712 protein-coding genes, 9 tRNA genes, 1 other RNA gene, 18 pseudogenes and 5 riboswitches are annotated in these 774,511 nt (G+C 71.3%); of the genes and pseudogenes, 413 read left to right on the plus strand and 327 right to left on the minus strand.

From position 1 onward, the window contains the following. Positions 1–35: 35 nt before the first annotated feature. A complete protein-coding gene (locus tag ABZ370_RS00005) occupies positions 36–395 on the minus strand; it encodes a DUF6415 family natural product biosynthesis protein (RefSeq protein ID WP_358614446.1) in 360 nt (119 codons plus the stop codon). 119 nt (positions 396–514) lie between these two features. On the opposite strand from ABZ370_RS00005, the gene ABZ370_RS00010 reads away from it, so the two are divergent. From ABZ370_RS00010 to ABZ370_RS00030, 5 genes are all read left to right on the plus strand, one after another. Continuing rightward, the gene (locus ABZ370_RS00010; protein ID WP_358614448.1) at positions 515–1,258 is read left to right on the plus strand and encodes an XRE family transcriptional regulator; all 744 of its coding nucleotides are present in this window, start codon (positions 515–517) and stop codon (positions 1,256–1,258) included. A gap of 2 nt (positions 1,259–1,260) precedes the next feature. Continuing rightward, positions 1,261–1,731, plus strand: a complete 471-nt coding sequence (locus ABZ370_RS00015; RefSeq protein WP_358614450.1) for an NUDIX domain-containing protein — start codon at positions 1,261–1,263, stop codon at positions 1,729–1,731. After that, positions 1,652–3,331 (plus strand): DnaB-like helicase C-terminal domain-containing protein, encoded by a 1,680-nt coding sequence (locus tag ABZ370_RS00020; protein ID WP_358615963.1) that lies wholly within the window; start codon positions 1,652–1,654, stop codon positions 3,329–3,331. The genes ABZ370_RS00015 and ABZ370_RS00020 overlap by 80 nt, the downstream gene beginning before the upstream one ends. Positions 3,332–4,598: 1,267 nt before the next feature. After that, entirely contained in the window at positions 4,599–5,297 is a 699-nt protein-coding gene (locus ABZ370_RS00025; RefSeq protein ID WP_358614452.1) for a tectonin domain-containing protein, read from the plus strand. A 133-nt stretch (positions 5,298–5,430) separates the two neighbouring features. After that, complete coding sequence (locus tag ABZ370_RS00030; protein ID WP_358614454.1) at positions 5,431–5,985, plus strand: hypothetical protein; 555 nt, start codon at positions 5,431–5,433, stop codon at positions 5,983–5,985. 211 nt (positions 5,986–6,196) lie between these two features. On the opposite strand, the gene ABZ370_RS00035 is transcribed toward ABZ370_RS00030, so the two are convergent. Next, positions 6,197–7,096, minus strand: coding sequence for an SDR family oxidoreductase (locus ABZ370_RS00035; RefSeq protein ID WP_358615965.1), 900 nt, complete (start codon positions 7,094–7,096; stop codon positions 6,197–6,199). 128 nt (positions 7,097–7,224) lie between these two features. Between ABZ370_RS00035 and ABZ370_RS00040 the strand changes: the two genes are divergently transcribed. Continuing rightward, positions 7,225–7,788: a TetR family transcriptional regulator gene (locus ABZ370_RS00040; protein ID WP_358614456.1), complete on the plus strand. Its 564-nt coding sequence runs from the start codon at positions 7,225–7,227 to the stop codon at positions 7,786–7,788. 56 nt (positions 7,789–7,844) lie between these two features. Here the strand turns inward: ABZ370_RS00040 and ABZ370_RS00045 are convergent, their stop codons facing one another. Continuing rightward, complete coding sequence (locus ABZ370_RS00045; RefSeq protein WP_358614458.1) at positions 7,845–8,759, minus strand: bifunctional DNA primase/polymerase; 915 nt, start codon at positions 8,757–8,759, stop codon at positions 7,845–7,847. 454 nt (positions 8,760–9,213) lie between these two features. Here ABZ370_RS00045 and ABZ370_RS00050 point away from each other — a divergent pair, with 454 nt between their 5' ends. The 8 genes from ABZ370_RS00050 to ABZ370_RS00085 all read left to right on the plus strand — a co-directional run bounded on the left by ABZ370_RS00050 (position 9,214) and on the right by ABZ370_RS00085 (position 17,589). After that, positions 9,214–10,458 (plus strand): acyl-CoA dehydrogenase family protein, encoded by a 1,245-nt coding sequence (locus ABZ370_RS00050; RefSeq protein WP_358614460.1) that lies wholly within the window; start codon positions 9,214–9,216, stop codon positions 10,456–10,458. After that, entirely contained in the window at positions 10,455–11,456 is a 1,002-nt protein-coding gene (locus ABZ370_RS00055; protein WP_358614462.1) for an OB-fold domain-containing protein, read from the plus strand. Before ABZ370_RS00050 ends, ABZ370_RS00055 begins: the two co-directional genes overlap by 4 nt. Then, the gene (locus ABZ370_RS00060) at positions 11,456–12,556 is read left to right on the plus strand and encodes an acyl-CoA dehydrogenase family protein (RefSeq protein WP_358614464.1); all 1,101 of its coding nucleotides are present in this window, start codon (positions 11,456–11,458) and stop codon (positions 12,554–12,556) included. Before ABZ370_RS00055 ends, ABZ370_RS00060 begins: the two co-directional genes overlap by 1 nt. Continuing rightward, a complete protein-coding gene (locus ABZ370_RS00065; protein WP_358614466.1) occupies positions 12,553–13,071 on the plus strand; it encodes a MaoC family dehydratase in 519 nt (172 codons plus the stop codon). Before ABZ370_RS00060 ends, ABZ370_RS00065 begins: the two co-directional genes overlap by 4 nt. Next, positions 13,068–14,234 (plus strand): lipid-transfer protein, encoded by a 1,167-nt coding sequence (locus ABZ370_RS00070; RefSeq protein WP_358614472.1) that lies wholly within the window; start codon positions 13,068–13,070, stop codon positions 14,232–14,234. Before ABZ370_RS00065 ends, ABZ370_RS00070 begins: the two co-directional genes overlap by 4 nt. Before the next feature lie 53 nt (positions 14,235–14,287). Next, positions 14,288–15,136 carry a DUF1906 domain-containing protein gene (locus tag ABZ370_RS00075; protein WP_358614474.1) on the plus strand — a complete coding sequence of 283 codons (849 nt, stop codon included), beginning with the start codon at positions 14,288–14,290 and terminating at the stop codon, positions 15,134–15,136. A gap of 164 nt (positions 15,137–15,300) precedes the next feature. Beyond that, positions 15,301–15,834, plus strand: a complete 534-nt coding sequence (locus ABZ370_RS00080; protein WP_358614476.1) for a SigE family RNA polymerase sigma factor — start codon at positions 15,301–15,303, stop codon at positions 15,832–15,834. A 102-nt stretch (positions 15,835–15,936) separates the two neighbouring features. After that, a complete protein-coding gene (locus tag ABZ370_RS00085; RefSeq protein ID WP_358615968.1) occupies positions 15,937–17,589 on the plus strand; it encodes a long-chain fatty acid--CoA ligase in 1,653 nt (550 codons plus the stop codon). Positions 17,590–17,691: 102 nt separating this feature from the next. Here ABZ370_RS00085 and ABZ370_RS00090 read toward each other — a convergent pair whose 3' ends face one another. Together ABZ370_RS00090 and ABZ370_RS00095 are read right to left on the minus strand one after the other, a co-directional pair. Continuing rightward, positions 17,692–22,095, minus strand: coding sequence for a PAS domain-containing protein (locus ABZ370_RS00090; protein WP_358614478.1), 4,404 nt, complete (start codon positions 22,093–22,095; stop codon positions 17,692–17,694). A 212-nt stretch (positions 22,096–22,307) separates the two neighbouring features. Beyond that, complete coding sequence (locus ABZ370_RS00095; RefSeq protein WP_358614480.1) at positions 22,308–22,757, minus strand: SSI family serine proteinase inhibitor; 450 nt, start codon at positions 22,755–22,757, stop codon at positions 22,308–22,310. Positions 22,758–22,981: 224 nt separating this feature from the next. Here ABZ370_RS00095 and ABZ370_RS00100 point away from each other — a divergent pair. Both ABZ370_RS00100 and ABZ370_RS00105 read left to right on the plus strand, forming a co-directional pair. After that, positions 22,982–23,072: transfer RNA gene (locus ABZ370_RS00100), tRNA-Ser, on the plus strand. Positions 23,073–23,345: 273 nt separating this feature from the next. Next, positions 23,346–23,418: transfer RNA gene (locus ABZ370_RS00105), tRNA-Arg, on the plus strand. Between the two features lie 512 nt (positions 23,419–23,930). Here the strand turns inward: ABZ370_RS00105 and ABZ370_RS00110 are convergent. The 4 genes from ABZ370_RS00110 to ABZ370_RS00125 all read right to left on the minus strand — a co-directional run bounded on the left by ABZ370_RS00110 (position 23,931) and on the right by ABZ370_RS00125 (position 26,293). Continuing rightward, positions 23,931–24,221, minus strand: a complete 291-nt coding sequence (locus ABZ370_RS00110) for a hypothetical protein (protein WP_358614482.1) — start codon at positions 24,219–24,221, stop codon at positions 23,931–23,933. A gap of 134 nt (positions 24,222–24,355) precedes the next feature. Further along, a complete protein-coding gene (locus tag ABZ370_RS00115) occupies positions 24,356–24,775 on the minus strand; it encodes an arsenate reductase ArsC (RefSeq protein WP_358614484.1) in 420 nt (139 codons plus the stop codon). Then, positions 24,768–25,892: an ACR3 family arsenite efflux transporter gene (gene arsB, locus ABZ370_RS00120; protein ID WP_358614486.1), complete on the minus strand. Its 1,125-nt coding sequence runs from the start codon at positions 25,890–25,892 to the stop codon at positions 24,768–24,770. The genes ABZ370_RS00115 and arsB overlap by 8 nt, the downstream gene beginning before the upstream one ends. Further along, positions 25,892–26,293 carry a metalloregulator ArsR/SmtB family transcription factor gene (locus ABZ370_RS00125; protein ID WP_358614488.1) on the minus strand — a complete coding sequence of 134 codons (402 nt, stop codon included), beginning with the start codon at positions 26,291–26,293 and terminating at the stop codon, positions 25,892–25,894. The genes arsB and ABZ370_RS00125 overlap by 1 nt, the downstream gene beginning before the upstream one ends. Before the next feature lie 78 nt (positions 26,294–26,371). On the opposite strand from ABZ370_RS00125, the gene ABZ370_RS00130 reads away from it, so the two are divergent. The 4 genes from ABZ370_RS00130 to ABZ370_RS00145 all read left to right on the plus strand — a co-directional run bounded on the left by ABZ370_RS00130 (position 26,372) and on the right by ABZ370_RS00145 (position 28,697). Next, entirely contained in the window at positions 26,372–26,752 is a 381-nt protein-coding gene (locus tag ABZ370_RS00130; RefSeq protein ID WP_358614490.1) for an ArsI/CadI family heavy metal resistance metalloenzyme, read from the plus strand. A 141-nt stretch (positions 26,753–26,893) separates the two neighbouring features. Beyond that, positions 26,894–27,523, plus strand: coding sequence for a DUF4232 domain-containing protein (locus ABZ370_RS00135; protein WP_358614492.1), 630 nt, complete (start codon positions 26,894–26,896; stop codon positions 27,521–27,523). Positions 27,524–27,673: 150 nt separating this feature from the next. Then, positions 27,674–27,747: transfer RNA gene (locus ABZ370_RS00140), tRNA-Met, on the plus strand. A gap of 71 nt (positions 27,748–27,818) precedes the next feature. Next, positions 27,819–28,697, plus strand: a complete 879-nt coding sequence (locus tag ABZ370_RS00145) for an amidohydrolase family protein (protein WP_358614494.1) — start codon at positions 27,819–27,821, stop codon at positions 28,695–28,697. A 24-nt stretch (positions 28,698–28,721) separates the two neighbouring features. Here the strand turns inward: ABZ370_RS00145 and ABZ370_RS00150 are convergent, their stop codons facing one another. Further along, positions 28,722–29,603, minus strand: coding sequence for an LLM class F420-dependent oxidoreductase (locus ABZ370_RS00150; RefSeq protein ID WP_358614496.1), 882 nt, complete (start codon positions 29,601–29,603; stop codon positions 28,722–28,724). 207 nt (positions 29,604–29,810) lie between these two features. On the opposite strand from ABZ370_RS00150, the gene ABZ370_RS00155 reads away from it, so the two are divergent. The 6 genes from ABZ370_RS00155 (at position 29,811) to ABZ370_RS00180 (ending at position 38,613) form a co-directional block, all read left to right on the plus strand. Next, positions 29,811–30,548, plus strand: coding sequence for a response regulator transcription factor (locus tag ABZ370_RS00155; RefSeq protein WP_039938430.1), 738 nt, complete (start codon positions 29,811–29,813; stop codon positions 30,546–30,548). Between the two features lie 107 nt (positions 30,549–30,655). Next, on the plus strand, positions 30,656–32,431 hold the full coding sequence (locus tag ABZ370_RS00160) for an ATP-binding protein (protein ID WP_358615971.1): 1,776 nt from the start codon (positions 30,656–30,658) through the stop codon (positions 32,429–32,431). A gap of 25 nt (positions 32,432–32,456) precedes the next feature. Then, positions 32,457–33,755 (plus strand): bifunctional glycosyltransferase family 2/GtrA family protein, encoded by a 1,299-nt coding sequence (locus ABZ370_RS00165; protein ID WP_358614498.1) that lies wholly within the window; start codon positions 32,457–32,459, stop codon positions 33,753–33,755. Continuing rightward, positions 33,752–36,067 carry a glycosyltransferase family 39 protein gene (locus ABZ370_RS00170; RefSeq protein ID WP_358614500.1) on the plus strand — a complete coding sequence of 772 codons (2,316 nt, stop codon included), beginning with the start codon at positions 33,752–33,754 and terminating at the stop codon, positions 36,065–36,067. The genes ABZ370_RS00165 and ABZ370_RS00170 overlap by 4 nt, the downstream gene beginning before the upstream one ends. Before the next feature lie 156 nt (positions 36,068–36,223). Then, complete coding sequence (locus ABZ370_RS00175; RefSeq protein WP_358614502.1) at positions 36,224–37,750, plus strand: MFS transporter; 1,527 nt, start codon at positions 36,224–36,226, stop codon at positions 37,748–37,750. A 77-nt stretch (positions 37,751–37,827) separates the two neighbouring features. Beyond that, positions 37,828–38,613, plus strand: a complete 786-nt coding sequence (locus ABZ370_RS00180; protein WP_358614504.1) for a TetR/AcrR family transcriptional regulator C-terminal domain-containing protein — start codon at positions 37,828–37,830, stop codon at positions 38,611–38,613. A gap of 44 nt (positions 38,614–38,657) precedes the next feature. Here the strand turns inward: ABZ370_RS00180 and ABZ370_RS00185 are convergent, their stop codons facing one another. The 3 genes from ABZ370_RS00185 to ABZ370_RS00195 all read right to left on the minus strand — a co-directional run bounded on the left by ABZ370_RS00185 (position 38,658) and on the right by ABZ370_RS00195 (position 42,822). After that, entirely contained in the window at positions 38,658–39,512 is an 855-nt protein-coding gene (locus ABZ370_RS00185) for a YceI family protein (RefSeq protein WP_358614506.1), read from the minus strand. 191 nt (positions 39,513–39,703) lie between these two features. Continuing rightward, entirely contained in the window at positions 39,704–42,328 is a 2,625-nt protein-coding gene (locus ABZ370_RS00190; protein ID WP_358614508.1) for an MFS transporter, read from the minus strand. An 8-nt stretch (positions 42,329–42,336) separates the two neighbouring features. After that, the gene (locus ABZ370_RS00195; protein ID WP_358614510.1) at positions 42,337–42,822 is read right to left on the minus strand and encodes a MarR family transcriptional regulator; all 486 of its coding nucleotides are present in this window, start codon (positions 42,820–42,822) and stop codon (positions 42,337–42,339) included. Between the two features lie 199 nt (positions 42,823–43,021). On the opposite strand from ABZ370_RS00195, the gene ABZ370_RS00200 reads away from it, so the two are divergent. Continuing rightward, positions 43,022–43,222: a hypothetical protein gene (locus ABZ370_RS00200; RefSeq protein WP_358614512.1), complete on the plus strand. Its 201-nt coding sequence runs from the start codon at positions 43,022–43,024 to the stop codon at positions 43,220–43,222. A gap of 13 nt (positions 43,223–43,235) precedes the next feature. Here ABZ370_RS00200 and ABZ370_RS00205 read toward each other — a convergent pair whose 3' ends face one another. From ABZ370_RS00205 to ABZ370_RS00220, 4 genes are all read right to left on the minus strand, one after another. Further along, positions 43,236–44,147 (minus strand): hypothetical protein, encoded by a 912-nt coding sequence (locus tag ABZ370_RS00205; protein ID WP_358614514.1) that lies wholly within the window; start codon positions 44,145–44,147, stop codon positions 43,236–43,238. A 38-nt stretch (positions 44,148–44,185) separates the two neighbouring features. After that, positions 44,186–45,016: an RNA polymerase sigma factor SigF gene (locus ABZ370_RS00210; RefSeq protein ID WP_358614516.1), complete on the minus strand. Its 831-nt coding sequence runs from the start codon at positions 45,014–45,016 to the stop codon at positions 44,186–44,188. Between the two features lie 183 nt (positions 45,017–45,199). After that, the gene (locus tag ABZ370_RS00215; RefSeq protein WP_358614518.1) at positions 45,200–46,039 is read right to left on the minus strand and encodes an RNA polymerase sigma factor SigF; all 840 of its coding nucleotides are present in this window, start codon (positions 46,037–46,039) and stop codon (positions 45,200–45,202) included. A gap of 189 nt (positions 46,040–46,228) precedes the next feature. Beyond that, entirely contained in the window at positions 46,229–46,429 is a 201-nt protein-coding gene (locus ABZ370_RS00220) for a hypothetical protein (protein WP_358616098.1), read from the minus strand. A gap of 171 nt (positions 46,430–46,600) precedes the next feature. On the opposite strand from ABZ370_RS00220, the gene ABZ370_RS00225 reads away from it, so the two are divergent. After that, a complete protein-coding gene (locus tag ABZ370_RS00225) occupies positions 46,601–47,626 on the plus strand; it encodes a 6-phosphofructokinase (protein ID WP_358614520.1) in 1,026 nt (341 codons plus the stop codon). A 52-nt stretch (positions 47,627–47,678) separates the two neighbouring features. Here the strand turns inward: ABZ370_RS00225 and ABZ370_RS00230 are convergent, their stop codons facing one another. After that, positions 47,679–48,557 (minus strand): universal stress protein, encoded by an 879-nt coding sequence (locus tag ABZ370_RS00230; protein WP_358614522.1) that lies wholly within the window; start codon positions 48,555–48,557, stop codon positions 47,679–47,681. 294 nt (positions 48,558–48,851) lie between these two features. Between ABZ370_RS00230 and ABZ370_RS00235 the strand changes: the two genes are divergently transcribed. Both ABZ370_RS00235 and ABZ370_RS00240 read left to right on the plus strand, forming a co-directional pair. Then, entirely contained in the window at positions 48,852–50,072 is a 1,221-nt protein-coding gene (locus tag ABZ370_RS00235) for a DUF6777 domain-containing protein (protein ID WP_358614524.1), read from the plus strand. Positions 50,073–50,190: 118 nt separating this feature from the next. Continuing rightward, positions 50,191–50,499 (plus strand): hypothetical protein, encoded by a 309-nt coding sequence (locus ABZ370_RS00240; protein ID WP_358614526.1) that lies wholly within the window; start codon positions 50,191–50,193, stop codon positions 50,497–50,499. A 28-nt stretch (positions 50,500–50,527) separates the two neighbouring features. On the opposite strand, the gene ABZ370_RS00245 is transcribed toward ABZ370_RS00240, so the two are convergent. The 3 genes from ABZ370_RS00245 to ABZ370_RS00255 form a co-directional block, all read right to left on the minus strand. Then, positions 50,528–50,767, minus strand: coding sequence for a DUF6411 family protein (locus ABZ370_RS00245; protein WP_358614528.1), 240 nt, complete (start codon positions 50,765–50,767; stop codon positions 50,528–50,530). Positions 50,768–50,820: 53 nt separating this feature from the next. Beyond that, positions 50,821–51,003, minus strand: a complete 183-nt coding sequence (locus ABZ370_RS00250; RefSeq protein ID WP_358614530.1) for a hypothetical protein — start codon at positions 51,001–51,003, stop codon at positions 50,821–50,823. Between the two features lie 249 nt (positions 51,004–51,252). After that, positions 51,253–52,164: a helix-turn-helix transcriptional regulator gene (locus ABZ370_RS00255; protein WP_358614532.1), complete on the minus strand. Its 912-nt coding sequence runs from the start codon at positions 52,162–52,164 to the stop codon at positions 51,253–51,255. A 462-nt stretch (positions 52,165–52,626) separates the two neighbouring features. Between ABZ370_RS00255 and ABZ370_RS00260 the strand changes: the two are divergent. Beyond that, a pseudogene (locus ABZ370_RS00260) lies at positions 52,627–53,256 on the plus strand (zinc-binding alcohol dehydrogenase family protein); the annotation flags it as partial. A gap of 14 nt (positions 53,257–53,270) precedes the next feature. Here ABZ370_RS00260 and ABZ370_RS00265 read toward each other — a convergent pair. Beyond that, complete coding sequence (locus ABZ370_RS00265; RefSeq protein WP_358614534.1) at positions 53,271–54,257, minus strand: helix-turn-helix transcriptional regulator; 987 nt, start codon at positions 54,255–54,257, stop codon at positions 53,271–53,273. A 160-nt stretch (positions 54,258–54,417) separates the two neighbouring features. On the opposite strand from ABZ370_RS00265, the gene ABZ370_RS00270 reads away from it, so the two are divergent. Then, a complete protein-coding gene (locus tag ABZ370_RS00270) occupies positions 54,418–55,176 on the plus strand; it encodes an SDR family oxidoreductase (RefSeq protein ID WP_358614536.1) in 759 nt (252 codons plus the stop codon). 44 nt (positions 55,177–55,220) lie between these two features. Further along, entirely contained in the window at positions 55,221–55,901 is a 681-nt protein-coding gene (locus ABZ370_RS00275) for a helix-turn-helix domain-containing protein (protein WP_358614538.1), read from the plus strand. 54 nt (positions 55,902–55,955) lie between these two features. On the opposite strand, the gene ABZ370_RS00280 is transcribed toward ABZ370_RS00275, so the two are convergent. Continuing rightward, on the minus strand, positions 55,956–56,894 hold the full coding sequence (locus ABZ370_RS00280; RefSeq protein ID WP_358614540.1) for a LysR family transcriptional regulator: 939 nt from the start codon (positions 56,892–56,894) through the stop codon (positions 55,956–55,958). Positions 56,895–56,967: 73 nt separating this feature from the next. On the opposite strand from ABZ370_RS00280, the gene ABZ370_RS00285 reads away from it, so the two are divergent. Beyond that, positions 56,968–58,215 carry an MFS transporter gene (locus tag ABZ370_RS00285; protein ID WP_358614542.1) on the plus strand — a complete coding sequence of 416 codons (1,248 nt, stop codon included), beginning with the start codon at positions 56,968–56,970 and terminating at the stop codon, positions 58,213–58,215. Between the two features lie 2 nt (positions 58,216–58,217). Here the strand turns inward: ABZ370_RS00285 and ABZ370_RS00290 are convergent, their stop codons facing one another. Next, positions 58,218–58,787: a TetR family transcriptional regulator gene (locus tag ABZ370_RS00290; protein WP_358614544.1), complete on the minus strand. Its 570-nt coding sequence runs from the start codon at positions 58,785–58,787 to the stop codon at positions 58,218–58,220. A 146-nt stretch (positions 58,788–58,933) separates the two neighbouring features. Here ABZ370_RS00290 and ABZ370_RS00295 point away from each other — a divergent pair, with 146 nt between their 5' ends. Both ABZ370_RS00295 and ABZ370_RS00300 read left to right on the plus strand, forming a co-directional pair. Next, entirely contained in the window at positions 58,934–59,851 is a 918-nt protein-coding gene (locus tag ABZ370_RS00295; RefSeq protein WP_358614546.1) for an SDR family oxidoreductase, read from the plus strand. Between the two features lie 61 nt (positions 59,852–59,912). Further along, on the plus strand, positions 59,913–60,557 hold the full coding sequence (locus ABZ370_RS00300; protein WP_358614548.1) for a GntR family transcriptional regulator: 645 nt from the start codon (positions 59,913–59,915) through the stop codon (positions 60,555–60,557). Between the two features lie 115 nt (positions 60,558–60,672). On the opposite strand, the gene ABZ370_RS00305 is transcribed toward ABZ370_RS00300, so the two are convergent. From ABZ370_RS00305 to ABZ370_RS00320, 4 genes are all read right to left on the minus strand, one after another. Next, positions 60,673–60,759, minus strand: a tRNA-Ser gene (locus ABZ370_RS00305). A 58-nt stretch (positions 60,760–60,817) separates the two neighbouring features. Beyond that, positions 60,818–61,318: a tRNA adenosine(34) deaminase TadA gene (tadA, locus tag ABZ370_RS00310; protein ID WP_055546188.1), complete on the minus strand. Its 501-nt coding sequence runs from the start codon at positions 61,316–61,318 to the stop codon at positions 60,818–60,820. Between the two features lie 19 nt (positions 61,319–61,337). After that, on the minus strand, positions 61,338–61,853 hold the full coding sequence (locus ABZ370_RS00315; protein ID WP_358614550.1) for a hypothetical protein: 516 nt from the start codon (positions 61,851–61,853) through the stop codon (positions 61,338–61,340). Between the two features lie 195 nt (positions 61,854–62,048). Beyond that, entirely contained in the window at positions 62,049–62,249 is a 201-nt protein-coding gene (locus tag ABZ370_RS00320) for a hypothetical protein (protein ID WP_358614552.1), read from the minus strand. 195 nt (positions 62,250–62,444) lie between these two features. Here ABZ370_RS00320 and upp point away from each other — a divergent pair, with 195 nt between their 5' ends. After that, positions 62,445–63,080 (plus strand): uracil phosphoribosyltransferase, encoded by a 636-nt coding sequence (gene upp / locus ABZ370_RS00325; RefSeq protein WP_358614554.1) that lies wholly within the window; start codon positions 62,445–62,447, stop codon positions 63,078–63,080. Between the two features lie 34 nt (positions 63,081–63,114). On the opposite strand, the gene ABZ370_RS00330 is transcribed toward upp, so the two are convergent. Together ABZ370_RS00330 and ABZ370_RS00335 are read right to left on the minus strand one after the other, a co-directional pair. Next, positions 63,115–63,786, minus strand: coding sequence for a LytR C-terminal domain-containing protein (locus tag ABZ370_RS00330; protein WP_358614556.1), 672 nt, complete (start codon positions 63,784–63,786; stop codon positions 63,115–63,117). A gap of 115 nt (positions 63,787–63,901) precedes the next feature. Next, entirely contained in the window at positions 63,902–64,198 is a 297-nt protein-coding gene (locus ABZ370_RS00335; RefSeq protein WP_009716657.1) for a type II toxin-antitoxin system VapB family antitoxin, read from the minus strand. Between the two features lie 174 nt (positions 64,199–64,372). Next, positions 64,373–64,544, plus strand: a riboswitch (TPP riboswitch). A 47-nt stretch (positions 64,545–64,591) separates the two neighbouring features. Here ABZ370_RS00335 and ABZ370_RS00340 point away from each other — a divergent pair. Next, positions 64,592–66,067, plus strand: a complete 1,476-nt coding sequence (locus ABZ370_RS00340; RefSeq protein ID WP_358614558.1) for an SDR family oxidoreductase — start codon at positions 64,592–64,594, stop codon at positions 66,065–66,067. A gap of 513 nt (positions 66,068–66,580) precedes the next feature. Here ABZ370_RS00340 and ABZ370_RS00345 read toward each other — a convergent pair. The 3 genes from ABZ370_RS00345 to ABZ370_RS00355 are packed head-to-tail and all read right to left on the minus strand — an operon-like array spanning position 66,581 to position 69,528. Continuing rightward, positions 66,581–67,828: a cytochrome P450 gene (locus ABZ370_RS00345; RefSeq protein WP_358614560.1), complete on the minus strand. Its 1,248-nt coding sequence runs from the start codon at positions 67,826–67,828 to the stop codon at positions 66,581–66,583. 58 nt (positions 67,829–67,886) lie between these two features. After that, on the minus strand, positions 67,887–69,281 hold the full coding sequence (locus ABZ370_RS00350; protein ID WP_358614562.1) for an FAD-dependent oxidoreductase: 1,395 nt from the start codon (positions 69,279–69,281) through the stop codon (positions 67,887–67,889). Further along, positions 69,271–69,528: a ferredoxin gene (locus ABZ370_RS00355; RefSeq protein WP_358614564.1), complete on the minus strand. Its 258-nt coding sequence runs from the start codon at positions 69,526–69,528 to the stop codon at positions 69,271–69,273. The genes ABZ370_RS00350 and ABZ370_RS00355 overlap by 11 nt, the downstream gene beginning before the upstream one ends. 295 nt (positions 69,529–69,823) lie before the next feature. On the opposite strand from ABZ370_RS00355, the gene ABZ370_RS00360 reads away from it, so the two are divergent. The 10 genes from ABZ370_RS00360 to ABZ370_RS00405 all read left to right on the plus strand — a co-directional run bounded on the left by ABZ370_RS00360 (position 69,824) and on the right by ABZ370_RS00405 (position 82,958). Beyond that, positions 69,824–71,140: an acyltransferase family protein gene (locus ABZ370_RS00360; RefSeq protein ID WP_358614566.1), complete on the plus strand. Its 1,317-nt coding sequence runs from the start codon at positions 69,824–69,826 to the stop codon at positions 71,138–71,140. A gap of 206 nt (positions 71,141–71,346) precedes the next feature. Then, positions 71,347–73,566, plus strand: coding sequence for a family 2 encapsulin nanocompartment cargo protein terpene cyclase (locus ABZ370_RS00365; protein WP_358614568.1), 2,220 nt, complete (start codon positions 71,347–71,349; stop codon positions 73,564–73,566). Positions 73,567–73,703: 137 nt separating this feature from the next. After that, complete coding sequence (locus ABZ370_RS00370) at positions 73,704–73,928, plus strand: hypothetical protein (protein ID WP_358614570.1); 225 nt, start codon at positions 73,704–73,706, stop codon at positions 73,926–73,928. Next, complete coding sequence (locus ABZ370_RS00375; RefSeq protein ID WP_358614572.1) at positions 73,925–75,412, plus strand: sodium:solute symporter family protein; 1,488 nt, start codon at positions 73,925–73,927, stop codon at positions 75,410–75,412. The genes ABZ370_RS00370 and ABZ370_RS00375 overlap by 4 nt, the downstream gene beginning before the upstream one ends. Before the next feature lie 714 nt (positions 75,413–76,126). Further along, complete coding sequence (locus ABZ370_RS00380; RefSeq protein WP_358614574.1) at positions 76,127–77,557, plus strand: amidase; 1,431 nt, start codon at positions 76,127–76,129, stop codon at positions 77,555–77,557. 153 nt (positions 77,558–77,710) lie between these two features. Beyond that, positions 77,711–78,883 (plus strand): helix-turn-helix domain-containing protein, encoded by a 1,173-nt coding sequence (locus tag ABZ370_RS00385; protein WP_358614576.1) that lies wholly within the window; start codon positions 77,711–77,713, stop codon positions 78,881–78,883. A 164-nt stretch (positions 78,884–79,047) separates the two neighbouring features. After that, positions 79,048–80,292, plus strand: coding sequence for an FAD-dependent oxidoreductase (locus ABZ370_RS00390; RefSeq protein WP_358614578.1), 1,245 nt, complete (start codon positions 79,048–79,050; stop codon positions 80,290–80,292). A 59-nt stretch (positions 80,293–80,351) separates the two neighbouring features. After that, entirely contained in the window at positions 80,352–80,810 is a 459-nt protein-coding gene (locus ABZ370_RS00395) for an SRPBCC family protein (RefSeq protein WP_358614580.1), read from the plus strand. Between the two features lie 154 nt (positions 80,811–80,964). Beyond that, positions 80,965–81,732 carry an IclR family transcriptional regulator C-terminal domain-containing protein gene (locus ABZ370_RS00400; protein ID WP_358614582.1) on the plus strand — a complete coding sequence of 256 codons (768 nt, stop codon included), beginning with the start codon at positions 80,965–80,967 and terminating at the stop codon, positions 81,730–81,732. Between the two features lie 125 nt (positions 81,733–81,857). Beyond that, the gene (locus ABZ370_RS00405) at positions 81,858–82,958 is read left to right on the plus strand and encodes a PP2C family protein-serine/threonine phosphatase (RefSeq protein WP_358614583.1); all 1,101 of its coding nucleotides are present in this window, start codon (positions 81,858–81,860) and stop codon (positions 82,956–82,958) included. Here the strand turns inward: ABZ370_RS00405 and nac are convergent. Further along, positions 82,955–83,857, minus strand: a complete 903-nt coding sequence (gene nac, locus ABZ370_RS00410) for a nitrogen assimilation transcriptional regulator NAC (protein WP_358614585.1) — start codon at positions 83,855–83,857, stop codon at positions 82,955–82,957. The two genes, ABZ370_RS00405 and nac, sit on opposite strands and share 4 nt — an antisense overlap. Positions 83,858–84,147: 290 nt before the next feature. Between nac and ABZ370_RS00415 the strand changes: the two genes are divergently transcribed. From ABZ370_RS00415 to ABZ370_RS00455, 9 genes are all read left to right on the plus strand, one after another. Further along, the gene (locus tag ABZ370_RS00415) at positions 84,148–84,951 is read left to right on the plus strand and encodes a 5-oxoprolinase subunit PxpA (protein ID WP_358614587.1); all 804 of its coding nucleotides are present in this window, start codon (positions 84,148–84,150) and stop codon (positions 84,949–84,951) included. Position 84,952: 1 nt separating this feature from the next. Then, a complete protein-coding gene (locus ABZ370_RS00420) occupies positions 84,953–85,666 on the plus strand; it encodes a carboxyltransferase domain-containing protein (RefSeq protein WP_358614589.1) in 714 nt (237 codons plus the stop codon). After that, positions 85,659–86,717 (plus strand): biotin-dependent carboxyltransferase family protein, encoded by a 1,059-nt coding sequence (locus tag ABZ370_RS00425; RefSeq protein WP_358614591.1) that lies wholly within the window; start codon positions 85,659–85,661, stop codon positions 86,715–86,717. The genes ABZ370_RS00420 and ABZ370_RS00425 overlap by 8 nt, the downstream gene beginning before the upstream one ends. 139 nt (positions 86,718–86,856) lie before the next feature. After that, complete coding sequence (locus tag ABZ370_RS00430; RefSeq protein WP_358614593.1) at positions 86,857–88,176, plus strand: MFS transporter; 1,320 nt, start codon at positions 86,857–86,859, stop codon at positions 88,174–88,176. Positions 88,177–88,259: 83 nt separating this feature from the next. Continuing rightward, positions 88,260–89,003, plus strand: coding sequence for an SDR family oxidoreductase (locus ABZ370_RS00435; protein WP_358614595.1), 744 nt, complete (start codon positions 88,260–88,262; stop codon positions 89,001–89,003). After that, positions 89,004–90,218 (plus strand): aspartate transaminase, encoded by a 1,215-nt coding sequence (locus ABZ370_RS00440; RefSeq protein ID WP_358614597.1) that lies wholly within the window; start codon positions 89,004–89,006, stop codon positions 90,216–90,218. It abuts the gene before it with no gap. A 16-nt stretch (positions 90,219–90,234) separates the two neighbouring features. Continuing rightward, positions 90,235–90,906, plus strand: a complete 672-nt coding sequence (locus ABZ370_RS00445) for a 4-carboxy-4-hydroxy-2-oxoadipate aldolase/oxaloacetate decarboxylase (RefSeq protein ID WP_358614599.1) — start codon at positions 90,235–90,237, stop codon at positions 90,904–90,906. 157 nt (positions 90,907–91,063) lie between these two features. Next, positions 91,064–92,311 (plus strand): SMP-30/gluconolactonase/LRE family protein, encoded by a 1,248-nt coding sequence (locus tag ABZ370_RS00450; protein ID WP_358614601.1) that lies wholly within the window; start codon positions 91,064–91,066, stop codon positions 92,309–92,311. 29 nt (positions 92,312–92,340) lie between these two features. Then, positions 92,341–92,691 carry a hypothetical protein gene (locus ABZ370_RS00455; RefSeq protein ID WP_358614603.1) on the plus strand — a complete coding sequence of 117 codons (351 nt, stop codon included), beginning with the start codon at positions 92,341–92,343 and terminating at the stop codon, positions 92,689–92,691. A 74-nt stretch (positions 92,692–92,765) separates the two neighbouring features. Here ABZ370_RS00455 and ABZ370_RS00460 read toward each other — a convergent pair whose 3' ends face one another. Both ABZ370_RS00460 and ABZ370_RS00465 read right to left on the minus strand, forming a co-directional pair. Then, positions 92,766–92,999: a hypothetical protein gene (locus ABZ370_RS00460; protein ID WP_358614605.1), complete on the minus strand. Its 234-nt coding sequence runs from the start codon at positions 92,997–92,999 to the stop codon at positions 92,766–92,768. Between the two features lie 255 nt (positions 93,000–93,254). Next, positions 93,255–94,748 carry a subtype B tannase gene (locus ABZ370_RS00465; protein WP_358615973.1) on the minus strand — a complete coding sequence of 498 codons (1,494 nt, stop codon included), beginning with the start codon at positions 94,746–94,748 and terminating at the stop codon, positions 93,255–93,257. A 288-nt stretch (positions 94,749–95,036) separates the two neighbouring features. On the opposite strand from ABZ370_RS00465, the gene ABZ370_RS00470 reads away from it, so the two are divergent. After that, positions 95,037–95,633: a hypothetical protein gene (locus ABZ370_RS00470; protein WP_358614607.1), complete on the plus strand. Its 597-nt coding sequence runs from the start codon at positions 95,037–95,039 to the stop codon at positions 95,631–95,633. A 29-nt stretch (positions 95,634–95,662) separates the two neighbouring features. Here ABZ370_RS00470 and ABZ370_RS00475 read toward each other — a convergent pair whose 3' ends face one another. Together ABZ370_RS00475 and ABZ370_RS00480 are read right to left on the minus strand one after the other, a co-directional pair. Continuing rightward, complete coding sequence (locus ABZ370_RS00475) at positions 95,663–95,806, minus strand: hypothetical protein (RefSeq protein ID WP_358614609.1); 144 nt, start codon at positions 95,804–95,806, stop codon at positions 95,663–95,665. Positions 95,807–95,927: 121 nt separating this feature from the next. Then, complete coding sequence (locus tag ABZ370_RS00480) at positions 95,928–96,542, minus strand: dihydrofolate reductase family protein (RefSeq protein WP_358614611.1); 615 nt, start codon at positions 96,540–96,542, stop codon at positions 95,928–95,930. A gap of 175 nt (positions 96,543–96,717) precedes the next feature. Between ABZ370_RS00480 and ABZ370_RS00485 the strand changes: the two genes are divergently transcribed. After that, positions 96,718–97,812, plus strand: a complete 1,095-nt coding sequence (locus ABZ370_RS00485) for a magnesium and cobalt transport protein CorA (RefSeq protein WP_358614613.1) — start codon at positions 96,718–96,720, stop codon at positions 97,810–97,812. A 17-nt stretch (positions 97,813–97,829) separates the two neighbouring features. Further along, positions 97,830–98,141 carry a hypothetical protein gene (locus ABZ370_RS00490; protein WP_358614615.1) on the plus strand — a complete coding sequence of 104 codons (312 nt, stop codon included), beginning with the start codon at positions 97,830–97,832 and terminating at the stop codon, positions 98,139–98,141. A 61-nt stretch (positions 98,142–98,202) separates the two neighbouring features. Here the strand turns inward: ABZ370_RS00490 and ABZ370_RS00495 are convergent, their stop codons facing one another. From ABZ370_RS00495 to ABZ370_RS00510, 4 genes are all read right to left on the minus strand, one after another. Further along, the gene (locus ABZ370_RS00495; protein ID WP_358614617.1) at positions 98,203–99,630 is read right to left on the minus strand and encodes an ATP-binding protein; all 1,428 of its coding nucleotides are present in this window, start codon (positions 99,628–99,630) and stop codon (positions 98,203–98,205) included. A 70-nt stretch (positions 99,631–99,700) separates the two neighbouring features. Next, on the minus strand, positions 99,701–101,833 hold the full coding sequence (locus ABZ370_RS00500) for a helicase C-terminal domain-containing protein (protein WP_358614619.1): 2,133 nt from the start codon (positions 101,831–101,833) through the stop codon (positions 99,701–99,703). A 673-nt stretch (positions 101,834–102,506) separates the two neighbouring features. Next, positions 102,507–102,992, minus strand: coding sequence for a hypothetical protein (locus ABZ370_RS00505; protein ID WP_358614621.1), 486 nt, complete (start codon positions 102,990–102,992; stop codon positions 102,507–102,509). 18 nt (positions 102,993–103,010) lie between these two features. Beyond that, positions 103,011–104,267 carry a helix-turn-helix transcriptional regulator gene (locus ABZ370_RS00510; protein ID WP_358614623.1) on the minus strand — a complete coding sequence of 419 codons (1,257 nt, stop codon included), beginning with the start codon at positions 104,265–104,267 and terminating at the stop codon, positions 103,011–103,013. A gap of 151 nt (positions 104,268–104,418) precedes the next feature. Here ABZ370_RS00510 and ABZ370_RS00515 point away from each other — a divergent pair, with 151 nt between their 5' ends. Further along, positions 104,419–104,835, plus strand: coding sequence for a hypothetical protein (locus ABZ370_RS00515; RefSeq protein WP_358614625.1), 417 nt, complete (start codon positions 104,419–104,421; stop codon positions 104,833–104,835). 453 nt (positions 104,836–105,288) lie between these two features. On the opposite strand, the gene ABZ370_RS00520 is transcribed toward ABZ370_RS00515, so the two are convergent. Continuing rightward, a complete protein-coding gene (locus ABZ370_RS00520; protein WP_358614627.1) occupies positions 105,289–106,056 on the minus strand; it encodes a serine protease in 768 nt (255 codons plus the stop codon). Between the two features lie 362 nt (positions 106,057–106,418). On the opposite strand from ABZ370_RS00520, the gene ABZ370_RS00525 reads away from it, so the two are divergent. Next, the gene (locus ABZ370_RS00525; RefSeq protein ID WP_358614629.1) at positions 106,419–107,063 is read left to right on the plus strand and encodes a response regulator transcription factor; all 645 of its coding nucleotides are present in this window, start codon (positions 106,419–106,421) and stop codon (positions 107,061–107,063) included. Positions 107,064–107,174: 111 nt separating this feature from the next. On the opposite strand, the gene ABZ370_RS00530 is transcribed toward ABZ370_RS00525, so the two are convergent. The 4 genes from ABZ370_RS00530 to ABZ370_RS00545 form a co-directional block, all read right to left on the minus strand. Then, positions 107,175–108,566, minus strand: coding sequence for a histidine kinase (locus tag ABZ370_RS00530; RefSeq protein ID WP_358614631.1), 1,392 nt, complete (start codon positions 108,564–108,566; stop codon positions 107,175–107,177). Positions 108,567–108,831: 265 nt separating this feature from the next. Next, positions 108,832–109,254: a PIN domain nuclease gene (locus ABZ370_RS00535; protein WP_358614633.1), complete on the minus strand. Its 423-nt coding sequence runs from the start codon at positions 109,252–109,254 to the stop codon at positions 108,832–108,834. Continuing rightward, positions 109,251–109,466 (minus strand): type II toxin-antitoxin system VapB family antitoxin, encoded by a 216-nt coding sequence (locus ABZ370_RS00540; protein WP_063730346.1) that lies wholly within the window; start codon positions 109,464–109,466, stop codon positions 109,251–109,253. Before ABZ370_RS00540 ends, ABZ370_RS00535 begins: the two co-directional genes overlap by 4 nt. Before the next feature lie 103 nt (positions 109,467–109,569). Continuing rightward, positions 109,570–109,881 (minus strand): hypothetical protein, encoded by a 312-nt coding sequence (locus ABZ370_RS00545; protein WP_358614635.1) that lies wholly within the window; start codon positions 109,879–109,881, stop codon positions 109,570–109,572. Between ABZ370_RS00545 and ABZ370_RS00550 the strand changes: the two genes are divergently transcribed. Beyond that, positions 109,849–110,097, plus strand: coding sequence for a hypothetical protein (locus ABZ370_RS00550; RefSeq protein WP_358616100.1), 249 nt, complete (start codon positions 109,849–109,851; stop codon positions 110,095–110,097). The genes ABZ370_RS00545 and ABZ370_RS00550 overlap by 33 nt on opposite strands. A gap of 838 nt (positions 110,098–110,935) precedes the next feature. On the opposite strand, the gene ABZ370_RS00555 is transcribed toward ABZ370_RS00550, so the two are convergent. Continuing rightward, positions 110,936–111,023: transfer RNA gene (locus ABZ370_RS00555), tRNA-Ser, on the minus strand. A gap of 73 nt (positions 111,024–111,096) precedes the next feature. Here ABZ370_RS00555 and ffs point away from each other — a divergent pair. From ffs to ABZ370_RS00605, 10 genes and pseudogenes are all read left to right on the plus strand, one after another. Further along, an RNA gene (ffs, locus tag ABZ370_RS00560) (signal recognition particle sRNA small type) lies at positions 111,097–111,193 on the plus strand. 70 nt (positions 111,194–111,263) lie between these two features. Continuing rightward, the gene (locus ABZ370_RS00565; protein ID WP_358614637.1) at positions 111,264–113,804 is read left to right on the plus strand and encodes a DNA polymerase III subunit gamma and tau; all 2,541 of its coding nucleotides are present in this window, start codon (positions 111,264–111,266) and stop codon (positions 113,802–113,804) included. A 181-nt stretch (positions 113,805–113,985) separates the two neighbouring features. Continuing rightward, entirely contained in the window at positions 113,986–114,321 is a 336-nt protein-coding gene (locus ABZ370_RS00570; protein WP_358614639.1) for a YbaB/EbfC family nucleoid-associated protein, read from the plus strand. 242 nt (positions 114,322–114,563) lie between these two features. Beyond that, a complete protein-coding gene (recR, locus tag ABZ370_RS00575; RefSeq protein WP_358614641.1) occupies positions 114,564–115,163 on the plus strand; it encodes a recombination mediator RecR in 600 nt (199 codons plus the stop codon). Further along, entirely contained in the window at positions 115,156–115,821 is a 666-nt protein-coding gene (locus ABZ370_RS00580) for a DUF5063 domain-containing protein (RefSeq protein ID WP_358614643.1), read from the plus strand. Before recR ends, ABZ370_RS00580 begins: the two co-directional genes overlap by 8 nt. A 384-nt stretch (positions 115,822–116,205) precedes the next feature. Beyond that, positions 116,206–117,486, plus strand: a complete 1,281-nt coding sequence (locus tag ABZ370_RS00585; protein WP_358614645.1) for an aspartate kinase — start codon at positions 116,206–116,208, stop codon at positions 117,484–117,486. Beyond that, complete coding sequence (locus tag ABZ370_RS00590; protein ID WP_358614647.1) at positions 117,483–118,559, plus strand: aspartate-semialdehyde dehydrogenase; 1,077 nt, start codon at positions 117,483–117,485, stop codon at positions 118,557–118,559. The genes ABZ370_RS00585 and ABZ370_RS00590 overlap by 4 nt, the downstream gene beginning before the upstream one ends. Before the next feature lie 375 nt (positions 118,560–118,934). Further along, on the plus strand, positions 118,935–119,516 hold the full coding sequence (locus ABZ370_RS00595; RefSeq protein ID WP_358614649.1) for a SigE family RNA polymerase sigma factor: 582 nt from the start codon (positions 118,935–118,937) through the stop codon (positions 119,514–119,516). Beyond that, a complete protein-coding gene (locus tag ABZ370_RS00600) occupies positions 119,513–120,763 on the plus strand; it encodes a hypothetical protein (RefSeq protein ID WP_358614651.1) in 1,251 nt (416 codons plus the stop codon). Before ABZ370_RS00595 ends, ABZ370_RS00600 begins: the two co-directional genes overlap by 4 nt. Positions 120,764–120,866: 103 nt before the next feature. Next, positions 120,867–121,643 (plus strand): annotated as a pseudogene (locus ABZ370_RS00605) (SURF1 family protein); the annotation flags it as partial. On the opposite strand, the gene ABZ370_RS00610 reads toward ABZ370_RS00605, so the two are convergent. Then, entirely contained in the window at positions 121,633–123,558 is a 1,926-nt protein-coding gene (locus tag ABZ370_RS00610; protein ID WP_358615976.1) for a prolyl oligopeptidase family serine peptidase, read from the minus strand. The pseudogene ABZ370_RS00605 and the gene ABZ370_RS00610 sit on opposite strands and share 11 nt — an antisense overlap. 128 nt (positions 123,559–123,686) lie before the next feature. Between ABZ370_RS00610 and ABZ370_RS00615 the strand changes: the two genes are divergently transcribed. Further along, positions 123,687–124,067 carry a nuclear transport factor 2 family protein gene (locus tag ABZ370_RS00615; protein ID WP_358614653.1) on the plus strand — a complete coding sequence of 127 codons (381 nt, stop codon included), beginning with the start codon at positions 123,687–123,689 and terminating at the stop codon, positions 124,065–124,067. 148 nt (positions 124,068–124,215) lie between these two features. Here the strand turns inward: ABZ370_RS00615 and ABZ370_RS00620 are convergent, their stop codons facing one another. After that, on the minus strand, positions 124,216–125,493 hold the full coding sequence (locus tag ABZ370_RS00620; protein ID WP_358615978.1) for a cytochrome P450: 1,278 nt from the start codon (positions 125,491–125,493) through the stop codon (positions 124,216–124,218). Between the two features lie 333 nt (positions 125,494–125,826). Between ABZ370_RS00620 and ABZ370_RS00625 the strand changes: the two genes are divergently transcribed. Continuing rightward, positions 125,827–126,591: a VOC family protein gene (locus ABZ370_RS00625; RefSeq protein WP_358615980.1), complete on the plus strand. Its 765-nt coding sequence runs from the start codon at positions 125,827–125,829 to the stop codon at positions 126,589–126,591. Between the two features lie 138 nt (positions 126,592–126,729). Further along, entirely contained in the window at positions 126,730–127,116 is a 387-nt protein-coding gene (locus ABZ370_RS00630; RefSeq protein WP_358614655.1) for a VOC family protein, read from the plus strand. A 457-nt stretch (positions 127,117–127,573) separates the two neighbouring features. Here the strand turns inward: ABZ370_RS00630 and ABZ370_RS00635 are convergent, their stop codons facing one another. Further along, positions 127,574–127,978 (minus strand): hypothetical protein, encoded by a 405-nt coding sequence (locus tag ABZ370_RS00635; RefSeq protein ID WP_358614657.1) that lies wholly within the window; start codon positions 127,976–127,978, stop codon positions 127,574–127,576. A gap of 190 nt (positions 127,979–128,168) precedes the next feature. Between ABZ370_RS00635 and ABZ370_RS00640 the strand changes: the two genes are divergently transcribed. Genes ABZ370_RS00640 through ABZ370_RS00650 form a run of 3 tightly spaced genes read left to right on the plus strand, consistent with a single transcriptional unit; the run spans position 128,169 to position 131,439 of the window. Further along, the gene (locus tag ABZ370_RS00640; protein WP_358614659.1) at positions 128,169–128,639 is read left to right on the plus strand and encodes a TrkA C-terminal domain-containing protein; all 471 of its coding nucleotides are present in this window, start codon (positions 128,169–128,171) and stop codon (positions 128,637–128,639) included. A 7-nt stretch (positions 128,640–128,646) separates the two neighbouring features. Next, positions 128,647–129,924 carry a cation:proton antiporter gene (locus ABZ370_RS00645; protein WP_358614661.1) on the plus strand — a complete coding sequence of 426 codons (1,278 nt, stop codon included), beginning with the start codon at positions 128,647–128,649 and terminating at the stop codon, positions 129,922–129,924. Between the two features lie 33 nt (positions 129,925–129,957). Continuing rightward, a complete protein-coding gene (locus ABZ370_RS00650; RefSeq protein ID WP_358614663.1) occupies positions 129,958–131,439 on the plus strand; it encodes a membrane-associated oxidoreductase in 1,482 nt (493 codons plus the stop codon). Between the two features lie 30 nt (positions 131,440–131,469). Here ABZ370_RS00650 and ABZ370_RS00655 read toward each other — a convergent pair whose 3' ends face one another. After that, the gene (locus tag ABZ370_RS00655) at positions 131,470–133,335 is read right to left on the minus strand and encodes a potassium transporter TrkA (protein WP_358614665.1); all 1,866 of its coding nucleotides are present in this window, start codon (positions 133,333–133,335) and stop codon (positions 131,470–131,472) included. A gap of 121 nt (positions 133,336–133,456) precedes the next feature. Continuing rightward, entirely contained in the window at positions 133,457–133,906 is a 450-nt protein-coding gene (locus ABZ370_RS00660) for a MarR family transcriptional regulator (protein ID WP_358614667.1), read from the minus strand. A 289-nt stretch (positions 133,907–134,195) separates the two neighbouring features. Continuing rightward, positions 134,196–134,451, plus strand: a riboswitch (cobalamin riboswitch). A 155-nt stretch (positions 134,452–134,606) separates the two neighbouring features. On the opposite strand from ABZ370_RS00660, the gene metE reads away from it, so the two are divergent. Then, positions 134,607–136,916, plus strand: coding sequence for a 5-methyltetrahydropteroyltriglutamate--homocysteine S-methyltransferase (gene metE, locus ABZ370_RS00665; RefSeq protein WP_358614669.1), 2,310 nt, complete (start codon positions 134,607–134,609; stop codon positions 136,914–136,916). Positions 136,917–136,991: 75 nt separating this feature from the next. Further along, complete coding sequence (locus tag ABZ370_RS00670; protein ID WP_358614671.1) at positions 136,992–137,774, plus strand: aminotransferase class IV family protein; 783 nt, start codon at positions 136,992–136,994, stop codon at positions 137,772–137,774. 80 nt (positions 137,775–137,854) lie between these two features. Here the strand turns inward: ABZ370_RS00670 and ABZ370_RS00675 are convergent. Beyond that, positions 137,855–137,928 (minus strand) — tRNA-Pro (locus ABZ370_RS00675). A gap of 86 nt (positions 137,929–138,014) precedes the next feature. Further along, on the minus strand, positions 138,015–138,944 hold the full coding sequence (locus ABZ370_RS00680) for a metallophosphoesterase (protein WP_358614673.1): 930 nt from the start codon (positions 138,942–138,944) through the stop codon (positions 138,015–138,017). Positions 138,945–139,021: 77 nt separating this feature from the next. Between ABZ370_RS00680 and ABZ370_RS00685 the strand changes: the two genes are divergently transcribed. Next, positions 139,022–139,489 (plus strand): GatB/YqeY domain-containing protein, encoded by a 468-nt coding sequence (locus ABZ370_RS00685; RefSeq protein WP_358614675.1) that lies wholly within the window; start codon positions 139,022–139,024, stop codon positions 139,487–139,489. 128 nt (positions 139,490–139,617) lie between these two features. On the opposite strand, the gene ABZ370_RS00690 is transcribed toward ABZ370_RS00685, so the two are convergent. Next, positions 139,618–141,861 carry a transglycosylase domain-containing protein gene (locus ABZ370_RS00690; protein ID WP_358614677.1) on the minus strand — a complete coding sequence of 748 codons (2,244 nt, stop codon included), beginning with the start codon at positions 141,859–141,861 and terminating at the stop codon, positions 139,618–139,620. Positions 141,862–142,268: 407 nt separating this feature from the next. Here ABZ370_RS00690 and ABZ370_RS00695 point away from each other — a divergent pair, with 407 nt between their 5' ends. Then, positions 142,269–142,604, plus strand: coding sequence for a WhiB family transcriptional regulator (locus ABZ370_RS00695; protein ID WP_030829787.1), 336 nt, complete (start codon positions 142,269–142,271; stop codon positions 142,602–142,604). A 706-nt stretch (positions 142,605–143,310) separates the two neighbouring features. On the opposite strand, the gene ABZ370_RS00700 is transcribed toward ABZ370_RS00695, so the two are convergent. Both ABZ370_RS00700 and ABZ370_RS00705 read right to left on the minus strand, forming a co-directional pair. After that, the gene (locus ABZ370_RS00700; RefSeq protein ID WP_358614680.1) at positions 143,311–144,654 is read right to left on the minus strand and encodes an ArsA family ATPase; all 1,344 of its coding nucleotides are present in this window, start codon (positions 144,652–144,654) and stop codon (positions 143,311–143,313) included. An 85-nt stretch (positions 144,655–144,739) separates the two neighbouring features. Next, positions 144,740–145,717 (minus strand): ArsA-related P-loop ATPase, encoded by a 978-nt coding sequence (locus ABZ370_RS00705; RefSeq protein WP_358614681.1) that lies wholly within the window; start codon positions 145,715–145,717, stop codon positions 144,740–144,742. 72 nt (positions 145,718–145,789) lie between these two features. On the opposite strand from ABZ370_RS00705, the gene ABZ370_RS00710 reads away from it, so the two are divergent. From ABZ370_RS00710 to ABZ370_RS00725, 4 genes are all read left to right on the plus strand, one after another. After that, complete coding sequence (locus ABZ370_RS00710) at positions 145,790–145,948, plus strand: DUF4177 domain-containing protein (protein WP_020129281.1); 159 nt, start codon at positions 145,790–145,792, stop codon at positions 145,946–145,948. Continuing rightward, on the plus strand, positions 145,945–146,409 hold the full coding sequence (locus ABZ370_RS00715; RefSeq protein WP_358614684.1) for a RidA family protein: 465 nt from the start codon (positions 145,945–145,947) through the stop codon (positions 146,407–146,409). The genes ABZ370_RS00710 and ABZ370_RS00715 overlap by 4 nt, the downstream gene beginning before the upstream one ends. Positions 146,410–146,563: 154 nt before the next feature. After that, positions 146,564–147,544 (plus strand): NUDIX hydrolase, encoded by a 981-nt coding sequence (locus ABZ370_RS00720; RefSeq protein ID WP_358614686.1) that lies wholly within the window; start codon positions 146,564–146,566, stop codon positions 147,542–147,544. Next, the gene (locus ABZ370_RS00725; RefSeq protein WP_358614688.1) at positions 147,541–148,371 is read left to right on the plus strand and encodes an MBL fold metallo-hydrolase; all 831 of its coding nucleotides are present in this window, start codon (positions 147,541–147,543) and stop codon (positions 148,369–148,371) included. Before ABZ370_RS00720 ends, ABZ370_RS00725 begins: the two co-directional genes overlap by 4 nt. Positions 148,372–148,486: 115 nt before the next feature. Here ABZ370_RS00725 and ABZ370_RS00730 read toward each other — a convergent pair whose 3' ends face one another. Then, positions 148,487–149,161, minus strand: a complete 675-nt coding sequence (locus ABZ370_RS00730) for a Crp/Fnr family transcriptional regulator (RefSeq protein WP_009716739.1) — start codon at positions 149,159–149,161, stop codon at positions 148,487–148,489. A 225-nt stretch (positions 149,162–149,386) separates the two neighbouring features. Here ABZ370_RS00730 and nth point away from each other — a divergent pair, with 225 nt between their 5' ends. From nth to ABZ370_RS00745, 3 genes are read left to right on the plus strand one after another with little or no spacing between them, the layout of a single operon-like run. Further along, positions 149,387–150,367, plus strand: coding sequence for an endonuclease III (gene nth, locus ABZ370_RS00735; RefSeq protein WP_358614690.1), 981 nt, complete (start codon positions 149,387–149,389; stop codon positions 150,365–150,367). After that, a complete protein-coding gene (locus ABZ370_RS00740) occupies positions 150,364–151,050 on the plus strand; it encodes a CoA pyrophosphatase (RefSeq protein ID WP_358614692.1) in 687 nt (228 codons plus the stop codon). Before nth ends, ABZ370_RS00740 begins: the two co-directional genes overlap by 4 nt. A 12-nt stretch (positions 151,051–151,062) precedes the next feature. Continuing rightward, positions 151,063–152,262 carry a MarP family serine protease gene (locus tag ABZ370_RS00745; protein WP_358614694.1) on the plus strand — a complete coding sequence of 400 codons (1,200 nt, stop codon included), beginning with the start codon at positions 151,063–151,065 and terminating at the stop codon, positions 152,260–152,262. A gap of 49 nt (positions 152,263–152,311) precedes the next feature. Here the strand turns inward: ABZ370_RS00745 and ABZ370_RS00750 are convergent, their stop codons facing one another. The 7 genes and pseudogenes from ABZ370_RS00750 to ABZ370_RS00780 all read right to left on the minus strand — a co-directional run bounded on the left by ABZ370_RS00750 (position 152,312) and on the right by ABZ370_RS00780 (position 160,084). After that, positions 152,312–152,518 (minus strand): hypothetical protein, encoded by a 207-nt coding sequence (locus ABZ370_RS00750; protein WP_358614696.1) that lies wholly within the window; start codon positions 152,516–152,518, stop codon positions 152,312–152,314. Between the two features lie 180 nt (positions 152,519–152,698). Further along, positions 152,699–153,625: an alpha/beta hydrolase gene (locus tag ABZ370_RS00755; RefSeq protein WP_358614698.1), complete on the minus strand. Its 927-nt coding sequence runs from the start codon at positions 153,623–153,625 to the stop codon at positions 152,699–152,701. After that, positions 153,622–154,083, minus strand: coding sequence for a phage holin family protein (locus ABZ370_RS00760; protein WP_358614700.1), 462 nt, complete (start codon positions 154,081–154,083; stop codon positions 153,622–153,624). The genes ABZ370_RS00755 and ABZ370_RS00760 overlap by 4 nt, the downstream gene beginning before the upstream one ends. Before the next feature lie 112 nt (positions 154,084–154,195). After that, positions 154,196–155,587 carry a Na+/H+ antiporter NhaA gene (nhaA, locus tag ABZ370_RS00765; RefSeq protein ID WP_358614702.1) on the minus strand — a complete coding sequence of 464 codons (1,392 nt, stop codon included), beginning with the start codon at positions 155,585–155,587 and terminating at the stop codon, positions 154,196–154,198. 237 nt (positions 155,588–155,824) lie between these two features. Continuing rightward, the gene (gene acs / locus ABZ370_RS00770; RefSeq protein WP_358614704.1) at positions 155,825–157,786 is read right to left on the minus strand and encodes an acetate--CoA ligase; all 1,962 of its coding nucleotides are present in this window, start codon (positions 157,784–157,786) and stop codon (positions 155,825–155,827) included. A gap of 105 nt (positions 157,787–157,891) precedes the next feature. Further along, positions 157,892–158,737: pseudogene (locus ABZ370_RS00775) on the minus strand (carbonic anhydrase); the annotation flags it as partial. A gap of 342 nt (positions 158,738–159,079) precedes the next feature. Beyond that, on the minus strand, positions 159,080–160,084 hold the full coding sequence (locus tag ABZ370_RS00780; protein ID WP_358614706.1) for an ATP-binding protein: 1,005 nt from the start codon (positions 160,082–160,084) through the stop codon (positions 159,080–159,082). A gap of 102 nt (positions 160,085–160,186) precedes the next feature. Between ABZ370_RS00780 and ABZ370_RS00785 the strand changes: the two genes are divergently transcribed. Then, on the plus strand, positions 160,187–161,008 hold the full coding sequence (locus ABZ370_RS00785; protein WP_358614708.1) for an oxidoreductase: 822 nt from the start codon (positions 160,187–160,189) through the stop codon (positions 161,006–161,008). A gap of 326 nt (positions 161,009–161,334) precedes the next feature. Here the strand turns inward: ABZ370_RS00785 and ABZ370_RS00790 are convergent, their stop codons facing one another. Beyond that, positions 161,335–162,171, minus strand: coding sequence for an HAD family hydrolase (locus tag ABZ370_RS00790; protein ID WP_358615982.1), 837 nt, complete (start codon positions 162,169–162,171; stop codon positions 161,335–161,337). 454 nt (positions 162,172–162,625) lie between these two features. Between ABZ370_RS00790 and ssd the strand changes: the two genes are divergently transcribed. From ssd to ABZ370_RS00825, 7 genes and pseudogenes are all read left to right on the plus strand, one after another. After that, positions 162,626–163,735, plus strand: coding sequence for a septum site-determining protein Ssd (gene ssd, locus ABZ370_RS00795; RefSeq protein ID WP_358614710.1), 1,110 nt, complete (start codon positions 162,626–162,628; stop codon positions 163,733–163,735). After that, complete coding sequence (locus tag ABZ370_RS00800; protein WP_358614712.1) at positions 163,732–164,898, plus strand: TadA family conjugal transfer-associated ATPase; 1,167 nt, start codon at positions 163,732–163,734, stop codon at positions 164,896–164,898. The genes ssd and ABZ370_RS00800 overlap by 4 nt, the downstream gene beginning before the upstream one ends. Further along, on the plus strand, positions 164,895–165,815 hold the full coding sequence (locus tag ABZ370_RS00805) for a type II secretion system F family protein (RefSeq protein ID WP_358614714.1): 921 nt from the start codon (positions 164,895–164,897) through the stop codon (positions 165,813–165,815). Before ABZ370_RS00800 ends, ABZ370_RS00805 begins: the two co-directional genes overlap by 4 nt. Next, positions 165,812–166,645, plus strand: a complete 834-nt coding sequence (locus ABZ370_RS00810; RefSeq protein WP_358614716.1) for a type II secretion system F family protein — start codon at positions 165,812–165,814, stop codon at positions 166,643–166,645. Before ABZ370_RS00805 ends, ABZ370_RS00810 begins: the two co-directional genes overlap by 4 nt. Before the next feature lie 78 nt (positions 166,646–166,723). After that, the gene (locus ABZ370_RS00815; protein WP_358614718.1) at positions 166,724–166,921 is read left to right on the plus strand and encodes a DUF4244 domain-containing protein; all 198 of its coding nucleotides are present in this window, start codon (positions 166,724–166,726) and stop codon (positions 166,919–166,921) included. Next, positions 166,908–167,396 carry a TadE family type IV pilus minor pilin gene (locus ABZ370_RS00820; protein WP_358614720.1) on the plus strand — a complete coding sequence of 163 codons (489 nt, stop codon included), beginning with the start codon at positions 166,908–166,910 and terminating at the stop codon, positions 167,394–167,396. Before ABZ370_RS00815 ends, ABZ370_RS00820 begins: the two co-directional genes overlap by 14 nt. 155 nt (positions 167,397–167,551) lie before the next feature. Continuing rightward, a pseudogene (locus ABZ370_RS00825) lies at positions 167,552–167,749 on the plus strand (Rv3654c family TadE-like protein); the annotation flags it as partial. 210 nt (positions 167,750–167,959) lie between these two features. Here ABZ370_RS00825 and ABZ370_RS00830 read toward each other — a convergent pair. Continuing rightward, positions 167,960–170,416 carry a DEAD/DEAH box helicase gene (locus tag ABZ370_RS00830; protein ID WP_358614722.1) on the minus strand — a complete coding sequence of 819 codons (2,457 nt, stop codon included), beginning with the start codon at positions 170,414–170,416 and terminating at the stop codon, positions 167,960–167,962. A 54-nt stretch (positions 170,417–170,470) separates the two neighbouring features. Here ABZ370_RS00830 and bldG point away from each other — a divergent pair, with 54 nt between their 5' ends. The 10 genes from bldG to ABZ370_RS00880 all read left to right on the plus strand — a co-directional run bounded on the left by bldG (position 170,471) and on the right by ABZ370_RS00880 (position 186,601). Next, on the plus strand, positions 170,471–170,812 hold the full coding sequence (gene bldG / locus ABZ370_RS00835) for an anti-sigma factor antagonist BldG (protein ID WP_009716787.1): 342 nt from the start codon (positions 170,471–170,473) through the stop codon (positions 170,810–170,812). Positions 170,813–170,902: 90 nt separating this feature from the next. After that, positions 170,903–171,337 carry an ATP-binding protein gene (locus tag ABZ370_RS00840; RefSeq protein WP_358614724.1) on the plus strand — a complete coding sequence of 145 codons (435 nt, stop codon included), beginning with the start codon at positions 170,903–170,905 and terminating at the stop codon, positions 171,335–171,337. 427 nt (positions 171,338–171,764) lie between these two features. Next, the gene (locus ABZ370_RS00845) at positions 171,765–174,203 is read left to right on the plus strand and encodes a sodium-translocating pyrophosphatase (RefSeq protein ID WP_358614726.1); all 2,439 of its coding nucleotides are present in this window, start codon (positions 171,765–171,767) and stop codon (positions 174,201–174,203) included. A gap of 249 nt (positions 174,204–174,452) precedes the next feature. Further along, a complete protein-coding gene (locus ABZ370_RS00850) occupies positions 174,453–175,019 on the plus strand; it encodes a small secreted protein (RefSeq protein ID WP_358614728.1) in 567 nt (188 codons plus the stop codon). Positions 175,020–175,160: 141 nt separating this feature from the next. After that, positions 175,161–176,732: a class I SAM-dependent methyltransferase gene (locus ABZ370_RS00855; protein WP_358614730.1), complete on the plus strand. Its 1,572-nt coding sequence runs from the start codon at positions 175,161–175,163 to the stop codon at positions 176,730–176,732. A 158-nt stretch (positions 176,733–176,890) separates the two neighbouring features. Then, on the plus strand, positions 176,891–177,088 hold the full coding sequence (locus ABZ370_RS00860; RefSeq protein WP_358614731.1) for a hypothetical protein: 198 nt from the start codon (positions 176,891–176,893) through the stop codon (positions 177,086–177,088). Positions 177,089–177,297: 209 nt separating this feature from the next. Continuing rightward, positions 177,298–180,222: a type I DNA topoisomerase gene (topA, locus tag ABZ370_RS00865; protein ID WP_358614733.1), complete on the plus strand. Its 2,925-nt coding sequence runs from the start codon at positions 177,298–177,300 to the stop codon at positions 180,220–180,222. A gap of 93 nt (positions 180,223–180,315) precedes the next feature. Next, positions 180,316–183,540, plus strand: a complete 3,225-nt coding sequence (tmk, locus tag ABZ370_RS00870) for a dTMP kinase (RefSeq protein WP_358614735.1) — start codon at positions 180,316–180,318, stop codon at positions 183,538–183,540. 69 nt (positions 183,541–183,609) lie between these two features. Then, positions 183,610–184,830, plus strand: coding sequence for a DNA polymerase III subunit delta' (locus ABZ370_RS00875; protein ID WP_358614737.1), 1,221 nt, complete (start codon positions 183,610–183,612; stop codon positions 184,828–184,830). 226 nt (positions 184,831–185,056) lie between these two features. Continuing rightward, positions 185,057–186,601, plus strand: coding sequence for an alpha/beta hydrolase (locus ABZ370_RS00880; RefSeq protein WP_358614739.1), 1,545 nt, complete (start codon positions 185,057–185,059; stop codon positions 186,599–186,601). Positions 186,602–186,663: 62 nt separating this feature from the next. Here ABZ370_RS00880 and ABZ370_RS00885 read toward each other — a convergent pair. The 15 genes from ABZ370_RS00885 to ABZ370_RS00955 form a co-directional block, all read right to left on the minus strand. After that, positions 186,664–186,740, minus strand: a tRNA-Thr gene (locus ABZ370_RS00885). Between the two features lie 94 nt (positions 186,741–186,834). Continuing rightward, positions 186,835–187,098: a hypothetical protein gene (locus ABZ370_RS00890; RefSeq protein WP_358614741.1), complete on the minus strand. Its 264-nt coding sequence runs from the start codon at positions 187,096–187,098 to the stop codon at positions 186,835–186,837. A 143-nt stretch (positions 187,099–187,241) separates the two neighbouring features. Further along, positions 187,242–188,660, minus strand: coding sequence for a DUF6177 family protein (locus ABZ370_RS00895; RefSeq protein WP_358614743.1), 1,419 nt, complete (start codon positions 188,658–188,660; stop codon positions 187,242–187,244). Positions 188,661–188,790: 130 nt separating this feature from the next. Continuing rightward, on the minus strand, positions 188,791–192,765 hold the full coding sequence (eccCa, locus tag ABZ370_RS00900) for a type VII secretion protein EccCa (protein ID WP_358614745.1): 3,975 nt from the start codon (positions 192,763–192,765) through the stop codon (positions 188,791–188,793). 67 nt (positions 192,766–192,832) lie between these two features. Then, complete coding sequence (locus tag ABZ370_RS00905) at positions 192,833–194,044, minus strand: MinD/ParA family protein (protein WP_358614746.1); 1,212 nt, start codon at positions 194,042–194,044, stop codon at positions 192,833–192,835. Positions 194,045–194,126: 82 nt separating this feature from the next. Then, positions 194,127–195,482 (minus strand): type VII secretion integral membrane protein EccD, encoded by a 1,356-nt coding sequence (eccD, locus tag ABZ370_RS00910; RefSeq protein WP_358614748.1) that lies wholly within the window; start codon positions 195,480–195,482, stop codon positions 194,127–194,129. Positions 195,483–195,683: 201 nt separating this feature from the next. After that, positions 195,684–196,010 (minus strand): hypothetical protein, encoded by a 327-nt coding sequence (locus tag ABZ370_RS00915; RefSeq protein ID WP_358614750.1) that lies wholly within the window; start codon positions 196,008–196,010, stop codon positions 195,684–195,686. 20 nt (positions 196,011–196,030) lie between these two features. Beyond that, positions 196,031–196,831 (minus strand): DUF6508 domain-containing protein, encoded by an 801-nt coding sequence (locus ABZ370_RS00920; RefSeq protein ID WP_358614752.1) that lies wholly within the window; start codon positions 196,829–196,831, stop codon positions 196,031–196,033. Positions 196,832–196,849: 18 nt separating this feature from the next. Further along, positions 196,850–197,254 (minus strand): hypothetical protein, encoded by a 405-nt coding sequence (locus ABZ370_RS00925; protein ID WP_358614754.1) that lies wholly within the window; start codon positions 197,252–197,254, stop codon positions 196,850–196,852. Between the two features lie 41 nt (positions 197,255–197,295). Then, positions 197,296–199,893 (minus strand): ADP-ribosyltransferase, encoded by a 2,598-nt coding sequence (locus tag ABZ370_RS00930; RefSeq protein ID WP_358614756.1) that lies wholly within the window; start codon positions 199,891–199,893, stop codon positions 197,296–197,298. Further along, positions 199,890–200,300 carry a DUF6507 family protein gene (locus ABZ370_RS00935; RefSeq protein ID WP_358614758.1) on the minus strand — a complete coding sequence of 137 codons (411 nt, stop codon included), beginning with the start codon at positions 200,298–200,300 and terminating at the stop codon, positions 199,890–199,892. The genes ABZ370_RS00930 and ABZ370_RS00935 overlap by 4 nt, the downstream gene beginning before the upstream one ends. A gap of 47 nt (positions 200,301–200,347) precedes the next feature. After that, positions 200,348–200,659: a pore-forming ESAT-6 family protein gene (locus ABZ370_RS00940; protein ID WP_358614760.1), complete on the minus strand. Its 312-nt coding sequence runs from the start codon at positions 200,657–200,659 to the stop codon at positions 200,348–200,350. 44 nt (positions 200,660–200,703) lie between these two features. Then, positions 200,704–201,036, minus strand: coding sequence for a hypothetical protein (locus ABZ370_RS00945; protein ID WP_358614762.1), 333 nt, complete (start codon positions 201,034–201,036; stop codon positions 200,704–200,706). A gap of 602 nt (positions 201,037–201,638) precedes the next feature. Continuing rightward, a complete protein-coding gene (locus ABZ370_RS00950; RefSeq protein ID WP_358614764.1) occupies positions 201,639–202,118 on the minus strand; it encodes a hypothetical protein in 480 nt (159 codons plus the stop codon). Then, positions 202,111–202,587 carry an SUKH-3 domain-containing protein gene (locus ABZ370_RS00955; protein ID WP_358614765.1) on the minus strand — a complete coding sequence of 159 codons (477 nt, stop codon included), beginning with the start codon at positions 202,585–202,587 and terminating at the stop codon, positions 202,111–202,113. Before ABZ370_RS00955 ends, ABZ370_RS00950 begins: the two co-directional genes overlap by 8 nt. Before the next feature lie 54 nt (positions 202,588–202,641). On the opposite strand from ABZ370_RS00955, the gene ABZ370_RS00960 reads away from it, so the two are divergent. Further along, a complete protein-coding gene (locus ABZ370_RS00960) occupies positions 202,642–202,770 on the plus strand; it encodes a hypothetical protein (protein ID WP_358614767.1) in 129 nt (42 codons plus the stop codon). Here the strand turns inward: ABZ370_RS00960 and ABZ370_RS00965 are convergent. Continuing rightward, entirely contained in the window at positions 202,757–202,984 is a 228-nt protein-coding gene (locus ABZ370_RS00965; protein WP_358614769.1) for a DUF397 domain-containing protein, read from the minus strand. The genes ABZ370_RS00960 and ABZ370_RS00965 overlap by 14 nt on opposite strands. Beyond that, entirely contained in the window at positions 202,977–203,771 is a 795-nt protein-coding gene (locus ABZ370_RS00970) for a helix-turn-helix transcriptional regulator (protein ID WP_358614771.1), read from the minus strand. The genes ABZ370_RS00965 and ABZ370_RS00970 overlap by 8 nt, the downstream gene beginning before the upstream one ends. Before the next feature lie 131 nt (positions 203,772–203,902). Here ABZ370_RS00970 and ABZ370_RS00975 point away from each other — a divergent pair, with 131 nt between their 5' ends. After that, positions 203,903–204,211 carry a hypothetical protein gene (locus tag ABZ370_RS00975; protein ID WP_358614773.1) on the plus strand — a complete coding sequence of 103 codons (309 nt, stop codon included), beginning with the start codon at positions 203,903–203,905 and terminating at the stop codon, positions 204,209–204,211. A gap of 112 nt (positions 204,212–204,323) precedes the next feature. On the opposite strand, the gene ABZ370_RS00980 is transcribed toward ABZ370_RS00975, so the two are convergent. The 8 genes from ABZ370_RS00980 to ABZ370_RS01015 all read right to left on the minus strand — a co-directional run bounded on the left by ABZ370_RS00980 (position 204,324) and on the right by ABZ370_RS01015 (position 209,419). Then, positions 204,324–204,653 (minus strand): hypothetical protein, encoded by a 330-nt coding sequence (locus tag ABZ370_RS00980; RefSeq protein ID WP_358614775.1) that lies wholly within the window; start codon positions 204,651–204,653, stop codon positions 204,324–204,326. Positions 204,654–204,683: 30 nt separating this feature from the next. After that, complete coding sequence (locus tag ABZ370_RS00985) at positions 204,684–204,902, minus strand: hypothetical protein (protein ID WP_358614777.1); 219 nt, start codon at positions 204,900–204,902, stop codon at positions 204,684–204,686. 303 nt (positions 204,903–205,205) lie between these two features. After that, positions 205,206–205,562 (minus strand): hypothetical protein, encoded by a 357-nt coding sequence (locus ABZ370_RS00990; protein WP_358614779.1) that lies wholly within the window; start codon positions 205,560–205,562, stop codon positions 205,206–205,208. Next, positions 205,559–205,942, minus strand: coding sequence for a hypothetical protein (locus ABZ370_RS00995; protein ID WP_358614781.1), 384 nt, complete (start codon positions 205,940–205,942; stop codon positions 205,559–205,561). Before ABZ370_RS00995 ends, ABZ370_RS00990 begins: the two co-directional genes overlap by 4 nt. Before the next feature lie 14 nt (positions 205,943–205,956). Then, entirely contained in the window at positions 205,957–208,302 is a 2,346-nt protein-coding gene (locus tag ABZ370_RS01000) for a hypothetical protein (RefSeq protein ID WP_358614783.1), read from the minus strand. Beyond that, a complete protein-coding gene (locus ABZ370_RS01005; RefSeq protein ID WP_358614785.1) occupies positions 208,299–208,703 on the minus strand; it encodes a DUF6507 family protein in 405 nt (134 codons plus the stop codon). The genes ABZ370_RS01000 and ABZ370_RS01005 overlap by 4 nt, the downstream gene beginning before the upstream one ends. A gap of 27 nt (positions 208,704–208,730) precedes the next feature. Further along, positions 208,731–209,042 carry a pore-forming ESAT-6 family protein gene (locus ABZ370_RS01010; protein ID WP_358614787.1) on the minus strand — a complete coding sequence of 104 codons (312 nt, stop codon included), beginning with the start codon at positions 209,040–209,042 and terminating at the stop codon, positions 208,731–208,733. 44 nt (positions 209,043–209,086) lie between these two features. Then, on the minus strand, positions 209,087–209,419 hold the full coding sequence (locus ABZ370_RS01015) for a hypothetical protein (RefSeq protein ID WP_358614789.1): 333 nt from the start codon (positions 209,417–209,419) through the stop codon (positions 209,087–209,089). A 297-nt stretch (positions 209,420–209,716) separates the two neighbouring features. Here ABZ370_RS01015 and ABZ370_RS01020 point away from each other — a divergent pair, with 297 nt between their 5' ends. Beyond that, a complete protein-coding gene (locus ABZ370_RS01020; protein WP_358615984.1) occupies positions 209,717–210,526 on the plus strand; it encodes an RNA polymerase sigma factor SigF in 810 nt (269 codons plus the stop codon). Positions 210,527–210,625: 99 nt separating this feature from the next. On the opposite strand, the gene ABZ370_RS01025 is transcribed toward ABZ370_RS01020, so the two are convergent. Continuing rightward, complete coding sequence (locus ABZ370_RS01025; protein WP_009716824.1) at positions 210,626–210,793, minus strand: hypothetical protein; 168 nt, start codon at positions 210,791–210,793, stop codon at positions 210,626–210,628. Between the two features lie 122 nt (positions 210,794–210,915). Here ABZ370_RS01025 and ABZ370_RS01030 point away from each other — a divergent pair, with 122 nt between their 5' ends. The 3 genes from ABZ370_RS01030 to ABZ370_RS01040 are packed head-to-tail and all read left to right on the plus strand — an operon-like array spanning position 210,916 to position 212,658. Next, the gene (locus ABZ370_RS01030; protein WP_358614792.1) at positions 210,916–211,269 is read left to right on the plus strand and encodes a PRC-barrel domain-containing protein; all 354 of its coding nucleotides are present in this window, start codon (positions 210,916–210,918) and stop codon (positions 211,267–211,269) included. A 40-nt stretch (positions 211,270–211,309) separates the two neighbouring features. Next, positions 211,310–211,480: a hypothetical protein gene (locus ABZ370_RS01035; RefSeq protein ID WP_358614794.1), complete on the plus strand. Its 171-nt coding sequence runs from the start codon at positions 211,310–211,312 to the stop codon at positions 211,478–211,480. Then, complete coding sequence (locus ABZ370_RS01040) at positions 211,477–212,658, plus strand: glycosyl hydrolase family 8 (RefSeq protein ID WP_358614796.1); 1,182 nt, start codon at positions 211,477–211,479, stop codon at positions 212,656–212,658. The genes ABZ370_RS01035 and ABZ370_RS01040 overlap by 4 nt, the downstream gene beginning before the upstream one ends. A 664-nt stretch (positions 212,659–213,322) precedes the next feature. Here the strand turns inward: ABZ370_RS01040 and ABZ370_RS01045 are convergent. From ABZ370_RS01045 to ABZ370_RS01090, 10 genes are all read right to left on the minus strand, one after another. Continuing rightward, a complete protein-coding gene (locus tag ABZ370_RS01045; protein ID WP_358615987.1) occupies positions 213,323–214,129 on the minus strand; it encodes a polyprenyl synthetase family protein in 807 nt (268 codons plus the stop codon). A 130-nt stretch (positions 214,130–214,259) separates the two neighbouring features. After that, positions 214,260–215,909: a GAF domain-containing sensor histidine kinase gene (locus tag ABZ370_RS01050; protein WP_358614798.1), complete on the minus strand. Its 1,650-nt coding sequence runs from the start codon at positions 215,907–215,909 to the stop codon at positions 214,260–214,262. After that, entirely contained in the window at positions 215,906–216,595 is a 690-nt protein-coding gene (locus ABZ370_RS01055; protein WP_358614800.1) for a response regulator transcription factor, read from the minus strand. The genes ABZ370_RS01050 and ABZ370_RS01055 overlap by 4 nt, the downstream gene beginning before the upstream one ends. A gap of 208 nt (positions 216,596–216,803) precedes the next feature. Continuing rightward, positions 216,804–217,481 (minus strand): response regulator transcription factor, encoded by a 678-nt coding sequence (locus ABZ370_RS01060; RefSeq protein ID WP_358614802.1) that lies wholly within the window; start codon positions 217,479–217,481, stop codon positions 216,804–216,806. After that, positions 217,478–219,391 carry a PAS domain S-box protein gene (locus ABZ370_RS01065; RefSeq protein ID WP_358614804.1) on the minus strand — a complete coding sequence of 638 codons (1,914 nt, stop codon included), beginning with the start codon at positions 219,389–219,391 and terminating at the stop codon, positions 217,478–217,480. The genes ABZ370_RS01060 and ABZ370_RS01065 overlap by 4 nt, the downstream gene beginning before the upstream one ends. Before the next feature lie 2 nt (positions 219,392–219,393). Beyond that, complete coding sequence (locus tag ABZ370_RS01070; protein WP_358614806.1) at positions 219,394–219,825, minus strand: hypothetical protein; 432 nt, start codon at positions 219,823–219,825, stop codon at positions 219,394–219,396. A 134-nt stretch (positions 219,826–219,959) separates the two neighbouring features. Next, complete coding sequence (locus ABZ370_RS01075; RefSeq protein ID WP_358614808.1) at positions 219,960–221,408, minus strand: hypothetical protein; 1,449 nt, start codon at positions 221,406–221,408, stop codon at positions 219,960–219,962. 24 nt (positions 221,409–221,432) lie between these two features. After that, complete coding sequence (locus tag ABZ370_RS01080; RefSeq protein WP_358614810.1) at positions 221,433–223,202, minus strand: glycosyltransferase family 39 protein; 1,770 nt, start codon at positions 223,200–223,202, stop codon at positions 221,433–221,435. Next, positions 223,192–224,487 carry a glycosyltransferase gene (locus tag ABZ370_RS01085; protein WP_358614812.1) on the minus strand — a complete coding sequence of 432 codons (1,296 nt, stop codon included), beginning with the start codon at positions 224,485–224,487 and terminating at the stop codon, positions 223,192–223,194. The genes ABZ370_RS01080 and ABZ370_RS01085 overlap by 11 nt, the downstream gene beginning before the upstream one ends. After that, positions 224,484–224,870 (minus strand): GtrA family protein, encoded by a 387-nt coding sequence (locus ABZ370_RS01090; RefSeq protein ID WP_358614814.1) that lies wholly within the window; start codon positions 224,868–224,870, stop codon positions 224,484–224,486. The genes ABZ370_RS01085 and ABZ370_RS01090 overlap by 4 nt, the downstream gene beginning before the upstream one ends. A 509-nt stretch (positions 224,871–225,379) precedes the next feature. Here ABZ370_RS01090 and ABZ370_RS01095 point away from each other — a divergent pair. The 5 genes from ABZ370_RS01095 to ABZ370_RS01115 all read left to right on the plus strand — a co-directional run bounded on the left by ABZ370_RS01095 (position 225,380) and on the right by ABZ370_RS01115 (position 230,425). Further along, a complete protein-coding gene (locus ABZ370_RS01095; RefSeq protein WP_358614816.1) occupies positions 225,380–226,435 on the plus strand; it encodes a S8 family serine peptidase in 1,056 nt (351 codons plus the stop codon). Between the two features lie 14 nt (positions 226,436–226,449). After that, positions 226,450–227,556 (plus strand): glycoside hydrolase family 6 protein, encoded by a 1,107-nt coding sequence (locus tag ABZ370_RS01100; RefSeq protein ID WP_358614818.1) that lies wholly within the window; start codon positions 226,450–226,452, stop codon positions 227,554–227,556. A 298-nt stretch (positions 227,557–227,854) separates the two neighbouring features. Further along, a complete protein-coding gene (locus tag ABZ370_RS01105; RefSeq protein WP_358614820.1) occupies positions 227,855–228,184 on the plus strand; it encodes a DNA-binding response regulator in 330 nt (109 codons plus the stop codon). Between the two features lie 8 nt (positions 228,185–228,192). Beyond that, entirely contained in the window at positions 228,193–229,467 is a 1,275-nt protein-coding gene (locus ABZ370_RS01110; RefSeq protein ID WP_358614822.1) for a glycoside hydrolase family 5 protein, read from the plus strand. Positions 229,468–229,720: 253 nt separating this feature from the next. Next, positions 229,721–230,425 carry a signal peptidase II gene (locus ABZ370_RS01115; RefSeq protein WP_358614824.1) on the plus strand — a complete coding sequence of 235 codons (705 nt, stop codon included), beginning with the start codon at positions 229,721–229,723 and terminating at the stop codon, positions 230,423–230,425. Between the two features lie 37 nt (positions 230,426–230,462). Here ABZ370_RS01115 and ABZ370_RS01120 read toward each other — a convergent pair. The 6 genes and pseudogenes from ABZ370_RS01120 to ABZ370_RS01145 form a co-directional block, all read right to left on the minus strand. Beyond that, a pseudogene (locus tag ABZ370_RS01120) lies at positions 230,463–230,606 on the minus strand (zf-HC2 domain-containing protein); the annotation flags it as partial. After that, on the minus strand, positions 230,603–231,157 hold the full coding sequence (locus ABZ370_RS01125) for an RNA polymerase sigma factor (RefSeq protein ID WP_358614826.1): 555 nt from the start codon (positions 231,155–231,157) through the stop codon (positions 230,603–230,605). The gene ABZ370_RS01125 and the pseudogene ABZ370_RS01120, both read right to left, overlap by 4 nt. A 151-nt stretch (positions 231,158–231,308) precedes the next feature. Then, positions 231,309–232,130 (minus strand): zf-HC2 domain-containing protein, encoded by an 822-nt coding sequence (locus tag ABZ370_RS01130; protein WP_358614828.1) that lies wholly within the window; start codon positions 232,128–232,130, stop codon positions 231,309–231,311. Continuing rightward, positions 232,127–232,723: a sigma-70 family RNA polymerase sigma factor gene (locus ABZ370_RS01135; protein WP_050799946.1), complete on the minus strand. Its 597-nt coding sequence runs from the start codon at positions 232,721–232,723 to the stop codon at positions 232,127–232,129. The genes ABZ370_RS01130 and ABZ370_RS01135 overlap by 4 nt, the downstream gene beginning before the upstream one ends. Positions 232,724–232,860: 137 nt before the next feature. After that, entirely contained in the window at positions 232,861–233,889 is a 1,029-nt protein-coding gene (locus ABZ370_RS01140; protein WP_358614830.1) for a rod shape-determining protein, read from the minus strand. Positions 233,890–234,042: 153 nt separating this feature from the next. After that, a complete protein-coding gene (locus ABZ370_RS01145) occupies positions 234,043–235,743 on the minus strand; it encodes a bifunctional 3'-5' exonuclease/DNA polymerase (protein ID WP_358614832.1) in 1,701 nt (566 codons plus the stop codon). A gap of 202 nt (positions 235,744–235,945) precedes the next feature. On the opposite strand from ABZ370_RS01145, the gene ABZ370_RS01150 reads away from it, so the two are divergent. The 3 genes from ABZ370_RS01150 (at position 235,946) to ABZ370_RS01160 (ending at position 238,789) form a co-directional block, all read left to right on the plus strand. Continuing rightward, positions 235,946–237,043 carry a glycoside hydrolase family 43 protein gene (locus tag ABZ370_RS01150; protein ID WP_358614834.1) on the plus strand — a complete coding sequence of 366 codons (1,098 nt, stop codon included), beginning with the start codon at positions 235,946–235,948 and terminating at the stop codon, positions 237,041–237,043. A 310-nt stretch (positions 237,044–237,353) separates the two neighbouring features. Then, positions 237,354–237,581, plus strand: coding sequence for a DUF397 domain-containing protein (locus tag ABZ370_RS01155; RefSeq protein ID WP_358615989.1), 228 nt, complete (start codon positions 237,354–237,356; stop codon positions 237,579–237,581). Between the two features lie 56 nt (positions 237,582–237,637). After that, positions 237,638–238,789 carry a site-2 protease family protein gene (locus ABZ370_RS01160; RefSeq protein ID WP_358614836.1) on the plus strand — a complete coding sequence of 384 codons (1,152 nt, stop codon included), beginning with the start codon at positions 237,638–237,640 and terminating at the stop codon, positions 238,787–238,789. A 19-nt stretch (positions 238,790–238,808) separates the two neighbouring features. On the opposite strand, the gene ABZ370_RS01165 is transcribed toward ABZ370_RS01160, so the two are convergent. Then, positions 238,809–239,312, minus strand: a complete 504-nt coding sequence (locus tag ABZ370_RS01165) for an ATP-binding protein (RefSeq protein WP_358614838.1) — start codon at positions 239,310–239,312, stop codon at positions 238,809–238,811. Positions 239,313–239,620: 308 nt separating this feature from the next. Between ABZ370_RS01165 and ABZ370_RS01170 the strand changes: the two genes are divergently transcribed. From ABZ370_RS01170 to ABZ370_RS01190, 5 genes are all read left to right on the plus strand, one after another. Continuing rightward, the gene (locus ABZ370_RS01170; protein WP_358614840.1) at positions 239,621–240,484 is read left to right on the plus strand and encodes a helix-turn-helix transcriptional regulator; all 864 of its coding nucleotides are present in this window, start codon (positions 239,621–239,623) and stop codon (positions 240,482–240,484) included. Positions 240,485–240,576: 92 nt separating this feature from the next. Beyond that, positions 240,577–242,034 (plus strand): aldehyde dehydrogenase family protein, encoded by a 1,458-nt coding sequence (locus ABZ370_RS01175; protein ID WP_358614842.1) that lies wholly within the window; start codon positions 240,577–240,579, stop codon positions 242,032–242,034. 123 nt (positions 242,035–242,157) lie between these two features. Then, positions 242,158–242,730 (plus strand): DinB family protein, encoded by a 573-nt coding sequence (locus ABZ370_RS01180; protein WP_358614844.1) that lies wholly within the window; start codon positions 242,158–242,160, stop codon positions 242,728–242,730. A gap of 57 nt (positions 242,731–242,787) precedes the next feature. Beyond that, positions 242,788–243,444 carry a PadR family transcriptional regulator gene (locus tag ABZ370_RS01185; RefSeq protein ID WP_358614846.1) on the plus strand — a complete coding sequence of 219 codons (657 nt, stop codon included), beginning with the start codon at positions 242,788–242,790 and terminating at the stop codon, positions 243,442–243,444. 77 nt (positions 243,445–243,521) lie between these two features. Beyond that, the gene (locus ABZ370_RS01190; protein WP_358614848.1) at positions 243,522–244,904 is read left to right on the plus strand and encodes a hypothetical protein; all 1,383 of its coding nucleotides are present in this window, start codon (positions 243,522–243,524) and stop codon (positions 244,902–244,904) included. Positions 244,905–244,933: 29 nt separating this feature from the next. On the opposite strand, the gene ABZ370_RS01195 is transcribed toward ABZ370_RS01190, so the two are convergent. Then, positions 244,934–246,346, minus strand: coding sequence for a glutamate decarboxylase (locus tag ABZ370_RS01195; protein WP_358614850.1), 1,413 nt, complete (start codon positions 246,344–246,346; stop codon positions 244,934–244,936). A gap of 48 nt (positions 246,347–246,394) precedes the next feature. Continuing rightward, on the minus strand, positions 246,395–247,099 hold the full coding sequence (leuE, locus tag ABZ370_RS01200; RefSeq protein WP_358614852.1) for a leucine efflux protein LeuE: 705 nt from the start codon (positions 247,097–247,099) through the stop codon (positions 246,395–246,397). 124 nt (positions 247,100–247,223) lie between these two features. Between leuE and ABZ370_RS01205 the strand changes: the two genes are divergently transcribed. The 3 genes from ABZ370_RS01205 to ABZ370_RS01215 all read left to right on the plus strand — a co-directional run bounded on the left by ABZ370_RS01205 (position 247,224) and on the right by ABZ370_RS01215 (position 250,769). Beyond that, entirely contained in the window at positions 247,224–247,982 is a 759-nt protein-coding gene (locus ABZ370_RS01205) for a MerR family transcriptional regulator (RefSeq protein ID WP_358614853.1), read from the plus strand. Between the two features lie 192 nt (positions 247,983–248,174). Continuing rightward, positions 248,175–248,873, plus strand: a complete 699-nt coding sequence (locus tag ABZ370_RS01210) for a VTT domain-containing protein (protein ID WP_358614855.1) — start codon at positions 248,175–248,177, stop codon at positions 248,871–248,873. A gap of 186 nt (positions 248,874–249,059) precedes the next feature. Continuing rightward, positions 249,060–250,769, plus strand: coding sequence for a threonine/serine exporter family protein (locus ABZ370_RS01215; RefSeq protein ID WP_358614857.1), 1,710 nt, complete (start codon positions 249,060–249,062; stop codon positions 250,767–250,769). Between the two features lie 68 nt (positions 250,770–250,837). Here the strand turns inward: ABZ370_RS01215 and ABZ370_RS01220 are convergent, their stop codons facing one another. Continuing rightward, complete coding sequence (locus tag ABZ370_RS01220; RefSeq protein ID WP_358615991.1) at positions 250,838–251,329, minus strand: inorganic diphosphatase; 492 nt, start codon at positions 251,327–251,329, stop codon at positions 250,838–250,840. Between the two features lie 320 nt (positions 251,330–251,649). On the opposite strand from ABZ370_RS01220, the gene dacB reads away from it, so the two are divergent. From dacB to folE, 6 genes are all read left to right on the plus strand, one after another. Next, the gene (gene dacB, locus ABZ370_RS01225) at positions 251,650–253,113 is read left to right on the plus strand and encodes a D-alanyl-D-alanine carboxypeptidase/D-alanyl-D-alanine-endopeptidase (RefSeq protein WP_358615994.1); all 1,464 of its coding nucleotides are present in this window, start codon (positions 251,650–251,652) and stop codon (positions 253,111–253,113) included. Positions 253,114–253,220: 107 nt separating this feature from the next. Beyond that, the gene (locus tag ABZ370_RS01230) at positions 253,221–254,360 is read left to right on the plus strand and encodes a zinc-dependent metalloprotease (RefSeq protein WP_358614859.1); all 1,140 of its coding nucleotides are present in this window, start codon (positions 253,221–253,223) and stop codon (positions 254,358–254,360) included. 199 nt (positions 254,361–254,559) lie between these two features. After that, complete coding sequence (gene tilS, locus ABZ370_RS01235) at positions 254,560–255,699, plus strand: tRNA lysidine(34) synthetase TilS (protein WP_358614861.1); 1,140 nt, start codon at positions 254,560–254,562, stop codon at positions 255,697–255,699. 62 nt (positions 255,700–255,761) lie between these two features. Next, entirely contained in the window at positions 255,762–256,301 is a 540-nt protein-coding gene (gene hpt / locus ABZ370_RS01240; protein ID WP_358615997.1) for a hypoxanthine phosphoribosyltransferase, read from the plus strand. A gap of 256 nt (positions 256,302–256,557) precedes the next feature. Continuing rightward, positions 256,558–258,600, plus strand: a complete 2,043-nt coding sequence (ftsH, locus tag ABZ370_RS01245; protein WP_358614863.1) for an ATP-dependent zinc metalloprotease FtsH — start codon at positions 256,558–256,560, stop codon at positions 258,598–258,600. A 122-nt stretch (positions 258,601–258,722) separates the two neighbouring features. Further along, positions 258,723–259,328: a GTP cyclohydrolase I FolE gene (folE, locus tag ABZ370_RS01250; protein WP_358614865.1), complete on the plus strand. Its 606-nt coding sequence runs from the start codon at positions 258,723–258,725 to the stop codon at positions 259,326–259,328. Positions 259,329–259,354: 26 nt separating this feature from the next. Here the strand turns inward: folE and ABZ370_RS01255 are convergent, their stop codons facing one another. From ABZ370_RS01255 to ABZ370_RS01280, 6 genes are all read right to left on the minus strand, one after another. Next, positions 259,355–259,852, minus strand: a complete 498-nt coding sequence (locus ABZ370_RS01255; protein ID WP_358614867.1) for a DUF3180 domain-containing protein — start codon at positions 259,850–259,852, stop codon at positions 259,355–259,357. Between the two features lie 51 nt (positions 259,853–259,903). Then, positions 259,904–260,497 (minus strand): 2-amino-4-hydroxy-6-hydroxymethyldihydropteridine diphosphokinase, encoded by a 594-nt coding sequence (gene folK / locus ABZ370_RS01260; RefSeq protein WP_358614869.1) that lies wholly within the window; start codon positions 260,495–260,497, stop codon positions 259,904–259,906. Next, positions 260,494–260,862 carry a dihydroneopterin aldolase gene (gene folB, locus ABZ370_RS01265; protein ID WP_358614871.1) on the minus strand — a complete coding sequence of 123 codons (369 nt, stop codon included), beginning with the start codon at positions 260,860–260,862 and terminating at the stop codon, positions 260,494–260,496. The genes folK and folB overlap by 4 nt, the downstream gene beginning before the upstream one ends. A 228-nt stretch (positions 260,863–261,090) precedes the next feature. Next, the gene (locus tag ABZ370_RS01270) at positions 261,091–261,570 is read right to left on the minus strand and encodes a nuclear transport factor 2 family protein (protein WP_358614873.1); all 480 of its coding nucleotides are present in this window, start codon (positions 261,568–261,570) and stop codon (positions 261,091–261,093) included. Then, positions 261,567–262,472 carry a dihydropteroate synthase gene (gene folP, locus ABZ370_RS01275; protein WP_358614875.1) on the minus strand — a complete coding sequence of 302 codons (906 nt, stop codon included), beginning with the start codon at positions 262,470–262,472 and terminating at the stop codon, positions 261,567–261,569. Before folP ends, ABZ370_RS01270 begins: the two co-directional genes overlap by 4 nt. A 71-nt stretch (positions 262,473–262,543) precedes the next feature. Continuing rightward, the gene (locus tag ABZ370_RS01280) at positions 262,544–264,385 is read right to left on the minus strand and encodes a phosphatidylglycerol lysyltransferase domain-containing protein (RefSeq protein ID WP_358614877.1); all 1,842 of its coding nucleotides are present in this window, start codon (positions 264,383–264,385) and stop codon (positions 262,544–262,546) included. Between the two features lie 167 nt (positions 264,386–264,552). Between ABZ370_RS01280 and ABZ370_RS01285 the strand changes: the two genes are divergently transcribed. After that, positions 264,553–265,683 (plus strand): alpha/beta hydrolase-fold protein, encoded by a 1,131-nt coding sequence (locus tag ABZ370_RS01285; RefSeq protein WP_358614879.1) that lies wholly within the window; start codon positions 264,553–264,555, stop codon positions 265,681–265,683. Positions 265,684–265,763: 80 nt separating this feature from the next. Here the strand turns inward: ABZ370_RS01285 and ABZ370_RS01290 are convergent, their stop codons facing one another. Further along, entirely contained in the window at positions 265,764–266,924 is a 1,161-nt protein-coding gene (locus ABZ370_RS01290) for a betaine/proline/choline family ABC transporter ATP-binding protein (RefSeq protein WP_358614881.1), read from the minus strand. A gap of 129 nt (positions 266,925–267,053) precedes the next feature. Here ABZ370_RS01290 and ABZ370_RS01295 point away from each other — a divergent pair, with 129 nt between their 5' ends. From ABZ370_RS01295 to ABZ370_RS01310, 4 genes are all read left to right on the plus strand, one after another. Beyond that, positions 267,054–267,731, plus strand: a complete 678-nt coding sequence (locus ABZ370_RS01295) for an ABC transporter permease (protein WP_358614883.1) — start codon at positions 267,054–267,056, stop codon at positions 267,729–267,731. After that, positions 267,731–268,468, plus strand: coding sequence for an ABC transporter permease (locus tag ABZ370_RS01300; protein ID WP_358614885.1), 738 nt, complete (start codon positions 267,731–267,733; stop codon positions 268,466–268,468). The genes ABZ370_RS01295 and ABZ370_RS01300 overlap by 1 nt, the downstream gene beginning before the upstream one ends. Positions 268,469–268,574: 106 nt before the next feature. Further along, positions 268,575–269,534: an ABC transporter substrate-binding protein gene (locus ABZ370_RS01305; RefSeq protein ID WP_358614887.1), complete on the plus strand. Its 960-nt coding sequence runs from the start codon at positions 268,575–268,577 to the stop codon at positions 269,532–269,534. 74 nt (positions 269,535–269,608) lie between these two features. After that, the gene (locus ABZ370_RS01310; RefSeq protein WP_358614889.1) at positions 269,609–270,709 is read left to right on the plus strand and encodes a hypothetical protein; all 1,101 of its coding nucleotides are present in this window, start codon (positions 269,609–269,611) and stop codon (positions 270,707–270,709) included. 57 nt (positions 270,710–270,766) lie between these two features. Here the strand turns inward: ABZ370_RS01310 and ABZ370_RS01315 are convergent, their stop codons facing one another. Both ABZ370_RS01315 and ABZ370_RS01320 read right to left on the minus strand, forming a co-directional pair. Beyond that, entirely contained in the window at positions 270,767–271,909 is a 1,143-nt protein-coding gene (locus ABZ370_RS01315; protein WP_358614891.1) for an NADH-quinone oxidoreductase subunit D, read from the minus strand. 76 nt (positions 271,910–271,985) lie between these two features. Continuing rightward, positions 271,986–272,996 carry an SAM-dependent methyltransferase gene (locus tag ABZ370_RS01320; RefSeq protein WP_358614893.1) on the minus strand — a complete coding sequence of 337 codons (1,011 nt, stop codon included), beginning with the start codon at positions 272,994–272,996 and terminating at the stop codon, positions 271,986–271,988. A gap of 110 nt (positions 272,997–273,106) precedes the next feature. Here ABZ370_RS01320 and ABZ370_RS01325 point away from each other — a divergent pair, with 110 nt between their 5' ends. Both ABZ370_RS01325 and ABZ370_RS01330 read left to right on the plus strand, forming a co-directional pair. Further along, positions 273,107–274,303, plus strand: coding sequence for a sensor histidine kinase (locus ABZ370_RS01325; protein WP_358614895.1), 1,197 nt, complete (start codon positions 273,107–273,109; stop codon positions 274,301–274,303). Positions 274,304–274,401: 98 nt separating this feature from the next. Further along, the gene (locus ABZ370_RS01330) at positions 274,402–275,088 is read left to right on the plus strand and encodes a response regulator transcription factor (RefSeq protein WP_358614897.1); all 687 of its coding nucleotides are present in this window, start codon (positions 274,402–274,404) and stop codon (positions 275,086–275,088) included. A 186-nt stretch (positions 275,089–275,274) separates the two neighbouring features. On the opposite strand, the gene ABZ370_RS01335 is transcribed toward ABZ370_RS01330, so the two are convergent. Then, the gene (locus tag ABZ370_RS01335) at positions 275,275–276,366 is read right to left on the minus strand and encodes a DUF5937 family protein (RefSeq protein WP_358614899.1); all 1,092 of its coding nucleotides are present in this window, start codon (positions 276,364–276,366) and stop codon (positions 275,275–275,277) included. Positions 276,367–276,465: 99 nt separating this feature from the next. On the opposite strand from ABZ370_RS01335, the gene ABZ370_RS01340 reads away from it, so the two are divergent. Continuing rightward, the gene (locus tag ABZ370_RS01340; RefSeq protein WP_358614900.1) at positions 276,466–276,771 is read left to right on the plus strand and encodes a hypothetical protein; all 306 of its coding nucleotides are present in this window, start codon (positions 276,466–276,468) and stop codon (positions 276,769–276,771) included. Positions 276,772–276,847: 76 nt separating this feature from the next. Here the strand turns inward: ABZ370_RS01340 and ABZ370_RS01345 are convergent, their stop codons facing one another. Next, positions 276,848–278,062, minus strand: coding sequence for a beta-eliminating lyase-related protein (locus ABZ370_RS01345; protein WP_358614902.1), 1,215 nt, complete (start codon positions 278,060–278,062; stop codon positions 276,848–276,850). Between the two features lie 202 nt (positions 278,063–278,264). On the opposite strand from ABZ370_RS01345, the gene ABZ370_RS01350 reads away from it, so the two are divergent. From ABZ370_RS01350 to ABZ370_RS01395, 10 genes are all read left to right on the plus strand, one after another. After that, positions 278,265–279,200, plus strand: a complete 936-nt coding sequence (locus ABZ370_RS01350) for a DUF2520 domain-containing protein (RefSeq protein ID WP_358614904.1) — start codon at positions 278,265–278,267, stop codon at positions 279,198–279,200. Further along, positions 279,197–280,222 carry a pantoate--beta-alanine ligase gene (gene panC / locus ABZ370_RS01355; protein ID WP_358614906.1) on the plus strand — a complete coding sequence of 342 codons (1,026 nt, stop codon included), beginning with the start codon at positions 279,197–279,199 and terminating at the stop codon, positions 280,220–280,222. The genes ABZ370_RS01350 and panC overlap by 4 nt, the downstream gene beginning before the upstream one ends. Before the next feature lie 32 nt (positions 280,223–280,254). Next, positions 280,255–282,021: an L-aspartate oxidase gene (locus tag ABZ370_RS01360; RefSeq protein ID WP_358615999.1), complete on the plus strand. Its 1,767-nt coding sequence runs from the start codon at positions 280,255–280,257 to the stop codon at positions 282,019–282,021. Continuing rightward, on the plus strand, positions 282,018–283,079 hold the full coding sequence (gene nadC / locus ABZ370_RS01365) for a carboxylating nicotinate-nucleotide diphosphorylase (protein WP_358614908.1): 1,062 nt from the start codon (positions 282,018–282,020) through the stop codon (positions 283,077–283,079). The genes ABZ370_RS01360 and nadC overlap by 4 nt, the downstream gene beginning before the upstream one ends. A 93-nt stretch (positions 283,080–283,172) precedes the next feature. Continuing rightward, positions 283,173–283,970, plus strand: a complete 798-nt coding sequence (locus ABZ370_RS01370; RefSeq protein WP_358614910.1) for a type III pantothenate kinase — start codon at positions 283,173–283,175, stop codon at positions 283,968–283,970. Between the two features lie 431 nt (positions 283,971–284,401). Beyond that, entirely contained in the window at positions 284,402–285,265 is an 864-nt protein-coding gene (locus ABZ370_RS01375; RefSeq protein WP_358614912.1) for a hypothetical protein, read from the plus strand. Between the two features lie 34 nt (positions 285,266–285,299). Then, complete coding sequence (locus ABZ370_RS01380) at positions 285,300–285,494, plus strand: hypothetical protein (protein ID WP_358614914.1); 195 nt, start codon at positions 285,300–285,302, stop codon at positions 285,492–285,494. Positions 285,495–285,610: 116 nt separating this feature from the next. Beyond that, the gene (locus ABZ370_RS01385) at positions 285,611–286,006 is read left to right on the plus strand and encodes a BlaI/MecI/CopY family transcriptional regulator (RefSeq protein ID WP_358614916.1); all 396 of its coding nucleotides are present in this window, start codon (positions 285,611–285,613) and stop codon (positions 286,004–286,006) included. A 22-nt stretch (positions 286,007–286,028) separates the two neighbouring features. Then, positions 286,029–286,550 (plus strand): amino-acid N-acetyltransferase, encoded by a 522-nt coding sequence (locus ABZ370_RS01390; protein WP_358614918.1) that lies wholly within the window; start codon positions 286,029–286,031, stop codon positions 286,548–286,550. 218 nt (positions 286,551–286,768) lie between these two features. Further along, on the plus strand, positions 286,769–287,104 hold the full coding sequence (locus ABZ370_RS01395) for an Lsr2 family protein (protein WP_009716898.1): 336 nt from the start codon (positions 286,769–286,771) through the stop codon (positions 287,102–287,104). Positions 287,105–287,109: 5 nt separating this feature from the next. Here the strand turns inward: ABZ370_RS01395 and ABZ370_RS01400 are convergent, their stop codons facing one another. Beyond that, positions 287,110–287,730, minus strand: a complete 621-nt coding sequence (locus tag ABZ370_RS01400; protein WP_358614920.1) for an SCO3374 family protein — start codon at positions 287,728–287,730, stop codon at positions 287,110–287,112. Between the two features lie 462 nt (positions 287,731–288,192). Between ABZ370_RS01400 and ABZ370_RS01405 the strand changes: the two genes are divergently transcribed. Next, positions 288,193–290,715, plus strand: a complete 2,523-nt coding sequence (locus tag ABZ370_RS01405; protein WP_358614922.1) for an ATP-dependent Clp protease ATP-binding subunit — start codon at positions 288,193–288,195, stop codon at positions 290,713–290,715. A 582-nt stretch (positions 290,716–291,297) separates the two neighbouring features. Continuing rightward, a complete protein-coding gene (locus tag ABZ370_RS01410) occupies positions 291,298–292,473 on the plus strand; it encodes a macrolide family glycosyltransferase (RefSeq protein WP_358614924.1) in 1,176 nt (391 codons plus the stop codon). 94 nt (positions 292,474–292,567) lie between these two features. On the opposite strand, the gene ABZ370_RS01415 is transcribed toward ABZ370_RS01410, so the two are convergent. Next, complete coding sequence (locus tag ABZ370_RS01415; RefSeq protein WP_358614926.1) at positions 292,568–294,391, minus strand: bifunctional metallophosphatase/5'-nucleotidase; 1,824 nt, start codon at positions 294,389–294,391, stop codon at positions 292,568–292,570. A gap of 176 nt (positions 294,392–294,567) precedes the next feature. Between ABZ370_RS01415 and mshD the strand changes: the two genes are divergently transcribed. The 5 genes and pseudogenes from mshD to ABZ370_RS01440 all read left to right on the plus strand — a co-directional run bounded on the left by mshD (position 294,568) and on the right by ABZ370_RS01440 (position 300,600). Further along, complete coding sequence (gene mshD, locus ABZ370_RS01420; protein WP_358614928.1) at positions 294,568–295,500, plus strand: mycothiol synthase; 933 nt, start codon at positions 294,568–294,570, stop codon at positions 295,498–295,500. A gap of 283 nt (positions 295,501–295,783) precedes the next feature. Beyond that, positions 295,784–298,039, plus strand: a complete 2,256-nt coding sequence (locus ABZ370_RS01425) for an RNA degradosome polyphosphate kinase (RefSeq protein ID WP_358614930.1) — start codon at positions 295,784–295,786, stop codon at positions 298,037–298,039. A 94-nt stretch (positions 298,040–298,133) separates the two neighbouring features. Next, a pseudogene (locus ABZ370_RS01430) lies at positions 298,134–298,547 on the plus strand (CHAD domain-containing protein); the annotation flags it as partial. An 873-nt stretch (positions 298,548–299,420) separates the two neighbouring features. After that, positions 299,421–300,083, plus strand: a pseudogene (locus ABZ370_RS01435) (CHAD domain-containing protein); the annotation flags it as partial. Positions 300,084–300,135: 52 nt separating this feature from the next. Further along, complete coding sequence (locus ABZ370_RS01440; protein ID WP_358614932.1) at positions 300,136–300,600, plus strand: NUDIX hydrolase; 465 nt, start codon at positions 300,136–300,138, stop codon at positions 300,598–300,600. Between the two features lie 12 nt (positions 300,601–300,612). Here the strand turns inward: ABZ370_RS01440 and ABZ370_RS01445 are convergent, their stop codons facing one another. Continuing rightward, on the minus strand, positions 300,613–301,641 hold the full coding sequence (locus tag ABZ370_RS01445; RefSeq protein WP_358614934.1) for an aldo/keto reductase: 1,029 nt from the start codon (positions 301,639–301,641) through the stop codon (positions 300,613–300,615). 139 nt (positions 301,642–301,780) lie between these two features. Here ABZ370_RS01445 and ABZ370_RS01450 point away from each other — a divergent pair, with 139 nt between their 5' ends. Then, a complete protein-coding gene (locus ABZ370_RS01450; RefSeq protein ID WP_358614936.1) occupies positions 301,781–302,704 on the plus strand; it encodes a helix-turn-helix transcriptional regulator in 924 nt (307 codons plus the stop codon). 56 nt (positions 302,705–302,760) lie between these two features. Here the strand turns inward: ABZ370_RS01450 and ABZ370_RS01455 are convergent, their stop codons facing one another. Next, positions 302,761–304,230: an APC family permease gene (locus ABZ370_RS01455; RefSeq protein WP_358614938.1), complete on the minus strand. Its 1,470-nt coding sequence runs from the start codon at positions 304,228–304,230 to the stop codon at positions 302,761–302,763. Positions 304,231–304,312: 82 nt separating this feature from the next. Here ABZ370_RS01455 and ABZ370_RS01460 point away from each other — a divergent pair, with 82 nt between their 5' ends. After that, on the plus strand, positions 304,313–305,545 hold the full coding sequence (locus ABZ370_RS01460; protein WP_358614940.1) for an ROK family protein: 1,233 nt from the start codon (positions 304,313–304,315) through the stop codon (positions 305,543–305,545). Positions 305,546–305,558: 13 nt separating this feature from the next. Here ABZ370_RS01460 and ABZ370_RS01465 read toward each other — a convergent pair whose 3' ends face one another. After that, complete coding sequence (locus ABZ370_RS01465) at positions 305,559–306,371, minus strand: class I SAM-dependent methyltransferase (RefSeq protein ID WP_358614942.1); 813 nt, start codon at positions 306,369–306,371, stop codon at positions 305,559–305,561. A 207-nt stretch (positions 306,372–306,578) separates the two neighbouring features. On the opposite strand from ABZ370_RS01465, the gene mshA reads away from it, so the two are divergent. The 8 genes from mshA (at position 306,579) to ABZ370_RS01505 (ending at position 315,719) form a co-directional block, all read left to right on the plus strand. Further along, the gene (gene mshA, locus ABZ370_RS01470; RefSeq protein ID WP_358614944.1) at positions 306,579–307,940 is read left to right on the plus strand and encodes a D-inositol-3-phosphate glycosyltransferase; all 1,362 of its coding nucleotides are present in this window, start codon (positions 306,579–306,581) and stop codon (positions 307,938–307,940) included. A gap of 53 nt (positions 307,941–307,993) precedes the next feature. Next, positions 307,994–308,503, plus strand: a complete 510-nt coding sequence (locus tag ABZ370_RS01475; RefSeq protein ID WP_358614946.1) for a YbjN domain-containing protein — start codon at positions 307,994–307,996, stop codon at positions 308,501–308,503. Further along, on the plus strand, positions 308,500–309,162 hold the full coding sequence (locus ABZ370_RS01480) for an ABC transporter ATP-binding protein (RefSeq protein ID WP_358614948.1): 663 nt from the start codon (positions 308,500–308,502) through the stop codon (positions 309,160–309,162). The genes ABZ370_RS01475 and ABZ370_RS01480 overlap by 4 nt, the downstream gene beginning before the upstream one ends. Next, the gene (locus tag ABZ370_RS01485; RefSeq protein WP_358614950.1) at positions 309,159–310,871 is read left to right on the plus strand and encodes a DUF6297 family protein; all 1,713 of its coding nucleotides are present in this window, start codon (positions 309,159–309,161) and stop codon (positions 310,869–310,871) included. Before ABZ370_RS01480 ends, ABZ370_RS01485 begins: the two co-directional genes overlap by 4 nt. Positions 310,872–311,003: 132 nt before the next feature. Continuing rightward, positions 311,004–312,680: a glycosyl hydrolase family 28-related protein gene (locus tag ABZ370_RS01490; protein ID WP_358614952.1), complete on the plus strand. Its 1,677-nt coding sequence runs from the start codon at positions 311,004–311,006 to the stop codon at positions 312,678–312,680. 147 nt (positions 312,681–312,827) lie between these two features. After that, positions 312,828–313,046, plus strand: coding sequence for a hypothetical protein (locus tag ABZ370_RS01495; RefSeq protein ID WP_358614954.1), 219 nt, complete (start codon positions 312,828–312,830; stop codon positions 313,044–313,046). Continuing rightward, positions 313,039–313,713 carry a sigma-70 family RNA polymerase sigma factor gene (locus ABZ370_RS01500; protein WP_358614956.1) on the plus strand — a complete coding sequence of 225 codons (675 nt, stop codon included), beginning with the start codon at positions 313,039–313,041 and terminating at the stop codon, positions 313,711–313,713. The genes ABZ370_RS01495 and ABZ370_RS01500 overlap by 8 nt, the downstream gene beginning before the upstream one ends. Continuing rightward, a complete protein-coding gene (locus ABZ370_RS01505; protein WP_358614958.1) occupies positions 313,710–315,719 on the plus strand; it encodes a M48 family metalloprotease in 2,010 nt (669 codons plus the stop codon). Before ABZ370_RS01500 ends, ABZ370_RS01505 begins: the two co-directional genes overlap by 4 nt. 19 nt (positions 315,720–315,738) lie before the next feature. On the opposite strand, the gene ABZ370_RS01510 is transcribed toward ABZ370_RS01505, so the two are convergent. Continuing rightward, positions 315,739–317,043: an MFS transporter gene (locus ABZ370_RS01510; protein WP_358614960.1), complete on the minus strand. Its 1,305-nt coding sequence runs from the start codon at positions 317,041–317,043 to the stop codon at positions 315,739–315,741. A gap of 141 nt (positions 317,044–317,184) precedes the next feature. Between ABZ370_RS01510 and ABZ370_RS01515 the strand changes: the two genes are divergently transcribed. Continuing rightward, positions 317,185–317,946 (plus strand): phosphoglyceromutase, encoded by a 762-nt coding sequence (locus ABZ370_RS01515; protein WP_358614962.1) that lies wholly within the window; start codon positions 317,185–317,187, stop codon positions 317,944–317,946. A gap of 778 nt (positions 317,947–318,724) precedes the next feature. On the opposite strand, the pseudogene ABZ370_RS01520 reads toward ABZ370_RS01515, so the two are convergent. The 7 genes and pseudogenes from ABZ370_RS01520 to ABZ370_RS01550 form a co-directional block, all read right to left on the minus strand. Further along, positions 318,725–318,952, minus strand: a pseudogene (locus tag ABZ370_RS01520) (hypothetical protein); the annotation flags it as partial. A 132-nt stretch (positions 318,953–319,084) separates the two neighbouring features. Next, the gene (locus ABZ370_RS01525; protein WP_358614964.1) at positions 319,085–319,231 is read right to left on the minus strand and encodes a hypothetical protein; all 147 of its coding nucleotides are present in this window, start codon (positions 319,229–319,231) and stop codon (positions 319,085–319,087) included. 40 nt (positions 319,232–319,271) lie between these two features. Next, a complete protein-coding gene (locus ABZ370_RS01530; protein ID WP_358614966.1) occupies positions 319,272–319,727 on the minus strand; it encodes a hypothetical protein in 456 nt (151 codons plus the stop codon). Between the two features lie 413 nt (positions 319,728–320,140). Beyond that, a complete protein-coding gene (locus ABZ370_RS01535) occupies positions 320,141–320,329 on the minus strand; it encodes a hypothetical protein (RefSeq protein WP_358614968.1) in 189 nt (62 codons plus the stop codon). After that, entirely contained in the window at positions 320,329–320,745 is a 417-nt protein-coding gene (locus ABZ370_RS01540) for a hypothetical protein (RefSeq protein ID WP_358614970.1), read from the minus strand. The genes ABZ370_RS01535 and ABZ370_RS01540 overlap by 1 nt, the downstream gene beginning before the upstream one ends. A 102-nt stretch (positions 320,746–320,847) precedes the next feature. Next, entirely contained in the window at positions 320,848–322,044 is a 1,197-nt protein-coding gene (locus ABZ370_RS01545; RefSeq protein WP_358614972.1) for a helix-turn-helix transcriptional regulator, read from the minus strand. Between the two features lie 145 nt (positions 322,045–322,189). Next, positions 322,190–323,401 (minus strand): Shedu anti-phage system protein SduA domain-containing protein, encoded by a 1,212-nt coding sequence (locus ABZ370_RS01550; protein WP_358614974.1) that lies wholly within the window; start codon positions 323,399–323,401, stop codon positions 322,190–322,192. A 116-nt stretch (positions 323,402–323,517) separates the two neighbouring features. Between ABZ370_RS01550 and ABZ370_RS01555 the strand changes: the two genes are divergently transcribed. The 3 genes from ABZ370_RS01555 to ABZ370_RS01565 are packed head-to-tail and all read left to right on the plus strand — an operon-like array spanning position 323,518 to position 324,868. Continuing rightward, positions 323,518–324,099 (plus strand): hypothetical protein, encoded by a 582-nt coding sequence (locus tag ABZ370_RS01555; protein WP_358614976.1) that lies wholly within the window; start codon positions 323,518–323,520, stop codon positions 324,097–324,099. Positions 324,100–324,159: 60 nt separating this feature from the next. Continuing rightward, positions 324,160–324,474, plus strand: coding sequence for a hypothetical protein (locus tag ABZ370_RS01560; protein WP_358614978.1), 315 nt, complete (start codon positions 324,160–324,162; stop codon positions 324,472–324,474). 13 nt (positions 324,475–324,487) lie between these two features. Further along, complete coding sequence (locus ABZ370_RS01565) at positions 324,488–324,868, plus strand: transcriptional regulator (protein ID WP_358614980.1); 381 nt, start codon at positions 324,488–324,490, stop codon at positions 324,866–324,868. A 15-nt stretch (positions 324,869–324,883) separates the two neighbouring features. Here ABZ370_RS01565 and ABZ370_RS01570 read toward each other — a convergent pair whose 3' ends face one another. The 3 genes from ABZ370_RS01570 to phoU form a co-directional block, all read right to left on the minus strand. Beyond that, positions 324,884–325,087, minus strand: a complete 204-nt coding sequence (locus ABZ370_RS01570; RefSeq protein ID WP_358614982.1) for a hypothetical protein — start codon at positions 325,085–325,087, stop codon at positions 324,884–324,886. Between the two features lie 114 nt (positions 325,088–325,201). After that, entirely contained in the window at positions 325,202–325,327 is a 126-nt protein-coding gene (locus tag ABZ370_RS01575) for a hypothetical protein (RefSeq protein ID WP_358614984.1), read from the minus strand. A gap of 138 nt (positions 325,328–325,465) precedes the next feature. Further along, positions 325,466–326,140: a phosphate signaling complex protein PhoU gene (gene phoU, locus ABZ370_RS01580; protein ID WP_358614986.1), complete on the minus strand. Its 675-nt coding sequence runs from the start codon at positions 326,138–326,140 to the stop codon at positions 325,466–325,468. Between the two features lie 295 nt (positions 326,141–326,435). Here phoU and ABZ370_RS01585 point away from each other — a divergent pair, with 295 nt between their 5' ends. Beyond that, positions 326,436–327,722: an ATP-binding protein gene (locus tag ABZ370_RS01585; RefSeq protein ID WP_358614988.1), complete on the plus strand. Its 1,287-nt coding sequence runs from the start codon at positions 326,436–326,438 to the stop codon at positions 327,720–327,722. After that, complete coding sequence (locus tag ABZ370_RS01590; RefSeq protein ID WP_358614990.1) at positions 327,719–328,399, plus strand: response regulator transcription factor; 681 nt, start codon at positions 327,719–327,721, stop codon at positions 328,397–328,399. Before ABZ370_RS01585 ends, ABZ370_RS01590 begins: the two co-directional genes overlap by 4 nt. A 209-nt stretch (positions 328,400–328,608) precedes the next feature. On the opposite strand, the gene ABZ370_RS01595 is transcribed toward ABZ370_RS01590, so the two are convergent. Next, positions 328,609–329,343: a copper chaperone PCu(A)C gene (locus tag ABZ370_RS01595; protein ID WP_358614992.1), complete on the minus strand. Its 735-nt coding sequence runs from the start codon at positions 329,341–329,343 to the stop codon at positions 328,609–328,611. 615 nt (positions 329,344–329,958) lie between these two features. Here ABZ370_RS01595 and ABZ370_RS01600 point away from each other — a divergent pair. From ABZ370_RS01600 to ABZ370_RS01630, 7 genes are all read left to right on the plus strand, one after another. Continuing rightward, a complete protein-coding gene (locus tag ABZ370_RS01600; protein ID WP_009716930.1) occupies positions 329,959–330,441 on the plus strand; it encodes a CarD family transcriptional regulator in 483 nt (160 codons plus the stop codon). Positions 330,442–330,716: 275 nt separating this feature from the next. After that, positions 330,717–331,490, plus strand: coding sequence for a 2-C-methyl-D-erythritol 4-phosphate cytidylyltransferase (gene ispD / locus ABZ370_RS01605; RefSeq protein WP_358614995.1), 774 nt, complete (start codon positions 330,717–330,719; stop codon positions 331,488–331,490). Continuing rightward, positions 331,480–331,983: a 2-C-methyl-D-erythritol 2,4-cyclodiphosphate synthase gene (gene ispF / locus ABZ370_RS01610; RefSeq protein WP_358614997.1), complete on the plus strand. Its 504-nt coding sequence runs from the start codon at positions 331,480–331,482 to the stop codon at positions 331,981–331,983. Before ispD ends, ispF begins: the two co-directional genes overlap by 11 nt. 220 nt (positions 331,984–332,203) lie before the next feature. Beyond that, positions 332,204–332,608 (plus strand): PPOX class F420-dependent oxidoreductase, encoded by a 405-nt coding sequence (locus ABZ370_RS01615; protein WP_358614999.1) that lies wholly within the window; start codon positions 332,204–332,206, stop codon positions 332,606–332,608. Between the two features lie 134 nt (positions 332,609–332,742). After that, positions 332,743–334,140 carry a cysteine--tRNA ligase gene (gene cysS / locus ABZ370_RS01620; protein WP_358615001.1) on the plus strand — a complete coding sequence of 466 codons (1,398 nt, stop codon included), beginning with the start codon at positions 332,743–332,745 and terminating at the stop codon, positions 334,138–334,140. A 138-nt stretch (positions 334,141–334,278) separates the two neighbouring features. Then, positions 334,279–335,232: a 23S rRNA (guanosine(2251)-2'-O)-methyltransferase RlmB gene (gene rlmB, locus ABZ370_RS01625; protein ID WP_358615003.1), complete on the plus strand. Its 954-nt coding sequence runs from the start codon at positions 334,279–334,281 to the stop codon at positions 335,230–335,232. A 315-nt stretch (positions 335,233–335,547) separates the two neighbouring features. Beyond that, positions 335,548–337,200, plus strand: coding sequence for a DoxX family membrane protein (locus ABZ370_RS01630; protein WP_358616001.1), 1,653 nt, complete (start codon positions 335,548–335,550; stop codon positions 337,198–337,200). 114 nt (positions 337,201–337,314) lie between these two features. Here ABZ370_RS01630 and ABZ370_RS01635 read toward each other — a convergent pair whose 3' ends face one another. The 3 genes from ABZ370_RS01635 to ugpC all read right to left on the minus strand — a co-directional run bounded on the left by ABZ370_RS01635 (position 337,315) and on the right by ugpC (position 340,007). Continuing rightward, entirely contained in the window at positions 337,315–338,127 is an 813-nt protein-coding gene (locus tag ABZ370_RS01635; RefSeq protein ID WP_358615005.1) for a nucleotidyltransferase family protein, read from the minus strand. Between the two features lie 102 nt (positions 338,128–338,229). Further along, on the minus strand, positions 338,230–338,649 hold the full coding sequence (locus ABZ370_RS01640) for a hypothetical protein (protein WP_358615007.1): 420 nt from the start codon (positions 338,647–338,649) through the stop codon (positions 338,230–338,232). Positions 338,650–338,870: 221 nt separating this feature from the next. Further along, entirely contained in the window at positions 338,871–340,007 is a 1,137-nt protein-coding gene (ugpC, locus tag ABZ370_RS01645; RefSeq protein WP_358615009.1) for a sn-glycerol-3-phosphate ABC transporter ATP-binding protein UgpC, read from the minus strand. Between the two features lie 178 nt (positions 340,008–340,185). Between ugpC and ABZ370_RS01650 the strand changes: the two genes are divergently transcribed. Next, a tRNA-Thr gene (locus ABZ370_RS01650) sits at positions 340,186–340,258 on the plus strand. A 75-nt stretch (positions 340,259–340,333) separates the two neighbouring features. Here the strand turns inward: ABZ370_RS01650 and ABZ370_RS01655 are convergent. The 7 genes from ABZ370_RS01655 to ABZ370_RS01685 all read right to left on the minus strand — a co-directional run bounded on the left by ABZ370_RS01655 (position 340,334) and on the right by ABZ370_RS01685 (position 345,869). After that, the gene (locus ABZ370_RS01655; protein ID WP_358615011.1) at positions 340,334–341,473 is read right to left on the minus strand and encodes a site-specific integrase; all 1,140 of its coding nucleotides are present in this window, start codon (positions 341,471–341,473) and stop codon (positions 340,334–340,336) included. Next, positions 341,473–341,673 (minus strand): helix-turn-helix domain-containing protein, encoded by a 201-nt coding sequence (locus ABZ370_RS01660; protein ID WP_358616004.1) that lies wholly within the window; start codon positions 341,671–341,673, stop codon positions 341,473–341,475. Before ABZ370_RS01660 ends, ABZ370_RS01655 begins: the two co-directional genes overlap by 1 nt. Beyond that, positions 341,670–343,124, minus strand: coding sequence for a replication initiator (locus ABZ370_RS01665; RefSeq protein WP_358615013.1), 1,455 nt, complete (start codon positions 343,122–343,124; stop codon positions 341,670–341,672). Before ABZ370_RS01665 ends, ABZ370_RS01660 begins: the two co-directional genes overlap by 4 nt. Positions 343,125–343,259: 135 nt before the next feature. Beyond that, positions 343,260–343,916, minus strand: a complete 657-nt coding sequence (locus tag ABZ370_RS01670) for a DUF2637 domain-containing protein (protein ID WP_358615015.1) — start codon at positions 343,914–343,916, stop codon at positions 343,260–343,262. A gap of 41 nt (positions 343,917–343,957) precedes the next feature. Further along, positions 343,958–345,334: a cell division protein FtsK gene (locus ABZ370_RS01675; RefSeq protein WP_358615017.1), complete on the minus strand. Its 1,377-nt coding sequence runs from the start codon at positions 345,332–345,334 to the stop codon at positions 343,958–343,960. After that, positions 345,331–345,525, minus strand: coding sequence for a hypothetical protein (locus ABZ370_RS01680; RefSeq protein ID WP_358615019.1), 195 nt, complete (start codon positions 345,523–345,525; stop codon positions 345,331–345,333). Before ABZ370_RS01680 ends, ABZ370_RS01675 begins: the two co-directional genes overlap by 4 nt. Beyond that, positions 345,522–345,869: a hypothetical protein gene (locus ABZ370_RS01685; RefSeq protein ID WP_358615021.1), complete on the minus strand. Its 348-nt coding sequence runs from the start codon at positions 345,867–345,869 to the stop codon at positions 345,522–345,524. Before ABZ370_RS01685 ends, ABZ370_RS01680 begins: the two co-directional genes overlap by 4 nt. A gap of 180 nt (positions 345,870–346,049) precedes the next feature. Between ABZ370_RS01685 and ABZ370_RS01690 the strand changes: the two genes are divergently transcribed. Further along, positions 346,050–346,460, plus strand: a complete 411-nt coding sequence (locus tag ABZ370_RS01690; RefSeq protein ID WP_358615023.1) for a GntR family transcriptional regulator — start codon at positions 346,050–346,052, stop codon at positions 346,458–346,460. Positions 346,461–347,724: 1,264 nt separating this feature from the next. Here the strand turns inward: ABZ370_RS01690 and ABZ370_RS01695 are convergent. Next, positions 347,725–348,096, minus strand: a complete 372-nt coding sequence (locus ABZ370_RS01695; RefSeq protein WP_358615025.1) for a DUF6415 family natural product biosynthesis protein — start codon at positions 348,094–348,096, stop codon at positions 347,725–347,727. Positions 348,097–348,300: 204 nt separating this feature from the next. Between ABZ370_RS01695 and ABZ370_RS01700 the strand changes: the two genes are divergently transcribed. Then, positions 348,301–349,572, plus strand: coding sequence for a transcriptional regulator (locus tag ABZ370_RS01700; protein WP_358615027.1), 1,272 nt, complete (start codon positions 348,301–348,303; stop codon positions 349,570–349,572). Here ABZ370_RS01700 and ABZ370_RS01705 read toward each other — a convergent pair. The 3 genes from ABZ370_RS01705 to ABZ370_RS01715 form a co-directional block, all read right to left on the minus strand. After that, entirely contained in the window at positions 349,553–350,212 is a 660-nt protein-coding gene (locus ABZ370_RS01705) for an HAD family hydrolase (RefSeq protein WP_358615029.1), read from the minus strand. The genes ABZ370_RS01700 and ABZ370_RS01705 overlap by 20 nt on opposite strands. Before the next feature lie 402 nt (positions 350,213–350,614). Next, on the minus strand, positions 350,615–352,036 hold the full coding sequence (locus ABZ370_RS01710; RefSeq protein WP_358615031.1) for a caspase family protein: 1,422 nt from the start codon (positions 352,034–352,036) through the stop codon (positions 350,615–350,617). Next, positions 352,033–352,410: a hypothetical protein gene (locus ABZ370_RS01715; protein ID WP_358615033.1), complete on the minus strand. Its 378-nt coding sequence runs from the start codon at positions 352,408–352,410 to the stop codon at positions 352,033–352,035. Before ABZ370_RS01715 ends, ABZ370_RS01710 begins: the two co-directional genes overlap by 4 nt. Before the next feature lie 605 nt (positions 352,411–353,015). Here ABZ370_RS01715 and ABZ370_RS01720 point away from each other — a divergent pair. Next, positions 353,016–353,558, plus strand: coding sequence for an NUDIX hydrolase (locus ABZ370_RS01720; RefSeq protein WP_358615035.1), 543 nt, complete (start codon positions 353,016–353,018; stop codon positions 353,556–353,558). Here the strand turns inward: ABZ370_RS01720 and ABZ370_RS01725 are convergent. After that, positions 353,555–354,811 carry a hypothetical protein gene (locus ABZ370_RS01725; RefSeq protein ID WP_358615037.1) on the minus strand — a complete coding sequence of 419 codons (1,257 nt, stop codon included), beginning with the start codon at positions 354,809–354,811 and terminating at the stop codon, positions 353,555–353,557. The two genes, ABZ370_RS01720 and ABZ370_RS01725, sit on opposite strands and share 4 nt — an antisense overlap. Positions 354,812–355,139: 328 nt before the next feature. Between ABZ370_RS01725 and ABZ370_RS01730 the strand changes: the two are divergent. From ABZ370_RS01730 to ABZ370_RS01740, 3 genes and pseudogenes are all read left to right on the plus strand, one after another. After that, a pseudogene (locus ABZ370_RS01730) lies at positions 355,140–355,460 on the plus strand (ATP-binding protein); the annotation flags it as partial. A gap of 600 nt (positions 355,461–356,060) precedes the next feature. After that, entirely contained in the window at positions 356,061–356,903 is an 843-nt protein-coding gene (locus ABZ370_RS01735; RefSeq protein ID WP_358615039.1) for a serine/threonine-protein kinase, read from the plus strand. Continuing rightward, entirely contained in the window at positions 356,900–358,048 is a 1,149-nt protein-coding gene (locus ABZ370_RS01740) for a hypothetical protein (protein WP_358615041.1), read from the plus strand. Before ABZ370_RS01735 ends, ABZ370_RS01740 begins: the two co-directional genes overlap by 4 nt. Positions 358,049–359,539: 1,491 nt before the next feature. Here the strand turns inward: ABZ370_RS01740 and ABZ370_RS01745 are convergent. Further along, positions 359,540–360,265: an alpha/beta hydrolase gene (locus tag ABZ370_RS01745; RefSeq protein ID WP_358615043.1), complete on the minus strand. Its 726-nt coding sequence runs from the start codon at positions 360,263–360,265 to the stop codon at positions 359,540–359,542. 138 nt (positions 360,266–360,403) lie between these two features. Between ABZ370_RS01745 and ABZ370_RS01750 the strand changes: the two genes are divergently transcribed. Further along, positions 360,404–361,270 (plus strand): helix-turn-helix transcriptional regulator, encoded by an 867-nt coding sequence (locus ABZ370_RS01750; RefSeq protein WP_358615045.1) that lies wholly within the window; start codon positions 360,404–360,406, stop codon positions 361,268–361,270. Between the two features lie 29 nt (positions 361,271–361,299). Here the strand turns inward: ABZ370_RS01750 and ABZ370_RS01755 are convergent, their stop codons facing one another. Further along, positions 361,300–362,271 carry a zinc-binding dehydrogenase gene (locus tag ABZ370_RS01755; RefSeq protein ID WP_358615047.1) on the minus strand — a complete coding sequence of 324 codons (972 nt, stop codon included), beginning with the start codon at positions 362,269–362,271 and terminating at the stop codon, positions 361,300–361,302. A 122-nt stretch (positions 362,272–362,393) separates the two neighbouring features. Beyond that, a complete protein-coding gene (locus ABZ370_RS01760) occupies positions 362,394–362,762 on the minus strand; it encodes a helix-turn-helix domain-containing protein (protein ID WP_358615049.1) in 369 nt (122 codons plus the stop codon). 98 nt (positions 362,763–362,860) lie between these two features. Between ABZ370_RS01760 and ABZ370_RS01765 the strand changes: the two genes are divergently transcribed. Beyond that, a complete protein-coding gene (locus tag ABZ370_RS01765) occupies positions 362,861–363,742 on the plus strand; it encodes an NAD(P)-binding domain-containing protein (RefSeq protein ID WP_358615051.1) in 882 nt (293 codons plus the stop codon). A gap of 33 nt (positions 363,743–363,775) precedes the next feature. Here ABZ370_RS01765 and ABZ370_RS01770 read toward each other — a convergent pair whose 3' ends face one another. Next, positions 363,776–365,020, minus strand: coding sequence for an acyltransferase (locus ABZ370_RS01770; protein WP_358615053.1), 1,245 nt, complete (start codon positions 365,018–365,020; stop codon positions 363,776–363,778). 264 nt (positions 365,021–365,284) lie between these two features. Here ABZ370_RS01770 and ABZ370_RS01775 point away from each other — a divergent pair, with 264 nt between their 5' ends. Together ABZ370_RS01775 and ABZ370_RS01780 are read left to right on the plus strand one after the other, a co-directional pair. Continuing rightward, a complete protein-coding gene (locus ABZ370_RS01775; RefSeq protein ID WP_358615055.1) occupies positions 365,285–365,830 on the plus strand; it encodes a GIY-YIG nuclease family protein in 546 nt (181 codons plus the stop codon). A gap of 155 nt (positions 365,831–365,985) precedes the next feature. Next, a complete protein-coding gene (locus ABZ370_RS01780; RefSeq protein ID WP_358615057.1) occupies positions 365,986–366,348 on the plus strand; it encodes a DUF6247 family protein in 363 nt (120 codons plus the stop codon). Here ABZ370_RS01780 and ABZ370_RS01785 read toward each other — a convergent pair. Then, positions 366,305–366,772: a hypothetical protein gene (locus ABZ370_RS01785; protein WP_358615059.1), complete on the minus strand. Its 468-nt coding sequence runs from the start codon at positions 366,770–366,772 to the stop codon at positions 366,305–366,307. The two genes, ABZ370_RS01780 and ABZ370_RS01785, sit on opposite strands and share 44 nt — an antisense overlap. A 214-nt stretch (positions 366,773–366,986) precedes the next feature. Between ABZ370_RS01785 and ABZ370_RS01790 the strand changes: the two genes are divergently transcribed. Next, positions 366,987–367,640 carry a DUF4142 domain-containing protein gene (locus ABZ370_RS01790; RefSeq protein WP_358615061.1) on the plus strand — a complete coding sequence of 218 codons (654 nt, stop codon included), beginning with the start codon at positions 366,987–366,989 and terminating at the stop codon, positions 367,638–367,640. 31 nt (positions 367,641–367,671) lie between these two features. On the opposite strand, the pseudogene ABZ370_RS01795 reads toward ABZ370_RS01790, so the two are convergent. The 6 genes and pseudogenes from ABZ370_RS01795 to ABZ370_RS01820 all read right to left on the minus strand — a co-directional run. Continuing rightward, positions 367,672–367,812, minus strand: a pseudogene (locus ABZ370_RS01795) (zinc-binding dehydrogenase); the annotation flags it as partial. 3 nt (positions 367,813–367,815) lie between these two features. Next, positions 367,816–368,313, minus strand: coding sequence for a hypothetical protein (locus tag ABZ370_RS01800; RefSeq protein ID WP_358615063.1), 498 nt, complete (start codon positions 368,311–368,313; stop codon positions 367,816–367,818). A gap of 120 nt (positions 368,314–368,433) precedes the next feature. Beyond that, positions 368,434–369,072, minus strand: a complete 639-nt coding sequence (locus ABZ370_RS01805) for an MBL fold metallo-hydrolase (RefSeq protein WP_358616007.1) — start codon at positions 369,070–369,072, stop codon at positions 368,434–368,436. A gap of 23 nt (positions 369,073–369,095) precedes the next feature. After that, complete coding sequence (locus tag ABZ370_RS01810; protein WP_358615065.1) at positions 369,096–370,181, minus strand: S-(hydroxymethyl)mycothiol dehydrogenase; 1,086 nt, start codon at positions 370,179–370,181, stop codon at positions 369,096–369,098. Between the two features lie 155 nt (positions 370,182–370,336). Beyond that, entirely contained in the window at positions 370,337–371,956 is a 1,620-nt protein-coding gene (locus tag ABZ370_RS01815; protein ID WP_358615067.1) for a M4 family metallopeptidase, read from the minus strand. Positions 371,957–372,373: 417 nt separating this feature from the next. After that, positions 372,374–372,949 (minus strand): TerD family protein, encoded by a 576-nt coding sequence (locus tag ABZ370_RS01820; protein WP_358615069.1) that lies wholly within the window; start codon positions 372,947–372,949, stop codon positions 372,374–372,376. A gap of 263 nt (positions 372,950–373,212) precedes the next feature. Between ABZ370_RS01820 and arfB the strand changes: the two genes are divergently transcribed. After that, positions 373,213–373,641, plus strand: a complete 429-nt coding sequence (gene arfB / locus ABZ370_RS01825; RefSeq protein WP_358615071.1) for an alternative ribosome rescue aminoacyl-tRNA hydrolase ArfB — start codon at positions 373,213–373,215, stop codon at positions 373,639–373,641. Between the two features lie 152 nt (positions 373,642–373,793). Here arfB and ABZ370_RS01830 read toward each other — a convergent pair whose 3' ends face one another. Further along, positions 373,794–374,369 (minus strand): flavin reductase family protein, encoded by a 576-nt coding sequence (locus ABZ370_RS01830; protein WP_358615073.1) that lies wholly within the window; start codon positions 374,367–374,369, stop codon positions 373,794–373,796. Between the two features lie 302 nt (positions 374,370–374,671). Between ABZ370_RS01830 and cdgB the strand changes: the two genes are divergently transcribed. Both cdgB and ABZ370_RS01840 read left to right on the plus strand, forming a co-directional pair. Continuing rightward, positions 374,672–376,363, plus strand: a complete 1,692-nt coding sequence (cdgB, locus tag ABZ370_RS01835; protein WP_358615075.1) for a diguanylate cyclase CdgB — start codon at positions 374,672–374,674, stop codon at positions 376,361–376,363. Between the two features lie 221 nt (positions 376,364–376,584). Beyond that, the gene (locus ABZ370_RS01840; RefSeq protein WP_358615077.1) at positions 376,585–377,598 is read left to right on the plus strand and encodes a carbohydrate-binding protein; all 1,014 of its coding nucleotides are present in this window, start codon (positions 376,585–376,587) and stop codon (positions 377,596–377,598) included. A 116-nt stretch (positions 377,599–377,714) separates the two neighbouring features. Here the strand turns inward: ABZ370_RS01840 and ABZ370_RS01845 are convergent, their stop codons facing one another. From ABZ370_RS01845 to ABZ370_RS01855, 3 genes and pseudogenes are all read right to left on the minus strand, one after another. After that, positions 377,715–378,662, minus strand: a complete 948-nt coding sequence (locus tag ABZ370_RS01845) for a 1-phosphofructokinase family hexose kinase (protein ID WP_358615079.1) — start codon at positions 378,660–378,662, stop codon at positions 377,715–377,717. A 205-nt stretch (positions 378,663–378,867) separates the two neighbouring features. Further along, a complete protein-coding gene (gene nagA, locus ABZ370_RS01850) occupies positions 378,868–380,034 on the minus strand; it encodes an N-acetylglucosamine-6-phosphate deacetylase (RefSeq protein ID WP_358615081.1) in 1,167 nt (388 codons plus the stop codon). Positions 380,035–380,204: 170 nt separating this feature from the next. Further along, positions 380,205–381,119 (minus strand): annotated as a pseudogene (locus ABZ370_RS01855) (ROK family protein); the annotation flags it as partial. 258 nt (positions 381,120–381,377) lie between these two features. On the opposite strand from ABZ370_RS01855, the gene ABZ370_RS01860 reads away from it, so the two are divergent. The 3 genes from ABZ370_RS01860 to otsB all read left to right on the plus strand — a co-directional run bounded on the left by ABZ370_RS01860 (position 381,378) and on the right by otsB (position 383,807). Beyond that, positions 381,378–382,658, plus strand: coding sequence for an extracellular solute-binding protein (locus tag ABZ370_RS01860; protein ID WP_358615083.1), 1,281 nt, complete (start codon positions 381,378–381,380; stop codon positions 382,656–382,658). Further along, entirely contained in the window at positions 382,655–382,888 is a 234-nt protein-coding gene (locus ABZ370_RS01865) for a DUF3263 domain-containing protein (protein WP_358615085.1), read from the plus strand. The genes ABZ370_RS01860 and ABZ370_RS01865 overlap by 4 nt, the downstream gene beginning before the upstream one ends. Positions 382,889–382,967: 79 nt before the next feature. Continuing rightward, the gene (gene otsB, locus ABZ370_RS01870) at positions 382,968–383,807 is read left to right on the plus strand and encodes a trehalose-phosphatase (RefSeq protein WP_358615087.1); all 840 of its coding nucleotides are present in this window, start codon (positions 382,968–382,970) and stop codon (positions 383,805–383,807) included. 550 nt (positions 383,808–384,357) lie between these two features. Here otsB and ABZ370_RS01875 read toward each other — a convergent pair. Then, positions 384,358–385,896, minus strand: a complete 1,539-nt coding sequence (locus ABZ370_RS01875) for a trehalose-6-phosphate synthase (protein WP_358615089.1) — start codon at positions 385,894–385,896, stop codon at positions 384,358–384,360. Positions 385,897–385,971: 75 nt separating this feature from the next. Continuing rightward, positions 385,972–386,919 carry a glucosyl-3-phosphoglycerate synthase gene (locus ABZ370_RS01880; RefSeq protein WP_358615091.1) on the minus strand — a complete coding sequence of 316 codons (948 nt, stop codon included), beginning with the start codon at positions 386,917–386,919 and terminating at the stop codon, positions 385,972–385,974. Between the two features lie 175 nt (positions 386,920–387,094). Next, positions 387,095–387,236: riboswitch (SAM riboswitch) on the plus strand. Positions 387,237–387,253: 17 nt separating this feature from the next. Here ABZ370_RS01880 and thrC point away from each other — a divergent pair. The 4 genes from thrC to groL all read left to right on the plus strand — a co-directional run bounded on the left by thrC (position 387,254) and on the right by groL (position 391,473). Then, complete coding sequence (gene thrC, locus ABZ370_RS01885) at positions 387,254–388,543, plus strand: threonine synthase (protein ID WP_358615093.1); 1,290 nt, start codon at positions 387,254–387,256, stop codon at positions 388,541–388,543. After that, positions 388,540–388,815, plus strand: coding sequence for a MoaD/ThiS family protein (locus ABZ370_RS01890; protein ID WP_358615095.1), 276 nt, complete (start codon positions 388,540–388,542; stop codon positions 388,813–388,815). Before thrC ends, ABZ370_RS01890 begins: the two co-directional genes overlap by 4 nt. 478 nt (positions 388,816–389,293) lie before the next feature. Beyond that, positions 389,294–389,500, plus strand: coding sequence for a cold-shock protein (locus ABZ370_RS01895; RefSeq protein WP_009716982.1), 207 nt, complete (start codon positions 389,294–389,296; stop codon positions 389,498–389,500). Between the two features lie 347 nt (positions 389,501–389,847). After that, positions 389,848–391,473, plus strand: coding sequence for a chaperonin GroEL (groL, locus tag ABZ370_RS01900; RefSeq protein ID WP_358615098.1), 1,626 nt, complete (start codon positions 389,848–389,850; stop codon positions 391,471–391,473). Between the two features lie 112 nt (positions 391,474–391,585). Here the strand turns inward: groL and murQ are convergent, their stop codons facing one another. Both murQ and ABZ370_RS01910 read right to left on the minus strand, forming a co-directional pair. Further along, entirely contained in the window at positions 391,586–392,539 is a 954-nt protein-coding gene (murQ, locus tag ABZ370_RS01905; protein ID WP_358615100.1) for an N-acetylmuramic acid 6-phosphate etherase, read from the minus strand. Positions 392,540–392,627: 88 nt separating this feature from the next. Further along, positions 392,628–393,560 (minus strand): MurR/RpiR family transcriptional regulator, encoded by a 933-nt coding sequence (locus ABZ370_RS01910; protein WP_358615102.1) that lies wholly within the window; start codon positions 393,558–393,560, stop codon positions 392,628–392,630. Positions 393,561–393,671: 111 nt separating this feature from the next. Here ABZ370_RS01910 and ABZ370_RS01915 point away from each other — a divergent pair, with 111 nt between their 5' ends. Beyond that, positions 393,672–394,028: a hypothetical protein gene (locus ABZ370_RS01915; protein WP_358615104.1), complete on the plus strand. Its 357-nt coding sequence runs from the start codon at positions 393,672–393,674 to the stop codon at positions 394,026–394,028. Then, positions 394,028–394,300 (plus strand): DUF4031 domain-containing protein, encoded by a 273-nt coding sequence (locus ABZ370_RS01920; protein ID WP_358615106.1) that lies wholly within the window; start codon positions 394,028–394,030, stop codon positions 394,298–394,300. The genes ABZ370_RS01915 and ABZ370_RS01920 overlap by 1 nt, the downstream gene beginning before the upstream one ends. An 11-nt stretch (positions 394,301–394,311) precedes the next feature. On the opposite strand, the gene ABZ370_RS01925 is transcribed toward ABZ370_RS01920, so the two are convergent. Together ABZ370_RS01925 and ABZ370_RS01930 are read right to left on the minus strand one after the other, a co-directional pair. Next, the gene (locus tag ABZ370_RS01925; protein WP_358615108.1) at positions 394,312–395,544 is read right to left on the minus strand and encodes a Cmx/CmrA family chloramphenicol efflux MFS transporter; all 1,233 of its coding nucleotides are present in this window, start codon (positions 395,542–395,544) and stop codon (positions 394,312–394,314) included. Between the two features lie 266 nt (positions 395,545–395,810). After that, positions 395,811–396,143: a hypothetical protein gene (locus ABZ370_RS01930; protein ID WP_358615110.1), complete on the minus strand. Its 333-nt coding sequence runs from the start codon at positions 396,141–396,143 to the stop codon at positions 395,811–395,813. A 171-nt stretch (positions 396,144–396,314) separates the two neighbouring features. Between ABZ370_RS01930 and ABZ370_RS01935 the strand changes: the two genes are divergently transcribed. Together ABZ370_RS01935 and ABZ370_RS01940 are read left to right on the plus strand one after the other, a co-directional pair. Next, positions 396,315–397,145, plus strand: coding sequence for a helix-turn-helix transcriptional regulator (locus ABZ370_RS01935; RefSeq protein WP_358615112.1), 831 nt, complete (start codon positions 396,315–396,317; stop codon positions 397,143–397,145). Next, positions 397,142–397,366, plus strand: a complete 225-nt coding sequence (locus ABZ370_RS01940) for a DUF397 domain-containing protein (protein WP_358615114.1) — start codon at positions 397,142–397,144, stop codon at positions 397,364–397,366. Before ABZ370_RS01935 ends, ABZ370_RS01940 begins: the two co-directional genes overlap by 4 nt. 10 nt (positions 397,367–397,376) lie before the next feature. On the opposite strand, the gene ABZ370_RS01945 is transcribed toward ABZ370_RS01940, so the two are convergent. Continuing rightward, complete coding sequence (locus ABZ370_RS01945; RefSeq protein WP_358615116.1) at positions 397,377–398,276, minus strand: LysR family transcriptional regulator; 900 nt, start codon at positions 398,274–398,276, stop codon at positions 397,377–397,379. A 112-nt stretch (positions 398,277–398,388) separates the two neighbouring features. Here ABZ370_RS01945 and ABZ370_RS01950 point away from each other — a divergent pair, with 112 nt between their 5' ends. Further along, entirely contained in the window at positions 398,389–398,820 is a 432-nt protein-coding gene (locus ABZ370_RS01950) for an SDR family oxidoreductase (protein ID WP_358616010.1), read from the plus strand. A gap of 39 nt (positions 398,821–398,859) precedes the next feature. Here ABZ370_RS01950 and ABZ370_RS01955 read toward each other — a convergent pair whose 3' ends face one another. Beyond that, positions 398,860–399,507 (minus strand): hypothetical protein, encoded by a 648-nt coding sequence (locus ABZ370_RS01955; protein WP_358615118.1) that lies wholly within the window; start codon positions 399,505–399,507, stop codon positions 398,860–398,862. 59 nt (positions 399,508–399,566) lie between these two features. Here ABZ370_RS01955 and ABZ370_RS01960 point away from each other — a divergent pair, with 59 nt between their 5' ends. After that, the gene (locus ABZ370_RS01960) at positions 399,567–400,295 is read left to right on the plus strand and encodes a copper homeostasis protein CutC (RefSeq protein WP_358615120.1); all 729 of its coding nucleotides are present in this window, start codon (positions 399,567–399,569) and stop codon (positions 400,293–400,295) included. A gap of 491 nt (positions 400,296–400,786) precedes the next feature. Here the strand turns inward: ABZ370_RS01960 and ABZ370_RS01965 are convergent, their stop codons facing one another. Both ABZ370_RS01965 and ABZ370_RS01970 read right to left on the minus strand, forming a co-directional pair. Then, positions 400,787–402,898, minus strand: a complete 2,112-nt coding sequence (locus ABZ370_RS01965; protein WP_358615122.1) for an ATP-binding domain-containing protein — start codon at positions 402,896–402,898, stop codon at positions 400,787–400,789. 283 nt (positions 402,899–403,181) lie between these two features. Then, on the minus strand, positions 403,182–404,831 hold the full coding sequence (locus ABZ370_RS01970) for a DNA repair helicase XPB (protein ID WP_358615124.1): 1,650 nt from the start codon (positions 404,829–404,831) through the stop codon (positions 403,182–403,184). Between the two features lie 326 nt (positions 404,832–405,157). On the opposite strand from ABZ370_RS01970, the gene ABZ370_RS01975 reads away from it, so the two are divergent. Continuing rightward, positions 405,158–405,958, plus strand: coding sequence for a VanZ family protein (locus ABZ370_RS01975; protein WP_358615126.1), 801 nt, complete (start codon positions 405,158–405,160; stop codon positions 405,956–405,958). On the opposite strand, the gene ABZ370_RS01980 is transcribed toward ABZ370_RS01975, so the two are convergent. Continuing rightward, positions 405,955–408,876 carry a helicase C-terminal domain-containing protein gene (locus ABZ370_RS01980; protein WP_358615128.1) on the minus strand — a complete coding sequence of 974 codons (2,922 nt, stop codon included), beginning with the start codon at positions 408,874–408,876 and terminating at the stop codon, positions 405,955–405,957. The genes ABZ370_RS01975 and ABZ370_RS01980 overlap by 4 nt on opposite strands. A gap of 114 nt (positions 408,877–408,990) precedes the next feature. Here ABZ370_RS01980 and ABZ370_RS01985 point away from each other — a divergent pair, with 114 nt between their 5' ends. Beyond that, positions 408,991–410,211 carry a hypothetical protein gene (locus ABZ370_RS01985; protein WP_358615130.1) on the plus strand — a complete coding sequence of 407 codons (1,221 nt, stop codon included), beginning with the start codon at positions 408,991–408,993 and terminating at the stop codon, positions 410,209–410,211. A 17-nt stretch (positions 410,212–410,228) separates the two neighbouring features. Here ABZ370_RS01985 and ABZ370_RS01990 read toward each other — a convergent pair whose 3' ends face one another. Genes ABZ370_RS01990 through ABZ370_RS02000 form a run of 3 tightly spaced genes read right to left on the minus strand, consistent with a single transcriptional unit; the run spans position 410,229 to position 413,319 of the window. Then, positions 410,229–411,083, minus strand: coding sequence for an ABC transporter ATP-binding protein (locus ABZ370_RS01990; protein ID WP_358615132.1), 855 nt, complete (start codon positions 411,081–411,083; stop codon positions 410,229–410,231). Further along, positions 411,080–412,288: an iron ABC transporter permease gene (locus ABZ370_RS01995; RefSeq protein WP_358615134.1), complete on the minus strand. Its 1,209-nt coding sequence runs from the start codon at positions 412,286–412,288 to the stop codon at positions 411,080–411,082. Before ABZ370_RS01995 ends, ABZ370_RS01990 begins: the two co-directional genes overlap by 4 nt. Beyond that, a complete protein-coding gene (locus ABZ370_RS02000) occupies positions 412,285–413,319 on the minus strand; it encodes an iron ABC transporter permease (protein WP_358615136.1) in 1,035 nt (344 codons plus the stop codon). Before ABZ370_RS02000 ends, ABZ370_RS01995 begins: the two co-directional genes overlap by 4 nt. Positions 413,320–413,401: 82 nt before the next feature. On the opposite strand from ABZ370_RS02000, the gene ABZ370_RS02005 reads away from it, so the two are divergent. Further along, entirely contained in the window at positions 413,402–414,037 is a 636-nt protein-coding gene (locus tag ABZ370_RS02005; RefSeq protein ID WP_358615138.1) for a haloacid dehalogenase-like hydrolase, read from the plus strand. Positions 414,038–414,091: 54 nt separating this feature from the next. Here ABZ370_RS02005 and ABZ370_RS02010 read toward each other — a convergent pair whose 3' ends face one another. Continuing rightward, the gene (locus ABZ370_RS02010; RefSeq protein WP_358615140.1) at positions 414,092–414,397 is read right to left on the minus strand and encodes a hypothetical protein; all 306 of its coding nucleotides are present in this window, start codon (positions 414,395–414,397) and stop codon (positions 414,092–414,094) included. A 145-nt stretch (positions 414,398–414,542) separates the two neighbouring features. Between ABZ370_RS02010 and ABZ370_RS02015 the strand changes: the two genes are divergently transcribed. Further along, complete coding sequence (locus ABZ370_RS02015) at positions 414,543–414,926, plus strand: cold-shock protein (protein ID WP_358615142.1); 384 nt, start codon at positions 414,543–414,545, stop codon at positions 414,924–414,926. A 63-nt stretch (positions 414,927–414,989) separates the two neighbouring features. Here ABZ370_RS02015 and ABZ370_RS02020 read toward each other — a convergent pair whose 3' ends face one another. The 4 genes and pseudogenes from ABZ370_RS02020 to ABZ370_RS02035 all read right to left on the minus strand — a co-directional run bounded on the left by ABZ370_RS02020 (position 414,990) and on the right by ABZ370_RS02035 (position 418,930). Then, complete coding sequence (locus ABZ370_RS02020) at positions 414,990–415,823, minus strand: 1,4-dihydroxy-6-naphthoate synthase (protein ID WP_358616013.1); 834 nt, start codon at positions 415,821–415,823, stop codon at positions 414,990–414,992. 168 nt (positions 415,824–415,991) lie between these two features. Beyond that, positions 415,992–416,675 (minus strand): annotated as a pseudogene (locus ABZ370_RS02025) (futalosine hydrolase); the annotation flags it as partial. A gap of 52 nt (positions 416,676–416,727) precedes the next feature. Further along, the gene (locus ABZ370_RS02030) at positions 416,728–417,234 is read right to left on the minus strand and encodes a hypothetical protein (RefSeq protein ID WP_358615144.1); all 507 of its coding nucleotides are present in this window, start codon (positions 417,232–417,234) and stop codon (positions 416,728–416,730) included. 139 nt (positions 417,235–417,373) lie between these two features. Then, positions 417,374–418,930, minus strand: a complete 1,557-nt coding sequence (locus ABZ370_RS02035; RefSeq protein WP_358616016.1) for an MFS transporter — start codon at positions 418,928–418,930, stop codon at positions 417,374–417,376. A 401-nt stretch (positions 418,931–419,331) separates the two neighbouring features. Between ABZ370_RS02035 and ABZ370_RS02040 the strand changes: the two genes are divergently transcribed. Together ABZ370_RS02040 and ABZ370_RS02045 are read left to right on the plus strand one after the other, a co-directional pair. Continuing rightward, a complete protein-coding gene (locus tag ABZ370_RS02040; RefSeq protein ID WP_358615146.1) occupies positions 419,332–420,249 on the plus strand; it encodes a DUF3027 domain-containing protein in 918 nt (305 codons plus the stop codon). Positions 420,250–420,964: 715 nt separating this feature from the next. Next, on the plus strand, positions 420,965–424,264 hold the full coding sequence (locus ABZ370_RS02045; RefSeq protein WP_358616019.1) for a molecular chaperone Hsp90: 3,300 nt from the start codon (positions 420,965–420,967) through the stop codon (positions 424,262–424,264). A 31-nt stretch (positions 424,265–424,295) separates the two neighbouring features. On the opposite strand, the gene ABZ370_RS02050 is transcribed toward ABZ370_RS02045, so the two are convergent. After that, positions 424,296–425,114: an SAM-dependent methyltransferase gene (locus ABZ370_RS02050; protein ID WP_358615148.1), complete on the minus strand. Its 819-nt coding sequence runs from the start codon at positions 425,112–425,114 to the stop codon at positions 424,296–424,298. 195 nt (positions 425,115–425,309) lie between these two features. Between ABZ370_RS02050 and ABZ370_RS02055 the strand changes: the two genes are divergently transcribed. Continuing rightward, entirely contained in the window at positions 425,310–426,074 is a 765-nt protein-coding gene (locus ABZ370_RS02055; protein WP_358616022.1) for a calcium-binding protein, read from the plus strand. 87 nt (positions 426,075–426,161) lie between these two features. On the opposite strand, the gene ABZ370_RS02060 is transcribed toward ABZ370_RS02055, so the two are convergent. Then, on the minus strand, positions 426,162–426,422 hold the full coding sequence (locus ABZ370_RS02060) for a DUF2530 domain-containing protein (RefSeq protein WP_358615150.1): 261 nt from the start codon (positions 426,420–426,422) through the stop codon (positions 426,162–426,164). Positions 426,423–426,598: 176 nt separating this feature from the next. Here ABZ370_RS02060 and ABZ370_RS02065 point away from each other — a divergent pair, with 176 nt between their 5' ends. The 4 genes from ABZ370_RS02065 (at position 426,599) to thpR (ending at position 430,769) form a co-directional block, all read left to right on the plus strand. Further along, the gene (locus ABZ370_RS02065) at positions 426,599–428,074 is read left to right on the plus strand and encodes an NCS2 family permease (protein ID WP_358615152.1); all 1,476 of its coding nucleotides are present in this window, start codon (positions 426,599–426,601) and stop codon (positions 428,072–428,074) included. A gap of 155 nt (positions 428,075–428,229) precedes the next feature. Next, on the plus strand, positions 428,230–428,694 hold the full coding sequence (locus ABZ370_RS02070) for a MarR family transcriptional regulator (RefSeq protein WP_358615154.1): 465 nt from the start codon (positions 428,230–428,232) through the stop codon (positions 428,692–428,694). Between the two features lie 32 nt (positions 428,695–428,726). Next, the gene (locus ABZ370_RS02075) at positions 428,727–430,088 is read left to right on the plus strand and encodes an MFS transporter (protein ID WP_358615156.1); all 1,362 of its coding nucleotides are present in this window, start codon (positions 428,727–428,729) and stop codon (positions 430,086–430,088) included. A gap of 87 nt (positions 430,089–430,175) precedes the next feature. Then, the gene (thpR, locus tag ABZ370_RS02080; RefSeq protein ID WP_358615158.1) at positions 430,176–430,769 is read left to right on the plus strand and encodes an RNA 2',3'-cyclic phosphodiesterase; all 594 of its coding nucleotides are present in this window, start codon (positions 430,176–430,178) and stop codon (positions 430,767–430,769) included. A 194-nt stretch (positions 430,770–430,963) separates the two neighbouring features. On the opposite strand, the gene ABZ370_RS02085 is transcribed toward thpR, so the two are convergent. Then, complete coding sequence (locus ABZ370_RS02085; RefSeq protein ID WP_358615160.1) at positions 430,964–431,965, minus strand: aldo/keto reductase; 1,002 nt, start codon at positions 431,963–431,965, stop codon at positions 430,964–430,966. Between the two features lie 481 nt (positions 431,966–432,446). Here ABZ370_RS02085 and ABZ370_RS02090 point away from each other — a divergent pair, with 481 nt between their 5' ends. Further along, positions 432,447–433,475 (plus strand): hypothetical protein, encoded by a 1,029-nt coding sequence (locus ABZ370_RS02090; protein ID WP_358615162.1) that lies wholly within the window; start codon positions 432,447–432,449, stop codon positions 433,473–433,475. Between the two features lie 73 nt (positions 433,476–433,548). On the opposite strand, the gene serC is transcribed toward ABZ370_RS02090, so the two are convergent. Beyond that, positions 433,549–434,667, minus strand: coding sequence for a phosphoserine transaminase (serC, locus tag ABZ370_RS02095; protein ID WP_358615164.1), 1,119 nt, complete (start codon positions 434,665–434,667; stop codon positions 433,549–433,551). Positions 434,668–434,878: 211 nt separating this feature from the next. Here serC and ABZ370_RS02100 point away from each other — a divergent pair, with 211 nt between their 5' ends. The 5 genes from ABZ370_RS02100 (at position 434,879) to ABZ370_RS02120 (ending at position 440,602) form a co-directional block, all read left to right on the plus strand. After that, the gene (locus ABZ370_RS02100; protein WP_358615166.1) at positions 434,879–437,824 is read left to right on the plus strand and encodes an FAD-binding and (Fe-S)-binding domain-containing protein; all 2,946 of its coding nucleotides are present in this window, start codon (positions 434,879–434,881) and stop codon (positions 437,822–437,824) included. A 659-nt stretch (positions 437,825–438,483) separates the two neighbouring features. Further along, the gene (locus ABZ370_RS02105; RefSeq protein WP_358615168.1) at positions 438,484–439,116 is read left to right on the plus strand and encodes a hypothetical protein; all 633 of its coding nucleotides are present in this window, start codon (positions 438,484–438,486) and stop codon (positions 439,114–439,116) included. 114 nt (positions 439,117–439,230) lie between these two features. Next, entirely contained in the window at positions 439,231–439,425 is a 195-nt protein-coding gene (locus ABZ370_RS02110; RefSeq protein WP_358615170.1) for a hypothetical protein, read from the plus strand. Positions 439,426–439,569: 144 nt separating this feature from the next. Further along, on the plus strand, positions 439,570–440,226 hold the full coding sequence (locus ABZ370_RS02115) for a DUF433 domain-containing protein (protein WP_358615172.1): 657 nt from the start codon (positions 439,570–439,572) through the stop codon (positions 440,224–440,226). After that, positions 440,177–440,602: a toxin-antitoxin system, toxin component, PIN family protein gene (locus tag ABZ370_RS02120; protein ID WP_358615174.1), complete on the plus strand. Its 426-nt coding sequence runs from the start codon at positions 440,177–440,179 to the stop codon at positions 440,600–440,602. The genes ABZ370_RS02115 and ABZ370_RS02120 overlap by 50 nt, the downstream gene beginning before the upstream one ends. 60 nt (positions 440,603–440,662) lie before the next feature. Here ABZ370_RS02120 and ABZ370_RS02125 read toward each other — a convergent pair whose 3' ends face one another. Continuing rightward, a complete protein-coding gene (locus ABZ370_RS02125) occupies positions 440,663–441,277 on the minus strand; it encodes a hypothetical protein (protein ID WP_358615176.1) in 615 nt (204 codons plus the stop codon). 259 nt (positions 441,278–441,536) lie between these two features. On the opposite strand from ABZ370_RS02125, the pseudogene ABZ370_RS02130 reads away from it, so the two are divergent. From ABZ370_RS02130 to ABZ370_RS02165, 8 genes and pseudogenes are all read left to right on the plus strand, one after another. Beyond that, positions 441,537–442,319: pseudogene (locus tag ABZ370_RS02130) on the plus strand (TIGR03084 family metal-binding protein); the annotation flags it as partial. 350 nt (positions 442,320–442,669) lie between these two features. After that, on the plus strand, positions 442,670–444,364 hold the full coding sequence (locus ABZ370_RS02135) for an acyclic terpene utilization AtuA family protein (protein ID WP_358615178.1): 1,695 nt from the start codon (positions 442,670–442,672) through the stop codon (positions 444,362–444,364). Next, the gene (locus ABZ370_RS02140; protein WP_358615180.1) at positions 444,361–445,959 is read left to right on the plus strand and encodes a carboxyl transferase domain-containing protein; all 1,599 of its coding nucleotides are present in this window, start codon (positions 444,361–444,363) and stop codon (positions 445,957–445,959) included. Before ABZ370_RS02135 ends, ABZ370_RS02140 begins: the two co-directional genes overlap by 4 nt. Positions 445,960–445,976: 17 nt before the next feature. Continuing rightward, on the plus strand, positions 445,977–448,028 hold the full coding sequence (locus ABZ370_RS02145; RefSeq protein ID WP_358616025.1) for a biotin carboxylase N-terminal domain-containing protein: 2,052 nt from the start codon (positions 445,977–445,979) through the stop codon (positions 448,026–448,028). Then, on the plus strand, positions 448,025–449,194 hold the full coding sequence (locus tag ABZ370_RS02150; protein ID WP_358615182.1) for an acyl-CoA dehydrogenase family protein: 1,170 nt from the start codon (positions 448,025–448,027) through the stop codon (positions 449,192–449,194). Before ABZ370_RS02145 ends, ABZ370_RS02150 begins: the two co-directional genes overlap by 4 nt. A gap of 78 nt (positions 449,195–449,272) precedes the next feature. Then, complete coding sequence (locus ABZ370_RS02155) at positions 449,273–450,877, plus strand: 4-coumarate--CoA ligase family protein (protein ID WP_358615184.1); 1,605 nt, start codon at positions 449,273–449,275, stop codon at positions 450,875–450,877. Continuing rightward, positions 450,874–451,683: an enoyl-CoA hydratase family protein gene (locus ABZ370_RS02160; RefSeq protein ID WP_358615186.1), complete on the plus strand. Its 810-nt coding sequence runs from the start codon at positions 450,874–450,876 to the stop codon at positions 451,681–451,683. The genes ABZ370_RS02155 and ABZ370_RS02160 overlap by 4 nt, the downstream gene beginning before the upstream one ends. After that, on the plus strand, positions 451,680–452,363 hold the full coding sequence (locus tag ABZ370_RS02165; protein WP_358615188.1) for a TetR/AcrR family transcriptional regulator: 684 nt from the start codon (positions 451,680–451,682) through the stop codon (positions 452,361–452,363). The genes ABZ370_RS02160 and ABZ370_RS02165 overlap by 4 nt, the downstream gene beginning before the upstream one ends. A gap of 36 nt (positions 452,364–452,399) precedes the next feature. Here ABZ370_RS02165 and ABZ370_RS02170 read toward each other — a convergent pair whose 3' ends face one another. Further along, positions 452,400–453,500 carry a citrate synthase 2 gene (locus ABZ370_RS02170; protein ID WP_358615190.1) on the minus strand — a complete coding sequence of 367 codons (1,101 nt, stop codon included), beginning with the start codon at positions 453,498–453,500 and terminating at the stop codon, positions 452,400–452,402. Between the two features lie 503 nt (positions 453,501–454,003). On the opposite strand from ABZ370_RS02170, the gene pdxH reads away from it, so the two are divergent. Together pdxH and ABZ370_RS02180 are read left to right on the plus strand one after the other, a co-directional pair. Next, positions 454,004–454,633 (plus strand): pyridoxamine 5'-phosphate oxidase, encoded by a 630-nt coding sequence (pdxH, locus tag ABZ370_RS02175; RefSeq protein ID WP_358616028.1) that lies wholly within the window; start codon positions 454,004–454,006, stop codon positions 454,631–454,633. Between the two features lie 350 nt (positions 454,634–454,983). Further along, positions 454,984–456,513: a PAS domain-containing protein gene (locus ABZ370_RS02180; protein ID WP_358615192.1), complete on the plus strand. Its 1,530-nt coding sequence runs from the start codon at positions 454,984–454,986 to the stop codon at positions 456,511–456,513. A gap of 125 nt (positions 456,514–456,638) precedes the next feature. Here ABZ370_RS02180 and ABZ370_RS02185 read toward each other — a convergent pair whose 3' ends face one another. Further along, positions 456,639–457,394 (minus strand): SIS domain-containing protein, encoded by a 756-nt coding sequence (locus tag ABZ370_RS02185; RefSeq protein ID WP_358615194.1) that lies wholly within the window; start codon positions 457,392–457,394, stop codon positions 456,639–456,641. A 191-nt stretch (positions 457,395–457,585) separates the two neighbouring features. Between ABZ370_RS02185 and ABZ370_RS02190 the strand changes: the two genes are divergently transcribed. Then, positions 457,586–458,278 (plus strand): metal-dependent transcriptional regulator, encoded by a 693-nt coding sequence (locus tag ABZ370_RS02190; RefSeq protein WP_358615196.1) that lies wholly within the window; start codon positions 457,586–457,588, stop codon positions 458,276–458,278. A 539-nt stretch (positions 458,279–458,817) separates the two neighbouring features. Next, positions 458,818–459,702 (plus strand): alpha/beta hydrolase, encoded by an 885-nt coding sequence (locus ABZ370_RS02195; RefSeq protein WP_358615198.1) that lies wholly within the window; start codon positions 458,818–458,820, stop codon positions 459,700–459,702. 87 nt (positions 459,703–459,789) lie between these two features. Here the strand turns inward: ABZ370_RS02195 and ABZ370_RS02200 are convergent, their stop codons facing one another. Beyond that, a complete protein-coding gene (locus ABZ370_RS02200) occupies positions 459,790–460,290 on the minus strand; it encodes a hypothetical protein (protein ID WP_358615200.1) in 501 nt (166 codons plus the stop codon). Between the two features lie 397 nt (positions 460,291–460,687). On the opposite strand from ABZ370_RS02200, the gene ABZ370_RS02205 reads away from it, so the two are divergent. Then, a complete protein-coding gene (locus ABZ370_RS02205) occupies positions 460,688–461,074 on the plus strand; it encodes an SH3 domain-containing protein (protein ID WP_358615202.1) in 387 nt (128 codons plus the stop codon). A gap of 146 nt (positions 461,075–461,220) precedes the next feature. Here the strand turns inward: ABZ370_RS02205 and ABZ370_RS02210 are convergent, their stop codons facing one another. From ABZ370_RS02210 to ABZ370_RS02220, 3 genes are all read right to left on the minus strand, one after another. Further along, positions 461,221–462,900, minus strand: a complete 1,680-nt coding sequence (locus ABZ370_RS02210) for a transporter (protein WP_358615204.1) — start codon at positions 462,898–462,900, stop codon at positions 461,221–461,223. Beyond that, a complete protein-coding gene (locus ABZ370_RS02215) occupies positions 462,897–463,718 on the minus strand; it encodes an ABC transporter ATP-binding protein (RefSeq protein ID WP_358615206.1) in 822 nt (273 codons plus the stop codon). The genes ABZ370_RS02210 and ABZ370_RS02215 overlap by 4 nt, the downstream gene beginning before the upstream one ends. A 129-nt stretch (positions 463,719–463,847) precedes the next feature. Beyond that, a complete protein-coding gene (locus ABZ370_RS02220; protein ID WP_358615208.1) occupies positions 463,848–464,612 on the minus strand; it encodes a bifunctional DNA primase/polymerase in 765 nt (254 codons plus the stop codon). 350 nt (positions 464,613–464,962) lie between these two features. Here ABZ370_RS02220 and ABZ370_RS02225 point away from each other — a divergent pair, with 350 nt between their 5' ends. Together ABZ370_RS02225 and ABZ370_RS02230 are read left to right on the plus strand one after the other, a co-directional pair. Continuing rightward, on the plus strand, positions 464,963–466,354 hold the full coding sequence (locus ABZ370_RS02225) for a transcriptional regulator (protein WP_358615210.1): 1,392 nt from the start codon (positions 464,963–464,965) through the stop codon (positions 466,352–466,354). Positions 466,355–466,526: 172 nt separating this feature from the next. Further along, positions 466,527–468,455 (plus strand): hypothetical protein, encoded by a 1,929-nt coding sequence (locus ABZ370_RS02230; protein WP_358615212.1) that lies wholly within the window; start codon positions 466,527–466,529, stop codon positions 468,453–468,455. 27 nt (positions 468,456–468,482) lie between these two features. On the opposite strand, the gene ABZ370_RS02235 is transcribed toward ABZ370_RS02230, so the two are convergent. Further along, complete coding sequence (locus ABZ370_RS02235; protein WP_358615214.1) at positions 468,483–469,802, minus strand: ABC transporter substrate-binding protein; 1,320 nt, start codon at positions 469,800–469,802, stop codon at positions 468,483–468,485. A 172-nt stretch (positions 469,803–469,974) separates the two neighbouring features. On the opposite strand from ABZ370_RS02235, the gene ABZ370_RS02240 reads away from it, so the two are divergent. Further along, positions 469,975–470,421 carry a hypothetical protein gene (locus ABZ370_RS02240; RefSeq protein WP_358615216.1) on the plus strand — a complete coding sequence of 149 codons (447 nt, stop codon included), beginning with the start codon at positions 469,975–469,977 and terminating at the stop codon, positions 470,419–470,421. A 48-nt stretch (positions 470,422–470,469) separates the two neighbouring features. Next, the gene (gene purU / locus ABZ370_RS02245; RefSeq protein WP_358615218.1) at positions 470,470–471,339 is read left to right on the plus strand and encodes a formyltetrahydrofolate deformylase; all 870 of its coding nucleotides are present in this window, start codon (positions 470,470–470,472) and stop codon (positions 471,337–471,339) included. A 67-nt stretch (positions 471,340–471,406) separates the two neighbouring features. On the opposite strand, the gene ABZ370_RS02250 is transcribed toward purU, so the two are convergent. Next, a complete protein-coding gene (locus ABZ370_RS02250) occupies positions 471,407–472,606 on the minus strand; it encodes a maleylpyruvate isomerase N-terminal domain-containing protein (protein WP_358616030.1) in 1,200 nt (399 codons plus the stop codon). 206 nt (positions 472,607–472,812) lie between these two features. After that, positions 472,813–473,412 carry a sigma-70 family RNA polymerase sigma factor gene (locus tag ABZ370_RS02255; RefSeq protein WP_358615220.1) on the minus strand — a complete coding sequence of 200 codons (600 nt, stop codon included), beginning with the start codon at positions 473,410–473,412 and terminating at the stop codon, positions 472,813–472,815. 309 nt (positions 473,413–473,721) lie between these two features. Here ABZ370_RS02255 and ABZ370_RS02260 point away from each other — a divergent pair, with 309 nt between their 5' ends. After that, positions 473,722–474,099: an STAS domain-containing protein gene (locus tag ABZ370_RS02260; RefSeq protein ID WP_358615222.1), complete on the plus strand. Its 378-nt coding sequence runs from the start codon at positions 473,722–473,724 to the stop codon at positions 474,097–474,099. Positions 474,100–474,252: 153 nt separating this feature from the next. On the opposite strand, the gene ABZ370_RS02265 is transcribed toward ABZ370_RS02260, so the two are convergent. Continuing rightward, positions 474,253–475,386, minus strand: a complete 1,134-nt coding sequence (locus ABZ370_RS02265; RefSeq protein ID WP_358616032.1) for a histidine kinase — start codon at positions 475,384–475,386, stop codon at positions 474,253–474,255. Between ABZ370_RS02265 and ABZ370_RS02270 the strand changes: the two genes are divergently transcribed. After that, the gene (locus ABZ370_RS02270) at positions 475,310–475,522 is read left to right on the plus strand and encodes a hypothetical protein (protein WP_358616103.1); all 213 of its coding nucleotides are present in this window, start codon (positions 475,310–475,312) and stop codon (positions 475,520–475,522) included. The genes ABZ370_RS02265 and ABZ370_RS02270 overlap by 77 nt on opposite strands. Here ABZ370_RS02270 and ABZ370_RS02275 read toward each other — a convergent pair. Next, positions 475,488–476,156: a response regulator transcription factor gene (locus ABZ370_RS02275; RefSeq protein WP_358615224.1), complete on the minus strand. Its 669-nt coding sequence runs from the start codon at positions 476,154–476,156 to the stop codon at positions 475,488–475,490. The two genes, ABZ370_RS02270 and ABZ370_RS02275, sit on opposite strands and share 35 nt — an antisense overlap. A gap of 499 nt (positions 476,157–476,655) precedes the next feature. Next, complete coding sequence (locus ABZ370_RS02280; RefSeq protein WP_358616035.1) at positions 476,656–478,098, minus strand: helix-turn-helix transcriptional regulator; 1,443 nt, start codon at positions 478,096–478,098, stop codon at positions 476,656–476,658. Between the two features lie 79 nt (positions 478,099–478,177). Here ABZ370_RS02280 and ABZ370_RS02285 point away from each other — a divergent pair, with 79 nt between their 5' ends. The 6 genes from ABZ370_RS02285 (at position 478,178) to ABZ370_RS02310 (ending at position 488,589) form a co-directional block, all read left to right on the plus strand. Then, positions 478,178–479,518, plus strand: coding sequence for an alpha/beta fold hydrolase (locus ABZ370_RS02285; RefSeq protein ID WP_358615226.1), 1,341 nt, complete (start codon positions 478,178–478,180; stop codon positions 479,516–479,518). 175 nt (positions 479,519–479,693) lie between these two features. After that, positions 479,694–481,052, plus strand: a complete 1,359-nt coding sequence (locus ABZ370_RS02290) for a M64 family metallopeptidase (RefSeq protein WP_358615228.1) — start codon at positions 479,694–479,696, stop codon at positions 481,050–481,052. Positions 481,053–481,341: 289 nt separating this feature from the next. Continuing rightward, a complete protein-coding gene (locus tag ABZ370_RS02295; RefSeq protein WP_358615230.1) occupies positions 481,342–483,042 on the plus strand; it encodes a serine/threonine-protein kinase in 1,701 nt (566 codons plus the stop codon). Between the two features lie 85 nt (positions 483,043–483,127). Beyond that, positions 483,128–484,966 (plus strand): serine/threonine-protein kinase, encoded by a 1,839-nt coding sequence (locus ABZ370_RS02300; protein ID WP_358615232.1) that lies wholly within the window; start codon positions 483,128–483,130, stop codon positions 484,964–484,966. A 98-nt stretch (positions 484,967–485,064) separates the two neighbouring features. After that, complete coding sequence (locus tag ABZ370_RS02305) at positions 485,065–486,696, plus strand: succinic semialdehyde dehydrogenase (RefSeq protein WP_358615234.1); 1,632 nt, start codon at positions 485,065–485,067, stop codon at positions 486,694–486,696. A gap of 27 nt (positions 486,697–486,723) precedes the next feature. Beyond that, entirely contained in the window at positions 486,724–488,589 is a 1,866-nt protein-coding gene (locus ABZ370_RS02310; RefSeq protein ID WP_358615236.1) for a GMC family oxidoreductase, read from the plus strand. Positions 488,590–488,625: 36 nt separating this feature from the next. Here the strand turns inward: ABZ370_RS02310 and ABZ370_RS02315 are convergent, their stop codons facing one another. Beyond that, entirely contained in the window at positions 488,626–489,663 is a 1,038-nt protein-coding gene (locus ABZ370_RS02315) for a PT domain-containing protein (RefSeq protein ID WP_358615238.1), read from the minus strand. A 691-nt stretch (positions 489,664–490,354) separates the two neighbouring features. Then, entirely contained in the window at positions 490,355–490,636 is a 282-nt protein-coding gene (locus ABZ370_RS02320) for a chorismate mutase (RefSeq protein ID WP_358616037.1), read from the minus strand. 250 nt (positions 490,637–490,886) lie between these two features. On the opposite strand from ABZ370_RS02320, the gene guaA reads away from it, so the two are divergent. The 5 genes from guaA (at position 490,887) to ABZ370_RS02345 (ending at position 496,149) form a co-directional block, all read left to right on the plus strand. After that, positions 490,887–492,473 carry a glutamine-hydrolyzing GMP synthase gene (gene guaA, locus ABZ370_RS02325; RefSeq protein WP_358615240.1) on the plus strand — a complete coding sequence of 529 codons (1,587 nt, stop codon included), beginning with the start codon at positions 490,887–490,889 and terminating at the stop codon, positions 492,471–492,473. 129 nt (positions 492,474–492,602) lie between these two features. Then, positions 492,603–493,193 carry a Uma2 family endonuclease gene (locus ABZ370_RS02330; RefSeq protein WP_358615242.1) on the plus strand — a complete coding sequence of 197 codons (591 nt, stop codon included), beginning with the start codon at positions 492,603–492,605 and terminating at the stop codon, positions 493,191–493,193. A 91-nt stretch (positions 493,194–493,284) separates the two neighbouring features. Beyond that, complete coding sequence (locus ABZ370_RS02335; protein ID WP_358616040.1) at positions 493,285–494,082, plus strand: class II aldolase/adducin family protein; 798 nt, start codon at positions 493,285–493,287, stop codon at positions 494,080–494,082. Between the two features lie 124 nt (positions 494,083–494,206). After that, positions 494,207–495,484, plus strand: a complete 1,278-nt coding sequence (locus ABZ370_RS02340; protein ID WP_358616042.1) for a hypothetical protein — start codon at positions 494,207–494,209, stop codon at positions 495,482–495,484. Between the two features lie 197 nt (positions 495,485–495,681). Further along, a complete protein-coding gene (locus ABZ370_RS02345) occupies positions 495,682–496,149 on the plus strand; it encodes a DoxX family protein (protein ID WP_358616045.1) in 468 nt (155 codons plus the stop codon). Positions 496,150–496,216: 67 nt separating this feature from the next. On the opposite strand, the gene ABZ370_RS02350 is transcribed toward ABZ370_RS02345, so the two are convergent. Next, positions 496,217–496,453 carry a hypothetical protein gene (locus tag ABZ370_RS02350; protein WP_358615244.1) on the minus strand — a complete coding sequence of 79 codons (237 nt, stop codon included), beginning with the start codon at positions 496,451–496,453 and terminating at the stop codon, positions 496,217–496,219. Beyond that, positions 496,450–497,757 carry a PspC domain-containing protein gene (locus ABZ370_RS02355; RefSeq protein ID WP_358615246.1) on the minus strand — a complete coding sequence of 436 codons (1,308 nt, stop codon included), beginning with the start codon at positions 497,755–497,757 and terminating at the stop codon, positions 496,450–496,452. The genes ABZ370_RS02350 and ABZ370_RS02355 overlap by 4 nt, the downstream gene beginning before the upstream one ends. Before the next feature lie 157 nt (positions 497,758–497,914). Between ABZ370_RS02355 and ABZ370_RS02360 the strand changes: the two genes are divergently transcribed. The 4 genes from ABZ370_RS02360 to ABZ370_RS02375 all read left to right on the plus strand — a co-directional run bounded on the left by ABZ370_RS02360 (position 497,915) and on the right by ABZ370_RS02375 (position 502,782). After that, on the plus strand, positions 497,915–499,570 hold the full coding sequence (locus ABZ370_RS02360; protein ID WP_358615248.1) for a protein kinase: 1,656 nt from the start codon (positions 497,915–497,917) through the stop codon (positions 499,568–499,570). 325 nt (positions 499,571–499,895) lie between these two features. Further along, a complete protein-coding gene (locus ABZ370_RS02365) occupies positions 499,896–501,173 on the plus strand; it encodes a PspC domain-containing protein (RefSeq protein WP_358615250.1) in 1,278 nt (425 codons plus the stop codon). After that, entirely contained in the window at positions 501,170–501,913 is a 744-nt protein-coding gene (locus ABZ370_RS02370) for a response regulator transcription factor (protein WP_358615252.1), read from the plus strand. The genes ABZ370_RS02365 and ABZ370_RS02370 overlap by 4 nt, the downstream gene beginning before the upstream one ends. A 182-nt stretch (positions 501,914–502,095) precedes the next feature. Next, entirely contained in the window at positions 502,096–502,782 is a 687-nt protein-coding gene (locus ABZ370_RS02375) for a DUF5701 family protein (protein WP_358615254.1), read from the plus strand. Here the strand turns inward: ABZ370_RS02375 and ABZ370_RS02380 are convergent. Further along, positions 502,779–504,305 carry an FAD-dependent oxidoreductase gene (locus tag ABZ370_RS02380; protein ID WP_358615256.1) on the minus strand — a complete coding sequence of 509 codons (1,527 nt, stop codon included), beginning with the start codon at positions 504,303–504,305 and terminating at the stop codon, positions 502,779–502,781. The two genes, ABZ370_RS02375 and ABZ370_RS02380, sit on opposite strands and share 4 nt — an antisense overlap. A 91-nt stretch (positions 504,306–504,396) precedes the next feature. Here ABZ370_RS02380 and ABZ370_RS02385 point away from each other — a divergent pair, with 91 nt between their 5' ends. Continuing rightward, positions 504,397–505,035 (plus strand): TetR family transcriptional regulator, encoded by a 639-nt coding sequence (locus tag ABZ370_RS02385; protein WP_358615258.1) that lies wholly within the window; start codon positions 504,397–504,399, stop codon positions 505,033–505,035. Here ABZ370_RS02385 and ABZ370_RS02390 read toward each other — a convergent pair. Then, positions 505,028–505,453 (minus strand): ATP-binding protein, encoded by a 426-nt coding sequence (locus ABZ370_RS02390; RefSeq protein ID WP_358615260.1) that lies wholly within the window; start codon positions 505,451–505,453, stop codon positions 505,028–505,030. The genes ABZ370_RS02385 and ABZ370_RS02390 overlap by 8 nt on opposite strands. 95 nt (positions 505,454–505,548) lie before the next feature. Between ABZ370_RS02390 and ABZ370_RS02395 the strand changes: the two genes are divergently transcribed. Together ABZ370_RS02395 and ABZ370_RS02400 are read left to right on the plus strand one after the other, a co-directional pair. Next, positions 505,549–506,364, plus strand: a complete 816-nt coding sequence (locus tag ABZ370_RS02395) for a helix-turn-helix transcriptional regulator (protein WP_358615262.1) — start codon at positions 505,549–505,551, stop codon at positions 506,362–506,364. After that, complete coding sequence (locus tag ABZ370_RS02400; protein ID WP_358615264.1) at positions 506,361–506,669, plus strand: DUF397 domain-containing protein; 309 nt, start codon at positions 506,361–506,363, stop codon at positions 506,667–506,669. Before ABZ370_RS02395 ends, ABZ370_RS02400 begins: the two co-directional genes overlap by 4 nt. On the opposite strand, the gene ABZ370_RS02405 is transcribed toward ABZ370_RS02400, so the two are convergent. Continuing rightward, positions 506,656–507,480 (minus strand): SAM-dependent methyltransferase, encoded by an 825-nt coding sequence (locus ABZ370_RS02405; RefSeq protein WP_358615266.1) that lies wholly within the window; start codon positions 507,478–507,480, stop codon positions 506,656–506,658. The genes ABZ370_RS02400 and ABZ370_RS02405 overlap by 14 nt on opposite strands. Before the next feature lie 374 nt (positions 507,481–507,854). Between ABZ370_RS02405 and ABZ370_RS02410 the strand changes: the two genes are divergently transcribed. From ABZ370_RS02410 to ABZ370_RS02425, 4 genes are all read left to right on the plus strand, one after another. Further along, the gene (locus ABZ370_RS02410; RefSeq protein WP_358615268.1) at positions 507,855–508,736 is read left to right on the plus strand and encodes a hypothetical protein; all 882 of its coding nucleotides are present in this window, start codon (positions 507,855–507,857) and stop codon (positions 508,734–508,736) included. Between the two features lie 37 nt (positions 508,737–508,773). After that, on the plus strand, positions 508,774–509,322 hold the full coding sequence (locus ABZ370_RS02415; RefSeq protein ID WP_358615270.1) for a Uma2 family endonuclease: 549 nt from the start codon (positions 508,774–508,776) through the stop codon (positions 509,320–509,322). Between the two features lie 136 nt (positions 509,323–509,458). Then, the gene (locus ABZ370_RS02420) at positions 509,459–509,683 is read left to right on the plus strand and encodes a type II toxin-antitoxin system VapB family antitoxin (RefSeq protein WP_358615272.1); all 225 of its coding nucleotides are present in this window, start codon (positions 509,459–509,461) and stop codon (positions 509,681–509,683) included. After that, positions 509,680–510,096: a PIN domain nuclease gene (locus tag ABZ370_RS02425; RefSeq protein WP_358615274.1), complete on the plus strand. Its 417-nt coding sequence runs from the start codon at positions 509,680–509,682 to the stop codon at positions 510,094–510,096. The genes ABZ370_RS02420 and ABZ370_RS02425 overlap by 4 nt, the downstream gene beginning before the upstream one ends. A 71-nt stretch (positions 510,097–510,167) precedes the next feature. Here the strand turns inward: ABZ370_RS02425 and ABZ370_RS02430 are convergent, their stop codons facing one another. The 4 genes from ABZ370_RS02430 to ABZ370_RS02445 form a co-directional block, all read right to left on the minus strand. Next, a complete protein-coding gene (locus ABZ370_RS02430) occupies positions 510,168–511,079 on the minus strand; it encodes a dihydrodipicolinate synthase family protein (protein ID WP_358615276.1) in 912 nt (303 codons plus the stop codon). A gap of 14 nt (positions 511,080–511,093) precedes the next feature. Beyond that, complete coding sequence (locus tag ABZ370_RS02435) at positions 511,094–512,050, minus strand: redoxin family protein (protein WP_358615278.1); 957 nt, start codon at positions 512,048–512,050, stop codon at positions 511,094–511,096. Positions 512,051–512,206: 156 nt separating this feature from the next. After that, the gene (locus ABZ370_RS02440; protein ID WP_358615280.1) at positions 512,207–513,121 is read right to left on the minus strand and encodes a DUF2690 domain-containing protein; all 915 of its coding nucleotides are present in this window, start codon (positions 513,119–513,121) and stop codon (positions 512,207–512,209) included. A gap of 8 nt (positions 513,122–513,129) precedes the next feature. Then, positions 513,130–513,930, minus strand: a complete 801-nt coding sequence (locus ABZ370_RS02445; protein WP_358615282.1) for a helix-turn-helix domain-containing protein — start codon at positions 513,928–513,930, stop codon at positions 513,130–513,132. A gap of 296 nt (positions 513,931–514,226) precedes the next feature. On the opposite strand from ABZ370_RS02445, the gene ABZ370_RS02450 reads away from it, so the two are divergent. Further along, a complete protein-coding gene (locus ABZ370_RS02450) occupies positions 514,227–514,721 on the plus strand; it encodes a hypothetical protein (protein WP_358615284.1) in 495 nt (164 codons plus the stop codon). 24 nt (positions 514,722–514,745) lie between these two features. On the opposite strand, the gene ABZ370_RS02455 is transcribed toward ABZ370_RS02450, so the two are convergent. Next, the gene (locus ABZ370_RS02455) at positions 514,746–515,762 is read right to left on the minus strand and encodes an NlpC/P60 family protein (protein ID WP_358616048.1); all 1,017 of its coding nucleotides are present in this window, start codon (positions 515,760–515,762) and stop codon (positions 514,746–514,748) included. Positions 515,763–516,065: 303 nt separating this feature from the next. On the opposite strand from ABZ370_RS02455, the gene ABZ370_RS02460 reads away from it, so the two are divergent. Next, the gene (locus tag ABZ370_RS02460; RefSeq protein WP_358615286.1) at positions 516,066–516,419 is read left to right on the plus strand and encodes a hypothetical protein; all 354 of its coding nucleotides are present in this window, start codon (positions 516,066–516,068) and stop codon (positions 516,417–516,419) included. Positions 516,420–516,605: 186 nt separating this feature from the next. After that, the gene (locus ABZ370_RS02465) at positions 516,606–517,322 is read left to right on the plus strand and encodes a L,D-transpeptidase (protein ID WP_358615288.1); all 717 of its coding nucleotides are present in this window, start codon (positions 516,606–516,608) and stop codon (positions 517,320–517,322) included. Between the two features lie 70 nt (positions 517,323–517,392). On the opposite strand, the gene ABZ370_RS02470 is transcribed toward ABZ370_RS02465, so the two are convergent. Next, positions 517,393–518,586, minus strand: coding sequence for an NlpC/P60 family protein (locus ABZ370_RS02470; protein ID WP_358615290.1), 1,194 nt, complete (start codon positions 518,584–518,586; stop codon positions 517,393–517,395). A 6-nt stretch (positions 518,587–518,592) separates the two neighbouring features. Beyond that, a riboswitch (cyclic di-AMP (ydaO/yuaA leader) is annotated at positions 518,593–518,795 on the minus strand. 168 nt (positions 518,796–518,963) lie between these two features. Here ABZ370_RS02470 and pcrA point away from each other — a divergent pair. Then, complete coding sequence (gene pcrA, locus ABZ370_RS02475) at positions 518,964–521,495, plus strand: DNA helicase PcrA (RefSeq protein WP_358615292.1); 2,532 nt, start codon at positions 518,964–518,966, stop codon at positions 521,493–521,495. Between the two features lie 42 nt (positions 521,496–521,537). On the opposite strand, the gene ABZ370_RS02480 is transcribed toward pcrA, so the two are convergent. Both ABZ370_RS02480 and ABZ370_RS02485 read right to left on the minus strand, forming a co-directional pair. Further along, on the minus strand, positions 521,538–523,163 hold the full coding sequence (locus ABZ370_RS02480; protein ID WP_358615294.1) for a M23 family metallopeptidase: 1,626 nt from the start codon (positions 523,161–523,163) through the stop codon (positions 521,538–521,540). Positions 523,164–523,347: 184 nt separating this feature from the next. Beyond that, positions 523,348–524,154 (minus strand): alpha/beta fold hydrolase, encoded by an 807-nt coding sequence (locus ABZ370_RS02485; RefSeq protein ID WP_358615296.1) that lies wholly within the window; start codon positions 524,152–524,154, stop codon positions 523,348–523,350. Between the two features lie 330 nt (positions 524,155–524,484). Here ABZ370_RS02485 and ABZ370_RS02490 point away from each other — a divergent pair, with 330 nt between their 5' ends. Then, positions 524,485–524,895, plus strand: coding sequence for a cobalamin B12-binding domain-containing protein (locus ABZ370_RS02490; RefSeq protein WP_063734934.1), 411 nt, complete (start codon positions 524,485–524,487; stop codon positions 524,893–524,895). 302 nt (positions 524,896–525,197) lie between these two features. Here the strand turns inward: ABZ370_RS02490 and ABZ370_RS02495 are convergent, their stop codons facing one another. Together ABZ370_RS02495 and ABZ370_RS02500 are read right to left on the minus strand one after the other, a co-directional pair. After that, entirely contained in the window at positions 525,198–526,844 is a 1,647-nt protein-coding gene (locus ABZ370_RS02495; protein WP_358615298.1) for a DUF5691 domain-containing protein, read from the minus strand. A 707-nt stretch (positions 526,845–527,551) separates the two neighbouring features. After that, positions 527,552–528,631 (minus strand): annotated as a pseudogene (locus tag ABZ370_RS02500) (SWIM zinc finger family protein); the annotation flags it as partial. Positions 528,632–528,803: 172 nt separating this feature from the next. Between ABZ370_RS02500 and ABZ370_RS02505 the strand changes: the two are divergent. From ABZ370_RS02505 to ABZ370_RS02540, 8 genes are all read left to right on the plus strand, one after another. After that, complete coding sequence (locus ABZ370_RS02505; RefSeq protein ID WP_358616051.1) at positions 528,804–529,940, plus strand: AAA family ATPase; 1,137 nt, start codon at positions 528,804–528,806, stop codon at positions 529,938–529,940. Positions 529,941–530,272: 332 nt separating this feature from the next. Further along, positions 530,273–532,732: a DUF5682 family protein gene (locus tag ABZ370_RS02510; RefSeq protein WP_358615300.1), complete on the plus strand. Its 2,460-nt coding sequence runs from the start codon at positions 530,273–530,275 to the stop codon at positions 532,730–532,732. Next, the gene (locus ABZ370_RS02515; RefSeq protein WP_358615302.1) at positions 532,729–533,952 is read left to right on the plus strand and encodes a VWA domain-containing protein; all 1,224 of its coding nucleotides are present in this window, start codon (positions 532,729–532,731) and stop codon (positions 533,950–533,952) included. The genes ABZ370_RS02510 and ABZ370_RS02515 overlap by 4 nt, the downstream gene beginning before the upstream one ends. 162 nt (positions 533,953–534,114) lie before the next feature. Further along, entirely contained in the window at positions 534,115–535,020 is a 906-nt protein-coding gene (locus tag ABZ370_RS02520) for a hypothetical protein (protein ID WP_358615304.1), read from the plus strand. Positions 535,021–535,118: 98 nt separating this feature from the next. Further along, positions 535,119–536,648: a hypothetical protein gene (locus ABZ370_RS02525; RefSeq protein ID WP_358615306.1), complete on the plus strand. Its 1,530-nt coding sequence runs from the start codon at positions 535,119–535,121 to the stop codon at positions 536,646–536,648. Positions 536,649–536,986: 338 nt separating this feature from the next. Beyond that, a complete protein-coding gene (sucC, locus tag ABZ370_RS02530; RefSeq protein ID WP_358615308.1) occupies positions 536,987–538,159 on the plus strand; it encodes an ADP-forming succinate--CoA ligase subunit beta in 1,173 nt (390 codons plus the stop codon). 21 nt (positions 538,160–538,180) lie between these two features. Further along, complete coding sequence (gene sucD / locus ABZ370_RS02535) at positions 538,181–539,065, plus strand: succinate--CoA ligase subunit alpha (protein ID WP_358615310.1); 885 nt, start codon at positions 538,181–538,183, stop codon at positions 539,063–539,065. Between the two features lie 227 nt (positions 539,066–539,292). Beyond that, on the plus strand, positions 539,293–541,044 hold the full coding sequence (locus ABZ370_RS02540) for a DUF6350 family protein (RefSeq protein WP_358615312.1): 1,752 nt from the start codon (positions 539,293–539,295) through the stop codon (positions 541,042–541,044). Between the two features lie 105 nt (positions 541,045–541,149). Here ABZ370_RS02540 and ABZ370_RS02545 read toward each other — a convergent pair whose 3' ends face one another. After that, positions 541,150–542,073: a hypothetical protein gene (locus ABZ370_RS02545; protein ID WP_358615314.1), complete on the minus strand. Its 924-nt coding sequence runs from the start codon at positions 542,071–542,073 to the stop codon at positions 541,150–541,152. Between the two features lie 365 nt (positions 542,074–542,438). Between ABZ370_RS02545 and purN the strand changes: the two genes are divergently transcribed. The 15 genes from purN to ABZ370_RS02620 all read left to right on the plus strand — a co-directional run bounded on the left by purN (position 542,439) and on the right by ABZ370_RS02620 (position 560,983). Beyond that, positions 542,439–543,086 carry a phosphoribosylglycinamide formyltransferase gene (gene purN / locus ABZ370_RS02550; RefSeq protein WP_358615316.1) on the plus strand — a complete coding sequence of 216 codons (648 nt, stop codon included), beginning with the start codon at positions 542,439–542,441 and terminating at the stop codon, positions 543,084–543,086. Beyond that, a complete protein-coding gene (gene purH / locus ABZ370_RS02555) occupies positions 543,083–544,669 on the plus strand; it encodes a bifunctional phosphoribosylaminoimidazolecarboxamide formyltransferase/IMP cyclohydrolase (RefSeq protein ID WP_358615318.1) in 1,587 nt (528 codons plus the stop codon). The genes purN and purH overlap by 4 nt, the downstream gene beginning before the upstream one ends. 154 nt (positions 544,670–544,823) lie before the next feature. Next, entirely contained in the window at positions 544,824–545,711 is an 888-nt protein-coding gene (locus ABZ370_RS02560) for a bifunctional methylenetetrahydrofolate dehydrogenase/methenyltetrahydrofolate cyclohydrolase (protein WP_358615320.1), read from the plus strand. Beyond that, positions 545,701–546,369: a DUF3017 domain-containing protein gene (locus tag ABZ370_RS02565; protein WP_358615322.1), complete on the plus strand. Its 669-nt coding sequence runs from the start codon at positions 545,701–545,703 to the stop codon at positions 546,367–546,369. The genes ABZ370_RS02560 and ABZ370_RS02565 overlap by 11 nt, the downstream gene beginning before the upstream one ends. Positions 546,370–546,791: 422 nt before the next feature. Continuing rightward, positions 546,792–548,021 carry a DUF2690 domain-containing protein gene (locus ABZ370_RS02570; RefSeq protein WP_358615324.1) on the plus strand — a complete coding sequence of 410 codons (1,230 nt, stop codon included), beginning with the start codon at positions 546,792–546,794 and terminating at the stop codon, positions 548,019–548,021. Between the two features lie 273 nt (positions 548,022–548,294). Next, complete coding sequence (locus tag ABZ370_RS02575; RefSeq protein WP_358615326.1) at positions 548,295–549,284, plus strand: malate dehydrogenase; 990 nt, start codon at positions 548,295–548,297, stop codon at positions 549,282–549,284. 173 nt (positions 549,285–549,457) lie between these two features. Beyond that, positions 549,458–551,194: a hypothetical protein gene (locus tag ABZ370_RS02580; protein ID WP_358615328.1), complete on the plus strand. Its 1,737-nt coding sequence runs from the start codon at positions 549,458–549,460 to the stop codon at positions 551,192–551,194. Further along, positions 551,181–551,600, plus strand: coding sequence for a hypothetical protein (locus ABZ370_RS02585; protein WP_358615330.1), 420 nt, complete (start codon positions 551,181–551,183; stop codon positions 551,598–551,600). The genes ABZ370_RS02580 and ABZ370_RS02585 overlap by 14 nt, the downstream gene beginning before the upstream one ends. 1 nt (position 551,601) lies before the next feature. Beyond that, positions 551,602–552,396 (plus strand): hypothetical protein, encoded by a 795-nt coding sequence (locus tag ABZ370_RS02590; protein WP_358615332.1) that lies wholly within the window; start codon positions 551,602–551,604, stop codon positions 552,394–552,396. 145 nt (positions 552,397–552,541) lie between these two features. Next, positions 552,542–553,366 carry a serine/arginine repetitive matrix protein 2 gene (locus ABZ370_RS02595; protein ID WP_358615334.1) on the plus strand — a complete coding sequence of 275 codons (825 nt, stop codon included), beginning with the start codon at positions 552,542–552,544 and terminating at the stop codon, positions 553,364–553,366. Between the two features lie 178 nt (positions 553,367–553,544). Continuing rightward, positions 553,545–555,047, plus strand: a complete 1,503-nt coding sequence (locus ABZ370_RS02600; protein WP_358615336.1) for an aldehyde dehydrogenase family protein — start codon at positions 553,545–553,547, stop codon at positions 555,045–555,047. 199 nt (positions 555,048–555,246) lie between these two features. Continuing rightward, positions 555,247–556,833 carry a GMC oxidoreductase gene (locus ABZ370_RS02605; RefSeq protein WP_358615338.1) on the plus strand — a complete coding sequence of 529 codons (1,587 nt, stop codon included), beginning with the start codon at positions 555,247–555,249 and terminating at the stop codon, positions 556,831–556,833. Beyond that, positions 556,833–557,924: a glycine betaine/L-proline ABC transporter ATP-binding protein gene (locus tag ABZ370_RS02610; RefSeq protein WP_358615340.1), complete on the plus strand. Its 1,092-nt coding sequence runs from the start codon at positions 556,833–556,835 to the stop codon at positions 557,922–557,924. The genes ABZ370_RS02605 and ABZ370_RS02610 overlap by 1 nt, the downstream gene beginning before the upstream one ends. A 133-nt stretch (positions 557,925–558,057) precedes the next feature. Beyond that, positions 558,058–559,992, plus strand: coding sequence for an ABC transporter permease subunit (locus ABZ370_RS02615; protein ID WP_358616054.1), 1,935 nt, complete (start codon positions 558,058–558,060; stop codon positions 559,990–559,992). Position 559,993: 1 nt separating this feature from the next. After that, the gene (locus ABZ370_RS02620) at positions 559,994–560,983 is read left to right on the plus strand and encodes an ABC transporter substrate-binding protein (protein ID WP_358615342.1); all 990 of its coding nucleotides are present in this window, start codon (positions 559,994–559,996) and stop codon (positions 560,981–560,983) included. Positions 560,984–561,047: 64 nt separating this feature from the next. Here the strand turns inward: ABZ370_RS02620 and ABZ370_RS02625 are convergent, their stop codons facing one another. Both ABZ370_RS02625 and ABZ370_RS02630 read right to left on the minus strand, forming a co-directional pair. Beyond that, complete coding sequence (locus ABZ370_RS02625) at positions 561,048–561,860, minus strand: isocitrate lyase/phosphoenolpyruvate mutase family protein (RefSeq protein ID WP_358615344.1); 813 nt, start codon at positions 561,858–561,860, stop codon at positions 561,048–561,050. A gap of 24 nt (positions 561,861–561,884) precedes the next feature. Further along, positions 561,885–562,367, minus strand: a complete 483-nt coding sequence (locus ABZ370_RS02630) for a carboxymuconolactone decarboxylase family protein (protein ID WP_358615346.1) — start codon at positions 562,365–562,367, stop codon at positions 561,885–561,887. 47 nt (positions 562,368–562,414) lie between these two features. On the opposite strand from ABZ370_RS02630, the gene ABZ370_RS02635 reads away from it, so the two are divergent. The 3 genes from ABZ370_RS02635 (at position 562,415) to ABZ370_RS02645 (ending at position 565,579) form a co-directional block, all read left to right on the plus strand. Beyond that, on the plus strand, positions 562,415–563,935 hold the full coding sequence (locus ABZ370_RS02635) for a PLP-dependent aminotransferase family protein (RefSeq protein WP_358615348.1): 1,521 nt from the start codon (positions 562,415–562,417) through the stop codon (positions 563,933–563,935). A gap of 138 nt (positions 563,936–564,073) precedes the next feature. Then, the gene (locus ABZ370_RS02640) at positions 564,074–564,373 is read left to right on the plus strand and encodes a hypothetical protein (RefSeq protein WP_358615350.1); all 300 of its coding nucleotides are present in this window, start codon (positions 564,074–564,076) and stop codon (positions 564,371–564,373) included. Between the two features lie 15 nt (positions 564,374–564,388). Then, positions 564,389–565,579: a glutathionylspermidine synthase family protein gene (locus ABZ370_RS02645; protein WP_358615352.1), complete on the plus strand. Its 1,191-nt coding sequence runs from the start codon at positions 564,389–564,391 to the stop codon at positions 565,577–565,579. A 65-nt stretch (positions 565,580–565,644) separates the two neighbouring features. Here the strand turns inward: ABZ370_RS02645 and rocD are convergent, their stop codons facing one another. Together rocD and ABZ370_RS02655 are read right to left on the minus strand one after the other, a co-directional pair. Continuing rightward, the gene (gene rocD / locus ABZ370_RS02650) at positions 565,645–566,871 is read right to left on the minus strand and encodes an ornithine--oxo-acid transaminase (protein WP_358615354.1); all 1,227 of its coding nucleotides are present in this window, start codon (positions 566,869–566,871) and stop codon (positions 565,645–565,647) included. Positions 566,872–567,581: 710 nt separating this feature from the next. Then, a pseudogene (locus ABZ370_RS02655) lies at positions 567,582–568,097 on the minus strand (sigma-70 family RNA polymerase sigma factor); the annotation flags it as partial. A gap of 205 nt (positions 568,098–568,302) precedes the next feature. Between ABZ370_RS02655 and trpS the strand changes: the two are divergent. The 3 genes from trpS (at position 568,303) to ABZ370_RS02670 (ending at position 571,234) form a co-directional block, all read left to right on the plus strand. Further along, complete coding sequence (gene trpS / locus ABZ370_RS02660; RefSeq protein ID WP_358615356.1) at positions 568,303–569,316, plus strand: tryptophan--tRNA ligase; 1,014 nt, start codon at positions 568,303–568,305, stop codon at positions 569,314–569,316. A gap of 203 nt (positions 569,317–569,519) precedes the next feature. Next, complete coding sequence (locus ABZ370_RS02665; protein ID WP_358615358.1) at positions 569,520–570,122, plus strand: 2'-5' RNA ligase family protein; 603 nt, start codon at positions 569,520–569,522, stop codon at positions 570,120–570,122. 149 nt (positions 570,123–570,271) lie between these two features. Further along, positions 570,272–571,234: a YihY/virulence factor BrkB family protein gene (locus ABZ370_RS02670; protein WP_358615360.1), complete on the plus strand. Its 963-nt coding sequence runs from the start codon at positions 570,272–570,274 to the stop codon at positions 571,232–571,234. Between the two features lie 25 nt (positions 571,235–571,259). Here ABZ370_RS02670 and ABZ370_RS02675 read toward each other — a convergent pair whose 3' ends face one another. Then, positions 571,260–572,684, minus strand: a complete 1,425-nt coding sequence (locus ABZ370_RS02675; protein ID WP_358615362.1) for a D-alanyl-D-alanine carboxypeptidase — start codon at positions 572,682–572,684, stop codon at positions 571,260–571,262. Here ABZ370_RS02675 and ABZ370_RS02680 point away from each other — a divergent pair. After that, positions 572,623–572,874 (plus strand): hypothetical protein, encoded by a 252-nt coding sequence (locus tag ABZ370_RS02680; RefSeq protein ID WP_358615364.1) that lies wholly within the window; start codon positions 572,623–572,625, stop codon positions 572,872–572,874. The two genes, ABZ370_RS02675 and ABZ370_RS02680, sit on opposite strands and share 62 nt — an antisense overlap. Positions 572,875–572,922: 48 nt before the next feature. Further along, a complete protein-coding gene (locus ABZ370_RS02685; protein ID WP_358615366.1) occupies positions 572,923–574,257 on the plus strand; it encodes a metallophosphoesterase in 1,335 nt (444 codons plus the stop codon). Here ABZ370_RS02685 and ABZ370_RS02690 read toward each other — a convergent pair. The 7 genes from ABZ370_RS02690 to ABZ370_RS02720 all read right to left on the minus strand — a co-directional run bounded on the left by ABZ370_RS02690 (position 574,243) and on the right by ABZ370_RS02720 (position 581,452). After that, positions 574,243–575,505, minus strand: a complete 1,263-nt coding sequence (locus ABZ370_RS02690) for a VanZ family protein (protein WP_358615368.1) — start codon at positions 575,503–575,505, stop codon at positions 574,243–574,245. The two genes, ABZ370_RS02685 and ABZ370_RS02690, sit on opposite strands and share 15 nt — an antisense overlap. 133 nt (positions 575,506–575,638) lie before the next feature. Further along, entirely contained in the window at positions 575,639–577,111 is a 1,473-nt protein-coding gene (locus tag ABZ370_RS02695; RefSeq protein ID WP_358615370.1) for an APA family fibronectin-binding glycoprotein, read from the minus strand. Positions 577,112–577,292: 181 nt separating this feature from the next. Then, a complete protein-coding gene (locus tag ABZ370_RS02700) occupies positions 577,293–578,066 on the minus strand; it encodes a succinate dehydrogenase iron-sulfur subunit (protein WP_358615372.1) in 774 nt (257 codons plus the stop codon). Beyond that, on the minus strand, positions 578,066–579,820 hold the full coding sequence (gene sdhA, locus ABZ370_RS02705) for a succinate dehydrogenase flavoprotein subunit (protein ID WP_358615374.1): 1,755 nt from the start codon (positions 579,818–579,820) through the stop codon (positions 578,066–578,068). The genes ABZ370_RS02700 and sdhA overlap by 1 nt, the downstream gene beginning before the upstream one ends. 24 nt (positions 579,821–579,844) lie before the next feature. Continuing rightward, on the minus strand, positions 579,845–580,315 hold the full coding sequence (locus tag ABZ370_RS02710) for a succinate dehydrogenase hydrophobic membrane anchor subunit (protein ID WP_358615376.1): 471 nt from the start codon (positions 580,313–580,315) through the stop codon (positions 579,845–579,847). Between the two features lie 5 nt (positions 580,316–580,320). After that, positions 580,321–580,701 carry a succinate dehydrogenase, cytochrome b556 subunit gene (gene sdhC, locus ABZ370_RS02715; RefSeq protein WP_358615378.1) on the minus strand — a complete coding sequence of 127 codons (381 nt, stop codon included), beginning with the start codon at positions 580,699–580,701 and terminating at the stop codon, positions 580,321–580,323. Positions 580,702–580,858: 157 nt separating this feature from the next. Continuing rightward, positions 580,859–581,452: a 2-oxo-4-hydroxy-4-carboxy-5-ureidoimidazoline decarboxylase gene (locus ABZ370_RS02720; RefSeq protein ID WP_358615380.1), complete on the minus strand. Its 594-nt coding sequence runs from the start codon at positions 581,450–581,452 to the stop codon at positions 580,859–580,861. 253 nt (positions 581,453–581,705) lie between these two features. Between ABZ370_RS02720 and ABZ370_RS02725 the strand changes: the two genes are divergently transcribed. From ABZ370_RS02725 to ABZ370_RS02740, 4 genes are all read left to right on the plus strand, one after another. Next, the gene (locus ABZ370_RS02725; protein ID WP_358615382.1) at positions 581,706–583,364 is read left to right on the plus strand and encodes a glycoside hydrolase family 20 protein; all 1,659 of its coding nucleotides are present in this window, start codon (positions 581,706–581,708) and stop codon (positions 583,362–583,364) included. Positions 583,365–583,727: 363 nt separating this feature from the next. Next, complete coding sequence (locus ABZ370_RS02730; RefSeq protein WP_358615384.1) at positions 583,728–584,774, plus strand: DUF4328 domain-containing protein; 1,047 nt, start codon at positions 583,728–583,730, stop codon at positions 584,772–584,774. A gap of 57 nt (positions 584,775–584,831) precedes the next feature. Beyond that, a complete protein-coding gene (locus ABZ370_RS02735; protein ID WP_358615386.1) occupies positions 584,832–585,476 on the plus strand; it encodes an RNA polymerase sigma factor in 645 nt (214 codons plus the stop codon). Next, positions 585,476–586,684, plus strand: a complete 1,209-nt coding sequence (locus ABZ370_RS02740; protein ID WP_358615388.1) for a hypothetical protein — start codon at positions 585,476–585,478, stop codon at positions 586,682–586,684. Before ABZ370_RS02735 ends, ABZ370_RS02740 begins: the two co-directional genes overlap by 1 nt. Positions 586,685–586,850: 166 nt before the next feature. Here ABZ370_RS02740 and ABZ370_RS02745 read toward each other — a convergent pair whose 3' ends face one another. After that, on the minus strand, positions 586,851–587,765 hold the full coding sequence (locus ABZ370_RS02745; RefSeq protein ID WP_358615390.1) for a L,D-transpeptidase family protein: 915 nt from the start codon (positions 587,763–587,765) through the stop codon (positions 586,851–586,853). Between the two features lie 141 nt (positions 587,766–587,906). Between ABZ370_RS02745 and ABZ370_RS02750 the strand changes: the two genes are divergently transcribed. Genes ABZ370_RS02750 through ABZ370_RS02760 form a run of 3 tightly spaced genes read left to right on the plus strand, consistent with a single transcriptional unit; the run spans position 587,907 to position 590,345 of the window. After that, positions 587,907–589,481, plus strand: a complete 1,575-nt coding sequence (locus tag ABZ370_RS02750) for a methylmalonyl-CoA mutase family protein (RefSeq protein WP_358615392.1) — start codon at positions 587,907–587,909, stop codon at positions 589,479–589,481. A gap of 31 nt (positions 589,482–589,512) precedes the next feature. After that, a complete protein-coding gene (locus tag ABZ370_RS02755) occupies positions 589,513–590,118 on the plus strand; it encodes a hypothetical protein (protein ID WP_358615394.1) in 606 nt (201 codons plus the stop codon). A 14-nt stretch (positions 590,119–590,132) separates the two neighbouring features. Beyond that, positions 590,133–590,345: a hypothetical protein gene (locus ABZ370_RS02760; RefSeq protein WP_055546847.1), complete on the plus strand. Its 213-nt coding sequence runs from the start codon at positions 590,133–590,135 to the stop codon at positions 590,343–590,345. 20 nt (positions 590,346–590,365) lie between these two features. Here ABZ370_RS02760 and ABZ370_RS02765 read toward each other — a convergent pair whose 3' ends face one another. Then, entirely contained in the window at positions 590,366–591,088 is a 723-nt protein-coding gene (locus tag ABZ370_RS02765) for a phenylalanine--tRNA ligase beta subunit-related protein (RefSeq protein ID WP_358615396.1), read from the minus strand. 61 nt (positions 591,089–591,149) lie between these two features. Then, entirely contained in the window at positions 591,150–591,287 is a 138-nt protein-coding gene (locus tag ABZ370_RS02770; RefSeq protein WP_358615398.1) for an SCO1431 family membrane protein, read from the minus strand. A gap of 173 nt (positions 591,288–591,460) precedes the next feature. Between ABZ370_RS02770 and ABZ370_RS02775 the strand changes: the two genes are divergently transcribed. After that, on the plus strand, positions 591,461–592,855 hold the full coding sequence (locus ABZ370_RS02775; RefSeq protein ID WP_358615400.1) for an amidase: 1,395 nt from the start codon (positions 591,461–591,463) through the stop codon (positions 592,853–592,855). A gap of 64 nt (positions 592,856–592,919) precedes the next feature. Here ABZ370_RS02775 and ABZ370_RS02780 read toward each other — a convergent pair whose 3' ends face one another. After that, positions 592,920–594,995, minus strand: a complete 2,076-nt coding sequence (locus ABZ370_RS02780; RefSeq protein WP_358615402.1) for a BTAD domain-containing putative transcriptional regulator — start codon at positions 594,993–594,995, stop codon at positions 592,920–592,922. Between the two features lie 116 nt (positions 594,996–595,111). On the opposite strand from ABZ370_RS02780, the gene ABZ370_RS02785 reads away from it, so the two are divergent. Further along, on the plus strand, positions 595,112–596,008 hold the full coding sequence (locus ABZ370_RS02785; RefSeq protein WP_358615404.1) for an alpha/beta fold hydrolase: 897 nt from the start codon (positions 595,112–595,114) through the stop codon (positions 596,006–596,008). A gap of 108 nt (positions 596,009–596,116) precedes the next feature. Further along, positions 596,117–596,899: an SAM-dependent methyltransferase gene (locus tag ABZ370_RS02790; RefSeq protein ID WP_358615406.1), complete on the plus strand. Its 783-nt coding sequence runs from the start codon at positions 596,117–596,119 to the stop codon at positions 596,897–596,899. Between the two features lie 42 nt (positions 596,900–596,941). On the opposite strand, the gene ABZ370_RS02795 is transcribed toward ABZ370_RS02790, so the two are convergent. Then, positions 596,942–597,517: a TetR/AcrR family transcriptional regulator gene (locus ABZ370_RS02795; RefSeq protein WP_358615408.1), complete on the minus strand. Its 576-nt coding sequence runs from the start codon at positions 597,515–597,517 to the stop codon at positions 596,942–596,944. A 115-nt stretch (positions 597,518–597,632) separates the two neighbouring features. Between ABZ370_RS02795 and ABZ370_RS02800 the strand changes: the two genes are divergently transcribed. Together ABZ370_RS02800 and ABZ370_RS02805 are read left to right on the plus strand one after the other, a co-directional pair. Next, positions 597,633–598,721: an AI-2E family transporter gene (locus ABZ370_RS02800; protein ID WP_358615410.1), complete on the plus strand. Its 1,089-nt coding sequence runs from the start codon at positions 597,633–597,635 to the stop codon at positions 598,719–598,721. Between the two features lie 122 nt (positions 598,722–598,843). Beyond that, entirely contained in the window at positions 598,844–599,503 is a 660-nt protein-coding gene (locus ABZ370_RS02805) for a DUF4232 domain-containing protein (RefSeq protein WP_358615412.1), read from the plus strand. A gap of 34 nt (positions 599,504–599,537) precedes the next feature. Here the strand turns inward: ABZ370_RS02805 and ABZ370_RS02810 are convergent, their stop codons facing one another. The 3 genes from ABZ370_RS02810 to ABZ370_RS02820 all read right to left on the minus strand — a co-directional run bounded on the left by ABZ370_RS02810 (position 599,538) and on the right by ABZ370_RS02820 (position 602,700). Beyond that, the gene (locus tag ABZ370_RS02810) at positions 599,538–600,560 is read right to left on the minus strand and encodes a hypothetical protein (protein ID WP_358615414.1); all 1,023 of its coding nucleotides are present in this window, start codon (positions 600,558–600,560) and stop codon (positions 599,538–599,540) included. A gap of 99 nt (positions 600,561–600,659) precedes the next feature. Continuing rightward, the gene (locus ABZ370_RS02815; protein ID WP_358615416.1) at positions 600,660–601,526 is read right to left on the minus strand and encodes a hypothetical protein; all 867 of its coding nucleotides are present in this window, start codon (positions 601,524–601,526) and stop codon (positions 600,660–600,662) included. Positions 601,527–601,587: 61 nt separating this feature from the next. Further along, positions 601,588–602,700, minus strand: coding sequence for a tetratricopeptide repeat protein (locus ABZ370_RS02820; protein ID WP_358616057.1), 1,113 nt, complete (start codon positions 602,698–602,700; stop codon positions 601,588–601,590). Between the two features lie 254 nt (positions 602,701–602,954). Here ABZ370_RS02820 and ABZ370_RS02825 point away from each other — a divergent pair, with 254 nt between their 5' ends. Beyond that, positions 602,955–603,422, plus strand: coding sequence for an ATP-binding protein (locus tag ABZ370_RS02825; protein WP_358615418.1), 468 nt, complete (start codon positions 602,955–602,957; stop codon positions 603,420–603,422). A 276-nt stretch (positions 603,423–603,698) separates the two neighbouring features. Next, positions 603,699–604,628: a helix-turn-helix domain-containing protein gene (locus ABZ370_RS02830; RefSeq protein WP_358615420.1), complete on the plus strand. Its 930-nt coding sequence runs from the start codon at positions 603,699–603,701 to the stop codon at positions 604,626–604,628. Between the two features lie 12 nt (positions 604,629–604,640). Here ABZ370_RS02830 and ABZ370_RS02835 read toward each other — a convergent pair whose 3' ends face one another. Continuing rightward, on the minus strand, positions 604,641–605,009 hold the full coding sequence (locus ABZ370_RS02835; RefSeq protein ID WP_358615422.1) for a helix-turn-helix domain-containing protein: 369 nt from the start codon (positions 605,007–605,009) through the stop codon (positions 604,641–604,643). Between the two features lie 87 nt (positions 605,010–605,096). Here ABZ370_RS02835 and ABZ370_RS02840 point away from each other — a divergent pair, with 87 nt between their 5' ends. Together ABZ370_RS02840 and ABZ370_RS02845 are read left to right on the plus strand one after the other, a co-directional pair. Further along, on the plus strand, positions 605,097–606,008 hold the full coding sequence (locus tag ABZ370_RS02840; RefSeq protein ID WP_358615424.1) for an NAD(P)-binding domain-containing protein: 912 nt from the start codon (positions 605,097–605,099) through the stop codon (positions 606,006–606,008). A gap of 215 nt (positions 606,009–606,223) precedes the next feature. Beyond that, on the plus strand, positions 606,224–607,306 hold the full coding sequence (locus ABZ370_RS02845) for a hypothetical protein (protein ID WP_358615426.1): 1,083 nt from the start codon (positions 606,224–606,226) through the stop codon (positions 607,304–607,306). Positions 607,307–607,395: 89 nt separating this feature from the next. Here the strand turns inward: ABZ370_RS02845 and ABZ370_RS02850 are convergent, their stop codons facing one another. The 5 genes from ABZ370_RS02850 to ABZ370_RS02870 all read right to left on the minus strand — a co-directional run bounded on the left by ABZ370_RS02850 (position 607,396) and on the right by ABZ370_RS02870 (position 611,137). After that, positions 607,396–608,307: an NADP-dependent oxidoreductase gene (locus ABZ370_RS02850; protein ID WP_358615428.1), complete on the minus strand. Its 912-nt coding sequence runs from the start codon at positions 608,305–608,307 to the stop codon at positions 607,396–607,398. Between the two features lie 118 nt (positions 608,308–608,425). After that, complete coding sequence (locus ABZ370_RS02855; protein ID WP_358615430.1) at positions 608,426–609,340, minus strand: sensor histidine kinase; 915 nt, start codon at positions 609,338–609,340, stop codon at positions 608,426–608,428. Then, positions 609,340–609,696: an STAS domain-containing protein gene (locus ABZ370_RS02860; RefSeq protein ID WP_358615432.1), complete on the minus strand. Its 357-nt coding sequence runs from the start codon at positions 609,694–609,696 to the stop codon at positions 609,340–609,342. Before ABZ370_RS02860 ends, ABZ370_RS02855 begins: the two co-directional genes overlap by 1 nt. A 94-nt stretch (positions 609,697–609,790) precedes the next feature. Further along, complete coding sequence (locus ABZ370_RS02865; protein ID WP_358615434.1) at positions 609,791–610,555, minus strand: dienelactone hydrolase family protein; 765 nt, start codon at positions 610,553–610,555, stop codon at positions 609,791–609,793. 66 nt (positions 610,556–610,621) lie between these two features. After that, positions 610,622–611,137, minus strand: a complete 516-nt coding sequence (locus ABZ370_RS02870; protein WP_358616060.1) for a helix-turn-helix domain-containing protein — start codon at positions 611,135–611,137, stop codon at positions 610,622–610,624. 384 nt (positions 611,138–611,521) lie between these two features. Here ABZ370_RS02870 and ABZ370_RS02875 point away from each other — a divergent pair. Both ABZ370_RS02875 and ABZ370_RS02880 read left to right on the plus strand, forming a co-directional pair. Then, positions 611,522–611,707, plus strand: a pseudogene (locus ABZ370_RS02875) (aldo/keto reductase); the annotation flags it as partial. A 74-nt stretch (positions 611,708–611,781) separates the two neighbouring features. Next, complete coding sequence (locus ABZ370_RS02880) at positions 611,782–612,195, plus strand: VOC family protein (protein WP_358615436.1); 414 nt, start codon at positions 611,782–611,784, stop codon at positions 612,193–612,195. Here ABZ370_RS02880 and ABZ370_RS02885 read toward each other — a convergent pair. Beyond that, positions 612,185–612,772 (minus strand): TetR family transcriptional regulator, encoded by a 588-nt coding sequence (locus ABZ370_RS02885; RefSeq protein ID WP_358615438.1) that lies wholly within the window; start codon positions 612,770–612,772, stop codon positions 612,185–612,187. The genes ABZ370_RS02880 and ABZ370_RS02885 overlap by 11 nt on opposite strands. A 99-nt stretch (positions 612,773–612,871) precedes the next feature. On the opposite strand from ABZ370_RS02885, the gene ABZ370_RS02890 reads away from it, so the two are divergent. Continuing rightward, the gene (locus ABZ370_RS02890; RefSeq protein ID WP_358615440.1) at positions 612,872–613,891 is read left to right on the plus strand and encodes an NAD(P)-dependent alcohol dehydrogenase; all 1,020 of its coding nucleotides are present in this window, start codon (positions 612,872–612,874) and stop codon (positions 613,889–613,891) included. Between the two features lie 33 nt (positions 613,892–613,924). Here the strand turns inward: ABZ370_RS02890 and ABZ370_RS02895 are convergent, their stop codons facing one another. Continuing rightward, complete coding sequence (locus ABZ370_RS02895; protein ID WP_358615442.1) at positions 613,925–614,674, minus strand: FCD domain-containing protein; 750 nt, start codon at positions 614,672–614,674, stop codon at positions 613,925–613,927. A gap of 164 nt (positions 614,675–614,838) precedes the next feature. Here ABZ370_RS02895 and ABZ370_RS02900 point away from each other — a divergent pair, with 164 nt between their 5' ends. The 4 genes from ABZ370_RS02900 to ABZ370_RS02915 are packed head-to-tail and all read left to right on the plus strand — an operon-like array spanning position 614,839 to position 618,655. Beyond that, positions 614,839–615,348 carry a gluconokinase gene (locus ABZ370_RS02900; RefSeq protein WP_358615444.1) on the plus strand — a complete coding sequence of 170 codons (510 nt, stop codon included), beginning with the start codon at positions 614,839–614,841 and terminating at the stop codon, positions 615,346–615,348. 22 nt (positions 615,349–615,370) lie between these two features. Next, complete coding sequence (locus ABZ370_RS02905) at positions 615,371–616,768, plus strand: gluconate:H+ symporter (protein WP_358615446.1); 1,398 nt, start codon at positions 615,371–615,373, stop codon at positions 616,766–616,768. 46 nt (positions 616,769–616,814) lie between these two features. Next, positions 616,815–617,585, plus strand: a complete 771-nt coding sequence (locus ABZ370_RS02910; protein WP_358615448.1) for an SDR family oxidoreductase — start codon at positions 616,815–616,817, stop codon at positions 617,583–617,585. Between the two features lie 32 nt (positions 617,586–617,617). Next, positions 617,618–618,655: an L-idonate 5-dehydrogenase gene (locus ABZ370_RS02915; protein ID WP_358616062.1), complete on the plus strand. Its 1,038-nt coding sequence runs from the start codon at positions 617,618–617,620 to the stop codon at positions 618,653–618,655. Between the two features lie 82 nt (positions 618,656–618,737). Here ABZ370_RS02915 and ABZ370_RS02920 read toward each other — a convergent pair whose 3' ends face one another. Beyond that, positions 618,738–619,607 (minus strand): D-alanyl-D-alanine carboxypeptidase, encoded by an 870-nt coding sequence (locus tag ABZ370_RS02920; RefSeq protein WP_358615450.1) that lies wholly within the window; start codon positions 619,605–619,607, stop codon positions 618,738–618,740. A gap of 159 nt (positions 619,608–619,766) precedes the next feature. Next, positions 619,767–621,275, minus strand: a complete 1,509-nt coding sequence (locus tag ABZ370_RS02925) for an FAD-dependent monooxygenase (RefSeq protein WP_358615452.1) — start codon at positions 621,273–621,275, stop codon at positions 619,767–619,769. Between the two features lie 70 nt (positions 621,276–621,345). Between ABZ370_RS02925 and ABZ370_RS02930 the strand changes: the two genes are divergently transcribed. The 3 genes from ABZ370_RS02930 to ABZ370_RS02940 all read left to right on the plus strand — a co-directional run bounded on the left by ABZ370_RS02930 (position 621,346) and on the right by ABZ370_RS02940 (position 624,029). After that, entirely contained in the window at positions 621,346–622,014 is a 669-nt protein-coding gene (locus tag ABZ370_RS02930) for a TetR/AcrR family transcriptional regulator C-terminal domain-containing protein (RefSeq protein ID WP_358615454.1), read from the plus strand. Next, entirely contained in the window at positions 622,011–623,486 is a 1,476-nt protein-coding gene (locus ABZ370_RS02935; RefSeq protein ID WP_358615456.1) for a CoA transferase, read from the plus strand. The genes ABZ370_RS02930 and ABZ370_RS02935 overlap by 4 nt, the downstream gene beginning before the upstream one ends. Before the next feature lie 96 nt (positions 623,487–623,582). After that, positions 623,583–624,029, plus strand: a complete 447-nt coding sequence (locus ABZ370_RS02940; RefSeq protein ID WP_358615458.1) for a nuclear transport factor 2 family protein — start codon at positions 623,583–623,585, stop codon at positions 624,027–624,029. Positions 624,030–624,270: 241 nt separating this feature from the next. Here the strand turns inward: ABZ370_RS02940 and ABZ370_RS02945 are convergent, their stop codons facing one another. From ABZ370_RS02945 to ABZ370_RS02960, 4 genes are all read right to left on the minus strand, one after another. Next, positions 624,271–625,206 carry a pentapeptide repeat-containing protein gene (locus ABZ370_RS02945; protein WP_358615460.1) on the minus strand — a complete coding sequence of 312 codons (936 nt, stop codon included), beginning with the start codon at positions 625,204–625,206 and terminating at the stop codon, positions 624,271–624,273. A 690-nt stretch (positions 625,207–625,896) separates the two neighbouring features. Continuing rightward, the gene (locus tag ABZ370_RS02950; RefSeq protein ID WP_358615462.1) at positions 625,897–626,307 is read right to left on the minus strand and encodes a hypothetical protein; all 411 of its coding nucleotides are present in this window, start codon (positions 626,305–626,307) and stop codon (positions 625,897–625,899) included. A 315-nt stretch (positions 626,308–626,622) separates the two neighbouring features. Continuing rightward, positions 626,623–626,934, minus strand: a complete 312-nt coding sequence (locus ABZ370_RS02955) for a hypothetical protein (RefSeq protein WP_358615464.1) — start codon at positions 626,932–626,934, stop codon at positions 626,623–626,625. Positions 626,935–626,983: 49 nt separating this feature from the next. Beyond that, on the minus strand, positions 626,984–627,265 hold the full coding sequence (locus ABZ370_RS02960; RefSeq protein ID WP_358615466.1) for a DUF6415 family natural product biosynthesis protein: 282 nt from the start codon (positions 627,263–627,265) through the stop codon (positions 626,984–626,986). 161 nt (positions 627,266–627,426) lie between these two features. On the opposite strand from ABZ370_RS02960, the gene ABZ370_RS02965 reads away from it, so the two are divergent. From ABZ370_RS02965 to ABZ370_RS02975, 3 genes are read left to right on the plus strand one after another with little or no spacing between them, the layout of a single operon-like run. Further along, a complete protein-coding gene (locus ABZ370_RS02965) occupies positions 627,427–627,690 on the plus strand; it encodes a hypothetical protein (RefSeq protein WP_358615468.1) in 264 nt (87 codons plus the stop codon). Further along, positions 627,662–628,189: a DUF6879 family protein gene (locus ABZ370_RS02970; RefSeq protein ID WP_358615470.1), complete on the plus strand. Its 528-nt coding sequence runs from the start codon at positions 627,662–627,664 to the stop codon at positions 628,187–628,189. The genes ABZ370_RS02965 and ABZ370_RS02970 overlap by 29 nt, the downstream gene beginning before the upstream one ends. Before the next feature lie 25 nt (positions 628,190–628,214). Further along, positions 628,215–629,069 carry a helix-turn-helix transcriptional regulator gene (locus ABZ370_RS02975; protein ID WP_358615472.1) on the plus strand — a complete coding sequence of 285 codons (855 nt, stop codon included), beginning with the start codon at positions 628,215–628,217 and terminating at the stop codon, positions 629,067–629,069. Between the two features lie 134 nt (positions 629,070–629,203). Here ABZ370_RS02975 and ABZ370_RS02980 read toward each other — a convergent pair whose 3' ends face one another. Together ABZ370_RS02980 and ABZ370_RS02985 are read right to left on the minus strand one after the other, a co-directional pair. Next, entirely contained in the window at positions 629,204–629,404 is a 201-nt protein-coding gene (locus ABZ370_RS02980; protein ID WP_358615474.1) for a DUF397 domain-containing protein, read from the minus strand. Positions 629,405–629,419: 15 nt separating this feature from the next. Then, entirely contained in the window at positions 629,420–630,271 is an 852-nt protein-coding gene (locus ABZ370_RS02985; protein ID WP_358615476.1) for a helix-turn-helix transcriptional regulator, read from the minus strand. Between the two features lie 196 nt (positions 630,272–630,467). Here ABZ370_RS02985 and ABZ370_RS02990 point away from each other — a divergent pair, with 196 nt between their 5' ends. Then, positions 630,468–630,797, plus strand: coding sequence for a hypothetical protein (locus ABZ370_RS02990; protein ID WP_358615478.1), 330 nt, complete (start codon positions 630,468–630,470; stop codon positions 630,795–630,797). Between the two features lie 4 nt (positions 630,798–630,801). Here ABZ370_RS02990 and ABZ370_RS02995 read toward each other — a convergent pair whose 3' ends face one another. The 4 genes from ABZ370_RS02995 to ABZ370_RS03010 form a co-directional block, all read right to left on the minus strand. Continuing rightward, positions 630,802–631,452 carry an MOSC domain-containing protein gene (locus tag ABZ370_RS02995; RefSeq protein WP_358615480.1) on the minus strand — a complete coding sequence of 217 codons (651 nt, stop codon included), beginning with the start codon at positions 631,450–631,452 and terminating at the stop codon, positions 630,802–630,804. Positions 631,453–631,495: 43 nt separating this feature from the next. Further along, on the minus strand, positions 631,496–632,692 hold the full coding sequence (locus ABZ370_RS03000) for an acyltransferase (protein WP_358615482.1): 1,197 nt from the start codon (positions 632,690–632,692) through the stop codon (positions 631,496–631,498). A gap of 103 nt (positions 632,693–632,795) precedes the next feature. After that, complete coding sequence (locus ABZ370_RS03005) at positions 632,796–634,235, minus strand: polysialyltransferase family glycosyltransferase (protein WP_358615484.1); 1,440 nt, start codon at positions 634,233–634,235, stop codon at positions 632,796–632,798. Beyond that, complete coding sequence (locus ABZ370_RS03010) at positions 634,235–635,212, minus strand: glycosyltransferase family 2 protein (RefSeq protein WP_358615486.1); 978 nt, start codon at positions 635,210–635,212, stop codon at positions 634,235–634,237. Before ABZ370_RS03010 ends, ABZ370_RS03005 begins: the two co-directional genes overlap by 1 nt. Before the next feature lie 223 nt (positions 635,213–635,435). Here ABZ370_RS03010 and ABZ370_RS03015 point away from each other — a divergent pair, with 223 nt between their 5' ends. The 15 genes from ABZ370_RS03015 (at position 635,436) to ABZ370_RS03085 (ending at position 652,731) form a co-directional block, all read left to right on the plus strand. Continuing rightward, the gene (locus ABZ370_RS03015) at positions 635,436–636,806 is read left to right on the plus strand and encodes a DUF6716 putative glycosyltransferase (RefSeq protein WP_358616064.1); all 1,371 of its coding nucleotides are present in this window, start codon (positions 635,436–635,438) and stop codon (positions 636,804–636,806) included. A gap of 32 nt (positions 636,807–636,838) precedes the next feature. After that, complete coding sequence (locus ABZ370_RS03020; RefSeq protein ID WP_358615488.1) at positions 636,839–638,038, plus strand: acylneuraminate cytidylyltransferase; 1,200 nt, start codon at positions 636,839–636,841, stop codon at positions 638,036–638,038. After that, positions 638,039–638,971, plus strand: coding sequence for an N-acetylneuraminate synthase family protein (locus ABZ370_RS03025; protein ID WP_358615490.1), 933 nt, complete (start codon positions 638,039–638,041; stop codon positions 638,969–638,971). It begins immediately after the preceding gene. Between the two features lie 167 nt (positions 638,972–639,138). After that, complete coding sequence (locus ABZ370_RS03030) at positions 639,139–640,320, plus strand: hypothetical protein (RefSeq protein ID WP_358615492.1); 1,182 nt, start codon at positions 639,139–639,141, stop codon at positions 640,318–640,320. A gap of 194 nt (positions 640,321–640,514) precedes the next feature. Next, positions 640,515–641,738, plus strand: a complete 1,224-nt coding sequence (locus tag ABZ370_RS03035; protein ID WP_358616066.1) for an amidohydrolase — start codon at positions 640,515–640,517, stop codon at positions 641,736–641,738. A 134-nt stretch (positions 641,739–641,872) separates the two neighbouring features. Then, positions 641,873–642,904, plus strand: coding sequence for a BMP family ABC transporter substrate-binding protein (locus ABZ370_RS03040; RefSeq protein ID WP_358615494.1), 1,032 nt, complete (start codon positions 641,873–641,875; stop codon positions 642,902–642,904). Between the two features lie 122 nt (positions 642,905–643,026). After that, on the plus strand, positions 643,027–644,643 hold the full coding sequence (locus ABZ370_RS03045) for an ABC transporter ATP-binding protein (RefSeq protein ID WP_358616069.1): 1,617 nt from the start codon (positions 643,027–643,029) through the stop codon (positions 644,641–644,643). Beyond that, on the plus strand, positions 644,640–645,758 hold the full coding sequence (locus ABZ370_RS03050; protein ID WP_358615496.1) for an ABC transporter permease: 1,119 nt from the start codon (positions 644,640–644,642) through the stop codon (positions 645,756–645,758). Before ABZ370_RS03045 ends, ABZ370_RS03050 begins: the two co-directional genes overlap by 4 nt. Further along, positions 645,755–647,050, plus strand: coding sequence for an ABC transporter permease (locus tag ABZ370_RS03055; RefSeq protein WP_358615498.1), 1,296 nt, complete (start codon positions 645,755–645,757; stop codon positions 647,048–647,050). The genes ABZ370_RS03050 and ABZ370_RS03055 overlap by 4 nt, the downstream gene beginning before the upstream one ends. Further along, on the plus strand, positions 647,047–647,466 hold the full coding sequence (locus ABZ370_RS03060; protein ID WP_358615500.1) for a cytidine deaminase: 420 nt from the start codon (positions 647,047–647,049) through the stop codon (positions 647,464–647,466). The genes ABZ370_RS03055 and ABZ370_RS03060 overlap by 4 nt, the downstream gene beginning before the upstream one ends. 84 nt (positions 647,467–647,550) lie before the next feature. Continuing rightward, positions 647,551–648,828, plus strand: coding sequence for a thymidine phosphorylase (locus ABZ370_RS03065; protein ID WP_358615502.1), 1,278 nt, complete (start codon positions 647,551–647,553; stop codon positions 648,826–648,828). A 58-nt stretch (positions 648,829–648,886) separates the two neighbouring features. Continuing rightward, a complete protein-coding gene (locus tag ABZ370_RS03070) occupies positions 648,887–649,534 on the plus strand; it encodes a LysE family translocator (protein ID WP_358615504.1) in 648 nt (215 codons plus the stop codon). Between the two features lie 140 nt (positions 649,535–649,674). Continuing rightward, the gene (locus ABZ370_RS03075) at positions 649,675–650,121 is read left to right on the plus strand and encodes a DUF1772 domain-containing protein (protein ID WP_358615506.1); all 447 of its coding nucleotides are present in this window, start codon (positions 649,675–649,677) and stop codon (positions 650,119–650,121) included. Positions 650,122–650,262: 141 nt separating this feature from the next. Then, the gene (locus ABZ370_RS03080) at positions 650,263–650,484 is read left to right on the plus strand and encodes a hypothetical protein (protein ID WP_358615508.1); all 222 of its coding nucleotides are present in this window, start codon (positions 650,263–650,265) and stop codon (positions 650,482–650,484) included. A 519-nt stretch (positions 650,485–651,003) separates the two neighbouring features. After that, positions 651,004–652,731 carry an ATP-binding cassette domain-containing protein gene (locus ABZ370_RS03085; protein WP_358615510.1) on the plus strand — a complete coding sequence of 576 codons (1,728 nt, stop codon included), beginning with the start codon at positions 651,004–651,006 and terminating at the stop codon, positions 652,729–652,731. A gap of 105 nt (positions 652,732–652,836) precedes the next feature. Here ABZ370_RS03085 and ABZ370_RS03090 read toward each other — a convergent pair whose 3' ends face one another. Next, on the minus strand, positions 652,837–653,574 hold the full coding sequence (locus ABZ370_RS03090; RefSeq protein WP_358615512.1) for a hypothetical protein: 738 nt from the start codon (positions 653,572–653,574) through the stop codon (positions 652,837–652,839). Positions 653,575–653,582: 8 nt separating this feature from the next. Next, positions 653,583–654,020, minus strand: a complete 438-nt coding sequence (locus ABZ370_RS03095; protein WP_358615514.1) for a hypothetical protein — start codon at positions 654,018–654,020, stop codon at positions 653,583–653,585. A 433-nt stretch (positions 654,021–654,453) separates the two neighbouring features. Between ABZ370_RS03095 and ABZ370_RS03100 the strand changes: the two genes are divergently transcribed. Continuing rightward, positions 654,454–654,927 (plus strand): hypothetical protein, encoded by a 474-nt coding sequence (locus tag ABZ370_RS03100; protein WP_358615516.1) that lies wholly within the window; start codon positions 654,454–654,456, stop codon positions 654,925–654,927. 857 nt (positions 654,928–655,784) lie between these two features. Here ABZ370_RS03100 and ABZ370_RS03105 read toward each other — a convergent pair. Next, positions 655,785–656,459: a PepSY domain-containing protein gene (locus tag ABZ370_RS03105; RefSeq protein ID WP_358615519.1), complete on the minus strand. Its 675-nt coding sequence runs from the start codon at positions 656,457–656,459 to the stop codon at positions 655,785–655,787. A 255-nt stretch (positions 656,460–656,714) separates the two neighbouring features. Here ABZ370_RS03105 and ABZ370_RS03110 point away from each other — a divergent pair, with 255 nt between their 5' ends. Further along, on the plus strand, positions 656,715–657,827 hold the full coding sequence (locus ABZ370_RS03110; RefSeq protein WP_358615521.1) for a hypothetical protein: 1,113 nt from the start codon (positions 656,715–656,717) through the stop codon (positions 657,825–657,827). A 91-nt stretch (positions 657,828–657,918) separates the two neighbouring features. Here the strand turns inward: ABZ370_RS03110 and ABZ370_RS03115 are convergent, their stop codons facing one another. Continuing rightward, complete coding sequence (locus ABZ370_RS03115) at positions 657,919–659,274, minus strand: tetratricopeptide repeat protein (RefSeq protein WP_358615524.1); 1,356 nt, start codon at positions 659,272–659,274, stop codon at positions 657,919–657,921. Positions 659,275–659,597: 323 nt separating this feature from the next. On the opposite strand from ABZ370_RS03115, the gene ABZ370_RS03120 reads away from it, so the two are divergent. The 3 genes and pseudogenes from ABZ370_RS03120 to ABZ370_RS03130 form a co-directional block, all read left to right on the plus strand. Beyond that, the gene (locus ABZ370_RS03120; protein WP_358615526.1) at positions 659,598–659,729 is read left to right on the plus strand and encodes a hypothetical protein; all 132 of its coding nucleotides are present in this window, start codon (positions 659,598–659,600) and stop codon (positions 659,727–659,729) included. A 109-nt stretch (positions 659,730–659,838) separates the two neighbouring features. Continuing rightward, entirely contained in the window at positions 659,839–660,009 is a 171-nt protein-coding gene (locus tag ABZ370_RS03125) for a hypothetical protein (RefSeq protein WP_358615529.1), read from the plus strand. Between the two features lie 287 nt (positions 660,010–660,296). Next, positions 660,297–660,680 (plus strand): annotated as a pseudogene (locus ABZ370_RS03130) (protein kinase); the annotation flags it as partial. Between the two features lie 429 nt (positions 660,681–661,109). Here ABZ370_RS03130 and ABZ370_RS03135 read toward each other — a convergent pair. The 3 genes from ABZ370_RS03135 to ABZ370_RS03145 all read right to left on the minus strand — a co-directional run bounded on the left by ABZ370_RS03135 (position 661,110) and on the right by ABZ370_RS03145 (position 663,903). Further along, entirely contained in the window at positions 661,110–662,018 is a 909-nt protein-coding gene (locus ABZ370_RS03135; protein ID WP_358615532.1) for an aminoglycoside phosphotransferase family protein, read from the minus strand. Then, positions 662,015–662,488 (minus strand): hypothetical protein, encoded by a 474-nt coding sequence (locus ABZ370_RS03140; protein WP_358615534.1) that lies wholly within the window; start codon positions 662,486–662,488, stop codon positions 662,015–662,017. The genes ABZ370_RS03135 and ABZ370_RS03140 overlap by 4 nt, the downstream gene beginning before the upstream one ends. Before the next feature lie 125 nt (positions 662,489–662,613). Beyond that, positions 662,614–663,903 (minus strand): MFS transporter, encoded by a 1,290-nt coding sequence (locus ABZ370_RS03145; protein ID WP_358615536.1) that lies wholly within the window; start codon positions 663,901–663,903, stop codon positions 662,614–662,616. Positions 663,904–663,996: 93 nt separating this feature from the next. On the opposite strand from ABZ370_RS03145, the gene ABZ370_RS03150 reads away from it, so the two are divergent. Further along, positions 663,997–664,950 (plus strand): LysR family transcriptional regulator, encoded by a 954-nt coding sequence (locus tag ABZ370_RS03150; protein ID WP_358615539.1) that lies wholly within the window; start codon positions 663,997–663,999, stop codon positions 664,948–664,950. Here the strand turns inward: ABZ370_RS03150 and ABZ370_RS03155 are convergent. After that, the gene (locus tag ABZ370_RS03155) at positions 664,935–665,609 is read right to left on the minus strand and encodes a TetR family transcriptional regulator (protein WP_358615542.1); all 675 of its coding nucleotides are present in this window, start codon (positions 665,607–665,609) and stop codon (positions 664,935–664,937) included. The two genes, ABZ370_RS03150 and ABZ370_RS03155, sit on opposite strands and share 16 nt — an antisense overlap. A 202-nt stretch (positions 665,610–665,811) precedes the next feature. Between ABZ370_RS03155 and ABZ370_RS03160 the strand changes: the two genes are divergently transcribed. Genes ABZ370_RS03160 through ABZ370_RS03170 form a run of 3 tightly spaced genes read left to right on the plus strand, consistent with a single transcriptional unit; the run spans position 665,812 to position 670,088 of the window. Next, positions 665,812–667,122: a UDP-glucose/GDP-mannose dehydrogenase family protein gene (locus ABZ370_RS03160; RefSeq protein ID WP_358615544.1), complete on the plus strand. Its 1,311-nt coding sequence runs from the start codon at positions 665,812–665,814 to the stop codon at positions 667,120–667,122. Between the two features lie 59 nt (positions 667,123–667,181). Then, positions 667,182–668,402, plus strand: a complete 1,221-nt coding sequence (locus tag ABZ370_RS03165; RefSeq protein WP_358615547.1) for a glycosyltransferase — start codon at positions 667,182–667,184, stop codon at positions 668,400–668,402. A gap of 57 nt (positions 668,403–668,459) precedes the next feature. After that, positions 668,460–670,088, plus strand: coding sequence for an MDR family MFS transporter (locus ABZ370_RS03170; protein WP_358615550.1), 1,629 nt, complete (start codon positions 668,460–668,462; stop codon positions 670,086–670,088). Here ABZ370_RS03170 and ABZ370_RS03175 read toward each other — a convergent pair. Together ABZ370_RS03175 and ABZ370_RS03180 are read right to left on the minus strand one after the other, a co-directional pair. Further along, complete coding sequence (locus ABZ370_RS03175) at positions 670,069–670,554, minus strand: NUDIX domain-containing protein (RefSeq protein ID WP_358615553.1); 486 nt, start codon at positions 670,552–670,554, stop codon at positions 670,069–670,071. The two genes, ABZ370_RS03170 and ABZ370_RS03175, sit on opposite strands and share 20 nt — an antisense overlap. Then, positions 670,551–671,285, minus strand: coding sequence for a helix-turn-helix domain-containing protein (locus tag ABZ370_RS03180; RefSeq protein WP_358615555.1), 735 nt, complete (start codon positions 671,283–671,285; stop codon positions 670,551–670,553). The genes ABZ370_RS03175 and ABZ370_RS03180 overlap by 4 nt, the downstream gene beginning before the upstream one ends. A 234-nt stretch (positions 671,286–671,519) precedes the next feature. On the opposite strand from ABZ370_RS03180, the gene ABZ370_RS03185 reads away from it, so the two are divergent. The 3 genes from ABZ370_RS03185 to ABZ370_RS03195 are packed head-to-tail and all read left to right on the plus strand — an operon-like array spanning position 671,520 to position 673,968. Further along, positions 671,520–672,188, plus strand: coding sequence for a DUF4097 family beta strand repeat-containing protein (locus ABZ370_RS03185; RefSeq protein ID WP_358615558.1), 669 nt, complete (start codon positions 671,520–671,522; stop codon positions 672,186–672,188). A gap of 26 nt (positions 672,189–672,214) precedes the next feature. Continuing rightward, complete coding sequence (locus tag ABZ370_RS03190) at positions 672,215–673,186, plus strand: ATP-binding cassette domain-containing protein (protein ID WP_358615560.1); 972 nt, start codon at positions 672,215–672,217, stop codon at positions 673,184–673,186. After that, positions 673,183–673,968: an ABC transporter permease gene (locus tag ABZ370_RS03195; protein WP_358615563.1), complete on the plus strand. Its 786-nt coding sequence runs from the start codon at positions 673,183–673,185 to the stop codon at positions 673,966–673,968. Before ABZ370_RS03190 ends, ABZ370_RS03195 begins: the two co-directional genes overlap by 4 nt. Positions 673,969–673,996: 28 nt before the next feature. On the opposite strand, the gene ABZ370_RS03200 is transcribed toward ABZ370_RS03195, so the two are convergent. Together ABZ370_RS03200 and ABZ370_RS03205 are read right to left on the minus strand one after the other, a co-directional pair. Then, positions 673,997–674,239: a hypothetical protein gene (locus ABZ370_RS03200; RefSeq protein WP_358615566.1), complete on the minus strand. Its 243-nt coding sequence runs from the start codon at positions 674,237–674,239 to the stop codon at positions 673,997–673,999. A gap of 7 nt (positions 674,240–674,246) precedes the next feature. Continuing rightward, positions 674,247–675,587 (minus strand): S8 family serine peptidase, encoded by a 1,341-nt coding sequence (locus tag ABZ370_RS03205; protein ID WP_358615568.1) that lies wholly within the window; start codon positions 675,585–675,587, stop codon positions 674,247–674,249. Positions 675,588–675,804: 217 nt separating this feature from the next. Here ABZ370_RS03205 and ABZ370_RS03210 point away from each other — a divergent pair, with 217 nt between their 5' ends. Further along, a complete protein-coding gene (locus ABZ370_RS03210; RefSeq protein WP_358615570.1) occupies positions 675,805–676,983 on the plus strand; it encodes a hypothetical protein in 1,179 nt (392 codons plus the stop codon). A 90-nt stretch (positions 676,984–677,073) separates the two neighbouring features. Here the strand turns inward: ABZ370_RS03210 and ABZ370_RS03215 are convergent, their stop codons facing one another. Then, on the minus strand, positions 677,074–677,838 hold the full coding sequence (locus ABZ370_RS03215; protein ID WP_358615573.1) for an alpha/beta hydrolase: 765 nt from the start codon (positions 677,836–677,838) through the stop codon (positions 677,074–677,076). 104 nt (positions 677,839–677,942) lie between these two features. Between ABZ370_RS03215 and ABZ370_RS03220 the strand changes: the two genes are divergently transcribed. After that, positions 677,943–679,109, plus strand: coding sequence for an adenosine deaminase (locus tag ABZ370_RS03220; protein ID WP_358615576.1), 1,167 nt, complete (start codon positions 677,943–677,945; stop codon positions 679,107–679,109). A gap of 157 nt (positions 679,110–679,266) precedes the next feature. Then, positions 679,267–679,566 carry a hypothetical protein gene (locus ABZ370_RS03225; protein ID WP_358615579.1) on the plus strand — a complete coding sequence of 100 codons (300 nt, stop codon included), beginning with the start codon at positions 679,267–679,269 and terminating at the stop codon, positions 679,564–679,566. 76 nt (positions 679,567–679,642) lie between these two features. Here the strand turns inward: ABZ370_RS03225 and ABZ370_RS03230 are convergent, their stop codons facing one another. The 5 genes from ABZ370_RS03230 to afsQ1 form a co-directional block, all read right to left on the minus strand. Continuing rightward, complete coding sequence (locus ABZ370_RS03230; RefSeq protein ID WP_358615582.1) at positions 679,643–679,846, minus strand: PspC domain-containing protein; 204 nt, start codon at positions 679,844–679,846, stop codon at positions 679,643–679,645. Positions 679,847–679,982: 136 nt separating this feature from the next. Next, positions 679,983–680,558, minus strand: a complete 576-nt coding sequence (locus tag ABZ370_RS03235) for a VanZ family protein (RefSeq protein WP_358615585.1) — start codon at positions 680,556–680,558, stop codon at positions 679,983–679,985. Positions 680,559–680,745: 187 nt separating this feature from the next. Beyond that, positions 680,746–681,372, minus strand: coding sequence for a hypothetical protein (locus ABZ370_RS03240; RefSeq protein ID WP_358615587.1), 627 nt, complete (start codon positions 681,370–681,372; stop codon positions 680,746–680,748). After that, positions 681,369–682,910, minus strand: a complete 1,542-nt coding sequence (locus ABZ370_RS03245) for a HAMP domain-containing sensor histidine kinase (RefSeq protein ID WP_358616071.1) — start codon at positions 682,908–682,910, stop codon at positions 681,369–681,371. Before ABZ370_RS03245 ends, ABZ370_RS03240 begins: the two co-directional genes overlap by 4 nt. Positions 682,911–683,046: 136 nt before the next feature. After that, positions 683,047–683,724, minus strand: a complete 678-nt coding sequence (afsQ1, locus tag ABZ370_RS03250) for a two-component system response regulator AfsQ1 (RefSeq protein ID WP_358615590.1) — start codon at positions 683,722–683,724, stop codon at positions 683,047–683,049. Between the two features lie 197 nt (positions 683,725–683,921). Here afsQ1 and ABZ370_RS03255 point away from each other — a divergent pair, with 197 nt between their 5' ends. Continuing rightward, entirely contained in the window at positions 683,922–684,743 is an 822-nt protein-coding gene (locus tag ABZ370_RS03255) for a SigE family RNA polymerase sigma factor (RefSeq protein WP_358615592.1), read from the plus strand. A gap of 232 nt (positions 684,744–684,975) precedes the next feature. Then, positions 684,976–685,275, plus strand: a complete 300-nt coding sequence (locus ABZ370_RS03260; RefSeq protein WP_358615595.1) for a hypothetical protein — start codon at positions 684,976–684,978, stop codon at positions 685,273–685,275. Between the two features lie 22 nt (positions 685,276–685,297). On the opposite strand, the gene ABZ370_RS03265 is transcribed toward ABZ370_RS03260, so the two are convergent. From ABZ370_RS03265 to ABZ370_RS03285, 5 genes and pseudogenes are all read right to left on the minus strand, one after another. Continuing rightward, on the minus strand, positions 685,298–685,960 hold the full coding sequence (locus ABZ370_RS03265) for a twin-arginine translocation signal domain-containing protein (protein ID WP_358615597.1): 663 nt from the start codon (positions 685,958–685,960) through the stop codon (positions 685,298–685,300). Next, complete coding sequence (locus ABZ370_RS03270) at positions 685,960–686,484, minus strand: sigma-70 family RNA polymerase sigma factor (RefSeq protein ID WP_358615600.1); 525 nt, start codon at positions 686,482–686,484, stop codon at positions 685,960–685,962. Before ABZ370_RS03270 ends, ABZ370_RS03265 begins: the two co-directional genes overlap by 1 nt. An 84-nt stretch (positions 686,485–686,568) precedes the next feature. Then, entirely contained in the window at positions 686,569–687,201 is a 633-nt protein-coding gene (locus tag ABZ370_RS03275) for an ATP-binding protein (protein ID WP_358615602.1), read from the minus strand. Positions 687,202–688,199: 998 nt separating this feature from the next. Then, positions 688,200–688,280: pseudogene (locus ABZ370_RS03280) on the minus strand (DNA mismatch repair protein MutT); the annotation flags it as partial. Positions 688,281–688,289: 9 nt separating this feature from the next. Beyond that, the gene (locus ABZ370_RS03285) at positions 688,290–689,618 is read right to left on the minus strand and encodes a helix-turn-helix transcriptional regulator (protein WP_358615605.1); all 1,329 of its coding nucleotides are present in this window, start codon (positions 689,616–689,618) and stop codon (positions 688,290–688,292) included. A gap of 272 nt (positions 689,619–689,890) precedes the next feature. Between ABZ370_RS03285 and ABZ370_RS03290 the strand changes: the two genes are divergently transcribed. The 7 genes from ABZ370_RS03290 to ABZ370_RS03320 all read left to right on the plus strand — a co-directional run bounded on the left by ABZ370_RS03290 (position 689,891) and on the right by ABZ370_RS03320 (position 693,612). After that, on the plus strand, positions 689,891–690,178 hold the full coding sequence (locus tag ABZ370_RS03290; protein WP_358615608.1) for a hypothetical protein: 288 nt from the start codon (positions 689,891–689,893) through the stop codon (positions 690,176–690,178). Continuing rightward, positions 690,175–690,435 (plus strand): hypothetical protein, encoded by a 261-nt coding sequence (locus tag ABZ370_RS03295; RefSeq protein WP_358615611.1) that lies wholly within the window; start codon positions 690,175–690,177, stop codon positions 690,433–690,435. The genes ABZ370_RS03290 and ABZ370_RS03295 overlap by 4 nt, the downstream gene beginning before the upstream one ends. A gap of 97 nt (positions 690,436–690,532) precedes the next feature. Then, complete coding sequence (locus tag ABZ370_RS03300) at positions 690,533–691,021, plus strand: GNAT family N-acetyltransferase (RefSeq protein ID WP_358615613.1); 489 nt, start codon at positions 690,533–690,535, stop codon at positions 691,019–691,021. Further along, the gene (locus tag ABZ370_RS03305) at positions 691,018–691,743 is read left to right on the plus strand and encodes a nucleotidyltransferase domain-containing protein (protein ID WP_358615616.1); all 726 of its coding nucleotides are present in this window, start codon (positions 691,018–691,020) and stop codon (positions 691,741–691,743) included. The genes ABZ370_RS03300 and ABZ370_RS03305 overlap by 4 nt, the downstream gene beginning before the upstream one ends. 122 nt (positions 691,744–691,865) lie before the next feature. Next, positions 691,866–692,438 carry a TetR/AcrR family transcriptional regulator gene (locus ABZ370_RS03310; protein ID WP_358615619.1) on the plus strand — a complete coding sequence of 191 codons (573 nt, stop codon included), beginning with the start codon at positions 691,866–691,868 and terminating at the stop codon, positions 692,436–692,438. A gap of 10 nt (positions 692,439–692,448) precedes the next feature. Next, positions 692,449–693,120, plus strand: coding sequence for an enoyl-CoA hydratase-related protein (locus tag ABZ370_RS03315; protein ID WP_358615621.1), 672 nt, complete (start codon positions 692,449–692,451; stop codon positions 693,118–693,120). Positions 693,121–693,168: 48 nt separating this feature from the next. Next, entirely contained in the window at positions 693,169–693,612 is a 444-nt protein-coding gene (locus ABZ370_RS03320; RefSeq protein WP_358615624.1) for a PaaI family thioesterase, read from the plus strand. An 18-nt stretch (positions 693,613–693,630) separates the two neighbouring features. On the opposite strand, the gene ABZ370_RS03325 is transcribed toward ABZ370_RS03320, so the two are convergent. Genes ABZ370_RS03325 through deoC form a run of 3 tightly spaced genes read right to left on the minus strand, consistent with a single transcriptional unit; the run spans position 693,631 to position 696,919 of the window. After that, the gene (locus tag ABZ370_RS03325) at positions 693,631–694,491 is read right to left on the minus strand and encodes an aldehyde dehydrogenase family protein (RefSeq protein WP_358615627.1); all 861 of its coding nucleotides are present in this window, start codon (positions 694,489–694,491) and stop codon (positions 693,631–693,633) included. After that, entirely contained in the window at positions 694,484–695,917 is a 1,434-nt protein-coding gene (locus ABZ370_RS03330) for an aldehyde dehydrogenase family protein (RefSeq protein WP_358615630.1), read from the minus strand. Before ABZ370_RS03330 ends, ABZ370_RS03325 begins: the two co-directional genes overlap by 8 nt. 6 nt (positions 695,918–695,923) lie before the next feature. Further along, on the minus strand, positions 695,924–696,919 hold the full coding sequence (deoC, locus tag ABZ370_RS03335) for a deoxyribose-phosphate aldolase (RefSeq protein ID WP_358615633.1): 996 nt from the start codon (positions 696,917–696,919) through the stop codon (positions 695,924–695,926). A gap of 246 nt (positions 696,920–697,165) precedes the next feature. Here deoC and ABZ370_RS03340 point away from each other — a divergent pair, with 246 nt between their 5' ends. Then, the gene (locus tag ABZ370_RS03340) at positions 697,166–697,831 is read left to right on the plus strand and encodes a PH domain-containing protein (protein WP_358615636.1); all 666 of its coding nucleotides are present in this window, start codon (positions 697,166–697,168) and stop codon (positions 697,829–697,831) included. 37 nt (positions 697,832–697,868) lie between these two features. On the opposite strand, the gene ABZ370_RS03345 is transcribed toward ABZ370_RS03340, so the two are convergent. From ABZ370_RS03345 to ABZ370_RS03360, 4 genes are all read right to left on the minus strand, one after another. Further along, on the minus strand, positions 697,869–699,596 hold the full coding sequence (locus ABZ370_RS03345; RefSeq protein WP_358615639.1) for a phospho-sugar mutase: 1,728 nt from the start codon (positions 699,594–699,596) through the stop codon (positions 697,869–697,871). A 675-nt stretch (positions 699,597–700,271) separates the two neighbouring features. Continuing rightward, complete coding sequence (locus tag ABZ370_RS03350; RefSeq protein ID WP_358615642.1) at positions 700,272–701,102, minus strand: purine-nucleoside phosphorylase; 831 nt, start codon at positions 701,100–701,102, stop codon at positions 700,272–700,274. 81 nt (positions 701,103–701,183) lie between these two features. After that, positions 701,184–702,119, minus strand: a complete 936-nt coding sequence (locus ABZ370_RS03355) for a hypothetical protein (protein ID WP_358615645.1) — start codon at positions 702,117–702,119, stop codon at positions 701,184–701,186. A 123-nt stretch (positions 702,120–702,242) separates the two neighbouring features. Next, positions 702,243–702,680 carry a gamma-glutamylcyclotransferase gene (locus ABZ370_RS03360; RefSeq protein WP_358615648.1) on the minus strand — a complete coding sequence of 146 codons (438 nt, stop codon included), beginning with the start codon at positions 702,678–702,680 and terminating at the stop codon, positions 702,243–702,245. 108 nt (positions 702,681–702,788) lie between these two features. Between ABZ370_RS03360 and ABZ370_RS03365 the strand changes: the two genes are divergently transcribed. Both ABZ370_RS03365 and ABZ370_RS03370 read left to right on the plus strand, forming a co-directional pair. Next, entirely contained in the window at positions 702,789–704,234 is a 1,446-nt protein-coding gene (locus ABZ370_RS03365; protein ID WP_358615651.1) for an NAD(P)H-quinone dehydrogenase, read from the plus strand. Between the two features lie 135 nt (positions 704,235–704,369). Then, positions 704,370–705,386, plus strand: a complete 1,017-nt coding sequence (locus ABZ370_RS03370; RefSeq protein ID WP_358615653.1) for a DeoR/GlpR family DNA-binding transcription regulator — start codon at positions 704,370–704,372, stop codon at positions 705,384–705,386. 78 nt (positions 705,387–705,464) lie between these two features. Here the strand turns inward: ABZ370_RS03370 and ABZ370_RS03375 are convergent, their stop codons facing one another. After that, on the minus strand, positions 705,465–706,064 hold the full coding sequence (locus ABZ370_RS03375) for a helix-turn-helix domain-containing protein (protein ID WP_358615655.1): 600 nt from the start codon (positions 706,062–706,064) through the stop codon (positions 705,465–705,467). Positions 706,065–706,250: 186 nt separating this feature from the next. Here ABZ370_RS03375 and ABZ370_RS03380 point away from each other — a divergent pair, with 186 nt between their 5' ends. Beyond that, positions 706,251–707,429, plus strand: a complete 1,179-nt coding sequence (locus ABZ370_RS03380; RefSeq protein ID WP_358615658.1) for an alpha/beta hydrolase-fold protein — start codon at positions 706,251–706,253, stop codon at positions 707,427–707,429. A 75-nt stretch (positions 707,430–707,504) separates the two neighbouring features. Here ABZ370_RS03380 and ABZ370_RS03385 read toward each other — a convergent pair whose 3' ends face one another. Continuing rightward, a complete protein-coding gene (locus tag ABZ370_RS03385) occupies positions 707,505–709,256 on the minus strand; it encodes a biotin carboxylase N-terminal domain-containing protein (protein WP_358615660.1) in 1,752 nt (583 codons plus the stop codon). A 358-nt stretch (positions 709,257–709,614) separates the two neighbouring features. On the opposite strand from ABZ370_RS03385, the gene ABZ370_RS03390 reads away from it, so the two are divergent. Next, on the plus strand, positions 709,615–710,076 hold the full coding sequence (locus ABZ370_RS03390; RefSeq protein ID WP_358616074.1) for a hypothetical protein: 462 nt from the start codon (positions 709,615–709,617) through the stop codon (positions 710,074–710,076). Between the two features lie 33 nt (positions 710,077–710,109). On the opposite strand, the gene ABZ370_RS03395 is transcribed toward ABZ370_RS03390, so the two are convergent. The 4 genes from ABZ370_RS03395 to ABZ370_RS03410 all read right to left on the minus strand — a co-directional run bounded on the left by ABZ370_RS03395 (position 710,110) and on the right by ABZ370_RS03410 (position 712,928). Then, a complete protein-coding gene (locus ABZ370_RS03395; RefSeq protein ID WP_358615663.1) occupies positions 710,110–710,712 on the minus strand; it encodes a nucleoside triphosphate pyrophosphatase in 603 nt (200 codons plus the stop codon). Between the two features lie 52 nt (positions 710,713–710,764). Then, complete coding sequence (locus tag ABZ370_RS03400) at positions 710,765–710,896, minus strand: hypothetical protein (protein WP_257231925.1); 132 nt, start codon at positions 710,894–710,896, stop codon at positions 710,765–710,767. A 192-nt stretch (positions 710,897–711,088) separates the two neighbouring features. Further along, positions 711,089–711,295, minus strand: coding sequence for an acyl-CoA carboxylase epsilon subunit (locus tag ABZ370_RS03405; RefSeq protein ID WP_358615666.1), 207 nt, complete (start codon positions 711,293–711,295; stop codon positions 711,089–711,091). Positions 711,296–711,329: 34 nt separating this feature from the next. Beyond that, positions 711,330–712,928: an acyl-CoA carboxylase subunit beta gene (locus ABZ370_RS03410; RefSeq protein ID WP_358615668.1), complete on the minus strand. Its 1,599-nt coding sequence runs from the start codon at positions 712,926–712,928 to the stop codon at positions 711,330–711,332. Between the two features lie 172 nt (positions 712,929–713,100). On the opposite strand from ABZ370_RS03410, the gene ABZ370_RS03415 reads away from it, so the two are divergent. The 6 genes from ABZ370_RS03415 (at position 713,101) to hutH (ending at position 721,445) form a co-directional block, all read left to right on the plus strand. Continuing rightward, positions 713,101–713,988 carry a biotin--[acetyl-CoA-carboxylase] ligase gene (locus ABZ370_RS03415; protein WP_358615671.1) on the plus strand — a complete coding sequence of 296 codons (888 nt, stop codon included), beginning with the start codon at positions 713,101–713,103 and terminating at the stop codon, positions 713,986–713,988. Positions 713,989–714,143: 155 nt separating this feature from the next. Next, positions 714,144–715,451, plus strand: coding sequence for an adenylate/guanylate cyclase domain-containing protein (locus tag ABZ370_RS03420; RefSeq protein ID WP_358615673.1), 1,308 nt, complete (start codon positions 714,144–714,146; stop codon positions 715,449–715,451). 80 nt (positions 715,452–715,531) lie between these two features. Further along, positions 715,532–717,667, plus strand: a complete 2,136-nt coding sequence (locus ABZ370_RS03425) for a hypothetical protein (RefSeq protein WP_358615675.1) — start codon at positions 715,532–715,534, stop codon at positions 717,665–717,667. A 46-nt stretch (positions 717,668–717,713) separates the two neighbouring features. Then, positions 717,714–718,508 carry an enoyl-CoA hydratase-related protein gene (locus ABZ370_RS03430; protein ID WP_358615677.1) on the plus strand — a complete coding sequence of 265 codons (795 nt, stop codon included), beginning with the start codon at positions 717,714–717,716 and terminating at the stop codon, positions 718,506–718,508. A gap of 184 nt (positions 718,509–718,692) precedes the next feature. Continuing rightward, positions 718,693–719,790: a sensor domain-containing diguanylate cyclase gene (locus ABZ370_RS03435; RefSeq protein WP_358616077.1), complete on the plus strand. Its 1,098-nt coding sequence runs from the start codon at positions 718,693–718,695 to the stop codon at positions 719,788–719,790. A gap of 110 nt (positions 719,791–719,900) precedes the next feature. Then, the gene (gene hutH, locus ABZ370_RS03440) at positions 719,901–721,445 is read left to right on the plus strand and encodes a histidine ammonia-lyase (RefSeq protein ID WP_358615679.1); all 1,545 of its coding nucleotides are present in this window, start codon (positions 719,901–719,903) and stop codon (positions 721,443–721,445) included. A gap of 39 nt (positions 721,446–721,484) precedes the next feature. Here hutH and ABZ370_RS03445 read toward each other — a convergent pair whose 3' ends face one another. Next, positions 721,485–721,802, minus strand: coding sequence for a hypothetical protein (locus tag ABZ370_RS03445; RefSeq protein ID WP_358615681.1), 318 nt, complete (start codon positions 721,800–721,802; stop codon positions 721,485–721,487). 308 nt (positions 721,803–722,110) lie between these two features. Between ABZ370_RS03445 and ABZ370_RS03450 the strand changes: the two genes are divergently transcribed. Then, positions 722,111–723,367 carry an Ig-like domain-containing protein gene (locus ABZ370_RS03450; RefSeq protein ID WP_358615683.1) on the plus strand — a complete coding sequence of 419 codons (1,257 nt, stop codon included), beginning with the start codon at positions 722,111–722,113 and terminating at the stop codon, positions 723,365–723,367. A gap of 109 nt (positions 723,368–723,476) precedes the next feature. Here the strand turns inward: ABZ370_RS03450 and ABZ370_RS03455 are convergent, their stop codons facing one another. Then, positions 723,477–724,064 (minus strand): RDD family protein, encoded by a 588-nt coding sequence (locus tag ABZ370_RS03455; protein ID WP_358615685.1) that lies wholly within the window; start codon positions 724,062–724,064, stop codon positions 723,477–723,479. 111 nt (positions 724,065–724,175) lie between these two features. On the opposite strand from ABZ370_RS03455, the gene ABZ370_RS03460 reads away from it, so the two are divergent. Further along, positions 724,176–724,964 carry a VOC family protein gene (locus ABZ370_RS03460; protein WP_358615688.1) on the plus strand — a complete coding sequence of 263 codons (789 nt, stop codon included), beginning with the start codon at positions 724,176–724,178 and terminating at the stop codon, positions 724,962–724,964. Here the strand turns inward: ABZ370_RS03460 and ABZ370_RS03465 are convergent. Next, positions 724,936–726,450, minus strand: a complete 1,515-nt coding sequence (locus ABZ370_RS03465; protein ID WP_358615690.1) for a DUF2079 domain-containing protein — start codon at positions 726,448–726,450, stop codon at positions 724,936–724,938. The genes ABZ370_RS03460 and ABZ370_RS03465 overlap by 29 nt on opposite strands. Before the next feature lie 304 nt (positions 726,451–726,754). Between ABZ370_RS03465 and ABZ370_RS03470 the strand changes: the two genes are divergently transcribed. The 3 genes from ABZ370_RS03470 to ABZ370_RS03480 are packed head-to-tail and all read left to right on the plus strand — an operon-like array spanning position 726,755 to position 728,609. Beyond that, positions 726,755–727,372 (plus strand): SurA N-terminal domain-containing protein, encoded by a 618-nt coding sequence (locus ABZ370_RS03470; protein ID WP_358615693.1) that lies wholly within the window; start codon positions 726,755–726,757, stop codon positions 727,370–727,372. A 14-nt stretch (positions 727,373–727,386) separates the two neighbouring features. Next, positions 727,387–728,385, plus strand: a complete 999-nt coding sequence (locus ABZ370_RS03475; RefSeq protein WP_358615696.1) for a nucleoside triphosphate pyrophosphohydrolase — start codon at positions 727,387–727,389, stop codon at positions 728,383–728,385. 14 nt (positions 728,386–728,399) lie between these two features. Then, complete coding sequence (locus tag ABZ370_RS03480; RefSeq protein WP_358616079.1) at positions 728,400–728,609, plus strand: DUF6479 family protein; 210 nt, start codon at positions 728,400–728,402, stop codon at positions 728,607–728,609. Between the two features lie 83 nt (positions 728,610–728,692). Here the strand turns inward: ABZ370_RS03480 and ABZ370_RS03485 are convergent, their stop codons facing one another. The 7 genes from ABZ370_RS03485 to ABZ370_RS03515 all read right to left on the minus strand — a co-directional run bounded on the left by ABZ370_RS03485 (position 728,693) and on the right by ABZ370_RS03515 (position 734,733). Next, a complete protein-coding gene (locus tag ABZ370_RS03485; RefSeq protein WP_358615699.1) occupies positions 728,693–729,448 on the minus strand; it encodes an enoyl-CoA hydratase/isomerase family protein in 756 nt (251 codons plus the stop codon). A gap of 33 nt (positions 729,449–729,481) precedes the next feature. After that, a complete protein-coding gene (locus ABZ370_RS03490; RefSeq protein WP_358615701.1) occupies positions 729,482–730,684 on the minus strand; it encodes a cytochrome P450 in 1,203 nt (400 codons plus the stop codon). Positions 730,685–730,891: 207 nt separating this feature from the next. Then, on the minus strand, positions 730,892–732,268 hold the full coding sequence (locus tag ABZ370_RS03495) for a cytochrome P450 (protein ID WP_358615703.1): 1,377 nt from the start codon (positions 732,266–732,268) through the stop codon (positions 730,892–730,894). Between the two features lie 9 nt (positions 732,269–732,277). Continuing rightward, entirely contained in the window at positions 732,278–732,868 is a 591-nt protein-coding gene (locus tag ABZ370_RS03500) for an ATP/GTP-binding protein (RefSeq protein ID WP_358615706.1), read from the minus strand. Further along, on the minus strand, positions 732,843–733,214 hold the full coding sequence (locus tag ABZ370_RS03505) for a DUF742 domain-containing protein (RefSeq protein ID WP_358615708.1): 372 nt from the start codon (positions 733,212–733,214) through the stop codon (positions 732,843–732,845). Before ABZ370_RS03505 ends, ABZ370_RS03500 begins: the two co-directional genes overlap by 26 nt. After that, a complete protein-coding gene (locus ABZ370_RS03510; protein WP_358615711.1) occupies positions 733,211–733,609 on the minus strand; it encodes a roadblock/LC7 domain-containing protein in 399 nt (132 codons plus the stop codon). The genes ABZ370_RS03505 and ABZ370_RS03510 overlap by 4 nt, the downstream gene beginning before the upstream one ends. Further along, positions 733,606–734,733, minus strand: coding sequence for an ATP-binding protein (locus ABZ370_RS03515; protein ID WP_358615714.1), 1,128 nt, complete (start codon positions 734,731–734,733; stop codon positions 733,606–733,608). The genes ABZ370_RS03510 and ABZ370_RS03515 overlap by 4 nt, the downstream gene beginning before the upstream one ends. Before the next feature lie 591 nt (positions 734,734–735,324). Between ABZ370_RS03515 and ABZ370_RS03520 the strand changes: the two genes are divergently transcribed. The 9 genes from ABZ370_RS03520 to ABZ370_RS03560 all read left to right on the plus strand — a co-directional run bounded on the left by ABZ370_RS03520 (position 735,325) and on the right by ABZ370_RS03560 (position 745,720). After that, positions 735,325–736,632, plus strand: coding sequence for a cytochrome P450 (locus tag ABZ370_RS03520; RefSeq protein WP_358615717.1), 1,308 nt, complete (start codon positions 735,325–735,327; stop codon positions 736,630–736,632). Positions 736,633–736,745: 113 nt separating this feature from the next. Then, positions 736,746–737,714 carry a transglycosylase family protein gene (locus ABZ370_RS03525; protein ID WP_358615719.1) on the plus strand — a complete coding sequence of 323 codons (969 nt, stop codon included), beginning with the start codon at positions 736,746–736,748 and terminating at the stop codon, positions 737,712–737,714. A 254-nt stretch (positions 737,715–737,968) separates the two neighbouring features. Then, positions 737,969–738,136: riboswitch (cyclic di-AMP (ydaO/yuaA leader) on the plus strand. A 6-nt stretch (positions 738,137–738,142) separates the two neighbouring features. Further along, the gene (locus tag ABZ370_RS03530) at positions 738,143–738,817 is read left to right on the plus strand and encodes a transglycosylase family protein (RefSeq protein ID WP_358615721.1); all 675 of its coding nucleotides are present in this window, start codon (positions 738,143–738,145) and stop codon (positions 738,815–738,817) included. Positions 738,818–738,931: 114 nt separating this feature from the next. After that, the gene (eno, locus tag ABZ370_RS03535) at positions 738,932–740,218 is read left to right on the plus strand and encodes a phosphopyruvate hydratase (protein ID WP_358616082.1); all 1,287 of its coding nucleotides are present in this window, start codon (positions 738,932–738,934) and stop codon (positions 740,216–740,218) included. 127 nt (positions 740,219–740,345) lie between these two features. Beyond that, positions 740,346–740,822, plus strand: coding sequence for a septum formation initiator family protein (locus ABZ370_RS03540; RefSeq protein WP_358615723.1), 477 nt, complete (start codon positions 740,346–740,348; stop codon positions 740,820–740,822). 73 nt (positions 740,823–740,895) lie between these two features. Continuing rightward, a complete protein-coding gene (locus tag ABZ370_RS03545; RefSeq protein ID WP_358615725.1) occupies positions 740,896–741,453 on the plus strand; it encodes a DUF501 domain-containing protein in 558 nt (185 codons plus the stop codon). Beyond that, positions 741,450–742,412 (plus strand): Ppx/GppA phosphatase family protein, encoded by a 963-nt coding sequence (locus tag ABZ370_RS03550; RefSeq protein ID WP_358615728.1) that lies wholly within the window; start codon positions 741,450–741,452, stop codon positions 742,410–742,412. Before ABZ370_RS03545 ends, ABZ370_RS03550 begins: the two co-directional genes overlap by 4 nt. A gap of 396 nt (positions 742,413–742,808) precedes the next feature. Continuing rightward, the gene (locus ABZ370_RS03555; RefSeq protein WP_358615730.1) at positions 742,809–744,194 is read left to right on the plus strand and encodes an NAD(P)/FAD-dependent oxidoreductase; all 1,386 of its coding nucleotides are present in this window, start codon (positions 742,809–742,811) and stop codon (positions 744,192–744,194) included. 209 nt (positions 744,195–744,403) lie between these two features. Next, positions 744,404–745,720, plus strand: coding sequence for a cyclopropane-fatty-acyl-phospholipid synthase family protein (locus ABZ370_RS03560; protein WP_358615733.1), 1,317 nt, complete (start codon positions 744,404–744,406; stop codon positions 745,718–745,720). 64 nt (positions 745,721–745,784) lie between these two features. On the opposite strand, the gene ABZ370_RS03565 is transcribed toward ABZ370_RS03560, so the two are convergent. Further along, positions 745,785–748,331, minus strand: coding sequence for an ABC transporter permease (locus tag ABZ370_RS03565; protein WP_358615736.1), 2,547 nt, complete (start codon positions 748,329–748,331; stop codon positions 745,785–745,787). A 75-nt stretch (positions 748,332–748,406) separates the two neighbouring features. Further along, positions 748,407–749,189: an ABC transporter ATP-binding protein gene (locus tag ABZ370_RS03570; RefSeq protein WP_358615738.1), complete on the minus strand. Its 783-nt coding sequence runs from the start codon at positions 749,187–749,189 to the stop codon at positions 748,407–748,409. A 402-nt stretch (positions 749,190–749,591) separates the two neighbouring features. Here ABZ370_RS03570 and ABZ370_RS03575 point away from each other — a divergent pair. Both ABZ370_RS03575 and ABZ370_RS03580 read left to right on the plus strand, forming a co-directional pair. Next, positions 749,592–749,674: transfer RNA gene (locus tag ABZ370_RS03575), tRNA-Leu, on the plus strand. Between the two features lie 207 nt (positions 749,675–749,881). Then, on the plus strand, positions 749,882–750,778 hold the full coding sequence (locus ABZ370_RS03580; protein ID WP_358615741.1) for a Bax inhibitor-1/YccA family protein: 897 nt from the start codon (positions 749,882–749,884) through the stop codon (positions 750,776–750,778). Between the two features lie 174 nt (positions 750,779–750,952). Here ABZ370_RS03580 and ABZ370_RS03585 read toward each other — a convergent pair whose 3' ends face one another. Beyond that, complete coding sequence (locus ABZ370_RS03585; protein WP_055557681.1) at positions 750,953–751,183, minus strand: DUF4287 domain-containing protein; 231 nt, start codon at positions 751,181–751,183, stop codon at positions 750,953–750,955. 120 nt (positions 751,184–751,303) lie between these two features. Between ABZ370_RS03585 and ABZ370_RS03590 the strand changes: the two genes are divergently transcribed. Next, positions 751,304–751,651 (plus strand): hypothetical protein, encoded by a 348-nt coding sequence (locus ABZ370_RS03590; protein WP_358615744.1) that lies wholly within the window; start codon positions 751,304–751,306, stop codon positions 751,649–751,651. A gap of 72 nt (positions 751,652–751,723) precedes the next feature. Here ABZ370_RS03590 and ABZ370_RS03595 read toward each other — a convergent pair whose 3' ends face one another. The 3 genes from ABZ370_RS03595 to ABZ370_RS03605 all read right to left on the minus strand — a co-directional run bounded on the left by ABZ370_RS03595 (position 751,724) and on the right by ABZ370_RS03605 (position 755,599). Then, positions 751,724–752,668 carry a hypothetical protein gene (locus ABZ370_RS03595; protein WP_358615747.1) on the minus strand — a complete coding sequence of 315 codons (945 nt, stop codon included), beginning with the start codon at positions 752,666–752,668 and terminating at the stop codon, positions 751,724–751,726. A 236-nt stretch (positions 752,669–752,904) separates the two neighbouring features. Then, entirely contained in the window at positions 752,905–754,125 is a 1,221-nt protein-coding gene (locus ABZ370_RS03600) for an acetyl-CoA C-acetyltransferase (RefSeq protein ID WP_358615749.1), read from the minus strand. A gap of 457 nt (positions 754,126–754,582) precedes the next feature. Next, on the minus strand, positions 754,583–755,599 hold the full coding sequence (locus ABZ370_RS03605; protein ID WP_358615751.1) for an SGNH/GDSL hydrolase family protein: 1,017 nt from the start codon (positions 755,597–755,599) through the stop codon (positions 754,583–754,585). A 209-nt stretch (positions 755,600–755,808) separates the two neighbouring features. On the opposite strand from ABZ370_RS03605, the gene ABZ370_RS03610 reads away from it, so the two are divergent. Further along, positions 755,809–757,194: a cystathionine beta-synthase gene (locus ABZ370_RS03610; RefSeq protein WP_358615754.1), complete on the plus strand. Its 1,386-nt coding sequence runs from the start codon at positions 755,809–755,811 to the stop codon at positions 757,192–757,194. Between the two features lie 254 nt (positions 757,195–757,448). Here ABZ370_RS03610 and ABZ370_RS03615 read toward each other — a convergent pair whose 3' ends face one another. Then, positions 757,449–757,868: a hypothetical protein gene (locus tag ABZ370_RS03615; RefSeq protein ID WP_358615757.1), complete on the minus strand. Its 420-nt coding sequence runs from the start codon at positions 757,866–757,868 to the stop codon at positions 757,449–757,451. Positions 757,869–757,953: 85 nt separating this feature from the next. Between ABZ370_RS03615 and ABZ370_RS03620 the strand changes: the two genes are divergently transcribed. The 4 genes from ABZ370_RS03620 (at position 757,954) to ABZ370_RS03635 (ending at position 762,682) form a co-directional block, all read left to right on the plus strand. Next, positions 757,954–759,336, plus strand: a complete 1,383-nt coding sequence (locus tag ABZ370_RS03620; protein WP_358615760.1) for an acyl-CoA synthetase — start codon at positions 757,954–757,956, stop codon at positions 759,334–759,336. An 87-nt stretch (positions 759,337–759,423) separates the two neighbouring features. Further along, positions 759,424–759,699, plus strand: a complete 276-nt coding sequence (locus ABZ370_RS03625; protein ID WP_358615763.1) for a hypothetical protein — start codon at positions 759,424–759,426, stop codon at positions 759,697–759,699. Next, on the plus strand, positions 759,686–760,309 hold the full coding sequence (locus tag ABZ370_RS03630; RefSeq protein WP_358615766.1) for a DUF6879 family protein: 624 nt from the start codon (positions 759,686–759,688) through the stop codon (positions 760,307–760,309). The genes ABZ370_RS03625 and ABZ370_RS03630 overlap by 14 nt, the downstream gene beginning before the upstream one ends. Positions 760,310–760,363: 54 nt before the next feature. Beyond that, on the plus strand, positions 760,364–762,682 hold the full coding sequence (locus tag ABZ370_RS03635) for a tetratricopeptide repeat protein (RefSeq protein WP_358615769.1): 2,319 nt from the start codon (positions 760,364–760,366) through the stop codon (positions 762,680–762,682). Positions 762,683–762,691: 9 nt separating this feature from the next. Here the strand turns inward: ABZ370_RS03635 and ABZ370_RS03640 are convergent, their stop codons facing one another. Continuing rightward, a complete protein-coding gene (locus ABZ370_RS03640; protein ID WP_358615771.1) occupies positions 762,692–763,009 on the minus strand; it encodes a hypothetical protein in 318 nt (105 codons plus the stop codon). 236 nt (positions 763,010–763,245) lie between these two features. Between ABZ370_RS03640 and ABZ370_RS03645 the strand changes: the two genes are divergently transcribed. From ABZ370_RS03645 to ABZ370_RS03655, 3 genes are read left to right on the plus strand one after another with little or no spacing between them, the layout of a single operon-like run. Continuing rightward, positions 763,246–764,097 (plus strand): helix-turn-helix transcriptional regulator, encoded by an 852-nt coding sequence (locus ABZ370_RS03645; protein WP_358615774.1) that lies wholly within the window; start codon positions 763,246–763,248, stop codon positions 764,095–764,097. 11 nt (positions 764,098–764,108) lie between these two features. Further along, complete coding sequence (locus ABZ370_RS03650) at positions 764,109–764,312, plus strand: DUF397 domain-containing protein (RefSeq protein WP_358615777.1); 204 nt, start codon at positions 764,109–764,111, stop codon at positions 764,310–764,312. After that, the gene (locus tag ABZ370_RS03655) at positions 764,309–764,515 is read left to right on the plus strand and encodes a DUF397 domain-containing protein (protein WP_358615779.1); all 207 of its coding nucleotides are present in this window, start codon (positions 764,309–764,311) and stop codon (positions 764,513–764,515) included. Before ABZ370_RS03650 ends, ABZ370_RS03655 begins: the two co-directional genes overlap by 4 nt. A gap of 170 nt (positions 764,516–764,685) precedes the next feature. On the opposite strand, the gene ABZ370_RS03660 is transcribed toward ABZ370_RS03655, so the two are convergent. From ABZ370_RS03660 to ABZ370_RS03680, 5 genes are all read right to left on the minus strand, one after another. Continuing rightward, positions 764,686–765,045: a VOC family protein gene (locus ABZ370_RS03660; RefSeq protein ID WP_358615782.1), complete on the minus strand. Its 360-nt coding sequence runs from the start codon at positions 765,043–765,045 to the stop codon at positions 764,686–764,688. Between the two features lie 235 nt (positions 765,046–765,280). Next, the gene (locus tag ABZ370_RS03665) at positions 765,281–766,216 is read right to left on the minus strand and encodes an ABC transporter substrate-binding protein (RefSeq protein WP_358615785.1); all 936 of its coding nucleotides are present in this window, start codon (positions 766,214–766,216) and stop codon (positions 765,281–765,283) included. Positions 766,217–766,232: 16 nt separating this feature from the next. After that, positions 766,233–766,910, minus strand: coding sequence for an ABC transporter permease (locus ABZ370_RS03670; protein WP_358615788.1), 678 nt, complete (start codon positions 766,908–766,910; stop codon positions 766,233–766,235). A 1-nt stretch (position 766,911) separates the two neighbouring features. After that, positions 766,912–767,553, minus strand: a complete 642-nt coding sequence (locus ABZ370_RS03675) for an ABC transporter permease (RefSeq protein ID WP_358615791.1) — start codon at positions 767,551–767,553, stop codon at positions 766,912–766,914. After that, positions 767,550–768,764 carry an ABC transporter ATP-binding protein gene (locus ABZ370_RS03680; RefSeq protein ID WP_358615794.1) on the minus strand — a complete coding sequence of 405 codons (1,215 nt, stop codon included), beginning with the start codon at positions 768,762–768,764 and terminating at the stop codon, positions 767,550–767,552. The genes ABZ370_RS03675 and ABZ370_RS03680 overlap by 4 nt, the downstream gene beginning before the upstream one ends. A gap of 174 nt (positions 768,765–768,938) precedes the next feature. On the opposite strand from ABZ370_RS03680, the gene ABZ370_RS03685 reads away from it, so the two are divergent. Further along, the gene (locus ABZ370_RS03685; RefSeq protein WP_358615796.1) at positions 768,939–770,522 is read left to right on the plus strand and encodes an aromatic amino acid lyase; all 1,584 of its coding nucleotides are present in this window, start codon (positions 768,939–768,941) and stop codon (positions 770,520–770,522) included. A gap of 416 nt (positions 770,523–770,938) precedes the next feature. Then, positions 770,939–771,748, plus strand: a complete 810-nt coding sequence (locus tag ABZ370_RS03690) for a MurR/RpiR family transcriptional regulator (protein ID WP_358616085.1) — start codon at positions 770,939–770,941, stop codon at positions 771,746–771,748. Positions 771,749–771,779: 31 nt separating this feature from the next. Here the strand turns inward: ABZ370_RS03690 and ABZ370_RS03695 are convergent, their stop codons facing one another. Continuing rightward, entirely contained in the window at positions 771,780–773,156 is a 1,377-nt protein-coding gene (locus tag ABZ370_RS03695; protein ID WP_358615798.1) for a diaminopimelate decarboxylase, read from the minus strand. A 429-nt stretch (positions 773,157–773,585) separates the two neighbouring features. Further along, the coding region (locus ABZ370_RS03700) for an NADP-dependent oxidoreductase (protein ID WP_358615801.1) at positions 773,586–774,511 on the minus strand (926 nt) is incomplete at its 5' end.

Genomic DNA, 774,511 nt, shown 5'->3' on the forward strand with positions numbered 1-774,511 from the left:
TAGCCATGGGCAGCAGCTCCCGCCCGGTCTTCAGGTCACCGGTCGCGCTCCTGGGCGAGTCCGGCGTTGTCGAGCAGGAACTGCAACGTGTAGCCGAGGCTCCGTACGTGCCAGTCAGCGGACTGCAAGCCGGAGCCGAGGCCCTGAGTCAGCTCGTGCGGGATGGTCTTCAACCTGCTCTGCTTCTCGTACCAGACCACGGTGCCCCGGTTCAGACGGGCGATCTGCTGCTCGGCCAGCGGCATCAGTGTCTGGACGTGCTCCACCAGTGCCCTGTGTAGATCACGCAGTTCCTCGTACGGAGGCAGTGCCGTCCGCTTCACCAGGGCGCGGACGATCGTCGCGTTGATCGCGTCGACGTCCACGTCTGCTCGAAGAGTCTTGTCGGTGCCCATGAGAGGCATCCTCTGGCCGTTCACCAGGACGTAGGAACCACCGCCAATTCCCACTTGGGGACGTCCCGCGTCGGGTAAAACGTCCCTAGTGCCGTCCCCGGATGCAGAGAGAGACTCGGATGCCGAACGAAAGGCTACGCGCCGCCATGGCCGCTGGCTGCTGGACGTACGCCACCCTCGCGGAGAAGGTCGAAGTGGACCCCAAGTCCGTTGAGCGATGGGTGAACCTCGGGCGTACGCCGCGCCGCGCCACAGCTATGAAGGCGGCTGAAACCCTGGGAGAAGACGTGCACGCACTATGGCCATCGCTCCGGCAGTCGCGCCCCGCCCGCGCGGTGAGCCCTGAGCTTGTCGCGCTCTACGACCAGCGGGCGGACATCCCTGTGTCCGCGTTCGTGGACATGCTGGCCCAGGCCCGTGAGCGCATCGACGTCCTGGTGTACGCCGCCGTCTTTCTGCACGAGGCGTACCCCCGGCTCAACGACCTCTTGCAGGAACGAGCCGCCGAAGGCTGCGCGGTCCATATCGCCATCGGCGACCCCGACAGTGAGAACGTCCGACTGCGCGGCGAGGAAGAGAAGTTCGGGCACGGCATCGAATCCCGCTGCCGACTCGCGCTCATGCACTACCGCTCCCTGATCGGGACACCGGGCATCGAGGTGCGGACTCACGCCACGACGCTCTACAACTCGATCTACCGGGCCGACGACCAAGCGATGGTGAACGCCCACGTCTGGGGCGTCAACGCCTTTGCTGCCCCCGTGTGGCATCTGCGGCGAAATGGGGTAGGCGGCATGTTCGACACCTACACCGCCAGCTTCGACGCGGTGTGGACGACAGCGACCCCCGTAGAGGAAGACTGACCGTGGCACGCACCGAGTACTACGACGACTCGAACGCACCCGAGCCGAACAGCATGGTGGTCGCCGCGTCCGCCGTCGTCACCGACGAAGAAGGCCGCATCCTCCTTCAGCGCCGCCGGGACAACGACCTCTGGGCACTCCCGGGCGGCGGCATGGAGATGACCGACTCACTGCCAGGGACGGCGGTCCGCGAGGTCAAGGAAGAGACCGGACTGGACGTCGAGATCACGGGTCTTGTCGGCACGTACACCGACCCACTCCACGTCATCGCGTACACGGACGGCGAGGTGCGCCGACAGTTCAACGTCTGCTTCACAGCCCGGGTGGTCGGCGGGGAACTCGCGATCTCGGACGAGTCCACGGAGCTGCGGTTCGTGGCACGTGAGAAGCTGGATGAATTGCCGATGCATCACACACAACGCCTACGTCTCCGCCACTTCATGGAACACCGAGAGACCCCGTACCTGGGGTGATGAAGGACGCGCATCAGTCCCAGCAACACTGAATTACCAAGCAATTGGGAAAATCCTCAACGGAAAGCAACTCCCGAATCCGCGACAACTAGTGAGCCTAGCCCTATGGCTTTCACGCGAGGGAAGCATCGGAGGGCAGACTGAAGAGGATTCAAAGGAATTCATTAAGCAGCTAACGGATTTGCGGCAAGCGGCACATAATCGCCAATTCGACAATCGCCACGCATCCGACGAATTTCCGGAAGAACAAGGAGGAGCAACACCTGAACCTTCTCCGCATATTACATCCCCCCGTCAGACGCGAGGCGCACAGTGCGTAACCGAGCGCAAGGTCCTCGGCTGCATGTTGCTGTCAAAGGATGCAATAGCTGACGTGGTTGAATCTCTTGAAATAGATCATTTTGGCGAGGAGCTTCATGGGCAGACCTACGTAGCCCTACTTGACTTGTATGCGCGCGGACTTGAAATTTCGGTCGAGAGCGTCAGCGGCAAGTTGGGCAATGCTTCCTCAACAAGCGTCGACCTTGTCAGCTATTTGCATTCTTTGATAGTAGAGGCAGGAGACCCCGTCGAGGCCGAGAGTTACGCAGAGCTTGTATCTGATAGAGCTCTTGCGCGACGAATCGGTGCGATAGGCCGTAAATTGAGCGACATGGCCCAGACAGTCACCAATGACGAGGCTCCGGACGTCGATACGTTGGTTAATGTCGCCGAAGAAGAGGTGTCATCCCTCGTAAATGAGCGCAATGCAATCGGCGGCATCGCCCTTGAGGAGGCATTAGACGAGGTAGAGGCGGCCAGCGAAGCTGGTTCCACCATCGGCGTACCATCGGGTTTCCGTGATTTCGACGCACTCAACTCCGGGTTCCGGCCAGGTGAGCTGGTCGTCGTAGCGAGTGCCCCGGGCATTGGTAAATCAACCTTAGCGCTCAACTTTATTCGCGAGTGTTCCGTTGAACGCTCGCTGGCAACGTTCCTCATATCACTGCAGATGAGCCGCAACGAGATGACCATGCGAGTTCTATCTGCGGAAGCGACTGTTGCCCTTCACCATATGCGCTCAGGAATGATGACGGACGACGATTGGACGCGGCTGGCACGAGTCATGCCCTCAGTCAACGAGGCACCCATGTATATGGTGGACGAACCAGGTTACACGATCGATCAATTACTGCATTCTTGTGAACGCCTACGCAGATTCAACAGCATCCAACTCGTCGTAATCGACAGCCTTGATCTTCTGTACGTTGATCCTTCCAAGAGTGCGGGTAGCCACGAACGTGACCTCGCCCTCATCGTACGGGAATTGCGCGGGATGGCAAAAAGACTGGAATTGCCCGTGGTCGCGCTTTATCAGATGGGGCGCCCCCCACAACGGAATTTCAGCCACCGCCCAGAAGTCGGCGACATTCCGGGCTGCTTGGAAAACTTCGCAGACATGCTCATACTGCTCCATCGAGAGGATGCTTACGAGAAGGAATCCCCGCGAGCAGGAGAAGCAGACCTAATAGTAGCCAAGAACCGCAATGGGCCAACCGCAGTGATCAACGTAGCATTTCAGGGCCATTACTCTCGATTCGTCGACATGGCCGGACCATAGCCCTATTCGCTACTGGCCCCCATATTTATTGTCAGATATTTCGACCTGGGACTGAAAAGGTGAATCATCGAGCTTGAGTCCTAGGGATATCTGGCGGAGTCCTGGTCGTCCTGCCGCAGCGTAAGCCCTATGTAAGGCGATAAGCATTTGCCTATGAGGGCCAGGCGGCACCTGGTCCTCGTCCGGCATCACCAACCCGCGCTTCCCCCGTGCCGCGCCCATTGGGGCCTCCTAAGTGTCTCCAAGTGTCTCCGTCGTAGTTTCTCACGCATACCCACCGCAGGTCAGAGCCTTGCAGTAACTCGCAAAGTGTCTACTTGTGACGCGGACCGGACACCTCGTACGGACAGCCGTCAATGCTGGAGTTACCGACTAGCCAGAAGGGAAGCCCATGCGTCGCTGCCGGAAGAGGGTCGTCAACCTTGAACGCCGCCAACTGGCCCATGAGATCAGAGGGACCATGATGGTGACGTTCATCCAAGTCGCGCTCACCGTCACTCTTAACGCACTCGCGGCAGCCCTACCGTGGGTGTAGTGGGCACCCAGCCGCTGAGCTGTTCGGACGATGCTGTGGACCCCTTCTTGGAGGCCGTGGTGGCGACGGGGCGACCGGGCGGCTGACGGCAACGACGGCACACGATGCCTGCCAGCGACTCCGTCTGGGCACCGGGCCGGAGCGCTGCCGAGACTGGCATTAGGGCCCTGCCTGAACCTACGGATCAAGAGGTCTAGAGGCGGAGACGTCGCCTCCTGAGCCGTTCGGGCGAGACTGTGGACCCCTGGTGGACCACCAGGCTCTCAACGGGCAGTGAGAGGTGGCGTTCGTGGAGGTCAGGGCTGTAGCCGTCGCCCTGGCTACAGCCCTCTTGAAAACCGTCGTGGCAGCGATGTCACCGAGGGTTCAAATCCCTCAGCCTCCGCCCAGGTCAGCGAAGTAGCTGGTCAGAAGGGGTGCCCCTGGTACGGGGCACCCCTTCTGCGTGTTCGCTGTCCCACGCCTGTTGAGCTGGGCTATGAACGCTCGGTCCGGCGCTCGTTCGTAGAGGCGTCAACGTGAAACGTCGTGGACCCTCCGTGTGGGTTACGGCCTTTCAGGCCTCGAAGGAAGCCCCGCGAAACGCCTGATCCCCCAAGCTTCAAGGGTTAGCGAAAGCGAAACATCAGTTTTCGGATAATTTAAGCATCCAATCTCAATATGAGACCGTTTGGGTGTTCCTGCCGCTCGCCATGTACCTGAGGACAGCGTCCGAAGCGAAGGGGCATGCACGTGGCTGACTGGAAGAACATCTCCGGGGGACTCACGACGATTTCGGTCGGCTCCAGGACTCACGTGTGGGGCGTGAACTCCTTGGGCCAGATCTACCGTTACACCGGTCACGATGCGAACCCCTGGGTCGGTATCCCGGGCAGTGCGGTCGACATCGGGGTGGCTGCCGACGGCACGGTGTGGTGCGTCAACTCGGCTGGTGCCATTTACCGTTACGCCGGGGACCAGGGTTCGACCGACTGGGTCAACATCTCCGGTGGCCTGAGCCGGATCTCCGTCGGCTCCAGGACTCACGTGTGGGGTGTGAACTCCTCGGGGCAGATCTACCGTTACACGGGTCACGATGCCAATCCCTGGGTCGGTATCCCGGGCAGTGCGGTTGACATCGGGGTGGCTGCCGACGGCACGGTGTGGTGCGTCAACTCGGCTGGTGCCATTTACCGTTACGCCGGGGACCAGGGTTCGACCGACTGGGTCAACATCTCCGGTGGTCTGAGCCGGATCTCCGTCGGCTCCAGGACCCATGTGTGGGGCGTGAACTCCTCGAATCAGCTGTACCGGTACACCGGCCACGACGCGAACCCCTGGATCGGCATCCCGGGCAGCGCGGTCGACATCGGCGTCGCCGCCGACGGCACGGTGTGGCACGTCAACTCCGCCGGCGGCATCTACCGCTACACCGGAGACCAGCCGAGCTGACGAGTCGGCGACCATGCGAGGCCGTGGCTGGCGGTATAGCTGGTCAAATGGGGTGCTCCTGATTCAGGGGCACCCCTTCCGTGAGCGGAAATTCCCCGAGCGGCGGGCTGCCCTTCCGCCTAGGGTGTCGGTCATGTTCAAGTCAGGGGTGGGGTTCCTCACGTTGTTCGGGCTCGGTTGGTGGCTGCTGGGCACGAGCGCTTTCGAGGGGTTGGTGCGGCTGATCGAGGTCGTAGTCGGCTGTGCCGTGACGGTGGGACTGCTGCTCGCCGCGCGCCGATTCTTTCCCTCGTCAGCAGGGGAGCCCTTCCCCGCCGGGCAGCGTCGGCAGTTCATGCGGATCAACGTTCTCCAGTGGCTTCTGATCATCGCCACCGGCGTGGTGTGCCGTTACGCCGGAACGCCGGTGCTCATCCCCCCGCTGATCGCGGTGGTCGTCGGGCTCCACTTTCTGCCGTTGGCAGCGGTGTTCGAGGAGCCCCGGCTGCGCATACCGGCGGCCTTGTTGGGCGCGGCCGGGGCGACGGGCGTGATCGTGTGGCTCATGAATGGTCCCGACGAGACCGTCCGCCTCGTGGTGGGTCTCATCTCCGCGCTCTCCCTGTGGGGCATGGCGCTCTGGACGATCGCGGGGGCGGCATCCGCTGCCGGGCAAGCGCCGGGGAGTGAGCAAGCCGGTAGCGCCTGACGGTCGCTTCGTCCGGGGCGCAGGGCAGGTACGGGTACGCGATTTGGCGAGCTCGCCATCGCCCAAGGCGACGATCTGGCGCATGTCGAGCTGATCTCGCCACCTGAGTTTGTGTTCGCCGATGAGACGGCGGGATCAGCCCGGGTGGTTCAAGCAGACGATGCCCCGACTGGTGGTGGGCCGGATCAGCTGGAAGCTGTAGCCCTCACCTTCAGGCGGTCCGGGCGCCGAAGTAGTGGCCCTGGTCGAGGTCGTCGATGAGTCCGGGGCCGGTCGGGTGCCAGTCCAGCAGCTCGCGGGTCAGCGCGTTGGACGCCCGGGCGCTGACGTTCAGGAAGCGGCTCAGCCAGCCGAAGTGTTCGCCCGCCTCCTCGGCGGGGACGGAGACCACCGGCAGGTCGAGGTGGCGGCCGATCGCCTCCGCCACGGTGCGGAGCGGCACGCCCTCTTCGTCGATGCCGTGCAGTACCGATCCGGCCGGGGCCTTCTCCAGGGCCAGCCGGAACAGCCGCGCCGCGTCGGGCCGGTGGACCGCGGGCCAGCGGTCGGACCCGTCGCCGACGTAGCCGGAGACGCCCTTCTCGCGGGCGATGTCGATCAGCCTCGGGACGAAGCCGTGGTCGCCCTCGTCGTGGACCGATGCGGCGAGACGCACGATGGACGAACGGACGCCACGGTCGGCGAGCCCCAGCGCCGCCCGCGCGTTGGCCTCCCGGAGGCTCGCGGTCGGGTCGAGCTGGTCCCGTTCGGTCGCGACCCGCCCCGGGGCGACTCCGAGCAGTCCGGACGCGACGACGAGGGGACGATCGGTCCCGTCGAGCGCGGCGCCCATGGCTTCGATGGCGCGCAGGTCGCTCTTGACGGCGCCTTCGAAGTCCGAGAAGTCGTGGATGAACGCCAGGTGCACGACCCCGTCGGCCGCCGAGGCGCCCGCGTGCAGGCTGTCGGGGTCGTCGAGGGTGCCGCGGTGTACTTCGGCCCCGGCTGCGGCGATGGCCTCGGCCGAGGCGTTCGAGCGGGCGAGCCCGAGGACCTGGTGGCCCGCGCGGATGAGTTCGGGAACGACGGCGGAGCCGATGAATCCGGACGCGCCGGTGACGAAAACACGCATCAGTGAGACCTCCAAGTGGTGGCCCGTCCTCGGCGCGGAGCGCGCCCCGGACGAGGCGATGTCAGTCGCTGTCATCGAAAGAGTACCACCGCGATGTCAGTCACTGTCGTCGCGCTAGAATCGGGGCCATGGGTCGATGGGAGCCGGGCGCGCGTGAGCGACTTCAACGGGCGGCACTGGAGCTCTACGTCGAGCGGGGATTCGAGCAGACGACGGTCGCTGAGATCACCAATCGGGCGGGCCTCACGGAGCGGACGTTCTTCCGCCATTTCGCCGACAAGCGCGAAGTGCTGTTCTACGGCCAGGCCGAACTGCTCGAAACCGGCGTGTACGCCATCGCGGGCGCGTCCGAAACCACGGCTCCCCTCGCCGCGGTGGTCGAGGCCCTTCAGCTCATCGCCGCCCGATTCGAAGAACGTCGCGAATCCGCCCGGCAGCGTCAGACCGTGATCGCCGCGAACCCCGGACTCCAGGAGCGTGAGCTGCTGAAGCTCGCCTCGCTCGCTTCCGCCATGGCCGACGCGCTACGTGGGCGAGGGGTCGCGGAGCCGACCGCGAGCCTGGCCGCCGAGGCCGGGGTCGCGGTGTTCAAGGTCGCGTTCGAGCACTGGATCGGCGAACCCGGCGAGCGGACGCTGTCCGACCTCATCCGCGACTCCCTCGACCACCTCAGGGCCGCGACCGCGGGCTAGCGGCCCCTCCATCTCGTCCCTCCCGCCCGGCGGTCATGCGGCTATGCGTCCGGCGGTCATGTGCCCGGCGGTTGTGCGACCGGCGGCAGGGTGCGGCCGGTGGTGCTGCGGGCCGCGGAGGCGACCGTCGCCTCGGCTTCGCGCCGGGTCAGGCCGGTATGGAGCGCGGCTTCGATGAGGGCCGGCGCCAGTTCGTCCCCCGCGCCCGTCTCGTACGCCCGGCAGGCGGCCCAGAACAGCCGGTCGTTGCGCCGCCCCTCCTGGGACTCGCGGACGAACCGTACGAGGGCGGCATCGCGCCCGGCCGTACCGCCCGCCCTCGGACGGGGCGTGGACCGGTCCGGCGGGGTACGGTCCCGCGTCGTACGGGCCGGGGGCCGCAGCAGGCCGAGGAGCGCGGGCGGCGCGGGGGCGGGGCGCCAGGCGGGGGAACCGGGCGCCAGGCGGTAGCGGCCGTGTGAGGTGGCCGAGTCGGGGCCGACGAGATAGCCGCCCGTCCCGCGGATGTCGATGCCGGGGGCGATCCGGCCGACGGAGTTGGCGACGGCGAGTCCGGGCGGTCCGCACAGCCACAGGTGACGCCCGCCGCCGGGGGTGAGCACGGTGACGGTGCGGGGGACGGCGAAGGCGTACCGGCGGGCCAGCAGGGCGAGCGCGGCGGCACCGTCGACGCGCGGTTCGCGCTTGAGGTCGAGGTCGACGCCGATGAGGTGGTGCGGGGCGCAGCCGCAGGCGATGCCGTAGCCGCTGGCCCAGGGGGCGGCGGCGAACAGCGCCCGGATCGCCTCCGGGTCGGCGGACGCGTCGTGAACGCCGTGGCCGGGCCGCCCGCAGGCGCCGCGGCAGGGAAGGGGTACGGGGTCGTGGTGGTGAGGGGAGCGCACGGCGGGCAGCTTCGCGCGGGTCAGCGGGATGACGCGGAAGCCATGGGCCGCGGCGGCAAGGGCATGGGCGAGTGGAGTGTTCGCCATGCTCTCCATTTTCGGACAAGCGTGCGATAAGGGGAAGAGGGTCGGCGCGTCGGGGTGGTCCGGGGCGCGGAGGCGCGTTGGGGGTTTGAAAGGAGTTCATCATTCTTGCGTGGTAATACGTCGTTCGGTGTGCTTCGTCTGTCGACTGGTGGGCAACTTTCCGTCATGGCAGGTGTTCGCGCATGACCGGCACGAGTGAGTAGTGGTGATTCATTGAGTGAACGGGACGGGTGAGGTCGTTTACGGTCACGCGGCGGCGCTTCGGTGCCGCCGCGCGGTCGTGCTCGGGGTCGGGTCCGGCGCCGTGCCCGGCACCGCGCTCGGCAGCGTGCTTGACAGCGCCAAATTATCCGACGGATAGTCAGAAAGCTTTGGGTGCGGCCGTACACGTGGTCATACGTGCGGTCGTACGTGCCCTCGTACGACGCCGTCGAGCCAGGGGAGGACGCTGCCCATGCACCTCGCCCCCACGCCCCGCCAGCGGCAGCTGCGCGAGGAACTCCGCGCCTATTTCCGCGAGCTGATCACGGCTGAGACCCGTGCGGCCTTGCTGGGCGACCCGGCAGGTCAGCGGCGGCTGCTGCGGCGGATCGGCGCGGACGGGCTGCTCGGGCTCGGCTGGCCGGTCGAGTACGGCGGCCAAGGGCGCGGCCCCGACGAGCAGTTCGTGTTCTTCGACGAGGCGTACCGGGCGGGCGCGCCGGTCTCCATGGTCACGCTCAACACGGTCGGACCGACTCTGATGCGGTACGGCACCGAGGAGCAGAAGCGGTTCTTCCTGCCGCGCATCCTCAGCGGTGAGCTCGTCTTCGCCATCGGCTACTCGGAACCGGAGGCCGGGACCGACCTCGCCTCGCTGCGCACGAAGGCGGTGCGCGAGGGGAACGGGAACGGGAACGAGGAGTGCGGGGAGTACGGGGAGCACAAGGCCGGGCCCGGCGGGACGGGCACCGGGACCGCGGCGTGGCGGATCGACGGCGCCAAGACCTTCACCAGCAACGCCCAGAACGCCGACTGGATCTGGCTGGCCTGCCGCACCGACCCGGCGGCGCCCAAGCACAAGGGCATCTCGATCATCCTGGTGCCGACCGACGCCCCCGGCTTCTCCTGGACGCCGATCGAGACAGTCGCGGGCCTGACCACGACCGCGACCTACTACGACGCGGTCCGCGTTCCGGCCTGCCATCTCGTCGGCGAGGAGAACGGCGGCTGGGGGTTGATCACCACTCAGCTCAACCATGAGCGGGTCGCGCTCGCCGCCATCGGCATGCAGGCCGAGGACTTCTACGACGCCGTCCTCGCCCACGCCCGTACCCCCGACCCGGACACCGGGGCCCGTCTCGCCGACCAGGACTGGGCGCGGGCCCGGCTGGCGGAGGCGCACGCCCGGCTGGCGGCGACCCGGCTGCTCAACTGGCGGCTGGTCGGAGATGTGGGGGCGGGGACGCTGAGCCCGGGCGACGCGAGCGGCGTCAAGTTCGCGGGAACCGAAAGCGCGGTCGCGGTGTATTGCCTATGTCAGGAAATCGCGGGAGAGGCGGGGCTGATCCGGTCGGGATCGCCGGGAGCGTTCGAGGACGGCGAGCTGGAGCGGATGAACAGGGCCGCGCAGATCAACACCTTTGGGGGCGGGGCGAGTGAGGTGCAGAGGGAGATCGTGGCGACGATGCGGCTCGGCATGCGGCGGGGGCGGCGATGACCGCTGAGGCGCACGAGCTGTACGAGAGGCTGAGGGCGTACGAGGGCCGGGTGGCGGCGAGCGGCGGCGAGGGCAGGGACCCGGTCAACGAATCCATGATCAGGCACTGGTGCGAGGCGATGGGCGACACCAACCCCGCCTATCCGGGCATCGCACCGCCGACGATGCTCCAGGCATGGACGATGGGCGGCCTCGGCGGACACCCCGAAGGCTCGGCCAGGTCGGAGGCGTACGACGAACTCCTGGCGCTGCTCGACGAGGCAGGCTGCACCTCGGTCGTCGCGACGGACTGCGAGCAGGAGTATCCCCGTCCACTGCGTCCGGGAGACCGGATCACCTTCGACGCGATGATCGAGTCGGTGTCGCCGCGCAAGACCACCAAGCTGGGCACAGGCCACTTCGTCACCACGCGGATGGACATCCGGGCGGGCGGTGAGCTGGTCGGGACACATCGCTTCCGCATCCTCAAGTACGCGCCGACGCGGCAGCAGCCGGAGCCGAAACCGAAGCAGCAGCCGGGACGGAAGCTGGAGCAGCAGCCGGAGCGGAAACCGAAGCAGGCACCACAGCAGCAGCCGGAGCCGGAGCGGCAGCCGAAGGCGAAGCGCCCGCGTCCCGTCGTCAACCGGGACAACGCGGGGTTCTGGGAGGGAGTCGCCGCCCACCAGCTGCTCATCCAGCGCTGCACCGGATGCGGCACGCTCCGCTTCCCCTGGCTGCCGGGGTGCGGCGGCTGTGGTGCGCCGGAGTGGGACACGGTCGCGGCCTCCGGCGCGGGCACGGTGTTCAGCTATGTGGTCATGCACCATCCGCCCTTCCCCGCCTTCGATCCGCCGTATGCCGTGGGCCTGATCGAGCTGGCCGAGGGGGTCCGGGTAGTCAGCAACATCACGGGGGTGCCGTACGACAAGGTGCGCATCGGGATGCCCGTCGAGCTGGAGTTCCTGCGGGCCGACGACGAGCTGGAGCTGCCCGTCTTCCGAGGGGCGGTGGCCTGATGGACTTCACGCCCACCGTGGAGCAGCAGGCCGCCCGGGACCTGGCGGCGGAGATCTTCGGGGATCTGTCCACCCATGAGCGGCTGTCGGCCCTCGGCACGGGTGTCGACGGCGAGCTGTGGAAGGCGCTCTGTGCGGCGGGGCTGCCCGCCGCCGTGGAGGAGATCGGCCTGGTCGGTCTGGTGCTGCTGCTGGAGGAGCAGGGCCGGGTGACCGCTCAGGTGCCGCTCGCGGCGACCTGTGCGTACGGCCTGCTGCCGGTGGCCATCCACGGCACGGCCGGGCAGCGCGCGCGGCTGCTCCCCGCCCTGCGGGACGGTACGGCGGTGGCGACGGCCGCATACCGGACCGGCTCCCGCCCGGCGGCCTCGGCCCGCCGGACCGCCGCGGGGTGGGTGCTGACCGGCACGTTCCCGGTGGTCCCCTGGCTGCGGGCCGCGACCCATGTGCTGGTCCCGGCGCGCACGGAGGAGGGGCGCACACGCTGCTTCCTGATCGAGGCCCAGGCGGTCCCCACTCCGATCACCCCTGCCGCCCATACCTCCGGCGCACCCGTCCGGACCGAAGCCGTGGAGACCACCGCGCCCTGGGCGGCGGGACGGCTCACGCTCCATGACGCACCCGCCGAGTCGCTCGGCGACGACGGCGTCTGGGCCGAGGTGCTCGGCCGGGCCCGTACGGCCTTCGCCGGGCTGCAGGCGGGCGTCTGCCAGGGATCGGTCGCGCGGGTGGTCCAACACACCTCCACGCGTGAGCAGTTCGGGCGCCCGCTCTCCGCCCAGCAGGGCGTGCTGCTGCGCGCGGCGGACGCCCATATGGACACCGAGGCGATCCGGGTGACCGCCTACGAGGCGGCCTGGCGCTACGACCAGCGTCTGCCCGCGGCCACCCATGCGCTCACCACCGCCTGGTGGGCCTGTGAGGCGGGCAGACGGGTCGTCCACGCGGGGCAGCATCTGCATGGCGGTATCGGCGCCGATGTGGAGCATCCGGTGCACCGGCACTTCCTGTGGGGGCGGCAGCTGGACGCGTATCTGGGCCCGGCCCCCGCCCTGCTGGCCGAGCTGGGCGCCCTGCTCACGGAGGAGAAGGCCGTATGACGGTCACGGTCCGTGCGGGCGAGGCGCTGCCCCCGCTGCGTATCCCGATCACCAGGACGCTCATCGTCTCCGGCGCCCTCGCTTCCCGGGACTACCAGGATGTGCACCACGATGCCGAGGCGGCCAGGGAGAAGGGCTCTCCGGACATCTTCATGAACATTCTGACCACCAACGGCCTGGTCGGGCGGTATATCACCGACCACTTCGGGCCGCTGTCCCGCCTCCGGAGGGTCGCCATCCGGCTCGGTGCCCCCAACTACCCCGGGGACGAGATGGTGTTGACCGGAGAGGTCACCTCGGTCGCCGACGGCATGGCGGAGGTCGCGGTGACCGGGCAGAACACCATCGGCCGCCATGTGACCGGCACGGTCACCGTGGAACTGCCCACCGGCGCCAGCGAGTCCACCGGCACCGGCGAGTCCACAGGGGTCACCGAGTCCACCGGCGCCACCGAGTCCACCGGGCCCGCCAGGCCCACCGGCTCCGACGGCTCCCCGACCGGAGTCGTCCGATGAGCGCCCGCAGGCCGGACCGGCTCGGGGGGCGGGCCGCGATCGTGGGCATCGGCGCCACCGAGTTCTCCAAGGACTCCGGCCGCAGCGAGCTGAGGCTCGCGGCCGAGGCCGTCCGGGCGGCGCTGGACGACGCGGGGATCGCCCCGGCCGAGGTCGACGGGCTGGTCACCTTCACCATGGACACCAGCCCCGAGATCACCGTGGCCCAGGCATGCGGCATCGGCGAGCTGACGTTCTTCTCACGGGTGCACTACGGCGGGGGCGCTGCCTGTGCCACCGTGCAGCAGGCCGCGCTCGCCGTCGCCACCGGTGTCGCGGAGGTCGTCGTCTGCTACCGCGCGTTCAATGAGCGCTCCGGGCGCCGCTTCGGTTCCGGGGTGCAGCACCGCGAGCCGTCGGCCGAGGGGGCGGCGCTCGGCTGGTCGCTGCCCTTCGGTCTGCTGACCCCCGCGTCCTGGGTCGCCATGGCCGCGCAGCGCTATCTGCACACCTACGGTCTGACGCCCGAGGCCTTCGGCCAGGTGGCCGTCGTCGACCGGCGCCATGCCGCCACCAATCCGGCCGCGTATTTCCACGGCAAGCCGATCACCCTGGCCGATCATGCCGCCTCCCGCTGGATCGTGGAGCCGCTGCGGCTGCTCGACTGCTGCCAGGAGACGGACGGCGGCCAGGCGATCGTCGTCACCAGCGTCGAGCGGGCCCGCGATCTCCCGCGTCCACCCGCCGTGATCACAGCGGCGGCGCAGGGCTCGGGCCGGGCGCAGGAGCAGATGACGAGCTTCTACCGGGACGATCTCTCTGGGCTGCCGGAGATGGGCGTGGTCGCGCGGCAGCTATGGGGCGGCAGCGGGCTGAGTCCCGCCGACATCGATGTGGCCATCCTCTATGACCACTTCACGCCGTTCGTGCTGATGCAGCTGGAGGAGTTCGGGTTCTGCGAGCGGGGCGAGGCGGCCGGATGCGTCGCCGAGGGCGCGCTGCCGCTCAATACCCACGGCGGTCAGCTCGGCGAGGCGTATCTGCATGGGATGAACGGGATAGCGGAGGCTGTCCGCCAGATACGCGGCACCTCCGTCAACCAGGTGCCGCACGCCTCCCGCGCGCTGGTCACCGCGGGCACCGGGGTACCGACATCCGGGCTCCTCCTCGGAGCAGACGGCTGAACCACGCGCGTGTCTGCGGCACCGGTCCTCCGCTGTCCACATTGACTCCTCATATGAACCGAGGAAAGAAGAACAGATGGATGTTCATGGGCTGGGCTGCCAGTCTGATCGCGGTGCTCGCCACCTCGATCACCGGCCCCGCCTCCGCCTCGGCGGAAGCCCTCCCCGACCCCCGGCCATTGGGCGCCAAGGTCTTCCAGGGCTGGGGCTTCGACACCTGCCACGCCCCCTCACTCGCCGCCCTGCGCGCGTGGAACGTCTCCCGGTACCGCGCCGTCGGCGTCTACTACGCGGGTCGCGGCCGGGCTTGCCCCAGCCAGCCCAACCTCAGCGTCGCCTGGATGCGCGGAGTGAAGAGCATGGGATGGCATGTGCTGCCCATCTTCGTGGGGTCCCAGTCCCCCTGCGTCCGCAACAAGAACAAGAAGCATGTCCCCATCGGCAGCACGCCCTGGGCACAGGGGCGCAAGGAGGGGAAGGACGCGGTGGCCCGCGCGAAGGCGCTGGCCATGAAGAAGCGCAGCGCGCTCTATCTGGACATGGAGGCCTACGACCAGGGGAAGGTGAGCTGCGCGGCCACCACACTCTCCTTCATCCGCGGCTGGAACCGCGAGGTGCGGTCGCACGGCTTCTTCCCCGGTTTCTACAGCAGCGCCGAATCCGGGGTGCGCCATCTGGAGAAGGCCCGGAGGGCGGGTATCCGTGATCTCCCCTCCGCGATGTGGTTCGCGCGCTGGAACGGGAAGGCGGTGCTCGCCGGTGAGCCGGTCCTGGCCAAGAAGGCCTGGCAGCCACACCGCCGCATCCATCAGTACGTCGGCAATGTGAGTGAGAAGTACGGCGGCCGGACGATGCAGATCGACCGCAACAAGGTGGACGCACCGGTCGCGATCATCAGCTGAGCCGTAGACCGGCGGGGGACCCTCTCCGGCAGAACCCTGACGGAAGCCCCATCTTCTCCATCCCCAGGAGGTGTTGCAGGCCCTACCCCTACAACCTCAGGTTGATTCGGCTTCGGCACTTGTGGCCGATCCGCGATGAGCCGCCCACTCCCTAGCGTTGGGGCATGACCACGACCGTGTGCCCAGGGGCTTCCGCCGCCGCCGCGTTCCCGTCGTTCACGACATACGTACGGGCACGGGGGCCGATGCTGCTGCGCACCGCCCGCTCGCTGACGCCCAACGCCTGTGACGCCGAGGATCTGCTGCAGACCGCGCTGACCAAGACATACATCGCGTGGGAGCGGATCGAGGACCACAAGGCGCTGGACGGCTATGTGCGCCGGGCGCTGGTCAACACGCGGACCTCCCAGTGGCGCAAGCGCAAGGTCGACGAGTTCGTATGCGAGGAGCTCCCCGAGCCGGACCCGGTCCCCGCCCCCGACCCCGCCGAGCAGCAGGTCCTGCGCGACATGATGTGGCGCGCGGTGCTCCGGCTGCCGGACCGTCAGCGGGCCATGGTCGTCCTCAGGTATTACGAGGACCTGAGCGAGGCCCAGACCGCGGAGGTACTCGGAGTGTCCATCGGCACGGTCAAGAGCGCCGTCTCACGCGCCCTCGTCAAGCTCCGTGAAGACCCGGAGCTGTGCCGCGCGGCCTGACGGCGAGTGGCCCGGGGGCGCGGAGGGGTAGTGACATACCAGCCGGTCGGCTGCACAATCGGCGGACTACCCGCGCGTAACCGTAAGACCCTGGAGGCCACGGTGCTCAGCACGATGCAGGACGTACCGCTGACCGTGACCCGCATTCTCGAGCATGGAGCGCTGGCTCACGGCACGGCTCAGGTGGTCACCTGGACCGGTGGCGGTGAGCCGCGGCGCCGTACCTTTCACGATGTGGGCCTGCGCGCCACCCGGCTGGCCAACGCGCTGCGCGACGAGCTGGGCGTCGAACAGGGGCAGGCCGTCGGCACGCTCATGTGGAACAACTGCGAGCATCTGGAGGCCTATCTCGCGGTCCCCTCCATGGGCGCCGTGCTGCACACCCTCAATCTCCGGATGCCCACCGGCCAGCTGACCTGGATCGTCAACCACGCCGCCGACCGCGTCATCGTGGTGAATGGCTCGCTGCTGCCGCTCCTCGCCCCGCTGCTGCCCGGGATGGGTTCCGTGGAGCACATCGTCGTCGCCGGGCCGGGTGACCGGTCCGTACTGGACGGGTGCCGGGTCAGTGTCCATGACTACGAGGAGCTGATCGAGGGCCGTCCCGAGCGCCACCCCTGGCCGGTGACCGACGAGCGGCAGGCCGCGGCCCTCTGCTACACCTCCGGAACGACCGGCGACCCCAAGGGCGTGGCCTACAGCCATCGCTCCATCTATCTGCACTCGATGCAGGTCAACAGCGCCGAGTCATTCGGCATGTCCGCGAAGGACACCCTGCTGCCCGTCGTGCCGATGTTTCACGCGAACGCGTGGGGCACCCCGCACGCCGCGTTCATGGCGGGTGCCTCGATGGTGATGCCCGACCGCTTCCTGCAGCCCGAGCCGCTCGCCGAGATGATCGAGACCGTCCGGCCCACCCTCGCCGCCGCCGTCCCCACCATCTGGCAGGGACTGCTCGCCGAACTCGACGCCACGCCACGGGACGTGTCCAGCCTCACCCACGTCTACATCGGCGGGTCGGCCTGCCCACCGGCGCTGATGAGGGCGTTCGAGGAGCGGCACGGCATCCGGGTCGTGCACGCCTGGGGCATGACGGAGCTGTCGCCGCTCGGGTCCATGGCCCATCCGCCCGCCGGTGTCACGGCGGAGGAGGAATGGCCGTACCGGGTGACGCAGGGCCGCTTCCCGGCCTCCGTGGAGTACCGGCTGATCGCCCCCGATGGCGCGGTCGTGCCCGCGGACGGGGAGGCGGTCGGCGAACTGGAGGTGCGCGGTCCGTGGATCGCGGCCGCGTACTACGGAGGGGCGTCGGGCGAGCCCATGCGGCCGGAGGACAAGTTCACCGAGGACGGCTGGCTGAAGACCGGTGACGTCGGCACGATCTCCCCGGACGGCTATCTGACCCTGACCGACCGGGCGAAGGACGTCATCAAGTCGGGCGGTGAATGGATCTCGTCGGTCGAGCTGGAGAACCATCTGATGGGCCATCCGGAGGTCGCCGAGGCGGCGGTGGTCGCGGTGCCCGATGAGAAGTGGGACGAGCGCCCGCTCGCCACGGTGGTGCTGAAGGAAGGCGCCACCGTGGACTACGCGGGGCTGCGGGAGTTCCTCGCCGGGCGGGTCGCGCGCTGGCAGCTGCCGGAGCGCTGGGCCCTGATCCCCGAGGTGCCGAAGACGAGCGTGGGGAAATTCGACAAGAAGGTCATCCGGAAGCGGTACGCGGATGGGGAGCTTGAGGTGACCACGCTCGACTGAGCCGTCGGCACCGGCTGAGGGCAACGGCACCGACCGGGGCATTGGCACCGGCTGAGACATGGACACCGGCTGAGGGGAACCCACCGGCTGAGGCCGTTCCGCTCAGTTGGTGCCGATCTTCGCCAGCAGGTCGACGATCCGGGCCTGCACCTCCGCGCTCGTCGAGCGCTCCGCGAGGAACAGCACCGTCTCACCCGAGCTGAGCCGCGACAGGTTCGCCGGGTCGATGTCCGCGGAGGTGTAGACGACCAGCGGGGTGCGGTTGAGCAGCCCGTTGCCGCGCAGCCAGTCGACGATCCCGGCGCGGCGGCGGCGTACCTGCATCAGGTCCATCACCACCAGGTTCGGCCGCATACGCCCCGCGAGCGCCACCGCGTCAGCGTCCGTCGCGGCCCGGGCGACCTGCATACCGCGCCGTTCCAGGGCCGCCGTCAGCGCCGCCGCGATCGGCTCGTGCTCCTCGATCAGCAGGACGCGCGGCGGATGCTGTTCGCTGTCGCGCGGGGCGAGCGCCTTGAGCAGGACGGCCGGGTCGGCCCCGTACGCCGCCTCCCGCGTCGCCTGGCCGAGCCCCGCCGTCACCAGCACCGGCACCTCGGCGGCGACCGCCGCCGTCCGCAGCGACTGCAGCGCCGTCCGGGTGATCGGCCCGGTCAGCGGGTCGACGAACAGCGCCGCCGGATACGCGGCGATCTGCGCGTCCACCTCCTCACGGGAGTTCACGATCACCGGGCGGTAGCCGCGGTCGCTCAGCGCTTGCTGCGTGGACATGTCCGGCGCGGGCCACACCAGGAGGCGGCGCGGGTTGTCCAGCGGCTCCGGGGGCAGTTCGTCGTCGGGTGGCGGGGTGCGGTCGTCGACGATCTCGATGGCACCGTTGGGCCCGTCCAGCGGCTCCGGCCCCTCCGCTCCCTCGTCCGGCGCGCCGATCGCGAAGGCGCGCCCCGAACTCTGCGGCGAGGCCGGGCGGGGCGGCTGCGGTCCCGGGCCGGGCTGGTTGCGCGGCGGCGCCCCGGGCGGAGGCCCGGCCTGGCCAGGGGCCTGCGCCGGATGGCCCGGGGACTGGGGGCGGGGGCGGCCGGTGGCGGGTTCCAGTTCCGACGAGGTGTTCTGCCCCGCCATATCGGGTCGGGCGGTCAGCTTGCGCCGTCTGCCCGACCCTGTGGTGGCCGTACCACCGGACGGAGTCTGGGGCTGCGGTTGCCCCTGGGGCTGCTGTGACTGGGGAGTGCGCTGGTGTTCGCTGACCTGCTGCGCGAACGGCACCCCTTGGCCCAGCGTGCGCACGCTGAACGCGCGCCCCTGCGTGGTGTCCGCGCCGTGCGGAGCGCCGTGCGAGGCGCCCTGCGGGGCGCTTTGTGCGCCGCTTTGGGGCGTGCCCCGAGGGGGCTGAGGGGCGTTCTGCTGCGGGTTCTGGCGTGCGTTCTGGGGCGCGCCCTGGGGCGCGCGCGGCACCTCGGGCGGCAGCTGCTGCGCCGGGGGCTGCGCCCCGGGCGCGAGCTCCGGCTGCTCCTCGGAGAGGGGGCGCCGGGCGCGGCGGCGGCCGGAGTGCTGGGCCGCCTGCTGGCCGCCGAGGGAGTCCTGCGGGGGCTCGCCCCAGGCGGGCTGCTGCTGCTCGGGGGCGCGGGCGGCGGGGAGCGCGGGCATGGCGGACCCAGCCGCACCGGCGCCCGGCCCGGCACCCGGCGCACCTGGTCCGGCGCCCGGCCCGACCGTGCCCGGACGCGATCCCTGCGGCCCGCCCTGCGCCTGGTTCCGGCCCTGCTGGGCCGGTGCCTGCGGGGCCTGCTGCGGGGCCTGACCAGGACCGGACGGCCAGACTCCGTTGCGCGCGGTGCCGCCCGGCGGCACGGGCTCGCCCCGTACGGCCAGGCCACCGCCCTGCGGCTGGGGCTGCCCCTGCGGGGCGCCGACGCGCGCGTCCCGGTGGCCGTGCTGGGCGGGCACGAGCCCGCCGGGCCCCGCCGGGCCCAGCTCGGGCGGCAGCGCGCCCGGCTGCGACGACCGGTCGGCCGCCGCGGGCGGCAGCGCGAACGGAGCCCGTGCCGCGCCCTGGGGCTGCGCCTGGGGCTGGCCCTGCTCGGGCACCGGCCGGTTCGGCGCCTCGGTCAGCGGGCGCCGGGAGCGGCGGCCACCTGGCTGGCCCGCCTGCTCGCCCTCGGCGGAGTCCTGGGGAACCGTGCCCCACGCGGGCTGCTGCTGCTCCGGGGTGCGGACGGCGGGGAGCGCGGGCATGGCGGACTCGCCCGGACCGGTCGCGGCGGGGCCGTTCGCATCGGCCGCCGCCGGAGGCAGGGCGAACGGCGAGCGGCCTCCGCCCTGCTGGGCCGGATACGGACCGCCTGCCTCCTGGGCCGGGGAGCCGCGCCGCCGACCGCCGGGGGCCGGGGACTGCTGAGCGGCCATCCCCTGCGGCGGTACGACGCCCATCGCGGCGGGGCCGACCGGCTGCGGACCGGCACCCGCGCCCTGGCCGTCCGTAGCGCCGTTCGCACCGCCGTTCGCGGCCGCCGAGGGGTCCTCGTCGGGACGCGGGCGCGCCCGCCGCCGCCCGGTCGGCCGCGGCTGGTCCTGTTCGCCCGGCTGGGGGTGCGCGCCCTGCTGGTTCTGCTGCCGCGGATCGGAACCGGCCTGCGCGGGGAGCGCGGGGGACGCGGATGCGGAACGGTTCTGCGCGCCGCTCGTGTCCGCCCCCGGAGCGCCCTGCAGCGCGCCCTGTGGATCGCCGGAGCCGGGGCCGCCGTTCGGAGCGCCGTCCGCGCCGTCGCCGCCCGATGTGTCCGTGGACGCGGCGCCCGTTCCGCCGCCCGAGGTGCCGGTGCCCTGTCCCCGCGTACCGTCGGCGCCCGCGGACGCCGCCTGGGCGTCGGCCTTCGCCCGCTCCTGGTCGGCGGCCGCCGCCGAGATCGGCACCTCCAGGACATAGGCGTGCCCGCCCATGCCCGGCATCTCATGCGTCTGCAGCACACCGCCGTGCCGGCGCACGATCCCGCGCACGATCGGCTCGTGCACCGGGTCGCCGCCCGCGTACGGCCCGCGGACCTCGATCCGTACGACGTTGCCGCGCTGCGCCGCAGCGACCACGATCGTCGAGTCCCCGGACGCGGCGCCTCCGCCCGAGGCCGTCTTGCCGGTCGAGTCGACCCCGGCCACGTCCGCGATCAGATGGGCGAGCGCCTGGGCCACCCGCTGCGGGTCCACCTCGGCCTCGATCGGCGGGGCGTGCACGGCGAACTGCGCGCGCCCCGGGCCGATCAGCTCGACCGCGCCCTCCACACCGGCCGCCACGACCTCGTCCATCGAGACCGCGCAGCGGGCCAGCGCCTCGCCGTCCGCGTCGAGCCGCTGATAGCTGAGGACGTTGTCGACGAGCGTGGTCATCCGGGTGTACCCGGCGGCCAGGTGGTGCAGGATCTGGTTGGCCTCGGGCCACAGCTGCCCGGCCGGGTCGTCGGCCAGGACGCCGAGTTCGCTGCGCAGCTCCTGGAGCGGACCGCGCAGCGACTGGTCCAGCACCGCCAGCAGCTGACCGTTGCGGGCGGCGAGGGCGTCCAGCCGCTCCGCGTACGTCTGCCGTTCCCGGTCGAGCTGCGCCTGCAGCTCCTCCAGCGCCTTGGCGTGCTCGTCGCGGAGCTCCTCCAGCTCCTTGCCGTGCTGTGCGGTGAGGCTCTCCAGCTCCTCGGCGTGGGTCGTGACGAGGGTTTCCTCGGCGCGCCGGTCGGTGAAGGTCATGACGGCGCCGACGAGTTGCTCGCCGTCCCGTACGGGCGCGGTCGTCAGGTCGACCGGTACCGCGCTGCCGTCCTTGGCCCACAGCATCTGGCCGCGCACCCGGTGCTTGCGGCCGGAGCGCAGGGTGTCGGCGAGCGGGGACTCCTCGTACGGGAAAGGGGAACCATCCGGGCGCGAGTGGTGTACAAGAGAGTGAAGTTCCTGACCGCCCAGGTCACTGGCCCGGAAGCCGAGGATCTGTGCAGCGGACGGGTTGACGAGGACCACCTTGCCCTCGGTGTCCACGCCGACCACGCCCTCCGCCGCCGCGCGCAGAATCATCTCCGTCTGGCGCTGCTGGCGGGCGAGTTCGGCCTCGGTGTCGAGCGTCCCGGTCAGGTCCCGCACGATGAGCATCAGCAGCTCGTCGCCGGTATAGCTGTACTGGTCGGCGTACGGAGTCCGCCCGTCCTCCACGTTCGCGCTGGTCACCTCGACGGGGATCTGGGCCCCGTCGGTGCGCCGCGCGATCATCCGGGTCGGCTTGGTGCTGATGACCTGTTCCGCGTCCCCGGGCCTGCGCATCGACCCGGGAATCCGATTGGGATCGAAGGAGGGAAGGAGATCGAGCAGACCACGGCCCACGAGGGCGGTGCCCGGCGCTTCGAACGACTCCAGCGCGATGTGGTTGGCGTTGACGATCGTGCCGTTGCAGTTGACCAGCACCAGTGCGTCGGGAAGGGCGTCGAGTATCGCTGCGAGGCGAGCAGCGCCTCGGGATGGCCTGCTGCTCACGACGACGCTTCCTCCCTGACTTACCGCACCTTGCTGACACCCGCGGTCATTTTGCCGCCTGTCCGTGGAGTGTCTCAGGGGAGTCTACGGGCACCAAGGGCGGGCGCGGCGGTAGATGAGAGGGAGGTCGCAGCACGACGTGCACGTCTCGGCGCACGCCCGGACAAACCTCTCGGCACCTTCCGCCGCACACTCCCGGTCCAATCCCCAGGTCAGCTCCCAGTCAGACGCAAAACGATCGAGAAGCGGTTCCACCGGGCGATTTCACACCCGTTCGTTCGCGTGAAGTGAGCATTGACGGGCCGACCGGCCCAGCGTCCCCGCACCGTCGCCGTGGCCTCCCCGCCGTACTGACCCGTGCACATGGCCCCGGGCGGCACCGGCGCGAACGGATCACGCCCCCACTTGGTCTGCTCGTCCAGCTGACGGCACGCGGCCCGGGCCCGGGGGTGCGTACCGCCGGTGGGGTGGCACGCCAGCACGTACCGCTCGGCGTCGAGGTGCCGGCCCGTCTCGCTCACCCTGACGACGAGACGGTCGGAACTCTCCCCGTCGTACGACACGGGCAGCGGCAGCGGCCTGGCCCCCGCGGGGCTCAGCGCGGCCACGGTGGCGGCGACAGCGGCGGCGGTGGTGACAGCGAGGCGATGCAGCAGGGGCATGTGAGTACTCCTGGTGTGATCAGACCGGGGCGCGCTGCCCCTGCCCCTGCTAACGCGCCTCCGCCGCGCGCGTTGCGCCGCCATCCGGGCATCGCGCCCCCGAAGAGCTTTGCGGTCCTGCCCGCCTGCCGAGTACCGTAGGCCGCGATTGGTGACATCCCGCTGGGCTGTGACATCATCGCCACACACCACATCGCGCTCGCGTGAGCGCGCCACGGTGTGCTGGAGGCTTCGCCTAGTCTGGTCTATGGCGCCGCACTGCTAATGCGGTTTGGGCCCTAAAGCCCATCGAGGGTTCAAATCCCTCAGCCTCCGCTTCTCGAGAGCCCCGGTCGATCACGACCGGGGCTCTTCCGTTGCGTACGCCTTCCGGGCGACGGCCTCCCTCCGCAGCGTCACCCCACCGAGCGCCCCCACTCGTCCCGCACGGGCGTATCTCCCCCGCTGTCCAGAGGGGCCTCACCGACCTCAAAACAGGTATTTCCCCAGGTCAGAGTGGGTGAGGGAAACGGATTTCGCGTGACGGTGCAGGTCATGTAATGTTGTTCCCGCAACGCCGACCGGCAAGAAAAACCGCCGGGAAGCCAAGCGCTCGTAGCTTAACGGATAGAGCACTTGACTACGGATCAAGAGGTTGCAGGTTCGAATCCTGCCGAGCGCACAGCTCAGAGGCCCCTTCCACTCGTTGGAAGGGGCCTCTTGTGTATGCGTTGACATCCAAACTGACATCAGCCGCCGGGCGGACCCGGGTAGGCGGGGGCTGGGGCTCCGCTTGGGTTGTCATCGCCGTCGCTGATGCGCGGAGGGTGTAAGGGGGATCGAAGGTGACGTCCCTTGGTTCGTTCGGGCATCGTGCTGTCACACGCTCGACAGGAGTAAAGGACCTCGATCCACTGGGTAACGCTGTGGACCTCTGGTGGACCATGAAGCTGTCAGTGGACGGTGAAAGGGGCCCTTCGTACAGGTCAGGAGTGTGGGCGTCGCTCTGGCTACAGACCTCTTGAAAACCGGCGTGGCGGCGATGTCGCCGAGGGGGCAAATCCCTCAGCCTCCGCCGACGTCAGCGAGATAGCTGGTCGGAAGGGATGCCTCTGGTTCAGGGGCACCCCTTCTGCGTGGCCGCCGTCTCGCCCGGGCCAGTGGGCTTCACGGGCTGCTGGCGTACGCCAGGCGTCAGGGGATGGAGACGCTGCTGGCGAACTCGAAGACGTTGGACTCGTTCGGGCCGACCTGGCCGATCCGTTGCCCCTGACAGTTCGGAAGAGTGAAGGCGGTGGCGACCTGGTTGGTGTTGTTCGCGACGAGCATGGGCCAGATGTTCGACGTGTAACAGCCGCTTGGGTTGGTGTGCGTGGTCAGGCCGACGGTCAGGGTGCCCTCGGCGGCCACGGCCGACTCCGCTGACGACAGGGCGAGGGCCATTGCACCCATCACCGACGCCGCCACAAGCCTGATACGACGCATCGTTGCCTCCTGCTGAGACGTACTCCGGAGGAGACGCCGACCGCCTCCTGACTCATTGCTAGCGGCTGTCGCTTGACAGGCACTCACGGCTCACGTGAGTGCTGGCAGTGCTCCTGCGCGCTCGGCGCGGTGGGTCACCCCCGGCTTCCTGCGGTGAGTTCGGCGACGAGGCTCTGGACGCGGGTCCGGATCTCGTCGCGGATCGGTCGTACCGCCGCGACGCCCTGGCCTGCCGGATCGTCGAGTTTCCAGTCCAGGTAGGTCTTGCCGGGGAAGTACGGGCAGGCGTCGCCGCAGCCCATGGTGATGACGGTGTCCGAGGCTTGTACGGCTTCGGCCGTCAGCACCTTCGGGATCTCCGCGGCGATGTCGATGCCGACTTCCGCCATTGCTTCCACCACGGCGGGGTTGACGTTCTCGGCGGGTGCCGAACCGGCGGAGCGGACTTCGACGCGGTCGCCCGCGAGGTGGGTGAGGAAGGCGGCGGCCATCTGGGAGCGGCCCGCGTTGTGGACGCAGACGAACAGCACGGACGGCTTCTGGGGGTCAGCCACGGGTGGAACCTTCCTGGGCGGGCGTGCGTTCGGCGGCCACGGGGGATGGCTGGGGGAAGTAGCGGCGGGCGGCCAGGGCCACGTAGACGAGGCCGATCAGGACGGGGACCTCGATGAGCGGGCCGACGACTCCGGCCAGGGCCTGTCCGGAGGAGGCGCCGAAGGTCGCGATGGCGACGGCGATGGCGAGTTCGAAGTTGTTGCCCGCGGCGGTGAACGCCAGCGTGGTCGCGCGGGGGTAGTCCAGGCCCGCGGCCTTGCCCAGTGCCATGGACCCGGCCCACATCACGGCGAAGTAGACCAGCAGTGGCACCGCGATCCGGACCACGTCCACCGGCTGCGAGGTGATCGCGTCGCCTTGGAGGGCGAACAGGACGACGATCGTGAACAGCAGCCCGTACAGCGCGAACGGGCCGATGCGCGGGATGAGCGTCGTCTCGTACCAGTCCCGGCCCCTGGCCTTCTCGCCGAGGCGACGGGTCAGGAACCCGGCCACCAGGGGGACGCCGAGGAAGATCAGGACGCTGCGGGCGATCTCCCACACGCTGACGTCGAGACCGGCCTGTTCCAGGCCGAGCCAGCCGGGCAGCACGGTGAGGTAGAACCAGCCGAGCGCGGAGAAGGCGATCACCTGGAAGACGGAGTTGAGGGCGACGAGGACGGCGGCGGCTTCGCGGTCGCCGCAGGCCAGGTCGTTCCAGATGATGACCATGGCGATGCAGCGGGCCAGGCCGACGATGATCAGGCCCGTCCGGTACTCCGGCAGGTCCGGCAGGAGAAGCCAGGCGAGGGCGAACATGAGCGCCGGGCCGAGGACCCAGTTGAGTACGAGGGAGGGGATCAGCAGGCGGCGGTCCCGGGTGACCGTGTCGAGGCGGTCGTAGCGGACCTTGGCCAGGACCGGGTACATCATCACCAGCAGGCCCAGCGCGATCGGCAGGGAGACGCCGGTGACGGTCACCTTGGCCAAGGCGTCGCCGAGGCCCGGCACGAGCCGTCCCAGGCCGAGGCCGGTGGCCATCGCGAGCAGAATCCACACCGCGAGGAACCGGTCCACGAACGACAGGCGCGCGGCGACCGGGGCGGTGGGGGACGCGGTCGTGGAGTCGGTGGCCATCAGGCGCCCTCCGTCGTCCCGGCGGGCTCGGGCAGCGGTTGCCCGGCGGGCCGGGTGAGGATTCCGGCGAGCCGGTCGGTCATCTCCGGCAGCAGCCAGTAGTAGACCCAGGTGCCCCGGCGATCGCAGTCGATCAGCCCGGCCTGCCGCAGCAGCTTCAGGTGGTGGGAGATCGTCGGCTGCGAGAGGTCGAAGGCGGGGGTGAGGTCGCAGACGCAGACCTCGCCTCCGGCCCGGGAGGCGATCATCGACAGCAGCCGCAGTCGGATCGGATCACCCAGCGCCTTGAACACCTTCGCCAGCTCGACGGACTGTGCCTCGTCCAGCGGGGCGGTCAGCAGTCCGGGACAGCAGGTGTCAACGCCGTCCTGACCGAGCACCGCGAGCTCTTGTTTCGACATGCTTCTATGTTGACGTTCTTCGATCCAAGGCGCAAGCTTGCATTGAAGGATATCGATACAGACCGATGGGAGACCGCCATGTCCCGCGCGCAGCTCGCCTTGAACGTGCCCGATCTTGACGCCTCAGTGGCGTTCTACTCCAAGCTCTTCGGCGTCGAGCCGGCCAAGCGCCGTCCCGGATACGCCAACTTCGCGATCGCCGAGCCGCCGCTGAAGCTCGTCCTCATCGAAGGCGAGGCGGGTCAGGAAACCCGACTCGATCACCTCGGCGTCGAGGTCGATTCCACCGACCAGGTCAACGCCGCCACCGGCCGCCTCAAGGACGCCGGACTCGCCACGTTCGAGGAGAACGACACCTCCTGCTGTTACGCCCTCCAGGACAAGGTCTGGGTTTACGGCCCCGGCAAGGAGCCCTGGGAGGTCTACGTCGTCAAGGGCGATGCCGACGCCGGCGCCTGAGCCGTAGCGGCTCACCAGCGGCGCCAGCCCGGGCGTTAGTGGGACGTTAGTGGGGTGCCACCGGGGTGTTAACAGGGCACTAGCGGGGGGCGTCAGGGTTGGTGGTGCGAGAGACGCTCGCATCGACCGAGGGGGTTTCCCATGTCGCACAGCACGCTCACCCGGCGGGGCAAGATTGTCGTCGCCACGATGGCTGCTGTGGCGGCCATGGGGATTACGGCTTGTCAGGGGAGTGACCCCAAGGCTGCGGGGGCCGAGTCCGCGGCGTCGAAGGGGGCCTCGACGGGTGCCTCGAAGGAGGCCTCGGCGGGGTCGGCGGACGGGGAGGGCGTCGGGGCCATGGCCGGGAGCGCCGGGGGCGGGCGGTGTGAGGCCTCGGCGATGAGTCTGCGCGTGGGGAACGCGGACATGGGGGCGGGCAACATCCGGTACTCGCTGGTGTTCACCAACAAGGGGAAGAGTGCCTGCACGCTGAACGGGTTCCCCGGGGTGTCGCTGCTGGCCAAGGACGGGCAGACGATCGGCAAGGCGGCCGAGCGGGAGGGGGCCGTGGGGAAGCCCGTCACGGTGGCCGCCGGGGGGAGCGCGCATGCCGTGCTGCACACGATCAACGACGGCCTCTCGGACAAGCCGTGCTGGAAGAGCGCCTCTCTGGTGCAGGCCTACCCGCCCGGCTCGAAGGACGCCATGACCGCGCGGGTCTCCTCGGGGCTGCGGGTGTGCGGGGACGAGTTCACCGTCACGGCTGTCACGTCCGGGGCTGGTGCCTGAGCCCGGGGCGGGGTGCCTGATCCCGGGGCGGAGTGCCTGAGCCGGGGCCTGTTCGAGCCGGGGCCTGGCCCTGTTCGCCGCGGTCGGGATGTCCCTGGAGTGAGCCGATTTCCCTCTGCGGGATCAATGACGTAGAGTTGCATTCAACGACGCGGGGTGGAGCAGCTCGGTAGCTCGCTGGGCTCATAACCCAGAGGTCGCAGGTTCAAATCCTGTCCCCGCTACTCTGAACGAGGGCCCGGTACCAGATCTGGTACCGGGCCCTCGTGCGTGCGGTGGTCGTACCGTGATCCGCATGACTGATGCTGACGTGGGCCCGGTCCGCCGTTTCTGGCAGGGGCTCGGGCTGCCCGGACTCATCGACGTGCACACGCACTTCATGCCGCAGAACGTCCTGGACAAGGTGTGGGCGTACTTCGACGCCGTCGAGCCGCTGGTGGGCATCGCCTGGCCCATCACCTACCGCGAGGACGAGGCCGAACGGCTCGCGCTCATACGGGAGTTCGGGGTGCTGGCCTTCACCTCGATGGTCTACCCCCACAAGCCCGGCATGGCGGCGTGGCTGAATGAGTGGGCGGCCGGGTTCGCCGCCCGTACGCCCGACTGCCTGCACACGGCGACGTTCTTCCCGGAGCCGGGCGTCGAGGGGTACGTACGCGCGGCGCTGGACGGCGGGGCGCGGGTGTTCAAGTCGCATGTGCAGGTGGGGGCGTACGACCCGGGCGACGCCGCTCTCGAGCCGGTGTGGGGGATGCTCGCCGACGCCGGTACGCCCATCGTCATCCACTGCGGTTCGGGCCCGGCGCCCGGCAAGCACACCGGCCCCGAACCCGTGGCCCGGCTGCTGGCCCGGCATCCCCGGCTGCGGCTGGTCGTCGCGCATATGGGGCTGCCGGAGTACGCGGATTTCCTGGGGCTCGCCGAGCGCTACGAGGGGGTGCACCTGGATACGACGATGGCCTTCACCGACTTCACCGAGCGCAACTGGCCGTTCCCGCCCCAGGAGCGGGGACGGCTCGGGGCGCTGGGCGACCGGGTGCTGTTCGGGAGCGACTTCCCCAACATCCCGTACGGGTACGGGCACGCCCTGGAGGCGCTGACCCGGCTGGGTCAGGACGACGCGTGGCTGCGGGGGGTGTGTCACAGCAACGCGGCGCGGCTGTTCGGCCTGTGACCCACCCCCGGCGACTGCTGCGCGTCAGCGGCTGGCGAGGGGCAGGGCCTCGGCCAGGATGCGCCACTCCTCGCGGGGCAGGGAGGTGAACGGGTTCTCGTTCACCACCTGGACCGCCAGGTGGTCCGCGCCCGCCTCCAGGAACGTGTCGACGCGGCGCCGGATCGCCTCCGCGTCGCCGAGCGCGAAGACGGACGTCAGGAGGCGGTCGCTGCCGCCGCCCGCGAAGTCCTCCTCCTCGAAGCCCAGCCGCAGCAGGTTGTTGGTGTAGTTGGGCAGCTTCAGGTACATGGACAGATAGTCACGGGCGATGGTGCGGGCGCGGTCGAGGTCGGGTTCGAGGACGACCTTGAGGTCCGGGGCGAGCAGGGCACCGTCGCCCAGGATCTCCCGCGCCTCGGCCGTGAACTCCGGGGTGACCAGGTACGGATGGGCACCGGCGGCGCGGTCGCGGGACAGCTCCAGCATCTTCGGGCCGAGGGCGGCCAGGACGCGGTGGGACGCGGGGACCGGGACCGGGGCGGAGTCCAGGGCCGTCAGGTACTCGCGCATCGCCGAGTACGGACGCTTGTACCGCTCACCGGCGAGCGCGCTGTGGCTGACGCCGAGGCCCAGGACGAAACGGTCCTTGTGGGCCGCGTCGATCGCGGTGTACCGATCGGCCACATAGGCGGCCTCGTGGTCCCAGATGCTGAGGATGCCGGTCGCGACGGTGATCCGGTCGGTGGCCTCCAGGAGGGACGCGGCCTGGTCCGGGCTGGGGCTGCCGCCGAACCAGAGGGTGTCGTAGCCGAGCGTCTCCAGCTCGGCCGCCGCCTCGCTGACCTCCTGCGCCGAGCGGGACTCCGAGACCCGCAGGGCCGCCGTCCAGATGCCGATCTTGCCGAGGGCGGGGTGAGTAGCCATAACCTCGCGAACCGGAGGGTGCGTCCGGCTATTCCCGGCTCGTAAGACGTTCACCCTTCTGGAGTCCCGGGTGCCGAGTCCCGGGTGCCGAGTGCCGGGTGCCGTTTTCGGGGGCGCTTTGGGGCCGTTTTCGGGGCCACGGGATTCTCAGGTTATTCACAGGTAGCCGAAAGGAAGCTCTCAGACCGTCGCCGGAAGCTGACGTTCATGATGGCGACCTCGCCCCATGGGCGTACCGAGCTGCTGCGACCTGACGGGAGCCCCGTCCGGGTGCTGGTTGTGGACGACGAGTCGGCCCTCGCCGACTTGCTGTCGATGGCCCTGCGCTACGAGGGCTGGGAGGTGCGGACGGCGGGCGACGGCGCCGAGGCGATCCGTACGACCCGTGAGCTGCGCCCCGACGCGGTCGTCCTCGACGTCATGCTGCCCGACATGGACGGGCTCACCGTCCTCGGCCGCCTGCGCCGTGAGCTGCCCGAGGTGCCGGTGCTGTTCCTGACCGCGCGGGACGCGGTCGAGGACCGGATAGCCGGGCTGACGGCGGGCGGCGACGACTACGTCACCAAGCCGTTCAGCCTGGAGGAGGTCGTCGCCCGGCTGCGCGGGCTGCTGCGCAGGTCGGGGGCGGCGGCCGCGCGCAGCGAATCGGTGCTCGCGGTCGGCGACCTGGTGCTGGACGAGGACAGCCACGAGGTGTCGCGGGCGGGTCAGGAAATCCATCTCACCGCGACCGAGTTCGAGCTGCTGCGCTATCTGATGCGCAACCCGCGCCGGGTGCTCAGCAAGGCGCAGATCCTGGACCGGGTGTGGAGCTACGACTTCGGCGGCCAGGCCAACGTCGTCGAGCTGTACATCTCCTATCTGCGGCGCAAGATCGACGCGGGCCGCAGCCCGATGATCCACACCCGGCGTGGCGCCGGGTATCTGATCAAGCCCGGGGAGTAGAGACCGTGGCACACCCGACCCCGCCGTCCACGCCCGCTCCGGCCTCTCCGGCGCGGACCCCGCGTGCCAGGAAGAAGACCAGGGACGCCGCCCGGCGGCCCTGGTCCCTGCGCACCCGCCTGGTCGTCTCGGCGGTGTCGCTGATCGCCGTGGTCTGCGCCGTGATCGGCACGGTCACGACGATCGCCCTGAAGTCGTATCTGGAGGGCCAGGTCGACAACGATCTGCGCTCGTCCGCGGGCGGCGCCATGCGCAAGGTGGGCGAGCAGCCGATCTCGGCCGATCCGCGCAGCCCGGAGAACATCTTCTTCCTCAACGGGCCGGGCCAGCCGATTGGAACGGCGGGGGCGCGCCTCGGGCTGAACGGCAAGGCGATCCAGTCCGGGAAGAGCAACGACGAGGCCATGCTGCCGGACCTCTCGAACGCCTCGCAGCGGGTCGACAAGCTGACCAGCGACCAGGAGAAGGCGCTCACCGCCATCCCCCTCGACGACAAGGTGCACGCCGTCGACCTGCCCGGCCTCGGCAGCTACCGGGCCGTGGCCAAGTGGAACCCGCGGGCCGGCGGGATCATCATGGCCTTCCCGCTCAACCAGACCCAGGACACGGTCAACACCCTCATCCTGGTCGAGGTCTGCGTCGCCGCCGCCGGGCTCGTCGCGGCCGGGCTCGCCGGGGCCACCATGGTCGGGATCTCGCTGCGCCCGCTGCGCCGGGTGGCCGCGACCGCGACCCGGGTCTCGGAGCTGCCGCTGCACAGCGGCGAGGTGGCGCTGCGGGAGCGGGTCCCGGCCTCCGAGGCCGATCCGCGGACCGAGGTCGGCCAGGTCGGGGCGGCGCTCAACCGCATGCTCGGGCACGTCGAATCGGCGCTGGCGGCCCGCCAGGAGAGCGAGACGCGGGTACGGCAGTTCGTCGCCGACGCCAGCCATGAGCTGCGGACCCCGCTCGCGTCGATCCGCGGCTACGCCGAGCTGACCCGGCGCGGCCGCGAGGACATCGGGCCCGACACCCGGCACGCGCTGGGCCGGGTGGAGTCCGAGGCCGGGCGGATGACCGGGTTGGTGGAGGATCTGCTGCTGCTGGCCCGGCTGGACGCCGGGCGGCCGCTGGAGGGCGCCGAGGTGGACCTGTCCCCGCTGGTGGTGGACGCGGTCAGCGACGCGCGGGCGCTCGGATCGGACCACCAGTGGCGGCTGGAGCTGCCCGACGAACCCGCGCTCGTCCACGGCGACTCGGCGCGGCTGCACCAGGTCCTGGTCAACCTGCTGGGCAACGCCCGTAACCACACCCCGGCCGGGACGACCGTCACCGCGCGCGTGCTGTGGGGCGGCCCGCACACCTCGCCGCGCCCGTCGCCGTACCTGGCGCCGTACGGGATGGTGCACGGGCCGTCGTACGGATCGTCGAACGGGTCCGGGAACAGCACGATGAACGGCAATGGCAGCGGCAGCGGCTTCGGGCCCGGCTCGCCGTACGCCTTCGGCCACGACGCGCCGTCCGGGAACGGTGGCAACAACCCGTACGCCGCGCCGTACGGGTCCCCGTACGCCATGGCGCGGGCGGGGGCGCACCCCGGAACCTACGGGCCGCCGCAGCCGCCCTCGTACCTCTCGCTGCAGATCGAGGACGACGGCCCCGGCATCCCGCCCGATCTGCTGCCGCACGTCTTCGAGCGCTTCGCGCGCGGTGACGCCTCGCGCTCGCGCACGGCGGGCAGCACCGGGCTGGGGCTGGCCATCGTGCACGCGGTGGTCGCCGCGCACGACGGTCGGGTGACGGTGGACAGCGTGCCGGGACGGACCGTGTTCGGCGTCCACCTCCCTGTTCACCTGGGCGTAACGCACTCACAGCCAGGCCACAGGCTGACCACACAGCCGTGACAGCGCCGCTCGCGAATCTCGTTCCATGCGAACCGACACCCCTCTCGAGGCGCCGCCCGAGACACCCCTGCAGACCTTGCCGGCGCGCCGGCACATCGTGGTCGACCGCAGTCGCCCGGTGCTCGACGTCGTGATCCCCGTCTACAACGAGGAGGCGGACCTCGAGCGGTGTGTGCGACGGCTGCACGACCATCTGACGCGCACCTTCCCCTACCGATTCCGGATCACCATCGCGGACAACGCCAGTACGGACCGCACGCCCCATGTGGCGGCCTACCTGGACGACACCGTCGAGGAGGTGACGGCGGTCCGGCTGGAGCAGAAGGGCCGCGGGCGGGCGCTGCGCACCGTCTGGACGCTGTCCGAGGCGCCGGTGCTCGCCTATATGGACGTCGATCTGTCCACCGACCTCAACGCGCTGCTGCCGCTGGTGGCACCGCTGATCTCCGGCCATTCGGACCTGGCGATCGGGTCGCGGCTGGCGCGCAGCTCGCGCGTCGTCCGCGGCACCAAGCGGGAGTTCATCTCGCGGGCGTACAACCTGATCCTGCGGGGCAGCCTGGCGGCCCGGTTCTCCGACGCGCAGTGCGGGTTCAAGGCGATCCGCAAGGACGTCGCGGAGCGGCTGCTGCCGATGGTCGAGGACACCGGGTGGTTCTTCGACACCGAGATGCTGGTGCTGGCCGAGCGGGCGGGGCTGCGCATCCACGAGGTGCCGGTGGACTGGATCGACGACCCGAACAGCACCGTCCACATCGTGCGGACGGCCACCGACGACCTGAGGGGCGTCTGGCGGGTGGGGCGCGCGCTGGCCACTGGCACGCTCCCGCTGGACCGGCTGCGCCGCCCGTTCGGTGACGATCCGCGCGACCGCGAGCTGAGCGGCGTGCCGGGCGGACTGGCCCGCCAGCTCGTCGGGTTCTGCGTGGTGGGCGCCCTGTCCACGCTCGTCTATCTGGCGCTGTACACGCTCTTCCGGCTGGGTACGGGCCCGCAGGTGGCCAACGCGCTGGCGCTGCTGCTGTCCGCGCTCGGCAACACCGCGGCCAACCGGAGGCTCACCTTCGGCGTACGCGGCCGGGACCGGGCGATCCGCCACCAGGCCCAGGGGCTGGTCGTCTTCGGCATCGGCCTCGTGCTGACCAGCGGTTCCCTGGCCGCCCTGGACACCGCCCCCGGCTCTCCCTCGCACGGCACCGAACTGGCCGTGCTCATCGCGGCCAACCTCGCCGCGACCGTTCTGCGCTTCCTGCTCTTCCGGGCCTGGGTCTTCCCGTCGGACAGCGGGGCCACCACCGACTACGACCCGAGGAACAACCGATGACGACCTACGACCACGGCACCCGGGAAGCCGGCCCCCCGTCCCCTCCGGCCGCCGCTTCCCCTGCCGCCCCGCAGGTGGCGCCCGCCGCTCCCGGTGTTCCCGCCGCTCCCGGCGGCTCGCGTCTGGCGCGGGTGTGGCGGGGCCGTCCGGAGGACCCCCGCTGGGCGCGGCCCGCGCTGTGGGCCCTGCTGGCCGTGACCACCGTGCTCTACGTGTGGAGCCTGGGCGCCTCCGGCTACGCCAACCAGTTCTACTCGGCCGCCGTGCAGGCGGGCAGCGAGAGCTGGAAGGCGTTCTTCTTCGGCTCCTCGGACGCCGCGAACTCCATCACCGTCGACAAGCCCCCGGCCGCGCTGTGGCCGATGGCCCTCGCGGTGCGCGTCTTCGGCCTCTCCTCCTGGGCGATCCTCGTCCCCGAGGCGCTGATGGGCGTCGCCACGGTCGGGGTGCTCTACGCGGCCGTACGCCGCAGGTTCAGCGCGGCCGCCGGGCTTATCGCGGGCGGCGTGCTCGCGGTGACCCCGGTCGCGGCGCTGATGTTCCGCTTCAACAACCCCGACGCGCTGCTGTGCCTGCTGATGGTCGCGGCCGTCTACTGCGTGCTGCGCGCGCTGGAGGACGCCCGGACGAAGTGGCTGGTGCTGGCCGGGATCTGCTTCGGCCTCGGCTTCCTCACCAAGACGCTCCAGGCGTGGGTGATCCTGCCGCCGCTCGCGGTCGTGTACGCGGTGTGCGCCCCGGCGAAGCTCGGCCGCCGGATCGGTCAACTGCTGCTCGCGGGGCTCGCGATGGTGGTCTCCGGCGGCTGGTGGGTCGCGATCGTCGAGCTGTGGCCCGCGTCGTCCCGGCCGTATATCGGCGGCTCGCAGAACAACAGCTTCCTGGAGCTGACCTTCGGCTACAACGGGCTCGGCCGGATCAACGGCAACGAGACCGGCAGCGTCGGCGGCGGCGGTGCGCGCGGCGGTGGCGGCGGTGGCGGCGGCGGGATGTGGGGCCAGACCGGTATCGACCGGCTCTTCAGCTCCGACATGGGCGGTCAGATCGCCTGGCTGCTGCCCGCCGCGTTCATCCTGCTGGTGGCGGGGGTCTGGCTGACCTGGCGGGCCAAGCGGACGGACACCCGGCGCGCGGCGTTCCTGGTCTGGGGCGGGGCGCTGCTGATCACGTTCGCGACGTTCAGTTTCATGTCCGGGATCTTCCACCAGTACTACAACATCGCCCTCGCGCCGTACATCGCGGCGATCGTGGGCATGGGCGCGACGATGCTGTGGGAGCGGCGGGGGCAGACCGAGGGCCGCGTCGGCACCGTGGCCTCGGTGGTGCTCGCCGTCACGGTCGCGGTCACCGCCTACTGGTCGTACGTGCTGCTGGGCCGGTCCGCGGACTGGCACCCGTGGCTGCGCTGGGCGGTGCTGTTCGCCGGGCTGGCGGCGGCGGTCGGACTGCTGTTCGCGGCGCGGCTGGGGCGGAACCTCGCGCTGGGCGTGGCCGCGCTCGGTCTCGCGGCTTCGGTGGCCGGGCCGGTGGCGTACACGCTCAACACGGTGGAGACGCCGAAGAACGGCTCGATCATCACGGCCGGTCCCACGGTGTCGGGCGGCATGGGCGGCTTCGGCGGCGGTCGCCCCGGCGGCGGTCGGATGGGCGGCCCGCCGGGAATGCGGGGCGGCCAGCAGGGCGGCCAGGGCCAGCAGGGCATGCCGGGCGGCGGCACGGGCGGTCAGCAGCAGGGCGGTCAGCAGGGCGGCGCGCCCGGCGGTGGCTTCCCGGGCGGCGGCCAGTCGCAGCAGAACGGCAACGGTAACGGCAACGCCCAGGCGCAGGGCCAGGGCAACGCCCAGGGCCAGGGCCGGAACGGTCAGCAGGGCATGATGCCCGGCGGCATGGGCGAAGGCGGCCGGGGCGGCACGGGCGGCGGCGGCATGGGCGGGCTGCTCAACGGCCAGCAGGTCAACGCCAAGGTGAAGGCGAAGCTGGAGAAGAACGCCGACGACTACACCTGGGTCGCGGCGGCCATCGGCTCGCAGAACGCCGCGAGTTACCAGCTCGCCACCCAGGACCCGGTGATGGCCATCGGCGGCTTCAACGGCAGCGACCCGTCGCCGACCCTCGCCCAGTTCAAGGAGTATGTGCAGCAGGGGAAGATCCACTACTTCCTCTCCTCGGGCACCGGTATGGGCGGTGGCCCGGGCGGTGGGAGCAACGGCACCTCCTCCAAGATCACCACCTGGATCGAGGCCCACTACAAGAAGGTCACCGTGGGCAGCACCACGCTCTACGACCTGACGCAGAAGAAGTCCTCCAGCTGACGCCGGAGCGGTACGGGCCGGTGGCCGGGTTCCCCCCGCGGCCACCGGCCCGTACCCGTAGGGGCGCGGAAATTCGCTGTACGGCGTAAAACGGCGCTTGTACGGTGTACGGCGAACGTAGAGCCATGCACCGTACAGACGTCTCCTGGAGTGTTCATGACGGCCCCGACCGCCGATACCGGCCCCGCCGCCCCACCCGGCGCCACTACCGGTGGCCATCCCCAGCGCTGGCCGATCCTCGCGGTGATCTGCCTCGCCCAGCTCACCGTGCTGCTGGACAACACGATCCTCAACGTGGCGGTCCCCTCCCTCGCCCGGGAGATGGACGCGACCACCGCCGACATCCAGTGGATGATCAACGCCTATTCGCTGGTCCAGTCCGGGCTGCTGCTCAGCGCGGGCAGCGCCGCCGACCGCTACGGGCGTAAGAAACTGCTGGTCGCGGGCCTCGCCCTGTTCGGGGTGGGCTCGCTGATCGCGTCCCTGGCGCAGGGGGCGGGACAGCTCATCGCCGCCCGCGCCGGGATGGGGATCGGCGGCGCGCTGCTCATGACCACGACGCTCGCCGTCGTGGTGCAGATCTTCGACGACACCGAGCGGACCAAGGCGATCGGCGTGTGGGGCGCGGTCAGCTCGCTCGGCTTCGCCGCGGGGCCGCTCATCGGCGGCAGCCTGCTGGAGCACTTCTGGTGGGGCTCGATCTTCCTCATCAACATCCCGGTCGCCCTGCTCGGCCTGGCCGCCGTGGTCCGGCTCGTCCCCGAGTCCAAGAACCCGACCGGCGACCGGCCCGATCTGCTGGGCGCGCTGCTCTCCACGGTCGGCATGACCGGGGTGGTCTTCGCGATCATCTCCGGGCCCGAGCACGGCTGGACCTCGCCCCGGGTGCTGCTGTCCGCCTTCGTCGGCGTCGCGGTGCTGGCCGGGTTCGCGCTGTGGGAGCGTCATATTCCACATCCGATGCTGGACATGCACTTCTTCCGTAACCGCTCCTTCGTGGGCGCTGTCGCGGGCGGCATCCTCGTGGCCTTCGGCATGGGCGGCTCGCTCTTCCTGCTCACCCAGCATCTGCAGTTCGTGCTCGGCTACGACGCGCTGGGCGCGGGGCTGCGCACCGCGCCGCTCGCCCTGGTGATCGTGGCGCTCAACCTCACCGGTGTCGGGGCCCGGCTGCTGCCCAGGCTCGGCACGCCGCTGACGATCGTCACCGGCATGGGGCTGCTCGCGCTCGGTCTCGCGCTGATCGCCGTCCTCGGCACGGACGGCTACGGCGGGATGCTGCTGGGGCTGGTGGTGATGGGGTCCGGGATCGCGTTCGCCATGCCCGCGATGGCGACCGCCATCATGTCGGCGATCCCGCCGGAGAAGGCCGGGGTGGGCGCGGGTGTCAACGGCACCCTCACCGAATGCGGCAACGGGCTCGGCGTCGCGGTCCTGGGCGCGGTGCTGAACTCCCGCTTCGGCACGCTGCTGCCCGCGGCCGCCGCCGGAGCCGGTTCGCTCCCGGCGGCCCTCGCCGCGGCCCGCACCCCCGAGGACCGGGAAGCCGTCAAGGACGCCTTCGCCTCCGGGGTGGAGACCAGCCAGCTGGTCGGCGCGGCGGCCGTGCTCGCCGGTGGGGTGCTGGCCGCGCTGCTGCTCCGCCGGGCCGAACGATCTTCACAGCCGGCTCCGGCGGCATAGCATCGGACATGTATGACCCGCCGCGCATCGTGCCCGCCTGATACGCGGCGGCAACGCAGCGCAGAAGGAGAGCCGCCATGGCAACCGGCAGCCGTGTCACCCGCCCGCGGTCCAGCGTCTGGCTCTCCGAGCGCAAGGCCCCCAAGCGCAAGGGCGATCAGCAGCCGGTCGGCCTCGACCATGTGAAGATCGTCGCGGCGACCGTCCGGCTGCTGGACGCCGAGGGGCTCGCGGGCTTCTCCATGCGCCGCCTGGCGGCGGACCTGGGGGTCACCGCCATGTCGGTCTACTGGTACGTGGACACCAAGGACCATCTGCTCGAACTCGCCCTCGACGCCACCATGGGAGAGGTCGCGCTCCCCCCGGAGGCGGTCGGGGCCGCCGAGGAGCCCGAACACCTGGCGGCCGGGCCGCAGGACTGGCGCGAGCAGCTGCGCCAGCTCGCCTCCGAATACCGCCGGTTGCTGGTGCGCCACGCGTGGCTGTCCCCGCTGCTGGGGGAGTACCTCAACATGGGGCCGAACGCGATGGCCTTCTCCAACGCCGCGCAGCGGGTGATGCGCAACAGCGGGCTGCCGGAGGAGAAGCTCACCAGCGCGCTCTCCCTCGTCTACCAGTTCGTCTACGGCTTCGGCACCATCGAGGGCCGCTTCTCCGCCCGCTGCCGGGCGGCGGGGGTCACCCAGGACGAGCTGCTCCAGGAGGTGATGAGCTCGGTCGAGGGGCGCCCGGAGTTCGACGAGTCGCGCAAGACCATGGAAGCGGGCCGCGGCCGGACCGTCGAGGAGATGCGCGAGCGGGAGTTCGCCATCGCGCTGGACTTCGCGATCGCCGGTATAGAAGCCCTGCGGGACCCCCCCTAGCCCCCCTGGCCCGCGGGCGGCGAGCGGCGATCGGCAGGGCGGGGTCATCCCGCCGCCGGAAGCTCCTCGCCCTGCACGGCCTGTATGTCCAGCTCCACCCGCAGCGTGGTACCGATCGCCGCGATGCCCGCCGCGACCACCTGGTTGTAGTTCATCGCGAAGTCCTCGCGGCGCAGCTCCGCGGTGGCCCGGAAGGCCGCCCGCACCCCGCCCCAGGGGTCGGGGCCGGTGCCCAGATAGGTCAGGCTCAGCTCCACGTCCCGCACCACACCGTGCATGGACAGCTCACCGTGCACCGTCCACCGGTCAGGACCGGCCGCGCTCAGACGCGTGCTCTGGTAGGTGAGGACCGGGAACTGCTCCACATTCAGGAAGTCGGGCGACTTCAGGTGGCCGTCCCGCATCTCGTTACCGGTGTCGATGCTGGCCGCCTGGATCACCGCCTCGACCCGCGACTTCTCGATGTCCTCGGCGATCTCGATCCGCCCGCCGAAATCCGTGAACCGCCCGTGCACACTGGAGATCCCCAGGTGCTGCGCGACGGCCCCCACCGTCGAATGCGCGGGATCGAGCGTCCACGCGCCGGGCGGCGGCAGCTCCACCCCGCCCTGCCGGGCCAGCACCAGCGTGCCCACATCGGCGCGCCCGGCGGCCGTGACGATCGCCGTCGACGCCATCGGCGCGTAGCCCACCGCGGTGGCGATGACCGTGTACGGACCGGGCGGCAGCGGCTCCTGGCTGCGCACCGAACCGTCCTCGGTGGCCTGCGCGCGCAGCACCTGCCCGCCCGTCATATCGGTCACGGTCAGCACCGCGTGCTGCACCGCCCATCCGTCGCGGGTGAGAATCCGGGCCCGCAGCCCCGCTCCCCCGCCTGCTCCTGCCCCAGTGGTCGTCATGCCGCCTGTCGTCTCCTGCTCCCGTGGTGCTGTGGTGTCTCCGCGCCCGGACCGGGCAGCGGTGCGAGGCCGTCCCCTGCCTGATGTACACCGCTGCCCGGCTCCGGGTTCCGGGTCCGGCGGAAATAACCGCCGCCCGGTCCGGGGCCGGGGCGTGTCTCCGCTCTGCGCACGCCCCGGCCCCGGAGTTCTCAGTCGCCCGGGTGGGCGAGTTCGACGTCGTGTCCGTCGATCCCGTGCCCGGCGACCGTCAGGTTGCCCGCGACCGGCGGGTAGCCGCTCGCGATGACCGTGTAGTCGCCCGCGTCCAGGTCGGTGAAGGCGTACGCGCCGTCCTCCCCGGTGGTGGCGGTGGCGACCACGTTCCCGGCCGCGTCGACCAGCGTGACCCGCGCGTCCGGCAGCGGGCGGCGGTCGGCCCCGGCCCGTACGGTGCCCTGCACCCTGGCCCCGGCCCGCAGCGCGATCTCCAGCCGGGTCAGGCCCTGGGAGCCGACCTCGACGGGCAGCGCGGCGGGCCGGTGACCCGGCGCGTTCACCGCGACCGTGAAGGTTCCGGCGACCAGCTCCTCGAAGCTGAACTCGCCCCGCTCACCGGTCTTGCCGGTGGCCAGCACCTCGCCGCGGACATCGGTGACGACGACCATCGCCGCGTCCACCGGCTGCCCGTCGTCGGCGCCGCGCACGGTGCCCACGAGCCCGCTGGTGGCCGACAGCACGATGTCGAAGCCGAGCGGCTCGTCGCCGACGACGACCGTGGAGGCCTGCGGCTGGTGGCCGTCGGCGGCCGCGATCAGCACGTACGAGCCGGAGCCCGGGGCGTCCAGGGCGTACGAGCCGTCGGTGTGCGCCACCGAACGGCCGAGCTGCCGCCCGGAGAGCGAGATCAGCGTCACCGCGGCGCGCGGCACGGCGCCGCCGTCCGCGTTCCGCACGAAGCCGTGCACGCCCTGCCGGGGCTGGTGCCCGGACCCGCCGTCACCGGCCGAGGCGTACGCCGCCAGGCGCTGCGGGGCGACCGCGGCGGCCAGTGCCCGGTCGGAGTCCGGAGTGGACGGACCGGCGGCCGGGGCGCCCACCAGGGCGGGCTCCCGCGTCTGGACCGGCGCCTGGACCGGTGCCGCGGCGGCGGCCGCGTCGTTCACGGGGGCGGTCGCCGGTGCGGCGGCTTCGGCGGACGCTTGCGAGCCCGAGTTGGTGCGCAGTGCGACCTCCTTGATGAAGAGGGTGAGCAGGAAGGCGAGGAACGCGGCCGGAGCGGCGAACAGGAAGACGTCCGCGACGCCGTGCCCGTAGGCGCTCTCCATGATCGAACGCAGCGGCTCCGGGAGCTTGTCCAGGTCGGGGATGCCGCCTCCGGCGCTGCCGCCCGCCTTCTGGGCCAGCGCGGCGCCCTTGGGGCCGAGGTCGGTCAGGCCGTCCTTCACGTAGTCGGTGACCCGGGTGCCGAGCACCGCGCCGAGCGCCGAGACGCCGACCGCACCGCCCAGCGAGCGGAAGAAGGTGACGACGGCGCTGGCCGCGCCGAGGTCCTGCGGCGCCACCTGGTTCTGGGTGGCCAGCACCAGGTTCTGCATCATCATGCCGATGCCGAGGCCCATGAGCGCCATGTAGATCGCCAGGTGCCAGTACGGGGTGTCGTACCGCATCGTGCCGAGCAGGCCGAGGCCCGCGGTCAGCAGCGCGCCACCACTGACCAGCCACACCTTCCAGCGGCCGGTCTTGGTGATGATCTGGCCGGAGAGGGTCGAGGAGACGAACAGGCCGCCGATCATCGGGATGGTCATGACGCCGGACATCGTGGGCGTCTTGCCGCGGGCCAGCTGGAAGTACTGGCTGAAGAAGACGGTTCCGGCGAACATCGCCACACCGACGAAGAGCGACGCCAGCGAGGCGAGGGTGATCGTCTTGTTGCGGAACAGCCGCAGCGGGATGATCGGCTCGCTCGCCTTGGACTCGATCAGCAGGAAGAGCAGGCCGAGGGCGATCGAACCGCCGACCATCGCGTAGGACTGCCAGGAGACCCAGTCGTACTTGTCACCCGCGAAGGTGACCCACAGCAGCAGCAGCGAGACGGCGGCGCTGATGAAGAGCGCGCCCGTCCAGTCGACCTTGACGTCCCGCTTCACGACCGGGAGCTTCAGGGTCTTCTGCAGCACGATCAGCGCGATGAACGCGAACGGCACGCCGACGTAGAAGCACCAGCGCCAGCCCAGCCAGTCGGTGTCGGTGATGACGCCGCCCAGCAGCGGGCCGCCGACGGTCGCGACGGCGAAGGTCGCGCCGAGGTAGCCGCTGTACCGGCCGCGCTCGCGCGGGGAGATCATCGCGGCCATGACGATCTGGGCGAGCGCGGACAGTCCGCCGACGCCGACGCCCTGGACGACACGGCAGGCGATCAGCATGCCGGTGTTCTGCGACAGGCCCGCGACGACCGAGCCCCCGACGTATATCAGCAGGGCTATCTGGACCAGCAGCTTCTTGCTGAACAGGTCGGAGAGCTTGCCCCACAGCGGAGTGGTGGCCGTCATGGACAGCAGCGCGGCGGTGACGACCCAGGTGTAGGAGGACTGGCTGCCGTGGAGATCGGCGATGATCTCGGGGAGCGCGTTGGAGACGATCGTCGACGACAGGATCGCGACGAACATCCCGAGCAGCAGCCCGGACAGCGCCTCCATGATCTGCCGGTGGGTCATCGGTTCCGCGTCGTCGGCCCCTTGGCCGTGGTGGCCGTGGTGACCTCCTCCGCCATGCTTGGCGTGGGCGGGGCCGCCCGCGGGTCCCCGCACACCACCGTCCGGTGTGGTCGTTGCCATGAATGTCCTTAACTTTGCGAAGGTGTACGGGTGGTGCATTCGGCCTGGTGCGGCAGGCGCCGGTGCCGGGTGTCACCGAAGCTCGTCCGCAGCCGGGCGAGAAGTTCATTGAGGCGGCCGACATCGTCGTCCGACCAGTCGCTCAGACAGCTCGCGAGTGCCTCCGTGTAGCACTCGGACACCTGGCTGAGCAGCTTCAATCCGCTCTCGTTGATGCTCAGCAGCCGCGAGCGCCGGTCGAGCGGATCGGGCTTGCGGTCCACCCAGCCGCGATCGGCGACATGGGCCACATGGCGACTGGTGACCGACATGTCGATGCCGAGCAGCTCGGCGAGTTTGCTCATGCGCATCTCGCCGTAACGGTCGAGGAGCATGAGGACGACGGCCGAACCGGCCGGGCAGTCGGCCGGAAGGGCGCGACCCAGCCCGCGCTTGACGGTGCCGATGGCACTGAGCTGACGGGCCAGCTCTTCGTACTGGCTCTGCGCTGCCATCGCACCTCCTTGGCTTTAGGTTGCTTTAGGCAACCATAGAAGAAGTTAGTTGCTGCAGGCAAATGACAGGGTGGGTTGGGCGGTAAATTCCCCTTAAAGGCTTGTCCTCTTATCGGTCAAATGGGGCCAGTGAGATGTGAGGTGCCTGGTGTGACCCAGGGGTGGGCGGGAATCCGCTCGTTCGCTAGGGTCTGGGCCCATGGCGAACAACCCGCAGAGCCCCAACGGCAACCAAGACCCGTCCGGCTCCACTCAGATGTTCCGTGCGTTCGTCGACGACGGCGAACGGCAGCCGCAGACGGCCGCTCCGGCGAGCGGTGGCCCGCGGGTCGGCGTGATCGTCGGTGTGGTCGCCGCGATCGTCGTCATCGCGGCGGTGGCCTGGCTGGCGCTGGGCTGACCGGCCGGTCCGCTCAGGACGTCCGCGTCCCGCTCTCCCGGGACTTCGGCGATTCCGAGGGCTTCGGTGTCTTCGGAGGCTTGGGGGTCTTCGGGGGTTTCCAGGGCTTCCAGTCGACGGAGACGTCCCGGGTCTCGATGTGCATGCCCAGCGGGACCCGCCAGGCGTCCACGCACACCTTCCAGGTCCGCTCCCGCTTCTGACCCGCGCCGATCGGCGCGGGCAGCTTCCTCTTCGACTTCAGCGTCGCCCAGTCGAGGCCGAGCGCGTCGATGACGTGCGTCGACAGCGTCACCGTGCCCGATGCGACGGGCAGCCCGCCGGTGTTGCGGAACTCGACCGTCACCTTCTCGCACCAGCGCTCGTCGGTCGCCGTGCGCTCGGGGTCGCCGACCTTCAGGGCGGCCGGTCCGCTGGGTGTGGAGGGTGTGGAGGGGGTGGACGGCGCGGGGGACGTGGTGCCGGGCGAGGGGGCGGGCTCGTCGTCCGTACGACCGCCACCGGGGCCCGTCTCGCCGCCGCTGCCCCGTTCGTTGTCGCCCGATGAGCTGGTGGCCGGGGGCCGCGATGACGCCGGTGGCGCGGGCGCGTGCGTACGGGGCGCGGTGGTGGACCCGGTCGTGGAGGGCGCGCTGCTGGCTCCGCCCGTACCGGCCGTCTCCGGCGACCCGCTCTTTCCGTCCGTCCCGCCGCGCTCGGCCGTGGCGTCGCCGCCCTGGTCCAGCGGCACCAGGTCCACGCCGCCGTCCGGGGGGACGGCCTTCGTCGGGGCCCGCCCGTCGCCGGGTCCGGCCGCCCCGGTCGCGACATGTCCCGCGCCGCTCCCGGCGCAGCCGCCGAGCAGTGCGCCCAGGCACAGCGCGGCCGCCGAGGCGGCGATTGCCGTGCCCCGGCGGCCCGTTGTCCGGCTCCCTGCGGGTCGCATCGCGCCAGTGTGGCTGACGGCCCGTCAGGTGTACAGGGTCAGTCCGCGATGAGACCCTCGCGCAGCTGGGCCAGGGTCCGGGTGAGCAGCCGGGAGACATGCATCTGGGAGATGCCGACCTCCTCGCCGATCTGGGACTGCGTCATGTTGGCGAAGAAGCGGAGCATGATGATCTGGCGCTCGCGCGGCGGCAGTTTGGCGAGCAGCGGCTTGAGCGACTCGCGGTACTCCACGCCTTCCAGCGCGGTGTCCTCGTATCCGAGCCGGTCGGCCAGGGAGCCCTCGCCGCCCTCGTCCTCCGGGGAGGGGGAGTCCAGCGAGGACGCGGTGTAGGCGTTGCCCACCGCGAGCCCGTCGACCACGTCCTCCTCGGAGACGCCGAGCGCCACGGCCAGCTCGGGAACGGTCGGGGAGCGGTCGAGGGTCTGGGCCAGCTCGTCGCTGGTCTTCGTCAGCGCCAGCCGCAGCTCCTGCAGTCGCCGCGGCACGCGCACCGACCAGCTGGTGTCGCGGAAGAAGCGCTTGATCTCGCCCACGACGGTCGGCATCGCGAAGGTCGGGAACTCCACGCCCCGTTCGCAGTCGAAACGGTCGATCGCCTTGATCAGACCGATCGTGCCGACCTGGACGATGTCCTCCATCGGCTCGTTGCGGCTGCGGAACCGGGCCGCCGCGTAGCGCACCAGCGGAAGGTTCAGCTCGATGAGGGTGTCACGGACATACCCGGCCTCCTCGCTGTCCCGGTCGAGTGCGGCGAGCCGCAGGAAGAGGGAGCGGGAGAGGGTGCGGGTGTCGATGGCGTCGCAGTCGTCAAGCACGTGCGGTGCGTCGTTGGTGAGCACCTTCGAGCTGCCCAGTTCTACGGACATGCCACCCCCTTGAGGTCGCGGACGGTTCCCAGTTGCGCTCTCCGCGTTCAAGCGCAGCCTCCCCCTGAATACCGGAGGTCGGGCCGCGGCAAACGCGACTCCAGCAGAATGTCACATGTCGGCAACACGCTGTAGCGCCATGTCGACATTACAGCGCCGAAGAAGCGGGGCGGGGGTCGCTCGTCACGACGACGGTTCGATCCGATTTGCGGATCTGAGCCGGGCGAAGCTGCGGGACAGCAGCCGGGACACATGCATCTGCGAGACGCCGAGCTCCGCGCTGATCTGAGATTGAGTCAGATTGCTGTAGTAACGGAGCAAAAGAATGCGCTGCTCGCGCTCGGGCAGCTGTACGAGGAGATGACGCACCAAGTCGCGGTGTTCGACTCCGGCGAGCGCCGGGTCCTCGTAGCCGAGCCGGTCGACCAGCCCGGGCAGCCCGTCGCCCTCCTGGGCGGCCTCCAGGGAGGTCGCGTGGTACGAGCGCCCGGCCTCGATGCAGGCCAGCACCTCGTCCTCGCCCAGCCCCAGTCGTTCGGCGATCTCGGCGGTGGTGGGCGAGCGGCCGTGCAGCACGGTCAGATCCTCGGTCGCGCCGTTGACCTGCACCCATAGCTCGTGCAGTCGGCGCGGTACGTGCACGGTGCGGACGTTGTCGCGGAAGTAGCGCTTGATCTCGCCGACCACGGTGGGCATCGCGAAGGTCGGGAACTGGACGCCGCGCTCCGGGTCGAACCGGTCGATCGCGTTGATCAGGCCGATCGTGCCGACCTGGATCACGTCTTCCATGGGCTCGTTGCGGCTGCGGAAGCGGGCGGCGGCGTAGCGGACCAGCGGCAGGTTGGCCTCGATCAGCGCGTCGCGCACCCGGTTGTGCTCGGGGGTGCCGGCGGTGAGGCCGGACAGCTCGGCGAAGAGCACCTGGGTGAGGGCTCGGGCATCAGCCCCGCGGCTTCTGCCGCTTTCGCTGCCGCCATCGCCTTGGGGCGGGGTTCTGGGCGCGGTACGGGCCGACACGGTCACGCCACCCCTTCATCTTCACGATGTATTCACCCGGCAAAGCGGTCATAGCATCACAAGACATGTGCACTGTGTGCAAGCACCGCTTTACTACGTGTTGGTGGCTAAATTGCCCCATAGTGGGGCGACCGCTCCCGTCGGTACTCCGTCGGTACTCGGAAGGCGGAGCCGGTGATCACCCGGGTGCTCCGGTCAATTGACCAGCTCGCTCATGAACTCACCGACGCTCGTCGCGGCCTCCGATATGCCCTCGAACCCCACCTGGACGAGATCGGCCGCTCGTGCCGGGGTCTTGATGATCGTGTACAGCACGAAGACGATCAGCATGTAGAGCGCGATTTTCTTCGCCTGGGCCATCTCGTACTGCCTCTCCCGCCGTGTCCCCTGGGGCAATCGCGGCGGAGTCTATCCACACCGCACCGGGATCAGTCTTATCAGTCCGATCATCTGGCAGGTGATCCACAGGTGCGGACTCCGTGGAGTGGGCGTGCGGGCGACGATGGGTGGACTCTGGAGAGGGGCGGGCATCGGGGGTCATGGAGGGGGTCATGGAGGGAGGCGGAGATGCGTGTCGGGGTGCTGACCGGTGGTGGTGACTGCCCGGGGCTGAACGCGGCGATCCGGGGCATCGTCCGCAAGGGTGTCGAGGTGCACGGCCTCGACTTCGTCGGGGTGCGGGACGGCTGGCGCGGCGCCCTCGACGGCGGGATCGTGCCGCTGGACGTACCGGCCGTGCGCGGCATCCTGCCCCGCGGCGGGACCATCCTCGGCTCCTCCCGCACCAATCCGCTGGCCAGCGAGGACGGGGTGCGGCGGGTCCGGGAGACGCTCGCCGACTATGAGGTGGACGCGCTGATCGCCATCGGCGGCGAGGACACGCTCGGGGTCGCCGCGGCCCTCGCGGAGCAGGGGATCGACGTGGTCGGCGTGCCCAAGACCATCGACAACGACGTCGCGGGCACCGACAGCACCTTCGGCTTCGACACCGCGGTCAACATCGCCACGGAGGCCATCGACCGGCTGCACACCACCGCCGAGTCCCATACCCGCACCCTGGTCGTCGAGGTGATGGGCCGCCACGCGGGCTGGATCGCCCTGTACTCGGGCATCGCGGGCGGCGCCAACGTCATCCTCATACCTGAGCAGCCCTTCGACGTCGACCAGGTCTGCGGCTGGGTGGAGGACCGCTTCAAGATCAGGTACGCGCCGATCGTGGTGGTGGCGGAAGGGGCCGTGCCGAAGGAGGGGCAGATGGTGGTCAAGGACTCGGCGCTGGACGAGTTCGGCCATGTGCGGCTGTCCGGCGTCGGGGAGTGGCTGGCCCGGGAGATAGCCGACCGCACCGGCAAGGAGGCCCGCACCACCGTGCTCGGACACATACAGCGCGGCGGTACGCCCAGCGCCTTCGACCGCTGGCTGGCCACCCGCTTCGGGCTGCGCGCGGTCGACGCGGTGCGGGAGCGGGACTTCGGCGTCATGGTCGCGCTGCGCGGCACGGACATCGTGCGCATCCCGCTCGCTGAGGCGGCAGCCGGGATCAGAACCGTCGACCCCGCGCTCTACGCCGAGTTCGGCGTGTTCTTCGGGTGAGGCGTATGCGTCGGACGAGGGGGTGAGGGGGCGGCGCGAGGTGGGGGCGGGGTCAGGTGGGGTGGGGTACCGCGGCTACTGGGCAGTGGGCGTGGTGGAGGACCGCGTGGGCTACCGGGCCCAATCGGCGTTCGGCCATCCGTGGGCTCGTGCGGCGTCCGACGACCAGCAGCCGGGCTCGTTCCGATGCCCGTACCAGCGCCTGCGCCGGGCCCAGCAGCACCACGTCCGGCACCACCGGGACCTGGGGGTACTTCTCCCGCCATGCCCGCAGGGCGTCGGAGACCGCCTGGCTCTCCTGGTCCTCCCACAGGCCGCGGTCCTCCTCCAGCACGGTCAGCATCCAGGCGGAGGGTGAGGCCGGGGGAAGTGCCCACGCGTGCACGACCCGCAGCAGGGCGTCCCGCTCCCGGGCGGCGCGGAAGGCGAAGCCGAGCGTCTCGTCCGCCGGGGTGTGCGCGGTGAAACCGGCCGCCACCTCGTCCGCCTCCTCGTCCTCGTCCGACGGCCGCGCCGCCGTGTCGGGCACGGTCACGACGGGGCAGTCCGCGGTGGCCGCCACGTGCAGCGCCACCGACCCGACGGCGAGGCCGTCGAAGCCGCCCCAGCCGCGTGCCCCGACGACCAGCAGTGCGGCGTCCGCCGCGGCGGCGAGGAGGGCCTGGCCGGGTTCGGTGTCGGTGTGCACCCCCTCGACGTCGAGGCCGGGGTGGCGGTCCATGAACTCGTCGGCCGTCCGGCGCACCATCTGCTCGCCCACGTGCTGCCAGGCGTCCACCCCGGGCACCGGGGAGACCCGGCGCGGCAGCGGGGGACAGGCGTGCGCCAGCAGCAGCCCGACGCCGTGGCGCAGCGCCTCCCGCGCGGCCCACTCCGCCGCCACCAGGCTGCGCCGTGAGCCGTCGACCCCCGCGACGACAGGGCCGGTCATCGCGTTCTCCCTCCCGGAGCGTGGATGGGGTTTTGCGTTTAGTCTAGATACGAGGGATATATCCGGGACGTTCGGAGCGTCCTCTCCACAGAACCGCGAGGGGCAGCGGCCGCCCCCGGTCCGGGCCACCGGACCGGGGGCGGTTCTGCGTCTGCCGGGGGTTCCGCACGGGCCCGGGGTGCTGATGGGGGTGCCGGTGAAGTCCCCCGAAAGTGGGGGCCGATGTCCGGGTTTCGGGGGACGCGGCGGCATGAGGGGCGAGCGCAGGATGGGGGCGAGGGAAGGGAAACGGACATGCGCTCGATCTCATGGCATCTCACCTCGCGCCGATCAGGACTTGCCGCCGGGTCTGTCGCCGTCGTGTCCGCCGTGGCGGTCCTGGGGACGGTCACCCCCTCCGCGTGGGCCACGGCGGCGGAATACCGCCGTGAACCGGTCGGGAAGACCTCGGTACCGGCGTTCACCCCGGCCATCGGTCAGGACCGCAGACATGTGGTCTCGCCCTCCAACGGGGGCCGGGCCTTCCAGGGCGACACCCCCGGGCTCTATGCCGGGGTCCCGGGCCGCCAGCCCTGTGACCGGCGGGAACTGATCCACGATCTCAAGGCGTCCCCGAAGAAGGCCGCCGCCTGGAGCCGGGTCCAGCACATCCGGCCGGAGCGGATACCGGCCTACGTCCACCGGCTCTCCGGTGTCGTCCTGCGGTCGGACACCTACGCCAGGACGTACGGCTACCAGGGCCGGGTGAAACCCGCGGCCACCGTTCTCCAGGCGGGCACCGCGGTGCTCGTCGACCGGCGGGGCATGCCGGTCGTGAAGTGCGCCTCGGGCAACCCCCTCAGGGCGGCGGCCCCGTCGAAAGGCTCCGATCCGCGATTCACCGGTCCTCAGTGGTCCGGCTTCTCCCGCAACGCGGTCACCGTCATCCGTCCGGCCCCGGACGCGGTCAAGCGGATCACCATGGTGACGGTCGGCAAGTCGGAGCTGTTCCGGCGTGTGATCGGCGACGCCAAGGGCAAGAAGGCGCGGGACGCGGTGCTGTCCCCGGCCCACTACCCGAAGTACCTGGCGATGCCGGGCGAGCAGAACGCCCCGAACCTGGCGGAGGCGCCGAAGCGGATCAAGCGCCACTCGCCGCTGGGCCTGGAGACCCTCCGGCCGTCCGAGACCTCGTCGACGGACCCGTCCCAGCCGCCGGACGAGTCCCAGCAGCCCACGGACCCGGGCCAGCAGCAGCCCACGGACCCGGGCCAGCAGCCCTCCGACCCCGGGCAGCAGCCCTCGGACCCGGGGCAGCAGCCCTCGGACCCGGGCCAGCAGCCCTCCGATCCCGGGCAGCAGCCTCAGCAGCAGCCCCCGCCGTCCCAGCCGCCGTCCGACCCGGGCCAGCAGCAGCCTCCGCCGCAGCAGCCCACGGACCCGAACCAGCAGAACCAGCAGCAGCAACCCCCGCCGCAGCAACCGCCCCCACAGCCCCCGCCCCAGCAGCCCCCGCAGCAACAGCCCCCGCAGTAACCTCGCGGCCGCGCACGAAGAAGCCGTCCCCCGGCCCGGATTTTCCCGGGCCGGGGGACGGCACGTGTTCGGTACGGCATGCTGTGCGCATGTCCTCAGACGCGCCGCACACGGGCTCTTGAGCGTCCGCCGGGGCATCGTCCTCGCCTGGGCGGGGCTGTGCCTGGCCGGTATCGCCGCTACGTCCGCGCTCGACGCCGAGCCGTACGCGGACGAGCCGGAGTCCCCCGCCGGTGAGCCGACGCCGACAGCCACGTACACCGTCGACTGCCGGGAGATCGCCGACGACATCGAGCGAGAAGACCGTGCCGGGGCCGAGCGCCGGATGCGGGAAGGGCTCAAGGACGGCCATGTCACTGCCAGGGATGTCCTGGTGCCGGAAGAGTGCGCGGGCGTACTGGAAGCCCGCGGCTTGAAGCGCGACTGAGACAGGATGATCGCCGGGGCGCGGCCGTCTAGAACGGCATGCGGGCTCGCGCGCGCCGACCCGCGGAGCCGCTGCGGCCGACTGCCTTGGAACTGCTGCGGAACGGCTTGCTGAGGATGCGTCCCAGGATGCCGGGGGCCTTGCCGCCCGCGCGTGATCCGGCGCCCAGGGTGCGCTGGGTGCCGCGTTCGGGGTGGCGGGACAGGCGCGGAACGAGGAAGGCCAGCACGGCCAGGACGACACAGACGCCAACAATGGCGAAGATCATGGCGAAACGCTCCTCTGTGAGGTGTGCTTCGCCGAGTACCCGGCCCCGCGGTTCTACACCGGGAACGCGTCGAGGATGTGCTTCAGGCGCATGACCTGACGGGGGATGAACTCGGCGATGGTGAGCCCGACGACGTCCGCGGCCGCGTCCGGGTCGGCGACGACGCGGCGCACCTCGCCGACGGTGAGGCCGTTCGGTTCCCTGCCCAGCCCGAGCACGACCTCGTCGCTGTCCACGGTGAGTGCAGCCCCGCCAGCGCGACGCGCTCCGGGGGAACGGTCGCGGGCAGCAGCTTCAGCACGTCCGGGTCGCCGTGGCCGGTGAGCGCGGAGACGGCCATCGCGTGATGGCCCTTGTAGTCGCTGCGCGGGGTGCCGATGTCGCCACGTCGAGGGGGAACTCGGCGGCGAACGCCTCGACGCTGGAGACGCCCGCGCCCTGCCACCGCGGCCAGAGGAGGCGGAGGTGGTCGGGAGCGCTCGTGGTCATCGGCGCTCTTCCTTACGAGTCGGGGCGGGCGCGGACGCGGGCGCAGGCGCGGGCACGGCCGCGGCGGGGGCGCTCCAGCTCGCGAGCAGGGCGAGGGCCTCGGCGGAGGGCGTGCCCGCCTCCGCCGTGTAGAGGCAGAGGGCCTGATCGGGGTCGGCGGGGAAGGCCAGCGTCTCGTGGTGGAGGGTGAGACGGCCGACGGTGGGGTGGCGGAAGTGCTGCTCGCCGTGGGCGCACTGGGCCACGCGATGGGTGTCCCACCAGGCGCGGAACTCGGGCACCTTGACGAGGAACTCGCCGATGAGCTCGTTGAACCGTGCGTCGTCGGGGTGGCGTGCGGCGACCAGCCGCAGATTGGCGACGACGGTCTCGGCGACCTCGTCCCAGTTCTCGTACCGGTCGCGGGCGGCCGGATCGAGGAGGACGAACCGCGCGAAGTTGCGCTCCCGGTACGGCAGCGCGTCGAAGTCGGTGATCAGGGCGCGGGCGAGCCGGTTGGAGCCGATCACCTGCTGGCGGTGGTTGGTGACGAGGGCCGGGGTGACCTCGCCCAGGACGTCGAGCATCCGGTGCACCGCGGGCCGGGCCCGCTCGGCGCGGGGGGTACGGCGGCGCCGGGGGCCCGCGGGGCGCGGCCGGGCGAGCGCGAACAGGTAGTCGCGCTCGTCGTCGTCCAGCCGCAGGGCGTGGGCGACGGACGTCAGCACGGCCTCGGAGACGTGGGGATGGCGGCCCTGTTCGAGCCGGGTGTAGTAGTCGGTGCTGACCCCGGCCAGCAGGGCGACCTCCTCACGCCGCAGCCCCGGCACCCGGCGGGCACCGGGGCCGGGCGCCAGGTCGGCGGCGTCGGGGGTGAGGCGGGCGCGGCGGGAGCGCAGGAAGTCGCCGAGTTCGCGGTGGGGCTCCATGCCTCCAGTATCGAAGGGCCGGGTGCGCGCCGTACGGGGCGAGGGTGGCCCAGCTGGACCCAGGTTCGGCTGGGCCGGTTCCACCCCCGGCGGGGCCCGTCCGGCGCGTGATTCTGGAACGGGGGCGGCGTCTGCCGACCCCCGAACCCTCCCGGAACAGGAGCACGCATCCCCATGAAAGCGATCGTGACCCGGCACTTCGGCACTCCCGCACGGATGGGCGTGGAGGAGCGGCCGGTCCCCGTGCGCAGACCCGGCGGGGCGCTGGTCCGTATGCGGGCGGCGACGATCAGTCCGTACACGGGCGCCGTGCGCTCCGGCGCGTTCGGCCCGGAGTACGCCACCGCCCCCCTGGTGCTCGGCAGCGAGGGCGCGGGCGTCGTCGAGGAGGGCGAACGGTTCGCGCCGGGCACCCGGGTCGCCGTCTACGGCGGTGGCGAGCTGGGCACGACGGCGGACGGCATGTTCCAGCAGTGGGTGGCCGTCGACGAGGACCGCCTCCTCGCCCTGCCCGGCGCCTTCGACTTCGCGGAGGGCTCGGCGTTCACCGTCAACTACCTCACCGCCTATCTCGCCCTCACCGGCATCGCGCGGCTCACTCGGGCCGCCCCGGACCGGACCGTGCTGGTCTCCGGCGCCTCCGGGTCGGTCGGGCACGCCTCGATCCAGACCGCCTCGGCCCTGGGCGCCCGTCCGATCGCGCTCGTGTCGTCCCCGGAGAAGGCCCGGCGGGCCGAGCAGGCGGGCGCGTGGGCGGTGGTCGACCTGTCCGCCGGGGATCTCGACGGCGCCGTCGCGGAGCTGACCGGCGGGCAGGGCGCCGACCTGGCGCTCGACCCCGTCGGCGGGCCGCTGCCGGGCAGGCTGCTGCGCGTCCTGCGCCGCGGCGGCACGCTCGTCTCGCTCGGCTTCGTCGGCGGGAGGCGGGCCGAGGTGGACGTGATGGAGCTGATCGGCGGCGAGAAGTACGTCACTGGCTACTCCCTCTTCTCCCACGCCACCGCGGACATCGCCCCCGCCCTGCGCGGGATCGGGGAGCTGGCCGCCGACGGCAGGCTCCGGCCCGTCATCGACAGCCGGGTCCCGCTGGACGACTTCGAGGACGGCTACGCCCGCCTCGCCTCGCGCCGGGCGGTCGGCTCCGTCGTCGTCGATCTGGCCCCGGCCCCGGCTCCCGGTCCGGCCCCCGATCCGGCCCCGGCTCCCGCTGCCAGGCTGGCCAGGAGCTTGAGCCGGTCTTCGGAGGTGCTGCCCGGCTCGGCGGTGTAGAAGGTCAGCTCGTGCACCGACCGGTGGGACGTGGGCAGGTCCAGGGACCGGTACGTCAGGTCCAGACGGCCGACCTCGGGGTGGTGCAGGGGCTTGACGCCGTCGTGGTGGATGCGGACGTCGTGGGCCGCCCACAGGGTGCGGAAGTCGGGGCTGAGCGTGGACAGTTCGCCGATGAGTCCGCGCAGGGCCCGGTCGTGGGGTTCGCGTCCGGCCTCGGCGCGCAGCAGGGCGACGGTGGCGCGGGCGGCGGCGTCCCAGTCGACGAAGAAGTGGTGGGCGCCGGGGTCGAGGAAGTGGTAGCGGGCGATGTTGGCGTGGCCGCGTCCGCCGGTGGTGTCGCTGTCGAACATCGGCGCGTGCAGGGCCCGGGCCAGCGGGTTGGTGGCGACGACGTCCATGCGGCCGTTGCGTACGAAAGCGGCGGACAGGGTGACGGAGTCGAGCAGCCACTGCACGGGGTGAGGGACCGCGACGTCCTTGCGGCGGGACGGCGTGCGGCGGGCCGGGCGGGCCGCGCGGGCCAGGTCGAACAGGTAGGTGCGTTCGTCGTGGTCCAGCCGCAGGGCCTGGGCGACCGCGTTGAGCACGTCTTCGGAGACGCCGCCGATGTGGCCCTTCTCCAGCCGCGTGTACCACTCGGTGCTCACCCCGGCGAGCACCGCGACCTCCTCCCGCCGCAGACCCGGGACCCGGCGCCGTCCGCTGGTCGGCAGCCCGACCTGCTCCGGGGTGATCTTCGCGCGCCGACTGGCGAGGAAATCCCGGATCTCGGAGCGGTTGTCGGCGCGCTTGTCGGCGTGGTCGTCGGGTCGGTGGTCCATGCCATCCACGGTATGCGCGGACATCCGGGGAGGGAGGTCGAGCTTGTACCCCCCATGGACGCAGCCTTGCCCGAGACAGGGAGCGGGAGTTTTTGAACGGAGCGCTCCGCTCCGATAGGGTCATCGCCGAACGACACCGTTCCGCCGACCCGGAGGACAGATGAACGCGACGACCAGGCCGACGGCCCTGGTGACCGGCGCCAGCCGCGGCATAGGCGCGGCGACCGCGCGGGAGCTCGGGGCCCGCGGCTACCGCGTGGCCGTGAACTACTTCTCGAACCGTGAGGCCGCCGACCAGGTGGTCAAGGTCATCGAGGCCGACGGCGGCGAGGCGTTCGCCGTCCGGGCCGATGTGCACGACCCCGGCCAGGCGGCCGAACTGCTGCGGCGCTCCACGGCCGACGGGCGCCTGGACGTCCTCGTCTGCAACGCCGGTGCGGGCTTCACCCCCACCCCCGTGCGGACCCTCCCCTGGGACGACTTCAAGGCGAAGGTGACGGACGAACTCGCGTCCGTCTACACCCTCACCCAGCAGGCGATGGCCCTCATGGGCGCCCAGGGGCGGGGCCGGATCGTGTACGTCTCCAGCTCCGTGGCCGACGGTCCGCCCGCCCCGGGCATGGCCGCCCATGGGACCGCCAAGTCCGCCCTGAACACCTTCGCCCGCTTCGTCGCCCACGAGGCCGGTCCGCTCGGCATCAACGTCAACGTCGTCGCACCGGGCTTCGTCCGCACCGAGGCCAGCGCGGGCATGCCGGAGGAGTTCCAGCGGAGCCTGGCGGAACGCACCCCCCTGGGGCGGGTCGCGGAACCGGAGGACATCGCGCGGACGATCGCGATGCTCGTCGGCGAGGACGCGGGCTTCGTCACCGGCGAGGTCCTCACCGTCGACGGTGGCCGCGGCGTCGTACGCATGTAGTCGCACGCATGCAGTCGTACGCGTGTAGGGGAGAATGGCGCTCCATGGGTGACACGCAGACCGGTACGACGCCACGCGGCCGACAGCGGGAGGCGGACCGCAACGACGCCCGCCTCATGCGAGCGGCACGCGAGGTCTTCGCCGAACGGGGCTGGGACGCCCCCGTCTCGGAGATCGCCCGCCGCGCCGGTATCGGCATGGGCAGCCTCTACCGCCGCTACCCCAGCAAGGAGCTGCTGGCCCAGCGGATGCGGATCGTGGCGATGGACCAGCTCGTCACCCAGGTACGCACGGCTCTCGCCGAAGAGCCCGACCCCTGGGCGGCGTTCGCCCGCTTCCTGGGGGACGCGCTGTCGGTCCAGGACCCCGGTGGTCCGCTGCTCCCCCTGATCGGCGGCCGCCTCCCGGCCACGGATGACGTCGCGGCCGCCGCCGGGCGGCTGCGGACCGCCCTCGACGACCTGGTGGCGCCCGCGCACCGGGCCGGAGTGCTGCGTACCGACGTCACCTCCGCCGACATCCCGCTGCTGCTGGAACACCTCACCGCGCGGATTCCCCTCCCCGGCGAGCGTGCCACCGCGCTCCATCTGCGCTACCTCGACGTGGTCCTCGCCGGGCTGCGCACCCCCGCCGCCACCCCGGCCGCCGCCGCGCCCACGGCTCTGCCGGGCCCGGCACCGCACTGGGACGAACTCCGCGACCTGTGGAACGCCCCCGGCGGATGACCCGGCGGGGAGGGCCCGGGCGGCTGGGGGTGGTGAACGCGGCGATGGCCAAGGTCAGGTGCGGTCCTCCGGGTCGGACGGTCGGGCCGCCAGCCCCGCCGCGTCTTCCAGCGCCCGTACCCCGAGGTCGACGAGCGGGTTCCGGCGGCTGCCACGGCGTACGCAGGTGAGGAGCCGCCGCGTCGGCATGTTCTCGCTCGACACCGGCACCCGTACCACCGCCTGGGCCGACGGGCCCTCGGCCAGCCGCGGGATCAGCGAGACGCCCAGCCCGTTCCCGACCAGCGACCACACCGCGGGCCACTGGGTGGCGGCGTGCACGATCCGCGGCGAGAACCCGGCCGCCGCGCACAGCACCCGCACCCGGTGGGCGTGGTCGCAGGTGCCCGGGTCGGCGACGATCCAGTCCTCGGCCGCCGCGTCCTCCAGCCGGACCGAACCCGCCCGCGCCAGCGGGTGGTCGGCGGGCACCAGCAGGAAGTACGGCTCCTCCAGCAGGGGGCTCTGCTCGAACCGCGCGTCATCCGGCTGCGGTCCGCCCTCGACGGGCTCCACGACCGCGACGTCCACCTCGCCCGCCACCAGCAGGTCCATGCTCTCCACGGTGTCGCACTCGCGCACCCGCACCAGGAGGTCGGGACGGCTGCGCCGCAGCCGCCCGGCGGCGGGGGCGATCAGACCGCTGATCGCGGTGGTGAAGCCCGCGATGCGCAGCGGTCCGGTCAGGCCCGCCCGGTAGGACTCCAGCTCCGCCCGCGCCTCCTCCCACCGGGCCAGCAGCGCGTCGGCGTGGTCGATGAGCAGGAGCCCGGCCGGGGTCAGCCGGACGCCGCGGCCCCGCGGCTCCATGAGCGGGACCTTGAGCTCGCGCGCGAGTTCGCGCAGGTGGTGGGAGACCGCCGACGGGGTGAGGTGCAGGGCCTCGGCGGCCGCGGTGACCGTGCCCTGCTGGTGAACCATGCGGAGCATGTGAAGCCGACGCAGGTCAATCATGAAACTATTTTGCACATACCACCGGCAAAACGTGCAATGGACCGCAACGGTCGGGCGGGGTCATCCTGCTGACATGCCCACTCCCCGCATCGCGCGCTTCACGGCGATCTGGACCTTCGTCGGTCTGGTGCTGCTGACCCTCAATCTGCGGGCGGCCATCACCGGCGTCCCCCCGGTCCTGGGCGAACTCCAGGGCACGTTCGGGCTCACCGGCGTCGAGGCCGGTGTGCTCGCCACCCTGCCGGAACTGTGTCTGGGCATCTTCTCCGCGCTCACCCCCGTGCTCGCCCGCCGCATCGGCACCCAGGCGGCGATCACCGTGGCGCTCTTGGTGCTGACCATCGGGCTCCTGCTGCGCGTGGTCCCCGCTCAGGCGGCGCTGTTCACCGGCACCGTGCTGGCCGGGGCCGGGATCGCCACGGGCAACGTGCTGGTACCGGCGGTCATCAAGCGGGTGTTCCCCCGCCACGTGGGGCCGCTCACCGGCCTGGCGATGATGCTGATGTCGGTCAGCGGCGCCGCCGCGGCGGGCCTGGCCGTTCCCCTGGATCACATGGGCGGCTGGCGGCTGTCGCTGGTCGTGTGGGCGGCCCCGTCTCTGATCGCGGCCCTGGTGTGGTGCCCGCTCGCGCTCCGCGGCCGGAAGCAGCCGCCGGAACGCCCGGCCGACCACGCTGACGCCCCTACCCCTGAGGGGTCCCTGCTGCGCTCGCCGCTGGCGTGGTCCATCACGGTCTTCATGGGGATGACGTCGCTGATGTTCTATACGCTGACGGCGTGGCTTCCCCAGATGATGAGCGACCACGGTTTCGCGCCCGCCACCGCCGGGATGATGAACTCGGTCATCATCATCATCGGCATCCCCCTCGGCTTCGTCGTACCGGTGGTCGCCGCCCGTCTGCGCGACCAACGCCCGCTCGTCGTCGGGGTCGTCGCCCTGATGGTGATCGGACTCGTCGGCCTGCTCCTGGCGCCGGGGGCCGGATGGGTCTGGGTCGCGGTCTTCGGGGTCGCCACCGGCAGCGCGTTCCCGATCGCCCTCACGCTGCTCAACCTGCGTTCACCCACCGCCGCGGTCACGGCGCGGCTTTCGGGCATGGCCCAGTCCGGCGGGTATCTGCTCGCCGCGACCGGCCCGTTGACCTTCGGCGTGCTGCACAGCGTCACCGGCGCCTGGAAGGTGTCGGTCTGGCTGCTGCTCCTGCTCGTGGTGCCCGAGCTGGTGTGCGGTCTGCTGGCCGCCCGGCCCGGCCTCGTACGGCTGAGCACCACGCGCCCGGAGGGCCACACGGAGCACGTCCCCGAGCCCGCGGACACCTGACATCAGCCTGCGGCGATCGCGGAGAGGGCGCGCAGATCGTCGAAGGCCTGGGAGAGATGCGCGTCCAGGGCCTGTGAGGGGTCGTCGATCCAGGCTTCGGCCGCCTGGTGGAAGGCGGCCCAGCCGGTCCGGGCGGCCAGGCCCGCCAGCCGGTCGGCGACACCGCGCCGCCGCAGCGCCTCCGCCACGGCCTCGGTGAGCGACGCGGACTTGGCCAGATCGCGTTCGCGGAGCGCCGGGGTCCTGGCGATGATCTCCAGCCGTGGTTCGGCGAACGGACGGTTGTCCTCAAGGATGCGTCCGGCCTTCTGGAAGGCGTGGAGCAGTACGTCGAGCGGCCGCAGACCGTCGGGCGCTTCGGCCACCGCCCGCATCAGCGCCGCGCGCAGGTCGGCCTCGCCGTCGAAGAGCACCTCGCGCTTGTCCGGGAAGTGCCGGAAGAACGTGCGCTCGGTGACCCCGGCCCGGGCGGCGATCTCAGCCGTGGTGGTCCGGTCGAACCCGCGCTCCCCGTACAGCTCCAAGGCCGCCCGCTGAAGGCGGCGGCGCGCTTCTGCTCCGCTCCGTGGCACCCCCCGAGGCTATCGCATATGTCAGTGACCGACACCACTTGACGTCAGTGACCGACACCACTTGACGTCAGTGACTGACGCTACTTAATGTCAGCGACTGGCGCTACCTGGTGCCAGTCACTGACGTCATAGCGGGAGGGCGTTCCATGCATGTCTTCGTTACCGGGGGTTCCGGCCTGACCGGCCCCGCCGTCGTCGCCGAGCTCCTCGCGGCCGGTCACACCGTCACCGGTCTGGCGCGCTCGGACGCGGCCGCCGCCCGGCTGAAGTCGCTGGGCGCCACACCGCACCGCGGCTCCCTCGACGACCTCGACAGCCTGCGCGGTGGCGCCGAAGCCGCCGACGGCGTCCTGCACATGGCCTACGGCGGTGACTTCTCCGACCTCGACGACATGATGCGGCGCGACCGGACCGCGATCGAGACGCTCGGCGGGCCGCTGGAACGCTCGGGCAAGCCGTTCGTCGTCACGTCGGGCACCCTGGTCATGCCCACCGGCCGGGAGAGCACCGAGAAGGACGAGCCCGACGCGGCCGGGATCGCCGCCTTCCGCATCGCGGGCGAGCGGGCCTGTCTGGGCTTCGCCGCCCGGGGAGTGCGCGCGAGCGTGGTCCGCCTCGCTCCCACCGTCCACGGCCCCGGCGACTACGGCTTCATCCCCCAGCTCGTCGCCACCGCACGCGGCACCGGCGTCTCGGCCTACGTCGGCGACGGCGCCAACCGGTGGCCCGCGGTGCACCGGCTCGACGCGGCGGTCCTGTTCCGGCTGGCCGTGGAGAAGGCTCCCGCGGGCAGCGTGCTGCACGGAGTGGCCGAAAGCGGCGTCACCCTGAGGAGCATCGCGGAGACCATCGCCCGCAACCTCGGCCTGCCCACGGTCTCGCTGACCCCGGACGACGCCGCCGCGCACTTCCCGAGCCCGTTCATGGCCACGGTCTACGGCATCGACGCGCCCATCTCCAGCTCGTACACGCGGGAGTTGCTGGACTGGTCGCCCACCCGCCCGACCCTGCTCGACGACCTGGAGCACGGCGACTACTTCGCCATGGCCGCGGCGGCGGGCTAGTTGGTGTCGGCGCCGACCTCGGCGGTGCCGGGCACGTCGTGTCGTGTGGTGCCGGTCAGCTGTGCAGGTCGCGCAGCACCTTGTAGAAGGCGGCCTTGCCCTCGAAGCCGATGCCGGGGATGTCGGTCAGGCCGACGCGGCTCTTCTCGACGACGGCGTCGTCGGCGAAGCCTCCGGTGGGCTGGAACTCGCCCGGGTAGGACTCGTTGCCGCCGAGTCCCAGCGCGGCGTCCGGGTCTCCACCATGAACTCGGACGAGGCCCGCCAGCTCTTCGAGATCCGCTTGTCCCTGGACCCGACCGCCGCCGAACTCGCGGCCCGGCGGCGCACGGACGACGACATCGCCACCATGCGGGCCGCCGTCGACAAGCTCCTCCCCGTCACCCGCCAATGGGGGGAGGAGGCACTCACGGCCCACCGCACCTTCCACCAGGCGCTGTACCGGGCCTCGCACAACGACGTCCTCATCCGTCTCCTGGACGACCTGTGGGACAAGTCCGACCGGTACCGGCGCCTCGGCCTCGAACTCCCGCCCGGCGACGAACCCCGCACCCGGGACCTCCAGGAACACCACCAGCTCGTCTCCCTCGTCGAGGAGGGCCGGGCAGCCGAGGCCGCCCAGCTGATGCGCGATCACATTACCCACAGCCTCACCGCCACCGCGATCAGCGCCCTCGAGGACCGCGAAGGCGCCCCTACGGTGTGAGGGTGCGCCTGGACGTACGGTCGACGGGGTGGGGCGGGATCGGGAGTCCGAGCACCAGGGCCACGCAGAACACCCCCCTGCCCTGCGTTTCCGCAGTTCAGGGGGGTGATTCGAGCGGTAGCGGTGGGATTTGAACCCACGGAGGAGTTGCCCCCTCACGCGCTTTCGAGGCGCGCTCCTTCGGCCGCTCGGACACGCTACCGAGGCAGAGCCTAGCGGACGAAGGGGCGAGATCCGAAATCGGTTCCGGGTGGGGGGGATCAGGAGGTGCGGAAGAAGGCGGTGAGGGGGGCCGCGCACTCGTCGGGGAGGACGTCGTGGATGACCTCGGGGCGGTGGTTGAGGCGGCGGTCGCGGACGATGTCCCAGAGGGAGCCGACGGCGCCCGCCTTTTCGTCGATCGCGCCGTAGACCACGCGGTCGAGCCGGGACAGCACGATGGCGCCCGCGCACATGGCGCACGGCTCCAGGGTCACCACCAGGGTGCATCCGGTCAGCCGCCAGCCGCCGAGGCGGCGGGCCGCGGCGCGCAGGGCGAGGACCTCGGCGTGGGCCGTGGGGTCGCCGTGGGCCTCGCGTTCGTTGCGGCCGCGGCCGAGCACCGTGCCGTCCGGGCCCAGCACGACGGCGCCGACCGGGACGTCTCCCGTCTCGGGTGCCCGTACGGCCTCCTCCAGCGCGAGGCGCATCGGGGCGCGCCAGGGGTCACGCAGGGGGTCGGGGTCGGGGCCCGGCAGGATGCCGGTCAGCGGATCGGTCATGACACCAGTGTGGCGGCGGTCAGCGCACCGCCTCCAGGCCCTCCATGCCGGCGCCCAGCATGTCCGCGATCGATTCGAACGCGTCGCCGTCGAGGGACTTCAGTTCCTTCTCCTCCATGCCCAGGTCGGTCAGGATGTCGCCGTCCCCGAGGGGGCCCACCGGGACGGGGGCGTCGGGGTCGGTGTCGTCGTCCTCGTCGGGCTCGCCGTCCTCGGTGCCGTCCAGGTCGACGAGGCTGTCCAGGTCGTCGTCGGGGTCCCGGCCGAGCAGCTCGTCGGTGAGCATCGAGCCGTATGAGGTGCGGGCGGCCGCGGCCGCGTCCGATACGTAGATGTGCGGGTCCTCCTCGCCGTCCACGCGGACGACGCCGAACCACGCGTCTTCGTGCTCGATGAAGGCCAGAACCGTGTCGTCGTCCTTGGCGGCCCCACGAGCCAGATCGATCAAATCGGTCAGAGTCTCCACGCTGTCGAGCTCTGTGTCGCTCGCTTCCCACCCTTCTGCGGTGCGCGCGAGCAATGCGGCGAAGTACACCGTGACTCTCCCACTGGTCATAGGCGTGCCGGGGCGGGCGGGACAGTGTCCCGCCCCAATCGGAATCGTGGCAGAAACCGTCGCTTCGCGAGAGGTCTTCCGCGCTGCGTCGTGCACCAGTCCAAAGAGATGTGGCTCACGTGAAACGAAACGGACCGACCTGATCGCTCCATCGGCGGTGCGCCGGGTTCGGGCTCACCAGCGGAACGTGCGCAGGTGTATCGCCTCGCGCATCCGGGAGGCGCGGGTCAGCCGCGGCCGTACGCGGTCGCGCACCTGCCGGGCCTCGTTGAGCGCGCTCAGGAAGAGCTCGCGACGGCGGCGGCGGTCCGCGGCGCTCTCGCGTGCGGACACGGCGCCCATCGTCCTGCCGGTGGGCATGTCGGTGTCGGCCATGGCCTCACCCCTCGGGCCGAGGTCTCCGCCCGGACGTGGGGCCCGGGCGCTCCTGCCCACTTTCCCCCGAAACTGCGCTTTGATGCCAGCACGGCGGCAGACTGTCGGCGCGCGCCGACAGGGCGGCGGGGGCGGCGGGGGTTCGGGGGTTACCGGCGGGAGCCGCGGCCGGAGGGCTCCGTTAGTGTCGGGGCCATGCGGATTCACGTCGTCGACCACCCGCTGGTGGCGCACAAACTCACCACGCTGCGCGACACGCGCACCGACTCCCCCACCTTCCGGCGGCTCGCCGACGAGCTGGTGACCCTGCTCGCGTACGAGGCCACCCGCGATGTGCGGACCGAGCAGGTCGACATCGAGACCCCGGTGACGGCGACGACCGGGGTGCGGCTCTCGCATCCGCGTCCCATGGTGGTGCCGATCCTGCGGGCGGGCCTGGGGATGCTCGACGGCATGGTGCGGCTGCTGCCGACGGCCGAGGTGGGCTTCCTCGGCATGATCCGCGACGAGGAGACGCTCCAGGCGTCCACGTACGCCACCCGGATGCCCGAGGACCTCTCCGGCCGTCAGGTGTACGTGCTGGACCCGATGCTGGCGACCGGCGGGACGCTCGTCGCGGCGATCCGCGAACTCATCAAGCGGGGCGCGGACGACGTCACCGCGCTGTGCCTGCTGGCGGCGCCCGAGGGCGTCGAGGTGATGGAGCGTGAGCTGGCGGGCACGCCCGTGACGGTGGTCACCGCCTCCGTCGACGAGCGGCTCAACGAGCACGGGTACATCGTCCCGGGGCTCGGTGACGCGGGCGACCGGATGTACGGGACCGCGGGCTAGTTTCCTCCGAGGCCGTTCCCCCGAGGGGCCCCGCTCAGCAGGGGGAGCCCGACGGGCGGGGTGAGGGCTTGGTCAGCGCAGTGAGCGCCTTGTCGGCGTCTCCCGCCTTGACCAGGTCCTTGAAGGCCGAGCCGATGATCAGATCGACATCCTTGCCGCCACGGGTGTCGTTCTTGGCCGGGGCCCCGGCGAGCTGGGTGCCGAGCACCCGGAGGGCCCCGTCGGCGGAGGCCGGTGCGCCCAGGAGTATCCCCGGCGTCTTGACCTTCTTGTCGTACGGCTTCGGGGCGTTCCCCACGTCCCCGATCTTGAAGCCGCGCTTCTTCAGCTCGTCGGCGGTGTCCTTCGCGAGCCCCGAGCGCTTGGTCGCGTTGAAGACGTTCACGGTGATGTCGGACGGCTTCGGCAGCTTCTTCGCCGCCGTACGGGTCGACGACCCGGTGTCCCGGTCGTGGCCCTTGCCCGGCTCGCGCTTGCAGTCCGCGCTGCCGCGCGCCGCGCGCACCGTGTCGCCGCCCTTGCCGCCGCCACCGGAGAAGACGTCGATGAGCTGAAGCGTTCCCCAGCCGACCAGGCCGAGTGCCACGACCGAGCCGAGGGCCGCGAACACCAGGCGTCGACGGCTCCGGGGTCGGCGCATACGCGGGTAGCGGTCGCCCGTGATCCGGTACTTTCCGCCCATGCCGGGAGGGGTCAGCATGCTCATGTGCGCAGCGTAGTCCGGCCTGGTGACGATGCCTACTAAATGATCAATGGTTCGTCTGCAGTCCAACCCGAAAGGGCCAATGCGAAGGCCCGGCCGCCGCCTCGCGGGGGTGGCGTCAGTCGAGCTCCAGGACGCGCGCGTGCAGCACCTGGCGCTGCTGGAGCGCGGCGCGCACGGCGCGGTGCAGCCCGTCCTCCAGGTAGAGGTCGCCGTCCCACTTCACGACGTGGGCGAAGAGGTCGCCGTAGAACGTCGAGTCCTCCGCGAGCAGCGTCTCCAGGTCGAGCTGCTGCTTCGTCGTGACCAGTTGGTCAAGACGTACCGGGCGTGGGGCGACATCCGCCCACTGGCGGGTGCTTTCCCGGCCGTGGTCGGGATAGGGCCGACCGTTTCCGATGCGCTTGAAGATCACACGGAAAGCCTACCGGGCAAGCGGCTTCCGGCGCAGCCAAGGCGCGGGAGTGCCAGGCCGGGGGGCCGGGAGGGGGTTCGGGCGCACGCTGACACACGCCGACAAAAGGGTGAATTTTTCTTTAAAGGGGACTAGTCGCCCAAGGGGGTCAGGAGTAACCTGAATAGCAGCCTGCGGGGCGAGCGAGGGAGCTCGACCGGAGAGGCGTTCAGGACAGAGGGCTTTGGTCCTCCGGAGCGTTTCGTTGACGGCCGGGCTGAGAGGCCGGAAGGTCGGGGAGACCGGAAGGCGACCTCCAGCACCTGATCCGGACAATGCCGGCGAAGGGAGCCCACCTCGCAGGTTCTGTGCTGCCCGGTTGCGGTGGCCTCCCGTGCGCCCAAGCATGGCCGCATGCGCTGTCTGGTCACCGGGGCCACCGGGTACATCGGCGGCAGACTCGTGCCCGAGCTGCTGGACGCGGGGCACGCGGTGCGCTGTGTGGTCCGCTCTCCGGGGAAGCTGCGCGATCACCCCTGGGCGGGGCGGGTCGAGATCGTACGCGGCGACGTGACCGACGAGGAGTCCGTCCGGGCGGCCATGGCGGGCGTGGACGTCGCGTACTACCTGGTGCACGCGCTGGGCGGCGGGCCCGGCTTCGAGGAGACCGACCGTCGCGCCGCCCGCGTCTTCGGCGAGCGGGCGCGGGCCGCCGGGGTCCGGCGGATCGTCTACCTCGGCGGGCTGACCCCGGCCGGGGTCCCGGACCGCGACCTCTCCCCCCATCTGCGCTCCCGCGCCGAAGTGGGCCGCATGCTCCTGGACTCCGGGGTGCCGACCGCGGTGCTCCGGGCCGGTGTGATCATCGGGTCGGGCTCGGCGTCGTTCGAAATGCTGCGCTATCTGACCGAACGGCTACCGCTCATGGTCACCCCGCGCTGGGTACGCACCCGCACCCAGCCGATCGCCGTCCGCGATGTGCTCCGGCTGCTCGTCGGCTGCGCCGCCCTGCCGGACGGGGTGAGCCGGGCCTTCGACATCGGCGGCCCCGACGTCCTCACCTACCGGGACATGATGCGGCGGTACGCGGCCGTCGCCGGGCTGCCCCGGCGCGGCATCCTGCCGGTGCCGGTGCTCAGCCCGGCGCTCTCCAGCCTCTGGGTCGGCCTCATCACCCCCGTACCGGGCGCCCTCGCACGGCCCCTCGTGGAGTCCCTGCGGCACGAGGTGGTCTGCGCCGAGCGGGACATCAGGCGTTACGTCCCCGAGCCGCCGGGCGGCCCGCTCGGCGTGGACCGGTCCCTGGAACTGGCCCTGCGGCGCATCCGCGAGGCCGACGTGGCCACCCGCTGGTCCTCGGCCGCCACCCCCGGCGCCCCCAGCGACTCGCTGCCCACCGACCCCGACTGGGCGGGCGGCACCCTCTACACCGACCACCGCCGCCGCGCCGTGAACGCCTCCCCGCAGGACGTCTGGCGGGTCGTGGAGGGCATCGGCGGCGAGAACGGCTGGTACGCGTTCCCCCTCGCCTGGGCGCTGCGCGGCTGGATCGACACCCTGATGGGCGGCGTCGGCCTCCGCCGCGGCCGCCGCGACGCGGCCCGGCTGCGGGTGGGCGACAGCCTCGACTTCTGGCGCGTCGAGGAGGTCCTGCCGCCCCGACTGCTGCGGCTGCGGGCCGAGATGCGGCTGCCGGGTCTGGCGTGGCTGGAGATGCGGGTGGACCGGGACGGGGAGGGCCGGACCATCTTCCGCCAGCGCGCCGTCTTCCACCCCCACGGGCTGGCCGGGCACGTCTACTGGTGGGGCGTCTCACCGTTCCACGCGCTGGTGTTCGGCGGAATGGCCCGCAAGATCGCTGCCAAGGCCGAGTCGTCTGTGTGCCGTTGACCGGTTCCCGGGGCGCGCTGTCGCCTGCGGCGAGCGGTTGTTGTTCCCCTGCCCCGCCCCTTCCCGAAACCGGGGCTCTGCCCCGGGCCCCGGACGGCCCGGTCCGCGCCGCACGGGAAGCGGTCATCGGCCACCGCGCCGACGGGGTGTTGCGGGGCCGGGGTGCCGTGCGGGCGTTGCTACGGGGGCTCGGCGCGGGGCGTCCGGCGGCTGCTCACCTGGCGGGCGCGGGGGTGCGCGGGTGCCGGGGCTGCTGGTGCTTGCGGTGGCTCGCGCTGCGGGACGACGTACACGGCCCGACCTGCGCGGGCGGGGCCCTGCGCGGCAGCCTGGGCCCGCAATATCCCGCCCGGTCAGGCGGGCCGTTGCGGCGCGCGTGGCGCGGGCCGGGGCTCTTTCGGGGCCCGGGGCAGAGCCCCGGTTCGGGGAGGGGCGGGGCTGGGGAACAACGGCCGCACCGTCCACGGCCAGCTGCTTGCCGGGTGGGGGCGGGGGCCTGGTTTCGCCGGTCCGCTAGCGCAGGCCGTTCAGGGTGAGGGGGAGGTGGCGGGGGCCGCGGAGGACGGCGTTTCGGCGGTAGGGGGGCGGGTCTTCGAGGAGGCGGGGGTTTTCCAGGCGCTGGGCCAGTGCGGTCAGGGCCAGCTGGGCTTCCAGGCGGGCCAGCGGGGCGCCGAAGCAGCTGTGGATGCCGCTGCCGAAGCCGAGGTGCTGGTTGTCGCGGCGCTGGGGGTCGAAGCGGTCGGGGTCGAGGAAGCGCTGCGGGTCGCGGTTGCCGGAGGCCAGGACGAGCCAGACGGGGGCGCCCTTGGGGATCGTCACCCCGGCGATGTCGATGTCCGACAGCGGGGTGCGCTGGGGGAGCAGCTGGACGGGCGGGTCGTAGCGCAGCAACTCCTCGACCAGGGGGACGGCCAGATGGGGCTTGGCGCGCAGCCGGGCCAGGACATCGGGGTTGCGGAGCAGGGCGAGCATGCCGTTGGTGATCAGGTTGACGGTGGTCTCGTGGCCCGCGACCAGCAGCAGCGCGGCGGTGCTCAGCAGCTCGGTATGGGACATCGGGCCGTCCGGGCCGTGCCCGGCGACCAGGGCGGAGAGCATGTCGTCGCCGGGGGAGCGGCGGCGTTCCTCGATCAGTTCGGAGAGGTAGCGGCCGAGTTCGGCGCGCGCCTGGTGGGTGACACGGCGCCGTTCGTCGGCGTCCTGCTCGGGGTCCGGGTCGAGGCTCGCGGCGAGGGTGTCGGCCCAGGCGTGGAAGCGGGGTTCGTCCTCGCGCGGCACGCCCAGCAGTCGGCAGATGACGGTGACCGGGAAGGGGTACGAGAAGTCGTCGACGAGGTCGATGCGGTCCCGGTCCCGGAAGCCGTCGATCAGTTCGTTGACGATGCGGGTCAGCTCGCCGCGCATGGCGTGGATGCGCCGGGGCGTGTGCGGCGGGCCGAAGGGGGTCATGGCCAGGCGGCGCAGCCGGTCGTGTTCGGGCGGGTCGAGCTTCAGGAAGGCAGGCGGCAGCCCGGGGTCGTCCTCCTCGGCCTCGGTGTCCGCGTCGGCCGGTCCGCCCGCGAGGCCGGGGTCGAGGTTGCGCGCGTCGGAGCTGATGCGCGGGTCGTGCAGCAGGGCGTGGATCTCCCAGTAGGTGCTGACGATGTACGGGCCGTCCTCCTCGTGCACCACGGGTGTCTTCCGCAGTTCCGCGTAGATCGGGTACGGGTCGGCGCGGTTGGCGTAGTCGGTGATCTTCCGCAGGAGGGGGCCGTGGGCCATGGCGGAGTCCTTCCGGGGATCAGGGACGGGGATCAGGGACGGGGGCCGAGGCCGGGGATCAGTGGCGGGCGGGCGTGAAGGCGATCCGCCGGTCGGCGGGCGAGTAGCCGCTGAGCGTGACGGTCGGGCCGTGGGTGGGCAGCGTGGGGTCCGGGAAGTCGGCCGGGACCGGCCGCAGCCCTTCGGCGCGGCGGTCGACGGTGGTGAACGGCGGCGGGAAGGGCGCGGCGGTCTCGATCAGCCGCTGGTAGAACGCCAGCCACTTGCTCTGGTCGAAGGTGACGGCGGCGATGACGCGCCCCTGGTACCCGTAGACCGCGGTGAAGCGGCCCTCGGAGAGGGACCCCTGCGCGATCAGGATCTCCTCGCCCAGCGACGGCACCCCGACCGACTTGATGTTCACCCCGAACTGGGAGGACCAGAAGGCCGGGACCCACAGATGCGGTCGGCGGTCGGCGCTCGCGCTGATCATGTTGTGGGCGGCGGTCCCGGCCTGGGCGACCGCGTTGCCCCAGTGCTCCAGGGACAGGAACTGGTAGCCGAAGAGCGGATGCGGGGAGCGGGCCACGTCCCCGGCCACGAAGATGTCGTCGGTGACGATGCCGCGTATGTCGAACGCGCGGCAGCCCGCGTCGCAGGCGATGCCGCGGGGCCCGGCGCCGAGCCCGGACCCGGCCAGCCATTCGGTGTTGCGGGTGATGCCGAGGGAGACCACCGCCACGTCGGCGTCGAGGGCGGTGCCGTCGGACAGATGGGCCCGCCGCAGCCGCCCGGCCGCGTCGCCCTCCAGCCCGGTGACCATGACGCCGCAGCGCAGATCCACGCCGTGGGCGCGCTGGAGGTCGGCGGCGACCTGGCCGAGCACCCCGCCGAGGGCGCCGACCAGGGGGGTGGGGCCGCGTTCGGCGACGGTGACCGGCAGCCCCCGCTCCCGGCAGGCGGAGGCGATCTCCGAGCCGGTGAAGCCCGCGCCGATGACCAGCACCCGGCGCGGCCCGGCCGACAGCCTGCGGTGGAGCGCGGCCGCGTCCTCCCTCGTACGGAGCACGAAGACGCCGTCGAGCTCGGACTCCAGGGGATGCGGCCAGGGCCGGGCGCGCACCCCGGTGGTGATCATGAGCCGGTCGTAGCCGACCTCGTCGCCGTCGGCCAGCCGCACCCGACCGGCCGTCATGTCCAGCCCGGTGGCGGCGACGCCGAGCCGCCACGTCGCGTCGATCGCGCGGCGCCGGGGCAGCGCGGTGCGGTCGGCGGGGGACCGGCCCAGCAGCACCTGTTTGGACAGCGGCGGCCGGTCGTACGGCTCATGGGGCTCGTCGCCGATCATCGTGAGCGACCCGGCGAACCCCTCCTCGCGCAGCGTCTCGGCGGCCCGCAGCCCGGCCAGCGAGGCGCCCACGATCACGATGCGCCCCTCGCGCCGCAGGGTGTGCGGCGCGCCGTCAGCGGACACCGGAGAGGTCCTCGTCGTCGACGGAGACGTCCGAGACGTCGGAGCGGTCGGAGCGGTCCTCGTCGTCGACCAGGATGGCCTGGACCGGGCAGGCCGCGACCGCGCGCGCCACGTTCTCCCGCTGGGTCTCGTCCGCGTGCGGGGTGTAGAGCAGCGCCTCCTCACCGTGCAGGGTGAAGACGTCGGGGGCGAGAAACGCGCACTGCGCGTACCCCTGGCAGCGGTTGAGATCGACGACAAGCCTCATCGGGGCCCTGCCCTTCGCAACGCTCGGGTCGTCGGGTCGCCCCCTCCTCACGGCCCAGCATGGGCGAGGTGCACGGGGGCCGCGCGCACAGCCGGGCCAAAGGGGCGACGGGTGCGGGGGCGCAGTGTGCCAGTGGGGGCGGGGGCGTGAACCGTCGTACGCAAGAGCTGAGTCATTCCGCCCGTGGCCCCGCTGCCGCTACTACCGTGCGGGGAATGTTCCACTCCGCAGCCCTCTCCTCAACCCCACAAAGAGGCGGGATCGCCGCTGTCGGTTCCACGGGGTGGCGTATGTGATGAACATCTCGTCCTTACGTCGCGCGCGGCACACCCCCGCGCCCGCCCCCGCCTCCCCGCCCTCCGTGGCCCCGCCCCCCGCCGCTCCCCAGCAGCGTGACGCGTTCTTCGACAACGCCAAGTACCTGGCCATCGTGCTGGTCGCGATGGGGCATTCCTGGGAACCGCTGCGGAACGGCAGCAGAGCGGCGTCCGCCCTCTACATGTTCGTCTACGCGTTCCACATGCCGGCGTTCATCCTCATCTCCGGCTACTTCTCGCGGAACTTCGACCTCCGGCCGGACCGGCTGAAGCGTCTCCTCACCGGGGTCGTCGTCCCGTATGTGATCTTCGAGACCGTGTACAGCCTCCTCAAGGGCTGGGCGGGCGGCGACCTTTCGTACCCGGTGAGCCTGCTCGACCCCTGGTACCTGACCTGGTTCCTGATCGCGCTCTTCGTCTGGCGCGTCACCACCCCGGTGTGGCGGATCGCGCGCCATCCGGTGCCGCTCGCGCTCGCGATCGCCGCGCTGGCCTCGTGTTCGCCCGACATCGGCGACGATCTCGACCTCCAGCGGGTGCTGCAGTTCCTGCCCTTCTTCGTGGTCGGACTGCGCATGCGGCCGGAGCACTTCCGGATGGTGCGGCGGCGGGAGGTGCGGCTGCTGGCCGTGCCGGTGACGGCCGCCGCGCTGGTCTTCGCCTACTGGGCGGTGCCGCGCATGAACGCCGGGTGGTTCTACCACCGGGACAGCGCCCAGGAGCTGGGGGCGCCGTGGTGGAGCGGCGTGGTGATGACGTTCGCCCTCTTCGGCTGCTCCATGGTGCTCACCGCGTGCTTCTTCGCCTGGGTGCCCGGGCGGACGAGGTGGTTCACCGCGCTCGGCGCCGGGACGCTCTACGGGTACCTGCTGCACGGCCTGCTCATCAAGGGCTCCCACTTCGCGGGCTGGTACGACCCGGCCTGGCTGCACACCCCGGCGGGCGCGATCGTGGTCACGGTCGTCGCCGCGGCGGTGGTGACGGCGCTGTGCTCCCCGCTCGTCCAGCGGATCTTCCGCTTCGCGATGGAGCCGCGGATGGAGTGGGCCTTCCGGCCCGCGGCGGACGTGGGGTCCGGGTCCGCTGCGTCCGGGTCCGCCGGGTCCGGGTCCGCCGAGTCCGGGGCTGCGAAGGCCAAGGCCGTAACCGGGTCCGGGTCCGGGCCGGGGTCCGAGGCGCCGGGGTCCGGATCGCCGGGGGCCGCCGCCGGGGCCGGTCCGCGGGCGCTCGTTCCCGGGGCCGCCGCGACGGCGCGGGCAGCCGTCCCGTCCCAGGCCACGAGACCGCCGCACTAGCCGCCGCACCGGCACGTGAGCTGCCCGTTCCGGCCCCCGCCACCGCCCATACCGCCGTGGCGGGGGCCGGAAATGATCGCACGTTCATATGACTGATGGGGCTGTCGGATAGGCCGTCAGGACCCTGGGTAGGGCCGAGCCGACCAGCCCGCGGGGCCTGTTGACGGCCGCGGGCAACCGTCGCACGGAGAGGTGTCGGCCCAGCAGTGACACAGCCCTTTCAACTCCCCGACTTCTACATGCCGTACCCGGCCCGGCTGAGCCCGCATGTCGAGGCGGCGCGGGAGCACTCCACCCGGTGGGCCCGCGAGATGGGCATGCTCGAAGGCTCCGGCATCTGGGAGCAGGACGACCTCGCCGCCCACGACTACGCCCTGCTGTGCGCCTACACCCACCCCGAATGCTCCGCCGCGGAGCTGGCGCTGATCACGGACTGGTATGTGTGGGTGTTCTTCTTCGACGACCACTTCCTGGAGCGGTTCAAGCGTTCGCAGGACCGCGAGGGCGGCAAGGCGTATCTGGACCGGCTCCCGCTGTTCATGCCGATGGACCCGGCGGCCGGGATGCCGGAGCCGGTCAACCCGGTCGAGGCGGGGCTGAAGGACCTGTGGGTGCGGACGGTGCCCGCGATGTCGCCGGACTGGCGGTCCCGGTTCCGGGAGTCCACGGAGAATCTGCTCAACGAGTCGCTCTGGGAGCTGTCCAACATCAACGCGGGCCGGACACCCAATCCGGTGGAGTACATCGAGATGCGCCGCAAGGTCGGCGGCGCCCCGTGGTCGGCGGGGCTCGTGGAGCACGCCGTGGGGGCCGAGGTCCCGGCGGTGATCGCGGAGTCGCGGCCGCTGCGCGTGCTGCGGGACGCGTTCGCGGACGCGGTGCATCTGCGCAACGACCTGTTCTCGTACCAGCGGGAGATCGAGGACGAGGGCGAGCTGAGCAACGGTGTGCTGGTCCTGGAGACGTTCCTGGGCTGCACCACCCAGCAGGCGGCGGACTCCGTCAACGACCTGCTCACCTCGCGGCTCCAGCAGTTCGAGAACACCACCTTCACCGAACTGGCCCCGCTCTTCGCCGAACACGGCCTGTCCGTGGCGGCCTGCGCGGACGTCATGGCGTATGTCAAGGGGCTCCAGGACTGGCAGTCGGGCGGCCATGAGTGGCATATGCGTTCCAGCCGCTACATGAACGGTGGAGGGGCCGGGAGCGAGCCCGCCTGGTCGCCGTTCTCGGTGAACGGCCTGGGCACATCGGCGGCAAACCTGTGGCTCACCACCGGCCGGGCGGAGCGGGCCAGGGCGCGCGGTTTCAGCCATGTGCCGTATTCGCGGGTCGGGCCGTCCCTGCTGCCGGACTTCGCCATGCCGTTCACCGCCCGGCTCAGCCCGCATCTGGACCGGGCGCGCCGCAATCTGGTCGCGTGGTCGCACCGGATGGGCATCCTCGGGCCCCAGCCCGGCATTCCTGGCTCGGACGTCTGGGACGAGCGCAGGCTGCTCGCCGCCGACCTTCCGCTGTGCGCGGCGGGCATCCACCCGGACGCGTCCCCCGACGAGCTGGACCTGACCTCGGGCTGGCTCGCCTGGGGGACGTACGCGGACGACTACTATCCGCAGCTCTTCGGCCGGAGGCGGGACCTCACCGGCGCCAAGGTGTGCAACGACCGGCTGAAGACCTTCATGCCCCTCGACGCGGGCCCCACCCCCGCACCGGCGAGCGGGCTGGAGCGCGCCCTCGCCGACCTGTGGTCGCGTACCGCGGGGCCCATGGAGGAGGACGGGCGCCGCGCGTTCCGCCAGGCTGTCGACGACATGCTGGACAGCTGGCTGTGGGAGCTGGCGAACCAGGCGCAGAACCGCATCCCCGACCCGGTCGACTACGTCGAGATGCGCCGCCACACCTTCGGCTCCCACCTCACCATGAGCCTGTGCCGACTGGCCTACGGGCGCCGCGTCCCGCCCGAGATCCACCGCAGCGGGCCGGTCCGTTCGCTGGAGAACGCCGCCATGGACTACGCCACGCTGCTGAACGACGTCTTCTCGTACCAGAAGGAGATCGAGTTCGAGGGCGAGGTCCACAACGGCGTCCTGGTCGTGCAGAACTTCTTCGACTGCGACTATCCGACCGGGGTGGCCGTCGTCCACGACCTGATGGACTCGCGGATGCGGCAGTTCCAGCATGTCGCGGCCCATGAGTTCCCGGTCCTGTACGAGGACTTCGGGCTGTCGGCGGAGGGCCGGGCGGCCATGGAGGGGTATGTGCGCGACCTCCGGAACTGGATGACCGGGATCATGACCTGGCACCGGGAGGTCGCCCGGTACCGGGAGGAGGAGCTGCGGCACGGGGCCGGGGCGCCGCGGCTGCCGCTCGGCCCGACGGGGCTGGGCACGTCGGCCGCGCGGCTTCCGGTGGGCGCGGGCCGGTAGCCGCCGGGTCCGTCCGGCGCCCCGTCTTGTCCTGGCGGACAAGGCGGGGCCGCCGCATGTTGGCCGCCCGTGACGAAGCCGGGCGCGGGGCGGGGTCTGTTGAATGCCGCGCAGTCCCCTCGCGCCCTGGAGGTACCGTGTCGCGGCGCAATCTGCTCGTCCTTCTGCCCGTGGTCCCGGCCCTGGCCCTGCTCGCGTCGGTGTGGCTGCCGTTCGTCAACGCCGAGCGGCTGTGGTTCGGGATGCCCTCGCTGTACGTATGGGTCGGCGGCTGGGTGCTCGTCCTCACCCCGGCGCTGGCCGCCGTCGAGTGGGGGCTGTTCCGGCACCGTGAGCGGGTGGCGGCGGGTGAGGCATCGTGAGTGTCGTCCTCGCCGTCTCGCTGCTGGGCATGTGCGCCCTCGCCCTGTGCGGCTTCCTCGGCCGGACCGGGCGCTCCGCCGACCTCGCCGAATGGGCCGTCGGAGGGCGCGACTTCGGCACCTTCGCCATGTGGTTCCTCCAGGCGGGCGAGGTGTTCACCACCTTCAGCTTCCTCGGGGTCGCGGGGGTCGCGTACAGCGGCGGCAACGCCGCCACGTACGCCGTCGTCTATCTGGCGCTCGCCTTCCTGCTGCTCTACTTCGTCCAGCCGAGGCTGTGGCGGCTGGGCAAGGAACGCGGCTACCTCACCCAGGCCGACTACTTCACCGACCGCTACCGCAGCCCGCTGTTCGGCAAGGTCGTCGCCGTCATCGGGCTGGTCTTCCTGCTCCCCTACATCCAGCTCCAGCTCACCGGGCTCGGCATGGTCGTCGGGCTGGCGACGGGCAGTACGGCGTCGGGGCGGCTGAGCATGGTGCTGGCCTCCGTGCTGACGGCGGCCTTCGTGCTGTGGTCCGGCATCCGTGGTTTGAAGAACAGCGCCTACTTCAAGGACATCCTGACGGTCGGCGTCATCGCGGTGCTCGCCGTCGTCGTGCCCATGACTTACGTCGGCGGCGGGGTGGGGGAAGTGTTCCGGCGGGTCCACGAGGCGCAGCCGCAGCTGCTGACCGTGCACGGCGGGGCGCAGGACCAGGTGTGGTGGACGACGAGCGTGCTGGTCTCCGCGATCGCGGGCGGGATGATGGCGACGCCGCACCACTGGCCACCGCTGATGGCCGCGGCCGGGCCGCGGGCGATCCGGACGAACAACGTCTTCATGCCGCTGTACCAGGTCGCGCTGATGATCCCGATCATGGTCGGGCTGACCGGGGTGGTCGCGAAGGTCGACGGCGACGGCGACGGGGTGCTGCTCACCCTGGCCCAGGGCGCGCTGCCGGACTGGGCCACCGGGCTCGTCGTGGTCGCCGCGGCGGCCTCGGCGATGGTTCCGGCCGGGGCGATGTGCATCGGCATCTCCACCCTGGTCGCCCAGAACCTGCTGCCCGCGGGGCGGGAGTCGGCCCGGATGCGGGTCAACCACAGCGTCGTCGTCCTGGCCATCGGCCTCGCCCTCACCCTCGGCATCCTGCGGCCCGGGCTCCTGGCCGACCTGCAGTTGCTCACCGTGAGCGGCTTCATCCAGCTCGTCCCCGGCCTGCTCGCCGTCCTCGGCGCCCGGCGCCTGCTCACGGCGCGGGCCGCGTTGGCCGGGCTGGCGGCGGGGGAGGCCGTGGTGGTGTGGCTGACGCTGGCCGAGGTGGATGTGCGGCACGTGAACGCCGGGCTGGTGGGGCTGGGGGTGAACGTGGCGGTGGCGGCACTGGCCCACCTCCTCACCCGCCGCCACCCCGCCGAGCCCCTCCCCGGGGCCGCCGCCCCGGCCCCTGCTGCTGCGGCGGCCACCGCCGCGAGCCACCCCGACGAATCCCTCCACGGCTAGCCGCCGCCGGTGGCCGCGGGGTCCGGGGGCTTCCCCCACCCCGCCCCTTCCCGCAGCATCCGATGTGCGGCTCCGCCGCGCGGCAGGGCTCCGCCCCGGGCCCCGGTCCTCAAGCGCCGGACGGGCTGGAAACCAGCCGGCCCAAGGGGCGGAGGCGCCGGCCCGGAACGGCACGGCCCGCCGCGGCGTACCGCTGTCCGGCCGGGGGGCCGGGGGCTCCGGAGCGGGGACGGGGAGCAGGGTTTGCCCCGGGACGGGGTGCGGCGGCTCTTCAGAACCGCCGCACCCCACCGCAACGCCCCGCGACACGGCCCCATGGCCCAGCCGCTGCGGGGTCCAGAGGCGAAACCCTGGTTCGGGAAGGGGCGGAGAAGACCGCCGCACCCCGCCGCAACGGTCCGGGACACGGCCCCTTGAGCCAGGCGCCTGGCACAGCCGCTGCGGGGTCAGGGGCGCAGCCCCTGGTTCGGGAAGGGGCGGGGTGGGGTCAACGGGCCGCACCCCGGGCGCGTTCGGCGGGGTGCGGCGGCGCGACCGCTCGGGGGCGCTGGTGGGCGGTTGGCGTGGCGCCGTGCTGACGGGCCCTGTTCCGGCGGCCGCCTTCCGTCGCGGGGTGTTGCGCACGGGGCCTCGGCCGGGGTCCAGGGGCTGTGTCCCTGGGTACGGGAAGGGGCGGGGCGGGGACAATTCGATGAGCTACGAGAGTGAGCAACCGTGACGGATCACGACGACGAGCTGTGCCACAAGACCGCCCTGGAGCTGAGCGCCCTGCTGCGGCGCCGTGAGCTGTCGGCGCGGGAGGTGGTGCGGGCGCATCTGGACCGGATCGAGCGGGTCAACCCCGGCGTCAACGCGATCGTCACCCTCGTCGCGGACCAGGCCCTCGACGCCGCAGCGGCGGCCGACGAGCGGATCGTGGAAGCAGGGACGGACGGGGTGGGGGCGCTGCACGGGCTGCCCATCGCGCACAAGGACACCCACAACACCGCGGGCATCCGCACCAGCCACGGCTCGCCCCTGGCCGACGGCATACCGGACCAGGACGACCTGATCATCGAGCGCATCCGGGAAGCCGGGGCGATCACCCTCGGCAAGACCAACGTGCCCGAGTTCGCCGCCGGTTCGCACACCTTCAACCCCATCTTCGGCGCCACTCACAACCCGTACGCACCCGACCGCAGCGCGGGCGGCAGCAGCGGGGGCGCGGCCGCCGCGCTCGCGAGCCGCATGATTCCGATCGCGGACGGCAGCGACACGGGCGGGTCGCTGCGCAATCCGGCCTCGTTCAACAACGTGGTGGGGCTGCGCCCGTCCCCCGGGCGCGTCCCGACCTGGCCCGCGTCGAACGCGTGGACCACGCTCTCGGTCAAGGGCCCGATGGCCCGTACGGTCGCGGACACCGCGCTGCTGCTGTCCGCGATGGCGGGCCCGGACCCGCGGTCGCCGATCGCGCTGGAGGAGCCGGGGGCCCGGTTCGCCCGGCCGCTGGACCGGGATCTGGCCGGGCTGCGGGTGGCCTGGTCGCCGGATCTGGGCGGGCTGGTGCCGGTGGAGCCCGAGGTGGCGGCGGTCGTGGAGGCGTCGGCTGGGGTCTTCGAGGACCTCGGGTGCGTGGTGGAGCGCGCGTGCCCGGATCTGTCGGAGGGCGAGGAGGTGTTCCGTACGCAGCGGGCCTCGCTGTTCGAGGTGGCGTTCGGCCCGCTGATGGACCGTCACCCCGAGGACCTGAAGCAGACGATCCGGGAGAACGCGGAGGTGGGGCGGCGCCTCACCGGGCCCGAGGTGGCCCGGGCCGAGGTGCTGCACACCGCGCTCTTCCACCGCGTCCGCGCGTTCTTCGAGCGTTACGACGTGCTGCTGCTCCCGGTCAGCCAGGTGCCGCCGTTCGACATCGGCATCGAGTACCCGGCCGAGGTGGCGGGGGTGGCGATGCGGGACTACCTGGAGTGGATGCGTTCCGCGTACCTGGTCACGGCGACCGGCAGCCCCGCCCTGTCCGTCCCGGCCGGGTTCACCCCCGGCGGGCTGCCGGTGGGCGTCCAGATCGTGGGACCGCACCGGGCGGACTTCGCCGTCCTCCAGATCGGCCACGCCTTCGAACAGGCCACCGGGTACGGGAAGCTGCGCCCGGAGGCGATCGGGTAGCCGGGTACACCGAGGAAAAGGGGGATGGTCAGCGGTCGACCCGCCGTGGATAATCTCCGCCTTGGAGCATCTCGGTGCATCTCGGAGCATCCATACGGTCCGGCCCGGGTAAGTCGCCCCGGAACCGGCGGCGCGCTCAGGAGCGGAGGAGCCATGTACGACGACTCCGCGGACGGCCTCTTCGCCCTCGCCGGCACCATCGCCGGGATGGTCGGCGGGCCGGTCACCATCGAGGACGACGCGTCCGAGCTGATCACCTACTCGCCCGGCCAGGAGTACTCGGACGAGGCCCGCGTCGCGACCATCCTCAGCCGCCGGGTGCCCGACCGGTACCGGCCGCTGCTGCGCAGCGAGCGGCTGGACGTACGGCTGGCGGGCTCGTCCTCCCCGCTCTACGCGGACTTCCGCGACGTCCGCGCGCCCGGGGTGCTGCCGCGGGCGGTGATGCCGATCCGGGTGGACGACCTGTCCGTCGGCTCCATCTGGGCGATCGTGCCCGCCGCGCCGTCCCGGGAACAGCGGGCGGCGCTGGAGGAGTCGGCCGCGCTGGCCGCCCCGGTGCTGGCCCGGCAGATCGCGCGGCGGCGCGGGGAGGAGGCGCGGCGGGCCACGGCGGTACGCGCACTCCTGGCCGGCGGGGCGGAGGCGGCGGAGGCCGCCGCCGAACTGCCGCTGCCGCCCGGGCCGCTGACCGTCGTCGCGCTGCGGCCGATGGCCCCGGCCCCGTCCGGCGAGCCGCTGCGGCGCGCCCTCGCCGGGCTCAGCGGGCTCGCGGACGGCGGGGTCCACGCGGAGGCCGACGGCGCGGGCTACGCCGTGCTGCCGGTGCGCGACGAACAGCGGCCCGCACGCGTGGTCCGCGAACTCCAGGACCGGGCCGGGCTGGTGGCCGGGGTGGGCCGCACCGTCCCCGCGCCGGACCTGCTGGACCGCTCGCGGGCCGACGCCGACCTGGTCGTCCGGCTGCTCACCCGGCTGGGCGGCACGGCCGGGGCCGCCGCCCACATCCGCGACGTCCACCTGGACGCGCTGCTCATGCAGACGGCCGATCTCGCCGACGAGGCCGGGCACGACCCGCTGGGCGCGATCGCCGACCTGGAGCGTTACGACCGCGAGCGCGGCACGGACCTGCTCGACAGCCTGGCGCGCTACCTCGCCGCCGGAGAGGACGCCCGGCTGGCCGCCCGCCAGTTGCACGTCCACCCCAACACCCTGCGCTACCGGCTGCGACGGGCACACGAGATCGCCGGACTCGACCTCGCCGACCCGGCCGCCAAGTTCGAAATCCAACTGCGCCTGCGCCTACGGGCCCTCCGCCACCGGTAGCCCCACCGGACCGCCGCCCGGCATGTCTTGTGCCGGGCGACAACGCGTGCCCCCGCGTCATCGGTCTCGCGGACAGTGCGGTCGGGGTTCCCGCCTGGCGATGATGCGTACGCACGCGCAACAGCGGGGGAATTCAGGGGAATCCAGGGGAGGGGAACGCCACCGTGTCCACACCACGCAGTGCCGTCGTCGTCGGTGCCGGGATCGTCGGGCTCGCCACCGCGTGGTCTCTGCAGAGCCGCGGGGTCGAGGTCACCGTCGCCGAGCGGCGGGTGCCCGCGGCCGGGGCTTCGTGGGGGAACGCGGGGTGGCTGACGCCGGCGCTCGCGTTGCCGCTGCCCGAGCCCGCCGCGTTGCGGTACGGGGTGCGCAGTCTGGTCTCGCCGACCTCGCCCGTCTACATTCCGCCGCGGGCCGATCCGCGGCTGGCCCGGTTTCTGCTGTCGTTCACCCGGCACTGCACCCCGCGCCGCTGGCGGGTGCTGGCCACCGCGTTCGCCACGCTGAACCGGCACGCGCTCGCCGCGTACGACGACCTGGCGGCGGGTGGCGTCCAGGAGCCGACCGTGCCCGTGGACCCGATGCTGCTCGCCTTCGGGACGGCGGCCGAGCGGGCGGGGATGGTCGAGGAGCTGGAGCATGCCCGGGCGGCGGGTTACGAGGTTCCGTACGAGACCCTCGACGGCGACCGTGCGCGGTCCCTGGAGCCGGTGCTCAGCGACGCGGTCGGCGCGGGCATCGCGCTGCACGGCCAGCGGCGGCTGAATCCTGGGAACTTCGTGCGGGCGCTGGCGGACGCGGTGCGGACACGCGGCGGGAAGATCGTGGAGCGGGCCGAGGTGTCCGGGATACGCGACCTGGGGACGGGCGTCGCGGTCGGCACGTCGCGGGGCGACCTGCGCGCGGACGTCGCCGTCGTCTCCACCGGGGCGTGGCTGAACCGGCTGGTCCGGCCGTTCGGGGTGCGGGTGCCCGTGCAGTCCGGGCGCGGGTACAGCTTCAGCGTGCCCGCCGCGGGCGCACCGGCGCGCCCGACGTATCTGGCCGGGCAGAAGGTGGTGTGCACCCCGCTCGGCGACGGCCGGGTGCGGGTCGCCGGGATGATGGAACTGGCGCCTCCGGAGCGGCCGGTCGACCCGCGCCGCATCCAGGCGATCATCGCCGCGGCCCGCCCGCTGCTGCGGGACGTCGACTGGGACGCCCGTACCGACGAATGGGTCGGCTCACGCCCGTGCACCGCCGACGGTCTGCCGCTGGTCGGCCCGACCGGCTCGCCGCGGGTGTACGTGAACGGCGGCCACGGCATGTGGGGCGTGGCCCTCGGCCCCCTCACCGGCCGACTGCTGGCGGACGCCATCGCGACCGGCACCGCCCCCGCCGAACTGGCCGCGCTGCACCCCCTGCGCTGACGTTTCAGGGGCGCGCGGCCGGTTACCCGGTGCGGCGACAGCGTCGAAAGGAGTCACCGATGAGCACCGTGCGGGAGACCGTCGAGGTGGAGGTTCCGCTGCACACGGCCTACAACCAGTGGACGCAGTTCACCGAGTTCCCGCGGTTCATGGAAGGCGTGGACCAGGTGACGCAGGTGGACGACCGGCACAACCACTGGTCGACCTCGATCGCCGGTGTGCACCGTGAGTTCGACACCGAGATCGTCGATCAGCTTCCCGACGAGCGCATCGCCTGGCGCACGACCTCGGGCGATGTACAGCAGCAGGGGCTGGTGACGTTCCGGTCCCTGGACGACCGGCACACCGAGGTCAACCTGGCCCTGGTCTTCGAGCCGAACGGAATGGCGGAGAAGGCCGCGGACATGACCGGGACGCTCGACCGCCGCATCAAGGGCGATCTGCACCGGTTCAAGGACTTCATCGAGCACCGGGGCCAGGAAGAGGGCGGCTGGCGGGGCCGCATCAGCCCCGGCTGACGGCCGCATCAGCCCCGGCTGACCGAGCCCGAGTCCGTCCCGTCCCCGAGGGCGTCGGCCCCGATCATCTGAGCGGGCCGACGCCCTCGCTCGCGTGCGCCCCGGCCCCACGTACGCCCTTGCCCGGCCGCCGTACCGGGCGCAAGCTGGTCATATGGGTACTCCAGGAGGCCCTACGCTGATCACCTCCGTGCAGCGAGCCTTCCGCCTGATGGAGGCCGTCGGCGCACATGAGGGCGGTGCCCCGGCGAAACAGCTGGCACGGGAGGCCGGGCTGCCGCTGGCCACCGCGTACCACCTGCTGCGGACCCTCGTCCACGACGGCTATGTGCATCGGCTGCCCGACGGCGGCTTCGTCGTCGGCGACAAGCTGCACACGCTCCAGGTCGGCAGCCGCGGGCAGGCGCTGCTCAACCGGGTGCGGCCGACGCTGGCCGGGCTGCGGGACACGCTGTCGGCGGCCGCGTATCTGACCTTCTACGAGGACGGCGAGATCCGGGTCGCGGAGATCGTCGACAGCCCGCGGGCGCCGCGGGTGGATCTGTGGGTGGGGTTCGAGGACGCCGGGCACGCCACCGCGCTCGGCAAGTGCGTCCTGCGCGAACTGGACGACGAGGCCCGCGGCGAGTACCTGTCCCGGCATCCGCTCGCCGATCTCACCCCCCGCACCGTCACCCGCCCCGCCGAGCTGCTGCGGCGGCTGGACGCCCTGGCCGCCGGTGCACCGGTCACCGACCTGGAGGAATACGCGCTGGGGACGGTCTGCTTCGCGGTGCCCGTGTACAGCGGGGACCGGCTCGGCTCGCTCGGGGTGTCGATCCGGGCCGGTCAGGCGGACCGGACCGCGCGGCTGGAGGAGATACGCGAGCGGCTGCTGCCGACGGCCGACCGCGTGACCAGGAGTCTTTCGCTCACCATCTGATCGCTCGGTGATCGCTCACTATCTGAAATTCCGGCCCTTGTCGCCCGGTGCGAACCGCTGGTTCTCTGGAGGAAACGGACAAAGCCCGTATTCCCCGAGAGCGAGAGAGAGCAGTCGACCCGGACATGATCCAGGCCCGCGCCCATCTGGACCAGCCCTATCCCCCCGCGCCCTTCGCGGCCGGGGTGCCCGTACTCATCCTGGGTGCGGTCGCCGTCATCGCCTTCATCACCGGCGACGGCACGAGCTGGCTGCCGCTGCTCGCCGTCGGCCCCGCGCTGGCCGCCGCCGCGTGCCGCCCGTGGGCGGTGCTGCGGATCGGTCTCCTGGCCGTCGCGCTGGGCGCGGGGCTCGGCGTGTGGCTCACGGCGCCGGTCCACGATCAGGCGGTCGCGCTGTCCACGCTCGTCGCCGTGACCCTGGCGAGCTGCCTGGCCAGCGTGTTGCGCAGGCGCCGGGAGAGGGTGCTGGCCGCGGTCCGCTCGGTCGCCGAGGCCGCGCAGAACGCGCTGCTGCGCCCGGTGCCCGCCCGCGTCGGCCAGTTCCAGGTGGCGGTCCGCTACAGCGCCGCCGCGGCGGAGGCCCGGGTGGGCGGCGACCTGTACGCGCTGGTGTCCACCCCGTACGGGGTCCGGCTGATCGTCGGCGACGTCCGCGGCAAGGGACTGCCCGCCGTGTCCACCGCCGCGCTGGTGCTCGGGGTGTTCCGGGAGGCCGCGTACGACGAACCGGACCTGCTGGACGTGGTCGGCCGGATCGAGCGCAGCCTCGCCCGCAACCTCGCCCCCGACGACTTCGTCACCGCCGTCGTCGCCGGATACCCCGCCGACGGACGCATGGAGATCGTCAACTGCGGCCACGCCCCGCCGCTGCTGATCGGCCCGGCCGGTGCGGTCGTCCCCGTCGAGCCGGTGCGCCCGGCGCCGCCGCTGGGCCTGGCCTCGCTGGGCGGCGAGGCGCCGCGCCTGGAGGTGGTGCCGTTCGCCGACGGCGACCAGATGCTGCTGTACACCGACGGCGTCATCGAGGCGCGCGACCAGGACCGGGCGTACTTCCCGCTGGCCGAGCGGGTGCCCGGGCAGCTGTGCGACGAGCCGTCCCGGACTCTCGCCGGGCTGCACGGCGAACTGCTGGACCACGTGGGCGGGCGGCTGCACGACGACGCGGCGCTCCTGCTGCTGCGCAAGCCCGCGGCCGTCTCCAGCGGATCTCTGGCGGTCCGCTAGCCGAAGTCGGAGATCAGCTCATGGAAAAGATCGTGCACGGCATGGGCGGGCTCCGACAGCGGCTGGTGGTCGGACGTACACAGGGAGAGCTTGACCGGGATGGTCGGGTTCACGATCCGGCGCACCACCAGGTTCTGCACGTCGAGGATCGCGCGCGCCGCCGACCACGGCAGCACCGTCGCCCCCATGTCCGCGCCGACCGCGCTGACCAGCGTCAGGACGGACTCGATCTCGCCGATCACCCGCGGCTGCAGTGAGGCGTGCTGGAACGCGGCGTCCACGACCTGGCGGATGGTGTGGATACGGCTGGGCAGCAGCAGCTCCACGTCCGCCAGCTCCTCCAGCGGGACGTCCGCGCCCCCGCCCGGCTCCATCGCCCGGCCCGGCGCCGCGATCAGGAACAGGTCCTCGGTGCGCAGCGGCTCGAACTGCACGCCCCGCATCGGCCCCGCCCCGTAGATGAACGCCATGTCCATCCGCCCGGTCATGATCGCCTCGCTGATCACCCCGCCGAAGTTCTCGTTGATGTGCAGCAGGATGTCGGGATAGCGCTCGCGCACGCTGGTGAGCAGCGGCAGCGCGAGCGCCGCGCCCATGCTGTACGGGGCCAGGCCCACCGAGACGCTGCCCGCGGGCGCCCGCCCGGACACGTCGACCGCGGCCTGCGCCAGCTCGACCTGGCGCAGGATGAGCTGGGCGTGCCGGTACAGCGCCCGGCCCGCCTCGGTCGGCGCGACTCCGCGCTTGCTGCGGATCAGCAGCTGCTGTTTGAAGTGCGACTCCAGCATCGACAGCTGCTGGCTCAGGGCGGGCTGCGCGATGTGCAGGATGTCGGCCGCGCGCGTGATGCTCCCGGCGTCGACGATCTTCACGAACGAGTACAGACGCCTGGTGTCCATGCGCGGTCCTTCAGCCTCGGGGGGCCCTCATGGTAGGCGCCGACCGGTGGCCCGACGGCGGCCGGTGTGGCCCAGGTCATAACCAGAGCTGATTACGTCACACCCAACGCATATTTGCCGCCACCTCTCGCGCGGATTACGTTCACCGGAACGCGAATTTCTCTCCCCGCGAAGATCCCTCTCCCGCAGCCCCCTCTCGGGCAGATCCCTCTCCCGCAGGTCCCTCTCCCACAGCTCCCTTTCAAAAAAGGGCGACGAAGCCAGCTTTCTTCTTTTTCCGGAGGCACGTCATGAAGCACGCCGTCGATCTCGTGGCCGACCTCGGCGAGGGATTCGGTGCCTACACCATGGGCGACGACGAGGCGCTGCTGGACGTGCTGACGTCTGCCAATATCGCGTGCGGATTCCACGCGGGCGATCCGAGAATCATGGACGCCACCGTCCGCCGCTGCGCCGAAATCGGTGTCGCCGTGGGCGCGCATCACAGTTTTCCCGATCTCGTCGGATTCGGCCGCCGCGCGATGGATCTGACCCCGGAGGAGATCCGCACCGACACGCTGTACCAACTGGGCGCGCTGCACGCCTTCGCGACCGCGCACGGCACCCGGGTACGGCACATCGCGCCGCACGGCCGCCTCGGCAACCTGGTCGCGACCCGCCCCGACTACGCGGAGGCGGTGGCCGGGGCCGTGGCGTCCTTCGACCGGTACCTGATCGTCCTCGCCCAGGACGGCGAACTCGCCGACGCCGCCCGCGCCCTGGGCCTGCAGGTCGGCATCGTCGGCATCGCCGACCGGGCGTACCGCGACGACGGCACGCTGGTGCCCCGGAGCGAGCCCGGCGCGGTGCTCCACGACGCGGGGGAGATCGCCGAACGGACGGTCCGCATGGTCACCGAGGGCGTGATCCGCACCGTCGGCGGCCGTGACCTCCCGGTCGCGTGCGACACCGTCCTGCTGCACGGCGACACCCCCGGCGCCATCGCCCTCGCCCGCCGCATCCGCGGTGAACTGCTCACCGCCGGGGTGCGGATCGCACCGCTCACCGAGGTCCTGGCCCTCAAGGCCGACGCCACCGCCGTCGGGAGCGTCTGACATGGCGGGCGAGGTCACCATCGCGGACTGCGGCGACTCGGCCGTCGTCGTCAAGGCCACCGGCCTGGCGCCGGAGCGGGCCTGGCAGACCGTCCACGCCCTGGCCGACGCGGTCGAGGCCGCCCGCCCCGGCGGGGTCTACGGCATCGTGCCCACGTACGACACGCTGCTCGTCGAGTTCGACTGCGCCACCACCGACCACACCACGCTCCGGCGCCTGCTGCGCTACGAGAGCGGTCGGCTCGCCGAGGGCCCGCGCCCCGGCCCCGCGCCTCGGCGCTTCGTCGTACCGGTGGTGTACGGCGGCGAGTACGGCCCCGATCTGCCCGTCGTCGCGGGTCAGCTGGGGCTGACCGAGGCCGAGGTGGTGGAGCTGCACTCGCGCGCCCCCCTCACCGTTCGCTGCTTCGGCGCCCCGGCCGCCGCCCCGATGATGGACGGCCCGGCCTTCCCGCGGCCGGTGCCGCGGCTCGCCTCGCCACGGACCAGCGTCGTCCCCGGGTCGATCGCGGTGGCCGGGCGGCAGGCCGTCATCTCGCCGATGCCGTCCCCCGGCGGCTGGCCGCTGCTGGGCCGCACCCCGCTGCGCGTCCTTGACCTCGACGCCCGGCCGCTGACCCCGTACCGGCCCGGCGACACCTTCCAGTTCGTACCGATCGCCCCCGAGCAGTGGGACGAGCACGCGGGCGCACCCCTGGCGGCGTGTCATGACTGACACCCTCACCGCGACCGGCAGCCGCATCGCGACCGACACCCTCACCGTGCACCGCGCGGGCCTGGCGACCGTCCAGGACCTCGGCCGGTTCGGGCACTCCCGCTACGGCCTGCCGGTCAACGGCGCGCTCGACCAGCACTCCGCCCGCGTCGCCAATGTGCTGACCGGAAACGACGAGGGCGCGCCGCTGCTGGAGATCACCGCCCTGGACTTCGCCTGCACCCCGTCCACCGACATCCTCATCGCGGTCACCGGCGCGCCCGCCGACGTCACCGTGGGCGGTGTGCCCAGGCCGCAGTGGGAACCGCTGCCGGTACGGGCGGGCGAGACCATCGCCGTCTCCGGCATCCGGCTCGGGCTGCGCGTCTATCTGGCCGTCCTCGGCTCGGTGGACACCCCGTCCCTGCTGGGCAGCTGCGCCCCCGACACGATCCTCGGCTTCGGACGCACGCTGCGCGAGGGCGACGAGCTGGCGCTGCGGGCCTCCTGCCCGCCGGTCGACCACCCGGTGTTCGGCATCCCGCTGTTCCGGGTGCACGCGCCCGTGGCGCGCTTCGCCGAGTCCGGGCCCGACGGCGAGACCTGGACGATCGACGTGACCGACGGGCCCGACCTCGCCGAGTTCGGCGACACCGCCGAGCGGCTGTTCCGCTCGCCGTTCGCCGTGACCCCGCGGAGCAACCACATCGGCCTGCGGATGAGCGGCGACGTACCGCGCCGGGTGGCGACCGGCGAGGTGCTCTCGCGCGGTGTGCCGGTCGGCGCGGTCGAGGTGCCCGCGGGCGACGAACTGCTCGTCCTGCACCGCGGCCGCGGCGTCACCGCCGGATACCCGGTGCTCGCCGTGGTCACCGCGACCGGTCTGTCCGCGCTCGGGCAGGCCCGGCCCGGCCAGTCGGTCCGGTTCCGGCACCGGACGGTGGAGGAGGCGGTGGCCGCGTACCGGTCCGAGCGCCACGCCGTCCGCGCCCTGGCCGCCCGTGTCCGCACCGTCTTCGACGAGCTGCGCATCCCGGTGCCGTCCGACGGGCCCGCCACGGCCCCTTCGTAGCGCCGCTTCGTAGCCCCCGCCCTTCCCCCTCCCTCCGTTCCGTCCCCTCCCCTCGTTTCCCCCCTTCGTCCCGTCCCCTTCCCCCGCTGTGAGTGCCCCGTCCCCATCTGGCTGACCCCGCCTGCAGAAAAGAGACATCATGACCGCCGTCGCCGCCGCCCAGCCGGCACCCAACGTCGTCGATCCGAGAACCGCGCGGAAGGTGACCCTCGCCGGATGCGTCGGGATCTTCGCCGAGCTCTATGACAACGGCATCTTCGGTTTCATGGCAGGCACCCTGGGAGTCGTCTTCTTCCCCGACGCGTCCAACGCGGTGCAGGTGCAGCTCGTCTTCCTCGGCTACGCCGTCTCGTTCTTCTTCCGCCCCCTCGGCGGCATCATCTGCGGCCACCTCGGCGACCGCATAGGCCGCCAGCGGATGCTCGTCTTCGTCATCATGCTGATCAGTGTCGCGACCGCGGCGATCGGGATGCTGCCCACGTACGCGAGTATCGGCATCGCGGCCCCCGTCCTCCTCATCCTGCTCCGGGTGCTCCAGGGCTTCTCGGTCGGCGGCGAGGCGTCGGGCGCGATGAGCTTCCTCGCCGAGCACGCCCCCGAGGGCAAGCGCGGGCTCTACACCAGCTACGCCCAGATCGCCTCGTTCCTCTCCCTGCTCACCGGCACGCTGATCGCCGCCGGCATGACCAGCGGCCTCGGGTCGGACGCCATGGAGTCGTGGGGCTGGCGGGTCCCGTTCCTGCTGGCCATCCCGCTGGGGGTCGCGGGCCTCTACATCCGCAAGCGCATCAGCGACACCCCGAACTTCAACCGGCTGCGGGAAGAGGGCGGGCTGTCGAAGAACCCGCTCAAGGAGGCGTTCACCTCCCGTGAGCACCGGCGCGCGATGCTGCTCGCCCTGTTCATCCCGCTGATGAACGGCTCCGGCTACTACGTGCTGTTCGGCTACATGCCCACGTTCATGAGCACCGAGCTGCACTTCAGCAAGGTGCAGGGGCTGCTCGTCACCTCGGCAAGCCTGGTGGCCATCTCCCTCGCCATTCCGTTCATGGGCAGGCTCTCCGACCGGATCGGGCGGAAGAAGGTCCTGTCGGGCGCCGCGATCGCCATGGCCGCCCTGGGCATTCCCTGTTACCTGCTCATCGGCACCGGAAATGTGGCGCTGGCCGTTCTCGGCGCCAGCATCATGGCCATCGTCTTCGCGGGCCACACCGGCGTCATCCACATCCTGCTGGTCGAACTCTTCCCGACCCGGGTGCGCTATTCCGCCTACGGCCTCGGCTACAACGTCTCCTCGGCGCTCTTCGGCGGTACCGCGCCGCTGCTGATGACCTATCTCATCGCCCAGACCGGAAACGTCAACATGCCCGCCTTCTACGCGGTCATCACCGCCCTCGGCACGCTCATCGCCGTATCCCGGGTGACGGACAAGGCGCATCTGCCGCTGCGCGACAAGTAACCCCGCCCCCCCCCGCACCCAGCCCCCCACACCCGAACCCCCCACCCGAAAACCCCTGTGTTTGATTGAGGAGCGCAGTCACGATGCCCTTTTCCGACTACAAGACCGCACTGGTGACCGGTGCCTCCACCGGAATCGGCGCGGTGGTCGTCGAACGGCTGGCCAAGCAGGGCCTGGAAGTCCACGCCGTGGCCCGCAACGCCGAACGGCTCGAAGACCTCGCCCGGCGCACCGGCTGCGTTCCGCACGCCGTCGACATCACCGACACCGCCGCGCTCACCGAGGAACTGCGGAACATCCAGGTCGACATCCTCGTCAACAACGCCGGGGTGTCCCGCACCGGAAACATCCTCACCGCCGACGAGTTCGCCATCGACGAGCAGGTCGCCGTCAACATCCAGGCGGTGCTGCACCTGGTGCGGCTGGTCATGCCGGGAATGGTGGAACGCGACCTCGGCCACATCGTCAACATCAGCTCCATCGCCGCCGTCTACAACTTCGGCGGAAACACCATCTACCACGCCACCAAATCGGCCGTGCACACCCTCTCCCGCCAGCTGCGGGTGGACGGATACGGACGCCGGATCCGGGTCACCGAAATCTGCCCCGGGCGGGTCGAGACGGAAATCTTCGGGCGGCTGCTCGGCGATATGGAAGAGGCACAGCGCCAGTTCTACGACGGCTACGAATCGCTCAAGCCGGAGGACATCGCCGACGCCATCGAATTCGCCATCTCCTCGCCGCGCCACGTCAACATCGGCCATGTGGAGATCCTGCCCACCTTCCAGGTGCCGGGCGGGCTCAACTTCGAGCGGAGGGCCGACTGAATGAGCACCGCAGAGCGCGGCACCGCACAGCGCGTCGGCCGCATCAAGCCCTCGCCCAGCACCGCGGCCGCCCAGCGGGTCCGCGAGCTGAAGGAACAGGGCCGGGAGATCCTCGACCTCACCGTCGGCGAACCCGACTTCGACACCCCTGACCATGTGAAGGACGCCGCCATCGAGGCGATCCGTCAGGGCGCCACCAAATACACCCCGGTCAACGGCACCCCGGCGCTGCGCACCGCCATCGCCGACCGGCTCCGGCGGCGCCACGGTCTCGACTACCCCGGCGACCGGATCGCGGTGGGCGGCGGCGGGAAGCAGATCATCTTCCTCGCCCTGATGGCCACCCTGGACGCGGGCGACGAGGTCGTCATCCCGGCCCCGTACTGGGTGTCGTACCCGGACATGGTGCTGGCCAACGACGGCACCCCGGTCATCGTCCCCTGCCCGGAGGCCGACGGCTTCAAGCTGACCCCCGACCGGCTGGCCTCCGCCCTCACCGACCGCACCCGCTGGGTCGTCCTCAACTCCCCGTCCAACCCGACCGGCGCCGTCTACACGGAGGACGAGCTGCGCGCCCTCGCCGAGGTGCTGCTCGCCCACCCGCACGTCCACGTCCTCACCGACGAGATCTACGACGAGATCTTCTACGGGACGGGCCGGGTGCACAGCCTCGCCGCGGTCGAACCGCGCCTGGCCGACCGGGTCTTCTACACCAACGGCGTCTCCAAGACGTACGCGATGACCGGCTGGCGCATCGGCTACGGCGCGGGCAACGCCGAGCTGATCCGGGCCATCAACACCCTCCAGTCCCAGATCTCCTCCTGCCCCTCCTCCATCAGCCAGGCCGCCGCCACCGCCGCGCTCAGCGGCGACCAGGCGTTCGTCCGCGACAGCGTCACCGTCTACCAGGCGCGCCGGGACACCGTCGTCAAGCTGATCAACGACATCCCCGGGCTGTCCTGCACCCCGCCGGACGGCGGCTTCTACGCCTTCGTCAACTGCACCGGCGTCCTCGGCACCCGCACCCCCTCCGGCCAGGAGGTCCGCACCGACGAGGATGTCGCCGCCCATCTGCTGGAGTCGCAGGGCGTCGCGGTGATCCACGGCGCGGCGTACGGCTCGCCGGGCTACTTCCGCATCTCCTTCGCGACCTCGAACGACGTCCTCACCGCGGCCTGCGAGGCCATCGCCCGCGCCCGCGCCGCCCTCTCCTGACCTCCTAAGGGGACACATGATCCGCGTCAACACCTCCTTCACCCGCCCCGATCCTGACCTGGTGAAGCAGCTGAGCGGCTACTCCGCCGCCACCATCCACGAGGCCCAGGGCCGCCTGGGTGCCCTCGACTCGACCATCAAGCCGGTCGACCCCGCGATGTCCCTGTGCGGCCCCGCCTTCCCGGTGGTCTGCGCGCCCCGCGACAACATCATGCTCCAGGTCGCCATCGCCCACGCCCGCCCCGGCGACGTCATCACCGTCTCCGCGGGCGAGTACGCCGAGGCGGGCTCCTTCGGCGACGTCCTGGCCAACGCCTGCGTCGCCAAGGGCCTCGGCGGCCTCGTCACCGACACCGGCGTCCGCGACACCCGTGAGCTGCGCGAACTCGGCTTCCCCGTCTTCTCGTACAGCGTCTGCATGAAGGGCACGGTCAAGGAAACCGTCGGCCCGATGGCCGAGCCCGTCCTGATCGGCGGCGAGATCATCCGCCCGGGCGACGTGGTCCGCGCCGACGCCGACGGCGTCGTGGTCGTCCGCCACGAGGACCTGGCGGACGTCATCGCCAAGTGCCAGGCCCGCGTCGAGGCCGAAGACGCCTTCATCGCCGCCTACCGCTCCGGCAAGAGCGTCATCGAGGTCTGCGGCCTCGAACCGATCCTGAAGGCCAAGGGCCTGGTCATCGACTAGCCACCCGGTGGACCCGGATACGGCCGTTCCGGCGACTGCCGCCCGGGTGGATTCCGGGCGGCCCGGTGGCGTGGTGCGGGCCGGGACGGGCTGCGGGTTTCTAGGGTCGGGCCCACGGCATTGGGCCGACCGTCCAGAAACCACAGGTGGGTGTGGAATGAGCCGCTTCTCCGTCCCCGTACGGCACCGACTGACCGCGCTGGCAGGAATCCTGGCGCTGTGTATGGCCGGACTCGTCTCCGGTCTTACCCCGGCAGCCGCGTCCGCTTCTGCCCCGCGTCCCGCACAGCTGTACGTTTCCGAGTACGCCGAGAACACGGTGCTGAGGGTCGCCACCGACGGCAGCGGCCAGACCACCGTCCCCACCAGCGGCCTGACCCGCCCCACCGGGCTCGCCCTCGACACCGACGGCGACCTGTATATCTCCGACACCGGCAACAACCGGGTGGTGACGGTATCCGCCGACGGCAGTGGCCAGGACACGGTCCCCGCCACCGGCCTCTCCCGCCCGATCGGCCTGGCCCTCGGCACCGGCCACGAGGCCGAGGACGCCGAGGAGAACCTGTTCATCGCCGACAGCTTCAACAACCGGGTGGTCGAGGTGCCCGTGGACGGCGATGAACAGACCACCGTCTCCACCACCGGCCTGCGCCACCCGGACGGCCTGGCGGTCGACGCGTACGGCGACCTCTACATCGCCGACTTCGTCAACGACCGTGTCGTCAAGGTGCCCGCGGACGGCGGGCCGCAGGTCACCGTCCCCACGACGGGGCTGTCCGAGCCCACCGGACTCGCGTTCGACCGGGCCGGGAACCTCTACGTGGCCGACTCGGGCAACGACCGCGTGGTGAAGCTGCGCGCGGGCGGCGGCCCGCAGCGGACCGTCCCCGCGGTCGGCCTCAACACGCCGCAGGGGCTGGCGGTCGACGCGTACGGAAACCTGTTCATCGCCGACTTCGGCAACGACCGGGTGGTGGAGGTCCCCGCGGACGGCGGCGAACAGACCACCCTGCCCATCGCCGGGCTGAGCAGCCCGGTCGGGCTGGCCGTCCGGCCGTCACACCCCGCGCCCACCCGTCTCAAGGCGAGCCCGGCCACCGTGGAACGGCACACGTCGCCCGCGTCCCTGCGGGTCAAGGGGCTGTCCGCCACCCTGACCACCGCCGACGGCGCCCCGCTGCGCGGCGAGACGGTCAGCTTCACCGACACCACCGGCGCCCACAAACTGTGCACCGCGGTGACGAACGCCCAGGGCAAGGCCCACTGCGACGCCACCCTCCGCACCGGTTCGCGGGCCCGCTACGACGCCCTGCGCCACAACGGCTACCGCGCCACGTACGCGGGCGACGCCCCCCACCAGCCCAGCTCGGCGGCAGCCCCCGTACGCGCCGTACGCCGGTCCTGAGCACCGCCGGCCGTGCGTAGGCTTCCGGGGTGACGTTCGAGGACTCCGCCGAAGCCACCGAAGCCACCGCGCCGGATGCCATAGCGGACGGGGACCGAGGCTGCTTGCGGTGGGTCCTGGCCGTCCCGCTGCTGATCCTCCACCTGATCGCGGCCTTGTCCTGCTACGCGGCGCTGATCACCGTGCCGTCGGGCAGCTGGGACGACGACGCGTACCTCGGCATCGAGCTGGCCTGCGAGCTCACCCTCGCGGCGAGCGCCCTCGCCGCGCTGATCACGGTGTTGCCCTCGGCACGGCGCGTCATGGGCCCATGGTGGCTGGCACCGCCCCTGGCGCTCGGGACGGTCGCGGCGGTGCGGTGGTCGCTGATGGGTGCGTAGCGCGGCCGGGCGCCGCCGGGCGCGGCCGGTCACGAAGGACCGGCCGCGCCGCGTACGGAAGGCCCCGGGCGCGGCTATCCGCCTCCCACATGGTGGTCGCGCCACCACAGGCTGTCCGGGGCGTCGGCGCGGATGATCCTGGCCCGCTCCAGAATCCTGGCGTCGATGGACCACACGAGCACACGCAGTTCGCGGGCGCTCTTCCTGGACAGGGCGTGGATCACCGCTTCGAGACGGTCGCGGAAGTACCCGGGATCGCAGCCGCACTCGGGGATGCCGCATCCCGGCGTCACGGACGGCTGCGTCACCCGCCGGAGCGGGCCGTACGCCAGCACCCTCCAGTGCCGATAGGCTTCCGCGATCTCCCCCGGCCGGAAACGCGCTCGTTCGAGACGGCGCAGAGCGGCGGCGCAGGAGCCGGAGAGACCGTCGATCGGTGGGTGGCGCGGGCGGTATCGGACGCGTACCGGGATGTCGCCCCGCAGGGCTGATGGGCGCCTACGCGGCACGGCCCCTTCGGTTGTCGTTCATGGGGGAAACGTACCGCCGCGGAGCCCCGTTCGTCAGGTGGAATAGCCCGTCACCCGGCCGATCCACGTCATGAAGTCCGCCGCGTCCTGGTTGGCTCCGTGTCCGGCGTCCCAGTACATGAGGGCGTCGACGTCGTCGCCCAGGTTCTCCAGACCGGCGGCGAGGTTGCCGACGACGGTGAGCGAGGTGTCGGTGTCCTTGGTGCCGACGCGAATCCACCAGTGCTTCGCCCGCGCGGGGTTCCGGCGCTCGATGAAGTACATGGGGTTCATCTGGTCGAGCTTGCGGGGCAGGTCGGCGTCGAGCCGCGCGCTCGCGTTGCCGGTGGCGTGGCGCAGGCTGTAGAGGGTGAAGTGGCGGGCCTGGGTGGTGCCCGTGCCGAACAGGTTGTTCTCTCCCGCGGAGAGGTCGAAGGGGTCGAACGCCGGGGTGTTCTTCTTCCGGGCTCCGACGTGGGTGAGGAAGTCCGCCCACGAGAAGGTGGCCCGGTCGCCGAACCAGGTGAGCCAGGGGTTGTCGGCCAGATAGCCCGAACGGCCCGATGCCGAGAGGGCGTTGAGGTAGGTGGTGGCCGCCGGTTCGAGGTAGGTCTTCACGAGGTAGTCGTCGTAGGTGCGGGACGTGAGGGGGCCGTTCTTCCCCCGCAGCTTCAGGGAGGCCTGGTACTCGGCGAACGCGGAGCGCAACTCCCGGGAGACGGCCCGGTCGACGGTGTCGCCGGAACTCAGCGCGTTGCCGCCCCAGTTCCACTCGTACGCCATGTCGGAGTGTTCGAGGTCGGCGATGGGGCACCAGGCGCCACCGGCGAAGATGGCGTCGCTCGCGGGGGCCGCGCCCAGTTCCGTGAGGTCGGCCTCGTACAGGGGGCTGTCCCCGGACGCTCCGAGCAGGGCGGACAGCGCGCCCCCGGCGCTGGTGCCGGAGGAGACGATCCGGTCGGTGTTCCCGGGGATGCGGCCCTTGTTGAAACGTACGTACCGCACCGCGGCCTTCAGGTCCACGATGGCGGTCGGCGCCGTGCCGTAGTACGTGCCGTTCGCGTCGACGAGGGACCGGCCGCGGGCGCCCGGTTCCACGACGACGTAACCGGCGGCCACGGCCAGCTTGGCGTTGCTGACCATCGCCGCCTGCCCGCCGCCACCGCCACCGCCGCCACCGCCGGGCGGGGTCATCGGCGAACCCCCGACCCCGGTGGCGTCCGCCACGGACGACGGCATGTAGCCGCCCACCGAGTTGGCGAAGAGGATGGGCGCGCGGGTGGCGTCGACCGCCTTGCCGTCGATCTCGACGGGAACGCTGACGTTCAGGCACTGGTACTTCGCGTCCACCGGGTTGGTGACGTACGTGACGGCCTTGTAGAAGTGGTACGTCACGCCCTTGTCGCCGTCGTCCGTGGCGATGGTCGTCGTGAGGACGGTGTAGGCGTCCTCGTCGAAGACCAGCGCGTCCGGGGCTTTCCGCGAGCGGGCGGTGGCGGCGGTGCTGATCCCCGCCGTCGACACCGCGGTGGCCGCGGCGAGTCCCATGACCATGGTCCTGCGCTTCACTGACGTCTCCTCTGTGTCCGATGTGTCCGTGGTCCCCGTCCGTCGGTTTGTGAACGTATGGATCGTCCGCAATATCGTCAACAATTTCGGCGGCATTCATGGCGAACGCACAGCCTGCGCGGAGCTTCGTCTGTCCGGTCGATCGTGGGGGAGAAGGGCGTCGGCCAGCCCTGTCGATCCCGTAGATCACCCGCTCCGGCGGTTAGCGTGCGATCCGGCCGTCAGGCGCCATTCGGTCCGCCGGGCCGAACCGGAATGGAGCGCACCATGCCTTCTACGTCGCCGCCTTCGCCCTCGACCCGGACCTTGACCCGGCCCTCGCCCCGGAACGGAATCCGGACCCGGACCTCCCTCCTCCTGATCGCGGCCCTGGCGGGCATCGCGGTCGCCGGAGGCTCGGCAGAGGTCGGCGCCACGCCGCCGCCCGAGACACCCGCGCCCCACAGCCCCTTCCTGGCCGAGGTCGCCGAACAGATCGCCCTTCCGGCGCGGACCTGGACGGCGTGGGGGACCCACACGGCCAAGGGATATACGACCGAGGCGGCGGACACCACGAACGTCGAAGGCATGAGGGCCGACTGCGAGAACATCAACCTCAACAAGAAGCTGGCCGCCGATTTCCGCAGCGATGTGTTCGGCCCCGGTGTGAAGGGGTTCTTCTACCGATGCGAGCGGGTCGCCCGGGACACCAACAAGTACTGGTTCACCATCAGCTCCGCTGACCGTGCCCAGATCGACGAACTCTGCGACCCGCGTACCGAGTACCCGATCGTCTACGACGAGCAGCACGACACCTACTGGCTCGACGAACCCTTCACCTGCACCAGGCGCGCCGCCCCCGCGCATGGGCCCCGAGGCGCGTGATCACCTCGGGACCCGGGCGAGGGGCCGGGTCAGCGCTTCTTGCCCCTCTTCTTCTGCGGCTTGTTCCACCCGCCCCGGTGCTCCTGGCAGCGGGAATAGCCGATCATCGCGAGTTTCTGGCATGGCCTTCCGGTCTTGGTCTTGGTCGACCCGCACTTCACCTGCTTGCCCATACGGTCCCCCTTGCCCGGTCGATGCCGTCTCCCATGAAGCCTCACCAGGCAGCGGCAGGGCCGACACCGACCATGGACAAATGCGGCCGGATCCACCCCCTTTGAGACCGGATCCCGGCCGCTACTGTTCGCCCTGCGGCAGGTGCGCCTTGGCGTCCTCGTACGTGGCGTCGCCGGGCGCCTCGGCGAGGGCGTAGACCAAGTGCAGCACCCCGGTGCGGAACGCCGTCGAGGACAGCAGCCGCAGCGGCATCGTGGTCTCGCCCTCGTCGAACAGCCGCATGCCCTTGCGTACGGCGATCGGGTGCATCAGCAGGTGCAACTCGTCCAGCAGCCCGTTCGCCAGCAGCTGCCGGACGACGGAGACCGAGCCGCTCATCGCGATGTCCTTGCCCGGTTCGCTCTTCAGCGCGGTGACGGCGTCCACCAGCCCGCCCTTGATCTGCTCGGAGTTCCGCCACGTGAGCGACAGATCCCGACGCGACACGACGATCTTGCGCGCATCGCCGAGCTTCTTCGCGAAACCGGCGTCCTCGCCCCCGGCCGCTTCCCGCTCCGGCCACGCCCCGGCGAAGCTGTCGTAGGTCTCGCGCCCCAGGAGGAGGGTGTCGGCCGCGCTGAAGGTCGCGTCGACGGCGGCCCCCATCTCGTCGTTGAAGTAGGGGAAGTGCCACTGATCGGGCGCTTCCACGACGCCGTCGAGCGAGATGAACAGGCTGGCGATGATCTTCCTCATGGTGCCCCTCCACGAGCGGTACGGATGACCCTTCCTCCCCTCAGACCGCGGACCTCGCACAAACTCATCGGTGGGGGCCCTGGCGACGCGGAAGCCGGGACGTACGCTGTGGGCGCGGCCGGCGCGTCCCTCGAGGGGGTAGGCGCCGGTCGCAGCTCAGCCGAAGGAGTACCACATGTCGATGGTCGGCAACCTCCGGAAAGTGGCGCGCCTGGCCCGTCGGCGCCGCCGCGTCGATCTCAACCACCCCGCCCGCTCACCGCTCGGCACGTCGGTCGTGAACTGCGTGGCGTACGTCGACGGGAAGCGGCAGCCCGGGGACTGCCCGGCCGACGAGGCGATCGCGCGGATACGCCGCGCGGGGCGCGGCTTCGTGTGGATCGGGCTGCACGAACCCACCGAGCGGGAGTTCTCCGGGATCGCCGAGCTGTTCGCCCTCCACCCGCTGGCCGTCGAGGACGCCGTCCAGGCGCATCAGCGGCCGAAGCTGGACACGTACGGCGACACGCTGTTCACCGTCTTCAAGACGGTCCGCTACGTCGATCACGACGAGCTGACCACGACGAGCGAGGTCGTGGACACCGGCGAGGTCATGGTCTTCACCGGGCCCGATTTCGTCGTCACCGTACGGCACGGCCGCCACGGCTCGCTCGGCCCGCTGCGCGAGGAGCTGGAGGCGGACCCGGACCACCTGGCCAAGGGCCCCTCCGCGGTGCTGCACGCCATCGCCGACCACGTCGTCGAGGACTACCTCGCCGTCGCCGACTCCGTCCAGGACGACATCGACCAGGTCGAGACCGAGGTCTTCGCCCCCGAGGCCGCGTACCGGGCCGATCCGGGCCGGATCTACCAGCTCAAACGCGAGCTGCTGGAGCTGAAGCGCGCCGTGGCGCCCCTGGCCCGCCCGATGGAACGGCTCTCCACCCAGCGCGTCCCCGTCGTCGACCTCGACCTGCAGAAGTACTTCCGGGACGTCGCCGACCACCTGACCCGGGTCAACGAACAGATCGCGGCCTTCGACGACCTGCTGAACTCCATACTCCAGGCCCACCTCGCCCAGGTGACCGTCGCCCAGAACGAGGACATGCGCAAGATCACGGCCTGGGCGGCGATCATCGCCGTACCCACCATGGTGTGCGGCGTCTACGGCATGAACTTCGACCACATGCCCGAGCTGCACTGGCGCTACGGCTACCCCCTGGTCCTCACCCTCATCGCCACGGCCTGCTTCGTCATCCACCGAGGCTTCCGCCGCAACGGCTGGCTGTAACCGCCGTAGGGGGGCGCATGGCACTGAGCCGCAAGGGCGCCCGGCGGATCGTCGTCGACGGCACGGCCTACCGCTGGCGGCTCCGGCGCAGGCCCACCTACTGCCAAGGCCTGGCGTGGTCACCGTGCACGTTCGCGGTCGGGCATGCGGACACCCCGGGGACAACGCTCGTGGTCACCACCGACCAGCCCCATCCGGGCAACTGGCTCGGCCGCGAGGGCGGCCCCGTCCTGCCATCGGCCGTTGCCCGGGCCATTCGGCTCGCCTTGCACGAGGGATGGACCCCGACGGCTCCGGGCTCCCCGTTCCACCTCAAGAGTCGGTCGTAGGCGGGCCGGCCGAACGGCAGGAAGGCGGCGGGGTGCCGACCGCGACCAGGCCGGTTCCCGCTCACACTCCGCGCCACGCGCTGAGCAGCTCCTCGGGGCCGTACACCGCCTGAAGGCCGGAACAACCGAGGCCGACGCCGCTGCGGGAGACCGCCACGAGCGGTACCGGTTCGTCGGTGATCGCTGCCCGGTGCTTCTGCAGTGCGGCCAGATCGTGGCTGTCGAACGTGGAGTTCTCCAGCCACTTGACCGAGCCGAGGAAGAGCAATTGCTTGGCCACCGGCTGCCGGTCGGCGCCGACCAGGTCGATTTCGATGTCGTTGCCGCGGGTCCAGTAGCCGCCGATCGCCGGGGCGGCGGGCAGGGCCCCGTCCGGCAGGAGGCGGGCGAGGGATTCCCGGACCAGGGGTTCGATCGCGCGGCCACGCCAGCTCGTCCACCGCTCCTCGATCCGGCTCAGGGTGAGATCTCCCCGCATCCGCTCGATCTCCGCCATGTGCGGATCAAGAAACGCGAGCCAGAAGCGCAGATAAGGGTCGGCCACCCGGTAGCGGCGTTCCTTCGACGGCCTCAGTGAGAGCGGCAGCTCGGCGGCCACGACCCGTTTCCCGGTCAGGACGTCGGTGGCTCGGGTGAGTGTGGTGTGGGCGATGCCGCCGGCCGCGCGAGCGATGTTGGTGAAGGTCCGCTCCCCCGATCCGATGGCCCGCAGGACCTCCCTGCTCATCGCCTGCGCTGGAAATTCCGCGGCCAGCGAGCGCTCGGCGGAGACCAACAGCGCCGAGATCGGGTTGTCCAGCGAGTCGCGGAGGAACTCCCGGACATCCGCTCCGGCCCGCCACTCGGCGCAGATCAGGGGGAGACCCCCGGTGATCAGGGCGGCGTCGAACGCGGCTGCCGGTGACAGGCCGAGCATCTCGCCGATGTCGGCCGGGTTCAGCGGTCCCACGATCATTTCCCGGCCCCGCTGGTGAAAGGGGCGGTCGTAGCTGTTCAGCGCCTCCATCATCGACAGATCGGACCCGACCAGGAGGAGAAGCACGGGCTTGCGGCTGAGCAGCCGGTCCCATGCCCGCTGGAGCATGCCCTCGAAGGCGTCGACGCGGTCCATGAGATACGGAACCTCGTCGATGACGACGACGCTGGGAGAGTCGTCGGGCAGGACCTCGGCAAGCAGCCTGAGCGCCGCATTCCACTGATCGGGGGTCTCCTCGTGGAACAACCCCCGCTCCGGCAGGGTGGACCTGGAGACGGCGTCCAGCAGTTCCGTCAGCTCATCCTCCGCCGTGCCGCCCGCCGCGGTGAAGAAGAGGTACGGCGTCTCGGCCCGCCGGAGGAACTCCTCGACGAGGCTGGACTTGCCCACCCGCCGTCTCCCCCGCATGAGGACGCACTGCCCCGGCTTCTCTGACCCGGCGGCATCCTGAACCGCGTGCAAGGCGTTGCGGAGCACGTTCAGCTCGCGGTCCCGCCCGATGAAGCGACGCACGGCAACCCTCCCGGTAGCGAAAGTATCGATGGAGATACTATCGCTACCGGTACCAACCTGCCTCTCGTTCTCAGTCGGGTGTGAAGCTCATGACGCTGTGGATACGGGAGAGGGTGAAAACGCGCTCGGCGTTGCGCAGGTGGCACCAGGCTTCGAGGTAGGGCGGGTCGAGCATGAGGCGGCTGAGGGTGCGCACGGTCCGGTTCCCCGAGGTGGCGACGTACTCGACGGTGATGGGCTCACCGGTATGGACGGCATGGGCGAGCTGACGGACGTCGCTGTACGGCAGGCGCTTCGCACACCCCGCGACGATCTCCTCGGTGTCCGCGGCGAAGGGCACTCCCCCGTCGAACGGCGCGGGTCCGGGAGTGGTCGGCGGGGCGGCCAGCAGCCGGGCGGCCAAGGCGTCGGGGTCGATGGCGGCGGGCGCCTGCGCCGTACGCGTGGCAGCGTTCCGGCCGCCGTCCCTCGTCCTGGGCCCGCGCGGAGCCGGTACGGGAGCGACGGCCCGCCGAGGCGGGGCCTTTTCGACGCGTACCGTGCCGTCGTCCGTCTCCGCGACAGGGGCGTATCCCTCGCCCCGGAGCGCGGCGAGAGTCGTGTCGACCGGGCTGCGGCTGATCAGCACCGTCGGCGCCAGCTGCCGCAGTCCGAGCCCCGCGAGTCCGCGGTGGGCGGCGAGTTCGGCCAGGAGGGCGGGCTCGTCGCTGTGGAGGACGCAGGCGGCAGGGGCGATGCGTACGCGCCCGTGACCGCGTGCGGTGTCGGCGATCAGGTACGACAGCGGCTGCGGCAGGGGTCCGGCGGCGGCAGCGGCCAGGTCGGTCGTGATGTCGTCGGGGAGACGGCCGGCGTCCAGTGCCCGGCGGAGGCTGCCGGTGCTGAACCGCCATACGGATGCCGTACCGCTGGCCTCCCGGTCGGCGACGGAGTCCAGGAGCGAGGCCAGCCGCGCGGACGGTGTGCCGGTGACGACGGCGGTGAGGTCGGCGCCGATCCGTGCCGTCGCGGTGGCCGGGGGCAGCAGCCGTCGGCACTCGATGCTCACCCCCTCCGTGTCGCCGGTCCGCAGGTGGATGCCGAAGGCGGACAGGGCACCGCGCGCGATCACGCCCAGGAGCTCTGCCTCACGGATCACGGCGGCGAACGGCGTTCCCCCGTGGTGGGATGAGTCGGCGAGCGGACGGTGCCAGGCGATCAGAGGCCCCAGATCCGAGGTGGCCCTCGTGCCCTGCCTTGGCGGAAGCTGTGCGGCGGTGTCCAACAGCCCGTGGCGGGCCTGCAGGCAGCCGTTGCAGGGCGGTGCGCCGGCGAGAGCGGGGAGCGCCTTGTTGTCCTCGTCGCGGGCCTGGGTGGGGGTGAGCGGCAGGTTCCGCCACGCCTGAAGCAGTGCGTCGAACTGCTCCGGGGGTTCCTGCTCCGCCCAGGCGTCGTACGCCTCGGTGGGAACCACACGATTGCCGTCCCGGGCCAGGAGCCCGGCAGCGTACGCGGTCTCGAGAGCAAGACGCACGACGGCGTCATCGGCCCGGGCGGCCTTGCCGAGCCGGGCCAGTTCACGCGCACCGATCCCGCCGGACTTCAGCCGGGCCGGCGCATCCGCCGAGCAGGCCGACAGGACCGAGACGGCACACGAAGCGAACACCGTGGCCGCGGCTGATGCCTCGTGGTCCACCTCTCTCGGGCCGACGGGCGCCATCCGGGCGGACGGCGGGACGGGGTCGAACGGAGCGCGCCGCCCCGCCCCCCGCAGCGCGAGCGCCACCTCGGCCGACATCCGGGCCGGACCGTAGCGGTGACGCTCCTGGACCAGGAGCCCCCGCTCCAGCGCCCATCGCTCGCCCGGTTCGAGGCCGGGACCGGGAGCGCCGAAGGTGATGAACCGCGGCTCCCCCGGCACAGTCTCCGCCCGGCGTCCGAGCAGCTCCCGGGCCGTCGCGGGGGCCTTGGCGACCACTGAGGCGACCTGCTCCGGGTCGCTGTGGTGTTCCACCAGCGCGGCCAGCCGCCGCGGCTTGGTGCCCGGCGGCTCGACGCCCAGTGCCGCCAGCATGCGGCGCAGCTCGTCGGAGGTCGCGCCCGCGAGCAGTTGCTCCAGCGGAGCATCCAGCCCCAGGGGCGCGTCCCATGCCTGCCGCAGCGGCCCGGCCATACGGAGCTTCCCCGCGCCGTCCGGCCAGACCAGAGCGTGATCGGCCAGCACTTCCAGCGCGGCCTCCAGTTCCGAGTGGTTCCGTCGTCCGCCACTCCCAGCAGTTCCGCCAGCGCAGCACGCGACGCGGGCGCCCCCAGCGCTGCCAGCGCCTCGGCCACCTGGAGGTACGGCAGCGCGAGCCGCGGCAGGACCAGTGCCACCGATCCCGGGCGCTGAAGACGGTCCGCCAGTTCCCCCACCGAGCGCGGCTCCGGAGGGGACACGGCGTCCTTTCGCGCCCCGAGCACACGTGCCAGACGCGAGCCGTCGAGGCCGCCCAGCCATGTCGCCAGCGCTGATGGGGAATTCACGGGGTGCACCTCGTCGGACCAGGGAACGTCACAGCGCGGCCGGAACCCGGCGCCGGTTCCAGGATGGAGCATCCCTGTGGTCGGCGAGCGCCGAATGGGGGCAAGTCCCCCTTGACGGGCAGCGGCCCCTCGCGGGCCGCCTCAGCTCAACGTGAAAAGGGAGTGCTCTGACGTGCTGCTTGCTGTGCTCAAGGCCGTGCCCTGGCGGCGTAGGCCAGACGTACAGCTCTACGGCGTTCATCCTCTTCTTCGCCGGGGTCACGAAGCCTGTCAACCTCATCGCCAACGGCTTCTCACCAGATGCGAAAGTCTGAAGACCGCAGGCTTCATGGAGATGGTGATCCGAACCAGAATCCGTCCGGCGTCGCCCTTCATCTGCAGCAGTCGCGGGTGGCGCCCTGCGGCCAGATCACTCTGGTGGGGATGCCGGTGCGTTCGGCGTAGGTCACGACGTCGGCGGTGCCGCCGTAGCCGCGGGCCGGTTGGCCGTCCCAGACGGCGATCAGTTCGTCCGCGAGGCCGACCATGATTTCGCTTCCGGTCATGTGGGCTTGTGAGTCGGACTCGACCAGGCCCGTGTGGTGGACCTCAATCGCCTGCCGGAGGAGGCGGTCGTAGGTTTCGTGGTGCTCCTCCGGCAGACCGTCGCGGTACTTCTCCGCGGGTACGACGACCTCAAGGCGGCCACCGGCCTTCAGCACCAGCTCGGCGAGCCAGGCGTCCGGGCCGTCGGCGATGCATGAGACCCCGACCAAGTCGCCGGGCGCGTGGCGGGCTACTTCGTCTTCGAGGGCCTTGCGAACCAAGTGCTCCGTCTCTGGCGGTAGTCCTCGGTGGCCGGTGATGCCCAGTCGCATGGGGTGGTCCTCTCGTGATTACAGGTAGATGCCGTGCAGTCGGTCGTCGAAGTCGCGGACGACCTTGGGGGGAGTCGGCGACGCGTAGGACCGCCGGAGGCCACGGGAGCGTTCGATGATGCGGCCGGATCGGTATCGCAGGCCGGTCTCCAGTGCGCGGGTGGCCAGGGCGAACGCACCGTCCAGCCGACCGCTCGTGAGGTGTGCGGCGGCGAGGTCGAGGGTCAGCAGTGCGCGTTGCTTTTCGTGGCTCGATGTCAGCGCGGCAACCGCTGCGTCCTGGGAGGCGGTCACCCATTGAGGGAGGCTGAGGCGCGCGCCACAAGTCAGCCTGGTCGCAGCGACCTTGCTGTGGGTGAAGGTGAACACCCAAGGCCATGGGGGCCGCTGGTCGTCCGGGATGGCATCTGTACTGCGGGTGGCTTGGAGCAGGGCCGTGTCCGCCGCGGTCGCATTTCCCGATGCCGCGTGAGCCTGGGCTTCCACTGTGCTGAGCCATGCTGAGGCAATGGCCGGTGCGTCCTCACTCAGGTGTCGACGGGCTCGGTGGACGAGCGACAGCGACTCGGCCGCGTTGCCGGCGTCCGCCTCGAACCCGGCCAGGCTGCCGAGTTGGTATGCGAGGAGCAGTCGGTCGCCGGAGGTGCGCGCGGCCTTGATGGCCGCGCCGTACCACGTACGGGCCGAACCGATGTCGTTCATGTCCCAGGCCAGCCACCCGGCGAGGGACGCCGCTTCGCTGCCCACGGCCGCCAGGCGGGCGCGCTGCTCCGGGTTTTCGGCCTCGCCCGTGATGGTCTGGGTGAGTCGCAGGTGCGCCAGGACCGGTTCGGACAGGTGCCGGGAAGGCGTGGTGCCGTCCAGGCGGCGGAAGGCTGTGGTGGCCATGCGGAGTGTCGCGGCCTGCCCAGCGTCCGTGGGGGCGGGGCGAAGAGCCGTGAGCGCGGGCGTCGCGGCTATCGCCGCGGTCCCCGCGAGGAAGTTGCGCCGGTGCACGTCGTGCTGTCCATTCTTGGCGGCATGCGCCGCCGCGTGGTCGGCGAGGCCGACCAGACGCGGTGGAATGTGCAGATGCGTGGCGGCTCTCGACAGGATGGTCATGTCGTAGGAGGCCGCGCCGCGGCCTTCGAGGCGTGAGACGGCGGACTGGCTGATTCCGCAAGCGTCACCGAGCTGGCGTTGGGAGACTTCGGCCGCACGGCGAGCCAGGCTCACCACCCGGCCGAAGTCACCTCGGCGGGAGGCGTCGCGGATCGCCTGCGCAGACCAGTTCATGCCCACCCCTGTTTGGTACCGGGTCTCGCCGTTCATCCGTTGTCCGTATGCGTCGGCTGCATACGGCAATGCGCGGTGCGGGTCGGCGCTGGCCGGTTCAGGATGACGCACGGTTCCGTCTCCTCACTACCCGTAATGGGGAAGGGGATACATGACCACCAAAGCCTTGCCGTGGATGCCGCCGAACGGCGACGACGTAGAGCTGGTTCAAGTCGGGCTGTACTGGGACGCGGTACGGGCCTCCGCGGACATCGGCGAGTGCGCGCTGAAGCTGCTCGCCGACGCATCCGGCGCCGTCATCGCCGACTACGGCCTGATGTACTGGCTCATCCCGAGCGGTCACGCCCAGGATTGGCGACGTCTCCAGAGGGGGTTCCACGCTCTGAGCGCGCAGGGCGCCGAAGTTACGTACGTCGGCGTACCGCCCGCGGGCTGGACGGATGGTCCGCGCTTGCACTGGCGTATCCCGGTGGGGCCGGACCGGTACCTGACCGACGCGGCCCGGCTCCGCGAGGCCCTGGTGCGGGCGATTGCCGCTGAGCCCGCCGAGGGAGCGACGGCCCGGTGAGCGTCCAGGTCTGCGCCCGCTGCCAGACGACCACCAGGCAGCCGGTCGTCGTCGCGATCGGGCACGGCGCGAGCGCCGGCGGCGGCACGGTCTACGCCTGCACTGACTGCGCGCCCACCTTCCCGAAGCAGCGGGACCCGTTCGGCGGGACGGTAGTTGTTGGCCCCAACCGAGACGCGAAGTAGAACGGAGAACGCCGAAGGGCCCCACTGCGAGCGATGGGGCCCTTCGGCATCGTGCCCGGTGAAGGCACTGGCGGAGGGGTGTGCGGCAACCTTCTGACCTGGGGCGGAGTGGCCTTCACTCTTGGTCCGCAGGGGGGCGATCGGCGTCAGCGGCGCCATCCTGGTCAGCGCGGTCCTGGCCACCGCCGCTTCGGCCGGGATGTCCTCCGCGGCAGGAGGGAGATCACCGGCTCGTCGCCGCCGTTCAGGCGGACGGAGTCGTCGCCGATCACTTCGCGGTGGCCCGCTCGATCCATGCGCGGTGGGCCGTCAGGTCGGTGTAGATGCCGGGGCCGGTGGCGCACTTCGGATCGGCGTCGCCGTCGCGGCTGGTCGCCCCGATCAGTTCCCACCGCCCGGGACGGCCCGTGATCTGCGGCCCGCCGGAGTCGAGGATGCACGCCTGCGCGTTCTTGGTGGGGCTGTCGGTGCACAGCTCGTTGTCCGCGTTGTAGTTCTCGCTGCACCGGTCGTCGGAGACGATCTTGGTGTCCAGTTCCTGCAGACGGATCGGGGGGTCCGGGCACTCGCTGCCGTCCTCGCAGGTCATTCCCCAGCCGAGGATGCGAGTGTCGGTACCCTTCGGCGCGGATTTCGTGGCCAGCTTGATGGGCTTCGCGTCCACGGGGTGGTCCAGCTTCATGACGGCCACGTCGTTGCGGAACGGCTCGTAGGAGAAGTCCGGGTGTGCGATGACCTTGGTGACCTTCGCCTTGGCACCCTTCGTGCGGTCGTGGTCGCCGACCTGGACGGAAAGCTGCTGGGGCTTGACGTTCACCGTGCAGTGCCCGGCGGTCACGATCCAGTCCGGTTTGATCAGGGAGGCTCCGCAGTAGTGGTGGCCGTCCTTCTGCACGCTCGCCATGAACGGGTACGGCGAGGTGGCTTCGTGTCCCCCGATGATCGCTGATGCCGACGGGGCCACTGTCATGCTGAGCGTGATCGCCCCCGCCGCCGCCGCGCACAGAGCCGCCACCGTCTTGCCGCGCTTGGTCATCTGTCCTCCTGCCTCCTGTGTCTCGTTGAGGATTCGGTCACCCGCGAAGCTCAAGAGCGGCACCGGAACGGAACCGGCTTGGGGAAGCCCCGGACCCGAACATCCACGTCGGGCCCGGCGGCCCGACGCCGTCCAGCCTGTCCCGGTCGGCGCCCTCGGCGCGTCACCCTTTCCGCTCGGGTGGACTTGCCCGAAAGTCGTACGGCACGTCGGCCGGATCGTGCGGCGGGACGACCGCGAGGTGACGGGGACGCGGGAGCGCGTGATGCGGGCGGGCAGATCACTGCGTGCCGGGTGTACCGGGGGCGGCGGATACCGTGTGCAGGCGATGTTGCCCGTACGCGGACGAGTTGGTGGCGTGAGTGACCGTCAAGGTAGTCCTCCTCGACGACGAGGAGTTGGTGCGCAAGGGCATCCGGATGATCCTCGACGCCGCGCCGGACATCGAGGTGGTCGCCGAAGGCGATGACGGCTCGGTGGCAGTGGACCTGGTGGCCAAGCACCGACCGGACGTGGTGCTCACCGATATCCAGATGCCCCGTGTCGGCGGCCTGGAGGTCGCCCGGCAGCTCGCCGCGCTGCCCGATCCTCCCGCCGTCGCGGCGCTCACCACCTTCGACGTCGACGAATACGTCTACGCCGCACTCCAGCACGGCGCGGCGGGGTTCCTGCTCAAAGACACCTCGCCGCGCGAACTGGCCGACGCGGTACGGGTCCTCGCGCGCGGCGAGGCGATGCTCTCCCCGCGCATCACCACCAAGCTGCTGGCCGCCTTCGCCACGGGCGCGGCCGCCCCGCGAGCGCGATCGCGGATGGCGGAGCTGACCGCCCGCGAGCGCGAGGTCGCCGTGGCAGTCGCCCAGGGCCACAGCAACTCCCGGATCGCCACCGACTTGTTCGTGAGCCAGTCCACGGTCAAGGTCCATCTCAGCCGGATCATGACCAAGCTCGACGCCGCCAACCGCACCCAGGTCGCGCTCATCACCCACGACGCCGGACTGACCTGAACGCCTGACTCGTCGGCGATGTCGCCGAACCGGTTCCGTGGACCCCAAGACGCATTCGTCGGCAGTCCAGCCCTGCGACGCTCGGCCGAACGCCACGATCCCCGGCGGGGGTCAAGCTCCGGTTGTGGGCGCTCCGGGCACCGAGGTGGGCAGCGCGGCATCGATCCGGAAGCCGCCGTCACCGGTGGGTCCGGACCCGATGGTGCCTCCGGCCAGGCGGACCCGTTCCGTCAGACCGATCAGCCCGTGTCCCCCGCTGGGCAGCAGAGGCCCACCGTCGGCAGCCGGTTCGGCGGGCCGCTCGGGCGGGCCGTTGACGACCCGTACCCGCACGGTTCGCGGGCCGAACGCGAGGTGAATCCGCGTCGTGGCGCCCGGGGCGTGCTTGTGCACGTTGGTCAGAGCCTCCTGCACGACCCGGTGTGCGGCACGCTCGACCGGCTCTGCCAGCGGCTGCGGCGCGCCCTCGACGTGCACGGTGACGGGCAGCCCGGCGGTCCGGGAGCCGTCGGCCAGCTCGGCGATCCTGTCGACGGCCGCGCCGGGGGCGGCCGCTCCGGGGGCGGGCCGCCGCTCGGCCGACGCGGCAGAATCGTGTGCCGCGGCCCCTGACTCACCCCTCGCAACGTCGCTTCCCGCAGGTGCCGGTGGCTCCCCGTCCCCACCGGCCGGGCTGTTTCTGAGCAGCCCCAGCATCTCGCGGAGTTCGGTGAGCGCGCGCCGACCGGCCGTCCGAATGATCTGCGCGGTCTCGCCCGTCGTCTCCGGGTCGTGGGCGACAACGCTGAGCGCGTTGGCGTGTACGACGATCAGACTCACCTGGTGGGAGACCACGTCGTGCATCTCTCCGGCGATGCGCCGGCGCTCCTCTTCCCGCGCGGCCTCGGCGACGAGCCGCTGCTCCCGCTCGGCGCGCTCCGCCCGTTCGACGAGACCGGCGACGACGGCGCGCCGTTGGCCCACGTAGAGCCCCAGCAGCAGCGGCACCAGACAGGAGAAGACGAAGTTCACCGCGAACCAGATCACCACCGTCCGGAAGCTGGACCACGCTGCCGCGTTCCAGGGCGCGAGGGCCACCAGCCCGACACCGGCCGAGGCCCAGGCGACCCGGCGGCTGTGCGGGCCGCGATAGGCGCCCTCCGCGTAATAGGCGAGGGGCGACGCGAAAGCCGAGACCTGGAGGACCTTGGCAAGCAGTCCGGCGGCGAGCGCCAGTTCGGGGGCCCGGCGCCGTGCGAGCAGCGGCAGTGCGCTCACCGCGGCGAGCAGCAGGTTCGCCCAGGGAGCGGCCGGTCCCAGGTAGGGGTTCTGGAAACTGGTCCACACCGCGAGCAGCGACGCGACGACCGTCAGCACCAGGTCCGCGGCGCGCGCCGGCAGAAGGGGCGAGCGCGGTATGGACCACGCCGCGAGGCTCTGCGCTGTGCCCCCGCCGCCCGGGGGCAGGAGCGCCCAGCTGCGCAGCGTGTTCCCGAGCTGGCGGATGCGACTGGTGGTTCTCACCTGGTGAGGATAGAAGCCGGTGCCGGTGACCGAATCGGGCGGAGGCCCGCCCTGCCGCGCCGTGGGCGGCCCGAAGCTCCCTCCCTCGCGATCACGTCCCACATGCCACCGCGAGCACTCCCCCCGAAGGCGAGCTGTTCAGCTTCGTCTGGGGGTTCTGGGGGCATACAGGATCGTTCTGACCTGCGGTGCAGCCGATTCGGGTGCGGCTTCTGAACGATGTTGTTCGGCGGCGAACGCAACCAGGACTGCAACCACTGCTGACCTACTTGCCGTGTTCCGGGCCATACCACTGGAGGGCTTGCCCGGTCACTGCGGCGATGCACTCGAAGTCGTGATCGCGATGGAGCAGGGTGAGCCCCTGCAGCTCAGCGGTCGCGGCGACGACCAGATCGACTGCTCCGGCACTTCGGTGTTTCCCCTGTTTGGTGAGGGCTTCCTGGACCTGCCAGGCGCGGTCGTAGGCGCGGTCGTCAACGGGAACCCAGCCGAATATCAGCCGCATGTCCTCGATGCCGTGTGCCCGGTCGGCGGCCGACCGTGCGCTGTAGAAGAACTCGAGCTCGGTAATGGGGCAGGTCGCGAGGAGTCCAGCCGCGGCGGCCTGGTCCCAGCCGTACTGCTCCGCGTCCCCGCGCATGAACCGCGCGAGCGCGCTGGTGTCGATCAAGAACTGGGCCGCGTTCACCGGCGGTAGTTCCCCTTGTTCTCGAACAGCTCCAGATCAAACGCGCCGTCGCCCGCCGCGGCCCGCAGCCGGGCGAGAGCCAGGGCGCGACGCCGACTCTCCAACACCTCGCGAAGAGCGGTGTTGACGGTCTCCTTCTTGGTGTTTGTCCCGAGGGCTTTCGCGACGTCCGCGACCAGGTCGTCGTCCAGGTCGATAACTGTCCGGCTCATTTGCGCCTCCATGATATCGAATGTGGAGTCAAGTATATCTTGCGAGGTTCCTCGCCGGGTTGCCATCGAGCGTCCGGCCTGGCCACTGGGGCCTACGCGGGCATCACGCCGTGGATACGGGAGAGAGCGAAGACGTGTTCCGCTTCGCGCAGGTGGCACCAGGCATCGAGGCAGGGCGGATCGAGTTCCAGGTCGCTGAGGGGATGTACGTCTCGGTTTCCAGAGGTGGCGATGTACTCGACCGTGATGGCCGTGCCGGTGCGGCGAGTGCTGCTGCGCGTGGACTACCGCTGACCAGGACCGTCGGGGCGAGCTGCCGCAGGGCGAGCTTGGACAGACCGCGGTGGGCGGCCAGTTCGGCTAGGAGCGCGGGTGCGTCGCTGTGGATGACACAGGCCGCCAGGGCGATGCGCATCCGTCCGTGACCTCGTGCGGCGGCGGCGATGAGATGGGTCAGCGGCTGCGGCAGGCCGTGGCGGAGCAGGCTGCCAGGGAGGCCGGGGTGCGGCCGATGTCCAAGGCCCGGCGGATACTGCCGGCGCTGAACCGCCGGAAAGACGCCGTGCCGTTGATTTCCCGGTCGGCCGCCGAATCCAGGAGCGCGGCGAGTCGCGCGGACGGGGAGCGGTGAGGTCGGCACCGATCCGGGCTGTCGTTATCGCGGGCGGCAGCAGCCGTCTGGGCGTGGCTCGAGATCTTCGTCGGCGTGGGCCGCTAGGTGGGTGCCGAGCGGGGGAGCAGTGCACCCCGCGCCAGCACGCCGAGCAGTTCGGCCTCGTGGATCGCGGCGCTGAACGAGGCCGTGTCCTCGGGCGAGGCATCGTCGGCGAGCGGAGACTGCCCAGGCGGACGATGCCGTCGTACGTACCACTTTGGAGACCGCGTACGCCGCCGGGCTGCTGGCCCGGCGGCGGCGATCGCGTACCTCCCACCGAGACGTACGGCACCTGAGCCGAGCAGGAGTCCGCAGAATCATTCGCCGTCTGCTGCCGCGTCGTGGTCCTTGCGCATCTGCTGACCTGAAGCCGGGCTGTACTCCATGTGTGGTCGTGGGGGTAGTCGCGCACGGCTTCTTCGGCGCGGCTTCGCAACGGGCCACCTTGGCCGTCGAAGGGGGAGGCGAAATGGAGGCTGTTGAGGCTGATGTCCGCCACGTGCCGGGTTCGTTGAGGACAGCTCGGGCCTCGTCGAGAGGTCTGATGGCGTGTTCGGCTGTGATGACGAGGCTGCCAACGGCGCGAAGTAGCGCAGGGCGACGAAGAGAGATCTTGGCGGTGCGGAACGGCGGCGAGCGTCAGCAAGGAGGCGTCGATGCTCGTCCAGATCGACGGCCCACCCGCTGCGGTCTTGAAGGTACTGGAGGAGCGCGGCGCTACTGATGTCAGTCTGGTCGTGGTGGTGGCCGACGGAACCGAAGAAGGGCCCCACCTCACGGTGGGGCCCTTCGACGTATTGCCCGGTGAAGGCAATGGCGGAGGATACGAGATTCGAACTCGTGAGGGGTTGCCCCCAACACGCTTTCCAAGCGTGCGCCCTAGGCCTCTAGGCGAATCCTCCGCTGGAGACTCTACAAGACGATCGGGAGTGCTCGCGAACTCGTTCCCACCCCGATCTATCCGCTAGGGTGGGGGCCAGCCCCTCACGTGGCGCTATCTCACCGAACTCCCCCAGGGCCGGAAGGCAGCAAGGGTAAGTGAGCTCTGGCGGGTGCGTGGGGGGCCCTTTCGTTGTGGGGCGTTGGGGGCGGGGGCACCGGGCGGCGTCCGGATGTCGGTGGGCCCCGATATCGTCGTAAGCGTGTCGTCCCTCGCGCTGTACCGCCGCTACCGCCCCGAGACCTTCGCGGAGGTCATCGGGCAGGAGCATGTCACCGATCCGCTGCAGCAGGCGCTGCGCAACAACCGGGTCAACCACGCGTATCTCTTCAGCGGTCCGCGCGGCTGTGGCAAGACGACCAGTGCGCGCATCCTGGCCCGCTGTCTGAACTGTGAGAAGGGCCCCACTCCGACGCCGTGCGGGGAGTGTCAGTCCTGCCAGGACCTCGCGCGGAACGGGCCCGGGTCGATCGACGTCATCGAGATCGACGCCGCCTCGCACGGTGGTGTGGACGACGCGCGGGAGCTGAGGGAGAAGGCGTTCTTCGGGCCCGCGTCGAGCCGTTACAAGATCTACATCATCGACGAGGCGCACATGGTCACCTCGGCGGGGTTCAACGCCCTGCTGAAGGTGGTCGAGGAGCCGCCGGCGCATCTGAAGTTCATCTTCGCGACCACCGAGCCGGAGAAGGTCATCGGCACGATCCGGTCGCGTACGCACCACTATCCGTTCCGGCTGGTGCCCCCGGGGACGCTCCGCGACTATCTGGGCGAGGTCTGCGGGCGCGAGACCATTCCGGTCGAGGACGGGGTGCTGCCGCTGGTGGTGCGGGCGGGGGCCGGGTCCGTCCGGGACTCGATGTCGGTCATGGACCAGCTGCTCGCGGGCGCCACCGATGACGGCGTGACGTACGCCATGGCCACCTCGCTGCTCGGTTATACGGACGGCTCGCTGCTCGACGCGATCGTGGAGGCGTTCGCGGCGGCCGATGGCGCGGCGGCCTTCGAGGTCGTCAACCGGGTGATCGAGGGCGGCAACGACCCCCGTCGCTTCGTCGCCGACCTGCTGGAGCGGCTGCGCGACCTGGTGATCCTCGCCGCCGTGCCGGACGCGGCGGACAAGGGGCTCATCGACGCCCCGGCCGATGTCATCGAACGGATGCAGGCGCAGGCGTCGGTCTTCGGCGGGGCCGAGCTGAGCCGGGCGGCCGATCTCGTCAACACGGGGCTGACGGAGATGCGCGGCGCCACATCGCCGCGGCTGCAGCTGGAGCTGATCTGCGCGCGGGTGCTGCTGCCCGCCGCCTTCGACGACGAGCGGTCGGTGCAGTCGCGGCTGGAGCGGCTGGAACGGGGTGCCCTGGCGGGCGGCCTGGGCGGCGGCGTCAGCGGTGGCGTCGCTGGTGGTGGTGGCGTCGCCGGTGGGGCCGGGCCTGCTGTGGGGTACGTACCGGGGCCTGACGCCCATGTCTCGGCCGGGCCCGCCGGTCCGGCGGCGGCACGGGCGGCGATGTCCGGACGTGGGCCGGACGCGGGTGCTCCGGGGGCCCCCGGCGGGCAGGACGAGGGGGCCGCGGGTGGGCCACCCGCCGGTGGCGGTGGTAGTGACGGTGCTGCGGCGCCTGGGTACGACGTTCCCGGCGGGGGCGCGCAGCCCGCGCCGGGCGGAGACGGAGACGGCGGCGGTCCGGGCGGGGGCGGTGCGGACAGCGGCGGTGCGGACAGTGGTGCGCGGCGGCCCGGCTCCTGGCCTTCGGCGGGCGGAGGCGGCGGTACGGCAGGGCAGGCGGCGCCGGGCGGCGGGCAGCGGCCCGGTGCCTGGCCCACGAGTGCACAGCCCGGTGCGGGCGGCGGCGGGCAGCAGCCCGGCGGTTCACCCGCTGCGGGCGGGGGCGGCGGACAGCGGCCGGGGGCCTGGCCCACCGCCTCCGCGCCGGGGGCCGGGGCTTCTGCGCCCGGAGCGGGAGCCGGGCCTGCGCCCGGGCCCGGAGCCGGGGCCGGGGCTGGGCCCGGAGGGGCCGGGCAGGGGCGTCCGTCCGGTGGGCCCGGCCAGCCTCAGCCGACCCCGGGCATGGCGCAGGGCGCCATGCAGGTGCGGCAGATGTGGCCGGACATCCTGGAGGCGGTCAAGAACCGCCGCCGCTTCACCTGGATTCTGCTGAGCCAGAACGCGACGGTGTCCGGCTTCGACGGCACCACCCTGCAGATCGGGTTCCCCAACGTGGGTGCCCGTGACAGCTTCGCCAACGGCGGCAGCGAGGAGATCCTGCGGCAGGCCCTCAACGACGCGATCGGCGTGCAGTGGCGCATCGAGGCGATCGTCGATCCCTCCGGTGGCCAGGGCGGACAGGGCGGACAAGGCGGGCCGGGCGGACCCGGGCCGGGAGCGTCCGGCGGTCCCGGCGGCTTCGGTGGCGGGAGCGGAAGCGGCGGCTTCGGCGGAGGCGGAGGCGGGGGCGGAGGCGGCGGTTTCGGCGGTCAGCCCGCCCCGCCCCGGCAGCCCGCCCCCGCACCCCCGTCCGCGTCCGCACCGTCGGCCCCCGCCCCGGCTCCGGCGCCCGCCGACGCGGGGCCGCCCCCCGAGGCGTCCGCGTACCGGGAGCCCGAGCCTCCGCCCGTCTCGCCGGAGGAGGACATGCCCGCCGAGGACGACCCGGATCTCGACGAGACCGTGCTGAGCGGGCATGACCTGATCGTGCGCGAGCTGGGCGCCACAGTCATCGAAGAGATCGCGAACGAGTAGGGCGTCGAGCAGGACGTAGAGCGGGCCGCCGAGCAGGCCATCGGGGAGGCCGCGCGGCGGATGGGCGGGGCCCGGCTCCGGGCCCGGCGGTCTCCTCCGTACGGCGTAGGGCAAGGCGCCGTGGGAGCACGTAGGCTCGGGCTATCGAAGAGAACCGCAGTCGACAGCCAGGAGCGAACTCGTGATTCCCGGTGGTGGCCAGCCCGACATGCAGCAGTTGCTGCAGCAGGCGCAGAAGATGCAGCAGGACCTCGCCGCGGCCCAGGAAGAGCTGGCCCGTACCCCCGTCGAGGGGTCCTCGGGTGGTGGGCTGGTGAAGGCGACCGTGACCGGTGCCGGTGAGCTGCAGGGTCTGGTGATCGACCCGAAGGCGGTGGACCCGGAGGACACCGAGACCCTCGCGGACCTCGTCGTCGCGGCCGTCCGCGACGCGAACCACGTGGCGCAGGAGCTGCAGCAGCAGAAGCTCGGCCCGCTGGCGCAGGGACTGGGCGGGATGCCGGGTCTGCCTTTCTGAGGCCGAAGGGCAGAGACTGAGGGCCTGAGGTCGAAGGTCCGAGTCCGAGTCCGAATCCGAGGGGATGGGGCCGGGACTGGGGCTGAAGAGCTCAGGCCGAGGACCCGTTTCCGGTTCGTTCCGGGGCCGTGCGGCGGGGCCGACCGACCGTTCGACGGGCGCTGTGCGCCGTTTCGACCGGTGCAACCGAATATTCATATGCGGTACAGCCACCGCGCGGCGGCGCGAGATTGGATGCAGGCGTGTACGAGGGCGTGGTCCAGGACCTCATCGACGAGTTGGGCAGGCTGCCCGGCGTCGGTCCCAAGAGCGCGCAGCGGATCGCCTTCCACATTCTCCAGTCCGAGCCCACCGATGTCCGCCGCCTCGCTCACGCGCTGACCGAGGTCAAGGAGAAGGTGCGGTTCTGCGCGGTGTGCGGAAACGTCGCCGAGGCCGAGCAGTGCCGGGTCTGCCAGGACCCGCGCCGCGACCCCGCGATCATCTGTGTGGTCGAGGAGCCGAAGGACGTTGTCGCGATCGAGCGGACCCGCGAGTTCCGCGGCCGCTATCACGTGCTCGGCGGGGCGATCAGCCCCATCGAGGGCGTGGGCCCGGACGATCTGCGGATCAGGGAGCTGCTGGCCCGGCTCGCGGACGGAACGGTCACCGAGCTGATCCTGGCCACCGATCCGAATCTGGAGGGTGAAGCCACCGCCACGTACCTCGCGCGCATGATCAAGCCCATGGGGCTGAAGGTCACGCGCTTGGCCAGTGGTCTTCCCGTGGGGGGAGACTTGGAGTATGCCGACGAGGTCACGCTGGGTCGTGCCTTCGAAGGGAGAAGACTTCTCGATGTCTGACGCAACGTTGCACGACGCCCACCCGGACCCGGACGACTTCGCGGTCCAGATCGCCGACCAGATCGAGAGTTTCATCGTCGCGGTCACCGAGGTCGCCAAGGGCGACGAACCGGCCAGCGCCGTGCCGTTCCTGCTGCTCGAGCTCTCCCAGCTGATCCTCGCCGGCGGGCGGCTCGGCGCGCACGAGGACTTCGTACCGGATGAGCGGTACGAGCCGGACGCCGGTCCGGAGCCGGACGTCGACGAGCTGCGGGAGCGGTTCGCGCGGCTGCTGGAGCCGGTGGACATCTACTCGGAGGTGTTCGACCCGTACGTACCGCGCAGTGAGCCCGTCCCCTGCCGCATCTCCGACGACCTCGCCCTGATCATCACGGATCTGCGGCACGGCATGGCGCACTACCGCGAGGGCCGGGTCAGCGAGGCGCTGTGGTGGTGGCAGTTCTCGTACCTCTCCAACTGGGGTACGACCGCCTCCGCCGCCCTGCGCGCGCTCCAGTCGCTCGTCGCGCACGTACGGCTGGACAGCCCGCTGGACGAGCTGGACGGACTGGACACGGACAGTAACGCGGGCGGGGACGAGGCGCTGGCGGAGGAGGCAGGCCGGGTCATGGCGGCGGAGATCGCGGAGCCGCTGGGACTGCGCTCCTTGCGCCCCTGAGAGCCTGCCCGCGCGCACCTCGGAGGCCCTCCCGGACACCGGGAGGGCCTCCGAGCAGACGCCCCCGGGAGGGCGTGCGGAGGCGGCGCGGAAGCCCGCTCGGGCGCTGGTGCGGCCCCCGCGCGCCCTGTGAGCTGGGTTACGTTCCCGTGTGCTTCGCCGGGAAGCGGGCAGGGTTCGTCGCTGAACGAGTGGTACGGGATGCCGGGAGTATCCGCGGTACGGGACGTTGTGCCGCATGATCCCCCTGGTCCGCCCAGGTCCGTCTGGTCCGCCCTGGTCGGGTGGTGAGGCATGTGTCTCGCTATCTGATATCGGGAGGGCAGATTCCGGCCGCTCGGTAAACTGAGCCGACCGCATTATTGAGATCTGCGAGGAGCGCACGTGGGCCTTGTCGTGCAGAAGTACGGAGGCTCCTCCGTTGCCGATGCCGAAGGCATCAAGCGGGTCGCCAAGCGAATCGTCGAAGCCAAGAAGAACGGCCACCAGGTGGTCGTCGTGGTTTCCGCGATGGGCGACACGACGGACGAGCTGATCGATCTCGCCGAGCAGGTATCCCCGATTCCTACGGGGCGCGAGTTCGACATGCTGCTGACCGCGGGAGAGCGAATCTCCATGGCGTTGCTGGCCATGGCGATCAAAGACCTCGGTCACGAGGCGCTGTCGTTCACCGGCAGCCAGGCAGGAGTCATCACCGACGCGGTCCACAACAAAGCGCGGATCATCGATGTCACGCCGGGGCGCATCCGCGACGCCCTCGAGCTGGGCGCGGTCGCGATCGTCGCGGGCTTCCAGGGCGTGTCCCAGGAGAGCAAGGACATCACCACCCTCGGCCGGGGCGGCTCGGACACCACGGCGGTGGCCCTGGCCGCGGCCCTGGACGCCGAGGTGTGCGAGATCTACACCGACGTGGACGGAGTGTTCACCTCCGACCCGCGTGTGGTGACGAAGGCTCGCAAGATCAACGAAATCCCGTACGAGGACATGCTGGAGCTCGCCGCGAGCGGCTCCAAGGTGCTGCATCTGCGCTGCGTGGAGTACGCGCGCCGGTACAACATCCCCATCCACGTACGGTCGTCGTTCTCCGGCCATCAGGGCACCTGGGTGCGCAATCGGCAGGAAGCGGGAGAAGGAGAAGAAGGCATGGAGCAGGCGATCATCTCCGGGGTCGCACACGACACGTCCGAGGCCAAGGTCACGGTCGTCGGGGTGCCGGACAAGCCGGGTGAGGCCGCGGCCATCTTCCGCACGATCTCGGACGCCGAGATCAACATCGACATGGTGGTGCAGAACGTCTCCGCCGCGTCGACCGGGCTGACCGACATCTCGGTCACGCTGCCCAAGACGGACGGCCACCGGGCGATGGAGGCGCTGACCAAGGCGAAGCCGCAGATCGGCTTCGACTCGCTGCGCTACGACGACCAGATCGCCAAGATCTCGCTGATCGGCGCCGGGATGCGGACCAACCCGGGCGTGACGGCGACCTTCTTCGAGGCGCTGTCGAACGCCGGGGTCAACATCGAGCTGATCTCGACCTCCGAGATCCGGATCTCGGTCGTCACCCGCGCCGACGACGTGAAGGACGCGGTCCGCGCCGTGCACAGCGCGTTCGGCCTGGACAGTGACAGCGTCGAGGCGGTCGTGTACGGAGGGACCGGCCGATGAGCCGGGCCGGCGGCGCCGGTGGCCGGAAGCCGACGCTCGCCGTCGTCGGTGCGACCGGTGCCGTCGGCACAGTCCTGCTCTCGATCCTTTCCGAGCGGGCCGACATCTGGGGCGAGATCCGGCTGGTCGCCTCGCCGCGCTCGGCCGGCCGGAAGCTGACCGTCCGGGGTGAGCAGGTCGAGGTCGTCGCGCTGCGCGAGGAGGCGTTCGAGGGCGTCGACGTCGCGATGTTCGACGTCCCCGACGAGGTCTCGGCCCAGTGGGCGCCGGTCGCGGCGAGCAAGGGCGCGGTCGTCGTGGACAACTCCGGCGCCTTCCGGATGGACCCGGATGTGCCGCTGGTCGTGCCCGAGGTGAACGCGCACGCGGCGCGCGTCCGGCCGCGCGGCATCATCGCCAACCCGAACTGCACCACGCTGTCGATGATCGTCGCGATGGGCGCGCTGCATGCCGAGTTCGGGCTGAGTGAGCTGATCGTCTCCTCGTACCAGGCGGTTTCCGGTGCGGGCAAGGAGGGCATCGACGCGCTGCGCGAGCAGATGGCGCTGGTGGCCGGTACGGAGCTGGGTACGCACCCGGGCGACGTACGGCGGGCGGTCGGCGAGACCGGGCCGTTCCCGGCGCCGATGGCGCTCAACGTGGTGCCGTTCGCGGGCTCGCTCAAGGAGGACGGCTGGTCCTCGGAGGAGCTGAAGGTGCGGAACGAGTCCCGCAAGATTCTGGGGCTGCCGGGCCTGCGGGTCACCGCGACCTGTGTCCGCGTGCCCGTGATCACCACCCACTCGCTGGCCGTGCACGCGCGGTTCGAGAACGAGGTGACGGTGGAGGCGGCGCACGAGATCCTGGCCGGTGCGCCGGGTGTGGTGCTGTGCGACAACCCGGGGGAGGGCGAGTTCCCGACCCCCGCCGATGTCGTGGGCACCGACCCGACGTGGGTCGGCCGGGTGCGGCGCTCGCTGGACGACCCCCAGGCGCTCGAACTCTTCGTGTGCGGCGACAACCTCCGCAAGGGTGCGGCGCTCAACACCGCGCAGATCGGTGAGATCGTCGCGGCCGAACTGAACGCCGCGTAACGCCCCTCAGATAGTGCCCCGCACCAGGTGCACGCCCCCGGATAATGTGAATATCCTGTGATCTGGGCAATGGCCTGGACCAGTTGATCCGGGCCGGTGGCCTGTCCGACGAACCGCTCCCCGTTTGCTGCAACCGGCAGCGAACGGGGAGCGTCTTTCTGGTCGCCCACCCGTGGGCGCTGTGAAAACTGGGCATAGGGGAGAGTTGGGGCGCATGGGGGGATCTGGTGCAGCGTCAAAAGCGGTGCCTCGCGCGTACAACCCTGACGGGGGACAGCGTGTCCAACAGACGTGGCAGAGGTATTCGGCATCGCAACGGTTCCAGTGCGCGGCGGCGTGGCAGTGCGCCCCCCGCGTCCGCGCACATCAGGCGGCATGCCGGTGATCGCGCCATGGTCTGCCGCGCGCCCCGCGCCCCTCGCGACAGGGCGCGAGGGCGCTGACGACGCGATGGCGATGGCAGCGGGCACCACAGTCGATCACCTCACCGAGACCTACCGCGCCCACTACCGGTCGCTGCTCGGTCTCGCCGCGCTCCTCCTCGACGACACCGCGTCCTGCGAGGACGTGGTGCAGGAGGCGTTCATCCGCGTGCACTCGGCGCGCCGAAGAGTCCGCGATCCGGAGAAGACCCTCGCCTATTTGCGGCAGACGGTCGTCAACCTCTCCCGCTCCGCGCTGCGCCGCCGCATCCTCGGGCTGAAGCTGCTCTCCAAGCCGATGCCCGACATGGCCAGTGCCGAGGAAGGCGCGTACGACCTGCTGGAGCGCGATCAATTGATCAAGGCGATGAAGGGACTGCAGCGCCGCCAGCGCGAGGTCCTCGTGCTGCGCTACTTCGCCGATATGACCGAGGCCCAGGTGGCCGAGACGCTGGGCATATCGCTCGGCTCGGTCAAGGCGTACGGCTCGCGCGGCATCGCGGCGCTCCGCGTCGCCATGGAGGCTCCCGCATGAACCACGAGAACGACACACCGGGCCCGGAGGACCCCGACCGGAAGGACGGCCGAGGGTCACCGGAGGCCGGTCCCGCCGAAGCGGGTTCGGACGGAGCGGGCACGGACGGAACGGGCACGGACGGCGGCCCCGCCGGAGCGGGTTCCGGCGGCAGCGGCGGCAGCGGCGCGGACGACGTGAGTGCCATATCCGGCGCGGGTGGCGCGGATGGCCCAGGTGACATGGGCGGCCCGGGTGACGTGGACGAGCAGGCGCTACGGCGGATGCTGCACCACGCGGTGGATGAACTGGAGCCGACCCCGCACTCCCTGGAGCATCTGCGGCGTGCCGTGCCCGCCCGCCGGGCGCGGCGACGCCAGGCTCTGGTCGGGGCCGTGGCGGCGGTGGTGCTCGGCGGTGCCGCGCTGCCCGCGCTGGTGCACGTCACGTCCGCCAGCAACACCTCGAACGGCCGCCCGGCCAACGCGGCCAGCAGCCATCGCACCCCCCAGGAGGGCGACAGCGGCGGGCGCGGCGAGGGCAGCGGCGGCAAGGACCCCGACGGGCCCTCCGACAAGGCCCGGACGGATCAACGCGACCACCGGGGCAAGGACGGCGAGAAGGGCGAGGACAAGCCGTCCAAGGGCGGGCCGGGCGGCGCCTCGGGCGGCACCGTCCCCGACCCCACCAGCACGCTGAACGCCACCTCGCCCACCTGCTCCCGCACCCAGCTCGGCGGCAGCGGCGGGTCGGGCGGAGCGGCGGACGCCGAGGGCCGGATCTATGGCTCGTTCCGTGTCGTGAACACCTCCGGTCAGGCCTGCATGGTCGAGGGCGACGGCACCTTCGGGGTGGCCGCGCAGGGCGCGGCGGACCCGGCGAAGGTCTTCTTCGTCGATCACACGGCGGGGGACGCGGCCGGTGGGCTGCCCGACCCGGCCACCGAGCCGGGCAGTCTGATCCTTCAGCCGGGCCAGGGGTACGACGTCCGGTTCGCATGGATACCGGCGTCGGGCGGCGGCGGATGCCCCACCTCCGGCGGCGATCCGCCGAGCTCCACCCCCTCCCCGGATGCCGCCGGCGGCCCGGCGGACCAGCCCGGCTCGGGGGAACCGAGCGGTGCCCCGGGCGGCGGTGGCGAGCAGCCCGCCGCGAGTGTCCAGGTCAGCTATACGCCGGAGGCGGGCGAGCCCGCGGTCGGCAGCGTGACCCTGAACGGCGCCTGCGCGGGGACGGTCTACGGCACCGGCCTGCTGGCCCCCTCCTGAGCCTCCCCTTGAGTCTTCTCCTGAGCCTCTTCCCGGTCCTCCCGGCGGCGTGAAGCCGGGGCCCGCCGCCGAGGCCCCGCCGCGGGGCCCGTACCGTGGGGGTGTGTATCGGTTTCTGCTGACACCCCGCTGGTGGGTGATCAACGTGTTCACCGTGCTGGCGATCCCGTTCTGCCTCTTCATGGGCAGCTGGCAGCTCAGCCGCTTCGAGACGCGCATCGACACCCACGAGCAGCAGCAGAACGACGCGGCCGGTGCCGAGAAGGCCGCGGTGAAGCCACTGCACGACCTGCTGCCGGTCACCACGGAGACCTCGGGGCGGCGGGCGACTGCCACCGGCCGGTATGACACCGAACACCAACTCCTCGTACCCGACCGGCGGCTCGGCGACCGAACCGGCTTCTATGTGCTGACACTGCTGCGCACCGACGGGGGCAGGGCGCTGCCCGTCGTCCGGGGCTGGCTGCCCGGGGACGCCTCCTCCAAGGCCGACACCGCCGGGGTGCCCGCACCGCCGTCCGGCCGGGTGACGGTCGTCGGAGCGCTGCAGGCGACCGAGCACGAGGGCAGCGGCGGGGTGACCGCGAGCGGCGCGCTGCCGCGCGGTCAGCTGGGCATGATCAGTGACGCCTCGCTGGTCAATCTGGTGCCGTACACGGTGTACGACGCGTGGATCACCTCCTCTCAGGCGCCCGGGGCCCTGCGGCCGGTGCCCCCCGTCGTGGCGGAGGGCACCGGGCTGGACCTCAAGGCGTTCCAGAACCTCGGCTACACCGGCGAGTGGTTCGTCTTCGCGGGCTTCGTGGTCTTCATGTGGTTCCGGCTCTTCCGACGCGAGGTCGAGGCCGCCCGCGACCTCGCGCTGGGACTCACTCCGGACGGGCCCGCGGCTCCTCCGACCGGTCCGCCGCGGCCGGACCGCGCCCCGGACTTGGAAGACTCGGACTCGGCAGACTCAGATGACGCTGAGCGAAATCGATCTCCAAGCGCAACTGCTTGATCCGCTCCTCGACCACGAGCGAGCCGTGCCCCGCGTCGTAGCGGTACACCTCGTGCGGTGCGCCGCGGTGCACCAGCCGCTCCACGTAGTTGTCGATCTGCCGTATCGGACAGCGCGGATCGTTCACCCCGGCCGAGATGTAGACCGGCGCCCGCACGTCGTCCACGTAGGTCAGCGGGGAGGACGCCGCGAAGCGCTCCGGCACCTCCTCCGGGGTGCCCCCGAGGAGCGTGCGGTCCATTGCCTTCAGGGCCTCCATCTCGTCGTGGTAGGCCGTCACATAGTCCGCCACCGGGACCGCGGCCAGGCCCAGCGCCCAGGCCTCGGGCTCGGTGCCCAGGCCCAGGAGCGTCAGATAGCCGCCCCAGGAGCCGCCCGACAGCACCAGCCGCCGGGGATCGGCCAGCCCTGAGGCCACCGCCCACTCCCGGACCGCCGCGATGTCCTCCAGCTCGATCAGCCCGACCCGGTGCTTGAGCGCGTCCGTCCAGGCCCGCCCGTATCCGGTGGAGCCGCGGTAGTTGACCCGGACGACGGCGAAACCGTGGTCGACCCAGGCCGCCGTGCCCGCCGCGAACGCGTCGCTGTCGTGCCAGGTCGGCCCGCCGTGGATGTCGAAGACGGTGGGGAAGGGGCCCTCGCCCTCGGGCTTCTGCACCAGCGCGTGCACCCGCCCGCCCGGTCCGTCCACCCAGGCGTCGGTGACCGGTACCGACACCGGGGCCTTGAACCCCGGCGGGTCGAGCACGGTCCGCCCGCTCGTCGACCGCACCTGGGGCGGCCGTTCGGCCGAGGACCACAGGAACTCGATCGAGCCGTCCGGCCGCGCGGAGGCGCCCCCGATCGTCCCGGCCGGGGTATCGACGCGGGTCAGCTCACCGGAGGCCAGCTCATACCGCCACAGCTCGCCGCGCGCCTGGTGGTCGTGGGAGACCAGCAGCGCCGAGCCGTCCGGGAACCAGTCCGCGCCGACGTCGCCCGGCAGGTCGATGGCCAGGGCCGTCTCCACCCCGGTCAGCGGGTCCCACACCATCGGCTCCCACCGGCCCCGCCGCTGGTGCCCGACCAGCAGCCGGGTGTCCCCGGCGACCGGTGCGAAGCCCATGACGGCCAGGCCCAGCTCCTCGGTGCCGCCCTTGGTGTCGTCCAGCTCCGCGACCGCCGACCCGTCGAGCCGGACGACCCGGATCGCCGAGTGCATGGCGTCGCCGTGCTCGGTGTGCTCGACCGCGATCAGCGTCCCGTCGTACGACAGGTCGCCCACCCCGGCCGACTCCCGGTGCCGGTAGATCTCCCGGGGCTCGGCGCCGGGCGGCACCACATGGATCGTCGAGCCCTCCTCGTCCGTGGACCGGCCGACGATCGCCGTGCCGTCCCGGCCGATCGCGAGACCCGCCGGGTAGGAGGGTTCGAGACCGGGCGCCGCGGGCTCGTCCGCCCGCTTCTCCCCGGCCTCGCCGCCGCCCGTGCTGCCGTCACCTGTGTTGCCGCTGCCTGTGCTGCCGTCCGTGCTGCTGCCGTAGCCGTCGAAGGGCTGGCGCAGCCACACCCCGAACTCATCACCATCGGTATCCGAGAACCACCAGATCCACCGGCCGTCCGGGGTCAGCACCCCGTCCGTCGTCCCGTTCGGCCGGTCCGTCACCTGCCGCTGCGCGCCGGTGGCGCGGTCCCATGCGTACAGCTCGTATGTGCCCGTGGCGTTCGAGACGAACAGCGACCGGTCCGGGGCGTCCTCCGCCCACTCCGGCAACCCCACTCGCGGTGCCCGAAACCGCTTTTCCCAGTCCGGCATGGACTCCGTGCTCTCAGTCATGCCCCCATTCTGCGCCGCATCCCGACATCCGCGCTGGCATCCCCTCGCGCCTGTGGATAACGTTCGCGGCGGGCATGGACAGATGGGCCGTAATGGAGGGGGAGACGATGGGCGACATAGCCGCAACCGTGGAGACATACTGGGCAACGGCCCAGGCCAGGGACTGGAGGGCGTTCGGCGCGACCCTCGCCGACGACGTCTGCTACGAGTTTCCACAGACCCGGGAGCGGGTGGTCGGCCGCGAGGGCGTGGTCCGCCTCAACGCCGAACAGCTCGGCGAGTGGAGCCTGGAGGTCGAGCGCGTGGTCGCCGACGCCACCCAGGCGGTCTCCTGGGTCCGGTTCAGTGATGAGGAGGACGAGGAGGAGACGCAGGCCATCAGCTTCTTCACCTCAACACCGGACGGCAGGATTCAGACCATCACCGATTTCCGGCCCGCCGCCTATGAGCCGCCGGTCGGGCGTGAGCAACTGACCGAGCGCTTCTGACGAACCCCCACCAAGCGATTCCCACCCAGTAGATCCCCACTCAGCAGATCCCCACCCGCTGAATCCCCCATCTCCCCGTATTCCCCCCGCGATTCCCCGCCCTCGCCCCCTGGCTCTCCCCGTCCCCCTCCACCCCTCCGGCGCTCACCTAGCGCAGCTTCACCGGCAGCGTCTCGACGCCGTAGACGATGGACAGCTTCCGGAATTTGAGCTTGTCGGCGTCCACGGCGAGCCGCATCTCCGGGAATCGCCGGATCAACGCGGGGTAGGCCGCGCGGAGTTCCATCTTGGCCAGTTCGGCGCCGATGCAGCGGTGAATGCCGTAGCCGAAGGCCAGATGAGACGGCGTCTGCCGGTGCGGATCGACCCGGTCCATGTCCGGGCCCAGCTTCTCATCGCGATTCGCTCCGCTCAGCGAGCACAGCACCATGTCGCCCGCGGATATCTTTGTGCCCGCTATCTCCATGTCCTCGCGCGCGAACCGCGGGAACGCCACCTGGACGACGGTGAGATAACGCAGCAGCTCCTCGACGAAACGGTCGATGACGTCTTCCTCATCGCGTACCGCGGCGAATTGTTCGGGGGACTGGAGCAGTACGAGCGTGCCCAGCGCCAGCATGCTCGCGGTGGTTTCCAGACCGCCGGTCAGCACCCCGTCGGCCAGCCCCGCCAGCTCCTCGTCGTCGATTTCGTCGCCGTGTTCCTTCACCAGCATGCCGAGCAGTCCGTCACCCGGTGATTCACGCTGCTTGCGGACGATTCCGTGCAGATATGTCAGCGAGTCCGACATGGCGCCGAAGGACGCGTTCGCGCCGCTGCCCAGGTCGAAACGTGCCGTGCTGTGCTGCTGGAAGTCCTCGCGGTCCTCATAGGGAACGCCGAGGAGTTCGCAGATGACGAGGGCCGGAATGGGGAGCGCGAACATCTCCACCAGGTCGACCGGGCCCTCGGCCGCGGCCATCTCGTCCAGCCGCTCCTCCACGATGGCGTGGATGCGCGGGGTGAGCCTGCTGAGCCGCCGCATGGTGAATTCGGGCGTCAGCAGCCGTCGCAGTCTCGTATGCGTTGGTGGATCGCTGAAGCCGAGGCCGCCGGGATTCTGCTGTTGGGCGAGGCCGACGGTCTTCTCGGCGAGGTTGGTGAAGTCGGAGCTGAACCCCTTCGCCTTTCCGAGAACCGCCTTGGTCTCGTCATAACCGGTGACGAGCCAGCCGTTGATCCCGAAAGGGAGCCAAATCTTACTGATGGGTTCCTTTGCCCGGGTTGTGGAGAGATCGGCCACGGGGTCGAGTCCGTCACGCTTCAGCGGTGCCAGTGTGGCATCGGGAAGGAAGGACAACTTGGACAGATCGAACCCGTTCTTCTGAAACTTCGTAAAGTACTTGCGGCCGAGCCAGGTGACGATGTTTGAGCGGAGATTCGACATGGGCGCAATACTGCCCTGCCGTGGCGGGTCGTCCGTCACACGTTCGCGGACGCGTCCCGGTGTGATGTGCCACAGGCGCACCGCCGCCGCTCCCCGGGCCGCTTCGCGATCAGTGCGGTGGCGCGGGCCGGGGGATCGGAGGAAAGTGAGATATCGGGCGTGATGCGCGAGCGATGAGGGCTGCGCGCGGCTACGTGCGGGAACGGCGGTGCGCGCGAGGAGCGCGGGCGCGACGGCTGCGCGCCGTGAGGGACGCGGAGTGAGCGGAGTGAGGTGAGCGGCTTGCGGGAGAGGTTCCGTGCTGTCCAGGGAGCACCGTGCTGGGTGAGCCTGATGGCAGCCGATCTGGACCGCGCGCACGCCTTCTACGGAGATCTCTTCGACTGGACGTTCCGGCCCACGCGGTACGGGCACGGCCGTTACACGATCGCGTGCACCGGCGATGGCGTACCGACGGTCGGCATCGGCGCGTCGGCCCCGTCGGCGGATGTGACGCTGCCCGTCACCTGGACGACGTACTTCGCGGCGGACAGCGCGGACGAGGTCGCCTGGCGCGTCCAGGAGCGCGGGGGGACGGTCGCGGTCGGGCCGCTGGAATTCGGCAATGGCCGGGTGGCCTGGGCGGCCGATCCGGACGGTGCGGTTTTCGGTATCTGGGAGGGGGATCTCACCTCCGCCTGGTGGGGTGAGCGCAGACCGGGTGCCCCCGTGTGGCTGGAATTGCGTACGCGTGACGCGTTCGACGCGGCGCTTTTCTACGGCCCTGTCTTCGGCTGGGACGCTCAGCCGCGGGAGCGGTGCGATGTCCGCTTCGAGCATGACCGGGTGGTCCTGCACATCGACGGGAAAGCGGTGGCCGGGCTGCGCGGCGGCGCACTGGAGGCCGCCCCCGATCCGACGGTGCGGCCCCGCTGGCATGCCTATTTCCGGGTCGAGGACGCCGACCGGGTCTCGGAACGCACCGTGGAACTGGGCGGAAGCGTTGTTTCCCCGCCGGTCGACACCCCGTACGGCCGTATCGCGGGCCTCCGTGACACGGAGGGCGGAATCTTCAGCGTGGCGGCGGTCGTGAGAGGTTCCGGCCAGGAGGTTCGGTAACGGCCTGAGATTCGGTAACGGCCTCGACGGGGGAGCCGGGCGGTGCCTAGGATCGGAGATACGGCATCGCGTGTCGGTCACCGGCTGGGTGAGGCATGGAGGTGCCCGTGAGATTGCCTTAATGGGAGGCATTCCACAGTGTCGGTAGAGCTGAATCACACCATCGTCCACTCCCGGGACAACCGGGAATCCGCCGAATTCCTGGCCACTATTCTGGGCCTGGAGGTGGGGGACGCCTGGGGCCCGTTCATACCGGTCTCCACCAGCAATGGGGTCACCCTGGACTTCGCCAGTATCCCGGCCGAGTCGATCACCATGCAGCACTACGCGTTCCTCATCTCCGACGAGGAGTTCGACGCGGCGTTCCAGCGGATACGGGAGCAGGGCATCACGTATTACGCCGATCCGCACGGTAAGCAGCCGGGCGAGATCAACCACCACTACGGCGGCCGCGGGCTGTACTTCATGGACCCGGCCGGCCATGGCATGGAGATCATCACCCGGCCTTACGGCAACGAGGAGTAGCCCCTCCCGAGGCGAGGGGCGGTCCGGCGCGGCCGGGGCCCTGTGCCCCGGCCGCACCGGCCTGATCAGCCCTCGTCCTCCGGCTGCCGCTCCCGCCGCTCCTGCCGCTCCCGCCGCTCCTGCCGCTCCCGCCACTCCTGAACGATCTCGTCGGCGTCGAGGGGCGCCAGATTGAGCGGAGGGCCCGGGGGGAGGGCGCCGGATCGCTTCGCGGATCTTGTCGTTGATGTCCGAGACGATTTCCCGGACGGCACGCTCCGACGGTGCCTTCGCGGCGGCCTATGTCTCGAAGCTGATGCCCGGTGGCTTGCGCTCGGTCATGGCGCCATTCTTCCCGCGATCCGGGCCGCGCGGAAGCCGGGCGAGCAAGCCGCGCGCAAGCCACGAGGAAGCTGCGCAAGCCGCGCGGAGCACGCCGCCGGTCGCCAGCTGCCCGCCGTCGGTCGCCCGGTTCCCGTCAGCCGTCGCGTGGCGTGATGCGCCGGTAGCCCGCGCGGGCGTTGACGACTCGGGCGCAGGCCGTTCCGACGACGGTCGCGCCGAGCAGGCAGCAGAGCCAGGTGCTGTCGCGGTGGCCCGCCCAGGTCAGCTCCCCGGCGGGCGGGATGGCGAAGGCGTTGAGGAACAGCCAGCACAGCAGGGCCGTCCCCGGCGCTGCCACGAACCGCGCGCACAGCCCGAGCACGGCGGCGAACAGCGACAGCGCTATCAGGGCGAGCGTCGGCCGCCCGTGCCCGCCGAGCGAGTTGAGGACGGCCACCAGCAGCAGGGCCCCGGCGAACGCCGCCGACCAGATGACCGGGGTGGCGACGGGCTCGGGAACGGGCCTCATACCGACGCTGAGCTGCCGCCACTCGATCATGATCCCCGTCTTTCTCGCGCGTCTCCCGGGTCACGGACATCCGAACGCGGATTGTTCCACCGGGCCCCGGAGCACTTCCCGCCATTACTTACTCTTTACCATTTGTTACGGTGGCCGGACGACACTACGACCCGCGCGACCAGCACGCAGGGCGCGCACGAACGAGGGGATCGCTGTGGGTGTTCCGCGGTTGAGCAGTACGCCGTTGCCGGGCATCGGAGTCCGTTACGACCTGACGACGCGGGACCAGGGCAGGGTCTCGGTAGTGGCGCACCGCGACGGCGGACGGACGCTGAGCGCGTACCGCCGGGAGGACCCCGACGAGTGCGCCCTGTCCACCCGGCTCACACCGGGCGAGGCGGAGGCGCTCATCAGCGCGCTGATGCCCGCGCACCACAGCCCCACGCTGCTGTCCACCACCGAACTGGGGCTGGTCGCCGAGCGGATCGAGCTGTCCGCGTACTCGTACTGGAACGGGCGGGTGCTGGGCGAGACGCGCACCCGCACCGATACCGGCACCTCCATCGTGGCCGTGCTGCGCCGGGCGGACGCCATCCCCTCCCCGGCCCCGGACTTCCGGCTGGCCGGTGGGGACATCCTGATCGTGATCGGCACGCGCGAGGGCGTGGAAGCCGCCGCGGCGATATTGGGGCGGGAGTGACAGACAGATGCACTCTTCTGCCGTCTTCCTGATCGAGTTCGGTGCGGTCATCCTCGGGCTGGGACTGCTGGGCCGACTCGCCGGACGCTTCCAGTTCTCGCCCATACCCCTCTATCTGCTCGCCGGGCTGGCCTTCGGCGAGGGCGGGCTGCTGCCGCTCGGGGCCAGTGAGGAATTCGTCGCGATCGGCGCCGAAATCGGCGTCGTCCTGCTGCTGTTGATGCTCGGCCTGGAGTACTCCGCCAGCGATCTGGTCAGCAATCTCAAGACCCAGTACCCGGCCGGGCTGGTCGACGCCACGCTCAACGCCCTGCCCGGTGCCGTCATGGCGCTGCTGCTGGGCTGGGGCCCGGTGGCCGCCGTGGTGCTGGCCGGGGTCACCTGGATCTCGTCGTCCGGCGTCATCGCCAAGGTCCTCCGCGACCTCGGCCGGCTCGGCAACCGCGAAACCCCGGTCATCCTGTCCATCCTGGTCCTCGAAGACCTGGCGATGGCCGTCTATCTGCCGATCGTCACCGCCCTGCTGGCCGGTGTCACGCTGGCCGCGGGCAGCGTCACCCTCGCCATCGCGCTCGGCGTCGCGGGCCTCGTCCTCTTCGTCGCCGTCCGCTTCGGCCGTCACATCTCCCGCTTCGTCTCCAGCGACGATCCCGAGAAGCTGCTGCTGGTGGTGCTGGGCCTGACCCTGCTGGTCGCCGGGATAGCCCAGCAGCTCCAGGTCTCCGCGGCCGTGGGCGCCTTCCTGGTCGGCATCGCGCTGACCGGCTCGGTCGCCGAGGGCACCCACAACCTGCTCAGCCCGCTGCGCGACCTGTTCGCCGCCGTCTTCTTCGTCTTCTTCGGCCTGCACACCGACCCCGCCAGCATCCCGCCGGTCCTGCTGCCCGCGCTGGCCCTGGCCGTCGTCACCACCTGCACCAAGATCGCCACCGGCTACTGGGCCGCGCGGCGTGCCGGGATCTCCGTCAAGGGCCGGTGGCGCGCGGGCGGCACCCTGGTGGCGCGCGGCGAGTTCTCCATCGTCATCGCCGGACTCGCCGTCACCGCGGGCATCGAACCGTCGCTGGGCCCCCTGGCCACGGCGTACGTCCTGATCCTGGTCGTCATCGGGCCCCTCACCGCCCGCTGGACCCAGCCCCTGGCACGGCGCCTCTTCCGCTCCAAGCCCGCGGCCGGGGCGGCCGAAGCCACCGACTCCGAGCCTAAAACCGCCATCGAGCCCGAAGCCGCCACCGAACCCGACGACGCCACCGAGCCCAAAGCCCGTGAAACGCAACGCGGTTGACACCCCTCACGCCCCCGCGACACGATCCCGCCGGTGGAGATCACGGACCTGACACCGGCGGAGCGGCGCGTCTGGCGGGCCTTCCCGTTCGATGAGGGCGTCGATTTCCGCGAAGGCGCCGACGACGACCCCGACGACGACCCCCAAGACGGCGGTTCCTGGGGCCCCGAACGCACCATAAGGGCCGAGGTGCTGCGCGCGCTGCTGCTCGACGGGCCCACGCGCGACGGCGAGGTGGCGGGCCTGAAGGTGCGCGGCGCGCGCATCACCGGGGAGCTGCGTCTGAAGTACGGGGTGATCGAGCACGCCGTACGGCTGCGGTCATGCCACTTCGAGCGGACGCCGCAGCTGTACGGGGCCCGGCTGCGCGTCCTCGTGCTCAGCGGCTCCGCACTGCCGGGGCTTACCGCCGGGGCCCTGCACACCGAGGGCGTCCTGCGGATGTCCCGCTGCCGCGTGACCGGCCCGATACGGCTCGCGGGGGCGCAGATCACCGGAGGGTTCTTCCTCGACGGGGCGCGCCTGGGACATCCGGACGACCGCCGCGAGGAGCCGTTGCTCCAGCTCAACCACGCGGCCGTCGGCGCCGACATCCGGGCCGAGGGGCTCGTCGCCCACGGCCGGATACGGCTCGACGAAACCACCGTCACCGGCCAGGTGAACCTCGACGACAGCGAACTCCACGCCCCCGGCGGTACCGCCCTGCAGGCCGAGAAACTGTCCGTCGGCAACGATCTGCGCGCCATGCGCCTGCGCACCCACGGCCGCGTCAACCTCAGCGGGGCCCGGGTGCCCGGCCACCTCAGCTTCGTCTACGCCCGGCTGTCCGCCCCCGGCGGCCAGGCCCTGCGCGCCAGCAGCTGCGTCATCGGCGAGCTGTGGTTCCGCGAAGCCGCGCGCATCGAGGGCGATGTGAACCTGCGACGCTCCCAGATCGACCTGCTGCACATCCGTCCCGAGGTCTGGCCCGACCGCGTCAGGATCGACGGCCTCGGCTACCGAAGCCTCGCCCCGCACCTCCCCGCCGAGGAGCGGCTGCCACTGCTGGAACGCGAGAAGGAGGGCTACCTCCCCGCCTCCTACGAGCAGTTGGCCACCGCCTACCGCACCGCGGGCGACGAGGCCGCCGCCCGCACCGTCCAGCTCGCCAAGCTCCGCCGCCACCGCCGCACCCTTCCCCGTTACGCCCGCGCCTGGGGCCACCTCCAGGACGTCACCGTCGGCTACGGCTTCCGCCCCCTGCGCGCCGCCGGGTGGCTCGTCGCCCTGCTGCTGACCGGCACCCTCGCGTTCGCCCTCCACCATCCGCGGCCGCTGAAGTCCGGCGAGGCGCCCGACTTCAACCCGGTCTTCTACACCCTCGACCTGCTCCTCCCCATCGTCGGCTTCGGGCAGGAGGGCGCCTTCGCCCCGCGCGGCGGGTACCAGTGGCTCTCGTACCTCCTGATCGTCACCGGCTGGATTCTGGCCACGACCACCGTGGCGGGCGTCAGCCGTTCGCTGAGCCGTCAGTAGAGAACGGGATCGTGTGTCATCCCGACCGCGTCACTCCTCCGCGAGCACGACGATCGCGTCGCCCTCGTCCAGGACCAGCGGCGCGCCCTTGTCGGGGTTGAGGAAGACACCGTAGGTGGGCGGTACGTCGGCGTGGCGGGCCAGCCGGTAGCCGACGGCCGTCTCGCCGCGCCGCCGTGCCGCCTCGATGACCGTCGCGAAGTTGGCCTCGGCCCCGGGCACCAGGTAGTTGGCGGCCGGTTTGAGGTAGATCTCCGAACCCTCCGGGTCGAAGAGGTCGATGAACACCTTGTAGAGGTCGCGGTTCTCGGTCAGCTGGGTCAGCAGCAGGCTGATGACCTTGGTGCTGACGATGAAGTCGTCGGCCTTGGTGACCTGGGCGATCTCCCGGTTGCTGTCGTCGTTCATCTCCGTGACGATCGAGTACGGGTCGCCGAGCCGCACCTCGATGTCGCGCAAGTGCAGCAGCGTCACCAGCGTCCGGTCGTCGGCGCGCCGGGGGTCGACGGTGTCGTCGGACAGCACCACGATGTGCTGGTAGCGGCCGAGGTCGAGGGACTCCAGGGACGACCTGCGGGTCGGTTCGCACCGCCGGTGGCCGACGGTCAGGTTCCGCAGCCCCTCCGGCACCCCCTTGCGCGGCCGCCGCAGTGCCGCGATGTCCACCGTCGAACCGGGTTCGACGAAGCTGTCCAGCAGCGTGATGAGCTTCGACGCCCGGGAGTTCCAGCCGATCAGCAGGGTGCGGTCCGGCACCGGCGGACGGCCGGGCGCGGTGGTGATCGCCGACGGGACGATCTCGGGCCGGGTGTCGGCGCGCCGTATCAGCAGATCGTCCTCGGCCATCACCAGCAGCTGGTCGTCGGCCCGGACGACGGTGTCCATCGGCGGGTTGACCAGCACCTCGCCGTCGCTCCTGCGCAGCCCGGCGGCCATGCCCAGCGCGTAGTGGCCGAGCGTGTCCGCGTACGACGAACCCGCCAGCGCGGGCTCGTTGCGGAAGTAGAACTCGTTGCCTTCGAAGCTGAGCAGTTCGTTGAAGACGCTGGACAGCCCCGACTGCCGGTGGGCCTGGGCGATGAGCCGTACGGCGATGTCGTCGGCGTCGATGATCAGGGCGCTCGGGCCGGAGGCGAGGCGGGCCGCGGGCAGGTTGTCCGAACTCTCCACGGCCGCCACGACGCTCGGCCGTGTGCCCTTCCACTTGCGGCTGTTGAGCAGCAGAAGCACCTTGATGACGTCCGTGTCGGTGTCGTTCCCGACCGGCGGCAACACCATGATCGACTTGGCGGTGTCGGGGCTCACCAGCTCAAGGTCGCCCCGTTCCAGCGGACTTCCGGAACGGCAGACCACCCGGGTCCGGCCGGTCTCCGGGATGCGGCGGCGGATCTGCTCCTCCATGTCGACCTTGTCGTGGTCGGCGAGGATCACCACACAGGAACGGCGGGTGCTCTGATTGGCCTCCACCAGCTCCGCGATCACCGTGAACACCTGGTCCGACCAGCCCAGCACGATCGTGTGGCCGCGCTCGATCAGATGCGACCGCCCCTTGCGGAGCATCTGTATTCGGTTCTCCAGGCCCGTGGTGAGCACACCGATGAGCGCGCTGACGATGAAGATGCCGCCGATGGTGACCGTGAGCATCAGCACCAGGAACAGCGGTCGGCCAGTGTCCCCGCCCATGGTGCCCGGATCGAGCGTACGCAGCAGACTCATCCAGACGATGCCCGACCAGCCGCCGCTCTTGCGGGTGTCATCGTGGCTGAAGGTGACCGCCAGCGTGGAGACCACGGCTATCAACGCCAGCGAGGCGAGGCCGAGCCAGCCGATCAGGGCGGGCGTCCCCCGGTCCATCGTGCCGTCGAACCAGTACCGCAGCCGGTCCCGCAGCCTCATCGCACGTCCCCATCCCCCCGGCCACCCACCGGACTTACGGTCTCCCAGAGCAGTTGATCATTCTCGCAGGGTTACCCGGGTCCACCGGCCGCCGCGATGGGGGAGACGGCATACGGGCAGGTCACCAGGCGGCGTGGGCCTGCGGACCGGCCTCGACGGACGGTTCGCCGCCCGCCTCGGCGAACGCCTGGAGCGCCTCGATGAGATGACGGCGCTGTCCGGCGGGCATGACGTCGACGATGCGCGCGATCTCCTGGCGGCGCCGATCGGTGACCTCGGCCACGATCCGCCGTCCGGCCGGGGTGAGCGAGATCATGCTCGTACGCCGGTCCTCGGCGGAGACGCCGCGCTCGACCACGCCCGTCGTGACCAGGCGGTCGATCATGCGCATGGCGGTGGACGGCAGGACCCCCAGCTCCGCGGCCAGCCCGGACAGGCTCAGCGGCCCTCCGGCGTCCAGGACGACCAGCATCCGGAACTGCGGCAGCGTGAGGGAGTCCTCCACCGCGGCCAGGGACCGGGCGGAGACGGCGAGGAGCAGCCGGGACGCGGTCAGCACGGCGGTGACCATGGCCTCGGCGTCGGATTCGGGGTCGTGGGGCGCGGGTCCGTGGGTCTCGGGTCCGCCGGACGCGGGCCGGTCGGACTCAACAGGTCCGGTATCCGAGGCATATGTGGCGGTATGTGAGGTATTCGGGGCCTCGGAGTGCGAGGCCTCGATATCGGGCTGGGAGCCTAAGTGACGGCGCGGCATAGGCCCTTTCTACCCTTCGTCCCACCCGGCCGCGCACGCCGCCGCCCGCCCGCCGCCCACCGGTCCACTTCAGGGCAGGGGGATGCCCGATCCGCCGCCACGGCCTAGGCTGGGTCCCGCAGCTGGTTCGCCCTGCCCGCCAGGCAGGCGCGTCGCAAGAGGGAACCCGGTGGAAATCCGGGACTGCCCCGCAGCGGTGAGCGGGAACGACCGCCGTCATACGCACTGGGTCCGGGAGCCGGACCCGGGAAGCGACGGCCAGTAGGTGCCTCGTACGGCACGTCGTCACGACCTGACGTACGTGACGACGTCACAAGGCGCGCCCGCGAGTCCGAAGACCTGCCCGTTGCCCGTGCGCGACCGCTCGCGCGCGGACATCCCGGTGACCTCGAGGGCGGGTCGGCGTACCACCAGGCGGACGCGCGTACCGAACGCGCCGATCCGCCGGGTTCGTCACTCCTTCGCGCCCCCGATCCCGCCGGGATCTTCAAGAGACACGCTCGCGAAGGAGAGCTACGTGACAGCGACATCCGCGGCCGCGGCGGCACGGGCCACCGTGTACGGCTACCCGCGCCAGGGGCACCACCGCGAACTGAAGAAGGCCGTCGAGGGCTACTGGAAGGGCCGGGTCGGCGCCGACGCCCTCCGCGAAACCGCCGCCGACCTGCGCCGGGCGAACTGGCGGCAGCTGGCCGACGCCGGTATCCACGAGGTGCCGACCGGCGACTTCTCGACTTACGACCATGTGCTGGACACCAGCGTCATGGTCGGCGCCGTCCCCGACCGGCACCGCGCCGCCGTCGAAGCCGACGCGCTGGACGGCTACTTCGCCATGGCGCGCGGCAACCAGGAGGCCGCGCCGCTGGAGATGACCAAGTGGTTCGACACCAACTACCACTACCTGGTCCCCGAACTCGGACCCGGCACCGTCTTCAGCGCCAACTCGACGAAGCAGACCGCCGAGCTGTCGGAAGCGGTCACGCTCGGTCACACCGCCCGGCCGGTTCTGGTCGGTCCCGTCACCTACCTCCTGCTCGCCAAGCCCGCCCCCGGCGTCGCGCCGGACTTCGAGCCGCTCACCCTGCTGGACCGGCTGCTGCCGGTGTACGCGGAGGTGCTGGCCGATCTGCGGGCGGCCGGCGCCGAGTGGGTCCAGCTGGACGAACCCGCGCTCGTCCAGGACCGCACCACCGCCGAACTGAACGCCGCCGCCCGCGCGTACCGCGAACTGGGCGCCCTCACCGACCGCCCCCGGCTGCTGGTCGCCTCGTACTTCGACCGCCTCGGCCCGGCCCTGCCGGTCCTGGCCAAGGCACCCGTGGACGGGCTGGCGCTCGACTTCACCGGGCCCGCCGCCGCCAACCTCGACGACCTCGCCGCCGCGGGCGGTCTGCCCGGCAAGCGCCTGGTCGCGGGCGTCGTGGACGGCCGTAACGTATGGATCAACGACCTCGCCGCCTCGCTGTCCACGCTCGGCACCCTGCTCGGCCTCGCCGACCGGGTCGACGTCGCCGCCTCCTGCTCCCTCCTCCACGTCCCCCTCGATACGGCGGCCGAACGCGACATCGACCCCCGGATCGCCCGCTGGCTGGCCTTCGCCCGCCAGAAGACCGCCGAGGTCGCGACCCTCGCCCGCGGCATCGCCCGGGGCACCGGCGCCATCGCCGCCGAACTCGCCGCCAACCGCGCCGACCTGGCCTCCCGGGCCACCTCCGCGCTCACCCGCGACCCGGCCGTACGCGCCCGCGCCGGAGCCGTCACCGACGCCGACGTCCACCGCTCCGCGCCGTACGCCGAGCGCGCCCCGGCCCAGCGCGCCCGGCTGCGGCTGCCCGCGCTGCCGACGACCACCATCGGCTCGTTCCCGCAGACCACCGAGTTGCGCACCGCCCGCGCCGATCTGCGGGCCGGACGCATCGACACCGCCGGATACGAGCAGCGCATCGCGGCCGAGATCCAGGACGTGGTCTCCTTCCAGGAGAAGACCGGCATCGACGTCCTGGTGCACGGTGAGCCCGAACGCAACGACATGGTCCAGTACTTCGCCGAGCAGCTCACCGGCTACCTCGCCACCCAGCACGGCTGGGTGCAGTCCTACGGCACCCGCTACGTCCGCCCCCCGATCCTCGCGGGCGACATCTCCCGGCCCGAGCCCATGACGGTGCGCTGGACGACGTACGCCCAGTCCCTCACCGACCGCCCGGTAAAGGGCATGCTCACCGGCCCCGTCACCATGCTGGCCTGGTCCTTCGTCCGCGACGACCAGCCGCTCGCCGACACCGCCCGCCAAGTGGCCCTCGCCCTGCGCGACGAGGTGTCCGACCTGGAGGCCGCCGGAACCCCGGTCATCCAGGTCGACGAACCCGCCCTGCGCGAAACCCTGCCCCTGCGCACCGCCGACCGCCCGGCCTACCTGGCCTGGGCCACCGAGGCGTTCCGCCTCACCACCGTCGGCGTCCGCCCGGACACCCAGATCCACACCCATATGTGCTACGCCGAGTTCGGGGACATCCTCCCGGCCATCGACGACCTCGACGCCGACGTCATCAGCCTGGAAGCCGCCCGCTCCCATATGGGGGTGGCCAGGGAACTCGCCGACGCCCACTACCCCCGTGAGGTCGGCCCCGGCGTCTACGACATCCACTCGCCCCGCGTCCCCGGCCCCGCCGAAACCGCCGCCCTGCTCCGCACAGCCCTCGCCGCCCTCCCCGCCGAACGGCTCTGGGTCAACCCCGACTGCGGCCTGAAGACCCGCGGCTGGCCCGAGGTCCGCGCTTCCCTGGACCACCTCGTCGCCGCGGCCCGAGAGGTCCGCTCGACTCTCTGACCTGACGTGTACGGGGTCGGCTCGGCACCCACCGGATGTTGGCCGACCCCGTACATGTACTGCCAAGCTGAACGCATGGCGGAACTGAACGGACAGCCTGTCGACCCCGACGCCGCGCTGACGCTGGCGCTCACCAACTACGGGCACTTCACGAGCATGCGCGTCGACGACCGCCGCGTACGCGGCCTGGGCCTCCACCTCGAGCGCCTGACGCGGGACTGCGCGACGGTCTTCGGGGCGGACCTCGATCCCGAACTCGTCCAGCACTACGCCCGGCAGGCGGCAGGCGAGCGCGGCGGCGCGTTCGTCGTCCGCATCACCATCTTCGACCCCGCCATCGACATGGGACACCCGGCGAAGGCGAACACCCCGAACATCCTCGTCACCGTGCGCCCCGCGGCCTCCCTGCCCCTGCCGCCCCTACGAGTGAAAACCATCCGCTACGAACGCGACGTCCCGGCCGTCAAGCACACCGGCCTGTTCGGCCCGCTCCACGCCCGCCGCGCGGCACAGCTCGACGGCTACGACGACGCCCTCTTCACCGGCCCGGACGACCGGATCTCCGAGGGCGGAACCTGGAACGTCGGCTTCATCGGCGACCAGGGCGTGGTCTGGCCCCAGGCCGACGTCCTCCCCGGAGTCACCATGGCCCTGCTCCAGCAGCACACCGAACCCACCCCGGCCCCGACCCCCGTCACGCGCACCGACGCACAGCACATGCACGCCGCCTTCGCCACGAACACAAGCGTCGGCGTACGCGCCCTCTCCGCCATCGACGAAACGCCGCTGGCCACCGACCACCCTCTCCTCACCCGCCTGCGAGACACCTACCAGTCCATCCCCGGCGAACCGCTGTAAGAGAGTCGCATTCAGTCACGCACAACGAATCAGGGCCATCTACGATTTCTCGTAGATGGCCCTGACCTGTGTTCCTTCAGTCGGGGTGGCGGGATTTGAACCCACGACCTCTTCGTCCCGAACGAAGCGCGCTGCCAAGCTGCGCTACACCCCGAAGCAACGAGCTCTACTTTAGCGGACCTGTCGCCAGACACGAAATCCGGTTTTCGGGGGCTCGCAGGTCGGGGCCGGGGAGGTGGGTCAGGGGGTCTGGGGGGTGAGGGTGAGGAGGGTGGCTTCCGGGGGGCAGGCGAAGCGGACGGGGGTGTAGCGGTTGGTGCCGCAGCCCGCGGAGACGTGGAGGTAGGAGGTATGGTCCCCGGCCTCGTGGGTGGAGAGGCCCTTGACCCGGCGGGTGTCCAGGTCGCAGTTGGTGACCAGGGCGCCGTAGAAGGGGACGCACAGCTGGCCGCCGTGGGTGTGGCCCGCGAGGATCAGGGGGTAGCGGTCGGCGGTGAAGGCGTCGAGGACGCGGAGGTACGGGGCGTGGACGACGGCGAGGGAGAGGTCCGCGCCGGTTTCGGGGCCCCCGGCGACCTCGGCGTAGCGGTCGCGCTTGATGTGGGGGTCGTCGAGGCCGGTGAGGGCGATCTCGATGTCGTCCAGCTTGAGCCGGCCGCGGGTGTTCGACAGGCCGACCCAGCCCGCCGCGTCGAAGGCGTCGCGGAGCTCCGTCCATGGGTTGTGGACGGCGCCGACTGCCGGGGCGTTGCCGTTCAGCCCGTGGTGGCCGCTGGCCTTTTCCATCAGGTAGCGGGCGGGGTTGCGCAGCTTCGGTCCGTAGTAGTCGTTGGAGCCGAAGACGTACGCGCCGGGGAACTCCATCAGCGGGCCGAGCGCGTCGAGGACCTCCGGGACGCCTTCCTGGTCGGAGAGGTTGTCGCCGGTGTTCACGACGAAGTCGGGGCGCAGACCGGCGAGCGACTGGAGCCAGCGCTGCTTCTTGCGCTGCCCGCTCACCATGTGGATGTCGGAGACCTGCAGGACGCGCAGCGGCCGCATGCCGCGCGGCAGCACGGGTACGGTGATGCGGCGGAGCCTGAAGGACCGCACTTCGAAGCCGACGGCGTAGGCGAGACCGGCTGCGCCGACCGCCGTGATTCCCAGAGGTACTCCGTATCGCGCGCGCATGGTCTCCATGGTCGCAGAACGCCGCGGGGGGAGAAATCTTCGGGTGATTCCCGGCCAGTGCTGGCAGACTCGACGCCATGACCACCACGCTCAAGTCCAGGCTGCACGACGATCTCACCGCAGCGATCAAGGCGCGCGACGAGCTGCGCTCCTCCACGCTCCGGCTCACCATCACCGCGATCTCCAAGGAAGAGGTCTCGGGTGAGAGCGCCCGGACGCTGTCCGACGCCGAGGTGGAGAAGATCATCGCGCGCGAGGCGAAGAAGCGCCGCGAGGCGGCCGAGGCGTTCGACAAGGGCGGCCGGGCGGAGCAGGCCGAGCGGGAGCGGGCCGAGGGCGAGCTGCTCGCCGGGTACCTGCCGCAGCCGCTGACGGACGAGGAGCTGGACGCGCTGGTCGCGGAGGCGGTGCGGGAGGCCGTCGCGGGTGGCGCCGAGGGGCCGCGGGCGATGGGCGCGGTGATGAAGATCGTGAACCCGAAGATCGCGGGCCGGGCCGAGGGCGGCCGGGTCGCCGCCGCGGTGAAGCGGCAGCTCGCGGGCTGACAGGGGGAACTCCCCGCGAGGGATCTCCCCGCAGGAGGCGTAGCGGGATAAGAGGGAAGGGCCCGGGCGGATCGCCCGGGCCCTTCCCTCTGTGTGTTCGGTCGGCCGCGCTCAGTCAGTGGCGGGGACTACCGGGGCCACTCGAAGCCGCCGTTCCCGTTGCCGCCGTTCCCATTGCCGCCGATCACGCCCGGCGGGAGGGAGATGTCCGGCCAGGGGTTGTCCCGGCCGCCCCTGCCGGGCTTTTCGCGGCCCGGCTTTTCGCGGCCCTTGCCCGGCTTCTTGGGCGGGGAGGGCTTGCGCGCGTTGGGGTCCTTGATCGGCACGCTGACGAAGTTCGGCGCGGGCTTGCCGTTCAGCGCGCCGCTCATCGCGTCCTTCCAGATGGGGCCCGGGGTGTCACCGCCGTAGACCTTGTCGTGGGGGACACCGCCGATGGTGATGTTCTCCATCTTGAGGCCGCTGGCACCGGGGCCGCCGCCGACCCACACCGCGCCCGCGAGGTTCGGGGTGTAGCCGACGAACCACGCGGCCTTCCGCTCGTCCGTCGTACCCGTCTTGCCGGCGCTCGCCCGGCTCTGCAGACCGGCCTGCTTACCGGTGCCGTCCTCGACCACACCGCGCAGCAGGGTGTTGATCGTGTCCGCGGTCTTCTCGGACATCGCGCGCGAGCACTTCGACTGCGGCACCTTCAGCTTCTTGCCGCTGGGGCCGGTGATCGAGTCGATGAAGACCGGGGAGCAGTAGACGCCGCGGTTGGCGAAGGTCGCGTACGCGTTCGCCATGGTCAGCGGGGAGAAGCCCTCGGTGCCGAGGGTGAGGGAGGGCACCTGGTGGTGCTCCTTGCCGTCGGCCCGCTGCACGCCCATCTTGTCGGCCAGCTCGGTCACCGGGCAGACGCCGATGTCGCTGATCAGCTGGACGAAGTAGGTGTTGACCGACTTCGCGGTCGCCTCCTTCATCCCGTACGGGCCGCGCTCGGTCTCGTTCTCGTTCTCGACCGTCGCGCCCTCGCCGTTGCTCCAGGGGCCCTTGCAGGTGCTGACGGGGCTCGGGTACGCCATCTTGTACGGCGAGGAGTAGCTCTTGTACGGCTTCGTGCCCCGCTCGAGGGCGGCCGCCGCGGTGATCGGCTTGAACGTGGACCCCACCTGGAAGCCGTAGTTCGAGCCGCCCATGGAGTGGTCCGCGGAGAGGTTGATCTGGGTCTGGTCCTGGCCGAAGCCGTACGGCTTGGACTGGCCCATGCCCAGGACCTTGCCGGTGCCCGGCTCGATGAGCGAGACGGCGGTGGCGGCCTTGTCGGACTGGTACACATGGGACTTGATCGACTTCTGGACCGACTCCTGCGCCTGCGGGTCCAGCGTCGTACGGATCGTCAGACCGCCCTGGTTCCAGCGCTTGGCGCGCGTCGCCGCCGTCTTGCCGAAGACCGGGTCGTTGAGGAAGATCTGGCGGACGTAGTCGCAGTAGAACCCGGCGCCCTTGACGGCGGTGATGCAGCCGCTGCGGGGCATGCTGACGTCGAGGCCGAGCGGCTTCTTCTTGGCGGCGGCGGCCTGGGCCGCGGTGATGTCCTTCGTGTCGGCCATGCGCTGCAGCACGGTGTCGCGGCGGGTCTTCGCGGTCTTCGGGTTGGTGACCGGGTCGTAGCGGCTCGGCGACTGGACGAGACCGGCCAGCAGCGCGGCCTGCTCCACCTTCAGGTCCTTGGCGGACTTGCTGAAGTAGCGCTGGGAGGCGGCCTCGATGCCGTAGGCCTGCTGCCCGAAGTACGTGATGTTGAGGTAGTTCTCCAGGATGCGCCGCTTGCCCAGTTCCTTCTCGACCTGGATCGCGTACTTCAGTTCCTTGATCTTGCGGCCTATGGACTGCTGGGTGGCCTCGGCGAACTTCTGCTTGCTGTCGCCCGCCTCCTCGACGAAGACGTTCTTCACGTACTGCTGGGTGAGGGTGGAGGCGCCCTGCGAGACGCCGCCGCTCTGCGCGTTCCTGTTGGCGGCGCGCAGCACGCCCTTCAGGTCGACCGCCCCGTGCTGGTAGAAGCGCGCGTCCTCGATCGCGACGATCGCCTTGCGCATGTACGGGGAGACGTCCCCGAGCTTCACGGTGGTGCGGTCGCGCGAGTAGACCTTCGCGATCTCGCCGCCCTTCGCGTCCAGGATGGTGGTCCGCTGGCTGAGCGGAGGCGTTTTGAGATTGGCCGGAATATCGTCGAATTCCTGGACCGTTTCCTTGGCCGTGAGACCGAACGCCCCGACGGCGGGAAGCGCCAGCCCGGCCATCACGGCGCCGGCCAGCGCGCTGACGCCGAGGAACTTGGCGGCCTGTTGAGCGGTGGACAGCCCTCCGCCCGAGCGCGTGTAACCCATAAGGGGCAGCCTACGTGGCGAATCGCCGGACAGGGGACCGCGTGTTCGCATACGCTGTTTCACGCCAGTCACGCAGGTGCTGCCGCGCCACATCGCATCACATCGCCCCGCCTCCCCATCCTCACTCGAGTGAGTGTTGAGGCGTGCCCGGATTGTGGTCCCGTGTCATGAGCTGCCCCGGTGTTCACCGCGTGAACTGCCCTGGTTTGCACCAGTAATCGCAAATGTCGTCAGCTCACTCCGTTGGGTGATCTGCCGCGTACCCATAGTCCGTTCGGGCCATCCAAGATTGGGCCCGCAGGGGGTGTTGCGCCCTGCTCGCCTTCCGTAACGTCCTCAACTGGCGACGGTGAATATGCCGTTTGTCGCCGTGGGGGAGCTCCGATTCGGGAGAGGACGGCGCCAGCATGGGCTGGGTAACCGACTGGAGTGCGCAGGCCGCCTGCCGCACTACTGATCCAGATGAACTGTTCGTCCAGGGCGCGGCACAGAACAGGGCCAAAGCGGTCTGCACCGGATGTCCGGTGCGCACCGAGTGCCTTGCGGATGCCCTGGACAACCGTGTCGAGTTCGGTGTGTGGGGAGGGATGACCGAGCGCGAGCGGCGGGCGCTGCTGCGCCGCCGCCCGACCGTGACCTCCTGGCGAAGGCTGCTGGAGACGGCGCGCACCGAGTACGAGCGCAGCGCGGGCATTCTGCCCTTCGACGACGAAGAGTACGAGCGCTTCGCTGCCGTCGGATAGCGGTCGGCCGGCAGCCGGTAGACCGGTAGGTCGGTACGCGACGAGGTCGCATCGCATCACAACTTCATCTCACCCACCCCTCGTCACGGGCTTGTTCTCTCATCTACGACGGGACGGGGAAGGGTGCACGACACGAGTACGGTCGCGACTGTGGTCGCGGCCGGTCGTGGCCGGGCAAGGTGGTTCACGGGCGGGGGCCCGCGGACCTGGGGCAGCCCGCCACGCCACGGACGACGACGTGCATGGACGGATGGGCAGAGCGCGACGGCGCGGACGATTGGGGATCTGCGGCGGGGCGCTGTGACGCCGTACCGTCCTGGCTCGTCTTGGCCGTGACGTCGGCCCGTCATGGGCCCGCACGTCATGTGCGTCGTGCGCGTCACGCGCGTACGTACGTGCCATGACGGCCGTGTCAGCCGCGCGGCGCAGCCGTGCCGGGCGCACCCGTAAGCGTGGGTACGCCACGGCTTGGTCACGCGCGCCGCCATGTGGTCTGTGGCCACGCGCGCCATGCCGCACCCGTGGCATGGCCGTATCAGCGGCGCGGCCGTATCAGTGCACAGCCGCACCCGTGTATGGGCACGCGTACAGCGTCGTACGCGGCGCCATGTGCACGCCCGCCAGGGGCACTTGGGTAGGCGTCAGCCTGCCCTGACAGCTCTCGTGCCGACCGTCCTCACCGCAGGGCCGCCGCCGGGGCTGGGCTTCAGCCTGCCGTGCGCTGGGACTGGTCCGCCGGGGCCGCCGCGAGACGATCGCCGATCGCCCGCAGCCCTGCCAGGTCGTGTACGTCTCCAGGCAGCGCGGCCACTTGGGCCACCGGCACTTCGGGGTGCAACGCCGTGAAGCGGTCGTGGGTGCGCTGCTCGCGTCCGAGCACCTGCATACGCTCCGCGTGCAGCCGGAGCAGTCCCGCGGCGAGCCGCTCCACCGACGTGGGGGAGACGTCGGGGTCCGCTACCGAGGAATTGTCCGCTGCTGAGGCGTTCCGGGCTTGAGCATTCCCTGAGTCGGGATCGACAAATCCGTCGGCGCCAAGATTTTCCGCGCCGTCGCCGTGGTTGGCCGGAACGCTACCCTCCCCCGGCGGATCGGGAACCTCGGCGTCCTTCAGAGACAGCATCTCCGCCGCAGCCAGGGCCCGTTCCGCCGACAGCTGTTCGGCGCCGCTGCCGTGCACCCGGTTCAGTACGAGACCGGCCAGCGGCATCTGATCCGCGGCCAGCCGCTCGACGAAGTAGGCGGCCTCCCGCAGGGCGTCCCGCTCCGGGGCGGCCACCACCAGGAAGGCCGTACCGGGCGCCTGCAGCAGCCGGTAGGTGGCCTCGGCGCGGGTGCGGAACCCGCCGAACATGGTGTCCATCGCAGCCGCGAACGTTTGCACATCGCGCAGCAGCTGCCCGCCGAGGACCTTGCTGACGGTGCCCGTCATCATCGATACGCCCACGTTGAGGAACTTCATCCCGGCCCGGCCGCCGACCTTCGCCGGAGCCATCAGCACCCGGATGAACTTCCCGTCCAGGAACGAGCCGAGCCGCTTCGGGGCGTCCAGGAAGTCCAGCGCCGACCGGCTCGGCGGCGTGTCGACGATGATCAGGTCCCATTCGTCGCGGGCCCGCAGCTGGCCGAGCTTCTCCATGGCCATGTACTCCTGCGTGCCCGCGAACCCGGCCGAAAGCGATTGGTAGAAGGGGTTCGCCAGGATCGCGCGGGCGCGCTCGGGGTCGGCGTGCGCCTCGACGAACTCGTCGAAGGTCCGCTTCATGTCCAGCATCATGGCGTGCAGTTCGCCGTCCGCCTCGTCCCCGACGCCCGCCACCCGCCGCGGGACGTTGTCGAGCGCGTCGATGCCCATGGACTGCGCGAGCCGCCGGGCCGGGTCGATCGTGAGGACGACGACCTTACGGCCGCGCTCGGCGGCCCGTACGCCCAGGGCGGCGGCCGTGGTGGTCTTGCCCACGCCGCCGGAGCCGCAGCACACCACGATGCGGGTCTGCGGGTCGTCCAGCAGCGCGTCGGTCTCCAGCCGGGGTGCCACGTCCATGCTCATGCCGCCTCCTGCGTACGGCTCGTGCTGCCGGGGATGTGCGCCGTGCCCGGACCGCGGCCGGTGCCGCGGTCCGTCCCGGGCCCGCTCACGACGGCCACTGCTTGCGCAGATCCGCCGCCAGCCGGTAGAGCCCGGCCAGGTCGACGCCGTCCGTCAGCAGCTCCAGCTCGTGCAGTGGGAGGTCCAGCCCGTCCAGCTCGGACCGCTGCGCCCGCTCCAGGGCGACGCGCTCCGCGTGCTCGCGCGCCTGCTCCAGCAGCGGGTCGACCAGCCGCTCGGCGAGGCCGCCACGGCGCGCGCCACCCAGCCCGGCCTGTGAGAGCGCCTTGGCGACGGCCGCGCGACGGCCGTTGGCGGCGGTGTCGACGGCCTCGTGGTCGAGGATCGCGGGCCGCACCATGTTGACGATGACCGCGCCCGTCGGAAGGTCGTCCGAGCGCAGCTCCGCGATGCCGTCCGCGGTCTCCTGGACCGGCATCTCCTCCAGCAGCGTCACCATGTGGACGGCCGTCTGGGGCGATTTCAGGACGCGCATCACGGCCTGGGCCTGGTTGTGTATCGGGCCGGTCCGGGCCAGCCCGGCCACCTCGTGGTTGACGTTGAGGAAGCGGCTGATCCGGCCGGTCGGCGGGGCGTCCATGATCACGGAGTCGTAGACGAAGCGGCCGTCCTTGCCCTTGCGGCGCACCGCCTCGCACGCCTTCCCGGTCAGCAGGACGTCCCGCAGCCCGGGCGCGATCGTGGTCGCGAAGTCGATCGCGCCGAGCTTCTTCAGGGCGCGCCCCGCCGAACCCAGCTTGTAGAACATGTGGAGGTAGTCCAGGAGTGCGAACTCCGGGTCGATCGCGAGGGCGTGCACCTCCCCGCCGCCCGGCGCGGTCGCGATCTTGCGTTCCTCATAGGGCAGCGCTTCCGTTTCGAAGAGCTGCGCGATGCCCTGGCGGCCTTCGACCTCGACCAGCAGTGTGCGTCTGCCATCGGCCGCGAGGGCCAGCGCGAGTGCGGCGGCGACCGTGGTCTTGCCGGTTCCGCCCTTGCCACTGACGACATGGAGCCTGCTCACACTGGGGAGCCTAACCAGTCCCCCCGCAGGCTACGCACCAGGCCCCGGGAGAGAGGCATTACAGTCGGCTGCATGACGAAGTGGGAATACGCGACCGTGCCGCTGCTCGTACACGCCACGAAGCAGATTCTGGACACCTGGGGCGAGGACGGCTGGGAGCTGGTCCAGGTCGTTCCCGGGCCGAACAACCCCGAGCAGTTGGTGGCCTACCTGAAGCGGGCGAAGGCGTGAGCGCCGTCGAGAACAAGCTCTCCGGGCTCGGCCTGACGCTGCCCGAGGTCGCGGCGCCGCTCGCCTCCTATGTCCCGGCGGTCCGCACCGGGCCGTACGTCTACACCGCGGGCCAGCTGCCGCTGGTCGACGGGAAGCTGGGCGTGACCGGCAAGGTCGGCGCGGAGGTGACGCCGGAGGAGGCCAAGGAACTGGCCCGCACCTGTGCGCTGAACGCGCTGGCCGCGGTGAAGTCGGTGGTCGGCGACCTCGACAAGATCGTTCGGGTCGTGAAGGTCGTCGGCTTCGTCGCCTCGGCCCCGGACTTCACCGGGCAGCCGGGCGTCGTCAACGGCGCCAGTGAGCTGCTGGGCGAGGCGCTGGGCGACGCGGGCGTGCACGCGCGCAGCGCGGTCGGCGTGGCGGTGCTGCCGCTGGACGCGCCGGTCGAGGTGGAGATTCAGGTCGAGGTCGCGGACTAGCCCATCCGTGGGCAGCGCCCGTCCGTGGCCGGCGCCCGCTCGTGGCCCGGCCCTTGGTGCGTCCCGGTCCTCTCGGTGGCCGGGGCCCCTGGCGCGGCCCGGGCCCCGGCGAGGGCCCCTCGAACATCCGCCCGCAAACGCATAGCATCCGGCCATGTCCACTACGAATGGCCAGTGGTATCCACCCGAGTGGCCAGAGCGCATCCGGTTGTTGTCCGCCGGTGAGCTGACGCCGGTGACGCCGCGCCGGGCCGCCACCGTGCTGCTGCTCCGGGACGGACCGGACGGTGCGCCGGGCGGGCAGGACGGGGAACACGGGGCGAACGGGGCCGACGGAGAACAGAACGGAACGAGCGGCGATCGCGGCGGCCAGGCCGCCGGGCCGTCCGTGTACATGCTGCGCAGACGCGCCTCCATGGCCTTCGCCGGAGGCGCGTACGCCTATCCGGGTGGCTCGGTGGACCCGCGCGACGAGCGGATGGTCGCCTGGGCCGGGCCCTCGCGCGCCCAGTGGGCGCGGCGGCTGGGCCTCGACGAGAGCGACGCGACGCAGGCGCAGGCCATCGTGTGCGCGGCGGTCCGGGAGACCTTCGAGGAGGCCGGCGTGCTCCTCGCGGGCCCGACCCTGCACACGGTCGTCGCGGACACCACGGGCGACGACTGGGAGACGGACCGGCTGTCGCTGGTCGCCCGGGACCTGTCGTTCGCCGAATTCCTCGACCGACGCGGGCTGGTGCTCCGCTCCGACCTGCTCGGCGGCTGGGCGCGCTGGATCACGCCGGAGTTCGAACCGCGCCGCTACGACACCTGGTTCTTTGTGGCTGCGCTGCCGCGGGGGCAGCGTACGCGCAACGCCTCCACGGAGGCGGACCGCACCGTCTGGATGCGCCCCGGGGACGCGGCCGACGGCTACGACCGGGGCGAGCTGCTGATGATGCCGCCGACCATCGCGACGCTGCGGCAGCTGCGGCGGCACGGCACGGTCCACGACGCGCTGGTGGCCGCCACGGACCAGGACCTCACCCCGGTGCTCGCACAGGCCCGACTGGAGGGCGGCGAGCTGGTGCTGAGCTGGCCGGGCCACGACGAGTTCACCAAGCACATCCCGGGAGCCACGGGGGAGCCTGACGCATGACGAACGCGGCCTCCCTGCCCGGCCAGCCGCGCGGGGGCGTGATCGGCGGACCGGCGACCGACCGCGCCGTGTGCGTCCTCGCGCCGAATCCGTCGGCCATGACGCTGGACGGCACCAACACCTGGATCGTCGCCGAGCCGGACTCCGATCTCGCCGTCGTCATCGACCCCGGCCCGCTGGACGACAGCCACCTGGAGAACGTCATCGCGACGGCGGAGCGGGCCGGGAAGCGGATCGGGCTGACGCTGCTGACCCACGGCCACCCCGACCACGCGGAGGGCGCGGCCCGCTTCGCCGAGCTGACCCGGACGCGGGTCCGGGCGCTGGACCCGGAACTGCGGCTGGGCGACGAGGGCCTGGGGCAGGGGGACGTCATAACCACCGGCGGTCTGGAGCTGCGGGTGGTGCCCACGCCCGGCCACACCGCCGACTCGCTGTCGTTCCACCTCCCGGCCGACGCCGCGGTCCTGACCGGCGACACGGTGCTCGGGCGCGGCACGACGGTCGTCGCGCACCCGGACGGGCGGCTCGGCGACTACCTGGACTCGCTGCGGCGGCTGCGGTCGCTCACGGTGGACGACGGCGTCGGTACGGTGCTGCCGGGCCACGGCCCGGTGCTGAACGACGCGCGGGGCGCGGTGGAGTACTACCTGGCGCACCGCGCCAACCGCCTCGCGCAGGTGGAGACGGCCGTCGAGAGCGGCCACCGGGCGCCCTCGGAGGTCGTGGCGCACGTGTACGCGGACGTGGACCGGTCGCTGTGGCCCGCGGCCGAGCTGTCGGTGCGCGCGCAGCTGGACTATCTGCGCGAGCACGGGCTGATCTGAGGACAGTCTGGTCCGGGAGACCGCCGGTCTGAGCACCGTGAACGCCGGTCTGAGCGCCGTGAAGGGCCCCGGCCGGGGATTCCGGCCGGGGCCCTTCACGGTGTTCGTCGGTGGGTCAGCGGGACCGCTTGGCCAGCCGCTCGACGTCCAGCAGGATCACGGCGCGCGCCTCCAGCCGCAGCCAGCCGCGGCCCGCGAAGTCGGCGAGCGCCTTGTTGACGGTCTCGCGGGAGGCGCCGACCAGCTGGGCCAGCTCCTCCTGGGTCAGGTCGTGGACCACGTGGATGCCCTCCTCGGACTGCACGCCGAAGCGGCGCGACAGGTCGAGCAGGGCGCGGGCGACCCGGCCGGGCACGTCGGAGAAGACGAGGTCGGACATCTGGTCGTTGGTCTTGCGCAGGCGCCGGGCCACGGCGCGCAGCAGCGCGGAGGCGACCTCGGGGCGGGCGTTGAGCCACGGCTGGAGGTCGCCGTGGCCGAGGCCGAGCAGCTTGACCTCCGTGAGGGCGCTGGCGGTGGCGGTGCGCGGGCCGGGGTCGAAGAGCGACAGCTCGCCGATCAGCTCGCCCGGGCCGAGCACGGCCAGCATGTTCTCGCGGCCGTCGGGAGAGGTGCGGTGGAGCTTCACCTTGCCCTCGGTGACCACGTACAGGCGGTCGCCCGGGTCCCCTTCGTGGAAGAGGGCGTCACCCCGCGCGAGGGTGGCCTCTCCCATGGAGGCGCGCAGCTCAGCGGCCTGCTCGTCATCGAGCGCCGCGAAAAGCGGGGCGCGCCGCAGAACGTCGTCCACGAGTCTCTCCTTGTCGACATGCACAGGGGACCGTCGTCCCCATGATGCCGGACGGTAAAACAGTGCGATCAATCACAAGTTTGACGCACTGGCCTGCCGGGCCGTGCGGCAGGGGTCCGATTGGGCGGGGTCTGGCCGGTGGCCCGGCCGGATGTCGGCGGCTGGGCTTAGGCTGGCCGGGTGTCCAATACGCCGGTGAGAGCAAGGGACAAGGGGGCTGGACGGGTGACCGCATCTCGTAATTCCGCTGTGGGCGAACAGGCGTCCGCCGAGTCGGCGAAAGCGGCGAAGGCGCCCAAAACCACCACGGCGGCCACTCCCGCCACATCGGCCAGATCCGCGAAGTCCGCCGCGAAGTCCGACAAGGTCCCGAAGTCCGGCAACGCGGCGAAGTCCGCCAAGGCCGCCAAGGCCGTCAAGCCCGCGAAGCCCTCCCGGCCGGAGTCCCAGGTCGCGCTCGTGCGCCGTGCCCGGCGCATCAACCGCGAGCTGGCCGATGTCTACCCGTACGCCCACCCCGAGCTGGACTTCGAGAACTCGTTCCAGCTCCTGGTCGCCACGGTCCTCTCCGCCCAGACCACCGACCTGCGGGTCAACCAGACCACCCCCGCGCTCTTCGCCGCCTACCCGACCCCCGAGGACATGGCGGCCGCCGACCCCGAGGCGCTGGAGCAGCTGATCAGGCCCACCGGCTTCTTCCGCGCCAAGGCCAAGTCGCTGCTGGGCCTCTCCGCCGCGCTGCGCGACCGCTTCGACGGGGAGGTGCCGGGCCGTCTGGAAGACCTGGTCACGCTGCCCGGCGTCGGCCGCAAGACGGCCAATGTGGTCCTCGGTAACGCGTTCGGGGTGCCGGGGCTCACCGTGGACACCCACTTCGGGCGGCTGGTGCGGCGCTGGAAGTGGACCGCGCAGGAGGACCCGGAGAAGGTCGAGGCGGAGATCGCCGCACTCTTCCCGAAGAGCGAGTGGACGATGCTCTCGCACCGCATCATCTTCCACGGCCGCCGCGTCTGCCACGCCCGCAAGCCCGCCTGCGGCGCCTGCCCGATCGCCCCGCTCTGCCCGGCGTACGGGGAGGGCGAGACCGATCCGGACAAGGCGAAGAAGCTGCTGAAGTACGAGATGGGCGGTCGGCCGGGGCAGCGGCTGCGCCCGCCCGCCGACTACCCGGGGAGCCCCGCCGCGCCGCTGGGAGCCGCCGGATGACGAGCACGTACGGCGGAGGCGTGGAGGTCAGCGCCCAGGGGCTGCCCGAGTGGCTGCTCCCCGTGGCGCGGGCGGCCGAGACGATCGAGCCGCACCAGCTGAGCCGGTTCCTGCCGCCGCCGCAGGGCGGCGGCCGCCCCTCCGCCGTGCTGGTGCTCTTCGGGGAGGGCCCCGGCGGCCCCGAGCTGCTGCTGATGGAGCGGTCCGGGTCGCTGCGCTCGCACGCGGGCCAGCCGTCCTTCCCCGGTGGCGCGCTCGACCCCGAGGACGGCGATCCGGACGGGGCCGGTCCGCTGCGTGCGGCGCTGCGCGAGGCCGAGGAGGAGACGGGGCTGGACCCCGCGGGCGTCCAGGTCTTCGCCGTCCTGCCGCGCCTGTACATCCCGGTGAGCGGCTTCGTCGTGACGCCCGTCCTGGGCTGGTGGCGGCGGCCGAGCCCGGTCGGGCCGGTGGACCCCGCCGAGACGGCCCGGGTCTTCACGGTTCCCGTGGCGGATCTCACGGCTCCGGCGAATCGGGCGACGACGGTTCACCCCAGTGGTCACCGGGGCCCTGCGTTCCTGGTCGGAGGGGCTCTGGTCTGGGGTTTCACGGCGGGAGTGATCGATCGCATACTGCATTACGCAGGCTGGGAACGACCATGGGACCGCGGGAACCACGTCCCACTCGACTGGCGCGCGTGAGACGGTGTCCCGGTGAATGTGCTGGACATCCTGCTGCTGCTCGCCGCCGTATGGTTCGCGATCATCGGCTATCGCCAGGGCTTTGTCGTCGGCGTGCTGTCGGTGATCGGATTCATCGGCGGTGGCCTGGTCGCGGTCTATCTGCTGCCGGTCATCTGGGACGGCACCACTGACCGGGCGTCGCCCGGCACCTTCGGCGCCATCGTGGCGATCGTGCTGGTGATCGTGTGCGCCTCGGTCGGCCAGGCGGCCACCACCCACCTGGGAAACAAGCTGCGCCGGTACATCACCTGGTCACCCGCGCGCGCCTTGGACGCCAGTGGCGGCGCACTGGTGAACGTCCTGGCCATGCTGCTGGTCGCCTGGCTGCTCGGCTCCCTCGTGGCCGGGACCTCGCTCCCCACCGTGAGCAAGGAGGTCCGCGAGTCCAAGGTGATGTTCGGGGTCTCGCGGGTGGTCCCGGAGCAGGCCAACACCTGGTTCTCCGACTTCTCCACGGTGCTCGCGCAGGGCGGCTTCCCGCAGGTCTTCTCGCCGTTCTCGAACGAGCCGATCACCTCGGTGCCGCAGCCCGACCCGGCGCTCGCGCGGTCCCCGGTGGCCACCCAGGCCCAGAAGAGCATCGTCAAGGTCGTCGGCACCGCCCCGAGCTGCGGCAAGGTCCTGGAGGGCACCGGTTTCGTCTTCGCGCAGAACCGGGTCATGACCAACGCCCATGTGGTCGGCGGGGTCGACGACCCGACCGTGCAGATAGGCGGCGAGGGCCGGCTGTACGACGCGAAGGTCGTGCTCTACGACTGGAAGCGCGACATCGCGGTCCTCGATGTGCCCTCCCTGCAGGCCCCCGCGCTCCAGTTCACGGAGGGCGACGCGAACAGCGGCGACGACGCGATCGTGGCCGGGTTCCCGGAGAACGGCGCGTTCGATGTGCGCGCGGCCCGCGTCCGCGGCCGTATCACGGCCAACGGCCCGGACATCTACCACCGCGGCACCGTGCAGCGCGACGTCTACTCGCTGTACGCGACCGTCCGCCAAGGCAACTCCGGCGGCCCGCTGCTCACCCCGCAGGGCCGGGTGTACGGCGTGGTCTTCGCCAAGTCGCTCGACGACGCGGACACGGGGTACGCGCTGACGGCGGACGAGGTGCGCAAGGACGCCCAGCAGGGGCGTACGGCCAACCAGCCGGTGGACAGCCAGGGGTGTGCCCTCTAGCTCCCGCCCCGGCTGGGGTTGGGTGGAGTGGGATGCCGGTAGGCGCTGCCTACCGGCTGCGTGGATGGCGCAGCCGCGCCGAGACCCAGCGGGCACGGCGCCGGATGATGCGGGGAATCCCGACGATATTGGGGTCATGGCCTTGGATAGGCCCGGAGCCGCCGCGCTCGGAAACGCTCAGTGCGGCATTGGCAGCAGCGGCGGCTTCGGGGCCGCGGCCGCTTGGTGCGTCACGGTAGTCGTGCGTCCAGCCCATACTCCGGACTTTGCCCGTGGCCCAAGGTCGGTAATCGCCGGTGACTGCGGCAATTGGCCTATGCGCCAGGCAAGTGGCTGTTCGAGAAACATCTGTTCGTACGGGGTCGGCCCGACGACCCGGCACGGCGCTCGTACAGCACTCGAACGGCGCTCGTACGGCGGCTCGTACGGCGACGGCTCAGCGGTCCGGTTCCGGGTCCTTGAGCCAGTTGATCAGCTCCGTGGAGAAGGCGTTCGGGTCCTCCTCGTGCGGAAAGTGGCCGAGGCCGTCGAAGAGCCGCCAGCGGTACGGCGCCTCCACGTACTGCCCCGACCCCGCCGCGCTGCGGGTGCGCATCACCGGGTCGAGTGATCCGTGCAGATGCAGGGTGGGCACCCGTACCGGTCGCTTCATCCGGCGGTTGAACTGGAAACCGTCCGGGCGTCCCAGCGACCGCACCATCCAGCGGTACGGCTCGATCGAGCAGTGCGCGGTCGAGGGGATGACCATCGCCCGCCGGTAGACGTCCACCGCCTCGTCCTCGGGCAGCCGCGGCCCGGACCACTCCCGGATCAGCCGCCCCACGGCCGCCGCGTCGTCCGCGACGAGCCGGCGCTCGGGCAGCCACGGCTGCTGGAAGCCCCAGATATGGGAACCGGCGGCGCTCTGCCTGACGTCCCCGAGCATCGCCGAACGCCAGCGCCGCGGATGCGGCATGGAGGCCACCGCGAGCCGCCGCACCAGCTTCGGCCGCATCACCGCGGCCGTCCACGCCAGATATCCGCCCAGGTCATGGCCGACGAGCGCGGCGTCCGGCTCACCGAGTGAGCGGATCACACCGGTGATGTCGAGGGCGAGGTTGGCCGGGTCGTACCCCCGCGGCGTACGGTCGCTGCCGCCCACTCCGCGCAGGTCCATCGCGACCGCCCGGTAGCCGGCGTCGGCGAGCGCGGTCAGCTGGTGCCGCCAGGTCCACCAGAACTGCGGAAACCCGTGGAGCAGCAGCACCAGCGGGCCGTCGCCCAGCTCGGCGATGTGGAAGCGTGCGCCGTTGGCCGCGACGTCCCGGTGAGTCCAGGGGCCGTCCAGCCGCACGACCGACGCGGAGATATCAGGGACGCTCATGCCGACGAGCGTGTCACATCCCGTACGGAGCGGCCGCCGTTCTCCTCTGCCCGCGGGTGCGGCTTGACGTTCCCGAGAACGGCTGCCGTCTCCTTGGACGAGGCCATGGACCGCTTCGGCGCCTTGACCTTCTTGAACTTCAGCAGCGCGAGCAGGCCCAGGATTCCGGCGATCAGCCAGTAGATGCCGCCCACGATCAGGAAGCACCAGGCGAGGCCGAGGCCGGTCCAGGAACGCATGCCGTAGGCGAGGGCGAAGCTCAGCACCGGGAGCGAGAACAGGATCAGCACCCCGGCCGCAATACCGGCGCCGCTGCCGACCGCCGCCTTCTTGGCGCCCACCCGGAGCTCGGCCTTGGCCAGCGCGATCTCGTCGTGCACCAGCGCGGACAGCTCGGTGGTCGCCGTGGCCACCAGCTGGCCGAGGCTGCGGTTGCCGCCGTCGTCGGCTGCGCTCATCGCCATCTCCCTCTGCTCTTGTACGTCTTCCGGTCGTTTTCGGTGCTTGCCGCGTCCAGTTCTTCTGCGCTGTTCCGCGACTTTCAAGCCTCTCAGATCATGGCGTCTCAGATCATGCCGGACCATCGTCACCGGAGTGGTCCGCGGCGGCCACTTCGGCAAGCCGCCGGTGCTCCGCGGCTTTCGCGTCATGGATGGCGGCCATCCGGAGGTGGTATTCGGGGGTGTCGAGTTCATAGACGTCGGGGATGCCGTCCATGTCCTCGTCCCGCTCCTCGTCCCTGTACAGCCGCTGGTAGCGGTTGTTGCGCAGCTTGAGGAGGATGCCCGCGAGCAGCGCGGCGCACAGCGAGCCGATGAGGACCGCCGCCTTCACCTCCTCGGCGAGCGCCGGATCGCCGGGGAAGGCCAGTTCGCCGATGAGGAGGGAGACGGTGAAGCCGATTCCGGCGAGGGTCGCGACGGCGAACACATCCGCCCACGCCAGATCCTCGTTCAGCGCGGCCCGGGTGAACCGGGCGGCGCACCACGAACCACCGAACACCCCCACGGCCTTGCCCACCACCAGGCCGAGGACGACACCGAGCGTCTCGGGCCGGGTGAAGACGTCCGCGACGGCGTCGCCGGAAATCGGCACCCCGGCGGCGAAGAGGGCGAACACCGGCACGGCGATCCCGGCCGACAGGGGGCGCACCCGGTGCTCGACGCGCTCGGCGGGGGAACGGTCCTCGCCCTCCCGCACGGTGCAGCGCAGCATCAGACCCATCGCGACGCCCGCGACGGTGGCATGCACCCCGCTGGCGTGCATCAGCGCCCAGATCACCAGGCCGAGCGGGACGTAGATGTACGCGCCGCGTACGCCCCTGTGGTGCAGCAGCCGGAAGAGGACGAGCCCGGCGAAGGACAGGCCGAGGGCGACGAAGTCGATGTCCTTGGTGAAGAAGATCGCGATGATCAGGATCGCGCCGAGGTCGTCGACGACCGCGAGGGTGAGCAGGAACGCGCGCAGGGCGGCGGGCAGCGCGGTGCCGATGACGGCGAGAACGGCGAGCGCGAACGCGATGTCGGTGGCGGTCGGTACGGCCCAGCCCCGCAGACTGCCGCCGTCGGTCGCGTTGACGACGACGTAGACGAGGGCGGGGGCGGCCATGCCGCACAGCGCGGCGACCACGGGCAGCGCGGCGGCCTTCGGATCGCGCAACTCGCCCGCGACCAGCTCGCGCTTGAGCTCGATACCGGCGACGAAGAAGAAGACGGTGAGCAGTCCGTCCGTGGCCCAGGACTCGACGGACAGACGCAGATGCAGCGCCTGAGGGCCGAAGGAGAAGTTCTTGATGTCGCCGTAGACGCCGCTGAGCGGGGTGTTCGCCAGAATCAGCGCGGTGATCGCGGCGACGAGAAGGATCATGCCGCCGACGGTCTCGGTGCGCAGCGCGTCGGTGATGAACGTCCGCTCGGGCAGCGAGAGGCGGCCGAGGAACTTGCGGTTGGTGGACGCGGCCACGGGCGGGGCCTCCTGGGTCGTCGAGCGGGTGCGGACACACGTGTGCTGTGTGCCGACCAGACTTCCCGGCGCGCCCTCGTACTTCTGTCGCGTTGCTCACGCGACAGGTACTCACCTTAACCGGAACGGCTGAGGGGCGCCCCCGCATGGCGGAAGCGCCCCTCAGCTCCAGGACCGCTGCTCGGCTGGTCAGTCTTTGCCGGGCTCAGTCTTCGCTGGGCTGAGTCCTCGCCGGGCTCAGTCTTCGCTGGGCGCGGACGGCAGCTTGCTCTGGATCAGCTCCATGACGGAGGCGTCGGTGAGCGTGCTGACATCACCCAGCGCGCGGTTCTCGGCGATATCGCGCAGCAGCCGACGCATGATCTTGCCCGAACGGGTCTTGGGCAGCTCGGCCACCGGCAGAATCCGCTTGGGCTTGGCGATCGGGCCCAGCTGCTTGGCGACATGCGCCCGCAGCTCCTCGACGAGACCCTCATCCTCGGCCGCCCCGCCACGCAGGATGACGAAGGCGCAGATCGCCTGGGTGGTCTGCGGGTCGGTGGCCCCGACGACGGCGGCCTCGGCGACCTTGGGGTGCGAGACGAGCGACGACTCGACCTCGGTCGTCGAGATGTTGTGGCCGGACACCAGCATCACATCGTCGACCCGGCCGAGCAGCCAGATGTCGCCGTCGTCGTCCCTCTTGGCGCCGTCGCCCGCGAAGTAGCGGTTCGCGAAGCGGGACCAGTAGGTGTCCAGGTAGCGCTGGTCGTCGCCCCAGATGGTGCGGAGCATGGACGGCCACGGCTCGGTGAGCACCAGATAGCCGCCCGCGCCGTTCGGCACCTCGTTCGCCTCGTCGTCGATGACGGTGGCGGCGATGCCGGGGAGCGCCACCTGGGCCGAACCGGGCTTCGTCGCGGTGACGCCCGGCAGCGGGCTGATCATGATGCCGCCGGTCTCGGTCTGCCACCAGGTGTCGACGACGGGCGTGGTGTCCGCGCCGATGTTCTTGCGGTACCAGACCCATGCCTCGGGGTTGATCGGCTCACCGACCGAGCCGAGGACGCGCAGCGAGGACAGGTCGAACTTGGCCGGGATGTCGTCGCCCCACTTCATGCACGCGCGGATCGCGGTCGGGGCGGTGTACAGGATGGTGACCCCGTACTTCTGGACGATCTCCCACCAGCGGCCCTGGTGCGGGGTGTCCGGCGTGCCCTCGTAGAGCACTTCGGTCGCTCCGTTGGAGAGCGGTCCGTAGACGATGTACGAGTGGCCGGTGACCCAGCCGACGTCGGCCGTGCACCAGAAGACGTCCGACTCCGGCTTGAGGTCGAAGACGGCGTGGTGGGTGTACGACACCTGGGTGAGGTAGCCGCCGGTGGTGTGCAGGATGCCCTTCGGCTTACCGGTGGTGCCGGAGGTGTAGAGGATGAACAGCGGGTGCTCGGCGTCGAACGCCTCGGGCGTGTGCTGCTCCGGCTGGCGGTCCACGATCTCGTGCCACCAGACGTCGCGGCCCTCGTTCCAGGCCACCTCCTGGCCGGTGCGGCGGACGACCAGCACGCTGCGCACGTTCTCGGTGCCGGGACGGGTCAGGGCCTCGTCGACGGCGGGCTTGAGCGCGGACGGCTTGCCGCGGCGGTAGCCGCCGTCGGCGGTGATGATGACGCGGGCGTCGGCGTCCTGGATACGGGTGGCCAGGGCGTCGGCCGAGAAGCCGCCGAAGACCACGGAGTGCGGGGCGCCGATGCGGGCGCAGGCCAGCATCGCAACGACGGTCTCCGTGATCATCGGCAGGTAGATGGCGACCCGGTCGCCCGCCTGGACCCCCAGCTCGGTCAGCGCATGCGCCGCCCGGGAGACCTCCCGCTGCAGCTCGGCGTAGGTCAGGGAACGGGTATCGCCCGGCTCCCCCTCGAAGTGGAGGGCGACCCGGTCGCCGAGCCCGTTCTCCACATGGCGGTCGACGCAGTTGTACGCCACGTTGAGTTTGCCGTCGGCGAACCACTTCGCGAAGGGCGGGTTCGACCAGTCGAGCGTCTCGGTCGGCTCGGTGGCCCAGGTCAGCCGACGGGCCTGTTCGGCCCAGAAGCCCAGGCGGTCCGCCTTCGCACGCTCGTACGCCTCAGCCGTCACATTGGCGTTCGCGGCCAAGTCGGCCGGCGGCGCGAATCGGCGCTCCTCCCGAAGAAGGCTGGCCAGGCTTTCGTTGCTCACGACATCTCCCATTCCCAGGGTGTCCGTTGTGTCCCGGCCATAGCTCATCAGCCCCGGGCAGGCCCTGACAAGGCGCTGTCGCCGTAAATTGGTTTAGACCTGTAATCAGATCGCCTCCAGCGCTTCCGCGGCTCCCCCTTTTCCGGGCTCCGGGGCGGCGGCCGGACCGCTGGTGCAGACGGCCACCGGGGCGCCGTCCTCCGGCCGGATAGCCAGGAATCTGCCCGATCCGGCCTCCAGGACATACGCCTGAGCCTCCGCCACATGGAAGTACATCCCGTGCAGCACCAGCCCTCCCTCGGCCACCCGTCGCGCGACGCAGGCGTGCGCCATCAGATGCTCCAATTGCTGCATCACATTGATCAGCGCCAGCCGCTCCACATCGTCGGCCACCGGCCGGTCGGCCAGCGCGACCTCGCCGCGCCCCAGCCGCCCGATCCGCTCCATCCGCGCCAGCCCGGGCCTGCCGTGGCGCAGCCAGCGCGCCAGGGGTGTCTGTGCCACGGGTGGCGCGGCCGACGAGCCGAGCAGTGCCTGCATCGCCCCGCATCCGGAGTGCCCGCACACCGTGATGCTGTCGACCCTCAGCACGTCCACCGCGTACTCGATGGCCGCGCCCACCGAGTCGCAGGCGGCGTCCGCGCCGGGAGGCGGCACCAGATTGCCCACATTGCGGACCGTGAACAGATCGCCGGGGCCGCTGGAGGTGATCATGCTGGTCACCAGCCGGGAGTCGGCACAGGTGAGAAACAGCTGAGTGGGCCGCTGTCCCTCCCGGGCGAGCCGTGCCAGCTCATCGCGCACCAGCGGCGCGGTGTTGCGCTGGAAGGCGCTCACCCCGCCGAGCAGCTGCCCCGCGCCGACTCCGCGTCCGTGTCCGCCTCTGTCCCTGGCCGCCGGGGCGGGGCGGGTGCAGTCGTGGTTACGCCAGGGCGTCCACGGACGGCAGGCGGGCGGACGAGCCGGTTCGACGGCCGATGGCTGCGGCCGGTTGAAGCGGCGTCGCGAGAGGTAGGCGGCGAGCGCGATGGTGATGACCGCGATCCCGGCGACCGTGATTCCGGCAACCGCGATCTGGTCCAAGAGCTTCAACATTCCCGTCTCCTCCGGGGCTTCGCGGTCGCGGCAAGGGCGCGGCCGTGGGTCACGGCGTACTGCGGAGCTGACTCCCAAGCATTGGTAAATGAATGGTAATGCCGGGTAAAGTCGAGGGGAAGTCTTTTGGGCGGGAGCGGGCTGTTGTTCCCTCTATGGGGTGAATAGTCGGGTGAGATGACCGCGCGGGGCGGGTGGCTAGGCGGGCGTGGGAGTGGCCGCCACCCGCCCGGCCCGGGCGGACTCGTCCAGTGCGAAGGCCGGATCGACCTGTGCCGCCAGGTCGGCGCCCGTCTTCGCGTTTCCCCAACTCTGCGCGTTCTTCAGGTGGAAGTGCACCATCTGGCGGGTGTAGCGCTGCCAGTCGCGCCGCTCGTAGGAGGCGTCCACCGCGTCGTGCAGCGTGCGCAGCGCCTCGCGGTTGGGCTCCTCCAGCTCCGCGAAGTGCGGCGCGCGGCCCTTCTCCATCGCCCGGACCCAGTCGGAGTGGCCGACGGTGACGAGCAGGTCCTCGCCCACCTCGGCGCGCAGGAAGGCGAGGTCGTCCGGGCCCTGCACCTTGTTGCCGACCACGCGCAGCGCCACGTCGAAGTCGCGGGCGTACTCCTTGTACTGGCGGTAGACCGCGATGCCCTTGCGGGTGGGCTCGGCGACCAGGAAGGTCATGTCGAAGCGGGTGAAGAGCCCGGAGGCGAAGGAGTCGCTGCCCGCCGTCATGTCGACCACCACGAACTCCCCGCGCCCGTCGACCAGATGGTTGAGGCACAGCTCGACTGCGCCGACCTTGGAGTGGTAGCAGGCGACACCGAGGTCGGATTCGGTGAAGGGTCCGGTCGCCATCAGCCGCGCGTCCCCGTCGCCGAGCGGGACGGTCCGGGCGCACGCCGCGAAGACAGGGTTGTCCTCGCTGATCCGCAGCAGCCGCGATCCCTCGCCCGGCGGCGTTGTCTTGATCATGGTTTCGGCGGAGGCGATCCGGGGGTTCGTCCCGCGCAAGTAGTCCTTGATCAGGGGGAGATGGGCGCCCATGGCGGGCAGCGCGGCGGCCTCCGCCTCGTCGAGCCCGAGTGCCGCGCCCAGATGCTGGTTGATGTCGGCGTCGACCGCGACGACCGGGGCGCGGGTGGCGGCGAGGTGGCGGATGAACAGCGACGACAGCGTCGTCTTGCCGCTGCCGCCCTTGCCTACGAAAGCGATCTTCATGTTCAGAAAGCGTAGGCGAGTGATCCGCTCCCATGAGGGATTTACGTGAAGAAAACCACTCCAACGAGGGGTGCCGGGCCGTGGGTGCGTAGGGTCGTACTCATGAGTACGTCAGCTGATCCGCTCGCCACCCTGGCGGCGCTGCCCGGTGTGGCCGAGTCCGTGGAGGCCGTACGGACGGCAGTGGACCGGGTCTACGGCCACCGGGTGATGCGCCGCCGCAGCAATGAGGTCACGTCCGAGGCCGCGCTGCGCGGAGCGCGCGGTTCCGCGGCGCTGGCCGGTGCCGACTGGGCGCTCGAAGAAGTCCGCCGCCGCACCGACTTCGGGGACGAGGGGGAGCCGCACACGGTGGGCGCGGCGCTGCGGGTGACCGCCGAGGCCGGTCAGTTGCTGAGCGTCTGGCGGCAGTCGCCGCTGCGGGTGCTGGCCCGGCTGCATCTGGTCGCGGCCGGAGGGGCGGACGATGACGACAGGGTCGGACGGCCCCGGCTGGCGGGCGAACCGGTGCAGGAGCAACTGGTCGGGCCGGAGCCGCCGGATGCCGACGAGGTGGCGGGCCGGCTCGACGGCCTGGCGCGGTTGCTGCTCGCGGGCAGCGAGGCCCCGGCGCTGGTGACGGCGGCGGTGGTGCACGGGGAACTGCTCGCGCTGCGGCCGTTCGCCTCCTACAACGGCCTGGTGGCGCGCGCGGCCGAGCGGATCGTGCTGGTCGGCAGCGGGCTCGACCCGAAATCCATTTGCCCGGCGGAGGTGGGCCACGCGGAGCAGGGTGCCGCCGTGTGTGTGGCCGGGCTGGAGGGCTATGTGTCCGGAACGCCCGAGGGCATGGCGGCCTGGATCGCCCACTGCGGACGGTCGGTTGAGCTGGGTGTGCGGGAGAGCACGGCCGTGTGCGAGGCGATGCAGCGGGGAGCGGCCTAAGGCCGTCCGGCTCCGGGGCGCTCCCGGGTCCGGACAGAGTTGCGGCGGCACCGCGAGGGTGCCGCCGCTGGCACGTCCGCCGGGTTACCAGTGCGTGCACGGAAATTCGCCCATCAGGCCGGGATCTTCGCCCGTCACCTGGTGCGGCTGGCCCGTAATCGACGGGTCGGCGTCGCGTGGGTGCCCGGCATCCATGCTCGGTCCGTGGGGCCTTGGTGCGTCTGGGGAGATCCTCCCGGATACCCCTGGTCTCGCGGGCCGTCGATTCCTTTCTACTCCTGCGCGGAGCCAAGTGGAACCCCTGCACGCAGATCTTTGCGGTGTGGTCAAATGCGGGCATAAGGGGTGCGCCGCCGACTGGCGTACCACACCAGCCCGGCGGTGGCGGCGGCCGCGCCCACGGCCGCGACCGCGGCCAGCACCGGACGCGGCGGCATGGACAGTGAGGGCAGCCGCTGCTTCAGCCGCACCGGGCGGTCGAAGGAGAGGACCGGCCAGCCACGGGCGACCGCTTCACGGCGCAGGGCCCGGTCCGGGTTCACCGCGTGCGGGTGGCCGACCGACTCCAGCATCGGCAGGTCGGTCCCCGAGTCGCTGTAGGCGTAGCAGCGTGACAAGTCGTATCCCTCGGACTCGGCCAGCTCGGCGATCGCTTCCGCCTTCGTCGGCCCGTAGGCGTAGTACTCGACTTCTCCGGTGAAGACCCCGTCCTCGACGACCATGCGGGTGGCCACCACCCGGTCCGCGCCGAGCAGCTCGCCGATCGGCTCCACGACTTCCGCTCCCGAGGTGCTGACAATCACCACATCGCGTCCGGCGGTGTGGTGTTCCTCGATGAGGGAAGCCGCTTCGTCATAGATGATGGGGTCGATCAGATCGTGCAGAGTCTCCGCGACGATCTGCTTCACCTGCTGGACATTCCAGCCACGGCAGAGTGCCGAGAGGTACTCGCGCAACCGCTCCATCTGGTCGTGGTCGGCGCGGCCGGCGAGGAAGACGAACTGGGCATAAGCAGTGCGCAGTACGGCCCGACGGTTGATCAGCCCACCCCGGTAGAAGGACTTGCTGAAGGTGAGCGTGCTTGACTTCGCAATGACCGTCTTGTCCAGGTCAAAGAAGGCGGCTGTCCGGGGCAAGGAGTGGTTTTCCACGACGCCGAGCATAGGGCCCACCATTCGGCGTAAGGTGAGGCGCGTGGGTTTGCCTGAGAAGGCTCTCGGGTACACCATGGAAGTCACGGATCGTTCGCGACCGTGCTAACCCGGCCCGACTCCTCCCCCCCCGAGTCGGCCGTGGGGACGACCCCCGCTCTCCCCCCCGGCGGGGGTCGTCGCATGTCCGGACGCATTTCCGGCGCTTTCACGAGATCTTGCTCCCCTCATCCGGGCCCTGGTGGCGCCTGCTCCCCAACAGCCTGAACGGTTACCGTGCGTAATCGCCAGACTGCACTCCGGAAGTCACCGGTTTAGGTGACTGGGATATTCACAACTGATGAGTTGTCCACGGTTTTGAACCAAGATCCCCAAGATTTTCAGGATCGCGACACGGTGATTCTCCGCGTTGTTTGCACTCGCCGTTCGCGTGAGTGAGAGCGCGTAACGAAATGGGGAGGGGATCGTGACTGCATCCATCACACCGGAACGGTCATCACCGGCAGAAGGACAGCGCGGCAGACCGCTGATCATCACCGAGGACGAAGAGCTTCTCGACGATCTGCTGAGGTTGTGCGCGGCCGCCGGAGCGGAGGCCGAAGTGGCCCATGGCGCACTCACGCGCCGGGGCAGCTGGGAGGGCGCGCCGCTGATTCTCGTCGGGGACGACGCGGCGGCCGGGCTCCGGGGCCGCGTCCGCAGAGCGGGTGTGCTGCTCGTCGGGCGCGATCTCGACGACCATGGCATCTGGCGCCGGGCCGTGGATCTCGGCGCCGACAATGTGGCGTTCCTGCCCGATGCCGAGACCTGGCTCGTGGACCGGATCGCCGATGTCGCGGAGGGAGTTGGCCAGCAGGCCCTGACCATCGGCGTCATCGGCGGCCGCGGTGGGGCCGGAGCCTCCACGCTCGCCTGCGCCCTGGCGGTCACGGCGGCCCGCTCGGGGCGGCGCACCATGCTGATCGACGGCGACCCGCTGGGCGGCGGCCTCGATGTGCTGCTCGGCGGCGAGGGGTCGGAGGGGCTGCGATGGCCCGCCTTCGCCGAATCGCGCGGCCGGGTCGCCGGGAGCGCGCTGGAGGAGTCGCTGCCCGAGTTGCATTCCTTGCGGGTGCTGAGCTGGGACAGGGGCGATTCGGTCGTCATTCCGCCCTCGGCGATGCGCGCGGTGCTGGCCGCGGCCCGGCGGCGCGGCGGGATTGTGGTGGTGGACCTGCCGCGCCGGGTGGACGAGGCGGCGGCCGAGGCCCTCGCCCAGGTCGACCTTGGTCTGCTGGTCGTCCCGGCTGAGCTGCGCGCCGTCGCGGCCGCCCACCGCGTGGCGTCCACGGTGGGCATGGTGCTGAGCGATCTGCGCGCGGTCGTGCGCGGCCCGTGCGGGCCCGAGCTGGACGACGAGGAGATCGCACGGCTGCTCGGGCTGCCGCTGGTCGGTCAACTGCCGCCGGAGCCGGGGTTGCTGGACGCACTCGACGGCGGCGAGCCCCCGGGCGGCAGCGCACGCGGCCCGCTCGGCCGGTTCTGCGCCGAGTTCTGGGCACGGGCCCTGCCCGACGCGGGGGGTGTCATCGCATGAGCGTGGCAACCCCGGATCTCCTGGACGCGGTGCGGCTGCGGCTGGCGGAGAGCGGCGCGGACCCGAGTCCCTCCCAGGTGGCGGCGGCCCTGCGCGAGGAGGGGCGGCTGCTCGGCGACACCGAAGTGCTCGATGTGGTCACCGCCCTGCGCTCCGAACTGGTCGGCACCGGCCCCCTGGAGCCGCTGCTCGCCGCGCCCGATGTCACGGACGTGCTGGTCACTGGCCCCGACGAGGTGTGGGTGGACCGCGGCGCGGGGCTCGAGCGAACGGCCGTCGCCTTCGCCGACACGGCCGCCGTGCGCAGGCTCGCCCAGCGGCTGGCCGCGGTGGCCGGCCGGCGGCTGGACGACGCCCGGCCCTGGGTGGACGCCCGGCTGCCGGACGGGACACGGCTGCACGCCGTGCTCCCGCCGGTGGCCGTCGGATCGACCTGCCTGTCGCTGCGGGTGGTGCGTCCCCGGGCGTTCTCCCTCCCCGAGCTGGTGGCCGCCGGGACGGTGCCGCCCGGCGGTGCGGAGCTGCTGCGGGCCATGCTGGACGCCCGGCTCTCGTATGTGGTGAGCGGCGGCACCGGGTCCGGCAAGACGACGTTGCTGAGCACCCTCCTGGGGCTGGTCGGCCGGGAAGAGCGGATCGTCCTCGCCGAGGACTCCGCGGAACTGCGGCCCGATCATCCCCATGTGGTCCGGCTGGAGACCCGCCCCGCCAACCAGGAGGGCCGGGGCCAGGTCACCCTGCGGGACCTGGTGCGCCAAGCCCTGCGGATGCGGCCCGACCGGCTCGTGGTCGGTGAGGTGCGGGGCCCCGAGGTCACCGATCTCCTGGGCGCTCTGAACACCGGACACGAAGGCGGCTGCGGCACCGTCCACGCCAATACGGCGGGGGACGTACCGGCCCGGCTGGAGGCGCTCGGCTCGACCGCGGGCCTGGACCGGGCCGCACTGCACAGCCAGTTGGCGGCCGCGCTGTCGGTCGTCGTCCATCTGGTGCGGGACCGCGGCGGACGGCGCAGGATCGCCGAACTGCATGTGCTGGACCGGGACGGCGCGGGCTTCGTCACCACCGTTCCGGCCGCCGTATGGGGCCCGCGGGGCTTCGAGCGGGCGGCGGGCTGGCAGCGGCTCCAGCGGCTGTGCGCACGAGGCGGAGGCGCGTCATGACGGGCACCGGAGGGTACCCCGGGATGCTGACCCTCGGCGCGGCGGCGCTGTGCGCTGCCGTGGCCGTGTGGCTGCTCTCCGAGCGGGACCGGGAGCTGCGCCGGGCCAGAGTGCTGTTCGCGGGCGGCGGGCCCGTCGTGCCCACCGGGCCGGACCCGGCGCGGCGGCTGTCCGAGACGGTCGCCTGGGTCAAGGAGCGCTGGCGGGTCCGGTACGGCGGGCGGATGGGGCGCGAACTGCTGTGCCTGCCGCTCGGTTGCGTGCTCGCGGTGCTCGGGGCATCCGTCCTGCCGCTGTTCGCCGCGGTGGCGGCCGTGCCGGTCGTCGGCCGGTGGCTGCGAGTCAGGGAGCGCGTCCGGGCCCGCGACCGGCGTGCCGCGGGGGTGATCGAGCTGTGCGGGACCGTGGCGGGCGAGCTGCGGGCCGGGCGGCAGCCCGGCGAGGCGCTGCTGTCCGTGCCCTCGGGGGACCTGGGGGAGCGATGGGGACTGGTGTCCGCCGCCGCCCGGTTCGGCGGCGATGTGCCCGAGGCGCTGCGCAGGGCGGCCCGGCAGCCGGGTGCGGAGGGCCTGACGGGAGTCGCGGCCTGCTGGCAGGTGGCCGTCGACGAAGGCGCGGGGCTGGCCGCCGGGCTCGACCGGGTGGCCTCGGCGCTGCGCGCCGAGCGTGAGCAGCGGGAGATTCTGCGCGCCAGGCTGGCCGGGCCCAAGGCCACGGTCGCGGTGCTGGCCGTGCTGCCGGTCTTCGGGCTGGTGATGGGCGCCACGCTGGGCGCCGAGCCGCTGCATCAGCTCCTGCACACACCGGTGGGGCTGGGCTGTCTGCTGGGCGGCTGCCTGCTGGAGTGGGCGGGGTTCGTCTGGCTCAGACGGTCGATGCGGTCGGCGCTCGCTCCCGGAAAGGCCGGCGGCCGATGAGCGCCGTGCTTGTCCACAGGCTGGGGATCGTGCTGTCCCTCCTGGCCGCCGCCGCGTATGTGGCGATGGCGGTGACGGAGGCCCGGCGGGACCGTGCCGCCGGGCGCCGTCTGGCGGCACTGCTGCCGGGCGGACGAACGGACACCGGCACGGGCAGCGGCACCGCCCCGAAGCGGGCCCGGGCCCGGGAGCGATGGCGGGCCCGGGCGGACCAGGGCGCGGTCCTGGCCTGGGCGGCCTCACTCGGTGTCCTGCTGGCCGGTGTCGTCCTCGTCGGAGGACCACTGGGGTGGGTGCTGGGGGCGGCGGCCGCGTACGGCCTCCGGCGGTGGCAGCGGCGGCAGGCCGCCGCCGGACGGTCCGGCGGCGCCGGGGACCGGGCGGTCGAGGCGGTGCGGCAGATTCCGCTGGCCGCCGACCTGCTGGCGGCCTGTCTGGCGGCCGGGGCGGACCCGCGCTCGGCGGCGGACGCGGTGGGCAAGTCGCTCGGTGGCCCGGTCGGCGAGCGGCTGCTCCGGACCGCTGCGGAGCTGCGGCTGGGAGGAGACCCGGCCGACGCCTGGGGGCGGCTTGGCGCGTTGCCCGGCGCTAGCGGGCTGGCGCGCGCCCTGGAGCACGCCGGTACCACCGGAGCTCCTGCAGTGGAGCCGGTCGCCCGGCTCGCCGCCGACTGCCGTGCCGAGCAGGGGCGGGAGGCGGGCCGACGTGCCGATCGGGCGAGCGTGCTGGCCACCGCCCCGCTCGGGGCCTGCTTCCTGCCCGCGTATCTGCTGATCGGCGTGGCCCCGGTGATGGCCGGGCTGGCGGGCCGTCTGGCGGGCCACACCTGAGCACGGCGCCTCGGGCCCGTCGCGGCACGAGGAGCCCGGTTTCTGTACGGCATATGACGACTACGAGGGGGGACCGAAATGATGAAGAAATGGTGGGCCCGGCGGCGGGCGGCCGCGTGTGCGCAGGCCGAGGCGGGCATGGCCACCGTCGAGTACGCGATGGGGACGCTGGCGGCGTGTGCCTTTGCCGCAGTGCTGTACAAGGTGGTGACGAGCGGGACCGTCAGCGGCGCGCTGCAAGCGGTGATCGGACGGGCTCTCGATGGGTCGTTCTGAGGCACCGTCCACGGCGGGGCGGCCGGACGAGCGGGCCGGGCGCCGCGCGCGGAGCGCACCGGGTGCGGCTCACGAGGGTGCGGCTCGTGCGGGTGCGGTCCGCGGCGGGTCGGACCGGGGCTTCGTCACCGCGGAGACGGCCGTCGCGCTGCCGGTGCTGGCCCTGTTCGCCCTGGCGCTGATCTGGGGCCTGATGGCCGCGTCCGCGCAGTTGAGCTGTGTGGACGCGGCCCGGGCGGGCGCTCGTGCGGCGGCCCGGTCGGAGTCGCGGGACGCCGCGGTGGCCGCCGCCCGGTCAGCCGCACCGCGCGGCGCGCGGGTGGAGCTGTGGCGGGACGGAGACCTGGTGCGGGTGCGGGTCCGGACCCACGCGGTCGGTCCCGGCCCGCTGGCGCTCCGGCTGCACGCCGAGGCGGCGGCCCTCGCCGAGGACACGGTGGGCGCGGCCGGCGCGGGGCCGGGGAGGGTCCCGTGAGGCGTTCCGAGCGACGGCCGCTGCCGCGTCGGCCAGCCCGCTGGCGGTCGCGCCGCGAGGCCGCGGACGGCCCCGTGAGGGGATCGGTGCGCGGGGCTGGCGACCGCGGGTCGGCGACGGTGTGGGCGGCGTTCGCCGCGACGGCGCTGTGCGTGGTGTTCGCGGTCGTGCTGACGGCGGGGCAGGTCATGGTGGCGCGCCACCGGGCCGGTGGGGCCGCCGACCTGGCGGCGCTCGCCGCGGCGGACCACGGCCTGGAGGGGCCCGGCGCGGCGTGCCGCCTCGCCCGGCGGGTGGCTTCCGCCCAGGGGGCGCGCGTGGTGCGGTGCGCGCTGAGCGGCGAGATCGCGGATCTCACGGCGGAGGTGCGCGCCGGGCCGTTCGCCCTCCGGGTCCGGGCACGGGCAGGCCCCGCCGACACTCCCGTACCCGGCAGCCGCGAGGAGCACTCGGTGGAGCGGGCCGAGCGGGCCGTGTGGGCCGTGCGGGCCGTGCGGGAGCGGACGGTGGGCACCGGCCGGGCCTGGGGGAGCACGCCGGGGAGTGGGTGGCCGAGCGCCCGGTCAGTCGGCGGTGGGCGGCTGGTCCGGGGCTTTGGCCAGGAGCGTCGTCAGCAGGCGGATGGCGGCCCTCTTGTCGAGCGGATCGTTCCCGTTGCCGCACTTCGGGGACTGGATGCAGGACGGGCAGCCGGCCTCGCACTCGCAGGCCGCGATCGCCTCCTGGGTGGCGGTCAGCCAGCGGGCGGCCGTGTGAAAGGCGCGCTCGGCGAAGCCCGCCCCGCCGGGGTGGCCGTCGTACACGAAGACCGTCGGCAGCAGCGTGTCGGGGTGCAGGGGGATCGAGACCCCGCCGATGTCCCAGCGGTCGCAGGTCGCGAAGAGCGGCAGCATGCCGATGGAGGCGTGCTCGGCGGCGTGCAGGGCGCCCCCGAGGGCCTGGGGGTGGACCCGGGCGTCCTCCAGCTGGTCCTCGGTCACCGTCCACCACACGGCCCGGGTGCGCAGCGTGCGGGGCGGGAGGTCGAGCTTGGACTCGCCCAGCACCTCACCGGTGATCAGCTTGCGGCGCAGGAAGGAGACGACCTGGTTGGTGACCTCGACAGATCCGAAGCACAGCCTCGCGTCCCCCCACGGGATCTCGGTGGTGGTCTCCAGGATGGAGATCGCGGTGGTGTCGCGGGCGGTGGTCGAGTACGGCGGACTGGCCTCCTCCACCAGCGCGACCGAGTCCTCCCGGTCGAGCTGCCGGACGAGATAGCTCCGGCCCTGGTGGAGGTGGACGGCGCCCTCGTGGACGGCGGTGTGGGCGGCCGAGGCGTCCACGGTGCCCAGCAGCCGCCCGGTAGCCGCCTCCACGACCTGGACCGGGCTGCCGCCCTCCCCGCGGATGTCGGTGAGGTCGGCGGCGCGTTCACGGCGGGTCCAGTGCCAGGCGGTCGCGCGGCGGCGCAGCAGCTTGCGCTGCTCCAGCTGCGGCAGCAGCTCCTCGGTGGCGGGGCCGAAGAGGTCCAGGTCCGCCTCGGTGAGCGGCAGCTCGGCGGCGGCCGCGCACAGGTGCGGCGCGAGGACGTACGGGTTGTCGGGGTCCAGGACGGTGGACTCGACGGGCTGCCGGAAGAGCGCGTCCGGGTGGTGGACGAGATAGGTGTCCAGCGGGTCGTCCCGGGCGACCAGGATCGCGAGGGCGCCCTGTCCGGCGCGGCCGGCCCGCCCCGCCTGCTGCCACAGGGAGGCGCGGGTGCCGGGATAGCCGGCCAGGACGACGGCGTCCAGACCGGCGATGTCCATGCCGAGTTCGAGGGCGGTGGTGGCGGCGAGGCCGAGGAGGTCACCGGAGTGCAGGGCCCGCTCCAGGGCGCGGCGCTCCTCGGGGAGATATCCACCGCGGTAGGCGGCCACCCGGTCCGGCAGGGACCGGTCGACGTCCGCCAGCCGCTCCTGGGCGATCAGGGCGATCAGTTCAGCGCCCCGCCGGGAACGCACGAAGGTGACGGTGCGGACGCCCTGGACGGCCAGATCGGTGAGCAGGTCCGCGGACTCGGCCGTGGCCGTGCGGCGGACGGGGGCGCCCCGCTCGCCGTGCAGCTCGGTCAGCGGCGGCTCCCACAGGGCGAAGACCACCTCGCCGCGGGGCGAGGAGTCCTCGGTGACCGCCTCGACCGGCACTCCGGTCAGCCGGGTCGCCGCCACGGCCGGGTCGGCGGAGGTGGCCGAGGCGAGCAGGAAGACGGGCGAGGAGCCGTAGCGGGCGCAGACCCGCCGGAGTCTGCGCAGCACCTGGGCGACATGGGAGCCGAAGACGCCGCGGTAGGTGTGGCACTCGTCGATGACGACATAGCGCAGCGCGCGCAGGAAGGAGGACCACCTGGGGTGGCCCGGCAGGATGCCCCGGTGGAGCATGTCGGGGTTGGTGAGCACGTAGTTCGCGTACTGGCGGACCCATTCGCGCTCCTCCACCGGCGTGTCGCCGTCGTACACCGCCGCTCGCACACCTGTGCCCAGCGGGGTGGTGAGATCGGCCACCGCGCGGCGCTGGTCGGCGGCGAGCGCCTTGGTGGGCGAGAGGTACAGGGCGGTCGTGCCCCGCCCGCTGGGGTCCTCCGAGCCGTCCAGCAGGGTGCTGAGCACGGGGGCGAGGTAGGCCAGGGACTTGCCGGAGGCGGTGCCGGTGGCCACGATCACGGATTCCCCGCGCAGGGCGTGGTCGGCCGTACGCGCCTGGTGGGCCCACGGGCGCTCGATTCCGGCGGCCCGGATGGCGTCGATCACTTCCGGCCGGATCGGCGAAGGCCAGTCGGCATGGCTGCCGAGACGCGGGGGCAAGTGCTCCGTATGAGTGATGCGCGCGCCTCGGCCTGCTCCGGTGCCGAGCCGGTCGAGAACGGCCCGGGGCGAGGGGCGTATGCCCGCCTGCCGCGGGAGTTGGTCGTGGGCCATCGACACCGAGTGTGTCACTGGTCTGACGGACAATGGGCTCAAGGCGTCGTGCACGCCTGCTGGTAAGTGATTGAATGCCATCGCGGCTGCCGATCCATGGGGGGCGACCGCTCGATGCAAGGTGCTGGAGGATCCGTGGACCTGTCCCTGTCGACTCGGACCGTTGGCGACCGCACGGTCGTCGAGGTCGGTGGCGAGATTGATGTATATACCGCGCCCAAGCTGCGCGAGCAGCTGGTCGAGCTTGTCAACGACGGTAGCTACCACCTGGTCGTCGACATGGAGGGCGTCGACTTTCTCGACTCCACCGGGCTCGGCGTGCTCGTCGGCGGGCTCAAGCGCGTACGTGCCCATGAGGGCTCACTGCGTCTGGTGTGCAACCAGGAGCGCATTCTCAAGATCTTCCGTATCACCGGCCTGACCAAGGTGTTCCCCATTCACACCTCGGTCGAGGACGCTGTCGCGGCGACTGACTGACCAGTCACCGCGGGAAGACCACCAAGGGGGTCCCGGGCGGTTTCGCCCGGCCCCCCTGATCTGCACGCCCATACGCCCGAGGGGGATGGCATGGCCACCGTCGAACTCCGCTTCAGCGCGCTTCCCGAGCACGTCAGGACCGCCCGGCTGGTCGCGGCTGCCGTGGCGCGCCGGGCGGGGGTGGACGAGGCCGTGCTCGACGAGGTGCGGCTCGCGGTCGGCGAGGCCTGTACCCGTGCGGTGGGGCTGCACCTGAGCAACGGGGTCGACGCCCCGGTGCGGGTGGCGCTCACCGAGGAGGAGAAGAAGTTCTCCATCGAGGTCGGCGACGAGTCCCCGACCTCGGCCGGGCACACTCCCGGCTCCCATCCGGACGTGGACGACGAGGGCGCGGCCGAGAGCGAGGACGAGATGGGCCTCGCGGTCATCAGCGGGCTCGTCGACGACGTCGAGGTGACGACGAGCGAGACCGGCGGTGTGATCCGCATGAGCTGGCCGGCCTCACCCCAGTCCCTCGTGCCGTAACGATTTGCCGCATTCGCCGTGACCTCCGGGCCGGCCGTCCCTGTGACGGCCGGCCCGGTCGTCGTCGTGCCGGGAGCCGTCCCGGCCAGGGCGCTCACCCGCGTCATGGCGTTCCGGCACTCCGCTTCCTAATGGCCGGAGAACCGCTCTGAACAGCACTTTTCATAGTGCACTGAGATCGTTTATGGAGATCATTCCACGCCCGTCAGGGAATTGTTGACCTTCCTCCTTCCGGAGGAATTTCCGGGGCTCAAACCTATTGATCTTCGCTGGTGCAGGCGAATTCCCATTCCGGCGCCCTGTTTTGATCGTGTGACGCTACTTACAATCCGTCCACATCTTGAGCTCAGGACGCCTGAGCGTGGCGGCTCTTCTGCGGTCGCAGAACTGCTGCGCGCGCCCATGTGCCAAACGTCAAGGAGGACGAATGGCGGGGCCTCTCACCCCTCATCAGCTGGATCTCACCACGCCCCTGGCCGCCGCGGAACTGACCGACGACAACCGTGTGATCGTGATGGTGATCGCAGCGGTCGCGGTCGCGGCGCTCGGTGTCGCCGTGGTGCTGGTACGACAAGTACTCGCGGCCGGCGAGGGCACGGACAGTATGAAGAAGATCGCCGAGGCCGTTCAGGAAGGCGCGAATGCCTATCTGGCCCGGCAGCTGCGTACTCTCGGCGGATTCGCCGTGGTCGTGTTCTTCCTGCTCATGTTGTTGCCGGCGGATGACTGGCCGCAGCGCATCGGGCGGTCGGCGTTCTTTCTGATCGGCGCGGGATTCTCGGCGGCCACCGGCTATATCGGCATGTGGCTCGCGGTGCGCAGCAATGTGCGCGTCGCCGCCGCGGCCCGGGAAGCGACCCCCGAGGCCCCCGCCACCCCGGTCAACGGGGATTCCGCGTCGTCCGCTCCCGGGAAGCCGGGCGTGGATCTGACGGCGGTCTCGCACAAGGCAATGAAGATCGCCTTCCGCACGGGCGGCGTGGTCGGCATGTTCACCGTGGGTCTCGGCCTGCTGGGCGCCTCCTGCGTGGTGCTCGTGTACGCGGCCGACGCGCCCAAGGTGCTGGAGGGATTCGGCCTCGGTGCCGCGCTGATCGCGATGTTCATGAGGGTCGGCGGCGGCATCTTCACCAAGGCCGCCGACGTCGGTGCCGACCTGGTCGGCAAGGTCGAGCAGGGAATCCCCGAGGACGACCCGCGCAATGCCGCGACCATCGCGGACAACGTGGGCGACAACGTCGGCGACTGCGCGGGCATGGCCGCCGACCTGTTCGAGTCGTACGCCGTGACCCTGGTCGCCGCGCTGATCCTCGGCAAGGCGGCCTTCGGCGACGCGGGCCTCGCGTTCCCCCTGCTCGTCCCGGCCATCGGCGTGCTCACGGCCATGGTGGGGATCTTCGCCGTGGCCCCGCGCCGCGCCGACCGCAGCGGTATGACGGCCATCAACCGCGGTTTCTTCATCTCCGCGGTGATCTCGATGGCGCTGGTGGCGGTCGCGGTCTTCCTCTATCTGCCGTCCAGCTACGCCGATCTCGACGGGGTCACCAGCCGCGAGATCCTCGGCCACAGCGGTGATCCGCGCGTGCTCGCGCTGGTCGCCGTCGTCATCGGCATCGTGCTCGCCGCGCTCATCCAGCAGCTCACGGGCTACTTCACCGAGACCAGCCGGCGCCCCGTGCGGGACATCGGCAAGACCTCGCTGACCGGCCCGGCCACCGTGGTGCTCGCCGGCATCTCGGTGGGGCTGGAGTCCGCCGTCTACTCGGCGGTGCTGATCGGGCTCAGCGTCTACGGGGCGTTCCTGCTCGGCGGTACCTCGATCATGCTGGCGCTGTTCGCGGTCGCGCTCGCCGGTACCGGTCTGCTCACCACCGTCGGCGTCATCGTCGCGATGGACACCTTCGGTCCGGTCTCCGACAACGCGCAGGGCATCGCCGAGATGTCCGGCGATGTCGAGGGCGCGGGCGCCCAGGTGCTCACCGACCTCGACGCGGTCGGCAACACCACCAAGGCGATCACCAAGGGCATCGCCATCGCGACGGCGGTGCTCGCCGCGGCGGCGCTCTTCGGCTCGTACCGCGACGCCATCGCGGAGGCCGTCTCCGATGTGCACATCTCGGCGGCCGGGGAGATGGGCCTGAGCCTGGACATCTCCCAGCCCAACAACCTGGTCGGACTCGTCCTCGGCGCCGCCGTCGTCTTCCTCTTCTCGGGGCTGGCGATCAACGCGGTGTCGCGGTCGGCCGGCGCGGTGGTCTTCGAGGTGCGGCGGCAGTTCCGGGAGAAGCCCGGGATCATGAACTACACCGAGACGCCGGAGTACGGGCGCGTCGTCGACATCTGCACCAAGGACGCGCTGCGCGAGCTGACCACCCCCGGTCTGCTGGCGGTCCTGGCGCCGATCGCCGTCGGCTTCGCCTTCGGGGTCGGCGCGCTCGGCTCGTTCCTGGCCGGGGCGATCGGCACCGGCACCCTGATGGCGGTCTTCCTCGCGAACTCCGGAGGCGCCTGGGACAACGCGAAGAAGCTGGTGGAGGACGGGCACCACGGCGGCAAGGGCAGCGAGGCCCATGCCGCGACGGTGATCGGCGACACGGTCGGCGACCCGTTCAAGGACACCGCGGGTCCCGCGATCAACCCGCTGCTGAAGGTCATGAACCTGGTGGCGCTGCTGATCGCCCCGGCGGTCGTGAAGTTCAGCTACGGCGACAACGCGAGCCCGGGGCTCCGGGCGGTGATCGCCGCGCTGTCGGTCGCGATCATTGTTGGCGCCGTCTACGTCTCCAAGCGGCGGGGAATCGCCGTAGGTGACGAAGGCAACTCCGAACGCGTCGCGAAGTCGGCCGACGCGGCGGTGGTGTCCTGACCCGGGAGCGGTCACGGGGCCCTGTGAGCCCCCGCGGCATGCGGGCGGACGGTGTGCGAACGGCATGCCGTCCGCCCGCAGCGCTGTCCGCTTTTCCGCCGGTTGCGGCGATGAGCGCGATGAGGCGGATGGCACACCGAGCTTGGTTCAAACGGCTTTAAAGCTATCCATATAGGATGCTCGGCAGACGGTCCGAACGGCTTGGCCGTGTATGTTCCGGGGCCGAGAGCCATGGAAGGGACCAATCCGGTGAACAAGAAGCTTGTGGCACTGTCCGGCGGTGCGGCACTCGTACTGGCGCTGAGCGGCTGCGGCGGCGGCGATGATGGCGAGAAGAAGGCCAACAACTGGGCCAAATCGGTCTGTGACGAGGTGCAGCCGCAGCTGAAGAAGATCCAGAGCGCCAACGCCTCCATTCAGGGGGCGTCCGACGAGCAGGACTCCAAGAAGCTCCAGCAGACGGACTCCAAGGCGTTCCAGCAGATCTCCGAGTCCTACGCGTCGCTCGCCAAGGCGGTGCAGAAGGCGGGCGCCCCGCCCGTCGACAACGGCGCGCAGACCCAGAAGCAGGCCGTCAAGGAGCTGAACGCCACCTCCGGGGCGTACAACGACCTCAAGACGACCATCGACAAGCTGGAGACCTCGGACAAGTCCAAGTTCGCCGAAGGTCTCAAGGGCGTCGCCGACGAGCTCGACAAGCTCAGCACGTCGGGTGACAACGCCCTGAAGCAGCTCCAGGAGGGCAAGGTCGGCACCGCGATGTCGAAGCAGGCTGGCTGCCAGAAGCCGAAGACCGGCGCCACCAGCGCCACGTAAAAGCGCCACGTAGAGCAGTCCCACGCAGGGGTGCGAAGGCACGGTCGCACGCCCCCGTTGTCGAGTTGCCGAGTTATCCACAGGGTGGCTTGTCCACAGGCCGCCGCCCGTCGTCGCCGACGGTCGGCGGTTGCCCCGACAATGGGGGGCGTGAGTACGCACCAGCCCTCGTCCCGCCTCCCGATCCCCGACCCCGAGCGCACCGCCCGCCTGCGCGAAGCGCTGCTGGCCGCCTCGTTCACCGCTGACGGCCTGCTGGATCTGCTCGGCGCGCCCGCCTACGCCGCCCTGGCCCGCGGCGAGACCGTCCCCGCGCTCCGCGCGGCCCGGGGCGGCAGCCCGCTGGAAATCCTGGTGCGGCTCTTTCTGCTGCAGCGTCCGGTGCCCCACGAACGGGCGGCCGAGGCCCTGCCGGTGACGGACTGCCTCACCGACGGCTGGCTGGTGCCGGACGGCCCCGAGGTGCGCGCCAGCGTGGACGTGCGCCCCTACGGCGGCCCCGAGGGCCAGGACTGGTGGATCGTCTCCGACCTGGGCTGCGCGGTCGGCGGCGCCGGAGGCATCGGCGGACCCGGCGGCGCCCGTGGCGCCGTGGACCGCGCCCGGCTCGTCCTCGGCGTCGGCGGCGCGTCCACGACGCTGGCCGGTCTCACCATCCGTACGCCCGTCAAGCGGGCCCTCGACCTCGGCACCGGCTCCGGCATCCAGGCGCTGCACGCGAGCCGCCACGCCGCCCGGGTCACCGCCACCGACCCCAATCCGCGCGCCCTGGACATGGCCCGGCTCACCCTCGCCCTGTCCGGCGCGCCGGAGCCGGATCTGCGCGAGGGGTCGCTCTTCGAGCCGGTCGGCGGCGAGACGTACGACCTGATCGTGTCGAACCCGCCGTTCGTGATCTCGCCCCGCTCCGCGGAGGGCGACCGGCTCGTCTACCGGGACGGCGGCATGGCCGGGGACGATCTGTGCCGCACCCTCGTCCAGCGGTCGGCGGATCATCTCGGCGACGGCGGCTGGTGCCAGCTGCTCGCCAACTGGCAGCACGTCCAGGGGGAGGACTGGCGCGACCGGCTGGCCTCCTGGGTGCCGCCCGGCTGTGACGCCTGGATCGTGCAGCGCGAGGTGCAGGACGTCGCGCAGTACGCCGAGCTGTGGCTGCGTGACGCGGGCGAGCACCTCGCCGGGCCCGAGGCGTACGCGGCGCGCTACGACGCCTGGCTGGACGAATTCGAGGCGAGCGGGACCACGGCCGTCGGCTTCGGCTGGATCACGCTGCGCAAATCCGGCGCCGACCGGCCGTCGGTGACGGTGGAGGAGTGGCCGCATCCGGTCGAGCAGCCGCTGGGGGAGGCCGTGGCGGCCCACTTCGACCGGCAGGACTTCCTGCGCGCGCACGATGACGCGGCGCTGCTGACGGCCCGCTTCCGGCTCGCCGACGAGGTCGTCCAGGAGCAGGTCGGGCTGCCCGGCATGGAGGACCCCGAGCATGTGGTCCTCCGGCAGAACCGGGGCATGCGGCGCGCGACCAAGGTCGACACGGTGAGCGCGGGGTTCGCGGGGGTGTGCGACGGCACACTGAGCGCGGGCCGGATTCTTGACGCGATCGCCCAGCTGCTCGGCGAGGACCCGGTCGTGCTGCGCGACCGCACCCCGCAGTCCATCCGGCTCCTGGTCGAACAGGGCTTTCTGCAGCCGGTGGCCGACGAGGTTCCGTAGTGCGCGCCCGGCGTGCGCCGGGGGCGTGGCCGCGCGCCCCCTTGCCCCCGGGTGGCGGGAAGCCGCTGCCGGGGACGTGAACACGGCCGGAAAGGGCGGTCGTGCGCCGTTCATCCGGGGTTCGCGTGTATGTCTCCGGCGCGTGTCACGCTCCGCTCATGGAGAGCGGACCTGCGATCTTCGCCGGAACGGCATTCGTGTTGTTCGGCGCGGCCCTGCTGCTGTGGACAGCGGTGCGGCTCCGGCTGCGTGCGCCGGTCGCCGACGGTGTGAGTCCCGTCGCTTCCGCGGCCCTCTCCCTTCTCTTCGCCGTCGCCTCTCTGGGCGGCGGGATCTGGTGCCTCGGTTACGCCTGACAGGGCGCCTTCCGCGAGGCTTGTGCCGGTCCGGGCGGCAGACAGGCCGCTTGTCGGGTTACCGTTCGAGTGGCGTTGCGGGCTTTTTCCGTTTGACACGGGGGCGGGATGTACCGTCACACTCCGCAGCGTCACCGTAGAGGGCCATGTACGCGTAACCCGCGCTGCAGCGCCTGTTCACCGAGCGTCGACCGGAGAGAAGAGCGAAGTTGTCCCCGACCACCAGCGAGACCGCACAGGGCGGCCGCCGACTCGTCATCGTCGAGTCGCCTGCCAAGGCGAAGACGATCAAGGGCTATCTGGGCCCGGGCTACGTGGTCGAGGCGAGCGTCGGGCACATCCGGGACCTGCCGAACGGTGCGGCCGAGGTACCCGACAAGTACACCGGCGAGGTGCGCCGGCTCGGCGTGGACGTCGATCATGACTTCCAGCCCATCTACGTGGTGAACGCGGACAAGAAGAGCCAGGTCAAGAAGCTCAAGGAGCTGCTCGCCGAGTCCGACGAACTCTTCCTCGCCACGGATGAGGACCGGGAGGGCGAGGCCATTGCCTGGCACCTCCAGGAGGTCCTCAAGCCCAAGGTGCCGGTCCGCCGGATGGTCTTCCACGAGATCACCAAGGACGCGATCCGCGAGGCCGTCGCCAATCCGCGCGAGCTGAACCAGCGCCTGGTCGACGCCCAGGAGACCCGCCGCATCCTGGACCGTCTCTATGGCTACGAGGTCTCGCCGGTCCTGTGGAAGAAGGTCATGCGGGGCCTGTCCGCGGGCCGCGTCCAGTCGGTGGCCACCCGGCTCGTCGTCGAGCGCGAGCGCGAGCGCATCGCCTTCCGCTCCGCCGAGTACTGGGACCTGACCGGCACCTTCTCCACCGGACGGGCCGGTGACGTCAGCGATCCGGGCACCTTCGGCGCCCGGCTGTCCGCCGTGGACGGCCGCCGGGTCGCCCAGGGCCGCGACTTCACTTCGCTCGGCGTCCTCAAGGACGGCTCGACCGTCCTGCACCTGGACGAGGCGGACGCCCGCACCCTGGCCGCCGGTCTCGCGGACACCGCCTTCACGGTGCGGTCCGTCGAGTCCAAGCCGTACCGCCGCTCGCCGTACGCCCCGTTCCGTACGACGACGCTGCAGCAGGAGGCCAGCCGCAAGCTGGGCTTCGGCGCCAAGGCCACCATGCAGGTCGCGCAGAAGCTGTATGAGAACGGCTACATCACCTATATGCGCACCGACTCCACCATCCTGTCCGACACGGCGGTGGCGGCGGCCCGGGCGCAGGTCACGCAGCTGTACGGCGCCGACTACCTGCCGGACAAGCCGCGCACGTACGCCGGCAAGGTGAAGAACGCGCAGGAGGCGCACGAGGCCATCCGTCCCTCGGGTGATCGTTTCCGCACCCCGGCGGAGACCCGTCTCACCGGCGACCAGTTCCGGCTCTACGAGCTGATCTGGATGCGGACCGTCGCCTCCCAGATGAAGGACGCGGTCGGCAACTCCGTCACCGTCAAGATCGGCGGCCGGGCGAGCGACGGCCGGGACGCGGAATTCTCCGCCTCCGGCAAGACGATCACCTTCCACGGCTTCATGAAGGCCTACGTGGAGGGCGCCGACGACCCGAACGCCGAGCTGGACGACCGCGAGCGCCGTCTGCCGCAGGTCACCGAGGGCGACCGGCTCGCCGCGGACGAGATCACCGCCGACGACCACGCCACCAAGGCTCCGGCCCGCTACACCGAGGCGTCGCTGGTCAAGGAGCTGGAAGAGCGCGAGATCGGCCGTCCGTCCACGTACGCCACGATCCTCGGCACCATCCTCGACCGCGGCTATGTGTTCAAGAAGGGCACCGCGCTGGTGCCGTCGTTCCTGAGCTTCGCCGTGGTCAACCTGCTGGAGAAGCACTTCGGCCGGCTGGTCGACTACGACTTCACCGCGAAGATGGAGGACGACCTCGACCGCATCGCGCGCGGCGAGGCCCAGGCCGTGCCGTGGCTCAAGCGGTTCTACTTCGGCGAGAGCGCGAACGGCGTCGACGGCGGTGACGTCGGCGAGGCCGCCGCGGCCGAGGCCGGGAACGGCGACGGCGATCACCTCGGCGGTCTGAAGGAGCTGGTCACCGACCTGGGGGCGATCGACGCCCGGGAGATCTCGTCCTTCCCCGTGGGCGACGGGATCATGCTGCGGGTCGGCCGCTACGGCCCGTACGTCGAGCGCCCGTCCCAGACCGAGGGTGAGACCGGCCACCGCGCCGACGTCCCCGACGACCTGCCGCCGGACGAGCTGACGGTGGCGTTCGCGGAGGAGATGCTCGCCAAGCCGAGCGGTGACTTCGAGCTGGGCACCGATCCGCACACCGGGCGCCCGATCGTCGCCAAGGACGGCCGCTACGGTCCGTACGTCACCGAGGTGCTGCCCGACGACACCCCGAAGACGGGCAAGAACGCGATCAAGCCGCGCACCGCCTCGCTCTTCAAGTCGATGTCGCTGGACACGGTGACCCTGGAGGACGCGCTCAAGCTGATGTCGCTGCCGCGCGTGGTCGGCACCGACCCCGAGGGCACCGAGATCACCGCGCAGAACGGCCGCTACGGCCCGTATCTGAAGAAGGGCACCGACTCGCGCTCGCTGGAGGGCGAGGAGCAGCTCTTCACCATCACGGTCGACGAGGCGCTGGCGATCTACGCGCAGCCCAAGCAGCGCGGCCGGGCCGCGGCCAAGCCGCCGCTGAAGGAGCTGGGCACCGACCCGATCAGCGAGAAGCCGGTCGTGGTCAAGGACGGCCGCTTCGGCCCGTACGTCACGGACGGCGAGACCAACGCGACGCTGCGCCGGGACGACGACGTCGAGACGATCACCGCCGAGCGCGGCTACGAGCTGCTGGCGGAGAAGCGCGCCAAGGGCCCGGCCAAGAAGACCGCCAAGAAGGCGGCGGCGAAGAAGGCCCCGGCCAAGAAGACGGCGGCGAAGAAGACCACCACCGCGAAGAAGGCGCCCGCCAAGAAGACGGCGGCGACGAAGACGGCCGCCAAGAAGACGACGGCCGCGGCGAAGAAGGCCCCGGCCAAGAAGACGGCCGCGAAGAAGACCGCCGTGGCCGAAACGGCCACGGCGGCCAAGGAGACGGCCGCCAAGGCGGAGTAGAAAGACCAGGTAGCGGCCACGTCATCCGCGTGCCCCCGCCCGTTTGTTCGGCCGGGGGGACGTGGATTCGCGTGATCCGGATAGGCTGGCGGGATGACGCGAGAGCAGCCCACGGACGTGACCCCCACTTCCGGCGCCCTTGCCGCGGACTCCCGCGAGCGGGCCGTCCGAGCCCTCCTGCGCTATCCACCGCTACGTCGGCTCTGGAGCGCCCAACTCGTCGGCGGCGCCGCCGACGCGCTGGCCGTGCTGGTGCTCGTACTGCTCTCGCTGCAGGCCGCGGTGGCAGCCGAATCCTTCGGCGGAGGTTATCGAGGGGCGGCGCTGGCCGTCGCGGCCGTGCTGGGTATGCGGCTCCTCGCGACCCTGCTCTTCGGCGCGGTGCTCCTCGGCCCGCTCTCCGCGCTCATCGGTCCGTCCGGCCCGCTGGACCGCCGATGGACCATGATCGGCGCGGATGGGCTGCGGCTCGTTCTGCTGATCATCGCACCGCTGTGGATCGACTGGACGCCCGACGACGCCGTCGCCTGGCTGCTCATCACCACCTTCGTCGTGGGCGTCGCCGAGCGCTTCTGGACCATCGCCAAGGACGACGCGGCCCCCGCGCTGCTCCCCGCGCCGCCCGTCGAGGGCGCTGCCGTCCGCCCGCTGCCGGACCACATGGACGCGCTGCGGCGGCTCTCGCTGCGGACGAACTTCCTGAGCGTGCCGCTGGCCGCCGCCGGGCTGCTGGTTGTCATGCTCATCGGCAGGCTGCTGGGGACGGGCGTCAGCTGGTTCCACGCCCATCAGGCGGCGCTCGGCTCGTACGTCGGCGCCGGGCTGTTCGCCGCGTCCATCTCGGTCCTCTACTTCGTGGAGCTGCCCGGCGCGCAGACGCCCCGCACGCGCTCCCCGCTCGAAGGGCTGCGCCGTCCGCGCGCCGTCTCCGGCACCGGTGTCGACAAGGGCCGTACCGGCGCCGTACCGCTGCTGATCCTCGCCTGCGCCGGAGTGGCGGCCGCGATCGCCGCGGCAGTCGGCGTCGCCGCGCTGCAGTCCGTCGACCTCGGCGGCGGCCCGGTCGCCTTCTCGCTGCTCGTGCTCGTGCTCAGCGGCGGCCCGGCGATCGGCATCCGCTCGGCGCCCAAGGTCCTCCCGGGGCTCTCGCGGCGCCGCCTGCTCGCCCTGTCGGTCGCGCTGACCGGCCTCGCGCTGCTCGCGGCGGGCCTGGTGCACGACGCGACGACCGTCCTGATGATCGCGCTGCTCGCCGGTCTGTCGGCCGGTGTCGCGGCGAACACCGGCCACTCCCTCCTGGATCAGGAGCTGGAGGAGTCCCGCCGGCCCCGGATGACCGAGCACCTGCACGCCGTCGTCCGCGTCGCCGTCGGCCTCGGCGCGGTCGTCGCCCCGCTGGTCGCCGCCGTGATCGGGCCGCACCGGCTCGGCAGCGGCGAATTCGTGTTCGCCCACGGCGGCGCGGCCTTCACGCTCATGCTCGTCGGCGCGCTGCTGCTGCCCATCGCGGCGCTGGTCCTCGGCCGCACCGACGACCGCCAGGGCGTCCCGCTGCGGCGCGATCTGCGCGAGGCGCTGCTGCGCGGCGGGGGCGCGGATGAGGCCACGGCCGATACCGGCTTCTTCATCGCCGTCGAGGGCGGTGACGGCGCGGGCAAGTCCACGCAGGTCGAGGCGGTGGCCGAATGGGTCAGGGCCAAGGGCCACGAGGTGGTGGTCACCCGCGAGCCGGGCGCGACCGCCATCGGCAAGCGGCTGCGCTCGATCCTGCTCGACGTCTCGTCCGCGGGCATCTCGCACCGCGCGGAAGCGCTGCTGTACGCGGCGGACCGCGCCGAACACGTCGACTCGGTGGTCCGCCCCGCCCTGGAGCGCGGCGCGGTCGTCATCTCCGACCGCTACATCGACTCGTCCGTCGCCTACCAGGGCGCGGGCCGCGACCTCGCCGCGACCGAGATCGCCCGCATCTCCCGCTGGGCGACCAACGGCCTGGTGCCGCATCTGACGGTGCTGCTCGACGTCTCCCCGGAGACCGCGCGCGAACGCTTCACCGAGGCCCCGGACCGGCTGGAGTCCGAGCCCGCCGAGTTCCACCAGCGGGTGCGCTCCGGATTCCTCTCCCTCGCCGCCGCCGACCCGGCCCGCTACCTCGTCGTGGACGCCGGACAGCTGCCGGAGGCGGTCACCACGGTCGTACGCCACCGCCTGGACCAGATGCTGCCGCTGTCGGACGCGGAGCTGAAGGCCCAGGAGGAGGCCCGCAAGGCGGCGGAGGAAGAGGCGCGCCGCAAGGCCGAGGAGGAGGCCGCCCGCAAGGCGGAGGAGGAGCGGCTGGAGCGCGAGCGCCAGGAGGCGCTGGCCAAGGCGCGCGCCGAGGAGGAGGAGCGCAAGCGCCGCGAGCTGGAGGAGGCGCGGCAGCGCGAGGCCGAGCGGCAGGCGGAGGAGGCCAGTAAGCGGGCCGAGGACGCGCGCCGCCGGGCCGAGGAGGACCGTAAGCGCATCGAGGCCGAGGACCGCGCCCGCGCCGCCGAGCAGGAGCGGCTGCGCCGCAAGGCGGAGGCGCAGGCCCTGGAGCGGGCCCAGCTGGCGGCGCGCCGCCAGGAGGAGCAGCGCAGGACGGAGGAGGCGCTGCTGCGGGCGGAGCAGGCGCGGCTGGCGGCGGACGATCCGACCGTGGAGACGGAGCTCCCGAAGCTGGCCGGTGCGGCGGACGCGGCTGATGTCGCGCCTGACGCGACGGCCGATGCGGCGCCCGCTGCGGCGCCCGATGCGGCGGAGACGGTCCAGACGCCGCGCTTCGACCCGCGGATCACCCGTGATCCCCGGGATTCCCGTGAGCATGACGCGGACTGGTCGGGCGCTGCGGGCGCCGCCGGTGCGGGGGCGGACGTCGACGAGACCGCCGTACTCCCGCCGGTGCGACCCCGGCAGGGCCCGGACGCCGAGGAGACCACGGTCCTTCCCCAGGCGCAGGCGCCGGAGTCCTCGGCGACCGACGAGACGGCTGTCCTGCCGCCCGTACGGGAGGAGCGGTCAGCCGATCCGGCCGACCGGGTTCCGCCGTGGATGTTCCGCAAGGAGCAGCAGGGCGAGGGCGAAGCCCAGGAGAACGACCGTACGCGCGAGCTGCCCCAGTACGACCAGGGCCAGGGGCCGGGCCAAGGCCAAGGCCAAGACCAGGACCAGGCGCGACGTCGGCGCCCGCGTCCGGAGTGGGCGGAGGAGACCCCGCTGGACGACCTCCCGACCCTCGCCGACGAACTCCTCGGCGACCGCGACCGTGACGACGAGGGCGGCGGCGGCCGGCGCCGTCGCTGACCGACTGGCGGCGTTGTCGGTGGGGTGCCCCACAATGGGACGCGTTGGGCACGAACGGCGGAGGCAGCCATGGCGGTATGGGACGACCTGGTCGGGCAGGACCGAGTAGCGGCCCAGCTGACCGCTGCCGCGCGTGACGCGGAAGCGCTGGTCAGGGCCGGTTCGTCGGCCGTGCCCGACTCCGCGCCCATGGCGTCGTCGAAGATGACGCACGCCTGGCTGTTCACCGGACCTCCCGGTTCCGGCCGGGCCACCGCCGCCCGGGCCTTCGCCGCCGCGCTGCAGTGCGTGAGCCCCGACCGGTCGCTCGGCTCCACCCCCGGCTGCGGCTTCTGCGACGGCTGCCACACCGCCCTGGTCGGCACGCACGCCGATGTGGAGGTGGTGCGTACGGACATGCTCACCATCGGCGTCAAGGAGACCCGTGAGCTCGTCCGCCGCGCTCAGCTCTCCCCCGCGGGCGGCCGCTGGCAGGCGATCGTCATGGAGGACGCCGACCGCCTCACCGAGGGCGCGGGCAACGTGCTGCTGAAGGCCGTCGAGGAGCCCGCGCCGCGCACCGTATGGCTGCTGTGCGCACCCTCCCTGGAGGATGTGCTGCCCACCATCCGCTCCCGCTGCCGCCTCCTCACCCTCCGTACGCCCCCGGTGGACGCCGTCGCCGACATCCTGATCCGCCGCGACGGCATCGACCCCGAGCTGGCCGCCTCCGCCGCCCGCGCCACCCAGGGGCACATCGGCCGCGCCCGCCGCCTGGCCACCGACGAGCGGGCCCGGACCCGCCGCAAGGCGGTGCTGAAGCTCCCGCTGCGCATCGACGACGTGGGCGGCTGCCTCAAGGGGGCGCAGGAGCTGGTCGACGCGGCGGCCGACGACGCCAAGCAGGTCGCGGAGGAGGTCGACACCAAGGAGACCGAGGAGCTGCGCGCCGCGCTCGGCGCCGCCGCCGGTACGGGCGGGCGGCTGCCGCGCGGCACGGCCGGGGCCATGAAGGACCTCCAGGACCGCCAGAAGCGCCGCGCGACGCGTACCCAGCGCGACAGCCTCGACCTGGCCCTGACCGAGCTGACGGGCTTCTACCGGGACGTGCTGGCCCTCCAGCTCGGCTCCCAGGTCGCCCTCGCCAACACCGACGTGCGGGACGCGCTGGAGCGGGTGGCGTCGGGTTCGAAGCCGGAGCGGACGCTGCGCAGGATCGAGGCGGTCTCGGCCTGCCGCGAGGCGCTGGACCGCAATGTGGCGCCGCTGCTGGCGGTGGAGGCGATGACCATGGCCCTGCGCGCGGGCTGAGGCGCCGGGGCCCGGTGGGGACGGCCGGTGGGGCTGCCGGGCCCGCCGGAGCGGCCGGAGCAGCCAGGCCCGCTGGATCAGCTGGGTCCGCCGGGGATGGCAGAGCCGCCGAGGCCGTCCCTCACCCGTCCGAGTGACCCCATGGCGGCATGAAGCGTAGCGGTGCGGCTACCCTCCGTATCGCTGACGGCTCCTCGTCGGCACCCGTGACCCGAGGGATTCGCCGATGGCCATCAGCCGCAGCAGCACGCTCACCACCATCGGCGTCGCCGTCGCAGGCGCCGCCCTGCTGCTCTCCGGCTGCTCCGCCGGAGCCTCGGCGCCGGGCGCCGCGTCCCTGCCGAAGGCCGTCCCCACATCCCTCAAGCCCTACTACGAACAGACCCTGAGCTGGCACAAGTGCCCCGGCGGCGCGGGCTTCGACTGCGCCACACTGAAGGCCCCGCTCGACTACGCCCGGCCCGGCACCGGCCACGACCTCAAACTGGAGGTCTCCCGGAAGAAGGCAACCCGCTCCGCCCGCCGCATCGGCTCGCTCCTGGTGAACCCCGGCGGCCCGGGCGGCTCCGCGATCGGCTATCTGCAGAGCTTCGCGGCGATCGGCTACCCGGCGCCGGTCCGCGCACGGTACGACCTGGTCGCGATGGACCCGCGCGGCGTGGCCGGGAGCGAACCCGTCACCTGTCTGAACAACCGGCAGATGGACGCCTTCACCCGGACCGACCAGACCCCCGACGACCCGGCCGAGACCCGTCGGCTCGTCGCCGCGTACAAGAAGTTCGCCCGCGGCTGCGCGGCCCGCTCCGGCCGCGTCCTCGGACATGTCTCGACCGTCGAGGCGGCGCGCGACATGGACCTGCTGCGCGCCGCCCTCGGCGACCGCAAACTCGCCTACGTCGGCGCCTCCTACGGCACCTTCCTCGGCGCCACCTACGCCGACCTCTATCCGGCCCGCTCCGGGCGCCTCGTCCTCGACGGCGCCCTCGACCCCACGCTGACCTCCCGGCGCATGAACCGCGACCAGACCGCCGGTTTCGAAACCGCCTTCACCGCCTTCGCCCGGGACTGCCTCCACCGCTCCGGCTGCCCCCTCGGCACCGGCACCGTGACCGCCGCGGGCAAGCGGCTCAGCGCCCTCTTCCGCCGCATCGACTCCCACCCGGTCCCCACCGGCGGCTCCCGCACGCTGACCGAATCCCTCGCCACCATCGGCGTGATCACCGCGATGTACGACGAGGGCGCCTGGCCCCAGCTGCGCACGGCCCTCCGCGCGGCCCGGCGCGGCGACGGCGAGGGCCTGCTCAACCTCGCCGACCTCTACTACGAGCGCGACACCGACGGCTCGTACGCCAACCTCATGTACGCCAACCCCGCCGTCAACTGCCTCGACCTCCCACCGGCCTTCCGCACCCCCGCCGACGTCCGCACGTCCCTCCCCGCCTTCGAGAAGGCGTCCCCCGTCTTCGGCAGGACCCTGGCCTGGTCCGCCCTGAACTGCGGCTACTGGCCCGTCCGCCCGACCGGCCACCCCCACCCCCTCCGGGCCGAGGGCGCCGCCCCCATCGTCGTCGTCGGCACCACCCGCGACCCCGCCACCCCGTACCGCTGGGCCCGCGCCCTCGCCTCCCAGCTCACCTCCGCCACCCTGCTCACCTACGACGGCGACGGCCACACCGCCTACGCCCGCGGCAGCCGCTGCGTCGACACCGCGATCAACACCTACCTCCTCACCGGCCGACCCCCCACCCCCGCCAAGCGCCGCTGCACCTGACCACACGGCGGGAACAGCCCAGCAAAAAGCCCAGGTCACACAGAGTGTGACCTGGGCTTCAGTGGAGCCGCCTAAGGGAATCGAACCCTTGACCTACGCATTACGAGTGCGTCGCTCTGGCCGTCTGAGCTAAGGCGGCGTGCTGGTGGCGCCTGATCGGCAGCACCAGCTCCGCCAAGTCTACACAGTCCCGGGGGGTGCTCCGTACGGGGTTCCGGGGCGGTGGAGTTCCGTCAGCCGCCCCCTCCGCCACCGCCTCCGCCGCAGCCACCGCCGCCTCCACCCCCGCCGCCGCACGAGGAGCCTCCTCCGCAGGACGAGTTTCCGCCGCATGAGGAGCTGCCGCCTCCGCCGCCGGCCCACCAGCCGCCGGAGCGGCGGGGGCGGCCGTCGCCGAGGAGGGTGTTCCTCGAGTCGGTCTTGGCTGCCTTCGCGAAGATCAGGACGATCGCCACGAAGGGCACGGCGACCATCACCATGATGAACAGGGGACCCATCGAACCCTCAACTTCCTTAGCCGGTCAGGGTGGTAGACGAGTTGGGGAAGGTTCGCGGTTGTCGATGGGCGCTCATTCGATGTGCCGGTTCGGTGAAGCCACGCCGCTCGGCTACGGGGGGTGGCCGTGGGGCTCCGCTCCGGTCAGGCTCCCTTGAGGTGGCGCATCAGACGCTCGAAGTCCTGCCAGCCGGAGAGGTCCGACGGGTCTCCCGGCAGCGGGTAGTACAGGGCGGGGCGGGTGGCGGGGCCGAGCTGGACCGGGGGGTCGGCCAGGGGGGTGCGGCGGGCACGGTCGCCGGGGAGTTCGCGTACCTCCTCCGCGCCGAGGACGAAGGCCAGGGGGACGCCGGGGCCTTCGAAGCGCGGCGGGACGGCGAGGTCGCGGCGGGCCTTGCGGAGCTGGACCAGCATCGACTGGAGGTTGTGGCGGGTGGCCAGGATCTCGGCGGCCCGGGGGAGCGCGTCCAGCGGCGGTTCCTCGCCGGGCCCGTAGCCGAAGGCCAGGGTGACGTCCTCCTCCACGCCCGCCGTCGTACGGCTGACGCGGACCGTGGCCAGGCCGGGGCGGGCGGGGGTGCCGACGACCACGAGCCAGGTGGGTTCGGGGGACCGGTCGTGGGCCAGGTCGGTCAGCTGACGCAGCGACCAGGGGAGGTTGGCCGGTTCGGCCGTGCCCCAGCCCACCGGGGGTTCGCCGGTGAGTTCGCGCCAGACCGCCTCCAGCGCGCCGCCGAGGACGAGGCGGTCGTCGGCGGGGTGGACCGTACGGAAGGAGACGGCCAACTGGCGCTCGCCGGTGTCCGACACCTCCTGGTACGAGGCGGCGACCCGGGTGTGCGGGTCGGCGGCGGTCGCCTCGTCGGACTCGATGGTGGCGAACAGGCCGTTCTGCCAGGCCAGTACGGCCCCCGACAGGCCGTCGTAGTAGCCCTCCCGCTCGTCCTGCACGACCCAGCGCGACGGCCAGCCGCTCAGGGTGTTGCGGACGGCGGGGGAGAGGCGGACGTCGGAGGACGTGACGATCTGGAGGCCCAGTTCGGCGTTCCCGGCGGCCCGGTACGCGTCCGAGAGCCAGGCCGTCATGGAGACCACCGGGCGGTCCTGGATGATGACCGCGACCTTGTCGGTGAGGGCGTCGACGGCGGGCTGCGCCGCGGCGGGCGTGGGCGCGACGCTCACGCCGTCCGTCTTCACCACGGCGAGCGAGGTCGCGGCCTCCGGCGGCCACGCGGAGCCGCCCGACAGGGAGATGAGCCGGGCGGCGAAGGTGCCCGCGAGCCGCTCGGCTTCCTCGACGCCGGTGGTGGCCCGGATCTCCGTCCACCAGAACGGAACCGGGGGCGCGGCGGCTCCGAGCAGCCGTTCGGCTTCGCCCGCGACCTGGACGAGCATCGGCGCCTCGACCGAGACGAGGGGGCGGCCCTCCGGGTCGCAGAGCTGTATGACGGCGTCTTCACCCGTCGTCCCGACGAGCTTGTCGGGGCCGCCGGAGAGCAGACCGGCGAGCACGCTCAGCGGGTCGGGCATTCTCGGGGTGAGGGTGATGACGTCCTTGGTCATGTGGTCATCCGGCCCTTCGTGGTCCGTGGCGTGGTCGTCCGTGGCGTGGTCCGTGGTGCGGCGGCCCGTGGCGTAGTCGTCCGTGGCGTGGTCGTCGTGTGCTTCGCGGCCCGTGTGGGGTGGCTGCCGCTCATTCGGGGGTGTAGACCGTCTGGATCAGGCGGTTCTGTCGGCCCCTGCGGATGAACACCCCGCGACCGGCGGGCTGCTGGCCCGCGTACACGCCGGGGAACAGCTGGCCCTCGCTGCGGTCGCCCGACATCAGGACGGCCGAGGCGCCCGACTCGCGCAGGCCCAGCATCAGGGGCTCGTACATGCCGCGCGAGGCGCCCGCGACGCGGCGCGTCACGACGAAGTGGAGGCCGATGTCGACCGCCGAGGGTATGTAGGGCAGGAACGGCGTGAGCGGCGCCTGCCCGGCGGTGGTCAGGACGTCGTAGTCGTCGACGAGGACCACGATCCGCGGACCGCTGCCCCAGCTGCCCGGCTCCAGGTCCTCGGTGTCCGCGCTGTCGTCGGGCAGCCGCTTCTCCAGCTCGGTGGCGATGCCGGTGGCGAGGCCCGCGCACATCTTGGCGTTGTACGCGTAGCCGCCGCGGAACTCCTCCGGGATCGCGCCGCGCAGGCTGCGCCGCGGGTCCATGACGGCGAAGACGAGATCGTCCTCGCCGTAGCGCTCCATGAGGCCCTGGGAGATGGTCTTGAGGAGGTTCGTCTTGCCGCATTCGCTGTCGCCCAGGACCAGCAGGTGCTGGTCGTATGCGAACAGGTCGAGAAGGACGGGCGCGAGCGCCGTCTGGTCCAGGCCGATGGCCACCTGCTTCGGCTCGGCGACCGGCCCGGGCAGCAGATGCGGTTCCAGGACCCGCGGCAGGACCCGTACGGGCTGCGCCACGTCGCCGCTCCAGGTGGCGCGGACGGTGCGGGCGGTGCGCTCCAGGACCCCCCCGAGGTCCGAGGCGTCGGTGAGCCCGTCCGTGCGCGGCAGGGCGATCTGCGCGAACAGCTTGCCGTCGGTGAGGATGCGGCCGGGCTCGTCCGGCGACAGCGTCTGGGCGAGCTTGCGGTCGATGCTGGACTCGCTGGGGTCGTTCAGGCGCAGCTCGACGCGGGTACCGAAGTTCGACTGGGCCGCGATGCGGACGTCGTTCCAGCGGAGCATGCCCGCGACCACGTGGATGCCGTATCCGCTGCCGCGCTTGAGGATGTCGATGACGGCGTCGTCCAGCTCCTCGAAGTCGTCGCGCAGCGCGCCGAAGCCGTCGATGATGAGCACGATCTCGGCCGAGGCCAGCTGGGGCAGCCGACCCGCCGCGTGCAGGGTACGCAGCTGTTCGACGGAGTCGATGCCGTGCTGACGGAAGAGGTCCTCGCGGGCCGCGAGCATGGTGCGCACCTCTTCGACGGTGCGTCCGGCGCGCTCGCGGTCGGCGCGGCCCGCCACGCCGCCGACGTGCGGCAGGCCCGACAGCGCCTGCAGGCCGCCGCCCACCAGGTCGAGGCCGTAGACGCCGACCTCCTGCGGGGTGTGGGTCAGCGCGATCGACAGGGCGAGGGTGCGCAGCAGGGTCGTCTTGCCGGACTGCGGGCCACCGATGACGGCGGCGTGGCCGCCCGCCACCGTGAGGTCCAGGTACCACTGGCCCTGCCACTGCCTGGTGGGGTCGTCGAGCAGCCCGAGTGGCACCTGCAGCGGGCCGCGGCGGGTGGCGAGCTGCATTCCGCGCGCGCCGACCTCCACCGGGCCCGCGGCCTTGTCCAGGGCGATCGCGTCGGGCAGCGGGGGCAGCCAGATGCGCCGGACCGGAGGGGCGGCGTTCTCCAGCTGTCCGACGACGACGTGCATCTCGGTGGGGCCGGTCTCGCGGCGCCGCACTGTCGGCTGCCCCTCACCCGGATTCTCCGGCTGGGCGAGGGTGTTGAACGCGTCGTACTCCAGGGCGAGCGGACCGGCGTCCTCCTGCTCGGCGCGCTGCACCGGACCGCGGTAGGCGCCGGAGACGTAGCTCGCCTTGAAGCGCTCGTAGTGCGTGGTGTCGACCTTGAGGTAGCCGAAGCCGGGCAGCGGCGGCAGATGGAAGGCGTCCGTGGTGTCCAGGACCGTGCGGGACTCGTCGGCGGAGAAGGTGCGCAGGCCGAGCCGGTACGAGAGATAGGTGTCCAGCCCCTTGAGCTTGCCGCCCTCGATGCGCTGGCTGGACAGCAGCAGGTGCACACCGATGGAGCGGCCGATGCGCCCGATGGACAGGAACAGGTCGATGAAGTCCGGCTTGGCGGTGAGGAGTTCGCCGAACTCGTCGATGACCACGAACAGGTGCGGCAGGGGGGCGAGGTCGGGGCGCTTCTCGGCCCGCAGCGTGGCGTAGTGGCCGATGTCGGCGATGTTGCCCGCGTCCTTGAGTACCTGCTGACGGCGCTTGACCTCGCCGGCCAGCGAGGCGTGGACGCGCTCCACGAGACCGGCCTGGTTCTCCAGGTTGGTGATGACACCGGCCACGTGCGGCAGGTTCGCGAACGGCGCGAACGTCGCACCGCCCTTGTAGTCGACGAGGACCATGGCGAGGTCCTCCGGCGGGTGGGTGGCGACCAGGGCGAGGACGAGGGTGCGCAGCAGCTCCGACTTGCCGGAGCCGGTGGCGCCGACGCACAGCCCGTGCGGGCCCATGCCCAGCTCGGACGACTCCTTCAGGTCGAGGAGCACCGGCTCGTGGGAGTCGCTGATACCGATCGGCACGCGCAGGTACGCACGTTCGCCGCGCGATGCCCACATGCGCGAGAGGTCGAGGTCGGCCACGTCGTCGATGCCGAGCAGCCCGGCGAAGTCGACGGGGCCGGACAGCGGGGCGTCGACGAGCGACTCGGCGGAGAGCCGCATCGGCGCGATCATGCGGGCCAGGCCCTCGGCGAACGGGATGCCGACCTCGTCCACGGTGCCGTGGGCGTGGATCGGTTCCGGTTCGCGCAGGTCCTCGATGACCACCCGGTCGCCGTCGACGGTGATCCGGACGCTGACGTGTCCCGGCTCCTGGACCCGCTCCTGGAGCAGATGCAGGACGGTGACGCCCATGTTGCGCAGGCCGACCGCGTCATCGGGGCGCGGCAGGTCCACGGCGTCCTCGCCGTGCCCGTCGGAGACGACGACCAGGCGGGACGTCATGATCAGGGCGTCCTTGTCGGACAGCCCCCGGCGCACCTCGGCCGCGTACGAGGCGCGGCGGCGCAGCTCCGCGCCGATCTGCTGGGCGAGCTGGGGCGGTGAGGGGGCGATACGGCGGGCGGCGACGGGGCCGTCGAGCTGGTCGGGGTCGAGGAGGTGCGGCATCCACTTTGCCCACTCCCAGTCGGCGAGCCGTTCGCCCGGTACCGCGAGCGCCATCGCCACGTCGTCCGGGGCGTGGGTGGCGGCGGTCTGCACGAGCAGCGCGCGGGCGACGCGCAGGCAGTCCTCGCGCGGCCCGATGACGCTGATGTTGCCGACCCGGTCGAGCGGGACGGTGAGGGGGAGTTCGGTACCGGTGCGGAAGCGGTCCATCAGCGCCGACGCCTCGTTCAGCATGAAGCGGTCGGGCGGGGTGAGGACCGACGAGCCCTGCTGGGCGACCGTGAGGTCGCGTACCGGCATCTCGCCGGTGCCGACGCGCACGCGCAGGAAGTCCCCGTCCGGGCGGCGGCGCTCCCACAGCCGGGCCGGGTCGCGCACGATGTCGTACAGGGCGTCCGGCGGCGGGTTGAGGACGTCGGCCTGCTCACGCCGCTCGCGCTCCTCCCCGGACAGCTCCTCGCGCAGGTCCTCCAGGTACGACAGGTACGCCTCGCGCTGGGTGCGGCGGGTGCGCTGGGCCTTGCCGCGCTGCGAGAAGGCGAGGCCGAGGGTGCCGATGAGGGTGACGACGACGATGATCGCGCCGAGCCCGGCGAACTGGCTGTTCCGTACGACCGTCATCATGATCACGGACGACAGCACACCGGCGACGGGCAGCAGCGACATCGCGATGTTGCCCGCCTTCCCCTCGGGGAGGTTGGGCGGCGCCTCGATGGTGCGTGCCTCGGGTGCGGCCTGGGGCCGGACGGTCCTGGCCGGGCGGTGGATCAGTCGGGTACTCATCGGCGTCCGTCACTCACGGTCGGGCTCGGCATGTCGGGCTCGGCATGGGGATCACTCGGCATGGGGATCAGTGGCGCTGCTGGGAGAGCCGGAACGCCTCCGCGGCGAGGCGGGTGGCGGCCTCCCTCGTGGAGTGCGCGAGGAGTTCGGTGCGGATCGCGCCGCCCGCCGCGAGGTGCCGGTCGTACGGCAGGGTCCGGACGCTCGCCCCGGTGGACTTCAGCTTCTTGACCGCCTGGCCGAGGTCGAGTCCGCTGTGCGGCACGAGCTCGGTGAGGACCACCACGGTTCCGGCGATCACATGCGGGGGCAGTCCCTGCATCCACTGGAGCACCGCGTACGTGCTGGTGACGCCCTCCAGGGTGGCGGGCGCGGTCAGCACGCGCGCCTGGGCGGCGGACAGCGCGACCCGGGCGACCTCGGCGGGCAGCGTCTCGCAGTCCACGACGGTCACGCCGAAGTACCGGCGCAGCGAGACCATGACCCGCTCGTACGCCCTGGTCTCCAGCATCGCGCCGATCTGCCCCTGGCTGCCGGGCGACAGCCAGGCGTTGTTGGGGAGCTGTACGAGATAGCCGGTGACGTCGAGCAGCGACATCTGCGGCTCGACGATGCCCGCCAGGTCGCCGGTGGTCCAGCGCAGCGTCTCGGCGCCGAGCCGCAGCGGCAGCGAGCCGAGCGACGGGTCGGCCTCGACGAACAGGACCGGGTCCTGGCGGTAGTGCGCGTACGCCGTGCCGAGCAGCGCCGCGACGGTCGACTTGCCGGAGCCGCCCCGGATGGACGTCACGGCGATCTGCCGGCCGGTGGTCACGGGCTGCTGGAGGATCTCGGCACCGGCGGTGGTGTCGGCGACCTCGCGGGCGGCCGAGGAGGCGACGGTGCGGCGCAGGGTGCGCATGGCCCGCGCGGCGAACGACTCGCCGTGCCGCGGCTTGCGGCCGGTCAGGGCGAGCCCCTGGTCCATCACGGGACGGGAGTCGGGGGTGCGCTGCGGCGGGCGGATCGGGGCGTCGGCGGCCTGACCCGGCACCGGTTGGTACGGCTGCTGGGGCTGGTACTGCTGCTGCGGCACCGCTTCGTACCCGGGCGCGCCGTGTGGCGGTGCGGGTTGCTGAGGTGGCGCGGGTTGCTGTGGTGCGCCCTGGGGTGGTGCGCCCTGTTGCGATGGGCCCTGTTGCGATGGGCCTTGCTGCGATGGGCCGGGTGCGCCCTGGGGTGTGGCCCCGGCCCGCAGGTCACGCAGCACGTCGCCCTGCCAGTTGTCTCCGTTCGGCATGTCAGCCCTTCTGTTCCGCCCTGCTGCCCCGCCCGGAGCGCCTGCGCGTCGACTCAAACTTGTGGAGCATCCTTGTGGAGCGTCAGAACTTGTCGAGCAACTGTCCGTACACGCCGAACGCGCCGACGGCGAGCGGGAAGAGCCCCACCACACCGATGGACTCGACCAGGTCGGCGATGCGCCGCAGCCGCACCTGCACGTGCTCGGGCGGCTGCACGGCCAGGATCAGCAGCGGCAGCACCGCGGCCGCGCCCAGCACGGCGAGCGGCCCGGCGCCCCCGGCGTGCTCCATCCACACCACGACCAGGCGTACGACGAGGACCGCGGCACCCGCGAAGAGCGCCACGACCTCGGCGACCAGCGGGAACGCACGCGCCCGGGAGAGCAGGACCAGGGCCACCAGCGCCGGGAGCGCCACCGTCCACACGGACGGCGTCGCGGCGCGGGTGAGCAGCCAGCTGCCCGCCGTCGCGGAGGCCGCGGTGACGATCGTCGCGAGGGCGAGGCCGCGGTGGGTGGCCGCGAGCGCGTTGCCCACCTGGTGGCGGCTGACGGAAGTGCCGCCGGAGCGGCGGTCGTCGAGCGCGGTGAGGCCCGAGGCCATCAGGGCGAGCCGCGGCAGCAGACCGAGCAGGATCACGGAGAAGACGGCCATCACGGCGCCGAGCCGGACCGGGTCGTCCTGGATCGCGGCGACCGCCTCCCACACCACGGCCAGTCCGGCCGTGGCCGCGGCCCCGATGAGCCCGCCGCGGCCGAGCGGCGAGAAGTAACCGAGCAGGAGCAGCGTCACGACCAGCGCACCCGTGACGGCGGCCAGCCGTGCCGTCCCCGACCAGTCGTAGGCGTCGGCCGCGGTCCACGCGGTGAGCAGACCGAGGCCGCCGGAGGCGAGCAGCAGCGCCGTGGCCAGTCCGCGGTTGCCCTCCCCGATCTTGGAGACGAGGGCACCGGCGGCGAGGAGGACGAGCGTGACCGCGACCAGGACGCCCACGAGGGAGTCGAGCGCGAACTCACGGCGGGCGAGCACCGCGGCGATCACCGCGAAGGCGACCGTGGCCACGCCCGCGCTGATCCGCCGCGTGGCGGGCCGCCAGCGCCAGGCCTCCAGGTCGAGGTCGTCGGCCACCAGGTCCGTGACGTCGTGCACGACGGGGGCCGGCGGCGCCGAATGGGCCCGTACGAGCCGCAGCACGGCCCCGTCCGCGACCTGGGCCGACGACAGCGTGCTGTCGTGCGGCAGCGCGGAGCCGTCGGACGTGATCAGCTGCCGGGACATCGGCCGCGACGCCGCCCGGTCGTCCAGCAGCTGCAGGATGTCCGGCAGCAGCTGCCCGATCGGAGTGTCGGAGGGCAGGACGATGTCGGCCCGGCGTCGCTCGCCGACCAAGGTCACCCGGCTGAGTTGCGCCCGGGATGTCGTTGTTGTGCTCACCACTTACGGGAACCTATCGTCGCGACGTTGAGGACTCGGGCCTGTTCGGCGTGTACATGTTACTGGTGCCCCGCCCATTCCCTTTTGTGGGGAATTGCGGGGAATTGTGCGGGACTGCGTGGAATTCCTGGCTCGAGTGGCTCGAGGTGCCGGAATCCCGTTCCTGGGTGCGGGAGTTGTGGGCCGCCGTAATGCCGGAGAACGCTATGAACCCCGAGAATTCTCCGCACTCTTCCCGGAGTCCTTTGGCTTCGCCGTCTGTGTCGACTGCGGCGGCTGCTGGTACTGCTGTTCCTGGCGCTGCTGCTTCTCCTGCTCGGCCTTCTGCTTCGCCAGAGTGTGCTGGAGGAAGGACCATCCGACGCAGCCCGCGCACAGCACGGCGGCGATGGCGATCCCGGCGAACACCTTGCCCAGCCGCTCGTCCGCCGTACGCCGCGCCCGCTGCGCGCCGAACAGCAGCGCGTCCCGCATCCGGCGCCGGCGCACCGCCACCGACTCCAGCAGCTGGCTGTCGTAATCCCGTGCCATCCGTCTTGTCGTCCGTCGCCTCAGTGGTCCGTTGCGTGGGTCGTGGTCCTTGGAACATATGGCATGGGTGAGTTGGCAGTACACCCCAGGGGCGCGCCCGGCTGCGGCGGTGCGGTGCCCTCCGTTTCGTACCAGGTACGGAGCGACTGGACGGTGGCGTCCAGGAGGCCGCTCCGCACCCCCCGGTCGATGGTCCCCTCGCTGATCCGTTCCCCGAGCACCAGCATCATGGCCGCGCGGACGGCGTCGGCCGGTGACAGCCGTCCGTCCGGCGACAGCCGGGGAGGGGGATTGGCCGACCACCGATACTCGGCATCGAGGACCCCGACGCCCCTCAGCGCGCTGACGGCACGCAACAGCGCGTCGCCGTAGCGGGGGTACGGGATCTGGATCACGCCTCTGGCGTTCTCCTGACCCCCACCCCACTCGACCTTCCGGTCCTCGTCCGTCAGCGAGTCGAAGGCGTCGGCGAGCTCGCGCCAGGCCGCCGCGTCGTCCCAGTCGAGCGCGGCGACCAGGCGCCGGTCGTCGGCCGGGGTGACGGTACGGGCGAGCTCCTCGATCACGGCCACATCGGGGACGGCGGTGAGGGGCCCGACGCCCGGTTCGCGACGGAGGAGGACGAGGACGTCCAGCGGCGCGACGCCGCGCTCCCGCGCCCCACGCACCTTGGCGTCGTACCACTCCAGCCCCGCCCTGTAGGCGCCGAGACCGCTCGCCTTGCGGTCCACCCAGCCACCATCGGCGGAGTCACCCCAGACGTACCCCATCACCTGCCCGTCGGGGGCGGCGACGCTGATGTAGTGCACGGGATCGGGCATGTTGCTCAAGTTGTCCTGTCAGCCAGTCTTGGCGAGGGCCTCGACCGCGGCGGCGTTGGGGGCGTCGGCGAGGGAGCCGGGGAGGGGGCGGCCCCTGCCGGACAGTTCTGAATTGCCGTACAGCTCATCGAGAGTCTGGGTCGGGTGGAGGCCGCGGGCCTTCCCCTCGCGCAGCCGCTCGATCCAGACCATGCCGTGGTTCCTGGCGCGGGAGCCACCTGCCTGATGCGGTTCGTAGGCGGCGGCGTCATCCTCGTCACCGGCCCACACGTACCCAAGGATCGACCCGTCGTTCTTGTCGATCACGGTGAAGTACCGCACCGGCTTCTCGGTCCAGTTCTGGTAATCCACCGCTCCGCCCGGCTTCTCCCGGAACTGCATGTCTTCTTCGAAGCGCGAGGGCTTCGGTTGCTCACTGCTCACAAGTCCATACTCCTCGAATCAGCTGTCCCATGGGGACGCGGCTACGGCTTCGGCCTCGGGAGAACTTCTCCGTAGACCTGCCACGTTCCGGCCGAGTCCTCGAAGACGCGCGTCACCTTGTATTCCGTACCACGAGCTAGGAGCAGCTCCCGCTCCCCTGGGTTATCGGAGATGCGGTCGATCCAGAGAGCAGGCGTGTCCTTCGGTACCCGCAGATGCATGTGTACAGGTTTGTGCGCGAAGGCCGGGGTCTTGCCGAGTGACGTGGAGGTGTATCCGAGGTCGTCGTAGATCTTGCCCTGCATTTCGAGCGGAGATCGCAGGTTGAGGTGATCGACGGCAGTGCCACGGACCACCATGATGTCCTCGGGAACAGGGCGGGTGCCCATGACCCGGTCCATGTTGTCGATAACCTTCTGCGTGGCGGAGGGCAGGTCCACTTTATTTCGAAGCGGCTCGTTGATCGCCTTGTAGGAGTTGCCGCTGTACGTGGTCAGCGCCTTGCTTCCGGCGGGGTCGCGCTGTCCGAGCTGATCGATGTAGTCGTTCCAGTACGCGTCGCCGTAGGCCTGTCCTGCTTTGTCGCTGGAGCTGGGCCAGTGGTTCGTCCCCCGCTCCAGCTCCGCCGTGGCCACCGCGTGCTTCTCCGCGTCTGTGGCCAGGTCGTCGAAGTCATCCGCCGACATGTGTGGCTTGTACTCGAACGGCTCCGCGGCACCGCTGCCCGGTACGTCCGTGCCCCCGTGGCCCGGGGCGACCGGCGCGTCGGTGCCGTGGTGCGCGGCGGCTTCCGCCACGTCGTTCACGTGGTCACCGGCATGCGCCGCATCGTCGCCGTATCCACCATGCGAACCGTCGTGACCGTGCGCGCCGGGAGCGTCATGGCCCGGCCCGTGCGGGGCATCGGTGCCATGCGGGTGGCCGGTGCCCGGAACGTCGTGGGCGGGGACGTGCGGGCCGGCCTGGCCCGGTACGTGGCTGCCGACCTCGCCCGGCACATGCCCGGCAGGGGCACCCGGGACGTGGTTCGACGGGGTCTGGTGATACCACGGCGTCGATGTGCCGTGGCCGCCCGCAGGCACGTGTCCGGCGTTGCCGCCCGCCGCGTTGTCGAAGGACGCGGGGTTGGGCCCGTAGGAGCCCGGCGCGTGCGCGGGACCGCCGGTCGGTACGTGGCCGTCGGCCGGTACGTGCCCCGGTGCACCGCCGGTCGGTACGTGGCCGCCCGGCACCTGGTGGTCCATGCCGCCCGGCGCGTACCAGGCCGGTTGGCCGGGGGCACCGCTCGGGACGTGCCCCGGAGCTGCTCCCGGCGCATGCGCGCCTGCCGGGAACGGGGCTCCGGGCTGCTGGATTTGCCAGGACTCCGGCAGGCCGGAGGCACCGTGGCCCGCGCCGTGCGCGGCGGGGGCCACGTCGACGGAGCCCGGCGGAGGAGGGGGGACGAGGTTGCCGTTCGGCTCCAGGAGGGATCCGTTGGGCAGCTGTACCGCGCCGTCGGGCAGATGGGGGACGTCGACCTTCCCGATCCCCTTCAGTCCCTTGGTGATGTCGCCGATCTTGGACAGTCCGGCTCCGGCACCCTTGGCGACGTAGGTCATGGGGTCGATGACCCGGCCCGCCTTGCCGGCGACGGAGAGGGCCTTGGCGACAGCGCCGGCCTTGCCTGCTCCCGCGGCGGCGCCGCCTGCTCCGCCGGTGAAGACGGTGGTGACGACGTTGAAGGTGACCGCACCGGCCGCCCGGCCCGGATTTTTGCCCCATTCGTCCCAGGCGACCAGGGCTTTGCCGGTTTCCTTCATGGCGGTGCGCGAGTCGCGCAGCCAGGAGGGGAGTTTGTCGTCTGGCGCAGACCAGAAGGCTTCCCTGGCTCCGGGGATCGTGCTGATGGCGAGGCCGGTCCCCAGCTGGGCGAGGCCTTTCCAGGCTTGGCCCATGGCGTCCCAGCCGCCGCAGCCCACGAGGGTGCCCAGGCCTTTGATGGTGCCCCAGACGCCGTCGACGATCAGGCCGTCCCAGACGAACGATTTGACCCAGTGGCCGACTTCCCAGACGTGGTGCTTCTCTTCGACCGGGTCGCCCCAGGGGAGTTTGGCGTTTTTGAGGTCGTCGGCCTTGTAGCCGTATTGGTTTTTGCGGTCTGATCCGTCGCCCGCGACCATCTGGGTGCCGCCGAAGAGGGCGGTGATTTTGTTGTGGCAGGTGCGTTCGGCGGCCCAGAAGGCGGCGACGGTGCTGGTGATGTCGTCGCGGAGCTGGTTGTGTTCGTCGACTTTGTCGCCGTCGTATTCCCAGTCGTCGTCGTCTTTGTTGTCGTTGACGAACGTGGTGGCGTCGGCTTTGAGCTGGGTGAGTTTGGTGACCAGGGGGCGGATGTCGGTGGCGTACTCCGACAGTGCGGAGGAGACCTTGCCCAGGTCGTCGGCGAAGCCGTCGGCGCGGTCCTTGACCGGTTTGGTGGACGCGAAGAGCCGCTCGGCCTCGGGGGCCTTGTAGTAGGCGGACAGGCCCTGGAAGTGGGTGTGGACATCCGCGCCGGTGTCGCGGATGTGCCCGGCATCGGTCTTGAGGCTGCCGTGGGCTTTTTCCAGCAGCTCCAGGTTGCCGGTGTACTGGGGAATCTCTCCCGGCTTGATCATCCGGTCTGCGTCCCCGGCTTCTTCGGGTCCAGATCCGGCGCGCTAAGTGCGCTGGTCTGGGCCTGAGCGGCCCGTTCGGCCATGTGCTGGCCGCCCTTGAGGTACTCCGTGGTCGCGTCCATCGCCCCGTTCAGCGACTTACCCGCCCGCGCCGCGATGAACTTCAGATCAGGCGTCGTATGCTCCGCGAACTGGGACAGGGCAAGAGCGACCAGACCACCCTTGGCTTCCTTGCCACCCTGACCGCCGCTGCCGCCACCGTCGGCACTGATCGTGCCCGCGTGCTCCGCGGCCGACTGAAGGTGCTTCCCGTACGCCGTCGCGTGCTTCTCGATCTTCGCGGCGAACTCGCCCGTCGTCTTCAGCACGCTCGAAATACCCTGCGGCTGCAGGTCCCAACCCGTCATGCCTTACCCGTGCTCCCCGTTACCGTCTGGCGCTCGTGCGCGCCAGATCAGCCGATGTTGTCGACCGCGGACTTCGCACGCGAGAGCGTGTGCTGCGCCGTCCCGTCGTTCTTCTCCAGCGTGGTTTTCAGCAGCTGGATGATGCTCTTGACCTCTTGCGAGGCGCGGTTCCAGCGCAGTTCCTTGCCGTGGTACTCATCCGCCACACCGTCCGCGGTGAAGTCGGCCATCGCTGCCTTCACCTGGGCGTCGCGTGCCGTGATGACCTGCTCCAGGCGTGCGATCACCGCCTGGATGTTGCCCTGTGCGTCCGCCGAAGCGCCCGTGTCGTACGAGCGGCGGTCATTGCCACCAGCCATCAGTCACTCACTCCCCGTCAAGTCCCCGTCAGGTTCCGCAACGATCAACGGCCGCCGAACCGCGCCGCGTCGAAGTTGGCCGACGACATCTGCTGCCGCGCGTTGTCGCCCTGTTCCTGGTCGCCCGAGCCGAACGCGGTGCTCATCCCCGACTGTCCGCCGAGGATGCCGGACAGGGAGCTCTGCAGGGACGACGAGATCTCGTCCGAGTGCGCCTTGAACGAGTCGAAGGCGACCTTGCCGGACCCGTTGAACTTCCCCTCCAGCGGCTCCGCTGCCTGTACCAGCTGCTGGATGAGCGTTCGCAGGTCATCGCTGGACCCACGTGACTTCGATGCCAGACTCGACAGAACCTGCGATCCCATGTCGAACTTCATCTGGACTCCCCCTGCCAGGCTGAGCGGCTATATACACAACCATCTTTATCAAGTGCCGGACCGCTGGGGCAATCGGGGGTGCGAGTACTCATGCGTAACAAGCGGTGGCTCCAAGATGTCCACCGACCTTCCACTGGCCTTCCACCGGCCGTCCATTGACTTTCAACTGGCCTTCAACGAAAGGGCGATGACCACCCGGGGCGACCAAGGCAAGCAGCACACCACCCTGCCAGTTATCTCCGTCCGGCGCCTGGAGGGCATGCGCGTCGAGTCAGAATGTTCGGAATGCGTCTCTGAATGTTCGGAATGTGTCGACCAACGGCCCGTACATGCCGAACACCCCGACAGCGAGCGGGCAGTACCCGACCAAGCCGACCGTCCGCCGCCGCCGGACCCGTACGCGCCCCGGCGGCCGTATCGCCTCGTCCTCGGCGGCATCATGGCCACGGTCGAGGAGAGCGCCACCGTTCACGCGGTCGGCTCGTCGGCCTCGGCGACGACGCAGGAGCGGCGGTCGTCGAGGGCGGTGAGACTGGACGGCCGTCGAGAGGTTGTGCCTCCTGAGGACCTCGGCTGTGCGAGTCGCCGTCTTCGGCACCGCCTCACAGATTTTTCTGGACGCATTTTGCGATTTCCATGAGTTGGGGCTCGTTCTCGGCAGGCACCAGGTATTCATTCTTTCTGACCTGCGCGAGAAATTCTACCGGAAGTGTTACGTGATAGGTCCGTACGTAGAACCAAAGGTCCCCACGCCATAGCCACTCGCCATCAGAGTAGATGGAGTCACCGCCGAGGATGGTCCGTCCGGAACCCAGCACGTCTTTGGATGAGCCCATAAAGCTGTATATTTCGTGTCCGGCCAACAGGTATTCTGTGACTTTTTGGAGTCTTCGTAGGGGGTCGAAGTGAGGAAATCTCTCAGGTTCCCAATGGGCTCCCCGAAAGACAGTGGCCAAAGTTCCTGGAAGAAGTCGGCGATTTTCATGGAATGACTTCCCTGTAGTGTCCACGCCCCGCACCCTGTGGCCCACTTTGCCGCCGATCAGCAGGGAAGAGGAAACGGCCGGGAACTGCTCAGGCAAAGAAGTCCTCCGCGTCTGGTTCAGTTAGGCCGCCCATGAAACGAGAGAATGCGTCGAATTCATTCTCCCCCAAGTAGTACCCTCCGGTGTGGTGGAGGTGGAAGAAGCGCCCTGTTTCGTCTGCCAAGATAATTCCCTGCTCGGACGATTCGTATCCGATGGGAAAAATTTCGACTCCGAGTCCGCGTGCCAGTTCCCGGATCGATTTGACGTCACCGTCGTACCCGACCGTCGGTTCCACGACCAAAGCAACCCCCTGCACCGTGGGGTGGCTGAGACTGAGCAAGCCATACGTGTGGATGAAACGTACGGCGGCCGGTACTGGTGTCAGGGGCGCTCCCTGTCGTTCGGCGTCCCGCACCCGTACCTGGATGAGTTCGTCGGCGCGCTCTCCGATGTCACGGCCCGGGGACCAGCCAATCCTGGTCAACCAGCCGTGTACTTCGGAGGGCGGCTGCTCGGAATCCATCAAACGGGTCATTGCTCCGTGTCGGGGTCCATTTTCGATGGTTGCTTCGATGAGTTGGGCCGCTTCGACGGGGGCGTCGACATGCCCGCGCTGGAGAAGCTGTACCTGCGCTGGAACGCCTGCGAGTCCTCCCGGGCGCTGTTGACCGAGCTGGGGCGGCGCGGGCGCGTCATCCTGATGTGAGCCGAGCGTCGTCTTTGACGGCGGTGACGAACGATGACCAACTGGCCGCCGGGAAGACAAGTGCGGGGCCGTGGAGGGTCTTGGAGTCGCGGACGGGGACGCCTGAGGGGTAGCCGTCCAGGACTTCGAGGCAGCTGCCCCCGTCGGGGTTGCTGTACGACGACTTCCGCCAGCCGCCCAGCGCGGCTGTGTCCCGGATTATGTACTCAGCCATGATGTCCGTACTCCTTCGCGGTCGCCCTCATCAGGGCAAGAGACTCCTTCAGCGGCAGTGCGTCACCCAGCACAAGAGCGTATGTGGCCCGAAGCCGTTCAACCAGGGAGGGAGAGTCGTGCAGTCTTCCGACGCAATGAGCTTCGCTGTAGGCGGCCGGGGGCTGGTCCTCGAAACACATCAGCGACAGCATGCTCGACAACAACGGGTGAGTACCCAGGCCGAATGGCAGGACATGAATGCGCACACGGGCGCTCTCCCCCAGACCGATCAGGTGCATGATCTGCTCGGCCATGACCTCCGGGCCGCCAACCGGGCGGCGTAGCACCGCCTCGTCCAACAGAGCACACACTACGGGCGTCACCGGGTCGTTGAGGATCTCCGCTCGCTCAAGTCGTGCGACGACGAGCTTGTCACATTCCTCGTCACTCCGAGGGGGGAACGCAGAGCGCAGGACCGCACCTGCGTACCTTTTGGTTTGCAGGATGCCGGGGACGTACGACAACGCGAATTCGTGGATCATGGTTGCCTGTTGTTCGAGCTGCCGCGCGACCTCGAAGTAGTCGGCGACCGGTGTGTCGTCCTGCGGCAGGAAGCTGCTCAGCACATTTCCCGTGTTCAGGGCCTGATCCAGTCGGCGTGCGTCTTCCTTGGACGGGATGCGGCGGCCGGCCTCGATGTGGGAGATGTGCGAGCGCGTCATGATCGCCGCGTCGGCCAGCTCCTGTTGAGTCATGCCCGCCGCTCCGCGTTGTTCCTTGAGCCAGTCGCCGTAGATGCTGCTCACTGATCAACCCCCTTGCGACAGAACCTCTGTCACCTGCTGATTACTGGCGAGCCTAGCCCGGCACGTCTCACTCTGTGAGTGGATCGCTACACAGCGATGCACGGGAAAGTCGATGACATGGAGGTAGCCGCGTGATCAGCCTGCCGGGCGGGGCCCGATTGCTCCCTTGGTCCACTGCGGAGGGCAAGCCCTGTTACGTGATCGGCGACGGGACCGGTTACGTGTCCCGCGTCGCCGACAACGTCGAGTGCGTGCAGCTCGGTATGGCCTCGGAACTCCTCGACCACGCCGCCGACATGCTCGGCGACGGCAAGGCCACCCCCGTGCAGCTCCGGTATCTTGCCGCGCGGCTGGCCGAGGCGCTGCGCGATGCGCACCGGATCGCCGAGAGCCGGGGCGCCCGGCTGTCCGCGGTTACGCCCCCTTCGGATGGCGCATGAGGCGTTCGAAGTCCTGCCGGCCGGACAGGTCCACCGGGTCTCCCAGGCGCGGGTAGTGAGAGGGAGGGGCAGGTCGGACAGGGGGTGCGGCGGGCGCGATCGCCCCGCGGGGTCAGCCTTCGTTTGTGAGTCTTCGCAATGACACCAGGTCACACGTGCCGGGCTCGTCGGCCTCCGAGAGGTCGGCCAACTCGGCGAGGGCTTGGGAGGGGGACAGTCCCCGGTCGTACGCTGAGCGCAGCCGGTCCAGCCACTTGAGACCCTCCTTGTGTACGTCCTCGTTCCCGACGTCCCGTGGCTCGAAGCTCGCCGCGTTCTCGGCGTCGGAGGCCCAGAGGTATCCGAGCACCTGGTGCTCACTTCGCACGGGAACGTACTGGACTTCGCCGTCCGCGTCGCGCTTGTAGCCGATGAGGTCAAAACCAGGCGCGTGCATGAACATGTCGTACCGAGTGAGGACCTCGAAGCTGGATCACACGTCGGACGCTGTGCCGTCGTCGACGAAGTAGTTTTCGATGCCGGTCTCGGTCGGCTTGCCGAAGTAGGTCGGGTCGTCGGGATCGGTCTCCATATTGAGTGCCTCCGAGAGATCGTGGAGGGCGGCGGACAGCCGGGGAGCGTTGGCCGCGTACACGGTGGGCTGGGGACGGCCTTTGAGGTCGTACGGCATCCAGGCGTCCGAAGACGTCACCAGATCGACGGTAAGGTAATCGAGAAATGCGGAGGCCCCGAGCCGGCACATTCGCTCTTCACGTTGTCCGGGGGCGTGCCTCCCGTATGAGCCGGACGGTCGCCGTGATCTCTGGAGAAGTGGTCGCCCGCGCTACCCGCTCGGCAGTTGGTTTCCGGTGTGAGCGGCCGGGCCGTTGACGCCGTCGGCGACATGGGCAGTGGAAGCCGTGTTGTCGACCGTGTGGGCTCCTGCCGCGGCCAAGGCCGGTTCCTTGAATGGGGCTGTCCACGTTGGGCACGTTCACGTCGGAGGGCGGCTGCCTCAGCTCTTGCGCCAGTCTTTGGTGGCCCGCCCTTCCTCGTCCCACTGACGGTCTTCTATCAGGGTCAAGCCATCCTCTTCGAAGACTCGCTCGGATGCGAGTGTGCCGTTGGGGTGCCACTCCCGTGAAACCCCGACGGGGCACCCCGTGCGGGCTGTGCCCTCAGAGCGGAGCGTGCCGTCCTTGTACCACTCGCGACTGGGACCGTGCTGGATGCCGTCCACGTACGCGTCCAAGCTGACGACCGAATCTCCCAGGCGCTCCTCGACCTCACCGGTGAACAGCTCGCCCCGGTACAGCAGGCGTTGGCCGTTATCCATGTCCACGTCTGGGTCGTCGATGTCGATTCGGTTCACAGATTTTTCTGGACGTACTTTGCGATTTCAATGAGTTGAGGCTCGTTCTCGGCAGGTACTGCGTAGTTGCTCTCCCTGATTTGGGCAAGGAATTCCTCTGGGAGTTTTACGTGGTGGGTCCGGACATAGAACCAAAGATCACCTCGCCACAGCCACTCGCCGTCGGTGTAGATTGAGTCACCGCCGAGAATAGTCTTTCCGGAGCCCAGTACATCTTCGGAAGATCCCATGACGCTATAGATATCGTGCCCGGCCAGTAGGTATTCTGCAATTTTTTGGTCGTCTTGGTAGGGACTTGCTGCGAGGAAATCTTTTAGACTTCCTGCGGGGGACCCGAAAGACTGTGGCCAGAGTTCCTGGAAGAAGTCGGCGATTTTCATGTGGTGTTCCCCTCTCACTGCACGATGGGTAGGAAGGTTCGCCAGTATCCCCCATCATGGATATTCGGAGTCTGGCCGGGGCCAAGCCTAGAGTTTACGCCGACCTTGTTCGTCGGGGCCATCACAGGAACTCCCAGTTCGTTGGCGATTGACTGGGCTGCGGGGATATCCAACGCGCCTTCCGCGATCGTGCCTGTGTGGCAGGACACCAGTCGTACGGGCCCCCCATCGTAGCTCGGGTTGGCGCGGATCGCGTCAGCGATATGTGTCGGATGAGTGTCTCCGGCTGTGAAACCGGATCCAGTCTCGTTGACCCGGCCAGGCGCAAAGAAGCCTTGGTTGTTTCCGTGCACAACCACGTCGTGATAGCCGTTCAGTGACTGCACATTATCGAAGTTGACTCGGGTGTTTTTATCGTAGCCGATAGCCGTTCTGCCATCTCTGAAGTAGACGGGATCGCCAGTGTCCAGCACGATGTCGCCGGGCTCTTTGGGGGGCGCCGGGATCGTAGACTCGGGTGCGATTCGCGCCTTGAAGTCACGTCGGGTCGCCATGTCGGCCGCGTCGTGGCCGACGGCAGGCTCGGGATCCGAGATGGCTGACTCGTCATGCCCCTCAGGGACACGTTCCTCACCGTTGGGAGTCGTGTGGTCGCTGCCGTTGAGCCCTTCAGGGGGGTTGTGGTGGCTATCGGGACTATTCGTATGCGGCCCGTCGGTCGTGTTGTGCTCTGTGGAGTGCCCGGAATCGGAGAGGTTGCTGTCTCCGCTGTGCGTACCCCTTTGAGCGATGTCGCCCCCGGAACGTTCGGTATCGATTGGGCTGTTCGCTGTGGTGCTTTCGCCAGTGTGAATCGCATTGTCGGCGGTGCGGGTGCCAGCTCCGGCGAGGGCGGGTTCCTGCGCCAGGGTGTCGACTCGGGGGGTGTCGGCTCCGGTGGTGGGGTTCGTGGGGCGGTCGACGGTGTCGGTGGGAGCCTGGCGGACGTCGTTGTCGAGGGTGCCGTCCGCCTTGTAGATGTTGCCCTCGGTGTCCATGTACTTCGGGGCGCCGTCGCCGGGGAGCTTGACCGTGTCGGGGGGAAGGACCGGGCCCCCGTCCGGGAGTTTGACGCTTCCCTCGGGGATCTTGATCGCACCCTCGGGGACGGCCGTGCCGGGCGGGTGCACGGTGCCGTCGGGGGAGAGGAGGGAGCCCTCCGGGAGGGTGACCGTGCCTTCGGGGAGTTCGGGGACGTCGATCTTCCCGATGCCTTTGAGGCCTTTGGCGATGTCGCCGATTTTGGACAGTCCGGCTCCGGCGCCCTTGGCGACGTAGGTCATGGGGTCGATGACGCGGCCGACTTTGCCGGTCGCGGACAGGACCTTGGCGACGGCGCCGGCTTTTCCGGCTCCGGCGGCGGCGCCGCCTGCTCCGCCGGTGAAGACGGTGGTGACGACGTTGAAGGTGACGGCTCCGGCGGCGCGGCCCGGGTTCTTGCCCCATTCGTCCCAGGCGACGAGTGCCTTGCCGGTCTGTTTCATGGTGTTGCGGGAGTCGCGGAGCCAGGAGGGGAGCTGGTCGTCGGATGCGGACCAGAAGGCTTCCCTGGCGCCGGGGATGGTGCTGATGGCGAGGCCGGTGCCGAGTTGGGCGAGGCCTTTCCAGGCTTGGCCCATGGCGTCCCAGCCGTCGACGCCGACGAGGGTGCCCAGGCCTTTGATGGTGCCCCAGACGCCGTCGACGATGATGCCGTCCCAGACGAAGGATTTGACCCAGTGGCCGATTTCCCAGGCGTGGTGTTTTTCCTCGACCGGGTCGCCCCAGGGGAGCTTGGCGTTCTTGAGGTCGTCTGCGGCGAAACCGTATTGGTTCTTGCGGTCTGATCCGTCGCCGGCGACCATCTGGGTGCCGCCGAAGAGGGCGGTGATTTTGTTGTGGCAGGTGCGTTCGGCGGCCCAGAAGGCGGCGACGGTGCTGGTGATGTCGTCGCGGAGCTGGTTGTGTTCGTCGACTTTGTCGCCGTCGTATTCCCAGTCGTCGTCGTCTTTGTTGTCGTTGACGAAGGTGGTGGCGTCGGCTTTGAGCTGGGTGAGTTTGGTGACCAGGGGGCGGATCTCGGTGGTGTATTCCGACAGGGCGGAGGAGACCTTGCCCAGGTCGTCGGCGAAGCCGTCGGCGCGGTCCTTGACCGGTTTGGTGGACGCGAAGAGGCGTTCGGCCTCGGGGGCTTTGTAGTAGGCGGACAGGCCCTGGAAGTGGGTGTGGACGTCGGCGCCGGTGTCGCGGATGTGCCCGGCGTCCTTCGTCAGGTTGCCGTGGGCTTTTTCCAGCAGTTCCAGGTTGCCGGTGTACTGGGGAATTTCTCCCGGTTTGATCATCTGGTCTGCGTCCCCGGCTTCTTGGGGTCCAGGTCCGGTGCGCTCAGGGCTTTGGTCTGGGCCTGAGCGGCCCGTTCGGCCATGTGCTGGCCGCCCTTGAGGTACTCCGTGGTCGCGTCCATCGCTCCGTTCAGCGACTTGCCCGCCCGCGCTGCGATGAACTTGAGGTCGGGGGTGGTGTGCTCCGCGAACTGGGACAGGGCCAGGGCGACGAGGCCGCCCTTGGCCTCCCCGCCCTTGCCGCCACCGCCGCTGTCGGCGCTGATGGTGCCCGCGCTCTCGGCCGCCGACTGAAGGTGCTTCCCGTATGCCGTCGCGTGCTTTTCGATCTTCGCGGCGAACTCGCCCGTCGTCTTCAGCACGCTCGAAATGCCCTGCGGCTGCAGGTCCCAGCCCGTCATGTCTTACGTCACGCCCCCCGGCGGCTGTCAGCCGATGTTGTCGACCGCGGACTTCGCACGCGAGAGCGTGTGCTGTGCTGTCCCGTCGTTCTTCTCGAGCGTAGTTTTCAGCAGCTGAATGATGCTCTTGACCTCCTGGGAGGCACGGTTCCAGCGCAGTTCCTTGCCGTGGTACTCATCCGCCACACCATCCGCCGTGAAGTCGGCCATCGCCGCCTTCACCTGGCCGTCGCGCGCCGTGATGACCTGCTCCAGGCGTGCGATCACCGCCTGGATGTTGCCCTGTGCGTCCGCCGAAGCGCCCGTGTCGTACGAGCGGCGGTCATTGCCACCAGCCATCAGTCACTCACTCCCCGTCAAGTCCCGGTCAGGTCCCGCAAAAATCAACGGCCGCCGAATCGCGCCGCGTCGAAGTTGGCCGACGACATCTGCTGCCGCGCGTTGTCGCCCTGTTCCTGGTCGCCCGAGCCGAACGCGGTGCTCATCCCCGACTGTCCGCCGAGGATGCCCGACAGAGAACTCTGCAGGGACGATGCGATCTCGTCCGAGTGCGCCTTGAACGAGTCGAAGGCGACCTTGCCGGACCCGTTGAACTTCCCCTCCAACGGCTCCGCCGCCTGTACCAGTTGGCGGATCAACGTTCCTAGATCATCACTGGACCCACGAGACTTCGACTGCAGAGTCGACAGCGTCTGGGCTCCCATGTCGAACTTCATGCGGCTCCCCTTGCCGGACGAGAAGGTCGTTACCGGAGCTATCTTCACAACGCAGGGAAACCGCCGCAATGGAGAATCGATCGGTGTGACACACGCGTGACGGAACCGTCGAAGAGGTCCGTGGCGACGTAGACGTTCACGAAGACGGCGACGAAGTAGGCATGAGGGTGTGGAAGGTGGGTAGGCGGGTCCTCGTTCAGCTGCAACAAGCCGAAGGGCAGGGAGGGCGAAGTGAACGGCACCGCAACCGTGGACTCGTCGGAGCTGACGGCAGGGGAGGCTGAGCCGAAGTGCGCGGTGGTGGGCCTGCCGGCCGTAGCGGACCCGACCAAGGTGACGCCACAGGACGCTCGAGCGCTGACCAAGGTCTTCCTTGACCGGCTGACTGAGTTGGAAGAGGGGACGCACGACTACCAGTACGTGCGCAACACCCTCATCGAGTTGAATCTTTCGCTGGTGCGGTACGCCGCCCGGCGGTTCCGTAATCGCTCGGTGGAGATGGAGGACATCGTCCAGGTCGGGACGATCGGGTTGATCAAGGCGATCGACCGGTTCGACCTGAGCCGCGAGGTGGAGTTCACGACCTTCGCCGTTCCGTACATCGTCGGTGAGATCAAGCGGTTCTTCCGTGACACGAGCTGGGCGGTGCATGTGCCGCGCCGGCTGCAGGAGTTGCGGATCGACCTGGCCAAGGCGAACGAGGAGCTGTTCCAGCGGTTCGACCGGTCGCCGACGACGACCGAGCTCGCCGAGCATCTGGAGCTGAGCGAGGAGGAGGTCCTCGACGGGCTGGTGGCCAGCAATGGCTACAGCACCTCGTCGCTGGACGCGCCCGCCGATCCCGAGACCGGTACGACCCGCGTCACCACGTACGCGGACCGGATCGGTGAGATCGATCCCGCCATGGAGGTCGTGGAGAACCTGCACGCTCTCAAGCCGTTGGTGGAGCAGCTCGGTGACCGGGACCGCCGCATCCTCCAGATGCGTTTCGGCGAGGAGATGACGCAGTCCGAGATCGGTGCCGAGCTGGGTGTGTCCCAGATGCATGTGTCGCGGCTGCTCACGAAGGCGCTGACGCGGCTGCGGCGTGGGATGTTGGCCGACTAGCCGACTAGCCGACTAGCCGACTAGGGCGAGCGGTATCCGAGAGACATATGAGTGGGGCCCGACCGGGAATCCGGTCGGGCCCCATTTCCGTGTGGTGTGCTACCAGCGGTACCAGCGTCCACGACGGCCGCCCGTAGTGGGGCGGACGATGAAGCCGAGCAGCCAGACCGCGAGAACGATCACTGCGATCCACCACAGTGCCTTCAGGGCGAACCCGGCACCGAAGAGAAGAAGCGCGAGAAGCAGTACCACGAGAAGCGGGACCATGATTATCAACCTCCGCCGCCCGAGTACCCCTCGCCGAATCGCACACGCCTGATCATTTCCGTCAGTTGTCGAACGCCGCCGCGAGGCGCAGCCTGGAGGGGGAGCAGCCTGGAGGTGTGGTCATGATCCAGTCGGCTGATATCCGTGAGTGGCGCGACCGCGATGTCGTGGACGACGAGGGGCGCAAGATCGGCGCGCTGGAGTCGGTCTACGTATCCACGTCCACTGATGAGCCGCAGATGGCGACGGTGCGTACGGGGATGCCCACGCGGCATCGCCTGGTCTTCGTTCCCGTGGACGACGCGATCGTCGGGCCGGGCTACGTCAAGGTGGCGTACGCGCGGACGTTGGTGAAGAAGGCCCCGTCGCTCGGTGTGGACGATGTGCTGCCCGCCGAGGAGGAGGGCGCGATCTTCCAGTACTACGGCAAGGCGTACCAGGCGGGCGCGGGCGAACGGCGGCTCGCCCGCCGCTGATGACCGCCCCGATGGGCCGGGGCCGGGGAGGTGTCGCGCGGTGGCTCTCTTCCTCTTCGTCGTGATCGTGGCGATGGTGCTCGGGCTCATCGGCACGGTGGTGCACGGGCTGGGCTATCTGCTGGTCATCGGGGTGGCGGTGTTCGTGGCCGATCTGATCTTCCTGGCCGTGCACGGGGCGCGGCGGGCGCGGCGTCGGCCGTTGCGATGAGCGCGGGGCGGGCCGCGGTTCCGTTCGGCGGCCATGCGTTCGCGTACGCCCCCGGCACGCTGCGGCCCTCCGGCGATCCGGCGGCGGCCGACCGGCGGGTGCTGGAGCACTACCGGCTGTGGAAGAGCCATTTCGTGCGGCCTCGTGGCGATGACTCGTGCGCGGTGTACGCCCCCGATGCCGCGTATCCGTATGTCGCGGAGGCGCAGGGGTACGGCATGGTGATCAGCGCGCTGATGGCGGGCGCCGACCCCGATGCGCGGGACGTCTTCGACGGAATCCTCCGGTACGTGCTCGCCCATCCGTCCGCCGGTCACCCCGATCTGCACGCCGCGCAGCAGGACGATGCGGGACGGGACGTCGGAGGGGCGAATTCCGCGACCGACGGTGACCTGGACATCGCGTACGGGCTGCTGCTCGCCGACCGGCAGTGGGGTGACGGCGGCGATTGGGGTGACGGCGGCGATCGGGGTGGCGGCGGCTATCGGGCGCGGGCGATACGGCGGATCGACGCTCTCCGGGAGACGGACCTGCCCGTGGCGGGTGGGCCGATCAAGCTGGGCGACTGGTCCTCGGGCCACTTCGACGAGGTCTCCCGGACCTCGGACTGGATGCCCGGCCACTTCAGGGCGTTCCGGGCGGCCACGGGGGACCCTCGGTGGGGCGAGGCGCTGGACACGCATCTGTCGCTGGCCGGGGACCTGCAGCGGCGGTACGCGCCGGACACCGGGCTGCTGCCGGACTTCGTGGTGGACACGACGAGCGATCCGAAGCCCGCGCCGGGACGGGTGCTGGAGAGCGAGCACGACGGTGACCACCACTGGAACGCCTGCCGCGACCCCTGGCGGCTCGGGGCGGACGCGGCGGTGAGCGGCGACGCGCGGGCGCGGGCGGCGGCCGGGCGGATGGGGCGGTGGATGCGTGTGGCGGCGAACGGTGACCCCGGCCGCATCCGGTGCGGGTACCGGCTGGACGGCGCGGCGTACGGGGAGGGCGCGGCGGGAGCGTTCGTCGCGCCGTTCGGGGCGGCGGCGATGGTGGGCGGCGGCGGGCAGGAGTGGCTGGACGCGCTGTGGGAGTGGATGGCCGCGTCACCGCCGGAGCCGGACCGGTACTACTCGGCGAGCGTGCAACTGCAGGTGATGCTGCTGGTCAGCCACAACTGGTGGCCGCCGTAGCCGGGTTGCCCCGGCGTGCCACGAGTGGAATCGGACGGCGGCGGGCGGGGGTTTCCCTGAGATGGAGACGCACAGGGGACAGGGCGCGGGTGCGGGCGCGGACGCCTGCCGATGTTGTGGTGTGGGCGCGTGCCCGTGCGGACGTGGTGCTGGCGCGGCCGGGTGTGGGTGCGGTGGCGCTGGCGCGGCCGGGTGTGGATGCGGCGGTGCGTACGTGGGCGACCGGTGCGGTGGCATGGGGGCGGGCCCGTGCGGTGGCATGGGGGCGGGCCCGTGCGGTGGCGTGGGGGCGGGCCCGTGTGGGGGCGTGGGGGTGCGGCGGGTTGTGACGCGGGCGCTGGTGCGGCGGCGGGAGGCGCTGGACCTCGGAGCGCTGGCCCGGCTGCGGCGGTTCGGGGAGGCGCTGGCGCGGGGTGAGCCTTGACGCCGGTGTCGGTGCCGGTGGGCGGGCGAGTGCTCGTGCGTGGGCGTGTGCCCGTGTCGTCGTGCGGGCGTGGGAGAAGGTCGGTTTGGTGGCGCGGGTGCGGCGTTCGGGGAGGCGCTGGCGCCGGGTGGGCCTCTACGCCGGTGCCGTTGCGTGGGCGAATGCCCGTGCGGCGTGGGGGGCCCGCGCAGTGATGCGGCTCCGGGTGGGTGTCCGTGTCGTCCTGTGGGCGCGGGGGCGTCAGGCGGTCTGGACCACTGTGTCGCATAGCTCTGCCAGGGCTGTGCGGGCCGGGCCGGTGGGGAGAGGGGTGAGGGCCTCGCGGGCGGCGGCGCATTGGCGGAGCATCTCGTGGCGGGCCTCGGTCATGGCCGGTGCCGTCGGGTCGCCGGAGAGCAGGACGGGCAGCGTGGGGGCGCCGTGGATCGGGGAGCGCAGTTCGGCGGCGAGGTGGCGGGCCACGCCCAGCCGCTCGCCGTACACCGCGAGCGTGTCCGCGACCTCCTCGGGGGCGCCCGAGGTCAGCGCGCCGAGGCGGCCGGAGACGGCGGTGAGGGAGCCGCTGCGGGCGGCCAGGGTCCGTAGGTGGTGGGCGACGGGGTCGTGGCCGTCGCTGGGGCCGGTTGTCTCCAGGATCTGGCCGGTGACCAGGCATTTGAACGCGTCGGCCTGGAGCCGTACGGCCCGTGGTCCCAGTCCGGCCAGGAGGCGGGAGGCACGCGCGAAGAGGAAGTCGCCGATGAGCACGGCGACCGAGGCGTTCGTCTCGTGCCGTACGTCGTCGTGGTAGTGCGTCGCCAGATGGGTCAGCTCGACGACGACCGCCGCGGGGACGACGCCCGGTGCGCCCGGATCGCCGAAGCGGGCGGCCAGCAGCACCAGCAGTGGCCGTAAGCGGCGGCTGCCCGGGCGCGCCAGATGCCGTGCGGCCTCGGCGATGAACGGCATGTCGCTGCGCGTGGCCTCCACGAGGCCGTCCTCGACCGCCGCCAGCGCGGCCCGCAGCTCCGGTTCCCACGTGTGGTCCGCGAGCGTGGGGTTCGCCAGCGTGTGGTTCCCGGGCGTGTGGTTCCCGACGACGGTCACCTCAAGGGTCCCTTCATAAGGGTTGATGTAGGAGGTCAGTAATGTCTCATATGTCGCTCGGGTTCGGCTCGGGGCGTCGCGGCTCGGGGCGTCACGGCTCGGCCGGGACCGTGGCCCGGATGCGGCTCCCCTGGCCCGGGTGGCTGTCCACGAGCAGGGTGCCGCCCACCTCCCGGGCCCGTTCGCGCATCGAGAGCAGGCCCAGATGGCCGGGGTAGGTGCCCCGGGAGTCGAAGCCCACGCCGTCGTCGGCCACGGTCAGCGTGACCGTACCGGGGCCGCTGAGCAGGTGGAGGGTGACGTTCCGGGCCCGGGAGTGCTTGGCGATGTTGTGCAGCGACTCCTGCGCGATCCGGTACAGAGCGTGTTTGGCCTCCGGCGTGGTCTCCGGCTCGGACCCGAGCGTCGCCTCGGCCGTGATGCCGTACCGGTCCCGCAGCGTCTCCACATGCTGGGTGAGCGCCGCGACCAGGCCCTCGGCCTCCAGCGACTCGGGCCGCAGCTGGCACAGCAGGCTCCGGGTCTCGGCGATCGCGACGTCCGCGAGCCGCCTGATGTACTCGATCGGCTCGGCGAGCTGGGCCAGCTCGGCCACTCCGGTCGGCTCGGCCAGATCGCGTTCCAGCAGCTCACGGGCGGTACGGGCGCCCAGTGCGATGCCGTACAGCGCCTGCGAGACCGAGTCGTGCAGCTCCCGGGAGACCCGCTGCCGTTCCTCCCGTACCGCCGTCTCCCGCGCGGCCGCGCGCTGCCGGTCGTGCTCCACCACGCACGCCGCATGGCCCGCGATCACCTCCAGGACGGTCATATCGGTCTCGCCGGGGCGGCGGCCCGCCGGGAAGTGGCAGCACATCGCGCCGATCACGGTGGTCTCGCGCAGCAGCGGCCAGGCGGCCACCGCGCCCCGCGCCGGAGCCGCCCCGGTCCCGGCCTCGCCCTGGTGGATCACGGGCGTGGCGCCCGCGATCGCCTCCAGCGCGGGCTTACGGGACGGCGGGGTGTGTCCGTGGCCGCCGCCCGCCATGCGCAAGGCGGCGCCAGGACCGGGCTCCAGGAGGTAGACGGTGCAGCTCGCGGCGGTGGTACGGGCCACCGCGCCCGCGGCCAGGGAGTCCAGGGCGCGCCGTACGGAACCCTGTCCGGCGGCCGCGGCGGTGGTCGCGGCCACCCGGCGCAGCTGTTCGCGGCCGCGGAGCCGGGCCACGGCGAGCCCGGCGGGCTCGGCGAACATCCGGACGGTCTTCACGTCGGCCCGGGTGAGTCGCCGTCCGCCGCGCCGCGTCGCGACCTCGATCACGCCCGCGGCCTGGCCGCGCACCAGCAGCGGCGCGTCCAGCACGGAGGCCAGGGCCGCGTCGTGCGGGACGCGGTGGAAGAGGGAGCGGCGCTCGCCCCCGGAGACCGTGGGCCGTCCGGCGCGGATCGCCTTGCGGGCGGGGGCGGACCCGCCCGGGGTCAGCAGCCCGCGGGGGATGGCGTCCGGGGTGCCGTCGGTGGCGCGTATCGCCAGGACGTCGCCCGGCTCCAGCACCATCACCCGCGCCAGGTCGGCGCCCAGCAGCTCGCGCAGCCGGTGGGCGATCAGCCGCAGCACCTCGTCACCCGGCTCGCCGGTCAGGACCCGCTCGGTGACCTCGGCGAGCGCCGCGCGGCGGCGCCGCCACCGGAGGGGGAAGCCGGGCCCGTGGCCGTATCCATGGACGGGCCCGTACCGGTGCCCGTGTATCTCGAAAGCGATCACGCCGACCACCACTGCTCCCTCGTCGTGGACTCCAGTGCCTCGGGCGGGGTCAGCTCACCGGCCGGTACCAGCCCCGACTGCACGGCGTACACCGCCGCCTGGGTCCGGCTCTGGACGCCGAGTTTGGTCAGGATGTGGCTCACGTACGTCTTCACGGTCTGCTGGCCGATCCGCAGATCGCGGGCGATCTCCTTGTTGGCCTTGCCGCGGGCCAGCATGGTCAGCACCTCGGTCTCCCGCTCGGTGAGCTGTTCGGGCCCGCTCGGCTCGCGGACCTGGCCCATCAGCCGGGAGATCGCGGCGGGGGAGACATGGATCTGTCCGGCGGCCGCGGACTTCACCGCGTTCCGCAGGTCGTCGGCCTCGGCGTTCTTGAGCAGGAAGCCGATCGCCCCGGCCCGTACCGCGCCCATCACCATGGCGTCGTCGAGGGAGCTGGTCAGCGCCACCACCTCGACCTCGGGGATGTCCTGGCGGATCTCCGCCGTGGCCGACACCCCGTCCATCACGGGCATCAGCAGGTCCATGAGGACGACGTCGGGGCACAGCTCCCGGGCCAGCCGTACGGCCTCGCGGCCGTTGGTCGTCTCGCCGACGACCTTGATCTCGTTGTCGAGTCCCAGGATCATGCGCAGGCCCTGCCTGACCACCGCATGATCGTCTGCGATCAGAACGCGAAGCGCCACGTTGACTCACCTGCCCATGAAAGCGAGAACGACGGGAACGTCGGGAACAACGGAGTCGGGAACGTCGGGAACATCGGAACGGAGCGTCGAGCCGCGCGTACGGGAGGGGAACCCGGCGAGTGCTGTCCGGAATTCCATCAGTCGGGGGATTTCGTCCCCCATTCGTCCGCCCCCGGTTGACGGAGGCGCGGGATGGGCCAGGAGGCCCTTATTCCAGTTCGACGGGGCGGAAGCCCCACTCGGTGGCCTTGGCCACCGCCTCCAGCTGCGAGCGCACCTCCAGCTTCTCCAGGATCTTGCGCACATGGGTGCGGACGGTCGCGTAGCTGATGCTCAGCTGCTCGGCGACCGCCCGGTTGTCCAGGCCCTGGCCCATCAGGGTGAGGATCTCCTGCTCGCGCCGGGTCAGGCTCTCCAGCCGTCCGGTCTGCTCGGCGGTCGAGCGCGCGGACTCGCGGTGCCGGGACAGCACCTCCACCAGGGTGCTGCCCGGGATCAGGGTCTCGCCCTCGGCGGCGGAGCGGATGGCGGAGGCGATCTCGTCGCCACTCGCCGACTTCAGCAGATAGCCGCAGGCGCCCGCCTCCACCGCGGCCAGCAGCGCCGAGTCGCTGGCGTCGGCGCTGAGGATCACGATCGCGCAGGACGGGTCATGGGCGCGGATGCCCGCGGCCGCGTCGGCCCCGGTGCCGTCGGGCAGCCGGAAGTCGATCAGGGCCACATCGGGGGTCAGCTCCTTGGCCATGGGCATGGTCTCGGCGACGGAGTCGGCCCACCCGACCACGGTCAGGTCCCCGTACTCGGCCAGCAGCGCCCACAGTCCCTCGGCGACCACCCGGTGGTCCTCGACGATCAGGACCTTGGTCAGCTCCGCCGGGGCGGTCACGGCTCCGGTTCCCCTTCCGAGGCGGGGGAGTCGAGGACCGGTGCGCCGAGCGGCACCGGCGGCTCGCCCAGCGGTACCCAGAACTCGACGGTGGTGCCCGTGCCCGGCGCGCTCTCGATCCGGCACCAGCCGCCCGCGATCTGGGCGCGTTCCTGGATCAGGGACAGCCCGAGGTGGCCCGGGCGGGACTCGACTTCGAGCGGGTTGTAGCCCTTGCCGTCATCGACGATCCGTACGAGACAGCCCTCGTCGAGCCCGAGCAGCTGGACGTGCACCGTCTTCGCGCGGGCGTGCTTGCGGACGTTCATCAGGGCTTCCTGCGCGGTCCGGTAGATCAGCGCCATGGTCTCGGCGGGCGGCTTGGCCGCGAGCCGGTCCTCCAGCCGGTAGGTGAGCCCGGTCTCGGTACGGATCTGTTCCAGCAGTCCGCGAAGCGCCGCGGCCAGGCAGCCGTGCTCCAGGCTGGACGGCCGGAGGTCGAAGATCAGCTGCCGCAGCCGGCTCAGCGACAGCTTCAGCGTCTCGTCCAGCTTGTCCATCACCCGCTGCTCCTCCGGGTCCCGCAGCCGCCGTCGCAGCTGCTGGAGCCGGAGGCTGGCCGCGGTGATCACCTGGATGGTGTCGTCGTGGATGTCCGCGGCGATCCGCCCGCGCTCGGCCTCCTGGGCGTGGACGAGATGGCTGAGCAGGGCCTGCCGGTCCCGGTCGGTGACCTCCAGCAGCTCCAGGCTGCGCTCCAGGACGAACTGGGCGCGCTGCACCTCGGTGATGTCCCGGACGGTCAGCACGGAGAGCAGCCCCTCCTCGGTGCGCAGCGGGCTGATGCTGACGTCGGCCGGGAACTGCTTGGCGTCGCTGCGCCGGCCGACCAGCTCCATGCTGTGGCCGAGCGGTTCCTCGGTCTCGTCCCATTCGCGCAGCGAGATGGTCAGCGGCTGGTCGGGCAGCAGCGCCTCGACGGCGCGGCCGATGAGATGGTCGCGGTCGTAGCCGAAGAGGCCTTCGGTGCGGTTGTTGGCGGCCTGGATGCGACCGGCGGTGTCCACGATCATCATCGCGTCCGGGGAGGACTCGATGAGCTGGCGGAACCGGCTCTCGGCGGCCCGCAGCTGGCTCAGGTCGGCGACGAAGACGACGCCGCGGGCCCGCTTGCCCTGCAGATGGCCGCCGCTGAACTGGGCGGGGAACTCGGTGCCGTCCCGGCGGCGGCCCGCCATCGCGGAGGGCGCGCTGAACACCCGGCCGACGAGCTGTTCGGAGGCGGTGCGGTAGCGCTCGGGGACGAGGTCCCGCAGTCGCTTGTCGCGCAGCTCGGCCGAGCTGTAGCCGAACATGTGCCGTACGTGGGCGTTCGCGAATTCGATCCGGCCGCGGGAGCCGAGGACCAGCACTCCGCAGGGGGCGTGGCCGAGCAGGTCCAGATACGACTCCTCCAGCCGTCCGCCCACCAGGTCCTCGAAGCGCCAGGAGGCGCGGTCGGCGCGGCGCAGCGGCTCCGCGCAGTCGGTGAGCAGCTCGGCGGACATGGAGAACTGGTCGCGGGCGGCCCTGTTGATCGCTTCGAGTATCTCCTCGGCGGGGGTGCCCTTGACCAGGTAGCCGGTGGCCCCGACGGCGAGCATGTTGAGGACGGTCTCGCGGTCGCCGTGGGCGGACAGCGCGACCACGCGGGCGTCGGGGGCCTGGTCACGGATGGCGCGGACACTGCCCGGGGCGTCGCCCTTGGGCATGTGCACGTCCATGATCACGACCTGGGGGTGGTGTTCGACCGCCTCGTGCACGGCCTGCTCATGGTCGGTGGCCAGCCCCACGAGTTCCAGGTCGGGGTGGGAGTCGATGAGGTCGGCGAGGGCTTCCCGGACTGCCGGGTCGTCATCGGCCACCACAACGTCGATCCGGTCGTCACCCATCGCTACCCACCTCCCTTGAGGACGGCACCCTGCAGTTCGCGGATGCTGAGTTCGTCGCGCCGGCAGTGCGACAGCGACGGCATGACCGCGGCGAGCGGCGCGACCAGCACGGTGTAGTGGCTTCCGATGCGATCGCACACGGCGACCGCCGCCGCGGCGTCCCACACCGCGGCCCAGAAGGCCCAGTCGTGACGCCGGTGGTTGCGGGCCGCGTCCAGGGCGGCGCGGCGCGCGACGGAGGCGGCCACGAGGATGCGGTACCGCTCCTCGTCGGTCGTGGTGCGGTGGACCTCCGCCCACCCCTCGGCGCGGGTCTGGCTGGAGGTCTGCTTCCACAGATCGGCCACCCGGTCGATTTCTTCGGGGGAGAGGTCCTCGATATGGGTCAGGAACTGGAGGACTCTCCGCGAGTTAGGGCCGAAAATAATACTCATAGGACACTCCAGGACGCATGGTACATCTCCGGACTATCGCGAACGTGGGCCCCGGCCCTCCGAGGCGGCCGGATCTGCCGGCCCACGTTCCCGCTCGGGCGTCATCGTCGGCGTCGCCGACGTCACCGGTGTCCCTAATGACCTTGTCCCTGGCCCGAGGACATGTTGATGCTCGCCTTGGCGATGCCACCGCTCTTCTGTCCGATGAGCTGGAAGGCGACGCCGTTCTCGTCGGCCGCGGTGATCCGGTACGAGCCCACCGCGGAGGCCTTGCCGCGCTCGTCCACCTGGAACGTCGCGATCTTGCGCTGCCCGGTGGAGCCGGACCCGGCGTACGCGGTCACCGTCTCGCCCGGGGCGAAGCCCGCGACGTAGAAGCTCAGCGTGGTGCCCGCCCGGCCGCCGAAGGCGCTGGGCTCGGCGGACGGGGAGTACGGCAGCACCGTGAATCCCGAGCGCACCACGGCCCGGCTCTGGTCGCCGATCGCCATCAGCGTCTGCCGTCCCTTGAGCCCGAACGGCACGTTGAACGCCACGTCGCGGATCTGCCCCATGCCGTTCGCCTGGGCGGTGAAGGCGGGCAGCCCGCTGTTGCGGTTGATGTAGACCAGCACCCGCTCGCCGGGCGCGAACTTGTTGGCGGACAGCGTGATCCGCTGACCGGCCTTGAGCGCGTACGGCTTGGACTTCATCGACGGGTACATGGCCAGCATCTGGAACGGCGCGGTGGCCGTGGTCTTGCTGCGCTTGCCCACCAGGACCAGCGTGCTGTTGCCGGTCGGGGCGACCCCGACCTTGATGTCCGCACGGCCCACGCCGCCGCCGCTGTCGGAGTGCAGCGTGGTGACGGGTATGCCGGTGGTCCGCCCCCAGAACACGTCGATCGACTCGCCGGGCCGGAAGCCATGGGCGCTGACCGAGACGACGTCGCCGGGGCGGCCGACCATCTTGTTGATCCGCGCGGTGCCGACCGCGCCGCCGGTCATCACCTTTGCCTCGGCCGCGTTGCTGCTGCCGCGCTGCTGGGCGACGAGGGTGGCGGGCCGGCCGCTGTTGGACTCGGGCACGGTGAACCGGGCGTAGATCGATCCGTAGCGGTCGGTCTTGACGCTGCCGATCGCCCGGCCCTTGGTGTCCGACGCCCGGGCCTTGAGCAGCAGATCCACGGTGGACTTCTTGCCGAAGCCGCCGCCCTCGACCGTCGCCTTGCCGCCGGGGGTCACCAGGCCCGGGTTGAGCACGATGATCGGGCCGGACGCCTGCGGGATGCGCTGGTTGCCCAGCTTGATGGTCTTGGGCTGCTTGGGCGGCCGTACCTCCTGCCGCTCATGCGGGTGCCCCTTCTTCGGGGCCCCGCCGCCTCCGTTGCCGGTGGTGTCGAGGGCGCCACCGAAGCCACCGCGCGCGATCACCTGCACGAGCGATCCGACGATCGCGAAGACCACGAGAGCGAGCAGGACCGTCTTCCAGGTGAGCTTCTTCTTGTTCTTGTTGCCAGGGTCTTTCCCGGCCGGGGATTTCTCCTCGTACTCGGGAACATCCCTGTCCTCCGGAACATCATCCCAGTCGTCGTACTCAGGCATGGCCTTCACCTCCTCTTCCCGCGGCTATTGCACCCGGTAGATTTCGAGCTTGATATTGCCCTTGGTGTCCGACCAGACCTGGTCGGAATTCTGGAGGGCCTTGAGAATCCAGTTCTCGCGCCCGTCGGCGTTGTTTGTGGCCATCGACTTGCGCATCTTGTTCGACAGGATGATGTAGTCGATGTTCTGCCATCTCTTTTTGAATAGCTTGTCGCGCACATCGGGGTCGGATGCGGCATTCCAGTGCGAATGCGCGTACGGATAGAACGGCCGCACATCGTGCAGCTCTCCCCACAGGTCGTCGTCCATGATGATGCGCGAATTGGCCGGGACGTGTTTGCGTACCCAGGCGATCTGAGCATGCTGCATTTGGGTGAGATTGATCTTCGACTGGTACTGGTCCGCGATTTGCACAACGCCCTCGGTATTGGTGTGCACCAGATATCCGGAGGACGGTGACATCAGCAGCACGACAGCTACCAGCGAGGGCACACCGACCCGGACGAGGGAATGGGCCCCGTGCAGGAAACGGTTTTTGAACGAGGCCTTCAGCAGCCGGTCCACGGCCATGCCGATGCTCATCGCGAACATGGGGATCAGCGGGGTGACGTAGAAGTCCAGCACCACGCTGCCGCGCAGCAGATAGAAGGTGTAGCCGAAGGCCAGGGTCCCCACGATCAGATAGCCCAGGTTGCGCTGCCGGTCCCGCAGCCCCCACCACAGGCACAGCAGCATCGCCGCGAACCCGCAGATCAGCATGAACGAGTCGCGCATCAGCCAGCTCGTGTACAGCAGCCCGTTGTGGCTGAGCAGGTTGCCCTGGCTGCGGTTGAGCTGCCACCACAGGGTGTAGAGCAGCGAGACGTGGTCGGCGGGCGGATTGTTCAGGTCGAAGTCGAAACTGCTCGGCAGAAGCTCGTTCTTGAGCAGCGCGTACGTCACATAGGCGCCGATCGGAGCCGCCGCGGCGAACGGCCAGAGCGTCCGGAGGAACCGGTGGCTCGGCGACTTCTTGATCCGCCGGTAGAGCAGATAGATGAAGCTCGGCACGAAGAAGATCGCGTTTTCCTTGGTGATCAGCGCGAGCCCCAGGGCCACCCCGCCGCCGAACACCGATCTGATGGTGGTCTCCCGGCGCAGCAGGACGAACAGGCTCAGCAGCAGCCAGAACATCATCAGGTTGTCCAGCAGCACCTGGCGCTGGTAGTAGACCGCGATCGGCGAGACGTTGAAGAAGAACGCGGCGACGGTGGCCGCCAGCACGCTCCCCGACAGCCGCCGGGTGATCTCGAACAGCAGATAGACGCTCGCGACATGCACCAGCAGCATCAGGAAGCGACCGGTGTTGATCGCGTTACCGAACGTCTCGAACTGTTTCGGCAGCGGGAAGACCCAGCCGGCGAGCGTGATCCAGCCCGCCGGGGCGTGGTCGTAGTCGTAGGTGTAGGGGGAGAGGCTGGTCTCCCGCACCAGTGACCAGGCCCGCTGCATGTAGATGCCCTCGTCGGTGAGGTAGAGGGGGTAGCGGAACAGGTGGTAGCCGTGGGTGAGCGCGCCGGTCAGCAGGGAGACGACCAGGGCGATCTTCCCGGCCTTCCCCAGCGGCGGGAACCAGCCGCGCTCCACGGAGAACCGGCGGCGACGCCGCCCGGGGGGCCGCTGCGGGGCGGCCTTGCCCTGGTCGGTGCTCTGGCCGGTGTCGTGGCCGGTGCTCTGGCCGGTGTTCTGATCGGCGTCCTGGTCGACGGCGACCGGGTTCGAGGGTGCCCGGTCGGGCACGGGGTCATGCGACACGCGACTCCGCCTCCTCGGTCTGGCCCCGGTGGGCGCCCACGTGCTGTGTCTTCTCCCAGTCGTGGCGGCCGGCCAGCTGCCGCCGCATGGCCCGCAGCGCGGCGTACGCGAGGACCATCTGGAACGGGAACCAGGCGATCGCCATCCGGACGACGGCCTTCGGCGAGGCCTCCAGCCCATGGGCGTCGGTGAACTCGTACAGGCCGACCATCTGCACCAGGAAGTGCGCGACCAGCAGCAGTACGGGCAGATACGAGCAGAGCGCGATCAGCACCGGCACCTTGAGGATCAGGATCATGCCGAGCGAGATCGGCAGATAGAGGCCGAGCAGCGCCTGTCCGCGCGGGAACACCAGCACGTAGAAGGCCAGCCAGCGCTGTTTGCGCGTCGGCATCTTCTTCCAGGTGCCCTTCTTCAGGGTCTGCATGAAGCCCTGGCTCCAGCGGGTGCGCTGCCGGATGAAGTGGCCGAGGGTGGGCGGGGTCTCCTCCTTGGTCACATACCGGTCGTCGTAGACCACCCGCACCCGCTCGCCCATGGCCGAGATCCGCAGCCCCATGTCCGCGTCCTCGGTGAGGTTGCGGTCGTCCCAGCCGCCGAGCCGCAGCAGCAGCGCGCGGGAGAAGAAGACGGTGTTGCCGCCGAGCGGAATGGAGCCGTGGTGGGCGTGGTAGTGCAGCCGGCTCTTGAACCAGAAGAAGTACTCCAGGACGTTCAGCGTGGAATACCAGTTGGACTGGTAGTTCATGAGCTGGACGCCCGCCTGCACCACCCGGACCCGCTCCTCCACCATCACGGTGTTGATGAGCCGGAATATCTTCGGGTGGATGTCGTCCTCGGCGTCGAAGATGGTCACCACCTGGTGGGTGGTCTGCGGCAGGGCGGTGTTGAGCCCGTGCGGTTTGTTGATCGGCCCGTCGTCGAAGACCACGACCCGCACGTTGTGCAGCCCTTCCCGGGCCAGCTGGCCGATCTTCTCCTCGGCCTTCTTCACGGTGCCGTCGTCGTCCTGGGAGCAGATCACGAAGACCTCCAGCAATTCCGCCGGATAGTCCGCGCGCACCACTCGCTCGATGGTCGACTGGATGACGTCTTCCTCATGCCGGGCGGGCAGCAGCACGCTGAAGGAGAGCCGCGGCGGAATGAAGGTCTCCGGCGCCCTCGCCTTCCGTTCGGCGTCCGCCCGGTCCCAGGTGTAGAGCATGAGGTACAGGACGTGGCCCGACTGCACGGTGAGCAGGATCGAGACCAGCACCAGCACCAGGTAGATGATCGGGATCATCATCGGCTCCGCCTCCCCCATACCCAGCCCGTACTGGCGGCGAAGTTGACCACGAACGCGGCCGAGATGCCGAGGCAATTCGCCAGCAGGAGATGCATTCCGGCGCGGACCAGCGACCAGACGAGAACGACGTTGACCGCGAGTCCGCCCAGTACGGATATGTTGAACTTGACGAAACGTCTGGCCGACGGGGTCGGCAGGCCGAACGTCCACCGGTCGTTGAGCAGAAAATTGTTGACCACGGCGAGTTCCACCGCGATACCGGACGCCACCAGTAGCGGCAGTCCGGCCCAGTGGTAGAGCGCGAAAAGCGCCGCCGAGTTCACCAGCGCACCGCCCCCGCCGACCACCGCGAAGCGCAGCGCCAGACCGGGCAGTCCCGCCATCCGTTCCCGCGGCGAGCGGGTTCGCGAAATGCTCCCGTTTCGCCTGTGGGTGGTCACGTCCGCGCGGTCGCCCGGCTCTCCGGTGCGCTCACTGAACGTTCGGAAACGCTGCATCGCGACTCCCTTGACAGGAGGCTCTTATCGCCGTCGAGTCCCAGAGTGCGTCACCCGCAAAGGAGGTAGTACCCGCGCTCGGGGGAGCGGTGAGTGCACCTTCGGCGGACCGCTTTCCTCCCCCATTTCGGGGAGCGCCGCGTTTCGGGCCCGGAGCCCTTCCCCCGAAGAGGGGAAGGGCGGCTCCCTCGCTCGCGGGTGTCAGTACTTCCGGGGGCTGCCCAAGATGAAAGGGGCCCGACGGCCTTGCGTCCCGTGGGATGAGAGTAGGTGACGTAATGTCAGGTCACGTGATGTCACGCCATCCATTCGCCGGCCGGGCCGGAGCGGTCATCGCAGCGATGACCCTCGCACTGGCCACGCCGGCCCTGGCAAGTGATACCGACAGCGGTGCGTTGCACGATTCCGAATGGGCGCTCACCACGCTCAAGGCGGAGCGTGCGTGGAAATTCAGCAAGGGTGCCGGAGTGACCGTCGCGGTCATCGGCACCGGCGTAGACGCGACCCATCCGGATCTCCGCGGGCGGGTCGCCCCCGGAAAGGATTTCGCGGGCGGCGGCAGCCCCGTCACCCGGGACGACGGAAACGAGGACGAGCAGAGCACCCACGCCGCCGGAATCATCGTCGGCACCGGCCGCAATTACCGCGGCGACGGGGTGTACGGGCTCGCGCCCCGGGCCCGGGTCATGCCGCTCGGGGTGTACCGCGACGGAAAGCCGCAGGTCGCGGCCACTGCCCGGGCCATCCGCCACGCGGCGAGCCATGGCGCGCACATCATCCATGTGGCCGTCTCCTTCAAGCACCCCAGCCCCGCCCTGAAGTCCGCGGTGAAGTACGCCGCCGACCAGGACGCCGTGGTCGTGGCGGGCGCCGGGGACAACGGCAAGGACGGCAACCGGCCCACCTACCCGGCCGCCCTCCCCGGTGTGGTCGCCGTCGTGGCCACCGACAAGAAGGGCGCCGTGTGGACCTCGTCCCACCACGGCGGGGCCATCACGCTCGCCGCGCCCGGCGTCGCGATCCTCACCACGGCCGGGAACAACGACTACTGGACCGGCGACGGCACCGGCTACGCCGCGCCCTGGGTCGCCGCGGGCGCGGCGCTGCTGCGCTCGGAGCACCCCCGCTGGAACTCCCGCCAGATCGTCCGGAAGCTGATCGACACGGCCGACCGTAAGGGCTCCGCGGGCCACGATCCGCGCTACGGCTACGGAGTGATCGCGCCCGCCAAGGCGCTCGCGGACCGGGCCGCGCCGCCGCCCTCCGCCGAACCCATCGCCGCGCCCTCCCCGCACCGCACCAAGGCGGCCGCCGACTCGCACGCCGCCGGGGATACATCCGCCCTGGTCACGATAGGGGTGGTGGCCGCTGTGCTGGTCGTGCTCGCGATCCTGGCGGTGGTGCTCATCAGCCGCCGCCGCCCGCCGCCCGGCAACTCCCACAACGGCTGACGGCGGAGGTGGCGATGTTCACCGGGTTCACCGGACCCCGCGACCGCGCCGACCGCGCCGACCGGGCCCGCCCGCCGGTGCGGTCGCGCCGGACCGCATGGCTGAGCCGCGGCATGGTCCATGTGCTGGTCATGGTGCTGGTGGCCGAGGTCGTGATGGCCATCACCACGGTGGGCCCGCTGCTCAAGCCCGCGGCCACCCATGACTTCCGGCCGCCACCCCCCGTGACCAAGCCGTTCTATCCCGTGACGACGCGCTTCTACGCCGACCCGCACAACCCCGCCGCGTCCTGGGTGCGGGTCCATCCGCGCGACCGGCGGGCCGCGGCCATCCGCAGGCGCATAGCCGACCAGCCGCAGGCCGCCTGGTTCACCGAGACCAACGAGTCGCTGGTCCAGGAGCAGGCCCGGGGCCTGGTCGACGTGGCCGCGGCCCGGCGGCGGCTGCCGGTGCTGGTCGCGTACGCCATCCCGCAGCGGGACTGCGCGCAGTACAGCTCCGGCGGCAGCGGGGACGCGGGCGTCGCCTACCGGCGCTGGATCGACGCCTTCACCCGGGGCATCGGCGACCGGCCCGCCCTGGTCGTCCTCGAACCGGACGCCCTCGCCCACCTGGGCTGTCTGCGGAAGCGGCAGCGTACGGAGCGGTTCGCCGCCCTGACGTACGCGGCCCGCACCCTCCAGCGCCGGGCCCCGCGCACCCGGGTCTACTACGACGCCGGGAACTCCGGCTGGCAGCCCGCCCGCACCATGGCGGCGCGGCTGCGGCACGCCGGTATCGACCGGTACGGGGACGGCATAGCGGTCAACGTCTCCAACTTCAACGCCACCGGCGACGAGGTGCGCTACGGCCTGTCCGTGCTGGCCGAGCTGCGCCGCCCCCGGCTCGGGGTGGTGGTCGACACCAGCCGCAACGGGGCGGGGCCGACCCGTAAGCACCAGTTCTGCGATCCGCCCGGCCGCAGGCTGGGCCGGGACCCCACCACGGCCACCGGTATCCCCGGGGTCGACGCCTTCCTGTGGATCAAGCAGCCGGGGCAGGCGGACGGCTGTGCGGCCGGTGCGGGCGTCTTCATCCCCGGCTACGCGTACCGGCTGACCGGCCGAGCCGCCCCCCGGTAGACCACCCCGTAGGCCGCTTCCTGGGCCTCCGTAGGACCCCTCCGGGCCCCGCGGAGGCCCTTCGTATGCCCCGAACCACCCCCTCAAATCGGACATAACCCATATAAAACGGCCGAATTCTGCTACCTCAACTGAGGTAGCCGGAATTCGGCCGTTTGGCGTGCCCTGAATTCCTGCAATTGAGGTATCCAGATTTCGGTCATCCGTACGGTGTTTCGAGCCCCGGGCTTTTCTAATGTCGGTGAGCGACAGGACAAAAAAGCCCGAAGGAGCTCCATCGATGCAAAGAGTTCTCGTCGTGGAGCACCACACCCAGGTGCTGAGTGCTCTCGCTGATCTCGTGATCGAGGAGCCGGGACTGGAGTTGTCCGGAATCGCCGGATCGGCCCGGGAGGCAATTTCCCTGGCCCGTGCGGCGCAACCGGATGTGGTGCTGATCGATGTGGACGAGCCCGGCTGGAAAGCGCAGGGGCTGGACCGCCTGATCGGCGACCTCCTCCCGCAGGCGCGGATTGTCCGGCTGACCGCCGCAACCGACCCCCAAATGGAATGCCTGGAATCTCCGACGAACACCCCCAGCATCCTCAAGACCGAAATACGCGAATTCCTCAGGAGTATCACCGAATGAATTCCCCCATGGACCAGAACAACGTCCCGACCAACCCCGAGACCACCGAGACGAACCGCGCTCCGCGCTCCCGCCGTCTGCGCATGGGTATCGCCGCGGCCGTCGTCGCTGTCGCTGCCGTGGGTGGCACTGTCACGGCGTTCACCCTGAACTCCGACGACTCGGGCTCCTCGTCCTCGGTCGCCGCGGGCAAGCCCGCCGGTGCGGACGTGAAGTTCCCGCTGTCGACCAAGAAGGGCGACATCGTCGACTCGAAGGGCCACAAGGTGGTCATGACCGGTGTGAACTGGTTCGGCTTCGAGACCGGCACCTTCGCGCCGCACGGCCTGTGGACCCGCAGCCTGGATTCCATGCTGGACCAGATGGCCAAGCAGGGCTTCAACACCATGCGGCTGCCCTACTCGAACGAGATGTTCGACGCCAAGAGCAAGCCCAACGGGATCGACTTCAAGAAGAACCCCGAGCTGAAGGGCCTCACCGGCCAGCAGATCATGGACAAGGTCGTCAAGGGTGCCACCGACCGCGGCATCATGGTGATCCTGGACCAGCACCGCCCGGACCAGTACGGCCAGAGTGAGCTGTGGTACTCCCAGAGCCTCACCGAGAAGAAGTGGTTGAGCGACTGGGTCAAGCTGGCCAAGCGCTACAAGAGCAACGACCGGGTGGTCGGCGCCGACCTGCACAATGAGCCGCGTGGCCAGGCCACGTGGGGCGACGGCAACGCGAAGACCGACTGGCGCCTGGCGGCCACCAAGGCCGGTAACGCGATCCACAAGGTCAACAAGAACTGGCTGGTCTTCGTCGAGGGCACCGACCGTCACAAGAACGAGCAGTTCTGGTGGGGCGGCGACCTCCAGGGTGTGAAGAAGTACCCGGTGAAGCTGGACGAGGCCAACAAGGTCGTCTACTCGGCCCATGACTACGGTCCGGGCGTCTTCAACCAGAACTGGTTCCAGGCGAAGGACTTCCCGAAGAACATGCCCGCCATCTGGAAGAAGCACTGGGCCTACATCAAGCAGCAGAACATCGCTCCGCTGCTGCTGGGTGAGTTCGGTGGCCGCAAGACCGCGGGCAACAGCCACGAGGCCATCTGGCAGAACGCCCTGATGGACTACCTCAAGAAGAACGGCATCAGCTACACCTACTGGACCTGGAACCCGGACTCGGGTGACACCGGCGGTGTGCTGAACAAGGACTGGAAGACGATCGACAAGAACAAGATGAAGATGCTGTCCGAGTACCAGATGCCTCTGCTGGGGGCGAAGGGGAAGACGTCGGAGTAACCCCTTCCGGTACCCCGCCGATCATGGCGGTGTGACAGTGAGGGCCCGCAGGCAGCCGCCTGCGGGCCCTCCGTCATGTCCGCGCCCGTTTTCCAGGTCGCCCAGGTCGCCCAGGTCGCCCAGGTCGCTCAGGTCGCCCGGAAAGTCTGGAAAGTCCCGTAGGGGGGGAAGCGGGGGGCGCCCCCGCCGGGTTTCCTCCCTGGGCCCCCTCCGCGCCCGCGGACCGGCCCCCGGCATGCAGGGAGGCCCGCCCATGAACCCCCACCAGCACACCGGCAGGCTGCTCTTCCCGCTGGCCGCGCTCGTGGTGATCGCGGCCGATCAGGTGAGCAAGGCGCTCGCGCTGGCCGCCTGGAGCGGAACCTCGGGGCCGCAGGCCCGGTGGGGGCCGTTCCACGCGCTGCTGGTGCACAACGCCGGAGTGGCCTTCGGGCTGGGGCACGGCCGCCCGGTGCTGATCACCATGATCACCCTCACCGGCGCGGTCGCCACCCTGGCCGCCGTCCTCGCGGGGCTGCGGGCCCACAGCCGGGGCCTGGCGTTCGGCATGGCGCTGATCGCCGGGGGCTCGGTCGGCAACGGCGCCGACCGGGTGATGCGGCCGCCGGGCCCGCTGCGCGGTGCCGTGGTCGACTGGATCACGGTGGCGGGGCGCGGCCCGGTGTTCAACCTGGCCGACGTCGCCCTCGTCTCCGGGACCCTGCTCACCGCGGCCGTGCTGCTGCGTACGGCCGTGCGGCGGCCGCCGCTCAGCCTCCGCCCTTGCGCACCGAACGCGACCCCGAGCCCGAACCCGAACCCGGCCCTGGCTCCGACCCCGGACCCGGGTCCGGCCCCGAACCCGGCATCGGCCCCGGCTCCCGGGTGCTCTCCCGCTCCGCGACCGAGGCCGCGAACTCCTTCAGCCGCGCCAGCGCCGCTTCGTCGGTCACCCCCCGGGAGGCCAGCGCGCTGGTGATGCGCTGGTAGACGGAGAGCTCACGGGCGCAGTGGTGGCATTCCGCCACATGCGCCCGCACCCGGGCCGCGTCCGGCGCGTCCAGTTCGCCGTCGAGGAACGCCTGGAGCATCGGCGCGCCCACCGGGCACTCCCGCGTCCGGCGCCGCTCGGTATCGCGCCACCATGTCCACCGGCTCATGCCTCACCTCGCTCTGGTTCCCGTCCCGTGCGCCCCGCGGCCAGCAGCTGGTTCCGGATGCGCTTGCGGGCCCGGTGCAGCCTGCTCATCACCGTCCCCTTGGGGACGTCCAGCACCTGCGCCGCTTCCGCGTACGACAGCCCGTCCACGTGGACCAGCCGCACGACCTGCTGGTCGCGGAGCGGCAGCGCGGTGAACGCGGCGTCCACGGCCTCGTCGAACGCGGTGTCCACCACCAGCTCCTCGGGGGTGGCGCCGCGGGCCGGGGAGAGCCGTTCCAGCTCCGTGTCCGGGTCGTCCAGCAGCCGGGGCCGGCGCTGGCGGCGCCGGCTCACCTCCGCGTGCCGCATGATCGTCAGCAGCCAGGCCCGTGGATGTCTCCCGTCAAAACGGCCGACTGCCCGGTACGCCCGTAGTAACGTGTCCTGCACGAGATCTTCGGCGTCGGCGCGCTGAGCGGTCAGAGACATCGCCACGCGCAGCAGCACCTCGATTTCGGGCAGCACGTACTGGGTGAACATGCGTTGCTGATGGGCGTCCGGGTCAGCCACGCGTGCCTCCTCGGATCACGGACCCCCCGGGGCGCGAAAGCGACATATCACACTCTGTGTAACATCTCGCTCACGGCGCCGCACGGGATGGTCGGCGATCCGGGTGACACGGCGGCGGGCGGGGCTCGCCGCGCGGGGCGAGGGGCGCGGGTTACGCCTTCACGGAGATCAGCAGCTTGCCCTCGGACGTACGGACCTCGAAGTGATCGACGTCGGAGCGCTTCATGCCCGCTCCGCCGTGGGCCCACAGCGGGGCTCTGGCCGCCTCGTCCTGGCTGTTCTCGATCCCGTATCCCCGCTCGGGCACGGACCACGTCGTCATGGTCTGCTTCTGGCCGTCGTGGGAGACCGCGATCAGGCTGCAGCTCAGCGGGCCCTTGACGTTGCCCAGTCTGAGCATCCCGTCGAGGCCCCACATCTTGTCCTCCATGGCGATCGCCGCGGTCACCTTGGTGTCCGGGTCGGTGGCCTCGACCTTGTCCGGCATCCCCGCGAAGAGCTGGCTCTCGCTCGCCGCGGACGCGACCGGCGGCTCGGCGCCGGAGCCCGAGTCCGAGGTGACGGCCATCGTGCCGAGCGGTCCGCCGATGATCAGCGCGGCCGCCGCCGCGACCAGGTAGAGGCCGCGCCGCTTGCGCTTGCTGCGCGCCGCGGCGACCTCGCCCACCATGCGGTTCAGCAGGGCGGGGCCGGGCTTGGCGGTCAAGGTGTCGATGGCGGTCGGAGTGGCGGTGAACGCGTGCGGGGTGTGGCCCGTGATCGCGGTCCGGCCGGGTGCCCCGTGGATACCGGGGATGTCGGCCGCGAGGTCCGCGAGCAGGGGTTCCAGTCCGGTCAGCTCGTCGAGCTGCCGTCCGCACTGGTCGCAACCGGCCAGATGCTCCTCGAAATAGGTGGCGTCCGCCTCGTCGAGCACGCCGAGCACATACGCGCCAACGGCGTCGTGTCCCGCGTGGTGCGCCTGCGCTGTCATGCCGTCACTCCTCTCTCCTCAAGCGCGAGCTTCATGGAGCGCAGCGCGTAGAAGACCCGGGACCGAACCGTCCCGCTGGGTATACCGAGCGTTTCCGCCGCTTCGTTGACCGTACGGCCCTTGAAGTAGGTCTCGACGAGCACCTCGCGGTGGGCGTCGCTGAGGTCGTGCATCGCGTCGGAAAGTGTCATCAGCCGTAGTGCCCGGTCGATCTCGTCCTCCGCCGGCATCAGCTCCAGAGGAGACGGGTCGACCTCCTGGGGCCTGGCCTGCCTGCTGCGGTGCCCGTCGATGACGATGCGCCGGGCGACCGTGACCAGCCAGGGCCGGATGGAACCGGTGGCCCGGGACAGCTGGTCCGCATTCCGCCAGGCGCGGACCAGGGTCTCCTGCACGACGTCCTCCGCGCGATGGCGATCGCCCGCGACCAGACGCAGTACGAACGCGAGCAACGGTCCGGCGTGCTCCTGGTAGAGCGCACGCATGAGTTGCTCGTCCGGTGTACCGCGCTGCGATCTGGACGGACGCTCATCGGCCACGGCGGCGTCGTCGTGCACCAGAACCTCCAGGACAGGACCTGAGTTGGACAACATCAACTGACGACTCCCGGTCTGTGCCCCGGGGGGGTTGGGTGGCCAAGTCGGCCTCTTCCTCCCTTCGTACGGACGGGAGGGGGCCGCCACTCAACGCGTCGCGAAGAAAGTTCCGATCAGTTCCTGGAGTTGCCCGCTCAGGTGATGGCCGAGCTGAGCACATGGGGCTGGACTTTGCCCTCCAGCATCGCGCCGAGCCCTTCCACCGCGCACACGCCCGGGTTGTCCGCGATGTTCACCGGGACGCCGGTCGCGTCCCGCAGCAGGGTCTCGAGACCGGGCAGCACCGCGCTGCCGCCCGCCAGCATGATGCCGCGGTCGGCGAGGTCGGCCACCAGATCGGGCGGGCAGCGGCGCAGTACGGTGCTGATCGCGTCGAGGACGGCGGTCAGCGGGGTACGGATGGCGTTGCGTACGCCCTCGACGTCGATCCGTACGGACCGGGCGAGCCCGGTGGCCACGTCGCGGCCGTGCACCTCGGTGCCGAGCGAGGCCAGCGCCGTGTCGCCGAGGACCAGGTGCAGCGGGCGGACGGCCTGGCTCGGCAGCGTCAGCGCGTGCGCGTTGCGCAGATGCTGGACGACGGCGTGGTCGACCGTCTCGCCGCCCACCGGCACCCGCTCGGCGGACACGATCGCGCCCAGCGACAACACCGCGACGTGGGTGGTGGCCGCGCCGCACACCACGATCATCGTGGCCTCGGGCCGCTCCACGGGCAGCCCGCAGCCCACGGCGGTGGCGATCAGCGTGTCCACCAGCTCGACCCGCTTGGCGCCGAGCCCGGAGAGCGTTTCCAGGGCGGCGCGCTGGGCGAGTGGATCGGCGTCGTGCGGTACGCAGACGGCGGCGCTCGGCCTCGGCTTGCGGCGCCAGGCGCGGCGCAGCTTGTTGCCGAGGAGCAGCCGCAGCATGCGCTGGGCCATGGCGATGTCGACGACGGTGCCACCGGCCACGGGACGCACCACCCGGATGTGGTCGGGCGTACGGCCCGTCATGCGCTCGGCGAACGCCCCGACCGCGATCACCGCGCCGGTGCGGGTGTTGACGGCGGCGACGGTGGGCTCGTCGACGATCAGGCCGGTGCGTTTGAGGTAGACGCGGGTCCTGGACGCTCCGAGGTCCACGGCGATGGAGCAGCGACGCAGCCGCTCAAGGCTGATGCTCATGTGGCCATGGTGTGCGGCGGGGCGCCGCCGCTGCCTCCGGAGGTGCGCCGGTCGGGCGAGCCCGCTCCCCCTCGGCCAGGCCTCGGCTGGGCCCTGGCTGGACCTCGGCCAGGCCTCGGCTGGACCTCGGCTGGGCCTTGGGCTGGGCCCCGGCTAGGCCTTGGCGTCCGCGTAGCACTCCACCGCCGCCACCGTGAGGGGGAAGCGGACCGGGGTGGGGCCGAAGGCGATCGTTCCGGCTGCTTCGCCCGCCTCCGCGATCGCCTGCCGCACCGCCGCCACCTCGGGCTCGGGGCAGTGCACGATCACCTCGTCGTGCTGGAAGAAGACCAGCTCGGCGCGGAGCCCGGCGGCGGCCAGGGCACGGCGCAGCGCCGCGAGCATCAGCACCGCCCAGTCGGCGGCGCTGCCCTGGACGACGAAGTTCCGGGTGAAGCGGCCGCGGGCGCGGGCGCCCGGGGTGCTGCCGTAACGCGGCTCCTCGTCCAGGTCGCGCGGCAGACCCGCCTCGTCGGCCGGGTCGGCGGCGGTGCCACCGGCCGGTGGGCAGGTGCGGCCCAGCCAGGTCCGCACGAGACGGCCCTCCTCGCCCGCGCGGGCCGCGTCGTCCACGTAGGCCACGGCCGCCGGGAAGCGGCGCCTGAGCGCGGCGAGGTGCTTGAGCCCGTCGCCGGAGGTCTGCCCGTAGACGGCGCCGAGCAGCGCGAGCTTGGCCAGGTCGCGGCGGCCCGCGAAGGCGCGGTCGGACAGCTCCGCGTACAGGTCCCGGCCGGTGCCCGCGACCTCCATCAGCCCGGGGTCGCGGGAGATGGCGGCGAGCACCCGGGGCTCCATCTGGTCGGCGTCGGCGACGACCAGCCGCCAGCCCGGGTCGGCGACGACCGCGCGCCGCACCACCTTGGGGATCTGGAGGGCCCCGCCGCCGTGGGTGGTCCAGCGGCCGGAGACGGTGCCGCCGGGCAGGTATGCGGGGCGGCATCGGCCCTCGCGCACCCAGGACTGGAGCCAGGACCAGCCGTGGGCGGTGTGCAGCCGGTAGAGCTTCTTGTACCGCAGCAGCGGCTCCACCGCCGGGTGGTCGATCTCCTTCAGCTCCCACGCCCGGGTGGAGTTGAGCGCGATCCCCGCGCGGGCGAACGCCCGGATGACGTCGGCGGGCAGATCGGGCCGCACCCGCACCCCGCCCCCGAAGGCGCGGGACACCTCGTCGGCCAGCTCGGCCATCCGCCGCGGTTCGAGACCGCCCGGATAGCGCTCGCCCAGCAGCTCGTCCAGCAACTCCCGGTGGCGGTCGGCCCGCCAGGGCACTCCGGCGCGCCGCATCTCGGCGGCGACCAGGGTTCCGGCCGATTCGGCGGTGGTCAGCAGCCGCATCCGGTCCGGGTGCCCGGCCGCCCCGGTACGGGCCAGCTGCGCCCGGTACACCGTCAGCAGCGCGTCGAGCGGGTCGGTGCCGGGCGGCAGCGGTGGCGGGCCGGGCTCGAAGAGCGACGGCTGCGTCTGGGCGGCCCGTGGCGGCGGGTCCTCGGGGACGGGCAGCCCGCGCAGCCGGGCCCAGGCCGCGGCGAGCGAGCGCGGGGCGCCCGAGCGCCCCTCGTGGCCGAGCAGCAGGGCCTCGGCCGCCTCCGTGTCGTAGCACCGCTCGACCCGGACTCCGGCCGCCAGCAGCCGGGGATACACCTCGGCGGTGGACCGCCACACCCACCGGTCGGCCTCCGGGCGGGACCGCACGGCTTCGGCGATCCCGCCCCGCGCCGCCGGAACCTCGACGACCGGCCCGGCGGCCTCTCCGCAGGCGTCCAGCGGGCAGAGACGGACACCCCCGTCGTCCGTCTCTGCCGCTGCCCACCTCATGACCGTGAGTCTGGCAGGGGGGTCCGACAACGGCCCGACAGCGGCCCGACAGCGGCCTCGGGAGGCAACGACGAGCGCTGTGAGAGGGGTTGACCCCTCGACCGGGCGGCTCTACGGTCCGTTCGCAATGACGGAGCGTGTTCGAAATATCGACCGGGCGGAGCGCGTCGCCGCCCGGGCCTCTCGAACCCTGGAGCCTTCCATGACCCGCATCCGCACCAGAGCGCTGCCGTTGCTGACGGCCGCGCTGCTCGCGCTCGTCGCCCTGCTGCAGACGGGCGGCGCCACCGCCGCGCAGGCCGAACCGGCCGGTTCTCCGGGGGTGAGGGCCGGGAGCTTCACCAATCCGGTCGTGACGCAGAACGGCGCGGACCCGACGGTCATCCGCTACGCCGGGTACTACTACCACCTGGGCACCACCTGGGCCTCGCACTGGGAGATGCGCCGATCGCCCACCCTCGGCGGGCTGAAGACCGCGGCGCCCACCACCGTCTACCGCGAGACCGTGGCGTCCCGCTGCTGCAACTTCTGGGCGCCCGAACTGCATCGTCTCAATGGCCCGAACGGGCTGCGCTGGTATCTCACGTACAGCGCGGGCGTCTCGGCGAACATCGACCACCAGCACGTCCACGTCCTGGAGAGCGCCGGATCGAATCCGCTGGGCCCGTACACCTACAAGGGCCAGGTCGATCCGTACGGCGACAACCGCTGGATGATCGACAGCAGCTATCTCTCGATGCCGGACGGCCGCCTCTTCATGCTGTACTCCTTCTGGGAGGGCGGTTCGCAGAACCTCTACGCGGTCCGGATGAGCAACCCGTGGACCCCGACCGGCGCCGGTGTCCGGATCGCCACGCCCTCCTACGCCTGGGAGAAGTCGGGCAGCGCGGTCAACGAGGGGCCGACCATCCTGCAGCACGGCGGCCGCACCTTCCTCACCTTCTCCGCCTCGCACTGCGACACCCCGGACTACAAGCTCGGGCTGATGGAGCTGACAGGGAGCGATCCACTGGCGGCGGGCGCGTGGAAGAAGTACGCCAGCCCGGTCTTCCAGCGCAATGACGCGGCCGGGGTGTACGGGCCGGGCCACAACTTCTTCTTCCCCTCGCCCGACGGCAAGGAGGTCTGGATGGCCTACCACGCCAACGCCAAGGCCACGGACGGCTGCGGCGGCTCCCGTACCACCCGGGCGCAGAAGGTGAACTGGAACGCGGACGGCACCCCGGACTTCGGCGTCCCCGTCTCCACCTCCACCGTCCTGGCCGAGCCTTCCGGCACCCCGGCCGCCCTGCGGCGCTGACGGCGCCCGACACCACTCCGGCGCCACCTCCGGCGCCCCTCCGACGACGAGGACGCCCCGCGGGCCAACCCGCGGGGCGTCCTCGTCGTCTTTTCTGACGACTGAGCTGACGACCGCGCTGACGACTGACGCCGACGACTGACACGCCCGGGGCAGGGCAGAAGAGGCCGTGATCATCCGGCAGGAGACTCCTGCGTCCTATGCACGTGCATATGCTCATGCATATGCACAGGAATGCGGCTATGATCCGAGGCAGTTGACAGTTGCACTAACAGTGGAGAGCCCTGTGCGCGACCACCCGTACAACGGCATGGCGGCCGCGGACCTTCAAGGGGTCGTCTGGCAGAAGAGCAGGCACAGCAATTCGCAGGGGTCCTGTGTCGAGTTCGCCAAGCTGCCCGGCGGGGACGTGGCCGTACGGAACTCCCGCTTCCCGGACGGACCGGCGCTCGTCTACACCCCGGCCGAGGTCGAGGCGATGCTGCGCGGCGTCAAGGACGGGGAGTTCGACCATCTGGCGCACGACCCGGTCGCGTGAGCGACACTGGTAGTGATCGGTGGGGGGTCCTACTGATGTGAGACGGGCGATGAGCGATGAACGGCTCGGTTCGCGTCGGACATGTCCTCGGGGTGCCCCTGCGGATGCACTGGAGCGCCCCGGTGCTGATCGTCCTGCTCGCCTATGGGCTCGGCCGCGAGACGCTGCCCGCCTGGACGCCCGGCCGGACCGGCCTGGTGTACGCGGTCGCCAGTGTGATCGGCGCCTTCCTGCTGATGGGAAGCCTGCTGCTGCATGAGGCCGCGCACGCGGTCACGGCGCGCGGCAAGGGCGTCTCCGTCGAGGACGTCACGCTGTGGGCGCTCGGCGGCATGACCCAGATGGGACGGCCGCGCACCGCCAAGATCGCCTTCCTCGTGGCCGTCAGCGGCCCGCTCACCAGCCTGGTCATCGGCGGCGTCGCGGTGGGCGCCGGGATCGGGGCCAGGGCGCTGGCCGGGTGGGGAGTACCGGCGGCGGTGCTGATCTGGCTGGGCTGGGCCAATCTGCTGCTCGGGGTGTTCAACCTGCTGCCCGCGGCGCCGCTGGACGGCGGCCGGGTGGTGCAGGCGGCGCTGTGGTGGCGTACGGGCGACCGGGACCGGGCCGAGCGGGCGGCCGGGCGCAGCGGCCAGATCTTCGGGATGCTGCTCATCGCGGCCGGCTGGTTCTCGTTCGTGCGCGGCGACGGCAGCGGGCTGTGGCTCGCGCTCGTCGGGCTGTTCATGATGGTGGTCGCCAACGCGGAGCGGCAGCGGGCCGGTGTCAACACGGCGCTGCGCGGGGTGCGGGCGGGCGAAGCGATGTCGTCCCCGGTCGTGACCGGCGCCGACTGGCTGCCGGTGGGGCGGTTCATCGACGAGGTGGCGGCGCACTCCCGCCACTCGGCGCTGCCGCTGCTGGACTTCGAGGGGCGGCCCAGCGGCGTGGTGAACCTGCGCGCGCTGGCGGCGGTTCCGGCCGGGATGCGGGAGGAGCGGCGGGTGCGCGAGGTGGCGATGCCGATCACGCGGTGCACGGTCGCGACGTCGGACGAGCTGCTGAGCGAGGTGCTGGAGCGGGCCCGGCCGGGAGGCGCGGGGATGCCGGTGCTGGTGGTGGACGACGGGCATCTGGAGGGCATCGTCACCGCCCACGATGTGTCACGCCTCTTCCAGCTGCACTCGCTGGGCATCACGACGGCGCCCCCGGAGGCGACGCCCCGCTGAGCCCGCCTGAGACCGGCGGCTAGGGGCGGGGCAGGTGGAACAGGGCCCAGACGATCTTGCCGCGCAGCGTTCCGGCCAGCGGTTGCCAGCCCCAGCCGTCGGTGAAGGACTCCACCAGATACAGCCCCCGCCCCGACTCCTCGCAGGAACCGGCCTCCCCGGCGACCGGCCCGGCCTCGCTGGGGTCGCGTACGGCGCACACCAGCCGGGAGGCGGAGTACATCAGATGGAGCCGCACCAGGGGCGGTTCCTGCCCGTCGCCGGACGGGCTGCCCGGAGGTGCCCCGGCGACCGCGTGCCGCAGCGCGTTGGTGACCAGTTCGGACACGACGAGGGCCACCTCGTCGAGCAGCTCGGGGATGTCCCACTGCCGCAGCGTGGCCCCGGTGAACTGGCGAGCCCCCTTGACCGCGTCGTAGCGCGCGGGGAGGGAACAGGAGACAGCGCCGGAGACGGCGGAGGGATCGACCGCGGGAAGCCCTCTCCACAACGGTTCCAGCAGGGCCGTACCTTCGCTCCCCATGCGAGCACTCCTGCATCCGTGGCCGTGACGAATCCTGGCCAGATCTCGTACGAGCTTGCACGTGCGCGAGTCCCATGGTTTCGAATGCCGACGGCAGATGCAAGGGCAGATGCACGTGCACGCGGCCGAATTGGGATACTGCACCCGGCTTTGCCATGCTTTCGTCCTACGTACATGTGCGTAGGTCTCCCGGTCGGGTAACGACATGAGCACAGCCCGGAGCCCGGAAAGTGGCAGACTTCGGCCTGCCGGGTTGCGGGGGCCCATCGCCGGAAGAGCGCGTTCCGCACAGGGAGGGTCACGGACAGATGACCGCAAGCGAGTCGAGTGGATCGGTGGTGCGCCGCATTCTCCTGGGCTCTCAACTCAGGCGGCTGCGCGAGACCCGGGGCATCACCCGCGAGGCGGCGGGCTACTCGATCCGCGCCTCCGAGTCCAAGATCAGCCGGATGGAGCTGGGCCGGGTGAGCTTCAAGGCGCGCGACGTCGAGGACCTGCTCACGCTGTACGGCGTCACCGAGGAGGCGGAGCGCGCGGCGCTGCTCGGGCTCGCCCGCGAGGCCAACCTCACCGGCTGGTGGCACAGTTACGGCGATGTGCTGCCGGGCTGGTTCCAGACGTACGTCGGGCTGGAGGGCGCCGCCTCGCACATCGCCGTCTACGAGGTCCAGTTCATCCACGGTCTGCTGCAGACCGAGGGGTACGCCCACGCCGTGGTCACCCGGGGCCAGCCGCAGGCGTGCGACTCCGAGGTGGAGCGGCGGGTCGCGCTGCGGCTGGAGCGGCAGAAGCTGCTGGTCTCCGAGCGGGCACCGGCGTTCCACGTGGTGCTGGACGAGGCCGCGCTGCGCCGCCCGTACGGCGGTCCGGAGGTGATGCGTGCCCAGATACAGCACCTCATCTCCGTCTCCGAGCAGCCGAACGTCAGGCTCCAGGTGATGCCGTTCGCCTTCGGCGGGCACGCCGGGGAGAGCGGTGCGTTCACCCTGCTCCGGTTCCCGGAGTCCGACCTCCCGGACGTCGTCTATCTGGAACAGCTCACCAGCGCCCTCTACCTCGACAAACCCGATGAAGTGGGGCAGTACGAGCGGGTGTTGGCACGGCTCGGCGCTGACGGTCTGTCCCCGGAGAAGAGCCGGGACCTGCTCGGGGGGCTCCTGCGCGAGGCCTGACCCACCAGTAGGATGACGTGCTGTCAGGAATACCCCCCACGTGTTCGCGGGTGTACCGGATGCGGTCCCGCGTCCTCCAGATAAGGGATGGCATGTCCTACTTCTCCGAGCTGGCCTTTCAGTACATCGGCGGTGAGTGGCGCACCGGCAGCGGTTCCTGGGACATCGTCGACTTCAATCCGTACGACGGGGAGAAGCTGGCCTCCATCACCGTGGCCACCGTCGACGAGGTCGACCTCGCCTACCGCGCCGCCGAGCGGGCCCAGCCGGAGTGGGCGGCCCGCAACCCGTACGCCCGGCGGGCGGTCTTCGAGCGGGTGCTGCGCGTCATCGAGGAGCGCGAGCAGGAGCTGACCGGGGCGATCATCGCGGAGTGCGGTGGCACCCACGTCAAGGCGGGCTTCGAACTGCACCTCGCCAAGGAGTTCCTGCGCGAGGCGGTCCAGCTGGCGCTGCGCCCCGAGGGCCGCATCCTGCCGTCGCCCGAGGACGGCAAGGAGAACCGGCTCTACCGGGTGCCGGTCGGCGTCGTCGGCGTGATCAGCCCGTTCAACTTCCCCTTCCTGCTGTCGCTGAAGTCGGTCGCCCCGGCGCTGGCCCTCGGCAACGCCGTCGTCCTCAAACCGCACCAGAACACCCCGATATGCGGCGGCGGTCTGGTCGCGAAGATCTTTGCGGAGGCCGGGCTTCCGGCCGGGCTGCTCAATGTGGTCGTCACCGACATCGCGGAGATCGGCGACGCCCTGATCGAGCACCCGGTGCCCAAGGTCATCTCGTTCACCGGCTCCGACAAGGTCGGCCGCCATGTCGCCACCGTCGCGGCCTCGCACTTCAAGCGGTCCATCCTGGAGCTGGGCGGCAACAGCGCCCTGATCGTGCTGGACGACGCCGACCTCGACTACGCGGTGGACGCCGCGGTGTTCAGCCGCTTCGTCCACCAGGGGCAGGTCTGCATGGCGGCCAACCGGGTGCTGGTGGACCGGGCGGTGGAGCGCGCGTTCACCGAGAAGTTCGTGGCCAAGGTGAAGACGCTGACGGTGGGCGACCCGGGCGATCCGGCCACCCACATCGGCCCGCTGATCAACGAGGGCCAGGCCGAGGCGATCACCGCGCTCGTCGACCAGACGATCGCCGACGGCGCGACCGCGCTGGTGCGGGGGCGCGCCGAGGGCACCCTGGTGGGGCCGAGCGTGCTCGGTGACGTCCCCGAGGGCTCGGCGATCCTCCGGCAGGAGGTGTTCGGCCCGGTCGTGGTGCTGATCCCGTTCGACGGTGACGAGGAGGCCGTCCGGATCGCCAACGACACCGACTACGGCCTCAGCGGCGCGGTGCACACCGGCGACATCGAGCGCGGGGTCCGCCTGGCCAAGCGCGTCCACACCGGCATGATCCATGTGAACGACAGCACCGTGCACGACGAGCCGATCGTGCCCTTCGGCGGCGAGAAGCACTCGGGGCTCGGGCGGCTCAACGGGGAAGCGATGGTCGACGGCTTCACCACCACCAAGTGGATCTCGATCCAGCACGGCCGCAGCCAATTCCCGTTCTGACGCGCCACCTGGAAGGGATGCGGACAGAAGGCATGCGGACAGAAGCTGACCGCAAGCCTTCCTAAGGTGGGGTTCATCGAAGGGCACCCGACCCGGGCGCCCTCCTGATGAAAGGCGGCAGCCATGCCCACCGTCGTGAAATCCGAGGACTGTAAGGACGAGCGCTCCACGCTGCTGGCCTACCTGGACGCGCAGCGCGGCGGCATCCGGCGCGCGGTGTACGGGCTGACCGAGGAGCAGGCCCGCAGCGTGCCCAGCGCCAGCGCGCTGTCCCTGGCCGGGCTGATCAAGCACGCGACCCAGGCCGAGGCGGGCTGGGTCCTCACGGGGCAGGGCCGCGAGGAGAAGCGGCTGACGAAGGAGGCGCTGGCGGAATTCGAGGCCAGCTTCGTCCCCACGGCCGACGAGACGGTGCCGGTGCTGCTGGAGCGGTACGAGGCGGCGGCGCGCGCCACCGATGAGGCCGTGCGCGCACTGCCCTCGATGGACGAGACATTCGAGGCGCCCCGCCGCCCCTGGGACGAGGGCGGCACCCGGACCTGGCGCTGGCTGGTCCTCCATATGATCGAGGAGGTCGCCCGGCACGCGGGGCACGCGGACGTCATCCGCGAGACGATCGACGGGAAGAACGCGTTCGAGCTGGTCTTCGCGTCCGGTGCGATGCCCGAGCCCGATTGGTCGCTCGTGGAGGGCTGACGCCCCTACCCTGGACCCCAGCGCAGGTCGGGCGGGGCAGGATGGGGAGACGGGCACATGTCAGCGATCCGGCTGCTGGTGCTGGGGGCGGTGCGCCAGCACGGGCGGGCACACGGCTATCAGGTCCGTAACGACCTGGAGTTCTGGGGCGCCCATGAGTGGTCCCACGCCAAACCCGGATCGATCTATCACGCGCTCAAGCAGATGGCGAAACAGGGCCTGATGCGCGCCCACGACGTGGCCCCGAGCACCGCCGGCGGCCCGCCGCGCACCGAGTACGAGCTGACCGCGGCGGGCGAGGAGGAGTACCTCAAGCTGCTGCGGGACGCCCTGCTGCGGCACGACCAGAAGATCGACGAGCTGACGGCCGGGGTCGGGTTCATCGTCGACCTGCCGCGCGCCGAGGCCATCGCGCTGCTGAAGGAGCGCGTGGCCGCGCTGGAGGAGTGGCGGGCCGAGGTCACCCGGAACTGGTCGCCGCCGCAGGACAGCCCCGGTGAGTGGGGCCACATCGGCGAGATCATGAAGTTCTGGGTCCACTCGGCCGACAGCGGCGCCGAGTGGACCCGCGGCCTGATCGAGCGGCTGGAGGGCGGGGCGTACGTCATGGCGGGCGAGGGGGAGCGCCCGGTGGACGTCCTGCCGGACGGGGCGCCGAATCCGTACGCGCAGTCCCCGGCTCCGGACGACGCCGGGCGGGGGCCCGGCTGCTGAGTGGCCGACAGGCCGTCCCCGATGCCACGTATGTCACACGCCCACCCGCCGTCGCCGGATGCGGATACGGTGCACGTATGGGGAACGACACGGCGGACACGGGGGCGGCACGGACGCGCGGGCCCGGTTATGCCCTGCTCCTGGCCGCCGGGCCGGTGGGCAAGCAGCGGCTGATGGACGCGGCCGCCGCGCTGCCACAGCTCGCGGCGGTGCCGCCGGCCGCGCTGCTGGGCACGCCCGGCGGCGCCAGCGTCGTCCAACTCGTCGACCCCACCGATCCGCAGACCGTGCTGACGCATCTGCGGACGGCGGCCGCCCAGCAGGGGCCGGTGCTCATCTACCTCGCGGGCCAGCTCACCATCGACCACAAACAGCGGCTGCCGCACCTCGCGTTGGCCCGTACGACGCCGAGGACCGCCCGCTACACCGCGCTGCCGTGGCACTGGCTGGCCGCCGAGCTGGCCCAGCGGCCGCCCGGCAGCACCACCGTGCTCGCCGATCTGGTGGCCGACGAGACCGTCTGGCCGCGGCTGTCCGACGGGCGGCTGCCGGTCGACACGCTCGCCTCCGGGCTGACCCTCTACGGGACGATCGCCCCGGCCCCGCCCAAGCGGCGGCTCGCGGCGCCGGTCTACAGCCGCGCCCTCGCCGGGCTGCTGCGCGGCGGCGAGGCGGGCAGCCCGCCGTTCGCCCTGCTGCACCAGCAGGCCGCCGCCGAGGCCGGGCTGGGCGCCGGGCCGGGGCTGCTGCTGGGCGCGCCGGTGGAGGGCTACGCGGCGTACGAGGCGTCGGCGGGGGCGTACGGGGCGTACGGGGCGTACGGCGCGCCCGGGGCGTACACACCACACGGGCCGCACGAGACCCAGCAGCCCCAGCTGTTCCAGGGACCGGGCGAAGCGCCGCCCCCGCCCGGGCCGCCGCCCGCGGCCGCCCCTGGAAGCTCCGCCGGGAGCGGCCCCGGGAGCGGCCCCGCGCTCGAGTCCATACCGGCCCGGCGGTCCGCGCCCGTACGGGTTCCCGAGCCCGTCCCCGATCCGCACGCCGCGATATTCGAGGCCGCGCACGCCGGGCGGCACAGCGAGGCCGCCTCGATGGCCGCCGCCTGGGAGCAGGAGGCGCTCCGGTCGGCCGGTCCGCGCTCGTCCGGCGCGATCCACTGGCTGGAGGTCCGCGCCGACCTCGCCCGGATCGCCGGGGACCCGGCCCGCGCGTGCGAGCTGTGGCTGTCGGTGGCCGACGCCCGGCTGGGCAACGGCGAGGCGACCGGGCACCCCGAGGTGGAGGGGGCCGTGGACCGGGCCCATCACCAGTGGCAGTTCGTCCAGGAACCGGCCCGGGCACATGCCCTCGCGCCGATGCTGATCGATCTGCGGGGCCGGGTGCCGGGCCGCAGGCCCGGTGCCCTGGAGGCCGTACGCCGCAGGGTCGAACTCCTCCGCGCCACCGCGCAGGCGCGCTGAAGCCGGCGGCTTTCTCAGGGGCGGCTTGCTCAGTGGTGGAAGGCCGTGGCGACGGCCTCGGGCCGCCCCATCGGCCCCGGCTGCTTCCGCAGTTCGGGCAGGAGGGTGCGCAGATCGTCCAGGAAGAGGTCGGACAGGTCCGCCGAGAAGCCGTTGCGGCACACCACCCGTAGCACCGACAGGTCCTCGCGGTGCGCGGGGAACGAGTACGCGGGCACCAGCCAGCCGTGTTCGCGCAGCCGCCGCGACACGTCGTACACGTCGAAGCCGGTGGTCTCCTCCGTCGTCGTGAAGGCGAAGACCGGCAGCTGGTCGCCGCGGGTGAGCATCCTGAAGTCGCCCAGTTCCGCGATCCGTGTCGAGAGCGAGCAGGCCACCTCGCGGGAGGTCTGCTGGACGGCGCGGAAGCCGTCCCGGCCCAGTCGCAGAAAGGTGTAGTACTGGGCGGCCACCTGGGCGCCGGGCCGGGAGAAGTTGAGCGCGAAGGTCGGCATCTCGCCGCCCAGGTAGTTGACCCGGAAGACCAGTTCCTCGGGCAGGCACTCCGGTGTGCGCCACAACGCCCACCCCACACCCGGGTAGACGAGGCCGTACTTGTGCCCCGAGGTGTTGATGGAGGAGACGCGCGGCAGCCGGAAGTCCCACATCAGGTCCGGGTCGAGGAACGGCGCCACCATCGCGCCCGAAGCGCCGTCCACATGGACCGGTACGTCCAGCCCGGTGCGCTCCTGGAGGTCGTCCAGGGCCGCGCACACCTCGGCGACCGGCTCGTACGAGCCGTCGAAGGTCGAGCCCAGCACGGTGACGACCCCGATGGTGTTCTCGTCGCACAGCTCGGCGGCGGTCCGCGGGTCGAGGTGGAACCGGTCGCCCTCCATGGGGACCTGCCGCGGCTCCACCTCCCAGTAGGCGCAGAACTTCTCCCAGCACACCTGGACGTTGATCCCCATGACCAGGTTGGGCCGGGCGGTGGCCGGATAGCGGACGGGGTTCCGCTTGGCCCAGCGCCGCTTGAAGGCCATTCCGGCGAGCATGCACGCCTCGCTCGAACCGGTCGTGGAGCAGCCCATCACCGCGTGCGGGTCGGGGGCGTGCCACAGGTCGGCCAGGATGGTCACACAGCGCCGCTCCAGCTCCGCGGTGCGCGGGTACTCATCCTTGTCGATCATGTTCTTGTCGCGGCAGTCGGACATCAGCCGCCCCGCCTGTGCCTCCATCCAGGTGGTGACGAAGGTGGCGAGATTCTGACGGGCGTTGCCGTCGAGCATCAGCTCGTCGTGCACCAGCTGGTACGCGGCCGACGGCGCCATGGGCCGGTCGGGGAGGCAGCGGCGCGGCGGGTTCGTCGTCATGCCGCTGACCGGATCGGCCACGCCGTAGAACGGGTTGACCGAGATGTCGGGCCGCTTTGCCTCGCCACGCCTGCCGCCGTGAAGTGCCATGCCCATTAAATTACGGACATACGACGCAATCGGTCGCTTCCCGCGCCGTCAGCCGGCGCTGCTGACCGACAGCTTCGCCGCGAACCCCAGGAACGCCGCCCCCGCGCCCGCCGACAGCCCGGCCGTGAGCCGCTTGCGCCGCCGGAAGAGGGCCGCGAGATACGTGCCACCGAAGATCAGCAGGGAGAGATAGGTGATGCTGAACAGCTCCGCCCAGGCGCCCAGTGCCACGAAGGACAGCGCCGGGTGGGCGTACTCCGGGTCCACGAACTGCACGAAGAAGGAGATGAAGAACAGGATCGCCTTCGGGTTCAGCAGGCTCACGACCAGCGCCCGGCGGTAGGGCCGCTCGACCGCCCCGGACGCCGTGCCGTCCGCGCCGGCCGAGCCGTCCGTGCCCACCTCGGCTGCCTCGGCCGCCTCGGCGGTCCGCGCCGCGCTGCCCGGCCCCTGGCGCCACAGCTTCCGCGCCCCGCGCAGCATGCCCACCGCGAGCCAGGTCAGATAGCCCGCACCGGCGAACTTCACCACGGCGAAGAGCGCCGGGCTCGCCTGGAGCAGCGACGCCACGCCGCCCGCGGACAGCGCCATCAGCACCGCGTCCCCGCACAGCACCCCGCCCGCCGCACGGTAGGCGGTACGCGGGCCGCGGCGGGCGGCGACGGACACCACATAGAGCGAGTTCGGGCCCGGCAGCAGGATGATCAGCGCAAGGCCCGCCAGATACGTCGAAAGATCAGTTATCCCCAGCACACTCGGCAGGATGCCAGGAAACGCGCGTCGCGCCCGCATGATTTCGGCATCCGGACTTGCACCTCACGCGACGTGAGGCGCCACCGTGGAGCGCATACGGAACACAAGAAGAGCGGACCAGGTCATGAGCTATTCGGTGGGACAGGTCGCGGGCTTCGCCGGGGTCACGGTGCGCACGCTGCACCACTACGACGAGATCGGGCTGCTGCGCCCGAGCGCCCGCAGCACGGCCGGGCACCGGCGGTACGACGACGCCGACCTCGACCGGCTGCAGAGCATCCTGTTCTACCGGGAACTCGGCTTTCCGCTCGACGAGGTGGCGGTCCTCCTCGACGACCCGGACGCGGACCCGCAGGCCCACCTGCGGCGCCAGCACACGCTGCTGACCGACCGGATCGAGCAGCTCAGGAGGATGGCCGCCGCCGTCGAACACGCCATGGAGGCACGGAAGATGGGCATCGATCTGACCCCCGAGGAGAAGTTCGAGGTCTTCGGGGACTTCGATCCGGACGAGCACGCGGACGAGGTCGAGGAGCGCTGGGGGAACACCGAGGCGTACCGGGAGTCCCAGCGCAGGGCGGCCACGTACACCAAGGAGGACTGGCAGCGGATCCAGGCCGAGTCCGACGCGCTCAACGAGCACTTCATCGCGCTGATGGAGTCGGGCGCCGCGCCGGAGTCCGAGGCCGCGATGGACCTCGCCGAGGAACACCGGGAGGGGATCAGCCGGAACCACTACGACTGCGACCACCAGCTCCACCCCTGCATCGCCGAGAATTATGTGACGGACCAGCGCTTCACGGACAACATCGACAAGGCCAGGCCGGGGCTCGCCGCCTACCTCCGGGACGCGATCCGGGCCAACGCGGAGCGCCACGGGTAGCGGGTGCGGGCGAGGGGCGGGCATGAGGGGGGGGCGGGCGGACAGTGGGAACCACGGGCACGCATACGGCGTTGATAGCTTTGGGCGGCACACTGCCAAGCGACGAACGCCGCAGCAGTCCGTACCCCGACCCTGCGGCCGGGCCTCGCACGAGCACGAGCCTGCACCCCTCGACCCAGGAGCCTGTGACCCGTGACCACCCTCGCGCTCGGCCCTCAGTGGCTGGACCCGGACTATCTGATCGAAACCTTCGGGCTGCTCGGCGTGCTGGCCATCGTCTTCGCGGAGTCGGGCCTGCTCATCGGCTTCTTCCTGCCGGGAGACTCGCTGCTGTTCACCACCGGTCTGCTGGTCACCACCGATGTGATCAAGCAGGATCTGTGGCTGGTGTGCACGGGCGTCGCCGTCGCGGCGATCGTCGGTGACCAGGTCGGTTATCTCTTCGGCCGGAAGGTCGGACCCTCGCTGTTCAAGCGCCCGGACTCCAAGCTCTTCAAGCAGGAGAACGTGGAGAAGGCGCATGAGTTCTTCGAGAAGCACGGCCCGAAGTCGCTGATCCTGGCCCGCTTCGTGCCCATCGTGCGGACGTTCACGCCGATCATCGCGGGCGTGAGCCGGATGAACTACCGCTCCTTCATCATCTTCAACATCGTCGGCGGTGTGATGTGGGGCACGGGCGTCACCCTGCTGGGCGCGGCGCTCGGCAAGGTCGACTTCGTCCACAAGCACATCGAGCTGATCCTGATCGGCATCGTGCTGCTGTCCGTCATCCCGATCGTGATCGAGTTCCTGCGGGCCCGGAGCAAGTCCAAGAAGGAGGCCGCCGAGGCACCGGACGGGCCGTCGGCGGCCGACCAGCAGGGCCCGCGCGGCCGCCACGCCAAGCGCTGACCCGGTCGCCGCCCGCAGATCTTCACCGTCACTTCACAGGCGTCACTCCGCTACACATCCGTCGCACACGCTGCCCCCACTCCCACTCGGCGGCCACCTCCCCGCACAATGGGCTTCGGTGGTCGTCGATGTCGCATCGTGGCTGCTGGAAGAAGTGACGGGGAGGCGGTTGAGGAGCGAGGCGGAGTGGGGTCGGACCGACAGTACGGACAGCGTGGCGCGGGCACGCAGGAAGCGGACACGGCGGAGCACCGCAAGCCGCAGTCCGATGAGGCGCGCAGCGCATTTACCCCGCCCCAGGGGGTACCGAGGCCGCCCTCGCCCGATGGCGAGCACCCGACCTCGGAGTTCGCCATCCCCGTGGGGCTGACCGCCGAATGCGCCCCTCCCGAGCCGGAGGGCTCGGCCTTCGTGGCGCCCCCCGGGGTCACCACATCGCCCAACCAGACCACCGGCGGTTTCCCGGCCTTCACGCCGCCGAACGGCATACCCCTGGTCCGGCTGACCAAGGACGCGCCCTGGCAGGACCGGATGCGCACGATGCTGCGGATGCCGATCAGCGAGCGCCCGACGCCCGAGCAGCGCACCGAGCAGGAGGACGACACGGGCCCCGCCGTCCCCCGGGTGCTCGACCTCGTCCTGCGTATCGCCGAGCTGCTGCTCGCGGGCGGCGAGGGCGCCGAGGACGTCGAGGCGGCGATGCTCGGCGTGGCACACGCGTACGGGCTCGACCGCTGCGAGCCCACGGTGACCTTCACCCTGCTGTCGGTCAGCTACCAGCCCTCGCTGGTCGACGACCCGGTCACCGCCAGCCGTACGGTGCGCCGCCGGGGCACCGACTACAACCGGCTGTCGGCCGTCTTCCGGCTCGTCGACGACATCACCTCGCAGGACGACTTCACCCTGGAGGAGGCCTACCGCCGCCTCGCCGAGATACGCCGTAACCGCCACCCCTACCCCGGCTGGGCGCTCACCGTGGCCGCCGGCGGGCTGGCCGGAGCGGCGAGCATGCTGGTCGGCGGCGCGTGGCCGGTCTTCTTCGCGGCGGCGATCGGCGCGATGCTCGGCGACCGGCTGGCGTGGCTGGCGTCCGGGCGCGGACTGCCGGAGTTCTACCAGTTCGTGGTCGCGGCGATGCCGCCCGCCGCGATGGGCATCGGGCTCAGCCTCCTGGGCGCGGGACTCCAGTCGTCCGCGGTGATCACCGGTGGACTGTTCGCGCTGATCCCCGGGCGGGCCCTGGTGGCCAGCGTCCAGGACGGGCTGACCGGGTATTACATCACCGCCGCCGCCCGGCTGCTGGAGGTCGGCTACCTGATCGTCGGCATCGTCTGCGGCGTGCTCACCGTGCTGTACGGCGGGCTCCAGCTGAACGCCAAGCTGAACCCGGAGGCGGCGCTCGTGGGCCAGCCGCAGCCGATCGTCCAGATACTGGCGGCGATGCTGCTCGCGCTGACGTTCTGCATCCTGCTCCAGCAGGAACGTCACACCGTGCTGTTCGCCACCCTCAACGGCGGGGTCGCCTGGGTGGTCTACGGCGCGCTCGCCGACACCGCCGACGTGCCGCCGGTCGCCGCCACGACCGTGGCCGCCGGGCTGGTCGGCCTCTTCGGGCAGCTGCTCTCCCGCTACCGCTACGCGTCCGCGCTGCCGTACGTCACGGCGGCGATCGGGCCGCTGCTGCCCGGTAGCGCGACGTACTTCGGACTGCTCGCGCTCGCCCAGGGAAATCTGGACCGCGGCATCCCCCACCTCACCCAGGCGGCGGCACTGGCCCTGGCGATCGCCATCGGGGTGAACCTGGGTGGCGAGGCGGCCCGGCTGTTCCTCAAGGTCCCGGGCGGCGGGGACGACCCCTCGGGCCGTCGCGCGGCCAAGCGCACCCGAGGCTTCTGACCCGGCTCTGACCTGCGAAAACACCGAACGGGCCAGCCCCAGGGCTGGCCCGTTCGGGAGGTTACGGCTCAGTGGCCGCCGGACGCCTCCAGGCGCTTGATGGACGCCTCCACCTCGGCCTCGGCCTCGGCGCGTCCCACCCAGTCGGCCCCTTCGACCGACTTGCCGGGCTCCAGGTCCTTGTAGACCTCGAAGAAGTGCTGGATCTCCAGGCGGTCGAACTCGGACACGTGGTGAATGTCACGCAGATGCTCGACCCGCGGGTCCGACGCGGGTACGCACAGCAGCTTGTCGTCGCCGCCCGCCTCGTCGGTCATCCTGAACATGCCGATCGCACGGCACTTGATCAGGCAGCCGGGGAACGTCGGCTCGTCGAGAATGACCAGGGCGTCCAGCGGGTCGCCATCCTCGCCGAGGGTGTTCTCGACAAAGCCGTAATCCGCCGGGTAGCTGGTCGAAGTGAAGAGCCGACGGTCGAGACGGAGGCGCCCCGTCTCGTGGTCCACCTCGTACTTGTTCCGCGAACCCTTCGGGATCTCGATGGTGACGTCGAACTCCACGGGTGGCTCCTCCATGATCAACACATACGTCTGGTGATTAAGTGTCCCCCACGCAGGTGTGTGGTGGCGAAAGGGGCTGGTCCGTCGTGCCTGAAGCCAGATCACGGCAGTTCAGGGAGTTGCTCGCGCGCGGGCGAACCCTCGTGCGGGACCAGTGGCGCCGTGTCGCCTCCGTCGGGGTCCGGCTCCGGGACCGCTGGTGGAACCGCCCGGTCCGGGAACGGCCGTGGCACGTACGGGTCCGCGACCTGTGGGACCGCGCCGGGCTCCGCGACCGGTGGCGGCGCAGCGCCGCGAGGGAGCGTCTGCGGCACAGCCGGATGCACGACCGCTGGCAGCGCACCCCGCCCCAACAGCGCGGCACCTGGCGGCTGGTGGCCGTCTCCGGTGCGGTCGGCCTGGCCGTCGCGGCCGGTTCGGTGTTCGCCGCCGGGCCCTGGGACACCGGTCAGCGTACGGCCGAACGCGCCCGCGCCGCCGGGGAGCCGGGCCCGGGTGGCGAGCGTCACCCCGGCAACCCCGTCCCCAGCGCGGCGCCCGTGCTGGCCGCCCTCGGCGCGCCCGGCGCCGTGCCGTCGCCGGACAGCGGCGAGGACGCGGTTCCGCCGCCCACCGGCGGCGGACTCGCCGACGCCCTGGAACCGCTGCTGGACGACCCGGCGCTGGGCGACGAGCGCGCGGCGTCCGTCGTGGACGTGACGACGGGACAGCAGGTGTTCGGGACCGGCGCGAAGGGCGCCGTGGTGCCCGCGTCGACCATCAAGCTGGCGACCGGCGCCGCCGCCCTGTCCGCCCTCGGCCCCGACCACCGGATCAAGACCACGGTGGTCCAGGGCGGCGGCGGCATCGTGCTGGTCGGCGGCGGCGACCCGACCCTCACCGCCCGCGCCGCCAAGGGCGACGGCCGCCCCGCTTCGCTGGGCCGACTGGCCGACGACACCGCCCGCGCCCTCAAGAAGAGCGGCACGGCGTCCGTCCGGCTCGGGTACGACACCTCGCTGTACTCCGGGCCCGGGCTGCACCCCATCGGCCCCAACGAGAACATCTCGCCCGTCACCCCGCTGATGGCCGACGAGGGACGGCTCGACGACAGCGACCACGGCCCGGCCGCGCGCTCCGAGGACCCCGCCGCCGACGCGGCCGGAACGTTCGCCTCGATGCTGCGCGACCGCGGCGTCGAGGTGACCGGGGACCCGCGGCCCCGGACGGCCGGAAAGCACCCCCGGGCGCTGGCCACCGTCCGCTCCCAGCCGCTGTCCGCGCTCGTCGAGCGGATGCTGACCAACAGCGACAACGACATCGCCGAGGCCCTCGCGCGGCAGACCGCCGTCGCCGCCGGGGAGCCCGCGAGCTTCGACGGCGCGGCGAAGGCCGTGACCGCCCGGCTGAAGAAGCTCCGGCTGCCGGTCTCCGGCGCCCGGATCGCGGACGGCAGCGGGCTCGACCGCGACGACCACGTCTCCGCCGCGCTCCTCGCCCGGGTGCTGGTACGGGCCTCCGACATCGGCCACCCCGAGCTGCGGCCGCTGCTCACCGGGCTGCCGGTGGCCGGATTCAGCGGCACCCTGCGCACCCGCTACGGCGCGGACACCGTCGGCCGCGGCGTGGTGCGCGCCAAGACCGGCACGCTGACCGGGGTCAACACCCTGGCGGGCAGCGTCGTCGATGCCGACGGGCGGCTGCTGGTCTTCGCGTTCATGACCAACGGCACCACGGACCCCACCGGCGCCCAGCACGCCCTGGACACGATGGCCTCGGCGCTCGCCAACTGCGGATGCCGGTGAGACGAGGGTGAGGAGAGTGGCGCGTCGCCCGGTCGGGCCGGGGGCGGCCGGGTGTGCGGGGGAGTGGTCTTCTCCCGGATGAGGCGCGGGCCACGTACCGTGAAGCCATGACGAGCATCGGTGGTGTGGAGATGGTCGACTGGAACCTGGCCGTCGCGACCGCGACCCGGCTGGTGCGACCGGGTCCTGAGGTGAGCAGGGACGAGGCGCGCGCCGTCGTCGCGGAGTTGCGGCGGCACGCGAAATCCTCGGAGGAGCATGTACGCGCCTTCACCCGGATGGCCGTCCCCGGCGGCCCGGCCGCCGACACCCCCGTCCTCGTCGTGGACCGCGCGGGCTGGATCAAGGCCAACGTCGCGGGCTTCCGCCAGATCCTGTCGCCGCTGCTGGGCAAGATGCAGGACCGGCGCGGCGGGCTGCCCGGCGGGGCGGTGCTGGGCGTGGTCGGCGGCAAGGTGACCGGTGTCGAGCTGGGGATGCTGCTGTCGTTCCTGGCCTCCCGGGTGCTCGGCCAGTACGAGACCTTCGCGCCGGCCAGCCGCGAGCTGCCCGCCGGGGCCGCGGGCGGCGGGCGGCTGCTGCTGGTGGCCCCCAACATCGTCCATGTGGAGCGCGAGCTCGACGTGGCCCCGCACGACTTCCGGCTGTGGGTCTCGCTGCACGAGGAGACGCACCGTACGCAGTTCACCGCGGTGCCCTGGCTGCGCGACCACATCGAGTCCGAGATCCAGGCGTTCCTGGGCGAGACCGACGTCGATCCGGCCACCCTGCTGGAGCGCCTCCGGGAGGCCGTCCAGTCGCTGGGCGGCGGGCGGCCGGACGGCGAGGAGGCCGCGGAGCGCGGCGCCTCGCCCAGCATCATCGAGCTGGTCCAGACCCCGGCGCAGCGCGAGATCCTGGCCCGGCTGACCGCCGTGATGTCGCTGCTGGAGGGGCACGCGGACTTTGTGATGGACGGGGTCGGGCCGGACGTCGTGCCCTCCGTGGCCGAGATCCGCGAGAAGTTCCAGAAGCGCCGGGCGAGCGGCGCGGGAAGGCTCGACCAGGCGCTGCGCAAGCTGCTGGGGCTGGACGCCAAGCTGCGGCAGTACCGTGACGGTGAGCGGTTCGTACGGGCCGTGGTGGGCCAGGTCGGCATGGACGGCTTCAACCGGGTCTGGACCTCGCCGAACACGCTCCCCACCAAGTCGGAGATCAGCAAACCCGCCGAGTGGGTCGCGCGGGTGCACCGTAAGGCGGAGTCGTAGAACCGGCTCACTTGGTAACGGACGAATGCTCCCGTTAATCACTCGTCCGAGGGACCGTTAGCGACGGGTAGGCGTGCGATGCTCGGGGAACAGCTCGCTTCTGTCACCATCGTCATACACAGCGTGACGAATCCCCCCGTGTGACGACATCTCGTACGCCCCCCGAGGCACCCCCTCGCATGACAGATGGGAAACGGACATGGGTCCCCATCCAGCGGTCGCCGCGATACGCCTGGCGGTCCGCCGCGTCCTCCACGACGTCCTCGTCGACTCCCCGGCCACCTCCGCCACCGCGCAGCCTTCCCCGGACTTCCCCGCTTCCCCGGCGTCTCCGGCCGCTCCGCCCCAGGCGCCCGCGCCCCGCGGCTCCGCTCCCCGTGAGGGCCGTCCCCTCGTGCTCGCCGCCTGCTCCGGCGGCGCCGACTCCATGGCACTCGCCTCCGCGCTCGCCTTCGAGGCCCCCCGGCTCGGCCTGCGCGCCGGTGGCGTCACCGTCGACCACGGCCTGCAGCCGGGCTCCGACGTGCGCGCCGCCGAGGTCGCCGAGCGGATGCGGGAACTGGGCCTGGCCCCCGTCGAGTCCATCGCCGTCTCCGTCGGCCGGGGCGGCGGCCCCGAGGCCGCCGCACGGGACGCCCGCTACGCCGCCCTCGACGTCGCCGCCGAGCGCCACCACGCCGCCGCCGTACTGCTCGGCCACACCCGCGACGACCAGGCCGAGACGGTTCTGCTGGGGCTCGCCCGCGGCTCCGGCACCCGCTCGCTGTCCGGGATGGCCCGCGTCTCCGGCACCGGCGGCCGCTACCGCCGCCCCTTCCTTCAGCTCGACCGGCACACCGTCCGCGAGGCCTGCCTGGCCCAGTCGCTGCCCGTCTGGGACGACCCGCACAACGTGGACCCGGCCTACACCCGCTCCCGGGTCCGCCACGAGGCCCTGCCCGTCCTGGAGAAGGCCCTCGGCAAGGGCGTCGTCGAGGCCCTCGCCCGCACCGCCCAGCTCTCCCGTGACGACGCCGACGCCCTCGACGCCTGGGCCGCCCTCGCGGAGGCCGACATCCTGCGCACCACCCCGGCCCCCGCCCCCGGGGCCGGGTCCGGTGAGCCGGAGGCCGTCGAGCTGGACACCGTCGGACTGCACGGGCTGCCGCCCGCCGTCCGCCGCCGGGTGCTGCGCCGCGCCGCCATCGCCGCGGGCGCGCCCGCCGGTTCGCTCTTCGCCCGCCACATCGAGGAAGTCGACCGGCTGATCACCGGCTGGCGGGGTCAGCGGGCCATCAACCTCCCCGGCCGCGTCGAGGTCCGCCGGGAGGGTGGCAGACTGGTCATCCGGCAGGGCTGATCCGCCCGAGCGAGTTGAGCCGGTTACGTCGAACGAGAGTGGCGCGGGTGGACGACAAGGACATGGGCACCGACCTCAAGTCGGTCCTCATCACCGAGGATGAGATCAACGCGAAGCTGGCCGAGCTGGCCGCCCGCATCGACGCCGAGTACGAGGGCAAGGACCTGCTCATCGTCGGTGTGCTCAAGGGCGCGGTGATGGTGATGGCGGACCTCGCGCGCGCCCTTGCCACGCCGGTCACGATGGACTGGATGGCCGTGTCGTCGTACGGCGCGGGCACCCAGTCCTCGGGCGTGGTGCGGATTCTCAAGGACCTGGACACCGACATCAAGGGCAAGCACGTCCTGATCGTCGAGGACATCATCGACTCCGGCCTGACGCTGTCCTGGCTGCTGTCGAACCTCGGCTCGCGCGAGCCCGCCTCGCTGAACGTGTGCACCCTGCTGCGCAAGCCGGAGGCGGCCAAGGTCGCCATCGACGTGAAGTGGGTCGGCTTCGACATCCCGAACGAGTTCGTCGTCGGATACGGCCTCGACTACTCCGAGAAGTACCGCAACCTGCGGTTCGTCGGGACCCTGGCCCCGCACGTCTACGGAGGCTGAGGCACGCCGCCTCCCCCTGGGAACCTGGCGCGGTTTTCCGCCGTTGGAGCAGGGGAAGGCGGATGTGTTAACACTCCACAGCGGCGTCGGGTGACAATGCTGGGGTACCGTCCGAAGGTCAGTCTCTTTCGAGACTGAGGGTTACACAGCTCATACACCACTAAATACACCGCAATACACCGCACGCACAGGCACCCCTCCAGGGCTGCCGTGCCTCACTGTGGCAGGAGGGACGGGGCGGTTTCGCCCCGTATGGATGGACGTGAAGCGCTACTTCCGTGGGCCGGTCATGTGGATCGTGCTGGCCGTCCTCGCCGTGGTCGTGTTGATGCAGGTCGTCGGCTCGTCCGGCGGCTACAAGTCGGTGGACACCAGCCAGGTCGTCAAGGCGATCAACAGGAACCAGGTCCAGTCCGCCGAGCTGACGACCGGCGACGAGCACAAGATCAAGGTCGAACTCAAGGACAATGTCGCCAAGGTCTCGGGCAGCAACAAGCTCCAGGCCACCTACATCGGTGATCAGGGCGTCGACCTCGCCAGGACCCTTCAGGCCAATGCCCAGAAGGGCGGCGGGATTCCCGACGGGTACAACGTGTCGACTTCGAAGCAGAACCCGTTCGTCGGGATTCTGCTCTCGCTGCTCCCGTTCGTACTGATCGTCGTGGTCTTCCTGTTCCTGATGAACCAGATGCAGGGCGGCGGCTCCCGGGTGATGAACTTCGGGAAGTCGAAGGCCAAGCTGATCACCAAGGACACGCCGAAGACGACCTTCACCGATGTGGCGGGGTCGGACGAGGCGGTCGAGGAACTCCAGGAGATCAAGGAGTTCCTCCAGGAGCCGGCGAAGTTCCAGGCCGTCGGTGCCAAGATCCCCAAGGGTGTGCTGCTGTATGGCCCGCCCGGTACGGGCAAGACCCTGCTCGCGCGCGCCGTCGCGGGCGAGGCGGGCGTCCCGTTCTACTCGATCTCCGGCTCCGACTTCGTCGAGATGTTCGTCGGTGTGGGTGCCTCCCGGGTCCGTGACCTGTTCGAGCAGGCCAAGACCAACGCCCCGGCCATCGTCTTCGTCGACGAGATCGACGCCGTCGGCCGGCACCGCGGCGCGGGCATGGGCGGCGGCCACGACGAGCGCGAGCAGACGCTGAACCAGCTGCTCGTGGAGATGGACGGCTTCGACGTGAAGGGCGGCGTCATCCTGATCGCCGCCACCAACCGGCCGGACATCCTGGACCCGGCGCTGCTGCGCCCCGGCCGTTTCGACCGGCAGATCGCCGTCGACCGTCCGGACATGCAGGGCCGTCTGGAGATCCTCAAGGTTCACCAGAAGGGCAAGCCGGTCGCGCCGGACGTCGACCTGTCGGCCGTCGCCCGCCGTACCCCCGGCTTCACCGGTGCCGATCTGTCGAACGTGCTGAACGAGGCCGCCCTGCTGACGGCCCGTGGCGACAAGAAGCTGATCGACAACCACTTCTTGGACGAGGCGATCGACCGCGTCGTGGCCGGTCCGCAGAAGCGGACCCGGATCATGAGCGACAAGGAGAAGAAGATCACCGCGTACCACGAGGGCGGTCACGCCCTGGTCGCGGCGGCTTCTCCGAACAGCGATCCGGTGCACAAGGTCACGATCCTCTCCAGAGGCCGGGCCCTGGGTTACACCATGGTCCTGCCGGAAGAGGACAAGTACTCGACCACGCGCAACGAGATGCTGGACCAGCTCGCCTACATGATGGGCGGCCGGGCGGCCGAGGAACTGGTCTTCCACGACCCGACCACGGGCGCCTCGAACGACATCGAGAAGGCGACCGCGACGGCCCGCGCGATGGTCACGCAGTACGGCATGACCGAGCGGCTCGGCGCGATCAAGTTCGGCTCCGACAACGCCGAGCCCTTCCTGGGCCGTGAGATGGCTCACCAGCGCGACTACTCCGAAGAGGTCGCCGCACTGGTCGACGAGGAGGTCAAGCAGCTCATCGAGACCGCGCACAACGAAGCGTGGGAGATCCTCGTCGAGAACCGCGACGTCCTCGACAACCTGGTGCTGGCGCTCCTGGAGAAGGAGACGCTGAACAAGGAGGAGATCGCCGAGATCTTCGCCGCGATCCACAAGCGTCCGGCCCGCCCGGCGTGGACCGGCTCCTCGCGGCGTACGCCCTCCACCCGCCCGCCGGTGCTCTCCCCCCGGGAGCTCGCCCCGGCGAACGGTGCCCAGCCCACCTCGGCGGCCTCGCTGACCAAGGCCACCACACCCGAGGACGGCACCGAGCAGTCCGAGGAGTCGGGCTCCGGTTCCGAGAGCTGATCCCGGCCTCCCCGGGGCCCAACGGGCCCCGGGGAGGACCCGGAATGAATGCCGCGTCACTCAGGTTCTAGCCTTGGGGGCGCGGCATTCCGCAGTTTGTGCACAAGGAACGAGGCAGCTCCATGACGGACCCGGTGACGCTGGACGGCGAGGCGACCCTCGGCGTGTTCGACGAGAAGCGGGCCGAGAGCGCGGTCCGTGAGCTCCTGATCGCCGTCGGCGAGGACCCGGACCGCGAGGGGCTGCGCGAGACGCCGGGGCGGGTGGCCCGCGCGTACAAGGAGATCTTCGCGGGGCTGCGGCAGGAGCCCGAGGACGTCCTGACCACCACCTTCGACCTGGGCCACGACGAGATGGTGCTGGTCAAGGACATCGAGGTGATGTCCTCGTGCGAGCACCACCTGGTGCCCTTCGTGGGCGTCGCGCACGTCGGCTACATCCCGTCCCACGACGGCAAGATCACCGGGCTGTCGAAGCTGGCCCGGCTGGTGGACGTCTTCGCCCGCCGCCCCCAGGTCCAGGAGCGGCTGACCACCCAGGTCGCGGACTCGCTGATGCGGATACTGGAACCGCGCGGGGCGATCGTCGTGGTCGAGTGCGAGCACATGTGCATGACGATGCGCGGGGTGCGCAAGCCCGGCGCCAAGACCCTCACCTCGGCCGTGCGCGGTCAGCTGCGCGATCCGGCCACCCGGGCCGAGGCGATGAGCCTCATCATGGCCCGCTGAGGAGCCTGACGGCCCTCAGAACGACTTCAGGCCCGGGCCGAGGCGCCCGGGCCGCGGCCGTTCTCGTCGTCGTCCTCGGGCAGCTTGCAGACCCGCTCCAGGAAGAACGCGGCGGCCACCACGCCCGCGCCGGCCAGCACCGACGCCCCCGCGTAGATGGCCTGGTCCTGGCGGGCCGGTACGTCCAGCTGCTCCAGCGCCAGGAAGACGCCGATCCCGCCGTACATCCCCGAGACCAGCGCGGCCACCAGCGCGCTCGCCTGGCCGAAAACCACCGCGCGGGCGGCCACCATCGGGTCCACGCCCTTCGCGTCCGGCTCCCGCTCCCGCTGGGCGCGCAGCCGCGCCCGCAGCGAGATCGCGGTCGCGACGAGCACGACCGCGATCAGGGCCAGCACGATCGGCGCCGCCACCGGAACGCTCGGCAGCGAGCCCAGCGTGTCCCACAGCCGGGCCCCCGCCCACGACACCACACCGGCCACGGCGAACAGCCCGACCAGCACCCCGATCCGAAGTTGCCTCACCGAGCGGTCGCCCCTCCACACATCAATCTCGTCCGGTCATTTGGTCAACGTCTATTCGGGCAGTCGCAGTTCCAGGTCCGTGCGGACCTCTACGCCGTCCTTGCCCACCTCGTCCAGGAGCGCCGAGACCGCGCCGCGCCCGGGGAACTCGGCCTGCGGGTCCACGTCGTACCACGGCACCAGGACGAAGGCCCGCTGGTGGGCGCGCGGATGCGGCAGGGTGAGCAGCGGGTCGTCGGAGACCACGTCCTGGTAGGCCACGATGTCCACGTCGATGGTGCGCGGACCCCAGTGCTCGTCCCGCACCCGCTCGAACGCCTCCTCGATGGCGTGGCCGCGATCCAGCAGCGAGGACGGCGGCAGCGTGGTCTTCACCAGCACCACCGCGTTGAAGTACGTCGCCTGGGTGCCCGGCTCCACGCCCCACGGCTCCGTCTCGTACACCGGGGAAACGGCCTTGACCCGCAGGCCCGGGGTGTCCTCCAGCGCGTCCACCGCACCTTGAAGGGTCTCCAGGCGGTTGCCCAGGTTGCTGCCGAGGGAGATCACTGCCCGTTTGGGGTTGGACAGGGTCACATCGGCGGCGTCCACCCTCTCCACCACGGAGGCGGGAACGGGCTGCACGGTCGGGTCGCTGCTGCTCATACTCGGCTCCGGGTAATGGTGATGGTGACATCGTCGAAGGGAACGGTGATCGGGGCCTGCGGCTTGTGGACGACGACCTCGACCTCGCGCACCACATCATGCTTCAGGCAGGTTTCCGCTATCCGTTCGGCCAGGGTCTCGATCAGCTCGACCGGCTCGCCCCGCACCACGTCCACGACCTCTTCCGCCACCACGCCGTAGTGGACGGTCTTGGTCAGGTCGTCCTCGGCGGCGGCGGGACGGGTGTCCAGGCCGAGCACGAGGTCCACGACGAACGTCTGGCCCTCCTCGCGCTCGTGCGCGAACACACCGTGATGCCCACGAGCCCTCAGGCCGCGCAGCGCGACACGATCCACCCGAATCACTCCTGCTGGTCGTCGGTTGCGCGGGCACGCCCCAGCCGGTCCGGAGCGCACCGGAGACCCCTGCCGTCGGCGGGGAACCTCCTCGAATCTACCTGCGAATGTCGGCGGCACATGCCCACGGGGTCGCGGCAGATGTCTCCCACAGCCCCGCGCCACCTTCACCTACCCGCACCTCGCACGGCTCGAACGGACCCCATTCGAGCCATCGCGAGTCGCGGCCGGGGGAGCTCAGCCCGGCATCAGCCGGTCGTCGTCCTCGGGGCCCTCCGGGCCCTCGTCGTCACGCTCCGCGAGCACCGGGGAGCCGTGGTGCGACCACACCTTCCAGCCGTCGTCGGTGCGCCGGAACACATTCGTCGCCACCACCAGCTGGCCGACGAGGGGGCCCAGCTGCCCCTCCTCCTCGGCCGGGGCGCCGCTGAGGATGTTCTCGGTGCAGGTCACCAGCGCGGTGTCGGTCATCACCGACACCTCGACGTCGGTCAGGAAGAACTGGATGTAGTCCGTGTTCGCCATGATCAGCGCGTAGGAGCGGAGCACCTCGCCCCGGCCGCGCAGCACCGGCCAGCCCGGGTGCACACAGGCCACCTCGGTCTCGGCGGAGTCCAGCCACAGCCGGTCCAGCGCCCCGTGGTCGCCCTGCTCCATGGCCTCGTACAGCGCGGTGTTGACCAGCGCGACCCGCTCGTTGTCCGTAAGGGAAGTCACAGCGCTCCCGCCGCGTTCGCCGCGTTCTCGTCGACGTACACAGCCTGGGCCACCTCGATGGCGTGGGCCACCCGCACCGCGTCCGCGCTCGCCCGCACCTCGTGCACCCGGACCGCCCACGCGCCCTCGCGCGCGGCGATCGCGGTCACCGCCGCGGTCGCCGCGTCCCGTGCCCGGGCGGGCGGCGGAGCGCCGCCGTCCCCGGCCAGGACGCGGCCCAGGAACCGCTTCCGGGAGGCCGCCACCAGCAGCGGGCGGCCCAGTTGGCGCAGTACGGCCAGATGCGCGACCAGCGCGAGGTCGTGCTCGGCGTCCTTGGCGAAGCCCAGCCCCGGGTCGAGCACGATCCGCTCCGGGGCGATACCGCCCGCGACGGCCCGGTCCACGCTCGTCCGCAGCTCGGCGACGACCTCGCCGACCACGTCCGCGTACACCGCCCGGTTGTTCATGTCGATCGACTGGCCGCGCCAGTGCATCACCACGAAGGGCACCTCGGCCGCGGCCACCGCGGGCACCATCGCCGGGTCCGCGCGGCCGCCGCTCACATCGTTGACCAGCAGCGCGCCCTCGGCGATCGCCCGCTCGGCGACCGCGGCCCGCATGGTGTCCACGCTGACCAGGGCCCCTGCCGCGGCCAGCTCCCGGACCACCGGGACCACCCGGCGCAGTTCCTCGGCCTCGTCGACGCGCGCCGCGCCCGGCCTGGTCGACTCGCCTCCGACGTCCACCAGGTCGGCCCCGGCCGCGACCAGGTCCAGACCGTGCTTGACGGCCAGGTCGGTGTCGAACCACTGGCCGCCGTCGGAGAAGGAGTCGGGCGTGACGTTCACCACGCCCATGACCGCACACCGGTCCCATTCCGGCAGTCCGGCCACTCGGCCCCGCTCGCGCAACGTCCTCATGACCTTAAGGCTAGACGTACCGGCAGCCCGGACGGGGGACGCGGGGGGCGGGGTGCGCGCTCGGACCGCCGCTAGGCGGCCTGCTCCAGTTCGCGGCGCCGGGCCGGGGCCTGGTGGGCGCAGGGCCGCCGCTCGGCGCGCCGCCCGCGGCGCAGCAGCCGGGGCAGCGCGAGGGAGACGAACCCCTCGGCCTGCATCGCGGCCAGGCCGATGCGCGGCAGGTCCCGGGTGTTGCGGAAGACCACGAAGCGCGGCTCCCAGCGCGGCCCGAACTTGGCGTTGAACTTGTACAGCGACTCGATCTGGAACCAGCGGGACAGGAACACCAGCAGCGCCCGCCAGCCGCGCAGCACCGGGCCCGCGCCCAGCTTCTCGCCGCGTGCCAGCGCCGAGCGGAACATCGCGAAGTTCAGCGACACGCGGGTGACGCCCAGGGCAGGGGCGGCCTGCAGCGCGGCGACGATCAGCAGCTCGTTCATGCCGGGGTCGGCGCTGCGGTCGCGCCGCATCAGATCCAGCGACATCCCGTCCGGGCCCCAGGGCACGAAGTGCAGAACGGCCTTGAGGTCCCCGTACGGGCCCTCCTCGGCGCGGTCCTCGGTGATGTCGGCGGCCTTGTGGGCGGTGGCGATCACCGAATCGCCGTCCGCCGGATCGCCGATCCGGCCCAGCGCCATCGAGAAGCCGCGCTCGGTGTCGGTGCCCCGCCAGTCCTCCGCGGCGAGCCGGACGGCCTCCAGCTCCTCCGGGCCGAGGTCGGCGACGCGCCGCACCCTGGTCTCGTAACCGGCCCGCTCGATGCGCTTGACCATCTGGCGTACGTTGCGCATGGCGCGTCCGGAGAGGGTGAAGCCGGCGACGTCCACGATCGCCTCGTCGCCCAGTTCCAGCGCGTCCAGCCCGGTCTCCCGGGTCCACACCTCGCCGCCGGTCTCGCTGCACCCCATCACCGCGGGGGTCCAGGAGTGGGCCCGCGCCTCCTCCATGAACGCGGCGATCGCGCCCGGCCACGCCTCCACGTCGCCGACCGGGTCGCCGCTGGCCAGCATCACGCCGGAGACCACGCGGTAGCAGACGGCGGCCTTGCCGCTGGGGGAGAAGATCACCGCCTTGTCGCGGCGGAGCGCGAAGTAGCCGAGCGAGTCGCGGCCCCCGTGGGTGGCGAGCAGCTCCCGCAGCCCCTCCTCGTCGGAGGCGGTCAGCCGGGCGGCCGGGTGCTCGGGGCGGAAGGCGAGGTACGCGGTGGTGGCGACGGTCAGCAGGCCGAGCGCGCCCAGTGAATAGCCGACCGTGTAGTCGGCGCCGTCGCGGTAGCCGACCGGCCCCTCGAAGCCGATCAGCCCCCACAGCACGTGCGCCAACTGGGCCGCCAGTGACGGCGAGCCCTCGATGGTGTCCGGGTGCGACCGCACGATGAGCAGCCCGATCCCCAGGCTCGCCCCGCCCATGGCAACGAAGTTGGCCAGCGCCATCCAGCGGCTGCGCGGGTCGGGCAGCGCGGCGAACTCGCGCCGGTAGCGGAGCAGCACACCCATCAGGACCAGCGAGAACACGGTGCCCAGTACCGAGTGCCGGTACAGCAGCTGGGCCGCCGCGCCGACCGGCAGCAGCACCACCGCCGCGACCCAGGCGCGGCGCTTACGGCGCTTCAGCCCGTGCGCCAGCATGAGCAGCAGCAGCCCGACCACGATCGACGCCGCGGCGGCCAGGGAGCTGACCGCGCCGGGCAGCACCTCCGCCAGCGCGTGCACCCTGCTGTGCCTCAGCCGCGGGAAGACGATGTCCACGAGCCCGATCAGCATGCAGGCCGTGCCGACCGCGGTGGGGACCGCCTCCGCCCGCGGTCCGCGCAGCACACGCCGTATCCGGTTGGGAACCCCTCCGGACTTTTCGGCATCTGGACTGTCAGACATTCGCATTCCCGTCGCTTCGGTCAAAGGATCTTTGGTTCTCTGACGCAGCATCCGCACGATTTGCGTCTATCTAGACGCGATCCGAGGCGGCGGGGTTCCGCCCCCGGCGCCCGCCGGGAGGTGTCCCTCGCGGCACGGAGGACCGGCCGCCCGGCAGAAAGATAGTGATGGGTCTCACGAGCAACAACGTCGTGATCATGGCTGTCGTCGCGGCGCTGCTGCTGTTCACGGCCACGATATGGCTGTGGCCGCGGCTGGCCGGACGCGGGGTGACCGCCGTGCTCGGCCGGGTCGGCATGCTAGCGGCAACGCAAGCGGCGGTGTTCGCGGCGTTTGGATTGTTCGCCAATCAGTCGTTCGGTTTTTACGGTTCGTGGGCCGATCTTTTCGGGACCGAGACCGCGATGGGGGTGGTGGTGGACCATGACACCCCCGTGGGCCGGGTGAAGGTCACCGAGAGCCGCAAGCTCAACGTCTCGGGCGACTCGTCGCCGGAGACGGGCGGGCGCGTCGACAAGGTCACCTTCCGGGGGTCGGTCTCGCGGATCGCCGGGCCCGGCTACGTCTATCTGCCACCGGAGTACTTCCAGCCACGGTACTCCGCACACCAGTTCCCTGCGGCCCTCGTGCTGACCGGCTACCCGGGCACCACCGAGGCCCTCATCAATGGCCTGAAATACCCCCAGAAGTCCCAGAAACTGGTCAAAGAGGGGAGGATGCAGCCGACCATTCTGGTCATGATGCGGCCGACGGTGGCGCCGCCGCGGGATACGGAGTGCATGGACATCCCCGGCGGGCCGCAGACCGAGACCTTCTTCACCAAGGACGTGCCGAAGGCCGTGTCCGAGCACTACCGGGTGGGTACCCGGGCCCGTAACTGGGGTGTCATCGGCAATTCCACCGGCGGCTACTGCGCCCTGAAGATGGCGATGCGCCACCCCGACGCGTTCTCCGCCGCCGCCGGGCTGTCCCCTTACTACAAGGCCCCGATCGACCCGACCACGGGCGACCTCTTCGGCGGCAGCCGTCGGCTGGAGCGCGAGAACAACCTCATGTGGCGCCTTCGCCGCTGCCCCGCCCCGCCGGTCTCGCTGCTGGTGAGCAGCAGCGAGCGCGGGGAGAAGAACTACGGGGAGACGATGCGGTTCGTGGCGAAGGTGCGCGAGCTGAACGGGCGGGGTGAGCCGACCCGCATCTCGTCGATCATCCTCGGCACCGGGGGCCACAACTTCAACACCTGGAAGCGCGAGGTGGCCCCCGCCCTGGAATGGCTCAGCACCCGCCTCCAGGCCGACTGACTTCTCCCCGATCCCGCCCCTTCCCGCATATCGGATGCTGTGGGGAGGGGCGGGTGGGGAATGGCCGCCGCTGGGGCTTCCTACGTGTCGGAGATCGTCTGCAGGTCGACCTCGCCCCGGGCGATGCCGCCCGCGTCGGCGTCGATCGAGCGGCGCAGCGCCTCGTGCAGCCGGGCCGGGGTGAGGACGCCGAGGAAGCGCTCGCCGTCCAGGACGGCGATCCAGCCCGCGTCGTGCTGGAGCATCGTGCTGAACGCCTGCTTGAGCGGCGCGCCCACCGGGAGCCACGCCTCCATCCGGCGGGAGTGGTCCCGTACCGTCCCCTCCGACCCGTCGGCGGCCGCGTCGGCCGGAATCCAGCCGTGCAGATGGTCGGCGTCGTCCAGGACGACGGCCCACCGGGCGCCGTCCGAGGCCAGCCGGGCGGCGGCCTTGGTGAGGGGGTCGTCGAGGTGGACGACCGGGGGCTGCCAGAGGTCGCCGGGTTCGATGGGGGTCACCGAGAGCCGCTTGAGCCCGCGGTCGGCGCCGACGAAGTCGGCCACGTACGGCGAGGCGGGTGCGCCCAGCACCGCCGCCGGGGTATCGAACTGTTCGACGCGCCCGGAGCCGTACACCGCGATGCGGTCGCCGAGCCGCACCGCCTCCTCTATGTCGTGCGTTACGAAAAGCACGGTTTTGCGCACCTGCGACTGGAGCCGCAGGAATTCCGTCTGCAGATGTTCGCGTACGACCGGGTCGACGGCCCCGAACGGTTCGTCCATGAGCAGCACCGGAGGATCGGCCGCCAGAGCCCGCGCCACCCCGACCCGCTGCCGCTGGCCGCCGGAGAGCTGGTCCGGATAGCGGTCGGCATATACGGAAGGGTCGAGTCCGACCAGATCGAGAAGCTCGGCGGCCCGGTCCCGTCCCTTCTTCCGCTGCCACCCCAGCAGATGCGGCACGGTCGCGGTGTTCTCCAGCACGGTCTTGTGCGGGAAGAGACCGACTTGCTGAATGACATAGCCGATACGGCGCCGCAGCGCGACCGGGTCCGTCTCGGCGATGTCCTCGCCCTCCACCAGAATCCGGCCGGAGGTCGGCTCGATGAGCCGGTTGACCATTTTCATCGTGGTGGTCTTGCCACAGCCCGAGGGCCCGACGAGCGTGACCAGCTCACCCTCCGCGACCTCGAAGGACAGATCGTCCACGGCGGTCGTGCCGTCGGCGTAGCGCTTGGTGACATGCTCGAAACGGATCATGGCTCCCCATTGTTGCCGCATTCGTGGCAGACATTGTTGCTGTTGTGTGGCGATCGGACGAGATTGTCATCTCCCGGGGATAGGGTCACCCAGGAATTGGACGACCACGTGCCCGGGGGAGGTGAGCGTATGGCGGACCAGAACTGTCTGATCAGTAACGATTGGATATGCGGCGAGTATGTGCGCACGCGCGGTCAGGAGCTGACGGACGCGACGCTGCAGCATGTCGGGATCACCCTCGCGTCGGTCGCGATCGGCCTCCTGATCGCCTTTCCGCTCGCGCTGCTGGCCCGCCGCAGGCAGAGCGTGGCGGGCCCGGTGCTGGGGCTGACCACGATCCTCTACACGGTGCCGTCGCTCGCGATGTTCTCGCTGCTGCTGCCCGTCTTCGGGGTGTCCCAGGCGGTCGTGGTCACGGGGCTGGTGCTCTACTCGCTCACCATCCTGGTGCGGAACATCATGGCGGGCCTCGCCTCCGTGCCGGAGGACGCCAGGGAGGCCGCGCGCGGTATGGGGTACGGGCCGCTGCGGCTGCTCTTCGGCGTCGAACTGCCGCTCGCACTGCCCGCCCTGATGGCCGGACTGCGCATCACCACGGTCTCCACCGTCTCGCTCACCACGGTCGGCGCGATCATCGGCTACGGAGGGCTCGGCAACCTCATCTACGAGGGCATGCACAGCTTCTTCAAGGCGCAGGTGCTCACCGCCTCGGTGCTGTGCGTGGCGCTGGCGGTCGTGGCGGACGTGGTTCTGCTCGGCGTCCAGCGGGTGCTGACGCCCTGGGCGCGTAAGAGGAGGAAAGCCTGATGGGCGTCATCGGCGAGGCGTGGACCTGGCTGGCCACCGGATCGCACTGGTCGGGCGCGGACGGGGTGTGGAACCGGCTCGGCCAGCATCTGTTCCTGACGTTCGTCTGTCTGGCGATCTCGTGCGCGGTCGCACTGCCGGTCGCCGTCCTGCTCGGCCACATCGGCAAGGGCGGCGCGATCGCGGTCAACATCTCCAACGCGGGCCGGGCCGTGCCCACCTTCGCCGTACTGGTGCTGCTGCTCCTCAGCCCGCTGGGCTCGCACGGCCAGTGGCCCACGATCATCGCGTTGGTGCTGTTCGCCGTCCCGCCGCTGCTCACCAACGCGTACGTCGGGGTGAGCGAGGCGGACCGGGAGGTCGTGGAGGCGGCCCGGGGCATGGGGATGACGGGCGGTCAGCTGATCCGCCGGGTCGAGCTGCCCCTCGCGTTCCCGCTGATCATGACGGGCGTACGGACCGCCGCGGTGCAGGTGGTGGCCACCGCGACGCTGGCGGCGCTGCCCGGCGGCGGCGGGCTCGGCCGGATCATCACGGCGGGCTTCCGGCTCACCGACACCCCCCAGGTGGTGGCCGGGGCGGTGCTGGTCGCGGCGCTCGCGCTGCTGGTCGAGGGCGCGTTCGTGGTGCTGGGGCTGGCGCTGGACCCGATGCGGCGGAAGACGGGGCGGCGGTCGGCCGCGTTCCGCCGCCCGCCCGCCGACCAGGCGCCCAAGGCGCCCGCGCTGACGTCGTGACGCCGGTCCGAACGCTGATCCGAATGCCGATCCGAACGCTGATCCGAACCGACGCCGGTCCGAACCGCGCGTACATATCTATGGCATATCGATGGATGGGGAACCCATGAGCACGTTCTTGAGAGTGGCGGGGGCGACGGCGAGCGCCGTGGCGCTGGCGGTCGGCGCGACCGCGTGCGGCGGCGACAGCCTGGAGAAGTCCGGCGGCGGCGACAGCTCCGGCAAGCCCGGCAAGGGTTCGCTGGTCATCGGGACCGCGTCCTTCGCCGAGTCGAAGGTCCTCGCGGAGCTGTACGCGGGGCTGCTGGAGAACGCCGGTTACTCGACCTCCATCAAGACGGTGGACACCCGCGAACTGTATGAACCGGCCCTGGAGAAGGGCCAGATGGATGTCGTACCGGAGTACGCGGCGACGCTCGCCGAATTCCTCAACCAGAAGAAGAACGGGCCGAATGCCGAGCCCGTGGCCTCCTCCGACGTGGACGACACGGTGAAGGCGCTGAAGAAGCTCGCCGGGCCGCGCGGACTCAAGGTGCTGGACGCCGGTAAGGCGGTCGACCAGAACGCCTTCGCGGTGAGCGGTAAGTTCGCCAAGGAGCACGACCTCAAGACGCTCTCCGATCTGGGGAAGTCCGGGCAGAAGGTCAAGCTGGCGGCGGGCGACGAATGCCCGAAACGGCCGTTCTGCCAGCCCGGTCTGAAGAAGCGCTACGGCATCGACATCACGGGCATCGACCCGCTGGACATCGGCAGCGTGCAGGCCAAGCAGGCGGTCAAGGACGGCAAGGACCAGATGGTCCTGACCACCACCACGGACGCCACGCTGGACCAGTTCGGACTTGTCCTGCTCGACGACGACAAAAATCTGCAGAATGCCGACAACGTACTTCCTGTGGTGAATGCGAAGTCCGCCGGTTCACCCAAGATCGAAAACGCGCTGAACAAGCTCGGCCGCGTGCTCACCACGGCCGATCTCACCGAACTCAACAAGAAAGTTGACGCCGAGCGGCTCAAGCCCGCCGATGTCGCGGCCGACTACCTCAAGGAGAAGGGTCTCGTGAAGTAGTTTGCCAACGGATTGACAACGGATCTGGCCTGCCGACCCCCCAAAAGGGCCGTACGCACGGTAAGTTTCGGCCCATGCCACGTGGACGCCACCGCCAATCCCCACCCCTGCACAGGCTACTTCCCCCACTGTCGGTCGCAGCCGCGTCAATAACCTGCGCCGCCGGTGCCTGGCTGGTCGGCGATACGGTCGTGATCCGTGGACTCGCCGCGACCGCGGCCACGGCCGCGGTCGTCGGCTCGGTCCTGACCCGCCGTTGGGACCGCGCGGCCGGCCGCCGGGTCGCGGAGGCCGCGAGCGAGACCGCCCGCCAGGAGATGAAGTACGAGGAGCGGGTCGCGGAGCTGGAAGCGGACGCCGAGAAGGCGGCCGAGCTGCGCACCGCGCTCAACACCCGGCTGCGCGCCAAGCGCGCCGAACTCGCCCGGCTGCGCAACGAGCACGCCGAGCTGCTGCGCCGCTACGCCACGGCCGAGACCGAGCGCGCCAGCGCCCTGGAGGGGCGCCGCAGGCTCGCCCTGGAGGCCGGGGTCCCGTCGAAGGAGCTGACGGCGGCCGAGCCGACGGACGAGACCGCGAAGAGCGCCGGGACCGCCGAGGAGTCCGCCGATTCCGACAGCCTCGCCCTGAGCGCGTACGCCCGTGCCGACGAGGCGCTGAGCCGCCTCGTCGCCAGCGCGCGGCAGCAACGGGAGCGGGCCGAAGCGGAGTCGCGCTCCCTGGCGGTCGAGCGGGAGAAGGCCGAGGCCGAGGCCAGGGAGCAGGAGAAAGCGGAACCGAAGGACAGCAAGGCCGGGAGAGCGGCCGCGGACCCGGACGAGGACGGTGCAGCCGTCCCGGGGAAGCGCCCGGCGGCCGACGAGCGTGATGGCCCGGGCAGCTCCCCGGTGCCGCCTCCGCACGCTCGTACGGCCGCCTCCGCCGTGGTGCCGTATGCCGCGGCACGCCGGGCCGCCTCCCGTTCGGAGAGCGGCTTCGACTACTTCGGCACCCAGAAGAACCCGCCGAAGCAGCAGGAGCCCGAGCCGGAGGCCGAGGAGGACCTCGCCGACGTGATCGGCGCGGAGACCCTCGCCGAGACCCGGAAGGGCGCGGTGGGCGAGGTCATCGACCTGACCGCGCACGAGGAGAACGAGCCCCTCGGGATCGAGGAGCTGCGCAGCGCGATCTCGTAGGCCCTGACGCCCGCTTGTCGGCTTACCTGTCTTACCTGTCTTACGTGTCTTCCTGTCTTACTTGTCGATGTCGCCGACGACGAAGAACAGCGATCCCAGGATCGCCACCATGTCGGCGACGAGCGTGCCCGGCAGAAGCTCCGTGAGCGCCTGGATGTTGTTGAACGAGGCCGAGCGGAGCTTCAGCCGGTACGGCGTCTTCTCGCCCTTGGAGACGAGGTAGTAGCCGTTGAGGCCGAGCGGGTTCTCGGTCCAGGCGTAGGTGTGGCCCTCGGGGGCCTTGAGCACCTTCGGCAGCCGCTGGTTGATCGGCCCCGGCGGAAGCTCGGCGAGCCGGTCCAGGCAGGCGTCGGCGAGCGCCAGGGAGTTGTGCGTCTGCTCCAGCAGGCATTCGAAGCGGGCGAGGCAGTCGCCCTCCTCGCGCGTGACCACCTTCAGGGTGTCCTGGAGGTCTCCGTACGCCAGGTACGGCTCGTCGCGCCGCAGGTCGAAGTCCACGCCCGAGGCACGGGCGATGGGGCCGCTGACCCCGTAGGAGTGCACGGCTTCGGCGGACAGGGTGCCCACGCCGCGGGTGCGCCCCCGGAAGATCTCGTTGCCGAGCACGAGCCCGTCGTACACGTCCATCCGCGACCGCACCTCGGCGACGGCCGCCCGGGCCCGGCCGAGCCAGCCCACCGGCAGGTCCTCCTTGAGCCCGCCGACCCGGTTGAACATGTAGTGCATCCGGCCGCCGGAGATCTCCTCCATCACGTGCTGGAGGTCCTCGCGCTCCCGGAACGCGTAGAAGATCGGCGTGATGCCGCCCAGCTCCAGGGGGTACGACCCCAGGAACATCAGATGGTTGAGCACCCGGTTCAGCTCGGCCAGCAGCGTGCGCACCCAGACGGCGCGCTCCGGGACCTCCATCCCGAGCATCCGCTCGACGGCGAGGACGACGCCCAGCTCGTTGGAGAAGGCGGACAGCCAGTCGTGGCGGTTGGCGAGCATGATGATCTGGCGGTAGTCGCGCGCCTCGAACAGCTTCTCGGCGCCGCGGTGCATGTACCCGATCACCGGCTCCGCGTGCTGTACGCGCTCCCCGTCGATCACCATCCGGAGCCGCAGCACGCCGTGGGTGGACGGGTGCTGCGGGCCGATGTTCAGCACCATGTCGGTGCTTTCCGCGGCGCCGCCGATGCCGACTGTCGTCTCCGTCATGGGAACAGTTTGTCTCGACCCCCGCCCCGTCCAGAAACCGGGTCCAGCCCCTGGACCATCGGGGCGGGCCGGACTCTCAGGGCAGGAGGGACCCGTACGGCAGGCCCACCGGCCGGGCCAGCCAGCGGAAGCCGCCCAGGCCCGCCGGGTCCAGCAGCTCCGCCGCCTCGCCCGCCGCGCCCAGGGCCCGTACGTAGGCGGCCGGGTCCGTGGAGGCCAGGGCCAGCGGCGGGCGGCCCGCGTCGAGGCCCAGGTGGCGCAGCGCGTCGCGCTGGGGGACCGGACGGGCGTCCGTCCCGGCCGCGCACGCGTCCAGCGCCACATGCGCCGTGAGATCGCAGGAGCCGTCCGGGACCGGCCGCACCTCGCGCCCGTCCCGGAAGCCGGTCAGCGTGCCGAAGGGCGGCCGGGCGGCGCGTTCGTGGCCGTAGTCGACGGCCACCGCGAGCCCGGCCCCCACGCACCGCACGGCCTGGGCCCAGGCCGCGTCGCGCGGGCGGCCGATCTCGGCCCGCAGCCCCGGTTCGGCGCCCGCCAGCGGCCACCACCGGGCCAGCCAGGCCGCGTCCTCGCCGGTCACCTCGGCGCCGAGCCGTTCTGCGCCGTCGGCCGCCGAGACCTCGACCCGGCGCGGGACGCCGTCGGGGTCCGTCTCGGCGACGTCGACGGGGACGTTGTCCAGCCACTCATTGGCGAACAGCAGCCCGGTGAACCCCTCCGGCACCGTCTCCCGCCACTCCACCCGCGCGTCGAGCCCGGCGGGCCGCGCCGCCCGCTCGACCGCGTACGGCCGCAGCCGCGCGGCCAGGCCGTGCGGCAGCCCGGCGGCCGCCGCCAGCACCCCGGTCAGCAGCTCGCCGCGCCCCGCGCCGAGGTCCACCAGCGCCAGCTCCGGCGGCCGCCCCAGCGCCTCGTCCACCCGCCGCAGCAGCTCCGCGACCGCCCGCGCGTACAGCGGTGAGGCGTGTACCGAGGTGCGGAAGTGACCGGCCGGTCCCTCCGCCCTCCGGAAGAAGCCGTCCGTCCCGTACAGTGCCCGTTCGGCGGCCTCGCGCCACCCGCACCATTCCCGCAGTTCACTCGCCACGCCCCCACGTTAAAGCGGAGTGGTATCCACCTTGGGGAGTAGGGCGGGGCGGAACGGATCGCCCCTCGGGCTGACCCGTCCGGGTGTTCCCACTGCCTACTCTGGGTGACGTGCAGCGCCTCTACGATTTCCTCCGCAGCCATCCGACAGGGGTGGACGCCTTCTGGGGCGTCCTCCTCTTCGGCTGCGGGCTCCTGTGGCTCGTGCAGGCGACCCCGGGCTACGAGCCACCGCTCGCGGCCGTGCCGATCACCCTGGCGCTGTGCGCGGCCGTCGTGCTGCGCCGCCGCGCCCCCGCGATGATGCTGGGGCTGGTCGTGGTGTGCGGCGTCGCCCAGCTCGCGCTGGACGTCCGGATCAACATCGTCGACTTCGCGATGCTGGTGATCGTCTACACGGCCGCGTCCATGGCCGGGCGCCGCACCTCCCGGCTGGCCCTGGCCGCCGCGGTCTGCGCACCGTCGCTGGCCACCGTCCGCTGGCCCGACGAACACGAGTCGGGGTGGGGGGCCGCCGTCTCGACGGTCTTCGTCACCATCCCCTTCGTCCTGGCCTGGGTGCTCGGCGACTCGATCCGCACCCGCCGCGCCTACTACGAACAGCTGGAGGAGCGCGCGTCCCGGCTGGAGAAGGAGCGCGAGGCGCAGTCGAAGGTCGCGGTCGCCGCCGAACGCGCCCGGATCGCGCGCGAGCTGCACGATGTCGTCGCGCACAACGTGTCGGTGATGGTCGTGCAGGCGGACGGCGCCGCGTACGTCCTCGACGCCTCCCCGGACCAGGCCCGGCAGGCGCTGGAGACCATCTCCGGCACCGGCCGCCAGGCCCTCGCCGAGATGCGGCGGCTGCTGGGCGTGCTGCGCACCGGGGAGCCGGGGGAGGCCAGCGACTACGTCCCGCAGCCGGACGTCGAGCAGATCGACGAACTGGTCGAGTCCGCACGCGGCTCCGGGCTCCCGGTGGACTTCAAGGTCGTCGGCAGCGCGCGCCAGCTGCCCAGTGGCGTGGAGCTGACCGCGTACCGCATCGTGCAGGAAGCGCTCACCAACACCCGTAAGCACGGCGGCCCCGATGTCGGTGCCAGTGTCCGCCTCACCTACTTCGACGACGGGCTCGGCCTGCTGGTCGAGGACGACGGCCGGGGCGCCCAGCGTGAGTTGTACGAGGACGGCGGCGCCGACGGCAGCGGCCACGGGCTGATCGGGATGCGCGAGCGCGTCGGCATGGTGGGTGGCACGCTCGACGCGGGCCCGCGCCCGGGCGGCGGCTTCCGTATCAGCGCGCTGCTGCCGCTGAAACCGGCGGGCTGAAACCGGCGGGCTGAGGCGCGGACACGCGTCCGCGCGTACGTAGGTGGTGAGCGCCGTACGGGCGCGCGCCGAGGAAGCCGAGGAAGGGACCCGACCGGATGTCGATCCGCGTCATGCTCGTCGATGACCAGATGCTGCTGCGCACCGGTTTCCGCATGGTGCTCGCCGCCCAGCCCGACATGGACGTCGTCGCGGAGGCGGGCGACGGGCTGGAGGCGCTGGAGGCGGTGCGCTCCACCGAGGTGGACGTGGTCCTGATGGACGTCCGCATGCCCAAGCTGGACGGGGTCGAGGCGACCCGGCGCATCTGCGAGCTCGAAGGCGCACCCCGCGTCCTGATCCTGACCACCTTCGACCTGGACGAGTACGCCTTCTCCGCCCTCAAGGCGGGCGCGAGCGGCTTCATGCTCAAGGACGTGCCGCCGAGCGAGCTCCTCGCCGCGATCCGCGCGGTCCAGAGCGGCGACGCGGTCGTCGCGCCCAGCACCACGCGCCGACTGCTGAACCGCTTCGCACCGATGCTCCCGGGCACGGGCGGCGGCCGTTCCGGCGCGGCCTCCCGCCCCGAGCTGGAACGGCTCACCGACCGCGAGCGCGAGGTGATGATGCTCGTCGCCCAGGGCCTCTCGAACGGCGAGATAGCGGCCCGCCTGGTCCTGTCGGAGGCCACGGTGAAGACCCACGTCGGCCGCATCCTCACCAAGCTCGAACTGCGCGACCGGGTGCAGGTGGTAGTGATGGCCTACGAAACAGGCCTGATAAAAGCAGGCACCACCCCCCGCTGACCCCCCTCGGACTTCAACCTGCGGCCCCGGGCCCCCGGCGCCTTGCGCCTGGCCCTTGGCCTCCGGCCCCTGGGGAAGCCGCCTCGCGAGCATGGCTCGGCCGGGAGTGCCGCCGGGGGCGGGGGTCCGGGGGATTCCCCCGGTTTCGGGAAGGGGCGGGGTGGGGGAAAAAGCCCCCGCTGACCCCTACCGGAGGACGCCCTCCAGGAAGTCGCTGCCCAGGCGCGCCACCGTCGCCAGCTCCAGCTGGTGCAGGACATACCGCCCGCGCCGCCGGGTCTGCAGAAGCCCGGCCTTCTTCAGGACGGCGATGTGCCGGGAGACCTCCGGTGGCGTGATGGCGTACGCCTCGGCCAGCTCACCCGTGGTGTGCGGCCCCCGGGCCAGCGCGCGGCAGATGCGCATCCGCATCGGGTGGGCGAGGGCCTCCAGACGCTGCTGGACCAGTTCCAGGGCGGCGGGCGGGGCGATTTCGGGCCCGGCGACCGGGTACTGGATCACCGGGGGCCAGCCCGGCGCGTGGACCAGCAGCAGATGCGGCCAGCCGAAGGTCGTCGGGATGAGGGTCAGCCCGCACCCGGCCGCCGTCGTACGCCCCGCCGCCAGCTTGTCGGCCAGGACGCGCGACCGCCCGTCCGCACCCTGCTCCAGCGACAGCGCGGCCGAGGCCGCCGCCAGCGCCTCCGCGAGCCCCTTGCGCTGCAGCAGCTCGCCCTTGTGGCGGGCGTCGGCGGCCAGTTGGACGCGCACCCGCCGCCAGGTGTCCGCGAAGAACGCCTCGTCGCAGTCCTCCAGCAGCCGCCGCAGCCAGACCCGCAGCCCGTCCGGGTCCACCAGCATGCGGTCCACGAACGCCAGTTGCCGTGGCCCGCGGGCCCGGGCCATGTCCCGGACCCGGTCCCGCTCGCCCCGGTCGACCAGCGGCGACGGCGTCGGCCGGTCGTACGAGGCGGAGCAGCTGATCTCGAAGGCGGCAGCCACGAACATCTCGTCGTCGATGCGGTCCAGCGCGTCCAGCTCCTCCGCGAGCGTCGCCCCGGGGGCGGACGGCAGCAGCAGGTCGGAGCGGGCCGTGCCCCACAGGAAGTCCGCCTCGCACAGCCGGTCGGCGAGCTCCGGCTTGAGGGAGGCGGCGGTCGCGGTGGCCCAGCCGTGCTGCCCGGGGTGGTGGCCGGGCTCGGACAGCACATGCAGTGCCGCGCCCAGTTCCGCGAGCGGTGACGGAGCGAAGACGACGCGCTCGGGCGGCAGCCCGGTGATGTCCACGACATTGGCCATGACCCCATGGTGCGGTAGCCCGCGCCGCGCCCCGACCTCGTTTGACGGCGATCGTCAAACGAGGTGACGGGCGGCGGCGGGCCGTCCGACGCTCCTTTCATGTCCGTCACTCAGCAGTACGCACTCGACCTGTACCGGGCCGCCCAGCGCGGTGAGCCCGCCCCGCCCGCCCCCGGCCACGGTGACTGGCGCGCTCTCCGGGCGCTGCGCGAATACCGCGACTTCCAGGCCGTGGCCGCCGAACGCCCGGCCCGGCGGCGCCCCGGGGCCCTGCGGCGGGCGCTGCGGCGGGCCCTGCGAGCGGTCGGGGCACGGGTGGCCCGGCGGCCGGTTGCCGGGCGGACGGCCGGGGACGCGCCCGGTCGCCCGGTCACCGACCCGTCCTCGTGCCCGACCCCCGGCTGAGGCACCGGCTGACCCCCGGCCGAGCCGCTGTCCGAACCCCCGGGCCGAGCCGCCCAACCGTGGTCCCGCCCGGGGCTCAGGCGGCGTCGTCCGTGCCGCCCTCGGCCAGCACCGCCCGCACTCGGGTCAGGAACGCGGCAACCGCCTCCTTCACATCCTCCGCGGTCCAGTCCAGCGCGGGCGCGGCCACCGTCACCTCGGAGACGGCCAGACCGGGCGGCCCCTGCTCCCACCAGCGCCGGAACAGCGTTGTGCGGGTCTCCTCGGCCAGCCGTATCCCCGCCTCGTCCAGCACCCGCGAGGGATACGGCAGCCACACCTGGAACTGGTGGGTGTGCGGCACCTCCGGCTGCACCCGGGACCAGGCCACCCCGGCCGCCGTGAACGCCTCGCGCATCGCCCCCGCCACGACGGCCGCATGGGCCACATACGACGGCAGCCGCGGCAGCTCGCGGTCCAGACCGGCCAGGGCGGCGAGCGCCGTGGGCCACTGCTGGAACACCTGGCCGCCGTACCGGTGGCGCCAGGCCGTGGCCTCCGCGATCAGCGTCTCCGGGCCCGCCAGCGCGGCTCCCGCTATGCCGTCGAGCGACTTGTAGAAGGACACATACACCGTGTCCGCGAGGGCGGCGATCTCCGGGAGCCCGCGCCCGAAGTGCGTGGTGCACTCCCACAGCCGGGCCCCGTCGAAGTGGACCACGGCCTCGCGCTCCCGGGCGGCCTCCACGACATCGACGAGGTCGTCCCACTCCGGCAGCACGAAGCCCGCGTCGCGCAGCGGAAGTTCGAGGGCGAGGGTGCCGAACGGCTCCTCCAGGTCGCGGATCTCCGCGGCGGTGGGCAGCCGTGGCTCGCTGGTCGGCCGCACCGCGCGCAGCCCGCTCACCGTCAGATACGCGTCCCGCTCGTGCACCTCCAGATGGGCCAGCGGATGGACGGCCACCACCGGGTTGCCGGTGCGCCCGGCCCAGGCGCGCAGCGCGACCTGCTGGGCCATGGTGCCGGTGGGGAAGAAGGCCGCGGCCTCCATGCCGAGCAGATCGGCGACCCGCCGCTCCAGCTTTTCGACGACCCCGCCCCCGTACATGTCCACCCAGTCGCCCAGGGCCCCGTCGAGGTCCGGGGCGGCGGCGGTCAGCTCCGCCAGCCGCTCACCGATCCGCCGCTCCAGCGGGCCCCGGGCGAGGACCCGCTCGGAGCCGTGCCAGGCCGCGAGCCTGCGCTCCCGCGCGGCCTGCTCCGTCGCGTCTGCCGCCTCTGCCGCCTTTGCCGCAGCTGACTCAGCCGTCATATCCGCCCCATCCCCCGCAGCCCCCGCATTCACGATGTCTGCCATGACCCGATGATGACCCACGGGCAGGTCACCCCCTGAGTTATCCACAGGCGGGTTATCCACAGGCCTGGTACACCCCCGGCCCCTCGGGAACACTCGCGTAGCATGGCGGGGAATCGTCCGGTACCCCCTGAGGACTGGAACGGAAGGCCGCAGTCGCGTGAACGCACAACCACTTCCCGAGCCACAGGACCGCCCGGCCCGGCTGACCGTCGGTGTCGTCGGCGCCGGTCGCGTCGGCCCCGCGCTCGCCGCCTCGCTGCGGTTGGCCGGGCACCGGCCCGTCGCCGCCTCCGGGGTCTCCGACGCCTCCGTGAGCCGGGCCGCCGCCCTGCTCCCCGAGGTCCCGATCGTCCCGCCCGCCGAGGTGCTGGCGCGCGCCGAGCTGGTGCTGCTCACCGTCCCCGACGACGCCCTGCCCGAGCTGGTCCAGGGCCTCGTCGAGACCGGTGCGGTGCGCCCCGGCCAGCTGCTGGTGCACACCTCCGGCCGCTATGGCACCGCCGTGCTGGAGCCCGCCCTGCGGGCCGGTGCGCTGCCGCTCGCGCTGCACCCCGTGATGACCTTCACCGGCACCCCGGTCGACGTCCAGCGGCTCGCGGGCTGCTCCTTCGGCGTCACCGCCCCCGAGGAGCTGCGGCTGGCGGCCGAGGCGCTGGTCATCGAGATGGGCGGCGAGCCCGAGTGGGTCGCGGAGGAGTCCCGTCCGCTGTATCACGCGGCCCTCGCCATCGGCGCCAACCACCTGGTCACCCTGGTCGCCCAATCGATGGAGCTGCTGCGCGCGTCCGGCGTCGAGGCGCCGGACCGGATGCTCGGCCCGCTGCTCGGCGCCGCCCTCGACAACTCGCTGCGCAGCGGCGACGCCGCGCTCACCGGCCCGGTCGCGCGCGGCGACGCGGGCACGGTAGCCGCACACGTCCAGGAGCTGCGGCGGCACGCGCCGCAGGCCGTCGCCGGATATCTCGCGATGGCCCGTGCCACGGCCGACCGGGCGCTCGCCCACGGGATGCTCAAGCCGGAGCTGGCGGAGAACCTGCTGGGCGTTCTGTCGGATGTCTCGGATTCCCGGGGCCGGGGAGGAGCGGGATCGTGAGCCCGAAGCTGTGGACCAAACCGAGCGCCGGGGAGCCGGATGTGGAGCTGTTCGCGCGCCGCGCCGACTTCGACGCGGCGCTGGCGCACTTCGCCGCGCCGGGGCGTACGGCCGTCGTCATGACCATGGGCGCGCTGCACGACGGGCATGCCGCGCTGATCCGCGCCGCGCGCGCCCGGGTCGGCGCCAAGGGCCTCGTCACCGTCACCGTCTTCGTCAACCCGCTGCAGTTCGGCGCGGGCGAGGACCTGGACCGCTATCCGCGCACGCTCGACGCCGACCTGGAGGTCGCGGCCGCCGCCGGTGCGGACATCGTCTTCGCCCCCTCGGCCGAGGAGGTGTACGGCAGCGGCGAACCGCGGATACGGATGGCCGCCGGGGCCATGGGCGACGGGTACGAGGGTGCCTCCCGGCCCGGCCACTTCGACGGGGTGCTCACCGTCGTTGCCAAGCTGCTCCACCTCACCCGCCCGGATTACGCCTTCTTCGGTGAGAAGGACGCGCAGCAGCTCGCGCTGGTCCGCCGGATGGTGCGGGACCTGGACTTCCCGATGGAGATCGTCGGCGTGCCCACCGTCCGGGAGGGCGACGGGCTGGCCCTCTCCAGCCGTAACCGCTACCTCTCGGCGCGGGAGCGGGACACCGCGCTGGCCCTGTCCCGGGCGCTGTTCGCGGGGCGTGACGCGGGGCTGTCGGCGGCGCGGTCCGCCGGGGATACCGGGAGCTCTGGGGCCGCCGGGGATACCGGGGCCGCCGGGGGCGTCGCGGATGGGGATACGGACGGCGGCCTCGTCCGGGTCGGCTCGCCCGGCGCGGTACGGGCCGCGGCGCGCGCGGTGCTGGCGGAGGCGGCCCGCCTCGAATCACCGCTCGTCCTGGACTACCTGGACCTGATCGACCCGGAGGGCTTCACCGAGGCCCCCGAGGAGCACACCGGCGAGGCCGTCCTGGCCGTCGCCGCCACGGTCGGCTCCACGCGGCTGATCGACAACATCCGGCTGTGGTTCGGAGTGGACCGATGAGCAGACCGACGAGCGCGCCGACGAGCCGATCGATGAACGGACCGGCCACCGCCCTGCGCGCCCCCGCGCCCGGCTGGGCCACCGAGGCCGACGTCGTGGTCGTGGGCTCCGGCGTCGCGGGCCTGACCGTCGCGCTGCGCTGCTCGGCCGCCGGGGCCAAGGTCACCGTCGTCACCAAGGCCCGCCTCGACGACGGCTCCACGCGCTGGGCCCAGGGCGGCATAGCCGCCGCCCTCGGCGAGGGCGACACCCCCGGGCAGCACCTGGACGACACGCTCGTCGCGGGCGCCGGGCTGTGCGACGAGCAGGCCGTGCGGCTGCTGGTCACCGAGGGCCCCGACGCCGTGCGGCGGCTCATCGCCACCGGCGCCCGCTTCGACGCCGACGACGACACCGGCGAGATCCTGCTGACCCGCGAGGGCGGCCACCACCGCAGCCGCATCGCCCACGCGGGCGGCGACGCGACCGGCGCGGAGATCTCCCGCGCCCTGGTCGGCGCGGTCCGCGCGGCCGGGATCGACACCGTCGAGAACGCCCTCGTGCTCGACCTCCTCAAGGACGCCTCCGGCCGCGCCGCGGGCGTCACCCTGCACGTCATGGGCGAGGGCGCGCGGGACGGCGTGGGCGCGGTGCACGCGCGCGCCATCGTCCTCGCGACGGGCGGCATGGGCCAGGTCTTCTCCGCCACCACCAACCCCGCCGTCTCCACGGGCGACGGCGTCGCCCTCGCCCTGCGCGCCGGGGCGGAGGTGAGTGACCTGGAGTTCGTCCAGTTCCACCCCACGGTGCTGTGGCTCGGCCCGGAGGCCGAGGGACAGCAGCCGCTGGTCTCCGAGGCGGTGCGGGGCGAGGGCGCGTATCTGGTGGACGCGGACGGGGCGCGCTTCATGGTCGGGCAGCACGAGCTGGCCGAGCTGGCGCCCCGTGACATCGTCGCCAAGGGCATCATGCGGCGGATGCGGGAGCAGGGCGCCGAGCACATGTACCTGGACGCCCGCCACTTCGGCGCCCGGATGTGGGAGCACCGCTTCCCGACGATCCTGGCCGCCTGCCGGGCCCACGGCATCGACCCGGTCACCCAGCCGATCCCGGTGGCGCCCGCCGCGCACTACGCCAGTGGCGGCGTGTGGACGGACCTGCGGGGGCGGACGACGGTGCCGGGGCTGTACGCGTGCGGGGAGACGGCCTGCACGGGCGTGCACGGCGCGAACCGGCTGGCGTCCAACTCGCTGCTGGAGGGCCTGGTCTTCGCCGAGCGCATCGCGGCGGCCATCACCGACACCACCGACGTCGCCGACCCGGACGCCCCCATACCCACCCGGCAGGGCGCGGTCCCCGCCCCACAGCCCGCGGCCCCCGGCCCCGGGGCGGCGCAGGGCGGGGGAGGGGCCCTGCTCGCCCCCGAGGCCCGGTACGCCGTCCAGCGCATCATGGCCACCGGCGCCGGTGTCCTCCGCTCCGCCGCGAGCCTCGCCCGGGCCGCCGGACAGTTGGACGGCGTCCAGGCCGACGCCGTCGAGACGCTGCACCGCGACGGCAAGACGGCCGAGCCCGGCGTCGAGACCTGGGAGGCGACGAACCTCCTCCTCGTCGCCCGGGTCCTGGTGGCCGCCGCGCTCCGGCGCGAGGAGACCCGCGGCTGCCACTGGCGGGAGGACCGCCCCGACCGGGACGACGCGGCGTGGCAGCGCCACCTCCTGGTCACCCTCGGCCCCGACGGCTCGCTCGACGTCCGTACGACGGACTCCGCGGCGTTCCCCTCACCCACCACCCGACCCGAGACGGAGTCCCACCCGTGAGCAGCACCTCCGACGACCGCCAGCAGAGCCCCCCACAGCCCGTGGCCCTTCCGCTGCTCCAGATCGGCCTTCCGGGCGGCGTCGAGGACGGCGGCGGCTGCGGCAGCGCCTGTGGCTGCGGCGACGGCGCCGACGACGGCGCGTACGGGCTCGACCCGATGGAGTGCGGCCTCGACCCCGACCTGGCCCAGCTGCTGGCCGACGCCGGGCTCGACCCCGTCCAGGTCGAGGACATCGCGCATATGGCGATCGAGGAGGACCTCGACCAGGGCGTGGACGTGACGACCATCGCCACCGTCCCCGAGGACGCCTTCGCCACCGGCGACTTCACGGCTCGTGAGGCGGGCACCGTGGCCGGGCTGCGGATCGCCGAGGCGATCCTGTCCGTCGTCTGTACGGACGAGTTCGAGGTCGAGCGCCATGTGGAGGACGGCGACCGGGTGGAGCCCGGCCAGAAGCTGCTGAGCGTCCGCACCCGCACCCGCGACCTGCTCACCGGCGAGCGCAGCGCGCTCAACCTGCTGTGCCGCCTCTCCGGCATCGCGACCGCGACCCGCGCCTGGGCCGACGCCCTGGACGGGACGGAGACGAAGGTCCGCGACACCCGTAAGACGACGCCGGGGCTGCGCGCGCTGGAGAAGTACGCGGTGCGCTGCGGCGGCGGCGTCAACCACCGCATGTCGCTGTCGGACGCGGCGCTCGTCAAGGACAACCACGTGGTCGCGGCCGGCGGCGTGGCGCAGGCGTTCAGCGCCGTACGGGCCGAGTTCCCGGACCTGCCGATCGAGGTGGAGGTCGACACCCTGGACCAGCTCCCGCCGGTCCTGGAGGCGGGCGCGGATCTGATCCTGCTGGACAACTTCACCCCGGAGCGTACCCGCGAGGCGGTCGAACTGGTCGCGGGCCGGGCCGCGCTGGAGTCCTCGGGCCGCCTGACGCTCGCCAACGCCCGTACGTACGCCGAGACGGGCGTCGACTACCTCGCGGTCGGCGCGCTCACCCACTCGTCCCCGATCCTGGACATCGGCCTGGACCTGCGCGACGCCGAGGCGGTGTAGCGCCATGCCGCTGACCATCGGCCCGCCCGTCGCCCCGCCCACCACCCCAGAACTCGTCCTCTGCCGTGAGTCCGGCCGGAAGCGGTGTCGCCCATGCTGCTGACCATCGACGTGGGGAACACCCACACCGTCCTCGGCCTCTTCGACGGGGAGGAGATCGTCGAGCACTGGCGGATCTCCACCGACGCCCGCCGCACCGCCGACGAACTGGCCGTCCTGCTGCAGGGCCTGATGGGGATGCATCCGCTGCTCGGCGAGGAGCTGGGCGACGGGATCGAGGGCATCTCGATCTGTTCCACCGTCCCCTCCGTCCTGCACGAGCTGCGCGAGGTCACCCGCCGCTATTACGGCGATGTGCCGTCCGTCCTGGTCGAGCCGGGCGTGAAGACCGGTGTGCCGATCCTGATGGACAACCCGAAGGAGGTCGGCGCGGACCGGATCATCAACGCGCTGGCGGCCGTCGAGCTGTACGAGGGCCCCTGCGTGGTCGTCGACTTCGGCACCGCGACCACCTTCGACGCCGTCAGCTCGCGCGGCGAGTACGTGGGCGGGGTGATCGCGCCCGGTATCGAGATCTCGGTCGAGGCGCTGGGCGTACGCGGGGCGCAGCTGCGCAAGATCGAGCTGGCCCGCCCGCGCAGCGTGATCGGCAAGAACACGGTGGAGGCCATGCAGTCCGGCATCCTGTACGGCTTCGCGGGCCAGGTCGACGGGATCGTCCGGCGCATGGCGCGTGAGCTGTCCCAGGACCCGGAGGACGTGACGGTGATCGCCACCGGCGGTCTGGCCCCGATGGTGCTGGGCGAGGCCTCGGTGATCGACGAGCACGAGCCCTGGCTGACCCTGATCGGTCTGCGGCTGGTCTACGAGCGCAACGTCGCGCGCGGCTGAGCGCCGGACCGACCGGCGCTGAGCGGTGCTGTTCGGCGCTGAGCGGCGTTGTCGGCGCTGATCGGCCAGATCAGCCCGATCCACGCCGCGAAAACACCGTTCACCTGCGAACTCAGCAGTATTGGTGGCATTACGAAACGAATTCCGCGCGCTGTTCATTCGGCACGTCAGCGAGCACACTCCACCAACCACTCCACCGACTGCCGAGTCGTAGTCGAGGAATGCCCTCCCGCCGAATTCGGGATCGACAAGCGGAGTACGCCCGGCCGGAGCCCGTTCGCTCCGGCGGAGCCGTCCGCCCGGAGCCGGGCGGACTCCGATGCGAAGGCGGACCCGTACCCCGGCACCCACCGCCGAATGGCCGCGCCCGCAACGCGCCGCACCGCCGGCCGCTCAGCGAAATTTGTCCGCTTAGCACTTAAAGTCCTCCCATGCCCACGCCCTATGGAACCCGCGGCGGAATGGCGTTCAGTGCGGATGAGCTGCGTGTGCTCCGACGCGCCCTCGCCCTCGCCCTCCAACCCGAACCCGTCACTTCCCCCGGCCTCCCCGGCCCGGACCGGGCGGAGGAGGTCCAGGACTGTTTCCGGCTCGCCGAGGCCGTGGACGAGGCGGTCCGCGAGGGTGGGCGGCTGCGAGCGTTCCTGCTCGACGAGCTGACCCGCTATCGCGCCGCCCTCCCCGGCGCCGCCGTCGGCTATCTGGACCAGCTCGAGGGCGCCCTGGCCGCCGGTTACGAGCCGCTCCCGGAGGACCTGGCCGCGCTCCGCACGCTGTGCCGGGCCACCGTGTCGGACGGCGAGGCCGAGCGCCGCCGCGCGCTGCTGAGCCACTGCGAGCGCCTGGCCGAGCGCTGCGTACGCGCCCGGCTCGCGACGCGTGCGCTGGCCGCCCCGCCGCCCCGCCCCCACCCCGTGGAAGCCCGCCCCGTGGAGGCCCGGCTGCGCGCCCTGCCGGGCGGCGCCGGAGCCGGACGGGGAGCGGCCGTGTCCGAGGGACCGGCCGGGCCGGTGCTGAACGACGACGAGTCGAAGCGGGAGCCGCGCAAGAAGCCCACCCCCGCCCCCGACCGCGGCGACCGCGAGGAGCCGAAGCGGCGGGAGCCGGGAAGGGACACCCCGCGCCCGCAGCGGCCGGTGCCGACGCCCGCCGAGGTCTTCCCGCCCAAGCGCCGCCGCCCCTCCCCGCCGCCGGAGCACGAGTCCCGGCTCGGCCCCGGCGCCAGGCCCGGCGCCAGACCTGGTGTCGGGCACGGCGTCAGGCCCGGCGCGGGGGCCGACGCGGGCGCCGCGTAATCTGGGGGCATCGAGCATGAGGAGGCCGATAGCCGTGGATTACGTCTCCGCGCTGGTTCCGCCCCTGGTGATGGCCGTGGCCTTCACCTTCCTGATCGTGACGATGATCAAGAGCCAGGGTGGCGCCAACAAGGCGAAAGAAGACCACCTGGTGGACGCGGCGCTCGCCCGCGCCGAGGCGGACCGCACGGCGTCGGCAGGCCAGGCGCCGGGCCGCGACGGGGCCTGACGCCGGTCCCCGCACCTTCACCGCCACGCCCCGGGATGCACCCGCATCCCGGGGCGTGCGGCCTTTCGCCGCACACATCCCCCACCATTCGGTACATCTCCCACTATTATTCACATGTGCCTCGGCCATTGGGAGATCTCGAAGACGCGGTCATGACGCGGGTGTGGAAGTGGAACCGCCCGGTCACGGTCCGAGAAGTCCTGGAAGACCTTCAGCGAGAACGCTCGATCGCCTACACGACGGTCATGACCGTAATGGACAACCTCCATCACAAGGGCTGGCTCCGCAGGGAGGTACAAGGCCGCGCCTATCGATATGCCGCGGTCTCCACCCGGGCCGCCTACTCGGCCGCACTGATGAACGAAGCGTGGTCGACCAGTGACAACCCGGCGGCCGCCCTCGTCGCGTTCTTCGGGATGATGTCCGAAGAGCAGCGAGACGCACTGCGGGATGCCATGCGCGTCGCACAACTCGGTGAGCCCGGGGAGAGCCCCGGTGAGTCGGGCCGATGAGCCGGGGCGATAGCGTCCGGCCATGTCCTCTGCACTATCAAAAGTAGTCACCGTCCGCCGGGCCCGGACCGGCGATGTACGAGCCGTGCGCCGGCTCATCGACTCCTACGTGAGCGATCGCATCCTGCTCGACAAAGCCACGGTGACCCTTTACGAGGACATCCAGGAGTTCTGGGTCGCGGAGCGGGACGAGGATGCTGAGGTCATTGGCTGTGGAGCACTCCACGTCATGTGGGAAGACCTCGCGGAGGTTCGTACTCTCGCGGTCGACCCCACTCAGAAGGGGAGTGGTGTAGGCCACCTGGTGCTCGACAAGCTGTTGCAGACGGCGGGCTGGCTCGGCGTGCGGCGCATTTTCTGCCTCACCTTCGAAGTCGACTTCTTCACCAAGCACGGCTTCGTGGAGATCGGCGAGACGCCGGTCGACGGGGATGTCTACAGCGAGCTGCTGCGTTCCTATGACGAGGGCGTCGCCGAGTTCCTCGGTCTCGAACGGGTGAAGCCGAACACCCTTGGCAACAGCCGGATGCTTCTGCAACTGTGATCGCGGGCCCTATGTCCGAATCGCGCCCCTATCACATAGCTCCGGAACAGTGGGTTCCATCAGCCTTCCCGCTTGGCCGATGGGCCGAACCTTCCCGGAGGGTTTGTGTTTTTCCGGGAAAAGCGGTTTCCTATTCTCCCGTAGTGTAATTACCTGGGGGGTGAGACAAGCGGCTAACGCCGCGCCCCGAGCCCCCCGTTTCCCCTGAAAGGAACCCCATGGCACAGAAGGTTCAGGTCCTTCTTGTCGACGACCTCGACGGCGGCGAGGCGGACGAGACCGTGACGTTCGCGCTGGACGGCAAGAGCTACGAGATCGACCTCAACACGGTGAACGCGGACAAGCTCCGTGACGCCCTTGAGCCGTTCACCAAGGGCGGCCGTCGCACCGGTGGCCGGGCTTCCGGTGGCCGTGGCAAGGCGCGTGCGGCGTCGGGCAGTGGCCAGGACACCGCGAAGATTCGCGCCTGGGCGAAGGAAAACGGCTACGAGGTCAATGACCGCGGCCGTGTTCCGGCGACCGTTCGTGAGGCATACGAGAAGGCCAACGGCTGAACGCGTCACCTTTTCCCGGCTCGCCGCTGTCCGGGCAATGTCCGGGCGCGCAGCAACCGGGCTCGGTGGCACTCCGTGGCCGCCGCACCTACGAGCCGCACGAGGTCGGGGGCGTCCCCATCGCCCCCGAGGGCTGTCACCGGCAGCGTCGGCTCCACCCCGCCCCCCGGCTCGGGAGGCCGCAGCCATACGGCGGCCTCCTGCGGGCACCGTCCACCGGCCGCCCCGGGTTCCCCGGGTGGAGGCCACGAGGCGGAGGGGCACGGAGCGGTGATCCGGCCGCCGGCGCCGAGTGCGGTCAGATCCAGCGGGACCCCGCCCCACTCCAGCCAGTCGAGCAGCCCCGGCAGCTCGTCGGCGCTGCCCGCGGCCACCAGCAGCCGCATCCGGGGGCCCTCCACCGCGACCGGGCCGGTTCGCGGTACGCGCCGCAGCAGCGCGAAACCGGCGACGGCCGGCAGCTCCAGTACGTCGAATGCCACCCCCGTGAGCAGCTCGACGGGATCGCTGCCGGTCGTCGGCCAGCCCAGCTCCCGCTCGTAACCCCGCGCGCACTCCGGTGCGCCCTGTGCGGGGGCCGAACGGTCCTGTGAGCGGCCGGGCGGCGGCGCGGCGGTGGAGATCATGCCCAGAGAAACTGTCTCCCTCCCCGAAGGTTACGTCCCGTAGGCGTATCGGCGCACAGTGTGAGCGCGCGGAGGTCTGCAGGGGTGGTGAACTGGCGCAAGGTTGTTCGCCCGTAGCGGAGGGAACCGGCCCGTCCGGCATGGAGTGTCCGTGCTTGCGGGTAAGACATCCCTAGTGGGAGGGGCGGTCCGCGTGTCGGGAGAAAGGGGCGTTCGCCATCGGCGTAGTGACGGTGGGCGTATATGCCTGGCCTGCGGGAACATCGTCTCGCACCATCGGGTTGGAGCAGTTGTCGGCTGTTCGGGCAGGAGGCCATCTGCTGTGCGCCCTGTGAGAGTGGGGTCGATCCGGACGGTTGTCGGCAGTTGGAATGAGCTGTCCCGGGTTGCGGGACTAGCATGCGGAAGGACAGGGAGGGGATCGTCCCCGATCTTTCTGACCGCTCTGAGGAGCGATTAACGATGTTCGAGAGGTTCACCGACCGCGCGCGGCGGGTTGTCGTCCTGGCTCAGGAAGAAGCCCGGATGCTCAACCACAACTACATCGGCACCGAACACATTCTCCTGGGCCTGATCCATGAGGGTGAGGGTGTCGCCGCTAAGGCCCTGGAGAGCCTCGGGATTTCGCTCGAGGCGGTCCGCCAGCAGGTGGAGGAGATCATCGGTCAGGGCCAGCAGGCCCCGTCCGGGCACATCCCCTTCACCCCCCGTGCCAAGAAGGTCCTGGAGCTGTCGCTCCGCGAGGCCCTTCAGCTCGGCCACAACTACATCGGTACGGAGCACATCCTGCTCGGCCTGATCCGCGAGGGCGAGGGCGTCGCCGCCCAGGTCCTCGTGAAGCTGGGCGCCGATCTGAACCGGGTGCGGCAGCAGGTCATCCAGCTGCTCTCCGGCTACCAGGGCAAGGAGGCCGCCACCGCCGGCGGTCCGGCCGAGGGCACGCCCTCGACCTCGCTCGTCCTGGACCAGTTCGGCCGCAACCTCACCCAGGCCGCCCGCGAATCCAAGCTCGACCCGGTCATCGGGCGCGAGAAGGAGATCGAGCGGGTCATGCAGGTGCTTTCGCGCCGCACCAAGAACAACCCGGTCCTCATCGGCGAGCCCGGCGTCGGTAAGACGGCGGTCGTCGAGGGACTGGCCCAGGCCATCGTCAAGGGCGAGGTGCCCGAGACCCTCAAGGACAAGCACCTCTACACCCTGGACCTGGGCGCCCTGGTCGCCGGTTCCCGCTACCGCGGTGACTTCGAGGAGCGCCTGAAGAAGGTCCTCAAGGAGATCCGCACCCGCGGCGACATCATCCTGTTCATCGACGAGCTCCACACCCTGGTGGGTGCGGGTGCCGCCGAGGGCGCGATCGATGCCGCGAGCATTCTCAAGCCGATGCTGGCGCGGGGCGAGCTGCAGACCATCGGCGCGACGACGCTCGACGAGTACCGCAAGTATCTGGAGAAGGACGCGGCGCTGGAGCGCCGTTTCCAGCCCATCCAGGTCGCCGAGCCGTCGCTGCCGCACACCATCGAGATCCTCAAGGGCCTGCGGGACCGTTACGAGGCGCACCACCGCGTCTCGATCACGGACTCGGCCCTGGTCGCCGCCGCCACCCTGGCCGACCGCTACATCTCGGACCGCTTCCTGCCGGACAAGGCGATCGACCTGATCGACGAGGCCGGTTCCCGGATGCGCATCCGCCGGATGACCGCGCCGCCGGACCTCCGCGAGTTCGACGAGAAGATCGCCGACGTGCGCCGGGAGAAGGAGTCCGCGATCGACTCGCAGGACTTCGAGATGGCCGCGGGCCTGCGCGACAAGGAGAAGCAGCTCCTGGCCGCGAAGGCGAAGCGGGAGAAGGAGTGGAAGGCCGGCGACATGGATGTCGTCGCCGAGGTCGACGAGGAGCTGATCGCCGAGGTCCTGGCCACGGCCACCGGCATCCCGGTCTTCAAGCTCACCGAGGAGGAGTCCTCCCGGCTGCTGCGCATGGAGGACGAGCTGCACAAGCGCGTCATCGGCCAGAAGGACGCCATCAAGGCGCTCTCCCAGGCCATCCGGCGTACGCGTGCGGGCCTCAAGGACCCCAAGCGCCCCGGCGGCTCCTTCATCTTCGCGGGCCCGTCCGGTGTCGGTAAGACCGAGCTCAGCAAGACTCTCGCCGAGTTCCTCTTCGGCGACGAGGACGCGATGATCTCGCTCGACATGTCGGAGTTCAGCGAGAAGCACACCGTCTCGCGGCTCTTCGGCTCCCCGCCCGGATACGTGGGCTACGAGGAGGGCGGCCAGCTCACCGAGAAGGTGCGCCGCAAGCCGTTCTCCGTGGTCCTCTTCGACGAGGTCGAGAAGGCCCACCCGGACATCTTCAACTCGCTGCTGCAGATCCTTGAGGACGGTCGGCTGACCGACTCCCAGGGCCGGGTCGTGGACTTCAAGAACACGGTGATCATCATGACCACCAACCTCGGCACCCGGGACATCTCCAAGGGCTTCAACCTGGGCTTCGCCGCCCAGGGCGATGTGAAGACCGGCTACGAGCGGATGAAGAACAAGGTCAACGAGGAGCTCAAGCAGCACTTCCGGCCCGAGTTCCTCAACCGTGTCGACGACACCGTCGTCTTCCACCAGCTCACCGAGGAAGACATCATCCAGATCGTCGACCTCATGACCGACAAGGTGGACGAGCGGCTCAAGGACCGCGACATGGGCATCGAGCTCAGCGGCGACGCCAAGAAGCTGCTCGCCAAGCGGGGCTACGACCCCGTGCTGGGCGCCCGGCCGCTGCGCCGGACCATCCAGCGGGAGATCGAGGACGTGCTGTCGGAGAAGATTCTCTTCGGCGAGCTGCGTTCGGGCCACATCGTGGTCGTGGATGTCGAGGGCGAGGGTGAGGAGAAGAAGTTCACCTTCCGCGGCGAGGAGAAGTCGGCGCTGCCCGACACCCCGCCGATCGAATCCGCCGCCGGTGGAGGCCCGAACCTGAGCAAGGACGCCTAAGCGTCACCTTGTGAGCGGCTGAGGGGCCGCTGGACCGTCTCGCACGGTCCGGCGGCCCCTTTTGCTGTCCTGTGCCGCCCCGGCGCGTCTGCGGGCCTCTGTGGCCCTCTGCGGGCCTTCTCGGGCTTCCGCGGGCCTCTGCGGCCCCCTGTGGCCCTTCTCGGGCTTCCGCGGGCCCGTGGCGGAAATGCCGCGGTATTCGGTCCGGAAAGGTGCGGCGGTCCTGAAAGGTGCGCCAGTCCTGAAGGCGCTGTGCCGGAAAGGAAAGGGCCGGGACATTTCCCGGGGCGGGGTGGTGTGAGGGCGACGGCCCGCCGGGAGAGGGGGGGAGAACGGGCGGCCCGTCGCAGGGGTGACCCTAAGGCCGGACGCTGAGCGGGCGCTTATGGCGGGCTGAGCCCGGGCGCGAGGGGCGCGAAAAATGGAGCGCGGCGGGGCGGGACGGTCGGATACCGTGCGCGCATGGACTCGTTTCTTCAGATCTACGGCTGACACGCCGCTCCCTCCGGCGCACCGGTGAGATCACCGCTGCGCCGGTCCGCCGTGTCCATTTCGCCGTAGACCTGAATCGAGTGATCTCTCATGTCCCGTCGCCGAGCCCATATCGCCATGGTCGGCATTCCCCCCATCAGCCACATCCTGCCCGGCCTCGAAGTCATCCGGGAGCTGGTGGCGCGCGGTCACCGCGTGACGTACGCCAATGACCCCTGCCGGGCGGACGTCATCGAACCGACCGGTGCCGCGCTGGTGCCGTACGACTCGACCCTGCCCGTCGCCGACAACGACTGGCCCGAGGAGCCCATCGCCGCGATGACCGTCTTCCTGGACGACGCGATCCAGGCGCTGCCGCGGCTGCGCGCCGCGTACGACAACGACCCCGCCGACCTCTACCTGTACGACATCGGCGGGTACGCCGGACGGGTCCTCGCCGAGGCGCACGGGCGTCCGGCGGTGCAGCTCTCGCCGTCCTTCGTCGCCTGGGAGGGCTACGAACAGGAGGTCGTGGCGCACCTCATGGCGCTGCCGGGGGCCGACGCGTACCAGGCGAAGTTCGCCGCGTGGCTGGCCGGTTGCGGGGCCACGACCACCGATGTGCAGGCCTTCTGCGGCCCGCCCGGGCGGGCGATCGCGGTGATCCCCCGGTCCATGCAGCCGAACGCCGACCGGGTGGACGAGGAGGTGGTGACGTTCACCGGGCCCTGCCTCGGCGACCGGGCCGACCAGGGCCGGTGGGAACGCCCCGCCGGTGCCGGGAAGGTGCTGCTGGTCTCGCTGGGCTCGGCCTTCACCCGGCAGCCCGCCTTCTACCGGGAGTGCCTGGCCGCCTTCGGCGATCTGCCGGGGTGGCATGTCGTGCTGCAGATCGGCCGTTATGTCGACCTGGCGGAGCTGGGGGAGATCCCGGCCAACGTCGAGGTTCACAGGTGGGTGCCGCAGCTGTCGATCCTGGAGCAGGCCGACGCGTTCGTCACCCACGCGGGGATGGGCAGCAGCGGCGAGGGCCTGTACTGCGGGCTGCCCATGATCGCCGTACCGCAGGGGGCCGAGCAGCCGATGAACGCAGACCGGCTTGTCGAACTCGGCGTGGCCCGCCGCGTCGACACGGCGGACGCGACCGCCGAGGTGCTGCGCACCGCGCTGCTGGACCTCACCGCGGACGACGGGGTGGCCCGGCGGGCGGCACAGCTGCGTGACCAGGCGCGGGCCGAGGGCGGAACGGCGCGGGCCGCGGACCTGATCGAGGAGCTGCTGGGCTGATCGAGGAGCTGCCCGTCTGATCGAGGAGATGCCGGTCTGAGGCATGTCTGCGGCCCGGCCTTCGGGCCGGGCCGCAGACGCGTCTACTCCACGGTTACTTCACGATGGTGATGCGGTCCGCCTTCGGCGGGTCCAGGGGCGCGGACGCCGACGAGTGCGCACCCAGGAAGGCCGTGAAGGCGTCCAGGTCGGAGGCGCCGACGAGCTTGTTCTTGCCGTCCTTGAAGACGGGGAAGCCGTCGCCGCCGCCCGCGAGGAATTCGTTCATCGCGACGCGGTAGGTCTTGGCCGGGTCGATGGGCTCACCGTTCAGCTTCACCGTGCCGGTGGCGATCCGGTCCTTGCCGGACTTGGTCAGATCGAGGGTGTAGGTCAGGCCCCTGGAGATCTGGAGGATCTTGGGGGAGGCCTCGTTGGAGCCGCTGACCTGCTGCTGGAGCGCGGTGATGAGCTGGGCTCCGGTCAGGTCGAGGACGTTCATCATGTTGGTGAAGGGCTGCACGGTGAACGCCTCGCCGTACGTCACGACCCCGTCGCCCTCGCTGCCGGACGCCTTGTGGGCGAGGTCGGAGCGGATGCCGCCCGGGTTCATCAGCGCGATCTGGGCGCCGCCCTTGCCGTCCGGGGCGAGCGCTTCGAGCTGGGCGTCGCTGATGACGTCACCGAGCGGGGACTCGTAGGCCGCCGCGCCGCGCCCGTTGATGTCGGCGGAGACGTAGCCGACGGGCTTGCTCGCGATGGGGGCGGCGAGCTTGTTCCAGCGGCCGATGAGGGAGGTCATGTCGGCGGCCTTGGGGCGGTCGCGGTCGACGACGTGGTTCGCCGCGTGGGCGCCCTTCACCGTGGTGCGCACGATGTCGTCGGTGCGGCGGTCGTAGGTGAGGGTGGTGTCGGTGTAGAGGCGGCCGAAGGAGGCGGCGGAGGTGACGGTGCGCGGGGTGCCGGAGGGGTCCGGGATCGTGCACGCGTAGGCCTGGTGGGTGTGGCCGGTGACCAGGGCGTCGACCTTAGGGGTGACGTTCTTGGCGATGTCGACGATGGGGCCGGAGATGCCCTTGCCCGCACCGCCGTTGTCGCAGTCGGCGTTGTACGCGGCGGAGGCGGGCTGTCCGCCCTCGTGGATGAGGGCGACGATCGACTTCACGCCCTTGCGCTGGAGTTCCTTGGCGTACTTGTTGATCGTCTCGACCTCGTCGTGGAACTTCAGGCCCTTGACGCCCTCGGCGGTGACGACGTCCGGCGTGCCCTCCAGGGTGACGCCGATGAAGCCGACCTTCACACCCTTGTGGCGCCAGACCGTGTACGGCTTGAGGATCGGCTTGCCGGTCTTCTCGTCGGTGACGTTGGCGGCCAGGTAGGGGAAGTCGGCGCCACGGAAGGTCTTGCCCTTCTCGTAGCAGCCCTCCTTGGGGTGGCAGCCGCCGTTCTGCATGCGCGTCAGCTCGGCGCGCCCCTCGTCGAACTCGTGGTTGCCGACGGAGGTGACGTCGAGGTCGAGCTTGTTGAGGGCTTCGATGGTCGGTTCGTCGTGGAAGAGGCCGGACATCAGCGGGCTCGCGCCGATCATGTCGCCGCCGGCGGCGGTGACGGAGTACTCGTGGCCCTTGCGGGCCTGGCGGAGCGCGGTGGCGAGGTATTCGGCGCCACCGGCCGGGATGGCCTTGGTGGTGCCGTCCGGCTGGGTCTCGGTGACGGTGCCGGAGGAGCCCTGCGGGGGCTCCAGGTTGCCGTGCAGGTCGTTGAAGGACAGCAGCTGTACGTCGACGGTGCGGCCGGGCCGGTGCCGCTGCGCGTCGGCCCCTGCGGCGTCGGCCCCTGCCGGGCTCGCGGCGGACAGCACCCCGGCCGCGGCGGCCAGCACCGCGACTCCCGTGGCCAACCGGCGTGCCGTACCGCGCCGTTGAGGTCTCGCTGACATGTCGTCCCCTTTGGTGCCCTGCGGGTGTTTGGTGGGCCGCAGCTTACGGTCAACGCGCGTAGCGGGGCAGGGGGATGGAGGTTACGAGCTGGTTGACGGTGGTCAACCGGGTGACCCGCCGGGGACGGGGAGTCCGGCGGCTTGCCGGGGAAGGGGGCGGTCGTAGGCTCGGTCCCATGGATGACGTGGTGAACGAGACACCCGGTGCGTGCCGGATCGAGGTGCTGGACGAGCTGGCGACCGCCGTGGTGGAGGACGTGCTGCGGCTGATCGCCGAGGCGGCGCGCGTCGATGGCCAGCAGGCGGTGTCCGAGCAGGGCCGGTTGCAGCTGCGGGGGCGCCGGGAGGGGGTGCGGCATCTGGTGCTGCGCGAGCCGAGCGGGGAGCTGGTCGGCTACGCGCAACTGGAGGACACCGATCCGGTGGAGGCCCCGGCCGCCGAGCTGGTGGTGAGTCCGGCGCACCGCGGCCAGGGGCACGGCCGGGCGCTGGGCGTGACGCTGCTGAAGGAGTCCGGGAAGCGGCTGCGGGTGTGGGCGCACGGCGGCCACGCCTCGGCGCGGCATCTGGCGCAGGTGCTGGGGCTGACCCTGTTCCGTGAGCTGCGGCAGATGCGGCGGCCGCTGGGGGAGCCGGACGAGCTGGGCATCCCGGAGCCCGCGCTGCCGGAGGGCGTGACGGTGCGGACCTTCCGGCCCGGGGAGGACGACGCGGCGTGGCTGGCCGCGAACGCCGCCGCCTTCGCCCACCACCCCGAGCAGGGCTCGCTCACCCAGCGCGACCTGGACGACCGCAAGGGCGAGGAGTGGTTCGACCCCGCCGGGTTCTTCCTGGCCGAGCGCGCGGGCGAGATCGTCGGCTTCCACTGGACGAAGGTGCACGGCGAGGAGCGGCTCGGCGAGGTGTACGTGGTGGGGGTGCGGCCGGACGCGCAGGGCGGCGGTCTTGGCCGGGCGCTGACCGCGATCGGGCTCCGGCATCTGGCCGCGCGGGGGCTGCCGACCGCGATGCTGTACGTCGACGCGGACAATTTCGCCGCCGTGTCCGTTTACGACCGGATCGGCTTCGTCACGCATGAGACGGATCTGATGTACCGAACCGAGACCTGAGGGCAGGGGGTGGCCGGAACCTGAGGCAAGGGGCAGCCGGGAGGGACGGCTGTCCGGGAGGCGGGTACGGGAGGGACGGCGGTCCGGGAGGGGGGTCGGGACTCCTGCGGGTCGAGTCCCGATTTCCTAAGCGCCATGTCTCCGTTACCGACGGTTCAATCTCGGTTGCAAGCATCACTGAATGCAGCCCGCTGTGCCCGCTCCCTCGAACCGGAGGCTCCGTGCCGCTCCCGCGCCGCCTTCCGCCACGCCGCGTGTCGTCGCGGCGCGGAACAATGAGGTCATGAACGAGTCCAGCGGTCAGGCACCGGCCCACGTCCCCCAGCCCCAGCCCCAGCCGTCGGTCGGGTCCATCGCGGCACACCGTCCGCACGCGGTCGCCGCCCCGCCCGTGCGGGCGCTCGACCCCGATCTGGACGCCGATCCGGACACCTACGAGGAGGAGGACGGCGGCGCGGACGCGGACGGCACCGAGCTGCCCCACAACCGGTTCCTGGACCGGGAGCGCAGCTGGCTGGCGTTCAACGAGCGGGTGCTGGAGCTGGCCGAGGACCCGGCGACGCCGCTGCTGGAGCGGGCGAACTTCCTCGCGATCTTCGCCAGCAACCTGGACGAGTTCTTCATGGTGCGGGTCGCCGGTCTGAAGCGGCGCATCGCGACCGGAGTGGCCACCCGCTCCGCCTCCGGGCTGCAGCCCCGGGAGGTGCTGGAGCAGATCTGGACCCGGTCCCGCGAGCTCATGGCCCGGCACGCCGCCTGCTACCAGCAGGACGTGGCCCCGGCGCTCGCCGAGGAGGGCATCCACCTGATCCGCTGGGCGGACCTCACGGAGAAGGAGCAGTCCCGCCTCTTCACCCTCTTCCGTCAGCAGATCTTCCCGGTGCTGACCCCCCTCGCGGTGGACCCGGCGCACCCGTTCCCCTATATCTCGGGGCTGTCGCTGAACCTCGCCGTGGTGGTCCGCAATCCGGTCAGCGGACACGATCACTTCGCGCGGGTGAAGGTTCCGCCGCTGCTCTCGCGCTTCCTGGAGGCCTCCCCGCACCGGTATGTGCCGCTGGAGGACGTGATCGCGGCGCATCTGGAGGAGCTGTTCCCCGGCATGGAGGTGCTCGCGCACCACATGTTCCGGGTGACCCGCAACGAGGACCTGGAGGTCGAGGAGGACGACACGGAGAACCTCCTCCAGGCCTTGGAGAAGGAGCTGCTGCGGCGCCGCTTCGGGCCTCCGGTGCGGCTGGAGGTCGAGGAGTCGATCGACCCGTACGTCCTCGATCTGCTCGTCCGTGAGCTGAAGGTCTCCGACGCCGAGGTGTACCCGCTGCCCGGCCTGCTCGACCTCACCGCGCTCTTCGCGATAGCCGCGTCCGACCGGTCCGAGCTGAAGTATCCGAAGTTCATCGCGGGCACCCACCGCGACCTGGCCGAGGTGGAGTCCGCCTCCGCGCCCGACATCTTCGCCGCGCTGCGTGAGCGCGATGTGCTGCTGCACCACCCGTACGACTCGTTCTCGACCTCCGTCCAGGCGTTCCTGGAGCAGGCCGCCGCCGACCCGGACGTCCTCGCGATCAAGCAGACGCTCTACCGGACGTCGGGCAAGTCGCCGATCGTCGACGCGCTCATCGACGCCGCCGAGTCCGGCAAGCAGGTGCTGGTGCTGGTCGAGATCAAGGCCCGGTTCGACGAGCACGCCAACATCAAGTGGGCGCGCAAGCTGGAGGAGGCGGGCTGCCATGTGGTCTACGGCCTGGTCGGGCTGAAGACCCACTGCAAGCTGTCGCTGGTGGTCCGCCAGGAGGGCGACACCCTGCGCCGCTACGCCCACGTCGGCACCGGCAACTACCACCCCAAGACGGCCCGGCTGTACGAGGACCTGGGGCTGCTCACCGCCGACCCCAAGGTCGGCGCGGACCTCTCCGACCTGTTCAACCGGCTCAGCGGCTACTCGCGGCGCGAGAACTACCGGCGGCTGCTGGTCGCCCCCAGGTCGCTGCGCGACGGGCTCGTCACCCGCATCAACAAGGAGGTCACCCACCATCGGGCCGGGCGGCCCGCCTCCGTGCGGATCAAGGTCAACTCGATGGTGGACGAGGCCGTCATCGACGCCCTCTACCGGGCGTCGCAGGCCGGTGTGCCGGTCGACGTCTGGGTGCGCGGCATCTGCGCCCTGCGGCCGGGCGTCGAGGGGCTGTCGGACAACATCCGGGTCCGCTCCATCCTGGGCCGGTTCCTGGAACACTCGCGCGTCTTCGCGTTCGGGAACGGCGGCGAGCCGGAGGTGTGGCTCGGCAGCGCGGACATGATGCACCGCAATCTGGACCGCCGGATCGAGGCGCTGGTACGGGTCACCGACCCCGGCCACCGCGCCTCGCTCACCCGGCTGCTGGAGACCGGCGTGTCCGATTCCACCTCCTCCTGGCACCTCGGCCCGGACGGCGGCTGGACCCGGCATGCGGTGGACGCGGACGGACAGCCGCTGCGGAACGTACAGGAGATGCTCATAGACGCCCGGAGGCGACGGCGTGGTTCGACGACATGACCTGCCGCTGGTCGGGATTACCGGGGCCGGTGGGTCACCCGGTACCCCGCCCCGCACCGCCGCCGCGGCAACCGTGGGTCCCGGGGGGTACGACATGACGAAGCATGCGGCACGCGGCGCGGCCGCGACGGACCGGCTGCCGGAGGCGCCCGCGGCGCCCGCCGAGCCCGCCGCCACTGCGGGCGATGTGCTGTCGGCGTATCTGCACACCCAGGCGGCGGATTTCCTGCGCAGTCTGCGGCTGCACGGCGAGAGCGGCGCCGACGTCGAGGAGGCGGCCGAGGCCGCCCGCCTGCTGCGCCGCGCCGCGCGCCGGATCAGCGGTGCGCTCGCCGTCTACCGCCCGATCACCGACACCGCCTGGTCCGACCAGTTGCGCGCCGAGCTGGCGTGGCTGTCGGGCACGCTGGCGCTGGAGCACGCGTACGCCGGGCGGCTGGCCCGGCTGCGCGACGCCCTGCACCGGCTCTCGGGCGCGGGGGGACCGCCGGACCGGACGCCGCCGGGGGACGCGGCTGCCGGGGAACCGGCACCCACCAGCGTGGACTCGGAGGCTGTGGGGGCCTCCGGGTCCACCACCATCGCGGCTCGCGCCGCGCGCGGCGGGGTCACGGCCGGGATCGACGGCCCGGCGGGCGCCGCCCCCCGCTCCTCCCGCACCGCCCGCCGCAGCGTCTCCCTGGCCACCGGAGCCCCGGACCCGTCACCACGCACCGGCCGGGGCGGCCCGGGCCCGGACGAGGCGCCGAGCGGCCGCCCTGACCGCACACCCGACGCGGAGGCGCCCCGCCGCCCGTACGAGCAAGGGAGCGACGCCCCAGGGGCGGAGCCCCCGGGCACCGCCGCCGCGACCGGAATAGGGCGAGCTGTCCTGCCCCCGGGAGCACCCGGGCAGCCGGACCGCGTGACCGCCGGGGCGCGGACCGCGCAGGGCGCGGGGCCTGCCGAGGGCGCGGAGCTTACTGGGAACGCGGGGCCTGCCAGCGGCGCGGAGTCTGCCGGGCACGCGGGGTCTGCGGGGAACGCGGAGTTTGCTGGCGGCTCGGGGTCTGTCGGTGGCGCAGGATCTGCCGGGAACGCGGAATCTGCGGGGAATGTGTGGCCTGCCGGTGGCGCGGAGGTTGCCGGGGACGCGGCACCTGCCGCTGGCGCGGGGTCTGGCGGTGGCGCGCAGTCTGTCGGGAACGCGGAGCTTGGCGGTGGGGGCGTGTCCCAGGCGGGGCGGGCCGTCCGGCGTGGTGTCGCGGCGGCCGACGGGCGTACCGGTGCCGAGGGGGAGCGCCTGACCGCTCCCCGGCGGCCCCGGGCCGGGGGCGCCGGGGAGGACCGTGCGGCGGGGCACGCGCGGGCTGCGGACGCGGAGGAGGCTCGGGGCGGGGCGCTGACCGTGGGTGCCGCCCGCGCCGGGGCGCTGCTGGAACGTCAGCTCACCCTGGCCAAGACCCGGGCGCACACCGCCGCGCTCCAGACGCTCGGCTCGTCCCGCTTCCACGCGGTCGCCGACACCGTCGCGTTCCTCGCCTCCGAGGTGCCGCTCGACGAGGCGAACGCGGGGCGGCCCGCCGAGCAGGTGCTGCCGCCGCTCGCCGAGCTGGCGAACCGGCGGCTGCTGGAGGCGGTGGACGCGCTTCCGCTGGGCCGTTCGGGGCACCCGTACAACGCGGAGGCGCTGGTCCACGGGCTCGCCGCGACGCCCGCCGCCGACTCGCCGCCCGCCAGCGACCGGCAGGACGCGCCGTGGCATCAGGTGCGGCGGCTGGTGCGGATGCGGCGTTACGCGCTGGAAGTGCTGGGAGAGATGCCGGCGGCGGACGCGGAGCCGTCCACGGCCACGCGGCTGCTGGCCGCCGGGCAGGCGCTGGAGCGGCACCGCGACGCCGCCGAGGCGGCCGCAGCCGCGGCGACGGCAGCCCGTACGCCGCGGATCGCCCCGGCGACGGCGTACGCGCTGGGCGTGCTGCACGCGGACCAGCGGCACGAGGTGGAGGCGGCCCGGTTCGCGTTCGGCCGGATATGGCGGCGGGTCGTGGGCCAGGCGTCCTGACGGACGCACATCGACGCACATCGACGGACACCAGGGGAGGCGAGACGGCCGGATGAGCCAGGGTGACGCGCGACCGGGTGAGTCCCGGGACGACGTGACGACCGTACTGGCGGCGGGCTGCGTGCTCTGGCGGCACGGCGCGCGGAACGGCGCGCGGCACGGCGGGCTGGAGATCGCCCTCGTCCACCGGCCCCGGTACGACGACTGGTCGCACCCCAAGGGCAAGCTGAAGCGCGGCGAGGACGCGCTGCACTGCGCGGTGCGCGAGGTGGTGGAGGAGACCGGGATGGGCTGCACGCCCGGCGCGGAGCTGCCCACCCAGCGCTACGTCGCCAGGGGCCGCCCGAAGGAGGTCCGCTACTGGGCCGCCGAGGCGGTCCCCGACGAGATGTTCGTGCCGAACCGGGAGGTCGACCGGCTGCTCTGGCTCCCCCCGGCCGCGGCCCGCAGCCGCCTCTCCTACGACCACGACCGCACGCTCGTGGACGCGCTGCTCACCACCCTGGACACGCCCTGAGCGCCCCCGGGCTCAGCGCCGCCGCAGCGTCTTGTCGGCGAGCGACGGCGGCAGGTAGTAGCTGTCCGCCCGGTTGAGGTCGGTGCCCGGCGGGACGATTTCGTCGATCCGGTCCAGTACGTCCGCGCTCAGCTCCACCTCGGACCCGGCGAGCAGGTCGTCCAGCTGCTCCATCGTGCGCGGCCCGATGATCACCGACGTGATGGCCGGGTGGGCCCGTACGAATGCGATGGCCAGGTGCGGCAGCGAGAGCCCGGCGTCGGACGCCAGCTTGCTCAGCTCACCGACGGCTTCGAGCTTTCGGGCGTTCTCCGGCCGCGACGGGTCGAACTTGAACTGCTCCAGCGCCGCCCGGCCGCCACCCGCCAGATCGATGTCGGACGCCTTCGTATAGCGGCCCGAGAGCCAGCCCGCCGAGAGCGGGCCCCAGCTCAGCACGCCCATCCCGTACTTCCGCGCGGTCGGCAGCACCGCCGCCTCCGCGCTCCGCGCCAGGATCGAGTACGGCGGCTGCTCGGTGCGGAACCGGACGTGGCCGCGCCGCTCCGACGTCCACTGGGCCTCGACGATCTGCTCCGCCGGGAAGGTGGACGAGCCGACGGCCAGCACCTTGCCCGCCCGGACCAGGTCGGACAGGACGGAAAGGGTCTCGTCGATATCGGTCGTCGGGTCGGGGCGGTGGATCTGGTAGAGGTCGATGTAGTCCGTGCCGAGGCGGCGCAGGCTGTTCTCGATCTCGCGGGTGATCCAGCGGCGCGAGTTGCCGCTGTGGTTGTCGTCGTCGCCCATGGAGCCATGGGCCTTGGTCGCCAGGACGACGTCCTCGCGGCGGCCCTTGAGGGCCTTGCCGACGATCTCCTCCGACTCGCCCGCCGAATAGATGTCGGCGGTGTCGACGAAGTTGATGCCCGCGTCGAGGGCGCGGTGGATGATCCGTACCGAGTCGTCGTGGTCCCGGTTGGCCATGGCGCCGAACATCATCGCGCCCAGGGCGTATTCGCTGACCGAGATGCCGGTGCCACCGAGAATCCTGCGTTTCATGGGGTTTGCCTCCCGCTCGGTGCTCCTGCGGTCGGGAGCAACTGGATACAGCCTCCGGTCGTGACGAGTACCGGACCAGGCCCGGCCCAACCTGGGTCTGCCGGAACCACCCGGCGCGGGCCCCCGGGATAATGGACCGATGGGCCATTCCGAAGCGGAGATCAAGGATTTTCTCAAGGCGCACCGCGCCGCGCTCGACCCGGCCGAGGTGGGGCTGCCGGAGGGCGTCGTCCGGCGCCGGGTGCGGGGGCTGCGCCGCGAGGAGGTCGCGCAGCGCGCCGGGATCAGCGTCGACTACTACACCCGCATCGAACAGGGCCGCGCCCCGGCCGTCTCGGACTCCGTCGTGGACGGCCTGGCGCGGGCGCTGCGGCTGACCCCGTCCGAGCACACGTATCTGCGCAACATCACCCTGCCGCGGCGGCACGGCCGCGTGGACACGGGCCCGCGCCCGCGCGTGCGGCCGGAGATCCTGCGGCTGCTGGAGGCGATGGACGACGGCAGGGTTCCGGCCTTCGTCTTCGGCCCGGGCATGGACGTCCTGGCCTGGAACCGGCTCGGCGGCCGCATCGGCCTCGACTTCGGCGAGATGGCGGAGGACGAGCGCAACGGCGCCTTGCTGATCTTCTTCGACCCCCGGGCGCGGGAGCTGCATCCGAACTGGTCCGAGGTCGCCGACGACACGGTGGCCAGTCTGCGCGCGGAGATCGGGCGGACCCCGGGCAACGCGCGGCTGTGCCGGGTCATCCATGAGCTACGGGAGCGGAGTGAGGAGTTCCGTCAGCGCTGGGAGGCGCAGGCGGTGCAGGAGCGGATGCGCGGTACGAAGCGGTACCAGCATCCGGAGGTGGGCGAGCTGGTGGTGATGTACGAGGCGCTGGTGCTGCCCGCGGACCCGGGGCAGACGCTGTGCACGTACACGGTGGAGAAGGGGTCCGCGTCGGAGAAGGCGCTGCGGGCCCTGGCGGAGGGCCTGGCGGCGGAGGCGGGTGTGGCGACGGGCGTGGCGGCGGAGGCGGGTGTGGCGACGGGCGTGGAGGCGGAGGCGGTCGCGCGAGCCTGAGCCCCGCGCCCCGGCCCGGCCCCCGCGCCCCCGACCCGAGCCTCGCGCCCCCGCCGTCACACCGTGGCCGTGCCGCCCCGCGCGTCCGACGCGTCGGGGTCGTCCCCCGCCGCAGATCCCACGTATTCCTCGCTGATCTCCTTCGGCCCGAACGGCCACACCTTCTCCGCCCGTGCCCACAGCACGAACGCCACGCACCCCGCCGCGACCCACGCGAGGGACCACTCGATGGGGTGGCGCCCGGGGGAGTTCTTGTCCGCGTAGCCGTAGATCACCAGCCAGCCCACCAGCGCCACCACGCTCGGCAGCGGATAGAGCCACATCCGGTACGGCCGCCGCAGCGTCGGCTGGCGGCGGCGCAGCACGGTGAGGGCGAGGACCTGGGCCAGCGCCTGCACGATCACCATGACCGTCGTCAGCAGCTGGATGAGCGTGGCCAGGTCGGTGTGGCGGCCGATGAGGAATCCGGCCGCCGTCACCACGCCCATTGTCGCCAGACCCAGCACCGGGAAGTGGTGCCGGGGGTGGAGCGTGCCGTACGGGCGGAAGAAGACGCGCTCGCGGGCCGCGTCGTACGGCACCCGCGAACCGCCCAGCAGCCCGGTGAAGACGGACGCGAAGGCGGTGATGAGGATGAGGACGGTGACGACGTCCGCCGCGGTCTTCCCCCAGGTCTCCTCCAGCACCGCGGAGGCGACGGACTGGGACGCCACCGAGTCCGGGTCGAGCATCCGGTGCCAGTCGACGACGCCGAGCGTGCCGATCTGGAGCAGCAGGTAGATGCCCATGATGCCGAGGATGGAGGCGACGATCGCGCGCGGCAGGGTGCGGCCGGGGTCCTTGATCTCGGCGCCCATGTACGCGGCCGTGTTGTAGCCGAGGTAGTCGTAGATGCCGATGGTCAGCCCGGCCGCGAAGCCGGTCCAGAAGTGGTCGCTGCCCAGGTCGAAGGCGTGCGCGGGGTACGTGAACGCCTGTCCCGGGTCGAAGTGGCTGAACGCGGCGGCGATCACCAGCACCACGGAGGCGATCATCACGCACCACATCACGGCCGTGATCCTGGCGATGTGCTCGACCCCGCGCCACAGCAGCGCGATGACGAGCGCGATCACGGCGAGTCCGACCAGATCGCCCTGCGTCTGCGTCATGCCGTGCCACAGATAGCCCAGGTACTGCACGAGGCCGACCACGCCCGTGGACATGATCAGCGGGATGAACAGCATCGCCGTCCAGACGAAGAGGAACGGCATGAGCTTGCCGCTGCGGTACTGGAACGCCTGGCGCAGATAGGCGTAACTGCCCCCGGCCCCGGGCAGCGAGGCGCCCAGCTCGGCCCAGATCAGCCCGTCGGCGAGGGCGAGCACGGCGCCCGCCACGAAGCCGATGACGGCCTGCGGTCCGCCGAAGGCGGCGACCATGAGCGGGATGGTGACGAACGGCCCGATGCCGCACATCTGGCTCATGTTGATGGCGGTGGCCTGGAAGAGGCCGATGCGGCGGACGAATCCGCCCTCGGTGCCTGACATGCCCACCTCCGTAGGATGGATTAAGTTAAGGAGCCTTACTTGATGCCGTCAAGGGTTCGGGAAGCACCGGAGGGGGCCCGCGATGACCGATGCGACCGGTGACGACGCCCGTACGACAGACCACGCCCGTACGGCGGACGACGCCCGCCCCTGGAACCGGCGGCGGCTGCGCAGCAACAACGAACGCCTGCTCCTCGCCCGCCTCCGCGCCGAAGGCCCCGCCTCCCGCGCCCAGCTCGCCCGTGACACGGGCCTGTCCAAACCGACCGTCTCCACCGCGCTCGCCGCCCTGGAGGAGGCGGGGCTCGTCCGGGAGGCGGGGCGGCAGGCGCCGCCGGAGCGGGGACGGGTCGCGGTGCTGTACGAACCGGACCCGACCGCCGGGTACGTCCTCGGCCTCGACATCGGCCGCTCCTGGCTGCGGGTGGCCGCCGCCGACCTGGACGGGACCGTCGTCGCCCGGTCCGACGTCCGCAACCGCGGCCGCAGCGCCGCCGCCATGGCCGACCTCACCGTCGCCGCCGCCCGCCAGGTCGTCGCGGACGCCGGGGTGGACCCGGCGCTGGTCGTGCACACGGTCGTCGGCGCGCCCGGCGTGTACGACCCGGAGCGGCGGCGGGTGCGCTACGCGGTGAACCTCCCCGGCTGGGGGCGCGCGGGCCTGCTGGACCGGATGCGCGAGGAACTGGGCACCCCGCTGTCCGTCCACAACGACGCCAACCTGGCCGCGCTCGGCGAGTACGCCTTCGGCGCGGGCCGGGGCAGCAGGCTCTTCGTCTCCATCATGGTCGGCACGGGCCTGGGCATGGGCGTCGTCGCCGACGGCCGCCTCTTCACCGGCGCGCACGGCGCGGCGGGGGAGATCGGCTTCCTGCCGACGCTGCCGAACGGCGGGCGGGACCTGAACGGCGGGCGGGACCTGGAGGACGCGGTGGCGGGCGGCGCGGTCGTCCGCACCGCGCGCGAACTGGGCATGGCCCACCCCGGTTCAGCCAAGGACGTCTTCGACGCGGCACGCGAAGGCGTCGCACCGGCGGTGGCGGCGGTACGGCAGGAGGCGGAGCGGCTGGCCCATGTGATCGCCGCCGTCGCCGCCGTCCTCGACCCGGACCTGGTCGTCCTGGGCGGCGGCCTCGGCGGCGGGGCGGACCTCCTGCTGCCCCCGGTGACCGCGACCCTCCACCGCATCGGCCCCCTGCGCCCGAGAGTCCGCGCCAGCACCCTCGGCGAGGACGCGGTCCTGCTGGGCGCGGTGGCGACGGCGACGGAAGAAGCCCGCGAACGAGTCTTCACCCGCACCCGCGAAACGGACTGACGCGGAGAACCGGTCAGGTACCGCGCGGGGCCACTGCCTCCCAGCGCACGGTGATTTCGCCCTGGCGCCAGCGGCGGGGGCCGTCGGTCAGGGGCCAGCCCGTGGCGCGGAGCGCCTGGGCGCTGCGTATCCAGCGTTGGCGGGCGCTCAGTGGCGCGTAGGGGGCGGCCGCGGCCCAGGCGCGGTCGAAGTCGCGGAGGAAGGTGTGCACCGGTTCGCCCGGCACGTTGCGGTGGATGAGCGCCTTCGGGAGGCGTTCGGCCAGGTCGGAGGGGCGGTCCAGGGAACCGAGCCGGGCGGCGAAGGTCACCGTGCGCGGGCCTGCCGGGCCGAGCGCGACCCAGACGTGCCGTCGCCCGATCTCGTCACAGGTCCCCTCCACCAGCACGCCGCCGGGCGCCAGCCGTGCGCACAGCCGTCGCCATACGCCGGCGACCTCGTCCTCGTCGTACTGCCGCAGCACATTGGCCGCGCGTATGAGCACGGGCCGCGCCCCGCCCGGCAGCGGCACCTCGAAGCCGCCGTGCGCGAAGGTGAGCCCGTCCCGTTCGTAGGGCCGGGCGGCGGCGACCCGTGCCGGGTCGATCTCCACCCCGACCACCAGGGCGCCTGGGCGCACGGTCCGCAGCCGGTCGAGCAGTTCCACGGCGGTCCAGGGGGCGGCCCCGTAGCCGAGGTCGACGGCCACCGCCGGCTCGGCGCGGCGCAGCGTGGGGCCGTGGACGGCGGCGATCCACCGGTCCATGCGCCGCAGCCGGTTGGGGTTGGTGGTCCCGCGTGTGGCCGATCCGATGGGGCGGATCGACGGAGGCACGCGGGCATACATGGCCAGCAGCCTATGCGGTGCGTGGGTGCGCTCTGACCGCGCGTGGCCAAGGGCTGCCACGAGGCCTGCCACGAGGCCTGCTACGGGTCCCGCCACGAGCCCCGTACAAGTCCGAACGTCACGCTTTGGCAAAACGGAAATGGAATGAAAGGTTCAGATGTTGACGGCTGACAGGGGAAGCTCGCCCCGAGAAGGAGGTATCGCGCGGTGAGCCAGCACGTGTCACGGCTCGGCGGCCTGCGTGGCCGGTCCCATACGCCCTTCGGCGGCCCGCCCCATCAGCGCCTTCGGCGCATTCCACGGCGTCCGCGCCGGATCGCGATGCTCAGCGTGCACACCTCGCCGCTGCATCAGCCGGGCACCGGCGACGCGGGCGGGATGAACGTGTACATCGTCGAACTGGCCCGCCGCCTCGCCGCCATCGACATCGAGGTGGAGATCTTCACGCGGGCCACCACCGGCACGCTCCCCCCGGCCGTCGAGCTGACGCCGGGCGTCCTCGTACGGCATGTGGACGCGGGCCCGTACGAGGGGCTGGCCAAGGAGGAGCTGCCCGCGCAGCTGTGCGCGTTCACGCACGGGGTGATGCAGGCCTGGGCCGGGCACCGGCCCGGCTATTACGACCTCGTCCACTCCCACTACTGGCTCTCCGGCCACGTCGGCTGGCTGGCCGCCGAGCGGTGGGGGGTGCCGCTGGTGCACGCCATGCACACCATGGCCAAGGTCAAGAACGCCGCCCTCGCCACCGGCGACACCCCCGAACCGGCCGCCCGCGTCATCGGCGAGCAGCAGATCGTCAGCGCCGCCGACCGGCTGATCGCGAACACCGCCGAGGAGGCGGAGGAGCTGGTCCGCCACTACGAGGCGGACCGCGACCTGACCGCCGTGGTCCACCCCGGGGTGAACCTGGACCGGTTCCGCCCCGCCGACGGCCGCGCCGCCGCCCGGGCCCGGCTCGGGCTGCCGCCCCACGCGCTGATACCCCTCTTCGCGGGCCGCATACAGCCGCTGAAGGCCCCGGACATCCTGCTGCACGCGGTCGCCCACCTCCTGGAGGAGCAGCCGTCGCTGCGCGAGCGGATCGTCGTCCCCGTGGTGGGCGGGCCGAGCGGCACCGGCCTCGCGAAGCCCGAGCGGCTGCACAAGCTCGCCGCGCGCCTGGGGATCGGCGATGTCGTCCGCTTCCAGCCGCCGGTCGCGCAGGACCAGCTGGCGGACTGGTACCGGGCGGCCTCGGTGCTGGTGATGCCGTCGTACAGCGAGTCGTTCGGCCTGGTGGCGGTCGAGGCCCAGGCCTGCGGCACCCCGGTGGTCGCGGCCTCGGTGGGCGGCCTCCCGGTGGCGGTACGGGACGGCGTCAGCGGCACCCTCGTCGACGGCCACAACCCCGCCGACTACGCCCGCGCCCTGCGCCCCTTCGCGGACGACCCGGGGCGGGCGACCCGGATGGGCGCGGCCGCCGCCCACCACGCCCAGTCCTTCGGCTGGGACACGGCCGCGGCGGCGACGGCGGAGGTCTACGCCGACGCGATGCGCGAGCGGCGCATCGTGCGATCCGCCCATGGCTGACGCCGTGGTCTACCCCGACGCGATGCGTGAGCGTCGTCACCTACGATCGGCAGATGGCTGACACCACCCCCCGGGCCGACTCCCACGCCGTCATCGAGCAAACGCTGAACGACGCCGAGCTGGAGTGGGAGAGCCCGGAGGACGGCACGTACGTCGTCAAGCTCCCCGGGACCCGCAAGCTGTCGACGACCTGCTCCCTGCGGGTCGGTCGGCACTCGCTCTCGATCAACGCCTTCGTCGTCCGCCACCCGGACGAGAACCACGAGGCCGTGCACCGCTGGCTGCTGGAGCGCAACATCCGCCTGTACGGGGTGAGTTACGCCATCGACCGGCTCGGTGACATCTACCTGGTGGGCCGTCTTCCGCTCGCCTCCGTCACCCCGGAGGAGCTGGACCGTCTGCTGGGCACGGTGCTGGAGAACGCGGACGGCAGCTTCAACACCCTGCTGGAGATGGGCTTCGCGACCGCCATCCGCAAGGAGTACGCCTGGCGCACCTCGCGCGGCGAATCCACCCGCAACCTCGACGCGTTCACCCATCTGACCCGCGACGCCGCCGAATGACGGCGCCCCTGCTCCGGCTCGACCGTGTCAGCCGCTCCTACGGCGACCGCGAGGTGCTGCGCGCGGTCACGCTGGACGTCGCGCCGGGCGAGTGCGTGGCGCTCACCGGGGACAACGGCTCGGGCAAGTCGACCCTGCTGAGGCTGGCCTCGGGACGGGAACGGCCGACATCGGGGAGGGCGCTGTTCGAGGGTGCGCCGATCGACGAGAACGACCCCGTCACCCGCGCCCGCGTCGCCACGGTGATGGACCCCGGCGCCCACTACCCCGACCTGACCGTGCGCGAGCACCTCATGCTGGTGGCGCTGGCCCATGGGCTCGGCGACGCGGCGGAGTCGGCGGTCGAGGCGGTGCTGGAGGAGCACCATCTGGCCGGTCACGACCGTGTGCTGCCCACGGCGCTGTCGTCGGGGCAGACCCAGTCGCTGCTGCTGGCCGCCGCCTTTGTACGCCCGCACGACCTGCTCGTCCTGGACGAGCCCGAGCAGCGCCTCGACGGCGGGGCGCGGCGCGAGCTGGCGCACCGGCTGGCCGCCCACCGGGACCGCGGCACCGCGATCCTGCTGGCCACCCACCATGACGTGCTGGCCGCGGTCGCCGACCGGGTGCTCACGCTCGACGGCGGGATACCGGTGGCGGCGGAGGACGGCCGGTGGTGACCGCCGGACGCGAGGTCGAGGACGGGGCCGGGGTCGGTGCTGGGGTCGATAACGGGGCCGGGCCGGGGGACGGCACTGCCGAGGCGCTGGCCTATCTGGGCGTCCTGCGGCGTGACGTCCGGCGGGAGAAGCGCAAGAGCGGCGCGCTCACGCTCTACGCCGTCGCGCTGGTCGGGCTGGCCTGGGGCGTACCGCTGCTCATCTCGGCCGCCAAGGCCGGACGCGCCGACGGGCCCCGCGGCCCGCTGGCCGCGCACGTCCTGACCAGCCTGCCGCTGACCGTGCCGACGCTGGTGGCGCTGGCCGTGCTGCTGATGGCGCGCGGCGCGGTGTGGCGCGGACCGGTCCTCCTCGACCTGCCGACCGTCTCGTGGCTGCTGCCCGCACCGCTGTCCCGCGCGCCCTTGCTGCTGCCCCGGCTGATGACGTCCGCGCTGGTGGCGGGGGTGGTCGGGGCGGTCACCGGCGGTGTGCTCGGCTTCCTGGTGTACGCCTCGGGCGCCGCGTCCTGGCCCACGGTGACCGCGGCCGGGGCGTGGGCGGGGGCGGCGGCCGCGCTCATCGGCACCGCGGCGGGCGCCGTCGTGGAGCGCCGCGACCGGCTGATGGCCCGGCACGGCGCCCGGCTCTTCGGCGCGGCCGGGCTCGTGGTCGCCGTACCGGCCGTCACCGCGGCGGTGTCGGTGGCCCGCGGCGGGCATCCGGCGTGGCTCGGGACGGCGTTCCTGTGGTCGGGCCCCTGGGGCTGGGCCGCGCAGCCGCTGGTCGCGGCCGCCGGTTCACCGGCGCCCGGGGCCGGTGGTGCACCCGCGCCCGGCTGGGCGGTGGGCGCCGCGCTGTCGGCCGTCTTCGTCCTCGCCGCGCTGCTGGTCGCCCGCCGGGAGGCGGTCGGCATCTCCCAGGCGGCCCTGCGGCTGCGGGCGACGGTGGCCTCCCAGCTCGGCGCGTCCCTGTTCACGCTGGACCTGAGGCAGGCGAAGGCGGGCCTTCCTGCCTTGCGGGAACGCGGTTCGCGGCCCGCCGTGCGGCTGCCGATGCCACGTCACCGCCATCTCGTCATGCCGTGGCGCGATCTGACGGGGCTGCTGCGCACCCCCGGGCGGCTGGGCTGGGCGGTCGCGTGGACCGCCGTCGCCGTGGGGCTGACCGTCCTCGCCCCCACGCTGCGCGAACGGGCCCATGCCGTGGCCGCAGTCGGGGCCCTGGTGGCCGGTTACCTCGGCGCGGCCCAGCTCACCGAACCGGCCCGCCGGGAGAGCGACGACGTGCGCCGCTCGGCGCAGCTGCCCTACCCGCCGCGCACTCTCGCCCTGTGGCACGCGCTCGTGCCCGGCGTCCTGCTGGTGGCGGGTACGGCCGTGGGCGGCGTGGCCGCCGAGCTGGGCGGCCGGGGGCGTCCCGGGCTCGTGGTGCTCGTCGCCTGCGCCCCGGCGCTGGTGGCGGCGGCGCTGGTCAGCTCGTACCGGGGCGCCGTCCCGCCGCACATCCTGCTCGGCGCCGAGACCCCGGCGGGCAACACGGGCGCGGTGCAGGCCGCCGCCTGGTACCTGCGCGGGCCGCTCGCCGCCCTGGTGCTGACGGCCCCGGCGCTGGTGTCGGCCACCCGGAGCGGCGCCCTCCACGCGGGGCAGCTCGGCTGGCCGCTGCTGGTCGGCGCGGCGGGTCTGTGGTGGGCGGGGCGGACGGCCCACGGGCTGTACGCGCGCTGAGAACCGGCGGTCGACTCCTTCCGGACCCCTTCCGGACCGCTTCCGGACCCCTTTCGCGTCCGCCGCACCCATGGCATGCTCACGCCGTCGCTCATCTGAACGGCGTTCACATCCATGGAAGGTGTGGGCCTCATGGACAGCGAAAACGACAGACGCCCGGCTCTCGGCAGACGCACCGTCCTGGGCGCGGCCGCGGGCACCGCGGTGGGGTTGCTGGGCTCGGCCCCCGCGGTGGCCGCCGGACAACCAACGGGCCTCTGGCGCGAGTTCCGCGCCGACCCGTACCGCCACCCCCAGATCCCCTACGTCGGCCGCGCCGGTTTCCTCGGCGGCCGCGCCGACCTCCCCCGCTACCCCGTCGCCGCCGACGTACGGCGCTACGGCGCCCGGCCCGACGGCTCGGCCGACGCCGCACCCGCGATCAACCGCGCCATCGAGGCCGTCGGGCGGCGCGGCGGCGGCACGGTGGTCGTGCCGCCCGGGACGTACCACGTCGACGGCATCATCCGCATCGGCTACGACAACGTCGTGCTGCGCGGTGCGGGCAGCGGGCGGACCACGCTGCACGCGACCCGCAGCCTGACCGAGCTGATCGGGCCGTACGGCAGCCGGTACGGCGGCACCAAGTCGTCCTGGTCCTGGGCCGGTGGCCTCATCTGGGTCTGCCCGGACGCCCGTTGGCGCTCCCTCACCGCGGCGATCCGGGACCAGGCGTGGCCGTTCGAAGGCTGGACCGGCGACGAGCGCGACGCGTGGCACACGCTCACCGCCGTCGACCGCCCCGCCCGCCGCGGCGACTGGACCGTGCCCGTCGAGAGCACCGCCGCCCTCCGCCGCGGCGACCGGGTGCTGCTCCAGCTCGCGGACGACGCCACCCACACCCTGCTCCAGCACATGGCCGGGGACGTCGAGGGCGCCGCCGGGTACGCGTGGGCCGACAAGACCAAGCTGACCTCGTACGTCCCGTACGAGTGGCCGTGCCGCATCACCGCCGTCGACCGGCGCCGCCGCCGGGTGACCCTGGACCGCCCGCTGCCGCTCGACGCCCGTCCCGCCTGGAAGCCCCGGTTCACCACCCTGGTCCGCCCGGTGACCGGCTCCGGCGTGGAGGGCCTCACCCTCGATGTCGTCGAGACACCGCAGGCGCAGCATCTGCTCGACAAGGGCTACAACGGCGTCGCGCTGCAGTGCGCGTGGGACTGCTGGGTCGACGACGTCACCGTCAACAACGCCGACAACGGCTTCCTGCTCGTCGCCGCGAAGGCGTGCACCCTGCGCCGGGTCACCGTCTCCGGGCGCGGCAGCCACCATCCGTACTGCTGCCGCGAGGGCTCGCACGACAACCTGGTCGAGGACTTCGTCCTCGCGCGCCGCACCGTGCCCGCGCCCGCCGGGACCCAGCTGCACGGCATCAACGTCGAGGGCCTGTCCAGCCACAACGTCTGGTCGCGCGGCCGCATGGAGATGGGCACCTTCGACACCCACCGCGGCATGCCGTTCGCCAATGTCCGCACCGAGATCACCGTGGACAACACCGGCTCGCACGGCGGCGACGCGGTCGCGGGCCCGCTGTACGGCGCCCGGTTCACCCACTGGAACGTCACCGTCACCAATCAGCGCGCGGGCTGCGTGAAGATCGACGGGATCGCCCCGTACAGCGCGACGGTCGGCATCAGCGAGGTCCGGGAGTTCGGCCAGACCGACGTACCGGACTTCCAGGGTCCGCTCCACTCCCGTAGCGAGTCCTACGGCCACCCCGAGGCCGTCCACCCGCGCAATCTGTACGAGGCGCAGCGCGCCCTGCACTGACCGGCCCAGCCCTCCCCTCCGGTGCAGAAAACCCGGTGCAGAAAACCCGGTGAGGAAAGCCGGTGAAGAAAACACGCCCTCGATGACTCTCCTTGGTGAACCGGCGCCAACTGCCGGGAACCATAGGAGGGAGGCCGCAGAGTGCCCATGGACAATCCGTGGCTCACGGTGGCAACGGTCGTGACAGTGGGGGTGCTACGGCTGATGGGGGATGTCATCCGCTGGCTGGCGGCGCGCTCGGGCGAACGCGCCCGGGCGCGCATGCTGATCGAGATGCTGGACAGGTCGGAGCCCGGCACGGTGCTCACCGACCGCCGCGCCGACGGCGCCGCCGTCACGGTGCGCCGCGGGGGCGGCCGTGACTGAGACGACAGGGCCCGCGGAGCTCGGCGCCCACGAGGAGTTCGACGCGTTCTACGACCGTACGTACGCGGAGGTCGCCGCCCGCGCCGTGACGTACAGCGGCAACCCGCAGAACGCCGAGGACGCCGTCCAGGAGGCGTACATCGAGGCCATGCGCCGCTGGCCGGACGTCAGGGCGTGTGCCTCGCCCGAGGCATGGGTGATCACCGCGACGCGCCACAAGTTCTCGCGCGACGGGCGGCGCTGGTGGTTCCGCTGGAATCCCCGCGAGCTGACCGACCTGACCGTCCCGGCCGCCACGAACGCCACCGTGGAGGAGACCACGGCGGCGCTGGCCGTGCTGCGCGCGCTCGGCACCCTGCCGCCGCGCCAGCGCCAGGTGGTCGTGATGCACTCGCTGGAGGACATGAGCTACGCGGAGATCTCCGCCGAACTCGGCATCTCGACCGGTGCCGTCGGCAGCAATCTGCACAAGGCCCGGGCCCGGCTCACCCTGCTGCTCGACCTCGACTGGGACAAGCGCCCCCAGGGCGAGCGCCTGATGTCCGCCGACGAGCTGGACCCGGTGTGCGGGGCGCTGCGGGACGTCGTCGCATGGCTGCGCGACGGCCTGGGCTCCGACCGGCACATCGCCCGGAAGCGGCAGGGGCTGCGGCAGGGGCTGCGGTGATCGCCGCCGCCCGGGCCGCCCTCGCCCTGGTCCTGCTGGCCGGTTTCTACGTACTGGTCGCGACCGTGGTCCTGCTGTGGGCGGCCTTCCTGGTGATCGCGGTGTGGGGCGCCGGAGTGCCGACGGCCACGACGCCCCCGACCAGCATCATCACCCTGTGCGCCGCGTTCGCGCCGGTTGTCGCGGCCCTGCTGTGGGCGGTGGTCCGGACCGCCCGGCCCGCCGACCCCCACCCCGGCGCGGTGGCGGTGCCCCCGACCGGGGCGCCCGAACTGTGGGCGGTGGTCAGGGAACTGGCGTACGCCGTGGACACCCGGCCGCCCGGCCACATCCGGCTGACCGCCGAAGTCAACGCGTCCGTGACCGACGACGCCCCGTTCCTCGGCCTGGCCTCCGGCAGCCGTACGCTCTACCTCGGCCTGCCCCTCCTCACCGGTCTGACCCCCGCCGAACTGCGCGCCGTCCTCGCCCATGAACTGGGCCACTTCTCCCGCCGCCACGGCCGCTTCGGCGTCCTCGCCCACCGCGGTGCGGCGGGGCTCCTGGCCGCGCGGAAGGCGGTCGAGGAGGCGGCCGCCGCCAACAACCTCGTCCAGATGTACGCGGGCGGCCCCCTGTTCCTCCTCCACCTCTACACCCGCGTGTTCGACGCGCTCACCCGCCCGGTCCGGCGGCGGCAGGAACTGGAGGCGGACCGCGAGGCCGCCCGGGCGGCCGGGCCGCGTGCCGTCGACGACGCGCTGCGGGGCGCGCTGGCGCTCGACGCGGCGTGGGCGGAGTTCACCACGGCCCATCTCGCGCCGATGCACCGGGCGTACGGATGCGTACCGGACGACCCGTTCCAGGCCTTCGGGCGCATGGTGGAGGCGCCCGAGTTACGGGAGCCCCTGGCCGACCTGCGCGAGCGGGCCACCGAACACCGCGCAGACCCCGGCGACCCCCACCCCGACCTGGCCACCCGTGTGGACCGGCTGACCCGGCTACCCGCGGGTTCGCCCCCGCCCGCCGATCCCGCCCCCGTCTCCGTACCGTCGCGGTACGCGGTCGCGCTGGCCCGTACGGCGGGGCCGCCGGACGCGGTGCCGATGCCGTGGCGGGACTGGCTCGGCCTCCTCGCCGAACACCGGGCGACCCGGGCGCTGGCGCCGCTGGCGAAGGCGGTCCGTACGGTCGAACGCGCCGGTCCCGAGGCACCCACCGGCGCTCCACCCACCAGCACCCCATCCACCCCCGACGGGCTGACGATCCACCAGGTCCTGCGGCTGCTGGACAGCGGCCGCCGCATGCCGCTCGCCCGCGCCCTGAACGGCGCCCTCCCGCCCTCCGGGGACGCCGAACGGGACCCGCTCGGCCCGCTGGCCGCCGCCCTGGCCACCCTGATCGGGGCGCAACTCGTCGCGAGCGGCACCGCGTACTGGGGGATGGACTGGACCGGCCCCGGCATCCTCGTCCCGTCCGACGGCACCGCGCCCGACACCATCCGCGACGGGGCCGACACCGCCGTACGGGAGCCAGGCCAGACCCGGCGGCTCGGGCTGCTCCTGGCCGCGCTCGGGGTGGACGAACACGCCCCGCTGCGCACGGCCGAGCCCGCCCCACCCCGAAGCCCCGCCCCCGGGACCGCTCCGCACAAGGTCAGCATCGCCCCTGACGTACCCGAACCGGCCCGTCGCCGTATCACCGCGATCCGGGTGCTGGCCCTCACCGTGATGCTGGGGCTGTCGGGCGTGACGTACGCGGTGTGGACGAACCGCGATGCCCCCACCCCCACCACCAACAGGGTTCCCACGACCTACGAGACCTACGGGAACCAGCCCTCGTACTCCCCTCTGTACCCGCCCCCGTATGCGACCTCGTCCCCGCCGACGTACCCGACCGGGGCGCTGCCCACCGGCCTACCCACGGGACTACCCACAGGCCTCCCCACCGGACCACCGCCGTGGCGCACGGCGCTGCCGCGCCCGAGCCTCGACATCGGCTCGCTGCTGCCCCGGGCCACCCCATAACCGCCGCAAGGCCGGCCCGTCAGACCACCGCCGCGGCCCCCGTCTCCACACCCGCCGCGTCCACCCCACTCGTCTCCACCCCACCCGTCCCCACTCCATCAGTCCCCACCCGCTCCCGCAGCCGCCGCCCCAGCACCCCGTAACCCACCGCCGCCACCGTGCCGACCACCGCGCTCGCCGCCCACAGCGCGTCCGCTCCGAATCGGTCGATCACCGCGCCGCCCGCCAGCGGCGCGGCCAGCGAGGCGAGCGACCACGAGAGCACGTTCATCCCCTGGTAGCGCCCCCGCCCGTGAACCGGCGAGAGCCGGGCCACCAGCCCCATCTGGATCGGCGAGTTGATGATCTCGCCGAGCGTCCAGACGCAGACGGTCAGCGCGTACACCCCCACCGACCCGGCGAAGGCGGTCAGCCCGAAGCCGTACCCGGTCAGCAGCGCGGAGATCACCAGCAGCCGCATCGGGTCGCGGTGTTCGATGAACCGCGTGACCGGGATCTGCAGGGCCACGACCAGCAGCCCGTTCGCCGCGATCGCGAGCCCGAAGTCCGTACTGGACAGCCCGTCCGCGCCCATCGCCACCGGCAGCGCCACGGAGCCCTGCTGGAAGAGGGACGCGAGCAGGAACTGCAGCGCCACCACGGCCATGAACCGCCGGTCCCGCAGCACCGTCCCGAGCCCGACCCCCTTCCCGTCCTCCCCGCGCCCCGCGCCGCTCCCCTCCGGGCGGGACTCCGGCAGCCTGGCGAAGACGATCAGCGCGCACAGCAGCGTCATCCCGGCGTCGGCCAGGAACAGCGTCAGATAGCCGTTCCGGGCGATCAGCCCCGCCGCCATCGCGGAGAAGGCGAAGCCGAGGTTGATGGCCCAGTAGTTGAGCGAGAAGGCGCGCACCCGGTCCCCGGGGGCGACGATGTCGGCGATCATCGCCTGCACCGCGGGCCGCGACGCGTTGCTCGTCATGCCCACCAGGCAGGCCACCGCCCCGATCGCGACCGGGTCGTGCACGAAGCCGAGCACGGCCACCGTGACCGCCGTCGACACCTGCGCGACCAGCAACGTCGGCCGCCGCCCGAGCCGGTCGGTGAGCACCCCCGCGACCACCGCCGACACCACCGCGCCCAGCCCGTGCAACGCCCCGACCAGCCCGGCGAACGTAGCCGAGTAGCCGCGCTCCACCGTCAAATACATCGCGAGAAAGGTCGCCACGAACCCGCCCAGCCGGTTCACCAGCGTGGACGTCCACAGCCACCAGAACGCCGGGGGTAACCCCGAAACGCTCTCCCTCGCAGCCAACCTCCACCGGCTCCACCGGACGACGGACATGGCGAACCCTCCACGGTCACCCGCCCCCATGTAAGGGACGAAAGCGGCCTCCGCAACTTACGATGCCCACCCGTCGCCCGCCACTCAATTGACCAGGTCCGTCAACCGGGCGCCCCGAACCCGTCCAGTAGGCTCGACCGCATGGCCGACGCACCGTACAAGCTGATCCTCCTCCGCCACGGCGAGAGCGAGTGGAACGCGAAGAACCTGTTCACCGGCTGGGTGGACGTGAACCTCAACGAGAAGGGCGAGAAGGAGGCAGTCCGCGGCGGTGAGCTGCTGAGCGACGCCGGCCTGCTCCCCGACGTGGTCCACACCTCCGTCCAGAAGCGCGCGATCCGCACCGCGCAGCTCGCCCTGGAGGCCGCCGACCGCCACTGGATTCCGGTCGCCCGCAGCTGGCGCCTCAACGAGCGCCACTACGGCGCCCTCCAGGGCAAGGACAAGGCCCAGACCCTCGCCGAGTTCGGCGAGGACCAGTTCATGCTGTGGCGCCGCTCGTACGACACCCCGCCGCCCCCGCTCGAAGACGGCACCGAGTGGTCCCAGAGCGCCGACCCGCGCTACGCCACCATCCCCCCGGAGCTGCGCCCCCGCACCGAGTGCCTCAAGGACGTCGTCGTCCGCATGCTCCCGTACTGGTACGACGCCATCGTCCCCGACCTCCTGAGCGGCCGCACCGTCCTCGTAGCCGCCCACGGCAACTCCCTGCGCGCCCTGGTCAAGCACCTGGACAACGTCTCCGACGCCGACATCGCAGGCCTCAACATCCCCACCGGCATCCCCCTCTCCTACGAGCTCGACGCCGACTTCCACCCCCTCAACCCGGGCGGCACCTACCTCGACCCGGAGGCCGCGAAGGCCGCGATCGAGGCAGTAAAAAACCAGGGCAAGAAGAAGTAAGCCGTATTGATCAAGCCCCTTACCAGTGTTTTCCCCGCCGGTAGGGGGCTTGGTGATGTTGTGGGGCCGTCTCTGGGCTGTCAGCCCGCTTAGCGCTGGACGCTTGCCGCGTACGGGCTGAGGTTCTGCGGCCCCGAAGACCGTCAGATCTATCGGTATGCTTATCGCGCTTCACCTGATCCTCCCTTGAACTCTGTGCGGGGGCTTGTGAGTTCCTAGGCCCCAGCTCGAAGAGCGGGCTGGCTGGAGGAGAAGGGGAGGTGGTGGGGTGAGTCTCGGAAAGGACAAGCCTCGCAGGTGGACTGGTGCCGAGAAATGGCAGGTCTGGCTTGCGGGCGCTGGCCTGCTCGTGGCTGTCGCCACCAGCGTGATGCAGTTCGCTCGATGAGCGAGTCACGCACGAGTACGGTCGGGATCGGGAGCTGCGCATGCAGCGAGCCCGGTCTCGTGGTGAGCGACCGGGCTCGTTGACTGCGAAGGGGCCTGGTTCTGGTTGCAGCCGGAGCCGGGCCCTTCGCGCTGAAGGTTCTAGCTACGTCCAGACCCTTCAATGCCTCTCAGGGTCTTTCAGTACCTTTCAGCGACTTCTGGCGACACTCAATCTCTCATGTGAACGCTGTGCTATCAACATCGTGAACTTGTGCAAGTGCCGCTGCGGCTTCTTTTCAGCTAGCTAATCTTGCGTCTCTCCGCGATAGCTATCCGTGAAGCGTCGGTGGTCAGAACCGCTGAGTGAGTCGCTGAACAGGCGGAGGTACTCGCAGCTAACCCACCCTTCTCAAGGCTTCTTGCGAACTTGTCCTGTGGCTGTATAGACGCTCGCCAGGGCGTGGCGAGCACGTTCCTGGCTGGTCGGCATGAGGTGTGCATGCACCCGCAGTGTCAGCCCAGGGTCTGAGTGCCCCAGATACTCCGCCAGAGCCTTGACACTCTCCCCAGAGTCCAGCGGCACGGACGCGTAGAAGTGCCGCAGCGCGTGCATACCGTGCTCCCGAGCTGCGGCGTAGCTCGCGCCCCGCGATGCGGGTGGCGCAGCTGTGCCAGGCCATGCGACCGGTTCACGCGGAGCCGAGCTCATGCCTGGCCCGTAGAGGCGCTGCCCCGCCCAGCGCCGCAGGGGCGCCGGGCGGGGCTCGGCTCAGCGAGGCAGCGGGCCGGGATCAGCGTCAGGGACGATGAATCCTCGGACCGGCCGGGTGTCGGTCGGGTCCTGTTCGGAGGCGTCCGCCTGGGCTCGTCGCATGGTCGCGACCAGCTCGGCGTACTTCGGGTCGATCCACTCCATCGGTGTCCTCCTTCTTCTGGCCCGCAGCCTACGGGCTGGCTCAGCCCTTGGGCTTGGGCTGGACGACGATCGGTCCGCTGTCGTCCGAGTGCTGGCAGCTGGCCGCGACCGGGATGCTCTGGTCGGTGGGCGCCAGCCACAGCGCATCGTCCACGGGGAACCCGGCCTCGACGATGCGCTGCTGGGTCCGTGTCAGTGCCTCGGGGTCTCGCCGCTGCGGGTCGGGTGCCTCCGGGACGTGGTGGACGAAGGTGCCTACGCGCTCGCACAGTTGGCGGTATGTGTGGGTGTGCAGGATCAGGGCGTGCCAGCCTTCGTCCACGACCCGGGACGGGGCGAGCGGCCTGGATGCTCCAGCCACCGCGGCGACGAACTTCACCGCCTCGTCGACGATCCGGCCTGCCATGTCCTCGTCCATGCCGGGGTTGTTGCGCAGGACGGTGCCGATGACCTCGGCCCTCTGTGGCCGGTCGAGTAACGCAGTAACGTCTCGCATGTGCCTTCCTCTCTGAGTGGGGTGGTGCACGGTCTCCGTCCCGGTCGCTGGCCGTCCAAGCGTGCGTCCGGGGCGGGGCTTTTGTGTTCGGCGGGGCTCCTGAGTAACGGCGGCTTCCCGCACCGCGTGGTGCAGCCCGTTCCCGGTGGCGCAGCGCTGGCCCGTCCGGCAGTCGGCGCGGCCCATGGCGTGGTCGAGGAACCGTCCCCAGGGCGTCGGCTCGGGCGGGGCGGGGTGTATGCCGCACGCGGGGTCGCATGCCCACACCTCATATGTCGTCCTAGCCGTTCCGTGGTCGATCGTGACGGTGCCCAGCGGTCGGTCGACGGTGAGGTGTGCGCCGCACAGGGCGCAGTTCCAGCCCTGGAGCTGTTCGCGGGTGAGCGTGGCTGGGGCGAGGGCGGCCGCAGCCCTCATCGCTGCCCCCGGACGGGGACGCGGCGGAGGGTCTGCTCGAAGGGGGCGCGTTGCTTGGGGAAGCTGTCGGCGCACGTGCCCGGGCAGGCATAGACGGTGCCACCGCCACCGCTCGCACCGTGCCCGATCGCGACCACGACCGGCTGCCTGGTGGTCGTCTGGCAGCGGGCGCAGACCTGGGGCATCACCGGTTGCCCTCCTGACCTTCCCGCGGCTCGGCGAGCAGGACGCAGATCAGGGCCTTGTACAGCAGGTGCGCGTCGGTGAGGTACCGGCCGCGGGTGAACGGGACCCGCCAATATGAGCCGGGTCGGGTCAGCCGGTCCGCCGGGGGCACGCCGAGGTACGTGGTGACGCCTTCGGTTTCGGTGAGGACGCTGACTCCGCGCAGCTTCCAGGACGTGGCCGTGCCGGGCGCGATGAGCCAGTAGAGGGTGTTGCAGCGGTCTTTGATGACGGCGCCGGACTGATCGCGGAGGATGCCGAGGGCGCGTTCGCCAATGTCCTCCGCCACCCGGACCGCGTCCCACCACCGGCCTGTCGGTAAGGCCTCGGGATCGGGCCCGTTCGGCGGTGTCCACTGCTCGGCTCTGCTCGTCATGGTCGACTCCCTGCACGGACGGTTAACTGACCGTCACATCGTGTCGACCACGCACTACGTCGAGTTGCACAGAACCGTGCAACTCGACCACAACCGTGCGTGCTACAGGCCAATCCACTGCGCGAACTCGGCCAGCTCAGTGCTACGCGACCGGTCACGCGACCGCAGCGTCAGCACGGCCTCCCGCACGGTGGGGTGATAGCGCGTCTGCTGAGGGGCAGTACGGCGCGCTCGTTGCAGACAGCGGAGCGCCTCATCCGCATCTCCCGTCCACACGTTGGCCCTGCCCAGGTCCAACCAGTGATGCCCGGTCCGTGACCGATCCCAGCCGCTGGGGAACCGCACGTCCCGAGCCAGCTGGACAGCCTGCCCGTACTCGTCCAAGTCGCAGGCGATCGCGACCGCGTGGACTCCCACGTTCGCCGGACCCCACCCCACGCCGTAGGCCGCGGTCTCCCCGGTCCGCTCCGCGAGCGCGCGGGCCTCGGACACCCGCGCGTCCACCGCGTCGGCGTCCCCCATCCGACCGGCGATCACGGCCGCCCGCAGTTGCAGCACGCCGGTCATCGCGGCCAGCCCCCTCGCGTTCCGGGAGCCCTGTCCGGCCATGTCCCGTAACGTGCCGTCCACCACCCGCATCCCCAGGTCGTACCGGCTGGAGGAGAGAGTGGTCTGGGCCCGCAGATAGCCGTACATGGCGGCCAACCCCGGCTCGTCGGCCCGGGGCGCCGCCCATGCCAGACGCTGCAGCGCGATGGTGGCCAGGTCCACGTACCCGAAGGACCAGGCCAGCGTGAACACACACCGGAACGCCCAGGCCAGGCACTCGTGCCCCTGCCGCTGCTCCTCGCCGCTGGTGGTGTGGATGGCCTGCACACACTCGTCGATGAGCGCGGGAAGATCGACGGCCATCGGCAGATACTCGGCCTGCCGCCGCTGAACCAGCACCTTTTCCATGTCGGCCCGGATCAGCGCGACGGGGCGGGCCGGCACCTGCCAGTCGAGGGGGATGTCCCAGTTCTCCATGCTGACCCGGATGGGCTGTATCACCTCATCGAGTCGCTCGCGCCGGAGTTCCTGGGTGTAGGGCTGGCCGAGAATGTCCGAGGTGGTGACGCTGAGCGCGCGTGCGCAGGCGGCGATGAGCGAGGGCGAGGCGGGCCGTTGACCGCATTCGACCTTGGACAGCAGGGACTTCGAGACATTGGCACGCATCGCCAGACCCTGCTGGGTCAGACCACGCTCGCGACGAGTGCGGGCGATCCGTGCGCCGGTGTGTTCCTCATTGCTCTGCGGCATGCTGAACTCCGTTCTGCCCTGGACACTCAGAACGGTACCCGCGGCCAACTGTCAAGGAAGCGCGACGATCCCCACGGGCATGGGACCGCTCAGCCGTACCTGCCAAGCATCGGCCCCCATGCCCGGCCGCCACGCCGAGCGACGGCTACCGCAACGGCACAGACCCCAACGAGCGCTCGGCATTGTCGATCAGCTCCTTATACGTGAGCACCTCCACCCGGTTCACGTGAGTGTTGAGAGTGCGCAGCGCCTCGTTGATCGATGCCTCGGGTACCGACGGCTGGACTGACGGGTGTCCGATCAGCACCACCGCGCTCGCTCGGCGGGTTTCTATGCCGAACTCCTCGCGGATCTGTTGGCGGTTCTCGTCCAAGCCCACCAGGTAGTTCACAGCCTGACCGACGGCATTGTGCACCTCCGCGGTAGGTACCCATGACCCACGGTATTTCTTGACCAGCTTGCCGACGAGGCTTGCGGCACGCTTCAGCTCAACCACATGGAGTGCCCCGTCACCGCGGATCAGAGGTATGTCGAGCTCGTCACCCGGCACCAGTCTGCGGTGGGCAGCCTCTCCTACGAACCGCCCTCCGAAGATCCAGTGCTGCCCCTCCAGAGCGCGCTGAAGGTCGAGTTCAGAAGCAGCGGGGTCCTCGACGACCTTACGCAGAGCCGTCAGGCCGGTCGACCGTCGGTGCAACTCGGCCGCCCTGAGAACCATCTGCCCTTCCGTGTCAGCGGCAAGCAGGGCTATGGCCTCCGGTGAGCTGACGATTCGGTGGGCGGCTTCGGCCGCATCCTCAATGTCCACACGTTCTTGGAGAACACGCTCCAGCCACACGGCTCTCTCCGCCCGCCCACGCAGAAGGCGATAACGCCCAGGACGGTCCTCCGGTGCATCGAGGAACCGCGCATCGTCACTGAGCGTGCCGAAGTACGCGATCAAGTCTTCCATGGTCGCCTCAGGGCGCTCGTCCACGTACTCGCGGCCAGCCTCAGCGATGTACCTGTAGTTGATCGAGAGGATGTTCCCGACGTGCTTCCGCAGCCTCCCGCTGCGCACACCGTCCTGAAAGAGGCGGTACCTCTCGTCGAAATCAGGTTGCAGGATGCGCCCTTCGGCGTAGTCCAGGGAATCCTGCACCAGCCGTACGACGTGCCATTCACCGGCATCCGCCGCCCGTTGGCGGACCGCTTCCAGGAGTTGGACGAGTACCTTCCCGCCTCGACGATGGCTCCCTTTCCCACTCTTCATGTGCTTGCGAGCAGAGACGAGGGCAGCCTTGATCTCCGGATGGGCCGTTTCCTCCAGGACCTTCTTCAGCTGCAGTTCCAGTGAAAAGTCTGATCTGACACTCATGCGGCGATTGTGGCCGGAGGGTCTGACAACGGGTGTTCCTGCTCGTCCGGCTTTCATAGCCCACCTGACCGAGGCCACGCCCTTTCTCCTCCTCCGGGTGGCCTACCGTTCCACGTATGACGTCGATCAGCCCCGAGAGCCCGCTGACCTCAGAAGACGCTCAGGGGTTGCTCGCCATGCTCTCTGCCCGCATGGAGATCAAGCGAGGCATGAGCGAGCGGGAGCTCGACCAGGTCGAGGAACGCTGGGGTTTCCGATTCGCTCCGGAGCACCGGACGCTGCTGGGTGCAGGGCTGCCGACGGATAGCCGTAGCTGGCCCGACTGGCGGGACGGCGATGCGGAGGACTTGGCGGAGCGGTTGGCCTGGCCGATCGACGGCGTGTTGTTCGACGTGGAGCACAACGGCTTCTGGCATCCGGAGTGGGATCTGCGGCCGACGGGCACCCAGGACGCCTTGGAGGTGGCTCGCACCTATTTGGCCAAGGTCCCAGTGATGGTGCCGATCTACTCCCACCGGTATCTGCTGGCCGACCCAGACCGTACGGGCACACCGGTGCTGTCGATATATCAGACGGACATCATCTACTACGGCACGGACCTGGTCGACTACTTCCATCACGAGTTCGGTCGCCCGGTGCCGACACCGGAAGACCACCAGTACGCCACGATCCCGTTTTGGTCCTTCTTCCTGGACTGAACAGCCCCAAGCCTGAGTCCCGCAGCAGTCATCGCTCCTCCGGGCAGCCATGATCTGTCCATGGATGAGTACGCATGGCCTACGGGCCCGGGAGTACCGGTGGGGGAGGCGGTTCGGCATGCTTGGTCGGCAACCGTTGCAGCCCTGCCCGTGGGGGCCCACGTCACCGGCCAGGTCATCGGTCGCCAGCCCTTCGGCGTCTTCATACGTATCGACGGTGTGCCGGACGCCGTGGCGCTGGCCGAGATAACGGCCATGCCGCAGGGCATGGAGCTGCCTGCTCTCGGAGCCTCTGTCGGAGGTGAGGTGTTCTGGCACGCGCACAACTGCCAGGTGAGGGTCCGATTGGACGAGTGGCGGACGCGCGGCGATTGACGGTCGTCGAGGCATGGCATCAACGTCCAGCGTTTCCGAGCTCCGCCGTGCCACTTTCGCACGGCGGCTCCCGGCCGCGCTCTCGGAACTCGTCGGCCCGGCCCATGGCGCTGTCAGCTTGCCGCTGCACCTGGCGTGGTCCGGGCTGACTCGGTTCGACCTGGACCAGCCCCGGCTGAGGATGAGCTTCTACCGGATCGTCCTGGCCGAGGGCATGCGCGACGATCTGGTCCATTACCTCAACCAAGATCTGCTGATCTGGCTGTGGCCCGTCCTCCGCACCTTGATCAGCCGCGACATCCGTGACACCTGGGAAGGTGTCTTCACCGAGCTGACCGAGAACCCGGACATCGCAGAGCGGCTTCACGGGCTGGATGTCGACGACGAAAGCTGAGCCGCCTGGCCGCCGCTACGCCGCGGGCCAGTCGTCGGGGCCGCCGCCTTGCCAGTCGATCAGGTGGGGGTCGTCGATGCCCACGCGGGTGAGGAGGCCGCGCAGTTCGTCCGGGCTCACCACGACTCCCACGTCCTGGCCGTCGACCAGTACGCGGCGGCGGCCGTCGAGGGGTTCCTCGACGACCACGCGGGGCCGGGCGGGGGTCTCATCGTTCATATGACCAGATTCGCCGGAGTGGCGGTCGGTCGCACCTTGGAGTGGGGGAAACGGACGGGGCCCGGGACCGTTGGTCGGTCCCGGGCCCCGGGCGTGCTTGGGCGCGTCGCCGCGTCAGCCGCAGTTGCCGCCGCATGAGCAGGAGCCGCCGGACTGGCAGCCGCAGCCGCAGCCCGAGCCGCAGCCGCAGGCGCCGATGGGGTGGGTGGGATGGGGTTCGGGACGGGTGATGTCCGCCATGAGCCGCCTCCTCGGAGAGGGGTTACCTGCTGCTCATGGTCCCGGTCCCTGGCCCGCCCGCAGGGGCGCATCGACGGCGTACGGAGGCACGCCGTGATGCGGCCGGGTCCCTGCCGCCGCCGAGCGCGGGGTCCGGCGTCAGGCTCCCTGGGCGGCGTCCTGGCCCATCTGGTCCGCGTGCTCGCCGGTCACCAGGTAGATGACGCGCTTGGCGACCGACACCGCGTGGTCCGCGAACCGCTCGTAGTAGCGGCCCAGCAGGGTGACGTCGACGGCCGTCTCGATGCCGTGCTTCCAGCGGTCGTCCATCAGGTGCTGGAAGAGGGTGCGGTGCAGCAGGTCCATCGCGTCGTCGTCCTGCTCCAGCTGCGCGGCGAGGTCGACGTCCTTGGTGACGATGACCTCGGCGGCCTTCGCCATCAGCCGCTGCGCGAGCTGGCCCATCTCCAGGATGGTGGCGTGGAGGTCGCCCGGTACGGCGACCCCCGGGAAGCGGAGCCGGGTGAGCTTGGCGACGTGCTGCGCCAGGTCGCCGGAGCGTTCGAGGTCGGCACTCATGCGCAGGCTGGTGACGACGATCCGCAGATCGGTGGCGACCGGCTGCTGCCGGGCGAGCAGCGCTATCGCACGGTTCTCCAGGTCACGCTGGAGGTCGTCGACCTTCTCATCGGCGGCTATGACGCTCTCGGCGAGCTTCAGGTCCGCGTCCAGGATGGATGTGGTGGCGCGGCCGATGGCCGAACCGACGAGCCGGGCCATATCGACCAGGCCCTCCCCGATCGAATCCAGCTCCTCGTGGTACGCGTCGCGCATCACTGACCTTCTCTCACTGACTCTCGCTGACGGATCTTCGCTCTTCGTGGACTCGTGCGCCCACCCTGTCACGTTCGGATCGGAACGCGTCCGGCTCGGCGCCCCAGGGTTAACCACCCCGAACGCCCAGGTGAACTCTCGGCAACGTCCCCCACGCCACCCCGTGCGGCGACCCTCCGGCGAGGCGTCGGGAGTGAACCGGCGCCATCCCCCCGGTGAACTCTCGGCAACGTCTGTTCGAGGGATGCCGTGCGGGGCTGTGGCGGCCACTTCTCGCCCGCATAACCTTGGACGCATGAACGTGAACGCGGCGATCGCCGCAGTGGCGGCGCTCGCCGGGTTGTGCACCGGTGTCATCGCCATGCTGGCGTTCCGCTGGAGCGAGCGTGAACAGGCGAAGCCTACGCGCTCATCCCTGCACACCGATGCCGCCCTGCCGCCCGGCGTGGACACCGTGCTCTCGGTACTGCGTTCCTCGGCCGTCGTCCTCGACGAGGCGGACGCCGTCGTCAAGGCCAGCTCGGCCGCGTACGCGCTGGGCCTGGTGCGCGGCGGCAAGCTTGCCGTCGAACCGATGCTGGCGATGGCCCGCGACACCCGGCGGGACGGCGAGATCCGGCAGATCGAGCTGGACCTGCCGCGGCGCGGCACCGGCCGGGGCGACGCCCTCGCCGTATCGGCCAGAGTGGCTCCGCTCGGCTCCCGGCTGGTCCTGCTGCTGGTCGAGGACCTCACCGAGGCCCGCCGGATCGAGGCCGTACGGCGCGACTTCGTCGCGAACGTCAGCCATGAGCTGAAGACCCCGGCCGGCGCGCTCTCCCTGCTCTCCGAGGCCGTCATGGACGCGTCCGACGACCCGGAGACGGTCAGCCGCTTCGCCGGGCGGATGCAGGTCGAGGCGGCCCGGCTGACCAGCCTCGTCCAGGAGCTGATCGACCTCTCCCGGGTCCAGAACGACGACCCGCTGGAGGACGCCGAGCCGGTCCGGGTCGACGAGCTGGTCGCCGAGGCCATCGACCGCTGCCGCCACCAGGCGGGCACCAAGCAGATCACGATGGCCACCGGCGGCAGCGCCGATCTGCGGGTGTGGGGCAACCGCGGCCAGCTGGCCGCCGCCCTCGGCAACCTCGTCGAGAACGCGGTCAACTACAGCCCGGCCCGCACCCGCGTCGGCATCGCGGCCCGCCGCATCCCCGCGACGGGCGGCGATCTGATCGAGCTCGCCGTCACCGACCAGGGCATCGGCATCTCCGAGAAGGACCGCGAGCGGATCTTCGAGCGGTTCTACCGGGTCGACCCGGCCCGCTCGCGGCAGACCGGCGGAACCGGCCTCGGTCTCGCCATCGTCAAGCATGTGGCCGCCTCGCACGGCGGGGAGGTCACGGTGTGGAGCGCTGAGGGACAGGGCTCCACCTTCACCCTGAGGCTCCCGGAGGCCGGTGCGGCGCGGGACCGGGATCGCCCGGCCGGAGGGCCGGGTGAGCCGTACGATTCCGGCTCCGACCTCGATGGGGAGGACGGCGACCGACCGTACGAGACCTTCACCAATGATCAACTTTCTGCCCCGGAGGTCCTTCCGTGACCCGAGTTCTGGTCGTCGAGGACGAGGAATCGTTCAGTGACGCGCTGTCGTACATGCTCCGCAAGGAGGGATTCGAGGTCGCCATCGCGGCAACGGGGCCCGACGGGCTCGACGAGTTCGAGCGGAACGGCGCCGATCTGGTGCTGCTCGACCTGATGCTGCCGGGCCTGCCCGGTACGGAGGTGTGCCGCCAGCTGCGCGGCCGCTCCAACGTCCCGGTGATCATGGTGACCGCCAAGGACAGCGAGATCGACAAGGTCGTCGGCCTGGAAATAGGTGCCGACGACTATGTGACCAAGCCCTTCTCGTCGCGTGAGCTGGTGGCCCGCATCAGGGCCGTCCTGCGCCGCCGCGGCGAGCCGGAGGAGATCACGCCCGCGGCCCTGGAGGCGGGCCCGGTCCGGATGGACGTCGACCGGCACGTGGTCACGGTCGGCGGCGGCAAGGTGGACCTCCCGCTGAAGGAGTTCGACCTGCTGGAGATGCTGCTGCGCAACGCGGGCCGGGTGCTGACCCGGATGCAGCTGATCGACCGCGTGTGGGGCGCGGACTACGTGGGCGACACGAAGACCCTTGACGTCCACGTCAAGCGACTGCGGGCGAAGATCGAACCCGACCCGGGCGCACCGCGCTACCTGGTGACGGTGCGCGGCCTGGGCTACAAGTTCGAGCCGTAAACCGGCGGTGGCCGGTAAACCGGCGCGGGCCGGGAATCCGTACAAATTCGAGCCGCAGGAGGCCCGGCCCAGTCGTGTACGCGGCCGGGCCGTAAACCGGCCTCAGCCGCTGCTCAGCGGCAGCGGCAGCGGTACAGCAACGCGAGGGCGGCCCCGGGGTTCCGGGGCCGCCCTCGCGTGTGCTCAGCGCTCGCGCTCGGTCCTCGGGCTCAGTGCCCGGCGTTCGGCGTCGGCTCGCCGGGGGCGATGCCGTTGCTCTGGCCGCCGCCCGGCTTGTTGCTCGCCGAGCCGGAGGCCTCGTCGGACGGCTTGTCGCCCGGCTTGCTCTGGCCCGGATTCGACGTCTGGCTCGGCGCGCCGGGGGAGGGCGTACCGCCCCGCGTGGCCGACGGGCTCGGGGTCGGCAGCTCGGACGGGCCCCAGCCCTTGAAGTAGCTCGTCGCGGGCACGACGAAGGCCGTGATCGGGACGTCGCCGGTCGAGCTGAGGTCGAAGACGATCCGCTGCGCGTCGCCGTCGCGGGCGGCCTCGCGCCCGTTGGGGACGACGGCGGAGGCATTGCCCTCGCCGCCGAGGGCGACGGAGCCACCGGCCGGGACGACGATCTTGCTCGCGGCCTTGCTCGCGGCCGTGCCCGTGCCCTTGGCCGGGTGCAGCTTCGCCGTCGCCTTCGCGTCGGGCAGCGTGATGGCCGTGAGGGTCTCGTCCCGGGCGCCGTTGTTGAAGATCCTGGCCGTGACGACGGCCGGGCCCTTCGCCGTCCGGTCGGGCTGGGTCACCACGGTGGCATTCTGGATCTTGATATCGCCGACGGACGTCGCGGCGTTGTCGGGCTTGACCTCCAGAGTCTGCGCGTTGTTCCCGGCTCCGCAGGCGGAGAGCGGGGCGACCGAGACCACGATGGCGGCGGCGGCGAAGGCGCCGCGTCGAAGGCTGCTGCTCACGGCGGCGGCATCTCCTAGGACGAGGTAAAAGATTGGATCAGCGCGCTTAGGTTACCGATCCGCCCATCAGCCCCCGCACCCGACCCGCCTCCCGACCGCCTCCCGGGGCGACGCGCCCGGCTGTCGTACTCCTCACGACACCCCACACCACACCCCACATCACACTCCTCACCGCCTTCCGGGACCACCATGAATATCGGTTCGGTGACGGATCGGGGAGATTATCGGTAAGGAATCCGTGGAGGTCCGAAAAATTGATCACGGGCTTGACCACAGATGTCTCACAGACATGATCAGTGCGGCCGTGATCAATTCGGGATTCGGGGCCGGATCTGTCGCTCCTGGGCCGAACGGAGTAGCGGAAGTCCATCGACCGGACTCCGGCAAAACGGGACGTACGGCCACCCGCATGACGTTCTCGAAGCGTGTATCGGGCCGGTTTCAGGCCGCCCGGACAACCGCTCCCACCTGCGAATACCCGGTTCCGCCTGCCTTGCCCAGCACGTCCCAGCCGCTGTTGTCAAGCCCCGAGATATGCCCTGACCTGCGAAAACGCCATTCAGAAGAAGGCGTTCACGTGTTACCCTGGATAGCCACGGAAGGGGTACCTGTCACATGACGTTCAAGGTAGGCGACACCGTGGTCTATCCCCATCACGGGGCCGCGCTGATCGAGGCCATCGAAACTCGTCAGATCAAAGGCGTGGACAAGACCTACTTGGTGCTGAAGGTCGCTCAGGGTGACCTGACGGTTCGTGTACCGGCGGACAATGCGGAGTTCGTCGGTGTGCGTGATGTGGTCGGCCAAGACGGGCTGGACCGGGTCTTCGAGGTGCTGCGTGCACCGTATGCGGAAGAGCCCACGAACTGGTCCCGTCGTTACAAGGCAAATCTCGAGAAGCTCGCCTCCGGTGATGTGATCAAGGTTGCCGAGGTCGTGCGTGATCTTTGGCGCCGGGAGCGGGAGCGCGGTCTGTCCGCCGGCGAGAAGCGCATGCTCGCCAAGGCGCGCCAGATCCTCGTAAGCGAACTCGCCCTCGCCGAGAGCACCAACGAGGACAAGGCCGAGGCCCTGCTTGATGAGGTACTCGCGTCCTGACGCTTAAATGCCGCGGTGCCCGAGTGATGCAGACCTGCTCCCCGTAAGTCTGTTCGCCGGGCGCTGCGGCATGTGCGCGCACAGATACCTCAGCCCACCACATCGAAACTCCAGACGCAAGACCGTTTGTGGTGCCGCTGTTGTGTTGCAAGGTGTGCCGGGCCCGGGCAGCTGGCACGACCGGTCGTCACGGAAGGGGCCGGTCGGGGCATCGCGCCCGGCACGCTGTGGCCATACCCATTTCGGCCGAGGAAGCAAACCTGAACGCCAACGCAATGTCCGTAACCCCATCCGTTGACGATCCCGAGCGTCCCGCCCGCACCGCCGCCGTGATCCCCGCCGCGGGCCGTGGCGTGCGGCTGGGCCCGGGCGCCCCCAAAGCGCTGCGTCCGCTGAGCGGTACGCCGATGCTCGTCCACGCCGTTCGTGCCATGGCCGGATCGCGTGCCGTCTCGCTCGTCGTCGTGGTCGCCCCGTCGGACGGTGCCGACGAGGTCCGGCGGCTGCTCGACGCGTATCCGCTCACCGGGACCACGGAGGTGCTCGTCGTCCCCGGCGGTGAGACCCGCCAGGAGTCGGTGCGCCTCGGCCTGGCCGCCGTCCCCGACAGCGTCACGACGGTGCTGGTGCACGACGCGGCGCGCCCGCTCGTCCCCGTGGACACCGTGGACGCGGTCGTCGCCGCCGTACGCGACGGGGCACCGGCCGTCGTTCCCGCGATGCCGCTGACCGACACCGTCAAGCGGGTCGAGCCGCGCACCGGCGACCGGGCCGGTGAGCCCGAGCCGGTCGTCGGCACCCCCGAGCGCGCCCTGCTGCGCGCCGTCCAGACCCCGCAGGGCTTCGACCGGGCCACGCTCGCCGCCGCGCACGAGAAGATCGTCCTGGAGGGCGACGGCGCGACGGACGACGCGGGCATGGTCGAGCGGATGGGCGTCGGGGTCGTGGTCGTGCCGGGCCACGAGGAGGCGTTCAAGGTCACCCGTCCGCTGGACCTGGTGCTGGCCGAGGCGGTTCTCGCGCGCAGGAGGGCGAACGATGGCTTCTGAGCGGTCTTCCGCGATGCCGCCGATCCCCCTGGTGGGCATCGGCACGGATGTACACGCCTTCGAGAAGGGCCGCGAGCTGTGGTGCGCCGGTCTGCTGTGGGAGGGCGAGGAGTACGGCCTGGCCGGGCACTCCGACGGCGACGTGGCCGCGCACGCAGCCTGTGACGCGCTGTTCTCCGCCGCGGGTCTCGGCGACCTCGGCGCCCACTTCGGCACCGACCGCCCCGAGTGGTCCGGCGCCTCCGGGGTGACGCTGCTGGCGGAGGCGGCCCGGATCGTGCGGGCGGCGGGCTTCGGGATCGGCAATGTGGCGATCCAGGTGATCGGCGTCCGCCCCAAGATCGGCAAGCGCCGCGACGAGGCGGTGAAGGCGCTCTCGTCGGCGATCGACGCCCCGGTCTCGGTCTCCGGTACGACGACGGACGGGCTGGGCCTGACCGGCCGGGCCGAGGGCCTGGCCGCGGTGGCGACCGCGCTGGTGGTCCGGCACTGAGGAGCTGACCGGTGGGTACGGCGGAGGGCTCCCCTCCGCCGTACGGGCCCTCCGTCGCAGGCCCCTTCGCCGCACCGGCCCTCCGCCGTACGGGCCGTTCCGTGCGCGAAACCCCGGCCCTTGACGGTGTGTGGGGTACGGATCGGGTAACCCGAATCCCAGGTAACCCGAATCCCGGACGTACCAGCGCCCCCACCCAGCGCGCGGAAAGGAACCACCCGTGGCCGCCACCCTCTCCGAGGACCTCAAGCGCCTCCTCGACACCCCCGTCTTCGTCATCATCGGCACCATCCAGCCCGACGGCAGCCCTCAGATGTCCCCGGTGTGGGTGAAGCGCGACGGCGACGAGCTGCTGTTCTCGACCACCGTGGGACGGCGGAAGCAGCAGAACCTCGCGGGCGACCCCCGCGTCACGGTCATGGTGCAGCCCGCGGACGCGCCGTACACGTACGCCGAGATCCGCGGCACCGCGAGCTACACCACCGAGGGCGGCCAGGAGCTGATCGACGAGCTGTCGCTGAAGTACGCGGGCAAGAAGTATGCCGAGTTCAACCCGGCCTCGGCCCAGGACAGCGAGCGCATCGTCGTACGGATCACTCCCCGCAAGGTCGTCGGCAGCCTCTGAGGCAGCCTCTGATCGGACTCCGGCCGGCCGCTGATCGGCGGCCTCTGAAGAGATCTGAAGAGAAGTGTCACGCTTCTGTGTCCCCGCGGCCGATGGGTCGCGGGGCACTGCCGGATTCCGACTACCCTTGACGCGTGACTATTCGCCTATACGACACCGGTGCCCGGCAGATCCGTGACTTCTCCCCGCTCACACCGGGCTGTGTCTCGATCTACCTGTGCGGCGCGACGGTGCAGGCTGCCCCGCATATCGGGCATATCAGGTCGGGGCTCAACTTCGACATCATGCGCCGCTGGTTCGCGTACCGTGGCTACGACGTGACGTTCGTCCGTAACGTCACGGACATCGATGACAAGATCATCGCCAAGTCGGCCGAGCAGGGCCGCCCCTGGTGGTCGATCGGCTTCGAGAACGAGCGCGCGTTCACCAGCGCGTACGACGTCCTCGGCTGCCTCCCCCCGACCTATGAACCGCGGGCGACCGGTCACATCCCCGAGATGATCGAGATGATGCGGGGCCTGATCGACCGGGGTCACGCGTATGCGGCCGAGGGCAACGTCTACTTCGACGTGCGCTCGTACCCCGAGTACCTCCGGCTCTCCAACCAGGACCTGGACGGGCTGCGCCAGCCCAGCGGCGAGGGCGAGACCGGCAAGCGCGATCCGCGCGACTTCGCCATGTGGAAGGCGGCCAAGCCCGGCGAGCCGAGCTGGGAGACCCCGTGGGGGCGCGGCCGCCCCGGCTGGCACCTGGAGTGCTCGGCGATGGCGCACAAGTACCTGGGCAGCGCCTTCGACATCCACGGCGGCGGCGTCGACCTGATCTTCCCGCACCACGAGAACGAGATCGCGCAGGCCAAGGGGTTCGGCGACGACTTCGCCGCGTACTGGGCGCACAACGCGTGGGTCACCCTGAGCGGCGAGAAGATGAGCAAGTCGCTCGGCAACTCGGTGCTGGTCTCCGAGATGGTCAAGCGCTGGCGCCCCATCCTGCTCCGCTACTACCTGGGCACCCCGCACTACCGGTCCATGATCGAGTACAGCGAGGAGGCGCTGCGCGAGGCGGAGTCCGCCTTCGCGCGCATCGAGGGCTTCATCCAGCGGGTCGTGGAGAAGGCCGGGCCCGTCGAGGCCGCGCCCGACGTACCGCCCGCGTTCGCGGAGGCGATGGACGACGACCTCGGGGTGCCGCAGGCGCTCGCGGTCGTCCACACCACCGTCCGCCAGGGCAACTCCGCCCTCACCGCGGACGACAAGGAGGCGGCGGTCGCGCGGCTGGCCGAGGTGCGGGCCATGCTCGGCGTGCTGGGCCTGGACCCGCTCGACGAGCACTGGTCGGGCGGTTCGGACCGTGGCGAGGATCTGCACGGTGTGGTCGACTCGCTCGTACGGCTGGTCCTGGAGCAGCGCCAGGCCGCGCGCAGCCGCAAGGACTACGCGACGGCGGACGCGATCCGCGACCAGCTGCAGCAGTCGGGGCTGGTCATCGAGGACACCCCGTCCGGTCCGCGCTGGGAGCTGGGCACCCGCTGACCTCGTTCTTTGTGCCGCCCGCTGAGCTGGGCGGCACACTTGTGACCGAATATGTGACCGTAGACCGTAGATGCGTGTGTCGTTCGACGTTTGCCGTTTGCCGAGCAGCGCTGAGCAGTGAAGAGATAGGTGACATTCATGGCCGGCAACAGCCAGCGCAGGAACCGCCGTACCAGCAATAAGAAGGGCGCGACGATCGGCAGCGGCGGCAAGCGGCGCCGGGGCCTGGAGGGCAAGGGCCCGACCCCGCCCGCCGAGGCGCGCAAGGGCCACAGCAAGCAGCGCATCGCCAACGCCCGCGCCCGGCAGGCCGACAAGCGTCCGGCCCCGCGCCGCGGCGGCGCCAAGGGCACGAACGAGCTGGTGGTGGGCCGTAACTCGGTGTTCGAGGCGCTGCGCGAGGGCGTCCCGGCGAACACGCTGTACGTGCAGCAGTTCATCGACAGCGACGACCGGGTGCGCGAGGGGCTGAAGATCGCCGCCGACCGCGGCGGCATCCACCTCATGGAGGCCCCGAAGGCCGAGCTGGACCGGATGACGAACGGCCTCAACCACCAGGGCATGGTGCTCCAGGTCCCGCCGTACGAGTACGCCCACCCCGAGGACCTGAGCGCGGCCGCCTTCGACGAGGGTGTGGACCCGCTGATCGTCGCCCTCGACGGTGTCACCGACCCGCGCAACCTGGGCGCCGTGGTGCGGTCGGTCTCCGCGTTCGGCGGCCACGGCGTGGTCGTACCGGAGCGGCGCGCGGCCGGGATGACCGCCGGCGCCTGGAAGACCTCCGCCGGTACCGCCGCCCGCACCCCGGTGGCGCGCGCCACCAACCTGACCCGGGCGCTGGAGGGCTACCAGAAGGCGGGCCTGACGGTCGTCGGCCTCGCGGCGGACGGCGAGACGGAGCTGCACGACCTGGAGGTGCTGGACGGCCCGGTCGTGATCGTCATCGGCAGCGAGGGCAAGGGGCTGTCCCGACTGGTCGGCGAGACCTGCGACTTCCGGGTCCGCATCCCGATGCCGGGCGGCGCGGAGTCGCTCAACGCGGGCGTCGCGGCGGGTGTGGTGCTGTACGAGGCGTCGCGGCGGCGGGCGTAGGGCGCACGCGAGACGGTCGTAAGGCGTCGCGGCGCCCGGCGTAAGGCGTACGCGAGACGGTCGTAAGACGTAGGGGCACGCCGTACCCCGCCCCGCCCCAGCTCTGTCCCTCGTGACCGGGCGGGGCGTCGGCGGGGCATCAGCGGAGCGCTGGGGTGCCCGTGTGAACGATCTTGACGGTCCCCCGACAGATCACACCTTCCCCGGCAGTGTCTTTCCCGCCGGTCAGTCGGTTAGTTGGGCGTGGAGACCAGAAAATTCCGCACGCCCCTGGCGGGACGCGCGCAGGGATTCGAGGACGAACCGCAGCTGACCATGGCCAAGGTGCCGTGCGATCCTGCGAAGATCGCCGTCAATCCCCCCAGCTTCCGGGTGCAGCTCGCCTCCCCGGTCGTGAGTGGCGCGCTGGCGGACACGGCCCGGCTGGCCGGTATCGGGGCGGGGGGCGGGGCCGTGCCCCGGCGCCGCCCGCCCGTGGTGTGGAGCGGCCGCACCCGGCCCGGCGGGGACACGGCGGCGACCCGACTGCTGCAGGCCGTGCGGTACTCCGAAACGGTGGACGGCCTCGAGGACGTGGGCACCACGCAGGTGCTGCCCCGGATCACCTTCGACGACGGCCCGCCCACGGTCATCGGGCCGCGCAGCCCGCGCCGGGACCCGGGGCCGGAGGGCGGGCGCCCGCCGAGGCCGCGGGAGTCGGACGCCACGCACCGCACCGGCCCGACGCCCCGCGTCCCCCGGCCGTCCCACGCCTCCCACGCCGCCCACCAGCAGCGGCAGCCCCACCAACCTCATCAGCCCCACCAGGCCCGGCAGTCCCAGCCGTCCCAGACACCCCATACGCCTCAGACCCACCGGACGACGCCCCAGGTCCCGCGCCCCCGGCGCCCCTCCGACCAGGTGCGGCACGCGTATTACCCCGACCGCCGGATGAACCTGGGCGTCGTCCTCCTCCCGCTCCGCATCTTCCTCGGCTTCATCTCCGTCTACGCGGGCATGGGCAAGCTCTCCGACCCGGTCTACTTCGACGGCGGCGAGCGCGGCTCGATGGTCACCTGGCTGCAGTCCCTGCACCCCTGGCCGATCGCCGAGCCGCTGCGCGACCTTGCCCTGGAACACCCGGTGGGCGCCGGGCTGACCGTGGCGTTCCTCCAGATCGCGGTCGGAGTGCTCACCGTCCTAGGGCTGTGGCAGCGGCTCGCGGCCTGCGTCGGCGCGGTGCTGTCCGCCGCGCTGATCCTCACCGTGAGCTGGCGCACCGTGCCGGTCTACGACGCGCCCGACATCATCTACCTCGCCGCCTGGAGCCCGCTGGTCATCGCGGGCGCCCCGGTCTACTCGGCCGACGCCCGCCTCGCGGGCGAGGCCTGGCGGCGGCTCGGTCCGCGCGTCGAACTGTGGGCGCTGCGGCGGCGGGTGCTGGGCCGCGGCACCGCCATGGCGCTGGTGGTGGCCGGGCTCACGCTGCTGCTCGGCTCGATGATCGGCGGCGCCGTACGGTCCTCGGAGACGGTGCGGGCGCCCGAGCCGCGCGAGGTGCCGAGGAACAGCCTCCCCGGCTCGCCGCTGCCCCGGAAGCCCGAGACCAGCCCGCGCGGCGGGGTGGGCGGCGCGGTGGACACCCCCGGATCGCCCTCGTACCGCGCCCCGTCGCACCGTTCGGCCCCCTCCGCCTCGCCGTCGGCGTCCACCACGTCGGGCAGGCCCAGCGCGACGGGTTCGGCGAGCGGCTCCGGCAGCCCCGGCCAGCCGCCGCGCGGCCACCGTACGACGCCCCGCACCCCGAACCGGCCCGAGGCCCCGATGACGGAACCGGGCCCGCCGGACCTGGGCGGCACGGGCGCGGGCCTGGGCGGCGGCACGGGCGCGGAGGGCGGCGGCCCGGGCGGCGGCGCCCCGGCGGCCGACTCCTACGACGGCGGCGAACCGGCCCAGGAGGAGGCCGCGCTGGGCGGCCTCCTCGGCTGAACCGTACGTAGGCAGAACGTAGACAGAAGGCAGTCAGAAGGCCCTCCGCGCAGTCTTGAGCGCGGAGGGCCTTCGACGTACGGGGACTCAGTCGTGCAACCGACGTACGGGGACTTAGTCGTGCAACGGCCGGACCGGCGTGGATTCCAGCGACCCGCGACCGGACGGCGGTGGGCCCGCGGAGAGTTCCTTGGCGGCCTCGGTGAGGTCCTTGGCGGTGTCGATGGCCCGCCAGTACGCGCCGTGGGGCAGCGGAAACCCGGCCAGCCGGCGCTCCCGGGCGAGCCGCGGGAACGTCGTCCGCTCATGGTCGCCGCGCTCCGGCAGCAGAGTCGTGAAGGTGGCGGAGAAGACGTACACGCCCGCGTTGATGAGGTACGGGGAGGGCGGCGACTCGATGAAGTCGAGGACGTGACCGAACTCGTTCGTCTCCACCGCCCCCCAGGGGATGCGCGGCCGGGCCAGCGCGAGCGTCGCGACGGCGTCGCGCTCATGGTGGAAGTCGGCCATCTCGCGCAGCGAGAAGCGGGTCCAGATGTCGCCGTTGGTGGCGTACCAGGGCTGATCGGGGTGGGGGAGCCGGGCGGCGGCGAACTTCAGGCCACCGCCGCGCCCGAGCGGTTCCTTTTCGACGACGGTCGTCACGCGCAGCGGCAGTTCCGCCGACTCCAGCCAGTCCTGGAGGACGGCGGCGAGGTGGCCGCAGGAGACGACCGCGTCGGTGACCCCCTCGGCGGCCAGCCAGGCCAGCTGATGGCCGATGATCGGGGTCCCGGTGCCCGGGATCTCGACCATCGGCTTGGGACGGTCGTCGGTGTACGGACGCAGCCGCGAGCCCTGGCCTCCGGCCAGGACGACGGCCTGCGTGGGGCGCGGGGCATGCGGGTGGTGAGCGTGGTGCCCCCGCCGGTGGAGGTCATCGGTCATGGATCGCACCATATGCGGTGGCGCGGTGACCGCACGGGGAGCGGGTGCCGGACGTGATCGGCGGTGGTGTGTTCAGCGCTGGTGTGATCGACGGTGTGGTGATCAGCGGTACGCCTGGGTGATGCCGGACGCGAACGAGGTGTCGCAGACGGGACGGGCGTAGGCCTGGGCCCGGTTCGTCCCCCCGTACTTGGCGACCGCGGCGCGGCCGAGCGCGCGGGCGATGTCCGCGCAGTGCCTGGCCAGCGAGGGCCGCTCGTTCGTGGCGACCTGGAGGTGGGTGAGGGCCACCGCGGGGTCCTTCTCCTGCAACTCCGCGAGCAGCCGGTCGCGCAGCAGCTCGTGCGGAGCGCGGTGGACGGCGCGGGTGGAGGCGCGGTCGGAGGAGGCGGTGAGGATCTGCGACTCGGCGCTCGGCGAGGCCCACGGGACGCGGGTGACGGCGAGCGTTCCGGAGAGGACGAGCACGACGGGAAGGACGAGCGCGAGGGTTCTGCCGATTCGGCGGGCTGCGTTGTTCACGGGAGGGATCGTAGCGAGGAGCGATGATTTGGCGACATTGAGTCACCATGCCGGGTGACGGAAACCCGCTTCTGCGCGCGGGCGTGTTGACGAACGGAATCGAAAAGCCCGGAATGTCGGGGAATTTATCGACAACACCACAACGCCACATGCGACGAGGCGCCGCCACCGCAACCGCGGCACACGACGCCTCGCCCAAACCTGACTTACCCCCATCGAGGTCAGTCGCTGAGCCGCTCCCCGGTGGAGGTGGAGAAGACGTGGGCCTCGCCCGGCTGCGGCACGACGTGCAGCTGCGAGCCCTTCTCCGGCACCTGGCGGCTGCCGACCCGGATCACCAGGTCCTTGCTCTCGCCGCCGACCTCGGCCGAACCGAAGACGTACGCGTCCGCGCCCGTCTCCTCGACCACGTTGACGGTGATCGCGAGACCGGCCGGGGCGCCCTCGGTGGCCTTGGACAGCGCCTTCGCCGCCCCGCCGTTCGCCTCGACCACGTCGAAGTGCTCGGGCCGGACGCCCACGGTGACCGTACGGTCGCCCTTGTCGGCCGCGGCGGACAGCGCCTCGCGGTTGACCGGGACCACGCTGTTGCCGAACTTCACGCCGCCGTCGGTGATCGGCACCTCGACCAGGTTCATCGCGGGCGAGCCGATGAAGCCCGCCACGAAGAGGTTGGCCGGACGGTCGTACATGTTGCGCGGCGTGTCGACCTGCTGCAGCAGCCCGTCCTTGAGGACGGCCACCCGGTCGCCCATGGTCATGGCCTCGACCTGGTCGTGGGTGACGTACACCGTCGTGATCCCCAGCCGCCGCTGCAGGCTCGCGATCTGCGTACGCGTCTGCACGCGCAGCTTGGCGTCGAGGTTCGACAGCGGCTCGTCCATCAGGAACACCTGCGGCTCCCGCACGATGGCCCGCCCCATCGCCACCCGCTGCCGCTGACCACCGGACAGCGCCTTCGGCTTGCGCTCCAGGTACTCCGTGAGGTCCAGGATCTTCGCCGCGTCCTCGACCTTCTGCCGGATCTCGGTCTTGTTGACCCCGGCGATCTTGAGCGCGAAGCCCATGTTCTGCGCGACGGACATGTGCGGGTACAGCGCGTAGTTCTGGAACACCATGGCGATGTCCCGGTCCTTCGGCGGCAGGTGCGTCACATCGCGGTCGCCGATGCGGATCACCCCGCCGTTGACGTCCTCCAGCCCCGCGAGCATCCGCAGCGACGTGGACTTCCCACAGCCCGAGGGGCCGACCAGAACGAGGAACTCGCCGTCCTCGATGCTGATGTCGAGCTGATCGACGGCGGGCTTTTCGGTGCCCGGGTAGATCCGGGTCGCCTTGTCATACGTGACAGTGGCCATGGTGATCTGGTCCCTTCACCGGCAGGAACGTGCCGGACGATCCGAGTAAAGGTAGGGGTCTAGTCCACTGCAGGTGGATTGGCGCGACGCTATACCGCCCACCCCCGCCCTGTCTCTACTACGGACACCAGAATTTTCGAACGGAGCACCCCGGCGTGGTGGGTACACTGCTGGGGACGCCGACTTAGCTCAGCTGGTAGAGCACCGCTCTTGTAAAGCGAAGGTCGTCGGTTCGAATCCGACAGTCGGCTCTGTGCATGAGCTGCGCGAACGCCCCCGCGATCTTGGATCACGGGGGCGTTGACGGCAGAAGTTGACGGCAGTTCCTACCTACGGCGCCTGAGCAGCCGATCCATGTGGCCTATGGCCTCACGCCGACTGTCGTCGTGCACGTGGGTGTAGACGTTCATCGTGACCGCGATCTGCGAGTGCCCCAGGATCTCCATCACGACGCGCGGGGCGGCCCCAGCCGCGAAGAGCAGCGAGGCGCAGAGGTGCCGGGTGTCGTGCAGACGCACGCGTGGCAGTCCGGCGGACTCGGCGATCCGCTCGAAAGACCGGTTCAGGTTGCGCGGCTCAATGGGTCGACCGCTGCGCGTGGTGAACACGTAGTCGCTGGCCTGCCAGCTCTTCCCAGCAGCGGCCCGCTGTGCGGCCTGCCGGAGGCGCTGCCACCGGAGCGGGGCGACGCACATCAGCGGGAGAGGGATCGTCCGCGCGCGCCGGTTCTTGGTGTTGTCCTCGTACAGCTCCTTGCCGCCGCGCTGGAGCTGAGACCGCACGGTCAGCGTGCGCCGGTCCAGGTCCACGTCTCGCCAGTGCAAGCCCAGGATCTCCCCACGGCGGAGTCCGAGCGCGACCGCCAGGACGAACGCCGCGTACAGGGGGTCCGAACGTGCCGCTTCCAGGAACGTCTGGGCCTGGTCCAGAGTCCACGGCCGCAGCTCCCGAGGTTCGACGCGCGGCGCGGGAACCAACTTTGCGACGTTGCGGCTGATCAGTTCCTCGCGGCAAGCCGCTGTCAGCGCGGTACGGAGCACCCGGTGCGCCTCCTTCGCGGTCGCGGCCGACGCCTTCGCAGTGACGGCCGAGAGCATTCGACGTACGTTCGCGGTGGTGAGCGACTCCAGCCGACGTGTGCCCAACTGCGGGACGAGGTAGAGCCGTACGTGCATCTCGTACTTGATGTACGTGGTGCGCTTGCGGTGCGGCCTTATGTGCTCCTCCAGCCAGTACGGCAGCCATTCGGAGAGCTTGGAGGACCGGGAAGGCGTCGGGATTCCCTGGCGGTCCCGGCGGACGAGTTCTTGACGCTTCTCGTCGCACTCGTCCCAGGTGTTGCCGTAGACCGTCTTGCGCTTGCGGGTGCCGTCGGGCTGCGGGACGTAGACCCGTGCCTCAAAGCGTCCGTCCTTGCGCTGCCAGATGCTTCCAGCACCGTTGGGGTTCCTCTTCCGGGATGGCATCAGGCCGCGTTCTCCTCGATCTGTTCCTGAATGAAGGCGCGCAGGCTCTCCGGCGACACGCGCCGCGCGCGCCCGACGGTGAAGCTGGCCAACTGGTGGGTTCGTATGAGGTCGTAGACCTTGCTCCGGCTCAAGCGCAGGGCGGTCATGACCTCGGGCACGGTCAGGGCTGTGTGCGTCGGCGAGAGGCACGGGCTCACAGCCACGGGTCTCCTTCCGTCTTGCGGCGTTCGGCCTGAGCGAGGTCGTGGCGTACCTGGGCGGCGAGGAGTTCTTCGCCGGGGCTGTATCCGGAGGCCAGGTATTGCCAGTGGGAGACCACGAGGGTGGTCTCGTCGTCCAGCTCGGGCCGGTCGTCGTCGGCGGCGCGTGCTTGTTCGGTGCGCCAGGTGCGGCGGATGTCGCGGAGTGCGCCGAGGGTGGTGGAGTAGCGGCGGGATTTGCTGGAGAAGTGGCCCCGGAAGCCGAGCATGTGGGCCCACTTCCAGAGCTTGAGTTCGGCGAACTCCGGGAGGTGGCCGAGGTGCCATGCGGTGCGGATCATCTGGCGGACGTGGCGGTGCACGCGCAGGTCCGCGATGGGCTCGGACTGTCCGGTGCCGTCGCACTGCTCGCACAGGTCCCGGAAGCCGTCCGGGCCGCGCTGGTAGCCGCGTCCGGAGCAGTGGGCACAACGCAGGGAGCGGTCCACCGTGCCGGAGTCCTCGGCGCTCTTCGTCGCGTACTTGGCGACGTAGGCCGCGACCTTCTGATCGGTCAGCTCGCCGTCGCCCAGGGCCGCGATTTCGCGGATGTCGATCTGATCGCCCCAGGCGATTTCGCGTTCGCCGATGGCGTCGGAGGCCACGGTGAGCACGGCCCGTTTACGCGCTTTCTTGACCGCGTGGGTGAGGGCGTCAGCGGTGGCCCACCGGGGCGGTGGCTCGTTGCTCCCTTCCGGTCCGTCGAGACGAACCACTGCGTGGAAGTGGACCAGGCCGCGCCGCTGGTACTCGGCGACCTTGGCGAAGGAGACGCGCACGGAGGCGTTCAGCGCCTTCTGGGTGATGCCGAGGTGCGCGGCCAGCTCCCGGCGCAGGTAGGTGGTGAAGCGGGCCCACAAAGCTCCAGCGTGCGCGTTCCACAGCACGGCTCCGGCGTAGTCGTACGTGGACGGAGACAACGGCGTGCCCAACGCCGGGGCATCGGGCCCGTGGCGTTCGCCGCAGCGGCAGGCCAGGGTCTCGCCCGCGTCGGTGGTGATGCGGTTGTGGACCGGCCCGAACGAGGGAGCGGTGAGGGTGACGAACAGGCGCGGGTGCGTGCGGACGGCCTCCGGCACGGTCTTGCCGCCGGAGAGCCCGGCCCGGATCAGGTGGTAGGTGTCAGCGGCGTACAGGCGCGAGCAAGAGGGGCAGCGCGAGGAGCGCCGATTACCGCAGGCGGTCAGCAGCCGCCCAGTGGGTTCGTTGGCAGAGCTGTACGAGCGGAGCACGGTGTCCGTCGCCGCGTCCCTGGTCTCGGTGGAGCCGACAAGCTGCACCGGCCGGGTGCAACCGCGGATTTGGCTGATCTGGCCTTGGACGCGGTCGAAGTCGGGGAGATGGGCGAGGCGGATGAGGTCCCGCAGGGCCAGGCTCGCCACGTGGCGCAGGTCCAGGGGGGCTTTCACGGGTGACGCGTCCTTTCCGGTGGGGGAGGGCCCCGGGCAGCACTCAGCCAGGGCTGCGGGTGCTGCTCGGGGCATGACGGACCAAGCCCGGTGGGGCTGAGGGGCTGGGTTGCCGGGACGTCCGGCCGAGGGGGCTCAGGCGGAGAGCTGGGCGTGTGCGGCGGTGGCCAGGGGGAGTGCGACGCCGAGGCGGGTCCGGAGCTGGGCGGCAGTGATGGGTTCGCCGTGTTCGGCCTGGTAGGTGGTGGCGATGGTGCGGGCCGCCTTCAGCAGCGGCGCGGGCACCGTGACCGCCGGGGAGGTCTCGGGCTTGCGCGTGACTGGGGGCGCCATCGATTCGGGAGCCGGAGCAGGCTCAGGGGCCGGGGCCGTTTCAGTCGGGATGGTGTGGGCCACGGTGTGGAAGTGGCGCAGGAGTTGCGGGCCGACTGCTCCCCAGCCCAGGAGGAGGAGCGGGGCCACCGCGTCCACGGCTGCACGCCCGTAGTGCTTGGCGACGATGGGTTCGGCGATGTTGAGGGCCAGGGTCAGCAGCCCGGACAGGTGCATCAGCCGGGTAGGGGCCTTGATCTGTTCGGCGGGGACGCCGTGCAGGGACAGGTAGCGCAGGGCCACCAGGAGGCCGACCACGGACAGGTCCACCATCGGGGCGATCAGCGGCGCGACCGGTGCCGGGACGCCGAGACGTAGGGCCAGGGCCCAGACGTTGCCGAAGGAGAAGACGAAGGCCAGGCCCGCGATGATGCCCATGACCACGGTCACGGTGCGCTGAGTGATCCGGTCCTCGGACATGAGGGTTCACCTCCTTTCCTTGGTCGGCTGATCGAAGAACCTCACTTGGTGAGGACCGGCGACCCGGGCCCGCTGGAGAGTTGGTCGTCGAGGAGGTCGGCCGGATCGCGGGTCAGGTGGGCGGTGTCGGTCGCGATGCGGGCCGCATCGTCGTCGGTGACGTACGGGGTGCGGATGCGAGTGAAGCCGGGACGCCCCTGGTGAGCCATGGAGGCCACGCCGACATAGGCGGGGTCCTGGAGGGCGGTCGGGTTGGCGTCGGGCCAGTTGCGGATGTCCTCCCCGAGCGCGACGACGGCCGCTTCAGCGGTCTTCTGCGCGAAGGACATGCCCACCGGGCACACGTCCCGGATGAAGGTGGGGATGGCATCCCCGGTCGCCTTCTGCGTCGCGATGAGCACCAGGATTCCGACGCTCCGGCCCTTCTTCACCAGGTCCTCAACGAGCCGGGCGTTGTCAGCAGCGAGCGCGGCCAGCTTCTTCGTCTGCGGGTCCGATCCCTTGTAGTCGCGGAAGTAGGTGTGTCCTTCGTCCACGATCAAGACCGTCAGCGGCCAGGAGGCGGACGGCCCGAGGTGCCACATGTTCTTGACGCCCAGCAGGGCACGGATGGAAGCCGAGCGGTCCCGCCGCAGCTTCACCAGCCGCTTGAACAACGTGTTTGCCTCCGTGAGGTCATCGCCGACGAAGGCGAACGCGCGCTGTGCCAGGTCGGCGTAGTCGCCCTCATGGGATGAGGTCACCTTGCCGTCCGCTATCGCGTACTGGATCGCGTCAGAGGGCGCCGTATCGCACAGAAACCGGTTGACCAACGAGGTCTTGCCGAAGCCGGGCAGCCCGGCCACGGTGACCCCGGGCACGTCCGACAGGCTCACGCTCACCGGCTGCGCGTACTCGTCCAACCCCAGATGCCACACCGCCAGTTCCTCCGGCACCTCACCGGTCGGTATGTGCTCAGTCGGCACGACCAGCGGATCAACCCGCACACCACGGATCACGAGCTGTCCCGGCTGGTCTGGGAGGACTGAGACCCGAGTGCACCGCCAGGCGTCGGCCAGGTACGGGGCTGCCCGCTGGAACTCCGCCAGGCTGACCTTGGGCAGGCACACCGCGCGGACCAGCACCCCGTACCGGTCGGCGATGACCTTGATCTTCGGGATGAGGATCTTGGGCTTGGGCACCTTCCCGTCCGGGGCCACGATCACGGCGGGAGGGGTCTTGTCGGTCACCGACAGCCCGGCCATCGGGGCCAGTCGACGCCAGCCACGGCGTACGCGGATGGCCTGCCGGATGCTGGCCCGCGTCATCTTGTCGGCACGCACGTAGCGCACCACCCACCACAGGGCCCATACGAGGGCCGGGGCCAGGGCCACCCCGGCCAGAGCCGGGGCAGACCCAATGACTTCCTGAATGGTCACAGCGCGTCCTTGTAGAGGAATCGGTAGAGGGATATGCGCAGTTCCAGCAGGTCACGGCCGGAGGTGAACGTCGGGTAGCCGTGCGCCTCGATCACCTCGGCCACGTCCAGCGCCAGGCCGTTGGTGAACCGCGAATCGGTATCCCCGCTCTCCGGGGCGACCGGGTAGGCCCGTTCGGGAGCGGCGGTCACTTGGCCACCGCCGCAAGCTCCACCTTCGCCGCCCGGTAGGCCACGCCGTCGGAGAGCTGGCCGTTGAAGATGCGGGCCCACGGGGTGGCGAACAGGTCCGTCACTCGCACCGGGGTGCCCGGCTGGAGACCGTCCGGCAGACCGCTCTCGGGCACGGTGAGCTTCATCTGCTCGGCGCGGCCCTCCTCCATGAGGAAGACGGTCAGGGTGTGCAGGAACTCGCCGGTGTCGCGGTCGGTGGCGAGAGTCCCGGACTCGGGGTCCTTGATCTTCGGTACCGGGGCGGTGCCAGCGATGAACATCGTCGAGGGCAGCAGCCCCACGCGGATACGGGTCATAGCCATGCCTTTTGCTCCCTTTCGATCTACAGCCGCTCGTTGCGGCGTGATCAACAGTGCACTAGGCGAGCTAGCGCGTCAAGCACATAGCTCACCAGTGATGCATGCGAGCTAGCGCACTTCGGCAACTGGAAGGCAACAGGTGTTCTAGTGCGATGGGTGGGCTTAGCGGGCTACCCTCGGGCTATGAGCCTGCCGAGGGACACCCACACTCCGCCTTACCGGCTGGTCGCCGACGAACTGCGCCAGCAGATCCGCTCTGGCCGCATCAAGCCGGGCGAGCAGGTCCCGTCCTCCCGCGAGCTCGAAGCCAAGTACGACATCGCGAACATGACCGCGCGGTCCGCACTCCGCGTTCTGCGCGACGAAGGACTGATCTACTCCACCCCAGGCCGGGGCAACTTCGTAGTCGAGCCCCTGCCCCCGGAGCCCAGTGAGACGTCGGGGGCAGGCGAGCCGGTAGGGCACCGGCAGATGCCCAGCGCTGAATACCTGGAGTTGTCCGAACGCCTGGACACCCTCACCGCGAAGGTTGACGACCTCATGGGGGTCTTCCAGCAGCTCGCCAGCCTCACCGAGCGCCAGAAGAAGAACTAGCGGCCAGGTTCTCGGCGACCCGCCGGGCCAACTCCTCCAGCAGGGCAATCTTCTGGTCGAGTTCGGCAAGGCGAGTCCGAATCTCCGCCGTCTCCTGGTCGTTCATTGCCACACCCCGTTCGCGTTGCTTATGCCTACACCTGTCCCAAGCCCGAATGACGGGCGCTCTGGGGACATTGACCCCCTGTGGTGTTGGTCACATCTGGCTCTCGCCTCTGATTCGTGCGTACGCAGCGGCGGCCGACGCGGCGTAGATAGGGGCTGTTCAGAGTTTCTTTACTGGATCAAGGCGGCCCGCTGGCGCGGGCCGCGCGCGCTGGCGGCCCGTGGCCGCCGCCCGCTCCTGTCTGCCGCCCCGCTCAGCGGCGCCCCCGGGCCACTCAGCGCGCCATCCCGCATCAGCGCCCCACCAGACACAGTCAGCATCGGGAACAGCTGCCTCCGTACGCCCCGCCGATCGCACCGGACACGCAGAGGCAGCGGCACGGCCAGGCCCACGCGCCCAACCGGCCGGGCTTCGAAGGGCGGCTACGCAGAGCGGTTTACATGGCGGGCCGTCTGCCGACTGCGTCCATCGCTGTTGTGCGCGCAGGAACGGCCAGCGGCGAAGGAGGGGCGGCCGGGCAGGAGGCACGTCGGTCGTCGAGCCCGGTTCGATGTGGCCGGCCGCCGTACTGCCGCCGTCACGTACGCGGCTGCGTAAGCAGACGTGCCGCTCCGGATTTGGCAGGCGGGGGGCAGCTGCTGCCGCGCGGTGGTTCGACCCGTCGTGGTCGCTCCGCGTCGGTTCCCGTATCGCCGTGGCTGGGCAGCGCGTCGTAGAGGCTTCGGGTATCGCCAGCGTCGAACCCGCCTCGTCGTGCATGCCTCGCACTTGTCACCATCCCTTTCTTCACCTGGACTCATCCGGGGCAGGCAGTGCCGAAGCGAGCACGACGACGTCCCCGGTACCATCGGCACCGGGGTCCTGAACAGGGACTTCCGACCGGACCACCCCGCTCCTGCCAAGGTTTGAGGGGTGGTCCGGTTTGCTTATGCGGTTGTTGTGCGCGGCCCGGCTCCCTTCCCGCGGAACGGGTTGGAGCGAGAACGGGAGCCGGACCGCTGACGGCGGACGGTGCAGTGTCCGCCGTACCCGGGCGTGATGGGTGCCATCTGCGGAATGGCGAACGGGGCGATGTCCGCCCCACAGTCACCACACGCCGGGTTGGGGCGGGAGCTGCGGGTCCTTCCCATGGGCAGCAGCTCCCGCCCGGTCTTCAGGTCACCGGTCGTGCTCCTGAGCGAGACCGGCGTTGTCGAGCAGGAACTGCAACGTGTAGCCCAAACTGCGCACATGCCAGTCGGCCGATTGCAGGCCGGAGCCGAGCCCTTGCCGCAGCTCATGCGGGATCATGTTCAGCCTGCTGCGCTTCTGGTACCAGGTGACCGTGCCTCGGTTCATACGGTTGACCAGCTCTTCGGCAAGCGGCATCAGCGCGTTGATGTGCTCGACCAGGGACGCATGCAGCTCGCGGAGTTCGTCGTACGGGGGCAGTGCCGTTCGTTTGACTAAGGCCCGGGAAACCGTCGCTTCAATCGCGTCGACGTCCAGTTCCTCTTGTTGCTCAGCCGCACGCTTCACCGCCTCGCCCATGGCCCTCACCCCGCATGCTTGCTCTCCGTTGACCTTAGACATGGTGGAGTTACAGGACGTCCCACAGAAGGCCGCTCAGAGGACGATGAGAGGACTTCTTAAGGACTTAGTCAGAGAGCGCGGAAGGTGAGGGTCCTCAAACTGGCCTTCCGAAGCTACGGTGGGCCGAGTTGACCAACCCACCGAAAGCCATGAGGAAGTCCAGTGCCCAGGCCAGTAGGAAACGTCCGGTTGAAGTCCGCCCGACAGGCAGCGGGATACGCCTCTCAGGAAGCGTTCGCCGAGGCCATCCGTCACACCGCGCCTCAACTCGGCATACGGTCGTTGCAGATCAGCGTGCGCCAGGTCCGCCGCTGGGAGTCGGCGAGTCCTCCATGGCCGCAGCCTGATGTCCAGCGCGTACTGACGCACCTGCTGGGCCAGTCCATGGAAGAACTGGGCTTCACCGCGCCATGGGGCAGGTCAGGCTCGTCACGGGATGGCGACGCCAGCCGCAGGGGCGCACCTGCGATCGGTCCCGCGCCCGGCCCACTTCCGATCGCCAGCAATGCCACGCAACCGGCGACCGCAGGCGCTGACTTCGCCGCCATCACCGCAGCGCACCGACGCCTGTACTGGTCTGTGCAGCCTTCCCAGCTCCACGCCAGCGTCGTGGAACACACCCGTCTGGGCACGGGCCTGATGGGGGAGACCTCCGGCCGCTGCCGCACGATCCTTGCCGCAGCGCTCGCCGAGTCCTACCTACTGGCCGGGCGTATCGACTTCTTCGACCTTCAGCGGCCCGAGGCCGCCGGGCACTCGTTCGTGCGTGGCCTCCAGGCCGCCGGAGAAGCCGACGACGCACTACTCGGCGCGGCGATCCTGGCCCATACCGCGTTCATCCCCGGCTGGGCGGGTCAGCGGGAAGACGCCGAAGAGCGGATGTCCGCCGCCCGCGCCTATGCCCGCAGGGGCAACGCCCCCGCGATGATGCTTGCTTGGCTCGACGCCGTCGAGGCCGAATGCATGACACGGTGCGGAGACACCCGTACGGCACTGCGCTTGATAGCCCACGCTGAAGACGTGCTGGCCGAAGGCGATACGGACGAGCCATGCCCGGTGTGGATGGACTGGTTCACCCCGGTCCGTCTCGCCGCCTTCAAGGGCAACACGCAGTTGATCGCCGGACACACAGCCCAGGCCCGGGCCACGCTCGTTGGAGTGCTCGACAACCTGCCTGCCGACGATGGCAAGCAGCGGACGATCATCCTCGGCGACCTGGCGGCGGTGGAGGCCGCAGCCGGTAAGCCAGAGGAAGCATGCCGCTGGGCCAATGAAGCGCTCGATCAGCTCAGCGCCACGTGGTACGCCGCAGGCATGGACCGAATCCGCGACGTCCGCAAGCGGCTCCATGCCTGGCGCAACGAACCGTACGTTCGCGATCTGGATGACCGGATGTACGGATGGGGAACGACCGTCAGCGCCCTTCAGCGCTGAGTCCGGCGACCAGCCCCGGCAGCTCGGCGAGGCTGTTGACGCGGAAGGTCGGCACCGCCACGGCCTCCGGGTCATCCCACTGGATCGTCGCCCACGGCCCGCGCCGGACCAGGGCCGTCTTCATGCCCACCTTGTCCGCCGGGCGGATGTCGTTGTCCAGGCGGTCACCCACGTAAAGGATCTCCTCGGCCGAGCAGGGGGCCGCGTCCGCCACGTGGGAGAAGAACGCCGGATCGGGCTTGGACACGCCCCAGTCGTCAGACGTGGCGATGAGGTCGGACGGGAGATCGAGCGAGCGCAGTATGCCCCCGGCCCGTACGGTCTGGTTGCCCGCGATGCCCACCCATAGACCGGCATCCCGGAGCGCCGCCAGCGTCGGACGGACGTCCGCGTACAGATCACTGTCATCGAAGTGCTCCGGCTGGCCCGCCTGGGCCCGCTTCTCCCGCTCCTCGGCCAGATCGAATCCAGGGCGGAAGACCTGGAACGTCTCCCGGTAGTCCCGACCCTGAGCGATCACGGCGCCGAACATCGCTGCGAACGTGTGCCGGGGCACCGCAAGCCAGTCCGCCCACGTGCCATACTCGCGCGTCTCATCGACCAGGCACTCACCGACATCGAAAACCACAGCTCGGATCATGATGAGCAGGGTAGGCCACTTCGTGGCGGAGCAACCCGGGGCGGGGTGCGGGTGACAGCAACGACGGCCAGGTGCTGATCGAAGGCAAGTGAATTGGCGCAGTTGCTTGCCACCGTGGTGATGTCGGGTGATCCCTGATGCGCCCGGCACTCCGCCGTCGTTGGGGCTGACTGCAGTGAACGGGCAGGGCTGGAGGATTTTCAGTTACTGGTGATCTTTGCGTGATGCCGCGCTGCGGCCGACGATCGCCGCAGCTCATAGAGGGGGCGACCGGCGACATCACGCGACGAAGTTCAGTAGTCACCTGATGGTGAAGCGGTGCAGCCTAGGGAATTAGCTTCCTCCCTAAGCCCATTTGCGTGGCGACCTTCACATGGACTAGATGCCGCGTTAGGAGGCGCCCTATTGTGTGATGGCTGCGATTTTCTCAAGCTCCTTCGTTACCAGACGTTCCTTACTCTTGTCGAGTTCCATAAGTAGAATGAGGGCACTCCGGCGAGCGTCAGCACTGAATTTATAAGTAACGCCCACGCGGCCAAGGAAGTCCGCCACCTCGTGCTTGTAATCGGGCCAATCCGTCGCGAACCTCTTGGCGATATTCACAATCCCTTGCGTCATGAGGTCTGGGTGATCTTCCTCCTCCGATTGTCGGAGTATTGCGCGATAGTTTTCGAGGGCTAGCTCCTGGCCTTTTCCGCCAAATTGGCCAAGTTCTCTACAGGCGATCGAACGTTCTACGGGATTTCCTTTACTGTTCGAGGCGGCATCGGCAAGATCGTTGATCACCGCTTCGGTTCGAGTTGGATCAATTCTCCCTATCGTCCCGATTGCTTGAATCTGGTCAATTTTTTTCGTATTCAGGGAGGATGAAATCTGCTGAAGTACTGTTAGGCATTCTGGTCTGAATTCAGGATGCATCTCCGCTAGAGATTTTGCTGACCTGATTCTCAAATGGTCTTCATTGAGCAGAGATTTCATTTGCGCCAGCATCTTGTCTGGGTCCATCATCCTGGCAACCTGCGACTTCATGTACTCGATAATGCTTTCATCTGCTTTTTTGGAGGCATGTACGTCGACGGCTCGTGTGTATTTAACATTTTTGGCAATTGCTATTCGTGCACCGTCGTTCCGGTTCCTCTGTTGCGGCTCAGGTCGGGCCTTCGCGAGCAGTTCCGAGCACACTCGTCTATAGATGGATTCCATGTTCAAAATCTCAGGCCCGTTGGGTACCCCTTCTTCGAGAACCGTGATGAGTTCGCCCGTGAAGGCGGTGAACTGCTCCCCAGGCGGCGCAACAGATGGCCACGTCTCTGCTGCCGATGTTAGAAGGTAGGTACCTTCGATTTCCGACCTAGACGCTAGTTCGTCTTGACAACCCATGGAGCCGATCATGGCTCTACCGCTGAAGCAACAGTCAAGGATAACTACTTTATTCGACGTCCTATGTGCAGAGAGTATCGCTCGACGCACATCTTCAAATCGGACGGCAGTGTAGAGGCGCTCTGCCCTTGAGTTGGCGAGGGCGAGATATAGCTCATCGTTGAAAGGAGACGTTACTCCGTGTCCGGAATAGTAGAAGAGGAGTGTGTCTAAATCTTCCTGGCCAGCATCATATATTGCATCAAGAAGTTGGGTGGGGGTTGATATGTCCTCCAGGATCGTGCATCGTTCGGACGGTATTCCCCATACATTCGAGGAAGTCAACAGCGATGCAAGCTTATTCAGGTTGTTCTTCACTGAAGGTAGTTGCTCGAAGTGTGTGAAATTATGGGCTCCAGTCAAAATGGCACGTGACCGCAAAGGGTTAGAAATTCGTGCCGTCATGACCCATTCTCATTTTCGGTGGAATCTTGTGTCAGCTCATTCACGATTGTGCGCACTTGCTGCTCGGAGAGTCCTGAAAGCTCGATGCTTGCACTTTCCGTTTCGATGCGGGCGCTTATCGCTGTCCGTGCATTTTGAGGGCGAGTGGCACGCCAAGTTAAATAAGCGATTGTCAGGTTTGCTAGGGCTGTTAGTTGATCGGTGATTGCGGTCACCGTGTCAAAAGCCCCACCCATATCTCCGGTGGATGCACTTCTGTTTTCTGTGGTTAAGTGGCACTGTCGCGACGTTTTGAAATCCAAGGCCATCCATCTGTAAAATGACTCGACCTCGTAGCGAGTTTCCTTACCCTGTGCGTGGATTTCAAATCTCATGGCGACCGCCCTCCGTGGCATGCACCACTACATGCTACGGACGTTCCCCAGGTCAGAGAGGTCGTTTCCGATAAATGATGGGCGAAGGTGGGCTAGTGATCAAGAGGCTCTGGCTGCGATCATCTTTGATCGCTACCTTGGGCGCTACGTGACGGCAGTCCGCGCTGGTGCCTGAACCGGCTTGGCGGACGGCCTACGACGAACTCAGAGCTACGCGGCGAGGGCGAATCACGACGCGAGTTCTCTGACAGCAACGATGGCGCGCGATGTCGCGGTGGCCCGACGGCAGTCGTTGACGGCAACAGGGGCGCACATCGCCGTATCGCGAGACTCGCCCGCGCACCGGGCGGGCTGGGGCGGGGCGTCAACGGGCTGATCACTGCATCGGCGTGACGAACTTGTAAAGCGAAGGTCGTCGGTTCGAATCCGACAGTCGGCTCTGTACTTGAGCAGGGAAGAAGCCCCGGACGGTCTGCCGTCCAGGGCTTCTGACATCTTCAGCCGACATCCATCAATGTGAGCGCTGCGCTCTGCCGCACTCTGCAGGCGACCCAGGCAACGGCGGTGACATGCTGAGCCCTGTGTCGGCGAAGAGGGGTGGGCTCATGCGGTGGACCGTCCATGGCGAGCGGCAGATCTACAGCAACCCGTGGGTGAACCTGTGGCTCGTGGACGTCCAGCAGCCTGATGGGCGCCGCTGGGAGCACCACGTGGTGCGGATGCGCCATCTCGCCGTCGCCGCCGTGGTCGATGAGCAGAAGCGGGTGCTGATGATGTGGCGGCACCGGTTCGTCACCGACGCCTGGGGCTGGGAGCTGCCCATGGGGCTGATCGAGCCCGACGAGACCCCGGAGCAGGCCGCCGCACGCGAGGTCGAGGAGGAGACAGGCTGGCGGGTGGAAGCGGTGAAGCCTCTGGTGTACGCCCAGCCCGCGAACGGAATCACCGACTCCGAACACCATGTCTTCCGCGCCGACGGTGCGACGTATGTCGGCCCCCCGACGGAGCAGAACGAATCGGACCGCATCGAGTGGGTCCCGCTTTCGGAGATCCGCGGAATGATCGACCGTCGCGAGATCGTCAGCAGCGGCAGCCTGGTAGGCCTGCTGTACCTGCTCCTGGACGAGGCCACCAAGGCCACCGCCTAGCGCAGCACCTCACGCATGCGCTGCTCGAAACCGATCACGGGCGTCTCGCGGGCGTACGGAGTCAGCCAACGGTGGAACTCGTGGATGTGCCCCATGACCCGGGGTGAGTCGATGACGGCGGTGAGGTCGAGCGCGAGCCCCGCACTGCCGCAGGCTGCGTCGAGCTTGCCCTGCTGGAGCTGAGCGCTGGCCAGCCAGAAGGCATGGAGCGCCCGGCCGCGCTGCCGGGACGCCGTCTCCCGACGCAGCCCCTCGGCGATCAGTGGCTCGGCCTGCTGTGCCTCGCCGAGCCGGGCCAAGGCGATACCCGCGTCAACGAGAAGCTTGGCTTCGTCGAAGTAGCGAACCCAGGAGGGCGCTTCGTCTTCTCGCCCCCGCGCTAGCTCATACGCGTCGCGGGAGCGGTCGATAGCTTCCTGGCAGGCGGAGGCGTCGCGCAGGGCAGCGTGGCCGAACGCTTCGCGCATGTGGAGCATGGCCATCACCAACGGCTGGTCACCAACGGCTCGTGCGGCGTCCTGAGCCCTGCACGCCAGGGCAATGGCGTCCACTGGATTGCCGTCGTAGGTCGCTTGCAGGCTCATGCAGGAGAGTACGTTCGCCATGAAGAGGCGATCTTCCTGCCTGTGGGCGAGCGTCAGGGCCTGGGCGAAGTAGAGGCGGGCGGTGCTGTACTGACGCGCGTCGAAGTACGCCCAGCCCGCGAGGCGGGCCAACTCGGCGGCGAGGGACTGGAGCTCGGGCTTCAGGGCGTCGTCAGCCGTGCGCATCATCTGGGTGACGTACCTGAGATGACCCAGAACGGCGGGACGCAGAGATGTGCCGCCGTGTTCGTCGTCGCGACGCCAGTAATCCTCTACCGCGGACCGCAGCCCGGCGACGGTGGAAGGACTGGCTCGGTCGTCGGTCAGTGCCAGGACGTCATCGACACCACCGCCAGGAGCGGAAACGGCTGACTGCGGCTCGGGCTTCGTGGTGGTTGCGGGTTCAGGAGCTGAGGAGGGAATTTCCCACGGCCGGTGGGCGAGTCCCAACATCCCTCCGGGGATACGAAGGCCGTCGGCCACCCGCTCGATCACATCGATGTGGGCCAAGGCGCGGCGTCCAGCCATGATCTCGCCCACCCTGCTGGGCGTCATGCCACACCGGGCGGCGATCCGCGAGGGGTAGATCCCAGCCTTGAGCTTGACCAGTTGGAAGATACGTGTGAAATCACGCTTCCGGCATGCGTCCTGCCACTCCGGGCTGGCCAACAGCGCTGGTGGAAGCACAGGGTGAGGTTGCGAATCGGGCACTTGGGCCCCTCTTCCTCGTCCCGCAGCGGCGGGCAATCCGGGCAGTGAACCGCTGGTGATTTTACCCACGTTGGGTAATCACTGTGGCCTGTTTCCGTAATCGCCGTTGCGGTGGGCTGGCTCCCCTGGAACCACCACGCGACAAGGGGACCCCATGCTCCCGATGACCACCCACACCCCACAGCAGCCCGCTGCCCGGCAGTGGAAGGTGCAACTGCCGTCCACACCCAGATCCGTCCGCCGCGCCCGTGATCAGGCAGGCTGAACACTCCACGATTGGGGTTACGGCCAGGAAGCCATCGACCGGTTGCTCCTCGTCTGCAGTGAGCTGGCCACCAACGCCGTTCGGCATGGCCACGAGCGCGGCCACCTCTTCGAAGTGCGTCTCCACGACGAGGGCGCCAGTTGCCTCGTCCAAGTATCCGACGCGGCCAATCGCCGTTTGCCCCACTGCGTGAAGGCCGGCGATGACGACGAGCACGGCCGCGGCCTCGAACTCGTCGCGGCCATGTCCGAGGAGGTCGGCCACCACCCCCGAGACCCGATCGGCAAGACCGTCTGGGCCCGTCTCGTTCTGGATACGTCGGACGAGGCCCCCACCGTATGAGCTAACGGCCTCTAGCTCGCCACCGGCGGCGGACCACCACATTCGCCGCCCAGCCGTGCTCATGGGCTGTCCCAGGCGGGCTGAACGGGCCTACGGCTTCCGCCAGCATGAACACGCACTACCGGACTGGTGAGTTACAACCTTCTCTTCGGGTTCAAGGCGCCGCGCAAGCGCGGCGCGCGCGGCCCGGCGGCGCGGGCCGCCGCTCCTGTCTCCGCCCCGCTCCAGCCCGGACCGCCGAGCCGCGCGCCAGCAGCAAGCACCTTGGCTGAGGAGAAGGGCACGTCGTGGCTGGGGGTCGGCTCCACGGCTTTAGGCACCTTCCCGGTCCGGGTCCCGCGTCGGGCAAGGCCAGGGGGCCACTCGTGCTAATTCCGGGCAGGTCCAAAGCCTGCCCGAGTTGCCGGGCCAGCGTACGGCCCCCTGACCATGCCCGACCCCAGACCGGGCAGGTCACCGCCCAAACCCGCTCCGCCTCGGCCACCTACCGAAGCACCCACGCGAGGCAAATCAGCATCTAAGCGGACACATCATGTATTACTACTCAGTAATGTGCCCACAAACCGCCCATGAAGGCTTACGTGGGGCTACCATCCGGCCATGGATGATGTGCCGCGCGCGCTAGTCGAACGGGCTCTGAGTTCCCTCGGTGTGACCGAGGTTGCAGCACTGAGGGGGGGTGCGCAGAAGGCGGTAACACTTGTCGACCGTAACGGGGAACGCTTGGTACTCAAAGTAATCTCTATAGGAGATTCCAACCCGGAAAGCATCAAGCGGGCAGAACGGGAAGTCGCGCTCCTTTCCTCGATTAGTAGCCCTTTCGTTGTGGCGGTCGCATCAGAACTTATCGAGATAGGCACCCCTCCTACAGGTGCGGCCTGGTTAGAGGAATTTCTGGACGGAGATGATCTGACACCCAGCCTTAAAGCCGGGCTCTGGACATGGAATGAAACCAAATCGATGGCCAGGGACGTGGCAAAGGGGTTAGGTGCGGCTCACAGGAAGCGGGTCGTTCACCGAGACCTGAGCCCTAATAATATTCGCCGACTCTCCAATGGAACCTATAAAGTCATGGATTTCGGATTCGCTCGCCATACGCTGCGTTCCGGACTGACGATTGCTGGACAGCCAGGAACTCCTGGATTTGCGAGTCCGGAACATCTGCATAATTTCTCGGGAGCGCCGACGGCCGCCTCCGACGTATTCTGTGTCGGGATTCTAATGTATGCCGCCCTCAGTGGCCGACTTCCAATTCCGTACGAAGGGGACGACGCGGATTACGCGCTTCGACTATTAAATGCCCGCATTGTCGATATAGTGGAGCACAGGCCGGATCTTGTCGATCGACAGTGCGCTCTGATTCGTAAATGCCTGCATCCCCAACCAGCTCGGCGTTATCTCAATGGAAATCGCCTAGCTCAGGCCATCGAGGAGCTTACGTGAGTATCTTGATCGAAGACAGTCCACGTAATCTCCTGGCCTGGATAGTCCAGGCAGTAAAAGCAGGAGACGTGGATGGCGCTGTCATCTCTCCGTTTGCATCTCCGGTACAGGCATTGCGTCACAGGCGCAGCGCTGAAGTGATGGCCCGAGGTCTTCACAGCGAAGGTGCTCAAGTCTGGTTTGATGCCCAAACTCACGCCCTGCAAATGGCTGGAGTAGGCGATTTTCGCTACTACCAAGAATATGGTTTTTGGAGTGGTTCTAGAGGAGACCTGTCCAGCCCGAATCTGAGACGCGACCACATATCCAGAGTCCTCGATTTTCAGAATCACCTAGAGGTCACCAAGCTCGCACCTACTATGTTGCTGCACCACGCGGAAACTCAGAGTAGCGAAGTGACCCTTGAGTTGGCGAAAGAGGCGATCGAGCAAGCACCGGACTGCTGGCTCACCATCGCTGGTACCGCCCCCTTCTGGGAAAGTGGGACAGCACTCGATGCCCACATCGGCTCCCTAGCTCAACTCGAGCCCGCCGGTTGGTTCTTAGTTCCGGTTCGACCGCTCGCTACCCTGCCGGCTGAGGCCCAGGCCGAGGAAACCCACGGGATCTGCAGGACAATCAGAGCCTTGAGTGAGAATGCACCGGTGCATATTTCACATGGTGACCTCGCAGGTCTACCAGGCGTCGCTGCGGGGGCCGCAAGCGTGGGCTCCGGTTGGGACCAACGCCAGAGAGCATGTGCTTATGCAAGCTACGTCCAACGAGAAAGTGGAGACGGAGGTGGCGGTGGCTGGTACGAACGGGTGACCATTCGAGGTCTATTGGGCTCACTACGGCCCGCTGAAGTCGCCGTTTTGCCAGGCCAGAACCCGGCGCTCTATCTGGCGCTCGGAGAATTTCCGCCGCCAGGTCCTCAAGAGGCGTTCCGGCACCACCTGTCCGCGCTCCGCTCCGTTATCAGTGAAATCGCCGACAATGGTGATGACTATCACGCACGCTATGCGTCGCTGATGGATATGTATCGCAATTCCTCAAGGCTCTGGCCACAGGTGGCAGCAACAACAGGGTCACCCTTGAACGCAACTCACTGGATTGAACCGCTCCAGCGGGGATTGAGCATTTATGGAGATGGAGAAGGTTGGTAACTGTCGCGTAGGGCGGCGATCACATGCTCTGCCGCCCACAGGCGCCTTTGACGGGAGTGTCGCGATTCCAGATGCGGACGGATAAGCCAATTTCCGTTCACCATGAGCCCACCGCGATCTCGTTCAACCTCGCCGCACATTCGCTGTGTTGCCTTCTCGGTCAGATTCCCCATCACCACAACATACGAATCTGCCCACACTGCATACGTTCGGACCTGACGCAGCGCCTTCCGCCAGTCCTCCACCTTAGCTTCTACTGCGATAACACTGCCGTGAGGTTTGATACTTTGTGGCCTCACGTAGAGCTTGGGCCTAACTTCAATAAGGCCACCCGATCTTACCAGGTGAGGGACCCTTCTCGCGATTGTAGAGGCAGGCCATCCAATCGCACGAGCGAGAGCATCAACCGTTCGGGCAGCATTCGCGTGCGCCACTGCTGTAATGGCGGAGTCAATCTCATTTAACAGTGGCAGTACAGGACAATCCAGTCGCGCGTCAATAGTGTCGCGCCCTCCAATGATGGCCGTGAAATCTGGAATTCCATACGGCCCTGTCATCTCCCGAACAATACTCAAATCGCGCCTGGGTGAAGCCAGATCGGCGCATGCCCTCAAGGCTGGCGCATGCAGAGTGAGTTCTTTGGTTGGCTGGAACCTTTTTCCTGGCCGAGGCCTCGCCGTGTCGGTAACGTTAGAGTTCATTCCGCACTCCGATTATTAATAACATTCCATCAGCTACATCCAGCAACTAGACTACCGTAAACCACCGACAAGCCGAGGCTGGGATCTTTTGTCGAGTGCTAAGCATGATGGTTACGAGTAATAAACCCCAATCTTTTCGATTGACACGGAGAACAGTTGTGGTCAATAATGATGACTGATGGCGCTACAGTTCACCGGTAAGACGTCCCACCACTGACCTCAAGCGGTCAGGCGGCTAACCATCCAGTCGCGAGGAAACCTCAGCGATTGTTCCGCAAGGGGTTCCGAGCGAAGCGCAGTCGGGGGCCGCACCAGATGGGGTGGCAAACAGCAGCCAATGGCGGGCGCTGCGTCAGGTATGAAAGCTTCAGTGCCCGTTTGCGCTGGTCAGCGACATCGTCCGGTCCGACCGCCCCGTGATTCCCAAGCTCAAAGTCTGTCGTAGGGGGCACGGTTGGTCGATAGCTCCCCTCTCTGGCCCGGCTCGAACGGGCTGGTCCCCTCCACAACGGGTCGGCGCTGTGGGGAAGAGTTCACACCGACCGACGCAAGGCCGCTTGCAGGGTACTGCTCGACTGAGGTTCTGACATCACCAAATGACATCAACGGCGGCGGACATCGGCGGTAGTCGGTTTGTCGAGGCCACCACTCACCCGCCAGTTGGGCCCAGCTCAGTCTGGGGCGGCCCGGCTTGTAAGTGAAGGTCGTCGGTTCGAATCCGACCGTCGGCTCTGTGGCTGGGCATGGGCAATGCCCCGGACGGGCTCCCGTCCGGGGCGTACGGCGGACATCAGCCGAGCTTGAGCAGGAGCTCGGTGAGTTCGGTGGGCATGGTCATCATGCTGTCGTGGCCGGTGGGGAGTTGCCATACCTGGGAGGGGGTGCCGTTGGGCTGGGTTGGGGGGACGGGGCGGCGGGGCCAGCCTTCGGGGGTGCCGACTACGCAGTGGATGTGGGTGCGGGGGATCGTGTTGACGGCCGGATTGTCCAGGTGGGCCGGTTGCTGGAGGCAGCGGACCGACTGGTCCGACAGTGTTGTGCGCAGCCAGGCGGCGTCTGTCGGGTCGGTGATTCCGAACAGGCCGGTGGGCGGGGGCATTTCGGGGAGTGGGGGGACGCGCCAGCCGCTGTCGGATCGGAGGGCGCTGTCGATCAGGTCCTGGGTTATGGGCATGACGTCGGCCGCGCTCTCGCCGTCCAGCGGGACCATCGCGTCGAGGTAGACCAGGTGACCGATGCGGTCCGGGACGCGGTTGGCCGCGGAGGAGATGACCAGACCGGCGTAGCTGTGGCCGACGAGGATCACCTCGGTGAGGTCCTCGTCGGTGATCAGCCTGACGATGTCGTCGACGTGGGTGTCGAGGCCTACCTCGGGGCTGAGCAGATGGGCCCGGTCGCCGTGGCCGGTGAGGGATGGCGCGAGCACCCGGTGTCCGGCGGAGGTGAGAAGGGGGACCAGCCGATCCCAGCACTGTCCGCTGTGCCAGGCGCCGTGTACCAGCAGATACGTTGACATGGTTGTCGCGCTCCTCGTTCTCGTCCCGACGTCGGTGAGGGCCACGCTGCCGTCCGCGGCCCGGCCGAGCCAGAGTCCCCGTGATCCTGGGGGTGGCAGGGCCAGGCACGTGAGCGATCGCCCGACTACCGTCGAGATATGAGCGACGAACCGAACCTGTTGGGCGATTACGTACGCGCCCGGCGCGAGCTCGTCACCCCTGAGCAGGCCGGTATCCCCGCCGTGGGGCTGCGGCGCGTGCCGGGGCTGCGCCGGGAGGAGGTCGCGATGCTCGCGGGCATCAGCGCCGACTACTACCTGCGCCTGGAGCAGGGCCGCGACCGCAACCCGTCCGTGCAGGTCCTGGAGTCCCTCGCCCGTGTGCTGCGGCTCGACGACGAGGCGACGGCGCACCTGTTGCGTCTCGGCGCCGCCAAACCCCGACGGCAGCGGCGCCGGCCCCGGCGGGAGACCGTGCCGCCGGGCATCGCCCAGCTCGTCGCCACGCTCCCGCTGCCCGCTCACGTCGAGGGCCGCTACTTCGACGTCCTCGCCGCCAACGCCCTGGCGACCGCCCTGTCACCGCGGCTCGTGGCGGGGGCGAACCGCCTGCGCGATCTGTTCCTCGACCCCGCCGAGCACGCGCTCCATCCGGGCTGGGAGAGCGCGACCGTGGGTCTGGTCGCGGGCTTCCGTGAGTCCGTCGGCACCGATACGGACGACCCCCGCTTCATCGAGCTCGTCGGCGAACTCTCCCTCGCCAGCCCCCGCTTCAGCCAGCTCTGGGCCCGGCACGACGTACGGACGTGCGCGGGCGCGTCCATGCGCTTCGACCATCCCCAGGTCGGTGTCATGCAATTGCAAGTGGAGCGGCTGGGCGTCAGCGCCGCGCCCGGCCAGGTGCTTGTCGTCCACCACCCGGCCTCCGGTACCGACAGCGGCGACAAGCTGGCCCTCCTCGCCTGCGCCACGCGGACACCGGCCGCGCCTCGGGCGGGATGGACGGATGCCCACCGTGGTGGATGAGTCCGACGGCCGCCGTCAGGGGCGCGGTGTCAGGGGCGCAGCGTGATCTTCCCGAATACGGGGGTCGATTCGAGGCGTTCGTGCGCGCGCCGGGCTTCGGCGAGGGGGATCTGTTCGTCGATGACCGCCCGCAGGTCACCTCGGGCCGCCTGGCCGAAGAGCTCGGCCGCTGCCGCCCCGACCGTGTCGGCGTCGACGGAGTTGAGACTGAAGGCGAGGAGGGACGGCGAGTTGTGGTACGTGGTCAGAATGCTGCCGAAGGCGTCCGGCGCCGGTGCGCCTCCAGCGGCTCCGACCAGCACGTACCGGCCGTTGGGCCGCAACTTCTCGATGTAGCGGCCGAGATCCGGACCGGCGACCGGGTCGACGATGATGTCGTACGTGTCCGCGCCGCCGTCCTGGCCTGTCGTGCGGTCCTGGACATGGGCCGTGCGGTCCTGGACGTGCGTGACGCCGAGGTCCCGGAGGCGGTTCCCCCGCTCGGGAGAGGAGGTGACCGCGGTCACCGCGCCCCCGGACAAGGCGGCGAGCTGCGCGGCCATCAGCCCGATGCCTCCGCCCGCGCCCCTGACCAGCACCCGCTCGCCTTCTTTGACGTTCGCCCTCTCCAGGCCCAGGCTCGCGACCAGCGCGTTCACGCCGAGTGCGACCGCGTCGGCGGCGCTGAGGCCCTCCGGCAGGCGCACGATGGCGTGGGCGTCGGCGACGACTCGTTCGGCGTAGGCCCCGCGTCCGGTCAGCGCGAAGACCCGCTGGCCGAGCCAGTGCTCGTCCACTCCGTCACCGACGGCGGCGACGGTGCCCGCCGCCTCCATGCCGGGGACGAAGCCGGGTTCGGAGAGCGGCTGGTAGTCGCCGTTGCGGGCCATGACATCGACGTAGCCGACCCCTGCGGCTTCCACCTGGACCAGGACCTGGCCCGGCTGTGGCCGGGGCTCGGTCTGGTCGATGACCTGCAGCACGGTGGAATTTCCGAACGACGGCACGATGACGGCCTTCATGGCGGTGTCCCTTCGACCCCAAAAACGCAACTCAGTGGCGAAAGCCTACAAGTGGCAGCCAGCTGGTGGGGTGACGGTACGTCCGCGAACCCGGCGAGACCCGTGGTCGGCTCGGGGCGGAGTCAGGCGTGGGGGGTGCCGGGAACGTCCGGAGCGTCGGGAGCGTCGGGGAGGATGTTTTCGCGGCCCCAGGCGCCCAGGGGGGCCAGGGCCTCGTTGAGGGTGGTGCCGCGTGGGGTCAGGGAGTACTCGACGCGGGGCGGGACCTCGTCGTGGACCTCGCGGTGCACGATGCCGTCCCGTTCCAGTTCGCGCAGCTGGTCGGTGAGGACCTTCTCGGTCACGCCGGGGAGTCCCCTGCGCAGCTCGCCGAAGCGGTGCGGGCGTACGTCGAGGGCCCAGAGGATCAGCACCTTCCACTTGCCGCCGATCACGTCCATCGCCGCGTCGATTCCGCACTCGTAGGAACCCGGTCTGCGTGTGGTCCGCATGACGCCACCCCCTCCACCTCTTCGCTTACGTCAGGGTAACTACCCACTTCCAAGTGGGTACTTGAGCGCCCCGGCGTGCAGCGATGAGTCTTGGCGGCATGACACATGACGCGAAGAAGATCTCCGTGCTCGGCCTGGGGGCGATGGGCGCCGCGTTCGCTCGTGCGTGGCTGGCCGCAGGGTACGAGGTGACCGTGTGGAACCGTACGGGGAGCCGGGCGGAGGCGCTCGCCGGGGAGGGGGCTCAGGTCGCGGCGACGGCTGCCGAGGCGGTGGGCGCCGGGGGTCTGGTGGTGGTCTGCCTGCTCGACGACGCCTCGGTGGGTGAGGTGCTGGCCGATGTCGAGTTGCTGGGCAAGGGGCTGGTCAACGTCACGACGAGTACGCCTGGGCAGGCCCGTGAGCGGGCCGAGTGGGCGGCCGCGCGCGGTGCGCGGTATCTGGACGGCGGGATCATGGCCGTTCCGCCGATGATCGGTTCCCCGGAGTCCGGCGCGTACGTCTTCTACAGCGGGTCGCCGGAGCTGTTCGCGGCGCACCGCGATGTGCTGGGCGTTCCGGCGGGTACGCGGTACGTCGGTGAGGACGTCGGCTCGGCCGCCTTGCACGATGTGGCGCTGCTCAGCGCCATGACCGGCATGTTCGCCGGGGTGTCGCACGCCTTCGCGCTCATGCGCGGGGCGGAGGTCGCGCCGCGGGAGTTCGCGGGCCTGCTCGTCGAGTGGCTCACGGCCATGGCGCCGTACGCGAACGGGGGCGCCGCGCAGCTGGAGACCGGCGACTACGCCCTGGGTGTGACGTCGAACCTCGCCATGATGGTGGAGGGCAACGGGACGTTGCTGCGTACCGCCGAGGAGCAGGGCGTCAGCCCGGAGTTGCTCCGTCCGTTCATGGTGCTCATGGAGCGTCGGCTGGCTGCCGGACATGGGGAGGAGGGCACCACCGGGGTGGTCGATCTGCTGCGGCGCCGAGTCGGGTGAGTCGGGCGAGTCGGCTGAGTCGGCCGAGCCCGTTCACGCCGCGCGGCCGAAGGCGCGGAGCCGGGTGAAGGAGGACTCCAGGCCGTGCTTCAGCAGGCGCGCCGCCGGGCGTTCCACGAAGCGGTGGATCAGCCAGCTCAGGGCCAGGAAGCCGGTGATGACGAGGGCGACGAGGAGCCGGGGGTCCATGGTGTCGCGCAGGCGGCCGATCAGGGCCGCTCCGGCGACGTAGTGCATCAGGTAGAGCGGGTACGTCAGGCAGCCCGCGGTGACCAGCCACTTCCAGCGGACGCGGTCGGTGTAGCCGAGTGCGACGGCCACCATGACGAGCAGGAACACCGTGAAGATCAGGATGGCGCCGCGCCAGCTGGAGACGTCTTCGTACGCGACCCGCAGGCCCAGTTCGCGCTGGCCCATCAGCCAGGCCATCGCGAGGATGCCCCAGAGCAGCAGGTCCTGGCCGAAGCGGTGCATGAGGTAGAGGGCGAGGCCCGCGATGAAGTACCAGGCGCCGCTGGGGTCGGCCGCCAGGACCAGCAGCGGGAACTTGGACACGGGGGCGAGCATCGCGGCCGCGCCCCAGACGCAGCAGAAGACGACGACCCTGCGGTACGTCAGGCCCATGGCGACCACGAGCATGAAGAGCAGGTAGAACCGCAGCTCCGACCAGAGGGTCCAGTAGACGATGTCGACGTCGGGGACGTTGGAGCCCGACTGCAGCATCGTGAAGTTGAGCAGGATGTCCCGCCCCTGGGGCCGTTGCCATACGCCCGGGAGGACGAACAGGGTGACCGTGGTGAAGACCACGCCGACCCAGTACGCGGGGTAGAGGCGGATCACCCGGGAGACGAAGAAGTCCTTCGGCGTGCGGCCCCAGCACGACATGCAGATGACGAAGCCGCTGATCACGAAGAAGATCTCCACGCCGATCCAGCCGAAGGACGCGAAGTGGAACACCGTGGGCATGATCTCGGACACCGGGCGGCCCCAGATCGCGTTGCCCGGCTGGTTGGCCCGGTTGGTGCCGGTGTAGTGGTGCAGGGCCACCATGAGCGCGGCGACCAGGCGGATGCCGTCGATGACGTACAGCCGGGGCCGGGGCCGGTGCTGGGGCCGGTCGTGGGGCTGGGGCTGGGGCTGGGCCCGCCGGGCGGTGACGAACTTCCGGGCCGGGGCCGTCCGCGCCCCCGGTGGCTCGGCCACCGCGACGCCGCCGTGGGGGCCGTCTCCGCGCGATTCGACGGCCGGGGGGAGGGGCTGCTGAAACCTGACCTGCATCAGACCTGCGTCATCCTCACGAGGGGGAACCGACGGAACCTGGGCGCGACCTCGGGCGCAACGGCCACGGGCGGCTCACGCTACGTCTCCCCAGCCCTGCCCAACCCGGACAGACGTTGGCAATTCGGATAGAGCGGAGGCGTCGTTCCGGAAAGTCTTGGGGATGCGACGTGCAGTGTTCTCCGGCCCTTCACTCACTCCGCCCGGAACGGCACCAGCGGCTAGCGTGCCGGGGGTATGGGGTGTCGTTCGGCGGAGGCTGCCATGGGTGTTGATGATCTTGCCCGTCCGGACCGGCTGTGGTCGGCGCGGGAGGTGCTGGTGCGGCATAGTCCCGTACCGGCGGAGGCCGGGGTGTACGGGTGGCATTTCGACGAGGCGCCCCACCCGGGGCTGCGGGCCGGTCGGCTTCTCTATGTGGGGATCGCTCCGCGGCGTATGGCGACCCGGGTCAGTACGCAGAACCTCCGCAAACGGGTGCGCTATCACTTCCGGGGAAACGCGGCGGGCTCCACGCTGCGGCTCACGCTGGGGTGTCTGCTGGGGCTGGAGCTGCGGAGGGTCGGCAGCGGTCAGCGTATGACGTTCGGCAAGGCCGGGGAGGCGGAGCTCGGCAAGTGGATGGCGGAGCATGCCCGGGTGTGCTGGGTGACGTGTCCGGAGCCGTGGCAGGCGGAGTCCGACTTGATCAGTCGGCTGGATCTGCCGCTCAATCTTGACCAGAACCGGCACAACGGCTTTCACCCGCACCTCAAGGAGCTGCGTGCGCAGGCGCGGCAGAGGGCGCGGGAGTTGCCGATTCTGGCGTGAGTGGGCGGGGAGGGGACATGGGTGGGCAGTTGTGATCCGGCGTGGGGCTTGAGTGATCGATAGGAGTCAGGGGCGAGTGGCGGGTGGGGCGCGGGCGTAGGCTCGCGGCGGCGTTTACGTGATGGTGCGTCAGGAGCGTTGTCAGGAGCGTAGAGATGACCGAGCAGTCCTCCGCCCAGGACGGGCCCCTGATCCCGATGCCCCCGCTCACGCCGTCGGCGCTGCGGGCGGCGGTCGCCCGGATCGCTCCCGGGGAGCTGTCGGCCTTCGTCGAGCATCTCGACCGCGCGGTCGAGCAGGCCGCGCGGAACGGCACGATCGCTCCGTTGCGCACCTTCCTGCAGTGGTGGGGCGAGTTCGTCGCCATTCAGCGGTATCCGGAGCGGGCCGCGCGGCTGCGGGAGTTGGAGGTCGTGGCGGAGGAGGCGACGGACCGGGAGGCGCTGGGGACGGCGCTGGCCGAGATGCGGCAGATCATGGACGCGGCACATCGGGAGACGCCCGCAGTAGGGCGATAGCCGCCTCGCGCATCTGCCGTTCGACGGCGGGGGCTTGGCCTCGGTGCGCTTCCCAGGCGAGCTGGAGGTCGAGGAAGCGGTGGGTGACGCTCTCCGTCCGCGGTGACTGATCGAGGTGCGAGGCGCACCAGTAGATCTCGTCGCTCGCGTCGTACGGGGAGCGTTCCCCCTCGACCAGGGACTGCGCGGCCCAGATCATGCGGTGGCGCCAGGCGGTCTCGGTGTCGGGCTGGGGGAAGCCGAGTTCCGCCATGGCCTGCCAGAAGATGTCGCGGCACGCGTCGGTGCGGGACAGCCCGGCCAGGGTGCGGAGCGCCGGGCTGTCCACGCCACGGGCCAGGGCCTCGGCGGCGAGCAGGGGCAGCTCGTGGGTCGGCTGTTCCGCGAGAACGAGGGCGACCGCCGTTCTGCGCAGCTGGTCCATGACGCGGCTCCAGGAAGCGGCCGAAAGCCGTGTGGGCGAGGGAGTGTAGGGGGAATCCGTGGGTGGCGCGGGTGGGTTTGTGCACTCCTGACGAACGCAGTTTTTTGCAGCAGGCAAAGTTTAGTGTTTCGCGTACTCCAGCACCCCCCCACCAGGAGGCACGATGACCACTCATGGGCGCGGCAGTCATGGCACAGCGTCGAACCGAAGCCGCATGATCGCTGTCGGGGTCGCCATGGCGGCGGTGGTGGCGGGGGCGGGGATCTGGGTCTCCCAGGCGAGCGACGGGGGCAGTCAGTCGGTGGCGGACAGTGGCATGCCGTCCGCGCACGGCGGTGCCATGGGCGGTGCCGGGGCCGCGGCAGCGTCGGGGGCGGAGGCCGCCAATTCGGGGCCGATCAGCGAGCTGGACAAGACGTTCCTGGTCAAGGTCCGGCAGGCCGGGCTGTGGGAGATCCCCGCCGGGCGGATGGCGCAGAGCCAGGCGTCGAGCGAGGCGATCAAGCGGGCCGGGACGCATCTGCTCGACGGGCACAGCAAGCTCGACCAGCTGGTGCGCGAGGACGCCAAGGCGCTGTCCTCGCCCATACCGGACGAGGCATCGGCCGAACAGAAGCAGTGGGTCGAGCAGTTGAAGAGCGCCGACGGCGAGAAGTTCGACCAGCTCTTCGTGGATCTGCTGCGCGCCTCGCACGGGAAGATCTTCATCACCATCGGCGAGGTCCGCGCCGCCACCAAGAACCATCTGATCCGGCGGTTGGCCCAGGTGACCAACGACACCGTGATGGACCACATGACGGTGTTGGAGGACACCGGGTTGGTGACGGACGCGGTGCTGGACGATGTCGGGGCCAGCGTGCCGAAGTAGCCATGCCCGCATGGGCGTTCCCACCGGCGTGTCAGGGGATCAGTACCACCTTCCCCATCGTCGCCCGTGTCTCCAGCGCCCGGTGCGCCGCGGCCGCTTCGGCGAGGGGGAAGCGGTGGACGGACGGTACGAGGCGGCCGGATGCCGCCTCCGCCATCGCGCGCTCCTCCAGCCCTCAGACGCGGGGGTAGCGGGCCTGGAGGTCCCAGATCACCGGGTTGTCGCCCAGCCCGTCGTGCATGTCGACGAGGTCGGCGATCAGATCCTGGAGGAAGTCGCGGGCCTCGCGGCGCAGCGCGCGGTGCTGGAAGTTCAGCGGCGCGTCTTCGAGCGGTACCCAGTCGGCGGTGATGTCGACCCAGCCGAAGCGGCGCTCGAAGAGCATGCGGTCGGCCGATTCGGTGAAGTCCAGCTCCTCGTGGATGCGCCGGTGGGACCGGCTGCCGCGCGGGTCCCGGTCCAGCCGTTCCACGATGTCGCACAGCGCCCAGGCGAAGTCGAGCACCGGAACCCATCCCCAGGCTGTGGACAGTTCGCGGTCGGCCACGGTGTCGGCGATATAGACGTCGCCGCAGAACAGGTCGTGGCGTATCGCGTGCGCGTCCGCGCTCCGGTAGTCCGTCTGCGGCGGGTCCGGGAAGCGGCGGGAGAGGGAGTAGCCCAGGTCGATCACGGGGTTGATGGTGTCATGCGGGGCTCAGGGGAGAAGCGGGACCCGGGAGAGAAGCGGCGGCCCGGGGAGAAGGGGGTAGGGCACCGGGGCGGGCCCGGCGCCCTACGGCGCGGCGTCGCTTCAATGCCCGCGCGCGATCCACGCCTCCAGGTGCGGCGCCTCGTCCGCGATCAGGGTCGGGTAGCCGTGCCCGGTGCGGACGACGGTCTGCGGCGGCAGGGCGAACAGCCGCTCCCGGATGGACTCGATGATCGTCTCGAACGACGAGTACGAGCGCCCGGTCGCGCCCGGGCCGCCCTGGAAGAGGGTGTCCCCGGAGAACACCGTGGTCAGGGCGGGGGCGTGCAGGCAGACCGCGCCGGGGGAGTGGCCGGGGGTGTGCAGGACGCGCAGCTGCGTACCGCCGACGGTGAGCACGTCGCCGTCGGCCAGCGGCTTGTCCGGGGCGCGGTCGGGGTGGCGCATCCGCCACAGCACCTCGTCGTCCGGGTGCAGCAGGATCGGCGCACCGGTGCGGTCGGCGACGGCCGGGGCCGCGTCGATGTGGTCGTCGTGGCCGTGGGTGCAGATGATGCCGAGCAGCCGGCGGTCGCCGATGGCCTCGACGATCGCGTCCGCGTCGTGGGCGGCGTCGATCACATACACCTCGTGGTCGTCGCCGACAAGCCAGACGTTGTTGTCGACCTCCCAGGTGCCGCCGTCCAGCGAGAAGGTGCCGGACGTGACCAGATGGTCGATGCGTACGGGCGGAGGGGTCATCGCGGTGTCACCACCAAGGGTCATCAGAGCATCACCACCGAGCGCAGGACGTCGCCACGGTGCATCTTGTCGAACGCCGCCTCGATGTCGTCGAGCCCGATGGTCTCGCTGACGAAGGCGTCCAGGTCGAGCCGTCCCTGCTGGTAGAGGTCGATCAGCAGGGGGAAGTCACGGGACGGCAGACAGTCGCCGTACCAGGAGGACTTGAGGGCGCCGCCGCGTCCGAAGACGTCGATCAGCGGCAGTTCCAGCTTCATCTCCGGGGTGGGCACGCCGACCAGGACGACGGTTCCGGCCAGGTCGCGGGCGTAGAAGGCCTGCCGATAGGTCTCGGGGCGGCCGACGGCCTCGATCACCACGTCCGCGCCGTTGCCGTCGGTGAGTTCGCGGATGGTCTCGACCACGTCGGCGGACTTGCCGTTGACGGTGTGGGTGGCGCCCAGGGAGCGGGCCTGCTCCAGCTTCCGGTCGTCCACGTCCACCGCGATGATCTTCGCGGCTCCGGCGAGCCGGGACCCGGCGATCGCCGCGCCGCCGACTCCGCCGCAGCCGATGACCGCGACCGAGTCGCCGCGCCCGACGTTGCCGGTGTTGATGGCGGCGCCGATACCGGCCATCACGCCGCAGCCGAGCAGCCCGGCGGCGGCCGGGGAGGCGGAGGGGTCGACCTTGGTGCACTGGCCCGCCGCGACGAGCGTCTTCTCGGCGAACGCGCCGATGCCGAGGGCGGGCGTCAGGGCGGTGCCGTCGGTGAGCGTCATGGGCTGGGACGCGTTGTGGGTGTTGAAGCAGTACCAGGGGCGGCCGCGGCGGCAGGCCCGGCACTGGCCGCACACCGCACGCCAGTTGAGGATGACGTAATCGCCGGGAGCCACCTCGGTGACGCCGTCGCCGACGGACTCCACGACGCCCGCCGCCTCGTGCCCGAGGAGGAAGGGGAAGTCGTCGTTGATGCCGCCTTCCCGGTAGTGCAGATCGGTGTGGCAGACACCGCACGCCTGGACCTTCACCACCGCCTCGCCGGGGCCGGGGTCCGGCACCACGATCGTCTCGATCCGTACCTGTTCGCCTCTGCCGGGGGCCACCACGCCGCGTACGTGTTGAGTCATGGAAGCAGCGTAAGGGCCGATCAGCGGCTACGACAGGAACTCCGGGCGACGGCATCGGCACCGCATCGGGCACCGCATCGGGCACCGCATCGGGCCGCACCGGAATCGCCGGTGCGGCCCGTTCCGCTTACCGCGGGTCACCGCGGATCAGCAGGTCACTTCACGTTGATCGCGGTCCAGGCCGCGGCGACCGTCTTGTACTCGGTGCTCGTCGACCCGTAGAGGTCGGACGCGGCGCTGAGGGTGGCGGTGCGGGCCTGCGCGTACTTGCTGGTGGAGGTCAAGTACGTGGTCAGGGCCTTGTACCAGATCTTGGTGGCCTTGTCCCGGCCGATGCCGGTGATCGTCGAGCCGTCGTACGTCGGGCTGTTGTAGCTCACGCCGTTGATGGTCTTCGCACCGCTGCCCTCGGACAGCAGGTAGTAGAAGTGGTTGGCGGGCCCGGAGGAGTAGTGGACGTCGACGTTGCCGAGCGTCGAGGACCAGTAGTCCTTCGACGCGCCGTCCTTGCTCGGCTTGTCCTGGTAGCGCAGCGGGGTGCCGTTGCCGTTGATGTTGATCTTCTCGCCGATGAGGTAGTCGCCCACGTCGGAGGCGTTGCCCGAGTAGAACTCCACCGCGGTGGCCATGATGTCCGAGGTCGCCTCGTTGAGGCCGCCGGACTCGCCGCTGTAGTTGAGGTTGGCGGTGGCGGCGGTGACACCGTGGGACATCTCGTGGCCGGCCACGTCCATCGAGGTGAGCGCGTTGGCGTTGCCGGAGCCGTCGCCGTACGTCATGCAGAAGCAGGAGTCCTGCCAGAAGGCGTTGACGTAGTTGTTGCCGTAGTGGACGCGGGAGTACGAGCCCACGCCGTTGTTCTTGATGCCGTTGCGGCCCAGGACCTCCTTGTAGAAGTCCCAGGTCTCGGCCGCGCCGTAGTGCGCGTCCACCCCGGCGGTCTGGCGGCTGCCGCCCCAGACGTCGTCGGCGTCGGTGAAGAGGGTGCCGGTGCCCGACGACCCCTGGTTCAGGTCGTACGTCTTGTGGTTGCCGCGGGTGCCGTCGGTGAGGCTGTACGTGGAGCCGCTCTTGGTGGTGCCGAGGGTCACCGTGCCGCTGTACTTGCTGGTGCCGGTCCCGGTCTCGACGGTCTCGTTCTCGGCGAGCTTCTTACCGGTGGCGGCGTCGGTGATGACGTGCAGTTCGCTGGGCGTGCCGTCCTTCTGGGTGCCGGTGACGACGGTCTCCCAGGCCAGCACGGGCTTGCCGCTCTCCGCCCAGACCACCTTGCGCGGCGACTTGGCCTTCTCGCCGGAGTCGGCCGAGGCCGCGGCCTTCAGCGCCGTCTTGGAGGCGGCGGAGGCGGACACGGTGGCGTCCGTGCCGGACACGGCTATCTTCGCGCCGGTCGCCTTGGTGACGGTGCGGGCGCCGCTGGGCTTCTCGTGGACGACCAGGTCGCCGCCGAGGACGGGCAGCCCGTCGTAGGTGCGCTCGTAGCGGGTGTGCACGGTTCCGTCGGCGTCCTTGATGACGTCGCGGACGAGGAGCTTCTCCTTGGCCCCGAGCCCCAGGTGGTCGGCCTGGGCGGAGGCATCGGCCTGCGCCGCCTTGATCGAGGCGGTGCGCTCCGCGGGGGTCAGCTGGAGCGCGGTCGCGCCCGCCGCGCGGGAGTTGTCCGGCTGGGCGCTGGCCGCGCCGGTCTGGACGCCGATGACGACCATGGCGGCAGAGGCGATGAACGCGGCCGCGCGGATGGTCTGCTTGCGGGGAGAGGAAGCGTGAGGTCTCACTCGGTCTCCTTGCTGAGGGGCCGCGGGATGGCGGCCCGTGTAGGGGGTGCGGACAGCCGTGGGTGGACTGTCCGGTAGAGCAGGAGTGGTGCGTGAGGTGCCAGCGCGCGCTTGGCTCGGCCTACCGCGGAGTCAGAAACGACGCGCGGCGAGCCGAGCAGAGATTGTCATCGAACGATCCATTCGGGTAGGCGCGTAACAAGAATTTGACCGTCCGTTGTTGAAACAGGGCAAAATTCAGTCAGTCAGGCATGGGCGGGGATGGTCATGGATGGCTATGGATGGCCATGGATGGCACGGCAATGTCCCTTTGATGCTGACGTGTTCGGAAACGCGGCGAGGGCCGCCCCCGGGGATGGGGGCGGCCCTCGCCGCGTTCAGCGTTGAGCGTTCAGTGCTGACCGCTCGGTGGGAGCGTCAGACGTTGACGCCGAAGTCCTGGGCGATCCCGACCAGGCCCGAGGCGTAGCCCTGGCCGACGGCGCGGAACTTCCACTCGGCGCCGTTGCGGTACAGCTCGCCGAAGACCATGGCGGTCTCGGTGGCGGCGTCCTCGCTCAGGTCGTAGCGGGCGATCTCGGTGCCACCGGCCTGGTTGATGATACGGATGAACGCGTTCCGCACCTGGCCGAAGTTCTGGCTGCGCGACTCGGCGTCGTAGATCGAGACCGGGAAGACGATCTTCTCGATGTCGGCGGGCAGGCCCGCCAGGTTGATGTTGATCTGCTCGTCGTCGCCCTCGCCCTGACCGGTCACGTTGTCACCGGTGTGGACGATGGTCTGGTCCGGGGTGGCCTTGTTGTTGAAGAACACGAAGTGCTGGTCGGAGTAGACCTTGCCGTTGGTGTTGACGGCGATGGCGCTCGCGTCCAGGTCGAAGTCGGTGCCCGTGGTGGTGCGGACGTCCCAGCCGAGGCCGACCGTGACGGCGGTCAGGCCCGGTGCCTCCTTGGTGAGGGAGACGTTGCCGCCCTTGGACAGGCTTACAGCCATGGGGAGTCCCTTTCGTGGTCTCGATGGTTCGCGTCGGCGGGCTTCGTCCTTCTTGCTCCGGGCGAAGTCGCCGTCATCCTCCACAACGCCATCAGGGCACCGACAGGTTCCAGGTTGCTTTACTTTCTTTGCCAAACCCTGATGGCGTACTCCTGCCCCGTGCCGTCCTGAGCCGCCCTGTGCGGTCCTGTGCTTCGGTATCTGCTTCGGCGCCCCGGCAAAACGGGATGACGGCGCGGGGGTCGGCAGGTGACCATGGAGCCATGTCCGGGCCCTATGTCATCCGCGGTTCGGTCTCCTTGCCGGAGGCCGAGCTGATCTGGCGTTTCTCCCGGTCGTCCGGGCCCGGCGGACAGCACGTCAATACGAGTGACACCTCCGTCGAGCTGCGCTTCGACCTCGCCGCCACCGACGCACTGCCGCCCGTGTGGAAGGACCGCGCGCTGCAGCGGCTGGCCGGGCGGCTGGCCGACGGGGTGGTGACCGTACGCGCGTCCGAGCACCGTTCCCAGTGGCGCAACCGCGAGACGGCCGCCGTCCGGCTCGCCTCGCTGCTCGCGGAGGCGAGCGCGCCGCCGCCCAAGCCGCGCCGCCCGACCCGGATTCCGCGCGGCATCAACGAGCGGCGGCTGCGGGAGAAGAAGCAGCGGAGCCAGACCAAGCGCGGGCGTTCGGGGCGCGACTGGGGCTGAGGCCCCGGGGGCACCGCGAGAGTGCCCCGGGGGCACCGTCCACCGGGAGCGCCGCCTGCCGGGAGCGCCGTCCACCAGGAGCACCGTCTACCAGGAGCACCGTCTACCGGGAGCGCCGCCTACCGGGAGCGCCGCCTACCGAGGAGCGCCGCTTATTCGAGCGTGCGGTAGCGGCCGCGGAAGTACATCAGCGGTCCGCCCTCCATGCTCGGCGCCGTCGCCGCCAGCACCCGGCCGACCACCAGGGTGTGGTCCCCGGCCGTCACCCGCTGTTCGGTGTGGCATTCGAGCGTCGCCAGGGCCCCCGAGACGAGCGGAGCGCCCGACTCCGCGCCGTGCGTCACCGCCATGTCCTCGAACAGCAGCCGGTCGCTGATGCGCCCCTTCATGGCGAATCGTCCCGCTGTGGTCCGTTGACTCTCCGACAGCACCGACACCGCCCAGAGCGGCTGTCGTTCGAGCAGCTCGTCCAGCCGGGAGCCGTTGCGAACGCTCACCATCACAAGCGGCGGTTCAAGTGACACCGACATGAATGCGGTGGCCGTCATTCCGACGTCCTCACCGCTCGGCCCCTCTTCCGGGTCGTGCGCCGTTACGAGCACCACACCGGCCGCGAGTCGCGACAGGGCGATGCGGAAGTCGTCCTCACTCACCCCACCAGCATGCGGGACGGCGGGTCCGGCCGGGTCGGGGGCGGGGGCGGTGGCGGCACGCTTCGTCTGAAACACGTTCTACACGCTAACCGCGTCGGCGACCTCGCACATCGGGCCACCGGACCACTCCGGACGTAGGTCTCCGGCCGTAGGCGGCCCGCTTGCGGATTTGCGTTCACAAAATGTAGGAGCGCTCCCACGCGGTCCTGGTGGGGCGCGAACACGGTCTGTGACATGAGTCACAGCAGCCGGTAATTGTTGACCCTGTGTACCGAGTGGGCAGCTCGCTGTGATTCAGTGGCCGTTGGCAATCGGACGACGAAGGAAGCGACAAGGAAGCCAGAAGTTGCTGTCGAGGTCTCGGGGGAGTGCGAGCGATGGAGGCCGAGTCGGAGCCGTATATCCGCCTTGCGACCCTGCGACAGCTGCATCAGGTGGTCGCCGACCTGAACACCGCCCGCAGCCTCGCCGACACCCTGCAGACCGTCGCCGACGGCGTCATAGCCGGGCTCGGCTACGAGCTGTCGGCCGTCAATCTGGTCCGTCCGGACGGTGACCTCGTGGTCGCCGCCGTGGGCGGCAGCGCGGGCGCCGAGGCGCTGATGGCCGGGCGGGTCGGCTCCCGTACCTCCTGGGACCGCCGGCTGTCCATGGGGGACCGCTGGGGCGATCTGCGCTTCATCCCGCACACCGAGGGCTGGGTCCTCGACGATGACGACGTGCCGCAGTGGCACACCCCCGGCCCCGCGCCCCGCTTCGCCGACGAGTGGCACTCCATGGACCGCCTGTTCGCCCCGCTCTACGCGGCGGGCGGCTCCGGCGGCGAGCTGATCGGCATCCTCTCCGTCGACCGGCCGCGCAACGGGCGCCGCCCCGGCGCATGGGGGCGCGAGGCGCTGCAGATGTACGCCTTCCATGCCGCCATCGCGATCGGCAACGCCCGGCTGCGCGGCAACATGCAGCGCGCCCTGCTGCGTCTGGAGCGCGAGCAGCAGGCCCTCCGGGCCAGTGAGGAATCCTTCCGTCAGGCGTTCGAATACGCCCCCAGCGGCATGGCCATCGCCGAAATGGGCGGCGATCAGCGCGGTCATCTGCTGCGCACCAATGACGCCCTGTGCCGACTGCTGGGCCGCCCCGCCTCCGCGATGCGCCGCTGCTCCTTCGCGGACCTCGTCCACCCCGAGGACATCGGCACTCTGCTGCGCACCTCCCACGAAGGCGGCCGCTCCGAGCTGCGGCTCGCCCGCCGGGACGGCACGTACGTCTGGGTGTCGCTCCGTAACTCGGTGGTCGCCGACGCCGCCGACGGCCCGCGCTTCCTGCTCACCCATGTCGAGGACATCGAGGAGCGCAAACGCCATGAGCTGGCCCTCGCCCACCGCGCCAGCCACGATTCGCTGACCGGTCTGCCCAACAGCGCCGAGCTGCGCGCCCGGCTCGGCGGCAGGCTGTGCGCCCATCCGCCGCAGGGGGGCCGGGCGGCGTTCGCCGACGGGCCGCCGGGGGCGGACGGCGGCGAGCGGCCGGTGCCGTCGGCGAGCGGCTTCCCACCCGGCTTCGACGAGTTCGAGAGCTTCGGCTCCCGGCCCCCGCTCGCCACGGGCGGCGTCTCGTACGACCCCCATGTGCACACCTTCGCGCCCAACGAGGACGACGACGTCGACGACGGCCACAAGGGGCTCGCGGTCCTCTTCTGCGACCTCGACGGCTTCAAGTCGATCAACGACCGGTTCGGCCACCACGCGGGCGACGCGGTCCTCATCGAGGTCGCCCGCCGCCTCGCCAGCGGGGTGCGGGACGGCGACACCGTGGCCCGGCTCGGCGGTGACGAGTTCGTCGTCCTCGCCGACGGCCTCGGCCGGGCGGACGCCCAGGACCTGGCCGTCCGGCTGCGCAACGCGATCCTGCCGCCCATCCGGGTCGACGGCCGTGCGGTGCGGGTGGGGGCCAGTTTCGGGATCGGCTGGGCGGGCTGCGGCATGTCCGCCGAGGAGGTCCTGCACTCCGCCGACCAGCGCATGTATGTCGAGAAGCGGTCCCGCTCCAAGGAGCGCAGACGAGCCGGATGAGGGCCGGGCGGACCGTGGCCGGAACGGGCGGCAGCCTGCCCCGCTCCGATCGGGGTACGCTGCGTCGATGCGGCCCTGCCGCCGACAGTGAACCGATCATGAATATTGGCCATCCGGACAGCCCACGCCCTGTTGAGGCCCTGTCGGCCCTGATATGAGCTGTCGTGGCGCGTACGCACACCTGAGCGCCGATGGCCATATGCATAGGGGAGTGACCAGGGATGACGGCCGGCAACAACGGCTCGGACACACCGGAGAACGACGACCCGTTCGCCTATCTGTACCGCTCGGAGGGCGATCAGGGCGGCCAGTCGGGTCAGCCGGGTCCCGCCCGTACCGGTGGGTATGGCTACCCCGGTCCGGCCGCCCCGCACCAGCCGGGGGTGCCGCGCACTTCGTACAACCACGTCCGCGCGGTCGGTGAGCGCAACTACGGCCAGCAGATCCCGAACCAGCAGCCGCAGGGCTACGGGCAGCCGGGACAGCAGGGCCAGCAGGGACACGGCCAGCAGGGCCAGCAGCCCTACGGTCGGCAGAACGCCCACTACGCCGCCCCCGAGACGCTGCCCGGCGGCGGCAGCCCCCGTCAGCCCGGCGCCTCGCGCGGTGGCGGCGGTGGCCGAGGCCCCAACAGCCGGGGGCTGCTGATCGGCGCCATCGCCGTGGTCGCGGTGGTCGTCGTCGGCATCGGCGTCGCGATGATCACCAACGGTGATGACGAGAAGGGCGACCAGGGCAACCAGGCGGGCGGACAGCCCACGGCGGGGTCCAGCGTCGAGCCCAGCGACAAGCCGGAGCCCTCCAAGAAGCCCGGCGGCAAGCTGCCCACGGAGGACGCGGCCAACATGTCGCTCGGCGGTGGCGCGGCCCCGGCGAGCGACATCAAGGGCGCCGAAGCCAAGGGCGGCACGTACGTCGGCGGCTTCAACAACCCCGGCGCCTCGGCGACCTGGGACGTGGACGTCGACCGCGCCAAGTCCTACCGGCTGTACGTGCACTACGGCGTGCCCGGCGAGGACCAGAGCATGTCGCTGACGGTCAACGGCAAGAAGTCGACCCGGCCGATCAGCATGAAGAACTTCTCGAACGCGCCCAAGGGCGACTTCGAGAAGGGGTGGACGACCTCGTGGTCCATCGTCCAGCTCAGCCAGGGCAGCAACACGATCACCCTGTCCTGCGGCGACGGCGACAAGTGTGACGTCAACCTCGACCAGATGTGGCTGAAGAAGGGCTGACGTCGGACGCGGCGGCGGGGTCGTCCCGCCGCCGCACGCGGATGCGTCAGCCCCTCAGGCCGCTGTGGCCGCCGTGGGGTGCCTCGGCCTCAGACCGCCGCCGGGTGCCTCACCCCTCAGAGCGCCGTCGGGTGCTCGGTTACCTCGATCCGGCCCAGCAGCTCCGCGTAGACCGCCGGGTCGAACTCGCCCGCCGCCGGTGCCCGCACGGCCGCCGCCGAAAGGGCCACCGCGCGCGCTATCCGCTCGGGCCAGGGCACCTCGTCCACCAGCCCGGACAGCAGCCCCGCCACCGCCGCGTCCCCCGCGCCCGTCGGATTGCCCTTCAGACGCTCCGGCGGGACCGCGCGCCAGGCACCCTGGGCGGTGATCGCGAGCAGTCCGTCCGCGCCGAGCGAGGCGGCCACCGCGCGCGCCCCGCGCCGCCGGGCGTCGCGTGCGGCGCGCAGCGGCTCGGTGGAGCCGGTGAGCCCGGCCAGCTCCTCGGCGTTCGGCTTGACGATGTCGGGGCGGGCGGCGACGCCGCGGCGCAGCGGTTCGCCGCTGGTGTCCAGCAGGGTGGGGACGCCCGCCGTCCGGGCCTCGCGGATGAGCTGGGCATACGTACCGACCGGGACGCCCGGCGGCAGGCTGCCGCACAGCGCGACCGCCGAGGCCTCGCGCAGCAGCCGCGCGTAGGCGTCCATGAAGGCGGCCCATTCGGCGCCGGTGACGGCGGGTCCGGCCTCGTTGAGCTGGGTGGTGTCGCCCGACGCTGTGTCGACGACGCCGAGGGTGCGCCGGGTGCTCCCGGCGATCGGCACCAGCGCGTCGGTGATCCGCCCGGGTGCTCGCGCCGGTTCGTCCGCGGCGAGCAGCTCGCGGACCACCGTGCCGGTCACCCCTCCGGCGAAGCCGGTGACGGTGGTGTGGTGCCCGAGGGCGGCGAGGACCCGCGCGACGTTGATGCCCTTGCCGCCGGGCCGTTCGGTGACCTCGGTCACGCGGTGGCCGGTGTGGGGGCGCAGTCGGGGCACCCGGTAGGTGATGTCGAGGGCGGTGTTGAGCGTGACCGTCAGGATCACCCGGCATCTCCTCTCCCGTCCCCCCGCCGGACGGAGATTCCTGTGCTGAAGCGTGTGGCCGGGGGCCGTGCGGCGCCCGCGCGTGAGCGATCATGTCAAAGGCGCGGCGTCCGTCCCAGCCTTTTGGGATGACCGGGACGCCCAATCATGGCGCGGAATCGGCCAATTGAGGTCAGCGCGGCGGCGTTGCCCAGGGGGTGTCCGCCTAGCCGGGGTCGACCACCCAGTCGCCGCGCCGCATCACGCCCCGCGGCCGGAAGTCCGCGTCGAGGACGACGAGATCCGCGTCCTTGCCCGCCTCCAGCGACCCCACCCGGTCCGCCAGCCCCAGCACCCTCGCGGGGGTCGTGGACAGCGCCCGGACCGCCTGGTCCACGCCGAGGCCGTCGACCGTGACGGCCCGCCGGAAGGCGTGGTCGAGGGTGAGGGTGGAGCCCGCGATGGACCCGGCCGTGGGTCCGTCGCTGATCCGCGCCACGCCGTCCTTGACCTCGACCTCCATCGGGCCGAGCGGATAGCTTCCGTCGCTCATGCCCGCCGCGCCCATCGCGTCGGTGATGAAGGCGACCCGGTCCGCGCCCGCGCGCCGGAAGGCGAGCTGCAGCACGGCGGGGTGCAGATGCGTGCCGTCGTTGATCAGCTCGACGGTGATCCGCTCGTCCTCCAGCAGCGCGGCCACCGGGCCGGGCTCGCGGTGCAGCAGCGACGGCATCGCGTTGAACAGGTGGGTCGCCACGGTCGCGCCCGCCTCCACGGCGTCCCGGGTCGCCTCGTACGTCGAGTCGGTGTGGCCGACGGCCGCCAGGACGCCGCTGTCGGCCAGCAGCCGGACGGACTCCAGCCCGCCCGGCAGCTCGGGCGCGAGCGTCATCATGCGCGCGGTGCCGCGCGCCGCGTCGATCAGTTTGCGTACGTCCGCCGGGTCGGGGTCGCGCAGCAGCGACGGCTGGTGGGCGCCGCAGCGGTGCGGGGAGATGAACGGGCCCTCGAAGTGGACGCCCGCCAGCTCGCCGTCCTCGGTCAGCTCGGAGAGGACCGCCGCCTGCCGGGCGAGGTCGTCGAGGTCGCCGGTGACGGTGGAGGCGAGCATCGTGGTGGTGCCGTGCGCGCGGTGCGTCCGGATGACGGTCAGCGCCTCCTCGGCGGTGCCCGTGGAGAACGAGGCGCCGCCGCCGCCGTGCAGATGGATGTCCACGAAGCCGGGGACGATCCAGCAGCCGGACAGATCGCGTACGGCATCCCCGTCACGTCCGGGGTCGCGGTCGTGTGCCGTTCCCGCGATGCGGGTGCCCTCGACCGTCAGCGTCGCGTCCGTGACCACCCCGGACGGCAGCGCCACCCGGGCGCCTGTGAGAACCGTTCGCTGGATCATCAGCCGGATACCTCCGTGGACTGCGCGGGCTGCGCGTGGGGTGGTGAGGGGGACGTGGGCGACTGCGCGGGCTGTTCGGCCTGTGCGGCGGGCTGTGCGGCGTGCGCGGCTTGCTCGGTCTGCCCGGCGTGCTCGGCCTGTGCGGCGTGCTCTCCCTGCTCCGCCTGCTCGGCGACGAGGTCCCAGGCGAGCAGGCTCGCGCCCAGGCATCCGGCGGTGTCCCCGAGGGCGGCGGGGACGATGCGGGGGAGCTTCTGGAACGTGATCCGCTCCTCGACCGCCGCGCGCAGCGGGGTGAACAGCGTCTCCCCGGCCTCGGCGAGCCCGCCGCCGATGATCAGCAGCTCGGGGTCCAGCAGGGTGAGGGCGGTCACCAGACCGTCGGCGAGCGCGCCGGTCGTCTCCCGCCACACCGCCACGGCCCGCGGGTCGCCGGACTCGACGGCCTTGGCGCAGTCGGCCGCGTCGGCGCCGGGTCCGCCCCCGGCCGCCGCCCAGGCGCGGCCTACGGCGGCAGCCGAGGCCAGCGTCTCCAGGCAGCCGGACTGGCCGCAGCCGCACCGGGCGCCGCCGGGCCGTACGACGATGTGGCCGACCTCGCCGGAGGAGCCGTTGGCCCCGGGTTCGAGACGGCCCTCGATGCCGATGGCGCCCGCGATCCCGGTGCCCACCGACACGAACAGGAACCGGTCGGCGCCCCGGCCCGCCCCCAGCCGCCCCTCGGCCAGCCCGCCCGTGCGGACGTCGTGCCCGAGGGCGACCGGGACGCCGCCCAGCCGCTCGGACAGCAGCGCGCGCAGCGGTACGTCGCGCCAGCCGAGGTTGGCGGCGAAGACGGCGACGCCGCGCTCCTGGTCCAGTACGCCGGGCACACCGACCCCGGCGGCCGCGGCCGGTTCGCCGAACCGCCGCTCGCCGAGGGCGCGCAGCTCGGCGGCGAAGTCGAGGATCGCGCCGACGACGGCATCGGGGCCGTGCTCCCGCCCGGTGGGCCGCCTGGCCTCGTGGAGGAGTGTGCGGTCCGCCCCGACCAGGGCGGCCTTCATGCCGGTGCCGCCCACATCGAGGGCGATGACGTGTCTCACGGGGGACAGTCTCCCGCGATCCCCCTCAAGAGGTCTAGTCCACTCGCCGGGCGGGTCCCCTGTACGAGTAAGCGAGTTGTGATGACGTGACGCATCCCACGTAGGGGTATGCGATACGTCTGACCTGGCAAGAAGAGGCCCGATACCGAAGCGATACGCCCACGGTGTAGACCTTGTGGAGGTTTACAAGGCAAACTCGCTCGACCTTCGCGAGAGGCATCGCGGAGGATGAATCAAGCCATAGGGTGGGAAATCGCAGTGCAGCGGCGACGGTTCTTGAGTCTGACGACGGCTGGGGCCGCGACGGCGGTGGCGATGCCCACCCTGTCGGCGTGCGGAAGCGATAGCTCCGGATCGGACGGGAACGTCCTGAAGGTGGTCGCGGCGGATTACGGCGACAGCGCCGAGAACACCTCCCAGAAGTACTGGGACAAGCTGGCCCGGGCCTTCGAGGCCAAGGACGGCGGTACCAAGGTCGACGTCAAGGTCTACAGCTGGACCGAAGTCGACAAGAAGGTCGCCGAGATGGTCAAGGACGGCGACAGCCCGGACATCGCGCAGATCGGCGCGTACGCCGACTACGCCGCCGCGGGCAAGCTCTACCGCGCCGACCAGATGCTCTCCATCCCCACCCAGGCCGCGTTCATCACCTCGATCGCCCAGGCGGGCGAGGTCAGCCGGGTGCTGTACGGGCTGCCCTTCGTCTCCAGCGCACGGCTGCTCTTCTACAACAAGAAGCTGTTCGACGAGGCGGGCATATCCGCCGCGCCCAAGAGCTGGGCGGAGCTGAAGGACGCCGCGCGCAAGCTCAAGTCGGCCGGGGTGAAGATGCCCTACGGGCTTCCGCTCGGCCCCGAGGAGACGCAGGCCGAGACCCTGATGTGGATGCTCGGCGGCGGGGGCGGCTACACCGACACCAACGGCAGCTACACCATCGACTCCACCGCCAACATCGAGACGTTCGAATGGCTGCGGGACGAGCTGGTCGGCGAGGGCCTCACCGGCCCGCGCTCCCCGGCCCGCACCAACCGCCAGGACGTCTTCAACGCCTTCACCCGGGGCGAGGTCGGCATGCTCAACGGCCACCCCACCCTGATGCGGCAGGCGTCCGGCCATGACATCGAGTACGCCACCGCCCCGCTGCCCGGCCGCGACGGCAAGTCGTCCTCGACGATGGGCGTCGCCGACTGGCTCATGGCCTTCAATGCGAACGGGAGACGGAAGCAGATCGGCGACTTCCTCGACTTCGTCTACCAGGACAAGAATGTGCTCGACTTCGCCGACCAGTACGATCTGCTGCCGGTCACCACGTCCGTCTCCGCGACGATGCGGCGGGAGAAGGAGCACAAGAAGCTGTGGCGCTTCCTCGATCAGATGGACAGGGCCCAGTTCTACCCGGCGGACAAGACCTCCTGGCCGACCATCAGCAAGATGGTCAAGGAGAAGATCGGCTCGACGGTGACCAGCGGCGGGGACCCGGCGAGCGTCCTCGGCGAGATCCAGCGCACGGCGGACGCCATGGAGACGGCCAACTCGTGACCACCGAACCACTCTCCGAGCAGGACCTGGCCGTGCTCGCCGTGGAGCGCGGCGGCTGGCCGGGCCCGGGCGCCAAGGAGCGGGCCATACGGGAGCGGCTCGGCATCACCCCGACCCGCTACTACCAGCTGCTCAACGCCCTGCTGGACGACCCCCGCGCGCTGGAGCACGACCCGGTGACCGTCAACCGCCTCCGCCGCCTACGGGACGAACGCCGCGAACGCCGCTGAGTTCCCGGGTTCGTTCCCGGGTGGCCGACGCTGGTCGTCGGTACGGGTGGTGGCGGACGGGTGCGGGTAGGGTCGCCGCATGGGCAGCCACCCCCTTCCCGTACCCGTCACCGCCGCCGGACGTCAGGGCCTCGCCGCCCTCCTGGAACGGCCCGACCGGGCCGTCGTCGGGGTCGACTTCGACGGCACCCTCGCCGACATCGTCCCCGACCCCGACCAGGCCCGCGCCCACCCCGGCGCCGTCCCGGCCCTCTCCGCCCTGGGCCCCCGGCTGCGCTCCCTCGCGGTGATCACCGGCCGCCCGGCCGAAGTCGCCGTCCGCTACGGCGGCTTCGGGGGCGGCGGGGCCCCGGCCAACCTCGTCGTCCTCGGCCTCTACGGCGCCGAGCGCTGGGACGCGTCCAGCCGCGCGGTCCAGGCCCCCGAACCGCACCCCGGCATCGCCGCCGTCCGCTCCGAACTGCCGGGCGTCCTGGCGGCGAACGGCGCGTGGCACGGCACCTGGACCGAGGACAAGGGCCGCGCCGTCGCCGTCCACACCCGCCGCACCGAGGACCCCCAGGCCGCCTTCGACCAGCTCCGCGCCCCGCTGAACGCGCTGGCCGAGCGCCACGGCCTGATCGTCGAACCGGGCCGGCTGGTCCTGGAACTGCGCCCGCCGGGCATGGACAAGGGCGTCGCGCTGCTGGAGTACGTCCGCGAGACGTCCGCGGGCGCGGTGCTCTATGCGGGCGACGACCTCGGCGACCTGGCCGCGTTCGCGGCGGTGGAGCGGTTGCGGAAGGAAGGGGTGCCGGGCGTGCTGGTGTGCAGCGGCAGCACGGAGGTCACGGCACTGGCGGAGCGCGCGGACCTGGTGGTGGACGGCCCGGCGGGGGTGGTGGCCCTGCTGAAGTCACTGGCCGAGGCAATGCCCTGAGCTTTCCCCACCCCGCCCCTTCCCGTAACCAGGGGGCAGGCCCCTGCACCCCCACCCGCCCTGCCGTCGGCGGGGTGACGCCGCTCGGCGACGAGGCGCGGGACCCGCGAGCTGTGTCGGGGCTGGCGGCGCTGGGCGTGGCGGGGCGCTGAGTGTCCCCGACCCCGCCCCTTCCCGTAACCAGGGGGCAGGCCCCCTGGACCCCCGTCGCTGGTGGGCGCGACGCCCCCGCGCGTGAGCGCCGGGCTGGTGCCCCGGCGTCGGGAAGGCGCGGGCGAAGCCCGGCGGGCGGCGCCCGGGATGGACTGGGGTGGAGCCGGGGAACGGTGCCCCGGCGGTTTGCCCTGGCGGCGCTCTGCTTGTCGGCGACGGTTCAGGGTGAGGTCCGCTGGGTGGCGTTCGGGGCGGAGCCCGCGCACTGTGCCCGGGTCTGGGCGGAGCCCGGTGGTGGTTGGCGGTGTGCTCGCACGGGGTCCGGGGCGGAGCCCGGGGAATCGGGGTGCCGGGGTCCGGGGCGGGCCCCGGTTTCGGGGAGGGGCGGGGTGGGGCCCTAGGCCTGTTGCTCCAGGGCTCGCAGCTGGGTGAGGAACCAGTCTCGGGGTGGGAGGGCTGTGGCTGCCGCTGCCAGGCGCTTTGTGCGGTCCGTGCGGTCGGCGTCCGGGGTTCGCAGGGCCTCGTCGAGGGCGCGGGCGGTGCCCTCGATGTCGTACGGGTTCACCACCACCGCGTCCGCGCCCAGCTCCTCGTACGCCCCCGCCTCCCGGGACAGCACCAGCACGCAGCCCCGCTCGGAGACGACCGGGATCTCCTTGGCGACCAGGTTCATCCCGTCCCGGATGGGGTTGACGAGGGCGACGTCGGCCAGCCGGTACGCGGCCAGCGAGCGCGCGAAGTCGTCCTTCACATGGAGCGCGACCGGCTGCCAGCCCTCCGTGCCGTACTCCGCGTTGATCTCCTCGGCGAGCACCCGCACCCGCTCGGTGTAGTCGCGGTAGACGGCGAGGTCCTGGCGCGACGGGTAGGCGAAGGCCACGTGGACGACGCGCTCGCGCCACTCGGGGCGGGTCTGCAGCAGACGGCGGTACGCCAGCAGCCCGCGCACGATGTTCTTGGACAGCTCGGTGCGATCCACCCGGACGATCGTCTTCCGGCCGGGGCCGATCTGCTCGCGCAGCGCCGCCAGCCGCTCGTCCACGTCGGCCGCCCGCGACCGCTCCCGCAGGAAGTCGGCGTCGGCGCCGAGGCCGTGGACCCCGAGCCGGGTCTCCCGGCCCTCGAAGCGCACGGCGGCCGCGGCGCCGTCCGGCCCCCGGACGACCTCCGCGCCCAGCACCGCCGCGCAGCAGTCGGCGAACGCGGCGGCCCAGCGCCCGGTGAGGAAGGCGGCGCGGTCGCCGCCGAGGATGCCGCGCAGTACGCCCGCGGCGACGTCGTCCGGCAGCAGCCGGTAGTAGTCCGGGGGCGCCCAGGGGGTGTGCGAGAAGTGGCCGATCCGCAGGTCGGGGCGGCGGGCCCGGAGCAGCCCGGGGACCAGCGCCAGGTGGTAGTCCTGCACCAGCACGACCGCACCCTCGGCCGCCTCCTGGGCGAGCGCGTCGGCGAAGGCCGCGTTGTACGTCTCGTACGCCGCCCACTGGGCGCGGAACTCCGCGTCGAAGACCGGCTCGACCGGGGTCTGGTAGAGCAGGTGGTGGACGAACCACAGCACCGAGTTCGCGACGCCGTTGTACGCCGCGGCGAAGACATCCGGCGCGATGTCCAGCATCCGCACCTGCTGGCCGCCGGTGTGGGCGGTGGGCAGGTGGCCGGTCCCGTCCTGCGGGGATGTCCGGTGTGGCGGTACCTGCTGGCCGCCGGTGTCGGCGGTGGGCAGGTGGCCGGTCCCGGCGCGCCGCGCCGCCTCGCGGTCGCCGTCGCCGAGCGCGGCGCACACCCAGACCGCTCCCGCGTCGGGCCCGATCGCGCTCAGCCCGGAGACCAGCCCGCCGCCCCCGCGATTGGGGGTGAGCGAACCGTCCTCGCCCAGCGCGTACGAGACCGGGCCGCGGTTGGACGCGACGAGGATCGGTGCGCTGCGCTCAACGGCCATGTCGCGAGCCTAGCCATCGGGCACCGCGCGCAAACGTACGTACGGTTTCTTATGCCCGCGAGGGTTACGTGAGGGCTACGCCGCGCGCCGCTCCGCGTACTCCGGGATCTCGATCATCGGCGGCCGCTCCTCCGTGTCCACCTCCCAGGTCCGCGGCTCGAAGCCGTTCTCGCCGCGCTCGAACTGGGTCAGCCGCGGCCGCACCAGATGGCCGCGGGCCAGCCGCAGCTGGGCGGTGCGGTAGATCGCCGCGGCCATCCGGCCGAGCGCCTTGCCGTCCTGGTGCCGGTGCTTGCGTACGCCGATGTCGACCTGGGCGAGGGCGTCGAGCCCGACCGTGTGCAGCGAGTCGACGAGCAGGCCCAGCTCGACCCCGTACCCGACGGGGAACGGCAGCCGCTCCAGCAGCGAGCGCCGGGCCGCGTACTCGCCGCCCAGCGGCTGGACGAACCCGGCCAGCTGCGGCCAGTGCAGGTTGAGCAGCGGCCGGGCGACCAGCTCGGTGACGCGTCCGCCCTGGCCCGCGGTGTCCCGCAGCGGCCGGTCGTACATGCCCTTGACCAGCTGCACCCCGGGCTCGGTGAGCAGCGGCCCGATGATCCCGGAGACGAAGCGCGCGTCGAATTCGCGCAGGTCGGCGTCGATGAAGCAGACGATGTCGCCGCTGGTCGGCAGCAGCGACCGCCACAGCACCTCGCCCTTGCCGGGCAGCGCGGGCAGCCGGGGCAGCAGCGCGTCGCGGTGCACCACCCTCGCCCCGGCGGCCGCGGCGACCTCGGCGGTGCGGTCCGTGGAACCGGAATCCAGCACCACCAGCTCGTCGACGAGCGGCACGGCCTCGGTCATCAGATCGCGGCGGATCGCGGCGGCGATCTCGCCGACGGTCGCCTCCTCGTTCAGCGCGGGCAGCACCACACTGACGCTCGCCGCCGTGTCGCGCTTCGCGGCCAGCAGGCGGTCCAGCGGACGGTCGTCGGCCGACCAGGAGCGGCGCTCCAGCCAGCGCTCCACCTCATCCAGCACCTGTTTTGTCTCCCTGCTGTGATCGCTCGGAGTGATCGTTGTGATCCATCTCGCGGTTCGGACGGCTGGCTCAACCCTCCGGGCCGTCGGTTACAGTCTTGAACAGCGCACATGACCTTCGTATGTCGGGGGCACCGTGCGGACAAACGCCCCGGGTCCGGCCCGGCGGCCATACCGCTCATCCAGAGGGGCAGAGGGAACGGCCCGTTGAAGCCCCGGCAACCATCCAGCCGGTCTCGCGTTCTGTAGCGAGGCTCCCGGCTCGGGAAGGTGCCAATTCCGTCTCGTGGCGAAATGCGTCCCGAGGAAGATGAGGAGAAAGGGCCTCGCCTCCATGGCTGTGCAATCCGTCGAAAGCTCAACCACTTCCGCTGCCTCCGCTTTCGGCCCCGCCGTCGCCCTGTCCTGCCGCGAGTGCGGTGAGCGCTTCGATCTCGGCCCGATCTTCGCGTGCGAGTCGTGTTTCGGGCCGCTGGAGGTGGCGTACGAGCTGCCCGGCGGCGACCCGGAGGGGCTGCGGAAGCAGATCGAGGCCGGTCCCGACAACATCTGGCGCTACGCGCCGCTGCTGCCCGTCCCCGCCGACGTGGCCACCTTCCCCAGTCTGAGCCCGGGCTTCACCCAGCTCGTCAAGGCCGACCGGCTCGCCCGTGAGCTGGGCATCACCGGTGAGCTGCACGTCAAGGACGACTCCGGCAACCCGACCCACTCCTTCAAGGACCGGGTCGTCGCCATCGCCGTCCAGGTGGCCCGCACGTTCGGCTTCACCACCCTCTCCTGCTCCTCCACCGGCAACCTGGCCGGCGCGGTGGGAGCCGCGGCCGCCCGTTCCGGCTTCCGCTCGTGCGTGTTCATCCCGCACGACCTGGAGGCGGGCAAGGTCGTCATGGCCGCCGTCTACGGCGGTGAGCTGGTCGGCATCGAGGGCACGTACGACGACGTCAACCGCTTCTGCAGCGAGCTGATCGGCGACCCCGTGGGCGAGGGCTGGGGCTTCGTCAACGTCAACCTGCGGCCGTACTACGGCGAGGGTTCCAAGACCCTGGCGTACGAGATCTGCGAGCAGCTCGGCTGGCGGCTGCCGGACCAGATCGTCATCCCGATCGCCTCCGGCTCCCAGCTCACCAAGATCGACAAGGGGCTCAAGGAGCTGATCAAGCTCGGTCTGGTCGAGGACAAGCCCTACAAGATCTTCGGCGCCCAGGCCGAGGGCTGCTCCCCGGTCTCCACCGCCTTCAAGGCGGGCCACGACGTGGTGCGCCCGCAGAAGCCGAAGACCATCGCCAAGTCGCTGGCCATCGGCAACCCGGCGGACGGCCCGTACGTCCTCGACATCGCGCGCCGCACCGGCGGCGCGGTGGAGGACGTCACCGACGAGCAGGTGGTCGACGCGATCAAGCTGCTCGCCCGCACCGAGGGGATCTTCGCGGAGACCGCGGGCGGCGTGACCGTCGGCGTGACCAAGAAGCTCATCGAGGACGGACTGCTCGACCCGTCCCTGACGACCGTCGTCCTCAACACCGGCGACGGCCTCAAGACCCTCGACGCGGTGGCCCCCACCACGGGCCCCTCCGCCATCATCCGCCCCACCCTTGACTCGTTCCGAGAGGCAGGCCTCGCATGAGCGTCAACGTCCGAATCCCGACCATCCTGCGTACCTACACCGGCGGCCAGGCCGAGGTCAGTGCCGAGGGCGCGACCCTCGCCGAGGTTCTGGCGGACCTGGAGAAGAACCACACGGGCATCGCGGCCCGCGTCCTGGACGACACCGGCAAGCTGCGCCGCTTCGTGAACGTCTACGTCAACGACGACGACGTGCGGTTCTCCGAGGGCCTGGGCACGGCCACGCCGGACGGCGCCGGGGTGTCGATCATCCCCGCGGTCGCGGGTGGCTGACCCTGCCGTTGCGCGTGGCTGACCCCGCCGTCGCGGCTGGTTGCTGACGCCCCATCACCCCGCTCACCTGAGGAAATCGCCCCGTCCGGGAACAAGCGGACGGGGCGATTCCGTGTGTGGAATCGCGATAGAGTTGGCCCCGCTTCCCCAACGGGCCCGAGTTCACTCCTCCGCCCCGGCACCGGAACCGCATATGAGAACTCGTCAACTTGTGCGCAAAGTGTGTGCGCGATTTGTCGGGTTGGTACCCTCTGCCCCGCCGGACTTGCCCGAAATTCACGGTACTTCTCCACTTTTTACCGATCGGCCGTGCCCAGAATTCTCGTCCAATTGACCTGTTGCAGAGGGCGTTGGGACGGATACATTCAGCGGCGGTCGACGCGTTCCGGCGCACACCTCCCTCGACTCGGGGGGTGAGGTCTGACCCGGGTCCGCGGAGTGCGGTCCTGCGCAAGGGCCAGCAATAGGGGAGTTAGGAATGGCTCAGGGCACCGTCAAGTGGTTCAACGCGGAGAAGGGGTACGGCTTCATCGCGGTCGACGGTGGTGCGGATGTGTTCGTCCACTACAGTGCGATCCAGATGGACGGTTACCGCACCCTCGAGGAAGGCCAGCGGGTCGAGTTCGAGATCTCGCAGGGCCAGAAGGGCCCGCAGGCGGACATGGTCCGCGTGGCCGTAGGCTGACGCGCCGAACGCGAGGCAGCTGACTGAAACGCCGGAGGGCCCGTACCCCGTGAGGGGGCGGGCCCTCTGGCATGTCCCGGGGCCGCCGAGCCTCTTCCGGGGCCCCTCCGCCGCTCCTCCTCCGCCTCCCCGCCGCCTCTCTTGACGCCCGTCGGGCGCTTGCACTCTCATGGGGCGAGTGCTAATTATTGCGTTAGCACTCTGAAGGTGAGAGTGACAGAAGGATCGGGTCGGTGAGGCAAGCCGACGCCGCGCGGGGCAAGGAACCGCACGGTAGGCAGGCCGTCCGTCGCGGGCGCCAGGCGCGGTCCGGAGCAATCCACCCCGTCTTGGGAGGACCACTTCACATGGCCAAGATCATCGCGTTCGACGAGGAGGCGCGGCGCGGCCTCGAGCGCGGGATGAACCAGCTCGCCGACGCCGTCAAGGTCACCCTCGGCCCCAAGGGCCGTAACGTCGTCCTCGAGAAGAAGTGGGGCGCCCCCACGATCACCAACGATGGTGTTTCCATCGCCAAGGAGATCGAACTCGAGGACCCGTACGAGAAGATCGGCGCCGAGCTGGTCAAGGAGGTCGCGAAGAAGACGGACGACGTCGCCGGTGACGGCACGACGACCGCGACCGTCCTCGCCCAGGCGCTGGTCAAGGAGGGCCTGCGGAACGTTGCCGCGGGCGCCAACCCGATGGCCCTCAAGCGCGGCATCGAGAAGGCCGTCGAGGCCGTCTCCGCCCAGCTCCTTGAGCAGGCCAAGGATGTGGAGACCAAGGAGCAGATCGCCTCCACCGCCTCCATCTCCGCCGCCGACAGCCAGATCGGCGAGCTCATCGCCGAGGCGATGGACAAGGTCGGCAAGGAAGGCGTCATCACCGTCGAGGAGTCGCAGACCTTCGGGCTCGAGCTTGAGCTCACCGAGGGCATGCGCTTCGACAAGGGCTACATCTCCCCGTACTTCGCGACGGACATGGAGCGCATGGAGTCGTCGCTCGACGACCCGTACATCCTGATCGTCAACTCGAAGATCACCAGCGTGAAGGACCTCCTCCCGCTGCTCGAGAAGGTCATGCAGTCCGGCAAGCCGCTGCTGATCATCGCCGAGGACATCGAGGGCGAGGCGCTGGCGACCCTGGTCGTCAACAAGATCCGTGGCACCTTCAAGTCCGTGGCCGTCAAGGCTCCGGGCTTCGGTGACCGCCGCAAGGCCATGCTCGGCGACATCGCCATCCTCACCGGTGGCACCGTCATCTCCGAGGAGGTCGGCCTCAAGCTGGAGAACGCGGGTCTCGACCTGCTCGGTCGCGCTCGCAAGGTCACCGTCACCAAGGACGAGACCACGATCGTGGACGGCGCGGGCGACACCGACCAGGTGCAGGGCCGCGTCAACCAGATCCGCGCCGAGATCGAGAACTCGGACTCGGACTACGACCGCGAGAAGCTCCAGGAGCGCCTGGCGAAGCTCGCGGGCGGCGTGGCCGTCATCAAGGCCGGTGCCGCGACCGAGGTCGAGCTCAAGGAGCGCAAGCACCGCATCGAGGACGCGGTGCGCAACGCCAAGGCCGCCGTCGAGGAGGGCATCGTCGCCGGTGGTGGCGTGGCCCTGCTCCAGACCGTCTCGGTCTTCGAGAAGCTGGAGCTCGAGGGTGACGAGGCCACCGGTGCCCAGGCCGTGCGCCTGGCCCTGGAGGCCCCGCTGAAGCAGATCGCCATCAACGCCGGCCTCGAGGGCGGCGTCGTGGTGGAGAAGGTGCGCAACCTGACTCCGGGTCACGGCCTCAACGCCGCGACCGGCGAGTACATCGACCTGATCGCCGAGGGCATCATCGACCCGGCCAAGGTCACGCGCTCCGCGCTGCAGAACGCCGCGTCGATCGCCGCGCTGTTCCTCACCACCGAGGCCGTCATCGCCGACAAGCCCGAGAAGTCCGCTCCGGCGGGCGCCCCGGGCGGCATGCCGGGCGGTGACATGGACTTCTGATCGGCTTCGGCGCCCCGCGCGCCGGTCGGTCGTACCGTCCAGTGACGACGGCGGGGCGGCACCCTTTCTCCGAGGGGTGCCGCCCCGCCGCCGTTTTTTGGGCTTTTAAGGGCTACGGATTGGCCGCTTCGAGGGCGGCCCGCAGATGGCCGTTCGCCTCGCCGAGCAGCTTCCCGGCGGTGGGCGCGTCCACGCCGCCGAGGATCGTGAGGATGGCGTTCTTGGCCTCCCAGTCGGTGGCCGTCAGCGCGCTCTCGATCTGCTCGTCCGTGGCGCCGGTGGCCAGCGCGACGATGCGGCGGGTGCGCGCCTGGAGCTTCTCGTTCGAGGCACGCACGTCGACCATCAGATTCCCGTAGGTCTTGCCCAGCCGGATCATGGTGATGGTCGAGACCATGTTGAGCACGAGCTTCTGCGCCGTGCCCGCCTTGAGCCGGGTCGACCCGGTCAGCAGCTCCGGTCCGACGACGACCTCGATGCCGTGGTCGGCGGCCGCGGCGAGCGCCGAGCCCGCGTTGCACGACAGCCCCACGGTGAGCGCCCCCCGGCGGCGGGCGTGCTCGACGGCGCCCACGGCGTACGGGGTGCGGCCGGAGGCCGAGACGCCCACGACCGCGTCGTCCGGGCCGATCCCGATCCGGTCCAGGTCCTCGGCGGCCAGCTCCGCGCTGTCCTCCGCCCCCTCCACGGACGACACCACGGCGTCCGCCCCGCCCGCGATCATGCCGACGACCCGGTCCGGCCGGGTGTTGAAGGTGGGCGGGCACTCGCTCGCGTCGAGCACCCCGAGCCGCCCGGCGGTGCCCGCGCCCGCGTAGACCAGCCGCCCGCCGCCCGCCATACGCGCGGCGATACCGTCGATGGCGGCGGCGATCCGGGGCAGCTGGGCGGCGACGGCGGCGGGGACCCCGGCGTCCTCGGCGTTCATGATGCGGGCGATCTCGACGGTGCCGAGCCGGTCGATCTCGGCGAGCTCGGGGCGGAACGCCTCGGTGGTGAGGGTCTCCAGCTGGGCGCGGAGCTGGTGCTGCTGCTTCTGCTGTTGCTGATCGGCGGCGGAAGTCATGGCGAAGCGGCTCTTTCCTGCGTAAGCGTGACGGTGGGGGAGGGCGGTGCGGGTCCCGCGGCGTGCTTCGGCTCAGCGGTGGCTCGGCTCAGCGGTGGCGGGGGCGGGGATCGTGCCGGTGCGCGAGGGCCTCGTACGAGGCGGACAGGGCGGGCGCCGCACTCTCGTACGTGCGCTGCGCCACGCCTATGAACAGGCAGTCCACCACCAGCAGCTGGCTGGTGCGGCTGGACATGGCCGCCGGGCGCAGCTCGCTCTCGCGCGCGGTGGAGGTGGTGAGGACGAGGTCCGCGTACTGCGCGATCTCGCCGTCCGGGCGGCCGGTGATCGCGATGGTGGTCGCCCCGCGCTCGAAGGCGACGCGCAGCGGCTCGATGACGTCCGTCGTCCGCCCCGAATGGGTGATCGCGAGGGCGACGTCGTGGGAGTGCAGCTGGACGGCGTTGGTGATGGCCTGGTGCGGATCGGCGTGCGCGTGCGCGATCAGCCCGATCCGCAGCAGCTTCTGGACCAGATCCTGGGCGACCAGGTTCGACGCGCCCACGCCGTAGACGTCGATCCGGCGGGCGGCGGCGACGGCGGCGACCGCGGCCTCGACCTGGCCGGGGTCGAGCCCGGCGGCGGTGTCGGCCAGACACTGCTGCTCTTCCTGGGCGAGCTTGGCGATCACGTCGCCGATCGGGTCGTCGACCGCGATGTCCGCCGTGACGGCCGGTGCCCGGCCCGCCGCCTGCTGTGCGGCGAGCGCGGCGAGCGCGAGGCGCAGATCGCGGTATCCGGGGTAGCCGAGCAGCCGGGAGGTGCGGACGACGGTGGCTTCGCTGGTGCCGGTGCGCTCGGCCAGCCCGGTGACGGTGAGCGCCGCGCAGCCCGCTGGATCGCCCGCGACGGCCTCGGCGACGCGCTGCATCGAGCGGGTCATGGAGGGACCCAGGGTGCGGACCTTCGCCGCGAGGGCGGCGGGGGCGGGCACGGCGGGGTCGGTGAGGGGAGTGAAAGTTTCCTTCAACTTACTGCTCACATCTGAAAACTATTTCCGGCCACGAGGTCAGTCAAGACCGCGCGCGCTGCCATTACCGGCACTTCCGGTGCTGGAAGGCGGCGCGACGAAGCAAAGGTGACAATGGGACCCATGAAGCTCGAACACGCACTGCACGCGGCACGGGCGCTCGTCCTGGCCGACCTCGCGGCGGGAGACGTCGCTCAAGCCGACATCGTCTCGCTCGTCGAGGACGCCATCACGCACCGCCGCTGGTGGGTCGAGCAATGGCCGGAAGGCGTGACGTACGTCGCCGGGCTGGTCGCCCAGGACGTCCAGGACTCCCTGCTGGAACGCTACGGCCGCTGGCCCCTGTGCCCCGTCTGCACCACGGGCGGCGACCTCCACGCCCTCGACGTACAACCCGAACTGGGCCCCGACCCGCACTGGGTCTGCGGCAAGACGGCGGTCGCGGTGGCCCGGGTGGGGCGGCTCGGGACCACCCTCTGATGGCTGTACTGATCGACCCGCCCTCGTGGCCGGGCCACGGCCGTATGTGGTCCCACCTGGTGAGCGACGTCTCGTACGACGAGCTCCACGACTTCGCCACCCGCATCGGCGCCCCGCGCCGCGGCTTCGACCGCGACCACTACGACGTCCCGAGCGACCTCTATGCGCGGGCGGTGCGGGCGGGTGCGGAGGAGGTCGGCAGCAAGGAGCTGCTGCGAAGGCTCACGGCGGCGGGCCTCCGCCGCCGCCGGGCGCCTACGGCGCGCGGCTGACCGGACCCGAGTCAGCGAGACGCCTTCGGGGCCGCCTCCGCCTCGCGCGCGGACGTGGTGGCCTGACCGGCCGCGATCACGCGGGACGCCCCCTCCGCGCGATGCAGCCGGGCCGCGATCGCCGTCGTCACGATGCCCGTCCCGGCCAGGCCCGCGCCCGTCCAGGCCACGGCCGGGTAGCCCCAGCCCGCGCCGATGACCAGGCCGCCGAGCCAGGGGCCCACCGTGTTGCCGATGTTGAAGGCGGACGTCGTGGTCGCGCCCGCGAGCGTCGGGGCGGCGTTCGCGACGTTGAACATACGGGCGTTGAGCGCGGGCGCGGTGAAGAAGGCGGTGAAGCCGAGCAGCAGCGCCAGGCCCACGGCGGCGACCGGGCTGTGCGCGGTCAGCGCCAGGACGCTCAGCACCACCGTCGAGGCGGTGATGCCGCCGTACATCGTCCCGAAGAGGTGCGCGTCCGCGATCCGCCCGCCGACCGCCGTACCGATCAGCGCGCCCACCCCGAACAGCGCCAGCACGGTCGGCACCCAGCCCTCGTCCAGCCCGGCCACGTCCGTGAGCAGCGGCGAGAGGTACGAGAACAGGCAGAAGACCGCGCCTCCGCTCAGCGCGGTGCTGACCAGCGCCAGCCAGACCTGCCGGTCGCGGTAGATGCGCAACTCGGCCCGCAGCCTTGGCCTGTCCTCCCCGGTCGGCACCTCCGTACGCGGTACGAGCGCGACCACTCCGATCAGCCCGATCACCGACAGCCCGGCCACCGCCCAGAAGGCGGCGCGCCATCCCGCGTTCTGCCCCAGGAACGCCCCGGCCGGAACCCCCGCGATGTTCGCGACGCTGAGCCCGCCGACCATCACCGCCATGGCCCGCGCCCGCGCGTTCACGGGCACCAACGACACGGCCACCGCCGCCCCCACGGCCCAGAACCCGGCACACGCGAGCGCGCTCACCACCCGCGACGCGAACAGCACCCCATACGACGGCGCCACCGCCCCCGCCACCTGCCCGAGCCCGAAGACGGCGAGCAGCGCGATCAGCGTCGTCCGCCGAGGCAACCGCAACGTAGCCGCCGCCAGCAGCGGCGCCCCGACCACCATCCCGATGGCGAACGCCGATATCAGCAGCCCGGCCGTGGGGATCGTCACCCCCATGTCCCGGGCGACGGGTTGCAGCAGCCCGGACAGCATGAACTCCGAGGTCCCGAGAGCGAAGACGGACAGGCCAAGTACATAAACGGCGATGGGCATGCCGACGTCAACGCCCCGACGGGGCCCGCCATTCCTCGCCGCCCGGCGCGTTCCCCATCTCCCGAACGTTCACTCGAAGTAGTGGCGTGGCGGCTGCGACCTGGCGGTGTCACGGAGAGTGATGAAGAATCGAGATGCGAGCCCGCCAAGGGGAGGCGGGCGTTGAGGCATCACAGGGGGGAGTGATCACTATGACGGAATGGCAGATCGGCCACGCCCAGGAGTGGACCGTCCGCCGCCGCCCTGGACTGTCGCAAGCCGATCCGCTACCCGGGCCGTCGATCGGGATGATCGCCGTCCAGCTCGTCGGTGCCGTCCTCGACATACGAGAGGAGCCGCCCACCCCTGCTCTCGGCGACGCGCAACGCATCCCGCAACGCCTCGGTCAGTCGGCAGGCCAGGAAGCGAAGCTCCACGACGCCGACTTTGTCGTTGGTGAGCAACGCTTGGGAGTGCTGCAGCAGTTGGGCGCCCATGCCCAGTTGCAGTGTCTCGACCTGGTCTGCCTTCCGGCTCAACCGGCTGTTGTCGTCGTCCGTCGACAAGTAGCAGGGCTTGCCCTCCGGGCCGGACCACGGCAGGAGGCGTAGGCCGTTCATGACATCAGCTCCACTCAGCTGTTCCCGGCAGCCCCAAGTGGGCACCGTATGTAGTCAATTGGTCACCAGGGAAACGCGTCAGCCAATAGAATGAGACGCCTTGAATCGCAGTGCGCAAGTCTGCGAGCTGCCGCGATGCTGGCCGTGATCACATAGCGAGAGGTCACGGCATTGGACGAGACGACCCCATCCGCGAACTTGAATCCGCTCCAGCGCTTCGGCCGTGACGTTAAACAGGTGCGTCTCGCCCGCAAGCTCACGCAGAAGCGCCTGGGCCAGGCCGCCGGATACTCGGAGGCGTACGTCAGCAGGGTGGAGGCGGGGAAGCTCCTGCCCAGGCCCAGCGACAAGTTCGCGAAAGGCTGCGACACCGCGTTCGGCACGGCCAACCTGTTCGCGGACATGCTCCGCAGGATCGACGAGGGCGATCACCCCTCGTGGTTCACCCCGTATCTCAACCTGGAGCGCAAGGCGTCGCGAGTGCTGGACTACTCGGCGAACCTCGTGATCGGCATTCTGCAGACGGAGGACTACGCGGAGGCCGTCTTCCGCGGCTACTTCTCGAAGGAGGAAGCCGAGGCGATCGAGGGCAAGGTCGCCACGCGGCTGAGTCGGCGTGAGGTGTTCGAGGGGGAGGCTCCGCCGTACCTCTGGGCCATCCTGAACGAAGCGTGCCTGCGAACGGCCGTCGGCGGTGCCGAGGTCATGAGCGGTCAGCTTGAGTATCTGCTGACGGCTGCCGCGTCACCTCATGTCACGCTTCAGGTCCTGCCGTTCTCGGCAGGCGTTCCGACTTCCTCCCCGGAGCCCTTCACCGTGCTGCGCTTCCCGGACTCGCCCACGGTGCTCTACACCGAGACCCGGGTAGGAGGAAGAATGCACGATTCTCCTCAGACGGTCGCTGCCGCCCTGGATGACTATGATCTGCTCAGGGCAAGTGCGCTGTCCCCGGATCGATCAAAGGCCCTGATCAAGACTCTGGCGAAGGAGTACCGCACATGAGTGCCGACTTGGATCTCACCGCTGCCGAGTGGGTCAAGTCTTCGTACAGTGGCGCCAACGGCGGCCAGTGCGTGGAGTTTTCCCGCACCTTCGCCCGGACCCACGGCGCCGTCCCTGTCCGCGACTCCAAGAACCCGCACGGGCCGACGCTGAGCTTCCCGGCAGAGGGCTGGGCGTCGTTCGTCTCCGCCCTCATACGCGGAGCGTTTGCTGCCGATTGACCCAGGAGCCTCAGAGGTCGCACGGATAAGCCGGGGGCACGTCGGCTGGCGGTTGGGGCATGTGGTGACGGTGGGCCGCCACGGTCGTTGCGATCCTGACGAAGGCCTCGACGTGCCGCGAGGGAGCGGTCGGTGGCCACGCGACGACCAGGGTGCTGGGGACTGCGTCGAGGACGGGCACACGTACGAGGTCGGGACCCAACGACTCCGCGAAGGACCGTGGCAGGACCGCGATGGTGCGTCCGAGGGCGACCAGCTGCGCCAACTGGGTCAAGTCGGTGACTTCGGGCCCGGTCGCTCCATCGGCTGCCAGGCCGTGCCAGCGGGGCAGCGTCTCGCCTTGCAGGTCGACGCTGCGCAGACTCGCTCGCTGTGCCAGGCGGTGCCAGTGGGGCAGCACTGCTACGCGTTGCTCGACCGTCAGCGTCCTGGACTCGAGCCTGTCGATGTTCTCGTGCGGGGTGTGCAGCAGTGCCACGTCCGCGCGTCCGTCACGCAGCAGGTTCGCCCGATCAGCCACACCGCCGAAGAGGACCTCCACGGCCGGAGCATCTGGCTCTTGCTCGTAACAGGCGAGAATGTCGGGCAGAAGACCGCCGTCACCCCCTGGTTTCACCACCAGCCTGAGGCGCGCGTCGGGCTTGCCCGCCTGCTGGGCGTGACGGGCCGCGGCCAGCACCATGTCCAGCGCTTGCCGCCCCTCTTTGAAGAGAACCTCCCCAGCCGGGGTAAGGGAGACGCGGCGACTGCTGCGTTCCAGCAACCGGACACCGAGCCGATGTTCGAGTTGCCGGATCGCCTTCGACAGCGCCGGCTGAGCGATCACGAGCCGCTCGGCGGCACGACCGAAATGCAGTTCCTCGGCGACGGCGAGGAAGTATTCCAGCTCCCGCGTCTCCAATCGATCCATTCCTGAAGGTTATCGATGAGGCGGTGGATCGGTCTTGGACGAGCGCCGAACTCCGGTGATGTCATTGGGTACATGACCAACCACGCAACACGAAAGACCGCTCTACGCCGGGATCACCGACGGCGACGCCCAAGTGGCCGACGTGTCAACCGAGACATTCAATCGGGTCATGGTGACCAACGCGCTCAGCCCCATGCGCGTAGTAGAGGCACTTCAGGACGTCGTCCCGCCGACCGGCACGATCGGGGTCATGTCGTCGCGTCAAGGGAGCCTCACACTCAACGACAGAGCGGGACACGAGATCTACCGGGCCAGCAAGTCCGCGCTCAACCAGCTGATGCGCAGCTTCGCCGCGCGCCACGCCCACGATCCACGCACCATCCTGCTCCTCTGCCCCGGCTGGGTGCGGACCGAGCTGGGCGGTCCGGATGCACTCCTGACGATCGCAGAGAGCGTTCCTGGAGTCGTGGACACGATCGAGAAGCACGCCGGTGACGGAGGCTTGCACTTCGTCAACTACCAGGGCCAGACCGTGCCGTGGTGAACGTGGTGAAGTAGCGGGATCGCCAGTGGGCGGTACGCGTTACGCGCCCAGCAGCTCCAGCTCCGTCGTCATATTGCGGCGGGCTGCTTGCTCCCAGCGGTCGTGGGCGATCGGGGTGCGGAACAGGCGGGGGAGGCCCAGGAGGTGGCGGAGGACGTTGGCGCGGCCTTCGCGGAAGGTGTTGTCGGGGACGAAGGAGTACTCCTCGCGGACCGCTGCCGCGTACGCGCTGTAGGCCTCGGGTGGGCCTGCCAGTACCGCGAGGTCGGCGTCGCAGAGGACTTCGCCGTTGCTGTCGCCCTCGGCGGGGTCGTGGTCGGTGGTGAGGCGCACGAGGCGGGCGGTCTCGGTCACGCGGGCCTCCGGCACGCCTGCCTCCGGAAGGGCGCGTTCGGCGAGGCGGGCGCTGCGGTCCTCGTTGTTCGAGCGGTCGGGGAGGTAGACGGCGTCGTGGAACCAGGCGGCCAGGCGGATCGCGGCGGGGTCCGGTGCCTCGGTGTGTTCCAGGAGTTCGTCCACGCGGTCCAGGACCGCGATCAGGTGGTCGGTGGTGTGGTACCGGCGCTGGGGTTCGGCCCAGCGGGAGAGGAGGTCGTGGCCGTAGGGAGCCGGGTCGGGGGTGGTGGTGTCGCGGGCGCTGTCGAGCAGGAGCGCCCAGCGGGTGAGGAGCGCGGGGTGGTCGGACATGGGCCCATTGTGAAGGGGTGCGGGTTGCGGCGGGCGGGTGGTATGGCAAGCTATGCAGCATGTCTAGACCAATTCTCGAGGTTATCGCCCTCCACCCGGAGGACGCGATCGCGGCAGAGGCCGGAGGGGCGGACCGTCTTGAGCTGGTCACCGACATGGCCGCCGACGGGCTGACGCCTTCCCGGGAGACCTTCGCCGCCGTCCGTTCGGCGGTGGATCTGCCGGTGCGGGTGATGCTCCGGGCGTCCGATGGGTTCGCGGCGGGGGACCCCGCGGCCGTCGACGGGCTGTGCCGCAAGGCCGCCGCGCTGTATGCGGAGGGGGCGGACGAGTTCGTGCTCGGCTTCCTCGCCGCCGACGGTCTGGCCGACCTGGCCGCCGTCGCCACGCTCGTCGAGGTCATCGGCCCCGGGGTGGGCGTGGACGAGAGCCGCTGGACCTTCCACCGGGCCATCGACCGCGCCGCCGATCGCGATGTGCTCCGTCGGCAGCTGGCCGGGCTTCCCGGCCTGGACACGTATCTCACCGCCGGTTCGGCACACGGCGTCGACCACGGCCTGTCGACCCTCCGGGCCGAGGCCGCGCGCACGGGTGCGCCGGGGTACGAGGCGCGGATCATGGTCGGCGGCGGCCTTCGCCTCGACCACCTCCCCGAGCTGCGCGCCGCGGGCATCACCGCCTTCCACATCGGCAGCGCGGCCCGGCCCGGTGGATGGCACGGGTCGGTGGACGCGGCCGCCGTCGGGCAGTGGCGTCTCGCCCTCGACGCCCCGGTGCCGGTGGGCTGAGGCGCGCTCGGAGTTGCCGGTTTCTGGGGGCTGAGGCCTTTGGAGCATGGGGGCGGCCCGCTCCCGCCCCGGCCCGTCCGCCCGCCGCCGGGTCGCGGTGGGTGACGGTGGGGGCGCCCCGTCCCCATGCAACACCTGCCGCCGGGCGGGGCGGTGTCGCTGGGCTGTGGTTGGCGACGGCGGCCACTCGCCCTGGCGCCCGGGACTGTTGCCCGGCCGGGGCGCACCCCACTCCCGCCTGGCGCTCCGCCGCCGTGCGACACCTGCCGCCGGGCGGGGGTGGTGTCACCGGCGGGAGGGGGACGGGGTCGGAGGGGTGGGGTGCTGGACGATGACGTGTATTTGTGGCGCCTACTCCCGGCCCACTTCACGTTCTTCGGCGGTGGCGCCAAAAATATACGAGTCCAGTGCCCTGCCCCGGAGGCCCCGGCGCCCGCACCCACCACCGACCGAAGCCGCACCCCGCGCACCCACCGCGCGCACCCGCAGGGCTACGCCAGGCGCTCCGGGAGCGGGGCCGCGTGGAGCACCGTCAAGCCTGAGACGGCTCGGGTCAGGGCTACGTACAGGCGGCGCAGGCCTGTGCGTTCGTCGGGTTCGCCGTCGACCACGGCGGCCGGTTCGTCCAGGACCACGTAGTCGTACTCCAGGCCCTTCGCCAGCGTCGCCGGTACGAGGGTCAGCCTCGCCTCGGGGCTGGTCTCCTCGCCGGGGGAGAGGTGGGTCAGGCCCGCCGCCGCGAGGGCGGAGGCCAGGGCGGGGACGCGGGCTTCGGCCGCGATCAGGCCGATCGAGCCCTCGTGGGACAGGGCCTCGCGGCAGGCGGTGATGACGGCCGCGTCCAGGTCGGACGGGTCGACGGCCCGTACGGCGAAGTCGCCCGCCGCCTCGCGGATCGACGTGGCCTCGGACAGGTCGGGCGCGATGGCGGGCAGCAGTCGTGAGGCGTACGCGATCACCTCGCGCGGCACGCGGAAGCCCTGGGTCAGCTCCTCGACGGCGGAGCCGGGTTTGCCCAGGTGGGTGAGGGCCTCCTGCCAGCTGTTCGTGGCCCAGGGGGTGGTGCCCTGGGCGAGGTCGCCGAGGATGGTGGCCGAGCCGGTGGTGCAGCGGCGGCCGACGGCGCGGTACTGCATGGGGGACAGGTCCTGCGCCTCGTCCAGGACCACATGGCCGAGGGAGTGGGTTCGTTCGATGAGGTCGGCGGCCTCGTCGACGAGCACCGCGTCCTGCGGGGACCACTTGGCGGACTTCGCGCTGCGCGGCGGCTTGGTCCACAGGATGGTCTTCTGCTCGTCGGCCGTGAGGATGCCGTCCGCGTGTGTGGTCAGGAAGTCGGCGTCGGAGAGCAGCCGCAGCACGAGTCTGGCCGGGTCGACGGGCGGCCAGATGGCCTTGACGGCCGCCTTCACGGCGGGGTTGCGGGCCACCGCGTCCTGGACGCGGTCGTCGGGTGCCTCGCCCGCCTGCTCCATGCGGACGAGCACGGCGTGCGCGATGCGCTGCGGCAGGGCGTCGCGGGCCGCGCCGTAGCGGATGTCGCGGGCCAGCAGTTCGGCCACGGTTTCCTCGAGCTCGTACGCCGGTACCCGCCAGCGGCGCGAGCCGCGCACCACGACGCACGGTTCGGTGGGCGGGGTGACGTGCGCGCGCAGGGCCCGCCGCAGCACCTCGGCCATGCGGGCGTCGCCCTTGACGCGGGCCACGTCGGCGGAGTCGGTGCCGCGCACCTCGACGCCCGTGGCGGGGCGGGCCACCAGGTCCTCGACGGTGGCCTGGGCGACCTGCAACTCGCCCAGCGCGGGCAGGACTTGCTCGATGTAGCGGAGGAAGGAGCGGTTCGGCCCGATGACGAGGGTGCCGGAGCGGGCCAGCCGCTCGCGGTGGGCGTACAGCAGATAGGCGACCCGGTGCAGGCCGACCGCCGTCTTCCCGGTGCCCGGCGCCCCCTGGACGCAGACGGTGCCGCCGATTCCGGCGCGGACGATCTCGTCCTGCTCGGGCTGGATCGTCGCGACGATGTCCCGCATGGGGCCGACGCGCGGCCGCTCGATCTCGGACTGGAGCAGCTTGCTGGTCTGCTCCGCCTCGCTCGGGTCGCTGAGTTTTTCGTCCTCGTAGGCGGTCAACTCGCCGCCGGTGTAGCCGAAGCGGCGGCGCAGCCCGACGTCCATGGGCGCGTTCTTGGACGCCTGGTAGAAGGGCTGCGAGACGGGGGCGCGCCAGTCGATGACCATGGGGTTACCGTCGGCGTCGTGTACGTGGCGGCGGCCGATGTAGAAGGATTCCCCGTCGGCGATCTCGGTGACCTCGGTGACCTCGGCTCCCTCCGCTGTGTCCCCGTCCGGCGCGTGCAGGTAGTCGAGGCGGCCGAAGAAGAGCGGGGTGTGGGAGAGGTCGGCGAGGGCCTTGATGCGCTCGCTGACCTGGTGGTGCAGGGCCTCGGCGTTGACCCAGTTGGCGGCGACGTCCCGGAGGTCGAGCGCCTCGACGTCGGCGCGCATGGCGCGCAGGGCGGCGCGTGAACCGGCGAGATGGGCGCGTTCCCGTGTGAGGGGGTCGGTCGGTGGGGTGTCTGAGCGGTCAGGGGCGTGCGAGGGCACGGCGTAGCCTCCGGCGGGTACACGAAGCAGAGTTGCGGTACGTACGACGAGATACCGGCCGGTTTCCGTCCGGGCGGCGGCTCTCCCGAGCGGGAGGCGGCAAGACCGGGGATTGTAGCCAGCGCGTGTCCGGCGCGCGAACGATTTACGACGGCCGCGCGGCCGCACGGACGTAGCGCCTCAGCCGCAGCGCGGCCGCACCCGCAGCGCCGCAGCCGCAGCACCGCACCCGCAGCGCCTCAGCCTCGGCGCCGCAGGGCCTCAGCGCCGCACCCTCGGCCCGTCAGACGTCCTCGTCCGCGACCAGCGCGCTCGCGTCCACGATCCGGTACGCGTACCCCTGCTCGGCCAGGAACCGCTGGCGGTGCGCCGCGAAGTCCTGGTCGATGGTGTCGCGCGCGACCACCGAGTAGAAGACCGCCGGGTGGCCGTCGGCCTTCGGCCGGAGCACCCGGCCGAGCCGCTGGGCCTCCTCCTGGCGGGAGCCGAAGGTGCCGGAGACCTGGATGGCGACGGTGGCCTCGGGGAGGTCGATGGAGAAGTTGGCGACCTTCGAGACGACGAGGACGGACAACTCGCCCTCCCGGAAGGCGTTGAACAGCTTCTCGCGCTGCGCGTTCGTCGTCTCGCCCTTGATCACGGGCGCGTCCAGATGGTCGCCCAGCTCGTCGAGCTGGTCGATGTACTGGCCGATGACCAGCGTCTGCTGCCCCTTGTGCTTGGCGACCAGCGCCTCGGTGATCCGCTGCTTGGAGGCGGTGGTGGCGCAGTAGCGGTACTTTTCCTCGGTCTCGGCGGTCGCGTACGCCAGCCGCTCGGTGTCGGTGAGGTTGACGCGGACCTCGACGCAGTCGGCGGGCGCGATGTAGCCCTGCGCCTCGATCTCCTTCCAGGGCGCGTCGAAGCGCTTGGGGCCGATGAGCGAGAAGACGTCGGACTCGCGGCCGTCCTCCCGTACGAGCGTGGCGGTCAGGCCGAGGCGGCGGCGGGCCTGGAGGTCGGCGGTGAACTTGAAGACGGGCGCGGGCAGCAGATGCACCTCGTCGTAGATGATCAGGCCCCAGTCGCGGGAGTCGAACAGCTCCAGATGCTGGTAGACGCCCTTCCGCTTGGTGGTGAGCACCTGGTACGTGGCGATGGTGATCGGGCGGATTTCCTTGCGCGTACCGCTGTACTCGCCGATCTCCTCCTCGGTCAGCGAGGTACGGCGCACCAGCTCGTGCTTCCACTGCCGGGCCGAGACGGTGTTGGTGACCAGGATGAGGGTGGTCGACTTGGCGGTGGCCATCGCTCCCGCTCCGACCAGCGTCTTTCCGGCGCCGCAGGGGAGGACGACGACGCCTGAGCCGCCGTGCCAGAACCCTTCGACGGCGTGCTTCTGGTACGGGCGCAGCGCCCAGCCGTCCTCGTGGAGGTCGATGGCGTGCGCCTCGCCGTCCACGTAACCGGCCAGGTCCTCGGCGGGCCAGCCCAGCTTGAGCAGCGTCTGCTTGATCTGGCCACGCTCGGAGGGGTGGACGACGACCGTGTCCGGGTCGATACGGGACCCGACCAGCGGCTGGACCCGCTTCGACCGCAGGATCTCCTCCAGCACCGGGCGGTCGCTGGTCTCCAGGACCAGACCGTGCGTGGGGTGCTTGAGGAGGCGCAGCCGCCCGTAGCGGGCCATCGTCTCGGCGACGTCGACGAGCAGGGCGTGCGGAACGGGGTAGCGGGAGTGCTCCACCAGCGCGTTCACGACCTGCTCGGCGTCGTGCCCGGCGGCGCGCGCGTTCCACAGGCCGAGCGGGGTCAGCCGATAGGTGTGGATGTGCTCGGGGGCGCGCTCCAGCTCGGCGAAGGGGGCGATGGCGCGGCGGCACGCGTCCGCCTGCTCGTGGTCGACCTCGAGCAGGAGCGTCTTGTCGCTCTGGACGATGAGCGGTCCGTTCACGCGCCTGAGTCCTTTCGTGTCGCCGGAGGCCGAGGTGTCGCCGGGGCCAAAGACCCAGTGTCCCTCATCGGCCGGGCAGGGAGGAGGGCCAGAGGGATACGCGGCTCGCAGGGATGGGCGGAGGCCGCAGGGATACTCGGCGGGGCCGGGGGCAAGCGGGGACACAGAGCGGGACGACGCGGAGAGAGGGAAGAAAGGGCGGGAGGTAGGTCCCTGTGTTCAGCATCGCTGGGTGGGAGATCCGGCGGAATGTGAAGAGCGCGCCTGCGAAGGGTGCGACGGCCAAGAGTGCGCCAGTGAAGGGTGCGACGGTGAAGAGTGCGCCGGTGAAGGGTGCGCCTGCGAAGAACGCGCCGAAGACGAAGGCGCCGCCGAAGACCAAGGCCGCCGCGAAGGCGAAGGCGGCGGTGGGGGCGGCGAAGTCGAAGGCCGCGTCCGCGAAGCCGAAACCGGCCGGGACGGGGACCAGGAAGCCGTCCGGCACGGCTGCGAGGACGGTCGGGAAGACAACCGGGAAAACGGGCGGGAAGACGGCCGGGAAGACGGCCGGTACCGCGAAGAAGGCGCCGGGTGCCCGGAAGCCGCAGGGCCCACCGGCCGCCGCGGCCGCCGCGCCCTCCGCGTCCCCGCCCCTGCAACGTGATTCGTTCGGCTCCCGCGCCGGGCGGGTGCTGGTGATGCTGCTGGCGTTCGTCTGCATGGTCGGGTTCGCGGCGGCGCTCGCCAAGGCCACGCTCGTGCCGCAGCCGGGGTCCAGCGACCTCGTGCACACCAACCTGCAGCCGGGTGATTCGCTGCGCGCCTACCTCGACCAGCCCGCCATTCGGGACTCGGTGAAGCAGATCGGCGGCAATGTGCTGCTCGGCGCGCCCTTCGGGGTGCTGCTGCCGATGCTCGTGCCGAAGGCGCGGGGCGCGGTGCGGGTGGTGCTGGTGACGTCGCTGGTGATGGTGCTGGTCGAGGTCGCGCAGGGCGCGATCGTCGAGGGACGGGCGTTCGACATCGATGACGTCATCCTGAACACGTCCGGTGCCCTGCTCGGCTACTTCCTGATCGGCCGCCGCCTCGGTCACGCCCTCCACCCGCGCCGTCACCACTGGTGGCAGCGGCGGGGCAAGTCCGCCTAGCCCGGCTCGTCGGCCAGTTCCGCGACGCCGGTGATGCGGTGGAGGGGGTATGTGCGGACCTCGTCGGCGGTGTGGTCGTACGCGGTGACGTAGCCGCCCTCGACGCGGACCGGGGCGATGACGCGCTGGCTGGCGGCGCCGTCCGCGTTGACGTAGCCGATCCAGACGGCGGACCCGGTGAGGGCCGCGGCCTGCATGGTGGCGAGGGTGTCGGCGGAGGTGGTGCGGGGGAGACGGCCGCCGGTTGTGGTGGTGCTGTCGGCGGTGGTGGCCGGGGACTTGTGGGGCGCGGTCGCGGCGAGGTCACCGGCGCGGATGGCACGTACCGCCGCGCCCAGCAGGGTGGCATCGGGAACGGGCGGGCCGTCCGGGACCGGGGCGGGGGGTGTGCGGGGCGGGGTGCGCTGGGCCTTGGCGCGGGTGATCAGGACGTCGCCTTCGGCGGATTCGGCGGCCGGTGCGTATCCCATGGCGCGCAAGCTCTCCAGCAGCGCGTCCGGCGGTGCCTGGGCGGCCAGCACGGTGGGGGCGAGACGGCGCAGGCGCAGGCCCGCGGAGCGGCGGTCGGCGAGGATCTCGGCGAGCAGGGTCTCGTCGTCGCAGCGCAGATAGGCGGAGGCCGCGCCGATGCGGAGGTGGCCGTGCTTACGGGCGATGTCGTCGATCAGGTACGTGAGGGGCTGCGGCACCGGGGTGCGGGAGTGCGCGGCGAGGAAGGTGTGCAGGTCGTCGGCGGCCTGCCCGGCGTCGAGCGCGCGGCGTACGGAGGCGGGGGTGAAGCGGTAGACGGTCGCGCCGCCCTTGGACTCGATCTCGGCGAGGACCCCGAGCGCGTCGGCGAGCGGCCGCTCCAGTGGGCCGGGGGCGACGGCGGTCAGGTCGGCCTGGAGGAGTACGTGGTCGAGGGGCTCGGGGAGGAGCGGGGCGAGGAGCCGTGCCGCCTTGGCGGCGAGCGCGGCGGCCTCGGCCGGGGTCGTGGCGGGCGGGCCGGGAGGCGCGGCGGTGGTTCCAGTCGCTCCGGTCGGCCCCGCGCCGAGGGCTCCGGGAGCGGCGACGGCCTCGGCGATTCCGGCTGCCGGCGCGGGTGTTCCGGCCGCCGGGCCCAGGAGCGCGCGGCCCTGGGCCGAGAGCGCGGCGCGGCCCGTGACGCCGAGCATTTCGGCCTCGCCGAGGGTCCAGCGCGCCAGCCGTGACCGCAGATCGTCCCTGGTGGTGGGGGAGGAGGCGGATGTGGTGGCGGGGGCGGTCAGCCCGGCGGTTCCGGTGGCCCCGGCAGCGGAGGCCCAGATCCCGGCAGCCCCCGAGGCCCCGGCGCTCCCGGCACCAAATCCGGCGTGTCCTGCGGTTCCGGGAGCTGCGGCAGCTGCGCCCCCGGCTCCCGTAACCCCGTCGCCCGTGAAACCGGCTCCGGCGCCCCCGGCGCCCTTGGCCGCAGCCCCGGCACCCCTGGCGCCCGCCGGGCCCGCCGCTCCCACCGGGCCTCGGTGTGCCGGGCGTTCCCACCGCAGGCGGGCCAGCAGCGCGTCCGGGTCGGGGGCGGCGCCGGGCGGGAGGGTGGCGAGGAGTTCGAGGACCCGGCGGCGGACCTCGGGGGCCGGGGAGCGGTCCAGGTCGGGGCCGAGCGCGGAGAGCGTACGGCCCCGGTTGTCACGGCCGCCGACCAGGCCCGATGTACGGGTCGCGGCGAGCCAGGCAGTGGCGAGGACGGCCCAGCGCTCCTCGGCGGGCAGCCGCAGCCAGTCGTCGTAGGCGGGGGTGGGCGCGTACCGCTCGTCGGTCTCGCCGTCGGAGGCCAGCAGTCCGGCCGCGTACGCCAGCTCGATCCAGAAGGCGGCCACCGGCTCGGAGACGTCGAGCGCGACGGCGGTCCGCTTGAGTTCGCGCACGCTCAGCCCGCCCGCGCGCAGTACGGGCGGACCGGCGCTCTCCCATTCGCCAAGCAGCTCTTCGACGGTGGCCAGGGCGGTGAACGCTTGCCCGGCCGCGACTTTGTCCACAGCCTGTGGATTGTTTTGCGTGCTGGACGTCGGCGTCGGGGCCACCGGCTCGGGCGCGCGGTGGGCGTGGCCGCCGCGCAGATGCAGGGCGACTTCGCGGGGGAGGACGACGTTGCGCGGCCCTGACGGCAGCAGCAGACCACGGTCCAGCAGCCAGGCGATGGGCGGCGTGGGGGCGGCGACGGAGACCTCCCCGTAGGGCGGGCCCCAGGTCAGCTTGGCGAGCACGGCGGCCGCGCCGTCGGGTGCCCCGGCGAGCAGCGTCGCCATCCGGTCGCGGTCGTTGAACAGCTCGGTCAACGCGGCGACGGCCGTCACCGGATCGTGGGTGCCCGGCAGCCCGGCCGCCGCCAGCAGCTCCTGCAGCCGCCCTGGCGACATCCCCGCCGTGGCCTCGTGCACGGTGGGCCCGAGCCCGGTCGGCGACGGTGAGGTGGGCGAGGGCGCCAGCAGCTCTCGCGCGGTACGGACGAGCCGCAGCCGGTCGTCCCCGCCCCAGACCAGCGCCTGTGCCCGCAGCGTGGCGACGGCACGCGGCACCTCGGCGGCGACCCGCTCGCGGAGCGCGGCGGGGTCGGTCGTGCCGCCGGGGGCTTCGTCGCCCGTCATCAGGGCGCTCAGCGTTTCGTACGGGCAGGGGTCCGGGGCGACTGCCAGGGCCTCGGCGGTCTGGAGGGCGAAGCGGTCGAGGCGTTCCACCGCCCGGACGACCGAGGCGCGGGTGCCCGCTCGGGTGGCGAGCTGGGTGAGGTCGCCCGGGACGGGGGACAGCAGGTCGGGGCGGGCGCGCAGCAGGGCGGCGATGGCCTCGTCGGGGCGCGTGCGCAGCTCCTCGGCCAGGGTGCGGGGCGCCGCGCGACCACTGGCGTCCGGGCCGGTCCCTGCGGTCACGCATGCCTCCCGATTACGCGCGCTGCTCATTCGATCCACAGTACCCGGGGGTGCCGGGCGTCGGGGGTGCGGCGGAATCCAGCCTTCGCACGGTACCGTCGGAGCCGTCTGGCACGCCGACCATGCGCATTCTCAGGGGTCTTGGTGGGGATCGAGAGCGAAAAGCTCGTCTACGACTATCTGAGCCGTGTCGGGGACCTGGCTCAGCAGCAGGGTCTGCCGTCCGGTGAACGGATGCGGCTGGTCTCCGGGCTGCGGGCCGATATCGACCACCGGCGGTCGACGACGGGCGGTACGGACAGCCCGGCCGGGGTGAAGCGGATTCTGTCCAAGTTGGGCACGCCCGCCGAGGTGGTCGCCGCTGCGGGCGGCCGGGAGTCCGTGGGGGACACCACCCCGAGCGGGCCCGGGACCCCGAGCGGTTCCGGCAGCTTCGGCGGCGAACCGGCCGGGGGAGCTACGCGTACGTCGGGGGCGGCGCGGGCGGCCCGCGACAAGCTGGCCGGGCTCGCCGAGCGCACCGGGCTCAGCAACAAGGTCCCCTCGCCCCGCGAGCCCAACGGGCCGAACAGCGGTGACACCCCCGTCTCCCTCGCCAAGCACATGCCCGCGACACCGGAGGGGAAGCCCCCCGGCCGTTCGTCCGCCGCCGCGTCCCCGCCCCATCTGGCGGGCCAGGACGAGTTGAGCCCGCGCGAGTCCAACCCCGACTGGTGGCAGGTGGAGCCGGGGCCGTTCGCCCAGCCCGAGCATCAGGAGGGCCAGTTCGGCTTCGTCGAGGGCTTCGTCGGCGGCATCGAGCTGCCCGAACTGCTCGGCGGCGGCAAAACGGTCGAGCAGGAGCAGCGGGAGCAGCGGGAGCAGCGCGAAAAGCAGGAGGCGGCCGAGGCCGAGGCCGCCGAAGCCGCGGCGGACACCGCCGGGAAGGAGCCGCGTCGGCGCGGCCTGCTGCGCCGCGCGGTGTTCGGCCCCGGCAAGTCCGCCGCCACGGAGGACGGCACCGGCAAGGCGGCCCGGGCCGGTTGGGCGGCGGGGCTCAGCCCGCTGCTGCTGCTCGCGATCGCGCTGCTCGTCGCGGGCGCCGTGATGGGCAACGTCGTCGTGCTCGCCTTCGGCTGGGTGCTCACGTACGCCACCGGCAAGCTGTCCCGCGCCGAGGCGAAGTGGGCGGTGCTGGGCATGCCCGGCCTGGTGGCGGCCGGGGCGATGGTCTGGCTGTGGGGCCGGACCAACGGCAAGTGGGGCGACCCGATCCCGGCGGACGGGATGAAGGACGTGCTCACCGAGACCTGGCCGGTGGTGGTGCGCGGAGCGGCCGTCGCCACGGTGCTCTTCCTGGTGTGGCGGGCGCGCCGCCGGGGCTGAACCGCCCGCCCGGCCCCCTAGCCGCGCTCCGCCGTCACCGAAACGTCCGCCGACCCGCCCACCGCCCGCTCCGCCTGCCACGGCGCGCCCGGGACAACGAGGGGGCTGCCCGTCACCGGGTCCGGTACGACGACGGACTCCAGCCCGAACACCTCCCGCACCAGCTCCGCCGTGACCACCTCCGACGGGCGCCCGCGCGCGACGACGCGGCCCGCCTTCATCGCGATCAGGTGGTCCGCGTACCGCGCCGCCTGGTTGAGGTCGTGCAGTACGGCCACCACCGTGCGGCCGCGCTCGTGGTTGAGCTGGCGGATCAGGTCCAGCACCTCCACCTGGTGGGCGATGTCCAGGTAGGTCGTCGGCTCGTCCAGCAGCAGAAGGCCGGTCTCCTGCGCGAGCGCCATCGCGATCCAGACGCGCTGCCGCTGGCCGCCGGACAGCTCGTCCACCAGCCGGTCGGCGAGCGCCGTCACATCCGTACGCTCCATCGCCTCGCCGACCGCGCGCTCGTCCTCGGCGGACCACTGCTGCCACCAGTGCTGATGCGGCTGGCGGCCGCGTGAGACGAGGTCGGCGACGGTGATCGCGTCGGGTGCGACCGGGGTCTGCGGGAGGAGCCCGACCGTCTGGGCGATCTTCTTGGTGGGGATGCGCGCGAGGTCCGTCCCGTCGAGGAGCACGGCGCCGCCGCGCGGCTTGAGGAGGCGGCCGAGGGCGCGCAGCAGGGTGGACTTGCCGCAGGCGTTGGGGCCGACGATGACCGTGACCTCGCCATCCGGTATCACCAGGTCGAGGCCGTCCACGACGGTCCGGTCCTCGTAGGCGAGGGTCAGTTCGCGGGCGGCGAGCCGCCCGGTCGTGGGTGCGGTCATGCCGTGGTGCCTCCGTTGCGGCCGCTGCGGCCTCGTCCGCCGGACGTCAGCAGCAGGTAGATCAGATACGGGGCGCCGACCGCGGCGGTCAGCACCCCCACCGGCAGTTCGATCGGCGCGAACAGCTTGCGCGCCAGCAGATCGGCGGCGACGACGATGAACGCGCCGGTCAGCGCCGAGCACAGGAGCGGGATCTGCGCGGTACGGGTCATGCGGCGGGCGATCTGCGGGGCGAGCAGCGCCACGAAGTCGACCGGGCCCGCCGCGCCCGTCGCCATCGCGGCGAGGACGATGCCGAGGGTCGCGAGCCCCAGCCGTACCCGCCCGAGCCGTACGCCCAGCGCGGTCGCCGTGTCGTCGTCCATCGAGACGGTGCGCTGCGCCCGCGCCGCCCACAGGACGGCGGGCAGCAGGAACAGCAGCGCCCAGCCGAGCGGGATGGCCTCGTCCCAGCCGCGCCCGTTGAGGGAGCCGGTCATCCACACCTTGGCCTGCTGGGCGACGAGATAGTCGCCCTTGGTGAGGAAGAGCTGCGTGATGGAGCGGAGCGCGACGGCGAACCCGATGCCGATGAGGACGAACCGGGTGGCCTGGAGGCCGCCGCGCCAGGCGAAGACGTAGACGAGGGCGGCGGCGGCCAGGCCGCCCGCGACGGAGAGGTACGGCAGCACGGCGAAGGCCGTCACGCCGTACGTCATCGCGCCGACGGTGACCGCGCTCGCGCCCTGGGGGACGCCGATGATGTCGGGGCTGGCGAGCGGGTTGCGGGCCACGGTCTGGATGAGCGCGCCCGCGATGCCGAAGGCCGCGCCGACCAGCAGGCCGAGGGTCATGCGGGGGAGGCGGAGGGTGCCGACGACGAGGTCGTTCGGGGTGGGCTGCCCGATGCCGTACTGGGTGTGCAGGAGGGCCTTCACGGCGTCGGCGGGGGCGATGAAGCTCTCGCCGAGGCACAGGTACGCGACGCACACGGCCGCCGTGGCGACGGTCAGCGCGAGGGCGACGAGGGCGGCGCGGCGGTGCAGCAGGAACGAGGCGCGGCGGCCGGTGCGGAGGAGGCCGTAGCCGGGTGGACGGGCGGTCGGGCGCGGCGGGGCGGTTCGCTCCCGTACGGCGGCGGGACTGCCGGTGCGGCTCTCGGCGGTGCCGCCGGTGGTGCTCGTGCCGCCAGTCGTGCCGCCGGTCGGGCTCTCGGCCGCGCTCATGCCGTCACCGTCCTGCGCCGCACCAGCGTGACCAGGAACGGGACGCCGATCAGGGCCGTCATCACACCCGCCGGAACCTCGCTCGGCGGGAAGACGAGACGCCCCACCACGTCCGATATCAGCAGCATCACCGGGCCGATCAGGGCGGCCATCGGGAGGACCCAGCGGTGGTCCGTCCCCACCACCGCGCGCGCGAGGTGCGGAACCGCGAGGCCGACGAAGGCGATCGGGCCCGCGGCGGCGACACCGGCGCCGGTCAGGACCGTCGCGCCGAGGCCCGCGAGGACGCGGACGACCGCGATGTTCTGGCCGAGCCCCTTCGCGACGTCCTCGCCGAGCGCCAGCGCGTCCAGACCGCGGGCGACCGCGGCCACCAGCACCGTGCCCACCAGCAGAAACGGCCAGATCTGGCCGACGATCTCGGCGTCGCGCCCGGCGAGGGAGCCGATCTGCCAGAACCGGAACTCGTCCAGCGCCGCGGCCTTCGTCGTCAGCACGCCCGAGGTGACGGACACCAGCAGGGCGTTGACGGCGGCCCCGGCGAGCGCGAGCTTGACCGGGCTCGCGCCGCCCCGGCCGCCGGAGGCGATGGCGTAGACGGCGACGGAGGCGAGGCCCGCGCCCGCGAAGGCGAACCAGACGTAGCCGGTGAGCGTGTGCACCCCGGCGAAGGCGATCGCGAGCACGACCCCCACCGAGGCGCCCTGGCTGACGCCGAGCACACCGGGGTCGGCGATCGGGTTGCGGGTGACGCCCTGCATCACGGTGCCCGCCATGGCGAGCGCCGCCCCGACCATCAGGCCGACGACGGTACGCGGCAGCCGCAGCGACCGGACGATGTCGGCGGCGTCGCTCGTGCCCCCGTGCAGCAGCGCGTCCAGGACCTGGCTCGGCGCGATGGTGCGGCTGCCGAGCGCGAGGCTGAGCAGGACCGCGACGAGGAGGGCGACGACGGCCGCGGCCGTCCAGCCGATGCGGCGCCGGACCAATGCGGCTCTGGGACTTCGGCTGCTGGCCCGGTCGGCAGACATCGCTTCCGTTCGATCGTTCGATTCTCGCGCGTGAGGTCGGAGCAGGTAAGGCGACGCTAAGTGTATGCATGGGCCAGGCACAATGACGGGCATGGCTGTATCGAGCACTCCCACCCTGACCGTCGGCTTCGACCTCGACATGACGCTCATCGACTCGCGCCCCGGCATCAAGGCTGCCTACGAGGAGCTGTCCGCCCGTACCGGAACGCCCATCGACGCCGAGCTCGCCATCACCCGGCTCGGCCCGCCGCTGGAGCAGGAGCTGGCGCACTGGTTCCCGGACGAGCGGATCGAGGAGATGGGCGAGCTGTACCGGGGGCTGTATCCGGAGTTCGCGATCGCCCCGACGCTCGCCATGCGCGGCGCGCGGGAGGCGATAGCGGCGGTCCAGCGGGCGGGCGGGCGCGCCATCGTCGTCACCGCGAAGCACGAGCCGAACGCCAAGCTGCACCTGAGCCATCTGGGCATCGAGGCGGACGCGGTCGTCGGCTGGCTGTGGGCGGAGGCCAAGGGGGAGGCGCTGCGCGAGTACGGGGCGTCGGTGTACGTCGGGGACCACACCGGTGACGTACGGGGCGCGCGGACGGCGGAGGCGCTGTCGGTGGCGGTCGCCACCGGGCCGTGCGCCGCGGACGAACTGCGCGAGGCGGGGGCGGACGTCGTGCTCGACGACCTGACCGCGTTCCCGGCGTGGCTGGCGGGCCACACCGCGGCGTAACTCCGCGCTGAGGATCTCCTACGACTACGACTACGACGACGACTACGACGACGACTACGACTGGGCCGCGCGGTTGACCCGCGCCGCCTCCCGCCGCTGCGCCGCGATCGACCGCAGCACCCCGGCCGCCGCGAGGGCGAAGCCGACGCCCATCAGCATGCAGACGAAGTACGCCACCGAGGGCAGTGGATCGGCGCCGAGGAAGAGGGGCGCGACGGTCGCGAGGGTGGCGATCGCGCCGACGGCGAAGACGATCACGCCGATGCGGACGAGCCGGTCGCCGGGCGCGGCATCAGTGGTTCCACGGTGCGGGGTTTCGTTGCTCACCGCTCCAGGGTAGATCCGTGCCAGAGCGCGCATGCCAACCACCCGGAACCACCCGGGTACGTCTTGTCACCAGGCTCGGGACCATTAGCCTTGGTGGTGGCGGGTCTTACGACCCGCTGTAGTGCTATCCAGAGCTCTTTTCCGTGTTTTCCGACGAGCGACGAGGACGAGGACAGACGTGCCTACCGGCAAGGTCAAGTGGTTCAACAGTGAGAAAGGCTTTGGCTTTCTCTCCCGCGATGACGGCGGCGACGTCTTCGTGCACTCGTCGGTGCTTCCGGAAGGCGTGGACGCGCTGAAGCCGGGGCAGCGCGTTGAATTCGGTGTCGTCGCGGGAAACCGTGGTGACCAGGCGCTTTCGGTGACGCTTCTCGACCCGACACCGTCCGTGGCGGCCGCCCAGCGGCGTAAGCCGGACGAGCTGGCGTCGATCGTCCAGGATTTGACGACTCTGCTGGAGAACGTGACGCAGCAGCTGGAGCGGGGCCGTTATCCCGACAAGGTGCATGGCAACAAGATCGCGGGGATGCTGCGGGCGGTTGCCGACCAACTCGATGTATGAGGCGTAAGCGCCGCTGAGCGCATGGAAAAACGCATGCGAAAACGAACACGGTAGCGAACGGAATTACGCGAATTCCAGCGCGTCCGGGCCGAGGGGCGGTACGAGTCCCTCGGCCGCCGCGCGGGTGAGCAGTCCACGCACCGCCGCGTAGCCGTCCTCGCCCAGATCCGCGGTGAACTCGTTCACGTAGAGCCCGATGTGCTGGTCCGCGACGGCCGGGTCCATCTCCTGGGCGTGCTCCAGGACATACGGACGCGAGGCCTCCGGGTCGTCCCAGGCCATCCGGACCGACGTACGGATCGTCTCGGCCAGCTCCCGCAGCCGCTCCGCGCCCAGCGAGCGCTTGGCGATGATCGCGCCGAGCGGGATGGGCAGCCCGGTGGTCAGCTCCCAGTGCTCGCCCATGTCGGCGAGGCGGTGCAGCCCGTAATTCTGATAGGTGAACCGGGCCTCGTGGATGACGAGTCCGGCGTCGACCAGGCCGTCCCGTACCGCGGGCATGATCTCGTGGAACGGCAGCACCCGGATCTCCCCGACCCCGCCCGGCACCTCGGCGGCGGCCCACAGCCGGAAGAGCAGATACGCGGTCGAGCGCTCGCTCGGCACGGCGACCGTCTTCCCCGCGAGCTCCTTCGCCGCGCCCGGCTCCCGGGTGAGCACCAGCGGACCGCAGCCGCGCCCGAGCGCCCCGCCGCACGGCAGCAGCGCGTACTCGTCCAGCACCCAGGGCAGCACCGCGTAGGACACCTTCAGCAGGTCGGACTCGCCGCGCTCGGCCATGCCGTTGGTGATGTCGATGTCGGCGAACGTGACGTCCGGTGAGAGCGCGCCGGGGACGCGGCCGTGGGCCCAGGCGTCGAAGACGAAGGTGTCGTTCGGGCAGGGCGAGTAGGCGATCGTGAGCGGCTGTGCCGCCGACTGTGCTGCCGACTGGGTCACTGCTGGCTTCCTTCCAAGTCCACGTCCGGGGCTGCCTTCAGGTAGGTCCAAGCGCGGGGCTGCGTCCGGGGCAGGGGCCGGGGCCGCTTCTGCCGTGCGGAGGGCGGGTACCGCTTGCCGGAACGTCTCCGCCAGGGCGTCGAGCGCCTCGCCGATGCGCCAGGCCGCCCGGTCGCGCGGGCCGACCGGGTTGGAGACGGCCCGCACCTCCAGCACCGGCACGGACTGGGCGGCGGCCGCCTCGGCCACCCCGAACCCCTCCATCGCCTCGGCGACGGCGCGCGGATGACGCCGCAGCAGCGCGGCGGCCCGCTCTGCGCTGCCGGTCACGGTCGACACGGTGAGCACGGTGCCGCGTACGGCCCCGGTCGCCTCGGTGAGCGCCGCGACGAGCGCGGGCGGTGGCCGGTGTTCGACGGTTCCGAAGCCGAGGTCGGTGACGGCGGCGAAGCCGTCGGGGGTTTCGGCCCCCAGATCGGCGGCGACGACGGCGTCGGCGACCACGACGGAGCCCAGCGGGGCGTGCGGCGCGAAACCGCCGCCGATACCGGCCGATACGGCGAGGTCGTACGGGGCGCCTTGGACGGCCGCGACGGTGAGCGCGGTGGCGGTCCCGGCCGCCGCCGCGGCCGGGCCGACTCCGGCGGCCAGCACGTCGACGGTGAGCGGCGGCCCGTCGGGTACGTCCGTCCGCGGCCGGTGCAGCACTCCGCCGGGCACGGCGACTTCGGTGACCTCACCGGCCGTGCCGCATCCGCGCACCACGGCGTCCCGTTCCGCGGGGACGGCGGTGACGATCAGTACGCGCATCGGCGCCTCCCGGCTGTCGCGCCGCGGACCGGACCGGCGGGGCGGGGTGACGTCAGCTGTCCCGTTCGAGCTTGAAGCGCCAGATGCCCTTCACGCCCTGGCTGCCGTCGCCGAGCTCGGCCACGGTGACGGTGACGCTCTTCGACATGGTGGTCTGCCCGGTCTGCGGGTTCTGCTGCGCGAAGAGCGTGTCGCTGTCGAAGCTGCGGTAGGTCTCCTTGCTCGCCTCGGCCATGACCGGGTTGTTGGCGATCAGACCCCAGCTGGATTCGGCGATCTCCGGGTCCACCCCGATCCGCACCTTGTCCCCGGCACCCACCTTGACGGTGTGGGCGGGCTTGGCGGACAGGCACTTCTTGAACGTGCTCGAACCGAGGTTCTTGCCGTCGCCGAAGCAGCCCTTGCTCGCCTCCGCCGTCACGGTGCTCGTACCGACCGTCACCGTCGCGAGCGGCGTCGGCTTGTCGCAGGCGGAGAGGGCGATGAGCCCGAGGGCAACGGCGCAGGCGGCGGTGGTGGCCCGGCGGCCCTTGCCCCTGGAAAACAGCGCAGCGGTCATGCGGGCAGGCTATCGGGCCCTCCCGGCCGCGCGGCGCCGGGGTGGCGGATCGACGGCGGCGACGCGGGCCGGGGACCTCGACCCCGTCCGGAGCGCACACCTCGTGCGGCTCGACGGCGGCCACGCGGCCCGGGGACCGTCACGCCACCCGGGGGTGCGCGGTGGTGTGCCGGGCGGCGGACAGCAGTCCCCGGACGCTCACGGCCACCCCCAGGGCGATCATCGTCGCGGCGGCCGCCATGCCCACCACCCCGCTCAGGGGCAGCGAGATGCCCACCGCGCCGCCGACCACCCACGCGATCTGCAGGGCGGTCTCGGAGCGGGAGAACGCCGACGTACGGACCTCTTCCGGGACGTCCCGCTGGATCAGCGCGTCCAGCGACAGCTTGCCCAGCGCCAGCGAGATGCCCGCGGTGGCGGCCACGGCGGTGACCGTGACCGCGCCGTACAGCACCGCCGAGAAGACGACCACGCCGAGGGCCGAGGTCAGTACCACCGCGATGATCCGCTCCGGGCCGCGCTCCCGCAGCCAGGCGCCGATCGCCGTGCCCAGCGCGTTGCCGCCGCCCGCCGCGACCGCGACCAGGCCGAGCGAGAACTCGGGGGACAGCCCGCCCACCGGATGCTCGCGGAGCAGGAAGGCGAGGTAGAGGGTGAGGAATCCGGACAGTGCCTTGAGCGAGGCGCAGGCCTGGAGAGCGTGCAGCACGGACGGGCCGACGGTCCGCAGCCCCGGCTTCCGGGCCCCGCGCCCGCCGAACCCCCTTGAGAACCACCGGCTGGTGAACCACCGGCCGGGCCGTCCGCCGCGCGGGCCCGGGTTCCCGCCCGGCTCGGGGTCGGCGATCGGCTTGGGGTCGGCGACCGTCACCACCTTGGGCGCCACCTTGGGCGCGGCCTTGGGCGCCGTCGTCGACGCGGCCCCCGGCACGGCCCCCGGCACCGCCGCGCGGTGCCCGAAGTGGTGCTCGCCCGAGGTCAGCCGCGCCTTGGCCTCGCCCTTCGACGAATCCACCTTGTGCGGCAGGGTGAACGACAGGAACGCCCCGCCCATGAAGATCACGAACGCCCCGTACAGCGGCCAGCCCGGCCCCAGCTGATGCAGCCCGGCGCCCAGCGGGGCCGCCGCCCCGGTCGCCAGCAGCCCGGCCAGGGTCACCCGGGAGTTGGCCTTGACCAGCGAGAAGCGGGGCGGCAGCAGCCGCGGTACGACGGCCGATCTGACGACCCCGTAGCCCTTGGACGCCACCAGCACGCCCAGCGCCGCCGGATACAGTTCGAGGTCGCCGCCCGCCACCGCGCCCGCCATGGTCAGCGCGAGCACCGCGCGGGTCAGCATCGAGCCCGCCATCGCCGCGCGGCGGCCGTGCGGGATGCGGTCCAGCAGCGGGCCGACCACGGGCGCGAGGACGGCGAACGGGGCGAGGGTGATCGCCAGGTAGAGGGCGACCCGGCCGCGTGCCTCGTCCGTCGGCACCGAGAAGAAGACCGTCGAGGCGAGCGCGACCGTGATCAGCATGTCACCGGCCGAGTTGACCGCGTGCAGCTCGATCAGCTTGCCGAGTCCGGACTCGCCCGCGCCGTGGGCGTGGGTGGCCCGCCGGATGCCGCGGCCGGTCGCGGTGAAGGGCAAGTGGAGTGCGCGGCCGAGCAGACGGCCCGATCGTCTGATCGGGCCGTCCTCGTGGAACCGCATGCCTGCCACCCGACCATGGTGCCGCCAAGCTGCCCGCAACGTGAGACCTACGACGGCTTTCCGGCCATGACTCCTTCTTCTCCCACCCGCCAATCACCCTTCTGGCCAGCGAAAACGGCCATCCGACGGGTGTGTTCACGAACGCCGGACATGAGACGGGGGTGGGGGCGGCGCGGCCGGACAAGGTAGCGTGCTTTACGCGCCATCCACGGTCGTTCCTGGCCATGCGCCGAGTCGCCATCCCGCAGAATGGGACGTACAAGGCGCGCCCGAGGCCGGATCGGGTGTGGACGTCGACGCGGTCCTACGGTCCGCTCCGTCCGCAGTCCCGCCGTCCGGCCGTAGGGCTGGCGCACTCGTCAAACGACGGCTGAGACGGCGTGGAAGAGAGAATCGATCCTGTGAGTGCTGCGATGCGGAGCCGTACCCCCGACCGCCTGTGCGCCGAGGCGGTCGAACTCGCCCGCGAGGCGGCGGCGGAAGCGGCCCACCCCGGGGTGGTCGGCGGGTACGTGGAGGCGATCGCCGAGGGCGACCGCGTCGTCACGCATTTCTTCGAGAGCGCCGAGGCGGGCTATCGCGGCTGGCGCTGGGCGGTCACCGTCACCCGCGCCTCCCGCGCGAAGAACGTCACCCTGGCCGAGACGGTGCTGCTCCCCGGCGCCGACGCGCTGCTCGCCCCCGAGTGGGTGCCATGGAGTGAGCGGCTGCGCCCCGGCGACATGGGCCCGGGCGACCTGCTCCCCACCGAGGCCGAGGACCTGCGCCTGGAGCCCGGCTACACGGGCGAGGACGTCCCGCCGCCCAACTCCGTCGTCTCCGAGGAGATGGAGCAGCTCGCGGCGGTGGAGGAGGCCGATGTGACGGCCGGTCCGCCGTCCGCCGAACCGCCCGCGGCCGCCTCCGGAACCATCGCGGCGCTCGCCGAGGAACTGGGCATGCGCCGCGCCCGGGTGCTCTCCCGCTACGGGCTCCACGTCGCCGCCGACCGCTGGGACGAGGCGTACGGCGCCAAGTCCTCGATGGCGCAAGCGGCCCCCGGCACCTGTATGACCTGCGGCTTCCTGATGCCGCTTGCGGGCTCGCTGCGGCAGGCGTTCGGTGTGTGCGCCAACGAGTTCAGCCCGGCGGACGGCCGCGTGGTCTCCCTGGCCTACGGCTGCGGCGCCCACTCCGAGGCCGCCGTCATGCCCAAGCCCCCCCGCCCGGCCGAGCCGGTGATCGACGAGACACTGGTAGAGCCGATGCCCCTCCACCCGGACCGAACGAGCGGCTCCGTAGAACCGGACGCCCCGGCGGAAGAACTGGGCCACTCCTAGGCCCCGGCATCCCGGGCACCCTGCTTCCCGGCTTTTCGGGGCGTCCCGGGCGTCCCGGGCGCCCCGGCCCAGGGTGCCCCGGTTTCCCGGCTGGCTTCCGGGGCGCTCCCGCCTCTCGGCTCCGTGCGCCCCGGCTTCCCGGTTTCCCGGTCCCGGGCGCCCCGCCCCGGGGGCTCCGGCCTCCCGGGCACTCCGGTTTCCGGCTCCCGGCCCCGGCCCCGGGCCCTCGGCCCCTGGGCGTGTTGGTCGCGGCGCTTGCCGCACTGGTCGTGCCTGCCGGACCGGCTATGCCCGCCGCTGCCCCCGGTGGTGCGTCCGTCCGCGTCGCCGCGCGGATCGGTGCGCGCCCGCCGCGCTGAGTCCCTGCGCGCCGTCTGCCCTGCGGTGCGTCCGGCCGTGCCCGCCGTGGGTTCGGGGGGACGTGGCTGCCGTGCCGTTCGTCCCCGCCCGGCCGTACCGGCCGTGTCAGCCCCGCAGTGGGCCCGTCGCGGGGGCGTAGCCGTCGTGCTGTTCGTGCTCGTCGGGCCGAGCACCCGGCTGTACCGGTCGGGCCAGGCGCCACCGGCGTGCCGCGTGCCCGGGGCGTGGCTGGGCGTGTTCGGGGTGGGAGGGCGGGACGCGTGCGGGGTTCGGATGGGGGTACGTTCGCGGTCTAGCAAATGTGGAATGTGGCGGTACCCACAGGACCCGGAGGCGATACGTGAGCAGCACGGCGATGGTGCGAGGCGCGACCGAGGACGCGGACCCGTTCGGGACCGCGCGGCTGCGGCGCGGCGTGCTGGACGCCTGGGCCGCGTCGCCCGCCCGCTTCCGGGAGGACGCCAACGCCGAGGAGGACCTCGCGCTCGGCGGCCACCGCGACCGGCTGGTCGTGGAGCTGGCCCAGAACGCGGCCGACGCCGCCGCCCGTCTCGGCGTGCCCGGGCGGCTGCGGCTGACGCTGCGCCCGGCGACCGACGGCGAACCGGCCGTGCTGGTCGCCGCCAACACCGGCGCCCCGCTGGACGCCGTCGGGGCCGAGTCGCTGTCGACGCTGCGCGCGTCGGCCAAGCGGGACGAGGACCCCGGGCGGGCCGTGGGCCGGTTCGGGGTGGGCTTCGCGGCGGTGCTCGCGGTGAGCGACGAGCCCGCGGTGGTGGGCCGTTCGGGCGGGGTGCGCTGGTCGCTGGCGGAGGCCCGCGACCTGGCGCACAAGGCGGCGCTGCGCAGCCCCGGCCTCGACGACGAGCTGCGCCGCCGCGACGGTCACGTACCGCTGCTGCGGCTGCCGCTGCCCGCCGAGGGCTCGGCGCCGGAGGGGTACGACACGGTCGTGGTGCTGCCGCTGCGGGACGGCGCCGCGCTGGACGTCGCGGAGCGGCTGCTGGCCGCGGTCGACGACGCGCTGCTGCTGACCCTGCCGGGGCTGGCCGAGGTCGTGGTCGAGACGGTCGAGGGCGTACGGACGCTGCGCCGCCGCGAGGAGGGCCCGTACGCGGTCATCGAGGACGACAGCGACGCAGAACGGCGTACGTCGCGCTGGCGCACCGAGCGGGCGAGCGGCCAGCTGGACCCGGCGCTGCTCGCCGACCGCCCGGTGGAGGAGCGGCTGCGCCCGGTGTGGTCGGTGACCTGGGCGGTGCCGGTGGACGCCGAGGGCGCGCCGGTGCGGCCCGAGACGGCCCCCGTCGTGCACGCGCCGACGCCGACCGACGAGCCGCTCGGGCTGCCCGCGCTGCTGATCGCGTCGTTCCCGCTGGAGCCCACCCGCCGTCACACCGCGCCCGGCCCGCTCACCACCTTCCTGGTGGAGCGCGCGGCCGAGGCGTACGCGACGCTGCTGCGCGACTGGCATCCGGTGGGGACGGGCACGATCGGCCTGGTCCCGGGCCTGCTGGGCAAGGGCGAGCTGGACGGGGAGCTGCGGGCGCGGGTGCTGGAGCGGCTGCCGAGGGTGCCGTTCCTGCCGAGCGCGGCCGCGCCGGAAACCCTGGAGCCGGAGGCGGCGGCTCCGGAAGCGGACGCGGGCTTCGGCTGGGACGACGCGGTGCTCGCGCGCGGCACCTTCGAGGGCGAGCCGTACGCGCTGCGCCCCCGGGACGCGGAGATCGTGGAGGGCGCGGGCGCGGAGACCGTGGAGGTGCTGGCCGAGCTGTTCCCGACGCTGCTGCCCGCCGGTCTCGAACGGCGCCAGGAGCTGCGGGCGCTGGACGTGGCCCGGGTGCCGCTGGGCGAGGTGATCGACCGGCTGGCGGGCGTCGAGCGCGCCCCGGTCTGGTGGCGGCGGCTGTACGACGCGCTGGCCGGTACCGACCCGGACCGGCTGAGCGGGCTGCCGGTGCCGCTGGCGGACGGCCGGACGACGATCGGGCCCCGGCAGGTGCTGCTGCCGCTGCCGGGTGACGTCAACGGCGCGGAGGGGGCCCGGAACGAGGGCGAGGGCTCGGCGGGCGAGACCCACCGCACCCTGGCCCGCCTCGGCCTGAAGGTCGCGCATCCGGAGGCCGCGCATCCGCTGCTGGAGAAGCTGGGCGCGACCCCGGCCACCCCGCGCGCCGTGCTGAGGACCCCCCAGGTGCGGGCCGCCGTGGCGCATTCGCTGGAGGCGGAGGACGACTACGACCCGTTCGCGGAGGAGGGCGCGGCGCTCGGCGGCGCGCTGGACCCGGACACCCTGGCCGACACCGTCCTCGGCCTCGTCCAGCAGGCCCGGCTGGCGCCCGGCGACGAGCCGTGGCTGGCCGCGCTCGCCCTGCTGGACGAGGACGGGGAGCTGGCGCCCGCCGGTGAACTGGTCCTCCCCGGCGGCGCCTTCGAGCAGGTGATGCGGGAGGGCGAGCTGGCCGCGTGCGACGCGGACCTCGCCGAGCGCTGGGGCGAGCAGCCGCTGTCCGCGGTGGGCGTGCTGGCCGGTTTCACCCTCGTCCGGGCCACCGATGTGGTGCTGGACCCGGATGAACTGGAGCCGCGCGAGGGCGACTTCGCCGAGCCGGACGACGTCGGCGTGCTGGAAGCCGTGGACGTGTGGTGCGAGGACGCGCTGGACCGGCTGCCGGAGACCCCGGTGCCGCCGGTGGCCACCGAGATCGTCGCCGTGCGCGACCTGGACCTGGTGGACGACGACGCCTGGCCGCGCGCCCTGGCCATGCTCGCCCAGCCGCCGCTGCGCGACGCCCTGACCGAACGGGTACGGGTGCTGCTGCCGGACGGCACGACGGAGTCGGTGCGCTCGTACACCGCGTGGTGGCTGCGCGGCCACCCGGTGCTGGACGGCCGCCGCCCCGCCGGGCTGCGCGCGGCCGGGGGCGATCCGCTGCTGGCCGGGCTGTACGAGGCGGTGGACGCGGCCGGGTTCGAGGACGAGCAGGTGCTGCGGGCGCTCGGCGTACGGACGTCCGTGGCGGCGCTGCTGGACGAGCCGGGCGGCGCGGCCGAGCTGCTGGCGCGGCTCTCCGACCCGGACCGCCCGGTGACCCCGGCCCAGCTGCACGCGCTCTACGGCCTGCTGGCGGACCTGGACCCCGAGCAGGTGACGCTGCCGGACGAGCTGCGCGCCGTGGTGGGCGGCGAGCCGCGGGTGGTCGACGCGGACGGGGTGCTCGTCGCCGACGCGCCGGACCTGATGCCGCTGGCCGAGGCGGACGGCCGCGCCCTGCTGCCGGTGCGGCCCGCGCGGGCGGCGGACCTGGCCGAGCTGTTCCAGGTGCGGCGGCTGAGCGAGGCGTACCCGGCCCCGGTGATCTCGGAGGGCGAGACCCACGACGTCCCGGCGGCGGTCCGCGAACTGCTCCCGGACGCGCCGCTGTCGTACGTCGAGCACGAGGAGCTGCTGATCGAGGGCGGCACCGAGCTGGACTGGCGCTACGTGAACGGCCCCGGCGAACCCGAAGCCACCCTGCACGCCTCGACGGTGGAGGGCGTGGCGGCGGGCCTGTCCTGGGCCGCGGGCCACTGGGCCCGCCGCTTCGAGGTGGCGGCGCTGCTGGAGGACCTCACCCGCACCGAGGAGCTGGCCCGGGCCCGCTGGTTCGACTAGGCAGCGGCCGGAGCTGTAGCAATAGCCACGGCTACGGCTTGCGGGCCACGCCCGCGAAGATCCACAGGTCCAGGGCCTCCGCCGCGGCCCTGGCCTGTGCGTTCCCGGGGCGCCAGCGGTGCGGCATGACCACGCCGGGTTCGACCAGCTCCAGGCCGTCGAAGAACGGCAGGATCTCCTCGCGGGTGCGCCCCTGGACATGGATGCCGCTGGACCGGTACAGCCGGGTGACCGCGTCGGAGATCTCGGTACGGGGGTCGAGCCCGCCGTGGGAGAGGACCAGATAGCTGCCCGGGGCCAGGGGCTCGACCAGCTGCCGCACGATATAGAACGGTTTCTGCTCGTTCGCGATGAAGTGCAGTACGGCGTTGAGCGACAGCGCGACCGGTTGGCTCAGGTCGAGCGTGGCGTGCAGCTCGTCGGCGGCCAGGATGGCCCGCGGGTCGGTGATCTCGGCGTGCATGTAGGCGGTGCGGCCCTCGGCTGAGGAGAGCAGCAGGGCCTGGGCGTAGGCCAGCACGATGGGGTCGTTGTCCGCGTAGACGACCCGCGCGCCCGGGGCAGCCCGCTGGGCTATCTGGTGGAGGTTGGGCTCGGTGGGGATGCCGGTGCCGATGTCGAGGAACTGCCGGATGCCCGCCTCGGCCGCGAGCCAGTGGGTCGCCCGGTGCATGAACGACCGGTTGGCGCGGGTCCACGGCCTGACGTCGGGCCAGGCGGCCTCGATCCGCCGGGCGGCCTCGGTGTCGGCCTCGTAGTGGGTCTTGCCGCCGAGGAAGTAGTCGTACATGCGCGCCGAGTGGGGCTTGCTGGTGTCGATTTCGGCGGCGCGAAAACGGTGACCGGTCATACCGGGCATGTTACTGAGCGGTTGGCCAGGAGAAGTGACACTCCATCAGAACCAGCCGCTGTGAAGCTCCGATGATGTTGTGAAAAGCCGGTGAAAATCGTACAGTTGCGCCACACTCGGCTCCGAGTTCGCGTCGGCGTCTATCTCGACGCAGGTCAACGCAGCGGAGCCTTCTTCATCTTGTGGGGGATGCAGATGCGCAAGCGCATGACCTATGCCGTGCTCGCCACCGCGACCGCGGCCGCTTTCGGGGGGCTCGCCGTACCGGCGGCGCAGGCGGACGGCTCCGGCGACACGACGATCACCAAGGTGGCGGTGAGCGGCACCAACGTCGTCCTCTCCACCTCGGGCGCCAAGACCTTCACCGTCTCGGTGACGGCGAAGGACGACTCGGGCATCCAGGGCGCCGACCTGTACCTGGACGGCCCGTCGTACGGGTACGCGACCCCGACCGGCGCCGTGAAGTGCGCCGCGGCGGCCGGTGACCCGACCACCTCGACCTGCAAGGCGACCTTCGTCCTGGACCCGCAGGTCGACTTCATCGACAACAGCGTCGCGGGCCGCTGGTACGTCAACGTGTGGATCGACGCCAAGGACGGCGACTACCTCAGCGCCGACAAGGCCGGTTCCTTCGCCGTGCAGCGCGCCGCGAAGCTGACGGTCAACGCCGCGCCGGAGCCGGTCAAGAAGGGCAAGACCATCACGGTCACCGGCGCCCTGACCCGCGCCAACTGGGAGACCACCAAGTACGCGGGCTACACCGTCCAGCCGGCGAAGCTTGAGTTCCGGAAGGCGAACAGCACCACCTACACCGCCGTGAAGACGGTGAAGTCGGGCAGCGGCGGTGCGCTCAAGACGACCGTCAAGGCCGCCCAGGACGGCTGGTTCCGCTGGAACTTCGCGGGCACCAGCACGACCCCGCCGGTCAAGGCGGGCGGCGACTACGTGGATGTGAAGTAACACACGCCGCGAAACGCGCGGCGCCGGACCGCTGCCCTCGGCGGGGGTCCGGCGCCGTTCCCTGTCCGGCGGGGCCGGACGGCCGGGTCAGCCGTTGGCGCCGTTCTCCGAGGTGCGCCGGATCGCCGCGTCCCGCGCCCGTACGTACCAGATGCCGATCAATCCGAGTCCGCTGCCGGTCAGGCAGGTCCACAGCAACCACAGATGCCCGTGGTCGGCGTACCAGCCGTAGAACGGGAGCTGGACGAGGAAGAGGACGAACCACACGATTGTGCCGCCGATGATGGTGGCGACGACATTGCCCTCCAGGGGTGCAGGCGCTTCGTGCCGGGGTGTCCACTTCGTCATGTGGCCAGCTTACGGGGGCGCTGGTGAGGGCCTTCGGGGGAGCGATGCGCGGACCACGGTTTGGCGATCCGCGATTCATATATTCATACTGAACCGTTCTGGGTCTGGGTGGAATGTTCCTGTGCGATCCTCCAAGAGGCCCGCTTCACGATGTTCACCACCACCTGGGGTCGTCCATGTCTCCCTCGGCCAGCGGGCCGGTCGATGCCGAAAAGCAGGCGCCGACACCACCCATGAACCACCTGCCCTTCGTGGACAGGTTCTTCAAGATCAGCGAGCGCGGCTCCTCCCCGTCCCGGGAGATCCGCGGCGGACTGGCCACGTTCTTTGCGATGGCGTACATCATCGTGCTGAACCCGATCATCCTCGGATCGGGTCAGGACATGTACGGGCATCATCTGGACAACGGCCAGCTGGTCACCTCGACCGCCCTGATGGCGGGCATGTCCACGCTGCTCATGGGGGGCATCGGCAACGTCCCGATCGCCCTCGCCGCGGGCCTCGGCATCAACGCGGTCGTCTCGCTCCAGCTCGCCCCCAAGATGAGCTGGCCGGACGCGATGGGCATGGTCGTCCTCGCCGGTCTGGTGCTGATGGTCCTGGTCGCCTCCGGGCTGCGGCAGCGCGTCATGGACGCCATCCCCGGCGGGCTGCGGCGCGCGATCGCGATCGGCATCGGCCTGTTCATCGCCCTGATCGGCCTCGTCGACTCCGGCTTCGTCACCCGTAACCCGGACGCGGCGCACACCACCGTTCCGCTGGGCCTCGGTATCGAGGGCAAGCTCCAGGGCTGGCCCGTGCTGATCTTCGTGGCCGGTCTGGCGCTCACCTTCGTCCTGGTCGTCCGTAAGACCCGGGGCGCGATCCTCATCGGCATCGTGGTCATGACGCTGGCCGCGATCGCGGTCAACGCCGTGACGCGGACCCCGGACGCGAACTGGGGCCTGACCGTGCCCAACGTGCCGGACACGCTGGTGGCGACCCCGGACTTCGGGCTGGTGGGCCAGGTCAGCCTCTTCGGCGGATTCGAGAAGGTCGGCCTCCTGACCGGCTGCCTCTTCGTCTTCACCGTCCTGCTGTCCGGCTTCTTCGACGCGATGGGGACGATCATCGGCGTCGGCGAGGAGGCCGGGCTGACGGACGAGCGTGGCCAGCTGCCCGGTATGGGCCGCATCCTGATGGTGGACGGCGCCGCGGTCGCCTACGGCGGCTTCGGCTCGGCCTCCGCCAACACCTGCTTCGTGGAGTCCACGGCGGGCGTCGGGGAGGGTGCGCGCACCGGGCTCGCCAACGTGGTGACCGGCGGTCTCTTCCTGCTCGCGCTGGTCTTCACCCCGCTCGCCAAGGTCGTCCCGTCGCAGGCCGCGACCCCCGCGCTGGTGGTCGTCGGCTTCATGATCATGGCGGCGAACGTCAAGGAGATCGAGTGGAGCGACTCCACGATCGCGGTCCCGGCCTTCCTGACCATGATCGCGATGCCGTTCACGTACAGCATCACCAACGGCATCGGCCTCGGCGTGCTGTCGTACCTGCTGCTGTGCGTCGCGACCCGGCGGACCCGGGGCATCCCGTGGCTGCTGGCCGCCGTGGGGCTGTGCTTCCTGGTCTACTTCCTGCTGCATCCGATCGAGCAGGCGCTCGGCGTCGTGTGAGACGGCGCGTGTGTGTGAGCCGGGCGCGTATGTGATCCGGGCGCGTATGTGATCCGGTACGCGCCGCCACTCACCCATCACTCACATGGGTGAGTGGCCGAGGACACCCCTACCGGGGTTTTCATTAGACGAGGTAATGAGTTATGCTAAAGACCATGCCGGATTCGTCCCGCCTACCGTCGCCCCCGGCGGAAGCCCCCCTCGATGACGCGGCCGCGGTCAGTGCTCTGCGGTCGGCAGTGATGCGTCTGTCACGACGGCTGAAGCATCAGCGCGTCGACGAGTCGCTGAGCCCCACGGAGATGTCGGTGCTGGGCACCCTCGCCGGGTGCGGCTCCGCCACCCCCGGTGAGCTGGCCCGCAAGGAGCATGTCCAGCCGCCGTCGATGACGCGCATCGTGGCGCTGCTGGAGGCCAAGGGACTGGTCAGGCTGGAGCCGCACCAGGAGGACCGGCGGCAGAAAGTCGTGTCGCCGACCGAGCGGGCCGAGGTCATGCTCGAGGAGAGCCGGCGCAAGCGGAACGCCTGGCTGAGCGAGCTGGTCGGGCAGCTGTCCGAGGACGAGCGGGAGACGCTGCGCGCCGCCGCGCCCGTCCTGGAGAAGCTCGCGCACATGTAAGGAATGACCGAGCAGCCAGGAGGCGAACGAGCTTGAGTACGGGACCCGGAGCAGACTCCGCACCCGCACCGAACACCGACTCCCCTTCCGCCGGTACCACCGCGGTCCCCGCCAAGGGCGGAATGTTCCGTTCACTCAGGGTCCGCAACTACCGGCTCTTCGCGACCGGTGCCGTGATATCCAACACGGGCACCTGGATGTCGCGGATCGCCCAGGACTGGCTGGTCCTCAGCCTCACCCACTCCTCCACCGCGGTCGGCATCACCACCGCGCTGCAGTTCCTGCCCATGCTGCTCTTCGGCCTGTACGGCGGCGTGATCGCCGACCGATGTCCGCGCCGGACGCTGCTGCTCTTCACTCAGAGCGCGCTGGGCCTGTGCGGGCTGGCGCTCGCCGCCCTCACCCTGAGCGGACATGTCCAGGTCTGGCACGTCTACCTGATCGCGTTCCTGCTCGGCATGGTCACCGTCGTCGACAACCCGACCCGTCAGGTCTTCGTCAACGAGATGGTCGGCCCCAGCGACCTGCGCAACGCGGTCAGCCTCAACTCGGCGAACTTCCAGTCCGCCCGGCTGATCGGCCCCGCGGTCGCCGGTGTCCTGATCACCGCCGTCGGCAGCGGCTGGGCCTTCCTCATCAACGGTCTCTCCTTCGGCGCCCCGCTCATCGGCCTGCTGCTGATGCGCACCGGTGAGATGCACCCGGTCAAGCGCGCGCCGCGCGGCAAGGGCCAGCTGCGCGAGGGCCTGCGGTACGTCGGCAGCCGCCCCGATCTGCTGTGGCCGATCGTCCTCGTCGGCTTCATCGGCACCTTCGGCTTCAACTTTCCGATCTGGCTCAGCGCCTTCGCCGACGACGTCTTCCACGCCGGTCCGGGTACGTACGGCCTGCTCAACACCCTGATCGCGGCCGGTTCCGTCACCGGCGCCCTGCTCGCCGCGCGCCGTGTCACCACCCGCCGCAGGCTGCTGGTCGGCGCCGCGCTGCTGTTCGGCCTGCTGGAGATGGCCGCCGCGGTGACCCCGTACTTCTGGCTCTTCGCCACGCTGATGGTGCCGATCGGGGTCTTCAGCCTGACCTTCAACGTCACGGCCAACTCCAGCGTCCAGCTCGCCACCGACCCGGCGATGCGCGGCCGGGTGATGAGCCTGTTCATGATGGTCTTCGTGGGCGGCACGCCCATCGGCGGCCCGCTGATCGGCTGGGTCACCGACACCTGGGGCGCCCGGGTCGGCTTCGCCTTCGGCGGCCTGATCTCCGCCGTCGCCGCGGTCGCGGTGGGCCTCGCCCTGGCCCGCGCGGGCGGCCTCCGCCTCAAGGTGGACCTGCGCCGGGGCCGTCCGCACCTGGCCTTCGTGCCGAGGGCGCCGGAGGAGCAGCTGGCTCCGGCGTGACAGCGAGGAAGGCCTGACAGTGATCGTCTGACAGTGATGACGGCCTGACAGTGTTGAGGGCGTGACAGCGAGGAAGGCCTGAAACCGATGCGACTCTTCGCCGCCGTCCTGCCCCCCGAACCGGCCCTGGCCGAGCTGGGGGAGCGGGTCGACGCACTGCACCTGCTCCCCGGCGCGGACACCCTGCGCTGGACCGAGCGCACCGGCTGGCACCTCACCCTCGCCTTCTACGGCGAGGTCGACGACGGCGTACGCCCCGAGCTGGAAACCCGGCTGGCCCGCGCCGCCCACCGCCACCACCCTCACGACGTGCGGCTGGCGGGCGGCGGCCGGTTCGGCGACCGGGCCCTCTGGGCGGGCGTCGAGGGCGATCACGCCGCTCTGCGGCGGCTCGCCGACTCCGCCGACGCGGGGGCCCGGCGGGCCGGGATCGCCATGGACCGGCACCGTCCGTACCACCCCCACCTCACCGTCGCGCGCAACCGCTCCACCCACACCCACGCCACCCCCACCCACACCCCCACCCGCCTCGCGCCGTTCGCCGAGGGCCTCACCGGCTTCGCGGGCCGCGACTGGACCGTGGGGGCGCTGAGCCTGGTCCGCAGCCATCCACCGGCCCCCGGGGTGCCCGGGGAGCGGCCGCGGTACGAGGTGGTGGCGGCCTGGCCGCTGGGCGGCTGAGCGTCCCCGCTAACCTCGTGGTGTGGACCCGAAGACAAGAAACATGATCATGAGTGGTGCCCTGGTGATGATCCTCGTCGTGGTGGCCGTCGCGGCCGTCTTCGGAGGGTGAGCCGCCGGGGCGGCCCGAACAGGCAGGGGGTGTGACCGAGGACGGTCACACCCCCTCCGTACTGCCCCCCGTACGGGCAGGACTACCAGGCGAACGCCTCCGGCGTCGGCCCCGGGCCCGGGAAGATCTCGTCCAGCCCGCTCAGCACCTCGTCGCTCAGCGTCAGCTCGGACGCCCGCACCGCCGAGGCCAGCTGCTCGGCCGTGCGCGGCCCCACGATGGGTCCGGTGACCCCGGGCCGGGTCTGCAGCCAGGCCAGGGCCGCTTCGCCGGGCTCCAGGCCGTGCTTGTCGAGCAGGTCCTCGTAGGCCTGGATCTGCTCGCGCACGGCCGTGTTCTTGAGCGCGTCGGCCGCGCGCCCGCCCGCGGTGCGGGCACCGGCGCCGCCCTCCCGCTCCTTGCGGATCGCGCCGCCGAGCAGCCCGCCGTGCAGCGGGGACCAGGGGATGATGCCGAGGCCGTACTCCTGGGCGGCCGGGATCACGTCCATCTCGGCGCGCCGCTCGGCCAGGTTGTACAGGCACTGCTCGCTGACCAGGCCGTACGAATTCCGGCGCCGGGCCGTCTCGTTGGCCTGGGCGATGTGCCAGCCCGCGTGGTTGGAGGACCCGACGTAGAGGATCTTGCCCTGCTGGACCAGGACGTCGATGGCCTGCCAGATCTCGTCCCACGGCGTCGCGCGGTCGACGTGGTGGAACTGGTAGAGGTCGATGTGGTCGGTGCCCAGCCGCTTGAGGCTGGCGTCCACGGCTCGGCGGATGTTGAGCGCCGAGAGCTTGTCGGTGTTGGGCCAGGGCCGCCCGCCGTCGGCGGCCATGTTGCCGTACACCTTGGTGGCGATGACGGTCTTCTCGCGCCGTCCGCCGCCCTTGCCGAACCAGCTGCCGACGATTTCCTCGGTGCGGCCCTTGTTCTCGCCCCAGCCGTACACATTGGCGGTGTCGAAGAAGTTGATGCCCGCGTCGAGCGCGGCATCCATGATCGCGTGGCTGTCGGCCTCGTCGGTCTGCGGCCCGAAGTTCATGGTGCCGAGGACCAGTCGGCTGACCTTGAGGCCCGTGCGTCCGAGCTGCGTGTACTCCATGGACCCAGCCAATCCCTTGGAGTGCGCTCTAATCAAGGGCCACCCCGGCGGCCCCCTCGTTCCGAGCCCCGCTATTCCGGAAAAACCGGAGGCCCGCTTTTTGGCCCCCCGTCGCGGTCAAAAAGCGGGCTACCGGAATCTCCGGAATGCTGATGGGGATTCCGGGACCAGGAGTGAGGTCGTACAGGAGAATTGCTGTACTCGCTCATGGGTAGAGACGTTAGAGGCGGCCATTCTGGAAAGCAATGCCGGAGCCCGCTATGCCGTCAATGCCCGATAAATTTCCGGTACAGATAATCCCCGGATGGATTCAAATAATCCGCGGGTTATTTGCGCGATCCGTTCGCCGTCAATGATTTACGTACGGTATTGGTCCGTCATTCAATGAGGAGGTGCGGGAGGGGCGGCCGGGTTGCGTCAACCCGCCCCCGGCGGCCGTAACGCGACGTCGGGGCCCCGCCGGGATGGCAGGCTTGGGCCCATGCGTCCGTTTCCGTACGTCCTCGGTGCCGCCGTGCTGGCGGCTCTGCCCGTCGCGATCCCCGCTCCCGCGGCGGCCGACGACTCGTCCCCGTCCTCGTTCACCATCGAGGACCCCCGCATCACCGAGTCCAGCGGACTCGCCGCGAGCAGGGCGCACCCCGGCGTCTACTGGACGCACAACGACAGCTCGGACGGGGCGTACGTCTACGCCGTCGACAGCAGGACCGGAAAGACGGTCGCCCGGGTCGAACTGCGCGGCATAGGCCGTCCCCGGGACGTGGAGGCGATCTCGATAGGGCCCGACGGCAATGTGTATGTCGGCGACATCGGCGACAACCTCGGCGGCACCTGGCCCCACGTATGGATCTACCGCTTCCCCGAGCCCAAGGTCCTCAAGGACACCACGGTCACCGCCACCCAGTTCACCGTCCAGTATCAGGGCGGGCCGCGCAACGCCGAGGCGATGATGGTCCACCCGAAGACCGGCCGGGTCTACATCGCCAGCAAGAGCGACGACGACCCCGGGCTGTACGAGGCGCCCGCCACGCTCTCCCCCCAGGGCACCAATGTCTTCCGCCGGGTCGCCGACCTCGACATGGAGGTCACCGACGGCGCCTTCGCCCCGGACGGCAGCCGCCTGGTGCTCCGCGGCTACTTCTCGGCCTCCGAGTACCGCTGGACGAATGGCAAGCCGCAGGCGCTGAAGGAGCTCAAGGACGAGCCGGGGCTGCCGCTCCAGCGCCAGGGCGAGTCGGTGACCTTCACCCCGGACGGCGGCACGCTCATGTACGGCACGGAGGGCCCGGGCAGCAAGGTCACGGCGGTGGACCTGGGCGGGGAGCTGCTGCCGGACGCGACCGCGAAGAAGCAGAAGAAGGACGGGGACTACTCCTCGCGCCCCGACGGCAAGCGGAGCGCCGACGAGGACGAGAAGAACAGCACCCTGCTGAAGGCCGGGCTCACCTTCGGCGCCGCGACGGTGATCTTCCTGGGGCTGCGGCGGCTGGTCCGGCGCCGCCCGCGGTAGATATCCGCGGTAGCTATGCGGAAGGGCCCGGGGCAGCAGCGCCCCGGGCCCTTCCGCTTCGGCTACGTATGCCTCACAGGTGCTCGATGACGTAGTCCACGCAGGCGGTCAGCGCCTCGACGTCGGCCGGGTCGACGGCCGGGAACATCGCCACCCGCAGCTGGTTGCGGCCCAGCTTCCGGTACGGGTCGGTGTCCACGATGCCGTTGGCGCGCAGCACCTTGGCGATCGCGGCGGCGTCGATCCCCTCGTCGAAGTCGATCGTGCCGATGACCTGCGACCGCTTGGCCGGGTCGGTGACGAACGGGGTGGCGACCTTGGACTCCTCGGCCCAGCCGTACAGGGTGCGCGAGGAGGTGGCGGTGCGCCGCACGGCCCAGTCCAGGCCGCCCTGGCCGTTGATCCACTCCAGCTGGTCGTTGAGCAGGAAGAGGGTCGCGAGCGCCGGGGTGTTGTACGTCTGGTTCTTCAGCGAGTTGTCGATCGCGGTCGGCAGCGAGAAGAACTCCGGCACATGGCGGCCGGACCCGTGGATACGGGCCGCGCGCTCCAGGGCCGCGGGGGAGAAGATCCCGATCCACAGCCCGCCGTCCGAGGCGAAGGACTTCTGCGGCGCGAAGTAGTAGACGTCCGTCTCGGCGATGTCCACGGGCAGACCGCCCGCGCCGGACGTGGCGTCGACCAGCACCAGCGATCCGTCGTCGGCCCCGGCGACCCGCTGGATGGGCATCGCGACACCGGTCGAGGTCTCGTTGTGGGTGAAGGCGTAGACGTCCGTGCCCGCCTCGGCCCGCGGCTCCGGGTGGGTGCCGGGGTCGGAGGAGATCACGGTCGGGTCGGCCAGCCACGGCGCGAGCTTGGCCGCCTTCGCGAACTTCGACGAGAACTCGCCGAAGGTCAGGTGCTGGGACTTGTTGTCGATGAGGCCGTGCGTCGCCACGTCCCAGAAGGCGGTGGAGCCGCCGTTGCCGAGGACGACCTCGTAGCCCTCGGGGAGCTGGAACAGTTCGCGCACGCCGTCGCGCACCGTGCCGACCAGGTTCTTGACCGGGGCCTGCCGGTGGGAGGTGCCCAGCAGGGAGCTGCCGGTCGCCGCGAGGGCGCTGAGCGCCTCGGTGCGCACCTTGGAGGGGCCCGCGCCGAAGCGACCGTCGGCGGGCTTGATGTCTTCGGGAATCCGGATCTCAGCCACGACCGAAGCCTAATCCGTCGGAACCCGGCATTCGGCGGAGGGTCCAGTCGCTGAGACGATCCGTCCACGGACGGGGAGGGTGAGCGCTCTCATGTTGACGCCGCTTGACGGCGCGGCCATGACACGGTCCGTGCAATGTGATCCATGATCACGTCGGCTGAACACAATCTGGACATTCTCTTGGGGAGCCTCACCAGGGAACATGGGGTGCATGGCTGAGCACGAGGCAGACGAGCTGGAACAGGCGCTGAGCGGGGCCGTCCGAGGGGATGTCTCCTTCGACGCGGCGAGCCGGGCCCTGATGACCATGGACGCGTCGAACTACCGGCGCGTGCCGACCGGTGTCGTCGCACCGCGCGACGCGGACGACGTGGCGGCGGCGCTGGCCGTCTGCCGGGACCGCGGGGTGCCGGTGGTGGCGCGCGGCGCGGGGACGTCCATCGCCGGGCAGGCGACCGGGCTCGGGGTCGTCCTCGACTTCACCCGCCACATGCGGTCCATCCGGTCCCTGGACCCGGAAGCGCGGACCGCCGTCGTCCAGCCCGGCGTCATCCTCGACGAGCTGCGGACCGCCGCCGGCGCCCACGGCCTGACCTTCGGCCCCGACCCGTCCACCCACAGCCGCTGCACCCTCGGCGGCATGATCGGCAACAACTCGTGCGGCTCCCACTCGGTGGCCTGGGGCACCACCGCCGACAACGTCCACGCGCTGGACGTCCTGAGTTACGGCGGCGAGCGGGTCCGCGCCGCCCAGGGCGTCGACACGCTCCCCGCCCGGCTCCGCGACGGCATGCGCTCCCTCGCCGGTGACCATCTGGCGCTGCTGCGCACCGGCTTCCCCGAGCTGCCCCGCCGCATCTCCGGCTACGCCCTGGACGAGCTGCTGCCCGAGAAGAACGCGGACGTGGCCCGCGCCCTCACCGGCAGCGAGGGCACGCTCGGCGTGCTCACCGAGGCGACCGTACGGCTCGTCGAGGCGCCCGCCGCCCGGGCCCTCGCCGTGCTCGGCTACCCCGACGAGTCCGCCGCCGCCGAGGCCGCACACACCTTGCTGCCGTACGGGCCGCTCACCGTCGAGGGCATGGCCGCCGACCTGGTCGTGGGCGCCTCCGGGCTGCCCAAGGGCGGCGCCTGGCTGTTCGTCGAGGTCGGCGGCGCGGGGCGCGAAGAGGCGTACGCCCGCGCGGAGGAGATAGCGCGCGCCGCCGCGCACGCCACCACCGACCACACCGTGGTCGCCGACCCGGCCGGGCAGCGCGCGTTGTGGCGGGTCCGCGAGGACGCCTCCGGCACCGCCACCCGGATGCCCGACGGCAGCGAGGCCTGGCCCGGCTGGGAGGACTGCGCGGTACCGCCCGCCCGGCTCGGCGCGTACCTACGCGACTTCCGCGCCCTGCTGAACCAGCACGGGCTGCGCGGCACGCCGTACGGGCACTTCGGCGACGGCTGCATCCACGTCCGCATCGACTTCGACCTGATGCGCGAGGCCGGGGTGCGGGTCTTCCGCGACTTCTCGACCGACCTCGCCGACCTCGTCGTCACCCACGGCGGCTCGCTCTCCGGCGAACACGGCGACGGGCTGGCCCGCGCCGAGCTGCTGCCGCGCATGTACGGCGACGAGATGGTCGGGCTCTTCCACCGCTTCAAGGACCTGTGGGACCCGGCGGGCGGCCTCAACCCCGGCGTCCTCGCCCGCCCCCGCCGCCTCGACCAGGACCTGCGCTTCGACGTCCTGCCGCGCCGCCCGGTCGACGTCGAGTTCGGCTACCCGCACGACGGCGGCGACTTCTCGGCCGCCGTGCGCCGCTGCGTCGGCGTGGCCAAGTGCCGCAACGAGTCGGTGTCCGGGGCTTCCGTCATGTGCCCCTCGTACCGCGCGACCGGCGAGGAACAGCACTCCACCCGCGGCCGCGCCCGGCTGCTGCACGAGATGCTCGCGGGCGAGGTCGTGCGCGACGGCTGGCGCTCGGAGGAGGTCCGGGACGCGCTCGACCTGTGCCTGTCCTGCAAGGGTTGCCGCAGCGACTGCCCGGTCGGGGTGGACATGGCCACGTACAAGGCCGAGTTCCTCCACCACCACTACGAGGGCCGGGTGCGCCCCGCCTCCCACTACGCGATGGGCTGGCTCCCGGTCTGGCTCCGGGCCGCCTCCTTCCTGCGGGCGGCACCGGTGGCCAACGCGGCCGCGGGCGTCGGCTTCCTGTCCACCCTGGCGAAGCGGGCGGGCGGCATCGCCCCGGAACGCGACATCCCGGAACTGGCCCGCGAACCGTTCACGCGGTGGTGGCGGGAGCGGGTGCGCGAGGCGGCGCGCGAGGCAGGGCGGGGCGCCGGGTCCGCCGCCGGGCTGGCCGCGCCGGGCGCCGCTGCCGCGGGCGGTACGGCGGCCAGGGGCGCCGCTGCCGCTACCGATGACCCCGGTGCCGGGGTCGGGGCCGGGGCGGACGGCCGCACCGTCGTCCTCTGGCCCGACACCTTCACCAACCACCTTTCCCCCTCCGTCGGCCGGTCCGCCGTCGCGGTGCTGGAGGCGGCGGGCCTCCGCGTCGTCGTACCGCCCAAACCCGTGTGCTGCGGCCTGACCTGGGTCTCGACCGGCCAGCTCGACCGCGCCCGCGCGGTCATGCGGCGCACCCTGGACGTCATGGCCCCGGCCCTGGACGCCGGTCTGCCCGTCGTCGGCCTCGAACCCAGCTGCACGGCCGCCCTCCGCACCGACCTCCCCGAACTCCTCGGCGACGACGACCCCCGCGCCGCCCGCCTGGCCGACTCCGTCACCACCTTCGCCCAAGCCCTGGAGGACTACGCCCCCGACTGGCAGCCCCCCAAGGTCGACCGCCCGGTCGTCGGCCAGACCCACTGCCACCAGCACGCCGTCCTCGGCGACGCCGCCGACCGCCGCCTCCGCGAACGCGCGGGCCTCACCGGCGAACTGAGCGGCGGCTGCTGCGGCCTGGCGGGCAACTTCGGCTTCGAGGCGGGCCATTACGACGTCTCTGTGGCCTGCGCGGAGGACCAGCTCCTACCCGCCGTACGCAACGCGGACGAGAACGCCGAAGTCCTGGCCGACGGCTTCTCCTGCCGCACCCAACTCGACCAACTGGCCAACCAGCCCGCCCGCCACCTCGCCGAGGTCCTGGCGGAACGCCTGCGCTAGTCCCAGGCTCGGCAAGGCGGAGGGTCGTCCCGGTACTGGGTTGTACCGGGGCGACCCCGACTACGTGGCGGGCGTGCGTGTCAGACACCGCGAGACAGGCGGGCCCCAACCACCGTGACACGCCCAGGAATTGGGGTTGAAAGGTGAGCGCCCTTTGATGTTCCAATGGTTCCTACGGAACGGTGGAACCTGGCGCTCCTCCGCTTGTTCCGTCGACCACTGAGAGTGCCGCGAGAACGTCCAGGGGGAAGTCTGCATGACGTTTGCTCGTAAGACCGTAGGAATCACTCTTGCCGCCACAGTTCTGATGCCGCTCTCCGCCCACGCGGCGACAGTGGATCAGGGACCGTCCAAAGCCGTCGTTCTCTCCAATGCTGAGTTCGCTCGCCTGTACGGGGAGAAAGCGCTGACGAAGCCGGTCGGAGCAGCGGCCAGCCCACTGCGGGACCGAACGGCGACCACGTATGAATCCGTCACGGCTCACGCATGGCATACCAAGGGTGATTTCGTGGTGGCACTGGCAGACCGAGGACCATCGTTACAAGCTGCCGGGACACAGGGGCAAGATCGGTACGATCACCGCCTTCTGCCAGGGCGTCAACCGGTGCCCTGACGTCGTGAACACCGTCTGACTCGCACTCCCAGGGAGATCGATCACCGTGGTTGAGGACGACCCCACCGCCGACCGGACGCCGCGCGACGTTCTCCTGGGGAGCCTGCTGGGGAGGCTGCGAGAGTTCGTGGCCTCCCCCTTGACGCCGGGTTCGCATGTGCTGCGGGGGCTGCTCCCACCGACAGAGATGGATCGCGGCGCGAGAGTCGTCTTGTGGGACGGCCAAGACCTTGGCTCCACGTACGCCCTGGAGATCCCGCTGCTCGACGATGACGGCGAGGAAATCCCCCACGATAATTTCATCGCCGCACTACGCGCGTGCATCGGCCAGCGCGAGGCTCTCGGTCCGCCCTTCCCCGACGAAGTATTCCCGGTGCCTGTACTCGACGCCCGGCGTCACTTCCTCAATACCGTCGATGCCCCGCCCCTCACCTTGGCGGATGCCGTGTACCTACCGCTGCTTTCCCTCGGTTCGACGAACGACCCGGCGCCCCTTTCTGAAGACGTGGAAGAGGAAGCAGACGAGGTGGAATGGCGCCTCCTCGGCTTCATGCTCGTCGATGAGCGGTATGCCCGGTACTACGTCAGATGGACAGAAACCGGCGTGTCTGGGGGCTCGACTTCTGTATGCGCGACGAGGCGGGGAAGGTCGACTCACGCGGTGGGACCGCCGACATGATCTTCCCGGCGCTGGCATCGTCCCACGACCTCGAACGATTCCATCGACCGGTCTCCGATAACCACTGCCAGGCCGTATTCGACCTGACCACTTGGTGCTGACGCCATTCGGCGGTTGCCGAATCGCGCTCCCGCTTCAGCCGAACCGTCCACAGCCAGGGCAGCCCCGAAGGTCGACCGCCCGGTCGTCGGCCAGACCACTGCCACGGGCCATTACGACGTCTCGGTCGCCTGCGCGGAGGACCAGCTCCTGCCCTCCGTGCGCAACGCCGAGCCGAACGCCGAAGTCCTGGCGGAGCGGTTGCTCTGATCCACGCAACGCTCGTATGGGTGAACGATGAGCTGACTGTGCGGCCCACGGGAGGCCGTCCTCGCTAGTGTCCGAGGCTCGGCCTACCGTGGGGGTGAACAGGCGCTATGTTCGGATACGGTCAGCGACGGGAGGGTATCGGCGATGGTGGATCGCTTCAGCGACGCGCTTCTGAGCGTCCAGGACACCGCCCGGCACCTGGACATTCCCGACCGTACGCTCCAGCGCTGGCTGCACCACGAGAGCGCCGCCGGATCGCCGCTGGTGCACGGCGTCCAACCGGTGAAGCGCGGCTGGCCGTCGATCCCGTTCGTCGCGATCGTCGAGGCGTATGTACTGCGGTCGCTGCGCGGTTACCTGAGCATGCCCAAGATCCGCGAGGCGGCCGAGGCGGTGCGCTTGGCGTTCGGCGACGAGTACGGGCTGGCCACCCGGCGGATCGCCACCGACGGAGTGGATATCTTCGTCGAGCACGCGGACGGCGACTTGGCGCGTGCACGGGACGGTCAGCGACCCATCAGGGAAGTCATCACCGGCTACTTGCGCTACATCGCATGGGACAGCGGCGATCAATATCCCTACCGGCTCCGCCTGCGGCAATACCCGGATGTCGCCCCCGTGATCATCGATCCTCGATTCGGCTGGGGCGCACCGGTCGTCGCGGAGAACAAGGTCCAGGTGGACGCGATCGTCTCTCTATGGGAGGCCGGGGAGCCGTTGGAGGCGGTCGCGGACGAGTACGGGCTGACACGTGACCAGGTCGAATCGATCTGCCGGACCGCCCGCCGACGAGCCGCCTGAGTTCCTCGCCGACCGTTCCCTGGGGCGCCGTACGGTCGCCCTGCTGCGCGAGGCGGGATGGCTGGTCCGCCACCTCAGTGAGGTCTACGCCGACGACGGGCAGCACATTCCGGATGAGGAGTGGATCGCTCACGGACTGGGCCAGGGGTGGGCTCTGCTGACCCAGGACGAACGCATCCGCTACCGCGCACATGAGCGCGGCGCCCTCGCCCACGGCGACAAGCCACTGTTCTATCTGAGCAAGAAGGATCTGCTGATCGTGGACAAGGTGCGGCGCTTCCATGGCCACCAGGCGGCCATTTACCGTGCCGCGAAACGTGGCGAGGCGGCGATCTATGCCGTCTATGAGGACCGCATCGAGAAGAAGTGGCCGTAGGGAGCACCTGCGGCGGTGGAGCTGCCCGAGGCAGTTCCACCGCCGTGGCGGGGCAGGCGTTTAGGCGTGGGCGCTGATCACGCCGCCGGCGCTGAGCACGATGGAGCTGCCGTTGGCGTCGAGACCGGCGTCCTTCTGGTTGGCCTCGATCGTGGCGGCCTCGCCGTCGTTGCCGATGATCTTCGCGCGGTAGTGGAGTTCGCCGACCTTCGTGACCTTGGCCGTCCAACCGCCCGCGATCTTGAACGTGCCCGGTCCCTGGTGCTCGCCGCCCATCCAGGAGCGGACCTCGCCGCCCGCCGTGAGCACGACGTACATGCCGTTGGCGTCGAGCCCGGCGTCGCCGTCCTTCGCCTCTATCGTGGCCAGGTTCTCGCCGTTGTTGACGATCTTGAGGCGGTAGTGCAGGTCGCCGAGCTTGTAGACCTCGGCCGTGCTGCCGTCCACCAGCTTCTGGGTGCGGGTCGGCGATGTCGCCTTGCCCGCCTTGTTGTCGACCTTGGCGTCGGTGCCCTGCGCCCCGGCGGCGGACTCGGCGGAGGCCGCGGGCTTCGAGGCGGCGGTGTCCGAGCCGGTGCAGGCGGTCAGGCTGAGACCGGCGGCGGCGATCAGGGCCGCGGCGGCGACGCGCAGGGTACGGCGGCGAGCGGTGCGGACGGTGGTGTTGGAGCTCATTGCGGGTCCCCCCGGGGCAGTTGGTGTCGTTTCCTCGGTACGACCACCACTCTGGTCGAGGCCGCTACCGCTGGGCTGCCGCCCCGCTAACAGGACTGCCGCCCCGCTAACTTCCGGCTAACGCGGGTGTGGCAGGCCTATGCCGTGGTCGTCGCCCCGGTGCGTCAAAAATCATGCAAGCACGCTTGATTGTTTTGTGGCGCGCTGCCACGCTCACTCCCGACGCTCCGCACCGCCGCATCACGACCGGGAGTCCCGCGTGTCCGATACGGAAGCTCTGCTCGGCGATCTGCGTGCCGAGGGCGAGGAGTTGGACGGTCTGGTGGCCGGGCTGTCCGTCGAGGCGTGGGGTACGCCGACACCGGCCGTCGGGTGGAGCATCGCGCACCAGATCGCCCACCTCGCCTGGACCGACGCGCGGGCCGTGCAGGCGGCCGAGGACCCCGAGGGGTTCGCCGACGAGGTGCGGAAGGCCTTTTCCGCGCCGGAGCGGTTCGTGGACGAGGGGGCCGAGCGCGGCGCGTCCGATCCGCCCGGCGCGCTGCTGCGGCGCTGGCGGGAGGGGCGGGAGCGGCTGGCGCGGGTGCTCGCCGCGCAGCCGCCGGGGGCCCGGCTCCCGTGGTACGGGCCGCCGATGAGCGTCATGTCGATGGTCACCGCCCGGCTGATGGAGACCTGGGCGCACGGCCAGGACGTGGCCGACGCGCTGGGCGTGCGTCGCACCCCCACCGCCCGGCTGCGGCACGTGGCCCGCATCGGCGTACGGGCCCGGGGCTACGCCTACGCGGCGCGCGGCCTTGCGCCGCCCGCCGAGGAGTTCCGCGTCGAACTCACCGCGCCGGGTGGCGAGGTGTGGACGTACGGCCCCGAGGACGCACCTCAGCGCGTCACCGGCCCCGCGCTCGACTTCTGCCTGCTGGTGACCCAGCGCGTGCACCGTGACGACGTGGCGGTACGGGCGGCGGGCCCCGACGCCGAGTACTGGCTGAGCATCGCCCAGGCCTTCGCCGGCCCCCCGGGGCGCGGGCGGCAACAGGGCGGGCGCGCGGCTGATGGGTCGGCTGCGCCCGGCACCGTCGCCCCGCTTGCTGACGAGCGCGCGCCCGGTGGCGGGGGCGTTGCCGTCCCGGGCGGAGGCGCCGTACCCGGTGGCGGTGCTGTCCCCGGCGATGGCACCGCACCTGGTGGCGATGTCGCACATGCCGGAGGTGACGCGCCCGGTGGTGGCGCCGCGCCTAAGCAGGGCGCTGTCCCGGGCGGAGGCGCCGCGCCCACGGGCGATGCCGCGCCCGGCGGCACCGCGCCCACCGGCAGCATCCCGCCCGGTGGCGGCATCCCGCCCGGCGACGGCGCCGCTCCCGGCGACGGCGCCGCTCCCGGCGGGGGTGCCGTGTGACCGCGTCGGGGCCGCTGCGGATCGGGAACGCGTCCGGGTTCTACGGGGATCGCTTCGACGCCGTGCGCGAGATGCTGGCCGGTGGGCCTCTCTCCGTCCTGACCGGGGACTACCTCGCCGAGTTGACCATGCTGATCCTCGGCCGGGACCGCGCCAAGGACCCCTCGCGGGGCTATGCCGCCACCTTCCTCCGCCAGTTGGAGGACACCCTCGGGCTCGCCGTCGAGCGGGGCGTGCGGATCGTCGCCAACGCGGGCGGGCTGAATCCGGCCGGGCTGGCCGACGCCATCCGCGCGCTCGCGGAGCGGGTCGGGGTCGGGTGCCGGGTCGCGCATGTGGAGGGGGACGATCTGCTCCGGGCGCGGGACTGGGGTCCCGGGGTGGTCAGCGCCAACGCGTATCTGGGCGGGGGCGGGATCGCCGCTTGTCTGCTGGGCGGGGCGGACGTCGTGGTGACCGGGCGGGTCACCGACGCCGCGCTCGTCACCGGCCCCGCCGCCTGGCACTTCGGGTGGGCGGCGGACGACTGGGACGCGCTGGCCGGGGCCGTCGTCGCCGGGCATGTGCTGGAGTGCGGGACGCAGACGACCGGCGGCAACTACGCGTTCTTCACCGAGATCGACGACCTGCGCCGCCCCGGCTTCCCGCTCGCCGAGATCCACCCGGACGGGTCGGCCGTCATCACCAAGCACCCCGGCACCGGCGGCGCCGTCACCGTCGGCACCGTGACCGCCCAGCTGCTGTACGAGACGGCGGGCGCCCGCTACCCCGGGCCGGACGTCACGGCCCGGCTGGACTCCGTACGGCTCACCCAGGACGGCCCCGACCGGGTGCGGATCGACGGCGTACGGGGCGAGGCACCGCCGCCGACGCTGAAGGCCGGGCTGACCCGGCTCGGCGGGCACCGCAACGAGGTGGTGTTCGTCCTCACCGGGCTCGGCATCGACGCCAAGGCCGCCCTCGTACGCGACCAGATGGAGGCGGCCCTCGCCGAGCGCCGCCCCGCCGAGGTCCGCTGGACGCTGGCCCGCACCGACCACCCCGACGCGGCCGTGCAGGAGGAGGCGAGCGCCCTGCTGCGGCTCGTCGTCCGCGACCGCGACCCGGACACCGTGGGGCGGGCGGTCAGCGGCGCGGCCGTGGAGCTGGCCCTCGCCAGCATCCCCGGGTTCCATGTCACCGCGCCGCCCGGCAAGGGCACGCCGTACGGGGTGTTCGAGGCGGCGTACATTCCGCAGGACGCAGTTCCGCACATCGCCGTCCTGCCGGACGGCACCCGGACCGCGATCCCCCCGGCCCCGCATACCCGGCACCTCACGCCCACCGACGAACCGCCGCTGCCGCCGCCGCTCAACGGCCCCACCCGCCGGGCGCCGCTCGGCGCGGTCGCCGGGGCCCGCAGCGGCGACAAGGGCGGGAGCGCCAACGTCGGCGTCTGGGTGCGTACCGACGACGCCTGGCGCTGGCTGGTCCACACCCTCACCCCCGACCGGCTCCGCGAACTCCTCCCGGAGACCGCCGGGCTGACCGTCACCCGCCACCAACTCCCGCAGCTGCGCGCCCTCAACTTCACCGTCGACGGCCTGCTCGGCGAGGGCGTCGCCGCGCAGGCCCGCTTCGACCCACAGGCCAAGGCCGTCGGCGAATGGCTGCGTTCGCGCCACCTCGACATACCGGAGGTACTGCTTTGACCGTGCTCGCGTCCGCGCTCGACCCCGCAGGCGCCGACTACGCGGCCCACCGCGAGGCGATGCTCGCCAAGGTCACCGCACTGGAGGCCGAACACGCCAAGGCCCTCGCGGGCGGCGGCGAGAAGTACACCGAGCGCCACCGCAAGCGCGGCAAGCTGCTGGTCCGGGAGCGCGTCGAACTCCTCCTGGACCCCGATACGCCATTCCTGGAGCTGTCGCCGCTCGCCGCCTGGGGGAGCGACTACCCGGTCGGCGCGTCCGTCGTCACCGGCATCGGCGTGATCTCCGGCGTGGAGTGCCTGATCAGCGCCAACGACCCGACCGTGCGGGGTGGCGCGAGCAATCCGTGGACGCTGAAGAAGATCCTGCGCGCCCATGAGATCGCGCGGACGAATCGTCTCCCGGTCGTGAGCCTCGTCGAGTCCGGCGGCGCCGATCTCCCCTCCCAGAAGGAGATCTTCATCCCCGGCGGCGCCATCTTCCGCGATCTCACGCGGCTGTCCGCCGACGGAATCCCCACCGTCGCGGTCGTCTTCGGCAACTCCACCGCCGGAGGCGCGTACATCCCGGGGATGTCCGACCACGTGATCATGGTCAAGGAGCGGTCCAAGGTCTTCCTCGGCGGTCCGCCGCTGGTCAAGATGGCCACCGGTGAGGAGAGCGACGACGAATCGCTCGGCGGCGCCGACATGCACGCCCGCACCTCCGGGCTCGCCGACTACTTCGCCACCGACGAGCCCGACGCCCTCCACCAGGCGCGCCGCGTCGTCGCCCGCCTCAACTGGCGCAAGGCCCAACCCGATCCGGGCCCGGCCGAGGAGCCGAAGTACGACGCCGACGAGCTGCTCGGCATCGTCCCCGGCGACCTCAAGGTGCCCTTCGACCCCCGCGAGGTCATCGCCCGCATCGTCGACGGCTCCGACTTCGACGAGTTCAAGCCGCTGTACGGGGCGAGCCTTGCCACCGGCTGGGCGACCCTCCACGGCTATCCGGTGGGGATCCTGGCCAATGCCCAGGGGGTGCTGTTCAGCGAGGAGTCGCAGAAGGCCACGCAGTTCATCCAGCTCGCCAACCAGCGCGACATCCCGCTCCTCTTCCTCCACAACACCACCGGCTACATGGTCGGCCGCGCCTACGAACAGGGCGGGATCATCAAGCACGGCGCCATGATGATCAACGCGGTCTCCAATTCGCGCGTCCCCCACCTCTCCGTCCTCATCGGCGCCTCCTACGGCGCGGGCCACTACGGGATGTGCGGCCGCGCGTACGACCCCCGCTTCCTCTTCGCCTGGCCCAGCGCCAAGTCCGCCGTCATGGGCCCCCAGCAGCTCGCCGGGGTGCTGTCGATCGTCGCCCGCCAGTCCGCCGCCGCCAAGGGAGCGCCCTACGACGAGGACGGCGACGCCGCCCTGCGCGCCATGGTCGAGCAGCAGATCGAGTCCGAGTCGCTGCCGCACTTCCTCTCCGGGCGGCTGTACGACGACGGCGTCATCGACCCGCGCGACACCCGCACCGTCCTCGGCCTCTGTCTCTCCGCCCTCCACACCGCGCCCGTCGAGGGGGCGCGCGGTGGCTTCGGCGTCTTCCGGATGTGAGGAAAAACCCCGCCGTGATGTCCGTGATCCGCTCCCTCCTCGTCGCCAACCGTGGCGAGATCGCCCGCCGCGTCATCCGCAGCTGCCGTGAACTCGGCATCGCCACGGTCGCCGTCCACTCCGACGCGGACGCCGACGCCCCGCACGTACGGGAGGCCGACACCGCCGTACGCCTGCCGGGCGACGCCCCCGCCGACACCTACCTGCGCGGCGACCTGCTGACGAAAGCCGCCCTGGCGGCGGGCGCCGACGCCGTCCACCCCGGCTACGGCTTCCTCTCCGAGGACCCCGCCTTCGCCCAGGCCGTCCGCGACGCCGGGCTGCTGTGGGTCGGGCCGCCGCCCGAGGCGATGCGGGCGATGGCGTCCAAGACCCGCGCCAAACGGCTCCTGCGCGACGCGGGCGTCCCTCTGCTCGACTCCCTCGACCCCGACCGGGTCACCGACGCCGACCTGCCCGTTCTCGTCAAGGCGGCGGCGGGCGGCGGCGGGCGGGGCATGCGCGTCGTCCGCGACACGGCCGCGCTCGCGGACGAACTGGCCTCCGCCCGCGCGGAGGCTGCGTCCGCCTTCGGGGACGGTGAGGTGTTCGTCGAGCCGTACGTCGAGGGCGCCCGCCACGTCGAGGTCCAGGTGCTGGCCGACACCCATGGCACCGTCTGGTCCCTCGGCACCCGCGACTGCTCGCTCCAGCGCCGCCACCAGAAGGTCGTCGAGGAGGCCCCGGCGCCGGGGCTCGGCGACGGACTGCGCCGTCTGCTGGAGGAGTCGGCGGTGAACGCGGCCCGGGCCATCGGGTACGAGGGCGCGGGCACCGTCGAGTTCCTGGTCTCGTCGGCGGGCCGTGGCTACTTCCTGGAGATGAACACCCGCCTCCAGGTCGAGCACCCGGTGACGGAGGAGGTCTACGGGCTGGACCTGGTGGCCCTGCAACTGCGGGTGGCGGAGGGCCAAGCCCTGGCCGCCGAACCCCCGTCCCCGAGCGGCCACGCGGTCGAGGCGCGGCTGTACGCGGAGGACCCGGGGCGGGGCTGGCAGCCGCAGGCGGGCGTGATGCGGCGGCTGGACATCACTGCCACAGGCCTGCGCGCGGACACGGGCCTGCGCGCGGACACGGGACCGGGCGTCGGCATGGGCCTGCGCGTCGGCACGGGACTGCGCGCGGACACGGGCCTGCGCGTCGACTCCGGCATCGCGGACGGGGACGTCATCGGCGTCCACTACGACCCCCTGCTGGCCAAGGTCATCGCCTGGGCGCCCACCCGCGCCGAGGCGCTGCGGCGGCTGGCGCACGGGCTGGAGCACGCCCGTATCCACGGCCCGGCCACCAACCGCGACCTGCTGGTACGGGCCCTGCGGCACCCGGAGTTCGAGGCCGGACGCATGGACACCGGCTTCCTCGAACGCCACCTCGACGCACTCACCGAGACCGGCACCGACGGCATCGCGCTCGCCGCCCTCGCCGCCGCCCTGGCCGCCGCGTCGGATCGGCCCGCGACCGTGGCGGGCCGCCTCGGCGGCTGGCGGAACGTGCCCTCCCAGCCGCAGATCAAGACGTACCGCGACGACCCGGGCGGCACCGAGTACGAGGTCCGCTACCGGCTCACCCGCGACGGTCTCGTCACGGAGGGCTTCCCGGACCTGCGGCTGCTGAGCGCCGACCCCGGTCACGTCCTCCTCGAAGCAGACGGCATACGGCGGAAATTCGACGTTTCGCGCCATGGCGACCGTATATACATCGACTCGTCCCTCGGCGCGCACACCCTCATCCCCCTGTCCCGCTTCCCCGACCCCACCGCCCGCACCGCACCGGGCTCCCTGCTGGCCCCCATGCCCGGCACGGTGGTGCGGATCGCCGACGTCGCCGTGGGCGACCAAGTGCGGGCGGGCCAGCCGCTGCTGTGGCTGGAGGCGATGAAGATGGAGCACCGTGTCGTCTCGCCCACCGCCGGGGTGCTCACCGCGCTGCACGCCGCCGAAGGCCGTCAGGTCGAGGTCGGGGCGCTGCTCGCGGTCGTCACGGCCCAAGACGAGGCAGCCACCGAAGACAACGGACGGAGCCGCACATGAGCCAGGCCCAGGCGCACACTCCCGTCGACACCCCGGAACAGGCCGACCTCCGCACCGCCGTGGCGGCCTTCGGCAGGGACAACCTCCACACCCCCACCCCCGACCTGTGGGCCAGGGCGGGCAAGCTCGGCTACCTCGGCGTCAACCTCCCGGAGGCGTACGGCGGTGGCGGGGGCGGCATAGCCGAGCTGTCGATCGTGCTCGAAGAGCTGGGCACGGCCGGATGCCCGCTGCTCATGCTCGTCGTATCGCCCGCCATCTGCGGCACGGTGATCGCCCGGTACGGCACGGACGAGCAGAAGTCCCGCTGGCTGCCAGGTCTGGCGGACGGCAGCGTGACGATGGCGTTCGGCATCACGGAGCCGGACGCCGGGTCGAACTCGCACCGGATCACCACCACCGCCCGCCGCGAGGGCACAGGCGAGGGCACAGGCGAGGGCGCCGAATGGGTGCTCACCGGCCGCAAGGTCTTCATCTCCGGCGTGGACATCGCCGACGCCACCCTGATCGTCGGCCGAACGGAGGACGCGCGGACGGGGAAGCTCAAGCCCTGCCTGTTCATCGTCCCGCGCGGCACCCCCGGCTTCTCGTACCGCCACATCCCCATGGAACTGGCCGCGAACGAGAAGCAGTTCGAGGTCGTCATGGACGGCGTACGGCTCCCGGCTGACGCTCTCGTCGGCGACGAGGACGCGGGTCTCGCGCAGCTGTTCGCGGGGCTGAACCCGGAACGGATCATGACGGCGGCGTTCGCGCTCGGCATGGGCCGTCACGCGCTGGCGAAGGCGGTGGACTACGCGCGGACCCGCCAGGTGTGGAAGGAGCCGATCGGCGCGCACCAGGCGATCGCGCATCCCCTCGCTCAGGCGCACATCGAGGTGGAGCTGGCCCGGCTGATGATGGCGAAGGCGGCGTATCTGTACGACGCGGGGGACGACGCGGCCGCCGGGGAGGCCGCCAACATGGCGAAGTACGCGGCCGGGGAGGCGGCCGTGAAGGCCGTGGACCAGGCGGTGCACACGCTCGGCGGGAACGGCCTGACGGAGGAGTACGGGCTCGCGAAGCTGATCACGGCGGCGCGGGTGGCACGGATCGCACCGGTCAGCCGGGAGATGATCCTCAACTTTGTCTCGCATCAGACGCTGGGGCTGCCGAAGTCGTACTGACGGTCGTACCGACGGGACGAGCGGGGCAGAACGGACGGGAAGGCAACTGGCAGGCACAGCGACCCGAGGGGAGCGGCCATGGTGCTGCGCAGCGAGTTTCCCGATGTCCCGCCCGTCGATCTGCCCATTCACGACGCGGTGCTGGCCCGCGCGGCGAAGGAGTTCGGGGACCGTACGGCGCTGATCGACGGGGTGAGCGGGGAGAGCGTCGGCTACGCCGAGCTGGACCACGCCGCACGCCGGATCGCCGCCGGGCTGGCGGCGGCGGGGGTGCGCAAGGGGGAGGTGGTGGCGCTGCACAGCCCCAACTCGGTGAGGTATCCGATGGCGTTCTACGGGGTGACGCGCACGGGCGCGGCGGTCACGACGGTGCATCCGCTGGCGACGGCGGAGGAGTTCGCGGGGCAGCTGCGGGACGCGGCGGCGGCGTGGATCGTCACGGTGTCGCCGCTGCTGGGGGTGGCGCGGCAGGCGGCGGAGCGGGCGGGCGGGGTGCGGGAGATCTTCGTATGCGACGAGGCGGGCGAGGCGGGCGGGCACCGTTCGCTGCGCGACATGCTGGAGGGCACGGAGCCGGAGCCGGTGGTGGAGATCGACCCGGCGGAGGACGTGGCGGTGCTGCCGTACTCGTCGGGGACGACGGGCAGCCCGAAGGGCGTGATGCTGACGCACCGCAGCGTGGCGACCAACCTGGCGCAGGTGGAGGCGCTGGTTCCGACGCGGCCGGGCGAGCGGGTGCTCGCGGTGCTCCCGTTCTTCCACGTGTACGGGCTGACGGCGCTCATGAACGCCCCGCTGCGGGCCGGGAGCACGGTGATCGTGCTGCCGCGCTTCGATCTGGACCAGTTTCTGACGGCGATCGAGCGGTACGAGGCGCAGGCGCTGTATGTGGCGCCGCCGATCGTGCTGGCGCTGGCCAAGCATCCGGCGGTGGCGGAGCACGACCTGTCGTCGGTGCGGTACGTGCTGTGCTCGGCGGCGCCGCTGGACGCGCGGCTGGCGGAGGCGTGCGCGCGGCGGCTGGGCGTACCGCCGCTGCTGCAGGCGTTCGGGATGACGGAGCTGTCGCCGGGCTGCCATCTGGTGCCCCGAGAAGCGGAGGACGTTCCGCCGGGGACCGTGGGGAAGCTGCTGCCGAACACCGAGATGCGCGTCGTGGGCATGGCGGACGGCCCGGATGCGGGGCTGGACGTGGCACCGGGGGAGGACGGGGAGATCCTGATCCGGGGCCCGCAGGTGATGAAGGGCTATCTGGGGCGGCCCGCCGACACGGCGGCCATGGTCGACGCGGACGGCTGGCTGCACACCGGCGACATCGGCCATGTGGACGCGGACGGCTGGCTGTTCGTGGTGGACCGGGTGAAGGAGCTGATCAAGTACAAGGGCTATCAGGTCGCCCCGGCCGACCTGGAGGCTGTGCTGATCGCGCACGAGGCCGTCGCCGACGCCGCCGTGATCGGCGTGACGGACGGGGACGGCAACGAGATCCCGAAGGCGTTCGTGGTGCGCGGGCCCGGTGCCCGGATCTCGGAGGACGAGCTGATCGCGTACGTTGCCGGGCAGGTGGCCCCGTACAAGAAGGTGCGGCGCGTCGAGTTCACGGACACCGTGCCGCGTTCGGCCGCCGGGAAGATCCTGCGGCGCGAACTGCGCGCCAGGGAAAGGAGTTCGACCACCCCATGACCGACACCCACGGCGACGCGGCTCTGGTGCGCTCGTCCGGCGAGCGCGGCATCGTGACGCTCACCCTCGACTCGCCGCACAACCGCAACGCGCTCTCCGCCCGTCTGGTCGCCGAGCTGCGGGCCCACCTGGCGGCGGCCGGGGCGGACCCGGAGGTCCGGGCGGTGCTGCTCACGCACACCGGCAACACGTTCTGCGCGGGCGCCGATCTGCGCGAACCCCCGGCGGTCTCCGGTGCGTCGGGGCTGGTCGCGCTGTTGCGCGCCCTCGTGGAGCTGCCCAAGCCGGTGGTCGCGCGGGTCACCGGGCATGTGCGGGCCGGTGGTCTTGGACTGCTCGGGGCGTGCGACATCTCGGCGGCGGGGCGGGGCGCGAGCTTCGCGTTCACCGAGGCGCGGCTCGGGCTGGCCCCGGCCGTCATATCGATGCCGCTGCTGCCCCGGCTGGACGCCCGCGCGGCGGCCCGCTACTACCTCACCGGGGAACGGTTCGACGCCGCCGAGGCGGCCCGGATCGGCCTGGTGACGGTGGCGGACCCGGAGGGGGACGCGGACCGGGCGCTCTCGCCGGTGCTGGACGGTCTGCGCCGTGGCTCCCCGCAGGGCCTGGCGGAGTCCAAGCGGCTGGTGACGGCCGAGGTGCGGCAGGCGTTCGACCGGGACGGGGAGGCGCTCGCCGAGCTGTCGGCGCGGCTGTTCGCGTCGGCGGAGGCGCGGGAGGGGATGACGGCGTTCCGGGAGCGGCGGGAGCCGGTGTGGGCGACGGAGGCTGCCGGGGCGGACACCGCGACGGAGGCCGGGAAGTGAGCCCCGGTACGTCTCCCCGTACGCCGTCCCGTACGCCCCCGCGCGACCCCAAGCAGGACCGCAGCCGCGCGACCCGGCAGCGGCTGCTGGAGGCCGCCGTGGCATGCCTCGCCGAGCACGGCTGGGCGGGGTCGACAGTGTCGGTGGTCGCGGAGCGGGCCGGGGTGTCCCGGGGCGCGGCGCAGCATCACTTCCCGACCCGGGAGGACCTGTTCACGGCCGCGGTCGAGCATGTCGCGGAGCAGCGTTCCGCGGAGCTGCGTGCCCTCGCCCCGGCGGGCGCGGGCACGGCCCGTACACGGGCGGTCGTCACCGAACTCGTCGACCTGTACACCGGCCCGCTGTTCCGGGCCGCGCTCCAGCTGTGGGTCGCGGCGTCGTACGAGGCCCAGCTGGGCGCCCGGGTCACCGTCCTGGAGGCCCGTATCGGCCGCGAGACGCATCGCATGGCGGTGGACCTGCTGGGCGCCGACGAGACGGTCCCGGGGGTCCGGGAGGCGGTGCAGGGCCTGCTCGACATGGCCCGCGGCCTGGGCCTGGCCAACCTGCTGACGGACGACGGCGCGCGCCGGGAGCGGGTGGTCGCGCAGTGGTCGCGCATCCTGGACGAATCGCTGGGTGACGAGGCGCTGGGCGATGGCGCGCTGGGCGGCGGAGCGCTGGGCGCGGCCGGACGGTAGGAGCCCGGGGCGGGGGAGCGCCCCGCCCCGGACCCGCTAGGCCGAGATGTCCCCGTACCCCTCGATCTGCTGCGGCCCGCGCGTGCCCGGCCCCACGTACCGCGCCGAGGGGCGGACGAGGCGGCCCGTGCGCTTCTGCTCCAGGATGTGCGCGCTCCACCCGGCGGTCCGCGCACAGGTGAACAGGGACGTGAACATGGGCGCCGGGACCTCCGCGAAGTCCAGCGTGATCGCCGCCCAGAACTCGACGTTGGTGGCCAGCACCCGGTCCGGCCGCCGGTTGTGCAGCTCCTCCAGGGCGGCCCGCTCCAGCGCCTCCGCGACCTCGTAGCGCGGCGCCCCCAGCTCCTTGGCGGTGCGCCGCAGCACCCGCGCCCGCGGGTCCTCGGCGCGGTAGACCCGGTGCCCGAAGCCCATCAGCCGCTCGCCCCGGTCGAGCGCCTTCTTGACGTACGCGGTGGCGTCCCCGGTGCGCTCGATCTCCTCGATCATCCCGAGCACCCGCGAGGGCGCGCCCCCGTGCAGCGGCCCGGACATGGCCCCGACCGCGCCGGAGAGCGCGGCGGCGACGTCGGCGCCGGTGGAGGCGATGACGCGGGCGGTGAAGGTGGAGGCGTTCATGCCGTGCTCGGCGGCGGACGTCCAGTACGCGTCGACGGCGGCGACGTGCTTGGGGTCGGGCTCGCCGCGCCAGCGGCGCATGAAGCGCTCGACGATGGTCTCGGCCTTGTCGATCTCCCGCTGCGGCACCATCGGCAGGCTCTGCCCGCGCGCCGACTGGGCGACGTACGAGAGCGCCATGACGGCCGCGCGGGCGAGGTCGTCACGGGCCTGGGCCTCGTCGATGTCCAGGAGCGGTTTGAGGCCCCAGACGGGCGCCAGCATGGCCAGTGCGGACTGCACGTCGACCCGGACGTCGCCGGAGTGCACCGGGATGGGGAAGGGCTCGGCGGCGGGCAGCCCGGGGTTGAAGGCGCCGTCGACCAGCAGGCCCCAGACGTTCCCGAAGGACACATGGCCCACCAGGTCCTCGATGTCGACGCCGCGGTAGCGGAGCGCGCCGCCCTCCTTGTCGGGTTCGGCGATCTCCGTCTCGAACGCGACGACTCCCTCGAGTCCGGGTACGAAGTCGGACATCGGGCGGCTCCTCATGATGTGGGCGGCGGGTGGCGAACAGGGCTGGTGCGGCTGGTGCGGGGATACGTCTGGTGCGGATGAAACGTCAGCGGGGCGGAGAACGGTGTCATCGGTGTCATCGGGGTTATCGGGTTCGTCCGGCCCGGGACGGTTCCGCGGCCGGTGGCTCGCGGTCCGTACCGGATACCCGGTGGTGTGCCCCGTGTGCGCGGTGGTCACCCAGCGGGGGCGTGAACCGGCGCCGGGGCACGGCGCTGACAGGCGCATGTTCGGCCACAGCGAGGTGGACGCGCCAGTCACGGGGGCGCGTGAGAAGTGGCACACCGCTTGTGCGGCGCGGGGAGGGTTATGGATACCCGGCGCGGGGGAGGGGCGAATCGCTCTTTCGGGGGACCCCGTGCGGGGGACCGGTGATGTTGCAAGATATGCGCGTGTCCCACGTTGACCCGGAGCCCCCGGCTTCCCCCTCGGCTTACTCCGCGCACACGTACGACCCGGCCGCCATGCGCGAGCACTACCGCGCGGCGGGCATCGACGAAGCGGCCCTCGGGAGCACCCCGTTCCAGCAGTTCACCCGGTGGTTCGAGGAGGCGGTGGGCAGCGGGCTGTACGAGCCGAACGCGGTGGTCGTCTCCACGGCGGACGCGGCCGGGCGCCCCAGCTCCCGTACGGTCCTGATGAAGAGCTTCGACGAGCGCGGCTTCGTGTTCTACACCAACTACGGCTCGCGCAAGGGCCGCGAACTGGCCGAGAACCCGCAGGTCTCGCTGCTCTTCCCATGGCACCCGATCGCCCGCCAGGTGATCGTGACGGGCCTGGCGCACCGCACCGGGCGGGACGAGACGGCCGCGTACTTCCGGACCCGTCCGCACGGCTCGCAGCTGGGCGCGTGGGCCAGCGCGCAGTCCTCGGTGGTCGGCTCGCGGGAGGAGCTGGACCGGGCGTACGCGGAGCTGGCGGACCGCTATCCGCCGGGGGAGCAGGTGCCGGTGCCGCCGGAGTGGGGCGGGTTCCGGGTGGTGCCGGAGGCGGTGGAGTTCTGGCAGGGCCGGGAGAACCGGCTGCACGACCGGATGCGGTACGTATGCCCGCCCGGCGAGGAGGAGTGGCGGATCGAGCGCCTGTCGCCGTGATCCCCGTGGCCGGGTCCGGGAACGCAGACGGCCCGCGGGTCTCTCCCCTGGCGCCGGTGAGGACGCCATGGGGGCCGGTCGGACGTACCGGCGACCCGCGGGCCGGGTGACTGCTTGGGATTGGCCGGTTGCGCACAACGTGCGTGCGCCAGTCCGGCGAATGCGCAGAGCGCGACGACGGACTGCTAGCCCGCAGTCACCTCACGCGTCCGGATTTGATACATCGGCCGAACCACCTCCCTTCTCGTGTGCTCCACACCCTAGGAACGGCCTCGCGGCGCACACAAGCGAATTTCCGGGAGGCAACGATTTCGCCGAATCAGGTGTGGCGCGCGTCACGTTCGAGTTCAATGTTCCGACGTGCACCATCACAGGCAGCCACGTCCACCACGTCCCGCAGGGGGTGTCCGGTGACCGCTCCGCAGCGCTCCGAACCCGCACGTCCCACGCGTCCCGTACCGGCACAGCCCGCGGCCGCGGGCGCGCCCGTGCCCGCGACCGGCCCGGGCCGGGACGACTCCGATCTGCTCGCCGCGCTCCTCGACGGCATGGACGCCGCGCTGTGCGCGTTCGACGCCGACGGCACCGTCACCCACTGGAACCGCGAGGCCGAGCGCATCCTCGGCTGGTCAACGGCCGAGGCCGTGGGGCGCAAGGGGCTGGCGGGGTGGGCGGTCCGTCCCGAGGACGCGCCGGACGTCGAGGCCCGGCTGATGGAGGCCCTGGAGGCCACCGGCCGCCGGGTGTACGAATTCGCCCTGCTGACCAAGGACGGCGGCCGGGTCCTGGTCCGTACCCAGTCGTCCGCGGTGCCGGGCGCGGACGGCCGCCCGGCCGGGGTGTACTGCGCGTTCAGCGAGGTGCACGCGCAGCTGGACCTGGAGCGGTCGATCGCGCTGAGTGAAGCGCTGCTCGACGACGCGTCCTGGTGCGTCGTCCTCGTCGACGCCGACCTGCGGGTGGCGGTCCTCAACGGCAGCGCGGCGGCGGCCCTGCGCACGAGCCGTACGGCCGCGCTGGGGCGGCCGCTGGGCGAGTTCCTCGACCAGGGCGTGGAGGAGGCCGAGAACGCCCTCCAGTACGTCCTCGCCGAGGGCGCGCCCCCGGCGCCCACCGAGCTGTGGGTGACGCTGCGCGAGGCGGCCGACGAGCCCCCGGAGGACGCGGGCCCGGCGCGCCGCTGCTGGCGCAGCGGCTTCCTGCGGCTGGCCTCGCCGCTCACCGAGGAGCCGGTGCCGCTCGGGGTGGCCTGGATCTTCCAGGACGTGACGCGACTGAAGGACCATGAACAGGAGAGCGCCCGGCTGCGCTTCCGCGGCAACCAGCTCCACCGGGCGGCCCGGGCCGCGGCCGAGTGCGAGGACCCGATGGAGGCGGCCGTGGTCCACCTGGACTTCGCGCTCGCGGGCTTCGCCGACCACGCCCTGATCGACCTGGTCCTGGAGCGCCCCGAGTCGGTGCCGCCGGGTGCGCCCCCGCCGGGCGCGCTCGCGCCCGGGGCGGGCGAGCGGACCCGGCTCGTCCGGGCGGCGGCCACCCCGGGCGGCGCCGCGGGCCCGTGCTCCCCGATCGCCCCGGGCGGCATCCCGGTGGCCTACCTGGAGGGCCACCCGGCGCTCCAGGCGGCCGAGCGCTGCGGTTCGGTGCGGGCGAGTGCGACGCGTACGGACGAGGCGGCGGCGGCCCGGTGGGCGGCGGCCCGCAAGTGGCCGGAGGGGTCGGTGCACGCCCTGTGCGCGGTGCTGCGCAGCCGCGGCCGCACCCTGGGCGTCCTGACCTTCCTCCGCGGCCCGGCCCGCCGCCCCTTCGACCGCGCGGACACGGCGTACGCGGAGGACGTCGCGGCCCGGGTGGCGGCCGCGGTGGACCTGGCCCGTTAGAACCGGACCCGGGTCAGGCCCTCCGCCAGAAGATCATCGCTGTCAGAAGATCACAGCCGCCAGAAGATCACCGCCGCCAGAAGATCACCGCCGGTAGAACCCGCCGATTGAAGCCCGCCGGAAGATCAGCGCCTGTAGAAGATCCGGTCCCCGTATTCCTCCATCACCTGGCCGTTCCACTCATGGCCCCCGTCGACGTTGCCGGACCGCAGCAGGGGCGGCCGTACGCCGCGGGCCACCAGCTCCTCCACCCCCGCCGCCACCACGGCCTGCATCAGCGCGCTCGTCACCACGGTCGACGCGGGGGCGAACGGCGCCCCGACGCCCTCCGCCGTGACCTCCGCGTCGCCGACCGGGATCTTGTTGTCGAGGACCAGATCGCAGTGGTCCTTGAGGAAGGTGCCCGAGGCGTTACGGGACGTGGTCTCCGTCGCGTAGGCCACGGACGTCACGCCGATCACCGTCACCCCGCGCTCCCGCGCGCCCGTCGCCATCTCCACCGGCAGCGTGTTCCGCCCGGACAGCGAGATGACGAACAGCAGGTCACCGGCGCGCAGCGGCCCGGTCTCCAGGACGGCCGTGGCGAGCCCGTCGACCCGCTCCAGCGCGCTGCCCAGGGTAGCGGGCATGACGTCCACCCCTGTCAGCCCCGGCACCGGGAGCAGGTTCATCAGGGCCAGCCCGCCCGCGCGGTAGACGACGTCCTGGGCGGGCAGGGACGAGTGGCCCGCGCCGAAGAGGAAGATCCGGCCGCCGCCGGTGATCGCGTCGGCGATCAGGCCGCCCGCCGCGGCGATGCTTTCGGCCTCCTCGTCCCGCATCTTGTGCAGCAGCTCGATGGCGGCGTCGAAAAAGCGCCCTGCCGGCTTGCTCTGGCTCATCGCCGAGGCCCTTCGTGTCGGTGTTAACTTGGTTCCACGTCCCCGTGGCGCGGATCACGTTGCGATGTGGATCATGAAGCTGTCAATACCACCTCCGCCCTCGCTACGGCAGTGGCCGATCCGGCCCCGTTGTCGGTGGGATGCGTCAGAATTGGGTCCAGGGCCACCGCACGACACATCAAGGGGCACGCATGTCCGGACTGATCGACACCACGGAGATGTATCTCCGCACCATCCTCGAACTCGAGGAGGAGGGCGTGGTCCCCATGCGCGCCCGGATCGCGGAGCGGCTCGATCAGAGCGGCCCCACCGTCAGTCAGACGGTGGCGCGCATGGAGCGCGACGGGCTGCTCACGGTCGCGGGCGACCGTCACCTGGAGCTGACGGAGGAGGGCCGCCGGCTGGCCACGCGCGTGATGCGCAAGCACCGGCTCGCCGAATGCCTGCTCGTCGACGTGATCGGCCTGGAGTGGGAGCAGGTCCACGCGGAGGCGTGCCGCTGGGAGCACGTGATGAGCGAGGCGGTGGAGCGCCGGGTCCTGGAGCTGCTGCGCCACCCCACCGAGTCGCCGTACGGCAACCCGATCCCGGGCCTGGAGGAGCTGGGCGAGAAGGGCGAGGCCGACCCGTTCCTCGACGACAGCATGGTGAGCCTGCGGGAGCTGGCCCCCGGCACCGAGGGCAAGACGGTGGTCGTGCGCCGGATCGGCGAGCCGATCCAGATGGACGCCCAGCTGATGTACACGCTGCGCAGGGCCGGGGTCCAGCCGGGCTCGGTGGTCAGCGTGACGGAGTCCCCCGGCGGAGTCCTGGTGGGCAGCAGCGGTGAGGCGGCCGAGCTGGAGGCGGACATCGCCTCCCACGTCTTCGTGGCCAAGCGCTGACCCCACCCCCGACTCCACCCCCGACTCCGCTGGGGCGCGCCACCTGCGGGGACGGTTTTTGTCCGGACCGGAGTTCGGGGAAATCGAGCGGTCCGGGGCGACCCGTGCAACCCTGTCGCTGACGCATATGCACAAGCGTGCTCGCGGTCAGGGGAGGGGGCTCCTATGGGCCCGGCGAGCGGCAGTGATGCCGAGCGGGCGTTCGAACGCGAGGGCCCCGGTGCCGTGAGGCGCCGGGGCCCCGCTTCCCCATGTCCCCCCGGTGGGCCCCGGGCCGTGCGGTCCGCGCGAACGCGGCCCTCACGACCCGGGCCCGTAGCGACCCGGAGCCCCGAGCTCCCAGGGTCGGCCCCCGCGGACTCCCTTCCCCGAGCAGTCCGCCTCCCGCTAGCTGTCTCCCCTCGGCGGAGGGGGCCAATCCTTGAGCGTGGTCACTCGAATGAGGGGTGTCGCCCGGCACTTGGGGTCTGTTCGAATATAAGTTCGATACTGTGGGGCGGTGGGGGTTGCACGGGAGAGGGATGGAGGTGCCGGACGACATGGTGCGACGCATCGATGTGACCGGAGCCGCCGGGGCGCGGCTCGCGGCCTGGGAGTTCACGGACCCGCCCAAGGCCGGAGGCCGCGCGGCAGCGCGCGGCGGCCCCGGAGTGCTGCTGCTCCACGGGCTGATGGGCCGCGCCGCGCACTGGGCGGAGACCGCCCGCTGGCTCGCCACCCGGCACCGGGCCGTCGCCCTCGACCAGCGCGGCCACGGCCGCAGCGAGAAGCCCGCCGACGGACCGTTCGAGCGCGGCACATATGTGGAGGACGCCGAGGCGGCCGTCGAGCAGCTCGGGCTCGGCCCGGTGGCCCTCATCGGCCATTCCATGGGCGCCCTGACGGCCTGGCAGCTCGCCGCCCGCCGCCCCGATCTGGTCCGGGCCCTGGTCATCTCCGATATGCGGGCCTCGGCGCTCGGCGGCGCCTCGCAGCGCGAATGGTCCGACTGGTTCCGGTCCTGGCCGGTGCCCTTCGCGACCCTCGCGGACGTCCGCAGGTGGTTCGGCGAGGACGATCCGTCGCTGGAGCGCCCGAACCCCGCCCGGGGCGACTTCTTCGCCGAGATCATGGCCGAGCGTTCGGACGGCTGGCGCCCCGTCTTCTCCCGCCGCCAGATGCTGAAGGCCCGTGCGGTCTGGGCCCATGACGCCCACTGGGAGGAGCTGGCCCTGGTGGAGTGCCCCACTCTGGTCGTCCGCGGTCTGGACGGCGAGCTGGGCCGCGCCGAGGCCCAGGAGATGGTCCGCGTCCTCCCGCGCGGCGAGTACGCGGAGGTGGCCGACGCGGGCCACCTCGTCCACTACGACCAGCCGGACGGCTGGCGCCGCGCGGTGGAGCCCTTCCTCACCGCCACCCTCCCCGCGCAGCCCGGGCCTGTGTAGTTCGGGTCTGCGTAGCCCGGGCCTGTGCGGTTCGAGGGCTCAGCGGTTCGAGGGCTCAGTGGTTCGGGGGCTCGACGGGGCGGGGGCTCAGCCGCGCGGGGGGAACTTCCAGACGAACGGCTTGTCGCCGATCTCGGCCCAGGCGAGCTCCAGCCGCTTCGTATCGGCCGGGATGAGGAAGGTCGTGCAGAAGGTGTAACTCTGGCCGTCCTTCCAGTTCTTGATGGCGTCCGAGTCGGCGCAGCCCTTCGGAGCGTCGCCGCCGATGACCTTCGCGCCGCGCCGCCCGTCCGCGTACACGTCCGCGTAGTCGCCGACCCGCGGCCATTCCTTGACGACGTCACCGCTCATATGCCGGTACGTCACATAACCGGTCGCCGGAACCTTGCCCCGGGCGTCCCCCGGGTCGGAAGCCAGGGACTTGGCGTCGGCGGCCGTTCCGACGTCGATCCGCCGCGCGGTGATCGAGTAGAACGGCTTGACGCCGGTGTCCTCCTTGAATGCCCGCGACGCGGACTGACCCGGTTTCAGCACGGCCTTCGCCGCCGCACTCGCCCCGCGCTCGCCGTTCTTGTGTGTCCCGTTCAAGCGGGAATGGGACTTGTGCTTGGTGGACGTGGAGGTATGGCTCTTTTTCCCAGGGGACGAACAGGCGGTGAGCGCCAGGGCCACTACGGCAACGGGCGCAGCGATGGGCAGCCACGTTGTCTTCTTCAGCAAGTCGGTCTCCCCTGCGTGATCCTTCTTCGAACGATGATCCTAGGGGCAGGAATTCCGTATCCGGGTCGTCAACTGTGTGCGTACTGTGACGGCCTGGGTGCGGGTCTGTGGAAGTGGCCGGAACCGGGCCGTGCCGCGCGTCCGGACGAAGATATTCCCATGCGGAATTCAACCTTCGTGGCCGCAACGGCGTCTACCAGCACGATGCTTGCGGATTGGCTGCTGCTACGCTCTGCCACGCGCAATCACGCATTAACACCAGGACGTGAAGAAATCACTGATCTCGGGGGGAGATCGCGTGAAGCTAAAACACCAAGCCTCGATGGTCGTGCTCTCGGCGGTGCTCATGCTGGGCGGTTCGGTCGCGATGGCGCCCACGGCATCCGCCGTGGGCTCCTCGGCATGCCGGTTCAATTCGCCGGACGTCAATTTCAAGGTCGCGACGAGTGGCGCCAGATTCCGTTCCGGACCGGGAAGCAAGTACCGCGCGATAGGGACGCTGTACCGGGGAGACCGCTTCCGGTACTTCTGCCGCACCGGCGGTCTGGGCGGATTCAATAAGAGCTGGTCCTACGGAAAGATCCTCAAGCGGACCACCTCGGGCATCAAGCCCGGGACCAGGGGCTGGGTCTACAGCAAGTACCTGAACTAGCCGCCCGGCCGCCGCTGAGGCGCAGATACGTTCCGCCAGGGAGCGTATGAGGGAACGCAGGGGGAAAAGCGGCGCGGGAGCGGGACCTGACCAGTCCCGCTCCCGCGCCGTCGCACGTATGGGCCGCCGCATCTACGGGCCGGGAATCAGCCCTTGCTCACCGCCGCCAGGATCTCCGGCAGCCGTCCCGCCGTCCGTGGCGCGGCCAGCCGCAGACCGGCCTCCGTGAGCGCCGCGCCGTACACCACGCCCAGCGGCAGCACCACCCACAGCAGGCTGTGCGCTCCGCTGACGTGCAGCCAGATCGTCAGGCCCAGCAGCGGCGCGCACAGCAGGGCGCCCATGACCATGCCGCCGATGAGGCTTATCCAGGCGAGCGAGCCCTGCCCCGGTGCCACGTTCTTGGCACTGTCCTGCGGGATGGAGTACGGGCGCAGGGCCGAGGTCATCGCGCCGGTCGCCAGCAGCGCGCCGAGCAGGCCGAGGGCGAGCCCGAGCGCTTCGGGGGCGGCGGGCAGCTCCTTCATGAAGGCGGCCGAGCCCACCACCGCCAGGATCACGTACGGCACCCCGACCAGGGCGATCGCGAACGCCCGCCCGCGCAGCTCCTCGTAGGCGTCACGTGGGGAGGCAATGGTCTGCGCGACCATCCAGAACGCGGAGGAGTCCTGCCCGAACTGGTTGTACATCAGCATGCCCAGCATCCCGGAGGCCCAGCACGCCCAGTAGACGTTGCCGTTGCCCTGGATGGAGGTGATGACGGGCATCAGCAGGCCGACTCCCAGCGAGCTGACCCAGCCCGCCTTGGCCTTGGGGTCCCGCACCGCGTACCGCAGGGTGCGCAGCATGACCGTGCCGGTGCGCCCGGCGGGCAGCAGCCGGCCGAGCGGGCCGCCCACGTCGGCGGACGAGCCCGCCCCGGCGGCGCCCCGCCGTGGCTTCTCCGTCTGGATCGTGGAGCCGTCCGGGCTGATCATCAGATGCGTCAGGCTGCGCGACCACCACCACATCAGCAGCGCCAGCGCGGCCGTGCTCAGGGCGAACTGGGCGGCGGCGAGCCCGTACGCGCCCTCGCTCACGCCCTGGACGGCGTCGATCGCCGTCGCGGGCGGCACCCAGCGCAGGATGTCCGCGGCGGGCCGCAGCGCTTCGAGTCCGCCCGCGCCGGACAGCTTCTGCACGCCCACGTTCACGAACTGCGCGCCGATCGCCACGAACAGACCGCTCAGCAGCGCGAGATCGCGGCCCTTGCGGCTGCTCAGCAGCCGGGTGTTGGCGGTCGCGACGGCCCGTGCCAGCGCCACGCACGTGAGCACGGTCAGCACGCCCGCCAGGACGGCCGCCGCCGCGGCCGCCGCCCCGTGGGCGATCGCGATCAGCGACCCCACCACCAGGGTCACGGTGAACAGCTGGCCGACGCCGATCAGCGAGGACACCAGCAGCGCGCCCATCAGCGGCCGGGGCCGCAGCGGCAGCATCACCAGCCGGGTGGGGTCCAGGGTCTCGTCCCCGCTGGGGAAGAACAGCGGCATCACCGCCCAGCCCAGCGCGAGGACCGCGGTGAGCAGGGTGACCAGCGCGTCCGCGTTGTCGGTGCCGCGCAGCAGCACCAGGCCGAGCAGCTGGAGGGCGGCGAAGAGGACGGTGATGACGATCGAGGTGATGTACGCGGCGCGGCGGCCCGCGGACTGCCGCAGCCCGTTGCGCATCAGCGACAGCTTCAGTTGGACGAAGACGGGCAGCAGCGAGCCGGTGGGGACAGCCGGGGGAGCGGGCGCCGAGGCGTCGAGCGGGCCCTTGGCGCCGAGCGGATCGGTGAGCGTCATCGGGTGCCGCCGCCCAGCCAGTCGAGGTTCTCACTCGGGCCCTGGTCGCGCGCGCCCACCAGCTCCAGGAAGGCGTCCTGGAGGGACGCCGCGTCCCCGCGTACGTCGGCCAGCGCGCCCTGTGCCCGGATCTTGCCGCGCGCCATGACCGCGACCCAGTCGCACAGCGACTCCACCAGCTCCATCACATGGCTGGAGAAGACGACCGTGGCGCCGGAGCGGGTGTAGCGCTCCAGCACGCCGCGGATGGTCTGCGCGGAGACCGGGTCGACGCCCTCGAAGGGCTCGTCGAGGAAGAGGACTTCCGGGTTGTGGAGCAGCGCGGCGGCCAGGCCGATCTTCTTGCGCATACCGGTCGAGTAGTCCACGACCAGCTTGTTCTGCGCACCGGCCAGGTCCAGGACGTCCAGCAGCTGGGTCGCGCGCTTGTCGACCTCGTCGCCGGGCAGCCCCCGCAGCCGCCCGGTGTACGCGAGGAGTTCGCGGCCCGAGAGCCGCTCGAACATCCGCAGCCCCTCCGGCAGCACGCCGATCCGCGCCTTGACCTCGGCCGGGTCCTGCCAGACGTCGTGCCCGCCGATCTCGACCGTGCCGGAGTCGGGGCGCAGCAGCCCGGTGATCATCGAAAGCGTGGTGGTCTTGCCCGCGCCGTTGGGGCCGACGAGCCCGACGAACTGCCCGGCGGGCAGTTCAAGATCGATGCCCTGGACCGCGATCTGCTCCCCGTACCGCTTCCACAGGCCCCGCACCTGCACGGCGGGCCGCTGCTGAGCGGGCTCGGTCGCGTGTACATCTGCTGCTGCGTGTGCGTCCGGCACTGATATCCCCGTCTTCCCACATCAGGCTGGTACGGGGGCTGGACGTGCCCCCGTCCGCGACCACCATACGGGGCCCGGTGACAGGGGGCCCGGTGACAGGGAGCCCGGTGGCAAGGGGCCCGAGGCGTGTCAGCGGCGCTCGGGTGGGCGCGCGTCCCGGCCGCGCGTCTCGTACCTGCGGGTCTCGTGCCTGCGCGTCTCGTGTCCACGCGTCTCGCGTCCGCGGGTCTCGTTCCCACGGGTCTCCCGGCCGCGGGTATCGCGTCCGCACGCGTAGGCGAGCGTGCTCACCAGCTCCTCGGCGTCCGGCAGCCAGCGGTTGGCGGCGGTCGGCCGACGGGCCCACTGGGTCGGGCCGTGCCGTCCGACCCGGGTCGGGGGCGCGACGGCGTAGTCCCCGTCGCCACGGGCCGCCAGGTCGACCGAGGACGGCGGCCAGCCCAGGTTCCGCAGCAGGTCCGGGATCTTCGCGGCGGCGCCGGGGAGCACGAAGAACAGCATCCTGCGGTCCGGGGTGGAAGTGACCGGGCCGAGATCGACGTTGCGGCGCTCCATCCGGGCCAGCGCCAGACAGCCCGCCGACTCCGGTACGTCCAGGGCGTCGAAGGTGCGGCCGGTCGGCAGCAGGATCGACGCGCCGGGGGCGCGGGCCCACATCCGCCGGACCACGACCGGGCTGCCGGTCGCCTGGTTCACCCAGTCCGGGGCGGTCGGATGGGCGCCGGGGGCCGGGCAGTCGGCGTCCCCGCAGGAGCAGCGCTGCAGCCCGCGCACGGTGTCCAGCCAGGCGCCGGCGAGCACGTCCCAGTGCCGTTCCTCGGCGTAGCGCACCGCCGCGTCGAGCAGCCGTTCCCCACGCTGCTTCGGAATATGTGGTGTTCCTGTCACGTCCATGGTCTCTTCCACGACCAAGACAACTTCCGCCGTCAACAAGGGTTACGGCCATGCCCCCGGCCGCGCGCTGCCGCCCGTGCTCCCCGGCGCGCGGCGACGGCATGCCGGGGCGCATGGGTGCATGGGTGGGGGCGCGTATGGGGTTCCGGCTGTGTAAGCGGGTAGCCACCATGCGTGACAGGCGTGCGAGGGCGTTTTGGCGCGGCCGTACGCACGTACGTGAACCAAACGGTCTATGTGGTCAATACGGGCAAGTTCCGCATTCGCCGTATACCCGCGATACCCGCGGGGAACTGATCAACAGGGACGGCATCCGCCGAGAACGCACAGCAGTCACTGGGGGTAAAACCATGGCCGCTAGGCCGCTTGTGGCGCGACAGCCGAACGAACGGCTGCAGGCGCTGATTCAGGAAGCCGCGTGCTCCAATGCCGGTTTGGCCCGCAGGGTCAACATGTGCGGTGCCGAGCACGGTCTCGATCTGCGCTACGACAAGACATCGGTCGCCCGGTGGCTGCGCGGGCAGCAGCCCCGTGGCCGCGCCCCGGGCATCATCGCCGAGGCGCTGGGCCGCAAGCTCGGCCGTACGGTCACGATCGACGAGATCGGCATGGCCAACGGCAAGAACCTGGCGTCGGGCGTGGGGTTGCAGTTCTCCCCGACCGTGCTCGGCGCGATAGAGCAGGTCTGCGAGTTGTGGCGCAGCGACGTCGGCCGCCGCGACTTCCTGACCGGTTCGACGGTCGCCGCCTCGGCGCTCGTCGAGCCCAGCCGCGACTGGCTGATCACCGGCGCGGACGCGCAGGTCGCGCGCACCGCCGGGGCCCGGGTCGGCCGCTCCGACGTCGCCGCGGTGCGGGCCACCACGGACGCGCTGGTCGAACTGGACCACCGCTACGGCAGCGGCCATGTGCGTCCGGTCGTCGTCCACTACCTCAACAGCGTGGTCTCCGGGCTGCTCGCCGGGTCCTACCGGGAGTCGGTCGGGCGCGAACTGTTCGCGGCGGTCGCCCGCTTGACGGAGCTGGCCGGTTACATGGCGATCGACACCGGCCAGTCCGGGCTCGCCCAGCGCTACTACATCCAGGCGCTGCGGCTCGCACAGGCCGCCGGGGACCGGGGGTACGGCGGATACGTGCTGGCCGCCAGCATGAGCCATCTCGCCGCCCAGCTGGGCAACCCCCGGGAGATCGCGCAGCTGGCCAAGGCCGCGCAGGAGGGTTCGCGCGGTCAGGTGCCGCCGCGCGCGGAGTCGATGTTCCTGGCCGCCGAGGCGCGCGGGCACGCGCTCATGGGGGACGCCCCGGCCTGCCAGCACGCGGCCGGGCGCGCCCTGGACGCGATGGAGCGGGCGGTGGGCAGCGGCGGTCCTTCCGGGGACGAGCAGCCGTGGATTCGCCACTTCGACCGCGCCTATCTGGCCGACGAACTGGCCCACTGCCACCGCGACCTGGGCCAGGCCGAGCCCGCCCGGCGGCGCGCCGAAGAGGCCCTGGCGGGCCACCCGGAGGGCCGGGTGCGGCGCCGCGCCATCGGGCTGCTGCTGCTGGCCACGGCGCATGTCCAGGGGCGCGAGGTGGAGCAGGCGTGCCAAGTCGGCGGCCAGGCGGTGGATCTGCTCCAGACGCTGCGCTCCAACCGGGGAGTGGAGTATCTGGACGACTTCCAGCAGCGATTGGAGCCGTACCGGGACGAGCCGGTGGTACGGGAGTTCGGGGCGAGGCTGGAGGTGCAGGCCGCCTGAGCCTGTCCCGTTCTCCTCGGGCGGTCCCTTCGCGGCGCTGTCGCGGCGCCGTTTCCGGGCCGTTGCCGGGCCTTCGCCGGTGACCAGTCTCTCCCTCCGGCGGGCTCATACCCCCACGGGTAACCGGTAGCGTGAGCCGACGATTCGGTAATCGCTTCTTCAAGGAGACCCGGTGACGCAGAGCGGACACGGGAACGAGCCGCAGCTGCCTGCGGTCCGTGAGGGCGTCGTACTGCCCGCTCAGGGCGACCAGTGGCCCCCCGAGCCGCTGGAGCCCGCGGAGCCCGTGGGGCCCGTGGGGCAGCAGCACGGCGCCCCGGCCGGTGGTCAGGCGTGGGGCCAGCCCTGGGGACCCCAGGACGCGCCGCAGGGGCCGCCCCCGCAGGGCGCGGCCCCCGCCGCGCCGCACCCGCCTGCCGGGCCTCCCACGGGTGCGGGACCGCTGCCGCCCGAGGGTGCGCCGTACGGTCAGCCGGGGCAGTCCTTCGGCCCGCCGCCGCAGGGTCCGCAGCAGTCGTATGGGGCGCCGCAGGGTCCGCAGCAGTCGTTCGGGGCACCGCAGAGCAGCCCGGAGCAGTCGTTCGGGGCGCCGCAGACCCCGGAGCAGTCGTTCGGGGCGCCGCAGGGCTGGGCGCCGCAACAGCCGCTGCCGCCTCAGCAGTCGCCGCAGTCCGCGTACCAGCAGCCCCCGCAGCAGCCGCAGCCCCCTGCGTACCAGGAGCCGCAGCAGCCCGCCGAGTACCAGCAGCCCCAGCCGCCCGCGTACGGGCCGCCGCAGCCTCCCGCGTACCAGCCGCCGCAGGCACAGTCGCAGCCGGAGAGACATCCGCAGCCGCAGCCGTATGCCGGTGCCGCCGACGAGACGCAGCTCCTGCCGCCGCAGCCCGCCGGGGACGCCGAGGCGACCCAGTACATACCCCCCGTGCCCGGCACCGGGCACGCCGCGCCCCCACAGCAGCAGCCGCAGCAGCCGTCCGCCAGTGCGCCGCTGCCGCCGGAGAACCGGCCCGCCAAGGCCGAGGCCGCCGCCGAATCCACCACCCAGCTGCGCACGGTCCGCCCCGGCCGGGGAGCACACCGCGGCGGCGGGCAGCAGCCCGCGCACGCCGCGCCGGGGGACGCGGAGGAGACTTCCGTCCTGCCGAGCCCGATCCCGGCCGCCGCGCCGCCGCAGACCGCCCCGTCCCGGCGCGGTCGGCAGCAGCAGCAACAACAGCCGCCGAAGCCCGCGGGCTCACCCTTCGCGATCCGCCCCGGCCGACCGGGCGACCGGCCGCCGCCCGCCGAGTTCGACGGCCTGTTCCGGGCCGACGGCGGCGGCGCTGCGGGGGCGGGCGCCGGTGCCGAGTCCCCCGGCGAGACGCAGCAGATGCCGCAGTTCACCGCCCCGGCGCCCGCTCCGGGCCCGGCGGACGGAGGCGGCGGGCACGGCGGACGCGGCCGCCGTGGCCGGAGCGGGCGCCGGATGTCGCCCGCCGTGCTCATCGGCATCGTCGTCGCGGGCTGCGGGATCGCCGGTCTCGCCGCCGGAGCCGCGCTGAGCGCGGGCGGCGACGACGAGAAGAAGGACGACAACACCACGCTGGGCAGCTCGGAGCCGAGCGCCGGCGGGGACGAGACGGCCGCACCGTCCAAGTCGGCCGACCCCGCGCAGCCGCAGGCGAAAGCGCTGGACGCGCTGCTCAAGGACAGCAACAACAGCCGCTCGTCGGTGATCAGCGCCGTGAACAGCATCAAGACGTGCAAGAACCTGCCCAAGGCCGCCTCGGACCTGCGGACGGCCGCCGGGCAGCGCAACGACCTGGTGACCCGGCTGGGCAAGCTGTCCGTCGACAAGCTGCCGGATCACGCCCAGCTGACCGCGTCGCTGACCAAGGCGTGGAAGTCGTCCGCGCAGGCCGACAACCAGTACGCGGCGTGGGCCGGTCAGGTCCGCGGCAAGAAGGGGTGCCCCAAGGGCCAGGCCCGCCGGACCGGGCGGGTCGGGGCGGCCGAGCGGGCGAGTGGCGAGGCGACCACGGCCAAGCGGAAGGCGGCCGAGCTGTGGAACCCGCTCGCCGGGAAGTACGGCCTCACCAAGCACGACGCGACCCAGCTCTGAGCGGGGACGGGCCGTTCCCCGGGGCGGTCAGTCCCGGGGGCCGTACCGCTCCAGTGTCTTCGCCACGTTGACGAACCCCTTGCGCACCGCGACCAGCCGCCCGTCGCGCACCACCTGATAGGTGACGTCGGCGTTCACGATCCGCGGGTAGTCCGGCACGTTCAGCGGGTCGTCGTATCCCCAGCGCAGCGGGGGCGTGAGGCCGCCGGTGTCGACCTTGTGGCCGTGGTCCAGCGCGTTGCGCACGGTGCGCGCGCTGATGTTGCCGGGGTTGAGGGACATCAGGACGGAGCGCAGCGCGGTGTAGGCGATCCAGGTGGTCTGGGTGCCGGCGTCGTCGGGGTCGATGCGGTTGTCGTCGAAGGCGTACTTGTTGATGACCTTCTTCATGGGGCCCCAGCGCGGATCGTCCGGTGCCGGGTACCAGCCCGTGGCGTATGTCCCCTCCAGCGGGCTGTTGCTGCCGCCCGTGCTGTCGACCAGGGACTGCCGGACGCTGCCCATGATGGAGGCGATCCGGACCTTCGGGTGGTCCTCCTGGACGCGCCGGAAGGAGTCGAAGAAGGTGCCCGTGCGGTTGCCGAGCGCGGCGGTGACGCAGGAGCTTTTCATCTCCGCGCCCGCGGCGGCGGAGCCCAGGGAGCTGTCGGCGCCGACGTCCTCCAGGGCGCTGGTGGCCTGCCTGCTGTAGTCGCCCGCACCCTCGGGGGCGCGTATGTCGTGGGCGGGCTCGCGGCCCGCCGCCTTGAGCCCGGCGTCGAGGAGTTCGGGGAGTTCGTCGCCCGCGATGGTGTCGGGGCGTACCAGCGAGACGCGTGCGCAGCGGGAGCCGAGCTGGCGGCCGTTGCCCGCGAGCAGCGCGGCCTGGCCGCCGTTGACGGGGTAGGAGTACGGGCTGTTGAACTCCTCCTGGGTCAGCCCGTAGCCGCCGATGTACGGGATGCCCGCGACCTCCAGCGGGGAGGTGAACGAGCGGCCGTGCTGGCTGTACGAACCGACGACCGCGACGGCCTTCGCCTTCCCCGCGTCCTGCGCGCAGCGCGCGGCCTGGACGGAGTCGTTGCGCTCGTTGCAGGTGATCACTTTGAGCTTGCGGCCGTGGATGCCGCCGCTCGCGTTGACCCAGCGGGCGTACGCCTGCGCCATGGCGGGCATTCCCGGCATATTGGTCGCTTTGGTTCCCTCGGGGGCCCATGTCATCACGACGATGGGCTTGTTGTCCGACGCCTTCGACATTCCCGGCAGCGAGCCGCATCCGGTCAGCGAGGACGCCCCGGCCGCGGTGCAGAGTGCGGCGACGACGGCTGCTCGGAGGGGGTGAGAGGAGGGGCGGCGCCGTCGGGTCATGGTATGGGAGCCTGGTGCTCCGGGCGGAACACATCCGCTATGTAAGGGAACGCGCGGGTATCGGGAAGGTGAACACCCGGGGGGCGGTGCGTCCCCGTGTGTGAAGAACGTACGATCGATCACTGTGCAAGGTTCGGAAAAGTCTTCCCGTCGCGGCCATCGCTCGACCACCATGGGCGGTATGCCTGTCAACGACATGCCCTGGTGGCGCTGGCGTACCAATGTGCGCTCAGGGCTGCATATGCTCTCCGACCCGGTCTTCCAGCAGGAGTGCTGGCTGGCCGGGCAATCCGGCTATGGCGATGTGACCGATGCCGTCTACCGGCTGGTCGAGGACACCTGGCTGGACAACTGGTCCGCCGAGAAATACGTCGGGACGGTCTTCCGCGATTCGCAGGAGGCGGCGCTCGTCGATGTCGCCGTGCTGCGGGTGCTGAGGATTCTGCACCAGGTCGGCGCGGACGCCCCGGTCTCGGCGTACATCGAGCACCATGCCTGGCCGGAGGCGGTGCGGGCGGCCCGCGACGCCCATATGCGGCTGGCCACCAACGACGGCGAGGACCCGGATGTGCCGCCGCGCACCCTTGAGGTGCTGTCGATCATGACGCGGGCCGCCTAGCCGCGGCGGGTCCTGAGTGGTGCCGTGGGTGTGCGACGCTATGGAGTCATGAGCGAGTCGCATTCCGTTCCCGACCAGTACATCCTCACGCTGTCCTGCCCGGACAAGCAGGGCATCGTGCACGCCGTGTCGAGTTTCCTCTTCATGACCGGCTGCAACATCGAGGACAGCCAGCAGTTCGGGGACCGGGACACGGGACTCTTCTTCATGCGGGTGCACTTCCGTGCCGTCTCCCCGGTGAAGGTGGAGGACCTGCGGGCGAGCTTCGCGGCGGTCGGGGATTCCTTCGGGATGGACTGGCAGATCCACCGTGCTGACCAGAAGATGCGCATCGTGCTGATGGTCAGCAAGTTCGGGCACTGCCTGAACGACCTGCTCTTCCGCTCCCGGATCGGCGCGCTCCCGGTGGAAATCGTGGCGGTGGTCTCCAACCACACCGACTTCCAGGAGCTGGTGGGCTCGTACGGGGTCCCGTTCCGGCACATCCCGGTGACCAGGGACACCAAGGAGCGGGCCGAGGCGGAGCTGCTGGAGCTGGTGCGGGCGGAGAACGTCGAGCTGGTGGTGCTGGCCCGCTATATGCAGGTGCTCTCGGACGACCTGTGCAAGCAGCTGTCCGGCCGGATCATCAACATCCACCACTCCTTCCTCCCGAGCTTCAAGGGCGCCAAGCCGTACCACCAGGCGCACGCGCGCGGAGTGAAGCTGATCGGCGCGACGGCCCACTATGTGACGGCCGACCTGGACGAGGGCCCGATCATCGAGCAGGAGGTCGAGCGCGTCGGCCACGGCGTGACCCCGGACCAGCTGGTCGCGGTCGGCCGCGACGTGGAGTGCCAGGCGCTGGCCCGCGCGGTGAAGTGGCACAGCGAGCGCCGCGTGCTGCTGAACGGCCGCCGGACGGTCGTTTTCGGCTGATTCGGCGAGATACGGGCCAATGCGGGCCGATACGGGGAATATCGGGCCGGGGTTCGTCGGGCGGGGGCTAAAGCCGCGAGAGCGAGGCCGTCGCGAACAGCACGTCGCGGATCGCCTCCACGTCCCCCATCTGCCCCACCGCCGCCTCCTGCGGCGGCACATGCCCGGCGGCCAGCTGGTAGAACGCCTCCGGGTCCAGCGCGATATGGGCCACCGCCTCCTCCGCCGTTCCCTTGGCGGCCGGTGAGTCCAGCGGGATGTACCAGTCGCCTCCGCCGGGGCCCTCGACCTCCAGATGGAGCGTACGGCCCGGGGCGCCCGCCTCGACGAGGCGGCGCGGCGGGGCGGCGAGCCCGGCGCGGCGCCGCTCGGCCAGCGCGTCGGGCAGCAACCGGGCACACAGGTCGATCATGGCCTTGAGGTGGGCGGAGGCGGGGAGTTCATACGGGTAGTCGACGGCTTCGGCGATGTCCCCCGCGTGCACCCAGCACTCGAAGGCGCGGTCCAGGAACGCGTCGCGGACCGGCAGCGTGAAATCCCCGAACGGTACGGAGAGATCCGAGGCCCCGCGCCCGGCGAACGACACCGTACGGACCAGCGCGTGCCCCTGCTCACGCCACAACTCCCGCAGCGCGGTGGACGGGCCGGTCCCGCCCGTGGCATCGGGCTCCGCGTGCCAGTACGCCTCCGTACGGGCCGAGGGTGAGCCGGGGGCGTGCTCGCCGAGCGGGTCGGGCAGCGCGAGGGCGGCGGCCACGGCGCCGTCGACCACCATCAGATGCCCGATCACCCCGGCGACGGTGGTGTTCCGGCTGGTGAGGCGGTGCCCGTCGAACCACTTGAGCCGTACCGGAGCGCGCCATTCGGCGTCGCCCATGTCCCGTAGCAGCGCGTCCAGCCGGGCGGCCTCCGCGTCGTACGCGGCGGCCCAGCCGGGCACCGGTATCCGCGCGGGGCGGCGGCCGAGGCAGCCTGCCAGCACCCGGGAGCGGAGAAGCGGGTCGAGGTCGAGGCTGTGTTCGGCGTGCAGCAGCCCCACGGCCTCGCGCAGCCGCAGCGCTTCCTCGGCGCAGGAGGTGCAGTGGTTGAGATGTGCCTCGACGGCGGCTGTCTCGTCGGGCGAACAGGCGGTGAGCGCCCAGGCGCCGAGGAGCGACCGCAGGACGTCATGCGAGGGCGGCGGGGCGGTGTGGGGCCGGGCGGTGCCGGGTTGGCGGTCGGCGGGCGGGTCGGTGGCAGGTGGATCAGCTGGTTCGGGTAGCGGCATGAGGGGGCCCGGCCAGCCGCTGGTGTCCTCGGCGGCGCTTCGTGGCGTCGGAATGCGGGGCGGTCCGTCCGGTTCCGGTGGAATGCCCGATGTGTCGCCGGGTCCGGCCGTGCCGTCGCCGTCACCGTCACCGGAGTTGTCGCCGTGGCCGTAATCGGGATCGGGGAAGTCGCCGGGGTCGTAGCGCTCCGGGCCGCCCGCGCCGCTCACAGCGCCCGCCCGTAGCCGGGAGGCGCCGTGGTGCGCGGCGGTGGGACGTAGGCGGTGGACAGCAGTTGGAGCCCGAGCCGCAGGCGGCGCCTGGCCTCGTCCTCGGTCACACCCAGGGCGGCGGCGGCCTGGCGGTAGTCGCGGCGGTCGAAGTAGGCCAGTTCCAGGGCGGCGCGCAGCGGGGCGGGCATGGAGGTGACGATGTAGTCGGCGCGGGCCGCGACGGAGGCGTCGCGGATGCGCTCCTCGACGGCGACGGCGACGGCGACATCGTCACCGCCACCGTCGCCATCGCTGTTGTCGTCGTCGGTGGTCCGCGACCGGAGCCGGTGCACCGCGTGGCGGTGGGTGAGGGTGGCTATCCAGGAGCGCAGGGAGCCCTGTTTGGGGTCGTACGCGTCCGGGTTCTCCCAGACGTAGGTGAAGACTTCGCGGGTGATGCGGTCCGCCGCGTCCTCGTCTTCGAGGACGCGATGGGCGAGATGGTGGACGAGGGAGGCGAGGCGGTCGTACAGCTCGCCGAGCGCGGCGGCTTCGCCGCGTGCCAGCCGCTGCTGCATCCTGCGGTCCCAGCGGGGCGGTGCGTCGTTCGCCATGCGGCCCCCATCCCTCTTCGTCGGCCGGGTCTGTTGGCACTATGCCCACCTTCATATCGAATGTAGTGCCGGGGGCTGACACAACGCGCCTCCATGCGGCAAAGTGCGGCACAACGCGGCTGCGGATGGTATTGGGCCGGTCACGGTGTGCAGGAGCGACGGGACGAAACGCTTCGGCGGGGCATAGGGTCGTTGGCACGGCCTGAGACTGGGGGGAGTTTTATGCGGTGCCGGGCGGGCAGCCGCTCTGGAACAGCAAATTCCGGTTAGCTGCGAGTGAAGGGCTTCGAGCGCGTGACGTTGAAGGTGATGGAGGACGGACGGGGGGAGTGGGTCGTCCTGCAGGTCTCCGGCGAGATGGACCTCGTGACCTCGCCCGCAGTCCGGCAGCACGTGCACGACGCGGTCGCCGAGGGCCGCCACTCACTGGTGCTCGACCTCTCCGAGGTTCGCTTCTGCGATTCCAGCGGGGTCGGCGTCCTGATCGCCGCGCGCCGGCTGATGCGGTCGTGCTCGGGCAAGCTCCGGTTGATTCTTCCGCCCCAGGACGCCGCCCATGGCTCCCATGTGCACCGCGTCCTCGCGGCCCTGGGCGTCCGCCGCCTGTTCGACGTCTATCCCAACCTGATGGTGGCGACGGAACCGGACGGCGACGAACAGAGCACCGCGAATACCCTCTCGGCCTAGCCGGTCCGGCTAGCCAGTCCGGCCCGGTCGGCGTGTGAGACCACGCCCGAAGAGCGCCCGGGGCCATGCCCGAAGGGCGTCCGGGGCCCGAGGCCTGCCCCGGTCCGGGGAAGGGAAGGGAAAGGGCGGGGCGGGGAACAGACCCCCCGCGCCTTACTGATCTCGCGGCGGCACCTTCGGGAAGTCCGCCAGCACCACGAAGCCCCCCTCATCCGTCGGCTCCGCCGTGAGCGTGCCGCCCAGCAGCACCGCCCGCTCCCGCAGCCCCACCAGCCCATGGCCGCCGCCCGGCAGTCCCGGCGCCACGGCCGAGGCGTCCGGCGGCCCGTTCCGGACCTCCACCCGCAGCCCCCGCCCCTCGGTGGCCGCCTCGGTGATCCGTACCGTCACCCGCGCCCCCGGCGCGTGCTTGCGCACATTGGTCAACGCCTCCTGCACGATGCGGAACGCGGCCCGCTCCACCGCCTCCGGACGGCCCGCGCGCCGTGCGTCGTCGGCCTCCTCGTACGCCACGTCCAGCGCGCTCAGCTCGATCATCCGGGGCAGATCCGCCAGCCGGGGCTGCGGGGTGAGCTGTTCCAGGTCGCCGCCCGCCGCCCGCAGGATGCCGACCATGTGGCGCAGCTCGTCCAGCGTCCGTACGGACAGCTCGCGGATCGTCCGCGCGCCCTCCCGCGCCTGCTGGTCCGCCGCGCTGATCTGCACCGCTCCGGCCTGGAGGCTGATCAGGCTGACCTGATGGGCGACGACGTCGTGCATCTCGCGGGCGAGCCGGGCGCGTTCGGTGCTCAGCACCTGCTCGGCGATCAGCTCGTCGGCACGGCGGCGGCTGCGGGTCAGATCGTCCAGGCGGGCGGCGAGTTCACCCCGGGTGCGCACCAGCAGGCCCAGTGCGATGGGCCCGACGGAGGTGACGCACGCGTCGATCAGCGTGAGCGTGTTCTCCCGGTACGCGGTCGGCTCGAAGTCGGAAACCGGCCACGGGACGAAGTGCGCGGCGGCCAGCAGCAGCGCCGAGACGCCGAGCAGCCGTGGGCCGGGGCGGCGTTCGGCCACCGTATAGAGCGCGATCATCGGCGCGAACCAGATGTAGCCGATGAAGATGCCGGGCAGGGTCACCAGGAAGACCGGGGCGGGGAAGCGGTGGCGCAGCAGCAGGGCCGCCGCCGCGACCAGGGAGACGTTCAGCTCCAGGCCGAGGGTGACGCCGTTGACGAGCAGCGAGTCGGCCACGGCGAGCACGGCGGGGATCAGCAGCGCGCCCCACCGCGGCAGCCGTTTCGGCAGCCTCCGCCGCCACGGTGGCGGCGATGACGGGAGCGACGGCGACGGCGACGGCGATGTCGATGTCGACGGCGGTGCGGCGGGCGGGGTGGGCGCGGCCGCGGTCACCGAGGTCCGCCCGCCCCCGGGCGGCTGGTGACCAGCCCGGCCCGGTCGGCGACGATGGCGGCCTGCACCCGGTTGAGCCCGCCCAGTTTGCCGAGTACCGCCCGCACATGGTCCTTGACGGTGCTGGGCGCGAGCCCCATCCGTTCGGCGATCTGCGCGTTGGCCAGCCCCTCGCCGAGCAGCGCGAGCACTTCTCGTTCGCGCGGGGTGAGGGCGTCGACCGCGCTGGCGGCCGTCGCCTCCGCCTCGGCGGCGAGATAGCCGCCGATGACGGCCCCCGTGACGCCGGGGTCGAGGACGCTGCCGCCCTGGGCGAGGGTGCGCACCGCGCGGACGAGCTGTTCCGGGTCGGTGTCCTTGAGGAGGAACCCGGCCGCCCCGGCGCGCAGCGCGGCGGTCAGATACTCCTGGGCGTCGAAGGTGGTCAGCATGGCGACGGTGGGGGAGCGGGGCGCGGCCCGCAACTGCCCCAGTACGGTGAGCCCGTCGGCGTCGGGCATACGGATGTCGAGGAGGACGACGTCGGCCTCGCTGCCGAGCACGGTCTCGACCGCCGTTCCGCCGGAACAGTCGGCGACCACGTCGATGTCCGGGGCGGTGCCCAGGATCAGCCGCAGGCCGGATCGTACGAGTGCCTCGTCGTCGACCACCGCAACACGGATCACCGGCCACTCCCTCCCTCAGCTGTCATGCGCATTGTCCGCACAGCCTGCCCCATCGGAGCACCAATATGGAGTGGTCTCCTCCGCCCTGTTGGGGGGATCACCCCGCCGATCGGCGGGGGACGAGGGAAGACCGGAGGCGGATGTCCGTGCGTCCGGGGCCGGGCAGAGTGGATCACATGCCGCACCACTCCGCGGGGTACACCCGAACCCCCGCCCCGACAGCGCGTCGTCATGCCTCTCGGCGCGCCGTGACCGCCGTGGCCGAAACTGGTCGCGGTGTGGGGTTGGAAGCGGGGCGCTACGGCGCCGGACGGGCCGCCGCGACCCCCACACGCGGCGGCCTGTTCACCCCTTGATCCGCCCGCCGTGCCGTGCCGACCGGCCCTCGCCGGGGGAGGACCGGTCCGTCGGGGCCTGACCAGCCCCGAGCGGCCCCGGCCCGGCGGGCGCACCGGTCGTCCCCGTGGGACACGCCGTCGTGTGATCAGTGCTCGATTGATCAGTTCCCGATGGGCGGTTCGGCCGGGGCCGGGCCCAGTGTGGTGGTGCCCGGTGCGGCCCGGTGTCCCAGTCCCGTGCGGTACGCGTCCATCGCGGCCTCCAACCGCCCCTCGCGGCGGAGCAGATCGCCCAGCAACCGGCACAGGTCGGCCAGGTCACCGGCGGCGCCGGTGCGTTCCAGCAGCGACAGCGCCGCGCAGTAGTGCTCCTCCGCCCCCTCCGCGTCGCCGCGCTCGTCGGCTATCAGCCCGAGCAGCCGGTGGGCGCCGCCCGCGTGCACCGCGCCGCGCTCCGCGGTGAGTTCGACGGCCTCCCGCCCTGTATCGGAGGCGCCGGTATCGGAGGCGCCGGATCTCGCCAGCAGGGGCCGCAGCAGTGCCTCCGCCTCGGCGGTGCGGCAGCGTCGCCGCAGCACGTCCGCGAGCTCCACCTCCACCTGCACCGTGAACAGCGCGGCCCGCTTGGACGCCAGCATGTCGCGGGCGGTGCGCAGTTCGCTCTCCGCGCGCTCCAGGTCGCCGTCCTGCGCGTGGACGTAGCCGCGCATCCAGTGGCAGTGCGCCAGGTCGGTGCGCAGCCGCAGCTGTTCGTACAGCTCCTGCGCCTTGGCCAGCGACGCGTCGGCCTCCGCGGTGCGGCCCTCGGCTATCAGGGTGCGGGCCACCCCGCGGTGCATCTGGGCGACCAGTTCCGGGTTGTCCACACTGGGTGCCAGCGCGAGCGAGAGTTCGGCGGCGCGCACCGCACGCCCGTGCGCCCCCATGTCCATGTACGGGGCGATCGAGGCGGTGTAGAGCAGCAGCAGGGCGTTCGGGTCGTGCAGCCCGCAGGCGTTCAGCTCGTCGATGGCGCTCTCCAGCAGATAGCAGGAGTAGCGCAGTTCGCCCGCGAGGAGATGGGACACGGCGCGGCCGCGGATCGCCGGGACGCGGCGCGGCAGCGGCTCGTCGGCGAGCAGCTTCTCGGCGGCCTCGAAGTGGTCGCGGGCGGTGATGAGTTCGCCGGTCTCCATGGCGCAGTCGCCGAGCCCCAGCAGGGCCGCGGCCCGCTCGTCGGGGAAGCCCAGCCGGTCGGCCTCGGCGCCCAGGGCCGCGAAGCGGGCGGCCGCGTCCTCGGTGTCGCCGGTGGCCAGCGTCCGCCGGGCGTCGGTGAGTCCGGCGCGCAGCCGGGTGGCGTCCCGCGGCGAACGGCCGGTGGCCAGCTCCTCGTAGGTGATGCCGAGGCGGTCGGCGAGGTGGCGCAGGGCGGCCTCGGAGGGGCGGACCTTCCCGGATTCCAGCGTGGAGACATACGCGGCGGTGTAGGCCGGTTCGGCCAGCTGCCGCTGGGTGAACCCGCGTTCCGTGCGCAGCCTGAGCACCCGGCGCCCGATCTCCGCCGTAGCCCCCGCCCCCGACCCCGCCCGCGCCGCCCGACTGTCTCCGGCGCTCTTTTCGGCCACCGTGCCCTCTTCTCCCCGGCGGTAACTTAATCGCCGGGCTAAGTCCATTTACGTGAGGATTAAAAACATGCAGCAGGCGATGGATACAGCACCGGAGGGGTCGGACGCCATGGCGACCGTCCGTCAGCCGGGGCTGCACCTCACCGACCACCATTTCGACGTACCGCTTGACCATAAGGCTCCGGGAGGCGAACAGATCCGGCTTTACGGCCGCGAGGTGGTCGCCGCGGGCGCCTTGGCGGCCGAGCGCGAGCGGATGCCGTGGCTGCTCTACCTCCAGGGCGGCCCCGGTTTCGGCGCCGACCGCCCGGTGGGCCGCTCCGGCTGGCTCGACCGCGCGCTCGACGAATACCGGGTGCTCCTCCTCGACCAGCGCGGAACCGGCCGCTCCACGCCCGCCACCCGCCAGACCCTGCCACTGCGCGGCACCCCCGAGCAGCAGGCCGACTACCTGGCCCACTTCCGGGCCGACTCCATCGTCCGCGACTGCGAGCTGATCCGGGCCCGGCTGACCGGTGGCCGCCCCTGGACCGTCCTCGGCCAGAGCTTCGGCGGCTTCTGCGCCGTCACATACCTGTCGTACGCGCCCGAAGGGCTCGACACGGTGCTCATCACCGGCGGACTGCCCGGGCTCGGCACCGGCGCGGACGAGGTGTACCGGGCCGCCTATCCGCGCATGGAACGCAAAACCCTCGCCCACTACGGCCGTTACCCCGGCGACGCGGACACCGTCCGCCGCGTCGTCCGCCACCTCGCCGCGCACGACGAGGTGCTGCCGGAGAGCACCCGGCTGACCCCGGAGGCGTTCCAGCAGCTCGGCATCCTGCTCGGCACCGGCGACGGATCGCACCGCCTCCACTACCTCCTGGAGGGCGCCTTCGTGGAGACCGCCGCCGGGCCGCGCCTCGCCGACGCGTTCGCCGAGCAGGTCGCCGCCGTGCTCTCCCGCGCCGGAAGCCCCCTGTACACCCTGCTCCACGAGTCCGTCTACGCCCAGGACGACCGCGCCACCGCCTGGTCCGCGCACCGCGTACGGGACGAGTTCCCGCGCTTCGACGCCGTTCGGGCGGTCGCCGAGGACCGTCCCGTCCTGCTGACCGGCGAGAGCGTCCACCCCTGGATGCTGGAGACCCACGCCGCGCTGCGCCCGCTGCGCCGCACCGCCGAACTGCTGGCGGCCCGTACCGGCTGGGGCCCGCTGTACGACCCGGAGCGGCTCGCCCGTAACACCGTCCCCGTGGCTGCCGCGATCTACCACGACGATCTGTACGTGGACACCGCGCACGCGCTGGCCACCGCCCGCGCGATCCGGGGTCTGCGGACCTGGGTGACGGACGAGTTCGAGCACGACGGAGTACGGGCGGGCGGCCGCCGCGTACTGGACCGGTTGCTGGCGCTCGCGCGGGACGAAGCGGCATGACGGCGTGACGGAGCGTCACCCTGCGCGGGGTGCGATCCCGGACATAGGGCCTGATGGTCGATTTCTTTAGCGATTTCCCTAGTTCCCATTGCTCGGGGCAATCTTTGGCCCTAGGTTGAGCGGCGAATTAATCGTGTTTAACAGGCCGCTTACGGAGCAAACGTCGGGAGCCCCCGTGCGCAAAGGGATATGGCGAGGCCGCCACACCCCGTTACGCTCCGCTGTCGTCGCCGGAGGTCTGGCGCTGACGGCGGCCGTCGCCGCGACCGTGAGCGCCGCCGTCACCGGCGCGCCGTCGGCGTCCGCCGCTGCCGCCGTCGAATCGGCCCGGCGCACCCATGAGGTGGAGTACTTCACCGGCCCCGGCGCCCACCCCCGGCACACCGAGGTCCCGGCCGCCACCCCGGCCCGGCTCACCCGCGACGACCGCGCGCTCTCGCCCGCCGAAACCGCCGCCGACGGCGATGTCGCCTCCGTCATCGGCAACGGCCCCTCGGCCGACAAGGTCGACGTCGTCTTCGTCGGCGACGGCTACACCGCCGCCCAGCAGGGCGACTTCCACGCCGACGTGCGCGCCAAATGGGCGCAGATCTCCGCCGTCGAGCCGTACGCCGCCTACCGGAACCTCTTCAACGTCTGGTCCGTGGACGCCGTCTCCAACCAGTCCGGCGTCTCCGGCGACCCGTCCAAGGGCGTCGTCAAGGACACCGCCCTCGACTCCTACTTCTGGTGCGACGGCACCGAGCGGCTGCTGTGCGTCGACACCGGCAAGGTCGAGTCGTACGCCGCGAAGGCGCCGGAGGCCGACCTGGTGATCGTGCTGTCCAACTCCTCCAAATACGGCGGCGCGGGCTACACGATCACCTCCGGCGTCGGATATGACGGCATCGCCACCGCCTCCTCCGACCACCCCGACTCCGACCAGGTCGCCGTCCACGAGACCGGCCACTCCGTCGGCGACCTCGCCGACGAGTACGTCTACGCGACGAACGGCACCTACACCGGCGCCGAACCCCGTGAGTCCAACGCCACCAAGCTGAGCGCCGCCCAGCTCACCGCCCAGAAGCGGAAGTGGTACCGCTGGATCGGCCGGACCTCACCGGACGGCGGCAAGGTCGGCGCGTACGAGGGCGGCCGCTACTACCCCAAGGGCATCAACCGCCCCACCGAGAACTCGATCATGCGCACGCTCGGCCGTAAGTACAGCCTCCCCGGCCGCGAGGCGATGATCGCGGGCTTCTACCGCCACGCCAGCGTGCTCAGCAGCCGCACCGGCGCTTCCGCCGCCCGGTCGGCGCGGCTCACGGTGAGCGTCCCGAAGTCCGCCTCGCTCACCTGGTCCGTGGACGGGCGCGAAGTCCCCGCGGCACGTGGCAAGAAGACCGTCACCCCCGCGTCCCTCGGCGTCCCGGCCGACGGCAAGCCCCACACCGTCACCGCGAAAGCCGCGGACAAGACCAGCGCGGTGAAAGACCCCGCGCTGCGCAAGCGGCTGACCGCCACCCGCACCTGGAAGGTCCCCACCTCCAGCTGACGCGCGCACTCAGCCGCAACCCCCTGAACCGCCGCCCCGTGGACCCCCGCCGCGGGGCGGCTTCATGCCTGTATGCCTGTCGATTCTGTATGTCTGTCGATGCGGGGCGGCCGCGGTCCGCCCCTGTAACATCGGCACGCTCTACGATGCCCGATGCGGCCCGTCCGCTCAATCGCCCCCAAGAGCGAGCGCGCAGGCGCGCGTTCACCCGGCGCGCGACTCATCGCACAAGGCGCCGGAGCCGCCCACCGGACGAGGTGCCTCCGAAGCCGTGAGGCAAGATGAGCCCATGGGTAACTCCGGGGGAAACACCGGCCTGCTGGCCGGGCGTTATCGGTTGGTCTCGCGGCTCGGCCGCGGTGGCATGGGCACGGTCTGGCGGGCCGTCGACGAATTGCTGGGCCGCGATGTCGCGGTCAAGGAACTGCACGTGGACGAGGGCTCCGGGCCCGGCGATCAGCTGCGTGGCGAGCGCGCGCTGCGGGAGGCCCGTACGGTCGCCCAGATCAAGCACCCCAATGTGATCGTCCTGCACGACGTGGTGGAGCAGGACGGCCATCCGTGGATCGTCATGGAGTTGGTCGACGGCGCCTCGCTCGCCGACCGGATGGGCGCGCGGGGCCCGCTCGGGCCGCATGAGGCGGGCCGGGTGGCGGCGGCGCTGCTGGACGCGCTGCGGGTGGCGCACGCACGCGGGGTGCTGCACCGGGACATCAAACCGGCGAACGTGCTGGTCGAGGCGGGCACCGAGCGGGTCGTGCTGACCGACTTCGGGATCGCGCAGGTCGCCGGGGCGACGACGCTCACCGAGACCGGCGCGTTCGTGGGCTCGCCGGAGTACACGGCGCCGGAGCGGATGTCGGGGCGCCGTACCGGACCCGAGTCGGATCTGTGGTCGCTCGGCGTGCTGCTGTGCTCGCTGGTGAACGGCGAGTCGCCGTTCCACCGGGAGTCCGTGGCGGCCGTGCTGCACGCCGTCGTCTACGACGACATCCACGTACCGGAGGCGGCCGGACCGCTGCGGCCGCTCATCGAGGGGCTGTTGCGCCGCGATATCGAGACGCGGCTGACCGCGGACGAGGCGGCGCGGATGCTGCGCACGTACCTGGCCTCGGGGGACACCTCGGGGTTCTCTGTCCGGCGCACCCCGACGCAATCCGGCGCGCCGCTCGGGTCCCCGGCGGCCACCCCGGACGCCCCGACCGTACCGGCGTCCGGCGGGCGCTCCCCCCAGCGCCGTACGGTCCTGATGGCCGTCGCCGCGGTCGTCGCCCTCGCCGGGCTCGGCGCGGGCACGATGGCGCTGCTGGACGACGGCGGCAAGGGCGGCGGCGCGACGGCCGGTGCGCGCGACGCCGCCCAGATCGCGGAGAAGGACGCGGAGAAGGGCACCGGCAAGGACGCGGGTAAGGACACGGGCGCGGGCGCGGACGGCGACGCGGAATCGGCCGCACCGGCCTCGGACCGCACGGCCTCCCCGAACCCGAACCCGAAGGCGTCCACGTCCCCCGGCCCGGGCGTGAGCCCGTCGGGCGGGGTGCCCGAGGGGTTCGAGCGGGTCAAGGACCCGGCCGGGTTCTCGCTCGCCGTACCGGAGGGCTTCGCCCGCCAGGCCAGGACGCCCCGGGTCTACTACAACTCGCCCGGCCTGGAGTTCCGCATCGGCATCCACCCCCAGGCGCCGGACCCGAGGGGTCCGCTCGCGGTGAGCCGGGCGGCGGACGCCAAGGGGCCGAGCGACTACAAGGGCTACCGCAACGGGCAGGTCATCCGGACCACGCAGAACGGCCACCCGGCCGCGCTGTGGGCGTTCGTCTGGGACGGTTCGGCCGATGACGGCGGCTCCCGGCAGACCTTCGACCTGAGCTGGAACGAGGGCGGCAAGATGTACGATCTGTGGCTTTCCGTCCCGGTGGAGAAGAAGGCCGAGGGGAAACGTTACTTCGATACCGCCGTCGCCACCTTCGCCCGAACCGGCGCATCGGGCTGACCCCGTCGCAACGGCTTTGTCACGAGTCGTCTCCGCAGCCCATCGCGGGTGGCGGTGTCCACCGCCGACCGGGTAGTGATGGCGCATGACGAACGACGGGGGACGGGCGAACGAGCCCACCAGCTACGATCTGCGGCCGCCGCGGCAGGCGGCCCCACAGGCACCGCCGCCACACACGCCGCCACAACAGGTACCAGCGCCACAGGCACCGCCACAGGCCGTGCCGCCCGCGCAGCCACCGCGACAGGCGGCGGGGTCTGGCGCGCCCGGTGCGCCCGGTGCGTACGAGCCCACGCAGGCCTCCGGGCAGCAGCACACCGCTGCCGCACCGCACGACCCGCGCGCGGCGGCCGCGCACGGCGCGCAGCACGGCCCCGGCTCGGGGCGGCTCATCGGCGGCCGCTACCGGCTCCTCGGGCGCCTCGGCCACGGCGGCATGGGCACCGTCTGGAAGGCGCACGACCAGACCGTGGACCGCGAGGTGGCGGTCAAGGAGCCGCGCGTTCCGGCGGAGCTGCCGGACCGCGAGCTGCGGACCGTCTACCAGCGGATGGAGCGCGAGGCGCGCGCCGCGGCCCGGATCGACCACCCCTCCGTCGTCACCGTCCATGACGTGGTGGTCGAGGACGGCCGCCCCTGGATCGTGATGGAGCTGGTGCGCGGCGATTCGCTGGCCGACCGGCTGGCGGAGGGCACGCTCGACCCGCGCGAGGCGGCCCGGATCGGGCTCGCCGTGCTGGGCGCGCTGTCGGCCGCGCACGGGGCGGGCGTACTGCACCGTGACGTCAAGCCGGACAACGTGCTGCTCGGCCGGGGCGACCGGGTGGTGCTCACCGATTTCGGCATCGCGCACATCGAGGGCGAACAGGGGCTGACGGAGACCGGCGGTTTCGTCGGCTCGCCCGAGTTCATCTCGCCCGAGCGGGTGCTGGGGCAGCGGCCGGGCCCGGCGTCGGACCTGTGGTCGCTGGGCGTCGTGCTGTACGCGGCGGTCGAGGGCCTGTCCCCGTTCCGCCGCTCGCACACCCCCGCGACCCTCCAGGCCGTGCTGTCGGCCGAACCGCAGAGGCCCGCGCGTGGCCCGGACGCGCTCGGCTCCCTCACCATGCGGCTGCTGCTCAAGGACCCGGCCATGCGCCCCTCGGCGGCCGAGACGCGGGAGGCGCTGGAGTCGGTCGTACGGCCGCCGCAGCCGCCGCAGCCGCCTCCGACGGTGCTCGCCGGGGGTACGTACGGCGCCCCGGCGGGACAGAACGCGGGACAGAACACCGTGCGGGGCGGCAGCCGTTTCGTCCCGCCGATCCTCCACAAGAACCGTCCGGCGCAGTTCGGCCTGGGCGCCGCCCTCGTCGTGATCGCGTCCGTGTGCGTGCTGATCTTCACCAAGCCGTTCGCGAGCGAGGGGAGCGGTCTGCCGTCCGGCTGGACGGTTCGCGAGGAGCGCGATGTGGTGGCCGCCTCGCTGGCCGTGCCGAGCGCGTACAAGAGGGTGCAGGACGACAGCGACGAGAACGCGCAGAGCGTCACCTTCGACGACCCCAGCGGCGTCTACACCATCACCCTGGCCAAGCTGGTCTCCGACCCGGAGCGGAAGATCACGAACACCGCCGGGGTGGCCGGGCAGATCGCCGCGTTCTACAAGAGCGGCGCCCTGTCGACGATGGACGAGGCGCGCAGCGGGAAGACGCGGGAGACGCGGCAGCAGGGCGAACCGGCGAAGGATCTGAGCACCACCTACTACGAGCCCGGCACCACCAGCGACGACAACCGCGTCCTCTATCTGAACCGTGATCACGTCTACGTCAGCGACGAGCACATCGCCTGGCAGCTGACCGTGAGGATGCCCGCCAGGGGCGACGCCAGGGCGACCGGCGACGCGGTGTACGAGGACGTCGTGAAGAACCTCAAAATCGAGGGCATTTGACCGAGGGAATACCGGAGAACTGCCACGACTGCCACCTCGGCCACAAATAGTTACCGCCGGGTACCCAAACCGCCGGGCCGGGGCCTACGCTCGCCCCCATGACCGACTCGCAGGACAGCGCACAGGCCCAGGTAATACCGGCACCCGGCGACGGAAATCCCCTCGCCGCCAAGGGAAACCGGACCGCCGCCGATGTCGTCACCCCCGAGCTGGTCGCCCGGCTCGCCCGGGGTGTCGTGGGCAGCGGCAGCACCGTCAACCACACCCCGTTCACCGGGGAGGTCCTGGCCTCCGGGCTGCCCGAGTCCACGCCCGAGGATGTCGCCACCGCCTTCGAGCAGGCCCGCGAGGCCCAGCGGGCCTGGGCCGCGACCCCCGTGCGCACTCGCGCCGCCGTCTTCCTGCGCTTCCACGACCTGCTGCTGCGCCGCCAGTCGGAGGTCCTGGACCTCATCCAGCTGGAGACCGGCAAGACCCGGCTGCACGCCCATGAGGAGATCCAGGGCGTCGTCCTGGCCGCCCGCCACTACGGCCGCAAGGCGCAGGCCTATCTGCGTCCCAAGTCCCATCTGGGCGTCGTCCCCACGCTCACCAAGGTCACCGAACTGCGCCAGCCGCGCGGTGTCATCGGCCAGATCGTGCCGTGGAACTACCCCCTTGAACTGTCCGTCGGGGATGCGATCCCCGCCTTCGTCGCGGGCAACGCGGTCGTCATGAAGCCGGACACCGAGACCGTGCTGACCGCCCTGTGGGCGCGCGAGCTGATGCTGGAGGCCGGAATGCCTCCCGGGGTGTGGCAGATCGTTGTCGGGGACGGCCCGGTGGTCGGCCCGGCCGTGGTCGAGCACGCCGACTACGTCTCGTTCACCGGCTCCACCCGCACCGGCCGCGGCGTGGCCCAGGCCGCCGCCGCCCGCCTGGTGGGCTGCTCGCTCGAACTCGGCGGCAAGAACGCCATGCTGGTGCTGCGCGACGCCGACCTCGACCGGGCCGCCGAGGGCGCGGTCCGCGCGTGCTTCGCCTCCGCGGGGCAGCTGTGCATCTCCATCGAGCGGCTGTACGTCCACGAGTCGGTCGCGGACGACTTCCTGGAGCGGTTCGCGGCCCGTACGAAGGCCATGCGGCTCGGCTCGGCCCTCGCCTACGGCGCCGAGATGGGCTCGCTCGTCTCCGAACGCCAGCTGGAGACCGTCACCCGCCACGTCGAAGAGGCCGTCTCCAAGGGCGCCACGGTCGTCGCGGGCGGCCGCCCCCGCCCGGACATCGGCCCGTACTTCTACGAGCCGACGATCCTGGACGGCGTGGAGGCGCCCATGGCGGTGTGCACCGAGGAGACCTTCGGCCCGGTGGTGTCGATCTACCGTTTCACCGACGAGGACGAGGCGATCGAGCGCGCCAATGCCACCCCGTACGGCCTGAACGCCAGCGTCTGGTCCAAGGACGGCCGACGCGGACGTACGGTCGCCGCCCGGCTGCGCGCGGGCACCGTCAACGTCAACGAGGCGTACGCCGCCGCGTACGGCAGCGTCGCGTCCCCGATGGGCGGCATGGGCGACTCCGGTCTCGGCCGCCGCCACGGCTCGGAGGGCATCCTCAAGTACACCGAGGCGCAGACGGTCGCCCAGCAGCGGCTGATGCCGCTCGGCCCGTCCTTCGGTCTGACGGACGAGAAATACGCGGAGTTCATGAGCCGCAGCCTGCGCGCCATGAAGGCCCTGCGGCTGCGCTGACCGGTACGCATCGACGGGGAGGTACCCGTGTCGGAGGCCAAGCGCGCCGAAGAGACAGAAGAGACGGATGACGGTGGCTACGACTACGACTATGACGTCATCGTCATCGGATCGGGCTTCGGAGGGGCCGTCTCGGCCCTCCGGCTGACCGAGAAGGGCTACCGGGTCGGCGTCCTGGAGGCGGGCCGCCGCTTCACGCCCGAGACCCTGCCCAAGAACTCCTGGGACCTCCGCAACTACCTCTGGGCCCCGGCCCTCGGCCTCTTCGGCATCCAGCGCATCCATCTCCTCGGCAAGGTGATGGTCCTGGCGGGCGCCGGGGTCGGGGGCGGTTCGCTCAACTACGCCAACACGCTGTACGTACCGCCCGAGCCGTTCTTCCGGGACCCGCAGTGGGGCGCCATCACCGACTGGCAGGAGGAGCTGAAGCCGTACTACGACCAGGCGCGGCGCATGCTCGGCGCCCGCCTCAACCGGACCATGACCCCCTCGGACGTCCATCTCAGGGCGGCCGCCGAGAAGATGGGCGTGGGCGACTCCTTCCATATGGCGCCCGTCGGCGTCTTCTTCGGGGACGGCGACGATTCCGACGGGTCGGCTAAGGCCGCGCCGGGGGAGGAGGTCCCCGACCCGTACTTCGGCGGCGCGGGCCCGGCCCGCCGGGCGTGCACCGAGTGCGGGGAGTGCATGACCGGCTGCCGCCGCGGCGCCAAGAACACCCTCAACGAGAACTACCTCTACCTCGCCGAGCGGGCCGGTGCCGTCGTCCACCCCATGACGACCGCGGTCGCCCTGCGCGACGCCCCGGACGGCGGCTACCAGGTCGCCACCGTCCCCACAGCGCACCGCCGCAAGGGCAGGCCGAAGACGCTGCGCGCGCGGTACGTCGTCCTCGCCGCCGGAACGTACGGCACCCAGACCCTGCTGCACACGATGCGCGACCGGGGCCTGCTGCCGCGGCTGTCGGACCGGCTCGGGATGCTCACCCGCACCAACTCCGAGGCCCTGGTCGGCGCCCAGACCACCGACCGCCGCTACCGGGCCCGGCGCGGGGAGCGGCCCGACTTCAGCCGGGGCGTCGCGATCACCTCGTCCATCCACCCGGACGAGAACACCCACATCGAGCCCGTCCGCTACGGCAAGGGCTCCAACGCGATGGGCATGATGTCCATCCTGCAGATCCCGGACGGCCGTGGCCCGCGCTGGCTGCGCTTCCTTAACGCCGCGCTCCGCCACCCGACGCTGGCCGCCCGCTCCCTGTCCAACCGGCACTGGTCCGAGCGCACCATCATCGGCCTGGTCATGCAGACCCACGACAACTCGCTGACCACGTACCGCAAGCCGAAAGGCCCGGGCAAGGGCCTGCTGACCGCCCGCCAGGGCCACGGCACGCCCAACCCGGACCACATCCCCGAGGGCGCGGCGGCCGCCCGCCACCTCGCCGAGTCGATCAACGGCTTCCCGGGCAGCAACGTCGGCGAGCTGATGGGCACCCCGCTGACCGCCCACTTCCTGGGCGGCTGCCCGATCGGGGCGTCGGCGGAGGAAGGCGTGATCGACCCGTACCACCGGCTGTACGGACACCCGGGGATCTCCGTGGTGGACGGCGCGGCCGTCTCGGCCAACCTGGGCGTGAACCCGTCCCTGACGATCACGGCCCAGGCGGAACGGGCGATGTCCCTATGGCCCAACAAGACCGAACCAGACCCGCGCCCGCCCGCCAACGAGCCGTACGTCCAACTGCCCCCGGTAGCTCCGAACACCCCAGCAGTCCCCAAAACGGCATACGCCGCCCTAAAGATTGTGGGCAATCGTTCCGCAGGGCGGAACGGGTGGGCACAACCCACCCACCGGCCCGCACCCGACGACGAACCCCCAGGGGCAGCAACGTAGGGCCACCCCGGTCCGGGGTGACCCCACGACCTACCCTCAAGCCGAACGGCGCTTCCGCACGACGAACACGGCCCCGCCACCCACGGCCATAGCCACACCACCGATAAGCCCGATCATCGGCAGCGCGGAAGAAGACCCGGTAGAGGCGAGCTGCCCCGACACCGGCAGCTTGCTGAGCTCCGTGCCACCACCCTGCGGCGCAGGCCGGTTGCCCTTGTCCCCCGGCTTACCCTCGGCGTCGTCGATCGGCCCCGGCTTGCTCCCCGCGACCAGGACGTCGAAGTCGTACTCCATGGCCTCGGACCAGCCGCAGACGTCGTCCTCGTTGTGGTACGCGCCGATCGCGAAGCCGACCCCGTAGCTGCCGGGGGTCTTGGCGTCGACCTTCAGCCGCAGCTTGGCGTCGGCGTACTCACCGGGCTTCAGCGCGTCGATCGAGGCGAAGTAGCCGCCCATGCCGTCCATGTCGACGGCCGCCCAGGTGCCCGCGTCCTCGTCGTACCACTGCACGGTGAGGTACTTGGAGACGTCCTCGTACGTGTTCTTGCTGGCGGCGTACATCTGCACGAACGCCTCGACCGACTTCATCGCCTTGTCGGAGGTGTTGGTCGTCCGGAAGGTGAACGGCACCCAGCCGGCACCGGCCACGACCTTGCTGGGCAGCCCGCGCAGCTCGGTCGTGACGGCGGCCTCCTCGGACTCCTCCGCGCACTCCGCCGGGTCGGTCGGCCCGGCCGTCGGCTCGTCCGTGGGCCCGGTGGTCGGCTCGTCCGTGGGCTCGTCGGTCGGTTCGTCGGTCGGCTCATCCGTGGGCTCGTCGGTCGGCTCATCGGTGGGCCCGGCCGTAGGCTCGTCCGTCGGCTCACCGGTGGGCTGATCCGTGGGCCCGACCGTCGGCTCATCCGACGGCGGGATCGACGGCTCCTCGGTCGGAGTGCCGCCGTCATCCGGCTCGGTGACCGACGGGCTGGGCGACGGATCGTCGCTGGCGAAGGCGGCGGGCGCGGCGAGCAGCGCGGCGGGAGCTATGGCAGCCGTAGCAACGGCGGCCACCAGTGTGCGGCGAATCCTCATGAAGACCTCTCCTGGAAGGCCGTCGCGGTGGGGCGCGGAATGGCCGTGCGTTCGGTTTGCACGTACATGACCAACCCGGTGGCCGAAAGGTTGCCTTCACAGTTGCTCACAGAATGGTCACAGAACCCGCATAGGCATCAGCGGCGCCAGGGGCGCGCGGAGCCCACAGGGGGACCGGAGCGGGACCGGAACAGGACCGGAACAGGCGTAGGGCCCCGGGACGTCCGAACGGGTCGGACGTCCCGGGGCCCTAGGCGGTCAGCACCGGCGTCAGGGCAGCGCCGGTGCTGAGGGGGCGGCGCCGGGGGGTTGCGCCGCGGGCTCGGGGTGGAGAAGCCGTGGGGAAAGGGTGGGGGAATCTGCGAGGAAACCGGTGGGGCGGAGAAGGTGCGTCAGGGGCGTACGCCCGCGCGGCCGAACTCGTGATCAGGCCGTGGTCGGACCAATGACGGGTGCTGACCCGGGGTGTTTTCCCTCACTGCATCGTGGTGGATATATCGCTCCGGGCGCAACCGTTTCGACTGGATACGGTCGGTCCCAGGCGTCCCCGGGACCGACCGCCCTGTGGATGGTGACCGGGCTGCTGTCCCCTGCCGACCGGTCACCTCGCCGACGCGGCACCGGGCTCAACGAGCCCGTCCACGGGCCGGTCACCCGCCGTACGGGTGACGAGGGGGCCCAGGGGCCCGGGTCAGGCCCGGCCGCGGCACAGCTCCAGCAGCGTCATGGCGAGGGTCGTACCGGGCTTGCCGAGCGCCTGGCGGTAGCGGTCGAGGATCTCCATCTCGCGGGAGAGGTGCACCCGTCGCCCGCCCGCCGCGATGCGCGCCTCCTGGACGGAGGCCGAGACGGCCATCCGTTCCCGGATGAGTTCGAGGATGCGTCCGTCGAGATCGTCGATCCGCTCGCGCGCGGAATCGATCACATCAGAGGTGGTCGTGCTCATATCCGTATCTCCTGGTCTCTCGTCGATCAGAGTCGATTCAGAGGGGACCGGAACCGGCCGAGACCCGAAGACATACGCACAGGCGCCCCGGGCCTTGTACCGGCCCGGGGCGCCTGGGAAGTCGCTTGTCAGTAGTTCAAGCAGCACGACCATGGCAGCCGGACGGGCCGGTGCCATAGATAAAGACGAAGGTCATGCGCGTGGACATGAGGCCGATTATGGGCTGGTTAGAATCGAAAGTCCAACCCTCCAGTTCCACCGCCGGAAGGCCGCCGAAGTGCCATCAGCGTCCCCTGCTGCCGCCCCCGACACCGTTCTGGTCGTCGACTTCGGCGCGCAGTACGCACAGCTCATCGCCCGACGGGTCCGCGAGGCCCGGGTGTACAGCGAGATCGTCCCGTCCACCATGCCGGTGGCGGAGATGCTCGCGAAGAACCCGAAGGCGATCATCCTCTCCGGCGGGCCGTCGTCGGTCTACGCCGAGGGAGCACCCAGGCTCGACCGCGCGATCTTCGAGGCCGGTATCCCCGTCTTCGGCATGTGCTACGGCTTCCAGCTGATGGCCGTCACGCTCGGCGGCACCGTCGACAACAACGGTGCGCGCGAGTACGGCCGTACCGACCTGGCCGTCTCCAAGCCGGGCTCGACGCTCTTCGCGGGCACCCCCGAGCAGCAGCAGGTGTGGATGTCGCACGGCGACGCCTGCTCGGCCGCGCCCGAGGGTTTCACCGTCACCGCGTCCACCGGGCAGGTGCCGGTCGCGGCGTTCGAATGCGACGAGCGCAAGCTGTACGGCGTACAGCACCACCCCGAGGTGATGCACTCCACCCACGGCCAGCAGGTCCTGGAGCACTTCCTGTACCGGGGCGCCGGCCTGTCGCCCACCTGGACCACCTCCAATGTGGTGGAGGAGTCCGTGGCGGCCATCCGCGAGCAGGTCGGCACCAAGCGCGCGATCTGCGGGCTCTCCGGCGGAGTGGACTCCGCCGTCGCCGCCGCGCTCGTCCAGAAGGCCATCGGCTCCCAGCTCACCTGCGTGTACGTCGACCACGGGCTGATGCGCAAGGGCGAGTCCGAGCAGGTCGAGAAGGACTTCGTGGCCGCCACCGGCGTCCAGCTGAAGGTCGTCGAGGCCGAGCAGCGCTTCCTGGACGCGCTCGCCGGGGTGTCCGACCCCGAGGAGAAGCGGAAGATCATCGGCCGGGAGTTCATCCGGGTCTTCGAGCAGGCCCAGGCCGAGCTGGTGGCCGAGGCGGGCGCGGCCGGTGAGGCCGTGGAGTTCCTGGTCCAGGGCACCCTCTACCCGGATGTGGTGGAGTCCGGCGGCGGCACCGGCACCGCCAACATCAAGTCCCACCACAACGTGGGCGGACTGCCCGACGACATCGAGTTCCAGCTGGTCGAGCCGCTGCGCCGGCTCTTCAAGGACGAGGTGCGCAACGTCGGCCAGGAGCTGGGCCTCCCGGACGACATCGTCCAGCGCCAGCCCTTCCCGGGCCCGGGCCTCGGCATCCGCATCATCGGCGAGGTCACCAAGGACCGTCTGGACCTGCTCCGCGAGGCCGACGCGATCGCCCGCGAGGAGCTGACCGCCGCTGGTCTGGACCGCGAGATCTGGCAGTGCCCGGTGGTCCTGCTCGCCGACGTCCGCTCGGTCGGCGTCCAGGGCGACGGCCGCACCTACGGCCACCCCATCGTGCTGCGCCCGGTCTCCTCGGAGGACGCGATGACGGCCGACTGGTCGCGCCTCCCGTACGACGTGCTGTCGCGCATCTCGACCCGCATCACCAACGAGGTGGACGAGGTCAACCGGGTGGTGTTGGACATCACCAGCAAGCCGCCCGGCACCATCGAGTGGGAGTGATCACCCCCGCCTGATCGTCATCTGATCGTCAAACGCCGTTGCCGTCGCTCATTCGTTTGGGTGGCGGCAACGGCGTTCGTGCTCGGTACGCTGGCCCTACGGCCAAGAATCCCGTCCATGGGAGGAACCATGACCGCTGAGCCGCTGCACACCACCCCGTGGCCCGTGCCGCCGCCGGATGGCTACACCGTGGACGATTTGCTGAGTCTGCCCGATCTCCCGCCGCACACCGAGCTGATCGACGGGAGTCTGGTTTTCGTGAGTCCGCAGCGAGATTTTCACAGTGTGGTGATTGATCTTCTGGTCAGCGGGCTGCGCCGGACCGTGCCCCCGGAGTACAGGATTCGGCGGGAGATGACCGTGGTGATCGACAAACGCAATGGCCCGGAGCCCGACATCACAGTCGTACGCGCAGAGTCCCGGCGGAGTGGCGAGCAGACCTATTACCAGGTCAATGATGTGATCCTCGCCGTCGAGGTCGTCTCTCCCGAGTCCGAGGCCCGCGACCACGACACCAAGCCGCACAAGTACGCCAACGCGGGTATCCCGCACTTCTGGCGCGTCGAGATGACGAGCACGGACGCTCGCCCCGTGGTCCACGTCTTCGAACTCGACACCGAAACGCGCACATACCGGCATACCAGCCTCCACCACAACCACCTCAAGCTCACCGTCCCTTTCACCATCGACATCGACCTCACCGAGATCGACCAGCTGTAAGAGGCGCCCCGGCTCTGGCCTCCCGCGATACCCGGAGGTAGCTTCCGCCTCGGAGCCTTGAAGGTCCCGAGGAGCGGAGCTGCCGATGACGATGCCGATACCGCGGCCGAACCCCGAGCCGATACCCACCGACCAGCTGCACATCACCATGCCGCCCACCCACGCCTCCCTGGCCGACGAGCGGCGGTACCGCAAGGAGCGGCTGGCGGCGGCGCTGCGTGTCTTCGGGCGGTACGGGTACGAAGAGGGCGTCGCGGGGCATATCACCGCGCGCGACCCGGAGTTCGCCGACCATTTCTGGGTGAACCCGTTCGGAATGCCCTTCGCCCACATCACCGTGAGCGACCTGATCCTCGTCAATGAGGCGGGTCAGGTGGTCCAGGGGCGCTACCACGTCAACCAGGCGGCCTTCGTCGTTCACTCGTCCGTGCATCGGGCCCGGCCGGATGTGGTCGCGGTCGCCCACACCCGTTCCGTCCACGGCCGGGCGCTGTCCGCGCTCGGCGAGCTGCTGGAGCCGATCACCCAGGACGTGTGCGCCTTCTTCGAGGACCACGGGCTCTACGACAGCAGCACGGGCGTCGTCGTGGACGAGGGGGAGGGACGCCGGATCGCGTCGGCGCTCGGCGCGTACAAGGCCCTCATCCTGCGCAATCGCGGTCTGCTGACGGTCGGGGACTCGGTCGACGCGGCCGCCTGGTGGTTCATCGCGATGGAGCGCGCGTGCCAGGCGCAGCTGGCGGCCAAGGCGGCGGGCAAGCCCGTCCCCGTCGATCACGAGAGCGCCGGACAGATCCGTGAGCAGCTCGGAAGCGATCTTGTGGCGTGGATCAACTATCAGCCTCTGTACCTGCAGATCACCCGCGGTGAGCCGGACCTGCTCAACTGAGCCCCCTCGCGGTGCGGCACAATCCTCGCTCAACACATGTCAGTTGGGCGTACAGAACGAGTGAACGACGGAGCGGTGAGACCTCGTGGCGGTGGACACGACGAAAGGCGCCACGAAGGCGAAAGTGAAGGCGGCGAACGGTCCCGGCGGGCCCGGCGGCCACCCGGACCACGGCCCGGCGGGCTGTGAGTGCCCCCAGGGTGCCCGTGAGGGCCACCGGCGGGCGGTGGCCGCGTTCGTGGCCATGCGGGAGCGTTTCGCGGCCGGAGAGGGCCTTCCGGCGGCTCTCGCGCACTCGGCCGGGGCGTCCCGGCAGTGGGTGTCGGACGAGCTCGCCCACGCGGCCCGTACGGTCACCGACAGCGGCCACGCCGAGAGCACCGCGTGGCGCGACGCGGTGTGGCGGCGCACCCTGCTGGTGGTCTGGGGCGCGGTCGGTGCGCTGCTGCTCGGGCAGTTGGCGACGGCGCTCGGCGCCGGGTGGTCGGTGGCCCGTACCGCCGGGCTCGCCGCCGCCCTCGTCACCGGCGCGCTGCTGACCCTCACCGCCCGGTTGCACTACGCCAACGGCGGTCCGCTCGCGCCGCTCGTCGGCGAGGACAACCGGATGTCCACCTCCCGCTCGCTGGCCGCCGCGTGGCTGCTGCTCGCCGTCTTCTCGGTGCTCGTGCTGGCCGTCGAACTGGCCGTCGCCCCCGGCGACCGGGACCGGATCGCCGGGGGCCTCTCCCTCGGCCATGCCGCCGGGCTGCTCACGGTCGCCGCGCTGACCTGCGTGGCCGCGGTGCTCGCCCGGCTCGTCGTCGCGGCCCGGGTGCGGGCCCAGCGGCTCCAGAAGGTCCGCGCGGCCCGTCCGCGCGCCGCCGATCTCCTCACGGACGACGCGGGCCGCGGCAGCTTCGCCGACGTCCAGTACGTCGTCGTCCACGCGGTCGCCCTCGCCTTCGCCGCCGTCCGCCTCGCCCGTGAGCCGTGGCGGCTGCCGGAGCTGCCGTGGGGGCTGGTGCTGCTCGCCGTGGTCTCCGTCCTGATGTACCTCACCGGCAAGTACGCGGAGGGCGGCCGCCCGACCGTCCTGTCCGTGGTCCGGGTTCGCCCCGAGGAGGGCGGCATCGACCGCGACGCCCCGATCCGCACCGGCGACGACATCGAGATCCGCGGCAACGGCTTCGTCCCGCCGGGCGCGCAGGGCCCCGACCGGCTGGCCATGATGGTCGTCCGCATCGGCGCCGTCCATGTCCACGTCCCCCTGGTCCCGGTCGCGGGCGGCTTCAGCAACCCGACCGATACGGCGCTCACCGTGCCGGTGCCGGTGGACGTCGAGCCGGGCCGGGTGGACGTGCAGGTGGTGACGGCGTCGGGCGCGGAGACGAACCGCTACCAGATCGACGTACTGGACTGACCCGGGCCGACCCGGGCTGAGTAAAATCCCCCTCCGCTCCGTATGGTTTTGATGACTGCGCAATGGGAGAGGCGGGCGTCATGAGGCATGCGGACCGAACGGTCGGAGGGGGTCCCGCGGACAACGCGGGCAGTGTGAACGTCGTGAGCGGCATAGGCGGCGGACCGCCGACGGGCGGCCTGGGCGGTCTGCGCGCCATGGCCGCCCGCTACTCGCTCCTACCCCTGCGGATCTTCCTGGGCGTCACCTTCGTCTACGCCGGGATCGACAAGCTCACCGATTCGGCGTTCCTCGCCGACAGCGGCGCGGGCTCGGTCGGCGAGCTGATGCGCCAGGTGCGCGACACCTCGGCCGTCCCCTGGATGGTCGACCAGGCCCTGAACGCCCCGACCACCTTCGGCTACGTCATCGCCTTCGGAGAGCTGGCCGTCGGCCTCGGCACCCTCGTCGGCCTCCTCTCCCGCCTGGCGGCCGCGGGCGGCGCCCTGATCTCGCTGAGCCTGTGGCTGACGGTGAGCTGGCAGACGGAGCCGTACTACTACGGCAACGACCTGGCCTACCTGATGGCCTGGCTCCCCCTGATCCTCGCCGGCGCCCCCTACCTGTCCCTGGACACGGTCTGGTCCAAACGCCGCCGCCGCCAGAACTCCCAGCTCTTCACCTGAGCCGAGCGCCGAAGCCCCCGGCCCCCGCCCGCGCAGGGAAGCGCCTCGGGCGGGGTCCGGGGGCGGCTCATGTCCGCGGGGCGTTTTCCGGGGGGCGGGCTCGGGTTCGGGCTCGGGTCCGGCGGGTGAGGTAGGTCAGGGCCGACACCAGCCCCGCCGCGCACAGGCCGCCCACCAGCACCATCAGCGGCACGAGCGACCGCACGTCCCACTCCCCGGCCGCGTCCAGGCCGTAGACCGTCGCCACGCCCAGCACGACGAGCCCCGCCACCAGCTTTCCCGGCTCCACCGGATGCCGCTTCATGAGCGGGTCACCTCCACGTTCCCCAGGCCGACCGACAGCCGCAGCACCAGCGTTCCGTGCGCCGCGCGCGCCCCGCCCTTCGGGTCGAGGGTCACGGTCCGTTCCCGTCGCGGCTCGATGTCGATGTCGTCGCCGCGCTCACCCGGCAGCCGGATGTCGCCGAGGCCCGTGCGGATCGTCAGCTTGAGGCGGGCGTCCCGGGGCACGGTCACGGCCAGCTTTCCGGCGCCCACGTCGGCCCGGGTCCGGACGGTCTGGTCGTCCGTCAGCCGGAAACGGTCGAGTTTCAGTTCCCCGACGCCGCCGCCCAGTGTGTACGAGGGCCGCACGGCGGAGGCGGCGGCGGGGGCCCAGGTCTCGCGGGACCAGTCGGTGGTGACGGACCGCGGGAGCGCCGTGGCGGCGGCCAGCAGCGCGCAGGTGACGACGGTCAGGATGGCGGTCCCCGCCCCCGTCCGCCCGTACCGGCAGCTGACCAGCATCCCGAGTCCGAAGACCGCCAGCGCGCCCGCGAGGCCGATCTCCAGGCTGGTGCCGAGCGGTTGGTGGTGCCAGGACAGCCGGATACCTGCGGCCGCGGTGGCGAGCGCGATCAGGAAGATCCAGCCGCCGATGGAGGACCGGTCGCGGACCCGCCGGGCCCGTTCCGCCCGCGCCGTGGCCTTGTCGTACGGACCGTCGTCCGGCCCCCAGAGATACCCCGCGCCCGCCCCGCCCGGCAGCCCCGTCGTGCCGTCCTTGACGATCGGATCGCGCCACCACGACGGCCCCGGCCCGCCCCGCGTCGGCGGAGCCTTGGCCTCCGGGGGCGCGTCCGCGACGGCCTGCGCCGTGGCCGGGTCCACCGCGCCGCCGCTCTCCGCGTACCGTCGCTGGTGCGCCCAATAACCGGCGCCGCCCGCCGCGAGGGTCAGCATGAAGGAGAACCACATCACACCGCCGTTGTTGAGCATCGACAGGAACAGCCCGCAGCCCACCAGCGCGCACAGCACCGCCGTCAGCGCCGGGCCCTCGACACGCCCGGAGAGCAGCCGCCGCCCTTCGTTCTCGTCCTCCCCGACCAGGGGGACGAGCAGCCAGCAGAAGCCGTAGACGATCAGGCCGAGCCCGCCCGCGAGGGCCAGCACGGACAGCACCACCCGGAAGATCACCGGGTCGACGTCGCAGTAGCGGCCGAGCCCACCGCACACCCCTGAGATCATCTTCTGGTCGCGGCCGCGCCGCAGCGGCGCCGCCGCGCCCCGGGGTTCCCCGGAACCGGCCGTGCCCTCGCTCTCGTCCGCCACGGTGGGTGCATCGGTCATGTGTCCATCGTGACAAGACGGTCGTTCCGGCGACATCCGGTGAAACCCTGGGCCTTCCCTGAGATCATCCCCGATGTCGTGGCGACTATCGTGGCGGATCGAACATGCGTGACATGCGCGGGAAATACAGGCCGCCATGGAGCGGGAGGGGAGTGCGGTGTCGGACGTAGGGCGGCTGATTGCCGGACGGTACCGGCTGGCCGAGCAGATCGGCCGCGGCGGCATGGGTACGGTCTGGCGCGCCGAGGACGAACTGCTGGGCCGTCAGGTCGCCCTCAAGCAGCTGCACGTCTCGCCACACCTGGGCGAGGAAGAACTGACGACGATGCACGAGCGTACCCGCCGCGAGGCGCGCAGCGCGGCCCGCATCAACCACCCCAATGTGGTCGTCGTCCATGACGTCGTGGACGACGACGGGCTGCCGTGCATTGTGATGGAGTACGTGCCGTCCACGACCCTGGGCGACCTGCTCAAGGAGGGCGGGACGCTCTCCCCCAACGAGACCGCCCGCGTCGGCCGCGGCATGGTCGCCGCCCTGCGGGCCGCCCACGCGGCGGGCGTCCTGCACCGCGACGTCAAGCCCGGCAACGTGCTGCTCGGCACCGACGGCCGCGTCGTGCTCACGGACTTCGGCATCGCCATGGCCACCGGCACCTCCACGCTCACCAAGACCGGCGAAGTCGTCGGCTCCATCGACTACATAGCCCCCGAGCGGGTGCGCGGCCGCGTGCCCGGTCCGGCGTCCGACCTGTGGGCGCTGGGCGCGACGCTCTATCAGGCGGTGGAGGGCCGGGCTCCGTTCCGTAAGCCGACGCCGATCGAGACCGGGTACGCGATCGCCGTCGACCCCCTGGATCCGCCGAAGCGGGCGGGCTCGCTGGCGCCGCTGATCGAGGCGCTGCTGGAGAAGGAGCCGGAGCGGCGGCCGTCGGCGGAGGAGACGGAACGGGCGCTGCGCGGACCGGCGTCGGAGCCGGAGACGACGACGTACTCGGTGCAGGACCGAACGACCCGGACGACGATGGCCCTGACGAAGCTCAAGGCCCAGCCCCCGGCCCCCGAGCCGTCACCGCGGACGCAGCCCACCCCGCCCGCCCCCGAGCCCCTCACGGTCCCCACACCCATCCCCACGCCCGTCCCCACCCCTGCCCCCACCCCCACGGCGACCCCGGAGCCCAAGGCCTCCAAACCCCGCAACCCCCGCAAGGCCCGCCGGACGGCCATCGGGACGGCGCTGGCGATCGTGATGGTGGCGGCCGGCGTCGTCGTGTGGAAGAGGGAGGGAACCCCCCTCTCGTTCTCCTCCGACGCGCCCCCCGCCACCTCGGCCACGCCCTCGTTCTCCCCGTCCCCCGTGCCGAAGGGCTACCACCTGGCGAAGGGCCTCGGCGTCTCCTTCCCGGTCCCCGACACCTGGAAGCCCGACGCCGACGCGGAGGGCAGGGTGGACGAGACCCAGGAGATCCGCTACCTCGACCCCGCCAAGATGGTCCGCCTGTCGGTCAACGTCCTGGACTTCGCGTCCAAGGACCAGGTCAAGCACCTTGAGGATGTCGAGACCAACTTCAAGGCGAGCTTCACCGACGAGGAGTACGAGCGGACCCGCCTGCAGGAGACCACGTTCCGCGGCATGCCCGCGGCGATCTGGGAGTTCCGCTTCAAGGGCCGCGCCCGCTGGTTCCGGGCGATCGACCTGGGCTTCGGGAACGAGGGCGACAAGGAGTACGCGATCTACCTGAGCGCTCCGGAAGACCAGTGGAGCCAGTACCGCCCGATCTTCGACAAGGTCCGAGACGGCATCCGCCTCCCCTGACCACCCTCACGACCACCCCCACGACGACGCGTCCCCATCGGGGGTGCAGGGGAGGGCGGAGCCTCACAGGGAGGGGGTGCAGGGGGCGGAGCCCCCGCTACGGGGTCTGGGGCGGAGCCCCAGTGGGGGCCGGGGCGGAGCCCCGGTTTCGGGAAGGGGCGGGGTGGGGGACAAGCCCGCCGCAGGCGCCCGCCCCGCCCCGCCGCGCCGCAGGCGCCCGCCCCGCCCCGCCGCGCCGCAGGCGCCCGCCCGCCCCGCCCCGGTCCGGGGATGATCAGGGTCGACCCTGATGTCCGGAACGCGGAGGTCGTGTGACGATCGGGGCATGACCGCCGCCGCACCCCCGACCACCCCCACCGAGCCACCCCCGCGCAAGCTCTACCGCAGCGCCGAGGGCCGCCTGCTCGGCGGCGTGGCACGGGGTCTCGCCGGGCATCTGGGGCTGCCGGTCTCCTGGGTACGGATCGCCTTCGTCGCGCTGATCATGGCGGAGGGCTTCGGCACCCTCCTCTACGCGCTCTTCTGGTTCATCGTCCCCCTCGGCGTCGGTGGCGTGGGGGAGACGAACCGCCCGCTCACCACCGTGGGCCCGGACGGGCGGCGCCGAATCCTGGCCCGCAGGCCGGAACGCGGCCAGATCATCGCCCTGATCGCGCTCTTCATCGGCATGGGCATCTTCATCCAGGGCTTCAAGCTGGGCCGCGCGAACACCTATATCTGGCCGCTGCTCCTCGTAGGGGCGGGCGTCGCCCTGTTCTGGCGACAGGCCGACAACGCCCGCCGCGCCCAGTGGGTGGAGCTGAGCCGCAGCAAGCGGGTGCTGCCACTGGCCCGGGCGGGGGCGGGGGTGGTGCTGGTCGGCGCGGGGGTGACCGGCATCCTCGTGCTGCAGGGGTCGGCCCGGCACCTGGGCGCCGTCCTCCAGGCCGCCCTCGCCGTGATCGTCGGTATCGCCCTGCTCGCGGGCCCGTACGTGATCCGGATGACGCAGGACCTCTCCGAGGAGCGCCTGATGCGCATCCGCGCCCAGGAGCGCGCCGAGGTCGCGGCCCACGTCCACGACTCCGTGCTGCACACCCTCACCCTGATCCAGCGCAGCGCCGAGGACCCGCGCGAAGTGGCCCGGCTGGCCCGCGCCCAGGAGCGGGAGCTGCGCGCCTGGCTGTACAAGCCGGAGGGCACCGGCAAGGACGAGGCGGACGAGCCGGACACCCTCGCCGAGGCGGTCAAAGCGACGGCGGCGGAGGTCGAGGACCACCACGGCGTCCCGATCGAGGTCGTGGTGGTCGGCGACTGCCCGCTGGACGAGAGACTGAGCGCGCAGCTGCAGGCCGCACGCGAGGCGATGGTGAACGCCGCCAAGTACGGTGGCGACGGCGGCGCGGTCCAGGTGTTCGCCGAAGTCGAGGGCGCCACGGTCTTCGTCTCGGTACGCGACCACGGCCCGGGCTTCGATCTGGACGCGGTGCCGGACGACCGCATGGGCGTCCGGGAGTCGATCATCGGCAGAATGCAGCGCAACGGCGGCACGGCGAGTCTGAGGCCCGCGCCCGACGGGGGCACGGTAGTGGAGCTGGAGATGGAGAGGGCGGCGACGACATGACCGAGGCAACGGACGGCACGGACGGCACTGGCGGCACGGAGGGTACGAGCGCGACCAACTCGACCGGTGCGCCGGACGCCCGCCGGGTCCGCGTCGTCCTCGTCGACGACCACCGCATGTTCCGCACCGGAGTCCAGGCCGAGATCGGCGAGACGGCCCGTACCGGCGTCGAGGTGGTCGGCGAGGCGGCCGACGTCGACCAGGCGGTCACCGTCATCACCGCCACCCGCCCCGAGGTGGTCCTGCTCGACGTCCACCTCCCCGGCGGCGGCGGGGTCGAGGTGCTGCGCCGCTGCGCCGCGATGATGGCGGCCGCGGAGCGCCCGGTCCGCTTCCTCGCCCTGTCCGTCTCGGACGCCGCCGAGGACGTCATCGGCGTCATCCGCGGCGGCGCCCGCGGCTACGTCACGAAGACGATCACCGGCAGCGACCTGGTCGACGCGATCTTCAGCGTCTCCGAGGGCGACGCGGTGTTCTCCCCGCGCCTCGCCGGTTTCGTCCTCGACGCCTTCGCCTCCACCGACGCCCCACCCGTGGACGAGGACCTCGACCGCCTCACCCAGCGCGAACGCGAGGTGCTGCGCCTGATCGCGCGCGGCTACGCCTACAAGGAGATCGCCAAGCAGCTGTTCATCTCGGTGAAGACGGTGGAGAGCCACGTCTCGGCGGTCCTGCGCAAGCTCCAGCTCTCCAACCGCCACGAACTCACCCGCTGGGCCACCGCCCGCCGCCTGGTCTGAGGCGTAGCGGCGGACGGCACCGATCGTGCCGAGATCATGTCCTAGATGGTCGAGATGGTTCTGCCGCACTTCGCGGAAGGTCCTGGCCCGACCGAGGCGGACACCCCCTAGGCGGCGGGGAACGTTCCGGCGGGCCGCCTCGTTGCCGCAGGGTCCGCTCACGTCGCTGCCCTGGGAGCATCGTGTCCGCAACCACGCCCGCCGCCTCCACCGCTGTCCCCGCACCTCCGGTACCCCCGGCCCTGAGTACGCAGGCCGAGCGGCTGATCGAGCTGGGGGTGCACGAGATCGCCGGGTTGTCCGCCACCGAGATCCGTACCTTCGCCGCGGCCGCCCAGGCTGTTGCGGGCGGCGAGGGCGCCCTGCTCGCCGTTCACCCGGACCGAGCCCCCGCCTCCACCCTCGCACCACTGATCCGCCGCGGCGACAAGCCGGGCTTCGTCGTCACCGACATGCCTGACGTCGACCTCTTCGCTCCGCTCGACACGCTCGCGGTGCCCGACGCCTCGCTTTACCTGCTCACCGGCCTCGACCGGGGCGACCAGATGGCCAACTGGAGCCCGAACGAGGCGCTGCCGGCCCTCACCGCACAGGCCCGCACCCCGTTGCTGCTCACCGAGGGCATCCACTGGGTGATGCAGCAGCCCGCCGTTCTGGAGCGCAACCACTGCTTCATGACCATCGGCTCCCGGCTGCGCAAGGCAGGCGGCGCCCTGGACTCCCGCACCCCGGCGATCTGGATCAGCAACGGCACCGGACGGGACGGCCGCGAGCGCCGCAACGCCCCCAAGGTGGGCTGGTGCTGGGCGAACAACCGGCACACCTGGCTGGGCTTCGCCTCCGCAACGGGTCGCCTGCCCGATCTCTAGACGGTTTCTTCCTCATCGGCCAGGTGCGCGGCGATCGCACGCGGCACCCCCTCGCGGCACGCCTCGGCGTCGTCCGCCGCCCAGCAGACGTAGCCGTCGGGGCGCAGGAGCAGCACCCCCGCTCCCAAGTCGGCCGTGTCGGCCGTGGACTTGGCGCGTACGAGGTCGACTCGTCCCGGCAGCCGTATGTCGTCCGGGACGAGCCCGGCCAGGTCCAGCAGCACGGCGTGCCCCGCGCCGAACAGGGCCGACAGCCGGGTCGGGCCGGTAGCGGTGACCAGTTCGGCGTCCGGGACCCGCTGCCCGGTGAGGGGGTGCGCGCCGGGTACGTCGTAGCGCAGCGCCAGCCCGGACATCAGCCCCGCCAGGTACCGGTTGGTGTCCGGCAGCCGCAGCAGATCGGTGACGATCTCGCGCAGCGCGTTGACGTCCTCGTTGTCCGGCCGCAGGTCCGCCAGCACTCGCTGGGCCGAGGTGTGGTGCAGCACTTGGGCCGCGACCGGGTGCCGTTCGGCGTGGTAGGTGTCCAGCAGCCCGGCGGGCGCCCGGCCCTGGAGCGTCGCGGCCAGCTTCCAGCCCAGGTTGAACGCGTCCTGCACGCCCAGGTTCAACCCCTGCCCGCCCAGCGGCGGATGGATGTGCGCGGCGTCCCCCGCGAACAGCACCCGCCCCGCCCGGTAGCGCTCCACCTGCCGGGTGGCGTCGCTGAAGCGTGAGGAGTTGGCCACCCCGCCGAGCACCGTCTCCTCGCCGTACACCGCCCGCAGCGCGGCCGCGATCTCCTCCTCACCGACCGGTGTGTCCCGGCCGAGCTCCGGACGCTCTTCGGGGCCGTGGTACCCGTACGTCAGCCGATAGCGGTCGTCGCCGAGCGGGACGAGCATCGCCCAATGGTCGTTCGCCCGCCGCGTCAGCGTGCTGATGTGCCCCGGCTTCCGTGGCACCAGGGGCGATACGGACGACAGCCGGATGTCGGCGAGCACGGCCAGATACGTCCCGTCCCGTCCGGGGAACGGCATGCCGAGCTTCTTGCGCACCGCGCTGCGGCCCCCGTCGCACGCCACTACGTACCGCGCCCGCACCCGCAGACCGTCGTCCGTCGTGACGGTCACCCCGTCGTCGTCCGGCTCGACGGATGTCACCGCGCCGCCGCGCCGCACCCGCGCGCCTCGCTCGGTCGCCCGCTCCTCCAGTACCTCTTCGATCTCCCACTGGGGGAGCGAGATCGGGGACGGATGCCGGGTGTCCCACGGCCCGCAGTCCAGCGGTACCGGCAGCATCGCGAAGTGCCCACCGACCGGTCCGCGCGGCATGGCCCGCCGCAACATCGGCTCCAGCAGCCCGCGCAGCTCCAGCATCTCGGCGGTACGGGGCTGGATCGCCCCGCCCTTCACCTGCCGGAGGCGCTCGGTGAGCCTCTCCAGCACCAGGGTCTGGACCCCGGCCAGCGCCAGTTCGTGCGCCAGTGTCAGCCCGGTCGGCCCGGCCCCCACGATCACGACGTCCGTCTCGGTCTCGTTCATCGCACGCTCCCCTTCGTCCGCTGCACTGAGTATATTTCTACACCAGGTGCAGAAATATTCCAAGTGCAGTTTGGTGAGGTAGCTTGAACGAGTGACGACGACCGACCAGCCGGGGCTCCGCGAACGCAAGAAGCAGCGCACGCGTACCGCGATCTCCGACGCCGCGATCGACCTCTTCCTCGACCGCGGCTTCGCCCACGTCTCCGTCGCCGAGATCGCCCATGCCGCCGAGGTCTCCAAGCGCACGCTCTTCGCGTACTTCCCGACCAAGGAAGACCTCGTGGTGCACCGCATGGCCGATCACGAGGCCGAAGCGGCCCGGGTCGTACGCGCCCGCCCGGCGCACACCACCCCGCTGACTGCCCTCCGCGACCACTTCCTCGACGGTCTGCGCCGCCGCGACCCGATCACCGGCATCAACGACCACCCCGCGGCGATCACCCTCACCGAGCTGATCTTCGGCACCCCGGCCCTGATCGACCGCATGCAGCGCTTCAAGGCGGGCGGCGAACGGGCCCTCGCCGAGGCCCTGCGCGACACCACTGACGCGCCGGACCTCACCGCCCGCCTGGCCGCCGTCCAGATCATCTCCGTCCAGTGGGCGCTGTCCACGGACAACTTCCAGCGCCTGGCGGGCGGCGAGACCGCCGACGCGCGCTACCCGGGCGCCGTACGCGACGCCGAGCACGCCTTCGACCTGCTGGCGAACGGCCTCGCGGCGGTCACGTAACCGCGCTCAACTTCAGCTCGAACCACACCGTCTTGCCGATGCCGCACGCTCGCGGATGCGCGTCCCACGCGTCCGCGAGCGCCGCGATCAGCTCCAGCCCCCGCCCCGACTCGTCCTCCGCCGTCGCCTGGCGGGGCTGAGGCATCACCTCGCTCGCGTCCGACACCTCGACCCGCAGTTTCTCGTCACGCACCACGCAGCGTGCGCGGACCTCCCGACCAGGGGAAACACGGGCGTGGCGGCAGGCGTTCGTCACCAGCTCGCTGAGGAGCAGTACGGCGACCTCCGTCTGGGTCTCGGGGATCTGCCACGTACGGGCCTGCTCACGCAGCAGTGCCCGCGCCCGGCCCACGCTGCGGGGGTGGCGGGGGAGCCGCCATTCGATGTCCATCGGAAGTGGGGGAGTTGGTGCATTCATGACCGGAATGCTGCTGGTCAGGCGTACCGTGCCGCAGTAACGACGTCGGTACGCAGCGTATGCGTACCGCAAGTGCCTCAGGGAGAGAGGGCGCGATGAGTGTGATGGAGGGTGGTTCGCAGACGCCGATGTCCTGGCGGTACTGCGGAAACCAGATCAAACTGTGGCGCATGCAGGCCGGGATCAGCCGCGAGGCGCTGGGCAAAGAGGCCAATTACGAGTACGAGACCATCAAGTCCATGGAGCAGGGGCGCCGTAAGCCCGCGCTGCGGCTGCTCCAGGTCGCGGACCAGATGTTCGGGGCGCGGGGGCTGTTGTTGGCTGGTCAGGAGTACCTGAAGCCGGACAAGTTCGCGTCGTATTCGGAAGACTTCATCCGGTACGAGGCCGAGGCGATCGTCCTCAATGGCTTCGAGTCCCTGGTCATCCCGGGACTGCTTCAGACGAAGGAGTATGCCGAGGCCCTGATCGGCGACCACTGTCCGCCGCTGGATGACGAAACCATCGATGCACGGGTCACGGCGCGGCTGGAGCGTCAAGCTCTGCTGGACAAGCAGACCAGGGCGTTCAACTTCTTGATCGGCGAGGCCGCTCTGCGCTTCCCGATCGGCGACAAGGAGATGCATGTACGGCAGTTGCACCACTTGCTGGAGGTGGGTAAGCGGCGCAACGTGACGATCCAGGTCGTGCCGTTCGGCGGGACACACCCAGGGCTGCTGGGGCCCTTCGTGCTGCTGGAGACGCCGGAGCACGAGCATCTCGTGTACGAGGAGGGGCAGACCACGGGCGTGCTGTATGCCGACCCGCCCAAGGTCAGCATCATCAACCAGCGCCATGCCATGATCCTCCGGCAGGCCCTCAGCCCCGAGGCGTCGGCAAACTTCATCAGAAAGTTGGCGGAGGAGCTATGAGCACCGAGCTTGCATGGTTCAAGTCCAGCTACAGCGACACTGGCGGTGGCAACTGCGTCGAGGTCGCCCTGTCCTGGCGTAAGTCCAGCTACAGCAATAGCGAAGGCGGCAACTGCGTCGAGGTCGCCGCACCCTGGGCCAAGTCCAGCTACAGCAATAGCGAGGGGGGCGAGTGCGTCGAGGTCGCCACCTGCCCCCGCACCATCCACGTCCGGGACTCGAAGCTCAAAGCCGGCCCCCAGCTGGCCTTGGCCCCGGACGCCTGGGCGGAGTTCATAGCGTTCGCCGCCGTCAGCCCCGCTTGAGCGCCACGCCTCCGTACATCGCGACCTCCTCGTCCCGGACCCCCTCCGTGGCGGCGTCCGGGCGCCAGTGATGGAGCAGGGTCACGCCGGGGTCGATCAGTTCCAGGCCGTCGAAGAACCGCTCGGCCTCGGCCTTGTCCCTGATCTGGAGGGGGATACCGCGCTCGTTGTACTCGCGGCCGACCCCCGCGACCTCCTCGGGGGCCGTGTCGCCGGTGAAGATGGTCATGGCCAGCGCGCTGCCCGGCGCCAGCTCGTCCATCAACTGCCGCACCAGGCCCTGCGGATCGTCCTCGTCCATGACGAAGTGCACGATCGAGATGAGGGACAGCGCGACCGGCTGCTTGAGGTCCAGCGTGTTGCCCAGCTGGTCCGCTCCGAGGATGGAGTCGAGGTCGCGGATGTCCGCGTCGATGTACTCGGTCCGTCCCTCCGGGGTGCTCGTCATCAGGTGACGGGCGTGGGTGAGGACGATGGGGTCGTTGTCGACGTACACGACCCGCGCGTCGGGGGTGATTTCCTGCGCGACCTCATGGAGGTTCGGAGAGGTCGGGATGCCGGTGCCGATGTCCAGGAACTGGCGTATGCCGTGCTCCCGCACCAGGTCGCGGACCGACCGGTGCATGAAGTTGCGGGCCTGCTTCATGGACGTCGGCAGGCTGGGCCAGGCCCGCGCGGAGGCGTCCCCGGCGGCGCGGTCCGGCGGATAGTTGGTCTTGCCGCCCATGAGGTAGTCGTAGACGCGGGCGGAGTGCGGTATGTCGGTGCGGAGGTCGACCGGAGGCTGGGCGAACTCCGACCTCGATGACATCCAGTCTGTTCCTGACATCTTCAGCGCCCCGATCGTCAATCTGCGGCAATCAGCTGACCATGTGTGGTCATACGCCATCGTAGGAGGCGTCGGGTCCCGGCCGCTGAGACCTGTGCGCATTTATCTAAGGAACGGTGCGTCGGCACATGGATGGAGCGGGTTGAGCTTCGGGCGCCGAGGCCTGAGCGCTCTTTCCAAGGAACGGGTGGGTGTTTGAACCCACCCACCCTCCCCCTTACCGCGCACATAATGTGACCGGGTTGCCACGTACGGTGGCATCGGTCTAGCGTTCGCGACAACAAGCAAACGGCCCCGGCGGTGCGCCAACACCAAATCCGGGGCCTGACCTACAAGATCGAAAGAGACTCGATCTCATGGCTTTAGCCGACTTTAGCGTTGCCCCGCACGCGCCCGCACACCCCCTGGCCAACGCCGGTTACGGCAAGCGGAGCGCACCCCGCCAATCCCCGCGTCGTGCCGATGACTTCGCACATCTGCCCAGGCGTGAGGCGGTCGTCGCCGCGTACATCGACCGGTTGCCGGACGGTGCCGCGATGGACGCCAAGACGCTCGCCAAGTGCCTCCCCGACTACGGCCAGATGGCCTGCGCGACGGCCCTGCGGCGGCTGTCGGAGGCCGGTCATCTGCGGCGCGTCCGCGAGCACATCGTCGCGGAGGACGGGGCGCGCTGGGTGACCCGTACGTTCTTCTCGCGGACGGCACGCGGGGAGGCGTGGTGGGAGGCGTTCGTACGCGGCGACGACGCGCCAGAGCCCGCACCCGCACCCAGGCCCGCAGCCGGGCCTGCCGCCCCCGCCAGGACCCCCGCGTACACCGTCCTCGCGTCCCTGGGGCGTACAGATCCCCGGATGACCCTCTCGGCCGCCGACTGCGCCCGCCTCGAACCCCTCGCCGCGGTCTGGCTGGCCCGCGACGCCGACCCCGCCCGCCTCGTCCAGGCGCTGACGTCCGGCCTGCCGGTGCCGGTGCACAGCCCGGCCGCGCTGGCCCGGACCCGGCTGGAGGCCAAGCTGCCGCCGGAGCCCGTACCGGAGCCGCGTGCGGAGATCACCATCAGCCGCCTCCTGGAGTGCACCGACTGCGGCCGCCCCGGCCCGCCCGCAGCCCTCCCCGGCGGCCTCTGCCGCCCCTGCCGAGGCGAGCCGGAACTGCCGCCGCCGGGCAGCTTGTCGCCGACCGAGGTCCGCCGTCGCGCGGCGGCGATCCGATCCGATGTCCGTACGCACGAAGGCTGACCCCATGCCGAAAACCGTGCCCCCGCGCCGCCCCCAGATGCTGGTCGATGAGTTCGAAGAGCTGGCCCGTGTCGCGCCGGAGACGGTCTGGCTGGAGTTCATCAACGGGAAGCTGGAGGTAAAGCCTGCCCAGGACGGAAATCGCGCGGAGATCGTCATGTGGCTCGTGAGGCTCTTCCTCAAAAAACGGCCCGAACTGTCGCTGTACCCCTACCGGGGGCTGAAGGCTGAGGCGCGTCGTGAAGGCAGGGTGCGTGCCGACGCGGTCCTCGCGCCGCGCCGGCACATCGTGGGGCACGGAGAGTGGTCCGACCCGGAGGGCATGCTGATGGCCGTCGAGGTCACCACCCGCGACCCAGAAGTCGACCGAAGTCTCCGCGGGCTCAAGCGTGACGGTTACGCCGCCGCCGACCTCCCGGTCTACTTGCTCATCGACCGGGACGACTGCACGGTCACCGTCCACTGCGAGCCGGAAGACGGGAAGTACCGGAGCCTCGCGACGCGTCCGTACGGCGCTGTGATCGACATCCCCGCCCCGGTCGGGATCACCTTGGAGACGGAGGAATTCAAGGACTACGCGTCCTGAGCCGGGGCTGCCCGCGCTACGTGCTCAGCCCCAGCTGGTCGAGCACCGCGGCGACCCCGGCCCGCAGTGATATCTCGTGGGTGCTCGATTCGATATCATCGGGGTGTAGGCGCCCCGGGAACAGGAGGAGGCCGACATGGCCCGCACGGTGATTGATCTGGACGATGACCTGTTGGCCGAGGCGCAGAAGGCTCTCGGCACCAGCACCAAGGTGGGGACAGTGAACGCTGCCCTCCTTGAGGTGGTGAAGCGGCTGCGGAGGCAGGAGTTCTTTGACGCGATCGACAGCGGAGAGATCGACCTGACCTATGACGCTCGCGGCGACACGTCATCCGGGCCGCATGACCAGGCGGCTGCGTGAGCCCTCGCTACCTCATCGACAAGTCCGCCCTCGCTCGACATACCAGACCGGCCGTCCGGGAGGCATTGAATCCCTTGCACGAGCGGGGGCTGCTCTGCGTGACCGGAGCCGTAGAGGTCGAGATCCTTTACTCCGCCCGCAACGCGAACGAAGCCGACCAGCTACGGCGCTGGCTGACAGGCTTCGACTACCTGTCATGCCCCGACGAGGTCTGGGATGCCGCACTCGACATCCAGCGCCAGGCCATCGCCAAGGGGAATCATCGGGCCCTCTCGATGGCCGACCTTCTCACCGCCGCCACGGCCCAGCGGCATGGGGCGACCGTCCTCCACTACGACGGGGACTACGACCAGATCGAGGCCATCACCGGCTATCCCTCACGCTGGGTAGTGGAACCTGGGACGGCTGATTAGCGAGAGGGCGGCGGGCTCGGCCGGGTGCCGGTATCTCCGACGAGCCCGCGTCCGGGGGCGATTGGCTGGGGCTACGCGCTCAGCCCCAGTTGGTCGAGTACCTCGGCGACCTCGGTGCGGGCCTCGGGGGGCAGGCCGCGCAGGGGCCGGGGGAGGTTGTGGGGTGGGGTGAGGGCGAGGTGGGCGGCTGCCGCGGCGACTACGCGGAGGGAGCCGTGGCGGGCGAAGAGGTCCCACAGGGGCTGGAGGCGCTCGGACTCGGCCCGGGCCCGGTCGGGGGCGCCGGACCGGGCGGCACGGGTGATCGTCAGGGCCGGTTCGGGGAAGGTGCCCGCGATCACCGAATACCAGGCGTCGCACCCGGCGTTCAGCCCGGTCGCCGCGAAAGCGTCCCCGCTCACGCCCACGGTCACCGTGTCGGGCAGGAGCTGCCGTAGCCGCTGAACGCGGTCGCGGGCGGCCTGCGGGTCGGCCGGGACGCCGGGGATCTTGACGGACGCCACGCGGGGCAGCGCGGCCACCCGCGCGTACAGCTCGTCGGTGAAGGTGAAGTGGGTGGTGCCGGGGTTGTCGTAGACGACGAGCGGGACGGAGAGGTGCGCCGAGACGTCCTCGTAGAGCCCGAACACGTCGTCGTCGGTGAGCCGCTGATACGACATCGGCGCCAACAGCACCCCGGCCGCGCCCGCGTTCTGCGCGTCCTCGGCCGCCTCCAGTACGTGACGGGTGCGCAGCGCGCCGATGCCCACGACGACCGGGGTCCCGTCGGCGTGTTCCACGGCGACGCGGGCCGCGCGGGCCCGCTCCTCGCGGCTGAGGTAGGCGTACGAACCCGTGGAGCCCAGCGCCCCGATCGAGTCGACCCCGGCGGCGGCGAGCCGCCGGACGAGGGCGGCGAACGCCCTCTCGTCGATGGCGTCATCGGTGATCGGGGTGAGGGGGAAGGCGCTCAGGCCGGTGAATCCGGTGAATCCGGTGGACATGGGCCGCTCCTGCGTCAGTGGGAGGTGGCGCGCAGCCAGGCCAGCACCTGGTCGGCGTGCTCGTTCGGCGGGAAGACCGGGTAGAAGACGTGCTCGATCACGCCGTCGCGGATGATCAGCGTCAGCCGCTTGTAGAGCGTCAGTCCACCGGCCTCGAAGGTCGGGAGGCCCAGGGACCGGCCCAGGCTCCGGGCCGGGTCGGAGAGCATGTCGAACGGCAGGTGGAGCCGTTCGACGACCTCGCGCTGATAGTCGGTGTCCTGGCTGGACAGGCCGAACACCCGGACCGCGCCGGCGGCCAGCAGTTCCTGGTAGTGGTCGCGGAAGCCGCAGGCCTCGGGGGTGCAGCCACGGGCGCCGGGGATCGCGTCCCACCCCTCGGGCAGGTCGGTGCCCGGGCGGCCGGTGAGCGGGTAGACGTAGAGCACCGTCCGGCCCGCGCCGAGCGCGTCGAGGCGGACCGTCGTGTCCCCGCTGCCGCGCAGCTCCAGGGGCGGTACCTGGGTGCCGGGCAGGTGGGCGGTCGCGCCGTCGTCCTGGGGGACGGGCAGGTCGGCGGGCAGGCTCAGGTAGTCGGTCATCGATTCCTCTCCTTCGGCAGAGGGTGAGACACGACTGTTGCGGTGGGCGGCCCGCTGGAGGTGCGTGATCAGCGCCGTCCGCCGTGCCGTGAGCCCCGCGATGCGCTGCGACAGCTCGTCGATCGCCTGCCGGTATCCGGCCAGCGACGCCGGGCAGTCGTCGGCGTGCCGATGGCCGACCGCGAGGCAGTCCAGGAACGGCCGGGTGCGCTCCACGGGGATGCCGAGGCCGCTGAGCGCCCGGATCTCCCGCGCGAGCCGTACGTCGTGCTCGCCGTAGTCCCGGTAGCCGTTGGCCAGCCGCGCGGGCGCCAGCAGCCCGAGCGACTCGTAGTAGCGCACGGCCTTGGTCGTCACACCGGCCTGGCGAGCCAGCTCACCGATCCGCATGTCTCTCACCTCGATGAACGCTAAACCTTGCCCCTGAGGGTAAGGTCAAGCCGCTGCGGGCACTACGTGCCCGAGGAGAGCCCGGGGCTCTGCTCGACCGCCTGCTGCCGTTCCTTCGCGGCTGAGCCGCGCTTCCTCGCACGACGCACCTACGCCTCAGCCGCCGACGCACACGTGCGCGCCCCGCCGCGGGTGGTAGCAGGCGGTGACGCGCCGGGGCGAGTCCGTGGCCAGCATGGGGGTGGAGTGGTAGCGGCCGGCCTTTGCCGGGTCGGTGTCGGCCACACTGCGCCGCTCACCGGACAGGGTGACGACGAGCCGGTCCCCCGGCCGGGAGAACCACATGCGGCCCCACGCCGCCCCACACGCTTCGCGGTAGCGGACCTCGAACCAGGTGCCCTCGGAGGTGCGCTTCCTGACGACCGTCTCGGACCCGCTGACGCACCACGCCGCCGCGGGGTCCTCGCCCTGGCAGTCGCGGCCCGTGCAGAGGGCCTGCGCGGTGGCGATGGCCGCCGGGGGGTGCGGCGCGGCCGGTCGGCCCGTGGTGCCGGCCAGGCACCAGGAGAGCGGGAGGGTGACCGCGGCGACCAGGGCGGCGGTGACCGCCACCGCCCGCACGGGATAGCGCCGCCGGGTGCCCTCCGTCGGCCGCCGAGGTCGTCGCCGGGTGTCCACGATCCGTCGCGGAGGTCGTTGCCCGGTGTCCACGATCCGTCGCGGAGACAGTCGCCGGGGCGTATCCGTCCGCCGTGGAGCCTCGGTCGCGGGCGCGGCGCCCGCCGGTGCCCCGTCGCTGTGCGGGCGGCCGCGCCAGGTGAGGTCGGCCAGCTCCCACAGGGCGAGGATCGGCCCGGCGGGTTGCCCGGCCAGCCGGCACAGGTCCTCCACCGCCTGCCGAGGCGGCAGCGTACTGCCGTTCAGCCAGCGGTCCCACGATGACTTGCTGTATGCCGTCCGGTCGGCCAGCGCGGCCAGGCTCACCCCGGCGCGGTCCTTCAGCTCCCGCAGCCTGGTGACGAACCGTACGCACTCGGGGCCGAGCGTGTCCGGCAACGGCTTCCACCGCATCGTCCCGCTCACCCCTCCCGGCGCAGCACGGGCCAGGTGCGCTGCCCGATGATCCCGTCGGGCACCACTCCGGCGTCCCGCTGCGCCCGCCGGGCGGCGTCGCGGGTGGCGATGTCGTACAGGCCGTCCACCCGGCCGGTGTCGTAGCCGTGATGGCCGAGCAGACACTCCGCCTCGGCCACCCTCTCCCCGTAGTAGCCGAGCCCGACCGTCTCCTTCCAGGTCCGGCTGTGGCCCGCGTAGATTGCGCCCTGCTCCGACCGCACGTCACAGCGCACCGCGGGGAGCCGGGTTGCCGCCCTTGCCTCCTGCTCCGGCCCCCGGCCGAGGAGCACCCCGGTGACGGCGGCACCGGCGAACGCCGCCGTCACCACCAGCGTGAAGACCCCGCGTGCGACGCCTCGCCTCTCGGCGCCGCGCCCGCCGCCGGCTGCCGGGCTCGACTGGTCCTCGCCGTCCACGTCCTCACGCGTGTTCGCGTCCTCATGCGTGTTCGTGTTCACGTTGGCGTTCGTGTCCACGTGCGCGTTCGCCGTGGTGGACGCGTCCCAGACCGTCTCCGCGACCTCCCGGAGCGCCAGCAGCCGGGCCCGATCCGTGCCGCTCAGCTCGCACAGGGCCACTATCGCCCGCTGCGACGGCAGCGCGCGCCCGCTCAGGTACCGCTCCCACGACGATCTGCTGCACCCGGTCTTGGTCTCCAGCGCGGCCAGACTCAGCCCACTGCGGTCCTTGAGCCTGCGGAGATGCGCGACCAGCTGGCGGACGCTGGGGTCCGTCCCCTCGGGCAGCGGTTTCCAGCGCGGCATCCCCACCCCCGGTGTGCTCAGCGGCTGTTGACTCTGCGACCCCACTATTACCGACAGCGATAGGACAAACACAAATCGTGACACCTGTTCGCTCTCGTTTTACTGTCCCGTCCCGGGGTGCGCGACGGTCGTCCCGCGCATCCCGCCACACCGTCCCCGGGTCGTCCCATTCCGCAGGCCGGCGCGCGGGACGTCCCGCGTCCACCGCACCGCCGGGCCGACGCTGGCTGGGACGGCGGCCGCACCGACACGATCAGGGCGACCGCACCACGCTCATCGTGATGAAAGGAATTCGTATGACCCTCAAGCTCCTCGCACGCCGTGGTTACGCCGCCGCCGTGGCCGTCACCGCGGCGACCGCCGTGCTCCTGCCCGCCGCCACCGCGGAGGCGAGCGGCGCCAAGCTGACGCACCGGCAGGCGGCGACCAAGCTGCGGGCGGCCGGTATCGGCTGGACCTCGAGCGGCAACTGTTCCGACCGCAACCGGCGGAACTGCACGTCCTTCACCAAGATCAACTCCGGCACCGTCAAGGGCGTCATCACCTTCAAGCGGGCCAGCCGCTGCCGGGTCACCATCACCGGGGGCACGGAGACCGGGCACGCCGGGGGTACGCGCAGCCACTGGAAGGGCTACAAGGTCGACATCGCGCCCACGAGCTGCGTCACCCGCTTCATCAAGCGCCAGTACGCCTACATCGGCAGGCGGGGTGACGGCGCGCCCATGTACCGGTCCTCGGCCGGCAACGTCTACGCCAACGAGGGCAACCACTGGGACATCACCTACAAGTAACCGGTCCTTGAGGCCGGATGGACCTCAGGCGGGCCGGGCCGCGCCCGCGAAGGGCATCTGGTCGATCGGGGCCACCCGGACCGGGGCGCCGGGGCGCGGGGCGTGGATCATCATGCCGTTGCCGATGTAGATGCCGACATGGCTGACGCCGGAGAAGAAGAAGACCAGGTCACCGGGGGCCAGCTCGCCGCGTGAGATACGGCGGCCCGCGTTGATCTGGGTGTAGGTCGTACGCGGCAGGGACACCCCGGCGGCGCGCCAGGCGGCCTGGGTCAGGCCCGAGCAGTCGTACCCGGACGGCCCGGTCGCGCCCCAGACGTACGGCTTGCCGAGCGCCTCGTACGCGAAGGAGATGGCGCGGGCCGCGCGGCCGCCCGGCCGGGCGGCCGCGCTGTGCCGGGGCGCTGCCGGGGTGCGGGCGTGCTGCTGTTTTTCCTGCTGTGCGCGCAGGCGGTCGCGCTGTGCGCGGGTCAGCTTGGTCAGCAGCGCGTCGGCCGCGGCCAGCTTCTCCCGGATCGCGTGCTTGTGGCGGCCCGCGGCCGCCTGCGCGGCGCGCAGCTCACGGAGGCGGCCGGCCGCCTCGCCCCGGACCCGGCGCAGCGACCGCTCCTCGCGGGTGATGTTCGCGATCGTCGCCGCCTGGCGGTCGCCCGCGCGGTCGGCGAGCGAGGCGCGCTGGAGGTACTGGCCGGGGGAGGAGGAGAGGGCCAGCTGAAGGGTGGGGGCGACGGTGCCGGAACGGTACTGGGCGGTGGCGAACGCGCCGAGGGCGTTACGGGCCGTGTTGAGGCGGGCGGTGCGGCGGCCCGCCTCGTCGCGTAACCGGTGGAGCGAGCGCTGTGCCCTGTCGGTCGTGGCCCGGGCGCCGTCGTACTTCTCGGTGGCCTCCTCCGCCTCCCGCTGATACGCGTCGACCTTCGCCTTGACCTGGGCGGACGTCAGGCGGGGCTCGGCGTGCCCGACCCCCGGGAGGGCGGTCGCGGAGGCGGCGCCCGCGAGGACGAGGGTCGCGGCGGTCCGGACGGTGGTGGTCCGGAGGATGGTGCCGGTGAGCGACGAGCGGTGCCGCTGCTTCGGCTTCGTGGGGGGCTGCGGCGCCACTGCGGCGACTCACCTTTCGTCGGGGAACACGGGGCGGGGGTGCTTCTTGGAGGGGAAGGTAGGCGGGTCGGCGGCGCGGCGCGCTGAGATGAACGGAGGTGGACGGATTCGTCCCCCCGGTAGCGACTGCTGATCACGGGCGCGTCGTGAGGTGGGCGGGATCGGGGCGGCTGTGACCGATGTGCCGATCGGGGTGCACCCGGGTGACTGGCGGTGATATGCGCGGGGCTAGTCTCCGATGCCATGGACGTACTCATCAATGTGTTCGTCGGCCTGCACATCGTCGGCATCGCCGCCCTGCTGGGGGGCTTCCTCTCCCAGCTCTCGGCGATACGCGGGGACGGCGCGCGGATGACCCCGGGGATGCTGCACGGAGCCCTGACCATGCTGGTCACGGGTGCCGTACTGGTCGGGCTGAACCAGGCCGACGATCAGACCGTCAACACGCTGAAGATCGGCGTCAAGCTGGCGCTGCTGATCGTGATCCTGGGGCTGGTGTATGTGAAGCGGGACGAGGAGAAGGTGGAGCCCGCGATGTTCGGCGCGGTCGGCGCGCTGACGACGGTGAACATCTTCATCGCGGTGCTCTGGACCTGAGGCCTGACCTGACGCCTGACCTGACGCCTGACAGTCCATCAGTTTTTCTCACGCCGCCAGACCCCCGACCAGGGGGCGCGAAGGGGCGGAATGGGGGAAATCGCACCTGTAAGCGCAACCCGACGCGCCCTTCGACTGTCTTACCCATCAAGGGCAAGTCGAGGGCAAGCCCGGAGGGAGCGCGCAATGGGGGCAGAGGGAAGATTCGCGGCATGGCGGCGCCGTACGGCGGTCGCGTTGGGTATGGCGGGCATGGTGGTGCCGTTGTCCGTCGCACTCGGTACGGCACCGGCGCAGGCGGCGACGTCGTGTACGGCGGGCACCGGTCCGTATCAGAAGCAGGTCGAGAGGTTCCTCGGCCGTCCCGTCGACGGTCGGCAGTCCTCGGGGGACTGCCGCGCGACGCAGAAGTTCCAGATCAACCACGGCATCAGCCCGACCATCGGCTACGCGGGCCCCGTCACCTGGGGTGTCATGAAGCTGATCAACGCGCAGAACGCGGCGGGGCGTAACCCCAACGCGGCGCGCAAGTGCCCCACCAACAAGGGCCGCATCGCCTGCGTCGACCTCACCCGCCAGCTCAGCTGGGTGCAGGACGGCTCGCGGCTGGTGTTCGGACCGGTGCCGGTGCGCAGCGGGCGGGACAAGTACGAGACCCGCACCGGGCTGAAGAAAATCTACTGGCGGGACATCGACCACTGGTCGACGATCTACGACGTGGCCATGCCGTACAGCCAGTTCTTCGACGGCGGCCAGGCCTTCCACTCCATCGCGGGAAGCGTGTGGTCGCCGCCCGGCTCCCACGGCTGCGTCAACATGCGCTCCGGCGACGCGAAGAAGTACTGGAGCCTGTTGCGGAACGGCGACGACGTGTACGTGTACGGGCGCAAGCCGGGCACGTGACCCGGTCACCGGGGACAGCGGCTGCCCGATCGCGTACCGGGCAGCCGCATCTCTTACCGAGGCACAGGGCTTACGCGGGCCGCACGCTCCCGTAGATCGGCATCTCGGTGATCGGCGCCTTCTTCACCACGTCTCCCGGCTTCGGCGCGTGGATCATCATCCCGTCGCCGATGTAGAGCCCGACGTGGCTGATGTCGTCGAAGAAGAAGACCAGGTCACCCGGTTTGAGGTCGGAGGTCGAGACGCGCGTACCGGCCTTCACCTGGTCCCATGTGGTGCGCGGCAGCGAGACTCCGGCGGCCTTCCACGCGGCCTGGGTGAGCCCTGAGCAGTCGTAGGAGTTGGGGCCGGTGGCGCCCCAGACGTACGGCTTGCCGAGCTGGGACTCCGCGAAGTCGATCGCCTTGGCGGCCTTGGTGCTGTTCGTGGAGGTGGACGAGCCGCTGCCGCTTCCGGAACCGGAAGAGGAACCGGAACCGGAAGCGGCGCTCGACTGCTGCCCCTGCTTCTGCTCCTGCTGCTTCTGCTCGGCGGCGGCCTTCCGCTGCTTTTCGGCCAGCTCGGCCGCCTTGCGCCGCGCCTCCTCGTCCTTCTTCTTCTCGATCGCGGCCAGCCGCGCCTTCTCCTTGGCGGTCAGGTTCGCCAGCAGTTGGCGGGCCTGGGACAGCTTGTCCTGGACGGACTTCTTCTTGGTCTTCAGCTCTTTCTGGGTTTCGGTCAGCGACGCCAGGCTCCGGGAGGCCTCGCGGCGCTCCTCGGCGGCCTTCGCCGCCTGCGTCTGGAAGTCGTCGACGGCCTTCTTCTGTGAACCGGCCATCCGGCTCATCAGGTGGGACTGGTCGAAGAGGTCCTGCGGGTCGTTGGAGAACAGCAGGCTCGCGGCGCTCGACGTCATACCGCCGTTGCGGTACTGGGCGGCGGCGTAGGTGCCGAGCGTGCGGCGGGACTCGTTGAGCTTCTCCGTGTTCTCGGCGACATCGTCCAGCAGCCGGCTGACCTTGGTGCGCTGCTCCTCGGAGTGCTCCTTGGCGGCGTTGTAGTGCTGGGTGGCGGTTTCCGCCTGGTGGTAGAGCGTGTCCACCTTCTCCTTGACCGCCTCGATCGACTGCGTGGTGCCGGGCTTCGGGTCGCTCGGCGCGGCGTTCGCGGTCTGGGACAGGAGGGTGACGGAGGCGAGGGCCGCGGTGGTGAACCCGTAGGCCGTACGGCGTCCGGTGGACGAGGAGGTGGGTATTCGGGTCCGCGGCTTGCGGTGCGACGCCAAGGGAGGCGCTCCTTCCGTGGACCGCCTACCGGGTTAGCTGTCGGGTTCGGGCGGTACGGAAGGTTGCCCTACGGCCTTGTGCGGGCGGGACGTCACGTCGTACATGCCGTACGTGTCGTACCGCAGCTCGGGCCGATTCACCCCATCTTGCGTTGTGGGTCCCCGGCTCCGGCTGCCTCGCGGCGTGACGGACTCGGCGGAGGCCGCCCGGGCCGGCGCGGTTCGCCGACGGGTGTACGGGCCGCCTGGGGGAGGACGGTAGCCAACTCGTGGGGCTCCTGTGAAGGCTGGTGGCCGATATGCCCGAAACCGTTTCGTGACATCCATATGTAGTCTGTGCGCAGGCTGTCGGTGCGGCCGCCTAAACTCGGTGAGCGATGAGCAGCCTCTTTGACGACAGCTTCCTGGCGAATCTCGGGCCTCCGGACGAGGAGCCCCCGCCGCCCGAGGATTCCGCACACCCGGGCCCGGCCGGTGGTTCAGGCGGTGCGGATGGTCCGGGCGGTCCGGGCGGTTCCGGCGGTGAAGAGGTGCCGCACCACCTCTTCACGGGCGCCTTCGACGCGCCGGTGCCGAGCGGGCCCAGAGAGGCGTACTACCGGGACGGCGCGGCCCGCCCCGCCGTCGACCCGGCGGCGCTGCTGGAGGGGCTGAACGAGCAGCAGCGGGCGGCCGTGGAGCACACCGGCTCGCCGCTCCTGATCGTCGCGGGCGCCGGTTCCGGCAAGACCCGGGTGCTCACCCACCGCATCGCGTATCTGCTCGGCACCCGCCATGCGCATCCCGGCCAGATCCTCGCCATCACCTTCACCAACAAGGCGGCGGGGGAGATGAAGGAGCGGGTCGAGGAGCTGGTCGGGCCGCGGGCGAACGCGATGTGGGTGATGACGTTCCACAGCGCGTGCGTGCGCATCCTGCGCCGCGAGTCGAAGAAGCTGGGCTTCACCTCATCGTTCTCGATCTACGACGCCGCCGACTCGAAGCGGCTGATGGCGCTGGTCTGCCGGGATCTCGATCTCGACCCGAAGAAGTTCCCGCCGAAGTCGTTCAGCGCCAAGATCTCCAACCTGAAGAACGAGCTGATCGACGAGGAGACCTTCGCCGGTCAGGCGGCGGACGGCTTCGAGAAGACCCTCGCCGAGGCGTACGTGATGTACCAGTCGAGGCTGCGCGAGGCCAACGCCTTCGACTTCGACGACATCATCATGACCACGGTCAACCTGCTCCAGGCGTTCCCGGACGTCGCCGAGCACTACCGCCGCCGCTTCCGGCACGTCCTGGTCGACGAGTACCAGGACACCAACCACGCTCAGTACACGCTGGTCCGCGAGCTGGTGGGCACGGGCACGGACGAGATGGCGGCCGGGGAGCTGTGCGTGGTCGGCGACGCCGACCAGTCGATCTACGCGTTCCGGGGCGCCACGATCCGTAACATCCTCCAGTTCGAGGAGGACTATCCGGACGCGCGGACGATCCTGCTCGAGCAGAACTACCGCTCCACCCAGACCATCCTGAGCGCGGCCAACGCCGTCATCGAGCGCAACGAGAACCGCCGCCCGAAGAACCTGTGGACCGAGGCCGGTACCGGCGCCACCATCACCGGCTACGTCGCCGACACCGAGCACGACGAGGCCCAGTTCGTCGCCGACGAGATCGACCGGCTGACGGACGCGGGGGACGCCCGGGCCGGGGACGTCGCGATCTTCTACCGCACCAACGCCCAGTCCCGGGTCTTCGAGGAGATCTTCATCCGGGTCGGGCTGCCGTACAAGGTCGTCGGCGGGGTCCGCTTCTACGAGCGCAAGGAGGTCCGCGACGTCCTCGCGTACCTGCGCGTCCTGGCCAACCCGGAGGACGCCGTACCGCTGCGCCGCATCATGAACGTGCCCAAGCGCGGCATCGGCGACCGCGCCGAGGCGATGATCGACGCGCTCGCGTCGCGCGAGAAGATCACCTTCCCGCAGGCGCTGCGCCGCGTCGACGAGGCGTACGGCATGGCGGCCCGCTCGGCGAACGCGGTCAAGCGGTTCAACACGCTCATGGAGGAGCTGCGGACCATCGTGGAGTCGGGCGCGGGCCCGGCGACCGTCCTGGAAGCCGTGCTGGAGCGCACCGGCTACCTGGCGGAGCTCCAGGCGTCCACCGATCCGCAGGACGAGACCCGCATCGAGAACCTCCAGGAGCTGGCCTCCGTGGCCCTGGAGTTCGAGCAGGACCGGGGTGAGGAGAACCCCGGCACGCTCGCGGAGTTCCTGGAGCAGGTCGCGCTCGTCGCCGACTCCGACCAGATCCCCGACGAGGACGAGGAGGGCGCCGGGGTCATCACGCTGATGACGCTGCACACGGCCAAGGGGCTGGAGTTCCCGGTCGTCTTCCTCAGCGGCATGGAGGACGGGGTCTTCCCGCATATGCGCGCGCTCGGCCAGACCAAGGAGCTGGAGGAGGAGCGGCGGCTGGCGTACGTCGGGATCACCCGCGCCCGCGAGCGGCTGTATCTGTCCCGGTCGACGATGCGCAGCGCCTGGGGCCAGCCCGCGTACAACCCGCCGTCCCGCTTCCTGGAGGAGATCCCCGACGAGTACGTGCGGTGGCGGCGCACCGGGCCCGCGACCCCGTCGGCGTCGATGGGCGCCATGGCGTCGTCGGGCGGCGGGTCGGGGCTGTCGTCCGGGCTGTCGTCGTCGCGTTCGCGGGGTGGGTCCTCCGCGTCCGGTTTCGCGACGCGGCGGGCGAAGGACCGTCCGGTGGTCTCCCTGGCCATCGGGGACCGGGTGACGCACGACTCGTTCGGGCTCGGCACCGTGGTGGCGGTGAAGGGCACCGGGGACAACGCGGAGGCGACGATCGACTTCGGCGGCGAGAAGCCGAAGCGGCTGCTGCTGCGGTACGCGCCGGTCGAAAAGCTCTGAGCGTTGCTGGCCGAGCTCTGAGCGTTGCTGGTCGGGGGCCGGTCAGTTGGGGTCGAGGCCGTGGCTTCGCAGCCACGGCTGCGGGTCCACTGCCGCCCCGCCGCCCGGGTGCACCTCGAAGTGCAGATGAGGGCCGGTGGAGTTGCCGGAATTCCCGGAGTAGGCCATGACATCCCCGGCCTTGACCGTCCCGGAGCGGATCTTGGTGCTGCTGAGATGGCAGTACCAGGTCTCCGTACCGTCGGGAGCGGTCAATATGACCATGTTGCCGTAGGCGTCGTTCCACTGGGTCCGTACGGTGCCGTCGGTCGCCGCCATGACGGGCGTGCCCTGGCTGACCGGAAAGTCGATCCCGGTGTGCAGGGACATCCAGTTGATGCCCGCCTGGCCGAAGCCCGCGCTCAGCCCGTGCTGCTTGACCGGCAGTACGAACTTCGGCCGCAGCGCTTCCTTGCGCGCCGCCTCCTTGGCCTTGCGCTCCTTCTCGGCGGCCTGGCGTGCCTTGAGGTCGATCCGCTCCTGGGTACGGCTGGCGCGCTCCCGGAAGTCGTTGACGCCGTCGTCGACCCCGGCGAGCCGGGTGTCCATCTCGCTGTTGGCGACGGAGGCCTTGACGGGCTGTACGTCGGGGGCCGCCTGCGTGGTCGTGTCGTCCTTCTTCTCGTCGCCGGACATGCCGCTCACGGAAGCGGCGGCCACGGCGGTGACGCCGAGCGCGCAGACGGAGGGGACGGCGACGGTGAGGAGCGCGGAGCGCTTGGGGCGGGCGGGCGCGGAGCGGCGGCGGGAGCGGCTGCCGGAGCGGGGGGTGGTGGCGGTGGCGGGCGGCGGCGTGACGTCGGCGACGGCGTCGGGGCCGGGTTCTGGCTCGGCCACGGCTTCGAAGACCGCGGTCTGCTCGGCCTGCCCGGCCTCTTCGAAGTGGGCCGTTCCGCTGTCGTACGTCTCGTCGTACTGCTGCTCGTCGTACTGCGGGTCGTCGTACCGCAGCTCGTTGTACTGCGGTTCGTTGTACGACGGCTCGCTGTACTGCGACTCGTCGACGGTGGCGTAGGCCGAGGTATCCCAGAACTGGGTCTGCCCGGTGTCGACGCCGGAGGTGTCGTACGCGGCGTGCTGCCCCGTGACGACGTCGTACGCGCCGGTGTCGAAGTGGCCCGTATCGACCTGTCCTGTATCGAACTGGCCCGTTCCGGTGTCGTACGCGCCCGTGTCCCACTGCTGGGAGTGCGCGTCCCAGGCACCGGTGTCCCAGTGGCCGCCGGTGTCGTCCTGCCGCTGGGTGGGGACGTCGGTGGGCAGCTGATAGCCGGAGGCGGCCCACATCGCGGTGGTGTCGTAGGCGCCCGTGTCGTACGCGGCGCCGGTGTCATAGGTGCCGGTGTCGTACGCGGTGCCGCCGCTCCACTGGGTCGCGTCGTACTGACCGCTGTGCCCGCCGTTCGGGTCGCCCTGACCGTCTCCGTAGCTGCCCGGGAGGGAGCCGAAGAGGGGGTCGGCCTCACCGTACGCGGCCCCGAGGTTATCGAAGCTGCCGGTGGGGTACCCGTCGTACCCGACGTAACCGTGCGCTGTGCCCTGCTGCTGGCCGTAGGCCTCGTCATAGGAATACGAGGCGTCGGGAGCAGGGACGGTCGGGGTTGCCCCCAACGGGTGACGGTCGTTCACCACCAACTTCTCTTTCGCCTCGGCTGCAGGAGAATTAGCGGCGACTGTACCCGGCGGTACGCGGGAGCGACAATCTTCAGGAAGTTTTGGGCAGCACGGGAAAGGGCATTTGGACCTCTTTCGGTTGACTGTGCGCCCGTTCTTGGCCCCACGTTCGACAGTTGTTCGGCAATTTTCGGCCCTATCAGGCGACCGAGAAGGCGCCCGAAGTGTCCGTCCGCGTGGCATTGGGGGCCGCGTCCAGTGCCTCCCGGACCCCGGCGGCGACGGCCGAGTGCACCGGCAGGGCGAGATGTCCCACACCGCTGACCCGGATGTTGCGAAAGATCAGATCTGGATGGTCTATGCGGGCGACTTCTGCCGGGATCATCAACTGATCCACATCGCTCCAGAAAGAAACGAAACGCGTACGGCATTCGGGGGCAGGCTGCCTCAACTCCGTTATCACCTCGGAGTCCGGGCACATCTGACGCACGAGCGGATGTGCGGACAACAAGGGCGCGATGCGGGTACCGGAGTGCGGGGTGCCCAGTGTGACCAGGGAGTGCACCCGAACGTCGCCGCCCAGCCGCTGGACGTAGTAGCGCGCGATCAGCCCGCCCAGGCTGTGACCCACGATGTCCACCTGGCTGTGGCCGGTGCGGGCGAGGACGTCTTCGACGTGGCGGGCCAGCAGGGCGGCGGCGGTGCGGAGGTCGCAGGTCAGGGGGGAGTAGTTGAGGGCCTCGACATGCTGTCGGCCGTGCCGGAGGAGGGAGCGGCGCAGCAGGACGAAGACGGAGCGGTTGTCGATGAAGCCGTGGAGGAGCAGCACGGGGCGGTGCCCCAGGAGGTCGGGCGGGGGCGTGGCGGGCGGACGCTCCTGCCGGATGCCGGTGGGGTAGAGGAGGAGGTGCCCGGCGAGGATCGCCAGATCGAAGGCGAGAGCCCGAACCCGACTGCCTTGCTTGCTCTGCTTGTCCTGTCCGCCCTGACTGCATACGAGGCCCACGCGACCGCCCCCTTGTGCCCTTGCTTCAGCGGGCAGCCGTGACTGTTGCCGTTGCCGCTGTCGTTGCCGCATCCGTGATCGTGGCCGACCGCGCCGTCGCACCACGGCGCCATGCCCATGCCATGCCGCCGTCCATGCGGCTGCCGGGCGGCGCTGCGCGGTGCGACGGTCCCCGCTGCGGCTCCCTTTGGTGGCCGGCCCGAGGTTGGGTGTGTAGGTGTGATTTCCCCCTCGCTGCGCATCGCGAAACTGCTGGGTAGGGGATGCTTGCGGGAAGCTGGAGATAACGTTCGTTCACGCGGATGCGCGCACTAGGGCTTGGAGGCTGCGATGGGTGTGACCGGTCCGATCCGTGTGGTGGTGGCCAAACCGGGCCTCGACGGCCACGATCGCGGCGCGAAGGTCATCGCGCGGGCGCTGCGCGACGCGGGCATGGAGGTCATCTACACCGGCCTCCACCAGACCCCCGAGCAGATCGTCGACACCGCGATCCAGGAGGACGCCGACGCGATCGGCCTCTCGATCCTCTCCGGTGCGCATATGACCCTGTTCGCCAAGGTGCTGGAGCTGCTGCGGGAGCGCGAGGCGGAGGACATCAAGGTCTTCGGCGGCGGCATCATCCCCGAGGCGGACATTCCTCCGCTGAAGGAACAAGGCGTAGCGGAGATCTTCACCCCCGGCGCGACGACGACGTCGATCGTCGACTGGGTCCGCCAAAACGTCCGCCCCGTAGCCGCCTGACCGACGACCGCCACGCGGCGCCGGTCCGGCCCGCCGACCCCGGCGCCACCGTGCGGCCGCCTGCCGCCCGGGAAGCGGCCCGCCGCCTGCGTGCCGGAGCGCGCTCCAGTTCCGGGCCCGCCCACGTGCGGCCCCCGTGCGCCGGAGCAGCCCCCTTCTGGCTCCGCCCGCACGGACGAATGCCGAGCGCGGGCCGCCCGCCACCAGCCACTGCTGCCAGCACGGCCCGTCGCCCGTCGGCTGGGCGTCCGGCCGGGGGTCCGGGGCGGAGCTCCGGGGTCGGGGAGGGGCGGGGTGGGGGGTCAGGTGCCTGCCAGCTCGGACCGCATGGCCGCCCGCAACCTCAGCGTCCCCACCAACCGCTGAAACGCCTCCGACCAGTACCCCCCGGCCCCCGGCGCCGCCCCTTCCGGCTCGTCCGGCAGCGCGGTCAGCACCTCCAGGCGGTCCGCCTGGGCCGGGTCGAGGCAGCGCTCGGCAAGGCCCATGATCCCGCTGAAGCTCCAGGGGTAGCTGCCCGCGTCCCGCGCGATGTCCAGCGCGTCCACGACCGCCCCGCCCAGCGGTTCGGCCCACGGCACCGCGCACACCCCCAGCAGCCGGAACGCGTCGGACAGCCCGTGGGAGGCGATGAAGTCGGCGACCCACTGCGCCCGTTCCTCCGCGGGGAGCGCGGACAGCAGCTTCGCCGGGTCCCGCCAGATCGCCGCGGCGGGCTCACCCGCCGCGACGGGCGGCGCACCCGGGGAACCGAGGAGCGCGCGGGACCATTCCGCGCTCCGCTGCCGCACGGCCGCCCGGCACCAGGCCGCGTGCAGGTCCGCCTGCCAGCCGTCCGCGACCGGCAGGGCCACGATCCGGTCCGCGTCGAGCCCCCCGAACCTCTCAGACCAGCAGGCCAGCGGCGTGGCCTCCACCAACTGGCTCAGCCACCAGGACCGTTCCCCCCGGCCGGACGGCGGCTTCGGCACGACGCCATCGCGCTGCATCCCGCTGTCGCACCGCGCCGGTGCGTCGACGGTGATCTGTCCGGTGGCCGGGGACGTGGCCGGAGACAGAGAGACGCAGGCCGCGGACCGCTCCGCCATCCGCGCGGCGAACGCGGAGCCGGGGAGCGCGGCCAGCAGCTCGGCGGCGGTCGCCCGGACGTTCCGGCTGCGGTCGGACAGCGCCTGCTCCAGGAAAGGTTCGTCGGAGGGCGCGAGGTCGTCGCGGAGCGAGTCGAGGAACATCAGCCGGTCCTCCGCGCGCTCCGTGGACCAGGTGCCGTCGAGCAGGGCCAGCCCGGCCGCCGGGTCGCGGTGACGGGTCCTCGCCAGCAGCGACACCCGCTCGGCGAACAGCCCCTCCTCCCACTGCCGCCGCACATCGGCGGTCCCGCCCGGCTCCGACGCGGGCGCCGTGCCCCGCCCGGGCCCGCCCCGCAGCGCGAACTTCCAGTCCGGGTTGAGCCGGGCGAGCCACAGCGCCCGGGGCCCGCCGAGGGCGAGCGCCTCGGGCCGCAGATCGGTACGGGCGCGGGCCGCGTCGAGCAGGGTGGGGAGCAGCGCGTCGGGCGCGCGGTAGCCGTGCTGGTTGGCGAGGGCGAGCCACTGGGGCAGCAGCTCGGCCAGATCGGGGGCGGAACGCGGCCCGCTGCGCCCAGGGGACGAACGGTCGGCGAGCAGCATCGCCAGTCGGCTGCGGGCGGCGGGCGGGAGCGGAGGGCGCGGGTCCTCGGGCGCGGGGGCCGGTCCCGGCCGGGCGGGGGCGGGGCGCAGCCCGGCCCGCCGCCGTACGGTGCTGAGCGCGGCGGCGTCCAGCAGGGCGGACGCCGCGTCCTGCCCGGGGCGCGCGGCGACGGGCGGGGTGCGGCGCTCGGTACCGAGCAGGGCGGCGGCGACGAGGTCGTCCCACGACACGGGCGCGGGTGCGGGCGCGGATACGGGCGCGGGTGCGGTGCTGGTCAACGCGTGCCTCCGTACGAGGTCGGGCCGGTGCCCGTGGCGAGCGGGACGGGTTCCGGGTCCCAGGTGGTGAGGGGCGTGATGCCGCGGTGCCCGCACTCGCCGAAGACGGTGACGGGGCGGCCGCCCGATATCGCCGCGAGCTGCCACAGGTTGGTGTGGCCGAGGCACCGCGGATCGACGGGGAGCGTGGTCCCGGCCGCCTCGTCCGCCAACTGCCATCCGTCGGCATCGGGGACGGGCGTGACGCCGGAGAGGACGACGGGCCAGCCCTCCAGCCAGGGGTCGTCGCTCAGCGCGTCGCCGTAGGCGACGAGCGCGGCGTCGATGCCGCCACCGTCGGGCACCCCGGCGAGCCCCACCACGCCCCCGCCGGAGGCCCGGCCACCGAGCCTGCTGCTCGTGCCGTCCGCGCCGCTTGCGCCGACCTCGCCGAGCCCGCCGCCCGCGCCGACTCCGACGCCGGTGCCGGTGCCGAGCCCGCTGCTCGTGCCGACCTGGCTGCTTGTGCTGCCCGCGCCGACCCTGCCGCTCGTGCCGCCCGCGTCGACCTCGCCGCTCGTGCCGAGCCCGCTGCCCGTGTCGACATCGTCGATCCCGGCGCCCGTGCCGAGCCTGCCGCCCGTGCTGTCCGCGGGGGCTCGGTTGGCCGGGGTGGCTGCCGGGGGCCAGCCGGGTGGGAGTGGGGGTGTGGTGGGTGGATAGTGCGTGCCCAGGGCTGCTCGGAGTGGGCGTGTGCCCGGGTAATAGATGACGTCCGCGTCGAGCACCAGTCCGGGCGGGAGCGCCAGCTCGGGGGGTCGGCCCGCCGCGCCGAACGACAGCAGCAGCGCCATCCGGCCCGTGGTCCGGCCGCGGAGCCAGATCCGCCGGGTGGTGAGCTTGCCGTCGCCGCTGTCCTGGCGGCCCAGGACGAGCCAGTGGTCCCGGACCGGCTGCCCATGCGCGAGCAACTCGGCCACCGGCAGCGTGACGCCGACCCGTGCGCGCGTGGTGGCGGCCAGCTCCTCCGGCAGGCTGTCCAGGTGCAGGAAGCCCTGGTTGAGCAGGTGCGCCAGCGCGCATTCCTCCAGCAGGCGGGCGGGCCAGCCGGGGCCGGAGGAGGGGATCGCGCCCAGCTCCCGCACCCGGGCCTCCAGGCCGGGGGCCTGGGCATCGACCATGCGGGCGGCCGTCTCGTCCCACGCCCCGTATCCGGCGTGGTCGGCCGTGGCCAGACCGTCGCGCAGCAGGTCCGCGAGCCGCTGCTCCAGCTCTGTGGCGCCCGCCGCGATGCGCTGCGCGCGCCGCTCGGCGCGGCGGCGGGCCGCGACCGGGTCGGCGGCCGCGTCCGCCCCGCCCGGCCCCTTCCCCGTGCCGCCGCCCCCAGCGGCCTCCGCCCCCGCGCCCGCGTCCCCGCCCGCGGCCCCCGCCGCGCTCCGCGCGCGCTCGCGCCGCTCGCCGAGCCACTGCCCGGCCCACTCGGGCGGCTCCCCGCCCTCCGGTACCCCCGCACCGCCCGCTCCCCACAGGAGCAGCAGCCCGAGCACGTGCTTGCACGGGAACTTCCGGCTCGGACAACTGCACCGATAGGCAGGGCCGTGCAGGTCGACGACCGCCCGGTACGGCGTGCTGCCGCTGCCCGCGCACAGCCCCCAGACGGCCTGGCCCTGCGCACTCGCACTCGCGCTCGCCCCCGTACCCGACCACGAAGCGGCACCCGCGAGCTTGCCGCCCGCCTTGCGTGACGCGGCGTCAGGAGCCAGGGCCAGCACCTGTTCCGCCGTCCAGCGTTCCCCCTGCGGATTCATGTCTTCGACGGTACGGGCCCTCACTGACAACTGCCCTGACCTGCACGTTCGTTGATACCGGACCGGTTGTCAGTGGGGTGGTGCACAGTGAATTACGCGTCCGGGAACGGAACGAGCAACGAGTCGTGGGGGAGCTGTGACCGTCACTGTGTCCGGAATCAATTCACCTGAGATCACCGAGGGCGTCGAGGCCACCGCGGGCGTCGAGGCCACCGCGGGCGGCAAGGCCGCCGAGGTCCTCCGTCCGCACGCCGAGGACGCCTTCGCCGACGAGCTGAGCGCCCTGGCCGCCGCCGACGACCGCCCGCGCCCGGCCCGCTGGCGGCTGTCGCCGTGGGCCGTCGCCACGTATCTGCTCGGCGGGACGCTGCCGGACGGCACCGTGATCACACCCAAGTACGTGGGCCCGCGCCGGATCGTCGAGGTCGCCGTCACCACGCTCGCCACCGATCGCGCCCTGCTGCTGCTCGGCGTCCCCGGCACGGCCAAGACCTGGGTCTCGGAGCACCTGGCGGCGGCGGTCAGCGGCGATTCGACGCTGCTGGTCCAGGGCACGGCCGGGACGCCCGAGGAAGCCATCCGCTACGGCTGGGACTACGCCCGGCTCCTCGCCCACGGCCCGAGCCGCGCCGCGCTCGTCCCGAGCCCGGTGATGCGGGCGATGGCGGACGGCATGACCGCGCGTGTGGAGGAGCTGACGCGCATCCCGGCCGATGTGCAGGACGGCCTGATCACCGTCCTGTCCGAGAAGACCCTGCCGATCCCCGAGCTGGGGGAGGAGGCCCAGGCCGTCCGCGGCTTCAACCTCATCGCCACCGCCAACGACCGCGACCGCGGCGTCAACGAGCTGTCCAGCGCGCTGCGCCGCCGCTTCAACACGGTGGTGCTGCCGCTGCCCGCGACCCCGGAGGACGAGGTCGACATCGTCGCCCGCCGCGTCGCCCAGATCGGCCGCTCGCTGGACCTCCCCGAGGCCCCGGAAGGCGTGGACGAGATCCGCCGCGTGGTCACGGTCTTCCGCGAGCTGCGCGAAGGGGTGACCGGTGACGGCCGTACGAAGCTCAAGTCGCCCTCGGGCACGCTGTCGACGGCGGAGGCCATCTCCGTGGTGACGAGCGGGCTCGCACTCGCCGCCCACTTCGGCGACGGCGTGCTGCGGGCCGGTGACGTGGCCGCGGGCATCCTGGGCGCGGTCGTCCGCGACCCGTCCGCCGACCGCGTCATCTGGCAGGAGTACCTGGAGGCGGTCGTCCGCGAGCGCGAGGGGTGGAAGGACTTCTACCGCGCGTGCCGGGAGGTGAGCGCGTGAGGGCCACGGAGCTGATGCCGACGGACGGTGCCGAGGCTGGTCCGCGAGCCACCTCGGGCCGCCCCGCTGCCCCGCTGCGGACCGGGGCTTCGCCCGCGGGCGGATACGGCGCCGATGGCGCGGTGACCGCGGCTGACAACCGACGCACCGGGACACGCCCGGAGGCGGCCACGGGGAATGCGGGGGAAGCGGGTACGCCCGGCGGCCGGGAGGCTCACCGCCCTGGCGGCCCCGCAGCGGAGGACCCCGCGACGCCAGGTGGAGCCCCCGGGACCGCCGGGGCCGCGGGAGCCCTCGGGGCTGCCGGAACCGCCGGTGCTGCCGGGACCGTCGTGCCGGAGTGGCCGCTGCTGCTGGGCGTGCGGCACCACGGGCCCGGGTCCGCGCGGGCCGTGGGGGCGGCGCTCGACGAGTGCGAGCCCGGTGTCGTGCTCATCGAGGGCCCGCCGGAGGCGGACGCGCTGGTGCACCTCGCCGCCGACGAGGGCATGCGCCCGCCCGTCGCGCTGCTCGCGCACGTGGCGGACGACCCGGGGCGCGCCGGGTTCTGGCCGCTGGCCGGGTTCTCGCCGGAGTGGGCGGCCATCCAGTGGGCGCTGGCCCGCGGCGTGCCCGTGCGGTTCATCGACCTCCCGGCCGCGAACTCCCTGGCCATGACGGCGAAGGCCGACCCCGCCGGACCAGCGCCCGCCGAGCCGGGCGACGCCGTACCGGAGGAGGCCGTACCGGAGGAGGCCGAGCCGGGCGACGCCGAGCGGGTGCGCGTCGATCCGCTCGCCGTCCTCGCCGAGGTGGCCGGGTACGAGGACCCGGAGCGCTGGTGGGAGGACGTCGTCGAGCACCGCGGCGTCGGCGGGACCGCGGCGTTCGCCGCCGTCGGCGAGGCCATGGGGGAGCTGCGGGCCGCGTACGGGCACGGCGGGCACGAGGACGACGCCGTCCGGGAGGCCCATATGCGGCTGCGGATGCACGCGGCGCGGCGGGAGTTCGGGGAGGCGGTCGCCGTCGTGTGCGGCGCCTGGCACGTACCGGCGCTGGCCGCCCGTTCCACCGTGACCGCCGACCGGAAGCTGCTCAAGGGGCTGCCGAAGGTCAAGGCCGAGATCAGCTGGGTGCCCTGGACACACCGCCGGCTGGCCCGGCACAGCGGCTACGGGGCGGGGATCGCCTCGCCCGGCTGGTACAGCCATCTCTTCCACGCACCGGACCGGCCCCTGGAGCGCTGGCTGACCAAGGTCGCCGGGCTGCTCCGGGACGAGGACTTCGCGGTGTCGTCCGCGCATGTCATCGAGGCGGTGCGGCTCGCCGAAACCCTCGCTGCCGTGCGCGGCCGCCCGCTCGCCGGGCTCGCCGAGACGACGGATGCCGTGCGGGCCGTCATGTGCGAGGGGTCGGACGTGCCGATCGCGCTGGTGCGGGACCGGCTCGTGGTCGGGGACGTGCTGGGCGAGGTCCCCGCGTCGGCCCCCGCCGTACCGCTCCAGCGGGACCTGCGGCGCGCCCAGCGCTCGCTGCGGCTGGCGCCCGAGGCCGCGGACCGGGAGCTGGAGCTGGACCTGCGCAAGGACATGGACGCCGCCCGCAGCCGTCTGCTGCACCGGCTGCGGCTGCTGGGGATCGGCTGGGGCACCCCGGCGGCCTCGCGCGGCGCCACCGGCACGTTCCGCGAGACCTGGCGGCTGCGCTGGGAGCCGGAGCTGTCGGTGCGGGTCGCGGAGGCGGGGGTGTGGGGCACCACCGTGCTGTCCGCGGCCACCGCCAAGGCCGAGTCCGAGGCGCTGGGCGCCACGGCCCTCGCCGAGGTCACCGAGCTGGCCGAGCGCTGCCTGCTGTCCGCGCTCCCGGACGCGCTCCCCGTGGTGATGCGCGCGCTCGCCGACCGCGCCGCGCTCGACGCCGACGTGGGCCACCTCGCGCAGGCGCTGCCCGCCCTGGTGCGGGCGGTGCGCTACGGGGACGTACGCGCCACCGACACCGCGGCGCTGGGCGAGGTCGCCGCGGGCCTGGCCGAACGCATCCTGGTAGGGCTGCCGCCCGCCTGCGTGGGGCTCGACCCGGACGGCGCCGCCGAAATGCTGCGCCACGTGGAAGCCGTGCACCGGGCGATCGGCCTCCTGCCGGAGCCGGAGCCGGAGCCGGAGCCGGAGCCGGAGCCGGAGCCGGAGCCCGAGGCGGGTGGCGCGGTCGCCGGGGGTTCGGGGGCGGGTGGGGGTGAGGCGCTGCGGGGGCGCTGGGCGGGGGTGTTGCGGGTTGTCGCCGGGCGGGACGGGGCTCCCGCCACTCCGGGGCTGCTCCGGGGGCGGGCCGCGCGTCTGCTGCTGGACGACGGGCGGCTCGCCGAGGGCGAGGCGGCCCGGCTGATGCGGCTCGCGCTCTCGCCCGGCACCGCGCCGCCCGAAGCGGCCTCCTGGGTCGAGGGGTTCATCGGCGGCGGCGCGGGCGGCGGCATGCTGCTCGTCCACGACGAACGGTTGCTCGGCCTCATCGACGGCTGGCTCACCTCCGTACCCGCCGAGGCGTTCACGGACGTCCTGCCACTGCTGCGGCGCACCTTCTCCGCCTACGACACGGGCGTCCGCCGCACCCTCGGCGAGCTGGTCCGCCGCGGCCCCGGGACCGCGGCCGGGGAGCCACGCCCCGCGGGCGGCGAGGCGATGCCCGGCTTCGGCCCCGGGACCGACGCGGACCGTGCGGCCGCCGTCGTGCCGACGGTGCGACTGCTGCTCGGCCTGGACCCCGGACCCATGGCCACCGCCACTGATCACGACGACACCACGGAGGCGGACCGATGACGGATACGGAGACGGACACCGGAGCCGACGAACGGCTGCGGCGCTGGCGGCTGGTGCTCGGCGGACAGGGTGGTGGACAGGGCGGCGACGGCACGGGCGGCGACGGCACCGGCCGCGATCTGAGCGGCACCGACGCCGCCATGGACCGCACGCTCGAAGCGCTCTACGGAGCCGGGGGCGGGGGCGGGGACGGCCCCGGCGGACCGGCGGGCGGCGGCCCGCGCTCGGGCGGGCTCGGCGGCTCCGCGCCCCAAGTGGCGCGCTGGCTCGGTGACATCCGTACGTACTTCCCCACCTCCGTCGTCCAGGTCATGCAGCGCGACGCCATCGACCGGCTCGGCCTGTCGGCGCTGCTGCTGGAGCCCGAGATGCTGGAGGCCGTGGAGGCGGACGTACATCTGGTGGGCACCCTGCTCTCGCTCAACCAGGCGATGCCGGAGACCACCAGGACCACGGCGCGGGCCGTCGTCCGCAAGGTCGTCGAGGAGCTGGAGAAACGGCTCGCGACCCGCACCCGCGCGACCCTCACCGGCGCGCTCGACCGGTCCGCCCGGATCAGCCGCCCCCGCCACCGGGACATCGACTGGAACCGCACCATCCGTGCCAACCTCAAGAACTACCTCCCCGAGCACCGCACGGTGGTCCCCGAGCGGCTGGTCGGTTACGGGCGGGCGGCGCGCGGGGTGAAGAAGGACGTCATCCTGTGCGTCGACCAGTCGGGGTCGATGGCCGCGTCCGTGGTGTACGCCTCCGTCTTCGGCGCCGTGCTCGCCTCGATGCGGTCGGTCGCCACCCGGCTCGTGGTCTTCGACACCGCCGTCGTGGACCTGACCGACGAACTGGACGACCCGGTGGACGTCCTGTTCGGCACCCGGCTCGGCGGCGGCACCGATATCAACCGGGCGCTCGCGTACTGCCAGTCGCGGATCACCCGGCCCGCGGACACCGTCGTCGTGCTGATCAGCGACCTCTACGAGGGCGGCATACGCGACGAGATGCTGGGGCGGGTCGCCGCGATGAAGGCGTCCGGGGTGCAGTTCGTGGCTCTGCTGGCGCTGTCCGACGAGGGGGCGCCGAGCTACGACCGGGAGCACGCGGCGGCGCTCGCCGCGCTCGGCGCACCCGCCTTCGCCTGCACCCCCGATCTCTTCCCGGAGGTGATGGCGGCGGCGATCGAACGGCGCCAACCGCCGATACCGGACATGGCGATGCATCAGTGACCATCACTGGCCAGGGGCTTGCGCCGCCCCCTGTGGGTCGTGCAAGGATCATGTCTGTCGCCAGGACGTGAATGTGACCGTCCGGTTTGGCGCTTCGCCTGTTGTCCGTACCACGGAAGGCCCCTCTTGTCTGCCGCGTTCGCTCTGCCTGCCGCTGTGCGCTTGCCGCGCACCGTGGCCGCGCGGCGGGCGCTGCTGGCGGCGCTGTTCCTCGGGGGCTTCCTGGCACTCGCGTTCGTCTTCGGTGGCAGCGCCCACGCGGCCGAGCGGGGAGAACTGGCCGGATCGGTGACGGGCCACCAGGCCCAGGCATCGGACCTGCTCGACTCCTCGTCCACCGCCAACACTGCCAACACCGCCAAGACGGACAGCACCGAGAAGCCGGTTGCCAAGGCCAAGGCGGTCAAGGCCAAGGCGGCCCCGGCCAAGGCGGTCAAGACCGCCGGCACCGTGGCACGCCGGGCGGCGCACACCGCCACCGACACCGTCCGCAAGACGGTGGAACCGGTGCGCGAGCCGGTGGAGCGGCACACGCGGCAGGTCACCGATCCGGTCGATGACCTGGTCAAGGACGCCACGGGCGCGGACCTGCCGGTGCGGCTCTCCGACGTCGGCGACGCCGGTGTCGGCGCGCTGGGCGACGCCTCCGGTGCGCACGGTGCCGCGTCGGGCCACGGCCCGGCCGCGGACGACGCCGCCACGAACCACACCCTGCATCACGCGGCCCGGCCCGCCGCGGCCCCGCTGGGGCCCGACATGTCGGCCTCGGCCGTCGCCGCGCCGCGTACCGCCGACTCCCACGACCACGGTCGAGGGACCGTCGTCCGGGCAGCCGACGGCGCGGGCCAGAGGGACGGCGCCCCGGCGCCGATGCCCCTCCCGCGGTCCCCCCTCGGGACCGTCACCCAGTGCACCGGCGACAGCGGCGCTCCCCGTGGCGGGAACGCCCACGCCGCTCTGCCGCCGTCCGGCGCCGCGCATCTCGGGCTCGCGCCCGGCGCGGTCCGTGCGGACAGCTCCGCGCCGACGCGCGAGCGGTACAACGAAGTCCTCGAATTCCCCGGCTAGGGCAGACCTCCCCCCGTCTGTACAAGACCTGCCGCGCGGGGGCGGGTCAGGTCTGCCCACCCACTTAATCCCCTTGAATTCGAAGGACTTCTGCCACCATGCGCAACAACGTTCGCCGCTCCATCCTCGTCGCCGCTGCCGCCACCGGTATCTGGGCGCTCGGTTCCGCCGCCGCCAACGCCGCCGAGGCCCCGCACGTCCCCTCCACCGACAGCGTCACCAGCACGGTGGGCGGCGTCACGGGCAAGGTCGCCGACACGACCGACAAGCTCACCGACACCACTGACAAGGTGACGGACACGACCGGCAAGGTCACCGACACCGTCGACGGTGCGACCGGCGATGTGGCCGACACGTCCAAGGTGAACGACACCGCGAAGAAGACCGTGGACGGCGTGACCGGCACGGTGGACGACACCGTGCACGGCGCCGCCAAGGGCCAGCTGCCGGACGTCTCCAAGACCACCCGCGACGTGACCGGTGGCGCGCTCGACGGTGTGACCCGTGACGCGACCAAGCCGGGCAAGGTCGTCAAGAAGGCGCACCACGCCGTGAAGTCCGTCCAGAAGGCCGCCGACGTCGACCTGCCCACCGGCGAGGTTCCCGGCGTCGTTCCGCACCTGCCCGGCCTCGGCTCGCTGCCGGCCAGCGGCTCCTCGCTGCCCGCCGCCGCCCCGGTGCCGTCCGTCAAGGGCGCCCCGGCCGAGCTGCCCGCGCAGCTCCCGGCCGCCCCGAAGCTGCCCGCCGCCCCCGGCGCCGCCGACAACCTGCTCGCCTCCCTCTCCGGTGCGGGCGTCCGCCCGGAGGAGCTGGCCGGTAAGGCCAAGGGCACCGTGGGCATCGCCAAGCCCGTCGTGGGCGGGGTCGCGGGCGACCTCCTGCCGCCCGCCGTGAACCGCGTCGTGGTCAAGGTCGTCCCGGTCGCGCAGGGCACCGTGGGTGACGCGGGCGTGCTCGCCGGTGACGCCGCGGGCAAGACCGTGCCGTACGTCGCCTACGTGGCCGGAAGCGCGCAGGGCTACGCGCTGGGCACCGCCAGCAACGTCCTCCCGCTCGCGCAGGGCACCGTCGCCAACGCCGTGCCGGTCGTCCAGGGCACTGTCGCCAACGCCGTGCCGGTCGCCCAGAACACGGTCACCAACACGGTTCCGTTCGCCGCCGACCTGGCCACCAGCACCGTTCCGTTCGCGCTGGACCTGACCGGCTCCGTGGCCACGAACGCGCAGGGCACCGCGGTGGACACCGTGGCCCGGGTGCAGAGCCTGCTCCCGGTGGCCCCGGTCGACCTGACCGACGCCGCCAACATCCCGGCCCTCCCGGTCCTGCCCGCGGTCCCGGCCCAGCTGCCGACCGTCCCGGCCCAGCTCCCGACCGACCTGCCGTCGGTTCCGGCCCAGCTGCCCACCGACCTGCCGAACGTTCCGGGCCAGCTGCCCACCGACCTGCCGAACGTTCCGGGCCAGCTCCCGACCGTCCCGGCGCAGCTCCCGACCGACCTGCCGACCGTTCCGGCTCACCTGCCGACCGTTCCGGCGGACCTCCCGACCGTTCCGGCCCACCTGCCGACCGTTCCGGCCGAGCTGCCCACCGAGCTGCCCGCCGCCCCGGTCACCCTCCCGGCCGTCTGATCGCCGGATCGCATGATCGCCGCGTGCGGCTCTGACGCCGTACGCAGCCGCAATACCGCGCAGTAGCCGAGAGCGGGCAGTCCTCGTTGGGGAGGGGACTGCCCGCTTTTCGGTTCCCAAATAGGTGTGTACGGTCGCGATCTGTGACTGTAATCACCGCTCCAGTGTGATCTGCGATTTAGGGCCGCACGTCTCGCGGTTATAACCTGCGAGACGGACATGCCGCGTACCCGGCGCACGTGTGCCGCCCTCGTTATAGATCGCGTCCTCACGCTGCCGCCTGCGGCACGCCCGCGCAGATAACGACCGCGATATCCATGGAAAAGGGACGGACGCGCGTGGACCTGTTCGAGTACCAGGCGAGGGACCTCTTCGCCAAGCACGGTGTACCGGTGCTGGCCGGTGAAGTCATCAACACGCCTGAGGCGGCGCGCGAGGTGGCCGAGCGACTGGGCGGCCGTGCGGTCGTCAAGGCGCAGGTCAAGGTCGGTGGCCGCGGCAAGGCCGGCGGCGTCAAGCTGGCCTCCGACCCGGCCGACGCCGTGGAGAAGGCGAACCAGATCCTGGGTATGGACATCAAGGGCCACACGGTCCACAAGGTGATGCTCGCCCAGACCGCGGACATCAAGGAGGAGTACTACGTCTCCCTCCTGCTGGACCGCACCAACCGCACTTTCCTCGCCATGGCCTCCGTCGAGGGCGGCGTGGAGATCGAGGTCGTCGCGGAGCAGAACCCCGACGCTCTCGCCAAGATCCCGGTGGACGCCATCGAGGGTGTGACCCCCGAGAAGGCCGCCGAGATCGTCGCCGCCGCGAAGTTCCCGGCCGAGATCGCCGACCAGGTGGCGGACGTCCTCCAGCAGCTGTGGACCGTCTTCATCAACGAGGACGCCCTGCTCGTCGAGGTCAACCCGCTGGTCAAGACCGGTGACGGCAAGATCATCGCGCTGGACGGCAAGGTGACGCTGGACGCCAACGCCGAGTTCCGCCAGCCGGAGCACGCGGCGCTCGAGGACAAGGCCGCGGCCAACCCCCTCGAGGCGGCGGCCAAGGCCAAGGGCCTCAACTACGTCAAGCTCGACGGCGAGGTCGGCATCATCGGCAACGGCGCGGGTCTGGTCATGTCGACCCTCGACGTCGTCGCGTACGCCGGTGAGAACCACGGCAACGTGAAGCCCGCCAACTTCCTCGACATCGGTGGCGGCGCCTCCGCCGAGGTGATGGCCAACGGTCTTGAGATCATCCTCGGCGACCCGGACGTCAAGTCCGTCTTCGTCAACGTCTTCGGCGGGATCACCGCCTGCGACGCCGTCGCCAACGGCATCGTCCAGGCCCTGGAGCTGCTGAAGTCCAAGGGCGAGGACGTCAGCAAGCCGCTCGTCGTGCGTCTCGACGGCAACAACGCCGAGCTGGGTCGCAAGATCCTCACCGACGCCAACCACCCGCTGGTTCAGCAGGTGGACACCATGGACGGCGCGGCCGAGCGCGCCGCCGAGCTGGCCGCGAAGTAAGGGACGAGGACACCAGAAACCATGGCTATCTTCCTCACCAAGGAAAGCAAGGTCATCGTCCAGGGGATGACCGGGTCCGAGGGGCAGAAGCACACCCGTCGGATGCTCGCCTCGGGCACCAACATCGTCGGTGGCGTGAACCCGCGCAAGGCCGGCACCACCGTTGACTTCGACGGCAACGAGGTACCGGTCTTCGGCTCCGTCAAGGAGGCCGTCGAGGCCACCGGCGCCGACGTCACGGTCATCTTCGTCCCGGAGAAGTTCACCAAGAGCGCGGTCATCGAGGCGATCGACGCCGAGATCCCGCTCGCCGTGGTGATCACCGAGGGCATCGCCGTTCACGACTCGGCGAACTTCTGGGCCTACGCCGGTCAGAAGGGCAACAAGACCCGCATCATCGGTCCGAACTGCCCGGGCCTGATCACGCCGGGTCAGTCGAACGCGGGCATCATCCCGGCCGACATCACCAAGCCCGGCCGCATCGGTCTGGTGTCGAAGTCCGGCACCCTGACCTACCAGATGATGTACGAGCTGCGGGACATCGGCTTCTCGTCCTGCGTCGGCATCGGCGGTGACCCGGTCATCGGCACCACCCACATCGACGCGCTGGCCGCCTTCGAGGCCGACCCCGACACCGACCTGATCGTGATGATCGGCGAGATCGGCGGCGACGCCGAGGAGCGGGCCGCGGACTTCATCAAGGCCAACGTCACCAAGCCGGTCGTCGGCTACGTGGCGGGCTTCACCGCGCCCGAGGGCAAGACCATGGGCCACGCCGGTGCGATCGTGTCCGGTTCCTCCGGCACCGCCCAGGCGAAGAAGGAGGCCCTGGAGGCCGCGGGCGTGAAGGTCGGCAAGACGCCGACCGAGACCGCCGGTCTGGCGCGCACCGCGCTGGCAGGCTGACACGTCGGCAGGCTGACGGAGCGAACGCTTCACGGGCGCGGGCCCGTACCACCGGACGGGTGGTACGGGCCCGCGCCTTTTGCGGTCCCGGGGCCGCATGATGCCTTGCCACAAAAGGCACATAAGCCCATTACGTACGACACGCGACCAATCGCTTGATGTACGGATGAAACGACTGTTATTGGCAGCATGGGCCCGTGACCCAAACGACCGATCGCAGTCCATCGGTGTCCTCACGCGGTAGCGCCGCGCGCCAGCGCCCCTCCGTCGCCAGGGAAGCGTTCCTCGGTGGCGTGGTGGCCGCGGGGCTCGGCCTGGGCACGCTCGCCGTCGTCGTCCTGCTGCTGTGGATCACCTCTTCGTCCCCCGACAGCAGCCCCGACGGGGCGCTGCACGTCGCCGCCGACCTGTGGCTTCTCGGGCACGGCGCCGACCTCGTACGGACCGAGACACTGTCCGGACATCCGGCACCCGTCGGGCTGACCCCGCTGCTCATCAGCGCGGTGCCCTGCTGGCTGCTCTACCGCGCCGCGCAGCACGCGGTCTACCAGGGCCAGGAGGAGGAGGCCGAGGGGCAGTGGGTGCCCGAGGACTCCGTCGTCGACCCCCGTACCGTCTTCGGCTGGGTGACCGGCGGCTATCTGCTCGTCGGCATGGCGGCCGTGCTGTACGCCACGGCCGGGCCGCTGCACATCGACCCGCTCAGCGCCGTGCTGCACCTGCCGCTCGTGGCCATGGCCGCCGCCGCCCTCGGTGTGTGGGTGGCCGACGGCCGGTTCCCGGTGCGGCTGCCCGGGCGGGCGAAGGCCGCGCTGGGCCGGGTTCCGGGCGCGGCGCCGCTGGCGGCGGGCGTCGTCCGATGCGCCTCGTGGCTGCGCGGCAGCTGGTGCCGACGGCGCCGGCTGCTCGCCGCGTGCCGCGCCGGGGCCGGTGGGCTCATGGTGCTGCTCGGCAGCGGCGCCCTGCTCACCGGGATCTCGATGCTGAGCCACACGGGATCGGTACAGCTGGCGTTCCTGCAGCTCAGCAACGTATGGCAGGGCCGGTTCGCGGTGCTGCTGGTCAGCCTGGCGCTGCTGCCGAACGCCATCGTCTGGGGCGCGGCGTACGGCATCGGCGCCGGTTTCGCGGCCGGGGGCGGCAATGTCGTCACCCCGCTCGGCGTCACCTCCTACCCCCAGCTGCCGCACTTCCCCCTGGTCTCGGCGCTGCCCGCGGAGGGCCCGCACTGGCCGCTGAACTGGGTGACCGGGGCCCTGGCGGGGGCGTCGGTGGCCTGGCTGACGGCGGTCGCGGCGGCCCGGCGGCCCGGCAAGGGCGCGCCCCGCCCGGCGTGGGGCTGGGGCGAGACGGCGGTGCTGGCGGCGCTCGCGGCGATCGGCTGCGCGGCCGTGATGGCGCTGCTGGCGGCTGTGTCCGGCGGACCGCTGGGCGTGGGCATCCTCGCCGACCTCGGCCCCGACTGGTGGCGCACCGGCACCGCCACCCTCGCCTGGACCGGGCCGATCGCGGTGCCCGGCGCGCTGGTGGTGCGCTGGGTGCGGCTGTACGTCCCCAGCCGGGCGACCTGGGCGGAGTGGAAGGCGGCCCGCGCGGCGAAGGCCCGGGCCCGGGAGGAGGCGCGGGCGAAGAAGCGGACGGCCCACGAGGAGGCGCTGGCCCGGGTGGCGCTGGAGCCGAAGCCCGAGCTGGAGCCGCAGGCCGAGCCGATCGACCTGCGGAAGGCCATGGCCGAGCCCTGGTGGCAGTGGCTGAAGCCGAGCCCCCGGGTGGGTGGAAAGCGGAAGCGCGAGCCGGAGCGCACCCCGGACCCGGCGACGAGCCCGGGCCTCGGCTCAGGGGTCGGCACCGGCATGGGTGCGGGCACGATGGCCGAGTTCATGGGCGGCATGGTGGGCGCGACCGGCCCGATGGGCCCGATGGAGGCGCCGACGCCGCCCCCGCACCGGAAGCCCGATGCCACGGAGGAGACCCCGTAAGCCGAACAGCAGAGCCGCCCCGGGCATGTGGCCCGGGGCGGCTCTGCTGTTCGCCGGTGCGTTATTCGCCGGTGCGTTATTCGCCGGTGCGCTGCTCGCCGGTGGCTATTCGCCGGTGCTGAGGAGGGGGCGCAGCTCCTTGGGGAGCTGGGTCTCGCAGGCGTGCCGGGAGGTCTGGGTGAGAGCGTCGTTCACGCAGGTGTAGTAGTCCTTGTAGACGATCTGGAAGCTGAACGTCGCCGCCACGATGGCGAGCGCGAGCCCGCCCGTCACCAGACCGCTGATCGCCGCCGTCGACTGCGGCTTCGACGAGCCGGAGCCGGAGCCGGGCGCGGGGAGCCGGGCCGGAGTGGCGCCGGGCGGCGGGGGCGGGGCGTTGAGCGGGGCGTTCGCCTTACCGCTCGCCGTGCCGTTCGCCGTGCCGCTCACCGCGGCGGACGTGGCCGTCGAGGAACGGCGCGGCTTGGCCCGCAGCGAGCTGATGCCCCAGTACAGGGCCAGCACGCCGAGCAGCAGCGCGATCTGCGCCAGGCTGAACAGGGCGAAGAAGAACGCCCACATGCCCGCCAGCAGTGCGTACCGGGCGCGCCGCTGGGCCGGGTCGGTGGGGTCCCAGCCGCGCGGGCCGGACGGGCCGCCGCCCTGGCCGCCGGGCCCGGACGGGCGGCCGCCGCCGGTGCCGGGGCCGGTGCCGAAGCCGCCGCTCTGGCGGCCGGGCTGGCGGCTGCTCCACTGGCTGCCCCAGGCCGGGGGCTGCTGTGGCTGGTCGCCCCGGCCGCTCTGGCCGTCCTGACCGCCGTCACCGCCGCTGTCACCGCTGCCGTCCTCGGGCCGGTGCCGGGGCTGCCACGGCTCGTCGGGCCTGCCCTCGGGCGGCGGGGCGAAGGGATTGTCCTCGGGCCGCTCCTCGCCGTGGTGGTCCCCGGAGGAGGAAGAGGACGACGAGGGAGTCGAGGGGGACGAGGAGGACGACGGTGACTGCTGCTCGCGCAGCAGCGGCGTCGTACGCGACGTGCGGGCGCGCCTCATCGCCGCCCCCCGGTGTGGCTGGGGGTCGGAGTGAGGCGATGAGCCGCGCGGCGGCGTCGGTCCGGCATCTGGAGTGTGTCTTCCCCTTGTGTCGTCGTCCTGCACACCCGGGCCGGGTACGGCTGCTGCCGTACGGCTCGGCGGTGCGGGCGCGACGGTCGTTCCCACGGCATCAGTTGGATTCCCAGTCCAGACGCTACCTCCCGTGCCCGCCCCCGTCCCCCGGGGGCCGCTTCGTGTGCCGGTATCGTTGCTGACGGTCGGCGGCTTCGTAGAGTTCCCCGGAATTCAAGAGTCCGTGACCTTGTACGACCACACAAACGGCAGCACCGCCCGCAGCACCGCCCGCGAGAAAGATCCCCGCCGTGGCCTCCCCGCCCCTTCCCGCCCCTTCCGGCTCCCCTGCCCGCCTCGTCGTTCTCGTCTCCGGCTCCGGTACGAATCTGCAGGCGCTCCTCGACGCCATCGACGACGTGGGCACCGCGGCCTACGGCGCCCGGATCGTGGCCGTCGGCGCCGACCGCGGTGACATCGCCGGTCTGGAGCGCGCCGAGCGCGCCGGTATCCCCACCTTCGTGTGCCGCGTCAAGGACTACGAGAGCCGCGCCGAGTGGGACGCGGCACTGGCGGGCGAGACGGCCGCGTACGCGCCGGACCTGGTGGTCTCGGCGGGGTTCATGAAGATCCTTGGCAAGGAGTTCCTGGCCCGTTTCGGCGGCCGGTGTGTCAATACCCACCCGGCCCTGCTGCCCAGCTTTCCCGGCGCCCACGGGGTGCGCGACGCGCTCGCGTACGGCGTGAAGGCGACCGGGTGCACCGTCCACTTCGTCGACGACGGGGTCGACACCGGCCCGATCATCGCCCAGGGCGTGGTCGAGGTCCGGGACGAGGACGACGAGTCCGCTCTGCATGAGCGGATCAAGGAAGTCGAGCGTTCGCTGCTCGTCGAGGTCGTGGGGCGTCTGGCCCGGCACGGCTACCGCATTGAGGGACGAAAGGTAATGATCCCGTGACCGCCGAAGGTACCAAGCGGCCCATCCGCCGCGCGCTGGTCAGCGTGTACGACAAGACGGGGCTGGAGGAGCTGGCCCAAGGACTGCACGCGGCGGGTGTCCAGCTCGTCTCGACGGGCTCGACGGCCGCGAAGATCGCGGCGGCGGGTGTTCCGGTGACCAAGGTCGAGGAGCTGACCGGCTTCCCGGAGTGTCTGGACGGCCGCGTCAAGACCCTGCACCCGCGCGTCCACGCGGGCATCCTCGCCGACCAGCGCCTCGACGCGCACCGCGATCAGCTCACCGAGCTGGGCGTCGAGCCGTTCGAGCTGGTCGTCGTCAACCTCTACCCGTTCCGCGAGACGGTCGCCTCGGGCGCCTCGCCCGACGAGTGCGTCGAGCAGATCGACATCGGCGGTCCGTCGATGGTCCGCGCCGCCGCCAAGAACCATCCGTCCGTGGCGGTCGTCGTGAACCCGGCCGCCTACGGTGACGTCCTCAAGGCCGCCGCCGACGGCGGCTTCGACCTGGCGCGCCGCAAGCGGCTGGCGGCCGAGGCCTTCCAGCACACCGCGGCGTACGACGTGGCGGTGGCCAACTGGTTCGTCGAGGCCCGCGGCGGAGCCGCTGATGAGCACGGCGCGGCCGACGAGGGCGAGTGGCCGGACTTCACCGGCGCGACCTTCACCCGGAAGCAGGTCCTGCGCTACGGCGAGAACCCGCACCAGCCCGCCGCGCTCTACAGCGACGGCAGCGGCACCGGCCTCGCGCACGCGGAGCAGCTGCACGGCAAGGAGATGTCGTACAACAACTACGTCGACACCGAGGCCGCCCGCCGCGCCGCCCATGACCACACCGAGCCGTGCGTCGCGATCATCAAGCACGCCAACCCCTGTGGGATCGCGACCGGCGCGGACGTCGCCGAAGCGCACCGCAAGGCCCACGCGTGCGACTCGCTGTCGGCCTTCGGCGGCGTGATCGCCGTCAACCGTCCGGTATCGGTCGCCATGGCGGAGCAGGTCGCGGAGATCTTCACCGAGGTCATCGTCGCCCCCGCCTACGAGGACGGCGCGGTCGAGGTGCTGGCCCGTAAGAAGAACATCCGCGTGCTGCGCTGCGCCGACGCCCCCGCGGCGGTCACCGAGCAGCGGCCCATCGAGGGCGGCACGCTGGTGCAGGTCAAGGACCGGTTCCAGGCCGAGGGCGACGACCCGGCCCACTGGACCCTGGCCACCGGGGAGGCGCTGGACGCCGACGGCCTCGCCGAGCTGGCCTTCGCCTGGCGCGCCTGCCGCGCGGTCAAGTCCAACGCGATCCTGCTCGCCAAGGACAACGCCACGGTCGGCGTCGGCATGGGCCAGGTCAACCGCGTCGACTCGGCGAAGCTGGCCGTGGCCCGGGCGGGCGAGGAGCGGGCGACCGGTGCGTACGCCGCCTCCGACGCCTTCTTCCCGTTCCCGGACGGCTTCGAGGTACTGGCCGAGGCGGGCGTCAAGGCCGTGGTGCAGCCGGGCGGCTCGGTCCGCGACGAGCAGGTGGTCGAGGCGGCCCAGAAGGCGGGCGTGACCATGTACTTCACCGGTACCCGGCACTTCTTCCACTGAGCCCGTCCCCGCGACGTATGCCATCGGAGGCCGCACCCCGCAGTCGGGGGTGCGGCCTCCGCCGCCCCACCCCACTCCGCCCCTTCTCACAGGTCTCACAGATCTCACGGGCCCTGAGTGGAATCGATGTCCCCGCATCCGGGAGGATGAAGCCATGACCGCCCAGATTCTCGATGGCAAGGCAACCGCCGCCGCGATCAAGTCCGATCTCGTCAGCCGCGTGGAGGCGCTCAAGGCCAAGGGCGTCCATCCCGGCCTCGGAACCCTGCTCGTCGGCGAAGACCCGGGCAGCAAGTGGTACGTCGCGGGCAAGCACCGCGACTGCGCCCAGGTGGGCATCTCGTCCATCCGCCGTGACCTGCCCGACACCGCCACCCAGGAGGAGATCGAGGCGGCGGTCCGGGAGCTCAACGAGGACCCGGAATGCACGGGCTACATCGTCCAGCTGCCGCTGCCCAAGGGCATCGACACCAACCGGGTGCTGGAGCTGATCGACCCGGCCAAGGACGCCGACGGGCTGCACCCGATGAGCCTCGGCAAGCTTGTGCTGAACGAGACCGCGCCGCTGCCGTGCACGCCGCAGGGCATCATCCAGCTGCTGCGCCACCACGGCGTGGAGATCAACGGCGCGCATGTGGTGGTCGTCGGCCGCGGCATCACCGTCGGCCGGTCGATCGGGCTGCTGCTCACCCGCCGCTCCGAGAACGCGACGGTCACCCTGTGCCACACCGGCACCCGCGACCTGTCCGCGCAGCTGCGCCAGGCAGACATCATCGTGGCGGCCGCCGGGGTGCGGCACCTGGTGAAGGGCGAGGACGTCAAGCCGGGCGCCGCGGTGCTCGACGTGGGCGTCAGCCGGGACGAGCACGGCAAGATCGCGGGCGATGTGCACCCCGATGTGTCCGAGGTCGCGGCCTGGATCTCGCCGAACCCGGGCGGCGTCGGCCCGATGACCCGCGCTCAGCTGCTGGTCAACGTCGTCGAGGCGGCGGAGCGGGACGCGAAGGCGGCCGCCGACGGCGGTGCCGGTCATGACGGCTGAGGCGAGCGAAGGGTCCACGGCCGGTCAGGCCGGGGCTGGTCGGGCGGGAGCCGCTGGTCAGGCGTCGGCAGCAGAGCCCGCGACCGGCCAGGCGGCGACGGGCCAGGCGGCGACCGGACAGGCGGCTACGGACGAGCCCACGGCCGGTCAGAAACCGGCAGCTGGTCAGGAACCGGCAACCGGTCAGGAGCCCGCGGCCGGTCAGGAACCGGCGGCCCGTCGGGCCTCGGCGGGCAAGCCGACGGTCGCGGAACTGCCCGGGCTGCTGCTCCGCAAGTCCCGCCGCTTCCCGCTGATCACCCGGGACACCGCGCGTCCGCAGGGCGGCGGCCGGGCCGCGCCCGGCAGCGCCCCGGCGACCGCCCGGCAGTGGCCGTTCCTGGCGGTGGTGGGCGGCGTCGCGCTGGGGCTGCTGATCGTCTCGCTGGACGGGTTCCGGCTGGGCACGGCGCTGATCGGGCTGTCCCTGCTGGCGGGCGCCGCGCTGCGGTGGGCGCTGCCGGAGGTCGGGATGCTGGCCGTACGGTCGCGCTTCACGGACCTGCTGACGTACGGCGGGCTCGGCGCGGTGATCTTGCTGCTGTCGCTGATGGTCCAGCCGGACCCCTGGATCAAACTCCCGTTCCTTCAGGACGTGGTGCACTTCACGGTCCGCTAGTCCGCGCCCTCCGCGCGGCCCCTCAACCGAACGGCGGCCCGTCCTCACCCCCGCGGGAGGACGGGCCGCCGTTGGCTTGTTCGCTTCCCTCGCGGTCCGGGCGGCGGTCCGTCCTCTCCCCCGAAGAAGGACGGACCGCCTGATGATCAGGGTTGTGCGTCAGCTGTGCGGGATCAATGGACGTTGAGGGCCTGTGGCTTGGAAGTGACAGTTCCGCAACGAGGTATCGGCTGCGCAACGACGAGCGGACGCCGCGTGAGTGCGCTCCCGAGTCCGGAATGCTCCGATGCGCCCCCGCCGGAGGAACTGACATCCTGGGGCAAGGCATCTCTTTGGGTAGTCACTTCGGCGCCCGGGACGCCGGCAGGGGGACCACTGCAAGGGGAACGACCAGGTACGCACGGGGGGACAGGGGGAGGCACATGCCTCGTTGGAGGGACCTGCCGGAGGAACTCGACCCGCAGGTGCGGGAGTTCACCGGGCAGTTACGCGGACTCGTCGACCGCAGCGGGATGAGCGTCGTCGCCATCGCCGACCGCACGGGCTACAGCAAGACCTCCTGGGAGCGCTATCTCGGCGGCAGACTCCTGCCGCCGCAGGGCGCGGTGGAGGCGCTGGCCGAGGCGACGGGCGCGGACGCGGGTCACCTCAGCACCCTGTGGGAGCTGGCGGAGCGGGCGTGGAGCCGTGCCGAAGCGCGGCACGACGTCACGATGGAGGCCATCCGGGTCGACCGGGCGCGGGCCGCGCTGGAGGAGTTCGCGCCGCCGCCGGTGGAGAAGGAGAAGAAGAACGGCCGCAAGCCCGCGAAGTCCCGCCCGGCGGCCTTCCCGGGCGCGCAGGGAGCCCCAAGTGTCCGGAACGTCGATGTGCCCGGGCCCGAACACCCGCTGGTGGAGCCCGTCCCGGCGGCCAAGTCGCCCGCGCCGCCCATCTCATCCGCGCCGCCCGCCTTATCCGCGTCGCTCACCTCATCCGCGCCGCCCGGGCCGGGCACCCCGCCCTCGCCGCCCGTGGCCGACGAGCCGGGCCCGCCGCGCCCGGCCGGGCAACCCCGGCGCCGTATCGCGCTGTTCGCCGCGGGCGTCGTCGGCACGCTGCTGATCGTGGCCGGAGCCGTCCTCGTGACCGGCCAGGGCGACGACGGCGAGAAGCGGGCCCAGCAGCCGGTCAAACCCCCCGCCACCACCGCCTCCCGGCTCCCGGCCGGGGTGAAGTGCTCCGGGGACGGCTGCGGCGGCAAGGACCCGCAGGCCATGGGCTGCGGCGGCAAGTACGCCACGACGACCGCGAACGCGATGGTCGGGACGGCGTACGTCGAGGTCCGCTACAGCAAGGTCTGCGGCGCCGCCTGGGCCCGCATCGCCCGGGCGGCCCCCGGCGATCAGGTGCGGGTCAGCGCCCCCGCGAAGGGCGGTGGGCCGGGCCGTACCGAGAGCGGCAAGGTCGACGCGGACGGCGACGCGTACACCGCGATGGTCACGGCGGACGCCGCCTCGCGGGCCACCGCGTGCGCGACCCTCACCGGCGGCCGGCGCGGCTGCACGTCACAGGACACCGCGCAGGACACCCCGCAGGGCACCTCACGGAACACTCAGGGCAACTCACAGGGCACTCCACAGGGCACCTCGCAGGGCGCTCCCCAGGGGTGACCGACCGGCGTGTCCGCCCGCCGCGGTCCCGTCCGGGGGAATCTCCGAACGGGAGGAATGACCCCGGGGAATCGGGGCATGCGAACGCCGACCCCCCACGGGTGCGGCACCGGGCGGCCGTCTGTTCTCCCCCTCCTGACAGACGGCCGCCGGGGCGTGGCCGGTGAGCGGCGACACATGGGCCCGGAGATGCGGGCGCCGCGTCGTCGGATAGCCTGGCGCCGGTATCTCGACACCAAGAGATCTCGGACAAACACAGCGCAGGAGACCGCCATGACCCGCACTCCCGTCAATGTCACCGTCACCGGCGCGGCCGGCCAGATCGGCTACGCGCTGCTCTTCCGCATCGCCTCCGGTCAGCTCCTCGGCGCGGACGTGCCGGTCAAACTGCGGCTCCTGGAGATCCCCCAGGGGCTGAAGGCGGCCGAGGGCACCGCGATGGAGCTGGACGACTGCGCGTTCCCGCTGCTGCGCGGCGTGGACATTTCCGACGACCCGAACGTCGCCTTCGACGGCGCCAACGTCGCGCTGCTGGTCGGCGCCCGCCCGCGCACCAAGGGCATGGAGCGCGGCGACCTGCTGGAGGCCAACGGCGGCATCTTCAAGCCGCAGGGCAAGGCCATCAACGACCACGCCGCGGACGACATCAAGGTCCTGGTCGTGGGCAACCCGGCCAACACCAACGCGCTGATCGCCCAGGCCGCCGCCCCGGACGTACCGGGCGACCGCTTCACCGCGATGACGCGCCTGGACCACAACCGCGCCCTGTCGCAGCTCGCCCAGAAGACCGGGGTGCCGGTCGCTGAGATCAAGAAGCTCACGATCTGGGGCAACCACTCCGCCACCCAGTACCCGGACGTCTTCCACGCCGAGGTCGCGGGCAAGAACGCCGCCGAGGTCGTCAGCGACGAGCAGTGGCTGGCCGAGACCTTCATCCCGACCGTCGCCAAGCGCGGTGCCGCGATCATCGAGGCCCGTGGCGCGTCCTCGGCCGCCTCCGCCGCCAACGCCGCCATCGACCACGTCCACACCTGGGTCAACGGCACCGACACCGGTGACTGGACCTCGGCCGGTGTGGTCTCCGACGGTTCGTACGGGGTGCCGGAGGGCCTGATCTCGTCCTTCCCGGTCACCGCGGAGGACGGGCAGTTCCAGATCGTCCAGGGACTGGACGTCAACGAGTTCTCCCGCACCCGCATCGACGCGTCGGTGAAGGAGCTGGAGGAGGAGCGCGAGGCCGTGCGCGGTCTCGGCCTCATCTGACGCGCTGACGCGCGTCCGCCGACGCGCCCGCGTCCGACGCACTCCGCGTGCGCACATCCGAAGGGTCACCCTCCGTTATTCACTCCGGAGAGTGACCCTTCGGCTATTTCCTGTCCTTGCGTCCCACTTTCTCCTACCGTATGAGGGGTTGATGCCGGCCTCGGGGGGAGAGCATGGGCACAGGCAGTCGCGGTGATGACGCGACCGGACACGCGACCGGACCCGTATCCAGACACGCGGCCAGTGAGGCCACGCGGCTGTTGTGCGCGGGCGTGTATCTGGACGACGACTTCCGGGACACGGTCGTGGACGAGCTGCTGGTCCACGAGGAGCGCGTCGTGGCCCCGTCGCTGGGCGTCGACGTCTCCCGGGTGCTCGCCCACGCGCTGCGTGCCCGCCGCCTGGAGGCGGGCTGGATTCTGCTGCTGATCGGGCTCTGGCTGCTGCACGCCCTGCTGGCCAAGGGCTTCTTCTTCATCTTCCTGCTGTCCTGCGGGCTGTTGCTGCTGGCGACCTGGGCCAGGGGCGGTGCCTCGGGCCCCTTCCGCGCCGACTATCCGGGCTCCGACGGGATCGCGCCCGCCCGGATGCGGCTGGCCGCGGTCCTGCGGGTGGGCGGGGTGCTGCTGCTGATCGGCTATGTCTTCTCCGCGCTGGAGCTGGTCTTTTCGGACGGCCCGGAGCCGAGCACGCTGGACGGCGGCACGCTGTCGGAGCTGACGGCCGGGGCAGGCACCGGCGCCGCCTGGGCCGCGCTGCTGATCCCCACCGCGATGGCCGCGGCGGTGGCCCTGCACCGCGAGCATGTGGCCCGGGTGCTGTCCGGCGACCTCGCCCCGCAGACCTTCGCCGCCCCGGCCGACGACCCCGCCGAGCGCTCCGGCAGCGCCCGCTTCCAGCGGGTGCGGGAGCTGATCCGGCGCGAGCAGCACGCGCCCGTGATCCTCTACCACGATCAGCACCCGTTTCTCGGAGCGGGCACCGCGCACGCCACCTGGACCCTCGCGGTCGAGCTGCGGCCGCGCGAGGGCCGCACCGCGGTGCCGCTCGACAACCGGGTGATCCTGGAGCGCATCCGGCCGCTGGTGGAGAATCTGCGCACCCCGTCCGCCCGGACCCCGGCCCGGAGTGCCGCGGTGCCGAGGCAGTCGGCCGAGGTCCGCGACCGGCTGCGCGGTCTGGAGCTGGACGAGTGCGTGTTCGTGAAGGCCACCGGGCTGCGCGGCCGCTCCCTCGCACCGCACGGTGAGGCGCACTTCGAGCGGGAGCGGGCCGCGGCGGTCGAGGAGGCGGGCGAGGTCCGGCGGCACTTCCTGCGCATCCGGGTCGGAGCCTGGCAGGAGGAGGTCGTCACCACCGTCTTCGTCCGGGTGCACACCCAGGGCGGCATGCTGATGCTGGAGTTCGCCCCGCATGTGCTGCGCCCGATCCGCCCGGACTTCCGCGCGATCGACCGGCTCACCGACTCCCACCGCCGCGGCGGACTGCCGGGCAAGGTGCTGTGGGCACTGGCCCGGACGCCCACGACCGCGGGCCGCGTGCTCATCCACGGCTTCCGGATGCTCGCCTTCTTTCTGCGGATCTACACGGGCGCCTATGCCGCGGCCATCCCCGACGGTCCCTGGAGGTCCGTGCGCGAGCTGGGCAGCGACGACGGCGCTTCGCTCTTCCAGGAGATGGACGTCAGCCGCTATCTGAAGAGCGTCGAGGACCGGGTGGCCAACGGAGTGCGGCAGGCGCTGGACGAAGCCGGATGGGAGACCGGCGAGTTCGAGCAGAAGATCATCAACGTGAGCGGTGGCGGCATCTTCATCGAGTCCGCACAGGACAGTGCCATCACCGTCGGCGACAACAACACGGTCAGCAACACCAGGGGCAACGGAGGGGGAGGCGGCCATGGGGACGGCTGAGAGGGACGAGGAAAGCGGCGCGGGCACGGCCGGTGGCCAGAGCGGGCGGCGGTTCGGGAACATCCGCATCGGCAATGTGCGCGGCGGTGTCGTCGGCATCGGCGACGGCAACCACATCGTGAACGGGGCGCAGGACGGCGCCGTCTGCGACCCGGCGTACGAGGAGTTGCTGCGCGCCGTCCAGCAGCTCTCCGCCGATCTTGAGCGGCTGGTGGCCGGGCCCGAGGTCAGCGCGCTGTCGGACGAGCTGACCGACACCCAGGGCGAGATCCAGCGCACCGGCCGGGCCGGGGCGGGCCGTCTCGCCCGGCTCCGGGTGCTGTTGCAGGATGCCGGGGCCGGGGTCGGCATGCTGGCGTCGGGCGTCGCCGTCGGCCAGGCGGTCGGCGCGCTGCTGGGCGGCTGAGATGAGCACGCCGAGCGACGAGCGCGGCCCCCGCTGGGACGAGGCCGCGCAGCGCTGGGTGGGGGAGGGCGCCGAGCCGCCCGCCCCGGGCAGACGGCCGCCCAGTCCGCACCGGGGGCCGGTGCTGCTCGTGGTGCTGGCCGTGGTGCTCATCGGCGGCATCGGCGTCGGCACCTGGCATCTGCTGTCGGGCAGCGGTGACGACACGGTGAAGGAGGGCAGCGGCCCGAGCGCGACCTCGTCCGGCTGGGACAGCGTCTCGCCCTCGCCGTCCGGCGCCGTGCCGTCGTCGGGAGAGCCGTCCGCATCGCCGTCGGGGTCGATCGCCGCGGGCAGCGGGCCCCCACCGCAGGGGTATCAACGCGCCGTGGACCCGGAGGGGTTCACGCTGAACGTGCCGGAGGGCTGGAAGCGCGTCAAGCGCGATACGGGGGTCTTCTACGAGTCGTCCGACGCGAGCCGTCTGATCCAGGTCTTCTCCCTGACCAGCCCGCAGATCACCCCGTACGAGGCGCTGGAGCAGGCCGAGACCAGCCTCAAGAAGAACCCCCACTACAAGCGGTACAAGCTGGAGCGGCTCGGCACCGGCGACGGCGCGGACGCGGAGCTGCGATACGGCTACCGCAGCCCGAAGTACGGCGAGCGCCGCGTCGTCGACCGCGCCTTCACCGGCCCGGACGGCGTGCAGTACGCGGTGCTGGTGGCGGGCCCGTCCGATGAGTGGCCGGATCAAGTGGAGCGACAGCGGATCGTGTTGGGCGCCTTCTGCCCCACCGCCTACTGCCCGTCCGGCTGAGCGCGTACATCTCCGGTGGCCAACTATCCGGCATCGGGGCGGTAGCGGAGGTGACCGCGGCGCGCATACTGGGTACACCGTATGTCGGGCTAACTCGGTTAACTCTGCTTATCGGTAGAAGAAATGCGATTTTGGGGGAACAGGCATGACTGACGGGGGCTCGGAGGAACAGCGGAGGGCTGAGGCGCGGCGGGTGCTGCAGGCGGTCGCGGTCACGGTGTTCCTGACCGCGGGGATCGCGTTCTCCGGCTGGGTGGCGTTCGGCGGTGACGGTACGACCGGGAAGCAGGCGGGCCCGCTGCCCTGGGACCGCGGGACCCCGGTGCCCTCGGCGAGCGCGGACGCCACCGCGCCCGGCGATGTCTATCCCGCGCCCGAGACCGGTGCGCCGACGGGTGCGCCCACCGGTCTGCCGACGGGAGCGCCGAGCGCCGCGCCGTCCGGTCTGCCGTCGGTGTACCCGTCGGGGTCGGCGTACGCGTCCCCCTCGGCGGGCCCGTCCCTGACGGGCTCCGTGCCGCCCGCGGGCTTCAGCACCGCGCGGGACCCGGAGGGCTTCGACATCGCCGTCCCCGAAGGGTGGCGGCGGACGGTGGAGGGCCCGAGCGTCTTCTTCACCTCGCCCGACGACTCCACCAAGATCCAGGTGTTCGAGCTGCACGGCCCCGAGGCCACGCCGTACGAGTCGGCGCAGGAGGCCGAGCGGCTGGCGTCCCGCAACCGCGACTACGAGCAGGTCACCCTCGCCCAGCTCGGCGCGGCCGCCATGGACCCGGCCCAGCTGGAGTACACGTACCAGAGCAAGGAATCCGGGGCCCGGCGGATACTCGACCGCCGCTTCGCCGCGCAGAACGGCACGATGTACGCGGTGCTGATCAGCGGCCCGGCCGGTGACCGGGCACAGGAGCAGTCGCTCCATGACGCCGTGCTGGAGACCTTCTGCCCGACCGCCTACTGCACCGCTTCGTAGCCGCCGCGCCCTCCCCGGGCCCCTTTCCGCCCCCGCCTCCTTCTCACCCCCCCTTCGTCTCGCGTGAGCCGGGCCACTTTCAAGGAAAAATTGCGCATACCTTTCGTGCTTCCGGTAAGGGGTCCTAGTTGCTGGTGTGGCCAGCGCAGACGTTCGCGATCCAGGAGGCAGAGAGAAAGTGTCGGCAGTCGAGAGCATTCATGTGGACGGGGTGTGGCGAGCGGCCGCATCCGGCGCGCAGCGGGAGGTTCTCGACCCCGCGGATGCCAAGACCCTGGCCGTGGTGGCCGAGGGCGGCGCGGAGGACACCGACGCGGCCATCGCCGCCGCGCGCCGCGCCTTCGACAGCGGCCCCTGGCCCCACACCCCGGTCGCCGAGCGGTCGGCGCTGCTGCGGCGGGTCGCCGACCTGCTCCAGCGCGACCGTGAGGAGATCGCCCTCCTGGAGAGCCGCGACACCGGCAAGACCCTGGAGGAGGGCCGGGTCGACGTCGACGACGTGACCAACGCCTTCCGCTACTTCGCCGACCAGGTCGCGGGCGAGTCGGCCGGCCGCGTGGTCGACGCGGGTAGCCCCGATGTGCACAGCGTCGTGGTGCGCGAGCCGGTCGGCGTCTGCACGATGATCACCCCCTGGAACTATCCGCTGCTCCAGGCCAGCTGGAAGGTGGCCCCGGCGCTCGCGGCGGGCAACACCTTCGTCATCAAGCCCAGCGAAGTGACCCCGCTGTCCACCGTCCACCTGGTGAAGCTGCTGGTCGAGGCGGGCCTGCCGAACGGTGTGGCCAACCTGGTGACCGGCGCCGGTGACCCGGTCGGCGCCCGGCTGTCCGATCACCCGGATGTGGACCTGGTGTCCTTCACCGGCGGCCTGATCAGCGGCACCAAGGTGGCCCAGGCCGCCGCGCCGAGCGTGAAGAAGGTCGCCCTGGAGCTGGGCGGCAAGAACCCGAACGTCGTCTTCGCCGACGCCTGCGCCACCGACGAGGGCTTCGACACCGCCGTCGACCAGGCCCTGAACGCCGCCTTCATCCACAGCGGCCAGGTCTGCTCGGCCGGTGCCCGGCTGATCATCGAGGAGTCGGTGCGCGAGCGGTTCGTCGCCGAGCTGGTCAGCCGCGCCGAGAAGATCAAGCTCGGCCGCGGCACCGAGGAGGGTGTCGAGTGCGGCCCGCTCGTCTCGGCCCAGCAGCTCGCCAAGACCCAGGCGTACGTGGCGTCCGCCCTGGAGGAGGGCGCGGTGCTGCGCACCGGCGGCAAGCAGCCCGAGCCGTCCGACGTCCGTCCGGCGACCGGCTACTTCTATCTGCCGACCGTGCTCGACCAGTGCCACCGTGAAATGCGCGTCGTTCGGGAAGAAACGTTTGGTCCGATTCTTTCGGTGGAGACCTTCAGCACCGAAGATGAAGCCGTGGCCCTCGCCAATGACACCGAGTACGGCCTGGCCGGCGCCGTCTGGTCCGCCGACACCGCGCGCGCCCGCCGGGTCGCCGCGCGACTGCGGCACGGCACCGTGTGGATCAACGACTTCCACCCCTACCTCCCGCAGGCCGAATGGGGCGGCTTCGGCAAGTCCGGCGTCGGACGTGAGCTGGGCCCGGCGGGCCTGGACGAGTACCGCGAGACCAAGCATGTCTACGAGAACCTGCGGCCCAGCCCGGTGCGCTGGTTCGGCGGCTGACGCCCCGCCGCCGGCCCCCGCCCGGGGCGGCACCGCCGGGCCCGGACCTCCCGCCGGGCCCGGGCCCTTTCGTGTCCGTTGACGGCGCCCGGCACTCTCCCCTTCGTCCGTAACCCCCATCCCCTCCGGGGACGGCCCCCGGCCCGCACCCGTGCGGGCCGCCCCGGAAGACCGGAAGACCGCGAGGAGTAATCCCCACATGCCCGTACCTGACGCATACGATTACGTCGTCATCGGCGGCGGCACCGCAGGGTCGGTGATCGCTTCCCGGCTCACGGAGGACCCGGACGTCCACGTCGCCGTCATCGAGGGCGGTCCCTCCGATATCGACCGCCCCGATGTCCTCACCCTGCGCCGCTGGCTGGGGCTGCTCGGCGGCGATCTGGACTACGACTACCCCACCGTCGAGCAGCCGCGCGGCAACTCGCACATCCGGCACAGCCGCGCCCGGGTACTCGGTGGATGCTCCTCGCACAACACCCTGATCTCCTTCAAGCCGCTGCCGGGCGACTGGGACGAGTGGGCCGAGGCGGGTGCCGAGGGCTGGGACGCCGCCGCGATGGACCCGTACTTCCACAAGCTGCGCAACAACGTCGTTCCGGTCGACGAGAAGGACCGGAACGCGATCGCCCGGGACTTCGTGGAGGCCGCCCAGGCCGCCGCCGACGTGCCGCGCGTCGAGGGCTTCAACAAGCAGCCGTTCCACGAGGGCGTCGGCTTCTTCGACCTCTCGTACCACCCGGAGAACAACAAGCGTTCCTCGGCGTCGGTCGCCTATCTGCACCCGTTCCTGGGCCGGCCGAACCTCCACATCATGCTGGAGACCTGGGCGCACAAGCTGGAGCTGGACGACAGCGGCCGGGCGACCGGCGTGCACGTCCGCACCAAGGACGGCGAGGAGATCCTCGTCCGGGCGAAGACCGAGGTGCTGGTCTGCGCGGGCGCGGTGGACACCCCGCGGCTGCTGATGCACTCCGGTATCGGCCCCAAGGCCGACCTGGAGGCGCTGGGCATACCGGTCAAGGTCGATCTGCCGGGCGTCGGTGAGAACCTGCTCGACCATCCCGAGTCGGTGATCGTGTGGGAGACGGACGGCCCGATACCGGACAACTCCGCGATGGACTCGGACGCCGGTCTGTTCGTGCGCCGGGACGCGGAGTCCAAGGGTCCGGATCTGATGTTCCACTTCTACCAGATCCCGTTCACCGACAACCCCGAGCGGCTGGGCTACGAGAAGCCCGAGCACGGGGTGTCGATGACCCCCAACATCCCCAAGCCGCGCAGCCGCGGCCGGCTGTATCTGACGAGCGCCGACCCCGAGGTCAAGCCCGCTCTCGACTTCCGTTACTTCACGGACGAGGACGACTACGACGGCCGCACCCTGGTCGACGGCATCCGGCTCGCCCGTGAGATCGCCAAGACCGAGCCGCTGGCCGGCTGGCTCAAGCGCGAGGTGTGCCCGGGCCCGGAGATCACCTCGGACGAGGAGATCAGCGAGTACGCCCGTAAGGTCGCGCACACCGTCTACCACCCCGCGGGCACCTGCAAGATGGGCGCCGCGAACGATGACCTGGCCGTGGTCGGCCCCGACCTGCGCATCCGCGGCCTGTCCGGCATCCGGATCGCCGACGCGTCGGTCTTCCCGACCATGCCCGCCGTGAACCCGATGATCGGAGTACTGATGGTGGGCGAGAAGTGCGCGGACCTGCTGGTCGGCGAGCGTGATCAGATCCGTTATCGATCGCGAGAGCGAGCCGCCCAGCTCGCTCCCGGAGGTGAGGCGTGATGGCGACGACCCTGGCCCCCGAGACGCCCGACACCCCCGAGACCGGCGACCGCACCCCGGTCTTCTCGGTCCGCGACATGTGGAAGGTCTTCGGTCCGAAGGCCGACCGAGTCCCCGGTTCGCCCGAGGCCGAGCTGTCCGCCGCGGACCTGCGTGCCCGCACCGGCTGCACGGCCGCCGTCCGGGACGTCTCCTTCGACGTCGAGCCGGGCGAAGTGTTCGTGGTGATGGGGCTCTCCGGCTCCGGCAAGTCCACCCTGGTGCGCTGCCTCACCCGTCTGATCGAGCCGACCTCCGGGACGCTGAAGATCGACGGTGAGGACGTCATGGCCATGGACAAGGCCCGGCTGCGCGATCTGCGCCGTCACCGCGCCGCCATGGTCTTCCAGCACTTCGGTCTGCTGCCGCACCGCTCCGTCCTCGACAACATCGCCTACGGCCTGGAGATCCAGGGCATGGGCAGGGCCGAGCGCCGCGCCAAGGCCGCCGAGATGGTCGAGAAGGTCGGCCTCACCGGTCTGGAGCGCCGCCGCCCCGGCCAGCTCTCCGGAGGTCAGCAGCAGCGCGTGGGCCTGGCCCGCGCCCTCGCCGTCGACCCCGAGGTGCTGCTGTTCGACGAGCCGTTCAGCGCGCTCGACCCGCTGATCCGCCGCGATATGCAGGAGGAGGTCATCCGGCTGCACCATGACGAGGGCCGGACGATGGTGTTCATCACCCATGACCTCAGCGAGGCGCTGCGGCTCGGCGACCGCATCATGCTGATGCGCGACGGCGGCATCGTGCAGATCGGCACCCCCGAGGAGATCGTCGGCTCCCCGGCCGACGACTACGTCCGGGACTTCGTCCGCGATGTGCCGCGCGAGCAGGTGCTGACCGTGCGCCGTGCGATGCGCCCCGCGACGTCCGACGAGAAGGACGACGGCCCCGCGCTGACCCCGAGCACCACCGTCGCCGACGCGATCGAGGCCGTGGCCCGCACCGGTGGCCCGGCGCGCGTCGTCGACGGCGGCCGCTGCCTGGGCGTCGTCGATCACGCCTGCCTGCTCAGCGTCGTCGCGGGCCTGGACGGCAAGGAGGCGGCCGCGGCATGAATACGCCCCTGACCCGCTTTCCGCCGGGTGGCCCCGGGAGGCGCGTGTGAGCACCACGACCACCCGCCCCCGTACCGGCCCCGACGCCGGGGCCTCCGCCGACGGGACCGCCGCGGCCGAACCGCGCCCGTCGCTGCTGCGCACCGCCGTCGGCAGTGTGACCGTCCGCAAGCTCGCGGTGCTCCTGGTGATCGCCGCCGTGCTCATCCCGCTCGCGCACGCCAAGTGGTCCGGTGGCAGCTGGCCGGACGCGCTGACCGTCGATGTGTCCGGCCCGCTCGGCAAGTCCAGCGACTGGATCCTCGACAACCGTGACAGCCACTGGATCTTCCTCTACTTCTTCGGCTACATCAGCCAAGCGATCATCATCGGCGTCCGCGTCGGCTATGTCGCCCTGCTCACCCTCGGCTGGGCCGGTGTCACCGCCGGGCTGACCCTGCTCGCCTGGCGGGTCGCCGGGGTGCGGGTCGCGGTGACGACCCTCGTGTCCCTCGCCGTCTGCGGACTGCTGGGCATGTGGGTGCCGACGATGCAGACGCTCGCCCTGATGGCCGTCGCCGTCACCGCCTCCGTCGTGATCGGCGCACTGCTGGGCCTGGCCGGCGGTCTCTCGGAATGGGCGTTCCGGGTGCTGCGGCCGGTGCTCGACACCATGCAGGTGCTGCCCGCGTTCGCGTATCTGCTGCCCGTCGTGATGATCTTCGGCAACGGCGTGCCCGGCGCGGTGCTGGCCACCGTGATCTACGCGGCTCCGCCCATGGCCCGGCTCACCGCCCTCGGCCTGCGCGGTGCGGACGCCGGGGTGCTGGAGGCCGTGGCCTCGCTCGGCGCGACCTGGCGGCAGCGGCTGCTGTCGGCCCGGTTCCCGTTGGCGCGCAAGGAACTGCTGCTGGGCATCAACCAGACGATCATGATGGCGCTGTCCATGGCCGTGATCGCCTCCGTGATCGGCGGCGGCGGTCTCGGTGACCGCGTCTACCAGGCGCTGTCCAGCGTCGACGTCGGCAAGGCGCTCGCCGCGGGACTCCCGATCGTGCTCCTCGCCGTCGTGATGGACCGCACCATCGGGGTGGCGGGCGAACGGCTCGGCGAGCCCCCGGCCGAGGACGGCCCCCGGCTGCTGCGCGGCTGGCCCGCGTGGGCGGGCGTCGCGGTGATCACCGCGGCCATCGCCGTCGCCGGACGGGTGTCCGGCTCCCAGACCTGGCCGGGCGGCTGGACCGTCGCCATCGAGGGGCCCGTCAACCAGTTCAAGGAATGGATAGTCGACCATTTCTACACCGGCGTGCCGGTCGTCGGCGGCACCGCCGAATGGGCCGCGAACTACCTCAAGTGGGTCCTCGACCCGCTGCGTGACGGACTGCAGGGCATCCCGTGGTACGGAATCCTGCTGATCGTCGGGGCGCTGGCCTGGCTGATCGGCACCTGGGCCACCGCGCTGACCGCCACCGCCGCCATGGCCGCGATCGGTGTGCTCGGCGTGTGGCAGTCGTCCATGGACACCCTCTCCCAGGTGCTCGCGGCCGTCGTCGTCACGCTGGTCCTCGGGTTCGCGATCGGCATCTGGGCCGCGCGCAGCGCCCGGCTGGAGCGGATGCTGCGACCGGTGCTGGACGTGTGCCAGACCATGCCGCAGTTCGTGTATCTGATCCCCGTGGTCGCGCTGTTCGACGTCGGCCGCGCCCCGGCGGCGGCCGCGGCCATCGTCTACGCGCTGCCCGCCGTCATCCGCATCACCGCCCAGGGGATTCGGAACGTCGACCCGGCCGCACTGGAGTCGGCACGCTCGCTCGGCGCCACCCAGGGGCAGCAGTTGCGCCAGGTCCAGTTGCCGCTGGCCCGCCCGGCGCTGCTGCTCGCCGTCAACCAGGGCGTGGTGCTGGTGCTGGCCGTGGTCGTCATCGGCAGCCTGGTCGGCTCGGGCGCGCTCGGCTACGACGTGCTGTCCGGCCTGGCGCAGGGCGACCTGGCGACCGGTCTGGTGGCGGGCACGGCAATCGTCTGCCTGGGGCTGATGCTCGACCGGGTGACCCAGCCGACCGCACGCCGCGACAGGAAGGGGGCCTGAGATGGCTACGGCCCATAACATTCGCCGCCGGCAGCTGCTGATGGCCGCCACCGGGGTCACGGCCCTGCTCACCGCGACCGGCTGCGGCGCGGCGGATATGTCCAAGCAGTCCTCGCCGTACGCCAATGTGGGCGGCGCGAAGAGCGTGACGCTCTCCGTCCAGTCCTGGGTCGGCGCACAGGCCAACGTGGCCGTCGCCCAGTATCTGCTGGAGCATGAGCTGGGCTACCACGTCGACACCGTCCAGGTGGACGAGATTCCGGCGTGGGACGCGCTCAGCCAGGGCCGGGTGGACGCGATCCTGGAGGACTGGGGCCACCCGGAGCAGGAACAGCGCTACGTCAAGGACAAGAAGACGATCGCGTCGGGCGGCGGCCTCGGCGTCACCGGCCACATCGGCTGGTGGGTGCCGAAGTACTTCGCCGACAAGCATCCGGACGTCCTCGACTGGAAGAACCTCAACAAGTACGCGAAGACCTTCAAGAGCGCGGAGAGCGGCGGGAAGGGCCAGCTGCTGGACGGCTCCCCGTCCTATGTCACCAATGACAAGGCACTGGTGAAGAACCTGAAGCTGAACTACTCGATCGTCTTCGCCGGTTCGGAAGCTGCCCAGATCACCCAGCTCAAGCAGTTCGCCAAGCAGAAGAAGCCCTTCCTGACGTACTGGTACGAGCCGCAGTGGCTGTTCAACCAGGTGCCGATGGAAGAGGTGAAGCTGCCCAAGTACACGGACAAGTGTGCTGCCGACGGAGCCAAGGACCCCGACTCCTTCGACTGCGCCTACCCGACCACCCCGCTGCAGAAGTACCTCAACGCGGACTTCGCGAAGAAGGGCGGCAAGGCGGCGGCGTTCCTGAAGAAGTTCCACTGGACCAAGAAGGACCAGAACCAGGTGTCCGAGCTGATCGCCTCGGACGGGATGTCGGCGCAGGACGCGGCCGAGAAGTGGATCAAGGCGCATCCGGACGTCTGGAAGAAGTGGCTGCCCTAGCTCCGGTCACTTTCTGAACGACGCACCCGGCCGGGCCCCGCCCCGTCCCCCTCATGCGGTCTTCTCATGGGGCGGACGGAGCGGGGCCCAGCTGTTGGGCCAGCTCCCGCGCGGCGGCCATCGTCGCGCGGAAGAGCCGGGGGCCGAAGGTGACGCGGGCGGCGCCGAGCCTGCCCAGCTCGGCGGGCGAGGGTCCGTCCGCCGCGAAGGCCGCCGCGTTGACCGGCACCCCGATGGCGGCCGCGAGCCGGGGCAGCAGCTCCGGGGGCGCGAAGATCGGATAGACGCAGTCCGCGCCCGCCGCCGCATAGGCCCGCCCCCGCTCGATCGCCACCTCGGCCGCGCGCTCACTGTCGCCAAGGCCGGACCCTGCCTCGCCTTGGGCGGAGTCGCCCGGGGCGGACTCGCCGTGGACGAAGGTGTCGATCCGAGCGTTGATCACCAGACCGTCGCCCGCCTCGGCGCGTATCGCGGCCAGCCGGTCGGCCTGCTCCCGTGGGTCGGCCAGCCGCTTGGTCAGCGGGTCGGAGTCCTCCAGATTGCAGCCCACCGCCCCGGTCTCCAGCAGCCGTTCGACCAGCTCCTTGGCGTCGAGGCCGTAGCCGCTCTCCAGGTCCGCCGACACCGGTACCTCCACGGCCCGGACGATCCGGGCCACCGCGGCGAACATCTCCCGGGCCGGTATCCGACCGTCCTGGTAGCCCAGCGACGCCGAGACCCCGGCGCTCGGCGTCGCCAGGGCCGGGAAGCCCGCGTCCGCGAAGGCGCGGGCCGACCCGGCGTCCCAGGGACCGGGCAGCACGAGCGGCGCGTCCGCGTCCCGCCCGTGGTGCATCGCCCGGAACGCCCTGGCCTCGGCCGTGGCACTGGCCGTCATGGAAACCCCCTTGAACGAGCGTCCTCAGCCCGCGGTCGGCTTGTAGGAGCCCGGGACCAGGCGTGTTGTCACTCCGATGCGGTTCCAGGCGTTGATGGTGAGGATGAGCGCGATGACCTGGGCCAGCTCCGGCTCTTCGAAGTGCTTGGCGGCCCGGTCGTACACCTCGTCCGGGACACCGCCGGGCAGCAGCGTGACGGCCTCGGTCAGGGCGAGCGCGGCCTGCTCCTGCTCGGTGTAGACCCCGGGCGCCTCCTCCCAGGCGTTGAGCAGGTAGATCCGCTCCTCGGACTCGCCCGCCGCCCGGGCGTCCTTGATGTGCATGTCGATGCAGAACGCGCAGTGGTTGATCTGCGAGGCGCGGATCTTGATCAGCTCCGTCAGCGACGGCTCCAGGCCCTTACGGGATGCCACGTCCAGCTGGACCATGGCCTTGTAGACGGCCGGGGCCGCGTGGGCGAAGCTCATCCGGGGGCCGTGCTGGTGGGTGCTCTCAGGCGTCGTCATGAGCTCCACGCTAGAACCTCACCAGCCCAGAGGTATGGTCCATTTCCATGGAGGATTCATGGGCCACTTCCGGGTCCGGGAGGGCGAGCAGTGGGTCCGGAAGGGCAGGCTCCGGGTCCGGAAAGGCCCGTTCCGGGGCGGGGGAGACGAGCGGGCTCGGCGCCGATCTGCATCTGGACCTGCCGCAGGGCGGGGCCGGTGGGGTGCGGGCCGCGCTGATCCGCTCGCTGCGTGACGCCGTACGCGGCGGCCGCCTCGCCCCCGGCACCCGGCTGCCCTCCTCCCGCTCGCTCGCCGCCGACCTCGGTATCGCCCGCAACACGGTCGCCGACGCCTACGGCGAACTCGTCGCCGAGGGGTGGCTCACCGCCCGGCAGGGCTCCGGCACCCGGGTCGCCCGGCGCGTCGTCCCGCCCGAGCCCGCGCCGCCGCGCACCCCGCCGCCCGCCGCCGTGGCCGCTACCCGCCCGGCCTACGACCTGCGGGCCGGGTCGCCCGATGTCTCCGCCTTCCCCCGCTCCGCCTGGCTCTCTGCCGCCCGGCGCGCCCTGACCGCGGCGCCCAGCGACGCCTTCGGCTACGGCCACCCCAGCGGGCGGCCCGAACTGCGCCGGGTCCTGGCCGACTATCTCGCCCGCGCCCGCGGGGTGCGCGCCGCTCCCGAACGGATCGTGGTCTGCGCCGGGTTCGTCCAGGGGCTCGCCCTGCTCGGCCGGACGCTGCACCGGGACGGCCACCGCGCGCTGGCCGTCGAGACCTATGGGCTCGACATCCACTGGAATGTGCTGCGCCGCGGCGGACTGCGCACCGTGCCGCTGCCGGTCGACGGGCGGGGCGCCCGCACCGGCGACCTCGACCGCCTCACCGGCGTACGCGCCGCGCTGCTCACACCGGCGCATCAGTTCCCCACCGGCGTCGCCCTGGACCCCGACCGGCGGGCCGCCGTGGTCGACTGGGCGTCCCGGGCCGACGGGCTGGTGCTGGAGGACGACTACGACGGCGAATTCCGCTACGACCGCCAGCCGGTGGGGGCGCTCCAGGGACTGGACCCCGAGCGGGTGGTCTATCTGGGCACGGCGAGCAAGAGCCTGGCGCCCGGGCTGCGGCTGGCCTGGATGGTGGTGCCGGACCATCTGCTGGACCGGCTGCTGGCGGTCAAGCGGACGGGGGAGTGGCAGTCGGGCGCGCTGGATCAGCTGACGCTCGCGGAGTTCATCGCATCGGGCGCGTACGACCGCCATGTGCGCGGGATGCGGCTGCGCTACCAGCGGCGCCGCGACCAGCTGGTGGCGGCGCTGGCCGACCGCGCCCCCCAGGTGCGCGTCACGGGCATCGCGGCCGGACTGCACGCGGTGCTCGAACTGCCGCCGGGCACCGTGCGCTCCGTCCTCCAGGGTGCGGCGTGGCAGGGCCTGGCCATGGAGGGCCTGAACCGCTTCCGGTACCGCGAGGAGAACGGGCCGGGCGGCGGTGAACCGGAGCCGGACGGGCTGGTCTTCGCCTACGGGGCGCCGCCCGAGCACGCCTTCGCGGGCGCCCTGGAGGCGCTGTGCCGGGTGCTGCCCTGAGCGGGCGGCTCCCCGCACCCGGCGTTCACTTGTGCGATAACCCCCTCTAGGGTGGGCGGTCCAACGAACGGGGGAGCAGAACCAATGGAACGGAAAGGTCCACGCCGACTGCGGTCGAGCACGGTTATCCTGGGTGGCATGGGCGCCCTCGCGGCGGCCCTCACCTCCTGTGGATCGGAGCCCGACAAGCGCTGTGTCGACCGGGACAGCTACGACGTGGTCAACGGCTACCGCGTCGTCGACTCCAGCGCCTGCAACGGCTCTTCGGGCTCGACGGGCGGCAAGAAGAAGAGCAGCCGCGGCACCACCAAGCGGGTCGACGGCGACTGGTACTACGACGCCGACGTCGACGGCCGCTGGGCGGACTACGGCACCTTCAGCAAGAGCCAGGCCGCCGACCGTGGCGGCTTCGGCTGTTCGGGGTCGGGCGGCGGCTGACCGGACGACGACCCGATGAAGCGTCACACCATGGACCCCCGCCCCGACTGGCAGACCACGGTCGAGGAGCAGGGGGTCATCTACCCACTGACCCGCTACCCGGACGATTCGCTGCGCCCGTACTGGGACGAGAGCGCCTACTACGCCTTCTCGCTGCCCGAGGTCGAGGCGCTGGAGGATGTGGTCGAGGAGCTGCACCGGATGTGTCTGGAGGCGGCCGCCCACATCGTCGACGCCGACCGCTTCGCCGACCTCGGCATCGAGGACCCGCGGGTGGCCGGGCTGGTCGCCGAGTCCTGGCGCCGGAGGGCCGAACAGCCCAGCGTCTACGGCCGGTTCGACCTGCGGTACGACGGGGCTCCGGGGAGCCCGGCGAAGCTGCTGGAGTACAACGCCGATACGCCCACCTCGCTGGTGGAGGCGGCGAGCGCCCAGTGGTTCTGGATGGAGGACCGCTACCCCGGCGCCGACCAGTGGAACTCCCTGCACGAGCGGCTGGTCGACGCCTGGCGGCACCAGGCCGCCCTGCTGCCGCCGGGCGTGCCCCTGTACTTCGCCCACTCGGCCGGGGACGAGCTGGGCGAGGACCTGATGACCGTCGCCTACTTGCGGGAGACGGCCGAACAGGCGGGGCTGCGGACCGAGACGATCTCCATGGAGGACATCGGCTGGGAACGGCTCTCCGGCCGCTTCGTGGACATGCGGCACCGCTTCATCCGCGGCTGCTTCAAGCTCTACCCCTGGGAGTGGCTGGTCAGCGACCGGTTCGGCGCCCATGTGCTGGACACGGTCGACAACGGCGGTGGCACCGGCTCCACCCTGTGGATCGAGCCCGCCTGGAAGATGCTGCTGTCCAACAAGGCGCTGCTGGCCATCCTGTGGGAGCTGTACCCCGGCCACCCCAATCTGCTGCCCGCCTACCTCGACGGGCCCCGCGAACTGGCCCGCACCACCGGCTACGTGGCCAAGCCGCTGCTCGGCCGGGAGGGCGCGGGCGTCACCGTGCACCAGCCGGGCGCGGAGCCCGTCATCCGGGACGAGGCCTGCTGCTACCAGGAGTTGGCCCCGCTGCCCGAGGTGGACGGCAACCGGGTGGTGCTCGGCGCGTGGGTGGTGGAGGACGAGCCCGCGGGGCTCGGCATCCGGGAGTCGGCCGGGCTGATCACGGACGAGTACGCGCGCTTTGTGCCGCATGTGATTCTCTAAGCGGCCGCGGATCTCCACACGAGCCCGGACGAGCGCGCGGCGCATGCGCACCAGGCAGTTCGTGATCATTCGGCCAGCACCGCCCTGAGCTGGTCCAGGGCCCAGTCCAGATCCTCCTTGCCGATCACCAGGGGCGGTGCGATCCGGATGGTGGACCCATGGGTGTCCTTGACCAGCACCCCGCGGTCCATCAGCCGCTCGGAGATCTGCCGCCCGGTGCCGCGCGACGGCTCCACGTCCACACCGGCCCACAGCCCGCGCCCCCGCACCGCTACCACCGCCCCGCCGTGCGCCATCTGCGCCAGCTCCCGGTGCAGATGCTCGCCCAGCTCCGCCGCGCGGCCCTGGAACTCCCCGGTCCGCAGCATGGCGATCACTTCCAGCGCGACCGCGCAGGCGAGCGGATTGCCGCCGAAGGTCGAGCCGTGCTCCCCGGGGCGGTGGACGCCCAGCACCTCGGCGGAGGACACCACCGCCGACACCGGCACCACCCCGCCGCCCAGCGCCTTGCCCAGCACATAGACGTCCGGAACGACGCCCTCGTGCTCACAGGCGAAGGTCTTCCCGGTGCGGCCCAGGCCCGACTGGATCTCATCGGCGATGAACAGCACACCCCGCGCCCGGGTCAGCTCGCGCACCCCGGCCAGATATCCGGGCGGCGGCACCAGCACCCCCGCCTCGCCCTGGATGGGCTCCAGCAGCACGGCGACCGTCTCCCCGGCCCCGGCGTCGAGGGCGGCCTCCATCGCCGCCAGATCGCCGTACGGCACGATGTCGAACCCCGGGGTGTACGGGCCGTGGTCCGCGCGGGCCTCCGGATCGGTGGAGAAGCTGATGATCGTGGTCGTGCGGCCGTGGAAGTTGTTGTCCGCGACGATGATCCTGGCCCGCCCGTCCGGCACGCCCTTGACGCGGTAGCCCCATTTGCGGGCGGTCTTGATCGCCGTCTCGATCGCCTCCGCGCCGGTGTTCATGGGCAGCACCGTCTCCATCCCGCACAGCGCGGCCAGCTCCGTGCAGAAGGCGGCGAACCGGTCGTGGTGGAAGGCGCGCGAGGTGAGCGTGACCCGCTCCAGCTGCGCCTTGGCGGCGTCGATCAGCCGCCGGTTGTGGTGCCCGAAGTTGAGCGCGGAATACCCGGCGAGCAGGTCCAGATACCGGCGGCCTTCGACATCGGTCATCCACGCCCCCTCGGCGGAGGCGACGACGACCGGAAGCGGATGGTAGTTGTGCGCGCTGTGGGCCTCGGCGGCCGCGATGGCGCGCTCCGAGGGGCGTTCGGTCGAGGTCAAGACGTCCTCCGTTCTGTTCTGTGAACCACCGAGGGTCGGTGAGACCTCCGAGGGCTGCGACACCTCCGGGGGCTGCCGCACCATCGAGGGGCAGCGACACCACCCAGGGTGGGGCTGTGCACCGTGACTGGCGAGCCGAGCGGGGAACCGGCCATGAGGAGGCAGGGCCTCGGCATGGCAGGGCGTCGCCATGGCAGGTCCTCACTGCGGCGGGGCCTCGCCGCGGCCGGGCTCATCCCGGTCAGGGGCGAGGCCGCCGGGCCGGGGGTGGCCTGTCGCGCCCCCGGTCCGGCGACCGGCCGGGACGGCCCGTGGGGGCCTGCCCGGCCTCAAGCCCGGGCAGGGCCTGCCACCACTGCTCCTCCCGGATCAGGCCGCCGGGCGCCGCGCGGTCCGACAGGCCCACGATCCGGGACAGCACCCGCTCGGCCATCGTCTCGCCGCCCGCCGCCGGTGGCCTGCTTTCCGACGGTGCGCTGCCCGCCCGGGGCTGGTCCCCCAGGGGGTCGTCCGCCCGGGGGCCGTCCCCCGGCGGGTCGGCGGGCGGTGGCCCCTCCAGCGCGCGCCCGAGCGCCCGCAGCTCGCCGGGCAGCCCTTCCCCGTCCATCCCCTATACCTCCCTGCCGTGCTTGCTGTGTCTGCCGTGCTTGCCGTGCCCGCACCGGTCCCTCGCCGGGCGGGGCCGCCTCGTCCGCCTGCAGCAGCAGCTCCAGCCGCCGCAGCGCGCGGCTCAGCCGCGACTTCACCGTGCCGCGCGGCCAGCCCAGGGCCGCCGCGGTCTCCGCCTCGTCCAGATCCAGCAGATAGCGGTAGGTGACCACCCAGCGCTGCGGCTCGCTCAGCTCTTCCAGCGCGGCCAGCAGCCGCGCCCGCCGCTCGTCCGCGAGCGCCACGGCCGCCGGATCGGCGCTCTCCGGTATGGCCGGACCCTCCGGACCGGCTCCGGCCATCGCCCCCTCCCGGTCGACCGCCGTCTGCTGACGACGCGCCGACCGCACCGCGTTCCGCGTCTCATTGGCGACGATCCGCAGCAGCCACGGCCGGAAGGCCGCGTCGCCCCGGAAGGTGCCCAGCGCGAGATACGCCTTCACGAAGGCGTCCTGCACCACGTCTTCAGCGTCCGCGCCCGCGCCCATCAGCGCGGCGGTGCGCAGCGCTATCGGCGCATGCGCGCGCACCAGCTCGGTATAGGCCTCGGTCTCCCCGGCCCGCACCCGAGCGATCACGCCCGCGTCCGGCCCGGCGTCCGTCCCTGAGTCCGGCCCGGTGTCCGGCCCAACGTCCGGCCCGGCGTCCTGCGCTGCGTCCGGCCCTGCGTCCTGTGCTTCGTCCTGCGCGACGAGGTCCCCCTCCCGCGCCCCCTCACGAGTCCTCACACCTTTGATACACCGGCGGACCGAGTCTGGTTCCACACCTGAGAGAATGGGTGGCATGGCCCTTGATCGTCCCCGTGCGCTCTCCGGTATCCAGCCCACCGCAGGCTCCTTCCACCTCGGGAACTACCTCGGTGCGATCCGGCAGTACGTCGCGCTGCAAGAGACCCACGACGCCTTCTACACCGTGGTCGACCTGCACGCGATCACCGTTCCGCAGGACCCGGCGGAGCTGCGCGCCAACAGCCGGCTCGCCGCCGCCCAGCTGCTCGCCTCCGGACTCGACCCGGACCGCTGCACGCTCTTCATCCAGAGCCATGTGCCCGAGCACGCCCAGCTCGGCTGGGTGATGAACTGCCTCACCGGCTTCGGCGAGGCCTCCCGCATGACCCAGTTCAAGGACAAGTCGGCCAAGCAGGGTGCCGACCGGTCGACCGTCGGCCTCTTCACGTACCCGATCCTCCAGGTCGCGGACATCCTGCTCTACCAGGCCAACCACGTCCCCGTCGGCGAGGACCAGCGCCAGCACATCGAGCTGACCCGCGATCTCGCGGACCGGTTCAACGGCCGCTTCGGCGAGACCTTCACCGTCCCCGACGCGTACATCGTCAAGGAGACCGGGAAGATCTACGATCTCCAGGACCCGACGGTCAAGATGAGCAAGTCGGCCTCCACCCCCAAGGGCATCGTCAACCTCCTCGACGAGCCGAAGGTCTCCGCGAAGAAGATCAAGAGCGCGGTCACCGACCTGGAGACCGAGATCCGCTTCGACGAGGAGAAGAAGCCCGGCGTCAGCAATCTGCTGACCATCTACTCCACCCTCACCGGCCTCTCCATCAAGGAGTTGGAGGGGAAGTACGAGGGCAAGGGGTACGGCGCGCTCAAGACCGATCTGGCCGAGGTGCTGGTCGAGTGGGTGACGCCGTTCCGCGAGCGGACCCAGGAATACCTGGCGGACCCGGGGACGTTGGACGGAATCCTGGCCAAGGGGGCGGACAAGGCGCGTGGCGTCGCCGCCGAGACGCTGGCGCTCGTCTACGACAAGGTGGGGTTCCTGCCCGCGGCGCGCTGAGCGCCCACGAGGGGGTCCAGCGCGGGCGCTGCCTCGGCGAGCGCCGCCGGAGTGTACCCCGGCCCACCCCTGACCAGGGGGTTCTTCGGCCCGTGTGCCGAAGAATCGAGGAATCTAGCCGCGAAGGCGGCACAGCCGCCACACTGGCACCGGTGCAGCGCACTGAAGCCCAGCAGCCCGGGAGGGCCAGGAGGGAGAACGCAGTGGGGACCGTAACGCTCGGCGTTTCGATCGCGGTCCCGGAGCCGTACGGCAGCTTCCTCCAGGAGCGGCGCGCGGGCTTCGGGGACCCGGCCGCTCATGGCATCCCCACCCACGTCACCCTCCTGCCGCCAACCGAGGTCGAGGCCACGGCGCTGCCCGCCGTGGAGGACCATCTGGCCCAGGTCGCGGCGGAGGGGCGGCCGTTCCCGATGCGGCTGGAGGGGACCGGCACCTTCCGCCCGCTCTCGCCCGTCGTCTTCATCAAGGTCGTCGAAGGCGCGGACGAATGCATGGTGCTGCAGGAGCAGATCCGGGCGGCGTCCGGGCCGTGCGCCCGTGAGCTGCTCTTCCCGTACCACCCGCACGTGACCGTCGCGCACGGCATCGACGAGGACGCGATGGACCGGGCGTTCGCGGAGCTGAAGGACTTCGAGGCGGCCTGGACGATCAACGGCTTCGCGCTGTACGAGCAGGGCGCGGACGGGGTGTGGCGGCTCGACCGCGAGTACCCCTTCGGGTCGGGCGAACCGCCCGAGACAGCCTCGCCCGTGGTGCCCCGTCAGATCGATCTGACCCGCCCGGCCGCCCCCTCGCGCTGGTGAGCCCGGGGCTGAAGCTCTGGTAGACCCGGCAGCCCTGCCCTGGTAAGCGGTAAGCCCTGGGCCGGACGGCGTAGCGGAGTCGTGGAGCAGCGGAGAAATGGGAACCCGCCGCCGAGGAGTAAAAATCGGCGGAAGGGTAGTTGTTGATCATGGACTGGCTGACCCGCTTGCCGCTCATCGGCCCCGCCCTCGCCCGGGTGATGCGTACCCACGCCTGGCGTTCCTACGAACGGCTGGAACGCGTCCACTGGGCCCGCCTGGCGGCCGCGATCACCTTCATCAGCTTTCTCGCCTTCTTCCCCCTCGTCACCGTGGGAGCGGCCATCGGCGCCGCGACGCTCACCGAGTCGCAGATGCATCAGCTGCAGCGGAAGCTCGCCCAGCAGATCCCCGGCATCTCCGGTCAGCTCGATCTGAGCAGTCTCATCCACAACGCCGCGACGATCGGGATCGTCGCGGGCGCCCTGCTGCTGTTCACCGGCATCGGCTGGGTGGGCTCGCTGCGCGAATGCCTGCGCGCGGTCTGGGAGCTGGAGGAAGATCCCGGGAATCCTGTGGTGCGCAAGCTCAAGGACGGCCTGGTGCTCATCGGCCTCGGCGGCGTCGCCCTCGCCTCGTTCGCCGTCTCGACGCTCGCCGTCATCGTCATCCACCGGGTGACGCGACTCCTCCACATCCCCGAGTACGGGGTGGGCGGCTGGCTGCTGACGATCGCCGCGTTCCTGATCGCCGTCGCGGCCGACTTCCTGCTGCTGTGCTACGTCCTGACCTGGCTGCCCAGGGTCGAGCCGCCGCGCCGGAGGGTCGTGGTCGCGGCGCTCATCGGCGCGATCGGCTTCGAACTGCTGAAGCTGCTGCTGAGCAGCTATCTGCGGGGGGTGGCGGCCAAGAGCATGTATGGGGCGTTCGGCGTGCCCATCGCGCTGCTGCTGTGGATCAACTTCACCGCGAAGCTCACGCTGTACTGCGCCGCCTGGACCGCCACCGGATCGGCCGCCGAGGAGATGGACGAGAAGACCGCCGAACCCGATGAGCCCGACGGCACGGGCGACGGCCCCCCGCCCCTCGGGCCGGGCGGCCGGACCGAGGGGCCCGGCCGCTCTGCGGCGTAACGATCCGCGTAACGATCCCTCCGGATCAGCCCCGGCGCGGCCAGCGGCGGTGCACCGCGTACGCCACCGCGCCCAGCACGGCCAGCGAACCGGCCGCGATCCCGGCCGCCGTCCACATGCCGCCCGAGTCGCCGCCCGAGACGGACGCCTGGGTGTGCTCGTCGCCGTTCTTCTTGCCGTCCACCGAGGCATGGCTCTTGTCCAGGCCCGCCGGGCCGGGGCGGACGAGGGTGCCGACCGGAGTCACCGAGTCCGCCGCGTTGAACCCCCAGTCGAACAGCTTCGCGGTCTCCTTGTAGACGCCGAAGGGCTCCGACTTCTGCGGGTTCATGACCGTGACCAGCAGCACCCGCTTGCCGCGCTGGGCCACGCCGGTGAAGGTGGAGCCCGCCTTGCTCGTATAGCCGTTCTTGACCCCTGCCAGGCCCTTGTAGGCCTTGACGTCGATGCCGGTCAGCAGGCGGTCGGTGTTCTGGATACCGAAGCTCATGCGGACCTTCTTGCCCTTTTTGTTCTTTTTGTATTCCCCCGGGAACTGGGCGGTCGCCGTCGAGCAGTACTCCCGGAAGTCCGCCTTCTGCAGCCCGGACCGGGCGAACAGCGTGAGGTCGTACGCGCTGCTGTACTGGCCGTCCTCGTCATAGCCGTCCGGTGTGACGACATGGGTGTCCAGCGCGTTCAGCTGCTTGGCGTGTGCCTGCATGTCCCGCACGGTCGCCGGGACGCCGCCGTTCATCGCGGCCAGGACGTGCACCGCGTCGTTGCCCGAGCGCAGGAAGACGCCCAGCCACAGGTCGTGCACCGTGTAGTTGAGGTTCTCCTTCACGCCCACCAGGCTGCTGCCCGCGCCCATTCCGGCCAGGTCGGACGTCCGTACCGTGTGCTTCGTCGTCTTGGGGAACTTCGGCAGCACGGTGTCCGCGAACAGCATCTTCAGGGTGCTCGCGGGCGGCAGCTGCCAGTGGGCGTTGTGCGAGGCCAGCACATCGCCCGACTCGGCGTCCGCCACCATCCAGGACTTACCGCTCAGCCCCTTCGGCAGCGCGGGCGCGCCCCGCTTCGCGTCCATCTGGGTGCCGGGCCGACCGAGCCGCGCCCCGCCCACCGTGGACATCCGGGCGGGAGGCTGCGCGGCCTCGGCGCCCTTGGCGCCGCCCGGGTCGTCGGCGGCGAACGCGGGGGAGGCGAGCAGGGGAGACATCAAAGTGGACAGCAGCAGGGCGGCCGTGGCGGCCAGTGGCGCGGCGGCGCGCGACGTGAAGGTGTTCGAAGAGATCGGCACGTCTGCGAACGTACCCGCAGCCGTCGCGGACGGCGAAAGCACCGCCGTCTTACGGGTGGCGGACCCCCGCGTGGAGGTACGCGTCCGGGTGCCCATACTGGAGACCATGAAGCTCAGCCGCCCCGTTTCCTGGTTCCTGCTCGCCTTTGGGGCGTGGAGCTGGGTCATCTGGTTCACCTTTGTCAAAAATTTGTGGAAGGACGCCAGCGGGCTCGCTTTCGACGACGCCGGTGACCCCACCGCGTACTTTTGGGTGCATCTGCTGCTCGCGATCACGTCCTTTCTCTTGGGGACGGCCATCGGGGTGATCGGGTTGCGCGGGCTGCGTGCTTTGCGCCGAAATGACGCCGACGCGTAGCCGTCCGGAGTCCGGACAATTCCACAGCCGCATAGGGGAGAACCGGGGATGGTCGTGCTCTTCGTCCTGATCGCACTGGCCGTCGTCGGTCTGCTCGTCGGCGTGCACTGGTACGTGTGGCGGCGGCTGATCCGCGACACGACGGCGCCCGGCGGGCGGGCCCGCCGTACGGGCACGGCGGCGGCCTTCGCGCTCCCGCTGATCAGCGTCGGGGCCCTGGTCGCGGGGCGTACGGGCGTGCCCTTCCCGCTTCAGCGGGTGCTGGCCTGGCCGGGGTACCTGTGGCTCGCGCTGCTGCTGTACCTGACCCTGGCCCTGCTGGTCGGCGAGGCGGTACGGCCCCTCCTGCGCGCCTGGCTGAAGCGCCGTGCGGTGGCCGAAGCCGTCGCCGCGCCTGCTCAGCCCGCCCCGGCGCCCGCCCCGGCTCCGGTGCCCGCCCCGGCTCCGGTGCCCGCCGCCGCGCCGGGAGGTGCGGCAGCCATGGCGACGGAGGCGCCTGAGGCAACTGAGGCACCCGAGACGCCCGAGGCACCCCAGGCGGCCACGGCAGGCGTCACGCCATCGCGGCGGCTGTTCGTCGCCCGGGCCGTGGCCGGGGGTGCCACGGCGGCGGCCGCCGGGACGGTCGGGTACGGGACGTACACCGTGCTGCGCGGGCCGCGCGTCAAGCGGGTCACCGTGCCGCTCGCGAAGCTGCCGCGCCGCGCGCACGGCTTCCGGATCGCCGTCGTCAGCGACATCCACCTCGGCCCGGTCCTCGGCCGCTCGCACACCCGGCGCGTCGTCGAGACGATCAACCGCACGAACCCCGACCTCGTCGCCGTCGTCGGCGACCTCGTGGACGGCAGTGTCGCGGACCTCGGCCCGGCCGCCGAGCCGCTGCGCGGGCTGCGCAGCAGGCTCGGGAGCTTCTTCGTGACCGGGAACCACGAGTATTTCTCCGGCGCCGGGCAGTGGGTCGACCACGTCCGCGAACTCGGCATCCGCCCCCTGGAGAACGAGCGCGTCGAGCTGGACTGGTTCGACCTCGCCGGGGTCAACGACGTGGCGGGGGAGGACGAGGGACAGGGGCCCGACTTCGACCGGGCGCTCGGCGACCGCGACCGGGCGCGTCCGTCCGTCCTGCTCGCCCACCAGCCGGTGGTGATCGACGACGCGGTGGAGCGCGGCGTCGACCTCCAGCTGTCCGGCCACACCCACGGCGGGCAGCTCTGGCCCGGCGAGTACGTCGCGGCGCTGGCCAACCCCACCGTGGCGGGGCTGGAGCGGTACGGCGACACCCAGCTCTACGTCACCCGTGGGGCCGGGGCCTGGGGGCCGCCGGTGCGGGTCGGGGCGCCGCCGGATGTCACCGTCGTGGAACTGGCCTCAACGCGCGCCTGAGGTGGTTTCCGGGACGCGCGGCGCGTCCGGTGCCGGCGCCTCCGGTACCGGCTGCTCATCGCCCTTCGCCGCGCGGCTGTGCGGCAGCGCGGCGTTACGGATGCCGGAGGCGCGATCGTGCGGGCCGATCCGGTCCGGATGGCGCAGCGTCTCCACCGCGCAGGTGGCGGCGAGCGCGAATCCGGCGGCCACGGCGAACAGTGCGACGGGCCCGAGCGCGCTGAGAACCGCCGCCGCACCGACGGTGCCCGGGTCATGGGTGGCGGCGAACACATTGGATGGCCACGGCTCGTCCAGCACGATCAGTACGGCCAGGAACAGCGCCGCCAGCAGCGGCAGTGCGAGCGCCCCGAGCAGCAGCGCCCGCAGGGCCAGCCGCCAGGCCACCAGCGGGCCGCCGTCGTGCGCCACGAGCCGCAGCCGCAGCAGCCACTTGCCGGGGGTCGCGCCGGTCGCCAGCGGCAGCAGGACGAACCAGGCCAGGAAGACCCCGACGAGCAGCCAGGCCGGGATCGCCGTGTCCTGAGCGACCATCGCGGCGCTGATGAACGTCATCGCGAGCGCGTATCCGGCCAGGTCGACGCCCAGCGCCGCCAGCCGCCGCCCGAACGGCACCGGCCGTCGCGTCAGCGCCCGTCCGTCCAGGCTCTCCAGCGCGGGCAGCAGCCGCGCCACCGGCCCGGCGAGCAGCCAGCCGAGCACCGCGCCCGAGGTGTTGATGATCAGGTCGTCCACGTCGAAGAGCCGGTAGGGGCAGTTGTACATGCCCCACACCCCGGTCACCTGCGTCACCTCGAAGAACACCGCCGTCCCCAACCCGATCATCGCGGTGGTCCGCAGCCCGAGCCGGAAGTGGTAGCGCAGGAAGCGGCCGAGCGGCACGGTCAGCAGCAGGTTGAAGAGCGCCCCGGCGACGGCGGGATTCTGGAACACCAGGGCGCCCGGGGTGATCTGACGCCCCGCCTCCTTCCAGATGTCACCGAAGGTGTTGCCCGGAATCCACTGGGGGTGGGCGACGGCGGCGAACTGCTCGCACGTGATCGACGCGTCCGCCGGCAGCGGCACGATCGTCATGCAGAAGGCGGTGATTCCGTAGAACAGGAAGCCGTAGAGCGACAGGGCCCGGCCGTGGGACAGCACACCGTGCCTGCGGTAGAGGACGACGGCGGTCGGCAGCAGCAGTAACACCGCGAGCAGCGGGAAGAGGGCGGCGGCGGTCTGGATCGGGAGGAGGTAGGCGTTGGCCATGACGGGGACTATACGTGATGCGTATACCCGGGGTGTATAGCGGGTCGGGGGCGGGCGGGCCGCCGCCCCGGGAGGCCCCGGGGGCGGCGTCACCAGCGGCTTGAAGTCTTAAGTGGCTTGAAGCCTTGAGGACTTACGAGCTCTTCTTCTCGAAGGAGCTGAGGAAGATGCCGAGCGCCTGCTTGTTCTCCTTGGCGTTCCAGTCGTGCGCCGGTGTCGTCCACCGGATGGAGAAGCCCCGGCCGCCGCCGACCAGGAAGCCGCGGCCGAACGTGCGGAGCCGGTCGCTCCCGACCGCCGTGCTCCACTCCATGTCGGCGGCCTTCCAGTCGCGGTACTCGACCCGGCGGATGTCGTCGATCCGCTGGAAGCCGGGATACAGCTTCTCGATCGTCGGGATCAGACGGCGCCAGCCCTCGACGGGGTCCTCTTCGGGGCCCTTCCCGAACGTCACTACCAGATTGCGGTCGTCGCCCTTCGCGGCGAACTTGATGTGGAAGCGCGAGCCGCTCTCGACCCGCTTCCAGCCCTCGGGGAGGTCGATGGAGAACCCGCCCGTCTCGCTCGTGTAGCGGTAGTAGCCGGGCGGCGGCGGGTCGTCGGGGCCGGGGTACGCGCCGCCGCCACCGCCTCCGGCGGCGGGGGGCGAGGAGGACGACGACGGCGGGGGCTGCTCGGAGGCGGACGATCCCGGCGGGCCCGGGGTGTCCGGCGCGGAGGGCGGCGGGTCCTCGCGCGGCAGGCTGGGGGCGGCGCCGCCCGCCGGTGGGGCGGAGGGGGAGGCGTCGGAGGCGCGGTCGCCGCCGCCCTGGCCGCTGGTGGTGGCCAGGGCCACCACCGAGACCGCCGTGCCGAGGACCAGGGTGGCGAGGGCCAGCGCCAACGGGCCGACCCGGCGGCCACCATGGCGCCCGCCCCCGCCGCCCGCGCCCCCGCCCGCGCTTCCGCCCCCGCCGCCGCGCCGCGTCGACGGGAACCACGCCTCGTACGTGGTGCGCAGCCACGGCAGGCGCGGCGCGGCGCGCATCGGGACGGGCTCGCCCTCGTTGAGGATGCGCTCCAGGGCCTGGCGCACCACCGGCGCCGTCAGCCGCTCCCGTGGATCGTCGCGCAGCAGCCCGTGGATGACCTGGACGAGCGGCCCGGCGTGCGGCGGGGGCGGTACGGGTACCTCCCGGATGACCCGCAGCGTCTCCTCCGTCGAGGCCCGGCCCCGGTGCGGCGGGCGGCCCTCGACCATGGCGAACAGGACCGCGCCCAGCGCCCACATGTCCGACGCGGCGCAGGCGCCGGTCCCGCGCGCCTGCTCCGGGGAAGCGTACGCGGGGTCGGTGACCTGCCGTGACGGCTCGGTGCCGACCTGGCCGAAGCCGGAGAGGACGACCTCACCGTCCGAGCGCATCAGGACCCGCGCGGGGCTGATGTCACCGTGCACGATGCCCGCGCGATGGGCGGAGTCGAGGACGGCGAGGAGCTGCAGGCCGATGCGGGTGGCGCGGACCGGGTCCAGCCCGCCGCGCCAGTCCAGTTCCGTACTTAACGGGCGGCTGTCGCTCATGGGCCGGCCGGTTCGTTCCGCTGCGCCGCGCTCCTGCGTGCCGGTCACGCTTTCACCCCTTGATGAACGTGCCCCATCCACCCTCTTCCCCAGGAGGTACGTCGAGGTCGGGGCGGGCGTTCAACGTCCGGCGTTCAATGTTCGGCGTTCAACAACCCAAAAACGCGACGGGCCCGCCCCCGGGCGAGGGGGCGGGCCCGTACGAACAGGCGTGAGGCAGGCGTAAGGCTCAGAAGCGACGCGTGATCAGCGCGCGCTTCACTTCCTGGATGGCCTTGGTGACCTCGATGCCACGCGGGCACGCGTCGGTGCAGTTGAAGGTGGTGCGGCAGCGCCAGACGCCGTCCTTGTCGTTCAGGATCTCCAGCCGCTGCTCACCGCCCTCGTCACGCGAGTCGAAGATGAAGCGGTGCGCGTTGACGATCGCCGCCGGGCCGAAGTACTGGCCGTCGTTCCAGAACACCGGGCACGAGGAGGTGCACGCGGCGCACAGGATGCACTTGGTGGTGTCGTCGAAGCGCTCGCGGTCCTCGGCGCTCTGCCGCCGCTCGCGCGTCGGCTCGTTGCCCGTCGTGATCAGGAAGGGCATCACATCGCGATAGGCCTGGAAGAACGGCTCCATGTCCACGACCAGGTCCTTGAGGACCGTGAGGCCCTTGATGGCCTCGACCGTGATGGGCTTTTCCGGGTTGATGTCCTTGATCAGCGTCTTGCAGGCCAGCCGGTTGCGGCCGTTGATCCGCATGGCGTCGGAGCCGCAGATGCCGTGGGCGCACGAACGGCGGAAGGTCAGCGTGCCGTCGTGATCCCACTTGATCTTGTGGAGGCCGTCGAGGACGCGCTCCTTGGGGTCGATGTCGAGCTGGAAGTCCTCCCAGTACGACTCGGCCGCGACCTCCGGGTTGAAGCGCCGGATGCGGAAGGTGACCGTGACCGTGTGCGCGGCGGTGGCGTCGGCCGGCTCCGGGGCCTTGTCGGACTTCTCAAGCGTGGGGGTGCTCATCAGTACTTACGCTCCATCGGCTGGTAGCGGGTCTGCACGACCGGCTTGTAGTCGAGGCGGATGGACTCGGCGCCGTCCGCGCCCACCTCTCGGTACGCCATGGTGTGCCGCATGAAGTTGACGTCGTCGCGGTTCGGGTAGTCCTCGCGGTAGTGGCCGCCGCGCGACTCCTTGCGGGCCAGCGCGGAGATGGCCATGACCTCGGCCAGGTCGAGCAGGTTGCCCAGTTCGAGGGCCTCCAGCAGGTCGGTGTTGAACCGCCTGCCCTTGTCCTGGACGGAGCAGTTCTTGAACCGCGCGCGCAGGCTGCCGATCTCCTCGACGGCCTCCTTGAGTGTCTGCTCGGTGCGGAAGACCATGACGTTCTTGTCCATGGTCTCCTGCAGCGCCCGGCGCACCTCGGTGACCCGCTCGGTGCCGGTGGCGTCGCGCAGGTCCTCGACCTGGTCGCGGACGAACCCGGCCGGGTCCTCGGGGAGTTCGACGAAGTCGGCCGTGGCCGAGTACTCGGCGGCGGCGATGCCCGCGCGGCGGCCGAACACGTTGATGTCGAGCAGCGAGTTGGTGCCCAGCCGGTTGGCGCCGTGCACGGACACGCACGCGACCTCGCCCGCGGCGTACAGCCCCGGCACGACGGTGTCGTTGTCGGAGAGCACCTCGCCCTCGACGTTGGTCGGGATGCCGCCCATCGTGTAGTGCGCGGTCGGCTGGATCGGGATCGGGTCGGTGTACGGCTCGATGCCCAGGTAGGTGCGCGCGAACTCGGTGATGTCCGGCAGCTTGGCGTCCAGCTGCTCCGGCGGCAGGTGGGTCAGGTCGAGGAAGACGTGGTCGCCCTCGGGACCGCAGCCGCGGCCTTCGCGGATCTCCGTGTAGATGGAGCGGGAGACCACGTCGCGGGAGGCGAGGTCCTTCATGACCGGCGCGTACTTCTCCATGAAGCGCTCGCCGTCCTTGTTGCGGAGGATGCCGCCCTCACCGCGGGCGCCCTCCGTCAGCAGGATGCCCATGCGCCAGATGCCGGTCGGGTGGAACTGGAAGAACTCCATGTCCTCCAGCGGCAGCCCGCGCCGGTACGCGACCGCCTGGCCGTCACCGGTGAGGGTGTGCGCGTTGGAGGTCACCTTGAAGAACTTGCCGCAGCCGCCGGACGCGAAGATGACGGCCTTCGCCTGGAAGACGTGCAGCTCGCCGGTGGCCAGCTCGTACGCCACGACACCGGCGGTGCGCTTGACCCCGTCGACCTCGGTCATCAGGAGGTCCAGGACGTAGAACTCGTTGTAGAACTCCACGCCCTCCTTGACGCAGTTCTGGTACAGCGTCTGGAGGATCATGTGACCGGTGCGGTCCGAGGCGTAGCAGGACCGGCGGACCGGGGCCTCGCCGTGGTTACGGCTGTGGCCGCCGAAGCGGCGCTGGTCGATCGTGCCGTCCGGGGTCCGGTTGAACGGCAGGCCCATCTTCTCCAGGTCGAGGACCGAGTCGATGGCCTCCTTCGCCAGGATCTCGGCGGCGTCCTGGTCGACCAGGTAGTCGCCGCCCTTGATCGTGTCGAAGGTGTGCCACTCCCAGTTGTCCTCCTCGACGTTCGCGAGGGCGGCGGCCATGCCGCCCTGGGCGGCGCCGGTGTGGGAGCGGGTGGGATACAGCTTGGTGAGCACCGCCGTGCGGCTGCGCTTCGTCGACTCGATGGCCGCGCGCATACCGGCGCCGCCGGCGCCCACGATGACGGTGTCGTACTTGTGGATCTTCATGAGTGGATACCTCAGCCCCGGGGCCTAGCGGATGTTCGGGTCGAAGGTGAAGATCACCAGGGTGCCGAGCACGATGGTGAATCCGGCCGCTGTGTAGAGCAGCCCCTTCAGCCACAGGCGGGTGTTGTCCCGCTCCGCGTAGTCGTTGATGATCGTGCGCAGGCCGTTCGCGCCGTGCAGCGTGGCGAGCCACAGCATGATCAGGTCCCATGCCTGCCAGAACGGCGAGGCCCAGCGCCCGGCCACGAAGGCGAAGCCGATCTTGGTGACACCGCCGTCCAGTACCAGCTGGATCAGCAGATGGCCCAGGACGAGGACGACCAGCACGATGCCGGACAGGCGCATGAAGAGCCAGCCGTACATCTCGAAGTTGGTACGGGTCGTCTTGGGCGTCTTACGGGTACGGGCCCGCGGCGGCTCGATGACCGGGGCCGGGTGGTCCACGTCGTACGCGCTGACGGCGTCGTTCGCGGGGGTGGTGGTCTCGGCGGACATGTGCGTCAGCTCCCGAACAGTTCGCGCAGCGTGTGCTGGAGGATCGGGTAGAAGGAGCCGAGCATGAGCACGACCCAGATTCCGACCACGGACCAGAGCATCTGGCGCTGGTACTTCGGGCCCTTCGACCAGAAGTCCACGGCGATGACGCGGAGCCCGTTGAGGGCGTGGAACAGGATGGCGGCCACGAGGCCGTACTCCATCAGGTTCACAAGGGGCGTCTTGTACGTCGCGACCACGTCGTCGTACGCCTCGGGGGACACCCGGACGAGCGAGGTGTCCAGGACATGAACGAACAGGAAGAAGAAAATGAGGACGCCGGTGACTCGATGAGCCACCCAGGACCACATACCTTCCCGGCCGCGGTACAGCGTTCCAGCCGGCACGGAAAACCCTCCGGAAGCGGGGACTGGGGCCTGCCGGCTTGACTGTCGGTCGGGCCCGGCCGGGTACGGTCCACCGGCCCTGGCCATCGTAGCGACGTGTTGTCGGCGGGTTCGCGCGGGGGGCTCAGGTGTGATCAAAGAAGCACGGGTGGGCGCTTCACGCCGGACGAAACCGGGCGATATCCGGCATGGTGCCCTCCGGGGTCATCAGCCGGGTGAGCCGCCCGCGGGCGATGCGGCGCAGCTCTTCGGCGGCGTTGGCCCGCTCCTCCTCGGGCTCGTTCCCCAGCCGGTCCCGGATTCCGGTCAGCAGCCCGTCGAGCGTCTCCTCGGGGGCCAGACCGTCCAGGCAGATCACGAAGGCGTGACCGAAACGCTGCTCGTACGCGGCGTGCGCGGCGCGTAACGCGGTGTGCGCGGCCAGCGCGCCGACCCCGACCCCGGCGTCGGCGGGCAGCGGATGACCGGGCAGCGGGTGGCCGGTCATGGACTCGTCGGCCAGCGCTTCGGCGAGATCGGCCGGGGTGAGGTCGTAACTCGCCTCGTCCCCGGCGGCCAGCAGCGCGTCGAGATCGGGGTACGGGCGGTGGTCCGCGATCAGCCGGGCCCAGCGGCGGCTGCCGCAGCAGGAGAGCAGCGCCGCCTCGGCGGCATCGGCCGTGACGTGGTTGAGGCGGTCGAGGCCGTGGGCGTCGCGGGACCTGGGACGGGACCTGGACAGCGTGGACTCCTTGGGCGCACGGGGACACACGGAGGCGCGTGGGGGAGGTGTGCTGAGGGGGTGAGCAGTACACGGTAACGACGCGGAGAGGCCGGTGTGGCGGAGAGAGCGTAAATTCACTCGTAGGGGGACGTTTTGTGGCGTGAAGTAGACAGGGATGTGACGTAGACCGAGGCGTGAAGCCGACCGGGGCGTGAAGCCGACCGGGGCGTGAAGCAGGCCAGGGCGTGAAGCAGACCAGGGCGTGACGTAGAGAGCAGTACGTCGAGCGGAGGTGCCCGCCATGGGGTTGCCCGTCAGAGCCGCCAAGGCGGCCTTCCTCCGCGGCGGCGCCGCCGGTGCCGCCGCGACCCTCGTCCTCATCGGCCTCGGCTGCCAGCAGACGCAGCCCGCGAACCACGGCTCGGCCTCCCCCCGCGCCCCCTCCGTCCCCACAGGGCACGCTTCCAGCCCGTCGGCGGCCACTCACGCCAGTACGGCGCCCACCTCCGCCCCGGCCACCTGGCCGCATGCCGCCGCACCCCGCACGATCCCCTCCGTCCGCGCGTTCACCGCGCAGTCCGGACCCGGCTGGAAGCCCGGCAAGAACAGCCGGGTGGTCGCCGACCTCAAGGGCCCGCTGGCCGACGAGGCCCGTATGACCGCCGCGGAGCTGGGACTGCGCACCGCCTCCGGCACCCCGCGCCGCGGTGATCTGTCCCTCGCCGTCGCGCCCGGTCAGTCCGGCGGCGCCGAGGGGTACACGCTCACCGTCCGCAAGGGCAGCGCCCGCGTCACCGGCCCGGCCACCGCGGGCGTCTTCTACGGCACCCGGACCGTGAAGCAGGCCCTGCGCTCCGGCGGCAAGCTCCCCGAGGGCGTCATCCACGACAGCCCCGCCCGCTCCCAGCGCGGGCTGAACCTGGACATCGCGCGCAAGTTCTACACCGCCGGATGGATCGAGGCGCGGCTGCGCGAGATGGCCGACCTCAAGCTCAACCAGCTGGGCCTGCACTTCTCGGACGACCAGGGATTTCGTATCCAAAGCGATACCCACCCCGAGATCGTCTCCGCGCAGCACCTCACCAAGGCCCAGGTCCGGCGGATCGTCGCCCTCGCCCAGGAGCTGCACATCACCGTCGTCCCCGAGATCGACTCGCCCGGCCACCTCGGCGCGGTGATCCGCCAGCACCCGGACCTCCAGCTGCGCAACGCGGGCGGCACCTCGTTCCAGGGCGACGTGGACATCTCCAAGCCGGGCTCCGCCCGGATCGTGGACCAGCTGATGCGCGAGTACGCCCCGCTCTTCCCCGGCCGCTACTGGCATCTGGGCGCCGACGAGTATCTGGCGCTCACCGTCAAGGACCCCGAGGCCTCGTTCCCGCAGCTCGTCGCCGCCGCGCACCGCAAGTACGGCTCGCGGGCCACGGTCCAGGACCTGGCCACCGGCTGGCTGAACGACCGGGCGGCGGTCGCCCGCTCGCTCGGCAAGGAGCCCAAGGCGTGGAACGACGGCTTCTTCAACGGCGGCGTCATCACCCCCGACAAGAACATTCAGGTCGAGTACTGGACGGGCCGCACCAAGTGGCCCGCCCGGCCGCCGGTGGAGTACCTCCGCGAGGGCCGGAAGGTGGTCAACCTCAACTCCGAGTACCTCTATTACGTACTCGGCCAGCCCAACGGCTTCACATACCCCACCGGCAAGCGCATCTACGACGAATGGACCCCCGGCACCCTGCGCGGAACCCAGCCCATCTCCGACAAAAAGCTGACCGGTTCGAGCCGCGTTCTCGGTGCCCGCTTCGCGGTCTGGTCCGACCAGCCCCAGGCCCAGACCGAGCAGCAGGTGGCCAAGGGCATCCGGCTGCCGCTCGCCGCGCTCTCCCAGCGCCTGTGGGACCCCGGGAAACCCCCGCTGACCTGGTCCGCCTTCACCCGTCTCGCCGACCGGCTGGGACTGTGAGCAGCACCCGGACGCACGGGACGAAGGGTGCGGGAAAGGGGAGTGGGCATGGAGGGACGGCCGGGGCCGCCACCCCCCACAGGAGAGGCCCCGACCGCCGTCCAGCTCGGGCCCGCGAAGGCCCTTGCTCCTTATAGCGTCGCACGCTTCGAATACGTCACACCCGCCGTGGACACGAAACCTGACCGCCGCGGGCACGCCCGTCGCGTCCATGCCCTGGGCCGACTCTGGACGGGACCGACCGGATGCCCGTAACGTGCAGGTCCGCGCTGTGGGCGCGGTCAGAAGTGTTTTCTCGCGTGGTTCCGATCGGGCCACGTCCCAGGGGGATCAAGAATGTATCCGTGCGGGAATTGCCGCGCTGTGGCCGTCGGTCCTGACGGTCGCTGCGCCGCGTGCGGCACCTATCAGCAGCAGCTGAATCCGGCCCCGAACGCCGGACCCGGGGGCTACCCCGCGGCGCCGCCCGTGTCCATGCCCGCCGCGGGTGCCATGCCCCCGGGCGGCGTCGACCTGCGGCGCGGGCTGTCCACCGCGCTCATCGTGCTGTTCGGCGCGACCATCGCGGTGCTGGTCCTGGCGTTCATCGCCCGCGTCCAGCAGTACAACCTCTACGGGGACGTCCTGGACGGCGGCTCGGTGTCCGGCTCGGACGCCGACGACGCCGACGACTTCTACCGCACGGCGCTGGTGCTGTCCTCGCTGGTCATGATCGGGCTCGCCGTCGTCTTCCCGATCTGGTTCCGCCGCCTGCGGCTGAACGCCGAGGTGTTCGCGCCCGGCCAGCACCGCTTCGGCTCCGGCTGGGCGGCGGGCGCCTGGTTCACCCCCGTGGTCAGCCTGTGGTTCCCCAAGCAGATCGCCAACGACATCTGGCGCGCCAGCTCCCCGCAGGGCCCGCACCAGGTTCAGCGCGGTCTGCTCAACGGATGGTGGGTGTGCTGGATCGTCAGCGGCCCGCTCTTCTCCAGCTCCCTCGTGCAGTGGAGCAACGCCCGGCAGCGCGCCCTCGACGGGGGCCTCTTCGGGGCGCGGAGCGCCATCGAGGACATGAAGACGGCGATCGGCATGAACTGCTTCGCGTACGTCGTCACCATCGCCGCCGCGATCCTGGGTCTGCTGCTCGTCCGCCAGATCACCGCGATGCAGGAGCAGCGTGCCGCGCTGCCGCCGCAGAGCCCGTACGGCCAGATGGCACCATCCCCGTACGGCGCGCCCGCGCCCACCCCGTACGGCGCCCCCGCCGGGAGCCCGTACGGTGGCGGCGCCACCGGCAACCCGTATGGCGCGCCCGCCCCGTCCCCGTACGGTGGCGGCGCACCGCAGATGCCGCCGGTCGTCCCGCAGGCCCCGCCCGCACCGCCGCCCGGCCCGCCCGCCGGGCCGCCGTCGCCGTACGGGCAGGGCTAGCGCGCCGCCCGGCATCGCTGGACCGAGACTTCTCCGATAGTGGGGCAGGAAGAGAGCGTGCACGGGGACGACGCGGAACTGACCGCCGCGGTGAACGCGGCGCAGGCCGGAGACGAGACCGCCTTCCGGGCCGTGTACCGGTCCGTCCACCCCCGCCTGCTCGGTTACGTGCGCACCCTGGTCGGCGACGCGGACGCGGAGGACATCACCTCCGAGTCCTGGCTGCAGATAGCCCGCGACCTCGGACGGTTCGACGGGGACGCCGACCGGTTCCGCGGCTGGGCCGCCCGTATCGCCCGCAACCGCGCCCTCGACCACATACGGATGCGCGGCCGGCGCCCGGTCGTCGGCGGTGACGAGACCGAGCTGGAGACCCGGGCGTCCGAGGCCGACACCGCCGGTGAGGCGCTGGAGGCCCTCGGCACCGGCCGCGCGCTCAGCCTCATCTCCCAGCTGCCACAGGACCAGGCGGAGGCCGTGGTGCTGCGGGTGGTCCTCGGACTGGACGCCAAGAGCGCGGCCGCGGTGCTGGGCAAGCGCCCGGGCGCGGTACGGACCGCCGCGCACCGGGGTTTGCGGCGGCTGGCCGATCTGCTCGGTGACACGCCCGTGCTCGACGGGATACCCGGGCAGCGCGAGACGGGGGTGGCCAGGTCCGCGGGTGTGACGGAATCGGGCGCGCCAACGCAGAAAGACATGTGATGGCCGACGACCACCGCTATAGCTGGCTGGATGACAAGGCCGCGGAGCGGCTGCTTCGCGGTGAACCGGTCGACGGGCGGCACGGCGCCCCCGACGACCGGAACGATCGTCCGCACGCCGAAGCGGAACGGCTGGCAGCCGTGCTCGGCGCCGTAGCCGAGGAGGCCCGCAGCCCGGATACCGCCGCCGCTCCCGGCGGCACGGCCCCGCTCCCCGGCGAGGAGGCGGCGGTGGCCGCGTTCCGCGCCGCGCGGACCCAGCCGACAGTGGTCGCCATTTCGGCAGAAGGCCTGGTCGGCGGCAAGTCAACGCGCATAGCGCGACCGGCTGCGACGGCCCCAGAGGCCGCTGCCCCCGCCGGGCGGCAAAGGGGCTGGCGCGGGCTGCGCGCTGGCGCGGTGGCCGCGGTGGCGGGCTGCGCGCTGAGCGGCTTCGCGGTCGCGGCGGCGGCCGGTGTCCTGCCGTTCGGGCATGGCAGCGGCACCCCGAGCCCGGGGGCCAGCGTGTCGGAGACCGGTCCCGAGGGCGGGGAGTCGGCACGGCCGGAGATCTCCCAGGACGGCGGCGGGCCGACGTCGCCCGACGAGACCGGTGGCGGGACCTCGGAGGGCACCCAGGGCCGGGGCGTACCGGGCGGTGGCGAGGGCCACGGCAAGCACGGTCGGCACGACAAGCACGACAAGCACGGCAAGCACCACGGGCATGACAAGCCCGGAAAGCAGGGCAAGGGGGCGAAGGGCACTCCCGAGGCCTGGAAGACCGGCACCGGCAACGCCCTGGGGGCCTGCCGCCGCTACCTCGCGGCGGAGGCCGGTACCGGGCCCGACGTCGGCAAGGGGACGCTGAAGAAGCTGGAGCGAGCCGCGGGCAGCCGGTCCGGCATCCACGGCTACTGCGTAGGGCTCGTCGGCGGCGACACCGTGCCGGATGGCGGTACCGGCGGCGGCACCGACGGTACGAGCACGACCTCCTCCGGCACGGGCAGCACCGGCGGCACCAACGGCGACGAAGGCGGGTCCTCCGGCCCCGCGCCCCCGCCGCCCGCCGGGGACGACGCCGGTACGCCGAGCCCGGACCCGACCTCGTCCGACACCCCGTCGAGCGCCCTGGCCGGTACGCCGTCGGGTACCCCGTCCAGCGGCTCGTCCGAGAGCCGGTCCACGACGTCCAGCGATCCGACGACGCCCACGGAATCCAGCGCTCCATGAGGCTTGCCGATCTAGCTGTGACGTTTTTTTCAGGGGTGACGCTGTAAGAAACGGGCCGACTGGTCATCGGCCGCGCGGGAGCCGAGGTTCCCCCCGTACCGACGGCTCCGCGCATCGGCGCGGGCAGAGCACGTTCCCCCGGCTCTGCCCGCGCCACTTACTCGCCCTACTTGTAGACGACGACCTTGTCGCCCGCCTTCACCTGGCTGAAGACCGCCGCGATCTTCTTCTTGTCGCGGACGTTCACACATCCGTGCGACGCCCCGCTGTAGCCGCGCGCGGCGAAGTCGGCCGAGTAGTGCACCGCCTGGCCGCCGCTGAAGAACATCGCGTAGGGCATCGGCGTGTGGTAGATCGTCGAGACGTGGTCCCGGCTCTTGAAGTTGACCTGGAAGAGCCCCTCCCGGGTCGGTGTGTACTGCGAGCCGAAGCGCACGTCCATGGCCGACACCACCCGGCCGTCGACCATCCACGCCAGCGTCCGGCTGCCCTTGCTGATGCACAGCACCCGCCCGGTCAGACACCGCGAGTCCGGCTTGGCCAGGGGGTTGGTGGTCGGTGGGTACAGCTCGTCGCGCGTCGGCCGGGTGGTGCGGGACCGCAGTGAGGTCCAGGTGCGGCTGTCCACCGAGCCGGTGGCCGTCAGACCGCGGGCGCGCTGGTACGAGGTGACCGACGTGCGCGTCACCGTGCCGAAGTACCCGGTCGGGTTACGGCCGAAGTGCCCGAGTTGACGCAGCCGCGCCTGGAGTTCGCGCACCCGTTCGCCGCTGGTGCCGAAGGCGACCACGGGCGGGGCCGCCCGTGGGGCGCTGCGCGGCTTCGCCGCCACCCGGGTGCGGGGCGGGGTGGTGGCCCGGCTGGGCGTGGCCCGCGGGGTGTGGGTGAACGTGCGGTGCGGGCGCGGCGCGGCGGCCGCCGGGGTGCGGGGTGCCGCGCTCGCGGTGCTCGCGCCCGCCCGTGGCTCCGCTCTCGTATGTCGCTGTCCGTCCAGAGTCGCCGTCTCGCCCCGGCAGCCCGCCAGGAGCGCCGCCGCGGCGGCCGTGGCGAGTGCGGTGCGGACGACCGATCTTCCGTGCATGTATCCCCCTGTCGCCGGTCTGTCGCCCGGAATGTTGCCCGGGGCTGCCGTGCGGTGAACATCAGCGCATGCTGTGAAGAAGGCCCTGAATGGGTACAAGGGCAGGTATAAGCCACCAGAAGGCAGGGACCCATGGGACCCATGGCGCGCGAGTCGGAGTCGGGCTTCCCGATCGAGCCGGTGTACGGGCCCGGTGGTGCTGACGCCCGCGTCGGCGAGCCCGGTGCGTACCCCTACACCCGTGGCGTCTATCCGTCGATGTACACCGGCCGTCCGTGGACGATGCGTCAGTACGCGGGCTTCGGCACCGCCGCCGAGTCCAACGCCCGCTACCGGCAGCTGATCGAGCACGGCACCACCGGTCTGTCGGTCGCCTTCGACCTGCCCACCCAGATGGGCTACGACTCCGACGCGGCGCTCGCGCACGGCGAGGTCGGCAAGGTCGGCGTCGCGATCGACTCGATCGAGGACATGCGGGTCCTGTTCGACGGCATTCCGCTCGACCAGGTCTCGACGTCGATGACGATCAACGCGCCCGCCGCGCTGCTGCTGCTCCTCTATCAACTCGTCGCCGAGGAGCAGGGCGTACCGGCGGCCCGGCTGACCGGCACCATTCAGAACGACGTCCTCAAGGAGTACATCGCGCGCGGTACGTATATCTTCCCGCCCGCCCCCTCGCTGCGGCTCATCGCGGACATCTTCCAGTACTGCCGGGCCGAACTGCCCAAGTGGAACACGATCTCGATTTCCGGCTATCACATGGCCGAGGCCGGTGCCTCGCCCGCGCAGGAGATCGCGTTCACGCTCGCGGACGGCATCGAGTACGTCCGTACGGCGCTCGCGGCGGGCATGGGTGTGGACGACTTCGCGCCGCGCCTCTCGTTCTTCTTCGTCTCCCGTACGACCCTCCTGGAAGAGGTCGCCAAGTTCCGTGCCGCGCGCCGGATCTGGGCGCGGGTCATGCGCGAGGAGTTCGGGGCGCGCGACCCGAAGTCGCAGATGCTGCGGTTCCACACCCAGACCGCGGGCGTCCAGCTGACCGCCCAGCAGCCCGAGGTGAACCTCGTCCGGGTGGCCGTCCAGGGGCTCGCGGCGGTGCTCGGCGGCACCCAGTCGCTGCACACCAACGCCTTCGACGAGGCCATCGCCCTGCCCACCGCCACCTCGGCCCGGCTCGCGCTGCGCACCCAGCAGGTGCTGGCGTACGAGACGGACGTGACGGCGACCGTCGACCCGTTCGCGGGCTCGTACGCGGTGGAGGCGCTGACCGACGCCGTCGAGGAGGCGGCGGTGGACCTGATGCGCCGGGTCGAGGACCTGGGCGGCGCCGTGGCCGCCATCGAACAGGGCTTCCAGAAGGACGAGATCGAGCGCAACGCGTATCGCATCGCCCGGGAACAGGAGGCGGGGGAGCGGGTGGTGGTCGGCATGAACCGGTTCCGGATCGACGAGGAGGAGCCGTACGAGCCGCTGCGCGTCGACCCGGCCATCGAGGAGCGCCAGCGCGACCGGCTCGCCCGGCTGCGCGCCGGGCGGGACCGGGCGGCGGTGGGGGTGGCGCTGTCGGCGCTGAAGAAGGCGGCCGAGAGCGAGCCGGGGACGGCCAATGTGCTCTACCCCATGAAGGACGCGCTCGCCGCGCGGGCCACGCTCGGCGAAGTGTGCGACGCGTTGCGGGAAGTGTGGGGCACGTATGTCCCGGCTGACGCGTTCTGAGTGGTAACGGCTGTATCGGGGGGATTGGCTGATGGGGATTTCAGGGGGGCGGCGGATCGCGGCGGCGGTCTGGTGTGCGCTGGCCGCGACGGCGATCGCGGGCTGTGGGGGCGGCGATGGGGGCCGCGCCTTCGACAGACCGGGCGGAAGCACCCCCGCCCCCTCATCCCCCGCTCCCTCGCCCTCCGCCGTGACGCGGGACGCGGCGCCGCTGCGGTTCCTCCCCGTCGAGGCGACGACCCGGGGCGCGTGCCCCGGGCGTACGGCGCTCGGCGCGAGCCCCGGCGCGTACGCCACCTACCGCGACGCCGCGACGGACACCTGCTACGTCGTCACGCCCGCCTCCGGTATGACGGCGCGTCCCGCCTGGGCGAAGGCGAGCGACGAGTCGGCCTCGGGCGCGGGCTGGGTCGTGACCGTGGGCCTCACCGGCCGCGACCGGGCCCGCTTCGCGCGGCTCACCGGCACGCTGGCCGCCCAGCAGCAGCCGCGGAACCAGCTGGCCATGGTCCGCGACGGCACGCTGCTGTCCGCGCCGTCCGTCGCGCAGGCCCTCACCGGCGGCACCGTGCAGATCTCCGGGAGCTTCACCGCGGACTCGGCCCGGGAGCTCGCCCGGGACATCAGGGGTGGGTGAGCGACACTGGGGTCATGTCTGCTCCCCGCCGCACCTGTCCGGTCTGCACGCGTGAGATCGCGGTCGTCGGCGGGCGCTTCGCCCGCCACGATCCGCCGGGCCGCCGCTCCGACTACGAGCTGGTCTCCTGCCCGGGGTCGCGCCGGATCGCGCCACTGCTGACGACCCCGCCGAAGCTGTTCGGCGGGGACGAGCCGCCGACGCCGGGCCAGCAGCCGCTGTTCTAGGCAAGCTTGGGTGAGCGTCTTCAGGCGGTGTCCCGGCCCACCAGCCGGGACGCGAGCACGACCCCGGGGCTGGACTCCGTCAGCGCCTCGCCGAGCCGGTCACCGGCGGCCGTCAGCGCGGCGTCGTCCATCGGCCCGAGCGCGTCCAGGACGAACATGGCGCGGGTGGTGGTGTGGGTGAGCCGGGTGCGGACGCACTGCCGCCAGTTCCAGCGTCGGCAGGTGACGCCCGCGTCGTCCCGCCACACCACCTCGCCGGGCGCGGGGTGCTCCAGGGCGGGCTCGCCGCTCGCCGTCGTCTCGAACACCTCGTCGCCCGTGGCGCGCACCAGGCGGGCCGCGCCGGTGTAGTGGTCGAGGTCCTCGCCGCCCAGCGGGATCACATGCCCGACCGAGATCGCGTTGTAGAGGTCGGTCAGCCGGTCCACCCGGGGCAGTCCGGCCCCCGCCCGGAGCAGCAGCGCCTCCGCGCTGGGCCGGGTGCGCTTCGGCTTCGCGCCGAAGCCGCGGAACGCCTCGCGCCATGCCGCCAGATGCGGGTGCTCCTCCACCGGGCCGTCTCCGAACCGCTCCCGTGCCTCCGTCTCGGCGGCGGACAGCCACTTCTCGCTCAGCTCGTCACTGGGTCCGGGGCGCAGGCCGTCGGCGGTGATGAGCAGTGCGCGGTAGTCGGGGCGCAGGGTGTGTACGGCGGGGTCGATGGTGGCGGATGCGAGCCAGGCAGAGGTGGTGGACGTCGTCATGGAGTCCACTATGGCATACGCGACGGTTCAGTTTTCTGCACTGACCGGTGGGGGTCGGGCGTCAGAACAGGCCGAGCTGTGCGGCGAACATCGCCATGGCGATGGCGAGCACCCACCCGATGGCGTGCTCCATCAGTTTGTCGTGGTCGGAGCCGGAGGGGCCGCCGGTGCGGGCGCGGTGGACGGCGATGTGGGTCATGCGGGTCGTCCTTGCTGCTTGGAGATGCTGAGTCTGATGGGAGATGCTGAGGAGGATGGTGATGATGGTGATGAAACGGGCATCTCCTGTTGCCCAGGGTGCGTGTGTTCCCCTTCCCGGGTAAAGGGGGAGTGGTCTAACTCACCTATCCGTGAGAACGAGGAGGTCCATCGTTGACCAGCGTCATTCCGAAGGGGCTGGGCGAGCAGGTCAGGGCGCTGGCCGACGGCGAGGTGACCTCGCGGGCGCTGGTCGAGCAGGCGCTGCGCCGCATCGCCGAGACCCAGGCCACGCTGAACGCCTTCCGCCGCGTCCGGGCCGAGGCCGCGCCGCGCGAGGCCGCCGACGCCGACCGGCGGCTGGCGGCGGGTGAGCGGCTGCCGCTCCTCGGGGTGCCGATCGCGGTCAAGGACGATACGGACGTGGCGGGCGAGCCGACCGCCTTCGGCTGCTGCGGCGACTTCCCGGCCAAGACGGTGGACGGCGAGGCGGTACGGCGGCTCCGGGCGGCCGGGGCCGTGATCGTCGGCAAGACGAACACGCCCGAGCTGGGGCAGTGGCCGTTCACCGAGGGCCCCGCCTTCGGTGACACCCGCAACCCCTGGAACCTCGACCACACCCCCGGCGGCTCCTCCGGCGGCGCCGCGGCCGCCGTCGCCGCCGGGCTCGTCCCCGCCGCGCTCGGCTCGGACGGCGCGGGCTCGGTCCGTATCCCGGCCGCCTGGACGCATCTCGTCGGCATCAAGCCGCAGCGCGGCCGGATCTCCACCTGGCCGGACGCCGAGTCCTTCAACGGCATCACCTGCAACGGCCCCCTCGCCCGCACCGTCGCCGACGCCGCCCTGCTGCTGCACGCGGCCAGCGGCAACCGCGACGGCGACCTGCACTGTCCCGACCCCGTCGACGTGCTGTCCGCCCCGGGCCGCGACCCGGGGCGGCTGCGGATCGCCCTGTCGTTCAAGCCCGCCTTCACGGGCACGCCCAAGAGCCTCGACCCGGCCGTCCGCGCCGCCGTGACCCGGCTCGCCGAACGGCTCGCCGCCCTCGGCCACGACGTCGAGGAGGCCGAGCCGCGCTACGGCGCCGTCGGGCTCGCCTTCCTGCCCCGCGCCACGGCGGGCCTGGGCGAATGGGCCGGCCGCGTCCCCGATCCGCTCCTGCTCGACGTACGCACCCGCGCCGCCGCCCGCAACGGCCGCCTCCTGCGCGGCACCCTGCGGCTGGCCCGCGCCGCCGAAGAGCCCCTGCGGCGCCGGGTCGGCACCATCTTCCGCCGGTACGACGTCGTCCTCTCCCCGACGACCGCCACCCCGCCCCTGCCGATCGGCGCCATGGCCCGGCTCTCCGGCTGGCACACCGACCGCGCGATGATCGCGGCCTGCCCGTACGCCTGGCCCTGGAACGTCCTGGGCTGGCCCGCCGTCAACGTCCCGGCGGGCTTCGCCGACCCCGCCGCCACCCTTCCCCTGGGCGCCCAGCTCCTGGGCCCGGCCTGCAGCGAACCGCTGCTCATCTCACTGGCCGCGCAGCTGGAAGCCGACCAGCGCTGGTACGAGCGCTGGCCCTAGGCTGCGTCCGGTCAACCGGGGGTGTGAGGTAAACGGTGCACTACGCGAGGTGACGGCCGTGGCGTCAAGGTGCCGCCGTGATCGCGGCGAGATGGCCGTCCACCGGGCCGACCGTCAGCAGCCCGCTGCTGGCGCCTGCGAGCTGGCCTGTTGCTGGGCGTAGGCGGGTGCGGGTTCGTTCCAGGGCGTCCTGGGCGTTGAGTTCGCGGGCGGCCGATGCCTCCAGGCAGCACAGCGCCTCGTACAGCAGGTCCGCGGGCGGTTCCGGCAGGGCGCGCAGCGCCGTCCGTGCACCGGCCGGGTCATCCGCGCTGAGCAGTGCGAACGGCTCCGCCCAGCGGCGGTACGGGCCCCAGTCCGCGTCCAGATCGACGCCCCGCCCGGCCTCCCGCGCCGACTCGCCGTCCGACAGCCGCAGGCACAGCAGCGCCAGCGGCAGCAGACCCCGCTCCAGGCCCGGCATCCCGGACCCTGCCAGCCGCGCGGCGGCGGCCCGGTACGCGGTCTCGGCCCGCGCCGTCTGTCCGGTCGCGGCGAGCCGTAGCGCCCCGTACCACTCGGTGAAGACGCCCACGAGCGGCAGCTCGTGGCGCGCGCCCAGCCGGTCCGCGGCGGCGGCGTGCCCGTCCGCGCCCGCGAAGTCGCCGAGCGCGCCGCGCGCCTGGAGCCGGACCAGATGGCCCAGCACCTCGTACGTCACCAGCCCGTGCCGGGCGCCCACCGCGACCAGCTCCGCGCCGATCGCGTCCCGCCGAGGCGCGAGCCCGGCCCGGCCGCAGGACTGCATGAACGTCCCGTTCAGCGCGAAGACCAGCAACGCCGGATCGTCCAGCCGCCGCGCGATCCGCTCCGCCTCCCGCGCCGCCTCGGGCCCGCGCGGGGAGCGGCTGCCGCGCGACTCCAGCGCGACGGTGGCCAGCAGACGGCAGCGCGCCGCGTCGCCGTCCGGCAGCGCGGCCAGGGCGCGCTCGGCCGCGCCGACGATCCGCCCCGCCAGCTCCGGATCGTCGCTACGGGTCCAGATCGCGGGAACGTCGTACGCGCCGATCACCCGCGCGGTCAGTTCCGGATCGCCGTAATCCTCGGCGGCGGTGATGGCCGCCAGCCGCTGCTCCCGGGCCGCCTCCAGCCCACCCCCGCCGGTCACCGCGAGGTTCCGGATGAGCCCCACCGCAGCCTCCAGCCGGGCCCGGGCCCCGCCACCGACCGTCCGCCCGTAGACGGCAGCCGCTTCCCCCCACACCCGAGCCGCAACTCCCACAGCCCCGGCTGACTCCCCGGCCCCGCCGGGCACGGCCGCCACCGGGGGCGACGGCTCCGCCCCGGGTGCCACCGGCCGGGTGCCGGGTACGACCGCCACCGGAGGCAGCGGCTCCGCCTCCAAACCCGGGGCCTGCGCCAGGATGTCCGCCTGGAGGCGGCGGAGGCGGGGAGTGGGAGGCAGGCCCAGGTGGTCGAGCAGGGCGGTGCGGGCCCGGTGGAGGGCGGCCAGGGCGTCGGCCTGGCGGCCCGACCGGTACAGCGCCAGGGCCAGCAGGCGCCAGGCGTCCTCGCGCCAGGGGTGGTCGGCCAGGTGGGCGTCGAGGTCGGGCACCGCCTCGGCGGCGCGGTCCAGCGCGAGCAGGGCCTCGGCGCGCTGCTCGACGGCGCGGAGCCGCAGTTCGGCCAGGCGGGACCGTTCGCCGCGGGCCCAGGCCTCCGCCTCGAACTCGGCGTACGCCGGACCGCGCCACAGCTCCAGCGCCTCCCCGAGCCGTCGCAGCGCCGCCGCGGGCGGCAGGGCCGCGGCGGCGCCGACCGCCGCCTCGAAGCGCCACGCGTCCACGGCGTCGGGCGCCGCCCGCAGCGCGTACCCGGGGCCCTCGGTGACCAGCAGCCGGGCCCGGGCGCGCGGCGGACGGTCGGGTTCCAGGGCGCGGCGGAGGGCACCGACGAAGGTCTGTACGGCGCCGACCGCCCCCGCCGGGGGCTCGTCCCACAGGTCCTCGACGAGACGGGACACCGGTACGACCCGGCGGCGGGCCACGATCAGCCGCGCCAGCACCGCCCGGTGCCGTGGCCCCTTCAACGCGAGCGCGCCGCCGTCGCCCGCCGCCACCACCGGCCCGAGCACACCGAACGCGACCCGCTCCCACGTCACCGGGTCACCGTAACCAAGCCCCGGTACGCCCCGGCGCTGATCGGCCGCTGATTCGGACGCGGCAGCCTCTTCACATCCGTAAGCATCCGTAAGCCCCCGAGCGAGAGCGGCGCGCCATGCCACAGCAGACCCCGGCCATCCCCGGCTTCGCCTACCACCACCTCCTCGTCGCCAAGGACGTGGTCCTCAACGTGGCCGTCGGCGGCACCGGCACCCCCGTCGTCCTGCTGCACGGCTTCCCGCAGACCCACCTGATGTGGCGGCACGTCGCCGCCGACCTGGCGGCCGATCACACCGTCATCTGCCCCGACCTGCGCGGCTACGGCGCGAGCGACAAACCGGCCGAGGCCGACGACGGCACCACGTACGCCAAGCGCACCATGGCCGCCGACGTCGTGGCCGTGGCCCGCGCCCTCGGCCACGACCGCTTCGCCCTGGCCGGTCACGACCGCGGCGCCCTGGTCGCCTTCCGCGCGGGACTCGACCACCCGGACGCCATCACCCACCTCGCCGCCCTCGACGTGCTGCCGACGCTGGACATGTGGGACGCGATGCACGGCACCACCGCGGCCGTCGGCTTCCACCTCTACCTGATGGCGCAGCCCCCGGGCCTGCCCGAGCGGATGATCGCCGCCGCGCCGGACGCGTTCTTCGGCCACTTCCTCGACCTCTGGGGCACGGACCCCGCCGCGATCCCCGCGCCCATCCGCACCGCCTACCTCGACGCCTGCCGCGCCGCCGTCCCCTCCATCGTGGCCGATTACCGCGCCTCCGCCGGGATCGACGTCGCCCACGACCAGGCCGACCGTGAGGCGGGCAACCGGCTGCGGATGCCGGTCGCCGTCCTCCAGCAGGACTGGGGCGCCGCCCTCGGCTTCGACGCGGAGGCCCTGTGGCAGGCGTGGGCGCCCGATCTGCACCACGCCACGGTCGGCTACGGCCACTTCATGGCCGAGGAGGCGCCCACCGACGTGACGAAGACCCTCCGCACCCTCCTGGCCCGCCCCTCCTGACTCCCGCGCCCCTTTGTCTCCAAACCGCCCTACGCGTCTCCAACTCCGGTTAGCTTGGCGGTAGATCGCCCGTACGCACGGCCGTCACCCGTCAGAGGAGTCCGTTCCGTGTCCGATGATGTCGCGCAGCGCATCGACACCACCAAGCCGCACTCCGCCCGTTTCTGGAACTACTTCGTGGGCGGCAAGGACAACTACGAGGCCGATCGCGAGGTCGGCGACCAGATCAAGGAGATCTTCCCGGGACTGGCCGATGTCGCGGTGGCCAGCCGTCACTTCCTCGCCCGGGCGGTCACCTGCCTGGCGGCGGAGCACGGCGTACGGCAGTTCCTGGACATCGGGACGGGGCTGCCGACCGCCGATAACACTCACCAGGTGGCGCAGCGCGTCGCGCCGGACGCGCGGATCGTGTACGTCGACAACGACCCGCTCGTCCTGGTGCACGCCCGCACCCTGCTGAGCAGCACCCCCGAGGGTGCCACCGACTACCTCGACGCGGACCTCTACGCCCCGGACACCGTGCTTGAGGCGGCCGCCAAGACGCTGGACTTGGAACGACCGGTCGCGCTCGTGCTGCTCAACGTCCTCGGCCACGTAGCCGACCCGGCCGAGGCCCGCGCCCTGGTGGGCCGTCTGATGGCGGGGCTGCCGTCCGGCAGCTACCTGGTGATCGGTGATTCCACCGCCACCAGCGAGGGGATGATCGCGGCCTCGGCGGCGTACAACGCGAGCGGGGCGGTGCCGTATTACGTCCGTCCGGTCGACGAAATCGCCGCGTTCTTCGACCGGCTCGACGTGCTGGACCCCGGCATCGTCCCGATCACCCGATGGCGGTCGGAAACCGACACGGATGTGGTGGACGCGTACGGAGGCGTGGGCCGCAAGCCGTAAGCCCACTCAGGTCGCCCGCGCCACCGGCACCGCCGACCCCTGTCAGACGCCGGACGTGCCGGGATCGAGGTCGTCGGCGATCCGCCGCAGCCCCGCGGCCACCTCCCGTGCCGACGGGGCGTGTTCGGGGTCGATCAGCCATTGCTGGGTCAGCCCGGCGACCAGGGCCATGTGTACCGACCCGACCGCGCGGGCCAGTTCGCGGGCCTCCGCGCTGTCGGTGCCGTCGATGCCGTGCAGGTCCGCCGCCATCTCCGTACGGGACCGCTCGAAGGCCTCCGAGATCTGCTGACGGATCTCCGGGAAGCGTTCGGCCTGGGCGAACGCCTCGACACTGGCCACCAGCAGCGGGCGGTCCGTGGCCTCGGACCCGACGACCCGCTCCCACATCGACTCGGCCCGCCACCCCGCCGACGGGGCGCGGACCTTGTCGCCCCACTCCTGGAGCATCTCCAGGAGCGCGGCGTTGAGCAGCGCTTCCTTGGAGCCGTAGTGGTAGTTGATCGTGCCGAGCGGTGCGTTGGCGGCGGCGGCGATGTCGCGCGAGGTGGTGCGGGCGTATCCCCGCTCCTCCAGGCACTGCTTCGCCCCGGCCATGAGCTGTTCGCGGTGTCGCATGCGGGGCAGCGTACCTCACATCTGAACGAACGTTCAGGACGTTCGTTCAGAAGCGTGTGCTGAAACGCTCCTGCGCTGCAGCGATAGCGAAGCGTGAACGGGGTACGGAGGTCTCATGCCTGCCACGTTCAGTTCCGCGAGAACCCGCGCCGCACTCCGCTCATCAGCGCGCATTTCCCTCGATTTCCTCCTGGTCCTCGGGATGACCGCGGTGGCCCTATGGCTTCTGGGCCAGATGTGGTCGATCGTCTGGCCGCTCATCGTCGGCTTGCTGCTCACCACGCTGACCTGGCCCCTGACGCGTTTTCTGCGCGGGCGCGGGTGGCCTCCCGCCGTGGCCGCGTCGGCCGTGACCGTGCTGTTCCTCCTGGTCGCCACGGGCGTCGTGGCGCTGATCGCGGTCCCGGTGGCGTCCCAGTCCGGCGAGCTGGTCGACGGCGTGACCCAAGGCGTGCACAAGGTGCGCGACTGGGCCGCCGGGCCGCCGCTGAACGTCGACGACGCCCAGATCGCGCAGGCATCGGACAGCGCGGCCGCCCGCCTGCAAAAGAGCGCCAGCGGCATGGTCAGCACTGTCGTCACGGGAGTGAACGCCGTGGTCGGCGGCTTGGTCACCGCCGTCCTGGCGCTCTTCCTGATGTTCTTCTTCCTCAAGGACGGCCCGCGGTTCCTGCCCTGGCTCGCCCGCCAGCTGCCCGGTCGGCTGGCCACCGATATCCCCACCGTGGCCGCGCGCGGCTGGGACACGCTCGGCGCGTTCGTGCGGTCCCAGGCGCTGGTGGGTCTGCTCGACGCCGTCTTCATCGGCCTCGGCCTGTTGATTCTGGGCGTCCCGCTGGTGCTGCCGCTGTCGGTGCTGACCTTCGTCTCCGCGTTCGTGCCGATCGTGGGCGCCCTGTTCGCCGGATTCGTCGCGGTGCTCATCGCGCTGGTGGCCAACGGCCCGATGGACGCGCTCATCACGCTGGCGATCATCGTGGTGGTGCAGCAGCTTGAGGGCAACGTGTTCCAGCCCATGATCCAGAGCCGTGGGCTAGGCCTGCACGCCGCCGTGATCCTGCTGGCGGTGACGCTGGGCGCCAGCCTGGCCGGAGTCGTGGGCAGCCTGCTCGCCGTACCGGTCGCCGCGCTGATCGCGGTGGTCTGGAACTACCTGCGCGAGCAGCTCAGCGACCCGCTGCCGGAGCTGGAACAGCTGGGTTAGCCGGACGTTAGCGGTGCGGTAGCGGGCGACAGCGGTGCGGCAGCTTTACGGCAGCGGCGCCGACCAGAGTGGGTGACGTACCGAGGAAACGACGACACCAACTGCCCTTGGGGGGAACCACAATGAGCTCCAACGCCGCTCGCCGCCGCACCCTTCGCTTCGCCGCCGCCGCTCTGACCGTGGCCGCCGGACTGACCCTGACCGCCTGCAACGGCTCGGACACCGACGGCGCGAAGACCTCGGGCAAGGCGGACTCCGCGGCCGCCGCGGACCGCGACGGCTCGGGCTCGTCCAAGGTGGGTTCCGAATCCCAGGCGGACTCCGGTACGAAGTCGGGGTCCGCGGGCAAGCAGTCCGTCGAGCGCTGCCACACCTCCGGTCTGAAGGCGGCGTTCGCCACGGGCGACGACGCGGTCCCGGACCCGAACGCGGAGGGTTCGACCACCACCTCCATCGTGCTCACCAACACCGGCGGCAGTGCCTGCAAGATCGGCGGCTTCCCGGGCGTGGACCTCAACACCGAGCACGGCAGCGCGGACTGGTCGCTCCAGCGCTCCTCGGCCAAGTTCAGCTCCATCACCCTGAACCCCGGCGACAGCACCGACTTCACCATCAACCTCGCCCTGGCCGGGGACGACGACGAGGGCTCCTGGACCCCCGCCTTCGCGGTCGTCACCCCGCCGAACGAGACCAAGTCGATCACCCTGGACTGGCCCTGGGGCGGGCTCGTCGACCAGCGGGCCGCCACCCGCCCCGCCACCTTCGTCAACCCCATCGGCTGAGGCCGAGCCGAGATACGTCCGCTGCCCCGGTGTGTCACACCGGGGCAGCGGACGTGGTGCTCTCCTCATCAGCACGCAGCTCTCCGTGGAGACGGGCGAACACCGCGCACACCAGCGGCATGACCACCGGGGGCAGCAGGAGAAGAGCCACGGCCGTGGGCAGGATCTTCACCAGTACGCCGGTCATCCACACGTTGTCGTCGCTGAGCCACAGCATGCCGAGTCCGACGGGGTGGTTGAGGGGAGCGGCCGCGTACCGGGCGAGCCAGAAGACGAGCACGGCGGCCACCATGCCCAGCGTGCCCAGGCCGAGGGTGCGCCACCGCGCCCGGCGGGTCAACACCCACGAGCGGTACAACGCCACGAACGGCGAACGGCGCTCCACCACCGTTTCGGCGGTGGCCAGCGCCAGGCGGGAGTGCAGCAGCGGGCCGAGACACCAGATGGCGATCGGCAGCACCCACCCCACCAGCGTGTACTGCCAGGACGCGGTTTCGCCCAGCGGCGTGGTCTCCACACCGGGCACCTTGTTGCCGTCGACGAGGATGAACAGCACCAGGCCCGCCATCACCACGGCGCCCACGGCCAGCCCGGTCAGCGCGTTGACCGCGAGCGCGGCGGGAAACCGCCGACGGGTACGCCGCCACACCTCGCGGACGGTCAGCGGCCCGCCGTCGCGCGTGGCATGGGAGTCGCCGACGGCGTACGCGGTGTGCAGGACGGTGACGACGAGGAGCCCCAGAACGAGCAACACCGGCAACACCACGAACCCGACCCTGACCAACGGCTCCAGGCCGCCGTCCGCGTAGGCCACGTAGGAGTCCTCGTTGGCGATGCTGCGGTCCGCGTACTCCCGGACCCCCTCGAAGGTGTCCCACGCCGCCGCGAACCCACCGCCGACGATCGCGCAGCCGAGCAGGGCGGTCAGGGCGGACACGAGGAGGGTGAAGCCGTACAGCGCACGGGGTTGGCGTCTGACGACCCCGAGCGCCCGGCCAATGCCGCCGCCGATGCCGCCGCCCGGCCGCTCGGTCGACTGGTTTCCCTCATGTGCCATGACCTGCCCCGACCTCCGTGCGACTTCGTGGTGACGGCACTCAAGACGATCACCGGGCGCGTGGGGTTCCCGGGGGCCGGGTTCACTCTGCCCGGCTGGTCACTGGGTGAAGAAGGGCGACGGGTGGGTGGGATCGGCCGTGCAGAGGAAGAGGCCCGCGTGGCTGCCGCGTCCCACCGTCATGCCGGTCGGCTCGCGCACCGCGTTGAAGGCCGGGGTGCCCGGTTCGAGGTGGCGTTCCTCCAGCGGCCGGAACCGGTCCGGCTCGCGGCCGCCGTACGTGAACTCGTACGTGTCGAACTGCACGAACAGCGAGAGCGCGCCCTCGCAGACCCCGCACGTCAGCGAGAACGGCATGTCCGTCGTCGCCCAGCCCATGCCGCCGCCCAGCTTGCAGCCGGGGATCGTCGACACCTCGTCGTACGTGTCGTCGTCCAGCCGGTCCCGGAGGTCTTCCGGCAGCTCCTCCGGCCACGGGTATTCGACCACCCGCTCCGGACGCAGCACGCACGGGCGCGGCACCATGTCGATGTCGTACTCCCAGTGTTCCGCGGGATCGGGTTGCTCGACCAGCACCTCGCCGACGTCCGCGCCCCGCCGCCAGAATACCCGGCACGCCTGCCCCCACCCCTCCGGGTGCGGCTGGTCGTGCCAGTCGGGGCACCAGAGGACCTGGGCGAGGTCCGTCCCGGCGGGGAACGCGATCTCGGGGAAGTCGACGGCGGTGAGCTGAGCCACGGCAACGAGCGGGTACGGGCCGAGTGGCTTGCCGTTGATGTCCTTGTGCTCATCGCAATACGGCCACGGCTCGGTGGCCGGCCACCACAGGGGCCCGCCGATGTGGCTCTCCCGCACACCGGGCTCACCCCGCCGGGGATGCAGCCGGACGGTGGTCCGGGCGTACGGGGCGATCTCGGGGAGGCTCGTGGCGAGGTCGACGGGCGGTGCGCCGGTGGTGAGGGCCATCGCGGCAGTCTCGCAGCCGCCGCGCGCGCCGTCCCCGGGGGACGGCCCGCGCACGGTGCGGTCACGCTCGGGCGGCGATGCGCTCGCCGAGTTCGGCGGCTGCCGGACTGTCGGGCATGGATGTGACGCGGGCGGCGATGTTGGTCAGGCCGTCGTTGATCCGTACGGACTGCACGCCGTCGGCGCAGTCGAGGAACTCCCTCCAGGTGGCCAGAGCCGTCTCGCTGTTGCCGCGTTTGAGCTGGACGTGTCCGAGGTCGGCGAGCACGATCGCCCGGGTGCGCTTGCGGTCGAGGCCGTGGATGTCGAGGGCGAGATGGAGGTGTTCTTCTGCGGCGGTGAGGTCGCCGAGCTTGGCGTGGATCATCCCCGATTCGTGGGCCCACCGGCCGTGGCTGTAGTGGCTCGCCCAGGATTGGCCCGGCCGGGACGGCGCCTGCTCGATGGCGGCTTGGGCGGAGGTGAGCATCGTCGTGGCGGTGGGGTGGTCGCCGTCGGCGGCTGCCGCGCGGGCGAGGGTATTGCGGTAGTACGCGAGCGCCTTGGGGTTGTCGAGTCTCCGGCCGCGCTGTTCGCACGCCTCGGCGAGCCGTACGGCGGTGGGAATGTGGCCGAGGTCGATGGCCTGTTCGGCGAGTCCGCGCAAGGCCGTCGCCGCGAGTTCGTTCTCCCCGACCTCGGCGGCGAGCTTGAAGCTGTGCAGGTGGTATTGCTGGCTCAGCCCCTGGTCGCCCTCGTCACGGGCCATCCAGCCGATCAGGTGCACCAGTTCGCTGGTCGCGGCGAACAGCTCGCTGCCGACCTTGTCCGTGTAGCGGCCGTCCAGCCATCGATTGACGTCGACGGTGAGGTAGCGCACCGCGAGATGCCGGGCGTGGCCGCCGCCGGTCTCGGAAGCGGCATCGCCCAAGGTGGTGGTCATGGTGCGGACGGCGGCGACTTCGCCCATGCCGACCGCCACGGGGCCGGGACGGTTCACACGGCGGGTGACCGCTTCGGCGTCAGGGAGGTCGAGCGCGGCCAGGCCGACGGCGGCGGACGCGGCGAGGAACTGTCGTCGGTCCACGTCGCTGCCTCCCAGGATCATGACCGAGGTCACGGTATCGGCGAACTCAGACTCATTGTCCTCGGACAGACTGACGGTGAGGACTTGTTCGATGAACGGCAACCACACCTGGGGCACTCGGCGTCCCGTTTCCCATCGGTAGACCTGCTGCCGGTCGCAGAACCCCGTCTTCCCCCAGCGCGCCACTGAGAGTTCGTCCGCAAGCCTCGCCTGGCTGCACTTGGGGCGCCGTGCCGTGCGTGCTGTGCGGATGCGCTCCCCGATGGTCATGCCCGGCCCGATCGTCGGTCCTGGTTCACAACTGGCCTACAGGTGGCAGACATTGTGGCAGCTCCCCACACGCCGCATCCGGGCGTTGACTGATGGTAACCACTCGGTGGGGCGGCCGCCGGGTAGCGAGCCGAAGGAACACCCTCATCATCACCCGAACCAGCTCTTCCGCTTCGCAGTACACCGTGCTGCTCTCCGCCACCCGCAAGGGCGCCCGTCTCGCCCGGCTGCTCGCGACCGAGCGCATTCGGGGCTGGGGGCTGCCGCATGAGAAGGCGGCGCTGATCGTCGCCGAGCTGGCCGCCAACGCCGCGTTGCACGGTCGCGTGCACGGGCGGAACTTCCGGCTGGCGCTCAGCGCGACCGCCGACACGCTCCGCATCGAGGTGAAGGACCCCCGCGCGGAACGGCTGCCCGCCGTCCGTCGCAAAACCGACACCGACGAGCCGCGCGAATCGGGGCACGGGCTGCTGCTCGTCGAGGAGTTGGCGGACCGCTGGGGGGTTCGGTCCGAGCTGATCGGCAAGACCGTCTGGGTCGAACTCGACCTCCCCGGCTGAGCCCCTCCCGCCGGAGGCCAGGAACTCTGGCCCCGGTGGGGCGTGCGTCGGTGCGGCGGGCCATCAAAAGCCAAAGAACCCTGGGAAAGAACCCTCCCAACCCATCCAAACCTCACACTAGTCACCCGGACGGGTGATTCCGCCCAACTCGACTGGCGCGAGGACGGTTTGGCGCGGCAGGCTCGGTCACAACAACCCCAGACATGCGACGGCCCCCGGCCGGGAGTGGCATCCCGGGTCGAGGGCCTGACCACCGAGGAAGAGAGAAGCTTCCCGATGGCTGAGCAGAACCCTAGCGCGCCTCCGCGCGCCCTATCCCTCGTTCGCCGATCCGCTGGCGGAGTCATCCATGTGAGGGAACGACACCCGAACCGCTACACGATCGTCGGCAACCACCTCACCCAGCATCGCGGGCTGTCCCTCACCGCGATCGGTCTCGGCGCGCACATCCAGTCGCTGCCGGACGGCGCGTCCGTGGACATCCGTACGCTGGCCGAGCGGTTCCCGGAGGGCCGGGACCGGATCGCCGCCGCGCTGCGGGAGTTGGAGGCGTACGGCTATCTCGAACGCGTCCGGGAGCGCACTCCGGACGGCCGGATGGTCACCCGGACCTGCTCGTACAACCACCCGGAGGCCACCCGCGCCCGCCGCGTCCGTGAGCCGCAACCTGTACGGCCTGTACGGCAGCCCGTACGCGAGCCGCACCCCGAGCCGCCGCCCCGCGATACCCCCGAGCCGGAGCCGGAGCCGGAGCCGGAGCCGGAGCCGGAACCGGAACCGGAACCGGAACCCGCGCCGGAGCCCGCACCCGCACCGGAACCCGCGTCACCCGCCGCGACCGCCGTCCTCGCCACCCTCCGCCGCGACGACGACCGGTTACTGCTGTCGCAGCGCGATGTACGCCGCCTCGCCCCGGCCGTGGCCGTCTGGCTGGAGCGCGGTGCCTCGCCCGAGGCCGTACGCCGCACCCTCGCCGCCAACCTTCCGTCCGACCTCCGTTACCCCGCCGCGTTCCTGGCGCACCGCCTCGCCGAGCTGCTCCCGCCGCCCCTCCCGGCGGCTCCCGGGCCCGCACCCAGCCCCCGACCGGCGTTCGTCCCGCTGCGGAACTGCAACGGCTGCGACCGTGGGTTCCGCGCTCCCGCCTCAGTCGCCCGCTGCCACGACTGCCGCCGCAAGGCCGCCGCACGGCAGCAGGCCGCGTGACCGGCGCGCCGGTCAGTGGGCGGTTTCGGACACGTCGACCATCGTGGAGCCTTCGCGCCGGGTCCGCTCAACACCCCAGGCGCCGAGCGGTTCGAGGGCCTGATTGAGCGTGCGTCCGTGCTCGGTCAGGGAGTACTCCACCCGGGGCGGCACCTCGGCGTAGACCTCCCGGTGTACGAGACCGTCCTTCTCCATCTCGCGCAGGTGCTGGGTCAGCATCTTCTCGCTCACGCCGGGCAGGCCGCGCCGCAACTGGGCGAAGCGGCGCACCTGATGGGCGTTGAGCTCCCAGAGGATCAGCCCCTTCCACTTGCCGCTCACGACATCGAGGGCGGCGTCGATACCGCAGATGTAGGGCCCGCTTCTCGGCGCGTTGGTCATCGCTGATCCCCTTACTTACGAAAAGGTAAGTACCGCAGTATTTAGTGGGTACTTCCGAGATTAGCCGTGCCCTCCAAGCATGGAGGGGTGAACGAACAACACAGCACCCCCACCGTCACTCCCGCCGTCACCGTTATCGGGCTCGGGCCGATGGGCCAGGCCATGGCCCGTACCTTCCTGGCCGCCCGCCACCCGGTCACCGTCTGGAACCGCACCGCCGGCCGAGCGGACGGAGTCGTCGCCGACGGCGCCACGCTCGCGGCCACACCGGCCGAGGCGGTCGAGGCGAGCGATCTGGTGATCCTCAGCCTCACCGACTACCAGGCGATGTACGACATCCTGGGCAGCGGAAGCGTCCCCGGATCGCTCGCGGGCCGGACGCTGGTCAACCTCAGCTCGGACACTCCCGACCGGACCCGCGCGGCAGCCGCCTGGGCGGCGGGCCACGACGCCGCCTTCCTCACCGGCGGTGTCATGGTCCCGGCGCCGATGGTCGGCACGGAGGCGTCCTACGTCTACTACAGCGGCCCCGACGAGGTGATGCGGCGTCACCAGGCGGCGTTGACGCCGCTCGGCACGCCGAAGTACCTGGGTGAGGACCCGGGCCTCGCCCAGATGATGTATCAAGCCGCGCTCGCGGTGTTCCTCACCGCCCTCTCCGGGCTGATGCACGCGACGGCGATGCTGGGCGGCGCGGGGATGAAAGCCCAGGAGGTACTGCCGGAACTGCTCGCCCTGGCCGACTCGGTCGGCGCCATCGTGAGGGCGGGCGAGGGGACTCCCGGCGCCGCGCTGGACGCCGGGGAGCATCCGGGCGGCCTCAGCACCGTCACGATGATGGGCGCGACGTCCGACCACATCGTGGAAACCAGCGCATCGCTCGGCCTCGGCCTCGCTCTCCCCGAAGCCGTCCAGGCGCATTATCGGCGGGCGATCGAAGACGGACACGGTGGTGACCACTGGACCCGCATCATCGACGGCATACGCGACCCGCGCTGACCCCGCGCGGGCCACTCCGCCGGGCATCGGCGCGGGTCTGCCGGGCATCGGCGCGGGTCCGGCTCTGGCCGCGCGGAGGGGCCGTAGGGCGCGTATCGTCGCAAAAGGGCCTTTGGAGGATCTGGTCACGCCTGTTGCTGTGCGTCACCCCTGTTGCTATGCGGATGGCAGACGGTCACCACGTCACCACGTCACCAGAGAGGTCAGGGATTGCCATGGCTACGGTGAGCAGCGTCCGGTACGTGTCCCCCTTCTCCTGGGTCGCCCTGAACACGAACGACGCGCTGGAGGTCTTCGCGCGCGCTTCCGACGGCACCCTTCGGCACAACTGGCAGACGGCCCCCAGCCGCAACGAATGGTCGGGGTGGCAGTCGCTCGGCGGCAGCCTGGAGGGTGACCCGGTCGTGGCCATGAACCTCGATGCCCGGCTGGAGGCGTTCATCCGCACCCCGGACGGCAATATCCAGCACGCCTGGCAGAACACCCCCCACGGCACCTCGTGGTCGCGCTGGGAATCGCTCCGCGACAGCCCGTCCCCGGCGGGCAACCCGGTCGTCGCCAGGAACTTCGATGGCCGACTGGAGGTTTTCGTCCGCGCCACGAACGGTTCCGTCCAGCACATCTGGCAGACCGCCCCGAACAACGGATGGGAGCCCTACTGGAAGGCCCTCTTCGTCGACGACGTGATGGGCGACATGGCGGTTATACAGGACGCCGATGGCCGGCTGGAGGCTTTCGTCCGAGGCTACGACGACCAGAACGGGGTACTCACCGTTCTGCACGCTTATCAGCGCCCCCACGTCGACGGATGGGCCTCCGGCGAACTCGGCGGCACCCCGCAGGACGACCCGACGGCCGTCCTGAACACCTCCGGCCAGCAGGAGGTCTTCGTCCTCGGCCCGAACGGCTTCGTCGAGCACATCTGGCAGACCAAGCCCAGCAATGGATGGGCCCCGGGCTGGAAATCGCTCGGCGGCGACAACCCGGTGGGCACCCCTGCCGTCGGCGTGAACACCGATGGACGGCTGGAGGTTTTCACCCGCCAGGACGGCGGCACCATCGAGCACAAGTGGCAGACCAACCCCGCCCCCGACGGCCGCTGGTCGTCCAGTTGGGCATCGCTCTACACCGGCAGCCCGCTCGTGATCGGCGACCCGGTGGCCGCCTCGAACGCCGATGGCCGCCTGGAGGTCTTCGCCCTCTTCGGCGACGGCGCCATCCGGTGCGCCTGGCAGAACACCGCCGGTAACGACACCGACTGGTCGGCCTGGCACTCGCTCGGCGTCCCCGGACAGTAGTCCTCCGCGGTCCCAGGGTCTGTTCCCACCGCTCACGGGCACACGGAGCGGTGGGAACAGACTTGGATCTGATCCGGCTCTTTCTGGTGCTATTCGGAGACGCGGACCACGATCTTCCCCCGCGTGTGTCCGCGCTCGGCGTGTGCGTGCGCTTCCGCGATCCGTTCGAGCGGGTAGGTCCGCTCGATGCGCGGCGTGTAGCGGCCTTGCCGACCGAGTTCGCTCGCTTCGGCGAGGAGCGTGGAGTCGTTCTCCGCGTTGGCCAGACGCACACCCAGGCGATGCGCGTTGGCGTAGTCGGCGATCGTCGACACGCGAGCAGGGTCGCCCACGATCGCGACGAGGTCGGGCAGGGAGCCCGAGGCCGCGGTGTCGAGCGCGATGTCGACACCGTCCGGAGCCAGGGTGGCGAGGCGCTCCGCGAGGCCGGTGCCGTAGGTGGTGGGAACGGCTCCGAGGGAGGTGAGGAACTCGTGGTTGCGTTCACTGGCCGTACCGATCACGGTGGCGCCCTGAGCCACCGCGATCTCGACCGCGGCGCTGCCCACGCCTCCGGCGGCGCCCTCGATGAGAAGGGTGCGCCCCTTCAGGGGGCCGAGCGCCTTCAGCCCGCCCATCGCGGTCACGGATGCCAGACCGGCGCCGGCGGCCTCCTCGTCGGTCCACGTGGTGGGTGCGGGGGCCCAGGCCGAGAGCACGGCCAGCTCCGCTGTCGCGCCCGTGACGCCGCCCAGCCCGAAGACACGGTCGCCGATGCTCACGCCCTGCACGCCCTCACCGGTCTCGTCGACCACACCGACGGCATCACGCCCGGGAATCGCGGGCAGGTCCACGGGGAGCACCTCGTGCACCGCACCGGAACGCACCTTCCAGTCGACGGGATTGACGCCGGCCGCCGCGACACGGATGCGGATCTCGCCGGGCCCGGGACGCGGGTCCGGCGCCTGCTCGACCACAAGGGTCTCCACGCCGCCGTACTCGTGATATCGGACTGCGCGCATGACATTCCGCCTTTCCACGCGGCCTGAACCGGCCGTTCGTGAGATCAGTGGGGTGAATGTTCGGCGAGCGCCGACGCCCACCACGCTAAAAGCTGACATCGGCGTCAGTTGCAAGCAGTCACATGCAGAAGCGGACGGTCGTGCCCTCGGGGCCGGTGTGGATGCGGACGAGATCGGCGAGGTTGTGAACCATCAGCAGGCCCCGGCCTCCGGGCTTGTCGCACCGTGGCGGGCGACGGCCTGCCAGCGGGTCTCGCAGCCATCCTCGGTCTCTCACCTCGCACACGATCTGCGTGCCGTCGCCCCAGACCGATACGGTGCCCGAGCCACCGCCGTGCTGCACGCTGTTGGTGGTCAACTCGGTGACGGCGAGCGAGAAGTCGTCCAATCGCTCACATGTCAGACCGAGGCGCTTGGCCAACTCGACGGCGAGGTCCCGCGCGCCGGACAGACGGGCGATGTCAAATGTGAATACGACGGCCCATGGTGGTGGCACGAGGAGTTCATTGAAGGCCGAGACAGCGCGGTCGGCGTCGTAGGTCGTACTGCGCTGCTCCCTGCCGTCGACGACGACAACGGGATGTGTGGTGTACGCGTCGGCAAGCCATCCGGCGTTGAGCCGTGCGGCGTCGTAGGGGCACAGGATGGTGACATTCCGGCCGCGGAAGGCCTTGTTGACCAGTGCCTCGTGCTGGACGCAGGCCGGATACTCGGCTGGTGTACGGGCGGGCCAGATCGGCTCACCGATGATCCGTACCCGCTCGGCGGGATACGCGTCGGCGAACGCCCGCAACACCTCGGGAATGATCCGCCCCGGGTTCCGCCCTGCCCGGCTCATGTCGGTGAACCGCACCCGATCGGCGCTTGCGCCCAGCTCCGCACGGAGTGGCCCGAAGTTCCTCGCGGGAACGGCCACCGCCACCGGCTCGCCCGCGGCCAGACCCTCCTCGATGAACGGGACCGTCCCGGCCACATACTCCTGGATGCCTCGGTAGAACAAGGCCGGATGGGCGAAAGGCTCGGCCGCGCACATCACGTCGTCACCTCGATCGCCGCCGATTCGGGCGAGAAGGCGGCCAATGTGCGCCGCAGCGTCGGCGGCGGCCCCTTGATGACCAAGCGCCGTCTGCCGTCCAAGTCCTGGGCGGCCAGTACCAGAGCGGTCGCACCGCCGACATCGATGAACGTGAGCCCGGACAAGTCCAGCATCACGTCGCCACATCCGTCGTGCAAGGCGTCTTTCAGCGCCTGCTCCCACGAGGCGCGGGTGGTCAGGGTGACCTCGCCGGAGACGCGTATTCCAGCCCGACCCGTGAGCGGGCGGATTTTCAGCGCGCTCACTCTCTTTTCGGCGACCGGCCGTGTGCCCGGCTGGTCCGGGGCGTCCACGTTCTCACCTCCACCGACCTCGAACGCCGGAGGACCACCATTTTCACCGTAGCGCGGTGGAGGGGACCCACCAAGATCCAGTGCGGCCTGAGCCTCAGCCCTTGGTGAGGGTCCGGGCCAGGAGGGGGAGGAGGCGGTTCCAGTGGTGTCTCAGGGCAGTGGGGCTGAAGGCGTCGGTGTCGGACATGGTGAAGCCGTGGACGGTGCCGGGGTAGATCTCGGAGGTGTGGTCGACACCTGCGGCGTTCAGCGCCTGGTTGAGCTCGTCGAGGGCCTCGGGGGTCAGGTCGGTTTCGGCGTGGCCGAGGTGGACCTCGGCGGTGAGCCGGGAGAGGAGGCCGTGCAGGCCGTCGGGGCCGTCGGCGACCACGGGGCCGTGGAATTCGGCGAGGGCGGCCACCTGGCCGGGATGGGCCGCGGCGGTGCGCAGCGCGTAGAGGCCGCCTATGCAGTAGCCGGTCACCGCGACCGGTCCGGGGGCGACCTCGGGCTGGGCGGTGAGGAACCTGAGGTAGGCGTCGGCGTCGCTCAGGACGCGGTCGTCGGTGTGCGTCTCGATCAAGGGCATCAGGCGGCCGATGAGCGCGGGACGGACGTCTTCGCCGATGTACTCGGGAAGTTCGACGACGGGTGTCGGGCCGTGTCGGTAGAAGGGGTTGGGGACGAGGACGTAGTACCCGTGCCCGGCCAGTTCGCGGGCCATCTCCCGCAGCACGGGCCGGATGCCGAAGGCGTCCGGGTACATCAGCACCCCTGGGTGCCGCTCGCCCTGCTCGCCCTGGTCGCCCCGGTCGGGGAATGCGGCGAAAGCGTCGGCGTGACCGTCCGTGGTGGGTATGTGCAGCGACTTGGTGGGCATGGCCGATCATCCTTCCGTGGGCCGATACCGGTGCACAAGGGATGAGGGCGGCCGGGGTGCTGGGGATCAGTGAGGGTGGCGCAGGCCCGCGATGAGGAGGTCGACCAGGTGGCGCGGGTCGTAGCGGGCGTCGCTGTCCGCGCCGATGCAGAGGTTGCCGACGCCACGCATCAGCTCGTACGCCTCCAGGCCGGTGCGGATCTCGCCGGACGCGGCCGCGGCGTCGAGCAGCTCGGTGCACACGGGTACGAGGCGGTCGAGGAAATAGGCGTGCAGCGTATCGAAGCCGGAGCTGTCGGACTGCAGCACGGCGGCGAGGCCGTGCTTGGTGACCAGGAAGTCCACGAAGCGGTTGATCCATTGCCCCAGCGCGGCGTGCGGCGTCGCGCTGGACGCCAGCAGGGCCGGACCGGCCTCGGCGCACGCTTCGACCTGGTGCCGGTAGACGGCGATGATGAGGTCCGCCCGGGTGGGGAAGTGGCGGTAGATCGTGCCCATGCCGACGCCCGCCTCGGCGGCGATGTCGCGGACCGGCGCCTCGACGCCTGATCTGACGAAGACGGCGGCGGCCGCGTCGAGCAGCGTTTCCTTGTTGCGCTGGGCGTCCTTGCGCTGGGACGGGGCTCCGCGTCCCGCGCGGTCCTTGCCGCCGCCCTTGCCGCTCCCGCTCCCGTTGCTGCTGCCGCTGCCGCTCGCGTTCACCGCGCGGCTCCCTCCGTCGCCGACCGACCTTGCCAAAACGGAACGAAGTTCCGTTTGCTCATGATGTCAGAGCAGGGCCCGGCAACCAAGCCTTGGCCCAAGCTGCCGCATCGCCCTCACGCATCGCCCTCACGCTTCGCCCGTCACCGGAGGAACACCGTCATGCACTACCGCACCCTGGGCCGCACCGGCGTACAGGTCAGCACCCTCGCGCTCGGCGCGATGAACTTCGGCGCGATCGGCCGCACCACCCAGGACGAGGCCACCGCCCTCGTCGGCCCGCGCACCCCGGACCACCTGCGCGCGCAGCTCGCCGCCGCCGATACCGTGCTCTCCGCCGACGTACTCGACGCGATCGACGCCATCGTGGCCCCCGGCACCGACCTCGCCCCGCACGAGAAGCACGACACCCCGCCCGCGCTGCTCGACCCGTCCCTGCGGCGCCGCTGACGGCAAGCTGACGGCAACAGGCGGGCGCGGGAATCCTGTTGAGGTTCCCGGTGGTGGCCACTACGTTCGGCCGGATGACTTCCGGGTCGGCCCAAGAGGGCCAGAACGACATCCAGCTGAACCACACCGTCATATCCGCCTACGACCGCCATCTGTCGGCCGAGTTCCTCGCCGCCGTCCTGGGCCTGGAGGTAGGGGCCCCCTTCGGGCCGTTCCTCCCCCTCGACCTGGGCAACGGTGTCACGCTCGACTACTACGAGAAGCGCGACGAACCGATCCAGCCGCAGCACTACGCGTTCCTCGTGCCCGAGGGGCGGTTCGACGGCATGATCGCCCGGCTGGAGGCGGTCGACGTCAACTACTACGCCGACCCCCACCACACCGAACCCGGGCGGACCAACACGCTCTTCGGCGGCCGCGGCGCCTACTTCGAGGACCCGGACGGCCACAACATGGAGATCATGACCCGGCCCTACGTCAGGCCGTAGCCGGGCCGGGAGCGAACGACCGGCGCACCGCCTCCGACAGCGCCCGGCGGCGCCGGTCGTGCTCCTCGGGGCGGTCGTCCCGGGTCGCAGTGGTGGAGGGGCCCGCCGCGGACCAGGTCAGGGCCATGGCGTTGACCAGGGCGAGGATGTCGTGGGGCTCGGTCGAGGCGCTGACCCGGCCCTGCCGCTGCGCTTCGGACACCGCCCGCAGCTTGGCGGCGACCGCGGGCGCTTCGGGCGCCAGGCTTCCGGTGTGGATGCCCTCCAGCTTCGCCCAGGTCACCAGGCGGACGAGATCCGGGCGGGCGAGGAACGCGTCGTACAGCCGCACGGCGTATCCGGCGAGGTCGGTGGCGGTGAACGGGACGGCGTCGGCGACGGCGTCGGCGTGCAGCCGGAAGACCGCCTCGAACAGGCCGAGCTTGTCGCCGAAGTAGGCATACAGCTGGGCCTTGTTGACGCCCGCGGCGGCCGCGATGCGGTCCACGCGGGCGCCCGCGATGCCGTGGGCGGCGAAGTCCTCGGTGGCGGCGTCCAGCAGGCGTCGGCGGGTGGCGTCGGCTTTCGCGGGGGACATGGCGCCAGATTACCAACTGGTTGGTTGTTTTTTCGCGGCGCACTGCTCTACCGTCAAACTAACCAACTAGTTGGTTTTATGGAGGAGAGGCGGCACCCCATGGCCATACGCGCGTACGCGGCGGAGCGAGCACGAGGACCGGTGCGGGCGCGGGAGTACGAACCCGCGCCCCTCGGCCCCCACCAGGTGGACGTCACCGTCACCCACTGCGGGGTCTGCCACACCGACACCGACATGATCGACGACCTGCACGGCATCTCCCGCTACCCGCTGGTCGCCGGGCACGAAGCGGTCGGCGTGATCGCGGCGCTGGGCAGCGCGGTCGACCGCACCCGGTTGTCCGTCGGGCAGCGGGTCGGCGTCGGGGCGACAGCCGGTGCGTGCTTCGCCTGCGAGTGGTGTCTCGGCGGGCGGCAGCACCTCTGCCCGGACAAGGACGACCTGGTGCTACGCGGCGACGGCGGCGCGTTCGCCACCCAGGTGCGCGCCGGTGACTGGCGGTACGTCCAGCCCCTCCCCGACGCCCTGCCGTCCGAGCAGGCCGCCCCGTTCCTGTGTGCCGGTTCGACGGTGTTCTCGGCGCTCGTACGGCACGGAGTGCGGCCCACGGACCGGGTCGGGGTGGTCGGCGTGGGCGGACTGGGCCATCTCGCCCTCCAGTTCCTCGCGAAGTGGGGATGCCATGTCACGGCCCTTTCCGCGACGGCCGCGAAGGCGGACGACGCCCGGCGGTTCGGGGCGCACGAGTTCGTCGTGGCGGGCCCGGCGGGTGAGGGGCTCGCGGGGCTTGCCGGATCGCTCGACTTCGTCCTGTCGACCGTCCCGGCGGACCTGCCGTGGGACGCGTACCTGGCGGCGCTGCGGCCGGGCGGCACGCTCAGCGTCGTCGGCGTGCCCGAATCCGCGGTCACCGTGCATCCGCTGGCCTTGCTGCCGGGCGAGAAGCGCCTCGCCGGGGACGTCGTGGGGACGCCCCTGGAGACGCGGCAGATGCTCGACTTCGCGGCCCGGCACGGCATCCGGGCGGAGGTCGAGACGTACCCGGTGGCGCGCGTCGAGGAGGCGCTCGACGCCGTACGCGGCGGGCGGGCCCGCTACCGCGCGGTGCTGGAGTTCTGACGTCCGGCCACGCGACGGGCCAAGGCCAGGGGCCTACGGCGCCAGGATGTCCAGCTCGCGCAGCGCGCCGAAGGTGATCTCGCGGGTGTGGCGCTCGGCGCGCTCCGCGTCCCCGGCGCGGACCGCTTCGGCGACCCGGACGTGGAGGGTGACCGCCTCCGGGTCCGGGTCGGTGAACATCACCTGGTGCTCGGTGCGGCCCGCCAGGACCTCGGTGACCACGTCGGCCAGGCGCGCGAACATCTCGTTGCCGGACGCGCGCAGGATCGTGCGGTGGAAGGCGACGTCGTGCACGAGGTAGGCGGGCAGCTGCTGGCCTCGGGAGGTGGCGACCATGTTGAGCGCGTGCTCGGTCAGCTCGGCGCACTGGGCGGCGGTGGCGTGCTCTGCGGCCAGGGCGGCGGCGGCCGGTTCGATGGCCGAGCGCAGGGAGGTCAGGGAGCGCAGCTGGCGGGGGCGGTCGGGTCCGGCCAGCCGCCAGCGGATGACCTGCGGGTTGAAGACGTCCCATTCGTCCGGGGGGAGGACGGTCACCCCGACGCGGCGGCGGGAGCGCACCAGGTGCATGGATTCCAGGACCCGCACCGCCTCGCGGACCACGGTCCGGGAGACGTCGAAGCGGCGCTCCAGCTCGTCGGTGCGCAGCACGGTGCCCGGCGGGTAGTCGCCCGCGGTGATCGCGGGCCCGAGGGAGGACAGCAGCCGAGCGTGCAGTCCCCGCCCTGTGGTGAGCCCCTGGTCGGGCCCCTGAATGGGCCCCTGGCCGGGCCCCTGGTTGTCCATGGAGTCAGACTACGTGGCCGCCGCGCAGCTTTTAAGTATGACTTTTACATCACGAACTCTTGAATACGTCGTATCAGTGGGGTTGAGTGTGCTGCCAGCGGTGCCGAGGTCGAGAACGACAGTCGAGGAAGACAGCACCGGAGCAGAACAGCGAGGTTTTCCACATGCAAGCTCCCCTGGTCGTCGTCATGGGAGTGTCCGGCACGGGCAAGACCACGGTCGGCCCGCTGCTGGCCGAGGCGCTCGGTGTGCCGTACGCCGAGGCCGACGACTTCCATCCGCCGGCCAACATCGCCAAGATGTCCGCCGGTACCCCGCTGGGCGACGAGGACCGCTGGCCGTGGCTGGACGCCATCGGCGTGTGGGCCCATGACCACATCGCTCACGGCGGTGTGGTCAGCTGCTCCGCGCTCAAGCGGAGCTACCGGGACCGGCTGCGCGCGGCCGAGCCCGGTGTCGTCTTCCTGCATCTGACCGGCGAGCGCAAGCTGATCGCCGACCGGATGCAGGAGCGCAAGGGCCACTTCTTCTCCGGCGCGATGCTCGACTCGCAGCTCGCCACCCTGGAGCCGCTCCAGCCGGACGAGAACGGCGTGGCCGTCGACATCGCCCCCGGCCCCGAGACCATCACCGAGCAGGCCGTCGCCGCGCTGCGGCGGGCCGAACGCCAGTAACCCGTAGGTAAGGAACCCCTCCGTGACCAGACTCAGCGCCGAGATGCTGGCAGCGGACACCGTCGACCCGATCACGTCGGCCGGTCACGCACAGCTGGGCATAGCCGTCCTCGTCGGCATAGCCGTTCTCGTCCTGCTCATCACCAAGACCAAGCTGCACGCGTTTCTGTCGCTGACGATCGGCTCGCTGGCGCTCGGCGCCGTCGCGGGGGCGCCGCTCGACAAGGTCATCACCAGCTTCTCCGGCGGGCTGGGCGACACCGTCGCGGGCGTCGGCGTGCTGATCGCCCTCGGCGCGATCCTCGGCAAGCTGCTCGCCGACTCCGGCGGCGCCGACCAGATCGTCGACACGATCCTCGCCAAGTCGAGCACCCGGATGATGCCGTGGGCGATGGTGCTCATCGCGGGGATCATCGGGCTGCCGCTCTTCTTCGAGGTCGGCATGGTGCTGATGATCCCGGTGGTGCTGCTGGTCGCCAAGCGCGGCAACCTCTCCCTGATGCGGATCGGCATTCCTGCGCTCGCGGGCCTGTCCGTGATGCACGGCCTGGTGCCGCCGCACCCCGGCCCGCTCGCCGCGATCGACGCGGTCCACGCCGACCTGGGCGTCACCCTGATGCTCGGCGTCCTCATCGCGGTGCCGACCGCCGTCATCGCGGGCCCGGTCTTCTCGCGCGTCGCCGACCGCTGGGTCGATGTCACCCCGCCGGACCGGCTGGTTCCGACGCGCCCCTCGGAGGACCTGGAGCGGCGCCCCGGATTCGCCGCCACCGTGTCCACCGTGCTGCTCCCGGTCGTGCTGATGCTCATCAAGGCGCTGGTCGACATCGCCGTGGACGACCCGGCGAACACCGTCCAGCGCGTCGCCGACGTCATCGGCAACCCCCTGGTGGCGCTGCTGGCGGCGGTGATCGTGGGCATGTTCACCCTCGGCCGCGCGGCGGGCTTCACCCGGGACCGCATCTCCACCACCGTGGAGACCTCGCTCGCCCCGATCGCCGGAATCCTGCTGATCGTCGCGGCGGGCGGTGGCTTCAAGCAGACGCTGATCGACATCGGCGTCGGCAACATGATCATGGACATCTCGAAGGACTGGAACGTTTCCGCGCTGCTGCTCGCCTGGCTGATCGCCGTCGCGATCCGGCTGGCGACGGGTTCGGCGACCGTGGCCACGATCTCCGCCGCCGGGCTGATGGGGCCGCTCACCGCGGACATGTCCACCACACACGTGGCGCTGCTGGTACTGGCCATCGGCGCGGGATCGCTCTTCTTCAGCCATGTCAACGACGCGGGATTCTGGCTGGTCAAGGAGTACTTCGGGATGAGCGTGGGGCAGACGGTGCGGACCTGGTCCGTGATGGAGACGATCATCTCGGTCGTCGCGCTCGGCTTCGTCCTGCTGCTGTCACTGGTCATATGAGGCCCGGGGTCATGAGGCCCGGAAGGCCCGGAAGGATACGTACGTCATGACGACACATCCGCTCTTCGACATCGGGGGCCGCACCGCGCTGGTCACCGGCTCCAGCCGGGGCATCGGCCACGCGCTCGCCCGCGGGCTGGTGGAGGCAGGCTGCACGGTGGTCCTCAACGGCCGTGACCAGCAGGCCCTGGACAAGGCCGCGGCCGAGCTCGGCGGCGCGGCGGCGGGCGTGCACACCGCCGCCTTCGACGTCACCGACGGCCCGGCCGTCGCCGCCGGGATCGCCGACGTGGAGGAGCGGGTCGGCCCGCTCGACATCCTGGTCAACAACGCCGGGATGCAGAACCGCGCACCGCTGCTGGAGTTCACCGACGAGGCCTGGCGGCAGATCGTGGACACCAACCTGACCAGCGCGTTCCTGGTGGGCCGGGAGACCGCGCGGCGTATGACCGTCCGCGGCCACGGCAAGATCGTCAACATCTGCTCGCTGCAGAGCGAGGTCGTCCGCCCCGGCATCGCCCCCTACTCGGCGACCAAGGGCGCGCTGAAGATGCTCACCAAGGGCATGTGCGCCGACTGGGGCCAGTACGGCATCCAGGTCAACGGGGTCGGCCCCGGCTACATCGAGACCGAGCTGACCCGGCCGCTCGTCGAGGACGAGAAGTTCAGCACCTGGGTGCGCGGCCGGACCCCGGCGGGCCGCTGGGGCCGCACCGAGGACCTGATCGGCGCGCTGCTCTATCTCGCCTCGCCCGCCGCCGACTTCGTCAGCGGACAGGTGCTGTACGTCGACGGCGGCATGACGAGCGTCCTGTGAAACCTAAGCAAGTGAACGAGGAGGCTGGGCGGATGGTGCTGGGCTGTGTGATCCATGGGCAGGGAGATCTGCGGGTCGACGAACTTCCCGAACCGGAGGCGGCGCCCGGACAGGCGCTGGTGGCGATCCGGTACGGCGGGATCTGCGGGTCGGATCTCCACTACCACGCGCACGGTGGCGTGGGCGACTTCCGGCTGAAGCAGCCCATGGTGCTGGGGCACGAGGTCGTCGGCACGGTCGTGTCGTACGGCGAGGGCGCGAGCGGGCCCGCCCCCGGCACCCCGGTCGCCGTGCACCCGGCGACGCCGTGCGGGGTGTGCCCCGAGTGCGCGGGTGGCCGCGCCAACATCTGCCGCGACACCCGCTACCTGGGCAGCGCGGCGCGCTTCCCCCACGTACAGGGCGGCTTCGCGTCCCGTATCGCCGTTCCGGCCGGACAGCTGCGGGTCCTGCCCGAGGGGCTGGAGCCGCGCCGGGCGGCGCTCGCCGAACCGCTGTCCGTCGCCCTCCACGCGGTGCGCCGCGCGGGCGATCTGAAGGGCCGCAACGTACTGATCACCGGTTCCGGGCCGATCGGCTGCCTGGCCGTCGCCGCCGCGCGGGCGGCGGGCGCGGCGTCCATCACGGCGACCGATGTGCTGCCCCGCGCTCTGGAGTTCGCCGCGGCGGCCGGTGCGACGGCGTGCGTACGGGCCGACGACCCGGACGACCCGAACTGGCCCGCCTCCTCCGACGGGATCGACGTCGCGATCGAGGCGTCCGGCGTGGCCGCCGGGCTCGACACCTGCCTGAACCGGGTGCGGCGCGGCGGGGTGATCGTCCAGCTCGGCATGCTGCCGCCCGGGCAGAGCCCGTTCGCCGGGAACCTCCTGGTAGCCCGTGAGATCGACCTGCGCGGGGCGTTCCGCTTCCACGAGGAGTTCGACGACGCGCTGCGGCTGCTGGCGACGGAGCCGTCGTTCGACGCCCTGATCAGCGGGGTCCGGCCGGTGCGGGAGGCGAAGGAGGCGTTCGCCCAGGCGGCCGACCGCCGCGAGTCCTGCAAGGTGCTGCTGGACTTCGAGGCCTGAGCGGCCTGACCTGGGCCTGACCAATAACACAGGGGCCTGCTCGCGTGGCTCGCGAGCAGGCCCCTGACGTATGCGTGCGTGACTACTTCGTGAAGCCGTAGTTCAGCAGCTTCTTCGCGTCCGCGGTGCGGTTGGCCACCGAGGAGGAGGCGAGGACGGTACCGATGACCGTCTTGCCGCTGCGGGTGGCGGCGAAGACCAGGCAGTACTTGGCCTCCGGGCCGGAACCGGTCTTCACGCCGATGGCGCCCGAGTAGGTGCCGAGCAGCGTGTTGGTGTTCTCCCACGTCATGTTGCGGGAGCCACCGCTCTTGGTGACCGTCTTCTGCGTGGTCTTCTTCGTCTTCACGACCGTGCGGAAGGTGGAGTACTTCATCGCGCTGCTCGCGAGCTTCGTCAGATCGCGCGGCGTGGAGTAGTTCTTGCCATGCCCTATGCCGTCGAACGAGTCGAAGCTGGTGTTCTTCAGGCCGAGGCTCTTGGCGGTGGAGTTCATCTTGCCGATGAACGACTTCACCCGCGCGGCCCGCGTCGAGCCGGTGCCGAACTTGTCGGCCAGGGCGTACGCGGCGTCACAGCCGGACGGCAGCATCAGCCCGTAGAGCAGCTGGCGCACGGTGACCTTGTCGCCGACGATCAGCCGGGCCGAGGAGGCCCAGTTGTTGTCGACGATGTAGTCGCTGTACGCCTTCTGGACCGTGACCTTGGTGTTGAGGTTGAGGCCCTTCTGGGCCAGCACCACCCGGGCGGTCATGATCTTCGTGGTGGAGCCGGTGGAGAGACGGGTGTCGGCGGCCTTCTTGTAAAGGTCCTTGCCCGTCCCGTTGTTCATCACGTACCCGCCCTTGGCGGCGATCGTGGGCGCGGCGGCGGCAGCCTGGGCCGGGGCCACGGCCACGGAGGACAGCACGGCCCCCGCGGCGAGGACGCTCAGCGCGGAGAGGCGACGCATGCGCTTGGTGGTGGTTTTCAAATGAATACTCCAATGTCCCTTTGGGCGCGCGGCGGTCCGGAAGGGAAAGCCGTCGATCAGGGACGCATGAGAGCGGTCAATGGATGTGCGCTCCGCGATGTTATCCGTACCCGCTGTGCGGTTTCCCGTCGTATCGTCTTACGAGCCCAACCTGGTCAGATATCCCGCCATCTGATCCGTGCCGTGGGCCGCGTAACCGACGTGTCCGTCCGGCCGGATGACGAAGACGCCGCGCTCCGCGTACCCGTCACGGATGTGTCCGTCCGGGTCGAGCAGATCGGGTGCCGGGCCGCCGACACGGTACGTACGCACGGACGCGCCGCCGGGGGCGGACGGTTCCGCGCCGCCCAGCGCGAGCACTGTCACCTGCGGGCCGCGGAAGGCGTCGAAGAGGCGGAACGGGGTGCCGTCGGGGAGGGCACAGGGGGCGTCGGGTGCGCGGTCGCCCGCGCGCAGCGCGCTCTCGTCCACCCGCCGTTGGTCCACCGCGAGGGCTGTGCCGCGGTAGGTCAGCCCCAGTTGGTGCACCTCCGCCGTGCGCCGGGGCTCCTTCGCGTTGCCCTCCATCCCGGCGCGGTGGATGCGGGTGCTGATGCCCAGCACCCCGGCGGCGACCGGCATCCGCTCCTCCTCGTAGCTGTCCAGCAGTACGGGATCGGCGCCGCCGCGCAGCACCGCGCCCAGCTTCCAGCCGAGGTTGTACGCGTCCTGGACGCTGGTGTTCAGCCCCTGGCCGCCCGCGGGGGAGTGGATGTGCGCCGCGTCGCCCACCAGGAAGACCCGGCCCTCGCGGAACCGTTCCGCCATCGCCGCCCGGACCCGGAACGTCGAGGTCCACCGCACCTCGCCCACGTCTGACGCGGCGAGATGCGAGCGTTCGGCGATCAGCCGCCGCACCGCCTCCGGGGCCGGATCGGGGACGGCGTCGGCGTCGTCGTACTGGGCCAGCATCTGGAAGAGACCGGTCCCGGCGAGCGGGCACAGTGACAGTCCGCCGCCCTTCGCCTGCTGCCACACATGCCAGTGGTCGCGCTCCAGGCCGGTCAGTTCTATGTCCGCCACCAGGCGGGGGAGCGGGTCGACGGACTCGCCCGCCATGCCGATGCCGAGCGCCTTGCGGACGGTGCTGCGCCCGCCGTCGGCGGCCACCGCGTAGGCGGCCCGTACGGTTTCGGCCGAGCCGTCGGCGTACGCGAGGTGCGCGGTGACGCCGTCCGCGTCCCGCGTCAGGGCGGTGCACGCCGCGCCGAACTCGACCTCGCCGCCGAGTTCGAGCAGCCGCGCGTACAGGATCTCCGCGGTCCGCCACTGCGGGAGCATCCAGATGTCGTGGTACGGGGTGCCCGGCGTCGGGCCCGTACGGACGATCATCTCGAACGCGCCCAGCCGCCGACCGTCCTCCCAGCCCATCATCGGCGGATACGGCCCGCCCGCCGCGCGGACCGCGTCCATGACGCCGAGGTCGTCGAGGACCTCCTGCGTCCTCGGCTGGAGCCCCTTGCCGCGCGACCCCGGGAACAGCCGCTCGCCCCGCTCCACGATCCGCGCCGCGACACCGCGCCGGGCCAGGTCGACGGCCAGGGTGAGCCCGGCCGGACCCGCCCCGATGATCAGCACGCCCGTTTCCTTAACGTTGTTAAGTTCCATGCGGCCGAGAATGCGCTTAACGTTGTTAAGTTGTCAAGGGGGACCGGACTGAGCTGGGAGGATGAGCGCCATGGCGACGACGCGACTGGACCGTGACCAGGTGGTGGAGGCGGCGCTGCGGCTGCTCAACGAGGTGGGCCTCGAAGGGCTCACGCTGCGCCGGATCGCCAAGGAGCTGAACGTCCAGGCGCCCGCCCTCTACTGGCACTTCAAGAACAAGCAGGCGCTGCTGGACGAGATGGCCACCGCGATGTTCCGGCGCCTGGCCGAGGGGGCGCCGCAGCTGGACGGTGCGACCTGGCAGGAACACCTCATCGCCTCCCAGCGCACCCTGCGCCGCGCCCTGCTCGGCTACCGCGACGGCGCGAAGGTCTTCAGCGGCACCCGCTTCACCGGCACGCCCCACGCCGCCCCCATGGAGGCCCAGCTGCGCGCCTTCGTGGACGCGGGCTTCACCCCGGGCGCCGCGGCCCGCGCCTCGTTCCTCGCGTACACCTTCACCCTCGGCTTCGTGATCGAGGAGCAGGCCGTCGAGCCGCTGCCGGGGGAGCGGGCGCCCGGGTACGACGTCGCCGAGCGGACCGCCCTCATCGGCCCCGACTACCCGCTCACCGCGGCCGTCGGCGCGGACCTCTTCGAGGACTACGAGGCCCGCTTCGAGGAGGCGCTGCGCACGATCGTGGCGGGCATCGAGGCCACCTTGGGCCCGGCTCGGCCCGGCAGCACAATGACCCCATGACGACCGACTCCGCGACTGCCCACGCCTGGACGGCCCTCGGCGGCGCCCCCGCGCTCGCCGATCGGATCACGTACACCCCGGCGGGTGAGGTGCTCCCCGCCCGGCTGCCGGTACGGCAACTGGCCCGGGCCACCGTGGGCGTCTGCTCGCTGGCCGCCGCCGAACTGGCCGCGCGGCGCGGCGGCGGTGCGATCCCCGCCGTACGGGTGGACGAGGGCGCGGTCGCCACGGCGTTCATCAGCGAACGCCACCTGCGCGTCGACGGCCGCCGCCCGACCTCCTTCGCCCCGCTGTCCGGGTTCTGGCGCGCGGCCGACGGCTGGGTACGCACCCACGCCAACTACCCCCACCACCGAGCCCGGTTGCTGACCGCGTTGGGCCTGCCGGAACACGCCGAGCCGGACACGCTCGCCGCCGAGCTGGCGCAGCGCCCGGCCCGGGAGATCCAGGAGACGGCGTACGCGGCGGACGCGCTGGCGGTGGCGGTCGTACCGCCCGGCGAACTCCCCCTCCGTACCGTCCCGTTGGTGGAGTCCTGGGAGGCAGGGAACGAGGGCGCCGGCGCGTGGCGTTGCCCGGACCCCGTTCAGCCCCTGCGGAAGCCCCTGCCGACGGTCGATGGTGCCCAGCCGCCGCGCACGGCTGAGCCGCACCCCGACAGGAGCCGCGCAGACCTGCGCGCGCGCTCGCTTCCGGCAGAGGCGCACCCCTTCGGCGCACTCGCCTCCGCGCCCGCCGCAGGCGTCCGCGTTCTGGACCTGACCCGGGTCATCGCCGGTCCCGTCGCCACCCGCACGCTGGCGCTGCTGGGCGCGGACGTCCTGCGCGTCGACTCCCCGCACCTCCCCGAGGACCCCGACGCCCACGCCGACACCGGCTTCGGCAAGCGCTCGACCCGCCTCGACCTCGCCGACCCCCACGACCGCCGGACGTTCGACGAACTCCTCGCCCAAGCCGACGTCGTGGTCACCGCCTACCGCCCCGGCGCCCTCGACCGCTTCCTCACCCACCACCCCGGCCTGATCGTCGCCCAGCTCAACGCCTGGGGCTGGACCGGCCCGTGGGCCGCCCGGCGCGGCTTCGACAGCCTGGTGCAGGCCGGGACCGGCATCGCCCTGACCGAGGCCTCCGCCGACGGCCGCCCCGGAGCCCTCCCCGCCCAGGCCCTCGACCACGGCACCGGCTACCTCCTCGCCGCCGCGGTGCTCCGCGCCCTGACCGACCGCGCCGACGGCGGCGGCGCCCGCCACCTCCGGTTCTCCCTGGCCGGAACGGCGTCCTGGCTCCTCCACGGCATCACCCCCACCCCGCCGGGCCCCGGGACGTACGCCCCGGAGCGCCACCTCACCGAGCGCCCCTCCCCAACCGGCCACCTCCACTACGCCCTCCCGCCGATCGCGTACCCCGACGCCCCCCGGGACTGGTCCCGCCCACCCGGCCCGTGGGGCACCGACGCCCCGACATGGGTCTGATGACCCGCGAGGTAATCGCAGGCCCATCCGGTGCCGGTAACAATGCTGCTCTCTCCGCGTCAGCACGGCGCGGGTTCCAGATCGGAGTGATCCGTCTTGTCGTCAACGACATGTGCGACCACCCGCGCCGTGGTGGAGGAGTTGCTGCGCCGGATCGGCGAAGGCGACCCCGAGCGCATCGCGGAGCTGTACGCCGAGCGGGGCGACTGGAAGCTGGCCTGGCCGGAGGCCGAGCACGGCCGCACGGCCACCCCGTGGATACGCCACCGCTCCACCCGCGCCGACGCCTCCGCCCACTACCGCGAGCTGGCCGAGCACCATGTGCCCGGGCAGGCGGCCACTGAGATCGAGCGCATCTTCATCGACGGCGATGACTCGGTCGTCCTGGGCGAAATCCGCCAGACCGCCCGCGCCACCGGGCGTGCCTACCGCGCCCGGTTCGCCCTGCACCTCACGGTCGAGGACGGCCTGATCACGCGACACCACGTCTACGAAGACAGCCTCGCCGTCGCCCAGGCCTTCGACGCCGGGCGCGCCGAGTAAGGCCCGCTGCGGTGCCGTGAGCGGCTGGTCGCAACCACTCGCTCGGCGCACTGGGCGCAGCGCCTCCCCACGCGGCCCTTTTCACGGGGCCGGGTACCGCGACTTGTCAGTCGTCGGTGGGGTGTTCGTGCAGGCGCCGGGTGAGGTCGTCGCACCAGTCCCGGGCCCAGGCGCGCAGGGCGGCCGTGTCCGCGTCGACGCGATCTCCCGGACCAGCCAGCCGCGCGTGGGCGGGACCTGTTCAGTGATCCTTGCCAGTCTTTTTGTACTCGGCAATCCTCGCTTTGATGGCCGGATCTCTGGCCAGAGAAGGGGGAAGTCTGGTGTCCGGGGACAGGTGCGCCTGAAGCAAATTCACGCCGGTCAGATTCGCCCCGCGCAGGTCCACGCCGTCCAGGTTCGCGCCGTCCAGGTTCGCGTTGCGCAGGTCTGCTCTGATCAGGCTCGCGTAGCGCAGGTCCGCGTCGGTCAGATAGGTGTTGCGCAGGTCCGCCCCACGCAGGTTGGCGTAGATCAGGTTCGCGGCGGTCAGGCCCGCGTTGCGCAGGTCCGCGTTGATCAGGCCCGCGTAGTGCAGGTCCGCCTTGTTCAGCGTTGTTTTGTGTAGGTCCGCATTGCGCAGGTCCGCTCCGGTCAGGTTTGCGTCGTCCAGGTTTGCATTCGATATCCTCGCGTCGGTAAGGATCGCCCCCGACAGGTCCGTGTGCCAGAGATTTGCATGGTTCAGGTACGCGACGGACCCGATGCGCGTACCCGCTCCTTCCGCCGAGCCACGGCGTTGGAGTTCTATGCCGGGCAGATGGGTGCTGCGCAGATCGAGGATGAAGCCCTTGTCTCCGGTGTGGTTCCGGTAGGCGAGAACCGTCGCTGCGGCGCGCAGGTCGGCCGGTAACCCGGCGTCCTTCTTCGGTGGTCTGCCTGCGTGGGTGCGCACGAAGGCGGCCAGAACATCGGAGATTGTGGGGTGATCGCGCGGGGAGTCCTCCATGATGCGCTGCAAGGCGTAGATGCCGCCGAGGCGGACGTCCACGGTGTCGTCGCCGAGATTCTCCACGGCCTTGGTGTACCGGTCGGTGATCTGCCCTTCCTGAGCGATCCCCATCTCCTGGCTGACCTGATCGTTGGAGTACCAGATACCGGCCGCCGCGATGAACGACGACAGGAGAACACCGAGCACGACGGCGGCCAGTTCAATGCGCCGGGCCCAGTCCAGCCCGCCCTGCTGCGGCGTTCCCGGCCGCGGGCCCCGTTCCGGACCGGCCGGCTGCCTGTACCGGGCTGTCGCCGGTGTGCGGGCCGGCGGTACGGCTGGCAGGCGACGAGCTGCAGCAGGAGAGCGGCGCCCCCGCGAGGCTCGCTCGCCGGCCCGGCGGAGTTGTTGGCTGCGTCGGTATGGCATGGGGGTCATTCGACCGCTGCCGCAGGAGCGGCCGCAGGAGTTCCGGGTTTTACCCTCAGTGGGAGCCTCTGAGCGTGAGTGGGTTGGCCTGGCCAAGCGGTGGAGGACTTGCGGTACAACCCCGGTTCCCCTCCAAGGTCACCCTGCCCCCGACTTGTCAGGGACGGGAGGACTTTTCCGATGACCCCTTGGAGGAACTCGTGGACAACCAGCCGCAGCCGCAGCCGCAGCCGCAGCCGCAGCCGCAGCCGCAGCCGCAGCCGTCTCCGGCGCTGGCACCTCAGCGCCCTTTCTCTTCCCCGAGTCGGTCACCCGACCGGCACCTCGGTATGCCTGCGGAAGGCCCCTGCGGCAGGTCAGACGCCTCGTCATCAAGGTGATGGTCGCCCAAGTAATCAACGATTCGCTCATCTCGGGGAGCCGCTTCAACTGCGTCCCTGCGTCGAGAATCATCGGGCAATGTGCGCCCTAGACGGCCTGAGGGCAAGGAATGTCCGGCCGCGTGCGGTGCGGGCTGCATGCGATCAGGCATACGGACAGGAATCGTTGGCCCGTCATATACCAGCCGCCGACCACGTCCTCGCCACCGGCGACCCGGTCGGCCGCGCGGCTGACCGCGTTGGCGAGGCGGTTGGTGTCGCGGTCGTGTTCCGATGCGAAGGATGCTGTGGAAGCTCGTGCTTGCCCGGCGAACCATTGTGCTGCTTCTTGTGGTTCGGTCCAGGTGCCGTGGATGAAGGATGCGGGTTTGAGGAGCCAATGGGCCAGTTCGAGGGGGACGACTTTGCTGGAGGTGAATTGGGGGTGCGGTGGGTGCCGGGGGCCGTCTTTGAGTAAGTCGTGGGCGGACCCGAGCCAGGTGTAGCCGTGGTGGTGCATGTGCTCGCTCTCTCGGTGAAGAGCGGCCCCCACTCGAGGTGGGGGCCGGCCCTTGTCTCACCTGCTACTGACGGCCGCAGCCCTGGCCGTCACCGCAGCCGCCCTGCTGCCCGCCCTCGGTCGGCCCGTCGTCCTCCGGGTCCTGTCGGGGTACGACGGCCTTGAATCCGCGTAAGCGCATCGGGATGATTCCTCTCGGTGCTCTCGACGCGGGGGCTCTCCTCGCGCCGTCGTGCACGTGCACCCGTTCCGCGCTGGGCTCGACCTGCCAGGGCTCCGGTCCAGCCGGAACGGGGGGTCTTCAGAGGGGGCCGCTCAGCTTGTGGCGGCCTTCTTGGTCTGCTCTTCCAGCGCGGCGCGCATGAGGATGTCCGCGAGGCGGTTGGCGCTGTCGAGCGGGATTCGGCCCAGGGCGACCATCGGGTGTCCCGAGACCGTCACCTCGCCCCGCAGGACCGGCCAGAACAGGTCCTCGTTCTTAACGCCGTGAGGTACGGCCACGTCGGGAGTGAAGCCGAGGCGGCCCAACGCCTCGCGGAGTAATTCGGCGACCGCCCTTGCCTCTGCGCCAGCCGCCCGGTGGCGCGCGGAACGCATGGCGTCGATGTGTTCCTCGGTGATCTTCATGGCACGCAGCTCCCCGCAAAAGTGAGTGACGGAGTCGTTATGGAGCGAATCAATGCCTGCTCAACGACGTTGCTCGAAGCTGCTGGGGAATCTCAGCCGAGCGGGCCGCTGGGCGTGCCCCGGGGAGTTGGGCGGCCATCTGCTCGATTTCGGGGACGGCGACCATGATGTGCCCGCACAGCCGGAGGGTGAGCGTCTCCACCTCCTCCATGGAGAGGAGTTGGGCGCCTTCGGCGAGCAGACGGCGCGTGTTGGCGCGCATCGTCTGCAGGTCGAGGGGGTGCCAGTCCCGCTCTTCGCTGGTCGGCGGACGAGTGGTAGAAGGGGCCATGCCTCGACGCTAGGAATGCGGCGTATGGCATCTCCAGCGATGTGCAGATCTGTGCACCGGGTGTACCCGGACGGGTGGCATGCTGCTCACCCTCTTGACCACCTACTCGCTGCGAATGACCGTGGTGCACACAACTGCACAACTCGTTGACGGAGGCGGTCATGTCGTCGCTAGTGTTCATCGGCATCGACCCCAACACCGGGGACAAACAGAGTCCCACGGTGTGGGTTGACCAGGAGAAACAGGAACTCGTCTTCCAGGGCTGGAAGCCCGGCCCCGAGCTTGAAGCACAATGTGCCGCGTTCGAGCTGCCGGGCCACGCCCAGGGCATCCCGGAGAACGAGGCCGTGATCCGTATCCCCGCCAGGATGGTGCACATGATCAGGGAGGCTTGCGATGCCGTCGAGCGCACCGACATTCGATGAGCTGATCTCCAGGTGCACGCGCTCTGCTGTGCACCTGGAGATGAGAGACGCCTACGCCGTCGACTACGAAGAGGGCCCGTTCGCCGCATGGAGGGGCGGTTTCCGTCACGACCCGGCGGACCGTGAGTCCTGGTGGCGTCCGTGGCTCGACTTGATCCAGGAGACCGTGAGCCGCGGCATCGTGGTGCGCCGGGCCCGTATCGTGTCCGAGCCGGTCAGCGAGTACACCCGTTTCCTGTACGACGGCACGTTCACGAACGTCGCGGCTGGCGAACAGGTGCGGTGGCTGCCTCGCCGACGGGCCTCCGACATTGCGTTGCCGGGCAACGACTTCTGGCTGTTCGACGGCCAGTGGATCCACTGGAATCACTTCGCCGGTGACGGATCGTGGACCGGCGAGGAGATCACCGACGAACCGGCAGCAGCCAAGCTGTGCGCCGAAGCATTCGACACGGTGTGGACACGCGCCACTCCGCACGACCAGTACGACATCCACTGACAGCGCGCACCGGACAGGCCAGCTCATGCCCACCTCCCCGTCCTCGTCCGCCCAAGCCGCACGCGAAGTCGTCGCGCGGCGGCTTCGCGACCTCCGCAAGGGTGCCGGGATGACGGTCGTCGAACTGGCCCACCGGTGCGACTGGCACCACTCCAAGACCTCCCGCATCGAGAACGCCCAGACCGGTCCGTCAGCGAAGGACATCCGCGCGTGGACCAACGCCTGCGCGGCAAGCGATCAGGCGGAAGATCTCATTGCCCAGTCCCTGCACGCCGAGTCGATGTACACGGAGTGGCGGCACCAGGTCCTCCGAGGGATGAAGCAACTACAGGACAGCGCGGTGCAGCTCTTCCACAACACCGAGCTGTTCCGCGTCTACTCCTCGACGATGGTCCCGGGGCTGTTGCAGACCGAGGGGTATGCGGCCGCACTGCTGAGTAACATCGCAGACTTTCGCGGCATCCCGTTCAACGACGGCGCAGAGGCCGCGGCCGCGCGCGTTGAGCGGTCTCACATCATTCATGAGCGAGGCCATCGGTTCGTGATGCTCATAGAGGAGGCAGTCCTATACGCTCAGTTGGGCGACGGGGACGCGATGGCGGCACAGCTGGGCTATCTGCTCACCGCCGGCGCACTGCCCCAGGTTTCGCTGGGCATCATCCCCATGGCCACACGGGAGCGGCGGCAGTGGCCGGTCGAGACGTTCCACGTGTATGACGACGCGCTCGTGTCGGTGGAGTTCGTCTCGGCGGAGGTCAACATTACCCAGCCTTCCGAGATTGCCCTGTACCTGAAGGTCTTCGAGCAGCTGCGCGACATGGCCGTGTACGGGGCCGAGGCGCGTGCGTTGATCCTGAAGGCAATCGAGGCCCTGTACTGACCCCCGGGCGCGACAAAAGCCCCCGCCTGGCCCAGAGTCAAGACGGACCCCTCGCGACAGGGGCGGAGGGTCGGGGAGGGAGGGAATTCAGGAAGTTCAGCGGGCACATCTAGCGAACATCCGTTACTCCCACCTCAGACGTCGGCGACGTGGTCGAACTGACCTGCCTTGGCGGCGCGTATGAAGGATCTCAGGCGCGTCCGGGTGGTCGAGAGTACGGTTTCGGGCTGTTCGCTCTCGCGGAGCATGATGGTGCCGCGTTCCCCATCTGCGACGTTCACGCAAGAGGCCGACTCCTGGCAGTACGAAGACTGGCGCCATGAGGACAGGTTCATGTGTGCTGCTCCTTGTCACAGTTCCCGGATGAGGCCATGGATGAAGTCGCGGGACTCCTCCTGAGTGAGCGCGATGCTCTCCATCTTGCCGATCACCAGTCGATACTTCTCCAACTGCGCCTCCGCGTCGAGGAGAAGCGAGCCGTGGGCCTGTTCCAGCAGGACCGTGTCGAGTTGGGGTACGGGGCCGGAGAAGTAGTTGATGGACTGGCCGGACCCGGCGAACGTGCCGTTACGGAAGGGGATCGCCTGGACGGTGATGTGTTCCCGTTCGCTCATGTCGATCACATGCTGAAGCTGGGCCCGGGCCGTCTGCGGTCCACCGAATGGCATGCGCAGAGCGGCCTCGTGGATCACCGCCTTGCAGGGGGTGGGCTGGTCGCCGTAGAGGATGCGCTGCCGCTTGATGCGGTAGGACACGCGGTCCTCCATGTCGGGTGGCGGGAGGGCAGGGACGCCTTCGGCGAAGATCGCGCGGGCGTGATCGACGGTCTGGAGCAGGCCGGGAATGTGCAGCACGGTGGCCAGCGCAATTGCTGATGCGTGGTGTTCGAGTTCGGCCAGGTCGAGCTGTCCCAGAGACAGGATGTCCCGGTATTCCTCCCACCAGCCGCGCTGCTGCTTGCCGGTCATGGCGATGAGAGCGGTGATGAGGTCCTCGTCGCCGCATGCGTAGTTCCCGGCCAGGGTGCGGATGCTGCGCTCGCTGAGGCCGAAGCGGCCCGTCTCGATGTTGCTGACGCGGGCCTGCTTGGCTCCGATCAGCTCAGCGGCTTCCCGGGTGTTCAGACCGGCACGCTCGCGCAGTTTGCGCAGCTCGGTGCCAAGGCGAAGCTGACGTGCGGTCGGAGTTGCTCTCGGCGGCATGCGGTTCTCCGTGTTCGAACTGGCGCTGTTGGCGTCACTGGAACGAGGGAAAGGTTAGATACCTCTCTACGTTCCGTAGAAGTAATTCAACCTTGCCTCTACTCTGTGAGCCAGGCCACTTCGTGCGGCGTCGTCCGCAACTGCCCAGACTCGGTCTTCCATTGACCCAACTCCACCTCCCGGCAAGGAGACACGTATGGTCACCGTATCCCCCGAGCAGCCCGGCCCTGAGTCGTTCGACCTCGGTAAAGAACTCCGCGCTCTCGCCCTCGCCACCGCGCCGCGCCTCTTCGCCGTGGCGCGCATCCACCCGTACGAGGACACCGACGAGGTGGACGTGGAGATCGCGGCGTGGGGCATGGATTACGGCGATGGGCGTACCGAAGTGGTCGGGCCTGGGCAGCGGTTGGTGCTCTCCTCGCCCGAGCGGGTGGAGGCGTGGTTCTCGCGGGGTGCGGTCACCGCGCAGCTTGTGTGGCTCGGGCCGTCCACGGTGGCGTCGCTCGACGCCGATCTGGCGGCCTGATGGCCTACGCCGTCGTGCGTCTGCGGACGATGGCCGTGATCTCCTCCGGCAGTGCGTCGGCGACCAGCAGCCTCGGGAGGAGGGCGGGTTCGCGGGTCAGGGCGCGGAAGACGAGGGCGATGGTCACGTCGTGGTCGGGGCGGTGGGCGATGTGGACCGGGTCGCCGGTGCGGAGGGCTCCGGGGGCGATGACACGTAGGTAGGCGCCGGGGAGCGCGGCCTCGGTGAAGCGTTTGATCCAGCCGTCGCGCTCCAGCCAGCCCTGGAAGGTCGCGCAGGGGATGCGGGGGCAGGAGACTTCCAGGATGACGTCGGGGCCGATGTGCCAGCGCTCGCCGATCAGCGCGGCGTTGACGTCCAGGCCGAGGGTGGTGAGGTTTTCGCCGAAGACGCCGTTGTGTAGCGGTCGGCGAAGCTCGGCCTCCCAGTTGTCGAGATCCTCGCGGGCGTAGGCATAGACGGCCTGGTCGGGACCGCCGTGGTGTTTCACGTCGTAGGCCCGGTCGCCGTCGAGGCCGACCGCCCCCGTGCCCTTGGGGCCGGGGGCGGTGACGGTGACCGGGCCGTCGACGGGGCGTTTGTCGATGCCCGTCGCGCCGAGGCCCTTCCACGGGTTGGGCCGGGGCTTGCCGACGTTCACGGAGAGCAGCTTCATGCGGGTGACGGTACGGTCCGCGGCCCGCCCGGGCGACGGGTTTTCAGCGCGCTCGGGCCGGTGCGAGGGAGCGTTTCAGGACGGGGGTGAGGCGTTGCTCCACGAAGTGGTACAGGAGCCAGGCCAGGGTCAGCATCAGCAGCACCGTCAGGGGGAAGGTCGCGTAGGCGGGGATGCCGAGGTTGCGGTGGAGGTACTGGACGACCACCCAGCCCAGGTGTTCGTGGACCAGGTAGAACGGGTACGTCAGCGCGCCCGCGACCGTCAGCCAGCGCCAGTTGGCCCAGTTCAGCTTGCCCAGGGCGACCAGGGCGACGGCGAGGAAGCCGAAGGCGACGATCGCGACGATGCCGAACGTGGAGCGGTAGGAGAAGAAGTCCGGGTTCGGGCGGTGCCAGAGTTCGGAGACCGCGTAGTGCTGGCCGATGAGGAAGCTGAGGGCGACGATGCCCCAGGCCGTGGCGTCGTGGCCGTAGCGGTGGATCAGGTAGAGGCCGATGCCGCCGATGAAGAACGGGGCGTAGTTCGGCATCAGGATCAGGTCCAGCAGGGGCTGGTTCGCCGCGTCGGTGAGGGCCGCGCCCAGGGTCCACACCGCGCAGAACAGGACGACGCGCTGGCGGCTCGCGCCCGGCAGGACGACGAACAGCGCGAAGAGGGCGTAGAAGCGCAGCTCCGCCCACAGGGTCCAGCACACGCCCAGGACCCGGTCCGCGCCCAGCGGTTGCTGGAGCATCGTGAGGTTCAGCAGCGTGTCGCTCGGCGAGACCGTCTTGAACGCCACCCAGGGCAGCGCGAACACGGCGCTGACCAGCAGGATCGCCGCCCAGTAGGCGGGGAAGAGCCGGGAGACGCGGGAGGCGAAGAAGGAGCGCAGCGGGCGTCCCCAGCCGCTCATGCAGATGACGAAGCCGCTGATGATGAAGAAGATCTGGACGCCCAGGCAGCCGTACGAGAAGTACGGCGAGACGGTGGGGAAGATCTGGCGCGGCGAGGCGCCCCACGCCTGGGCTATCTCCCCGTCACGGCCGCCGTAGTGGTACGCGGCGACCATGAGCGCGGCCAGCAGCCGCAGCCCGTCCAGGGCGCGCAGCCGGACCGGCTGCCCCTTGCGCCCCGGTACCGGCTGCCCCGGCCCCTGCCCCGGTTCGGGCTGCCCCGGCTCGCGCTGAGCGGGGACCGAGACCGGGGCCGCGGATATCGGGCCCGCTTCAGGCGTGGGCGGCGCGCCCGCGGTCATGACGCCACCCCCGAGGCACCGGTACGTATGTGGCTTGCCCCGTGGTCGGCGGTCACGCCGTGGCTCCTTCTCGTAAGACGCGTAAGACGGATGGTCAGAACGGTCAGCTCGTCGCGGTCTTCTTCAGGGCCGCCTTCTTCAGCGCCCGGGCGCGGCGGGCGACCCGCCGTACCGTCTCGTTGCGCGGGATGAAGCCGAGCTGCGAGGGGACCGCACCGGGCAGGGCGAGCGCGGTCAGCCGGCGGCGCTTGAAGTAGCGCCAGGTGCGGGCGTCCAGATGGGCGGCGAGATAGCGCTCCGCGGCGGGCCGCAGACCGGGGTAGATCTTCGCCTGCATGCAGAAGCCGACGGCGGCGACCAGACCGGTCATCTTCCGGCCGGACCGCTCGTCCACCACACCGGCCGCCGAAGAACCCGCGGCCACCGCCTTGTGGTCCTCCAGGTCCGGCAGCAGCGCGTCCACGATGGTGACCGGAATCCGGTTGCTGTTCTGGTACGGGGTGAGCCGCTCCAGCAGCGTGTCGGTGCCGATCCGGGCCACCGGCAGTCCGTAGAAGACGTTCGCGGTGAGCAGCGCGGTGGAGAAGCAGCCGATGACGAGGGCCGGTTCCATCCGCTGGTAGAGCACCTCGGCGAGGACCGGGGTGTCCATGACGGTCAGCTCCGCGCCCAGCTCGGCGGCCTTCTTCTCCAGCATCCGCGACCAGCGCGCCGGGGCGGTGGGGTGCGGCTTGAAGACGACGGTGCGGTGGCCGAGGGCGACGGCGCCCCGCAGCATCCGCACATGCAGCTCTTCCTCCTCCTCCGGAGTGAGGATGTCCAGTGCGGACAGGTACTGGCCCAGCATCAGGGCGGGCCCGGCGCCGGTGGCCACGCGCTCGGTCGCGGAGGCGACGGAACGCGGGGCGGCCTCGGCGACCTCGGCGAGCACCTTGGTGAACGTCTCGGTCGGCAGCACCTCCGCCGGTACGCCGAACTCGGTGAGCAGCAGCGGCTCCAGCCCCGGCACCAGGTCGAGGTGGAGCAGTCGCCGGATGCGGGTGCCGACCAGCGGGTGGAGCTTGTTGCGGGTCGGGCCGTAGCTCATCAGCCCGTCGGCGTAGACGTCGATGGAGGCGCTCTGGAACACCTGGGCGATCGCCGCAGCCGGGGTGACCTGGATGGACTCCAGGATCAGCTCGATGTCGTCCTCGCCCAGGTTCCACAGCAGCCGCAGATGGCGCTCCCACAGCGGGGCGTCGTCCTGGCGCGGGGACCAGCCGCCGGGGTGGAACGGGCTGATCGTCTCGTTCCAGGACAGCACCCGGTCGAAGCGCGCCCGCAGCCGCTCGAAGCCCGGCATGTCGTCGACGGCCGGGGTGGTCTCCGGCGTCGCGGCGTTGTTGCTGACCAGCAGCAGCCTGCGGTCGGCCGGTCCGACGCAGTCCGCGTCGATCGCGGCGGCGAGGGTGGCCGCCCCGTACAGGGTGGAGGCCAGGAAGATCTGGGTGCGCCTGCGTTCGCCGCGCGGGGTGTACGTCTGGGTCGTCAGGGTCGCCGACATCAGGCCGCCACCTCCGTACCCGCGGCCCGGCGCTTCAGTCGCCGCAGCCGCGCGGCACGTTCGTAGTCCATGGAATCCAGCGCGTCCTTCAATACGTCCTGGGGCATGCGCTTCAGCGCGGCCGCCGACATCGAACGGAGCTTGCGGGCCACCTGCGGCTCGAAGCGCTCGATGTTTCCGAGGTGGTGGGAAATGATCGCGCAGTAGGTGCGCACGGCCTTCGGCAGCAGGGCGTCCGCGTCGCGGTCCCGCGCCGTTTCCTCGATGACCTGGTCGAACGCGCGGATGAAGTCGAGCTGCCGCACATCGCCGATCTGGGTGAGCGAGGAGGAGACACCGCGCCGGTAGAAGACGCCGTGCAGGCCGAGGACGGCGAAGCTGCGCGCCTCGCGGTGCAGCCGCCAGATCCAGGGCCGGTCCTCGGCGGTGCGCAGCCCGTGGGTGAAGTGGAGAAGTCCCTCGTCGGCCAGCCGGCGGTGGTACATGCCCGCCCAGGCGAAGGCGTAGTCGACCGAGGTGGAGCGGTCGGCGGGGAGGATCACCTCCCGCGGGTCCATGACCTGGTCCCGCAGGCCGTGCGGCACCCGGTGGACCGAGCGCTTGCGGCCGGTGCACTGGACATGGTCGGTGCGGACGAAGTCGCACCCCAGGTCCTCGATGGCCGCGAGCAGCTGCTCGTAGTACCCCGGGGCGAGCCAGTCGTCGCCGTCGAGAAAGGTGATGTACTCGCCGGAGGCCGCGTCCAGACCGGTGTTGCGCGCGGTGGCGAGCCCGCCGTTCTGTTCATGACGGATGTAGACGGCCCCCGGAAGCTCGCGCTCGGCGCGCTCCAGGATCTCTGGCGTCCCGTCGGTCGCATGGTCGTCGACGAGAATGAATTCGAAGTCCGCGCGTGCGTTCGCACGAAGACTTCTGAGTGTGTCAGGGGCATAGGTCTGCACGTTGTAGAACGGCACGATGACGGAGAGCTTAACCACGCGGGTGACGCTAGGTCGCCGGGCGGCATTCGTCTTGACCGTAGGGGTACGTCAGGGTGAACGAAGAACGTCGGAACGGTTAACCCGCTGCTCCGGTCAGCCGATTCGCCATTCGTCGACATGCTGTTAACCCTTTGTTGCTGCTGCGTTGGGCCTTCACTCGAAATCCCTTCCTAGCGTCTCCGACGTGTCCTCACGTATCAAATCCCCCGTGCGAGTAGCCGTGCTCGCCGACTCCGACACCCGGTGGAAATGGGGCGCGCTCACCGCGCAGCGCCTCGTCCCCGACAGCTCGGATTCCTCGGAAGCGGGTTCGGCGGGTTCAGCGGGTTCAGCCGGTTCGGCGGGTTCAGGCCGACGCCTGGACGGCTACCTGCTGCGCGGCCGCGCCACGCCGACCGTCCGGCAGCTGGCCGAGGTCGGGGTGCGTACGGACTCGCTGCGCGAGGTGACGGGCATCGAGTTCGTCCGCTCCATGGACCGCGAGCGCTACGACGTGATCGTGCTGTCCCTCGTCGGCGGCGGCACCCAGGCCATGCTGCACGGTCTCGCGCACGCCTGGGAGGGCGCCACCCGCCGCCCGGTGATCGTCACCGGCTATGTGGGCGTCGTCTACGAGAAGCTCACCGACGGGCTGCTGCTGCGGCACGGCGCCGATGTGGTGCTCGCCAACTCGCGCCATGACGCCGACCGGTTCCGCGAGGTGTACACGGGCGTCGGCACCTCCGGGGACTGCGTCACCGAATGCGCGCTCCCCTTCCTCGGCGGCGCCCGCTACGACGAGACGGCCCGGCAGGGGCGCACGTACCCCGGCGGCCGCGTGGTGTTCGCCGTACAGCCGTCCGTCCCGGACAACCGCGCCGACCGTACGTACCTGCTGCGCCGGGCCGTCGACCACGCCCGCCGCCACCCGGACCGCGAGGTCGTGGTCAAGCTGCGCTCCAAGCCGGGCGAGCACACCACGCACATCGAGGAACTGCCGTACCAGAAGCTGATCGCCAAGTTCGGCGACGGACTGCCGCCCAACTTCCGCCTCGCGTACGGGAACATGGGCGAGGTCCTGGACACCACCGACCTGCTGGTCACCATCAGCTCCACGGCCGCGCTGGAGTCCCTGCACCGCGCCATCCCGACCGCGATCCTCACCGATCTCGGCATCCGGGAGCCGCTGGGCAACCACCACTTCCTGGGCTCCGGCTGCCTGGCCTCGTGGGACGAGCTGGACGCCGGATACCGGCCCGAGCCCGACCCGGAGTGGCTGGCCCGCCAGGGCGTGGCCGCCGACGGGTCGTACGAGACCGCGTTCGACACCGCCCGGCACAGGGTCGCCGCCCTGGCCGCCGCCGAAACCCTCCCGGCGCTCGCCCCCTACTACACCCGGGCCACCGCGCCCGGCTATCTGCCCCGGATTCTCCAGCGGTACGGCTTCGAGCCGGACGGCAGCCCCCGCCCGGGCGCCGCCGCCGCGGACGAGGCCGAGGTCAGCGGATTGCGGCGGGCCGTACGCAACACCATGCGGGACGCGGCGCGCGGCGCCTACCGGCATGGCGTCCAGCGCGTGGCCCCGGTCATCCGGCGGATGGGGGAGCTGTGACAGCCATCGAAGAATCCCCCGAAGGAGCCGCCATGCCCGCATCGAGCCCCCGTGTGCTCGCCGTCATCCCCGCCCGCGGCGGATCGAAGGGCGTGCCCGCGAAGAACCTTGCCGCCGTCGGCGGTGTGCCGCTGGTCGCCCGCGCCGTCCTGGAGTGCCGGGCCTCCCGCCTGGTGACCGACGTGGCCGTCTCCACCGACGACGCGGGCATCGCCGCCGCGGCGCGCGGCGCGGGCGCCGTGGTCGTCCAGCGGCCCACCGACATCGCGGGCGACACCGCCACCAGCGAGGCCGCGGTCATCCACGCGATGGACGCGTACGAGGCGACGCACGGCACCACCGTGGACGTCGTGCTCCTGGTGCAGTGCACCAGCCCGTTCATCGCCCGCGAGGACATCGACGGGGTGGCCGGGGCGGTCGCCGAGCAGGGCGCGGACAGCGCGCTGACGGTGGCGCCCTTCCACGGCTTCGTCTGGCGCGAGGGCGAGGACCCCGCGGCGGACGGCGGCGACGGCGTCAACCACGACAAGTCGTACCGCCCGCGCCGCCAGGACCGCCCCCAGGACTTCCTGGAGACCGGCGCCGCCTACGCCATGGACGCGCGCGGCTTCCGCGAGGCCGGGCACCGCTTCTTCGGCCGCACCGAGCTGGTGCGCACCGACGCCGCCCGGGTGCTGGAGGTCGACGACCCGCACGACCTGGCCCGCGCCCGCGCCCTCGCCCCGCTGCTGGACGCGGAGCGCCCGGGCTCCCTCCCCACCCGCGACGACATCGACGCGGTGGTACTCGACTTCGACGGCACCCAGACCGACGACAGGGTGCTGATCGACTCCGAAGGACGCGAACTCGTCTCCGTGCACCGCGGCGACGGGCTCGGGATCGCCGCCCTGCGCCGAGCGGAGCTGGCACTGCTGATCCTGTCCACGGAAAAGAACCCGGTCGTCGCCGCACGGGGCCGCAAGCTCCAGGTCCCCGTGCTCCACGGCATCGACCGTAAAGATCTCGCACTGAAGCAGTGGTGCGAGGAGCAGGGCATCGCGCCGGAGCGCGTGCTCTACGTCGGCAACGACGTCAACGACCTCCCGTGCTTCGGCCTCGTCGGCTGGCCCGTGGCGGTCGCAGGTGCGCACGACGTCGTGCGCGGCGCTGCACGTGCGGTCACCTCCACCCCCGGAGGTGACGGCGCGATCCGCGAGATCGCCTCGTGGATTCTCGGAAAGGAACTGTCTTAAGTGAGCTCCAACTCTCGCCTCCGCACCCTCGGCGCGAAGACCGCCGGCCCCGGCAACCCGGTGTACGTCACCGGTGAGATCGGCATCAACCACAACGGCGACCTGGAGAACGCGGTCAAGCTGATCGACGCCGCCGCCGACGCCGGTTGTGACGCGGTCAAGTTCCAGAAGCGAACCCCGGAGATCTGCACCCCGCGTGACCAGTGGGACATCGAGCGGGACACCCCCTGGGGCCGGATGACCTACATCGACTACCGCCACCGCGTGGAGTTCGGCGAGGCCGAGTACACCGCCATCTCCGAGCACTGCAAGAAGCGCGGCATCGACTGGTTCGCCTCCCCGTGGGACACCGAGGCCGTCGCCTTCCTGGAGAAGTTCGACGTCCCCGCCCACAAGGTGGCCTCCGCCTCGCTGACCGACGACGAGCTGCTGCGCGCCCTGCGCGCGACCGGCCGCACGATCATCCTGTCGACGGGCATGTCCACCCCGAAGCAGATCCGCCACGCGGTGGAGGTGCTGGGCAGCGAGAACATCCTGCTGTGCCACGCCACCTCCACGTACCCGGCCAAGGCCGAGGAGCTGAACCTGCGCGTGATCAACACGCTGCAGGCCGAGTTCCCCAACGTGCCGATCGGCTACTCCGGCCACGAGACCGGTCTGCAGACCACGCTGGCCGCCGTCGCGCTCGGTGCCGCGTTCGTCGAGCGCCACATCACCCTGGACCGCGCCATGTGGGGTTCGGACCAGGCCGCCTCCGTCGAGCCGCAGGGTCTCGCCCGTCTGGTGCGTGACATCCGCGTGGTCGAGGAGTCGCTCGGTGACGGCGTCAAGAAGGTCTACGAGAGCGAGCTCGGCCCGATGAAGAAGCTGCGCCGGGTCTCCGGTGTGGTCGCCGAGGCCGAGGCCGAGGACCGCGAGCCCGTCGCGGTCTGAGGTTCATCTCCGTGATGCCACTGGCCGGTCGGACCGGCCCACGCCCGGAAGCGGCGGGAGTCCTCGACTTTTCGGGGAACACCCGTCGCTTCCGGGCCCTGCCCTTGGACGGTGTGATGTCTGTGGACGAGGCGATGTCTGTGGACGGTGCAACTGTGGATGGTGCGATGTCTACGGACGGGGCGAAGCCCGGGAACGGCGCGAAGTCCGTCACAACCCTCGCCTTCGTCGAAAGCCCGGTCCAGCTCCTCAACGTGCTGGAGTGGGCGTACACGGACGCGATGCGCGCGCCGGGACCGGACCCGGCGGTGCCTCCGGAGCCCGGCGACGAGCCGTCGCCGCTGCCGCCGCTCGGCCGGGCCGCCGACCTCACCGTCGTCGTGCTCTCCCCGCACGACCCGATGACCCGCGGCCAGCTGCGCCGGATGGCCGAGCTGGCGCGCGACGAGGGCGTGGCGGTGCGCTGGGAGGAGGCGCGCGGCGGGGCGGGCGCCCCGCTGAAGACCATCGGCGGGCTGCGCGGCCCGCTGCGCCGGGCCGCCCGGATCGTGATCGGGGACCCGTTCTCCCGCTACGTCCAGCTGCTGCTGACCCTCACCCGGGCCAAGGACCTGGTCGTGGTGGACGACGGCACGGCCACCATGGAGTTCATCTCCCAGCTGGCCAACGGGGAGCGCCTGGTGCGCTGGCACCGGCGCGGCACCAGCCGTGGGGCGCGCGACCTGGTGTTCGCGCCGGTCTCCGCCACCGCGCGCCGCAGGCTCACCCCGGGCGAGAAGCGCCGGGTCGAGGTGTTCAGCTCGATGCCGGTCGATCCGCCGCCCGGGGTCACCATCACCGCCAACGACTTCTCCTGGACCCGGGCCCGCTTCGGCCCGCCCCGGCTCACCCGAGGCACCGACCTGGTCGGCACCTCCCTGGTCGAGACCGGCGTGGTCGACCTGGAGCGCTATCTGGAGGCGGTCGCGGGACTGGCCGAGGCCCACGGCGCGACCCGCTACTTCGCCCACCGCCGGGAGAGCGCCGAGAAGCTCAGCCGGGTGGCGCACGAGGTGGGGCTGGAGATCGTACGGCCCGATCTGCCGCTGGAGCTGATAGCGCGGCGCGGACCCATCGGGCACACCATCGTGAGCTTCCCGTCCACCGTGGTGCACACCCTGCCGCTCGCGCTCGCGGGCACCGAGGTGAAGGTCGCCGTGTACGACGTCGACCCCACCTGGCTGACCAGCGACGCGTCCCCGCGCGCCCAGGGGTTCCTGTCGGGCGTCACCGACACCGCCCGGGACGTCCAGCGGCCCGGCTCGGTACCGTCCACCGCGAGCCCCGACACCCCGCTGGCCATGTCATAACGCCGGGAGGTACCCCATGTGGCGCTTCTCACGAAACGATCATGCGCTCGCCGAGAAGCGAAGCTTTATACCCCCTGACTAGGGAGATCATGCACCGGCCGGGGTACTTTCCCGCCCCGAACGGGTAGAAGTTTTGTTGATCGACATTCGCTCCACCCCAAGGTCGTTCTACGCTTCATTGGGTGAAGCAATTGATGTCCCTCGACGAGACCGATGCCACACCCTCCGCCGACGCAGGCCTGCCCGGCGCGCTCCCCGATGAGCTGCGCGCCGAACTGGTCGCCTTCCGGCGGGACTTGCACATGCACCCCGAGCTGGGCAATTGCGAGTTCCGCACCACGGCCGCCCTCAAGGCGCGGCTGGAGAAGGCGGGCCTCGAACCCCGCGTCCTGCCCAGTGGCACCGGCCTCCTCTGTGACATCGGCCCGTGGGACGGGGTGACCCCCGCGCTGGCCCTGCGCGGCGACATCGACGCCCTGCCCATCCCGGACACCAAGACGGTCCCGTACCGCTCGACCGTGGCCGACCGCGCCCACGCCTGCGGCCACGACGTCCACACCACCGTCGTCCTCGGCGCCGGTCTGGTCCTCGCCGAGCTGGCCCGCGAGGGGCGGCTGCGGCACCCGGTGCGGCTGCTGTTCCAGCCCGCCGAGGAGGTGCTGCCGGGCGGCGCCGCCGACGCGATCGAGGGCGGCGCACTGGACGGCGTCGGCCGCATCCTCGCCCTGCACTGCGACCCCAAGGTCGAGGTCGGCCGGATCGGGCTGCGCACCGGCCCCATCACCTCCGCCTGCGACCGGCTGGAGATCTCCCTCGACGGGCCCGGCGGCCACACCGCCCGCCCCCACCTCACCACCGACCTGGTCACCGCGACCGCCAAGGTGATCACTGAGGTGCCCGCGCTGCTGGCCCGCCGGGTGGACGCCCGCTCCGGCCTCGCCGTCACCTGGGGCCGGGTCGAATCCGGCCACGCGTGCAACGTCATCCCGCAGCACGCCGAGCTGTCCGCCACGGTCCGCTGCCTGGACCTGCCCGCCTGGCGCGCCGCCCCGGACCTGGTGCACGCCGCGATCGACGAGGTCGCCACCCTCCACCGCGCCAAGTCGGAGATCAACTACATCCGCGGCGTCCCGCCCGTGGTCAACGAGGAGACCTCCACCGAGCTGCTGCGCGACGCGATGGTGGCCCGCCGCGGCTCGTACGCGGTCGAGGACACCGAACAGAGCCTCGGCGGCGAGGACTTCTCCTGGTACCTGGAGCGGGTGCCCGGCGCGATGGCCCGGCTCGGCGTGCGCAGGGTCGGCGACACCACCCGGCGCGACCTGCACGTGGGCGACTTCGACGTGGACGAGGGCGCCATCGAGGTGGGCGTCGAGCTGTTCACCGCGGCGGCTTTGCTCGATGGAAACGTTCTGTAGATCCGGCCGTTACGAGAGGTTCGCGACGATCCGATAACGGCTTCGGAGCGGACCTTTATCTGGGATCTACGCGCGTTACGATGCGGCGGAGCCAGCGCCGCAGAGAGGCGCTTCGAGATTCGAAGGGGACCCTCGTGCGCCGGGTATCCACGATAGCTGTCGCGGGCATTGCCACCGCGGCTCTCGCATTTTCCGTCACCGCCTGTGGCAGCAGCTCCGAAGAGGGAAGCAAGGACGCCGGTGTGGGCCTCGCCTATGACGTCGGCGGCCGCGGCGACCATTCCTTCAACGACTCCGCCGCGCAGGGCTACGACCGCGCCCTCAAGGACTTCAAGGTCAAGGGCAAGGAGCTGACCGCGAAGGACGGCGACACCGACGCCGACCGCTACGACAAGCTCTCCAGCCTGGCCGAGGCGGGTTACAACCCGGTCGTCGGCGTCGGCTACGCGTGGACCCCCTCGCTGGCCAAGGCCGCCAAGAAGTACCCCGACACCGACTTCGCGATCGTCGACTCCGTCGTCGACTCCAAGAACGTCGCCAGCCTGGTCTCCGCCGAGCACGAGGGCTCGTACCTCGCCGGGGTGGCCGCCGGGCTCAAGACCAAGTCCGACAAGGTCGGCTTCATCGGCGGCACCGACAGCGCGCTGATCAAGAAGTTCGCGGGCGGCTTCCAGCAGGGCCTGAAGGACACCAACCCCAAGGCCTCCCTCGACGTCCAGTGGGTCCAGGTCGGTTCGCCCAAGGGCTTCGGCATGCCGGACCGCGGCAAGGACATCGCCGAGGGCATGCTCTCCAACAAGGTCGACGTGATCTTCTCCGCGGCGGGCGGCTCCGGCGCGGGCGCCATCGAGGCGACCGGCAAGAAGAAGGGCACCTGGTCGATCGGCGTCGACGGCGACCAGTACTACGACAAGGGCCTGGCCCCGTACAAGAACGCGATCCTGACCTCCATGGTCAAGAACGTGGACGGCTCGGTCTACGACTTCATCAAGAGCGTCGTCAAGACCAAGAAGTCCGAACACGGCGTGCAGTCCTACGACCTCAAGCGCGGCGGCGTCGGCCTCTCGTACTCCGGCGGCTTCATCGACGACATCAAGCCGAAGATCGAGGCGGCGAAGAAGAAGATCGTCGACGGCAAGATCAAGGTCGCGGACACCTACAAGTAACTGTTCCCGTCCGCTAACTGTTCCCGTCCGCGCGTCAGCGATCCCTGTCGCCGACGGACCCGAGGGGGCGTGCCCTTGGGCGCGCCCCCTGCCTACACGCTCTCGCCCCTCAGGAGTGCGCCATCAAAGCCGCCAGCCCACCCCAGGGCGCCCCCGCAGGTGACGTCGGAGACGTTGCCGTCCAACTCCGCGGAATCACCAAACGGTTCCCCGGAGTCGTCGCCAACCACGACATCGACATCACCGTGCGACGCGGCACCGTGCACGCCCTCGTGGGCGAGAACGGCGCGGGCAAGTCCACCCTGATGAAGATCCTCTACGGGATGCAGCGCCCCGACGAGGGCACCATCGCCCTCGACGGCGCACCCGTGGAACTGCACTCCCCGGCGGACGCCATATCCCGTGGTGTGGGCATGGTGCACCAGCACTTCATGCTCGCCGACAACTTCACCGTCCTGGAGAACGTCGTCCTCGGCGCGGAGAAGCCGCACGGCATCGGCGGCAGGGCGCGCGCCCGCATCAAGGAGATCTCCGACGCCTACGGGCTCGGCATCCGCCCCGACGTCATGGTCGAGGACCTCGGCGTGGCCGACCGCCAGCGCGTGGAGATCCTCAAGGTCCTCTACCGCGGCGCCCGCATCCTCATCCTCGACGAGCCCACCGCGGTCCTCGTCCCGCAGGAGGTCGACGCGCTCTTCGCCAACCTCCGCGACCTCAAGGCCGAGGGCCTGACCGTCCTGTTCATCTCCCACAAGCTGGGCGAAGTCCTCTCCGTGGCCGACGACATCACCGTCATCCGGCGCGGTACGACGGTGGCCTCGGTCATCCCGTCCGAGACCGACCCGCGCCGCCTCGCGGAGCTGATGGTCGGCAGCGAACTGCCCTCGCCGGAGACCCGCGAATCCACCGTCACCGACACCGAGATGCTGCGGCTGGACGGGGTGCGGCTCACTGCCACCGACGTGGACGGTGTCGAGCGGGCCGTCCTGGACGACATCGGTTTCACCATCCACAAGGGCGAAGTCCTCGGCATCGCCGGGGTCGAGGGCAACGGCCAGGCCGAACTGGTCGAGGCCATCATGGGGATGCGCGACCCCGACGAGGGCACCGTCACCCTCGACGGCGCCGACATCTCCCACGCCCCCACCCGCAAGCGGCGCGTGGACGGCATCGGCTACATCCCCGAGGACCGCCACCGGCACGGCCTGCTGCTGGAGGCCCCGCTGTGGGAGAACCGCGTCCTCGGCCATGTCACCGAGCCGCCCAACAGCAAGGGCGGCCTGCTCAACCCGGCCGCCGCCCGCCGTGACACCGAGCGCATCGTCGCCGCGTACGACGTCCGCACCCCCGGTATCGAGGTCACCGCGGCCTCGCTCTCCGGCGGCAACCAGCAGAAGCTGATCGTCGGCCGCGAGATGAGCCACCACCCCAAGCTGCTGATCGCCGCGCATCCGACGCGCGGCGTGGACGTCGGCGCGCAGGCGCAGATCTGGGACCAGATCCGCACCGCGCGCCGCGAGGGCCTGGCCGTGCTGCTGATCTCGGCCGACCTGGACGAGCTGATCGGCCTGTCCGACACCCTGCGGGTCATGTACCGGGGCCGCCTGGTCGCCGACGCCGACCCCGCCACGATCACCCCGGAGGAGCTGGGCTCGGCCATGACCGGCGCGGCCTCCGGCCACCTGGAACGCCCTGCGGAAGACCTCGCGGCGGAGACGGCCGGGGGAGAGGACCGATGAAGAAGTTCGACAAGGAGCGGGTGCTCCTCGCGGTCGCGGCCCCGGCGCTCGCGCTCGTCGCCGCGTTCCTGCTGACCGCCCTGGTGCTGGCCGCCACCGGCAAGGCGCCGTTCAACGCCTTCGGCATCATGTTCGACTACGGCGTCAAGGCGGACAGCCAGGTCTACATCCTCAACAAGGCGACGACGTACTACCTGGCGGGTCTCGCGGTGGCCATCGGCTTCCGGATGAACCTGTTCAACATCGGCGTCGACGGCCAGTACCGGCTCGCCGCCTTCTTCGCCGCCGTCGTCGGCGGGGCGCTCCAGCTGCCGGGCCTGGTGCAGATCCCGCTGATCATCCTCGTCGCCATGCTGGTCGGCGCGATGTGGGCGTCCATCGCCGGACTGCTCAAGGTCTACCGGGGCGTCAGCGAGGTGATCAGCACCATCATGCTGAACTCCCTCTCGTCCATCCTGATCAGCTATCTGCTGGTGGACGGGCGGCTCGCCGACCTCGACAAGCAGACCAACATCGTCTCGACCGACCCGCTGCCCTCCTCCAGCCACTTCTTCACCATCCCGGCCGGTGGCGACCTCGACCCCATCTGGGGCTTCATCGCCGTCGCGGTGCTCGCCGGTGTCGGCTTCTGGTTCCTCCTCGGCCGCACCCGCTTCGGCTTCGACCTGCGCGCGGTGGGCCGTTCCGAGTCCGCCGCCCAGGCCAGCGGCGTCGACGTCAAGCGCATGGTGCTCACGAGCATGCTGCTCTCCGGCGCGATGGCCGGGCTCATCGGCATGCCGACCCTGCTCAACGACACCCACCAGTTCACCTCCGACTTCCCGGCCGGCATCGGCTTCACCGGCATCGCGATCGCCCTCCTCGGCCGCAACAACCCGGTCGGCATCGCGCTGGCCGCGGTGCTGTGGGGCTTCCTGGAGCGCGGCGCCAACCGGCTGGAGTTCGAGGGCTACGACAAGGAGATCGTCGGCGTCATGCAGGGCGTGATCGTCCTGTGTGTCGTCATCGCGTACGAACTGGTGCGCCGCTACGGCCTCAAGCGCCAGCAGCAGCGGGTCGGCGCGGAACTCGCCGCCCAGGCGCGTCAGAGCGAGAAGAAGGAGGTGGCGGTATGAGCGCCACGGCTACCGCCACCAAGGACAGCACCGCACCCGGGAAGGCCCCGAAGCGCGGGCCCCGGATGTCCGTCGCCACGGTGCTGCTGATCATCGCCGGGACGCTGGTCACGCTGTCCGTGCTGCGCGCCCTGGCCGGTGGCGACCAGCAGTCCGCGTTCGAGAACATCACCTCCTCCGGCCAGGTCGGCGCCGCCCTCTCCATGGCCGTGCCCATCGGGCTCGCCGGGCTCGGCGGGCTGTGGGCCGAGCGGGCGGGCGTGGTCAACATCGGCCTCGAAGGCATGATGATCCTCGGCACCTTCTTCGGCGCCTGGGCGGGCTACCAGACCAACCCCTGGGTGGGCGTCCTCGCCGGGGTCCTCGGCGGCGCGGTCGGCGGTCTGGTGCACGCGGTCGCCACCGTCACCTTCGGCGTGGACCACATCATCTCCGGTGTCGCGATCAACATCCTCGCGCTCGGCGCCACCACCTACCTCGCCAAGCGCTGGTTCGAGCCGCTGTCCAACATCGGCGGCAGCCCCAAGCAGTCCCCGCAGGTCGACGACATCGCGTCGTTCACCGTGCCGGGCCTGTCCGACGGGCTGGCCACCGTCGAGAACCACCACTGGTTCCTGGTCTCCGACCTCGCGGGCCTGCTCGGCGGCCTGGTCACCGACATCTCCGCGCTGACCATCGTCTCGATCCTGCTCTTCGCGGGCACCTTCTTCGTCCTGTGGAAGACCTCGTTCGGGCTGCGGCTGCGGTCCTGCGGCGAGAACCCCACCGCCGCCGAGTCCCTCGGCGTCAACGTCTACCTCTACAAGTACGCGGCCGTCGTCATCTCCGGCGGCCTCGCCGGACTCGGCGGTGTCTTCCTCGCCCTCGTCCGCTCCCACATCTACAACGAGGGCCAGACCGGCGGCCGAGGCTACATCGGCCTCGCCGCCATGCTCTTCGGCAACTGGCGGCCCGGCGGCCTCGCCATGGGCGCGGGCCTCTTCGGCTACTCCGACGCCCTCCAGCTGCGCAACGGCGGCCCCACCGTCCACGCGCTGCTGCTCCTGGTGGCCCTCGGACTCGCCCTCCTGGCGGGCTGGCGGCTCTACCGTAAGAGGTACGTCGCTGGCGCGGTGTGCGGCGGCGCGGCCGTCCTGCTGGTCCTCTGGTACGCCCTGACGGACACCGTGGCCAACGACCTGGTCCCGGCGACCCCGTACATCGTCACCCTGCTGGTCATGGGGCTGGCCGCACAGCGGCTGCGGATGCCCAAGGCCAACAACAGGCCCTACCGGAAGGGACAGGGCACATGACCACACCCGCGGCAGTGGCTCCCGACTGGGAGTCGCTGCGCACGGCGGCCCGGGACGCGATGTCCCGGGCCTACGCCCCCTACTCCCGCTTCCCCGTGGGCGCCGCCGCCCTCGTCGACGACGGACGTACGGTCAGCGGCTGCAACGTGGAGAACGCGGCGTACGGCGTCGCGCTGTGCGCCGAATGCGGCCTGATCTCGGCCCTCTTCGCCACCGGCGGCGGCCGCCTCACCGCCTTCACCTGCTGCGACGGCGACGGGGCCGTGCTGATGCCGTGCGGCCGCTGCCGTCAGCTGCTGTGGGAGCACGGCGGCCCCGAGCTGCGGATGGACACGGCGTCCGGCATCCGCCCACTCGCCGAACTCCTCCCGGACGCGTTCGGCCCGGCCGACCTGGCCCGTATCGGCGCCCCGTAACCACGTCCGGCACCTCTGAGCGCATCGCATGAGCGCTCCCTCACGCCCGTTTTACGAAAGGCCCCTCCGCACATGGACGCGCACATGGACGCCATCTCCGTCATCCGAGCCAAGCGCGACGGCGGCCGCCTGAGCGACGCCCGGATCGACTGGATCATCGACGCCTACACGCGCGGCGAGGTCGCCCACGAGCAGATGTCCGCCCTCGCGATGGCGATCTTCCTGCGCGGCATGGACCGCGCGGAGATCGCCCGCTGGACCGCCGCGATGATCGCCTCCGGCGAGCGGATGGACTTCTCCTCGCTGCCCCGCCCGACCGCCGACAAGCACTCCACGGGCGGCGTCGGTGACAAGATCACCCTCCCGCTGGCGCCCCTGGTCGCCGCCTGCGGAGCCGCCGTGCCGCAGCTCTCCGGCCGGGGCCTCGGCCACACCGGCGGCACCCTCGACAAGCTGGAGTCCATCCCCGGCTGGCGGGCCTCGCTGTCCAACGACGAGATGCTCGCCATCCTGCGCGACGTCGGCTCCGTCATCTGCGCGGCGGGCGACGGCCTCGCGCCCGCCGACAAGAAGCTCTACGCGCTGCGCGACGTCACCGGCACCGTCGAGTCGATCCCGCTCATCGCGTCCTCGATCATGTCCAAGAAGATCGCCGAGGGCACCGGCTCCCTGGTCCTGGACGTCAAGGCGGGCTCCGGCGCCTTCATGAAGGACATCGACGCCGCCCGCGAACTGGCCACCACCATGGTCGGCCTCGGCACCGACCACGGCGTCCGCACCACCGCCCTGCTCACCGACATGTCCACCCCGCTCGGGCTGACCGCGGGCAACGCGCTCGAAGTCCGCGAGTCGGTCGAGGTCCTGGCGGGCGGCGGCCCCGCCGACGTCGTCGAACTCACCCTCGCCCTGGCCCGCGAGATGCTCGACGCGGCGGGCCTCTCCGACGCCGACCCCGCGAAGGCGCTGGCCGACGGCACCGCCATGGACGTATGGCGCCGCATGATCACCGCGCAGGGCGGCGACCCCGGCGCGCCGCTGCCGACCGCCCGCGAACAGCACGTCGTCACCGCGGAGTCCACCGGCGTCCTCACCCGCCTCGACGCGTACGCGGTGGGCGTCGCCGCCTGGCGGCTGGGCGCCGGGCGCGCCCGTAAGGAGGACCCCGTCCAGGCGGGCGCGGGCATCGAGATCCATGCCAAGCCGGGCGACCAGGTCACCGCCGGGCAGCCCCTGCTGACCCTCCACACGGACACCCCGTCGGCGTTCGGGTACGCGCTGGAGGCGCTGGACGGCGCCACCGAGTACGCCCCGGGGGACACCGCGTTCACCCCGAGCCCGATCGTCCTGGAGCGCATCGCCTGACCTCGCGCGCCGGTTCAACCCATGGGCGGCAGCGGCGTCCGTCATTACGCTGCCCCGTATGCCTTCCACCGACCGACTGCTCGCCTTCGCGGCGATGTCGTTCCTGCTGATCGTCGTCCCCGGCCCCAGCGTGCTGTTCGTGATCGGACGCGCGCTGGCGCTGGGCCGCCGTGCCGCCCTCACCACGGTCCTCGGCAACGCCCTCGGCTCGTACGCCCTCGTCGTGGCCGTGGCGCTCGGGGTCGGGACCATCGTGGAGCGCTCGGTCCTCGTCTTCACGGCGCTCAAGCTGGCGGGCGCCGCGTACCTGGTGTACCTGGGCGTCAAGGCCGTACGCAGGCGCCACGCCCTCCCCGCCGCCGTCGCCGGGGACGGCGCCGTCCCCGCCCCGCGCGGCAGCCTGCGCACCCTGGGCGAAGGGTTCGTCGTCGGCGTGGCGAACCCCAAGACCATCGTTTTCTTCGCCGCCGTCCTTCCTCAGTTCGTCGACCGTGGCCAGGGGCACGTGGTGCTCCAGATGCTGCTGCTCGGCCTGGTCGCCAGTGCCATCGCCATCGCCTCCGACAGCGTCTGGGGCCTGGCCGCTGCCACCGCCCGAGGCTGGTTCACCCGCTCCCCCCGACGCCTCGCCATGGTCGGCGGCGCGGGTGGCCTCACGATGATCGGCCTCGGCGTCACGGTGGCGGCGACGGGCCGCACGGAGTAAGTCGCCCGAGCGGTGGCGCAGCTGGGCGCCCTGGTGCGAGGCCCATACCTTAAATCTAGCGACGCTAGACAATGTAGCGGTGGCGCGTTTAGTATCGCACTAAGAGCTAGCGCCGCTAGGTCAAGTCCTCGGGAGGGGTCATGCAGGACGTACTCGCTGTCGTCACGGTCGTCGTGGTCGGGCTGATGGTGGGCGTGGAGTTCGCGGTGGCGGTGTTCGTCAACCCGATCCTCGACCGGCTCCCGGACGACGGCGGGCTCGCCGCCCGCAGCGACGGGGCGCGCGTTCTCGGCAAGGTCATGCCGTTCTGGTACATCGGCTCGGTCGTTCTCGGCGCGGTGTGGGCCGCCCTGGCGTGGGGCGGCGCGGGCGCGTCGGTCATCGCCACGGGCACGGCGCTGCTCGTGCTGAGCGTGGTGATGTCGATCCTGCTGCTCGTGCCGATCAACTCGCGTGTCGCGACGTGGTCGCACGAGGGCGCACCCGCGGACTGGAAGCAGCAGATGCGGCGGTGGGAACGGTTCCACTACGTCCGTGTGGGCGTCATCGTGCTCGCCTTCGCGTTGTTCGCCGTCGCCCTCGTCTGAGGCCTGCCCGCGGCCATCGCCACGGCTGTCCCTCGAACGTTAGTGATCACTTACCGATCCATTAGTGATCACTAAGTGATCCATTAGCGAGGTCGGGCAGCGTAGTGATCGTTCACGGAAATACTTCGGAGGAGCGAGGATATGCGCAAGAAGCTTGGCAAGGCAGCTGTCGTCCTGGCCGGTATAGCGGCGGTCACCACGATCGGCATGGGGGCGGCGCAGGCAGCGGATGAATACCGTGGCTTCCCCACCCTGCAGGCGTGCACGGACAAGGGTGCGGCGCTGACGGACAACGGTCACGCGGGCGGCTACATGTGCACCGAGGAGAGCGATGGCTGGCTGCTCGAGGTGGGCAACGACTGAAAAGCTCTGAAGCAGAACGAACATTTTCCCCGGGCCTCCGCGGCGGCCCGGGGAATGTGTTTGGGGAATCACTCCTCTTCTTCCCGAATGTGACGCCATCTCATGTGGCCCTCGTCGTTCCCGCGGAACCTCATACGTCACCCACGTCACAGCCATCGGCGTTTCGGCCACGCCCGGCCGCGCCGGAAGCCTCGCGGTACGCGACCACGCGTTCGATGCCCCCGCGTTCCCGGGCCCCCGCTTCGTCCGGAATCGCGCGCGTTCGAAACGCCCACCGGCTCGTTGAGCCTGTCATCGCCGGACCATCCAGGTGCGGCGGCGACCTGAGGAGGGCTCCCGGTGACCGTGACCGACACCTCGACAGAAGGCTCCGCAGCGCCACCCGCTCCATCCCCTCCACCCCCTCCGCCCCCGGCTGTCATCGGCTTCGAGGGGAAGCACGGTAAGAACCCGCTGGCGGAGGCCAGTTTCGCCACGATGTGCTCGCGGCTTCCCGGGGTGCTCAAGAAGACCGCGCGCATGGCGTGGGCCGTCGACCGGCGCGCGGTCGTGCTGCTCCTCGCCTGCCAGCTCCTCACCGGCGCCGCGGCCGCGTGCGTGCTCGGGTTCACCGCGCGGGCCATGACGCACGTCCTCGGCGCGGGCACCGTCTCCGAACGCCTGCACGCCGCGCTGCCCGCCCTCGTCGTCGTGACCGTGGCCGCCGCGGCCGGCCGAATCAGCGGCGCTCTGTCCTCGTACGCCGACGGGCGGATCACCCCGCTCCTGACGTCCGAGGCGGACACCGCCCTCGTATCCGCCGTATGCCGGGTCGAGGCCTCCGCCTACGGGGAGCCGGGGTTCGCCGACCGTCAGGAGGCCGCCGAGGTCGGCGTCACCCGCACCCGGCTGATGGTCCAGGACGCCCAGCGGTTCATGGCCGCCCTGGTCCGTATGATCGCCGCGGGCGGGGTCATCACCGTCCTCCACTGGCTGATGCTCCCGCTGCTCCTGCTGGCCGTACTGCCCGCCGGTCTGGGCGCCGTACTGTCCGCCCGCGTCGACTACGAGACCCACTACGCCAACGTCGGCGACCGCAACGTACGCGGCATGATGCGCTGGTGGGCCACGTACGCCCGGTACGGCGACGAGGTGCGCGCCAACGGCATGACCGGCTACCTCGTCTACTGGTACCGCGCCTTGTCCGAGCGCATCGACCGGCGCACCCTGACCGCCGCGCCCCGCATGCTCCGCATCACCCTGGCGACCTCCGCCCTCGGCGGCCTGTTCCTCCTCGGCACCTGGGCCGCCCTCGCCTGGCTGGCCACCACCGGCCGGGTCGCCCTGCCCGTCGCGGCCACCGCGGTCGTCGCCGTCCAGGCCACGCTCGCCGCGCTCTCCCAGCTCGTCATCCACGGCGCCGCGATGTTCCACACCTCGCTCTACCTCGCCGACATGCGCTCCTTCCTCGACATGGCGGCCGAGCGCGCCCCGAAGCGCGGGGAGGCGGCCATCCCGGACCGGGTGGACGAGATCCGCCTCGACGACGTCGTCTACCACTACCCGGGCAAGGACGACCCCGCGGTCGACGGCGTCTCCCTCACCCTGCGACGCGGCGAGATCCTCGCCGTCGTGGGCGAGAACGGCTCGGGCAAGTCCACCCTGACCAAGCTCCTCACCGGAATCCTCCTCCCCGACAAGGGCCACATCCGGTGGGACGACACCGACCTGGCCGACGCCGACTCCGACGCGGTCTGGGCACGCACCGCCCTCGTCCCCCAGAACTTCGCCTGCTGGCCCCTGCGCGCCCGCGAGAACATCACCCTCGGCCAGCCCAAGACCTACGACGACATCCCGGTGTGGGAGGCCGTCGACGCCGTCGGCATGCGCGAGGCCGTCGAAAAGCTGCCCCGGCAGCTCGACACCCTCCTCGCCCGCGAACTCTTCGGCGGCGCCGAACTCTCCGGAGGCCAGTGGCAGCGCATCGCCTGCGCCCGCGCCCTCTACCGCCGCACCCCCTTGCTCATCCTGGACGAACCGACGTCCCAGATGGACCCACGCGGCGAGCACCAGATCTTCCTGGAGGTCAAACGCATCGCCGCCGAGCGCATGACGATCGTCGTCACCCACCAGCTGGAGAACACCCGCCTCGCGGACCGCGTCATCGTCATGCGGAACGGCCGCATCATCGAACAGGGCCACTACGACGAACTCGCCCACGCGGGTGGCCTCTTCGCCGAGTTGGTTGCCCTGGCCAAGGACCGCTAGACCGGCCCCCCGCCGCCCGGTCGTCCGCGAGGCGCGCCCACGCCTCGCGGGCGGCGTCCCTGCCCAGGAGGGGTTCCACTCCCGTTCAGGGCCGGTGGCGTTCGCTCACCGTTCGTTGAGCCAGCCGCAGACCCAGTAGTTCCCGTCCGTGTCGCGCTCGGCAATCCACTGGTACGTGACGTCGCCCGCCAGTTCCCCGGAGCCGGGGTCCCGCTGGGTGACCCGCACGTCCAGGCTGAATCGGTCGTCGGCCGCGGGGATCTCGTACGGAAGGACTCTCCAGCGGGCAACGTAGTAATCGTTGAGCGCGAACCCCACCAGCGTGGAGCGCAGCCGGGGGCAGGTTGCCCGGCGGAACGCTGTCATGTCGTGGCTGACCAGTGCATCGAGATACTCCCGGAAGACGCGGTCGACGGCTTGCCTGTCGAGCGGGGTGTGCTCGGGGGAAGCCGGGGAGTCCGGGGCGGACGCCGGAGCGGTGGATGCCGGAGCCGTGGATGCCGGAGCGGTGGATGCCGGGGCCGAAGGCAGGGGCGGGGCGGGCGCCGACGACGCGACGCCACCGGCGTCGGCGTCCGCATCGCGGGATGAGTCCGCTCCCTGCCCCCACGTGATCACGACAATGAGGACTGCCGCGGCGACCGCGAGGCTCCCGACGAGGTAGGCACGCCGCTGGACGGCACCGGCGATGTTCGTGACGCCGCTGCCCTGCACCTGACTGTGGGTGAAGTGCGCGCCGCGGAAGTCGTTGTGGACTGTTCCGCCCGCGGGCTCCCGGTCCTTCCCGTTCCGCTCGTTCCCGTTCCGCTCGTCCCCACGAGGCGAGGTGCCGTCGGTTCCCACCGGCGGTCCTACTCGGCGTAGTTGTTCGTCACGGTCATCGTGCCGCTGCCTTGCACCTGGCTGTGGTCGAACCGGGCGCCGCGGAAGTCGTTGTGCGCCGTCTCCGCCGGCCGGGCGTCTCCGGCCAGGGCGGCCAGGCGCTCCAGTTCGGCCACCACCCGCTGCCGCCCCGCGTCGGGCAGTTCTTCCAGGAGGGCCTCGAAACGGCTCTGCCAGGCTGCCGCCTGCGCCGCCCGCACCCGCTCCGCCTCACCCTCCTCCGCGGCCTCCAGCACCGCGCGGGTCCGGTCGAGTCGCTCGCGCTCCGCCTGTTCGCGCCGGACTTCGTCGCGGCCGAGCAGCCGGGCCACAGCGTCCCGGACCCCGTTCCAGGCGTCCGTCCCCGCAGCCTGCACGAGCGCACCGCCCCCGGCGGCCGCGGCAGCGGTGAGTACCTCGGTCAGCATGACTACCCCCATAGCGCAGGAAACGGGCCGACAGCCTAGAGCGTGGCATGGAACGACGGGCGCCAGGACCGGGAAACCGAAGGTCAGCCCGAACCCACGGGTCACCGGCGTGCGTCAGGCCGATGTATCCGCGAGTTCGGGTGGAACACGAGGTCGCTGAGCGGTCCGAAAGCTTCGGCGGTGACGTCGGCCTGGATGTCTTCGGTCATGACGGCCGCCCGCCGAACTGCCAGTTGTGCACCCCGATGTCGGCGTACCGGTCCGGGGTCAGGCCCGTGCCTGGGCGGTGAATCCCTGCCTCCATTACCTCGCACGTCATCGACGCCCCCCACTCCGCTCGGCACCCTTGCGGTACCGGAACTCGGGCGGCGCACTCCGTCCGAGTTCCGGTACCTCGACCAGCCCGTATGACCTCGATGGAGGCCGATCCGCCATGTCCGCAACTCTGCTCGCCGGTATCTCCCGCACCACTGAGCCGCAGACGATGCTGCGCCGGTTCCTCGCCCTCGACGCCCTCGTCACCGGCGCCAACGGACTGGCGTACGTCACGGGGTCCGGGCCGCTCGGCCGGCTGCTCGGGATCGACGACACCGTCCTGCTCGGACTGGGCGTATTTCTCGCTCTGTTCGGGGCCGGAGTCGGATATCTCGCCACCCGTCGGCAGCCGTCGCGGCTGCCCGTGACGGCCGTCGTCGACGCGAATCTGCTGTGGGCCGTCCTCAGCGTCGCCGCGCTGACGCTCTGGCTCGAACCGACCACGGCCGGCGCCGTCTGGATTCCGGTGCAGGCGCTGACCGTCGCCGGGCTCGCCGTCCTGCAGTGGTCCGCGCTGCGCGCCGCCACTACCGACCTCGGCGGGAACAGCTCCCGCCACGGCGAAGACCCGCTCCAGGATCAGCTTCTGTAGGCGCTCGGCACATCCGGGCGAGCGCGTCCCGCCCCACAGTGACCGGAACGGTCAGGACATTCACACGTCACGCGACCCGTCGGAGACGTCCCATGGTGATCGTTTCGGGCATGCGGTGACGGCTGGCGATCGCCTACAGTCCGCCCCCTGACGGGGCTTGAAGGTCCCTGCCGGTGTCGACGGCTTCCACGGCGGTGGGGACGAGCGTGACTGTTGTGGGGTCCAGCAGTCCGAGCGCGCAGCGGGACCTCTCGTACGGGGGCGGTGACGTCGCCGTGACAGCGGCGGCAGCGGAAGACGACCCTGTGCGCCATTGTCCGGCTCCGGGCGGGCGGTGCTGGTGGCCCGCTCGCCTGGGGCCACAGCCAGAAAGAGCATCGATAATCTGCGGCAGGAACTGGTGTCGTCCGACCGTGAGGCCGCGTCAGCACCTGATGACGCGACTCCGTCCGGCCGGAGCGGAAGATGGGCTACCTCCACCGCGAAGCCGACAGGCGCCGCGCGAGGGGACTGACCGTGGCCTTACCCGAAGCGTTCGCATCCCCTGGTCCTGACTGGCCCACTCGATACCCGGAGCAGGCGTCCTTGGTTCTGGGGCTGGCCGGTTGCCGCACCTTTCAGGAAGCGGCTCAAGCAGCGGCATCCTTCGTCGACCCGCTGTTGGACGGTTCGGTGAAAGGGAGCTGGGACCCGCAGCGAGCGGCGTGGGGCTGAAGACCCAGTGCGGCCCGTGGCGGATACGGCGGCGTGCCGAACGATAGTCCGGGCCGTGGCGCACGGGCGAAGGGGCCGCGCCCGCCGGACAGTGGCGGGGGCGGCCCCTTCGGGCTGTGGGGGAGGCGTCGGGTGGGGGCTGGTCAGTCGTCGTCGCCGTCGTTGTCGTCCTGGTCGACGTGCTGGTTGAGGACCTTGCCGTTGGCCGCGTCGACGGTGACCTCGTGGCTCTTGTGGTCCTTGCCGAGGATGTCGACCTCGTAGACGGCGGAGCCGTTGCGGTCGTTGTCGTCGAGGCCGTAGGAGACGGCGGTGCCGGGGACGGACTTGAGGGCCGCCGTGGTGGCCTGGTCGTAGCCGGTCTTGTCGGCCTTGAGGAGGGCCTGGGTCTCGCGGGCGTCCTCGGCGGCGTCGTCGTCGCGGTCGGTGTGCTGGTTGAGGACCTTGCCGTTGCCCGCGTCGATCGTCACGTCGTGGTTCTTGTGGTCCTTGCCGAAGACGTCGACCTCCCAGATGAGGGAGCCGTTGCGGTCCGAGTGGTCGAGTTCGGCGGAGGTCGCGGTGCCGGGGACGGCCTTGAGGGCCGCCGCTGTGGCCTCGTCGTAGCCGACCTTGTCGGCCTTGGCCTGCGTGCGGTCCTCGGCGGTGTCGTCCAGGTGGCGCTCGTTCTGGGTGAGCTTGACCGAGGACTTCGGCGCCGGGCCGTCGTCGTCCGCGAAGGCGGTCGCGGCGCCCGTGCCGCCGATCAGAGCGATGGCGGCGGCCGTGCCGAGGACGATGGCGCGGGGGGCGAGGGTGCGCTTGGCGGTGGCCTTCATAAGGACGTTCCTCCGGTTCGTGTGGCGGTCGGTTCGTGTCGCGGTTTCGCTTCCGTCGGAAGGGCCCTGCCGCGCCCTTCCGACGCCCACTACGTTGCCGAACCGCACCTGAACGCAGCCTGAAATCCTGAAGCGGTCTTCAGGAAACGCGCCGGGCTCCCCACCCGAACCCGGGTATTCCGGGTTTCACCGGCAACGCCGTAATGTCCAGGCAGGGGGGCCGGGCACGGCCCAGGGGCAGAGGGGGCGTTGAGGATGACGGATCGGGGACCGAGAGCGCGCCGCGCGGGGGCGTGGCTGCTGCCCGCCGGGTTCGGCCTGCTGTGTGTGCTGCTCTCCGCCGGGCTGTTCGCCACCGTGCCGGGCGCGTTGGCGGACAAGCGGGCGTACGCCGACGCGCCCGCCTGCCCGGGCGGCACGCGGTCGGACTCGTGCAGGGTGGCGGTTCCGGCGACCGTCGAGGGCACCGAGGATCAGCCCAGCGGCAAGAGCGTCCATTACTGGCTCCTCGTCACCGAACGGGGCTCGGACGCGGTGCGGCGTGTGCGCATGACCGGGCGGCAACCGGTGTACGGCGCCGTGCGCGTGGGCGACGAGGTGACGCTGACGTACTGGCGCGGTGAGATCCGCAACGTGAGGTTCGGCGCCGTGGCGCAGGAGACCCATGCGTCACCGGCCGACGACTGGCGGCTTCCCACGGCCTTCGCTCTCCTGGCGCTGCCGTTCGGGCTCGTCATGCTCCTGATCGGCGTGGGGCACCGCAACCGCACGCCCTTCACGGCGCGGACCGCCTCCTGGCCGCTCACCGTGGCGCTCGTGGCGAGCGTCCTGCTGGGCTGCGCCGGGTTCCTCGGCGGCATGGTCGGCGCCGGGGTGCGGGACGCGTTCGTGATCACGGCAGCCGGTATTCCGCCCGCCGTCGGCCTGGCCGCCCTGTACGCGTCGTGGCTGCGGCGGCGCACGGCCCGCGCCGCGGACACCGGCGACATCGTCGCGCTTCCCGCCACGGAGCGGCGGTGCCTGCGCGCGTCGGTCCACGGAGACGTCCCCTACAGCGGTGGCGGCTGCGACCACGTGGTGGTCGGGGACGGACGGCCGGCGGCCACCCCGGACCCCACGGGGCGCTTTGCCCGCAGGACGCTCCCGGAGACGCTGACCGTGCGGCAGGTCCGGGGGCTGCGGCCCGACGACCCGGCCGGCTGGTACGGCATCTACAAGTACGACGCCATCGTCATCGAATGCCGGGACGGCGACCGGCCGGTCCTCGTCGTCACCGGGCGCCGTGACGCCGCCTGGCTCCTCGGCGCCCTGGTCACCCCATCCACCGGCACACCGTCCCCCGGCCCGGTGCCGGAGGCGCGCCGTTGAGGCGGAGGCGGCGACCCGGGCCCTCGGGGAGCCGCGCCGAGGTTTGCGGCCCCGGTCCGTGAACGCGCTGGGGCGGTCCGACGGCCGACGATCAGCCCACGAGTGAGGCCGGAACGACCGTGCGGGCGCGCTCGTGGAGTTCGCGTGCCGCCTGGTTCTTCAGGTGGGGTCGGACCATTGAGAACATGTCGCGAATCTGGTCGTCGCATCGTCCCGATCGGACGCGCGGGTAGTCGTCCAGGCATGCGTCCCAGGTGGCGCACGCCTCTTCGAGATGCCCGATCTCGCACTGTCGGTAGGCCAACTTGGCGGTCTCCAGAACGCGACGGCGTCGCCGATGATCCCCGGTCAATGACGCGACGTATTCCCTCATGGGGTCGATGGACCCGGAAGTCTCGCCCAAGCCGTACTTGACCTGCGCGACAAAGCGCGTGAGGGTCGGAGCGCTGAAATGGCCGACCACCACTTTGCCAACCTCCGGCTCCGCGTGGGACATGGCCTTTTCGGTTCGCCGCAAGTGAGTGTTGACGCTGGAACGATCTCCCGCCACGGCGGCCGCAAATGCCTGCTGAGACGCCAAGTGTGCGCGCATGTTGGGACTGGCGTCGGGTGCTGCACCGGCCGCTGCGTCGGCCAGGCGCAATGCCGACGGGCCATGTCCTAGGTTCGCGGCCTGGGAACTCATGCCGTGCAGCGTGAGGCAGTACCCCGATTGGTCGTCCGCTGCCCCGGCCAGCTCCAAAGCCTTTACGTAATACCGCTGGGCCGTCCCGTGTAATCCTTCGTCAACGGCCATGTAGCCGATCAGGTAGCACAGCTCCGAGGCGGCAGCCAGCATCCTTTTACGTACTGTGTCGGATGCCTGCGCCTTGAGGTGAGGTGTCAGGACGTTGACGAGAAATGATGCGGCGCTGGGTCGTGCGATACGGCCCCCGCGCTCGTCGTCCAGCTCGGAGAACCGCTTCGTCACGTCCGTGATCAGTTCGACATCCGCAATTCCGATGCGATGTGTCTTACCGGTCGGAATTGACTCAAGGCGCCCTGCCACCTCCGGCCACCCCGGTACGGTCAACGCCACCGAGAAGAGACTTGCTCCGAGCATACTTCTGCGGGACGGGTCCATGTCGCTCCTCCCCAGGGCAGCCAACTCCTCCACCATATTGATGCCCGGACCGCTACCCGGCTGATCCTGCGGAACGGCTAATCCGGCGTCCGCGTGGGTGATCGGCCGATGCAGCCGGCGGGCCAGCGCTTCGAGGATCAGCACGCGTCGTTCCTCATGGGGGACGTGCCCCTTGAGCCACGCATGAACGGTCTGAGGCGTGTACGCCACCGGTGTGCCGCACTCGGTGCCGACGCGGTTCACCGCTTGGGCGAACTGGCGCAGCGTCCACCCTGTCTCGCGGAACAGCCGCTCGAGGTCCTGGTTCGGCGTCCGGTTCGCCATGGTCCACCCTCCCCTGTGCGCACAGCTTTTGACGCTTTTGAAAGCTGCCGCGGCTTTCACGGTACCGCTCTGCGTAGCGGGGCGGTTGCCTAGAGCGAGAAGAGGCCCCCGTGACCGTGCGACCGGCCCGGGGGCATGGTCAACGCTGAAATGGAGCGCCAACAGTGAAGAAGGCTATCGCCCGGATCATCCTTGAGTGGGGGCTACGACTGATGGCGTCCGCCCCGGCACCCCAGGACACAGCCGGTGCCCCGGAACGTGCTTCGGCACCGGCCACGACACTCGCCCCGGCCCGGCGCTACTTGCCTGTCTCCGTCTGCCACGTGAATCCTCCGACGCTCCCGCTCTCGCGCATCCCGGTCGCCGACCGCTTCCCCATCGCGTGGGACACCGAGCCCGTGCCGCTCTACATCGACCGGTACGAGCAGCACCGAGCGCTGGAATCGACGCGGTGAGCGCGGACGCGCCGCCTCCGCCCGAGCGACCCACTCCGAAGGAGTTGGACCAGCGTGCGGAAGCCCTGAAGAAGAAGATCGACAAGCATCTCGGGCGGGGGAGCGGAACATGAGCGACGACACCCCCACATGCGCGGGATGCCAGAAGTACGCCGCGCTGCGCGAGACGGCGAAGCAGGCCGGGAACTACCAGGCGGCGGCCGACTACGAATTGCTGCGCCGTCAGCACCCCACCCACGAAGTGCCGCGTGCGGCGGCACGTTGGGGACTGCCGGCGTGAACCAGTCAACGTCATACAGGGGCCCACAACCGGGCCAGGAGGCTTACGACGCCGCCACGGAGCGGGTCGGTGTTCTCCAAGCCGTCTGCCACATCAGCGAGCTTGCCTTCGATCACGGGATGCCGGGCCCGCTCGTCGCGTTCCTCCGCCCCGAGAAGGGCGGACAGGAGTGGACGGCCGACCCAGGGAACCTCCGCCGTCCCGAGTAATCGACCCCATGACTTCGGTCGCCGGACGTTCCGCCGGCGACCGGGCAAGGCCCTGCCCCGATCGTGCGGACTACGGGAACGGTGCTCATCGACCTTGCCCTGGCACGCGGTGGGGACATCCCCGCCGTGTACGACTTCAGCTTCCGGGGCTGTCTCGTCCACTACGAAAGCCCGGAGATCTCGCGGAGCGTGCTGGAGACCGGTACGGCCACGCCGACCACGGCGGCCGACGTCTACGCGCTGGGCGCCTCCTTCTTCATCAGTGCCACCGGGCTGCGGCATGTGGCGTACCCCGATGACGCGAGCCGTGAGGAACAGCGGCAAGCCATCGTGGACGGTCCGCATCGGCCGGTGAACGTGTCCGGGGTGCTGGGCGGGCTCATCGACGCCATGTTGAGCCCCGCACCGTCCCACCGTCCGACCAGCGCCGAAGTCTGCGCGGAACTGCGGTCCTCCTGCTGATCTGCATCTGACGGGTCAGTCGTCCCTGGTAGAGCGGTCCCGACGCTTCAGCCACGCAACGCCGCCCAGGCCTGCAGCGGCGAGCAGAACAAGTACCACAACAAGGGCGATTTGTGAGCCAATATCCATGGCGCTAAACACAGAGTTCTCCTCGGTGAAAACGGCATGCGAGATCGAGCAGCAGGAACGGGCGAACGCATGCCGCTGCCGGTATGCGTTTAGCAATACCCGTCCCCCTATTTGCGGGTCCGCCTCTATTCCCCCTCGCGATACCTGCGTCACGAACAATGCACGAGTCATCTGCGGTGCGTCAACGGAGCCTTCATTTATTTGAGGTTCCTCTGAGTCTTGATCGGTCGTCACGGCCTGGGCGGAGTCGGCCTTTATGGGTTTGAACTTTCAGATTCAACTTGTCGTTCGGTCCAGCCGCTAATGGGCGGCGACGATCTCCTCAAGAACGAACGACGCATCCGTCGGCAGGCCGTCGCCATCGCGAACCGCTCCGGCGCAGACGACCAGGGCCTTCCAGAGCGCCCAGCCTTGTCCACGCTCCCAGGTCGCCTTGTCTACCTCTAGCCGATCGCGGAACGCGGCCCGGCTCTTGCCGGTCAGCATCGTCCAGGCGATCGACATATCGCAGGCCGGGTCTCCGACTCCGCAGGTGCCGAAGTCGATGACGGCCGCGAGCGCACCGTCCTTCACCAGAAGGTTCCCCGAGGCCATGTCACCGTGGAACCAGACTGGCTTACCGTCCCACGAGGCTCGCAACGCCCGTTCCCAGATCTCCTCGGCGGTCTCGGTCCGGATCAGGCCGTCCAACGTCTCCAGGGCTGCCCGGGCCCACCCGTCGTAGGTTGTCAGTGGTCCGCCTCGGAACCAATTGTGCGGTCCCGGGCCCGGTCCGCCTGTCGGGTCGATCCGCTGCAGGGACACGAGGAACTTCGCAAGGTGGATGGCGAACGCCGTCATGTCCTCGACGACGGCACGGGCCGCAGGCTCGCCACCGATCCACCGATAGACCGACCAGTCGCGCGGAAAGCTCTCATCGGGCACGCCTCTGGCCAGCGGAACCGGGACCTCCAACGGCAACGCGGGTGCGAGCACCGGCAGCCACCGGTGCTCCTTCTCCACCGCCAGCGCGTACTCCTCGGCAGTCGGTAGCCGCACCAGCATCTCGTCGCCGAGGCGAAAGGTGCAGTTGTCCCAACCCTGCGCATCGACCGGCCGGACCTCAAGGTCGGACCACTGCGGGAACTGCGCGGCGATCAACCTGCCCGCCACCGCGGCGTCGACCGGTTTCCGGTCCGGCAACGGCAAAACCTCGGGCGTCTCGTTCATCGGAGGCGACCATTCCTGCCGGTGTCGACGGCTTCCACGGCGGTGGGGACGAGCGTGACCTGTTGTGGGGTCCAGCAGTCCGAGCGCTCGGTGGCCAGTTCGGCTGTGCATTGGCGGCATTCGAGGTTGGGGCCGTCGCAGCCGTCCAGGCCGCAGCAGCCGTTGCGGCGTCCGCGCAGTGAGGTGAGCTCGGTGCCGTGCACATCGGATCGGGCCAGGACGATGCCGTTCAGCTCTGCGCGCTGGAGGCCCAGGGTCGCGCCTGGGGCATGTGGTCGGAAGACCCGCTCCCCGGCCTCGGGTGGGTCGTAGGCGAAGGTGCCCGGGCGCATGCGTGGCGGGCACTCCTCGCCCTCCGGCAGTTCGTAGGGCGCCGGGGTGCTGTCCTCGTCGGGCAGCGGGACCTCTCGTACGGGGGCGGTGATGTCGCCGTGGCAGCGGCGGCAGCGGAAGACGACCATGTGCGCCATTGTCCGGCTCCGGGCGGGCCCGGCGCCTCTGAATTCCGGGGCGCTGACCGCGCCGGAACGGGCGAAGGGGCCGCGCCCGCCGGACAGTGGCGGGGGCGGCCCCTTCGGGCTCAGTGGGGGTGGCGTCAGGCGTGGGCCGGGGCGGGGGAGAGCCGCCGTTCGACCCGGGCCCTGCGCGTCCCGTACAGGGTGATGGCCGTGGCACCGGCGACGGCCAGCAGGCCGAGGGCGACGGTGCCGGTCCAGCCGCCCGAGTGGAAGGCCATGGCGCCGAGCGTGCCGCCCGCGCTGCTGCCGGTGTAGTACGCCGTCTGGTAGAGCGCGGCGGCCTGGGCGCGGCCCGTCTTCGCGGTGCGGCTGACCGCCGAGGAGGCGGCGGCGTGGCCCGCGAAGAAGCCCGCGGTGATCAGGACCAGGCCGAGCAGGACGAGCGCCAGGGAGTCGCCGAGGGTCAGCAGGAGCCCGGCGGTGGTGGTGCTCACCGCGATGTACAGCGCGCCGCGGCGGCCGAGGCGGCCGACCAGCTTGCCGGTGGCGGCGGAGGAGACCGTGCCCACCAGGTAGATCAGGAAGATCGAGCCGATCATGCTCTGCGAGAGCCCGAAGGGCTCCTCCACCAGCCGGTAGCCGATCACTGTGTAGACGCCGCCGAAGACGGTCATGAAGAGCGCGCCGATGGCGTACAGACGGCACAGCAGCGGGTCGGACAGGTGCCGGGTCACGGTGCGGGCCAGGGCCCGCGGGCTGACCGCGGCGGGGGAGAAGTGGCGGGCCTTGGGGATCAGCAGCCGGAAGGCGATCGCGCAGACCAGCGCCATGGCGCCGACCGCCGCGAGGCCCATCCGCCAGCCGTAGCCGTCGGCGACCCAGCCGGTGATGAGACGGCCGCTCATGCCGCCGACGCTGTTGCCCGCCACGAACAGGCCGATCGCGCCGACCAGCGCCCGCGGTTCGACCTCCTCGGAGAGGTACGCCATCGCGGAGGCCGGGATTCCGGCGATCGCCGCGCCCTGGACCGCGCGCAGCGCGATCAGCCAGCCCAGGTCGGGGGCGTACGGCACCACCAGCGCGACCGCGACCGCGATCGTCAGCGAGACGGTCATCATCGTGCGGCGGCCGAACCGCTCGGACAGGGCGCTCAGCGGGACGACCGCCAGCGCCAGCGCCAGGGTGGCCGCGGAGACGCTCCAGCTGGCCTGGTCGGCCTGGACGTGGAGGTCGTCGGAGATCGCGGGGAGCAGCGCCTGGGTCGAGTAGAGCAGGGCGAAGGTGGCGAGTCCGGCCGTGAAGAGCGCGAGTCTCATCCGGATGTAGCCGGGGCGGCCGGGGGCCATGCGCTCGGGGGAGGAGGAGACGGGCGGTGCGGAGGCGTCCACGCGGCGGTAGGTGGACGCCCCGGTATCAGCGGGAGGCATGGTTCGAAGGTACGTACACCGGGTTTGATGCGTCCAATGCACGGAATCGCGATAATCGATCCACGACAGCATGAGCAGAGGTCAGGACCGTTTATGTCACGCATCAGCAACGAAAACGACATTCCGGTGACAGTCGAGGTCGAGGGTGAGTCCTGGGCGACGGCCCTGACGCCCCGCCTCGTCCAGTTCGCCGCGGTCGCCCGCCACGAGCACGTCACCCGGGCCGCCCAGGAGCTTCAGATGCCGCAGTCGACGCTCAGCCGGGCGATGGCGCGGCTGGAGGAGGACCTCGGCGTGGCGCTGTTCGCCCGCCGTGGCCGTACGGTGGCGCTCACCCCGGCGGGAGGTACGTTCCTGCGCTCGGTGGAACGGGCGCTGGCCGAGGTGGACCGGGCCGCCGAGACGGTACGGGCCGACGCGGACCCGGCGGCGGGCCTCATCGCGTTCGGCTTTCTGCACACGCTGGGCCCGGAGACCGTACCCGGCCTGATCCGCGGCTTCCGGGTCGACCACCCCCGGGTCCGTTTCCAGCTCGTCCAGAACTACGGCCAGGCGATGATCGAGCGGATGCGCGAGGGCGGCCTCGACCTCTGTCTGACCTCGCCCGTGCCCGACGCCCCCGATCTGGTCGCCCGCCGCCTGGACGAGCAGCGGCTGCGGCTGGTGGTGCCGGACGACCACCGGCTGGCCGGGCGCCGCCGGGTCCGGCTGGCCGAGGCGTCGGCGGAGCTGTTCGTCACCCTGGAACCGGGCTACGGGCTGCGCCGGATCACCGACGCGCTGTGCGCGGAGGCGGGCTTCACGCCGAAGATCGCCTTCGAGGGAGAGGAGGCGGAGACGCTGCGCGGGCTGGTCGCCGCGGGGCTCGGCGTGGCGCTGCTGCCGCCGCCCGCCGTGCCCCGCCCGGGTGTCGCGGAGCTGACGGTCACGGCGCCGCGCGCGGTCCGTGAGATCGGCGTCGCCTGGCTGGACGGCCACCCCGACACACCCCCGGTGGCCGCCTTCAAACGGTTCCTGCTGAACCGTCGCGGTCAGCTCCTCGACTGAGGGTCGCGGCTGAGGCTCGCGGCCTCCGGGCTGATCAGGACGTCGATCCCGGCCCGCAGGAACTGCTCGAAGACATCCTGGTTCGTCGCCGAGGCCAGCGCGGGGGTCTGGATGGTGCCGCGCATCAGGCTGGTGCCGAGCACCCACGCCATCATCAGCTCGGCCCGTACCTCGGCGTGCGGGCCGGTCAGCCGTCCGGCGAACCGCTCGGTGAACATGTGGGTCAGCTCCTCGCGCAGCCGCCCGATGGCCTCGTCGCGGCTGGAGGAGCGGAGCACGGTGAGCACGGGGTGGGGGAAGTCGGCGTCCTTGGGCTCCCCGGCGATCAGTGCGGCGAACCAGTCCGCGACGCAGTGCAGGGGTACGTCGAGCAGCGGCTCGAACACCTTGGAGTTGCTCGACACCGTCTCGAACAGCGCCTCCTTTGAGCCGAAGTACCGGTAGACGAGCGCCGCGTCCACTCCGACGTCCCCGGCGATGTCGCGCACGCTGGTGCCGTCGTAGCCGTACCGGCCGAAACGGAAGGCGGCGGCGGACATCAGGGCGGTGCGCGTCAGCTCGGCGCTGCGCTTGCGTGCGGGCGCGCAAGCGGGTGGGGCGGCGGACTCGGCGGGTGAGGCGGATTCCCCGCAAGTCCGTTCGTTCGCTGGTTCGTTCACCCGATAGCTCCTCGCGCAGATACGGCTGTTCGCCGGTCGCCCATCCTCCTGGCTCTGTTGACTGTCTCAAAGTCACCGATCGTTGTCAGCGCTCGTTGACTTTTCGTCACCCGCACATGCACGATGATCGATAAGTCAACGATCGATGACTTATGGGGTTGGGAGATCATCTGTGTCTGATGCACCTGGTCGACATGTCGCCGTGATCGGAACCGGCTACGTCGGACTGACCACCGGCGCCTGTCTGGCGTCCCTGGGCCACCACGTGGTGTGCGCGGACGCCGACTCCGGGAAGGTCCAGCGGCTGCGGCGGGCGGAGGTCGACATCCTCGAACCCGGCCTGCCGGACCTCGTCCGGGACACCGTGGCCACCGGCCACCTGGAGTTCACCCAGGACACCGCGGCCGCCGTGGCGGAGGCGGACGTCGTGTTCCTCTGCCTGCCCACGCCCATGGGAGCGGGCGGCGCGGCCGACCTGGCCGCCGTCGAGTCGGTGGCCGGGGAGATCCGCACCGTCCTGCCGCACGGCAGCGTGGTGGTCAACAAGTCCACCGTGCCCGTCGGCACCGCCCAGCGCGTCGCGGATCTGCTCGGCCGCCCGGACGTGACGGTGGTCAGCAATCCGGAATTCCTCCGCGAGGGCCGGGCCGTCCACGACTTCCTCCACCCGGACCGCATCGTGATCGGCGCCGAGAAGGAAGCGGACCGGGACGCGGCCCAGCGCGTGGCCGACCTGTACGGCACGCTCGACGCACCCGTCGTGCTGACCGACGCCGCCAGCGCCGAACTCACCAAGTACGCGGCCAACTTCTTCCTGGCCATGAAGCTGTCCTTTGCCAACAACCTGGCCACCCTCTGCGAGCACTTCGGCGCCGACATCGGCGACGTCACCGACGGCATCGGCCACGACCCCCGCATCGGCCCCGCGTTCCTGCGGCCCGGCCCCGGCTGGGGCGGCTCCTGCCTGCCCAAGGACACCCACGCCCTGCTGACGATCTGCCAGGAGGCCGGGGTCGACTTCCCGCTGCTGCGGGCCACCATCGAGACCAACGTCGAGCACCAGCAGCGGCTCGTCGAGCGCATCGTCGCCGAGTGCGGCAACGGGGACGGCTCGCTGCACGGCGTACGGCTCGCCCTGCTCGGCCTCACCTTCAAGGCGGGCACCTCCGACCTGCGCGACTCACCGGCGCTGGCCATCGCCCGGCTCCTGAAGGAGCGCGGCGCCGAACTCCTCGCCTACGATCCGGCGTTGCGCGGCACCACCCGCCCCGACCTCAGCGATCTGCTCACCCTCGTGGACGACCCGCTGGACGCGGCGGCCGGTGCGGACGCGTGCGTCGTCCTCACCGAGTGGCCGCAACTGCGCGACCTCGACTGGGAGGCCATCGCGGGGCGGCTCGCCACACCCACCGTCCACGACTTCCGCAACCTCCTCGACCCGGTCCGGCTGGAGCGGGCCGGGCTGCGGTGGCACGGCGTCGGCCGCGCCCCCGCCCTGGCACCGCGCGGCTGAGCCGTACGCGACGCGGCCCGACCACGTCACCGAACCGACCGAACAGAAAGGTTCACCCCATGCGGGTCCTGTGCACCACAACCGGCAGCGCCTCCCACGGGCGCGCCCAGCTGCCCCTGCTCCGCGCGCTCGCCGCGGCCGGACACGAGGTGCTGGTGGTCACCAACCCCAGCCTGGCACCGGTCTTCCAGGACGACGACGTCCGCGTGACCACCGTCATGCCCGACCTCGACCCCCGCGCCCGGATGCAGGAGCACTCCGCCGACCTGGCCGCGCTGCCCAAGGACGACACGGCCGCGCTGCACACCGCGATGGGACGGCTGATGTTCCGCGGTATGGCCGCGGGCGGGGCGAAGATCTCCCTGGAGACCGTCTTCCCGACGGTGAAGGAGTTCCAGCCCGACCTCATCCTGCGCGACGGCATGGACATGGGCGCCGTTCTGATCGCCGAGCGCCTCGGCATACCCCAGCTGCCCACCCCCTCCGGGGCCGTCAACATCGTCGACCCGGCCGATGTGCTGCCGTACCTCAACGCCACCCGCGAGGAGGTGGGGCTGCCCACCCAGGACGACCCGCTGTCCATCGCACCGCACGGGCGCGTGGACTGCGTACCGCCGGAGTTCACCTTCGCCCGCAACCTGCCCCCGACCTGGTCGTACCGGCAGACCGTGGACGTCGAGCGGGCCTCCGTCCTTCCGCGCTGGGTCGCCGAACTCCCCACCGACCGGCCCCTGGTGTACGCCGCCATCGGCACCGCGATGCCGAAGATGCTGGAGATCATGAGCGACGCCGAAGGGGACATCGAGCTTCCCCCCGGGTTCCCGGACCCCACGGCCACGCTGCGCACCATCGCCGACGCCGTGTCGCGGCTGGAGGACTGCACCGTCGTCCTCACCACCTCGGGCGTCCCCCTGGACACCGACGGCCTCCCGCCGCACGTCCACGTCACCGAGCGGCTGCCGCAGCCGATCCTGCTGGAGTCCGTCGACGTCTTCCTCACCCACGGCGGCTTCAACAGCATCCGTGAGTCGCTGCGCACCGCCACCCCGCTGGCCGTCCTGCCGCAGTTCGGCGACCAGCACTCCAACGCGCGCCGGGTCGAGGAGCTGGGCCTCGGACGGCACATCACCGACACCACCCCCGAGTCCGTCGCGGCCGTCTGCCGGGACGTCCTCGCCGACGGCACCATCACCGCCCGCGCCCGCGCGGCGCGGCTGGCGATGCTGGCCACGCCGGGCATCGAGACCGCCGTCGGCGATCTGGAGAAGCTCGCCGGATAGCCCTGCCCCGCACGCCGAACGGTACGAAGCGACCCCCGGGAAGAGACGGACCTCCTCGTGACCACCTCCGACACGACCGAGCGGGGCGCGGCCCCCGACGCGGACGGCCCGCCCGTACGGCTCACCCACCGCCAGATCACCACCGTCATGTCGGGTCTGGTACTCGGGATGTTCCTGGGGGCGCTCGACGGGACCGTGGTCTCGTCCGCGCTGCGCACCATCGCGGACGATCTCCACGGCCTCACCGCCCAGGCCTGGGTGACCACGGCCTACCTGATCACCGCGACCATCGCGACCCCGCTGTACGGCAAGCTCTCCGACATCCACGGCCGCCGCCCGGTCTATCTGTGGGCGATCGGGCTGTTCACCGCCGGTTCGCTGCTGTGCGGGGTCGCCACCTCGCTGTACGAGCTGGCGGCGTTCCGGGCGGTCCAGGGGCTGGGCGGCGGCGGGCTGATGTCGCTCGCCATGACGATCGTCGCCGACATCACCTCACCCCGGGAACGCGGCCGCTACCAGGGCTACTTCATGGCGGTCTTCGGCGGCTCCAGCATCGTCGGCCCGCTCGTCGGCGGGGCGCTGGCGGGCCACGAGAGCCTGCTGGGGATCGACGGCTGGCGCTGGATCTTCCTGATCAACGTGCCGCTGGCGATCCTGGCCATCACCGTGATCCTGCGGGTGCTGCACCTCGTCCCGCACCGCCCGGTGAAGCACCGCCTGGACTACGGCGGCGCGGCCGCTCTCGCCGTCGGTCTCGTCCCGCTGCTCACCATCGCCGAGCAGGGGCGCAGCTGGGGCTGGGGCGCGCCGCAGTCGCTGGCCATGTACGCGGTCGGGGTGCTGGGCCTGGCCGGATTCGTCCTGGTGGAGCGGCGGATGGGGGACGCGGCCCTGCTGCCGCCACGGATGTTCCGCATCACGTCGTTCCGGCTGGGCACGACGCTGCACTTCATCGTCGGCATCGGCATGTTCGGCGCGATGACGACGCTTCCGCTGTATCTGCAGCTGGTCAAGGGCATGACCCCGATCGAGGCCGGTCTCGCCACGCTGCCCACCGTCGCGGCGAACCTGACGGTCACGCTCGTCGTGGGCCGGTTGATCTCCAAGACCGGGCGGTTCAAGGTCTATCTGGTCACCGGCATCGGCTCGTTCACGGCCGCCATGGTCGTCTACGCGACGCTGAGGGTGGACAGCCCGCTGTGGCACATCTCCCTCGGCATGGTGTTCATGGGCGCCGGACTGGGGGCGGCCATGCAGACGCTCACCACTCTCGCCCAGAGCGAGGTGCCCCGGAAGGACATGGGCGCCGCGACCGCGGGGGTGAACTTCTTCCGCTCCAACGGCGGCACGGTGGGCGCCGCCGCCTTCGTCTCCATCCTGTTCTCGTTCGCGGGGACGCGGATCGGCGACCGCTTCACCGAGGCGCTCCAGCAGCCCTCGTACCGCGAACTGGCCGAACAGCCCGCGAACGCGGAGGCGTTGAAGGCGGCCGTCGGCCCCGGCGGCAAGGTCAACCTGGAGGACTCCGCCTTCCTCCACACCCTCGACCCGCGCGTCGCCAAGCCCTTCCTGGAGGGCTACGTCAGCTCCCTGCAGATCGTGTTCCTCACCGGCGCCGCCGTGCTGCTGCTGGCCTTCGTGATCGCCGCCTGGCGGGTGCCGGACCTCACCCTGTCCGACGAGTAGGCCCCGCGCCCGGATCGTCACCGGTGTCCCGGATGAGGCGCCGGTGCGAGGCGTGGATCTCCTCCGGCAGGGTGTCCGGTGAGAACCACCCCGCCTCCAGGATCTCGAACGGATCGAGCTTCAGGTCGCCGCCCGTGAGCCGGGCCTCGTAGGCGACTTCGATGCGCAGCCTGAAGCCGCTCTTGAGATACACCAGACGGCCCGGCTCGACGTCCAGGCCGGTCTCCTCCCGTACCTCCCGGACCACGGTCCGGCCGAACTCCTCGCCCTTGACGGCGTATCCGGAGGGCAGCCCCCACTGGCGGCCCTCCGGCCACATGCGGTGCCGCAGCAGCAGCACCCGGCCCGTGTCGTCGCGCACGATGCCGGTCACGCCGACCATGAACTTCGCGTTGGCCAGCCAGAGCACGCGCCATTGCACGGGACCCCGCAGAGAACGCCACAGGCGCGCGACGAGCCGCTTCATCCGGTCTCGCCCGAGGGCGCTTCGGGCTTCGTGTGGAGGATCTCGCGGGCCTGCTCGGCGGCGCGGGTGGTGCTCTCGGCGACGAAGTCGAGGAAGCGGGCGATGTTCTCCATGCGGGCGGCGGCCGGGGTGCCGGGGCCGAGGACGCCGACGCCCTGCCGTGCGGTCTCGACGATCTGGACGAGGGACCGGGCGCTGGCCATCATCGACTCGTACCAGACGTCCTCGTCGACGACGTAGCGCTCGCGGCGGCGTTCGTCGCGTTCCCGGCGGACGAGGCCCTGAGCGTCGAGGAACGCGATCGCCTTGGAGATGGACGCCGGGCTGACCTGGAGGCGCCGGACGAGTTCGGACGCGGTGAGACTGCCCGCGTCGGTGAGGGTGAGGCAGGCCAGCACCCGGGCCATCATCTTGGGCGTGCCCGACGCCATGAGGACGGTGGTGAACACCTCCTCGTACTCGCGCATGGCCTCGGCGTCGCGCCCGTGGGCCTGCGGTGACGCCGCCGCGCCCCGGGGCGCGGCCTGCCTGCGCCGGTTGGCGCGGCGCTCGGTCGCGTGGTGGGCCAGGTCGGAGCGGTAGGCGGTGGGGCCGCCGTTGCGCATCACCTCACGCGTGACCGTCGAGGTCGGACGGTCGAGACGTCTGGCGATCTCCGCGTAGGCGATGCCGTCGGCCAGTCCCAGCGAGATCTGCTGGCGTTCCTGCTGGGTGAGCCTGCCTCCTGGCATCGTGCCCCTCCTTTGTGCTCCTCGGTGCGTTCAGGGTAGTGCCCACGCCTCCTTCGTTGCAACAAGCTGGCGATCTTTCGTTGCGTTAAATCCTGCTCTGTTGCAACGATATTTATGCATCTAGCTGCGGTGACATTGTTTTGGTGCAACAAGTTCGTTGCCGAATCCTTGAACGCAACGTAGCGTTTCCATTGTTCGAAACAACGGGCAACCAGTCAGCCGCAGGAGGACACGATGCACACGTTCGACACCCCCGCCCCGATCTCCGCCGTTCTCGACATCCCCGCGGGCCGCGTCCGGTTCATCGCCGCCGACCGGGCCGACACCACGGTCGAGGTCCTGCCCGTGGACGCCTCGAAGGGCCGCGACGTGAAGGCGGCGGAGCAGACCACGGTCGGCTACGAGGACGGCGTCCTCCGGATCGAGACCCCGGCGAAGAACCAGTACCTCGGCGCCTCCGGAGGCATCGAGGTGACGGTTCAGCTGCCCGCCGGTTCCCTGGTCGAGGTGAAGGCGGCGAGCGCCGAGTTCCGGGGCGTCGGACGGCTCGGCGACGTCGCCTTCGAGGGCGCGCAGGGCTCGGTCAAGCTCGACGAGGCCGCGAGCGCCCGGCTGACCCTCATGGCCGGTGACGTCTCGGTCGGCCGCCTGGGCGGCCCCGCGGAGATCAGCACCCAGAAGGGCGATCTCCGGATCGCCGAGGCCCTGCGCGGGAAGGTCACGCTGCGCACCGAGCAGGGCGAGATCTCGGTCGGCGCCGCCCGCGGAGTCTCCGCCTCCCTGGACGCCGGAACCCGCTACGGCCGCATCCACAACGCGCTCGGCAACACCGACGGCGCCGCCGCCGGTCTGCACATCCACGCGACCACCGCCTACGGCGACATCACCGCCCGCAGCCTCTGACCCGCATCCCCTGAGGAGCACTCACCATGACCAACCTGGCCATCGCGGCGAACGGGCTGCGCAAGTCCTACGGGGACAAGACCGTGCTCGACGGCGTCGACCTGGCCGTCCCCGAAGGAACGATCTTCTCCCTGCTCGGCCCGAACGGCGCGGGCAAGACCACCGCCGTCAAGATCCTCTCCACCCTCGTCACCGCCGACGCCGGAGACCTGCGCGTCGGTGGCCACGACCTGGCCACCGACCCGCAGGCGGTCCGCGCCGCGATCGGCGTCACCGGGCAGTTCTCCGCCGTCGACGGACTGATCACCGGCGAGGAGAACATGCTCCTCATGGCGGACCTGCACCACCTGTCCAAGCAGGAGGGCCGCCGGGCCGCCGCCGAACTCCTGGAACGCTTCGACCTCGTCGAGGCCGCCAAAAAGCCCGCCGCCACCTACTCCGGCGGCATGAAACGCCGCCTCGACATCGCCATGACCCTGGTCGGCGACCCACGGATCATCTTCCTCGACGAACCCACCACCGGCCTCGACCCCCGCTCCCGCCACACCATGTGGCAGATCATCCGTGAGCTGGTCACGGGTGGGGTCACCGTCTTCCTCACCACGCAGTATCTGGAGGAGGCCGACGAACTCGCCGACCGCATCGCCGTGCTGCACGACGGCAAGATCGCCGCCGAAGGCACCGCCGACGAGCTGAAGCGGCTCATCCCCGGCGGCCACGTCCGGCTCCGCTTCACCGACCCGTCCGCGTACCAGTCCGCCGCCTCCGCCCTGCGCGAGGTGACCCGGGACGACGAATCCCTCGCCCTGCAGATCCCCAGCGACGGCAGCCAGCGCGAGCTGCGCTCCATCCTCGACTGGCTGGACTCGGCCGGGATCGAGGCGGACGAGCTGACCGTGCACACCCCCGACCTCGACGACGTCTTCTTCGCCCTCACCGGCCCGGCCAACGTCCCCCAGCAGCCCAAGCCCCACCAGCCCGAGGAGACCGTCCGATGAGCAACCTCGCCCTCGCCGTCCGCGACTCGACCACCATGCTGCGCCGCAACCTCCTGCACGCCCGGCGCTACCCGTCGCTGACCCTGAATCTGCTGCTCACGCCCATCATGTTGCTGCTGCTCTTCGTCTACATCTTCGGCGACACCATGAGCGCGGGCATCGGCGGCGGAGACCGCTCCGCCTACATCGCCTACCTCGTCCCCGGCCTGCTGCTGATGACCATCGGCTCCACCACGATCGGGACCGCGGTCTCCGTCTCCACCGACATGTCCGAGGGCATCATCGCCCGCTTCCGCACGATGGCGATCCACCGCGGGTCCGTGATCATCGGTCATGTCATCGGCAGCGTGCTGCAGTCGGTCGCCAGTGTGGTCCTCGTCGGCGCTGTCGCCGTGGCCATCGGCTTCCGGTCCACCGACGCCACCGCCCTGGAGTGGCTGGCCGCGTTCGGGCTGCTCGTGCTCTTCGCCATGGCGCTCACCTGGATCGCGGTCGGCATGGGCCTGGTCAGCCCGAACGCCGAGGCGGCCAGCAACAACGCGATGCCGCTGATCCTGCTGCCGCTCCTCTCCAGCGCGTTCGTGCCCGTCGACGCGATGCCCGGCTGGTTCCAGCCGGTCGCCGAGTACCAGCCGTTCACCCCCGCCATCGAGACCCTGCGCGGGCTGCTGCTCGGCAGCGAGATCGGCCACAACGGGTGGCTCGCGGTCGGCTGGTGCCTGGGTCTCGCGGTGCTCGGCTACTTCTGGTCGGCCGCGAAGTTCAGCCAGGACCCGAAGTAGCCGCCATGACTCCCCAGACGGCCACGGCTCACTGGAGCGGCGAGTCCGGCGGCGGGAGCCGGACGATGCGCTCCCGGTCGACGGACTCCACCCCGTCCACCGCCTCCAGCACCGGAATGCGGTCCTCGGCGATGGTGCCGGACAGCGAGCCGAGCAGGGGCTGTTCGCCGGTGACCGTGAGACCGGTGGCGCGGGCGGCTTGTACGACCTCCGCGAACCGGTCGGGGTCCACCGAGAGGATCACCCCGACCGGTCCGGATGTCTGGTTCACGTGGCCCTCACGGTGCCTGGAGCAGACCCGCGCCGATGTCCGTGGCGGGAAGCGGCAGCGGGTACGCCCCGGAGAGCAGCCGGGCCCGCAGGTCGGCCGTCGAGGACTCCGGATGTGCCTGGGCGAGCAGCGCGAGCACCCCGGCGGCGTGCGGGGTGGCCATGCTCGTGCCGCTCAGCGTCTGGTACGAGCCGTCCGGCGCGGCCGAGAACACATCGAAGCCGGGCGCCGCGATGTTCACCTCGCCGCCCTCGCCGTTGATCGCGCCGCACGAGAAGAACGCCGTCGCCAGCTCCTTGCCGAGCGCGGCCACCGCCAGCGCGGAGGGGCAGTTGGCGGGCCGGTCGACGGGGGCCACGAACCCCGGCCGTCGGCTCTCGTTGCCCGCCGCCGCGATGGTGATCGTGCCCGGCTCCCGGTGAAGCGCGCGCCGGAACACGTTCTCGTACGTCTGCGGGAACAGCTCCCCGGGGGCGACCGGCGCCCCCAGCGACATGGAGATCACCCGGGCGCCGTGCGCGACGGCCCAGGCGATGCCCGCCAGGATCTGCCCGTCGGTGCCGCTGCCGCGATCGTTCAGCACCTTGCCGACCAGCATCCGCGCTTCGCCCGCCACCCCGTAACGGGGCGCGTGTTCGGGCTTCGCGGGACCGGCGACGGTGCCGATGCAGTGGGTGCCGTGGCCATTGCCGTCCTCCACACTCGCGCCGGGCACGAAGGACGCGGTCTCCTCCAGGCATCCGGCCAGGTCCGGGTGTTGGGTGGCCACCCCGGTGTCCAGCACGGCCACCTTCACCCCGCGCCCGGACAGGGTGGAGAAGTTCGCCCGGATCGCCTGGAGGCCCCAGGTGACGCTCTCCTCGTCCCAGGCCGGGCCCAGCGAGGAGGCGAGTTCGGCCCTGGTGTGGCGGTCGACCTGGTCCTCGTCGCTGCGGTACGTCGGGAAGAACCCGGTCAGGGTCCGCTGCGGTTCGGTGATCACGGAGGCGTACACCATCCGCTCCGGTTCGGCCGCGATGATCGTGGGCTCCGACTGTGCCGTGGTCACCAGCGTGTGCCGCTGGTCGGGCTGCACTTCGACGACGGCGGCGCCGAGGTCGTCGAACAGCACCGAGACGTCGGGGCGTTGCAGCAGCTCGGCGGCGCCCGCCGCCTCGGTGCCGCGGACGCGTTCGACGGACGCTATCCCCGCGGACGAGCGCAGTGCGTCCAGTCCGCGTTCCGTCTCCCGCTGGTCGAGCAGCACCACATACCGGCCCGTGTACTCGGTGGCGTGGGGCATGAGCGGCATATCGGCCCGCTCGGGATGTTCGCCGTTGGGCGGCCTGCCCATGGGTCCGTTCGTCATGGGGATTCTCCGCTTCTTGAGCTTGCGTGCGCGGACTCCCCCGAGGGAGGGGACGTACGCCGCTGCGCGCGGAGGGTGGGGCGACGCCCCCTCATCCACCGTCACCCCGCCCGCCGGGGGCCCGCAACTCAGCCGATCAGCCCTGCCGCACGGACGCCACAGTGATAAAAAAGCCCCAAAACGGAATATAACGAACCGGAGAGTTTAGCTTTGCGTCATGAATGCTCACTCTCTGCCCGTCGCGTCGACCGAGACACGGTCACGACGCCTCCGGCTGCCCCGGCGCCGTTCACTGGCCTCGGCACTCGCCGCGCTGGTCGTCGGCTTCGGCGGCACCTCGGCCGCCGCCATGCCCGGCGCCACCCACCACGGGTCCTTCCTGGACCCGCTGCACAAGGTCACCACGATCGCGTCCACCGTCCCCGCCAACGGGGACCTCAACCCGTACGGCACGGTCGTCGTCCCGAAGAGCATCGGCCATCTGCACAAGAACAACGTGCTGGTCAGCAACTTCAACAACGCCGCCAACGAGCAGGGCACCGGCACCACCATCGTCCAGGTGAACCCGAACGGCAGCGTCAGCCAGTTCGCCCGGATCAACCCCAGCCGGCTCCCGAGCCCCTGCACCGGCGGCATCGGCCTCACCACCGCGCTGTCCATCCTGCCCGGCGGCTGGGTCGTGGTCGGCAGCCTGCCCACCGGCGACGGAGACGCCGCGAACGCCGAGGCCGGATGTCTGCTGGTGCTGGACAGCAACGGCACCGTCCGTGAGACGTTCACCGGACACGGCATCAACGGCCCCTGGGACATGACCGCGGTCAGCCACGGCGACCGTGCCGACCTGTTCGTCACCAACGTGCTCAACGGCACGGTCGCGGGCGGCGGCAATGTGGTCAACCGGGGCACCGTGCTCCGCATCGCCCTCAAGCTGCACGGCGACCAGCCGCCGACCCGCGAGAAGACCACGAAGATCGGCTCCGGCTTCGCCGAGCGGACCGACCCGGACGCCCTCGTCGTCGGCCCCACCGGCGTCGGCCTCGGCCGCGACGGCACCCTCTACGTGGCCGACACCGTCAACAGCCGCATCGCGGCCATCCCGGACGCCCTCAAGCGCAAGACCAGCGCGGGCACCGGCCGCACCGTCAGCGCGGGCGGTGCGCTCAACGGCCCGCTCGGGCTCGCCATCGCGCCGAACGGCAACATCCTCACCGTCAACGGCGGTGACGGGAACATCGTCGAGACCACCCCGGCCGGCCGCCAGGTGGCCCTCCGCCTGCTGGACTCCACCGGCACCCCGCCGGGCGCGGGCGCGCTGTTCGGACTGGCGGTCGCACCGGACCGCCGCTCGGTGTACTTCGTCGACGACGCCACCAACACCCTGAACCTGCTCCACTGACCCGCGGCTGATCCGCGACCACCCATCACGTGGGGTGGGGCCCGCCACCCGGCGAGCCCCACCCCACACCGCGTTCGGCGGCCGGGGGGCTCAGCGCCGCAGCGTGGACCCGAACCCCGCCGCCAGCGGCATCCGCAGGCCCAGCGGGGGCGGCGCGGCCAGCGCGTCGGCCACCGGGCGGGCGAAGCCGGTGGCGAAGAGGGAGCCGAGCAGGAAGTCGATGGCCAGCTCCTGGACCTCGGCCCGGTGCTGGTGCAGCCCATGGCCGTCGCTGTGCACCTCGAAGCGGCACACATCGCGGTTGACCTTCTTGGCCCGCTCGGCGAACCGGTACGACAACTCGGGGTCGACACGCTCGTCGTTCGTCCCATGGGCGATCAGCACCTGCCGCCCCACCAGGTGCTTCACCGGTTCCGGCTCCAGCCCGTCCGCCTCCGGCAGCCAGGGCGCCAGGGCCACCACCGAGCTGACGGCGGGATGCCCGGCGGCGCGCAGCGCGGCGCGGGCGCCCAGGCCGTGGCCCGCGAGGCACACCGGTACGTCGCCGTAGCGCCGTACGACCTCCTGGGTGGCCCATTCGGCATCGGCCGCCGTGGCCGCGTCGGGCCCGTTCCAGCCGCGGCAGCGGTAGTGGACGACGTGAGCGGCCAGCCCCTCCTCCTGGCCCGCCCGGACCAGTCGGCGGGCCAGCGGCAGCACGGCCGCGGCGGACATCCGGGTGGGCCGCCGGGTGCCGCCGTCCGGATCACCGTCCGGAAGCAGCAACACCACACCGTGCACGGTCCTCCGCGAGGCGGCCGCGCCCATCGGCCGCCCCAGCCGGGCGCCCCGTTCGGGCAACGCTTGCTGAGCCATGTGCAAAACGATCGCAGAACGGGGGGTGGAGTCCACTACCCGTGCGGGTCACTGTTCCGTATCTATCCGCGACGGTCTACGCGCGTAGGGGCTATGGTGCGCAGATGACGAGCGAGCACACCCACCAGCCCACCCCCGAACAGATCCGCCGTGCGCCCAAGGTGCTGCTGCACGACCACCTCGACGGTGGGCTGCGCCCCGGCACGATCATCGACCTCGCCCGGGAGGCCGGGTACGAGGCGCTGCCGGAGAACGAACCGGACAAGCTCGGCCTCTGGTTCCGCGAGGCCGCCGACTCCGGCTCGCTCGAACGCTACCTGGAGACCTTCTCCCACACCTGCGCCGTCATGCAGACCCGGGACGCGCTGGTGAGGGTCGCCGCCGAATGCGTCGAGGACCTGGCCGAGGACGGCGTCGTCTACGCCGAGATCCGCTACGCCCCCGAGCAGCACCTCACCGAGGGGCTCGCCCTGGAGCAGGTGGTCGAGGCGGTGAACGAAGGCTTCCGCGAGGGTGAGCTGCGGGCCCGCGAGAACGGTCACCGCATCCGCGTCGGCGCCCTCCTCACCGCGATGCGGCACGCCGCCCGCGCCCTGGAGATCGCCGAACTGGCCAACCGCTACCGCGACCTCGGCGTCGTCGGCTTCGACATCGCGGGCGCCGAGGCGGGCTTCCCGCCCACCCGCCACCTGGACGCCTTCGAATACCTCAAGCGGGAGAACAACCACTTCACGATCCACGCGGGCGAGGCGTTCGGGCTGCCCTCCATCTGGCAGGCGCTCCAGTGGTGCGGCGCCGACCGGCTGGGCCACGGGGTGCGCATCATCGACGACATCGAGGTGGCCGACGACGGCTCCCTCACCCTGGGCCGCCTCGCCTCGTACGTCCGGGACAAGCGCATCCCGCTGGAGCTGTGCCCGACCTCCAACCTCCAGACGGGCGCGGCCACTTCGTACGCCGACCACCCCATCGGGCTGCTGCGCCGCCTGCATTTTAGGGCGACCGTTAATACGGATAATCGTCTGATGAGCGGTACGAGCATGAGTGCCGAATTCCAGCACCTGGTCTCGACGTTCCGGTACACGCTGGACGACATGCAGTGGTTCACCGTTAATGCGATGAAGTCGGCCTTCATTCCTTTCGGTGAACGTCTGGCGATGATCAGTGACGTGATCAAGCCTGGGTATGCTGAATTGAAGTCCGAATGGCTGTTCCGGCAGGTGGGCTCAACCACCGCTGTGACCAGGGAATCTATGGTCGAGGGCAGCTGATCGTACGGACGGAAGAAAAGGTCGGAGAAAGGGCTTGGCGGTTGTTCGACCGCCCCTTTTTCCTGTTTGCGGGCGAGTTCCCTGTTTGCGGGCGTCTGAAAACGAGGGCTACGTTTCCGTATCGGTCAAGCCCCCCGTCTGCAAGGACAGATTTCTGATGAAGCAGGGAACCCTCAAGACCCTCGGCGTGATGGCCCTCGGTGCTGCCGCCCTCGTCGCCGGAGGCGGCGTCGCGTCCGCGGCCGGTGCCCCCGGCCCTCACGGCTCCTCCGCCGGGCTCGGCGGTCCGGGCGTCGGCGTCTCCGCCCCGCAGGGGCAGCTCCCCGGCCAGGCCCCCGGCCGCCCCGCCGCCAACCGGCCCGGTCAGTCCGACGCCCAGGGCCTCCTCGGCAACCTCGGCAACCTCGGCGGGCTCAAGAACAGCCTGCCGACCAGCGGCCTCATGCGACTGGGCTGATCCTCCGCCCGGCACATCCGGCCGGGCCGCACCTCCGGGCCGCACACCCGCCCGGGTGTGCGGCCCGGCCGCGTCGTCACCAGGCCTGCTGGTGGGCGTCCTCCGCCGGGAGCAGGAACCACAGCGCGATGTAGAGCAGGAACTGCGGGCCCGGCAGCAGGCAGGAGATCAGGAAGATCACCCGCATCGTGGTCGTGGTCGTTCCGAAGCGGCGGGCGAGGCCGGCACAGACACCGGCGATCATCTTCTCGTTGCGGGGTCGTACCAGTGCGGCGGCCATGATGACGGCTCCTCGTCGTGTCGTGCGTGCGCGTGATCAGGTCGTACGTGCGCGGATATCGCGCGTACGCATACCTGAGGTGTCCGGGCGGGCCCCAGCAAGATCGCCTTCGCAGGCCCTCCCGATACCGTCAAAGCTAGGGCCGCGAGCCGGACGAGGCGTCCGTCCACGGTGTCAGGCCGACCCTGGTCATCGTGGGGGTCACCGCCCGGCCGCTCTCCTCCCGGGGGAGGGCGGCGCCCCCGGCCCGCTCCGCCCGGCGGCGGAGGAGCCCCCGTACGGCGGGCACCACCAGCAGATGCGCGAGCGCGACCCCGACGCTGTTCAGCAGCAGCGCGTCCACGCTCACGATCTGGCCCGTCACCTCGCTGCGCAGCAGCGCGATCGCCATGGCCGCCATCGCCCCGGTGAAGACCGTCCGGACGAACGAGGCGCCCGGGTACGCGTCCACCCGGCCCCCGGCCAGCGGCAGCAGCACCCCCAGCGGCGCGAGCAGCAGCAGCCCCCCGCCGATCGAACGGGCCGCGGCCCACGGGGTCAGCGCCAGATCGGCGCGGATGGCGCCCAGCGGTTCCAGGGTCTCGGCCGTCACCCAGGGCACGGTCAGCGGGCGCAGGGTCAGCCAGCAGACGAATGCGAGGTGGGCGACGAGGAGAACGGAACCCGCGGCGCGGTAGCGGAAGGCGGCCCGGCGGCCGAAACGACCCTGCACGTATCTCAGGACGCGACCGGCCCGGCTCCCGGTTCCGGTGCGCACCGCGCTGGTCAGTCACGGGTTACCGACTGGTCGGTCACCGGATCGTCACGGCGAACGGCGCGGGAACCTGCGGCGAACCGCAGGGAATCGGTCAGTCCGCCGGTCAGCGTAGGGGCGCCCTGCCGGGGGCACAAGCGCCGCGTCAGGACACCAGCACCCCGGAGTTCACCGCGACCTCCGGACGGCTCATGATCTCGTCGGTGCACTCGTACCGCTTCAGCGGGTCGCGGTCACTGTCCGGACCGCCGAGCACCACCCTGTGCTCCTCGTCCGCCGCGGCCGACCCGGCGAACGTGCAGATGATCTGCGCCAGCGCGTTGGGCGGCAGCTCCTCCGGCGGCTGGCTCAGCCGGAGTGACCCGGCCGGATCGCCCTTCGCCGGACCGGAGACCGTGATCCAGTCCTCCACCGCGGTGGAGAACCCGGCCGAGGACTCGGCCGCCGTGGGCGGCTGCCGCAGCTGCTCCAGCAGCGCCCGGGCCGCCTCCACCCCCTCGATCGGCGCCTTCTTCTCCGACAGCTGCGCGTTCCGGTTCACCGACAGGATGCGCGAGGTGCACAGCAGATAGATCCGTACGGAGACCCGGCCCGCCCCCTCGGCGACCCGCCCCGCCTCCGGCGCCCGGCACGAGGCGCGCGAGGGCGCGGCCCCGGCGTCCACCGGCACCGAGGTGCCGCGTATGCCGCAGCCTGCCGCCAGCAGTGCGACCACGACGGTCAGCAGCAGGGCGGCGGGCCGCCGGGTACCCCGGGTACCGCGCGGGCTCATGGCGTGCCCCCTTCGTTCGTGCCGCCCTCGTCGCTCTTGCGCGGGCCGTCCGGCTTACGGGGGCTGTCCGGGCCGTCGCCGTTCCGGTCCGTGCCGCCCTTCCGGTCCTCGATCGAGGCGAGGCGCGAGGCGTCCATGGGCAGCCGCAGCGTGAAGACGGCCCCGCCCTCCGGCGAGTTCGCCGCGCTGATGTCACCGCCGTGGATGTGCGCGTTCTCCATCGCGATCGACAGCCCCAGCCCGCTGCCTTCCGAGCGGGGCCGGGAGGCGCTCGCCTTGTAGAAGCGGTCGAAGACATGCGGCAGCACGTCCTCCGGAATGCCCGGACCATGGTCCCGCACCTTGATCACGAGGTCACCCGCTTGATCGCGGTCCGGCAGCACCGACACCCGTACGGGGGAGCCGCCGTGCTTGAGCGCGTTCCCGATCAGGTTCGCCAGGATGACGTCCAGCCGCCGCGGGTCCAGCCGGGCCATGATCCCGCGCGCCGCGTCCAGGTCCACCGCGTCCAGCCAGGCCCGGGCGTCGATGCACGCCGTCACCTGGTCCGCGACGTCGACGTCGTCGAGCACCAGCCGGGCCGTGCCCGCGTCGAAGCGGGTCACCTCCATCAGGTTCTCGACCAGGTCGTTCAGCCGCCGGGTCTCGCTGACCACCAGCTGCACCGCTGGGGCGATCATCGGGTCGAGGGAGTCGGCCTCCTCCTCCAGCACCTCGCTGACGGCCGTGATCGCGGTGAGCGGGGTCCGCAGCTCATGCGACATGTCCGCGACGAAGCGACGGCTGGACGCCTCCCGGGCACTCAGCTCGTCCACCCGCTTCTGCAGCCGCTCCGCGGCCCGGTTGAAGGTGTGCGACAGATTGGCCAGCTCGTCCGAGCCGGAGACCTGGAGCCGGGTGTCGAGATGCCCCTCGCCCAGCCGGTTCGCCGCCTCGCCCAGCCGCTGCACCGGCCGCAGCACGGTGGCCGCGGCCGCCTGCGCGAGCAGCGCGGAGCCGATCAGCGCCAGCGCGGTGGCGATGCCCAGCGACCAGGCGAGCGAGTTCAGGTCCTGGCGCTCGGTGTCCAGGGACTTGAGCATGTAGCCGGTCGGCCCGCCCCCGTTCACCTTCGCCCCGCCCACCAGGTACGGGGTGCCGTTCAGCGTGATCCGCTGCCAGTAGAGGTGGTACGGGGCGGCGTGCGGCCCCTCGGCGGCGCGCCGCTCGTCCACCGCGCGCCGCAGCACCCCCGGCACGGCCTTCATGGTGAACAGCTTCGGCGCGGAGGCCGCCGTGCAGCCGCCGCTGCCCCGGGTCCGGGTGACCAGCAGCACCTCGTACTTCTGGGTGTTGTCCGCCATGCGGTCCGCCGCGTCCTGCAACTCGGGACAGGTGGGCGTGCCGGGCAGCGGGTCGGTGTCGTCCTTGAGGGATTTGCGGAACTCGTCCAGCGCCGCGTCCTGGGTGCGCGTCAGCACCGCGTCCCGGTTCAGCCAGTACGCGATCGCCGACGCGGACACCGCGGCCACCAGCGCCACCAGCCCGAAGACCAGCATCAGCCGCAGCCTCAGGCTGAGCCACCGCAGAATGCCCGCCGCCCAGCCCCGCGCCCGACCCGGCTCCTCGCTCACACCGCTCAATTCCCTATGTCTCCGCCCCAGCCATGCGCACCGGCGTACGCGACCCCATCCCTCACGCCGGAACGTCCAGCCGGTACCCGACCCCACGCACGGTGCGGATCAGCGTCGGCGACGACGGCACGTCCTCCACCTTGGCGCGCAGCCGCTGGACACACGCGTCCACCAGCCGGGAGTCACCCAGATAGTCGTGTTCCCACACCAGCCGCAGCAGCTGCTGCCGCGACAGCGCCTGCCCCGGCCGACGGCTCAGCTCCAGCAGAAGCCGCAGCTCGGTGGGGGTGAGCTGGAGATCCTCACCGTTCTTGGTCACCGTCATGGCCGCCCGGTCGATCACCAGGCTGCCGAAGGACGCCGCGTCGTTCGCCTCCCGCTCGCCGCGGCGCAGCACCGCGCGGATACGGGCGTCCAGCACCCGCCCCTGCACGGGTTTGACCACATAGTCGTCCGCGCCCGACTCCAGCCCCACGACCACGTCGATGTCGTCGTTGCGGGCCGTCAGCAAAATGATCGGCAACTGGTCGGTACGGCGGATACGGCGGCACACCTCGAAGCCGTCGATCCCGGGCAGCATCACATCCAGCACGATCAGATCCGGCCGCTGCTCGCGCAGCAGCTTCAGACCGTCCTCGCCCGTGGCCGCCGTCGCCACACGGTGGCCCTGGCGGGACAGGGAGATTTCGAGGGCCGTGCGGATGGCGTCGTCGTCCTCGATCAGCAACAGGAAAGGCACGTTGGTCATTCTGGCCTACAAGGGGCCTGTAGTTCGACCGTCGGGGGCGCATGAGCTTGATCGCCTGTGACGAGCCTGTGACAGTCGGCAGACAGCGCCATGAAACTGGTTCGGCAAAGTCTTCTGTGCACCGGCCGGAACGAGCGGCCGGGCAACCAGCAGACGACCGAGCAGGCTCCACCGACGGGGGGCGCGACATGAGCACACTGCACTTCACCCACAACAGCGCAGTCATTCGCACGCGTCTCCACGACGCCGTCCGGAGCGCGGAGAAGTCCGGTGCCGTGAGCGGGCGGGGGTGCGCTCGCGGCACCGGGCGTCAGCGGCCGCCGTACATGGTGGCCATTGACGCGAACCCGGGGGCCGGGGAGGGCCTCGGGGAGAACGGGGGCCACGGGGGTCCCGAGGGTCCTGGGGGTCCTGGGGGGGACCACAGGGGCAACGACGGGGGCAGCGCGTACAGGGAGGCAGAGGGGGAGCGGCGCACGCAGAGCCCGGCGGAAGCGGAATTCACCGCCTACGTCCAGGAGCGCCGCGCCTCCCTGTACGCAACCGCCTACCACCTGACCGGCGACCGGTTCGAGGCCGAGGACCTGCTGCAGAGCGCGCTGTTCTCGACCTACCGGGCCTGGGACCGGATCAGCGACAAGGCCGCGGTCGGCGGCTACCTGCGCCGCACCATGACCAACCTGCACATCAGCGCCTGGCGCCGGCGCAAGCTCAACGAGTACCCGACGGAGGAGCTGCCGGAGACGCCGGGCGACCAGGACGCGATGCGCGGCACCGAGCTCCGCGCCGTGCTCTGGCAGGCCCTGGCCCGCCTTCCCGAGCTACAGCGCACGATGCTGGTGCTGCGGTACTACGAGGGCCGGACAGACCCGGAGATCGCGGACATACTCAACATAAGTGTCGGCACGGTCAAGAGCAGTATCTGGCGCTCGCTGCGCCGGATGCGCGAGGACGACGCCCTCAGCTTCGGCCGTGACGAGGAAGAGTCCTTCGGCGAACTCGTCGCCTGAGGGCAGGGGGAAAACGGGGAACAGAGGGAAACGGGGAACAGGGGGAGTACGGGGAAACGGGGGATAGCGGGGAAAATCGGGGGAAACGGGATCGGGGGATCCCAACGGGGGAATGCGGGTCCGGACGGCCGGGGGGTCTGTCCGGGCCCGTTTCATGTGTGTGGTCGTACGGAGCACCTTTGAGTACGGATACTCATGCCCGCGTATCGCCCGTTTCGGCAGTGTGATCCGCATGAAAACACGCGACGTCCTGCGACGCGTCCTCGATGTGGTCGCGGGGGACTGGCTGTCCCGCGGCTATCTCGCCGTGGTCTGTGCCCTGCTGGCCTGGGCCTGGGCGGACGCCAGCTTCTTCCCGTACGACGCCTCGTTCGCGGCGGTCGTGCCCGCCCTGTTCACGGCACCGGCCAGCTTGCTCTTCGTTCTCCTCCCGGAGGGCACCGAGGGCTCCTACTTCGGCCTGGTCACGGCGGCGGCCGTGCTCAATGCCACCGCGATCACGCTCCTGGCCCGCGCGGCGCGCAACGCCTGAGCCGCCCTGCGGCGTGAGCGTCCTACGAGGTGAGCCGGAGCGCCGTGCGCACGCCCGGGCTCAGGGCCACGCCGTTGTCCTTCCCGGCAATGGGCGTACCGTCTTTCACCGCGTACCAGCCCTGAGTGGTGTTCACCAGGAAATACCGCGCGTCCTCGCCCTTTTCGAGCAGGAGGACGTACTCTCGCCCGGCGGTGAGCGGAGCGGTCTCGGGCCCGGAGCCGGGGGTCGGGTAGGACACCCGCATCGCATCGCCCGAGGTCCCGCCCTTGGCGGCCGCCACGACCGTCGCCGTGGCCACCGTCGTGGGGATGTCGTCGACGGTCTCCTCGCGCCCGGCGCCGAGTCGCGCCCGTACGATCACGTCCGCCGCCCGTTCCAGCGTGGCCGTGCTGCCGTAGGAGGGCTCATCGGCGACACGAGGCCCGGCTACCGGTCCGCCGGTCTGCCCAGGCTGATTGCTCTCGCGGCTGACGAGGGCGACCCCGCCGATGCCCACGGCGACGGTGGCGGCGACAGCGGCCACCAGAAAACCCCGCCGCGACGGGCGCCGAGCGGCTGCGGAAGGCACCGCGCCGCCGGGTCCGACCAGCGCGGCGAGTTCGTCGGCGGCGCGCGCCGACAGGCCCTCGTATGCCGTGTCCGGGATCGGATCGGCGTTCTTGATCAGAGACTTGACGCGCATCACACGGGCTCCCGAGGCAGGTCGTAGGCGGCGCGGAACGCTTTGCGCGCGCGGTGCAGCCGGACCCAGACCGCGGACGCGCCGCAGCCGAGGACTTCACCGGCCTCCGCGGCGCTGAGCCCGTCCCAGTAGCTCAGCAGCAGCACCTCGCGGTGAGCGGGCGGCAGCCGGTCGAGGGCGTCGAGTACGGCGTCGTCCCGGCCCGGCGCCGTAGCGCGGCCCAGCGCGTCGGCGAGGGTGCGGTGCATCTCCGTCAGGCGCGCCATCGAGCGGTAGTGGTTGCTCAGCAGGTTGCGCGCGGTGACGAAAAGCCAGCCCGTCCCCACGTCATGACCGGCCGTCATGCGCTCCCACGGGGTACGGAACACCTCGGCGGTCAGCTCCTCCGCCGCCGCCCGGTCGCCCGTTCGCCGGTGCACATAGGCGCACACCCGCGGGTGTGCGCGGACGTACAGGGCGGTGAACCGCGCGGCGCGGTCGGGGTCGCTCCGGGTCGTCGAGGTCTCCACACCCCTATATGTCACGACCCCGGAGCATCCTTACCGCCCGGCCGTGATTTCAGGTCCGCACACCCTCAGGTCCGCACACCCTCACGCCCGTACGCGCCCTCAGGTCCGCACACCCTCAGGGCTGCGGTCCACCGTGCCCGCCGCGGCTATCCGCTCCAGGGCCACATCGCGGCCGCACGCGTACGCGCCCAGCGCCGTCTGCCGCTCCACGATGCCGCGCTCGGAGCGCATCAGCCGCCAGCCCCTGCGCACCAGATACGCCGCCGACTTGCGCCCCTCCCGCAGATCACGCGCCAGCCGCCGCCGGAACGTGGTCGAGGGCCGCCCCCGCAGACAGATGGCGTCGGCCAGCACCCCCAGCGCCCGGCACCGGTCGATGATGTCCGCCGCGAAGATCCCCTCCGCCACGAACAGCGGCGCCCGCCCGATGTCCATCGCCTCCTCGCCCACCCGTGAGCTGGAGGCGATGTCGTACACCGGCACGGTCGTCCGCCCCGTACGGCACAAGGCCTCGACCGCCGCCACCGCCGCGTCCGCGTCCCACGACAACGGCGAGTCCCAGTCGGCCCCTTCGCCCCCGACGAGCTCCGGAAGCGTCGGGTCGTCCCCCTCCTTGTAGAAGTCGTCGAGATTCAGCACGGGCAGCCCGGTACGGGCCGCGAGGGACGACTTCCCCGAACCGGAGGGCCCGGTGAGCAGGACGACGCGAGCGGAGGCGAGATGAAGGGTCACGGAACACCAGTGTGAACCATCCCCCACCCCCACATGAACCCTTGGGAGCGCCCCGGCAGCCAACCAAACGGCTGCCCGCCCTCCCTGACGTGGTCGTCCCTGTCTCCGTATTGCCTGGATCAGGGCCCCTGGGCATCCGCGGGGGACTCAGGGGGACTCGCCGCAGGGGCTTGTCCCGTAGCTTCGGCATTGTTCGAGGGTGACTCCGACCTTCGGTATTCGATCATCGCCTGGATTCTCTTTTCCGGGTCGGGAAGTTGGTTAACGGTCTGGATAAAGGAATCTTGGAATGCTCGTTCGGCCCTGTCGCGTGCCCATGCCCGGGCCTGGGTAACGACTGGCGGCACCAGGGCGACGATGGCAGCCCCCAGCAACACGGCCCACCATGGTGCTCCTGACAGCAGGGCGGACAGCCCTGCTCCTCCGGCGGTGAGGGAGGGGAGGGAAGTCAGGTTCATGCGCACGGCCGTGCCTTTCCGGCAGGGAGCAGCGCGGGCGCCCCCTGTCCTGACATGCCGGCCGTAGCCGGAGAACGAGGGGGCGGGTAGACCTGCCTGGGAGGGCAAGTTGGGCATGCCGAAGGCCCGGCGCCTGCGACGCCGGGTATGAGGGCAGGTCGAACCGGCTCCGGCTGAGCGCGACAGGTCTCGGACGGGAGCTGGGTTATGCGTGGGGGGAGCGGGTGAAGGGGGTGCGCCCTATTCGAAAGGCGGCAATTCGAGGCTTTTTTGGGCAGCCCGAGCAGTGAGCCTAGTTGTTGTAGAACAACGTAGGATCAAGCTTTCCGCTAAGCCAGGACACTGATTCCCAGACGCTTTCCGAATGAGTTTTCTCGGTCTTCCTTCGATGTCCGAGCACGCCGGACTTGCGCATCATTCTGCCGGGCCTGCAAGCCGTCGGCAACTCCCTGCCGCACCCGCCGTCCGGCTGGCAAGGTCAGCCGGGGTGGGGGCGGTCGCGGTGGTCGAGGAAGTGGCGGAGGCATCGCGTACTGCTGCGTCTTCGGTGATCACGTCGGACGCGGCGACCACCAGGCTGTTCGGCTCGGGGGCGTCCGGGTCGTCGTAGTACTCGGTCCGGGGCGTGGGTCACTGGGCGCCGAGGGGAGACGCACTGCCTGCGGAGATGTGGGTCAGTTGCTCACGGAAGTCGTGGGCGAGGGACTCGCGGGGGTAGCGCCGCTCCAGTTCGCCGGTGAGTTCTCCGGCGACCATCAGCAGGGACGGAAGCGACTTCCGTGGTGTCTCCAGCGCGCGGCCACCGATCGAGACGGCCTCTTCCAGCTCACCGGAGCGGGCGGCGGTGACGCCGAGCGTGAGGCGGGCCTCCGCGACGCGCATGGGGGAGATCTCGGTGCCGTCCGGGGCGGTGCCCAGCCGGACGACCTCCTGCGCGTGAGTGGCCGCGCGCTCGTCGTCGCCGAGCAGCCGGTACGCGTCCATCTCGTAGAAGTCCCACTTGTCGGGGTCGATGACGAAGTGGTGCTCGCGGTGTTCCGGCCGGGGCAGCCGCTCCAGGCGGGCCCGGCCCGCGTCGAGCGTGGCGCGCACCTGGCGTGCGTCGCCCATCCGGGCGTACGCCTTGGCGCTCTGTGCGTAGAGCTGTACGCCGATGCTGTGCGTCGAGTCGGAACGGTGGCCCGCGCTCACGCAGTCGATCACGTCCGTGTACCGCCCCTGGGTCAGGGCGAACCATGCGCCGAGTTCCCATGACCACGCCCTGATCTCGCCGTGTCCGGCCTCCTCCCCGATGCGCAGCGCCGCCGCGCGGCTCAGCTCCGCGGCCTGACGCTGTCCCATGTCGTATTCGAGGCAGCCGCCGAGGAGGAATAACCAGCCCGTGGCGACGAGGAGTTCGCGGTGCTGGGCCAGCGTGGTGCGGCCTTGCAGCAGGTCGGTGACGTGGCGGATGCCCGCCCTTGTCTCGTGGTGGAGTTGCTCGGCGGGCGTGAACGGATAGGCGCGGCACAACTGGTCGATCGCCCCCGCGATCATTTCCAGGTCGGCCGGTCCCACATCGGTGGCGTGCGTGCGGCGTGCCAATTCTGCGACCTCCCACAACGCGGGCTCTGGGATCAGCATGCCCGAGGCGTCGGGCTGCCTCAACGCGGCAGCAGCCGCGCTCGGTGCGCGGGAGGTCTCCCATGGGCGAGCAGCGAGCCCGATCATCGCGCCGGGGATGCGCAAGGCGTCCGCGATTTCCTCGATTTTGGCCAGGGAGGTGATCCGCGCATCGCCGCGGGCGAGAGTCCCCACGCGTTCGGACTTGATACCGCACGCTTCGCCGATCTGGTTGTAGCTGATGCCGCCCCACTTACGGGCAAGTCGAAATACCGTGCCGAAGTCCCGTTCGGCGAGTGCGCTCCGTACGTCGTCACGTTCGAGTACGCGGGGCGGCAATGCGGTGGTTGGTGTCACGTGATGCTCCTCCCGCCCACGGTGGGTCTACCCATCATGGGCTAACGCCCGGGCGTATGAACGGTGACGCTTGCAGGTCAAGAGGAACCCCGCGACCGGCAAGAGGAGGCCACTGTGCGGAAGATGACCGCTCGGTCCATGGCATGGCTGTTACGACTGGTGCTGCCCACCAAGAAGGGTGGACGGATTGCAGACACGCAGAGCGGACCACAAGAGGAGCGTCGCCCCCGCGTCGTCCTGCTGTGTCCGCCGCACGGCGTGGTGGTGATCCGGTGAGCGTGCGGGCCCGGCTGCTGCCCTGGCCGGGGACGGAGGGGAAGCGGTGTTATCTCGTGGCGGACGAGGGCGGCGACGGTCCGGTGTCGCGGCTCGCCGATGAGATGGAGGGTGTGCAGCTCACGGCGGGGGCCGAACTCCTGGGGCATGTGGGCGTGATGCTTGATGACCAGCGGGTTGGCGTCAGGGAGCTGCGGTTCCTGGTCAAGTGCCTGTGTGAGGCGCTGCGGGATGCGCTACGGGTCGCCGAGAGCCGGGGCGGGCGGCTGGGGGTGGGCGAATGAGCGCCGCCGAGGCCGAGGTGCGCGTCGGGCCCGTACCGGGGCGCGGTCTGCGCCGTGGCCGGGACGGGCGCCTTGAACTGCCGCTTCGGGGTGTTCGTCCCGGGCGGGCCACTCTCGCCACGCTGGTGCTGACGACGCTGGAGGCGGAGCAGCTGCACGCGGCGCTTTGCTACGCGCTTGACGGTGAGCCGGTGCCCGGGGATGCGCCGGGGTGCCGGGCGGCGGTTCGCTATCCCGGTGGTCGGGAGCGGTATTGAAACGGGCCTCCTCGCCCACGAGTGTGCGGGCGAGGAGGCCGGGGGCCCAGGGGTCCACGAGGCCTTGGCCGGGCATGGCGTTGCGTACAGTCCGTCCATGCCTGACTTACAGCTGCTCCGTCCGGATCATGCCCCCGCGCTCCTCGTCTTCGAGCGGGAGAACCGCGCCTACTTCGCCGCGTCCATCTCCGACCGCGGCGAGGACTACTTCATCCGGTTCGACGAGCGGCACCGAGCCCTGCTTGCCGAGCAGGAGGCCGGTATCTGTTACTTCCACCTGCTGGTCGGCGCGGAGGGCGAGGTGCTGGGGCGGGTCAACCTCATGGATGTGGCGGACGGTTGCGCCGAACTCGGGTACCGGATCGCCGAGCGTGCCGCGGGCCGGGGGCTGGCCACCTGGGCCGTGCGGGCGATGTGCGATCTCGCCGCCGACAGGTACGGGCTGACCGCTCTGAGGGCCGCGACCACCCTCGACAACGCGGCATCACGGGCCGTGCTCGCCCGCACCGGGTTCACCGTCGTCGGCGGGACGGAGCTTGGCGGTCGCCCGGGCCTGTCGTATCGGCGGGAGATCGTGCGCCCATGAGCGGTCAAGCTGAGCTGGCGGCCCAGGCGCTGCGGCTGGTCACGAGCCGTTGCCCGGACGCCCTGGGCGCGATACTCGGCGGTTCGGCCGCCCAGGGCCGGGCGACTCCGGCCAGCGATCTGGACGTGGCGGTCCTGCTTCCGGACGCGGACACCAGCCGCCGTGAGGTCGTACGCCACGACGGCCGCCTGGCCGAGCTGTTCCTGCACACCCTCGGGGACCTTCCGGAGGTCTTCGAAGGGGACAGAGCGCGCCGCCGGGGCACGGTCCTCTTCATCTATGACCAGGGCCTCCCCCTGCTGGACCCCCACGGCCACCTGTCCCGTGCCCGTGCCCAGGCCCGGGCGGTCCTCGCGGCCGGTCCGCCGCCGCTCGCTCCGGCCGAGCGGGAACGGGGCCGCTACCTGCTCACGTGCTTCATGGACGATCTGCTCGACACCCGACCGTCCGACAGATACGAACAGCTCTCCCTCGCCGACGCCGTCCTGCGCGAGGCCGCGCACCTGCTCACCGACCACCACACCGCCTGGACGGGCATCGGCAAATGGCTGCCCCGCAGACTGCTCGGCGCCGACCCGGCCCGAGGCCGCGCCCTGCTGGACGGCCACCAGGCCGTGGCCGAACACCGCGACCCCGCCCCCTTGGCGGCTGCGGCCGACCAGGTCCTCGCCCTGCTCGGCGGGCCACTGCGCGAGGGATACGCGCAACGATGGGGCGAATGACCCGCAGTCTGGGCGGAACCGCTCTTGCGCGTTCTATGCCATAGCCCATAAGTTACCGACAGGTAGCCAGCTGGGAAGGCGGTGGGGCGGTGAGTCCGCGCAGGAGTGACAGTCGGGACCGGATGGTTCTCAGTGCTGCCGCCCTGTTGCGCGAGCATGGCGCGAGCGCGACCAGTATCGACCGGGTGCTCGCCCACAGCGGGGCCCCGCGCGGTTCGGTGTATCACTACTTTCCCGGCGGGCGGACGCAGCTCATCGACGAGGCGGTCGCGCTGGCGGGCGACTTCATCGCGGGGCTGATCGACGACGCCATGGAGGCCGACGATCCGGTGCGGGCCGTAGACGCGTTCTTCGCGTTGTGGCGCGAGTGGCTGGTGGAGAGCGGCTTCCGGGCGGGCTGTCCGATCGTGGCGGTCGCCGTGGAGACCAACGACGACGCGCCCCAGCTGGCCCGTTCCGCCGCCGCCGTCTTCGCCCGCTGGCGGGAAGCCCTCGCCGAACTGCTCGTCCGGCACGGCCTGACCGAGGAGCGCGGCCGACGGCTCGGCGCCTTCATCATCGCGGCGGTCGAAGGCGCGGTGATCATGTGCCGGGCCGAACGGAGCACCGCCCCGCTGGAGGCCGCCGCCGCCGAGATCCACGACCTGCTGCTCCACGCCCTGCCCCACCGGCCCGAGGCCGAACCCCGGCCCTGAAGGAGTCGTCATGCCCTCGCTCGACCGTCAGGAAAACGTCTTCGTCCTCGACCTGGGGGACGGCGAGAACCGCTTCCACCCCGACTGGATCACCGCCGTCGGCGCCGCGCTCGACGAGGTGGAGAAGGCGGAAGGCCCCCGCGCGCTGGTCACCGCCGCCACGGGCAAGTTCTACTCCAACGGGCTCGACCTGGACTGGCTGTTCGCCCACGCCGACCAGCATCAGGACTACGTCGTCTCCGTCCACGGGCTGTTCGCGCGGATGCTGTCGCTGCCGGTCGTGACGGTGGCCGCGCTGCAGGGGCACACGTTCGCCGCGGGCGCGATGTTCTCCCTGGCCCACGACTTCCGCGTCATGCGCGCCGACCGCGGCTTCTGGTGCCTGCCCGAAGCGGACATCAACATCCCCTTCAGCCCCGGCATGTCCGCCCTCATCCAGGCCCGGCTGACACCGCAGGCCGCGCACGAGGCCATGGTCACCGCCCGCCGCTACGGCGGGTCCGACGCCGCGGCCGTCGGCATCGTCGACCAGGCGGTCGCCGAGGACGCCGTGCGTTCCACCGCCATCGAGATCGCCCAGGCGCAGGTGAACAAGACCGGCGACACCCTCGGCACCATCAAGGCCCGCATGTACGCCCCGGTCCTGGCCACCCTGCGCGACACCACCAACCCGCTCGGCTGACCAGCCCCCCGCTCATGCCCGTACGCCGCACCACCTAGGAGAACGACCGTGACCACCACCGACCTCGCAGCCATGACCGGCCTGGAACTGATGCGCTGGGTGCAGACCGAACGCCCCACCGACATCCCCTCCATCGGCCGCCTGCTCGGCATGCGCTTCGACGAGGTCGAGCACGGCCGCATCGTCGTCTCCCTCGACACCCGCCCCGACTTCGCGAACCCCCTCGGCACCGTCCACGGCGGCATCGCCGCCACGCTCCTCGACTCCGCCATGGGCTGCGCCGTCCACTCCACCCTCCCGGCGGGCACCGGCTTCACGACCCTCGAACTCAAGGTCAACTACATCCGCGCCGCCCGCACCGACGGCCAGACCCTCACCGCCGAAGGCACCGTCATCCACGCGGGCCGCAGCACCGCGACCGCCGAGGGCAAGGTGCTGGACGACCAGGGCAAGCTGATCGCCCACGCGACCACCACCTGCATGATCCTTTAGGGCGCCGCCCCGGCCGGGTCAGACGCCCATGGGGTGCCAGACCGTTTTGGTCTCCAGGAAGGCGAGGAGACGGGTGGTGCCGGGGTCGGTGGGCCAGTCCACGGGGTGTGGGCGGACCACGCGTTTGAGGTTGTCGGCGGCGGCCGTCTCCAGGGCGGTCGCCAGCTCCCCGGTCGCGCCTGCCAGGTCGATCGCGTTGACGTCCTGGTGGGCTGCGAGCGGGGTGGCGAGTTCGGCGGTGCGGCCGGAGAGGACGTTGACCACGCCGCCCGGGACGTCCGAGGTGGCCAGGACCTCGGCGAGGGAGAGGGCGGGGAGCGGGGCGCGCTCGGCGGCTACGACGACGGCCGTGTTGCCGGTGACGATCGCCGGGGCGAGGACCGAGATCAGGCCCAGGAAGGACGAGTCCTGGGGGGCCAGGAGGGCTACGACGCCCGTTGGCTCGGGGGTGGAGAGGTTGAAGTACGGGCCTGCGACGGGGTTGGCCGAGCCCGCGATCTGGGCGATCTTGTCGGACCAGCCCGCGTACCAGACCCAGCGGTCGATCGCCGCGTCCACGGCGGCGGTGGCCTTGGGTTTGGTCAGGGACTCGGCGGCCGAGACCTCCTGGACGAACTGGTCGCGGCGGCCCTCCAGCATTTCCGCGACGCGGTACAGGATCTGGCCGCGGTTGTAGGCCGTGGCGCCGGACCAGCCGCCGAACGCCTTGCGCGCGGCGACCACCGCGTCGCGGGCGTCCTTGCGGGAGGCCAGGGGGGCGTTGGCCAGCCAGCGGCCCTTTGCGTCGGTCACCTCGTACACCCGTCCGCTTTCGGAACGTGGGAACTTGCCGCCTACGAAGAGCTTGTAGGTCTTCAGGACCGAGAGTCGTTCAGACATTGAGGTATGCCTCCAGGCCGTGGCGGCCGCCCTCGCGGCCGTAGCCCGACTCCTTGTAGCCGCCGAACGGCGAGGCGGGGTCGAACTTGTTGAACGTGTTGGACCAGATCACCCCGGCGCGCAGCTTGCTCGCCATCGCCAGGATGCGCGAGCCCTTCTCCGTCCAGATGCCCGCCGACAGGCCGTACGGGGTGTTGTTCGCCTTGGCGACGGCCTCGTCGGGGGTGCGGAAGGTGAGGACGGAGAGGACGGGGCCGAAGATCTCCTCGCGGGCGATCCGGTGCGCCTGGGTGACGCCGGTGAAGAGGGTGGGCGCGAACCAGTAGCCGGAGCTGGGCAGTTCGCACGCCGGGGCCCAGCGCTCGGCGCCCTCGGCCTCGCCCGCGTCGGCGAGCGTGCGGATACGGGCCAGCTGCTCGGCGGAGTTGATCGCGCCGATGTCGGTGTTCTTGTCCAGCGGGTCGCCCACGCGCAGGGTGCGCATCCGGCGCTTGAGCGCGTCGAGCAGCTCGTCCTGAACGGACTCCTGGACCAGCAGGCGCGAGCCCGCGCAGCAGACATGGCCCTGGTTGAAGAAGATGCCGCCAACGATGCCCTCGACCGCCTGGTCGATCGGCGCGTCGTCGAAGACGATGTTGGCGGCCTTGCCGCCCAGCTCCAGAGTGACCTTCTTCTCCGTACCGGCCACCGTGCGGGCGATCGCCTTGCCGACCTCGGTCGAGCCCGTGAAGGCCACCTTGTCGATCCCGGGGTGGGCGACCAGCTCGGCGCCGGTCGAGCCGTCACCGGTGACGATGTTGACCACGCCCTTGGGCAGGCCCGCCTGGCGGCAGATGTCCGCGAAGAAGAGGGCGCTCAGGGGGGTCGTCTCGGCGGGCTTCAGCACGACCGTGTTGCCGGTCGCCAGCGCCGGGGCGATCTTCCACGCCAGCATCAGGAGGGGGAAGTTCCAGGGGATGATCTGGCCCGCCACGCCCAGCGGCTTCGGATCGGCGCCGTAGCCCGCGTACGCGAGCTTGTCGGCCCAGCCCGCGTAGTAGAAGAAGTGCGCCGCGACCAGCGGCAGGTCGGCGTCCCGCGACTCGCGGATCGGCTTGCCGTTGTCCAGCGACTCCAGCACCGCCAGCTCGCGCGAACGCTCCTGGACGATCCGCGCGATACGGAACAGGTACTTGGCGCGCTCGGAGCCGGGGAGGGCCGACCAGCCCTCGAACGCCTTACGGGCCGCCTTCACCGCGCGGTCGACGTCCTCGGCGTTGGCCTGCGCGACCTCGGACAGCACCTCCTCGGAGGACGGGGAGATCGTCTTGAAGACCTTGCCGTCGCCCGCCTCACGGAACTCGCCGTCGATGAACAGCCCGTACGACGGGGCGATGTCGACGACCGCGCGGGACTCGGGAGCGGGGGCGTACTCGAAAACGGGCATGGCGTATCAGTCCACCGTCACGTAGTCGGGACCGGAGTACCGGCCGGTGCTCAGCTTCTGGCGCTGCATCAGCAGATCGTTCAGCAGACTCGACGCGCCGAAGCGGAACCAGTCCGCGGACAGCCACTCCTCGCCCAGCGTCTCGTTGACCATCACCAGGTACTTGACCGCGTCCTTCGTGGTACGGATGCCGCCCGCGGGCTTCACCCCCACCTGGACGCCGGTGGCCGCGCGGAAGTCCCGTACTGCCTCCAGGAGGACGAGGGTGACCGGCGGCGTGGCGTTGACGGACACCTTGCCGGTCGACGTCTTGATGAAGTCCGCGCCCGCGAGCATCGCCAGCCAGGACGCGCGGCGCACGTTGTCGTACGTCTGCAGCTCGCCCGTCTCGAAGATCACCTTCAGATGCGCGGCGCTGCCGTCGGGGCGGGCGCAGGCCTCCTTCACCTGGCGGATCTCCTCGAACACGTCGAGGTAGCGGCCGGAGAGGAACGCCCCGCGGTCGATCACCATGTCGATCTCGTCCGCCCCGGCGGCCACCGCCTCCCGGGTGTCGGCCAGCTTCACGGAACGGGCGGCGCGGCCGGAGGGGAAGGCGGTCGCTACGGCCGCCACGTGGATGCCGCTGCCGTGGAGGGCCTCCTTGGCGGTCGCCGCCATGTCGCCGTAGACGCAGATCGCCGCGACCGGGGGGACGGAGCGGTCGGTGGGGTCGGGGTTGATCCCCTTCGCGCACAGGGCCCGGACCTTGCCCGGGGTGTCCGCGCCCTCCAGGGTCGTCAGGTCGATCATCGAGATCGCCAGGTCGATGGCGTACGCCTTCGCCGTGGTCTTGATCGAGCGGGTGCCGAGGGTCGCGGCGCGGGCCTGCAGGCCGACCGCGTCGACGCCCGGCAGGCCGTGCAGGAAGCGGCGCAGCGCGCTGTCGGTGGCGGTCACGTCCGCCATCGACGCCAGTCGCTCCGCGGCCTCTTTGCCGTATGCGGGAACTGTGGTGGGCATGGTCACCAGGTGAGCATATCTACGCGCGTAGCGATATGTCATCCCCCGGCCTTGATCGGTACTGGGCCCTGATCGACCCCGGACCGGTCCCGCTCCGGCTCTGGCTCCCGGCCGGGCCCGGTCCGGCCCGGGCCTGCCTCCGGGGTTGTTCCGGCTGCGATCCGTGTTCGTTCCGGCTCCGATCCGTACTCGTTCCGTGTTGATCCCGAGGCCCAACGCGTCGGACCGTGCGGCACAATCGGCCCCATGACGAGCCCGGACGACCCTGCCAGCCCCCCGCAGCCCGACGAGGAGCCCGCCTACGGCGACCGCGTCTACCGCTCCCCGGGCGGCATCGCGGGCGGCGTGCTGCTGCTCGCCATCGGCGGCTGGCTCGGCATCGACGCCATCCTGCGCGGCGAGGGCCGGACGCCGTGGCTGGCCCTCGCCGGGCTGCTGTTCGCCGTCCCGGTGGTGATCGCCTTCACCGTGCGCCCGGCGGTGTACGCGGGCGCGGACCGGCTGCTCGTACGCAACCCCTTCCGCACCATCACCCTCCCCTGGGGCTCCGTCGACACCCTGCGCGCGAGCTACACCAGCGAGGTGCTGGCGGGCGGGGCGACGTACCAGCTGTGGGCCGTCCCGGTTTCGCTGCGGCAGCGCAAGCGCGCCGCCCGGCAGCAGAGCCGCGACGCGGCGTCGGGTACGGCCGGTGTTATGTCCGGCCGCATGTCCGGCCGCATGTCCGGCCAGGGCGCGGCCGCGGACCGGCGCGCCCAGGCCGACCAGACGATCGGCGATCTGCGCGAACTGGCCGAGTCGCACGCGGACCGCGAGGGCGCACAGGGCGAGCCGGAGGTGCGCTGGGCGTTCGAGGTCATCGCGCCGACCCTGGCCGGGGCCGTGCTGCTGGTCATCATGCTGCTGATCTGAGTGCGGGCCGGGACACCGGCGGCTGGAGGGCCGAGGGTCAGATCCCGGCCGCCGCCGCGAGGTCCTTCTTCAGGGCCGACAGGACCGTTTCCGCCGTGGTGCGGGCCGAGGGCAGGTCCCCGGTGCCCGGTACGTCCACGACCACCTCCAGGTAGCACTTCAGCTTCGGCTCGGTGCCGCTCGGGCGGACGATGACCCGCGCCGAGCGGACGGTGTCCTTCCCGGCGAGCCCGGCGAGTCCGGCGAGCTGATAGCGGAGGCCGTCCGTCGGGGGCAGGGTCTCCGTGCCCCGGGACAGATCCTCGGCCGAGGTGATCTTCAGGCCAGCCAGTTCGGCCGGAGGCCGCTCGCGCAGGCGTTGCATCGCCGCCCCGATCAGGGACAGGTCCTCGACGCGTACGGACAACTGGTCGGTGGCGTGCAGACCGTGCGCGACGGCGATGTCGTCCAGCAGGTCGGCGAGGGTGCGCCCCTGCCCCTTCAGCTCCGACGCCAGCTCCGCGACCAGCAGCGCGGCCGTGATCCCGTCCTTGTCGCGGACGCCCTCCGGGTCCACGCAGTAGCCGAGCGCCTCCTCGTACGCGTATCGCAGACCGTCCACCCGGGCCAGCCACTTGAAGCCGGTCAGCGTCTCGGCGTACGGCGCGTCCGCGTCGGCCGCGATGCGGGACAGGAGCGACGAGGAGACGATCGTCGTCGCGAAGGCGCCGCGGGCGCGCTGGTGGACGAGGTGGGTGGCGAGCAGCGCGCCTACCTCGTCACCGCGGAGCATCCGCCAGCCGGTGCCGGTGCCGGTGCCGGTGCCCGTCCCGGGGGCCGGGACCGCCACCGCGCAGCGGTCCGCATCCGGGTCGTTCGCGATGATGATGTCGGGCGCCACCTCGCGCGCCGTCGCGAACGCCAGGTCCATCGCCCCCGGCTCCTCCGGGTTCGGGAACGCCACCGTCGGGAACGCCGGGTCGGGCTCCGCCTGTGCCGGAACCACCGTCGGCGCGGGGAAGCCCGCGCGCGCGAACGCGGCGGTCAGCGTCTCGCGGCCCACGCCGTGCAGGGGCGTATAGACGACACGGGCGTCGCGCGGCGAGCCGGGGGTAAGCACGGCGTCCGTGCGGGCCAGATACGCGTCGAGGACGTCGTCGTCCAGCGTCTCCCAGCCGGTGTCCGGGCGGCGTACGTCGTTCAGGCTGCCGATCGCCGCGATCTCGGCCGCGATCTCCGCGTCGGCGGGCGGGACGATCTGCGTGCCGTCGCCCAGGTAGACCTTGTACCCGTTGTCGCGCGGCGGATTGTGGCTCGCCGTGACCTCGATCCCCGCGACGGCCCCCAGGTGGCGGATGGCGAACGCGAGCACCGGCGTCGGCAGCGGGCGCGGCAGAAGCGCCGCGCGGAAACCGGCGCCGGTCATGACGGCGGCCGTGTCGCGGGCGAACTCCGCGCTCTTGTAGCGGGCGTCGTAGCCGATGACGACGAGGCCGGTGCGGTGGTGCGGCTGCTTCGCGAGGTACCCGGCCAGACCGGCGGCGGCGCGGATGACGACGGCGCGGTTCATCCGCATGGGGCCCGCGCCCAGTTCGCCGCGGAGGCCCGCGGTGCCGAACTGAAGCGTGCCGGAGAAGCGCTCGGCGAGCGCGCGCCGCGCCCCCTCGGGGTCGCCCTCGTTGTCCGCCCCGGCCGCGTCGAGCAGTGCGCGCAGCTCGTCCCGGGTCTCGGGGTCGGGGTCCTCGGCCAGCCAGGTGCTGGCCTGGTCGATGAGGTCGAGCGCCATGGGGAGGCCTCCTGGGTGGGGGTGCGCCGATGTGTTGTTGTGCGGCGTGCTTGTTGTGCGGCTGCGGGTGCGTGGTGGGTGTGCCTGGGGTTCGGTGGGTGGTGCGGGTGCGGGGCCTCCGGGGCAGGGCCCTGGACTCGTATATTTTTGGCGCCGGTGCCCGGAGACGTGGGGTGGGCCGGAAGTGTGCGCCACAAATACACGTCATCGTCCAGCACCCCACCCCTGCGACCCCGCCCCCTCCCGCATCGTCGGCGACTCCCCGCCGGTGGTTCCGGCTCCGGTCCGGTTCCGGGTCGCCCTGTGGCGGGCGGCTGGGCGGGGGCGGGTCCGACTCGGCCCCTTCCGTCGGGTGGCGGCTTCCCGCCGGTGGTTCCGGGCCCGGTCCGGTTCCGGGTCGCCCTGTGGCGGGCGGCCGGGCGGGGGTGGGTCCGACTCGGCCCCTTCCGTCGGGTGGCGGCTTCCCGCCGGTGGTTCCGGGCCCGGTCCGGTTCCGGGTCGCCCTGTGGCGGGTGGCTGGGCGGGGGTGGGTCGGGCCCCGCCCCTTCCGTCGGGTGGCGGCTTCCCGCCGGTGGCTCCGGCCTCGGTCCGGCTCCGGGGCGCTCCGTGGCGGGCGGTCGGGCGGGGGTGGGTCCGACCCCGCCCCCTCCCGCCGTATGGCGCCCCCGGCACACCTCAGAGGCGGTCCAGGACCTGGGCCAGGAGGGTGCCCATGCGGGTGGCGGAGTCGCGCCCGGCCTGGAGGACCTCTTCGTGGTTGAGGGGTTCGCCGGTCATGCCCGCGGCCAGGTTCGTGACCAGGGAGATGCCCAGCACCTCGGCGCCCGCCTCGCGTGCCGCGATCGCTTCGAGGGTGGTGGACATGCCGACCAGGTCGGCCCCGATGGTGCGGGCCATGGTGATCTCGGCCGGGGTTTCGTAGTGCGGGCCGGGGAACTGGGCGTAGACGCCCTCTTCCAGGGTGGGGTCGATCTGCTGGCAGAGGGCGCGCAGCCGGGGGGAGTAGAGGTCGGTGAGGTCGACGAAGTTGGCGCCCACGATGGGGGAGGCGGCGGTGAGGTTGATGTGGTCCCTGATGAGGACCGCTTGGCCGGGGCGCATGCCGTCGCGGAGGCCGCCGCAGCCGTTGGTGAGGACGATGGTCTTGCAGCCGGCGGCGACGGCGGTGCGTACGCCGTGGGCGACGGCGGCGACACCGCGGCCCTCGTAGTAGTGGGTGCGGCCGAGGAAGACGAGGGCCCGCTTGTCGGCGAGCTTGTACGAGCGGATCGTGCCCGCGTGGCCCGCGACGGCGGGCGCCGGGAAGCCGGGCAGCTCGGTGACGGGGAACTCGTGGTCCGGACTGCCGAGCGCGTCGGTGGCGGGGACCCAGCCGGAGCCCAGGACCAGGGCGACGTCGTGGGTCTCCGCGCCGGTCAGCTCACGCAGGCGCGTGGCGGCGGCGTCGGCGGCGGCGTGGGGGGTGGCGGGGTCGCCCTGGCGGTCCCTAGAAACAGATGCGTTCACGCGCACGAGGGTAGCCTCTCCCGGCCTACGCGCGTAGACGTACTTTCGCGACGGTGTTCGGATCGTTGTGAACCCGGCGCGCTACACGGGGGTGGCGAGGCGGTCGTACGGCTGGGAGAACCGTTCCAGCGGGTCGCCGTCGGCGTTCCAGGGCCAGGAGGTCGCCACGCCCGTGGTGGCCCGCAGGGCCGTCGTGGCCTCGCCCATGCGGCTGGACTTGACCAGGGCGTAGGCCAGGACGTTGAGGTCCGCGAGGGCCGCGGCGTGGTGGAGGAAGCCGGGGCGGGGCCAGTCCTGGGCGGCCCGGCCGAGGACCGAGGAGACCTCGTCGCGCCGCCAAGTCTCCCCGGAGCTGATCGCCTCCATGCCGCCGGTGGCCATGGCGCGCTGGTGGCCGCGGACGATCGCGGTCAGCTCCAGGGCGGCGGCGGGGGCGTCGGCGGGCATGCGGCCCCGGACCGAGTCCAGCAGGTCGAGGAGTTGCACGGCGGAGCCGCACTCGTCGGGGGAGAGATAGCCGAGGACCTGAAGGTACGCCTCGCGGTTCCACGGGTCGCGGGCCATGATCTCCTGCCAGATCGCCGACAGCTCGCGGTGCGGCCGCCGCTCGTGGCGCAGCGTGGCCAGATGCACGACGTACGGGGTGGGGTCGGCGGGGACCAGCTCGGCGGCGAGGCGGCAGGCCTCGCGGGCGTCGCTCAGGTCGGTCTGGGCCTGGACCAGGTCCGACCAGGCGTGCAGGAGCAGGGCTCCCTGGTCGCGGGGGTGGTGACGCCGCCAGATACCGGGCAGCGCCCGCCCCGCGGCGGCGGCGAGCACGGCGAGGCGGTGGGCCTTGCGGTCCCAGTCCTCACCGGCGTCCTCGACGACCCGGGAGACCTGGGCGATCACCGTGGTGTCGAGTTCGCCGCGTATCCAGCTCGTTTCGAGGCGCTGCCGGACCCGGCCGAGGGCGATGTCGTCGAGTTCGGGGGCCAGACGAGGACGGCTGCCCTTGCGGCGCCTGAAGACGGGCATATCGGTCGGCTTTCGGTGACGGTGGTCGAGATCAACCCGCATCTTCACCCGTGCCCTACAGGGGAGAACAGGGGGGCGGCCACATCGGCACGATGACTTCACCAGCCGCGCGCAAGCGGAATGTCAGCAGGGGCGCTTCCGCAGCTCCATGACGTAGTCGTGGGGCGCCCCGGCGGATTCGGCGGCGTCGGCGACCTCGCCGAGGTAGCGGGCGGAGGGCAGACCGCCCTCGTAGCCGTTGAGGACGTACAGCCAGGCGGGCTCCTCGCCGTCCAGGGTGTGGACGCGGATGCGCATGCGGCGGTATATGTCCATGCCCACGCCCTCCCAGCGGTCCATGGAGTCCTCGTCCATGGGGGCGATGTCGTAGAGGGCCACGAAGACCTGGGAACGCGGAGCTTCGACGATGGTGGGGAGGGCGCCCTCCCAGCCCATCTGCTCGCCGCCGAAGGTGAGGCGCCAGCCGGTGATCCAGCCTGTGCCGCGCAGAGGTGAGTGCGGTGCGCGGCGGGACATCAGCCGCGCGTCGAGGTTGCCGGCGTACGCGGCGTAGAGCGACATGGATCAGAGGGTACGGGAGAGGGGTGGAAGCGCTCTTGGGGTGGACGATTCGGAGCGGAATGCGCACTCGAACCCCCGGGCGGAAGCCTAGCGGGTGGGTACGGGACAATGGAGCATGTGACTCGGATCGTGATCATTGGTGGCGGACCCGGCGGGTACGAGGCGGCGCTGGTCGCCGCGCAGCTCGGTGCGGAGGTGACCGTCGTCGACTGCGACGGTCTGGGCGGGGCGTCGGTGCTGACCGACTGCGTGCCGTCGAAGACGTTGATCGCCACGGCTGAGGTGATGACGACGTTCGACTCTTCGTACGAGGAGTTGGGCATCATCGTCGCCGATGACACCCCGCCGCTGGAGCAGGCGGCCCGGGTGGTGGGCGTGGACCTGGGCAAGGTCAACCGGCGGGTGAAGCGGTTGGCGCTCGCGCAGTCGCACGACATCACGGCGTCGGTGACGCGCGCCGGCGCGCGGGTCGTGCGGGGGCGCGGGCGGCTGGAGCCCGCGCAGGGGCCGGACGGATCGCGGAAGGTGATCGTCCGGACGGCGGACGGCTCCGAGGAGACCCTGGTCGCGGACGCGGTGCTGGTGTCGACCGGCGCCCACCCCCGGGAGATCCCGGACGCGCGGCCGGACGGCGAGCGCATCCTGAACTGGACGCAGGTGTACGACCTCGACGAGCTGCCCGAGGAACTGATCGTGGTCGGGTCCGGTGTCACCGGCGCCGAGTTCGCGGGCGCCTACCAGGCGCTGGGGTCCAAGGTCACGCTGGTCTCCAGCCGGGACCGGGTGCTGCCCGGCGAGGACTCGGACGCGGCGGCGGTGCTGGAGGACGTCTTCCGGCGGCGCGGGATGAACGTGATGTCCCGGTCCCGGGCAGCCGCCGTGAAGCGCGTGGGCGACCGGGTGGAGGTCACGCTCGCGGACGGGCGGGTCATCACCGGCAGCCACTGTCTGGTGGCCGTGGGCTCGATCCCGAACACCGAGGACATGGGCCTGGAGGAGGCCGGGGTCCGGACGAAGGAGTCCGGGCACATCCTGACCGACAAGGTGTCGCGCACCAGCGCGCCGGGCGTGTACGCGGCCGGTGACTGCACCGGGGTGTTCGCGCTGGCGTCGGTGGCGGCGATGCAGGGCCGGATCGCGATGTACCACTTCCTGGGCGACGCGGTCACGCCGCTGAACCTGAAGACGGTGTCGGCGAACGTCTTCACCGACCCCGAGATCGCCACCGTCGGCTACTCGCAGGCCGATGTGGACGGCGGGAAGATCGACGCCCGGGTGGTGAAGCTGCCGCTGCTGCGCAACCCGCGGGCGAAGATGCAGGGCATCCGGGACGGCTTCGTGAAGATCTTCTGCCGTCCGGGCACCGGCATCGTGGTCGGTGGTGTGGTGGTCGCGCCGCGCGCGAGCGAGCTGATCCACCCGATCGCCCTCGCGGTCGACAACAACCTGACGGTGGAGCAGATCGCCAAGGCGTTCACCGTCTACCCGTCGCTGTCCGGCTCGATCGCCGAGGTGGCGCGGCAGTTGCACACGCGCAAGTCGTCCGAGGGCTAGCCGGAACGGGCCTTCGGGCCCTCCGGAGCGTGAGGCGCGCCCCTTATAGCAGTTTGCGCCCGCGCAGATGAACAACTTCTGCTAATTAGTGCAAGCTGCTGAAAACAGACAGTCGTTGGCGTTACTGTCAGTTTCGTGTTCGCTGCAGAACGTCGCCAATTGATCCTTGAAATGGTGCGTGCGAACGGAGCGGTGTCGCTCCGTGAGCTCGCCCGCGTCGTCCAGACCTCCGAAGTGACCGTACGGCGTGATGTGCGTGCGTTGGAGGCAGAAGGACTGCTCGACCGCCGGCACGGCGGTGCGGTGCTGCCGGGCGGATTCACCAGGGAGTCCGGCTTCCCGCAGAAATCCCATCTAGCGACCGCGGAGAAGACGGCGATCGCCGATCTCGCGGCCGGTTTCGTCGAAGAGGGCGAGGCCGTCGTGGTCGGCGCCGGGACCACCACGCAGGAGCTGGCCCGCCGGCTCGCGCGGGTCCCCGGGCTGACCGTGGTCACCAATTCCCTGCTCGTCGCACAGGCGTTGGCGCATGCCAACCGGGTCGAGGTCGTGATGACCGGCGGCACCCTGCGCGGCTCCAACTACGCACTCGTCGGCAGTGGCGCCGAGCAGTCCCTCCAGGGGCTGCGGGTCTCGCGCGCCTTCCTGTCCGGCAGCGGGCTGACCGCCGAGCGCGGGCTGTCCACGTCCAACATGCTGTCGGCCAGCGTCGACCGGGCGCTGGTCCAGGCCGCGGCGGAGGTGGTGGTGCTCGCCGACCACACCAAGCTGGGCGCCGACACCATGTTCCAGACGGTGCCCACCGATGTGATCACGCGGCTGGTGACCGACGAGCCACCCGCCGGGGACGACCGTGCGCTGACCGAGTTGCAGGCCATGGCCGATCAGGGCGTGCAGATCGCGGTGGCGGGGCCGGGCGCGGGGTCCGGCCCGGCCGGTGCCGAGGGCGGCCCGTCGGGCGCCGGGCGCCAGGCGGGGCGGCTGGGCTCATCGCCCCCGCGGACCGGTGAGGACGGGCTGCCGGTGCCCGGGCCGCGCCGCAATCCGCACGGCCAGGGGCCCGGCGCCGCCCAGCTCCGCAGCGCGGCCTCGCTGCCCGAGCAGCAGACGGGCGGTGGCCGGGTGGCGGATCTGGCGCCACGGCGGCGCTGAGGCCCGCGTCCGCGGGGGCGGCCGGGTGATCGCGTGTACGGGAGCGTCCGGTTGACCGCGTCTGCGGGGGCGGCCGGTTCAGTGCGCCTTGAGGCCGGTGAAGGTCAGGGCGAGCAGCCGGTCCGCCAGCTCCGGGTCGTCCGGGGACTGTTCGACGGCCAGCGCGATGGCGTTGGTCAGCTGCATCAGGTCGGCGATCACCACGTCCGGCCGCACGGCTCCGGCCTGCTGGGCGCGGGCGAGCAGTTCGCTGCCCGCCTCGCGCAGCGGCAGCCGACAGCCGCGGGACAGCGCCGAACTCTCGTCGCCCGAGCACGCCATCAGGGCCTGCGCGAGTCCGCGGTAGGTGCTCGCGTGGTGGACGATCGCCCGCAGCCAGTCGACCAGCGCGGTGCACGGCTGGGGTGCCTTCGCCAGTTCGCGGGAGCGCGTCAGCAGGGCGTTCATCTCGCCCTGGAAGACGGCGCCCATGAGCGCGGTGCGGTGGGGGAAGTGCCGGTAGAGCGTGCCGATGCCGACGCCCGCGCGGCGCGCGATGTCCTCCAGCGAGGCATCGGTGCCGTGCTCGGTGAAGGCGGTGCGCGCCTCGGCGAGCAGCCGCTCGTAGTTGCGGCGCGCGTCGGCCCGCATGGGGCGGGGGAGCGGTGGCGTGTGCGCCGGGGCTGTCTCGGTCGCCATCGCGGTCCTCCCTGCTGTGCCGTGCCCTGCCTGCCTGTAGGTCAAGCATGCCATTACGTCACAACGAGGTGGCGGAGACCGTCATCTCCGGTGCGAGAGGAGCGGGGAAACCCATGAGGGGGATGAGGGTATGCGGGGGATGAGGGGGAATCGGTCGGGGATCAACGTCCTCGCCGGGCAACGCCCATGGGACTGACCAGTCGATCGCTGGAGTGGGTGCTGATCGCCACCGCCGTGGTGTGCGTCGCGCTCACGGCCTGGCTGTGGCCGCGCTTCGCCGGGCGGGGGGTGCGGGCGTGGCTGGGCAGGCTCGGCTCGCTGGCAGTGACCCAGTGCGCGATGGTCGCCGCGCTGGCGCTCGTGGTCAACGCGCAGTTCCAGTTCTACGGGTCCTGGGACGAGCTGCTGGGCCGGGGCGACGACGCCCCCGCCGCGCTCTCGGACCTGCCCGGCGGCGGGGCGGCGGGCCCGGCCGTGCGATCCGGGGCGCTGGTGGAGCCCGCGCCGCCGCAGGGGCTGGACCGGGTGCACGGGCTGCCCGGCGGGCCCCGGGAGCGGACGGGGGCGGTGGAGTCGGTGCGGATTCTGGGCCGCCGCAGCCAGGTGGCCACGCCCGCGTACGTCTATCTGCCGCCGCAGTACTTCCAGCGCCAGTACGCCCGTCAGCGCTTCCCCGTGATCGTCGCGGTCAGCGGCTACCCCGGCGGGTCGTTTCTGCTGGCCCAGCATCTGCGGGTGCCGCAGACCGCGGGGGAGCTGATCCGCCGGGGGACGGTGCAGCCGACCGTGATCGTGATGGTCCGGCCGACGATCGCCCCGCCGCGCGACACCCAGTGCGTGGACGTCCCCGGAGGTCCGCGGGCCGAGACGTACTTCGCCGAGGATCTGCCCGAGGCGCTGACCCACCACTACCGGGTCGGCCGCGACCCCAGCGCCTGGGGCGTCATGGGGTACTCCTCGGGCGGCACCTGCGCGCTGCAGATGGCGCTGCGCCATCCGCGGGTCTACTCCGCGGCGGCCGCCCTCTCGCCCGACTACCGGGTGGTCAACGACCCCACCACCGGGGACCTGTTCGGCGGCGGTCCGGCGGGCGACCGCCGCCGGAGGGAGCACGATCTGATGTGGCGGCTGCGGAACCTGCCGCAGCCCGAGGTGTCGGTGCTGGTGGCCTCCAGCCGCCAGGGCGAGTCGGATTACGGCGCGACCCGGTCGTTCCTGGCCGCCGTCCGGCCGCCGCTGCGCGCCCAGTCGATCATTCTGGACCGGGGCAGCCATAACTTCCGCACCTGGCGGCGCGAACTGCCCACCGCGCTGCGCTGGATGAGCGGACAGCTGACCTTCCCGCAGGACGTGGAGCACCGATGAGCCCGCCGGTAGAAGCGCGCGGGCCCCGGCCGTCGGGAGGACGGCCGGGGCCCGTTCGCGCGGTACGGCGGGGTGTCAGTCCTTGATCTCGCAGATGACCGAGCCCGAGGTGAGCGAGGCGCCGACCTCGGCGCTCAGGCCCTTGACGGTCCCGGCGCGGTGGGCGTTGAGGGGCTGTTCCATCTTCATGGCTTCGAGGACGACGATGAGGTCGCCTTCGGCCACGGTGTCGCCCTCGGAGACGGCGACCTTGACGATGGTGCCCTGCATCGGGGAGGCGAGGGCGTCGCCGGAGGCGGCTGGGCCGCCCTTCTTGACCGCCTTGCGCTTGGGCTTCTTCGACCCGGCGGCCGGTGCGCTGGCCATGCTGAGGGAGGCGGGCAGGGAGACTTCCAGCCGTTTGCCGCCGACCTCGACGACCACGGTCTCGCGCCCGATGATCTCGTCCTCGTCGGCGGCGGCCGGGGCGGCGGCGAAGGAGGCGATGGTGTTGGTGAACTCGGTCTCGATCCAGCGGGTGTGGACCGTGAACGGGTCGCTGGTGAAGGCGGGGTCGGTGACCACGGCCCGGTGGAACGGGATCGCGGTGGCCATGCCCTCGACCTGGAACTCCGCCAGCGCGCGAGCGGCCCGCTGGAGGGCCTGCTCCCGGGTGGCGCCGGTGACGATCAGCTTGGCCAGGAGCGAGTCCCACGCCGGGCCGATGACGCTGCCGGACTCCACGCCCGCGTCCAGGCGGACACCGGGTCCGGTGGGCGGGTCGAAGAGGGTGACGGTGCCGGGGGCGGGGAGGAAGTTGCGGCCCGGGTCCTCGCCGTTGATGCGGAACTCGAACGAATGGCCGCGCACCTGCGGGTCGTCGTAGCCCAGTTCCTCGCCGTCGGCGATGCGGAACATCTCGCGGACGAGGTCGATGCCCGCGACCTCTTCGGTGACCGGGTGTTCGACCTGGAGGCGGGTGTTGACCTCCAGGAAGGAGATCGTGCCGTCCGTCCCGACGAGGAACTCGACGGTGCCCGCGCCGACGTATCCGGCTTCCTTGAGGATGGCCTTGGAGGCGCGGTAGAGCTCGGCGTTCTGCTCCAGGCTCAGGAAGGGCGCCGGGGCTTCCTCGACCAGCTTCTGGTGGCGTCGCTGGAGGGAGCAGTCGCGGGTGGAGACGACGACCACGTTGCCGTGGGTGTCGGCCAGGCACTGGGTCTCCACATGGCGGGGCTTGTCGAGGTAGCGCTCGACGAAGCACTCGCCACGGCCGAAGGCGGCGACGGCCTCGCGGACGGCCGAGTCGTAGAGCTCGGGTACTTCCTCCATGGTGCGGGCGACCTTCAGGCCGCGGCCGCCGCCGCCGAAGGCGGCCTTGATCGCGATCGGGAGGCCGTGCTGCTCGGCGAAGGTCACGACCTCGTCGGCGCCGGAGACGGGGTCGGGGGTGCCCGCGACCAGGGGGGCTCCGGCGCGCTGGGCGATGTGGCGGGCGGCGACCTTGTCGCCCAGGTCGCGGATGGCCTGCGGGGGCGGGCCGATCCAGGTCAGTCCGGCGTCCAGGACGGCCTGGGCGAACTCGGCGTTCTCCGAGAGGAAGCCGTAGCCGGGGTGGACGGCGTCGGCGCCGGACTCGGCGGCCGCGGCCAGCACCTTGGCCTGGTCCAGATAGCTGGCCGCCGGGGTGTCACCGCCCAGCGCATAGGCCTCGTCCGCCGCGCGCACATGAACGGCGTCCCGGTCCGGATCGGCGTAGACGGCCACGCTCGCGATCCCGGCATCCCGGCAGGCACGGGCAACACGGACAGCGATCTCGCCACGGTTGGCGATGAGCACCTTGCGCACGATGACTCCCTCCTTGAAACAAGCCGAGTTTAGGTACAGGTGACACCACACGCCGAGAAGCCCCCAGGCGTGAGCTTGACCACACGGAGCGTTAATCCTGCCCAGGGCAGACAGCCGAATCCCCCGTCGCTCCACGGTACGCCCGGTTTTCAGCCCCGCGGTGAGATCCGTGGTGTGGGCAGCATCTCTGCCTCGCGGTGCTGGGGAGCTACGCGTTTCTTTGTGGAATCCCTACGAACGAGGGGCGGAAACTTTGCCGCAGGGTCCTGCTCGGACAAGCGCCTCGCACACCTCTTGTGGGGCGGCTTACCCGTTAGTAGCGTTCGTGATGTCGAACCGGAAGAGGCGGCCGGAAGAGGTGGGCGGGGTGGCACGCAGACCAGTGGCCGCGGTGGCGGCCGTGACGCTGATGCTGGAAGCGTTCGGCATAGCGCTGCTGAACTGGATACTCGGCCTGGTCGTGGACCGTCAGCAGATGTCCCTCGCGGGCCTGGACACCGACGCGATGTCCGTGGGGACTTGGGTCGCGGGCGGCGTCTTCGGCTGCTATCTGCTGCTGTGCGGCGCGGCGCTGCTCCGCATGGCGCTGCGCGACCGCCCGCCCGGCCGCCTCGGCCGCGTCCTCCTCCTCACCTGCGCCGTGACGCACGGCGTGGTGGGCGCCATCTCGGTCGGCCCGGCGGGGTGGCTCGTGTTCGCGTTCATGATGGTGGTGCTGGGGCTGGTGGTGCTCAGCCTGCTGGCCTACGAGCCGGAGGGCGACGCCCGGGGCGGTGCCGCCGAGGCCGAGGGCGGCCAGGACGCCCCCAGCCCCGTCTGAAACCGTCTGAAGGCCCTTCAAGGCCTCAAGGCCTCAGGCCCAGAGGTCGGTGATGCCCACGCCGAGCTCGGCCAGCAGTGTGCGCAGCATCGGCAGCGACAGCCCGATCACATTGCCCGCGTCGCCCTCGATGCCCTCGATGAACGGCGCCGAGCGCCCGTCGAGCGTGAACGCGCCCGCCACATGCAGCGGTTCGCCGCTGGCCACGTACGCGGCGACCTCGGCGTCGGTCGGCTCGCCGAAGTGGACCGTGGTGGCGGCGGTGGCCGAGGTGCGGTGGCCGCTCACGGTGTCGATCACGCAGTGCCCGGTGCGCAGGACGCCCGCCCGGCCGCGCATCGACTTCCAGCGGGCGGTGGCCTCCTCGGCGTCCGCGGGCTTGCCGAGCGCCTGCCCGTCCAGCTCCAGCACCGAGTCGCAGCCGATGACGATCGCCCCGTCGGCCTCCGCCAGACCGGCCACGGCCGTTGCCTTGGCCTCCGCCAGCACCCGCGCCAGCGCGGCGGGCGTCTCGGCGGTCAGCGCGTCCTCGTCCACTCCGCTGACGATCACCTCCGGCGCGAAACCGGACTGCCGCAGCAGTCCGAGGCGGGCGGGGGAGGCGGAGGCGAGGATCAGGGTGCGCTGGGCAGTCATGCGCCCAGAGTAGGCGCTGCCGCGGCACCGGTCAGGGGGCGGGCTCAGGGGCTCAGGGGTGCAGTGTGAGCAGGCAGGTGGCGATCATGATGGCTATCGCCAGGACGGCACGGGCGCGGCGGAGCATCGCCTGAGCGCGCCGTAGATCTTCTGGCGGCTCGTCGGGCGGCTCGGACCACAGCATGCGACCGATAGTGCGTCCGGACGGTCGCGTGGCGCCTGAGTACGCGTACTCAGGCGCCACGCGGTGGAGGAACTATTTCCGGGTAGTGCCGGTTTGTCGGACCCGGCCGGATCGGTAGGTACGCCGGGTCAGTACGTACGCCGGATCAGCGGGTATGCCGGATCAGCGGGTACGCCGTGGGGGTACGCCGGATCAGGCGGGCCAGTACGTCGTGCGCCACGCCTTGGGGCCGGGCTGCGGGACGCGGCGGCTCGGGATGGTGCGGGCCGGATCGGACCACTCCTCCGGTACGCCCTCGCCCTGCGCGGCGGCCGCCGAGGCCGCCGCGCGTGCTTGTACGACCGCGAGTGCGGCTGCCAACTCCTCTGGGGTGGGATTGCCCCGGACGATTCGGATCATGGAAACAGCCCTTCCTGAACCTGGAGTCCTGAACCTAGAGCGGGATGTTGCCGTGCTTCTTCGGGGGCAGTTGCTCGCGCTTGTTCCGCAGAGTGCGCAGCCCCCGAACGATGTGGCGGCGGGTCTCGGACGGCATGATGACCGCGTCGACGTAGCCGCGCTCGGCCGCCGTGTACGGGTTGAGCAGGGTGTCCTCGTAGTCCGCGATCAGTTCGGAGCGGGTCGCCTCGGGGTCGTCGGCGGCCGCGATCGTACGGCGGTGCAGGATGTTGACCGCGCCCTGGGCGCCCATGACGGCGATCTGCGCGGTGGGCCAGGCCAGGTTGAGATCGGCGCCCAGGTGCTTGGAGCCCATCACGTCGTACGCGCCGCCGAAGGCCTTGCGGGTGATGACGGTGATGAGCGGGACCGTGGCCTCCGCGTACGCGAAGATCAGCTTGGCGCCGCGCCGGATGATGCCGTTGTACTCCTGGTCGGTGCCGGGCAGGAAGCCGGGCACGTCCACGAAGGTCAGCACGGGCACGTTGAACGCGTCGCAGGTGCGGACGAAGCGCGCGGCCTTCTCGGAGGCGCCGATGTCCAGACAGCCCGCGAACTGCATCGGCTGGTTGGCGACGATGCCCACCGGGTGGCCCTCGACCCGGCCGAAACCGGTGATGATGTTGGGCGCGAAGAGCGCCTGGGTCTCCAGGAACTCGCTGTCGTCCAGGACGTGCTCGATGGCCCGGTGCATGTCGTACGGCTGGTTCGCCGAGTCCGGAATGAGGACGTCCAGCTCCCGGTCCTCGTCCGAGGTCTCCAGGTCGGCCTCGTCGTCGGGGAAGGCGGGCGGCTCGGAGAGGTTGTTGGACGGCAGGTACGACAGCAGCGTCTTGACGTACTCGATGGCGTCCTTCTCGTCGCCGCCCATGTAGTGCGCGACACCGGAGGTGGTGTTGTGAGTGCGGGCGCCGCCCAGCTCCTCGAAGCCGACGTCCTCACCGGTGACCGTCTTGATCACATCCGGTCCGGTGATGAACATGTGTGACGTCTGGTCGACCATGACCGTGAAGTCGGTGATCGCGGGCGAGTAGACCGCACCACCCGCGCACGGCCCGACGATCAGGCTGATCTGCGGGACCACTCCGGAGGCGTGAACGTTTCGGCGGAAGATCTCGGCGAACAGGCCGAGCGCCACCACGCCCTCCTGAATCCGGGCGCCGCCGCCGTCGTTGATCCCGACGATCGGGCAGCCGGTCTTCAGCGCGAAGTCCATCACCTTCACGATCTTCTCTCCGTAGACCTCGCCCAGCGAGCCGCCGAAGATCGTGAAGTCCTGCGAGTAGACGCACACCGGGCGCCCGTCGACCGTGCCGTAACCGGTCACGACGCCGTCCCCGTAGGGCCGGTTCTTCTCGATGCCGAAATTGGTGGAGCGATGCCGGGCGAACTCGTCGAGCTCGGTGAACGACCCCTCGTCGAGGAGCAGGTCGATGCGCTCGCGCGCGGTCAGCTTGCCCTTGGCGTGCTGCTTCTCGACCGCCCGCGCGGAGCCCGCGTGTGTCGCTTCGTCGATGCGGCGCTGCAGATCCGCGAGCTTCCCCGCGGTGGTGTGACGATCTGGAATCTCGGGGGCAATCTCCGGCTCGGACATCGGGATGCGGCTCCTGCTCGTCCTGGGGGTGGATTCTGGGACCGTGACGCTGAGGCGTTCCGGGGGCTTGGTGGGGTTTATGTCGGCTGGGCTACCGGTCCGTAGCGTATCGGCGCCTCCGCCGGGTGGCACTGCGTCGTTGGCCACACCTCCTGGTCCTAGGCTGGCCCGTATGACGCCATCTGACACCCCCGGGGGCCCAGGAGATCCGCGCGGACGCTGGACGGACCTGGAACGGCCGCCGCTGAACGCGACCGCCCTGCGCCGTGCCCTGGTGCGTCCCGGCGGGCTGTGGACCGAGCTGGAGGTGGTCCAGGCGACCGGCTCGACCAACACCGATCTGGTGGCCCGGGCCGGGGCCGGTGCCCCGGAGGGCGTGGTCCTCGTCGCCGAGGAGCAGAACGCCGGGCGCGGCCGGCTCGACCGCACCTGGACGGCCCCGGCCCGGTCCGGGCTGTTCTTCTCCATTCTGCTGCGGCCCGGCGCGGCCGGCGTCCCCACGTCCCGCTGGGGCTGGCTGCCGCTGCTCGCCGGGGTGGCGAGCGCGGCGGCGCTGAGCCGCGCTGGGGGCGTGGACACCGCGCTGAAGTGGCCGAACGACCTGCTGGTGACGGTCGGCGGCGAGGAGCGGAAGTTCGGCGGCATCCTCGCCGAACGGGCCGATGACGCCGTGGTGATCGGTGTCGGCCTGAACGTTTCCTTGCGCACCGATGAACTTCCGGTGCCGACGGCCGGTTCGCTGGCCCTCGCGAACGCGATCTCCACCGACCGGGACCCGCTGCTGCGGGCCGTCCTGCGGTCCGTCGAGCACTGGTACGGGGAGTGGCGCAGGTTCGAGGGCGACCCCGCGGCCTGCGGGCTCCAGGAGGCGTACGCGGCGGGCTGTGCGACCTTGGGACGACGGGTCCGCGCGGAACTTCCGGGTGGCGGGGCGACCGTCGGCGAGGCGGTCGCGGTCGACGGCGACGGACGGCTGGTGCTGGCCTCGGACTCCGGGGTGCAGGAACCGGTCTCGGCCGGGGACATCGTGCACCTGCGTCCCGCGTCGCCGGAGGAGTGAGGCCGGGTGGTCCACGGAGGGGCCATAGAGGGGAGAGTGAGCTAGGGCACACCTGACGTATCGTGGTGGCGGTCCGTCCAGTTCGGGGCGGCCGCGGGCCGAACCGGAAGAAGGAACGTAAGGGCAGTGCGCAGGGATCGGACAGGGGGCGGGCAGTGACCGCCGACGACGCGGGTTCCGGCACGGCCGAGGGACGCGGTATACGGAATGCCGCCGCGGAAGCCGCCGCCGGGCAGGATGTTGCCGCGCGGGACGCCGCCGTACAGGACGCCGCCGTACGGGAGACCGGGACGGCCGAGGGCGGCCCGGCCGCCGACGCCGACGGGACCAAGGACACCAAAGCCGCCGACGACGCCTCCGCCACCGAGTACGGCCCTGAGGACGGTTTCGAGGACGACGCCGAGGACGACGGCGACGTCCCGGACCCCATCGCGCTCCGGCTGGAGCAGCTGATCCTCGGTGCCGAGCGGCGCTACACCCCCTTCCAGGCCGCCCGCAGCGCGGGTGTCTCCGTCGAGCTGGCCACCCGCTTCTGGCGGGCGATGGGCTTCGCCGACATAGGGCAGGCCAAGGCGCTCACCGAGGCGGATGTGCTGGCGCTGCGACGGCTGTCCGGTCTGGTCGAGGCGGGGCTGCTGAGCGAGCCGATGGCGATCCAGGTGGCGCGCTCCACCGGGCAGACCACCGCACGGCTCGCGGACTGGCAGATCGACTCCTTCCTGGAAGGGCTCACCGAACCCCAGGAGTCCGGGATGACCCGGACCGAGATCACCTATCCGCTGGTCGAGCTGTTGCTGCCGGAGCTGGAAGAGTTCCTGGTGTACGTCTACCGGCGGCAGCTCGCCGCCGCGACCGGCCGGGTGGTGCAGGCGGCGGACGACGCGGAGATGGTGGACCGGCGGCTCGCGGTCGGCTTCGCGGACCTGGTGAGCTTCACCCGGCTGACCCGGCGGCTGGAGGAGGAGGAGCTGGGCGAGCTGGTCGAGGCGTTCGAGACCACGGCCGCCGACCTGGTGGCCGCGCACGGCGGCCGACTGATCAAGACGCTGGGCGACGAGGTGCTGTACGCGGCCGACGACGCGGGCGTCGCCGCCGAGATCGGGCTGCGGCTGATCGAGACCCTCACCCATGACGAGACGATGCCGGAGCTGCGCGTCGGGATCGCCTTCGGCACGGTCGCGACCCGCATGGGCGACGTCTTCGGGACGACGGTGAACCTGGCGAGCCGACTGACCTCCATAGCCCCCAAGAACGCGGTCCTGGTGGACGGCGCGTTCGCGGAGGAGCTGAGCCATACCGGGGAGGCCCCGGTGTCGGAGGCGGAGGCGGCGGAGGCGGCCGCCAAGGCCGAGAAGGAGGGCGAGGAGCCGCCCTCGTACCGCTTCGCGCTCCAGCCGATGTGGCAGCGGCCGGTGCGTGGGCTCGGAGTCGTGGAGCCGTGGCAGCTGAGCCGCCGCGGTTGATGAGCCGTCGCGGTTGATGAATATCACCAATCACTGAAGTCGGCACAAGCCGGAACACCGTTCCGCTAGCGTACGGCGGCATGATCGACGACCCGGCCGAAACGGGCACTGGAACGGGCGCCGAGGCGGCCGCCGAGCCTTTGCACACGCCCGAGTTCGCCAAGGACCCGTCCGCCGTCTACCGGCGACTGCGCGAGACGTACGGCCCGCTGGCCCCGGTGGAACTGGACCCGGGCGTCACCGCGACCCTGTGCGTCGGCTACGACACCGCGCTGGAGATCCTGCGCCGCCCCGAGACGTTCTCCAAGGACCCGCGGCGCTGGCGGGCGAAGAACGAGGGCCGGGTCCCCGACACCAGCCACGCCGGGCAGATCATCCGCTACCGGCCGCAGCCCACCGCGGTGGACGGCGAGGAGCACCAGCGCTACCGCGCCGCCATCGACGACTCCACCAGCCGCATCGACCCGGGCGCGCTGCGCGGCTACGTCGAGCGGATCGCCGACTCCCTGATCGACCAGTTCTGCGACGCGGGCGAGGCCGATCTGATCGGCGAGTACTGCGCGCTGCTGCCGCTGCTCGTCCTCGGCGAACTCTTCGGCTGCCCGCGCGACATCGCCGACCGGCTCTTCACCGGGCTCGCGCACCTGTTCGACGGTACGGATGTGGCGGAAGCCGACCGTACGATCACCGCGGCGCTCCAGGAACTCGTCGCCCTCAAGCGGGCCCGGCCCGCCGCCGACGTCACGTCCTGGCTGATCGCCCACCCCGAGCGGCTCGCCGACCACGAACTCGTCGAGCAGCTGATGCTGCTGACCGCCTCCGGCAGCGACCCGGTGATCAACCTGATCGGCAACGCCCTGCGGGTGCTGATGACCGACGACCGGTTCGCGGGTGGCCTCTCCGGCGGCAGCATGCTCGTCGAGGATGCCCTCGACGAGGTGCTGTGGACGGACCCGCCGCTCGCCAACCTCGCGGTCCACTTCCCCCGCCACGATGTCACCCTGGCCGGGGTGCGGCTGCGCGAGGGCGAACCCGTCGTGATCAGCTTCGCCGCCGCCAACCAGGACGCCCTACGGGTCTCCGGCCGCAACCGCGGCAACCGCGGCCACCTGGCCTTCAGCGCCGGACCCCACATGTGCCCCGGCCGCAGCTCGGCCCGGCTCATCGCCTCCGTAGCCATAGAAAAGCTCCTGGACCGCCTCCCGGACGTGGAACTGGCGGGCCCGGAGGAGGACCTCCGCTGGCGCCCGGGCATCTACCAACGAGGCCTGACCTCCCTCCCGGTCCGCTTCCCCCCAACCCCCCGGGACCCGGCCCCGCCGGAGGCGGTTCCGGCCCCGAAGGCAACGCCCTCGTGCCCGGCGCAGGGTGCGGGCGCGCCCCCGGCCCCGGGTACGGGGTCGTTCCCGGGCGCGGCTCCGGTTCCGGGTACGGGGTCGTTCCCGGGCGCGGCCCCGGCCCCGGCTCCGGGTGCGGCCCCGGCTCCGGCCAAGGCCTCGGTTCCGGGCGGCGCTTCGGGCGCGGGTCCGGCCCCAGGCGGGGCATCGGGCGCGGGCGGGACCTCAGCCCCCGGCACGGCCCCGGCGTCGGGCTCGGGTGTGGGCCCGCAGGCGGCCCTGGCCTCGGCTCCCGAGTCGGCTCCAGCCCCGGGTGCAGCTCCGGGCGGGGTGGCGGGCACGGGGGCGGTCTCGGGTGTGGCCGTGCCCCTGGGCGTTCGGGCCCCGAGCCCGGGCGCGGGCTCGGGCGCGGCCCAGGCCCCGGGCACGGCTCCAGGCCCGGGCCCGGCATCGGCTTCGGGCGGGGGCCCGGTCTCCGGAGCTGCCCCAGCCCCAGGCGGAGCGTCGGGTGCGGGCGGGGTCCCTGCCCCCGGCACGGCCCCGGCGCCGGGCTCGGGTGTGGGCCCGCAGGCGGCCCCGGCCTCGGCTCCCGAGTCGGCTCGAGCCCCGGGTGCGGCCTCGCCCTCCGCCCCGGGCGGGAATTTGGGCGCGGGCGTAGCGCCGGGTTCGGCCCCGGCTTCGGGCGGGGGGCCGGTCCCCAGCGCGGCCCCAGCCCCCGCCGGGGTACCTGCCCCGGCACCGGTGCCGTCGTGGGCCTCGGCCGACCCCGGCGACGTTGCCCCCGGCGACGTTGCCCCCGATGGCGACGCCCCCGGTGACGCCGACCGCCCCCGGCCGTCGATGCTGGCCTTTCTGATGCGGTGGCGGCGGCGCCGGTAACGTAGGCCGGGCAACGGTTCACGGTCGTTAACCGGGAGGGTGCGAGATGGGTGAGCAGCGGTACGGGGAATGGGTCGCGGTCCGGCGGGACGGCTTCGTGGCCGAGCTGGTGCTGGACCGGCCGAAGGCCATGAACGCGGTGTCCTCCGAGATGGCCCGGAGCATCGCGGCGGCGTGCGCGGCGCTCGCGGACGACCACGCGGTGCGGGCCGTCGTGCTCACGTCCACCCACGAGCGGGCGTTCTGCGTCGGCGCGGACCTCAAGGAGCGGAACTCCTTCACCGACGCGGAGATGATGCGTCACCGCCCGGTCTCCCGCGCCGCCTATACCGGCGTTCTGGAGCTGCCCGTGCCCGCCGTCGCCGCCGTGCACGGCTTCGCGCTCGGCGGCGGCTACGAGCTGGCGCTGTCCTGCGATGTGATCGTCGCCGACCGTACGGCCGTGGTGGGGCTGCCCGAGGTGTCCGTCGGGGTGATCCCGGGCGGCGGCGGTACGCAGCTGCTGCCCCGCCGGGTCGGCGCCGCCCGCGCCGCGGAGCTGATCTTCTCGGCGCGCCGGGTGCCCGCCGAGGAGGCCCACGCGCTGGGGATGGTGGACGAACTCGTCGCGCCGGGTGAGGACCGTACGGCCGCGCTGGAGCTGGCCGGGCGCATCGCCGCGAACTCGCCCGTGGGGCTGCGTGCCGCCAAGCGGGCCCTGCGGCTCGGGCACGGTCTGGACCTCCCGGCCGGGCTGGAGGTCGAGGACGCGGGGTGGCGGACGATCGCCTTCTCCGGGGACCGTGCCGAGGGCGTCGCGGCCTTCAATGAGAAGCGGAAGCCGGAGTGGCCCGGGGAGTGAGACCTCCGCACCCGAAAAGGCTCCCAAAGCGGATGGTCCTTGACATTCTTACTCTTGAGTGCAGAACGTGCGCGCTCACGGTGAGGAATGCGAGGCCGACGTGAGGGACAACGGGGACAACGGGGGCGACGGGGGACGAGGCGCCGACGGGCGGCTGCGGGCGGTGGTGGGGCTCGCACAGGCGATGGCGGCGGCGCCCACCCCGCGCGACGCGGTGGGCACCGCCGCCGAGAGCGCGCGCCGCGCGCTGGACGGCACCTTCGCGGCGGTTTCGGTGTGGGAGCGGGAGCGGGGCCGGTTGCGGGTCCTGGTGAACGTGGGCGAGCTGATGCCGGGGGAGGAGCCGCTGCCGGAGGACGAGTCGTATCCGGTGCACGACTTCCCGGAGATCGCGGAGTTCCTGCACGAGCGGTGGGCGGCGGGCGGCGAGCCGCACGCGTGGGTGGAGACGGCGGCGGGCACCGGCCCCGGCCCGGCCTCGTACTGCCATCAGCGCGTGGCGGCCCTGCGGCGGCGCGGGCGCGGCTCGTGCGTGGTCGCGCCGCTGGTGCTGCACGGGCGGGCGTGGGGCGAGCTGTATGTGGCGCGGGCGGCCGGGAGCCCGGTGTTCGGCCGGGGCGACGCCGATTTCGCGACCGTACTGGCCTCGGTGGCGGCGGCCGGGCTCGCCCAGACCGAACGTCTGGAGGAGGCCCGCCGCCTGGCCTTCACCGACCCCCTGACCGGGCTGGGCAACCGCCGGGCGGTGGACATACGGCTGGACGAGGCGCTGGAGACGTACCGCGAGTACGGCACTGTGGTGACGCTGGTGGTGTGCGACCTCAACGGCCTCAAGCGGGTCAACGACACGCTCGGCCACGCGGTGGGAGACCGTCTGCTGGAACGTTTCGGCACGGTCCTCTCCCTCTGCGGCGCTATGCTCCCGGGCGCCTTGGTGGCGCGGCTGGGCGGCGATGAGTTCTGCCTGCTGGGGGTCGGGCCACCGGCGGACGAGGTGGTGCGGGTGGCCGACGAGCTGTGCCGCCGGGCGGCGGAGCTGGAGATGGGCGAGGGCGTCGCGTGCGGGATCGCGTCGACCGGCGATCCGATCGGGCCCGTGGCGTCGGCCCGCCGCCTGTTCCGCCTGGCGGACGCGGCCCAGTACCGGGCGAAGGCGGCGCGCTCCCTGAAACCGGTGGTCGCGGGCCGCGAGGGCGGCCCGGACGACCCGGTGATCCGTCTGGCCGACACCCCCGTGGACCGCCCCCGAGAACGCCGCCGCTTCCGAGGCCGCCGCCCGTAGCCCCACCACGCGGCCGTTTCCCGCCCCGCCCGCCCCGGACGGGGGTGGAGCGCCGGGGTGGGGAAGGCGCAGGGTGACACCTGGGGATTCACTCTCTAGGGTGCCTGAATATGGATATGCACACTGTGGTGGTGGGGACGTCGGGGACGACCGCCGAGGACGTCGTCGCCGTGGCGCGCGGCGGGGCGCGGGTCGAGGTGGCCGGGGATGCGCTGGAGGCCGTCGCCGCCGCGCGGCGGGTCATCGACGACCTGGCGGCCAGGCCCGAGCCCGTGTACGGCGTCTCCACCGGCTTCGGCGCCCTCGCCGTACGCCACATCAGCCCCGAGCTCCGCGCCCAGCTGCAGCGCAACATCGTCCGCTCGCATGCCGCCGGTATGGGGCCGCGGGTGGAGCGCGAGGTGGTGCGGGCGCTGGTGTTCCTGCGGCTCAAGACGCTCGCGTCCGGCCACACCGGGGTGCGGCCCGTGGTCGTGGAGACGATGGCGGCCCTGCTCAACGCGGGCATCACGCCCGTCGTGCACGAATACGGCTCCCTCGGCTGCTCCGGCGACCTCGCGCCGCTGTCCCACTGCGCGCTCGCGCTGATGGGGGAGGGCGAGGCCGAGGGGCCCGACGGGGAGGTGCGGCCCGCGGCCGAGCTGCTGGCCGCGCACGGCATCGAGCCGGTCGAGCTGCGCGAGAAGGAGGGGCTGGCGCTGCTCAACGGCACCGACGGGATGCTCGGCATGCTGGTCATGGCCTGCGCCGACCTGGCCCGGCTGTACACCGTCGCCGATGTGACGGCCGCGCTGTCGCTGGAGGCGCTGCTCGGCACGGACCGGGTGCTCGCGCCCGAGCTGCACGCCATCCGCCCGCACCCCGGCCAGGCGGCCAGCGCGGACAACATGCTGCGGGTGCTCGACGGTTCCGGACTCACCGGGCACCACCAGGACGACGCGCCGCGCGTCCAGGACGCCTACTCGATCCGCTGCGCCCCGCAGGTCGCGGGCGCGGGCCGGGACACGCTCGCGCACGCCCGGCTGGTCGCGGACCGCGAGCTGGCGTCCGCCGTGGACAACCCGGTGGTGCTGCCGGACGGCCGGGTGGAGTCGAACGGCAACTTCCACGGCGCGCCCGTCGCGTACGTCCTGGACTTCCTGGCCATCGCGGCCGCCGACCTCGCCTCGATCGCGGAGCGCCGTACGGACCGGCTGCTGGACAAGAACCGCTCGCACGGGCTGCCGCCGTTCCTGGCGGGCGACCCGGGCGTGGACTCCGGGCTGATGATCGCGCAGTACACCCAGGCGGCGCTGGTGAGCGAGCTGAAGCGGCTCGCGGTGCCCGCCTCGGTGGACTCGATCCCGTCCTCCGCGATGCAGGAGGACCACGTCTCCATGGGCTGGTCGGCGGCGCGCAAGCTGCGCACGGTGGTGGACAACCTGACCCGGGTGCTGGCGATCGAACTCGTCGCGGCCGCCCGCGCGGTGGAGCTGCGGAAGGGCCTGGTGCCCGCGCCCGCGACCCGGGCGGTGCTGGCGGCGGTGCGCCGGGCGGGCGTCGAAGGTCCGGGCGGGGACCGCTATCTGGCGCCGGACCTGGCGGCCGCCGAGGCGTTCGTACGGTCCGGGCTGCTGGCCGAGGCGGTCGAATCGGTGACCGGGCCGCTGGCCTGACGGAGCACAATCAAAACAACATGGTCAAAACAACATGTGTCAGGCCGCCTGCGCGCGCGTACGGCGCGCGGAGGCGGTCACCATCGTGACCCCGAGCCCCAGGAAGGCCGTGCCTCCGGCGAGGTACGGGGTGACGTCCACGCTGCCGGTGTCGGCGAGGTCTTCGTCCGGGACGGCCTCGGTCCGAGGCTGGGACTGGGACTGGGACGGCGCCTCGTTCGGTGCCGCGCCGGAGGACCCGGAGGACGACGAGGGTCCGCCGGTCTCGACCGTCGCGTTGGCGGAGGGGACGAACCACAGGGCGCACAGCAGCGAACCGGCTGCGGCGGCGGTCAGCAGCGGTCGGCGTGCGGACACAACGGCATCCCCCTTGAGGCTGTGGCGAATTGACACCGTGTGCCCGATCGTAGTGACTTACAGGGGTCGGGTGGTAGCGAACCGGGGCCGCAGCCTGCTCCGCACCATATGACTAATCCTGGCCTGTCATGGTTTGTCCGGATTCGCAGTGCTGCGTCATAAGCTGGACCAGCGTCTTTGCTAAGTGGCCTCGCACACAGTTTTACTGGTCGTGGAACCGACCAAAAGGTACAGGCGTTCTTCCTGGATAGGTCTTGCTGGGTAGGTCTTGGGTTTCTGGGGTCCAGTCGTAAATGGAGAAGCGTGTGATGACGTACGGCAAGCGCCGTAGGGGGCTGGTGGCCGCGGCCGCCGTGCTCAGCGGCGTACTGACTCTCGCCGCCTGTGGCGGGGACGGCGACAGCAGCGACAGCAAGGGCGGTGGCAAGGGGCAGTCGCAGGTGGACGAGGCGGCCGCCAAGGACGCCTCCGACGCCCGCATCAAGATCACACCGAAGTCGGGTGCGACCAACGCGGGCATCAACCGCGACACCAAGGTCAACGTCAACGGGGGCAAGCTCACCTCGGTGACCATGACCTCCAAGGCCGACGGCTCCGCCGTGGAAGGCTCCATATCGTCCGACGGGACCTCCTGGAAGCCGAACGGCCAGCTGGAGCGGTCCACCCAGTACAAGATCAGCGCGTCCGCCAAGGACTCCGACGGCCGCAAGGCCACGGAGCACTCCTCCTTCACCACCGTCTCCCCGTCCAACAGCTTCATCGGCAACTTCACGCCGGAGGACGGTTCGACGGTCGGTGTGGGCATGCCGGTCTCGGTCAACTTCGACAAGGCGGTGACCAACAAGAAGGACGTTCAGTCCGGCATCAAGGTCACCTCCAGCAGCGGTCAGGAGGTCGTCGGCCACTGGTTCAGCGGCCAGCGGCTGGACCTGCGCCCGAAGGACTACTGGAAGGCCAACTCCACCGTCACCCTGAAGCTGGACCTGGACGGCGTCGAGGCGTCGCCGGGTGTCAAGGGTGTCCAGGAGAAGACCGTCACCTTCAAGGTCGGCCAATCGCAGGTCAGCACGGTCGACGCCAAGTCCAAGACGATGAAGGTCGTGCGCGACGGCAAGCTGATCAAGACGATCCCGATCTCGGCCGGAAGCCCCGACAACACCACGTACAACGGTCAGATGGTGATCTCCGAGAAGTTCAAGGAGACCCGGATGAACGGTGCGACGGTCGGCTTCACGGACGACGACGGCAAGGGCGAGTACGACATCAAGGACGTGCCCCACGCGATGCGGCTGTCCACCTCGGGCACCTTCATCCACGGCAACTACTGGGGTGCCAAGTCCATCTTCGGCAGCCAGAACACCAGCCACGGCTGTGTGGGCCTGTCGGACACCAAGGGCGCCAACGACCCGAACACCCAAGGCGCCTGGTTCTACGACAACTCCCAGGTCGGTGACGTCGTCGTGGTGAAGAACTCCAACGACAAGACCGTCTCTCCGGACAACGGCCTCAACGGCTGGAACATGGACTGGAACCAGTGGGTGGCGGGTAGCGCGACCGGCGCCTGACGCCACGTCCCACCACCACCGCCGGGCGGCGGTCGGCCTTCGGGCCGGCCGCCGCCCGGCGTTTTCGGGCTCCCTGGCACCCTGTCAGCCGTTGGCCCGGTGTCAGCCGTCAGCCCGGGTGGTGTCGCCGCCGCAGATCCTTGACGCGCACGTACGCGATCTTGCAGTGGTCCTCGTACGGATCGCCGTCCGACCAGACCAGGCTGCGCAGCGGCTGCATCGGCAGCCAGGTCATCCCGATCAGCCAGCGGTGGACCAGCCGCCAGAAACCCGGCCGCCCGGCGTCGGTCTCGCGCACCACGCGCATCCGCAGCATCCACTTGCCGACGGAGGCCCGGAAGATCCAGGTCCCCAGCACCTGGTTGGCGAAGGACAGCCCGAGCACACAGCACACGGCCAGCAGCAGGGAATCCGCCTCGGCCTTGAGCAGCGGGAGGACGCGCAGGCCGAGGGCGGAGCCGCCGCCCAGCGCGAGGACGCAGTCCACCGCCGCCGCGCAGATGCGCCGCTCGTCACCGGCCGGTTCGGGCACCCGCGGCGGCTGGTGCGGCGAAGGAGGGCCGTAGGGCTGCTGTCCGTAGGGCTCCGCGTAGGGCTCCGCGTAGGGCTGTCCGTACGGCTGTCCGTGCGGCTGTGCGTAGGGGTTGGGTGGGGATGGATGCGGAGAGGGCTGTCGCTGCCCCCGTGGATCAATCATGATCGAAATCTTGCCAAATCCCAGCACAGGGCTCCGACGGCGCCTCCCGCCGAGTGGCGCTTCCGCCGTACCCGGGGAGAATGGGAACAGAGGTCCGACTGGGAGGCACCGATGGCCGAAATCACCACTCCCTACCAGCCCGGCACGCCCTGCTGGATCGATCTGACGGCCCCCGACCAGCAGGCCGCCCTCGACTTCTACAGCGGGCTGTTCGGCTGGTCCGGGGAGATCGGCCCGGCCGAATTCGGCGGGTACACGGTCTGCACGCTGAAGGACCACCCGGTGGCGGGAGTGATGGCCGCGCAGGCGAGGGACGACCAGCCCGCGCCGCCGACCGTCTGGACCACCTACTTCTGCTCCACCGACGCCCAGGCCACCTCGGAGGCGATCAGCCGCAACGGCGGCACCGTGCTGATGCCGGTCATGGACGTGATGGACCTCGGGCGGATGATGGTCGCGGCCGACCCCACCGGGGCCGTCTTCGGCGTCTGGCAGGCGCGGGAGTTCCCCGGAGCGGGCATCGTCAACGAATCGGGCGCGCTGATCTGGAACGAGCTGAACACCAGCGACCGCGAGGCGGCGAGCGCGTTCTACGCGGAGGCGCTCGGCATCGAGACCGTCCCCATGGAAGGCGCCGAGGGCTACTTCGCGCTCACCGTGAACGGCCGGACCGTCGGCGGGCTCCAGAACATCCCGGCGGGGGCCCCGGCCAGGACGCCCCCGCACTGGCTGGCCTACTTCTCGGTCGAGAACACCGACCGGACGGTCGCGAAGCTGTCGGCGGAGGGCGGGACGGTGCTCAAGCCGCCGTTCGACATGGTGGCCGGGCGGATGGCCCTCGTACAGGACCCGCAGGGCGCGCCGTTCGCGCTCATCGCCCCGCAGCCGATGGGCTCTTGAGCCGGAGCAGGAAGTAGCCCCCGGAGGTCGCCAGCGCCTCGTAGCGCGCCTTCGGGTGCAGCTGCTTCGCGTACGCCAGCTCCTGCCGCACCGTGCGGTCCGGCGGCTCCGCCAGGGCCAGGTACTGCGGGGTGACGTCCTGGGTGGAGCCGACCCAGAAGACCCGGCAGCGGCTGGTGAGGCGGGCTATCGGCCCGACGTTGGCCTCGACCGTCGCCCCGTCCGGTATCCGGTCCAGCAGCCGCTCCACCCCGCTGACCTGCGGCGGCTTACGGTAGGTGGTCTCCTCGGTGAGCTCGGCCAGCGGCAGTGAGGTGGTCAGGGCCAGGGCCGCCGCGCAGACCGCGGTGGGGATCTGGCGGGCGTAGGAGATGAGCCAGGCGCGGCGGCTCTTCCCGATCCGGTCGAGCGCGTCGACCAGCGCCAGGAAGACGACCGGCATCAGCACCGCGCTGTAGTGCCAGTCCGTGCCCCAGTAGTGCTCGTCGTGGGAGACGAAGCGCCAGCCGAGGGTGGGCACGGCGGCCAGCAGCAGCGGGGAGCGCAGCGCGAGCAGCCCGGTGGTCGGCAGCAGCACCCACAGCAGGGTGCGCAGCGCGGTGACGAGGGGGATGGTGGCGTCCGAGCCGCCCCCGCCGCCGACCTTGTCCCAGTAGTCGTACGCACCGGCCCCGTTGAAGCCGGGGATGACGACGCCGAGCGCGAGCGCCGAGCCCAGCACGCCGAAGCCCATGAGGGCGATGGCGAGCGGTGCGATGCCCGGCACCCGCTCGCGCAGGGCGCATATCGCGACGACGGCGCCGATCGCGGCGACCGTGGCGCCCATGTCCTCCTTGACGAAGACCAGCGGGGCGGCCCACAGCATCGCCGCGTACCAGCGCCTGCGTATGACCGCTTCGAGGGAGAACGCGATGAGCGGGACGGCGAAGCAGATCTCGTGGAAGTCGAAGTCCACGGCCCGCTGGAGGCCCCAGGCCAGTCCGTACGCGGTGCCGATCGCGAGCCCCCGGCCCCGGCCGAGCAGCCGGGCCGCGGTCCGGGCGACGGGGACGGCGGAGAGGGCGAACAGGGCGGCCTGTGCGACGAGCAGCGTGACCGGGCTCGGGAAGATCCGGTAGAGCGGGGCGAGCAGCGCGGTGATGGGGCTGAAGTGATCGCCGAGGATGTTGGCGCCGGGGCCCTTGAGATCGGCTATCGGGGCCTGGAAGTGCGCGTACGCCCGTATCGCCTGTTCGAATATGCCCAGGTCCCACGACATGGTGGCCATGCGGCGGTAGCGGCAGACCGACAGGGTCGCGAAGGCGGCGAACAGGCCGAGGGCCAGCCAGTACGGGTCCAGCCGCGGGTGGCGCAGCGCCGCCGCCCGGGTGCGCGGCCGCGTAGCGCCCGTGGCGGCGGTGGTCGCCCCGTCGGCGGTGGTCGCCCCGTCGGCGGTGGCCGCCCCTTCGGCGGTGGTGCCGGGCGGGGCTGTCGCTGCCGTGTCCATCCGGGGTCCTTGTCATCGGGAGGGGCATGGGGGCGGGGCATGGGGCCGGTGCGGGGCGGTGCGGTGCGGGCGGTCCGGTCGAAAAGATACGCGACAGGGGCCGGGCGGTTGCACCGTCGCCGTTTCACGCCCCGGCCCCGCGCCGCACGCCGGTTCACGGCCGGACCACGCCGGTTCACGGCGGGACGCTGACCAAGACCACGGTGAATCGTTGTCCAAGCAGTGGCCTAGGCCGCGCCGACTCCATACCATCGATCAACGCCAGATCGTTTGTCGCGCCGCACGATCTCTGCCGGGAGGCTCTATGATCCGCCGCCGTACTGCGCTCTCCGTCTCCGCCGCGTCCGCCCTGCTGGTCTGCGCCCCCCTGCTCACCGCCTGCGGGGGCGCCCCGAAGGCCGGTTCCGCGGCCGTCCTGGACGACGGCCGCATCACCGAGTCGCAGCTCCAGGCCCAGGTGAAGGACGTACGGGACGCGCAGAGCGGTTCCCCGAGGGCGGACCAGCTCGTGGCCGCCAGCGGCCAGCTGACCCAGAACACCCTCATCCGCATGATCCAGTTCAAGGTCATCGAGCGGGCCGGGCAGGACAACAGCATCGGCGTCAGCCGCCGCGCGGTGCAGCGCGCCCGCGCCGCCGCCGAGCAGCAGTCCGGCGGGGCCGGCGCGCTGCGCGCCGCCTACCTGGAGCAGGGCATCGCCCCGGACCAGATCGACGGCGCCGTCCGCATGGAGCTGACCCGCACCGCGCTGCTGCGCAAGCTCGGCGTCGCCAAGGTCAACGCGGTGTTCACCCGCACCTCCAAGGACCTCGCGATCAAGGTCAACCCGCGCTACGGCAACTGGGACGACACCAAGGGCACCGCGGTCCTCGCCAAGGAGGCCTGGCTGCGCACCTCCACCGCCTCTCAGCAACCGGCGTAGGTTACGTTTCAAGGGTGACCACGCCTGACTCCGCCGCGCCCGCGCCCGGCCCCGCCACCGGCCGCGTCGTCCTTCTCACCACCAGCCACCGGGTGGCGCCCGGGCTGCTCTCCTGGCCCGCCTGGCAGGCGCTGCGCGGCGCCGACCGGGTGCTGTGCGGGGACGTCCGCCATCCGCAGCTGCCGTATCTGCGCGAGGCGGGCATCGAGGTCGAGCACGAGGTCCCGGCAGCGCGCGAACTGGTCGACTACTGCGTCGCGGAGGGCGGCCGCAGCGCTGTCGTGATCACCTCGGCCGACGGCGAGTCCGCGCTGACCGACGGGCTGGCCCGGCTGGCCGGTTCGGGCCGCGAGGCGATGCCGGACCTGGAGCTGCTGCCCGGTTCGTACGACCTGCCGGGCGCTCGGCTGCTCGACCTGGTCCAGGTGATGGACCAGATCCGGACGGAATGCCCGTGGAGCGGGGCGCGGACCCACGAGGAGCTGGTCAAGTACGGCATCGAGGAGGCGTACGAACTCGTCGAGGCCATCGAGGAGGGCGACCGGGAGGCGCTGCGCGAGGAACTGGGCGATGTGCTGCTCCAGGTCGTCTTCCACGCCCGGATCGCGCAGGAGCACGAGGACGAGCCGTTCTCGGTCGACGACGTGGCCGGTGCCATCGTGGACAAGCTGATCCGCCGCCATCCGCATGTGTTCGGCGACGAGGTCGCGGAGACCGCCGAGGACGTCAAGGTGCACTGGCTGCGCACCAAGACGGCCGAGAAGCAGCGCGATTCGGTCACCGAAGGGGTGCCGGTCGGTCAGCCCGCGCTCGCCCTGACCGCGCAGCTCGCCTCCCGCGCCCGTACCGCAGGTCTCGCGGTCGCCTTCCCGGAGGGCGAGGGCTTCGGCTACGAGCTGCTCGCGCTGGCCATCCGCGCCAAGGAGGCGGGGGTGGAGCCCGAGACGGCGCTGCGCGCGGCGGCCCGGGCCTACCGGGACGCGATCCTGGCGGCGGAGAGCCCGGCGGGTTAACCCCGCTCCGGTGCCTGGCAGCGGGTGAACGAGACCGAGCACGAGGCGCGGCAGGCGGGCCACGTCCGGGACACCAGGACGGCCAGGACCGGGTCGGCTACCAGACGCAGGCCCGGGAACCGGACGAGCTGCCCCCGGACGGCGTCCGGCGCCGCCCGCACCAGCTGGGCGGCTCCGGCACCAGGGAGTCCGGCTCGGGCGGCAGCGAGGCCCGGAAGACCTGAGGTCAGGCCCCCTGCCCTTGCCACCCTGCCGATGGCTCCCTACCGATGGCGTCCCGCCGCTGGCTGCCTACCGCTGGTGCCGCCTACCGTTGGCGCCCTGCCGCGACGACGGCCGACAGCACCTCCGCGTCGAGCATGGTGGTGTCGCCGAGCCGGGAGGCGGACGCGTAGGAGTTCAGCAGCGCCTTGGTGGTGCGCAGGGCCGCTGCGGAGCGCCGCAGCACCGGCTTGGACCACTCTTCGATCGCCTTGTCCAACCCGGCCTCGGGGGCGACCCGGTGCAGGACGGACAGCTGTTCCGCGCGGGCGGCGTCGAAGCTGTCCCCGGTCAGGATCAGCTCGCGGATTCGGGCGGCGCCCGCCTCGTGCAGCAGCCGCGGCAGTGAACCGCCCCACGCCGCCGGGAGGCCGAGGGCGAGCTCGGGCAGCCGGAAGTGGCTGTCGGACGCGCCGATGCGCAGATCGCAGAAGAGGGCGAGGGCCAGGCCCGCCCCGATGACCTGTCCGTGCAGCCGGGCGATGGTGACGGCGGAGGTGGTGGCGAGGGCGTCGCATACTCTGCGTGCCTTGCCGCCGATGATCCGCAGCCCCGATCCGGTGGGGTCGTCGGCGAGTTGTCCGGTGAATTCGTGGCGGTCTCCGCCCCGGCAGAAATCGGGTCCGGCGCCGGAGAGCACCAACACCCGTATGTCCGGCCGGTTATGCACTTCTTCCAGTACAACGAGAAGATCGTCGAGAATCTCCTCGCTGATCGCGTTACCGGTTTCCGGACTGTTGAGTTCCACCCGCAGTTCGGGTCCATCGCCGCTGATGTGCAGGGTCTTGACGTCGTTGAACATGGCTACCTCGTCGTTATGGGCGTGGGGCGCGATTCAGCGCTCGGTCACGTGCAGCGCGGTGAGCCGCCGGAAGGCGACCCGCGGCTCCCATACCGGGGGAGCGGTGACGCGGAGAGTCGGAAAACGCCTGACGAGGGACTTCAGCAGAACCGTGGCCTCCAGGCGGGCCAGGGCCGCTCCGATGCAGAAGTGGATTCCACCGCCGAAACCGAGATGACTTCCCGTGCGCAGGATGTCGAAGGTGTCGGGGTCCGTGTGGTGTGCCGGATCGTGGTTGGCGGCGCCGAGCATCACGTGAACCACCTCGTCCTTGGCTATGCGATAGCCGGAGAGAAGGGTGTCCTCGGTGGCGACCCGGGTGGTCAGATGGATCGGCGCGTCGTAGCGGAGCACTTCCTCGACGGCCTGCGGCACCCGCTCGGGGTGGGACCGCAGCCAGGCCGCGGTCCCGGGGTGCTGATCGAGCAGCCACACCATGTTGGAGAGCAGCGTGGAGGTGGTCTCCATCGAGGCGATGACGATGAACATCACCAGGTGGTACAGGGTTTCGTCGGCGACGGAGCGGTCCGGTTCGATCTCGTCCCAAGCGCGAATCCAGTCGGAGAGGACGTCGTCCCCCAGGGCCTTCCGGCGCTCCCGGATGACCGCGGTGAAGTAGTCGCGCAAGCCCTCGGCGGCCTCGTTCGCCTGGGCGAGCTGGCTCTTCGAGGGCAGGAGTTCCTGGGCGAGTCCCTGACCGTGGGTCAGGGTCTTGAGGAGGTCGTGATCCGACTCCGGGAGGCGCAGCCAATGGCTGATTGTCGCCGCTGGCATTTCCTCGCCGACCATGGTAGCGAAATCCGCTTCCTTGGTGGTGCGCAGCTGCTCGCCGAGCCGGTCGAGCAGCGTCTCCGCGATGCGCGTGACCGGTTCCTCAAGGGAATCGAGGGTGAACCGGTCGAATATGTTGCCCAGGGACCGCCGCTGCAGGGTGTGCACCGGCGGATTCAGCCCTTGAAGGGTTTTGCTGAGCTGTCGGGAAGCGGGCGCGTTCCAGCGATTTACATCGCCCTGGCGCGCCCGCCATTCGGCATCGAACGTCGCCCATTTCTTGCTGCGCAGTACCTGATCGCAGATATCGTGGGAGAGGAGTAGATAGCCGCCCCAGGGCGCGGGTATGACATCGCCCATCGCCCTGAGCTGTGCGTAGATTGGATAGGGGTTCGACTGGCCTCGCGATGAGCGAAGGCGGGACATGAGTGAAACTACGGAACGTCGGTCGACAATGCTGCCGGCAGCGACAGTTTCCACAATGACTCCTTCAAGTCCTTCACCCCGGGCTTGCTTATCTCTTTTCGCGCGAATTACCGAGAGTGATGTATGGATCACGCGAATTCGCGATAGGTTCTACCCCCTTGTTTGAACATTCATTCAGGGCGAAATAGGTTCGAATTGTGGACAACGTCACACCTTCCACCAAGCCAGGAAGGAGCTCCACCAGCTACCCTTCTCCGGCTTTTCGTGGGGACGGCCTCGAGACGCGCTCGAAGAAGTCACCGGGATGCCCGAAGAGGTTTGCCGCGGCCCGGACGGGGGAGCGGCGGACCGCTGCGGCTTCACCGGGGCGAAGCGGGCGGGCAGCGCGGCGAGCGCCCGGTGGAACGGGCCGGGACGCCAGGTCAGACTGTCGGCCGGCACCGCAAGCTCGATGTCGGGAAGCTGGTTCAGCAGCTTCTCGATGGCCGCCACGGCGATGAGCTGAGCCGGGTCCTTGGCCGGGCAGGCGTGCGGTCCGGCGCTCCACGCGAGGTGGGCCCGCTTGCTCAGGACCTGTCGGGACGAGGAGAGCTTGGGGTCCGTATTTGCCGCAGCGAAGCTGATGAGAACCAAATCGCCCGCGGACAGCCGGGAATTCCCGAATTCCGTGTCCTGCACCGGATAGTGCGGGGCGTAGTTCGCCATCGGGGCCTGGTTCCAGAGGACGTCGTCGATGGCGTCCTCCACCAGCAGCCCGCCGCCCGAATACCGCTCGTCGGTCAGCATGAGGCAGAGCCCGTTGGCGATGAGGTTCCGCTGCGGTTCCGTACCGGCCGAGATGAGCATCACGAGCTGATGAATCATCTCCTCGTCGCTCAGCTTCGCGCCGTGCTGCATCAGCCGGGAAGTGACATCGTCCCCCGGCTGTCGACGCTTGAGCGCGACGAGTTCGAGCAGGCCCTGTGTCAGCTCCGCGTTGGCCTTTTCCGCGTCGACCCCGCCGTCGAAAATCCCCGAGGTGCCGAAGACCAGTCGGTCACCGATTTCCGGCGGGCAGCCGAGAAGCTCGTTGAAGACCAGCAGCGGCAGCATCTTGGCGTAGTCGTTGAGTAGATCGACCGTGCCCCGGGAACTGAATTGGGCGATGAGATAGGAGGCGACCTGCTCGACATGGCGGCTCAGCCAGTGCGGGTCCACCCGCGCCAGACTGTCCGTCACCGCCTGGCGCAGCCGCAGATGCTCCGCCCCATCGGTGAACAGACAGTTCGGGCGATATCCCAGCATGGGCACAACCGGACTGTTCTGCGGTACTTTGCCGTCGTTGAAATCACGCCAACGTCGGGCATCCTTGGCGAAGGCATCCGGGTTCTGCAGCACCTGGAGGGCCGCCGAGTAGTCCGTGACGAGCATGGCGTTCACACCGGGGGACAGCTCGACCGGCGCGATCGGCCCGTACGACCGCAGATGCGTGTAGAAGGCCTCCGGGTCGGCCGCGAACTCGGGCCCGTGCAGCGGCACCCGCTCGCCGCCGTGATGGGCAGGGCAGCCCGGCGGCGGAACCGGGAAGTCCGATTGTGTCTCCATTACGTGCTCCTAGCGGGTACGTTCCTGTAGGTAACGAACAAGCGCCATCAGCGCATTCGCCGATGACTTCTCGTCACGTGCGTCACAGGTGACGACAGGTGTGTCGGGCAGCAGATCCAGCGCCTCGCGCAGTTCCCCATCGGGACGGGCCGGTGTGCCATCGAAGTGGTTGACGGATATCGCGTAGGGAAGTCCGTACTGTTCCACCAGGTCGATCACCGGGAACGATTCCTTGAGGCGTTCCGGATCGACGAGGATCAGCGCGCCCAGCGCACCCCGCGTCATGTCCTCCCACACCTGGACGAAGCGTTCCTGTCCGGGTGTTCCGAAGAGATAGAGGACAAGCCGTTCGCTGAGCGTGAGGCGGCCGAAGTCCATGGCCACGGTGGTCGTGGTCTTGCCCCGGGTGCCCATCAGATCGTCGACGTGCGCACCGGCCTGCGTCATCCGTTCCTCGGTGCGCAGCGGCGGGATTTCCGACATGGTGCCGATGAACGTCGTCTTTCCGACCGCGAAGTGCCCCACGACCAGGATCTTGGCCGCGATCTGCACCGCGTTGTCCAGATAGACGTCCTCATCCGAAGCGGGCCTGGAGACCATCCAGTACCTCCTGAAGGAGTGAAACGTCGACGAGCTGGGCGGGAGGCGCCGGGGCACGCGTGACCAGATAGCCGTCCGACGACAGGTCGGACAGCAGGATCTTGACGATGCCGATCGGCAGGCCCATATGGCCCGCGATCTCGGCAACCGAGAGATAGCCCCCTGAACACAGGTCCAGCAGGCTCCGCTTCTCCGGATCGAGCGTCGGGGCACGTCTCTGCTCGGAGGCGGTGACCAGCGTGATCAGGTTGAACTGGTCGCTGTCCACGAGCCCGCGGCCGTTCGTGATGACGTACGGTCGCACTAATCCGGCGGACTCGGGCTCCTGATCCTCCGGGGCAGTCATGTCTGAACGCCCGATTCGCGGGGCGGAGTGGTCAGCGCCTTGCCGAGCTGACCGACGAGCTGCTGCATACGGAAGGTGATGTCGGCCATGTCGACGTCGGGCGCGGAGGAGACCGCCAGGTACGCGCCCTCGCCGGCCGATATGAGGAAGACCCAGCCGCCGTCGAACTCCACCAGAGTCTGACGCCAGTTCATATCGGGATGGCCGCAGAAGCCGGCCATGGTGCGGCTCAGCGACTGGATGCCGCTCATCGCGGCGGCGACGGTGTCGGCCTCGTCCTTCCTGACGTCCTGAGATCGGGCCATCAGCAGACCGTCGGCGGAAACCAGGATCGCGTGACGTGCCCCGGGTACTTCCAGGGCGCTGTCAAGCATCCATGACAGGTCGTTGTTCACTGAGGATCATGCCCTTCCCTGTTCGGGTTTGCGGAGCGACCGGACTGTGTGCCGCGCTGGAAGGCGCCCATGATCGAAGCGGCTTCCTCGCTCGTCCGGGCTTGGCCGTCTGCCGCGTCGGAGCGCGGCACGATGGAGATGGAGCCCTTGCGGCGGCGTTTGGGCAGTCCGCCCGCGGTGGAATCGCTCTCTTCGGAAGCGGCTGCCGGAGACACGGGGGACACGGAGGGCGCGGAGGGCGCGGGCTGTTCTTCCGGTTCGGGCATGTTGGTCAGGAGGTCCTCGGGAAGAAGCACCACCGCACGCACACCACCGTAGGGAGAGGCCGAATCGACGGAGACGGTGAAGCCGTAACGGGAGGCGAGCACACCGATCACGGCGAAACCGAACTGCGGCGGATTGCCCAGGCCCGTGACGCCCGTCGCGCGCTGGGCGGAGAGCAGCTCGTCGGCCCGGTTCTTCTCCTCCTCGTTCATACCGACACCGGCGTCATCGATGATGATGCAAACGCCCTTGGGCACGGTGCGGATGGTGATGTCGATGGGGGAATCGGGGGCGGAGTAGCTGGTCGCGTTGTCCAGCAGCTCGGCGAGGGCCAGCGCGACGGGTTCGACGGCCCGGCTGACCAGGGCGAAGTTGCTCTGGGAGCGGATCTCCACGCGCGTGTAGTGACGGATGCGGCCCTTGGCACTGCGCACCACGTCGTACACGGAGGCGACGGCCCGCTGACGGCCCAGCCAGCCGTCACACAGAACGGCGATCGACTGCGCACGGCGGCCGAACTGCGAGTTCATGTGGTCGATCTCCAGCAGGTCCTGGAGAATGTGGTGCTCGCCGTACCGGTCCTGCAGCTTCGTGATCGCAAGCTGCTGCTCGTTGGCGAGACCCTGAAGCGTCCGCATCGCGGACTTCAGAGCGCTCTTGGTGGCTTCCTCGGCGCGTACTTGAGCATCCTGAACCGCTGTTGCGTAGTTGTTTTCGAGTTCGGCGGTGCGGTTATCCAGCTCCGCCTTCTCCTCGCTGAGCTTCGCTCTCGATTTTCGACCGCGGATAATGGCGGTTGCGGCGAGAGGCGTGCCAGCGATCAGGGCCCAGAGGGCAGGGTCCTGTATGTAATGCGTCATAAGACTCTCTTTGAACGACTAGACCGCCAGGGACTGAAGGGTGTGCTGCAATAAGAATCCGGGGTGTTATGGAGAGGCAGCGGTAAGTCAGCGTTCGTGCGGCGCCCAAAGGGACGGGGCGCACCGCACTCGGCCTGCCGGGGGCTGCGCGCAGGCAGGGGTGCGCCGGCACGGCTCCATATGCCCAACTGGCGGCATAGTGCTCCTCAGAGTGGTAACCCTCTCGGCTGATTTACCGGATCGCCGTGTATCTAACGGGCCCTTGGCTAGCCTGGCAAGCGCGGTGATCGTATCACCAGGGGCAGGTGGCCCCGTGCATGTGCCGGAGGCCCATTCAACCACCTGACACTGTTTCAGCCATCCCCGCATTCTGCCTCATTGGCCGACGTCAGCGCATGTTCCGCAGTCATGGTCGGCGCGCGCCGCAGGCCACTCCGGGCGGTGGTCCCAGACATCAGATATCGGGCATTCGCCGCGCGCTGTGAGCGCATCGTGGAGAGTGTGTGGAGAAGGCCGTCGAATTGCTTCGGCATTAATTAGCTTTACTTGCGCGTTATGGATTTACTTCCGATAAGTGGCGTATCGGAATCCATGGACCGCGGCCGGTATCGTCGGGGCGTGTCCGATCAGCCCTGCCCCGCACCCGCTCCCACCCTCTTCACCTGGGAGTTCGCCACTGATCCCTACCCCGCCTACGCCTGGCTACGCGAGTACGCCCCGGTGCATCGGACCACGCTCCCCAGCGGGGTCGAGGCCTGGCTGGTCACTCGCTACGCCGATGCCCGGCAAGCCCTGGCCGACGCCCGGCTGTCGAAGAACCCACAGCGGCACAGTGAGTCCGCTCACGCCCGCGGCAAAGTGGGCATTCCCGGCGAGCGGCGCGCGGATCTGACGACACATCTGCTCAATATCGACCCCCCGGACCACACCCGGCTGCGGCGGCTGGTCTCCAAGGCGTTCACCCCGCGCCGCGTCGCCGCGTTCGCCCCACGGGTGCGCGAGCTGACCGACGGCCTCATCGACGCCTTCGAGGAGCGGGGAGAGGCCGACCTCATCCACGAGTTCGCCTTTCCTCTCCCTATCTACGCGATCTGCGATCTGCTCGGCGTCCCGAGGGAGGACCAGGACGACTTCCGGGACTGGGCCGGAATGATGATCCGGCACGGCGGAGGTCCGCGCGGCGGAGTGGCCCGCGCGGTGAAGCGAATTCGCACATATCTGGCCGAGTTGATCCACCGTAAGCGCGCCGCACTCGGCGACGACCTGATCTCCGATCTCATCCGGGCCAGTGACCACGGTGACCACCTCACCGAGAACGAGGTCGCGGCGATGGCCTTCATCCTCTTGTTCGCCGGTTTCGAGACCACCGTCAATCTCATCGGCAACGGCGTCTACGCACTGCTGCGCAACCCCGAGCAGCGCGCACAACTCCAGCGGTCCCTGGGAGAGGGAGGAACGGAGGGAACGGAAGAAGGAGGGGAAACAGGGGACGAGGGGCTGCTCGCCACCGCCGTCGAGGAACTGCTGCGCTACGACGGCCCGGTGGAGATGGCTACCTGGCGGTTCGCCGCCGAGCCGCTCACCCTCGGCGGGCAGCACATCGCGGAGGGGGAACCGGTGTTGGTGGTGATCGCCGCCGCCGACCGCGACCCCGAGCGCTTCGCCGGTCCCGACGTACTCGACCTCGCCCGCACCGACAACCAGCACCTCGGCTACGGCCATGGCATCCACTACTGCCTGGGCGCCCCGCTCGCCCGCCTGGAGGCGCGGACCGCGCTCGCCACCCTGCTGCGCCGACTCCCCGATCTCCGGCTCGCGGTGGAGCCGGACGAGCTGCGCCGACGCGGCGGGCTCATCATGCGCGGGCTGCGCACCCTTCCGGTGACCTGGGGAAAGTGACAAACAGTCAACCGCGTGACCGTGGCGTGACCTGGGATACACCGGCTTGTGATGATCGTGTGGCGTCGCTATGTTCAACCGACAACCGAGCCCCCACACGAGAGGCGATTCGCATGCTTTCCGGGAACGGACGTCACCGCCGCCCCCGCCAGGCTCCGGCCATCGTCGTCGCCGCGGGGGTGACCGGTGCGAGCATCGCCATCCCGCTCTTCGGAGCGACCGGCGCCCAGGCCGCCCCCGCCACCACGTGGGACCACGTCGCCGAGTGCGAGAGCGCGGGGATGTGGAGCGCCAACGAGGGCAACGGCTTCTACGGCGGCCTGCAGCTGACCCTCGACATGTGGAAGAAGTACGGGGGCACCGGTTACGCCCCGCGGCCCGACCTGGCCAGCCGCTCCCAGCAGATAGCCGTCGCCGAGTCGATACTCGGCGACCGCGGCCCGGACGCCTGGCCCAGCTGCGCGCTGAACGCCGGGCTGACCGGCGGCGGTGACGCCCCGGATGTGAATCCGGGCAGTACGGCGCCCCCGTCCCGGCAGGACGCGCAGCGCGGCGACTCAGGCGGCTCGGGCGACCGCGGGGACTCGGGTGAACGCGACGGCGCCCCGTCCGGCAAGACGCCCGACGCGACGGACACCCCCGGCGCCTCGAACACCCCCGGCGCACCGGACGCGTCGGACGCGCCGGAGCAGCCCCAGGACTCCGCCTCGCCCGACGGGCCGGACGGACCGGACGGCGACGCGCCCTCCCCGTCCCCTTCTTCAGGCGCGTCGGACCCGACGCCGGCCCCCTCCTCCACCGAGGGCGGCTCCGGGGGCCCTTCGGGGGAGCACCGGGGCGAACAGGACCAGGATGAGCGGCCGAGCGGCCATGCCTCGCGCGGCGGTGCCGACAGGGCCGAAAACCCCACGGATGGCGGCTACACAGTGCGTCCGGGTGACAACCTTTCAGCAATCGCCGAAAAGCAGGAATCGGGCGGCGACTGGCGTCGGATCTACGCATCCAACGAAAACCTGATCGGAACCGACCCGGATCTCATCATCCCTGGTCAGCGACTTGACCTCACCATCAGGGGCCAGTAGTTCAGGGGGATTTGCCCGATCTGGCACCGGTGAGACATACCTCTCGTCACATTTTCCCTCCCGTCCGTCGTGTCCGGTCTCTCCACACCCGGCCCCACCTGCGCCGATGTAGCCCGAGTGACCTCGATAACACCCCTCTTCGCTGCGATAAGGGTGTTTGAACGTTTCCCGGACGTGTGTTTAACGTCTTTCCGCTCGCCACAACGAGCACCGTCGACCGTCACGCCGAGTCCTGCCGGCGGTCGTCCGGTACCGACGCGCCAGCGCCGAAGGCAGGAGCGGGGGACCCAAGGTAAGTGCCGGGAGGCCAGCAGCATCGGCCGAGCGGCTTGGGGTGAAGCTGGGTGCGGACCTCCGCACCCAGCCGGGCAACTCACGCCCGAACCCGACAGCTCACCTCGTAGGCGTCGGTGAGGAAACGAACCAACATGTCCAACGCTCAGGGCAAGCACCGTCGTCCCTCCAAGGCCACCCGTATCGTCGCGCTCGCCGGCCTCGCCGGAGCCGCGGTGGCCACCCCGCTCATCGGTGCGACGTCCGCCTCTGCCGCCACCAGCTCCCAGTGGGACCAGGTCGCGCAGTGCGAGTCAGGCGGCAACTGGTCGATCAACACCGGCAACGGCTACTCCGGTGGCCTGCAGTTCTCCTCCTCCACCTGGGCCGCCTACGGCGGTACCGCCTTCGCTCCCACCGCTGACAAGGCCGGCAAGGCCCAGCAGATCCAGGTGGCCGAGAAGGTCCTCTCCAGCCAGGGCAAGGGTGCCTGGCCGGTCTGCGGCAAGGGCCTGACCAGCGGCGGCGCCCCGTCCGCCCCCGCGCCCTCCACCCCGCAGCAGAGCCAGCCCGACTCCAAGCAGTCGGCCCCGTCCGCCAAGCCGAAGGCCGCGCCGCGCAGCGCGCCCGAGCACGCCGCGCGCGCCGAGACCCGCGGCCCGATCAAGAAGGGCGACGGCGAGTACAAGGTCAAGTCCGGTGACACCCTTGGCAAGATCGCCAAGGCGGAGCACGTCAAGGGCGGCTGGAAGAAGCTGTTCGACCTGAACAAGAACATCGTCCAGCACGCCGACGTGATCTTCCCCGGCCAGCAGCTGCACCTGAGCTGAACCGCCCCACCGTAGTCAACGAGCCCCGGCCGGGTGCGCCGCCCCCACGGTGCACCCCGCCGGGGCTTCGGTGCGGTTAGGCTCATGCTGCTACCGAAGACCCATACGAAGGAGATCCTCGTGCCGTCCATCGACGTCGTCGTAGCTCGCGAGATCCTCGACTCGCGAGGCAACCCCACGGTCGAGGTCGAGGTCGGCCTCGACGACGGCAGCACCGGCCGTGCCGCCGTCCCGTCCGGCGCCTCCACCGGCGCCTTCGAGGCCCTCGAACTCCGTGACGGCGACAAGAACCGCTATGGCGGCAAGGGCGTGGAGAAGGCCGTCCTCGCCGTCATCGAGCAGATCGGCCCCGAGCTGGTCGGGTACGACGCCACCGAGCAGCGCCTGATCGACCAGGCGATGTTCGACCTGGACGCCACCCCGGACAAGTCCTCGCTCGGCGCCAACGCCATCCTCGGCGTCTCCCTCGCGGTGGCGCATGCCGCCTCCGAGGCGTCCGACCTGCCTCTCTTCCGTTACCTCGGCGGCCCGAACGCGCACCTGCTGCCGGTCCCGATGATGAACATCCTCAACGGCGGCTCGCACGCCGACTCCAATGTGGACATCCAGGAGTTCATGATCGCGCCGGTCGGCGCGGAGTCCTTCTCCGAGGCCCTGCGCTGGGGCGCCGAGGTCTACCACACCCTCAAGGGCGTGCTGAAGGAGCGGGGCCTGTCCACCGGCCTCGGCGACGAGGGCGGCTTCGCGCCGAACCTCGACTCCAACCGGGATGCCCTGGACCTGATCGTCGAGGCCATCAAGAAGGCCGGTTACCAGCCCGGCCAGGACATCGCGCTCGCGCTCGACGTCGCCGCCTCCGAGTTCCACAAGGACGGCGTCTACCAGTTCGAGGGCAAGGACCGCACCGCGTCCGAGATGACCGCGTACTACGCCGAGCTGGTCGACGCGTACCCGCTGGTCTCCATCGAGGACCCGCTGAACGAGGAGGACTGGGACGGCTGGAAGACGATCACCGAGCAGCTCGGTGACAAGGTCCAGCTGGTCGGTGACGACCTGTTCGTCACCAACCCCGAGCGGCTGGCCCGCGGCATCGACAACGACACCGCGAACGCCCTGCTGGTCAAGGTCAACCAGATCGGCTCGCTGACCGAGACCCTCGACGCCGTCGAGCTGGCCCAGCGCAGCGGCTTCAAGTGCATGATGTCGCACCGCTCCGGTGAGACCGAGGACGTCACCATCGCCGACCTGGCCGTCGCCACCAACTGCGGCCAGATCAAGACCGGCGCCCCGGCCCGCTCCGAACGGGTGGCCAAGTACAACCAGCTCCTGCGCATCGAGGAGATCCTGGACGACGCCGCGGTGTACGCGGGCCGCTCCGCCTTCCCGCGCTTCAAGGGCTGACCGCTTCCCGATCCTCAAGGAGCGGACACGTCTGACGCTTGTCCCCGGCCACGGTCCCGTACCGTGGCCGGGGACGACGTTACTCAAGCGGGAACTGCTCAAGCGAAGTCATCACCGGGGAGGCGACGTGCCGGCGGATCGGTTCTCCACCGCGACCAGGCTCAAGGCGCTCGGCGAACACGCCGCCGCCCGGGTCTACCGTGCCCGGATCAAACGCCGCCGCAGCCGGCTCACCGGCCGGGCCGCCCTCCTCGCGCTGGTCGTCTGCTCCCTGGTGGTCGCGCTGGCCTACCCCATGCGGCAGTACATCTCCCAGCGCTCGGAGATCGCCGACCAGCGGCGCCAGGCCCAGCGCGAGCGCGCCGAGGTGGCCAAGCTGAGCGAGCAGAAGGCCCGGCTGCACGACCCCGCGTACATCGAGCGGCAGGCCCGCGCCCATCTGCACTACCTGATGCCGGGCGAGACCGGCTTCAGCATGGTGGACCCCGGCGCCCGGGCCGAGCACTCCACCGACCAGGGCGCGGGCGACCGCCCCTGGTACACCAACCTCTGGGACGCCGTGGACACGGCGGACGCGCCGAAGGCGGCCGCCGAGCGGCGCTGACGCGCGCACCGGCGCTCGTCACGGTCGCACCCGGCACCCGGTCCGACACCGATCGAAGAGAACTTTTCCCCTCATGGACACGCCCCCTCCGCAGACGGAGCCCACCGCGCCCACCGACGCGGACATCGCCGCCGTCAAGGAGCAGCTGAACCGCCTGCCGCGCGGCCTGCGCGCCGTCGCGCACCGCTGCCCCTGCGGCAACCCCGATGTCGTCGAGACCGCGCCGCGCCTGGAGGACGGCACGCCGTTCCCCACGACGTACTACCTGACCTGCCCGCGTGCCGCGTCCGCGATCGGCACGCTGGAGGCGGAGGGCGTGATGAAGGAGATGACGGCCCGGCTCGGCAGCGACCCCGAGCTCGCCGCCGCCTACCGCGCCGCCCACGAGGACTACATCGCGCGCCGCGACGCCATCGAGGTGCTGGAGGGCTTCCCGAGCGCGGGCGGCATGCCGGACCGGGTGAAGTGCCTGCACGTCCTGGTCGGTCACTCCCTCGCTGCCGGGCCCGGGGTCAACCCGCTCGGCGACGAGGCGATCGCGCTGCTGCCCGAGTGGTGGCGCAAGGGCCCGTGCGTCGCGCCCTGTGCCCAGCAGACCTGTGCCCAGCAGACGGAAGAGGAGACCGCATGACCCGCGTCGCGGCCGTGGACTGCGGCACCAACTCGATCCGGCTGCTGGTCGCCGACGCCGACCCGGCCACGGGTGAGCTGACCGAGCTGGACCGCCGGATGAAGATCGTCCGGCTGGGCCAGGGCGTGGACCGCACCGGCAGGCTGGCCCCCGAGGCGCTGGAGCGCACCTTCGCCGCGTGCCGGGAGTACGCGGAGGTCATACGCACGCTCGGCGCCGAGCGCGTCCGCTTCGTCGCCACCTCGGCCTCGCGGGACGCCGAGAACCGCGAGGAGTTCGTGCGCGGCGTCGTGGACATCCTCGGCGTCGAGCCCGAGGTGATCACCGGGGACCAGGAGGCGGAGTTCTCCTTCACCGGCGCGACCAAGGAGCTGACCGGCCATGAGCATCTGAGCGGCCCGTTCCTGGTGGTGGACCTCGGCGGCGGCTCGACCGAGTTCGTCAGCGGTGACGACGGGGTGCGGGCGGCCCGCAGCGTCGACATCGGCTGTGTGCGGCTGACCGAGCGGCATCTCGTCGTGGACGGCGAGATCACCGAGGTGCCGACGGGGGATCAGATCTCGGCCATCAGGGCGGATATCGAGCGGGCGCTGGATCTGGCCGAGGAGAAGGTGCCGCTCACCGGCTGTTGCCGCCCCGGCGAGGGCGGCCACACCCTGGTCGGGCTGGCCGGTACGGTCACCACGGTCGCCGCCATCGCGCTGGGGCTGGCGGAGTACGACCCGGCCGCGATCCACCACGCCCGGGTGCACGCCGGTCAGGTCGGCGAGATCACGGCCAAGCTGCTGACCTCGACCCACGCGGAGCGGGCGGCGATCGGAGCGATGCATCCGGGCCGGGTCGACGTGATCACCGCGGGCGCCCTGGTGCTGCTGTCGATCATGGACCGGACCGGTGCCGAGGAGGTCGTCGTGAGCGAACACGACATCCTCGACGGCATCGCCTGGAGCATCTCCTGAGCGGGAACGTTATCGTCTGAGCGGCTGTGGAGGGCCCTTCCGGGGCCTTCCGCGGACCCCCGCCAAAAGAGTTCGTGAAACTCTTCACATGAAAAAGGTGCCTGGTGGCCGCCTTCTGGGCCGCCTCGGGGCCGCTATTGGTGACGGTGTTCATCAACTCGGCCGGATCATGGGCCGGCCGACCGATGCGCGGGACCGCTCGGGAACCCCGTGGTCTACTCGCGCGTTCAACAGCTATCGCTGCTCAGCGGGGCTGGGAACCTCGCGCTCCGGTTACCGGTTCCCTGGCCGGGCTATGGCCTGCAGCAAGGGGGCGGCGGAGTGTAGCAGATACCCCCACATTGCTTGTGAAGGGGCTCACGAGGTCCCCCTCGGGGGGTGCTGGATACTCGAATCATGAGCACCACGGAGCGTCCCAGGATCCTCGTTGTAGGCGGTGGGTACGTAGGCCTGTACGCGGCGCGCCGCATCCAGAAGAAGATGCGGTACGGCGAGGCGACCGTCACGGTCGTCGACCCGCGCTCGTACATGACGTACCAGCCCTTCCTCCCCGAAGCTGCGGCCGGCAGCATCTCTCCGCGCCACGTCGTGGTTCCGCTGCGGCGTGTGCTTCCCAAGGCGGAGGTCCTCACCGGCCGGGTGTCGAACATCGACCAGGACCGCAAGGTCGCCGTCGTCCAGCCGATCGTCGGCGAGGCGTACGAGCTGCCCTTCGACTACCTCGTCATCGCGATGGGAGCGGTCTCCCGCACCTTCCCGATTCCCGGCCTGGCCGAGAACGGCATCGGGATGAAGGGGATAGAAGAGGCCATCGGCCTGCGCAACCACGTTCTCGAGCAGCTCGACAAGGCCGACTCGACCACGGACGAGGACATCCGACGCAAGGCGCTCACCTTCGTCTTCGTCGGCGGTGGCTTCGCGGGTGCGGAGACCATCGGCGAGGTCGAGGACATGGCCCGCGACGCTGCCAAGTACTACCCGAACGTGAAGCGCGAGGACATGCGCTTCGTGCTCGTCGACGCGGCCGACAAGATCCTTCCCGAGGTCGGCCCGAAGCTCGGCCAGTGGGGCCTGGAGCACCTGCAGAACCGCGGTGTCGAGATCTACCTCAACACCTCGATGAACTCCTGCGTCGACGGCCACGTGGTGCTCAAGAACGGCCTCGAGGTCGACTCCAACACCATCGTGTGGACCGCGGGCGTCAAGCCCAACCCGGCGCTCGCCCGGTTCGGTCTCCCGCTCGGCCCGCGCGGCCACGTGGACACCGGCGCGACCCTCCAGGTGAAGGACACCGACTACATCTGGGCCGCGGGCGACAACGCCCAGGTGCCGGACCTCGCCAGCGGCGAGGGCGCCTGGTGCCCGCCGAACGCCCAACACGCGCTGCGCCAGGCCAAGGTCCTCGGCGACAACGTGATCTCGGGCATGCGCGGCTTCCCGCAGGCCGAGTACAAGCACGCCAACAAGGGTGCCGTCGCGGGTCTCGGCCTCCACAAGGGCGTCGCGATGATCGTCCTCGGCAAGATGAAGATCAAGCTCAAGGGCCGGCTGGCCTGGTACATGCACCGTGGCTACCACGGCATGGCGATGCCGACCTTCAACCGCAAGATCCGGGTCTTCGCCGACTGGACGCTGGGCATGTTCCTCAAGCGTGAGGTCGTCTCGCTCGGCGCCATGGAGAACCCCCGCGAGGAGTTCTACGAGGCCGCCGCCCCGGTCTCCGCGGCCGCCGCCGCGAAGCCCGCCGCCGACGTCGCCGCGGAGAAGGCCAAGGCGTCCTGACGCCGGAGCCCGGCACCGGGCACATCCGGCAGCGGAACATCTCAAGAGCGAAAACACGCCAAGGGCGTCCGCCATCCGTGGGGCGGACGCCCTTCGCGTGCGCCCTTTTTACCGATTCCAGACGTGTCGGCGGGCATGTTCGGGCGGTTCCATGGTGTTTACGTGGTGAGTGAATCTTCCCTGACTCGCCATCATGGAGGTGTGCCGACATGACCGACGCCGCCGCGCGACTCGCCGACCTGGCCGAGGAGGTGCTGGGAGCCCCGCTCCCGCTGCGCATCCGGGCCTGGGACCGCAGCGAGAGCGGTCCGCCCGGCGCCCCCGTTCTCATCCTGCGCCACCGCCGCGCGCTGCGCCGGATGCTGTGGAAGCCGGGCGAACTGGGGCTGGCCCGGGCCTGGGTGGCGGGCGACCTTGATGTGGAGGGCGACCTCTACGAGGCGCTGGACCAGCTGGCCGGGCTGCTGTGGGAGCGGAGCGAACCCGCCGCCCCGCGCCGGACCCGCCTCGCCGCGGCCCTGAGGTCGCTGCGCGACCCGAAGACCCGCACCGCCGTCCGCGACCTGGTCGCCCTCGCCGGTCCCGGACTGCCACCGGCCCCGCCGCGCGAGGAGACCGGGGCGACCCGCGGGCCGCTGCACACCCTGCGCCGTGACAAACAGGCCATCAGCCACCACTACGACGTCGGCAACGACTTCTACGAGCTGGTGCTCGGCCCCTCGATGGTCTACTCGTGCGCGTACTGGGACAGACCGGACGCGACGCTGGAAGAAGCCCAGCGGGCCAAGCTGGACCTCGTCTGCCGCAAGCTCGCGCTGGAGCCCGGGCAGCGGCTGCTGGACGTGGGGTGCGGCTGGGGCTCGATGGTGCTGCACGCGGCGCGCGAGTACGGGGTGCGCGCCGTCGGCATCACGCTCTCCGAGGAGCAGGCGGTGTACGCCCGTAAGCGCATCGCGGACGCCGGGCTGACCGAGAAGGTCGAGATCCGGGTGCAGGACTACCGCGAGATCGACGACGGCCCGTACGACGCGATCTCCTCGATCGGCATGGCCGAGCACGTGGGTTCCGTACGGTACGCCGAGTACACCGGCATCCTGCACCGGCTGCTGGCCCCCGGCGGGCGGCTGCTGAACCACCAGATCGCGCGGCGCCCCGAGCCGGACGAGGACGCGTACCACGTGGACGAGTTCATCGACCGCTACGTCTTCCCCGACGGCGAACTGGCCCCCGTCGGCCGGACCGTGACCCAGCTGGAAGAGGCCGGATTCGAGGTGCGCGACGTGGAGGCGATCCGTGAGCACTACGGGCTCACCCTGCGCCGCTGGGTCGCCAACCTGGAGCGGTCCTGGCCACGGGCCGTCCGGCTGACCTCCCCGGGCCGGGCCCGGGTCTGGCGGCTCTACATGGCCGCCTGCGCCCTGTCGTTCGAACGCAACCGGATCGGCGTCAATCAGATCCTCGCCGTCCGTACGCCGGAGGGCGGCGCGTCCGGGCTGCCGCTGCGGGCCCGCGACTGGCGCGGCTGAGAACGCGGAACGGGCCTGACGCGCTTCCCGCGCGTCAGGCCCGTTCCCGTCACTCCAGGCCGGTCTACTCGGCCTTGATGGACTCCAGCATGTTGAGCTTGGCCGCCCGGCGGGCGGGCCACAGGGCCGCCAGCACGCCCACGACGGCGGCCATCCCCAGGAAGAGGCCCATCCGGCCCCACGGCAGTACCAGTTCGTAGGTCGGCAGCCCGGTGGCGATCAGCTCACCGGCCGCCCAGCCGAAGAACACGCCGAGGCCGATCCCGAGCACCCCGCCGAAGAGCGAGATGACCAGTGACTCCAGCCGCACCATCCGCTTGATGCCGCGCCGGTCCAGGCCGATGGCCCGCAGCATGCCGATCTCCTGCGACCGCTCGAAGACCGACATGGCCAGGGTGTTGATGACCCCGAGCACCGCGACGATCACGGCCATGGCCAGCAGGCCGTAGAGCATGTTCAGCATCAGGGTGAACAGCTTGGCGATCTGGTCGGAGATGTCCTTCTTGGTCTGGATCTGGAGGGCCGGGTTGTTGCCCAGCGCCTCCGTCAGCTTGTCCTTGTTGGCCTCGGTCGCGCCGCCCTTGGTCTTCAGCATCACCTGGAAGTCGGTGACGGCGGTCATGTGCGGGGTGATGGTGGCGGTGTCGGTCCAGAGGCCGCGGACCATCTGGTTGCCCTCGTACACACCGCCCACGGTCAGCTTGGTGCTGGTGCCGTCCTGGTACGTCACCGGGACGGTCGAGCCGACCTTCCAGCCGTTCTTGTCGGCGGTCTTGTCGTCGACGACGGCCTTCTTGCCACCGAAGCCGGAGAAGGACCCCTGGAGGAAGTCCACGCCCACCAGTTCGGCGACGGCCTTGGGGTTGACGCCCGTCAGAGTGGACGTCTCGCCGCCGATCCTGGCCGGGGCCTGGCGCAGCGGGCTGACCGCGGTGACCTCGGACTCCTTCTCCAGGGTCTTGGAGACCTCCGGGGAGAGCGGCCGCGGGGCCCCGCCCCCGCCGCCCATGCTGACGACGTAGTCGGCCTTCAGCCCGTCCGAGGCCATCTGGTCGATGCCCTTCTGGACGCTGCCCGCGATGACCGTCATACCGGTGATCAGGGTGAGGCCGACCATCAGCGCGGAGGCGGTGGCGGCGGTACGGCGCGGGTTGCGCACCGCGTTCTGCCGGGCGAGCTTGCCGGACATCCCGAAGAGCCGCAGCACCGGAGAGGCGGCCGCGATCAGCGGCCGGGACAGCAGCGGGGTGAGCACGAACACGCCGATCACCAGGACCGCCGCACCGAACGCCATCGAACCCTTGCCGTCCATGCCCTGGCCGGAGCCGTAGAGCACCAGCGCGACACCGATGGCGCCGAGGATCGCGCCGATCGTGTTCCGTACCACCAGACCGCGGGTCGTCGGCGCCGCGTGGACGCTGTTCATCGCGGCGATCGGCGGGATCTTCGCGGCGCGGCGGCCGGGCAGCCAGGCGGCGAGCACGGTCACCACGACGCCGACGAGCAGCGAGGCCAGCACGGTGGTCGGCTCGATGACCAGCGGTCCGTCCGGGACGACGGCCCCGGTGGCGCTGAGCAGCGAGCGCAGCCCGGCGCCGATGCCGACACCGGCGGCCATGCCCACGACAGCCGCGATGGCGCCGACGGCGGTGGCCTCGATCAGCACCGAGCGGGTCACCTGGCGGCGGCTCGCGCCGACCGCCCGCATCAGGGCCAGTTCCTTGGTGCGCTGGGAGACCAGCATGGTGAAGGTGTTGGCGATGATGAAGATGCCGACGAAGAGCGCGATCCCGGCGAACACCAGCATCGCGGTCTGCATGCTGCTCATGCCCTGCTTGATCTGCTCGGCCTGGTCGTCGGCGAGCTTCTGGCCGGTGGCGGCCTGCGCGTCCGCGGGCAGGATCTTGTCGACCGCGGACTTCAGGGCGGCCTGCGACGTCCCGGGGGCGGCCTTCACGTCGATCTCGTCGAACTGGCCGGGCTTGGCGAACAGCTTCTGCGCGGTGGCGTTGTCGTACAGCGCGAGGCTGCCGCCCGCCGCGACGTTGCCGTCCTCGGTGGTGAAGACACCCGCGATCTTCTCGGTGCGCACCGGGCCGTTCACGGACACCCGGATGGTGTCACCGGCCTTGTAGTGGCCCTTCTGGGCGGACTTGGAGTCGAGCGCGATCTCGCCCGCGGCCTGGGGCGCGCGGCCCTCGGTCATCGTGTACCGCGGGTCCTTGCCGTCGGGGCCCGGGTAGTAGTTCCCGCCGAGGGTGGAGAAGCCGCCGCCGAGCATCTCGCCGTTGCGGTCGGAGAGGGCGGTGAAGCCCTTGATGACGCCGGTGGCGGAGGCGGCGCCGTCCACCTTGGCCGCCTTGTCGAGCACCGGCTGGCCGAGCCGCGGCGTGTCGCCGGGGACGGCCGAGCCGGAGTCCTTCTTATGCGGGGTGATGGCGACGTCGACGCCGTCGAAGCCCTTTTCGGAGCTCTTCTGATAGGCGGCGGAGATGGTGTTGGTGAAGACCAGGGTGCCGGAGACGAAGGCCACGCCGAGCATGACGGCGAGGACGGTCATCAGCAGCCGGGCCTTGTGCGCGAGCACGTTGCGCAAGGCGGTACGGAGCATGGGAGTCAGTCCTGGGGAGGATAGAGAGAGGTGCGGAGGCGACAGCGGCGTGCGGTGACGGACGCGCGCCTCGCGTCAGCTCGTACGGCCCTTGGCGTCGAACCGCTTCATGCGGTCCAGCACCGAGTCGGCGGTGGGGTCCAGCAGCTCGTCCACGATCCGGCCGTCGGCGAGGAAGACCACCCGGTCGGCGTAGGCCGCGGCGACCGGGTCGTGGGTCACCATGACCACGGTCTGGCCCAGTTCGCGCACCGAGTTGCGCAGGAAGCCCAGCACCTCGGCGCCGGAGCGGGAGTCGAGGTTTCCGGTGGGCTCGTCCGCGAAGATGATGTCGGGCTTGCCGGCCAGCGCGCGGGCCACGGCGACACGCTGCTGCTGACCGCCGGAGAGCTGGCTGGGCCGGTGCTTGAGCCGCCCGGCGAGGCCGACCGTCTCCACGACCTGGTCCAGCCACCGCTGGTCGGCCTTACGCCCCGCGATGTCCATCGGCAGGGTGATGTTCTCCAGCGCGTTCAGCGTCGGCAGCAGGTTGAACGCCTGGAAGATGAACCCGATCTTGTCGCGGCGCAGTTGGGTGAGCTTCTTGTCCTTGAGGGAGGTCAGCTCGACATCGCCGATGCGGGCCGAGCCGCTGGAGACGGAGTCGAGGCCCGCCATGCAGTGCATGAGCGTCGACTTGCCCGAACCCGACGGGCCCATGATCGCGGTGAATTCGGCTTGCCGGAACTCGACGGAGACGGCGTCGAGGGCGACGACCTGGGTCTCGCCCTGTCCGTAGACCTTGGAGAGGTCCGTTGCTCGGGCCGCCGCCGTCGTGGGACGGGCGGCGGTCTCGACGCCGGAAGTGCTGGTGGTCACGGTGGGGAGCTCCTGTCGTGCGGTGCGGTCGGCCGGGACGTCCTTCCATCGTCCTTGCCGGAGGGAGGGACGTAATCCCTCGCTCCTCCGGTTCTGCGCGCGACTCGGGTCGTAGGCGCGTCGGCCGGAGTCCTCCTTGGGTAGGAGAGGACCCCCCGAACGGGGGCATCGAGATTGCGTCAATCCGCCGTCAAAGGGGTCACAGGGCATATAAGCAGGTCCGGTCGGGCGCTGGCTTCGGCGGGTAGCCCGACCCGCTGCTGATGGGCCCTCAGTTGCCAATAAAATAAGACAACCTCGGTCCGGTGATTCGCTGTTCGGGTCCATCGGCCCGGATAGGCTCGTGCTGCTCTCCTATGGGGAGGGAGGTACGCACGTCGTACGTCCCAGGGTGAGCCGCCTGCCCGGATGGTGGAATGCAGACACGGCGAGCTTAAACCTCGCTGCCCCTCGCGGGCGTACCGGTTCAAGTCCGGTTCCGGGCACCTCCAGCTCTTGTGGGCGCACTCTGCGTGCGCGCCCGGTCGCCCATCGTGCGACCAGGGCCCGCGTCCGGTCCCGCACCGGCTTCCGGGGGGACCTCGCGCCGTCCGCGCGCGCGTGAAAAGATCCTCCTTGGGCACTAGGGTGCTTTCTTTGCTTACCCATTACTCTTGAGGCAAGGTCGCGCAGGGCGGCCACGGAGGAGTGAGATGAGGAGCAGCAACCCGGTCTTCTCGCGACGGGGGTTCAGCCGCGGCGGCGGCTACGCCGGCTTCGGCGCGGCCCAGCAGGCCGGGGGCCCCGCCGCGGCACAGGGCAACCCCTACGCGGGCAGTAACCCGTATGCGCAAGCGCAGCAGGCACCGGCCAACCCTTACGCGGCGGGCGGCCAGCAGAACCTGACGCCCGAGCAGCTCCAGCAGATGTACGGAGCGCCCCCGGCCGGTCCGCAGACCGGCCGGATGACGATGGACGACGTCGTCATGCGCACCGGCATGACGCTGGGCACCGTCATCGTCGCCGCCGCGGCCGCCTGGATCGCCCACCTGCCCATCGGCGCGGGCATCGGCGCCGCGCTGGTCGCGATGGTGCTGGGCTTGGTGCAGTCGTTCAAGCGCACTCCCTCGCCCGCGCTCATCATGGGATACGCCCTCTTCGAGGGGCTCTTCCTCGGCGTCATCAGCCAGGTGTACAACGAGCGCTGGTCCGGCGCCCCGATGCAGGCGGTCATCGGCACGATGGCCGTCTTCGTCGGTGTGCTCGCCGCGTACAAGACCCGGCTCATCCGGGTGAACGCGCGCTTCCAGCGCTTCGTGCTCGCGGCGGCCATCGGCTTCATCCTGCTGATGGCGGTCAACCTGCTGTTCGCCGCCATCGGCGGCGGTGACGGCATGGGCCTGCGTTCCGGCCCCGTGGGCATCGTCTTCGGGATCATCGGTGTCGTGCTCGGTGCCGCGTTCCTGGCGATGGACTTCAAGCAGGTCGAGGACGGCGTCCGGTACGGCGCTCCGCGCGAGGAGTCCTGGCTGGCCGCGTTCGGTCTGACGCTGTCGCTGGTGTGGATCTACCTGGAGCTGCTCCGGCTGATCTCCATCTTCAGGGACTAGCTCTGGAAGGCGTCCGGGGGTTGCGGCCCCCGGGCCACCCCGCACCCCGCACAGCCGAAGGGCCCGTGGAGGCAATCGCCTCCACGGGCCCTTCGCCGTCTGCGGCATAAGCCGCTCTTGTGCCGTGCCCGTCTGTGGTACACGCTCCGCCTCCAGGCAGCGGGCCGCAGCGAGCTACAGCAGCTTGCGCGCCGCGCGCCTCAGGTCGTGTTCGTGGATGATCGCTTTGGCGTGCCCGTAGGCAAGCTGGTGCTCGCCCCGCAGCCAGCTGACCTTCTCCTCGAAGCGGAAGAAGGCGGGACCTTCGTCTACGGTACGCAGCCAGTCGGCAACATCACGGCCGGTGCATTGGGGGATGCGGGAGAGTAGGTTCCGGTGAGTCTCGTCGGAGAAGATCTGGGACATCGGCGCCTCCGGACGCGTCATTCCGGGCCCGGGTTCACACCCGGGTGGGGTCCTTCAGCTCACCGTGCCTGAGTGTTCGGCCGTTGGCAACAGTCCGTCGGTGGCGCATACGCTCTCGGCGTGGATGATGCGACGTACCTGCTCCGTGCCGTCGACCGTCTCGCCGACCGGCTGCGCGCCCTTCCGCAGTCCCGGCTGCACCAGGGCGCGGCGGCCGAAGGACTGGCTCTGGCGAGGGAATTGTCCGTGCGGGCCCAGCGTCTGGAGGCGCCCGGGACCCCGCCGCGGATCATGCCGGACGCGGGGGTGTTCATGATCGCCGACCAGGTCGCGGTGGCGGGTCATGACTTGGCGCACGCGCTGGAGCGCGCGCCGGGTGGCGCAGCGGACGCGGAGAGCGGTGGGAGCGGGCGCGCGGCCGAGGCGGTCGCGCTCGTCGAGGCGGCGGCGGGGCGCTGCGGGCTCTGAGGGTCCCGAGGCGGGCGCGGGGCTATCCGCCGATGGACACGTGCGCGTTCGCGTTCAGGTTCACGTTCGCGTTCACAGCGAGGCGATGACGCGGTCGGCGAGGACGTACACGTTCTCGCCGCCGCAGCCGAAGGTGAGGGCGTACGCGCCCGAGACGCCCGAGCCGCCGAGCAGCACCGGGGCGGTGCCCGCGCGCAGCGCCTCCGCCAGCCGTTCGGCCGTCTCCCGGTGGCCGGGGGTCATGCAGATCGTGGTGCCGTCGGCGAAGACGTACACGTCGAGCGTGCCGAGCGGTCCGGGGCGTACGTCCGTCAGCGGGGTACGGGCCTCCGCCAGCTCGGTCAGCCGGGCCACGGTGCGGTCGTGGTCGGCGACCGGGGTCGAGGGCGTGAAGTCGGGGTGCGAGGGGTGGCGGCGGCGCGCGGCGGCCAGCTCGGGCGACTCGACGGCCTCGGCCTCCTGCTCCGTCTCGGCGCAGAGCTCGGCACCGACCTCGACGCCCACCTCCAGTTCCATGGGCTCCTCCGGCTCCTGCTCCCCGGCGGAGTCGCGGACGTCCGGCCCCAGCGCGTCCAGGCCGAGCAGGGGCTCCAGACCGGCCAGGTCGGCCTGGCGGGGGACGAAGAGCTGGGCGTCGTGCGGCGCGTCGTGCTGGGCGTCCTCGCCGAGCCCGGCCAGCCCGCCGAGCAGCGAGGGGGCGTCGGACGACCCGGCCGAGTCGCGGGCCTCCTGGGCGGCCCAGAACGCCCGGGCCTCGGCCAGCTCGCGCTCCCGCTCCTCGGCGAGCGCGTCGGCGACGGCCGCGCGTATCTCGGCGGCGGGGGTGGCGCGGGCGGCGGGCACCGTGACGGCGTCCTCCCCGGACCGGTCCGCCCGGCCCGCGGCGACCGAGGCGGCCAGCTCCGCGCGCAGCGCGGCGATCTGCCGCCGCACGCCGCGCGCGGTGTGCAGTGCTGCGGCGCCGGTGGCCGTGGCGGCCACCGCGGCCAGCAGGAGGGCAAGGGTCATGGGGCTCACTGACGTAACTCCCGGTTGCTGTCGATCCCCCGAATTCCTACCTCAGCTTGACTCGGTTCGCCTCTCGGCGTCAGTGCGTGACGTCACCGAGCGGACCGAAGTCCATGCCCGGAAGGGGGCCCTCCACCACCGCTGAGCTGGGGCGACGCGTCTCCCCCAGGACGTTGGTCACATCCTGGGGGAGATTGGGTCACAACTCGCGCTCGGGCCGTGTAGCCACTGGCTACCGGTTCGGATCAGCTCAGCCGCTCGATGACCATCGCCATGCCCTGGCCGCCGCCCACGCACATGGTCTCCAGGCCGAACTGCTTGTCGTGGAACTGGAGCGAGTTGATCAGCGTGCCGGTGATGCGGGCGCCGGTCATGCCGAACGGGTGGCCCACCGCGATCGCGCCGCCGTTGACGTTGAGCCGGTCCAGGTCGATGCCCAGGTCCCGGTAGGACGGGATGACCTGCGCGGCGAACGCCTCGTTGATCTCCACCAGGTCGATGTCGCCGACCGCCAGCCCGGCCCGGGACAGCGCCTGCTTGGACGCCTCGACAGGTCCGTAGCCCATGATCTCGGGGGAGAGGCCGGAGACGCCGGTGGACACGATCCGCGCCAGCGGGGTGATGCCCAGCTCGCGCGCCTTGGTGTCGGACATGATCACGAGCGCGGCGGCTCCGTCGTTGAGCGGACAGCAGTTGCCCGCGGTGACCAGACCGTCGGGGCGGAAGACCGGCTTCAGGCCCTGTACGCCCTCCAGCGTGGTCCCCGCGCGCGGCCCGTCGTCCGTGGCCACCACCGTGCCGTCGGGGGTCGTCACGGGGGTGATCTCGCGCTCCCAGAAGCCCTTCTTGATGGCCTCCTCGGCGAGGTTCTGGGACCGCACGCCGAACGCGTCCATGTCCTCGCGGGTGATCCCCTTGAGCCGGGCCAGGTTCTCGGCGGTCTGGCCCATCGAGATGTACGCGTCGGGGATCAGCCCGTCCTCGCGCGGGTCGTGCCAGTCGGTGCCCGCCTGCTCGGGGAGCGCGGCGGTACGGGCCTCGGCGTCGGCGAACAGCGGGTTGTGGGTGTCCGGCAGCCCGTCCGAAGTGCCCTTGGCGCTGCGCGAGACCATCTCGACGCCCGCCGAGATGAACACGTCCCCCTCGCCCGCCTTGATGGCGTGCAGCGCCATCCGCGAGGTCTGCAGCGACGAGGAGCAGTACCGGGTGACCGTGCACCCGGGCAGATGGTCCATGCCCATCTGCACGGCCACGATCCGCCCGAGGTTGTGTCCCTGCTCCCCGCCCGGCAGACCACAGCCGAGCATCAGATCGTCGATCTCCCGCGGATCGAGCTGGGGCACCTTGGCGAGAGCGGCCTGGATGATCTCGGCGGTCAGATCGTCGGGCCGCAGATCCTTGAGCGACCCCTTGAAGGCACGGCCGATGGGCGAACGGGCGGCAGAGACGATCACGGCTTCGGGCATCAAGGCTCCATGGGGCGGATCGGGGCTACGACTGGGACTGTGAGGGAAGTTGCCCGCACGTAGAGCGGGGGTCACGAGCCGAACGCTGTGACGCCGACCTCTTTTTCCTAAGCGTACGCTCAGCCGCCGCCCGCTGTCGCGGGTTCGCCGCCGCCGCGCGGTTGCCGGTCGGCCCCAGCCCCCGCCGTACCGCCACCTCAGGCCCCCGCCCGGTCCGTGGGGCCCAGGCCGGAGGCCGCGCACTCCGGCCCCGGTTGGCACATCCCGGCTCCCCTCCGGCGCGAAGGGGAGCCGGGCCCAGGGTCGGAGGTGCCCCTCTCCCTGCCTCCACGGCGTTCGGGGAGTCGCGGCTCGGGTCGGAGGTGCCCCCACCCCAGCCCCTCCGGCGTTTGAGGAGCGGGGGGCCGGGGGCGGAGCCTCCGGGTTCGGGAAGGGGCGGGGTGGGGAACAAGCCCCCTCAGTGCGTCACCGGGGGCGGTGAGGGGGCCGGGGCGGCACCCTCGGCCATGTCCTCCCCGGCGGGGCGGTTGCGGCGCAGCAGGCGGGCCCAGGGGCCGCGCGCCGCCGTCACCTCGGTGCCGCCCTCCGCCGCTGCGGCGGCCGCCGCCGTGGCGACCGGCAGAATGCCCTCGTCGCGCGTCTCCGGCGCCTCCTCCGGCCACAGCCCGAGCGCACCGCACAGCGTCGGCAGGAGGGCCATCGCCGCCGTCGCGTACCCCTCCGCCGAGGGGTGGTAGTTGTCCGGCCCGAACAGCTCCCGCGGATTGGCCGCGAACTCCGGCCCCAGCAGATCGCCCAGCGACACCGTACGGCCGCCCTGCTCGACCGCCCCGATCGTCTGCGCCGCCGCCAGCTGGCGGCTGAGGCGGCGGGCGACGAAGCGCAGGGGCTGGTAGACGGGCTCGATCGTGCCCAGGTCGGGGCACGTGCCCACCACGACCTCGCAGCCGCTCTCGCGCAGCTGCCGCACCGCCTCCGCCAGCAGCCGCACCGACTGCGCGGGCGGCATCCGCCCGGTGACATCGTTCGCGCCGATCATGATGACGCAGACGTCCGGCAGCTGCTCCGGGTCCCCCAGGACCAGCGTGACCTGCCGTTCCAGATCGCTGGACTGCGCCCCCGGGAGTGCCACGTTCCGCAGGTCCACCGGGCGCTCCGCCACCGCCGCGAGCCCGGAGGCCAGCAGCGCGCCCGGCGTCTGACTAGGGCGGTGGACGCCCTGTCCGGCGGCTGTGGAGTCGCCGAGAAAGGCCAGCCGCAGAGGGGGCTGGCCGGTCCTCCGTGCGAAGGCGAACCCGTAGCGGCCGTCCGCGCGCGGCGGAGCCTCCTCCGAGCCGCCCACGATCCGCCTCGCCAGTGACAGCTCGGTGAGCAACAGCACGGCGGTCACCCCGCCCAGCAGCCCGATCCCGCCGCCCCCGTACGCCGCCGCGGCCGCGATCCGCCGCGCAACCCTCGCCCTCGACATCGACATGGGTCCAGCCCACCTCCTACCGAACGCCTTCTGTTCCTTTGTACGCCTTGCTAACCACTTGGTGCCCCCTGCGTGCTTGTCCACAACCGCAGAGTGCTTGTCCACAACCGAGGGTCGGCGGGCGGGTCCGCGCAATAAGCTGGCTGTACCGGCCCGCGACGCGGCCGTCCCGACGCGGAGATCCCGCGGATTCCGGACCAGGAGCAGGCGTGCAGTACTACGAATCGATGATTGAGCTGGTCGGCAACACCCCGCTGGTGAAGCTCAACACCGTGACCGAGGGCATCCGGGCCACCGTCCTGGCCAAGGTCGAATACTTCAACCCCGGCGGCTCGGTGAAGGACCGCATCGCGGTCCGGATGATCGAGGCGGCGGAGGCGTCGGGCGCGCTCGAGCCCGGCGGCACGATCGTCGAGCCGACGTCCGGCAACACCGGCGTGGGCCTCGCGATGGTCGCCCAGCGCAAGGGGTACAAGTGCGTGTTCGTCTGCCCGGACAAGGTCTCCACCGACAAGATCAACGTGCTGCGGGCGTACGGCGCCGAGGTCGTCGTCTGCCCGACCGCCGTCGACCCCGACCACCCCGACTCGTACTACAACGTCTCCGACCGCCTGGTGCGCGAGACCCCCGGTGCCTGGAAGCCCGACCAGTACAGCAACCCCGACAACCCGCGCTCGCACTACGAGACCACCGGTCCCGAGCTGTGGGAGCAGACCGAGGGCAAGATCACCCACTTTGTGGCGGGCGTCGGCACGGGCGGCACGATCAGCGGCACCGGCCGTTATCTGAAGGACGTGAGCGACGGCCGGGTCAAGGTCATCGGTGCCGACCCCGAGGGCTCCGTCTACTCCGGCGGCTCCGGGCGCCCGTACCTCATCGAGGGCGTCGGCGAGGACTTCTGGCCCACCGCGTACGACCGGACCGTCGCCGACGGGATCGTCGCCGTGTCCGACAAGGACGCCTTCCAGATGACCCGGCGGCTCGCCCGCGAGGAGGGGCTGCTCGTCGGCGGCTCCTGCGGCATGGCGGTCGTCGGCGCGCTGGAGGTCGCGAAGGAGCTCGGCCCGGACGACGTCGTCGTCGTGCTGCTGCCGGACAGCGGCCGCGGCTACCTCTCCAAGATTTTCAACGACGAGTGGATGGCCGACTACGGCTTCCTGGAGGAGGAGGGCCCGTCCGTGCGCGTCGGCGACGTCCTCCAGGGCAAGGCGGGCGGGCTGCCGTCGCTCGTCCACATGCACCCCGAGGAGACCGTCGGGGAGGCCATCGAGGTCCTGCGGGAGTACGGCGTCTCGCAGATGCCCATCGTCAAGCCCGGCGCCGGACACCCCGATGTGATGGCCGCCGAGGTCATCGGCTCGGTCGTGGAACGGGAGCTGCTGGATGCCCTGTTCGCCCAGCGCGCCTCCCTCGGCGACCCCCTGGAGAAGCACATGAGCCCGCCCCTGCCGCACGTCGGCTCGGGCGAGGCGGTCGAGGACCTGATGGCCGTCCTGGGCCGGGCGGACGCGGCGGTCGTGCTGGTGGAGGGCAAGCCCAAGGGCGTCGTCAGCCGTCAGGACCTGCTCGCCTACCTGGCCAACGTCGCCAAATAGCCGCCGGGTTGGGGCTTCGGCGAAGTGGTACGTGAGCGTCACGCGCCCGCAGCACAGCGTTAACACGCACCAGGCAGATTAGGGGATGTCGGAAAGGACGACACCGACACCCCTGAATGCGGCGACAGGACTTCCGGAGCGGCTCCCGGACCTCCACAGTCGCCCAGGACGCGGCTTATCGCGTCCCTCGCGGGAACCGCCGTCGTCCCGCCCTCGGCATTACGCCGGGGTGCGGCGGTTCCCGCGACCACTTCTCAGGGCTGGTCCCGGCGGAACCGGGCGAAGAACCCCAGCGCGTGCACCGCGTTGACGCCGACGATCCCGGCCCAGGTGACCAGCAGCCCGGACAGCCCCGCGTTGACCACACCGATCGCCGACAGCGGTATCGCCAGCACCAGCGAGACCCCGACGAAGGCGAACCGCTCGCCGAGCCCCAGCCCCGCGGCCTCCCCCTCCCCGCCCCCGCCCGGGTACGGGCGCGCGCCGCGCGCGGCGGCCATCTGGCGCTCGGCCCGCTGCCGCCGCAGCTCCCGGTCCGACGTATCGTCGAAGCGCTGCTGGACCTTCTCCATGAAGGCGTCGATCAGTTCGGACTCGTACTCCGCACCCAGCTCCTTGCGGGTCTGCAGAGTCGCGTCGAGTTCCTTTTTCAACTCCGGGTCATGGGCGTCCATGCTTCCGAAGGTACGGTCTCGGGGACGCTCTGTCGGTAGGGCCAGCCCCCACGAAAGGCGCAGGGGGCCGAAAGGAGTCAGTTCCGTGACCGCACCTCTCCTCACCTCCCTCGCCGCGCCGGGCGGTGACCGCCCCGACGCGCTCACCGTCGGCGGCCGCGCCCTCTCGCGCGAGGACCTGCTGGGCGCCGCGGGCGCGGTGGCCGCCCGGGTGGCCGGGGCGCCGGTCGTCGCGGTCCGGGCGACCCCGACCGCGGAGACGGTGACGGCGGTGGTCGGCGCGCTGCTCGCCGGGGTGCCCGTGGTCCCCGTACCGCCGGACTCCGGGCCCGCCGAACGGGACCACATCCTGCGCGACTCGGGCGCCACCCTGCTGCTGACCGGCGACACCGGCGTCGAGGCGCCGATCGAGACGGTGCCGGTGGACCTGACCGAGCGGGCGGCCTGGACGAAGCCGGAGCCCGACCCGGAGTCCACCGCCCTCATCCTCTACACCTCCGGCACCACGGGCGCGCCCAAGGGCGCCCTCATCTCGCGCCGCGCGGTCGCCGCCGACCTCGACGGGCTGGCCGAGGCATGGGCCTGGACGCCGGACGACACCCTGGTCCACGGGCTGCCGCTGTTCCATGTGCACGGCCTGGTCCTCGGCGTCCTCGGCGCGCTCCGCACCGGCAGCCGCCTCGTCCACACCGGCAAGCCGACCCCGGCGGCGTACGCGGCGGCGGGCGGCAGCCTCTACTTCGGCGTACCGACGGTCTGGAACCGCGTCGTCCAGGACCCCGAGGCCGCCCGCGCCCTGTCCGCCGCCCGCCTCCTGGTCTCCGGCTCGGCGCCGCTGCCCGCCCCGGTCTTCCGCGACCTGGAGCAGCTCACCGGCCAGCGCCCGGTCGAGCGCTACGGCATGACCGAAACCCTCATCACCGTCTCCACCCGCGCGAACGGCGAACGCCGCCCCGGCTCCGTCGGCACCCCGATCAACGGCGTCCGCACCCGGATCGTCGCCGAGGAGGGGGCCGAGATCGGCGAACTCCAGCTCACCGGCCCCACCCTCTTCGACGGCTACCTCAACCGCCCCGAGGCCACCGCCGGTTCCTACACCGAGGACGGCTGGTTCCGCACCGGCGACATCGCCGCCGTCGACCCGGACGGCTTCCACCGCATCGTCGGCCGCGCCTCCACCGACATGATCAAGTCCGGCGGCTACCGCATCGGCGCGGGCGAGGTCGAGAACGCCCTCCTCGACCACCCCGCCGTCCGCGAGGCCGCGGTCGTCGGCGCCCCGCACGACGACCTCGGCCAGCAGATCGTCGCGTACGTCGTCGCCGACGGCGTCGGCGAACAGGACCTGATCGACTTCGTCGCCACCCAGCTCTCCGTCCACAAGCGCCCCCGCAAGGTCCGCTTCCTGGAGGCCCTCCCCCGAAACGCCATGGGCAAGCCCCAGAAGAAGCTCCTGCCCCCGGCTTGATCCCGATCTTCGGCCGCCCGCTCGCCGTTGCCATCAGTGACAGCCCTTCCTACACTCGGTGACCACGCCGGATGAGTGGAGAGCGCGATGGCTCGCGATTGGGAAGCCGACCCCTCCGCATCGTTCGCGCGCCGATTAGGGAAATCGGCGCGCGACCTGGGGAACACCGGAGGGCGGGACGGGTGCCCCGACATCTGCCAGCTCGAAAACGGTGACATCGCGGTCATCGGCCGCGATCTCACCGAGGCCTACCGGGCGAGACTCCCCGAGGACGCCAGCATCGCCCCGGACGAGCGGCTGGTTGTCATTCCGGGCAACACCCTGAGCGCGGCGAAACCGGATATCCCCGATGCTCGGTCTTGACGGCCCCCGCCTTGACTCCGCCCAGGGTGACGTCCTCTCCCTCGACACCTACCGCCGTGACTTCCGCGAGCGGCAGTGGACCATCGACGGCCAGGACTCCTGGAAGCTGGAGCGCCAACAGCGCTTCAGGGAACCGGGATTCGCCAGCTGGGAGGCGTTCGCCCGGGGCGACTGGGACGAATCCCTCCGCCTCATCGAGGAGGAGCGCGACTATCTGCGGGAATTCTCGCAGGACGTCGAACGCCACCGGATCACCCTTTACCGGGTCCGAGTTGTCGAACAGCCGATTGCCCCGTATCTGCAATGGGAGCTGCATCTGCTGCGGCTGCGCGCCGAATGCGGGGAGAAGATCCGGGTGATCGGCCCCGAGCACCTCGGTGAGCTGGAGAGATCCGGACCGCTGCCGGAGCTGCTGACGCTGGGCGACCGCACGACCTATCAGATCCGCTATTCGGATCAGGGAATCCTCGACGGCGCCGTGCGGTTCATGGACCCGGGCACCACCGCACGCTGCCAGGCTCTCACCAGGAATCTCTACGCCGCCGGTGAGGACCTGGCCTCGTACTTCGCCTGTGAAGTAGTACATTTGCCGCCACCATCATCGGAGTAGCCGATCAACGAGGGTCATGGGACGCATTCCGAACTGTCAGGGTCCGCGAGCGATGTGGTGCAGGCCCGGGACATCAGCGGAGGCATCCACTTCCACCGCGACAGCCGCCCCGACCAGCCCAGGCCTCGGCAATTACCCGGGGACGTCCGGGGATTCGTCAACCGGGGCGAGGAGCTGGGGCGGCTCGACGCCATCTTGACCGACGGCGGCGATGAGTCCGTCTCCGTCTGCGTCCTCGCCGGGACCGCGGGCGTCGGCAAGACCTCCCTGGCGCTGCGCTGGGCGCACCGGGTGAAGGACCGGTTCCCGGACGGCCAGCTGTATGTGAACCTGCGTGGCTACGACCCGGGCGCACCGGTCACCCCGCAGGAGGTACTGCACCGCTTCCTCTCGGCCCTGGGCGTGCCGACGGCGGCGATCCCGGCCGACTTGGAGGCGGGTGCGGCGCTCTACCGGTCGCTGCTGGCCGGGCGCAGAGTGCTGGTCGTTCTGGACAACGCTGCCACGGTGGGCCAGGTCAGGCCGCTGCTTCCGGGTACCGCGGGCTGCCTGGTGATCGTGACCAGCCGGAACCGGCTGTCGGGGCTGGCCGTCCGCGACGGGGCACATACGCTGACGCTGAGCACGCTGGACGAGTCGGAAGCCATCGCCCTGCTGAGCGTCGTCACCGCCGCCTACCGGCCCCAGGACGACCGGGATCAGCTCACCGAACTGGCGCGGTTGTGCGCCCGCCTTCCGCTGGCTCTGCGCATAGCCGCCGAGCGGGCCGCCAGCCGTCCGCAGATGGGGCTGGACGATCTGATAAGAGACCTGCGCGACGAATCAGCCCTGTGGGATGCCCTGAGCGTGGGAGACGACGAGGAAGCCGAGGCGGTGCGTACCGTGTTCGCTTGGTCCTATCGGGCGCTGCCCGCGGAGGCGGCGCGTCTCTTCCGGCTGCTTGGGCTGCATCCGGGCGCCGAGTTCGGCACCGCTGCCGCCGCCGTTTTCGGAGTGGGGCAGGGGACCGGCTCGGTGCGGCATCTGCTGGACGTGCTGGTCGGCGCCCATCTGCTGGACCAGACCGGGCCCGACCGCTACGAGTTCCACGACCTGCTGCGCGCCTACGCGGCCGACCAGGCGCGGCAGGAGGAGTCACCGGAGGAACGCGAGGCGGCACTGCGCCGGGTGCTCGTCTGGTACCTGCACTCCGCGGACGGGGCCCAGACCTGGATCAATCCGCAAGAGGCCCACATTGCGCTGGAACCCCTGAGCGAGGGCCTCACCCCCGCGTCCTTCGCCGACTACGAGGAGGCCATGCGGTGGTACGAGGCGGAGCGCGGCAATTTGCTGGCCGCCACTCGCGCCGCCGAGAAGGCGGGTCTCGATGTGATCGCCTGGCAGCTGCCCGCGGTGCTGCGGAGCGTGCACATGCTCCTGAACCCGTTCGAGGAATGGCTCACCATGAGCCGGATCGGGCTGGGCGCGGCGCGCCGGGTGGGTGACCGCACGGCGGAGGCCGAGCTTCTGGAGAGCCTTGGGATGGCCTGTACGCAGTCCCAACGCCTCGCGGAGGGTGCGGAGTACCACCAGGGCGCCCTGGCCGCCCGCCGGGAGACGGGTGACCGGCTCGGAGAGGCGCTGTCGCTCAACGACATCGGGCTGATCCACTTGCGGGGGCGCCGACTGGGGGAGGCAAGGGACCACTTCGAGCAGGCCGTGGCGCTCTTCCAGGAGCTGGGCGCGGCCCACTGGGAGGCCGTGGTGACGGCGAACCTCGCCGAGGTGACGTACGAGCTGGCCCGGCCGGAGGAGGCGTCGGCCTTCGTCCAACGGGCCCTGGAGATGCACCGCGAGCTGGGCAACCAGGGTGGTGAGGGCAACGCGCTGCGCATTCTGAGCGCCGTCCAGCGGGAGAGCGGGCAGCCGGAGGAGGCGCTGCGGTCCGCACAGGACGCGCTGGACATCGCCCGCACCCACCGCAACCACATGTGGGAGGGCTACTGGCTGCTGGAACTGGGCCGGGCGCAGCAGGCGAACGGTGAACTGCACGACGCCCTGGTCTCGTTCCAGCGCGCCGCCTCGCTCCAGCGCCGCCTCGGTGACCGGGCGCGGGAGGCGCGGGCGTGGGACGGCGCGGGGGAGACGTACCGGCGGCTCGGACGCCCCGCGGAGGCGGCCGACTTCCACCGCCGTGCCGCCGCGACCCACCGGGAGCTGGACGACCTGTGGCATACGGCGCTCGCCCTCGACGGTCTTGCCGGTGCGCTGAGTGAGGCGGACGAGACGGAGGAGGCACGCCGCCACTGGACCGAGGCCCTGCGTGCGCTCGCCTCCTACGGCGACCCCCGGGCGGCCGGGCTGCGTGAGCGCATCGTGGCCGCCCTGGAGTGACGTGGCCCGTCAGGAGGGCTCGGCGCGGTCGAATGTGGCGGCCCCGGATGGGGGCAGCCAGACGAGCCGTGTGGCGTGGATGGAGTCGTCAGCCCGTCGACCGAAGTACCAGGTTGCCCTCTCGGGGGAGTTGAGGGAGAGCTGTCGGGTTCCGTCCACGCTGGTCACGCGCACGGCGCCGTCGTCGAAGACCAGGCCCCAGGCGACGATGGCGCCATCCCGTAACCCTGGTTCCACGTCGTACTCCTGGACCACGGCGAAGAGTTTGGGCGCGAAGTCGGTGACGAGGTCGCACAGTTCCTTGTCGAAGGATTCGGGCGTCTCCATGTGAGCCTCCGAGATGTGTCTCGCCGCTCCTTCGGGCATGCCGGTGCCAGGGCAGCGGGCATGGAGGGAGCGGTACGCTTCCGGCTTGGCCGGTCATCCTTGAGTGATGAACGCGTCACTCAGAGTAGGTCATAAGGTTAGTCCGTCGCAATGTTATGACCGAGGCTCTCGGAACTGGTTGGACCGCCGTGTGGGGTGCGCGAGAAACTGTTCGACGGGCCAGGAGGGGAAGACGCATGCCACCCAGGAACAGTCCCACGGCGCGCCAGCAGCGCCTGGGCGCCGAGCTGCGAAAGATGCGCGAAGCGGCAGGTATGACCGCACGCGAAGCCGCTGAACTGCTCGGGGCCAACGCGATCCAGATGAGCCAGATCGAGTCGGGGAAGGCTGGCGTCAGCGAGGAACGCCTGCGGCGGATGGCCTCCCAATATGCCTGTCTCGACCCCGCGTTGGTGGACGCACTGGTGGCCATGGCGGCGGAGCGCACCAAGGGGTGGTGGGAAGAGTGTCGGGGCTCGCTGGCGCACGGAGTGCTGGACCTTGCCGAGTTGGAGTACCGCGCCACGCGTATGCGTACGCTCCAAGCCGTCTATGTGCCGGGTCTGCTGCAAACCGAGGACTACGTCCGGGCCCTCATGGCCTATGGCGTTCCCGAACCGCCGACGGAGCAGCTCGAAGCGTATGTTTCCTTCCGTGTGCGGCGCCGAGTGGTTCTGGATCGAGAACCGGCGCCCCACTTCGAGGCGATCATTCACGAGGCTGTGCTGCGCACGCGCGTCGCCGACCGTAAGGTCGCACGCGAACAGCTTTCCTTCATCCTGGCGCAGTCCGAGCGGCCGAACGTGACGGTCCGGGTGATCCCCTTCGACGTGGACGGTTTCGGCGGCGCCGGGGCGTCCATGCTCTACGTGGGTGGCCCAGTCCCCAAACTCGACACCGTGCAGCTCGATGCCTGGCACGGTTCGCTGTGGATGGACGCGGAGTCGCAACTCGCAAGGTACCGCGCGCTGCTCGACATGGCGGCGCTCTCCTCTTTGACGGTGGAGGAGTCGCGAGACTTCATCCACCGCCTCACACGTGAACTGTGAAAGGTCTGGCCATGGTCAGCTCTGGAGTCTGGCGCAAGTCTTCGTTCTCCGGCACCAATCCGGAAAACCACTGCGTGGAACTCGCCGCCCTGAACGGCAAGATCTCGTTGCGCGAGAGCGACGACCCCGCAGCGGTCGTCGCCATCACCCCCGCCTCGCTCGGGGCCTTCATACAGATAGTCAAGCGCGGTGGCCTCGACCACCTCGTCCAGTGACCTGGCGGAAGTCGACGTTCTCCGGACACGCCGACAACAATTGCGTTGAGCTGACGATTACTGAAGGCAAGGTTCTGGTGCGCGAGAGTGACGACCCCGCAGCGGTCGTCACCACCACCCCCGCCTCGCTCGGCATCTTCATACGCACCGCCAAGCGCGGCGGCCTGGACCATCTCACCCGCACGCTCACCCGCATGCGGTGACGCGCCGGGCGGCGTGGGGCTTGTTCGGCAGGTCCTGTTGGGGCCTGCGGCTGCCCAGCCTTACCTGGCTGTCGCATCTCGCATTCCCGGCGCGATCAACACGGCCCCTGTCGACCGACTCATCGCACGTCGGAATTGAGGGGGTGCGAGCGCAGCAACGATGATGCGGATCACTCCAGGTCGTACGCGGTGTCGTGCTGTGGCTGGTACAACCCGATCGCGCCCGCGCCCGGCACGGCCAGCGTGGTGACCAGGCCCCAGCGCTGTTCGGTGATTTCCGTGGTGAATTCGACGCCTTTGTCCTTCAGTTCCGCGACCGTATCGGTGAGGTTGTCGCACATCAGGAACAGTTCGACGGCGCCGGCGGCGTGCGGGTCGGTCGGGTGTACGGCCATTTCGGCAGGTGGGGTCTTGAAGATGAGCCAGCCATTTCCGGCGTCGACATGCGGGAATTCGAGCACGTCACGGAAGAAGGAGCGCGCCGCCTCGGCATCGCTCGCATAGATGATCGTGTGTGCGCCATTAATCATCTGCGCAAGCTATCAGCCCCGACGCGGCAGCCAAGCGTGGCGCGTTCATGGGCTCGAAGCGATGGTGTGCCCATCGCTGACCGCCCGCTATTCCGTGGAGATCTTCAACCTTCCGGATTCCGGTTCCGGGCATCGCCGGAACCATCGAGCTACTGCATTTTCTGACAGCACGTACAACGAGTCCTGGGGCCCTTGGGCCCCGGGCCGCCGCGCGAATGAGCGACCACGTCCGCCGCTACTTCTTGGTGAGGCCGTGGTCGGCCGCCCAATTGGCGGCCACCTCGTCCGGGTCCTTCTTCTCCTTGTCGACCAGCTTGTTGAGCCGGGCCAGTTCGTGGGTGGTGAGGGCGACGCCGAGCTTGGCCAGGGCCTTGCGGACCTTGGTGTCGGCCTTGGCGCTGCGGATGACGGGGACGATGTGCTGGGCGGGGATGAGGGCCTTGGGGTCGGCGAGGATCACCCAGCCGTTGCCCTCGATGTCGGGGTCGGTGGAGAAGAGGTTGGCGACGTCGACGTCGCCCTTCTTCAGGGCGCCCTTGACCAGGGGGCCGGAGGCGTCGAGGGCCTTGAACTCCTTGAAGGTGACGCCGTAGCGGTTCTTGAGGCCGACCAGGCCGACGACGCGGTTCTTGTCCTCCGCGGGGCCGCCGAAGACGAGCTTGCCGTTCTGCTTCTTCAAGTCGGTGAAGCTGCGCAGACCGTACTTGTCGGCGGTCTCGCGGGTGACGCAGAAGACGTCCTTGTCCTCGGCGGCCGCGTACGAGAGGGCTTCTAGGCCGGTGGGGAGGGCGACGGTGAGGGCGTTCTGGAGGTCGCCCGCCTGGGTCTGGGTGGCCTTGTCGTCGAAGTGGAGGAGCAGGTTGCCCTGGTACTCGGGGAGGAGGTCGATGTCGCCCTGCCGGAGGGCGGGGATGACGATTTCGCGGGAGCCGAGGTTGGGCCGGACGCTCGTCTTGACGCCCGCGCCGCGCAGGGCCTCGGCGTAGAGGTAGCCGAGGAGCTGGTTCTCGGTGAAGTTGGCGGTGCCGATGACGAGGCCGCCCGCGCTGCTGCCGCCGCCCTCGCCGCCGGAGCCGTCGCCCTTCAGGGAGGTGACGCCGCCGCTGCAGGCGGCGAGGGTGGGCACGGAGGCGCCGGCGAGCAGGCCGCCGAGCAGTTTCCTGCGGTTCATGGGTCTCCGTAAGGTCTCAGGCGGCCCGGGAGGGCCGGGGACGGTGGCGGAAGAGCAGGCGTTGTACGGAGGCCAGGGCCAGATCCAGGGCGATGGCCAGGATGGCGACGAGCACCGCCCCGCCCAGGACCTGCACCAGGTCGCGCTGGGCGAGCCCGTCGAAGACGTAGCGGCCGAGACCGCCGAAGCTGACGTACGCGGCGATCGTGGCCGTGGCGACGACCTGGGTGCAGGCCAGCCGCAGCCCCGTCATGATCAGCGGGAGGGCGAGCGGGATCTCGACCTGGAAGAGGACGTGGTGCCAGCGCATGCCCTGGCCGCGTGCCGCGTCCCTGACCTCGGGGTCGACGGCGGCCATGCCCGCGTAGGTGTTGGTGACGATGACCGGGACCGCGAGGGCGACCAGCGAGACGTAGACCGGCCACATGCTGAGCCCGCTGGCCAGGAAGACCAGGGTGACCAGGCCGACGGTGGGCAGCGCGCGGCCGAAGCCGGAGATGTTGATGGCGAGGAACGCGCCGCGCCCGGTGTGGCCGATGAGCAGCCCGACGGGGAGGGCGATGAAGGCGGCCACGAGGGTGGCCAGCAGCGAGTACTGGAGGTGTTCCAGGAGGCGGGTCGCGATGCCGTCGGGCCCGGACCACTGGGCGCCGCTGGTCAGCCAGCGGCCGAGGTTCTGCAGCAGTTCGATCATGTCAGGCACGCCTCCTCAGCCAGGGGGTGCACAGCCACTGGACGGCGACCAGGACGGCGTCCGCGACCAGTGCGAGCAGCAGGGACAGGATGACTCCGGCGACCACCGGGGTGGGGTAGTCGCGCTGGAAGCCGTCGGTGAACAGCTGGCCGAGGCCGCCGTATCCGATGTAGCTGGCCACGCTGACCAGGGAGATCGCCATCACGGTGGAGACCCGTACGCCCGCCATGATCACCGGGAAGGCGAGCGGCAGCTCGACCGTGAGCAGGGTGCGCAGCGGGCGCGCGCCCATGGCCATGGACGCCTCGCGCGCCTTGGCGGGGACGCTGTCCAGGCCCTCGACGGTGTTCCGGAGCAGCACGGTCAGGGTGTAGATCGTGAGGCCGGTGATCGCGGTGGTGCGGGTGAGGCCGGTGATCGGCAGCAGCAGCACGAAGATCGCGATGGAGGGGATGGTGAAGAGGACGTTCGAGAGTCCGAGGAGGACGCCGCGCAGTGGCCGTACGCGATGCGCGACGACGGCCAGCGGCACCGCTATCAGCAGTCCGAAGAGGACGGCTGGAACGGCGGTGGAGAGGTGGTCGAGGGTGAGCGTGGTGAGGTCGTCGCGGTGATCGGGGAACCAGCCCCAGTCCACGGTCATGCGTTCACGCTCGCGTCGGGGTCCGGGGTGTCCGCGGCCTGAGCTTCCTCGGCGTCCGCTGCCTTGGCGTCCTTGGCGTCCTTGGCGTCCTCGGCGTCCTTGGACGTGGCGTTCGTACGGGCCGTCTCCGCCGGGCTGCCGCGGCCCGCCTCCGCGTGGCGGCGGCCCGCGTGCTCGTGGATGCGGTCGCGCCCGGTGACCCCGGTCAGCACGCCGTCCGCGTCCACCCGGGCGACCAGCCCGGCGGGGGAGGCCAGCGACTCGTCGAGGGCGGCCAGCAGCGAGTCGGTGTCGCGCAGCGGGCGCACCGGCAGCAGCGGGGCCTCGTCGCCGTCCGGGCCCTCGGCGTCGCGCCAGCCCAGCGGCTCGCCGCGGGTGGAGGTGACCAGCCGCCAGCGGCCCGTATCGGCGGCGGCGCTCGAACCATCGGCGGGCGCGGGCTCCTGCGGCAGGCCGTCCAGCGTGGAGAGCGAGAGCAGCTTCAGCCCGCGCTCGGCGCCGAGGAAGCCCGCCACGAAGTCGTCGGCGGGGGCCGCCAGCAGCTCGGCCGGGGGCGCGCACTGCACGAGATGGCCGCCGGTGCGGAAGACCGCTATCCGGTCGCCCAGCCGGACCGCCTCGTCGATGTCGTGGGTGACGAAGACGACCGTCTTGCGCAGCTCGCTCTGGAGCCGCAGCAGCTCGTTCTGGAGCTGGGTGCGGACGACGGGGTCGACCGCGCCGAACGGCTCGTCCATCAGCAGCACCGGCGGATCGGCGGCCAGCGCCCGGGCGACCCCGACGCGCTGCTGCTGACCGCCCGAGAGCTGGTGCGGATAGCGCTTCCCGGAGCCCTCGGGCAGCCCGACCAGCTCCAGCAGCTCGGCGGCGCGCGCCCGCGCTTTGCGGCGGCCCCAGCCCAGCAGCAGCGGGACGGTCGCGATGTTGTCGAGGATCGTGCGGTGCGGGAAGAGTCCCGCCTGTTGGATCACATAGCCGATGCCGCGCCGCAGCTCGGCGGCGTCCGCCTTGAGGACGTCACGCCCGCCGACGCTCACCGTGCCGCTGCTCGGCTCGACCATGCGGTTGACCATCCGGAGGGTGGTGGTCTTGCCGCAGCCGGAGGTGCCGACCAGGACGGTGATGTCTCCCTCGGGTAGTTCGAGGCTGAGATCGTCGACCGCGGTGGTGCCGTTCGGGTAGTGCTTGCTGACGTGCTTGAAGCTGATCATCCGCTTCCCCTTGCCCTGTCTGCATATAGTCATGCACAGTCATAGTCGAGTGAATAGAAGTCAATAGGTGTGCGTTAATCGCCGGTTACTTCTGCTCGCAATATGGGACGAAAGTGCTTGGCGGCTACGCGAAAAGGGTCGGTTCGGAAGGGGTTGCCCTGGATGGTGTCTCACATGCTGGATTCGACGGCGGCCGCGGCAGCCGCGGCGGCGGCCTGGGCCGCGGACACCGCCGCCGCACCACGGATCACGCTCGACGGCCGAAGCCTGAACGTGGCCGAGGTCGTACGCCTGGCCGACCGCAGAAACCTACCCGCAGCGCCCGACCCCACCGCCCTCGCCCTCGCCGAGCGCGCCTGGGAGACCGCGGACCGGCTCGCCGCCACCGGACGGGTCTACGGCCGCTCCACGGGCGTCGGCGCCAACCGCACCGAGGAGGTCGGTCCCGGCGCCGACCACGGTCTGCGGCTGCTGCGCAGCCACGCCGGTGCCATCGGCGCCCCGCTGCCCGGCCGCGAGGTCCGCGCCATGATGGCCGTCCGCGCCAACCAGGTGCTCGCGGGCGGCGCCGGACTGCGTCCCGCCGTCGTCACCTCCCTGGTCCAAGCGCTGGACGCCGGTGTCCACCCCGTGATCAACGAGTTCGGCGCGGTCGGTACCGGCGACATCGCCGCGCTCGCCCAGGCCGGACTCGCCCTCGTCGGCGAACACCCCTGGGACCTCGCCGACGCCGCCCCCGGCGGCGGGGCCCCCGACCCCATCGCCCTCGACAGCAACGACGCCCTCGCGCTCATCAGCAGCAACGCCCTCACCCTCGGCCAGGCCGCCCTCGCCCTCGCCGACCTGCGACGCCTGCTGTCCGCCTCGCTCGCCGTCGCCGCGCTCTCGCTGATCGCGGTCGGCGGTTCGTACGAGGCGTACGCCGAACCCGTCCAGCTCGCCCGCCCCCACCCCGGCTCCATCCGCGCCGCCGCCCTCATACGCGCCCTCCTCGGCGCCCCGGCCCGGCCCACCCCGCCGCTCGGCCGCATCCAGGACCCGTACGGCTTCCGCTGTCTGCCGGCGATCCACGGCCCGGCGCTGGACACCGCCGACGCGCTGGAGCGGGTGCTGAACGTCGACGTCAACGCCGCCGCCGAGAACCCGCTGATCAGCTCCGAGGACGAGGCCGCGTACCACAACGGCAACTTCTACGCCGCGCACGCCGCCCTCGCCCTCGACCACTTCCGGCTCGCCGCGCTGCAGACCGCGCGGCTGTCCACGGCCCGGCTGGCCGCGCTCAGCGAACCCGAGTTCACCCGGCTCCGCCCCTTCCTCGGCGACGCCGCGCCCGCCAGCTCCGGCGTGATGATCCTGGAGTACGCGGCGGGCGCGGCCCTCGGCGAGATGCGGGCCGTCTCCCACCCCGCCTCCCTCGGCCACGCCGTGCTCTCGCGCGGCGTCGAGGAACAGGCCAGCTTCGCCTCGCTCGGCGCCCGCCAGACACTGCGGGTGGCCGACCACTACCGGCAGGTGCTGGCCTGCGAACTGGTCGCGGCCGTACGTGCGCTGCGACAGCGCGGCATGGAACCGGAGCCCGGTGTACCGGCGGCCGCCGCCTACGCCCTGGCGGCGGAAGTTCTCGATCCGCGGATGGAGGACCGGCCGTTGACGGAGGATGTGGCCGACGCGGTGGGTCTGCTGGACCCGCTGGCGGAGGTGTGCGAGGGCGTTGAGCTTGCTGGGGCTCGTGAGAGTGCTGAGGGTCAGGAGGCCTGATGGGTACCGAGAACGGGGTGACGGACGTGACCGCCGGGGCCGGTGCGGACGGCGCGGCGGCGGACGTGGTCGGCGGGCCCGGTGCGGGTGCCGGTGCGGTTGCGGGTGGCGCGGCGGTGGGTGCGGGCAGCTCCGCGAGCGTGGGTGGCTCCGAGAGCGCGGGTGGCTCCGGGCGCGCGGGTGGCTCCGCGAGTGCGGGGAGCGCTGCGGGTACGGGTGGCCCCGCGAGGCCGGATAGCCCCGCGAGTACGGGCACTCCGGCGAGCCCAGGTAGCTCCGCCAGCGTGGGTGGGCCCGCGAGTGCGGGGAGCGTTGCGCGTACGGGAAGCTCCGCGAGTGCGGGCGGTTCCGCGAGCCCGGGCGCCGGGAGCGCCGGGAGCGCCGGGGGCGGGGGGAGTGCTGCTCGGCTTCAGGCTCTGTTCGAGGGGCATCGGCTCACCCCCACCCAGCGCCGCATCGCCCACTGCATGGTGCGGCGGGCGGCCGACGCGCCGTTCCTCTCCAGCGTCGAACTCGCCGAACTCGCGGGCGTCAGCCAGCCCTCCGTGACCCGCTTCGCGGTGGCGCTCGGCTTCGACGGCTATCCCGCGCTGCGCAAGCATCTGCGCGACGTCGCCCCCGCCGCCGACCAGCGGGCCGCCGGGGAGGGCGCGTACAACGAGTACCAGCAGGCCGTGCAGTCCGAGATCGACAATCTGCGCCACCTCGCCGCCCTGCTCGCCGACCCCGAACCCGTCCTCCGCGCGGGGCGGCTGCTCGCCGCGTCCCGCCCGCTGCCGGTCCTCGGCCTGCGCGCCGCCTCCGCCCAGGCGAGGGGTTTCACGTACTTCGCGCACAAGGTCCACCCCGACGTGCGGTTGCTGGACGAGGGCGGCACGATGCTCGCCGACCGCATCGACGCGGCGCACCGCGCGGGCGCGACCGCCCTGCTGTGCTTCGCCCTGCCGCGCCATCCGCGGGAGGTCGTGGAGGGGCTGGAGTACGCGCACGAGATTGGCCTGACCGTCGTCACCGTCGCCGACAGCGCCTTCGCCCCGGTCGCCCGCCACAGCGATCTGCTGCTGCCCGCGGCCGTCGGGACGGGGCTGGCCTTCGACACGGCCTGCGCGCCGATGCTGCTGGGGCGGGTGCTGCTGGAGGCCATGTGCGACGCGCTGCCGGAAGCGCAGGCGCGGCTGGAGGAGTTCGACGCGCGGGCGGCCGCGCGAGGCCTGTTCGTCGAGTAGCCGGAGTAGCCGGAGTAGCCCCCGCGCCGCCCTACAGGCCCGTCAGGCCCCCGGCCTCCGCGCCGCCGCTCTCCGCCACGATCTCCGCCACCGTCTGCGGCTTCCGTACCTCCGCGAAGCGGACCCTGCCGCCGTCGTCGGTGAACCCGTACCCGTAAACACCCGGCCGCGGCAGGCTGTTGTAGGCGAAGTGGTTGGAGAAGTAGTACGCGCCGGTGTCCAGCAGGCCCACCAGGTCCCCCGACGCCAGTTCCGGCAGGGCCCGGTTCTCGGCCACCAGGTCGCCCGCGAAGCAGCACGGGCCCGCGATGTCCTGGGCGACCGGGCCGCCGGGGCCCGTCGGCTTGGGGCGGCCGTCCGCGTCGTACGCGGCGACCCGCAGCGGCCAGGAGGCCGGGGCGAAGACCGTACGGGTGGCCAGTTGCGCGCCCGCGTGCGTCACGGCGATGGGGCGGCCGCCCGCCGACTTCGCGTATTCGACGCGTGCCAGCACCACGCCCGACTTGGCGAGGAGCGACCGCCCGAACTCGGTGACCAGGCCGTACCGCCCGTCGAGGAGCCCCGGCACGGTGGTCCGGAGGAGTCGCGCGTACTCCCGGTAGCTGGGCGTGATCTCGTCGGACGTGAAGTTCACGGGGAGGCCGCCGCCGATGTCGAGCGTGTCGATCTGGCGACGGCCGATGGTCTCGTTGATCTCCTCGGCGAGTTCGTACGCCGCCCGGACGCCCGCCGCCATCAGCTCCAGCGGGCACCCCTGCGAGCCGACGTGGGCGTGCAGCCGGGTCAGCCAGGGGCGCTCGGCGAAGGCGCGCACCACCCAGTCGCGCGCCCCTACGTCGCGCAGCGCGACCCCGAACTTGGAGGTCGCCGTGGCGGTGCTGAGCGCGTCGATGCTCCCGCCGCCGACCTGCGGATTGACCCGCAGGCCCAGCGGGGAACGGGTGGGGCCCGCGCCCCCTACGAGCGCGTCGAGCCGGGCCAGCTCCTGCGGGTTGTCGGCGTTGAGGGCGATCCCCAGGCCAAGGGCTTCGCGCAGTTCGGCGGGGGTCTTGGCGGGCGAGTCGAGGACGATGCGGTCGGGACCCGCCCCGGCGGCCCGGGCGAGGGCCAGCTCGCCGGGGCTGGCCACCTCGCACCCCAGCCCCTCGTCGGTCAGCAGCCGCAGGACGGGCACGAGCGCGGCGGCCTTCACGGCGAAGGCGTGCAGCACGGGCGTACCGGGCGCCACGACCTCGTCGAAGGCCGCCCGCAGCTCGGCCGCGGCGGCGCGGATACCGGTGACGTCGAGCAGCCCGACGACGGGCTGCCCGGGCCCCAGCAACCCCTGCCCGACGGCAGCCCGCACGGCCCGCTCCCGCCGCTCGACGGCGCCGTCCGGGACCGGGGTCGAAGCCGGTTTCACAGTCATGCCCTCAGCCAACCACCCGCCCCGGCCCACGGGCCAGGACGCCGGATGCGCCACGCGACGGCGCCCCCGCCCCCGTTCGCTGCGACGGTCCCCGCTCCCGGTCCGCCGTGACGGCCCGCGGCGAGCCGCCCGAACGCCCCGCCCCCGGCGGGAGCCCGGCCCGCTCCGGACGCCTTCGGCAGCGAGTCCGGGGCGCGTCCGGCGCGGCGGCCCTGCGGCCCCGGCCCACATTCGGCGCTGTGGCGGGGCGCGGGGCCCCGTCCGCCGCGACGGCCCCCGCCCCCGGTCCGCCGCGACGGCCCGCGCTGGACCAGGGCGGGACGCCCGGCTGCCTCGGCCCGCGGGCCCTTCCGGTCCTGGCGGGGTGCCCCGGCCCCTGGTGTTCGGGGCTGGTCCGTGCGTCCTCGGCAGCGAGTCCGGGCGGCCAGCTCACAGCTCGACCAGGACCGCGCCCAGGTGGCGGCCTGCCAGCAGTTCGATCAGGGCGCGGGGGGCTTGGGTGATGCCGGTGAGGCGGGTGTGGGGGTAGGTGATGGCGCCCTCGCGCAGCGCGCGGCCGAATTCGCGTAGGTACGTGGGCAGCGCGTCCGGATGGTCGTAGCCGCTGATGCCGCGGAGGGTGACGCCGCGGGCGATGAGGGCGAGGGTGCTGATCGGGGTGGTGGCGAGGGCGTCGTCGGACAGCTGGGCGGCGAGCGCGCCGACGAGGGCGAAGCGGGCCTTGCGGCGGGCCAGGGCGAGGGCGGCGCGCAGTTGCTCGCCGCCGACGGTGTCGAACAGGACGTCGATGCCGTCCGGCGCCGCCGCGCGCAGCTGCTCCTCGATGGGGCCCGCGCCCCGGAGCACGGCCGCGTCGTAGCCCAGCTCCCCGATGAGCCGGTCGGCCTTCTCGCGGGAGCCGGTGGAGCCGATGACCCGCGTGGCGCCGTGCAGCCGCGCGAACTGCCCGGCCAGGGTGCCGACGCCGCCCGCCGCGCCGGTGACGAACACCGTGTCGCCGCGCCGCACCCCGGCGCCCCGCACCACACCCAGCCAGGCGGTGAAGCCCTGGGAGAGGTACGCGGCGGGGTCGGGCAGCGCGTCGGGGTCGAGCGGCGACGCCTCGGCCGCGTCGAGGACGGCGTACTCGCGCCAGCCCGAGTGGTGGCGGACGAGGGCGCCGGAGGTCAGGCCGGTGTCCGGCGGGGCGCTGATCACCTCGCCGAGGGCGGGGCCCCGCATGACATCGCCGACCCGGCTCCGGAGCTGCGGCAGGCCGAGGGCGCCGGAGGTCAGGCCGGTGTCCGGCGGGGCGCTGATCACCTCGCCGAGGGCGGGGCCCCGCATGACATCGCCGACCCGGCTCCGGAGCTGCG

It is taken from the genome of Streptomyces sp. NPDC005962, assembly GCF_040629205.1.
Lineage (GTDB): Bacteria > Actinomycetota > Actinomycetes > Streptomycetales > Streptomycetaceae > Streptomyces.

Excerpts from the sequence above, each read along its gene's own strand:
- ABZ370_RS00005 (WP_358614446.1), bottom strand. The coding sequence starts at position 395 with ATGGGCACCGACAAGACTCTTCGAGCAGACGTGGACGTCGACGCGATC.
- ABZ370_RS00010 (WP_358614448.1), top strand. The coding sequence starts at position 515 with ATGCCGAACGAAAGGCTACGCGCCGCCATGGCCGCTGGCTGCTGGACG.
- ABZ370_RS00020 (WP_358615963.1), top strand. The coding sequence starts at position 1,652 with ATGAATTGCCGATGCATCACACACAACGCCTACGTCTCCGCCACTTCA.
- ABZ370_RS00030 (WP_358614454.1), top strand. The coding sequence starts at position 5,431 with ATGTTCAAGTCAGGGGTGGGGTTCCTCACGTTGTTCGGGCTCGGTTGG.
- ABZ370_RS00035 (WP_358615965.1), bottom strand. The coding sequence starts at position 7,096 with ATGCGTGTTTTCGTCACCGGCGCGTCCGGATTCATCGGCTCCGCCGTC.
- ABZ370_RS00040 (WP_358614456.1), top strand. The coding sequence starts at position 7,225 with ATGGGTCGATGGGAGCCGGGCGCGCGTGAGCGACTTCAACGGGCGGCA.
- ABZ370_RS00045 (WP_358614458.1), bottom strand. The coding sequence starts at position 8,759 with ATGGCGAACACTCCACTCGCCCATGCCCTTGCCGCCGCGGCCCATGGC.
- ABZ370_RS00050 (WP_358614460.1), top strand. The coding sequence starts at position 9,214 with ATGCACCTCGCCCCCACGCCCCGCCAGCGGCAGCTGCGCGAGGAACTC.
- ABZ370_RS00055 (WP_358614462.1), top strand. The coding sequence starts at position 10,455 with ATGACCGCTGAGGCGCACGAGCTGTACGAGAGGCTGAGGGCGTACGAG.
- ABZ370_RS00060 (WP_358614464.1), top strand. The coding sequence starts at position 11,456 with ATGGACTTCACGCCCACCGTGGAGCAGCAGGCCGCCCGGGACCTGGCG.
- ABZ370_RS00065 (WP_358614466.1), top strand. The coding sequence starts at position 12,553 with ATGACGGTCACGGTCCGTGCGGGCGAGGCGCTGCCCCCGCTGCGTATC.
- ABZ370_RS00070 (WP_358614472.1), top strand. The coding sequence starts at position 13,068 with ATGAGCGCCCGCAGGCCGGACCGGCTCGGGGGGCGGGCCGCGATCGTG.
- ABZ370_RS00075 (WP_358614474.1), top strand. The coding sequence starts at position 14,288 with ATGAACCGAGGAAAGAAGAACAGATGGATGTTCATGGGCTGGGCTGCC.
- ABZ370_RS00080 (WP_358614476.1), top strand. The coding sequence starts at position 15,301 with ATGACCACGACCGTGTGCCCAGGGGCTTCCGCCGCCGCCGCGTTCCCG.
- ABZ370_RS00095 (WP_358614480.1), bottom strand. The coding sequence starts at position 22,757 with ATGCCCCTGCTGCATCGCCTCGCTGTCACCACCGCCGCCGCTGTCGCC.
- ABZ370_RS00110 (WP_358614482.1), bottom strand. The coding sequence starts at position 24,221 with ATGCGTCGTATCAGGCTTGTGGCGGCGTCGGTGATGGGTGCAATGGCC.
- arsB (WP_358614486.1), bottom strand. The coding sequence starts at position 25,892 with ATGGCCACCGACTCCACGACCGCGTCCCCCACCGCCCCGGTCGCCGCG.
- ABZ370_RS00125 (WP_358614488.1), bottom strand. The coding sequence starts at position 26,293 with ATGTCGAAACAAGAGCTCGCGGTGCTCGGTCAGGACGGCGTTGACACC.
- ABZ370_RS00130 (WP_358614490.1), top strand. The coding sequence starts at position 26,372 with ATGTCCCGCGCGCAGCTCGCCTTGAACGTGCCCGATCTTGACGCCTCA.
- ABZ370_RS00135 (WP_358614492.1), top strand. The coding sequence starts at position 26,894 with ATGTCGCACAGCACGCTCACCCGGCGGGGCAAGATTGTCGTCGCCACG.
- ABZ370_RS00145 (WP_358614494.1), top strand. The coding sequence starts at position 27,819 with ATGACTGATGCTGACGTGGGCCCGGTCCGCCGTTTCTGGCAGGGGCTC.
- ABZ370_RS00150 (WP_358614496.1), bottom strand. The coding sequence starts at position 29,603 with ATGGCTACTCACCCCGCCCTCGGCAAGATCGGCATCTGGACGGCGGCC.
- ABZ370_RS00155 (WP_039938430.1), top strand. The coding sequence starts at position 29,811 with ATGATGGCGACCTCGCCCCATGGGCGTACCGAGCTGCTGCGACCTGAC.
- ABZ370_RS00165 (WP_358614498.1), top strand. The coding sequence starts at position 32,457 with ATGCGAACCGACACCCCTCTCGAGGCGCCGCCCGAGACACCCCTGCAG.
- ABZ370_RS00170 (WP_358614500.1), top strand. The coding sequence starts at position 33,752 with ATGACGACCTACGACCACGGCACCCGGGAAGCCGGCCCCCCGTCCCCT.
- ABZ370_RS00175 (WP_358614502.1), top strand. The coding sequence starts at position 36,224 with ATGACGGCCCCGACCGCCGATACCGGCCCCGCCGCCCCACCCGGCGCC.
- ABZ370_RS00180 (WP_358614504.1), top strand. The coding sequence starts at position 37,828 with ATGGCAACCGGCAGCCGTGTCACCCGCCCGCGGTCCAGCGTCTGGCTC.
- ABZ370_RS00185 (WP_358614506.1), bottom strand. The coding sequence starts at position 39,512 with ATGACGACCACTGGGGCAGGAGCAGGCGGGGGAGCGGGGCTGCGGGCC.
- ABZ370_RS00190 (WP_358614508.1), bottom strand. The coding sequence starts at position 42,328 with ATGGCAACGACCACACCGGACGGTGGTGTGCGGGGACCCGCGGGCGGC.
- ABZ370_RS00195 (WP_358614510.1), bottom strand. The coding sequence starts at position 42,822 with ATGGCAGCGCAGAGCCAGTACGAAGAGCTGGCCCGTCAGCTCAGTGCC.
- ABZ370_RS00200 (WP_358614512.1), top strand. The coding sequence starts at position 43,022 with ATGGCGAACAACCCGCAGAGCCCCAACGGCAACCAAGACCCGTCCGGC.
- ABZ370_RS00205 (WP_358614514.1), bottom strand. The coding sequence starts at position 44,147 with ATGCGACCCGCAGGGAGCCGGACAACGGGCCGCCGGGGCACGGCAATC.
- ABZ370_RS00210 (WP_358614516.1), bottom strand. The coding sequence starts at position 45,016 with ATGTCCGTAGAACTGGGCAGCTCGAAGGTGCTCACCAACGACGCACCG.
- ABZ370_RS00225 (WP_358614520.1), top strand. The coding sequence starts at position 46,601 with ATGCGTGTCGGGGTGCTGACCGGTGGTGGTGACTGCCCGGGGCTGAAC.
- ABZ370_RS00230 (WP_358614522.1), bottom strand. The coding sequence starts at position 48,557 with ATGACCGGCCCTGTCGTCGCGGGGGTCGACGGCTCACGGCGCAGCCTG.
- ABZ370_RS00235 (WP_358614524.1), top strand. The coding sequence starts at position 48,852 with ATGCGCTCGATCTCATGGCATCTCACCTCGCGCCGATCAGGACTTGCC.
- ABZ370_RS00245 (WP_358614528.1), bottom strand. The coding sequence starts at position 50,767 with ATGATCTTCGCCATTGTTGGCGTCTGTGTCGTCCTGGCCGTGCTGGCC.
- ABZ370_RS00255 (WP_358614532.1), bottom strand. The coding sequence starts at position 52,164 with ATGGAGCCCCACCGCGAACTCGGCGACTTCCTGCGCTCCCGCCGCGCC.
- ABZ370_RS00265 (WP_358614534.1), bottom strand. The coding sequence starts at position 54,257 with ATGGACCACCGACCCGACGACCACGCCGACAAGCGCGCCGACAACCGC.
- ABZ370_RS00270 (WP_358614536.1), top strand. The coding sequence starts at position 54,418 with ATGAACGCGACGACCAGGCCGACGGCCCTGGTGACCGGCGCCAGCCGC.
- ABZ370_RS00275 (WP_358614538.1), top strand. The coding sequence starts at position 55,221 with ATGGGTGACACGCAGACCGGTACGACGCCACGCGGCCGACAGCGGGAG.
- ABZ370_RS00280 (WP_358614540.1), bottom strand. The coding sequence starts at position 56,894 with ATGATTGACCTGCGTCGGCTTCACATGCTCCGCATGGTTCACCAGCAG.
- ABZ370_RS00285 (WP_358614542.1), top strand. The coding sequence starts at position 56,968 with ATGCCCACTCCCCGCATCGCGCGCTTCACGGCGATCTGGACCTTCGTC.
- ABZ370_RS00295 (WP_358614546.1), top strand. The coding sequence starts at position 58,934 with ATGCATGTCTTCGTTACCGGGGGTTCCGGCCTGACCGGCCCCGCCGTC.
- tadA (WP_055546188.1), bottom strand. The coding sequence starts at position 61,318 with ATGACCGATCCGCTGACCGGCATCCTGCCGGGCCCCGACCCCGACCCC.
- ABZ370_RS00320 (WP_358614552.1), bottom strand. The coding sequence starts at position 62,249 with ATGGCCGACACCGACATGCCCACCGGCAGGACGATGGGCGCCGTGTCC.
- upp (WP_358614554.1), top strand. The coding sequence starts at position 62,445 with ATGCGGATTCACGTCGTCGACCACCCGCTGGTGGCGCACAAACTCACC.
- ABZ370_RS00330 (WP_358614556.1), bottom strand. The coding sequence starts at position 63,786 with ATGAGCATGCTGACCCCTCCCGGCATGGGCGGAAAGTACCGGATCACG.
- ABZ370_RS00340 (WP_358614558.1), top strand. The coding sequence starts at position 64,592 with ATGCGCTGTCTGGTCACCGGGGCCACCGGGTACATCGGCGGCAGACTC.
- ABZ370_RS00345 (WP_358614560.1), bottom strand. The coding sequence starts at position 67,828 with ATGGCCCACGGCCCCCTCCTGCGGAAGATCACCGACTACGCCAACCGC.
- ABZ370_RS00355 (WP_358614564.1), bottom strand. The coding sequence starts at position 69,528 with ATGAGGCTTGTCGTCGATCTCAACCGCTGCCAGGGGTACGCGCAGTGC.
- ABZ370_RS00360 (WP_358614566.1), top strand. The coding sequence starts at position 69,824 with ATGAACATCTCGTCCTTACGTCGCGCGCGGCACACCCCCGCGCCCGCC.
- ABZ370_RS00385 (WP_358614576.1), top strand. The coding sequence starts at position 77,711 with ATGTACGACGACTCCGCGGACGGCCTCTTCGCCCTCGCCGGCACCATC.
- ABZ370_RS00395 (WP_358614580.1), top strand. The coding sequence starts at position 80,352 with ATGAGCACCGTGCGGGAGACCGTCGAGGTGGAGGTTCCGCTGCACACG.
- ABZ370_RS00400 (WP_358614582.1), top strand. The coding sequence starts at position 80,965 with ATGGGTACTCCAGGAGGCCCTACGCTGATCACCTCCGTGCAGCGAGCC.
- ABZ370_RS00405 (WP_358614583.1), top strand. The coding sequence starts at position 81,858 with ATGATCCAGGCCCGCGCCCATCTGGACCAGCCCTATCCCCCCGCGCCC.
- nac (WP_358614585.1), bottom strand. The coding sequence starts at position 83,857 with ATGGACACCAGGCGTCTGTACTCGTTCGTGAAGATCGTCGACGCCGGG.
- ABZ370_RS00415 (WP_358614587.1), top strand. The coding sequence starts at position 84,148 with ATGAAGCACGCCGTCGATCTCGTGGCCGACCTCGGCGAGGGATTCGGT.
- ABZ370_RS00420 (WP_358614589.1), top strand. The coding sequence starts at position 84,953 with ATGGCGGGCGAGGTCACCATCGCGGACTGCGGCGACTCGGCCGTCGTC.
- ABZ370_RS00425 (WP_358614591.1), top strand. The coding sequence starts at position 85,659 with ATGACTGACACCCTCACCGCGACCGGCAGCCGCATCGCGACCGACACC.
- ABZ370_RS00430 (WP_358614593.1), top strand. The coding sequence starts at position 86,857 with ATGACCGCCGTCGCCGCCGCCCAGCCGGCACCCAACGTCGTCGATCCG.
- ABZ370_RS00435 (WP_358614595.1), top strand. The coding sequence starts at position 88,260 with ATGCCCTTTTCCGACTACAAGACCGCACTGGTGACCGGTGCCTCCACC.
- ABZ370_RS00440 (WP_358614597.1), top strand. The coding sequence starts at position 89,004 with ATGAGCACCGCAGAGCGCGGCACCGCACAGCGCGTCGGCCGCATCAAG.
- ABZ370_RS00445 (WP_358614599.1), top strand. The coding sequence starts at position 90,235 with ATGATCCGCGTCAACACCTCCTTCACCCGCCCCGATCCTGACCTGGTG.
- ABZ370_RS00450 (WP_358614601.1), top strand. The coding sequence starts at position 91,064 with ATGAGCCGCTTCTCCGTCCCCGTACGGCACCGACTGACCGCGCTGGCA.
- ABZ370_RS00465 (WP_358615973.1), bottom strand. The coding sequence starts at position 94,748 with ATGGGACTCGCCGCGGCCACCGCGGTGTCGACGGCGGGGATCAGCACC.
- ABZ370_RS00470 (WP_358614607.1), top strand. The coding sequence starts at position 95,037 with ATGCCTTCTACGTCGCCGCCTTCGCCCTCGACCCGGACCTTGACCCGG.
- ABZ370_RS00475 (WP_358614609.1), bottom strand. The coding sequence starts at position 95,806 with ATGGGCAAGCAGGTGAAGTGCGGGTCGACCAAGACCAAGACCGGAAGG.
- ABZ370_RS00480 (WP_358614611.1), bottom strand. The coding sequence starts at position 96,542 with ATGAGGAAGATCATCGCCAGCCTGTTCATCTCGCTCGACGGCGTCGTG.
- ABZ370_RS00485 (WP_358614613.1), top strand. The coding sequence starts at position 96,718 with ATGTCGATGGTCGGCAACCTCCGGAAAGTGGCGCGCCTGGCCCGTCGG.
- ABZ370_RS00490 (WP_358614615.1), top strand. The coding sequence starts at position 97,830 with ATGGCACTGAGCCGCAAGGGCGCCCGGCGGATCGTCGTCGACGGCACG.
- ABZ370_RS00505 (WP_358614621.1), bottom strand. The coding sequence starts at position 102,992 with ATGCGACTGGGCATCACCGGCCACCGAGGACTACCGCCAGAGACGGAG.
- ABZ370_RS00510 (WP_358614623.1), bottom strand. The coding sequence starts at position 104,267 with ATGAACTGGTCTGCGCAGGCGATCCGCGACGCCTCCCGCCGAGGTGAC.
- ABZ370_RS00515 (WP_358614625.1), top strand. The coding sequence starts at position 104,419 with ATGACCACCAAAGCCTTGCCGTGGATGCCGCCGAACGGCGACGACGTA.
- ABZ370_RS00520 (WP_358614627.1), bottom strand. The coding sequence starts at position 106,056 with ATGACCAAGCGCGGCAAGACGGTGGCGGCTCTGTGCGCGGCGGCGGCG.
- ABZ370_RS00540 (WP_063730346.1), bottom strand. The coding sequence starts at position 109,466 with ATGAGCCGGACAGTTATCGACCTGGACGACGACCTGGTCGCGGACGTC.
- ABZ370_RS00545 (WP_358614635.1), bottom strand. The coding sequence starts at position 109,881 with ATGCGCATCGCCCTGGCGGCCTGTGTCATCCACAGCGACGCACCCGCG.
- ABZ370_RS00580 (WP_358614643.1), top strand. The coding sequence starts at position 115,156 with ATGTCTGACGCAACGTTGCACGACGCCCACCCGGACCCGGACGACTTC.
- ABZ370_RS00590 (WP_358614647.1), top strand. The coding sequence starts at position 117,483 with ATGAGCCGGGCCGGCGGCGCCGGTGGCCGGAAGCCGACGCTCGCCGTC.
- ABZ370_RS00595 (WP_358614649.1), top strand. The coding sequence starts at position 118,935 with ATGCCGGTGATCGCGCCATGGTCTGCCGCGCGCCCCGCGCCCCTCGCG.
- ABZ370_RS00600 (WP_358614651.1), top strand. The coding sequence starts at position 119,513 with ATGAACCACGAGAACGACACACCGGGCCCGGAGGACCCCGACCGGAAG.
- ABZ370_RS00610 (WP_358615976.1), bottom strand. The coding sequence starts at position 123,558 with ATGCCGGACTGGGAAAAGCGGTTTCGGGCACCGCGAGTGGGGTTGCCG.
- ABZ370_RS00615 (WP_358614653.1), top strand. The coding sequence starts at position 123,687 with ATGGGCGACATAGCCGCAACCGTGGAGACATACTGGGCAACGGCCCAG.
- ABZ370_RS00620 (WP_358615978.1), bottom strand. The coding sequence starts at position 125,493 with ATGTCGAATCTCCGCTCAAACATCGTCACCTGGCTCGGCCGCAAGTAC.
- ABZ370_RS00625 (WP_358615980.1), top strand. The coding sequence starts at position 125,827 with ATGGCAGCCGATCTGGACCGCGCGCACGCCTTCTACGGAGATCTCTTC.
- ABZ370_RS00635 (WP_358614657.1), bottom strand. The coding sequence starts at position 127,978 with ATGATCGAGTGGCGGCAGCTCAGCGTCGGTATGAGGCCCGTTCCCGAG.
- ABZ370_RS00645 (WP_358614661.1), top strand. The coding sequence starts at position 128,647 with ATGCACTCTTCTGCCGTCTTCCTGATCGAGTTCGGTGCGGTCATCCTC.
- ABZ370_RS00655 (WP_358614665.1), bottom strand. The coding sequence starts at position 133,335 with ATGAGGCTGCGGGACCGGCTGCGGTACTGGTTCGACGGCACGATGGAC.
- ABZ370_RS00660 (WP_358614667.1), bottom strand. The coding sequence starts at position 133,906 with ATGGTCACCGCCGTGCTGACCGCGTCCCGGCTGCTCCTCGCCGTCTCC.
- ABZ370_RS00670 (WP_358614671.1), top strand. The coding sequence starts at position 136,992 with ATGGCGGAACTGAACGGACAGCCTGTCGACCCCGACGCCGCGCTGACG.
- ABZ370_RS00680 (WP_358614673.1), bottom strand. The coding sequence starts at position 138,944 with ATGCGCGCGCGATACGGAGTACCTCTGGGAATCACGGCGGTCGGCGCA.
- ABZ370_RS00685 (WP_358614675.1), top strand. The coding sequence starts at position 139,022 with ATGACCACCACGCTCAAGTCCAGGCTGCACGACGATCTCACCGCAGCG.
- ABZ370_RS00690 (WP_358614677.1), bottom strand. The coding sequence starts at position 141,861 with ATGGGTTACACGCGCTCGGGCGGAGGGCTGTCCACCGCTCAACAGGCC.
- ABZ370_RS00695 (WP_030829787.1), top strand. The coding sequence starts at position 142,269 with ATGGGCTGGGTAACCGACTGGAGTGCGCAGGCCGCCTGCCGCACTACT.
- ABZ370_RS00700 (WP_358614680.1), bottom strand. The coding sequence starts at position 144,654 with ATGAGCATGGACGTGGCACCCCGGCTGGAGACCGACGCGCTGCTGGAC.
- ABZ370_RS00710 (WP_020129281.1), top strand. The coding sequence starts at position 145,790 with ATGACGAAGTGGGAATACGCGACCGTGCCGCTGCTCGTACACGCCACG.
- ABZ370_RS00720 (WP_358614686.1), top strand. The coding sequence starts at position 146,564 with ATGTCCACTACGAATGGCCAGTGGTATCCACCCGAGTGGCCAGAGCGC.
- ABZ370_RS00725 (WP_358614688.1), top strand. The coding sequence starts at position 147,541 with ATGACGAACGCGGCCTCCCTGCCCGGCCAGCCGCGCGGGGGCGTGATC.
- ABZ370_RS00740 (WP_358614692.1), top strand. The coding sequence starts at position 150,364 with ATGACGAGCACGTACGGCGGAGGCGTGGAGGTCAGCGCCCAGGGGCTG.
- ABZ370_RS00750 (WP_358614696.1), bottom strand. The coding sequence starts at position 152,518 with ATGGGCTGGACGCACGACTACCGTGACGCACCAAGCGGCCGCGGCCCC.
- ABZ370_RS00755 (WP_358614698.1), bottom strand. The coding sequence starts at position 153,625 with ATGAGCGTCCCTGATATCTCCGCGTCGGTCGTGCGGCTGGACGGCCCC.
- ABZ370_RS00760 (WP_358614700.1), bottom strand. The coding sequence starts at position 154,083 with ATGAGCGCAGCCGACGACGGCGGCAACCGCAGCCTCGGCCAGCTGGTG.
- ABZ370_RS00780 (WP_358614706.1), bottom strand. The coding sequence starts at position 160,084 with ATGAAGATCGCTTTCGTAGGCAAGGGCGGCAGCGGCAAGACGACGCTG.
- ABZ370_RS00785 (WP_358614708.1), top strand. The coding sequence starts at position 160,187 with ATGAGTACGTCAGCTGATCCGCTCGCCACCCTGGCGGCGCTGCCCGGT.
- ABZ370_RS00790 (WP_358615982.1), bottom strand. The coding sequence starts at position 162,171 with ATGCTCGGCGTCGTGGAAAACCACTCCTTGCCCCGGACAGCCGCCTTC.
- ABZ370_RS00800 (WP_358614712.1), top strand. The coding sequence starts at position 163,732 with ATGAGCGTGGCAACCCCGGATCTCCTGGACGCGGTGCGGCTGCGGCTG.
- ABZ370_RS00805 (WP_358614714.1), top strand. The coding sequence starts at position 164,895 with ATGACGGGCACCGGAGGGTACCCCGGGATGCTGACCCTCGGCGCGGCG.
- ABZ370_RS00810 (WP_358614716.1), top strand. The coding sequence starts at position 165,812 with ATGAGCGCCGTGCTTGTCCACAGGCTGGGGATCGTGCTGTCCCTCCTG.
- ABZ370_RS00815 (WP_358614718.1), top strand. The coding sequence starts at position 166,724 with ATGATGAAGAAATGGTGGGCCCGGCGGCGGGCGGCCGCGTGTGCGCAG.
- ABZ370_RS00820 (WP_358614720.1), top strand. The coding sequence starts at position 166,908 with ATGGGTCGTTCTGAGGCACCGTCCACGGCGGGGCGGCCGGACGAGCGG.
- ABZ370_RS00830 (WP_358614722.1), bottom strand. The coding sequence starts at position 170,416 with ATGGCATTCAATCACTTACCAGCAGGCGTGCACGACGCCTTGAGCCCA.
- ABZ370_RS00840 (WP_358614724.1), top strand. The coding sequence starts at position 170,903 with ATGGCCACCGTCGAACTCCGCTTCAGCGCGCTTCCCGAGCACGTCAGG.
- ABZ370_RS00845 (WP_358614726.1), top strand. The coding sequence starts at position 171,765 with ATGGCGGGGCCTCTCACCCCTCATCAGCTGGATCTCACCACGCCCCTG.
- ABZ370_RS00855 (WP_358614730.1), top strand. The coding sequence starts at position 175,161 with ATGGGGGGCGTGAGTACGCACCAGCCCTCGTCCCGCCTCCCGATCCCC.
- ABZ370_RS00860 (WP_358614731.1), top strand. The coding sequence starts at position 176,891 with ATGGAGAGCGGACCTGCGATCTTCGCCGGAACGGCATTCGTGTTGTTC.
- tmk (WP_358614735.1), top strand. The coding sequence starts at position 180,316 with ATGACGCGAGAGCAGCCCACGGACGTGACCCCCACTTCCGGCGCCCTT.
- ABZ370_RS00875 (WP_358614737.1), top strand. The coding sequence starts at position 183,610 with ATGGCGGTATGGGACGACCTGGTCGGGCAGGACCGAGTAGCGGCCCAG.
- ABZ370_RS00880 (WP_358614739.1), top strand. The coding sequence starts at position 185,057 with ATGGCCATCAGCCGCAGCAGCACGCTCACCACCATCGGCGTCGCCGTC.
- ABZ370_RS00890 (WP_358614741.1), bottom strand. The coding sequence starts at position 187,098 with ATGGGTCCCCTGTTCATCATGGTGATGGTCGCCGTGCCCTTCGTGGCG.
- ABZ370_RS00895 (WP_358614743.1), bottom strand. The coding sequence starts at position 188,660 with ATGACCAAGGACGTCATCACCCTCACCCCGAGAATGCCCGACCCGCTG.
- eccCa (WP_358614745.1), bottom strand. The coding sequence starts at position 192,765 with ATGAGTACCCGACTGATCCACCGCCCGGCCAGGACCGTCCGGCCCCAG.
- ABZ370_RS00905 (WP_358614746.1), bottom strand. The coding sequence starts at position 194,044 with ATGCCGAACGGAGACAACTGGCAGGGCGACGTGCTGCGTGACCTGCGG.
- ABZ370_RS00915 (WP_358614750.1), bottom strand. The coding sequence starts at position 196,010 with ATGGCACGGGATTACGACAGCCAGCTGCTGGAGTCGGTGGCGGTGCGC.
- ABZ370_RS00920 (WP_358614752.1), bottom strand. The coding sequence starts at position 196,831 with ATGCCCGATCCCGTGCACTACATCAGCGTCGCCGCCCCCGACGGGCAG.
- ABZ370_RS00930 (WP_358614756.1), bottom strand. The coding sequence starts at position 199,893 with ATGATCAAGCCGGGAGAGATTCCCCAGTACACCGGCAACCTGGAGCTG.
- ABZ370_RS00935 (WP_358614758.1), bottom strand. The coding sequence starts at position 200,300 with ATGACGGGTTGGGACCTGCAGCCGCAGGGTATTTCGAGCGTGCTGAAG.
- ABZ370_RS00940 (WP_358614760.1), bottom strand. The coding sequence starts at position 200,659 with ATGGCTGGTGGCAATGACCGCCGCTCGTACGACACGGGCGCTTCGGCG.
- ABZ370_RS00945 (WP_358614762.1), bottom strand. The coding sequence starts at position 201,036 with ATGAAGTTCGACATGGGATCGCAGGTTCTGTCGAGTCTGGCATCGAAG.
- ABZ370_RS00955 (WP_358614765.1), bottom strand. The coding sequence starts at position 202,587 with ATGGATTCCGAGCAGCCGCCCTCCGAAGTACACGGCTGGTTGACCAGG.
- ABZ370_RS00965 (WP_358614769.1), bottom strand. The coding sequence starts at position 202,984 with ATGGCTGAGTACATAATCCGGGACACAGCCGCGCTGGGCGGCTGGCGG.
- ABZ370_RS00980 (WP_358614775.1), bottom strand. The coding sequence starts at position 204,653 with ATGTTCATGCACGCGCCTGGTTTTGACCTCATCGGCTACAAGCGCGAC.
- ABZ370_RS00995 (WP_358614781.1), bottom strand. The coding sequence starts at position 205,942 with ATGAAAATCGCCGACTTCTTCCAGGAACTCTGGCCACAGTCTTTCGGG.
- ABZ370_RS01000 (WP_358614783.1), bottom strand. The coding sequence starts at position 208,302 with ATGATCAAACCGGGAGAAATTCCCCAGTACACCGGCAACCTGGAACTG.
- ABZ370_RS01005 (WP_358614785.1), bottom strand. The coding sequence starts at position 208,703 with ATGACGGGCTGGGACCTGCAGCCGCAGGGCATTTCGAGCGTGCTGAAG.
- ABZ370_RS01010 (WP_358614787.1), bottom strand. The coding sequence starts at position 209,042 with ATGGCTGGTGGCAATGACCGCCGCTCGTACGACACGGGCGCTTCGGCG.
- ABZ370_RS01015 (WP_358614789.1), bottom strand. The coding sequence starts at position 209,419 with ATGAAGTTCGACATGGGAGCCCAGACGCTGTCGACTCTGCAGTCGAAG.
- ABZ370_RS01025 (WP_009716824.1), bottom strand. The coding sequence starts at position 210,793 with ATGGTCCCGCTTCTCGTGGTACTGCTTCTCGCGCTTCTTCTCTTCGGT.
- ABZ370_RS01030 (WP_358614792.1), top strand. The coding sequence starts at position 210,916 with ATGATCCAGTCGGCTGATATCCGTGAGTGGCGCGACCGCGATGTCGTG.
- ABZ370_RS01040 (WP_358614796.1), top strand. The coding sequence starts at position 211,477 with ATGAGCGCGGGGCGGGCCGCGGTTCCGTTCGGCGGCCATGCGTTCGCG.
- ABZ370_RS01065 (WP_358614804.1), bottom strand. The coding sequence starts at position 219,391 with ATGGGTGACGACCGGATCGACGTTGTGGTGGCCGATGACGACCCGGCA.
- ABZ370_RS01070 (WP_358614806.1), bottom strand. The coding sequence starts at position 219,825 with ATGAGTATTATTTTCGGCCCTAACTCGCGGAGAGTCCTCCAGTTCCTG.
- ABZ370_RS01075 (WP_358614808.1), bottom strand. The coding sequence starts at position 221,408 with ATGCCTGAGTACGACGACTGGGATGATGTTCCGGAGGACAGGGATGTT.
- ABZ370_RS01085 (WP_358614812.1), bottom strand. The coding sequence starts at position 224,487 with ATGATGATCCCGATCATCTACCTGGTGCTGGTGCTGGTCTCGATCCTG.
- ABZ370_RS01090 (WP_358614814.1), bottom strand. The coding sequence starts at position 224,870 with ATGGCGGGACTGCCCGGTCTGGCGCTGCGCTTCGCGGTGGTCGGCGGG.
- ABZ370_RS01100 (WP_358614818.1), top strand. The coding sequence starts at position 226,450 with ATGTTCACCGGGTTCACCGGACCCCGCGACCGCGCCGACCGCGCCGAC.
- ABZ370_RS01110 (WP_358614822.1), top strand. The coding sequence starts at position 228,193 with ATGGACCAGAACAACGTCCCGACCAACCCCGAGACCACCGAGACGAAC.
- ABZ370_RS01115 (WP_358614824.1), top strand. The coding sequence starts at position 229,721 with ATGAACCCCCACCAGCACACCGGCAGGCTGCTCTTCCCGCTGGCCGCG.
- ABZ370_RS01130 (WP_358614828.1), bottom strand. The coding sequence starts at position 232,130 with ATGACAGCGCAGGCGCACCACGCGGGACACGACGCCGTTGGCGCGTAT.
- ABZ370_RS01135 (WP_050799946.1), bottom strand. The coding sequence starts at position 232,723 with ATGTTGTCCAACTCAGGTCCTGTCCTGGAGGTTCTGGTGCACGACGAC.
- ABZ370_RS01140 (WP_358614830.1), bottom strand. The coding sequence starts at position 233,889 with ATGAGCATCAGCCTTGAGCGGCTGCGTCGCTGCTCCATCGCCGTGGAC.
- ABZ370_RS01145 (WP_358614832.1), bottom strand. The coding sequence starts at position 235,743 with ATGAGGTGGGCAGCGGCAGAGACGGACGACGGGGGTGTCCGTCTCTGC.
- ABZ370_RS01150 (WP_358614834.1), top strand. The coding sequence starts at position 235,946 with ATGACCCGCATCCGCACCAGAGCGCTGCCGTTGCTGACGGCCGCGCTG.
- ABZ370_RS01155 (WP_358615989.1), top strand. The coding sequence starts at position 237,354 with ATGGCGGCCGCGGACCTTCAAGGGGTCGTCTGGCAGAAGAGCAGGCAC.
- ABZ370_RS01160 (WP_358614836.1), top strand. The coding sequence starts at position 237,638 with ATGAACGGCTCGGTTCGCGTCGGACATGTCCTCGGGGTGCCCCTGCGG.
- ABZ370_RS01165 (WP_358614838.1), bottom strand. The coding sequence starts at position 239,312 with ATGGGGAGCGAAGGTACGGCCCTGCTGGAACCGTTGTGGAGAGGGCTT.
- ABZ370_RS01170 (WP_358614840.1), top strand. The coding sequence starts at position 239,621 with ATGACCGCAAGCGAGTCGAGTGGATCGGTGGTGCGCCGCATTCTCCTG.
- ABZ370_RS01175 (WP_358614842.1), top strand. The coding sequence starts at position 240,577 with ATGTCCTACTTCTCCGAGCTGGCCTTTCAGTACATCGGCGGTGAGTGG.
- ABZ370_RS01180 (WP_358614844.1), top strand. The coding sequence starts at position 242,158 with ATGCCCACCGTCGTGAAATCCGAGGACTGTAAGGACGAGCGCTCCACG.
- ABZ370_RS01185 (WP_358614846.1), top strand. The coding sequence starts at position 242,788 with ATGTCAGCGATCCGGCTGCTGGTGCTGGGGGCGGTGCGCCAGCACGGG.
- ABZ370_RS01190 (WP_358614848.1), top strand. The coding sequence starts at position 243,522 with ATGGGGAACGACACGGCGGACACGGGGGCGGCACGGACGCGCGGGCCC.
- ABZ370_RS01195 (WP_358614850.1), bottom strand. The coding sequence starts at position 246,346 with ATGGCACTTCACGGCGGCAGGCGTGGCGAGGCAAAGCGGCCCGACATC.
- ABZ370_RS01205 (WP_358614853.1), top strand. The coding sequence starts at position 247,224 with ATGAGCTATTCGGTGGGACAGGTCGCGGGCTTCGCCGGGGTCACGGTG.
- dacB (WP_358615994.1), top strand. The coding sequence starts at position 251,650 with ATGCACGACCGCTGGCAGCGCACCCCGCCCCAACAGCGCGGCACCTGG.
- ABZ370_RS01230 (WP_358614859.1), top strand. The coding sequence starts at position 253,221 with ATGACGAGCATCGGTGGTGTGGAGATGGTCGACTGGAACCTGGCCGTC.
- tilS (WP_358614861.1), top strand. The coding sequence starts at position 254,560 with ATGGGTCCCCATCCAGCGGTCGCCGCGATACGCCTGGCGGTCCGCCGC.
- hpt (WP_358615997.1), top strand. The coding sequence starts at position 255,762 with ATGGGCACCGACCTCAAGTCGGTCCTCATCACCGAGGATGAGATCAAC.
- ftsH (WP_358614863.1), top strand. The coding sequence starts at position 256,558 with ATGGACGTGAAGCGCTACTTCCGTGGGCCGGTCATGTGGATCGTGCTG.
- folE (WP_358614865.1), top strand. The coding sequence starts at position 258,723 with ATGACGGACCCGGTGACGCTGGACGGCGAGGCGACCCTCGGCGTGTTC.
- folK (WP_358614869.1), bottom strand. The coding sequence starts at position 260,497 with ATGAGCAGCAGCGACCCGACCGTGCAGCCCGTTCCCGCCTCCGTGGTG.
- folP (WP_358614875.1), bottom strand. The coding sequence starts at position 262,472 with ATGAGGACGTTGCGCGAGCGGGGCCGAGTGGCCGGACTGCCGGAATGG.
- ABZ370_RS01280 (WP_358614877.1), bottom strand. The coding sequence starts at position 264,385 with ATGTCTGACAGTCCAGATGCCGAAAAGTCCGGAGGGGTTCCCAACCGG.
- ABZ370_RS01285 (WP_358614879.1), top strand. The coding sequence starts at position 264,553 with ATGGGTCTCACGAGCAACAACGTCGTGATCATGGCTGTCGTCGCGGCG.
- ABZ370_RS01290 (WP_358614881.1), bottom strand. The coding sequence starts at position 266,924 with ATGATCCGTTTCGAGCATGTCACCAAGCGCTACGCCGACGGCACGACC.
- ABZ370_RS01295 (WP_358614883.1), top strand. The coding sequence starts at position 267,054 with ATGGCGGACCAGAACTGTCTGATCAGTAACGATTGGATATGCGGCGAG.
- ABZ370_RS01300 (WP_358614885.1), top strand. The coding sequence starts at position 267,731 with ATGGGCGTCATCGGCGAGGCGTGGACCTGGCTGGCCACCGGATCGCAC.
- ABZ370_RS01305 (WP_358614887.1), top strand. The coding sequence starts at position 268,575 with ATGAGCACGTTCTTGAGAGTGGCGGGGGCGACGGCGAGCGCCGTGGCG.
- ABZ370_RS01310 (WP_358614889.1), top strand. The coding sequence starts at position 269,609 with ATGCCACGTGGACGCCACCGCCAATCCCCACCCCTGCACAGGCTACTT.
- ABZ370_RS01315 (WP_358614891.1), bottom strand. The coding sequence starts at position 271,909 with ATGACGGAGACGACAGTCGGCATCGGCGGCGCCGCGGAAAGCACCGAC.
- ABZ370_RS01330 (WP_358614897.1), top strand. The coding sequence starts at position 274,402 with ATGTCGATCCGCGTCATGCTCGTCGATGACCAGATGCTGCTGCGCACC.
- ABZ370_RS01335 (WP_358614899.1), bottom strand. The coding sequence starts at position 276,366 with ATGGCCAATGTCGTGGACATCACCGGGCTGCCGCCCGAGCGCGTCGTC.
- ABZ370_RS01340 (WP_358614900.1), top strand. The coding sequence starts at position 276,466 with ATGTCCGTCACTCAGCAGTACGCACTCGACCTGTACCGGGCCGCCCAG.
- ABZ370_RS01345 (WP_358614902.1), bottom strand. The coding sequence starts at position 278,062 with ATGACGGCTGAGTCAGCTGCGGCAAAGGCGGCAGAGGCGGCAGACGCG.
- ABZ370_RS01360 (WP_358615999.1), top strand. The coding sequence starts at position 280,255 with ATGAACGGACCGGCCACCGCCCTGCGCGCCCCCGCGCCCGGCTGGGCC.
- ABZ370_RS01370 (WP_358614910.1), top strand. The coding sequence starts at position 283,173 with ATGCTGCTGACCATCGACGTGGGGAACACCCACACCGTCCTCGGCCTC.
- ABZ370_RS01375 (WP_358614912.1), top strand. The coding sequence starts at position 284,402 with ATGCCCACGCCCTATGGAACCCGCGGCGGAATGGCGTTCAGTGCGGAT.
- ABZ370_RS01390 (WP_358614918.1), top strand. The coding sequence starts at position 286,029 with ATGTCCTCTGCACTATCAAAAGTAGTCACCGTCCGCCGGGCCCGGACC.
- ABZ370_RS01395 (WP_009716898.1), top strand. The coding sequence starts at position 286,769 with ATGGCACAGAAGGTTCAGGTCCTTCTTGTCGACGACCTCGACGGCGGC.
- ABZ370_RS01400 (WP_358614920.1), bottom strand. The coding sequence starts at position 287,730 with ATGATCTCCACCGCCGCGCCGCCGCCCGGCCGCTCACAGGACCGTTCG.
- ABZ370_RS01405 (WP_358614922.1), top strand. The coding sequence starts at position 288,193 with ATGTTCGAGAGGTTCACCGACCGCGCGCGGCGGGTTGTCGTCCTGGCT.
- ABZ370_RS01410 (WP_358614924.1), top strand. The coding sequence starts at position 291,298 with ATGTCCCGTCGCCGAGCCCATATCGCCATGGTCGGCATTCCCCCCATC.
- ABZ370_RS01415 (WP_358614926.1), bottom strand. The coding sequence starts at position 294,391 with ATGTCAGCGAGACCTCAACGGCGCGGTACGGCACGCCGGTTGGCCACG.
- mshD (WP_358614928.1), top strand. The coding sequence starts at position 294,568 with ATGGATGACGTGGTGAACGAGACACCCGGTGCGTGCCGGATCGAGGTG.
- ABZ370_RS01425 (WP_358614930.1), top strand. The coding sequence starts at position 295,784 with ATGAACGAGTCCAGCGGTCAGGCACCGGCCCACGTCCCCCAGCCCCAG.
- ABZ370_RS01440 (WP_358614932.1), top strand. The coding sequence starts at position 300,136 with ATGAGCCAGGGTGACGCGCGACCGGGTGAGTCCCGGGACGACGTGACG.
- ABZ370_RS01445 (WP_358614934.1), bottom strand. The coding sequence starts at position 301,641 with ATGAAACGCAGGATTCTCGGTGGCACCGGCATCTCGGTCAGCGAATAC.
- ABZ370_RS01450 (WP_358614936.1), top strand. The coding sequence starts at position 301,781 with ATGGGCCATTCCGAAGCGGAGATCAAGGATTTTCTCAAGGCGCACCGC.
- ABZ370_RS01455 (WP_358614938.1), bottom strand. The coding sequence starts at position 304,230 with ATGTCAGGCACCGAGGGCGGATTCGTCCGCCGCATCGGCCTCTTCCAG.
- ABZ370_RS01460 (WP_358614940.1), top strand. The coding sequence starts at position 304,313 with ATGACCGATGCGACCGGTGACGACGCCCGTACGACAGACCACGCCCGT.
- ABZ370_RS01465 (WP_358614942.1), bottom strand. The coding sequence starts at position 306,371 with ATGTATGCCCGCGTGCCTCCGTCGATCCGCCCCATCGGATCGGCCACA.
- ABZ370_RS01475 (WP_358614946.1), top strand. The coding sequence starts at position 307,994 with ATGGCTGACACCACCCCCCGGGCCGACTCCCACGCCGTCATCGAGCAA.
- ABZ370_RS01480 (WP_358614948.1), top strand. The coding sequence starts at position 308,500 with ATGACGGCGCCCCTGCTCCGGCTCGACCGTGTCAGCCGCTCCTACGGC.
- ABZ370_RS01490 (WP_358614952.1), top strand. The coding sequence starts at position 311,004 with ATGGACAGCGAAAACGACAGACGCCCGGCTCTCGGCAGACGCACCGTC.
- ABZ370_RS01495 (WP_358614954.1), top strand. The coding sequence starts at position 312,828 with ATGGACAATCCGTGGCTCACGGTGGCAACGGTCGTGACAGTGGGGGTG.
- ABZ370_RS01510 (WP_358614960.1), bottom strand. The coding sequence starts at position 317,043 with ATGTCCGTCGTCCGGTGGAGCCGGTGGAGGTTGGCTGCGAGGGAGAGC.
- ABZ370_RS01515 (WP_358614962.1), top strand. The coding sequence starts at position 317,185 with ATGGCCGACGCACCGTACAAGCTGATCCTCCTCCGCCACGGCGAGAGC.
- ABZ370_RS01525 (WP_358614964.1), bottom strand. The coding sequence starts at position 319,231 with ATGGAGTGGATCGACCCGAAGTACGCCGAGCTGGTCGCGACCATGCGA.
- ABZ370_RS01530 (WP_358614966.1), bottom strand. The coding sequence starts at position 319,727 with ATGCGAGACGTTACTGCGTTACTCGACCGGCCACAGAGGGCCGAGGTC.
- ABZ370_RS01535 (WP_358614968.1), bottom strand. The coding sequence starts at position 320,329 with ATGCCCCAGGTCTGCGCCCGCTGCCAGACGACCACCAGGCAGCCGGTC.
- ABZ370_RS01540 (WP_358614970.1), bottom strand. The coding sequence starts at position 320,745 with ATGACGAGCAGAGCCGAGCAGTGGACACCGCCGAACGGGCCCGATCCC.
- ABZ370_RS01545 (WP_358614972.1), bottom strand. The coding sequence starts at position 322,044 with ATGCCGCAGAGCAATGAGGAACACACCGGCGCACGGATCGCCCGCACT.
- ABZ370_RS01550 (WP_358614974.1), bottom strand. The coding sequence starts at position 323,401 with ATGAGTGTCAGATCAGACTTTTCACTGGAACTGCAGCTGAAGAAGGTC.
- ABZ370_RS01555 (WP_358614976.1), top strand. The coding sequence starts at position 323,518 with ATGACGTCGATCAGCCCCGAGAGCCCGCTGACCTCAGAAGACGCTCAG.
- ABZ370_RS01560 (WP_358614978.1), top strand. The coding sequence starts at position 324,160 with ATGGATGAGTACGCATGGCCTACGGGCCCGGGAGTACCGGTGGGGGAG.
- ABZ370_RS01565 (WP_358614980.1), top strand. The coding sequence starts at position 324,488 with ATGGCATCAACGTCCAGCGTTTCCGAGCTCCGCCGTGCCACTTTCGCA.
- ABZ370_RS01570 (WP_358614982.1), bottom strand. The coding sequence starts at position 325,087 with ATGAACGATGAGACCCCCGCCCGGCCCCGCGTGGTCGTCGAGGAACCC.
- ABZ370_RS01575 (WP_358614984.1), bottom strand. The coding sequence starts at position 325,327 with ATGGCGGACATCACCCGTCCCGAACCCCATCCCACCCACCCCATCGGC.
- phoU (WP_358614986.1), bottom strand. The coding sequence starts at position 326,140 with ATGCGCGACGCGTACCACGAGGAGCTGGATTCGATCGGGGAGGGCCTG.
- ABZ370_RS01585 (WP_358614988.1), top strand. The coding sequence starts at position 326,436 with ATGAACGTGAACGCGGCGATCGCCGCAGTGGCGGCGCTCGCCGGGTTG.
- ABZ370_RS01600 (WP_009716930.1), top strand. The coding sequence starts at position 329,959 with ATGACGTTCAAGGTAGGCGACACCGTGGTCTATCCCCATCACGGGGCC.
- ispD (WP_358614995.1), top strand. The coding sequence starts at position 330,717 with ATGTCCGTAACCCCATCCGTTGACGATCCCGAGCGTCCCGCCCGCACC.
- ispF (WP_358614997.1), top strand. The coding sequence starts at position 331,480 with ATGGCTTCTGAGCGGTCTTCCGCGATGCCGCCGATCCCCCTGGTGGGC.
- rlmB (WP_358615003.1), top strand. The coding sequence starts at position 334,279 with ATGGCCGGCAACAGCCAGCGCAGGAACCGCCGTACCAGCAATAAGAAG.
- ABZ370_RS01630 (WP_358616001.1), top strand. The coding sequence starts at position 335,548 with ATGGCCAAGGTGCCGTGCGATCCTGCGAAGATCGCCGTCAATCCCCCC.
- ABZ370_RS01635 (WP_358615005.1), bottom strand. The coding sequence starts at position 338,127 with ATGACCGATGACCTCCACCGGCGGGGGCACCACGCTCACCACCCGCAT.
- ugpC (WP_358615009.1), bottom strand. The coding sequence starts at position 340,007 with ATGGCCACTGTCACGTATGACAAGGCGACCCGGATCTACCCGGGCACC.
- ABZ370_RS01655 (WP_358615011.1), bottom strand. The coding sequence starts at position 341,473 with ATGCCATCCCGGAAGAGGAACCCCAACGGTGCTGGAAGCATCTGGCAG.
- ABZ370_RS01670 (WP_358615015.1), bottom strand. The coding sequence starts at position 343,916 with ATGTCCGAGGACCGGATCACTCAGCGCACCGTGACCGTGGTCATGGGC.
- ABZ370_RS01685 (WP_358615021.1), bottom strand. The coding sequence starts at position 345,869 with ATGGCTATGACCCGTATCCGCGTGGGGCTGCTGCCCTCGACGATGTTC.
- ABZ370_RS01690 (WP_358615023.1), top strand. The coding sequence starts at position 346,050 with ATGAGCCTGCCGAGGGACACCCACACTCCGCCTTACCGGCTGGTCGCC.
- ABZ370_RS01695 (WP_358615025.1), bottom strand. The coding sequence starts at position 348,096 with ATGGGCGAGGCGGTGAAGCGTGCGGCTGAGCAACAAGAGGAACTGGAC.
- ABZ370_RS01705 (WP_358615029.1), bottom strand. The coding sequence starts at position 350,212 with ATGATCCGAGCTGTGGTTTTCGATGTCGGTGAGTGCCTGGTCGATGAG.
- ABZ370_RS01710 (WP_358615031.1), bottom strand. The coding sequence starts at position 352,036 with ATGACGGCACGAATTTCTAACCCTTTGCGGTCACGTGCCATTTTGACT.
- ABZ370_RS01715 (WP_358615033.1), bottom strand. The coding sequence starts at position 352,410 with ATGAGATTTGAAATCCACGCACAGGGTAAGGAAACTCGCTACGAGGTC.
- ABZ370_RS01720 (WP_358615035.1), top strand. The coding sequence starts at position 353,016 with ATGCGGTGGACCGTCCATGGCGAGCGGCAGATCTACAGCAACCCGTGG.
- ABZ370_RS01735 (WP_358615039.1), top strand. The coding sequence starts at position 356,061 with ATGGATGATGTGCCGCGCGCGCTAGTCGAACGGGCTCTGAGTTCCCTC.
- ABZ370_RS01745 (WP_358615043.1), bottom strand. The coding sequence starts at position 360,265 with ATGTCAACGTATCTGCTGGTACACGGCGCCTGGCACAGCGGACAGTGC.
- ABZ370_RS01750 (WP_358615045.1), top strand. The coding sequence starts at position 360,404 with ATGAGCGACGAACCGAACCTGTTGGGCGATTACGTACGCGCCCGGCGC.
- ABZ370_RS01755 (WP_358615047.1), bottom strand. The coding sequence starts at position 362,271 with ATGAAGGCCGTCATCGTGCCGTCGTTCGGAAATTCCACCGTGCTGCAG.
- ABZ370_RS01760 (WP_358615049.1), bottom strand. The coding sequence starts at position 362,762 with ATGCGGACCACACGCAGACCGGGTTCCTACGAGTGCGGAATCGACGCG.
- ABZ370_RS01765 (WP_358615051.1), top strand. The coding sequence starts at position 362,861 with ATGACACATGACGCGAAGAAGATCTCCGTGCTCGGCCTGGGGGCGATG.
- ABZ370_RS01770 (WP_358615053.1), bottom strand. The coding sequence starts at position 365,020 with ATGCAGGTCAGGTTTCAGCAGCCCCTCCCCCCGGCCGTCGAATCGCGC.
- ABZ370_RS01775 (WP_358615055.1), top strand. The coding sequence starts at position 365,285 with ATGGGTGTTGATGATCTTGCCCGTCCGGACCGGCTGTGGTCGGCGCGG.
- ABZ370_RS01780 (WP_358615057.1), top strand. The coding sequence starts at position 365,986 with ATGACCGAGCAGTCCTCCGCCCAGGACGGGCCCCTGATCCCGATGCCC.
- ABZ370_RS01785 (WP_358615059.1), bottom strand. The coding sequence starts at position 366,772 with ATGGACCAGCTGCGCAGAACGGCGGTCGCCCTCGTTCTCGCGGAACAG.
- ABZ370_RS01790 (WP_358615061.1), top strand. The coding sequence starts at position 366,987 with ATGATCGCTGTCGGGGTCGCCATGGCGGCGGTGGTGGCGGGGGCGGGG.
- ABZ370_RS01805 (WP_358616007.1), bottom strand. The coding sequence starts at position 369,072 with ATGACCCCTCCGCCCGTACGCATCGACCATCTGGTCACGTCCGGCACC.
- ABZ370_RS01810 (WP_358615065.1), bottom strand. The coding sequence starts at position 370,181 with ATGACTCAACACGTACGCGGCGTGGTGGCCCCCGGCAGAGGCGAACAG.
- ABZ370_RS01820 (WP_358615069.1), bottom strand. The coding sequence starts at position 372,949 with ATGGCTGTAAGCCTGTCCAAGGGCGGCAACGTCTCCCTCACCAAGGAG.
- arfB (WP_358615071.1), top strand. The coding sequence starts at position 373,213 with ATGTCCGGGCCCTATGTCATCCGCGGTTCGGTCTCCTTGCCGGAGGCC.
- cdgB (WP_358615075.1), top strand. The coding sequence starts at position 374,672 with ATGGAGGCCGAGTCGGAGCCGTATATCCGCCTTGCGACCCTGCGACAG.
- ABZ370_RS01840 (WP_358615077.1), top strand. The coding sequence starts at position 376,585 with ATGACGGCCGGCAACAACGGCTCGGACACACCGGAGAACGACGACCCG.
- nagA (WP_358615081.1), bottom strand. The coding sequence starts at position 380,034 with ATGATCCAGCGAACGGTTCTCACAGGCGCCCGGGTGGCGCTGCCGTCC.
- otsB (WP_358615087.1), top strand. The coding sequence starts at position 382,968 with ATGGGCAGCCACCCCCTTCCCGTACCCGTCACCGCCGCCGGACGTCAG.
- ABZ370_RS01875 (WP_358615089.1), bottom strand. The coding sequence starts at position 385,896 with ATGGCCGTTGAGCGCAGCGCACCGATCCTCGTCGCGTCCAACCGCGGC.
- thrC (WP_358615093.1), top strand. The coding sequence starts at position 387,254 with ATGGCTGTGCAATCCGTCGAAAGCTCAACCACTTCCGCTGCCTCCGCT.
- ABZ370_RS01890 (WP_358615095.1), top strand. The coding sequence starts at position 388,540 with ATGAGCGTCAACGTCCGAATCCCGACCATCCTGCGTACCTACACCGGC.
- ABZ370_RS01895 (WP_009716982.1), top strand. The coding sequence starts at position 389,294 with ATGGCTCAGGGCACCGTCAAGTGGTTCAACGCGGAGAAGGGGTACGGC.
- groL (WP_358615098.1), top strand. The coding sequence starts at position 389,848 with ATGGCCAAGATCATCGCGTTCGACGAGGAGGCGCGGCGCGGCCTCGAG.
- murQ (WP_358615100.1), bottom strand. The coding sequence starts at position 392,539 with ATGACTTCCGCCGCCGATCAGCAACAGCAGAAGCAGCAGCACCAGCTC.
- ABZ370_RS01915 (WP_358615104.1), top strand. The coding sequence starts at position 393,672 with ATGAAGCTCGAACACGCACTGCACGCGGCACGGGCGCTCGTCCTGGCC.
- ABZ370_RS01920 (WP_358615106.1), top strand. The coding sequence starts at position 394,028 with ATGGCTGTACTGATCGACCCGCCCTCGTGGCCGGGCCACGGCCGTATG.
- ABZ370_RS01925 (WP_358615108.1), bottom strand. The coding sequence starts at position 395,544 with ATGCCCATCGCCGTTTATGTACTTGGCCTGTCCGTCTTCGCTCTCGGG.
- ABZ370_RS01930 (WP_358615110.1), bottom strand. The coding sequence starts at position 396,143 with ATGAACGGCCTACGCCTCCTGCCGTGGTCCGGCCCGGAGGGCAAGCCC.
- ABZ370_RS01940 (WP_358615114.1), top strand. The coding sequence starts at position 397,142 with ATGAGTGCCGACTTGGATCTCACCGCTGCCGAGTGGGTCAAGTCTTCG.
- ABZ370_RS01945 (WP_358615116.1), bottom strand. The coding sequence starts at position 398,276 with ATGGATCGATTGGAGACGCGGGAGCTGGAATACTTCCTCGCCGTCGCC.
- ABZ370_RS01955 (WP_358615118.1), bottom strand. The coding sequence starts at position 399,507 with ATGTCCGACCACCCCGCGCTCCTCACCCGCTGGGCGCTCCTGCTCGAC.
- ABZ370_RS01960 (WP_358615120.1), top strand. The coding sequence starts at position 399,567 with ATGTCTAGACCAATTCTCGAGGTTATCGCCCTCCACCCGGAGGACGCG.
- ABZ370_RS01980 (WP_358615128.1), bottom strand. The coding sequence starts at position 408,876 with ATGAGCAGCGCGCGTAATCGGGAGGCATGCGTGACCGCAGGGACCGGC.
- ABZ370_RS01990 (WP_358615132.1), bottom strand. The coding sequence starts at position 411,083 with ATGACCGCACCCACGACCGGGCGGCTCGCCGCCCGCGAACTGACCCTC.
- ABZ370_RS01995 (WP_358615134.1), bottom strand. The coding sequence starts at position 412,288 with ATGAGCGCGGCCGAGAGCCCGACCGGCGGCACGACTGGCGGCACGAGC.
- ABZ370_RS02000 (WP_358615136.1), bottom strand. The coding sequence starts at position 413,319 with ATGTCTGCCGACCGGGCCAGCAGCCGAAGTCCCAGAGCCGCATTGGTC.
- ABZ370_RS02005 (WP_358615138.1), top strand. The coding sequence starts at position 413,402 with ATGACGGGCATGGCTGTATCGAGCACTCCCACCCTGACCGTCGGCTTC.
- ABZ370_RS02010 (WP_358615140.1), bottom strand. The coding sequence starts at position 414,397 with ATGCGCGCTCTGGCACGGATCTACCCTGGAGCGGTGAGCAACGAAACC.
- ABZ370_RS02030 (WP_358615144.1), bottom strand. The coding sequence starts at position 417,234 with ATGACCGCTGCGCTGTTTTCCAGGGGCAAGGGCCGCCGGGCCACCACC.
- ABZ370_RS02035 (WP_358616016.1), bottom strand. The coding sequence starts at position 418,930 with ATGCGGTTCCACGAGGACGGCCCGATCAGACGATCGGGCCGTCTGCTC.
- ABZ370_RS02045 (WP_358616019.1), top strand. The coding sequence starts at position 420,965 with ATGGTGCGAGGCGCGACCGAGGACGCGGACCCGTTCGGGACCGCGCGG.
- ABZ370_RS02050 (WP_358615148.1), bottom strand. The coding sequence starts at position 425,114 with ATGACCGGTCACCGTTTTCGCGCCGCCGAAATCGACACCAGCAAGCCC.
- ABZ370_RS02055 (WP_358616022.1), top strand. The coding sequence starts at position 425,310 with ATGCGCAAGCGCATGACCTATGCCGTGCTCGCCACCGCGACCGCGGCC.
- ABZ370_RS02060 (WP_358615150.1), bottom strand. The coding sequence starts at position 426,422 with ATGACGAAGTGGACACCCCGGCACGAAGCGCCTGCACCCCTGGAGGGC.
- ABZ370_RS02065 (WP_358615152.1), top strand. The coding sequence starts at position 426,599 with ATGTCTCCCTCGGCCAGCGGGCCGGTCGATGCCGAAAAGCAGGCGCCG.
- ABZ370_RS02070 (WP_358615154.1), top strand. The coding sequence starts at position 428,230 with ATGCCGGATTCGTCCCGCCTACCGTCGCCCCCGGCGGAAGCCCCCCTC.
- thpR (WP_358615158.1), top strand. The coding sequence starts at position 430,176 with ATGCGACTCTTCGCCGCCGTCCTGCCCCCCGAACCGGCCCTGGCCGAG.
- ABZ370_RS02085 (WP_358615160.1), bottom strand. The coding sequence starts at position 431,965 with ATGGAGTACACGCAGCTCGGACGCACGGGCCTCAAGGTCAGCCGACTG.
- ABZ370_RS02090 (WP_358615162.1), top strand. The coding sequence starts at position 432,447 with ATGCGTCCGTTTCCGTACGTCCTCGGTGCCGCCGTGCTGGCGGCTCTG.
- ABZ370_RS02100 (WP_358615166.1), top strand. The coding sequence starts at position 434,879 with ATGGCTGAGCACGAGGCAGACGAGCTGGAACAGGCGCTGAGCGGGGCC.
- ABZ370_RS02115 (WP_358615172.1), top strand. The coding sequence starts at position 439,570 with ATGGTGGATCGCTTCAGCGACGCGCTTCTGAGCGTCCAGGACACCGCC.
- ABZ370_RS02125 (WP_358615176.1), bottom strand. The coding sequence starts at position 441,277 with ATGAGCTCCAACACCACCGTCCGCACCGCTCGCCGCCGTACCCTGCGC.
- ABZ370_RS02145 (WP_358616025.1), top strand. The coding sequence starts at position 445,977 with ATGTCCGTGATCCGCTCCCTCCTCGTCGCCAACCGTGGCGAGATCGCC.
- ABZ370_RS02150 (WP_358615182.1), top strand. The coding sequence starts at position 448,025 with ATGAGCCAGGCCCAGGCGCACACTCCCGTCGACACCCCGGAACAGGCC.
- ABZ370_RS02155 (WP_358615184.1), top strand. The coding sequence starts at position 449,273 with ATGGTGCTGCGCAGCGAGTTTCCCGATGTCCCGCCCGTCGATCTGCCC.
- ABZ370_RS02160 (WP_358615186.1), top strand. The coding sequence starts at position 450,874 with ATGACCGACACCCACGGCGACGCGGCTCTGGTGCGCTCGTCCGGCGAG.
- ABZ370_RS02170 (WP_358615190.1), bottom strand. The coding sequence starts at position 453,500 with ATGTCCGACTTCGTACCCGGACTCGAGGGAGTCGTCGCGTTCGAGACG.
- pdxH (WP_358616028.1), top strand. The coding sequence starts at position 454,004 with ATGCGCGAGCACTACCGCGCGGCGGGCATCGACGAAGCGGCCCTCGGG.
- ABZ370_RS02180 (WP_358615192.1), top strand. The coding sequence starts at position 454,984 with ATGTTCCGACGTGCACCATCACAGGCAGCCACGTCCACCACGTCCCGC.
- ABZ370_RS02185 (WP_358615194.1), bottom strand. The coding sequence starts at position 457,394 with ATGAGCCAGAGCAAGCCGGCAGGGCGCTTTTTCGACGCCGCCATCGAG.
- ABZ370_RS02190 (WP_358615196.1), top strand. The coding sequence starts at position 457,586 with ATGTCCGGACTGATCGACACCACGGAGATGTATCTCCGCACCATCCTC.
- ABZ370_RS02195 (WP_358615198.1), top strand. The coding sequence starts at position 458,818 with ATGGTGCGACGCATCGATGTGACCGGAGCCGCCGGGGCGCGGCTCGCG.
- ABZ370_RS02210 (WP_358615204.1), bottom strand. The coding sequence starts at position 462,900 with ATGACGCTCACCGATCCGCTCGGCGCCAAGGGCCCGCTCGACGCCTCG.
- ABZ370_RS02220 (WP_358615208.1), bottom strand. The coding sequence starts at position 464,612 with ATGGACGTGACAGGAACACCACATATTCCGAAGCAGCGTGGGGAACGG.
- ABZ370_RS02225 (WP_358615210.1), top strand. The coding sequence starts at position 464,963 with ATGGCCGCTAGGCCGCTTGTGGCGCGACAGCCGAACGAACGGCTGCAG.
- ABZ370_RS02235 (WP_358615214.1), bottom strand. The coding sequence starts at position 469,802 with ATGACCCGACGGCGCCGCCCCTCCTCTCACCCCCTCCGAGCAGCCGTC.
- ABZ370_RS02240 (WP_358615216.1), top strand. The coding sequence starts at position 469,975 with ATGGGCGGTATGCCTGTCAACGACATGCCCTGGTGGCGCTGGCGTACC.
- purU (WP_358615218.1), top strand. The coding sequence starts at position 470,470 with ATGAGCGAGTCGCATTCCGTTCCCGACCAGTACATCCTCACGCTGTCC.
- ABZ370_RS02250 (WP_358616030.1), bottom strand. The coding sequence starts at position 472,606 with ATGCCGCTACCCGAACCAGCTGATCCACCTGCCACCGACCCGCCCGCC.
- ABZ370_RS02255 (WP_358615220.1), bottom strand. The coding sequence starts at position 473,412 with ATGGCGAACGACGCACCGCCCCGCTGGGACCGCAGGATGCAGCAGCGG.
- ABZ370_RS02260 (WP_358615222.1), top strand. The coding sequence starts at position 473,722 with ATGGAGGACGGACGGGGGGAGTGGGTCGTCCTGCAGGTCTCCGGCGAG.
- ABZ370_RS02285 (WP_358615226.1), top strand. The coding sequence starts at position 478,178 with ATGGATACAGCACCGGAGGGGTCGGACGCCATGGCGACCGTCCGTCAG.
- ABZ370_RS02295 (WP_358615230.1), top strand. The coding sequence starts at position 481,342 with ATGGGTAACTCCGGGGGAAACACCGGCCTGCTGGCCGGGCGTTATCGG.
- ABZ370_RS02300 (WP_358615232.1), top strand. The coding sequence starts at position 483,128 with ATGACGAACGACGGGGGACGGGCGAACGAGCCCACCAGCTACGATCTG.
- ABZ370_RS02305 (WP_358615234.1), top strand. The coding sequence starts at position 485,065 with ATGACCGACTCGCAGGACAGCGCACAGGCCCAGGTAATACCGGCACCC.
- ABZ370_RS02315 (WP_358615238.1), bottom strand. The coding sequence starts at position 489,663 with ATGAGGATTCGCCGCACACTGGTGGCCGCCGTTGCTACGGCTGCCATA.
- ABZ370_RS02330 (WP_358615242.1), top strand. The coding sequence starts at position 492,603 with ATGACCGCTGAGCCGCTGCACACCACCCCGTGGCCCGTGCCGCCGCCG.
- ABZ370_RS02335 (WP_358616040.1), top strand. The coding sequence starts at position 493,285 with ATGCCGATACCGCGGCCGAACCCCGAGCCGATACCCACCGACCAGCTG.
- ABZ370_RS02345 (WP_358616045.1), top strand. The coding sequence starts at position 495,682 with ATGGCCGCCCGCTACTCGCTCCTACCCCTGCGGATCTTCCTGGGCGTC.
- ABZ370_RS02350 (WP_358615244.1), bottom strand. The coding sequence starts at position 496,453 with ATGAAGCGGCATCCGGTGGAGCCGGGAAAGCTGGTGGCGGGGCTCGTC.
- ABZ370_RS02355 (WP_358615246.1), bottom strand. The coding sequence starts at position 497,757 with ATGACCGATGCACCCACCGTGGCGGACGAGAGCGAGGGCACGGCCGGT.
- ABZ370_RS02365 (WP_358615250.1), top strand. The coding sequence starts at position 499,896 with ATGACCGCCGCCGCACCCCCGACCACCCCCACCGAGCCACCCCCGCGC.
- ABZ370_RS02370 (WP_358615252.1), top strand. The coding sequence starts at position 501,170 with ATGACCGAGGCAACGGACGGCACGGACGGCACTGGCGGCACGGAGGGT.
- ABZ370_RS02380 (WP_358615256.1), bottom strand. The coding sequence starts at position 504,305 with ATGAACGAGACCGAGACGGACGTCGTGATCGTGGGGGCCGGGCCGACC.
- ABZ370_RS02390 (WP_358615260.1), bottom strand. The coding sequence starts at position 505,453 with ATGAATGCACCAACTCCCCCACTTCCGATGGACATCGAATGGCGGCTC.
- ABZ370_RS02395 (WP_358615262.1), top strand. The coding sequence starts at position 505,549 with ATGAGTGTGATGGAGGGTGGTTCGCAGACGCCGATGTCCTGGCGGTAC.
- ABZ370_RS02400 (WP_358615264.1), top strand. The coding sequence starts at position 506,361 with ATGAGCACCGAGCTTGCATGGTTCAAGTCCAGCTACAGCGACACTGGC.
- ABZ370_RS02405 (WP_358615266.1), bottom strand. The coding sequence starts at position 507,480 with ATGTCATCGAGGTCGGAGTTCGCCCAGCCTCCGGTCGACCTCCGCACC.
- ABZ370_RS02410 (WP_358615268.1), top strand. The coding sequence starts at position 507,855 with ATGGCTTTAGCCGACTTTAGCGTTGCCCCGCACGCGCCCGCACACCCC.
- ABZ370_RS02415 (WP_358615270.1), top strand. The coding sequence starts at position 508,774 with ATGCTGGTCGATGAGTTCGAAGAGCTGGCCCGTGTCGCGCCGGAGACG.
- ABZ370_RS02420 (WP_358615272.1), top strand. The coding sequence starts at position 509,459 with ATGGCCCGCACGGTGATTGATCTGGACGATGACCTGTTGGCCGAGGCG.
- ABZ370_RS02430 (WP_358615276.1), bottom strand. The coding sequence starts at position 511,079 with ATGTCCACCGGATTCACCGGATTCACCGGCCTGAGCGCCTTCCCCCTC.
- ABZ370_RS02435 (WP_358615278.1), bottom strand. The coding sequence starts at position 512,050 with ATGCGGATCGGTGAGCTGGCTCGCCAGGCCGGTGTGACGACCAAGGCC.
- ABZ370_RS02440 (WP_358615280.1), bottom strand. The coding sequence starts at position 513,121 with ATGCGGTGGAAGCCGTTGCCGGACACGCTCGGCCCCGAGTGCGTACGG.
- ABZ370_RS02445 (WP_358615282.1), bottom strand. The coding sequence starts at position 513,930 with ATGCCGCGCTGGAAACCGCTGCCCGAGGGGACGGACCCCAGCGTCCGC.
- ABZ370_RS02450 (WP_358615284.1), top strand. The coding sequence starts at position 514,227 with ATGACCCTCAAGCTCCTCGCACGCCGTGGTTACGCCGCCGCCGTGGCC.
- ABZ370_RS02460 (WP_358615286.1), top strand. The coding sequence starts at position 516,066 with ATGGACGTACTCATCAATGTGTTCGTCGGCCTGCACATCGTCGGCATC.
- ABZ370_RS02465 (WP_358615288.1), top strand. The coding sequence starts at position 516,606 with ATGGGGGCAGAGGGAAGATTCGCGGCATGGCGGCGCCGTACGGCGGTC.
- pcrA (WP_358615292.1), top strand. The coding sequence starts at position 518,964 with ATGAGCAGCCTCTTTGACGACAGCTTCCTGGCGAATCTCGGGCCTCCG.
- ABZ370_RS02490 (WP_063734934.1), top strand. The coding sequence starts at position 524,485 with ATGGGTGTGACCGGTCCGATCCGTGTGGTGGTGGCCAAACCGGGCCTC.
- ABZ370_RS02515 (WP_358615302.1), top strand. The coding sequence starts at position 532,729 with ATGACGGATACGGAGACGGACACCGGAGCCGACGAACGGCTGCGGCGC.
- ABZ370_RS02525 (WP_358615306.1), top strand. The coding sequence starts at position 535,119 with ATGCGCAACAACGTTCGCCGCTCCATCCTCGTCGCCGCTGCCGCCACC.
- sucD (WP_358615310.1), top strand. The coding sequence starts at position 538,181 with ATGGCTATCTTCCTCACCAAGGAAAGCAAGGTCATCGTCCAGGGGATG.
- ABZ370_RS02545 (WP_358615314.1), bottom strand. The coding sequence starts at position 542,073 with ATGAGGCGCGCCCGCACGTCGCGTACGACGCCGCTGCTGCGCGAGCAG.
- ABZ370_RS02560 (WP_358615320.1), top strand. The coding sequence starts at position 544,824 with ATGACCGCCCAGATTCTCGATGGCAAGGCAACCGCCGCCGCGATCAAG.
- ABZ370_RS02565 (WP_358615322.1), top strand. The coding sequence starts at position 545,701 with ATGACGGCTGAGGCGAGCGAAGGGTCCACGGCCGGTCAGGCCGGGGCT.
- ABZ370_RS02570 (WP_358615324.1), top strand. The coding sequence starts at position 546,792 with ATGCCTCGTTGGAGGGACCTGCCGGAGGAACTCGACCCGCAGGTGCGG.
- ABZ370_RS02575 (WP_358615326.1), top strand. The coding sequence starts at position 548,295 with ATGACCCGCACTCCCGTCAATGTCACCGTCACCGGCGCGGCCGGCCAG.
- ABZ370_RS02580 (WP_358615328.1), top strand. The coding sequence starts at position 549,458 with ATGGGCACAGGCAGTCGCGGTGATGACGCGACCGGACACGCGACCGGA.
- ABZ370_RS02585 (WP_358615330.1), top strand. The coding sequence starts at position 551,181 with ATGGGGACGGCTGAGAGGGACGAGGAAAGCGGCGCGGGCACGGCCGGT.
- ABZ370_RS02590 (WP_358615332.1), top strand. The coding sequence starts at position 551,602 with ATGAGCACGCCGAGCGACGAGCGCGGCCCCCGCTGGGACGAGGCCGCG.
- ABZ370_RS02595 (WP_358615334.1), top strand. The coding sequence starts at position 552,542 with ATGACTGACGGGGGCTCGGAGGAACAGCGGAGGGCTGAGGCGCGGCGG.
- ABZ370_RS02605 (WP_358615338.1), top strand. The coding sequence starts at position 555,247 with ATGCCCGTACCTGACGCATACGATTACGTCGTCATCGGCGGCGGCACC.
- ABZ370_RS02610 (WP_358615340.1), top strand. The coding sequence starts at position 556,833 with ATGGCGACGACCCTGGCCCCCGAGACGCCCGACACCCCCGAGACCGGC.
- ABZ370_RS02620 (WP_358615342.1), top strand. The coding sequence starts at position 559,994 with ATGGCTACGGCCCATAACATTCGCCGCCGGCAGCTGCTGATGGCCGCC.
- ABZ370_RS02625 (WP_358615344.1), bottom strand. The coding sequence starts at position 561,860 with ATGACGGCCAGTGCCACGGCCGAGGCCAGGGCGTTCCGGGCGATGCAC.
- ABZ370_RS02630 (WP_358615346.1), bottom strand. The coding sequence starts at position 562,367 with ATGACGACGCCTGAGAGCACCCACCAGCACGGCCCCCGGATGAGCTTC.
- ABZ370_RS02635 (WP_358615348.1), top strand. The coding sequence starts at position 562,415 with ATGGAGGATTCATGGGCCACTTCCGGGTCCGGGAGGGCGAGCAGTGGG.
- ABZ370_RS02640 (WP_358615350.1), top strand. The coding sequence starts at position 564,074 with ATGGGCGCCCTCGCGGCGGCCCTCACCTCCTGTGGATCGGAGCCCGAC.
- ABZ370_RS02645 (WP_358615352.1), top strand. The coding sequence starts at position 564,389 with ATGAAGCGTCACACCATGGACCCCCGCCCCGACTGGCAGACCACGGTC.
- trpS (WP_358615356.1), top strand. The coding sequence starts at position 568,303 with ATGGCCCTTGATCGTCCCCGTGCGCTCTCCGGTATCCAGCCCACCGCA.
- ABZ370_RS02670 (WP_358615360.1), top strand. The coding sequence starts at position 570,272 with ATGGACTGGCTGACCCGCTTGCCGCTCATCGGCCCCGCCCTCGCCCGG.
- ABZ370_RS02680 (WP_358615364.1), top strand. The coding sequence starts at position 572,623 with ATGAAGCTCAGCCGCCCCGTTTCCTGGTTCCTGCTCGCCTTTGGGGCG.
- ABZ370_RS02675 (WP_358615362.1), bottom strand. The coding sequence starts at position 572,684 with ATGACCCAGCTCCACGCCCCAAAGGCGAGCAGGAACCAGGAAACGGGG.
- ABZ370_RS02685 (WP_358615366.1), top strand. The coding sequence starts at position 572,923 with ATGGTCGTGCTCTTCGTCCTGATCGCACTGGCCGTCGTCGGTCTGCTC.
- ABZ370_RS02690 (WP_358615368.1), bottom strand. The coding sequence starts at position 575,505 with ATGGCCAACGCCTACCTCCTCCCGATCCAGACCGCCGCCGCCCTCTTC.
- ABZ370_RS02700 (WP_358615372.1), bottom strand. The coding sequence starts at position 578,066 with ATGAGCACCCCCACGCTTGAGAAGTCCGACAAGGCCCCGGAGCCGGCC.
- sdhA (WP_358615374.1), bottom strand. The coding sequence starts at position 579,820 with ATGAAGATCCACAAGTACGACACCGTCATCGTGGGCGCCGGCGGCGCC.
- ABZ370_RS02710 (WP_358615376.1), bottom strand. The coding sequence starts at position 580,315 with ATGTCCGCCGAGACCACCACCCCCGCGAACGACGCCGTCAGCGCGTAC.
- ABZ370_RS02725 (WP_358615382.1), top strand. The coding sequence starts at position 581,706 with ATGGGGTTGCCCGTCAGAGCCGCCAAGGCGGCCTTCCTCCGCGGCGGC.
- ABZ370_RS02740 (WP_358615388.1), top strand. The coding sequence starts at position 585,476 with ATGGCCGACGACCACCGCTATAGCTGGCTGGATGACAAGGCCGCGGAG.
- ABZ370_RS02745 (WP_358615390.1), bottom strand. The coding sequence starts at position 587,765 with ATGCACGGAAGATCGGTCGTCCGCACCGCACTCGCCACGGCCGCCGCG.
- ABZ370_RS02750 (WP_358615392.1), top strand. The coding sequence starts at position 587,907 with ATGGCGCGCGAGTCGGAGTCGGGCTTCCCGATCGAGCCGGTGTACGGG.
- ABZ370_RS02755 (WP_358615394.1), top strand. The coding sequence starts at position 589,513 with ATGGGGATTTCAGGGGGGCGGCGGATCGCGGCGGCGGTCTGGTGTGCG.
- ABZ370_RS02760 (WP_055546847.1), top strand. The coding sequence starts at position 590,133 with ATGTCTGCTCCCCGCCGCACCTGTCCGGTCTGCACGCGTGAGATCGCG.
- ABZ370_RS02765 (WP_358615396.1), bottom strand. The coding sequence starts at position 591,088 with ATGACGACGTCCACCACCTCTGCCTGGCTCGCATCCGCCACCATCGAC.
- ABZ370_RS02770 (WP_358615398.1), bottom strand. The coding sequence starts at position 591,287 with ATGACCCACATCGCCGTCCACCGCGCCCGCACCGGCGGCCCCTCCGGC.
- ABZ370_RS02785 (WP_358615404.1), top strand. The coding sequence starts at position 595,112 with ATGCCACAGCAGACCCCGGCCATCCCCGGCTTCGCCTACCACCACCTC.
- ABZ370_RS02795 (WP_358615408.1), bottom strand. The coding sequence starts at position 597,517 with ATGCGACACCGCGAACAGCTCATGGCCGGGGCGAAGCAGTGCCTGGAG.
- ABZ370_RS02800 (WP_358615410.1), top strand. The coding sequence starts at position 597,633 with ATGCCTGCCACGTTCAGTTCCGCGAGAACCCGCGCCGCACTCCGCTCA.
- ABZ370_RS02805 (WP_358615412.1), top strand. The coding sequence starts at position 598,844 with ATGAGCTCCAACGCCGCTCGCCGCCGCACCCTTCGCTTCGCCGCCGCC.
- ABZ370_RS02810 (WP_358615414.1), bottom strand. The coding sequence starts at position 600,560 with ATGGCACATGAGGGAAACCAGTCGACCGAGCGGCCGGGCGGCGGCATC.
- ABZ370_RS02815 (WP_358615416.1), bottom strand. The coding sequence starts at position 601,526 with ATGGCCCTCACCACCGGCGCACCGCCCGTCGACCTCGCCACGAGCCTC.
- ABZ370_RS02825 (WP_358615418.1), top strand. The coding sequence starts at position 602,955 with ATGGTAACCACTCGGTGGGGCGGCCGCCGGGTAGCGAGCCGAAGGAAC.
- ABZ370_RS02830 (WP_358615420.1), top strand. The coding sequence starts at position 603,699 with ATGGCTGAGCAGAACCCTAGCGCGCCTCCGCGCGCCCTATCCCTCGTT.
- ABZ370_RS02835 (WP_358615422.1), bottom strand. The coding sequence starts at position 605,009 with ATGACCAACGCGCCGAGAAGCGGGCCCTACATCTGCGGTATCGACGCC.
- ABZ370_RS02845 (WP_358615426.1), top strand. The coding sequence starts at position 606,224 with ATGGCTACGGTGAGCAGCGTCCGGTACGTGTCCCCCTTCTCCTGGGTC.
- ABZ370_RS02850 (WP_358615428.1), bottom strand. The coding sequence starts at position 608,307 with ATGCGCGCAGTCCGATATCACGAGTACGGCGGCGTGGAGACCCTTGTG.
- ABZ370_RS02855 (WP_358615430.1), bottom strand. The coding sequence starts at position 609,340 with ATGTGCGCGGCCGAGCCTTTCGCCCATCCGGCCTTGTTCTACCGAGGC.
- ABZ370_RS02865 (WP_358615434.1), bottom strand. The coding sequence starts at position 610,555 with ATGCCCACCAAGTCGCTGCACATACCCACCACGGACGGTCACGCCGAC.
- ABZ370_RS02880 (WP_358615436.1), top strand. The coding sequence starts at position 611,782 with ATGACTTCCGGGTCGGCCCAAGAGGGCCAGAACGACATCCAGCTGAAC.
- ABZ370_RS02885 (WP_358615438.1), bottom strand. The coding sequence starts at position 612,772 with ATGTCCCCCGCGAAAGCCGACGCCACCCGCCGACGCCTGCTGGACGCC.
- ABZ370_RS02890 (WP_358615440.1), top strand. The coding sequence starts at position 612,872 with ATGGCCATACGCGCGTACGCGGCGGAGCGAGCACGAGGACCGGTGCGG.
- ABZ370_RS02895 (WP_358615442.1), bottom strand. The coding sequence starts at position 614,674 with ATGGACAACCAGGGGCCCGGCCAGGGGCCCATTCAGGGGCCCGACCAG.
- ABZ370_RS02900 (WP_358615444.1), top strand. The coding sequence starts at position 614,839 with ATGCAAGCTCCCCTGGTCGTCGTCATGGGAGTGTCCGGCACGGGCAAG.
- ABZ370_RS02910 (WP_358615448.1), top strand. The coding sequence starts at position 616,815 with ATGACGACACATCCGCTCTTCGACATCGGGGGCCGCACCGCGCTGGTC.
- ABZ370_RS02915 (WP_358616062.1), top strand. The coding sequence starts at position 617,618 with ATGGTGCTGGGCTGTGTGATCCATGGGCAGGGAGATCTGCGGGTCGAC.
- ABZ370_RS02920 (WP_358615450.1), bottom strand. The coding sequence starts at position 619,607 with ATGCGTCGCCTCTCCGCGCTGAGCGTCCTCGCCGCGGGGGCCGTGCTG.
- ABZ370_RS02925 (WP_358615452.1), bottom strand. The coding sequence starts at position 621,275 with ATGGAACTTAACAACGTTAAGGAAACGGGCGTGCTGATCATCGGGGCG.
- ABZ370_RS02930 (WP_358615454.1), top strand. The coding sequence starts at position 621,346 with ATGGCGACGACGCGACTGGACCGTGACCAGGTGGTGGAGGCGGCGCTG.
- ABZ370_RS02935 (WP_358615456.1), top strand. The coding sequence starts at position 622,011 with ATGACGACCGACTCCGCGACTGCCCACGCCTGGACGGCCCTCGGCGGC.
- ABZ370_RS02950 (WP_358615462.1), bottom strand. The coding sequence starts at position 626,307 with ATGCACCACCACGGCTACACCTGGCTCGGGTCCGCCCACGACTTACTC.
- ABZ370_RS02955 (WP_358615464.1), bottom strand. The coding sequence starts at position 626,934 with ATGAAGATCACCGAGGAACACATCGACGCCATGCGTTCCGCGCGCCAC.
- ABZ370_RS02960 (WP_358615466.1), bottom strand. The coding sequence starts at position 627,265 with ATGGCCCCTTCTACCACTCGTCCGCCGACCAGCGAAGAGCGGGACTGG.
- ABZ370_RS02965 (WP_358615468.1), top strand. The coding sequence starts at position 627,427 with ATGTCGTCGCTAGTGTTCATCGGCATCGACCCCAACACCGGGGACAAA.
- ABZ370_RS02970 (WP_358615470.1), top strand. The coding sequence starts at position 627,662 with ATGCCGTCGAGCGCACCGACATTCGATGAGCTGATCTCCAGGTGCACG.
- ABZ370_RS02975 (WP_358615472.1), top strand. The coding sequence starts at position 628,215 with ATGCCCACCTCCCCGTCCTCGTCCGCCCAAGCCGCACGCGAAGTCGTC.
- ABZ370_RS02980 (WP_358615474.1), bottom strand. The coding sequence starts at position 629,404 with ATGAACCTGTCCTCATGGCGCCAGTCTTCGTACTGCCAGGAGTCGGCC.
- ABZ370_RS02985 (WP_358615476.1), bottom strand. The coding sequence starts at position 630,271 with ATGCCGCCGAGAGCAACTCCGACCGCACGTCAGCTTCGCCTTGGCACC.
- ABZ370_RS02990 (WP_358615478.1), top strand. The coding sequence starts at position 630,468 with ATGGTCACCGTATCCCCCGAGCAGCCCGGCCCTGAGTCGTTCGACCTC.
- ABZ370_RS02995 (WP_358615480.1), bottom strand. The coding sequence starts at position 631,452 with ATGAAGCTGCTCTCCGTGAACGTCGGCAAGCCCCGGCCCAACCCGTGG.
- ABZ370_RS03000 (WP_358615482.1), bottom strand. The coding sequence starts at position 632,692 with ATGACCGCGGGCGCGCCGCCCACGCCTGAAGCGGGCCCGATATCCGCG.
- ABZ370_RS03005 (WP_358615484.1), bottom strand. The coding sequence starts at position 634,235 with ATGTCGGCGACCCTGACGACCCAGACGTACACCCCGCGCGGCGAACGC.
- ABZ370_RS03020 (WP_358615488.1), top strand. The coding sequence starts at position 636,839 with ATGCCCGCATCGAGCCCCCGTGTGCTCGCCGTCATCCCCGCCCGCGGC.
- ABZ370_RS03030 (WP_358615492.1), top strand. The coding sequence starts at position 639,139 with ATGTCTACGGACGGGGCGAAGCCCGGGAACGGCGCGAAGTCCGTCACA.
- ABZ370_RS03035 (WP_358616066.1), top strand. The coding sequence starts at position 640,515 with ATGTCCCTCGACGAGACCGATGCCACACCCTCCGCCGACGCAGGCCTG.
- ABZ370_RS03050 (WP_358615496.1), top strand. The coding sequence starts at position 644,640 with ATGAAGAAGTTCGACAAGGAGCGGGTGCTCCTCGCGGTCGCGGCCCCG.
- ABZ370_RS03055 (WP_358615498.1), top strand. The coding sequence starts at position 645,755 with ATGAGCGCCACGGCTACCGCCACCAAGGACAGCACCGCACCCGGGAAG.
- ABZ370_RS03060 (WP_358615500.1), top strand. The coding sequence starts at position 647,047 with ATGACCACACCCGCGGCAGTGGCTCCCGACTGGGAGTCGCTGCGCACG.
- ABZ370_RS03065 (WP_358615502.1), top strand. The coding sequence starts at position 647,551 with ATGGACGCCATCTCCGTCATCCGAGCCAAGCGCGACGGCGGCCGCCTG.
- ABZ370_RS03070 (WP_358615504.1), top strand. The coding sequence starts at position 648,887 with ATGCCTTCCACCGACCGACTGCTCGCCTTCGCGGCGATGTCGTTCCTG.
- ABZ370_RS03075 (WP_358615506.1), top strand. The coding sequence starts at position 649,675 with ATGCAGGACGTACTCGCTGTCGTCACGGTCGTCGTGGTCGGGCTGATG.
- ABZ370_RS03080 (WP_358615508.1), top strand. The coding sequence starts at position 650,263 with ATGCGCAAGAAGCTTGGCAAGGCAGCTGTCGTCCTGGCCGGTATAGCG.
- ABZ370_RS03085 (WP_358615510.1), top strand. The coding sequence starts at position 651,004 with ATGGCGTGGGCCGTCGACCGGCGCGCGGTCGTGCTGCTCCTCGCCTGC.
- ABZ370_RS03095 (WP_358615514.1), bottom strand. The coding sequence starts at position 654,020 with ATGCTGACCGAGGTACTCACCGCTGCCGCGGCCGCCGGGGGCGGTGCG.
- ABZ370_RS03100 (WP_358615516.1), top strand. The coding sequence starts at position 654,454 with ATGTCCGCAACTCTGCTCGCCGGTATCTCCCGCACCACTGAGCCGCAG.
- ABZ370_RS03105 (WP_358615519.1), bottom strand. The coding sequence starts at position 656,459 with ATGAAGGCCACCGCCAAGCGCACCCTCGCCCCCCGCGCCATCGTCCTC.
- ABZ370_RS03110 (WP_358615521.1), top strand. The coding sequence starts at position 656,715 with ATGACGGATCGGGGACCGAGAGCGCGCCGCGCGGGGGCGTGGCTGCTG.
- ABZ370_RS03115 (WP_358615524.1), bottom strand. The coding sequence starts at position 659,274 with ATGGCGAACCGGACGCCGAACCAGGACCTCGAGCGGCTGTTCCGCGAG.
- ABZ370_RS03125 (WP_358615529.1), top strand. The coding sequence starts at position 659,839 with ATGAGCGACGACACCCCCACATGCGCGGGATGCCAGAAGTACGCCGCG.
- ABZ370_RS03135 (WP_358615532.1), bottom strand. The coding sequence starts at position 662,018 with ATGAACGAGACGCCCGAGGTTTTGCCGTTGCCGGACCGGAAACCGGTC.
- ABZ370_RS03140 (WP_358615534.1), bottom strand. The coding sequence starts at position 662,488 with ATGGCGCACATGGTCGTCTTCCGCTGCCGCCGCTGCCACGGCGACATC.
- ABZ370_RS03145 (WP_358615536.1), bottom strand. The coding sequence starts at position 663,903 with ATGCCTCCCGCTGATACCGGGGCGTCCACCTACCGCCGCGTGGACGCC.
- ABZ370_RS03150 (WP_358615539.1), top strand. The coding sequence starts at position 663,997 with ATGTCACGCATCAGCAACGAAAACGACATTCCGGTGACAGTCGAGGTC.
- ABZ370_RS03165 (WP_358615547.1), top strand. The coding sequence starts at position 667,182 with ATGCGGGTCCTGTGCACCACAACCGGCAGCGCCTCCCACGGGCGCGCC.
- ABZ370_RS03175 (WP_358615553.1), bottom strand. The coding sequence starts at position 670,554 with ATGAAGCGGCTCGTCGCGCGCCTGTGGCGTTCTCTGCGGGGTCCCGTG.
- ABZ370_RS03180 (WP_358615555.1), bottom strand. The coding sequence starts at position 671,285 with ATGCCAGGAGGCAGGCTCACCCAGCAGGAACGCCAGCAGATCTCGCTG.
- ABZ370_RS03185 (WP_358615558.1), top strand. The coding sequence starts at position 671,520 with ATGCACACGTTCGACACCCCCGCCCCGATCTCCGCCGTTCTCGACATC.
- ABZ370_RS03190 (WP_358615560.1), top strand. The coding sequence starts at position 672,215 with ATGACCAACCTGGCCATCGCGGCGAACGGGCTGCGCAAGTCCTACGGG.
- ABZ370_RS03195 (WP_358615563.1), top strand. The coding sequence starts at position 673,183 with ATGAGCAACCTCGCCCTCGCCGTCCGCGACTCGACCACCATGCTGCGC.
- ABZ370_RS03205 (WP_358615568.1), bottom strand. The coding sequence starts at position 675,587 with ATGACGAACGGACCCATGGGCAGGCCGCCCAACGGCGAACATCCCGAG.
- ABZ370_RS03210 (WP_358615570.1), top strand. The coding sequence starts at position 675,805 with ATGAATGCTCACTCTCTGCCCGTCGCGTCGACCGAGACACGGTCACGA.
- ABZ370_RS03215 (WP_358615573.1), bottom strand. The coding sequence starts at position 677,838 with ATGGCTCAGCAAGCGTTGCCCGAACGGGGCGCCCGGCTGGGGCGGCCG.
- ABZ370_RS03220 (WP_358615576.1), top strand. The coding sequence starts at position 677,943 with ATGACGAGCGAGCACACCCACCAGCCCACCCCCGAACAGATCCGCCGT.
- ABZ370_RS03225 (WP_358615579.1), top strand. The coding sequence starts at position 679,267 with ATGAAGCAGGGAACCCTCAAGACCCTCGGCGTGATGGCCCTCGGTGCT.
- ABZ370_RS03230 (WP_358615582.1), bottom strand. The coding sequence starts at position 679,846 with ATGGCCGCCGCACTGGTACGACCCCGCAACGAGAAGATGATCGCCGGT.
- ABZ370_RS03240 (WP_358615587.1), bottom strand. The coding sequence starts at position 681,372 with ATGAGCCCGCGCGGTACCCGGGGTACCCGGCGGCCCGCCGCCCTGCTG.
- ABZ370_RS03245 (WP_358616071.1), bottom strand. The coding sequence starts at position 682,910 with ATGCTGGTCTTCGGGCTGGTGGCGCTGGTGGCCGCGGTGTCCGCGTCG.
- ABZ370_RS03255 (WP_358615592.1), top strand. The coding sequence starts at position 683,922 with ATGAGCACACTGCACTTCACCCACAACAGCGCAGTCATTCGCACGCGT.
- ABZ370_RS03260 (WP_358615595.1), top strand. The coding sequence starts at position 684,976 with ATGAAAACACGCGACGTCCTGCGACGCGTCCTCGATGTGGTCGCGGGG.
- ABZ370_RS03265 (WP_358615597.1), bottom strand. The coding sequence starts at position 685,960 with ATGCGCGTCAAGTCTCTGATCAAGAACGCCGATCCGATCCCGGACACG.
- ABZ370_RS03295 (WP_358615611.1), top strand. The coding sequence starts at position 690,175 with ATGAGCGCCGCCGAGGCCGAGGTGCGCGTCGGGCCCGTACCGGGGCGC.
- ABZ370_RS03300 (WP_358615613.1), top strand. The coding sequence starts at position 690,533 with ATGCCTGACTTACAGCTGCTCCGTCCGGATCATGCCCCCGCGCTCCTC.
- ABZ370_RS03305 (WP_358615616.1), top strand. The coding sequence starts at position 691,018 with ATGAGCGGTCAAGCTGAGCTGGCGGCCCAGGCGCTGCGGCTGGTCACG.
- ABZ370_RS03310 (WP_358615619.1), top strand. The coding sequence starts at position 691,866 with ATGGTTCTCAGTGCTGCCGCCCTGTTGCGCGAGCATGGCGCGAGCGCG.
- ABZ370_RS03315 (WP_358615621.1), top strand. The coding sequence starts at position 692,449 with ATGCCCTCGCTCGACCGTCAGGAAAACGTCTTCGTCCTCGACCTGGGG.
- ABZ370_RS03325 (WP_358615627.1), bottom strand. The coding sequence starts at position 694,491 with ATGTCTGAACGACTCTCGGTCCTGAAGACCTACAAGCTCTTCGTAGGC.
- ABZ370_RS03330 (WP_358615630.1), bottom strand. The coding sequence starts at position 695,917 with ATGCCCGTTTTCGAGTACGCCCCCGCTCCCGAGTCCCGCGCGGTCGTC.
- deoC (WP_358615633.1), bottom strand. The coding sequence starts at position 696,919 with ATGCCCACCACAGTTCCCGCATACGGCAAAGAGGCCGCGGAGCGACTG.
- ABZ370_RS03340 (WP_358615636.1), top strand. The coding sequence starts at position 697,166 with ATGACGAGCCCGGACGACCCTGCCAGCCCCCCGCAGCCCGACGAGGAG.
- ABZ370_RS03345 (WP_358615639.1), bottom strand. The coding sequence starts at position 699,596 with ATGGCGCTCGACCTCATCGACCAGGCCAGCACCTGGCTGGCCGAGGAC.
- ABZ370_RS03355 (WP_358615645.1), bottom strand. The coding sequence starts at position 702,119 with ATGCCCGTCTTCAGGCGCCGCAAGGGCAGCCGTCCTCGTCTGGCCCCC.
- ABZ370_RS03360 (WP_358615648.1), bottom strand. The coding sequence starts at position 702,680 with ATGTCGCTCTACGCCGCGTACGCCGGCAACCTCGACGCGCGGCTGATG.
- ABZ370_RS03365 (WP_358615651.1), top strand. The coding sequence starts at position 702,789 with ATGGAGCATGTGACTCGGATCGTGATCATTGGTGGCGGACCCGGCGGG.
- ABZ370_RS03375 (WP_358615655.1), bottom strand. The coding sequence starts at position 706,064 with ATGGCGACCGAGACAGCCCCGGCGCACACGCCACCGCTCCCCCGCCCC.
- ABZ370_RS03380 (WP_358615658.1), top strand. The coding sequence starts at position 706,251 with ATGGGACTGACCAGTCGATCGCTGGAGTGGGTGCTGATCGCCACCGCC.
- ABZ370_RS03395 (WP_358615663.1), bottom strand. The coding sequence starts at position 710,712 with ATGACTGCCCAGCGCACCCTGATCCTCGCCTCCGCCTCCCCCGCCCGC.
- ABZ370_RS03400 (WP_257231925.1), bottom strand. The coding sequence starts at position 710,896 with ATGCTGTGGTCCGAGCCGCCCGACGAGCCGCCAGAAGATCTACGGCGC.
- ABZ370_RS03405 (WP_358615666.1), bottom strand. The coding sequence starts at position 711,295 with ATGATCCGAATCGTCCGGGGCAATCCCACCCCAGAGGAGTTGGCAGCC.
- ABZ370_RS03410 (WP_358615668.1), bottom strand. The coding sequence starts at position 712,928 with ATGTCCGAGCCGGAGATTGCCCCCGAGATTCCAGATCGTCACACCACC.
- ABZ370_RS03415 (WP_358615671.1), top strand. The coding sequence starts at position 713,101 with ATGACGCCATCTGACACCCCCGGGGGCCCAGGAGATCCGCGCGGACGC.
- ABZ370_RS03425 (WP_358615675.1), top strand. The coding sequence starts at position 715,532 with ATGATCGACGACCCGGCCGAAACGGGCACTGGAACGGGCGCCGAGGCG.
- ABZ370_RS03430 (WP_358615677.1), top strand. The coding sequence starts at position 717,714 with ATGGGTGAGCAGCGGTACGGGGAATGGGTCGCGGTCCGGCGGGACGGC.
- ABZ370_RS03435 (WP_358616077.1), top strand. The coding sequence starts at position 718,693 with ATGGCGGCGGCGCCCACCCCGCGCGACGCGGTGGGCACCGCCGCCGAG.
- hutH (WP_358615679.1), top strand. The coding sequence starts at position 719,901 with ATGGATATGCACACTGTGGTGGTGGGGACGTCGGGGACGACCGCCGAG.
- ABZ370_RS03450 (WP_358615683.1), top strand. The coding sequence starts at position 722,111 with ATGACGTACGGCAAGCGCCGTAGGGGGCTGGTGGCCGCGGCCGCCGTG.
- ABZ370_RS03455 (WP_358615685.1), bottom strand. The coding sequence starts at position 724,064 with ATGATTGATCCACGGGGGCAGCGACAGCCCTCTCCGCATCCATCCCCA.
- ABZ370_RS03460 (WP_358615688.1), top strand. The coding sequence starts at position 724,176 with ATGGCCGAAATCACCACTCCCTACCAGCCCGGCACGCCCTGCTGGATC.
- ABZ370_RS03465 (WP_358615690.1), bottom strand. The coding sequence starts at position 726,450 with ATGGACACGGCAGCGACAGCCCCGCCCGGCACCACCGCCGAAGGGGCG.
- ABZ370_RS03470 (WP_358615693.1), top strand. The coding sequence starts at position 726,755 with ATGATCCGCCGCCGTACTGCGCTCTCCGTCTCCGCCGCGTCCGCCCTG.
- ABZ370_RS03485 (WP_358615699.1), bottom strand. The coding sequence starts at position 729,448 with ATGTTCAACGACGTCAAGACCCTGCACATCAGCGGCGATGGACCCGAA.
- ABZ370_RS03490 (WP_358615701.1), bottom strand. The coding sequence starts at position 730,684 with ATGTCCCGCCTTCGCTCATCGCGAGGCCAGTCGAACCCCTATCCAATC.
- ABZ370_RS03495 (WP_358615703.1), bottom strand. The coding sequence starts at position 732,268 with ATGGAGACACAATCGGACTTCCCGGTTCCGCCGCCGGGCTGCCCTGCC.
- ABZ370_RS03500 (WP_358615706.1), bottom strand. The coding sequence starts at position 732,868 with ATGGTCTCCAGGCCCGCTTCGGATGAGGACGTCTATCTGGACAACGCG.
- ABZ370_RS03505 (WP_358615708.1), bottom strand. The coding sequence starts at position 733,214 with ATGACTGCCCCGGAGGATCAGGAGCCCGAGTCCGCCGGATTAGTGCGA.
- ABZ370_RS03515 (WP_358615714.1), bottom strand. The coding sequence starts at position 734,733 with ATGACGCATTACATACAGGACCCTGCCCTCTGGGCCCTGATCGCTGGC.
- ABZ370_RS03520 (WP_358615717.1), top strand. The coding sequence starts at position 735,325 with ATGGACCGCGGCCGGTATCGTCGGGGCGTGTCCGATCAGCCCTGCCCC.
- ABZ370_RS03525 (WP_358615719.1), top strand. The coding sequence starts at position 736,746 with ATGCTTTCCGGGAACGGACGTCACCGCCGCCCCCGCCAGGCTCCGGCC.
- ABZ370_RS03530 (WP_358615721.1), top strand. The coding sequence starts at position 738,143 with ATGTCCAACGCTCAGGGCAAGCACCGTCGTCCCTCCAAGGCCACCCGT.
- ABZ370_RS03545 (WP_358615725.1), top strand. The coding sequence starts at position 740,896 with ATGGACACGCCCCCTCCGCAGACGGAGCCCACCGCGCCCACCGACGCG.
- ABZ370_RS03550 (WP_358615728.1), top strand. The coding sequence starts at position 741,450 with ATGACCCGCGTCGCGGCCGTGGACTGCGGCACCAACTCGATCCGGCTG.
- ABZ370_RS03555 (WP_358615730.1), top strand. The coding sequence starts at position 742,809 with ATGAGCACCACGGAGCGTCCCAGGATCCTCGTTGTAGGCGGTGGGTAC.
- ABZ370_RS03560 (WP_358615733.1), top strand. The coding sequence starts at position 744,404 with ATGACCGACGCCGCCGCGCGACTCGCCGACCTGGCCGAGGAGGTGCTG.
- ABZ370_RS03565 (WP_358615736.1), bottom strand. The coding sequence starts at position 748,331 with ATGCTCCGTACCGCCTTGCGCAACGTGCTCGCGCACAAGGCCCGGCTG.
- ABZ370_RS03580 (WP_358615741.1), top strand. The coding sequence starts at position 749,882 with ATGAGGAGCAGCAACCCGGTCTTCTCGCGACGGGGGTTCAGCCGCGGC.
- ABZ370_RS03585 (WP_055557681.1), bottom strand. The coding sequence starts at position 751,183 with ATGTCCCAGATCTTCTCCGACGAGACTCACCGGAACCTACTCTCCCGC.
- ABZ370_RS03600 (WP_358615749.1), bottom strand. The coding sequence starts at position 754,125 with ATGCCCGAAGCCGTGATCGTCTCTGCCGCCCGTTCGCCCATCGGCCGT.
- ABZ370_RS03605 (WP_358615751.1), bottom strand. The coding sequence starts at position 755,599 with ATGTCGATGTCGAGGGCGAGGGTTGCGCGGCGGATCGCGGCCGCGGCG.
- ABZ370_RS03615 (WP_358615757.1), bottom strand. The coding sequence starts at position 757,868 with ATGGACGCCCATGACCCGGAGTTGAAAAAGGAACTCGACGCGACTCTG.
- ABZ370_RS03625 (WP_358615763.1), top strand. The coding sequence starts at position 759,424 with ATGGCTCGCGATTGGGAAGCCGACCCCTCCGCATCGTTCGCGCGCCGA.
- ABZ370_RS03630 (WP_358615766.1), top strand. The coding sequence starts at position 759,686 with ATGCTCGGTCTTGACGGCCCCCGCCTTGACTCCGCCCAGGGTGACGTC.
- ABZ370_RS03640 (WP_358615771.1), bottom strand. The coding sequence starts at position 763,009 with ATGGAGACGCCCGAATCCTTCGACAAGGAACTGTGCGACCTCGTCACC.
- ABZ370_RS03645 (WP_358615774.1), top strand. The coding sequence starts at position 763,246 with ATGCCACCCAGGAACAGTCCCACGGCGCGCCAGCAGCGCCTGGGCGCC.
- ABZ370_RS03650 (WP_358615777.1), top strand. The coding sequence starts at position 764,109 with ATGGTCAGCTCTGGAGTCTGGCGCAAGTCTTCGTTCTCCGGCACCAAT.
- ABZ370_RS03660 (WP_358615782.1), bottom strand. The coding sequence starts at position 765,045 with ATGATTAATGGCGCACACACGATCATCTATGCGAGCGATGCCGAGGCG.
- ABZ370_RS03665 (WP_358615785.1), bottom strand. The coding sequence starts at position 766,216 with ATGAACCGCAGGAAACTGCTCGGCGGCCTGCTCGCCGGCGCCTCCGTG.
- ABZ370_RS03670 (WP_358615788.1), bottom strand. The coding sequence starts at position 766,910 with ATGATCGAACTGCTGCAGAACCTCGGCCGCTGGCTGACCAGCGGCGCC.
- ABZ370_RS03675 (WP_358615791.1), bottom strand. The coding sequence starts at position 767,553 with ATGACCGTGGACTGGGGCTGGTTCCCCGATCACCGCGACGACCTCACC.
- ABZ370_RS03680 (WP_358615794.1), bottom strand. The coding sequence starts at position 768,764 with ATGATCAGCTTCAAGCACGTCAGCAAGCACTACCCGAACGGCACCACC.
- ABZ370_RS03685 (WP_358615796.1), top strand. The coding sequence starts at position 768,939 with ATGCTGGATTCGACGGCGGCCGCGGCAGCCGCGGCGGCGGCCTGGGCC.
- ABZ370_RS03695 (WP_358615798.1), bottom strand. The coding sequence starts at position 773,156 with ATGACTGTGAAACCGGCTTCGACCCCGGTCCCGGACGGCGCCGTCGAG.